At 70.6% G+C, this 922746-nt stretch carries 796 protein-coding genes, 10 tRNA genes, 3 rRNA genes, 9 pseudogenes and 2 riboswitches (1 of these 820 running past the window's edge); of the genes and pseudogenes, 511 read left to right on the top strand and 307 right to left on the bottom strand.

Annotation, left to right across the window (positions count from 1 at the left end; genetic code table 11):
- Positions 1–14 precede the first annotated feature (14 nt).
- The 3 genes from ilvA to ACT1U9_RS11090 all read left to right on the top strand — a co-directional run bounded on the left by ilvA (position 15) and on the right by ACT1U9_RS11090 (position 3260).
- Positions 15–1244 (top strand): threonine ammonia-lyase, encoded by a 1230-nt coding sequence (gene ilvA / locus ACT1U9_RS11100; protein WP_444538177.1) that lies wholly within the window; start codon positions 15–17, stop codon positions 1242–1244.
- A gap of 145 nt (positions 1245–1389) precedes the next feature.
- The gene (locus ACT1U9_RS11095; protein WP_444538176.1) at positions 1390–2412 is read left to right on the top strand and encodes an ATP-binding cassette domain-containing protein; all 1023 of its coding nucleotides are present in this window, start codon (positions 1390–1392) and stop codon (positions 2410–2412) included.
- On the top strand, positions 2409–3260 hold the full coding sequence (locus ACT1U9_RS11090) for an ABC transporter permease (RefSeq protein ID WP_444538175.1): 852 nt from the start codon (positions 2409–2411) through the stop codon (positions 3258–3260). Before ACT1U9_RS11095 ends, ACT1U9_RS11090 begins: the two co-directional genes overlap by 4 nt.
- A gap of 165 nt (positions 3261–3425) precedes the next feature.
- Here the strand turns inward: ACT1U9_RS11090 and greA are convergent, their stop codons facing one another.
- Both greA and ACT1U9_RS11080 read right to left on the bottom strand, forming a co-directional pair.
- Positions 3426–3923: a transcription elongation factor GreA gene (greA, locus tag ACT1U9_RS11085; RefSeq protein ID WP_444538174.1), complete on the bottom strand. Its 498-nt coding sequence runs from the start codon at positions 3921–3923 to the stop codon at positions 3426–3428.
- A 236-nt stretch (positions 3924–4159) separates the two neighbouring features.
- Entirely contained in the window at positions 4160–4561 is a 402-nt protein-coding gene (locus ACT1U9_RS11080; RefSeq protein ID WP_444538173.1) for a DUF4307 domain-containing protein, read from the bottom strand.
- Positions 4562–4687: 126 nt separating this feature from the next.
- Here ACT1U9_RS11080 and mca point away from each other — a divergent pair, with 126 nt between their 5' ends.
- Together mca and ACT1U9_RS11070 are read left to right on the top strand one after the other, a co-directional pair.
- On the top strand, positions 4688–5569 hold the full coding sequence (gene mca, locus ACT1U9_RS11075) for a mycothiol conjugate amidase Mca (protein ID WP_444538172.1): 882 nt from the start codon (positions 4688–4690) through the stop codon (positions 5567–5569).
- 1 nt (position 5570) lies between these two features.
- Positions 5571–5807 carry a hypothetical protein gene (locus tag ACT1U9_RS11070; protein WP_444538171.1) on the top strand — a complete coding sequence of 79 codons (237 nt, stop codon included), beginning with the start codon at positions 5571–5573 and terminating at the stop codon, positions 5805–5807.
- Between the two features lie 23 nt (positions 5808–5830).
- Here ACT1U9_RS11070 and ACT1U9_RS11065 read toward each other — a convergent pair whose 3' ends face one another.
- The 4 genes from ACT1U9_RS11065 to ACT1U9_RS11050 are packed head-to-tail and all read right to left on the bottom strand — an operon-like array spanning position 5831 to position 13774.
- Positions 5831–6793: a hypothetical protein gene (locus ACT1U9_RS11065; RefSeq protein ID WP_444538170.1), complete on the bottom strand. Its 963-nt coding sequence runs from the start codon at positions 6791–6793 to the stop codon at positions 5831–5833.
- Complete coding sequence (locus tag ACT1U9_RS11060; protein ID WP_444538169.1) at positions 6790–8082, bottom strand: CHAT domain-containing protein; 1293 nt, start codon at positions 8080–8082, stop codon at positions 6790–6792. The genes ACT1U9_RS11065 and ACT1U9_RS11060 overlap by 4 nt, the downstream gene beginning before the upstream one ends.
- A gap of 5 nt (positions 8083–8087) precedes the next feature.
- Positions 8088–10532, bottom strand: coding sequence for a hypothetical protein (locus ACT1U9_RS11055; RefSeq protein ID WP_444538168.1), 2445 nt, complete (start codon positions 10530–10532; stop codon positions 8088–8090).
- 32 nt (positions 10533–10564) lie between these two features.
- A complete protein-coding gene (locus ACT1U9_RS11050; RefSeq protein WP_444538167.1) occupies positions 10565–13774 on the bottom strand; it encodes a tetratricopeptide repeat protein in 3210 nt (1069 codons plus the stop codon).
- Between the two features lie 125 nt (positions 13775–13899).
- Here ACT1U9_RS11050 and ACT1U9_RS11045 point away from each other — a divergent pair.
- Positions 13900–14058 (top strand): annotated as a pseudogene (locus tag ACT1U9_RS11045) (DUF255 domain-containing protein); the annotation flags it as partial.
- A 362-nt stretch (positions 14059–14420) separates the two neighbouring features.
- Positions 14421–15176 carry a transposase family protein gene (locus tag ACT1U9_RS11040; protein ID WP_444538166.1) on the top strand — a complete coding sequence of 252 codons (756 nt, stop codon included), beginning with the start codon at positions 14421–14423 and terminating at the stop codon, positions 15174–15176.
- Positions 15177–15922: 746 nt separating this feature from the next.
- On the opposite strand, the gene ACT1U9_RS11035 is transcribed toward ACT1U9_RS11040, so the two are convergent.
- The gene (locus ACT1U9_RS11035) at positions 15923–16489 is read right to left on the bottom strand and encodes a Uma2 family endonuclease (RefSeq protein ID WP_444538165.1); all 567 of its coding nucleotides are present in this window, start codon (positions 16487–16489) and stop codon (positions 15923–15925) included.
- Positions 16490–16735: 246 nt separating this feature from the next.
- Here ACT1U9_RS11035 and ACT1U9_RS11030 point away from each other — a divergent pair.
- A pseudogene (locus ACT1U9_RS11030) lies at positions 16736–16891 on the top strand (DUF255 domain-containing protein); the annotation flags it as partial.
- Between the two features lie 1310 nt (positions 16892–18201).
- Here ACT1U9_RS11030 and ACT1U9_RS11025 read toward each other — a convergent pair.
- The 3 genes from ACT1U9_RS11025 to ACT1U9_RS11015 all read right to left on the bottom strand — a co-directional run bounded on the left by ACT1U9_RS11025 (position 18202) and on the right by ACT1U9_RS11015 (position 25394).
- Positions 18202–18864 (bottom strand): hypothetical protein, encoded by a 663-nt coding sequence (locus ACT1U9_RS11025; protein ID WP_444538164.1) that lies wholly within the window; start codon positions 18862–18864, stop codon positions 18202–18204.
- A 110-nt stretch (positions 18865–18974) separates the two neighbouring features.
- Positions 18975–19792, bottom strand: a protein-coding gene (locus ACT1U9_RS11020) for an IS5 family transposase (protein ID WP_444538163.1) whose coding sequence is annotated in 2 segments (ribosomal slippage) — positions 18975–19450 and positions 19450–19792 — 819 coding nt in all. Because the reading frame shifts where the segments join, the coding sequence is not laid out codon by codon here.
- A gap of 19 nt (positions 19793–19811) precedes the next feature.
- Positions 19812–25394 carry an RHS repeat domain-containing protein gene (locus ACT1U9_RS11015; protein WP_444539066.1) on the bottom strand — a complete coding sequence of 1861 codons (5583 nt, stop codon included), beginning with the start codon at positions 25392–25394 and terminating at the stop codon, positions 19812–19814.
- Between the two features lie 502 nt (positions 25395–25896).
- Between ACT1U9_RS11015 and ACT1U9_RS11010 the strand changes: the two genes are divergently transcribed.
- Complete coding sequence (locus ACT1U9_RS11010; protein ID WP_444538162.1) at positions 25897–30240, top strand: FG-GAP-like repeat-containing protein; 4344 nt, start codon at positions 25897–25899, stop codon at positions 30238–30240.
- A gap of 175 nt (positions 30241–30415) precedes the next feature.
- Complete coding sequence (locus tag ACT1U9_RS11005) at positions 30416–32170, top strand: FG-GAP-like repeat-containing protein (RefSeq protein ID WP_444538161.1); 1755 nt, start codon at positions 30416–30418, stop codon at positions 32168–32170.
- 390 nt (positions 32171–32560) lie between these two features.
- Here the strand turns inward: ACT1U9_RS11005 and ACT1U9_RS11000 are convergent, their stop codons facing one another.
- Complete coding sequence (locus ACT1U9_RS11000; protein ID WP_444538160.1) at positions 32561–33139, bottom strand: Uma2 family endonuclease; 579 nt, start codon at positions 33137–33139, stop codon at positions 32561–32563.
- A 364-nt stretch (positions 33140–33503) separates the two neighbouring features.
- On the opposite strand from ACT1U9_RS11000, the pseudogene ACT1U9_RS10995 reads away from it, so the two are divergent.
- Positions 33504–35539, top strand: a pseudogene (locus ACT1U9_RS10995) (thioredoxin domain-containing protein).
- A 108-nt stretch (positions 35540–35647) separates the two neighbouring features.
- Here ACT1U9_RS10995 and ACT1U9_RS10990 read toward each other — a convergent pair.
- On the bottom strand, positions 35648–36037 hold the full coding sequence (locus ACT1U9_RS10990; protein ID WP_444538159.1) for a hypothetical protein: 390 nt from the start codon (positions 36035–36037) through the stop codon (positions 35648–35650).
- Between the two features lie 292 nt (positions 36038–36329).
- Between ACT1U9_RS10990 and ACT1U9_RS10985 the strand changes: the two genes are divergently transcribed.
- Entirely contained in the window at positions 36330–38699 is a 2370-nt protein-coding gene (locus ACT1U9_RS10985; protein WP_444538158.1) for a glycoside hydrolase domain-containing protein, read from the top strand.
- Positions 38700–38746: 47 nt separating this feature from the next.
- Positions 38747–39442 carry a hypothetical protein gene (locus tag ACT1U9_RS10980; RefSeq protein WP_444538157.1) on the top strand — a complete coding sequence of 232 codons (696 nt, stop codon included), beginning with the start codon at positions 38747–38749 and terminating at the stop codon, positions 39440–39442.
- A 57-nt stretch (positions 39443–39499) separates the two neighbouring features.
- Here the strand turns inward: ACT1U9_RS10980 and ACT1U9_RS10975 are convergent, their stop codons facing one another.
- The 3 genes from ACT1U9_RS10975 to trhA form a co-directional block, all read right to left on the bottom strand.
- Positions 39500–40135: a TetR/AcrR family transcriptional regulator gene (locus tag ACT1U9_RS10975; RefSeq protein ID WP_444538156.1), complete on the bottom strand. Its 636-nt coding sequence runs from the start codon at positions 40133–40135 to the stop codon at positions 39500–39502.
- Between the two features lie 30 nt (positions 40136–40165).
- Positions 40166–41704, bottom strand: a complete 1539-nt coding sequence (locus ACT1U9_RS10970) for a DHA2 family efflux MFS transporter permease subunit (protein ID WP_444538155.1) — start codon at positions 41702–41704, stop codon at positions 40166–40168.
- 69 nt (positions 41705–41773) lie between these two features.
- Positions 41774–42454 carry a PAQR family membrane homeostasis protein TrhA gene (gene trhA / locus ACT1U9_RS10965; RefSeq protein WP_444538154.1) on the bottom strand — a complete coding sequence of 227 codons (681 nt, stop codon included), beginning with the start codon at positions 42452–42454 and terminating at the stop codon, positions 41774–41776.
- 289 nt (positions 42455–42743) lie between these two features.
- On the opposite strand from trhA, the gene ACT1U9_RS10960 reads away from it, so the two are divergent.
- The 9 genes and pseudogenes from ACT1U9_RS10960 to ACT1U9_RS10920 all read left to right on the top strand — a co-directional run bounded on the left by ACT1U9_RS10960 (position 42744) and on the right by ACT1U9_RS10920 (position 50626).
- A complete protein-coding gene (locus tag ACT1U9_RS10960; protein WP_444538153.1) occupies positions 42744–44588 on the top strand; it encodes a phosphoenolpyruvate carboxykinase (GTP) in 1845 nt (614 codons plus the stop codon).
- A gap of 244 nt (positions 44589–44832) precedes the next feature.
- Positions 44833–45828, top strand: a complete 996-nt coding sequence (locus tag ACT1U9_RS10955) for a serine/threonine-protein kinase (RefSeq protein WP_444538152.1) — start codon at positions 44833–44835, stop codon at positions 45826–45828.
- 13 nt (positions 45829–45841) lie between these two features.
- Positions 45842–46276, top strand: a complete 435-nt coding sequence (locus ACT1U9_RS10950; protein WP_444538151.1) for a hypothetical protein — start codon at positions 45842–45844, stop codon at positions 46274–46276.
- A 132-nt stretch (positions 46277–46408) separates the two neighbouring features.
- Positions 46409–47383 (top strand): hypothetical protein, encoded by a 975-nt coding sequence (locus ACT1U9_RS10945; RefSeq protein ID WP_444538150.1) that lies wholly within the window; start codon positions 46409–46411, stop codon positions 47381–47383.
- A 30-nt stretch (positions 47384–47413) separates the two neighbouring features.
- A complete protein-coding gene (locus ACT1U9_RS10940; protein ID WP_444538149.1) occupies positions 47414–48178 on the top strand; it encodes a vWA domain-containing protein in 765 nt (254 codons plus the stop codon).
- Between the two features lie 6 nt (positions 48179–48184).
- Entirely contained in the window at positions 48185–48976 is a 792-nt protein-coding gene (locus tag ACT1U9_RS10935) for a PP2C family serine/threonine-protein phosphatase (RefSeq protein ID WP_444538148.1), read from the top strand.
- Positions 48973–50106, top strand: coding sequence for a hypothetical protein (locus ACT1U9_RS10930; RefSeq protein WP_444538147.1), 1134 nt, complete (start codon positions 48973–48975; stop codon positions 50104–50106). Before ACT1U9_RS10935 ends, ACT1U9_RS10930 begins: the two co-directional genes overlap by 4 nt.
- A 185-nt stretch (positions 50107–50291) precedes the next feature.
- A pseudogene (locus ACT1U9_RS10925) lies at positions 50292–50441 on the top strand (transcriptional regulator); the annotation flags it as partial.
- Positions 50438–50626 (top strand): DUF397 domain-containing protein, encoded by a 189-nt coding sequence (locus tag ACT1U9_RS10920; RefSeq protein ID WP_444538146.1) that lies wholly within the window; start codon positions 50438–50440, stop codon positions 50624–50626. The pseudogene ACT1U9_RS10925 and the gene ACT1U9_RS10920, both read left to right, overlap by 4 nt.
- Here ACT1U9_RS10920 and ACT1U9_RS10915 read toward each other — a convergent pair.
- Complete coding sequence (locus tag ACT1U9_RS10915) at positions 50593–52488, bottom strand: alkyl sulfatase dimerization domain-containing protein (RefSeq protein WP_444538145.1); 1896 nt, start codon at positions 52486–52488, stop codon at positions 50593–50595. The two genes, ACT1U9_RS10920 and ACT1U9_RS10915, sit on opposite strands and share 34 nt — an antisense overlap.
- A gap of 403 nt (positions 52489–52891) precedes the next feature.
- Between ACT1U9_RS10915 and ACT1U9_RS10910 the strand changes: the two genes are divergently transcribed.
- From ACT1U9_RS10910 to ACT1U9_RS10890, 5 genes are all read left to right on the top strand, one after another.
- Positions 52892–53902 carry a class I SAM-dependent methyltransferase gene (locus ACT1U9_RS10910; RefSeq protein WP_444538144.1) on the top strand — a complete coding sequence of 337 codons (1011 nt, stop codon included), beginning with the start codon at positions 52892–52894 and terminating at the stop codon, positions 53900–53902.
- Entirely contained in the window at positions 53899–55200 is a 1302-nt protein-coding gene (locus tag ACT1U9_RS10905; protein WP_444538143.1) for an ATP-grasp domain-containing protein, read from the top strand. Before ACT1U9_RS10910 ends, ACT1U9_RS10905 begins: the two co-directional genes overlap by 4 nt.
- Complete coding sequence (locus ACT1U9_RS10900) at positions 55197–56435, top strand: MFS transporter (RefSeq protein WP_444538142.1); 1239 nt, start codon at positions 55197–55199, stop codon at positions 56433–56435. The genes ACT1U9_RS10905 and ACT1U9_RS10900 overlap by 4 nt, the downstream gene beginning before the upstream one ends.
- A 204-nt stretch (positions 56436–56639) precedes the next feature.
- Positions 56640–57851, top strand: a complete 1212-nt coding sequence (locus ACT1U9_RS10895) for a pyridoxal phosphate-dependent aminotransferase (protein WP_444538141.1) — start codon at positions 56640–56642, stop codon at positions 57849–57851.
- A gap of 78 nt (positions 57852–57929) precedes the next feature.
- Positions 57930–58304, top strand: coding sequence for an SCO4983 family protein (locus ACT1U9_RS10890; RefSeq protein ID WP_444538140.1), 375 nt, complete (start codon positions 57930–57932; stop codon positions 58302–58304).
- Between the two features lie 541 nt (positions 58305–58845).
- Here the strand turns inward: ACT1U9_RS10890 and ACT1U9_RS10885 are convergent.
- Both ACT1U9_RS10885 and ACT1U9_RS10880 read right to left on the bottom strand, forming a co-directional pair.
- Positions 58846–59055: a DUF397 domain-containing protein gene (locus ACT1U9_RS10885; protein ID WP_067160906.1), complete on the bottom strand. Its 210-nt coding sequence runs from the start codon at positions 59053–59055 to the stop codon at positions 58846–58848.
- Positions 59056–59263: 208 nt separating this feature from the next.
- Positions 59264–59578 (bottom strand): hypothetical protein, encoded by a 315-nt coding sequence (locus ACT1U9_RS10880; protein WP_444538139.1) that lies wholly within the window; start codon positions 59576–59578, stop codon positions 59264–59266.
- 517 nt (positions 59579–60095) lie between these two features.
- Here ACT1U9_RS10880 and ACT1U9_RS10875 point away from each other — a divergent pair.
- Both ACT1U9_RS10875 and ACT1U9_RS10870 read left to right on the top strand, forming a co-directional pair.
- Positions 60096–60299 (top strand): annotated as a pseudogene (locus ACT1U9_RS10875) (helix-turn-helix transcriptional regulator); the annotation flags it as partial.
- A gap of 126 nt (positions 60300–60425) precedes the next feature.
- The gene (locus tag ACT1U9_RS10870; protein WP_444539065.1) at positions 60426–61298 is read left to right on the top strand and encodes a hypothetical protein; all 873 of its coding nucleotides are present in this window, start codon (positions 60426–60428) and stop codon (positions 61296–61298) included.
- 69 nt (positions 61299–61367) lie between these two features.
- Here the strand turns inward: ACT1U9_RS10870 and ACT1U9_RS10865 are convergent, their stop codons facing one another.
- Positions 61368–62303 carry a major capsid protein gene (locus ACT1U9_RS10865; protein WP_444538138.1) on the bottom strand — a complete coding sequence of 312 codons (936 nt, stop codon included), beginning with the start codon at positions 62301–62303 and terminating at the stop codon, positions 61368–61370.
- A 40-nt stretch (positions 62304–62343) separates the two neighbouring features.
- Positions 62344–62841, bottom strand: coding sequence for a phage terminase small subunit P27 family (locus ACT1U9_RS10860; protein ID WP_444538137.1), 498 nt, complete (start codon positions 62839–62841; stop codon positions 62344–62346).
- Between the two features lie 674 nt (positions 62842–63515).
- On the opposite strand from ACT1U9_RS10860, the gene ACT1U9_RS10855 reads away from it, so the two are divergent.
- Positions 63516–63782 carry a hypothetical protein gene (locus ACT1U9_RS10855; RefSeq protein WP_444538136.1) on the top strand — a complete coding sequence of 89 codons (267 nt, stop codon included), beginning with the start codon at positions 63516–63518 and terminating at the stop codon, positions 63780–63782.
- A 171-nt stretch (positions 63783–63953) separates the two neighbouring features.
- On the opposite strand, the gene ACT1U9_RS10850 is transcribed toward ACT1U9_RS10855, so the two are convergent.
- The 6 genes from ACT1U9_RS10850 to ACT1U9_RS10825 all read right to left on the bottom strand — a co-directional run bounded on the left by ACT1U9_RS10850 (position 63954) and on the right by ACT1U9_RS10825 (position 70367).
- Complete coding sequence (locus tag ACT1U9_RS10850; protein ID WP_444538135.1) at positions 63954–64562, bottom strand: hypothetical protein; 609 nt, start codon at positions 64560–64562, stop codon at positions 63954–63956.
- The gene (locus ACT1U9_RS10845; protein WP_444538134.1) at positions 64559–64768 is read right to left on the bottom strand and encodes an HNH endonuclease; all 210 of its coding nucleotides are present in this window, start codon (positions 64766–64768) and stop codon (positions 64559–64561) included. The genes ACT1U9_RS10850 and ACT1U9_RS10845 overlap by 4 nt, the downstream gene beginning before the upstream one ends.
- A 252-nt stretch (positions 64769–65020) precedes the next feature.
- A tRNA-Leu gene (locus tag ACT1U9_RS10840) sits at positions 65021–65094 on the bottom strand.
- 568 nt (positions 65095–65662) lie between these two features.
- Positions 65663–67381: a recombinase family protein gene (locus ACT1U9_RS10835; protein WP_444538133.1), complete on the bottom strand. Its 1719-nt coding sequence runs from the start codon at positions 67379–67381 to the stop codon at positions 65663–65665.
- Between the two features lie 117 nt (positions 67382–67498).
- Entirely contained in the window at positions 67499–69091 is a 1593-nt protein-coding gene (locus ACT1U9_RS10830; RefSeq protein ID WP_444538132.1) for an N-acyl-D-amino-acid deacylase family protein, read from the bottom strand.
- Between the two features lie 4 nt (positions 69092–69095).
- Entirely contained in the window at positions 69096–70367 is a 1272-nt protein-coding gene (locus ACT1U9_RS10825) for an amino acid deaminase (RefSeq protein ID WP_444538131.1), read from the bottom strand.
- Between the two features lie 162 nt (positions 70368–70529).
- Between ACT1U9_RS10825 and ACT1U9_RS10820 the strand changes: the two genes are divergently transcribed.
- From ACT1U9_RS10820 to ACT1U9_RS10805, 4 genes are all read left to right on the top strand, one after another.
- Positions 70530–71624 carry a sugar kinase gene (locus tag ACT1U9_RS10820; protein WP_444539064.1) on the top strand — a complete coding sequence of 365 codons (1095 nt, stop codon included), beginning with the start codon at positions 70530–70532 and terminating at the stop codon, positions 71622–71624.
- Positions 71621–72385 (top strand): IclR family transcriptional regulator, encoded by a 765-nt coding sequence (locus ACT1U9_RS10815; protein ID WP_444538130.1) that lies wholly within the window; start codon positions 71621–71623, stop codon positions 72383–72385. The genes ACT1U9_RS10820 and ACT1U9_RS10815 overlap by 4 nt, the downstream gene beginning before the upstream one ends.
- On the top strand, positions 72382–72795 hold the full coding sequence (locus ACT1U9_RS10810; RefSeq protein WP_444538129.1) for a RidA family protein: 414 nt from the start codon (positions 72382–72384) through the stop codon (positions 72793–72795). The genes ACT1U9_RS10815 and ACT1U9_RS10810 overlap by 4 nt, the downstream gene beginning before the upstream one ends.
- A 129-nt stretch (positions 72796–72924) precedes the next feature.
- On the top strand, positions 72925–74394 hold the full coding sequence (locus ACT1U9_RS10805) for a GntP family permease (protein WP_444539063.1): 1470 nt from the start codon (positions 72925–72927) through the stop codon (positions 74392–74394).
- Positions 74395–74414: 20 nt separating this feature from the next.
- Here ACT1U9_RS10805 and ACT1U9_RS10800 read toward each other — a convergent pair whose 3' ends face one another.
- A complete protein-coding gene (locus ACT1U9_RS10800; protein ID WP_444538128.1) occupies positions 74415–75761 on the bottom strand; it encodes a M14 family metallopeptidase in 1347 nt (448 codons plus the stop codon).
- A 367-nt stretch (positions 75762–76128) separates the two neighbouring features.
- Here ACT1U9_RS10800 and ACT1U9_RS10795 point away from each other — a divergent pair, with 367 nt between their 5' ends.
- Complete coding sequence (locus ACT1U9_RS10795) at positions 76129–76986, top strand: S1 family peptidase (RefSeq protein ID WP_444538127.1); 858 nt, start codon at positions 76129–76131, stop codon at positions 76984–76986.
- Positions 76987–77036: 50 nt separating this feature from the next.
- Here the strand turns inward: ACT1U9_RS10795 and ACT1U9_RS10790 are convergent, their stop codons facing one another.
- Positions 77037–78728 (bottom strand): chitinase, encoded by a 1692-nt coding sequence (locus ACT1U9_RS10790; protein ID WP_444538126.1) that lies wholly within the window; start codon positions 78726–78728, stop codon positions 77037–77039.
- A 250-nt stretch (positions 78729–78978) separates the two neighbouring features.
- Between ACT1U9_RS10790 and ACT1U9_RS10785 the strand changes: the two genes are divergently transcribed.
- The 14 genes from ACT1U9_RS10785 to ACT1U9_RS10720 all read left to right on the top strand — a co-directional run bounded on the left by ACT1U9_RS10785 (position 78979) and on the right by ACT1U9_RS10720 (position 90291).
- Complete coding sequence (locus ACT1U9_RS10785; protein WP_444538125.1) at positions 78979–79830, top strand: hypothetical protein; 852 nt, start codon at positions 78979–78981, stop codon at positions 79828–79830.
- A 54-nt stretch (positions 79831–79884) separates the two neighbouring features.
- Entirely contained in the window at positions 79885–80589 is a 705-nt protein-coding gene (gene cpaB / locus ACT1U9_RS10780; protein WP_444538124.1) for a Flp pilus assembly protein CpaB, read from the top strand.
- Between the two features lie 8 nt (positions 80590–80597).
- Positions 80598–81833 carry an AAA family ATPase gene (locus tag ACT1U9_RS10775; protein ID WP_444538123.1) on the top strand — a complete coding sequence of 412 codons (1236 nt, stop codon included), beginning with the start codon at positions 80598–80600 and terminating at the stop codon, positions 81831–81833.
- Positions 81830–82234: a TadE/TadG family type IV pilus assembly protein gene (locus tag ACT1U9_RS10770; RefSeq protein ID WP_444538122.1), complete on the top strand. Its 405-nt coding sequence runs from the start codon at positions 81830–81832 to the stop codon at positions 82232–82234. Before ACT1U9_RS10775 ends, ACT1U9_RS10770 begins: the two co-directional genes overlap by 4 nt.
- Positions 82231–82668, top strand: coding sequence for a TadE/TadG family type IV pilus assembly protein (locus ACT1U9_RS10765; protein WP_444538121.1), 438 nt, complete (start codon positions 82231–82233; stop codon positions 82666–82668). Before ACT1U9_RS10770 ends, ACT1U9_RS10765 begins: the two co-directional genes overlap by 4 nt.
- 17 nt (positions 82669–82685) lie before the next feature.
- The gene (locus ACT1U9_RS10760; RefSeq protein ID WP_444538120.1) at positions 82686–84023 is read left to right on the top strand and encodes a CpaF family protein; all 1338 of its coding nucleotides are present in this window, start codon (positions 82686–82688) and stop codon (positions 84021–84023) included.
- Positions 84024–84031: 8 nt separating this feature from the next.
- Entirely contained in the window at positions 84032–84970 is a 939-nt protein-coding gene (locus ACT1U9_RS10755; RefSeq protein WP_444538119.1) for a type II secretion system F family protein, read from the top strand.
- Between the two features lie 52 nt (positions 84971–85022).
- Entirely contained in the window at positions 85023–85910 is an 888-nt protein-coding gene (locus ACT1U9_RS10750; RefSeq protein WP_444538118.1) for a DUF5936 domain-containing protein, read from the top strand.
- A gap of 1 nt (position 85911) precedes the next feature.
- Positions 85912–87141 (top strand): sensor histidine kinase, encoded by a 1230-nt coding sequence (locus ACT1U9_RS10745; protein WP_444538117.1) that lies wholly within the window; start codon positions 85912–85914, stop codon positions 87139–87141.
- A 32-nt stretch (positions 87142–87173) separates the two neighbouring features.
- Complete coding sequence (locus ACT1U9_RS10740) at positions 87174–87920, top strand: response regulator transcription factor (protein WP_444538116.1); 747 nt, start codon at positions 87174–87176, stop codon at positions 87918–87920.
- A 135-nt stretch (positions 87921–88055) separates the two neighbouring features.
- The gene (locus ACT1U9_RS10735; RefSeq protein ID WP_393270531.1) at positions 88056–88286 is read left to right on the top strand and encodes a hypothetical protein; all 231 of its coding nucleotides are present in this window, start codon (positions 88056–88058) and stop codon (positions 88284–88286) included.
- Positions 88283–89008, top strand: a complete 726-nt coding sequence (locus ACT1U9_RS10730; RefSeq protein ID WP_444539062.1) for a pilus assembly protein TadG-related protein — start codon at positions 88283–88285, stop codon at positions 89006–89008. The genes ACT1U9_RS10735 and ACT1U9_RS10730 overlap by 4 nt, the downstream gene beginning before the upstream one ends.
- A 63-nt stretch (positions 89009–89071) precedes the next feature.
- On the top strand, positions 89072–89626 hold the full coding sequence (locus ACT1U9_RS10725) for a hypothetical protein (protein ID WP_444538115.1): 555 nt from the start codon (positions 89072–89074) through the stop codon (positions 89624–89626).
- Between the two features lie 8 nt (positions 89627–89634).
- Positions 89635–90291 carry an OmpA family protein gene (locus tag ACT1U9_RS10720; RefSeq protein WP_444538114.1) on the top strand — a complete coding sequence of 219 codons (657 nt, stop codon included), beginning with the start codon at positions 89635–89637 and terminating at the stop codon, positions 90289–90291.
- Positions 90292–90543: 252 nt separating this feature from the next.
- On the opposite strand, the gene ACT1U9_RS10715 is transcribed toward ACT1U9_RS10720, so the two are convergent.
- Positions 90544–90774 (bottom strand): DUF397 domain-containing protein, encoded by a 231-nt coding sequence (locus ACT1U9_RS10715; RefSeq protein WP_444538113.1) that lies wholly within the window; start codon positions 90772–90774, stop codon positions 90544–90546.
- Positions 90771–91643: a helix-turn-helix domain-containing protein gene (locus tag ACT1U9_RS10710; RefSeq protein WP_444538112.1), complete on the bottom strand. Its 873-nt coding sequence runs from the start codon at positions 91641–91643 to the stop codon at positions 90771–90773. Before ACT1U9_RS10710 ends, ACT1U9_RS10715 begins: the two co-directional genes overlap by 4 nt.
- 376 nt (positions 91644–92019) lie before the next feature.
- Here ACT1U9_RS10710 and ACT1U9_RS10705 point away from each other — a divergent pair, with 376 nt between their 5' ends.
- Complete coding sequence (locus tag ACT1U9_RS10705) at positions 92020–92316, top strand: hypothetical protein (RefSeq protein ID WP_444538111.1); 297 nt, start codon at positions 92020–92022, stop codon at positions 92314–92316.
- A 181-nt stretch (positions 92317–92497) separates the two neighbouring features.
- Entirely contained in the window at positions 92498–92671 is a 174-nt protein-coding gene (locus ACT1U9_RS10700) for a hypothetical protein (RefSeq protein WP_444538110.1), read from the top strand.
- Positions 92672–92712: 41 nt separating this feature from the next.
- Here ACT1U9_RS10700 and ACT1U9_RS10695 read toward each other — a convergent pair whose 3' ends face one another.
- The 4 genes from ACT1U9_RS10695 to ACT1U9_RS10680 form a co-directional block, all read right to left on the bottom strand.
- Complete coding sequence (locus ACT1U9_RS10695; RefSeq protein WP_444538109.1) at positions 92713–93117, bottom strand: VOC family protein; 405 nt, start codon at positions 93115–93117, stop codon at positions 92713–92715.
- Positions 93118–93247: 130 nt separating this feature from the next.
- Positions 93248–93610: a DUF192 domain-containing protein gene (locus ACT1U9_RS10690; RefSeq protein ID WP_444538108.1), complete on the bottom strand. Its 363-nt coding sequence runs from the start codon at positions 93608–93610 to the stop codon at positions 93248–93250.
- A gap of 154 nt (positions 93611–93764) precedes the next feature.
- Positions 93765–94589, bottom strand: coding sequence for a DUF4344 domain-containing metallopeptidase (locus tag ACT1U9_RS10685; protein WP_444538107.1), 825 nt, complete (start codon positions 94587–94589; stop codon positions 93765–93767).
- A gap of 77 nt (positions 94590–94666) precedes the next feature.
- Complete coding sequence (locus tag ACT1U9_RS10680; protein WP_444538106.1) at positions 94667–97288, bottom strand: trypsin-like serine peptidase; 2622 nt, start codon at positions 97286–97288, stop codon at positions 94667–94669.
- 404 nt (positions 97289–97692) lie between these two features.
- Between ACT1U9_RS10680 and ACT1U9_RS10675 the strand changes: the two genes are divergently transcribed.
- The 5 genes from ACT1U9_RS10675 to ACT1U9_RS10655 all read left to right on the top strand — a co-directional run bounded on the left by ACT1U9_RS10675 (position 97693) and on the right by ACT1U9_RS10655 (position 102716).
- A complete protein-coding gene (locus ACT1U9_RS10675) occupies positions 97693–98568 on the top strand; it encodes a hypothetical protein (RefSeq protein WP_444538105.1) in 876 nt (291 codons plus the stop codon).
- 568 nt (positions 98569–99136) lie between these two features.
- On the top strand, positions 99137–99844 hold the full coding sequence (locus ACT1U9_RS10670; protein WP_444539061.1) for a prepilin peptidase: 708 nt from the start codon (positions 99137–99139) through the stop codon (positions 99842–99844).
- A 114-nt stretch (positions 99845–99958) separates the two neighbouring features.
- Positions 99959–100753 carry a class I SAM-dependent methyltransferase gene (locus ACT1U9_RS10665; protein WP_444538104.1) on the top strand — a complete coding sequence of 265 codons (795 nt, stop codon included), beginning with the start codon at positions 99959–99961 and terminating at the stop codon, positions 100751–100753.
- 30 nt (positions 100754–100783) lie between these two features.
- The gene (locus tag ACT1U9_RS10660; RefSeq protein ID WP_444538103.1) at positions 100784–102286 is read left to right on the top strand and encodes a DUF2079 domain-containing protein; all 1503 of its coding nucleotides are present in this window, start codon (positions 100784–100786) and stop codon (positions 102284–102286) included.
- Positions 102287–102329: 43 nt separating this feature from the next.
- On the top strand, positions 102330–102716 hold the full coding sequence (locus ACT1U9_RS10655; RefSeq protein WP_444538102.1) for a winged helix-turn-helix transcriptional regulator: 387 nt from the start codon (positions 102330–102332) through the stop codon (positions 102714–102716).
- 243 nt (positions 102717–102959) lie between these two features.
- Here ACT1U9_RS10655 and mgrA read toward each other — a convergent pair whose 3' ends face one another.
- Positions 102960–104003: an L-glyceraldehyde 3-phosphate reductase gene (gene mgrA, locus ACT1U9_RS10650; RefSeq protein ID WP_444538101.1), complete on the bottom strand. Its 1044-nt coding sequence runs from the start codon at positions 104001–104003 to the stop codon at positions 102960–102962.
- 146 nt (positions 104004–104149) lie between these two features.
- Here mgrA and ACT1U9_RS10645 point away from each other — a divergent pair, with 146 nt between their 5' ends.
- The 4 genes from ACT1U9_RS10645 (at position 104150) to ACT1U9_RS10630 (ending at position 109231) form a co-directional block, all read left to right on the top strand.
- The gene (locus ACT1U9_RS10645; RefSeq protein WP_188276137.1) at positions 104150–104911 is read left to right on the top strand and encodes an isoprenyl transferase; all 762 of its coding nucleotides are present in this window, start codon (positions 104150–104152) and stop codon (positions 104909–104911) included.
- Between the two features lie 276 nt (positions 104912–105187).
- Entirely contained in the window at positions 105188–106510 is a 1323-nt protein-coding gene (locus ACT1U9_RS10640) for a PhoH family protein (RefSeq protein ID WP_188276136.1), read from the top strand.
- A 367-nt stretch (positions 106511–106877) separates the two neighbouring features.
- The gene (locus tag ACT1U9_RS10635; protein ID WP_444538100.1) at positions 106878–107576 is read left to right on the top strand and encodes a transglycosylase SLT domain-containing protein; all 699 of its coding nucleotides are present in this window, start codon (positions 106878–106880) and stop codon (positions 107574–107576) included.
- A 173-nt stretch (positions 107577–107749) separates the two neighbouring features.
- Positions 107750–109231, top strand: coding sequence for an AI-2E family transporter (locus ACT1U9_RS10630; RefSeq protein WP_444538099.1), 1482 nt, complete (start codon positions 107750–107752; stop codon positions 109229–109231).
- A gap of 227 nt (positions 109232–109458) precedes the next feature.
- Here the strand turns inward: ACT1U9_RS10630 and ACT1U9_RS10625 are convergent, their stop codons facing one another.
- Together ACT1U9_RS10625 and ACT1U9_RS10620 are read right to left on the bottom strand one after the other, a co-directional pair.
- A complete protein-coding gene (locus tag ACT1U9_RS10625; protein ID WP_361422266.1) occupies positions 109459–109992 on the bottom strand; it encodes an alkyl hydroperoxide reductase in 534 nt (177 codons plus the stop codon).
- A gap of 11 nt (positions 109993–110003) precedes the next feature.
- A complete protein-coding gene (locus tag ACT1U9_RS10620; protein WP_361422269.1) occupies positions 110004–110558 on the bottom strand; it encodes a peroxiredoxin in 555 nt (184 codons plus the stop codon).
- A 200-nt stretch (positions 110559–110758) separates the two neighbouring features.
- On the opposite strand from ACT1U9_RS10620, the gene ACT1U9_RS10615 reads away from it, so the two are divergent.
- Positions 110759–111709, top strand: a complete 951-nt coding sequence (locus ACT1U9_RS10615; RefSeq protein ID WP_444539060.1) for a LysR substrate-binding domain-containing protein — start codon at positions 110759–110761, stop codon at positions 111707–111709.
- A 348-nt stretch (positions 111710–112057) separates the two neighbouring features.
- Here ACT1U9_RS10615 and ACT1U9_RS10610 read toward each other — a convergent pair whose 3' ends face one another.
- The 5 genes from ACT1U9_RS10610 to ACT1U9_RS10590 are packed head-to-tail and all read right to left on the bottom strand — an operon-like array spanning position 112058 to position 118685.
- Positions 112058–114385 carry an ABC transporter permease gene (locus tag ACT1U9_RS10610; protein WP_444538098.1) on the bottom strand — a complete coding sequence of 776 codons (2328 nt, stop codon included), beginning with the start codon at positions 114383–114385 and terminating at the stop codon, positions 112058–112060.
- Positions 114382–115074, bottom strand: a complete 693-nt coding sequence (locus ACT1U9_RS10605) for an ABC transporter ATP-binding protein (protein WP_444538097.1) — start codon at positions 115072–115074, stop codon at positions 114382–114384. Before ACT1U9_RS10605 ends, ACT1U9_RS10610 begins: the two co-directional genes overlap by 4 nt.
- The gene (locus tag ACT1U9_RS10600; protein ID WP_444538096.1) at positions 115071–115595 is read right to left on the bottom strand and encodes a PadR family transcriptional regulator; all 525 of its coding nucleotides are present in this window, start codon (positions 115593–115595) and stop codon (positions 115071–115073) included. Before ACT1U9_RS10600 ends, ACT1U9_RS10605 begins: the two co-directional genes overlap by 4 nt.
- A 43-nt stretch (positions 115596–115638) precedes the next feature.
- On the bottom strand, positions 115639–117981 hold the full coding sequence (locus ACT1U9_RS10595; RefSeq protein ID WP_444538095.1) for an ABC transporter permease: 2343 nt from the start codon (positions 117979–117981) through the stop codon (positions 115639–115641).
- On the bottom strand, positions 117978–118685 hold the full coding sequence (locus ACT1U9_RS10590; protein WP_444538094.1) for an ABC transporter ATP-binding protein: 708 nt from the start codon (positions 118683–118685) through the stop codon (positions 117978–117980). Before ACT1U9_RS10590 ends, ACT1U9_RS10595 begins: the two co-directional genes overlap by 4 nt.
- A gap of 259 nt (positions 118686–118944) precedes the next feature.
- Between ACT1U9_RS10590 and ACT1U9_RS10585 the strand changes: the two genes are divergently transcribed.
- Complete coding sequence (locus ACT1U9_RS10585; RefSeq protein ID WP_444538093.1) at positions 118945–121329, top strand: transglycosylase domain-containing protein; 2385 nt, start codon at positions 118945–118947, stop codon at positions 121327–121329.
- 66 nt (positions 121330–121395) lie between these two features.
- Here the strand turns inward: ACT1U9_RS10585 and ACT1U9_RS10580 are convergent, their stop codons facing one another.
- The 4 genes from ACT1U9_RS10580 to ACT1U9_RS10565 form a co-directional block, all read right to left on the bottom strand.
- Positions 121396–122853, bottom strand: a complete 1458-nt coding sequence (locus ACT1U9_RS10580) for a catalase (protein WP_444538092.1) — start codon at positions 122851–122853, stop codon at positions 121396–121398.
- A gap of 124 nt (positions 122854–122977) precedes the next feature.
- Positions 122978–125026: a SpoIIE family protein phosphatase gene (locus tag ACT1U9_RS10575; protein ID WP_444538091.1), complete on the bottom strand. Its 2049-nt coding sequence runs from the start codon at positions 125024–125026 to the stop codon at positions 122978–122980.
- A gap of 270 nt (positions 125027–125296) precedes the next feature.
- Positions 125297–125971, bottom strand: a complete 675-nt coding sequence (fomD, locus tag ACT1U9_RS10570) for a cytidylyl-2-hydroxypropylphosphonate hydrolase (RefSeq protein WP_444538090.1) — start codon at positions 125969–125971, stop codon at positions 125297–125299.
- A 58-nt stretch (positions 125972–126029) separates the two neighbouring features.
- Entirely contained in the window at positions 126030–127421 is a 1392-nt protein-coding gene (locus ACT1U9_RS10565) for a class II fumarate hydratase (RefSeq protein WP_444538089.1), read from the bottom strand.
- A 107-nt stretch (positions 127422–127528) separates the two neighbouring features.
- Here ACT1U9_RS10565 and ACT1U9_RS10560 point away from each other — a divergent pair, with 107 nt between their 5' ends.
- Positions 127529–129070: a ricin-type beta-trefoil lectin domain protein gene (locus ACT1U9_RS10560; RefSeq protein ID WP_444538088.1), complete on the top strand. Its 1542-nt coding sequence runs from the start codon at positions 127529–127531 to the stop codon at positions 129068–129070.
- A gap of 71 nt (positions 129071–129141) precedes the next feature.
- Complete coding sequence (locus ACT1U9_RS10555; RefSeq protein ID WP_444538087.1) at positions 129142–131745, top strand: GNAT family N-acetyltransferase; 2604 nt, start codon at positions 129142–129144, stop codon at positions 131743–131745.
- A 436-nt stretch (positions 131746–132181) separates the two neighbouring features.
- On the opposite strand, the gene ACT1U9_RS10550 is transcribed toward ACT1U9_RS10555, so the two are convergent.
- Positions 132182–133852 (bottom strand): fumarate hydratase, encoded by a 1671-nt coding sequence (locus tag ACT1U9_RS10550; protein WP_444538086.1) that lies wholly within the window; start codon positions 133850–133852, stop codon positions 132182–132184.
- 222 nt (positions 133853–134074) lie between these two features.
- Between ACT1U9_RS10550 and ACT1U9_RS10545 the strand changes: the two genes are divergently transcribed.
- Both ACT1U9_RS10545 and ACT1U9_RS10540 read left to right on the top strand, forming a co-directional pair.
- On the top strand, positions 134075–134773 hold the full coding sequence (locus ACT1U9_RS10545) for a DUF1707 SHOCT-like domain-containing protein (RefSeq protein WP_444538085.1): 699 nt from the start codon (positions 134075–134077) through the stop codon (positions 134771–134773).
- A gap of 148 nt (positions 134774–134921) precedes the next feature.
- The gene (locus ACT1U9_RS10540; RefSeq protein WP_188276116.1) at positions 134922–135278 is read left to right on the top strand and encodes a WhiB family transcriptional regulator; all 357 of its coding nucleotides are present in this window, start codon (positions 134922–134924) and stop codon (positions 135276–135278) included.
- A 68-nt stretch (positions 135279–135346) separates the two neighbouring features.
- Here ACT1U9_RS10540 and glpX read toward each other — a convergent pair whose 3' ends face one another.
- Positions 135347–136378 carry a class II fructose-bisphosphatase gene (gene glpX, locus ACT1U9_RS10535; protein WP_444538084.1) on the bottom strand — a complete coding sequence of 344 codons (1032 nt, stop codon included), beginning with the start codon at positions 136376–136378 and terminating at the stop codon, positions 135347–135349.
- Between the two features lie 125 nt (positions 136379–136503).
- Here glpX and ACT1U9_RS10530 point away from each other — a divergent pair, with 125 nt between their 5' ends.
- Positions 136504–137040: a DUF4245 domain-containing protein gene (locus ACT1U9_RS10530; protein ID WP_444538083.1), complete on the top strand. Its 537-nt coding sequence runs from the start codon at positions 136504–136506 to the stop codon at positions 137038–137040.
- Positions 137041–137119: 79 nt separating this feature from the next.
- Here ACT1U9_RS10530 and ACT1U9_RS10525 read toward each other — a convergent pair whose 3' ends face one another.
- From ACT1U9_RS10525 to ACT1U9_RS10510, 4 genes are all read right to left on the bottom strand, one after another.
- Positions 137120–137710, bottom strand: coding sequence for a malonic semialdehyde reductase (locus ACT1U9_RS10525; RefSeq protein ID WP_444538082.1), 591 nt, complete (start codon positions 137708–137710; stop codon positions 137120–137122).
- Positions 137711–138242: 532 nt separating this feature from the next.
- Complete coding sequence (locus tag ACT1U9_RS10520) at positions 138243–138491, bottom strand: exodeoxyribonuclease VII small subunit (protein WP_444538081.1); 249 nt, start codon at positions 138489–138491, stop codon at positions 138243–138245.
- 10 nt (positions 138492–138501) lie between these two features.
- Positions 138502–139716: an exodeoxyribonuclease VII large subunit gene (xseA, locus tag ACT1U9_RS10515; RefSeq protein WP_444538080.1), complete on the bottom strand. Its 1215-nt coding sequence runs from the start codon at positions 139714–139716 to the stop codon at positions 138502–138504.
- Between the two features lie 169 nt (positions 139717–139885).
- On the bottom strand, positions 139886–141253 hold the full coding sequence (locus ACT1U9_RS10510) for an APC family permease (RefSeq protein WP_444538079.1): 1368 nt from the start codon (positions 141251–141253) through the stop codon (positions 139886–139888).
- Positions 141254–141376: 123 nt separating this feature from the next.
- On the opposite strand from ACT1U9_RS10510, the gene ACT1U9_RS10505 reads away from it, so the two are divergent.
- Both ACT1U9_RS10505 and ppgK read left to right on the top strand, forming a co-directional pair.
- Complete coding sequence (locus ACT1U9_RS10505) at positions 141377–142378, top strand: 4-hydroxy-3-methylbut-2-enyl diphosphate reductase (RefSeq protein ID WP_444538078.1); 1002 nt, start codon at positions 141377–141379, stop codon at positions 142376–142378.
- A 65-nt stretch (positions 142379–142443) separates the two neighbouring features.
- Positions 142444–143184: a polyphosphate--glucose phosphotransferase gene (ppgK, locus tag ACT1U9_RS10500; protein WP_444538077.1), complete on the top strand. Its 741-nt coding sequence runs from the start codon at positions 142444–142446 to the stop codon at positions 143182–143184.
- 193 nt (positions 143185–143377) lie between these two features.
- Here the strand turns inward: ppgK and ACT1U9_RS10495 are convergent, their stop codons facing one another.
- Positions 143378–143962 (bottom strand): DUF6542 domain-containing protein, encoded by a 585-nt coding sequence (locus ACT1U9_RS10495; protein WP_444538076.1) that lies wholly within the window; start codon positions 143960–143962, stop codon positions 143378–143380.
- A 330-nt stretch (positions 143963–144292) separates the two neighbouring features.
- Between ACT1U9_RS10495 and ychF the strand changes: the two genes are divergently transcribed.
- Positions 144293–145381, top strand: a complete 1089-nt coding sequence (gene ychF, locus ACT1U9_RS10490; protein ID WP_444538075.1) for a redox-regulated ATPase YchF — start codon at positions 144293–144295, stop codon at positions 145379–145381.
- Between the two features lie 64 nt (positions 145382–145445).
- Here the strand turns inward: ychF and ACT1U9_RS10485 are convergent, their stop codons facing one another.
- The 3 genes from ACT1U9_RS10485 to ACT1U9_RS10475 all read right to left on the bottom strand — a co-directional run bounded on the left by ACT1U9_RS10485 (position 145446) and on the right by ACT1U9_RS10475 (position 147695).
- A complete protein-coding gene (locus ACT1U9_RS10485) occupies positions 145446–145919 on the bottom strand; it encodes a F0F1 ATP synthase subunit B family protein (RefSeq protein ID WP_444538074.1) in 474 nt (157 codons plus the stop codon).
- A 162-nt stretch (positions 145920–146081) separates the two neighbouring features.
- Complete coding sequence (locus tag ACT1U9_RS10480) at positions 146082–146663, bottom strand: Uma2 family endonuclease (protein WP_444539059.1); 582 nt, start codon at positions 146661–146663, stop codon at positions 146082–146084.
- A 39-nt stretch (positions 146664–146702) separates the two neighbouring features.
- A complete protein-coding gene (locus tag ACT1U9_RS10475; protein WP_444538073.1) occupies positions 146703–147695 on the bottom strand; it encodes an SMP-30/gluconolactonase/LRE family protein in 993 nt (330 codons plus the stop codon).
- Positions 147696–147866: 171 nt separating this feature from the next.
- Between ACT1U9_RS10475 and ACT1U9_RS10470 the strand changes: the two genes are divergently transcribed.
- A complete protein-coding gene (locus tag ACT1U9_RS10470; protein ID WP_444538072.1) occupies positions 147867–148313 on the top strand; it encodes a MarR family winged helix-turn-helix transcriptional regulator in 447 nt (148 codons plus the stop codon).
- A 28-nt stretch (positions 148314–148341) separates the two neighbouring features.
- Positions 148342–149232 carry a carbon-nitrogen hydrolase family protein gene (locus tag ACT1U9_RS10465; protein WP_444538071.1) on the top strand — a complete coding sequence of 297 codons (891 nt, stop codon included), beginning with the start codon at positions 148342–148344 and terminating at the stop codon, positions 149230–149232.
- 122 nt (positions 149233–149354) lie between these two features.
- Here the strand turns inward: ACT1U9_RS10465 and ACT1U9_RS10460 are convergent, their stop codons facing one another.
- Positions 149355–150506 (bottom strand): threonine synthase, encoded by a 1152-nt coding sequence (locus ACT1U9_RS10460; protein ID WP_444538070.1) that lies wholly within the window; start codon positions 150504–150506, stop codon positions 149355–149357.
- Positions 150507–150682: 176 nt separating this feature from the next.
- Between ACT1U9_RS10460 and ACT1U9_RS10455 the strand changes: the two genes are divergently transcribed.
- The 6 genes from ACT1U9_RS10455 to ACT1U9_RS10430 all read left to right on the top strand — a co-directional run bounded on the left by ACT1U9_RS10455 (position 150683) and on the right by ACT1U9_RS10430 (position 157090).
- Positions 150683–151933, top strand: coding sequence for a DUF4190 domain-containing protein (locus ACT1U9_RS10455; RefSeq protein ID WP_444538069.1), 1251 nt, complete (start codon positions 150683–150685; stop codon positions 151931–151933).
- 179 nt (positions 151934–152112) lie between these two features.
- Complete coding sequence (locus tag ACT1U9_RS10450; protein WP_444538068.1) at positions 152113–152865, top strand: GntR family transcriptional regulator; 753 nt, start codon at positions 152113–152115, stop codon at positions 152863–152865.
- A 242-nt stretch (positions 152866–153107) separates the two neighbouring features.
- Positions 153108–153287: an SPOR domain-containing protein gene (locus tag ACT1U9_RS10445; protein ID WP_188276100.1), complete on the top strand. Its 180-nt coding sequence runs from the start codon at positions 153108–153110 to the stop codon at positions 153285–153287.
- A 101-nt stretch (positions 153288–153388) separates the two neighbouring features.
- Positions 153389–153817: a (deoxy)nucleoside triphosphate pyrophosphohydrolase gene (locus ACT1U9_RS10440; protein ID WP_444538067.1), complete on the top strand. Its 429-nt coding sequence runs from the start codon at positions 153389–153391 to the stop codon at positions 153815–153817.
- Between the two features lie 147 nt (positions 153818–153964).
- Entirely contained in the window at positions 153965–154369 is a 405-nt protein-coding gene (locus ACT1U9_RS10435) for an ATP-binding protein (RefSeq protein ID WP_188276098.1), read from the top strand.
- Between the two features lie 168 nt (positions 154370–154537).
- Positions 154538–157090 carry a SpoIIE family protein phosphatase gene (locus ACT1U9_RS10430; RefSeq protein ID WP_444538066.1) on the top strand — a complete coding sequence of 851 codons (2553 nt, stop codon included), beginning with the start codon at positions 154538–154540 and terminating at the stop codon, positions 157088–157090.
- 20 nt (positions 157091–157110) lie between these two features.
- Here ACT1U9_RS10430 and ACT1U9_RS10425 read toward each other — a convergent pair whose 3' ends face one another.
- Both ACT1U9_RS10425 and ACT1U9_RS10420 read right to left on the bottom strand, forming a co-directional pair.
- Positions 157111–157872, bottom strand: a complete 762-nt coding sequence (locus ACT1U9_RS10425; RefSeq protein ID WP_444538065.1) for a PspA/IM30 family protein — start codon at positions 157870–157872, stop codon at positions 157111–157113.
- Between the two features lie 41 nt (positions 157873–157913).
- Entirely contained in the window at positions 157914–159425 is a 1512-nt protein-coding gene (locus ACT1U9_RS10420; RefSeq protein ID WP_444538064.1) for a hypothetical protein, read from the bottom strand.
- Between the two features lie 138 nt (positions 159426–159563).
- Between ACT1U9_RS10420 and ACT1U9_RS10415 the strand changes: the two genes are divergently transcribed.
- Complete coding sequence (locus tag ACT1U9_RS10415) at positions 159564–160619, top strand: hypothetical protein (protein WP_444538063.1); 1056 nt, start codon at positions 159564–159566, stop codon at positions 160617–160619.
- A 79-nt stretch (positions 160620–160698) separates the two neighbouring features.
- On the opposite strand, the gene ACT1U9_RS10410 is transcribed toward ACT1U9_RS10415, so the two are convergent.
- From ACT1U9_RS10410 to ACT1U9_RS10395, 4 genes are read right to left on the bottom strand one after another with little or no spacing between them, the layout of a single operon-like run.
- Positions 160699–161472, bottom strand: a complete 774-nt coding sequence (locus ACT1U9_RS10410; protein WP_444538062.1) for a succinate dehydrogenase/fumarate reductase iron-sulfur subunit — start codon at positions 161470–161472, stop codon at positions 160699–160701.
- Complete coding sequence (locus ACT1U9_RS10405) at positions 161469–163403, bottom strand: fumarate reductase/succinate dehydrogenase flavoprotein subunit (protein WP_444538061.1); 1935 nt, start codon at positions 163401–163403, stop codon at positions 161469–161471. Before ACT1U9_RS10405 ends, ACT1U9_RS10410 begins: the two co-directional genes overlap by 4 nt.
- Positions 163404–163448: 45 nt before the next feature.
- Positions 163449–164267, bottom strand: coding sequence for a hypothetical protein (locus ACT1U9_RS10400; RefSeq protein WP_444538060.1), 819 nt, complete (start codon positions 164265–164267; stop codon positions 163449–163451).
- 21 nt (positions 164268–164288) lie between these two features.
- Complete coding sequence (locus tag ACT1U9_RS10395) at positions 164289–164573, bottom strand: hypothetical protein (protein ID WP_444538059.1); 285 nt, start codon at positions 164571–164573, stop codon at positions 164289–164291.
- Positions 164574–164886: 313 nt separating this feature from the next.
- Here ACT1U9_RS10395 and ACT1U9_RS10390 point away from each other — a divergent pair, with 313 nt between their 5' ends.
- The 7 genes from ACT1U9_RS10390 (at position 164887) to ACT1U9_RS10360 (ending at position 175871) form a co-directional block, all read left to right on the top strand.
- Positions 164887–167349 carry an ABC transporter family substrate-binding protein gene (locus ACT1U9_RS10390; RefSeq protein ID WP_444538058.1) on the top strand — a complete coding sequence of 821 codons (2463 nt, stop codon included), beginning with the start codon at positions 164887–164889 and terminating at the stop codon, positions 167347–167349.
- A 316-nt stretch (positions 167350–167665) separates the two neighbouring features.
- Positions 167666–169567 carry a translational GTPase TypA gene (typA, locus tag ACT1U9_RS10385; protein WP_444538057.1) on the top strand — a complete coding sequence of 634 codons (1902 nt, stop codon included), beginning with the start codon at positions 167666–167668 and terminating at the stop codon, positions 169565–169567.
- A gap of 455 nt (positions 169568–170022) precedes the next feature.
- On the top strand, positions 170023–171654 hold the full coding sequence (locus tag ACT1U9_RS10380; RefSeq protein ID WP_444538056.1) for a peptide ABC transporter substrate-binding protein: 1632 nt from the start codon (positions 170023–170025) through the stop codon (positions 171652–171654).
- 136 nt (positions 171655–171790) lie between these two features.
- Positions 171791–172720: an ABC transporter permease gene (locus ACT1U9_RS10375; RefSeq protein ID WP_188276088.1), complete on the top strand. Its 930-nt coding sequence runs from the start codon at positions 171791–171793 to the stop codon at positions 172718–172720.
- Positions 172713–173654: an ABC transporter permease gene (locus tag ACT1U9_RS10370; protein ID WP_444538055.1), complete on the top strand. Its 942-nt coding sequence runs from the start codon at positions 172713–172715 to the stop codon at positions 173652–173654. The genes ACT1U9_RS10375 and ACT1U9_RS10370 overlap by 8 nt, the downstream gene beginning before the upstream one ends.
- 14 nt (positions 173655–173668) lie before the next feature.
- A complete protein-coding gene (locus ACT1U9_RS10365; protein ID WP_444538054.1) occupies positions 173669–174727 on the top strand; it encodes an ABC transporter ATP-binding protein in 1059 nt (352 codons plus the stop codon).
- Positions 174720–175871: an ABC transporter ATP-binding protein gene (locus tag ACT1U9_RS10360; RefSeq protein ID WP_444538053.1), complete on the top strand. Its 1152-nt coding sequence runs from the start codon at positions 174720–174722 to the stop codon at positions 175869–175871. The genes ACT1U9_RS10365 and ACT1U9_RS10360 overlap by 8 nt, the downstream gene beginning before the upstream one ends.
- An 88-nt stretch (positions 175872–175959) precedes the next feature.
- Here the strand turns inward: ACT1U9_RS10360 and ACT1U9_RS10355 are convergent, their stop codons facing one another.
- On the bottom strand, positions 175960–176772 hold the full coding sequence (locus ACT1U9_RS10355) for a GNAT family N-acetyltransferase (RefSeq protein ID WP_444538052.1): 813 nt from the start codon (positions 176770–176772) through the stop codon (positions 175960–175962).
- 157 nt (positions 176773–176929) lie between these two features.
- Here ACT1U9_RS10355 and ACT1U9_RS10350 point away from each other — a divergent pair, with 157 nt between their 5' ends.
- The 5 genes from ACT1U9_RS10350 to ACT1U9_RS10330 all read left to right on the top strand — a co-directional run bounded on the left by ACT1U9_RS10350 (position 176930) and on the right by ACT1U9_RS10330 (position 182578).
- A complete protein-coding gene (locus ACT1U9_RS10350) occupies positions 176930–178564 on the top strand; it encodes a peptide ABC transporter substrate-binding protein (protein ID WP_444538051.1) in 1635 nt (544 codons plus the stop codon).
- 72 nt (positions 178565–178636) lie between these two features.
- Positions 178637–179560 (top strand): ABC transporter permease, encoded by a 924-nt coding sequence (locus ACT1U9_RS10345; RefSeq protein ID WP_444538050.1) that lies wholly within the window; start codon positions 178637–178639, stop codon positions 179558–179560.
- Positions 179553–180569 carry an ABC transporter permease gene (locus ACT1U9_RS10340; RefSeq protein ID WP_444538049.1) on the top strand — a complete coding sequence of 339 codons (1017 nt, stop codon included), beginning with the start codon at positions 179553–179555 and terminating at the stop codon, positions 180567–180569. Before ACT1U9_RS10345 ends, ACT1U9_RS10340 begins: the two co-directional genes overlap by 8 nt.
- 13 nt (positions 180570–180582) lie before the next feature.
- Entirely contained in the window at positions 180583–181557 is a 975-nt protein-coding gene (locus ACT1U9_RS10335; RefSeq protein ID WP_444538048.1) for an ABC transporter ATP-binding protein, read from the top strand.
- Positions 181550–182578 (top strand): ABC transporter ATP-binding protein, encoded by a 1029-nt coding sequence (locus ACT1U9_RS10330; protein ID WP_444538047.1) that lies wholly within the window; start codon positions 181550–181552, stop codon positions 182576–182578. The genes ACT1U9_RS10335 and ACT1U9_RS10330 overlap by 8 nt, the downstream gene beginning before the upstream one ends.
- 123 nt (positions 182579–182701) lie before the next feature.
- On the opposite strand, the gene ACT1U9_RS10325 is transcribed toward ACT1U9_RS10330, so the two are convergent.
- The 5 genes from ACT1U9_RS10325 to ACT1U9_RS10305 form a co-directional block, all read right to left on the bottom strand.
- Positions 182702–183841: an ABC transporter ATP-binding protein gene (locus tag ACT1U9_RS10325; protein WP_444538046.1), complete on the bottom strand. Its 1140-nt coding sequence runs from the start codon at positions 183839–183841 to the stop codon at positions 182702–182704.
- A 25-nt stretch (positions 183842–183866) separates the two neighbouring features.
- Entirely contained in the window at positions 183867–184934 is a 1068-nt protein-coding gene (locus ACT1U9_RS10320) for an ABC transporter ATP-binding protein (protein WP_444538045.1), read from the bottom strand.
- Positions 184935–184996: 62 nt separating this feature from the next.
- Complete coding sequence (locus tag ACT1U9_RS10315) at positions 184997–185974, bottom strand: ABC transporter permease (RefSeq protein ID WP_444538044.1); 978 nt, start codon at positions 185972–185974, stop codon at positions 184997–184999.
- A gap of 61 nt (positions 185975–186035) precedes the next feature.
- Positions 186036–187817, bottom strand: a complete 1782-nt coding sequence (locus ACT1U9_RS10310; protein ID WP_444538043.1) for an ABC transporter substrate-binding protein — start codon at positions 187815–187817, stop codon at positions 186036–186038.
- Between the two features lie 29 nt (positions 187818–187846).
- Entirely contained in the window at positions 187847–188869 is a 1023-nt protein-coding gene (locus tag ACT1U9_RS10305) for an ABC transporter permease (protein ID WP_444538042.1), read from the bottom strand.
- A 456-nt stretch (positions 188870–189325) separates the two neighbouring features.
- On the opposite strand from ACT1U9_RS10305, the gene ACT1U9_RS10300 reads away from it, so the two are divergent.
- Complete coding sequence (locus tag ACT1U9_RS10300; protein WP_444538041.1) at positions 189326–190321, top strand: hypothetical protein; 996 nt, start codon at positions 189326–189328, stop codon at positions 190319–190321.
- 113 nt (positions 190322–190434) lie between these two features.
- Here the strand turns inward: ACT1U9_RS10300 and ACT1U9_RS10295 are convergent, their stop codons facing one another.
- The gene (locus ACT1U9_RS10295; protein ID WP_444538040.1) at positions 190435–192564 is read right to left on the bottom strand and encodes an alpha/beta fold hydrolase; all 2130 of its coding nucleotides are present in this window, start codon (positions 192562–192564) and stop codon (positions 190435–190437) included.
- 199 nt (positions 192565–192763) lie between these two features.
- On the opposite strand from ACT1U9_RS10295, the gene ACT1U9_RS10290 reads away from it, so the two are divergent.
- The 8 genes from ACT1U9_RS10290 (at position 192764) to ACT1U9_RS10255 (ending at position 200208) form a co-directional block, all read left to right on the top strand.
- The gene (locus ACT1U9_RS10290) at positions 192764–192958 is read left to right on the top strand and encodes a hypothetical protein (protein WP_188276071.1); all 195 of its coding nucleotides are present in this window, start codon (positions 192764–192766) and stop codon (positions 192956–192958) included.
- 76 nt (positions 192959–193034) lie between these two features.
- Entirely contained in the window at positions 193035–193925 is an 891-nt protein-coding gene (gene mshB / locus ACT1U9_RS10285) for an N-acetyl-1-D-myo-inositol-2-amino-2-deoxy-alpha-D-glucopyranoside deacetylase (RefSeq protein WP_444538039.1), read from the top strand.
- A complete protein-coding gene (locus tag ACT1U9_RS10280) occupies positions 193922–194344 on the top strand; it encodes a DUF6113 family protein (RefSeq protein WP_444538038.1) in 423 nt (140 codons plus the stop codon). The genes mshB and ACT1U9_RS10280 overlap by 4 nt, the downstream gene beginning before the upstream one ends.
- 165 nt (positions 194345–194509) lie before the next feature.
- Positions 194510–196585, top strand: a complete 2076-nt coding sequence (locus ACT1U9_RS10275) for a hypothetical protein (RefSeq protein WP_444538037.1) — start codon at positions 194510–194512, stop codon at positions 196583–196585.
- A 138-nt stretch (positions 196586–196723) separates the two neighbouring features.
- Positions 196724–197650, top strand: coding sequence for an ABC transporter ATP-binding protein (locus ACT1U9_RS10270; RefSeq protein WP_444538036.1), 927 nt, complete (start codon positions 196724–196726; stop codon positions 197648–197650).
- Entirely contained in the window at positions 197647–198387 is a 741-nt protein-coding gene (locus tag ACT1U9_RS10265; protein WP_444538035.1) for an ABC transporter permease, read from the top strand. Before ACT1U9_RS10270 ends, ACT1U9_RS10265 begins: the two co-directional genes overlap by 4 nt.
- 26 nt (positions 198388–198413) lie before the next feature.
- Positions 198414–199592 carry a sensor histidine kinase gene (locus tag ACT1U9_RS10260; RefSeq protein WP_444539058.1) on the top strand — a complete coding sequence of 393 codons (1179 nt, stop codon included), beginning with the start codon at positions 198414–198416 and terminating at the stop codon, positions 199590–199592.
- A gap of 10 nt (positions 199593–199602) precedes the next feature.
- On the top strand, positions 199603–200208 hold the full coding sequence (locus ACT1U9_RS10255; RefSeq protein WP_393267797.1) for a response regulator: 606 nt from the start codon (positions 199603–199605) through the stop codon (positions 200206–200208).
- A 22-nt stretch (positions 200209–200230) separates the two neighbouring features.
- Here the strand turns inward: ACT1U9_RS10255 and ACT1U9_RS10250 are convergent, their stop codons facing one another.
- On the bottom strand, positions 200231–201070 hold the full coding sequence (locus ACT1U9_RS10250; RefSeq protein WP_444538034.1) for a transglutaminase family protein: 840 nt from the start codon (positions 201068–201070) through the stop codon (positions 200231–200233).
- 116 nt (positions 201071–201186) lie between these two features.
- Complete coding sequence (locus ACT1U9_RS10245; protein WP_444538033.1) at positions 201187–202191, bottom strand: GNAT family N-acetyltransferase; 1005 nt, start codon at positions 202189–202191, stop codon at positions 201187–201189.
- A 142-nt stretch (positions 202192–202333) separates the two neighbouring features.
- On the opposite strand from ACT1U9_RS10245, the gene fdxA reads away from it, so the two are divergent.
- Positions 202334–202669: a ferredoxin gene (gene fdxA, locus ACT1U9_RS10240; protein ID WP_188276063.1), complete on the top strand. Its 336-nt coding sequence runs from the start codon at positions 202334–202336 to the stop codon at positions 202667–202669.
- Between the two features lie 103 nt (positions 202670–202772).
- Complete coding sequence (locus ACT1U9_RS10235) at positions 202773–203870, top strand: bifunctional succinyldiaminopimelate transaminase/glutamate-prephenate aminotransferase (RefSeq protein ID WP_444538032.1); 1098 nt, start codon at positions 202773–202775, stop codon at positions 203868–203870.
- Between the two features lie 78 nt (positions 203871–203948).
- On the opposite strand, the gene ACT1U9_RS10230 is transcribed toward ACT1U9_RS10235, so the two are convergent.
- The gene (locus ACT1U9_RS10230; RefSeq protein ID WP_444538031.1) at positions 203949–204398 is read right to left on the bottom strand and encodes an ATP-binding protein; all 450 of its coding nucleotides are present in this window, start codon (positions 204396–204398) and stop codon (positions 203949–203951) included.
- Positions 204399–204748: 350 nt separating this feature from the next.
- Positions 204749–205687 carry a hypothetical protein gene (locus tag ACT1U9_RS10225; protein WP_444538030.1) on the bottom strand — a complete coding sequence of 313 codons (939 nt, stop codon included), beginning with the start codon at positions 205685–205687 and terminating at the stop codon, positions 204749–204751.
- A gap of 211 nt (positions 205688–205898) precedes the next feature.
- On the opposite strand from ACT1U9_RS10225, the gene dapE reads away from it, so the two are divergent.
- Both dapE and ACT1U9_RS10215 read left to right on the top strand, forming a co-directional pair.
- Positions 205899–206978 carry a succinyl-diaminopimelate desuccinylase gene (gene dapE / locus ACT1U9_RS10220; RefSeq protein ID WP_444538029.1) on the top strand — a complete coding sequence of 360 codons (1080 nt, stop codon included), beginning with the start codon at positions 205899–205901 and terminating at the stop codon, positions 206976–206978.
- Between the two features lie 151 nt (positions 206979–207129).
- A complete protein-coding gene (locus ACT1U9_RS10215; RefSeq protein ID WP_444538028.1) occupies positions 207130–207891 on the top strand; it encodes a TIGR00730 family Rossman fold protein in 762 nt (253 codons plus the stop codon).
- Between the two features lie 228 nt (positions 207892–208119).
- Here ACT1U9_RS10215 and folP read toward each other — a convergent pair whose 3' ends face one another.
- On the bottom strand, positions 208120–208980 hold the full coding sequence (folP, locus tag ACT1U9_RS10210) for a dihydropteroate synthase (protein WP_444538027.1): 861 nt from the start codon (positions 208978–208980) through the stop codon (positions 208120–208122).
- 52 nt (positions 208981–209032) lie between these two features.
- Here folP and ACT1U9_RS10205 point away from each other — a divergent pair.
- Positions 209033–209383, top strand: a pseudogene (locus ACT1U9_RS10205) (DivIVA domain-containing protein); the annotation flags it as partial.
- A 23-nt stretch (positions 209384–209406) separates the two neighbouring features.
- Complete coding sequence (locus ACT1U9_RS10200; RefSeq protein WP_444538026.1) at positions 209407–209994, top strand: DNA-3-methyladenine glycosylase I; 588 nt, start codon at positions 209407–209409, stop codon at positions 209992–209994.
- 77 nt (positions 209995–210071) lie between these two features.
- Here the strand turns inward: ACT1U9_RS10200 and ACT1U9_RS10195 are convergent, their stop codons facing one another.
- Positions 210072–210872, bottom strand: coding sequence for an enoyl-CoA hydratase/isomerase family protein (locus ACT1U9_RS10195; RefSeq protein ID WP_444538025.1), 801 nt, complete (start codon positions 210870–210872; stop codon positions 210072–210074).
- Positions 210873–211181: 309 nt separating this feature from the next.
- Here ACT1U9_RS10195 and ACT1U9_RS10190 point away from each other — a divergent pair, with 309 nt between their 5' ends.
- Positions 211182–211349 (top strand): DUF3117 domain-containing protein, encoded by a 168-nt coding sequence (locus ACT1U9_RS10190; protein WP_009997451.1) that lies wholly within the window; start codon positions 211182–211184, stop codon positions 211347–211349.
- Positions 211350–211541: 192 nt separating this feature from the next.
- Here ACT1U9_RS10190 and ACT1U9_RS10185 read toward each other — a convergent pair whose 3' ends face one another.
- A complete protein-coding gene (locus ACT1U9_RS10185; RefSeq protein WP_444538024.1) occupies positions 211542–212279 on the bottom strand; it encodes an O-methyltransferase in 738 nt (245 codons plus the stop codon).
- Between the two features lie 120 nt (positions 212280–212399).
- On the opposite strand from ACT1U9_RS10185, the gene sigE reads away from it, so the two are divergent.
- From sigE to ACT1U9_RS10160, 5 genes are all read left to right on the top strand, one after another.
- Positions 212400–213176, top strand: a complete 777-nt coding sequence (gene sigE / locus ACT1U9_RS10180) for an RNA polymerase sigma factor SigE (protein WP_444538023.1) — start codon at positions 212400–212402, stop codon at positions 213174–213176.
- Positions 213173–214084: an anti-sigma factor family protein gene (locus tag ACT1U9_RS10175; RefSeq protein WP_444538022.1), complete on the top strand. Its 912-nt coding sequence runs from the start codon at positions 213173–213175 to the stop codon at positions 214082–214084. Before sigE ends, ACT1U9_RS10175 begins: the two co-directional genes overlap by 4 nt.
- Before the next feature lie 162 nt (positions 214085–214246).
- The gene (locus ACT1U9_RS10170; protein WP_444538021.1) at positions 214247–215962 is read left to right on the top strand and encodes a trypsin-like peptidase domain-containing protein; all 1716 of its coding nucleotides are present in this window, start codon (positions 214247–214249) and stop codon (positions 215960–215962) included.
- A gap of 167 nt (positions 215963–216129) precedes the next feature.
- Positions 216130–216579 (top strand): sec-independent translocase, encoded by a 450-nt coding sequence (locus tag ACT1U9_RS10165; protein ID WP_444538020.1) that lies wholly within the window; start codon positions 216130–216132, stop codon positions 216577–216579.
- Positions 216580–216753: 174 nt separating this feature from the next.
- Positions 216754–217431: a hypothetical protein gene (locus tag ACT1U9_RS10160; RefSeq protein ID WP_444538019.1), complete on the top strand. Its 678-nt coding sequence runs from the start codon at positions 216754–216756 to the stop codon at positions 217429–217431.
- Between the two features lie 146 nt (positions 217432–217577).
- On the opposite strand, the gene ACT1U9_RS10155 is transcribed toward ACT1U9_RS10160, so the two are convergent.
- From ACT1U9_RS10155 to ACT1U9_RS10145, 3 genes are read right to left on the bottom strand one after another with little or no spacing between them, the layout of a single operon-like run.
- Positions 217578–218711 (bottom strand): Mrp/NBP35 family ATP-binding protein, encoded by a 1134-nt coding sequence (locus tag ACT1U9_RS10155; RefSeq protein ID WP_444538018.1) that lies wholly within the window; start codon positions 218709–218711, stop codon positions 217578–217580.
- Between the two features lie 40 nt (positions 218712–218751).
- Positions 218752–219333 carry a DUF1003 domain-containing protein gene (locus tag ACT1U9_RS10150; RefSeq protein WP_444538017.1) on the bottom strand — a complete coding sequence of 194 codons (582 nt, stop codon included), beginning with the start codon at positions 219331–219333 and terminating at the stop codon, positions 218752–218754.
- The gene (locus ACT1U9_RS10145) at positions 219326–220606 is read right to left on the bottom strand and encodes a magnesium transporter MgtE N-terminal domain-containing protein (protein WP_444538016.1); all 1281 of its coding nucleotides are present in this window, start codon (positions 220604–220606) and stop codon (positions 219326–219328) included. The genes ACT1U9_RS10150 and ACT1U9_RS10145 overlap by 8 nt, the downstream gene beginning before the upstream one ends.
- Before the next feature lie 213 nt (positions 220607–220819).
- Between ACT1U9_RS10145 and ACT1U9_RS10140 the strand changes: the two genes are divergently transcribed.
- Positions 220820–221563, top strand: a complete 744-nt coding sequence (locus ACT1U9_RS10140) for a hypothetical protein (protein WP_444538015.1) — start codon at positions 220820–220822, stop codon at positions 221561–221563.
- 16 nt (positions 221564–221579) lie between these two features.
- Here ACT1U9_RS10140 and ACT1U9_RS10135 read toward each other — a convergent pair whose 3' ends face one another.
- On the bottom strand, positions 221580–222101 hold the full coding sequence (locus ACT1U9_RS10135; protein WP_444538014.1) for a hypothetical protein: 522 nt from the start codon (positions 222099–222101) through the stop codon (positions 221580–221582).
- 97 nt (positions 222102–222198) lie between these two features.
- Between ACT1U9_RS10135 and ACT1U9_RS10130 the strand changes: the two genes are divergently transcribed.
- On the top strand, positions 222199–223113 hold the full coding sequence (locus ACT1U9_RS10130; protein ID WP_444538013.1) for a DMT family transporter: 915 nt from the start codon (positions 222199–222201) through the stop codon (positions 223111–223113).
- Here ACT1U9_RS10130 and ACT1U9_RS10125 read toward each other — a convergent pair.
- Positions 223091–224218, bottom strand: coding sequence for a magnesium and cobalt transport protein CorA (locus ACT1U9_RS10125; protein WP_444538012.1), 1128 nt, complete (start codon positions 224216–224218; stop codon positions 223091–223093). The genes ACT1U9_RS10130 and ACT1U9_RS10125 overlap by 23 nt on opposite strands.
- A gap of 436 nt (positions 224219–224654) precedes the next feature.
- Between ACT1U9_RS10125 and ACT1U9_RS10120 the strand changes: the two genes are divergently transcribed.
- The 4 genes from ACT1U9_RS10120 to ACT1U9_RS10105 all read left to right on the top strand — a co-directional run bounded on the left by ACT1U9_RS10120 (position 224655) and on the right by ACT1U9_RS10105 (position 227700).
- A complete protein-coding gene (locus ACT1U9_RS10120; protein WP_444538011.1) occupies positions 224655–225239 on the top strand; it encodes a suppressor of fused domain protein in 585 nt (194 codons plus the stop codon).
- Between the two features lie 78 nt (positions 225240–225317).
- Positions 225318–225956 carry a DUF6758 family protein gene (locus ACT1U9_RS10115; protein WP_444538010.1) on the top strand — a complete coding sequence of 213 codons (639 nt, stop codon included), beginning with the start codon at positions 225318–225320 and terminating at the stop codon, positions 225954–225956.
- Positions 225957–226129: 173 nt separating this feature from the next.
- The gene (locus tag ACT1U9_RS10110) at positions 226130–226993 is read left to right on the top strand and encodes a PHP domain-containing protein (protein WP_444538009.1); all 864 of its coding nucleotides are present in this window, start codon (positions 226130–226132) and stop codon (positions 226991–226993) included.
- A gap of 101 nt (positions 226994–227094) precedes the next feature.
- A complete protein-coding gene (locus ACT1U9_RS10105; protein WP_444538008.1) occupies positions 227095–227700 on the top strand; it encodes a MarC family protein in 606 nt (201 codons plus the stop codon).
- 112 nt (positions 227701–227812) lie between these two features.
- Here ACT1U9_RS10105 and ACT1U9_RS10100 read toward each other — a convergent pair whose 3' ends face one another.
- The gene (locus ACT1U9_RS10100; protein ID WP_444538007.1) at positions 227813–227965 is read right to left on the bottom strand and encodes a hypothetical protein; all 153 of its coding nucleotides are present in this window, start codon (positions 227963–227965) and stop codon (positions 227813–227815) included.
- A gap of 209 nt (positions 227966–228174) precedes the next feature.
- On the opposite strand from ACT1U9_RS10100, the gene ACT1U9_RS10095 reads away from it, so the two are divergent.
- On the top strand, positions 228175–229131 hold the full coding sequence (locus ACT1U9_RS10095; protein ID WP_444538006.1) for an NYN domain-containing protein: 957 nt from the start codon (positions 228175–228177) through the stop codon (positions 229129–229131).
- A gap of 31 nt (positions 229132–229162) precedes the next feature.
- Here ACT1U9_RS10095 and ACT1U9_RS10090 read toward each other — a convergent pair whose 3' ends face one another.
- Both ACT1U9_RS10090 and ACT1U9_RS10085 read right to left on the bottom strand, forming a co-directional pair.
- On the bottom strand, positions 229163–230086 hold the full coding sequence (locus ACT1U9_RS10090) for an alpha/beta fold hydrolase (protein WP_444538005.1): 924 nt from the start codon (positions 230084–230086) through the stop codon (positions 229163–229165).
- Between the two features lie 173 nt (positions 230087–230259).
- Entirely contained in the window at positions 230260–232443 is a 2184-nt protein-coding gene (locus ACT1U9_RS10085; protein ID WP_444538004.1) for a DEAD/DEAH box helicase, read from the bottom strand.
- Positions 232444–232764: 321 nt separating this feature from the next.
- Between ACT1U9_RS10085 and ACT1U9_RS10080 the strand changes: the two genes are divergently transcribed.
- The gene (locus tag ACT1U9_RS10080; RefSeq protein WP_444538003.1) at positions 232765–233532 is read left to right on the top strand and encodes a ferritin-like fold-containing protein; all 768 of its coding nucleotides are present in this window, start codon (positions 232765–232767) and stop codon (positions 233530–233532) included.
- A gap of 25 nt (positions 233533–233557) precedes the next feature.
- Here the strand turns inward: ACT1U9_RS10080 and ACT1U9_RS10075 are convergent, their stop codons facing one another.
- The 4 genes from ACT1U9_RS10075 to ACT1U9_RS10060 form a co-directional block, all read right to left on the bottom strand.
- The gene (locus ACT1U9_RS10075) at positions 233558–233821 is read right to left on the bottom strand and encodes a hypothetical protein (RefSeq protein ID WP_444538002.1); all 264 of its coding nucleotides are present in this window, start codon (positions 233819–233821) and stop codon (positions 233558–233560) included.
- A gap of 194 nt (positions 233822–234015) precedes the next feature.
- Positions 234016–234243 (bottom strand): DUF3107 domain-containing protein, encoded by a 228-nt coding sequence (locus ACT1U9_RS10070; RefSeq protein ID WP_188276032.1) that lies wholly within the window; start codon positions 234241–234243, stop codon positions 234016–234018.
- Positions 234244–234386: 143 nt separating this feature from the next.
- Positions 234387–235028 carry a TetR/AcrR family transcriptional regulator gene (locus ACT1U9_RS10065; RefSeq protein WP_444538001.1) on the bottom strand — a complete coding sequence of 214 codons (642 nt, stop codon included), beginning with the start codon at positions 235026–235028 and terminating at the stop codon, positions 234387–234389.
- Between the two features lie 146 nt (positions 235029–235174).
- Complete coding sequence (locus tag ACT1U9_RS10060) at positions 235175–235393, bottom strand: hypothetical protein (RefSeq protein ID WP_444538000.1); 219 nt, start codon at positions 235391–235393, stop codon at positions 235175–235177.
- Between the two features lie 118 nt (positions 235394–235511).
- Between ACT1U9_RS10060 and ACT1U9_RS10055 the strand changes: the two genes are divergently transcribed.
- From ACT1U9_RS10055 to ACT1U9_RS09995, 13 genes and pseudogenes are all read left to right on the top strand, one after another.
- Positions 235512–236480 (top strand): alpha/beta fold hydrolase, encoded by a 969-nt coding sequence (locus ACT1U9_RS10055; RefSeq protein WP_444537999.1) that lies wholly within the window; start codon positions 235512–235514, stop codon positions 236478–236480.
- An 8-nt stretch (positions 236481–236488) separates the two neighbouring features.
- Positions 236489–237988, top strand: a complete 1500-nt coding sequence (locus tag ACT1U9_RS10050) for a DUF3152 domain-containing protein (protein ID WP_444537998.1) — start codon at positions 236489–236491, stop codon at positions 237986–237988.
- 88 nt (positions 237989–238076) lie between these two features.
- Complete coding sequence (locus ACT1U9_RS10045) at positions 238077–238172, top strand: Ms4533A family Cys-rich leader peptide (protein WP_317453741.1); 96 nt, start codon at positions 238077–238079, stop codon at positions 238170–238172.
- A 176-nt stretch (positions 238173–238348) separates the two neighbouring features.
- A complete protein-coding gene (locus tag ACT1U9_RS10040) occupies positions 238349–240067 on the top strand; it encodes an ABC transporter substrate-binding protein (protein ID WP_444537997.1) in 1719 nt (572 codons plus the stop codon).
- 2 nt (positions 240068–240069) lie between these two features.
- A complete protein-coding gene (locus ACT1U9_RS10035) occupies positions 240070–241059 on the top strand; it encodes an ABC transporter permease (RefSeq protein WP_444537996.1) in 990 nt (329 codons plus the stop codon).
- Entirely contained in the window at positions 241056–242045 is a 990-nt protein-coding gene (locus tag ACT1U9_RS10030) for an ABC transporter permease (RefSeq protein ID WP_444537995.1), read from the top strand. Before ACT1U9_RS10035 ends, ACT1U9_RS10030 begins: the two co-directional genes overlap by 4 nt.
- Positions 242042–243658: a dipeptide ABC transporter ATP-binding protein gene (locus ACT1U9_RS10025; protein WP_444537994.1), complete on the top strand. Its 1617-nt coding sequence runs from the start codon at positions 242042–242044 to the stop codon at positions 243656–243658. Before ACT1U9_RS10030 ends, ACT1U9_RS10025 begins: the two co-directional genes overlap by 4 nt.
- A 191-nt stretch (positions 243659–243849) precedes the next feature.
- A pseudogene (locus tag ACT1U9_RS10020) lies at positions 243850–245805 on the top strand (DUF3492 domain-containing protein); the annotation flags it as partial.
- Between the two features lie 362 nt (positions 245806–246167).
- A complete protein-coding gene (locus ACT1U9_RS10015) occupies positions 246168–247610 on the top strand; it encodes a hypothetical protein (RefSeq protein WP_444537993.1) in 1443 nt (480 codons plus the stop codon).
- Between the two features lie 101 nt (positions 247611–247711).
- Positions 247712–248683: an NAD-dependent epimerase/dehydratase family protein gene (locus tag ACT1U9_RS10010; protein ID WP_361430607.1), complete on the top strand. Its 972-nt coding sequence runs from the start codon at positions 247712–247714 to the stop codon at positions 248681–248683.
- A complete protein-coding gene (locus ACT1U9_RS10005) occupies positions 248671–249420 on the top strand; it encodes a spherulation-specific family 4 protein (RefSeq protein ID WP_444537992.1) in 750 nt (249 codons plus the stop codon). Before ACT1U9_RS10010 ends, ACT1U9_RS10005 begins: the two co-directional genes overlap by 13 nt.
- A gap of 63 nt (positions 249421–249483) precedes the next feature.
- Positions 249484–250662, top strand: coding sequence for an adenylyltransferase/sulfurtransferase MoeZ (moeZ, locus tag ACT1U9_RS10000; RefSeq protein ID WP_444537991.1), 1179 nt, complete (start codon positions 249484–249486; stop codon positions 250660–250662).
- A gap of 133 nt (positions 250663–250795) precedes the next feature.
- Positions 250796–251269 (top strand): hypothetical protein, encoded by a 474-nt coding sequence (locus ACT1U9_RS09995; RefSeq protein WP_444537990.1) that lies wholly within the window; start codon positions 250796–250798, stop codon positions 251267–251269.
- A gap of 21 nt (positions 251270–251290) precedes the next feature.
- Here ACT1U9_RS09995 and ACT1U9_RS09990 read toward each other — a convergent pair whose 3' ends face one another.
- Both ACT1U9_RS09990 and ACT1U9_RS09985 read right to left on the bottom strand, forming a co-directional pair.
- The gene (locus tag ACT1U9_RS09990) at positions 251291–252856 is read right to left on the bottom strand and encodes an alpha/beta hydrolase (protein WP_444537989.1); all 1566 of its coding nucleotides are present in this window, start codon (positions 252854–252856) and stop codon (positions 251291–251293) included.
- Between the two features lie 100 nt (positions 252857–252956).
- Positions 252957–255830, bottom strand: coding sequence for a lysylphosphatidylglycerol synthase transmembrane domain-containing protein (locus ACT1U9_RS09985; RefSeq protein WP_444537988.1), 2874 nt, complete (start codon positions 255828–255830; stop codon positions 252957–252959).
- Between the two features lie 248 nt (positions 255831–256078).
- Between ACT1U9_RS09985 and ACT1U9_RS09980 the strand changes: the two genes are divergently transcribed.
- From ACT1U9_RS09980 to nudC, 6 genes are all read left to right on the top strand, one after another.
- Positions 256079–256522, top strand: coding sequence for an MGMT family protein (locus tag ACT1U9_RS09980; protein WP_444537987.1), 444 nt, complete (start codon positions 256079–256081; stop codon positions 256520–256522).
- Positions 256523–256749: 227 nt separating this feature from the next.
- Positions 256750–260133 (top strand): ATP-dependent helicase, encoded by a 3384-nt coding sequence (locus ACT1U9_RS09975; protein WP_444539057.1) that lies wholly within the window; start codon positions 256750–256752, stop codon positions 260131–260133.
- A gap of 84 nt (positions 260134–260217) precedes the next feature.
- Positions 260218–261105 carry a hypothetical protein gene (locus ACT1U9_RS09970; RefSeq protein WP_444537986.1) on the top strand — a complete coding sequence of 296 codons (888 nt, stop codon included), beginning with the start codon at positions 260218–260220 and terminating at the stop codon, positions 261103–261105.
- A 54-nt stretch (positions 261106–261159) separates the two neighbouring features.
- Entirely contained in the window at positions 261160–264870 is a 3711-nt protein-coding gene (locus tag ACT1U9_RS09965; protein ID WP_444537985.1) for a UvrD-helicase domain-containing protein, read from the top strand.
- Positions 264871–264880: 10 nt separating this feature from the next.
- On the top strand, positions 264881–266299 hold the full coding sequence (locus ACT1U9_RS09960) for a dipeptidase (RefSeq protein WP_444537984.1): 1419 nt from the start codon (positions 264881–264883) through the stop codon (positions 266297–266299).
- A gap of 97 nt (positions 266300–266396) precedes the next feature.
- Entirely contained in the window at positions 266397–267380 is a 984-nt protein-coding gene (nudC, locus tag ACT1U9_RS09955; RefSeq protein WP_188276014.1) for an NAD(+) diphosphatase, read from the top strand.
- A 108-nt stretch (positions 267381–267488) separates the two neighbouring features.
- On the opposite strand, the gene ACT1U9_RS09950 is transcribed toward nudC, so the two are convergent.
- Complete coding sequence (locus ACT1U9_RS09950) at positions 267489–267731, bottom strand: mycoredoxin (protein ID WP_361430620.1); 243 nt, start codon at positions 267729–267731, stop codon at positions 267489–267491.
- A gap of 151 nt (positions 267732–267882) precedes the next feature.
- On the opposite strand from ACT1U9_RS09950, the gene ACT1U9_RS09945 reads away from it, so the two are divergent.
- From ACT1U9_RS09945 to ACT1U9_RS09925, 5 genes are all read left to right on the top strand, one after another.
- On the top strand, positions 267883–270066 hold the full coding sequence (locus ACT1U9_RS09945; RefSeq protein WP_444537983.1) for an ATP-dependent DNA helicase UvrD2: 2184 nt from the start codon (positions 267883–267885) through the stop codon (positions 270064–270066).
- A 179-nt stretch (positions 270067–270245) separates the two neighbouring features.
- Positions 270246–270587, top strand: coding sequence for a hypothetical protein (locus ACT1U9_RS09940; protein ID WP_444537982.1), 342 nt, complete (start codon positions 270246–270248; stop codon positions 270585–270587).
- A 161-nt stretch (positions 270588–270748) separates the two neighbouring features.
- The gene (locus ACT1U9_RS09935) at positions 270749–271117 is read left to right on the top strand and encodes a WhiB family transcriptional regulator (RefSeq protein ID WP_188276011.1); all 369 of its coding nucleotides are present in this window, start codon (positions 270749–270751) and stop codon (positions 271115–271117) included.
- Complete coding sequence (locus ACT1U9_RS09930; RefSeq protein WP_444537981.1) at positions 271114–271437, top strand: hypothetical protein; 324 nt, start codon at positions 271114–271116, stop codon at positions 271435–271437. Before ACT1U9_RS09935 ends, ACT1U9_RS09930 begins: the two co-directional genes overlap by 4 nt.
- Positions 271438–271559: 122 nt before the next feature.
- Positions 271560–271745, top strand: a complete 186-nt coding sequence (locus tag ACT1U9_RS09925) for a hypothetical protein (RefSeq protein WP_444537980.1) — start codon at positions 271560–271562, stop codon at positions 271743–271745.
- Positions 271746–271817: 72 nt separating this feature from the next.
- On the opposite strand, the gene ACT1U9_RS09920 is transcribed toward ACT1U9_RS09925, so the two are convergent.
- Positions 271818–273206 carry an ABC1 kinase family protein gene (locus ACT1U9_RS09920; protein ID WP_444537979.1) on the bottom strand — a complete coding sequence of 463 codons (1389 nt, stop codon included), beginning with the start codon at positions 273204–273206 and terminating at the stop codon, positions 271818–271820.
- A 65-nt stretch (positions 273207–273271) separates the two neighbouring features.
- Positions 273272–274405, bottom strand: a complete 1134-nt coding sequence (locus tag ACT1U9_RS09915) for a ThiF family adenylyltransferase (protein WP_444537978.1) — start codon at positions 274403–274405, stop codon at positions 273272–273274.
- 254 nt (positions 274406–274659) lie between these two features.
- On the opposite strand from ACT1U9_RS09915, the gene ACT1U9_RS09910 reads away from it, so the two are divergent.
- The 4 genes from ACT1U9_RS09910 (at position 274660) to ACT1U9_RS09895 (ending at position 278569) form a co-directional block, all read left to right on the top strand.
- Positions 274660–275256, top strand: coding sequence for a M48 metallopeptidase family protein (locus tag ACT1U9_RS09910; protein WP_444537977.1), 597 nt, complete (start codon positions 274660–274662; stop codon positions 275254–275256).
- A 116-nt stretch (positions 275257–275372) separates the two neighbouring features.
- A complete protein-coding gene (locus ACT1U9_RS09905) occupies positions 275373–277103 on the top strand; it encodes a TerD family protein (protein WP_444537976.1) in 1731 nt (576 codons plus the stop codon).
- A gap of 13 nt (positions 277104–277116) precedes the next feature.
- Positions 277117–277797 carry an AIM24 family protein gene (locus tag ACT1U9_RS09900; protein WP_444537975.1) on the top strand — a complete coding sequence of 227 codons (681 nt, stop codon included), beginning with the start codon at positions 277117–277119 and terminating at the stop codon, positions 277795–277797.
- 16 nt (positions 277798–277813) lie between these two features.
- Positions 277814–278569, top strand: a complete 756-nt coding sequence (locus ACT1U9_RS09895; protein WP_444537974.1) for an AIM24 family protein — start codon at positions 277814–277816, stop codon at positions 278567–278569.
- An 87-nt stretch (positions 278570–278656) separates the two neighbouring features.
- Here the strand turns inward: ACT1U9_RS09895 and ACT1U9_RS09890 are convergent, their stop codons facing one another.
- Both ACT1U9_RS09890 and ACT1U9_RS09885 read right to left on the bottom strand, forming a co-directional pair.
- Complete coding sequence (locus tag ACT1U9_RS09890; RefSeq protein ID WP_444537973.1) at positions 278657–279178, bottom strand: NUDIX hydrolase; 522 nt, start codon at positions 279176–279178, stop codon at positions 278657–278659.
- On the bottom strand, positions 279175–280617 hold the full coding sequence (locus ACT1U9_RS09885; protein WP_444537972.1) for a zinc-dependent metalloprotease: 1443 nt from the start codon (positions 280615–280617) through the stop codon (positions 279175–279177). Before ACT1U9_RS09885 ends, ACT1U9_RS09890 begins: the two co-directional genes overlap by 4 nt.
- Positions 280618–280804: 187 nt before the next feature.
- Here ACT1U9_RS09885 and ACT1U9_RS09880 point away from each other — a divergent pair, with 187 nt between their 5' ends.
- The 4 genes from ACT1U9_RS09880 to ACT1U9_RS09865 all read left to right on the top strand — a co-directional run bounded on the left by ACT1U9_RS09880 (position 280805) and on the right by ACT1U9_RS09865 (position 284060).
- Complete coding sequence (locus ACT1U9_RS09880; protein WP_188276000.1) at positions 280805–281911, top strand: SDR family oxidoreductase; 1107 nt, start codon at positions 280805–280807, stop codon at positions 281909–281911.
- Between the two features lie 101 nt (positions 281912–282012).
- Positions 282013–282477, top strand: coding sequence for a molybdenum cofactor biosynthesis protein MoaE (locus tag ACT1U9_RS09875; protein WP_444537971.1), 465 nt, complete (start codon positions 282013–282015; stop codon positions 282475–282477).
- 215 nt (positions 282478–282692) lie between these two features.
- Positions 282693–282863 carry a hypothetical protein gene (locus ACT1U9_RS09870; protein ID WP_444537970.1) on the top strand — a complete coding sequence of 57 codons (171 nt, stop codon included), beginning with the start codon at positions 282693–282695 and terminating at the stop codon, positions 282861–282863.
- Between the two features lie 108 nt (positions 282864–282971).
- Positions 282972–284060: a YlbL family protein gene (locus ACT1U9_RS09865; RefSeq protein WP_444537969.1), complete on the top strand. Its 1089-nt coding sequence runs from the start codon at positions 282972–282974 to the stop codon at positions 284058–284060.
- Positions 284061–284131: 71 nt separating this feature from the next.
- Here ACT1U9_RS09865 and ACT1U9_RS09860 read toward each other — a convergent pair whose 3' ends face one another.
- A complete protein-coding gene (locus ACT1U9_RS09860) occupies positions 284132–284689 on the bottom strand; it encodes a PPA1309 family protein (RefSeq protein ID WP_444537968.1) in 558 nt (185 codons plus the stop codon).
- A gap of 135 nt (positions 284690–284824) precedes the next feature.
- Here ACT1U9_RS09860 and ACT1U9_RS09855 point away from each other — a divergent pair, with 135 nt between their 5' ends.
- The 4 genes from ACT1U9_RS09855 (at position 284825) to ACT1U9_RS09840 (ending at position 290046) form a co-directional block, all read left to right on the top strand.
- Positions 284825–287716, top strand: a complete 2892-nt coding sequence (locus tag ACT1U9_RS09855; protein WP_444539056.1) for a UPF0182 family membrane protein — start codon at positions 284825–284827, stop codon at positions 287714–287716.
- Between the two features lie 75 nt (positions 287717–287791).
- Positions 287792–287865, top strand: a tRNA-Met gene (locus ACT1U9_RS09850).
- A 183-nt stretch (positions 287866–288048) separates the two neighbouring features.
- Positions 288049–289863: a tetratricopeptide repeat protein gene (locus ACT1U9_RS09845; protein WP_444537967.1), complete on the top strand. Its 1815-nt coding sequence runs from the start codon at positions 288049–288051 to the stop codon at positions 289861–289863.
- 106 nt (positions 289864–289969) lie between these two features.
- Positions 289970–290046, top strand: a tRNA-Met gene (locus ACT1U9_RS09840).
- A 117-nt stretch (positions 290047–290163) separates the two neighbouring features.
- Here ACT1U9_RS09840 and ACT1U9_RS09835 read toward each other — a convergent pair.
- Positions 290164–290580 carry a Fur family transcriptional regulator gene (locus ACT1U9_RS09835; protein ID WP_444537966.1) on the bottom strand — a complete coding sequence of 139 codons (417 nt, stop codon included), beginning with the start codon at positions 290578–290580 and terminating at the stop codon, positions 290164–290166.
- 126 nt (positions 290581–290706) lie between these two features.
- On the opposite strand from ACT1U9_RS09835, the gene ACT1U9_RS09830 reads away from it, so the two are divergent.
- Positions 290707–292176, top strand: a complete 1470-nt coding sequence (locus tag ACT1U9_RS09830) for a catalase (protein WP_444537965.1) — start codon at positions 290707–290709, stop codon at positions 292174–292176.
- Between the two features lie 98 nt (positions 292177–292274).
- On the opposite strand, the gene ACT1U9_RS09825 is transcribed toward ACT1U9_RS09830, so the two are convergent.
- Positions 292275–292676: a CBS domain-containing protein gene (locus ACT1U9_RS09825; protein ID WP_444537964.1), complete on the bottom strand. Its 402-nt coding sequence runs from the start codon at positions 292674–292676 to the stop codon at positions 292275–292277.
- Positions 292677–292928: 252 nt separating this feature from the next.
- Positions 292929–293729 carry a histidinol-phosphatase gene (gene hisN, locus ACT1U9_RS09820; RefSeq protein WP_444537963.1) on the bottom strand — a complete coding sequence of 267 codons (801 nt, stop codon included), beginning with the start codon at positions 293727–293729 and terminating at the stop codon, positions 292929–292931.
- 165 nt (positions 293730–293894) lie between these two features.
- On the opposite strand from hisN, the gene ACT1U9_RS09815 reads away from it, so the two are divergent.
- On the top strand, positions 293895–294530 hold the full coding sequence (locus ACT1U9_RS09815; RefSeq protein WP_444537962.1) for a TetR/AcrR family transcriptional regulator: 636 nt from the start codon (positions 293895–293897) through the stop codon (positions 294528–294530).
- Positions 294531–294552: 22 nt separating this feature from the next.
- On the opposite strand, the gene ACT1U9_RS09810 is transcribed toward ACT1U9_RS09815, so the two are convergent.
- The 4 genes from ACT1U9_RS09810 to ACT1U9_RS09795 form a co-directional block, all read right to left on the bottom strand.
- Positions 294553–294876: a DMT family transporter gene (locus ACT1U9_RS09810; RefSeq protein ID WP_188275989.1), complete on the bottom strand. Its 324-nt coding sequence runs from the start codon at positions 294874–294876 to the stop codon at positions 294553–294555.
- A 70-nt stretch (positions 294877–294946) separates the two neighbouring features.
- Positions 294947–295960, bottom strand: coding sequence for a ribosome small subunit-dependent GTPase A (rsgA, locus tag ACT1U9_RS09805; protein ID WP_444537961.1), 1014 nt, complete (start codon positions 295958–295960; stop codon positions 294947–294949).
- A gap of 15 nt (positions 295961–295975) precedes the next feature.
- Positions 295976–297325 (bottom strand): 3-phosphoshikimate 1-carboxyvinyltransferase, encoded by a 1350-nt coding sequence (gene aroA, locus ACT1U9_RS09800; protein ID WP_444537960.1) that lies wholly within the window; start codon positions 297323–297325, stop codon positions 295976–295978.
- A gap of 26 nt (positions 297326–297351) precedes the next feature.
- On the bottom strand, positions 297352–298044 hold the full coding sequence (locus tag ACT1U9_RS09795) for a M50 family metallopeptidase (RefSeq protein ID WP_444539055.1): 693 nt from the start codon (positions 298042–298044) through the stop codon (positions 297352–297354).
- Between the two features lie 61 nt (positions 298045–298105).
- On the opposite strand from ACT1U9_RS09795, the gene ACT1U9_RS09790 reads away from it, so the two are divergent.
- From ACT1U9_RS09790 to def, 8 genes are all read left to right on the top strand, one after another.
- Positions 298106–298921, top strand: coding sequence for an SOS response-associated peptidase (locus tag ACT1U9_RS09790; protein WP_444537959.1), 816 nt, complete (start codon positions 298106–298108; stop codon positions 298919–298921).
- An 81-nt stretch (positions 298922–299002) separates the two neighbouring features.
- Positions 299003–299635, top strand: coding sequence for an alpha/beta hydrolase family protein (locus ACT1U9_RS09785; RefSeq protein WP_444537958.1), 633 nt, complete (start codon positions 299003–299005; stop codon positions 299633–299635).
- Positions 299636–299939: 304 nt separating this feature from the next.
- A complete protein-coding gene (locus tag ACT1U9_RS09780; protein WP_188276546.1) occupies positions 299940–300584 on the top strand; it encodes a sigma-70 family RNA polymerase sigma factor in 645 nt (214 codons plus the stop codon).
- Positions 300581–300874 (top strand): mycothiol system anti-sigma-R factor, encoded by a 294-nt coding sequence (rsrA, locus tag ACT1U9_RS09775; protein ID WP_188275984.1) that lies wholly within the window; start codon positions 300581–300583, stop codon positions 300872–300874. Before ACT1U9_RS09780 ends, rsrA begins: the two co-directional genes overlap by 4 nt.
- Before the next feature lie 180 nt (positions 300875–301054).
- A complete protein-coding gene (locus ACT1U9_RS09770) occupies positions 301055–302488 on the top strand; it encodes an HD-GYP domain-containing protein (protein ID WP_444537957.1) in 1434 nt (477 codons plus the stop codon).
- 188 nt (positions 302489–302676) lie between these two features.
- The gene (locus ACT1U9_RS09765) at positions 302677–303933 is read left to right on the top strand and encodes an HD-GYP domain-containing protein (RefSeq protein WP_444537956.1); all 1257 of its coding nucleotides are present in this window, start codon (positions 302677–302679) and stop codon (positions 303931–303933) included.
- A 161-nt stretch (positions 303934–304094) separates the two neighbouring features.
- Positions 304095–305084: a tetratricopeptide repeat protein gene (locus tag ACT1U9_RS09760; RefSeq protein ID WP_361430656.1), complete on the top strand. Its 990-nt coding sequence runs from the start codon at positions 304095–304097 to the stop codon at positions 305082–305084.
- Between the two features lie 286 nt (positions 305085–305370).
- Positions 305371–306003, top strand: coding sequence for a peptide deformylase (gene def / locus ACT1U9_RS09755; RefSeq protein ID WP_444537955.1), 633 nt, complete (start codon positions 305371–305373; stop codon positions 306001–306003).
- A gap of 64 nt (positions 306004–306067) precedes the next feature.
- Here the strand turns inward: def and ACT1U9_RS09750 are convergent, their stop codons facing one another.
- From ACT1U9_RS09750 to ACT1U9_RS09725, 6 genes are all read right to left on the bottom strand, one after another.
- Positions 306068–306265 carry a hypothetical protein gene (locus tag ACT1U9_RS09750; protein ID WP_444537954.1) on the bottom strand — a complete coding sequence of 66 codons (198 nt, stop codon included), beginning with the start codon at positions 306263–306265 and terminating at the stop codon, positions 306068–306070.
- A gap of 94 nt (positions 306266–306359) precedes the next feature.
- Complete coding sequence (locus tag ACT1U9_RS09745) at positions 306360–307373, bottom strand: ribonucleotide-diphosphate reductase subunit beta (RefSeq protein WP_444537953.1); 1014 nt, start codon at positions 307371–307373, stop codon at positions 306360–306362.
- Positions 307373–309748 (bottom strand): ribonucleoside-diphosphate reductase subunit alpha, encoded by a 2376-nt coding sequence (locus ACT1U9_RS09740; protein ID WP_444537952.1) that lies wholly within the window; start codon positions 309746–309748, stop codon positions 307373–307375. The genes ACT1U9_RS09745 and ACT1U9_RS09740 overlap by 1 nt, the downstream gene beginning before the upstream one ends.
- A gap of 127 nt (positions 309749–309875) precedes the next feature.
- A riboswitch (cobalamin riboswitch) is annotated at positions 309876–310000 on the bottom strand.
- 181 nt (positions 310001–310181) lie between these two features.
- Positions 310182–311813 carry a monocarboxylate uptake permease MctP gene (gene mctP, locus ACT1U9_RS09735; RefSeq protein ID WP_444537951.1) on the bottom strand — a complete coding sequence of 544 codons (1632 nt, stop codon included), beginning with the start codon at positions 311811–311813 and terminating at the stop codon, positions 310182–310184.
- Positions 311810–312067 (bottom strand): DUF3311 domain-containing protein, encoded by a 258-nt coding sequence (locus ACT1U9_RS09730; RefSeq protein ID WP_444537950.1) that lies wholly within the window; start codon positions 312065–312067, stop codon positions 311810–311812. The genes mctP and ACT1U9_RS09730 overlap by 4 nt, the downstream gene beginning before the upstream one ends.
- A gap of 151 nt (positions 312068–312218) precedes the next feature.
- Positions 312219–312983 (bottom strand): GntR family transcriptional regulator, encoded by a 765-nt coding sequence (locus ACT1U9_RS09725; protein ID WP_188275977.1) that lies wholly within the window; start codon positions 312981–312983, stop codon positions 312219–312221.
- 284 nt (positions 312984–313267) lie between these two features.
- Here ACT1U9_RS09725 and ACT1U9_RS09720 point away from each other — a divergent pair, with 284 nt between their 5' ends.
- The 4 genes from ACT1U9_RS09720 (at position 313268) to ACT1U9_RS09705 (ending at position 318000) form a co-directional block, all read left to right on the top strand.
- On the top strand, positions 313268–314554 hold the full coding sequence (locus tag ACT1U9_RS09720; RefSeq protein ID WP_444537949.1) for an extracellular solute-binding protein: 1287 nt from the start codon (positions 313268–313270) through the stop codon (positions 314552–314554).
- Positions 314555–314632: 78 nt separating this feature from the next.
- On the top strand, positions 314633–315628 hold the full coding sequence (locus tag ACT1U9_RS09715) for a carbohydrate ABC transporter permease (protein WP_444537948.1): 996 nt from the start codon (positions 314633–314635) through the stop codon (positions 315626–315628).
- A 2-nt stretch (positions 315629–315630) separates the two neighbouring features.
- Positions 315631–316485, top strand: coding sequence for a carbohydrate ABC transporter permease (locus ACT1U9_RS09710; RefSeq protein ID WP_444537947.1), 855 nt, complete (start codon positions 315631–315633; stop codon positions 316483–316485).
- A 9-nt stretch (positions 316486–316494) separates the two neighbouring features.
- Positions 316495–318000 (top strand): glycoside hydrolase family 3 protein, encoded by a 1506-nt coding sequence (locus tag ACT1U9_RS09705; RefSeq protein WP_444537946.1) that lies wholly within the window; start codon positions 316495–316497, stop codon positions 317998–318000.
- Positions 318001–318170: 170 nt separating this feature from the next.
- Here the strand turns inward: ACT1U9_RS09705 and nagB are convergent, their stop codons facing one another.
- Positions 318171–318956: a glucosamine-6-phosphate deaminase gene (nagB, locus tag ACT1U9_RS09700; protein ID WP_444537945.1), complete on the bottom strand. Its 786-nt coding sequence runs from the start codon at positions 318954–318956 to the stop codon at positions 318171–318173.
- Between the two features lie 470 nt (positions 318957–319426).
- Between nagB and ACT1U9_RS09695 the strand changes: the two genes are divergently transcribed.
- Positions 319427–320893 carry a sensor histidine kinase gene (locus tag ACT1U9_RS09695; protein WP_444539054.1) on the top strand — a complete coding sequence of 489 codons (1467 nt, stop codon included), beginning with the start codon at positions 319427–319429 and terminating at the stop codon, positions 320891–320893.
- A 203-nt stretch (positions 320894–321096) separates the two neighbouring features.
- Here the strand turns inward: ACT1U9_RS09695 and ACT1U9_RS09690 are convergent, their stop codons facing one another.
- Together ACT1U9_RS09690 and ACT1U9_RS09685 are read right to left on the bottom strand one after the other, a co-directional pair.
- Positions 321097–321354 carry a WhiB family transcriptional regulator gene (locus tag ACT1U9_RS09690; RefSeq protein ID WP_004937597.1) on the bottom strand — a complete coding sequence of 86 codons (258 nt, stop codon included), beginning with the start codon at positions 321352–321354 and terminating at the stop codon, positions 321097–321099.
- 315 nt (positions 321355–321669) lie between these two features.
- Entirely contained in the window at positions 321670–322638 is a 969-nt protein-coding gene (locus ACT1U9_RS09685) for a diacylglycerol/lipid kinase family protein (protein WP_444537944.1), read from the bottom strand.
- Between the two features lie 103 nt (positions 322639–322741).
- Between ACT1U9_RS09685 and ACT1U9_RS09680 the strand changes: the two genes are divergently transcribed.
- Positions 322742–323206, top strand: a complete 465-nt coding sequence (locus ACT1U9_RS09680; RefSeq protein WP_444537943.1) for a hypothetical protein — start codon at positions 322742–322744, stop codon at positions 323204–323206.
- Positions 323207–323224: 18 nt separating this feature from the next.
- Here ACT1U9_RS09680 and ACT1U9_RS09675 read toward each other — a convergent pair whose 3' ends face one another.
- The 3 genes from ACT1U9_RS09675 to ACT1U9_RS09665 form a co-directional block, all read right to left on the bottom strand.
- On the bottom strand, positions 323225–324172 hold the full coding sequence (locus ACT1U9_RS09675; protein ID WP_444537942.1) for an RNA polymerase sigma factor SigF: 948 nt from the start codon (positions 324170–324172) through the stop codon (positions 323225–323227).
- Between the two features lie 14 nt (positions 324173–324186).
- Positions 324187–324600 (bottom strand): anti-sigma regulatory factor, encoded by a 414-nt coding sequence (locus ACT1U9_RS09670; RefSeq protein WP_067163834.1) that lies wholly within the window; start codon positions 324598–324600, stop codon positions 324187–324189.
- Between the two features lie 304 nt (positions 324601–324904).
- Positions 324905–325165, bottom strand: coding sequence for a UBP-type zinc finger domain-containing protein (locus ACT1U9_RS09665; RefSeq protein WP_444537941.1), 261 nt, complete (start codon positions 325163–325165; stop codon positions 324905–324907).
- 40 nt (positions 325166–325205) lie between these two features.
- On the opposite strand from ACT1U9_RS09665, the gene ACT1U9_RS09660 reads away from it, so the two are divergent.
- Positions 325206–326804 carry a Na+/H+ antiporter gene (locus tag ACT1U9_RS09660; protein WP_444537940.1) on the top strand — a complete coding sequence of 533 codons (1599 nt, stop codon included), beginning with the start codon at positions 325206–325208 and terminating at the stop codon, positions 326802–326804.
- Between the two features lie 3 nt (positions 326805–326807).
- Here the strand turns inward: ACT1U9_RS09660 and ACT1U9_RS09655 are convergent, their stop codons facing one another.
- From ACT1U9_RS09655 to ACT1U9_RS09640, 4 genes are all read right to left on the bottom strand, one after another.
- Positions 326808–327710, bottom strand: a complete 903-nt coding sequence (locus tag ACT1U9_RS09655; protein ID WP_444537939.1) for a 1-aminocyclopropane-1-carboxylate deaminase/D-cysteine desulfhydrase — start codon at positions 327708–327710, stop codon at positions 326808–326810.
- Positions 327711–327732: 22 nt separating this feature from the next.
- Positions 327733–328323 (bottom strand): N-acetylmuramoyl-L-alanine amidase, encoded by a 591-nt coding sequence (locus ACT1U9_RS09650; RefSeq protein ID WP_444537938.1) that lies wholly within the window; start codon positions 328321–328323, stop codon positions 327733–327735.
- Positions 328324–328442: 119 nt separating this feature from the next.
- Positions 328443–329642 (bottom strand): globin domain-containing protein, encoded by a 1200-nt coding sequence (locus ACT1U9_RS09645; RefSeq protein WP_444537937.1) that lies wholly within the window; start codon positions 329640–329642, stop codon positions 328443–328445.
- A gap of 125 nt (positions 329643–329767) precedes the next feature.
- Positions 329768–330220 (bottom strand): RrF2 family transcriptional regulator, encoded by a 453-nt coding sequence (locus ACT1U9_RS09640; protein ID WP_444537936.1) that lies wholly within the window; start codon positions 330218–330220, stop codon positions 329768–329770.
- Positions 330221–330415: 195 nt separating this feature from the next.
- Between ACT1U9_RS09640 and ACT1U9_RS09635 the strand changes: the two genes are divergently transcribed.
- From ACT1U9_RS09635 to ACT1U9_RS09610, 6 genes are all read left to right on the top strand, one after another.
- Complete coding sequence (locus ACT1U9_RS09635) at positions 330416–331813, top strand: family 2B encapsulin nanocompartment shell protein (protein ID WP_444539053.1); 1398 nt, start codon at positions 330416–330418, stop codon at positions 331811–331813.
- A gap of 145 nt (positions 331814–331958) precedes the next feature.
- Positions 331959–332990, top strand: a complete 1032-nt coding sequence (locus ACT1U9_RS09630) for a family 2 encapsulin nanocompartment cargo protein polyprenyl transferase (protein WP_444537935.1) — start codon at positions 331959–331961, stop codon at positions 332988–332990.
- Between the two features lie 327 nt (positions 332991–333317).
- Positions 333318–333893 (top strand): dihydrofolate reductase family protein, encoded by a 576-nt coding sequence (locus ACT1U9_RS09625; RefSeq protein WP_444537934.1) that lies wholly within the window; start codon positions 333318–333320, stop codon positions 333891–333893.
- Positions 333894–333951: 58 nt separating this feature from the next.
- Positions 333952–334401, top strand: a complete 450-nt coding sequence (locus ACT1U9_RS09620) for a DUF6304 family protein (RefSeq protein WP_444537933.1) — start codon at positions 333952–333954, stop codon at positions 334399–334401.
- A gap of 144 nt (positions 334402–334545) precedes the next feature.
- Complete coding sequence (locus tag ACT1U9_RS09615) at positions 334546–335517, top strand: DUF1648 domain-containing protein (RefSeq protein ID WP_444537932.1); 972 nt, start codon at positions 334546–334548, stop codon at positions 335515–335517.
- Positions 335517–335873: a GntR family transcriptional regulator gene (locus ACT1U9_RS09610; protein WP_444537931.1), complete on the top strand. Its 357-nt coding sequence runs from the start codon at positions 335517–335519 to the stop codon at positions 335871–335873. The genes ACT1U9_RS09615 and ACT1U9_RS09610 overlap by 1 nt, the downstream gene beginning before the upstream one ends.
- A gap of 6 nt (positions 335874–335879) precedes the next feature.
- On the opposite strand, the gene ACT1U9_RS09605 is transcribed toward ACT1U9_RS09610, so the two are convergent.
- The 8 genes from ACT1U9_RS09605 to ACT1U9_RS09570 form a co-directional block, all read right to left on the bottom strand.
- Positions 335880–336290: a VOC family protein gene (locus tag ACT1U9_RS09605; RefSeq protein ID WP_444537930.1), complete on the bottom strand. Its 411-nt coding sequence runs from the start codon at positions 336288–336290 to the stop codon at positions 335880–335882.
- Positions 336277–336945 carry a hypothetical protein gene (locus tag ACT1U9_RS09600; RefSeq protein ID WP_444537929.1) on the bottom strand — a complete coding sequence of 223 codons (669 nt, stop codon included), beginning with the start codon at positions 336943–336945 and terminating at the stop codon, positions 336277–336279. The genes ACT1U9_RS09605 and ACT1U9_RS09600 overlap by 14 nt, the downstream gene beginning before the upstream one ends.
- 19 nt (positions 336946–336964) lie before the next feature.
- The gene (locus ACT1U9_RS09595) at positions 336965–337510 is read right to left on the bottom strand and encodes a hypothetical protein (protein ID WP_444537928.1); all 546 of its coding nucleotides are present in this window, start codon (positions 337508–337510) and stop codon (positions 336965–336967) included.
- Positions 337510–339108: a hypothetical protein gene (locus ACT1U9_RS09590; protein WP_444537927.1), complete on the bottom strand. Its 1599-nt coding sequence runs from the start codon at positions 339106–339108 to the stop codon at positions 337510–337512. Before ACT1U9_RS09590 ends, ACT1U9_RS09595 begins: the two co-directional genes overlap by 1 nt.
- Before the next feature lie 132 nt (positions 339109–339240).
- Entirely contained in the window at positions 339241–340119 is an 879-nt protein-coding gene (locus ACT1U9_RS09585) for a helix-turn-helix domain-containing protein (RefSeq protein ID WP_444537926.1), read from the bottom strand.
- 447 nt (positions 340120–340566) lie between these two features.
- Complete coding sequence (locus ACT1U9_RS09580; protein WP_444537925.1) at positions 340567–341154, bottom strand: GNAT family N-acetyltransferase; 588 nt, start codon at positions 341152–341154, stop codon at positions 340567–340569.
- Positions 341155–341241: 87 nt separating this feature from the next.
- On the bottom strand, positions 341242–341802 hold the full coding sequence (locus tag ACT1U9_RS09575; RefSeq protein WP_444537924.1) for an NUDIX domain-containing protein: 561 nt from the start codon (positions 341800–341802) through the stop codon (positions 341242–341244).
- Positions 341799–343061, bottom strand: a complete 1263-nt coding sequence (locus ACT1U9_RS09570; protein ID WP_444537923.1) for a helix-turn-helix domain-containing protein — start codon at positions 343059–343061, stop codon at positions 341799–341801. Before ACT1U9_RS09570 ends, ACT1U9_RS09575 begins: the two co-directional genes overlap by 4 nt.
- 240 nt (positions 343062–343301) lie before the next feature.
- Here ACT1U9_RS09570 and ACT1U9_RS09565 point away from each other — a divergent pair, with 240 nt between their 5' ends.
- From ACT1U9_RS09565 to ACT1U9_RS09545, 5 genes are all read left to right on the top strand, one after another.
- A complete protein-coding gene (locus tag ACT1U9_RS09565; protein ID WP_444537922.1) occupies positions 343302–343799 on the top strand; it encodes an ATP-binding protein in 498 nt (165 codons plus the stop codon).
- Between the two features lie 190 nt (positions 343800–343989).
- Positions 343990–345120, top strand: coding sequence for a cyclophane-forming radical SAM peptide maturase AmcB (gene amcB / locus ACT1U9_RS09560; protein ID WP_444537921.1), 1131 nt, complete (start codon positions 343990–343992; stop codon positions 345118–345120).
- Entirely contained in the window at positions 345098–345277 is a 180-nt protein-coding gene (gene amcA / locus ACT1U9_RS09555; protein ID WP_444537920.1) for a multiple cyclophane-containing RiPP AmcA, read from the top strand. The genes amcB and amcA overlap by 23 nt, the downstream gene beginning before the upstream one ends.
- 38 nt (positions 345278–345315) lie before the next feature.
- Positions 345316–346005, top strand: a complete 690-nt coding sequence (locus ACT1U9_RS09550) for a pentapeptide repeat-containing protein (protein WP_444537919.1) — start codon at positions 345316–345318, stop codon at positions 346003–346005.
- Positions 346006–346021: 16 nt separating this feature from the next.
- Complete coding sequence (locus ACT1U9_RS09545) at positions 346022–346735, top strand: hypothetical protein (protein WP_444537918.1); 714 nt, start codon at positions 346022–346024, stop codon at positions 346733–346735.
- Positions 346736–346746: 11 nt separating this feature from the next.
- Here ACT1U9_RS09545 and ACT1U9_RS09540 read toward each other — a convergent pair whose 3' ends face one another.
- The 4 genes from ACT1U9_RS09540 to ACT1U9_RS09525 form a co-directional block, all read right to left on the bottom strand.
- Positions 346747–348462, bottom strand: coding sequence for a relaxase/mobilization nuclease domain-containing protein (locus ACT1U9_RS09540; RefSeq protein ID WP_444537917.1), 1716 nt, complete (start codon positions 348460–348462; stop codon positions 346747–346749).
- Positions 348452–349033, bottom strand: coding sequence for a hypothetical protein (locus ACT1U9_RS09535; RefSeq protein ID WP_444537916.1), 582 nt, complete (start codon positions 349031–349033; stop codon positions 348452–348454). Before ACT1U9_RS09535 ends, ACT1U9_RS09540 begins: the two co-directional genes overlap by 11 nt.
- A gap of 324 nt (positions 349034–349357) precedes the next feature.
- Positions 349358–350527 (bottom strand): DUF3631 domain-containing protein, encoded by a 1170-nt coding sequence (locus ACT1U9_RS09530; RefSeq protein WP_444539052.1) that lies wholly within the window; start codon positions 350525–350527, stop codon positions 349358–349360.
- A gap of 724 nt (positions 350528–351251) precedes the next feature.
- Positions 351252–351446, bottom strand: coding sequence for a helix-turn-helix transcriptional regulator (locus tag ACT1U9_RS09525; RefSeq protein ID WP_444537915.1), 195 nt, complete (start codon positions 351444–351446; stop codon positions 351252–351254).
- A gap of 121 nt (positions 351447–351567) precedes the next feature.
- Here ACT1U9_RS09525 and ACT1U9_RS09520 point away from each other — a divergent pair, with 121 nt between their 5' ends.
- Complete coding sequence (locus ACT1U9_RS09520) at positions 351568–352071, top strand: helix-turn-helix transcriptional regulator (RefSeq protein WP_444537914.1); 504 nt, start codon at positions 351568–351570, stop codon at positions 352069–352071.
- Positions 352072–352092: 21 nt separating this feature from the next.
- On the top strand, positions 352093–353247 hold the full coding sequence (locus ACT1U9_RS09515; RefSeq protein ID WP_444537913.1) for a tyrosine-type recombinase/integrase: 1155 nt from the start codon (positions 352093–352095) through the stop codon (positions 353245–353247).
- Between the two features lie 7 nt (positions 353248–353254).
- Here ACT1U9_RS09515 and sodN read toward each other — a convergent pair whose 3' ends face one another.
- Complete coding sequence (gene sodN / locus ACT1U9_RS09510; RefSeq protein ID WP_188278399.1) at positions 353255–353650, bottom strand: superoxide dismutase, Ni; 396 nt, start codon at positions 353648–353650, stop codon at positions 353255–353257.
- Positions 353651–353816: 166 nt separating this feature from the next.
- Between sodN and sodX the strand changes: the two genes are divergently transcribed.
- Positions 353817–354242 carry a nickel-type superoxide dismutase maturation protease gene (gene sodX / locus ACT1U9_RS09505; protein WP_444537912.1) on the top strand — a complete coding sequence of 142 codons (426 nt, stop codon included), beginning with the start codon at positions 353817–353819 and terminating at the stop codon, positions 354240–354242.
- Here the strand turns inward: sodX and ACT1U9_RS09500 are convergent.
- The 4 genes from ACT1U9_RS09500 to ACT1U9_RS09485 form a co-directional block, all read right to left on the bottom strand.
- Entirely contained in the window at positions 354146–354775 is a 630-nt protein-coding gene (locus ACT1U9_RS09500; RefSeq protein ID WP_444537911.1) for a CGNR zinc finger domain-containing protein, read from the bottom strand. The two genes, sodX and ACT1U9_RS09500, sit on opposite strands and share 97 nt — an antisense overlap.
- Before the next feature lie 166 nt (positions 354776–354941).
- On the bottom strand, positions 354942–355703 hold the full coding sequence (locus ACT1U9_RS09495; protein ID WP_444537910.1) for an amino acid ABC transporter ATP-binding protein: 762 nt from the start codon (positions 355701–355703) through the stop codon (positions 354942–354944).
- Positions 355700–356644, bottom strand: a complete 945-nt coding sequence (locus ACT1U9_RS09490; RefSeq protein WP_444537909.1) for an amino acid ABC transporter permease — start codon at positions 356642–356644, stop codon at positions 355700–355702. The genes ACT1U9_RS09495 and ACT1U9_RS09490 overlap by 4 nt, the downstream gene beginning before the upstream one ends.
- A 76-nt stretch (positions 356645–356720) precedes the next feature.
- Positions 356721–357686, bottom strand: coding sequence for an ABC transporter substrate-binding protein (locus ACT1U9_RS09485; protein WP_444537908.1), 966 nt, complete (start codon positions 357684–357686; stop codon positions 356721–356723).
- Positions 357687–358223: 537 nt separating this feature from the next.
- Here ACT1U9_RS09485 and ACT1U9_RS09480 point away from each other — a divergent pair.
- From ACT1U9_RS09480 to ACT1U9_RS09470, 3 genes are all read left to right on the top strand, one after another.
- Positions 358224–359438 carry an NAD(P)-dependent malic enzyme gene (locus ACT1U9_RS09480; protein ID WP_444537907.1) on the top strand — a complete coding sequence of 405 codons (1215 nt, stop codon included), beginning with the start codon at positions 358224–358226 and terminating at the stop codon, positions 359436–359438.
- An 86-nt stretch (positions 359439–359524) separates the two neighbouring features.
- Positions 359525–360490 carry a zinc-binding dehydrogenase gene (locus ACT1U9_RS09475; RefSeq protein WP_444537906.1) on the top strand — a complete coding sequence of 322 codons (966 nt, stop codon included), beginning with the start codon at positions 359525–359527 and terminating at the stop codon, positions 360488–360490.
- 70 nt (positions 360491–360560) lie between these two features.
- Entirely contained in the window at positions 360561–361922 is a 1362-nt protein-coding gene (locus tag ACT1U9_RS09470) for a cellulase family glycosylhydrolase (RefSeq protein WP_444537905.1), read from the top strand.
- 185 nt (positions 361923–362107) lie between these two features.
- Here the strand turns inward: ACT1U9_RS09470 and ACT1U9_RS09465 are convergent, their stop codons facing one another.
- Both ACT1U9_RS09465 and ACT1U9_RS09460 read right to left on the bottom strand, forming a co-directional pair.
- On the bottom strand, positions 362108–362962 hold the full coding sequence (locus ACT1U9_RS09465) for a helix-turn-helix transcriptional regulator (protein ID WP_444537904.1): 855 nt from the start codon (positions 362960–362962) through the stop codon (positions 362108–362110).
- 1 nt (position 362963) lies between these two features.
- Positions 362964–363845, bottom strand: a complete 882-nt coding sequence (locus ACT1U9_RS09460; RefSeq protein WP_444537903.1) for a DUF4097 family beta strand repeat-containing protein — start codon at positions 363843–363845, stop codon at positions 362964–362966.
- Positions 363846–364008: 163 nt separating this feature from the next.
- Between ACT1U9_RS09460 and ACT1U9_RS09455 the strand changes: the two genes are divergently transcribed.
- Positions 364009–364815, top strand: coding sequence for a hypothetical protein (locus ACT1U9_RS09455; RefSeq protein WP_444537902.1), 807 nt, complete (start codon positions 364009–364011; stop codon positions 364813–364815).
- A gap of 61 nt (positions 364816–364876) precedes the next feature.
- Here the strand turns inward: ACT1U9_RS09455 and ACT1U9_RS09450 are convergent, their stop codons facing one another.
- The gene (locus ACT1U9_RS09450; RefSeq protein ID WP_369376427.1) at positions 364877–365059 is read right to left on the bottom strand and encodes a DUF6104 family protein; all 183 of its coding nucleotides are present in this window, start codon (positions 365057–365059) and stop codon (positions 364877–364879) included.
- Positions 365060–365206: 147 nt separating this feature from the next.
- On the opposite strand from ACT1U9_RS09450, the gene ACT1U9_RS09445 reads away from it, so the two are divergent.
- The 17 genes from ACT1U9_RS09445 (at position 365207) to ACT1U9_RS09365 (ending at position 388505) form a co-directional block, all read left to right on the top strand.
- Positions 365207–365617, top strand: a complete 411-nt coding sequence (locus tag ACT1U9_RS09445) for a CU044_2847 family protein (protein ID WP_444537901.1) — start codon at positions 365207–365209, stop codon at positions 365615–365617.
- Complete coding sequence (locus ACT1U9_RS09440; RefSeq protein ID WP_444537900.1) at positions 365610–367586, top strand: VMAP-C domain-containing protein; 1977 nt, start codon at positions 365610–365612, stop codon at positions 367584–367586. The genes ACT1U9_RS09445 and ACT1U9_RS09440 overlap by 8 nt, the downstream gene beginning before the upstream one ends.
- Before the next feature lie 229 nt (positions 367587–367815).
- Positions 367816–368817, top strand: coding sequence for an AAA family ATPase (locus ACT1U9_RS09435; RefSeq protein ID WP_444537899.1), 1002 nt, complete (start codon positions 367816–367818; stop codon positions 368815–368817).
- 43 nt (positions 368818–368860) lie between these two features.
- The gene (locus tag ACT1U9_RS09430; RefSeq protein ID WP_444537898.1) at positions 368861–372256 is read left to right on the top strand and encodes an SAV_2336 N-terminal domain-related protein; all 3396 of its coding nucleotides are present in this window, start codon (positions 368861–368863) and stop codon (positions 372254–372256) included.
- Positions 372253–372510 carry a hypothetical protein gene (locus ACT1U9_RS09425; RefSeq protein ID WP_444537897.1) on the top strand — a complete coding sequence of 86 codons (258 nt, stop codon included), beginning with the start codon at positions 372253–372255 and terminating at the stop codon, positions 372508–372510. The genes ACT1U9_RS09430 and ACT1U9_RS09425 overlap by 4 nt, the downstream gene beginning before the upstream one ends.
- 2 nt (positions 372511–372512) lie before the next feature.
- Positions 372513–373742, top strand: a complete 1230-nt coding sequence (locus ACT1U9_RS09420; protein ID WP_444537896.1) for an FxsB family cyclophane-forming radical SAM/SPASM peptide maturase — start codon at positions 372513–372515, stop codon at positions 373740–373742.
- A 91-nt stretch (positions 373743–373833) separates the two neighbouring features.
- Complete coding sequence (gene fxsT, locus ACT1U9_RS09415; RefSeq protein ID WP_444537895.1) at positions 373834–376818, top strand: FxSxx-COOH system tetratricopeptide repeat protein; 2985 nt, start codon at positions 373834–373836, stop codon at positions 376816–376818.
- A 305-nt stretch (positions 376819–377123) separates the two neighbouring features.
- Positions 377124–378380 (top strand): acyltransferase family protein, encoded by a 1257-nt coding sequence (locus tag ACT1U9_RS09410; protein ID WP_444537894.1) that lies wholly within the window; start codon positions 377124–377126, stop codon positions 378378–378380.
- A gap of 87 nt (positions 378381–378467) precedes the next feature.
- The gene (locus ACT1U9_RS09405; RefSeq protein ID WP_444537893.1) at positions 378468–379178 is read left to right on the top strand and encodes an SDR family oxidoreductase; all 711 of its coding nucleotides are present in this window, start codon (positions 378468–378470) and stop codon (positions 379176–379178) included.
- 46 nt (positions 379179–379224) lie between these two features.
- Entirely contained in the window at positions 379225–379683 is a 459-nt protein-coding gene (locus ACT1U9_RS09400) for a carboxymuconolactone decarboxylase family protein (RefSeq protein WP_444537892.1), read from the top strand.
- Between the two features lie 156 nt (positions 379684–379839).
- Positions 379840–380724, top strand: a complete 885-nt coding sequence (gene sigJ, locus ACT1U9_RS09395; protein WP_444537891.1) for an RNA polymerase sigma factor SigJ — start codon at positions 379840–379842, stop codon at positions 380722–380724.
- Between the two features lie 383 nt (positions 380725–381107).
- A complete protein-coding gene (locus ACT1U9_RS09390) occupies positions 381108–382613 on the top strand; it encodes an MFS transporter (RefSeq protein WP_444537890.1) in 1506 nt (501 codons plus the stop codon).
- Positions 382614–382768: 155 nt separating this feature from the next.
- The gene (locus tag ACT1U9_RS09385; protein ID WP_444537889.1) at positions 382769–383185 is read left to right on the top strand and encodes a pyridoxamine 5'-phosphate oxidase family protein; all 417 of its coding nucleotides are present in this window, start codon (positions 382769–382771) and stop codon (positions 383183–383185) included.
- A 215-nt stretch (positions 383186–383400) separates the two neighbouring features.
- Complete coding sequence (locus tag ACT1U9_RS09380; protein ID WP_444537888.1) at positions 383401–384894, top strand: FAD-dependent monooxygenase; 1494 nt, start codon at positions 383401–383403, stop codon at positions 384892–384894.
- 139 nt (positions 384895–385033) lie between these two features.
- Positions 385034–385870, top strand: a complete 837-nt coding sequence (locus ACT1U9_RS09375) for an NAD(P)H-binding protein (RefSeq protein ID WP_444537887.1) — start codon at positions 385034–385036, stop codon at positions 385868–385870.
- A 108-nt stretch (positions 385871–385978) separates the two neighbouring features.
- Entirely contained in the window at positions 385979–386980 is a 1002-nt protein-coding gene (locus ACT1U9_RS09370; protein WP_444537886.1) for an alpha/beta fold hydrolase, read from the top strand.
- Between the two features lie 61 nt (positions 386981–387041).
- Positions 387042–388505: an FAD-dependent monooxygenase gene (locus ACT1U9_RS09365; protein ID WP_444537885.1), complete on the top strand. Its 1464-nt coding sequence runs from the start codon at positions 387042–387044 to the stop codon at positions 388503–388505.
- 113 nt (positions 388506–388618) lie between these two features.
- On the opposite strand, the gene ACT1U9_RS09360 is transcribed toward ACT1U9_RS09365, so the two are convergent.
- The 3 genes from ACT1U9_RS09360 to ACT1U9_RS09350 form a co-directional block, all read right to left on the bottom strand.
- A complete protein-coding gene (locus tag ACT1U9_RS09360; RefSeq protein ID WP_444537884.1) occupies positions 388619–388753 on the bottom strand; it encodes a hypothetical protein in 135 nt (44 codons plus the stop codon).
- Between the two features lie 93 nt (positions 388754–388846).
- Positions 388847–389668, bottom strand: a complete 822-nt coding sequence (locus ACT1U9_RS09355) for an AfsR/SARP family transcriptional regulator (RefSeq protein ID WP_444537883.1) — start codon at positions 389666–389668, stop codon at positions 388847–388849.
- A gap of 86 nt (positions 389669–389754) precedes the next feature.
- Entirely contained in the window at positions 389755–390624 is an 870-nt protein-coding gene (locus ACT1U9_RS09350) for an AfsR/SARP family transcriptional regulator (RefSeq protein WP_444537882.1), read from the bottom strand.
- Positions 390625–391239: 615 nt separating this feature from the next.
- Here ACT1U9_RS09350 and ACT1U9_RS09345 point away from each other — a divergent pair.
- Positions 391240–391644, top strand: a complete 405-nt coding sequence (locus ACT1U9_RS09345) for a carboxymuconolactone decarboxylase family protein (protein ID WP_444539051.1) — start codon at positions 391240–391242, stop codon at positions 391642–391644.
- Between the two features lie 192 nt (positions 391645–391836).
- Here the strand turns inward: ACT1U9_RS09345 and ACT1U9_RS09340 are convergent, their stop codons facing one another.
- Positions 391837–392547 (bottom strand): gamma-glutamyl-gamma-aminobutyrate hydrolase family protein, encoded by a 711-nt coding sequence (locus ACT1U9_RS09340; protein ID WP_444537881.1) that lies wholly within the window; start codon positions 392545–392547, stop codon positions 391837–391839.
- Positions 392548–392866: 319 nt separating this feature from the next.
- On the opposite strand from ACT1U9_RS09340, the gene ACT1U9_RS09335 reads away from it, so the two are divergent.
- The gene (locus tag ACT1U9_RS09335; RefSeq protein WP_444537880.1) at positions 392867–393556 is read left to right on the top strand and encodes a hemerythrin domain-containing protein; all 690 of its coding nucleotides are present in this window, start codon (positions 392867–392869) and stop codon (positions 393554–393556) included.
- Positions 393557–393682: 126 nt separating this feature from the next.
- Positions 393683–393853: a DUF6191 domain-containing protein gene (locus ACT1U9_RS09330; RefSeq protein WP_444537879.1), complete on the top strand. Its 171-nt coding sequence runs from the start codon at positions 393683–393685 to the stop codon at positions 393851–393853.
- 82 nt (positions 393854–393935) lie between these two features.
- Here ACT1U9_RS09330 and ACT1U9_RS09325 read toward each other — a convergent pair whose 3' ends face one another.
- From ACT1U9_RS09325 to ACT1U9_RS09310, 4 genes are all read right to left on the bottom strand, one after another.
- On the bottom strand, positions 393936–397742 hold the full coding sequence (locus ACT1U9_RS09325) for a multifunctional oxoglutarate decarboxylase/oxoglutarate dehydrogenase thiamine pyrophosphate-binding subunit/dihydrolipoyllysine-residue succinyltransferase subunit (RefSeq protein WP_444537878.1): 3807 nt from the start codon (positions 397740–397742) through the stop codon (positions 393936–393938).
- 259 nt (positions 397743–398001) lie between these two features.
- A complete protein-coding gene (locus tag ACT1U9_RS09320) occupies positions 398002–399150 on the bottom strand; it encodes a HAMP domain-containing sensor histidine kinase (protein ID WP_444537877.1) in 1149 nt (382 codons plus the stop codon).
- Entirely contained in the window at positions 399147–399884 is a 738-nt protein-coding gene (locus tag ACT1U9_RS09315) for a response regulator transcription factor (protein ID WP_067163879.1), read from the bottom strand. Before ACT1U9_RS09315 ends, ACT1U9_RS09320 begins: the two co-directional genes overlap by 4 nt.
- An 84-nt stretch (positions 399885–399968) precedes the next feature.
- Positions 399969–400643 (bottom strand): spermidine synthase, encoded by a 675-nt coding sequence (locus ACT1U9_RS09310; RefSeq protein ID WP_444537876.1) that lies wholly within the window; start codon positions 400641–400643, stop codon positions 399969–399971.
- 206 nt (positions 400644–400849) lie between these two features.
- On the opposite strand from ACT1U9_RS09310, the gene ACT1U9_RS09305 reads away from it, so the two are divergent.
- The gene (locus tag ACT1U9_RS09305) at positions 400850–401593 is read left to right on the top strand and encodes a rhomboid-like protein (protein WP_444537875.1); all 744 of its coding nucleotides are present in this window, start codon (positions 400850–400852) and stop codon (positions 401591–401593) included.
- Here ACT1U9_RS09305 and ACT1U9_RS09300 read toward each other — a convergent pair.
- Together ACT1U9_RS09300 and ACT1U9_RS09295 are read right to left on the bottom strand one after the other, a co-directional pair.
- Complete coding sequence (locus ACT1U9_RS09300; protein ID WP_444537874.1) at positions 401552–402067, bottom strand: hypothetical protein; 516 nt, start codon at positions 402065–402067, stop codon at positions 401552–401554. The two genes, ACT1U9_RS09305 and ACT1U9_RS09300, sit on opposite strands and share 42 nt — an antisense overlap.
- A complete protein-coding gene (locus ACT1U9_RS09295) occupies positions 402064–402729 on the bottom strand; it encodes a GNAT family N-acetyltransferase (protein WP_444537873.1) in 666 nt (221 codons plus the stop codon). Before ACT1U9_RS09295 ends, ACT1U9_RS09300 begins: the two co-directional genes overlap by 4 nt.
- 165 nt (positions 402730–402894) lie before the next feature.
- Between ACT1U9_RS09295 and lon the strand changes: the two genes are divergently transcribed.
- Positions 402895–405306 carry an endopeptidase La gene (gene lon, locus ACT1U9_RS09290; RefSeq protein ID WP_444537872.1) on the top strand — a complete coding sequence of 804 codons (2412 nt, stop codon included), beginning with the start codon at positions 402895–402897 and terminating at the stop codon, positions 405304–405306.
- A gap of 36 nt (positions 405307–405342) precedes the next feature.
- Here the strand turns inward: lon and ACT1U9_RS09285 are convergent, their stop codons facing one another.
- The 3 genes and pseudogenes from ACT1U9_RS09285 to ACT1U9_RS09275 form a co-directional block, all read right to left on the bottom strand.
- The gene (locus tag ACT1U9_RS09285) at positions 405343–406134 is read right to left on the bottom strand and encodes a trypsin-like serine peptidase (protein WP_444537871.1); all 792 of its coding nucleotides are present in this window, start codon (positions 406132–406134) and stop codon (positions 405343–405345) included.
- Between the two features lie 76 nt (positions 406135–406210).
- Positions 406211–407035: a lysozyme gene (locus tag ACT1U9_RS09280; protein ID WP_444537870.1), complete on the bottom strand. Its 825-nt coding sequence runs from the start codon at positions 407033–407035 to the stop codon at positions 406211–406213.
- 218 nt (positions 407036–407253) lie between these two features.
- Positions 407254–407436: pseudogene (locus ACT1U9_RS09275) on the bottom strand (helix-turn-helix domain-containing protein); the annotation flags it as partial.
- A gap of 273 nt (positions 407437–407709) precedes the next feature.
- On the opposite strand from ACT1U9_RS09275, the gene ACT1U9_RS09270 reads away from it, so the two are divergent.
- Positions 407710–410571 carry a M4 family metallopeptidase gene (locus ACT1U9_RS09270; RefSeq protein ID WP_444537869.1) on the top strand — a complete coding sequence of 954 codons (2862 nt, stop codon included), beginning with the start codon at positions 407710–407712 and terminating at the stop codon, positions 410569–410571.
- Between the two features lie 99 nt (positions 410572–410670).
- A complete protein-coding gene (locus ACT1U9_RS09265) occupies positions 410671–411147 on the top strand; it encodes a MarR family winged helix-turn-helix transcriptional regulator (RefSeq protein ID WP_444537868.1) in 477 nt (158 codons plus the stop codon).
- 99 nt (positions 411148–411246) lie between these two features.
- Here ACT1U9_RS09265 and ACT1U9_RS09260 read toward each other — a convergent pair whose 3' ends face one another.
- Positions 411247–412032 carry a hypothetical protein gene (locus tag ACT1U9_RS09260; RefSeq protein WP_444537867.1) on the bottom strand — a complete coding sequence of 262 codons (786 nt, stop codon included), beginning with the start codon at positions 412030–412032 and terminating at the stop codon, positions 411247–411249.
- Positions 412033–412411: 379 nt separating this feature from the next.
- On the opposite strand from ACT1U9_RS09260, the gene ACT1U9_RS09255 reads away from it, so the two are divergent.
- The 5 genes from ACT1U9_RS09255 (at position 412412) to ACT1U9_RS09235 (ending at position 417841) form a co-directional block, all read left to right on the top strand.
- Positions 412412–415009, top strand: coding sequence for a sensor histidine kinase (locus ACT1U9_RS09255; protein ID WP_444537866.1), 2598 nt, complete (start codon positions 412412–412414; stop codon positions 415007–415009).
- On the top strand, positions 415006–415491 hold the full coding sequence (locus ACT1U9_RS09250; protein WP_444537865.1) for a roadblock/LC7 domain-containing protein: 486 nt from the start codon (positions 415006–415008) through the stop codon (positions 415489–415491). The genes ACT1U9_RS09255 and ACT1U9_RS09250 overlap by 4 nt, the downstream gene beginning before the upstream one ends.
- Positions 415488–415886 (top strand): DUF742 domain-containing protein, encoded by a 399-nt coding sequence (locus ACT1U9_RS09245; RefSeq protein WP_188277769.1) that lies wholly within the window; start codon positions 415488–415490, stop codon positions 415884–415886. The genes ACT1U9_RS09250 and ACT1U9_RS09245 overlap by 4 nt, the downstream gene beginning before the upstream one ends.
- Positions 415867–416511: a GTP-binding protein gene (locus tag ACT1U9_RS09240; RefSeq protein ID WP_444537864.1), complete on the top strand. Its 645-nt coding sequence runs from the start codon at positions 415867–415869 to the stop codon at positions 416509–416511. The genes ACT1U9_RS09245 and ACT1U9_RS09240 overlap by 20 nt, the downstream gene beginning before the upstream one ends.
- An 82-nt stretch (positions 416512–416593) precedes the next feature.
- Complete coding sequence (locus ACT1U9_RS09235; protein WP_444537863.1) at positions 416594–417841, top strand: styrene monooxygenase/indole monooxygenase family protein; 1248 nt, start codon at positions 416594–416596, stop codon at positions 417839–417841.
- Positions 417842–418045: 204 nt separating this feature from the next.
- On the opposite strand, the gene ACT1U9_RS09230 is transcribed toward ACT1U9_RS09235, so the two are convergent.
- The 5 genes from ACT1U9_RS09230 to ACT1U9_RS09210 all read right to left on the bottom strand — a co-directional run bounded on the left by ACT1U9_RS09230 (position 418046) and on the right by ACT1U9_RS09210 (position 423846).
- A complete protein-coding gene (locus tag ACT1U9_RS09230) occupies positions 418046–419179 on the bottom strand; it encodes a C40 family peptidase (protein WP_444537862.1) in 1134 nt (377 codons plus the stop codon).
- Positions 419180–419321: 142 nt separating this feature from the next.
- A complete protein-coding gene (locus tag ACT1U9_RS09225; protein ID WP_444537861.1) occupies positions 419322–421637 on the bottom strand; it encodes an outer membrane protein assembly factor BamB family protein in 2316 nt (771 codons plus the stop codon).
- A 60-nt stretch (positions 421638–421697) separates the two neighbouring features.
- A complete protein-coding gene (locus ACT1U9_RS09220) occupies positions 421698–421967 on the bottom strand; it encodes a hypothetical protein (protein ID WP_444537860.1) in 270 nt (89 codons plus the stop codon).
- Positions 421968–422013: 46 nt separating this feature from the next.
- The gene (locus tag ACT1U9_RS09215) at positions 422014–422739 is read right to left on the bottom strand and encodes a TetR/AcrR family transcriptional regulator (protein ID WP_444537859.1); all 726 of its coding nucleotides are present in this window, start codon (positions 422737–422739) and stop codon (positions 422014–422016) included.
- A gap of 174 nt (positions 422740–422913) precedes the next feature.
- The gene (locus ACT1U9_RS09210) at positions 422914–423846 is read right to left on the bottom strand and encodes an AurF N-oxygenase family protein (RefSeq protein ID WP_444537858.1); all 933 of its coding nucleotides are present in this window, start codon (positions 423844–423846) and stop codon (positions 422914–422916) included.
- 249 nt (positions 423847–424095) lie between these two features.
- On the opposite strand from ACT1U9_RS09210, the gene ACT1U9_RS09205 reads away from it, so the two are divergent.
- Entirely contained in the window at positions 424096–425202 is a 1107-nt protein-coding gene (locus ACT1U9_RS09205; RefSeq protein ID WP_444537857.1) for a ferritin-like domain-containing protein, read from the top strand.
- A 75-nt stretch (positions 425203–425277) separates the two neighbouring features.
- Positions 425278–425901, top strand: coding sequence for a Uma2 family endonuclease (locus tag ACT1U9_RS09200; protein ID WP_444537856.1), 624 nt, complete (start codon positions 425278–425280; stop codon positions 425899–425901).
- Positions 425902–425906: 5 nt separating this feature from the next.
- Here ACT1U9_RS09200 and ACT1U9_RS09195 read toward each other — a convergent pair whose 3' ends face one another.
- Both ACT1U9_RS09195 and ACT1U9_RS09190 read right to left on the bottom strand, forming a co-directional pair.
- Complete coding sequence (locus ACT1U9_RS09195) at positions 425907–427358, bottom strand: penicillin-binding transpeptidase domain-containing protein (protein WP_444537855.1); 1452 nt, start codon at positions 427356–427358, stop codon at positions 425907–425909.
- Entirely contained in the window at positions 427358–428734 is a 1377-nt protein-coding gene (locus ACT1U9_RS09190) for an FtsW/RodA/SpoVE family cell cycle protein (protein ID WP_444537854.1), read from the bottom strand. Before ACT1U9_RS09190 ends, ACT1U9_RS09195 begins: the two co-directional genes overlap by 1 nt.
- Positions 428735–428840: 106 nt before the next feature.
- Between ACT1U9_RS09190 and ACT1U9_RS09185 the strand changes: the two genes are divergently transcribed.
- Positions 428841–429275 carry a DUF6325 family protein gene (locus ACT1U9_RS09185; RefSeq protein WP_444537853.1) on the top strand — a complete coding sequence of 145 codons (435 nt, stop codon included), beginning with the start codon at positions 428841–428843 and terminating at the stop codon, positions 429273–429275.
- Positions 429276–429278: 3 nt separating this feature from the next.
- The gene (locus ACT1U9_RS09180; RefSeq protein ID WP_444537852.1) at positions 429279–429539 is read left to right on the top strand and encodes an SHOCT domain-containing protein; all 261 of its coding nucleotides are present in this window, start codon (positions 429279–429281) and stop codon (positions 429537–429539) included.
- A 9-nt stretch (positions 429540–429548) separates the two neighbouring features.
- Here ACT1U9_RS09180 and ACT1U9_RS09175 read toward each other — a convergent pair.
- The 5 genes and pseudogenes from ACT1U9_RS09175 to ACT1U9_RS09155 form a co-directional block, all read right to left on the bottom strand.
- Positions 429549–429890: pseudogene (locus tag ACT1U9_RS09175) on the bottom strand (SH3 domain-containing protein).
- Positions 429891–429980: 90 nt separating this feature from the next.
- The gene (locus ACT1U9_RS09170) at positions 429981–431330 is read right to left on the bottom strand and encodes an ATP-binding protein (protein ID WP_444537851.1); all 1350 of its coding nucleotides are present in this window, start codon (positions 431328–431330) and stop codon (positions 429981–429983) included.
- Positions 431331–431344: 14 nt separating this feature from the next.
- A complete protein-coding gene (locus tag ACT1U9_RS09165; RefSeq protein WP_444537850.1) occupies positions 431345–432085 on the bottom strand; it encodes a hypothetical protein in 741 nt (246 codons plus the stop codon).
- A gap of 47 nt (positions 432086–432132) precedes the next feature.
- Positions 432133–432786 carry a class F sortase gene (locus tag ACT1U9_RS09160; RefSeq protein WP_444537849.1) on the bottom strand — a complete coding sequence of 218 codons (654 nt, stop codon included), beginning with the start codon at positions 432784–432786 and terminating at the stop codon, positions 432133–432135.
- Positions 432787–432865: 79 nt separating this feature from the next.
- Positions 432866–433207 carry a zinc-ribbon domain-containing protein gene (locus ACT1U9_RS09155; RefSeq protein WP_188277752.1) on the bottom strand — a complete coding sequence of 114 codons (342 nt, stop codon included), beginning with the start codon at positions 433205–433207 and terminating at the stop codon, positions 432866–432868.
- 124 nt (positions 433208–433331) lie between these two features.
- On the opposite strand from ACT1U9_RS09155, the gene ACT1U9_RS09150 reads away from it, so the two are divergent.
- Positions 433332–434132, top strand: coding sequence for a nuclease-related domain-containing protein (locus ACT1U9_RS09150; protein WP_444537848.1), 801 nt, complete (start codon positions 433332–433334; stop codon positions 434130–434132).
- A 294-nt stretch (positions 434133–434426) separates the two neighbouring features.
- Here the strand turns inward: ACT1U9_RS09150 and ACT1U9_RS09145 are convergent, their stop codons facing one another.
- Positions 434427–435332 carry an ATP-dependent DNA ligase gene (locus ACT1U9_RS09145; RefSeq protein ID WP_444537847.1) on the bottom strand — a complete coding sequence of 302 codons (906 nt, stop codon included), beginning with the start codon at positions 435330–435332 and terminating at the stop codon, positions 434427–434429.
- Positions 435329–436213, bottom strand: a complete 885-nt coding sequence (gene ligD, locus ACT1U9_RS09140; protein WP_444537846.1) for a non-homologous end-joining DNA ligase — start codon at positions 436211–436213, stop codon at positions 435329–435331. The genes ACT1U9_RS09145 and ligD overlap by 4 nt, the downstream gene beginning before the upstream one ends.
- 40 nt (positions 436214–436253) lie before the next feature.
- Between ligD and ku the strand changes: the two genes are divergently transcribed.
- Entirely contained in the window at positions 436254–437288 is a 1035-nt protein-coding gene (ku, locus tag ACT1U9_RS09135) for a non-homologous end joining protein Ku (protein ID WP_444537845.1), read from the top strand.
- Between the two features lie 54 nt (positions 437289–437342).
- On the opposite strand, the gene ACT1U9_RS09130 is transcribed toward ku, so the two are convergent.
- The 6 genes from ACT1U9_RS09130 to ACT1U9_RS09105 all read right to left on the bottom strand — a co-directional run bounded on the left by ACT1U9_RS09130 (position 437343) and on the right by ACT1U9_RS09105 (position 445143).
- The gene (locus ACT1U9_RS09130) at positions 437343–439097 is read right to left on the bottom strand and encodes an MFS transporter (RefSeq protein WP_444537844.1); all 1755 of its coding nucleotides are present in this window, start codon (positions 439095–439097) and stop codon (positions 437343–437345) included.
- A gap of 509 nt (positions 439098–439606) precedes the next feature.
- Positions 439607–440056 carry a cupin domain-containing protein gene (locus tag ACT1U9_RS09125; RefSeq protein ID WP_444537843.1) on the bottom strand — a complete coding sequence of 150 codons (450 nt, stop codon included), beginning with the start codon at positions 440054–440056 and terminating at the stop codon, positions 439607–439609.
- 505 nt (positions 440057–440561) lie between these two features.
- Positions 440562–441776, bottom strand: a complete 1215-nt coding sequence (locus tag ACT1U9_RS09120) for an FAD-dependent oxidoreductase (RefSeq protein WP_444537842.1) — start codon at positions 441774–441776, stop codon at positions 440562–440564.
- Between the two features lie 105 nt (positions 441777–441881).
- Positions 441882–442337 carry a carboxymuconolactone decarboxylase family protein gene (locus ACT1U9_RS09115; RefSeq protein WP_444537841.1) on the bottom strand — a complete coding sequence of 152 codons (456 nt, stop codon included), beginning with the start codon at positions 442335–442337 and terminating at the stop codon, positions 441882–441884.
- Positions 442338–442418: 81 nt separating this feature from the next.
- Positions 442419–444416, bottom strand: coding sequence for an APC family permease (locus ACT1U9_RS09110; RefSeq protein ID WP_444539050.1), 1998 nt, complete (start codon positions 444414–444416; stop codon positions 442419–442421).
- 136 nt (positions 444417–444552) lie between these two features.
- A complete protein-coding gene (locus tag ACT1U9_RS09105; RefSeq protein ID WP_444537840.1) occupies positions 444553–445143 on the bottom strand; it encodes a hypothetical protein in 591 nt (196 codons plus the stop codon).
- A 256-nt stretch (positions 445144–445399) separates the two neighbouring features.
- On the opposite strand from ACT1U9_RS09105, the gene ACT1U9_RS09100 reads away from it, so the two are divergent.
- Positions 445400–446983: a hypothetical protein gene (locus ACT1U9_RS09100; RefSeq protein WP_444537839.1), complete on the top strand. Its 1584-nt coding sequence runs from the start codon at positions 445400–445402 to the stop codon at positions 446981–446983.
- 28 nt (positions 446984–447011) lie between these two features.
- On the opposite strand, the gene kdpB (ACT1U9_RS09095) is transcribed toward ACT1U9_RS09100, so the two are convergent.
- Positions 447012–449183: a potassium-transporting ATPase subunit KdpB gene (kdpB, locus tag ACT1U9_RS09095; RefSeq protein ID WP_444537838.1), complete on the bottom strand. Its 2172-nt coding sequence runs from the start codon at positions 449181–449183 to the stop codon at positions 447012–447014.
- 531 nt (positions 449184–449714) lie between these two features.
- On the opposite strand from kdpB (ACT1U9_RS09095), the gene kdpF reads away from it, so the two are divergent.
- The 8 genes from kdpF to ACT1U9_RS09055 all read left to right on the top strand — a co-directional run bounded on the left by kdpF (position 449715) and on the right by ACT1U9_RS09055 (position 456861).
- The gene (gene kdpF / locus ACT1U9_RS09090) at positions 449715–449804 is read left to right on the top strand and encodes a K(+)-transporting ATPase subunit F (RefSeq protein WP_242330691.1); all 90 of its coding nucleotides are present in this window, start codon (positions 449715–449717) and stop codon (positions 449802–449804) included.
- Positions 449805–449812: 8 nt separating this feature from the next.
- On the top strand, positions 449813–451477 hold the full coding sequence (gene kdpA, locus ACT1U9_RS09085) for a potassium-transporting ATPase subunit KdpA (RefSeq protein WP_444536180.1): 1665 nt from the start codon (positions 449813–449815) through the stop codon (positions 451475–451477).
- 41 nt (positions 451478–451518) lie between these two features.
- Positions 451519–453621, top strand: coding sequence for a potassium-transporting ATPase subunit KdpB (gene kdpB, locus ACT1U9_RS09080; RefSeq protein ID WP_444539049.1), 2103 nt, complete (start codon positions 451519–451521; stop codon positions 453619–453621).
- 6 nt (positions 453622–453627) lie between these two features.
- Complete coding sequence (locus ACT1U9_RS09075) at positions 453628–454302, top strand: potassium-transporting ATPase subunit C (protein WP_444537837.1); 675 nt, start codon at positions 453628–453630, stop codon at positions 454300–454302.
- Between the two features lie 66 nt (positions 454303–454368).
- Complete coding sequence (locus ACT1U9_RS09070; protein ID WP_444537836.1) at positions 454369–455073, top strand: response regulator; 705 nt, start codon at positions 454369–454371, stop codon at positions 455071–455073.
- 88 nt (positions 455074–455161) lie between these two features.
- Positions 455162–455236: a 50S ribosomal protein bL37 gene (locus ACT1U9_RS09065; protein ID WP_389224404.1), complete on the top strand. Its 75-nt coding sequence runs from the start codon at positions 455162–455164 to the stop codon at positions 455234–455236.
- 213 nt (positions 455237–455449) lie between these two features.
- The gene (locus tag ACT1U9_RS09060; RefSeq protein ID WP_444537835.1) at positions 455450–456289 is read left to right on the top strand and encodes a nuclease-related domain-containing protein; all 840 of its coding nucleotides are present in this window, start codon (positions 455450–455452) and stop codon (positions 456287–456289) included.
- A 107-nt stretch (positions 456290–456396) separates the two neighbouring features.
- Positions 456397–456861, top strand: coding sequence for a nucleoside deaminase (locus ACT1U9_RS09055; RefSeq protein ID WP_444537834.1), 465 nt, complete (start codon positions 456397–456399; stop codon positions 456859–456861).
- A 30-nt stretch (positions 456862–456891) separates the two neighbouring features.
- Here ACT1U9_RS09055 and ACT1U9_RS09050 read toward each other — a convergent pair whose 3' ends face one another.
- Positions 456892–457359, bottom strand: a complete 468-nt coding sequence (locus tag ACT1U9_RS09050) for a hypothetical protein (protein WP_444537833.1) — start codon at positions 457357–457359, stop codon at positions 456892–456894.
- A 633-nt stretch (positions 457360–457992) separates the two neighbouring features.
- Between ACT1U9_RS09050 and ACT1U9_RS09045 the strand changes: the two genes are divergently transcribed.
- Positions 457993–458202: a hypothetical protein gene (locus tag ACT1U9_RS09045; protein ID WP_444537832.1), complete on the top strand. Its 210-nt coding sequence runs from the start codon at positions 457993–457995 to the stop codon at positions 458200–458202.
- 431 nt (positions 458203–458633) lie between these two features.
- On the opposite strand, the gene ACT1U9_RS09040 is transcribed toward ACT1U9_RS09045, so the two are convergent.
- Positions 458634–459164: a hypothetical protein gene (locus ACT1U9_RS09040; RefSeq protein WP_444537831.1), complete on the bottom strand. Its 531-nt coding sequence runs from the start codon at positions 459162–459164 to the stop codon at positions 458634–458636.
- On the opposite strand from ACT1U9_RS09040, the gene ACT1U9_RS09035 reads away from it, so the two are divergent.
- On the top strand, positions 459130–460929 hold the full coding sequence (locus ACT1U9_RS09035) for an FG-GAP-like repeat-containing protein (RefSeq protein WP_444537830.1): 1800 nt from the start codon (positions 459130–459132) through the stop codon (positions 460927–460929). The genes ACT1U9_RS09040 and ACT1U9_RS09035 overlap by 35 nt on opposite strands.
- A gap of 859 nt (positions 460930–461788) precedes the next feature.
- On the opposite strand, the gene ACT1U9_RS09030 is transcribed toward ACT1U9_RS09035, so the two are convergent.
- Positions 461789–461860: transfer RNA gene (locus tag ACT1U9_RS09030), tRNA-Arg, on the bottom strand.
- A gap of 158 nt (positions 461861–462018) precedes the next feature.
- Here ACT1U9_RS09030 and ACT1U9_RS09025 point away from each other — a divergent pair.
- The 25 genes from ACT1U9_RS09025 (at position 462019) to ACT1U9_RS08905 (ending at position 488265) form a co-directional block, all read left to right on the top strand.
- Positions 462019–462465 carry a response regulator gene (locus ACT1U9_RS09025; RefSeq protein ID WP_188275756.1) on the top strand — a complete coding sequence of 149 codons (447 nt, stop codon included), beginning with the start codon at positions 462019–462021 and terminating at the stop codon, positions 462463–462465.
- A gap of 355 nt (positions 462466–462820) precedes the next feature.
- Positions 462821–463834, top strand: a complete 1014-nt coding sequence (nrtL, locus tag ACT1U9_RS09020; protein ID WP_444537829.1) for an ArgS-related anticodon-binding protein NrtL — start codon at positions 462821–462823, stop codon at positions 463832–463834.
- Positions 463835–463850: 16 nt separating this feature from the next.
- Entirely contained in the window at positions 463851–465242 is a 1392-nt protein-coding gene (gene lysA / locus ACT1U9_RS09015; RefSeq protein ID WP_444537828.1) for a diaminopimelate decarboxylase, read from the top strand.
- 147 nt (positions 465243–465389) lie between these two features.
- Positions 465390–466679: a homoserine dehydrogenase gene (locus ACT1U9_RS09010; RefSeq protein WP_444539048.1), complete on the top strand. Its 1290-nt coding sequence runs from the start codon at positions 465390–465392 to the stop codon at positions 466677–466679.
- Between the two features lie 6 nt (positions 466680–466685).
- The gene (gene thrC / locus ACT1U9_RS09005; protein ID WP_444537827.1) at positions 466686–467744 is read left to right on the top strand and encodes a threonine synthase; all 1059 of its coding nucleotides are present in this window, start codon (positions 466686–466688) and stop codon (positions 467742–467744) included.
- A gap of 265 nt (positions 467745–468009) precedes the next feature.
- Complete coding sequence (thrB, locus tag ACT1U9_RS09000; RefSeq protein ID WP_444537826.1) at positions 468010–468927, top strand: homoserine kinase; 918 nt, start codon at positions 468010–468012, stop codon at positions 468925–468927.
- A gap of 400 nt (positions 468928–469327) precedes the next feature.
- Positions 469328–471340, top strand: a complete 2013-nt coding sequence (gene rho, locus ACT1U9_RS08995; protein WP_444537825.1) for a transcription termination factor Rho — start codon at positions 469328–469330, stop codon at positions 471338–471340.
- Positions 471341–471585: 245 nt separating this feature from the next.
- Positions 471586–472698, top strand: coding sequence for an LCP family protein (locus tag ACT1U9_RS08990; protein ID WP_444537824.1), 1113 nt, complete (start codon positions 471586–471588; stop codon positions 472696–472698).
- Between the two features lie 161 nt (positions 472699–472859).
- Positions 472860–473081: a 50S ribosomal protein L31 gene (gene rpmE, locus ACT1U9_RS08985; RefSeq protein WP_188275749.1), complete on the top strand. Its 222-nt coding sequence runs from the start codon at positions 472860–472862 to the stop codon at positions 473079–473081.
- A gap of 102 nt (positions 473082–473183) precedes the next feature.
- Positions 473184–474263 carry a peptide chain release factor 1 gene (gene prfA, locus ACT1U9_RS08980; protein WP_361430440.1) on the top strand — a complete coding sequence of 360 codons (1080 nt, stop codon included), beginning with the start codon at positions 473184–473186 and terminating at the stop codon, positions 474261–474263.
- Between the two features lie 73 nt (positions 474264–474336).
- On the top strand, positions 474337–475218 hold the full coding sequence (prmC, locus tag ACT1U9_RS08975) for a peptide chain release factor N(5)-glutamine methyltransferase (RefSeq protein WP_444537823.1): 882 nt from the start codon (positions 474337–474339) through the stop codon (positions 475216–475218).
- 56 nt (positions 475219–475274) lie between these two features.
- A complete protein-coding gene (locus tag ACT1U9_RS08970; protein WP_444537822.1) occupies positions 475275–475922 on the top strand; it encodes an L-threonylcarbamoyladenylate synthase in 648 nt (215 codons plus the stop codon).
- Entirely contained in the window at positions 475919–476566 is a 648-nt protein-coding gene (locus ACT1U9_RS08965) for an arsenate reductase/protein-tyrosine-phosphatase family protein (protein WP_444537821.1), read from the top strand. Before ACT1U9_RS08970 ends, ACT1U9_RS08965 begins: the two co-directional genes overlap by 4 nt.
- A 225-nt stretch (positions 476567–476791) precedes the next feature.
- Positions 476792–478066: a serine hydroxymethyltransferase gene (glyA, locus tag ACT1U9_RS08960; protein WP_444537820.1), complete on the top strand. Its 1275-nt coding sequence runs from the start codon at positions 476792–476794 to the stop codon at positions 478064–478066.
- Between the two features lie 105 nt (positions 478067–478171).
- Positions 478172–479506, top strand: a complete 1335-nt coding sequence (locus ACT1U9_RS08955; RefSeq protein WP_444537819.1) for an MraY family glycosyltransferase — start codon at positions 478172–478174, stop codon at positions 479504–479506.
- 263 nt (positions 479507–479769) lie between these two features.
- Positions 479770–480204: a hypothetical protein gene (locus tag ACT1U9_RS08950; RefSeq protein WP_188275743.1), complete on the top strand. Its 435-nt coding sequence runs from the start codon at positions 479770–479772 to the stop codon at positions 480202–480204.
- A 225-nt stretch (positions 480205–480429) separates the two neighbouring features.
- Positions 480430–481254, top strand: a complete 825-nt coding sequence (gene atpB / locus ACT1U9_RS08945) for a F0F1 ATP synthase subunit A (protein ID WP_444537818.1) — start codon at positions 480430–480432, stop codon at positions 481252–481254.
- Between the two features lie 77 nt (positions 481255–481331).
- Positions 481332–481568, top strand: a complete 237-nt coding sequence (gene atpE, locus ACT1U9_RS08940; RefSeq protein WP_188275742.1) for an ATP synthase F0 subunit C — start codon at positions 481332–481334, stop codon at positions 481566–481568.
- A 52-nt stretch (positions 481569–481620) separates the two neighbouring features.
- A complete protein-coding gene (locus ACT1U9_RS08935; protein WP_188275741.1) occupies positions 481621–482166 on the top strand; it encodes a F0F1 ATP synthase subunit B in 546 nt (181 codons plus the stop codon).
- The gene (locus ACT1U9_RS08930; protein ID WP_444537817.1) at positions 482163–482978 is read left to right on the top strand and encodes a F0F1 ATP synthase subunit delta; all 816 of its coding nucleotides are present in this window, start codon (positions 482163–482165) and stop codon (positions 482976–482978) included. Before ACT1U9_RS08935 ends, ACT1U9_RS08930 begins: the two co-directional genes overlap by 4 nt.
- A gap of 141 nt (positions 482979–483119) precedes the next feature.
- Positions 483120–484712, top strand: coding sequence for a F0F1 ATP synthase subunit alpha (gene atpA, locus ACT1U9_RS08925; RefSeq protein ID WP_444537816.1), 1593 nt, complete (start codon positions 483120–483122; stop codon positions 484710–484712).
- A gap of 20 nt (positions 484713–484732) precedes the next feature.
- Positions 484733–485650 carry a F0F1 ATP synthase subunit gamma gene (locus ACT1U9_RS08920; protein WP_444537815.1) on the top strand — a complete coding sequence of 306 codons (918 nt, stop codon included), beginning with the start codon at positions 484733–484735 and terminating at the stop codon, positions 485648–485650.
- Positions 485650–487092, top strand: a complete 1443-nt coding sequence (gene atpD, locus ACT1U9_RS08915; RefSeq protein WP_444537814.1) for a F0F1 ATP synthase subunit beta — start codon at positions 485650–485652, stop codon at positions 487090–487092. The genes ACT1U9_RS08920 and atpD overlap by 1 nt, the downstream gene beginning before the upstream one ends.
- A gap of 213 nt (positions 487093–487305) precedes the next feature.
- Entirely contained in the window at positions 487306–487680 is a 375-nt protein-coding gene (locus ACT1U9_RS08910) for a F0F1 ATP synthase subunit epsilon (protein ID WP_188275736.1), read from the top strand.
- A 138-nt stretch (positions 487681–487818) separates the two neighbouring features.
- Positions 487819–488265: a DUF2550 domain-containing protein gene (locus ACT1U9_RS08905; protein WP_444537813.1), complete on the top strand. Its 447-nt coding sequence runs from the start codon at positions 487819–487821 to the stop codon at positions 488263–488265.
- Between the two features lie 108 nt (positions 488266–488373).
- Here the strand turns inward: ACT1U9_RS08905 and ACT1U9_RS08900 are convergent, their stop codons facing one another.
- The 3 genes from ACT1U9_RS08900 to ACT1U9_RS08890 form a co-directional block, all read right to left on the bottom strand.
- Positions 488374–490227: a glycosyl hydrolase family 18 protein gene (locus tag ACT1U9_RS08900; RefSeq protein WP_444537812.1), complete on the bottom strand. Its 1854-nt coding sequence runs from the start codon at positions 490225–490227 to the stop codon at positions 488374–488376.
- Positions 490228–490386: 159 nt separating this feature from the next.
- The gene (locus ACT1U9_RS08895; RefSeq protein WP_444537811.1) at positions 490387–491034 is read right to left on the bottom strand and encodes a response regulator; all 648 of its coding nucleotides are present in this window, start codon (positions 491032–491034) and stop codon (positions 490387–490389) included.
- Positions 491031–492224 carry a sensor histidine kinase gene (locus ACT1U9_RS08890; RefSeq protein ID WP_444537810.1) on the bottom strand — a complete coding sequence of 398 codons (1194 nt, stop codon included), beginning with the start codon at positions 492222–492224 and terminating at the stop codon, positions 491031–491033. Before ACT1U9_RS08890 ends, ACT1U9_RS08895 begins: the two co-directional genes overlap by 4 nt.
- Before the next feature lie 155 nt (positions 492225–492379).
- Here ACT1U9_RS08890 and ACT1U9_RS08885 point away from each other — a divergent pair, with 155 nt between their 5' ends.
- A complete protein-coding gene (locus ACT1U9_RS08885; RefSeq protein WP_444537809.1) occupies positions 492380–492940 on the top strand; it encodes a hypothetical protein in 561 nt (186 codons plus the stop codon).
- 4 nt (positions 492941–492944) lie between these two features.
- Here ACT1U9_RS08885 and ACT1U9_RS08880 read toward each other — a convergent pair whose 3' ends face one another.
- Positions 492945–493517 carry a cob(I)yrinic acid a,c-diamide adenosyltransferase gene (locus ACT1U9_RS08880; RefSeq protein WP_444537808.1) on the bottom strand — a complete coding sequence of 191 codons (573 nt, stop codon included), beginning with the start codon at positions 493515–493517 and terminating at the stop codon, positions 492945–492947.
- A 281-nt stretch (positions 493518–493798) separates the two neighbouring features.
- Here ACT1U9_RS08880 and ACT1U9_RS08875 point away from each other — a divergent pair, with 281 nt between their 5' ends.
- From ACT1U9_RS08875 to ACT1U9_RS08865, 3 genes are all read left to right on the top strand, one after another.
- The gene (locus ACT1U9_RS08875) at positions 493799–494647 is read left to right on the top strand and encodes a 3-hydroxyacyl-CoA dehydrogenase family protein (RefSeq protein WP_444537807.1); all 849 of its coding nucleotides are present in this window, start codon (positions 493799–493801) and stop codon (positions 494645–494647) included.
- A 159-nt stretch (positions 494648–494806) separates the two neighbouring features.
- Positions 494807–495130 (top strand): STAS domain-containing protein, encoded by a 324-nt coding sequence (locus ACT1U9_RS08870; protein WP_067163978.1) that lies wholly within the window; start codon positions 494807–494809, stop codon positions 495128–495130.
- Between the two features lie 263 nt (positions 495131–495393).
- The gene (locus ACT1U9_RS08865; protein ID WP_444537806.1) at positions 495394–498021 is read left to right on the top strand and encodes an ATP-binding protein; all 2628 of its coding nucleotides are present in this window, start codon (positions 495394–495396) and stop codon (positions 498019–498021) included.
- Between the two features lie 492 nt (positions 498022–498513).
- Here ACT1U9_RS08865 and nucS read toward each other — a convergent pair whose 3' ends face one another.
- Complete coding sequence (gene nucS, locus ACT1U9_RS08860) at positions 498514–499185, bottom strand: endonuclease NucS (RefSeq protein ID WP_444537805.1); 672 nt, start codon at positions 499183–499185, stop codon at positions 498514–498516.
- Between the two features lie 215 nt (positions 499186–499400).
- Here nucS and ACT1U9_RS08855 point away from each other — a divergent pair, with 215 nt between their 5' ends.
- On the top strand, positions 499401–499793 hold the full coding sequence (locus ACT1U9_RS08855) for an SCO5389 family protein (protein WP_361430468.1): 393 nt from the start codon (positions 499401–499403) through the stop codon (positions 499791–499793).
- Between the two features lie 189 nt (positions 499794–499982).
- Here the strand turns inward: ACT1U9_RS08855 and ACT1U9_RS08850 are convergent, their stop codons facing one another.
- Positions 499983–501053: an LLM class flavin-dependent oxidoreductase gene (locus ACT1U9_RS08850; RefSeq protein WP_444537804.1), complete on the bottom strand. Its 1071-nt coding sequence runs from the start codon at positions 501051–501053 to the stop codon at positions 499983–499985.
- A 215-nt stretch (positions 501054–501268) separates the two neighbouring features.
- Here ACT1U9_RS08850 and ACT1U9_RS08845 point away from each other — a divergent pair, with 215 nt between their 5' ends.
- Complete coding sequence (locus tag ACT1U9_RS08845) at positions 501269–501598, top strand: ATP/GTP-binding protein (protein WP_188275725.1); 330 nt, start codon at positions 501269–501271, stop codon at positions 501596–501598.
- A 36-nt stretch (positions 501599–501634) separates the two neighbouring features.
- Here ACT1U9_RS08845 and ACT1U9_RS08840 read toward each other — a convergent pair whose 3' ends face one another.
- The 7 genes from ACT1U9_RS08840 to mce form a co-directional block, all read right to left on the bottom strand.
- A complete protein-coding gene (locus ACT1U9_RS08840; RefSeq protein WP_444537803.1) occupies positions 501635–502480 on the bottom strand; it encodes an ABC transporter permease in 846 nt (281 codons plus the stop codon).
- Positions 502477–503637 carry an ABC transporter ATP-binding protein gene (locus ACT1U9_RS08835; RefSeq protein ID WP_444537802.1) on the bottom strand — a complete coding sequence of 387 codons (1161 nt, stop codon included), beginning with the start codon at positions 503635–503637 and terminating at the stop codon, positions 502477–502479. Before ACT1U9_RS08835 ends, ACT1U9_RS08840 begins: the two co-directional genes overlap by 4 nt.
- Positions 503638–503812: 175 nt before the next feature.
- Positions 503813–504592 carry an ABC transporter permease subunit gene (locus ACT1U9_RS08830; RefSeq protein WP_444537801.1) on the bottom strand — a complete coding sequence of 260 codons (780 nt, stop codon included), beginning with the start codon at positions 504590–504592 and terminating at the stop codon, positions 503813–503815.
- A 1-nt stretch (position 504593) separates the two neighbouring features.
- Positions 504594–505604, bottom strand: a complete 1011-nt coding sequence (locus tag ACT1U9_RS08825) for an ABC transporter ATP-binding protein (RefSeq protein WP_444537800.1) — start codon at positions 505602–505604, stop codon at positions 504594–504596.
- A gap of 148 nt (positions 505605–505752) precedes the next feature.
- On the bottom strand, positions 505753–506691 hold the full coding sequence (locus ACT1U9_RS08820; protein ID WP_188275720.1) for a cellulose-binding protein: 939 nt from the start codon (positions 506689–506691) through the stop codon (positions 505753–505755).
- Between the two features lie 114 nt (positions 506692–506805).
- Positions 506806–510978: a polarized growth protein Scy gene (gene scy / locus ACT1U9_RS08815; protein ID WP_444537799.1), complete on the bottom strand. Its 4173-nt coding sequence runs from the start codon at positions 510976–510978 to the stop codon at positions 506806–506808.
- A 169-nt stretch (positions 510979–511147) separates the two neighbouring features.
- Complete coding sequence (gene mce / locus ACT1U9_RS08810; RefSeq protein WP_188275718.1) at positions 511148–511576, bottom strand: methylmalonyl-CoA epimerase; 429 nt, start codon at positions 511574–511576, stop codon at positions 511148–511150.
- Between the two features lie 139 nt (positions 511577–511715).
- Between mce and ACT1U9_RS08805 the strand changes: the two genes are divergently transcribed.
- Together ACT1U9_RS08805 and meaB are read left to right on the top strand one after the other, a co-directional pair.
- Positions 511716–512918 (top strand): acetyl-CoA C-acetyltransferase, encoded by a 1203-nt coding sequence (locus tag ACT1U9_RS08805; protein WP_444537798.1) that lies wholly within the window; start codon positions 511716–511718, stop codon positions 512916–512918.
- 49 nt (positions 512919–512967) lie between these two features.
- Positions 512968–513927 carry a methylmalonyl Co-A mutase-associated GTPase MeaB gene (gene meaB / locus ACT1U9_RS08800; protein ID WP_444537797.1) on the top strand — a complete coding sequence of 320 codons (960 nt, stop codon included), beginning with the start codon at positions 512968–512970 and terminating at the stop codon, positions 513925–513927.
- 235 nt (positions 513928–514162) lie between these two features.
- Here meaB and ACT1U9_RS08795 read toward each other — a convergent pair whose 3' ends face one another.
- The 4 genes from ACT1U9_RS08795 to ACT1U9_RS08780 form a co-directional block, all read right to left on the bottom strand.
- Positions 514163–514639, bottom strand: coding sequence for a MarR family winged helix-turn-helix transcriptional regulator (locus ACT1U9_RS08795; protein ID WP_444537796.1), 477 nt, complete (start codon positions 514637–514639; stop codon positions 514163–514165).
- Positions 514640–514774: 135 nt separating this feature from the next.
- Positions 514775–515572: an AIM24 family protein gene (locus tag ACT1U9_RS08790; RefSeq protein WP_444537795.1), complete on the bottom strand. Its 798-nt coding sequence runs from the start codon at positions 515570–515572 to the stop codon at positions 514775–514777.
- Positions 515569–516219, bottom strand: coding sequence for an AIM24 family protein (locus tag ACT1U9_RS08785; RefSeq protein WP_444537794.1), 651 nt, complete (start codon positions 516217–516219; stop codon positions 515569–515571). Before ACT1U9_RS08785 ends, ACT1U9_RS08790 begins: the two co-directional genes overlap by 4 nt.
- Positions 516219–516857 carry an AIM24 family protein gene (locus ACT1U9_RS08780; RefSeq protein ID WP_188275712.1) on the bottom strand — a complete coding sequence of 213 codons (639 nt, stop codon included), beginning with the start codon at positions 516855–516857 and terminating at the stop codon, positions 516219–516221. The genes ACT1U9_RS08785 and ACT1U9_RS08780 overlap by 1 nt, the downstream gene beginning before the upstream one ends.
- A gap of 229 nt (positions 516858–517086) precedes the next feature.
- Between ACT1U9_RS08780 and ACT1U9_RS08775 the strand changes: the two genes are divergently transcribed.
- The 4 genes from ACT1U9_RS08775 to ACT1U9_RS08760 all read left to right on the top strand — a co-directional run bounded on the left by ACT1U9_RS08775 (position 517087) and on the right by ACT1U9_RS08760 (position 521631).
- Positions 517087–517428, top strand: coding sequence for a DUF3817 domain-containing protein (locus tag ACT1U9_RS08775; protein WP_444537793.1), 342 nt, complete (start codon positions 517087–517089; stop codon positions 517426–517428).
- Entirely contained in the window at positions 517425–517718 is a 294-nt protein-coding gene (locus ACT1U9_RS08770; RefSeq protein ID WP_444537792.1) for an MTH1187 family thiamine-binding protein, read from the top strand. The genes ACT1U9_RS08775 and ACT1U9_RS08770 overlap by 4 nt, the downstream gene beginning before the upstream one ends.
- A 175-nt stretch (positions 517719–517893) precedes the next feature.
- Complete coding sequence (locus tag ACT1U9_RS08765) at positions 517894–519672, top strand: glycosyltransferase family 2 protein (protein WP_444537791.1); 1779 nt, start codon at positions 517894–517896, stop codon at positions 519670–519672.
- Between the two features lie 3 nt (positions 519673–519675).
- Entirely contained in the window at positions 519676–521631 is a 1956-nt protein-coding gene (locus tag ACT1U9_RS08760) for a galactose oxidase-like domain-containing protein (protein WP_444537790.1), read from the top strand.
- Between the two features lie 6 nt (positions 521632–521637).
- Here ACT1U9_RS08760 and ACT1U9_RS08755 read toward each other — a convergent pair whose 3' ends face one another.
- Positions 521638–522672: a glycoside hydrolase family 6 protein gene (locus ACT1U9_RS08755; protein WP_444537789.1), complete on the bottom strand. Its 1035-nt coding sequence runs from the start codon at positions 522670–522672 to the stop codon at positions 521638–521640.
- A 158-nt stretch (positions 522673–522830) separates the two neighbouring features.
- Between ACT1U9_RS08755 and ACT1U9_RS08750 the strand changes: the two genes are divergently transcribed.
- From ACT1U9_RS08750 to ACT1U9_RS08740, 3 genes are all read left to right on the top strand, one after another.
- On the top strand, positions 522831–523340 hold the full coding sequence (locus ACT1U9_RS08750; RefSeq protein ID WP_444537788.1) for a MarR family winged helix-turn-helix transcriptional regulator: 510 nt from the start codon (positions 522831–522833) through the stop codon (positions 523338–523340).
- A 148-nt stretch (positions 523341–523488) separates the two neighbouring features.
- On the top strand, positions 523489–523827 hold the full coding sequence (locus ACT1U9_RS08745; protein WP_444537787.1) for a DUF3817 domain-containing protein: 339 nt from the start codon (positions 523489–523491) through the stop codon (positions 523825–523827).
- Between the two features lie 73 nt (positions 523828–523900).
- Positions 523901–525601 carry an acyl-CoA mutase large subunit family protein gene (locus ACT1U9_RS08740; protein ID WP_444537786.1) on the top strand — a complete coding sequence of 567 codons (1701 nt, stop codon included), beginning with the start codon at positions 523901–523903 and terminating at the stop codon, positions 525599–525601.
- 224 nt (positions 525602–525825) lie between these two features.
- Here the strand turns inward: ACT1U9_RS08740 and ACT1U9_RS08735 are convergent, their stop codons facing one another.
- Both ACT1U9_RS08735 and ACT1U9_RS08730 read right to left on the bottom strand, forming a co-directional pair.
- On the bottom strand, positions 525826–527202 hold the full coding sequence (locus ACT1U9_RS08735; RefSeq protein ID WP_444537785.1) for a sensor histidine kinase: 1377 nt from the start codon (positions 527200–527202) through the stop codon (positions 525826–525828).
- Positions 527199–527939: a response regulator transcription factor gene (locus tag ACT1U9_RS08730; protein WP_444539047.1), complete on the bottom strand. Its 741-nt coding sequence runs from the start codon at positions 527937–527939 to the stop codon at positions 527199–527201. The genes ACT1U9_RS08735 and ACT1U9_RS08730 overlap by 4 nt, the downstream gene beginning before the upstream one ends.
- Before the next feature lie 78 nt (positions 527940–528017).
- Here ACT1U9_RS08730 and ACT1U9_RS08725 point away from each other — a divergent pair, with 78 nt between their 5' ends.
- Both ACT1U9_RS08725 and ACT1U9_RS08720 read left to right on the top strand, forming a co-directional pair.
- Positions 528018–529175, top strand: a complete 1158-nt coding sequence (locus ACT1U9_RS08725; RefSeq protein ID WP_444537784.1) for a UDP-N-acetylglucosamine--N-acetylmuramyl-(pentapeptide) pyrophosphoryl-undecaprenol N-acetylglucosamine transferase — start codon at positions 528018–528020, stop codon at positions 529173–529175.
- Complete coding sequence (locus ACT1U9_RS08720; protein WP_444537783.1) at positions 529172–530161, top strand: SDR family NAD(P)-dependent oxidoreductase; 990 nt, start codon at positions 529172–529174, stop codon at positions 530159–530161. The genes ACT1U9_RS08725 and ACT1U9_RS08720 overlap by 4 nt, the downstream gene beginning before the upstream one ends.
- A gap of 171 nt (positions 530162–530332) precedes the next feature.
- Here the strand turns inward: ACT1U9_RS08720 and ACT1U9_RS08715 are convergent, their stop codons facing one another.
- Complete coding sequence (locus ACT1U9_RS08715; RefSeq protein ID WP_444537782.1) at positions 530333–530959, bottom strand: TetR/AcrR family transcriptional regulator; 627 nt, start codon at positions 530957–530959, stop codon at positions 530333–530335.
- 328 nt (positions 530960–531287) lie between these two features.
- Here ACT1U9_RS08715 and ACT1U9_RS08710 point away from each other — a divergent pair, with 328 nt between their 5' ends.
- The 5 genes from ACT1U9_RS08710 (at position 531288) to ACT1U9_RS08690 (ending at position 536890) form a co-directional block, all read left to right on the top strand.
- Positions 531288–532259 carry a tetratricopeptide repeat protein gene (locus ACT1U9_RS08710; protein WP_444537781.1) on the top strand — a complete coding sequence of 324 codons (972 nt, stop codon included), beginning with the start codon at positions 531288–531290 and terminating at the stop codon, positions 532257–532259.
- A 696-nt stretch (positions 532260–532955) separates the two neighbouring features.
- Positions 532956–533612: a DUF6230 family protein gene (locus ACT1U9_RS08705; RefSeq protein WP_444537780.1), complete on the top strand. Its 657-nt coding sequence runs from the start codon at positions 532956–532958 to the stop codon at positions 533610–533612.
- Positions 533613–533703: 91 nt separating this feature from the next.
- Positions 533704–534246, top strand: coding sequence for a DUF6114 domain-containing protein (locus tag ACT1U9_RS08700; protein ID WP_444537779.1), 543 nt, complete (start codon positions 533704–533706; stop codon positions 534244–534246).
- Positions 534236–535543, top strand: coding sequence for a hypothetical protein (locus ACT1U9_RS08695; RefSeq protein ID WP_444539046.1), 1308 nt, complete (start codon positions 534236–534238; stop codon positions 535541–535543). Before ACT1U9_RS08700 ends, ACT1U9_RS08695 begins: the two co-directional genes overlap by 11 nt.
- A 150-nt stretch (positions 535544–535693) precedes the next feature.
- Positions 535694–536890 (top strand): helix-turn-helix domain-containing protein, encoded by a 1197-nt coding sequence (locus ACT1U9_RS08690; RefSeq protein ID WP_444537778.1) that lies wholly within the window; start codon positions 535694–535696, stop codon positions 536888–536890.
- Between the two features lie 719 nt (positions 536891–537609).
- On the opposite strand, the gene ACT1U9_RS08685 is transcribed toward ACT1U9_RS08690, so the two are convergent.
- From ACT1U9_RS08685 to pta, 4 genes are all read right to left on the bottom strand, one after another.
- Positions 537610–538854, bottom strand: a complete 1245-nt coding sequence (locus ACT1U9_RS08685) for a D-alanyl-D-alanine carboxypeptidase family protein (RefSeq protein ID WP_444537777.1) — start codon at positions 538852–538854, stop codon at positions 537610–537612.
- A gap of 154 nt (positions 538855–539008) precedes the next feature.
- On the bottom strand, positions 539009–540439 hold the full coding sequence (gene pyk / locus ACT1U9_RS08680; protein WP_444537776.1) for a pyruvate kinase: 1431 nt from the start codon (positions 540437–540439) through the stop codon (positions 539009–539011).
- 106 nt (positions 540440–540545) lie between these two features.
- Positions 540546–541772 (bottom strand): acetate kinase, encoded by a 1227-nt coding sequence (locus tag ACT1U9_RS08675; RefSeq protein WP_444537775.1) that lies wholly within the window; start codon positions 541770–541772, stop codon positions 540546–540548.
- The gene (pta, locus tag ACT1U9_RS08670; RefSeq protein WP_444537774.1) at positions 541769–543856 is read right to left on the bottom strand and encodes a phosphate acetyltransferase; all 2088 of its coding nucleotides are present in this window, start codon (positions 543854–543856) and stop codon (positions 541769–541771) included. The genes ACT1U9_RS08675 and pta overlap by 4 nt, the downstream gene beginning before the upstream one ends.
- A gap of 362 nt (positions 543857–544218) precedes the next feature.
- On the opposite strand from pta, the gene ACT1U9_RS08665 reads away from it, so the two are divergent.
- The gene (locus ACT1U9_RS08665; RefSeq protein ID WP_188275689.1) at positions 544219–545244 is read left to right on the top strand and encodes an ATP-dependent 6-phosphofructokinase; all 1026 of its coding nucleotides are present in this window, start codon (positions 544219–544221) and stop codon (positions 545242–545244) included.
- Positions 545245–545409: 165 nt separating this feature from the next.
- Here ACT1U9_RS08665 and ACT1U9_RS08660 read toward each other — a convergent pair whose 3' ends face one another.
- From ACT1U9_RS08660 to ACT1U9_RS08635, 6 genes are all read right to left on the bottom strand, one after another.
- Positions 545410–546060 (bottom strand): helix-turn-helix domain-containing protein, encoded by a 651-nt coding sequence (locus ACT1U9_RS08660; RefSeq protein WP_444539045.1) that lies wholly within the window; start codon positions 546058–546060, stop codon positions 545410–545412.
- A 142-nt stretch (positions 546061–546202) separates the two neighbouring features.
- On the bottom strand, positions 546203–547027 hold the full coding sequence (locus ACT1U9_RS08655; RefSeq protein ID WP_444537773.1) for a carbohydrate ABC transporter permease: 825 nt from the start codon (positions 547025–547027) through the stop codon (positions 546203–546205).
- Positions 547027–547884, bottom strand: coding sequence for a carbohydrate ABC transporter permease (locus ACT1U9_RS08650; RefSeq protein ID WP_188275686.1), 858 nt, complete (start codon positions 547882–547884; stop codon positions 547027–547029). Before ACT1U9_RS08650 ends, ACT1U9_RS08655 begins: the two co-directional genes overlap by 1 nt.
- On the bottom strand, positions 547881–549236 hold the full coding sequence (locus ACT1U9_RS08645) for an extracellular solute-binding protein (RefSeq protein ID WP_444537772.1): 1356 nt from the start codon (positions 549234–549236) through the stop codon (positions 547881–547883). The genes ACT1U9_RS08650 and ACT1U9_RS08645 overlap by 4 nt, the downstream gene beginning before the upstream one ends.
- Positions 549237–549340: 104 nt before the next feature.
- On the bottom strand, positions 549341–550030 hold the full coding sequence (locus ACT1U9_RS08640) for a response regulator (protein ID WP_444537771.1): 690 nt from the start codon (positions 550028–550030) through the stop codon (positions 549341–549343).
- Positions 550027–551622, bottom strand: coding sequence for a sensor histidine kinase (locus ACT1U9_RS08635; RefSeq protein ID WP_444537770.1), 1596 nt, complete (start codon positions 551620–551622; stop codon positions 550027–550029). The genes ACT1U9_RS08640 and ACT1U9_RS08635 overlap by 4 nt, the downstream gene beginning before the upstream one ends.
- A 194-nt stretch (positions 551623–551816) precedes the next feature.
- Between ACT1U9_RS08635 and ACT1U9_RS08630 the strand changes: the two genes are divergently transcribed.
- From ACT1U9_RS08630 to ACT1U9_RS08620, 3 genes are all read left to right on the top strand, one after another.
- Positions 551817–553217 carry a cation:dicarboxylate symporter family transporter gene (locus ACT1U9_RS08630; RefSeq protein WP_444537769.1) on the top strand — a complete coding sequence of 467 codons (1401 nt, stop codon included), beginning with the start codon at positions 551817–551819 and terminating at the stop codon, positions 553215–553217.
- Between the two features lie 74 nt (positions 553218–553291).
- Positions 553292–554065 (top strand): DUF2127 domain-containing protein, encoded by a 774-nt coding sequence (locus ACT1U9_RS08625; protein WP_444537768.1) that lies wholly within the window; start codon positions 553292–553294, stop codon positions 554063–554065.
- A gap of 58 nt (positions 554066–554123) precedes the next feature.
- Entirely contained in the window at positions 554124–554480 is a 357-nt protein-coding gene (locus ACT1U9_RS08620; RefSeq protein ID WP_444537767.1) for a hypothetical protein, read from the top strand.
- Positions 554481–554496: 16 nt separating this feature from the next.
- Here ACT1U9_RS08620 and ACT1U9_RS08615 read toward each other — a convergent pair whose 3' ends face one another.
- Together ACT1U9_RS08615 and ACT1U9_RS08610 are read right to left on the bottom strand one after the other, a co-directional pair.
- Positions 554497–555372, bottom strand: coding sequence for an aldo/keto reductase (locus ACT1U9_RS08615; protein ID WP_444537766.1), 876 nt, complete (start codon positions 555370–555372; stop codon positions 554497–554499).
- A 1-nt stretch (position 555373) separates the two neighbouring features.
- On the bottom strand, positions 555374–556297 hold the full coding sequence (locus ACT1U9_RS08610; protein WP_444537765.1) for an NAD-dependent epimerase/dehydratase family protein: 924 nt from the start codon (positions 556295–556297) through the stop codon (positions 555374–555376).
- A gap of 45 nt (positions 556298–556342) precedes the next feature.
- Here ACT1U9_RS08610 and ACT1U9_RS08605 point away from each other — a divergent pair, with 45 nt between their 5' ends.
- The 7 genes from ACT1U9_RS08605 (at position 556343) to ACT1U9_RS08575 (ending at position 562359) form a co-directional block, all read left to right on the top strand.
- Positions 556343–556858, top strand: coding sequence for an Lrp/AsnC family transcriptional regulator (locus ACT1U9_RS08605; RefSeq protein WP_444537764.1), 516 nt, complete (start codon positions 556343–556345; stop codon positions 556856–556858).
- Positions 556859–556883: 25 nt separating this feature from the next.
- Positions 556884–557354, top strand: a complete 471-nt coding sequence (locus ACT1U9_RS08600; protein WP_444537763.1) for an NUDIX domain-containing protein — start codon at positions 556884–556886, stop codon at positions 557352–557354.
- A gap of 369 nt (positions 557355–557723) precedes the next feature.
- Positions 557724–557867 carry a hypothetical protein gene (locus ACT1U9_RS08595; RefSeq protein ID WP_444537762.1) on the top strand — a complete coding sequence of 48 codons (144 nt, stop codon included), beginning with the start codon at positions 557724–557726 and terminating at the stop codon, positions 557865–557867.
- A 69-nt stretch (positions 557868–557936) separates the two neighbouring features.
- Positions 557937–559151, top strand: a complete 1215-nt coding sequence (locus ACT1U9_RS08590; protein ID WP_444537761.1) for a helix-turn-helix domain-containing protein — start codon at positions 557937–557939, stop codon at positions 559149–559151.
- A gap of 74 nt (positions 559152–559225) precedes the next feature.
- Complete coding sequence (locus ACT1U9_RS08585) at positions 559226–559618, top strand: MerR family transcriptional regulator (RefSeq protein ID WP_444537760.1); 393 nt, start codon at positions 559226–559228, stop codon at positions 559616–559618.
- A gap of 5 nt (positions 559619–559623) precedes the next feature.
- Positions 559624–559959, top strand: coding sequence for a thioredoxin (gene trxA, locus ACT1U9_RS08580; protein ID WP_444537759.1), 336 nt, complete (start codon positions 559624–559626; stop codon positions 559957–559959).
- Positions 559960–560115: 156 nt separating this feature from the next.
- On the top strand, positions 560116–562359 hold the full coding sequence (locus ACT1U9_RS08575) for a HelD family protein (RefSeq protein ID WP_444537758.1): 2244 nt from the start codon (positions 560116–560118) through the stop codon (positions 562357–562359).
- Here ACT1U9_RS08575 and glgB read toward each other — a convergent pair.
- The 5 genes from glgB to ACT1U9_RS08550 form a co-directional block, all read right to left on the bottom strand.
- Positions 562334–564649: a 1,4-alpha-glucan branching enzyme gene (glgB, locus tag ACT1U9_RS08570; protein WP_444537757.1), complete on the bottom strand. Its 2316-nt coding sequence runs from the start codon at positions 564647–564649 to the stop codon at positions 562334–562336. The two genes, ACT1U9_RS08575 and glgB, sit on opposite strands and share 26 nt — an antisense overlap.
- Before the next feature lie 43 nt (positions 564650–564692).
- Entirely contained in the window at positions 564693–566075 is a 1383-nt protein-coding gene (locus ACT1U9_RS08565; protein WP_444537756.1) for a maltokinase N-terminal cap-like domain-containing protein, read from the bottom strand.
- Between the two features lie 203 nt (positions 566076–566278).
- The gene (gene treS / locus ACT1U9_RS08560; RefSeq protein ID WP_188275668.1) at positions 566279–568006 is read right to left on the bottom strand and encodes a maltose alpha-D-glucosyltransferase; all 1728 of its coding nucleotides are present in this window, start codon (positions 568004–568006) and stop codon (positions 566279–566281) included.
- Positions 568003–569994, bottom strand: a complete 1992-nt coding sequence (locus tag ACT1U9_RS08555; RefSeq protein WP_444539044.1) for an alpha-1,4-glucan--maltose-1-phosphate maltosyltransferase — start codon at positions 569992–569994, stop codon at positions 568003–568005. Before ACT1U9_RS08555 ends, treS begins: the two co-directional genes overlap by 4 nt.
- A gap of 325 nt (positions 569995–570319) precedes the next feature.
- Positions 570320–571537, bottom strand: a complete 1218-nt coding sequence (locus tag ACT1U9_RS08550) for a S8 family peptidase (RefSeq protein WP_444537755.1) — start codon at positions 571535–571537, stop codon at positions 570320–570322.
- A 262-nt stretch (positions 571538–571799) separates the two neighbouring features.
- Here ACT1U9_RS08550 and glgP point away from each other — a divergent pair, with 262 nt between their 5' ends.
- Positions 571800–574427 carry an alpha-glucan family phosphorylase gene (glgP, locus tag ACT1U9_RS08545; protein ID WP_444537754.1) on the top strand — a complete coding sequence of 876 codons (2628 nt, stop codon included), beginning with the start codon at positions 571800–571802 and terminating at the stop codon, positions 574425–574427.
- Between the two features lie 92 nt (positions 574428–574519).
- Here the strand turns inward: glgP and ACT1U9_RS08540 are convergent, their stop codons facing one another.
- From ACT1U9_RS08540 to ACT1U9_RS08530, 3 genes are all read right to left on the bottom strand, one after another.
- Entirely contained in the window at positions 574520–576562 is a 2043-nt protein-coding gene (locus tag ACT1U9_RS08540) for a M4 family metallopeptidase (RefSeq protein WP_444537753.1), read from the bottom strand.
- 659 nt (positions 576563–577221) lie between these two features.
- Positions 577222–579228 carry an ABC transporter ATP-binding protein gene (locus ACT1U9_RS08535; RefSeq protein WP_444537752.1) on the bottom strand — a complete coding sequence of 669 codons (2007 nt, stop codon included), beginning with the start codon at positions 579226–579228 and terminating at the stop codon, positions 577222–577224.
- Complete coding sequence (locus tag ACT1U9_RS08530) at positions 579225–581021, bottom strand: ABC transporter ATP-binding protein (protein ID WP_444537751.1); 1797 nt, start codon at positions 581019–581021, stop codon at positions 579225–579227. Before ACT1U9_RS08530 ends, ACT1U9_RS08535 begins: the two co-directional genes overlap by 4 nt.
- A gap of 150 nt (positions 581022–581171) precedes the next feature.
- Here ACT1U9_RS08530 and ACT1U9_RS08525 point away from each other — a divergent pair, with 150 nt between their 5' ends.
- The 4 genes from ACT1U9_RS08525 to ACT1U9_RS08510 are packed head-to-tail and all read left to right on the top strand — an operon-like array spanning position 581172 to position 584776.
- Positions 581172–582089, top strand: a complete 918-nt coding sequence (locus ACT1U9_RS08525; protein ID WP_444537750.1) for an ABC transporter ATP-binding protein — start codon at positions 581172–581174, stop codon at positions 582087–582089.
- A gap of 3 nt (positions 582090–582092) precedes the next feature.
- A complete protein-coding gene (locus ACT1U9_RS08520; RefSeq protein WP_444537749.1) occupies positions 582093–582863 on the top strand; it encodes an ABC transporter permease in 771 nt (256 codons plus the stop codon).
- 25 nt (positions 582864–582888) lie between these two features.
- The gene (locus ACT1U9_RS08515) at positions 582889–584139 is read left to right on the top strand and encodes a sensor histidine kinase (RefSeq protein ID WP_444537748.1); all 1251 of its coding nucleotides are present in this window, start codon (positions 582889–582891) and stop codon (positions 584137–584139) included.
- The gene (locus tag ACT1U9_RS08510; protein WP_444537747.1) at positions 584132–584776 is read left to right on the top strand and encodes a response regulator; all 645 of its coding nucleotides are present in this window, start codon (positions 584132–584134) and stop codon (positions 584774–584776) included. Before ACT1U9_RS08515 ends, ACT1U9_RS08510 begins: the two co-directional genes overlap by 8 nt.
- A gap of 16 nt (positions 584777–584792) precedes the next feature.
- On the opposite strand, the gene glgX is transcribed toward ACT1U9_RS08510, so the two are convergent.
- Complete coding sequence (gene glgX / locus ACT1U9_RS08505) at positions 584793–587057, bottom strand: glycogen debranching protein GlgX (RefSeq protein WP_444537746.1); 2265 nt, start codon at positions 587055–587057, stop codon at positions 584793–584795.
- Positions 587058–587197: 140 nt separating this feature from the next.
- Here glgX and ACT1U9_RS08500 point away from each other — a divergent pair, with 140 nt between their 5' ends.
- From ACT1U9_RS08500 to ACT1U9_RS08475, 6 genes are all read left to right on the top strand, one after another.
- Positions 587198–588454: a L,D-transpeptidase gene (locus ACT1U9_RS08500; protein ID WP_444537745.1), complete on the top strand. Its 1257-nt coding sequence runs from the start codon at positions 587198–587200 to the stop codon at positions 588452–588454.
- A gap of 225 nt (positions 588455–588679) precedes the next feature.
- Complete coding sequence (locus ACT1U9_RS08495) at positions 588680–589936, top strand: L,D-transpeptidase (protein WP_444537744.1); 1257 nt, start codon at positions 588680–588682, stop codon at positions 589934–589936.
- A gap of 90 nt (positions 589937–590026) precedes the next feature.
- Positions 590027–590794, top strand: coding sequence for an enoyl-CoA hydratase/isomerase family protein (locus ACT1U9_RS08490; protein ID WP_444537743.1), 768 nt, complete (start codon positions 590027–590029; stop codon positions 590792–590794).
- A gap of 168 nt (positions 590795–590962) precedes the next feature.
- Positions 590963–591583 (top strand): ATP-binding protein, encoded by a 621-nt coding sequence (locus ACT1U9_RS08485; RefSeq protein ID WP_444537742.1) that lies wholly within the window; start codon positions 590963–590965, stop codon positions 591581–591583.
- A 429-nt stretch (positions 591584–592012) separates the two neighbouring features.
- Complete coding sequence (locus tag ACT1U9_RS08480; RefSeq protein WP_444539043.1) at positions 592013–592819, top strand: polysaccharide deacetylase family protein; 807 nt, start codon at positions 592013–592015, stop codon at positions 592817–592819.
- Entirely contained in the window at positions 592819–593997 is a 1179-nt protein-coding gene (locus tag ACT1U9_RS08475) for a YncE family protein (RefSeq protein ID WP_444537741.1), read from the top strand. The genes ACT1U9_RS08480 and ACT1U9_RS08475 overlap by 1 nt, the downstream gene beginning before the upstream one ends.
- 75 nt (positions 593998–594072) lie before the next feature.
- Here the strand turns inward: ACT1U9_RS08475 and ACT1U9_RS08470 are convergent, their stop codons facing one another.
- Positions 594073–595287, bottom strand: coding sequence for a cytochrome P450 (locus ACT1U9_RS08470; protein ID WP_444537740.1), 1215 nt, complete (start codon positions 595285–595287; stop codon positions 594073–594075).
- A complete protein-coding gene (locus ACT1U9_RS08465) occupies positions 595284–596003 on the bottom strand; it encodes a tRNA-dependent cyclodipeptide synthase (protein ID WP_444537739.1) in 720 nt (239 codons plus the stop codon). Before ACT1U9_RS08465 ends, ACT1U9_RS08470 begins: the two co-directional genes overlap by 4 nt.
- Positions 596004–596269: 266 nt before the next feature.
- On the opposite strand from ACT1U9_RS08465, the gene ACT1U9_RS08460 reads away from it, so the two are divergent.
- Both ACT1U9_RS08460 and ACT1U9_RS08455 read left to right on the top strand, forming a co-directional pair.
- A complete protein-coding gene (locus ACT1U9_RS08460; protein WP_444537738.1) occupies positions 596270–596482 on the top strand; it encodes an EF-hand domain-containing protein in 213 nt (70 codons plus the stop codon).
- Positions 596483–596598: 116 nt separating this feature from the next.
- On the top strand, positions 596599–597258 hold the full coding sequence (locus ACT1U9_RS08455; protein WP_444537737.1) for an NADPH-dependent F420 reductase: 660 nt from the start codon (positions 596599–596601) through the stop codon (positions 597256–597258).
- A gap of 93 nt (positions 597259–597351) precedes the next feature.
- Here ACT1U9_RS08455 and ACT1U9_RS08450 read toward each other — a convergent pair whose 3' ends face one another.
- The 4 genes from ACT1U9_RS08450 to gcvT form a co-directional block, all read right to left on the bottom strand.
- Entirely contained in the window at positions 597352–598722 is a 1371-nt protein-coding gene (locus ACT1U9_RS08450) for an L-serine ammonia-lyase (RefSeq protein ID WP_444537736.1), read from the bottom strand.
- 150 nt (positions 598723–598872) lie between these two features.
- Positions 598873–600135 carry a serine hydroxymethyltransferase gene (glyA, locus tag ACT1U9_RS08445; protein ID WP_444537735.1) on the bottom strand — a complete coding sequence of 421 codons (1263 nt, stop codon included), beginning with the start codon at positions 600133–600135 and terminating at the stop codon, positions 598873–598875.
- A gap of 24 nt (positions 600136–600159) precedes the next feature.
- Positions 600160–600534, bottom strand: coding sequence for a glycine cleavage system protein GcvH (gene gcvH / locus ACT1U9_RS08440; protein ID WP_444537734.1), 375 nt, complete (start codon positions 600532–600534; stop codon positions 600160–600162).
- A gap of 69 nt (positions 600535–600603) precedes the next feature.
- Positions 600604–601719 (bottom strand): glycine cleavage system aminomethyltransferase GcvT, encoded by a 1116-nt coding sequence (gcvT, locus tag ACT1U9_RS08435; RefSeq protein ID WP_444537733.1) that lies wholly within the window; start codon positions 601717–601719, stop codon positions 600604–600606.
- A gap of 143 nt (positions 601720–601862) precedes the next feature.
- Positions 601863–601961: riboswitch (glycine riboswitch) on the bottom strand.
- A 127-nt stretch (positions 601962–602088) separates the two neighbouring features.
- Here gcvT and ACT1U9_RS08430 point away from each other — a divergent pair.
- The 11 genes from ACT1U9_RS08430 to ACT1U9_RS08380 all read left to right on the top strand — a co-directional run bounded on the left by ACT1U9_RS08430 (position 602089) and on the right by ACT1U9_RS08380 (position 614608).
- A complete protein-coding gene (locus tag ACT1U9_RS08430) occupies positions 602089–602742 on the top strand; it encodes an AAA family ATPase (RefSeq protein ID WP_444537732.1) in 654 nt (217 codons plus the stop codon).
- Between the two features lie 121 nt (positions 602743–602863).
- Complete coding sequence (locus tag ACT1U9_RS08425; RefSeq protein WP_444537731.1) at positions 602864–603625, top strand: enhanced serine sensitivity protein SseB; 762 nt, start codon at positions 602864–602866, stop codon at positions 603623–603625.
- Between the two features lie 118 nt (positions 603626–603743).
- Positions 603744–604541, top strand: coding sequence for an enhanced serine sensitivity protein SseB C-terminal domain-containing protein (locus tag ACT1U9_RS08420; RefSeq protein ID WP_444537730.1), 798 nt, complete (start codon positions 603744–603746; stop codon positions 604539–604541).
- 552 nt (positions 604542–605093) lie between these two features.
- Positions 605094–606092, top strand: a complete 999-nt coding sequence (locus ACT1U9_RS08415; protein ID WP_444537729.1) for an ABC transporter permease — start codon at positions 605094–605096, stop codon at positions 606090–606092.
- Between the two features lie 61 nt (positions 606093–606153).
- Positions 606154–607905, top strand: coding sequence for an ABC transporter substrate-binding protein (locus ACT1U9_RS08410; protein WP_444537728.1), 1752 nt, complete (start codon positions 606154–606156; stop codon positions 607903–607905).
- A gap of 104 nt (positions 607906–608009) precedes the next feature.
- The gene (locus ACT1U9_RS08405) at positions 608010–609020 is read left to right on the top strand and encodes an ABC transporter permease (protein WP_444537727.1); all 1011 of its coding nucleotides are present in this window, start codon (positions 608010–608012) and stop codon (positions 609018–609020) included.
- On the top strand, positions 609017–610111 hold the full coding sequence (locus tag ACT1U9_RS08400; protein ID WP_444537726.1) for an ABC transporter ATP-binding protein: 1095 nt from the start codon (positions 609017–609019) through the stop codon (positions 610109–610111). Before ACT1U9_RS08405 ends, ACT1U9_RS08400 begins: the two co-directional genes overlap by 4 nt.
- Complete coding sequence (locus ACT1U9_RS08395) at positions 610108–611448, top strand: ABC transporter ATP-binding protein (protein WP_444537725.1); 1341 nt, start codon at positions 610108–610110, stop codon at positions 611446–611448. Before ACT1U9_RS08400 ends, ACT1U9_RS08395 begins: the two co-directional genes overlap by 4 nt.
- Before the next feature lie 96 nt (positions 611449–611544).
- A complete protein-coding gene (locus ACT1U9_RS08390; RefSeq protein ID WP_444537724.1) occupies positions 611545–612954 on the top strand; it encodes a M1 family metallopeptidase in 1410 nt (469 codons plus the stop codon).
- Positions 612955–613025: 71 nt separating this feature from the next.
- Positions 613026–613682, top strand: coding sequence for a trimeric intracellular cation channel family protein (locus ACT1U9_RS08385; RefSeq protein ID WP_444537723.1), 657 nt, complete (start codon positions 613026–613028; stop codon positions 613680–613682).
- 86 nt (positions 613683–613768) lie between these two features.
- Complete coding sequence (locus ACT1U9_RS08380) at positions 613769–614608, top strand: thioesterase family protein (RefSeq protein WP_444537722.1); 840 nt, start codon at positions 613769–613771, stop codon at positions 614606–614608.
- A 193-nt stretch (positions 614609–614801) separates the two neighbouring features.
- On the opposite strand, the gene ACT1U9_RS08375 is transcribed toward ACT1U9_RS08380, so the two are convergent.
- A complete protein-coding gene (locus ACT1U9_RS08375) occupies positions 614802–615446 on the bottom strand; it encodes a TetR family transcriptional regulator (protein WP_444537721.1) in 645 nt (214 codons plus the stop codon).
- 94 nt (positions 615447–615540) lie between these two features.
- Here ACT1U9_RS08375 and ACT1U9_RS08370 point away from each other — a divergent pair, with 94 nt between their 5' ends.
- The 4 genes from ACT1U9_RS08370 to mnmA all read left to right on the top strand — a co-directional run bounded on the left by ACT1U9_RS08370 (position 615541) and on the right by mnmA (position 618572).
- Positions 615541–615699 carry a hypothetical protein gene (locus ACT1U9_RS08370; RefSeq protein ID WP_188275635.1) on the top strand — a complete coding sequence of 53 codons (159 nt, stop codon included), beginning with the start codon at positions 615541–615543 and terminating at the stop codon, positions 615697–615699.
- A 2-nt stretch (positions 615700–615701) separates the two neighbouring features.
- Complete coding sequence (locus ACT1U9_RS08365) at positions 615702–615971, top strand: DUF4190 domain-containing protein (RefSeq protein ID WP_444537720.1); 270 nt, start codon at positions 615702–615704, stop codon at positions 615969–615971.
- A gap of 90 nt (positions 615972–616061) precedes the next feature.
- Entirely contained in the window at positions 616062–617231 is a 1170-nt protein-coding gene (locus ACT1U9_RS08360) for a cysteine desulfurase family protein (RefSeq protein WP_444537719.1), read from the top strand.
- 216 nt (positions 617232–617447) lie between these two features.
- Complete coding sequence (gene mnmA, locus ACT1U9_RS08355; RefSeq protein ID WP_444537718.1) at positions 617448–618572, top strand: tRNA 2-thiouridine(34) synthase MnmA; 1125 nt, start codon at positions 617448–617450, stop codon at positions 618570–618572.
- A gap of 72 nt (positions 618573–618644) precedes the next feature.
- Here mnmA and ACT1U9_RS08350 read toward each other — a convergent pair whose 3' ends face one another.
- Complete coding sequence (locus ACT1U9_RS08350; RefSeq protein ID WP_444537717.1) at positions 618645–619067, bottom strand: DUF427 domain-containing protein; 423 nt, start codon at positions 619065–619067, stop codon at positions 618645–618647.
- Positions 619068–619171: 104 nt separating this feature from the next.
- Here ACT1U9_RS08350 and ACT1U9_RS08345 point away from each other — a divergent pair, with 104 nt between their 5' ends.
- From ACT1U9_RS08345 to gatB, 9 genes are all read left to right on the top strand, one after another.
- The gene (locus tag ACT1U9_RS08345; protein ID WP_444537716.1) at positions 619172–619711 is read left to right on the top strand and encodes a TIGR00730 family Rossman fold protein; all 540 of its coding nucleotides are present in this window, start codon (positions 619172–619174) and stop codon (positions 619709–619711) included.
- Positions 619712–619727: 16 nt separating this feature from the next.
- Complete coding sequence (locus ACT1U9_RS08340) at positions 619728–620417, top strand: SDR family oxidoreductase (RefSeq protein WP_444537715.1); 690 nt, start codon at positions 619728–619730, stop codon at positions 620415–620417.
- Positions 620414–621442 (top strand): methionine synthase, encoded by a 1029-nt coding sequence (locus ACT1U9_RS08335; RefSeq protein WP_444537714.1) that lies wholly within the window; start codon positions 620414–620416, stop codon positions 621440–621442. Before ACT1U9_RS08340 ends, ACT1U9_RS08335 begins: the two co-directional genes overlap by 4 nt.
- A gap of 31 nt (positions 621443–621473) precedes the next feature.
- Positions 621474–623666 (top strand): NAD-dependent DNA ligase LigA, encoded by a 2193-nt coding sequence (gene ligA / locus ACT1U9_RS08330; RefSeq protein WP_444537713.1) that lies wholly within the window; start codon positions 621474–621476, stop codon positions 623664–623666.
- A 272-nt stretch (positions 623667–623938) separates the two neighbouring features.
- A complete protein-coding gene (locus ACT1U9_RS08325) occupies positions 623939–626056 on the top strand; it encodes a putative bifunctional diguanylate cyclase/phosphodiesterase (protein ID WP_444537712.1) in 2118 nt (705 codons plus the stop codon).
- A gap of 184 nt (positions 626057–626240) precedes the next feature.
- Positions 626241–626537 (top strand): Asp-tRNA(Asn)/Glu-tRNA(Gln) amidotransferase subunit GatC, encoded by a 297-nt coding sequence (gene gatC, locus ACT1U9_RS08320; protein ID WP_188275625.1) that lies wholly within the window; start codon positions 626241–626243, stop codon positions 626535–626537.
- On the top strand, positions 626537–628042 hold the full coding sequence (gatA, locus tag ACT1U9_RS08315) for an Asp-tRNA(Asn)/Glu-tRNA(Gln) amidotransferase subunit GatA (protein ID WP_444539042.1): 1506 nt from the start codon (positions 626537–626539) through the stop codon (positions 628040–628042). Before gatC ends, gatA begins: the two co-directional genes overlap by 1 nt.
- Positions 628039–628278, top strand: a complete 240-nt coding sequence (locus ACT1U9_RS08310) for a hypothetical protein (RefSeq protein WP_444537711.1) — start codon at positions 628039–628041, stop codon at positions 628276–628278. Before gatA ends, ACT1U9_RS08310 begins: the two co-directional genes overlap by 4 nt.
- 16 nt (positions 628279–628294) lie before the next feature.
- The gene (gatB, locus tag ACT1U9_RS08305) at positions 628295–629806 is read left to right on the top strand and encodes an Asp-tRNA(Asn)/Glu-tRNA(Gln) amidotransferase subunit GatB (protein ID WP_444537710.1); all 1512 of its coding nucleotides are present in this window, start codon (positions 628295–628297) and stop codon (positions 629804–629806) included.
- A gap of 102 nt (positions 629807–629908) precedes the next feature.
- Here the strand turns inward: gatB and ACT1U9_RS08300 are convergent, their stop codons facing one another.
- The gene (locus ACT1U9_RS08300; RefSeq protein WP_188275621.1) at positions 629909–630235 is read right to left on the bottom strand and encodes a rhodanese-like domain-containing protein; all 327 of its coding nucleotides are present in this window, start codon (positions 630233–630235) and stop codon (positions 629909–629911) included.
- A 39-nt stretch (positions 630236–630274) separates the two neighbouring features.
- Between ACT1U9_RS08300 and ACT1U9_RS08295 the strand changes: the two genes are divergently transcribed.
- The 6 genes from ACT1U9_RS08295 (at position 630275) to ACT1U9_RS08270 (ending at position 636108) form a co-directional block, all read left to right on the top strand.
- Positions 630275–630889, top strand: coding sequence for a TetR/AcrR family transcriptional regulator (locus ACT1U9_RS08295; protein ID WP_444537709.1), 615 nt, complete (start codon positions 630275–630277; stop codon positions 630887–630889).
- A 42-nt stretch (positions 630890–630931) separates the two neighbouring features.
- Entirely contained in the window at positions 630932–631783 is an 852-nt protein-coding gene (locus ACT1U9_RS08290; protein ID WP_444537708.1) for a VOC family protein, read from the top strand.
- A gap of 126 nt (positions 631784–631909) precedes the next feature.
- Positions 631910–632422, top strand: a complete 513-nt coding sequence (locus ACT1U9_RS08285) for a hypothetical protein (protein WP_444537707.1) — start codon at positions 631910–631912, stop codon at positions 632420–632422.
- 211 nt (positions 632423–632633) lie between these two features.
- Positions 632634–634856: an MMPL family transporter gene (locus tag ACT1U9_RS08280; RefSeq protein WP_444537706.1), complete on the top strand. Its 2223-nt coding sequence runs from the start codon at positions 632634–632636 to the stop codon at positions 634854–634856.
- A 33-nt stretch (positions 634857–634889) separates the two neighbouring features.
- Complete coding sequence (locus ACT1U9_RS08275; protein ID WP_444537705.1) at positions 634890–635441, top strand: GNAT family N-acetyltransferase; 552 nt, start codon at positions 634890–634892, stop codon at positions 635439–635441.
- A 145-nt stretch (positions 635442–635586) separates the two neighbouring features.
- Positions 635587–636108 (top strand): hypothetical protein, encoded by a 522-nt coding sequence (locus ACT1U9_RS08270; RefSeq protein WP_444537704.1) that lies wholly within the window; start codon positions 635587–635589, stop codon positions 636106–636108.
- Positions 636109–636111: 3 nt separating this feature from the next.
- Here the strand turns inward: ACT1U9_RS08270 and ACT1U9_RS08265 are convergent, their stop codons facing one another.
- Positions 636112–636810 (bottom strand): SIMPL domain-containing protein, encoded by a 699-nt coding sequence (locus ACT1U9_RS08265; protein ID WP_444537703.1) that lies wholly within the window; start codon positions 636808–636810, stop codon positions 636112–636114.
- 275 nt (positions 636811–637085) lie between these two features.
- On the opposite strand from ACT1U9_RS08265, the gene ACT1U9_RS08260 reads away from it, so the two are divergent.
- The gene (locus ACT1U9_RS08260; protein WP_444537702.1) at positions 637086–637259 is read left to right on the top strand and encodes a hypothetical protein; all 174 of its coding nucleotides are present in this window, start codon (positions 637086–637088) and stop codon (positions 637257–637259) included.
- 9 nt (positions 637260–637268) lie between these two features.
- A complete protein-coding gene (locus ACT1U9_RS08255; RefSeq protein WP_444537701.1) occupies positions 637269–640370 on the top strand; it encodes a helix-turn-helix transcriptional regulator in 3102 nt (1033 codons plus the stop codon).
- Positions 640371–640394: 24 nt separating this feature from the next.
- Here ACT1U9_RS08255 and ACT1U9_RS08250 read toward each other — a convergent pair whose 3' ends face one another.
- Entirely contained in the window at positions 640395–641540 is a 1146-nt protein-coding gene (locus ACT1U9_RS08250; protein WP_444537700.1) for a PQQ-dependent sugar dehydrogenase, read from the bottom strand.
- Between the two features lie 65 nt (positions 641541–641605).
- Positions 641606–642604 carry an aldo/keto reductase gene (locus ACT1U9_RS08245; protein ID WP_444537699.1) on the bottom strand — a complete coding sequence of 333 codons (999 nt, stop codon included), beginning with the start codon at positions 642602–642604 and terminating at the stop codon, positions 641606–641608.
- 73 nt (positions 642605–642677) lie between these two features.
- Here ACT1U9_RS08245 and ACT1U9_RS08240 point away from each other — a divergent pair, with 73 nt between their 5' ends.
- The 7 genes from ACT1U9_RS08240 (at position 642678) to ACT1U9_RS08210 (ending at position 653393) form a co-directional block, all read left to right on the top strand.
- A complete protein-coding gene (locus ACT1U9_RS08240) occupies positions 642678–643616 on the top strand; it encodes a 2-hydroxyacid dehydrogenase (protein WP_444537698.1) in 939 nt (312 codons plus the stop codon).
- 491 nt (positions 643617–644107) lie between these two features.
- Entirely contained in the window at positions 644108–646966 is a 2859-nt protein-coding gene (locus tag ACT1U9_RS08235) for a putative bifunctional diguanylate cyclase/phosphodiesterase (RefSeq protein ID WP_444537697.1), read from the top strand.
- Between the two features lie 228 nt (positions 646967–647194).
- Positions 647195–649078 carry an acetolactate synthase large subunit gene (locus ACT1U9_RS08230; RefSeq protein ID WP_444537696.1) on the top strand — a complete coding sequence of 628 codons (1884 nt, stop codon included), beginning with the start codon at positions 647195–647197 and terminating at the stop codon, positions 649076–649078.
- 21 nt (positions 649079–649099) lie between these two features.
- On the top strand, positions 649100–649627 hold the full coding sequence (ilvN, locus tag ACT1U9_RS08225) for an acetolactate synthase small subunit (protein ID WP_067164603.1): 528 nt from the start codon (positions 649100–649102) through the stop codon (positions 649625–649627).
- 101 nt (positions 649628–649728) lie between these two features.
- Entirely contained in the window at positions 649729–650730 is a 1002-nt protein-coding gene (gene ilvC, locus ACT1U9_RS08220; protein ID WP_444537695.1) for a ketol-acid reductoisomerase, read from the top strand.
- Positions 650731–651123: 393 nt separating this feature from the next.
- The gene (gene serA, locus ACT1U9_RS08215) at positions 651124–652713 is read left to right on the top strand and encodes a phosphoglycerate dehydrogenase (RefSeq protein ID WP_444537694.1); all 1590 of its coding nucleotides are present in this window, start codon (positions 651124–651126) and stop codon (positions 652711–652713) included.
- Positions 652714–652790: 77 nt separating this feature from the next.
- Entirely contained in the window at positions 652791–653393 is a 603-nt protein-coding gene (locus ACT1U9_RS08210) for a TetR/AcrR family transcriptional regulator (protein ID WP_444537693.1), read from the top strand.
- Between the two features lie 22 nt (positions 653394–653415).
- On the opposite strand, the gene ACT1U9_RS08205 is transcribed toward ACT1U9_RS08210, so the two are convergent.
- A complete protein-coding gene (locus tag ACT1U9_RS08205) occupies positions 653416–654591 on the bottom strand; it encodes a PucR family transcriptional regulator (RefSeq protein ID WP_444539041.1) in 1176 nt (391 codons plus the stop codon).
- Positions 654592–654775: 184 nt separating this feature from the next.
- Here ACT1U9_RS08205 and ACT1U9_RS08200 point away from each other — a divergent pair, with 184 nt between their 5' ends.
- A complete protein-coding gene (locus ACT1U9_RS08200; RefSeq protein WP_188275605.1) occupies positions 654776–655702 on the top strand; it encodes a proline dehydrogenase family protein in 927 nt (308 codons plus the stop codon).
- Between the two features lie 31 nt (positions 655703–655733).
- Positions 655734–657365: an L-glutamate gamma-semialdehyde dehydrogenase gene (gene pruA, locus ACT1U9_RS08195; RefSeq protein ID WP_444537692.1), complete on the top strand. Its 1632-nt coding sequence runs from the start codon at positions 655734–655736 to the stop codon at positions 657363–657365.
- Between the two features lie 81 nt (positions 657366–657446).
- Here the strand turns inward: pruA and ACT1U9_RS08190 are convergent, their stop codons facing one another.
- On the bottom strand, positions 657447–658313 hold the full coding sequence (locus ACT1U9_RS08190; RefSeq protein ID WP_444537691.1) for an alpha/beta fold hydrolase: 867 nt from the start codon (positions 658311–658313) through the stop codon (positions 657447–657449).
- A 90-nt stretch (positions 658314–658403) separates the two neighbouring features.
- Positions 658404–659108 (bottom strand): nitroreductase family protein, encoded by a 705-nt coding sequence (locus ACT1U9_RS08185; RefSeq protein WP_444537690.1) that lies wholly within the window; start codon positions 659106–659108, stop codon positions 658404–658406.
- Between the two features lie 66 nt (positions 659109–659174).
- On the opposite strand from ACT1U9_RS08185, the gene ACT1U9_RS08180 reads away from it, so the two are divergent.
- Complete coding sequence (locus ACT1U9_RS08180; RefSeq protein ID WP_444537689.1) at positions 659175–659717, top strand: GNAT family N-acetyltransferase; 543 nt, start codon at positions 659175–659177, stop codon at positions 659715–659717.
- A 77-nt stretch (positions 659718–659794) separates the two neighbouring features.
- Here the strand turns inward: ACT1U9_RS08180 and ACT1U9_RS08175 are convergent, their stop codons facing one another.
- Entirely contained in the window at positions 659795–660643 is an 849-nt protein-coding gene (locus ACT1U9_RS08175; RefSeq protein WP_444537688.1) for an NAD-dependent epimerase/dehydratase family protein, read from the bottom strand.
- Positions 660644–660770: 127 nt separating this feature from the next.
- Here ACT1U9_RS08175 and ACT1U9_RS08170 point away from each other — a divergent pair, with 127 nt between their 5' ends.
- Positions 660771–661604, top strand: coding sequence for a helix-turn-helix transcriptional regulator (locus ACT1U9_RS08170; RefSeq protein WP_444537687.1), 834 nt, complete (start codon positions 660771–660773; stop codon positions 661602–661604).
- Here ACT1U9_RS08170 and ACT1U9_RS08165 read toward each other — a convergent pair.
- The 4 genes from ACT1U9_RS08165 to ACT1U9_RS08150 form a co-directional block, all read right to left on the bottom strand.
- Positions 661594–663648 carry a phosphocholine-specific phospholipase C gene (locus ACT1U9_RS08165; RefSeq protein WP_444537686.1) on the bottom strand — a complete coding sequence of 685 codons (2055 nt, stop codon included), beginning with the start codon at positions 663646–663648 and terminating at the stop codon, positions 661594–661596. The genes ACT1U9_RS08170 and ACT1U9_RS08165 overlap by 11 nt on opposite strands.
- Positions 663649–663906: 258 nt before the next feature.
- Positions 663907–664671, bottom strand: a complete 765-nt coding sequence (locus ACT1U9_RS08160; RefSeq protein ID WP_444537685.1) for a hypothetical protein — start codon at positions 664669–664671, stop codon at positions 663907–663909.
- On the bottom strand, positions 664668–665015 hold the full coding sequence (locus tag ACT1U9_RS08155) for a PadR family transcriptional regulator (RefSeq protein WP_188275596.1): 348 nt from the start codon (positions 665013–665015) through the stop codon (positions 664668–664670). Before ACT1U9_RS08155 ends, ACT1U9_RS08160 begins: the two co-directional genes overlap by 4 nt.
- A gap of 109 nt (positions 665016–665124) precedes the next feature.
- Entirely contained in the window at positions 665125–666126 is a 1002-nt protein-coding gene (locus tag ACT1U9_RS08150) for an NADP-dependent oxidoreductase (protein ID WP_444537684.1), read from the bottom strand.
- A 100-nt stretch (positions 666127–666226) separates the two neighbouring features.
- Between ACT1U9_RS08150 and ACT1U9_RS08145 the strand changes: the two genes are divergently transcribed.
- Entirely contained in the window at positions 666227–667111 is an 885-nt protein-coding gene (locus tag ACT1U9_RS08145) for a LysR family transcriptional regulator (RefSeq protein WP_444537683.1), read from the top strand.
- Between the two features lie 496 nt (positions 667112–667607).
- Here the strand turns inward: ACT1U9_RS08145 and ACT1U9_RS08140 are convergent, their stop codons facing one another.
- Positions 667608–669188 carry a fibronectin type III domain-containing protein gene (locus ACT1U9_RS08140; protein ID WP_444537682.1) on the bottom strand — a complete coding sequence of 527 codons (1581 nt, stop codon included), beginning with the start codon at positions 669186–669188 and terminating at the stop codon, positions 667608–667610.
- Between the two features lie 253 nt (positions 669189–669441).
- On the opposite strand from ACT1U9_RS08140, the gene ACT1U9_RS08135 reads away from it, so the two are divergent.
- Both ACT1U9_RS08135 and ACT1U9_RS08130 read left to right on the top strand, forming a co-directional pair.
- Positions 669442–670482 (top strand): 3-isopropylmalate dehydrogenase, encoded by a 1041-nt coding sequence (locus tag ACT1U9_RS08135; RefSeq protein ID WP_444537681.1) that lies wholly within the window; start codon positions 669442–669444, stop codon positions 670480–670482.
- A 236-nt stretch (positions 670483–670718) separates the two neighbouring features.
- The gene (locus tag ACT1U9_RS08130; protein ID WP_444537680.1) at positions 670719–671807 is read left to right on the top strand and encodes a branched-chain amino acid aminotransferase; all 1089 of its coding nucleotides are present in this window, start codon (positions 670719–670721) and stop codon (positions 671805–671807) included.
- Between the two features lie 246 nt (positions 671808–672053).
- Here ACT1U9_RS08130 and ACT1U9_RS08125 read toward each other — a convergent pair whose 3' ends face one another.
- On the bottom strand, positions 672054–673481 hold the full coding sequence (locus tag ACT1U9_RS08125) for a cytosine permease (RefSeq protein ID WP_444537679.1): 1428 nt from the start codon (positions 673479–673481) through the stop codon (positions 672054–672056).
- 162 nt (positions 673482–673643) lie between these two features.
- Between ACT1U9_RS08125 and ureA the strand changes: the two genes are divergently transcribed.
- From ureA to ACT1U9_RS08090, 7 genes are all read left to right on the top strand, one after another.
- Complete coding sequence (gene ureA / locus ACT1U9_RS08120) at positions 673644–674357, top strand: urease subunit gamma (protein ID WP_444537678.1); 714 nt, start codon at positions 673644–673646, stop codon at positions 674355–674357.
- On the top strand, positions 674354–676087 hold the full coding sequence (locus ACT1U9_RS08115; RefSeq protein ID WP_444537677.1) for an urease subunit alpha: 1734 nt from the start codon (positions 674354–674356) through the stop codon (positions 676085–676087). The genes ureA and ACT1U9_RS08115 overlap by 4 nt, the downstream gene beginning before the upstream one ends.
- Before the next feature lie 11 nt (positions 676088–676098).
- Positions 676099–677133 (top strand): agmatine deiminase family protein, encoded by a 1035-nt coding sequence (locus ACT1U9_RS08110; RefSeq protein ID WP_444537676.1) that lies wholly within the window; start codon positions 676099–676101, stop codon positions 677131–677133.
- 16 nt (positions 677134–677149) lie between these two features.
- Entirely contained in the window at positions 677150–677776 is a 627-nt protein-coding gene (locus ACT1U9_RS08105; RefSeq protein WP_444537675.1) for a TetR/AcrR family transcriptional regulator, read from the top strand.
- A gap of 153 nt (positions 677777–677929) precedes the next feature.
- Positions 677930–679258, top strand: coding sequence for an MFS transporter (locus ACT1U9_RS08100; protein WP_444537674.1), 1329 nt, complete (start codon positions 677930–677932; stop codon positions 679256–679258).
- 284 nt (positions 679259–679542) lie between these two features.
- Positions 679543–681165, top strand: coding sequence for a citramalate synthase (gene cimA, locus ACT1U9_RS08095; RefSeq protein WP_444537673.1), 1623 nt, complete (start codon positions 679543–679545; stop codon positions 681163–681165).
- Between the two features lie 146 nt (positions 681166–681311).
- Entirely contained in the window at positions 681312–682664 is a 1353-nt protein-coding gene (locus ACT1U9_RS08090) for a hypothetical protein (protein ID WP_444537672.1), read from the top strand.
- Between the two features lie 41 nt (positions 682665–682705).
- Here the strand turns inward: ACT1U9_RS08090 and ACT1U9_RS08085 are convergent, their stop codons facing one another.
- The gene (locus ACT1U9_RS08085; protein ID WP_444537671.1) at positions 682706–683854 is read right to left on the bottom strand and encodes an LLM class flavin-dependent oxidoreductase; all 1149 of its coding nucleotides are present in this window, start codon (positions 683852–683854) and stop codon (positions 682706–682708) included.
- An 86-nt stretch (positions 683855–683940) separates the two neighbouring features.
- Here ACT1U9_RS08085 and ACT1U9_RS08080 point away from each other — a divergent pair, with 86 nt between their 5' ends.
- Positions 683941–684723 (top strand): helix-turn-helix transcriptional regulator, encoded by a 783-nt coding sequence (locus tag ACT1U9_RS08080; RefSeq protein WP_444537670.1) that lies wholly within the window; start codon positions 683941–683943, stop codon positions 684721–684723.
- Here the strand turns inward: ACT1U9_RS08080 and ACT1U9_RS08075 are convergent.
- Positions 684710–685312, bottom strand: a complete 603-nt coding sequence (locus ACT1U9_RS08075; protein ID WP_444537669.1) for a YceI family protein — start codon at positions 685310–685312, stop codon at positions 684710–684712. The genes ACT1U9_RS08080 and ACT1U9_RS08075 overlap by 14 nt on opposite strands.
- 151 nt (positions 685313–685463) lie before the next feature.
- Positions 685464–686813 carry a tetratricopeptide repeat protein gene (locus ACT1U9_RS08070; RefSeq protein ID WP_444537668.1) on the bottom strand — a complete coding sequence of 450 codons (1350 nt, stop codon included), beginning with the start codon at positions 686811–686813 and terminating at the stop codon, positions 685464–685466.
- A gap of 136 nt (positions 686814–686949) precedes the next feature.
- On the opposite strand from ACT1U9_RS08070, the gene ACT1U9_RS08065 reads away from it, so the two are divergent.
- From ACT1U9_RS08065 to ACT1U9_RS08050, 4 genes are all read left to right on the top strand, one after another.
- Entirely contained in the window at positions 686950–688314 is a 1365-nt protein-coding gene (locus tag ACT1U9_RS08065) for a M64 family metallopeptidase (protein ID WP_444539040.1), read from the top strand.
- A gap of 128 nt (positions 688315–688442) precedes the next feature.
- A complete protein-coding gene (locus tag ACT1U9_RS08060) occupies positions 688443–690794 on the top strand; it encodes a polysaccharide lyase 8 family protein (RefSeq protein WP_444537667.1) in 2352 nt (783 codons plus the stop codon).
- A 154-nt stretch (positions 690795–690948) separates the two neighbouring features.
- On the top strand, positions 690949–692532 hold the full coding sequence (locus tag ACT1U9_RS08055) for an acyl-CoA carboxylase subunit beta (protein WP_188275580.1): 1584 nt from the start codon (positions 690949–690951) through the stop codon (positions 692530–692532).
- 12 nt (positions 692533–692544) lie between these two features.
- On the top strand, positions 692545–692757 hold the full coding sequence (locus tag ACT1U9_RS08050; protein ID WP_444537666.1) for an acyl-CoA carboxylase subunit epsilon: 213 nt from the start codon (positions 692545–692547) through the stop codon (positions 692755–692757).
- Positions 692758–692893: 136 nt separating this feature from the next.
- Here ACT1U9_RS08050 and ACT1U9_RS08045 read toward each other — a convergent pair whose 3' ends face one another.
- The 8 genes from ACT1U9_RS08045 to ACT1U9_RS08010 form a co-directional block, all read right to left on the bottom strand.
- Positions 692894–693475, bottom strand: a complete 582-nt coding sequence (locus tag ACT1U9_RS08045; RefSeq protein ID WP_069978110.1) for a GTP-binding protein — start codon at positions 693473–693475, stop codon at positions 692894–692896.
- The gene (locus ACT1U9_RS08040) at positions 693456–694025 is read right to left on the bottom strand and encodes a DUF742 domain-containing protein (protein WP_444537665.1); all 570 of its coding nucleotides are present in this window, start codon (positions 694023–694025) and stop codon (positions 693456–693458) included. Before ACT1U9_RS08040 ends, ACT1U9_RS08045 begins: the two co-directional genes overlap by 20 nt.
- Before the next feature lie 115 nt (positions 694026–694140).
- Positions 694141–694554 carry a roadblock/LC7 domain-containing protein gene (locus tag ACT1U9_RS08035; protein WP_026057603.1) on the bottom strand — a complete coding sequence of 138 codons (414 nt, stop codon included), beginning with the start codon at positions 694552–694554 and terminating at the stop codon, positions 694141–694143.
- A 10-nt stretch (positions 694555–694564) separates the two neighbouring features.
- A complete protein-coding gene (locus tag ACT1U9_RS08030) occupies positions 694565–697936 on the bottom strand; it encodes a nitrate- and nitrite sensing domain-containing protein (protein ID WP_444537664.1) in 3372 nt (1123 codons plus the stop codon).
- 341 nt (positions 697937–698277) lie between these two features.
- A complete protein-coding gene (locus tag ACT1U9_RS08025; RefSeq protein ID WP_067164660.1) occupies positions 698278–698859 on the bottom strand; it encodes a GTP-binding protein in 582 nt (193 codons plus the stop codon).
- Positions 698840–699247, bottom strand: a complete 408-nt coding sequence (locus tag ACT1U9_RS08020; RefSeq protein WP_188275576.1) for a DUF742 domain-containing protein — start codon at positions 699245–699247, stop codon at positions 698840–698842. The genes ACT1U9_RS08025 and ACT1U9_RS08020 overlap by 20 nt, the downstream gene beginning before the upstream one ends.
- Before the next feature lie 109 nt (positions 699248–699356).
- Entirely contained in the window at positions 699357–699770 is a 414-nt protein-coding gene (locus ACT1U9_RS08015) for a roadblock/LC7 domain-containing protein (RefSeq protein ID WP_067164664.1), read from the bottom strand.
- A gap of 9 nt (positions 699771–699779) precedes the next feature.
- A complete protein-coding gene (locus tag ACT1U9_RS08010; protein WP_444537663.1) occupies positions 699780–703499 on the bottom strand; it encodes a nitrate- and nitrite sensing domain-containing protein in 3720 nt (1239 codons plus the stop codon).
- A 582-nt stretch (positions 703500–704081) separates the two neighbouring features.
- Between ACT1U9_RS08010 and ACT1U9_RS08005 the strand changes: the two genes are divergently transcribed.
- The 10 genes from ACT1U9_RS08005 (at position 704082) to ACT1U9_RS07960 (ending at position 708509) form a co-directional block, all read left to right on the top strand.
- A complete protein-coding gene (locus ACT1U9_RS08005; RefSeq protein ID WP_444539039.1) occupies positions 704082–704261 on the top strand; it encodes a hypothetical protein in 180 nt (59 codons plus the stop codon).
- Positions 704262–704352: 91 nt separating this feature from the next.
- A complete protein-coding gene (locus tag ACT1U9_RS08000; protein WP_444537662.1) occupies positions 704353–705126 on the top strand; it encodes a fumarylacetoacetate hydrolase family protein in 774 nt (257 codons plus the stop codon).
- Entirely contained in the window at positions 705119–706597 is a 1479-nt protein-coding gene (gltX, locus tag ACT1U9_RS07995) for a glutamate--tRNA ligase (protein ID WP_444537661.1), read from the top strand. The genes ACT1U9_RS08000 and gltX overlap by 8 nt, the downstream gene beginning before the upstream one ends.
- Before the next feature lie 99 nt (positions 706598–706696).
- Positions 706697–706960 carry a hypothetical protein gene (locus tag ACT1U9_RS07990; RefSeq protein ID WP_444537660.1) on the top strand — a complete coding sequence of 88 codons (264 nt, stop codon included), beginning with the start codon at positions 706697–706699 and terminating at the stop codon, positions 706958–706960.
- Positions 706961–707160: 200 nt separating this feature from the next.
- Positions 707161–707880, top strand: a complete 720-nt coding sequence (locus tag ACT1U9_RS07985) for an HAD family hydrolase (protein ID WP_444537659.1) — start codon at positions 707161–707163, stop codon at positions 707878–707880.
- Between the two features lie 89 nt (positions 707881–707969).
- Positions 707970–708041 (top strand) — tRNA-Gln (locus ACT1U9_RS07980).
- A gap of 41 nt (positions 708042–708082) precedes the next feature.
- Positions 708083–708155, top strand: a tRNA-Glu gene (locus tag ACT1U9_RS07975).
- 62 nt (positions 708156–708217) lie between these two features.
- Positions 708218–708290 (top strand) — tRNA-Glu (locus tag ACT1U9_RS07970).
- Positions 708291–708315: 25 nt separating this feature from the next.
- A tRNA-Gln gene (locus ACT1U9_RS07965) sits at positions 708316–708387 on the top strand.
- Between the two features lie 49 nt (positions 708388–708436).
- Positions 708437–708509: transfer RNA gene (locus ACT1U9_RS07960), tRNA-Glu, on the top strand.
- Between the two features lie 102 nt (positions 708510–708611).
- Here the strand turns inward: ACT1U9_RS07960 and ACT1U9_RS07955 are convergent.
- Positions 708612–709256: a MerR family transcriptional regulator gene (locus ACT1U9_RS07955; RefSeq protein ID WP_444537658.1), complete on the bottom strand. Its 645-nt coding sequence runs from the start codon at positions 709254–709256 to the stop codon at positions 708612–708614.
- Between the two features lie 81 nt (positions 709257–709337).
- Here ACT1U9_RS07955 and ACT1U9_RS07950 point away from each other — a divergent pair, with 81 nt between their 5' ends.
- Complete coding sequence (locus tag ACT1U9_RS07950; protein WP_444537657.1) at positions 709338–709859, top strand: DUF4188 domain-containing protein; 522 nt, start codon at positions 709338–709340, stop codon at positions 709857–709859.
- A 124-nt stretch (positions 709860–709983) separates the two neighbouring features.
- On the opposite strand, the gene ndgR is transcribed toward ACT1U9_RS07950, so the two are convergent.
- A complete protein-coding gene (ndgR, locus tag ACT1U9_RS07945; RefSeq protein ID WP_005311436.1) occupies positions 709984–710700 on the bottom strand; it encodes an IclR family transcriptional regulator NdgR in 717 nt (238 codons plus the stop codon).
- A 172-nt stretch (positions 710701–710872) separates the two neighbouring features.
- On the opposite strand from ndgR, the gene leuC reads away from it, so the two are divergent.
- From leuC to ACT1U9_RS07925, 4 genes are all read left to right on the top strand, one after another.
- Positions 710873–712297, top strand: a complete 1425-nt coding sequence (gene leuC / locus ACT1U9_RS07940) for a 3-isopropylmalate dehydratase large subunit (protein ID WP_444537656.1) — start codon at positions 710873–710875, stop codon at positions 712295–712297.
- Positions 712298–712303: 6 nt separating this feature from the next.
- The gene (leuD, locus tag ACT1U9_RS07935; protein WP_444537655.1) at positions 712304–712897 is read left to right on the top strand and encodes a 3-isopropylmalate dehydratase small subunit; all 594 of its coding nucleotides are present in this window, start codon (positions 712304–712306) and stop codon (positions 712895–712897) included.
- Between the two features lie 259 nt (positions 712898–713156).
- On the top strand, positions 713157–713384 hold the full coding sequence (locus tag ACT1U9_RS07930) for a hypothetical protein (protein WP_188275272.1): 228 nt from the start codon (positions 713157–713159) through the stop codon (positions 713382–713384).
- Positions 713385–713528: 144 nt separating this feature from the next.
- Positions 713529–714179, top strand: coding sequence for an HU family DNA-binding protein (locus tag ACT1U9_RS07925; RefSeq protein ID WP_444537654.1), 651 nt, complete (start codon positions 713529–713531; stop codon positions 714177–714179).
- 77 nt (positions 714180–714256) lie between these two features.
- Here ACT1U9_RS07925 and ACT1U9_RS07920 read toward each other — a convergent pair whose 3' ends face one another.
- On the bottom strand, positions 714257–714460 hold the full coding sequence (locus ACT1U9_RS07920; RefSeq protein WP_444537653.1) for a hypothetical protein: 204 nt from the start codon (positions 714458–714460) through the stop codon (positions 714257–714259).
- A gap of 10 nt (positions 714461–714470) precedes the next feature.
- Positions 714471–715190: a 2-phospho-L-lactate guanylyltransferase gene (gene cofC, locus ACT1U9_RS07915; RefSeq protein ID WP_444537652.1), complete on the bottom strand. Its 720-nt coding sequence runs from the start codon at positions 715188–715190 to the stop codon at positions 714471–714473.
- Positions 715191–715329: 139 nt separating this feature from the next.
- Between cofC and ACT1U9_RS07910 the strand changes: the two genes are divergently transcribed.
- The 3 genes from ACT1U9_RS07910 to ACT1U9_RS07900 are packed head-to-tail and all read left to right on the top strand — an operon-like array spanning position 715330 to position 718293.
- Entirely contained in the window at positions 715330–716082 is a 753-nt protein-coding gene (locus ACT1U9_RS07910) for a lysophospholipid acyltransferase family protein (RefSeq protein WP_444537651.1), read from the top strand.
- Positions 716079–717092: an NAD(P)H-dependent glycerol-3-phosphate dehydrogenase gene (locus tag ACT1U9_RS07905; protein ID WP_444537650.1), complete on the top strand. Its 1014-nt coding sequence runs from the start codon at positions 716079–716081 to the stop codon at positions 717090–717092. Before ACT1U9_RS07910 ends, ACT1U9_RS07905 begins: the two co-directional genes overlap by 4 nt.
- 34 nt (positions 717093–717126) lie before the next feature.
- Entirely contained in the window at positions 717127–718293 is a 1167-nt protein-coding gene (locus tag ACT1U9_RS07900) for a D-alanine--D-alanine ligase family protein (protein WP_444537649.1), read from the top strand.
- A 14-nt stretch (positions 718294–718307) separates the two neighbouring features.
- On the opposite strand, the gene ACT1U9_RS07895 is transcribed toward ACT1U9_RS07900, so the two are convergent.
- Complete coding sequence (locus ACT1U9_RS07895; RefSeq protein WP_444537648.1) at positions 718308–718790, bottom strand: DUF3515 domain-containing protein; 483 nt, start codon at positions 718788–718790, stop codon at positions 718308–718310.
- Between the two features lie 20 nt (positions 718791–718810).
- On the bottom strand, positions 718811–719044 hold the full coding sequence (locus ACT1U9_RS07890; RefSeq protein WP_064070330.1) for an Lrp/AsnC family transcriptional regulator: 234 nt from the start codon (positions 719042–719044) through the stop codon (positions 718811–718813).
- Positions 719045–719292: 248 nt separating this feature from the next.
- Here ACT1U9_RS07890 and ACT1U9_RS07885 point away from each other — a divergent pair, with 248 nt between their 5' ends.
- Together ACT1U9_RS07885 and thiD are read left to right on the top strand one after the other, a co-directional pair.
- Positions 719293–720255: a thiamine-phosphate kinase gene (locus tag ACT1U9_RS07885; RefSeq protein WP_188275280.1), complete on the top strand. Its 963-nt coding sequence runs from the start codon at positions 719293–719295 to the stop codon at positions 720253–720255.
- Positions 720252–721052: a bifunctional hydroxymethylpyrimidine kinase/phosphomethylpyrimidine kinase gene (thiD, locus tag ACT1U9_RS07880; protein ID WP_444537647.1), complete on the top strand. Its 801-nt coding sequence runs from the start codon at positions 720252–720254 to the stop codon at positions 721050–721052. The genes ACT1U9_RS07885 and thiD overlap by 4 nt, the downstream gene beginning before the upstream one ends.
- A gap of 100 nt (positions 721053–721152) precedes the next feature.
- On the opposite strand, the gene rpmB is transcribed toward thiD, so the two are convergent.
- The gene (gene rpmB / locus ACT1U9_RS07875; protein WP_003957616.1) at positions 721153–721338 is read right to left on the bottom strand and encodes a 50S ribosomal protein L28; all 186 of its coding nucleotides are present in this window, start codon (positions 721336–721338) and stop codon (positions 721153–721155) included.
- 237 nt (positions 721339–721575) lie between these two features.
- Between rpmB and ACT1U9_RS07870 the strand changes: the two genes are divergently transcribed.
- The 9 genes from ACT1U9_RS07870 (at position 721576) to mutM (ending at position 730767) form a co-directional block, all read left to right on the top strand.
- Positions 721576–723159 carry a DAK2 domain-containing protein gene (locus ACT1U9_RS07870; protein ID WP_444537646.1) on the top strand — a complete coding sequence of 528 codons (1584 nt, stop codon included), beginning with the start codon at positions 721576–721578 and terminating at the stop codon, positions 723157–723159.
- A 75-nt stretch (positions 723160–723234) separates the two neighbouring features.
- Entirely contained in the window at positions 723235–725433 is a 2199-nt protein-coding gene (gene recG / locus ACT1U9_RS07865; protein WP_444537645.1) for an ATP-dependent DNA helicase RecG, read from the top strand.
- 82 nt (positions 725434–725515) lie between these two features.
- On the top strand, positions 725516–726100 hold the full coding sequence (rsmD, locus tag ACT1U9_RS07860) for a 16S rRNA (guanine(966)-N(2))-methyltransferase RsmD (protein WP_444537644.1): 585 nt from the start codon (positions 725516–725518) through the stop codon (positions 726098–726100).
- A 20-nt stretch (positions 726101–726120) separates the two neighbouring features.
- Complete coding sequence (gene coaD / locus ACT1U9_RS07855) at positions 726121–726603, top strand: pantetheine-phosphate adenylyltransferase (protein ID WP_444539038.1); 483 nt, start codon at positions 726121–726123, stop codon at positions 726601–726603.
- A 96-nt stretch (positions 726604–726699) separates the two neighbouring features.
- Positions 726700–727794 (top strand): cell division initiation protein, encoded by a 1095-nt coding sequence (locus ACT1U9_RS07850; protein WP_444537643.1) that lies wholly within the window; start codon positions 726700–726702, stop codon positions 727792–727794.
- Between the two features lie 237 nt (positions 727795–728031).
- On the top strand, positions 728032–728670 hold the full coding sequence (locus ACT1U9_RS07845; RefSeq protein ID WP_444539037.1) for a YceD family protein: 639 nt from the start codon (positions 728032–728034) through the stop codon (positions 728668–728670).
- 2 nt (positions 728671–728672) lie between these two features.
- Positions 728673–728846: a 50S ribosomal protein L32 gene (rpmF, locus tag ACT1U9_RS07840; RefSeq protein ID WP_026165248.1), complete on the top strand. Its 174-nt coding sequence runs from the start codon at positions 728673–728675 to the stop codon at positions 728844–728846.
- Positions 728847–728865: 19 nt separating this feature from the next.
- Positions 728866–729699, top strand: a complete 834-nt coding sequence (gene rnc, locus ACT1U9_RS07835) for a ribonuclease III (RefSeq protein ID WP_444537642.1) — start codon at positions 728866–728868, stop codon at positions 729697–729699.
- A gap of 207 nt (positions 729700–729906) precedes the next feature.
- Positions 729907–730767 carry a bifunctional DNA-formamidopyrimidine glycosylase/DNA-(apurinic or apyrimidinic site) lyase gene (gene mutM / locus ACT1U9_RS07830; protein ID WP_444537641.1) on the top strand — a complete coding sequence of 287 codons (861 nt, stop codon included), beginning with the start codon at positions 729907–729909 and terminating at the stop codon, positions 730765–730767.
- Here the strand turns inward: mutM and ACT1U9_RS07825 are convergent.
- Both ACT1U9_RS07825 and ACT1U9_RS07820 read right to left on the bottom strand, forming a co-directional pair.
- The gene (locus tag ACT1U9_RS07825; RefSeq protein ID WP_444537640.1) at positions 730740–731147 is read right to left on the bottom strand and encodes a winged helix-turn-helix transcriptional regulator; all 408 of its coding nucleotides are present in this window, start codon (positions 731145–731147) and stop codon (positions 730740–730742) included. The two genes, mutM and ACT1U9_RS07825, sit on opposite strands and share 28 nt — an antisense overlap.
- Positions 731148–731213: 66 nt before the next feature.
- Complete coding sequence (locus ACT1U9_RS07820) at positions 731214–732104, bottom strand: CAP domain-containing protein (RefSeq protein ID WP_444537639.1); 891 nt, start codon at positions 732102–732104, stop codon at positions 731214–731216.
- Between the two features lie 178 nt (positions 732105–732282).
- Between ACT1U9_RS07820 and ACT1U9_RS07815 the strand changes: the two genes are divergently transcribed.
- From ACT1U9_RS07815 to ACT1U9_RS07800, 4 genes are all read left to right on the top strand, one after another.
- Entirely contained in the window at positions 732283–732564 is a 282-nt protein-coding gene (locus tag ACT1U9_RS07815) for an acylphosphatase (protein ID WP_444537638.1), read from the top strand.
- Between the two features lie 381 nt (positions 732565–732945).
- A complete protein-coding gene (locus tag ACT1U9_RS07810; protein ID WP_188275291.1) occupies positions 732946–733164 on the top strand; it encodes a hypothetical protein in 219 nt (72 codons plus the stop codon).
- 251 nt (positions 733165–733415) lie between these two features.
- Positions 733416–736973 (top strand): chromosome segregation protein SMC, encoded by a 3558-nt coding sequence (gene smc / locus ACT1U9_RS07805; RefSeq protein WP_444537637.1) that lies wholly within the window; start codon positions 733416–733418, stop codon positions 736971–736973.
- 219 nt (positions 736974–737192) lie between these two features.
- Complete coding sequence (locus ACT1U9_RS07800) at positions 737193–738611, top strand: sugar porter family MFS transporter (protein WP_444537636.1); 1419 nt, start codon at positions 737193–737195, stop codon at positions 738609–738611.
- Positions 738612–738653: 42 nt separating this feature from the next.
- Here the strand turns inward: ACT1U9_RS07800 and ACT1U9_RS07795 are convergent, their stop codons facing one another.
- Both ACT1U9_RS07795 and ACT1U9_RS07790 read right to left on the bottom strand, forming a co-directional pair.
- Positions 738654–739625 (bottom strand): LLM class flavin-dependent oxidoreductase, encoded by a 972-nt coding sequence (locus ACT1U9_RS07795; protein ID WP_444537635.1) that lies wholly within the window; start codon positions 739623–739625, stop codon positions 738654–738656.
- 58 nt (positions 739626–739683) lie between these two features.
- Positions 739684–741138, bottom strand: a complete 1455-nt coding sequence (locus ACT1U9_RS07790; RefSeq protein WP_444537634.1) for a cytosine permease — start codon at positions 741136–741138, stop codon at positions 739684–739686.
- Positions 741139–741327: 189 nt separating this feature from the next.
- Between ACT1U9_RS07790 and ftsY the strand changes: the two genes are divergently transcribed.
- Positions 741328–742542 carry a signal recognition particle-docking protein FtsY gene (gene ftsY, locus ACT1U9_RS07785; RefSeq protein WP_444537633.1) on the top strand — a complete coding sequence of 405 codons (1215 nt, stop codon included), beginning with the start codon at positions 741328–741330 and terminating at the stop codon, positions 742540–742542.
- A gap of 77 nt (positions 742543–742619) precedes the next feature.
- On the opposite strand, the gene ACT1U9_RS07780 is transcribed toward ftsY, so the two are convergent.
- Positions 742620–743267, bottom strand: coding sequence for a bifunctional DNA primase/polymerase (locus ACT1U9_RS07780; protein WP_444537632.1), 648 nt, complete (start codon positions 743265–743267; stop codon positions 742620–742622).
- 424 nt (positions 743268–743691) lie between these two features.
- Between ACT1U9_RS07780 and nsdA the strand changes: the two genes are divergently transcribed.
- The 6 genes from nsdA (at position 743692) to ftsH (ending at position 753592) form a co-directional block, all read left to right on the top strand.
- A complete protein-coding gene (gene nsdA, locus ACT1U9_RS07775) occupies positions 743692–745167 on the top strand; it encodes a transcriptional repressor NsdA (protein ID WP_444537631.1) in 1476 nt (491 codons plus the stop codon).
- A gap of 333 nt (positions 745168–745500) precedes the next feature.
- On the top strand, positions 745501–746844 hold the full coding sequence (locus ACT1U9_RS07770) for an ammonium transporter (protein WP_444537630.1): 1344 nt from the start codon (positions 745501–745503) through the stop codon (positions 746842–746844).
- Positions 746841–747179 (top strand): P-II family nitrogen regulator, encoded by a 339-nt coding sequence (locus ACT1U9_RS07765; RefSeq protein ID WP_101390346.1) that lies wholly within the window; start codon positions 746841–746843, stop codon positions 747177–747179. Before ACT1U9_RS07770 ends, ACT1U9_RS07765 begins: the two co-directional genes overlap by 4 nt.
- A gap of 50 nt (positions 747180–747229) precedes the next feature.
- A complete protein-coding gene (locus tag ACT1U9_RS07760; RefSeq protein ID WP_444537629.1) occupies positions 747230–749692 on the top strand; it encodes a [protein-PII] uridylyltransferase in 2463 nt (820 codons plus the stop codon).
- A 252-nt stretch (positions 749693–749944) separates the two neighbouring features.
- Positions 749945–751486, top strand: a complete 1542-nt coding sequence (gene ffh, locus ACT1U9_RS07755; RefSeq protein ID WP_444537628.1) for a signal recognition particle protein — start codon at positions 749945–749947, stop codon at positions 751484–751486.
- A gap of 189 nt (positions 751487–751675) precedes the next feature.
- On the top strand, positions 751676–753592 hold the full coding sequence (gene ftsH, locus ACT1U9_RS07750; protein WP_444537627.1) for an ATP-dependent zinc metalloprotease FtsH: 1917 nt from the start codon (positions 751676–751678) through the stop codon (positions 753590–753592).
- Positions 753593–753644: 52 nt separating this feature from the next.
- Here ftsH and ACT1U9_RS07745 read toward each other — a convergent pair whose 3' ends face one another.
- The gene (locus ACT1U9_RS07745; protein WP_444537626.1) at positions 753645–754472 is read right to left on the bottom strand and encodes a methyltransferase domain-containing protein; all 828 of its coding nucleotides are present in this window, start codon (positions 754470–754472) and stop codon (positions 753645–753647) included.
- Between the two features lie 165 nt (positions 754473–754637).
- On the opposite strand from ACT1U9_RS07745, the gene proS reads away from it, so the two are divergent.
- From proS to ACT1U9_RS07655, 18 genes are all read left to right on the top strand, one after another.
- Positions 754638–756050, top strand: a complete 1413-nt coding sequence (gene proS, locus ACT1U9_RS07740) for a proline--tRNA ligase (protein WP_444537625.1) — start codon at positions 754638–754640, stop codon at positions 756048–756050.
- Between the two features lie 260 nt (positions 756051–756310).
- Positions 756311–756904 carry a hypothetical protein gene (locus tag ACT1U9_RS07735; protein WP_101390352.1) on the top strand — a complete coding sequence of 198 codons (594 nt, stop codon included), beginning with the start codon at positions 756311–756313 and terminating at the stop codon, positions 756902–756904.
- Between the two features lie 267 nt (positions 756905–757171).
- Positions 757172–757612 carry a 30S ribosomal protein S16 gene (gene rpsP / locus ACT1U9_RS07730; protein ID WP_444537624.1) on the top strand — a complete coding sequence of 147 codons (441 nt, stop codon included), beginning with the start codon at positions 757172–757174 and terminating at the stop codon, positions 757610–757612.
- A 2-nt stretch (positions 757613–757614) separates the two neighbouring features.
- Positions 757615–757854: an RNA-binding protein gene (locus ACT1U9_RS07725; protein WP_030287397.1), complete on the top strand. Its 240-nt coding sequence runs from the start codon at positions 757615–757617 to the stop codon at positions 757852–757854.
- A gap of 170 nt (positions 757855–758024) precedes the next feature.
- Complete coding sequence (gene rimM / locus ACT1U9_RS07720) at positions 758025–758645, top strand: ribosome maturation factor RimM (protein WP_444537623.1); 621 nt, start codon at positions 758025–758027, stop codon at positions 758643–758645.
- Complete coding sequence (trmD, locus tag ACT1U9_RS07715) at positions 758645–759466, top strand: tRNA (guanosine(37)-N1)-methyltransferase TrmD (RefSeq protein WP_444537622.1); 822 nt, start codon at positions 758645–758647, stop codon at positions 759464–759466. Before rimM ends, trmD begins: the two co-directional genes overlap by 1 nt.
- Positions 759467–759598: 132 nt before the next feature.
- Positions 759599–759949: a 50S ribosomal protein L19 gene (gene rplS, locus ACT1U9_RS07710; RefSeq protein WP_444537621.1), complete on the top strand. Its 351-nt coding sequence runs from the start codon at positions 759599–759601 to the stop codon at positions 759947–759949.
- Between the two features lie 78 nt (positions 759950–760027).
- Positions 760028–760801 (top strand): signal peptidase I, encoded by a 774-nt coding sequence (gene lepB / locus ACT1U9_RS07705; protein ID WP_444537620.1) that lies wholly within the window; start codon positions 760028–760030, stop codon positions 760799–760801.
- Between the two features lie 124 nt (positions 760802–760925).
- Positions 760926–762167: a signal peptidase I gene (gene lepB / locus ACT1U9_RS07700; protein WP_444537619.1), complete on the top strand. Its 1242-nt coding sequence runs from the start codon at positions 760926–760928 to the stop codon at positions 762165–762167.
- A complete protein-coding gene (gene lepB, locus ACT1U9_RS07695; RefSeq protein ID WP_444539036.1) occupies positions 762142–762987 on the top strand; it encodes a signal peptidase I in 846 nt (281 codons plus the stop codon). The genes lepB (ACT1U9_RS07700) and lepB (ACT1U9_RS07695) overlap by 26 nt, the downstream gene beginning before the upstream one ends.
- A gap of 93 nt (positions 762988–763080) precedes the next feature.
- The gene (lepB, locus tag ACT1U9_RS07690) at positions 763081–763830 is read left to right on the top strand and encodes a signal peptidase I (protein WP_444537618.1); all 750 of its coding nucleotides are present in this window, start codon (positions 763081–763083) and stop codon (positions 763828–763830) included.
- Positions 763831–763900: 70 nt separating this feature from the next.
- Complete coding sequence (locus tag ACT1U9_RS07685; protein ID WP_444539035.1) at positions 763901–764389, top strand: NUDIX hydrolase; 489 nt, start codon at positions 763901–763903, stop codon at positions 764387–764389.
- Between the two features lie 55 nt (positions 764390–764444).
- Positions 764445–764753, top strand: coding sequence for a DUF2469 domain-containing protein (locus tag ACT1U9_RS07680; RefSeq protein ID WP_003965949.1), 309 nt, complete (start codon positions 764445–764447; stop codon positions 764751–764753).
- A gap of 105 nt (positions 764754–764858) precedes the next feature.
- Positions 764859–765221 carry a YraN family protein gene (locus ACT1U9_RS07675; protein ID WP_444537617.1) on the top strand — a complete coding sequence of 121 codons (363 nt, stop codon included), beginning with the start codon at positions 764859–764861 and terminating at the stop codon, positions 765219–765221.
- Entirely contained in the window at positions 765222–766838 is a 1617-nt protein-coding gene (locus ACT1U9_RS07670) for a YifB family Mg chelatase-like AAA ATPase (RefSeq protein WP_444537616.1), read from the top strand.
- The gene (dprA, locus tag ACT1U9_RS07665) at positions 766835–768106 is read left to right on the top strand and encodes a DNA-processing protein DprA (RefSeq protein ID WP_444537615.1); all 1272 of its coding nucleotides are present in this window, start codon (positions 766835–766837) and stop codon (positions 768104–768106) included. Before ACT1U9_RS07670 ends, dprA begins: the two co-directional genes overlap by 4 nt.
- Positions 768107–768348: 242 nt before the next feature.
- Positions 768349–769191, top strand: a complete 843-nt coding sequence (whiG, locus tag ACT1U9_RS07660; RefSeq protein WP_444537614.1) for an RNA polymerase sigma factor WhiG — start codon at positions 768349–768351, stop codon at positions 769189–769191.
- An 87-nt stretch (positions 769192–769278) separates the two neighbouring features.
- Complete coding sequence (locus ACT1U9_RS07655) at positions 769279–769836, top strand: TetR/AcrR family transcriptional regulator (protein ID WP_444539034.1); 558 nt, start codon at positions 769279–769281, stop codon at positions 769834–769836.
- Positions 769837–769894: 58 nt separating this feature from the next.
- On the opposite strand, the gene ACT1U9_RS07650 is transcribed toward ACT1U9_RS07655, so the two are convergent.
- Entirely contained in the window at positions 769895–770317 is a 423-nt protein-coding gene (locus tag ACT1U9_RS07650) for a murein hydrolase activator EnvC family protein (RefSeq protein ID WP_444537613.1), read from the bottom strand.
- Between the two features lie 493 nt (positions 770318–770810).
- Between ACT1U9_RS07650 and rpsB the strand changes: the two genes are divergently transcribed.
- From rpsB to ACT1U9_RS07605, 9 genes are all read left to right on the top strand, one after another.
- Positions 770811–771698: a 30S ribosomal protein S2 gene (gene rpsB / locus ACT1U9_RS07645; RefSeq protein WP_444537612.1), complete on the top strand. Its 888-nt coding sequence runs from the start codon at positions 770811–770813 to the stop codon at positions 771696–771698.
- A 119-nt stretch (positions 771699–771817) separates the two neighbouring features.
- A complete protein-coding gene (gene tsf, locus ACT1U9_RS07640) occupies positions 771818–772654 on the top strand; it encodes a translation elongation factor Ts (protein WP_444537611.1) in 837 nt (278 codons plus the stop codon).
- Positions 772655–772823: 169 nt separating this feature from the next.
- Positions 772824–773603, top strand: coding sequence for a UMP kinase (pyrH, locus tag ACT1U9_RS07635; protein ID WP_444537610.1), 780 nt, complete (start codon positions 772824–772826; stop codon positions 773601–773603).
- A 120-nt stretch (positions 773604–773723) separates the two neighbouring features.
- The gene (gene frr / locus ACT1U9_RS07630) at positions 773724–774281 is read left to right on the top strand and encodes a ribosome recycling factor (protein WP_369383449.1); all 558 of its coding nucleotides are present in this window, start codon (positions 773724–773726) and stop codon (positions 774279–774281) included.
- Positions 774281–775402: a phosphatidate cytidylyltransferase gene (locus ACT1U9_RS07625; protein WP_444537609.1), complete on the top strand. Its 1122-nt coding sequence runs from the start codon at positions 774281–774283 to the stop codon at positions 775400–775402. The genes frr and ACT1U9_RS07625 overlap by 1 nt, the downstream gene beginning before the upstream one ends.
- A 79-nt stretch (positions 775403–775481) precedes the next feature.
- Positions 775482–776588, top strand: a complete 1107-nt coding sequence (rlmN, locus tag ACT1U9_RS07620; protein WP_444537608.1) for a 23S rRNA (adenine(2503)-C(2))-methyltransferase RlmN — start codon at positions 775482–775484, stop codon at positions 776586–776588.
- Positions 776589–776800: 212 nt separating this feature from the next.
- The gene (locus ACT1U9_RS07615) at positions 776801–777898 is read left to right on the top strand and encodes a thiamine ABC transporter substrate-binding protein (protein WP_444537607.1); all 1098 of its coding nucleotides are present in this window, start codon (positions 776801–776803) and stop codon (positions 777896–777898) included.
- Positions 777899–777951: 53 nt separating this feature from the next.
- The gene (locus tag ACT1U9_RS07610; RefSeq protein WP_444537606.1) at positions 777952–779562 is read left to right on the top strand and encodes an ABC transporter permease; all 1611 of its coding nucleotides are present in this window, start codon (positions 777952–777954) and stop codon (positions 779560–779562) included.
- Entirely contained in the window at positions 779562–780575 is a 1014-nt protein-coding gene (locus tag ACT1U9_RS07605) for an ABC transporter ATP-binding protein (RefSeq protein WP_444537605.1), read from the top strand. Before ACT1U9_RS07610 ends, ACT1U9_RS07605 begins: the two co-directional genes overlap by 1 nt.
- Before the next feature lie 350 nt (positions 780576–780925).
- On the opposite strand, the gene ACT1U9_RS07600 is transcribed toward ACT1U9_RS07605, so the two are convergent.
- The 6 genes from ACT1U9_RS07600 to ACT1U9_RS07575 all read right to left on the bottom strand — a co-directional run bounded on the left by ACT1U9_RS07600 (position 780926) and on the right by ACT1U9_RS07575 (position 787128).
- Positions 780926–781843 (bottom strand): hypothetical protein, encoded by a 918-nt coding sequence (locus ACT1U9_RS07600; RefSeq protein WP_444539033.1) that lies wholly within the window; start codon positions 781841–781843, stop codon positions 780926–780928.
- A gap of 123 nt (positions 781844–781966) precedes the next feature.
- Positions 781967–783088, bottom strand: coding sequence for an LOG family protein (locus ACT1U9_RS07595; RefSeq protein ID WP_444537604.1), 1122 nt, complete (start codon positions 783086–783088; stop codon positions 781967–781969).
- Positions 783089–783208: 120 nt separating this feature from the next.
- Positions 783209–784360 (bottom strand): hypothetical protein, encoded by a 1152-nt coding sequence (locus tag ACT1U9_RS07590; protein WP_444537603.1) that lies wholly within the window; start codon positions 784358–784360, stop codon positions 783209–783211.
- The gene (locus ACT1U9_RS07585) at positions 784342–785088 is read right to left on the bottom strand and encodes an ABC transporter ATP-binding protein (RefSeq protein ID WP_444537602.1); all 747 of its coding nucleotides are present in this window, start codon (positions 785086–785088) and stop codon (positions 784342–784344) included. Before ACT1U9_RS07585 ends, ACT1U9_RS07590 begins: the two co-directional genes overlap by 19 nt.
- 184 nt (positions 785089–785272) lie before the next feature.
- Positions 785273–786652 carry an aspartate aminotransferase family protein gene (locus ACT1U9_RS07580; RefSeq protein WP_444537601.1) on the bottom strand — a complete coding sequence of 460 codons (1380 nt, stop codon included), beginning with the start codon at positions 786650–786652 and terminating at the stop codon, positions 785273–785275.
- Complete coding sequence (locus ACT1U9_RS07575) at positions 786637–787128, bottom strand: Lrp/AsnC family transcriptional regulator (protein ID WP_188275329.1); 492 nt, start codon at positions 787126–787128, stop codon at positions 786637–786639. The genes ACT1U9_RS07580 and ACT1U9_RS07575 overlap by 16 nt, the downstream gene beginning before the upstream one ends.
- Positions 787129–787357: 229 nt before the next feature.
- Between ACT1U9_RS07575 and ACT1U9_RS07570 the strand changes: the two genes are divergently transcribed.
- From ACT1U9_RS07570 to ACT1U9_RS07560, 3 genes are all read left to right on the top strand, one after another.
- Positions 787358–788797 carry a gamma-aminobutyraldehyde dehydrogenase gene (locus ACT1U9_RS07570; protein WP_444537600.1) on the top strand — a complete coding sequence of 480 codons (1440 nt, stop codon included), beginning with the start codon at positions 787358–787360 and terminating at the stop codon, positions 788795–788797.
- A 218-nt stretch (positions 788798–789015) separates the two neighbouring features.
- The gene (locus tag ACT1U9_RS07565; RefSeq protein WP_444539032.1) at positions 789016–790188 is read left to right on the top strand and encodes a polyamine ABC transporter substrate-binding protein; all 1173 of its coding nucleotides are present in this window, start codon (positions 789016–789018) and stop codon (positions 790186–790188) included.
- Positions 790189–790250: 62 nt separating this feature from the next.
- On the top strand, positions 790251–790784 hold the full coding sequence (locus ACT1U9_RS07560) for a hypothetical protein (protein WP_444537599.1): 534 nt from the start codon (positions 790251–790253) through the stop codon (positions 790782–790784).
- Positions 790785–790786: 2 nt separating this feature from the next.
- Here the strand turns inward: ACT1U9_RS07560 and ACT1U9_RS07555 are convergent, their stop codons facing one another.
- The 5 genes from ACT1U9_RS07555 to ACT1U9_RS07535 all read right to left on the bottom strand — a co-directional run bounded on the left by ACT1U9_RS07555 (position 790787) and on the right by ACT1U9_RS07535 (position 795779).
- Positions 790787–791995: a serine hydrolase domain-containing protein gene (locus ACT1U9_RS07555; protein WP_444537598.1), complete on the bottom strand. Its 1209-nt coding sequence runs from the start codon at positions 791993–791995 to the stop codon at positions 790787–790789.
- Positions 791996–792154: 159 nt separating this feature from the next.
- Positions 792155–792826, bottom strand: a complete 672-nt coding sequence (locus ACT1U9_RS07550; protein WP_444537597.1) for a response regulator — start codon at positions 792824–792826, stop codon at positions 792155–792157.
- A 3-nt stretch (positions 792827–792829) separates the two neighbouring features.
- The gene (locus ACT1U9_RS07545) at positions 792830–794041 is read right to left on the bottom strand and encodes a sensor histidine kinase (protein WP_444537596.1); all 1212 of its coding nucleotides are present in this window, start codon (positions 794039–794041) and stop codon (positions 792830–792832) included.
- Positions 794005–794727, bottom strand: a complete 723-nt coding sequence (locus tag ACT1U9_RS07540; RefSeq protein WP_444537595.1) for a glycerophosphodiester phosphodiesterase — start codon at positions 794725–794727, stop codon at positions 794005–794007. Before ACT1U9_RS07540 ends, ACT1U9_RS07545 begins: the two co-directional genes overlap by 37 nt.
- A 20-nt stretch (positions 794728–794747) precedes the next feature.
- Positions 794748–795779 (bottom strand): adenosine deaminase, encoded by a 1032-nt coding sequence (locus ACT1U9_RS07535; protein WP_444537594.1) that lies wholly within the window; start codon positions 795777–795779, stop codon positions 794748–794750.
- 118 nt (positions 795780–795897) lie between these two features.
- On the opposite strand from ACT1U9_RS07535, the gene ACT1U9_RS07530 reads away from it, so the two are divergent.
- Positions 795898–796620 carry a DUF4190 domain-containing protein gene (locus ACT1U9_RS07530; RefSeq protein ID WP_444537593.1) on the top strand — a complete coding sequence of 241 codons (723 nt, stop codon included), beginning with the start codon at positions 795898–795900 and terminating at the stop codon, positions 796618–796620.
- Between the two features lie 135 nt (positions 796621–796755).
- On the opposite strand, the gene ACT1U9_RS07525 is transcribed toward ACT1U9_RS07530, so the two are convergent.
- Positions 796756–797304, bottom strand: coding sequence for an NADAR family protein (locus ACT1U9_RS07525; protein WP_444537592.1), 549 nt, complete (start codon positions 797302–797304; stop codon positions 796756–796758).
- 181 nt (positions 797305–797485) lie between these two features.
- Between ACT1U9_RS07525 and ACT1U9_RS07520 the strand changes: the two genes are divergently transcribed.
- From ACT1U9_RS07520 to ACT1U9_RS07490, 7 genes are all read left to right on the top strand, one after another.
- Positions 797486–799027, top strand: a complete 1542-nt coding sequence (locus ACT1U9_RS07520) for a gamma-aminobutyraldehyde dehydrogenase (protein WP_444539031.1) — start codon at positions 797486–797488, stop codon at positions 799025–799027.
- Positions 799028–799104: 77 nt separating this feature from the next.
- Positions 799105–800355 carry a polyamine ABC transporter substrate-binding protein gene (locus ACT1U9_RS07515; RefSeq protein ID WP_444537591.1) on the top strand — a complete coding sequence of 417 codons (1251 nt, stop codon included), beginning with the start codon at positions 799105–799107 and terminating at the stop codon, positions 800353–800355.
- A gap of 60 nt (positions 800356–800415) precedes the next feature.
- Positions 800416–801570 carry an ABC transporter ATP-binding protein gene (locus ACT1U9_RS07510; protein ID WP_444537590.1) on the top strand — a complete coding sequence of 385 codons (1155 nt, stop codon included), beginning with the start codon at positions 800416–800418 and terminating at the stop codon, positions 801568–801570.
- Positions 801567–802487 carry an ABC transporter permease gene (locus ACT1U9_RS07505; protein WP_444537589.1) on the top strand — a complete coding sequence of 307 codons (921 nt, stop codon included), beginning with the start codon at positions 801567–801569 and terminating at the stop codon, positions 802485–802487. The genes ACT1U9_RS07510 and ACT1U9_RS07505 overlap by 4 nt, the downstream gene beginning before the upstream one ends.
- The gene (locus ACT1U9_RS07500) at positions 802487–803281 is read left to right on the top strand and encodes an ABC transporter permease (RefSeq protein WP_444537588.1); all 795 of its coding nucleotides are present in this window, start codon (positions 802487–802489) and stop codon (positions 803279–803281) included. Before ACT1U9_RS07505 ends, ACT1U9_RS07500 begins: the two co-directional genes overlap by 1 nt.
- A 37-nt stretch (positions 803282–803318) precedes the next feature.
- Positions 803319–804740, top strand: coding sequence for an NAD(P)/FAD-dependent oxidoreductase (locus tag ACT1U9_RS07495; protein ID WP_444537587.1), 1422 nt, complete (start codon positions 803319–803321; stop codon positions 804738–804740).
- Between the two features lie 232 nt (positions 804741–804972).
- Positions 804973–805425, top strand: a complete 453-nt coding sequence (locus ACT1U9_RS07490) for a hypothetical protein (protein ID WP_444537586.1) — start codon at positions 804973–804975, stop codon at positions 805423–805425.
- A 1-nt stretch (position 805426) separates the two neighbouring features.
- Here ACT1U9_RS07490 and ACT1U9_RS07485 read toward each other — a convergent pair whose 3' ends face one another.
- Positions 805427–806233 (bottom strand): phosphatase PAP2 family protein, encoded by an 807-nt coding sequence (locus ACT1U9_RS07485; RefSeq protein ID WP_444537585.1) that lies wholly within the window; start codon positions 806231–806233, stop codon positions 805427–805429.
- 123 nt (positions 806234–806356) lie between these two features.
- Positions 806357–807691 carry a 4-aminobutyrate--2-oxoglutarate transaminase gene (gabT, locus tag ACT1U9_RS07480; RefSeq protein WP_444537584.1) on the bottom strand — a complete coding sequence of 445 codons (1335 nt, stop codon included), beginning with the start codon at positions 807689–807691 and terminating at the stop codon, positions 806357–806359.
- A gap of 448 nt (positions 807692–808139) precedes the next feature.
- On the opposite strand from gabT, the gene ACT1U9_RS07475 reads away from it, so the two are divergent.
- The 10 genes from ACT1U9_RS07475 to ACT1U9_RS07430 all read left to right on the top strand — a co-directional run bounded on the left by ACT1U9_RS07475 (position 808140) and on the right by ACT1U9_RS07430 (position 823455).
- Positions 808140–810512: an ATP/GTP-binding protein gene (locus tag ACT1U9_RS07475; RefSeq protein WP_444537583.1), complete on the top strand. Its 2373-nt coding sequence runs from the start codon at positions 808140–808142 to the stop codon at positions 810510–810512.
- A 142-nt stretch (positions 810513–810654) separates the two neighbouring features.
- Positions 810655–812199 (top strand): PucR family transcriptional regulator, encoded by a 1545-nt coding sequence (locus tag ACT1U9_RS07470; protein ID WP_444537582.1) that lies wholly within the window; start codon positions 810655–810657, stop codon positions 812197–812199.
- A gap of 262 nt (positions 812200–812461) precedes the next feature.
- Positions 812462–813907, top strand: a complete 1446-nt coding sequence (locus tag ACT1U9_RS07465) for an aldehyde dehydrogenase family protein (protein WP_444537581.1) — start codon at positions 812462–812464, stop codon at positions 813905–813907.
- 160 nt (positions 813908–814067) lie between these two features.
- Entirely contained in the window at positions 814068–815993 is a 1926-nt protein-coding gene (locus ACT1U9_RS07460; protein ID WP_444537580.1) for an acyl-CoA dehydrogenase family protein, read from the top strand.
- A 118-nt stretch (positions 815994–816111) separates the two neighbouring features.
- On the top strand, positions 816112–817362 hold the full coding sequence (gene dxr, locus ACT1U9_RS07455; RefSeq protein ID WP_444537579.1) for a 1-deoxy-D-xylulose-5-phosphate reductoisomerase: 1251 nt from the start codon (positions 816112–816114) through the stop codon (positions 817360–817362).
- Positions 817359–818657 (top strand): M50 family metallopeptidase, encoded by a 1299-nt coding sequence (locus tag ACT1U9_RS07450; protein ID WP_188278383.1) that lies wholly within the window; start codon positions 817359–817361, stop codon positions 818655–818657. The genes dxr and ACT1U9_RS07450 overlap by 4 nt, the downstream gene beginning before the upstream one ends.
- 256 nt (positions 818658–818913) lie before the next feature.
- Positions 818914–820071, top strand: a complete 1158-nt coding sequence (gene ispG / locus ACT1U9_RS07445; protein ID WP_188278384.1) for a flavodoxin-dependent (E)-4-hydroxy-3-methylbut-2-enyl-diphosphate synthase — start codon at positions 818914–818916, stop codon at positions 820069–820071.
- A gap of 169 nt (positions 820072–820240) precedes the next feature.
- Positions 820241–821083: a GNAT family N-acetyltransferase gene (locus ACT1U9_RS07440; protein WP_444537578.1), complete on the top strand. Its 843-nt coding sequence runs from the start codon at positions 820241–820243 to the stop codon at positions 821081–821083.
- 15 nt (positions 821084–821098) lie between these two features.
- Positions 821099–821665 carry a GNAT family N-acetyltransferase gene (locus tag ACT1U9_RS07435; protein WP_444537577.1) on the top strand — a complete coding sequence of 189 codons (567 nt, stop codon included), beginning with the start codon at positions 821099–821101 and terminating at the stop codon, positions 821663–821665.
- Positions 821666–821754: 89 nt separating this feature from the next.
- The gene (locus tag ACT1U9_RS07430; RefSeq protein WP_444537576.1) at positions 821755–823455 is read left to right on the top strand and encodes a proline--tRNA ligase; all 1701 of its coding nucleotides are present in this window, start codon (positions 821755–821757) and stop codon (positions 823453–823455) included.
- Between the two features lie 242 nt (positions 823456–823697).
- Here the strand turns inward: ACT1U9_RS07430 and ACT1U9_RS07425 are convergent, their stop codons facing one another.
- From ACT1U9_RS07425 to ACT1U9_RS07415, 3 genes are read right to left on the bottom strand one after another with little or no spacing between them, the layout of a single operon-like run.
- The gene (locus ACT1U9_RS07425; RefSeq protein ID WP_444537575.1) at positions 823698–824597 is read right to left on the bottom strand and encodes an aminoglycoside phosphotransferase family protein; all 900 of its coding nucleotides are present in this window, start codon (positions 824595–824597) and stop codon (positions 823698–823700) included.
- Positions 824598–824619: 22 nt separating this feature from the next.
- A complete protein-coding gene (locus ACT1U9_RS07420) occupies positions 824620–825048 on the bottom strand; it encodes a ferritin-like domain-containing protein (RefSeq protein WP_444537574.1) in 429 nt (142 codons plus the stop codon).
- Positions 825045–825572: a hypothetical protein gene (locus ACT1U9_RS07415; RefSeq protein ID WP_444537573.1), complete on the bottom strand. Its 528-nt coding sequence runs from the start codon at positions 825570–825572 to the stop codon at positions 825045–825047. The genes ACT1U9_RS07420 and ACT1U9_RS07415 overlap by 4 nt, the downstream gene beginning before the upstream one ends.
- Before the next feature lie 177 nt (positions 825573–825749).
- Between ACT1U9_RS07415 and rimP the strand changes: the two genes are divergently transcribed.
- The 13 genes from rimP to ACT1U9_RS07350 all read left to right on the top strand — a co-directional run bounded on the left by rimP (position 825750) and on the right by ACT1U9_RS07350 (position 840316).
- Entirely contained in the window at positions 825750–826247 is a 498-nt protein-coding gene (gene rimP / locus ACT1U9_RS07410) for a ribosome maturation factor RimP (RefSeq protein ID WP_444537572.1), read from the top strand.
- 2 nt (positions 826248–826249) lie between these two features.
- Positions 826250–827242 carry a transcription termination factor NusA gene (gene nusA, locus ACT1U9_RS07405; protein ID WP_444537571.1) on the top strand — a complete coding sequence of 331 codons (993 nt, stop codon included), beginning with the start codon at positions 826250–826252 and terminating at the stop codon, positions 827240–827242.
- 131 nt (positions 827243–827373) lie between these two features.
- Positions 827374–827670 carry a YlxR family protein gene (locus ACT1U9_RS07400; RefSeq protein WP_444537570.1) on the top strand — a complete coding sequence of 99 codons (297 nt, stop codon included), beginning with the start codon at positions 827374–827376 and terminating at the stop codon, positions 827668–827670.
- A 150-nt stretch (positions 827671–827820) separates the two neighbouring features.
- Positions 827821–830928: a translation initiation factor IF-2 gene (infB, locus tag ACT1U9_RS07395; RefSeq protein ID WP_444537569.1), complete on the top strand. Its 3108-nt coding sequence runs from the start codon at positions 827821–827823 to the stop codon at positions 830926–830928.
- 138 nt (positions 830929–831066) lie between these two features.
- Positions 831067–831360, top strand: a complete 294-nt coding sequence (locus tag ACT1U9_RS07390; RefSeq protein WP_361433984.1) for a DUF503 domain-containing protein — start codon at positions 831067–831069, stop codon at positions 831358–831360.
- Positions 831361–831398: 38 nt separating this feature from the next.
- Complete coding sequence (gene rbfA, locus ACT1U9_RS07385) at positions 831399–831851, top strand: 30S ribosome-binding factor RbfA (protein WP_444537568.1); 453 nt, start codon at positions 831399–831401, stop codon at positions 831849–831851.
- Entirely contained in the window at positions 831848–832750 is a 903-nt protein-coding gene (truB, locus tag ACT1U9_RS07380; RefSeq protein WP_444537567.1) for a tRNA pseudouridine(55) synthase TruB, read from the top strand. Before rbfA ends, truB begins: the two co-directional genes overlap by 4 nt.
- Before the next feature lie 202 nt (positions 832751–832952).
- Entirely contained in the window at positions 832953–836570 is a 3618-nt protein-coding gene (locus ACT1U9_RS07375; RefSeq protein WP_444537566.1) for a serine protease, read from the top strand.
- Between the two features lie 63 nt (positions 836571–836633).
- On the top strand, positions 836634–837584 hold the full coding sequence (locus tag ACT1U9_RS07370; protein ID WP_444537565.1) for a bifunctional riboflavin kinase/FAD synthetase: 951 nt from the start codon (positions 836634–836636) through the stop codon (positions 837582–837584).
- A 229-nt stretch (positions 837585–837813) separates the two neighbouring features.
- Positions 837814–838209, top strand: a complete 396-nt coding sequence (locus ACT1U9_RS07365) for an SAV_915 family protein (protein WP_444537564.1) — start codon at positions 837814–837816, stop codon at positions 838207–838209.
- Positions 838206–838496 (top strand): DUF6317 family protein, encoded by a 291-nt coding sequence (locus tag ACT1U9_RS07360; protein ID WP_444537563.1) that lies wholly within the window; start codon positions 838206–838208, stop codon positions 838494–838496. Before ACT1U9_RS07365 ends, ACT1U9_RS07360 begins: the two co-directional genes overlap by 4 nt.
- 10 nt (positions 838497–838506) lie before the next feature.
- The gene (locus ACT1U9_RS07355; RefSeq protein WP_444537562.1) at positions 838507–839826 is read left to right on the top strand and encodes a WXG100 family type VII secretion target; all 1320 of its coding nucleotides are present in this window, start codon (positions 838507–838509) and stop codon (positions 839824–839826) included.
- 28 nt (positions 839827–839854) lie between these two features.
- Entirely contained in the window at positions 839855–840316 is a 462-nt protein-coding gene (locus ACT1U9_RS07350; RefSeq protein WP_444537561.1) for a hypothetical protein, read from the top strand.
- A 121-nt stretch (positions 840317–840437) separates the two neighbouring features.
- Here the strand turns inward: ACT1U9_RS07350 and ACT1U9_RS07345 are convergent, their stop codons facing one another.
- The 3 genes from ACT1U9_RS07345 to eccE form a co-directional block, all read right to left on the bottom strand.
- Positions 840438–843479: an SCO5717 family growth-regulating ATPase gene (locus tag ACT1U9_RS07345; protein WP_444537560.1), complete on the bottom strand. Its 3042-nt coding sequence runs from the start codon at positions 843477–843479 to the stop codon at positions 840438–840440.
- 246 nt (positions 843480–843725) lie between these two features.
- A complete protein-coding gene (locus tag ACT1U9_RS07340) occupies positions 843726–844418 on the bottom strand; it encodes a hypothetical protein (RefSeq protein WP_444539030.1) in 693 nt (230 codons plus the stop codon).
- Between the two features lie 74 nt (positions 844419–844492).
- Positions 844493–845773, bottom strand: coding sequence for a type VII secretion protein EccE (gene eccE, locus ACT1U9_RS07335; RefSeq protein WP_444537559.1), 1281 nt, complete (start codon positions 845771–845773; stop codon positions 844493–844495).
- Between the two features lie 206 nt (positions 845774–845979).
- On the opposite strand from eccE, the gene eccB reads away from it, so the two are divergent.
- The 7 genes from eccB (at position 845980) to ACT1U9_RS07300 (ending at position 852927) form a co-directional block, all read left to right on the top strand.
- Positions 845980–847533, top strand: a complete 1554-nt coding sequence (gene eccB, locus ACT1U9_RS07330; RefSeq protein WP_444537558.1) for a type VII secretion protein EccB — start codon at positions 845980–845982, stop codon at positions 847531–847533.
- A gap of 16 nt (positions 847534–847549) precedes the next feature.
- Positions 847550–848821: a type VII secretion-associated serine protease mycosin gene (mycP, locus tag ACT1U9_RS07325; protein WP_444539029.1), complete on the top strand. Its 1272-nt coding sequence runs from the start codon at positions 847550–847552 to the stop codon at positions 848819–848821.
- A 184-nt stretch (positions 848822–849005) separates the two neighbouring features.
- Positions 849006–849527 (top strand): hypothetical protein, encoded by a 522-nt coding sequence (locus ACT1U9_RS07320; protein ID WP_444537557.1) that lies wholly within the window; start codon positions 849006–849008, stop codon positions 849525–849527.
- Between the two features lie 12 nt (positions 849528–849539).
- Positions 849540–850907, top strand: coding sequence for a WXG100 family type VII secretion target (locus ACT1U9_RS07315; protein ID WP_444537556.1), 1368 nt, complete (start codon positions 849540–849542; stop codon positions 850905–850907).
- Positions 850908–850947: 40 nt separating this feature from the next.
- Positions 850948–852168, top strand: coding sequence for a S8 family serine peptidase (locus ACT1U9_RS07310; protein WP_444537555.1), 1221 nt, complete (start codon positions 850948–850950; stop codon positions 852166–852168).
- 33 nt (positions 852169–852201) lie between these two features.
- Positions 852202–852567, top strand: a complete 366-nt coding sequence (locus tag ACT1U9_RS07305; protein ID WP_444537554.1) for a WXG100 family type VII secretion target — start codon at positions 852202–852204, stop codon at positions 852565–852567.
- Between the two features lie 51 nt (positions 852568–852618).
- The gene (locus ACT1U9_RS07300) at positions 852619–852927 is read left to right on the top strand and encodes a WXG100 family type VII secretion target (protein ID WP_444537553.1); all 309 of its coding nucleotides are present in this window, start codon (positions 852619–852621) and stop codon (positions 852925–852927) included.
- An 84-nt stretch (positions 852928–853011) separates the two neighbouring features.
- Here ACT1U9_RS07300 and ACT1U9_RS07295 read toward each other — a convergent pair whose 3' ends face one another.
- Both ACT1U9_RS07295 and eccCa read right to left on the bottom strand, forming a co-directional pair.
- Positions 853012–853245, bottom strand: a complete 234-nt coding sequence (locus tag ACT1U9_RS07295) for a DUF397 domain-containing protein (RefSeq protein WP_393270742.1) — start codon at positions 853243–853245, stop codon at positions 853012–853014.
- 107 nt (positions 853246–853352) lie between these two features.
- Positions 853353–857300 (bottom strand): type VII secretion protein EccCa, encoded by a 3948-nt coding sequence (gene eccCa / locus ACT1U9_RS07290; protein WP_444537552.1) that lies wholly within the window; start codon positions 857298–857300, stop codon positions 853353–853355.
- A gap of 164 nt (positions 857301–857464) precedes the next feature.
- Between eccCa and eccD the strand changes: the two genes are divergently transcribed.
- The 6 genes from eccD (at position 857465) to ACT1U9_RS07260 (ending at position 864583) form a co-directional block, all read left to right on the top strand.
- The gene (eccD, locus tag ACT1U9_RS07285; protein ID WP_444537551.1) at positions 857465–858934 is read left to right on the top strand and encodes a type VII secretion integral membrane protein EccD; all 1470 of its coding nucleotides are present in this window, start codon (positions 857465–857467) and stop codon (positions 858932–858934) included.
- Positions 858935–859158: 224 nt separating this feature from the next.
- A complete protein-coding gene (rpsO, locus tag ACT1U9_RS07280; protein ID WP_344078972.1) occupies positions 859159–859449 on the top strand; it encodes a 30S ribosomal protein S15 in 291 nt (96 codons plus the stop codon).
- Positions 859450–859728: 279 nt separating this feature from the next.
- A complete protein-coding gene (locus tag ACT1U9_RS07275; RefSeq protein WP_444537550.1) occupies positions 859729–861942 on the top strand; it encodes a polyribonucleotide nucleotidyltransferase in 2214 nt (737 codons plus the stop codon).
- Positions 861939–863318: a M16 family metallopeptidase gene (locus tag ACT1U9_RS07270; protein ID WP_444537549.1), complete on the top strand. Its 1380-nt coding sequence runs from the start codon at positions 861939–861941 to the stop codon at positions 863316–863318. Before ACT1U9_RS07275 ends, ACT1U9_RS07270 begins: the two co-directional genes overlap by 4 nt.
- 50 nt (positions 863319–863368) lie before the next feature.
- Positions 863369–864121, top strand: coding sequence for a 4-hydroxy-tetrahydrodipicolinate reductase (gene dapB, locus ACT1U9_RS07265; RefSeq protein WP_444537548.1), 753 nt, complete (start codon positions 863369–863371; stop codon positions 864119–864121).
- Positions 864122–864136: 15 nt separating this feature from the next.
- Positions 864137–864583 carry a hypothetical protein gene (locus ACT1U9_RS07260; protein WP_444537547.1) on the top strand — a complete coding sequence of 149 codons (447 nt, stop codon included), beginning with the start codon at positions 864137–864139 and terminating at the stop codon, positions 864581–864583.
- Between the two features lie 117 nt (positions 864584–864700).
- Here the strand turns inward: ACT1U9_RS07260 and ACT1U9_RS07255 are convergent, their stop codons facing one another.
- Together ACT1U9_RS07255 and ACT1U9_RS07250 are read right to left on the bottom strand one after the other, a co-directional pair.
- Positions 864701–865249 carry a hypothetical protein gene (locus ACT1U9_RS07255; protein ID WP_444537546.1) on the bottom strand — a complete coding sequence of 183 codons (549 nt, stop codon included), beginning with the start codon at positions 865247–865249 and terminating at the stop codon, positions 864701–864703.
- Between the two features lie 127 nt (positions 865250–865376).
- Complete coding sequence (locus ACT1U9_RS07250; protein ID WP_444537545.1) at positions 865377–865616, bottom strand: hypothetical protein; 240 nt, start codon at positions 865614–865616, stop codon at positions 865377–865379.
- Between the two features lie 188 nt (positions 865617–865804).
- Between ACT1U9_RS07250 and thyX the strand changes: the two genes are divergently transcribed.
- The 8 genes from thyX (at position 865805) to ACT1U9_RS07210 (ending at position 876113) form a co-directional block, all read left to right on the top strand.
- A complete protein-coding gene (gene thyX, locus ACT1U9_RS07245; protein ID WP_444539028.1) occupies positions 865805–866545 on the top strand; it encodes an FAD-dependent thymidylate synthase in 741 nt (246 codons plus the stop codon).
- A gap of 244 nt (positions 866546–866789) precedes the next feature.
- Complete coding sequence (gene dapA / locus ACT1U9_RS07240) at positions 866790–867689, top strand: 4-hydroxy-tetrahydrodipicolinate synthase (RefSeq protein ID WP_444537544.1); 900 nt, start codon at positions 866790–866792, stop codon at positions 867687–867689.
- A 111-nt stretch (positions 867690–867800) separates the two neighbouring features.
- Positions 867801–869486: a ribonuclease J gene (locus ACT1U9_RS07235; protein WP_444537543.1), complete on the top strand. Its 1686-nt coding sequence runs from the start codon at positions 867801–867803 to the stop codon at positions 869484–869486.
- A 543-nt stretch (positions 869487–870029) separates the two neighbouring features.
- Positions 870030–871555: ribosomal RNA gene (locus ACT1U9_RS07230) — 16S ribosomal RNA — on the top strand.
- Positions 871556–871835: 280 nt separating this feature from the next.
- A 23S ribosomal RNA gene (locus tag ACT1U9_RS07225) occupies positions 871836–874956 on the top strand.
- A 76-nt stretch (positions 874957–875032) separates the two neighbouring features.
- Positions 875033–875149: ribosomal RNA gene (gene rrf, locus ACT1U9_RS07220) — 5S ribosomal RNA — on the top strand.
- Together the 16S, 23S and 5S rRNA genes form the textbook arrangement of a ribosomal RNA operon.
- Before the next feature lie 98 nt (positions 875150–875247).
- Positions 875248–875925 (top strand): DegT/DnrJ/EryC1/StrS family aminotransferase, encoded by a 678-nt coding sequence (locus ACT1U9_RS07215; protein WP_444537542.1) that lies wholly within the window; start codon positions 875248–875250, stop codon positions 875923–875925.
- Between the two features lie 112 nt (positions 875926–876037).
- Positions 876038–876113 (top strand) — tRNA-Thr (locus ACT1U9_RS07210).
- A 94-nt stretch (positions 876114–876207) separates the two neighbouring features.
- On the opposite strand, the gene ACT1U9_RS07205 is transcribed toward ACT1U9_RS07210, so the two are convergent.
- Positions 876208–878910 (bottom strand): SpoIIE family protein phosphatase, encoded by a 2703-nt coding sequence (locus ACT1U9_RS07205; protein ID WP_444537541.1) that lies wholly within the window; start codon positions 878908–878910, stop codon positions 876208–876210.
- A gap of 296 nt (positions 878911–879206) precedes the next feature.
- Here ACT1U9_RS07205 and ACT1U9_RS07200 point away from each other — a divergent pair, with 296 nt between their 5' ends.
- The 9 genes from ACT1U9_RS07200 (at position 879207) to ACT1U9_RS07160 (ending at position 893572) form a co-directional block, all read left to right on the top strand.
- Positions 879207–884666, top strand: a complete 5460-nt coding sequence (locus ACT1U9_RS07200) for a HAMP domain-containing protein (protein WP_444537540.1) — start codon at positions 879207–879209, stop codon at positions 884664–884666.
- Between the two features lie 244 nt (positions 884667–884910).
- Positions 884911–885591 carry a response regulator gene (locus tag ACT1U9_RS07195; RefSeq protein WP_188275554.1) on the top strand — a complete coding sequence of 227 codons (681 nt, stop codon included), beginning with the start codon at positions 884911–884913 and terminating at the stop codon, positions 885589–885591.
- A gap of 173 nt (positions 885592–885764) precedes the next feature.
- On the top strand, positions 885765–888575 hold the full coding sequence (locus ACT1U9_RS07190; RefSeq protein WP_444537539.1) for a DNA translocase FtsK: 2811 nt from the start codon (positions 885765–885767) through the stop codon (positions 888573–888575).
- 255 nt (positions 888576–888830) lie between these two features.
- On the top strand, positions 888831–889685 hold the full coding sequence (locus ACT1U9_RS07185) for a RodZ domain-containing protein (protein WP_444537538.1): 855 nt from the start codon (positions 888831–888833) through the stop codon (positions 889683–889685).
- Positions 889686–889755: 70 nt separating this feature from the next.
- A complete protein-coding gene (gene rimO, locus ACT1U9_RS07180) occupies positions 889756–891231 on the top strand; it encodes a 30S ribosomal protein S12 methylthiotransferase RimO (RefSeq protein WP_444537537.1) in 1476 nt (491 codons plus the stop codon).
- A complete protein-coding gene (pgsA, locus tag ACT1U9_RS07175; protein ID WP_444537536.1) occupies positions 891228–891917 on the top strand; it encodes a CDP-diacylglycerol--glycerol-3-phosphate 3-phosphatidyltransferase in 690 nt (229 codons plus the stop codon). The genes rimO and pgsA overlap by 4 nt, the downstream gene beginning before the upstream one ends.
- Positions 891914–892423: a CinA family protein gene (locus tag ACT1U9_RS07170; protein ID WP_444537535.1), complete on the top strand. Its 510-nt coding sequence runs from the start codon at positions 891914–891916 to the stop codon at positions 892421–892423. The genes pgsA and ACT1U9_RS07170 overlap by 4 nt, the downstream gene beginning before the upstream one ends.
- Positions 892424–892532: 109 nt before the next feature.
- Positions 892533–892916 (top strand): helix-turn-helix domain-containing protein, encoded by a 384-nt coding sequence (locus tag ACT1U9_RS07165; RefSeq protein ID WP_444537534.1) that lies wholly within the window; start codon positions 892533–892535, stop codon positions 892914–892916.
- Positions 892917–893101: 185 nt separating this feature from the next.
- On the top strand, positions 893102–893572 hold the full coding sequence (locus ACT1U9_RS07160) for a Dps family protein (protein WP_188275547.1): 471 nt from the start codon (positions 893102–893104) through the stop codon (positions 893570–893572).
- 460 nt (positions 893573–894032) lie between these two features.
- Here the strand turns inward: ACT1U9_RS07160 and ACT1U9_RS07155 are convergent, their stop codons facing one another.
- The 3 genes from ACT1U9_RS07155 to ACT1U9_RS07145 all read right to left on the bottom strand — a co-directional run bounded on the left by ACT1U9_RS07155 (position 894033) and on the right by ACT1U9_RS07145 (position 900642).
- Positions 894033–894797 carry an SDR family NAD(P)-dependent oxidoreductase gene (locus ACT1U9_RS07155; protein ID WP_444537533.1) on the bottom strand — a complete coding sequence of 255 codons (765 nt, stop codon included), beginning with the start codon at positions 894795–894797 and terminating at the stop codon, positions 894033–894035.
- Between the two features lie 32 nt (positions 894798–894829).
- Entirely contained in the window at positions 894830–895645 is an 816-nt protein-coding gene (locus ACT1U9_RS07150; RefSeq protein WP_444537532.1) for an Fpg/Nei family DNA glycosylase, read from the bottom strand.
- Between the two features lie 347 nt (positions 895646–895992).
- Positions 895993–900642 (bottom strand): ATP-dependent helicase, encoded by a 4650-nt coding sequence (locus ACT1U9_RS07145; protein ID WP_444537531.1) that lies wholly within the window; start codon positions 900640–900642, stop codon positions 895993–895995.
- Positions 900643–900698: 56 nt separating this feature from the next.
- On the opposite strand from ACT1U9_RS07145, the gene ACT1U9_RS07140 reads away from it, so the two are divergent.
- Genes ACT1U9_RS07140 through ACT1U9_RS07130 form a run of 3 tightly spaced genes read left to right on the top strand, consistent with a single transcriptional unit; the run spans position 900699 to position 902750 of the window.
- Complete coding sequence (locus ACT1U9_RS07140; protein ID WP_444537530.1) at positions 900699–901607, top strand: AraC family ligand binding domain-containing protein; 909 nt, start codon at positions 900699–900701, stop codon at positions 901605–901607.
- A 10-nt stretch (positions 901608–901617) separates the two neighbouring features.
- On the top strand, positions 901618–902445 hold the full coding sequence (locus ACT1U9_RS07135) for an AzlC family ABC transporter permease (protein ID WP_444537529.1): 828 nt from the start codon (positions 901618–901620) through the stop codon (positions 902443–902445).
- On the top strand, positions 902442–902750 hold the full coding sequence (locus tag ACT1U9_RS07130) for an AzlD domain-containing protein (RefSeq protein WP_444537528.1): 309 nt from the start codon (positions 902442–902444) through the stop codon (positions 902748–902750). Before ACT1U9_RS07135 ends, ACT1U9_RS07130 begins: the two co-directional genes overlap by 4 nt.
- 50 nt (positions 902751–902800) lie before the next feature.
- Here ACT1U9_RS07130 and ACT1U9_RS07125 read toward each other — a convergent pair whose 3' ends face one another.
- Positions 902801–903742 (bottom strand): hypothetical protein, encoded by a 942-nt coding sequence (locus ACT1U9_RS07125; RefSeq protein WP_444537527.1) that lies wholly within the window; start codon positions 903740–903742, stop codon positions 902801–902803.
- Positions 903743–903822: 80 nt separating this feature from the next.
- Here ACT1U9_RS07125 and ACT1U9_RS07120 point away from each other — a divergent pair, with 80 nt between their 5' ends.
- The 4 genes from ACT1U9_RS07120 to recX all read left to right on the top strand — a co-directional run bounded on the left by ACT1U9_RS07120 (position 903823) and on the right by recX (position 907514).
- Positions 903823–904017, top strand: a complete 195-nt coding sequence (locus tag ACT1U9_RS07120) for a DUF3046 domain-containing protein (RefSeq protein WP_444537526.1) — start codon at positions 903823–903825, stop codon at positions 904015–904017.
- Positions 904018–904332: 315 nt separating this feature from the next.
- The gene (locus ACT1U9_RS07115) at positions 904333–905493 is read left to right on the top strand and encodes an AI-2E family transporter (RefSeq protein ID WP_444539027.1); all 1161 of its coding nucleotides are present in this window, start codon (positions 904333–904335) and stop codon (positions 905491–905493) included.
- Positions 905494–905735: 242 nt separating this feature from the next.
- Positions 905736–906854, top strand: coding sequence for a recombinase RecA (recA, locus tag ACT1U9_RS07110; RefSeq protein WP_444537525.1), 1119 nt, complete (start codon positions 905736–905738; stop codon positions 906852–906854).
- 3 nt (positions 906855–906857) lie between these two features.
- Positions 906858–907514: a recombination regulator RecX gene (gene recX / locus ACT1U9_RS07105; RefSeq protein WP_444537524.1), complete on the top strand. Its 657-nt coding sequence runs from the start codon at positions 906858–906860 to the stop codon at positions 907512–907514.
- Between the two features lie 123 nt (positions 907515–907637).
- Here recX and ACT1U9_RS07100 read toward each other — a convergent pair whose 3' ends face one another.
- The 8 genes from ACT1U9_RS07100 to ACT1U9_RS07065 all read right to left on the bottom strand — a co-directional run bounded on the left by ACT1U9_RS07100 (position 907638) and on the right by ACT1U9_RS07065 (position 914007).
- On the bottom strand, positions 907638–908048 hold the full coding sequence (locus tag ACT1U9_RS07100) for a rhodanese-like domain-containing protein (RefSeq protein ID WP_444537523.1): 411 nt from the start codon (positions 908046–908048) through the stop codon (positions 907638–907640).
- Complete coding sequence (locus ACT1U9_RS07095) at positions 908045–908593, bottom strand: cysteine dioxygenase (RefSeq protein WP_444537522.1); 549 nt, start codon at positions 908591–908593, stop codon at positions 908045–908047. Before ACT1U9_RS07095 ends, ACT1U9_RS07100 begins: the two co-directional genes overlap by 4 nt.
- A gap of 78 nt (positions 908594–908671) precedes the next feature.
- Positions 908672–908743 carry a putative leader peptide gene (locus ACT1U9_RS07090; protein WP_309544753.1) on the bottom strand — a complete coding sequence of 24 codons (72 nt, stop codon included), beginning with the start codon at positions 908741–908743 and terminating at the stop codon, positions 908672–908674.
- A gap of 47 nt (positions 908744–908790) precedes the next feature.
- Complete coding sequence (locus ACT1U9_RS07085) at positions 908791–910395, bottom strand: FAD-dependent monooxygenase (RefSeq protein WP_444537521.1); 1605 nt, start codon at positions 910393–910395, stop codon at positions 908791–908793.
- Between the two features lie 143 nt (positions 910396–910538).
- Positions 910539–911453, bottom strand: a complete 915-nt coding sequence (locus ACT1U9_RS07080) for an amino acid ABC transporter permease (RefSeq protein ID WP_444537520.1) — start codon at positions 911451–911453, stop codon at positions 910539–910541.
- The gene (locus ACT1U9_RS07075; RefSeq protein WP_361429839.1) at positions 911450–912097 is read right to left on the bottom strand and encodes an amino acid ABC transporter permease; all 648 of its coding nucleotides are present in this window, start codon (positions 912095–912097) and stop codon (positions 911450–911452) included. Before ACT1U9_RS07075 ends, ACT1U9_RS07080 begins: the two co-directional genes overlap by 4 nt.
- Before the next feature lie 92 nt (positions 912098–912189).
- Positions 912190–913110 (bottom strand): glutamate ABC transporter substrate-binding protein, encoded by a 921-nt coding sequence (locus tag ACT1U9_RS07070; protein ID WP_444537519.1) that lies wholly within the window; start codon positions 913108–913110, stop codon positions 912190–912192.
- 111 nt (positions 913111–913221) lie between these two features.
- On the bottom strand, positions 913222–914007 hold the full coding sequence (locus tag ACT1U9_RS07065) for an amino acid ABC transporter ATP-binding protein (RefSeq protein WP_444537518.1): 786 nt from the start codon (positions 914005–914007) through the stop codon (positions 913222–913224).
- Between the two features lie 254 nt (positions 914008–914261).
- On the opposite strand from ACT1U9_RS07065, the gene ACT1U9_RS07060 reads away from it, so the two are divergent.
- Both ACT1U9_RS07060 and ACT1U9_RS07055 read left to right on the top strand, forming a co-directional pair.
- A complete protein-coding gene (locus ACT1U9_RS07060; RefSeq protein WP_444537517.1) occupies positions 914262–914966 on the top strand; it encodes a response regulator transcription factor in 705 nt (234 codons plus the stop codon).
- A gap of 15 nt (positions 914967–914981) precedes the next feature.
- The gene (locus ACT1U9_RS07055) at positions 914982–916382 is read left to right on the top strand and encodes a sensor histidine kinase (protein ID WP_444537516.1); all 1401 of its coding nucleotides are present in this window, start codon (positions 914982–914984) and stop codon (positions 916380–916382) included.
- A gap of 32 nt (positions 916383–916414) precedes the next feature.
- Here ACT1U9_RS07055 and ACT1U9_RS07050 read toward each other — a convergent pair whose 3' ends face one another.
- Positions 916415–917410, bottom strand: a complete 996-nt coding sequence (locus ACT1U9_RS07050; RefSeq protein ID WP_444537515.1) for a TAXI family TRAP transporter solute-binding subunit — start codon at positions 917408–917410, stop codon at positions 916415–916417.
- Positions 917411–917507: 97 nt separating this feature from the next.
- Here ACT1U9_RS07050 and miaB point away from each other — a divergent pair, with 97 nt between their 5' ends.
- Positions 917508–919004, top strand: coding sequence for a tRNA (N6-isopentenyl adenosine(37)-C2)-methylthiotransferase MiaB (gene miaB / locus ACT1U9_RS07045; protein WP_444537514.1), 1497 nt, complete (start codon positions 917508–917510; stop codon positions 919002–919004).
- A gap of 149 nt (positions 919005–919153) precedes the next feature.
- A complete protein-coding gene (locus tag ACT1U9_RS07040) occupies positions 919154–919876 on the top strand; it encodes a class III extradiol dioxygenase subunit B-like domain-containing protein (RefSeq protein ID WP_444537513.1) in 723 nt (240 codons plus the stop codon).
- Positions 919877–919982: 106 nt separating this feature from the next.
- On the opposite strand, the gene ACT1U9_RS07035 is transcribed toward ACT1U9_RS07040, so the two are convergent.
- On the bottom strand, positions 919983–920222 hold the full coding sequence (locus tag ACT1U9_RS07035) for an antitoxin (protein ID WP_444537512.1): 240 nt from the start codon (positions 920220–920222) through the stop codon (positions 919983–919985).
- An 85-nt stretch (positions 920223–920307) separates the two neighbouring features.
- Positions 920308–920562 (bottom strand): hypothetical protein, encoded by a 255-nt coding sequence (locus tag ACT1U9_RS07030; protein ID WP_444537511.1) that lies wholly within the window; start codon positions 920560–920562, stop codon positions 920308–920310.
- Positions 920563–920745: 183 nt separating this feature from the next.
- On the opposite strand from ACT1U9_RS07030, the gene miaA reads away from it, so the two are divergent.
- The 3 genes from miaA to dapF form a co-directional block, all read left to right on the top strand.
- A complete protein-coding gene (gene miaA / locus ACT1U9_RS07025; protein ID WP_444537510.1) occupies positions 920746–921684 on the top strand; it encodes a tRNA (adenosine(37)-N6)-dimethylallyltransferase MiaA in 939 nt (312 codons plus the stop codon).
- Between the two features lie 184 nt (positions 921685–921868).
- On the top strand, positions 921869–922375 hold the full coding sequence (locus ACT1U9_RS07020; protein ID WP_444537509.1) for a hypothetical protein: 507 nt from the start codon (positions 921869–921871) through the stop codon (positions 922373–922375).
- 123 nt (positions 922376–922498) lie between these two features.
- Positions 922499–922746, top strand: partial view of a diaminopimelate epimerase gene (gene dapF, locus ACT1U9_RS07015; RefSeq protein WP_444537508.1) — the start only. 628 nt of this gene lie beyond the right edge of the window; 248 of the gene's 876 nt are visible here — the first part of the coding sequence; its start codon is at positions 922499–922501; the stop codon falls past the right edge of the window.

Raw genomic sequence — 922746 nt, 5'->3', positions numbered from 1 at the left:
CGAGACTTGACGTCATGAGCTTCAGCACGCCTGACCCCTTGCGTCCCCTCATCCTCGACGACATCAAAGGCGCGCAGAAGATGCTCGCGGGCGTCGCGCGGATGACCGCGATGGAGGGGTCGCGGCATCTGACGCAGCTGGTCGGCGCCCCGGTCCACCTGAAGTGCGAGAACCTTCAGCGCACCGGTTCGTTCAAGCTGCGCGGCGCCTACGTACGCATCGCCGGGCTGCGGCCGGAGGAGCGGGCGGCCGGGGTGGTGGCGGCGAGCGCGGGCAACCACGCGCAGGGAGTGGCGCTCGCCTCCTCGCTCCTGGGCGTGCGCTCCACCGTGTTCATGCCGGTCGGCGCGCCCCTGCCGAAGGTCGCCGCGACCCGCGAGTACGGCGCCGAGGTGGTACTGCACGGCTCCGTCGTCGACGAGACGCTCGCGGCCGCCGAGGAGCACGCGCGCGAGACGGGCGCCGTCTTCATCCACCCCTTCGACCACCCGGACATCATCGCGGGCCAGGGCACGGTCGGCCTGGAGATCCTGGAGCAGTGCCCGGAGGTACGCACGATCGTCGTCGGGATCGGCGGCGGCGGGCTCGCCGCGGGCATCGCGGTCGCGGTCAAGTCGGTCCGCCCCGATGTGAAGGTGATCGGCGTGCAGGCGTCGGCGTCGGCCTCTTATCCGCCCTCGCTGGCGGCCGGGCACCCGGTGGCGATCGACCCGGCGCCGACGATGGCCGACGGGATCAAGGTGGGCCGGCCCGGGGACGTGCCGTTCGCGCTGATCAGGGAGTTGGTGGACGACATCGTCACGGTCTCCGAGGACGATCTGTCCTCGGCACTGCTGCTCTGCCTGGAGCGGGCCAAGCTGGTCGTGGAGCCCGCGGGCGCCAGCCCCGTGGCGGCGCTGCTGAGCGATCCGGGGCGGTTCCGGGGGCCGGTGGTGGCGGTGCTGTCGGGCGGCAATGTGGACCCGGTGCTTTTGCAGCGGATCCTGCGGCACGGGATGGCGGCGGCCGGGCGCTATCTGAGCCTGCGGGTGCGGATCACGGACCGGCCGGGGGTGCTCGCCGAGCTTCTCAGGGCGTTGTCAGTGGTCGACGCTAACGTCCTTGATGTGGGTCATGTACGGACCGACCCACGGCTCGGACTCACGGAAGTGGAGGTGGAGTTGCACCTGGAGACGAAGGGGCCGGAGCACTGCCTGGAGGTCTCGGCGGCGCTGCGGGAGGCGGGCTACCAGATCATCTCCTGACGCCCGCGCCGAGCCGCCGAAAACCCCTTGAGAAAACGCGATACATCGCGTTAGCCTGTGTCCTGCGCCACAGCTCCACCGGGCATCAAATGTCCGGCAAACCTAGGATTTGTGTACAAACGACACCCAACTCTGGGGGTACCCAATGCCAGGCGCCATCTATGCCGAAGGCCTGGTGAAGACGTTCGGCGACGTAAAGGCTCTGGACGGCGTGGACCTCGATGTCCCCGAGGGCACGGTCCTGGGCCTGCTCGGCCCCAACGGCGCCGGCAAGACCACCACCGTGCGCGTCCTGACCACCCTGCTCCAGCCCGACAGCGGCCGGGCCACGGTCGCGGGCATCGACGTGCTCAAGCATCCCAACGAGGTGCGCCGCGCGATCGGCCTGTCCGGCCAGTTCGCGGCCGTCGACGAGTATCTGACCGGCCGCGAGAACCTCCAAATGGTCGGCCAGCTCTACCAGATGAAGTCCAAGGAGGCGAAGGTCAGGGCGGGTGAGCTGCTCGACAAGTTCAACCTCGCCGACGCGGCCGACCGCCCCGCCAAGACGTACTCCGGCGGTATGCGCCGCCGGCTCGACCTCGCCGCGGCCCTGGTCGTGTCGCCGCCCGTGATGTTCATGGACGAGCCGACGACGGGCCTGGACCCGCGAAACCGGCAGCAGCTGTGGGAGGTCATCCAGGAGCTCGTAGCGGGCGGCACCACGTTGCTGCTCACCACGCAGTACCTGGAGGAGGCCGACCACCTCGCGCACGACATCTGCGTCGTCGACCACGGCCGCGTCATCGAGCGCGGCACCGCCGACCAGCTCAAGGCCCGCACCGGCGGCGAGCGCGTCGAGGTCGTGGTGCACGAGCACGACGAGCTGGGCCCGGCCCGGGCCGTGCTCGCCGGGTTCGGCAAGGGCGAGGTCACCGTCGCCGAGCACACCCGCAAGCTCACGGTCCCGGTCAGCGGCGGCGCCAAGCTGCTCGCCGAGGTCATCCGCGAGCTCGACAACCGGGGTGTGGAGATCGACGACATCGGCCTGCGCCGCCCCACCCTCGACGACGTGTTCATCTCCCTGACCGGCCACGCGGCCGAGCTCAGGGAGGAGAACGGCGAGGCGCAGGACCCCAAGTCCCGTAAGCGCGGCAAGAACCAGACCGAGCAGGAGGTCTCCTCGTGACCGCCGTCATCGATGCCCCGCGCCTCATCGCTCCGCAGCCGCGCGGCGGCGTCGTCCAGTCGATCAACGATTCGCTGGTCGTCGCCAAGCGCAACCTCATACGGATGATGCGCATCCCGGAGATGATCATCTTCGGGCTGATCCAGCCGATCATGTTCGTGGTGCTGTTCAGCTACGTCTTCGGCGGCTCGGTCGCCGTCGGCGGCTCGCTGGAGCCCGGCCGCTATCGCGAGTTCCTGATGGCGGGCATCTTCGCCCAGACCGTCACGTTCGCCACGGCGGGCGCGGGCGCGGGCATCGCCGACGACATGCACAAGGGGCTCATCGACCGGTTCCGGTCGCTGCCCATGGCCCGTGGCGCGGTCCTCACCGGCCGTACGCTGGCCGACCTCGTGCAGACGGCGCTGACCGTCGTGGTGCTCGCCGTCGTCGGCCTGCTGGTCGGCTGGCGCGTCCACCACGGCATACCGAAGGCGCTCGGCGCGTTCGCGCTGCTGCTTCTGCTGGGGTACGCGTTCTCGTGGATCGGCGCGTTGATCGGGCTCACCGTGCGGACGCCCGAGGCGGCGACGTCGGGTGGGCTGATCTGGCTGTTCCCGGTGACGTTCGTGTCCAACGCGTTCGTGTCCACGGACGGGATGACGCCGTGGCTGCGGCATATCGCGGAGTGGAATCCGTTCAGTGCGACGGTGCAGGCTTGCCGGGATCTGTTCGGCAATCCTGGAGTGGTGCACTCCACTGCGTGGCCGATGGAGCACCCCGTGTATGCGTCGCTGCTGTGGTCTGTGGTGATCATCGTGCTGTTCCGGACGCTTGCGGTGCGGAAGTATCGGTCTGCCACTGCGTGACGCTGCGCTTGGCGGTGCGGTGATTTGGCTGCGGACCGTGCCGGGTTGCTCGCGCAGTTCCCCGCGCCCCTTAGGTGGCCCTGGAACGCAGCCGACGGCCACTGAAACGGCAGCAACACGACGAAGCCCCCGGCAATCCGCCGGGGGCTTCGTGGGACGGGTGGTTCAGCCCGTGTACGGCGTTGCCGCGAGGATCTTTACCGAGGCCTTGCGGCCGTTCGGGAGCTCGTACTGGGCGTCCTCGCCGATCTTCTTGCCGTTCACGCCCGAGCCGAGCGGGGACTGCGGGGAGTACGTCTCGATGTCCGCCGACGCGTACTCACGGGAGGCCAGCAGGAACTCCAGGGTGTCGTCCTCGTCGCCGTCGAAGGCGATCGTGACGAGCATGCCGGGGGCCACCACGCCGTCGGCGGCGGGGGCCTCGCCGACCTTGGCGTGCTCAAGGAGCTGGGTCAGCTGACGGACCCGGAGCTCCATCTTGCCCTGCTCCTCCTTGGCCGCGTGGTACCCGCCGTTCTCCCGGAGGTCACCCTCCTCACGGGCCGCCGCGATCTTTACGGCGATCTCCGTGCGCGCGGGACCAGACAAATACTCCAGCTCGGCCTTGAGCTGGTTGTACGCCTCCTGGGTCAGCCAGGTGACGTTGTCGCTGGTCTGGGTCACAGGTGCTCCTCGTCGGTACTGGGAATACAAGCGCATCGCCCTACCCAGAAGGATGTTCCCTCTCGGGTGGGCGAAACCACGAGCCTAACAATTCAGGGCCCGAAGGGGGAGGACGGAAACCGTATGGGAATCGTCGCCGCAGGTCAGCGCCGTGGGGGCGGGGGCGTCGACGCCCCGGGCCGGCCGGGTCGGGTTGACCGGCGGGCGTCGACCGGGCCCGTATCGGAGAAGACCGCTCAGGCCGACTTGCAGCCGACCAGGTCGACGGCCGTCGCCCGCGACGTCGTCTGGACCGTGATCACCTGGTCGATCCGGCCGGAGCGCTGCTCGAAGCGGACGTCCTTGCGGCCCACCTCGTCGCCGTCGGCCTCCAGGGCGCGCAGCGTGCAGACACCGGTCTCGCCGCTGTCCTTGCGTACTTCCAGATGCACGTCGACGGCCTTGTCGGAAACCACCTTGAAGGTGATGACCTGGGCCGACACGGACTTTCCGGACACGTAGTCGTAGCCGATCCAGCCGATCACGCCGATCAGGGCGGCGCCGAGAACAGCACCGATGATCTTGAGCTTGCGGTCGGCGCGCTGGTCCGCGGTGCGTCCGTAGCGCCCCTCCGGGAGCGGTTGGCTTGCCGCGGCCATGATCGTCCTCCTGCTGCTGGGGGTGCCGGAATTTTCCGTCCCCCGATTCGGTCACTATAGAAGCCGCCCATCGCGCCGGATCACCGAGGGCAACACACCGGGCGCCGAATACTTGAGGATCTTGTCTTGACTGAGCAGCTGCGACTGATGGCCGTGCATGCCCACCCCGACGACGAGTCGAGCAAGGGCGCGGCCACCATGGCGAAGTACGTGTCCGAGGGGGTGGACGTGCTGGTGGTGACCTGCACGGGAGGCGAGCGCGGCTCGATCCTCAACCCCAAGCTCCAGGGCGACAAGTACATCGAGGAGCACATCCACGAGGTGCGCAAGAAGGAGATGGACGAGGCCCGCGAGATCCTCGGGGTCAAGCAGGAGTGGCTGGGCTTCGTCGACTCCGGGCTGCCCGAGGGCGACCCGCTGCCGCCGCTGCCGGAGGGCTGCTTCGCCCTGGAGGACGTCGACAAGGCGGCCGGCGAGCTGGTGAAGCAGATCCGCTCGTTCCGTCCCCAGGTGATCACCACGTACGACGAGAACGGCGGCTATCCGCACCCCGACCACATCATGACCCACAAGATCTCGATGGTGGCGTTCGAGGGCGCGGCCGACGCGGAGAAGTTCCCGGAGTCCGAGTTCGGCCCGGTCTACCAGCCGCAGAAGCTCTACTACAACCAGGGCTTCAACAAGCCGCGCACCCTCGCGCTGCATCACGCGCTGCTTGACCGGGGCATGGAGTCCCCGTACGCGGAGTGGCTGGAGCGCTGGAAGGAGTTCGAGCGGGTCGAGCGCACGCTGACCACGCACGTTCCCTGCGCCGAGTTCTTCGAGATCCGCGACAAGGCGCTGATCGCGCACGCCACGCAGATCGACCCCGACGGCGGCTGGTTCCGGGTCCCGATGGAGATCCAGAAGGAGGTCTGGCCGACGGAGGAGTACGAGCTGGCGAAGTCGCTCGTGGACACTTCCCTCCCCGAGGACGACCTCTTCGCGGGCGTACGCGAGAATGCCTGATATGAGCGCAAGCCTCGCACTGACACATCTCGTCCCTCTGGCCAAGGAGGTCGACGACAACAAGGTGACGCCCGGCGTCCTCGGCTTCATCGTTTTCGCGGCGCTCGCCGTGGGCGTGTGGATGCTGATGAAGTCGATGAACCGCCATATGCGCAAGGTCGACTTCGAGGAGACGCCGGAGGCCGGTGAGCCGACCCCGGCCGCCGCCTCGGGCAAGGGCGCCCCCAAGAAGGCCTGACGTACGTCACCTGAGGCCGCGCTTCACCTCGCGTGGTCGGCGAGGGACAGCAGCAGGTGCGCGGACTCCGGCCGCAGCTGGTCGGAGTGCGCGCCCGCGGGGCCGCGTCCCTCGGTGAAGACCCCGCCCGCGTCGACGCTGACGAACCAGTGGTCGAGCGCGCGGCGGGGATACGGCGTGTCCGGCGCCAGCATCCGGATCGCCGATACGGGCTCGGGCGCGGTCCCGATGCCCTGGCCGCCGATCCCGGCCCGCTGCTCGGCGAGGCGGTGCCACAGCCCGGTGGCCCGGTCGTGATGTGAGTACGTGGCGACGACCGGCCCGCGCAGCGGCGCCTCGGCGAGCGCCGTGAACATCTCCTCGAAGGCGTCGCGCGGCGCGGCCATCTGCAACAGCAGCATGCTGTCCACCGTGAACGGCCGCCCGGGCGGTCCCGGCCGGCTCCAGCCGAGCGTGCCGCTCTCCCGCGCCGCCCACTGCACGGCCTCGCACAGCACCCGGCAGCCGAACGAGTGCCCCACCAGATGCAGGAACTGCCCGTCCCGGTTGGCGAGCACGCCCCCGGCCGCCGGGTCCGCGCGGCGCGCGTCGAGATAGCCGAGCAGCTGCCCGATCACCCGGCCCGCGTGCCCGTCGCCCCTGCTCAGTGCATGCGCACGGTCGCGGATGCGCCGGTAGCCCGGCAGGAACGGATTGCTGTGCGACGGCCAGCGCACGAGCACCGGCCAGGGCGCGAAGGCAGCGCCGAGCGCCGGGTAGAGAGCGCCGTGGCGCGCGTACTGCTCGGTGATGAGCGCGAGCAGCCGATCGGCCGCCGCGTGCGCCGCGTCCGGCCCGGTCCGCCAGCCGTGGACGTACACGACGATGTCGGTGGCGTACGGCGGCGGCCGCAGCTCGGCGGCGAAGTGGTCGTCGAGACGGTGTACGGGGACGGGGTGCCCGGCATCCAGCACGCGCCCGCTCTCGTCGAGATCGACGACGTTCATACGGCGGCTTCCTCGCTGGCGACATGGTCCTCGGCGCGCTCCAGGCGGCTGTCCATGCCGCAGCGCAGGGCGTACGCGAAGCCGAGCGGATTGCGGCAGGTGTCCGCGAAGTGGCGGGCCAGGTCGTGGGTGATCTCGCCTGCGGTGCGCCCGCCGCGCAGATAGCGGGTGACGAACTCCAGGGCGTACTCGGCGGCGAACGCCTGCGGCATCGCGATCTGCGGCCCGAGCACCCCGCGCGCCCCCTTCTCGATGAGGGCGCGGCCGAGGTCCGCGTGGTCGGCCTCGGCGTGGGACGCGCCCGCGTGGCAGGCGTTGAGCAGCACGAACGGCCGGAACGGGCTGTCGGATCCGAACGCCCGCCGCCGCTCCCGTACGAGCTGCGCGTCGATGGCCACGTCGTCGCTCAACTTGACGACCAGATACGGGGGTTGACCGCCGTCGTACGCGAAGTGCCCATGGCACCAGAAGTACATCAGCTGGTCGTCGAGGTCGCGGTCGGCGAGCGCGGCCACCAGCTCCCCGCGGGTGGTGCGCTCCACGAGCTTGGTGTCCCGCGCGAGCGCGGCGGCGACCTCGGCTGCGCGGGTGAGGCGGCGGCGGTCGATGGCGGTGTCGTGGTTGAGGCTGACGACCGGGGTGCAGGGCGCGGCCGGGTACTCGTCCGGCCAGGGGTAGGAGAGTCCGGTCTGCTCGATCTGGTGCCGGTGGCCGAGGAAGCGGTGCAGGGGCGCGTCGGCGCGCTTCGGCGGCACGGTCAGCATCGACCAGGGGATGAAGAGATCCGAGTCGAACCGGATGCGGAGGTCCTGCTGGGCGAGCGTGTCGACGAGATAGCCCCGGAAGACGTCGACCTCGCGGCCGCCGCCGTGGAGCAGCACGCCGAAGAGCAGGTCCATGCCGATGTGGGCGAGCTCGTCGACGATGGCGTCGAGCTCGTCGGACGGCTGGCCGGTGAGATCGGTGAGTTCGGTGTACGGGAACTCGGGGCGCCCGGGGTCGGGCATGCCGTCTTCGCCCAACGGCCGGTACCGTACGAGCAGTTCGTTCCACTTCGAGCAGAGCCGGGCCGCCGCCGCCCGTACGGCGTCCGGCCGGGCGGCGAGCTCGGCCTTGTGCTCGCACCCCTTGAGCGTGGGCACACGCGGCCCGTACAGCCGCGCCCGCAGCCGGTCGCCGCCCAGGTCGAGGGTGAACACGACGTCGGGACTGGTGACATGGAGGCCCGGGAGGCGGGTGAAGCCGTCGCTGGGGTCGTCGGTGACGCGGACGGGAAGGTCCTTCGGCATCGCGCTCAGACCCCCCGGACGTGCTCGGGGTGCGGCGCGCTGACGGTGTCTTTCTGCGGCGCCTCCGGAATGTCGATCTCCGTCTCGACCCGCTGGAGGACGGTTCCGGTGCGCTCGTCGGTGATCGTGAACCGGACGCGGTGGGTGCCCGCGCGGTGCGGGGTGAAGGCGAACTCGGCCTGGTGGGCGGGATTCCGGGACGGTCTGACGAGTGCGGTCGGGGGGTCGAGGGTGGCGGCGGTCAGGGGGGTTGCGGTGGCTTGCAGCCAGGGGGTGGGGGTGTCTGTGGACCAAGGGTGTTCGGGGCCAGGGGTGAGGGTCAGGCGGATGCGGTGGGGTTGGGTCTCGTCCAGGAGGGTCAGGCGGACTTGGCAGTGGGTGGGGGCGGGGGTGCCGGGCTGGGGGTCGGGGGTGACCGTGTCGCGGGCGGTTCGGGGGAGAAGGCGGGGCGTGTCTCCGTCGTCGGGGCTGGACCCCCCGTGGATGGCGAGCAGACGCAGGGCCACGCGGCAGGCGGGGTACTTCGGGTCGCACAGCTCCTCAAGCGCGGCCCGGCCCGACGGGTGCGGCGGCAGATTCCGTACGTAAGCGGCCCAGAGCAGTCCGCTCCGATCGCCGATCGCTTCGAAGTTCCGCTCGGCCACGCTCACATGGTCGGACGGACGGTACGGATGGTCTTCGTGGACGTGCGTCAGAAATGCCAGCTCCAACTCGGTCCAGGCGAGACCGTACGGGCAGGGGCAGCCGCTGAACAGGCGGGACGCCCTGGTCAGATGGGCCACCGCCTCAAGGGGAGAGGGGGCGAGCACGCCAAGGTGGTGCTCGGCCCACGCCTCGCCGAGGGAGTCCTTCACTCGCAAGAAGCCGTCCAGGGCCGTGCCCAGGAGCTGCCCGGCCCCATGCGTGTCGGCCAGGTCGGCAAGCACCAGGGCATACCAGTACCGCGTCCATGCGGCGCCCCGGACATCCCCTGCGGCCTCGTGCAGGGCGATCGCGTCGTCCCACTCCTTCCGGAAATGCGCCGCCCTCCGGCTGCCGAGGTGGTCCGCCCGCAGCATCAGCGTGGCGACCCAGGCACGCCCTCGGACGTCGCCCACCTTCGAGAAGGTCCGGAGCGCGGTGCGCAGCAGCGTGAGGCATCTGGTCGTGTCCCCGCGCAGCAGGTACGACCGCGCCATGTGCAGGTCGTTCCAGGCCGCCCCGTGGCGGTCGCTCCGCATCACGTGGTCGCTCCGGGCCGCGCGCAGGACGGCGGCGGCCTCCTCGGCCCGGCCCTGGTCGACCAGGACCGCCCCCCGGGCGATGAGAGCCGCGCCCTGGTACGTCAGCGTCCACCAGGCCCGGCGGTCAGGCGCGGCGGCATCCATCAAGTCCAGCCGATCAAGGGCGATTTCCAGCTGCCCGAGCTGGCGCAGGGTCACCGCCTTCACGACGGCGGACTCCGGGTCCGGGTCGTCGCCGAGCCGGCCGAGTGCCGCCAGGGGATCGCCCGTGTCGCGGATGGACACCACCAGCGGGATCCGCAGGTCCTCCAGCGCGCGGGGTTCCCCCCTGGCCGAGTGGGCCAGGGCCGCCAGTTCGTCGTGCTCGCTGCGCATCACCAGCAGACGGCTCAGCTGCGCCAGTAGCAGGGCGCGGGCGCGCGGTGCCCGGACGGCTGCATCGACGTACTCGTCGAGGGGGCCGGTGGGCAGAGACAGGAGACGCTGGTTCATCGCTCGGTAAGCGGGGTCGAGCGCTTCCATGCCGCGCGCCGAGAGCTGTCCCTCGTCCGGAGGCCGGTCCCGTACGACCGAGTGCAGACCGTGCGCTCCCTCCCGCACCGGCTCGACGAGTCCGGTGTCGATCAGCTCCGCGACGGCTGCTTCGGCATCACTGTTCCATGCGAGAACGGTGGGGGGCATCAACTTCCTGGCGGTCTCCAGGCTGAACTCGGGCGCTGGATACATCCGCAGTACGTCGAGGAGCGCCCGACCCCAGACGGACAGCTCGTTCAGCCGCCGCGTCCTCTCGGCCACCGCCTCCGACACGGCCTCCACCGGCCGCACCGCGTGGCGGTGGAAGCGCCCCGGCACCTGCCAGCGCACCTGCTGTCGCGTGGTGATCACGACGACGACCGGTGCGTCGGGGCCGAGCGCGCTCAGGAACTCCGCCCCCCAAACCCCCGACGGAACGTCATCCAGCACCAGCACGGCGGCCCCGCCCAGCAGCCCCCCGAGCCGCAGCCGCACCACCTCGGCCTCCGGCACCCGCCCCCCGACCGGCACCCAGCAAGCCACCACCCCCAGCTCCTCCGCCGCCTCCCGGGCCACCCGCACGGCCAGCGCCGACTTCCCCACGCCCGCCGGGCCGCACAGAACCAGCGCGCGCGGGGCCGGGGCCGGGCCACCACCCCGTACGACCCACTCCCGTAACTCCGCGACCTCCCCCTCCCGCCCCGAAAACGGCACCGGATCCGGTGGGAGCGGGCGCGGGGCCCGGCTCACCGCGCCGCCCCCACCGGCACCCCCATGACCTCACGCGAGTGCCGCGTCGGGACCATGCCGAGGAGCCATGCCTGCCAGCCGTCCTCCAGTTCCACACCGCGCTCCAGCATCAGCGCGTACGCCTCCGCGCAGTCCTCCAGTTTGCTGTCGCGGGTGGCGTGGCGGGCACGGACGAGTTGGGAGAGTTCCTCCTGGGCGACGGCCGCGCCGATCTCCGAGCCGCCCGCCGAGGCGTACGGGAGGAGGGTGCAGCGCAGGAAGCGGGCCCAGTCGCCGCCTCGTAGATCGCCGTAGGAGGCGAACAGGTCGACTGCCTCGTCGCACAGGGAAAGTGCTTGCGGGGCGCGGTTGTTGCCCGCGTCGATCAGGGCGAGTTCGAGGCAGGTCCAGGCCTCGCCGTGGGCCACGCCGATGCGGTGGAAGTCGGCGCGGGCGTCGACCAGGAGCTGGCGGGCGAAGCCGGAGTTGCGCAGGTTGCCGGTCTGGGCGGCGCGCTGGTCCCGCGTCACGCGGCCGGAGTGGTGGCGGGCGCAGGCGAGTCCGTACACGTCCCGCATGCGCGAGAACATCGTGCGGGCGCGCTCCAGTTCGCGCACCGCCTGGTCGCGGTCGCCGCGCTCCTCCAGGGCCTGGCCCAGGTAGTACAGCGTCCACGCCTCGCCGCGCGCGTCCTCCTGCTCGCGGTGGCGCGAGAGCGCCTGGCGCAGCTGGTCGACGGCCACCGACGGGTCGCCGTCGACCAGGCGGGCGCGGGCCAGCTGGGTGAGCGCCCAGGCCACACCACGGCCGTCACGGGTACGCCCGTACTGGTCGAGGGCCGTACGCAACTCGTCCTCCGCGCGCGGCACATCGCCCATCCGCAGGCACACCTGGCCCAGCTGGAAGTGGGACCACGCCTCGCCGTGCAGCGACTCGCCCTCGCGGTGCAGCGTGAGCGCGGTGTCCAGGAGGGTGAGCGCCTGCGCGAGGTCGGCGCGGTCGCGCTCGACCGCAGCCAGCGCGTGCAGCGACCACGCGCGGTCCTCGTCCTGCTCGGGCGCGGACTGGAGGGCGATCGCCTCGCGCAGTTTCGCGGCGGCCTCGGTGAGGTTGCCCTGGTGGTGCAGCGTGATGCCGAGCGAGCAGAGGGCGAGCGCCGCGCCCGCGTCGTTCTGCGCCTCGCGGTAGAGGCCGACGACGGACGACAGCGTCGTACGGGCCTTGTCGAGCTCGCCCAGCTGGCGGGCCGCGATGCCGGTGCGCCAGCGCACCGAGCGTTCGAGGAGGCCCTGGTCGACGGCCTGCGACAGCTCGCTGATCTCGCCCAGGCGGTAGAGGTCGCCGCGCAGCAGGCAGTAGTCGCACAGTGCGCCCAGAAGGTTGAGCACCGCCTGCTGGTCCACGCCCTCCACACCGCGCAGCGCGGCCGTGATGAAGCTCGACTCGTCGTCGAGCCAGCGCAGGGCCGCGTCCAGCGAGGTGAAGCCGTGGCTGCCGAACTGCCCGGCGCGGGTGGAGAGTTTGCCGTCGACCATACGGATCACCGCGTCGGCGAGCTCCGCGTAGTTCCGGATCAGGCGCTCCTGCGCGGCCGTGCGCGCGGCGGGCTCCTCCTCGTCCAGGAGCCTGGCCTGCGCGAACGCCCGTACGGTGTCGTGGAGGCGGAAGCGGTCGGCGCGGACGCGGTCGATCAGGCCCGTCTCCGCGAGTGCGGAAAGCAGCTGACCCGCCTCCGCCTCGCTCGTGGCCAGCAGCGCGGCTGCCGCCGCCGCGCCGAGCGAGGCCCGGCCCGCCAGCGCGAGCCGGCGCAGCAGCTTGCGGGCGGATTCACTCTGGTCGGTGTAGCGCAGCCACAGCGCCCGCTCGACGGGTGCGACCGGGCCGTACGCGCCTAGGTCGGCGGCGAGCGCCCGGGCGTCCCGGGGGCCGAGCGAGGAGCCCGCGATCCGCAGCGCGAGCGGCAGTCCGCCGCACAACTCCCGTACGAGCAGAGCGGCTTCGCCGTCGTACGGCTCCTTGGGCTCGTCCTGGGCCGCCTCCCGCAGCAGCTCCTCCGCGCCCGCCTCGTCCAGCGGCTCGACGGGGAGCTGGTGCACCCAGGCGGGGAAGTCTGCGGGCAGCTCAAGGGGTCCGGCGGCCGTGACCAGGACCAGGCTGTCGGACCGCTCGGGCACCAGCGTGCGCACCTGCTCGGCGTCCGAGGCGTCGTCCAGGACGACCGTGACCGGCAGGCCGGTGAGGTGCTGGTGGTAGAGCTCTGCCAGTCGGCGTACCTGCTGGTCGGCGGACGACCGCTCGCGGAACAGCAACTGCTCGCGGGGTGCGCCCAGGCGGTTCAGCAGATGCAGCAGCGCGTCCCGGGTCGGCAGCGGCGCCTCGCCGCCGCGCAGATCGACCAGGCACGCGCCCCGGAACTGGTCCCTCAGCTCATGTGTGGCCCGTACGGCGAGGGTGGTGCGGCCCGCGCCCGCCGGGCCGTGCAGCACCACGACCACCGGCCGGGTCTCGGTCGCGGCGCGGGCCGAATGCACCCACTGGGCGATCCGGGTGATCTCCGCGCGGCGGCCCGCGAACGGCCCCTGCGGCTCGGGGAGATGGGCGAACGACTGCTCCAGGACCGAGCGCCGCCTCGCCGCCGCGCTCTTGTCCGTGCCGCGCAGCTGCGTCGGTACGGACGTGGCCGTCTTCTTGCTCGTCCGGGCCGTCGGCGTCACCATCCGCTGCTGGTCCAGGAACGGCCGGATGCCCCGGACGTCCAGGGCCGTCAGCCACTGGAGCCGCAGCTGTTCGGCGCCGCCGGGGCGGCCGAGCTCGCCGGCGCGGCGGTGCGCCGCCGGCCAGTGCGCGGCGGTCACCCGTACGACGGTGGTCGCGGCACCGGCGACCGCGACGGCGGCCGCGGCGCCCGCGGCGGGACCCGCGCCCGTGCCGAGCGCCGTGTCGGCCAGGCCCGCGGCGACGGCCGCGACCCCCGTCACCCAGAAGGCCGTTCCCGCCTTCTCCTTCGCGAACCGCGCGCCAAGCGTCAGCTGCCCGGCCGCGCCTTCGTCCAGTGCCGAGGTGTACGCGGCGTACTCCTCGGCGGCGCTCTCCGCCAGTGCGTCGAGCGCGGCCCGGCCCCGTGTCAGGAGCGCGTTGGCGTCCGCTCTGCCGCCGGAGCGCCGTACTTCCTCCTCGACGGCGCGTACCAACAGCCGCTCGGCCTCCGCCCGATGGCCGTCCCGCATATGGGTCCCCCTCCGAGAGCGATCTGGTGCTGGTCGAGTCCGTGTCGCGGCTCAAGTGTCCTGCCTGCCGCGCGTCGGCGCGAGGGAGTCGGCGGATCAGTCACCGGGTGGGGGAGTCCGTGCCCATGCCGGACCGCCTCGCCCATGAGACGTCCCCGTATCTGCTCCAGCACGCCGACAACCCCGTCGACTGGTGGCCCTGGTCGCCCGAGGCGTTCGAGAAGGCGCGCGAGCGCGGGGTCCCGGTGCTGCTCAGCGTCGGGTACAGCAGCTGCCACTGGTGCTAGTGCACTGAATGAACCCGTAAGCGCCGACCAGGTGCCACGCCATAAAGCGGCGACATGAGTGCCGATCGTAACGATCTCGACGTGAAGATCGACGCCTGGACGCAGGAAGCAGCTGGCGACCTCACCTCACCGGTCCGCGGAGAGGTGGGCGGACATCATGGCGATCTTGGGGTCGGACGATCGGAGTGAACCGGCCTCGGGAGAGGCCAGCGAGAGAGGACCTGCCGGAGACAGGCAGGAACGGTGAGCCCTTTCCAATCTGACGTCGTGGTTGTCGAGTTGGGCTGCTGTACAACACGACGAAGCTCCTGGTAAACGGGTTCTCGACCAAGATCACCCTTGTCCACCAGGAGCTTCGTGTGCTTGTCTACCCGTCGTCGATCGATCTGTCCAACCAGACTCTTCGCTTCCTGACGGGGCAACTCCGCGCCCGGCAGCAAGAGATCGGGACGCGCTGGCGGCGGCTGCCCGCCGGGCGCCAGGCTCTGCTGGCCCTGGCCCACCTGCGATGCGGCGACACCTACGCCCAGCTCGCCGCCGGGTTCCACATCGGTATCGCGACCGTGTACCGCTACATACACGAAGCTGTCGATGTCCTGGCCGCCCTCTCCCTGACCCTGGACGAGGCGATGAAGACCATACGGAATAAGGCGTTCGTGATGCTGGACGGCACCCTGCTGCCGATCGACCGGATCGCCGCCGACACCCCGTACTACTCCGGGAAACACAAGCGGCATGGCATGAACGTCCAGGTCCTCACCGATCCGTTCGGCCGACTGTTGTGGGCGTCCCCGACACTGCCCGGATCCACCCACGACCTGACCGCCGCGCGGACCCACGGGATCATCGACGCGCTCGCCGAGGCCGACATCAAGTGCTGGGCGGACAAGGCCTACCAGGGCGCCGGACACCCTGTCCGAGTCCCCTTCCGAGGCCGCCGGCTCAAGCGGTGGAAGCGGCGGCACAACAGCAGCCACGCCAAAATCCGCTGCCTCGTCGAGCAGGCCATGGCGATCCTGAAGGGCTGGCGCCTCCTGCGGAAACTCCGCTGCAGCACCAACCGCATCACCGACGTCGTGCAGGCAGTCGTCGTCCTTCACCACGCCTCAACCTAAGGTTGGAAAGGGCTCAGAACATTGACGAACGTGCGACGGTGTTGTTCTCGCCGCAAGTAGAACCTCCGAGGTGGCGAATGTGGCATTCATGGGAGGCTCGACAGCACCGTCCCTCGACGTGGGCGGTCCCTTCGCCGGGTTGCAGCAGCCGTTCGGCTGAGGCGTCGCCAACGGCGACACGGGGGTGGTCCGTGCTGCTTCCATGATCCAGTACCGCAGTCCTGTGTGAGTGGCCACCGGTCGTCGGCCCACCGGTCGGGCCACTCGGCCTTTCCAACCTGAAAGCTGGGACATGTAGTTGGGCTAGGGCGGTGGTCGGATATGACGAAGCCCCTGGTCGACGGGTTCACGATCAAGATCGCCTGTCTCATCAGGGGCTTCTGTGTGCTTGTCCACCTGTCCGGCGTCGATGTCCCCAGCACGGCCCTGCGCTATCTCACCACTCGGCTGCGGACCAGCCGTCGTGGGTGCGGAACCCGGGGCGCCGACTGCCCGCCGGTCGGCTGGCGCTGCCGGTCCTTGCGTACTTGCGCCCCAGCCACACCTACGCTCAGCCCATCGCAGGTGTCCCCCTCGACACCACCACTGCCCTACGGGTGTATTGCCGAGGCAGTGCGAGATCCTGGCAGCTCTCGCACTGATCCTCGCCGGCGCGAAGACCTCCCCCACAGAGACATGTGTGATGCCGGACGGCACGCTGCTGCCCACTTTGCGCCCAGTTGCGAAGAAACAGTCTTCCAGTGCTGTCAGATGGTTCCCAGGTCGACGGTGACGGAGAAGGGTGCGGCGGCCTTGATTGCGCCGGTGAACATCTCGCCGTCCCTGTAGGCCTTCGTGGCGGGGTCGAGGACGTAGGTGTAGGTGATGGGGACACCAGTTGCGGCCTGCTCGATACGCCAGTAGAAGGGGATGCTGGCCTTGGCGTACTGGTCCACCTTCACGATCCGGTCCGTGGTCTCCGAACCGGGCGACACGACCTCGACGACCAGGAGGACGTGTTCGGGGCGGGTGGGGGTGAGGTCGATGCTCTCCGCCCGGTAGACGATGACATCCGGACGGCGGTTGGTCAGCGGAACGTCCTGCAGGCGGACGTCGAAGTCTGTGTCGGCATTCCAGTCCGGGCCTGCAGCGGCGTCCAGGGCATTGGCCAGGATCCGGGCCAGCCGGTTGTGCCGCTTGGAGGCGCTCGGGCTCACGACGACCATCCCGTCCACGATCTCGATGCCGGCGCACTGCTCCTCGGACCAGGAGTCGTACTGCTCCGCGCTGATTTGCGTATGCATCCACGCGGGCGCCACCATCTCGGCGGTCATGGTGTACCTCCTTCGAGGGGCCTCGAAAGTTCCAGCGCTGCTGGGCTCAGCCTACTGTTCTGTGAGGCCGAGGCGCTTCGGGAGGAGTGCGACAGTCTTCGATTGTCTGTCTCTCCTCTCTCCGCCGTTTCGGCGCACCGGCAACCCTGGGACTGGTGGGTCCTGTGCCGGCAAGTGCAGTTCCGTCGGGGACAGAGCCCGTGCGGCCTCCACGGCAGGGCTAGACCTTGTGAGAGGCTGAGCCGCATGAACCGGTTGGCTGGTGTGACCTCGCCTTATCTGCTTCAGCACGCTGACAACCCGGTCGACTGGTGGCCATGGACGCCGGAGGCTTTCGAGGAAGCGCGGCGGCGGGATGTGCCCGTTCTGTTGTCGGTCGGCTACTCCGCGTGCCACTGGTGCCAGTAGCTGAACACAACCAGGTAGTTCTGACCTGGGGTGATGTCGGGGAGTGGCAGCATGGATACGCGGGATGACCAGGTGGGGGGAGCGATCGACACCTGGGGCGCGACCAGCTGGCCGTCTCTCCCACACGGGCTCCTGAGCGCTACGTTCGCATCCGCTTGCGCCTGGAAGGCGGTGCTCCCTCCAGCGCCGATCGTTGAGACTGGCATCACGAGGCCAGTAAGCGTCTCGCAGACGAGAGGTATCGTGCGTTTGCGCAGTCCATGGACTGCATACGAGCGGTGTCATTTTGACGGGCCAACAAGTCGGCTGGCGCTGTCAGTTGTCGCAGTGAGGACAACGGGTGCTGGGGCGGGTCAGTGTGTGTCGACGACTGGTGAATCGGGCGACGGTGAGATCGTTTCCGCGATCAGCCCTCTCTCGCGCATCCGTCGTAGTTGGTACGCGACCGTGGAGGCGCTGAACAATCCGACAGTTCCGGCGAGATCGCGTAGCGAAAGGTGCTTCGCCGTACTCAGCGACGTACCCCCGAGCAGGGCGGTCCACATTTGCCGATCGGTCAGGCAGATCCCGACACCTCCTCCTACTGGGCGCCAGAGCAAGCGTACCGAGAGGTGGTGCAGCCGGCGGCGCAAGGTCGTCACGCTGGGAGGACCTGGCACCGCTGGCGCCCTGTGCGTGAGATTCCAAGCATGCTGGAGTTGGACGAGTGTGCAGTGCGCGGTAGATGGCACTATCGCTGTAGCCGGACCCGTGTTTCTACCTTGAGTCGAGCAGGCAATCGGGGCCGAATGGGCCCTGTGATCAACTGTCGAGGAATCCGAGGATGTGGTGGGGCCCGCAGGCGTTGCGGCGGAGGCCTGCAGTGATGCAGGCATTGATCCGGTGGATCTCCAAACGGCCGTGGCTGCTGTCTTTGGTCCCGGTCCGAAGAGGGATGTCCGCCCAGGGGCGGGACTTGAGCCGCGTCTGAGTCACTGTAGAGAAACAGCACCCCAACCCGTGCAGAGTCCCCGCCAGCAAGCTGGCGGGGACTCAAGAAAGATCGAGGCTAAAGAGAAATAATTGCGCGGATGAGCATCCCGATCACGGCGCACGCCCCCAACGTCATCCCTACCCATGAGAACATGAGAAGGGCTCGATTTCTCTGCTTTACGGCATATCTGTCGCTAGACCGATCGGCTTCACTGAAGAAATCTCGAACTCCTTTGAAGTTCTTGAGTATCGCGAAGCAGCCAAGCGTCCAGCAGGCGAAAGCAAGGAATATGACGATTAGGACTGGGTCCACGCTTCATCGCCCTCTCTTTTTATTTCTTTACACATTCCAGGCCGTTCCCGGTGCAGTAATTATACTCGCCACTGAACGGGTTGAAATAGAATGACAGGAGATTCGTGGGCCCTTGCATGTTTATTCCTGTGCCTGCCGCATATCCGAACTGATGATATGTGCCGCCAGAAGTGTCCCTTCCGAATCCGTAAGAGCCTCCGATGAGCCCTTCGGCGACGGTGATTGAGCCAAGTTGCATGGCCTGATCCTCTGGCTCTGCGGTCACAATGCCCGCAGACACCCCGAACCCACCCCCCATCGTCCCGGGGATAAGCGATTTCACTCCTGGCTTGAGGTTGTCCACTGTAAGTCCCGCCGTGACGCCCAGGGTGAAACGGCCGTCCTGGAACATCAACGAACCGCATCCGGCAACCCAGCAGAACGAGCCGGATACGTACACGTGACGCATCATCCGGGCGAATGACCACTTTTCACGGGCAGGTGTCGGGGGAACATACTTAGACAGTTCCTCGATCTGCATCGCGATGAGCCGCCCGCGACACTTCTCATCGCAGTCTTCAGAAATTGCGACAGGGCGCCATTTTCGCTGGTTCAGCATGTGCATGCGCGCGGCTCGGATCATGTCGGCCCGCTGCTGGCGGAGGTTCTGCAACTGCCACTGCTGGAAGTAGTACTGCGCCATGCATTGCGAGTTGCATGTTGTCTTCGTTGTCGTCGTTCCCCCCGTGCCACCCGTGGAGGAACCCCCGGTAGACGAAGACCCCGTGTTGTCTGGGGGGCTAAGACCGTGTCCTATGTGGTGAGTCGGATGAGCCGCTTGTAACAGCACAAGGCAGCGGCAAGTCCGAGAAAAGCCAGGTAGTTGCGGGGTTGGCGTTCGTAGCGGGGCGACAGGCGGCGGTAACCGGACAGCCAGGAAATCGTGCGCTCGATGACCCACCGTCGGCGGCCGAGTCGTTCGCTGGACTCGATGCCCTTGCGGGCGATACGGACGCCGATGTGCTTGCCCCACAACCATTTCCGCAGGTGGAGGGCATCGTAGGCCTTGTCGGCGTGTAAACGTTGGGGCTTGAAGTAGCGGCCGCGGTGGGGGTCGTGTTGCGTTTGGAGACCCGCCACCATGGGCTTCAGTCCTTCGCAGTCATGGGTGTTGCCGGCGGAGACACCGACGACCAGGGGCAGTCCGTTCGCGTCCGACAGGATGTGCATCTTGGAACCCGGCTTCGCCCGGTCCACGGGGCTCGGACCTGTGAGTTCGCCCCCTTTTTAGCGCGCACGTGGGCGGAGTCGAGGACGACGCGGGAGACATCGACCAGACCCACGTCGTCCAGCTGGTGCAGGACCGCTTCGTGTAGCCGGCCCCACACACCAGCCCGAGACCAGATCAGAAAACGGCGGTGGGCCGTCGACTTCGAGACCCCGAAACACGGCGGCAACAACCGCCAGGCACACCCACTCACCAGCACGTAGACGATCGCGGCGAACAGCGTCTCATCAGGCACGTTCTGCGTTCCACCGCCCTGCGGCCGCACCCTGCCCTCCGGAATCAACGGCCGCGCGATCTCCCACAAACCATCCGGAACAATCCAACTCCACGTACCCCGCCCCATGAATGAGTCAACGACCGACTCACCACATAGGACACGGTCTAAGAGGCGGCGCGAGGGTCTCTTCGTTGGCGGTTACCTCTGGCGGGCAATCCGTTCCCTGACAGCTGAAGGAGGCCATCCCGCTGGGGTCCGACGCCACCACGGGGTTGTTCTCCGCGTAGGTGTATCCGGTGAGTGATTGCGGTTTGTCGGCTTCGAGGAGCGGGTCGACGCTGATGAAGCGGCCCGTCTTCGGGTCGTATTCGCGGGCGCCAAGGTGGGTGAGGCCGGTGTCGGTGTCGTTGGTGCCGCCGACGAAGCCCTTGTCGCCCGTCCAGCCAGTGGGTGCGGTTCCCCGGGGTGCGCCGAAGATGGTGGTCCTGCGGCGTGTGATGGCCTGTGTGGTGACGTCGATCTGGCTGGTGGTGGTGCCGTGCGGGTCGGAAAGCAGGAAGGCGAGTTTGCCCCCTGTCCTGACTGCGACGGTCTTGCCGCTGTACGAGTAGTAGCGGGTACCGGTGACCGTGCCCGACTTGAGCAGGAGCTCGTTGCCGCCCGGGAGGTAGAGCGTGGTGCCGGTGGAGTCGGTGCGGGTGAGGCGGTTGCCGTCGGCGTCGTAGACGTAGCTGGTGGTGGTGCTGCCCTGGACGACCTTGGCGAGGTGGCCTTCGCTGTCCCAGGTCAGTGTCTGGTCAGCGGTGGTGCCGGTTTTGCGGCTGGTGGTGTTGCCCGCCTGGTCGTAGCCGTAGGTCTCGGTGTGGGCGTTGGGGCCGGTCTCCGTGACCTGCGGCAGCGCGTGCTTGCCCGCGGCCGGGGCCGCGTAGGTGCGGAGGGCGTCGCTCGCCGGGCCGCCCGCCGTCTTGTGCTGCGTTTCCGTGGTGCGGTTGCCGACCGCGTCGTACGTGTACGACGTCCAGTAGGCGTCGGGGCCACCCACGCTCGCCGCCGAAGTAGAGGTCGGGGGCGTCTTGCACTGGTCGGTGGCCGTCCATGCCTCGGTGATGCGGCGCAGGTTGTCCGTGACGAAGCACTGCGTGTCGACGATGCGCGCGGTGTCCTGACCGGAGCCGGTGGTGATGGACGTGATATTGCCGGCAGGGTCGTAGGTGTAGCGGGTGTCGTCGACGCGGGCCGGGGACAGGTCCCGGTCGGTGGTCACGCTCGTGAGGGCGCTGGTGTGGTCGTCGTAGGTGTAGGAGGCGTAGACCTTCTTGCCGAGCGCTCCGTATTCCTCGCGCTGGGTGCGGCCGTAGTGGTCGTACAGCGTGTGGGAGATGAGCGGGTCGCTGCCGGCGTAGAGGGTGTCGGGCAGGTCGGTGCTGTTGGTGATGCCGTAGTACAGCTTCTCCAGGGGCAGGCCGCCGATGGCGGGCTGCTGGGTCCACTGCGGCAGGCGGGTCACCGCGTCGTAGGCGGTGACCCACTTGTAGGTGCCGGCCAGGGCGCCCTGGCTGTCGGGGATGGTGGCCTGGATGCCGACCGGGTCGCCGTTGAGGGTGTAAGACAGGTTGGTGTTGGTGTACGGCTTGCCGTCGACGTAGCGGGTGGCCGTGTAGGGCTTGCCCTTGCCGTTCGTGGCCCCGTCGTACGTCCACTCCGACAGCACTGTGCCGCCCTGCGACAGCTTGATGCGCCGCCCCAGGTCGTCGTAGTCGGTGTGCAGGGTGACGCCCCGGGCGTCCTTGACGTCGGTGACCCGGTCGCCCTGGTCGTAGGTGGTGAGGCTGGTGCCCTTGTCGGGGTCGTCGACCCGGACCTGGCGACCCCTCATGTCATAGGCGTACGCCCACTTGGCGCCGACGGCGTCCTGCACCTCGGCGAGCTGGCCCAGGCTGTTGTACGTGTAGCTGACGGCCGGCTTGGGGTCGCCGTTGTTGTACACGGCCGTCTTGCGGCCGCGCGCGTCCACGACGGTCTTGGTGGTCGTGTCACCCTGCGGCGGGGTGACGGTGGTGCTGTCGCCGGTGTAGCTGGTGGTGGTGCGCTTGGTCTCGTCCCCGAGGTGCTTGGAGACGACTGCGATGGGGCGTCCGGCTCCGTCGAACTCGGTTTCGGTGGAGTCGGGGTAGGAGGTGGTCTTGCCGGTCACGAGGACCGGTTCGGCCTTGCCCTCGGCCCAGTAGGTGCCGGAGGACCACCAGGCTTCGCCACGGCTGTTGTAGAACGTCTCGCTGACCACGCGTCCGGAGTCGTCCGGCGCGATGGCCTGTGTCTGACGCGGGCGCAGCAGTCCGTCGTAGAAGTCGTAGCTGGTCGTGTAGGTGGAGTGGCTGTTGAGCTTGCCGGTGGTGACGACGACCGGGCCGTCGTTGCGGACCAGGTAGTCGTACTTGTAGTTCGGGTACTGCGGGAAGGCGGCCTGCGTGTGGGTGGGCAGCCAGACACCCGTCTTGCGACCCAGCGGGTCGTAAGACGTGGTGGTCACCGCGTTGTTGGCGTCGGTGGCAGTGGTCGGCAGGCCGCGCAGGGGGTCGTAGGTGGTGACGACGGCCTGGCCGCGCGCGTTGGTCACCGTCGTCTTGGTGGCCGGTTCGCCGTCGGCGGGAAGGTAAGCGGTCGTCGTGGTCTTGCCGTACGGGTCCGTCACGGCCAGTGCGCGGCCGTACTGGTCGTAGCAGAGCTGCTTGCCGTCGGTGCCGCAGGTGGACGGGGTGCTGGAGACGGTGTCGAAACCGCCGTCGGCGCCGTCGTATCCGTCCCCGTCGCCCTTCACCTTCTGCGTCTTGGTGACATCACCTCTGTTCGGGGCCGCCGTGATCGAGGTGGCGCCGTCGTAGAAGGTGCGCGTGTCACTGATCAGGTTCTGCGGGAAGAGCGCACCTGTGTCGCAGGTGACGTTGCTGGTGAGGACCCGGGAGACCTTGTTCAGCATCCAGGTGTCGGTGTTGCGGGTGTAGCTGGTGGTGGTGCAGGTCTCGTCGCCGTTCTTGTCCTCGTCGCCGGTCTCGGAGACCTTGCTGACCATGCCGTACTCGTCGAACGTGCGGGTGAGCTTGGTGGTGCGCTCACCGCCGCTCACCGTGGTGCGGGTCCGCTCCGACTCCGTGCCCGTCTGGTACGCCTCAAGGTCCGGCAGACCGCTGCGGGAACGGGCGGCGGTCACCGCCGAGCGCCAGGGGGTGTACGAGGTGGCGGAGACCAGCTTGGCGGTGTCGTCGCCGTTGTAGGTGGCCTTCTCCCGGACCATGCCCGCGAACTGCTCGCGGTCGGTCACCTTCGCCCCCGCCGAGTCGGCGACATCCGCGCCGTCGACGCCCCGGAAGTACCGCGTCTGGGTCAGCGTCCGGGCCGCGTTGGGGCTTCCGGTACGGGTCTGCACCCGGCCGTAACCCCGGTTGACCGAATACGTACGGTCCTCAGCCTTGGTGAACTCGTCCGTGCTCTTCGTCCAGGCCACACCACCGAGGTAGGTGTAGTCGGTCTCGACGTCGGGGGTCTCGGCGAGGTTGTCGCCCTGGAGCACCTGGGTGACGGGGTAGGTGACGAACCAGTCCCGCTTGGCCTTCTCCCCCTCGTACGGCCACTTCACCGAGTAGCAGCGGGTGGTGTTCGTCCCGTCCGTCGGCGGCAGACTCGCCGGACTGCAGTCCGGGTCCTCCGCATAGGTGACACCGATGGTGCCGCCCGTCTCGGTCGTGATCTGGCTCAGCCGCATACGGAAGAACGGGGCCAGTCCGTCGCCGGTCTTGTCGACGCGGTTGGACAGGCCCTGGCCCTTGAAGGTGACCGGCGGCAGCTGAGCGGTGCCGCCCGCCAGGCCGGTGCGGGTGATGGACTTCAGCCACATCGGGCGGTGGATGCCGTCGCCCGCGCCGTCGGGGAAGTCCTGGTCCAGCGTCCAGGAGTCGACGTTGCTGTACGCGCCGCTGGTGAGCACCTTGGTGGTCACGGTAGTCAGGCGCTTGCGGGACCAGAACGTCGGCGACGCCTTGCCCTTGCAGTCGTCCCCGTCCTTGCAGAACTGGTCGAACGGAACGTCGGGCCAGTTCGCGGCGTGCGACTCGTCGAAGGCACAGTCGTTCAGGCAACGGTCGCTGACACCGAAGGAGACCTGGCCCATCGCCTTGCCGGTGTAGACGGCGTTCGAGCGCAGCCCGTAGTCGATGTGGTCGAGGTAGCCCGCCGGGTTGTACTTGGACGGGGTGCCCTTGCCCGTGGTCAGCGACATGTTCCGGGCGTAGTTGTTGGTCTCCTTGTTCCAGTAGTACGCCATCGCGTCGCCGTGCACATCGACGACGTAGTCCAGGTTCCACCGCCATGCCTGGTCGCAGGAGGCGGAGTCGAAGGAGGAGTCGTAGCAGGGCTCGCCCGACTGGTTGCCGAAGACCGGCACGGTCAGCGTCGAGTTGGTGACCGGGTCCGGGTCCTTGGCGGGCGTGGCCGGGTTGTCGTCTCGCCAGCCCGGCAGGCGGTTCAGGCCGAAGAAGTACTGGGTGCCGTCGGTCGTGGTGACCTTCCAGTGCTCCCCGTTGTTGTCCCCGTTGGCCGTCTTGTAGTCCGAATCGGTCAGCTTCTCGACCTTCTCACCAGAGTCGGACGCCGGGTGCCAGCCCTTGCCCGACTGGTACACCAGCTCCGTGCTCTTACCGCCCAGCGAGAGAGTGGCGTTGTCGTTGGACTGCCAGCACAGGTCACCGACCTTGGAACTGTTGGTCCCGCCGTCCTTGTCGTCGTCGCACGGCTTGTAGCGCCGCTCGATGAAACCCGGCTGCAGCGACCAGCCGTCACCCGCCCAGTCGGCTTGATTGTTGGTGGAAGAGGTGCGGCCGTCGGCGGCTTGCGAGGAGTAGTCGAGGCTCAGTTTCGGCTGGAGACCACCCGGCACGGACGGAGCATTGATCGGGTAGTTCCACGTGAAGGCACCGCTGGAACCGCCCGCAGTCCAAGAGCCGGACGGCTGCAGCGAGGTGGCCTTATAGTCGCCGCTGGCTCCGGAGGATCCAGCGGCCGCCGCCAGCACCGTGGCCCCACTGACTGCCATGCTTCTGACAGCGGAGCGCGAGGAAGTGGCCGGGGAACTCTGAGGGTTGACCACCGCAGTGGCGGTGAGCGTGTGCTTCTTGGTGTCGTTACGGGTGACCAGAGGCGTCTGTGTACGGCACTCGGCTTTGTCCGGCGTGGTCAGCGCACAGGCGGGCAGCTGCACCAGCCGCAGGCGGCTGGCCCAGTCACCGCCGTAGGCGGACTTGAACGACTCGTAGTCGACGCTCACTTCGGCCGGACCGGCGGCCGAGGCCCCGTCGGTGCGTCCCACCGACAGCAGCACGCCCCGCACCCCGGCCTTTTGCGCCTTGGCCTGGTCGGCGACCGTCACCTTCACCGCCGCGGGCCTGGTCCCCGTACGGGCTTTGACCTGCGCAGGAGCCACCGCGACGGGCAGCTTCCCAGCCCGCCGCACGGTGCCCGCCGCGCTCGCCGATGCCAGGTCCACGTCGGCGGATCCCGCCGATGGCCAGGTGACCTCCGGTGCGCCCTTCCACCTGTGCAGCGCAGCGTCGTCGCGCCGCTGGGCGCCGCCTGCGGCGACCTTCGTCACCGGCACGGCCTTGGGCTGCACCAGCCCCGGCAGTTTCGGACGGGGGGCCGTCGCCGCGACCGACACGGTCGGCAACGCCCCCGTCATTGTGGCCACAGCCAAAGCGACTGTGAGCCCGCGCATGCCAAATCTGGCCACGCTCCACCCCTCGAATAATTCAAAAATGACGGCCGAACGATATCAAGGCGAGTCCCGCCGCCCGACTTCTCCCACCACCGAAGCTATGCGTCAGCTTTGAAGATATCGACGACGGTCTGCTATCAATTCGGATGGTGAACGTCAAGACACAGCCAGTACAACCTTGCAGGTCAGTCGCGCGTCAGAGAGACGCAAGGTGTCCCGTTCGACCATTTATATCCTCTTTATGTGAGGGATTTTTCCCACCCTAGCGAGCTAGATCACACACTGGAAAGCAATTACCAACCCCGGTTTAGGCCACCCGATCCCAGGCTATAAAGTGCTGCTTATTTTCCATGTACATGTGAAGGGTCGCGTAATGTCGATTTCACGCCGGGGGCAAGTCTCCCGACGTCGGCTCAGACGCCTGCTGGCCGTCGGAATAGGCAGCGCTGTCGGAGCGACGGGCTTCTTGGTCCCGGTCTCCGCCAGCGCCTCCCCGCAGGTGCGCGCAGCTGCGGCGGCGGACTCGCCCTCCGACAGCGGGCTGCCGGAGGAAGACCGGGCTCTGGCCTCAGCCCAAGCGTCGGGTCAGCCCGCCGAGGTGGTCTCCGCGCGGACCGAGTCGTCGGACGAGTGGGCGAACCCGGACGGCACGTTCTCCGTCAAGCGCTACGGCTCGCCGATCCGCGTCTTCCGAGACGGCACCTGGGTGCCCACCGACCCCACGCTGGTCTTCGCCGCCGACGGCAGTGTCGTGCCGAAGGCGTCGACGGTTAGCGTGGTGTTCTCCGGCGGCGGCAAGGGCCCGCTCCTGTCGGGTGTACGGGACGGCCGGACCCTGACGCTGGGCTGGCCGACCGAGCTGCCCAAGCCGACCCTGGCGGAGAACGTCGCGACCTACGCGGAGGTACTGCCCGGCGTCGACATGCAGCTGAAGGCCGAAGTCGACGGGTTCTCGCAGCTGTTGGTCGTCAAGACTGCGGAAGCGGCCAAGAACCCGGCTCTGGAGACCGTCAAGTACTCCCTGCAGGCTGCGGGGTTGTCGGTGTCGAAGGATGCCGACACGGGCGTCATCTCCGCTGTTGACCCGGCCGGGCAGGCAGTCTTCTCCAGCCCGCCTCCGGTGATGTGGGACTCCACCACCCTCAGCAGCGACGGCGGCCAGGTGAAGTCGGGACTGACCGCCCCCGCGCTGGCCTCCGGCTCGGGATTCGACCAGCCGGCCGGGGCCAAGAACTCCCTGATGCCCGTGAGCCTGAGCGGCAGCACGCTGAGCATCGTGCCGGACCAGACGCTGCTCGGGGCTTCGGACACCAAGTACCCGGTCTACATCGACCCCCTGTGGAGCGGAAGCAGCTACAGCGAGCGCCAGCACTGGACGCGCGTCTACAAGAAGTGGCCCACCAACTCGTACTACGACGCCAAGGACGTGGCGCGCGTCGGGTTCGAGCACGAGACGGACGGGGTCTCGCGGTCCTTCTTCCAGATGGACACCGCCAAGCTCAAGGGCGCGAAGGTCGTCAAGTCCACGTTCCGGATCAAGAACGTGTGGTCGTGGTCCTGCCAGGCCCGCCCGGTGCAGCTGTGGGAGACCGGTCCGATCTCACGCAAGACCAACTGGAACAACCAGCCCGGCCGCATCGGCAGCGAGCCGCTGAAGACCGTCGACGACGCCAAGGGCTGGAGCAGCACCTCCTGCCCGGCGGGCAACCTCGAATTCGACGTCACGCCGAAGATGAAGACGGTCGCCGACCAGGGCAGGGCCAGCATCACCCTGGGGCTGAGCGCGACGGCCGAGGACGAGAAGGGCGACCAGCCGGAGGAAGACACCTTCAGCTGGAAGAAGTTCGACCCGAAGTCCGCCGTGCTGGAGACCCTGTTCAACCGGGTGCCGGACGCACCGGACAAGCTGGGCACCTTCCCGTACACGAGCTGCGAGGCAGGCAGTGCTGTCGGCAACACGCACGTCAGCCTGTACGCGCGGGTCAAGCAGCCCGACGCGGGCCCGCTGCACGCCCGCTTCACCGTGACGAAGACCGGGGAGAGCAAGCCGCTCCTGCAGAAGACGGTCGACGCGACGAACTGGTCGGTCGCCACATTGCCGGTCGCGGACGCCGACCTGCCCACCGGTGACTACACGTGGAACGTGACAGCGACCGACAACCAAGGCGCGTCGTCCTCGGCGAGCAAGACCTGCAAGTTCTCCGTGGACCGCACCCGGCCCTCCAAGCCGCCGGTCATCAACTCCGTCATGTTCCCGGACGGCAAGGACGGCAGGCCCGCCACCACCGGCCGGGCCCGGGACGAAGGCTGCTTCACGTTCGACCCCAACGGCGTGAACGACGTCGACTCCATCTGGTGGTGGAGCGACACCGACGCCTCCCAGCACAAGGCAACGCTCGGCGCCTGCGAGAACGGCAAGATCTCCGCGCGCATCAAGCCGCCGGGCGAGGGGCCGCACTTCGTCTACGCCTACAGCGTCGACGCCGCCGGCAACCAGTCCGACCCCACCTCCTACCTCTACTACGCCAACACCCGCGGCGAGCGCGACCAGCCCGGCGACCTCAACGGCGACGGCAACAACGACATCTGGAGCGTCGACTCCAACGGCACCCTGCTCACCTACGCGGGGCAGAACAACGGTCAGTTCTCCGCCGCCTCCAGCGGCGGCAAGGCGTTCACCGGCGCGCAGATCACCTACCGCGGCGGATGGCGGCAGAACAGCGCCACCGACCTCGTCTCCCTGGAGTACAGCGAAGCCGAGAAAAAGAAGAAGCTGTGGACGTACGCCAACGACGGCAACGGCACGCTCACGCAGACCGGCCTGGGTACGGCCGCGGTCGGTACCGCACTGACCGTCGACTGCCCCGAGGCCGACGACATGACGTGCTTCACCTCGGACGACCACTGGAAGGATGCCGACCAGGTCGTTGCCCCCGGCGACATGAATAACGACAGCTGGCCCGATCTGCTGGTGCAGGAAGGCGATCTGCTCTACCTCTACTACGGTGACCGCAACCAGCACCTGAGCTCCCCGCTCGCGGTCGGCGGCGCTGGTTGGAAGAACTACACGGTCATCGCGCCGGGCGACACCAACGGGGACGGCCTGCCCGACCTGTGGCTGCGCGACAAGACAAATGGTGACCTGTACGTCTCCTACGGGCAGGGCATCAAGGACGCGCAGTCCGGCAAGATGACGCTCGACCTGTCGAAGTGGGGCAGCCTGGATGCCCAGTATTCGGCGAAGATCGGCTCCGGCTACACCACCGCCAAGTACCCCACCCTCAGCTCCATTGGGGACGTCACCGGGGACAAGGTCTCCGATCTGTGGGCGCGCCAGGCGGACAACACCATGGTCGGCTGGGCGGGCAAGACCGACGGCACCAAGGTCACCGGCTTCGGCAGCAGCTTCGTCATCGACGGCTCCACCGGCGGAATCCGCATCCCCGCGGGCACCGTCATCACGGACGGGCAGAGCTTCAAGTCCCGCTCGGCCAAGCTCGCCTTCACCGGCAACCGCCTCGTGATCACCTCGAACGCCGGCAAGACCCTGTGGGCCTCGCCCGCCGGGGATGCAGGCAGCAAGGCGGTCATGCAGGCGGACGGCGTCCTCGCCGTCCAGAACTCCGGCGGCCAGGTGGTCTGGAAGGCCGCCGCCGACACGGACAACGGCTACGCCCTGCTGCAGGACCGCGGCAACCTGGTGCTGTACGACTTCGCCGGGCACGCCAAGTGGTCCAGCGGCACCGCGCTGCAGCACGACTACGACGGGGACGGCCGCGACGACCTCGCGGACTGGTACGACTTCGGCGACGGCCACGACGGGATGCACACTTTCCTGTCGAGCTCGGACGGCACGCTCACCGCACCGCCCCTGGCCTCCTACACCTCGCCGACGGGGAACTGGAACGCCAGCAACATGAAGTTCGCCACCGGCGACTACAACGGCGACGGCCGCGCCGACATGGCCGCCCTGTACGGCTACAGCGACGGCAGCGTCAAACTGTTCACCGCACTCGGCAAGGCCGACGGAGGCTTCGAGGCCCCCACCGCGTCCTGGGGCAGCGGCCCCGGCAACTGGGCCTTCGGGAACATGACCATGCGCTCCGGGGACTTCAACGGAGACGGCCGCGACGACCTCGTGGTCTGGTACTCCTACGGAAACGGCAGCGACCAGCTGTTCACCTTCACCGCCGACATCCGGGGCGGCTTCAACGCCCCGCTCGCCTCCCAGTACGCCGCGCCGGGCAACTACAACGTGAACAACATGAAGTTCACGGTCGGGGACTTCAACGGCGACGGCCGCTCCGACCTGGGCGTGCTCTACGGCTACAGCGACAACCACGTGCAGCTGCACAGCTTCCTCGCCCGCGAGGACGGCGGCTTCCAGGACCGCACCTCCTCCTGGGAAGCGACCAACTTCCAGTTCGCCCGCACCCACATCGTGGCCGGCGACTTCAACGGCGACGGCAAGGACGACATCGCCGCCTGGTACGACCAGGCCGACGGCGGCGACGCGATCCACACCTTCGTCAGCAACGCCACCAGCGGCGGAAAGTTCGACAACCCGAAGGTCGGCTGGCAGGCCCCGCCGGGCAACTACTACTACCCCAACATGAAGATCGTCGCCGGCGACTTCGACGGCGACGGCAAGGACGACATCGCCGCCATGTACGGCTACGACAACGGCGCAGTGAAGATGTTCACCTGGCGCTCCAACGGCAACGGGTTCAGCGACCCCCAGCCGGGCTGGTCCACCGCCCCCGGCAACTGGACCTTCGACCGCGTCCACCTCTTCAACAACTACAACTGACACCCCGGTGCCGGGCCCCGACCAGGGGCCCGGCACCCCTCCCGCTGGCCTCGGCGGCACGAGCCCCTATGCGCACCCAGCACCGCCATTCCCGTGCACAAGCCGTGCCGCCCTTCCCCGCTTCTTCTTCCGCCGCCCGAGCAGTTCGGGCGGCGCTCCTGAAAGGGACATTCCCATGCGTCTTGAGCGCCGGCACCGCGCCGCCCTCACCGCAGCGGCCCTCGGCACCGCACTCGGCGTCACCCCGCTGCACACCGCCATGGCGGACACCGGCACCGACTCCCCGTCCCTGTCCCTGCAGACCCCGGACAGCCTCGACGTCAACGGCGCGGCCGCAGACATCGACATCACCCTGAAGAACCCGCCCACCGCAGACAGCTACCTGCTCTTCACCCTCGCCGGTGAAGGCGAAGACCACCTCACGGTCACCGACGACACCGGCGCACGGGTCCCCATGACCTACCTGGGCGCCACCCGGCCGCTCTACACCGAGTTCGGCAAGGAGGACAGCGACCACGACGGCATCCCCGGCACCACCCTCAGCGCAGGCACCACCCACCTCCACGTCGCCGCAGACGGCCACGTCGGAGGCACCCTCCACGTCAACGCCTACCTGGTCGACGGCGCCACCGACAACGTCTTGAGCCGAGGCGCCAGCGCCAAGGCCACCGTGAAGGTAGGGCAGCCGTTCATCAACCCGACCTGGACTTCCCCGGGACACGGCTCCGGCTGGCAGCCGAGCATCCCCGTCGACACAGGCGCCACCCAGCCGGTGGAGATCCAGCTGGAAACGGTCATGACCATGCACACCCCGCCGCCCGCGACCCGGACCCGCTGGCTGTTCACCGCCCAGGAGATCGCCGACAAGGGCTACACCGCCCGCCAGCTCGCCCAGAACCTGCACGTGGAGTACTCCAGCGACGGCACCACCTACGCCCCCCGCGCCTGGACCGTCGGCGCGGACGGCTCCCTCTACCTCGACCTGCCCGACCACACCTGGAACAGTGGCGGAGCAACCCGGCCCGTCGAATCCCTGCGCCTGACCGCCGCCTGGGGCCTTTCGGCGGGATACCTGAACGGGACGCTGCAAGTCCTCGACGGCAAGGGCATGCAGTACAGCAGCGCCGACAGCGACCTGTGGTTCAAGACCGGCAGCATCCCCGCCTCCAACCGCGCCGCCTTCTACGGCCGCGACCGCGCCGGAGTCCTGTGGCAGTACCAGTCCAGCCCCACCGGCGACCCCTCCCGCTACACCGCCCGTACCCAGATCGGCGGTGGCTGGCAGACCTACGACACCGTCACCAAAATCTCCACCCTCCAGGCCGACGGCACCGGCGACCTCGTCGCCCGCGACGCATCCGGCACCCTCTGGTACTACAAGGCCACCGGCAACCCCGCCGCCCCCTTCGCACCCCGCACCAAGGTCGGCGGCGGCTGGCAGATCTACAGCTCGATCACCGGGGCAGGCGACCTGACCGGCGACGGCAAAGCGGACCTCGTCGCCCGCGACCACGACGGCGTGCTCTGGCTCTACAAGGCCACCGGCAACCCCACCGCGCCCTTCGCCCCCCGCACGAAGATCGGTGGAGGCTGGCAGATCTACATGGACCTGACCGGCGGAACCGACCTCACCGGCGACGCCAAGCCCGACCTCCTCGCCCGCGACCGCGACGGCGTCCTGTGGCTCTACAAGGCCACCGGCAACCCCGCCGCGCCCTACGCGACCCGTACACGGATCGGCGGCGGCTGGAACACCTACACCCGTATCGTCAGCGTCGGCGACACCACCGGCGACGGCAAGCCCGACCTGATCGCCGTCGACCGCGACGGCGGACTCTGGCACTACCGCGGCACCGGCAACCCCACCGATCCGTTCGCCGCCCGCACCAAGATCGGCACCGGCTGGAGCACGTACAACACGCTGATCTGACCAGCCATCGAGCAGGCCCTTTGACGCTCTGCCCGCCAGGGAGCCACTGCGCTCCGGACCGGGCAGAGCGTCTTCCGTGCACTGGGGATCATTACGGGACCTGACCAGCGCAATGATGGAGCGATCGCTCCGGGGCGCGGTCTCTCCAAGAAGCCGGAAGCTGACTGGGGCGCGGCCTTCGGCGACCTGAGCAGTGGTCGCTCTTCCGGGAACGGCACAACGACGGCACCGCGATCGCGGCGCCTGGACGAGAGGGGAGCAAGCACTCCGACCGGGTTCCTCGCCGGGATCGAAGCGCTGAGGATCTTCCACCGCCCCGCTGCCCCGTCCCGAGGATCACAGCCGGATGCCCAGCAACGCGGGTCGAACCCCGAGCGCATCCGTGAGGTGTCAGCGCACCCAGTTCTTCAGCGGTTCGGTGTCGAGGGTGATGCCGACGGGGTCGGGCAGGACGATGGTGCGGCCGAAGGGGCGACGGGCGAGGTTGGCGTAGGTATCGCCTTCGGGTTCGGTGAAGACGAGGATCTCGCAGGTGTCCCGGTCGATCAGCAGGTAGACCGGGATGCCGGTCTGCGCGTAGGCGGTCGGCTTCTCTTCCCGGTCGCGCTTGTCGGTGTCACTGTCATAGGAGGTGACCTCGACGACCATCACCACCTGCCCGGCATCCGCCCACTCACCCTGGCCGGCGAAGGCACCTTGGGGCGCGAGGGTGCCGTCGGGCTTTGCGTGGCCCTTTCGGTAGCGCTCGACGCGGAGGCCGCGCTCGGGGTAGAGCCACAGGTCGGGGCGGTACTGCATGCAGCGCTGCATCAGCCAGCGGATGATCTCGTCATGGTCGCCGTCCGGCACCGCTTTGACCCCCAGCCTGCCGTGGATGAACTCCATCCGGACGCCTTCACGCTCGGCGGCGGCGGCGATGCGCTCGAACTCCTCGGCCAGCATCTGTGGCCGGTCCTCAGTGACGGTCACCACACACCTCCCGCAGTCAGTCTAGGCGGGTCGCCGGATGAGGGACGTCGGTATGGCCGACTCGCACGGCACGCGGCCCGGCAGATCGACCCGAGGGGACGCGACGAGCGGGGAGCAGCCTTGCCCGACTTCGACCGCTGATCCATCCGTCACGTGCGGTCGCGTCAGTGCGGCTCTCGCGGATCGGCCTTCCGGCGGAGCCGGACCGGCAGACTCGCCCGTGAGGCCAAGGTCGCTGTGCCCCTTTCTTGTCCTGTCTGAGTGCGGCTGGTCGGCCCTTGGCCGCGTGCTGTGCAAGCATTTACTCCGCGTTCCCGACCTGTGATGCTGGGCTGGACGATCCCCGCCGTGGGACGATGCCGGTATGAATCGACTGGCTCACTCCCAGTCGCCGTATCTCCTCCAGCACGCCTCCAATCCGGTGGATTGGTGGCCATGGGGAGAGGAGGCGATGGCGGAAGCAAAGCGGCGGGACGTACCCATTCTCTTGAGCGTGGGTTATGCGTCCTGCCACTTATGCTTCCGCCAGTAGTCCATTGGTGCCATGTGATGGCCCATGAGTCGTTCGAGGACGAGGCGACGGCCGCGTATCTCAACGAGAACTTCGTGAACGTGAAGGTCGACCGCGAGGAGCGGCCGGACGTCGACGCCGTCTACATGGAGGCGGTGCAGGCGGCGACCGGGCAGGGCGGCTGGCCGATGACCGTGTTCTTGACGGCCGACGCCGAACCGTTCTACTTCGGCACCTACTTCCCGCCCGACCCGCGTCATGGCATGCCGTCGTTCGGGCAGGTCCTGGAGGGTGTGACGGCGGCCTGGACCGACCGGCGCGAGGAGGTCGGCGAGGTCGCGGCGAAGGTCGTACGGGATCTGTCCGAGCGTGAGCTGAGCTACGGCGGGGACGCCGGGGTGCCGGGCGAGGAGGAGCTGGCGGGCGCGCTGCTCGGGCTCACCCGCGACTACGACGAGCGGCACGGCGGCTTCGGCGGCGCGCCCAAGTTCCCGCCGTCGATGACCTTGGAGTTCCTGCTGCGCCACCACGCCCGTACGGGTGCGGAGGGTGCGCTCCAGATGGCGGCCGACACCTGTGAGCGGATGGCGCGCGGCGGCATCTACGACCAGCTCGGCGGCGGGTTCGCGCGCTACTCGGTGGACCGCGAGTGGGTGGTGCCGCACTTCGAGAAGATGCTGTACGACAACGCGCTGCTGTGCCGGGTGTACGCGCATCTGTGGCGCGCCACAGGTTCGGACCTGGCCCGCCGGGTGGCCCTGGAGACCGCCGACTTCATGGTCCGCGAGCTGCGCACCGCCGAGGGCGGCTACGCCTCGGCCCTCGACGCGGACAGCGACGACGGCAGCGGGCGGCATGTGGAGGGCGCGTTCTATGTGTGGACACCCGCGCAGCTGGCCGAGGTCCTCGGCGAGCGCGACGGCGAGGCGGCCGCGCGCCACTACGGCGTGACCGAGGAGGGCACCTTCGAGGAGGGCGCCTCGGTCCTCCAACTCCCGCAGGACGGCGGCCTGTTGGAGGCTGGAGTACGCGACCGGCTCTTCGCGGCGCGCGAGACGCGGCCCCGGCCGGGCCGGGACGACAAGGTGGTCGCGGCCTGGAACGGTCTGGCGATCGCCGCACTCGCCGAGGCGGGCGCCTACTTCGACCGCCCGGACCTGGTGGAGCGCGCCACCGAGGCGGCGGATCTGCTGGTGCGGGTCCACTTCGACGTGTCGGGTGGCCGCGCGCGCCTGGCCCGTACGTCCAAGGACGGCAAGGTCGGCGCGAACGCCGGGGTGCTCGAAGATTACGCGGACGTCGCCGAGGGGTTCCTGGCGCTGGCCGGGGTGACCGGCGAGGGCGCGTGGCTGGAGTTCGCGGGCTTCCTGCTGGACATCGTCCTGGACCAGTTCAGGGGCGACGGCGGGGCGCTGTACGACACGGCGCACGACGCGGAGCGGCTGATCCGGCGGCCGCAGGACCCGACGGACAGCGCGACCCCGTCGGGCTGGACGGCGGCGTCCTCCGCGCTGCTCTCGTACGCGGCGCACACCGGGTCGTCGGCCCATCGCGCGGCCGCCGAGGGCGCGTTGGGCGTGGTGACGGCGCTGGGGCCGCGCGCCCCTCGGTTCATCGGGTGGGGTCTGGCCACGGCCGAGGCCCTGCTCGACGGGCCTCGCGAGGTCGCCGTGGTGGGCCCGCCCGGGGGCGAGCTGCACCGGGCCGCGCTCCTCGGCACCGCCCCGGGTGCGGTGGTGGCGGTGGGTCTGCCCAAGGACGCGTCCGAGTTCCCCCTGCTCGCCGACCGGCCGCTGGTCAACGGCGAGGCGGCGGCGTATGTGTGCCGGCACTTCACCTGTGATGCGCCGGTCACGGGGGTTGAGGCGTTGCGGGACGCGCTGCGCTGAGCTGTGCGGATTCCCCGCACCCCTAGGGGTGCGGGGCTGTGACATTTGCGTCTCCGCCGCGTGGGCGCGACCGGCCACGGACAACCCGCAGCCGAATCACCGCATCAACTAGTTGTCGTTCTTGAAGATGCCGATGTAGTACCAGTCGCCCCGGTCCGGGGACTGCCACGCCGGGACCCACTCGTCCTGCGAGCCCAGCCAGCTGCCGCCGTTCTTGCCGCAGGTCTTGTCGGTCCACTTGCTGAAGTGCATGTAGTCGCGCCACCACCAGCCGGGCATCTTGGTCTCGTAACCCGACGTGATCAGGCACGCGGTGGCGGGCGCGCCGTGCTGGTCGAGGCCCTGGATCTTGATCGACTCGACCCGGCGGGTCGAGTCGTCGATGACGATCTGCTGTCCGTCGGTCCCGGCGAACGCGGTCCCGCCCGTGGCGGCGAGGCCCGCGACGGTCATCACGCCGGTCGCCGTGGCTACGGCGAACTTCTTGCCCATACCCATGAGTTGTCCCCCTAGATCGTAAATGATCACTTGCAGGGGGAGATATTACGACAGGTCAGAGCGTGGCTTGTACATGCCGAGTGGCTCGTTTCCGTCGGCTATGATCACCGCACCATCGGCAGTCGACGGGGGAAGCCGACGCCGAGGTGATGCGGGGAAACCAGCCCACGCGCGCCGCTCCGACCACCCTGCCCACATGGGCAGTTGAGCCGCGCCCGTACATCGGCATGCCTTCCGCCATCAGGATTCACGCACCCCCGAGTCCCGAGCCCCGCTCATCAGAAAGAGAAACATGGCGGACGACAAGGTCCTTGCTGCCCAGAGATGGGTCAACGCCACCTACGCGAACATCCCCGGCTATGCGAAGTGCCCCGAGGACGGGCACACCGGCTGGTCGACGATGTTCTCGCTGACCATGGCACTCCAGTCGGAACTGGGCATGGCCCCGCTGATGGCGAGCTTCGGCCCGGGGACGCTGTCCCAGCTGGCCAAGCGCGGCGACATCGGCCCGAACGAGTCGAACACCAACATCAAGAAGATCGTCGAGCACGCCCTGTTCTGCAAGGGCTACTGGGGCGGCGACGGCACCGGTTCGTACGGCGCCGCCACCGACAAGTCGGTCCGCAACCTCAAGAACGACGCCGGTGTCGACGCCTCCAACGGCCTCGTCTCGCCGAAGGTCTTCAAGGCGCTCCTGAGCATGGACGCCTACGTGTCGGTGACGGGCGGCACCGACACCGTCCGCGAGGTCCAGCGCTGGCTCAACAGCCGGTACGTCGGCCGGTCGTCGTTCTTCATCGGCCCCGCCGACGGCGTGTACTCCCGCGATGTGCAGAAGTCGCTGATGAAGGCGATCCAGTACGAGATCGGCATACCCGACGACCAGGCGACCGGCGCGTTCGGTCCCGGCACCCAGGCGGGTCTGAAGAACCACGTGGTGAAGCAGGGCGACTCGGGCATCTTCGTCCAGCTCTTCTCCGCGGCCTGTGTCTTCAACTCCCCGGTCGTCAAGGGCACCTCCAACGTCGCCACCACGTTCCGGAGCACCTTCGACTCCAAGCTCACGGAGTTCGTCAAGATCTTCCAGGAGTTCTCGGAGCTGGACAGCCAGGACGGCCGGGGCGACTACCGCACCTGGGCGCAGCTGCTGGTCTCCACCGGTGACCCGGAGCGCTCCACCCTGGGGTGCGACACCCGGTTCCGGATCACCCGCCCGCGCGGCGACGCCCTGTACAAGGCGGGCTACCGCTATGTCGGCCGCTACCTGTTCGACCCGCCGGGCAGCACGCTCGACAAGAACATCAAGGACGGCGAGCTCGACGACATCTTCGCCGCCGGTCTGCGCGTCTTCCCGATCTACCAGGACAACGCCCGGCGCCTGGTCGACTTCACGTACGAGCAGGGCTTCAACCACGCGCTGAACGCCCACTCGCACGCGGAGCAGTACGGCTTCAACCGGGGCACGGTCATCTACTTCGCGGTCGACTACGACGCGACGGCGGACGAGATCACCTCCAACATCGTCCCCTACTTCCAGGGGATCAAGGCGGGCCTCGCCAACAAGGGCGCGTACTACGTCCACGGCGTCTACGGCTCGCGCAACGTCTGCACGCAGGTCAGCCAGCACGCGGACGCCGCGTACTCCTTCGTCTCCGGCATGTCCTGGGGCTTCTCCGGCAACCTCGGCTTCCCGCTGCCGCCGAACTGGGCGTTCAACCAGATCAAGGAGTTCAAGTTCAGCTCCGGCGGTGACACCTTCGACCTCGACAACGACGCGCACCGCCAGAACAGCGACGAGGGGCAGAACTCGGTCCGCAAGACCGTGAACCCGGCCGACGACTTCATCAAGTACCTGGAGGTCGTCTTCCCGCTGGCGATCCAGTACACGAACACGAAGGCGGGCGACCCGAACCGGCTCACCATGGAGTACGCCCGGCACAAGGCGTACGGCGGTTTCCAGTGGGGGACGCTGATCGGCTCTCCCGACGACGACTTCATCAAGTTCGCCGACAGCCACGGCGCCCACGTCTTCGACGGGTTCAAGGACCCGGTCACCGGGGTCACGGTGGGTGCCGAGCACCTGCTGGCCACGGCCAACGGCCACTACGTCAAGCCCCAGTCGGGCAGCAACATCCGCACGGTCGGCGCGGGTGACGTCGCGGGCTGGGGCGGCGACCTCATGACGCTCTACGGCGAGTGGCAGCGCGACATCAAGGCCTACCCGTCCGGCGGGGCCTACGTCCACGCGAAGTTCGCGAAGATCGGCGTGCAGTCCACGTTCCCGCTGGACGACCTCATCGAGGACGCGGACGGCTATCTGATCGCCCGGCGGGTGGAGCAGGGCGGGCAGTTCCTCGACGTGGTGCGCGAGCACTACGGCAAGGGCGAGCGCGACATGGGCGCCCTGACCCGCTTCCGGGACTTCTTCGAGATGCGGTTCGGCGGCAGCGTGGACAACGTCGTGGCGATGGCCAAGGGCATGCTCACGATGTTCAGCGACCCGGTCATCTCGGCCGGTCGCTGGTACCTCATCACGCAGATCGCACCCCACGCCACGCTGCCCCTCGATCTGCCGGAGGCGCAGCTGAAGGAGTTCTGCCAGGCGTTCGCCGACGAGCTCCACGACCGCGTCATGCAGGAAGCGAACGCCAAGGGCTTGTAGCGCCTAGCCGCACTTCCTTCCACAAGCCACGAGAGGAACCTTTATTCATGCGTGATGCCATAACGCCCGCCATACGCCTCGACCGGCGTCGCTTCCTGTTCGCCGGGCTCGGTGTTGCCGGTGGGGCCGTGCTCGCCGGGGGTGGGATGGCGACAACTGCCGTCGCCGCTACGCCTGTTGCTCCCCGTAACGTCCAGTGGGGCAAGGCCACCAGCGCCAACGGGTGGCCCGTGCTCGACCACGCTCCGGCGCACCGCGTCGAGGGCACCGGCGGGGTGCACTTCGATGCCGTCGACGGGGATGTCGCCACCGTGCTGACCCACGTCGTGCGGCGATTCCACTACGAGATCGACACGCTCGGCACGGGCGAGGTCAGCGGGCACACCACCTCCCGCACCGTCGCGGCCGCGTACGAGAGCAACTACCTCTCGGGCACCGCGATCGCCATCCGGCCGCTGCTCTACCCGGCGCGGGCGCAGGGCGGGTTCTTCCCGCACGAGCTCGTCGTGGTCCGCGACATCCTCGCCGACCTGGAGGGCGTCGTGAAGTGGGGCGGCGACCTGACGCCGGCCAAGGAGTCGCACTTCCAGATCGACGTGAAGCCGGGTGACACGGCGCTGCGCCGGGTCGCGGCGAAGCTGCGGGGCTGGGAGCTCAAGCCGGGTGAGGGCGCGGGCACCATCGAGGCCACCGCCCCGGCCCGGATGAAGGCGGCCAAGGCCCTGGCGGCCCGCCAGCGCTGAGGCCTGTGAAACGACAGCCGGGCCCGACCTTCGGCGGAAGGTCGGGCCCGGCTGTCGTTACATTCCGTCCCGCACGGTGTCCAGCGTCCGGTTCACCAGGTCCACGAGATCGTCCTCGTGGTCGTGTTCGGCCCAGTACACCGTCGTCTCGTGTAGCGCGCCCAGGACCGCCATCGAGTACACCCGTACCTCCAGGTCCGTGGCCGCCCGACCGGCCCGTTCGGCCAGCGCCTCGCAGACCATCCCGCAGGTCGCCGAGATCGACTGCATCATCCGGGCCCGCAGCACGGGGACCTCGACCAGCAGCCGGGTGCGCTGGTACATCTCCTCGGGGTCGTGCTCCAGGGCGATCCGGATCCCCATGAGGACGACGTGCCGCAGGGATTCCAGGACCGGCTCGTCCGCCGGGCGCGCCCGCAGCTCGGCGACCATGAGCGGGTCGAACTCGTCCGTGAGGACGATGTCCTCCTTGGTCGGGAAGTAGCGGAACACGGTCGAGGGCGAGACCTCGGCCGCCTCCGCGATCTGCTCGACCGTCGTCGCCTCGTACCCCTGCGCGGCGATCAGCTCGTAGGTGGCGCGCCGGATCGCGATGCGGGTCTTGAGCTTCTTGCGTTCGCGCAGGCCCAGCTGCGGCTGCATGTCCTCGGCGAGGGAGTCGAGGGACTTGGGCGTACGTGCGGTGGCGGGCATGTCGACATTCTCCGGCATCCTTCGACGTTCTCAGGCATCCACGGCGGTCGGCACCACGTCGCCCTCCGGCTGGCCGGAAGGCGCCGCCGGGTTCCTGAGCAGGGCCGCCGCGAGCAGCGCGGTGATGACCGCCGCCACGCCGCAGACGAGCAGCACCATGTCCATGCCGTGGACGTACGCCGAGTCGGCCGAGGCGGCGAGCCGCCCGTCCTGGAGCTTGGCGGCGACCAGATGCGCGGCCACCACCGAGTCCCCGGCCCTGTCGGCCGCGACCCCGGGCAGCCCGGCCACATCGAGGCGGTCCGTGAAGATCCCCGCGAGCAGCGAGCCGAGCAGGGCGATACCGACCGCGCTGCCCACCTGACGTACGGTCATCAGCAGCCCGGAGCCGCTGCCCGCGCGGTCGGGCGGCAGTGTGGCAAGGGCCGCCGTCATCGCGGGCACCATGGCGAAGCCGAAGCCGACACCGGTGATCGTCAGCCACAGCGCGGTGAAGCCGTACCCGCTGTCCACGGTCGTACGGGCGCCGAGGAACGCGGCGAAGGCCAGCACGATCAGCCCGGCGGCTATCGTGCCGCGCGCCCCGAACCGCCGCACCACCGGCTCGCTGCCCTTGGCGGCGACCATCAGCCCGGCCATCAGCGGCATCATCCGCAGGCCGGTGCCGAACGCGTCATTGCCGAGGACCGCCTGGAGGTACTGCGGCAGCACGAACATCAGGCCGGAGAGGATGAACATCACCAGCGTCGAGGCCAGCGTGTTGAGCAGGAACGGGCGGTGTCCGAGCAGCTTCATGTCCAGCATCGGACGGGCCGCGCGCCGCTCCCGTACGACCAGGCCCGCGATCAGCACCACGCCGGCGGCGAGCGTCGCGAGGACCACCGAGTCGCCCCAGCCGCGCGTCGGGGCCTCGATGATGCCGTAGATGAGCGAGCCGAGTCCGGCGGCGGTGAGCGCGGTCGAGACGGCGTCGACGCGCGGGGCGGCCGGGTCGCGGGTCTCCGGGAGCAGCAGCGCGCAGGCCGTTATGCCGATGGCGACCATGGGCACGTTGACCAGGAAGACCGAGCCCCACCAGAAGTGGTCGAGCAGGAAGCCGCCCACCAGCGGGCCGAGCGGCAGGCCGAGCGCGGAGGCGGCGGTGACGATGCCCATCGCCTTGGTGCGCTCCTCGGCGGGGAAGAGCGTCGGCAGGACGGCCATGGCGAGCGGCATCACGAGCGCGCCGCCGATGCCCATGACCGCGCGGGCCGCGATGACCGCCCCGACGCTGGTGGTGAGCGAGCCGATGAGCGAGCCCGCGAGGAAGATCCCGAGGCCGGTGATCAGCATCCTGCGGCGGCCGAACCGGTCGCCGAGCAGTCCGGCCGGGAGCATCAGGGCGGCGAAGACGACGACATAGGCGTCGGCCATCCACTGCTGCTGGCCGGTGGTGGCGCCGAGCTGCTGGGCCATGGTCGGCAGCGCGACATTGAGGATCGTCATGTCGAAGCCGAGCACCAGCATGCTCGCGACCATCGCTCCCAGCGCCCACCAGCGCCGTGGATCGGGACCTGACGCCTGGGTCATGGCACACCTCCGTAAGAGTTACCGTCAAGTGACAGTAACTCTCAAAAAGGAGTCGGCGTCAAGAACTGTCTAGCCGTGTTGGTACGCGACCAGCGAGATCCCGACGTAATGGACGACGAAGGCCGCGAGGGTGAGGGAGTGGAACACCTCGTGGAAGCCGAACCAGCGCGGGGAGGGGTTGGGGCGCTTGATCCCGTAGATCACGCCGCCCGCGCTGTAGAGCAGTCCGCCGACGACGACCAGGACGAGCACCGCGATGCCGCCGGTGCGCATGAAGTCGGGCAGGAAGAAGACCGCCGCCCAGCCCATGGCTATGTAGCAGGGCGTGTACAGCCAGCGCGGCGCGCCGACCCAGAAGACGCGGAACGCGATCCCCGCGGCCGCCGCCGCCCACACCGCCCACAGCAGCACCCGGCCGGTGGAGTCCGGGAGCAGCAGCAGGGTGAGCGGGGTGTAGGTGCCCGCGATGATCAGGAAGATGTTGGCGTGGTCGAGCCGGCGCAGGATGGCCTCGCCGCGCGGGCCCCAGTCGCCCCGGTGGTAGAGCGCGCTGACGCCGAAGAGCAGGCAGGCGGTCAGGACGTAGATCCCGCAGGCGATGCGCCCCCGGGTCGAGTGGGCGAGCGCGGTCAGCACCAGCCCCGAGATGATCACCGCCGGGAACATCCCGGCATGCAGCCACCCTCGCAGCTTGGGCTTCTGAGGCCTCGTCGGCGCGAGGGCCGTCACCTGATCAGTCATGTCCCGCATGCTACCTACGCCTCCGTAAGTTACGGATAGGTGCGGCCCGTAACCGTATGCCCCCGCCGTGTCCGTCCCTTATGCCCTTCAGATGCCCCCGAGGTGAACAATGAGTGGCGATGCTCACGTGAGAGTGCCTCTGGACATATGGGCGAGTGGCACGGATGATCAGATGAGTGCGGTCGGCACCGGATGAGCGCCAGGTAACACCGAAGCGTCCGGGTCGCAGCCCCCACGGGGCAACGAGAACGAAGAGACCCTCACAAGGGAATCACCGAACCCTCTACAAGGAGCGATCGTGGCGCGCGACATCGCGGCTCCCACTTCTGTCCCGACCAACCACCAGGAACTGATCTCCTGGGTAGACGAGATCGCAGCCATCACGCAGCCGGACAGCATCGTCTGGTGCGACGGCTCCGAGGCCGAGTACGAGCGCCTGTGCGCGGAACTCGTCGCCAAGGGGACCTTCAAGAAGCTCGACCCGGTCAAGCGCCCGAACTCGTACTACGCCGCTTCCGACCCGACCGATGTCGCACGGGTCGAGGACCGCACCTTCATCTGCTCCGAGAAGGAGGAGGACGCGGGGCCGACCAACCACTGGAAGGCCCCCGCCGAGATGAAGGCCATCTTTACCGGAGAAGGAAACAGCTTCGCGGGCGAGAAGGGGATCTTCCAGGGCTCGATGCGCGGCCGCACCATGTACGTCGTGCCCTTCTGCATGGGCCCGCTCGGCTCGGACCTCTCCGCCATCGGCGTCGAGATCACCGACTCCGCGTACGTCGCCGTCTCCATGCGCACCATGACCCGCATGGGCCAGGCCGTCCTCGACGAGCTCGGCACCGACGGCTTCTTCGTCAAGGCCGTCCACACGCTCGGCGCGCCGCTGGCCGAGGGCGAGGCCGACGTGCCGTGGCCCTGCAACTCCACCAAGTACATCTCGCACTTCCCCGAGACCCGCGAGATCTGGTCGTACGGCTCGGGCTACGGCGGCAACGCCCTGCTCGGCAAGAAGTGCTACGCGCTGCGCATCGCCTCCGTCATGGCGCGCGACGAGGGCTGGCTGGCCGAGCACATGCTCATCCTCAAGCTGACGCCCCCGCAGGGCGAGTCGAAGTACGTGGCCGCGGCCTTCCCGTCCGCCTGCGGCAAGACCAACCTCGCCATGCTGGAGCCCACGATCTCCGGCTGGACCGTCGAGACCATCGGCGACGACATCGCGTGGATGCGGTTCGGCGAGGACGGCCGGCTGTACGCGATCAACCCCGAGGCGGGCTTCTTCGGCGTCGCGCCCGGCACCGGTGAGCACACCAACGCCAACGCGATGAAGACGATGTGGGGCAACTCCGTCTTCACCAACGTCGCGCTCACCGACGACAACGACGTGTGGTGGGAGGGCATGACGGAGACCGCTCCGGCCCACCTGACGGACTGGAAGGGCAACGACTGGACGCCCGCCTCCGACACCCCGGCCGCCCACCCCAACGCCCGCTTCACCGTGCCGGCCGGGCAGTGCCCGATCATCGCGCCGGAGTGGGAGGACCCCAAGGGCGTGCCGATCTCGGCGATCCTGTTCGGCGGCCGCCGCGCCTCGGCCGTGCCGCTGGTGACCGAGTCCTTCGACTGGAACCACGGCGTCTTCCTCGGCGCGAACGTCGCCTCCGAGAAGACCGCCGCCGCCGAGGGCAAGGTCGGCGAGCTGCGCCGCGACCCGTTCGCCATGCTGCCGTTCTGCGGCTACAACATGGGCGACTACATGGGCCACTGGGTCGACGTCGCCAAGGGCAAGGACCAGGCGAAGCTGCCCAAGATCTACTACGTGAACTGGTTCCGCAAGAACGACGCGGGCAAGTTCGTGTGGCCCGGCTTCGGCGAGAACAGCCGCGTCCTGAAGTGGATCGTGGAGCGCCTTGAGGGCAAGGCCGAGGGCGTCGAGACCCCGATCGGCATCCTGCCGACCGCCGACTCGCTGGACACCGACGGGCTCGACCTGCCGGCCGCCGACCTCGACTTCCTGCTCAAGGTCGACACCGAGGTCTGGCGCGAGGAGGCGGCGCTGGTCCCCGAGCACCTCAACACCTTCGGCGACCACACGCCGAAGGAGCTGTGGGACGAGTACCGCGCGCTGGTGGCGCGACTGGGCTAGTCCCGACCGGGGCTTCGCCCCTCTAGATTCTCGCGGCGGTGCAACCCGACATCCGCCCTGACCTGTGGGGTCACGAATTGCCCCGCCGCGTGAACGCCGGACCCCGGAGCCCCCTCACGGCTCCGGGGCCGGCATGTTTTCGGGGGCGTTTTTTCGTCATCCCGGCAGCCACGAGCGGGAGTTGGCGGGACACTCGGACCCTGGACGAACGCGGTCGAACCGAGTGCCGAGTGAGGTGGCGGGGTTGCGCACACCGGTCAGCGATCCGATGCGGGTGGGGCCGTACCGCATCGTGGGGCGGCTCGGCTCCGGCGGGATGGGGTGGGTCTATCTGGGCCGCTCGCCCGCGGGCCGGGCCCTGGCGGTCAAGGTCGTACGCCCCGAACACGCCGCCGACCCCGAGTTCCGCCGCCGCTTCGCCCGCGAGGTCGCGGCCGCGCGGCTGGTCGGCGGGGCGTTCACGGCGGCGGTGGTCGACGCCGACCCGGAGGCCGAACTGCCCTGGCTGGCAACGGCGTACGTACCCGGCCCGGCCCTGTCGGAGGCGATCGCGGCGGACGGCACACTCACCGAAGGGCAGACGCGCAGGCTCGGGGCCGGTCTCGTCGAGGCGCTCCAGGCCATCCACGCCGCCGGGGTCGTGCACCGCGACCTCAAGCCGTCGAACGTCCTGCTCGCCGCCGACGGGCCGCGCGTCATCGACTTCGGCATCTCGCTGGTGGCGGACGCGCCCGGGCTCACCCGGGCCGGGACCGTGCTCGGGACGCCGCCCTACATGTCGCCCGAGCAGCTGACCGGGAAGCGGGTCGGCCCGCCGAGCGACGTCTTCTCGCTGGGCGGGACCCTGGTGTACGCGGTCGCCGGGCACCCCCCGCACGGCCACGGCGCCGGGGTCAGCTACCGGGTGGTGCACGGTGAGCCCGAACTCGACGACGTACCGGGGGAGTTGCGGGAGCTGGTCGGGCGGTGTCTGGCCAAGCGGCCCGAGGACCGGCCCGGGCTCGACGGCCTCCTCGCGGCGCTGCTCGGCCCGGACGCGGCGGACGCGCAGGCACTGACCTGGCCGCCCCCCACGGTCGCCCGGCGCATCCGGGTGCGCACCAGGGAGATGCAGGCCCCCCGGGTTGCGGCCACCGGTGTCTCCGTACCGTCCTGTCTGCTGCTGCACGCGCAGACGCTGCTCGACGCGGGGCTCGACGATGCCATGGTGATCGAGGCGGTGGGACGTGCCGCACGCTGAGGGGGCGCCGGTGATGAGCGAGGGAACCGAACTGGGCTTCCGCTGGCGGACCTTGGTCCACCGGTGGGCGACCGGGCACCATTTCCACTGCTACGAGGACACCGTCTCGCTGTCGCTGACATTCGATCTTTCGGAGGCGGGGAAATCCGTCACCCTCCGGTTCATGACCACCAAAAGGCTGCTGGTCGCGTTTATGACCGACGGCCGCTTTCTGCGCGGTGACCAATTGGCGACGGCCGCCGCCGCGGCGAACGCGTGGAACACCGAACAGCTGGTTCCCATGCTGTCGGTGTGGGACGTACGCGGCCCCAGACCCTGTATCGCCGGGGTCTGCACCCTGCCGCTCTCCTGCCGGATGAACCAGCAGGAATTCGATTCTCTGGCCAGTGATTGGGTGGAACAGGCGCGGCAGATGTTCACGCGGTGCCACCAGGTGTTCCAGTTGTAGGCGGGATTGGTGTGAATGGCCAAAACCCTTTCGGACGCCCCGTCCAGGCGTCATATTTGCGATGTGCGTTTCGGGGTCGGGGGAGGGTTTTCGCTCATGGGGTTTCTCCGGTGGATCCGGTCGAGACGTCTCGTGACCGGTTCGGTCGGGCTGATCGCCCTTGCACTGCTGCTGGTCCCGGCCACGCCCGCCGCCGCCAAGGACGGCTGCTCGGGAGACCTGGCCAAGCGGCTCGACTGCTGGGCCGGCCGGGTCGGCACCCAGGACGCCGTGGTCGTCACCCTGCACACGCCGCTCGCGCTTGACGGCAAGCGGGACGACTGGAAGATCTCCCAGCGCAAGTCCGTGTTCGCCGAGGGCCCGCTGGTCGTCCTCGTCCCCGCCGGGCATGCCACCGGCGCGGGCGGCACGCTGCTCCTTGTCCTCGCCGGTGACCGGCTCGTCGCCCCGGACGCCGAGATCACCCGGCTCGACGCCGGCACCGTGACCGACCTCAAGAACGCCGGGGCCTGCCCGGGGAAGGTGTGCCAGCTCGTCGACGGCACCGGCCGCAAGGGCAAGGCGCTGCGCGGCCAGGACCTCCTCGACGCGGGCCTGGCCGCCCCGCTCGACAAGAACACCGACAGCGTGGGCACGGCGGACGGCGGCTCCTCGCCGCTGCTGCCCGCGCTCGGGACCGCCGCGCTGCTGCTCGTACTCCTGGCGGCGTTCGTGATCGTCGTACGCCGCTCACGGGGCCCGCGCCCGGCATACGCGACGGTCTCGCCGGGGTCGCACGCGAAGCAGACGCCCACCCACCGGGCGACCACGGAGACCGCCACGGTCCCCGCCGCCCGCCGCCGCACCCACGGTCGTGACGTGGGCGGCCCGTCGGGCCCCAGCCGTACCGCCGTCGTCCGCACCGAACTGCACCCGCAGGGATACGTGGAGCTCGACGACTGCCTCTACCGGGCGGTCTGGGCCGAGCCCGAGGCCCCCGCGCCCGGGCCCGGCGCGCGGGTCGAGGTGACGGAGGGGCGGGTCCGGGACGCCGGGGTCCTGTACGCGTACGGGGCCGACGACAAGACCGTACGTATCACCAGGGACCGTACGCCGCACGGCAGTTGAGACAACAGGACCGGACGGGGAGAGACCGCGATGCGCAGGCAGCAGCCACCCAGGACGCTTCCGGCGGAGTACGCCGACATCGAGTTCGAGAACAACGCCCAACGGCTGCCGCTGGTGCTCTGCCTCGACACCTCCAGCTCGATGACCGGCCCGCCCATAGACGCGCTCAACCAGGCGCTGAGCGAATGGACCCGCGAGCTCCACGACGACGTCAGCCTCAGCTACAGCGTCGAGGTCGCCGTGATCACCTTCGGCGGGCGGGGCGTGACCGCGTGGCGCGGGGCGCGGCCGCTCGAACCGGGCGCGCCCGTCGGCCCGTTCGTGGCGGCCCACCAGTTCGAGGCGCCGCGCCTGGCCGCTTCCGGGGTGACCCTGATGACCGAGGCCCTTGAGCTCGCGATGCACGTGGTGGCCGCGCGCAAGACCGAGCTGCGCTCGCAGGGACTCCAGTACTACCGCCCGCAGATCTGCCTGGTCACGGACGGGCTGCCGACCGACGGCATGGGTCATCTCACCCATTCCTGGCAGCGGTTGGTGCCGGTGCTCGCCGAGGAGCAGGCGGCGCGGCGCTTCCGGCTGTACGCGATAGGGGTGGGCGGCCTGACCGACATGGCGGAGCAGGTGCTCCAGGCGTTCGCGCCCAAGTTCAACGCACGCCTGCAGGGGTTCCCGTTCCGGCAGCTGCTCCAGATGATGTCGGCGAGCGCGGGCGCCGAGCAGAAGGGCGCGGGCGACGAGGTCTTCGAGAAGATCTTCAGCCAGTTCAAGACGCAGCGCCCGGCCTGGGAAGCCTGAGCGCCCATGGCCGCCCGGACGAACGGCAGTTGGCGGGTGCACGGCCTGAGCGTGGAGGGCTACCGGCACCGGCGGGACAACGTGCCCTGCCAGGACGCCTGGAGCTGCGCCACACATGGATCGGTGACGGTGCTCGCGGTCGCCGACGGCGCGGGCAGCAGGCCGCGCTCGGACGAGGGCTCGCGGCTCGCGGTCGACCTGGCGGTGGAGCACTTCGGCCGGCTGCCCGCGTCGGAGGTCGACGGCCCCTTCGCGCATCGCGTCCTGCGCCAGGCGTTCCTGCGGGTGGCGGACGACTTCGCGGACAGCACGGGCGGTTCGGCGGACTTCGCGACCACGCTCACCGTGGTGGTGCTCGCGCCCGGCTGGCTGGGGCACTGCAGCGTGGGGGACGGCTTCGTGGTGCTGCGGGCCGGGACCGAGGACGGCGAGCGGCAGTTCCATCTGCTGCCGCAGCCCGACGCGGTGAGCGAGTACAGCAACGAGACGGTCTTCCTCACCTCACCGGACGCGGCCCGCCGGATGCGTACGGACTGCGTACGGGACGAGGGCGTCGACGCGGTCCTGCTCTCCACGGACGGCCTCGCCCAGGCGGCCCTGTCCTGGTCGGGCGGGGTCCCGCAGACGGCCAACGAGTCCTTCGCGGCAGCGGTGCTGCGCTCGCTGGACGCGGGGGCGGTGGAGGCCGGGTCCGAGGACGAGAAGCTGGCGGCACTGCTTCGCTCCGACCGGCTGACGGCGCTCAACGGCGACGACAAGACGCTGCTGCGGGCGGTACGGGTGGGGGGCGGGGTATGACGGGCCCGGGCGGGCGGACCGTGCTGCTCGGCGGTACGGCGGTGGTCCTGGCCCCGACCCCGCTGAAGGGCGGCGGCCAGGCGGCGGTGTACACGGTCGAGGGCCACGACGGGATCGTGGTGAAGCTGTACCGGGACCGGCCGGGCCCGGAGCAGGAGCGGCGCCTGAACCGCATGCTGACGATGGCCCCGCTGGGCGGCCGCCCGACGGACCGCTCCCAGCGCCCGGAACTGGCCTGGCCGACAGCACCCGCGCGTTCACCCGGCGGGGAGTTCCTGGGCTACGCGATGCAACGGTTCGGCGAGCCCGAACACGTCCAGCTGGTGGGCCTGTTCACGCGGGCGCAGCGCGTGCGGCTGTTCCACGACCGGGCGGACTGGCGGTTCCTGCTCGGGGTGAGCTGGAACCTCGCGTTCATGACGGCCCGGATGCATCACGAGAACCTGGTGATCGGCGACTTCTCCAGCAGCAACGTGGTCGTCGACGCGAACGGCTTCGTCACGTTCCTGGACTGCGACTCGATCGCGTTCACGGATCCGGTGACGGGGGAGCTGTTCCCGTGCCTGATGCATACGACGGACTATTCGGCGCCGGAGAGGCAGGCGGGGGGGCCGGCGACTCGCGAGAGCGACGACTTCGCGCTGGCGGTGTTGGTCTACCAGCTCCTGACAGCAGGCAACCACCCCTTCGGGGGTGTGCCCCACGAGTCGGTGTCGGAGTCGACGGTGCAGGACAACATCGCGGCGAGCATTTCGTATGTGGTGTCGCCGGAGGTGGTGGTCGTGCCGAGGGGGACTGTCGACCCGTCCGTGCTCCCGCCGGAGCTGCTTGGGCTGGCCCGGGCGGCGTTCGGGTCCGGGGTCCACAACCCCGGGGCCCGCCCCTCGGCCGAGGACTGGCTGCGGGCGCTGGACCGTGAGCGGTCGCGAGTACGGGTGTGTTCTGTGCGACCGATGCATTCGTACGGGTCGCACTTGTCGGGGTGTCCGTGGTGTGCCCGGGCGGCGGCGACGGGGCATGACGTGTTCAACCTGGGCCCGGTGGCTGTGCCCCCGCAGCCCACTTCGTGGAGGGCGCTGGTCGCGGTGGCGGTGCTGGTGCTGCTGGTGGTGATCCTGGCGGTGTTGTAGCCCCCGCCCCGCCCCTTCCCGAAACTCTCCGAGGGATCTGGTCGGCTGCGGATCGTGCTGGGTTGCTCGCGCAGTTCCCCGCGCCCCTTGATGGGTCCTTCGGGCCCTCCTTTAGGGGCGCGGGGAACTGCGCGACCAGCCCCCACTCGCTGCCCGCTAGCGAGGACGAGCACCAGGGCGACAATTACGCGGAGTCCCAGGCGCAGGGCAACCTAGACCGAGAGAGCGCGTCCGTCGAGCCCATGTTGACGGCCTACCATCAGTTGCAGGCCGAATCGCTGTCGCAGGCGGCGTCTGTGGCCATGATCGAGCAGGTGCGAAAGGGCAAATCGTGACGACCGAATCCCCGCGCTGGTTCAAGTCTTCGTACAGCAACAACGGCGGCAACTGCGTAGAGATATCCGCCTGCCCCCACACCATCCACGTCCGGGACTCCAAGCTCGGCGGGGACGGGCCGACGTTCGCCGTCCCCGCCGCCGCCTGGGCTCAGTTCACGGCCGGGATCGCCGGGGACAGGTAGGCGAAGACCGTGTCGGCGGCCGTGCGGTCGTCGTCGATTCGGGCGCGGCCGGACCGGACCGCCTCGTCGAAGTTGGCGAGGAAGTCCGGGCCGTCCACCAGGAGGCGGTCCAGCGCGGCCCGGGGCAGGGCGATCGTCGCCTGGGGCTTGTCGACGCCGGGCGGCAGCGTGTCGCCGCGGGTGTCCGTGTAGACCAGCACGCCGTCGCGCAACACCGTGACGCCCGACTGCCCGGTGTCCGTCAGGTTCCACAACAGCACGATGGGGACGGCCTGTTCGGCCGCCCGGGGGCCGTCGAGACGGGCGGCCACGGTGGCGAAGTACTGGGCGGGGTTGGCGTACCGCACCAGGTCGCCGACGACCGGCCGTACGGCGGTCGGCTGCGGGCCGTCGGTGTGCAGATTCCGCGCGGCCGTCAGATAGATGTTGCGCAGGGGGCCGTACTCGGCGAGGTAGCCGAGTTGGGTCAGGGCGAGGGCCTGAAGGGTCTTGGCGGCGCCGAGGACTCCTGCGGAGACCGTCGCCGGGTCGCAGGCGGCGGCCACGACGTGGTCGAGGAGTTCGACGACCCGCTCGTAGTGGGGCGCCTCGGCCTCGTACTCGCGGCGCGCCGCCCTCAGCACCTCGTGCGCGCCGCCGAGCGCGCGAACATAGCGCTTGGCGGTGGCGCCCGTGGCGGGGGTCGCGGCGACCGCGTCCGTGGCCGCGACGTACTCGTGGCCCAGCAGGCGCAGCCAGGTCTGGCGGGCTGCCTGCGTCGCGGTGCCCACGTAACCGGACGCGTAGAACGGCCTGTTGGACGGTTGGGACTGGCGCCGCACCCACGCGTCGCGGCGCGCGGCGAGCCGGGCGGTGACGTTCTTGCGGCCCCAGCCGGGCCACTCGTACGCCCCGGCGACCGTCTCCGCGACCGGGCCGAAGGCGCGCAGGGTCTCGTCGAGGTGGCGGGCCCGCACGTCCCCGAGGCCGCCGAGCAGGCCGGGGGCGGTGAGGTAGAGGACCTTGCGGTCGGGCAGGTAGAGGTTCATCTCGGCCGGGGACTGCAACCCCGCCGCAGGTTGGAAGACGATGTCGATGCCGTCCACGTCGGCCCTCCCCGCGATGTGGTCGGTCGGCGGGATCAGTGTCGCCTCGCCCGCCGAGACGGTGAGCCCGGGACCGCTGTCGATCAGCCCGTACGGGCCGACTTCCAGACGGGTGCCGTACGTGTGGTCCACCAGGCACGCCGTGGCCATGCCCTCGACCACATGGCGGCGCACGGCGTCGTCGAGGAAGCCGTCGGGCGCGTACACCCTGAGGTCTTCGGGTATTTCGTCGCCGTGCTCGGCGAACAGGCCGCGCGAGCCGCCGAAGTGGTCGACACAGCTCGCGGTGTAGACCACGGCCCTGACCGGGCGGCGGTCGTCGGTGGTCCTGCGGTAGAGCCGCAGCGCGTACTGGGCGGTCTCGTACGAGCCGAGCGGGTCGATCACGATCAGGCCGGTGGCGCCCTCGACGATCGTCATGTTCGCCAGGTCGTAGCCGCGCACCTGGTAGACGCCGCCCCCGTCGCCGCCGGTCACCAGGTAGAGCCCCGCCATCGCGTTCATCCGGCCCTGCCGCCACACGCGCGCGTTGACCGAGACGGGGATCTCCTCGGCCTCGCGCAGGAAGTCGAAGCGGCCGTGGTGCCAGGCGTAGCCCGTGCCGTCGCCGGTCCCGTCGCGCGCGGGGATCGCCTCGACGTCCGGCCCGGCGATCAGCCCCTGCGAGGCGCCCCGGAAGTCGGAGCCGTCGGCGGGGGCGCTCTGCTCGGCGGGACGGTTGCTCTGGATGACGAACGGGGTCGGTGCGACGTTCTCGTGCTGCTTGCCGTCGGTCATGGGGCTGCCTCCTGAAGGCTTCTCGACGAGGCTTGTCGGCGTGCTGCTCGGCATGCTTGTCGGCGTGGGGAAGCCGCACCGGCCGGGGGCCGGGTGCAGGCCGGGAACGTAACGTGGGGCCTTCGTAAACGGTAGGCCGCACTCCTTTTGAAATCCCGTTAATGGCCGACAAACGCCCGTACTGAACCAGCCATGTCATTTCCCCGGAGGAACCATTTCCCGCCCGTTCGCGGCATGGCGCATTCCGGCCCCTGAAATCCGTTGCCAGAGACGATTCCCAGCCCCTATAAATAGCTGACACGTTCCGCGACCCGGAAACGCATGTGACCGCTGGGGTGGGGGGAAAGAAGTGCCCGAAGAATTATTCGATCACGTGTCCGCAGGATCAGCGGCGCCGAAAAGCGTGGTCGTACCCGGAAACGACATAGCCGCCCAGGTCGATGAAGTACGGCGGCTCCATCCCGATCTCCACGAACTGCTCGATCCGGGGCGCATCGAGCAGTGGCGTGAAGCACTCCGGGCCGAGGGGGTGGGACGGGACGACTTCGGACCCGAGGACTCCGGTGGCCGCGGGATCAGTTACGTACAGGCGCAGCAGCGCAACGTGGAGGCCCGGATCCATGGGATCGGGCAGCTCCTCGGCCTGATCCGGCGGCCCGTCGGCCCGGATCCGGCCGGGCCGTGCCAGGTCGTCGACCTGCTCGGCGGGGACGGGCTGCTGTGGCGCGTCCGCGCCCTGCTCGGCCTCCACGATCTGTCGATCATCACCTGCGACGCCTCCCCGCACATGGTGGCGGCGGCCTGGGCAGGGGGCGTCCCGGCCCTGCTCCAGCGGGCCGAACAGCTGCTCTTCCGGCCCGATTCGGTGGGCGCGGTCGTCCTCGCGTACGGGAGTCACCACATCCATCCCGACGCGCGCCTGGGCGTCGCCGAGGAGGCCCATCGCGCGCTGCTGCCGGGCGGGACCTTCGTGCTCCACGACTTCCTGGTCGGCTCGCCCGTCGACCGGTGGTTCGGCGAGGTCGTCGACCAGTACGCGCCCACCGGCCACCCATACACGCATTTCACCCGCACCGAGATCGCCGAATACCTGATCAAGGCCGGATTCGAGGCGTACGAGATCCTGGAGATCGACGACCCTTATGCGGCCGTCGGACGCACCCGCGAGGAAGCCGAATCGCGGCTCGGCGAATATCTCGTGGACATGTACGGACTGAGCCGGGCGCAAAGGTCGCTCGGCGACAGCGCGGCATTCCGCTGGGCCTTCGCGCGGGCGAGGGAGATATTCCGCTATCCGCCGGGCGAAGGCGCCCTGACGGAATCCGTCACGGAAAACCTCGGCGGCACGCGCGGCTGGCGGTGCACGGTGCCCCGGCGGGCCGTGGTGGGGGTCGGACGAAAGCCGGGCCGATGAGGCTGTCCCGTTCAGCGCATTCCCGGAGGAATCCGAAGAAGCATCTGCTCATCCTCACGCTGAAGCACAGCTCGGTCACCACGTTCGAGGAGCACATCGACCACGCCGCCCACACCGTCACCTATCTCGCCGATCCCAAGGCGGCGGAGTACGTCTCGCGCTATCGGGGCGAGGTCGCCGAGCTGGTCCAGGTGGCGGACCCCACCGATGTGGAGGGGCAGATCTTCCCGGCGGCGGCCGCGATATTCGGCCGCCACGGCCCGGCCGACGCGGTGTTCACGTCGTCGGAGTACGACCTGCTGACCGCCGCGCGCATCCGCGAGCGGTTCGGCATCCCCGGCATGACCGAGGCGCGGACCCTCGCCTTCCGGGACAAGGTCGTCATGAAGGAGCAGCTGTCCGGCACGGGCGTCGCCGTCCCCCGCTTCACCGCCCCGGCCACCTTGGACGCGATCGCCGCGCTGACGGCCGGGACGGGCTACCCGGTCGTACTGAAACCCCGACAGGGAATGGGCAGCCGGGGCATCCACGTCCTCACGGATTCCTCCCAACTGCCTTCCGCTGTACGGGAGATCGATCCGAATGCGTACGAGTGCGAGGAGTTCGTGCACGGGCCCATCTACCACGTCGACGGCCTCATGGGCGCGAGCGGGCTCCGGTTCCTCACCCTCTCCCGGTACGTCAACAGCTGCCTGGACGCCACCCGGGGGCTTCCGCTCGGCTCGGTCATGGTCGACGATCCCGAACTGCGCCGGATGGCAGCCGAGTTGACCGAGACGGCGCTGACCGCCCTCGAACTGCGCGACAACGCCTTCCACCTGGAATTCATCCTGCGCGACGGGCGCACCCCGGTGTTCCTCGAAGTCGGCGCACGGGCGGGCGGCGGGCAGATCCAGCCGGTGACCGAGGAGCTGTACGGCGTCGACCTGCTGCGGACATGGGTGGCCCTCCAGCTCGGCGAGGATGTCGAGCTGCCGTCCGCCCTGCACCCGGTCGGCGGCTGGCTGGTGATCCCGGAGCCGTGCGAACCGCCGTACCGGGTCGTCGACATCGAGCCGCTCGCCGGGCGCGTCCCGCACCTCTACCACGAGCAAGTACCGCACCCCGGCGAGGTGTTCGACGCGGCCCGGCTGCGGCGCGACCGCTGGCCCGGCGGCCGGTTCCGGTACGCGGGGCCGTCCACCCGGGCGGTCGAGCGGGCCGTGCGCGACACCATCCGGCACTACCGCCTGGAAGCGGTGGGCCTGGGCGGCGGGCCGGCGCGGGGGGAGCTGACCTCCCGCAGTCTGCTGCGATGAGCACGGGCACCCGGTCGGGGCTCATCGGCCGCACCTTCGCCAGCGTCGCCCTGCACCGCAACTACCGGCTGTTCTTCGCCGGTCAGACCGTCTCGCTGCTGGGCAGCTGGGTGCAGAAGTTCGCCCAGGTGTGGCTGGTGGCCGACCTCACCGGCTCGTCGGGTTCGGCCCTCGGCACCCTCGTGGCCTGCCAGTTCGCGCCGTACGCCGTGCTCGGTCTGTTCGGCGGGGCGATCGGGGACCGGCTCGACCACCATCGGGCGATCATCGCGACCCAGGCGGTGCTCGCGGGCTGCGCCGTGGCGCTCACCGCGCTCGCCTACGGCGGCTCGCTCCAGGTCTGGCAGGTGGACGCCATCGCCGCCGTGCAGGGCACGGTCATGGTCGTGGACACGCCCGTACGCAACGCCTTCGTCGTCCAGATGGTCGGCCCGGACCAGCTGGCCAACGCGATCGCGCTCAACGTGAGCCTGTTCAACGCGGCCCGCACCCTCGGCCCCGCGCTCGGCGGCATCGCCATCGCGGCCGCCGGGGTGCGGCTCTGCTTCCTGGTGAACGCGGTGAGCTTCGTGCCCGTGCTCGCCGGGCTGCTGCTGATGCGGCGCGGCGAGCTGCACCCGCGCACACCGGCCCCCTGGTCGGGGCCGCGCGCACTGCTGCGCGGCGCCGCCGAGGGGGTGCGCCTGGGCTGGCGGATCCCGGCGGTGCGGACGGTGATGGCGCTGCTGCTGGCGGTCGCGGTGTTCGGGACGGGCTTCAACGTCGTCCTGCCCGTCCTCGCCACCGACACCCTGCACGGGGGCTCGCGGCTGCTCGGCGCTCTGTTCACCTGTTACGGGATCGGCGCGGTCTGCGGCGCGCTCGGCAGCGCTTCGAGGGGCCGGGCGAGCCGCACCGCGCTGCTCGCCGCGTGCGGCGCCTTCGGGACGCTGCTGGTACTGCTCGCCCCGTCGCGGAACGTCGTGCTGTGCGGGGCGCTGCTGGCCTGCACCGGGGCCGCGTTCACGGTCTTCACCTCGAACGCCAACACCTCCCTCCAGGCCGCCGTCCCCGACGCGATGCGCACGCGTGTGGTCGCGCTCTACTCGTACGCCCTGGTCGGGACGTCCCCGGTGACCGGCCTCCTCGCGGGCCGCCTCATCGAGCTGGGCGGACCCGTGCTGGCCCTGGGGGCGGGCGGGGCGGTGATCGCGGCGACAGCGGGGGTGATCACTCTCGTACGGGCGGGGCCGTAGATCACGGCAAGTGGCACATCTCACCCGGTTCGGCCACCTGCGAAGCAATCCAAGCCGGGGTGCGGCCGGGACCGGCGTTCCCACGGTTCACCGGGTACCGCCGCATTCCGATGGAAGCCCGGCGTCCGCTCGTACGGGCCCGGGCGGGCGTACCGGCGCACAAACACCGCGCGTGGCCCGAAACGCGCCCGTAAGGTTTCCGACATGCAGGTGATCCAGTCGACGAAGCTCGCCAATGTCTGTTACGAGATCCGGGGCCCGGTTCTCGAAGAAGCCATGCGGCTGGAGGCGGCAGGTCACCGCATCCTCAAGCTCAACACCGGCAACCCCGCGGCCTTCGGCTTCGAGTGCCCGCCGGAGATCCTGGAGGACATGCTCCGCAACCTCTCCGGGGCGCACGGCTACGGCGACGCCAAGGGCCTGCTGTCGGCCCGGCGCGCGGTGATGCAGCACTACCAGACCAAGGGCATCGACCTCGACGTCGAGGACATCTACCTCGGCAACGGCGTCTCCGAGCTGATCCAGATGTCGATGCAGGCGCTGCTCGACGACGGCGACGAGGTGCTCGTCCCGGCCCCGGACTACCCGCTGTGGACCGCATCGGTCTCGCTGGCCGGCGGCACCGCCGTGCACTACCGCTGCGACGAGCAGGCCGACTGGATGCCGGACCTCGCCGACATCGAGCGGAAGATCACCGACCGCACCAAGGCGCTGGTGATCATCAACCCGAACAATCCGACGGGTGCGGTGTACGACGAGGAGATGCTGCGCGGCCTCACCGAGATCGCCCGCCGCCACAACCTGATCGTCTGCTCGGATGAGATCTACGACCGGATCCTGTTCGACGGCGCCACGCACACGCCGACGGCGGTCGTCGCCCCGGACCTGATGGTCCTGACCTTCAACGGCCTGTCCAAGAACTACCGGGTCGCCGGTTTCCGCTCCGGCTGGCTGGCGGTCTGCGGCCCCAAGCAGCACGCGTCCTCGTACATCGAGGGCCTGACGATCCTCGCCAACATGCGGCTGTGCGCCAACATGCCGTCGCAGCACGCGGTGGCGACGGCGCTGGGGGGACGGCAGTCGATCGAGGACCTGGTGCTGCCGGGCGGGCGCCTGCTGGAACAGCGGGACACGGCGTACGAGCTCCTTACGCAGATCCCCGGCGTGACGTGCGTGAAGCCGAAGGGTGCGCTGTACCTCTTCCCGCGCCTGGACCCGTCCGTCTACAAGGTCAAGGACGACCGGCAGATGGTCCTGGATCTGCTCCGGGCCGAGAAGATCATGGTGGTGCACGGTACGGGCTTCAACTGGCCGGAGCCGGACCACTTCCGGATCGTGACGCTGCCGTCGGCGAAGGATCTGGCGCAGGCGGTTACGCGGATCGGGGCGTTCCTGGACGGCTACAGCCAGATGTAGGCGCGCGTTCTGGCCTCGACTCAACTTTAGACAGAATCTAAGCTAGGATGGTCTCCTGCAACAGAAGGAGGCCATCTCATGTACGAGCCGATCCGGACCAAGTCGGTGCACAGCACGATGGCCTCCGCCGGTGCGGGCGTTCCGTCCCGCTCCCGTGAGGAGGAGCTGGACATCCAGCTGGCGGGTCATCTCTCGGCGCTGCTGGCCGTGACGGATGAGCTGGGGCTGACCGAGGCCGGGGATGCGATAGCTGCGCAGGTTGCGCGGCTGCGGGGTATGCCGCCGGTGCGTCACGCCGGCCTGAGCCGCGCCGGCTCGGTGGCGCTGCACGCGCGTGCGCACGCGCTCGCGGGCCGGGCGCTGGTCGTCGCGGCCTCCCGCGCGGACACGTCTGCGGCGATCCTGGCCGCATCCCGGATGGACGCCCACTCCGCGGCGACAGCCGCCTCCTGAACGGCCCCGGTCCGCGAACCGCGGAGGCCCGCGGACCGGGAGCCATCCTTTCTGTCACCTCCGGCGCCAGGCAGCATGCGTCAAGAAGCCGGCGGGCGTCGCCTTGTCGGGTGCGGACCGTGCGTGGCCGTTCGCGCAGTTCCCCGCGCCCCTTAAATGCGCCCGGAGGGCGCTCCTAGGGGCGCGGGGAACTGCGCGAGCAACCCAGCACGGTCCGCAGACGAACAGATCCCTCGGAGAGTTTCGGGAAGCCCCGATGCTCGTAAGTAGGTGTTCTGGAGGCTAGTGCCTGGTCAGGGCACAAGGAAGCCCCGCCCGGCACTGTGGCCGAACGGGGCTGTTGTGGGACTCAGCGGTTCAGGTCCCGGTACTTCTCCAGCATGCGCAGCCCCGGGGCCAGAAGGTTTCGCGTCCCGGCGCAGGGCCGCTCATCGGGAAGCACCCATGCGTGCCAGCACGACAGGCAGCACACCACCCGCGCGTGCTCCGGATCTGTCTCCGCGCTGCCGCCGCATCGTGGGCACCGCTGCATGGGGTCTCCCTATGCCGACAAGTCGAACTCGCCCAGCTTGGCACCGCCCAGGAAGTCGGTCCACTCAACCGCCGTGAACTCGACCGTCTGGCCCGTCTCGGAGTTGCGGACGGCCACCTTGCCGGGGACGTTGGTCGCCACCTCGACACAGCGTCGGTCGTTCGGGTCGTACTTGCACATGCTGGACGTGTGGAACTCGAACTCAGGGCGCTCAGCCATCGTGCGTTTCCTCCCGTCGAAGAGCGGGGAATCGGTCCCCGAGCCGTCGTGCACTTGCGACCCGCCCGGCTGTCACGTCTCACGGGAATGAGAGGGCGCAACAGCCGGACGGGGCTTGCCCCGATCCCCGGCCGGAACGGGACCACTGCCACTCGCGCCACGCCATCGGTAGCAGGAGCGAGTACGGTCCTCACCGGGGGCGGGAGTCTCAGGGGTGACCAGCCCTCGCGTGCTCCTCGGCGGCCGCGAGTTCCAGCCGGTTGACCGCTGCGCGGCGGGCTTGCTCCTGGGGGTTGTCGAGCACTACGCACGCCATGTCTTCCAGCGTGCGGGCGAAGATCGCGTGCCCCGTGGCGGCGGTGTGCTCGATCACGGCGACGCTTGCGGCCTTGAGGTCCGCCGTCGCGCCCAGGGTCCACTGACATCCGCTGCCGTGCATGCACCGGGCGGTCATGGTCACTTCGCTGGACGGGTGGCGCAGCACCTTGTAGACCACGGCGCGCAGCGTGCTTCTGACGCTCACCGCTGCCCCTCCGGCTCGTTCGCCGGGCGGAACGCGCCGGTCTCCCAGGACTCCCCGTTACCGTCCGGCGGTACCAGCGTGACTGTGCGCGTGTCGCCGTCCCACGCGATGACCTTCCCGAGCCGCCCGCGCGCCGTGTCCTTGAGGATTACGCCCGGGTCTGGAATCCACCGGGGCGCAGGTACCGCTGCCCACATCAGAGCGACCCCACAGGGCGAGTCCAGACGCGCGCCCGAAAGGCCTCGTGGTTCGTCGGCTCGCGAAGCCTGTCCGGGGCAACAGCCCACTCGGCACCACCGCCCGGCGGAACGAGGTACGCCGATCCCTCGAACAGCTTGCGTACCTCACCGATCCGGCCGCTCGTCGTGTCCACCGCGTACGTTCCCGTGGTGGGGGTCCAGTTGTCGCCCATCGCTCCTCGCCGTCCCCTCGAACGTCGTGAGCCTTGATCGTCCTGCCGCAAAGCAGTGCCGGGCTAGCGGCCCCGTGTAGGCCAGGTGTCGGCCAGACTGACCCCATGGGAACCACGATCGGGGCCAACATCCGGCGAGAGCGGGACCGGCTTGGGTGGAGTCAGGCGCGCTTAGCGCGTGAGGTCTGCCGGGTTGCGGGGGTCCTTGGCGAACCGGTCGGCCGACAAGAGGTCAGCCGATGGGAGACAGGGAAGCGCAAACCCCGCGAATGGCTGTCGTCCATCGCTGCCGCTCTCGGTGTGCCCGTAGACGTGCTGAGAGAGCCGCAGAAGCCCTCTGAGCCTCCATTGCCAACCCTTGCCGACTATCTGCCCGCTGCTGATCCGCTAGCCCCTCTCGGCGCCCGTGAGGGACGACGTATCGGGGTTGGAACCGTGACTGATCTACAGCAGCGTGTACACGGGCTCAGGCTTGCTGACGACGTGCTGGCCGGGGGCGATCTGATTCGTCCCGCGCTGCGGGAACTCCGCTCCGCAGTGAAGCTCTACCGGGAGTCGAGCCACACGGGGGATGTAGGTCGCGAACTGCTAAGGCAGATTGGCGAGTTGGCACAGATCGCCGGATGGATCGCCAGTGATGCCGGGCGACATGAAGAGGCAGAGCGCATCTACCGGTTAGGGATCAGCGCAGCGAATCAGGCGGAGGACCATACGCTAGCCGGGAACCTTGCCGGGTCGCTTGCCTATCAACTCAGTAACACAGGAAGGGAAGTTGAGGGCGTCCAGCTTGCCCGCGCGGCCCTCGACGGAGCCGGACCCGAAGCGCTGCCCAAGGCTCGGGCGCTGTACCTCGATCGGGTGGCGTGGGCGCACACGAAAACGGGCGAGGCTCAGCCCGCCATGCGGGCACTCGGGGAAGCCAGCGAGGCGCTGGGCCAGGACAGCGGAGGGTTGGAATCACCGGCCTATCTGTATTGGGTGGACGCTGGGGAGCTGCAAGTCATGGAGTCCCGCGTCTACACCGAGCTACGGCGCCCCCTGCGGGCCGTGCCACTCCTCCGAGATGTGCTCAGCCGATACGACACGACTCACACGCGGGAACTTGCGCTCTACTTGTCGTGGCTCGCTGTCGCTTTGGCAGACGCGAACGAGCCGGAGGAGTCGGCGGCGACGGCTGAACGGGTCCTCACGCTGTCGGCCGACGTAGCCAGCGAGCGAACGGCGGAAAGGGGCCGGGTCGTGCTGGCGAAGCTCGAAGCTTTCCGGGATGTGCCGGAGGTTCGGGCGCTTCTCGACAGTGCGGCGTAAACGCCAAAGACCCCGCACCCGCCGCCCCTTCTGCAAGGGATGACGAGCGCGGGGGCTCAGTGGTGCGGGTCAGCCGACGAGGACGTTGGTCAGCCGTGCGGCGGCCTTGCCGCCGAACAGGGCGAGACCACAGTAGAAGTCGATGCGGGTGCGGTAGACGGGCTTGTCGTGGGACTCGCCCAGGTCGGTGGTCTGCACGCCGCCGTTGGTCAGGCCGGTCACCCCGGCGTCGGCGTCGGTGGCCCCGAAGCGCACGGCGTAGATATCGCCGGTCTGCTTGCCGCCCGTTCCCGCGGTTAGCGGGAGTACGTCGGTGCCGTCCAGCTTCTGCCCTGCGTCCAGGAGCGGGATGCCCTTCCACGTGGTGGTGCGCTTCCCGGCGATCTCAGCCGAGAGGAGTTCGGCACCGCCGAGCCGCCGGAACCCGGACTCGATCTTCGCCCGGAGCGCGGCGTTCATGTAGAGCGCTCCGTTCGCGCCGCCGATGCCGCGCACCTGAGCAACCAGCGCGTCCAACGCATCAAAGAAGTCATGCCCGTTGACAACCGGACCAACTCCCTTCGCGTCCATGACCTGACCGCCGAGCAGCCGCTTGCGCAGACCGTCAAACCCCTTCGGGTTCACCTCCGCATCGCCGTTGAAGAACTGGTCAGCAAAGTGGATGGAAGCGGCCTTGACCTTCATCGCGGTCTGCACGGCCCGCTGGTCGTTCAGGTTGCCCCGGGTCTGAACAATGAACTTGTCCACGTCCGCATCCCCGCCGAGGATGGCGAGTGTCTCGATCCGCTGATTCAGCGTGCCGGTGCTCTCCGGGTAGGCCTCATTCACGCCCCGGAATGAGACCCCGGGAAGGGTGGATTCCTCGTTGTACTGGTAGGCGTTGCCCGCCACTGTGATCAGCGGGAGCCGGTCCAGGATCGGCGATTCCTGAACGAACGTTTCGATCACGCCGCGCTGAAGCTGGTCAAGAGAGAGCTTGGCGGATTCGACAAGGGTAAGAGACATAACTGTTTACTCCTGAAAATAGCGAAGGAATCATTCGAGGTCAGTCCCAGATGTCCGAGTCGTTGTCCTCGGATTCCGGCGGGACGATGCCGGTGCGGGCGCTCGGTGAGAGGCCGAGTTCGCGTATGTAGCGCGCCAGTTGGGTGCGGTACTGCCCGGCGATGGTCGCGGCCCCGTTTTTCACGGTTCCGCGCTCGGCCGTCACCATCAGCCCGCGCTCGGAAAGGTCCCGCTCTGCCTGGTCGATGCGGGCGACGCACACGCAGAGGTCTTTCACGGTGGTGTGGTCCACCTCGCCGATACCGGCGGCGACTTCCAGAATGGGGACGATGCGCCGCCACTCCGACGATGCCACTTCCCGACAACGGGCGTTCGCCGACTCAACGCCGGGATCCGTCGAGGACTTGAATACCTCGGACCAATTCGGCTCGGCGAGGATCGCGCGCGGGACAATCACACCCTCGCTGATGACCGCCTTTGAGGGATCTCCCTCACGCGCCCGCTGAACAGCGGACTTGGGTCTGTATCTATCGGCCATGCACTCTCACTTCCTCTTGGCACGTCCCTGTTCGGGCTTCCAAAAACGTCCACAGCTCCGATGCGAAAGAAACGCCTCCCTGCCGTGCAATCTCGGGAGGGGAGGGGAGTACTCCCCTGGTCAGAACGGCGGAAGCTCTCGCGATTCGCGCCGTGACCGTGCCTCAGCAGCGAATCCGCCTGGCTGATGCTTCGCGGTCTCCCTGTTGTGGCACGGCGTGCACAGCGGACGCAGACGAGAGAACGCATCCGGATCAGCAACGCCCCGAGCCAGCAGCGAACGGCGCGACTCCGGGAAGTGGTCCGCAACCGTCGCGGTCTTCCCACACAGCACACACCACGGGTTGGCATACAGGTAGCGGCGCCGCGTGTTCGGCCACCGAGGGCCGTACGAGCTGGTGCCTGGTGTCACACGCAGTGCGTTGGCCTCGCGCTCATGCCGAGCACAGCGACCACCACGGGGGGTCAACTCGGGGCACCCGGGGATGCTGCACGGGGGGCGGGGTCTTCGAGGCATGGGGGATCACCTCCGGAGGGGGCTGAGCCACTGGACGGGCAAGGTCAAGGGCAGCCCAACAGTGACTGGAGTGCCGGATGTACGCCCTTACACTCGCGCGTACATAACGTCCGTACAGGAGAGCCATGTTGGCGAGTACGAGTCAAGATGTAGCCCTCATGAGCTTCGCTTTCGTAATCGGCGGAGCCGTGGTTACCCTCCTTGCCATCTATCTGGTGGGCGCGATATTTAGGACCATCTTGGGGCTTGGTGCACTGTTCAGAGGGTCTCCCCTTAAGACCTTGGGCGAGTTGCTCGCTGTGGCCACAGTGATTACCTGGATCACTGCTATCTTCGTCAAGGAGTTCACTACTGCACTTGAGATCGGTGGCGGGGCGGCAGTGATTTTCATCTTATGGATGAGCTACCTTGTGGGCGACGACTAAAGTGGGCGGAGCCCGCATCGGGACGGTCACACGCTCGAAGCGGAGAGATTCGAACCACCATTACCACCGCGTTCGTCACCGACGACCAACCGGGCCTACTCGGGCAGGGTGCACTCCTGCACTGAACCCAACCGCACAGCAAGGTTTGACCGAAGCCGGTACGGAGTGGTGTCACTGCGAGGGTGAAGCCATCCCACTGCCTCCGCCTTGGCTGCTATGCACGATGATCGGATATTGGCCGTGGGCATCCCTGGCAGCAATTGGGTCCACGGCAGCGCGAATCGCCGCGTGCAACTCCTGGGCAGCATTGAAGAGCTTCAGGGTGTCCAAGTCCTTGCCGTTGTAGGTGATGAGGAATTTGCCCGAACCAATGCCGTAGCCGATACCACCCAGTCCGCGGATGGCAGCGTCGTCCAGGTGCTCTAGCACGTTGCGTACGTCGACAACTGCACGGGCCTGCTCCTCGAACGTCTTTATGGGCTGACGCAGAGAGGCGGTTCGTAGTGCGCTCCGGCGGATCAGTTGACAAACCGCAAACAGTCGCCGAAACGAAAACAGGAAGAACTCAACGTCGTTCGTCCCGCGCGTCACGTCTGCACGAGAAAGGTTCGTCAGTCCGGTCTCATGGACGACTCTGGCGAACTCTACGACGCGTTCGTGCTGCTGTTGCACAGCAAGAAACTGCGCGTCAGCACGGTTGCGGATCGTCAGCGCCCGGCCAGTTTCCGGTGTTTCCCGCCATTGATCGCCACTTGACGCCGAACCTCTTCGTTCTGTCACCCGCTAAGTATGGGCGTGTCCAGCGTGCGAGCGCTCCCAAATTCCGTGCTCGTCTTGAGCTGGTGGCACTCGTGGCACAGCACCTGAACGTTGCTGTCCACGTCCTCGCCCCCGAGGGACAGCGGGCGCACATGGTCCACGTCCACCCCATCGGCGGGGAAGGTACCCAAGCACCAGTCGCACCAGGCCGAGCCCCGGTCCTGCACCCGTCGCCGGAGCCGTGCCGCAGCATCGAACCGCTTCGCCCGTCGTCGGCTCCGAGCCCGTCGGGTGCGGACAGTGGCCCGACCCTCGTACGTCGCGTGGTGCGTCTTACAGCGGCCCCGATGGGTCGCGGACTCGGTGCAGTCGATGCAGCGCACGGGATCCCCCTAGTAGTCAGGAGCATCCTCATCGGCAACATGCCGCTACCCATGGGGACAATCCCATGGGGGATGAGGTCGCTCGTTGTTGTCGAGTGCCCGCCCCCGGACTCGAACCGGGAACCTCACGATCCTGAATCGCGCGTCTCTTCCGATTGGACTAGGCAGGCTTGTCGTCCTCGCCAGCGAGGCGGGGACCGTGGGGACTGCACGCGCTTACAACCCCTTTCGGCACCCCGGTCAAGGGCGGTTACTCATGGGCGGTGCAGTCCCCGCACGCGTTGACACACGACTCCGGCAGACCACCCCGGTAACGCGGGGTGCGTGGTGCACGGGCAACGCTGGTGAGAGTCGGGTACTCGGACCGCCGGATTCCCCCTTGGGGTGGGTGCGCGGTAACCCGCTCTCACTCTGTAGTAAGGAGCAGCGAATTCCCGGCGCCCGGCTGGACCGTTCGGCCTGCGTGGCTGCCCCCTCACTGTGTTGTAAGGAGCAGCGAATTCCTGTGGGGTCCAGGTGTGACGCTGTGACGCTGTAGGGGCTGTTTCTGGTTTTCCTCTACTTTTCTAAGAGAAAATGAAAACAGCCCTTCCAGCGTCACAGCGTCACGCCCGCTCGTCCGCTGGTGGCCCTCGCCGACGGGGCGGTGCGCCGCGTGGGGGCGCTGTACGCCCGTCTGCGGGCATGAGAAAGCCCCGGCGGTCCGAGGACTACTGGGGCGAGGCGGGGTGGGGCCAGTTAGGCAGCCGTGGCAAGCGCGCCCGGGGTCAGATTGCGGTGCGCGTTCGCCCCGGACGTGGGCGCGTGCTCCGGGTTGTTCTCGGTGGCGAGATCATCGGCTACCGTCGCGGTCTCCTCGATGGCGAGGTCTAGGTCGCCCGTGATGGTGAAGTCCACGCGTCGCAGGTCGAGCGTCCGCCACCCGCCCTTCGTGCCGCGCTTGACCGTGAGGCGTGCCCCCGCGTCCACGAGCATGGTGCGCCGTGCCACGGTGTCCGCACTGTTCCAGTCGTCGCCGTAGTTGCGTCCGGTCGATACCACTTCGCGGCGGGGTTCGGTCTTCTCCCGTGCTTCCAGCTCGGCAAGGCGGTTTTCCAACGCGTCTGCGCGGCGCTGCCAGGCTGCCATGCCCGCTTTGGACTTGCGGCGGCCCTTCTGTTCGTCGTGCTCCTCCATCTCGGCCACGGTGGCGTCAATCTCGGGCTGCGGGTCGTAGCCGGGTATCTCGGTGACGCGGGTGATCTGTACGGGGCCGACCAGACGTAGGAACTCGCTGTTCACGTACTGCTCGACCCAGTCAGCGCGCACCGTGGACGGGGCCAGGCAGTTCGATCCGTACTTGTAGGAAGAGCACTGGTAATAGTCCTTGTTCAGGTACATGCGGCCCTCGCACCCGGCGCAGTGAATGACGCGCAGCAGCAGCGCCCCGGAGTCCTTGCGGACGGGCGGACGTGCCGCAACGGGCTTGGGGGCGAGCAGGGCGCCCACCTGGTCGAACTCTTCACGGGTCAGGATCGGCTTCTCGGCAGCCAAGATCGGGTTGCCCTGGTCGTCGCGGACCGGGTTGCCGCGATGCATCTTCCACCCCATGATCGCGGGGGACGTGAGCATCTTGACGATGGTCTTGTCCCGCCACTGTGCGGGCTTCCGCTTCGGGGCGCTGCTCTCCTCGGGCTCCGCACCGTTGTTCTTCGTGCGGGCCCGGTAGGCGGCCCAGTGCGCGGACGGAGACAGCTCACCGTCAGCGTTCAGCATGCGGGCAATGGCGAGCGGGGCGAGCCCGGACACCAGGGCCGCAATGATCCGCTCAATGACCTTGATGGCGTCCGGGTCGGGTACGAGCGTCCAGCCGACCCCGCCGTGCTCGGCGGGCATGGGGGCGGGCAGGTAGCCGTACGGGGGCTGTCCGCCGCCCCGCCAGCGAAGCGCCATCTTGCGCATGGCCGCTTGCGCGCCGGTCACGCGGTCGCTGATGGACTGCGACTCGACTTGTGCCGCAAAGGCCAGCATGAGCATCATGAGTTCGCTCATGGGGTCCATGGGGTTGCGGAAGTCGAAGACGAGCCGCCCCCCGCCGATGCCCTCGGCGAAGACGAGCATCTTTCGGTGCCCCTTGGCCCACTTCGCAAGGTCGTGCATGTCGGCCATGGACCGGATGGCGCGGTCGAAGCGCCACCAAACGAGAACGTCGAACTCTTCGGGGCGCTTCAGCCACTCGCCGAGCTGCGGACGGTCAAACGGGCCGACCTTGGACGCGGACACGTCCAGGTCCACCGCTTCGCGCAGCGCGTCACCCTCCCCGAAGTCGATGCCGAGGGCGTTCGCTGCTATGTCGTCGGACTCGCGCTGACGCTCGGGGCTGGTCGTCTCGTCCGTGCGTACGGACAGTCGGATGCATCGGACCCCACGCAGGGTCTCGGTGGGGAAGGGGCCTACGTTGGGGGTGCTGGTCTCCATGCCCTCCGTAAGGAGCATGGAATTCCCCGACTGCCTGACCTGCGTAGATACCGCCACGGCCTGATCACTCCAGAACACTCAATCTGGAGCATCGGGAAGGGGTGGGGTGGGGGCAAATCACCGGGCGCGGCGGACCGCGCGGCCTGCCAAGACGTCCGTGCGGCGTCCGTCCTCGATGACGAACCGGCCGTCGATCAGGACGTACGGGATGCCCAGCGGCAGCGCGCGCGGGTGCTCGAAAGACGAACCCGCCGCGACCGTATCCGGGTCGAACAGGACGACGTCCGCGCGATAGCCCTCCCTCACCAGACCCCGGTCGGGCAGCCGCAGACGGGCCGCCGGGCGGGACGTCAGATGCGCGACCATCTCCTCCAGTGGGAGCACGCGCAGGTCACGCGCATAGTGGCCCAGGTAGTGCGGGAACGTGCCGTACGCGCGCGGATGCGGCTTCTCGCCCTGGAGGATCCCGTCGCTCCCGCCCGTGTGGACGCGGTGCCGCATGATCTCCCGGACGTTCGACTCATGCCCCACATGCTGAAGGATCGTCGACCCGAGCCCGTCCTCGACGAGCAGCCGACGGGCGACGGCCCACGCCGACTCGCCCCGCAGCTGCGCCGACTCGGCGACCGTACGTCCCACGTACGACGCGAGACCGGAGTCGCTGACGCCGGAGATCTCGACGGTGTCCCACTCGATCGGCACCCCGTGACACCCGTCCGAGCCGACGACCTCAAGGTGGTGGCGTATGCGCTCGGCGGTCGCATCGTCCCGCAGCCGCTCCAGAACGGCCGCCGGACCGCCCGCGTTGGCCCAACCGGGCAGCATCGCCACGAGAGTTGTGCACCCCGGGGTGTACGGGTATGTGTCCAGGCTGATGTCCGCCCCGGCCGCCAGCGCCTCGTCGAGCAGGGCGAGCAGCTCGGGCGCGCGGCCCTCGTTCACGCCGAAGTTCATCGTGGCGTGGGCCAGATGCAGCGCACACCCGGCCTCACGTGCGAGGGCGACCATCTCCGCATACGCTTCGAGCGCCCCGGCCCCGTACGAACGGTGATGCGGGCAGTAGTAACCCCCGTACCGCGCCACCACCTTGCACAGCTCGGCGAGCTCGGCGTCGGGGGCGTACATGCCGGGCGTGTACGTGAGCCCCGACGACATCCCCACCGCGCCCTGCTCAAGCCCCTCGGCCACCAACTCCCGCATCCGGTCGAGCTCTTGGGGCGTGGCGGGGCGGTCCTCCCACCCCACCGCGTACATCCGGACCGTGCCCTGCGGAACCAGATACGCGGCGTTGACCGCGATGCCCCGGTCGAGCCGGTCCAGATAACCGCCCACCGACCGCCAGTCGAAGTCGATGTCACCGCCGTCGCCGTTCCAGCCGGTGATGGCCCGGCGGACCTCGGCGAGGGTGCGGTCGTCGACGGGCGCGTACGAGAGGCCGTCCTGGCCCAGCACCTCAAGGGTCACACCCTGCGCGGCCTTCGCGCTGTGGTCCGGGTCGCGCAGCAGCGCGAGGTCGGAGTGGGCGTGCATGTCGATGAAGCCGGGCGCGAGGGCGAGGCCGCCGGCGTCCAGGGTGCGGACGCCGGACAGCTTCGGTTCGCCCCGGCGGCGTATGGCCGCGATGCGGCCGCCCTGGATGCCGACGTCGGCGCGGCAGGAGGGCCCGCCGCTGCCGTCGATCACCCGCGCGTCGCGAATGACGAGGTCCATGGGACTAGAAGTACGTGCGGATGTAGTCGACGACGGTGCCGTCCGCCTCCACCAGGGGGATCATCTGCCACTTGTCGAAGCTGGTGCACGGGTGGGAGAGGCCGAGGCCCACCCAGTCGCCGACCTCGACCGCCGCGTCCGGGCCCGTCTCCAGCCAGGCGTGCTGGTCGGAGAGCTTGGTGACCGTGATGCCGTCGGCGGGCCGCACTTCACCGCTGACCGCGTCCCGTACGACCTGCGCCTCGGGCAGATCCAGGTCGTACGCCGCGTCCCGCTTGCCCGCGTTCACGAACGCCTGGTCGGCGGTCGGCTTCGAGACGACCTGCGCCCACAGCCGGAACGCGGGGTGCAGGGCGCCTTCGTCGGGGACGCGGTTGAAGGGGGTGAGGCGCTTGTAGTGGCCGTCGTCGTGCGAGACGTACGCGCCAGAGCGGAGCAACTTCAGTACGGGGAGCGAGAGTTCGGGCAGCTCGGCGAAGACGTCCGCGACCGTGTCGAACCAGGCGCTGCCGCCCGCGCTGACCACGATCTCGGCGAGTCCGGTGCCGGAGAAGCGGCCCGCCTTGTCGAATTCGGAGGCGAGCGCGGTGAGCCTGCGCAGCCAGGCGTCCACCTTCGCCGGGGTGGCCTGCGGGACCTCGCCCTCGTACCCGGCGACGCCGACCAGCCGCAGGGTGCTCGTCGCGGCCACCGCGTCGGCGACGGCTGCGGCGTCGGCCTCGGTGCGTACACCGGTACGGGCCCCGCCACCCGCGCCGAGCTCGACGACGACGTCGAGGGGGCGGACCGTTCCGGTGAGGGCGGCGTCCATCAGCTCGACCCCCCGTACGGAGTCCACGTAACAGATGAACTGGAAGTCGGCGTCGCGGGCGAGCTCCCCGGCGACCCACTTCAGGGCGGGGGCGTCGACGAGCTGGTTGGCGAGGAAGATCCGCTTCACGTCGAACTGCCGGGCCACGCGCACCTGGTGGGGCACCGCGAGCGTGATGCCCCAGGCGCCGTGGTCGAGCTGGCGGGCGAAGAGCTCGGGGGCCATCGTCGTCTTGCCGTGCGGGGCGAAGGCGAGGCCGTGGCGGGTCGCGTACTGCTCCATCAGCGCGAGGTTGTGCTCCAGGCGCTCGGCGGAGAGGGCGAGCACGGGCGTGGTGAAGCCGTCCGTGAAAAGGTTCCTGCGCTGGGCGGCGAGCTCGCCGACGGTCAGCCCGTCGGCGTCCGGCGGCAGCCCCTTGAAGCGGTGGTCCACACGCTCGTCGGCCAGTCCTGCCAGGAACCCCATGGAGCCTCCTCGGAGAGTGTCGTTGCACTGTGTGCAACGGTCATTGCGTATCTCGCTGACCGCTGTCTAACATCCGGGCCAACGTCGGGTCAATGGTCGCTCTGGTGGCGGTGGGAGGTGCGTACGCGGGTGGAGGTGGATGTCGTCTGTCTCGGGGAGTCCATGGTCGCGTTTCTGCCGTCGCGGCCGGGGCGCCTCGCCGATGTGCCGTCGTTCGAGCGCGGGGTCGGCGGGGCCGAGTCCAATGTGGCGTGCGCGTTGGCCGCCGCCGGGCATGCGGTGAAGTGGGTCAGCCGGGTGGGGGCGGACGGGTTCGGGGACGCGGTGGTCTCGGCGGTGTCCGCGTACGGGGTGGATGTGTCGGGGGTGCGGCGGGATGCCGTTCGTCCGACCGGTGTGTACTTCCGCACCGCCGACGACCGCTCGGCCGGGTCGCACGAGGTCGCGTACTACCGTGCCGGGTCGGCCGCGTCCGCGATGTCTTCGGCGAATGTGCCGTGGGGTGAGGTGTGGGCGGGGCGGGTGCTGCATCTGTCGGGGATTACGGCGGCGCTGTCCGCGGAGTGCCTGGGGCTGATGCGGTCGCTGCTGGTGCGTCGGCCAGGGCGGCCGCTGGTGTCGTTCGACGTGAACTACCGGGCGGGGCTGTGGGGTTCGGGGTCTGGCCCCGAGGTGTTGCTGGAACTCGCCCGGGGAGCGGATGTGGTGTTCGTGGGGGAGGACGAGGCGGAGGCGGCGTGGGGGTTGGGGGACGCGTGGGCGGTTCGGGAGGCGTTGCCGGAGGTGGGGGTGGTTGTGGTGAAGCGCGGCGAGCGGGGGGTGACGGTCTTTGAGCCCCCCACCCCACCCCTCCCCGAAACTCTCCGAGGGCCCACTAAGGGGCGCGGGGAACTGCGCGACCGGCCACGCACGGTCCGCACCCGACCGACACCCGCCGGAGGCTTTCGGGAAGGGGCGGGGTGGGGAAAAGTCACCGAGGTCCCCGCGCCACGCGTACACGTCGTCGCCCCCACCGGCGCAGGCGACGCCTTCGCAGCAGGCTTCCTCCACGGCACCCTCCGAGGACTCCCGGCACGGGAACGGGCGAGACACGGCCACCTCATGGCCGCCGCCGTGCTCACAACCCCCGGCGACCACGCACAACCACCCCACCGCGCACACGCCGACAAACTCACCGCTCTGGGCGACGCCGCCTGGGGCAGACTGCGACTCGGCCCCGGCTGGACGGGGGACGAGCAGGAGGTACGTACGCCATGAGCCAGACCGTCGACCGTGCACTGAGCATTCTGCCGCGCCTCGCCCAGGGCCCCGCCGACCTCGGCCAGGTCGCCGACCACCTCGGCGTGCACAAGTCCACCGCCCTGCGCCTCCTGCGCACCCTGCACGAGCACGGACTCGTATACCGGCAGGAGGACCAGCGCTACCGCCTCGGCGCGCGCCTGTTCGCCCTCGCCCAGGAGGCCGTCGAGAACCTGGACGTACGGGAGATCGCGCACCCCCACCTCGTCGCGCTCAACGAACAGGTCGGCCACACCGTGCACCTCGCGGTGTACGAGGACGGCGAGGTCCTCTACATCGACAAGGTCGAGAGCCGCTACCCGGTCCGGATGTACTCGCGGATCGGCAAGCCCGTCGCGATCACGGTCGCCGCCGTCGCCAAACTGCTCCTCGCCGACCTCCCCGAGCCCGAACGCCGCACGGTCGCCGACAAGCTCGACTACCCCATGTACACGCCCCGTTCGACCCCGCACGCCGCCGCGTTCCTGAAGGAGCTCGCGACCGTACGCGAACAGGGCTGGGCCGGCGACCTCGGTGGCCACGAGGAGTCCATCAACTGCGTCGCCGCGCCCGTGACCGGCACGGACGGCCGCGTGGTCGCCGCGATGTCCGTCTCCGCCCCGAACGTCGTCGTCACCGCCGAGGAACTCCTCGGCCTCCTCCCGCAGGTGCGCCGCACCGCGGACGCCATCAGCCGGGAGTACTCCGGCAAGCCCGAGAAGAAGGAAGCAAGCAGATGACCGAGAAGGTCGCGCTCACGCCCGCAACCCACACCACCCCGCCCGCGAAGTTCTCCCACGGCGTGCGCAAGGGCAACATCCTCCAGGTCGCCGGGCAGGTCGGCTTCCTGCCGGCGGTCGAGGGCGAGCCCGCGACGGTCGCGGGGCCCACCCTGCGCGAGCAGACCCTCCAGACCTTCGCCAACATCAAGGCGATCCTGGAGGAGGGCGGCGCGAGCTGGGACGACGTGATGATGATGCGCGTCTACCTCACCGATGTGTCCCACTTCGCGGAGATGAACGAGATCTACAACGCGTACTTCGAGGACCAGTCCCTGAAGGCCCCGGCGTCGGCGCGTACGACGGTGTACGTGGGCCTGCCGAAGGGCCTGCTGATCGAGATCGACGCGCTGGCGGTCCTCGACAACTGACCGTCGCATGCCCTTGGTTCCCACGCTCGACAGGCCGCACGGGGCGGCGCCCCGGACCGCCGGGTCGCCGCCCCGCGGTCCCCCACGCCCTGGAACAGCCCGGCGAGTCAACGGAGTTCCCGCATGTCGATGCAGTACGCGCTCACCACGCCACCACCTCCGCCGCACACGGGCGGCATACTCCCACTGATCGGCGGCACAACGGGCCTGCTGACGGTGGCGACGCTGGGCATAGCCCTGCTGCTGTTCCTGATCATAAAGATCAGACTCCAGCCGTTCGTGGCGCTGCTGGCGGTCTCCATAGCCGTCGGCTTGGGCGCGGGCCTGTCGGTGACGGAGTTGTTCGGCACGGTCCAGAAGTCCACCGCCGTCTCGACGATCGAGGCGGGCATGGGCGGCATCCTCGGCCATGTGGCGATCATCATCGGCCTGGGAACGATGCTGGGCGCGATCCTCGAAGTGAGCGGCGGAGCCGAGGTGTTGAGCGCCCGCCTGCTGAGTCTGTTCGGCGAACGCCGTGCTCCCCTGGCGATGGGCCTGACCGGCCTGATCTTCGGCATCCCGGTCTTCTTCGACGTAGGCATCTTCGTCCTGGCGCCCATCGTCTACGCGGCCGCTAAGCGCTCCGGCAAGTCGATTCTGCTGTACGCCATGCCGCTCCTGGCGGGCCTCTCGATGACGCACGCGTTCCTGCCCCCGCACCCGGGCCCGGTGGCGGCCGCCGGTCTCTTCCATGTATCGCTGGGCTGGGTCATCCTGATGGGCGCGCTGGTCGGCATCCCGTCGGTGCTCGCCGCGTGGGCGTACGCCGCGTGGATCGGCAAACGCATCTTCGTCGAGGTCCCCCAGGACATGGTGGAGGCGGCCGAGGAGGCGAAGGCGGCGGTGGCGGCCGAACAGCGGGCGGCGGGGGTGGCCCCGCAGGAGCAGCCGGTGGCGCTGGCCACGGTCCTGACGATCATCGGCACCCCACTGATCCTGATCCTGGCGGCGACGTTCGGCTCGATCGCCCTGGACCCCTCCACCTTCCGCTCGGTGGTGGAGTTCTTCGGCAACCCGTTCGTGGCGCTGACTATCGCGCTGCTGCTGGCGTACTACTTGCTGGGGATCAGGCGGGGCTGGTCCCGCAAGTCCCTGGAGACGGTGTCCACGTCATCGCTCAAGCCGGTGGGCAACATCCTTCTGGTGGTGGGCGCGGGAGGGGTGTTCGGGGCGGTCCTGAAGGCGAGCGGGATCGCGGACGCGCTGGCAAAAACCTTCCACAACGTCGGCCTCCCGGTCATCGTCCTGGCCTGGCTGATCGCGGTGGTCCTACGGGTGGCCCAGGGCTCGGCGACGGTGGCGATCGTGACGACAGCGGGCATCGTGGTCCCCCTGGTGGAGGGCGCGTCCTACTCCCAGGCCCACCTGGCCCTGATCATCATGGCGATCTCAGCGGGTTCGATCTTCGCGTCCCACGTCAACGACGGCGGCTTCTGGATGGTCGCGAAGTACTTCGGCATCACGGAACGGGACACGCTGAAGTCGTGGACGGTCCTGGAGACGGTGCTGTCGGTGGCGGGGTTCGCGGTGACGGGGCTGCTGAGCCTGCTGATCTAGCCCCCGCCCCGCCCCCGGCCTCAGCTCCCCGCGCAGTACTGCTGAGCCTTTCCGATCGACCGGTACATGCAATCGGCGTTCTCCAGCAGTTGCAGCACCGCATCCCTGTTCCGGGACGTCTCCCGCTCGATGACCTTGTCCGGTGGGTAGAAGCCGCCGCCCGTTCCCGACTCGCCCGGGTACATCTCGAACGTGAAGTCGAAGATCTTCTGGGTGGCCCAGAGGTAGTCGTCGATCGTGCCGTCCGTGATGTACAGGTCGCTGGACTGCTCCGGTGTGTAGCCGTTGCTCGCGGCCATCTTGGTGCCGAGGGCGGCGTACGCGTCGTGGTCGTCCTGGGTGAGGCCGGGGGCCGTTTTGTTGTACGTCCAGCCGAACGGCCACATCACCAGCTCGCCGTACGTGTGGAAGTCGATGCCCGCCTTGATCTGCTGCTTGCCGTTCACGATCCGGCTGCGGGCGAAGTCCGCCACTACCTTCACCTCGGGGGCCGACTCCGGCGCCGAACCCCGGAACGTCTCCGAGCCCTTGCTGCCCGAAGAGCCGCCGCAGCAGCCCCACTTGTAGTTCCAGTTGCGGTTCAGGTCCGTGCCGACCGAGGGCGAACCCCCGTTGGGCTGGCGGTTCTTGCGCCAGCTGCGGTACTGGCCGGTCGCGATGTCGTACTCGCCGCCGTCCGGGTTCAGGTCCGGCACGATCCAGATCTCGCGGCTGTTCACCATGTTGGTGATCCGGGCGTCCTTCCCGTACCCCGCCCCGAACTCGCGCAGCAGATACAGCGCCATCTCCACCGTCAGATGCTCACGCGCGTGCTGGTGGAAGGTGAGCAGCACCTCCGGCTCGTCCTTGTCCGTCCGCACGTTGTCGCTGATCTTGATGGCGACGATGTCCCGCCCCTCGTACGACGTGCCGATCACGCGCTTGCTCATGATCGAGGAGTACTGGGCGAGCCGCTGGTCGATCTCCGCCGTCGTCTCGGCGTAGTTGTGGTAGCCCGAGTCCCCGGGAGGGAAGTCGAAGGGCTTGGCCTTCACGCCGTTCGTACGGGACGGGGGGCCGGGCAATGCCTTGAGCCTGTACCCCAGCGCGCGCAGTTTCCTCGCCTCGGTCGCGTCCGCGCTCACCACCACCGCGTGCCCGCGCACCTCGTCGATCGACACTCCGGTCGCGGCGATCCCCGTGCGCGCGGCGGGGGTGGACGGGCCGGGGATCTCGTACTGGGTCGTCGTCTCGTCGCCCCCGGAGGGAGACACGGTGGCTCTCGCCGTCACCGGGGCCGCCAGCGCCAGGGCCAGCAGGGTCGCCAGACCCGCCGTCCGCGTGGTCCGTGCGCGCGTGCGGCGTCGGCCTTCCTCGGGGAGTCGCATGAATGCTCCTGGTGGGGTCCGGAGGTGGGGGTGTTCATGTCGACGGAGCTGTGCTGCTGCGGCTGAGCGGACTCATCGTGCTCGGTGTGGTGGCTGAAAAGTGGCGTACGGATGGTCCCCGTGGGCCGTACGGGCGTACTGGATACCCCTGTGGTGGGTGTGGCCTGTGTGGTGCGCCTAGCAGGCACTTCACGCCCGCCGAGTCACGCGAACCCTCCGCCCCGGCCGCACCGCCCCGCCCGCACCCCACCCGCAACCGATCACCCCGGCCTGAACTCACCCGTTGCCCAAGGGGGTTGGTGCATTCAACAATGCGCATGACAAATCCAGGAACCCACTCCTGGATCCCTCAGAGGGGAACCCCCACATGAACAAGCCTCTCGTCGGCGCGCTGCTCTCCCTCACCCTGGTGGGAGCCGGTGCCGCCCCGGCCCTGGCGGTCGAGCCCGCGGACCACACGGCCACCACCACCAAGCCCGCCCCGGCCGTCAAGGCGGTCGACTTCGCCGGCACCGTCGCGCTCAGCAACTGCTCCGGCTCGCTGATCCGCACCCCCAGCTCGCAGCCGAACGACCCCGCCCTGATCCTCTCCAACGGCCACTGCCTGGAGACCGGCTTCCCGGGGCCGGGCGAGGTCATCACCGACCAGGCCTCGTCCCGTACGTTCTCGCTGCTCAACGGCTCGGCGGGCAAGGTCGCCACACTGCGGGCCAGCAAGGTGGCGTACGCGACGATGACCGACACCGACATCTCGGTCTACCAGCTGAACACCACGTACGCCCAGATCCAGAGCCGGTACGGGATCAGCGCGCTCACGCTGAACGACGCGCACCCGGCGGCGGGCACCGCCATCAAGGTGGTCTCGGGATACTGGAAGCGGACGTACAGCTGCAACGTCGACGGGTTCGTCTACCGCCTCAAGGAGGGCGACTGGACCTGGAAGGACTCGGTCCGCTACACCTCCGCCTGCCAGACCATCGGCGGCACCTCGGGCTCCCCGGTCATCGACACGGCCACCGGCAAGGTCGTCGCGGTGAACAACACGGGCAACGAGGACGGCGAGAGCTGCACCGAGAACAACCCGTGCGAGGTGGACGAGAACGGCAACGTCACCGTCCACTACAAGATCAATTACGCCCAGGAGACGTACATCATCGTGCCGTGCATAGGCGCCGGCAACAAGTTCGACCTGAGCCGCCCGGGCTGCACCCTGCCCAAGCCGTAGCAGTACGACGTTCCCCGCGCCTCTGCTGGAGGCGCGGGGAACACCGCTCGTTACGGCAGCGCGTGGACGTGCGGGCCCACCGCGTTCGACCAGGCGTTGCCCGACTTGGCGTCCCAGTTGGTCGACCAGGTCATCGCACCCCGCAGGCCGGGCCACGTACGCGAGGGCTTGAACGAGCCGCAGTTGGTGCCCTGGGTGAGGCAGTCGAGCGCCGCGTTCACCACCGACGGGGAGACGTAGCCGCTGCCCGCGCCGCTCGTCGAGGCCGGCAGACCCAGGCCCACCTGGGACGGGTCGAGGCCGCCCTGGAGCTGGATGCAGGCGAGCGCGGTCAGGAAGTCGACCGTGCCCTGTGAGTAGACGTTGCCGTCGCAGCCGTTCATCGAACCGCTGTTGTAGTACTGCATGTTGACGACGGTCAGGATGTCCTTGATGTTGAGCGCCGTCTTGAAGTACTCGCCCGACGTCGACTGCATGTCGATGGTCTGAGGCGCCATCGTGATGACCAGCTTGCTGCCCGCCTTCGACGACAAGGACTTGAGCGCCTGCGTCATATACGTGGAGTTGAGGCCGTTCTCCAGGTCGATGTCGACGCCGTCGAAGCCGTACGTCTGCATCAGCGAGTAGACCGAGTTCGCGAAGTTCGTCGCGGACGTGGAGTCGTTGATCGACACCGTGCCGTTCTGGCCGCCGATGGAGATGACGACCGCCTTCCCGGCCGCGTGCTTGGCGGCGATGTCCGCCTTGAACTGGTCGACGGTGTAACCGCCCAGACCGTTGGTGTCGAGGTTGAAGGTCACCGCGCCCGGCGTGCCGGTCGCGTCGGCGAAGGCGACGGCGATGATGTCGTAGTTCGACGGCACATCGCTGATCTTCTGCACGGTCGCGCCGTTGTCGAAGTTCTGCCAGTACCCGGTCACCGCGTGCTTGGGCACGGTCGTGCCGCCGCCCGGGTTGCCGGTCGCGGAGGTGGTGGCGCTCACCGCCGCCGACTTCGGCGACTCACCCGCCGCGTTGGTGGCGGTCACCTGGAACTGGTACGAGGTGGACGCGCTCAGCCCGGTCACGGTCGCCGAACTGCCGCTGCTGGACTGCACCTTCGTACCGTCGCGGTAGATGTTGTAGCCGGTCGCGTTGGAGACCGCGCCCCAGGTCAGGTCCACGGAGGAGGAGGTCACCGCGCCTGTCGTGAGGGCGGTCGGGGCCGCCGGAACGGTCGGGGACGGGTCGCCGCCTCCGCCGCCGTCGGGGCCGAAGACCGAGATGTCGTCGGCGTAATAGGCGGGCTGGCCGTACCAGCCGTGCGTGTAGATCTGCACGGACGTGGTGGAGGAGCCGGTGGTGAAGGTCGTCGACAGCTGGCCCCAGCCGCCGCCGGTGCCGGGCGTCCAGGTGGAGACGTCGCCGGTGCCGGTCCCGGTGGCGCCCAGGTAGGCGTAACTGCCCTGCACCCAGGCGCTCAACGTGTACGTCGAGTTGGGCTTCACGGCGACAGTCTGGGTGCACTGGCCGGTGTCGGAGTTGGACGGGGTCGCCTTGAGGGCGGCGGCCCCGGTGTGGACCGGCGAGGAGACGGTGGCGCCGCTCCCGGCCGTACAACTCCAGCCCGCAAGACCCGACTCGAAGCCCGCGTTCCGGGCGTTGTTGACATCGGCGGCGTGTGCGATGCCGGTGAGCCCGGCTATGGACAGGGCGCCGGCGGCGGCCACGGCCAGGCCGACTCTGCCGCTTGCTCGTTTCACTTGCTGCCTCCGGTGGGGGAGTGGGGAGGTCGGTGGGGAGTGGGCGCGCGCCGCTGCTGGTACAAGTTGGTCCAGACCAATCTGGTTGTCAAGACCTCTGGCGGCACTCGGGGCATCACAGAAACGAGAAGACTGTTCACCCGCAGCTATGTCGTGGATACAGTGCTGTTGCAGCAGGGAGCAGCAGTGATCGAACGCGCCCGTGGGGACCGGACCCGGCCGAAGACCGGAGTGAGCGGGGGGACTTGATGTGCCAACTGCGATAGCCGTCACCAGCCCGGACCTGGTGCTGCCGCCGACCGATCCCCGGACCCCGCTCGCGGCGCTGCTCCAGGCGCCGCAGGCGCAGCCGCTGGACGCGGCGCTCGCCGACATGAACCGCCTGCTCGACCAGCACGGTTACGTGATCGTCCTGTATCCGCAGTCCCTTCCGCCCGCCCATGAACAGCGCCTGCACACCGTCCGCTCGCTCCTGGAGAGCGACCGGATCACGCTGATCGGCTCGGCGCTGCCGCCGCTCGGCCTCGCCGTGCTCGTACGCCAGTTGCGCCAGCTCTCGGTCTGCGACTTCAGCCCCGGCGTGCTCGCCTCGGCCGCGCGGCTGCTCGCGCACTATGTGCACGCGGGCGCCGTGCTCGGCTCGGTCACCAAGCTCGACCGGGTCCCCGTCGGCCTCAAGACGCACGCCAAGTCATGGCTGCCCGGCAGCCAGTTCGCGGTGCTCGCGCATCCGACTCCGCAGCTGGTCAGAGTGGGTACGGGCGAGCTCGAAGGGCCCGATTACGCCTGCCATCTGCTGGCGGCGGGCAGCCCCGCGCCCGCCGGCTGGGTCACCGCGACGCTCGCCGCGCGGTGGCAGGTCGGGGGCGTCGAACAGTGCGCGCTGCCCGAGTACTCGGCGGGCTGGTGGGGTACTTCGAAGCTCACCGAGTTCGCCGCGTATCTGCCCGACCTGTCCGTGCTCTACCAGCTCGTGGCCTCCGTACGGCGGGAGTCGTGCCGGTGGTGCGGCATGGAACTCATCGGCGACCGCTGCGGGTTCTGCACCTCCCCGGTCCCGGCCCCCGAACTCCGGCTGCCCGCCGGGGGCTCCGCGCGCTAGCCGGATGGCCCTTGTCCGCCAAGCCCCACGTCATCGAACGAGGTCGTACGGTCAATGAACTCCCGTCAGCGCCGTGGCGTCATCCTTCTCCTGGTCTCGGTCCTGTGCGCCATCGGTGCGCTCGGCGGGGTCATCTCGGTGATCGACGACGCGAACGCGAAGGTCGGCCCCGAGGTGACGGCGTACCGGGTGAAATCCGATGTGGCGCCCTATACGAAGCTGGAGCACGCCCAGTTCGAGCAGACGAAGATGCCCAAGAAGTGGCTCTCCGAGAACGCGGTCACCGATCTCTCGGCCATCGACGGGAAGATCGCCGTCACTCAGCTCAAGGCGGGTTCGCTGCTCCAGTCCGACATGATCGTCAAACGCCCCCAACTCCAGCCGGGCGAGCAGGAGATCGCGATCATGATCGACGCGGCCACCGGAGTGGCGGGCAAGATCCAGCCGGGCTCGGCGGTGAACATCTTCGCCACCTTCGCCGCCGGGAAGCAGGGCGACACCCCCCAGTCGAAGATCATTGTCTCCGGTGCCAAAGTCCTCGACGTCGGCAAGCTCACCCCGATCGACGCCAACCGCGACGACCGGAGCAAGAGCACCGAGGCGGTCCCGATCACCTTCGCCCTGAACACCCTCGACGCCCAGCGCGTCGCGTACGCGGAGTCCTTCGCCCAGCATGTGCGGCTCGCGCTGGTGGCGCCCGGCAGCGACTCCTCGGTCCGGCCGGGCGACCGTACGTACCGCCTCGAAAAGGACCAGTGAGGTAGCGGATGACCACCAGGATCCTCCCGGCCGTCGGCGACGCCGACGCCGCCCGGTCCGTCACCACCCTGCTCAGCCAGCTCCCGGACGCCGAGCCCGCGATGCCCGTCGGCGACTCCACCCAGCTCCTGGACACCCTGGCCCGGCTCGCCGGGGAGTCGCTCGACGAACTGCCCGAGGTCGTCCTGGTGCACGAGCGCATCGGGCCGGTCCCGGCGCTCGACCTGGTCCGCGAGGTCGCGCTGCGCTTCCCGGCGGTCGGCGTCGTCCTGATCACCGCCGACGCGGGCCCGGGCCTGTTCGCCGCCGCCATGGACTCCGGCGCGCGCGGCCTGGTCACCCTGCCGCTGCACTACGAGGAGCTGGTCAGCCGGGTGCAGGTGGCGGCCCAGTGGTCGGTGGGCGTGCGCCGCCATCTGGGCGGTACGGGCGAGGTGTTCAGCGGCCCCGGCGGTACGGTCGTGACGGTCACCGGGGCCAAGGGCGGGGTCGGCACGACGGTCACCGCCGTCCAACTGGCGCTCGCCGCACGGGCGTCGGGCCACAGCACGGCCCTGGTCGACATGGACCTCCAGGCCGGGGACGTGGCCTCCTACCTCGACGTGCAGTTCCGCCGCTCCGTCGCCGACCTCGCCGCGATCACCGACATCTCGCCCCGGGTCCTCCAGGACGCCCTGTTCACCCACCCCAGCGGCGTCGCCCTGCTGCTCGCCCCGGCCGACGGCGAACGCGCCGAGGAGGTCACCGACCGCGCGGCCCGCCAGATCCTCTCCGCCCTGCGCAACCGCCACGACGTGGTGATCGTCGACTGCGGCACCCAGATGAACGGCGCGAACGCGGCCGCCGTGGAGATGGCGGACATCGCGCTGTTGGTCACCACCCCGGACGTGGTGTCCGTACGCGCGGCGAAGCGGATCGTACGGATGTGGGACCGGCTCCAGATCCGCAAGGCGGAGGAGACCACGACGGTGGTCAACCGGCATACGCGCACCACCGAGATCCAGCCCGCCCTGGTCCAGAAGGTCACCGGCACCCGGATCACCCGGACCTCCGTACCGGCGAACTTCAAGGAGCTGCAAGCCGTCGTCGACTCGGGGCGGCTGCACGACCTGGAGGCCAAGTCCACGGTGAAGCAGGCGCTGTGGACGCTGGCGGGGGAGCTGGGCCTGGTGAAGGCGTCGGCGGCCGCTGCGGAGAAGAGCGGCCGGGGAGCCCTGGTGCTGCGGCGGCGGGCGCACGGATGAGTCCGGGCGCACGGGTGCGGGGCATACGGTCGCGGGCCGAGCGGGACCGGGGGCAGGTCGTCGTCGAGTTCACCGGGATGGTGCCGATCATCCTGGTGACGCTGGCCGCCATCTGGCAACTGGTGCTCACCGGCTACACGTTCACGGTCGCGGGCAACGTCGCGGACGAGGGGGCGCGGGCCGGGGCGGCCAAGGGCGGCGGGCCGGGCGCGTGCGCGGCGGCGGTGGCGAAGGCCGTGCCGGACGGGTGGAGCGCCGACACCGACTGCTCCGGGGGCGGCGACCCCGCCGTCTTCACGGCGACTGTCGGGCTGAAGGTGCCGGTGCTGTTCCCGGGCGCCCTGAACTTCGGGTTTACGGTGCACGGGCACGCGGGGGCGGCCAGGGAGGAGACGCCGTGAGGCGCGGCCACGGCGAGAGGCGGCCGGTCGGGTCCGGCAGCGGTCGTGCCCGTGACAGCCGCCGCACCCGCCGCGCCCGGGGTGACCGGGGCGCGGCGGCCGTCGAGTACCTCGGCTTCCTGCCGCTGCTCCTGCTGGTCGCGCTCGCGGGCGTACAGCTGGGCATCGCGGCGTACGCGGCCCAGCAGGCGGGGACGGCGGCCCGGGCGGCCGCGCGCACCGCCGCGCGGCACGAGCGCGCCGACGGATACGTACAGGCGGCGAAGGCGGCCATGAGCGGGTGGGTCGGCAAGGACAGCGACGTCAGCGCGGCGGGCTGCCCGGGCACGACGGTGACGGCCAAGGTCACCGTGCCCGTCCCGTCCGTCTTCCTCGTCGGCCACTTCGGCCCGGTCACCAAGACCGCCACCATGCCCTGCGATGACCGGAACTGACCGAGGAGGCACGCCACATGAGCCTGCGGGCCCGTATCACCGCCCCCGAGGAGACCCGGGGGAGCGAGGGCGACGCCCATCTCGTCGCCACCTACCGGGGCAAGCTCCTGGAGGAGATCGACCTCGCGGAGATGTCGTCGCTCGCGGCCGCCGAGCGCCGGGCGCGGCTGGAGCGCGTCCTCGGCCACATCCTCAGCCGCGAGGGCCCGGTCCTGTCGACGGGCGAGCGGGCCCAGCTGATCCGCCGGGTCGTCGACGAGGCGCTGGGCCTTGGCGTACTGGAACCGCTGCTCGAAGACGCCTCCGTCACCGAGATCATGGTCAACGGCCCGGACCACATCTATGTCGAGCGCGGCGGCCGGGTCGAGCGGCTGCCGATGCGGTTCGCCTCGCACGAGCAGCTGATGCAGACCATCGAGCGGATCGTGTCGACCGTCAACCGACGGGTCGACGAGTCCAACCCGATGGTGGACGCCCGGCTGCCGTCGGGCGAGCGCGTCAACGTGATCATCCCGCCGCTCTCGCTCACCGGCGCCACCCTCACCATCCGCCGCTTCCCGCGCTCCTTCACGCTGCCCGAGCTGATCGGCTTCGGCTCGCTCGACCAGCACATGCTGCTGCTGCTCGCGGGGCTGATCCAGGCCAAGTTCAACGTGATCGTCTCGGGCGCCACCGGCACCGGCAAGACGACCCTGCTCAACGCCCTTTCGGGGCTGATCCCCGAGCACGAGCGGATCATCACCATCGAGGACTCCGCCGAACTCCAGCTCCAGCAGTCCCATGTGATCCGCCTCGAATCCCGCCCGGCCAACGTCGAGGGCAAGGGGCACATCTCCATCCGCGACCTGGTCCGCAACTCGCTGCGCATGCGCCCCGACCGGATCGTGGTCGGCGAGGTGCGCGGCGGCGAATCCCTCGACATGCTCCAGGCGATGTCCACCGGCCACGACGGCTCGCTCGCCACCGTCCACGCCAACAGCGCCGAGGACGCGCTGATGCGCCTCCAGACCCTGGCCTCCATGTCCGAGATCAAGATCCCGTTCGAGGCGCTGCACGACCAGATCAACTCGGCCGTCGACGTCCTCGTCCAGCTCACCCGGCACGCCGACGGCTCCCGCCGGGTCACCGAGATCGCCCTGCTCGACTCGCACGGCCGCGACCCCTACCGGCTCGCCACCGTCGCCCGCTTCGCCGCCCGCCCGATGGGCGCCGACGGGCGCGTGCACGGCGAGTTCCAGTACTTCCCGATCCCGCGCCGCGTCGCCGACCGCCTCTACCTCGCCGGGCAGAGCGTCCCGCAGGCGTTCGGCATCGCGTCCTTCGACGAACAGCTCGCCACCCGAGAGGCAAGGTAAGCAGCGCCATGGACGGACTCGCCCAGCTGACCATCGGGGTCACGCTGCTCGCCTGCGCCGCGGCCGCCGCCGGCACGCACGCGTACGCCACGGGCCGCGCCCAGCGCCGCGCCCTGGTCGAACGGCTCTCCGCGGCGGGCGAAGCGCCGCCCGCCGGGCGCCACCGCCGCTTCGCCGGGATCGACCGCAGGCTGCGCCGTACCAACCTCGGCAAGCGCATCGAGCGCAAGCTCGCGGTGACCGGCCTGAACGTGACGCCCGGCGAGTACGCCGTCTACGTACTGGCAGCCGTGGTGGGCCTGTGGGTGGTGGCGGCCTCCGTCCTCGCCTCCTTCTTCGGCCCGCTCGCCGCGCTCGCGGGCCTGTGGGCGGCCAACACCTTCCTCACCTGGCAGCGCACCCGCCGCACCGAGGCGTTCATCAACCAGCTCCCCGAGATCTCCCGCGTGATCGCCAACGCCACCCAGGCCGGACTCGCGCTGCGCACCGCGATAGCGATGGCGGCGGACGAGCTGGAGGCCCCGGCGGGCGACGAACTCAAGGCGGTAGCCGATCAGTTGGCGGTGGGCCGCACCCTGGACGACGCACTCGACGAGCTGGCGCGCCGCCTCCCGTCCCGCGAACTGGTCGTCCTCGTATCGACGCTGATCCTCTCCAACCGGGCGGGCGGCGCGGTCGTCAACTCGCTGCGCAACCTCACCACCACCCTGGAGGAGCGCAAGGAGACCCGCCGCGAGGTACGCACCCAGCTGTCCCAGGTGAACACCACGGCGTACGCGGTCCCGGCGATCGGGGTCGGCGCGATGCTGCTGGTCAACCAGATCGCGCCGGGCTCGCTCGCCAAGATGACCGGCACGTTCCTCGGCCAGGCCGCCGTCGTCGTCGCCCTCGGCCTGTACGCCCTCGGCTTCGTGGCGATCCGCCGTATCTCGAAGATCGACGTCTGAGGACCACGGAGGAGCCGGACATGGAGTCGGACATGGACAGGGGAAGCCGGGCATGGAACTGATCCTCGGACTGGTCCTGGCGCTCAGCGTCCTGGGCGCCTTCCAGGGCGTACGGATGTACCGCGCCGAGACCAAGCTCCCCACCGACCTGCGGCTCGCCCTCGAGGTCGGCGCCACCCGCACCACCAGGACGGGCGGCGCCATCGACCGCCTGGGTATCCGCTACGCACCGTTCGTGCTGCGCCTGATGGGCCCCAAGCGGGTCAACGACAAGCGCCGCAGGATCGACATGGCGGGCAACCCCGGGGGCCTGACCATCGACCGGTACGCGGCACGGCGCGCGGTGTACGGGGCGCTGGGCGGGGTCGGTGCGGTGGTGATGCTGACCGGCGGCAACTACCTGCTGGCCGTGCTGATGCTCGCGTTCGCGTACTACTGGGTCGAGGTCGGCATCTGGGTCGCCGTACGCCAGCGCCGCGACGACATCGAGCGCACCCTGCCGGACTTCCTCGACGTCCTGGCCGTCGTCGTCTCGGCCGGACTCGGCTTTCGCCAGGCGCTGGAGCGGGTCGCCGAGAAGTACGAGGGACCGTGGGCCGACGAAGTGCGCATCGCCCTGCGCCAGATGGACATGGGTGTGAGCCGCCGCCAGGCGTTCGACGACCTGCGCCGGCGCAACGACTCCGAGCAGGTCGCGATGTTCGTCACCGCACTCCAGCAGGGCGAGGAACTGGGCGCGCCCATCGTGGACACGTTGATAGCGATCGCCACCGACATGCGCCGCACCGACGCCCAGAACGCCCGCCGCAAGGCCGCCAAGGCGGTGCCGAAGGCGACGCTGATGGTCACCACGTTCATGGTGCCCGCCACCATGATCCTGATGGCGTCGGCGATGCTCCTCGGCTCGGACGCGGATCTCGGCTCACTGACGGGGAAGTGACATGTCCGAGAGTCCGGCGCCCGAGGTGTCCCTCCAGCTCAACGCCTTACAGGCACTGTGCAGACAGGTGTTCCTGTTCCGGCTGGCGATGATAGGTCTGGCCACCCCCTTCGCCCTGACCAACACGGCGGCGGGCGGCCCGACATGGCTGGTCTCGGGGGCGGTCCTGATCACCTTCATGGGCTCGTACGCGCTCTACCGCGACTGGGAACGCTTCGGCCCGCTCCTCCTGCGCCACCCGTCCCTGCTCGCCGTGGACACGGTCTTCGGCGCGCTGCTCCTGTTCACGGCGACACCCGACTCGACCCTCGCGTACGTGGTGGTCTGCACCCCGCTCCTCGCCGGTCTGGTGTACGGGTGGCGGGGCGCGGGCGTCTTCGCCGGGCTCCAGTGCGTGATCCTGGCGCTCGCGTACATGGCCGAGCGCCGCTACCACGAGGCCGCCCCCTCCTCGCTCCTGCTGCCCGGCTTCTGCGTGCTGTCCGGGGCGGCGGGGGTGGGGCTCGGCGGCCTGCTGCTGAGGTTCGGCGAGGCGTCCCGGGCGCTGGCCCGTACGCGGGAGCGGCTGGCGGTGGAGGAGGAACGGGCGTACCTGGCGAGGGAGTTGCACGACTCGGTGGCGAAGACCCTGCACGGGGTGGCGCTCGCGGCCGAGGGCCTGGCGACGGCCGCCTCCGCCGAGGACCCGCCGACGGTACGCCGCCGCGCCCTCCTGGTGGCCCGCTCGGCCCGCCGGGCGGCGGCGGAGTCGCGGGAACTCCTGGCGGACCTGCGGCGGGAGGAGGACGAGGGCGGTGGCATCGACGTGATGCGTGAACTGGGGGAGCGGGTAAGGGAGTTCGCGCGGCGAAGTGAGGACATCTGGTTCACCTACCAGGCCCTCGGGGACGGCTGTCCGCCCCTGCCGCCGGTGCCGCACCCGATCGCGCGCCAGCTCCTCACGATCACGGCGGAGGCCCTGGAGAACGCGCACCGCCACGCGGGCCCGTCCCGGGTCGACGTGTCGGCGGGGGTGGTCGGCGATCTGTTCCGGATCAGCGTGTACGACGACGGGCGCGGCCTGCCGCCCGGGACGACCCTCGAAGGGCTCAGGCGGGCGGGCCACTTCGGGGTGGTCGGCATGGTCGAGCGGGCGGCGGGCCTGGGCGCGCGGATCCGGATCGGCCGGGGCGAGGCGGTCAGGGGTACGGAGGTCCGGGTGGACCTGCCGCTGACGGCGCTGAGGGTGTGAGTCTTTTGGTTCGCGGAGCGAGGGGACCCGGCATGCGGGTGGTGGTGGCGGACGACAACCCGGTCGTACGGGCCGGGCTCACCGCGCTGCTGTGCGGTCGCGACGGGATGGAGGTGGTCGCCGAGGCGGCCGACGGGGGCGCGGCGTACGAGGCGGCGGTACGTCATCGGCCGGACGTGGTCCTGCTCGATGTGCGTATGCCGGGCGTGGACGGACTGACGGCCCTGCCCCGTCTGGTGCGGGTGGCGCCGGTGCTGATGCTGACGTACAGCGGGGAGAGCGCGACCGTACGCGAGGCGCTGCGGCTGGGCGCGGGCGGCTATCTGGTGCACGGCGAGTTCACCGTGGAGCAACTGGTGGGAGCGGTACGGGACATCACGGCGGGCCGCGCCCGCTTCACCCGGACGGCGGCGCGGGCGCTGACGGAGCCCGGGGCGGTGCCGGGAAGTGTCATGGACCCGTTCGTTTCGTTAAATCCGAACGAAGAGGCTTCGCGGATGCAATCGGATGTGGGACAGTCGTTCGCGAGCCTTGGGAGGCAGACTCCGGCCCGCCCCAAGGGACTTGGCGAGCACCTGCTGAGCAGGAGGGAGGTGGAGGTGATGGAGCTGATCGCGGTGGGCATGAGCAATCGGCAGATCGCCGACGCCTGCTTCATCAGCGAGAAGACGGTGAAGAACCACATCAACCGGATCTTCGCGAAGCTGCACAGCAACAGCCGCACTCAGGCGGTCGCGACGTGGCTGGGTACGCGGGCGGGGCAGGGGGTGCCGGGATGAGTCTCTTGCCGCTGCCCCAACTGGCCCGCAGGGCCCGGAATTGGGCCCAGGGACCCTGTGCCCCCACCGGAACCCCCCGGTACGGTTCCGCTGTCGAATGCGGCACCGCCGTCGAACCCGGAGGGGACCCCCGCCATGAACGACAAACTCCTCAAGCCCGCGACCGCCGCCAGGACCCGGGTTCACGGCTGGCTGAACACCACGGCCGAGGCCCTGCGACGCCGGGGGGACCGGGGGCAGGGGGCGGTGGAGTACATGGGGATCATCATCGTGGTGGTGGCGATCATTCTGGTGCTTACGCAGACGAATTTCGGTACGGCCATCGCGCAGAAGATCACCGCCGCGATCAACAAGATCAACCCCTGACAGCGCGTCCGTCCCGTACATCGCGCACATCCCGTACCTCCCGTCGCCCCCGAGGCGACCGCGGGCAGGCCTTCCCCCTCTACATCACGGCGGTGGCGGCCCTGCTCTTCCTCGCGTTCGCCTACTTTGCGGTGGGGCAGGCGGCGGTGAAGCGCAACGAGGCCCAGACGGCGGCGGACGCGGCGGCGCTCGCGGCCGCGCAGGACTTCCGTGACCAGCTCCGGAACGGACTGCTCGACACCTTCGACATCACCCGCTGGCAGAAGCTGCTCGACGGCGACCGGGGCGGGCTGCTCCCGCACGACTCCTGCGTGGCGGCGAACGACCTGGCGGGGCGCAACGACGCCACGGTCGATCCGGGCGGCTGCAACCTCACTTTCACGCCCGAGCCCACCTACCAGGTCGCAGTGCGGACCAACAAGACGGCGGGCAGTTCGGTCATCGCCGCCACGAGCGACCACAAGGGCGCGGCGCAGGCGACCGCCGTGGTCGTACCGCGCTGCCGCCTCCAGGATGGCCAGCCGGGCCAGTCGGCCGAGCCGACACTGACGCCGACGGTGACCGTTCCCCCTGGGGAGTCGCCCGCGCCGGGCGGACCCGGGGGCGATGCGAAGACGTACCGACTCGTCTGCGACAAGCGGGACTTCGATGTCGACCCGGCACACCTCGATCTGCTGCCCAAGGCGTCCGACCTGTTCTCCGTCCAGCTGGCCAAGAAGTAAGCGAAGGAAGAAGCGAGGGACCGACTGATGGATAGGGCCAAGAACAGAGCGTGGGGGAGAGGCGTGGCCGCCGCGACGGCCGCTGCCGCCCTGGCTCTCACCTTGACCGCCTGTGGCGGGGCCGGCGGCGACAAGAAGGCGGACGACACGACGTCCACCCCTGCGGCCGCGTCCGGCGGGAAGTCCCAGTCCCAGAGCAACGCGCCCACGACGCAGAGCAATGAGGTGCTGGCGACCGTCACGGGCGGCGACGGCATCCAGATCGTGATCAACAGCGCGAAGCGCGACACGGGTGGCTTCGTCACCGTCGAGGGTGTGGTGGCGAACAACTCGGCGCAGGGGTTCACGGCCCCCGGCTGGCAGGGAAGCGAGCAGGAGTTGCGGGACAACGGGGCGTCGATGGCGGGCGCGTCCCTGGTGGACAAGACGGGCAAGAAGCGCTACCTGATCCTGCGCGACACCGACGGCCGCTGCCTGTGCACCCGCTTCCCGACCGGCCTGACGGCAGGTCAGAAGATCCCCTTCTACGCCCAGTTCCCCGCACCCCCCGCCAACGTCACCGAAGTCGACTTCCAGCTGCCCACCATGCCCACCGCCACCATCAAGATCTCCGGCTGAGGCACGCGATGCGCGAACTGAGAAGCCAGCCATACGCGGACGCGCCACGCACCAGTCGGCTCGGCTCCGCCGCGATGGCGGCCGTCGCTGTCGGGGCGCTGCTGTTCGCGGGGACGGCCCCGGCTGTCGCCGACGACCCGAACCCCACCGTCGTACCCTCCGCGTCCCCGCCCGTACGGGTCGACGCGAACGCGCCCGGGCTCAAGCTCTCCGACGGGGCCACGCTCGCCGCGCCCAGGGTCGTCGACATCAAGTCGGTGGTGGAGGACATGGGCGGCGAGGAACGCCGTTCCGACACCAACGCCGACATCTCGTTCGCTCTCCAGGCCGAAGTCCTCTTCGGCAAGGACAGCGCGGAGTTGTCGCCCGAGGCGACCGGCCGTATCCAGGCGATCGCGGACGAGGTCAAGAAGCAGAAGGCCACGAACGTCCGGGTGTTCGGCTTCACCGACAACCTCGGTACGCACGAACACGGCGTGGTGCTGTCCAAGCAGCGCGCGGACGCGGTCCAGGGAGCGCTGTCGCAGGCGGTGGGCGGCGGATCGGTGACGTTCGACATCCGGGGTTACGCGGAGGACTACCCCATCGCCGACAACTCCTCGGAGGACGGCCGCCGCAAGAACCGCCGTGTGGAGGTGTCGTTCCCGCGCGGGGCGACCCCGTAGGCCGCCGTGCGGTGGAGAGGGTGGGCCCGGCCGGCCGGGTGGAGGTGCGGTCGGCCGGGCCCCGTATGCGCGCGGGCCCCCGTCAACGTCCGCAGATGTGACGCTCCCGCGCACCACAAAGACTGCCGGACGGTGCCGACGCCTGGCTTGGAAAAAAGCGCACGCGCCGGTACGGCTTCAAGACCTGTCCCGTTGCCATGCCGCAGCCCCGGCCGGTCGCCCGTGCCGGGGCTGTCTTGCGTCGCCAGTGGCTCAGTGGGTCGGGAACTGCCCGCCCTTGACGGCAGCGACGAAGGTCGACCAGGCGGTCGTGTCGAGGACGAGCGCAGGGCCGTGCGGGGCCTTGGAATCACGGACGGGAACGCCGTCGGCGTGTCCGGCCGACACCTCGACACAATTGCCCCCGCCGTTGCTGTAGGACGACTTGAACCAGCTGGCGCCCTCCAGGTCCGATGCCATCACCGTGGCAGGGTTTATGTTCATTCTGCGATCTCTCTCGATAGTTGGTGCAGAAGCTTCGGGGTGTCACGAGGAGGCAAGGCGGCGGCCACCATGGCGTCGAACATGCGGGAGAACCGCCCGACCTCGCGCGGCTTGTCCGTGACAGCGACGGTGAACCACGCGGTATCGGTCTGAGCCGTCGTCGGCAGGCCATCACCAAGGATCATGATGTTGACGTCATGGCACGCGACGTAGCCGCGCACCGTCTGAGGGAGAACCTGCAGTGTCACGTTCTCCAGGGCAGCCAATTCGGCGAGTGCCGCATACTGCTCTCGCATGGTGCCCGAGTCACCGATGGCGTAGCGCAACGCCGGCTCGTACAGGACCGCCCACACCTTCAGCGGGTCTTCATCGCGTGTCAGGGCCTCCTTCCTCTTCATGCGTAGTTGCACGCTTTGCCGTACGAACTCCGTGGTCGTCTCGTCAATGGGCTTGTGCTGTTCGTGGACGGCTTGCGCGTATGCCTCGGTTTGGAGAAGCCCCGGAATGATCGTCGGGTGGAAGATGCGGATCTCCCGCGCTGCGGACTCAACGCCGAGGAACCGCGGCATGCCCGACAACATGGTGGTGCCGGTACCGGTCCACCACTCCTGACTGGCCCCCTCGCGCTGGAGTGCGACCAGCCGGTTCACCTGCTCTTCGTCGGTGATGCCGTAGCGCTCCAGCAGCTCTCGCAGGTGTCCGGCCTGCCGGAAGGACTTCCAGCCGGTCTCGACGCGCTGAAGCGTGCTCTCGTCGAAGTGCAGTCCCCTTACTGCCTCCGCGATGGTGAAACCGGCCTCCTTCCGTAGCTGCCGCAGTTCGTGCCCGAGCCCGATGCGCCTTGCGGTTGGCTGCGGCCTTGCGGCCATGTGCCCTCCATTCTGGCGCACGTGCGCGCCGTCGCCTGCCTTGTGTTCAGCCTGGCATCCGTTGCGCCAGCAGCAGAAGCCATGCGCATGCATTGGCATGTGCCATTTCTACTTCCAAGGCTGATTCCCAGCAGATTCTGTTGTGCCTAACTCTGCTACGGGGCACGGTGGTTGAGCCCAGGAGGGCGATCGGGGGGTGCGGAGGCGTGCCCGTGAGGCAGGGGTAGGCCAGAGCGGCGACGGCTTCCGCTGCACCTCGTGCGGATCCCTGAACAACTCGCGATGCCTCGATCGCAAAGACCGTCCGTCACGCAAGGACCCCCGCGACCGCGCACACGGTCCGGGGGCGTGGCCAACCTGAAGGAAGCAGGTCGACATGCCGAACTGTATCGTCCGAATCTTCGAACCACTGTGGCGGTTCTTGCGGCCCGTACCGGGCCGTCACTGGACGGCCGTGCCGCCCCTGGTCGTCGAGCGCGTGGACACGCCGACGCCGCCCCCGCCGCGTGTGCGGGTGAGCCGGCGGGTGTCGATGCTGCGGGGTGAGGACACGGCGCTTGTGCGCCCGTACCTCGTGGCGTACGAGCAACTGGCGCGGCGGCGGGCGCTGTTCCTGACGGTGCACGGCATCGATGTGGGGCCGCTGGCCATCCACGGGGTGGTGGGTCGGTGAGCGCCGTGGACCGTACGGCGCCGGAGCCTGTGACCGGGGACGTGAAGCCTCGGGGGCTCGGGTTGTGCTGGGCGGCGGCGCCCGGGAATCCGGCCCGCAACTGCACTCTGACAGACCGTCATGTAAGTCCGCACTTCCACGAGTACTCGGGTGCCGAGTGGGACTGGACAGGCGGACAGCCGTGACCGGGCTCGGGCAGCAGGTGCCGCCCGCCGAGTTGACGCTGCGGGTCTCGCGGGACGGCGGCCGGACCTGGGGGCCGACGCGGGTGATCCCGGCCGTTGCCCCGCTGGTGCCGCTGTACACGTCCGAGTGGCCGCCGTGCCGCTGCGCCCCGGGCGTCCAACGGCACTGAGGTGACCATTGGACGCCCTCGGGCGAATTGCCGATCGCGTCCTAGGAGTTGCCGACCTCACGGCCGCCGCCACCGTACGGGACGGTGATCAGCTCCATGGCGTGACCGGACGGGTCGAGGAAGTAGACGCCCCGGCCGCCGTCGTTGTGGTTGATCTCGTTCGGGCGCTTCATGTACGGGTCGGCGAAGTACCGCACGCCCGCCTGCTTGATCTTCTCGAAGCCGACGTCGAACTCGTCCTCGGAGATGAGGAACGCGTAGTGCTGCGGCACGATCTTGTCCGGGTCGCCGGTGGCGAAGTCCAGGGTCACGCCGTTGGCCGTCTCGACGGGGACGAACGGTCCCCACTCGTCGCCGACCCGCAGCCCCAGGATGTCCGCCAGGAACTCGGCGGAGGCCCGGTTGTCCCGGGAATGGATGATGGTGTGATTCAACTCGACTGACACGGTGGAATGCCTCCAACGGGCATCTCACGGGCACCTCCACGCTCACCCGGCCGGTGACCAACGCGCGATGCCGTCCAGTGATCGTAGGCAGGCGCGAGCGGGGCTCGCAAGGACGGTTCCCGGCCGCGTGTCAGCCCGAGGCGGGATGTACGTACACCCGCACCCCCACCCGTACGCCCCACCCCTCCATGGCTCCCGCCTCCGCCTCCAGGATGTGCCGGGCGCGGATGCGGGGGGCGGTGAGGCGGTTGGGGGGCACGGTGTGCAGCGCGATGACGCGGAGCGTGCGGTCGAGGTAGGCGACGTCGATGGCGAATCGCATACGGAAGGTGTGTACGGAGGTGGCGGGGGTGAGGAGGATGGCCCCCTCGATCCCGGTACGCCCGAGGAGGCCGCGCGTGCGGGCGCGATAGGAGGCGGCGATCCGGAGCGGCACTGCGAGGTTGCCGCCCTCGACCCCCAACTCCGCGTCGCCGTCCGCCCACCGAGCCATGGGCGCAGGCTATAGCTCCCCCACCCCGCCCCTTCCCGAAAGCTCTGGGCGAGCGGCCGGGTGCAGCGGCTGCGGGGGGATTCGGTCGTACGAGCGTCAAGGTGGGAGGGGGAGTAGTCAAGGTGTCTGAGCGTGATGTAGAGGCGCCACAGCCCTACCGCTCTCTGAGCGAGGGCGCGAGGTTCTTGAGCCAGGCGTTGCGTACGCGAGTCCACTCCGTTCCGCATCCTTTGACGCGCTGGGAGGGGAGGTTGCGGGTGTGAGCCAGGTCGGCGTTCCGGACCGGGGAAGCACCGTAGAGATAGCACAGGTGATTGGCAGCTCGCTGGGGGTCCGTAGAGTGCTCGTCGCTGTGCTTCGGGTCGGGTGCTTCGCTTGTTGCAGCTGAGAGTTCGTACTCCTGGGCAGCCAGTCTTAGCTGGTGCTCTCCGTCGGAGCCTTGACGTATCAGCATGATGGCAGCGAACTGGTCGGCCGTGTCTTCCTCGTTCCGTCCGCCGAGGGGCAGGTCCAGGACATCGATGAGGGCGTGCCCCGCCTCGTGGAAGACGGTTTCCGCGACCACCGCGTTGACCGCTTCGTCCGGTCGGGGGTAGCCGGCGTCCTGGAACAGCTTGCGGTCCTCTGCCACCTCGTCGTAGCAGATCTCGACGTGGCGGGTTTCGGGGTCGTACGAGGAGCCCTCGCCGTGGCACGACCGTCCGATGAGGGTGACTTCGTGCTCCAGCGCAAGGAAGGTGTTGAGGGCTGTCGATCCCTTTTCCAGCGTTTTTTCCGCACGGAGGAAGGCAGCCTCGCTGCGGTCGGCGGCGGAGGGCCGTTCGTAGCGGGCGACGAAGCCGGAGCCGACGGGTGCGGTGCCCTTTTGTGAGCCTGCGGTCTCATGGCCCGATGTGGTGCAGCTAGTAACGAGCACGGTCGCACACAGTGCGGTGCACGGAATGTGTCGTGTCAGTCTGCGCAGGTTGCTCTTCCACACACCCTTCATTGTGCCCTGCGGATGCCCCCAGCCGCCGAAGCAGCTGGGGGCGAGGAGGCCGATGGCGGTGTGTTGCTTCAGCGGGCCGATACCAAGCCGCGCCGTACGGGAAGTTGTGATCTCAGGGCCAGAGACTTGTCGGGGGACACCAGCATGTATTCGTGGCCCAGGGCGGACGCGCTCGTGTCCATGAACAGGGAGACCTCTCCGTCGGTCCAGACCATAATGAGGTCGTCTTGCCAGGCGTTCTCACTGAAGTCGCCAGCGATCATGAGGGTGGAGTGGTTGGCCCACAGGTCATTGGCAGGGACGATCTGGGTTGACTGGTGGAACCCGGATTCGTCGACATTGGTGTACAGGGTCAGTGAGCCGTCCGCCCACCGTACGGCCACGTCGTAGATGTTGTGGTCGCCGTCGAAGTCTCCGCCCGTGACCAAGACAGCGTTCTTCCATATGCTGTCCTGCGCGGGGCGCGAGAGCTGGCTTTCCTTGTGGAAGCCAGCTTGATCGACGTCGGTGTACAGCGTTACCTCTCCGTCTGTCCAGCGGACGATCACGTCGTCTGGCCACTTGTTGCCCGCGTAGTGCCCGGTGGCGAGGCTGACAGCGTGCTTCCAGATGCTGTCGGTCGCTGGTTTCTCGATCTGTATCTCCTGGCTGAGCTTGTTCTGCTCGGAGACGTCCTTGTAGATGGTTACTTCACCGTCAGACCAGCGGACCATGAGGTCGTACAGATCGGTGCCGGTGAAGTCACCGGCTGTGATGACGTCCGCGTGCTTCCAGGTTTCGTTGGGGGCGGCGAGCTGGATTTCCTTTTCGAAGTTGCCGTCTCCGTCACCGATGTAGAGCGTGACTTCGCCGTCCGCCCACCGCACGACCATGTCGGAGCTGGTGTAATCGGGCGACTCGGTAGTGAAGTAGCCGGAGGCGATTCCCCGCGCGTACTTCCAGGTTTCGCCCTTGCCGAGGATTCCGCCGGTTGCTGGTTTGTCGCCTCGTACGGCGGAGTCGTAGAGGTTTTTGATGTCGGTGCCGAAGTAGGAGCTGTAGGAGGTGTCGGGGGTCGGGCCGCCGGTCTTGTAGCCGCCGATGACCCCGATGACGTCGCCGGTCTGTGTGTTGGTGTTGAAGTTGGCGATGAACGGGGCGCCGCTGCTGCCGCCGCTGTAGCCGTCGCAGTCGATGCGCAGGTACGAGCCGGGCCAGCCGCTGAACTTCGCCTCCGTGGTGTCGGCGGTGCAGGTACGCGGCGGCGGGTCCGCACCGGGGTAGCCGACCAGGTGGACGTCCTTGTGGGCGAAGCCGGTGTTGGTCGCCAGGCGGTTGCCGCCGACCGTGTCCTCTACTTCCTTGCCGTTGGTGCCCTTGTCGGCTTCGGCGAAGGCCACGTCGAACTGTGCGGCGGCCTGCTTGTCCCAGCTCAAATACCGCTGGTCCATCCAGGCCAGGGCCCGGTTTCCCTGGCGCTTGATGGGGAACTTGCCGTACGGGGTCTCGATGCCGCCCTGGGCGTTCTTCTGGATCTTCGGCGCGAACGCCAGTTGGTTGGCGGTTTCCCGCCCGGTGAGGCAGTGTCCTGCCGTCAGTACCAGGTTCCGCTTCGGGCTCGACACCACGCTCGCGCTGCAGAAGTAGATCTGCTGGTTGTTCTCGACACGAAACATCGTGCCAGCGACGGGCAGTCCCTCAAAGCGTTGGCTCGGCACAAAGGACGCCAGAGTCTTCGCAGCAACTGCGTTGTTCTGTTTCCCTTCCTCTGGCCAGGGTTTGGCCGATGCCATGCGTTCCGGCGTCAAGAAGGCATCCACATCGTCCGCGTTCCACCGAGCCAGGCTGTAAGGCCGCGGTGACGGCACAGCCTTCGGCGTGGCCGTTGTAGGTGCCGGAGAGGGGGATGCCGGACGCGTCGGTGAAGACGGTACCGGCGAAGGCGGTGTCGGTGAAGCGGCAGATGGTGAACGTTCCTGGGCACTGGCTGGTTTGTCGCCTCGTACGGCGGAGTCGTAGAGGTTTTTGATGTCGGTGCCGAAGTAGGAGCTGTAGGAGGTGTCGGGGGTCGGGCCGCCGGTCTTGTAGCCGCCGATGACCCCGATGACGTCGCCGGTCTGTGTGTTGGTGTTGAAGTTGGCGATGAACGGGGCGCCGCTGCTGCCGCCGCTGTAGCCGTCGCAGTCGATGCGCAGGTACGAGCCGGGCCAGCCGCTGAACTTCGCCTCCGTGGTGTCGGCGGTGCAGGTACGCGGCGGCGGGTCCGCACCGGGGTAGCCGACCAGGTGGACGTCCTTGTGGGCGAAGCCGGTGTTGGTCGCCAGGCGGTTGCCGCCGACCGTGTCCTCTACTTCCTTGCCGTTGGTGCCCTTGTCGGCTTCGGCGAAGGCCACGTCGAACTGTGCGGCGGCCTGCTTGTCCCAGCTCAAATACCGCTGGTCCATCCAGGCCAGGGCCCGGTTTCCCTGGCGCTTGATGGGGAACTTGCCGTACGGGGTCTCGATGCCGCCCTGGGCGTTCTTCTGGATCTTCGGCGCGAACGCCAGTTGGTTGGCGGTTTCCCGCCCGGTGAGGCAGTGTCCTGCCGTCAGTACCAGGTTCCGCTTCGGGCTCGACACCACGCTCGCGCTGCAGAAGTAGATCTGCTGGTTGTTCTCGACACGAAACATCGTGCCAGCGACGCCAGGGGCATCAGCCTGCTGGCTGGCCATGCGATCGCCTAGCGTCCCGCCAGTTGACGTTTCACTCTGTTTCCCTTCCCCGGGCCAGGGTTTCGCCGCCGCCATGCGCTCCGGCGTCAAGAAGGCATCCACATCGTCCGCGTTCCACCGAGCCAGGTCGTACCTCTCAGGCAGAGGTGAAGCCGGGGCGGTGTCGCTGGCGGAAGGAGACGTCGAGGGCGATGGGACGCCGGGTAAGGACGTTGCGGTCTGGCTTGGAGTAGGTATCGGGCTTGGTGATTGCGCTGAAGCCACCGATATGTTTGCGACGAGCATAGCGGTGACACATGCTCCGACCCACAGGGGCCGGAGCGACAGTCTCTTGTGCACGGTACGAGATGCCTTTCGTTGAACTCTACTGGCGACCACAGGAGTTTGCCTGCGATACTGCCGAGATGACCGTAAGAAGCTACCTTACGAGCACAAAGGCGAAAACCTCATTCCGGGCTCATCGACTGCACAGGAGGGCCATAGTTGGCCTGATCTCAGCGGTATTCATCATTCCGTTTCACGGCGCTGCTGTCGCCGCCGAAGCGCCCCGCTTCGCTATCTCCGTCGAAAACGGGTGGGACCTCAAGCAGTGCTCAGTTGTCAAGGTGACAGCGAGACTCACGACCCCCCTAGCCGACGAGTCGCAGCACATCGCCGCCATCGAGGTGCGCTCCGGGGCCATTGATGGCGGGTCCGCGAAACTTCCTGGAAAGCGGGGTGTGTTCGAGGGGTACGTGTACCTGTCTCACCCCCCTGGGGACTATGCCGTCTCCGTCATAAGTTCAGGAGTGGCGACAGGTAGTACACCCATCAGGATCACCGCCATGGCCCAGGGGGCGGAAAGGAGACAGTTTCCGTATGCAGTGGATCCAGACATATCCACTGAAGAACCGGCCATTCCGGGTGGGCCGGTAGAAGTCTCGGTGGCTGACGAGGCCCCAGATCCACAGGAAAAGTACGTGACCGTCACATCGGAGGCATTCGTACGGCCGGTTAACCTGGAGTTCAATGGGCGGCATTACATCGGCAGGGGGAGAGTGCGAGATGATGCGAAGCCCGGTAAATACACTATGCAGCTCACGAGCCATTTTGGTTGTGGTGAGGCAATGTCGCAGAGAGGTGATGGAGCCTTGGAGGGGCTAACGGTTATCAGCTCGAGCGGGCAGAAGGCTCGTGCGCTTTCTTCATGGGTATTGGGTGCCTTCGCTGCTGGTGGAATCGCCGCACTGATATCCGGGTTGAGTTTCGTGAAATGGCGACGTTCCCGTATTTCTGTGTGACGGTGATCTACTGAGCCGAGACTGATGGGTTTCCTGCTCGTTTGGTTGGGTGTGATCGAGGCATCCGGCCAGCCGAGGACAACTCCTGCACCACATGGAACCATCGCGAATGGAAGCACTCGGATCACCGTTTTGCATTCACGTGGATATGAGGTCGATTCGCTTCCGCGTGATCCATCTCAGATTGCCGAAGTCCCTCCTTCTTCCGGCGTTGGGCTTCAGTAGCCTGGGTCCGGGCTACGGTTATTCGCCGCTGGCTGGCGGCGGCATGGCCGTCGTCGATCACGCAGTGGCCGGGGTTGGACCTGCATGTCCCATAGCACTGGCGGGGCTTCCAGAACCTCAGCTGAACGGCCGAGCCGCGGGGGTGGGGGGACAAGCCGCCCCTCACCCGCGCACGCGTGCCCCGGGGCGGAGCCCCGAAAGCGGGGTGGAGGGGCGGAGCATCAGGGGTGCGGGGGTGCAGCCCCGCACGGGGGTCCGGGGGCGGAGCCTCCGGGAAACCACCTTCACCCCCACCCACCCCCGGAGGGTTTAGGGAAGGGGTGGGGTGGGGGAGCTGACCGGGGTGCGTCTGCTGCTCGTCCTCCTCGCCGCCGGCTACGGACTGACCCTCGGCCGGCTTCTCCCGCGTGCCGCGTACCGGCTCGCCGTGGAGCCGGACGAGCTGTGGCGCACCGAATGCCCCGCCGGGCACCCCATCAGCGGCTGGCTCGGCGGGCCGCCCTGCCGCACCAGGAGCGCGGTGACGGCCACCGCCACCGTCGCCGCAGCCGCCCTCGCCGCCACCACCGGCCCCCACCCCGAACTCGCCGTCTGGCTGCTTCTCGTACCCCCGGCCGTACTCCTCGGCGCCGTCGACGTACGCGTCAAACGGCTGCCGGACGTGCTCACCGTCCCGCTCGCCGCGGCCGCCGCCGTACTCCTCGGGGCCGCCGCGCTCGTGCCGGACCACGCCGGGTCCTGGCGGCACGCGCTGCTGGGCGGACTCGTGCTCGGGGGCGCGTATTTCACCCTGTTCCTCATCAACCCCCGCGGCCTCGGCTTCGGCGATGTGAAGCTCGCCGTCAGCCTGGGCGTGGTGCTCGGGTGGTACGGCTGGGCCACCCTCTTCACCGGCGCCTCCGCCGGTTTCCTGCTGGGCGGCGGCTACGGCCTCGCACTCGTCGTCGCGCGCCGGGCCAGCCGTAAAGCCACGATCCCGTTCGGCCCCTTCATGCTCGGCGGCGCGTTCCTCGGCCTCCTCATCGGCGGTCTGGCCGCACAGGGCGCGTAGCGCGCCGAGACGTGGCGTCGGCGCGCCCGGCACGCCGTGAAGCCGCCATCCCGTTCGGCGCCCTCGGCCTCCTCCTAGGCGGTCTCGCCGCCCAAGGCGCGTAGGGTCCGCGCTATGGCGCATACCATCCGGAACCACAACAACCGCACCTTCGAAGAGCTGATCGCCGAGGCGGAGGCCGCCCCTGTGGACGGCTGGGACTTCTCGTGGCTGGACGGCCGGGCGACCGAGGAGCGGCCGTCCTGGGGGTACGCCCAGGCCATGGCCGCGCGCTGGGCCCGGGCGACCGCCGCCCTGGACGTGCAGACCGGCGGCGGCGAGGTCCTGGCCGCCGCGCCGCAGCTCCCGCCGCTCGCCGTGGCGACCGAGGGGTGGCCGCCGAACGTCGCCCGGGCGACCGCCCTGCTGCACCCGCGCGGCGTCGCGGTGGTGGCTGACGCCGACGAGCCGCCGCTGCCGTTCGGGGACGGCGCGTTCGACCTGGTGACCAGCCGTCACCCGGTGAAGACGTGGTGGCCGGAGATCGCCCGGGTGCTCACCCCCGGCGGCACCTTCTTCTCCCAACAGGTCGGCCCGGCCAGCGTGTTCGAGCTCGTGGAGTACTTCCTCGGGCCGCAGTCCGCCGACGTACGCAATCGGCGCGACCCGGGCCGGGCCCGCACCGAGGCGGAGGCGGCCGGGCTCCAGGTCGCCGATCTGCGCCTGGAGAAGCTGCGCACCGAGTTCCACGACATCGGCGCGGTCGTCTACTTCCTGCGCAAGGTGATCTGGATGGTGCCGGGCTTCACCGTCGAGGAGTACCGGGACCGGCTCAAGGCCCTGGACGAGCAGATCCGTACCGAAGGGCCCTTCGTCGCGCACACGACACGGTTTCTCATCGAGGCCAGGAAGCCGCTTCGGTCCTTCTGACACGATCTAGCATCCGGGCATATGGAACGAATGCGGACAATCGCCAGCGAAGTGGAAGCCGTCGTGCGGCGGGTGGTGCCTGTCAAAGCCGCGGTCCGTGCAGGGCGGCCCGCCCTCCTGTGGTGGGGGTGGGCCGCCGCGCTCTTCCTGCTCTACGCCGCCGTCGGCGCCCGCCGCCAGGCCCTGATCCGTACCACCGGCTACGACCTCGGCATCTTCGAGCAGGCGGTGAAGCAGTACGCCCAACTCCGCGCCCCGATCGCCCCGTTGCGCGGTGACGGCTTCAACCTCCTCGGCGATCATTTCCACCCCGTGCTCGCCGTCCTCGCACCCCTCTACCGGCTCGCCCCCTCCCCGTACACCCTGCTCTTCGCACAAGCGGCCCTGCTCGCCGTCGCCGTCGTGCCGCTGGCCCGGCGGGCGCACCATGTGCTCGGGCGGCGCGCCGCTCATGTCATCGCCTTCGGATACGGGCTGAGCTGGGGCATCGCCTCGGCCGTCGCCTTCGACTTCCACGAGGTGTGCTTCGCGGTCCCGCTCGTCTCGTACGCCCTGGAGGCGCTGGCGGTGAGGAGGTGGAAGCTCGCCGTGGCGTGGGGCGCGCCCCTCCTCCTCGTCAAGGAGGATCTGGGGCTCACCCTCGCCGCGATCGGCGGGTACATCGCCTGGCAGGGGCGGCGCCGCCTCGGCCTTGTGACCGCCGCCGCCGGACTGCTGGGCAGCGCCCTGGAGTTCAAGGTGCTGATGCCGTTCTTCAGCCCGGCCGGCACCTACGCGCACGCCGCCAACCTGGAGCCCGGCCACAGCTCGCTGCTCACCACCCTCGCGCTCGCCCCGCTCGACGCGGTACGGCCCGACGTCAAGGCCACCACCCTCGTCCTTGTCTTCGCGCCCGCCGCCCTGATCGCGCTGCACTCACCGCTGGCCTGGCTCGCCGTGCCCACGCTCGGCTGGCGGATGCTGTCGCAGAACCCGTTCCACTGGGGCACCTCGTTCCACTACACGGCCGTACTGATGCCGGTCGTCTTCGCCGCCCTGACCGACGCGCTCGCCCCCTACCGGCGCTCCGGCGACGCCCTGTCCCGCCGCCATGTGCGTGCCTCGCTCGCCACCACCCTCGCCGTCACGGCCGTCCTGCTCCCGTCCTTCCCGCTCGCCCAGCTCGCCCACCGCTCCACCTGGCGCTCCACCGCGCACGTCGCCGCCGCCCGCGAGCTGCTGCGCCGCATCCCGGACGGTGCGACCGTCGCCGCCTCCAACCGCCTTGTCCCGCAGCTGACTTCACGTACGGACGTGGTGCTCTTCCCGACCTACCCCGTCCACTGGCGGCTCTACGACACCGGTGCGCCGGTGCCCCCGCCGACCGCCCAGTGGATCGTGTACGACCGGGTGCCCGCGGAGTCCTGGCCGTATCCGCCGGGCTACTGGCCCTACCCCAAGGAGCGCCAGGAGGCCGAGCTGATCAAGGCCGAGCAGGCGTACGGCTACCGGGTCGTCGCCCAGCGGGAGGGAATCACCCTGCTCAGGCGTTGAGATCACGGACGCGAAGGACCAAAAGGGGAGAGGGATCTCTGTCATGACCAAGCACAGCAAAGGCGGTATCACCTACAGCTGCGGGCTCGACGCCGCGGTCGACGTCGTCGGGGGGAAGTGGAAGCCACTGATCCTGTGGGCGCTGCACGCCGGCACCCACCGCTTCGGCGAGCTCAGGCGCCAGGTGGACGGGGTCACCGAGAAGGTGCTCATCCAGCAGCTGCGCGAGCTGGAGGCGGACGGGATCGTCCACCGCGAGGTCTACCGGGAGGTCCCGCCCCGGGTGGAGTACTCGCTGACAGCGCAGGGTGAGGCCCTGAACACGGCACTGGGCCCTCTGGGTGAGTGGGGTGAAGCACACATGGAGCGCATTCTGGATCTCAAGATCGAGCAGCGCGGTCCGGCCGAGGCCGTGCCGGTCGGCCCCTGACCTGCACGGTCAAAGAAGCGTTCCGCCACCGGGTACCCCATGGGAGGTACCCGTCGGCGGTCCGTTCCGGTGTCCCGGCGGTTTCGGAGCGTAATTCCGGCACGCCGTGGGCCCCACCACCACTTACGAAGGGTTATGGTGGAAACCCCCCCTCGGGCCGGTCCGTATCCCCCCCACGGACCGGCCCGTTTTTTTGTGCCCGGTTTCTGTGCGCGCGCTGTGAGTTGGCGATCACCGAAGTGATCAGCCGCGCCCGGCCCAGATGTTGGTGCCCGCGGTGTCCACGGCGAAGGTGTCGATCTCCTTCAACTCCTCGGCGCTCAGCGGCGGTCCGGCGAGCGCCGCCACGTTCTCCTCCAGCTGCTTCACGCTGGACGCGCCGATCAGCGCGGAGGTCATCCGGGGGTCGCGCAGCACCCAGGAGATCGCCAGCTGGGCGAGCGACTGGCCGCGCCGGGCGGCGATGTCGTTCAGCCCGTTCAGGCGCCGCAGCACCTCGTCGCTGAGCAGGTTGGGGTCGAGCGACTTGCCCTGGGTGGCCCGCGAGCCCTCCGGGATGCCCGTGAGGTACTTGTTCGTGAGCAGCCCCTGCGCCAGCGGCACGAAGGAGATGCAGCCCATCCCGGCCGTCTCCAGCGTGTCGAGCAGCCCGTCGTCCTCGGTCCAGCGGTTGATCATCGAGTACGAGGGCTGGTGGATCAGGGCGGGCACACCCATCTCGCGCAGCAGCCGCGCCGCCTGGTCGGTCTGCTCGCTGTTGTACGAGGACACACCCACGTACAGCGCCTTGCCCTGCTGGACGGCGGACGCCAGCGCGCCCATCGTCTCCTCAAGCGGGGTGTGCGGGTCGAAGCGGTGCGAGTAGAAGATGTCGACGTAGTCGAGGCCCATCCGGTTCAGCGAGGCGTCGAGGGACGACAGCAGGTACTTGCGCGAGCCCCACTCGCCGTACGGGCCGGGGTGCATCTCGTAGCCCGCCTTGGTGGAGATGATCAGCTCGTCCCGGTATGCCCGGAAGTCCTGGCCGAAAATCTTCCCGAAGTTCAGCTCGGCGGAGCCGGGCGGCGGGCCGTAGTTGTTGGCCAGGTCGAAGTGGGTGACACCCAGGTCGAAGGCGCGGCGCAGAATCGCGCGCTGGCTGTTCAGCGCCCGGTCGTCGCCGAAGTTGTGCCACAGGCCCAGCGAGAGCGCGGGCAGCTTCAGGCCACTGCGGCCGGTGCGCCGGTACTCCATGGAGTCGTAGCGGTGGGGGTCGGCGAGGTAGTTCAGGGGGAGGGATTCAGTCACGTTTCCCTGCTTATCACGGACTTGTGACCCACCGAGTTGGGCCGCTGTGACCCGTCCGCAGTACTGTGCCTTCCCTGGGGCAGCCCGGCAGCGGGCCGTATACGGCGCCGCGGCGGCCCCCGGAAGGCAACGAGAGGGTGGAATCGGTGAACTTGCGCGACCTGGTGTACGGGCTCTACGCACGCCGGGTGGAAGGACGCCTCGACCACGACCAGGTGCCCAAGCACATCGGTGTCATCCTGGACGGCAACCGGCGCTGGGCCAAGGCGTCCGGCGGGAGCCCCGAGCAGGGGCACCAGGCGGGCGCCAGCAAGATCCACGAGCTGCTCGGCTGGTGCGCCGAGACGGACGTCGAGGTCGTCACGCTCTGGATGCTGTCCACGGACAACCTGGACCGGCCGGACAACGAGCTGGTCCCGCTCCTGGGCATCATCGAGGGCGTGGTGCGCGACCTCGCGGCGGACGGGCGCTGGCGCGTCAACCACGTGGGCACGATGGACCTGCTGCCCGGGCGCACCCAGTCGGTGCTCAAGGAGGCCGAGCAGGCCACCCATGACGTCGGCGGCATACTCGTCAACGTCGCCGTGGGCTACGGCGGCCGCCAGGAGATCGCGGACGCGGTCCGCTCGCTGATCCTCGACGCCGCGTCCAAGGGGACCAGCTTCGAGGAGCTGGCCGAAATCGTCGACGTCGACCACATCTCGGAGCACCTCTACACCCGCGGCCAGCCCGACCCGGACCTCGTGATCCGCACGAGCGGCGAACAGCGCCTGTCCGGCTTCATGCTGTGGCAGTCCGCTCACTCCGAGTACTACTTCTGTGAAGTCTTCTGGCCCGCGTTCCGCAAGGTGGACTTCCTGCGTGCGCTCCGCGACTACGCGGCCAGGCACCGGCGTTACGGAACCTGACCGGACGCGACCGCTCCTGAGGCGCGGTCAACCCGTTTGGTCCCCACCAAGCGAATATGCCTGTGCATGGCTGCGCTTGTTCGAGGGAATACCACTTCCAGTTGAGCGGCTCGAAATGGCCACTCACCCGGGAGGCCCTTTGCACCACGACGCACGTGCGCTGAGCACGGACGGAGCGGAGGGCCGGCGCTCGGCCCGCGCACCGCGGCCACAGCCCGGCCCCCACCCCCGCGACGCCGTCGCACCCCGACCTCATCTGAGGGGGTACGTCCTTCCGTGGTGACCAGCACGAAGCGCCGCATGCCCGACCGGCGCACCTACGTCCTCGACACCAGCGTCCTGCTGGCCGACCCCAGCGCCATGACCCGGTTCGACGAGCACGAAGTGGTGCTCCCGATCGTCGTGGTCACGGAACTGGAGGCCAAGAGGCACCATCCGGAGCTCGGCTATTTCGCCCGTCAGGCCCTGCGCCTGCTCGACGACTTCCGGGTCCGGTACGGACGCCTCGACGCCCCCATCCCGCTGGGCGACCTCGGCGGCACGCTCCGCGTCGAGCTCAACCATTCCGATCCCGGCGTGCTGCCCGCCGGCTACAGGTTGGGGGACAACGACTCAAGGATCCTCGCCGTCGCCCGCAATCTCCAGGCCGAGGGGTACGACGTCACCGTCGTCTCCAAGGACCTGCCGCTGCGGATCAAGGCGTCGTCGGTCGGCCTGCTCGCCGAGGAGTACCGGGCGGAACTGGCCATCACCGACTCGGGCTTCACCGGAATGTCCGAACTGTCGCTCTCGGGCGAGCAGGTGGACCTTCTCTACGAGGAGGAGACGCTGTACGTGCCGGAGGCCGCCGACCTCCCGGTGCACAACGGCCTTGTGCTCCAGTCCGAGCGCGGCAAGGCACTCGGCCGCGTCACCGCCGACGGCAACGTCCGTCTGGTGCGCGGCGACCGGGAGGCGTTCGGTCTGCGCGGCCGCAGCGCCGAGCAGCGCGTCGCACTCGACCTGCTGCTCGACCCCGAGGTCGGCATCGTGTCGATGGGCGGCCGGGCCGGCACCGGCAAGTCCGCGCTCGCGCTCTGCGCGGGCCTGGAGGCCGTCCTGGAGCGCCGCCAGCACAAGAAGGTGATGGTCTTCCGTCCGCTGTACGCGGTGGGCGGGCAGGAGCTCGGCTATCTGCCCGGCTCCGAGGCCGAGAAGATGGGCCCGTGGGCGCAGGCGGTCTTCGACACGCTGTCGGCGGTCACCACGCGCGAGGTGATCGAGGAGGTGACGTCGCGCGGCATGCTGGAGGTCCTGCCGCTCACCCACATCCGCGGCCGCTCCCTGCACGACGCGTTCGTGATCGTGGACGAGGCCCAGTCGCTCGAACGCAACGTCCTGCTGACCGTGTTGTCCCGAATCGGGGCGAACTCGCGGGTGGTGCTCACGCATGACGTGGCCCAGCGCGACAACCTCCGGGTCGGGCGGTACGACGGTGTGGTCGCCGTCGTGGAGAAGCTGAAGGGCCACCCGCTCTTCGCGCACGTCACCCTGACCCGCTCCGAGCGGTCCCAGATCGCCGCGCTCGTGACCGAAATGCTGGAGGACGGCCAGATCTGATCCTGTACGTCCCAATTGGCGCCGCCCGCGAAGCCGTTGAGCTTAGCCGGGCGGCGCCTTCATGTGTGAGGGATTGGGCAAAACACCTGGGCCACAGGGGATGTGAGGTTTCACACCCGGTGAATAATTGCCTTGCGGCGCCGCTCTCCGGCAGAGTCTTGCATCCGTCAGGCCCCGCATACGGCACACCTGTACCTCGTAACTCAATAGCGTCGCCGTATGCCGCCCGAGCACCACGCGGCGCTCCCGCAAGGGAGTTGCCCACCGGGTCAGTTCCTCCCGTGACCTGAGCAGTTGGGAGGAGAGAGCCAGGGGCACGATTGCGTCCGTCAGGTCACCAGTGCGGGCGCTGCTGGAAGGAAACCGTGTGAGCCGGATCTCGGTCCGGGGATTCGCGGTGGCGTCAGCCACTGCGGTCACCACTGTCGGCGCCGTCGTCGGCGTTGCCTCGGGCGCGCCCCAGACCGCCTCGAACGACAACGTCGAGGCGACCGCTGCCGACACGACGCTCCTGGCGGACATCCCCGCGGGCCAGCAGGCCCAGGTGCAGACCGCGTCACTGACGCAGCAGGCCGACGCCCAGTCGGCCCAGGCCAGTGCCGCCGCGAAGAAGTCCGCGGAAGAGGCCGCGCGCCTCCAGGCCGCCAAGGACGCCAAGTCCAAGAAGGACTCGGCGGACCAGAAGGCCAAGGAAGCCAAGGACCGCGAGCAGGAGCAGGTCGCCAGCCGCTCCGCGACCCGCGACCCGTCGTCGTTCCCGGTGCAGAGCTCGTACTCGGTGGACGAGGTCAAGGCGATCGCACGGCAGATCGTGCCCGCCGACCAGTTCCAGTGCTTCAGCAACATCGTGAACAACGAGTCGACCTGGAACTACCTCGCGGTCAACTCCAGTTCCGGCGCGTACGGCCTGGTCCAGGCGCTCCCGGGCTCGAAGATGTCGTCCGTCGGCTCCGACTGGCGGACCAACCCGGCCACCCAGATCAAGTGGGGCCTGAACTACATGAACGAGAGCTACCACAGCCCGTGTGGTGCCTGGTCGTTCTGGCAGGCCAACAGCTGGTACTAGGCGGCCGCGCGCGAGGTATTCCGGTCACGATCTTTACCTCGCGCACGTCAACCTTTCGAAGCCCCTCACCGTCCTTCGGTGAGGGGCTTCGCCCGTGTACGGTCATGCGGGACGACTCCAGTGGGAGGGGAGTGGTGGGGAGAATCGGCGGGGGAAAGGGAAGCGGCGGCATCATGTCGAAAGTGCCGGGACTGCTCGGAGCGCTGGGCGCGAGTCTCACGAGAATGGGACAACGCCTGGACGAGCGCCGGGTGGAGACGGAGGGGCGTGGCGACGCGTCCGAGGCGGACGTGTCGAACGTGACCGCCGCCGTCCCGGAGGCGGTCGTTCCGGCGGAGGCGCCGGTCGTTCCCGCAGAGGTCGCCAAGCCCGCGGTCGACGATGTGGCCGCCCGGGCGGCCACGCCCACGCCGGCCGACACCGCCTCCACTGTCTCCTCGAACGGGGCCGGGCCCGGACGTCCGGCCCCCGAGCACGTCCCGGCGCCGCCCGCGTACGCCCCCGCCGTCGCCGCGCGGCCCGACCCCGTGGCCGCCGTGCCGTGGGGGATGCGGGTCTCGGCGGAGATCGGCTGGCGCCTTCTGGTCCTCGCGGGGACGCTCTGGGTGCTGATGCGGGTGATCAGTGCCGTACGGCTGGTGGTCCTGGCGTTCGTGGCCGCGCTGTTCATCACCGCGCTGCTCCAGCCGACGGTGTCGCGCCTGAAGCGGATGGGTCTGCCGCGCGGTCTGGCGACCGCCGTGACCGCGATCTTCGGCTTCATCGTGATGGGCCTGCTCGGCTGGTTCGTGGTCTGGCAGGTCATGGACAACCTGGACACGCTCTCCGAGAAGGTCAGAGCGGGTATCGAGGAGCTCAAACGCTGGCTCCTCAACAGCCCGTTCCATGTGACCGAGGACCAGATCAACCAGGTCGCCAAGAACCTCAGCGACACCATCGGCCACAACACCAACGAGATAACGTCCGCGGGCCTCCAGGGCGTGACCGTCCTGGTCGAAGTCCTCACCGGCATCCTGCTCGCGATGTTCTCGACGCTGTTCCTGCTCTACGACGGCCCGCGCATCTGGCAGTGGGTGCTGCACCTGGTCCCGGCCCAGGCCCGGGACGGCGTGGCGGGAGCGGGTCCGCGTGCCTGGCGCACGCTCACCGCGTATGTGCGGGGCACGGTGATAGTGGCGTTGATCGACGCGATCTTCATCGGGCTCGGGATCTACTTCCTGCACGTCCCGATGGCCGTACCGCTCTCCGTCTTCATCTTCCTGTTCGCCTTCATCCCGCTGGTGGGCGCGGTTATCTCAGGCGCGCTCGCGGTGGTGGTCGCACTCGTCACCGAGGGTGTGTTCACGGCCGTGATGGTGCTGGTCGTGGTGCTGCTCGTCCAGCAGATAGAGGGCCATGTCCTCCAGCCCTTCATCCTGGGCCGCGCGGTCCGTGTCCACCCGCTCGCGGTCGTCCTCTCCGTCGCGGCCGGCGGCCTGATCGGCGGCATCGGCGGCTCGGTGGTCGCGGTCCCGCTGGTCGCGGTGACGAACACGGTGGTGGGTTACTTGCGGGCGTACGCGAAGGAGAACGCGCTGCGTAGTGCGGCGCCGCCGTCGCCGGAGGCGGTACCGGACGTGGACCCGACCCCGACCCCGGCTCCGGCGGAGAAGTAGCGGTTCGGCTGCGGGCCGGTGGGGGCTGGTCGCGCCCACGCGGCGGAGCCGCAAATGTCACAGCCCCGCGCCCCTAAAAGCACGGGGCCGCGCCCGTACGCGAAGGCCCCCTCCGACGGTGATGTCGGAGGGGGCCTTCACGTATGTACGGCGCTAAGTGGTGCCTGCCTTCAGGGGCGCGGGGAACTGCGCGAGCAACCCAGCACGGTCCGCAGGCGAACACGCACCTACTCGGCCAGGACAGCCTCGGCGTCCAGCGTGACACCCACGGCCTGGATGACCGAGGCGATCTTCACGGCCTCCTGGATCGTCTCGCGGGAGACGTCGGCCTTGCGCAGCACCTGCTCGTGGGAGTCGAGGCACTGGCCGCAGCCGTTGACCGCGGAGACGGCCAGGGACCACAGCTCGAAGTCGATCTTCTCCACACCCGGGTTGCCGATGACGTTCATCCGCAGACCCGCGCGCAGCGTCCCGTACTCCGGGTCGGAGAGCAGGTGACGCGTCCGGTAGAAGACGTTGTTCATCGCCATGATCGCCGCGGCGGCCTTGGCGGCGGTGTACGCCTCGGCGGACAGGTTGGCCTTGGCCTCGGGCTCCAGCTCGCGCAGGACCTTCGGCGAGCGCGAGGCGATCGCGCAGGCCAGGACCGTGCCCCAGAGCTGCTGGGCCGGGAGCTCGCTGTTGCCGATGACCGAGCCGAGGTTCAGCTTGAGGTCCTTGGCGTAGTCCGGCAGGGCGGACTTGAGTTCGTCGAGAGCCATGTCAGGTCAGCTCACTCGCCCGAGAGGAGCTTGACCGGGTCCAGGGTGTCGTCGCCCTTGGACCAGTTGCACGGGCACAGCTCGTCGGTCTGCAGGGCGTCGAGGACCCGCAGGACCTCCTTGGGGTTACGGCCGACGGAACCGGCGGTCACCATGGAGAACTGGATCTCGTTGTTCTGGTCGACGATGAAGACGGCGCGCTTGGCGAAGCCGTCCTCGCCCTCGATGCCGAGGTCGCGCATGAGCTCGTGCTTCGAGTCGGCCATCATCGGGAAGGGCAGGTCACGCAGGTCGGCGTGGTCCTTGCGCCAGGCGTGGTGGACGAACTCGGAGTCGCCGGAGAAGCCGAGGACCTGGGCGTCACGGTCGGCGAACTCCTCGTTCAGCTTGCCGAACGCGGCGATCTCGGTCGGGCACACGAAGGTGAAGTCCTTGGGCCACGCGAAGACGATCTTCCACTTGCCCTCGTAGGTCTTGTGGTTGATCTGCTCGAACTCCTGGCCGCTCTCCAGCGAGACGCAGGCGGTCAGGTCGAACTCGGGGAACTTGTCACCGACAGTGAGCACGCGCACTCCTTGCGATCGGGAAGGGTCCTTTTTGGGGGCTTCCCTGGGGGTTGGACGGATTACGGATGGTGTCACAGGAGGCATTGATCAGTGAAATAGCTAGACTCGGTCATCGTGATCGGAGGTGGTTATCAGTGGCCGTAAGTAATGGTGTGGGCGGTGGTGGCGGCGCGGCGGCCGGGGCGCACCGTGTACGGACGGTGACCCGGCCCGCCAAGCAGCCGAGCCTCGCGCAGCTGCGGGCCTTCGCCGCCGTGGCCGAGCATCTGCACTTCCGGGACGCGGCGGCCGCCATCGGGATGAGCCAGCCCGCGCTGTCCGGGGCCGTGTCCGCGCTGGAGGAGACGCTGGGGGTGCAGCTCCTGGAGCGTACGACCCGGCGGGTGCTGCTCTCGCCGGCCGGGGAGCGGCTGGCTGTCCGGGCGCAGGTGGTCCTGGACGCGGTGGGTGAGCTCCTTGAGGAGGCCGAGGCGGTACGGGCCCCGTTCACCGGGGTGCTGCGGCTCGGGGTGATTCCGACGGTGGCGCCGTATCTGCTGCCGACGGTGCTGCGGCTCGTACGCGACCGGTATCCCGAGCTCGACCTCCAGGTCCACGAGGAGCAGACGGCGTCGCTGCTCGACGGGCTGGCGGCGGGGCGGTTGGACGTGCTGCTGCTCGCGGTCCCGCTGGGGGTGCCGGGTGTGACCGAACTCCCCCTGTTCGACGAGGACTTCGTCCTGGTCATGCCGCGCGAGCACTGGCTGGGTGGGCGTTCGGATGTGCCGCGCGAGGCGTTGCGCGAGCTGGATCTGCTGCTGCTCGACGAAGGTCACTGCCTTCGTGATCAGGCGCTCGACATATGCCGGGAGGCGGGGCGGGAGGAGGGGGCGGCCGTCACGACCACGGCGGCGGGGCTGTCCACGCTGGTGCAGTTGGTGGCCGGGGGGTTGGGGGTGACGCTGTTGCCGCGTACGGCTGTGGAGGTCGAGACGGCTCGCAACGACCGCCTTGCGACGGGGTACTTCGCGGATCCCGCGCCGTCGCGACGTGTCGCCCTGGCGGTCCGTACGGGTACGGCGCGCCAGGACGAATTCGAGGAGTTCGCGGGGGCGCTACGGTCCGCGATGCGCGCGCTCCCGGTAAGAACCCCCACCCCGCCCCTTCCCTAAACCCTCCGGGGGTGGGTGGGGGTTGGGGGGAGGGTTTCTCCCGGGGCTCCGCCCCGGGGACCCCGAGCGGGGGCTGCGCCCCCTGCACCCCGCTTCGGGGCTCCGCCCCGGACCCCGGCTGGGGGTGGGTGGGTTGCGGGGCTGCGCCCCTGCACCCCGTTTTGTCTGCGGATCGTGCTGGCTTGCTCGCGCAGTTCCCCGCGCCCCTGGGTATTTAGGGGCGCGGGGAACTGCGCGCTCAGCCCCCACCGGCCCGCAGTCGACGAACCCGGCCGCCCGCCCAGGCCACGCGGCGGAGCCGCAAAATGTCACAGCCGGGAAGGGGTGGGGTGGGGCAACTGCACCGCCCTACTCCGTCCGCAACCCATCCGGTCGCATCAGCCGCCACATCGGTGGCAACGACAACGCCGTCACCATCAGGACCACCCCGCCCCCGATCCCCACCATCCCCAGCACCGACGGCCAGTCGACGTGCTGCGGATGGCCCACCATGCGCAGGAGCATGGAGCCGAGGCCCAGGCCCACCGCCGTGGCCAGGGCCAGGCCCAGCAGCACCGGGACCGCCGTCTGCCACAGGACCGACCAGCTCAGGGTGGTGCGGCGGGTGCCGAAGGCGACCAGGGACGACAACAGGCGGCGGCGTTCGCGGAGTTGTTCCAGCATCGAGACCAGCAGGCTGGTGCCGATGAGCATCAGGACCGCCGCCGCCCCGATGTACAGCCCCCGCCGCACACCCGCGAACTTCGTCGCCGTCTTCTGGTCGTTGAGCGCCCGCGCGCCGGTGAACGGGTCGGCCGCCCACGACGCGTTCAGGACGCGGTCCGCCGCCTTGGCGTCGCCCGGCCGCAGCGTCACGTACGTCGTGTACTGGACCGGCACCCGCTCGAACCCCTTCAGCGCGCCCGGCGTGGCCAGCACCCCGCCGCGGCGGTCGCCCATCGGGTCCGGGCGGGACGGGACCACCTTCGCGTCGCGCGGGATCGTGTACGCAAGGCCGAGACCCTTGTTCTCGCCGTACGACGGCTCGAAGTACAGCTTCGCGCCCGGCTTCGCCGCCTTGCCGCCGAGCTGGTTCTCCGTGGTGACGAACACGTCGCCGTCCTTGCACGACGGCAGTTCGCCGACCTCCCGCAGCGCCGCGCAGTCCCCGATGGTCACCTGCGCGTACTCCTCCGGGTCCTTCGGGCGGTTGCCCAGACCCGCGTAGCCGAGCGTGGTCGTGCCGGTGACGCCCTGCGTCGAGCGAAGGATCGACACCCTTCGCTGCTGCTCCGCCTTCGATACGCCGGCGTCCATCGGCACGTACATCTGCGCCCGTGCCGTGTCCTCGCCGCTCGATGTCACATAGTCGCCCTCGATGCCGCTGAACAGCATCTGCAGCGCGATCGCCCCGGCCACCGCCACCGCGATGCCGTTGACCAGACGGGCGGCGCCGCCGGAGTTCAACTGGAGCCTGCGAATGGCCAGTTGCCAGCCGACCCCGCCGCCGCCGAGTCGCCGTACGACCGTCTCCACCAGCCACGGCAGCAGCGCCGTCACGCCGATGAGCAGCAGCACCGTGCCGCCGATCACCTGCGCCTGGTTGTAGAAGCCGCTGTCGCGGCCCTTGCCCATCATGGGTGCCAGCAGGCCCAGGCCCACGACCGGCAGCAGCAGCCGCCACCACAGCCGCCTGCCCCGCCGCGCCGACTTGCGTACGACACCCAGCGGTTCGATCACCACGCCGCGCAGCGCGAACAGCGTCACGCCGACCGCCGCCGCCGGGACCGCCACCCCGACGAGCAGTGCGAGACCCGCGCTCGGGTTCACGTCGGACGGGAAGACGTTGAGCTGCGCGATCGTGATGTCGCCGACGTACTGCCGCACGATCAGGAAGAACACCGTGCCGAGGACGAGTCCGAGCGCCGAGCCCGCCAGCGCCTCGCCCGCCGCGATCCAGCGCGTCATCCGGCTGTCCGCGCCGACCAGGCGCAGCGCGGCGAGCCGCCGGTCGCGCCCCTCGCCGCCGAACCGTACGGCCGCCGCGATGAACACCGCGACCGGCAGCAGCAGGACGACAAAAATGATCACGATCAGGAGGGCGAGGATCGGGTCCATCTTGTCGCCCGGGCCCTTCTTCGGGAACGAGCTGATCCGTTCCACGTCGCCCCGGCCCGGGCCCGGCCCCTTGCGGGCCTTGAGCGCGTCGCTGCCCGCGTAGTAGGCGAGTTCATGCGGTCCGAGCAGGCCCTTGTCGCCGATCGTGCCGGTGATCTTGTACGGGATCCGCTCGCGCAGCATCGCGCCCGAGGGGGACTCAAGGAGGTCGCGCAGGGCGGGCGAGGCCACCATCGTGCCGGGCGCGGGCAGCGCCGACAGGCCCGGCGGCACCGGCGCCCTGTCGCCCTCGGGCTGCACCAGACGGCCACGGATGTCGTCGCCGTGGTACCGCGTGTCGGTGCGCGAGAGCAGCATGGTGTCGGCGGCCGCGCCCGACTCGATGCTTGCGCCGAAGTCGTTGCGCGCGTTGTCGCGCGCGTCCCGGGCGCTGAGCGCGCCGGGCAGTGCGGTCGTCGCGAGGAGCAGTGCCACACCGAGGCCGACGCCGAGCGCCGTCATCAGCGTGCGGGTCCAGCCCTCGCGGCCGCCGGTGAGCGCGAACTTGGCGCCGAGCGCGAGGTCGCGGAGGCGGTTCATACGGAGTGCTCCAGCATCATGTCGCGGGACTTGCCGTCGCGTACGACGATCTCGCGGTCGGAGTAGGCGGCGACCCGGGCCTCGTGGGTGACCAGGACGACCGCCGCGTTGGCGGACCGGGCGGCCTCGGTGAGCAGCTGCATCACGCGCTCGCCGTTGAGCGAGTCGAGCGCGCCGGTCGGCTCGTCCGCGAAGATCACCCGGGGCGAGGTGACAAGCGAGCGGGCGACCGCCACGCGCTGGCCCTGGCCGCCGGAGACCTCGCCGGGCCGCTTGTGCCCGAGGTCGTCGACCTCCAGGCGCTCCATCCACGTCAGGGCCGTGCGCTCGGCCTCCTTGCGCCGCACACCCGTCAGCCGCAGCGGCAGGGCCACGTTCTCCGTGCAGGTCAGCTCGGGGACGAGCTGGCCGAACTGGAAGACGAAGCCGAACTCGGTACGCCGCAGCGCGCTGCGCTCGGCGTCCTTCATCGAGGAGAGCTCACGGCCGTTGTAGACGATCGACCCCGAGTCGGGGGTGACGATCCCGGCCAGGCAGTGCAGCAGCGTCGACTTGCCCGAGCCCGAGGGGCCCATCACCGCGACGACCTCGCCGGGGTGGATGGAGAACTCCGCGCCGTCGAGCGCGGGGGTCGGCCCGTACGCCTTGCGCAGGTCGCGGGCGGCGAGCAGGGAACCGGCGGGCGTCATGCGCGTACCTCCGTGGCGAGCTGGTCGAGGCGGGCGGCGGTCAGTTCGAGCCACCGCAGGTCCGCCTCCAGATGGAACAGGGCGTGGTCGCAGATCAGCTGGTCGGAGAGGTCGCCCCGGCGCTTGCGGTCGGTGAGGATGCGCATCAGGCGCAGATGCTCGGCCCGCTGGGTGTCCAGGAGGTCACCGGCGCTGCGGCCGGTGAGCAGGGAGAGGACGACCTTGGTGTAGAGGGTCGACTGGAGGTACGGCTCGGGCTTCTCCGGCTGCTTGAGCCAGGCCTCGACATCGGTGATGCCGGCCTCGGTGATCGCGTACCGCTTGCGCTCGGGACCGCCGCCGGCCTCCACGCCGTCGACCTCGACGAGGCCGTTCTTGAGCAGGCGCGACATGGTCGAGTAGACCTGCCCGTAGTGCAGCGGGCGGTCGTGCCCGAACTTCTCGTCGAAGGCGCGCTTGAGGTCGTACCCATGGCGTGGGCCCGACTCAAGGAGTCCGAGGAGGGTGTGGCCGATCGACATGCTCGGAGCCTTTCTGAAGGTCAAGTCTGCGTACGGGTGGGGGTCACTCGGTGCGGAGTCCGTCGGGCCGCATCAGCCGCCACAGCGGCGGCAGGCTGAGCACGGTCACCACGAGCACGGCGGCGGCGCCCGCCCCGGCCAGCGGCACGAACGTCCACCAGTCGGTGATCTCCTTGTCGACCATGTGCAGCAGGGCCGCGCCCAGGGCGGTCCCGCCCGTCACGGCGAGCGCGAGGCCGAGGACGACGGGCACCGCGGTCTGCCACAGCACCGACAGGCCGAGCGAGGAGCGCCGGGTTCCGAAGGCCACCAGGACCGACAACAGCCGTCTGCGCTCGCGCAGTTGCTCGATCTGGGAGACGAGCAGGCTCAGCGCGATCAGCAGCATCGTGGCGATCGCCCCGGCCCGCAGGCCCTTCTGGATGCTGGCGTAGTTCTTGTCGCGCTCGACGTTCCTGATGGTACGCACGTTCATGGCCGGGTCGATCGCGGCCGCCGTGTTGCGTACGTACTCGACGGCGTCCGGCGTCTCGGGGTCGACCTTGACCATCGCCCGCGTCTCGGCCGACGGCAGCCTGGTGACGTCGACCGCGCCGGGGGTGGCGAAGATGCCGCTGCGCTGCTCGCCCATGGGGTCGGGCCGGGAGTCGACCGTACGGGCCGACTTCGGCAGGGTCCACAGGAACGGCTTGGCCGAGGGGTCGAAGTCCGCGCGGGTGTCGAGGTTGACCGCTTCGCCGGGGCGGGCGGACCGGTCGATCCAGGCGGCCTGCTTCTTGTCGTCGGTGGGATGGACGACGAAGGTGTCGCCGTCCTTGCAGGAGCCGACGCGGGCGAGTTCGGTGAGGGTGGCGCAGTCGCCGACGGTGAGCATGGTGGTGGGCCGGATGCCGCCCTCGGCGACGGGGCCGGGCCTGGTCGCGTACGACTCGACCGTGCCGATCACGGCCTTGACGCCGGTGGTCCGGCGGAAGTCCCGGATCATCCGCTGGGCCCGCTCGCCGCTCGGCACTTGGGAGACCACGTCGATCTGGGCGCGGCTGGGGTCGTGGTTGTTGGTCCTGACGAAGTCGTCGTGGATCCCGGTGGACATCATCGTCAGCGAGATCGCGCCCGCCACGGCGACGGTGATCCCGGCGACCGCGCGGCTCGCGGTGCCGCCGCTCAACTGGAGCCTGCGCACGGCCAGTTGCCAGGCGACCGGGCCGCCGCGCAGCCGGGCGACCGCCGCCTCCACCACCCACGGCAGCAGCGCGGCGAGGCCGACCAGGGTGAGGATCGTGCCGAAGGCGATGAGGTCGGGGTCCGGCGTCACCCGGTCGAGGCCGCCGGTGGGGGAGAGGACGATGACCGCGACCCCGAGGGCCGGCAGCACCAGACGCCACCAGAGCCTGCGCCGGCGCGGCCTGCTCTCGCGTACGACACCCAGCGGCTCGACGTTCACCGAGCGCATCGCGAACAGCGTGACCACGACGGCGGCCAGCGGCACCGCGAGCAGCACCGCGGCGGCCAGCGCAGGGGCCGGGGTGAAGTCGGCCGGGAAGGCGGCGAAGCTCCACAGCTGGACGCCCCCGATGAGCTCGCGGCCGCCGAGGAAGAAGGCCACGCCGAGCACCAGCCCGAACGCCGAGCCCGCGAGCGCCTCACCGGCCGCGACCCAGCGGGTCATCGCGGTGTCCGCGCCGACCAGGCGCAGCGCGGCGAGCCGCCGGTCGCGCCGCTCGCCGCCGAACCGTACGGCGGTGGCGATGAAGATCAGGATCGGGGTGAGCAGGACGACACAGCTGACCACGGTGAGCGCCACCAGGACCGGGGTGAGCGGCACCCTTTCGAGGTGGCCGCCGAAGGCGTTGGTGCGGCTCGCGCCGTCGGCCTTGGAGAGCGTGGCGCTGCCCGCGTAGTAGTAGAGCTCGTTCGGGCTGATCAGACCGGCGTCGCCGATCGACGCGGTGATCTTGTACGGGAGCCGCTTGCGCAGCACTTCACCGGCCGGGGAGCCGAGCAGATCGCGCAGCGCGGGCGAGGCGGCCATCTCGCCGGGGCCGGGCACGGCGCTCAGGCCGGGCGGCAGGGCGGGGTGCGCACCCTCGGGGCGCAGCAGCAGTCCGGCGATGCCGTCGTCGTGGTACTCGGTGTAGGCGGGGTTGAAGAGCACCGAGGCATCGGTGCGCGCGAACTCCTTGGCGGAGCCGGACGCGGCGGGTACCCGGGCGTCGCCGCGCCGGGTGTTGGCCTCGTTGACGTGCGGGATCGAGGCGGCGACGAAGAGCAGGGCGACGCCGAGCCCGACCCCGATCGCGGTGAGGACCGTACGGACCCAGCCCTCGCGCCCGCCGGTGACGGCGAACTTGGCGCCGAGGGCGAGCTGTTGGAGACGGCGGATCATCGGCCGCCGCTCCCGACGAGGGTGAGGTCGCGGGACTTGCCGTCCCGGACGGTGATCTCGCGGTCGGAGTAGGCGGCGACCCGGGCCTCGTGGGTGACCAGGACGACGGCCGCCCCCGAGTCGCGGGCGGCCTCGGTGAACAGCTTCATCACCAGCTCGCCGCTGAGGGAGTCGAGGGCGCCGGTCGGCTCGTCCGCGAAGACCACGCGGGGCGAGGTGGCCAGGGCGCGGGCCACGGCGACGCGCTGGCCCTGGCCGCCGGATATCTCGCCGGGCCGCCGCTTGGCCAGCTCGGCGACCTCCAGGCGCTCCAGCCACCGCAGGGCCGTGCGGTCGGCGTCCCCGCGCCGCACTCCGTCGAGCCGCAGCGGGAGCGCCACGTTCTCGGCGCAGGTGAGCTCCGGGACGAGCTGGCCGAACTGGAAGACGAAGCCGAAGTCCGAGCGGCGCAGCGCCGAGCGCCCGGCGTCGTTCAGCGCGGTCAGCTCACGGCCGTCGTAGGTGATCGTCCCCTCGTCGGGCGGCACGATCCCGGCCAGGCAGTGCAGCAGCGTGGACTTGCCGGAGCCCGAGGGGCCCATGACGGCGACGATCTCGCCGGGCGCGATGGCGAAGTCCGCGCCGTCGAGCGCCGGGGTGGAGCCGAAGGCCTTGCGCAGGCCGGTGGCCGCGAGCAGAGGTCCGAAGGACGAGCCGTATGACATGACGACGACTATACGCACTGGGTATACGCGGCGTGTATACCCCCGGTGCATAGCGACCCGGTGAGCATGACATTCCCTGGCAAAAACGGGCAGGATCCAAAGGTCTGGCAACCTTGTACACCGTTTGGCAGTCGGTTCCCATGGACCGGGTGCTGATTCTCACGTACGGAAAAGACGTGATCGGCTCCTCTTTGTCCGTACGTGCGGTGTTAGTTTTCTGAGCTGATCTGGCGAGTCAAGAAGGCGAGCGACTGAGGTTATGGGCCGAGCGGAAGAGCGGCGGGCCCGGCAGCGCGGTGCGCGCCGGGACCAGCAGAAGAAGGGCGGGCGGATACGCAGGCTCTTCACCTGGAAGAAGATGCTCGGCGCGTTCTTCGGGCTCGTCCTGCTGCTCATGGGCGGCTTCTACATCATCTATCTGATGACGCCGATCCCGAAGGCGAACGCGGCGGCGCAGCTGGAGAGCAACGTCTACAAGCTCTCCAACGGCAAGATCATCGCCCGCACCGGCCAGCTCAACCGTGAGGTCGTCGGGCTCGACAAGATCCCCGAGAAGGTCCAGCTGGACTTCGTGGCCGCCGAGAACATGTCCTTCTACAAGGACTCCGGCGTCGACTTCAGGGGCACCGCCCGAGGTCTGCTCAACACCCTGTCCGGCAAGGGCAAGCAGGGTGGCTCGACCATCACCCAGCAGTACGTCAAGAACTTCTACCTCAGCCAGGACCAGACGGTCACCCGCAAGCTCAAGGAGCTGGTGATCTCCCTCAAGGTCGACCAGAAGTACGACAAGAAGGAGATCCTGGCCGGGTACATCAACACCAGCTACTACGGCCGCAACGCCTATGGCATCCAGGCCGCGGCGCAGGCGTACTACGGGGTCGACTCCTCCAAGCTGACCACCGAGCAGGGCGCCTACCTGGCGGCGCTGCTCCAGGCGCCCAGCCAGTACGACTGGGCGGTGGCCTCGGAGACCGGCAAGAAGCTGGTGACGGCCCGCTGGAACTACGTCCTCGACAACATGGTCAAGATGAAGGAGCTGGATGCGGCCCAGCGGGCCGGGATGAAGTTCCCGACGCCCATGGAGCCCAAGCCCGACCCCGGCATGGAGGGCCAGACCGGCTACTTCGTCCAGGCGGCCAAGGCCGAGCTGGTGCGCAACGGCATCAGCGAGGCGGACCTGGCCAAGGGCGGCTGGACCATCACGCTCAACATCGACCCCAAGAAGCAGGCTCTCCTTGAGGGCGCGGTCAAGCAGGAGCTGACCAGCAAGCTCGACAAGAAGCGCAAGGTCGACCAGGACATCCAGGCGGGCGCCGTCTCGGTGGACCCGAAGACCGGTTCGGTCGTGGCCCTGTACGGCGGCCAGGACTATATGAAGCACCAGCTCAGCAACGCGAGGACGGCCGCCTACCAGCCCGCCTCGACCTTCAAGCCGCTGATCCTCGCCGCCGCGCTCAACAACAAGTCCGAGACGCAGGACGGCAAGGAGATCCGGGCCAACACCATTTACAACGGTGACAGCAAGCGGCCGGTGAAGGGTGAGGGCGGCAAGGGCTACGACCCGCCCAACGAGGACGACCAGAGCTACGGACCCATTACCGTCCAGCAGGCGATGAACAAGTCCGTGAACAGCGTCTTCGCGCAGATGGGCGTGGACGTGGGGCTGCCCAAGCTGCGGGACACGGCCGTCGCGCTCGGCCTCAACCACATGAAGGGCGTCGGCGCCGAGCCCGCCATGACCCTGGGCTCCTACGGCGCGAGCCCGATGGAGATGGCCGGCGCGTACGCCACGCTCGACAACCACGGCAAGCTGGTCACGCCGTCCATCGTCAAGTCGGCGACGCACAAGGTGGCCAAGTACAACAAGCCGGACCCGATCGGCGACCAGGTGATCAGCCGGGACGCGGCCGACGCCGTCACCTCGGTGCTCACCGGCGTGGTCGACGACGGTACGGCCAAGGGTTCGGTGCGGGACGCGCCCAACCGGGACGGGCAGCCGGTCGCGGGCAAGACCGGTACCTCCGACGACAACAAGTCGGCCTGGTTCACCGGCTACACCCCGTCCCTGGTCACCTCGGTCGGCCTGTGGGGCGAGGCCGCGGGTCCCCGCACGGTCAAGGTCGACGGCAAGGACGTCACGGTCGGCAAGGGCAGCCAGGTCCCCCTCACCGACGCGGCCGGCACCGACGGCCGGGTCAACGGTGGCGGCCTCCCGGCGAAGATCTGGTCCGCGTACACCTTCGACGCGGTCGGCAGCGACGACTCCAAGTTCGACCTGAACACCGACCAGGGCGCCGCCGTCCAGCCGGACGACGTCGTCCCGTCCAACACGCCGTCGCGCACCCCGTCCAACACGCCGTCGCACACCCCGACGAAGTCCCCGACCAAGAACCCCACGCACACCCCGACCCACACCCCGACCAAGACGCCCACGACCGGCGGGACCAACACCGGCCAGACCAACGGCGGGACCACCACGGGCCAGACCGACGGGGGCACGACCACCGGTCAGACCAACGGCGGGACCAGTACGGGCCAGACCAGCGGCGGTACCACCACCGGGCAGGCCAACGGCGGCACGACCGCCGGGCCCGGCGGCGGCACGGCCGACCCGACACAAGGTGGCGGCGGCACACTGCCCTAGCCCCGCCCCGCACACGACACGGCCCCCGCCCTTCCCCGGCGGGGGCCGTCCTCGTATCAGGTGGCGTCAGGTCCCGTTGACCGCCGTCGCGACCCGGTCGCCGAGCGCCTTGTCGACGTTGCGCCAGTACTGGAGCGCGCGGTCCAGGACGGGCCTGCTGACGCCGTTCTTGAGGTGGCCCGCGATATTGCCCACCAGCCGCTCGCGCGCGGCGTCGTCGAGCACCTGGCGCACCTGGGTGCCCGCCTGGCCCCAGTCGTCGTCCTCGCGGTGCAGCTGGTACGCCTCGCGGACCATCTCGCCGGACGCCTGCCACCCGGCGATGTCGCCGAACCGCTCGGCGGCGGCCGGGCCGCCGTAGGAGTTGGGCGCGTACGGCGCGCCGGTGCGGGCCGGCTCGTACCGCATGGGCCCGTCCTTCGCGTACGAGTTGACCTGCGAGCGGGCCCGGTTGGGCGGCAGCTGGGAGTAGTTGGGGCCGATCCGGTACCGGTGGGTGTCCGGGTAGGAGAAGAGCCGGCCGAGCAGCATCTTGTCGGGGGACGGGCCGATGCCCGGCACCATGTTGGACGGCTCGAAGGCGGCCTGCTCGATGTGGACGAAGTAGTCCTCGGGGTTCTTGTTCAGGGTCATCCGGCCGACCTCGATCAGCGGGCAGTCGCCGTGCGGCCACACCTTGGTCAGGTCGAACGGGTTGAAGCGGTAGTCCGGCGCGTCGTCGAACGGCATGACCTGCACGTTCATCGTCCAGCTCGGCGCGTTCCCGGAGCTGATCGCGTCGAACAGGTCGCGGCGGTGGACGTCGGCGTCGCGGCCCGCCAGGTCGTCGGCCTCGGCCTGCGTGTAGAACTCGATGCCCTGGTCGGTCTTCATGTGGTACTTGACCCAGAACCTCTCGCCGCCGCCGTTCACCCACAGATAGGTGTGCGAGGAGTACCCGTTCATATGGCGGTACGACCTCGGGATGCCCCGGTCGCCCATCAGCCAGGTCACCATGTGCGCCGACTCGGGGGACAGGGTCCAGAAGTCCCACTGCATGTCGTTGTCGCGCAGCCCGTTGTCCGGGCGGCGCTTCTGCGAGCGGATGAAGTCCTGGAACTTCTGCGGGTCGCGGACGAAGAAGACCGGGGTGTTGTTGCCGACCAGGTCGTAATTGCCGTGTTCCGTGTAGAACTTGAGGGCGAAGCCGCGCGGGTCGCGCCAGGTGTCGGGCGAGCCCTGCTCCCCGGCGACCGTCGAGAAGCGGGCCAGCATCTCGGTGCGTTTGCCCGGCTGGAAGAGGTCGGCCTTGGTGAACTGGCTGACGTCGTTGGTGACTTCGAACGTGCCGTACGCGCCCGCGCCCTTCGCGTGGACCACCCGCTCGGGCACCCGTTCCCGGTTGAACTGGGCCATCTTCTCGATGAGGTAGTGGTCCTGGAGCAGGATCGGTCCGGTGTCCCCGATGGTGAGCGAGTGCTCGTCGCTCTCCACCGGGATGCCGACGTTATTGGTCGTGTACGGGGTCTGGGGCGCGTCCGACACGAGCGTTCTCCCGTCGCGTGGGGTCTATGAGGTCGCTTCGTCCACGACGCCAGTCAACTCCGCCGACGGGGTGCCGGCAACACTTGGACCCGGTCCAGTCTTGGCCTAAGTACGGACAGTGCCCTTACGTACGGGTGGGCAGCTCGAACCAGACCACCTTGCCGCCGGAGAGCCGCGTCGCGCCCCACCGCCTGGCCAGCCGGTTCACCAGGAAAAGGCCGCGTCCGCCCTCGTCGGTTTCGCGAGCCCGGCGCTGGCGGGGCAGCTGCGGGGAGTCGTCGCCGACCTCGCAGCGCAGCACGTCGGTCTTGAGCAGGCGCAGGGTGACCGGCCGCTCCGCATACCGCACGGCGTTGGTGACGACCTCGCTGACCAGCAGTTCCACCGAGTCCGTGAGCTCGCCCAGGTCCCAGCGCTCAAGCGCCCGGCGGGCCAGGCGGCGGGCCCGGCCGGGGGCCGAGTCCTCCGGGTCCAGGAACCAGTACGCCACATCGGACGGCGCGATTCCGTCGAAGCGGGCCGCGAGCAGCGCGATGTCGTCGTCGCGGTCGCCGGGGCCCAGCATGTCCAGGACGTCGTCGCAGAGCGCCTCAAGCGGCGGCGAGTGGTCCGGGCCGGTGAGCTGGGCGGTGGCGGCCAGGCGCTCGCGCAGCTGCTCGATGCCGGTCCATACGTCCCGCAGCCGGGACTCCACGAGCCCGTCCGTGTAGAGGAGCAGCGTGGCGCCCGCCGGGGCGTCCAGCTCGACCGCCTCGAAGTCGACCCCGCCGACCCCGATCGGCGCGCCCGGCGGCACCCGCAGCACCTCCGCGCGCCCGCCCAGGTGCAGCAGCACCGGTGGCGGATGTCCGGCGTTGGCGATGGTGATGCGGTGGGCGACCGGGTCGTACACCGCGTACATGCAGGTCGCCATGCGGTCGGTGCCGAGCCTTTGGGCCTGCTCGTCGAGGTGGTGCAGGACCTCCTGCGGCGGCAGGTCGAGCCCGGCCAGGGTCTGCGCGGTGGTGCGCAGCTGGCCCATGATCGCGGCCGAGGTCATCGAGTGGCCCATGACGTCGCCGACGACGAGGGCGACCCGGCTGCCGGGCAGCGGGATCGCGTCGTACCAGTCGCCGCCGACCCGGGCGGTCTCGGCGGCCGGGAGGTAGCGGGAGGCGAGGCGGACGCCGGTCGGCTGGGGCAGCGAGTCGGGCAGCATGGTCCGCTGGAGCTCGTCGGCGATGTACGCCTCGCGCCCGTAGAGCACGGCCTTGTCGATGCCGAGGGCCGTGTGGGTCGCCAACTGGGCGGCGACCAGCAGGTCGTTGGCCTCGAAGGCGGGACGCTCCAGGCCGCGCACGAAGACGGCGGCGCCGATGACGCGGCGCCGGCCCCGGAGCGGGGCGAGTATGGTCCGGTGGCCCGCGGGGACCGGCCGGTCGGGGCCGAGCAGCTCGGCGAGGGCGAGCCGGGCGGGCACGGAGTCGCCGAAGACCGGCCGCACCCCGCGCAGCACCTCGGCGAGCGCGCCGCCGGTGCGCACCTCGCAGAGCTCGGCGGCCGGGGTCAGATCCGTCTGCGCGTTCAGCAGCGACAGGGCGTCGATCGCCTCCGGCTCCTGAAGCGATTCATCGACTAAACGCAGCCGGTCGGTACGGCGCAGTCGCAGCACGAAGGGGCTGGCTGGGCGCTCGTCACCGACCGGGAGCGGGTCGCGCAGATGCACGAGTATCGCGTCGGAGAAGGTCGGCACGGTGGCCCGGCACAGGCCGAGCACGATCTCGTCGAGGTCGATGCCGCGCGCGATCCGCCGGGTCGCGGCGCCCACGAACCGCAGCCGGTCGCCCTCGCGGCGGGCCACGGCCGAGCTCTCACCGCCGGGCGGGGTGCCGCCGCCGCTGTCGCCGCCGGAGCCGCCGCCGGGGGTGCCGGAGAAGCCGCCGCCGGCCGGGGCGCCCGTGCCCGAGTCGCGGGCGAGGTCGCGGGCGCCGGGGTCGGGCTGGCCGGGCACGGAGACGGACGCGGTGGCCGCGCGGGCCGCTCCCCGCCGTACGCCCGCCCGGTCCGCGGCCCCGGGGGAGGGCGCGGCGGAGCCCGCGCCCGGCTCGTCCGGGCGCGGTCGGGCCGCCTCTGGCGGCCGGGCCAGCTGGTCCTGCTGCCGGCTCTCGTGCGAAGTGGGCTGGTGCTCCGTCACGCGTCGGGTTCCGTCCGTCCGGAGTGAGACATCCACCGTGCTGGGGGCAGGTCTTGGATGCGCGAGGCAGTCGCTTCACGCGGTATACCCGTTCCCGGGCTCCTGCGGAGCGGGGACGGCCCCATTCGCCGGGCGGCCGCGACACCGGTCACGTCTCGACCCCCCTTGAAGTGACATACGGTCAATTTGCGCCCTGGGTTCCCTCGTTGCCGATGCGCAGCCTTGCGGAGGACGATCCTACGTTTGAACCCCGGGGGCGCATCAAGGGTCTCACGACGGCATATGCGCCGGGGTGCGATCCCAGTCCGCCGGAAGTACCGGAACAGGCCAGCGCGGATCGGGCCGCCACTGCTCCCATCCCTGGGAGAACGGCCCGCCCCATGCCTTGATGACGTCGACCGCCGCCGCCCCGGCCGCCCGCACCCGCCGGGCCCGGGCCGCGTCCATCAGCCCGACCCGCTGGGCCTGCGCGAACTCGTCCTCGTCCCGCCACTGCCAACTGCGGTCCGGGTAGACGGAGATGTCGAGAAAGTGGTCCTCGGAGTCGATCCCGCCCGACCACCGCGTGCGCGGCTCCTCCAGGTTCACGTACCAGCTCTTGAAGCGCCAGCCCCGTTCCCAGAACAGCCACACCGACCAGGGCTCGCCGGGGCGCGCGAGCTTGAGCACGCCGGTGCCGAACCAGCGCGCGCGCTCCGTGGTGCGCGGGGCGGTGTACCGGGTCGCCAGCGGTTCCTCGTGCACCGGCGTGCCGTCGGCGAGCACCGGTTTCACGCACTCGGTGCCGGGCGCCATCCACACCGCGAGCAGTTCGTCGGTGTCCTGGACGACGGTGACCGGGCGGCAGATGTGGAACCGGTGCTCCGGGCCGGGGGCATGGTCGCGGTAGCGCCAGAGGATCTGGTCCCCCGGCGCCCAGTGGTGCGTGCCTCCGGTACCTGTCATGCGCAGATCTTAGGAGCACGGTCAAGAGGGCGCTGCGATACAGGTCACCACCTGTTCGTCAGGGGCGCGTCATCCGCAGCACGTCCAGCGCCTCGTCGAGCTGCGCCTCGGTGAGGTCGCCGCGCTCCACGTAACCGCCCTCAAGGACCACCTCGCGGATGGTCTTGCGCTCGGCCAGCGACTTCTTGGCGACCTTCGCGGCCTCCTCGTATCCGATGTACTTGTTGAGCGGGGTGACCACGGACGGCGAGGACTCCGCGTACTCCCGCGCGCGTTCGCGGTTCGCGGTGATCCCGTCGACCGTGCGGTCCGCGAGGAGCCGGGAGGCGTTGGCGAGCAGCCGTACCGACTCCAGCAGGTTCCGGGCGATGACCGGAAGCATCACGTTCAGCTCGAAGTTGCCCGCCGCGCCCGCCGCGGCGACCGTGGCGTCGTTGCCGGTGACCTGCGCGGCGACCATCAGTACGGCCTCCGGGACGACCGGATTGACCTTGCCGGGCATGATCGAGGAGCCCGGCTGGAGGTCGGGAAGGCTGATCTCGGCCAATCCCGTACGCGGCCCGGACGCCATCCAGCGCAGATCGTTGGAGATCTTGGTGAGCGAGACGCCGATGGTGCGGAGCTGGCCGGACGTCTCCACCAGGCCGTCCCGCGCGCCCTGCGCCTCGAAGTGGTCTCGGGCCTCGGTGAGCGGCAGGCCGGTGGCGCGCGCGACCTCGGCGATCACCGCCGCCGAGAACCCGGGCGGGGTGTTGATGCCGGTGCCCACGGCGGTGCCGCCGAGCGGCAGTTCGGCGAGCCGGGGCAGCGAGGCCCGCAGCCGCTCCACGCCGTATCTCATCGCCGCCGCGTAGCCGCCGAACTCCTGTCCAAGGGTTACGGGAGTGGCGTCCATGAGATGCGTACGCCCCGACTTGACCACGTCCGCGAATTCGGCGGCCTTGCGCTCCAGCGATGCGGCGAGGTGCTCCAGGGCCGGGACCAGGTCGCCGGTGACGGCGGCCGTGGCGGCGATGTGGATGGAGGAGGGGAAGACGTCGTTGGACGACTGCGAGGCGTTGACGTGGTCGTTGGGGTGCACGTCCCGGCCGAGCTTCTCGCTCGCGAGCGTCGCCAGGACCTCGTTCATGTTCATGTTGGACGAGGTGCCCGAGCCGGTCTGGAAGACGTCGACCGGGAAGTGCTCGTCCCAGCGCCCCTCGGCGACCTCGGCGGCCGCCTCCTGGATCGCGCCCGCGATGTCCTTGTCGAGCACGCCCAGTTCGGCGTTGACCTTGGCGGCGGCCGCCTTGATCCGGGCCAGCGCCTCGATGTGCGCGCGCTCCAGGCGCTGCCCGGAGACGGGGAAGTTCTCCACCGCCCGCTGGGTCTGGGCCCGCCACTTGGCGTGCGCGGGGACCCGCACCTCGCCCATGGAGTCGTGCTCGATGCGGTACGCAATGTCGTTCATGTCGATGAACCTCCTGGCAAAGATGAGCAGTTGTCTTGTTCCAGCTATTCCCCCTGCGCCCTACTGGCCGGTAAATACCGGTGGTAACAAACCACCGGGGAGGCGCAATGAGGCGCACCAGGCACAGACTTCGCACCACGTTCGCGGCCACCGTGGCCGCGGCGGCCGCGTTCGGCGGCATGACGGCGACAGCGGCGACCGCACACGCGACGACGACCGGGACGACCGCGCACGGGGCGACGGTACAGTCGACCCCCCTGTCGCCCGACCTGGAGAAGATCCGCGCCGCCGAGGCGGTCAAGCTGTACGGGGATTCCGCCGAGCGGCCCATGGACCAGCGCAAGACGGGGCTGATCTCGCTCGGCGACAGCGAGATCTCCGGCGAGGGCGTCGGCACCTACGAGGCCGGCACCAACGGCCCCGACAACTGGTGCCACCGCGCCCCCGACTCCGCGATCCACCGCACCGGCATCCCCGCCGACGAGACGTACAACGTGGCCTGTTCCGGCGCGTACACCGGCAATATCCGGATAGGCGGCACCAAGCAGTACGCGGACGAACTGGTCCAGAGCGACAGCCTCGCCATCAAGGCCCGCAACACCCGGATCAAGATGGTGCTGCTGGTCGCGGGGGCCAACGACGACCTCCAGTTCGGCCCGGTGATGACGGACTGCGTCGAGCGGTATCTGCTGCTCCAGGGCCCGTGCGAGTCGAAGTACGCGCCGGGCTGGCAGGCGCGGGTGGACGGCCTGGTGCCCAAGGTCGAGGCGACGGTCGACGACCTGAAGACCGTGATGCGCGACGCCGGGTACGCGGACGGCGACTACAAGCTCGTCGTGATGGGCTACCCGAGCCCGATCGGCCCCGACTTCCACGACAACCCGAACTTCCCCGGCAAGCTCGCCTGCGGCGGCCTCGGCTACGACTCCGACACCGTCTGGGGCCGCAACACCGCCGTCCCCGCCTTCGAGCGCGGGATGCGCAAGGCGGCCGCCGACACCGGCGCGGTCTTCCTCGACAACTCGCGGCTCTTCAACGGCCACGAGGTGTGCATGGAGGACACCTGGGCGCGCGGTCTCTACATCGACCTCTCCAAGCCCGGCCTGCCGGACTCCAACTCGGTCCGCCAGTCCTTCCACCCCAACTACCGGGGCCACGGCGCCTTCGCCTCCTGCCTCACCCAGATCTACGACGCGGACGTACGGGAGGGAAGCTGCGCCGACCCGGCCTCCACCGGCTCGCCGGTGCTCTACCCGCTCGCCTGGGACGACGCGTACCAGCCGCTGAAGAACGCGGCCACCGGCACCTGCCTGGACGTGACGGGAGCCAGCAGCGCGAACAACACCCCCGTGATCGGCTGGGACTGCCACGGCGGCCGCAACCAGGGCTGGTGGTACGACACCGACCGCAGGTCGCTGCACACCCAGCTCACCCAGGACCGCTGCCTGGACGTCCCGGGCGCGAACTACACGGCCGGCGCCAGGCTGATCATCTGGAACTGCCACGGCGGCGCCAACCAGGAGTTCGTACGGGACGGCTCCACCCTGCGCCCGGCGGCGGCCACGGGCCTGTGCGCCACGCTGTCGGCGGCGAAGGAGCCGCTGACGCTGAGGGCGTGCGACGGGTCGGCGGGCCAGAGCTTCGCGTAACACCGCCCTCCACATGACCGACCCCTCCCTTTAGGTTAGCCTGTCCTAACTTAATAGGGAGGGGATCGGGTGTGAGTGCCGAGGTCTATCGCGACGCCTGGGGCGTCCCGCATCTGCGGGCGGCCGACGCCCGTGAGCTGGCGTACGCACAGGGACGGATCACCGCCGTCGACCGGGCCTGGCAGATCGAGGTCGAACGGCACCGGGTGCAGGGCACCACGGCCGCCTTCCTCGGCCCCGACGCCCTCGGCTGGGACCGCTTCGCCCGTCAGTCCCGGCTCGCCGACACCGCCCGGCGGTGCTTCGCGGCGCTGGACGCGGAGACGGCGGAGTGGGTCACGGAGTACGTGGCCGGGGTCAACGCGGGCCTGACCGAAGTGGGCGTGGACCAGGACCAGTTCGCGGCTGTCGGGCTCGCCCCGGGCCGCTGGGAGCCGTGGACCCCGCTCGGCGTCTGGCTCTCCGCCCACATCCTGTTCGCCGGTTTCCCGGCCAAGCTGTGGCGCGAGCGGGCGCTGGCCCTGCTCGGCCCGGACGCGGTGGACCTGTTCGCCACCGACGGCCCCGGCACCTCCGGCTCCAACGGCTGGCTGGTCACCGGCGAGCACACCGCGAGCGGCGCCGCGCTCATCGCGGGCGACCCGCACCGCTTCATCGAGGACCCGGGCGTCTACCAGCAGATCCGGCTGGCCTGCCCGGAGTTCGACGTCGTGGGCCTCGCCGTGCCCGGCGTCCCCGGCATCGCCCACTTCGGCCACACCGGCTCGGCCGCCTGGGCCATCACCAACGCCATGGCCGACTACCAGGACCTCTACCGCGAACGCCTGCGCCGCAGCGATACGGGCGTGGAGGCGCTGGGCCCCGACGGCTGGTGCCCCGCCCACGCCCACACGGAGACGATCGAGGTGGCGGGCGCGGCCCCGGTCACGGTCGAGGTGATCGAGACCGAACGCGGCCCGCTGATCATCGGCGGCCCCGACGCGTCGGACGCCATCAGCCTGCGCCACCCGCCCCGGGTGACGGCGGACGTGGGCTTCGCGGCGCTCCCGGCGCTGCTCCGCGCGAAGACTTCCGCGGACGTGGACCGGGCGGTGGACGGCTGGGTGGAGCCGGTCAACGTCGTCCAGGCGGCGGACACCGAGGGCGGCGTACTGCACCGGGTGGCGGGCCGCGTACCACTGCGCCACGGCGACAACCGCGTACGGGTCGTACCGGCCTGGGAGTCCGGACACGAGTGGACGGGCTGGGCGGAGATGCCGCGCGCGGAGGTGTCCGGGACGGCGGTGATGGCGAACCAGCGGGGCCTGGCGGAGCCGCTCGGGGTGGAGTTCGCACCGCCGTACCGGGCGGACCGCATAAGGCAGTTGCTGTCGACGCAGACGGCCTGGACACCGGCAGGCATGGCACGAATCCACACGGACACGCACCTCCAGTCGGCGGCACCGCTGCTGTCGTTGCTGTGCTCCTTGACGGGCCTGAGCCCGGCGGCGGAGGGCCTGAGGAATCGTCTGCTGGCCTGGGACCGCCGGATGGAAGCGGATTCGACGGACGCGATGGCGTACGCGACGGTCCGAGCGGCGGTAGTACGGAACTTGGCGACGGCCCCCGACTTCAGCGACCTCACCGAACTCCCGCCCCTGCCGGACCTGTTCCTGCCGTGGCTGGCGCTGACCCCGCGCATCGCCTTCGCCCTGGAGACGATCCTGACGGCGGAATGGATGCTGCCGGATCTGGACCGGGTGGGGGCGGTGCGTTCGGCACTGGAGGAAGTGGCGGGGCAGGAGTTCGCCGCGTGGGGCGAGGCGCACCGGCTGGCCCCCTGGCAGGCGCTTCCCACAGCCGAGGAGTGGCCGGGCCTCGCGGGCGACCACGACTGCGTGTTGTCGACGAGCAGCGTGCCGGGCGTGACGCACCTCAGCGCCCGTGGCCCGGCGGCGCGTTACGTCTGGGACCTGGCCAACCGTGACGACTCTCTGTGGGTGGTCCCGCTGGGCGCGTCCGGGGTGCCCGGGAGCCCCCACCGGCGGGATCAGCTTCCGCTGTGGCGGGCGGGGGAGCTGGCGCCGGTGGTGACGGACTGGAACGAGTTGAGGAGAGAAGTGGGCGGCGCGGTGCGGGCGAGCGTGTACGAGCAGAAGGTCGAAGGGTTCGGAACGGTACGGGTGTTGCCGCTGGATCCGGCCGGGGACGCGGAGGTCGTCCATGGGTGGGTGACGGAGGAGCGGGCGGAGTTCTGGGGCATGCGGGACGCGTCGCGGGACGATGTCCGCTCGACGTACGAGTACGTGGACGGGCTCACCACGCACCACGCGTTCCTGGTCCACCTGGACGATGAGCCGGTCGCGCTGTTCCAGACGTACGACCCTGCGGCGGATCCGGTGGGGGAGTGCTACGAGGTGCGGCCGGGGGACTGGGGCGTCCACATCCTGGTGGCCCCGTCGTCGTCGCCCCGCTCGGGCTTCACGGGCGTGCTGATGTCGGCGCTGACGTCCTACGCGTTCCAGGACCCGTCGCATCTGCGGCTCGTGGTCGAGCCGGACGTCCGCAACGAGAAGTCCATCGCGCGGATGGTCCGCTCGGGGTTCGTCCTCGGCCCGGAGGTCCAGAAGCCGGAGAAACGAGCACGCCTGGCCTTCTTGGACCGCGCTTCGATCCCCACCCCGCCCCTTCCCTGAAGCCCTGGGCGGGCGGCCGGGTGGTGGGTGAGGGTGGTCTCCCGGGGGCTACGCCCCCGAACCCCCGGTCGGGGCTGTGTCCCGAGCCCCGTGTTCGACTGACCGCCGGTGGGGAACTGCGCGAGCAACCCAGTACGATCCGCAGACGAAGCGGGGTGCGGGGGCGCAGCCCCGCAACGCACCCGCACCGCACGGGCGAGCCCCGCGTACCCACCCACCCCCAGGGGGCGCAGCCCCGCAACCCGCCCACCCTCAGCCGGGGTGCAGCCCCGCTTACCCACCCACCCCAGCCGGGGGTTCAGGGGGCGGAGCCCCCGAGGGGGTGCGGGGGCGCAGCCCCGCTCGGGGTCCGGGGGCGTAGCCCCCGGGAGACCACCCTTACCCCCTCCCACCCCCGGAGGGTTTAGGGAAGGGGCGGGGTGGGGCCATCCAACGGTCAGGACTGCGTCGCGCCCCGCAGCGGAATGTTCAAGAACGTCGGCGGCTCAGACGGCGCCTGGAAGAAGTCGTTGCCCTTGTCGTCGACCACGATGAACGCCGGGAAGTCCTCGACCTCGATCTTCCACACCGCCTCCATCCCGAGCTCCTCGTACTCGACGACCTCGACCTTCTTGATGCAGTCCTGGGCGAGCCGGGCCGCAGGCCCGCCGATCGAGCCCAGGTAGAACCCGCCGTGCGCGTCGCACGCCTTCGTCACCTGCGCCGACCGGTTCCCCTTCGCCAGCATCACCTTGGACCCACCGGCCGCCTGGAACTGCTCCACGTACGAGTCCATACGCCCGGCCGTCGTCGGCCCGAACGACCCGGACGCGTAACCCTCGGGGGTCTTCGCGGGGCCGGCGTAGTACACCGGGTGGTCCTTCAGGTACTGAGGCATCTCCTCGCCCGCGTCCAGCCGCTCCTTGATCTTCGCGTGCGCGATGTCGCGCGCCACGACCAGCGGGCCGGTCAGCGAGAGCCGGGTCTTGACCGGGTACTTGGTGAGCTCGGCGAGGATGTCGTCCATCGGCCGGTTGAGGTCGATGCGTACGACGTCGTCCGAGTCGGCGGACAGGTGCTCGTCCGTCGTCTCCGGCAGGAACCGCGCCGGGTCCTTCTCCAGCTCCTCCAGGAACACACCCTCGGCCGTGATCTTCGCGACCGCCTGGCGGTCCGCCGAGCAGGACACGGCGATGGCGACGGGCAGCGAGGCACCGTGCCGGGGCAGACGCACCACACGTACGTCGTGGCAGAAGTACTTGCCGCCGAACTGCGCCCCGATCCCGATCTTCTGCGTCAGCTCGAAGACCTTCTGCTCCAGCTCCTGGTCACGGAAGCCGTGCCCGGTCGCCGAGCCCTCGGTGGGCAGCTCGTCCAGGTAGTGCGCGGAGGCGTACTTCGCGGTCTTGAGCGCGAACTCGGCGCTGGTGCCGCCGACCACGATCGCCAGGTGGTAGGGCGGGCACGCCGCCGTACCGAGCGAGCGGATCTTCTCCTCCAGGAACTTCATCATGGAGGCCTCGTTGAGGACGGCCTTCGTCTCCTGGTACAGGAACGACTTGTTGGCCGAGCCGCCGCCCTTCGCCATGAAGAGGAACTTGTACGCGCCGCCGTCCGTCGCGTACAGCTCGATCTGCGCCGGCAGGTTCGAGCCGGTGTTCTTCTCCTCCCACATGGTGAGCGGAGCCATCTGCGAGTAGCGCAGGTTGAGCTGGGTGTACGCGTCGTAGATGCCGCGCGAGAGCGCCGCCTCGTCGCCGCCCTCGGTCAGCACGTTCTGGCCGCGCTTGCCCATCACGATCGCCGTGCCGGTGTCCTGGCACATCGGCAGTACGCCCGCCGCCGCGATGTTCGCGTTCTTCAGCAGGTCGAGCGCCACGAACTTGTCGTTGCTCGACGCCTCGGGGTCGTCGATGATCTTGCGCAGCTGGGCCAGGTGGGCCGGGCGCAGATAGTGCTGGATGTCGTGGATCGCCTCGGCGGCGAGCTTGCGCAGCGCCTCCGGCTCGACCTTGAGGAACGTACGGCCGTCGGCCTCGAAGGTGGAGACACCCTCGGAGGTCACCAGGCGGTACGGCGTGGCGTCCTCGCCCAGGGGGAGCAGATCGGAGTACGCAAACTCTGGCATTACGGCCATTCCTCACTCGGCAGACAGCGACTGGACCTCCATTGGCACAGCACCCTCAAGCGTATGCGGCCGACGCGGTGGTGATTCTGTGAGGTAAGGCTCAGTTCCGCCCGGGGTCCCGGACACCCGCCCCTGAGCCGACCCTGACTTCACCCCTGATCCGTCCCTGAACCGCCCCTCGCCCCCTAGTCGCGATCTATCGCGTTTCGATATCCTGAATCCGTGGATCTCGAAAAGCACGTCCAGCCGCAGTCCGTGGAGCCCGCGCCGTCCGCCGTGGCGCTGCGCGCCTCCGACGCCGACCGGGACCGGGTCGCCGACATCCTGCGCGAGGCCCTGGCCGAGGGGCGGCTCGACGCGGAGGAGCACGCGGAGCGCGTCGACGGCGTGTACCGCGCGAAGACCATGAGCGAACTGGAGCCGCTGGTACGGGACCTGCCCGCGGCCGCCGACGGCGCGCCGCGCTTCGCCGCCCCGGCCCCGGCCCCCGCGTACGCGACCGCACGCGCCGAGGACGAGGCCGCGGGGCCCGTCGCCGCCGAGAACCTGGTGGCCGTCTTCTCCAGCTCGACCCGCAAGGGCCGCTGGCGCATCGGGCGCCGGACCAACGCGTTCGCGCTGTTCGGCAGCGTCGAGATCGACCTCACCGAGGCGTACTTCGAGCAGCGCCTCTCCGTCATCAACGCCACCTCGATCTTCGGCAACGTGGAGGTCCGGGTCCCGGAGAACCTGACGCTGCGCGGCAGCGGCACCAACGTCTTCGGGAATTTCGAAGTGGACACGCTGGAGGCCGAGCACCCCGAGGCGCCGGTCGTGGTCGTGAACGGGTACTCGGTATTCGGCAACATCGAGGCCAAGCCCAAGCGCGGCAAGCGGATCGCCGACCTCCACGACCGCCTGCGCAAACGCCTCGACTCCTGACGCATCGCAACCGCACACTTTTGGACACCGGCGCACGATCGGAGTTCCGCCAAGGGAACTCAGTGCATAGGCACGCGCACAGCGGGTAGGGACCTTCGCATCGTCGCTCGCTCGCGAAGCCGTCGTCAGCCGTCGTCAGGAGTTGGCCGTGCTGCATCCGCCGCATCAGTCCCTGCAGGTCGCCGCCGCCGTACCGCCGCAGCGCGGCCCAGTACGGGAGGACGGCGCGGGCCCGTGGCACACGGAGGCGGTCTGTCGCCGGGACGAGGCGGGACTTTTCTTCGCCCCTTCGAAGGAGCCGACGGCCGCCCGGCTGTCGCGCGAGGAGGCGGCCAAGCGCGTCTGCGCCCGCTGCCCCGTGATGGTCGAGTGCCGCGAGCACGCCCTGCTCATGCCCGAGCCGTACGGGGTGTGGGGCGGTCTGACGGCGGCGGAGCGGCGTGTGGTGCTGGCCCGGCGGCGCCGGCGCGAGGTCGAGCTCAAGAAGGCCGCGTCGGCCGCCTGACGTACGCGAAGGGGCGCCCCCGTCCGCACAACGGGGGCGCCCCTTCACGTACGTAGTACGTACGTCTCTTACTTCGCGCGGTCGAAGTCGATCTGACTGTAGGCGCGCAGCTTCGAGAGGCGGTGCGTGGAGTCGATCTGGCGGATCGTGCCGGACTTGGAGCGCATGACCAGCGACTGGGTGGTCGCGGTCTCGCCGCGGTAGCGCACACCGCGCAGCAGCTCGCCGTCGGTGATGCCGGTGGCGACGAAGAAGACGTTGTCGCCGGAGACCAGGTCGTTGGTGCTCAGCACGCGGTCCAGGTCGTGGCCCGCGTCGAGCGCGCGCTGCTTCTCGGCCTCGTCCTTGGGCCACAGCTTGCCCTGGATGGTGCCGCCGAGGCACTTGATCGCGCAGGCGGAGATGATGCCCTCGGGGGTGCCGCCGATGCCCATGAGCAGGTCGACGCCGGTGCCCTCGCGCACGGCCATGATCGAACCGGCGACGTCGCCGTCGGTGATGAACTTGATGCGCGCGCCGGTCTCGCGGATCTCCTTGACGATGCCCTCGTGGCGGGGGCGGTCGAGGATGACGACCGTGACGTCCTCGGGCGAGGAGTTCTTGGCCTTGGCGACGCGGCGGATGTTCACCGACACGGGGGCGTTGATGTCGACGAAGTCGGCGGCCTCGGGCCCGGTGACCAGCTTGTCCATGTAGAAGACGGCCGACGGGTCGAACATGGTGCCCCGGTCGGCGGCGGCCAGCACGGCGATCGCGTTGGGCATGCCCTTGGCGTTGAGTGTGGTGCCGTCGATCGGGTCGACCGCGATGTCGACCTCGGGACCGGTGCCGTCACCGATGCGCTCCCCGTTGTAGAGCATGGGAGCTTCGTCCTTCTCGCCCTCTCCGATGACGACGACGCCGTTCATGGAGACGGTGGAGACGAGGGTGCGCATGGCGTTGACCGCGGCGCCGTCCGCGCCGAGCTTGTCGCCACGGCCCACCCACCGGCCCGCGGCCATGGCGGCGGCCTCGGTGACCCGGACCAGCTCCAGGGCGAGGTTGCGGTCGGGGGCCTCGGGCGAGACCTCAAGCTGGGGCGGCAAGTTGTGCTCGGTCATCGGAGCGCACCTTTCTGTACGGCGACGGCCGGGGAAAAGAGGGTGCCTTGACTCTATCGGTACGTCGACAAAATGAGCAGAGGGGGCCACGTATGAGCAGCGACATGACCTGAGACCATGGGTGCGTGGCAGGAACGCGTGGCAAGCAGAGTGTGCGGAACATGCTGCAGTCGTTGGCGGTGATCGGTATCGCCGTGGCTGTGATCTACATGTTCGTCCCGCACGACGAGAACAAGGACCCGAACGTCAAGGCGATCGACTACCGCGTCGAGCTCCTGACGGCCCGGCGCGCCGCGCCGTACCCGGTGGCGGCGCCGGTGGGGCTCCCCGACCAGGACAAGTGGAAGGCGACCTCGGTCACCTTCGACGGCAAGGACAACAACGCCTGGCACCTGGGCTTCCTCGACCCCGACACGCAGTACGTGGGGATCGAGCAGTCCTCGGCGCCGGACCGCGACAAGTTCGTGGCGTCGGTCGCCAAGCAGGCGAAGAAGACCGACCACACCCAGCAGATCGCGGGCGCCACCTGGCGCCGCTGGGACGGCCCGAAGTACAACGCGCTCGTACGCGAGGACAAGGGCTCCACGACGGTGGTGACCGGAACGGCGCCGTTCGCGCAGCTGGAGAAGGTTGCGGCGGCGCTGGAACTGAAGAAGTCGTAAGGGTTTTACGACGGCGAAAGGCCGCCGCACCGGGGGGATCGGTGCGACGGCCTTTCGGCGTTGCTGCGGGGGCTCGGCCTCAGACGGTGGTGACGACCTCGTCGAAGCCGAGGCGGGGGCTGCGGGGGAACGAGGCGCCCTCGCCCGGCTTGCCGATGTTGACGACCATCAGCGGGGTGTGGTCGCCGTCCAGGAACTCCTTCTGGACACCGGCGGCGTCGAACCCGGTCATCGGACCGGCGGCGAGCCCGGCGGCGCGGACGCCGACGATGAAGTAGGCGGCCTGCATGGCGGCGTTCAGACCGGCGGCGTTCTCACGGACCGGGCGCTCGCTGAAGAACACGTCCTTGGCCTGCGGGAAGTGCGGGAACAGCTTCGGCAGCTCCTCGTGGAACTCGTTGTCCGCGGCGAGGATGGCGACCAGCGGGGCGGCGGCGGTCTTGGCCTGATTGCCCTCGGCCATCTGCGCCACGAGCCGCTCCCGGGCCTCGGCCGACCGCACCAGGACGATCCGCAGCGGCGTCTGGTTGAAGGCGGTCGGCCCGTACTTGACCAGGTCGTAGATCGCCTGAACCTGCTCCTCGGTCACCGGCTCGTCGGTGAACGTGTTGGCGGTACGGGCCTCACGGAAGAGGAGGTCCTGGGCGGTGGGGTCAAGGGCGAGAGACATTGCGTACGTACCTTCCGGACTTACGGGGTCCGCTTGCGGGGGATCAAGCGGTGCCGCCACGGTACGACGGAGTTAGGTTAACTTTCAACTAAATGGGGGGTGGGGTGATGGGGTTCACAGCGGTAGTCGATTTCCAGCCAGGATTACCCCCACCCCGTCCGTTCCCTTAAGTCCTGGGCGGGCGGGTTCTTTGGCTGACCGCCGGTGGGGGCTGATCGCGCAGTTCCCCGCGCCCCTTAAGGGGCCCTTCGGGCCCTCCTGGGGGGTGCGGGCTGATGGGCCCGGAGGGCCCTCTTGGGGGCGCGGGGAGCTGCGCGAGCAACCCGGCACGGTCCGCAGACAAAGCGGGGTGCAGGGGCGAAGCCCCGCTTACCCACCCACCCCAGCCGGGGTCCGGGGCGGAGCGCCGAAGCGGGGTGCAGGGGTCGCAGGCCGCAAAGGGGGGTCCGGGGGCGTAGCCCCCGGGGGGGCCGTCCTCACCCCCACCCACCCCCGGAGGGTTTAGGGAAGGGGTGGGGTGGGGTGGGGGGCGTCACCGTTCGGCCTCCAGCGCCGCGTCCAGCCGGGCCCGCGCCCCCTCCAACCACCGCCCGCACACCTTCGCCAGCGCCTCCCCCCGCTCCCACAGCGCCAACGACTCCTCCAGCGTCGTACCCCCCGCCTCCAACTGCCGTACCACGTCGATCAGTTCGTCCCGAGCCTGCTCGTACCCGAGCGACTCGGACGACGCCGACGCCCCCGAGGCGCCGCCCGCAGGCCCGGCCACATCCTTCGCACCCATACCCGTCACCCTACGCATCCGTCCCGACGACAACCGTGAACTCACCCTCGGCCACCCTGGCCCGCAACTCCTCGCCCCCGGCGACCTCCGACGGCGACCGCACCACCGCCCCGCCCGAACGCTGGAGCACCGCGTACCCCCGCTCCAGCGTCGCCGCCGGCGACAGCGCGACCACGCGCGCGCGGGTGTGGGACAGCTCCGAGTCGGCCCGGTCCAGCAGATGGCCGAGGACCCGGCGCGACCGGTGGACCAGCGCGTCCACCTCGTCGGCCCGGTCGTCCACCATCCGGTGCGGCCGCTCCATCCAGGGCCGCGCGAGCATCCCGGCGAGCCCCCGCTCCTCCCGGTCGACCAGCCCGACGACGTGCCGCCGTGCCCGGTCCCGCAGCATCCGGACCCGGTCCAGCTCCTCCCCGACGTCGGGGACGACCTTCTTCGCCGCGTCGGTCGGCGTGGACGCCCGCAGGTCCGCGACCAGGTCGAGCAGCGGCGAATCCGGCTCGTGCCCGATCGCCGACACCACCGGCGTACGGCACTCGGACACCGTCCGCACCACCCGTTCGTCCGAGAACGGCAGCAGATCCTCCACGCTGCCGCCGCCCCGCGCCACGATGATCACGTCGACGTCCGCCAGCGCGTCCAGCTCCTTCACCGCCGCCACGACCTGCGGCACCGCGTGCACCCCCTGCACCGCCACGTTCCGCACCTCGAACCGCACCGCGGGCCAGCGCCGCCGCGCGTTCTCCAGTACGTCCCGCTCCGCCGCCGAGGCACGGCCCACCACGAGCCCCACGAGCTGCGGCAGAAATGGCAGCGGCCGCTTGCGGTCCAGCGCGAACAGCCCCTCCGCCGCGAGCGACTTCTTCAACTGCTCCAGGCGCGCGAGCAGTTCGCCGATCCCCACGGGCCGTATCTCCGTGGCCCGCAGCGACAGCTGCCCACGCGGCGCGTACCACTCCGGCTTCGCGAGGACCACCACGCGCGCGCCCTCCGCGACGACGTCGGCCACCGCGTCGAACACCTGCCGGTAGCAGGTGACCGACACCGAGATGTCGTGCGCCGGGTCACGCAGCGTCAGGAACACCACGCCCGCGCCGGGCCGCCGCGAGAGCTGGGTGATCTGCCCCTCGACCCACACCGCCCCCAGCCGGTCGATCCACCCGCCGATGAGGCGCGACACCTCACCGACCGGCAGCGGCGCCTCGGCACTCGTATTCAGACCCATGTACGCAGGCTAACGGCCCCCACTGACACCGGCCCTGACACCGACACGGACGTGGCCCCGAAGCGGACCTGACGCGGTCCCGGCGCGGCCCGCCCGCGACGCGGCCCGCCCGTCACCCCGCTCGCGACATGGCGCACCCCGCCCGCCACAGCACCCGCACCCCCGCCCCCTACCCCGCCCGCCCGAACCGTTCCGCCCCCTGCACCATCAGCACTCCCACCCCCAGCACCAGCCACACGAACCCCACCACCTGCGCCGTGCGCGTCGCCTCCCACATCACCGCCACGATCACCGTCCCGCCGAGCAGCGGAAGCACCAGATGCCTCAGCCAGTCGGGCGCGCCCTCGCGTTGCCGTACGACGTACCAGCCGATCACCGACGCGTGCAGCAGCAGGAACGCGGTGAGGGCGCCCATGTCGACCACCGAGACCAGCTTGTCCATGCCGTCGTCGCGCCGGGCCGCCCAGACCGCCGCCACCAGCGTCACCAGGGCGGCGCCGAGCAGCGCCGCGCGCGGTACGCCCGACTGGGTCCGCGACAGGAGCTTCGGCAGCCGCCGCTCGCGCGCCATGGCGAAGACCAGCCGCCCGGCCGCCGCCTGCCCGGCCAGCGCCGCGAACGCCGCCCCGATCGCCTTGCTCGCCGCCACCAGATCGTGCAGCCAGGTGCCCACGGAGGCCTCGACCGTGTCGTAGAAGGCCGAGCCCTGCTTGGCCGGCTCGGCGGCCAGCCGCGCCGACGGCACCGGCTCCAGGAGCGCCGCCGAATACGTCTGCGCCACGAACAGCACCCCCGCGAGCGCCAGACAGAACAGCACCGCGCGCGCGACCTTCTCGGAACCCCCGGTGACCTCCTCCGCGAAGGCGGCGATCGCGTCGAAACCGAGATACGAGAGCACCGCCACCGAGACCGCGCTGAGCACCGCCGACAGCGAGAACCCGGCGTCCCCGGTCAGCGGCGAGAGCCAGTCGCGTTGCGTCCCGTCCCGTACGAGCACGACCACCGCCGAGACGAGGAAGACGAGCAGCACACCGATCTCCATCGCGAGCACCGCGAACCCGACGCGCGCCGCCGCCCGTACGCCCCAGAGGTTGAGCGCCGTGGTGATCACCACGGCAAGGGCGGTCCACACCCACCGGGAGACCGACGGGACCAGGGAGTTCATGGCGATGCCCGAGAAGAGGTACGCGACCGCCGGGATCAGCAGATAGTCGAGCATCGCCATCCAGCCGGCGATGAACCCGGCGCCTTCGCCGAGACCCGCGCGCGCGTAGGCGAAGACAGAACCCGCCTGCGGGGCGACCCGCACCATCTGCGCGTAACTCAGAGCGGTGAACGCCATCGCGGCGGTCGCGACGAGGTAGACCAGCGCCACGGCGCCGTGCGACTTCGCGTCCAGCGTGCCGAAGATGCCGACGGGCGCCATGGGGGCGATGAACAGCAGCCCGTACACGACCAGGTCACGAAAGCCCAGGCTCCGCCGCAGCTCACCCGCCTCCGCGGGCCGCTCGCCCTCCTCGGTGCTGTGCACACTCATGCGGCCAGTCTCACGGCCCGGACGATCTTTGGCCCGCCGGGCGGGGCACGGGTGTCGCCCTCCACGCGCGCGGGGGACGCGGCGGGACGGGCGTACCCGGGGCTGTCGTGGCCCGGCCGTACCATGGACCGCATGACTGCTACGCCTGCCCGCCGTGTCCTGCTCGCCGCGCCCCGTGGCTACTGCGCGGGTGTCGACCGCGCCGTGATCGCCGTCGAGAAGGCCCTGGAGCAGTACGGGTCGCCGATCTATGTCCGGCACGAGATCGTCCACAACAAGTACGTCGTGCAGACCCTGGAGCGGAAGGGCGCGATCTTCGTCGACGCGACGGCGGAGGTCCCCGAGGGCTCCATCGTCATGTTCTCGGCCCATGGCGTGGCGCCGACCGTGCACGCGGAGGCGGCCGAGCGGAAGCTGGCCACCATCGACGCGACCTGCCCCCTGGTGACCAAGGTCCACAAGGAGGCCGTGCGGTTCGCAGGCGAGGACTACGACATCCTCCTGATCGGCCACGAGGGCCACGAGGAGGTCATCGGCACCTCCGGCGAGGCCCCCGACCACATCACGCTGGTCGACGGCCCCGAGGACGTCGCCAACGTCGAGGTCCGCGACGAGTCGAAGGTCGTCTGGCTCTCCCAGACGACGCTCTCGGTCGACGAGACCATGGAGACGGTCGACGCGCTGAAGCAGAAGTTCCCGCTGCTGATCTCGCCGCCCAGCGACGACATCTGCTACGCCACGCAGAACCGCCAGACGGCGGTCAAGCAGATGGGCGCCGACGCGGACCTGGTCATCGTCGTCGGCTCCAAGAACTCCTCGAACTCGGTACGCCTGGTCGAGGTCGCCCTCGGCGCGGGCGCGCGCGACGCCCACCTGGTGGACTTCGCCGAGGAGATCGACGAGGCGTGGCTGGAGGGCGTGAGCACGGTCGGTCTGACGTCCGGCGCCTCCGTCCCCGAGGTGCTTGTCGAGGGCGTACTGGAATGGCTCGCCCAGCGCGGCTTCGAGGACGTCGAGATCGTCAAGGCGGCGGAGGAGTCGATCACGTTCTCGCTGCCGAAGGAGCTGCGCCGGGACCTGCGTGCGGAGGCGGCGGAGCTGTCGGGGAAGCCGTCGGCCGAGTAGCCCGTCACCTGGGGCACGAGCCGTTCTCCAGGTGACTGTCAGTGCCCACCCGTAACGTGGTGTCCATGAACGTGTTCGGAGTGGACATCGGCGGGTCCGGGATCAAGGGCGCTCCCGTGGACCTGGAGCGCGGAGACCTGGCCCAGGAGCGGTACAAGGTCCTGACCCCGCAGCCCGCGACGCCCGAGGGCGTGGCGGGCAAGGTCGCGGAGGTCGTCAGCCATTTCGGCTGGTCGGGCCCGATCGGCATCACGTTCCCGGGTGTCGTCACGGGCAACACGATCCGGACGGCGGCCAACGTGGACGCCGCGTGGATAGGCGTGGACGGGGCGAGGCTGCTCGGCGCCCGCCTGGGCGGCCTGCCGGTGACCGTCATGAACGACGCGGACGCGGCGGGCGTGGCCGAGATGAACTTCGGCGCGGGCCGGGGCCGCAAGGGCACGGTGATCCTGCTGACGTTCGGCACGGGCATCGGCAGCGCGCTCTTCGTCGACGGCCGCCTCGTCCCCAACACCGAGCTCGGCCATCTCGAACTGCACGGCCACGACGCGGAGAAGCGCGCGTCGACCAAGGCCAAGGAGGACGAGGACCTGACCTGGACCCACTGGGCCCACCGCGTCCAGAAGTACCTGGCCCACGTCGAGATGCTCTTCTCCCCGGAGCTCTTCATCATCGGCGGCGGCGTGAGCCGCAAGGCCGACAAGTTCCTGCCCCTGATCGAGGGCATCCGCGCGGAGATGGTCCCGGCGGAACTGCAGAACAACGCGGGGATCGTGGGGGCGGCGATGACGGCGGGTCGGCGGTAGGGGGGGCGCGGCCGGGCATCGCGTGATGCCTGGCCACCGCCGGGGGGGGGGCTGTTGCCTGGCCCCAGCGGCGGGTCCCGAGGGGGCCGGGCCTCACGTGGTGCCCGGCGCTCACCGGTGCCTGCCGGGCCGCCCGGGCGTCAGATGATGTCCGGGTACCGCCGGGGACCCGCCGGCCGAGGTTGCTCCGGGCCTACCGTCGGGGCGCGGCGGACCGCGCCCGGCGCCGCCCCATCAGCCGTAGCTTCCGTACGCTCGCGATCACGCCCGCCACCAGCGTTCCGCCGTAAAGCCAGCCGGCGTGGAGGGCCAGGGCCGTGACGACGGCCATGGCCTGGCCACCAAGCCCCCCGCTGCCGTCCGCGATGGGGACGATGCCGAAGGCGAAGGCGATCGGGACGCTGATGGGCGCGCTGACCAGGTCGGCGGGGCGTACCCAGAGCGCGGTGACGGCGCTGACCGGCAGGAACAGTACGCCGTACACGGCGGCCGAGCCGTCGAAGATCAGCCAGTCCAGACAGCCGACCAGGAACATCACAGCGGCGGCGAAGAGCCCACCGCCGAGGCTGGTGAGCCGGGGCTGGGGGAGCCGGCGCAGGGCGAGCACGAACGGCGGGGCGGGCCGGGCCGCCACCCGGTACACAGCGGCCGCCTCCCCGGCGGCCTGCGGCCGCAGCGGCGCGCGCCGGGGCGTACGTCCGGGCGTACGCCCCGACGGCCCGCCGGCCGTCCGGGCTCGTTGTCCGGGCTGCGGGGTCTGCGTCCTGTAGTGCTCCACCGGACCAACGTAGGTCGACACAGGGGAGGAACCACCCATGGGACACGCCCTTTGGGTGAGGTTGGCGTTGCGTTCGACGCGAAACCGCCCCTGGAGACGGTATGGGACCCCTTGGTGTGCGCCCTGGTGCCGCCCCGGCACACACGCCGGTGCCACCCCGGCCCATACGCTGGTGTCGCCTAGGCACACGCCCCGGCCCCACCGCGGTGAGGGCCGTCGCTGACGGCACGGCGCGCCCGTAAACTGGTGAGTCGGCCCCCATCCGCGGGGGCGTCGGCCCCCGGCCCGGGGGCGGACGGACCATCACCCTCGTACCGGGAAGTCGCCAACGTGTCGCTCACGATCGGAATCGTCGGTCTGCCGAATGTCGGCAAGTCGACCCTGTTCAACGCCCTGACCAAGAACGACGTGCTGGCGGCCAACTACCCGTTCGCCACCATCGAGCCGAACGTCGGCGTCGTCGGCGTCCCGGACGCGCGCCTGGGCAAGCTGGCCGAGGTCTTCGGCTCGCAGCGCCAGCTGCCCGCCACAGTCGACTTCGTCGACATCGCCGGCATCGTGCGCGGCGCCAGCGAGGGCGAGGGCCTGGGTAACAAGTTCCTCGCGAACATCCGCGAGTCGGACGCGATCTGCCAGGTCATCCGCGCCTTCAAGGACGAGAACGTCGTCCACGTCGACGGCAAGGTGTCCCCGAAGGACGACATCGAGACGATCAACACCGAGCTGATCCTCGCCGACCTCCAGACCATCGAGAAGGTCCTGCCGCGCCTCCAGAAGGAGTCCCGGATCAAGAAGGACGTCGCCCCCAAGGTGGCGGCGGTCGAGGCGGCCAAGGAGATCCTGGAGAAGGGCGACACCCTGTTCTCGCAGGGCATCGTCCAGGGCACGGAGAAGTCGGAGCTCCTGCACGACCTCCACCTGCTCACCACGAAGCCGTTCCTGTACGTCTTCAACGTCGACGAGGACGAGCTGACCGACGACGCCTTCAAGGCCGAGCAGCGCGCGCTGGTCGCCCCGGCCGAGGCGATCTTCCTCAACGCCAAGCTGGAGCAGGACCTCGCCGAGCTCGACGAGGAGGACGCCTTGGAGCTCCTCCAGTCCGTCGGCGCCGAGGAGCCGGGCCTGGCCACCCTCGCCCGCGTCGGCTTCGACACCCTGGGCCTGCAGACCTACCTGACGGCCGGCCCCAAGGAAGCCCGCGCCTGGACCATCAAGAAGGGCGCCACGGCCCCGGAGGCGGCCGGTGTCATCCACACCGATTTCCAGAAGGGCTTCATCAAGGCGGAGGTCATCTCCTTCCACGACCTGATCGAAACGGGTTCGGTCGCCGAGGCCCGCGCGAAGGGCAAGGCGCGGATGGAAGGCAAGGAGTATGTGATGCAGGACGGGGACGTGGTGGAGTTCCGGTTCAACGTCTAGTCACGCACGTCAAACGGGGTTGGTCCTGATGGATTCAGGACCGACCCCGTCGTCGTAACAGGAATCAGCGGCCGGCCGCAGCCGAGACCGGCTCGCCGAGGATTCGGCTTGCCAGCTCCGTCGCCATGACGTCGACGTACGGGCGCAGTTCGGATTCGGCCGATGTGCGGGCCGTGGCGATGGCCGCGGTGCCTGCTGCCACGATTTCGTCGCGTTCGCGGAGGCCCTCGGCGCGGGCGGACACTATCGCCGCCGTGCCTTCCTCGTGGGCCTGCTGGCGGATGCGGGCCGCGTCGTGGCGGGCGGCGGCGAGCTCGGACTCGTACTGCGCGCGCACCGCCGCGGCCTCCGCGAGGATGCCCTCGGCCTCCTCGGAGCGGCCCGCCGTCAGGGCCTCGCGCTCCTCCTGCACCCGCTTGACGCGCGGCAGCAGCACCCCCGCCATGATCCAGAAGCAGAACGCGAACAGCACCAGGCCGATGAGGAGGTCGGGCACGGTGGGATTGAGGGGGCCCACATTGATGGGAAGCAGTTTCACGCCTGGCACCTTCTCTCTCGCACGCGCCGACGCTCATGCGCCTCGGCATTCGTACTCCTGATCGTATTGCAGGGGGCAGAAGGCCTAACCGGGCGGGTGCGTGGCCGAGTTGGGGGACGGACCCGCCCGGGTCCGGCCCCCGCCGCGTTGCGGTACGGCCTGTCAGGTGCGCCGGGGCGGAGTCAGCTTCTCCAGGTCGAGGCTGATCTCGAAAGGCACCGGGCGCTGGAGCGAGCCTCGGCAGATGCCGACGGGGACGTAGGTGCGGGTCGGTTCGTCGAGCTCGTAGACGTGGACGACGGGCGCTCCGTCCTCGTCCTCGATGCACCAGTAGTGCGGGACGCCGGCTTCCGCGTACTTGCGGAGCTTGACCGTACGGTCCCGGTGGGCGGACTCCGGGGAGACGACCTCGACGACGAGTCGAACGTCTTGCGGCGCGTACCAGGTGCGGTCCGGGTCGTAGGGCGCGGTCGTCACCAGGAGATCCGGTTCCGGGCGGTTGCGGGAGTCGAGGCGGATCGTCATCTCCCGCTCGACCTCGAAGCCGGTTGGCGCGTGCGCCGTGAGCGCGTTGGTCAGGCCGGTGACTAGGCGGCCGTGCCAGGACCGCTGGGGCGACATCATGAAGACGAGTGCTCCATCGATCAGCTCGGTGTGGCGTGGTGCCTCGGGGAGGCGGTCCAGGTCCTCCGCGAACCAGCCTTCCGCGCGCGGTGGGCGCATCCAGTCGGGCAGTGCGGTCATCATGCTTTCACCGTAGCGACTGACCCCGGCCGGCGCGGGTCAGATGCCCTTCACGTACGCCACCGTGAACGGCGTCTGCGGGGTCCCCGGGCCCATCGGGCCGCCCTTGTCGAACTGGGAGCGGACCACCAGGGTGCGGCCGTGGGTGCGGACCAGGGTGGTGGGGATCTGGAGGGACGGGTCGGTTACGTGGCGTTCCAGGCGGGCCGATGTGCCGTCGGGGGAGACGTGCCAGCGGGTGAGGGTGTTCGACTTGTTCTGGGCGGCGCGCAGGGTGTGGCCGGTCAGGTCGAGGCCGTCGCCGTTCGTCAGGTCTCCGCCGGTCATGGCCACCTTGCTCGTCGCGCCCGAGGCGATGTCCACGCGGTAGAGGCCGCCGCCGGTCATGTCGACGGCGAGGAGGTAGCGGCCGGCCGGGTCTGCAGCGATGCCGTTGAGGGTGAACGAGCCGGCGGGGTGTTGCGGGACCGCGGCGCTCAGGTCGTAGTGGTCGGTCAGTGCGGCGCGGCCGCCGTGTGCCGTCGCGTCGGTCAGCTGCGCGGGGGTGATCCGGTAGATCACCGGGCGCACGCTGTCCGTCACGTACGCCGTGCCGTCCGGCCCGATCACCAGGTCGTTGAGGAAGCGCGTCGTGCCGGTGGGCACGTCGAAGCGGGCCAGCAGCGTCCGGTTGTGGACGTCGTAGACCGTGACTCCGGTCGTCGAGTCGATGACCCACAGCCGTCCGGCCCAGTCGACCTTCAGACCGTTGGCGGTCTTGCGGCCGTCCGTGCCCGAGGGCAGGAAGACCTGGGCGGCGCGGTGTCCGGGGGTCGCCTTGTAGACGGCGCCTGTCGTGTACGAGCCGACGTAGATGTCCCCGGTGCGGGGGTCGGCCGCGATGCCCTCCGGGTACGCGCGGTCGCCCGGGAGTTCGTACGCCGTGGAGATGCCGGTAGTGGGGTGGGCGTGGGCTGATGCCTGCGACGGGATCGCTACGAGGGCTGCCGCGGCGGCGGCGATCAGGGAGCGGCGCAGGAGCGTACGGGACACGGCGATGCCTTTCGGGCGTGGCGGAGGTGTTGCGGGTGGGCGGGCTGCCCCGCTTGAGAGCGATGTGGGCTGCCTCGCTTGAGAGCGAATCTAGGTTAGAGCTCTAATGCTCGTCAACATCGTTATTATCGAATGAGTGCTTCGCTTCCGTTCGGTCGATATCATCTGGAGATGACGTCCCTGCCCGCCTCCGAGCGCCTCGGCTCCCACCTCAAGCGGGCCGAACAGGCCCTCATCGCGACGAAGGCCGCCGTGCTCAAGCCGACGGGCCTGACCGTGCCGCAGTACGCGGCGCTGCTCCACCTCGCGGAGAGCCCGGGCATCTCGGCCGCGGCCCTCGCGCGCCTGTGCGGGGTCACGCCGCCCACGATGAACACGGTCCTGAAGAACCTCCAGGAGCATGGGCTGATCGTGCGCACCCCGCACGAGTGGCACCGCAACGTCCTGGAGACCCGCCTCACCGACGAGGGCCGGACGGTCATGGCGGACGCCGACGGGCGGGCCGTGCGGGTCGAACGGGCGCTGGCCGCCGAGTTCACGGACGAGGAGCGGGAGATGCTGGTCGGGTTGCTCGGGCGGTGCGTCTCCCTGCTTGAGGAGCAGCGCCCTGGAGCTTGATGGGCACCCCCGGGTAGGGTCGAGATCCGTGATCGACTTCCCGATTCCCTCCCGTTCCCTCCGTATCGCCGTAGCTCAGGCGCACGTCGTCGCCGGTGACGTCGGCGCCAACGCCGCCACCGCCGCCCGGCTCGTACGGGCCGCCGGGGCCGGTGGGGCACAAGTCGTCGTGCTCGCCGAGAAGTTCCTGAGCGGGTACGAGCCCGAGCTCATCCGGGCCGAGCCCGAGCGGTGCGCCGTGAACGGGGCCGGGGACCCCCGGCTCGGGGTGATCGTGGACGCCTGCCGGGACAGCGGCGTGGTCGAGGTCGTCGGCGCGGCGGTGTACGACGGCGGGGAGTTGTACGTATCGGCGCTGGTCGTCGACGGGAGCGGGGTCCGCGCCCGCTACGACAAGCAGACGCTGTTCAAGGCCGAGCAGGCCGTCTACCGGCACGGCCGGGCCGGGTGCACCCTCGAAGTGGGCGAGTGGCGGCTCGGGTTGGGGATCTGTTACGACTCCGGCTTCCCCGAGCACGCGCGGGCGGCGGCCCTGGACGGCTGCCACGCGTACGTGGTGGGCGCGCTGTTCAGCGTCGGCAACGGGTACCACGAGTCGCGGATCTGGTTCCCCGCGCGGGCCTTCGACAACACGGTGTACGCGGTCCTCGCCAACCACATCGGCCGCACCGGAGACTGGACGACCTGCGGCAGCAGTGCGGTGTGGGGCCCGGACGGTCGCGTGGTGGCCGAGGCGGGCCCCACGGGCGAGGAAATCGTGTACGCCGACCTCGACCCGGCTGCTTTGTGCGCGGCGCGGGAGGCCGAGCCGATGCTGCGGGACTTGCGGGACTTGCGGGAGGCCGGGGTCGAGCCGAGGGTGTCGGTGCGGGCGGCGACCCCGGCTCCGCCCGTTCCGGCGGTTGCCACGCAGCTTTAGGGCGTTCGGCACGGCAGGGCCCCCACCCCGCCCCTTCCCTAAACCCTCCGGGGGAGCTGTTCGGCTGCGGATCGTGCTGGGTTGCTCGCGCAGTTCCCCGCGCCCCTAAACAACCGCCGCTCCTACGCGAGCCCCGTCTTCAGCCCCGCCCCGCACAACGGCACCACCGCACTCCGCCCCGCGAACACCTCCGGCGCCGCGCTCACCGCCGCCCAGCAGGCGACCCCGGTCGACTCCACGAACAGACCTCGCCCCGCCAAGTCCCGCTGAGCGGCGCGGAGTTGGTCCTCCGTGGCCGTCAGGAACGTACCGCCCGACGAGCGCACCGCCCGCAGGATCTGCCGTGCCCGGGGCGGGCGGGGGATGGCGATCCCCTCGGCCAGCGTGTCGGCGGCGGCCACGACCCCCGCGTCCGCCAGCCCCTCCGCCCCCGCCCGGAACGCCGACGCCAGCGGCGACACCGCCTCCGCCTGCACCGCGATCAGCGCGGGTCGCGACGCGATCAGCCCGTGCGCGTACAGCTCGGACGTGGCGAGCGCCGCGCCGAGCAGCAGCGTGCCGTTGCCGACGGGCACCACGATCGCGTCTGGCAGCCGTCCGCCCAGCTCCTCCCAGAGCTCGTACACGTACGTCTTCGTACCGTGCAGGAAGTACGGGTTGAAGACGTGCGAGGCGTAGAACGTGCCGGGCGCGTCGGCGGCGGAACGGGCGGCCCGGGCCGTGGCCTCGCGGTCGCCGGGGACCCGCTCGACCCGCGCCCCGTGCGCCCCGATCTGCTCGACCTTCTTCGGCGAGGTCGACTCGGGCACGTACACCGTGCAGGGCAGACCGGCCCGGGCCAGATACGCGGCGACGGACGTGCCCGCGTTGCCGCTGCTGTCCGCGACCACGCGCTCGGGCCCCAACCGCCGGGCCAGTTCGGCGAGTACGACCGCGCCCCGGTCCTTGAACGACAGCGTCGGCATCAGGAAGTCCAGCTTGGCCGAGACGGTGTCGGTGAGCGGCACCAGCGGGGTGCGGCCCTCGCCCAGGGTGACCGGCGGCGGCCCGTCGAGCGGCAGCGCCTCCGCGTACCGCCAGAGCGAATTGACGCGTCCGGCAAGCGACTTGAGGTCGACCGGCGCGGGGGAGAAGTCCAGGTCCCAGGGGCCCCGGCAGACCGGACAGCACCAAGGAGCGGCGGCCTCGACGGGCACGCGCGTCCCGTCCTCGGGGCAGCGGTAGGCCACCGCTCGCTCCTGCGTACCGGGAAGCGTCGCGTTCATAGAGGTCATACGACGACCCTAGATCGACCCCGGGAACCCACCCGGTACGAGCCCGGGCAGCACGCCCGCAGACGACCCCCGAACCCCTGCGGAACAGGGCGGTCCACAACCGCGGCCACCCCCGCCCCACCCCCGCGTACGATTCGCGCAGCAGTTCGTCTGACCCCGACGAGGAGCCCGTACCCGTGGACATACCGCCGCCGCCCGCGCCCGAGCCGCACCCGCAGCCGGGCCAGGGCCACGGCCCCGGCTGGCCGCCCCCGTATCCCGGGCCGCAGCAGCCCTGGTACCCGTATCCGCAGCCGTTCCCGGAGCCGGCCAGGACCAGCGGTCTGGCCGTCGCCTCGCTGGTCACCGGCATCGTCTGCTGTGTGCCGCCGCTCGGCGCGGTCCTCGGCGGCATCGCGCTCGGGCAGATCAGGAAGAAGGGGCTGCGCGGCAAGGGCATGGCCGTGACCGGTCTGGTGCTCTCCTCGGTCAGTACGGTCCTCGCGGTGGTCTTCGTCGTCAGCGGCGCGGCGGGCGCGTTCTGGGACGGGTTCAAGAGCGGTGTCCACGACGCCCAGCACACCCGCAGCACCATGAACCTGCGCAGGGGCGACTGCTTCAACGTCCCCGGCGGGGAGTTGGAGCGCGAGGTCGTGAACGTGACCGTCGTGCCGTGCGACAAGCCGCACGACGGCGAGGTCTCCGGCTCCTTCAAGCTGTCGGGGTCCTCCTTCCCCGGCGACAAGGCCATCACCGCGCTCGCCGACCGCCGCTGCTGGTCGGTCGAGCAGGAGTACGCGATGGACAGCTGGGCTCTGCCGGCCGAGGCCGAGTCGTACTACTACACGCCCAGCCAGCGCAGTTGGCGCCTCGGTGATCACTCCGTGACCTGCGCGTTCGCCACGTCCAGCGGCAAGCTGCACGGGTCGGTGCGCAATGACGCGCTCCGACTCGACGCAGACCAGATGACGTATCTGCGGTCCTCCAACGCGTACGACCGCGCGTTCGCGTCCGCGCCCGACAAGGACCGGGTCGAGGACGACCTCGGCGCCTTCAAGGAGTGGGCCGGGCAGCTCTCGGACGTACTGACGCAGGAGAGCGCGCGGCTGCGCGGGCGCACCTGGCCCACGAGCGCCGACGCGCAGGTCCAGGCCCGGATCAAGGAGTCCGAAGTCGCGCAGAAGGAATGGGCGAAGGCGGCGACGGCCACTGACGCGGACGCGTTCTATCTGCACTCGGGCGCGGCGGACCGCGCGCTGCGCCAGGCCACGGAGATCGAGGCCCGGCGCGCGCTGCACCTGGCCACGACCCCGCCCGCCACCGACTCCGGCGGCAGTACGGGCGGTACCGGCGGCGCCGACGGCGGTTCCACCGGCGAGTCGGACAACGGCGGCACGGACGCCGGGTCGGGCAGCGGAAACGGAAGCGGCGGTTCCAAATCGGTCTGAGGTGAGGGCCGGACGGGTAGCCCACTGGGGTCGGACAGCCGGCTGATCGGATGGATACCCGCGGTACGCCCTGCGTAAAAGCCAAGTCATCACATCGGGTGAAACTCTGGCCTTGGCTTGCGGCGCACAACCGACGGTTGCCACGCTGTTGCTGTCTGTCAACCTGATGGGAGTGGCCAGTGACTTTCGGTGAGCAGCCGGCCTATCTGCGCGTCGCCAGCGATCTCCGGCAGAAGATCGTCAGTGGTTCGCTGCCGCCGCACACCCGACTCCCCTCGCAGGCGCGCATCCGCGAGCAGTACGGGGTGTCCGACACCGTCGCCCTGGAGGCCCGCAAGGTCCTCATGGCGGAGGGCCTGGTCGAGGGCCGCTCCGGGTCCGGTACGTACGTGCGCGAGCGCCCGGTCCCGCGCCGGATCGCCCGCTCCGGGTACCGCCCGGCCAAGGGCGCCAGCCCCTTTCGCCAGGAGCAGGCCGAGGACGGCACCCGGGGCACCTGGGAGTCGGGCAGCGAGCAGGAGGAGGCGTCCCCCGAGATCGCCAAACGGCTCGGCATCCAGGTGGGTGACCGTGTCATGTGCACGCGGTACGTGTACCGGGACGCGGGCGAGCAGATGATGCTCTCCACCTCCTGGGAGCCGCTCGCGGTCACCGGGCGCACCCCGGTGATGCTGCCCGAGGAGGGCCCGCTCGGGGGGTGCGGCGTGGTGGAGCGGATGGCCGCGATCGACGTGGTGGTGGACAACGTGGTGGAGGAGGTCGGCGCGCGCCCGGGGCTGGCGGAGGAGCTCCTGGCGCTCGGCGGGGTCCCGGGCCATGTGGTGCTGGTCATCGAGCGGACGTACTACGCGTCGGGGCTCGCCGTGGAGACGGCCGACGTCGTGGTTCCGGCGGACCGCTACCGCATCGCGTACCACCTGCCGGTGAAGTGACCGCCTACCGCTCATCGGTTACGTGGGGGTGACCGCGCAGGGCTGACACAGTGTCAACTCCCGTAACGGGGGCGCACTCGAATGAGTGCGCCCCCGTCGGCATGCCCTCTGTGGCCGGATCCGTATCTCTTTGTGAGAACACGTATCCGCTGTGTGAAGGTCAGGCGTAGGCTCGGGCATATGCGGAATGCGGTTTCCTGGGGATCTCGGCCGACCTGCATGCCGACGGCGGGAGGGGCGCGATGAACGAGAGCGGAACGGTGCTTTCCTGGCAGGTGATACGCCAGGACGACAACGGCAACCGCTACCGCGTCGGCAGGTACGCCACCCGCGCCGAGGCGCAGAAGATCGTCGACAGCCTCGACGACCGCGGCCACCGGCAGCTCTACTGGGTCGAGCGCATCGGTCAGCCGGCGCAGTAGCCCGCCGGAGGGTCAGGAGGCCGCGCCCCCGCGGCCTGCCGCCGGGTGCGGTGCCCGCCCGGTGGCCAGGGCCGCGCCGGGTGCGAGTTACGCTCCGGCGCATGGACGATCGTGTGGTGGTGGCCGGGGCCGTGTTCGACGGGGGCAGGCTGCTGGCCGCGCGCCGCAGTGCCCCGCCGGAGCTCGCCGGACGCTGGGAGCTGCCCGGCGGCAAGGTGGAGCCGGGCGAGAGCCCCGAGCAGGCCCTGGTGCGCGAGCTGCGCGAGGAGCTGGGCGTGGAGGTCGAGCCGCTGGAGCGGATCCCGGGTCAGTGGCCGCTCAAGCCCGGTTATGTGCTGTGGGTGTGGACCGCCCGGCTGCTCACCGGCGACCCGCAGCCCCTGGAGGACCACGACGCCCTGCGCTGGCTCGACCCGGACGCGACGGGCGAGGTCGACTGGCTGCCCCAGGACCGCCCGGCGGTGGCACGGGCGGCCCGCATCCTGGCCGAGCGCACCCTGGCGGCGGGGGAGCGCCGGGCGGGGGGCTGACCGGGGTTCCGGCGCGGCAGGACAGCACCCCGTGCTCCACGTCGTACGCCGTTCGTGCCACCGTGCGCCCCGCGTGGGGATAGTTGGCGCCATATATCGGGTATGTGGCTATTAGTCCTTCTAAACCCCCCGAAGAGTCGGATGCGGGTGAGCGGTGTGATCGACACCTCCGGCGGCTGCGCCGAGTGGACCTTCCCGGCGGAGGCGGGTGCCGTGCGCACCGCTCGGCACGCCGTCAGGGACACCCTGCGCGGCTGGTCGTTCGACCCGGCCGTGAGCGATGTGGCGGTCCTGCTGGTCAGCGAACTCGTGACCAATTCCCTGCGGTACGCGTCGGGGCCCATCGGGGTCCGAATGGCCTGCCTGGAGCCCGGCGCCCTGCTGGTGGAGGTCTCCGACCCGCTGCCCGAGGAGCCCGTCGAGCGGGACGCCGGGCCGGACGACGAGGGCGGCCGGGGACTTCAGTTGGTGGCTTGTTCTGCTCGGCGGTGGGGGACCAGACGTGGCAGGACGGGCAAGACCGTGTGGTTCGAGCTGGCCCTGCCTGGTTAGAAGGAGGGAGGGACGAACGATCACCACCGCCTCGGACGACGAGGTCGCGCGGCGGCCGGAAAAGAACGAGACCGGGATGTGATCGTGAACGCCGTGTCGGTGGGGGCCGTAGTACTGAATACTGCGGTCAAGGCCGGTCCGGTGCGGTGAGCTGGAGGGGACGGTCGCGTGAGCGAGATACCTGAGACGGCTGGCGGCGTCGTGTGGCAGAGCAGCCCGCCTGGCTCGATCTATGACTACATCAGGGTCGCCTCGTTCTCGATCGGGCCCGACGGGCTGATCGAGCAGTGGAGCCTGCGGGCCGAGGAGCAGTTCGGCCTGGCCGCCCGCGAGGTCGTGGGGCTCGACCCGGTGGACGCTTTCATGCCTCCTGAGCTGCGCTCGCAGGGCCATCGACGGGTCACCGAGATCCTGGACGGCCGGGAGTGGACGGGTATCGTCCCGTTCCGGCTGCCGGAGAACGAGGGGCGGCACGGGTTCGCCGAGCTCTATGTGATGCCGAGTGAGACGGCGGCCGGGGAGCGCGGCGCGCTCTGTATCGTCGTCGACGTCCGGGCGCTGCGCGGCATCGAGACGGACCTCGCCGCGTCGCAGGCCATTTTCGGCCAATCTCCCTTCGGCTTCCTGCTGTTCGGTACGGACCTCACCGTGCTGAGGGCCAACAAGCGCTTCGCCACCGTCTTCGGCGGCGACCCCGCCGACCACCGCGGCCACACCGTCCACGACTACCTGAACCGCGCCGAGGCCGACCGGATGGCCGCCGCCCTCCAGCGGGTCCTGGAGACCGGCGAGTCCGTCACCGACCTCCAGCTGGTCGGCACCGCACCCGGCGACCCGGCCCGCCGGCACTGGTCGATCAACCTCTACCGGGTGCACAGCGGCACCGGCCGGCCCATCGGCGTCGCCAGCCTCGGCATCGATGTGACCCGCCGTCACAACGCGGCCCGCGAAGCCGCCGACGCCCGCCGCAACCTCGCCCTGCTCAACGAGGCGGGCAACCGGATCGGCAACTCCCTCGACCTGGAGACCACCGCCCGCGAACTCCTCGACGTCGCCGTCCCCGGCTTCTGCGACCTCGCCTCCGTCGACCTCTACACGGCCCTGCTCGCCGGGGACGACGCCATCCAGAACCGGGCCGACGGCAGCGCCGAACTGCGCCGCGTCGCCTTCGCCAGCGCCGTCTCGGACGGGCCCCTCACCGGGTCCGGCCCGGGTCCCGTGGTCACCGTCGGCGATGTCCATCGCTACCCCTTCCACTCGCCCTGCGCCGGCGCCCTGCGCACCGGCCGCTTGCATGCCGTACCGGGCGACGAGGGCAGCCTGGTGCACACCACGCTCGCCGTCCCGATGGTCGCCCACGACACCGTGGTCGGCCTCGTCCAGTTCTCCCGCGCCAAGGGCAGCGAGCCCTTCGGCGACCGCGACCGCGCGCTCGCCACCGAACTCGCCTCCCGCGCCGCCGTCTGCATCGACAACGCCCGCCTCTACCGCAGGGAGCACGAACGCGCGCTGATCCTCCAGCGCTCCCTGCTCCCGCCCGGCGACCCCGAGGCCGCCGGGCTCGACATCGCCTGCCGCTATCTGCCCGGCAACGCGGCCACCGAGGTCGGCGGCGACTGGTTCGACGTGATCGAACTCCCCGGCCACCGCACCGCCCTGGTCGTCGGCGACGTGATGGGCCGCGGCCTGCGGGCCGCCGTCGCCATGGGCGAACTGCGCACCGCCGTACGGACCCTGGCCATGCTCGACCTGGAACCGGCCGAAGTGCTCTCGCACCTCGACGAGATCGCCCGCGGCCTGGGCGACCCCGGCGGCCCCGACCGCGACTCCGGCGGCGCCCGACGCGGCCGCCCCGGCTCGCGCGGCGCCTCCAAGTCCCGCGAGGCCGACCTCTCCGAGGTCTACCTGGCGACCTGTGTGTACGCGGTGTACGACCCGGTGACGCGGCGCTGCGCCATCGCCAACGCCGGCCATCTGCCGCCCGTCCTGGTCGAGCCCGGTGAGCCCGCGCTCTTCCTCGACATGCCGCCCGGCCTGCCGCTCGGCGTCGGCGGCGAGCCGTTCGAGGAGATCGAGGTGGAACTCCCCGAGGGCGCCCTGCTGGCCCTCTACACCGACGGCCTCGTCGAGTCCCGCGACCACCCCCTGGAGGAGGGGCTGCGGGCCTTCCGCAAGGCCATCAGCGACCCGGTCGCCGAACTGGAGGACGTCTGCGACCAGGTCCTCAACACCCTCGACACCCGCCATGGCGAGGACGACATCGCCCTGCTCATGGCCCGTATCCAGGGCCTGGAGTCGGACGCGGTCGGCGACTGGCGGCTGCCGCGCGAACCCCGCTCGGTCGGCCGCGCCCGCGAGCTCGCCCGTGCCCAGCTGCTCGCCTGGGACCTGGGCGACCTCGTCGACACCACGGAGCTCCTGGTGAGCGAGCTCGTCACCAACGCCCTGCGGTACGGCGAGGGCGAGGTCAGGCTCCGGCTGCTGCGGGACCGCGCCCTCGTCTGTGAGGTGTGGGACGCGGGCCTGGTCCAGCCCAGACGGCGGCGCGCCCGCGACACCGACGAGGGCGGTCGGGGGCTCCAGCTCGTCGGCCTGCTGAGCGTGTCGTGGGGCTCGCGCCGTACCCCGCGCGGCAAGACGGTCTGGTTCGAACTCTCCCTGCCCGACGGCGAGTCCGGCCCCACCGAGCTCACGGAGGAGCAACTGCTGAGCATGTTCTGAGCCCCGCGGACCACCGAGTGCTACGTCGTCGCCTTCAGCGCCGCCAGTCTCGCCGCCACCTCCGCCGTGTCGTCGAAGGCGTCCAGTTGCTCGAACTGGGCGTCCAGCGACGACGCTTCGAGCTCGTGCGTGCCCCGGGCCCGCGCCTCCTCGCGTCGCATCTTGTCCTCGAAGCGGGATATCTCGCCGGTCGGGTCGAGCACGCTGATGCTCTTGACCGCGGACGCGGACGCGGACGCGGACGCGGCCGCGTCCGCCGTCAGGCTCGGTGCCGGTATCGGTGTCTGCGCCGCCGATGTGGCACGGGACTCCAACTCATCCCGCTTCGACGCCAGTTCGGCCAGCCTGGACCTCATCTGCTCCAATCCCGACTGCAACCTCTCCACCACCCCCGTCTGTGCGGCGATCGTCGGCTCGGCCGTACGCGCCTCCTTCTCCGCTTGCAGTTCTCTGCCGAGCGCCACCTTGGCGAGGCGGTCGAAGCGGTCGGCCTCGTCGGCCGAGCCGTCCGCGCGCAGCACATCGGCCCTACGGCTGGCCGCGAGCGCCTGGTCGCCCCACTCCTTGGCGGCCACCAGGTCCTCGTGCCGGTCCTGCTCCATGAGGCGCAGCTCGCCGATGGTGGCGGCGGCTGTCCGCTCCGCCTCCGCGATGTTGCTCGTGTACTCCCGTATCAGCTGGTCCAACGCCTGCTGCGGGTCCTCGGCCTGGTCGAGGAGTGCGTTGATGCTGACCTTCGCCAGCTGGCCGACCCGGCCGAGAACCGACTGCCTGTCGCTCATGGCTCTTCTCCTTGCGCCGATCGGGGCGACTGCGCCCATGGTCAGAAGCGGCCACCACCACCTTTCCTTCGCCGGGTGCCCCCGCCCCCGAAGCTGCCCGGTCCGCCTGTTTCGCCCAAGTCCCCTGTTCCCCCTGTCCCGTCGCTGCCCCCTGCTCCGTCTCCGTCCGTTCCGCCGAGGATGATCCCGCCGAGCACCGCCCCGTTCAGCCCGCCTTCCCCTCGTGATACGAGTGCCGATTCGCCGGTGTTCCCGGTTTCCTCGAACGAGTGAACGTCGGTTTCGGCGAGGCTCTGCGCCTGCCGGGCCAGCGCGCCCGCCGGGTCCAACTCGGCCGCGCCATCCGCCTGTTCGAGGTGGCGCCGGGCCGCGTACAGCCGCGTGCGGGCCTCGCATCCGACGGCGCCCCGGTGCGTGGTGATGTAGACATCGGCCATGGCGACGGCGGCCTCCACATCGGCGACCGAGGTCTCCGCGCCGACCACCGCCCCCTCGTCCACCGCCCTCTCGCCCACCGCCCCCTCGCCCACCGCCCCCTCGGCGTCGGTCAGTTCGCGTCCGCGCCGCTCCACCGCCTCGACCAGCATCGTCGTCTGCGCGACCGCGCCCTCGGCGGCACGCACGTACACCGCCGCCGTGTCGTTGTCGTCGGCGTCGAGTGCCTGGCGGGCCAGGTTCAGGGTCGTCGTCGCGAAGACCAGGCGGTCCTTGGCCTCCTCGACGTGGCCCGCGACGGGTGCGAACGCCGACGCCTCGTACTGCTGGTGCAGCGCGGTCAGCGTCGAATCCGCCGCCGCCGTACGGCCGGTGAGCGTACGGAAGACCGACTCGGCGGCGGCGAGTGCCTGCGGGGCGTTGTGCCCCAGGTCGCGCAGCCGGTCGAAGGCGGCGGCCTCGGTGTCGAGCCGTTCGTCGGCGTCGGCGCAGCGCGAGACGATCTCGCCAAGGAGCCCCTGCCGCGCCTCGTCGTCCTCCGGGCCGCCGTCGTCGAGCCGCTGCCGCAGCCGGAACGCGGCGGACACTTCCGACCTGGCGTACGTGACGGCCTCCGCGAACGGGCGGACCGCTTCTTCCCCCAACTGATCGGCTGCGAAACCCAGTTCCTCTTCACTCGTACGAATGGCGTCATCGGCGGCGACCAGGGCCTCTCTGCTCTCGGTGTCGAGAGCGTCCAGCGCGTCGAGATCGAGTCCGTCCCGCGACTCGCGCGCCCCCGCCCTCTCCCCACCGGCCCCCGCCCCCGCCGCACTCGCAGGCGTCGTCCGGGTCAGGGCCCGCCGGTTCCTGCGGGCATACGCGTACGCGGCCGCCACGCCCGCCCCCAGGAGGACGGCGACGGGCAGCACGTAGTCACTGGAGTAGAACGACCCGTTATGCGTGGAGGCGGCCACAGGCACTGTCACGGGCACCCCCACAGGCACCACGGGGGCGTCCGCGCGTGCCGACGGAACGCCGGGCAGGGCGAGCCAGCCCGCCGCCAGCAGCACGGCCACGAGGGCCCGGACGGCCCGGACGGCTATGTGCGGCCTGGTGCGACTGACACACGGCGTCACATTTGTGAGCGTATGGCCGGATCTGCCGCTCCGCGACCGGGCGGAATTCGCCCGCTTCGGCTGGACGCGGCCCGCTCGTTATGCCATCCGCCACCGGGACGTCATACTTCCACGGCACACTGACAGTCAGGGGTTCTCGTGCGGACAGCTATATCGGCCGGAGTGGAAGGCCTGCGCCGGTGGTTCCGGCGCCCGGCACGGACCTGGGTGCGGCGTGCCGTGCTCGCGGCCGTGCTGCTGGTGATGGCCCCGATGGTGGTCGGCGCCGTGGCGCTGCGCAGCAGCTACGCGGGCGACCCGGGGGACGGCACCAGAACGCGCGGCCGGGACGCCATCTGGCTCGGCCACGCCTGGGTCGACGGCCGTAAGAGCGAGCACGACCTCGACGTATTCGCCGCGCGCGTGCGGGACACCGGGATACACGACCTGTACGTCCACGCCGGGCCGCTGGAGCACGACGGCACCCTGCCCGCCGCGCGCTACCCGAAGGCGCGCTGGCTGGTCGACGGGATGCACAGCAGGCTCCCGGGCGTGCGCGTCCAGGCGTGGCTCGGCGACAAGCTCGCCACCGAGAGCCCCAAGGGGCTGCGTATGGATCACCCGGAGACCCGCGCCGCGATGGTGGACTCCGCCCGCCAGGTGCTGGCCGGCGGCTTCGACGGCGTGCACTTCGACATGGAGCCGGTGCCTTCCGGTGACCGCCACTTCCTGGAGGTCCTGGACGCGGTGCGGCCCATGACGCGCGCGCACAACGCGACGCTCTCCGTGGCGGCGCACCAGATAGACCCGGTCCCGAAGCTGCATTCGGCGGCCGGCAAGATCGCCGGACACCCCAAGTGGTGGTCGCAGGCGTACTTCGGGCAGGTGGCCAAGCGCGTCGACCAGATCGCGGTCATGTCGTACGACACCTCGATGCCGTTGGAGAGCCTGTACGGCGGCTATGTCGCCCAGCAGGCGTCGCTCGCGCTTGAGGTGACGCCCAAGACCACCGACCTGCTGATGGGGCTGCCGTTCTTCCAGACGGAGAACATGGGGCACCACGGCTCGGCCGAGACGGTCAAGGCGGCCGTGCGCGGCGTCCGGCTGGGCCTGGGCCGCACCGACCGCCACCGCGAGCACTTCGGCGTGGCCCTGTATGTCGACTTCACGGCCCGGGACAAGGACTGGGCCGCGTACGACAAGGGCTGGAACTGAGCCACAAGCAGGCGCAGTACGACGGCGGGGCCCGGCATCCTTGGATGCCGGGCCCCGTCCCGTATGCCGCTGTCGGCGACTAGCTTCCCGGCCGCCGTCCGATCTTGTTGCCGAGCCAGATCAGCGGGTCGTACTTGCGGTCCACGGCCCGCTCCTTCAGCGGGATCAGCGCGTTGTCGGTGATCTTGATGTGCTCGGGGCAGACCTCCGTGCAGCACTTGGTGATGTTGCAGTAGCCCAGGCCGTGCTCGTCCTGGGCGGTGCGCTTGCGGTCCAGGCCCGTCTCCTCCGCCGCGTCCAGCGGATGCATGTCGAGCTCCGCGATCCGCATCAGGAAGCGCGGGCCCGCGAAGGCCGTCTTGTTCTCCTCGTGGTCGCGCACCACATGGCACGTGTCCTGGCACAGGAAGCACTCGATGCACTTGCGGAACTCCTGCGAGCGCTCCACATCGACCTGCTGCATCCGGTACTCGCCGGGGGCCACCCCCTTCGGGGGAACGAAGGCGGGAACTTCTCGCGCCTTCTCGTAGTTGAAGGTGACGTCGGTCACCAAGTCGCGGACGACCGGGAACGTCCGCAGCGGGGTGACCGTGATCGTCTCCTCGCGGGAGAACACCGACATCCGTGTCATGCACATCAGGCGCGGGCGGCCGTTGATCTCCGCCGAGCAGGAACCGCACTTGCCCGCCTTGCAGTTCCAGCGCACCGCGAGGTCGGGTGCCTGGGTCGCCTGGAGCCGGTGGATGATGTCGAGGACGACTTCGCCCTCGTTCACCTCGACCTTGTAGTCGGTGAGATCGCCGCCGCCGGTGTCGCCCCGCCAGACCCGGAAGCTCGCGTCATACGTGGTCACTCGTAGAGCTCCTCTTCGGCGAGGTACTTGACCAGCTCCTCCTTCTCGAAGAGGGCGAGCAGGTCGGCACGGATAGGTTCGGTCTCTTCGCGTGTCAGCCGGATCTGGCCCCGGACCGGGTCGGTGGCCGCGAGGCCGCCCGTGGGGTCGGCGAGGCTGCACAGCAGGTTGGCCCGGCGCCAGGCGCGGTCCATCGCGGGCCAGTCCTCGCGGGTGTGGCCGCCCCGGCTCTCGGTGCGCTCCAGGGCCGCGCGCGCCACGCACTCGCTGACCAGGAGCATGTTCCGCAGGTCGAGGGCGAGGTGCCAGCCGGGGTTGAACTGGCGGTGCCCCTCCACCCCGGCGCGCCGGGCCCGTACGCGCAGCTCGCCCAGTTTCTCCAGCGCCTGCCGCATCTCCGCGTCCCGCCGGATGATGCCGACCAGGTCGTTCATGGCCTGCTGGAGCTCCTGGTGGAGGGTGTACGGGTTCTCGGGCGCGGCGGCCGTGGCCTCGGCGGGCTCGGCGCTGAACGGGCGCAGTGCCTCGGCAGCGGCGGCGTCCACTTGGGCCTCGTCCACGGCGGGCCGCCCGGCGCCGAGCGCCGAGGTGTACTCGGCGGCGTGCAGTCCGGCCCGGCGGCCGAAGACCAGCAGGTCGGAGAGGGAGTTGCCGCCCAGGCGGTTGGAGCCGTGCATGCCGCCGGCCACCTCGCCCGCCGCGAACAGACCGGGCACCCCGCGCGCGGCGGCCGTGTCGGAGTCGACGGCGATGCCGCCCATCACGTAGTGGCAGGTCGGGCCGACCTCCATGGGCTCGGCCGTGATGTCGACGTCGGCCAGCTCCTTGAACTGGTGGTGCATGGACGGCAGTCGGCGCCGGATGACCTCGGCGGGCATCCGGGTCGACACATCCAGGAAGACACCGCCGTGCGGGGAGCCGCGGCCCGCCTTGACCTCGGAGTTGATGGCCCGGGCGACCTCGTCGCGGGGCAGCAGCTCGGGCGGGCGGCGGTTGTGGTCCGGGTCCTCGTACCAGCGGTCGCCCTCCGCCTCGGACTCCGCGTACTTCTCCTTGAAGACGTCCGGCACGTAGTCGAACATGAAGCGTTTGCCCTCGGAGTTGCGCAGCACCCCGCCGTCGCCCCGGACCGACTCGGTGACCAGGATGCCCTTCACCGACGGCGGCCAGACCATGCCGGTGGGGTGGAACTGCACGAACTCCATGTTGAGCAGCGGCGCGCCCGCGAGCAGCGCGAGCGCGTGGCCGTCGCCGGTGTACTCCCAGGAGTTGGAGGTCACCTTGAAGGACTTGCCGATGCCGCCGGTCGCGAGCACCACGGCCGGGGCCTCCAGGACGAAGAAGCGGCCGGACTCGCGCTCGTAGCAGAACGTGCCGGACACCCGGTCGCCGTCCTTGAGGACGCGGGTGACCGTGCACTCCTGGAAGACCTTCAACCGGGCTTCGTAGTCGCCGAATTCGCGTTTGTCGTCCTGCTGGAGCGAGACGATCTTCTGCTGGAGCGTACGGATGAGCTCCAGGCCCGTGCGGTCGCCGACATGGGCCAGGCGCGGGTACTCATGGCCGCCGAAGTTGCGCTGGGAGATCCGGCCGTCGGGCGTACGGTCGAAGAGGGCGCCCCACGTCTCCAGTTCCCACACCCGGTCGGGCGCCTCGCGCGCGTGGAGCTCGGCCATCCGCCACTGGTTGAGGAACTTGCCGCCGCGCATGGTGTCGCGGAAATGCACCTGCCAGTTGTCGCCGGAGTTCACATTGCCCATGGAGGCGGCGATGCCGCCCTCGGCCATGACCGTATGGGCCTTGCCGAACAGGGACTTGCAGATGACCGCGGTACGGGCGCCCTGCTCGCGTGCCTCGATGGCGGCCCGCAGGCCCGCCCCGCCCGCGCCCACCACGACGACGTCCCACTGCTGCCGTTCGAGCTGCGTCATCTCAGGCGGCCCCATGTCCCGTTGTGGTCGGAAGTCCCGTTGTCATCAGAAGAACCTCGGATCGTCGAACGCCCCGGTGGAGAGCAGGTACACATACAGATCGGCGACGGAGACGCTGATCAGCGACGACCAGGCGAGCAGCATGTGACGGTTGTTCAGCTTCCCTGCCCAGCCCCACAGCCGGTAGCGCACCGGGTGCTTGGAGAAGTGCCGCAGCTTGCCGCCGATGATGTGCCGGCAGGAGTGGCAGGAGAGGGTGTACGCCCAGATCAGCACGATGTTGGCGACGAAGATCAGGCTGCCGAGGCCCATGTGGCCCCAGCGGTAGTGGTCGTCGCGGAAGGTGAGGACCGTGTCGTACGTGAGGAAGCCGGCGACCGGCAGGGCGAAGTAGAACGTGTACCGGTGGATGTTCTGGATCACCAGCGGGAAGCGGGTCTCGCCCGAGTACTTCTTGTGCGGCTCGGCGACCGCGCAGGCCGGTGGCGAGGCCCAGAAGCCCCGGTAGTAGGCCTTGCGGTAGTAGTAGCAGGTGCCCCGGAACGCGAGCGGGAAGATCAGGATCAGCAGGGCGGGGGACAGGCTCCACCAGCTGCCGATCAGATCGGCGTTCGGGCCGCCGTGCATGGGCGCGCAGTTGTCGGCGACGCACGGCGAGTAGAAGGGCGACACATAGGGAGCCGCGTAGTAGTCGTCGTTCACGAAGGCCCGCCAGGTCGAGTAGACGACGAAGGCGAGCAGTCCGGCGGCGGTCACGGCCGGCGCCAGCCACCAGCGGTCCGTCCGCAGATGGCGTGGGGCGATGGCGGCGCGCGAGGCGTCGTGAACGCCGGTGATCGGTTGGGGTTCGGTGCCTGTGGCCAACAGTGGCTCCAGTCAGCTGGGTCAGGGGGCGCGCCGGTCGCGGGCGCCGAGACCTTCGTCGTCCGAGTCCGTCCAGAGGGAGGTGTCGTACGGCGTGTCCGGGATGGTCACCAGGTCCGGGCGGACCACGGCGGTGCGGGGAGCGGTCTCGCGCAGCAGCGCCACGCTCTCGCGCAGATGGTCGGTGTCGGTCCGCACCCGCCGGATGTCCAGGCCGCCGTCGCCGGCCTTCTCCAGCCGTCCCACCGACCTGATGAGGTCGTCGAGACAGCGCTGAACTGCCGTCAACTCGTCCTGCAGGGACATGACGTGCCCTACCTTCCGCAGTAGCGGGCGGTGAACCGGTCATTCCGGAGGGCGACCTCCGGATCCCCCCGAAAGGTCATGCGCCCAAGAGTGTCGCGCGTCACTTCCGTGGTTGTGAAGGTGCGTGCACGGGGTTATAGGGGGCGCGCGGTCCGCCGTTCGCGCCGTCATTGCGCCGCACGGGTGGGATCCGGCCGCCCCCACGCCGTGTCGCCGCCCGGGCAGGGGGGCCGTCCTCTTCAGTGGGTGGGCAATACGTGTGATCATCGCGAAATGCCACCAAGCAAACAAAACTGACGAAGAGGTACAAGCCATGGCCCACGTCGGAGTCCAGCGCGGGAGGGCATCCCGGGCGGTCCGCACCGTCGCCGCCATCCGCACCGCCGCGTCGCTGCGGTCCGTCGCGCTCCTCACCTCCGGTGTGCTGGCACTGCCCGCACTGGCGGGCTGCTCCTCGGGCGACGACGCGTCCGCGTCCGCCGTCCCCCAGGACATCGGCGCGGCCGCCCGGCCCCAGGTCGCCGACGGGGGCACCCTGCGCTGGGCCGTCGACGCGATGCCGCAGACGCTCAACGCGTTCCAGGCCGACGCCGACGCCGCGACCGCACGGATCACCGGCGCCGTGCTGCCCAGCCTCTTCACCCTGGACGACCGGGGCAGACCGCAGCGCAACCCGGACTTCCTGGAGAAGGCCGAGATCGTGCAGCGCGAGCCGAAGCAGGTCGTGCTCTACAAGCTCAACCAGAAGGCGGTGTGGAGCGACGGCCGGGAGATCGGGGCGCCCGACTTCGTCGCCCAGTGGCGCGCGCTCAGCGGCCGCGACTCGGCGTACTGGACCGCGCGCAACGCGGGGTACGAGCGGATCGAGAAGATCGAGAAGGGCGCCAACGACCTGGAGGTCAAGGTCACCTTCAACAAGCCGTACGCGGACTGGCGCGCCCTGTTCAGCCCGCTCTACCCGAAGGACGTGACCGGCACGCCGGACGCCTTCAACGACGGCGCCCGCACCAAGCTGAAGGCCACCGCAGGACCGTTTCTCCTGAAGGCGGCGGACCGCGACAAGGGCACCCTCACGCTCACCCGCAACCCGCGCTGGTGGGGCAGGCCCAGCAAGCTCGACGAACTCGTCTTCCGGGCCGTGCCGCGCGACAAGCGGGTCGCCGCCCTCGCCGACGGCAGCCTGGACGTGGCCGAGATCGACCGGCCCGCCGCCGAGCGCATCACGCTCGCCGAGCGCGACAAGGGCGCGGGCCGGGGCAACGACGGCCCCGAGCTCGCCCATGGCCCCGGCGCCGCGATCACCCCGGCCTCCGCCCTGCGCTCCTGGGCGGTCGCGCACGGCTCCGACGAGGAGCGGGCCGACTCGGAGGTGCGCGCCCGCAAGCAGACCCGCGAGGCCATCGAGCGCTACGCCCAGGAGCAGGCGGGTCTGAGCGGCCTCGCCATCCGCAGGTCGCTGGAGCCCGCCTACACCCAGCTGGCCCTCAACGGCAGCTCCGGCCCGCTCGCCGACGAACGGGTGCGCCGGGCCATCGCCCGCGCCCTCGACCGCAAGGAGCTCGCCGAGATCGTGCTCAAGCCGCTCGGGCTGCCCGCGCACCCGCCCGGCAGCCACCTGGCGCTCGCCGGACAGCAGGCGTACGCCGACAACAGTGACGCGCTCGGCGGCCAGGACACCCATGAGGCGCAGGCCCTGCTCGCCGACGCGGGCTTCACGCCGGGCGGCGCCCGCCAGAAGCCCGGCTCGACCAAGGCGGGCAGCAAGGCGTCCGGCGCCAACGCGGACGACGACGCCAAGCGCGAGGGCGCCGAGGGCGACGGCACGTACATCGTCGGCGACGACAAGGCGCCCGACCGGCCGGGCAAGGTGACCTACCGGGTCGGCGACCGCAAGGTCGGCGAGGGGCCGTACTACGCGGACGAGGAGAAGCCGGACGCGGGCAGCGGCGGTGACGACAAGCCCGGGGACAACCGGCCCGGCGGCTCGGGCCCCGGCAGCGAGACGCATGTGCTCGCCCCGGCCCGCGCGGCCGCCCTTCAGGAGATCGCCCTGATGCGCCAGGCCGAGGCGATCGACGACGCGGGCTCCGGCCACGGCGCCCGCCGCCAGGAAGAGGTCCACCGCACCGAGGCGCACCGCAAGGGCGGTGCCCCCGGCGCGTATGCCCCGAAGGGCACCGCGGCCCCGGCCGCGGCGGGCGGGCCGCTCGGCAAGGACGGCAAGCCGCTGTCCCTGCGGTTCGTGCTCCCCTCGGGCGCGGGCTCGGAGTCGCTGCGGGCGGTCGGCGACCGGATCGCGCAGATGCTGAAGGCGGTCGGCATCAACACCGAGATCACCAAGGTGGCCGACGACAGCTACTTCAAGGACCACATCGCCTCGGGCGACTTCGATCTGGCGCTGTACTCCTGGCCCGGCACGGCCTACCCGGCCACCGACGACCGGCCTGTGTTCGCCAAGCCCGAGCCCGCCTCGGACGGCTCGCTGCTGGTCGAGCAGAACTACACCCGGATCGGCACCGACCGCATCGACCAGCTCTTCGACCGGGCGGCCGGCGAGCTCGACGAGGACGAGGCCCGCGATCTCGTACGCAAGGCGGACGCCCGGATCTGGGCGGCGGCCGCGTCGCTGCCGATCTACCAGCGTCCGCAGCTGGTCGCGGTGAAGCCCAACGTCGCCAACGCCGGTGCCTTCGGGTTCGAGGCCCCGCATTTCGAGGACATCGGGTTCAAGAAGGCACCGAGTGCCGCGAAGGATGCCGAAACTTCCCAGAAGTGATCGACCGGCCCTGATGCAATAGTTTCAGCCACCACGAATCAGCAGGTCAGAACCTCAGAACTGGCTCAAGTCCCTTGCCCGCCGGGCCGCCGGCGGGCAAGGTCGTGCATGCCCTTGACCCGGCCTTGAGGCTGCGCAGGAACCGGCTTCACGCTGCTTTCCCACCCCGTAGAAACGATCATAGGTTCGGCCCGGGAGGCCCCGGGCGCGTCGGCCCCGTACCATAGGACTAGCCGTGGCGTGTCCGCGCCCGGCGGGCGGACGAGGCTTCGACCGTCAGACGCCTGATTCCCGATCGAGAGAAGCGCCAGCCAGCATGCCCACGCGCCACGACATCCGCAATGTCGCCATCGTCGCCCACGTCGACCACGGTAAGACGACCATCGTCGACGCCATGCTCAAGCAGGCGGGTGCGTTTGCCGCGCACCAGCACCTCGACGACCGCATGATGGACTCGAACGACCTGGAGCGTGAGAAGGGCATCACGATCCTGGCGAAGAACACCGCCGTGAAGTACCACCCCAAGGACGGCGGGGCCCCCATCACGATCAACATCATCGACACCCCCGGCCACGCCGACTTCGGTGGTGAGGTCGAGCGCGGTCTGTCGATGGTGGACGCCGTCGTCCTGCTCGTCGACGCCTCCGAGGGCCCGCTCCCGCAGACCCGCTTCGTGCTGCGCAAGGCCCTCCAGCAGCGCAAGCCCGTCATCCTCTGCATCAACAAGACGGACCGCCCGGACTCCCGGATCGACGAGGTCGTCAACGAGACGTACGACCTGTTCCTGGACCTGGACGCGGACGAGGACCAGATCGAGTTCCCGATCGTCTACGCCTGCGGCCGCGACGGCATCGCCTCGCTGACCAAGCCGGAGAACGGCACGGTCCCGGCGGACTCCACCAACCTGGAGCCGTTCTTCTCGGCCATCCTGGAGCACGTCCCGGCCCCGGTGTACGACGAGGAGGCCCCCCTCCAGGCCCACGTCACCAACCTCGACGCCGACAACTTCCTCGGCCGTATCGCGCTGCTCCGCGTCGAGCAGGGCGAGCTGCGCAAGGGCCAGACCGTGGCCTGGATCAAGCGCGACGGCTCGATCTCGAACGTCCGCATCTCCGAGCTGATGATGACCGAGGCGCTCACCCGCAAGCCGGCCGAGGTGGCGGGCCCCGGTGACATCTGCGCCGTCGCCGGTATCCCCGACATCATGATCGGCGAGACGCTGGCCGACCCGGAGAACCCGATCGCGCTGCCGCTGATCACGGTCGACCAGCCGGCCATCTCCATGACCATCGGCACCAACACCTCGCCGCTGGTGGGCCGTGGCGGCACCGGCAAGGGCGCGGACGCCAAGTCCGCGGTCAAGGACCGCAAGGTCACCGCCCGCCAGGTCAAGGACCGCCTGGACCGCGAGCTGATCGGTAACGTCTCGCTGCGCGTCCTGGACACCGACCGTCCGGACGCCTGGGAGGTCCAGGGCCGTGGTGAGCTCGCGCTCGCCATCCTGGTCGAGCAGATGCGCCGCGAGGGCTTCGAGCTGACCATCGGCAAGCCGCAGGTCGTCACCAAGCAGGTCGACGGCAAGACCCACGAGCCGGTCGAGCGCCTCACGGTGGACGTCCCCGAGGAGCACATGGGCGCGGTCACGCAGCTCATGGGCGTCCGCAAGGGCCGGATGGACAACATGTCCAACCACGGCTCCGGCTGGGTCCGCATGGAGTTCGTCGTCCCGTCCCGCGGCCTCATCGGCTTCCGTACGGAGTTCCTGACCAACACCCGCGGTACGGGCATCGCCCACTCGATCCACGAGGGCCACGAGCCGTGGTTCGGCAACCTGGTGACCCGTAACAACGGCTCCCTGGTCGCCGACCGCGCCGGTGCGGTCACGCCGTTCGCGATGATCAACCTCCAGGAGCGCGGTGTGCTGTTCACCGAGCCCGGCACCGAGGTGTACGAGGGCATGATCGTCGGTGAGAACTCGCGCTCCGACGACATGGACGTGAACATCACCAAGGAGAAGAAGCTCACCAACATGCGTGCGGCTTCCGCGGACAACACCGAGAACGTGGTGCCGCCGCGCAAGCTCTCCCTGGAGCAGTCCCTGGAGTTCTGCCGCGACGACGAGTGCGTCGAGGTGACCCCGGAGGCGGTCCGCATCCGCAAGGTCGTCCTGGACCAGAAGGAGCGCGGCCGCACGGCCTCGCGCGCCAAGCACGGCTGATCGCAGACCAGTTGAGCCTGTCGGCCCGGCCCCCCGCGAAGATCGCGGGGGGCCGGGCCGTTGTCGTACGGTGGGGCGGGCGCGACCCCCGCGCAGTGATCTTCATCTGGCGCGGGGTCAAGTTGTTTTAAGGGACATCCTGTTCGGATATCGATCCCCGCGCTCCGGAAGATGTGTTAACGGTCCGTTTCGGGGGTGTCTGTCTGTGCTCCGTTTGTCCGGATTTCGGACTGTTGGCCTGTCCTGATGTTGTCAAAACGAGACCCTTTAAGTGTGGTTTACAGCCCGGCCGTACTTAATAGTTGGCTCCATTGAGCTCGGGTCAATGGGTCACGCACTGTGGGGAGTGCCGACTCACGAGCACACTCGGGGCGCTTCATCGATCGCCGTCAGGGGTGTCGGCGATCTTTTTGTGCCCCTCTTGTAGTGACAAGTGGACTCATGAGGAGGAACCCATGCGTGGTGCCAACAGCGCCAAGTGGGTCGCGGGCGCGGCAATGATCGCCCTGGCAGCGACTGCCTGTGGCGGCGGCAAGGACAGCACGGACAACTCGGGCGCGGCTGCCGACCCGGCGGGCGTGTTCAGCTACCAGAGCAGCGAGCCGCAGCACCCGATCCAGCCGGCCAACGTGATGGAGACCGGCGGTGGCCGTATCACCGACGTGCTCTTCTCGAAGCTGGTCGACTTCGACCCGAAGACGGGTGCCATCGGCAACGTCGTCGCGGACTCGATCAAGCAGGACGACGCCAGCCACTACACCATCAAGGTGAAGCAGGGCTGGACCTTCCACAACGGTGAGAAGGTCACGGCGAAGTCCTTCGTCGACGCCTGGAACTGGGGCGCCAACGCCAAGAACGCGCAGCAGAACGCTTCGTGGTTCTCGGACATCAAGGGCTACGACGACGTCCACCCGGACAAGGGTGACCCGAAGGCCGACAAGATGTCGGGTCTGTCCACCCCGGACGACTACACCATCAAGGTCGAGCTCGGCACGCCGGCTCCGTACTGGACCTACAAGCTCGGCTACAGCGCCTACTCGCCGCTGCCGCAGGTCTTCTACACGAACCCGAAGAAGTACGGCAACGAGCCGATCGGCAACGGCCCGTACCAGTTCGTGAAGTGGAACCACAACCAGGACTTCCTGACCAAGGCGTACGACAAGTACGCGGGTCCGGACAAGCCGAAGAACGGTGGTGTGGACTTCAAGTTCTACACGACCTCCGAGGCCGCCTATAAGGACACCGTCTCCAACAACCTGGACGTGCTCGACCAGGTCGCCCCGAGCGGCATGGCCACGTACCACCAGGACCTCGGCAAGCGCGCCGTGGACGCTCCGCAGAACTCGATCCAGACCATCGCCATCGCGGCCTACTCGCCGACGATGAAGGGTGTCAAGGACCGCGCGAAGTTCGTCCAGGGCCTCTCCATGGCGATCGACCGGGACACCATCACCAAGACGGTGCTCCAGGGCTCGCGCACCCCGGCCACCGGCTTCGTGCCCCCGGCCGTCAAGGGCTACCTGCCGGACGCCTGTGGCGACGCGTGCAAGTACAACCCGGCCAAGGCCAAGGAGCTCGTCACCGAGGCCGGCGGCACCAACGCCCAGATCTCGGTCCTCTACAACGCCGACGGCGGTCACAAGGAGTGGGTGACGGCGGTCTGCGCCAACATCACCCAGGCCACCGGCGTCAAGTGCGAGAGCGACGCGAAGGCGGACTTCAAGACCGTCCTCGACATCCGCACCGGCAAGAAGGTCCAGAGCCTCTACCGCTCGGGCTGGGTGCAGGACTACCCGCTGAACGCCAACTTCCTCAAGGACCTGTACGGCACCACCGCCGCGGGCAACGAGGGCGGCTACTCCAACAAGACGTTCGACGACCTGACCGCCAAGGCGGACAAGGCGGCGACGCTCGACGAGTCGGTCAAGCTGTACCAGGACGCCGAGAAGTCCCTGTACGCCGACATGCCGGCCATCCCGCTCTGGTACTACAAGACGAACGCCGGCTACTCGGCCAACGTCAAGAACGTCACGTACGACACCTTCGGCAAGCCGGTGTTCACCGCCGTCGAGGTGCTGAAGAAGTAGTTCCAGGCCGCTAACGGTCGATCCACCCAGGCGTTCCGGCATCGGCAACGCCACACCGTTCGCGCAGGGCAGCCGGCCCGCCCCTCCCACGAGGAGCGGGGCGGGCCGGCTGCTGGCGGCTGACAATGGAGGCTCGATGGGGCGCTATGTCGCGAGGCGACTGCTCCAGATGATCCCGGTGTTCATCGGGACCACTCTGCTCATCTTTCTGATGGTGTACTCACTCCCCGGCGACCCCGTCCGGGCACTGTGGGGCGACAGACCTGCCGACCCGCAGGCGATGGCGCGGCTGCGCCACGAGTACTGGTTCGACCGACCGGTGCTCGCGCAGTACTGGCACTACATCAGCAATGTCATCACCGGGGACTTCGGCACGAGCTTCGTCACCGGCCGTAAGGTGCTCGACGTCATGTCGGAGACCTTCCCCGTCACGATCCGGCTGTCGTTGATCGCCTTCACCATCGAGATCGTCGTGGGCATCGTGCTCGGCCTGCTGGCCGGCCTCAACCGCGGACGGATCGCGGACAAGCTGGTCCTCGTGGTCACGCTTCTGCTGATCTCGATCCCGATCTTCGTCCTCGGCTTCATCTTCCAGACGGTCTTCGCCGACCAGCTCGGCTGGGTCACGCCCACCGTGCAGGACTCCAACGACATCACGCAGCTGCTGCTGCCCGGTGTGGTCCTCGGCTCGCTGTCCTTCGCGTACATCGCGCGGCTCAGCAGAACGTCGATCGCCGAGAACCTGCGCGCGGACTACATCCGCACCGCCGTCGCCAAGGGCCTGCCGCGCCGCCGCGTCGTCGGTATCCACCTGATGCGCAACTCGCTCATCCCGGTGGTCACCTTCCTCGGTACGGACCTCGGCGCCCTCATGGGCGGCGCCATCGTCACCGAGGGCATCTTCAACGTGCACGGCATCGGCAACACGCTGTACCGCTCGATCAACCAGTCGGACAACACCACGGTGGTCGGCATCGTGACGATCCTCGTGATCGTCTACCTGCTCTCCAGCCTTGCCGTCGACCTGCTGTACGCCGCTCTGGACCCGAGGATCCGCTATGCCTGAGACCCTCAAGAAGGCCGAGGCCGAAACCGAGACTCCGGCCGTCACCGTCGCCGCCACCGCGTCGTCGGAGAAGCCGCGCAGCCTGTGGTCCGACGCCTGGCGGGACCTGCGCCGCAACCCGTTCTTCATCGTCTCGGCGCTGCTGATCGTCCTGTTGGCGCTCATCGCGATCGCCCCGGGGATGTTCACCTCGGTCGACCCCGACCACGCGGACCTCGCCAAGCACTACCTCGGCGACCCGAACTACGGCCATGTCTTCCAGGAGGACTGGTTCGGTTACGACGTCCAGGGCCGCAGCATCTACTCGCGCGTCCTGTACGGCGCCCGCGCCTCGATCATCGTCGGCGTCTGCGTGACGGTCTTCGTGACGCTGCTCGGCGGCTTCGTCGGCATGCTGGCCGGCTACTTCGGCGGCTGGCTCGACTCGCTGCTCTCGCGTCTGACCGACGTGTTCTTCGGCATCCCGCTGCTGCTCGGCGCGATCGTCATCCTGAACGCCTTCACCCACCGCACCGTCTGGTCCGTGGTGCTCGGCCTCGGTCTGCTCGGCTGGACCCAGCTCGCCCGTGTCATGCGCGGTTCGGTGATCACGGTCAAGCAGGCCGACTACGTCCAGGCCGCCAAGGCGCTCGGCGCAGGCACCAGCCGGATCATGATCCGGCACATCCTGCCGAACGCGGTCGCGCCGGTGATCGTCGTCGCGACGATCGCGCTCGGCGGATACATCGCCACCGAGGCGACGCTGTCCTTCCTCGGTATCGGCCTGCCGCCGTCCACCGTCTCGTGGGGCAACGACATTTCCTCGGGCCAGACCGTCATCCGTACCGCTCCGCACGTGCTGTTCTTCCCCAGCGCCATGCTGAGCCTCACGGTGCTCGCCTTCATCATGCTCGGCGACGCGGTGCGCGACGCCCTCGACCCCAAGCTGCGCTGAGGAGGGCGTACGACGTGAGCATCATCGACAAGACAGCAAGCGTCCCGGCGCCCCGCGCCGACGACGACAAGAGCGGCCCGCTGCTCGAAGTCCGGGACCTGCACGTGGAGTTCCACACCCGCGACGGTGTGGCCAAGGCGGTCAACGGCGTCAACTACAGCGTCAACGCGGGCGAGACCCTCGCCGTGCTCGGCGAGTCCGGCTCGGGCAAGTCCGTGACCGCGCAGGCGATCATGGGCATCCTCGACATGCCGCCCGGCAAGATCCCGCAGGGCGAGATCCTGTTCCGCGGCGAGGACATGCTGAAGATGAGCGCGGAGGACCGCCGCGCCATCCGCGGCCAGAAGATCGCGATGATCTTCCAGGACGCGCTCTCCGCCCTCAACCCGGTGCTGAGCGTGGGCTACCAGCTCGGCGAGATGTTCCGGGTGCACCAGGGCGCCTCCCGCAAGGAGGCGAAGGCCAAGGCCATCGAGCTGATGGACAAGGTCAAGATCCCCGCGGCCGCCGCGCGGGTCAACGACTACCCCCACCAGTTCTCCGGCGGTATGCGCCAGCGCATCATGATCGCGATGGCGCTCGCCCTGGAGCCCGACCTGATCATCGCGGACGAGCCGACCACCGCGCTCGACGTGACGGTCCAGGCGCAGGTCATGGACCTGCTCGCGGAGCTCCAGCGCGAGTACCACATGGGCCTGATCCTGATCACCCACGACCTCGGTGTGGTCGCGGACGTCGCGGACAAGATCGCCGTGATGTACGCGGGCCGGATCGTGGAGACCGCGCCGGTGCACGAGCTGTACAAGCGCCCCGCGCACCCGTACACCCGGGGTCTGCTCGACTCGATCCCGCGCCTGGACCAGAAGGGCCAGGAGCTGTACGCGATCAAGGGTCTGCCGCCCAACCTGCTGAAGATCCCCGGCGGTTGCGCGTTCAACCCGCGCTGCCCCAAGGCGCAGGACATCTGCCGTACCGAGGTGCCGAAGCTCGCTCCGGTCACCGAGGCGGACGGCGCGGACCTGCCCGGCCGCGGCAGCGCCTGCCACTTCTGGAAGGAGACGATCCATGGCTGAGCAGAACAAGAAGGACGAGGCCGTGGACGCGCCCACCGCGAGCGTCACCGACGTCGTGAAGACGGACGCCTCCACGACCACCGAGGTCGAGGCGCTCCTCGACGTCAAGGTCGACCGCGGCGAGCCGATCCTCCAGGTGCGCAACCTGGTCAAGCACTTCCCGCTGACCCAGGGCATCCTCTTCAAGAAGCAGATCGGCGCGGTCAAGGCCGTCGACGGGGTCTCCTTCGACCTGTACCAGGGCGAGACCCTGGGCATCGTCGGCGAGTCCGGCTGCGGCAAGTCGACCGTCGCCAAGCTGCTGATGACGCTGGAGCGGGCGACCGCCGGCGAGGTCTTCTACAAGGGCCAGGACATCACCAAGCTGTCCGGGCGCGCGCTGAAGGCGGTCCGCCGCAACATCCAGATGGTGTTCCAGGACCCGTACACCTCGCTCAACCCCCGTATGACGGTGGGCGACATCATCGGGGAGCCCTTCGAGATCCACCCCGAGGTGGCTCCCAAGGGCGACCGCCGCAAGCGCGTCCAGGAGCTCCTGGACGTCGTCGGCCTCAACCCGGAGTACATCAACCGGTACCCGCACCAGTTCTCGGGCGGTCAGCGCCAGCGCATCGGCATCGCCCGCGGCCTCGCGCTCAACCCCGAGATCATCATCTGCGACGAGCCGGTCTCCGCGCTCGACGTGTCGGTGCAGGCGCAGGTCATCAACCTGATGGAGAAGCTCCAGGACGAGTTCAACCTCTCCTACATCTTCATCGCGCACGACCTCTCGATCGTCCGGCACATCTCCGACCGCGTCGGTGTGATGTACCTCGGCAAGATGGCCGAGATCGGCACGGACGAGGAGATCTACGAGCACCCGACGCATCCGTACACCCAGGCGCTGCTCTCCGCCGTCCCGGTCCCGGACCCGGACGCGCGCGAGCACCGCGAGCGGATCATCCTGACCGGTGACGTCCCGTCCCCGGCCAACCCGCCGTCGGGCTGCCGCTTCCGCACCCGCTGCTGGAAGGCGGAGGAGCGCTGCTCCACCGAGGTCCCGCTGCTCGCGATCCCGGAGCGGTTCCAGGGCAAGGACACCCTGGCCGCCCACGACTCGGCGTGCCACTTCGCCGAGGAGAAGGACGTGGTGGGCGCGGCCTGACCGCGGCTCGCGTCATACGAAGAGGGGCGCCCGGAACTTCACGGTTCCGGGCGCCCCTCTCTCGTACGGGCCCCGCAGACTCAAGCCCTCAGCCCGTGAAGTCAAGGACCAGATGGTCCTGGACCCGCTGATACCCCAGCCGTTGGTAGAGCGCGTTGCTCGTCGGGTTGGCGAGGTCCGTGAAGAGGACGACCTCGGCCGCGCCCCAGCCGGTGGCGAGGCGGGTGGCCGCCGCCGTGGCCGCGGCCGCGTAGCCCCGGCCGCGCAGGGCGGGCGGGGTGTAGACCGGGCCGATACGGGACTGGCCGGCCAGGACCGCCGAGGCGGCGGCGAGGGACGCCGGGCCCTCCTCGCCCTCCCAGAGCACCAGTTGCCCGGCCGAGGTGCGACGGGACGCGGTCCGCGCGGCGCCCAGCTCCGCGGGCAGCCCCAGCTCGTCGATGAAGGCGTTCATCCACTCGGTCACCAGCGGCACGTCCGCCTCGGTCGCGAGCCGGGAGCGCCCGCCGACCGGCGCCGGTTCGGCGAGCTCGGCGAGCCGGAACAGCCGCTCCTCGCGGTCCACCCGGTACGGCCCCCACGCCTCGCCGAAGGCCCGCGCGGTGGCGGTGGCGCCGTTCACCCCGACGAGGCCGCTGCCGCGCAGCACCTCGGCGAGGGCGCGGGCCGCCTCGTCCGGCATCGTGCCGAGCACCGGAGGCATCCCCGGCGTCTGTATGTACGCGCCGCCCACCGCGCCGTCCCGCGCGGTCCACCAGCCGAAGCGCGCGCCCGGCCAGACACCGGCCCGCGCTCCCTCGGCCAGGGTGAGCAGCACCGTGTTGCGGGCCGGATCGGTGGCCAGGAACGTTTCCGCTGAGGTCCGGAACTCTTCTGCGTCATCCGTCAGATGCCAGGTCATGCCCTATTTTCCAACCTCCCCGCGGTCGGGCGCAGCCGATTTCCGGTGCCAGCCTCCCCTTTCGCCGTACGCCCGAATGGGTGTGGTGACGTGCGGTCTGTCCACTCCTGGGGTGATATTTGGGCCTAAGTCAGTTTTGAGACCCCAGGAGGACTCCATGCGCGGAGCCACGCAGGCCAAGTGGGCCGCATGTGCGGTGGTCGTCGCCCTCGCGGCGACGGCCTGCGGAGGCGGAGGCGGAGGTGGCGGCGGGGGCGGTGGCGCCGCCGGCATCGTGAGCTCGTCCTGGGGCGATCCGCAGAACCCGCTGGAGCCCGCCAACACCAACGAGGTGCAGGGCGGCAAGGTCCTCGACATGCTCTTCCGCGGCCTCAAGCGGTACGACCCCAAGACCGGCGCGGCCAAGGACATGCTCGCCGAGAAGATCGAGACCACCGACTCGACCGACTTCGCCGTCACCGTCAAGGACGGCTGGACCTTCTCCAACGGCGAGAAGGTCACCGCCAAGTCCTTCGTGGACGCCTGGAACTACGGCGCCAACCTCAAGAACAACCAGAAGAACGCGTACTTCTTCGGCTACATCGACGGGTACGACAAGGTCCACCCCGAGAAGGGCGAGGCGACCGCCGACACGCTCTCCGGCCTGAAGGTCACCGGGGACCGCACCTTCACCGTCAAGCTCAACCAGAAGTTCTCCCTGTGGCCCGACACCCTCGGCTACGCCGCCTTCGCGCCGCTGCCCAAGGCGTTCTTCGACAACCACTCGGCGTGGCTCTCCAAGCCGATCGGCAACGGCCCGTACACCGTCAACTCGTACACCAAGGGCTCCAAGCTGGAAATGCGCAAGTGGGACGGGTACATGGGGGCGGACAAGGCCCAGAACGGCGGCGTGGACCTCAAGGTCTACACCGACAACAACACCGCCTACACCGATCTGACCGCCGGCAACCTCGACCTCGTCGACGACGTGCCCGCCTCCCAGCTCAAGAACGTCAAGGCCGACCTCGGCGACCGCTACATCAACACCCCGGCCGGCATCATCCAGACGCTTGCGTTCCCGTACTACGACGCGGCCTGGAACACCCCGGGCGCGGCGAAGGTCCGCAAGGGCATCTCGATGGCCATCAACCGCGCCCAGATCACCGACACCATCTTCCAGAAGACCCGCACCCCGGCCACCGACTGGACCTCGCCGGTGCTCGGCGCGGCCGGCGGCTACAAGGACGGGCTGTGCGGGGACGCCTGCAAGTACGACCCGGCCGGGGCCAAGAAGCTGATCCAGGACGGCGGCGGCATCCCCGGCGGCCAGCTGAAGATCTCGTACAACGCGGACACCGGCTCGCACAAGGAGTGGGTCGACGCCGTCTGCAACAGCGTCAACAACGCGCTGGGCAACGACAAGGCGTGCGTCGGCAACCCGGTCGGCACCTTCGCCGACTTCCGCAACCAGATCACCCAGAGCAAGATGTCCGGGCCGTTCCGGGCGGGCTGGCAGATGGACTACCCGCTGATCCAGAACTTCCTCCAGCCGCTCTACTACACCGACGCCTCCTCCAACGACGGCAAGTGGACCAACGCCGACTTCGACAAGCTGGTCAACGAGGCCAACGCCGAGACGGACAAGGCCAAGGCGGTCGGCCTCTTCCAGCAGGCCGAGGGCGTGCTGCGGGACCAGATGGGCGCCATCCCGCTCTGGTACCAGAACGGCAGCGCCGGCTACTCGACCCGGGTCTCCAATGTCGCGCTGAACCCGTTCAGCGTCCCGGTCTACAACGAGATCAAGGTCAGCTGACGCCGGCGGAGGTGCGGCCCGGCGTGCCCCTCGCGCCGGGCCGGACCTCTTCCCCGACTCCCGGAGCGGTTCATGGGACGTTATGTGATCCGGCGGCTGCTGCAGATGATCCCGGTCTTCATCGGCGCCACGCTGCTGATCTTCCTGATGGTCAACGTCATGGGCGACCCCATCGCCGGGCTCTGCGGCGAGCGGGCCTGCGATCCGGCGACAGCCGCCCGCCTCAAGCAGGAGTTCGGCCTCGACAAGCCGGTCTGGCAGCAATACACGACCTACATGGGGAACGTGTTCACCGGTGACTTCGGGACCGCGTTCAACGGCCAGAAGGTCACCGAGCTGATGTCGACCGCCTTCCCCGTCACCATCCGGCTCACGATCGTCGCGATCCTCTTCGAGATCGTCATCGGCATCACCCTCGGCGTCGTCACGGGGCTCAGGCGCGGGCGTCCGGTCGACACCGGGGTGCTGGTCCTGACCCTCGTCGTCATCGCGATCCCGACGTTCGTCACCGGTCTGGTGCTCCAGTTGCTGCTCGGTGTCGAGTGGGGCTGGATCAAGCCGTCGGTGTCCCCGGAGGCGCCGTTCAACGAGCTCCTGATCCCCGGCCTGGTGCTCGCCTCGGTCTCCCTGGCGTACGTCACCCGGCTCACCCGGACCTCGATCGCCGAGAACTCCCGCGCCGACTACGTCCGTACGGCCGTCGCCAAGGGCCTGCCCCGGCACCGGGTGATCACCCGGCATCTGCTGCGCAACTCGCTGATCCCGGTGGTCACCTTCATCGGTACGGACGTGGGCGCCCTGATGGGCGGGGCGATCGTGACCGAGCGGATCTTCAACATCCACGGCGTCGGCTACCAGCTCTACCAGGGCATCCTGCGCCAGAGCACCCAGACCGTCGTCGGCTTCGTGACCGTTCTGGTGCTGGTGTTCCTGGTGGCGAATCTCGTCGTCGACCTCCTGTACGCCGTACTCGACCCGAGGATCCGCTATGCCTGAGCCCGACTTCGACGAACGTTCGGTCGCCGCGACCGGTGCGGGCGGCGTCAATCAGGGAGCCATCGCGCCGACCGGCACCGGCGGCGCGATGGACCTCGCGCTCAGCGAGGGCGCGACCCTGGAGAAGACGCCCGGCGGACCGGAGGGCACGGGCCCCGCGGGCAAACCCCGCAGTCTGTGGGGCGACGCCTGGCGGGATCTGCGGCGCAATCCCGTCTTCATCATCTCGGGCCTGATCATCCTGTTCCTGATCTTCATCTCGCTCTGGCCGTCGGTGATCGCCTCCGGCAACCCGCTCAAGTGCGACCTCGCGAAAGCCCAGTTGGGCTCGCGGCCCGGCCATCCCTTCGGGTACGACGGGCAGGGCTGCGACGTCTACACCCGTACCGTCTACGGCGCGCGCACCTCGGTCACCGTCGGCGTCTGCACCACGCTCGGGGTCGCGCTCTTCGGCTCGACGCTCGGCGGGCTCGCCGGGTTCTTCGGGGGCGGCTGGGACGCGCTGCTCTCCCGGATCACCGACATCTTCTTCGGCATCCCGGTGGTCCTCGGCGGTCTGGTCTTCCTGTCCGTGGTCACCTCCACCACGGTCTGGCCGGTGATCGGGTTCATGATCCTGCTGGGCTGGCCGCAGATCGCCCGCATCGCGCGCGGCTCGGTGATCACCGCCAAACAGAACGACTACGTGCAGGCGGCGCGGGCGCTCGGTGCCTCCAACTCCCGGATGCTGCTGCGCCATATCGCGCCCAACGCGGTGGCCCCGGTGATCGTCGTGGCGACCATCGCACTCGGTACGTACATCTCGCTTGAGGCGACGCTCTCCTACCTCGGCGTCGGCCTCAAGCCGCCGTCGGTCTCCTGGGGCATCGACATCTCGGCCGCCTCCCAGTACATCCGCAACGCCCCGCACATGCTGCTGTGGCCGGCCGGAGCCCTGGCGGTCACGGTGCTCGCGTTCATCATGCTCGGCGACGCGGTGCGCGACGCCCTCGACCCCAAGCTGCGCTGAGGAGTTGGACGCCATGCTGCTCGAAGTGCGCGACCTCCAGGTCGAGTTCAAGACCCGGGACGGGATCGCCAAGGCCGTCAACGGGGTCACCTACTCGGTGGCGGCCGGGGAGACGCTGGCCGTGCTCGGCGAGTCCGGCTCCGGCAAGTCGGTGACCGCGCAGGCCGTGATGGGCATCCTCGACATGCCGCCCGGGAAGATCACCGGCGGCGAGATCCTCTTCAAGGGCCAGGACCTGCTCAAGCTCAAGGAGGACGAGCGGCGCAAGGTGCGGGGCTCCGGGATGGCGATGATCTTCCAGGACGCGCTGTCGTCGCTCAACCCGGTGCTGAGCGTGGGCGCGCAGCTCGGCGAGATGTTCGTGGTGCATCAGGGGATGTCGAGGAAGGACGCCAAGGCCAAGTCGGTCGAGCTGATGGACCGGGTGCGGATCCCGGCCGCGCAGGAGCGGGTCGGGCAGTATCCGCACCAGTTCTCCGGCGGTATGCGCCAGCGCATCATGATCGCGATGGCGATGGCCCTGGAGCCCGCGCTGATCATCGCGGACGAGCCGACCACGGCGCTCGACGTGACGGTCCAGGCGCAGGTCATGGACCTGCTCGCGGAGCTCCAGCGGGAGTTCACGATGGGTCTGATCCTGATCACCCATGACCTCGGGGTGGTCGCGGACGTCGCCGACCGGATCGCGGTGATGTACGCGGGCCGGATCGTCGAACAGGCCCCGGTCCATGAGATCTACAAGGCGCCCGCGCACCCGTACACCCGGGGTCTGCTGGACTCGATCCCGCGCCTGGACCAGAAGGGCCAGGAGCTGTACGCGATCAAGGGCCTGCCGCCCAACCTGATGCACATCCCGTCCGGCTGCGCCTTCCATCCGCGCTGCCCGATGGCGCAGGACGTGTGCCGCACCGATGTGCCGCCGCTCGCGGACGTCGCCGAGGGCCGCAAGAGCGCGTGCCACTTCTGGAAGGAGTGCCTGAATGGCTGAGGCGATTCTGGAAGTACGCGACCTGGTCAAGCACTACCCGCTGACCCAGGGCATCCTCTTCAAGAAGCAGGTCGGCGCGGTGAAGGCGGTCGACGGGGTCTCCTTCGACCTGGCGGCGGGGGAGACGCTGGGCATCGTGGGGGAGTCGGGGTGCGGCAAGTCGACGGTGGCCAAGATGCTGGTGAACTTGGAGCGTCCGACGGCGGGCCAGATCAAGTACAAGGGCACGGACATCACGAAGATGTCGGGCAAGGCGCTCCGCTCCGTCCGCCGGAACATCCAGATGGTGTTCCAGGACCCGTACACGTCGCTCAACCCCCGGATGACGGTGGGCGACATCATCGGGGAGCCGTACGAGATCCATCCCGAGGTGGCCCCGAAGGGGGACCGGCGCCGCAAGGTGCAGGACCTGTTGGACGTGGTCGGTCTCAATCCGGAGTACATCAACCGGTACCCGCACCAGTTCAGCGGCGGTCAGCGCCAACGCATCGGTATCGCCCGGGGGCTGGCGCTCCAGCCCGAGATCATCGTGGCGGACGAGCCGGTGTCGGCGCTGGACGTCTCGGTCCAGGCCCAGGTGGTGAACCTGCTGGAACGCCTCCAGGCGGAGTTCTCGCTGTCGTACGTGTTCATCGCCCATGACCTGTCGATCGTGCGGCACATCTCCGACCGGGTGGGGGTGATGTACCTGGGCCGGATCGTGGAGATCGGCCGTGACGAGGAGATCTACGACCACCCGACGCATCCGTACACGCAGGCGCTGCTGTCCGCCGTCCCGGTCCCGGACCCGGCGGCCCGGGAGCGACGCGAACGGATCATTCTCACCGGGGATGTCCCGTCCCCGGCGAACATCCCCTCGGGGTGCCGTTTCCGCACCCGCTGCTGGAAGGCCCAGGAGCGCTGCACCCTGGAAGTCCCGGAGCTCGCCGTCCCGGCGGTGTTCCGCCTGGCCGCGGGCCCGGCCCAGCACCCGTCCGCGTGCCACTTCGCGGAGGAGAAGACGGTGGTGCCACCGGAGTAGGTTCGTCGGCTGCGGCCCAGCACGGTCCGCGGGCGAAAAGTGTGCACCGGGCCCGCGTCCGCGGGTGTCGCGGGGTGTGCGGGCGCGGGCCCGGCCCGATGCGGAGGCAGTGTGACACTCGGGTCAATGGGCCGTGTCCGTCGCCTCCTCGATCGCGGCGAGCGCAGGGTCGAGGACGACGTCCTCGTCCCGCGCCGCGACCGTCGGTTCCTCGGGGAAGTGGCACGCGGTCAGATGCCCCTCCCGGTTGCCCTCAAGACGTACCAGCGGCGGGGTCTCGGACGCGCAGAGATCGGCCGCCTTCCAGCACCGCGTTCGGAAGCGGCAGCCCGACGGCGGGTCGATCGGGGACGGCACGTCACCGGCGAGCCGGATCCGCTCACGGCCCTCGCCCTCGTCGTCGACCACGGCCTCCGGCACGGCCGAGAGCAGCGCGTGCGTATACGGGTGGCGGGGCCGCTCGTAGATCGAGTCGCGGTCGCCGATCTCGACGATCCGGCCGAGGTACATCACCGCGATCCGCTGCGAGAAGTGCCGCACGATCGCCAGGTCGTGGGCGACGAACAGGAACGCGATGTCCAGCTCGCGCTGGAGGTTCTGGAGCAGGTTGACGACCTGCGCCTGGATCGAGACGTCCAGCGCGGAGACCGGTTCGTCCGCCACGATCAGGCGAGGTCGCAGCCCCAACGCCCTTGCCACGCCGATACGTTGACGCTGTCCGCCCGAGAACTCGTGCGGGAACCGGTTGTAGTGCTCCGGGTTGAGCCCGACGATCTCCAGCAGCTCGCGCACGCGCTTCTCACGGCCGCCCGGCGGATTGACCCCGTTGACGACCATCGGGTTGGAGATGATGTCGCCGACCGTCTGGCGCGGGTTGAGCGAGGCGAACGGGTCCTGGAAGATCATCTGGATCTCGGACCTGATCGGCGCCATCTCCTTGCGCGAGGCATGGCTGATGTCCCGGCCGTCGTACGTGATGGTGCCCCGGGTCGGTTCGAGCAGGCGCGTGATGAGGCGCCCGGTGGTCGACTTGCCGCACCCCGACTCGCCCACCAGACCCAGGCTCTCGCCCTGCGCGATGGTGAAGTCCACCCCGTCCACGGCCCGTACGTCACCGACGTGGCGCTTGAGCAGGAACCCGCTGTGGATGGGGAAGTACTTGACGAGTCCGGCCACTTCCAGCAGCGGCGACTGCTCCCGGTCAGCTCCGGAAGCCTGGTCGCGGGGGCCGGGAACCTTGGTGAGGTCCAGCTGTTCGCTCATGATGTGTTCTCGACTCCTGGTCGGGTCAGCGCAGCCGCGGCCGGATCTGCTCGGCGAAGATCGTGTCCTTCTGGTCGCCGCTGAGATGGCAGGCGGCGCCGTGCGGCTGGTCCTCCGGGATGGCGGGCCGCACCGTCCGGCACAGGCCGCCGGAGACCTGGTCGGGGAAGGCGCAGCGCGGATGGAACGGGCACCCCGGCGGCGGCGAGAGCAGACTGGGCGGCGCCCCCGGGATCGGCACCAGCGGCAGGTCGACGGGCGAGTCGAGGCGCGGGATCGAACCGAGCAGCCCCCAGCTGTAGGGGTGGCGCGGGGTGCGCATGATCTCCCGTACCGTGCCGCGCTCCACACAGCGGCCCGCGTACATCACCATCACGTCGTCCGCGGTCTTCGCCACCACGCCCAGGTCGTGCGTGATGATGATGATCGCCGAACCGGTCTCCTGCTGGAGGTCTTTCAGGAGGTCGAGGATCTGCGCCTGGACGGTGACGTCGAGCGCGGTGGTCGGCTCGTCCGCGATGATCAGCGCCGGGTCGCAGACCAGGGCCATCGCGATCATCACGCGCTGGCGCATCCCGCCGGAGAACTGGTGCGGATAGTCGTCGACCCGCAGCCTCGGCTGCGGGATGCCGACCTTGCCGAGCATCTGGATCGCCCGCTCCTTGGCCTCCTTGCGGGAGGCGCCCATGTGCTTCATGTACGGCTCGGCGATCTGGCGGCCCACCGTGTAGTACGGCGAGAGCGCGGCCAGCGAGTCCTGGAAGATCATCGCCATCTTCTTGCCGCGCAGCTGGGCGAGTCGGCGCTCCGAGGCGCCGGTCAGCTCCTGCCCGTCGAGCAGGATCTCGCCCCGGATCGTGGTGTTGCGCGGGTTGTGCAGCCCGAGGACGGCCAGGTTGGTGACCGACTTGCCGGAGCCCGACTCGCCCACGATGCCCAGCGTCGAGCCGCGCGCCAGGTCGAAGGAGAGCCCGTCGACGGCCTTGACGATGCCGTCCTCGGTGGCGAAGTGCACATACAGATCACGGACCGAGAGGAAGCCCCGGGACGCGCCGGTGTCCGGCGCGGCCTCGGTCTGGCTGAGGGTGCTCACGGAGGGTTCTCCTCAGAGTTTCCGGGATCCCGGGGTGCGGGATCGGAAGGGTCGACGAGCTCTCAGGAGAGCCGGATCCGCGGATCGATGAAGGCGTACGCCATGTCGACGACGATGTTGCAGAGCACGATGATCGTGGCGCCGATCAGCATCACGGCCATCTCCAGCGGCAGATCGCTGCGGAGCACGGCCTGCACCGAGAGCGAGCCCAGGCCGTGCAGGCCGAAGGTGACCTCGGTGATGATCGCGCCGCCGAGGACCGCGCTGAGGTCGACGCCGAAGATGGTGATGACGGTGGCCATCGCGCCGCGCAGGGCGTAGCGAAGGAAGACGTAACGCGAGCTCATGCCCTTGGCGCGGGCCGCGCGGATATGGTCCTCCGACATCTGCTCGACCATCAGCGAGCGGGTCTGCCGGCTGTAGTTCGACCAGAAGATCACCGACAGGATCAGACACGGCAGCAGCAGTCCGGAGACGGAGCCTGCCGGGTCGCTCGCCCAGTGCGGGTCCTGGCCGCGGTTGAAGATATGGGTCTTGGTGGAGAGCAGCAGGATCGCGATCGGGCCGATGAAGTAGATCTGCACGGACTGGCCGAGCAGGGAGGCGGCGCTGGCGATCCGGTCGAAGAGCTTGCCCTGCTGCCAGGCGGAGATCAGGCCGAGGCCGACGCCGACGGTCAGGAAGATCGCGGCGCCGCCGACGCCCAGCGAGAGCGTCGTCGGATAGCGGTCGGAGATGGTGCTCCACACCAGCTGCTGGTCGGCGAAGGAGTAGCCGAAGCAGGGCGCCGGGCAGTGCCCGACGGGCATGTCGCGCCCGGCGAAGATGCCCGTCATGAAGTGCCAGTACTGCACCCAGATCGGATGGTCGAGCCCCAGGTTCTTGCGGATCAGTGCCACGTTCTGCGGGTCGCAGTTCTTGCCGCAGGACAATAGCGCCGGGTCGGAGGGCAGGAAGAAGAAGAGGAAGTACGTGATGGCGCTGATCAGCAGCAGGATGACCGCGGCGCCGAGCAGTCGTCGCACAAGGAAACGGAGCATCGGACTCTTCCGTCTGTATGCGGTCCCCGGCCCGTGAGGCGGGCCGGGGACCGGGCCGCCACTACTGCTTCACGTAGATGGTGCTGGGGTTGATCGTGCCGAACACCTGGTTGTACGAGATGCCGCCGAGGCCGTCGCCGTACAGGTTGAAGTACTTGTCGAAGACGAACGGGATCTGCGCCGTGTCGGTCTGCAGCACGTACTCGGAGAGCTTGCGCCACTCGGTGTTCTGCTGGTTGATGTCGGTCAGCGCCATGATCCGGTCGATCTCGGAGTTGACCTTCGGGTCGTTCAGGAACGGGTAGTTGTTGGTGCCGTCCTGGAGGTTGCGGCCGTCCATGGTCGGCGGGACCACGGTCGAGGCGCTCGGCCAGTCGGCGCCCCAGCCGGTGCGGTAGATGTCGAACGGCGTGTTCACCTTGCCGACCACCGTGTAGTACGAGGTCGGGTCGATGGCCTTGCGCTCCACCTGGAAGCCGGCCTTCTCCAGCGCCTTCTGGATGGTCAGCGAGACGTTCTGCCAGCGCGGGGTGTTGGCGTACGCGAAGCTGAGCTTGACCGGTCCGGTGACCCCGGCCGCCTTCAGCATCTCCTTGGCCTTGTCCGGGTCGCCCATCGGCTTGCTGAGCTTGCCGAACGGGTCGAACTTCTGCCAGCCGGCCACCGTCGGGCTGATCAGCGTGGTGCCGAGCTCACCCTGCGCGCCGCCGCCGAACGCCTGCTGCACCTGCTGCATCGGGAAGGCGTACATGATCGCCTGGCGGACCTTGGGGTCGGTGATCCGCTTGGTGTTGATGTTGATGACCTCGACGTACGGCTGGTACTCGTTGACCGTCCGCGACTTGTACTGCGAGTCCGTCGTCAGCGTCTGCATCTTCGACGGGTCCGCGGAGCCGGACATGTTCACGGCGTACTTGTCGGGCCCGGACTGCGCGGCCATCCGGTTGGTCAGACCCGGCTCGGCGATGCCGAGCTGGAACTCCCACTTGTCGGGGTAGGCGTTGCGGATCGGGTCGCTCTTGGGGTCCCAGTTGGTGTTGCGCACGAACGACAGCGACTTGCCCGGCTTGTAGTCCGCGATCTTGTACGGGCCGGACGCGACCGGGTGGTTGTTGTACTTCTGCTTGTCGTCCTTGAGCTTGGGGATCGGCGACACGTTCGGCATGGACATCGCGTACGGGGCGTCCGCGTGCGGGGCCTGGAAGTGGAAGACGATGGTCTTGTCGTTCGGCGTCGCGAGCGCCGTGTCGGGCAGCTCCTGGCCGGTGTACGGGCCCTTGTACGCCTTGCGGTAGTCGGTGCCGAGCATCCACTTCTGGACGTACTGCGGGCCCTGCGTCTCGAAGTCCGCGAAGAGCCGCTCGATGCCGTACTTGACGTCCTTGGACGTGATGGGCGTGCCGTCCTCGAACTTCAGGTTGTCCTTGAGGGTGTACGTCCAGGTCTTGGCGCCGTCCGACGGGGTACCGGTGTCGGTGGCCAGATCGCCCACCAGAATCGTTTTACCGGTCTTGGCGTCGATCTTGTATCCGGTCAGCGAGCGGTTGTAGAGCAGTTGCAGCGAGAGCATGTCGCTGACGTACTGCTGGCCCGGGTCCAGATAGTCGAAGCCCGCCTGGTCCAGGTCGTAGGCCGTGCCGCCGGGCTTGGCGCCCTCGACGGGCGCCGCGGGTCCCGTGGAGTCGGCTTTCGTGCCGATGCCGAAGTTCTGCACCGTTGCCTTCTTGTCGCCACCGGAGGGGTTCTTCCCGGTGTCGCTTCCGCCGCTGCTGCACGCCGCGGACAGTGTCAGAGCCCCTACCGCCAGAAACGCGGAGGCGTAGCGCGCCTTGCGAATTCTCATTGATTCCTGCCTGTCAGGATGTGGACGGTTCAGCGGACGGTCTTGGGGTCGAGTGCGTCCCGGACCGAATCCCCGAGCAGGTTGAAGGCGACGACGAAGATCAGCATCGCGATGCCGGGGAAGAACATGAAGGTGACGTCGGACTCGAAGTACGAGGCGCCCGACTGGAAAAGCAGTCCCCAGTCCGGGGTCGGCGGCTGAATACCGACGCCCAGGAAGGAAAGTCCCGCCTCCGCCGTGACATTGGCCGGAAGCAGGAGTGTCGCCTGGACCAGGACCGTGGACCAGATGTTGGGCAGCACTTCTTTGCGGATGATCCGCCAGTTCGAGGCGCCGCTGAGTCTGGCCGCCTCGATGAACTCGCGTTCCCGCAGCGAAAGGACCTGGGCCCGCACGAGCCGGCCCACCACCATCCAGCCGAGCAGGAACTGCACGAGGATCAGCGCCACGACCCGTACGTACGTGGGTTCCTCGTCGCGCGGCGAGACGAAGAGCGCGACGATCACCGGGGTGAAGGCGATGAAGAACAGCTGCTGCGGGAACGACAGCATCAGGTCCGAGAACCGGCCGAGGAAGTAGTCCACCTTGCCGTGCATATAGCCCTGGACCAGGCCGATCAGCACGCCGGTGGCCACCGAGACGACGGTGACGGCCAGCGAGATGAACAGCGAGGTCCGGATCCCGTAGATCAACAGCGTGAACACATCGCGGCCCAGGTTCGGTTCGACGCCGAACCAGAAGTCGCCGTCGACGCCGCCGTTGGGTTTCAGCGGAATGCCGTAGCTGTTCAGGAGGCCGCGGTCCTGTCCGTACAGCTGATAAGGATCTTTGCCGTAGAGCTTCGCGATCAAGGGTGCCGCGAAAGCGATGAGAATGAAGGCGAGCACGGTGACCGCGCACGCGATACCCACCCGGTCGCGTTTGAATCGCGCCCACGCGAGCCGGCCGGGAGAACGCCCGATGAGTTCGGTCGCCGTGAGTCCCGTGGCGGAATCCGCCCCCTGTGGAAGAGGATCAGTTGGTTCCGTGGCGGCCTGGGTTGAACTCGTCATCGCACATAGCCCCCGCACCGAGAGAGAGTCGAAGAGAGTCGAACGGCGCCCGCAGGCGTCATTGATTGACCGGAACATTCATGCGCCCAGCCTTGTGCGTCAAGAGGTTTGAGCATGCTTGTGTGCGATCACGGGAGAACTTGGCACAAGATTTCGCACATCGAGGCGACTGCGTGCTTGACAAGGCGGTGGAGCGGGCGACATGACTCCATAAATGCCCATCAATTTCGTTAACAAGCAGGCAACTTGACTGACGCAACACCGATATACGAACGCGTCACGCTGAACACCGTACGGCCGTGCGGGTGCCGTGGGCCGGTCGGGGTGTCTCGTCACCCCGGCCGGCCGCTGCCGTCCCGCCCAGGTCACGCGCCCCTCTTGTCGACCCGAGCACCGTGGGTGGAGGATGCGGCGGAGCATGCGCTCACCAAGCCAACCGGGGGGACGGCAAGGGGCATGAGGCAGGCACAGACACTCACGGGCGGCGCGCGGCTCACCGGGGCCGTGCTGTGCGCGTTCCTCGCGCTGCTCACGGCCGCCTGGATCGCCCGCGATCTGCACACCGCGCGGTCCGTCGCGGATCTGTGGTGGTTCTGGACGGGCATGCCCAAGCACACCGGTGGCACCCCGCTGACCACGGGTTTCCTCGACCCCGTGCTGCTCGTGGTGTACGTGGTGGCGGTCGCCGTGGTGCCCCGATCGCCGCTGGCCGCAGGTGTGTTGGCCGGTGCCGGGGCCGTCACCGCCGCGCTGCGGATCTCCTCGCTGTGGGTGCTGCACGACCACTGGCTGGACACCACCGCGCTGCACGAACTCCACCGCCGGGCGCTGCTCAGCACGTTCGCGGCGCTGGCGGCGGGTCTTGCCATGCTGATCACGGCTGCGGCGGGGCGCCGGCCGTCTCCGGAGGTCGGGCCCGCGCCGCCGGTCCGGCCGGGCGCGGGGGCCGGGATCACCGCGTTCGTGCTGCTGGTCGCGGCCGCCGCGGTCGTGGTGGCGTGGGAGATCTATACGGCGGTGAAGCTTCCCGGGGACGTGTACAAGGTGCGGTTCAGCGGCGGGAATCTGCCGTTGTTGTGGGTGCCGGCGGGGTGGATGACGGTGGTGCTGGCGGTGGTCGCGCTGACCGCGGCGGTTGGGGCGCTCGCCCGGGCCGCCTTCTCTCGGCCGTTGGGTCTTGTCGCCGCGGCCGTGCTGGCGGCGTCGGGGGCGTTGGGGATCAGTGAGGTGGTGCGGTTCGAACTGCTCGACCATTTCGACTCGTTGTCGACCGCCGGGCAGTTGCAGGTCGTGACGTTCTTCTTCGAGGTGGTGGTGGGAGTGGTGCTGGTTCCCGTGCTGGTCAGGCGGGGGCCTGCCGACCCGGTGGACTCGCCTGCGGCGTGGCCGCCTGCGCCTGGCGGCGGCGGGTTCGGGCCGCCGCCGCCGTCGTTCCCGCCGCCGGGGTGGTGACCAGCGCTCCGCGAGGGGTGCGGTTATTTGGCCGCGGACCGTGCGTGGCTGGTCGCGCCCACGCGGCGGAGCCGCACAATGTCACAGCCCCGCGCCCCTGTAGGTGCAGCCACTCAGGTCCGCAACGACCGCTTCAAGAAGTCGACTTGGAGCAGTAGCAGGTTTTCCGCCACCTGTTCCTGTGGCGTCATGTGTGTCACGCCCGTCAGGGGCAGGACCTCGTGGGGGCGGCCCGCCGACAGGAGGGCCGAGGAGAGGCGGAGGGTGTGGGCCGCTACCACGTTGTCGTCCGCCAGGCCGTGGATGATCATCAACGGGCGGTGCTGCTCGGCCGGTTGGGACAGGCCCGCGTCGGTGACGAGCGAGTTCGACTCGTACGCCGAGGGGCTGGTCTTCGGGTCGCCGAGGTAGCGCTCGGTGTAGTGGGTGTCGTAGAGGCGCCAGTCGGTCACCGGCGCGCCCGCGATCGCCGCGTGGAAGACGTCGGGGCGGCGCAGTACCGCGAGCGCCGAGAGGTAGCCGCCGTACGACCAGCCGCGCATCGCGACCCGGCCGAGGTCCAGCGGGAAGCGCTTCGCGAGGTCGTGCAGCGCCTCGATCTGGTCGTCGAGGCTGAGTGTGAAGTCGTCGCGGATCGCCTTCTCCCAGCCGGGGGAGCGGCCCGGGGAGCCGCGGCCGTCGACGACGATCACCGCGAAGCCCTGGTCGGCGAACCACTGGGAGGTGAGATGGGAGTTCTGGGAGGCGAGGACGCGCGGGCCGTGGGGGCCGGCGTACGGGTCCAGGAGCACCGGAAGCGGGCCGTCCGATTCCTTGTACCCGGTGGGGAGCAGTACGGCGCACGGGATGCGCCTCGCGCCCCCCTCTGTCAGCCGCACTCCGGCCGTGAGTACGGGCTCCTCGGCGTACGAGTCGACCACCGCGAGCTGCTTGCCGTCCCGTTCGACCCGTACCGTGGTGCCCGGGGTGTCCGGACGGGCGGATGTGAGGACGGTCGCCGGTCCGCCCCGCACCGCCGAGTGGACGCCCGGACCATCCGAAACCCGCTCAATACCCAGCTCGTTGACCCGGTACACATGGATCTCCCCGGTCTCGGGAGCAGAGGCCCCCTCCCCGGCCGACGCGGAGACAAGGATGTCGTCCGGCCCGATGTCGAGCACGGCCCGGACATGCAGCTGGTCACCGGTGAGCGGACGGTCCCCGACGGCGAGCACCCGCGCCCCGCCCTCATCGGCGATCCGCACCAGTCGGCCGTCCGGGGCCCAGGCCGGAACGCCGGGGAAAAGATCGAGCCAGACCTCGTCCTCGTCGACATGGACGGTCCTGGTCGTCCCGGACTCCGTGTCCACGGCCAGATACGTCTGGGTGCGCTGGTCCCTGGCCTGCACCAGGAGCAGCGGGGCGCCCGCCGCCGACCAGTGCACCCGCGAGAGATACGGGTGGCGCACCCGGTCCCAGACGACCTCGGTCCTGGCCCCGTCCAGACCGTACAGAAACAGCCGGACCTCGGCGTTGGGCGTGCCCGCCGCCGGATACGCGACGCGCTGCGGCTCGCGGTCCGGGTGGGCCGGGTCGGCGATCCACCAGCGCTTCACCGGGCTCTCGTCGGCCCGCGCCACCAGGAGCCGGTCGGAGTCGGGCGACCACCAGAAGCCCCGGGAGCGGCCCATCTCCTCGGCCGCGATGAACTCGGCGAGACCGTACGTCACATCGGGCGACTCCGGCTCGGCGAGCGCCCGGTCGTCCTCGCCGCCGGCCCCGGCGACCCGCAGCGCACCCCGTACGACATAGGCGAGACGGCGGCCGTCCGGGGACGGGCGGGGGTCGATGACGGGGCCGGGGGCCGGGAGTTCACGGGTGGTGCCGGCCCGCAGCTCGGCCGTGAACAGACGGCCCGACAGCGCGAACGCGGCCAACTCCACGGCCGCGTCGGTCGCGTAGCCGACGATGCCCGCCGCGCCCTCGCGGCTGCGCTCGCGCCGCGCCCGCTCCTGCGGGGAGAGGTCCTCCGCGTGCCCGCCGAGCAGCGCGCGCGGGTCGGCCGCGAGCCGTTCACCGCCGCCGGGCGCCAGGTCGAGCACCCAGAGGCTGTTGGCCGGATCCGTACCGTTCGGAGACCTCAGAAAGGCCACCCGGCTGCCGTCCGGCGCCACCGTGAAGGCGCGGGGCGCACCGAGCGTGTAGCGCTGGGTCCTGGCGTACTGACGGGGAAACGAGGGTTCCCCAGGGGCATTTGAGGTCATGAACCGAACCTAGCGGCCCTCGCCCCGACGTGCCTGGCCGTGGCCGGTGTGCGCCCCTTGTGCGCCCGTGCACCGATCAATGCGTTCCGTCGGATAGTTATGATCCATAGTGGGGTGTGGGTATGACTCCGCATGCCCCCTCGCACACGCTCTTCCGACCGACTGGCTCTGCCCGACCGACAGATGGAGGTGAACCGCCGTGGCACTCTCTATTTCGGCGGTGGTGCTGCTGGCGATCATCGTCTTCCTGCTGGTCAGGAAGTCCGGACTGAAGGCCGGACACGCGGTGGTCTGCACTCTGCTCGGTTTCTACCTCGCCAGTTCGTCCATGGCACCCAGCATCAACAACCTGACCAACAACGTGGCGGGCATGATCAGCGACATCAAGTTCTGACGCCGGTGACGCGGCCCGGCGCGGCCGGGGGATCCGAGGCATGCCGCCGCGAGCCATGCCTCGTAGGCTGTCGGGTATGACGGATCTCCCCGCCCGGCGTCTGCTCCTGGTGCACGCGCACCCCGACGACGAGTCGATCAACAACGGCGCCACCATGGCCGCCTACGCCGCCGACGGCGCCCTGGTCACGCTGGTGACCTGCACCCTCGGCGAGGAGGGCGAGGTCATCCCGGCGGACCTCGCGCATCTCGCCGCCGACCGCGACGACCGCCTCGGCGCCCACCGCATCGGCGAACTCGCGGCCGCGATGAAGGAGCTGGGGGTCACCGACCACCGCTTCCTCGGCGGCCCCGGCCGCTTCCGCGACTCCGGGATGATGGGCGCCGAGCAGAACGGCCGCGCGGGCGCGTTCTGGAACACCGACGTGGACGACGCGGCCCCGCATCTGGTCGAGGTGATCCGCGAGGTCCGGCCGCAGGTGCTCGTGACGTACGACACCAACGGCGGGTACGGTCACCCCGACCACATCCAGGCCCACCGCGTCGCGATGCGCGCCGCCGAGCTGGCCGGTGACGCCGCGTACCGCCCGGACCTGGGCGAACCGCACACCATCGGCAAGATCTACTGGAACCGGGTGCCGAGGTCCGCCGCCGAGGAGGGCTTCGCGCGGCTGCGCGACTCCGGCGTCTCCTTCCCCGGCATCGCCGAAGTCTCCGACATTCCGGGCGTCGTCGAGGACGAGCGGATCACCGCGGAGATCGACGGCACGCCGTACGCGCAGGCCAAGGCCGCCGCGATGCGCGCGCACATCACCCAGATCGCCGTGGACGGCCCCTTCTTCGCCCTCTCCAACGACCGGGGCCAGCCGCTGTTCGCCAAGGAGTACTACGAGTTGGTGCGCGGCGAGTCCGGGGCGCCGGCGGGCGAGCGCGAACACGACCTGTTCGCCGGGCTGGAGCTGTCATGAGCGGAAAGCCCCGTACGTCCCCCGTCGACGTCAACGCCCGTACGGCGGGCGCCCGCCCCGGGCGGATCGCCGCCTTCGCCGGGCTGTTCGTGCTCGGCGCGCTGACCGGGGTCGCGGGCGCGCTGGTCCAAGCCGCCTGGTTCCCCGGCGGGTTGCTGCTCTCGCTGGCCGGCGCGGCCGGACTGTTCTGGGTGGGTTCGTCCCTGACGAACAGCCGGGTCGGGGTTGCGGCACCGGGTGCCGGATGGCTGGTCGCGGTGCTGTTTCTGACGGCCACCCGGCCCGAGGGCGACTTCATCTTCGGGGCGGGCCTCGGCTCGTACATCTTCCTGCTCGGCGGGATGGCCTCGGCTGTGATCTGTGCCACGATCGGCAACCTCGTACAACCGGCCGGTGATTCGGCCCGACTTGGCAAGTGACGTGCGCGGGCGGCGTGGCGCAGTAGTGGGTGTGGTGTGCCGCTTCGCCGGGCCGACCCGTGCGTGCGCGCGGCGGCCAGTATGGTGGTGCGCGCCGCCGAGCCGCCCGCACACAGGCACACGAGACAAGAGCGGGTGGCGGAGCCGATCGGGAGAGAACCTGCCTTGAGTCGTGAAACTGACAGTTCGACCTCCGGCCCCCAGGGGCGCGGCGGAGCCGCGTACCCGTCGGGTACCCCGCCGTACGGGACGCCGCACTCTCCGGCGCACGACGCCCCGGAAGCCGCCGCCGCAGAGCCGGACGAACCCAAGACCGAGACCACGCTGACGACCCGGATCCGGATCAACATCCCCGGATCCCGGCCGATTCCGCCGGTGGTGATGCGTACGCCGATGAGCGACGCGGACAAGGCGTCCGCTTTGTCCCCCGCCGAGGGCGAGCGTACGCAGAGCGGCGCGGACGCGGAGGAGACCGGCACGCATGCCGCGCCCTCCGCCGACGACAAGCCGGCCAGCGACTGGTTCGCGCCCCGTAAGTCGGGCCCCGGCGCGCCCACCCCGCCGTCCGGCACCCCGCGCTCGAACCTCCCGTACTTCTCGGACGCGCCGCAGGGCGACGGCTCCACGAACGGGAGCGGCTTCCCCGGCGCGGGCTCCGCGAACGGCCAGGGCTTCGCAGCCGGGAACGGCGGCTCGCCCAACGGAAGCGGCAGTTCCGCGCTCTCCGCCGGCGGCGGCCCCGCCGGACCCACCACCGGCCCCATGACCGGCACCGCCGCGCTGCCCACCCGGCCGACCGACAGCCGCAAGGGCCAGCAGCGCCTCGGCGGCCAGGGCCTCGCCGCGTCGCAGGGCCCCGCGAGCACCCCGAGCCACGGCTCGCCGGTCTTCGGCTCGGAGGGCCCCGGCGGTACGCCCAGCCACGGCACCCCGGTCTTCGGCGGCGACGGCACACCCGGTCGCGGGACCCCGGCCCCGGGTGTGCGGCCCGGTCCCCTGACGCCGTCGGTGCCCCGGATGTCCGACGACACCGCGATCCTGACCCCGCAGGCCCCGGCGCCGGTGCCGGGGCGTGGCGGGACGACTCCGCCCCCGCCGGCCGAGCATGTCTCCGGTGACACGCTGACCAGCGGTATCCCGGTCGTCCCGGGCGACAACCGGGCCGCGTTCGCGGGTGGGCCGGGCATGGGTCCCGACCTCACACCGCGCCTCCCCGACGGCTCGGACAGCGCGCAGGCGCAGGAGGCCCCCCAGGCCCCGGCCCGTACGACCGCGCCCGCCGCCAAGAAGCAGAAGAAGGGCCGCTCCAAGCTGGTCCTGCTCGGCGTCGCGGTCGTCGCCGCGGCCGGTGTCGCGTACGGCGCGGGTCTGCTGCTCAACCACTCCGAGGTCCCCAAGGGCACCACGGTCCTCGGCGTCGACATCGGCGGCGGCAGCAAGGAGCAGGCCGTCGCCAAGCTGGACGCCACGCTCGGCAAGCGCGCGGCCCAGCCGCTGCGGCTGACCGTAGACGGCAAGAAGGAGACGCTCGCCCCGGACAAGGCGGGTCTGACCCTGGACAGCCAGGCGACCGTGCGCAACGCGGCGGGCAGCGACTACAACCCGGTCTCCGTCATCTCCTCGCTCTTCGGCGGCAAGCGGGCCGCCGAGCCGGTCATCCCGGTCGACGAGGAGAAGCTGGGCGTCGCCCTGACCGACCTGGCGGGCGCCTCCGGCTCCGCCGTCGAGGGCACGGTCAAGTTCGTCCCGGGCAAGGCCGTGGCCGTACCCGGCAAGGCGGGCAAGACGCTCGACGTCAACCGCTCGATGAACTCGGTCAAGGACGCCTACCGGGCGCAGGTGGAGACGGGCACGCCCAACGACGTGCAGCTGCCGGTCACCAGCCGCCAGCCGACCATCTCGGCGGCCGAGATCGAGCGGGCGATGAACGAGTTCGCCAAGCCCGCCATGTCCGACAAGATCACCATCAAGGCCGGCGGCAAGCAGATCGTCTTCGGCCCGGTGAAGTCACTGCCGAAGATCCTTTCCATGAAGCCCGTCGAGGGCAAGCTGGTCGAGGTCTACGACAAGAAGGCGATCGAGGAGCTCATGGGCAGCGCCTTCAACGGCGTCATGGTCATGAAGGGCGACGGCCAGAAGCACCAGCTGTCCTCGGACGACGTGGCCAAGGCGATGCAGAGCGCCCTGCGCGGCAAGACCACCGCGCAGCGCACCGTCACGATCGACCTGAACGCCAGCTGACCTGCGGTTCCTGATCCCGGCCCCCGTACGCGCGACGCGTGCGGGGGCCGTGTCATGCCGTCCGCATGACATCTGTCATCCAGGAGTCACGACAGGCGGCACTGCCCCGGGCCGGGGCCCGCGGGCGAACCTTGGGTCATGACCACAACGACGACCTCCACCGCCACCTCCGTGGTGAGTTTCGAGAACGTGAGCAAGAGCTACGGGGACGTCCGCGCCGTCGCGGACCTCTCGCTCACCCTCCACCCCGGCGAGACGGTCGCACTGCTCGGACCGAACGGCGCGGGCAAGTCCTCCACGCTCGACCTGCTCCTCGGGCTGCGCCGCGCCGACGCCGGTTCGGTCCGGCTCTTCGGCACCAGCCCCGAGCAGGCCATCCAGGACGGCCGGGTCGGCGCGATGCTGCAGAGCGGCGGCCTGATGGAGGAGGTCAAGGTCCGCGAGCTGGTCAAGCTCGCCTGCGATCTGCACCCGCGGCCGTACCCGGTCCAGGAGGTCCTGGACCGCGCGGGCATCGGGCAGATCGCCGACCGGATGGTCAACAAGCTCTCCGGCGGCCAGGAGCAGCGTGTGCGCTTCGCGCTCGCGACCGCCGGCGCCAACGACCTGATCGTCCTGGACGAGCCGACCACGGGCATGGACGTCACCGCCCGCCAGGCGTTCTGGGCGACCATGCGCGAGCAGGCGCAGCAGGGCCGTACGGTCCTGTTCGCCACCCACTACCTGGAAGAGGCGGACGCGATCGCCGACCGCGTCCTGGTGCTCCACAAGGGCCGTCTGCTCGCCGACGGCACCGCCTCCGAGATCAAGGCGAAGGCCGGTGCCCGCCGGATCGCCTTCGACCTGGAGGGCGCGATCGACGAGTCGGCCCTGCGCGGGCTGCCGTTCCTGGCGAGCCTGGACATCTCCGGCCGCACGGTCCGCCTCCAGTCGACGGACGCGGACGCCACCGTCCACGCGGTGTACGGGCTCGGCCTGTACCCCCGCAACCTCGAAGTCGCAGGCCTCGGCCTGGAGCAGGCCTTCGTCGCCATCACCGAGGCCGAGGAGGCCAGGACCGCATGAACACCCTGATCAAGCTCGAAATCGCCCGCACCCTGCGGAACAAGAAGTTCATGTTCTTCTCGGTGATCTACCCCTCCGCGCTGTATCTGCTGATCTCCGGCTCGCAGAACACCACGGACAAGATCGGCGGCACCGATCTGACCTTCCCGGCCTTCTTCATGGTCTCGATGGCCTCGTTCGGCGCGATCACCGCCGTCCTGATGGGCAACAGCGAGAAGATCGCCAAGGAGCGCGAGAAGGGCTGGGTGCGCCAGCTGCGGCTGACCGCGCTGCCCGGCCGCGGCTACGTCCTGGCGAAGATCGCGAGCGCCGCCGTGGTCACCCTGCCCTGCATCGTGGTGGTCTTCCTGGTCGCGGCCACCGTCAAGGACGTACGGTTCGACGCCTGGCAGTGGCTGGCGCTGACCGGCTCCATCTGGGCGGGCTCGCTCTGCTTCGCCGCGCTCGGCGTGGCCATCGGCTACCTCGCCAGCGGTGACGCGGTCCGCCCGATCACGATGATCATCTACTTCGGCCTCTCCATCCTGGGCGGCCTGTGGATGCCCACGACGACCTTCGCGCCCTGGCTCCAGTCGCTCGCCAAGTGGCTGCCCACCCACGCGTACGCTGCGCTCGGGCAGGCCATCGAGGCGGGCAACGCCCCGCACACCAAGGACGTGGCCGTCCTCGCCGTCTACTTCCTGCTCTTCGCGGGCGGCGCGGCCTGGCTGTACCGGAAGGACACCCTGAAGGCGTGAGCAGCGTGACGGAAGACCGCAAGCCCATGGCCGCCATCGGCCGCCCGCCGGAGAACCGCCAGGAGGCGGGGCGCAAGCTGGTGTGGATCGGCATCTGGCTGGCGTTCCTCGGGGCGCCCGTCTCCGACCTGCTCAAGGGCCATCACACGGTGTGGGCGACCGTGCTCGGCTGGCTCGCCCTGGTGGCGTTCGTCGCCGCCTACCTGGCCCTGGTCTTCCGCCACACCGCCCGCCCCTACGCCCGCTCCACGGTCGCCTCGATCCTGGCCTTCCTGGTCGCCCTCGCGATCCTCACCTCGCTGACCCTGGACGCGCCCTGGCTGGTGCTCTTCGTGTACGTGTCGGTGGGCTGCGGGGCGGCGCTGCCGATGACGATCGCGAAGTTCGCGATCCCGGCCGTGACGGGCGTCATGGCCCTGCTCGGCCTCACCACCAAGGGCGCCTGGGGCGACTTCGTGCCGGGCCTGACGATCCCGGCCCTGCTCGGCGGCTTCGCCATGAGCGGCGTGCGCCAACTGGTGCGTACGACCGTGGAGCTGCGCCAGGCGCGGGCCACGGTGGCGCAGCTGGCCGCCAACGAGGAGCGGCTGCGCCTGGCCCGCGATCTGCACGACCTGCTCGGCCACTCGCTCTCGCTGATCACGCTCAAGAGCGAGCTGGCCGGCCGGATGCTCCCCGCCCACCCCGACCAGGCCGCCCAGCAGGTCGCCGACATCGAACAGGTCAGCCGCCAGGCCCTGGTGGACGTACGGGAAGCGGTGTCCGGCTATCGCAGGGCGACCCTCGCCGGTGAACTGGCCGGTGCGCGCACCGCGTTGACGGCGGCCGGAGTCACGGCCGATCTGCCCGCCGCCGCCGAGCTGCCCGACGAGGCACCCGAGGGCGCGGAGGAGGCGCTGGCCTGGGTGGTCCGCGAGGCGACGACGAACGTGGTGCGCCACAGCGGCGCCAAGAAGTGCGCGATCACCCTCGACGTACGCCAGACGCTGGACGGCCGCTTCGTCGAACTGCGCATCAGCGACGACGGCCGGGGCGGCCCGGGCACCCCCGTCCCCGGCAACGGCCTGACGGGCCTGGCGGAACGCCTGGCCAAGGCGGGCGGAACGGTGGAGGCCGCGTCCTCCAAGGGGTTCACGCTGATCGCGAGGATCCCGCTGGCCGGGGCCCCGGCGGCCGGGACCGGAGCGTCCCCGGAATCCCACTAAAATCCGGTTCATGATCCGACTCCTGCTGGCCGAAGACCAGTCCATGGTCCGTGAGGCCCTCGCAGCACTGCTCGGCCTGGAGCCGGACTTCGAAGTCGTGGCCCAGGCCGCGCGCGGCGACGAGGTGCTCCCTGCCGCCCGCGCCCATGAGATCGATGTGGCGCTCCTGGACATCGAGATGCCGGGCTGTACGGGCATCGAGGCGGCGGCCGCCCTGCACCGCGAGTTCCCGGCCCTGAAGATCGTGATCCTGACGACCTTCGGGCGTCCCGGGTATCTGCGCAGCGCGATGGAGTCGGGCGCCGACGCCTTCCTGGTCAAGGACGCCCCGGCCGCTCAACTCGCCGCAGCCGTACGCAAGGTGCTCGCGGGGGAGCGGGTCATCGACCCGACCCTGGCGGCCGCCGCGCTCGCCGAGGGCGCGAACCCGCTGACCGACCGCGAACGCGATGTCCTGCGCGCGGCGGCGAACGGCGCCACCAACGCCGAGCTCGCCCGCACCCTCTCGCTCTCCCAGGGCACGGTCCGCAACTACCTCTCGATGGCCATCCAGAAGCTCGCGGCCCGCAACCGGGCGGAGGCGGTGGGGATCGCGCGGGAGAAGGGCTGGCTGTAGGCCGGTCCCCTCGTACGGAGCCTCAGTTCAGCATCGCCCGCGCCGCCCGGGCCCGTCCCCGGATCGTCTCGGCGGTACGGGGCTCCACCGGCTCCAGGACGTCCGCGTACAGGTCGAGTTCGGCGGCCCCCGCCAGGAAGTCGCCGCGCTGGACAAGCAGTTGGGCCCGGTCGTAACGCAGTCGGGCCGGGTGGGTCGGCAGCAGGAGGCTGAGGTCCAGCGCCCACAGGGCCACCGCGCTGTGCTCCGGGCGGGCCGACGCCCAGGCGCGGATGTTGTTGAGGATGCGCAGCACGATCGCCAGCGGGTCCGCCGGGGTCAGCATCGACGGGTCGAGCGGGGCGCCGGTGGCCCCGACGACCAGCAGCTCCGCGTCCGCGCCCGTCAGCGGGCGGCCCCCGTTGAACGGGTCCGCCAGGACCCGCTCCTCCGGCCCGCCGAACCCGACCACGAAGTGGCCGGGCAGCGCCACCCCGTACACCGGGGCCCCCGCCCGGCGGGCCACCTCGATCCAGATCACCGAGAGCAGGATCGGCAGCCCCCGGCGCCGCCGCAGCACCTCCGGCAGCAGCGACGACTCCAGGCGCTGGTACTCCGCGGGCGTGCCCCGGAAGTCACAGGCGCCGCCGAGCAGTTCCGCCAGCGCCTCGGCCCACGCGCCCGCACTGGTGACCCCGTACGGGAGCAGGCCCGCCAGCCGGTCGAGCTCCACCTGGGCCGCGTCCAGGCCCGGTTGGCCGAGTTCCGGATCGGCCACCGCGCCGATCAGCAGGCACAGCGTCGCGAGGTCGGGCCGCTCGCAGCGGGCCTCCTCGGTGAACTGCCCTCGCCAGTCGTACGCGCCGGGGCTTTCGGGGTCCATAACCGCCTCGTACCCGTTCAGTGAGATCGGAAGTGTGGTGCCGGGGTTCCGGTTCCGGTCGGTCGGTTCCGGGGGTGTCGATGGGACCGGAGGTTCCGGTTCCGTTCAGGGCTTCGTCAACCCGAGGGATGCCTGAAGTGGTGATACATGTGATGCGTCGCGAAGCCGAGCGCGTCGTAGAGCGCCGCCGCCTCTTCATTGTCCGTCTCGACCTGGAGCCACGCCGCCGACGCCCCTTCGTCCAGGGCCTGCCGGGCCAGCGCGGCCATCACGGCCGTCGCCAGGCCCCGGCGGCGCTGCGCCGGGTCCACCTCGACCGCCATGAACCCCGCCCACCGGCCGTCGACCACGCACCGGCCGATGGCGGCGGGCGCTGCGCCCTCGTCCCCGGCCACCGTCGCGAACCACGTCGACGGGCCGCTCTCCAGGACCTTCAGGACGTGCGGCCCGGGCGTGCCCGTGCGCTGGTAGCGGCTGAGCCAGGCGGGGCCGACGGTGCGCGACAGCTGGACCCGTGAGACGTCCGCGTCGACGTCCCCGATCGGGGCAAGTGCGGCGATCCGCAGTTGGGCGCTTACTTCGCGAATCCACCCGTCCTGTTCAAGATCGACACAGAGCTGTTCCTGGGTGCCCTCGGCGCCGGTCGCCGTTTGCACATACGTGGGAAGTCCACGCGCCGCGTACCACTGACGTACGTACGTCAACGCGTCCGCCAGCGGTCTGCCCGGGTCGCCGAGCGGGAGGACGGAATTGGCCCGGCGGGTGAATCCGCCGGCCGCCCGCAGCGTCCAGTCGCCCAGCGGCGCGCTCTCCACCGGCTGCCAGGAGCGCGCGCTGACCAGCGACAACTCCCGGAAGGTGGCGGCCGGGCCGCGCCGTCGGGCGGGCTCGGCCGGGACGACCTTGCCCGCGACCATCTCGCGCTCCGGGATGCGCACCGTCTCGCCGGTCCTGCGTGTGATCGACAGCACCCCGTCATCCCACAATGTGAGAACGCCGATCGTGTCGGTGAACTTCTCGCCCCGCTCCCCGGTCGTCGCGAGGTGCCTGACTGATACCCGTTTGCCCTGATCTTCAGGCGTGATGCGGACGATCAACCGTCCGCCGGTGGTGAACTCCACAGCTCTCTTCGCCCCTCCTGTTCGGATCGCGCCCCGGAACGGAGATACTAGGTGTGGGCATCGACGACGCCGCGCTCCCGCGCGCCACGTGGACGGAGCCGCCAGACCGGCCCGCCGCGCCCTATCGAGGAGGAACGACAGCGTGACCTACGTCATTGCGGAGCCTTGTGTCGACCTTAAGGACAAGGCATGCATCGAAGAGTGCCCGGTCGACTGCATCTATGAGGGCCAGCGGTCCCTCTACATCCACCCGGACGAATGTGTCGACTGCGGTGCCTGTGAGCCGGTCTGCCCGGTCGAGGCCATCTTCTACGAGGACGACACCCCGGAGGAGTGGAAGGACTACTACAAGGCGAACGTCGAGTTCTTCGACGAGCTCGGTTCGCCCGGTGGTGCCTCCAAGCTCGGCCTGATCGAGCGCGATCACCCCTTCATCGCTGCGCTGCCCGCCGACATCAACGCCGACAGCGAGCACTGACACCGACACCCGCGTGTCCCCCCGGTCCCGTACGGCGCCCACCGCCTACGGGACCGAGGCGTTTCCCTTGTACGGAAACCGGTACGAGAAAGTGAGCACCTTCGTGGGCGCAGTCTCCGCACGTCTGCCCGTCTTCCCCTGGGACAAGCTGGAGCCGTACAAGGCGACGGCCGCGCGGCACCCGGACGGGATCGTGGACCTCTCCGTGGGCACCCCGGTCGACCCGGTCCCGGCGCTGATCCAAAAAGCGCTGGTCGCGGCGGCGGACTCGCCGGGCTATCCGACGGTGTGGGGCACCACCGAGCTGCGGGACGCGCTCACGGGCTGGGTCGGGCGGCGGCTCGGCGCGGTCGGCGTCGGCCACCGCAACGTGCTGCCGGTGGTCGGCTCCAAGGAGCTGGTGGCCTGGCTGCCGACCCAGCTCGGCCTGGGCGCGGGCGACAAGGTCGCCTACCCGCGCCTCGCCTACCCGACGTACGAGGTCGGCGCCCGGCTCTGCGGCGCGGAGCCCGTCGTCTACGACGACCCGACGGAGCTGGACCCCGCCGGTCTCAAGCTGCTCTGGCTGAACTCGCCGTCCAACCCGACCGGGCGGGTCCTCGCCAAGGACGAGCTGGTCAAGATCGTCGCCTGGGCGCGCGAGCACGGCGTCCTGGTCTTCTCGGACGAGTGCTACCTGGAGCTGGGCTGGGAGGCCGAGCCCGTCTCGGTGCTGCACCCGGACGTCTGCGGCGGTACGTACGAGGGCATCGTCGCCGTCCACTCGCTCTCCAAGCGGTCCAACCTGGCGGGCTACCGTGCCGCGTTCATCGCGGGCGACGAGGCCGTCCTCGGCGAGCTGCTCCAGATCCGCAAGCACGGCGGCATGATGACGGCCGCGCCCGTGCAGGCGGCGACGGTGGCGGCACTCGGCGACGACGTCCACGTCCAGGAGCAGCGGGCGCGCTACGCCGCCCGCCGGGCCGCCCTGCGCGACGCGCTGGTCAAGCACGGCTTCCGTATCGAGCACAGCGAGGCCAGCCTGTATCTGTGGGCGACCCGCGACGAGGGCTGCTGGCAGACCGTGGCGCACCTCGCCGAGCTCGGCATCCTGGTCGCCCCCGGCGACTTCTACGGCGAGGCGGGCGAGCGGTTCGTCCGCGTGGCCTTCACGGCGACGGACGAGCGCGTCGAGGCCGCCGTGAAGCGCCTGGGCGCGTAAGCGCGGTCGCTCCCGTACGTACGAGAAGGGGCCCCGGGGACAGGATCCCGGGGCCCCTTCGGCGTGTGCGGCAGGTGCTCAGCCGACGGGCAGGCCCTTGAGCGGCAGCTGGTCGGTGGAGGGCAGGCCGCCCGTCGGCAGCTGGCCGCCGACCGGGAGGCCGTCCAGGGAGGCCGACTTGGCGGTCTGGCCGAGGAGGTCGCCCGCGTTGCCCGCCGCGTCGCCCGCCGCCTTCTGCGCGGCCGGGGTCGCCGTCTTGCCCGCCTTGCCGACGGTCTTGCCCGCGGCCGGGACCGCCTTCTTGACCGCCGAGCTGCCGGCGTCGCCCGCCAGGTTGGTGGCCTTCTGCGCGGCGCCGTCGACCGTGTTGCCGAGGTTGGCGCCGTCGAGCGCGCTCAGGCCGCTCAGGTTCGGGGTCTCCGGGAGACCGGCGGCGCTTGCGGAGCCGGCCGCACCGACCACGGGCGCTGCGCCCGCCGCGATGAGCAGCGCGACACGGGCGATCCGACGGGTCAGGGGGAGGGACATGATGCTCCTTCAGACAGGGACTGTTCTGATCTGTCCGGCGTTCGGACGCAGTGACAACCGGTCCAAGGGCGGCGGAGGTTGCGGTGATCCCACGTAAAGAGTTCGCAATGCGTCGCATTATCGGGTTCGGATAAAAACGGGCAAACGAACCGGCGGGAAGATGCCTGATGGAGCGTCAGATCCCTTTGCTTTCAGGGGAATTGACGATTCTTCTAGCCGGTGCGGGGGTGGGTGTACGAAACGGTGTACGGCGCAGGGTTCGGGGGCCCCTTATGAGTGGCCCACCGAATGGACGGCCGAATGGGTGAAGGGCGCATTCCCGGGTACCGCGAGCGCTGTTTCGGTGAGCGCTATCCGGCGAGCGTGATCCGGACCTGGCCGAAGGCGCCCGACCGGTCGGCGTCGGTGCTCTCGCCTGAGCCGGTGCCCGAGTCGGTGCGCCAGCCCTTGTGCGAGCCCGACACGTTCCAGGTGTGCCCGGCGTACGCCACCTGCTCGACGCGCAGGGTCGCCGCGTGGGCGACCGCCCAGTGCGCGAGCGCCCAGCCGCGCTGCTCGGCGCCGCCGTCGGCGTTGGCGCCGGCCCGGGCGGGCGAGTGCACCGGAATGGTGACTTCACGGCCGTCGCCCTTGTCGGGGGCCACGCCCGCGCCGAACGCGCGGGTGAGCTCGGCGCGCACCTTGGCCGGGTCGCCCGGGTGGGCGTCCTTGGCGACCGTGCAGGTCAGCGAGGCGGGCGAGCGTCCGGTGAGCGCGGCGGTGAGCAGCGTGGCATCCGGCTCGTGCTTCGCGTACGCCTGCGGGAAGCCGCTGCGCTGCACCTTCTGCGCGGCGACGGTCAGCGGCAGCCGCGAGTAGCCGGGGACCTCGGAGAGGCGCTGGTAGAACTTCCCGGCCGCGTAGACCGGGTCCATGATCTGCTCCACGGTGCCCCAGCCCTGCGAGGGGCGCTGCTGGAAGAGGCCCACCGAGTCGCGGTCGCCGCGCGTGATGTTGCGCAGCCCGGACTCCTGGAGCGCGGTCGCGAGCGCGATCGTCACCGCGCGCTCGGGCATCCCGCGCGAGGTGCCGACCGCGGAGATCGTCGCCGCGTTCTCGGCCTGCTCGGGGCTGAGCTTGTAGGTGTCCCCGTCCCCGGACCCGACCGTGCATCTCGGCGCCCCGGGGCCCCCGCTCACGTACTGCGCCACCAGGTATCCGGCGACGGCGAGCAGGACGACGGCCGCGGCCGCGATACGGAAGAGGCGGCCGCGCCGGGCGGGTCGGGGGTGAGTGGCGGGGTGGGACACGGGACCACCGTACTGGAGGCCGGGGCGCGGGTCCGGGGCGGTGCGGGGCCGTACGGGGGCCGGGGGCGGCGGACCGGGCCGTGGCCGGATCCGGGGCGGGGCGGGCGAGTGGGGCGCTGGGGGCGCACTTCGGCCGGATCGCCCCGTCGGTGGCGCTCGCACTTCGGACAGTCCGGTCGGGGCCGGGTGGGGGCGCGCTAGGGTCGGAGCCATGGCTGACACCTCCCTTGACCTGACCCTTGACGGCCCCGCGCTCACCGCGTGGCTCGTCGACTTCCCGTCGGTGAGCGGGACGGAGAAGCCGCTCGCGGACGCGATCGAGGCGGCCCTGCGGACGCTGCCGCACCTCACCGTCGACCGGCACGGCAACAACGTGGTGGCGCGCACCAACCTGGGCCGTGCCGAACGGGTCGTCCTGGCCGGGCACATCGACACCGTCCCGATCGCCGACAACGTGCCGTCGCGGCTCGACGAGAAGGGCGTGCTGTGGGGCTGCGGCACCTCGGACATGAAGTCCGGTGTGGCGGTGCAGTTGCGCATCGCGGCGACCGTCCCCGAGCCCAACCGGGACCTCACCTTCGTCTTCTACGACAACGAAGAGGTCTCCGCACACCTCAACGGTCTCGGGCATGTGGCCGACGCACACCCCGACTGGATCGAGGGCGACTTCGCGATCCTGCTTGAGTCCTCCAGGGCCGAGGTCGAGGGCGGCTGCCAGGGCACGCTGCGGGTCCTGCTGCGTACGGAGGGGGAGCGGTCCCACTCCGCGCGCAGCTGGATGGGGTCCAACGCGATCCACTCGGCCGCCCCGATCCTGGCGAAGCTCGCCGCGTACGAGCCGCGCCGCCCGGTGATCGACGGCCTGGAGTACCGCGAGGGCCTGAACGCGGTACGCATCGAGGGCGGCGTCGCCAACAACGTCATCCCCGACGCCTGCACGGTCACCGTCAACTACCGCTACGCGCCCGACCTCAGCGACGAGGAGGCGATCGCCCACGTACGCGAGGTGTTCGCGGACTGCGGCGTCGCCGAGTTCATCGTCGACGACCACTCGGGCGCGGCCCTGCCGGGGCTCTCGCACCCGGCCGCGGCGGCCTTCATGGCGGCGGTCGGCGGCACCCCGCAGCCCAAGTTCGGCTGGACCGACGTCGCCCGCTTCAGCGCGCTGGGCGTCCCCGCCGTCAACTACGGTCCGGGCGACCCCCAGTACGCGCACAAGCGGGACGAGCATGTGGTGGTCGAGCGCATCACCCAGTGCGAGGAGCGCCTGCACGCCTGGCTGACCGCCTGAATTCAACCGTTGGTCGCGTACGTCGTCACTTGTGTCGTCCTACGCTGGCGGGAGCACCACAGGCACCACGCACGACCGCACCATTGCTTTAGGCACCATCGCTTTTACGCACCATTGCACGACGCAACGACGTCAGCGGAGGGAGCACGGCATGGCCAACCCCGAGGGAGAGTTTCCGGCGGAGCAGCGGCTGGAGCAGCGGCTCGGGCCGGTGCTCCGCCGACGCGACCAGGTCAAGCCCGGCACCACCGATCAGCGCCTCCTCGATACCGAGGGCGGCGACTCGGAGTGGGTGCACACCGACCCCTGGCGGGTGATGCGCATCCAGTCGGAGTTCGTGGAAGGCTTCGGCGCGCTCGCCGAACTGCCCAGCGCCATCAGCGTCTTCGGCTCCGCCCGTACGCCGGTGGGCTCACCGGAGTACGAGGCGGGCGTGCGGATCGGGCACGCGCTGGTCGACGCGGGCTTCGCGGTGATCACGGGCGGCGGGCCGGGCGCGATGGAGGCGGCGAACCGGGGTGCGCGCGAGGCGCGGGGCGTCTCGGTCGGGCTCGGGATCGAGCTCCCCTTCGAGCAGGGGCTCAACCCGCACGTCGACATCGGCGTCAACTTCCGCTACTTCTTCGTCCGCAAGACGATGTTCGTGAAGTACGCGCAGGGCTTCGTGGTCCTGCCCGGCGGGCTCGGCACCCTGGACGAGCTCTTCGAGGCGCTCACCCTCGTCCAGACCGGCAAGGTGACCCGCTTCCCGATCGTGCTGTTCGGCTCGGCGTACTGGTCGGGCCTGATCGACTGGCTCCGCGACACGGTGGTCGGCGGCGGCAAGGCCTCCGAGCGAGACCTGCTCCTCTTCCACGTCACGGACAGCGTGGAGGAGGCGGTGGCGTTGGTGACGAAGGAGGTCGGGCGGTAGGAGCCCCACCCCGCCCCTTCCCGAAAGCCCTGGGCGGGCGGCCGGGTTCTTTGGCTGGCCGCCGGTGGGGGCTGGTCGCGCAGTTCCCCGCGCCCCTTGTGCTGCCGCCGCCGCTGTGGGCATGCGTGCCGCTAGGGGCGTGGGGGTCCCCCTGCTCATTAAGAGCTTGGGGGAGGGTGGGCACAGCGGCACACCGGCCCGCAGCCGGAACTCAGCCCGCCCGCCCCGCTACGCCAGCCCGCGCCGCGCGACCGCCGGGGCCCGGTGGCCCGCGATGGACGCCACCATGTCCAGCACCTGACGGGTCTCGGCGACCTCGTGCACCCGGTACACCTGCGCCCCCAGCCACGCCGACACCGCAGTCGTCGCCAACGTACCGATCACCCGCTCCTTGACCGGCCGGTCCAACGTCTCCCCGACGAAGTCCTTGTTGGAGAGCGACACGAGGACCGGCCACCCGGTCGCCGTCATCTCCGACAGCCGACGCGTCGCCTCAAGACTGTGCCGCGTGTTCTTCCCGAAGTCATGACCGGGATCGATCATGATCCCGTCCCGCCGCACGCCGAGCGCGACGGCCCGCTCGGCCAGCCCCACGGTGACCCGCAGGATGTCCGCCATGACGTCCTCGTACGCGATCCGGTGCGGCCGCGTACGAGGCTCCACACCGCCCGCGTGCGTACACACGAGCCCCACCCCGTACCGCGCCGCGACCTCGGCCAGCTTGGGGTCGACCCCGCCCCACGCGTCGTTCAGCACGTCCGCGCCCGCCTCGCAGACCGCTTCCCCGACATCGTGCCGCCAGGTGTCGACGCTGATCACCACGTCCGGATGCCGCCGCCGCACCTCGGCCACGAAGCCGACCGTGCGCCGCGCCTCCTCCTCGGCCGTCACCTCCTCGCCGGGGCCCGCCTTGACCCCGCCGATGTCGATGATGGCAGCACCCTCTGACACCGCCTGCTCCACACGGGCCAGCGCGGGCTCGTCGCGGAACGTCGCACCCTGGTCGTAGAAGGAGTCCGGGGTCCGGTTGACGATCGCCATGATCACCGGCTCGTGCGCGTCGAACTCGCGCCGTCCCAGCCGCAGCATCAGCTGTTTCCTCCTCGTATAGGTCGCCTGCGACCTTAACTGTCAGTCGCGCATGGCACGATCGGACCCGACGGTTTCCGGCTGCCGGGGAGAGGCTTCGCGCGTGTTCTGGTTCTTGCTGATCGCGTTGGTCGTGGTGGTCGCCGCGGTCACCCTGGCCGTGGTGGGCGGCGGCGACGACAGTGCCGTACTGCCGGATGCGGCGCCCGAGCGGCTGGTGGACCCGCTGCCAGCCGGCCGTCCCGTCGAGCGCGCGGACATCGACGCCCTGCGGCTGCCGATGACGGCTCGCGGCTACCGGATGGCGGACGTCGACGACGTGCTGAACCGGCTCGGCGCGGAGCTCGCCGAGCGTGACGCCCGTATCGCCGAGCTCTCGGCCGCGCTGGCCGCCGCGACCGCCCCGACGGACCAGGAGCCGCAGCAGTGAGCTCCGCGATCCCCGGCCCGGACGGCCGGCTGCGCTGCCCCTGGGGGCTGTCCACGGCGGACTACGTCGCCTACCACGACACCGAGTGGGGCCGTCCGGTCCACGGCGACGACGCCCTCTACGAACGCCTGTGCCTGGAGGCGTTCCAGTCCGGCCTGTCCTGGATCACCATCCTGCGCCGCCGCGAGGGGTTCCGCCGCGCGTTCGCCGACTTCAAGATCGCGAAAGTGGCCGTCTTCACGGACGAGGACGCGGCGCGGCTGCTCACCGACGAATCGATCATCCGCAACCGCGCCAAGATCGAGGCGACCCTCGCCAACGCGCGCGTACTGGCCGACTGGGCGCCCGGCGAACTCGACGAACTGATCTGGTCCTACGCCCCGGACCCGGCCACCCGCCCAGCCCCCCGCACCCTCGCGGACGTCCCTGCCGTCACGGACGAGTCCACAGCGCTCTCCAAGACCCTCAAGAAGCGCGGCCTCCGCTTCATCGGCCCCACGACGGCATACGCCCTGATGCAGGCGTGCGGCTTGGTGGACGACCACTTGGAGAAGTGCGTGGCGAGGGGCGGCCGTACCCCATAAGGGGCGCGGGGAACTGCGCGACCAGCCCACGATGGCCCGCAGTCGCCCCACAACAGCACCTGCCTCCCCCAAATGGCTCAGCGTCCGACGTACTTCGGCTTTTCCTTGGCGAGGAACGCCGCAACCGCGATCGAGTGGTCCTCGGACGCGCCGGCCCGAGTCTGGAGCTCGTCCTCCTTGTCGAGGGCCTCCGCGAGCGAGTGCCCCGCCCCGTACGCCAGGGACTCCTTCAGCGCCGCGTACGCCAGCGTCGGCCCATCGGCCAACGCGCGCGCCACGGCGGCCGCCTCGGCCGCCAGGTCCGCGGCCGGGACCAGCTTGTTCACGATGCCCAGCTCGTACGCCTCCTGCGCGGAGATCGAGCGCGGGAACAGCAGCAGGTCGGCCGCGCGGGACTGGCCGATCAGCCGGGGCAGCGTCCAGGAGACGCCCGAGTCGGCGGTCAGGGCGACCCCCGCGAACGACGTGTTGAAGGCCGCCGTGTCCGCGACCACGCGGTAGTCGGCCGCGAGGACGAAGCCGAAGCCCGCGCCCGCCGCCACGCCGTTGACCCCGGCCACGACCGGCTTCGGCATCTCGGTGAGCGCCTTCAGGATCGGGTTGTAGTGCTCGCGGACCGTGCTCATCGTGGAGCCGGTGCCCGCCTCCCGGTCGGCCGCCAGCAGGGCCACGTGCTCCTTGAGGTCCTGGCCCACGCAGAAGGCCCGGCCCGTCGCGGTGAGCAGCACGGCGCGCACGGCGGGGTCCGCCCCGGCTTCGCGTGCCGCGTCCCGCAGGGCGACCTTCGCCTCGGTGTTCATGGCGTTCATGGCGTCGGGACGATTGATCGTGATCGTCGCGAGCCCGTCGGTCACCTCGTAGAGCACGGTGTCGGCCATTGGGATGGATCCCCTCCGTTGCGGTGTCGTGTCCGCCCAGCATGGCGGAGATCGTCAGCGCCGCACATGTGACCTGCGTCAAACAATCAACGGCCCCACCCCGACCCGGGGCGGCGAAGTATCGCAGGCGGATCGCCGAATTGGGTGGTTTTGATCGAGCGCGTTGCGCAAGCGATGCCGACCGATGTTGGTCATCGGGTCCTGCGATGCGGGATAATGACCTGGAAGCAATGTGTTCGATGCCGGTAACACGGTGCCTGTCATGGGGCCGCCGGCTGCGATGAGCTGGTTTCAGGAAGGGGAAACAGCATGGCGGCCATGAAGCCGCGGACGGGCGACGGCCCGCTCGAGGTGACCAAGGAGGGGCGGGGCATCGTCATGCGCGTTCCGCTCGAAGGCGGCGGTCGGCTTGTCGTCGAGCTGACCCCGGACGAGGCCGAGGCGCTCGGTGACGCGCTCAAGAAGGTCGTCGGCTGATTCAGCGGGCTCGACCCGATTACTCTTCACCGCCCCGGCTCGGTACGTACGTACCGGCCCGGGGCGGAGTCGTATCCAAGGGGCGTACGTCCGACAGGGGCGCCCCGCGCGCGGCGATCGGACCCGCGCCACGCGCGCGAGAGTTCAAACCCGCGCCACGCGCGCGCTCAGGCCGCGCGAAACGCCCGGCGCTCAGCCCCGCTTCACCGCGCACAGCAGCCCGTCGCCGACCGGCAGCAGCGACTCCACGAGTTCCTGGCTCTCCCGTACGGTCCGCAGTAGATCGCGCAGCCGCAGCACCTCGGCGGGCTGGACGCCCGAGTCGACCGTGCGGCCGTCCGCGAAGACGCCCTCGAAGCAGACGATTCCGCCGGGCCGCAGCAGGCGCAACGATTCAGCTAGGCAGTCCAGGGACTCCATCCGGTCGCCGTCGCAGAACACCAGGTCGTATCCGCCGTCCGCGAGCCGGGGCAGTACGTCCAGGGCGCGCCCGGGGATGAAACGCGCCCGGTTCCCGGCGAAGCCCGCCGCGCGGAACGCCTGCTTGGCGAACTGCTGGCGGTCCGGCTCCGGGTCGACGGTCGTCAGCACGCCGTCCGGCCGCAGGCCTTGCAGCAAGTAGATCCCGGAGACGCCGGTTCCGGTGCCGATCTCGGCGACCGCCTTGGCGTCGGCGGTGGCAGCGAGCAGGCGCAGCGCGGCGCCCGTCCCTGGGGAAACCGAACGCAGGCCTGCCTCCCGGGCCCGCTCGCGAGCCCAGCGCAGCGCGTCGTCCTCGGCGACAAAGGCGTCGGCGAACGCCCAGCTCGTCTGCCGGTTGGCGGTAATGGCCCTCTCCTGTCCCCGTAGTTGGCGCGCAACGGTGACTGTATCCGCTGGACCCGGGAACCCGCAGATGGGACCGGGCGTTAAGAAGGGCGGGGGGAGCATATGGACGAGTACGGAATCCCGGTCCCCGAGCGGTCCGGGAAGCAGCGCGGTTCAAGGGATACGAACCCAGTCCCAAATGCGCGTAAAGATTCTTATCCGGAGCTAACGGGCGAGGTGGCTATGGTAGGGGCTCCACTGGACACCACCAGAGCCGACAGGGGAGGTGCGGCTGCGCCTGTGGATCGGGGAGGAGTGCTCCGGCGCTTTCTCAGGTCAGCGGGTGAGCCGAAATCCGTGACCGACACCGCTGACCGTTCCACCGCCGCCAACTCCGCAGCCACCGCGACCTTCGCCGACGCGGATTCCCCGGCGTGGACCCCTCCCACCTGGGAGGAGATCGTCAGCACGCACAGCGGCCGCGTCTACCGCCTCGCTTATCGCCTGACGGGCAACCAGCACGACGCCGAGGACCTCACCCAGGAGGTCTTCGTCCGCGTCTTCCGCTCGCTGTCGACGTACACGCCGGGCACGTTCGAGGGCTGGCTGCACCGGATCACCACCAACCTCTTCCTGGACATGGTCCGCCGCCGCCAGCGCATCCGTTTCGACGCGCTGGGCGACGACGCGGCCGAGCGGCTGCCCAGCCGCGACCCGTCCCCCCAGCAGGTCTTCAACGACGCGCACTTCGACGCCGACGTCCAGCAGGCCCTGGACACCCTCGCGCCCGAGTTCCGCGCCGCCGTCGTCCTGTGCGACATCGAGGGACTGTCGTACGAGGAGATCGCGGCCACGCTCGGCGTGAAGCTCGGGACCGTGCGCAGCCGTATCCACCGTGGCCGCTCGCATCTGCGCAAGGCCCTCAAGCACCGCTCGCCCGAGGCCCGCGCGGAGCAGCAGCGCGCCCTCGCGGGGGTGGCGCACGGCGCCCCGGGGGCGGTCGGAGAGGGGACCGCGTGACCGGCACCAGTCCCACCCCCGCCGAGCAGCATCTGGGGGACCGGCTCGCCGCCCTCGTCGACGGCGAGCTGGGCCATGACGCCCGTGAGCGGGTCCTGTCGCATCTGGCGACCTGTCCCAAGTGCAAGGCCGAGGCCGATGCCCAGCGCCGCCTGAAGAACGTGTTCGCGCAGACCGCACCGCCGCCGCCCTCCGAAGGGCTGCTGGCCCGGCTCCAGGGGCTGCCCGGCGGTCCCGGAGGTGACGCCGACGGTCGGGGACCACTCGGCGGGGGGCGCTTCTCCGAGGGGGTCTTCACCACCCCGGGCTCGCTGAGCGATCCCATGAGCGGCTTCGAGTACGTGCCCGGTGGGGCGCACGCGGCCGTCCTCGGCGGTGACCTGCCCGGACGCGGCTTCCGGATCCACGAAGTGGGCCGCCCGGAGGAGCGCTCCGGCTCGCCGTGGCGCGGGCGCCGGTTCGCGTTCGCCGCCGCGAGCGCTGTGTCCCTGGCCGCGATCGCCCTCGGCGGCGCGATGCCGTCGGACTCGGGGCCGGACGCCACGGCCCGAGGCGAGGGGTCCGGGAGCAATGTGACGCCTTTGCGGGCCCAGAGTCCGTCGGCCGGGTCCGCTTCGGGGACGCCGCTGTCGGCCGAGTCCGAGCGTCGGCACGGTGGTGCGGCGAGTGCGCCGGATCCGGAGTCGTCGGCGCCCGCGACGATGGGGCTGGCGGGGCTCAATGGGGTGCCGTCGCAGCCCACGTCGCAGAACGCGTTCCGTGCGGCGTTGTTGAGCGGGTCGTCTTTGCCGCCGCTGATACGTCCCGCCGTCGCTGTGCTTGCCGTGCGGCCTGCCTCTCTGCTGCCCACGCTGCCGGGGGCGACCCCGTCCTCGGCGCCTACGCATTTGGCTGCGCCTCAGCGTTGACCGCGTCGCGGGTGCGGTTGTTTGGCTGCGGACCGTGCTGGGCTGGTCGCGCAGTTCCCCGCGCCCCTAAAGGGGCGCGGCCGCATCGGGCTTCCGTCAAACCTGGTTGAATTCCCGGGAAGGCTGCCCCTCAGGGGCACGCGCGTCAGTTGCGGGGAGAGCATGAACGACGGGAAGCCCACCGGGTCCAAGGCGAGATGGTGGAGCCGTCCCACCCAGCGCGGGGGTGGTTCCGCCGCCGAGGAGACGTACGACCTGGCTCCGCCCGTCGGGGCCGAGCCCGCGCCGGACGCGGAGCCGTACCCGCTGGCCGAGGGCGCGCCCGTCGGGGACGAGTCGGCGTATCGGCTGGCCCCACCCGCGCCGGCGGGGCAGACCGGTGCGGCCGAGCCGGACGACGCTCCGGAGGCGCCGTCGGAGATACCCGCCGAGCCCGTCGATGCCGCGGCGCAGCCCGCCGTACCCGCCGACGGCTCGACCCCGGTCGCCGAAGTCGCCGAGGCCACCGAAGTCCCCTCGCCGGTGCGGCCGTTGCACGCCCCCGATCCGTACGGGACTCCGCCCTACGGCGGGCCCGGGCCGTGGGCGCCGGCGCCGCCGGTGCAGCGGCCGACGCCGCCCGGCGCGCCCGTGGTGCCGCCGCAGGCCGCGTATCCCGCACCCCCCGAGGCCCCCGCACCCGTACCGCAGGCATCGCCCTCGTCGCAGTGGGTGCAGTACGACCCCTGGGGTGCGGGTGGGCAGCCGTTGAGCTCGGCCGGGGCGCCGCAGAAGGCCAAGTCGCGGCGCGGGGCCCTGGTGCTCGGGGCCGTCGTCCTCGCGCTGGTCGCCGGGGGCATCGGCGGCGGGGTCGGGGCGTACATAGAGCGCAATGGCGGTGTCACCCATGTAAATCTGCCGCAGGCGGGCAAGGGGCCCGTCGGCCGCGCGCCCGACAGCGTCGCCGGGATCGCCGCCAGCGCCCTGCCGAGCGTGGTCACGCTGCATGTCAGCGGGGACAGCGAGTCCGGCACCGGCACCGGCTTCGTGCTCGACACCGCCGGGCACATCCTCACCAACAACCATGTGGTGCAGCCCGCGGGCTCGTCCGGCGACATCAGCGTGACGTTCAGCGGCGGGGAGACCGCCCGCGCCACGGTGGTCGGCCGGGACTCCGGGTACGACCTCGCGGTGGTCCGGGTGACCGGTGTCTCCGGGCTGAAGCCGCTGCCGCTCGGGAACTCCGACAACGTGCAGGTAGGCGACCCGGTGGTGGCGATCGGCGCCCCCTTCGACCTCTCCAACACCGTCACCTCGGGCATCATCAGCGCCAAGGAGCGCCCGATCACGGCGGGCGGCGAGAAGGGCGACGGCAGCGACGTCAGCTATGTCGACGCGCTCCAGACCGACGCCCCGATAAACCCGGGCAACTCGGGCGGTCCGCTGCTCGACTCGCGCGCCCACGTCGTCGGCATCAACAGCGCCATCCGCGCCGCCGGCAACAGCGACAGCGGCGGCCAGGGCGGCTCCATCGGCCTGGGCTTCGCGATACCGATCAACCAGGGCAAGCGGGTCGCCGAGGAGCTGATCAACACCGGCAAGGCCACCCACCCGGTCATCGGTGTGACCCTCGACATGAAGTACACCGGCGACGGGGCCCGGGTCGGCGCCAAGGCCGCCGACGGCAAGCCGTCCGTCACCCCCGACGGCCCCGGCGCCGCCGCAGGCATCAAGCCCGAGGACGTGATCACCAAGGTCGACGGCCAGCGGGTGCACGGCGCCGAGGAGCTGATAGTCAAGATCCGCGCCCACCGCCCCGGCGACCGGCTGGAGCTGACCCTCAAGCGCGGCGGCCAGGAGCAGCGCCTGACCCTCACGCTCGGCTCGGCGACCTCCTGACGTACGCCTGACGCCTGTCCTCCGCTTGTCCCCCTGGTCACCTCTCGGTCACCCGGGGGGCGAGCGGCGGCCAAACGTCACCGGGTAGGTACCGTTTCGACAGTTTCGACGGGTACCGTGGAGCGGTCCATGACTGGACCCGGGAGCAGAGCCACGAGGAGCAGCAGGTGTTCAACGACATAGGGCCCATGGAGCTCGTCACCCTGGTGATCCTCGCCGTGCTCATCTTCGGCCCGGACAAGCTGCCCAAGCTGATCCAGGACGTCACCGGGTTCATCCGCAAGATCCGCAGCTTCTCGGAGACCGCCAAGGCGGACATCCGTGCCGAACTCGGCCCGGAGTTCAAGGACTTCGAGTTCGAGGACCTGAACCCGAAGACGTTCGTGCGCAAGCAGCTGATGGACAACGACGACCTGGGTCTCAAGGAGATCCGCAACAGCTTCGACCTGCGCAAGGACATGGAAGAGGTCGCGGACGCGGTGCACGGCCGCGAGAGCGTGCCCACCACGGCCGCCAACGGCTCGTCGGGCGGCTCCTCCGCGACGCCCGACCTCCTCAAGAAGCGCACGAAGCTGGACCCGGGCGAGCGCCCCCCGTTCGACGCCGACGCGACCTGACACGCCCCCACTGCTTCCGTCTGCTTCCGTACGGGGCGTCAATCTGAGCCACGTCAGCACCGTCTTTCCCGGTGACCACGGCCGGGGTGGCTATCCTCCATAAGTCCGGCAGCCAGGTCGCCCGAGGGGGGCGGGCCGCGCCGGACACCTACGGATCGAGGAGGCGGCCGGGCAGTGGAGACGACGAGTCGGGTAACGGCACAGGGGGCCACCGAGGACACCCCGTCCACACCAGAAGGGGTGCCGGCGGCCCGGCGTACGGTCGACGGCTATCTGCGGGCGCCGTTCGCCTGGTACGGCCTGGACGAGGCCTTCACGGGGCCGCGCTGGCTGATGCAGGTGGCCACGGCGGCCGACGGCACGGTCCAGCACGGGTCCACCGGCCATGGCGACGAGCCGTCGATACGGCCCGACGGGGCCGACCGCTCGGCGGCCGAGCGCGAGCGGTTCGCGGTGGTCGTGAGCGTCCCCGCCAACCCGATGCGCCGCAGCGGCGACGGTACGGGCGTCCTGGAGGCCACGTCGGTCTCCTCCGCGGCCTGGCTGGCCGGGTCCGGGCTGCTCGCGTTCACCTGGCCCGCGCAGATGGACCACGTCCTGCGCGGCGACTGGCTGGACCAGCAGACCGAGGCGGCGTGGGAGCTGGCGGATGACCTTTCGGGGCCGGACTGGACCACGCTGTCGCTGCCGGTCGACGGCGTCGCGACGCCCTTCCATTACCGGGAGTCCGAGTTCGGGTGGGTGCTCGCCGGTTCCGCCGGGGACGGGGTGCATCTGGGGGCGTATGGGCGCGGGATGAGCGCGTACGGGCTCGGGTTTGCCGTCGTCAAGGACATCACGAGCTACGCGTGACCGTTTGTGGCTCTCTGCGGGCCGGTGGGGGCTTGTCGCGCAGTTCCCCGCGCCCCTAGGGGACCGTGCCCAAGGTGGGAGTGAGTGCGGGTATGCGTAAGGGGCGCCCCCAATTGCGGAGCGCCCCTTACTCGTACGTATCAGCCCTAGAACTTGTTCCTCGGCGTGATCCCCAGCGACATCCCCGACAGACCCCGTGCCCGGCCGCCCAGCTTGCCCGCGATCGCGCGCAGCGCGGCTCCCGCGGGGGAGTCCGGGTCGGAGAGGACCACCGGCTTGCCGTCGTCGCCGCCTTCGCGGAGGCGGACGTCGATCGGGATGGAGCCGAGCACCGGCACGTTCGCGCCGGTCGTCTTCGTCAGGCCCTCGGCGACCTTCTCGCCGCCGCCCGTGCCGAACACGTCGACCATCTCGTCGCAGTGCGGGCAGGGCAGGCCCGCCATGTTCTCGACGACGCCGACGATCTTCTGGTGGGTCTGGACCGCGATCGAACCGGCCCGCTCGGCGACCTCGGCGGCCGCCTGCTGCGGGGTGGTGACGACCAGGATCTCCGCGTTCGGGACCAGCTGGGCCACCGAGATCGCGATGTCGCCCGTGCCCGGCGGCAGGTCGAGCAGGAGCACGTCCAGGTCGCCCCAGTAGACGTCGGCCAGGAACTGCTGGAGGGCGCGGTGGAGCATCGGGCCGCGCCAGACCACCGGGGCGTTGCCCGGGGTGAACATGCCGATCGAGATGACCTTCACGCCGTTCGCCGCCGGCGGCATGATCATGTTCTCGACCTGGGTGGGACGACCGTCCACGCCCAGCATGCGGGGCACCGAGTGCCCGTAGATGTCGGCGTCGACGACACCGACCTTCAGCCCGTCCGCGGCCATCGCCGCGGCCAGGTTCACCGTCACCGAGGACTTGCCGACGCCGCCCTTGCCGGACGCCACCGCGTACACGCGGGTCAGCGAGCCGGGCTTGGCGAAGGGCACCTCGCGCTCGGCCGTGCCGCCGCGCAGCGACGTGGCGAGCTCCTTGCGCTGCTCGTCGCTCATCACGTCGAGCGTGACGTCGACGCGCGTGACGCCCTCGACCCGCTCGACGGCCTCGGTCACGTTCTTCGTGATCGTGTCGCGCATCGGGCAGCCGGAGACGGTCAGATACACCGTGACGGCGACCGCCCCGTCCGCCCCGATCTCGACCGTCTTGACCATGCCGAGCTCAGTGATCGGGCGGTGGATCTCTGGGTCGTTCACCGTCGCCAGTGCTTCGCGCACCGCGTCATCCGTAACCATATGGAGATGGTACGGCGCCGGGTCCCGCCCCCGGAAAGCCCTAACGGCGGTCGGATTCGTCACTTCCGTACGGGGGCTCCACCGGGAATACGACGCGGCGCTCCTCCATCTCCTTCATCAGGTCCTGCAGCTCCGAGCGGATCCAGTCACGCGTGGCGACCTCGCCCAGGCCCATCCGCAGCGCCGCGATCTCCCGGGTCAGGTACTCGGTGTCGGCGATGGAGCGCTCGTTCTGCTTGCGGTCCTGCTCCAGGTTGACCCGGTCGCGGTCGTCCTGCCGGTTCTGCGCGAGCAGGATCAGCGGGGCCGCGTACGAGGCCTGGAGCGAGAGCGCCAGGGTCAGGAAGATGAACGGGTACTCGTCGAAGCGCACGTCGGCCGGCGCGAAGATGTTCCAGACCACCCACAGGATGATGATCAGGGTCATCCAGACGATGAACCGCCCGGTCCCCAGGAACCGGGCGATCCGCTCGGAGAACCGGCCGAACGCCTCCGGGTCGTACTCCGGCAGCAGCCGGGGCCGGGGCGCGCGCGGCTGGTCGAGCCGTGCGCGGCCGCGCACCACCGTGCTCGTGCCGGCCCCCGCGCGCGTGCGCTCGCGCTCGTCCGTACGGTCAGCCATGCGGGCCCCCCTCCGAGCCGTCCGTGCTGTGGAATTCCGTCTCGCGCCAGTCGTCGGGCAGCAGGTGGTCGAGTACGTCGTCGACGGTCACCGCGCCGAGCAGCGAGCCGCTCTCGTCCACGACCGGCGCCGCCACCATGTTGTACGCGGCCAGGAAACTGGTCACGGCGGGTAGCGAGGCGTCCGGCGACAGCGGCGGCAGATCGCTGTCCACGATCGACGACACCAGCGTGAACGGCGGATCGCGCAGCAGCCGTTGGAAGTGCACGGTGCCCAGGTACTTGCCGGTCGGCGTCTCGTCGGGCGGCCGGCACACGTACACCTGCGCGGCGAGCGCGGGCGAGAGGTCCTGCTGGCGCACGCGCGCGAGGGCGTCGGCGACGGTGGCGTCCGGCCGCAGCACGATCGGCTCGGTGGTCATCAGACCGCCCGCGGTGCGCTCCTCGTACGAGAGCAGTCGTCGCACGTCCGCCGCGTCGTCCGGCTGCATCAGCGTGAGGAGGCGCTCCTTGTCCTCCTCGGGCAGCTCGGAGAGCAGGTCGGCGGCGTCGTCCGGGTCCATCGCCTCCAGGACGTCGGCGGCGCGCTCGTCCTGGAGCTTGCCGAGGATCTCCACCTGGTCGTCGTCCGGCAGCTCTTCGAGTACGTCCGCGAGCCGGTCGTCGTCCAGGGCGGCGGCCACTTCCGCGCGCCGCTTGGGGGAGAGGTGGTGCATCACATTGGCGAGGTCGGCCGGGCGCAGCTGCTCGAAGGTGGCCAGCAGGTTCTCGGCGCCCTGGCCGTGCTCCTCCAGCGAGAAGCCGGTGACGGCCGACCACTCGACGGTCAGCGTCTCGCCCTTGCGCCGCAGCGCGCCGCCCTTGCCCCGGCGTACGAAGACCTTGTCGATCTCCCAGTCGCGGCGGGCGGGCAGCTGCTGGATGGCCACGTCCAGGACCGTCGCCTGCTCGCCGGTCTCGACCAGGGTGACCCGGCGGTCCAGGAGTTCGCCGAGCACGAGCCGTTCGGTGGGGCGCTGTTCGAAGCGGCGCAGATTGACCACGCCGGTCGTGATGACCTGGCCCGACTCGACGCCGGAGACCCGGGTCATGGGCAGGAAGATGAGCCGGCGGCCGACCACCTCGACCACCACGCCGAGCAGCCGGGGCGGGCGGCGGCCGACCCGGAGCATCGCGACCAGATCGCGCACCCGGCCCACCTGGTCGCCGTTGGGGTCGAAGACGGCGACACCGGCCAGGTGCGAGACAAAGATCCGGGGGGCGCCTGCCGCCATGCTGAGCGCCTCCTAGTGGCGTGATCCGACCCTGTTGCGGCCTGAAATGGCGCTTGAATATCTGATTCAGGTTAGCCGGTGATCATCCGGTACGCCCTTGCGGGTCGTCCGTACGGCTCTCCGCTGGGCAGCGTAGACGGCCCGGGTAGGGTGCGGTCTGCCGACCCCGACTTTGCGCCCACGTCGCGCGCCTCGACGAAAGGCTGTGTGCCGGTGAGCACTCTCTTCCTGTCCGTACGTGCCCGCCGGGCCGCGCTCCCCGTCGCGCTCTGCGCGGGGCTCGCCACGGCCGTCACGGCGTGCGCCTCGGACCCGGACGAGGGCACCAACGGCGTCGGCAAGCTCTCCGCCACCGACATCGAGGGCAGGGCGCGCACGGCGGCGGACGGCGCCGACGCGGTGCGGCTGAGCGGCACCCTGGTGAGCAAGGGCGGCTCGTACAAGATCGATATGCGGCTGAAGGGGACCGGCGGCACCGGCACGGTCACCTCGGCGAACAGCACGTTCGCGCTGCTGCGGGTCGGCGACGAGCTCTATCTCAAGGCGAGCGCCGGGTTCTGGTCGCACAACGACAAGGGCTCGGACAGTGCGGCGGCGGCCGGCAAGCTCGACGACAAGTACGTCAAGGTGCCCTCGGGCGACCCCTCGTACCAGGAGCTGCGCGGCTTCACCGAGAAGGGCGCGCTGCTCAAGGGCATGCTCGGGCTCCAGGGCGAGCTGTCCAAGGGCGCCCGCTCCAAGGTCGGCGAGGTCCGCACGATCCGCGTGAAGGCGGGCAAGGACGGCGAGGGCGGCACGCTGGACGTCGCCCTCCAGGGCACCCCGTACCCGCTGCGCTTCGAGCGCGCGGGCGGCGCGGGTGTGCTCGAACTGGCCGACTGGAACAAGGACTTCACGCTCGCGCCCCCGTCGAAGGACGCCACGGTCGACTACGGCCGCCAGCTGCCGAAGGCGTAGTACGCGCCGACGACCGTCAGCCGCGCTTGCCCTTGCGCTTCCGCTTCAACAGCAGCCTCGGCAGCGCCGCCGGGACCGGGTGGCGGGTGGTGGCGGGGGTCTCGACCGGGCGGGCCGCGAGCGAGCCCTCGGGCATCTCCGTACGCGTCTGAAGCGGCGCGAGGCGCAGCAGGCGGCACTCGCGCGCCCAGCGTCCGGTCATCGCCTCGCCGTCCGGTGCGTTCAGCCGCTTGCCCTTGAGCTCGGCGACCACCGCGTCCCACAGCTCACTGCCCGGCGCGACCTCGCTCACCGAGGCGGTCCAGGCGACCAGGCGGCCGCCCTTGTCCTTGCTGCGGACGGTCACCTCGGCGGTGCCGCCGTCGGCCAGGCCCTCCAGCGGCTGCTCGCCGGGGCCGCCGCCCAGGACATAGGCCGCGCCCTCGTGCCAGGCGTGCCACAGCGGACGGTCGGCGGTCTCGGTGCCGCGCACCCAGATCAGCCCCGACTTCTTGGTGGCCTCCTCGACGAGGGCCTGGTCGAGCAGCGCACTTGTCATGGGGTCACCTTATGGGACGGCCAGGACACTGCCCGAGGGTTGTCCACAGCACGGACCGACAGTTACGTAAATATGTTTAGCCCCTTACGATGCCGTCGTGTCCTCCACCGCCACCACCCCTGCCGCGACTGACCGGGCCGCACCGGCCGTTCCCCGGCTGGACTTCGCGCTGCTCGCCGTCGCGATCCTGAGCGTGTCGCTCTCCGCGCCGCTGATCGCCGCCACGGTGGCTCCCGCGCTCGCCATCGCGTTCTGGCGCAACGCCATGGCGGTCGGTGCGCTCACGCCGCTGGCGGCGCTCAAGTACCGGGCCCAGCTGCGTGGTCTGACGCGGCGCGAGGTGGGGCTCGCGGTCGCGGCCGGTGCGCTGCTCGCGGTGCACTTCGGGCTCTGGCTGCCGAGCCTGCGGATGACGTCCGTGGCGTCCTCGACCGCGCTGTGCACGACCACGCCGATCTGGACGACCATCGCGCTGCGCATCCGCGGCCACCGGCCGCCCATGCTCGTGTGGGCCGGGACGATGGTCGCGTGCGTGGGCGTGGTGATGCTCACCGGCATCGATCTGACCACGTCCTCGCGCGCGTTGGCCGGTGACGCGCTCGCGCTCGGCGGCGGCATCGCGGCCGCCGGATACGTGCTGCTCGGGGCCGAGGTGCGGCGCACCGTCGACACCGTCCCGTACACCTACGTCTGCTACAGCACGGCGGCCCTCGGCCTGCTCGCCGCCTGCCTGTTCAGCGGCGCGGACCTCACCTCGTACTCGGGCGCCACCTGGGCCAAGCTGGCCGCGCTGACCGTCGCGGCCCAACTGCTCGGCCACTCGCTGCTCAACCGTGTGGTGCGCGCGCTGGGGGCATCCGTGACGTCCACGGCGATCCTCCTGGAGACGCCGGGCGCGGCCCTCATCGCGGCGCTCTGGCTCGGTCAGCAGCCGCCCGCGCTCGCGTGGCCCGCGCTCGCCGTGATCCTCGCCGGACTCGCGCTCGTCGTCAGAGCCAGCCGTTCCGCTTGAGCGTGCGGTGGATGACCAGGCAGCTGCCGGCGATGGCGGCGAGCACGATCGGGTAGCCGTACTTCCAGTGCAGCTCGGGCATGTAGTCGAAGTTCATGCCGTACACACCGCACACCATCGTCGGTACGGCGATGATCGCCGCCCATGAGGTGATCTTGCGCGCGTCCTCGTTCTGCGCGAACGACGCCTGCGCCAGGTTCGCCTGGAGGATCGAGTTCAGGAGCTCGTCGAAGGCGACGACGTGCTCCTGCACGCGCGCGAGGTGGTCGGCGACGTCGCGGAAGTACTTCTGGATGTCGGGGTCGACCAGCCGCATCGGGCGCTCGCTGAGCAGCTGCATCGGCCGCAGCAGCGGCGAGACCGCCCGCTTGAACTCCAGTACCTCGCGCTTGAGTTGGTAGATCCGCCCGGCGTCCGTACCGCGCGGGCTGCCCTTCGTCGGCGGCGAGAACACATCGATCTCGACCTCGTCGATGTCGTCCTGCATCGCGTCCACGACCGCCAGATAGCCGTCGACGACCTGGTCGGCGATGGCGTGCAGTACGGCCGACGGCCCCTTGGCCAGCAGCTCGGGGTCGCCCTGGAGCCGCTTGCGCAGCGCCCGCAGTGAGCCCTGGCCGCCGTGCCGGACGGTGATCACGAAGTCCCGCCCGGTGAAGCACATCACCTCTCCGGTCTCCACGACCTCGCTGGTCGCGGTGAGTTCGGCGTGCTCCACGTAGTGGACCGTCTTGAAGACGGTGAAGAGCGTGTCGTCGTAGCGCTCCAGCTTGGGCCGCTGGTGGGCGTGGACCGCGTCCTCGACGGCCAGCGGGTGCAGCCCGAACTCGGCGGCGATGCCCGCGAATTCGGCCTCGGTCGGCTCGTGCAGACCGATCCACGCGAACCCGCCGTCGTCCCGTACGCACCGCATCGCCTCGCGCGGCGTAAGACACGACTGCGCCTCGGTGCGCACCCCGTCGCGGTAGACCGCGCAGTCGACGACCGCGCTGCTGGCGGACGGGTCGCGGGTCGGGTCGTACGAGTTGTGCGGGGCAGGGGTCTTGCGCAGCGACGGGCGCAGCGAGGGGCGGACCGCGGCGCGCAGGTCACGGATCATCGACATGGCAGGACTCCTTCACGGAGAGGCCGTCGGCGGGCGTGGCACTGCCCGGAATGGGGACGTGACGCGACGACTGCGTACATCTGCGTACGTCCGCAAAGCGGGCGGTACCGCGGGCGCGGTGACGGCGTTCGCTACTGAAACGGACAAGGCGAGGCGATGTGCTCTTCCGTCGTGCGCGATGCCACGAGATGCAGGAGACTCTGATGTTTCCCGGCAGGTGCGCCGGGTATGGAGGTCTCGATCACAGGGAACAACGAAGGTGCACGGAAGAGCGGTTGGTACTGCCAGGCCGACTTCGATCCATCGCAGCCCCACCTCCTCCGGCCGGTCCCCCGTGAGGGACTTCCTGCTGCCCTGAACAGCGGCTAAGACTATCAGTCGACGTAAGTGTCAAGTCCGTACTTTGCTCGTTCGATACGGCTTCTATGCTCACTGCATGGTTGATGTTCTTGCTCTTGTCGAGGCCAGGCTGCGCACCGCCCTCGGCGAACCGGACGCGCGCGCCGCAGTGACCTTCCTCGGCACGGAGCGCATCGAGGTGCTGCGCTTCACCGACGGCGACATCGTCCGCTACGCCACGCTCGGCATGTCCGCCCAGCCGATGACCGACCCGGCCGCCGCCCTCGCCGACCCGGTCAAGGGCCCGCGCGCGGAGCTGGTCCTGTCGGTGCGGGCCGGGCTCGCCGACACCGACAAGGTGCTCCGACCGCTCGCGGTGCTCGCCTCCACACCGCAGGTGGAGGGCGTCATCGTGGCCCCCGGCGCCTCGCTCGACATCGGCGAACCGCTGTGGCCCGGGGCGCCGTTCAGCTCGGTCCTGGTCGCCGAGTCGGGCGGCTTGGTCGAGGACCTGGAGCTGGACGAGCCGATGGAAGCGGTCCGGTTCCTGCCGCTGCTGCCGATGACGACCAACGAGGCCGCCTGGAAGCGGGTGCGCGGGGCGCAGGAGCTGGAGGAGCGCTGGCTGGCGAACGGGACGGACCTGCGGGATCCGCTGCGTAAGTCCGTGGCCCTGGACTAGTCCAGTCGCCCTCATCGCCACACGCCGACGGGTGATCGTCCTTGACGCGGCGCGGGACGGGGAGGACCGTTGGCAGGTATGAGGGGCGAACCCAGTTGCCCGAAGTGCGGAGGCCGGGTCAGGGCGCCCGGTCTCTTTGCCGACTCGTGGCAGTGCGACGTGCACGGCACGGTGCACCCGCTGCAGCCCGTGGTTCCCCCCAGCGTCGAGGCGCTCGGCGTCGCGGTGCACCGCACGCAGGTGCCGGTCTGGATGCCCTGGCCGCTGCCGATCGGCTGGCTGTTCACCGGAGTGGCGATCGCGGGCGACGACCGCAGCGGCGGACGGGCGACCGCCGTGGCCTGCTCGGGCCCCGGCCCGCTGGGCGGCATGGGCGAGATGCTGCTGGTCGCCGAGGAGCTGGGCGTGGGGCTCGGCGCACGGTACGCGGGCATCGACGGCCCCGACCCCGGCCCCTATATGAGCGTCGACAAGCCGCCGCAGGTCAAAGTCCTCGCGGCGGGCCGCCCCACCCCGCTGTGGCACGTCACCGCCACCCCCGACGACCGCGCGGTCTTCGCGGGCGAGGCGCGCGGGCTCTGGCTCTGGGCGATCGTCTGGCCCGAACAGTCGGGCCTGCTGCTCTACGACGAGCTCGTCCTCACCGATCTGCGGGACGCGGGCGCGGAGGTCGAACTGGTGCCGTGCGGGGCGCTGTCACCGCGGATCCTGTCGTGAGACGCCCGCGTACGGCGGCTGCGTCTCGTACTGCGCGCGCGTGGGCGCTGTCTCGCGCCACGCGCGCGTACGCGTGGAGTGCGGCGGGTGCCACAGCTGTTTCGGGCCGTGCAGGGGTGACGCGCAGTTATCCTTGAGTGTCCCCCTGTCCGTCCCGACCGCTGGAGTCACGCGTGCGCATCGATCTGCACACCCACTCCACGGCGTCGGACGGTACGGACACCCCGGCCGAGCTGGTCCGCAACGCGGCCGCCGCCGGTCTGGACGTCATCGCGCTGACCGACCACGACACCACCCGCGGCCACGCGGAGGCGACCGCGGCGCTGCCCGCCGGTCTGACCCTGGTGACCGGAGCCGAGCTCTCCTGCCGCGTCGACGGCATCGGGCTGCACATGCTGGCGTACCTCTTCGACCCCGAGGAGCCGGAGCTGGCGCGCGAGCGCGAGCTCGTCCGCGACGACCGGGTGCCGCGCGCCCGGGGCATGGTGGCCAAGCTCCAGGAGCTCGGCGTCCCCGTCACCTGGGATCAGGTCGCCCGGATCGCGGGCGACGGCTCGGTCGGCCGCCCGCACGTCGCCGAGGCCATGGTCGAGCTGGGCGTCGTCGACACCGTCTCCGACGCCTTCGTACCGGACTGGCTGGCCGACGGCGGCCGGGCGTACGTCGGCAAGCACGAGCTCGACCCCTTCGACGCGATCCGCCTGGTCAAGGCGGCCGGCGGCGTCACCGTCTTCGCGCACCCGCTCGCCCTCAAGCGCGGCCAGGTCGTGCCCGAGACGGTCATAGCCGAGCTCGCGTCGGCCGGTCTCGACGGCATCGAGGTCGACCACACGGACCACGACGCGCCCACGCGCGCGCGGCTGCGCTCGCTCGCCGCCGAGCTCGGTCTGCTGACCACCGGCTCCAGCGACTACCACGGCAGCCGCAAGGCCGTACGGCTCGGGGAGTGCACCACCGACCCCGAGATCTACGGCGAGATCACGCGCCGCGCGACGGGCGCGTTCCCCGTCCCGGGCGCGGGCGGAACCGGCCGCTGACCCGGCGGGGCCGCGCCCCGGCCCCTCCCACGCTTTCCCCGAGGACTCCGCCCACGCGGGGTCCCCCTTTCCGTACACCCCATCTCCTGCAAGGCACCACCGTGTTCGACGCTGCCGTCTTCGGCTCCCTCTTCCTCACCCTTTTTGTCATCATGGATCCCCCCGGGATCACGCCGATCTTCCTGGCGCTCACCTCCGGCCGCCCCGCCAAGGTGCAGCGCAAGATGGCGTGGCAGGCCGCGGCCGTGGCCCTCGGCGTGATCACCGTCTTCGGTCTGGTGGGCCACCAGATCCTGGCGTATCTGCACATCGACGTCCCCGCGCTGATGATCGCGGGTGGCCTGTTGCTGCTGCTCATCGCGCTCGACCTGCTCACCGGCAAGACCGACGAGCCGAAGCAGACCAAGGACGTCAACGTCGCGCTCGTCCCGCTGGGCATGCCGCTGCTAGCCGGGCCCGGCGCGATCGTCCAGGTGATCCTGGCCGTCCAGAACCACGACACGTTCGGCGGGCAGGTCGCGGTCTGGACGGCGATCCTCGCGATGCACATCGTGCTGTGGCTGGTCATGCGGTACTCGCTGCTGATCATCCGCGTGATCAAGGACGGCGGCGTCGTCCTGGTGACCCGGCTCGCGGGCATGATGCTGTCGGCGCTCGCGGTGCAGCAGATCATCAACGGGATCACCCAGGTGATCCACGGCACCTGACGTACTACGTACGTAAGACGCCCGTACACGAAAAAGCGCCCCCTGCGCATCGACGACCTCGTCGGTGTACGGGGGGCGCTTCGGCTTTCGCCGCGCAGGAGATCCTTACGCGTTACGAAGCCGAGTTTTCGGCCGGGCGGATGTAGATGCGCTGGCCGATTGCGGCGGCCTGCTGCACGATCCGGTTGACGGAGGCGGCGTCCACGACGGTGCTGTCCACGGCGGAGCCGTCGACGTCGTTGAGGCGCATGATTTCGAAGCGCATGGCTTCTCCCTTCGTCTGATCCTCCTGAAGGAGAACTACTGGTGCGGGGGGCTGCGCCTGTGCAGCCTGCTCCCGCGGTTCTGTCCTGTTCAACGGGTTGCCCTTGGCAAACATTCCCTACGCTAAGGAAATTTTTTCACGGGCTAAATACTCGGCGGTAAGGCGACCGGTTGTGTGGGGTCGGTCACGCCACGGACAATGGGTGGCATATGAGCGAAGCAGGCGACACCACTGGTAACCCCGACCGCGCGAGTGCCCGGGGCGGGTCCTCCGCGTCCGCCGACGGCCCCGACATCGCCGTGCAGCTGGAGCGCACCAACCAGCTGCTGCGGCGGATGCTCGCCGAGGTGGCGAAGACACCGTCGACCCATGCGATCTTCGTGGACGCGGGGTACGTGTACGCGGCCGCGGGTCTTCTGGTCGCCGGGACCGAGGACCGGCGGTCCTTCGACCTCGACGCCGAGGGGCTGATCGAGGCGTTCATCGACAAGGCGCGCACGATCTTCGCGGACAGCCGGCTGCTCCGTGTGTACTGGTACGACGGCGCGCGCCGCCGGATCCACACCTCCGAGCAGCAGTCGATCGCCGAGCTGCCGGACGTCAAGGTCCGCCTCGGCAACCTCAACGCCAACAACCAGCAGAAGGGCGTCGACTCGCTGATCCGCTCCGATCTGGAGTCACTCGCCCGGCACCGCGCGATCAGCGACGCGGCGCTCATCGGCGGCGACGAGGACCTGGTCTCGGCGGTCGAGGCGGCGCAGGGGTACGGCGCGCGCGTCCACCTGTGGGGCATCGAGGCCGCCGAGGGACGCAACCAGGCGGAGCCGCTGCTGTGGGAGGTCGACAGTCAGCGGACCTTCGACCTGGACTTCTGCAAGCCGTACGTCACCCGGCGGCCGGTGACGATGTACGAGGAGAGCGGGCCCGCGCCGTCGCGGGACGACGTGCGGTTCGTGGGGGCGCAGATCGCCGCGACGTGGCTGTCGGAGCGGGGGCGGGCGTCCCTGGCGCAGCTGCTGCCCGGGCACCCGTTCCTGCCCGGCCCCGTCGACCAGGACCTCCTCGTCGAGGCGGAACGGCTGCTCCAGCGGTCCCTGCGGGGGCACGCGGATCTGCGGCGGGCCCTGCGGGACGGGTTTTGGCAGCACTTGCAGTCGCAGTACTGACCCTGACCTGCGGTCGGGGTGGGCGTGCTTGTTATGTGGCTGCGGGCCGGTGGGGGCTGGTCGCGCAGTTCCCCGCGCCCCTGGTGGGTGGCCCGGACGTCGTGCTCGCCAGCCAGAACTCCGCCAACGCCTGTGCCAGTTGCTCCGGGTGCGACACGTTGGGGGAGTGGCCCGCGCCTGTGATCACTGTGTGGCGGGCGTTCGTGTTGCGGGCCAGGGCGGCCAGTTCTTCGATCGTCCACACCGACTCCTCGTCCCCGTACGCCACATGCAGCGGCAGCGGGAGCGCGGCGATGCCCTCGGTGCGGTCCGGTTCCGTTCTCAACTGGCGCCCGGTGGCGATGAGTTGGGCCGGGCGGGTGTTGTACCAGCGCCGCTGGAGGAACGCGGCGATGTCGGGCGCGTCGGGGACGTACATCGGGTCGCGGCGGTCCAGCCAGCGGGTCACCGCCCAGACGACCGCCGCCGGCAGTACGGGCAGGGCGGCCCGCAGCAGCCGGATCTTGGCGCGCTGCTCCGCGCCGACATGGCCCGGCCCCGACGACAGCAGCGTCAACGACCGGAAGGAGTCGGGGGAGAGGCGGGCGGCGGAACGGGCGACGAGGCCGCCGAAGGAGTGGCCGACGAGGTGCACGGGTCCGTCGCCCAGGGCCGCAGTCTGCGCGAGTACGTCCTCGGCGAGGGTGCGAGGCGTGTATCCGGAGGCGCGGCGCGGTCCGGGGCTCTCGTGCTGGCCGCGTCCGTCGACCGCGACCGCGCGGTAGCCGGCGCGGGTGAGCGGCTCCAGGAGGGCTAGGAAGTCCTCCTTGCTCCCCGTGTACCCCGGAACGAGCAGCGCGGTCCCGACCGGCGCCGCCGTGGGGCGCGCGTCGAGCACGGCGAAGGGGCCGCGGGGCGTGACGAGGGAGTACGCGCGCGTGCCGGCGGGGAGGGCGAGGGAGCGGGGTGTGCTCATACGCCGAGCGTAATCGGGGATCCCTGCCGTCCCCAATCCGCCCCTGACCTGCGGCGCTCTGACCTGCCGCTGCTGCACTCCGCCCGCTGATCTGAGGCTCCGCTACCCCGTAACGCATTCGGCCCGGCACCCCCGTGAAGGGATGCCGGGCCGAACATGGCTCGCTGCGGTGCTTACGCCTCCGGCGTCGCGGCCTTGCGCGCCCGCGTGCGGCGCGGCTTGGCCTCGGGCTCGGGGGTCGCCTCGGGGGCAGCCTCCGCCGTCTTCTTCGCGCGCGTGCGACGCGGCTTGGCCTCGACGGGCGCGTCGGCCTCGGCCACGACGGCCACGGCCTTCTTGCGCGTACGGGCCGGCTTGGCGGCGGCCTCGGCGGCCTTCGCCGCGGCGATCTCCAGAGCGGCCGACTCCGGGGTCAGGAACCCGACCTCGGCGACCGGCTCGACGACCTTGCGGGCGCGGCGGCGCGGCGCCGGGGGCGCCTCGACGACGGCCTCGACGACCGGCTCCGCGACCTTGCGCGTACGGCGGCGCGGGGCGGCCACGGGGGCCTCCGCGACGGCCTCGGCGACCGGCTCGGCCACCTTGCGGGTGCGGCGGCGCGGGGCCGCGGGGGCCTCCGGCTCGGCGGCGGGCGCCGGGACGACGGGCGCCTCGACGACCGCGACGGCCTCGGCCGTCTTGCGCGTACGGGTACGGCGCGGCTTCGGCTCGGCCTCGACGACGGCCTCGGCCACGGCCTTCTCGGCCGCTGCCTGCTCGACCACGGCCTCGGCTGCGGCCACCACGGCCTCGGCCGGGGCCACGGCGCGGGTACGGCGGCGACGGCGCGGGGTGCGCGGCTCGGCGGACTCCGCCTCGGCGGCCGGCTCCGGCGTCACGGACTGCGGCTCGGTCTCCTCGACCGAGGACCCGCCCCGCGTACGACGGCGCTGGCGCGGCGTGCGCGTACGAGCCGGACGCTCCTCCGTCGCGACCGGGGCCGCGGCGGCGGACTTGCGGCCGCGGGCGCCCGTCTCGCCCAGGTCCTCCAGCTCCTCGGCCGCCAGACCCGCACGGGTCCGCTCGGCGCGGGGCAGGACGCCCTTGGTGCCCGCCGGGATGTTCAGCTCCTCGAAGAGGTGCGCGGACGTGGAGTACGTCTCGACCGGCTCGTGGAACTTCAGGTCGAGCGCCTTGTTGATCAGCTGCCAGCGCGGGATGTCGTCCCAGTCGACCAGGGTGACGGCGGTGCCCTTGTTGCCCGCGCGGCCGGTGCGGCCCACGCGGTGCAGGAAGGTCTTCTCGTCCTCCGGCGACTGGTAGTTGATGACGTGCGTCACGCCCTCGACGTCGATGCCGCGCGCGGCGACGTCGGTGCAGACCAGCACGTCGACCTTGCCGTTGCGGAAGGCGCGCAGCGCCTGCTCGCGGGCGCCCTGGCCGAGGTCGCCGTGGACCGCGCCGGAGGCGAAGCCGCGCTTGGCGAGCTGCTCGGCGATGTCGGCGGCCGTCCGCTTGGTACGGCAGAAGATCATCGCGAGTCCGCGGCCCTCGGCCTGGAGGATGCGCGCGACCATCTCCGGCTTGTCCATCGAGTGGGCGCGGAAGACGTGCTGCGAGATGTTGGCGACGGTCGCGCCCTCGTCGTCCGGCGCGGTGGCGCGGATGTGCGTGGGCTGCGACATGTAGCGGCGGGCCAGGCCGATGACCGCGCCCGGCATGGTCGCCGAGAACAGCATCGTCTGGCGCTTCGCCGGAAGCATGTTGATGATCTTCTCGACGTCGGGCAGGAAGCCCAGGTCGAGCATCTCGTCGGCCTCGTCGAGGACGAGCGCGCGGACGTGGGAGAGGTCGAGCTTGCGCTGACCCGCCAGGTCGAGCAGACGGCCCGGGGTGCCGACGATCACGTCGACGCCCTTCTTGAGCGCCTCGACCTGCGGCTCGTACGCCCGGCCGCCGTAGATGGCGAGCACGCGGACGTTACGGACCTTGCCGGCGGTGAGCAGGTCGTTGGTGACCTGGGTGCACAGCTCGCGGGTGGGGACGACGACGAGCGCCTGCGGGGCGTCGGTCAGCTGCTCGGGCTTCGCCCGGCCCGCCTCGACGTCCGCGGGGACGGTGACGCGCTCAAGGAGCGGCAGACCGAAGCCGAGCGTCTTGCCGGTGCCGGTCTTGGCCTGGCCGATCACGTCGGAGCCGGAGAGCGCGACGGGGAGCGTCATCTCCTGGATGGGGAACGGGGACACGATGCCGACGGCTTCAAGGGCTTCGGCGGTCTCGGGAAGGATCCCGAGCTCTCGGAACGTAGTCAGGGTGCTGCCTCTTCTGTGAGACGCGGCACGGGGCGAACGGGGCGGGTCGTACCGTGCCGGGTTCATCCGGCCGGAGTCGGAATACGACCTGTGCCGGGTGGCGCGGGACCACTGCCGTCGCTCAAGCGCTCATGCCGCTGAGGGTCCCTCATCTGCGGTCACGCACTGTCACGTGCCGCACGAGGGCTGTCGGGTCGGAGCCGACCGGGCGACCGACCGGGCATCCTCATTCATCAAGCCGCCCGCCGAATACATGATCCTCGGCAGGCTCATTACCACTGTACCCCGGATTCGCGCATGTGTGTTGGGCGAATCTGCGGGAAGCGCCGTGACCCGGTTCCTGACCAGGGCCTTCCGTCGTGCCGCGAGCGGGCTATTGTGCGGACCATGGAGACGCCTGACAACGCCGCCGCCGGAACCGAAGCGGCCGGACACGCCGAAGAACCCGCCGCGCAGCCCACCGGGATCGCCGCCCAGGACTGGGCGACGGCCTCCGCCGAGCCCCAGTACCGCGCCGCCGTCGTGGATCTGCTCGGCGCGCTCGCGTACGGCGAGCTGGCGGCCTTCGAGCGCCTCGCCGACGACGCCAAGCTGGCCCCGTCGCTCGCCGACAAGGCGGAGCTGGCGAAGATGGCCTCGGCCGAGTTCCACCACTTCGAGCGGCTTCGCGACCGCCTCGCGGAGATCGACGCGGAGCCGACCGCCGCCATGGAGCCGTTCGCCAAGGCCCTGGACGACTTCCATCACCAGACCGCGCCGTCGGACTGGCTGGAGGGCCTGGTCAAGGCGTACGTGGGCGACTCGATCGCCAGTGACTTCTACCGCGAGGTCGCGGCCCGGCTCGACGCGGACACCCGCGGCCTGGTGCTCGCCGTCCTCGACGACACGGGCCACGGCAACTTCGCGGTCGAGAAGGTGCGCGCCGCGATCGAGGCTGACCCGCGCGTGGGCGGGCGCCTCGCGCTGTGGGCGCGCCGCCTGATGGGCGAGGCCCTGTCACAGGCCCAGCGCGTGGTCGCGGAGCGCGACGCGCTCTCCACGATGCTGGTCGGCGGCATGGCGGACGGCTTCGACCTGGCCGCGGTCGGCGAGATGTTCACCCGCATCACCAAGGCGCACACCAAGCGGATGGCCGCGCTGGGGCTCGCGGCCTAGTCCGTACCCGTACGAAGGAAGCCGCCTACGCCGCTGATCGGCGCAGGCGGCCCGACGGGCGCAGGAGCAGGGACAGCGCGACCACGGCGATGAACGTCGCGCCGATGATCGTGGTCACCGTATGGCCCGGGCCGACCGCCGAGTGGGTCAGGAAGGCGCCGAACAGGGCGCCGAGCGGGCCCGCCGCCAAAACGGTTCGGCGTTCGGGCAGGCGGTGTGGCAGGCGGGTCGCGGCTGTCCAGGCAAGGGCGAGTCCGAGAAATACGGAGCCGAGCGCTTCCAGGAGCATGTGCGTCCCTCCCGCTGTGTGGACCAGGCGAAATCGGTCACAGCCGTCCTACCCGACGCTCTCGGAGCGCAATCCTCCCCTCACCGTGTGGAGCACAGGGAGCGCACAGTCGGCGCAAAGAAGCCCGAACACACAGGAGCGGCCCGGCAGTCGAGGACTGCCGGGCCGCTCCTGTTGTCACACGCGTCTACGGGCTACAGCTGGCCGAAGCCCACCCGGCGGACCGCCGGCTCGCCGATCTCCACGTACGCGATCCGGTCGGCCGGCACGAGGACCTTGCGGCCCTTGTCGTCCTGGAGGCTGAGCAGCTGCGCCTTGCCGGCGAGGGCGTCGGCTACCGCGCTCTCGACCTCTTCGGCGGACTGCCCGCTCTCCAGAACGATCTCCCGGGGTGCGTGCTGCACGCCGATCTTGACCTCCACGGCTATGTCCCTCCGACGGTCTGCGGTGCGCGGTCAGCCGCGCCGTACCCCGCACACATTAGCCCGGTGAGGGGACCCGGACGTTCGCGCGCCGCACGCTACGAGCGAACACCGTAGTCGCCCGCGGCCGGTCGCGCGGCCGGTCAGTGGCCGTCCGTGCCGTGCAGCGGGAAGCCCGCGATGCCGCGCCAGGCGAGCGAGGTCAGCAGCTGCACCGCCTTCTCGCGCGGGATCGCCGACTCGCTGGAGAGCCAGTAGCGGGCGACCACCTGGGAGACCCCGCCCAGGCCCACGGCGAGCAGCATCGACTCGTCCTTGGAGAGCCCGGTGTCCTCGGCGATCACGGCCGAGATCGCCTCGGCGCACTGCAGGCTGACCCGCTCGACGCGCTCGCGCACGGCGGGCTCGTTGGTCAGGTCGGACTCGAAGACGAGCCGGAAGGCGCCGCCCTCGTCCTCCACGTACGCGAAGTAGGCGTCCATGGTGGCGGCGACGCGCAGCTTGTTGTCGCTGGTCGAGGCGAGCGCCGTGCGCACCGCCAGGAGCAGCGCCTCGCAGTGCTGGTCGAGCAGGGCGAGGTAGAGCTCCAGCTTTCCGGGGAAGTGCTGGTAGAGGACCGGCTTGGAGACGCCCGCCCGCTCCGCGATGTCGTCCATCGCGGCCGAGTGGTAGCCCTGTGCGACGAAGACTTCCTGGGCGGCGCCCAGAAGCTGATTGCGGCGGGCCCGGCGCGGCAGGCGGGTGCCCCGCGGGCGCGCCGCCTCGGTCTGCTCGATGGCTGTCACGCCGCCTCCCAAAGGTTGATCTCGTGCGCGATGTACGCGCGCCGCCATCGTACTTTTGGGTAACCCGGCTGTGCGCGGTGCGCACGCAGAATTTCACGGACCGGACAGGCTGGGTAGCTGGAGATACGCCCGGTTATCCGAACAAATCAGCGGTAGTCGTCTTCGTTGAGCGCGACGACGCGAGCCTGTTCGACGGCGTCCGCCTCGTTCGCCGCGTCCGGGTCGACACGGGTCACCGGCTCGTCGCGTTCCTGTCGTACGTCCGTGTGCTGCTCGGCGGCATCCGCTTCGGGGGTTTCCTCGGAGAGTTCGGCTGCGTCGTCTTCTTCCTGGAAGGTGTCAGGATCGGTCGGGTCGACGGGCATGGCTGCTCCCTTAAAAGAGGGCTTGCTACGAGCCTATGGGGTTGCTCTGCGCAGCGCTATGCGATCTGTGACGGCGAACACATGAACCACGGTGTGATCGTCTCGTAACATTGCCCGCATGTCTTCGACCGAGCTGCCGGAATCCCCAGTCGCCGCTGTCGCCCCGGCACCCCGGGTGGGCGCGGTCCGGGTGGCGCCGGGCGAGGAGCTGCGTTCGGTGAGCCTGCCCGGCCTGACGCTGACCGTCCGGTCGCGCCCCGGGAACCGGTCCGGCCTGGCCCCCGCCCTGTTCGTGCACGGGCTAGGCGGGTCCTCGCAGAACTGGTCGGCCCTGATGCCGCATCTGTCCGACATGGTCGACGGCGAGGCCCTGGACCTGCCCGGCTTCGGGGACTCCCCGCCGCCGGACGACGGCAACTACTCGGTCACCGGCCACGCGCGCGCGGTGATCCGGCTGCTCGAATCGGCCGGGCGCGGGCCCGTCCACCTCTTCGGGAACTCGCTGGGCGGCGCCGTCGCCACCCGCGTCGCGGCCGTCCGCCCGGACCTGGTCCGCACCCTCACCCTGATCTCGCCCGCGCTGCCCGAGCTGCGCCCCCAGCGCACCGCCTGGCCCACCGGACTGCTCGCGGTGCCGGGAGTCGCCTCCCTGTTCATGAAGCTCTCCAAGGACTGGACCGCCGAGGACCGTACGCGCGGGGTCATGGCCCTTTGTTACGGAGACCCGGGCCGCGTCGGCCCCGAGGCGTTCCGGGCGGCCGTCGAGGAGATGGAGCGCCGTCTTCAACTGCCGTACTTCTGGGACGCGATGGCCCGCTCGGCGCGGGGCGTCGTGGACGCGTACACGCTGGGCGGCCAGCACGGACTGTGGCGGCAGGCCGAGCGGGTGCTCGCGCCGACGCTGCTCGTCTACGGCGGCCGCGACCAGCTGGTCGGCTACCGGATGGCCCGCAAGGCGGCCACCGCGTTCCGCGATTCGAGACTTCTGACCCTGCCCGACGCCGGGCACGTGGCGATGATGGAGTACCCGGAGGTGGTCGCGCAGGCCTTCCGGGACCTGGTCGACGACTGCGGAAACAGGAGCTGATCCGGGGCGTGGGACGACACAGCCGACCCAAGGGCGCCACGTCCGGAAACCCCGGCATACCCGCCGGCGACTCCGGGATACGCGCGGCAGAGCCCGGGATCCCCGCCGACTCTCCGGGCGACTCCAGGACGCATGCCGGTAACCCCGGTATCCCCGCCGACCACTTCGCCGCACCCGCCGAGCACCCCGGCGCGGCCGACGCCGCGCCCGCAGCTCCCGGCGCGGGCAGACGCCGCCGGATCGACGGTCCCGCGACCGGGCCGATTCCGCAGGTCAGGCCCGTTCCCGACGGCCCCGCGCCCGAGCACTTCGGCGGCTCGACCCCGGCGCACGGCGTGCCCCGGGTGCGCGGCGGCCACCCCGAACACCATGAGGGCGGCGGCGGTTGGGGCGAGCCCTCGGCCGTACGCCACGGCGACTGGCACGGCACCCCGCGCACGACGGCACCCCGTGGGTCCGTCGGCCCCACCACCCCGACCGCCGGCCCCGGTGTCCGCATACCGGGACCCCGGCGCGAGTACGTGGACGCCTTCGACGGGCGGGAACAGGGCGACCCCTTCGGCGACCGCTACCTGTCGGACACGGGCGCGCACCGACACGTGGCGGCGCCGACCGTCCCCGCCCCACGGCCGGTCCCCGTCGAGGATCTGCCCGACCAAGCGGAGATCCTCGACGACCCCAAGCCGGACAAGGGCAAGAGCAAGGGCAAGGGCCGCACCCTCACCGGGATCGCGGCCGCTGCCGTGACCACCGTGCTCGCGGTCGTCGTGGCCGGGCAGGTCACCTCCGACGGCGGTCACCGCACCGGCGCCCAGTCCGCCGGGGACAGCAGCCGGGACGACGAGGGGACGGCCTCCCGCTCCAACAGCCGGGCCACGCCCGAGCAGGCGGCCCCGGCGCAGCAGGCCTCGTACGAGCAGAAGATGGCGCTGCAGTACCCGATCGACCCGAAGCTGAAAGGTTCCGGCGACTTCGAGGCGGTGCCCGGATTCGTGGCGGCGCCCGGCAAGGGGCGCAAGTACCGCTACCGGGTCGACATCGAGAAGGGTCTCGGCCTCGACGGTCAGCTTTTCGCCGACGCCGTGCAGAAGACCCTCAACGACGACCGCAGCTGGGCGCACGACGGGGCGATGACCTTCGAGCGGATCTCGTCCGGGCAGCCGGACTTCGTGGTCACGCTGGCGAGTCCCGGCACCACCGGCACCTGGTGCGGCAAGTCGGGGCTCGACACCACCGAGGACAACGTCTCCTGCGACTCGGCCGCCACCGAGCGCGTGATGATCAACGCGTTCCGCTGGGCGCAGGGCTCGGAGACGTTCGGGGCCCAGGCGATGTACGCGTACCGGCAGATGCTCATCAACCACGAAGTGGGACACCGGCTCGGCCACGGTCATGTGAGCTGTCGCACTCCCGGCGCCCTCGCTCCGGTGATGCAGCAGCAGACCAAGTCCCTGGACATAGACGGGATCAAGTGCCGTCCCAACCCCTGGGTCTTCCCGACTGGTTGAGACCAGTACGACCCCGCTGTCCACACTGTGGGACAACTGTCCCAATCCTGGTTGACAGTGGACAGCGGGGCTTTGCATAGTTCTCGGCATGCCGCACCGCCCCGTCACCCCCGCACGCGCCGCCATCGAGCTGGCGCTGATCGGCGTGACCGGGCTCTGCGTAGCCGACATCCACTGTTGCTGACGCCCACCCGCGCGCCCCTTCGTTGATCCTTCGCGCCCGGGTACTCCGTCGTCGTTCATTCGCGCGGGCGCAGCACTCTCTCTTCTTTTGAAGACCCATGACCTCTTCATGGGCCGAGGCAGACGTCCGCGTCCCGTTTGCCCCAGCCCGGCAGCCATCGAGAGGTTCTCAGTCCCATGCGTCAGATGTCCGGAAACGTCGCAAGAGCGGCAGCGATAGCCGTGGTTCTCGCCGTGGGCGCTGTCGCCTGCGGCCCCGACGACAGCGGCGCCAAGAACGCCGGAGGTGCGGACGGCAAGCCGCAGAAGGGCGGCACGCTCTCCGTCCTCAACAACGAGCCGCAGACCGACTTCGACCCGGCCCGGCTCTACACCTCCGGCGGCGGAAACGTTCCGTCCCTGATCTTCCGTACGCTCACCACCCGCAATCGCGAGGCGGGCGCCGCGGGCACCAAGGTCGTCCCCGACCTCGCCACCGACACCGGCAAGCCCAACGCCGACGCCACGGTGTGGACGTACACCCTCAAGGACGGCCTCAAGTACGAGGACGGCACGCCGATCACGACGGCCGACATCAAGTACGGCATCGAGCGGTCCTTCGCCGCCGAGCTCTCCGGCGGCGCGCCCTATCTGCGCGACTGGCTGGCCGGCGGCGCCGACTACCAGGGCCCGTACAAGGACGGCGGCAAGGGGCTCGCCTCCATCGAGACGCCCGACGCCAAGACGATCGTCTTCCATCTGAACAAGCCCGAGGGCGAGTTCCCCTACCTCGCGACCCAGACCCAGTTCGCGCCGGTCCCCAAGGCCAAGGACAAGGGCACCAAGTACGAGGAGCACCCCGTCTCGTCCGGCCCGTACAAGGTCGTCAAGAACGAGAACGACGGCGAGCACCTCGTCCTGGAGCGCAATCCCAACTGGTCCGAGGCCACCGACTCCCAGCGCAAGGCCTACCCGGACAGCATCGACGTCCGCTCGGGCCTGGACGCCTCCGTCATCAACCAGCGCCTCTCCGCATCCCAGGGCCCGGACTCGGCGGCCGTAACCACCGACACCAACCTCGGCCCGGCCGAGCTCGCCAAGATCGGCGGAGACAAGGCGCTCAACGCGCGCGTGGGGACCGGCCACTTCGGCTACACCAACTACATCGCCTTCAACCCGAAGGTGAAGCCGTTCGACAACCCGAAGGTGCGCCAGGCCGTCGCGTACGCCGTGGACCGCACCTCGGCCGTCAACGCGGTCGGCGGCTCCTCGCTCGCAGAGCCCGCCACCACCTTCCTGCCGAACCAGAAGGCGTTCGGCTACACCGCCTACGACCACTTCCCGGCCGGTGACTCGGGCAACGCGGCCAAGGCCAAGGAGCTCCTGAAGGAGGCGGGTTACGCGGACGGCCTCACCGTCACGCTCACCCACTCCAACGCCAAGGGCGGCCCCAAGGGCCCCGAGGTCGCCACCGCACTCCAGGACGCCCTGAAGAAGGCCGGCATCACGGTCAAGCTCCAGGGCCTGGAGGCCAACGACTACGCCGACACCGTCCAGAGCGTCGGCAAGGAGCCCGGCTTCTTCCTGCGCGGCTGGGGCGCGGACTGGCCGTCCGGCGGCCCGTTCCTCGCGCCGATCTTCGACGGCCGCCAGATCGTCAAGGACGGCGCCAACTTCAACACCGGCTTCCTCGACGACCCCTCGGTCAACAAGGAGATCGACGAGATCAACAAGCTGACCGACCTGTCGGCGGCCGCCCCGCGCTGGGGCGCGCTCGACAAGAAGATCGGTGAGCAGGCCGTCGTGGTCCCGCTCTTCCACCCGGTCTACAAGCGGCTCGTCGGCAAGGACATCAAGAACGTCGTCATCAGCGACTGGACCGGTGTGCTCGACATCTCCCAGGTCGCGGTCAAGTAGTCATGACCGAAGCCCTGTTGGCTTCCGACGCGGGAGCGGCCACCGCGGTCGCTCCCGCTTCCGGGGCCCGTCAGTTCTGGCGGCGGCTGCGCGCCCAGCGCGCCGTGACCGTCGCCGCCGTCGTCTTCGCGCTGCTCGTCCTCGTGGCGCTCGCGGCGCCCTTGCTCACCGCCCTGGAGGGGCAGGACCCCAACACCTTCCACCCCGGCCTCGTCGACTCGGCGGCCGGCGGTGTGCCCAAGGGCTCCTTCGGCGGGATCAGCGCCGAGCACTGGCTCGGCGTCGAGCCCCAGACCGGCCGCGATCTGTTCGCGCGCATCGTGTACGGGGCCCGGGTCTCGCTCGGCGTCGCCTTCATCGCCACCGTGGTCCAGGTGTTCATCGGGGTGAGCCTCGGCCTGCTCGCCGCCCTCGGCGGGCGCTGGGCCGACCAGGTCATCAGCCGCTTCACCGATGTGGTGGTCGCGCTTCCGCTGCTCGTCATCGGGCTCGGCCTGATCGCCGTCGTCCCGGACTCGGTGCCGCGCCCGGTGCTGATCACCCTGGTCATCGCGGTCGTCGGCTGGTCCGGCACCTCCAAGATCGTGCGCTCCTCCGCCCTCGCCCTCAAGTCGCTCGACTATGTCTCGGCGGCCCGGCTCAGCGGCTGGGGCCGCCTGGCCATCGCCCGGCGCGAGCTGCTGCCCGCGCTCGCGGCGCCCGTCATCACGTACGGCGTGCTGCTGGTGCCCGCCAACGTCTCGATCGAGGCGGCCCTGTCGTTCCTCGGCGTCGGCATCAAGCCGCCCACCCCGTCGTGGGGGCAGATGCTCACCGAGGCCAACACCTGGTACCAGTCGGCGCCCACCTATCTGCTGCTGCCCGCCGGCTTCCTGTTCGTGACCGTGCTCTCGCTGACCGTCGTCGGCGAAGGCGTGCGCACCGCGCTCGACCCCAGGGCCGCCTCCCGGCTCAAGGTCGGCGTCAAGTCCCGTAAGGAGGCCGCGAAGTGACCGGCTTTCTGCTGCGGCGGATCAGCGGCGCGGTCTTCGTGCTGCTGGCCCTGTCCGTCGTCGTCTACCTCGTCTTCTACGCCGCCCCCGGCAACGTCGCCCAGATCGTCTGCGGCGAGCGCTGCTCCCCGGCGCAGGTCGCCCAGGTGCACGACCGTCTCCAGCTCGGCGATCCGCTCTACGTCCAGTACTGGCACTTCCTTGAGGGCCTGTTCGCCGGCCGTGACTTCTCCTCCGGCATCGGCGTCGTCCACTGCGACGCGCCCTGCCTGGGGCTGTCGTACCGCCAGGACTCGCCGGTCACCGACATCCTGCTGAACAAGCTGCCGGTCACCGGGTCGCTGGTGATCGGGGCGTTCGTGCTGTGGATCATTCTTGGTGTCGGCACCGGGCTGCTCTCCGCGTGGAAGCGCGGCTCGGCCGTCGAGCGCGTGCTGACCGGGCTCACCCTGGTCGGTTTCTCCACGCCGGTCTTCGTGATCGGCCTGGTCCTGATCATCGTCTTCTGCTCGACGCTGGCCTGGCTGCCGTTCCCGCAGTACACCCCGTTCTCCGACAACCCGGAGCAGTGGTTCTGGGGACTGCTGCTGCCGTGGATCTCGCTGGCGCTCATCGAGAGCGCCAAGTACGCGCGCCTGGTGCGCAGTTCGATGCTGGAGACGCTGGCCGAGGACCATGTGCGCACCTTCCGCGCGTACGGGCTGACCGAGCGGGCCATCGTAGGCAAGCACGCCCTGCGCGGCGCGCTGGCCCCCGTGATCGCGCTCAGCGCGCTGGACGCGGGCTCGATGTTCGGCGGCGCGGTGCTCACCGAGTCGCTCTTCGGCATCCAGGGCATCGGCAAGCTCCTGGTGGACTCGGTCCGCCAGGTCGACCTGCCCATCGTGGTCGGCGTCGTCATGGCGACCGGGTTCTTCGTGGTACTGGCCAATGCCGTCGCGGACGCGCTGTACGCGGTGGCGGACCGACGGGTGGTGCTGTCATGACCGAGCCCCTGGTGGAGGTCGTCGACCTCGGCATCTCCTTCGGCGAGACGCGGGCCGTGGACGGCCTCTCCTTCAGCCTGGCGCCGGGCGCCGCGCTCGGCGTGGTCGGCGAGTCCGGCTCCGGCAAGAGCGCGTCCGCGTACGCGCTGCTCGGACTGCACCGGGGCACCGGCGCCGTCGTCGAGGGCAGCGTCAAGGTGGCCGGAACCGATGTCCACGAGGCCTCCGACGCCGAACTGCGGCGGCTGCGCGGGGGAGTGGCCGCGATGGTCTTCCAGGACCCGCTCTCCTCCCTCGACCCGTACTACGCGATCGGCGACCAGATCGCCGAGGTGTACCGGGTGCACCGGGGCGGCTCGCGCAAGGCGGCACGCGCGCGTGCCGTCGACGTGCTCGACCGCGTCGGCATCCCGGACGCGGCCCGCAAGGCGCGCTCGCGCCCGCACGAGTTCTCCGGCGGCATGCGCCAGCGCGCGCTCATCGCGATGGCGCTGGCCTGCGAGCCGAAGCTGCTCATCGCCGACGAGCCGACCACGGCCCTGGACGTCACCGTCCAGGCCCAGATCCTCGACCTGCTCCACGGGCTGCGCCACGAGACCGGGATGGGCCTGCTGCTGGTCACCCATGACGTGGGCGTCGCGGCGGAGAGCGTGGACGACGTCCTGGTGATGCGGCAGGGGCGCGCGGTCGAACGCGGACCGGTGCGCGAGGTGTTGGGCGCGCCCAAGGCCGCGTACACCAAGGAGCTCCTTTCGGCCGTGCCGCGCCTGGACGCGCCGAAGGCGGCGGGCGAGGCTACCGCCGGGGAGCCGCTGCTCGAAGCCGTCGACCTGCGCAAGGTCTTCGGCCGCGGCAAGACGTCGTTCACCGCCGTCGACGGCGTCTCGCTCACCGTGCGGCGCGGCGAGACGCTCGGCGTGGTCGGCGAGAGCGGCAGCGGAAAGACGACGCTCGGCCGGATGCTGGTGGGTCTGCTCGACACCACGTCGGGCTCGATCCGCCGCGAGGGCACGGCCGTCCAGATGGTCTTCCAGGACCCGGTCGCCTCCCTCAACCCCAGGCGCTCGATCGGCGAGTCGGTCGCCGACCCGCTGCGGGCCTCGGGCGTACGGGACGAGAAGCGCATCCGCGCGCACGTGGGCGAGCTCCTGGAGCGGGTCGGCCTCGACCCGGACCGCTACGACCGCTACCCGCACGAGTTCAGCGGCGGCCAGCGCCAGCGGGTCGGCATCGCGCGGGCGCTCGCCGCCGAGCCGCAGCTGATCGTCTGCGACGAGCCGGTGTCCGCGCTCGATGTGACGACCCAGGCCCATGTCACCGAGCTGCTCGCCGAGCTGCAGCGCGAACTCGGGCTCGGGCTCGTCTTCATCGCGCACGACCTCGCCGTCGTACGCCAGGTCAGCGACCGGGTCGCGGTGATGCGGCAGGGGCGGATCGTGGAGGAGGGCGCGGTGGACGAGGTCTACGGCTCGCCTCAGGACCCGTACACCCGGCAGCTGCTCGCCGCCGTCCCGACGGTCGACCCGGTGCTCGCGGCGGTGCGCCGCGCGGCCCGCAAGGAGCTGCGCGAGCAGGGCGGCGGGCAGAGCCGTGATGAACTGGCCGCGGCCTGACGCTGGGTGACTCTCCTGCCCCGTAGCGCGACAAAACGCGACCGGGGAGCGAAAGTTACGTGCATTCACCCCTTCCGGTGGCGCGATGGACAACCGTCCATCGCGCCACGGTCGTATCCGCTTACGTTCTTCCCGCTGCGAGTCGCCGGGGCAACGGCGGCCGCCCACAAGGGAGATCGGGGGTGCGTTGCATGCGGATCGGACTGCTCACGGACGGCGGATATCCGTACACGACCGGCGAGTCCAGGCTGTGGTGCGACCGGCTTGTGCGCGGGCTCGCGCGGCACGAGTTCGACATATACGCGCTGAGCCGCACGGCGGCCCAGGAGGAACGCGGCTGGGTGGCCCTGCCGCCCCACGTCCGCCGGGTGCGCACGGCCCCGCTGTGGTCCCCGGAGGAGTGCGCCAACCCCCGCTTCGCCCACCGCAGTTACGGCCGCCGCGAACGCACCCGCTTCGCGGGGTGCTTCCGGGAGCTGGCGGGGGCGATCTGCGGGGACGGGGCCGGGACGGGCCTCGGTGCGCTCTCCGTACGGGGCACGCGGGGCCGCAGCGCTGCGGCCGGGCTCGCCGCCGACGCGGCCCGCACGTTCGGCGAGTTCGGGCTCGCGGCGGGCGGGGGCGGGATGATCGGCGTGGCGGGTCCCGGTGCGGACGCGGCCGACGCCGAGGCGCCTTCCGTCCCCCTGACCGGCGCGTCACGGTTCGCCGAGGGGCTGTACGGGCTCGCCGACCTCGCCCGCGAGTGCGGCGGGCTGCACACCGCGCTGCGCTCCGAGACGGCCGTGCGCGTCCTTGAGTCCGCCTGCCGCGCACCCGGCGCGAGCCGCGCCGTGCAAGCCGCGCGCGTCCCCGACTACCTTGCCTTCGCCGACCTCCTGGAACGCGCCCTGCGGCCGCTCTCGCTCGACTGGTACGACGCGGCGAGCCTCGGCGACGTCGACCTGTGCCATGCGGCGGGCGGTGGCTCCGCCGCCCTCCCCGGTCTGCTGGCCAAACGCTTCTTCGGGGTTCCGCTGCTGGTCACCGAGTACGGCGTCCAGCTGCGCCGGCAGTACCTCGCGGCCCGCGAGGCGCGCGTCCCCGTACGGGCGCTGCTGGCCGCCTTCCACCGGCGGCTCGCGGCCGAGGTGTACGACCGGGCCGCGCTCATCACCCCCGGCAACACCCACACCCGCCGCTGGCAGGAGAAGTGCGGCGCGGACCGCGCGAAGCTGCGCACGGTGTACCCGGGGATGGCCGCCGACCGCTTCCAGGCGGTCGGCGAGGGCCCGTCCGGCGGCGACCCCGGCACGCTGGTCTGGGTCGGCCGCATCGACCCCACCAAGGACCTCATCGCCCTGCTGCACGCCTTCACCGAGGTCCGCCGCAAGGAGCCGGACGCCCGGCTGCGGATCTTCTACGCGGGGGCGGCGTCGGGGTCCGGAGCAGTGGGGTCCGGTGAGTCCGGCGCGGCCTCGTACGACGTGGGCGGGCAGGGGAGCGGCATCGGCTCGGCCCCGTACAGCGCGGCTTCGTACAGCGCCGCCCATGGGTACGCCTCGCCGCACGGCTACGGCGCGGGTGCGGGGTTCGGCGGGCTCTCTCCCGAGTCGGCCGCCTACCTCGCCCACTGCCGCGCCCTCGCGGCCCAGCTCTTCCCCGACGAGGCCGCCGACGCGCACGCGGTCGGCGACAACCCGGTCTCCTTCGAGGAGATCGGCGGCCCGGAGGCCCCGGACCTGGCCGACGCGTACGCGTCCGGCAGCGTCGTCGTCCTCTCCAGCGTCGTCGAGGGCTTCCCGATCAGCCTGGTCGAGGCGATGTTCTGCGGCCGGGCCACGGTGTCCACGGACGCGGGCGCGGTGGTCGAAGTCATCGGCGGCACCGGGCTCGTGGTGCCGCCGCGCAACCCCCGCGCGCTCGCGGACGCGTGCGTGGCGCTGTTGCGCGACGCCGAGCGACGTGAACGCCTCGGCGCCGCTGCCCGTGCCCGCGCGCTCGAACTCTTCACGGTCGAGCAGAACCTCGCGGCATTTCGCGGCATTTACCTGGAGCTGATGTCGCACTGCCCGGTCCGCCGCGAAGAGCTCGACGACAGCGCCGACCCGGTGCCGTTCGCGCACCCCGCCGAGGCCCATGTCCCCGGCAGTTGGGCCACGTCGGGCACCGCCTCCCCGTCCGCCGGGCACGCCCCCAGCTGGGCGGACCCGGGTACGCGCGCGTGGCGGACGCCCGGTGCGGGCGCGGCCCGCGACACCCTGGGGGATGTGGACCGGGACTCGGTTGTGGCCGCCGGGTCGACGCTCCCGGCCGACCCCGACAGTCGTAACGGATCCAGCCACTCCGCTACTTGGGACTCTGGCCTCTCCCGCCCCACACCCGGAGACTCGGCCCCGAACATCGCGGGTCCGACCGACCCCGACCCCGGCCACGCGGACGTCCGTCCGCCACTCTCCCCGCCGCCCCTCTCCTCGCTCTCGTCCGACATCGGCCGCTCCGGCTCCGCCCGCGCCGAGGAGGCGACTCGATGACCATTCCCCCCACGACCCGCCCGGCGGACGGCCCCGCCGACAGCGACATCCCGCGCGCCCCGGAGAGCGCCGGTGCCTGGGACATCCGCTCGGAGGCCCTGCTCACCGACCCGCCCCCGAAGCGCAGCACCGGCCCCCGTCGGCCCCGCACCCCGGCACGCGTCTCCGACTCCCTTCTCCCGGCGGCGGGTTCGCCCTGGCGGACGACGGAAGTGGAGTCTGCGGAAGAGTCGACCGATGAGGCCCCGGCAGCACCGCCCATCGAACCGGCGGAGTCACGTGATCCGGCCAAGTCATCGGCACCGGCCGAGACACCCGGACCAGCTACACCGGCCGAGCCCGAGCGCCCCGCGTCGCCCGCGAAGCCCCGCACCCGGCGCGGCCCCGCCGACCCCGTCAAGGCCCTCATGCACCGCCACCGCGAACTCTGCGAGCGGGCCGTCGACCCGTTGGAGATCGCGGCCGGTCTGGAGGCGCACGGGATGACCGACCGGACCGCCGCCCGCTTCCGGCACCGGGACGTGTTCTCGCTCGCCGAGGAGCTCTACGCGCGCGTGCCGCGCGGCACCGAACCGCCGGGCGGCGACGTGGAGTTCGCGCCCCAGAGCGCCGGGCGGACCCTCCGGGTGCTGCGCTCACTGCTGCCCGGCGCGCTGTGCGCCCTGTCCGTGACGGCCGCCCGCCTCACCGTCGGCCATGTGCGCCTCTCCGTAGTGGCCGCCGGGACCGCCGCGGTCGGCGCCGCCCTCGTGTACTCCGTGCGGCGCGGTGCGCTGCGTGCCGGGCGCGGTGCCGGGCTCCCGTGGGCGCTCTGGCTCGTCGCGTACGCCGTCGTCGGCGACGGACTCCTCAACGCGCTGCTCGCCGGCGGCCCGTCCGGCGCGCCCGGGCAGGGCTGGGCCACCGACCCGGCGGCCGCCGTCGGCCTGACGCTGGCCGTCGCGCCCGCCACCTGGTGCGCCCGCCTATTCGCCGTACGGGCCCGCCGCTCCCTCGCCACCAGCCGCGGCCTCCAGGAGTTCGCCGGACGCGCCCGCCCGCTGCTGCTCGGCGCGGCCGCCCTCTTCCTGGCCGCCCTCACCTCCGTCCTGCTGATCGCCCAACTCGCGTACGGGCACGGCTCGTTCGCGTCCGCCGCCGCACCCGGCGCCTTGCTCTTCCTGGCCCGGCTGCTCGCCCTGCACGGCTTCGCCTCCACGGCCGTCGCCGGGCTGCGGGCGGCCGCGTGCGCGGAGGCGGCCGCCCTCGGCCTCGTGCTCGCCGGGCGCCTGCCGGGCTGCGGTTTCCTCGCCCGGCCGGTCTCCGCCGCCGTCGCGGCGGGCGGCGCCGCAACCGTTCCGGCGGCGCTCTGCGCCGTCGCGGCCCTCGCCCTGCTCGTCCGGGCCACCGCGGTCCTCGCCCGCGCGTCGGCCCACTCGGAACGCCCACCGACCCTCTGACCCGCACTACACGCATTGACGCGCACTGATGCCCGAAGGAGAAAGAGACACATGACCGCCCTGCCCCCGGCCTCCTGCCGCCCGCACGGAAAGGCCGCGCGATGAGGGTGCTACTGCTCGGTGCCAACGGATATCTGGGCCGTTTCGTCGCCGACCGCCTGCTCGCCGACCCGGCCGTCCAGCTCACCGCGCTCGGGCGCGGCGACGACGCCGACGTACGGTTCGACCTCGCCTCCGGCAGCCCGGGAGCCCTCACCCGCTTCCTGGACGCCGTCCACCCCGGGGTCGTCATCAACTGCGCCGGAGCCACCCGGGGCGGCGCCCGCGAACTGACCCGGCACAACACCGTCGCCGTCGCCACCGTCTGCGAGGCTCTGCGCCGCAGCGGCTGCGGCGCCCGGCTCGTCCAGCTGGGCTGCGCCTCCGAGTACGGCCCCTCGCAGCCCGGCTCGTCCACCGCCGAGGACGCCGTGCCGCGCCCCGGCGGCCCGTACGGCGTGAGCAAGCTCGCCGGCACCGAGCTCGTCCTCGGCTCCGGCCTGGACGCCATCGTGCTGCGGGTCTTCTCGCCGGTCGGCCCGGGCACCCCCGCCGGATCCCCGCTCGGGCGGCTCGCGGAGGCGATGCGCCGCGCCATGCAGTCCGGCGACGGCGAGCTCAAGCTGGGCGGCCTCGGGGTGCAGCGCGACTTCGTCGACGTACGCGATGTCGCGCGCGCGGTGCACGCCGCCTCGCTCTCCGCCGCCCAGGGCGTCGTCAACATCGGCACCGGCCGCTCGGTGAAGCTGCGCGACGCGGCCGCCGTACTGGCCAGGGTCGCCGGATACGGCGGCGCGCTGCACGAGCTGGACGGCCCGCCCGGGCTGCGGCCGGGCGTCATCGGCGCCCCCCGCCCGTCCGCCGACGCGGTCCTCGAGCACCTGGCCGCCTCCCCGGCCCCGTACCCCGACGGCTGCGGCAGCTGGCAGCAGGCGGACGTCCGCACCGCGCGTGACCGGCTCGGCTGGCGGCCGCGGATCAACCTGGAGGAGTCCCTGGCGGACATCTGGATGGAGGCGGCGTGCCGCATCTGACCACCACCGGCGCCCTGTGCGCGGCGACCTCGGGCAGGCTCGGCTTCGGCGTCCCCGGCTGCGCCCACCCGCTGGTCGCACCGGTCGAGTGGGCCGAGCTGACCCGCCCCGGCACCCCGCTGCACTGGGCCGTCCTGAACGTCGCCGACGGCCCCGGCACCCGCGCCGACCCGCACTGCCTGGAAGCCGCCGGAAAACTACGCAACGCGGGCGTGCGGGTGCTCGGTCACCTCGACACCGCGTACGGCACCCGCTCCTTCGGCGAGCAGATCTCCGACGCCCACCGCTTCCTCGACTGGTACCGCGTCGACGGCTTCCTGCTGGACCGCTGTCCCACGGACCGGGACGCGCTGCCCGAGGTGCGGCGCACGGTGTCGGCCCTGCGGGCCCTGTGCGACGGCGCCCACCTGGTCCTCGGCCAGGGCACCCACCCGTATCCCGGTTACGTGGAGAGCGCCGACCAGCTGGTCACCTTCACCGGGCCGTGGAGCGAGTACCGGTGGTCCCAGGTGGCCGAGTGGACCGCCGACTACCCGCCGGAGAGCTTCTGCCACTTCGTCCACGGGGTGCCCCGCACCCACCTCGAAGAGGCCCTGCGCATCGCCCGCTGGCAGGGCGCGGGAACGATCTACTTCACCGACCGCGGCGACCGAGGGGGACAGATCGACCCATTCGAGACACTGCCCGGCTACTGGGACGAAATCGTCTCGCGGATCGGACCGGGTATCTCGGAATGAGAAGCAGCGTGGCAGTGTTACGGGGAGAACAACCGTACTGACATACCGACCGACGGAGTTTCCGTGTCGCTGCCACCCTTGGTAGAGCCGGCTGCCGAGCTCACCGTAGACGAGGTCCGCAGGTACTCGCGCCACCTGATCATCCCGGATGTCGGGATGGACGGCCAGAAGCGGCTGAAGAACGCCAAGGTGCTCTGCGTGGGCGCCGGCGGCCTCGGTTCGCCGGCCCTGATGTACCTGGCCGCCGCCGGTGTCGGCACGCTCGGCATCGTGGAGTTCGACGAGGTCGACGAGTCGAACCTGCAGCGCCAGATCATCCACAGCCAGGCCGACATCGGCCGCTCCAAGGCGGAGTCCGCCAAGGACTCGGTGCTCGGCATCAACCCGTACGTCAACGTGGTCCTGCACGAAGAGCGGCTCGAAGCCGAGAACGTGATGGACATCTTCGGTCAGTACGACCTGATCGTCGACGGCACGGACAACTTCGCCACCCGGTACCTCGTCAACGACGCGTGCGTGCTGCTCAACAAGCCGTACGTGTGGGGCTCGATCTACCGCTTCGACGGCCAGGCCTCGGTCTTCTGGTCCGAGCACGGCCCCTGCTACCGCTGCCTCTACCCGGAGCCCCCGCCGCCGGGCATGGTCCCCTCCTGCGCCGAGGGCGGCGTCCTGGGCGTGCTCTGCGCGTCCATCGGCTCCATCCAGGTCACCGAGGCGATCAAGGTCCTCACGGGCGTCGGCGACGCGCTGGTCGGCCGCCTGATGATCTACGACGCCCTGGAGATGCAGTACCGCCAGGTCAAGGTCCGCAAGGACCCGAACTGCGCGGTCTGCGGCGACAACCCGACCGTCACCGAGCTCATCGACTACGAGGCCTTCTGCGGCGTCGTGTCCGAGGAGGCCCAGGAGGCGGCGCTCGGCTCGACGATCACTCCCAAGCAGCTCAAGGAGTGGATCGACGCCGACGAGAAGATCGAGATCATCGACGTCCGCGAGCCGAACGAGTACGAGATCGTCTCGATCCCGGGCGCCAAGCTGATCCCGAAGAACGAGTTCCTGATGGGCAACGCCCTCCAGGACCTCCCGCAGGACAAGCGGATCGTGCTCCACTGCAAGACCGGTGTCCGCTCGGCCGAGGTCCTCGCCGTACTGAAGTCCGCGGGCTTCGCGGACGCGGTCCACGTGGGCGGCGGCGTCATCGGCTGGGTCCACCAGATCGAGCCGGACAAGCCCGTCTACTAGGCCTGTTGGCCTTCCCCGGCGACCAGGACATTTGTCCTGCGGGACCCGGGACGGTTCTCTCTGCCGGGCACAGTGCCCCCTGAGCGAAGCTTTCTCTTGTCAGCGAGAGAGCGCACGCGAAGGGGGCACTGTGATGAGCACGGTGGCAATCGAGAACCAGGTCCGCACGGTCGGAACCGAGGCGCAGGCGGAGACCGGGGCGCAGGCGGGGATCACGGCGCAGCCGGAGATCAAGGGCCTGCCCACCTGGTACTTCCCGCTGGTCGGCTGCTTCGCCGGGGTCTTCGACATCGCCCGTGCCTACCCGGTGATCTACTGGCTGATCCCGGTCGTCGCCGCCTTGAACATCGTTCTCACGCTCACCGTGCTGCGGGCCCGGATGCGCTACATGAAGGCGCTCTGGAAGAACAAGCGCACCCGCCTCCTCGCTCTCGGCCTGCTCGTCCTCCGCTTCGCGGTCCGCTTCGGCCTGAGCCTGGCGGGACTTGCGATGGGCGCGGCGAGCGGCAGCCTCACGGTGGGCATCGTGATGGCCGTCCTCGGCACCGCGATGGCCTGGGGCGACCAGTGGCTGATCCTGCGCACCCTGAAGCGCGCCCAGGCCTGACACGGCTTGCCGAACGCCCCGCTAGGAGCAGACGGTCCCGGCCGCCGGGGCCTTGCCGTCCAGCAGATAGGTGTTCACCGCGTTCTGCACGCAGGTGTTCTTGCTGTTGTACGAGCCGTGGCCCTGCCCCTTGTACGTCAACTCCACGCCGACGCCCGGGCCTAGCTTCTCGACCATGTGCTGCGCGCCCGCGTACGGCGTCGCCGGATCGCCCGTGTTGCCGATGACGACGATCGGCGCCGCGCCCGGTGCGCTCACGTCCGGCGTGCTCCACTGGCCCGGCACCGGCCAGGAGGCGCAGCCCATGAGACCCCAGCCGAGGAAGTCACCGAAAACTTCCGACGCCTTGCGGAACTCCGGCAGCTTGGCCTTCGTTTGGTCCAGTGAGTAACGATCCTTGAAATCAGCACAGTTGACGGCCGTGTTGGCGGCCTGGATGTTGCTGTACGTGCCGTCCTTGGCCCGGCCGTTCATCGCGTCCGACAGGGCGAGCAGGAGGGCGCCGTCCCCGCCCTCCGCGTCGTCCACGCCCTGCTCCAGGAGCTGCCAGTACTCCTTGGAGTAGAGGGACTGCGCGATGCCGTTGGTCGCCTCGGTCTGGGTGAGCAGTCGCGGGCCGCTGCCCGGGATGGGCTGCTTGTCGAGGTCGGCGAGGAGCTTGACGATGCCCGCCTCGACCTCCTTCACGGTGGCCCCCTTCAACCGGCACTTGTCGCCCCGGTTCACGCAGTCCTGGGCGAAGTTGTCGAGGGCGAGCTGGAAGCCCTTGGCCTGGCCGAGCGCGCCCTGCTCGGCGGTGCTGGTGGGGTCGACGACGGCGTCGAACACGGCCCGGCCGACGTTCTCGGGGAACAAGTGGGCGTACACGCCGCCCAGTTCGGTCCCGTAGGAGATGCCGAAGTAGTACAGCTTCTTGTCGCCCAGGACCTGGCGCATCAGGTCCATGTCGCGCGCGGCGCTGGTGGTGCCGACATGGGGCAGGACCCGCCCCGAGTTGGTCTGGCAGGTCGCGGCGAACGCCTTCGTGTTGTCGACGAGGCTCTTCTCCTCGGCCGCGTCGTCGGGTGTGGAGTCCTGGGCGAAGTAGCGGTCGAGCTGACTGTCGCTCTCGCACTGGACGGGCGCGCTGGAGCCGACGCCGCGCGGGTCGAAGCTCACCAGGTCATAGCGGGTCCTGAGCTTTTCGTAGTCGTTCGCGGCGGCGGGCAGGGTGGTCACCCCGGAGCCGCCGGGACCGCCGAAGTTGAAGATCAGCGACCCGATGCGCTTGTCCTTCTGGGTGGCCTCGGCCCGGATGAGGGCGAGCTCGATCGTCCCGGCGGAGGGCTTGTCGTAGTCGAGCGGCACGCGCATGGTGGCGCACTTCCACTCGCCCCCGCCGGGCGGCGGCGAAGGCGCGTCCCCGCTGCCCTCCGCCTGGGAGGGCGCTGCGCACTTCTTCCAGCTCAGCTTCTGGGAGGCGAGCTTCGACGGCTTGGCCGGGGACGACTCCTTGGTCCCGCCGCTGGAGCAGCCGGTGGCGGCCAGCAGGGCGACGGCGGTGGCGGTGGCGAGAGAGGCGGCACGCAGAGCGGCGGAGTTCTCCATCTCTCCATCGTGGGCCCGCCGGCCGGGACCCGCGCGCATCCGCAGGCCATGCGGGTGGCCGGATGGCGCACGCGAGGGTCACGTACGCCCGCGCGTCAGCTCAGAGCTCGCCCCTGCGCGTCAGGTAGTTGAAGCACAGCCACCCCGGGAGCACCGGCAGCCAGAACGTGAGCAGCCGGTAGAGCAGCACGGCCGAGGCCGCCGTCTCGGCCGGCAGACCCGCGAAGGTCAGCGCCGTGGACAGGGCCAGCTCCACCGCGCCGACACCGCCCGGCGTGGGCGCGGCCGACCCCAGCGCGTTGGCGGTCAGGAAGACCACCGCCACGCTCGCGTAGCTGAGGGTGTTGTCGCCGGAGCCGAAGGCGCGGATCGACGCGTCGAGGCACATCACGAAGGTGCCGGTGATCAGCAGTATCCCGCCGATGCCGGTGAGCAGCTTCTGCGGACGCTGGAGCACATCGAGCATGCGCGGCACGACACCGGCGAAGAGCGAGCGGACCCGGGTGACCACGAACTTCCGCAGGAAGGGGATGGCGGTCACCACCAGGATCAGTACGGCCGCCGTCAGCAGACCCGCGATGACCGTCCGGGAGGGCGACAGGTCGGGCGTCTTCTCGGTGCCCGTCACGTAGCCGAAGACGAGCAGCAGCGAGATGTGCGAGGCCAGCCCGAACAGCTGGGAGGCGCCCACACTGGCCACGGCGAGCCCCGGCCGCACCCCCGCGCGCTGGAGGAACCGCGTATTGAGCGCGACACCGCCGACGGCGGCGGGGGCGACGAGCTTCACGAACGACCCCGCGACCTGGGCGATCACGGCCCGCCCGAACGGCACCTTCTCGGGCACGAAGCCCAGCAGGCTCGCCGCCGCCGCCGGATAGGAGAGCGCCGAGAAGAGCACGGCGGCCGCCACCCAGCCCCACTGCGCGTTCGCGACGAGGTCGCCGAACTGGATGTGGGTGATCTGCACCAGCAGGTAGTACGCGGCGATGGCACCGGCGACGAACGTCAGCAGCGTCTTCACCTTGATGCGTTCGAGCCGCACCGGCTCCACCGGCGCCTGCGGGCGGATCAGCAGCACCTGACGGCGGATCTGGGTGAGCAGATCGTCCTCGCGCGCGTTCTCCAGCGCCTCGTCGATGGCCTCCTTCTCGGCCTTCTTCTCGGCGCGCACGGCCTTGCTCTCGGCCCGTCCCGCCTTTCGCTCGTCGTCCGCGCCGACGGCCGTCGCGCCCGTGACACTCGCCTCTATGCCGTTCGCCGCCTCGGTGTCGCGCTGCCGGGCCGCGGCGGCCTCGGCGACGCGGGCCTCCTTGGCCGCGAGGGACGCCTCGATGACGGCCTCGCGCTCGCGCTGCGCCTGCTCGCGCGCCAGCTTGCGCAGCGTCGCGCGGGTGGAGCGGCTCAGCGCGATCGGCTGGAGCAGCGGGAGGCTGTCGGCGACGGTGTCCGGGCCGAGCACGTCCACCGCTGCGGCCACCGCCCGCTCGGCGCCGACCCGCAGCCCCAGGGTGACCAGCAGCTGGGCGATGTCCATCCGCAGCACCACATCGCCGGCCGCGATCTCGCCACCGCGCAGATCCGTCAGGATCACGGTGCCGGAACGATCCACCAGAATCGCGTCCCCCGCGAGCCTGCGGTGTGCGATGCGCCGCGATTTGAGCGCCCGCACCTGGCGCCAGGCACTGCGCATCAGCTCGTCGGTGATCTCCTCGTCGCCGAGCGAGTCCAGGGAGCGGCCGCCGGTGTGCTCGTACACGAGCATCACGGCGTCCGGGCCGAGTTCGGAGGTGGCGATGAGCTTGGGCGCGTTGGCCCCGGCGGCGATCGCCGCGTACGCGAGCAGCGCCTCCTGCTCCAGGGCCTGGCGCAGCGACTGGATGGAACGGCGGGTGCTGATGGACCGCAGCGTGAGCCGGCGCCACACGCGGTAGAAGAAGCCCTGCGCCTGCTGTTCGCGGTCGACGACGGTGACGTCGAGCGGTGGCGCGTCCTCCAGCGTGACGAAGTAGCGGCGGCCCCGGTCGCCCTGCTCCATGGAGTCCGGGACGTCCTCCGCGCGCATCGCGGTGAGCGGCCGGAAGCCGACGTTGCGCAGCCCGGCGAGCAGGGTCTGGCCGGTGGGCCGGACGTTCGGCGACCCGACCGCGTACAGCGTTCCGTACGCGACGGTCCAGCCGATCAGGACCGTGACCAGGATCGAGAACGGGGTCGTCTGGCCGCCGACGAGGACGGCGAACGAATTGAGCAGCAGAACCGCCCACAGGGCGACGCGCCAGCGTGGTCTGCGGGCCATGCCGACGGCCGTCATATAGGCGATGACCGGCGCGAGATAGCCGTGCACGGGGTCGGTGAGCCCGCCCGTGCCGGACGGCTGGGTGAGCGCGTCGGTGATCGACTCGGGCGCCGATTTGGCCACCCACAGGTCGGTCGCGAGGGCGACCCCGTGGGCCAGGACCGCCGCCAGCACACCGTCCGCGATGCGCAGCCCGTCGCGTTTGATCAATCGCTCGATGGCGAACGCGACCGGCAGGATCAGCACCGCGATCGAGGACACCAGCCCGGCCAGCCGGATCAGCACGTCCGGTGCCTGGTCCGAGCCCTTGCTGATGTCCTGCTCCAGGCCGGACGTGGTGTGGTGGGCGATCGCGGCGATGGTGAGGACGATCGCGATGGCGAGGATGCCGCTGATCAGCCGCACCAGGTCGGAGGGGCGGTGCACGCGCGCGGGGAGCAGCGGCTCGTCCACGGAGACGCGGTCGATGGAGGCGGTGGCCTCACAGCCGTCGAGGCCGGCGCCCTTCTTCGCACCCGCCGAGGCGGCCGTGGCGCCCGCCGGATGCCGGGGAGCCGTCGCACCGGACGCGGGCGTCCCGGTGGGGCCCGGCGCGGGCACGGACGTGGCGCCGGACGCGGGTACGTCCGGGCGCGCCCCCGCCTCCGGGGTGCTGCTGGCCGCCGCTTCGGGTGGCTGCACGCCCCGCTCCTTCGCCGTCTGGTCCGCTGTCTCGTGGTCCGCTGTCTCGCCGGTCTGGTCTTCCGTCCGGTCTTCGTGCTCTCGTATCACCGGTCACCGCCCGGATGATGGTGGCATGACCAGGCCCCCCAGGGGGGCATCAGGGTGCGTCGAGGGGGCGTACGCGGTGCGGTACACGCCCTACAGCCATAGTGCGCGCGGTGTGCGGGAGCCTGCTCCCGGCTCCACTGTCGGTGGCGTACGGCAGGATGAACAGGGTGAGCGATGAGCTGCCGGAACTCCCGGAGTATGCCGAACGGGTCCTGGACGTCGCCGAGCGGATCCCGCCGGGCCGGGTGATGACGTACGGGGACGTCGCCGAATGGCTCGGCGAGGGCGGGCCCCGCCAGGTCGGCCGCGTCATGGCGCTCTACGGCGGCGGTGTGCCGTGGTGGCGTGTGGTGCGCGCGGACGGCGCGCTGCTCCCGGGCCACGAGCTGCGCGCGCTCGGGCACTACCGGGAGGAGTCCACCCCGCTGCGCGAGGCGAGCCGGTCCGCCGAGGGGCATCTGCCGCGCCTGGACATGCGTCGCGCGCGCTGGGACGGCGGCGGAGCGGACGAAGCGGGGAGCCGGGACGGCGCCGGGCATGAGGACATAGCCCTGGCGGCGGGCGCAGAGCGCGAGGTCGGCGGCGGGGCGGCTCATATCTGACAGCTTCGACCATCGGGCGCCGGCGGGGGCGGCCACAGGCCCGTACGGATGACTCGCCGCACGACGGCTCCGCTTCGGCGTACCGTCGAGGGTCGGCACGGGCATCTTCCCCACCGTCACCACCAGCACACCCACCAGGACCGGCGATCCACGTGAGCTCCTCCCCTTCCACCGGGCGTACGACGTACCCGCAGGTACGACGGCGGTCCGCCGGCGCGTACCGACTGGTGCGTACCCCGCCGAGCCCCGTGGATCCCCCTTTGCTGGACGCACGCCAGCGGGCGGTGGTTGACCATGCTCACGGGCCGCTGCTCGTCCTTGCCGGACCCGGCACCGGCAAGACCACCACACTCGTCGAGGCGGTCGCCGCGCGCGTGGCCGCCGGTGCAGACCCCGAGCGGATCCTCGTCCTCACCTTCAGCCGCAAGGCGGCGGTCGAGCTGCGCGACCGGATGGCGCTGCGCCTCGGCGGTACGCGCGGACCGCAGGCCACGACCTTCCACTCGTACTGCTACGCCCTGGTCCGCGCCCACCAGGACGCCGACCTCTTCGCCGAACCGCTGCGCCTGCTGTCCGGCCCCGAACAGGACGTCGCCGTCCGCGACCTGCTGGCCGGCCACCTCGGCCTGGAGAAGGCGGGCCTCGACCACGTCCGCTGGCCGGACGAACTGCGCGCCTGCCTGACCACGCGCGGCTTCGCCGACGAGGTGCGCGCGGTGCTCGCCCGCAGCCGCGAACTGGGCCTGGACCCGGACTCGCTGGCCGCCTTCGCCCGCCGCACCGGCCGCCCCGACTGGCGTGCGGCGGCGGGCTTCTTGGCCGAATATCTCGACGTCCTCGACCTTCAGGGCGTATTGGACTACGCGGAACTGGTCCACCGGGCCGTCCTGCTCGCCGAGCGCGGCGGCCGCTTCGGCACGTCGTCCCACGTCTCCTCCTCCGCACCGCACGGCGCCTGGCTTGCCGATGCGTACGACGCCGTGTTCGTGGACGAGTACCAGGACACCGACCCGGCTCAGGTCCGCCTGCTGCGGGCCCTGGCGGGCGATGGCCGCACGCTGGTCGCCTTCGGCGACCCGGACCAGTCGATCTACGCGTTCCGGGGCGCCGACGTCAACGGGATCCTTGACTTTCCGGACACGTTTCGGCGCGTCGACGGCGCTCCGGCGCCGGTCGAGGTCCTGACGACGTCGCGCCGCTCGGGCGCCGGGCTGCTCACCGCGACCCGGCTGCTGACCCGGCGGATGCCGATGCCGCGGCTGCCCGCCGAGAAGGTACGGGCCCACCGCGAGCTGACGGCGGTACGCGCGGGGGGCCGGGTCGAGGCGTACACCTACCCGACTGCCTCCGCCGAGCTGGAGAACATCGCCGACATCGTCCGCCGCGCCCACCTGGAGGAGGGCGTCCCCTGGCACGAGATCGCGGTCCTCACCCGAGCGGGCACCCGCGCCCTGCCCGCCCTGCGCCGCGCCCTGACCTCGGCGGGCGTCCCGGTCGAGGTGGACGGCACGGACGTTCCGCTGCGCCATGAGCCCGCGGTGACGCCCCTGCTGTCCGCCCTGCGGGCGGTGGCTGCGGCGGCGCTGTCCTCGCCGCCGCAGGCAGTGGAGGGACCGGCTTCCGTCGAATCCGTGTCCGCGGCCGGCTTGGAGAGCGAGCCGCAGGCCGGGGCTCCCGGCCCGGACGACAGCACGTCACAGGCCGACGCCCCTGGTCCGGACGACGTCGCCGCGCCCACCCGGCTTGACCCCGAAACCGCCCTCGACCTGCTCACCTCCCCCCTCGGCGGCATGGACAGCGCCGACATCCGCCGCCTGGGCCGGGCCCTGCGCGACGAGGAGCGGGCGGCGGGCAACCGGGTGCCGCCGCCCTCCGACGTCCTCCTCGCGCGTGTGCTCGCCGAGCCCGAGCGGCTCGTCGCCCACGACCCCGCCTACGCCCGCGGCGCCCAGCGCCTGAGCGCACTGCTCCGCAAGGCCCGTGAGCTCCTGGAGGGCGGCGGCACGGCCGCCGAGGCCCTGTGGGAGCTGTGGAGCGGCACCCCGTGGCCCCAGCGGCTTGAGCGCGCGGCCCTGCGCGGCGGCCCCGCGGGCCGCAACGCCGACCGCGATCTCGACGCGGTGTGCGCGCTGTTCGACACCGCCGCGCGCGCCGAGGAGCGCACCGGCGGCCGGGGCGCGCTCAACTTCCTGGAGGAGGTCGACGCGCAGGACATCGCCGCCGACACCCTCACCCGGCGTGCGGCGCGCCCCGACGCCGTACGCCTGATGACCGCCCACCGCTCCAAGGGCCTGGAGTGGAGCCTGGTCGTCGTCGCGGGCGTCCAGGAAGGGCTCTGGCCCGACCTGCGCCGCCGCGGCTCGCTCCTGGAGGCCGACCGCATCGGCCGCGACGGACTCGCCGAACCGCTCACCCCGGGCGCCCTCCTGGCCGAGGAGCGCCGCCTCTTCTACGTCGCCGCCACCCGCGCGCGCGACCGTGTCGTCGTGACCGCCGTCAAGGCCACGGCCGACGACGGCGACCAGCCCTCCCGTTTTCTCGCCGAGCTCGGCGAGGAGCCCAAGGACGTCACCGGCCGTCCCCGCCGCCCCCTCGCCGTCGCCGCCCTGGTGGCGGAGCTGCGCGCCACCACCGTCGACCCCGACGCCTCGCCCGAGCTGCGGGACGCCGCCGCCCGCCGCCTCGCCCGCCTCGCCGCCCTGGCCGACGACGAGGGTCAGCCGCTGGTGCCCGCGGCCCACCCGTACCGCTGGTGGGGGTTGAACGAGCCGACGCGTTCCGAGGTTCCCCTGCGCGACCGCAATCACCCGGTCGTGCTCTCCGGCAGCGCGCTCGATCAGCTCGCCAACACCTGTGCTCTGCAATGGTTCTTGGGGCGCGAGGTGAAGGCGGACGCGCCCGCCACCGCCGCGCAGGGCTTCGGCAACGTCGTGCATGTGCTCGCGGACGAGGTCGCCTCCGGGCGTACACCCGCGGACCTCGCCGTACTGATGGAACGGCTCGACTCGGTGTGGGACGCGCTCGCCTTCGACGCGCCCTGGAAGTCGCTCCAGGAGAAGAACAACGCGCGCGTGGCGCTGGAGAGGTTCCTGCGCTGGCACACCCTGGACCGCACCGGCCGCACGCCCGTCGCGACCGAGCACGACTTCGACGTGACGCTGGAGGCGGGCGAGTACGAGGTCCGCATCCGTGGCTCGATGGACCGGGTCGAGCAGGACGAGGCGGGCCGCGCCTACGTAGTCGACTTCAAGACCGGCAAGCAGGCGCCCACCGCCAACGAAGTGGCCGCGCATCCGCAGCTGGCGGTCTATCAGCTGGCGGTTGCCGAGGGCGCGGTCGACGAGGCGTTCGCGGGCGGTCGCCCGGCCCCCGGTGGCGCCGAACTGGTCCATCTGCGCCAGGCCGCGCCCAAGAAGGAGGGCGGCGAGGCGTACCCGAAGGTCCAGGCCCAGGAGCCGCTGGCGGGGGAGTGGGTCGGCGACCTCCTGGCCACCGCGGCGGGCCGCGTCCTGGACGAACACTTCACCCCGAACCCGGGCCAGCACTGCACAACCTGCACCTTCCGTACGTCGTGCTCGGCGCAGCCGGAGGGGCGACAGGTGCTGGAGTGACGTTTGAGGACTGGGGGCCGCTGTATTGACGGGGGCACGCCAGTCGCATGATGTCTCCGGTTCATCAGTCGTGAGGAGACGTGCATGCGGGTCAATCGGAAGTTCCTGGTCGCCGCGGTGGTCTGTACGACCGCTGTCACCGGTCTCGCGGGCTGCGGCGGCAAGGACGGTGACGGCAAGGCCAAGGACGTTTCCGACGCCAAGAAGCCGACGGCGTCCGCGACGCCCGCCGACACGTTCGCCGCGATGACCGCCGACGCGATCGCCGACAAGGCGGTCGCCACCACGAAGGCGGCGACCTCCTTCAAGGTGACGGGCGAGGGACTGTCGAAGGGCGAGCGCATGAGGATCGACCTCACGCTCAACCGCCAGGGCGACTGCACCGGCAAGATCGCCATGAAGGGCGGCACGGCCGAACTGCTGAAGTCCGACGCCAAGTCCGTCTACATGAAGGGCGACGAGAACTTCTACCGGGCGATCGCCAAGCAGGACCACACGCCCGCGCGGCAGGCCGACGCGATGGTCGAGATCCTCAAGGGCCGCTGGATGAAGCTGCCCGCCGACGCGGTCAAGTCCAAGGGCACGGGCCGCAGCACCTCCCCGGACGGCGGCCTGGCCAAGATGTGCGAGGTCACCGGCCTCGTCCAGTCGATGGACGACAACCCGGGCGAGCGTACGGGGATGACCAAGGGCGCCGACACCGTCGTCGGCGGTGTGCCCGCCGTCACCCTCACCAAGACGAAGACCGACGGCCGCACCCTCACGATGTACGTCGCCAAGCAGGGGCCCGCATATCTGCTCAAGGTCGACGACCGAAGCGGCAAGGACCCGGGCACCATCACCTTCGCTGATTACGACAAGCCCGTCACCATCACGCCGCCGCCCTCCGACCAGGTCCTCGACCTGCAGAAGATGGGCATGAAGCCGGGCGGCGGCTCGGGATCGGGCGGAACCGGCGACCTGAAGGCCTGACGACGCCGAGGAGCCCACCGCTGCGGGCCCTGACGATCATGACGGGGACCACGGTTGTCAGTGGTCCCCGTTAGCCTCTCTGGGGTGCCCATCCTCACCGACCCCGAAGAGCTCAAAGAGCTCCTCGGCATCCCGTTCACCCCGGAGCAGACGGCGTGCATCACCGCCCCGCCCGCCCCGCAGGTCGTCGTGGCCGGCGCCGGGTCCGGGAAGACCACCGTGATGGCGGCCCGGGTGGTCTGGCTGGTCGGCACCGGGCAGGTCGCCCCCGAGCAGGTCCTCGGGCTCACCTTCACCAACAAGGCCGCGGGCGAGCTCGCCGAACGCGTGCGTACGGCCCTGGTCCGCGCGGGCATCACCGACCCGGACGTGATCGACCCGGACAACCCGCCGGGCGAGCCCCGCATCTCCACGTACCACGCCTTCGCGGGGCAGCTCCTCGCCGACCACGGCCTGCGCATAGGGCTCGAACCCACCTCGCGGCTGCTCGCCGACGCCACCCGCCACCAGCTCGCCGCGCGCGTGCTGCGCGAGGCCCCCGGCCCCTACCCCGCGCTGACCAAGTCCTTCGCCTCCCTGGTCAGCGATCTGCTGGCGCTGGACGCGGAGCTCGCCGAGCACCTCGTACGACCGGAGGCGCTGCGCGCGCACGACCGCGAGCTGCTGCGCGCGCTGGAGGGCGCGAAGCTCAGCAACGCCGATCTGCGCAAGGTGCCCGAGGCGGCCGAGGGAAGGCGGGAACTCCTCGACCTCACCGTCCGTTACCGGGATGCCAAGAAAAGCCGTGACCTCCTCGACTTCGGTGACCAGATCGCTCTCTCCGCCGAGCTGGCCCTGACCCGCCCCGAAGTCGGCGCGATCCTGCGCGACGAGTTCCGCGTCGTGCTGCTCGACGAGTACCAGGACACCTCGGTCGCCCAGCGCCGTCTGCTCGCCGCCCTGTTCGGCGAGGGCACCGGACACGCCGTGACGGCCGTCGGCGACCCCTGCCAGGCCATCTACGGCTGGCGCGGCGCCTCCGTGGCCAACCTCGACGACTTCCCGCGCCACTTCGCGTACGCGGACGGCCGCCCCGCCACCCGCCACTCGCTCAGTGAGAACCGCCGCAGCGGCGGCCGCCTCCTGGACCTCGCCAACTCGCTGGCCGCGCCCCTGCGCGCGATGCACGAGGGCGTCGAGGCGCTGCGCCCGGCGCCCGGCGCCGAGCGCGACGGCACCGTGCGCATCGCCCTGCTCGACACCCACCAGGAGGAGATCGACTGGCTCGCGGACTCCCTCGCGCATCTCGTACGCACCGGCAAGGAGCCCGGCGAGATCGCCGTCCTGTGCCGGACGGCGGGCGACTTCCCGCAGATCCAGGGCGCGCTCGTCGCGCGCGACATCCCCGTCGAGGTCGTCGGCCTCTCCGGGCTGCTCCACCTCCCCGAGGTCGCCGACCTGGTGGCCGTCTGCGAGGTCCTCCAGGACCCCGGTGCCAACGCCTCGCTCGTCCGCGTCCTGACCGGCCCCCGCTGGCGCATCGGCCCCCGCGACCTGGCCCTGCTCGGCCGCCGCGCCCGCCGACTGGTCAGCCGGGACAGGGCCGGGTCCGACGACCCGGACCAGCGGCTCGCGGACGCCGTCGAAGGCGTCGACCCCGCCGAGGTGATCTCCCTCGCGGACGCCCTCGACACGTTCCTGGAGGCGGCCGACGGCGAGGACGACGGGCTGCCGTTCTCCGCCGACGCGCGCGTCCGCTTCGCCCGGCTCGCCGCCGATCTGCGCGATCTGCGCCGCTCGCTCGCCGATCCGCTCATGGACGTACTCCACCGGGTCCTCACCGTGACCGGCCTGGAGGTCGAGCTCTCCGCCTCGCCGCACGCGCTGGCGGCCCGCCGCCGCGAGACCCTCGCCAACTTCCTGGACATAGCGGCCGGGTTCGCCGCCCTCGACGGCGAAGCCTCGCTCCTCGCCTTCCTCGGCTTCCTGCGCACCGCCGCCCAGTACGAGAAGGGCCTGGACAACGCCCTGCCCGGTGGCGAGAACACGGTGAAGGTGCTCACCGCCCACAAGTCCAAAGGACTTGAGTGGGACGTGGTCGCCGTCCCGGGCCTGGTCACCGGAACCTTCCCGTCCACTCAGCCGCGCGACGCCTGGACCGCCCAGGCCAAGGTCCTTCCGCACGCCCTGCGCGGCGACGCCCCGACGCTGCCGGGCACTCCGGAGTGGGACGCCAAGGGCCTCAAGGCGTTCAAGGAGGAGCTGAAGGAGCACCAGCACACGGAGGAACTGCGGCTGGGCTACGTCACGTTCACGCGCCCGCGCTCGCTGCTCCTCGGCTCGGGCCACTGGTGGGGCCCCAGCCAGAAGAAGAAGCGCGGCCCGTCCGAGTTCCTGCACGCCCTGTACGCCCACTGCGAGGCTGGCCACGGCGAGATCGAGGTCTGGGCCGACGAACCGGCCGAGGACGCCGAGAACCCCGCCCTGGGCGAGTCGGCCACCACGCACGCGTGGCCGCTCCCGCTCGACCCCACGTCCCAGGCACGCAGGCGTGCCGCGGCCGAGACGGTCCTGGCGTATCTGGACGCGGAGGGAGCGACCACCGCGGGCTCGCACTACGCGCGCGAGGAGCGGGAGTTCGCGCACGAGGACGACACCTACGAAGACGGGGTTTACGAGGGCGACGGCCACGAAGGGGCTGCCTTCGAGGACGGCGCCTTCGAGGACGGCGGCTACGAAGGCGATCCCTTCCCGCCGGACGACCTCGGCGACTTCGACTTCCCGCCGGACGACGGCACGGGCGACCTCGACGACCTGTCCGCCCTGGCGGACGACTGGGACGGACTCCCGACCCAGCGCCCGGCCCCGCCGCAGCCGCCCACGCACGACCAGGCACCTCACACGGCCCCCCCGCAGGCCCGCCCGCACTCCGACGTGCCCGTGCAGCACAGCCGCGCCGACGCCGACCCCGCGTACGCGCTCACCCCCGAGGAGCGCCGCGCCATCGCCTCCTGGGACCGCGACCTGGAGGCGCTCACCACCGAGCTCCGCCGCTCCCGCGCCGGCACCCGTGACGTTCCGGTGCCGTCCTCGCTCACCGCCTCCGAGCTGCTGCAGCTCGCCGCCGACCCCGACGGCTTCGCCCAGGAGCTGGCCCGCCCGATGCCGAAGCCGCCGCAGCCCGCGGCCCGCCGGGGCACCCGGTTCCACGCCTGGGTGGAGTCCCGGTTCGAGGAGCTGCCGCTGCCCATGCTCGGCCCCGACGAGCTCCCCGGCGGCGACGACACCGACGCAGACATCGCTGACGAGCGCGATCTGGCCGCCCTCAAGGAGGCCTTCGAGCGCTCCCCGTACGCGCGACGCACCCCGCTCCGCACCGAAGCGCCGGTCCAGCTCACGCTCGCGGGCCGGGTGATCCGCGGCCGTATCGACGCGGTGTACGCGGGCGAGGCGCCGGGCACGTACGAGATCGTCGACTGGAAGACCGGCCGCGGCGCCACCGGCGACCCCCTCCAGCTCGCCGTCTACCGCCTCGCCTGGGCCGAGCAGCACGGCGTCCCGCTCGAATCCGTCACGGCCGCCTTCCTCTACGTACGTACCGGGGAGACCGTGCGTCCGGCGCGCCTGCCCGGCCGCGCCGAGCTGGAACGGATCCTGCTGGGCGAGGGCAAGCACGCGCGCGAGGGCGGCACGGAAGGCGGCCACGCGCGCGAGGCGGCCGTCCTCGCGTCCCCGCAGGGCCGGGCCGGGGCACCGGCGGACATGCCACCACCAGCGGCCGGATAGGCTCAATGGCATGAGCGAGACCCCGGACAGCGCCGTCCAGACCGCAGTCGACGCGACCGTACGCGCGTACATCGAGCAGCACCGCGCCGCCTTCCTCGACGACCTCGCCGAGTGGCTGCGGATCCCGTCCGTGTCGGCCCAGCCCGAACACGACGCCGACGTACGGCGCAGCGCCGACTGGCTCGCCGCCAAGCTCAAGGAGACCGGCTTCCCGGTCACCGAGGTCCTCGAAACCCCCGGCGCCCCGGCCGTCTACGCCGAGTGGCCCTCCGGCGACCCCGAGGCCCCCACCGTGCTCGTCTACGGCCACCACGACGTGCAGCCCGCCGCGCGCGAGGACGGCTGGCACACCGAGCCGTTCGAGCCGGAGCTGCGTGACGGGCGGCTGTACGGGCGTGGCGCGGCGGACGACAAGGGCCAGGTGTTCTTCCACACCCTGGGCGTCCGCGCGCATCTGGCCGCCACCGGCCGCACCGCTCCCGCCGTCAACCTGAAGCTGCTCATCGAGGGCGAGGAGGAGTCCGGTTCGCCGCACTTCCGCGCCCTCGTGGAGGCGCACGCGGACCGGCTCGCCGCCGACGCCGTGATCGTCTCCGACACCGGCATGTGGTCGCAGAACACACCTACGGTGTGTACGGGTATGCGCGGCCTCGCCGAGTGCGAGATCCGGCTGTACGGGCCGGACCAGGACATCCACTCCGGCTCCTTCGGCGGCGCCGTGCCCAACCCGGCCACCGCCGCCGCCTGTCTGGTCGCGGCGCTGCACGACGCCGACGCGCGCGTCACCGTGCCCGGCTTCTACGACGGCATCGCCGAACTGACGGACGCCGAGCGGGAGCTCGTGGCCGAGCTGCCCTTCGACGAGGACGAGTGGCTGCGGACCGCCAAGTCGCGCGCACCCCACGGCGAAGCCGGGTACTCCACGCTCGAACGCGTCTGGGCCCGGCCGACCGCCGAGGTCAACGGCATCGGCGGCGGCTACCAGGGCCCCGGCGGCAAGACGATCATCCCGTCGTCGGCGATGGTGAAGCTGTCCTTCCGCCTCGTCGCAGGGCAGGACCCGGACCGCATCGAGAAGCTGGTCACGGAGTGGGCCGCGACCCAGGTGCCGGACGGCATCCGGCACGAGATCGCCTTCAGCGCGGGCACGCGCCCGTGCCTGACGCCGCTGGACCACCCGGCCCTGCAGTCGGTCGTACGGGCCATGGGCCGCGCCTTCGGGCAGAAGATCCGCTTCACGCGCGAGGGCGGCTCGGGACCCGCCGCCGACCTCCAGGACGTACTCGGCGCGCCGGTGCTCTTCCTGGGGATCTCCGTGCCGTCCGACGGCTGGCACGCGCCCAACGAGAAGGTCGAGATCGACCTCCTGCTCAAGGGCGTCGAGACCACGGCCCACCTGTGGGGCGACCTCGCGGCCGTACGCACGTGAACCACAAGGTCTCAAGACCTTGTGGCCGCGCGGTCCACGGCCCGCACCGAAGCACCACCGCTGAACGAACACCGCTGAACCCATCCACCCGGGGGAGTTGGAAGCACCTGTGAGCACCACCAGCACCACCAGCAGTGACGCCACCGCGGACCGGCCGATCGGGCTCACCACGCCCATCAGCCTCACCGAGCCCAGCGACATCGACCGCGCGGCGCACCACCGCCTGGACGAGGCCTGGCTGGCGGCGGCCTGGAGCCACCCGTCGACCAGGGTCTTCGTGGTCTCCGGCGGGCAGGTACTGATCGACGACACCGCCGACGGCCGGACAGAACTCGTGATGACCCCGGCCTTCGAGGCCCCGGTCACCGAGACCCACCGCTACTTCCTGGGCACCGACGACGACGGCGTCAGCTACTTCGCGCTGCAGAAGGACTCCCTGCCGGGCCGCATGGACCAGTCCGCGCGCGCCGCCGGGCTGCGCGAGGCGGGGCTGCTGCTCTCGCCCCGCGACGCGGGCCTGATGGTCCACGCCGTCGCCCTGGAGAACTGGCAACGGCTGCACCGTTTCTGCTCGCGTTGCGGCGAGCGCACGGTCATCGCGGCCGCCGGCCACATCCGGCGCTGCCAGGCGTGCGGCGCCGAGCACTACCCGCGTACCGACCCGGCCGTGATCATGCTGGTCACGGACGAGGAGGACCGCGCGCTGCTCGGCCGCCAGGTGCACTGGCCGGAGGGCCGCTTCTCGACGCTCGCGGGTTTCGTCGAGCCCGGCGAGTCCATCGAGCAGTCGGTGCGCCGCGAGGTCTTCGAGGAGGCGGGCGTCACCGTCGGCGAGGTCGAGTACGTCGCCAGTCAGCCCTGGCCGTTCCCGTCCAGCCTGATGCTCGGCTTCATGGCGCACGCCACGTCGTCCGAGATCAACGTGGACGGCGAGGAGATCCACGAGGCCCGTTGGTTCTCCCGCGAGGACCTGCGCGCCGCCTTCGAGTCCGGCGAGGTGCTGCCCCCGTTCGGCATCTCGATCGCGGCCCGCCTCATCGAGCTCTGGTACGGCAAGCCCCTGCCGAAGCCCACGCACTGAGGACCGGAACAGTCCGTACGCAAAAGGCCCCCACCGGTGCGGTGGGGGCCTTCGTACGCGCGCGTTGACCGGGTCAAGGCAGACGCGTAACGGCAAAAGCAGTGCGGATCAGACGCCGATCTTCTGCTTGACCTGGGCGAGCGACGGGTTCGTGAGGGTCGAGCCGTCGGCGAAGAGCACGGTCGGAACCGTCTGGTTGCCGCCGTTCGCCTTCTCGACGAAGGCCGCCGAGTCCGGGTCCTGCTCGATGTTGATCTCGTTGTACGCGATGCCCTCGCGGTCCATCTGGCTCTTCAGCCGGCGGCAGTAGCCGCACCACGTGGTGCTGTACATCGTCACAGTGCCCGGCATGCTCTCGCACTCCTCATGTTCGGCTGGATGGGTGAACGTCAAGGGATTGAACGTACGCGACCGGGGCGCCATTCCCGCATTAGTACGATGAATCTCACCCCCTGTGGACAACGCGTCCCGTCCGCCTCCACCGACCTGGCAGCATGGTCGGGTGACAGCAGCAACGCACTCCTCCCTCTTCCCACAGGTCCCCGACTCGGCGGACGCGGTGCTCGACGGGCTCGACCCCGAGCAGCGCGAGGTCGCGACGGCCCTGCACGGACCGGTGTGCGTGCTGGCAGGAGCCGGCACGGGCAAAACGCGCGCGATCACCCACCGGATCGCGTACGGAGTGCGGGCCGGAATACTGCACCCCGGCAGTGTGCTGGCCGTCACCTTCACCAACCGCGCCGCAGGCGAGATGCGCGGCCGGCTCCGCCAGCTCGGCGCGGGCGGCGTCCAGGCCCGCACCTTCCACTCCGCCGCCCTGCGCCAGCTCCAGTACTTCTGGCCCAAGGCGGTCGGCGGCGAGCTGCCCCGGCTCGTCGAGCGGAAGGTCCAGCTGGTCGCCGAGGCGGGCGCCCGCTGCCGCGTCCGGCTCGACCGCAACGAACTGCGCGATGTCACCAGCGAGATCGAATGGGCCAAGGTCACCCAGACCGTCCCCGCCGACTACCCGGCCGCGGTCGCCAAGTCCCTGCGCGACGCCCCGCGCGACCCCGCCGAGATCTCCCAGATCTACGCGACGTACGAAGAGCTCAAGCGCGACCGGGGAGTGATCGACTTCGAGGATGTGCTGCTCCTCACAGTCGGCGTGCTCCAGGACCGGCACGACATCGCCGAACAGATCCGCAGCCAGTACCAGCACTTCGTGGTCGACGAGTACCAGGACGTCAGCCCCCTCCAGCAGCGCCTCCTGGAGCTGTGGCTCGGCGACCGCGACAGCCTCTGCGTCGTCGGCGACGCCAGCCAGACGATCTACTCGTTCACCGGCGCCACCCCCGACCACCTGCTGAACTTCCGCACCCGCCACCCCAACGCGACGGTCATCAAGCTCGTCCGGGACTACCGGTCGACACCCCAGGTCGTCCACCTCGCCAACGGCCTGCTCGGCCAGGCGCGCGGCCGCGCCGCCGAACACCGCCTGGAGCTCGTCTCCCAGCGCGAGCCGGGCCCCGAGCCGCTCTACACGGAGTACGTGGACGAGCCCGCCGAGGCCGAGGGCACGGCCCGGCGCATCCGCGACCTCATCGCCTCCGGGATCTCGGCCGGCGAGATCGCCGTGCTCTACCGGATCAACGCCCAGTCGGAGATCTACGAGCAGGCCCTGGCCGACGCGGGCGTGCCCTACCAGCTGCGCGGCGCCGAGCGGTTCTTCGAACGGCCGGAAGTGCGCGAGGCGGGCGTGGCCCTGCGCGGCGCCGCCCGAGCAGGCGGCAACGACTCGCTGCTCGACGACGCCGTCGACCTGCCGTCCCAGGTGCGCGCCGTCCTCGGCACCAAGGGCTGGACCTCCCACCCGCCGGCTGGTTCGGGCGCGGTGCGCGACCGCTGGGAATCGCTGGCGGCGCTGGTCCGGCTGGCGGAGGACTTCGCGCGTGCCAAGACCGGCGCGACCCTCTCCGACCTGGTCGCCGAGCTCGACGAACGCGCCGCCGCCCAGCACGCGCCGACCGTCGAGGGCGTCACCCTCGCCTCACTGCACGCCGCCAAGGGCCTGGAGTGGGACGCGGTCTTCCTGGTCGGCCTCACCGAAGGCATGATGCCGATCACTTACGCGAAGACCGACGAGCAGGTCGAGGAGGAGCGGCGCCTGCTGTACGTCGGCGTCACCCGCGCCCGGGTGCACCTCACCCTGTCCTGGTCCCTCTCGCGGGCCCCGGGCGGCCGCCCCTCGCGACGCCCCAGCCGCTTCCTGAACGGCCTGCGGCCGGGCTCCGCAGCGCTCGGCGCCCGGTCGACGGCCGGCGGCGGGACGGCCGGCATCGAGCGCGGCCCCGCCCGCAAGCGGACCCGACGCGGCCCGGTCCTGTGCCGGGTGTGCGGAAAGACGCTCACCGAAGCCGGCGAGATGAAGCTGATGCGCTGCGAGGACTGCCCCTCGGACATGGACGAGGGCCTGTACGAGCGGCTGCGCGACTGGCGGGCCGGCCAGGCGAGCGCGCTGGGGCAGCCGCCCTACTGCGTGTTCACCGACAAGACGCTGATGGCGATCGCCGAGGCCGTGCCGTCCACCGGCGGGGAGCTCGCGGTGATCTCCGGGGTCGGCGCCCGCAAGCTGGACCGGTTCGGCACCGACGTCCTGGCCATCTGTGCAGGTCAGGAGCTTGTGGGAGACGACGATGAAGGTTCCTGAAAACTCGTCGAAAAAATAGTTTGCGCCCGCCCCAGGAATCCCCATAGGTTCTTAACCACGGAAACAGCGGCTTCTCAGAGGCCCTGCGGCCGTGTTCTACTTGCTGTACTTATCCGAATACGCATGGGATCAAGGCCCCCGGGCCGAGCTCCCCGAGACGCCGAGAGGAGGCGAGACCAGTGACCAGCTTCATGAACTTCACCAGCTTCAGCACCGCCAAAATGACCGATCGCTCGGTCGTCGTCACCTGCCCGCTCGGCTCTTCGTTCCAGGGCACCGGTCTGTCCACCGGCGTCTCCGGTCTGCTCGGCCTCTCGGTCGTCATTCCGTCCTCCCTGGCGAAGCTCCCCGTGCGTAACGGCAATGAGCGACCGACCCAGGCACCGGAAGCAGTAGTGGCGAAGGAGCGGGCCCAGGCCTATGCCTTCGCAGCGGCCGGTGCCGGAGCCGAGAAGAAGACGACGCAGCACCACACGATGTGGGCCTTCCGTGGGCTCGAACCCTGGAGTGATCCAGCCTGATCCAGGATCAGGCAGGCGCCTTCAGGGCCGCGGAACCCCACCAGGGATCCGCGGCCCTTCTGTTTGTCCCCGAACAGGGACGACAGCGCGAAGGGGTCTCGGTACCAGCCGAAACCCGGCCGACCGGCCGGACCGACAACAAGACGAGGAAGAAAAACACCGTGCAACTCGAAGCGCACGCCCCGTCCGTACCGCCCGCCCAGACGATCCCCCCGCCCGGTCTCACGGAGGACCCCGCCTTGACTCCCCTCACCGCGCTCACCGCGCTCGACGACGCCATCGAGAACCTCGGCGTGCCCGTCCCCTGCCGCTCGTACGACCCGGAGGTCTTCTTCGCCGAGTCCCCGGCAGACGTCGAGTACGCCAAGTCCCTCTGCGCCACCTGCCCGCTGGTCGAGGCCTGCCTCGCCGGCGCCAAGGAGCGGCGCGAGCCGTGGGGCGTCTGGGGTGGCGAGCTCTTCGTCCAGGGTGTGGTCGTGGCCCGCAAGCGGCCGCGTGGTCGCCCGCGCAAGAACCCGGTCGCGGCATGAACCGCCCGGGAACCATCGACCGCCCCCTCACGAACGACCCCCAGAAGCAGGCCCCGATGACGACGTCCGCCACTGAGCCCATGGGCTCCGCGACCCCAGACTTCACCACCACCGGCGCGAACGCCTCGCGCCAGAACAGGACCCTCGAAATGCAACTCATGCCAGAAGCCCTGGCCCGTGCCCATATGCACGAGCGCCTGCGGGAAGCCGAGGTCGAGCGACAGGCCCTGCGCCTGCTCGCCGCCCGGCGCATGCAGCGCCGCGCCGAGCGCGTGTCGATGCGTGCCCGCCGCGCCCTGGCCATGGCCGTCATGCAGTAACGGCCGTACCACCGGGCAGCGCAAGCAGTAACGAATCAGCCCGCGGGGGCCGGTCCGAACGGACCGGCCCCCGCGGTGCGTTGTGTCCGCGCAACCACCGGCCGCGGCGGTATCGTCACGAAATGGACGACCCGACTCAACCGGTTGCCGAGACCGTTGTGTGCTCGCGCTGCGGCACGCCCGCCGAGAGCACTCCGCCGACCTGGACCTACTCCGTCGAGAACGGCACCCGTCTCTACTTCTGTGACGCATGCGCACGCGCCAACATCAGGGCGATCGAGAGCCGGCTGGACTCTGTGTGGTGGTGAACGGGGGGGGTGGGGCCCCTCCCCTCCCCCCCCCGCCCCCCGCGCACCCCACAGCCCGGCCTGGCCCCGGCCCTAGGCCCCAGCGGGCTGCTCGTCCTCCTCGCCGTCCAGCTCGTCCAAGTCCTCCGGGACTTCGGGCAGGAACCCCGGAACCCATTCCTCCAGCTCGTCCCGCAGCCGTACCGTCGCGTCCAGCTGGCACAGCACCCCGATGGTGGAGAGCGTCACCCGGTGTATCAGGAGATACGAGGGCGGCAGGTTGAGCTGCTTGCCCAGTTGGTGGGCGGGGGAGCGGGGGTCGGCGATCCTGGCTGCCTGGCCGCGCATCCAGGATCGGGTGAAGGTGAACTCCTCGGCCTGTGCGGGCTCGATGATCGGCAGCAGATAGTCGAGTACCGCGTCCGGGTCGAGGTCTATCGACTCCTTGACGAAGCCTTCGTCGCACAGCAGCCCGTAGACCGCTTCCGCGTCACCCTCCAGGGTCATCCGCAGGGAGTCGCCGATCGTCTGCGGCAGCCCGCCCGGCAGTCGGTCGACCGTGCCGAAGTCCAGCACCCCCAGTCGGTACTCGCCGCCTTCCTTCTCGGGCGGCAGCAGTCGGAAGTTGCCCGGATGCGGGTCCGCGTGGAGCAGTCCGGTCCGGGCGGGGCCCGAGAAGAGGAATCTCGCCAGCAGCTGGCCCGCCCGGTCGCGCTGCTCGGGCGTTCCGTCGGCGATCACCTCGGAGAGCGGCGTGCCGTCGATCCACTCCGTCACCAGCACCTGGTCGCGCTGGTGCACCACATCGGGCACCACCACATCCGGGTCGTCGGCGAACTCCGCCGCGTGCTCCCGCTGGGCGCGCGCCTCCAGTTCGTAGTCCAGCTCCTCGGAGACCCGGTCGCGCAGCTCGGAGATGAGCGGCTTGATGTCCATTCCGGGAATCAGAGGTCCGAGCAGCCGGGCGAACCGGCTGAGCTGGGTCAGGTCCGAGAGCAGTGCCTCGCCGGCGCCCGGGTACTGCACCTTGACCGCGACCTCGCGCCCGTCGTGCCAGACGGCCCGGTGCACCTGGCCGATCGACGCGGCGGCTGCCGGCTTCTCCTCGAACTCCAGAAACAACTCCCGCCAGTTAGGCCCGAGCCGCTCCGCGAGCACGGCGTGCACCGTGCGGGTCGGCATGGGCGGGGCCGCTTCCTGCAGCTTGGTCAGCGCCGCCCGGTAGGGCCCGGCGACCTCTTCGGGCAGTGCCGATTCGAAGACGGACATGGCCTGCCCGAACTTCATCGCCCCGCCCTTCAGTTCGCCCAGGACCTTGAAGAGCTGTTCGGCGGTGCGCTGTTGCAGCTCCCTGCCGACGATCTCCGCGGACTTGCCGCCGATCCTCTTGCCCAGCCCCCAGGTGGCACGGCCGGCGAAGCCAAGTGGCAGCGCGGCCAACTTGGCGGTCCGGGTGACCGCCTTCCGGGGAAGATCAGACATACGCCCCTCCAATTCCCAGCCGGCCGTGCCGCGGGTGCCTTGCGGCAGTGCGTCGTTGACAGCGGTTACCGGGCCATTGTGTCCTGCGGCTGCTCGCCCCCCGAGGCGTCCTCCCCTTCAGTGTTCCCGCCCGCGCCGCAGGAGCAGTCGAGGCGCGCCCTGACGCGTTCGGGGCGCCAGCCGAGGAGCGGCAGCGATGTCTCCCAGCGTGTGCCCGTACTCGCCGGGAGGTCGCCGTCCAGGAAGGCCAGCGCGTGGGCCGCCGCCAGGCCGGCGACCGCCGTCGCGAGCGCGACGTCGCAGGCAGGTACGGCCCCCTCGCGGCGGCCCGAGCGCCATTGCGCCAGCATCCGGGGCCAGCCCGGGTCGTGCTCGGCGCGGGTGAGCGCCAGGCATCCGGCGCACCCGGTGCCGCCCGGTAGAACGAGTGGGCCCACAAGGCCCGTTGTCTCCACAACTCCCGCGTACAGGTGGGGGATTCCCGCCGCCAGCCACTCCTCGGCGGTGGCCGGATCCGGTGCGTACACCTCAAGGCCGTCCCTCGGGGCCACCACGATCAGTGACAGGCCGGGCGGGTCGGCGCACTCGTCGGCGCGGGGCGGGCGGCCCGGCGCCGCGCTGCGCACCAGCCGCTTCGCCGCCGGGGCCCGCCGCTCGCCGACCGCCTCCTCGGGCAGCGCGCCGGGCGCGACGTCCCACGGCCGGACCGTCCCGCCGTCCAGCACGTCCACCCGGCCCACTCCCGCCGCGGCGAGCACGGAGGCGATCGTCGCCCCGACGCGGCCCGCGCCGCGCACCTGGACCCGTAAGGACCTGCGGGTGGCCAGCCGCCGTGCGCCGCCGCCGGGTTCCCGGTGGACCAGGGAGAGCGAGGCGAGATCGGATCTGGTCCGGTCGAAGGCGTCGGTCCGTTCGCGCAGTGCGTCGGCCGCCGGGCCTCCGGCCGTCGGATCGTCGAGGACACCGGCCGTCGTCAACCGCTCGACCATCGCGTCCACTTGGCCGGGCGACAGGTCCACGGCTCTGGCTTCCTCGTACAGCAGTGGCAGTCCGCGTGTGCCGTCGAGGAGGCCGAGGAAGCTTCCTGTCGCCGTGTCCACCGGCGACACCACCACCGCTCGTGCGGGGGTGACCCCGAACTGCACGGTGTTCCGGTTCCGCCATGCCCGGCGCAGTGCCGGCTTCACCATCGGATGCATGTCAACCCCCGCTGTCCTGCCTTGTCGTGTGTTGTCCTGACCGGGCCCGGTCGGCCGTGTGTCGGCCCAGGTCTCCGTCCGGTCACGATTTTCGTGTGATCCGTTGCCAGAATGACTGCCGCGGCGGACGGGCGGGAGAAGTTATCCACAGGGGCGGGGTATTAGTCGTTCAAATGGTGCCCGCCCTGAATGGATCATGGGCCAACCCTTCCGGAGGCGGGACTTCCCCCACTGACAGCGGGTAACGTCGGGGCGTGCCCGCCGACCCACTGCAGAGTGCCGGAAGCCCGCCACGCAGTCCGACAAGTCCGCCGCCCCGCGGTCATGCGACGAGCGCGGTCGAGGTGCGCAGAAGCACCCGGCGCAGCAGGACGGTCTCGGCGTACCGCGAGGGCGACCGCACCATCGTCCTGATTCCGGCCCGGATGTCCGAGGCCGAGGAGCAGCGCTGGGTGAGCGTGATGCTCGACAAGCTCGCCGCCCAGGAGAGCAAGCGGATGCTCGGCGACGCGGAACTGACCGAGCGCGCCGAGCGGTTGTCGGACCTGTACTTCGATGGCCGGGCCCGTCCGGCGTCGGTGCGCTGGGTGACCAACCAGAACACCCGCTGGGGCTCGTGCACCCCGGCGGAGGGCAGCATCCGCCTCTCGCACCGGCTGCAGGGGATGCCCGAGTACGTACTCGACTATGTGCTCGTGCATGAACTGGCGCATCTGTTGGTGCCGGGGCACGGACCGCGGTTCTGGCGGCTCCTGGAGGCGTATCCCCGTACCGAGCGTGCGCGCGGATACCTCGAAGGAGTGGTCGCGGCCGACCGGCTTCCGTATCTGCCCGCCGCCCGCAGTGAGTGATCTCCCCGATTGTGTACCGAACGCGTACCGGACGCCGACCGGTTTGGCCGGTTGTCGCAGGCAGCCGCTAGCCTGGCGCGACCAATCACACTCGGGATGGGGGACGGTCGTTACGCATGGCCAGGGAATTCCAACGCGGCCACAAGGCCAGGATCAGTGATCTGACGGCGGGGACGGATCTGTATGTGGGCGTGCAGATCGCCGCCCCCGGACTGACCTTCGACATCAGCTGCTTCGGCCTCGACGCGAACGAGCAGCTCTCCGACGACCGGTACTTCGTCTTCTTCAACCAGCCCAAGTCGCCCGAGGAGTCCATCCAGCTGCTCGGCCCGCAGGCCGGTGACACCGAGTCGTTCCGCGTCACCCTGGACCGCGTCCCGGCCCACATCCAGAAGCTCTCCTTCACCGCGACGATCGACGGCGCGGGCCAGATGTCCCAGATCGGACCGGGGTACATCCGGGTCGTCGCCGGTGGCGAGGAGGTCGCGAGATACGCGTTCACGGGCGCCGAGTTCAGCACCGAACGCGCCGTCATGCTGGGCGACTTCTACGTGAAGGACGTCTGGCGGTTCGCGGCCGTGGGCCAGGGCTTTGACGGCGGCCTTGAGGCGCTGCTGAAGAACTTCGGCGGCGAGGTCGCCGAGGAGGAGCCGGTGGCGGCGCCGCAGCCGCAGGGCGCCACTCCGGGCTTCGCCCCGCCCGCGCAGACGGCTCCGCCCGCGCAGGCGCCCGTGCAGGCGCCCGCGACCGCGCAGCCCGCGCCCCAGTTCGGCGCCCCGCCTGCCCCGCCTGCCCCGCCGCAGCCCCAAGCCCCGCAGCCGTCCGCGCAGTTCGGCGCCCCGGCCCCGGTTCCGGCGCAGCAGCACTACACGCCCCCGCCGGGGGCAACGCCACCCCCGGCGCCGCCCGCGCCCAGCCCGCAGATCCACGCGGCGCCGACCATCGCCGCGCCGATGACGTTTGTGCCGGGCACCGTCCCGCCCCCGGCCCCGGCCCCGCCCGCCCCGTACGGACAGCCCCAGCAGCCCTCGTCCGGGCAGGTCCCGGGTCAGTACCCCGGTCAGGTCCCGCCGCCCGGCGCGCCCGCCCCGTACGGGCAGCCCGCGCCCTACGGCCAGCCCGCCGACTACGGGCAGCAGCCCGGCTTCCCGCAGGGGATGCCGCCGCAAGGGATGCCGCAGTCCGGTGGCGGGCTCGCGGGGGCCATGCAGCTGTACAAGGAAGTGCCCACCGGGCAGCGCTGGGCCTCGCAGAACAAGCAGCTCGTCCGCGTCGACCTCGGCATCGGCGGCACTCCGGTGCTGGCCCGCCAGGGCAGCATGGTGATGTACCAGGGCAAGGTCGACTTCGGTTACAAGGGCGCCGGTTTCGCCGGGCGGCTCGTCGGCCACGCGACCGGCCAGGAGATGCAGCTGATGCGCTGCACCGGCCGCGGCCAGGTCTTCCTCGCCGAGAACAGCGCCTATCTGCACCCCATCGAGCTCCAGGGCGACGGCATCTGCGTCTCCGCCGAGCGCGTCCTCGCGTTCGACGAGTCCCTTCAGTACGAGGTCCGCCGCATCGAGGGCCACGGGCTGCCCGGCGGCGCGCTGTTCACGATGCAGTTCCAGGGCACCGGAACGATCGTGGTGATGACCCACGGCACCCCCGTCGTCCTGCCGGTCACCCCGACCACGTTCGCCGACAGCGACGCGATCGTGGCGTGGTCGTCCGCCTCGCAGGTGATCGTCTCCAGCCAGGTCAGGCTGCGCCGCAACGCCTATCCGGGCGACAGCGGCGAGTCCGTCAACCTGCAGTTCCGGGGCGCGCCCGGGAACTTCATCGTCGTCCAGCCGTACGAGGTCTGAGGGAGCCCGGCCAATGAACCAGCAACTCGCGGGCTATGCCCCCACCCCCGTCGCCGCCCGGATGGAGAACCACGGCAGTGCCATGCTGAAGGTGGCCATGGCCACCGGAGCGGACCTCTTCGCGCGCGTGGGCTCGATGGTCGCCTACGAAGGCTTCATCCAGTACGAGCCGAACCCGCCCGCCGTACGCCAGATCGCCCGCGACTGGATCACCGGCGAGGGCGCCCCGCTGATGAAGTGCACCGGCGACGGGCTGCTCTACCTCGCCGACTACGGGGCGAACGTCGTCGTCATCCATCTGAACAACGACGCTCTCTCCGTCAACGGCACCAATGTGCTGGCCTTCGACGCGAGCCTTCAGTGGGGCGTCGAGCGGGTCAAGGGCCTCGCCAAGTTCGCAGGCCAGGGCCTGTTCAACGTGAAGATCTCCGGCACCGGGTGGGTCGCGCTCACCTCGCGCGGCACGCCCGTCGTCGTCGACTGCGGCAGCGGCGAGGACGAGACGTACGTCGACCCGGACGCCCTGGTCGCCTGGTCCCCGAACCTCAAGGTCAAGGGCAAGCGCAGCTTCAAGGCGTCCTCGCTGATCGGCCGGGGCAGCGGAGAGGCGTACCAGATGGCCTTCTCGGGCCAGGGCATCGTCGTCGTACAGCCGAGTGAGGACAGCACCGACCGCCTGCGGGCCCGGGGCTGAGGGGAGCGAACACACCATGCAGAGCCCGCTTTTCAGCTACACCGAGCAGCAGTCGCAGGAGCGCTACAGCGCGCAGAACGCGCAGCTGCTGCGTGTGGTGCTCACCGGCCATGACGACATCCTCGCCCGCAAGGGCTCGATGGTCGCCTACCAGGGGCTGATGGAGTTCGACGGCGAGTACGTGTCCAGCGGCCACCAGAGCGCGCGTGCCAACACGGGCGAGGGCCTGGACCTGATGCGCGTCTCCGGTCAGGGCACCGTCTACCTGGCCAATCTCGCCCAGCACGTCCACGTAGTGGACGTGGACCGCGACGGGCTGACCGTGGACGGCGGTTACGTCCTGGCGATGGACTCCTCGCTGCACTACGAGGTCATCGCCGTCGACAGCCAGTACGGCATCTCGGGCACCGGCAAGTTCCAGCTCAACATCACGGGTACCGGCAAGGTCGTCCTGATGACGTCGGGTCAGCCGCTGATGCTCCAGGTCACGCCGGACAAGTACGTCAACGCGGACGCCGACGCGATCGTGGCCTGGTCCACCTCGCTGCGGGTGCAGATGCAGGCCCAGACGCACTCCACGGGCGTGTGGCGGCGGCGCGGCAACACGGGCGAGGGCTGGGAGCTCAGCTTCCTCGGCCAGGGCTTCGCGCTGGTCCAGCCCAGCGAGGTGCTGCCGCCGCAGAACGCGGTGATCGGCCAGGGCCTGCGGGCCCAGTACGGCATGGGGCAGCAGGGCGTCCACGCCCAGAACCAGGGCAACGCCTGGAGCTGATCCGGTCGGCAGCGATGGGTAAGGGGCGGTCGTCCATGGCGACCGCCCCTTACCCGTGTCCTCAATGCGCCCCGAGAGCGCCCGGCTTCACAGCCGGGCCCGGGTCGCCTCCAACAGCCGTACGACCGACTCGTCGGCCACCGACGCCACCTCGTCGTACGCGAACCAGCGCAGGTCCAGGGACTCGTCGCTGATCGCCTCGACGGCGTCCGCCGGGGCCAGCGCCGCGTACTGCACGTCCAGGTGCCAGTGGCACGGCGCCGGGATCGGGTGCCGGTCGAGGCGGACCGGGCCGCCCGGCAGCAGCGTGAGACCGGCGATCCCGGACTCCTCGGTGGCCTCGCGCAGCGCGGCGGCGGCCACCGAGACATCACCGGGCTCGCAGTGGCCGCCCATCTGGAGCCACATGTTGAGCTTCTTGTGCAGCGTCAGCAGGACCCGGCCGCGTGCCGGGTCGACGACCAGCGCGCTCGCCGTCAGATGCCCGGCCCCGCACGCCTTCCACATGCCGTCGTCGTGCGCCGCGAGATGGTCCAGGTACAGCCGGCGCAGCTCCGGCTGGTCCTCGTACGACTTCAGTACGAGGACCGCGTCTTCGTGCAGGCTCACTTCTCGGATTCGCCCTTGCCGTCGGTCCCGTCGTCCTTCTTGGGCTCGTCCGCCTTCGGCTCGTCCTTGGTCAGCGACGGACCGTTCTGCTGGGCCGCCTCGCCGAGCATCTTGTCGATCTCCGAGAAGTCGAGCTGCTCGCGGTGGACGAAGCCGTCCGGGTCGTCCAGGTCCGAGGCGGTCGGCAGCATGTCCGGGTGCTCCCAGAGGTCGTCGCGACCGTCGACGCCGCGCGCGTCCGTGAGCGAGGCCCACAGGCGCGAGGCGTCCCGCAGCCGGCGCGGGCGCAGCTGGAGGCCGATCAGGGTGGCGAAGGTCTGCTCGGCCGGACCACCGGTCGCGCGGCGGCGGCGCAGCGTCTCGCGCAGCGCGTCGGCCGACGTGAGGCGGGGCTTCGCGGCCTCGTGGACCACCGCGTCCACCCAGCCCTCCACCAGCGCCAGGGCCGTCTCCAGACGGGCCAGGGCGGCCTTCTGCTCCGGGGTGTCCTCCGGCTGGAACATGCCCTGCTGGAGGGCTTCCTGGAGCTGCTCGGGGTTGGACACGTCGAGCTGGCCCACCGCGTCCTCCAGCTTCGCGGTGTCGACCTTGATCCCGCGCGCGTAGCCCTCGACCGCGCCGAACAGGTGCGAGCGCAGCCACGGCACATGGGCGAAGAGCCGCTGGTGAGCGGCCTCGCGCAGGGCCAGATAGAGCCTGACCTCGTCCTTGGGGACGCCCAGGTCCTTGCCGAACACCTCGATGTTCAGCGGCAGCAGCGCGGCCTTGCCGGCCGGGCCGAGCGGCAGACCGATGTCGGTCGAGCCGACGACCTCGCCCGCGAGGACGCCCACGGCCTGGCCGATCTGCTGGCCGAACATGGCGCCGCCCATGGAGCGCATCATGCCGATCAGCGGGCCCGCCATGGCCTGCATCTCCTCGGGCAGCACGCCGCCCATGGCCGCGCCGACGCGCTCGGCGACCGGGTCGACGAGCTCCTTCCAGGCCGGCTGGGTCGCCTCGACCCACTCGGCACGGCTCCACGCGACGGCGGTCGACGCGCCCGAGGGCAGCGACGTCACCCCGTCCAGCCACAGGTCCGCCAGGCGCACGGCCTCCTCGACGGCGGCGCGCTCGGCCGGGCCGACGCTCTCGTCCTTGGTGCCGTCCGCGGTGCCCTGGGCCACCGTCTGACGCGCGATCTGCTTGGCCATGTCCCAGTTCACGGGACCGCCCTCGTAGCTGAGCATCTGGCCGAGCTGCTGGAACGCCGCTCCCAGGTCGTTCGGGTTCAGCGAACCGAACATCGCCGCGAACGGGTTGTCCGCGCCGCCGGCCCCGGCGCCGAACCCGAACGGATTCGCCGGGCCGCCCTGGTTGCCCTTGCCCTTCTCCTTGCCCTCGTCGCCGTTCTCCGGCTCCTCCGGCGGAAGGCCGAATCCGAATGGGTTGTCACTCACGGGTTTCCTCGGCTCCTAGGGCCGTCGACTGCTGTCGACGGCGACTGCCCAACACCTACCAGCGTAGACATCCGCGCCGGATAAGGGCTCGGTGCTCCGCCGACTCTCGGCCTGCGGCAGGATGGACGTCACCTGGTCCGTACGCGTCATTCGTGTACGTACTGAAGACAACCGCTGGAGACGCCCGGTGAGTTCCCCAGATCCGCAGGTTCGCGCAGCGCGAAACCATTCCCCCTCCGCAGCGCGGGGTCCCGTCGTCGCGGTCACCGGTGCCGCGGCCGGGATCGGCGCCCTGCTGACCGCGCGGCTCGCCGCGTCCGAGGAGGTCAAGCAGGTCATCGCCATCGACGAGCGCCGGGGCGAGGTCTCCGAGGCCACCTGGCACATCCTGGACGTGCGCGACCCGGCGATCGCCGAGAAGCTGCGCGGCGCCGATGTCGTCGTGCACCTGGCGCTCGATCTCGACCTGGAGACCGACGCGGCCGCCCGGACCGCGTACAACGTACGCGGCACCCAGACCGTGCTGACCGCCGCGGCCGCCGCAGGCGTCCACCGGGTGGTGCTGTGCACCTCCGCGATGGTCTACGGGGCGCTGCCCGACAACGACATCCCGCTCTCCGAGGACGCCGAGCTGCGGGCCACCGCCGAGGCGACCGGGGTCGGCGACCTGCTGGAGATCGAGCGCCTGGGGCGGCGTGCGCCGCGCGCCCACCCCGGCCTGAACGTGACCGTGGTGCGGCCCGCCGTCCTGGTCGGCGGCACGGACACGGCGCTGACCCGCTACTTCGAGTCGCCGCGCCTCCTGGTGGTCGCCGGATCCCGGCCGACCTGGCAGTTCTGCCATGTCGAGGACCTGTGCAGCGCGCTGGAGTACGCGGCTCTGGAGAAGGTCGACGGGGAGTTCGCGGTCGGCTGCGACGGCTGGCTGGAGCAGGAGGAGGTCGAGGAGCTGAGCGGCATCCGGCGCATGGAGCTCCCCTCGGCGGTCGCGCTCGGGGCCGCCGCACGGCTGCACCGGATCGGGCTCACCCCGTCCCCGGCGGGCGACCTCGCGTACACGATGCACCCCTGGGTGGTCAGCGTCGGAAGGCTGCACGACGCGGGCTGGCGGCCGCAGTGGACCAACGAGGAGGTCCTCGCGGAACTCCTCGAAGAGGTCGCCGGCCGGCACACCGTGGCGGGCCGCCGCCTCGGCCGCAAGGACGCCACCGCCGCCGGCGCCGCCGGTGCGACGGTCGCCCTGCTCGGCGCGGCCGCCGTGGTCCGCAGGGCCCGCAAGCGGCGAGGTCTGTAAGAGCTCCGTAGGAGGGTCTGTAGAACCCTCCTACGGAGGGTCGGGGCGACCGGGCGAAAGATCTATTACGCGATGTCAGTGCCGTACGGCACGATGGACTCATGGCACGCACGTACCCCGAGCACCCCGGCGAGCAGGCGGCGCAGGACCCGATCCGGCTGCTGGCGATCCGCGACACCCCGCTCTCCCTGGACGAGGTGTTCTCCGCGGCGGGCGACAGCGCCGCGGGCGGCACCGCGCTGTTCGTCGGCACCGTGCGCGATCACGACGGCGGCGCCGACGTGGACGCGCTCGGGTACTCCTGCCACCCAACGGCCGAGGCGGAGATGCGCCGAGTGGCCGAGAAGGTCGTGGCGAAGTTCCCGGTCCGGGCGCTCGCGGCCGTCCACCGTGTGGGCGATCTGGCGGTGGGCGATCTGGCGGTCGTCGTCGCGGTCTCCTGCCCGCACCGCGCGGAGGCCTTCGAGGCCTGCCGCATGCTGATCGACGACCTGAAACACGAGGTCCCGATCTGGAAGCACCAGCAGTTCTCGGACGGAACCGAGGAGTGGGTCGGGGCCGGCTGACCCCTCCCGCTCGCCACTATCGGGTGGCCCGGAGCCACCGACGGGTGAACGGGCAGGTCGTGGCGGCTGTCTGAAACCCTGTCGGGGGGATCCGCCCCGATTTGCGTAACCGCACCCCGGCCCCGAGCGTTGACCTTGCAGAGGGTTAATCTGCTGATCTGTCAGCTGCGGCCGGCCTGTGGGGTGCGGTCGCTCATCGGGGACGGGAGGACGGAATGGCTGCACTCACGTGGCTGCTGATTCCGCTTTTCGCTGCTGTCGGCGCGGCGATATGGGCGAGCTGGGCAGCTCGCAATCGCACGGCCGGCGACGTCGCGGAACTCGCCGGGTACAACAGGTTCCGAGATGCGATGGACAAATCCGGCTCCGGAACCGAGCCCGTCTGACCCCCTCCAGCGCCTTCTGAGCGCCCCGGCCCGTACGCGGATGTCCACGCTCCCCGGACGGACCGGCCCCGGCGGTGCACTGACAGACACGTCCCGTACTGTCGTTCCATGCCACGCCGCACCGCGACGATGCTCGCCTCCACCTTGATCCTGATCGCGCTGCTCTGCGCAGGCGTCCTCATCAAGGTGCCGTACTCGGAGATGTCGCCCGGCCCCACGGTGAACACCCTCGGCGAGGCGCGCGGCGAGCCCGTGCTGCAGATCACCGGACACAAGACCTACCCCACGACCGGTCATCTCAACATGACGACGGTCCGGGTCACCGGTGCGAACTACAACATGAACCTGGTCGAGGCCGTCTACGGCTGGCTCTCCCACGACAACAAGGTCGTGCCGCACGACACCCTCTACCCGGACGGCAAGACCGAGCAGCAGTCCTCGCAGGAGAACGCCGAGGAGTTCAGCCAGTCGCAGGAGAGCGCCAAGGTCGCCGCCCTCAACGAGCTGAAGATCCCGGTGAAGAGCCGCGTCATCGTGGCGTCGGTGGTCAAGGGCAGCCCGGCCGAGGGCAAGCTGCACGCGGGCGATGTGATCAAGTCCGTCGACGGTGCGGCCGTCAAGGACCCGGCGGACGTGGCGAAGCTGGTCACCAAGCACAGCCCGGGCCAGAACGCGGTGTTCACGGTCATCCCCGCCAAGGACGCGGCCGCCGCCGAGAAGGCGGGCAAGGAGCCCGAGGGCTCCGAGAAGGTCACCATCACCACCGCGAAGGCCAAGGACGGCGACCGTGCGGTCGTCGGCATCCAGGCCGGGACCGACCACACCTTCCCGTTCTCCATCGACATCAAGCTCTCCGACGTCGGCGGCCCGAGCGCGGGTCTGATGTTCGCCCTCGGCATCGTCGACAAGCTCACCCCCGGCGATCTGACCGGCGGCAAGTTCGTCGCGGGCACCGGCACCATCGACGACAGCGGCAAGGTCGGCCCGATCGGCGGCATCGAGCTGAAGCTGATCGGCGCGCGCAACGCGGGCGCCCGCTACTTCCTCACCCCCGGCGAGAACTGCGCGGCTGCCGCCTCGGACACGCCCAGCGGGCTGACCCTGGTCAAGGTCGGAACCATCGGCGACGCCACCAAGGCGCTGGAGAAGATCCGCACGGGGGACACGGCCGGTCTGCCGAGCTGCTCGGCGAAGTGACCGGGCGCGCCCTCCACACGCGCGTGGCTGCGGTTACTGCGGTGACGGAGTAACCGCAGCCAGAGCGTCCGCTACTCAGCGAACGTCGCCGCCAGCGCCTCCGCGAGGCCCGGGACCAGGCCCGCGCCGGTGAGCACCTCGGTCGCCGAGTCCTTCTCGCGCAGCCGCACCGCCGACTCGCGGGCGCCGTCGCGCAGCACCGCGACCGTCATCCGGACCTCCTGGCGGTCCGGGTGCTTGGCCACCCACTTCGCCAGCTGCTTGTCGCTCATGCCCTCCGGCACGGACGCCTCGGCGGACGGCGGGAGCATCAGGCGCTCGACGGTGAGGGCGCAGCCCACCACCGCGTCGGGCCACGCGATGGTGCCCAGGAACTGGTCGAGGGCCTGGCCGGCCGGGATCTCGTCCTGCTCGATGGGGGTCAGGGGAGCGGCCGCCTCGGCCTGGTCGAGGCCGAGCTGGGAGGCGAGGGAGGGCTCCTGGGTGCGGAGCTTGGCGGTGTCGACGAGGGCGAACAGGCGGGCCGGCTGATCCCAGCCGAGGCCGGCCGCGTACTCGTCGATCTCGAGTACTGCGCGGGTGAGCGGGCTCGCGGCCATCGGGGGGCCGGAGGGGGAAACGTTGGACATGAGCAATATCCTGCCCTCTCCCACCCCCGGATCGGGAACTGAGTAAAGCCTCAGTAAGTTGCATAGGTGGGCTCTACGATCGCGGAGCCTGCTCAACCACCACCGAATTTCGAGGTGCGCACCTTGGCTTTCCAGATGCCGGACCGCGGCGGAGGCCCTTCCGGGTCCCGGATCAGAGTCGGCCGACCGTCCCGCCGGGTCCGGACGCTGCTCATGACACTGGGCGTCCTGGCCGTGCTGGCCATGGCGTTCGTCATGTTCGCCGGGTTCTGGACGGACTGGCTGTGGTACCGCTCGGTGCACTATTCGTCCGTCTTCACCACCACCCTGTGGACCAAGATCGGTCTGTTCTCGTTCTTCGGCGTCCTGATGGCCCTGGCCGTCGGCCTGAACATCTGGCTGGCGCACCGGCTGCGGCCGCCGCTCAGCGCGATGTCGCTGGAACAGCAGAGCCTGGACCGCTACCGGATGGGCATCGCCCCGTTCAAGAAGTGGCTGCTGCTCGGCATCACCGCGCTCGTCGGCCTGATCGCCGGCGCCTCCGCCTCCGGGCAGTGGCGCACCTGGCTGATGTGGGTCAACGGGGTGCCGTTCGGGCAGAAGGACCCCCAGTTCCATCTGGACGTCTCCTTCTACGCCTTCGACCTGCCCTGGTACCGCTTCCTGGTCGGCTTCGGCTTCGCGGCCACCGTGCTGTCCCTGATCGCCGCGGCTCTGACGCACTACCTGTACGGCGGGCTGCGGATCACCAGCCCGGGCGCGCGCGCCACGGGCGCCGCCACCGGCCATCTGTCGGTGCTGCTCGGCGTGTTCGTCGCCCTGAAGGCCGTGGCGTACTGGCTGGACCGGTACGGGCTCGCGGTGAAGTCCAGCGACTTCAAGGCCAGCAGCAACTGGACGGGCCTGCGGTACGTGGACGCCAACGCCTATCTGCCGGCGAAGACGATCCTCTTCTGCATCGCGGTCATCTGCGCGCTGCTGTTCTTCGCGACGCTGTGGCGCCGCACCTGGCAGCTGCCGGTGATCGGCTTCGGCCTGATGGTCCTCTCGGCGATCCTGATCGGCGGGCTCTACCCGGCGATCGTGCAGAAGTTCCAGGTCCAGCCGAACGAGCAGGCCAAGGAAGCGCCGTACATCCAGAAGAACATCGACGCCACGCGCAAGGCGTACGGCATCGACGCCACCGAGGTGCGGGACTACAAGGGGGCGACGGCGGCGGAGGACAACGCGAAGCTGCGCGCCGACGCCGACACGGCCGCCAGCTACCGGCTGATCGACCCCAATGTGGTCACGCCCGCGTTCCAGCAGCTCGAACAGCGGCGCAAGTACTACCAGTTCACCGTGCCGCTGGACGTGGACCGCTACACGGACAAGGACGGCAAGGAGCAGGACACCGTCATCGGTCTGCGTGAGCTGAACCTCAACGGCATCGACAAGCGCAACTGGATCAACGACCACTTCACGTACACCCACGGCTACGGCGCCATCGCGGCCAAGGGCACCACGGTGGACTCGACGGGCTCCCCGGACTTCACCGAGTCCGGTCTGCCGACCACCGGCCAGCTGCCGAAGTACGAGCAGCGGATCTACTACGGCGAGAAGACCGAGCAGTACTCGATCGTCGGCGGTCCGCAGAAGGAGCTCGACTACGAGGCCGAGGGCAAGGGCCAGGCGACGACGAGCTTCAAGGGCAAGGGCGGGGTGAGCCTGTCCAACGCCTTCAACCGCGCCGCGTACGCGGTGGCCTTCAGTGAGCCGCAGATCCTCTACTCGGGGGCCATCGGCGACGGCTCGAAGATCCTCTACAACCGCACGCCGAAGCAGCGCGTGGAGGCGGTCGCCCCCTGGCTGACCATCGACGCGGACTCCTACCCGGCGGTCATCAACGGGCGCATCCAGTGGGTCGTCGACGCGTACACGACGACCAACGGCTATCCGTACGCCTCGCGCACGACGCTCGGCGAGACGACGGCCGATTCGCTGACGACCCGTCAGCGCGCGGTGGTCGCCCAGCAGAACCAGGTCAACTACATCCGCAACTCGGTGAAGGCCACCGTCGACGCGTACGACGGAACGGTCACGCTGTACCAGTGGGACACCCAGGACCCGGTCCTGAAGACCTGGATGAAGGCGTTCCCGCACACGGTGAAGCCGAAGAATGACATCTCCCCGGAGCTGCTCGCCCATCTGCGGTACCCGCAGGACATGTTCAAGGTCCAGCGCGAGCTGCTGACCCGCTACCACGTCACCGACCCCGCGCAGTTCTACAGCGGCAGTGACGCCTGGCAGGTCCCGGACGACCCGACCAACAAGGACGGAGTGGCGGTCCCGCCGTACTACCTGTCCATGAAGATGCCGGGCGCCGAGCCGCAGGGGAAGAAGTTCTCGCTGACGACGACGTTCACGCCGAACGGCCGGCCCAACCTGGGCGGGTTCATGGCGATCGACGCCGATGCCGCCAGCAAGGACTACGGCACCATCAGACTCCTCAGAGTCACGGACAACGTCCAAGGTCCACAGCAGGTGCAGAGCAAGCTGAACGGTCTGCCGGAAGTCGCCGAGTTCGTACGGAACCTCAGAGGCAGCGACTCCGAGATCGACTACGGCAATCTGCTCACCGTGCCGCTGGGCGGGGGCTTCCTGTACATCGAGCCCGTCTACGCGCGCGGTGGCTCCGCCAACTATCCGCTGCTGAAGAAGGTCGGCGTCTCCTACGGGGACAAGACCGTCTTCAAGGACACCCTGGCGCAGGCGCTGAACGCGGTGTTCGGGGTGGACGCCTCCGAGCCGCCACCCGCGACCAAGCCGCCGACCGGCACCACCAAGCCGCCGTCCACCGGGACGAACGCGACCGTGGAGCAGGCCATCAAGGACGCCCAGAAGGCGTACGACGACGGCCAGAAGGCACTGCAGAAGGGCGACTTCACGGCGTACGGCAAGGCCCAGCAGGACCTTCAGGCGGCGCTTCAGCGAGCCGCCGACGCCGAGGCCAAGGCGAAGGGCTCCGGCGGCTCGGGGAGCGGCTGAGCTCCCCGGGGAGCCGAGACGGCCGGTTAATGCGGTCGGGCTCCGTTCCGCGTCGTGATACGTTGTATTCACCGACGCGGGGTGGAGCAGCTCGGTAGCTCGCTGGGCTCATAACCCAGAGGTCGCAGGTTCAAATCCTGTCCCCGCTACTCACAGACGAGGGCCCGGATCCTTAAGGATCCGGGCCCTCGTCATGTTGTGTGCCGAATGAGGGTCAGACAGTCGCGTGTGCTGCGTTTGGCTTATCTCTCTGTGGGCATGTCGACAAAACGCTGAAGTGACCTCACCGGCTGCGGTATACCAGGTGTACGCGGGTTGCGGGTGGTGCGACGATGGTATTTATGGGGGACAGGGCAACTCTGTTGGAGACAGGGCGGTTTGCGCAGATGCGCTCCGATGACGCCGCCGACGCCGAGACCGAGGCGCGGCACCGGCGTGCTGCCGACGGCGGCGACGCCGCGTCCATGAGCGTTCTCGGATCCCTGCTGCTGCGCCGCGGCGACCTCGACGGGGCCGAGGCCTATCTGCGCGGAGCCACCGCCGAGGGCGACCGGGCCGCGGCCAACAACCTGGGCGTGCTGCTGCACCAGCGGGGCTACGCGGACGAGGCGGCCGGCTGGTGGCGCATCGCCGCCGTCGCGGGCTCCGCCGCGGCCGCGCACGCGCTCGGCCGGCACTACCGGGAGCGGGGCGACGAGCCGGCCGCCGAGTACTGGCTGCGCCAGTCCGCCGAGCAGGGCCACGCGCTGGGGGCGTACGCCCTCGCCGACCTGCTGGAGCACCGCAGCGACGTGGGCGCCGAGCGCTGGCTGCGCGCCGCCGCCGAGCAGGGCCACCGCGAGGCCGCGTACCGGCTCGCCCGGCTCATCGACCAGCGGGCCGAGCACGACAGCGGCGAGCCTGACATCGCTGTCGAGGCCGACCAGGACACGGCGGCCGCCATCGCCGAGGCCGAGCAGTACTACCGCCAGGCCGCCGCGCGCGGCCACCGGCGGGCCGCGCTGCATCTCGGCGCGATCCTGGAGAAGCGCGGCGAGTTGAAGGAGGCCGGGCGCTGGTATCTGACCTCGGCCAAGGACGGCGAGGCCAAGGCCGCCTGCGCGCTCGGGTTCCTGCTGCGGGACGCGGGGGACGAGGAGAGCGCGGCCGTGTGGTGGCTGCGCGCCGCCCAGGACGGCGACGGCAACGCCGCCAATGCCCTGGGCGCGCTGCACGCCGCACGCGGCGAGCCGCAGACCGCCGAGCGGTGGTACCGGGCCGCGATGGACGCCGGGGACGACAACGGGGCGTACAACCTCGGGCTGCTCTGCACCGCCCAGGAGCGCACCGCCCAGGCCGAGCAGTGGTACCGGCGCGCGGCGTACGCGGGCCACCGCGAGGCCGCCAACGCGCTCGCGGTGCTGCTGCTCCAGGCCGGCGACGCGACCGGCGCCGAGCCGTGGTTCTCCAAGGCGGCCGAGGCGGGCAGCGTGGACGCGGCCTTCAACCTGGGCATCCTCTTCGCCAGCCGCGACGACGACCGCACCGCCCTGAAGTGGTACGAGCGGGCGGCGGCGGCCGGGCACACGGAGGCCGCGCTCCAGGTCGGCATGGCACTGCTCAGGGACGGCGAGGAGGCCGCCGCCGAGCGGCATCTGCGGTGCGCGGCGGGCGGCGGCAGCGCGGAGGCGGCGTTCCGGCTCGCCACCGTGCTCGACGCGCGCCAGCCGCCGCCCGGCGCGCCGGTGCTCGGCGAGCCGGTGGCCGAGAAGACGGAGTGCGAGGAGTGGTACGAGCGGGCGGCCGGGCAGGGCCACCGGCGCGCCCAGGTCCGGGTCGGCATGCTGGCCGCGGCCCGGGGCGACCAGGAGGGCGCCGCGCGCTGGTACCGGGAGGCGGCCGAGGCGGGGAGCCGCAACGGCGCGTTCAACCTCGGGCTGCTCCTCGCGCGCGAGGGGCGCGAGCGCGAGGCCGCCCTGTGGTGGGCCCGGGCCGCCCACGCCGGGCACGGGCGCGCGGCGCTGCGTCTCGCGCTGCTCGCCGCGCGGTGCGGGGAGCTCGCGGAGGGCCAGCGGTGGTGCGCGCGGGCGGTCGAGCTGGGACCGGCGGAGGTCGCCGAGCGGGCGGGCCGCCTGCGCGAGGCCCTGCACCAGGAACTGACGGCCTGAGCGATCGGGCCCGGGCGGCTCCGTGCCCCCGGGCCGGGCCGCCACCGGGGCTGGGCCGAACGGGTTTGCGCTGGTCGGCGGCGTGACGTACTGTTGGGTTCACCGACGCGGGGTGGAGCAGCTCGGTAGCTCGCTGGGCTCATAACCCAGAGGTCGCAGGTTCAAATCCTGTCCCCGCTACCAAGTATTCAGGGCCCGGATCCAATGGATCCGGGCCCTGTTTCGTATGTCCGACGGCAGACCGGGCAAAAAGCGGGCGGGGGCTTCGGCCCCCGCCCGCTTTTTACGTGGATCTTGTGTTTACGCTGCCGCGCAGTTCGGGCAGATGCCCCGGTACGTGACCTCCACGTCCGAGACCGTGAAGCCGAAGCGCTCCGCGGCCGGGAGGTCGGCCAGGGGGTTGCCGGTGGGATGCACATCTCGGATCGCGCCGCACTGGGCGCAGACGAGGTGCTGATGGGGCTGGTGCGCGTTCGGGTCGTACCGCTTGGCGCGGCGGTCCGTGGACACCTCGATCACTTCGCCGAGGGTCACCATCTCGCCCAGCGTGTTGTAGACGGTCGCGCGCGAGATCTCGGGCAGCTTGGCCACAGCACGCGCGTGGACCTCGTCCGCCGTCAGGTGCATGTGGTCGCCGTCGAGGACCTCGGCCACGACGCGCCGCTGTGCCGTCATGCGCCAGCCGCGTCCGCGAAGTCGTTCCAGCAGGTCACTCATAAGGGCCAGCCTAACAGCCGGGGGAACGTATCCCGAACGGGTGTGACTTTGGATGCCTACTTGACTTAGACAACGTCCATTGTAGGATCGGAAACGGCAAACGCCAAGGGACAGGACTTGCAGGAAATGACGCAGGAGGCGCACGTGACGCAGGGACCGCTCACCACGGAGGCCGGCGCGCCGGTCGCGGACAACCAGAACAGCGAGACCGCGGGCGTCGGCGGTCCGGTGCTCGTCCAGGACCAGTCGCTCCTGGAGAAGCTGGCGCACTTCAACCGTGAGCGCATCCCGGAGCGCATCGTCCACGCGCGCGGTGCGGGCGCCTACGGCACGTTCACCCTGACCCGCGACGTCTCGCAGTGGACGCGCGCGAAGTTCCTCTCCGAGGTCGGCAAGAAGACCGAGACGTTCCTGCGCTTCTCCACCGTGGCGGGCAACCTCGGCTCGGCCGACGCCGTGCGCGACCCCCGCGGCTTCGCGCTGAAGTTCTACACGGAGGACGGCAACTACGACCTGGTCGGGAACAACACGCCGGTCTTCTTCATCAAGGACGCCATCAAGTTCCCCGACTTCATCCACACGCAGAAGCGCGACCCGTACACGGGCTCGCAGGAAGCCGACAACGTGTGGGACTTCTGGGGTCTGAGCCCCGAGTCGACCCACCAGGTCACCTGGCTCTTCGGCGACCGCGGCATCCCGGCCACGCTGCGCCACATGAACGGGTACGGCTCGCACACGTACCAGTGGAACAACGAGGCCGGCGAGGTCTTCTGGGTCAAGTACCACTTCAAGACCGACCAGGGCATCAAGAACCTCACCCAGGCCGAGGCCAACAAGCTCGCCGGTGAGGACCCGGACAGCCACCAGCGCGATCTGCGCGAGGCCATCGAGCGCGGCGAGTTCCCGAGCTGGACCGTGCAGGTGCAGATCATGCCCGCCGCCGAGGCCGCGACCTACCGCTTCAACCCGTTCGACCTCACCAAGGTGTGGCCGCACGAGGACTACCCGCCGATCGAGATCGGCAAGCTGGAGCTCAACCGCAACCCGGAGAACATCTTCGCCGAGGTCGAGCAGTCGATCTTCAGCCCCGCGCACTTCGTGCCCGGCATCGGCCCGTCCCCGGACAAGATGCTCCAGGGCCGCCTGTTCGCGTACGGCGACGCGCACCGCTACCGGGTCGGGATCAACGCCGACCACCTGCCGGTGAACCGCCCGCACGCCACCGAGGCGCGCACCAACTCCCGTGACGGCCACCTGTACGACGGCCGCCACAAGGGCGCGAAGAACTACGAGCCGAACAGCTTCGGCGGCCCGTACCAGACGGACCGCCCGCTGTGGCAGCCGGTGCCGGTGAGCACCGCGACCGGCAACCACGCGGCGCCGGTGCACGCCGAGGACACCGACTTCGTCCAGGCGGGCAACCTGTACCGGATGTACTCGGAGGACGAGAAGGCGCGCCTGATCGACAACCTCGCCGGGTTCATCGCCAAGGTCTCGCGCGACGACATCGCCGAGCGCGCGATCAACAACTTCCGCCAGGCGGACGGAGACTTCGGCAAGCGGCTGGAAGCCGCGGTCCAGGCCCTGCGCGGCTGAACAGCACTGGATCGCTTGCCGTAGGCAGTCAGAGGGCCGGTTCCCTTCGGGGGGCCGGCCCTCTGTGCGTACTGCCCCGGTTCCGTACGTACGGGGACTCAGCCGACCAGTTCGGCCGGGTGGCGGCGGGTGGGGGCCCAGCAGCGGATGATGTCCCGCACCGAGACCACGCCGACCGGGCCGTCCCCGTCGAGGACGATCAGATGCCGGAAGCCGCCGTGCGACATCGCCTCGGCCGCCTCGTCCAGGGTCCAGGACGGCGCCGCGAAGACGACGTCGGTGGTGGTGTGGGTGCTCGCGGTCTCGTGGTCCGGGTTCTGGCCCTGGCCGAGCGAGTTGAGGATGTCGCGCTCGGTGAGGATGCCGAGCCCGCTGGTGTCGGGGTCGAGGACGACGGCCGCCCCGACGCGGCGCGCGGCCATCAGCCGGGCCGCCTGCCGGAGGGTGTGCGCGGGTCCGATGGTGAGGACCACCGTGCTCATGGCGTCACGGACGAGCATGGATGGGGCCACCTCCTTGGTGAAGTGCCGTTGCCCGACTGCGAGTACCCGACTGCGAGGGCCTGCTTGCGAGAACGGATTCACAAGTTCACAAGTGGGGGGACTCTTAGAGTCGCAGGAGGACATGCCCGTCAACAAGGGGGTGGTAGAGGTCAGTTGAGGGGCGCGTAAAAGTACGACCCACGCCCCTCTCGCACCCCAGGTGCCTGTATCCGCCTATCGCGCGCGCTTACGGGCGCCCACAAAAAGGCCTCAGTCGCCCAGGCCCACGTAGTTCAGCAGCTCACCGTGGAGCAGGCCGTTGGAGGCCGCCGCGTTGCCGCTGTGCGGGCCGGGCTGGCCGTCGAGGCCGGTGAAGACGCCGCCCGCCTCCTCCACCACGATCACGTTCGCCGCCATGTCCCACAGCGACAGCTCCGGCTCGGCACAGATGTCCACGGCCCCCTCGGCGATCATCATGTACGGCCAGAAGTCGCCGTACGCGCGCGTGCGCCAGCACTCGCGGGTCAGATCCAGGAAGTCGTCGAGCTTGCCGCGCTCCTCCCAGCCGCTCAGCGAGGAGTACGCGAAGGACGCGTCCGCGAGCTTCGACACGCTGGAGACCCGCAGCCGGCTCGCCTGCGACAGACTGCGGCCGGTGTACGCGCCGAGCCCCTTCGCCGCCCACCAGCGACGGTTCAGGGCGGGCGCCGACACCACGCCGACCACCGGCCGGTAGCCGCCCTCGCCCGCCTCCATCAGCGCGATCAGCGTCGCCCAGACCGGCACCCCGCGTACGTAGTTCTTCGTACCGTCGATGGGGTCGATCACCCAGCGGCGCGGGCCCGTGCCCTCCAGGCCGTACTCCTCGCCCAGGATCGCGTCCCGTGGGCGTGCCCGCTGGAGATGGCCGCGGATCAGCTCCTCGGCGGCCTTGTCGGCCTCGCTCACCGGCGTCATGTCCGGCTTGGTCTCGACCTTGAGGTCGAGCGCCTTGAACCGGTCCATCGTGGCGGCGTCGGCGGCGTCCGCGAGGACGTGGGCGAGACGCAGATCATCGTGGTAGTCGGGCATGGCCACACCGTATCGACCAGCACCTGCGGCGACCACATGGCCCGGGATGCGGACACCCGGCGGGAGGGCCCGCGCCGACCGCTCGGCGCACCGGTACGGCCCGCTCCGGCTATTGACAGTGCCCGGGCGCGCGTCAACTCTGAGGGCGGAGCCTCGGGAGGCGCGATGCCCACAGCGCGAGAAGCCCTACTGGACGCCGCCGTCTCGGCCCTCGCCGCACTGCCCTGGTCGGGGGTGCGGATGGTGGACGTGGCCTCGGCCGCGGGCGTGTCCCGGCAGACGCTCTACAACGAGTTCGGCAGCAAAGAAGGCCTGGCCCGGGCCCTGGTGCGGCGCGAGGCCGACATCTATCTGCGCGGGGTCGACCGGGTGCTCGCCGATCACGCGGTGCCTGCCGACCGACTGGTGGCGCTGGTCGAGTGGACCGTCGGCTCGGCCCGCTCCAGCGCGCTCATCCGGGCGCTGCTCACCGGTTGCTGGGGCGAGCGCCTGCCCGCCCCCCGCCCGGGCCGCACGCCCGGCGTGCACTCGCCCGTACCGGCGCAGAGGCGGGCGGACGCCGGAGTTCCGGGGCCGTCCGAACTGGTGGCCGCCGTCCGGGACCGCTCGCTGGCGGCGCTGGAGAAGGAACTCCCGGCCGTGGACCCGCTGGAAGTGGCGCGCTGCTGCGAGACGGTGGTGCGCCTCGCGCTCTCGTATGTGGTGGCCCCTGATCCGGCGAGGCAGGGGACGCCCGGGGGTGGCCATGCGGCGCACGTACGCGCGGTGCTCGCCCGTACGCCGATGCGGCCGGTGTCGTGAGCCCCCGCCCGGCCGGTCCGCCTCAGTGCGCCGACCCCGAGATCTGCAGCCCGATCACGCCCACGATCACCAGCGAGATCGACACCAGTTTCAGCGTGGAGACGACGTCGTCCAGGAAGACCATGCCGTAGATCGCGGTGCCCGCCGCGCCGATGCCCGTCCACACCGCGTACGCCGGACCCACGTCCAGCTTCTTCAGGGACAGGGTCAGCAGCCCGAACGAGCCGAGGGCGAACGCCGCGAAGGCGATGGTCGGCCCGATCCGGGTGAAGCCGTGCGACAGTTTGAGACAGACGGCGAACCCGGTCTCCAGGATTCCGGCGACCACCACGAGCAGCCACGCCATGTCCAGGGCCTCCCGCAACGCATAGGTGACTGCTTGTCAGAGCTACGTGCGATTATGCACGCGGGTTCCGTCAGTCGCCCTCGTGGCGCTCCCGGGTGGCCAGCAGGCGCCGCAGCGAGTAGAGCCGGGCCGGGTCGGCGTGGCCCTCCTCGACCCAGGCGTCCAGCGCGCACTCCGCCTCGTCGTGGCTGCACGCGCGCGGGCAGTTCTCGGTGCCGGGCACCAGGTCGGGGAAGGCGAGGATCACCCGGGACGGCTCGACGTGGTGCAGGCCGAACGACCGTACGCCCGGGGTGTCGATCACCCAGCCGCCGTCGCTGCTGGCCAGCGGCAGGGCGAGCGCGGAGGTGGTGGTGTGCCGGCCGCGGCCGGTGACCGCGTTGACATGGCCGGTGACCCGGCGGCGGTCCTCCGGGACCAGGGCGTTGACCAGGGTCGTCTTGCCGACGCCGGAGTGGCCGACGAACGCGGTCACCTTGCCGTCGAGGTGCTCGCGCACCCGGTCCGCCGCGTCCCCGTTGTAGAGCTCCTCGCGGGAGGTGACGACATACGGGACGCCCAACGCCCCGTACATCTCCAGGAGTTCGTCCGCCGGGGCGAGGTCGGACTTGGTGAGCACGAGCAGCGGGGTGAGCCCCGCGTCGTACGCCGCGACCAGACAGCGGTCGATCAGGCGCGGGCGCGGCTCGGGGTCGGCGAGCGCGGTGACGATCGCCAGCTGGTCGGCGTTGGCGACGATCACGCGCTCGAACGGGTCGTCGTCGTCGGCCGTGCGCCGCAGCACGGAGCTGCGCTCCTGGATGCGGACGATGCGCGCCAGGGTGTCCTTGGCGCCCGAGAGATCACCGACGATCATGACCCGGTCGCCCACCACCGCGGCCTTTCGGCCCAGCTCACGGGCCTTCATCGCGGTGATCGTACGGTCCTCGACGAGGCAGGTGAGGCGGCCCCGGTCGACGGTGAGGACCATCCCCTCCGAGGCGTCCTCGTGCTTGGGCCGGATGTTGGTGCGGGGACGGTTGCCCTTGCGGTTGGGGCGGACCCGGATGTCGTCCTCGTCGGGGTTCTTGCCGTAGCGGCGCATCTGCTCAGGCCCCGCTCAGTTTCCGGCCCCGGCCAGCATCTCGGTCCACATCCGCGGGAAGTCGGGCAGGGTCTTGGCGGTCGTCGCCACGTTCTCGATCTGTACGCCCTCGACGGCGAGGCCGATGATCGAACCGGCCGTCGCCATGCGGTGGTCGTCGTAGGTGTGGAAGATCCCGCCGTGCAGTCGGCGCGGGCGGATGTGCAGCCCGTCCTCGGTCTCGGTGACATCGCCGCCGAGCTCGTTGATCTCCTTGGTGAGCGCCGCGAGCCGGTCGGTCTCGTGCAGCCGCAGATGCGCGACGCCGCGCAGCGTCGAGGGGGAGTCGGCGAGCGCCGCGACCGCCGCGATGCCCGGGGTCAGCTCGCCGACCTCGCTCAGGTCCACGTCGATGCCGTGGATCGAGCCGGAGCCGGTGAAGACCAGGCCGCGGTCGGTGAGTTCGCAGGAACCGCCCATCTCCGTGAAGATGCGGCGCAGCTGGTCGCCCGGCTGGGTGGTGCGCTCGGGCCAGTCCGGGATGGTCACCTTGCCGCCGGTGATCAGGGCGGCCGCCAGGAACGGCTGGGCGTTGGAGAGGTCCGGCTCGATGGTGAGGTCGCGGCCGAGCAGCGCGGACGGGGAGACCCGCCACACGTTCGGCTCGCCGCCGGTCTCCGGCTCGTCCACCTGCGCGCCGACCTGGCGCAGCATGTCGACGGTCATCCGGATGTGCGGCATCGACGGCAGCGAGCCGCCGACGTGCCGTACCTCGACGCCCTGGTTGAAGCGGGGCGCGGAGAGCAGCAGCGCGGAGACGAACTGGGAGGACGAGGACGCGTCGATCTCGACCCGGCCGCCGTCCAGGGCGCCGCCGCCGTGCACGGTCATCGGGAGCGCGCCCCGGCCGTCGTCGTCGATCCGGGCGCCGAGCACGCGCAGCGCGTCGATCACCCCATTGAGGGGTCGCTCGTACGAGCGCGGGTCGCCGTCGAAGCGGACCGGCCCGTCGGCGAGGGCGGCGACCGGCGGCATGAAGCGCATGACCGTACCGGCGTTGCCGACGTCGACGGTGGCCGGGCCGTGCAGACCGGCCGGGATGACCCGCCAGGCCTCGCCGGAGCCGTCGGGGTCGCCCGCCGGGGTGGAGCTGGAGGACACCGTCTCCTCGATTCCGACGCCCAGGGCACGCAGTGCCTCGGCCATCAGCAGGGAGTCGCGGGAGCGCAGGGGCCGGCGCAGCCAGCCGGGCTCGGCGGCCAGCGAGGCCAGCACGAGGGCGCGGTTGGTGACCGACTTCGAGCCGGGCACGGTGACCGTCGCGTCGACGGCCCCGGTTGCGACAGGAGCGGGCCAGAGGGCGGGGTGGACGGGCGTTTCGGTCATGGGTCTCACTTTAGTGGGGGGAGAAGCTACAGTCCGAGCAGCCACCTGCCGCCGCCGATGAGTGAGCAGACCGAGACGGCGTGGAACATGAACAGCCACAGCGCCGGTGGTACGTGGGTGAGCCGGGCCAGCTGGTCCGCGTCGGAATCTCCGCTGTTGTGGCGCCTGCGCTTGCCCTGGAGCTCGAAGGCCGGCCGTACGCCCCCGAGCAGCAGGAACCACACGACGGTGTACGCGAACACCGACTGCACATCGGGCGAGGTCAGCCACGACACCAGCAGGAACGCGGCGCCGCTGAGGACCACGGTGAGCACGCCGTACGCGTTGCGGATCATCACCAGCATCGCGATGAGCAGGGCTGTGGCGAGCCAGAGCAGCAGGGTGACGTGGTGCGCGGCGAGCAGATAGGCGCCGCCCAGGCCGAGCAGCGGGGGAGCGGTGTATCCGGCGGCCGCTGTCAGGATCATGCCGAGGCCGGTCGGCCTGCCCCGGCTCACCGTGAGGCCGCTGGTGTCGGAGTGCAGCCGGATGCCGTCGAGGCGGCGGCCGGTCAGGAGCGCGACCAGGCCGTGGCCGCCCTCGTGGGCGATGGTGATCGCGTTGCGCGAGAGGCGCCAGACGCCGTGCGGGACGACGACGGCGAGCGCCGCTATCCCGGTGACGACGACCAGCCACTGGGCCGGTGCGGCCTGGGTGCCGAAGACGTGCAGGTCGGGCATTTTGCCGGGCATTTCCGGGACGGCTCCTCTTGATCGGCTGCCGCGTGGCAGGGTTGCTGTCATGTGTGGGAGGTATGCAGCGAGTCGTAGGCCCGAGGATCTCGCGGGAGTCTTTGAAATAGAGAAGTGGGATCCCCAGGAGAGCCTGGAACCGGACTGGAACGTGGCCCCGACCAAGGAGGTCTACGCGGTCCTTGAGCGCCCACTGAAAGACGCGGATGACCGGCGTCCGGTTCGCCAGCTGCGCAAGCTGAAGTGGGGGCTCGTCCCGTCCTGGGCGAAGTCGCCGGAGGGCGCGGCGCGGATGATCAACGCGCGCGCGGAGACGGTCCACGAGAAGCCGTCCTTCCGCAAGGCGTTCGCGGCCCGCCGCTGCATCCTGCCCGCCGACGGCTACTACGAGTGGGTCACCGGGGCGGACGAGCGGGAGCTGGAGGTCGAGGGCAGGAAGAAGCGGCCGCGCAAGCAGCCGTACTTCATCTCGCCCGCCGACGGATCGGTGTTCGCCATGGCCGGGATCTACGAGTTCTGGCGCGACCGGACGCTGCCGGACGACCATCCGGCGGCCTGGTGGGCGACCTGCTCGGTGATCACCACGGAGGCGGAGACGGGCCCGCTGGGCGTGGGCCCGGCCGACGGCCCCTCCTCGCTGACGGAGATCCACCCCCGGATGCCGCTGATGCTGACCCCGGACCGCTGGGCCGAGTGGCTGGACCCGTCCACCACGGACGTGGAGTCGCTGCGCGGACTGCTGGCGCCGCCGCCGGAAGGGCTGATGCGGGCGTACGCGGTGTCGACGGCGGTCAGCAATGTGCGCAACAACGGGCCGGAGCTGCTGAAGGAACTGTCGGGGCCGGAGGAGGGCACGCTGTTCTGAGCCGCCCGCTGTTCTGTCCGAGCCGCCCGCTGCTCCGAGTGTGAGCCCCTGCAATAGTCGCGGCCCATGCACTATGTGACGGTGACCACCACCCACGTAGTAGCGACAGCAGCCGGTGATGCCCGGATCACCTGGCACAAGGCCGCCAAGGCCCGGCTCGTGTTCGCCCTCGGGCACGGCGCCGGGGGCGGGATCGAGGCGCGGGACCTTCAGGCGCTGGCCGGGACACTGCCCGCGCTCGGGGTGAGCGTCGCGCTCGTCGAGCAGCCCTGGCGGGTAGCCGGCAAGAAGGTGGCGCCCGCACCCAAGACCCTCGACACCGGGTGGCGCGGGGTGTGGCCCGCGCTCACCGAACCCGGGCTGCCGGTCGTCGCGGGCGGGCGCAGCGCGGGCGCGCGCGTGGCCTGCCGCCTCGCCACGGAGCTCGGCGCCCACGCGGTGCTCGCCCTGAGTTTTCCGCTGCACCCGCCCGGCAGGCCCGAGAAGTCCCGCGCGGACGAACTGCTCGGGGCCGGCGTGCCCACCCTCGTGGTCCAGGGCGGAAACGATCCGTTCGGCCGCCCCGGGGAGTTCCCGGCCGGAAAGTACGAGCTGGTCGAAGTCCCCTTCGGGGACCACTCCTTCGCGGTGCCCAAGCGGGCGGACATCGGCCAGGACGAGGCGTTGCGGGTGATCACGGACGGCGTCGGGCGCTGGGCGGCCGGGCTCGGCTGACCCGCCGGTAACCCCGGGGAACCCCAAGTGGCCCCCCGGCAGCGGCGGGCGGAGCCCCGGGAATGCCGGGTGCCGGGCCGCTGTTGTGAGGACATACGCAATCGCAAGCCTGGCCTTATGTGGAGAGGGAGTCCGTCGCATGGGTTCGACCATCTGCCCCAGCCGCTCGCACGCCGCTGACCTGGAGTGGACGGTGCTGTCGGCGGCGAAGACCGCTCCTATTCGAGCGGCGGGCGGACCGGATCGTCGTCTATCCTCCGATTCGAGCGGGTCCAGCTTCGGACTCGTCACACCGTTCGAGGAGGTGGGTCCGGTCACAGGGACCGACGACGGCCACGTGGAAGAGTCGACCGCCGAGCGCAACGCGCGCTTCGAGCGGGATGCCCTCGGCTACCTCGACCAGATGTACTCGGCGGCGCTGCGCATGACGCGCAACCCGGCGGACGCCGAGGACCTGGTGCAGGAGACGTACGCCAAGGCGTACGGATCCTTCCACCAGTTCCGGGAGGGGACGAACCTCAAGGCTTGGCTCTACCGGATTCTCACCAACACGTTCATCAACTCGTACCGGAAGAAGCAGCGCGAACCCCAGCGCAGCGCCGCCGAGGAGATCGAGGACTGGCAGCTCGCGCGCGCCGAGTCGCACATGTCGACCGGTCTGCGCTCGGCCGAGTCCCAGGCACTGGACCACCTGCCCGACTCCGATGTGAAGGAAGCCCTCCAGGCCATTCCGGAGGAGTTCCGTATCGCCGTGTATCTCGCGGACGTAGAGGGCTTTGCGTACAAGGAGATCGCGGACATCATGGGTACACCCATCGGTACGGTGATGTCCCGGCTGCACCGGGGCCGCCGCCAACTGCGCGGAATGCTGGAGGACTACGCCCGTGACCGCGGGCTCGTCCCGGCCGGCGCCGGCGATTCGGACGAAGCGAAAGGCTCGGGCTCATGAGCTGCGGAGAGCCGCACGAGACGGACTGCTCTGAGGTCCTGGACCATCTCTACGAGTTCCTCGACCACGAGATGCCCGACAGCGACTGCAACAAGTTCGAGACGCACTTCGAGGAGTGCTCGCCGTGCCTGGAGAAGTACGGGCTCGAACAGGCCGTGAAGAAGCTGGTCAAGCGGTGCTGCGGGTCGGACGACGTCCCCGCCGACCTGAGGTCGAAGGTCATGGGCCGGATCGATCTGATCCGCTCCGGCCAGGCGGTGCCCGACCAGGACATCGTCGCCGAGGGCTGAGACTTGGGCTGATCCACAGCTGAAGCGTGAACAGAGGGGCCGCAACCATGCGTTGCGGCCCCTTTCGTCACTCGAAGGTGCTAATCCGGCGGGACTGAAAACGGTTCAATCCGACAATGCGCCTACTCGCCGATCCGCGCGGGCCTATCCTCCCGATCCGGAGCAGGAGGGAGGCGCGCCATGGACGGATCGCAGCCACGGACCATGCCATGGGGGGCGCGTGCCGCGCTCCTGGGCGTTGTCGTGGCCGCAGGGGCGTGCGCGCTGCCCCTGGCGCTCGGGCCGGTGCCCTGGGGCGCGCTGGGGCTGCTCGCGGGTCTCTACGCGCTCTGTGAGTGGCCCGCGCGCTGCCCGCTGCTCCTGGGCCGGGTCAGCGTGCCGCCGGTGTCCGGCTCGTTCTTCCCGGTGCTGCTCGCCGCCGCGTTCCTGCTGCCACCTGCGGCCGCCGCGCTGGTCGCCGTGCCCGGCGCGCTGCTCGCGCCCGTCTACGAGCCGCCCCGGGCCGTGCGCCGTATCTGGCGGGCCGCGCAACTGGCGCTTGCCGTGTGCGCCGCGGCCGGGGCGCACGAACTGCTCGGCGGGCGCGCGGCGCTGGGCTCCGCGGCTCGCACGCCCGCGCCCGACTTCCCGTACGCCCTGCTGCCCGCCGGGGCCGCGGCTCTGGTCTTCTGTCTCGTCCTGACCGCGCTCGACGGGCTGATCCTGTGGACCGCCGAGCGGCTGCCCGCCCGGACCGCCTGGCGCGGGCTGCTGCTGCGCTCCCTGGCCCCGTACTGCGTGCACGGCCTCGCCGGGCTGATGATGGCTGTGCTCTGGCGCAGCCGGTACGGACCGCCCTCGGCGCTGCTCGTGCTGCTGCCGATGTACGTGTCGTGCTGGGTCTTCACGCAGTACCACCGCGAGCACGCCGCCCACCAGGCCACCATCCGCGCCCTGGTCCAGGCCGTCGACATCAAGGACACCTACACGCGCGGCCACAGCGAGCGCGTCGGCCTCGCCTCGGTGCTGATCGCGCGTGAACTCGGCATGGAGGAAGGCCGGTTGGAGGTGCTGCGGTTCGCCGGGATCCTGCACGACGTGGGCAAGCTGGGGGTGCCCACCCGGCTGCTGCGCAAGGAGGGCCCGCTCACCCCGCAGGAGCGCGCGGTGATCGAGCTGCACCCCGAGTACGGGCATGAGATGGTGCGCGGCATCGGCTTCCTCGGGGAGGCGCGCGCCGCGATCCTGCACCACCACGAACGGCTCGACGGCAGCGGCTACCCGTACGGGCTCGCCGGTCCCCAGATCCCCGAGTTCGCCCGCGTGGTGGCCGTCGCCGACGCCTTCGACGCGATGACGTCGACCCGCTCCTACCGGCGCGCCCGGCCCGTCGAGGCGGCCGTCGAGGAGCTTCAGCGGTGCGCGGGGCGCCAGTTCGACCCGCAGATGGTGCGGGCGCTGGTGCGCGCGGTCGAGCGGCACGGCTGGCACCCGGCGGTGACGGCGGACGAGCCGGAGGGGGCGGTGCGTACGGGGCGCGGAAACGTCTCGGCGGTGTGCCCCCCTGTTGACTCGAACGGACAGGTGCTGGCGGGGGTTCCGCGCAATGCCGCTGGGCGCGGCGGTTTCGGGTGACGGGGACGGAGGAGGCCGGGGAGCTTGGCGGGGCCGGGGAGTACGCCGGGGCGGCGGCCGAGGGACTGGACGGGGCTGTGGGCCGGGGGCCGGGCGGGGAGTTCGCCGGGCTACCCGGCGGGGTGCCTACCCGCGCGCCCGCCACGCGCGCGTCGCGAAGACCACCGCACCGCACGCGCGCGTACCGCGTGCCGTTCACCGTCGTCGCCGTGTACGCGGCCGCCGCCGCGCTCGCCGTGTGGGCGCTGGGGCGGACTCTCTGGTGCGGGGTGGTGGAGCCCGGGGTCGCGCTGGCCTTCGGGGCGCTGGTCACCGTCGGTGAGCTGGCGCGGTGGCGGGCCCGGGGCCAGGACCGGGAGCAGGAGCGCGAGTCCGCGCCGCTCGGCTCGGCCGGGGCCCTCGCGTACGCGCTGCTCGGCGAGAACGGCGGCAGCCCCACCCACCACGGCGTCCTCCAGGTCGTCGCCGTGGTGCTCGCGGCCGCGCTCGTCGGCGCCGTGCCCCATGTGGCGCTCGGCCGGGGGCCGAGCCCGGACCAGGTGGCCCGGCGGGTGCTCACCGTCGCCTTCGCGGCCGTCTGCTTCCAGCCGCTGTACAACTCCGGAATCCTGGCCCGCCGGACCGGCGACGGCCCGTACTACGCGCTGTTCCTGCTTCTGGTCCTGGTGCTCACCGCGCTGTGCGACGCGGTGCTCGCCGCGGCGCTGCTGCGGGCCCGCACCTCCTTCCCGTACGGGCCGGTCCTGCGCGACGAGCTGCGCGCGCTGCTCGGCATCGGCTCGGCGGTCTGCGCGACCGGCGCCGTGATCGCGCTCGCGGTCGCCGTGGCCGGGCTGTGGGCGCTGCCGGTGTTCTGCGTACCGCTGCTGCTGACCCAGCTGGCCTTCAGGCGGTACGCGGCGGTGCGCACCACCTACCGGCAGACCATCACCTCGCTCGCCCGCGCCACCGAGATCGCCGGGTACACCCAGCCGGGCCACGCCCGCCGGGTGGCGCGGCTGAGCCGGGCCGTGGGGCGCGAGCTGGGGCTATCCGAGGCCGAGCTGGGCGTGCTGGAGTACGCGGCCCTGATGCACGACATCGGGCAGCTCTCGCTCGTCGACCCGGTGCCCGCCGGGGCCACCGCACCGCTGCCGCCCGCCGAGCAGCGCCGGATCGCCCTGCTCGGCGGGGCCGTGGTGCGCCAGACCGGCGTGCCCGCCGAGGTCGCGGTGATCGTGGAGCGCCAGGCCGACCCGTACCGCGAGCAGCCGCTGCCCGCCCGGATCGTGCGGGCCGTCAACGCCTACGACGACCTCGCGGGGGCACCCGGGGGCCCAGGAGGCTCCCTGAGCGCCCTGGAGCAACTGCGACTCGGCACCGGACGCGACTATCAGCCCGAGGTCGTGGAATCGTTGGCCCGGGTCCTGGCCCATCAGCGGGGCGGCCCGCCGGGCCCCGGCTGAGGACCTGCGGCGGGAGTGGACCCGGGCGTCTTACGCCCGTGGCCGCTGGGTAACCCAGGAGTAATGAGCGGCCTTCCGGCCGGGCATGGTTGGATGCGAAAGAACCCAGAAAACTGGGCGACGAAAGACCGGAGGCAGGTCGGTCTGGGCAGGCGGGAATCGTGAGGATCTTCGGCAAGGGACGGCACCGGCCCTCCGCCTCGTGGCGGCAGGCCACGGACCGTGCGTTCACGCTGATCGGCGACGGCAGGTACGAGGACGCCGGCGCGCTGCTGACGCGCGCCGCCGACCTGGAGCCCTGGCTCTCCGAGTCCTGGTTCAACCTGGCGCTGCTGCACAAGTTCCGGCACGACTGGGAGCAGGCGCGCGCCGCGGGCCTGCGGGCCGTCGCGCTGCTCGACAAGGAGACCGGCGCCCCCGACTGGTGGAACGTCGGGATCGCCGCCACCGCCCTCCAGGACTGGCCGCTGGCCCGCCGCGCCTGGCAGGCGTACGGCCTCAAGGTGCGCGGCTACCAGGAGACCGCCACCGGCACCGGCGAGCCGTCCGGCATGGAGCTGGGCAGCGCGGCCGTGCGGCTCTCCCCGGAGGGCGAGGCCGAGGTCGTGTGGGGCCGCAGGCTGGACCCGGCGCGCATCGAGGTCCTGTCGATCCCGCTGCCCTCGTCCGGGCGGCGCTGGGGCGAAGTGGTGCTGCACGACGGGGTGCCGCACGGCGAGCGCACGGTCGCGGCCGGGCCGTCCTTCCCCGTCTTCGACGAGATCGAGCTGTGGGCGCCCTCGCCGGTGCCGACCTGGGTGGTGCTCCTGGAGGCCGCCACCGAGGCCGACCGGGACGCGCTTGAGCGCCTGGCGGCCGACGCCGGGTTCGCCGCCGAGGACTGGTCCTCGTCGGTGCGGCTGCTGTGCCGGGCCTGCTCGGAGTCGCGGATGCCCAGCGACGAGGGCGACGGCGAGCACCTGGACCCGCACGACCACAGCGAGCCGGGCCATCCGGGCCCCCTCGGCCACCGCACCGCCGGCGAGCTGTGGGTGCCGGAGCGCGAGTGCGGCATCGCGGCGCCCCCCGGCCTGGTCCGCGGCCTGCTCGACGGCTGGGTCGCGGACAGCCCCGACAGCCGCGAGTGGCGGGATCTCGAAGAAGTCTGCTGAGGGTGCCCTCAGGGCCTGCCCGGCGGATCTGGTCGGCACGCGGGGGTCTGGCACGCGCATCTGCGGCGTTGTCGTCGGTTGCCGACTCCCCCAAGTTCTCGGCTCCGCTCGAACAGGGGGCACCCCCATCGCGTCGCCGCCCTCCTCCGCCTTGCAGCTGCACGCACCAGACCCCCGCTCACCAGCACCGAAAGGCCGCCCGGGACCGTAGGCCGACCAGATCCGCCGGACAGGCCCTAGGCTGTACGGGTTCGGACTCGGGAATCCAGGAAGGCGTACGGCACAGATGTCGCAGCAGGAGACGGACCAGCAGGTCGAGAACGACGGGTTCGTCGTCGACACGGAGGACTGCGAGGAGCGCGAGGAGGCGTACCGCGCGCGGGGCACGTCCCGGCCGATCACGGTCGTCGGCAACCCGGTGCTGCACAAGGAGTGCAAGGACGTCACCGAGTTCGACGACAAGCTGGCCGCGCTGGTCGACGACATGTTCGCCAGCCAGCGCACCGCCGAGGGCGTGGGCCTGGCCGCCAACCAGATCGGTGTCGACCTCAAGGTCTTCGTCTACGACTGCATGGACGACGACGGCGTGCGCCACGTCGGCGTCGTGTGCAACCCGGTCCTGGAGGAGCTGCCGGCCGACCGCCGCGTCCTGGACGAGTCCAACGAGGGCTGCCTGTCGGTCCCGACGGCCTACGCGGAGCTGGCCCGCCCGGACTACGCGGTCGTCAGCGGCCAGGACGCCGAGGGCAACCCGATCCGCGTGCGCGGCACCGGCTACTTCGCCCGCTGCCTCCAGCACGAGACGGACCACCTGTACGGCTACCTGTACATCGACCGCCTCTCGAAGCGCGACCGCAAGGACGCGCTGAAGCAGATGGCGGAGAACACCCCGCGCTATGAGGTCGTGCCCAACGCGTAAGCGTTCGCACGCAGCCGAAGGGCCCCGCACCAACCCTGGTGCGGGGCCCTTCGGTTCACGGTGCCTAGTCCCAGGCGATGGACCCCGGCGCGGGCGTGTCCCAGCCGATGGACTGCGGCGCGGGGGCGTCCCAGCCGATGGACTGCGGAGTCGGGGTGTCCCAGCCGATGGACGTCGGGGCGGCCGACGCGGTCGCGGTGCCCGCGGCGGCGAGCAGCGCGGTCAGACCCGCGGTGGCGATCAGACGGGTGGTACGGGACATGAACTTCCCCCAGAGTCTGTGCATTTGGTGAAGATCACGTTACGACACCTTCACCCGGCTGACCAGCCTCTTCGGCCGCTCCGCCGGGCGCGGATCAGAAGTCCTCGTCGAAGCCCACCGAGCCCTCGACCGCCACCTGGTAGGCGGACGGGCGGCGCTCGAAGAAGTTCGTCAGTTCCTGGACGCCCTGGAGCTCCATGAAGGAGAACGGGTTCGACGAGCCGTACACCGGGGCGAAGCCGAGGCGCTGGAGGCGCTGGTCGGCGACGCACTGGAGGTACTCGCGCATCGACTCGGTGTTCATGCCCGGCAGACCGTCGCCGCACAGGTCGCGGCCGAACTGGAGCTCCGCCTCGACGGCCTCCTTGATCATGTCGGTGACCTGCTGCTGGAGCGCGTCGTCGAAGAGCTCCGGCTCCTCCTTGCGGACGGTGTCCACGACCTCGAAGGCGAAGTTCATGTGCATCGTCTCGTCGCGGAACACCCAGTTGGTGCCGGTCGCGAGGCCGTGCAGCAGACCGCGCGAGCGGAACCAGTACACGTACGCGAAGGCGCCGTAGAAGAACAGGCCCTCGATGCACGCCGCGAAGCAGATCAGGTTGAGCAGGAAGCGGCGGCGGTCGGCCTTCGTCTCCAGGCGCTCCAGCTTCTCGACCTCGTTGATCCACTTGAAGCAGAACTGCGCCTTCTCGCGGATGGAGGGGATGTTCTCCACCGCGTCGAACGCGGCCGCGCGGTCCTCCGGGTCGGGCAGGTACGTGTCGAGCAGCGTCAGATAGAACTGGACGTGCACGGCCTCCTCGAAGAGCTGACGGCTCAAGTAGAGCCGCGCCTCGGGGGAGTTGATGTGCTTGTACAGCGTCAGCACGAGGTTGTTCGCCACGATCGAGTCGCCCGTCGCGAAGAACGCGACCAGGCGGCCGATCATGTGCTGCTCACCCGGCGACAGCTTGGCGAGGTCGGCGACGTCGGAGTGGAGGTCGACCTCCTCCACCGTCCAGGTGTTCTTGATCGCGTCCCGGTAGCGCTCGTAGAAGTCCGGGTAGCGCATCGGACGCAGGGTCAGTTCGAAGCCCGGGTCGAGCAGGTTCTTGTTCTCGGCGGTCATTACTGGCAGGCCTCGCAGGACTCGGGGTTCTCAAGGGAGCAGGCGATCGCGTCGGCGTCGGGGGCCGCCTGCTGGACGGGGATGGTGGCGCTGGCCTGGGCGGCGCGGGCGATCCGGGTCGCCGGGCGCGAACGCAGGTAGTACGTCGTCTTCAGACCCTGCTTCCAGGCGTACGCGTACATCGACGACAGCTTGCCGATGGTGGGCGTCTCCAGGAACAGGTTCAGCGACTGCGACTGGTCCAGGAACGGCGTGCGGGCCGCCGCCATGTCGATCAGGCCGCGCTGCGGGATCTCCCAGGCCGTGCGGTACAGGGCGCGCACGTCCGCGGGGATCCAGCTGAAGTCCTGGACCGATCCGCTGGCGTCGCGCAGCGCCTCGCGGGACTGCGCGTCCCACACGCCGAGCTTCTTCAGGTCCTCGACCAGGTAGCCGTTGACCTGGAGGAACTCACCGGACAGCGTCTCGCGCTTGAAGAGGTTGGAGACCTGCGGCTCGATGCACTCGTACACGCCCGCGATGGACGCGATGGTCGCGGTCGGGGCGATCGCGAGCAGCAGCGAGTTGCGCATGCCCACGGCGGCGATCCGCTCGCGCAGGGCCGCCCAGCGCTCGGGCCAGTTCAGCTCGACGTCGTAGTGGTCGGGGTGCAGGACGCCGCGGGCCGTGCGGGTCTTGTCCCAGGCCGGGAGTGGGCCGGAGCGCTCGGCGAGGTCGCAGGACGCCTCGTACGCGGTGAGCATGATGCGCTCGGCGAGCCTGGTGGAGAGGGCCTTCGCCTCGGGGGAGTCGAAGGGCAGGCGCAGCTTGAAGAAGACGTCCTGCAGACCCATCGCGCCCAGGCCCACCGGACGCCACTTGGCGTTGGAGCGGCCGGCCTGCTCGGTCGGGTAGAAGTTGATGTCGACGACGCGGTCGAGGAACGTCACGGCGGTGCGGACGGTCTCGTCCAGGCGCTCCCAGTCGATCTCGCCGGAGGCCAGCACGAACGCGCCGAGGTTGACCGAGCCGAGGTTGCAGACCGCCGTCTCGCCGTCGTCGGTGACCTCCAGGATCTCCGTGCAGAGATTCGAGGAGTGGACGGTGTGACCGGGCTCCGCCGTCTGGTTGGCGGTGCGGTTGGAGGCGTCCTTGAAGGTCATCCAGCCGTTGCCGGTCTGCGCGAGCGTGCGCATCATCCGGCCGTACAGGTCCCGGGCCGGGATGGTCTTCTGCGCCAGACCGGCGGCCTCCGCCTTGCGGTACGCGGCGTCGAACTCGTCGCCCCACAGGTCGACCAGCTCCGGCACGTCGGCCGGCGAGAACAGCGACCAGGTGCCGTCCGTGTCCACGCGGCGCATGAACTCGTCCGGGATCCAGTGCGCCAGGTTCAGGTTGTGCGTACGCCGGGCGTCCTCACCGGTGTTGTCGCGCAGCTCCAGGAACTCCTCGATGTCGGAGTGCCAGGTCTCCAGGTACACCGCGGCCGCGCCCTTGCGCCGCCCGCCCTGGTTGACCGCCGCCACCGACGCGTCCAGCGTCTTCAGGAACGGGACGATGCCGTTGGAGTGGCCGTTGGTGCCCCGGATGAGCGAACCGCGCGAGCGGATACGGGAGTACGACAGGCCGATGCCGCCCGCGTGCTTCGACAGGCGCGCCACCTGGTGGTAGCGGTCGTAGATCGAGTCCAGCTCGTCGAGCGGCGAGTCGAGCAGGTAGCAGCTCGACATCTGCGGGTGGCGGGTGCCGGAGTTGAAGAGCGTGGGGGAGGACGGCAGGTAGTCCAGGCGGCTCATCAGGCCGTACAGCGCGGCGACCTGGTCCAGTGCGCGCACCGAGTCGTCCTCCGCCAGGCCCGAGGCCACCCGGAGCATGAAGTGCTGCGGGGTCTCGATGACCTTGCGGGTGATGGGGTGGCGCAGCAGGTAGCGGGAGTAGAGGGTGCGCAGGCCGAAGTAGCCGAAGCGGTCGTCGGCGCCTTCCGCCAGCGACGCCTCGACCAGCGCGTCCAGGCGGGCGCGGTGCAGCCGTACGAAGTCGGCGGTGCGGTCCGCGATCAGGCCCTCGCGGTGGCCGACCTCGACCGACTCGGAGAACGACACCGAGCCCTGGGTCGCGGCCTCCTCGGCGATCGTGACCGTCAGCAGCCGGGCGGCGAGCCGGGAGTACGCCGGGTCCTCGGAGATGAGACCGGCGGCCGCCTCGGTGGCCAGCCCACGCAGCTCCGCCTCGTCCGAGCGCGCGTTGCGGCCGCGCAGCGCGGCGGCGGCGACACGGCCGGGGTCGGTGTCCGGCAGATCGGCGGTGAAGTCGGTCAGGATCCGCAGCAGGGCGGTCCCGGGGGCATCCGCCGGCTCTTCGATCGCTGAAGCGGGATCCGCTGGGGCGATGGTCACGTGGGGGCACTCCTCGCTCGGCACGGGGCCAAGCAGGGGTGCGGGCACACGACCACCCACGCAGGGGTATGCCGCGTCCACCAGCCCACTCCGCGAGGCCCGGACGTCTGGGCACCCTTGACCGGACGGCCAGGGCGCGCTGTCGGCAGGTCCTCGGACTGAACCAAGTACGCGAATGCGTACGAGTACACCGTTGCGGGACAGTTCCGGATTTCCACCGGATTCCCCTGCGGCGACAGCGAGGACGAGCATACATCTTGTGTCGGGCTTCGAGCCCACCCCCACATGTTGTGTCGTGGCGGCTTCGGAGGGTGTCCGAGTACCCAACTCCCGTAGCGGCGCGGGCATTCCCGCAGGACACAGCGACGGGCCGCCGGATCTCCCGGCGGCCCGTCGTCGGCCACGCGCGCGTGGCGCCGTGTTCAGTGGTGGTTCAGTGCGCGGCGCCCGCCGTCGCGGGCGGCAGTTCGGTCTGTACGCCCGGATCGCCCGCGTCCGCCGTGTAGTCCTCCGGGGACGTCTCGTCGACGCCGTCGGGGGCCTTCAGGGCCCGCAGGGCGACCGTCAGGACCACCGTCACCGCGACGTTCAGGACGAACGCGGTGAGGCCGATGTAGCCGATCTCACCGATGCCGGGGATCTCCTTGGAGCTGCCGCCGAAGTGCTTCTGGGTGGGGGAGGCGACCCCGTACGCGGCGAGCGTGCCGTACGCCATGCCGACGGCCCAGCCCGCGAGCAGCGCCCAGCGGTGGAACCAGCGGGTGAACAGACCGCCGACCAGCGCAGGGAACGTCTGCAGGATCCAGATGCCGCCGAGCAACTGGAAGTTGATCGCGACCGTCTTGTCCATCGTGAGGACGAAGACCAGCGCACCCACCTTCACCACGAGCGAGACCAGCTTGGAGACCTTGGCCTCCTGCGCGGGCGAGGCGTCCGGTTTGATGAAGTCCTTGTAGATGTTGCGGGTGAACAGGTTCGCCGCCGCGATCGACATGATCGCCGCGGGCACCAGCGCGCCGATGCCGATCGCCGCGAAGGCCACGCCCGCGAACCAGTCCGGGAACATGTCCTCGAAGAGCTGCGGGATCGCCAGCTGGCCGTTCTTGACCTTGACCCCGGCCGCGATCGCCATGAAGCCGAGCAGCGCGAGCAGGCCCAGCATCAGCGAGTACAGCGGCAGGATCGTGGTGTTGCGGCGGATGACGTTGCGGCTGCGCGAGGAGAGCGTCGCCGTGATCGAGTGCGGGTACATGAAGAGCGCGAGCGCCGAGCCGAGCGCGAGCGTGGCGTACGTCCACTGGCTCTTGTCGCCGGGCACCAGCGCGCCCGTGGGCTTGCCTGCCGCGTTCGGGGTGTCGAACTTGTGGCGGGCGGCGGCGAAGATGTCGTGGAAGCCGCCCAGTTTGATCGGGATGTAGATGATCGCCACCAGGATGACGATGTAGATCAGGGCGTCCTTCACGAACGCGATCAGCGCGGGCGCGCGCAGACCCGAGGAGTACGTGTACGCCGCGAGCACCGCGAACGCGATCAGCAGCGGCAGGTCCTTGAGGAACCAGTTGCCGGACCCGCCGACGCCCATCACGTCGAGCACCGCCTGGATGCCGACCAGCTGGAGCGCGATGTACGGCATCGTGGCGAGGATGCCGGTGATGGCGACCGCGAGCGAGAGGCCCTTGGAGCCGAAGCGGCCGCGCACGAAGTCCGAGGTCGTCACATAGCCGTGCTTGTGTGAGACCGACCAGAGCCGGGGCAGGAACGTGAAGATCAGCGGATAGACGAGGATCGTGTACGGCACGGCGAAGAACCCGGCCGCGCCCGCCGCGTACACCGCCGCCGGGACCGCCACGAACGTATAGGCCGTGTACAGGTCGCCGCCGAGCAGGAACCAGGTGACCCAGGTGCCGAACGAGCGCCCGCCCAGGCCCCATTCGTCCAGGCTCTGCTCGTTCTCGGCCTTGCGCCAGCGCGCGGCCATGAAGCCGATGACCGTGACGGCCAGGAAGAAGAAGATGAAGACGCCGAGCGCGACGCCGTTGACGCCGCCTTCTGCTGCGAGAGTCACTTCGACGCACCTTCCTTGCGGGTGGTGCGCTGGTCGTGCTGCCACAGCTTGTACGCGAGCATGGTGAGCGCGGTCGAGATCAGCACCCACAGCATCTGGTACCAGTAGAAGAACGGGATTCCGATGAAGGCCGGGTCGGCCTTCGCGTACGAACCGACCCAGAGCATCGCCACGAAGGGCGCGATCAGGCAGAAGGCGATGACCACGCGCACGGGCGTGATCAGCGGTCTGCTCTCCTGTGTGGACTGCGGCATATGGTGGCTCCCGTCCCCTCGCTGCTCACCTGTGCAATGCGCAGGCAATCTAGGGGACGGAATCCCGCCCCGGGAACCCCTGTACCGGATACCGGACGCGAGGTCGGGGCCGAGCCGCCGGACATGTCGGTCGTTGCGCCGCTTCGACCTCTCAGTCGGTCGGCCGCTTCAGGCGCGCGACGAACTTGTAGCGGTCGCCGCGGTACACAGAGCGCACCCACTCGACCGGTTCGCCGTCGCCGTCGATGGAGTGGCGCGAGAGCATCAGCATCGGCAGGCCCACGTCCGTGCCGAGCAGCCCGGCCTCGCGCGGGGTGGCGAGCGACGTCTCGATGGTCTCCTCGGCCTCGGCGAGCCGCACCCCGTACACCTCGTTGAGCGCGGTGTAGAGAGAGGTGTACTTGACCAGCGAGCGGCGCAGGGCCGGGAAGCGCTTGGCCGAGAGGTGGGTCGTCTCGATCGCCATCGGCTCGCCACTCGCCAGGCGCAGCCGCTCGATGCGCAGCACGCGGCCGCCGGTGGTGATGTCGAGCAGCCCCGCGAGCGTGTCGTCGGCGGTGACATAGCCGATGTCGAGCAGCTGGGAGGTCGGCTCCAGGCCCTGGGCGCGCATGTCCTCGGTGTACGAGGTGAGTTGCAGTGCCTGGGAGACCTTGGGCTTGGCGACGAAGGTGCCCTTGCCCTGGATGCGCTCCAGGCGGCCCTCGACGACCAGCTCCTGGAGGGCCTGGCGCACGGTGGTGCGGGAGGTGTCGAACTCGGCCGCGAGCGTGCGCTCCGGCGGCACCGGGGTGCCCGGCGGCAGGGTCTCCGTCATCTCCAGGAGATGCCGCTTGAGGCGGTAGTACTTGGGCACGCGAGCGGTCCGGGCGCCGGCGCCCGCCTCAGTCTCCGTACCGCTCCCATCGGTGGCCATGGCCCGCCCTCCCGAGTGCTGCGCTGCTGCCGTCACCGGCTCCTCCGTCTGTCGCGGCTCACATGGTGGCACGGACCGGTCACGGGTCGTCCCCTCCCTCTCAGGTGTCGGTCCGATAACGGACGCGACAGCCCTTCTTATACACCCTTGACACCCCTAAAGGTCTAGGCCAAGCTCCCGGTACTGGTCTAAACCATTAAAGACCAGGTCCCAGCCCCACAGGCAGTACACGTCGTATGTCTTCGCGGTGGGCGGGGGGTTGCAGCATCCCTGAGGAGGGTGGCGTGAAGCGCAAGCTCATCGCGGCGATCGGCGTCGCGGGCATGTTGGTCGGCGTCGCGGCGTGTGGTTCGGACGACAAGAAGGACGGCGCCAGCGGCGGCGGCAACGACGCCAAGCAGCTGACGGTCTGGCTCACGGTCGACGCCCAGAAGAACTGGCCGGACCTGGTCAAGGCCGCCGACGACGCGATCGTCGCCAAGCACCCCGGTCTCAAGATCAGCCACGAGTACTACGGCTGGCCGGACAAGAACGCCAAGCTCGACGCGGTCCTCGCCACCGACAAGGCCCCCGACGTCGTCGAGATGGGCAACACCGAGATGCTCGCCTACTCGGTCAAGGGCGCCTTCGCCGAGGTCGACCCGTCGAAGTTCGACAACTCCGCCGCCTGGCTGGACGGCCTCAAGGCCTCCGTGACGTACGACGGCAAGACCTACGGCGTCCCCTACTACGCCGGTGGCCGCACGGCGACCTGGCGCAAGGACATCGCGGCCGGCGCGGGCGTCACCGCCACGCCGAAGACGTACACCGAGCTCACCGCCGACCTGGACAAGATCCAGGCGAAGGAGGGCGACAAGTTCAGCGCCTGGTACCAGCCTTCGCGCGACTGGTACGCGGCCATGTCGTACGTGTACGACGCCGGCGGCTCCATCGCCAAGGAGGACGGCGGCAAGTTCAAGGCGAACCTGTCCTCGCCGGAGTCCCTCAAGGGCCTGACGGAGTACAAGAACATCCTCGACAAGTACATGCACGGCGACAAGACGAAGGACGAGTCCGACCGTCCGATCGTCTACGGCCAGGGCAAGTCCAGCCTGATCTTCGCCTCCGCCTGGGAGGGCGGCAGCGCGGCCCTGCCGGAGAACGACAAGGTCGGCAAGCTCGCCGACAAGATCGAGTCGTTCGTGATGCCCGGCCCGTCCGGCAAGGCCATGCCGGTCTTCCTCGGCGGCTCCGACCTGGCCGTCCCGGTCAAGTCCAAGGCGCAGGGCCTCGCCGCCGAGTGGATCAACGCGTTCACCGGCACCGAGGGCCAGAAGGGCCTCGTCGCCAAGCAGAACCTGCCCAACAACAAGACGGCGCTCGCCCCGCTGAAGTCGGACCCGAAGACGGCGGTCGCCGCCACCGCGGCCGAGTCCAGCTGGTTCGTGCCCATGGCGCCGGGCTGGGGCCAGGTCGAGAAGGCCAAGGTCCTCCAGGACATGCTCCAGTCCATCGGCACCGGCAAGAAGTCGGTCGAGCAGGCCGCGAAGGACGCGGACACCGCGATCGACAAGGTCATCAACACCAAGTGACCTGTGGGCGAGGGCCCCGTCCGAAGCGACGGGGCCCTCGCCCGGCCAGTACCGGAGAGGGACCGCTAGGAGCGCGCGATGAGTGCCGCAGAGACAACCACCGCCAAGGTGCCGCCCGCGCGGCGCGACCCACAACAGAGTGGGGAATCCGAAAAGCCCAACGGGCCGGGCAGAAAGCGCGGCGTGGGCCAGGCGGTGGTGCCCTGGGCGCTGCTCGCCCCGTGCCTGATCGCGCTCGCCGTCGTACTCGGCTATCCGCTGGTACGCCTGGTCACCCTGTCCTTCCAGAAGTTCGGCCAGCCGCAGCTGTGGGGATTCAAGAGCCCCGAGTCGGTCGGCTTCGACAACTTCACCAACGTCCTGAGCGACAACGAGTTCTGGACCGTCGTCGTCCGTACGGTCCTGTTCGCCTTCACCGCGGTCGTGCTGACCATGGTGCTCGGCATGCTGATCGCCCTGCTGCTCCAGCGGGTCTCCGGCTGGGTGAAGACGCTCGTCAACATCGCCCTCATAGCGAGCTGGGGCATGCCCGTCGTCGTCGCCATCACCATCTTCAAGTGGATGTTCGACAGTGACTTCGGCGTACTGAACTGGCTGCTCAGCCGGTTGCCCGGGGTCGACATGGACGGCCACAACTGGTTCGCCAGCGGCACCCAGGGCCTCGCCGTCATCATGCTGCTCGTGGTGTGGGGCGCGGTGCCGTTCGTCGTCATCACGCTCAGCGCGGGCCTCACCCAGGTCCCCAAGGAGCTCGAAGAGGCCGCCCGGCTCGACGGGGCGGGCGCCTGGGGCGTGTTCCGGCACGTCACCCTGCCGATCCTCAAGCCGATCATCGTGATGCTGGCGACGCTTTCCGTCATCTGGGACATGGGGGTCTTCCCCCAGGTCTTCGTGATGCGCGGCGGCCACCCCGAACCCGAGTTCCAGCTCCTCACCACGTACTCGTACGACAAGGCGTTCGTGGTCAACGACTACTCGCAGGGCTCCGCGATCGCCCTGCTCACCGTGCTGCTGCTGCTCGGTGTGATCGCGGTCTACATGCGCCAGATGCTGAAGATCGGAGAGGTGGAGTAACCATGGCTGCCTCCGCCACGGCGCCCGCGCGCCCTCGCCGCAAGAAGTCCAAGCTCGGCTGGAACCTGCTCGGCCTGCTCGTCTTCGTCACCGCCGGCTTCCCCGCCTACTGGATGCTCAACACGGCGCTGAAGCCCGCCAAGGACGCGATCGACCCCAACCCGCACTTCTTCCCGCGGACGTTCACCCTGGAGAACTTCCGCCGGGCCCTGGACATCGGCGACTTCTGGGGCTCGATCGGCCGCTCGCTGATCGTCTCGCTCGTCGTCGTGGTCATCGGGATCGCGGTCGGGCTGCTCGCGGCGCTCGCCATCTCGCGGTTCGCCTTCCGGGGCCGCAAGATCGTGATCGTCGGCATCCTCGCGGTGCAGATGATCCCGCTGGTCGCGATGATCATCCCGGTCTTCCTGCTCCTCAACGACCTCGGTCAGTACGACAAGTTGACCGGTCTGATCCTCACCTACCTCACCTTCATCCTGCCCTTCACGGTCTGGACGCTGCGCGGCTTCATCGTCAACGTCCCCAAGGAGCTGGAGGAGGCGGCGATGGTCGACGGGTGCAGCCGCACCGGCGCGTTCCTGCGCGTGGTGTTCCCGCTGCTCGCCCCGGGCATGGTGGCCACCTCGGTTTACGGCTTCATCCAGGCGTGGAACGAATACCTCTACGCCCTGATGCTGATGAGCCAGAACCACCAGACCGCCACCGTCTGGCTCTCCAGCTTCACCACCCAGCACGGCACCGAGTTCGCCCCGATGATGGCCGGCTCCACCTTGATGGCCGTCCCCATCGTGGCGCTCTTCCTCCTCGTCCAGCGCAAGATGGCCGCGGGTCTGACGGCCGGCGCCGTGAAGGGATGACGCCGCTCCATGACGACGATCGCACGCAGCACCGACACTCTGACGCGTGACGCCCTCACCGTCCTGCAGCCCGGTTTCGTCGGCACCACCGCCCCCGACTGGCTGCTGCGCCGGATCGGCGAGGGCCTGACCTCGGTCGGCCTGTTCGGCCGCAACATCGCCTCGGCCGCCCAACTGGCCGCGCTCACCGCCCAGTTGCGGGCCGAGCGGGGCGATGTCCTGGTCGCCATCGACGAGGAGGGCGGGGACGTCACCCGCCTGGAGGTCCGCACCGGCTCCTCCTTCCCCGGCAACCTCGCGCTCGGCGCGGTCGACGACACGGCGCTGACCCGGGACGTCGCCCACGAGCTGGGCCGCCGCCTGGCCGCCTGCGGGGTCGACCTCAACTGGGCGCCGTCCGCCGACGTCAACTCCAATCCGGGCAATCCGGTCATCGGCGTACGGTCGTTCGGCGCCGACCCGCACCTCGTCGCCCGGCACACCGCGGCGTACATCGAGGGGCTCCAGTCCGCCGGAGTCGCCGCCTGCACCAAGCACTTCCCGGGCCACGGCGACACCGCCGTCGACTCGCACCACGCGCTGCCCCGTATCGACGTCGACCTCGACACGCTGCACGCCCGTGAACTGGTGCCCTTCCGCGCGGCCATCGCCGCGGGTTCCAAGTCGGTCATGAGTGCGCATATTCTTCTTCCCGCGCTCGACCCGACCCGCCCGGCGACGCTGAGCCCGCGTGTCCTGACCGGACTGCTGCGGGACGAACTCGGCTACGACGGGCTGATCGTCACCGACGCCGTGGAGATGCAGGCCATCGCCTCGACGTACGGGATCGAGCGCGGCTCGGTCCTCGCGATCGCGGCGGGCGCCGACGCGCTGTGCGTCGGCGGCGGCCTTGCGGACGAGGACACCGTGCTGCGGCTGCGCGACGCCCTCGTCGCGGCGGTACGGGCCGGCGAACTGCCCGAGTCACGCCTGGCGGACGCGGCGGCGCGGGTGCGCGCGCTCGCGTCCTGGACCAGGCGGGCCAGGGGGGACGTTGCGGGGCCGGGCGCGGACATGCAGGAGGGGACCGCGCCCGGCACCGACATCGGCCTGGTCGCGGCGCGGCGTGCGCTGCGCGTGACGGGGGATGCGGCGCCGCTCGCCGCCGCGCCCTATGTGGCGTCGTTCACCCCGGTCGCGAACATCGCCGTCGGGGACGAGACGCCGTGGGGGGTGGGGGCGGAGCTTTCGGCGCTGGTGCCGGGGACCGAGACGGGGACGTACGGGCCGGACGCGGATGCGTCCGAGGTCCTCGCCGCGGCGGGCACCCGCCGTATCGTCGCGGTCGTCCGCGACGAGCACCGCCATCCGTGGATGTCGGCGGCCCTGCACACCCTGCTGTCGGCGCGCCCCGACACGGTGGTGATCGAAATGGGCGTGCCCCAGGCGCCTCCGAGGGGGGCGGTGCACATCGCGACGCACGGCGCGGCGAGGGTGTGCGGGCGGGCGGCGGCGGAGGTTGTCGCCGGGGTCTGACCCCCACCCCACCCCTTCCCGAAACTCTCCGAGGGGTGTTGTTCGTCTGCGGACCGTGCTGGGTTGCTCGCGCAGTTCCCCGCGCCCCTAGGAGCGCCCTCCGGGCGCATCTAAGGGGGCGCGGGGAACTGCGCGCTCAGCCCCCACCGGCGGTCAGCCGGCAAAGCGCGTTACAGGCCCTGCCACACCGGCTTGTTGGCAAACGTGTGGCGGAAGTAGTGCGCGAGCTTCAGCTTCGACGCCGCCGCCTCGTCGACCACCACCGTCGCGTGCGGGTGGAGCTGGAGCGCGGAGGCGGGGACGACCGAGGCGACCGGGCCCTCGACGGTCTGGGCGACCGCCTCGGCCTTGCCCTCGCCGGTGGCGAGCAGCACCAGGTGCCGGGCCTCCAGGATCGTGCCGATGCCCTGGGTGATGACGTGGTGCGGCACCTGCTCGATGTCGTCGTCGAAGAAGCGCGCGTTGTCGACCCGCGTCTGCTCGGTCAGCGTCTTGATCCGGGTGCGCGAGGCGAGCGAGGAGCAGGGCTCGTTGAAGCCGATGTGCCCGTCGGTGCCGATGCCGAGGATCTGCAGGTCCACCCCGCCCGCCTCGGCCAGCGCCCGGTCGTACGCCTCGCACGCGGCCTGGACGTCGTCCGCCGAGCCGTCCGGGCCCAGGAAGGAGTCGGCCGCGAGCCCCAGCGGCTCGACGACCTGGCGCAGCACGGTCGCGCGGTACGACTCGGGGTGCCCGGCCGGCAGCCCGACGTACTCGTCGAGCTGGCAGACCCGGGCCCGCGAGACGTCGACGCCGCCGGCGGCGACCTTGGCCGTCAGCGCGTCGTAGATGGGCAGCGGGGTCGAGCCGGTGGCCACGCCCAGGAGGGCGTCGGGCTTGCGGCGCCACAGGGCCGCGATGGACTCCGCGATGAGCTCGCCGCCCGCCTTGGCGTCCGGGACGATGACAACTTCCACGTGGGCCTGCCGATCTGGAGACGTGAGAACCGTATGTGGTATAGACCAATCTAGCAGAGGTGAGGGTCCTTTCGGCGGGCGGTCGCACCTACTGTCGGGCCTTCTTCCATCGTCGGTCGCGCGGGTTTCCGGAACGCATACGGAGACCGCCATTCGGAGGCATCGCGCATGACGGCGCCGAACGTGGCACTCTGGGCCGGGGCGTCCGCGGCCGGGACGCGTCAACGCAAACGGATGGACAGCCAGGAATGGTCTAGTCCACAATGGCCAGCAGACCTCCGGCCTCCCCGCACAGGAGACCGGACGAGGTGCACGGCACTCTCTGCCCTGACCGGGCCGGGCACCTCCCGTAAGGCCGAGGGGCACCGCACACCCGTCGGCCGGCAATATCCGGGCTGCGGTGCCGGACGGGCCGAGGGTCCCGACCCGGCGCCGCGGCCCGCGCGGGTACCCTCGCTGACGTGCCCTCCATGAACGACCTCGTACGCCAGCACACCGCTCTCAGTGAGTCCGACCTGGAGTGGCTGCACCTGCTGGTCTCGGAGTGGCAGCTGCTCTCCGACCTCTCCTTCGCCGACCTGGTGCTGTGGGTCCCGACCCTGGACGGCACCCGGTACGTGTCCGTCGCGCAGATGCGGCCCAACACCGGGCCCACCTCCTACCAGGACGACATGGTCGGCCACCTCGTCCCGCGCGGCCGCCGCCCGCTGCTCGACGCGGCTCTCGACGAGGGCCGGATCGTGCGCGAGGGCGACCCGGAGTGGCGCGAGGAGGTCCCGGTCCGGGTCGAGTCCATCCCCGTACGCAGGGAGGGGCGGGTGCTGGGAGTGATCGCGCGCAACACGAACCTGCTCACCGTGCGCACCCCCTCCCGCCTTGAGCTCACCTATCTCCAGTCCGCCTCGGACCTGGCGCAGATGATCGCCGCCGGGTCGTTCCCGTTCCCCGGGCAGCAGGTCGACATGGACGCGTCGCCGCGCGCGGGCGACGGGCTGATCAGGCTGGACGCGGACGGCATCGTCCAGTACGCGTCCCCGAACGCCCTCTCCGCGTACCACCGGCTCGGCCTCGCCTCCGACCTCGTCGGGCACCACCTCGGCGAGCTCACCGCCCAACTCGCGCCCTCGCGCGGCCCGGTGGACGAGGCGATCGCCAAACTGGCCAGCGGATACGCCCCGCGCGAGGCCGAGGTGGAGGGCAGCGGCGGGGTCATCCAGCTGCGCGCCATCCCGCTCAAGCCGAAGGGCACCCGGATCGGGTCGCTCGTGCTGCTGCGGGACGTCACGGAACTGCGCCGCCGCGAGCGCGAGTTGATCACCAAGGACGCCACCATCCGGGAGATCCACCACCGGGTGAAGAACAACCTCCAGACGGTCGCGGCCCTGCTGCGCCTCCAGTCCCGGCGGATCGAGTCCGAGGAGGGGCGCGAGGCGCTGAACGAGGCCGTGCGCCGCGTCGGCTCGATCGCGATCGTGCACGAGACGCTCTCGCAGAACCTGGACGAGCGCGTCGAGTTCGACGAGATCGCCGACCGGGTGCTCGCGATGGTCGCGGAGATCTCCCCGGGCAAGGTCGCCTGCCGGCGTACGGGCCGGTTCGGCATCCTCGACGCCGAGGTCGCCACCCCGCTCGCGATGGTGCTGACCGAGATCCTCCAGAACGCCCTGGAGCACGCCTTCGCCCAGGGGGAGCACGGCACGGTCGAGGTCTCGGCCGTACGCGGCGGCACCCGCGAGGACGCCCGGCTGCTGATCACTGTGCGCGACGACGGCCGCGGGCTGCCCGAGGGATTCGACCCGCAGAAGGCCGGGAACCTCGGCCTCCAGATCGTCCGGACCCTGGTCGAGGGCGAACTGGGCGGCGCCTTCGACATGGTGGCGGCGCCCGAGCGGGGTACCCAGGTCGTGCTCGACGTGCCGGTGCGGGCGGAGAAGTAACCCGGTCCGCCGGTTTTCCCCGTACGCGATCGTGAACACCGCGTACGGCGATGCAGTCGTGAACACCGCACACAGCAGCGAGCCCCGGACCAGTGGATCGGTCCGGGGCTCGAATGCTGTGGGTTACTGCTGCGCGCTGCGGCTCGGGGGGCGGTGAGTGCGTACTCGCTGTACGCGCCGCGCGGGCCTAGGCAGAGGGGGGATCAGGCGGTCGCGTTGCGCGCCCGGTTGCGAGCGGCACGGCGCTTCATCGCGCGGCGCTCGTCCTCGCTGAGGCCACCCCAGACGCCGGAGTCCTGGCCGGACTCAAGCGCCCACTGCAGGCACTGCTCCATCACGGGGCAGCGACGGCAGACGGCCTTGGCTTCCTCGATCTGCAGCAGCGCAGGACCGGTGTTGCCGATGGGGAAGAACAGCTCGGGGTCTTCCTCACGACAAACGGCGTTGTGACGCCAGTCCATGGCTGCTACCTCTCTTGGTATTTCATACGGTGGCTTGTGAATGTGAACGCTTTCACGAATCCCCCCGCAAGGGAAGGGCCGACTTCCAGGTGAACTGGTTGTGGTCCGAAGCTGAGGAGGGGTTCTGGCTCTCACGGAGGCCGGTGTTGCGGGCCGTCCCGATCGCCATGTAGAGATTCGCAAACCTCGGCGGCGGATACAACCCCTTCCGGAAAGTTTTTTTTGATTCCTCGGTGTCGACTGGGTCACAGTCGTACTTCTATGGGGTGGGGCCCAGCCCAAACGTTCGAGTTAAAGGACTTTCGGCCCTTCCACTCACACAATCACACGCAGTGCACGGCGTACGCCTGTGAACGTCACGCTGGTGCGCAGACCCAGGTGGTCGCCGTCCATCTGGAAGGGGAGCGGGGCCTTGGAATGCAAGGTGAAGTCCGTGAGGTCATGCATGGAGACGGCGTGCTTGCCGTGTGGACCCTTTTCGGGCGTCGACGTCAGCAGCTGGGTCGCGTAACGGGTCGCCGTGGACATCGACAGCTTGCTGAGCGCCAGCATGTCGAGGCCGGTCTCGAAGGACGCCTCCGGAGCCGCGAAGACCGGGCGATTGCCCAGGTAGGTCCAGGGGGCGGTGTTGCACACTATCGACATCACCAGGTTCTCGACCGGGTCCTGGTCCGGCCGCTCCAGGGTGATCCTGCCCTTGCCGCGGTGCGGCTCGGAGAGGAACTGTCTGGCCACCTGGCGCAGGTACAGCGCGTGCGTCGAGCGCTTTCCGCGCTCCCGCTGCTGTTCGACCCGGCCGATGACCCCGGCGTCGAAACCGAATCCGGCGCAGAAGGTGAACCAGCGGGACGGGACGCCCTCGTCCTCGGTGCCCGGCGTGCCGGCCGCGAGGCCCAGGCTCACCACCCGGCTCCGCTCCTCGCGCAGCGCGTCGAGGAGTATCCCGGTCGCCTCCACCGGCTCGTTGGGCAGACCGACCGCGCGCGCGAAGACATTGGTGGAGCCGCCGGGGACCACGGCGAAGTTCGGCAGGTTCTCCGGGTCGGGGCCGTTGTGCAGCAGACCGTTGACGACCTCGTTGACGGTGCCGTCGCCGCCGAGCGCCACGACCAGGTCGATATCGCTGTCATCCGCCGCCCGCCGTCCCAGATCGCGGGCGTGCCCCCGGTACTCCGTGGTCACGACCTCCAGCTTCATCTCGCTGGCCAGGGCGTGGATGAGGACATCACGGGTGCGGGCACTGGTGGTGGTAGCCGCCGGGTTGACCACGAGAAGTGCACGCATGGTCGCCAGGGTACCTACCGGGCGGTACCCGGCGCAGTCCCGCCCCTGTGTGACGTACGCGGGCGCACTCAAGATCCTTTACGTACGGGGCTACCCTGCTGGGGTGAGTACTGAGCAGCACCCCGACAGCGAGCAGCAGCACGACGGCGCCGGAGCCCCGGACGGGCCGCGCCCCCGCCGGCTCACCCAGGCGGCCGCGATCGCCGCGATCGAGGGCCTGGCCCTGGTCGGCGTCGGCCTCTACATGCTGATCATCGGGCTGATGGGCAGGCCGCACCAGCCGCGCACGGCGGAGACCGGCGGCGTGACCATGATCGTCCTCGGCCTCATCCCGCTGCTGGCCGCGCGCGGGCTCTTCCTGCGCCGCCGCTGGAGCCGCGGACCCGCGCTGATCACCCAGATCCTGGCGCTCCCGGTGGCCTGGATGTTCCTCACCGCGAACGGCCCGGCGATCCCGGTGGGCATCGCGGTGGCCGTCGCCGCGGTGACCGGCCTCGTCCTGCTGGTCAACCCGGCCACGGCCCAGGCGCTGGGCGTGCGGGGCGCGGGCGGGACGGACGCGCCCTAGCGGGCCCCGCTCAGCGCGTCACTCCTCCACCAGCAGCTTCTCGCGCAGCTGGGCCAGCGTGCGGGCCAGCAGGCGCGAGACGTGCATCTGCGAGATGCCGACCTCCTGGGCGATCTGCGACTGCGTCATGTTGCCGAAGAAGCGCAGCAGCAGGATCCGCTTCTCGCGCGGCGGCAGGTCCTCCAGGAGCGGCTTGAGCGACTCCCGGTACTCGACGCCCTCCAGCGCCTCGTCCTCGGCGCCCAGGGTGTCCGCGACCGCCGGTGACTCGTCGTCGGTGTCCGGGACGTCGAGGGAGAGCGTGGAGTACGCGTTGGCCGACTCCAGGCCCTCCAGGACCTCCTCCTCGGAGATGCCCAGGCGCTCCGCCAGCTCGTGCACCGTGGGCGAGCGGCCGTGCTGCTGGGAGAGCTCCGCGGTGGCCGTGGTGAGGGCGAGCCGGAGCTCCTGGAGGCGGCGCGGCACCCGGACCGCCCAGCCCTTGTCGCGGAAGTGCCGCTTGATCTCGCCGACGACCGTCGGTGTCGCGTACGTCGAGAACTCCACGCCGCGCTCCGGGTCGAACCGGTCGACCGACTTGATCAGGCCGATCGTGGCGACCTGGGTCAGGTCGTCGAGCGGCTCGCCGCGGTTGCGGAAGCGCCGGGCCAGGTGCTCGACCAGCGGCAGATGCATCCGGACCAGCTTGTTGCGCAGCTCGGCCTTCTCCGGCGAGCCGTCCGGGAGCTTGCGCAGCTCGATGAACATCGCCCGCGCCCCGCTGCGGTCCTGCGGGTCGTGGTGCTGTCGCGTGTGCTCGATGTGCTCGCTCATGTGGGCCGCCCGCTCTGCCTGCCGCGTCTGCTCCGCCACGGCCTTGAGGCCGTCAAGTCCGTCCACCGGGTGCGGCCGGGCCTGCTGCTCCGGGATTCCCGCGGAGCGCCGCGTTTCCGGCAGCGTCTCGGGGATGTGCTCGTCGTCCCGCACCGGACCCTCCCCGCTCACGCCGGTCCGGGTCCCGCGCCGCGCTGTTTGTACAGGCTGATGGAGACCGTACGGTCGTCGGCGACCGAGGAGTCGACCTTGCCGGCGAGCGCCGAGAGCACCGTCCAGGCGAAGGTGTCGCGCTCGGGGGCCCGGCCGTCGGTCGTCGGCGCGGAGACCGTGACCTCCAGCGAGTCGTCGACGAGGCGGAACACGCAGCTGAGTACGGAGCCGGGAACGGCCTGCTGGAGCAGGATCGCGCAGGCCTCGTCGACCGCGATACGCAGATCCTCGATCTCGTCGAGGGTGAAGTCCAAACGTGCCGCGAGGCCGGCCGTGGCCGTACGCAGCACCGACAGGTAGGCACCCGCGGCCGGCAGCCGGACTTCCACGAAGTCCTGATTCCCGGGCTCGCCTGCGATCTGGGACACCCTCACCTCCAAGGTGGCACAAGCTCTCTCGGGCCCCGGCGGAGGGGACGCCTCCGGGGCCATGCGGTACGTAATGCGGTGATCGTGCGTCGTCCACGCGATCGTGTGTGCTCGGGGGGCGACGCTATCGCGATCCATGGTGCCGTGTCGCCGGGACCCCTCCCGGCAGGTGTCACTCATGGTAAGCATATGAGCACGGACAGTGGCTAGGGGTGTGCGGTGCCCAATTGCTGTGAACCGGCGCCGGGTTGACGTACCCAGGCCGAAGGCCGTCGAACCGTCCGGGCCCTCCCGACCTCACGCCTCACACCAGGAGGTTGTCCACAAAGCACCAGCGCCAGTTCTCGCCCGGCTCCAGGGTGCGCATCACCGGATGGCCGGTGTGCTTGTGGTGCGCGGTGGAGTGGCGCATCGGCGAGGAGTCGCAGCAGCCCACATAGCCGCAGACCAGACAGAGCCGCAGCTGGACGTAGTGGGTCCCGGCGGCCCGGCACTCGGGGCACGTGTCGCTCAGTGGCGCGGGCTCGGGGCGCGGCAGTTCGGCAACGTGCGGGCACTCGCTCATGATTGCCAGGTTACGACGGTCCGGCTGTGAGGGGGCTGGGATGGACGCACTGCCGTTGGTGGCACTGGTGGCGGGCAGCGCGGCGGTGGCCGGGGCGGCCCGCCGCACACCGGTGCCGGCGCCGCTGCTGCTGGTCGCCGCGGGCCTGGTGGCGGCCTATGTGCCGGGCGTGCCGGAGTACGCGCTCGACCCGCACGTCGTGCTGCCGCTGATCCTGCCGCCGCTGCTGTACACGGCGGCGGTGGACAGCTCGTATCTGGACCTGCGGGCCAATCTGCGGCCCGTCGCGCTGCTCTCGGTCGGTTACGTACTGTTCGCGACCGTGGCCGTGGGCTGGCTCGCCTACCTGATGGTGCCGGACCTGCCGCTGACCGAGGCCCTGGTGCTCGGCGCGGTGGTGGCGCCGCCGGACGCGGTCGCGGCCACCGCGATCGCCCGGCGCCTCGGCCTGCCGGGCCGGATCACCACGGTGCTGCAGGGCGAGTCGCTGGTCAACGACGCCACCGCGATCACCGCCTACAAGGTGGCGCTCGCGGCGGCCGTCGGGGAGGGGGCGACCTGGGCGGGCGGGGTGCGGGAGTTCGCGCTCGCGGCTGTCGGCGGGGTCGGGATCGGCCTGATCCTGATGGCGCCGATCCACTGGCTGCGCACGCATCTGACCGAGGCACTGCTCCAGAACACGCTCTCGCTGCTCATCCCGTTCGTCGCGTACGCGGCGGCCGAGCAGGTCGGGGCGTCCGGGGTGCTCGCCGTGGTGGTCGTGGCGCTCCATCTGGGCCATCGCTCCTGGCAGGTGGACTTCGCGACCCGGCTCCAGGAGGCGGCGGTCTGGAAGATGGTCGCGTTCGTCCTGGAGTCGGCGGTGTTCGCGCTGATCGGGCTGCAACTGCCGGTGGTGCTCAAGGGCCTGGGCGCGTACGAGGGCTGGGAGGCGGCCCTGTACGCGGTGGGGGTCTTCGCGGCGGTCGTCGTGGTCCGGTTCGTCTGGGTCTTCCCGGCCACCTTCCTGCCCCGGGTGCTCTCCGAGCGGATCCGCGTGCGCGAGCCCGACACGAACTGGACGGCGCCGGTGATCGTCGGCTGGGCGGGGATGCGGGGTGTGGTCTCGCTCGCCATCGCCTTCTCGATCCCGATGACGACCCACGACGACCTGCCGTTCCCGGCGCGCGACCTGGTGCTCTTCCTGACGTTCACGACGGTCATCGCCACGCTGGTCGTGCAGGGGCTCACCCTGCCGCCGCTGATCCGGGCGCTGAAGCTGCCGGGGCGGGACGCGCGGGCCGAGACACTGGCCGAGGCGCAGGCGCAGAGCCAGGCCTCCGCGGCCGCCGAGGCCCGTCTGGACGAGCTCCTCGCCGACGAGGCCAACGCGCTGCCCGCGCCGCTCGCCGACCGGCTGCGCACGGTCCTGGAGCGGCGCCGCAACTCCGTGTGGGAGCGCCTGGGCGAGGTGAACGCGGTGACCGGCGAGTCGGCCGACGACGTCTACCGCAGGCTGTCGCGGGAGATGATCGGCGCCGAGCGCGAGGTCTTCGTCCAGCTGCGGGACGCGCGGCGCATCGACGACGAGATGCTGCGGACGCTGCTGCGCCGACTGGACCTGGAGGAGGCGGCGGCGTACCGGGAGGGCGAGTCGTGAGCCCTAGAGCGGCTGTCCGGTGATGACGGCGGCCACGGTCGTTCCCTTCGGGAACGAGCCCTCTTCGGCGAGCGTGAGCAGCCCGTACAGCATTTTGGCGACATAGAGACGTTCGACGGGCAGTTCGTGCCGGGCCTCGAAGTCGGCCGCGAAGGCGTCGAGTTCGGGTGTCGTACGGGCGTAACCGCCGCAGTGGAACCGCTCGTCCAGGGACCAGTTCGCGGTGGGTTCGCCGAGAGTGCGGCGCTGCAACTCCCGTATCTCGTCGGCCAGGAACCCGCCCCGCAGCACCGGGAACCCGATGGCCCGCTGTCCCTCCGCGAGCCCGGCGGCCAGTCCCGCGAGGGTGCCGCCGGTCCCGCACGCGACGGCGACGACATCGGCGAGGCCGTGCAGCTCGCGCCCGAGAGCCGTGCAGCCCTGCACGGCAAGGGAGTTGCTGCCGCCTTCGGGGACGAGGTACGGGTCGCCGCCGAAGAGCTCTCGCAGCGCCTCCAGCACCTCCGGCTCGGCCTTGCGCCGATACGTCGAGCGGTCGACGAAGTGCAGCCGCATGCCGTCCGCCGCGCACTGGGCGAGCGAGGGGTTCAGGGGGCGGTGGGCGAGCTCGTCGCCCCGGACGACGCCGATCGTGGGAAAGCCGAGCAGCCGCCCGGCTGCGGCCGTCGCCCGCAGATGGTTGGAGTAGGCCCCGCCGAACGTGAGCACCGGCCGCCCGGCCGCCTCCTGGAGGTTCAGGGAGAGCTTGCGCCATTTGTTGCCGGGCAGGGCCGGGTGGATCAGGTCGTCGCGCTTGAGGAGGAGGCGTACGCCGTGACGGGTGAAGCGCTCGTCCTCGATCCCTTGCAGTGGCGAAGGAATGCGCGGCCGCAGCCGGGAGGTGAGGTCGAGCGCTTCTGGGGTCACGCGTCCATTGTCGCCTTCACCGTCATTTCAGCAGCTCCGCGATCCTGCCCCGGAGCCAGTCCATGGTGAAGCCGCGCGGGTCCACCTTGCCGGGCTGCCACTCCTTGTGGCCGATCACCGACCGCTCGGTCCATCCGTAGTGGCGGCAGATCGCGGCCGCCGCTCTCTCGATGGCTTCGAGCTGGGCATCCGGCCAGGGGTCGGCGCCGTCGCCGAGGTTCTCGCACTCGAACCCGTAGAAGCGCGCGTTGCCGTCGGTGTCGGCCTCGTCGCACGGCGGCAGACGTTTCTCGGCGATGACGGCCGCCAGGACGTCGCCGTCGCCCGCGCCCGCGTGGTTGGCGCGGCCGTTGCCGACGAGGTGGACCGTGCCGTCCTTGGTGATCACGCCGTGGCAGAGCGGGCCGGGCAGGCCTTCGTAGCCGTCGTAGCAGACGCGTACGGTCGCGTCGGCGCCCTCGGTGGCGGTGTGGTGGATCATCACGCCGTTGATCGGGCCCCAGGCGCCGTGCCCGGCCCGGTTGTGGGTGCGCCACTCGCCGACCTCGACGACCCGCAGGCCTTCGGCACGCAGTGCGGCGAGGAACTGGTCAGCGGACATGGGTGGGGCCATGGCCGACTCCTTTGCAGGTGGTACGGAATGAAGTGTGCCGATTCTTACCGGAACTTCCGTACCTGGGCGATCTGTTCGGGCGGTGTGCGAGCCGATCCGGACAGACCGCCCGGTTCGGCTCAGTCCCGCGTCAGCCAGAGGTCGGGGCCGAACACCTCGTAGTGGATGTCGGCGGCCGGAACGCCCTTGGCGAGCAGCTGTGTGCGTACCGCCCGCATGAAGGGCAGCGGTCCGCACAGGTACGCGCGCGTGCCCGGCGGGACCGCGACCGAGTCCAGGTCCACCAGGCCCGTACGGTCGAGGGGGTGACCGGCGTCCGGCCGCTCGTACCAGAAGTGGGCGGCGCCATCGGGGAGTTTGGCGGTCAGGGCCGCGTGGTCCTCGCGCAGCGCGTGCTCGGCGGGGGAGCGGTCGCCGTGCACCACGGTCACCGGGGCGCGGTGTCCCGAGTCCGCCAACTGCTCCAGCATCGACAGCATCGGCGTGCAGCCGATCCCCGCCGAGGCGAGCAGCAGCGGCGCGTCCGTGTCGTCGAGGACGAGATCGCCGTACGGGGCCGAGACACGCAGCCGGTCGCCCTCGCGCACGCGCGCGTGGAGATGCTGGGAGACCTCGCCGTCGGGCGCCCCGGCCGCGCCCCGGACCCGCTTGACCGTGATCGAGCGGGTGGTGGAGCCGGGGGCGCCGCTGAGGCTGTACTGGCGTATCTGGCGGGCGCCGTCCGGGAGTTCGACCTGGACGGAGACGTACTGGCCGGCGCGGAAGCCGGGCGCGGGGGCGTCGTCGGCGGGGCGCAGCCGGAAGGTGGCCGCGTCGGCGGTCTCGTCGCAGCGCCCCACCACGGTCCACTCGCGCCAGACGTCACCGGCGAGGACGCCCTGCTCGGCGTAGAGCCGCGCCTCGATGGCGATCAGGGCGTTCGCCATCAGCCAGTAGACCTCGTCCCAGGCGGCGGCGACCTCGGGCGTGACGGCCTCGCCGAGCACCTCGACGATCGCGTCGAAGAGATGCAGATGGACGACCTCGTACTGCTCGGCCGTGATCCCGAGCGAGGCATGCTTGTGGGCGATACGGCCGAGCATCACGTCGGGGCGGTCGTCCGGGTGGTCCACGAGGTGGGTCGCGAAGGCGGCGATGGCGCCCGCGAGCGCCTGCTTCTGGACCCCGGCGGCCTGGTTGCCCCGGTTGAACAGATCGCGCAGCAGCTCGGGACGGGCCGCGAACAGCCGCTCGTAGAACCGCTCGGTGATGGTGCCGATGGCCGCGCCGACGGCGGGCAGGGTGGCACGGACGGTCGCGGTCGACTTCTCGGACAGCAACGGGGCTCCTCGATGACTCGATGACGTGGTCGGTGGTCGATAATTGGAATCTGAAAGTCGTATTTTTGGGCGTGGTGAAGCCCGAAGGCGTGTCGGTTCAGCGGCTGCCGCTCGGGTCCGCCCGTTTACGGTGCGGGCGCCCGGCCCAGGCCGATCAGCAGCGGGCCCGTCGGCGAGGTGACGAGGTCGCCGATGGTGAGCGGGTCCAGCGAGGAGTAGAACGCCTCCTGGGCGCGGCGCAGTGCCCCGCGCAGCAGGCACGCGGAGTTCAGCGGGCACGGCGTACCGCCCTCGCACTCCACCACGTCGCCGGGGCCCTCCAGTTCGCGGACGAGCCCGCCGACCGAGGCCCGGCGGCCGGCCTGGGTGAGCGTGAGCCCGCCGCCACGGCCGCGCCGCGCCTCGACGAGCCCGAGGTGCTGGAGCCTGGCGACGACCTTCGCGGTGTGCGTATAGGGCACCCGCATGATCTCGGCCACCTCGCGGGTGGTGGGCGGAACCTCCTGGGTGCCGTCCTCGACGACGGCAAGGCGCATCAGTACGCGAAGCGCCAGGTCCGTGAATCTCGTCAGCCGCATGGCCTCACCGTAGATAACTTGCATCTCTTGTGCAACTTTGTGGCCGGATGGTGAGGTTGGCCCCCGGGGAAACGCAACATGCCCCGCCGACGCCGTTCCATTCCCACTCATTTGTGTAATGGCGTGGGCACGGTCCGTGCTGGAAGGCTTCTTGCCGCAGGTCAGCTCATGATCGGAAGATCGAGAGGGAATCGCATGTCGGTCGAGGCAGGGTCCGAGAACCGCGCGCAGCAGAGTCTTGGTACCGCGGCGGCGCGGAATCTGGCGACCACCACCAAGTCCGCTCCTCAGATGCAGGAGATCACCTCTCGGTGGCTGTTGCGGATGCTGCCGTGGGTGCAGGTGCAGGGTGGTACGTATCGGGTGAACCGGCGGCTGAGCTACTCGGTGGGTGACGGGAAGGTCACCTTTGTGCAGACGGGTGAGCGGGTGAGTGTGATCCCGGCGGAGCTGGGGGAGCTGCCGGCGCTGCGGGATTACGAGGACGAGGCGGCGCTGACGGAGCTGGCGAACCGGTGTGAGCAGCGGGAGTTCGCGGCGGGGCAGGTGCTGGCGGCGGCGGGTGATCCGGTGGATGCGGTGTATCTGCTGGCGCATGGGCGTGTGGAGCGGATCGGCGCCGGCCCGTATGGCGATGAGGCTGTGTTGGGTGTGCTGGCGGACGGTGCGTATCTGGGGGAGCAGGCGCTGGTCTCCGGGGAGGCGGTGTGGGACGCCGCCGCGCGGGCGGCCACGGCGTGCACGGTGCTGGTGCTCACCCGGGCGGATGTGCTGAACCTGGCGGAGCGGGCGCCGTCGTTGCACGAGCACTTGGCCGGGGTGGCGTTGCTGCCGCAGCAGCGCACCAACAAGTACGGCGAGGCGGCCATTGACCTCGCGGCGGGCCACGTGGGCGAGCCCGTCATTCCGCACACCTACGTCGATTACGAGGGTGCGCCGCGTGAGTACGAACTCTCCGTCGCCCAGACGGTGTTGAAGGTCCATTCACGGGTGGCGGATCTGTACAACCAGCCGATGAACCAGACCGAGCAGCAGTTGCGGCTGACGGTGGAGGCGTTGCGGGAGCGCCAGGAGGATGAGCTGGTCAACAACCGGGAGTTCGGGTTGCTGGCGAACTGTGATTACGGGCAGCGGTTGCAGCCGCATGACGGGGTGCCGTCGCCGGATGACATGGATGAGTTGCTGTCGCGGCGGCGGGGCAGCAAGTTGTTCCTGGCGCATCCGCGGGCGATCGCGGCGTTCGGGCGTGAGTGCAACAAGCGCGGTCTGGTGCCGGAGTCGATTGAGATCAACGGGAACCGGATCCCGACGTGGCGGGGGGTGCCGATTTTCCCGTGCGGGAAGATCCCGGTCACGCCGGAGCGGACGACGTCGATCATCTGTATGCGTACGGGTGAGGACGAGCAGGGTGTGATCGGGCTGCGGCAGAGCGGGATTCCGGACGAGATCGAGCCGAGTCTGTCGGTGCGGTTCATGGGGATCGATGAGCAGGCGATCATCTCGTACCTGGTCACCGCCTACTACTCGGCCGCGATCCTCGTGCCGGACGCGCTCGGGGTGCTGGAGAACGTCGAAGTCAGCCGCTGGCGCTGACCTGGTGGACCCCGCGTGGGCGGTCGGCGCCTGGGGAGGTCCGCCGGCCGCCCACCGGTCATGGCGAGCGTGCACACGGCGCCCCGGTTGCGCGGCGCATCGGCCACGGCGTATCGAACACGGCGAGAGGAATGTCGAGTTGGTCATGGGGGAAGCCGTCGAGGGACGCGAGGCCGTCGACCTGCTGGAGCGGACCCGGGTGGCGGTCAATCCGCATCTGCGGGACACCGTCGAGTCGCTGCCCGGCTCGATACGGCGGGTCGCGATGTACCACTTCGGATGGGAGCACGCCGACGGCACACCGGCCGCCGGGCAGGCGGGCAAGGCGATCCGGCCCGCGCTGGTCCTCGCCGCCACCCGCGCGCTCGGCGGCGACCCGGAGCACGCGCTGCGGGCGGCGGCCGCCGTGGAGCTCGTCCACAACTTCACGCTGCTGCACGACGACGTGATCGACGAGGACGCCACCCGGCGCCATCGGCCCACCGCCTGGACCGTGTTCGGGACGCCGGACGCGATCATCGTCGGGGACGCGATGCTCGCCCTGGCGCTGCGGCTGCTCGCCGAGGACGGCCATCCTGCGGCCCCGGCCGCCTCGGCCCGGCTCGCGTCGTGCGTGATCGAGCTCTGTGCGGGGCAGCAGGCGGACTGCGCCTTCGAGCAGCGCGGCCCGCAGGAGGTGTCGCTCGACGAGTGCATCGACATGGCGATGGCGAAGACGGGCGCGCTGCTGGGGTGCGCGTGTTCGCTGGGGGCGCTGTACGCGGGGGCCGGGGCCGAAGAGGTGGCGGCGCTCGACGCGTTCGGGCGGGAGGCGGGGCTCGCCTTCCAGCTCATCGACGATCTGATCGGCATCTGGGGCGACCCCGGGCGTACCGGGAAACCGGCCGGGGCCGATCTCGCCGCGCACAAGAAGTCGCTGCCGGTGGTGGCCGCGCTGACCTCGGGCACGCCCGCCGCTACCGAACTCGCCGAGCTGTACCGGGGGCCGATGGGGGCGGCTGCGGTCCGGCGGGCGGCGGGGGCCGTGGATCGGGCGGGTGGGCGCGACTGGGCGCAGATCCATGCGGCGGATCGGATGGCACGTGCCCTGGACCAGTTGTCCGGGGCCGTGCCGGATCTCGCCGCGGCGGGGGATTTGCTGGCCCTGGCCGAGTTCGTGACGCGTCGGTCCCGGTGACCGGGCTCGCTTTGTCCGCCCGAGGGGGGCGGGGTCGAGGGTCCCCGGGGCTGCCGCCGGGGCCCTCGATCCCTGACTCGGGGAGAGCCAATTCCAGGATCGATGCGGTCAGTTGAGGATCAGCGGAGTGTGGGCATCTTTTGACTGCGGACCGTGCGTGGCTGGTCGCGCAGTTCCCCGCGCCCGTTAGGTTGCCCGGGACCGTAGCGCATAGCCACAGCCCCGTGGCCCTTAAGTGGCCCCGAACCGTGGCGAACAGCCACAGCCCCCGCGCCCCTTAAGCCGCCCGGGACCGTCAGTGGACCCCACAACCAAAGAGAGGTCAGTTTGCGTCAGCTCTCCTACTGCGTCGCCCTCTCCATCGACGGGTTCACCGCCGCCCCCGACGGGGCGTACGACTTCTACCCGGTCAGCGATGAGCTCGTCGGGTTCATGGTCGGGGAGCTTCCCGACGCTCTGCCGACCGGGGTTCGTAAGGCCATGGGGATCGATGGGGCGGTCAACTCGCGGTACGACACGGTGCTGATGGGGCGGGGGACGTATGAGCCCGCCCTGCGGGAGGGCATCACCAACCCGTACGCGCATCTGCGGCAGATCGTGTTCTCGCGCAGTCTCGTTGAGTCGCCCGATCCGGCCGTGGAGGTCGTCGCCGGGGACCCGGTGGCGTATGTGCGGGAGCTCAAGCGCGAGGAAGGGCTCGACCTCTACCTCTGCGGTGGCGCCGACCTTGCCGGGCAGCTCATCGATGAGATCGACGAGCTTGTCATCAAGAGCTATCCCGTTGTCGCAGGTGCCGGAATCCCCTTGTTCCGGGCCGGGTTCGGGCCCCGCGCGTTCGTGCCGACCGGGAGCCGTTCCTTCGAAAACGGTACAGTCGTCACCACTTACACAAGGAAGCGCTAACTCCCATTTCGGTCACGCCCTGTGACGAACAGCAGGGTACGCCGCTAATCTCCCGCCCATGACACCACAGTCCTGGGCGGGCTGGTACCGAGACCGCCATGGATCCGAAGCGCTGACGATCACCGCCGACGGGGCGCATCTGCGCACCCGTATCAGGGGGGTCGACTTCGCCGGAGCGGGCTTCGACTCGCTCGGCCCGGTAGCGGTACCGGGCATACCGTCTCAGAGCTCGTTCGCGCTCGACGGCGGCACTCTTCGCGACTTCGTCCTGGAGTGGGACATGCCGGTACCGGTCGCGTCCGCCGACGGGGCGGTCCAGCACGCCACCCTGAGCTGCCTGCTCTCCCTCAAACCGCCGGAGCCCGAGGTCGGGCTCGCGCTGCACCTCGGGGGAGCGGTGTACGCCTCGGGGCGCGCCGAGCTGGACTTCGGCTCGGTGCTCGACGACATCCGGCGCCAACTGCCCTCCGGGGCACGGCTCCAGCCGTCGGTGCTCGAACTGACCTGACGGGCGGAAGCTCGGATTCCGGTCCTGACGCAGGTGGTTGTGTGCCATCTGCGTCAGGAAGCCGTCAATAAAGGCAAGTTGGGGTGGTCGATCTCCCTGTCGTCTCGTCATTGTTCTACTACTATGAGAACAATGAAGGTATCGATGAATCAGGCGCGATACCGGCTCGTGGCTCTCGCCACGCTGCCGTTCCTGCTGGCCCTCGCCGTCGACCTGATCCTCTTCGCCGTCCTGCGCGACCGGCTGCCGGACCGGCTCGCCAGCCAGTTCAACGGCAGCGGCGGCGCCCCCAGCGACTACGCCGGCCGTACGTCGTGGGTCATCGTGGACATCGGGCTCTCGGTCGGCCTCGCCGTCGTCTGGGGGGCCATCGCCGCTACCGCCGACTTCGCGGTGCGCGGGGCGCGTTGGGCGGTCGGCGCGGGGTACGCGGTGGCGGGTCTCGTCGGCTATCTGATGGCGGTCGCGCTGTGCGTGAACGCGGACGCCGTCGACGGCAGCGAGGCCCGGATGCCGCTGTGGCATCTCGCGGTGGGCCTTGGGGTGGGCGCGCTGGCGGCGGGGGCGGGGACGCTGCTGCTGCGTCTGGTGAAGCTGCCCGCGGTCGTGCCGTCGCCGGGGCCGGGCCTGGTCGAGCACCTCGACCTCGGCGAGAGCGAGGTGGCGGGCTGGGCCCGGCGGGCGCCGTCGCGGACGCTGTGCGCGGTCGGCCTCGCGCTGCTCGCCGCCGGTGGCGGGCTGACCTACGTCTACGGCTGGGGCCGGGCCGCCGCGCCGCTGGTCTGCGGACTCCTCACGCTGCTCTGCTCCTGCGCGTACGTGACGGTCGACCGGCACGGTCTCACCGCCCGCCCGACCGTGCTGCCCTGGCCGCGTGTGCGGATACCGCTGGCGGAGGTGGACCGGGCGGTGAGCCGGGAAGTGAAGGCGCTCGCGGAGTACGGTGGCTGGGGCTACCGGGTCCGGCCGGGCCGGTCGGGTCTGATCCTGCGCTCCGGCGAGGCGATCGTCGTACGGCGCACCGGCGGGCGGGAGTTCGCGGTGACGGTGTCCGACTCGGCGACGGCCGCGGCCCTGCTCAACACGCTGGCCGAGCGCGAGGCGGTGAGGCGCTGATGCTGTTCCGGGTGGACCCGGCCTCGCCGCTGCCGCTGGGCGACCAGATCGCCGCCTCGGTGCGCCGCGCGATCGCCGAGGGCAAGGTGGACCCGGGCGAACGCCTGCCCGCCGCGCGCGCCCTCGCCGACTCCCTGGGCGTCAACGTCCACACGGTCCTGCGCGGCTACCAGCGCCTGCGCGAGGAGGGCCTGATCGAGCTGCGGCGGGGCCGGGGCGCGGTCGTGGTCGACACGACGTCGAACCGCGCCCGGGCCCAACTGCTTGTGCGTGTACGCGAACTGGTCGACGAGGCACGGCAGTTGGGCCTGAGCGAGGACGAGGTGCTGCATCTGGTCCGCACCGGCCTCCAGTAGGGGGCCTCAGTACGTCTGGAGCTCCACCAGGTTCCCGTCCGGGTCGTGCAGGTGGGCCGTGCGCAGGCTGGGTCCCCACTGCGGCCGGTCCTGGGCCGGGGCGACGACCGTGGCGCCCTCGCCGACACACAGCTCGACGGCCGCGTCCAGCGCCTGCGCCCCGTCCACATGGATCACGAGCGACCCGCCGCCCGCCGGCGCGTTCTCGCCCCCGACGGCCCCGGCCATGGCGTCCCGGGAGAACAGCGCGAACGCCGTACGCCCCTCGCAGTCGTCCCAACTGGCATAGCCGGACGCCTCGTTGCCTCTGGCCAGGGCGCAGCCGGTCAGCTTGGGCAGCACGGCCGTGTAGAACCGGAAGGTCGACTCGTAACGCTCCACCAGGAGCCGGGTGTACGGAGGTTCATGAGGTGCCATGGCTCGAATCTACCCCGGACGCACAACCCGACTGGTGGACACTGGCGTTGGTGATCACACCGTTGCGCACGGTGTACGTGCCGGAGTAGGTGCGCCGAGTGCCGTCGTTCTGGTCTGCGGCGATGTTGACATAGGCGGTGTCGCCCGCCACGGACAGCACGGTGACCTCGGTCCGCCGGGTGAAGGCGAAGCCGGAGACGTACGAGCTGTAGTCCTGGCCGAGGTTCTTGCCGCCCAGAGCCCACGCGGTGCTGTAGTCGCCCCGGTTGAGGGCGGTGTAGTAGGTCGTCACCGTGGCCCTCGGTCCGCCGGTGGCCGGGATCGTGTCGGTGGTCGGCTCGTCGGTCGCGGCCGTCTGCTCGGCGGTCGGCTCCGTGGTGTCGGGGAAGGTGGGCGTATCCGTCGGGGCGTCCGTGGCGAATCCCGGGGGCGGCCAGGGCGGCGCCGACGGGTGGTGGCCGCCGCCGTGGTCGCGGGCCAGCCACCAGATGCCGGTGCCCGCCGCCCCGCACAGCAGGACCGCGACGAACACCACGATCAGCATGCGCCGCAGACTGTCGTCCGGGGGCGGCTGCCAGGGCTCTCCGAAGCCCTCCGGGCCCGACGGTCCCGGTCCCTCCACCCAGCGCTGCGCGTCCGCGTCCCAGTAGCTCATGTCACTCGCACTTCCCGGTTCAGCCGGTCAGTTGGGCGATGGTCTCGACGACCGCCGTGGCCGAGGCGAGCCCCGCCGCGGCCGTCGCACCGAGAGTCAACCGGTCGCGCAGCCACTGCAGACGGTCGCGCCGCACCTGACCGGTCGACGTCACCCCTTCTTCGATTTCGTTCAGCCCGTCGTCCAGTTCGGCGATGTCCGGCGTCCGGTTGAGCATGCCGAGGTGTTCGCGCAACATCCGTACGGTCATGGCGAGTTCGGGCGGTGCGTCGAGCAGCTGCTCCGAGGCGTCGACGGCCTTGGCGTCGGCGCCCGACGCCGCAGCGCCGCCCGTCATCACCCCGATGCCGATGCCGCCGGGGACGTTCGTGGGTGCGCCGGTGTACGAGGGCGGCGGCGTCGGCGTGCCCGCGCGCCGCGAGCGGTCCTCGGCGGACGCCCGGTCCCCGGTCGCCGCCGCTCCGCCCGTCATCACCCCGATCGAGATGCCGCCGGACGCCGAACTCCTGGTCGCCGGGGGTGTTTCCGGGTCCGTCTCCGCGTCTGTCTGCGGGTCCTGTGCCATCACTTGTCGCCTTCCCTGTGCGTCGCCGACGCCTGTTCGCCGGTCGCGACCGCGCCGCCGCTCATCGCCCCGATGAACACGCCGCCACCGCTCACGGTGACGATCTGCTGCTCGAAGTCGCCGGTCTCGTAGTTCTTGGCGCGCAGCGCCTCCCGGACGCCGCTCGCGATCCGGTCCTGCACCGTGCGTACGTACCGCTTGACGTCCATGTCCTGGAAGACGGACAGATCGGCCGTGCTCCCCAACTCCCGTACGGAGGTGGCCGGTCCGTCCGGCAGGGCGTGCTGGGGGTTGGCCAGCCAGGTGCGGAACTCGGCGGCGGCGGTGCGGACCAGGGAGGTCGCGGCGGCGAAGTTCGCGGTCGGGGCCGCGAGCAGACCGCGCACGGTGTCGCGCAGGACGTCGCCGTCGCCGCGCGCCTCGATCACGTCGACGGCCCGGAACTCCAGCCGTACGGGCGTGAGGACATGCGGCACGACCTCCAGGACCAGCATCCCGCCCTGGGTGTGGACGCGGACCAGGACCGAGACCACGACCTGCTCGTCCCAGGTGCCGATCCGGATGCGCAGGAAGTGGCGGCGCGCCTCGCCGCCCTCGCCCACGGCCTCGTCGAGGTGGCGCCGTACGGTCGGCTGCCCGTAGTCGACCTGCCAGCGGGCCACCCCGGTCGGCAGATAGACGAACTCGTCCACTTCCAGCTCGCGCAGCCGGTCGCGGCTGGTGGCCGCCGCCGAGGTGCGCAGGGCTTCGAGCTGCGGCTTGATGAGGTCGATGACCTCGCGTCCGGTGAGCGGGCCCGCCCCGTTCTCCGGCTCCGTGTTCTTGCGCTTCTTCAACTCCATGACCAGCGACCACTGTTCGGCGTACGGCTTGCCCGCGCCGATGAACGGGCGGAACGGGTCGTAGATCGTGAGCGACGCGTACTGCTCGCGGTCGATGGCCGCGCCGATGCGCGCGAAGCGGTGCGGCAGCAGCTCGCGGCGCGTGCCGGGGTAGGCCTCGGAGCCCAGTTCGTGGCGCATGATGGTGGTGACGTCCGCGCGATACGCCCACACGGGCACCACGAGCAACAGCGGGAACACCACGCCCGTCCAGGCGTCCTGGCCGCTGAACAGCGCCCACAGCGCGGCCACCCAGTACACGAGCGCCACGATGAACGGGATGAGCGGCAGCAGCATCTGCAAACGGCCCCGGGTGGCCTGCTTGACCATCGTGCGGTCGAGCGTGAAGACCGCGACGCCGAGACCGGTCCCGGCGCGTACGGCTCCGAGGATGAAGCAGACGACCGCGTACGCCAGCCAGCCGGGCAGCGGCAGTATCCGGTCCGAACCGACCCCGGCGAACCAGAGTGTGATGAACACGGCCCAGATGCCGAGCAGCATGAGCGCGGTCTCCGCCTCCTTGCGGCGGGCGCGCAGCGCGTGCGCGAGGACCGGGAGCGCGTCGATGCCGAGCGAGAGGGCGATCGGGCGCTCCTCGTGCTGGACCAGCTCCTCGATCACCCGGCGGCGGAAGTCGGCATCGAGGTAGACGCCCGCGCACAGCAGCCGGGTCGCCTCGGTGCGGGTGGCGCCGGGCTCAGGATGCGTATCGGGCATGTGGCCCCCTGTCCCACGAAAGTAATCGGGTACTGGGGCGTCTCATCGACCACCACCAGCGAGGGGGGACCGTATCGGCCACGGCCGTATGCGTCTTGGACAAAATTGACCTCGCTCTCACGGGTCTCGTCTTCACAGCGTCAGCGCCCCCTCCACCCGGCGGGCCCGGAGCATCCGGCCGGGGGTGGTGCCGGCCAGGGCGCGGAACTCGCGGTTGAGATGGGCCTGGTCGTAATAGCCGCAGACCGCCGAGGTGTCCGCCAGGCTCGCACCGCCCCGGGCGAGCATCCCCATGGCGCGGTGAAAGCGCATGACCCGGCCGTACGTCTTGGGGGTGAGGCCGATCTGCTGGGTGAACCGGCGGATCAAGTAGCTCTTGCTCCAGCCCACTTCGGCGCTGATCCGGGCGATCGGGATCGTCCCGGCGGTGCCGACGAGCAGCCGGTAGGCGTGGCCGACCTCGGGCGCGGGGTCCGGGCCGAGGTCGAGTCGGGCAAGGAGCGCCGAGTCCAGCAGGTCGAAGCGCTCGGCCCAGTCACGGGTGGCGGCGAGGCGCTGGACGAGGACGGCGCCGGAGGGGCCCAGGATGTGGTGGAGTTCGACGACGTGATTGGTCAACTCGCCCATGGGGATGGCGAACAGGCGGTACGCGCCCAGCGGCGTGAGCTCCAGGCGGATCGCCTCCTGGCCGCCGGGGTGCCCGGCCAGCGTGGGTCTGTCCTCAAGACCCACGACCAGCGAGCCGATCCGGCCGCTGCCCTCGCCCGGTAACCCCAACCGTCTGACCTGCGCGAACGGCTCCGCGAGGCTGATCACCACGACGGCGCTGCCGGTGGGGACCAGACGGACCTGGTACGGCGAGGTCGCGGCGTCCCAGTAACCGGCGTAACCGCGCAGGAACGGGCGCAGGCCCGGATGCCAGGGCCGGGTGACACGCCACAGACCGCCCGCCCGGGCGAAGCGGACGCCGGGACCGGCCGTGATGCCGCCGCGTCCTAAGTGGAGCGCCAAAAGTCCCCCTCGTGCTCGGCCGGGCCCTGTGCGCGCGACCGTCGCCTTGTGCGTATCCAGCTTCTCTCCGACCACCTTGCCCGTACCCCGCCCGGAGGGTGTCGTTTCCGGGCAGGTGCTCCGGGGCGGGTGTGAAGAAAGGTTCGGGGTGACGGAAAACTGTGCGAGTGCGGAAACGAGAAGAGGCCCGACCGGATATTCCGGTCGGGCCTCTTCCACGTCGCCTGGATCAGGCCTTCTTGGTCTCCAAGTAATCGGCCGGGTCCGCGACCTGCAGCGATCATTGCTGTGGGTCGCTGACCTGGCCTTTTCCTGATTGCTGGCGACGGGTCGCGACGGTCTTGATCGGGTGTCTTGCGGACTGTGTGCGGACTGCTGGCGCAGGCTGTGATTGGCGCGGGGCAGGGTGCTCCCTCAACCCGGTGGCCTGACCGCCCGTCACAGGAATCAGATGTCGCCGTGGACCAGGGCGTGCAGATGCTCGTCGTGCCATCCGTCTTCGTGCAGCAGGGCGCTGCGCATCGTGCCCTCGACGGTGAAGCCGGCCTTCTCCGCTACTCGGCACGATGCCGAGTTGGCCGCCGCGTGGCACAGCCGGAGCCGGTGCAGACCAAGGTCGTCGAACGCCCATCGGCTGACGCGCTGCGTGGCCTCGGCCATGGCGCCGCGGCCACGTCCTGCGGGTAGGAGCCAGTACAGGATTTCGGCGCTGCCGCCCTGGAGGTCGATGTCACCCCAGCCGATCAAGCCCACGGCCTGACCACCATCGGGCTGGGCGATGGCCCATATCGCGCTCTGCTCGTTCTGCCAACGCTCGTGCATGCGCTCGATTCGCTTTCGTGCTTCCGCCTGCGACGTCACGAAGAGTCGGTTCCACTGGCGAATGTCCGGTTCCTGAGCGGCGGCTACCAAAGCGTCGGCGTCGCTGACACGCCAGGGACGCAGCTCCAGACCACTAGGGAGAGCGAGCACGGGCTGTTCCATCTTGGCCATGTGGCCTGCGGGAACGACGGGCGGTATGGGTGAGGTGATCATCGCGGCATCGTGCCACAGCCCTACACCGGACAGAACCCGCTACCCGGTACCCGACCATCGACCCGGCGAACCAATACGGTCACAGCACTAGCGCGCGCTTTGATCCCCCTGGCGGTCACCGACGTGTGGCACTGCAGGCAGGACCGGCCGACCGTCACGGAGGTACCGAGGGTGGCCGTCGGCGAGGGCGTCGAGGGCGGCTCCGAGCCGGTGGCTCAGCCGGTCCCGTAGCAAGGCGCCGGCCTGGTGCGGCGGGACGAAGGCCAGCTCGGACAGTTCCTCATCTTGGGGGCGCAGGGCAGCGGCCTGGTCGTGGTCGAGGGTTCCTCCGTCGAAGATGAAGGCGATCTGGTCGTCCCACGGGCCGTGGGGTGCCACCCAGTCGACAACGAGCAGCCTGTGAAGCGGGGCGTCGAGGCCGAGCTCTTCCTGTAGCTCGCGGCGGGCCGCGTCGTCGGGGGCCTCGTTGGGTTCGGCCATGCCGCCGGGCAGGTCCCAGCCGGGTTTGTAGGTGGGGTTGACCAGGAGGATGTTGCCGTCGGGGTTGCGTAGGAGGACGTCGGCGGCGACGCGCTTGCGGGCCTGGGTGGCGTTGCCTTCGGCGAGGTAGGCGTTCCAGGCGTCGGGGTCGGCGGGGGTGGGCCTCATGGTGCGGTGCCTTTGCTGGGCGGCGGGATGATGTCAGCGAGCAACAGCATTCTGGCTCGCCGTACGTCGGCGAAGCGCGCCAGGAAGTCCCGCACCGGCGGGTATCCGCGATGCGGTGCCAACAGGTCTTGAAGCATGTCGAGTTGGTGGACGACACGGACCGAGCCGAGGGCCGGGTCGGCGGTGAGCAGGTCAAAGCCCACGTGCAAGGCGGCATCCAGTTCGCGCCGGTGGATGTGGATACCGACCAAAGTGATCCGGCTGAGCGCGAGGGAGCGGGCGCGGCCGGTCTCCCGTAGGGCGATGGCTTGTTCGGCGTGCTCCAGAGCCGCGTCGTACTCGTGCAGGTCTCGGTGGATGAGGGCGGATTCGCTGGCGAGGGCGGCGGCGTCGAACGGGCTGAGCCAGGGGTGCTCGGCCTCGGCGGCCGTCTCCAGCATTTGGTGGGCCTGGGAGAGCGCCCGTGCCGCAGGAGTGGTCTGGGAGGCGGCGGCCAGGGCCCTGGCCTTCATGGTGTGCAGGCGGGCGGTGAGGGTGGGGATTCTGGGGCCGTGGCCGAGGATGTCGAGGCCGGTGGCGGCCCAGTGGGCGGCGGCTGCGGGGTCGCCGGTCTGCAGGGCGAGGTGGCTGTTGCTGGCGGCGATGTTGGCGGCCAGGGCATGGTCGCCGGAGGTGCGGGCCAGGGGCAGGGCGCGGGTGAAGTGGCGTTCGGCGAGGTCGTCGCGGCCGGAGTCGTGGGCCATCCAGCCCGCCATCTCGGTCAGTGCGGCGGCAGCCGCGAAGACCTGCGGGTTGCTGTCGGCGTCGACCAGGCGTGGGGCGATGTTGCTGGTCAGGTGCCGTACGACGGCGCCGTACAGGCGGGTGCCGCCGGTCTGGCGGTCGGCGTTGCGGAAGGCGTCCATCGCGGCCACGTCGTCCTCGTCGGCCGAGACCGGGGGCGAGTGGCTGGGGGCTGGTGTGGCGGTGGGTTCCCAGGGGCGGAGGGCCAGGCCGAGGAGGCGGCCGGGGATGTGGAAGGCGTCCGCGATCTGCTCGAAGATGACGAGCTTTTCGACCCGGCTCTTGCCGTTCATGTAGTCGTAGAGCCGCCCTTGAGTGATCTCCACGGCAGAGGCGATGCGCCGGGTGCTGATGCCGCGGTGGTTGAGGAGGCGGAACAGCGCGCCCATGTCGCGCTGGGCGCAGGCGTCGAGGAGCCGTTCGTCGCCGAGGAGGCCGGCGACGACGTTGCGTGGATCTCGTGGTGGGTGGCTCATGGGTTCTCCCCCGTACGCGGCTGGTTCGAGGCTATGACCAACGAGCGTGGGGTGACTCCGAGTTGGGGTCACCTGGCGGAGTCTCGCGCATGCGGGGGCCGGTCCTTAACTGGATCTCGCCGTTCGGAGCCTCCCATCCGCAGCCTGCCGCTGGCTCCGGCGGCGTCGATCGGCGGCTCCTTCTTCCCGTCCCCCGAGGAGAGGGAGCCGCCGTCCGCCCCCAGCCGAGGAGCAGTCCTCATGCCCACGCGCCGAGCCCGCATCGCCGTTCCTGGAGATCCCTCCGCTGTCGCCTTCGCCCGTGATCGCGTCCTGACGCAGCTCCACGGCTGGGGCGTACCGCTGAATGCGGAGAAGCGCGAGGCGGTCAAGCTGGTCGCCTCGGAGCTGATCACCAACGCCGTTGTGCACAGCGAGGGCCTGGCCATGGTCGGCCTCTACTACGACCAAGACGGAGGACGGCTCCTGCTCGTCGTCCATGACAGCAGCCCCGAACCCCCACGCCGCATCGACGCCACCGCCGACGACGAGAGCGGGCGCGGGCTCGCCCTGGTCGCGGCCCTGGCTGCCGAACATGACTGGGAGCCCACCGGCAAAGGCAAGAAGGTATGGGCCGCCTTCGAGGTGCCCGTACCACCCCCGGCACGCGCCGCGCTGTTACGGCGCCGACTCCAGACGCTCACACCACGGCCGTACGTCCCTGGTACGCGCCCGTTGGCAGCGGTCGTCGGCCTGTGAGCGGCGGGCGTCATGCCGCCGCGCGAGAGCCGATCAGGGGCCCGGGGGTGGGGTTCTTCGCGGCCGTGCTCGGCCTGTGGGTGACCCCATCCGCGGCCCTCCTGTCTCCCCATGCAGCGGACCTGTTCGCCCGTGCCCAGCCCACCCCGGTCAGTACCGCAGACCACGACCTGACGCGAGAGGAACAGCCATGACGACGACGGACATTCAGCTCGCCAGACGCCTCGCGGCCGTACCCCGAGCGGTGATCATGCAGCCGACGACGCTGTGCCAGCCGCTGGACTGCACCTACTGCTACCTACCGTTCCGCAAGCAGCAGCACCTCATGCCGCAGGCAGTGGCCCAGGCTGTGGCGAGCACGGTCAACGGCTGGGCGGCACGAGACCCGCTGTTCGAGGTGGTCTGGCATGGCGGGGAGCCGCTCTCCGCTAGCCGCGACCACCTGGGCAAGCTGATGGCCCCATTCACCGGGGTGAAGCACACCATCCAGACCAACGCCGCGCTCCTGGACGACGCCTGGTGCGAGTTCCTCCTGGAGCACGACGTCGGCGTCGGGGTGAGCATCGACGGTCCGGCGGAGATGAACTCTCACCGCGTCACCCGCGCCGGACATCCGGCCCACCGGGTGATCATGCGGGGCATCCAACGGCTCAGCACCCACGGCATCCCGTTCTCCGCCATTGCCGTCGTCACCGAACCCGACCCTGCCCGAGCCTTTGCCCTCTACGACTTCTTCGCCGACCTCGGCTGCCACTCTCTCGGCGTCAACGTCGAGGAACAGGAGGGCGCGAACACTGCTAGGAAGGCACCGGATCCGGCGCGGGCCACCGAGTTCTGGGCGGCCCTCACCGCAGCCTGGGAAGCCAACCCCGTCATCCAGCTCCGTGAGGTCTCGCGTGTGCTCGACTTCGCCAGCGCGGTCCTCGGTGGTGAGCGGGTACCGGGCCCGGCTACCCAGCCGTGGGACCCGCTCCCGACGATCGCGTACGACGGAGGCGTTGTCCTCCTCTCCCCAGAACTGGCGGGGTTCACTGACGACCGCTTTGGCGACTTCACCACCGGCAACGTCCTGCACCAGGAGCTGGACCAGCTGCTGGCCGAGGCCACCGACCGCACCCCGTGGCTGGCGGAGTTTTGGCAAGGGGTTGATACCTGCCGCGCCACCTGCCCGACCTTCGCTTTCTGCGGCGGCGGCCACCCGGCCAATCGCTACTTCGAACACCACGGCCGCTTCGACGGCACCCGCACCGCCTACTGCATCACCACCAAGATCGCCTTACTCGAAGGAGTCACCCGCCATGTCCGAACCCACCGCGACTGACCTCGTGCTCAACGCGGCCGACCGCCTCCGTGCACTGATAGGTATGGCACCACCCACCGTCCTAGTGGGGAAGTTCGACAACCGGCCCACCTGGTCCAACGCCACCCCAGCGTTCGACAACCGTCCGACCTGGGACAACTGGAACAAGAAGAGCTAGCCGGCGGACCTTGGCCGCCGGAGAGATGGAGTACGACCGTGGACAGTCGCACCTTCGGTCGAGTGACGCTGACCCTGCCCGGCCTCGACGAGCCCGGCCTGTACCTGTCCAACGTCCAGTCCCTCGAAGGCGGCCGGGGCGCCGTGCAGGACTTCCAGTACGCCGACGCCGACCTGCGCATGCTCGACCTCGCGGACACCCAGCTCCTGCGGGGCCGGATCACCGACTTGCGCACCGGACGCGCCAGCCTGGACCAACTCCATCTGAACTCGATCGAGTTCAGTGGCTGTGACTTCGGCTCGGCCCAGTGGCGCAAGAGCAAACTCTCCCGGGTCGCCTTCCGTAACTGCAAGATCATGGGCGGCGTCCTGGACGACCTGACCCTCGATGACGTCCTCTTCGAGAACTGCAAGCTCGACTACACGGCCTTCTCCGGCCTCCGTGCCACCGGCCCCGTCGTGTTCTCCCAGTGCGTCCTGACCGAGGCGTCCTTCACCGAGTGCGACCTCACCGACGGCATCTTCGACGGCTGCACCCTGCGCCTGACCGAATTCGCCAAGGGCCGCTATAAGGGCCTGGACCTGCGTGGCAACGACCTCAGCAGCCTCCTCGGCGTCGCCAGGCTCTCCAAGGTCATCATCGACCGCACCCAGCAGCTCGAACTCGCCCAGGCCCTCCTCGCCGAACTCCAGGTCACGTACGGCGAAGACCTCGACGAACCCCGATGATGCGGAGGAACCCCGCATGACCCTGGCCATCGCGGCCATCGACCCTGCCGCCTTACGCAAGCGCTGCGAGGTCACCACCCTGCGCACGATGCGCGGAGACTCCCCGTATGAGGAGGGCGCGGTCGTCCCCGCCGGTCCTTGGACGGCCATCTCCGACGAGACCGCGCGGGACCTGACCGCCGCCGCAGCCCAGGCCCGCGACAGCACGCTGGTGGAACTCGTCCAGGTGCCGCAACCCACCGGCCCGCTCGCCGCCCTCGCCGAACCACTGGGCGACCCGGCCGCCCTCCACCTCGGCCAGGCCCGCGCGCCCGCCGATGCCCTCACTACGACCGGAAACCACGAGTACGGCCGCCGCATCGGCCTCCACGTCGACAACTGGGACCGGCTGTCGTACGCGGCCAAGCACACCGGCCGCCGTCGCCTGTGCCTCAACCTTGGCCCCGGAACCCGCTACCTCCTCCTCGCCGACCTCGACATCCGCGCCATCTGCCGAGCCGTCCACCAGGACTTCGAACACCGCTACCCGCACACCGACGACCTGCGGCAGTACGTCATTGAGGGCCACTTGGTGCTGTGTTTCCGCCTCCGCCTAGAGCCCGGTGAGGGCTACATCGCCCCCACCGAGCTCATCCCGCACGACGGCTCCACGGAGGCGCAGTCAGAGTCGTCCACCGCCGCGTTCTGGCTCGGGCACTGGCCGCGTGGGACCCTCCCCTCCCTGGTGTGAGCCATGGTCCGTCAGCGGTGATGCCCGATCGAGCCCGCAGGACCGGCAGGACGGTCTGAGCTGGGTACGGGGTGATCCGACTGGGATGCTCCCGCTATCCGCGCGGACTGAGGTGCGGGCGTGACCGTCGTGGTGCTGCGGGTGCTTGGCGTGCGTGCTGCCTGTGCGCGCTTGTTCGGCTGGGCGGTGATGCGCCAGTTGAGGACCTCGGCGGGCCGCTCGGCGGTGTCGAGTTCGCGTTCAGCGGCGATCCGGGCAAGGAGCTGGCGGGGGTTGTGGCCGGCGGTTTGGGCGCGGGCGAGGGTGGTGGCCAGGGCGGGCCAAGCGGGGTCGGTGAGGATGCGGTCGGCGTGGTTGGGGACGGCCTGGCGCACCGCGGCCTCGAAGTGATTGATGGTCTGCTGGCGTGGGGCGCGTCGGGTGAGATCCGCCAGAACCGGCTCAGCAGCTTGGCGATAGCTCGCCTGCAGGTGGCGGAAGGCTTCCTCTGCTGCGGCTGCCTGCTGCTCGTGGCCGCGCTGCTCGTGCCAGTGGGCTGCTGCGCGGGCCAGGTGCAGAGCGGTGAAGACCAAGGCGATGGCGAGCCCGCCGGGGAGATTGGGGGCGTAGGCGAGTTCCCTGGCCGCCTGGCGCAGTTCGTCGGCGGCCTGGTGGTCGGCCCGGATCGCCGAGCGGCGGGCGCGGTTGAACGCCGTTGCTGCAGCTTGCAGTTCCGCCTGGTGCGGGCCGGGTGTAGCGCGGGCCAGGTTGTGCAGGGTGTCAGCGAAGGCGTCCAGGTGGCCCTGGGCCACGGCGTCATCGTCTGTATCGAGAAGTGTGCGGGCGGTGCGCATGGCGGATTCGGTACGACGCCACGTGTCCGCCACATCCGCCACAGGTTCCGGTCGGTCGGCCACCTCTTGGCTGGGGATGCGTTCACGCAGGCGGTTGCAGGACAGGTCGGGTGCGAGTTTGGAGCCGCCGAAGTAGATGGTGTCGCCAGGGGCGGCCAGGCTGTAGCCGGTCACCTCGCCGGTCTCGGGGCCGACGCGGGTCTTCACCTGAATGCCCAGCGAGGTGAGGACGGCGAAGTAGTCGTCAATGCTGCGCACGGCAGCGGCGACCGCGTACGCCTGCTCGCGCAGCCACTCCCGCGCGGTCACGTCCTGGCCCAGGCGCGCGGCCTTGGCCCGCTCCGCCCCGGTGGGCGTCTTGGGCGCGGTCAGGTCACCGGACTTGAGGCGGCGCAGCCCGAACTCGGCCTCGATCTTCCGGCACTCCTGCTGAGCCCGCCACCCGTCGCGGTTGGTGCGCGGGCGGCGGCCGTCGACTCGGACGGTGGTGGCCAGGATGTGGATGTGGTCGTCCGCGTGGCGCACCGCGATCCACCGGCACGCCTGGTCATCGCCCTCGGGGGCGATGCCGGTGGCGGCGACGACACGGCGGGCGACCTCGGCCCACTCGGCGTCGGTCAGGTAGCGGTCACCGGGGGCGGTGCGCACCGGGCAGTGCCACACGTGCTGTGGGGGCGTCTTGCCGAGTTCGCGGATGCGCAGGTCGACATGGTGGTCGAGGCGACAGGCGAGCTGGGCGTAGGTGGCACTCGGGTCGCGGCCGGGGTCGGGGGCGCCGGCCATGTCCCAGGCGGCGACGATGTGGGGGTCGGTGTGCTCGTCGCGCCGCCCCTTGCCGAAGAGGTAGTTGATCAGGCCGAGGGTGCTGGAGCCGGTGGAGACGTCAGGCACCATGTGCGGCCCCTTCCGCTAGAAGCTGGTCCATCAGCTCGTAACTGGCTTGGGCCGCCTGGTCGATGCGGTCGAGTACGGCTTCGGTGCGCTCGGGGATTGCGCCGGAGTGGATGGCTCCCATGATCTGGTTGAGGTTGGTGCCGATGCGGTTCAGCGCCTTGGTGTGCGCCTCGACGGCTTCCACCAGCGGGCGGATCGGGTCGTCCTCCGGACTGCCTGCCATGTTGGCTTTGCCGAGCGCGACCGCCAGGGCGGCATCGCCGACGAACCCGGCGAACTTCTGACGGCGCCGCTTGGCCTCGGCGTCGATGATGCGGACCGCGGTCGGGGTGAAGCGGATCTTCTTGTCCTGGTCGCGGTTCTCGGTGGTGCGCTTGCGGTTCATCCGCGCGGGCAGCGTGGGGGCGTCGGGCTCACGCCACGAGGGCTGCTCAACGGGCGGGCGGTCATCGGCGGGCGGTTCGTCGTGCGGGGCGGCGTCGGCAGCGGGCTGCTCGGTGCTGTCGGCGCTGGGCTCGGCCACCCCCTCCGGCTCGGGCGCCCGTTGGCGCCCGGCCTCCACCTCCGCCACCCCAGGGGCGGGGGCAAGCGCGGACGAAGCCCCGTTAGGGGCTCGAACGCTCCAGCTTGCTGCTGTTCGTCGGCTCAGGCCGAACCATCCCCGGTGGCGGGAGGAGGCGGGGTCGGTGTCGTTGTCAGTGTGCACGGTGGTGCTCCGGTGATGAGGGGGTGGGGGCGGTGTCGCGTCCGTCGCATGCGTCGCGTGCCTGGTCAGCGCAGGTACGGACATCCGGGCAGGTACGGAGAAGTGCGTCCCGGCGGGAGAGTCCGTCCCCGCGCTGACCTGCGCGGGGACGGACGCGACGCAGTGATACGGACTACGGCCCCGGTGGGGTCAGAGGGTCCGCTTGGGTCCGGCGGGGCCGCCGGGCAGGCCGATGGGAAGCGATCCCGCCGGGGCGGCGGGCGGCTTGCCCTGGGCCGGGCGGGCAGCCGCCTCGTCCGGTGCGGGCTCGGGTACCGCCTCGGTGAGGTCGGGGCAGTTGCGCGCCCAGGCATCCAGGAACCGGTTGCGCATGTACGCCTTGGCCTGCCTGCCCTGGTCGAAGCGGTAGTTGGCCGGGCTGATGCCGAAGTCCCGCAGCAGGTTGCCCAGGTGGTAGGCGTTCAGGCCCTTGGTGCCGTACTCCGCCCACGGGGCGTCGGCGTCCTGGATCAGGGCGGCGACCAGGTCCCGTGAGGGCAGGGCCACGGGGTTGCCGTTGGCCTCGAAGATGCGGTGGATGTCGCGCAGCAGCCGTGTCTTCAGGCTGCTCTGCTCGTCCTGCACGGCCTCATGCCGGGTCATGGCCACACACGCGGCGCGGGCGCGGGCGGGCCAGTGGCCGCCGGCCAGGTCGGCGACGATGACCAGCGGCTCCCAGGTGTCCGCTGCCCGGTCCTCCACCGGCATGTCCGGAATCATGCGGGCAGCCTCGCTACGCAGCGGGCCCAGCCAGGCGGCCAGCTTGTCGCGCAGCACGTTGAGTTCCGGCACCGAATGCCGCAAGCGGAATGAGGCGACCTTCTCGCCCGTCTTGCGCTTCTGCATCCGCAGCACGACTGCCCGGTCCATGATCGTGTCCGGGAGGTCGCCGATACCCGCGAGCGCGGCCATGGCGAAGGTCGGGTACGGGGTCGGCTTGTGCTCGGGGCCGGAGATGCGCCAGGCGGGCCGGTTGCGCTGATGTCCGGCATTCAGCAGGCCGCGCAGGTCCTCCTTGTCGCCCGCCTTGGGGCCGAAGATAGTGTCGGCCTCGTCCACCAGCAGGGTGGGCGGGTTCTTGCCGATGACGCGGTAGATGACCGCCGTGGAGATGTTCACGGTCATCATCGGCTGATGCACGGTCTCGTGGAGCACGTCCAGGACGCGGGACTTGCCGCAGCCCTTCGTCGGGCTCACTATCGCCAGACGCGGCGCGTGCTGCAGAGCGGTCTGGATGTGCGTGGCCGCCACCCACAGGGTGACTGCGGTCAGCGCCTCCTCGCTGGGCAGCACCACGTACTTGCCGACCGCCGACCGCAACTCATCCAGCACCACAGCCCCGTCACCGGAAGTCGGCTCCGCGTCGTACGCCGGTCTGGACGGCTCTTCCAGACCGGCCTGCGGGCCTTGGTCTGGTCCGCCAGCATGGTCTGGTGAGGGGACGTTGGTCCGCTCAGCGGCGGGGATACCGACCCGGTTCCGGTCGTGCGGACCAGTATCCGATCCCTGGTCGGCACTGTCGCGGACCACCGGACCGGCAGGAGCGGACCGCTTCACCTCGTGCGGACCATCCTGGTCCGCAGCACCCGGTCCGGTCCGCGCGCCACTGACCTGCGCGTCTTCCACAGGTGCGGGTATCCGGGCCGGCGACGATAGTGCGGTCGGCGTGGCCTCGGCGGTCCGGTCCGCGACTACCGCACGCTGCGGACCAGTCTGCGGACCAGCGCCGTCCGGCGTGTGCGGTCCGGCGGACCGGCCGTCGTTGCGGTCCGCATCACGCGGACCAATCCCTTGGCCGGGCACCGCCACCGGCGGCCAGGTCACCTTGGGCTCGGTCCCCACCACGGAGGGATCGGGGGATGCGCTCGAAATGCGCGAGGACGTAGAGTCCTCCATAGACGTTCCTCTCCGGTGAGAGGCAGGACGGGCAAGGTCCCGCCCCTCACCAGCTCGTTCGTTCAGGGATGGGCAATCTGCTGGGGAATCTCCGGCCCTCGGCGTTGGCTCGCCGAGGGCCGCTGTCATGTGCGGCCGTGTCGGCGCCTCATGAGGCCAAGCCCCACTCGCCCTGCCCCTCGGCCAGCGCCTGCTCGTAGCGCAGCAGCTCCGTCTCGGGGTACAGCACGCGCTTCCCGATCTTGATGCCGCGCGGGCCCTTCCCGATCTGGCGCCAGTAGCGGACCGTGCTCTCGGACGTGCGGTAGCGCTCGGCCACCTCGGAGGTGGTCAGGTGTCGCAAATTTTTCCAATCGACTAGCGGGCAATTCGTGATGAGTAAGTGGTACCACGCGATCACCGGTTAGCCAAATCGGCTAGCTTATGATTCAATTTGGGTAACGATGGTCAAGGATGGAGGCCCGATGGCAGGTGACAAGGCGGATGGCGGCGAGGTGCCGCTGCTCTACAGCGAAGGGAACGTGGCTGCGCGTGTGGCACTGGAGCGCGAGGTGAGGGGGTGGAGTACCACCGAACTGGCGGAGCGTGTGACCAAGGCTGGCGTGAAGCTGAACCAGACCGCCGTCTGGCGCATCGAAAACGGCAACCCCCGCCGCCGTATCAACCTCGACGAGGCGCTCGGCTTCGCCCGAGTCTTCGAGCTCCCTCTCGAAGAACTGATGTCCCCGCCCCTGGAGGGGCTGGACGTCGACGGCAGGCGGCTCGTGCAGGAAGCCGTCGAAGCGTTCTACGAGTCCCGTGACGTTCAGGACCGCCTGCACCACGCCGTCGTCGCGATCGCCGAGCACATCAAGGCGCACCCCGACAGTTCACGCGCCATCCACGAGCAGTGCCTGCGCCTCATGGGCGACGAGCGCGACGCTCGCACCCTGACCGACGACATCGAGCACGGTGCCTACTACCGCTGATCCCCAACGAGAGGAACCCACTTGGCGAACATCCAGAAGCGCCCCAACGGCAAATGGCGGGCTCGCTATCGCGACCTCGACGGCAAGGAGCACGCTCGCCACTTCGACCGCAAGCTCGACGCCCAGCGGTGGCTCGACGAGGTCACGACCAGCATGGTCACCGGCCTGTACGTTGACCCGCGCGCCGGGAAGATCTCCTTCGAGAAGTACGCGGCGAAGTGGGAGGGCGAGCAGATCGCAGGGGAGGCCGGCACCCGCATCACCGACAACGCACTGCGGGTGCATCTGGTACCCGCACTCGGCTCCTACGCGATGGCGTCTCTGCGCAGGACCCACATTCAGGCCCTCTTCAAGAAGCTCTCCGAGCAGCTGGGGCCGGGCAGTGTGCGCAACGTCTATGACGTCCTCGTTCGTGTCATGACGGCCGCCGTTGAGGACAAGGTGATACCTGCGAGCCCCTGCAAGCGGATCACCCTCCCGCTCATCCTCGACGAGGAGATCACTCCGCCCACGGTCGCGCAGGTCGCGGCGATGGCCGCTGTCATGCCGCCGTACCTCCGCGCGGCGATCGTCGTCCTCGCCGGATCAGGCTTGCGCATAGGCGAGTTGCTCGGCCTGAAGGTCTCGGACGTCGACTTCAAGAACGGCACCATCCGCGTCGAGCGCCAGCGTCTCCAGTCGGGCCTGATCGGTCCGCCGAAGACTGGCAAGTCCCGGCGCACGGTCCCGGTCGGTGAGGTCGTCACGGACGCACTCCTCGCGCATCTCGCCGCGCGGCCTTCGAAAGAGTGGCTGTTCACAATGGAGGAGTACGAGCCCCTCAACTACCGTCGCTGGAAGACCGAATGGAACTGCGCCCGTAAGGCGCTGCAAGCGGCGGAGAACGAGGCGGCCGAGCGCGAGGGCCGCAAGCCCGTCGAGCTGCCGCACATGGTGACCCACGACCTGCGGCACTTCTACGCCTCCGCGTTGATCGCTGGCGGGGCAAGCGTCAAGCAGGTCCAGCTCGTTCTCGGCCATGCGTCCGCCGTCATCACCCTGCGGACCTACGCGCACCTCTGGCCGGGGGAAGAAGACCGCACCCGGACCGTCATGGACGCCGTTCTCGGCGGCCTGCGGACCGGGTGCGGACAGACGGGCGACTTGACCCGCGAAACCGCAGGTCAGACGGCCTGACCAAAGATCAGGCCTTCTTCGTCTCCCAGAAGATCCGGTCGATCTCGGCGATGAGCTCAAGGGCCTTCTCGCCGGTCTTCGGGTCCGTCGACGCCTTGGCGGCCGACAGGGCCTTCAGGGTGTCGTTGACCAGCTGGTGGAGCTGGGGGTACTTCTCGAAGTGCGGGGGCTTGAAGTAGTCGCTCCAGAGCACCGAGACGTGGTGCTTGGCGAGCTCCGCGCGCTGCTCCTTGATGATCGTGGCGCGGGCGCGGAAGTGCGCGTCCTCGTTGGCCTGGAACTTCTCCTGCACGGCCTTGACCGACTCGGCCTCGATACGGGCCTGGGCCGGGTCGTACACGCCGCAGGGCAGGTCGCAGTGGGCGCTGACCTTCACCTTGGGGGCAAACAGGCGGGAAAGCATTGAGCTGTCCTTCCTCGTGATCGTCTTCTCAGGTGGGACATTACTCGGTGAGTGACCTGTTTTCGCGAGTGCCCCCGGGGGCTTAGGACAAAAGTCCAGGGTCACCATGGGACTCGTGGCGGAACGTACCGTGGGTGTGGACCGGGAACCGGGAGGTGGGTGGCGGATGACGGATCAGGGGCGGGAGCCGAAGGTGCCGTTGGGGATCGCGGAGGTGACGGGAACCTCCATGGTGCCCACGCTGCTCCACGGCGATCAGCTGCTGGTGCACTACGGGAGCGAGCTCCGGGCGGGGGACATCGCGGTGCTGCGGCATCCGCTCCAGCAGGACCTGCTCATCGTCAAACGGCTCATCGAGCTGCGCGAGGGCGGCTGGTGGGTGCTCGGCGACAACCCGGACGACGAGGTCGTCGACAGCCGGGCGTTCGGGACCGTCCCCGGCGAGCTCGTCCTCGGGCGGGTGCGGGCCCGCTACCGGCCGATCACCCGGGGGCGTCAGCGCTCGCTCGGGCTGCTGCTGTCGTGGCTGGCCACGGCGGTACGGCCGGTGTTCGCCGACCGGTCGGTCTCCAGGCGCTTGCGGGCCCGGTAGGCGGCCACGTTCGCGCGGGTGGCGCAGCGGTCGGAGCAGTAGCGCCGGGAGCGGTTGGTGGAGGTGTCGAGGTAGGCGTTGCGGCACGGCGCCGCCTGGCACAGGCCGAGGCGGTCCACGCCGTACTCGGTGAGATGGAACGCGAGGCCCATGGACGCGAGCGCCGCGTAGCCCGCCGTCGCGTTCGAGGTGTGGTCCGCGAGGTGCATGTGCCACAGCGGGCGCCCGTCGTCGTCCCGGTGGTCGTGCCCGGAGACCTGTGGGCTCACCGGGAACTCCAGGAGCAGCGAGTTGAGCAGGTCCACCGCCTGCACCTCCTCGCCCGCGTCCGCCGCCTCGAACACCGCCCGCAGCCGCGCCCGCACCGCCCGCAGCCGGGGCACATCGGCGTCGGTCGCGCGCCGGGCCGTGGTCGACTCGGAGGCGAAGAGCTCGCGGACCACCTCGACCGACGTGAGGGAGTCCTTGTTACGGGCCGGCTCCTCGGTGTTGACCAGGCGCACGGCGTAGTCCGAGTAATAGGCCAGTTCCACGTGAATTCCTTTTCGGCGGCGGGCAGCGGTGGCGGGGAGGTACGTAACCGCTGGGCGTGCTTCGAGGGTATTACGTCGAACTGTCCTCCGGGTACGAAGTCGGCCAACGGCGGAAAGGGGCGGTACGGGCTCCCGGCCCGTACCGCCCCTTTACGTGACCCGTGGGCTACAGGACCTTCGAGAGGAACGACTTCGTACGGTCGTGCTGCGGGTTGGTCAGGACGTCGCGCGGGTGGCCGGACTCGACCACCACACCGCCGTCCATGAACACCAGCGAGTCGCCGACCTCACGGGCGAAGCCCATCTCGTGGGTGACCACGACCATGGTCATGCCGTCCTCGGCCAGGCCCCGCATGACGTCCAGGACGTCGCCGACCAGCTCCGGGTCGAGCGCCGAGGTGGGCTCGTCGAAGAGCATCAGCTTGGGCTCCATGGCCAGGGCGCGGGCGATCGCCACACGCTGCTGCTGGCCGCCGGAGAGCTGCGAGGGGTAGTTGCGCGCCTTGTCGGCGAGGCCCACCCGGTCGAGCAGCTTCTCCGCGCGCTCGCGCACCACCGCCTTGGACTCGCCCTTCACCTGGATCGGCGCCTCCATGACGTTCTCTATGGCCGTCATGTGCGGGAACAGGTTGAAGCGCTGGAAGACCATGCCGATGTCGCGGCGCTTGAGCGCGACCTCGCTGTCCTTCAGCTCGTAGAGCTTGTCGCCCTTCTGCCGGTAGCCGACGAGGTCGCCGTCGACGTACAGGCGCCCGGCGTTGATCTTCTCCAGGTGGTTGATGCACCGGAGGAACGTCGACTTGCCGGAGCCGGACGGGCCGATCAGGCAGAACACCTCGCCCTCGGCCACCTCCAGGTCGATGCCCTTGAGGACCTCGACGGCGCCGTAGGACTTGTGCACGCCTTCGGACTTCACCATGGCGGTCATCGGGTCACCGCCTTGGGGGTACGGCGGAGCGAGGCCAGGTTGGCCTTGACCCGCTGGAACGGGGTGGGCGGGAGCGCACGGCTGGCGCCACGGGCGTAGTAGCGCTCCAGGTAGTACTGGCCGATCGAGAAGACCGTGGTGAGGATCAGGTACCAGGCGGCCGCGAGGAACAGCATCTCGACCGGGGAGCCGGAGGTCTGGCCGATGTCCTGGGCTTGGCGCAGCAGCTCGTAGAACTGGACCGCCGAGACCAGCGAGGTGGTCTTCAGCATGTTGATGACCTCGTTGCCCGTCGGCGGCACGATCACGCGCATCGCCTGCGGGATCACGATCCGGCGCAGCGTCTTGGAGTGGCTCATGCCCAGCGCGTGGGCGGCCTCGGTCTGGCCCTCGTCGACCGCGAGCAGACCGGCCCGGCAGATCTCCGCCATGTACGCGGCCTCGTTGAGCCCGAGCCCGAGCAGCGCGGTGAGCAGCGGCGTCATGAACGAGGACCAGTAGTCCTTGTAGATCGGCCCGAGGTTGATGTACTCGAAGACCAGGCCCAGGTTGAACCAGACCATCAGCTGCACCAGGACCGGGGTGCCCCGGAAGAACCAGATGTAGAACCACGAGATGGACGCGGTCACCGGGTTCTTCGACAGGCGCATCACGGCGAGCAGGATGCCGCCGACGATGCCGATGGCCATCGACAGGACGGTCAGCAGCAGCGTCTGCTTGACGCCGTCGATGATCCGGCTGTCGAAGAAGTAGTCCGGAACGGCGTTCCAGTTGATCTTGCCCTGGCCGAACGCGTAGATGATCGCGACGAGCAGAGCGAGGGCGATGACCGCGGAGACATAGCGTCCGTAGTGCCGGACGGGGATCGCCTTGATGCTTTCCGGAGCCGCGGGCGGCGGGGTGTCGTCCGCGGGCTCCGCCTTGTTGACGTCAACAGTCACGGGTGTTGCCTTTCAGAAGCCTTTACAGGCGCCCGGCCCCGGGGACGGGGGCGGAGCGGGCCTGGAGCGGAGAGAATCAGACGCCGCCGTTGATCTTGGCTTCCTTGATGGCGCCGGCCTCGACGCCCCACTTCGCGATGACCTTGTCGTAGTCGCCGCTCTTGATGATCGCGTCGAGCGCTTCCTTGAGCGCGTCGCGCAGCTGGGTGTTGTCCTTGGCGACCGCGATGCCGTACGGGGCGGCCTCGACCTGCTCGCCGACGATCTGGAAGTCGTTGCCGCCGCCCGAGGTCTTCACCGCGTACGCGGCCACCGGGAAGTCGGAGGAGCCGGCGTCGGCGCCGCCCGAGCGCAGCCGGGTCTGGGCCTGCTGGTCGGTGTCGAAGGCCTCGATCGAGATCTTGCCCTTGTCGCCGCACTTGTCCGACTGCTTCTTGGCCAGGTCCTCGGAGACCGTGCCGCGCTGCACCACGATCTTCTTGCCGCACAGGTCGTCCCAGGTCTTGATGCCCTGGTCCTTGCCCTTGGCGGTGTAGATCGAGACACCGGCGGTGAAGTAGTCCACGAAGTCGGCGCCCTCGCCGACCTTCTTCTTGGTGGCCGAGTCCACGCCGTTCTGGCGGTCCTTGGTGTCCGTCATGGCCGACATGGCCATGTCGTAGCGCTTGGCGCGCAGACCCGTGACCAGGGTGTCGAAGGTGCCGTTCTCGAACTGGAACTTCACGCCGAGCTGCTTGCCCAGGGCGTCGGCGAGGTCCGGGTCGATACCGGCCGTCTTGCCGTCCTTGTCCTTGAACTCGACCGGTGCGTACGCGATGTCCGAACCGACCTTGATGACACCCTTGTCCTGGATCTCCTTGGGCAGCTTGGAGAAGAGCGGGCCCTTGCCGGAGGCGCTCGCGGAGGACGAGCTGTTGTCGTTCTTGCTCTTCGTCTGGTCTCCGCAGCCGGTCAGCAGCAGGGCGCCGGCGACCGCGATCGCGCCGACCGCGGCAATCCGGGACGAGGCGGCGGTCGTGCGACGGGTGGTGCTTGCGGTCATGATCGGGTTCCTCCGGCGGGTGATGGAGTGGCCAGTGAGTAACGGCCGGGACGCTCTTCTTTGGGCGACACGACCGTGTTGTGTCGGCATCTTGCCATTCGGACCAGCGGATTCAGTGGGCCGCGCATGTCAAAATCGGATAACGGGTCACCCCCTCACCCCAACGGGCCGGTAGATCAAGGCCGGACCTTGTCCCGGGTATGCCTTCGCCCACCGGAAAATCTCCGGTTCATCTCGCGTTGTGGACATGTTTCATGCCGCATTGCGCACTTGTCCCGACATGGCGCTATGAGTCATGTCACCGGGGCGTTCCGCAGTCGAAATGGACTACTCGACCGACGCCTCCGTCGGGTAAGAAGGATCCTTACACCCCTCATCCGGGGCTCAGGGCGCGTGTGCGGCGCGCCCGCGCGTACGTACCTCCCCCTGCCGGGGCGGGCCAACCGTCCAGTGCAGGTCACGTATGTGGTGCCCACCCACCCCTCCTCAACAAGGAGTGGCCACCCTCAACTGATGAAGACTTAAGGGGTCAACACAATGGCAGCGGAGATCATCAATCCTCGCAGCGAGAGCAGTACCGAAGGAGCCTCCGCGGAGGACCCCTTCGATCCGGCCTTCGCGCTGCACCGGGGCGGCAAGATGGCCGTCCAGGCCACCGTCCCGATCCGGGACAAGGACGACCTGTCCCTGGCGTACACGCCGGGTGTCGCGAAGGTGTGCAGCGCCATCGCCGAGAACCCGGAGCTGGTCCACGACTACACCTGGAAGTCCCAGGTCGTCGCCGTCGTCACGGACGGTACGGCGGTGCTCGGCCTCGGTGACATCGGGCCGGAGGCGTCGCTTCCGGTCATGGAGGGCAAAGCGATCCTCTTCAAGCAGTTCGGCGGGGTCGACGCGGTGCCCATCGCGCTCGCGACCACTGACACGGACGAGATCATCGAGACGGTCGTCCGGCTCGCCCCGTCCTTCGGTGGAGTGAACCTGGAGGACATCTCGGCGCCCCGCTGCTTCGAGATCGAGCGGCGGCTCCAGGAGGCCCTGGACATTCCGGTCTTCCACGACGACCAGCACGGCACGGCGGTCGTGACCCTGGCGGCGCTGCGCAACGCGGCGAAGCTGACCGGGCGCACGCTCGGCGATCTGCGGGCCGTCATCTCGGGCGCGGGCGCGGCCGGTGTGGCCATCGCCAAGTTCCTGCTCGAAGCGGGCCTGGGCGATGTGGCGGTCGCCGACCGCAAGGGCATCGTCAGCCGGGACCGCCAGGACCTGACCGACGTCAAGCGCGAGCTTGCGGAGATCACCAACAAGGCGGGCCTGTCCGGCTCCCTGGAGACCGCGCTCGCGGGCGCGGACGTCTTCATCGGCGTCTCCGGCGGTACGGTCCCGGAGCCCGCGGTGGCGTCGATGGCGCCCGGCGCGTTCGTGTTCGCCATGGCCAACCCGAACCCCGAGGTCCACCCCGACATCGCGCACAAGTACGCGTCGGTGGTCGCCACGGGCCGCTCGGACTACCCGAACCAGATCAACAACGTCCTTGCGTTCCCGGGCATCTTCGCGGGAGCCCTCCAGGTCCGGGCCTCCCGGATCACGGAAGGCATGAAGATCGCGGCGGCCAACGCGCTGGCCGATGTCGTCGGCGACGCCCTCGCCGCCGACTACGTCATCCCGTCCCCGTTCGACGAGCGGGTCGCCCCGGCCGTGACGGCGGCGGTCGCGGCCGCCGCGCGCGCGGAGGGCGTGGCGCGACGCTGAGCAAGGCGTCAGGACGTGTGTACGGGACGTGGCTCACACCTCGATGAGGTTCCGCCGCGTCCCGTACGCGTTCTAGGGTCAGGGCCATGTTCGCCGCCTACGCCGCACGCATCGACCGTGACCAGCCGCTCAACGGCCTTGAGTTGGGGGAGCGGCCCGCTCCGGAAGTACGTCCGGGGTGGTCGCTCATCGACGTACGGGCCGCGTCCCTGAACCACCACGACCTCTGGTCGCTGCGCGGGGTGGGGCTCAGTGAGGACAAGCTGCCGATGATCCTGGGCTGCGACGCGGCCGGGGTCGACCAGGACGGCAACGAGGTCGTCCTGCACTCCGTGATCGGCCAGAGCGGCCATGGCGTGGGCCCGGCCGAGGGGCGTTCCATCCTCACCGAGAAGTACCAGGGAACCTTCGCCGAGCAGGTCGTGGTGCCGACCTGGAACGTGCTGCCCAAGCCCAAGGAGCTCAGCTTCGCGGAGGCCGCGTGTCTGCCGACCGCGTGGCTGACCGCGTACCGGATGCTCTTCACCAACGCGGGCGTACGGCCCGGCGACTCGGTCCTGGTGCAGGGCGCGGGCGGCGGGGTCGCCACCGCCGCGATCGTGCTCGCCAAGGCCGCCGGGCTGCGGGTCTTCGCCACCAGCCGCGACGAGGCCAAACGCAAGCGGGCCGTTGAGCTCGGCGCGGTGGAGGCGTACGAGCCGGGCGCGCGGCTGCCGCAGCGGGTCGACGCCGTCATCGAGACGGTCGGCGCGGCCACCTGGTCCCACTCGGTCAAGTCGCTCAGGCCCGGCGGCACCCTGGTGATCTCGGGCGCCACCAGCGGCGACAAGCCCGCGCACGCGGAGCTCACCCGGATCTTCTTCCTGGAGCTGAAGGTGGTCGGCTCGACCATGGGCACCAAGGACGAGCTGGAGGACCTGCTCGCGTTCTGCGCGGCGACGGGCGTACGGCCGGTCATCGACGAGGTGCTGCCGCTGGACCGGGCCCGCGAGGGCTTCGCGAAGATCGAGTCCGGCGACGTCTTCGGGAAGATCGTGCTGACGACCTCTTGATGGTTCGTCAGAAACCCTGATCTGATCTCCGGCACGTTCGTAGTCGACGTGCCGGAGGTTTGCCATGCGTATGCCCAAGTACCTTGTGGCGATGGGGTGTTGTGCCCTGCTGGCGGCCGGGGGTGTGGCGCCCGGCCCCGCTCGCGCGGCGGACCGGGGCGCTGGTGAAATCCCCCGGCTCACCGACGACCAGGGGCGCACGCTCACCCTGCGCGGCTGGAACGTCGAGGACAAGACGCACCGGGGCGACCAGGCGCTCTCCGCGATCACCGAGCGGACCTTCCGCGATCTGCGCGCGCACGGCTTCGGCTTCGCGCGGCTGCTGGTCTTCTGGGACGACCTGGAGCCGGTGCGGGGCCAGTACAGCCAGCCGTATCTGCGCAAGATCGAACGCATCCTGGACTGGGCCCACCGCTATGACATCAAGGTGCTGATCGACGCCCACCAGGACGTGTTCGGCCCGGCGTTCGGGCATCGCGGGATCCCCGAGTGGGCGACGCGCACGGACGGGCTGCCGTTCACGCACCACCCCGACGACTGGTTCTCCGAGTACTACGAGCCCGCCGTGCAGCGGGCGTTCACCCATCTGTACGAGGACGCGGATCTGCGGCGGGCGCAGGCGGCGATGTGGCGGGTACTCGCCGAACGGTTCGGGCACCATCCGGCGGTCATCGGGTACGACCTGATCAATGAGCCGATGGGCGAGTTCCGGGCGGGCGAGGACCCGGCGACGGCCGCGCGGCGCGTGGAGGCCGAGCAGGTGACGCCGATGTACAACCGCCTTGCGCGGGCGGTGCGTTCGGTGGACCGGCGGCACTGGCTCTTCGTCGAGCCGACACCGGCGGTGGGGGAGGGGGTGCCGACGGGCCTCGGCAAGATCAAGGATCCGAAGGTCGTGTACGCGCCGCACTTCTACAACACCGCGATGGAGTCGGGCGCGGATTACGACCCCTCCGCGCACTGGATCGAGTCGTACGAGGCCGCGGTGACGGCGTATCCGAAGGAGCAGCGGATTCCGGTGGTGGTCGGGGAGTGGGGGCCGCCCGACTCCTCACTCCCGCACATGGGGCGCTTCTACGCCGACGCGATGGCTTCGCTGTCCCGGTACACCTCCGGGTGGGCGGGTTATGTGTGGTGCTACGGGGGTGGGTATTGCGCGGCCGACGCGTCTGGCGCGCTGCGCCCCAATAAGGCCCTGACTGCCACGCCGTACGCGGCGGCTGTGGCGGGGCGGGTGCGGTCGGAGACGTATGACCCGGGGTCGCGGACGTATCGGCTGGTGTATGTGGCGGGGCGGGGGGTTACTGAGTTGTCCGTGCCGACGGGTGTGGGGGAGTGGCGGGTTGGGGTGTCGGGTGGGGCTTGGGTGCGGGGGACGCGGGTTGTGGGTTTGCCGGGGGCGGTGGTGACGGTGGTCGTCGTGCGCGATTGACCCCACCCCGCCCCTTCCCTAAACCCTCCGGGGGTGGGTGGGTGGGTGGGTGGGGGTGAGGGTGGGAGGGTTTTCCGGGGGCTGCGCCCCCGGACCCCCGTTTGTCTGCGGGTCGTGGTGGGTTGCTCGCGCAGTCCCCGCGCCCCTCAGAGGGCCCTCCGGGCCCATCAAGGGGCGCGGTCCGTTCACCCCTTGGTGCGGAGGATCAAGCCGATGTGGGCCGCCGCCGTGGACAAGTGGCACCGCGCCTCTCGGAGTTGGGACTCCGTCACGCCATAGTCCCGCGCCGCGTCGCGGATGTCGTCGCGGAAGCGGTCCAGGAGGCGGTCCAGGTCTCGGGCCGGGTTGTCGGTGCTGGGGGTGTCCTCGGCCCAGGTGGGGGGCTCGGTGGGGCGGGCCGTTTCCTTGGTCAGGTCCACCAGGCCCTCCCATGAGCCGAACTGGTCCCGCACCTGCTGCTTCACCCGCTGGACCTGCTCGCGGGCCCGTTCCTGGGCCTCCTTCGCCTGGCGGCGGGCCTGTTGGGCGTCCTCGCGGGCGCGGCGCGACTCGTCCTTCGCCCGGCGCGCCTGCTCCTTCCACTCCTGCTTGGCGCGCTTGAGCTCCTCCTTGGCCTGCTGCCAGGACTCGACGCCCGCGTTGGCGCTGCCGTTGCGGGCCTCGTGCGTGGCGCGGCGTACGTCGTCGCGCAGGTCGCCCGCCGCGCCCCGCACGTCCGCGCGGATCTCGGCGGCGAGCTCGGAGACCGACTCGCGGATCTCCAGCTCCAGATCGGCCAACTCGCCGCCGCGCCCGGCGAGTTCCGCCCGGCCCGCGTCGGTGATCGAGTACACCTTGCGGCCGCCCTCGGTGGTGTGGGTGACCAGGCCCTCGGCCTCCAGCTTGGCGAGCCGGGGGTAGACGGTGCCGGCGCTCGGCGCGTACAGCCCCTGGAAACGCTCCTCCAGGAGGCGGATCACCTCGTAGCCGTGGCGCGGGGCCTCGTCGAGGAGCTTGAGGAGGTAGAGGCGCAGTCGGCCGTGGGCGAAGACAGGGGCCATGTCAGAGCACCTTCTCGGTCGTGGGCCCGGTGGATCCCGTGCCGGTCGCGTCGGTCGGCTCGTCCTCGCGCGGCGGGCGGCGCAGCAGGGCGATCGAGCCGGACACCGTGGTCGCCCGCAGCGTGCCGTTGCCCGCGCCCAGTGTGCCGGTGATGCTCTTCGCGCCCCACTGCCCGCTGACCCGCAGGTCCTCGAACGCGTTGGAGACCGCGCCGCTGGTGGTGTTCGCCTCGACCCGGGCGTCCGCCGACGGGTGTTCGAGGCGGATGCCGATCTCGCCGGACACCGAGGTCAGCCGGATGTCGGCGGGGCGGCCGGACGCGTCCAGGTCGAGCACCATGTCGCCGCTGACCGAGTCGGCCCGTACGGACGTGGCCGCGCCCTCGATCACCGTCAGATCGCCGGAGACCGACTTGAAGACCAGGTCACCCGTGACCGCCTGGGCCTCCAGGTTGCCGGAGACCGTGTCCGCCCGGATGGAGCCGGTCAGGCCCACGAGCGTGGTGTCGCCGTTCACGCCGCGTACGTCCGTACGCCCCCGGATGCCGGAGACCACCGCGGTCGCGCCGACCACGCCCACCTCGACGGTGGACTCGGCGGGCACCGCGAGCGAGACGACCGCGTTGCGCTGCCAGCTCTTGCGGTCGAACCACTTGAGGAAGCCCTTCCAGGGCAGGTCCTCGTAGGCGACCGTGAGGGTCGAACCCTCCTGCGTGACGATCAGCGGCGGTCCCTCGATCGAGGAGACCTCCAGGCGCGCGGAACCTTCGTCGGTCCCCACGACGTTCACCGTTCCGTTGACGATCCGCACATTGAGCGCGGACACCGGCGCGTCGAAGGCGAGTTTGCGCGGCTCGGACACGGACCACGTCGACTGTGCCATGACTCTGACCTCCCTGGGCGGGGTACGACGCAACATATCGCGTCTTGTTGATAGACACGATATATCGCGGATGGGGGAAGTCAAGTCTCGCCGGGCGGGTCTCGTCGGGCGGGGTAAAGGTGACCAATGGGTGGGAATGTCTGCCTTGCCCTAGCGTTGGATCATGTCCAGCGTTCCCGCCCCCGCCGCCCTGCTCCTCTGCCGCGCCGAGCCCGCCGCTGTCCGGCCCGCCGCTCATCTGCTGCGCGAGCGGATGCTGCTCGCCCCGGCGGGGGACGGGTGGAGCGTGCTCGTGCCCGAGACCAAGCCGTGGCTCGGCGGTGAGCACCCCGTCGACCAGGTGCTCACGGGGTGGGCTTCGGCGCTCGCCGTCGGCGCCACCTGGCCCGTGGTCGCGCTCTGGTGGGACGAGGGGCGCGCCGGGTGCACGCTGGCCGCCGGGTTCCGGCGCACGGTCGGCTATGTGTGGCTGGCCGACGGGACGGCGGCGGGGGAGTGGGAGGCGATGCGGACGTTCGCGGCCCGGCTCGGGCTCGACCCCGTACTCGATCTCCAGGCCCTCGACGCGCTCACCCGTCCCGACCCGGCCGCCGACGGACGGGCGCGGCTGCTCGGGCTCACCGCCGTGCTCTCCCGCGCGGGTGTGGCGCTCCCGCCCGGGCTGACCCCGGGGGAGAGCGCGGACCGGCTGCGGTCGGTCGCGGCCGCGTCCGGCGCCGAGGCGGTCGAGTGGTCGGGCTGGCGCGACGCGGTCCGGGCCGAGCTCGACGTGGTGGAGGAGGGGCCGCTCGGGCCGTGGCTGCGCGGGCCCCTGGCGCGGGCGCTCGGCGCCGCCCAGCTGGCGGCGGGCGTACCCCTGACCGCCTGGGGTCTGGCCCGCCGCAGCGGCGGCTGGACGGTCGCGGGCCTCGTCCTGGTCGCCCATGGGGCGCTGGGGCTGGTGTACGACCGGGTGCGGGGCCGCGCGTAACGGGTCCGGCCCCGCCCCCCGGCCCCGCCCCGCCGAGCCCGGGAGCGGCCCCGCCAGGCGCCTACTCCTCGTCGTCCTCGTCGTCGAGCCGGGCCAGCCACGTGGCGAGCCGCTCGACCGGGACCTCGAAGTCCGGGTTCAGGTCGACGAACGTACGCAGCTGGTCGGCAAGCCACTCGAAAGTGACCTCCTCCTCGCCGCGCCGCTTCGCCAGCTCCTCGATGCCGCGGTCGGTGAAGTACACAACGTGCTCCTGAGATGTACCGGGATGTTCTCTCCCAGGGTATCCGGGGCCATCCGGTGCTTTCCGGGGCTCCCGCGCAACCGTCCCGCCGATTACCCTCGTCATCTCAAGTCAGGGGAATATGCGACTGGTTGAGGGGGAGCGGCCATGGCGCAGCCACGGGAGATCATGCTGCCGGGCGGAGCCGTCGTGCTGGCCCGGCTGACGACGGCCAAGGGCTACGGGGACGACGATGACGACGTCGGCGTGCTGGAGAACGCCGTCGCCAAGGTGGAGCGGCTCGGCGAGCTGATCACGGGGGTCGGGCGGTCGGTGCTGGACGCGGCCGCCGCCGTGAAGCCCGACGAGGCCACCGTCACCTTCGGCGTGGAGCTGTCCGCCAAGGCCGGGGCCGCGATCGCGATCCTCGCGGACGGCGAGGCCAAGACGTCCATCCAGGTCACGCTGACCTGGAAGCTGGAGGGTCAGCCGCAGCCGCAGCTTCAACCCCAGCTGCCTCCGCAGCCCCCCGCCCCGCCCACCGCACCCCCGGCCCCCGGCGCGCCGCCCCATGCCTGAGACGGGCGACCCGCACATCGACGATCTGACGCGTACGGCGACCGTCCATCTGGTGTCCGCGGCGGGCGGCACGATGTGGGGCAGCGGGTTCTTCGTCGCCCCCGGGTGGGTGCTGACCTGCGCGCATGTGCTGCGGCCGCACCTCGGGCGGGACCGGGAGCAGATCTTCCACGTCGAGGGCGAGCAGTTCGACCGCCTGCCGCTGCGGGCCGAGGCCCGCCTGGAGGCGTGGCTGCTCGACGACGGCCTGCGGGGCGACGACATCCCCGTCGAGCAGGACCTGGCGCTCGTCCGGCTGGTCGGCGACGACGTGGAGGTGGATCACGAGTGCGTCTGGCTCAGCGACTGCGCCGAGGCCCCGGGGGCGAGCGCGGTCGTCCACGGGTTCAGACCCGACGGGCAGCCGCTGCGCTGGCGCAGTGCCATCGACATCCGTACGTACGACGGGAGTTACGGGCTCCGGTTCACCGACACCGAGTTCCCCAAGGGGGTCTCCGGCGGGCCGGTGCTCGATCCGCACACCGGGGCCGTGGTCGCGGTCATGAAGTCCCGCCGACTGGAGCGCGACGGCGGGCGGGCCATCGCGCTGCCCGCGCTGCGCCGGTTCGGCGACCTCTACCAGAGCGTGCTCGCCGAGCACGACCGGTGGCACGGGGCCGGGCCCCGCCCCGACAGGGCCAACTGGATCGACCGGCAGCAGGAGTTACCGGCCGGCGGGCTGCACCGCACGCCCGAGCAGTGGAGCCCGGACGACCGGCGCACCGCCCTGAACCTGCTCGCCTCGGTGCCCGGGCCCGGCGGGGTCCCGGCCGTCGCCCGGCTCGCCCGCAAGGCGCGCGGCAACATCGCGCCCCCCGGCAGCCTGCCCGAACCGCGCTCCTGGCGCGACGGCCACGGGCTGCTCTACGAGGGCCATCGGCCGATGGCCGCCATCGCCTTTCTGCACTACCTCAAACTCGTCGTGGAGTACGAGCGCGGGCGCGGCGGCGACCCCGCGCGCCTGGACGCCTGGGTGAACGCGCGGCTGCGCGGGGTGCCGCCGGTGGTGCACACCGTGGTCACCGAGGCACGGCTGCCCGAGGGGATGTTCCCGGTGCTCGGGCCGGGCGGGCCGGACGAGGTGCTGCCCGTACTGCCGTATCCGGGCGGGGAGCGGGGCGGCGCCGTCGTCACCGTCGAGCTGGAGCCGCTCTCCGACGCGCCCGACCGGTTCTACTGGCGCATCCGGGTGCACGACGGCGACCGCGAGGGCTCCAGACCGGTGGACGAGCAGTGCCACGGGGACGGGGTCGCGCCCGCCGATCTGATCCGGCGGCTGCGGCGGCCGCTGGTGGACGCGTTCGAGATGGTCGACACCGACGAGTGCCCCGCGCCCCTCGAAGTCGCCCTGCCCGCCGACTACTTCGACACCGCCGTGCACCGCTGGCAGCTCACCGAGATGGGCCGGCTGTATCTCTCGCCGTATCTGGGGGTGCAGCGGAGGGTGGTGCTGCGCGACCTGGACCGGCGCGGCGAGCCCGACCGCGAGTGGCTGGTGCGCTGGGAGGGGCTGATGGCCGCCGAGGAGCTGAGCGGCGTCACCACGCCGGTGCCCGGCAGGGCGCCCCGGCCGCACCACTTCGCCGAGATGGCGCCGGGCGCGGTGCCGGTGCTGTGCCGGCCCGCCGGGCGCGGGGTCGGCGGCGCGGCCATGCGGATGGCGCTTGAGGCCGGGCACGGCGTGGCGCTCTGGCACACCGACGCGCACCCCGAACGGGGCTGCCACGAGCGCTGCGCCGCCGTGCGCGCCGGGGCGGCCGATCTGCTCGGGCAGGCGAAGGACCCCACTGAACTCCCGGACCGGCTGCGCCGTATCAGGGAGGACATCAGCGAAACCAAGGATGCCCAGCACTGGGCGGAGGGTGTGGCGATGCTCTACGACGATCCCGGGCGGCCGCTGCCGGACCTCGACCGGCTGGACGCGCCGTGACGCGCGCGGCGACGATCCGTACGACCGCGCCGTGCGCCGCCGTGCGCCCGGCCAAGCGCCGCTGTGACCGCCCGTGCGTCCACCCATCGGTCTGCTGGCCGGAAAACGCATTTCGGACGCCTCGTAGTGGGTACGTTCACAACGGACTTCGACTCGCAACGACATGTGGTCCAGCGCGGCCATGTGGCCAGCAAGTGGTGCCCCGCCGACCGTCGACGAGGAGCGAGCGATGGACGACTGGCTGATCTACCGAGGCACCGGGGCACCGGATCCGGACCGGATCGGCGCACTGCCCGCCCCGCCCCGCTGGCGTGCGTTCGACGGCGTGCCGCGCCCGTACGAGGTGCCCGGCATCGACATCGCCTCGCTGCGCCGGCTCGGCGACCGGGTCTCCGAGCTGTCCGCGCACGACGGCGAGACCCTCCAGCTGATCAACGCGGCCCTGTATCTGCGCCGCCCGCTGCTGATCACCGGCGAGCCCGGCTCGGGCAAGTCGACGCTCGCGCACTCCATCGCGTACGAACTGGGCCTGGGCCGGGTGCTCCAGTGGCCCATCATCAGCCGCACCGAGCTCAAGGACGGCCTCTACACCTACGACGCGATCGGGCGCCTGCACGACGCCCAGCTCGCCGACGGCCAGGCCGACGACATCGGCCGCTACATCCGGCTCGGCCCGCTCGGCACCGCGCTGCTGCCCGCCGAGCGGCCGCGCGTGCTGCTCATCGACGAGCTCGACAAGAGCGACATCGATCTGCCCAACGACCTGCTCAACGTCCTGGAGGAGGGCGAGTTCCCGCTGCCCGAGCTGGAGCGGATCGCCGACCGGCCCGGCCGTGATGTCGTCGAAGTGCTCACCGACGACGGCCACCGGGTCGCGGTGCCGCACGGCAGGATACGCTGCCACGCCTTCCCGATCACCGTCCTGACCAGCAACGGAGAGCGCGACTTCCCGGCGCCGCTGCTGCGCCGCTGCATCCATCTGCACCTGGACCCGCCGCGCGAGGAACGCCTCGCGGCCTTTGTGCAGGCCCACTTCGGGCCCGGCGCCGACGAGCGCAACCTCGATCTGCTCAGCCGCTTCACCCGCGACGACGGCGACGGCGAACTGCGCCCCACCGACCAGCTCCTGAACGCGATATTCCTGACCCAGCAGGTGCGCGACGAGGGGCCGGAGCGGCGCCAGGAGATCGCCGAGCTGCTGCTGCGGCCGCTGGACACCAGGCAGCGGTGACCCGATGACCACGGCCCCCGACCCGCGCCCGGAGGACAGCGCTGTGAGCACGACCCTCACGGCGCTGGTGGCGCGCCTTCGGGAGGCCGAGATCCAGCCGACCGCCCAGGAGTTGGCGGACGCGCTGTGGCTCGCCGACTTCGCCGGACCCATTGCCCGGCCGTCGTCCCACGAGCCCGGCCCGGCGCCCGGGGTCGTGGGCGGCCCCGGCGTCAAACCGCCGGGTGCCGGCGACGGCCCGGAGCTCACCGAGCCGCGCGTCCCGCCGCAGGGCGCGTCGAGCGTGCCCACCCCTCGTACGTACGAGGGCCAGGCCGATCTGTTCACGCCGGGGCCGGTCGCCGGGCGGCAGCAGGGGGGCGGGGACACGCTCGGCCGGGTGGAGGTGGCGCCGGTGGCCGCGCCCGTCGCCGCGTCGCTGCCGGAACCGCTCGCCCTGCAACGGGCGTTGCGGCCGCTCCAGCGTTACCGCGCGCCCGTGCGGACCACCGGCCGCTACCTCGACGAGCAGGCCACCGCCGACCGGGCGGCCGACATGGGCCTGGTGATACCGGTGCTGCGGCCCGACCGGCGCCGCCAGGCGCGGCTCGCGCTGATGATGGACATCTCGTCCTCCACGCTCGTCTGGGAGCAGACGCTCGACGAACTGCGCCAGGTCTGCGAGCGGGCCGGGGCCTTCCGCGAGGTGCAGGTGCACTATCTGCACGAGGGCCCGGACGGCAGGCCGCGCGTCGGCACCTCCGTCGAGCCCAGCGGGCGCCTCGCCGAGCCGTCGCAGTTCTGGGACCCGGCCGGGCGCCGACTCACGCTGCTGCTCAGCGACTGCGCGGGCCCGATGTGGCGCAGTGGCCAGCTCCACCGGCTGCTGCACGGCTGGGCGCAGACCGCGCCGCTGGCGGTGGTGCAGCCGCTGCCCCAGCGGATGTGGCGCTCCACCCATCTGCCCACCCGGCAAGGGGTGTTGCGGCGCCGCGAGGGACCGGCGGGGCGCCTTGAGTTCCGGCCGCGCAGGCCCGAGCGGGGGCGGGCCGCGCAGGGGGTGCCGGTGCCGGTGCTGGCCCTGCGCCAGTCCTCGTTCGGCGCCTGGGCGCGGCTGGTGAGCGGCGCCACCGAGCGGACCATGGAGGCGGCGGTCGGCCGGGTGCGCGCCGACCAGGCCCCGGCCACCGGCACCGTACGCGCCGCGCAGGCCGTGGACCCGGCCGAGCGGGTCGACGCCTTCCGCGCCACCGCCTCGCCCGACGCCTCCCAGCTCGCCGCGTGTCTGTCGGCGGCGCCGCTCTCGCTGCCGGTGATGCAGCTGGTGCAGCGGGCGATGCTGGTCAACAGCGGGCCCGAGGTGCTTGCCGAGGTGCTGCTCAGCGGCCTGGTGCGCAGCCCCGGCGAGGACGACGCCGACGAGGCCGTGGACGGGGCGCCCGGCTATGTCTTCGTCGACGGGGTGCGCGAGAAACTGCTCGAACACCTGGGAGCCGGGGGCGCGTTCCTCGTCCTCAAGCACTGCTCGGAGTACGTGGAGCGGCGGTACGGGCGGACCGTGCGCAACTTTCCGGCGCTCGCCGCCGCCGTGCTCGCGGGCTCCGTCGACCCCGGCGGGCAGACCCCGGCCGGGCCGTCGGACGACCCCCGGATGCGGAAGTTCGCCCGGGTCTCCTCGCAGGTGCTGCGGCGCTTCGGGCAGCCCGACCCGGTCGTCGACCCGCGCGACGGCGCGGGCCCCGCGGAGCTGTCGCTGCGCGCCCAGGACTGCCTGGCGAGGTTCCGCGCGTACGGGACGGTCCGCGATCTCGACATGGGCGTCCAGTTGCTGACCGCCGCCGTGCGCGGCGAGCGCCGGGTGGCCGAACGGGCTTATTTCTCCAGTGAGTTGGCGCGGGCGCTGCTGCTGCGCTGGGAGCTGCGGCGGCTCGGCGAGGACCTGGGGGCGGCCCTGTCCGCCGTGGAGAACGCGCTGCCGCACGAGCGTCCCGCGCATCTGACCCTCGCCCGCATCCTGGAGGCGATGGCGGACGAGGCGGAGTCGGGGCGGGCCGGGGCGGACGAGGCGTGGTGGCTGGCCGCGCTGACCGAACCGAGGCGCCCGCCGGGACGTGCGGGGGAGCCCTGGCGGCCGCCCGCACCGGCCGAGCCGATCGCCGCCCCGGGCTCCAACGGCACCTCGGGGGCGGACGGCCCGGGCCGCACCCCGCACGACGTCGCCGTGTCCCTGCTCAACCGCGCCCACAGCAGTCTCGCCCTGATCGGCGGCATCCCGCCCGCCTCGGCCGCCCAGCGCGCCGACTGGCGGGAGGCGTCGCTCGCCCGGATCCGGGTGCTGCGCAGGCTCGCGGAGCTGGAGCCGAAGTGGGCGGACGGCTGCCTCGACACCGCCGTCCATGTCGCCGACTCGCTGCTGGCCGAGGAGCGCGGCGCCGGCGTCCTGCTGCTGCGGGGCGCGCTGCTGCTTACCCTGGCCCGCCGCAGCGCGGCCGGCACCGGCGAGCGCTCGCCGATCACCACGCGCGCGTACGCCGAGCGGGCCGTCCAGGACCTGTACGCCGGGTTCGAGTCGCTGGCCCCCGGCTCGGTCTCCGACGACGAGGTCAGCCGGTCCTGGCTGCACCTCGCCGACGCCGTCGAGCTGGCCCGGAGCGAGGTCGACGACTCGGCCAGGCTGACCATCCTCCAGGCCCTGGACCAGGCACGCAGCTACGCGGGCCCGGACCGCGAGGCCCAGGCCGAGTGCCTGCTGCGGATGGCGCGGGTGCTGCGCGAGCGGTACGAGTCGACCCGCACCCGCGCCACGCTGGACTCGGCGGTGGTGGCCTGGTCCGACGCGGTCGAGCTGCTGAGCCCCGACGACCCGCGCCGGCCCGGCGCCTTCGCCGAGCTCGGCGACGCGCTGACCGTACGGGCCCGGGTGCGCGGATCCCGCGACGACGCCCGGGGCGCGGTGAAGGCGCTGCGCCGGGCGCTGGACGAGACCTCCGAGTCCGACCCCGAACTCGCCCGGCGGCGCTTCCTGCTGGCCGCAGCGCACGTACGGCGGTTCCATCTCGACGGCGTCCTCGCCGACCTCCACGAGGCGCACTGGATACTCGGCGCGGCGGCCCGGGCCACCGACGACAGCGCGGTCCTCGCCGCGATCTGGCAGCTGCGCGCGCAGACGGTCGTACTCCTGTCGCGGCGCACCAAATCGAGCGCCCGGCTCGGCGAGGCCACCGACCTCGCGCTGCGGGCCGCGCAGGAGGCCCGGGCGGCCGGGCAGCTCTCGGTGGAGGTCGCGGCGCGGCAGCTGCGGGCGGGGCTGCTCGAAGAGACGGCGGGTCCGGCCAGGGCGGTCGAGGAGCACCGCGAGGTCCTGCGCATCCTTGAGGAGGCGGGGTGGCCGGACCCCGAGGCCGAGGCGCTGAGCCGGGCGGAGATCGAACGGCTCACCGGCGAGTCGGGAGCGTCGTGAGGGCGAGCGCGACGGATGGCGGCAGGGCGGTGCCGGACGCGACGGCACTGCCACCCCTGCGCCCGCTCACGGCCCGCGAGCCCCAGGAGTGCGCGCACCCCGTACTGGCGGCGGTCCTCGCGGAGCTGCGGGAGCGAGTGGGAGGCGAGGGGCGGGGCGCGTACTTCAGCGACGCCCCGGCGGTGGGGGCGTACTTCGCGGACGCCCCGGCGCCACGACGAGCCGATGCGCAGGGCTGCGGGGACAAGACGTGACCATGGACGAGCCCCGCTGGCCGCACCGCGTGCTCGACCCCGACGCCGTACGGCCCGTACCGCTGCGCCAGTTCGTGCTCAAGGTGCACAGCCGCTGCAACCTGGCCTGCACCTACTGCTACATCTACCGCGGCCAGGACGCCAGTTGGCGCGAGCGCCCGACCCGGGTCGCCGAGGGCACCGTGCGCCGCACCGCCCGCCGGATCGCCGAGCACGCCGCTGCCCACCGCCTCACCCGGCTCCGGATCGATCTGCACGGCGGCGAGCCGCTGCTCGGCGGTGCGGGCCCGGTGCTCGCGTACGCGGCGGAGGTGCGGCGCGCGGTGCGCGAGGCGGTACGGGGTGTGGTGCCGGGCGGCTGCGAGGTGGTCGCGACCGTGCAGACCAACGGCACGCTCCTCACCCCGCGCACCCTGGACCGCCTCGCCGCCGCCCGCGTCTCGGTCGGGCTGAGCCTGGACGGGGGAGCGGCCCGGCTCAACACCCGCCGCACCGACCGCCGGGGCCGCCCGTCGTGGCCCGCCGTCGCCGCGGCCGCGCGCCTGCTGGCCCGGCGCCCCGCCGCGTACGCCGGAATCCTCTGCACGGTCGACCTCGCCACCGACCCCGGCGACGTCTACCGCTCGCTGCTCGCGCTCGGCCCGCCCGGCATCGACCTGCTGCTGCCGCACGGCAACTGGGCCGCGCCGCCGCCCGGGATCGCCCCGGCCCCGGTGCCGGGGCGGCGGGCGCGTCCCACCCCGTACGGCGACTGGCTGGCCGAGGTGTTCGACCTGTGGTGGGACGCGGAGCGGATGCGGACCGGGGTGCGGCTCTTCCAGGAGATCGTGGCGCTGCTGCTCGGCGCGCAGAGCACGGTGGAGTCCGTCGGGCTCTCCCCGATGGTGGCGGTGGTGGTGGACACGGACGGGTCGATCGAGCAGACGGGCGCGCTGCGCTCGGCGTACGAGGGCGCCTCCGCCACCGGCCTCGACGTCTTCCACCACTCCTTCGACCAGGCCCTGCGCCATCCGGGCGTCGCCGCACGCCAGTTGGGGGCGAAGGGCCTTGCGCCGGAGTGCCTGTCCTGTCCGGTGCGCGAGGTGTGCGGCGGCGGCAACTACGCCCACCGCTACGCCCCGTACAGCGGATTCCTGCATCCCAGCATCTACTGCGCCGACCTGGAACGGTTGATACGCCACGTGGCGGCCAGGCTGTCCGAGACCGACAAGGCGGGACGTGGCGGCTCGTGACTGTCAACTCCTGCTCACTGACACTTTTGTGACGCACAATTGAAAGTGCGCGCACATCCAGCTTCCGGCCCGAGCCGAGGGAGTCCGCCGCATGTCCGACCACGAGGGCGTCGAGTCCACGCTGCCCGAACCGGCCGAGGAGTCCCCCCGTGTCACCGTGCTCTTCGCCGGGCAGAGCCAGGCCTGGGCCGACTGGATCGGGCAGCAGCTGGAGCGGGCCGGGCATCCGGCCGTCCTCATAAGGTGGGATCCGCTGCACCTCCAGCCCGCCGACTCGGCCCTGGCCGATCTGCTGGAGCCGCCCGGGCACATCCTCGTCGTCCTCGACGACTGGTATCTGCGCTTCGACTCCGAGAAGTACCAGGGCTGGGCCGCGGCGCTGCGCGACACCCTGCCGCTGCACCGCGACCGGGTCGCGGCCGTCAGCGTCACCGCCAAACCACTGCCTCCGGCCGCCGCCACCCTGCGGCCCGTCGGGCTGCGCGGCATCGGTCCCGACGAGGCGCGCCGCCGGGTCCTGGAGTGCGCCGGGACGGACGCGCGCCCCACCGGTGTCGTCCTGGAGCGGGCCATCCGCTTCCCCGACGACCGCCCGCGCATCTGGAACGCGCCGCGCAGAAACCGCCAGTTCACCGGCCGCGAGGAGACCTTCGAGAAGGTCCACGACGTCCTCGCCGTCTCCGGTGAGGAGGGCGGCCGGGTGGTGGTGCACGGGCTGAGCGGCGTCGGCAAGACGCAGGCCGCGATGGAGTACGTGCACCGGTTCGCGGGCGAGTACGACCTCGTATGGTGGGTCGGGGCCGCCGCCAAGGCGAGCGCGCGCGAGGGGTTCGCCGCGCTCGCCCCGGAGCTGGGCCTGGCCCAGGGCAGCCGGCTCGCCGAGGTTATCACGGCGGTGCGGCGCGAGCTGGAGACCACCCGGCGCCGCTGGCTGCTGGTCTTCGACGGGGCCGAAAACCCGGAGGCTGTAGGGGAGTTGATCCCGGAGGGCCCCGGCCACGTGCTGGTCACCGCCAACTCGCCCGAGTGGCCGGGCCTGGGCGCCCACCTCGTGCAGCTGCCGCCCTTCGACCGCGAGGAGAGCGTCGCCTTCGCCCGCCGCCGCGCCGAACGCCTCACCGAGCAGGACGCGGACCGGCTCGCCGACGCCGTCCAGGACCTGCCGCTGCTGCTCGACCAGACCGCCAACTGGATCGCCAACAACCCGGCCGCCTCGGTCGCCGAGTACGTACGCGGGATCAGCCAGGGCGATCCGCACACCGTCGACACCCTTCCCTCGCGCGACTACCCGGCGAGCTTCCAGGCCGCCTGGTCCAAGACGCTCAACAGCCTCCACGAGACCTCCGCCGAGGCCTGGGAGCTGCTGAAACTCCTCGCGCACTTCTCGCCCGACTCCGTGCCGGTGCGCCTGCTCCAGAGCGCCCGGGTCAGCGATCTGCCGCCGCACCTCGCCGCCCTGGTCACCGACCCCAGCAGCTGGAACTCGGCGCTGCGCACGCTCTCCCGGGTGACGGCGACCCCGCTGGAGTACGACGACCCCGGACGCCTGGGCACCCGTACGGTCGGCTCGCTGCGCATCCACCGGCTGCTGCACCGTTTCGTGCGCGGCAGCCTGCCCGAGGGCGAGCACGAGCGGGCCACCGCCACCGCCTGTCAGGTGCTGGTCGCCGCCGACCCGCGCGACCCGGCGGGCGCCCACAACTGGCCGCGCTACGCCGAGCTCATCCCGCATCTGGAGCCGTCCGGCGCGATCGCCTCCACCGACCCGGACGTGCGCAGGCTCGTCCTGAACTGCATCGAGTACCTGCGGGTGCGCGGCGAGTTCCGCGAGGGGCAGCGCCTGAGCGGTCTCGCCGTCGACCAGTGGCGTCCGGTGTCGGGGCCCACCGACGGCCTGGTCCTGGTCGCCACCCATCAAAAGGCGCACATGTGCCGCCAGTTGGGCCACTACGCCCAGGCCGAGGAGCTGGGCCGGGACACCCTGCGGCGGCTGATGGCGGAGGGCCGGGGCGGCATCGAGGTGGTCCGCGCCAAGAACGGGCTCGGCGGCACCCTGATGGTGCTCGGCAAGTACGGCGAGGCGCGCGCCCTGTTCGAGGAGGCGGCGGGGGAGACCGCCGCCCTGCTCGGCGACTGGAAGGTGCCCCGGCTGCTCGCGATCCGCCACAACCTGGCGGTCACCCTCGCCCTCCAGGGCCACTACGCCAAGGCCCTCGCCCGCCACCAGGAGGTCCTGGAGGAGTGCATCTCCGTACTCGGCGGCAAGGACCACCTCACCCTCCAGGGCGGGATGTACACGGCCCAGATGCTGCGCCTGATGGGCCGGTACGGGGAGGCGCTGACCATCCAGGAGTACAACCACCGCCTGCACCGCCAGATCCTGGGCGCCGACCACCCGCAGACCCTGACCGCCCAGCACAACCTGGCCCTGTGCCTGCGCCGCGACGGCGAGCCCGAGCGGGCCAGGGGGCTGCTGCACGACGCCCGCGAGGCGATGCTGCGACGCGGCGACGCGACCGCCTTCACCTGCGACTACGCCATGCTGCTACGGGACTTGGGGCGCCCGGTGGAGGCCCATGAACTGGCCCGGTCGGCGGCCGCCGAGTACGAACGTTTGCTGGGCGCCGAGCACCCGTACACGATCGGCGCGCACGACAACGTGGCCCTCGTCCTGCGCGAGAGCGGTGAGCACCGGGCCGCCCGGGAGCTCTCCGAGCGCAATCTGCGGGCCTTCACGCGCGCGCTCGGGCACGCCCACCCCTGGACGCTCGGCTGCGCCATGAACACGGCCTCCGCCCGGGCCGCCGACGGCGATCTGACCGGGGCCGCCGAACTCGGCCGCTCGGCCCTCGTCCAGGCGGTCACCTCGGTCGGTCAGTCGCATGTCCTGACCGTCAACCTCCAGGCGGGCCTCGCCCAGGACCTGCGGGCCCGGGGCAAGCGCGCGGAGGCCGCCGAGCTGCTGCGGGACGCGGTGGGCACGCTCACCGCCGCGCTCGGCGAGAGCCACCGCCAGACCGCGTACATGCGCAGCGGTGCGCGCCCGTACTGGGACTTCGAGCCGATGCCGGTGTGAGCGACGCCACTTGTGAGCGTTGCCCCCACTTCTCTGACCTTGCCCTGACCCGGAGTTGTCACTTCTCTGACATAGATGCGGTTTTCCTGCGTCTGCTGACCGAAACCGGCAGAGACATGATCCGGAGCGCCTTGAACCGGAACCCGCATTTCAAGATCCTTGAGTAGGTCCGGGGGCGCTGTCTCCCCAGGGCCGATCCCTTTGCGGTCGGCGGGCGGTCGGACGTGCCGAGAGCCGACGTGCCGAGAGCCTCTTGCCTCTCGCGACGAGAGCGCACAACTCCCCAGGTCTCAGGAGGGTTTGCCATGACTCACGGCGACACGATAGATACCGGCCCGCCGGGCACCGCTGATCAGGGAGCCGGACGGACACCGTCCGGCCGGTTAGGGAAGTCCACCGGGATACGCACCGTCGCCACCCGCGACGGCTGGCTGCGGCCGGCCGCCACCCGCCTTCCCTCGCTGACCGGACTGCGCTTCCCGGCGGCCCTGCTGGTCTTCTTCAACCACACCGGACTGCCCTTCCCGTTCCTGCGCCTGATGAAGGACGACGGCGCGGCGATGGACTGGTTCGACGTGACCCGCAACGCGGGCGCGCTCGGCGTCACCTTCTTCTTCGTGCTCAGCGGCTTCGTCCTCACCTGGGCCGTGCGCGAGACGGACACCACGCGCGCGTTCTGGCGCCGCCGCATCGTCAAGATCTACCCGAACTACGCGATCACCTGGGGCCTGGCGATGATCGCCTTCGCCTCCGCGTACACACCGACCCGCACCGCGATCCTCAACCTGCTCATGGTGCATGTGTGGGTGCCGAAGTTCGACGTCTTCTCCAGCGTCAACCAGCCCAGCTGGTCGCTCGGTTGCGAGCTGCTCTTCTACCTCTCGTTCCCGCTGCTGCACAAGCTGTTCCGGCGCATCCGGCCCGCGCACCTGAAGTACTGGATCTCGGGGATGATCGCCGGAATCATCACCACCCCGTTCTTCACCTACCTGCTGCTGCCGGACGACCCGAACTTCCCCGGCGGCCTGGCGCTCGGCGCCCGCGCCTCCACCGTGCAGTACTGGTTCGCCTACAACTTCCCGCCCATGCGGCTGCTCGACTTCGCGCTCGGCATGCTCGTGGCGCAGGCGGTGCTCAACGGCCGCTGGTGGAACATCGGCATGATCTGGTCGACCGTGCTGCTCGTCGGCAGCTATGTGTGGGCCTCCCATGTGGCGTTCCTCTACTCGCAGCGGTCCATGACGATCATCCCGATCGTCTTCCTGATCGCGGCCGCCGCCACCGCCGACGCGAGAGAAGAGTTCACTCTCTTCCGAAATCGCACGATGGTCTGGCTGGGCGAGATCTCCTTCGCCTTCTATCTGGTCCACTTCGTGGTGCTCTCCTACGTACGCAAGTGGCTCGGCCACGGCATGTACACGGTGCCGCAGACCATCGGCATCGTGCTCATCGAGTTCACGATCGCGGTGCTGATCTCGTGGGCGCTGTACGCGCTGATCGAGCGTCCCATCACCCGCAACTGGTCCAAGCCGAGGCTCCGTCGGGCCTCCACCACGGCCTGAGCGGCGCACCAACCGGAGAGCTGAATTCCAGCCCCCAACGACGTGAATTCAAGTTCGGTTCAAGATTCCACTGCAAGGATTCCCCCCATGAAGACAATTGCTCTCGTCACAGGTGCCAACAAGGGAATTGGTTTCGAGATCGCGCGTCAGCTCGGCGAGCTGGGCATCACCGTCATCGTCGGTGCGCGCGACGAGAAGCTCGGCCGGGCGGCCGCCGAGGAGCTCGGCCAGGCGTTCGTCCAGCTCGACGTCACCGACCCGGACAGCATCAAGAAGGCCGCCACCTGGATCGACCTGGCGTACGGCAAGCTCGACATCCTGGTGAACAACGCGGGCATCACCGTCTCCCACGAGGAGGGCAAGCCCAGCACCACCTCCCTTGAGACGATGCGCCGGATCTACGAGACCAACGTGTTCGGCGTGGTCGCGGTGACCAACGCGCTGCTGCCGGTGCTGCGCAAGGCGCCCGCCGCCCGGATCGTCAACCAGTCCAGCGAGATGGGCTCCATGGAGCACGCCCTGAACGAGAACCACCCGGCGTTCCCGATCGTGAACCTCCCGTACAACTCCTCGAAGACCGCGCTCAACATGATCACGGTGGCGTACGCCAAGGAGCTGTGGGACACCCCGATCAAGGTCAACGCGGTGGACCCGGGCTGGTGCCGTACCGACATCACCGGCGGCGAGGGCTACAAGTCGGCTGCGCAGGGCGCCGCGATCGCCGTGAAGCTCGCCACACTCGGCGCGGACGGCCCGACCGCCACCTTCTCCCAGGATCAGGGCACACTTCCCTGGTAAGCAAGACTGCTTCTCTCAACCCCCGTTCTTTTTAAGGAAGATGACGATGTCCGCTCCCCGCATGAGCAACCCGGCCCAGGTCCTGCCCGACTCGATGACGGCCATCCTCGGCCTGATCAAGTCGATCCGTAAGGCCGGTGTCGACGACGCCACCCTCGAACTGGTCCACCTGCGGGCCAGCCAGATCAACGGCTGCGGCCCCTGCCTCGACGCCTCGGCCAAGGCCGCCCAGAAGGCCGGTGTCAGCGACGAGCGGATCTTCTCGGTCGGCGCCTGGCGCGAGACGCCGTTCTACAGCGACGCCGAGCGCGCCGCCCTGGCGCTCGCCGAGCACGTCACCCGGCTCGCCGACCGCGAGGACGCCGTGCCGGACGCCGTGTGGAACGAGGCGGCCAAGCACTACGACGAGCAGCAGCTGGCCGCCCTGGTCCTCCAGATCGGTGTGGTCAACCTGTTCAACCGCCTCAACGCCTCCACCAAGCAGCAGGCCGGCCAGGCCTGGTGAAGCCGTGTCGCACACCGCCGGGCGTACGGCCCGGCGGTGTGCGACAGTGGCCCGGCCGGTGGGACCGGCGAACGGACCCACCGGGAACGGACGTTGTCACAATGGCCGGGTTTCGTTCGTCATGGCTATGACGGAACGCGATTCGAAGGAAGTGACATGGACGAGCGCGATTGGCTGGCGCAGCGATTCGAGGAGAACCGGAGCCATCTCAGAGCGGTGGCCTACCGGATGCTCGGCTCGGTGAGCGAGGCCGACGACGCCGTTCAGGAGTCCTGGCTGCGGCTCAGCCGCGCCGAGACCGACGACATCGAGAACCTGGTCGGCTGGCTGACCACCATCGTCGGCCGGGTCTGCCTGGACATGCTGCGCTCGCGCCGGGCCCGGCGCGAGGACCCGCTGGAAGCCCAGGTGACCGAGCCCGCCCTCGCTCCCGAGGACGCGGGCGACCCCGAGCAGCAGGCGCTGATCGCCGACTCGGTGGGCCTGGCCCTGCTTGTGGTCCTGGAGACGCTGGAGCCCGCAGAGCGGCTCGCCTTCGTCCTGCACGACATGTTCGCGGTGCCCTTCGAGGAGATCGCGCCCATCGTGGACCGCAGCCCCGCCGCGGCCCGCCAGCTCGCCAGCCGCGCCCGCCGCCGCGTCCAGGGCGCCGAACCCGTGCCGGACCCCGATCTGGGCAGGCAGCGGCAGGTGGTCGACGCGTTCCTCGCCGCCGCGCGCGGCGGTGACTTCGAGGCCCTGGTCGCGGTGCTCGACCCCGATGTGGTGGCCCGCTCCGACGCCTTCGCGGACCGTCCGGGAGCCGGCACGGTGCTGCGCGGCGCCCAGGCCGTGGCCCGACAGGCGCTCACCTTCGCGCAGTTCGCCCAGTCCGCGCAGCAGGCGCTGGTGAACGGCAGCCCGGGCGTCGTCGCGGACCAGGGGCGCGACACGTTCCGTGTGATGAGCTTCGGCTTCGGCGACTCGGTGATCACCGAGATCGAGGTCATCACCGACCCCGAGCACCTCAAGGCGCTGGATCTGGAGCTCCTCGCCAGCTGAAGCTTCTCGCCGGCTGACGTACGGGATTCGCATAACCGCAGGTGAGAAGGCCCGGGACCGCTTCGGCGGGCCCGGGCCTTTCCGTGCGCCGAAACTTATTTTCGTCCAACGGTCACATTTGCTCAGCGGGATCCGTCATATGAGTGACGGACAAGTCCGGGCCGGTGCTCCGAGGGGGCAGCACCGGCGGGACGTCCGTCGCCCTCGTTAGGGGGCGCCCGTACAACCCCTGATGGAGAGCAGCCTTTGACACGTTCGGCCCGCGTCCGGAACAGAACTCTCGGGCGGCGTTCCGTAACCGGACCCGGTTGTGTCCGGCAGCCACCCGGCCAAGCCGGGGGCGCTCTCACCCACTCGATCCTGTACAGCTTAGGAGTCTCGTAATGGCTGCCGCCGACTCAATCGCGAGGCCGGGGACGGGCGTCAAGCCCGGCATCATCCTGGCATTCCTGTGCCTGGGCCAGTTCATGGTCTTCCTCGACGTGTCGATCGTGAACCTGGCTCTGCCGTCCATCCAGGACGGGCTCGACATGTCCGATGTCAGTCTCAACTACATCGTGACCGCCTATTCCACCGTGCTCGGCGGCTTCCTGCTGCTCAACGGCCGGCTCGCCGACACCTTCGGGCGCAGGCGCCTGCTGATGACCGGCTTCGTGGTGTTCGCGCTGGCCTCGCTGACGTCGGGTCTCGCGCAGAACGCCGCCATGCTGATCACCTCGCGTGGTTTCCAGGGCCTCGGCTCCTCGATGATCGCCCCCGCCGCGCTCTCCATCCTGACCAACACCTTCGCCGAGGGCCCCGAGCGCAACAAGGCTCTCGGTGTGTGGGGTTCGCTCGCCGGTATCGCCTCGATCGTCGGCGTGATGCTCGGTGGCGTCCTCGCGGACGGCCCGGGCTGGGAGTGGATCTTCTGGATCAACGTGCCGATCGGCCTGGGCGTCGTCCTCCTCGCCCCGAAGATCCTTCCCGAGAGCAAGTCCGACGCCCCGCGCCAGCGCTTCGACTTCGCGGGCGCCGCGACCCTGACCGCCGGCATGCTGCTCCTCATCTTCACCCTCGGTGAGGCCATCAACGTCGGCTGGGGCACCGCCCGTACGATCGGCAGCCTCATCGGTGTCGCCGTCCTCCTCATCTCCTTCCTCGTCATCGAGATGAAGGTCGAGGCGCCGATGATGCCGCTGCGCGTCTTCCGCCTCAAGACCATGCGCATCGCCAACCTCTCGGCCGTCCTGGTCTTCGGTACCTTCGGCGCCCTGTTCTTCTTCGCCAGCCTCTTCATGCAGCAGGCGTTCGGCTACTCCCCGATGAAGGCCGGTTTCGCGTACGTGCCGCTCGCGGTCGCGGTGGCGTTCGGCGCCGGTGCCGCCTCCGGCATGATCACCAAGATGGCCGCCCGTCCGGTGCTCGCGGTCGGTCTCACCCTGACCACCTCCGGTCTGCTGATCCTGTGGCGCACCGGCGCCGGTGCTTCGTACGCGACGCACCTGCTGCCCGCGTTCGTCCTGCTCGGCCTCGGCTGCGGCATGGTCTTCGTGACGCTGCAGATCGCCGCGTTCGTCGGTATCTCGGACGAGGAGGCCGGCATCGGCGCCGGTCTCATCAACACCAGCCAGGAGGCCGGTGGCGCCCTCGGCCTCGCCGTCATCGCGACCATCGCGTACAACGGCCTTGAGGACAAGCTGGCCAAGACCGGCGGCAACCCCGCCAAGATCCACGAGGTCCAGGCCACGGCCAACCACCACGCGTTCCTGTCCGCCGCGATCCTCGGCTTCACCGCGCTGCTCGTCGCCCTGTTCTTCATGCCGAAGGGCAAGAACAGCATGAGCTCGGCGCACGCCCACGGCACCGCCGAGCCGGAGCTCGCTCCCGAGGACGCGGGCGTCAAGTAACACCGACCACTCCCTGAAAGCCCGCCCGCCGCATAGGGCCGGGCAGGCCGTGGCGCTCCTCCGGTACGAGCCGGAGGAGCGCCACGCGCCACAACTGGGGCCGGTTCCGGGGACATCGGGACCGCGCCGGAGCAGCCTGGAAGGAACGGACCCCTATGTCGCAGCCCCGAGGGCGCACGAGCGCGCCGGAGGTCTCCGCCTCGGTGGAGGCGTTCCTCGCCGAACCGCTCGTCGCCACGCTCACCACCCTGCGGCCCGACGGCTCGCCGCATGTGGCGCCCGTCCGGTTCACCTGGGACGCGGCGTCGGGGCTCGCCCGGGTCATGACGGTCGCCACCTCCCGCAAGGCCCGCAACGTCCTGGCGAACCCGGGCTCGCGTGCCGTGCTGTGCCAGGTGGAGGGCTTCAGCTGGGTCACCCTGGAGGGCACCGGACTGGTCTCGCAGGACCCGCAGCGGGTGGCCGCGGGCGTCCAGCGCTATGCCAAGCGCTATTGGCAGTCGCCGCCGAATCCGCCGGGCCGGGTGGTCCTGGAAATAGCGGTCGACCGGGTGATCAGTCTCAATACGTGAGCACGCGTACGTAACGCGTAACTCTTAATTCACTTTTACGTTGCGTGAGTTGAGCACGCACAATCTCGCACACGTGGCACCACCGGAGGCAATTCCGGTGGTGCCACGTTTTGTTACGCCCCTGAGCTGCGGACTTGAGTAGTACTCAGGTAGGTGGTGCCAGCATCGGCCGTATCGGCTGATCCATGTCATCCATCTGCACGAGGAGTGCGAATATGACCCAGGGCGCAATTGTTGTCGGTGCCGGTCCGGTCGGACTGATGCTGGCCGGCGAACTCCGCCTTGCCGGTGTGGAGGTCGCCCTCTACGACAAGCTGCCGGCTCCCAGTGGAGAATCGCGCGGCCTCGGATTCACGGGACGTACCGCCGAAGTGCTCGACCAGCGCGGTCTGCTGACGAAGCTCGGTGACATCCGCTGGGGCAAGCAGGGCCACTTCGGCGGGGTCCGCATCAACTTCGACCAGCTGGACGAGAGCCACTACGGCATCATGGGCCTCGCCCAGTCCCGTACCGAGGAGACCCTGGGCGCGTGGGTCGAGGAGCTCGGCGTCACCGTGCGCCGGGGTTACGAGGTCACCGGCTACCGGGAGACCGAGGACGGCGTCGTCGTCCAGTACGAGGGCCCCGACGGCCCGGGCGAGGAGGCGGCCCAGTACCTCGTCGGCACCGACGGCGGCCGCTCCACGATCCGCCGCCTGGCGGGCATCGAGTTCCCGGGCGAGCCCGCGACGCGCGGGATGTACCTGGCCGACGTGGTCGGCGCCGGGCTGCGGATGCGCCCCATCGGTGAGCGCATCGAGGGCGGCGGCATGGTCCTCTCGGTCACCCTGGAGCCGGGCATCGACCGGATCGTCATCCACGAGCCGGGCGTGCGCCCGCACCACGGCGAGGGCGAGCTGAAGTTCTCCGAGCTCGCGGACGCCTGGGAGCGCATGACCGGCGAGGACATCCACGGCGCGAGCGCCCGCTGGATGTGCGCGCTCACCAACGCCACCGGCCAGGCCACCCACTACCGCAAGGGCCGCGTCTTCCTCGCGGGCGACTCCGCGCACGACCACGCGCCGCTCGGTGCGCAGGGCGTCAGCGTCGGCCTCCAGGACGCCGTCAACCTCGGCTGGAAGCTGGCGGCGGCCATCAAGGGCCAGGCCCCCGACGACCTCCTCGACACCTACCACGCCGAACGCCACCCCATCGGCGAGCAGTTGCTGCGCAACACGCTCGCCCAGTCGCTGATCTACCTCAGCGGCGAGGAGATGGAGCCGCTGCGCGCGGTGCTGCGCGAGCTCGTGCAGATCCCGGACGCCGCCCGCCACCTCGCGGGCCTGGTCAGCGGCCTCGACGTACGGTACGACGTCGACACCGACGGCACCGGTCACCCGCTGCTCGGGCTGCGTCTGGCCCCGAACCGCGAGGTCGAGCTCGCCGACGGCGGCCGGGTCCGCGTCGCGGAGCTGCTGCACCCGGGGCGCGGTGTGCTCATCACCAACGGGGCCTCGGCCGAGGCGGCGGAGCTCGCCGCGGGCTGGTCGGACCGCGTCGACGTGGTCACCGGCAGCTGGGTCCCCTCCGACATCGCCTCCGGCTCCGGTGAGGACCCCGAGGCCGTCCTGGTCCGCCCCGACGGACATGTCATCTGGGCCGCGCCCGACGGCGGCAAGCTGCGGGACGCGCTTGAGCGGTGGTTCGGCGCGGCTCAAGTGGCTGCGTAAAAGCTGTCGTTGTCACAGCCGCCACTGCCGGCCGGCCGGTCCGGCGCCTACCCGCCGGGCCGGTCCCGGGGCCTGCCGTCCCAGCGCGGCAGGCCCCGGTCGTACCCCCCCACCACACGCCTTCGAAAGGGAATTCACCATGACCGTCCTCGTCACCGGCAGCAGCGGCAAAGTCGGCGCGCACCTCGTACGGCTGCTGCACGAGCAGGGCGTCACCGTGCGCGCGGGCTCGCGCAGCCCCGAGAAGCTGACGCTGCCCGACGGCGTCGCGTCCGTGAAGCTCGCGCTCGACGACCCGGCCGACTTCCCCGCCGCCCTCGCCGGGGTGACCTCGGTCTTCCTGTACTGCGAGCCCGCCGCGATCGACGCGTTCGTCGCACAGGCCGAGGCTGCCGGTGTGCGGCACGTCGTCGTGATGTCCGCCGACGCGGTGCTGCGCCCCGACGCCGCCGTCAACCCGATCGCCGCCCCCCACCTCGCCGTCGAGCAGGCGCTCGCCGCCTCCTCGATCACCTCGACCCCGCTGAACTGCGGCGCGCTCGCCAGCAACGCGATGCCGTGGGCCTGGCAGCTCAAGGCCCGGGGCACGGTCGGCCTGCCGTACCCGAACAGCTACGCCGACCCGGTCAACGAGCGCGATGTCGCCGAGGCCGCGCTCGCGGTCCTCACCGACCCGTCGCTGGGCGGCCGTTCGTACCACCTCACCGGGCCCGAGGCGCTGACCTTCACCCAGCACATCAAGGTCATCGAGGCCGCGGCCGGGCGTTCCATCCCGGTCGCCGAGGTCCCCCCGGCCGTGTGGCGCGCCAACAAGCCCGACTTCATGCCGGGCGACATCGCCGACGCGCTCCTGGAGCTGTGGGCGGCCAGCGCCTCCCCGGTCCCGCTCACCGGCGACGTCGAGAAGCTGACCGGCCACCCGGCGCGCCCGTTCACCGAGTGGGCGCAGGAGTACGCGGGTCCGTTCCGCGGCTGAGCGCGACGGCTGACCTCGGCAGCCGACGGCGAAGACACCCCCCCCACGCATCCCCAGACAGCAACAGGCCCCCCACGCAGGGACCCGCACACAGGCAGGACTGACACCATGTCGTTGGACCGCAGGAAGATGATCTCCATGGGCGCCGGTTCGGCCGCCCTCGCGGTGGCCGGGTCCGCCGTCTCGGCTCCCCCCGCCTCGGCCGCTTCCGCCTCGCCCACCCCGCGCCGCCACGTCCCGGGCGACGCGGAGCTGGCCCGGTCGCTGTCCGGCGGTTTCCGCAGCCAGTACGCGCACGTCAACGGCGTACGGCTGCACTATGTGGCCGGCGGCCACGGCGCTCCGCTGGTCCTGATCGCCGGCTGGCCGCAGACCTGGTGGTCGTACCGCAAGATCATGCCGGCGCTCGCCCGCCGGTACCGGGTGATCGCCGTCGATATGCGCGGTCAGGGCGGCTCCGACAAGCCCCAGGGCGGCTACGACAAGAAGACGATGGCGCGGGACATCCACGAGCTCGTGCGCCACCTCGGCTATCGCGAGACCTTCATCGCGGGCCACGACATCGGTGCCAAGGTGGCGTTCAGCTTCGCCGCCAACCACCCGGCCGCCACCCGCAAGGTGGCGATGCTGGACACCCTCCACCCCGACGAGAGCTTCTACCACGTCCCGCTGCTCCAGCGCCCGGGCGGCCCCTTCAACCTGTGGTGGTGGGCCTTCAACCAGGTGCACGGGCTGCCCGAGCAGCTGATCCAGGGCCGTTCCCGGCACCTCATCGACTGGTTCCTGGCGAACTCGCTCCACGACCAGTCCCTGGTCACCGACTTCGACCGGAACGTGTACGCGCGCACCTACGACACCCCGGACGGCATCCGCGCGGCCAACGGCTGGTACCAGGCCTTCGCGCAGGACATCGAGGACCTCAAGACGTATCCGAAGCTCGCCCCGCCGCTGCTCGGCCTGGCCTCCGACCAGAGCTACACCGCGTACGTGGAGACGCTGCCGAGGCTGGCGACGGACGTACGCGTGGTGCGGTTCGAGAACACCGTGCACTACCTCCAGGAGGAGGCGCCCGAGCGCGTGCTCCGGGAGTTCCTGGAGTTCTTCGTCTGACCCATGACCTGCCGGTCCACGACCTCGTGGGTCCAGGACCCGATATCTGAGGAGTACGCACATGGCTAAGGGAGCGATCATCGTCGGGGCGGGCCCCGTCGGGCTGATGCTCGCCGGTGAGCTCAGGCTCGGCGGTGTGGACGTGGCGGTGTACGACCGGCTGCCCGCCCCCAGTGGCGAGTCGCGCGGCGTCGGCTTCACCCGCCGCGCCGCCGAGGTCTTCGACCAGCGCGGTCTGCTCGCCCGGTTCGGCGACGTGGAGTGGGCCCAGGGCCACTTCGGCGGCGTCCGCATCGACTTCTCCAAGCTGGACGACAACCACTTCAGCGTCCGGGGCGTACCGCAGTTCCGGACCGAGGAGATCCTGGAGGAGTGGCTGCGCGAGCTCGGTGTCGCGGTCCACCGCAACCACGAGGTCACCGGGTTCACCGAGACCGAGGACGGCGTCGTCGTCTCCTTCGAGGGCCCCGACGGGCCCGGCGAGGAGGAGGCCCAGTACCTCGTCGGCTGTGACGGCGCCCGCTCGGTCATCCGTAAGACGGCCGGGATCGACTTCCCGGGCTGGGAGGCCACCCGGGGCATGTACATGGCCGACCTGGTCGGCGCCGGGGTGCGTCAGCGGCCCATCGGCGAGCAGGTGCCGGGCGGCATGGTGATGGCGTTCAACCTGGAGAACGGGGTCGACCGGATCGTCATCCACGACGAGAAGCTGCGCCCGCACGAGGACAAGAGCCAGCTCACCTTCCAGGTCGTCGCCGACGCGTGGCAGACCATGACGGGGGAGTCCCTGCACCACGCCGAGGTGCGCTGGATCAGCTCGTTCACCGACACCACCCGCCAGGCCTCCGAGTACCGCAAGGGCCGCGTCTTCCTCGTCGGTGACGCCACCCACATCCATATGCCGGCCGGTGCCCAGGGCATGAGCGTCGGCGTCCAGGACGCGGTGAACCTCGGCTGGAAGCTGGCCGCGGCCATCAACGGCTGGGCGCCCGACGACCTGCTCGACACCTTCCAGTCCGAGCGCCACCCGGTCGGCGAGCAGCTGATGCGCAACACCCGCGCCCAGACCCGGCTCTACCTCACCGGCGACGAGATGGAGCCGCTGCGCGCGGTGATGCGCGAGCTCGTCGAGTCCCCGGACGTGGCCCGCCACCTGGCCGGTCAGGTCAGCGGCCTGGACGTACGGTACGAGGTCGGCGCGAGCGGCCACCCGCTGCTCGGCCTGCGGCTTTCGCCCGACCGCGAGGTCGAGCTCGCCGACGGCGGGCGCCTCCGCGTCGCGGAGCTCCTGCACACCGCGCGCGGTGTGCTCATCACCAACGGGGCCTCGGCCGAGGCGGCGGAGCTCGCCGAGGGCTGGTCGGACCGCGTCGACGTGGTGACCGGCAGCTGGGTCCCGGCGGACACCGCCACCGGCGACCCCGAGGCCGTGCTGCTGCGCCCCGACGGGCACGTGGCCTGGGCCGCGCCCGACGGCGGCAAGCTGCGGGACGCGCTTGAGCGCTGGTTCGGCACGGCGCGATAGCGCCGGACACACGAGAGCGCCCCCTGGCGGCCGGGGGGCGTTCTTCGTACCTGCGCAGCGGGAACGGCCGTCGGTCCTCAACCTCCCGGCGGCCGTGTCCTGGTGCGCGAAGATCAGTCGATCCCCCGGACGATGTTCAGCTCGACGTCGTCCTCCTCCGCCCCGGCGAGCCGGAGCGGAGGAGCGACGGCCACGAGTTCACCCGGCCGGAGTTCATGAGCTTCCCGGTCTTCCCTGTTCTCGTACATCTGCTCCCCCTTCGCATGGATACGAGCACGGGCCGTTCGAGCATGACCGCGCGACGGCCCCGCGGCGAGCCGCCGGGTTGCACACGGCCCGGATCAGGCCGCGTACAGGTCGAAGGTGGAGGTGCGGCGGGGCCCCGCGACGACGTCCAGCTGGGGGTCGACGGAGAGGATCGCCTGGTGCAGCCGCTGGAGCTGGGGGGAGGGCTCCACGCCCAGGTCCTCGATGAGCCGGCCGCGCAGCCGCCGGTAGACGTCGAGGGCGGTGGCCTGGCGCCCGGAGCGGTACAGCGCCACCATCGCCTGCGAGTGCAGGCCCTCGTGCTGGGGGTGACGGGCGATCAGATCAGTTAATTCGGCGGTGAGTTCCGTGTGCCGGCCCAGGCGCAGATCGGCGTCGATCCGGCGCTCCTTGACCACCAGACGGCTCTCCTCCAGGCGCATCACCTCGATGTCGAGGATCGGACCGACCCGTACGTCCACCAGCGCGGGGCCCTCCCACAGGTCGAGCGCGCGCTTGAGGCGGTCCGCCGCCCGCTCGTTGTCGCCCTCGTCGAACGCCAACTGGCCCTCCGCAGCCAGCTGTTCGAACGAATGGACGTCGACGGCCTCGGACGGCACCTGGAGCAGATAGCCGCCGTAGCGGGTGGCCAGAACATCCTTGGCCGAAAGCGGTGCGTCGGGACCCAGGGCCGTGGCAAGGCGTCGCCGCAGCTGGAGGATGTAGGTCTGGAGGGTCGTCAGCGCGCTGGCGGGCAGATCCGTCCCCCAGATCTCCTCCATCAGCGTCGGTACGGGGATGACCCGGCCCGGGTAGAGGGCGAGCAGCGCCAGGATCTGGCGGGGCTTGCCGGCGGTCGGGACGATGGAGACTCTGTTCACTTCGGCGCTCAAAGGGCCCAGAACCTGAATTTTCACGGTTTCCTCTCAGAAAAAACGGCGGGTACCGCCGGACATCGTTGTCTCACCCCGGCACCAGGCCGCCGGGGGTGTGCCCCTGCGGATCAGCTGGCGCGGGCGACGAAACGCTCGGCGACGGAAGGCCCGTCGACCGCGGCGCCGGGCCGCGCCGCGAGGATGGCCAGCTGGAGCCGGCCGAGCGCGGGGGAGGGCTCAAGACCGGCCTGTGCGACCAGAGTCGTGCGCAGCCGCTGATAGGCGCCGAGCGCCTCGCTGCGCCGCCCGGAGCGGTGCAGCGCCAGCATCAGCTGGCCGTGCAGCGACTCGTGCATCGGGTACCGGCTGACCAGGACGGTCAGCTCGGACAGCAGCTCGCGGTGGCGGCCGAGCCGCAGATCAGCCTCGATCCGCCGGTCGAGCGCGGCGAGCCGGGCCTCTTCGAGGCGCTCGGCCTCGGTGCGGATCCCGCTGCCCTGGTGTACGTCGGTGAGCGCGGGCCCGGTCCACAGGGCCAGGGCGTCGCGCAGCAGCCGGGCGGCCCCGGTGTCGTCACCGGCGTCCATGGCGCGGTGCCCGGCGGTGGCCCGGCGCTCGAACTCCCGGTAGTCCACGGTGCCTTCACCGCTCTGCAGGCGGTATCCGCCGGGCAGGGTGACGAGGACGTCCTTGGCCGAAAGACCGTCGGTCGAAGCGTCCTCGGCCGAAGCCTCGTCGGTCGGGCGGAGTTCGCCGTCGCGGCGGGCCAGCGCCTCGCCGATGAGTTCGCGCAGCTGCATCACATACGTCTGCACGGTGGTACGGGCACTGCGCGGCGGGGCGTCGCCCCAGAGTTCCTCTGCCAGCGTCGCCAGCGGCACCACCTGATCGGCGTGCAGGGCGAGGAGGGCCAGCACCTGCCGCGGTTTGGGGGCGGTGGGTGCGATGGATAACCCGTTCTTCCGCACCGACAGTGCACCCAGCACTTCGATGTCCATGTTTCTCCCCAGAGTCGGGAAATGCGGGGGGTGAGGGGGTATTGGGTCAAAACAGTCCGCGCGGCTGGCAGGCCCTCGGCGGCAACCCGTTTGATCATGTCCTCGAACCCACCCGGTGCGGCAAGCCCGCCTGTGGCTGATTTGACGTACCTGTCAAAGTCCTGACGGCGTTGTCAAAATCCTGTAGCAGAGATGAATTCCGCTCGGATTGAAGCCGCTCGACTCTGGGTAAAGAACGGCCGGAAGTGGCGTCTTATTTCGACCGGATCCCCTGCTCACCGGCCCGGCGGTGCCCGTACTTCGGCCCGGCTCCCACCCACTCCGGGATCCGGATCTTACGCGGACCTTAATCCCGCGCCCAGTGTGAACACGCCCCTCCGTGCATATGTGACGTGGGTCACAGCCAGGATCCGTCACATTCATCGGCCACGTTTCGTCAGAGGTGTGACGGACGGAAGCCGGCCGGTGTGGAAGTTCTGGCAGGGCCGGTCGGCCTCCGACGTCGTGTTACGTGTGAAGTGTTCGGCGTGTACTTGAGATCTTTTGAGGAGAGCAATCATGACTGCTCGGGCGAAGCACCCTGCTTTTGTCGTGCCTGGTGCGATTGACGCTTTGGTGGCCCTTGGAAAGGCCAGCAAGGAAGTTCCCGGCGTCGAAGTAAAGCTGCTGGAGCTGCTGCACCTTCGGGCGAGCCAGATCAATGGCGACGGTTCCAACGCGGACCGTCACCCGCGTCTGGCGAAGGCCGCCGGGGAGACCTCGGACGAGCGTCTTTTCGCGGTCGCCGCCTGGCGCAACACGCCGTACTTCACCGAGTCCGAGCGCGCTGCCCTGGCGCTGACCGAGGCCGTCACCCGCCTTGCCGACCGCGAGGACGCGGTCTCGGACGAGGTCTGGAACGACGCGGCCAAGCACTTCAACGAGCAGCAGCTCGCGGCGATCGTCCTCTCGGTCGCCACCGCGAACCTGTGGAACCGTCTGCACGTGGCCATCGGCCAGGTTGCCGACCCCAACAGCTGACCACCCCCGTACAGCTGATGGTGCCGGCTGACACCCCCGACAGCCGGCAGGGTCGGGCGGACGGCTCGACGGCGGGCGGCCCGGTCACCGCAAGGACGTTGCGGTGACCGGGCCGCTTTTGTACGTGCCGTACGGCGAGGGGCCCGGCCCCGAGGCGAAGCCTCGCGGACCGGGCGCGGGATGTGCGGGTCGCTACCCCCGCTCGGCGCGGGTCTTCTTCGCGGCCTCGATGAACGCCTCGAAGAGGGGGAGCGTGTCGCTGCCCAGCTCGCCGTGCGCCTGCAGTCCCGCGAGGAACGGAGCCGACGGGTCCTCGGCCTCGGCGCCCTCGATGACGCCGTCGTCGGACCAGGCGGTGGCGACAAGGCCGGCGCCGAGCTTGTCGATCCCCTGGTGGTGGTGGCAGTAGACGGTGGCGGTCGGCCCGAGGGAGCGGCCGAGCAGGGAATCCGGCTTCACCTGGATCTCGCGCGGCTCGTACTTGCCGGGCACGACGGGCGAATGCTCGGGCAGGTGCTGGTCGAGCGTTCCGCCCCGGATGATGGAAATCAGCTGGAGCCCGCGGCAGACGCCGAGCACCGGAATCCCGCGCCGCTCGGCGACGGCGAGCGCCGCGAGTTCGGCGGTGTCCCGGGCCTCGTGCGGCGGAAACGTGAACTTCTCGCGCTCGGCACCGTAAAGAGCGGGGTTGATATCGGCGCCGCCGCTCATGAGTAAAGCGTCGACGCGCGCCATCACGTCATCGACCGCATCGGGAATCGGCGGCACGAGAACGGGCGCTCCGCCGGCCTCGTGCACCTTCTCCATGTACTCCCAGGGAAGCAGGGCTACATGCACATCTCCCCAAATGGTCCAATTCACCGTTGACAGGTCGGCGGTCACCGCCACGACGGGGCGAGTCATCGAATGTCGTCCTTCCCGATTCCAGCGAAATGGAGTTTCACTAGAGCGTCACTTGTGTGCTTCTCGACTGCACTTAACATGCCCGCAACGAGTACGGAGGCTTGGCTTAAGAATTGCACAGAGTCGGGCTCTGTGGAAGAAATAGAAAAATAGGTATGGTGGAAACACGGTCGTCTTTCGGAAGAAAGCGCCGGTGAACCGCGTGCGTTCAACTGCGGGGTGATCGCAGTCGAACACCCCTATGGGGCGCGCGGAGCTTTTGCGTACCCTCGCGGCAGTGATCGGTCCATTAGCGTCAAATAACTGGGGGATACCCGACATGACCGCCGCGACAGACAACCCGGGCGCCCGTATGTATCAGGAGTTCCTCGCCGTGCACGCGATCCTGCGCCGGGGAACGGAACTGGTGGCGAACGCGTTCGAGCGCCTGGGCGAGGGCGACCAGGTCAGCGTCAAGGAACTCATCGAGACCACGCAGTGGCTCATCGACTTCACCCATCACCACCACGAGTCGGAGGACGAGCTCTTCTGGCCCGTCCTGCACGGCCTGTACCCCGAGTCGGTGGCGGCGTTCGACACCCTCAACGAGGAGCACGCGGAGCTGGACCGCGAACTGGGCGGTCTGAGCCGGGCGGTGGAACTCCTGACGGCGGCGAACGAGGCGGGCGAGCAGGTCGGCTCGGCCGCGGTCGTCGAGGCGGCACACGCCGGCACGGCGGCGGCGCGCAAGGTCCGCGACATCCTGGCGGGCCACCTGGACACCGAGGAGCCGGTCGTCCGCGACCTCTTCCCCGGCGTCCCGGCCGACGAGGTCGACCGCCTCCGTACGGCCATCACCGAGGGCAGCCCCAAGTCCGGCGGCCACCTGGTCTTCGGCCTCCTGGAGGACCCGCAGCAGGCCGAGGGCTACGACGAGATCCTCGCCAGCTTCCCCGAAGCCTTCCGCTCCCACCGCCCCCAGCTGGTCCAGGTGTACCTGGACAGCAAGAAGGCGCTGGGATTGGCGTAAGGGGTGCCCCGCAGCCGGTTCGTCCGGAGGATCCGTCTCCCGTGATCGGGATCTGACAGCGCCCTCACAGCGTTATGTGGGTACGGAGCCACATACCGGAGGTGACCGCTCGTGTTCGGTTCGGCCATGAACGAGTTCTTCATGCCGGGGAAGCGGCACGAAGAAGAAGAGCGGCAGCGGATGGAGATCACGCTCGACGAGGTGGGGGACGCCGATCCCGGGCAGGGGCCCATAGATCTGTCCAGTGGGATCGTCCTTATACGGGTGCCGCCCAAGTCCGAGCCGGACGACGCCTAGCGGCCGCCCGTACGCCGAAGGGCCCGGCATCCCCACCTGCTCGGGATGACGGGCCCTCCGTGGACCGCTACGCGTCGAAGCGCTACGCGTCGAAGACCTCCGACACCAGCTGCTCCTGCTCCTGCTCGTGGCGCTTCTTCGAGCCCACCGCCGGGGACGAGCCGTGCGGGCGCGAGATGCGGCGCAGGCGCTCGCCGTGCGGGACGTCCGCGCCGACCGCCAGGTCCAGGTGGTCGATCAGGTTGAGGGCGATGAAGGGCCACGCGCCCTGGTTCGCCGGCTCCTCCTGCGCCCACAGGTACTTCTCGGCGTTCGGGTACTTGGCGATCTCGGCCTGGAGCTCCGCACCCGGCAGCGGGTACAGGCGCTCCAGACGGATCAGCGCCGTGTCCGTCGCGCCGCGCTTGTCGCGCTCCGCCTTGAGGTCGTAGTAGACCTTGCCGGCGCAGAAGACGACCTTGCGGACCGCGGCCGGGTCGACGAACTCGTCGCCGATGACCGGACGGAAGCCACCCGAGGTGAACTCCTCCACCTTCGACGCGGCGGCCTTCAGGCGCAGCATCGACTTCGGGGTGAAGACCACCAGCGGCTTGTGGTGCGGGTTGTGCACCTGCCACCGCAGGAGGTGGAAGTAGTTCGACGGGAGCGTCGGCATCGCGACCGTCATGTTGTTCTGCGCGCACATCTGCAGGAAGCGCTCGGGGCGCGCGGACGAGTGGTCCGGGCCCTGGCCCTCGTAGCCGTGCGGCAGGAGGAGGGTGACGCCGGACGTCTGCGCCCACTTCTGCTCGGCGGAGGAGATGAACTCGTCCACCACCGTCTGCGCGCCGTTGACGAAGTCGCCGAACTGCGCCTCCCACATCACCAGGGACTCGGGACGCGCCAGCGAGTAGCCGTACTCGAAGCCCATCGCCGCGTACTCGGAGAGCAGCGAGTCGTAGACGTTGTAGCGCGCCTGCTCCTCGGTGAGGTACATCAGCGGGGTGTAGTCCTCGCCGGTGACCTGGTCCACCAGGACCGCGTGGCGCTGGCCGAAGGTGCCGCGGCGGGTGTCCTGGCCGGAGAGGCGGACCGGGACGCCGTCCATCAGCAGCGAGCCGATGGCCAGGGTCTCGCCCATGCCCCAGTCGATCGTGCCGTCCTCGACCGAGGCCGCGCGGCGCTGCAGCTGGGGCAGCAGACGCGGGTGGACGGTGATCCGCTCGGGGATGTTGACCTGCGACTCGGCGATCCGCTTGACGACCTCCTGGGAGACCGCGGTGGCGACGGCCACCGGGAACTCGGCCTGCGGGTCGGTCGCGTGGACCTCGCCCGGCGCCGAGGTGGCCTCGCGGACCTCCGCGAAGACCTTCTCCAGCTGGCCCTGGAAGTCCTGGAGCGCCTGCTCCGCCTCTTCCAGGGTGATGTCGCCGCGACCGATCAGCGACTCGGTGTACAGCTTGCGCACCGAGCGCTTCTTGTCGATCAGGTTGTACATCTGCGGGTTGGTGAACTGCGGGTTGTCGCCCTCGTTGTGACCGCGGCGGCGGTAGCAGATGAGGTCGATCACGACGTCCTTGTTGAACGTCTGGCGGAACTCGAAGGCCAGGCGGGCCACGCGGACCACGGCCTCCGGGTCGTCGCCGTTCACGTGGATGATCGGCGCCTCGATCATGCGGGCCACGTCGGTGGCGTACATGGAGGAGCGTGACGACTCCGGGGCGGCGGTGAAGCCGACCTGGTTGTTGATGACGATGTGGACCGTGCCGCCGGTGCGGTAGCCGCGCAGCTGCGACATGTTCAGGGTCTCGGCCACCACGCCCTGGCCCGCGAAGGCCGCGTCGCCGTGCAGGGCGACGGGCAGGACCGTGAAGTCCGTGCCGCCCTTGTTGATGACGTCCTGCTTGGCGCGGGTGACGCCCTCCAGGACCGGGTCGACCGCCTCCAGGTGGGAGGGGTTGGCGACGAGCGAGACCTTGATCTGCTCGCCGTCCAGGCCCGTGAAGGTGCCGGAGGCGCCCAGGTGGTACTTCACGTCGCCGGAGCCGTGCATCGACTTCGGGTCGAGGTTGCCCTCGAACTCGCGGAAGATCTGCGCGTACGACTTGCCGACGATGTTGGCGAGGACGTTGAGGCGGCCGCGGTGGGCCATGCCGATGACGACCTCGTCCAGACGCGACTCGGCCGCGCTGTCGATGACCGCGTCGAGCAGCGGGATGACCGACTCGCCGCCCTCAAGGCTGAAGCGCTTCTGGCCGACGTACTTGGTCTGCAGGAACGTCTCGAACGCCTCCGCCGCGTTCAGACGGCGCAGGATCCGCAGCTGCTCCTCGCGCTCCGGCTTGGAGTGCGGGCGCTCGACGCGGTCCTGGATCCACTTGCGCTGCTTGGGGTCCTGGATGTGCATGAACTCGATGCCGGTGGTGCGGCAGTACGAGTCGCGCAGCACGCCGAGCACGTCGCGCAGCTTCATCAGGGACTTGCCGGCGAAGCCGCCGACCGCGAACTCCCGCTCCAGGTCCCACAGGGTGAGGCCGTGCTCGGTGATGTCCAGGTCGGGGTGCTTGCGCTGGCGGTACTCCAGCGGGTCGGTGTCGGCCATGACGTGGCCGCGGACCCGGTAGGAGTGGATCAGCTCGAAGACGCGGGCGGCCTTGGTGACGTCGTCGTCGTGCGAGGCGTCGATGTCCTTGAGCCAGCGGACCGGCTCGTACGGGATGCGCAGCGACTCGAAGATCGAGTCGTAGAAGCCCTCCTCGCCGAGCAGGAAGTTCGCGACGACGCGCAGGAACTCGCCGGAGGCGGCGCCCTGGATGACCCGGTGGTCGTACGTCGACGTGAGGGTCATCACCTTGGAGATGCCCAGCTTGTTCAGGGTGTCCTGGGAGGTGCCCTGGAACTCGGCCGGGTAGTCCATCGAGCCGACGCCCATGATGACCGACTGTCCGGGCATCAGACGCGGCACGGAGTGCACGGTGCCGAGGCCGCCCGGGTTGGTGAGGGAGACCGTCACACCGGTGAAGTCGTCCATCGTCAGCTTGCCGAGGCGCGCGCGCTTGACGATGTCCTCGTAGGCCTGCCAGAACTCGAAGAAGTTCAGCGTCTCGGCCTTCTTGATGCCCGCGACGACCAGCTGGCGGTCGCCGTTGGGCTTCACCAGGTCGATGGCGAGGCCGAAGTTCACGTGGTCGGGCTTGACCAGGGTCGGCTTGCCGTCCTTCTCCACGAAGGAGTAGTTCATCGACGGCATGGCCTTGATGGCCTGCACCATCGCGTACCCGATGAGGTGCGTGAAGGAGATCTTCCCGCCGCGGGCGCGCTTGAGGTGGTTGTTGATGACGATGCGGTTGTCGAAGAGCAGCTTCACCGGGACCGCGCGCACGGACGTGGCCGTGGGGACCTCGATGGAGGCGTTCATGTTCTTCGCGACCGCGGCGGCGGGGCCGCGCAGCGTCACGTACTCAGGACCGGCCGGGGCCTCGGTCGCCGGGGCGGCCTTGGCGGCGGCGGGCTTCGCGGCGGGCGCCGGAGCGGCCTTCGCGGGAGCCGGGGCCGGAGCCGGTGCCGGGGCGGCGGCCGCGGGCTGCGCGACCGGAGCCGGAGCGGCGGGTGCCGGGGCCGGGGCGACCGGGGCGGGCGCCGGGGCCGGAGCGGCAGGGGTGGCTACCGCAGCCCCCGCGGCTGCGGCGGGAGCACCCGCGACGGGCTTGTCCGCCGTACCGGGCGTACCCGGCTTGTAGTCGGCGAAGAAGTCCCACCAGGCACGGTCGACCGAATTGGGGTCCTGGAGGTACTGCTGGTAGATCTCGTCGACGAGCCACTCATTGGCACCGAAGCCGGCTGCAGGGTTCTTGCCCTGCCCGTCTTGGTCGGTCGAGACGCTCGAATTACTGGGGGACTGAGACGACACGGCGGCAACCGCCCTCTTCCGCTTCACAAGGTGATGGACAGCGGAAATAAAGGCTACGCCTCCCTGGCCTGGAGGTGCAGACCGGGCGTGCCACAGTCGCGTAAGTCACACCGGAAAGCGTGTTTCGGGGCAGGATTTGGCGGGAAACAGATCAGGTTCCGCTCGTGAGTGGGTACGCCACAGCGCGGTTGCGGCCCTCGTAGAGCCGCATCCCTTGCCCACTCACACGCAGAACGTGTGCTTCCGGTTCGAGACTACGTCAATTCGCCGGTCGGGTGACGCCCGGAAGGGTGACCTGGATGCGGCATCCGCGTGATGATTCGGCCACGCCGATGTGACCGCCGTGCAGATCCACCGCCCAGCGCGCGATCGCCAGGCCCAGACCCGTACCGCCGTCGCTGCCCGGCCCGTGCGGCGCCGAGGCGTCGCCCCGGTTGAACCGCTCGAAGACCCGGTGCCACTCCGACTTCGGGATGCCCGGACCCTCGTCCAGGACCTCCAGGTCGAGCGACTCCGGCTGCGGGCCGCGCCGGGCCCGTACCGTGACGCGGCCGTGCGGCGGGGAGTGCTTGACCGCGTTGTCGATGAGGTTGGCGACCACCTGGTGCAGCCGCTCGCGGTCCGCGTGCGCGGTCAGCTCCGGCGGCGAGACGTCCAGATGCAGATGCACGTCCGTACGGGTGTGATTGCCCGAGCCGGAGGAGAGCCCGCGCCGGGAGGCGGCCAGATTGGCCTCCTTGAGCACCCCGGACAGATACGGCCACACCTCGAAGCGGTGCGCCCGCAGCGGTACGACGCCGTGGTCGAGCCGGGAGAGGTCGAGCAGCGTCTCCACCAGGCGGCCGAGCCGCTCGGTCTGCTTCAGGGCCGTGCGCATCGTCTCGGGGTCGGCGGCCGAGACGCCGTCCACGACGTTCTCCAGGACCGCCCGCAGCGCCGCGATGGGCGTACGCAGCTCGTGCGAGACATTCGCCACGAGCTCCTTGCGGTGGCGGTCCACCGCCTCCAGGTCCTCGGCCATGCGGTTGATGGTGGAGGCGAGGTCACCGAGCTCGTCGCGGCGGTCGGCGCCGCGCACCCGGCGGGTGTAGTCGCCGTGCGAGATGGACCGGGCGACCGTGTTCATCTCGTCCAGCGGCGCGGTGAGCCCGTGCGCCACGAACTGGGTGATCAGCAGGGTCGCGATCACCGAGAAGACGGTGATGAACCGCAGCTCGGTACGGGTCTGCACGGCCACCATCAGCAGGCCGGTGGTGATGAAGACCGAGACCACGACGAGCGTGCCCAGCTTGGTCTTGATCGAGACCGAGAGGTAGCGCAGCCGGCTCAGCAGGCCGCCGCGAACCGGGGCGCGCGGCCCGTTCCTACGGGTCCGCCCGCTCACCGCTCCGGCCGCCGCCCGGCTCATGGCGCCGGGGTCTCCAGCGCGTATCCGACGCCATGGACCGTGCGGATGCGCTCGGCCCCGATCTTCCGGCGCAGCGCCTTGATGTGGCTGTCCACGGTCCTGGTGCCCGACGCGTCCGCCCAGTCCCAGACCTCGGCGAGCAGCTGCTCGCGCGAGAGCACCGCGCGCGGGGTGTTCGCCAGACAGCTCAGCAGGTCGAACTCGGTGGGGGTGAGGTGGACGTCCTCGCCGCGCACCCGTACCCGTCGCTGAGCGTGGTCGATCTCCAGCTCGCCCAGGCGCAGGATGCCCGTGCGCGGGGTCGCGGCGGCCAGCGTGGCCCGCTCGACCCGGCGCAGCAGTACGTGCACCCTCGCCGCCAGCTCCCGCATGGAGAACGGCTTGGTCATGTAGTCGTCCGCGCCGACGCCGAGCCCGACCAGCATGTCCGTCTCGTCGTCGCGGGCCGTCAGCATCAGCACCGGGACCGGCCGGCGGGCCTGGACCCGGCGGCAGACCTCCAGGCCGTCGAAGCCCGGCAGCATGATGTCCAGGACCATCAGGTCCGGCTGCCAGGCCTCGGCCGTGTCGACGGCGGCAGGGCCGTCGAGCGCCGTCTGCACCTGGAAGCCCTCGGCTCTCAGCCGCGCCGCGATGGCGTCGACGATCGTCGTGTCGTCCTCGACGACCAGCACCCGGCGCTGGGCGCCGGGGGTGGCCGCTACGCCGTTGTGGGTGGTGTGTGCCTGCTCCATCGCCCCGCCCTGATATTGCTTCCGGGGATCAGTGGGGTGATCCCCTGTGTCGGTCAGAGACTAGAGGCACCGGCCGCGTCCCGGCTACGCAGGGCGAACGGCGAGATGGACCACGTCAGGGACGCCCCGGGCAACTGTGATCTCTTCGGTCCTAACCCCGTGGAATCCGGCATTACGGAGAGCTTCCTCGAAGGCGGCCGACGGCTGCGCGGACCAGACGGCGAGCACTCCGCCCGGCTCCAGACGGTCCCGGCAGGCGGTGAGACCGGTGGGGGAGTAGAGGCTGTCGTTGCTCTCGGTCACGGTCCAGTCGGGCCCGTTGTCGATGTCCAGGCAGAGCGCGTCGAAGGTGTCGGACGTGGTGCGTACGTAGGCGACCAGATCGGTGTGCAGGACCTCGGTGCGGGGGTCGGCGAGAGCGGCCTCGGAGAGGGGCGCCAGGGGGCCCGTACGGTGCCAGTCGATGACGGCCAACTCGCGTTCCACCACGGCGATCCGGCCCCACCGGGGGTCGGCGGCCGCGTGCGCCAGGGAGAAGCCGACACCTAGCCCGCCGATGAGTACGGAAGGTGTCCCGCGGCCCGTCGGCAGCGCGTCGTAGGCGGCGTCCACGAGCAGCCGCTCGGAGCGTCCGTCGGAGGTGTCCATCAGGAACGTTCCATTGGCGATGATCTCGAAGTGCGGGCCGCGCCGGCGGAGCACCACCTCGCCGTACGGTCCCTCGCGCCGGTCGAGCGTGATCGGGTCGGCGACGGGCATCGGAAGACCTCCTCGGGGGCGGAGCTGACGACTCCTTGCGCCGACGCATGGTCCGCGTCAAAGGTTGTCCAATGTGGCACAAGTCATAGACGTGTTGGGGAGCGTTCGCAGAGGGTGAGCGTTGTACAAGGGAAGCAACAGGGCCGAGGGCGGGGGAGAAGACGGTCATCGAGACGGCGGAGGGCGGGGCCATCGCGAAGCCCCCTGTGACCAGCGCGGAAAACCCCGACGCGGACAGACGTCCGCCGCTGTGGGCCGCATGGGAACCGCGGTCGTGTCTGCGCCGGGCGGCCCATGTGCTGCCGACGCCGACCGGCACGCCGTTCACCTTCGCGTATACGTTGCTGCTGCTCTCCACGTCGCTGTACGCGGAGTTCGGCGACCCCGACACCGTCCGTACGCTCGTCGAGGGCTCCAGCACCGATGTGCAGCACCTCACCCGTACGCCCGTCCTTGTGCTGCTCGCCAGCGCGCTGTGGATCGCGGGCGGGATCTCCTCGCCGTGGGCCGTCGGCTTCGTCTTCATCCTCACCGCGCTCGAACGCCGCGTCGGCGGGCTGCGCGCGGCCGGGGTCTTCCTGCTCGGGCATGTGGTGGCGACGCTCGCCACCGAGGTGCCGGTGGGCGTCTCGGTGATGGCCGGTCAGCTGCCGGACTCCTCGCTGCACCGCCTCGACTACGGCATCAGCTTCGGCCTGATGGCGAGCGTGGGCGCGCTGGCCGGGCTGCTGGCGCCGGTCCTGCGCTGGCCGCTGCTCGGTGTGGTCGTGGTGCTGATCACGCAGGACCTCTTCGACATGGTGGATCCGCTGGCCAGTTGGGGCCATCCGCTGGCGCTGCTCGTGGGCGTCGTGTGCTGGCCGTTCCTGCGCCGCGAGGACGCCCGCAGGGCCGGGGTCCCGGTGCCGTCAGCGGTACCCGACGGGCAGATGGGCCCGTACGTCCCGTAGCGCCTGCGGCTGATGGATCTCGTCGGCGAGGACGACATGTCCCTCGTACGTGAACTGGTACATCAGCCCGTCGGCGACCGGCTTCCCGGTCGGGCGCGGCGGCAGATGCGGGAAGTCGGCGGCCGTCAGGGCCTTGTGCAGCCCCGCGAGTTCGGCGGGGGTGAGGCGGCCCTCGACCGTCTTCCCGTCCCGCTTGGTCGAGGTGTAGCTGCCGTCCGCGCTGACGACGAGCTCGTCGTGGCGGCCCACGAAGCCGCCGCTCACCACCAGCTTCAACAGCTGCCCGTCGTGGGTCGGCGGCTTCGAGGACGTGGGCGCCGACGCGGACGGCGAGACGGCCGGGGGCGGTGTGGTCCGCGACGGCGGGGCGCCGCTGTCGGCCGACGAGCTGGAGGAGCCGCAGCCCGCCGCCGCGAACAGCGCGGTGAGCAGCAGCAGGCCGGTGGTCGTCCGGTGCGTGACCTTGGAGCTCATGCCCCAGAGGATGCCGGATCCGACGGATCGAAGTACAGACTCGCCATGGGTGAGCGCGTCTTCCAGCCGAGCGCGCTGTAGAGCGCCTGCCCCTCCGGGGTCCCGACGAGGACGGCGGTGGTGGCGCCCGCCTCCAGGGCCGCGTTCTGCAGCGTGCGCATGACCAGGCTGCCCAGGCCCCGGCGCTGGTGCTCCGGCGCCGTCTCGATCTGGTCGGCGACGGCGGTCGCGCCGGTCGGGGCGATCTGGCCGCGCGCGGCGAAGTGCCCCGCGTCGGTGCGTACGAGCACGCGCAGCACTCCACCGGTGGTCCAACTGGTCAGCGTGTAGCCGCCGGGGACCTTCGTACGGGCCCTCTCGGCCAGCGGCAGCGTCATCAGGTAGCCGGGCTGGTCGTAGTGCCAGCCCGGGCCGAGCCACGGCCGGACCGTGTCGTCGTCCGCGAACAGCTTCAGCCAGGTGCCGGGCGCGGTCGTCGCCCCGACCAGCTTGCGGACGGTCGGCTCGTCGGGCTCGGGCACCACGTGCCGGGAGACGTGCTTGCTCTGGCCGACGTCGATGGTCCAGCCCCAGGGCTCGGCGACCGGCTCGGCCGCGCCGCGCGAGACGACCCAGCCCTTGATCCAGGCCGCGACGACGTCCGGTACCGACTCCGACTCCATGGGTTCCCCTCCGATGGCTTTGACGCTGATGTGTGGGTAATAGTTGCTGAGTCATATTGGCTATTACAAGTGACGATCGCTCACAGCGAACACCCGTTGGGGAACATTCATGGGCTCACATGCATTGAGTCGGCATAGCTCAACTTGACTGCCGAAGGGGAGATCATGGCTCACTCGTCCGCACCGCTCACCCTGCCTGTGCTGCCGCTCGACGACGAGGTCGTGCTGCCCGGGATGGTGGTGCCCCTGGACCTGTCCGACACCGAGGTGCGGGCCGCCGTCGAGGCCGCCCAGGCGGCCGTACGGGCCGAGGGCACCGCCGCCGGCAAGCCCAGGGTGCTGCTCGTCCCGCGCGTCGACGGGGCCTACGCGTCCACCGGCGTACTCGGCACCGTGGAGCAGGTGGGGCGCCTCTCCGACGGCGACCCCGGCGCCCTGATCCGCGGCCGGGGCCGGGTACGGATCGGCGCGGGGACCACCGGCCCCGGCGCGGCCCTGTGGGTCGAGGGCATCTCGATCGACGAGAGCGCCCCCGAACCCCTGCCCGGCCAGGTCGCCGAGCTGGTGAAGGAGTACAAGGCGCTCGCCACCGACTGGCTGAAGAAGCGCGGTGCCTGGCAGATCGTGGACCGCGTCCAGCAGATCGAGGACGTCTCCGCGCTCGCCGACAACTCCGGCTACTCGCCGTTCCTCACCACCGCCCAGAAGGTCGAGCTCCTGGAGACCGCCGACCCGGTCGCCCGCCTCAAGCTCGCCACCGAGCAGCTGCGCGAGCACCTGGCCGAGCAGGACGTCGCCGAGTCCATCGCCAAGGACGTGCAGGAAGGCGTCGACAAGCAGCAGCGCGAGTTCCTGCTCCGCCGCCAGCTGGACGCCGTGCGCAAGGAGCTGCGCGAGCTCAACGGAGAGGCGGAGGGCGAGGAGTCCGACGACTACCGCGCCCGCGTGGAGGCCGCCGACCTGCCCGAGAAGGTGCGCGAGGCCGCCCTCAAGGAGGTCGACAAGCTGGAGCGCTCCAGCGACCAGTCCCCGGAGGGCTCCTGGATCCGCACCTGGCTGGACACCGTCCTCGAACTGCCGTGGAACGAGCGGACCGAGGACGTCTACGACATCAAGGGCGCCCGCGCGGTCCTGGACGCCGAGCACGCGGGCCTGAAGGACGTGAAGGAGCGCATCACCGAGTACCTGGCGGTCCGCAAGCGGCGGGCCGAGCGCGGCCTCGGCGTGGTGGGCGGCAGGCGCGGGGGCGCGGTGCTCGCGCTGGTGGGCCCGCCCGGCGTCGGCAAGACGAGCGTCGCCGAGAGCGTGGCGCACGCGATGGGCCGCAAGTTCGTCCGCGTCGCCCTCGGCGGCGTCCGCGACGAGGCGGAGGTCCGAGGCCACCGTCGTACGTACGTGGGCGCGCTGCCCGGCCGTATCGTGCGGGCGATCAAGGAGGCCGGGTCGATGAACCCGGTGGTGCTGCTCGACGAGATCGACAAGATCGGCTCCGACTTCCGGGGCGACCCGGCCGCGGCCCTGCTCGAAGTCCTCGACCCGGCGCAGAACCACACGTTCCGCGACCACTACCTGGAGGTCGAGCTCGACCTCAGCGACGTCGTCTTCCTGGCCACCGCCAACGTCCTGGAGGCCATCCCGGAGGCGCTGCTGGACCGGATGGAGCTGGTCCGCCTCGACGGCTACACCGAGGACGAGAAGGTCGTCATCGCCCGCGACCACCTGCTCCCGCGCCAGCTGGAGCGGGCGGGCCTGGAGCCCGGCGAGGTGGCCCTGGACGACGCGGCGCTGCGCAAGCTCGCCGGGGAGTACACCCGCGAGGCGGGCGTGCGGAACCTGGAGCGCGCGCTCGCCCGGCTGCTGCGCAAGACGGCGGCCCAGCACGAGAGCGGCGAGCGCGAGCTGCCGTTCACGGTCACGCCCGACGATCTGCGCGCGCTGATCGGGCGCCCCCACCACGTCCCGGAGTCCGCGCAGGACCCGGCCGAGCGGCGCACCTCGGTGCCGGGCGTGGCCACCGGCCTCGCGGTCACGGGAGCGGGCGGCGACGTCCTCTTCGTCGAGGCGTCGCTCGCCGACCCGGAGACGGGCGCGGCCGGGCTGACCCTCACCGGTCAGCTGGGCGACGTGATGAAGGAGTCGGCGCAGATCGCGCTGAGCTACCTGCGCTCGCACGGCGCCGAACTGGAGCTGCCGGTCGCCGACCTCAAGGACCGGGGCGTGCACGTCCACTTCCCGGCGGGCGCGGTCCCCAAGGACGGCCCGAGCGCGGGAATCACGCTGGTGACGGCGCTCGCGTCGCTGCTCAGCGGACGTCTGGTGCGGACGGATGTGGCGATGACCGGTGAGGTGTCGCTGACCGGGCGGGTGCTGCCGATCGGCGGTCTGAAGCAGAAGCTGCTGGCCGCGCACCGGGCGGGCATCACCACCGTGGTGATCCCCAAGCGCAACGAGCCGGACCTGGACGACGTCCCCGCCGAGGTCCTGGACAAGCTGGAGGTCCACCCGGTGACCGATGTCCGCCAGGTCCTGGAGATCGCCCTGGCCCCGGCGGAGGTCCGGGTGCCGGTCGCGGCCTGACCGGACCGGTGGCGAGGGGCCACGCGCGCGGTACGACTACGCGCGCGTGGCCTTTTCGTACAGCTCGCGCGCGTGGGCGTCGAAGAGCACGGCAGTCGACTCGACGTCCGTGTCGCCGCCGCTGAGGACGCCGATGAGGTGGCCGAGGCGGCCGGGCCCCCGGTAGTCCGCCAGCCACGGGCTGCCGCTGGTCCCGGTCCAGAACCCGGCGCACTCGATCCGGACGTCGCTCGCCATGTCGCTGTCGCGGCGGCTGTCGGTGGTGCAGGAGATCGGCCGGTTGTCGGGGTTGTGGTCCTCGGCCGGGTAGCCGACGACGGTGACGCGGCGCTCGGGGCCCGAGGCCCAGTCCGCCTCGGCGGCGCCGACCACGCTCTGCACACTGCGGCCGCGCGCGTCCGGCTCCAGGGTGAGGAAGGCGTAGTCGTAGGCGTCGTCGCCGTCCTTGGACCACTTGTCGTCGGTCTGCACGGCCTTGACCTTCCAGGTCCCGTACGGAGTCGAGCCCTTCACCGCCCCCGAGAAGGCGGGTGCGAACTCCATGGAGCCGACCGACCCGGAGTCGGCGCAGTGCGCGGCGGTCGCCACCACATTGCCCTTGGGGCTGGCGACGACGCTGGCGGTGCACCAGTGCCTGTCGCCGTCGACGAGGACACCCACCGACGGCAGCCCGGCGGTGGCGCCGGCGGAGGTCTGCGGAGCCGGTGCGGGCGGCACCTCGTCGCTCTGGTCCGGCTGGGGTGCCGAGGCCGCCGACCAGCCGCATCCGGTGACCATCGCCAGCATCCCCGTGGCGGACACTCGCAACACCGTTCGCATCACGCGCATGGCGACCATCCTGTCGTATGACACGTCGGAATGCGGTGAGGCCCCCGGTGCGCGTCGACGCACCGGGGGCTGTGGGCTATCCGTTGGCCAGAGCTTGCAGGCGGTCGTACGCCCCGTTGAAGCGCGAATGGTCGCCGACGGTGGGGCCGGAGGAGGTGTACTGCCACATCGTGTAGTAGCCCCAGCCGGCCGGGAGCGTGCCCGGGTCGGTGTTGTAGCGGGCGATCCACAGCGGGTCGGTGGAGCCGAAGGCGGCCGAGTTGCCGGTGCACTGGGTCCACCAGCTGGTGGCGGTGTAGATCACCGCGTCCCGGCCCGTAAGGGCCCGGTACTCGTCCGTGAAGTCGCTGATCCAGCTGACCATCTCGCCCTGCGAGAGCCCGTAGCAGGCGGCGCCGTACGGGTTCCACTCGATGTCGAGGGCGCCCGGCAGCGTACGGCCGTCGGCGGACCAGCCGCCGCCGTGGTCCACGAAGTAGTCGGCCTGCGTCGCGCCGCTCGTGGTGTCGGGCGTCGCGAAGTGGTATGCGCCGCGAATCATCCCGACGTTGTACGAGCCGTTGTACTGCTGCGCGAAGTACGGGTTGGTGTAGTACGTGCCCTCGGTGGCCTTCACGTACGCCCACTTCACGCCGCTGTTCCAGAGCGTGGACCAGGCGACGTTGCCGTTGTGGCTGCTGGTGTCGACGCCCTCCGTCTGGACGGCGAGGGTGGCGCCGGGCGGGCCGCCGACGCCGTCGTGGGCCGCGACGCCCATACCCATGGTGGCGGTGCCACGGGCGGGAGTGCGGGCCGCGTCGGCGGTGCCGGGGGCGGTCAGCAGCAGGGCGAGGGCGGAGAGGAGGATTCCGGCCGCGGCGAGGGGGCGGCGGCGGGCCGTTCCGGGTCTGTGCACGGGCATTGCGTGCCTCCGAAAGGCGTGGGTGGGGGGACGTGCCGGGGATATCGACATGTCGCTGTGGACATGTCATACGGAAAAAGCTACGCACGTAGACCGTGACGCGAAAGGGTTTCTGGAACTGCCATTGGCCCAGGCCACTGATGCGCCGGCATCGGCCCTGCCCAGCTGCGTTGGCGGATTCGGATCCGTAACCAACTTTCAGGACACGGGAGTTGGTGTCAGTCGTCCAGCCAGCCGCGCAGGGTGGCCCGGGCGCCCGCCTGGAAGCGGGTGTCCGCGTCCAGGTCGTGCAGCAGGCGGGTGATCCGGCGCCGGGCGGTGTGCACATGGACGCCGAGGCGGCGGGCGATCGCCTCGTCCTTCAGGCCCTCGGCCAGCAGGCCCAGGAGCTCCAGCTGTTCCTCGCTCGGGCGCTGCCCCTCGCCCGGTCCCTCGGTCCGCGCCGCCCGTAATCGCCCCAATTCCGCCCCCACCCAACAGTCTCGGATTGGACTAATCCCCCCTGAAACGTGCACAGGATTCTCGCTCCGTGCACAGGTGCCTCACAAGTGGGCATGTCCACAAGTCACCGCAGAGGCCCCGTTGAGGAGTTCTGGCACCACGGGCTTGCATGGTCATGACCAGTCGGCGCTGTCAGGCGCCACCCGCCGTCCATCGGCCCGTGGAGGAAGACCTTGCGCAAGCCCAGAGCAGGCACGTCAGGAGCAGGCACGGCCAAAGAGGGATTACTCGCCCGGGGTGCGGGCGCAGCCGCCCTCCTCGGCGCGGCCGCGCTGCTCGCCACCTCGGTACCGGCGGCCCAGGCCGCACCCCCGGCACAGACCCCGGCCGCCGATGTCGTCCCCGGCACCGGAACGCGGACCCCGGCCCTCGTCGACGGGCTCCACGAGAGCGCCGACGCCAAGGCCGCCCCGGCGGACGCTGCCCGCAGTCATCTCGCCGCCAAGGAGAGCCGCTACCGCATCGCCGACCCCGGCCGTGACCTCAGCCCCGTACAGACGCTGAAGCAGGGCGCCGACGAGACCGTACGGCTCCAGCAGAAGTACCACGGGGTCGAGGTGCTCGGCGGGCAGTACATGGTGCGGATGGAGAAGAAGGACGGCAAGCGGGTCGTCACCGGCACCTCCGGCAAGTACTTCACCGCGCTGACCACGTCGACCACCGCGACCGTCCCCGAGGACGTCGCCGTGCGCCGGGCCGTCTCCTCGGTCGCGGCCCGGGTCGGCGGCGCGACCCTCGGCAAGAAGGACATCCAGCGGGCCGAGGGCGCCAAGAGCGCGGCGGGGGCCGCGCTCACCGGCACCTCGGGCGGCCTGGTCGTGATCCCCCGGGGCACGGGCGTGCTCACCTACCGTGTCACCGTGCGCGGCACCGAGGCGACCACCGGCAGACCGGTCCTCCAGGACGTGTACGTGGACGCGCACGCCGGGTTCCCGGTGCTCCAGTACAGCCGCATCAAGACGCTCACCGCGCCGAAGGCGGCCACCGGCACGGTGAAGGCAGCGGCGCGGGCGGCGGCGAAGAGCGACGCCCCCACCAACCCCGGCACCACCGGCACCGGCGTCAAGTACAGCGGCGACAAGGTCCCGCTGAACATCTACTTCGACGCCTCCGCCAAGCAGTACAACCTGGTCGACTACGCACGCATGGCGGCCACCAGCAAGAACACCCTGCACACCTGGGACGCGCGCGCCGTCGACGTCGGCGACGCGTCGGGCCGGTGGCCCAGTGGGCTGAAGGAGTTCACCAACGCGGGCCCGGACTACAGCGGCGACGCCACCGCCACGGGCGCGGTCGACGCGCACTGGGCGGCCGGACAGGTCTACGACTACTACAAGAACGTGCACGGCCGCGACAGCCTCGACGGGCGCGGCATGGGCATCGACTCGCTGGTCGGCGTGACGCTGTTCGGCGGCCCGTACGTCAACGCCTTCTGGGACGGCCAGAAGATGGTGTACGGCTCCGGCGACGAGCAGTACAAGACGCTCTCCGCCGACCTCGACGTGGTCGGCCACGAGATGACGCACGGCGTGGTCGAGAACACCGCGAACCTGGTCTACGCGGGCCAGTCCGGCGCCCTCAACGAAGCGCTCGCCGACTACTTCGGCAACGCCATCGACGTCACGGTGAGCGGGACGAAGATGGACGACCCGGACTCCGGGCTCATCGGCGAGGACCTGTGCCGCACCGCCAAGCCCCGCGACTGCGCCTTCCGCGACCTCAACGACGGGCGGACCACGGCCAAGGACTACCTCGGCGTCTCCTTCGCCACCGACAACGGCGGGGTGCACCTCAACTCGACGATCTTCTCGGGCGCCCTGTGGAACATCCGCCAGGACCTCGACCCCAAGGACCCCTTCCTCGCGGACAGGCTCGTCTACAAGGCGCTCTCCACGTATATGACACCGCTGGACGGCTACACCGAGGCCCGTAACGCGATCCTCGCGGCCGCCAAGGACCTCAAGCTCTCCGCGCGCCAGCAGAACATCGTCAAGCGCTCCTTCAACGCCCACGGCATCGTGCCCGGCTGGGAGAACGCCATCGGCGTCGACTCCGACCAGCTCTTCGGCAAGCTCAACACGACCGGTACGGGCACGGCGGCGGGCGGCGGCTGGTGGGCCACCTCGAAGTCCAACGACGACGGCACCGAGCCGTACTCGATCTGGGCCGGCAAGGCCGACGGCACCGGCTCGGCCAAGTTGATCAGCCCCAACGACGGCCGCTTCCACGTATATCCGGCCACTGACGGCAAGACCGTGGTGTGGGCCGCGTTCGGCACCAGCAGCCTCGACATCCTGGCCCGGCCAATCGCGGGCGGCCCGACCAAGAAGCTGTACACCTCGACCACGAACGTCCAGAACCTCCGGGTCGAGAACGGCACCGTGGTCTTCGAGTCCTACGACCCGTTCGGCGGGCGGCACGTCGGCTTCCTCAAGCCCGGCGACCGCCAGCCGACCTGGGTGGACGGCGGCAGGTACGAGCTCGGCACCGCACTGCCGTCGCTGCATCACGGCACCATCGCGTACGCCAAGCTCTACCCGGTCGGGAACGACTACAAGATCGGTGTCGAGACGTACGACATCGCCACCGGCGCCACGCATCTCGCGCAGCAGCTCGGGGAGCCGCAGGCCATCGGGCAGACCGGGATCACCGGCAAGAACGTGTTCTGGCTGGCCGACGAGAACCCGGCCGACCAGGGTCAGATGGCCGTGCGCCGCTCCACCCTCGCGGGCACCGGCACGGTGGACCTCAGCCCCGAGGCCGGGCCGGGCGCGCTGATCCCGTTCGACCTGACCGCATCGGACGACGCGGTCACGGTGAACACCCTGCTGCCGGACACGCGGTACCGCAATGAGACCCTGCCCAAGCTGTGGCAGTTCAGCGCGGACGGCACCCGCAAGGGGCGGGTGTCCTGCAACCGCGGCGAGCAGCTGTACCCGTCGTCGGCGGGTGGCAGGAAGGTCGTCTGGCTGGACGGCACCACCGGCTTCACGGACCTGGTCACCCGGGACCGGCCCGCCGGAACCTGCTCGTAACCGAGCTCGCAATTGAGCCAAAGGGCCCCCGGCTCACGGTGCCGGGGGCCCTCGTCCACAGAGGACTGGGAAATACTGTCCCGTCGGGACAGCCGTGGGATGGGAGCTGATGTGGACGGTCCGGACCAGGAATTCCTGGCGCTCGAACGCGAGCTGGCGGTGTTCCTGCGGCGTGCCCGGGCGTCCTCCGGCGAGATGGCCCGCGCGGTCCATCCCGAGCTGGAGGCGGCCGCGTACGGGCTCTTCGTGCGCCTGGAGGAGGGCGGCCCGCAGCGGGCCACCGAGCTCGCCGCGTACTTCGGCGTCGGCAAGGCGACCATGAGCCGTCAGCTGCGGGCCCTGGAGGATCTGGGCCTGGTGGCCCGCGAACCGGACCCGGCCGACGGCCGCGCCTCCCTCGTCCGCCTCACCGACGAGGGCCTGGCCCGCTTCCGCCGGGTCCGCGACGCCCGCCGCGCCCAGTACGTCACCAAGCTGGCCGACTGGGACCGCACGGAAATCGCCGAACTGGCGCGCCTGCTGCACCAGTTGAACGCGAGAGCGGACATGCAGGAGCCGGGGGCGGCACGTCCGTAGTGGGAGCGCCCCGTCAGGGGCGCGGGGCTGTGACATGTGCGGCTCCGCCGCGTGGGCGCGACAAGCCCCCACCGGCCCGCAGACGAACAACCGGCAGCGTCAGAGCTCAACGAACACGACGGTCGCGTCGTCATGCGTCTTACTGCGCCGCAGATACGTACGCTCGATATCCGCGCGTTCAAGCTCCCGCACCCGCTCGACGAGCGCAGACGCACCCACCTTGCGCAGCAGCGCCACACAGTCGACCCAGTCGCCTTCGCGGAACTTCTCCACCCATCGGCTGGCGCCGTCGGTCAGGGCGGCCAGGGACCGTACGTCGCAGGTGGGGATGCGCCCGGTGACAGCCCGCGCGGCCACCGACGGATCGGCGGCCGCGGTGAAGAAGCCGCCCTCCTTGTTCCGGGCGAGCGCGTCGGCAACATCGTCCGACACCAGAGAAGAGCGCGGCACCCGATCGAGCCGGTCGTCGAGGACCGCCCGCACCCCACCGTCCGGCGACTCGACGAGCAGCACCGAGTCGGAGAGCACGAGGTGCTCCACGTACGACTCGTCCCAGCGCGCCAGGACCACCGTCGCCTGCGGAGTACGCGGGTGAGAAAGGTCACAGGTGTCGCGGTGGGCGTCGGCGGTGCGCCTGATGGACTCGGCGAGGATCTCGGTCAGCGTCATGTCGCGCCGCGAACCGGACAGTTCGGTCAGCGCGCCGCCGAGCCGCGCGGTGAACCAGGGCACGTCGTGCACACAGTCGCCGTTGCCCGGTGGTGGCGTCACCCCGTCGAGCACCACCAGGGCCCCGCCCCGTCCGGCGGCGGGCAGTGCCGTGGTCGCCCAGTCCTCGTTGGGGCGGGCGGGGTCACCGGGGTCAGTGGTGAGTTCGATGCGCATACGGCCAGTCTGCACGACGCCTTCACGCACCTTCCATGGCCGGTGAATTGGCCTGGACCACTGCGGCGGACCGTGGATTTCCCGGTGGCTGTGCACCTGTCAGAAAGCTGTGGGCGGGCATCCTGCCAAAGCCCGCGCGGAAGTTCCAACCGGCCGCGCGCATGAACGGGGGCAGGCATTCCGCGGGAGTTGATGGCCAACTCCCGAGTGATGTTCACTCGTTCGGGTGGCGGGGTGGATGTTGCATGCCTCCTTCCCAAAACCACTGGAATGGTCGGAAGCCGCGCAGGGGTGGGAACGCGTCGCACAGGGCGCAACAGACGCATGACCGGTCGTCACCTCGGCTTCATGGGTGGACGAGTCAAGATTGAGAGCACCGGTGCAGAACAAGCGGCCTCGGGGCAAGGACGGCGAACCCGCCGAGGGCACTGCGCGCACCGTGCGCGTACGGACCCGGCTGGTCGCCTCGGTCGCCGTGGTCTCGCTCACCGTGCTCGGCGCGGGCACGCCCGCGCTCCTCACCGCGTCCTCGGACCTCAACGACTCGCAGAACCTGGTCACCCTCGCCCAGCTCGACCAGCAGGCCGTCACCCTCGCGCACGCCCTCGGTGACGAGCGCGACGATGTCACCGCGTACATCGCGGGCGGCCGCGACCCCCGCCAGGAGGCCGGGCTCAAGGACCGCGCGGCCCAGGTCGACCGGCGTATCGACGAGATCCGCGCCAACGCCTCCGCCGCCCTTGGCCGCGACCTCGCCACCGTGCCGTCCCTGCGCCGCACCGCGCTTACCGGCAAGGGCACCGCCCTGGAGGCCCACCGGGCGTACACGGACGTCATCGCCAAGCTGCTCGCCGTCGCCGACGAGCTCGCCGACAAGACGCCGCCGCGCGCCGCCGAGGCCACCCGCGCCCCCGCCGACCTCGGCCGCGCCACCGAACTCGCCTCCGCCACCCGGGGCCTGCTCGTCGCCGCGCTCTCCGTGCCGCAGAAGTCCACCGGCACGGTCTACGACCCCATCACCGGACGTTACGTACAGAAGGATCCGGCCGACAGCGACGAGGTGCACACCCGGGACGCGTTGAGCGCCGCCGGGCAGCAGACGCGGGTGCGTGAGCAGGCGGCGCTCGCCGACTTCGACCAGGCCGCCTCGGCCGCCGCGCGCGACAAGCTCGCCACCACGGTCACCGGCCCGGACGTCGACGCCGCCGAGCGCTACCTCGCCCGCCTCACCGACCAGCCCCAACTCAGCGCCGCCGACCGCAAGCTGGGCGCCGACAAGGTCGACGCCGCGCTCACCGCCCGCATCGACCGGATGCGCGGCACCCAGTCGGGGCTCGCGGCGGCCGAGGTCAAGCGGTTCGAGGCGCTGCGCGACGACGACGTCACCGACCTGGAGATCAAGGTCGCCCTGGTGGGCGCGCTCGTGCTGCTCGCCATCGGCGTCTCGTCCGGCACCGCCCGCTCGCTGACCCGCCCGCTCGCCGTGCTGCGGCGCGGCGCGGCGCGGCTCGCGGCGGCCCCTCAGACCGAGGAGCCGGTCCGCTTCACCGGCCGCAACGACGAGTTCGCCCAGGTCGTACGGTCCCTGAACACACTCCACGGCCGCCTGTGCGACCTCGGCGTACGCGCCGACTCGCTCGGCGCGGAGGTCGCGAGCGCGCGCGGCGCCGAGCTGGCGCTCGCCGACGAGCGGGCGGCGCTCCTCGCCGACCGTGCCGAACTGGCCGACACCGTACGGGAGTTGACCGCCCAGCTGGAGCGGGCGCGCGGGACGGTTCAGCACACCTTCGTCAACCTCGGCCTTCGCAGCCTCGGTCTGGTCGAGCGTCAGCTCGGCATCATCGAGGGCCTGGAGGAGCGCGAACAGGACCCGGACGCGCTCGCCACGCTCTTCAAGCTCGACCACATGGCCACGGTCATCCGCCGCCACGGCGAGAACCTGCTGGTCCTCGCGGGCGCCGAGCACCACCACAACCACCCGGGCCCGGTCCCGCTGGTGGATGTGCTGCGGGCCGCCGTCAGCGAGATCGAGCGGTACGAGCGGGTCGTCATCCAGGCCGTCCCGCCGCACGCGCAGGTCGCCGGGTTCGCGGCCGACGACCTCAGCCACCTCGTCGCCGAGCTCCTGGAGAACGCCACCTCGTTCTCGCCGCCGGACGTCCAAGTACAGCTCTCCGGCTGGCAGTTGGAGAGCGGCGAGATCATGCTCTCGGTCCAGGACGAGGGCATCGGCATCGGCCCCAAGCGCCGCACCGAGCTGAACCTGCGGCTCGCGGACCCGTCCACGTACGAGCCGGGGGAGCCCGGCACGGACGCGGGCGGTCTCGGTCTGCACGTCGCCGCGCTGCTGGCGCGCCGCCATGGCGTACGCATCGAGCTGCGCGAGCAGAAGCAGGGCGGGGTGGCGGCGGTGGTCGTGCTGCCCGAGCCGATCCTGCCGACGACGCCGCCGGTCGCGGCGCCGCATGTGATGCCGGTCCCGGGCGACGCCCCGAGGTTCACGCTGCCGGGCGCGCTCGCGGAGGCCAACTCCAATGTGCTGCCCGAGCGTACGGAACGGTCGGGGCAGATTCCGCTGGTCAAGGCGGAGGCCGTCGAGCCCGAGGCCGATGAGGCGGACGCCGACGAGCACGAGCGGGTCGTGGACCAGCCGACGTTCGAGATGCGGCTTCCCACGCCCGGGCCCGAGGCGCCCGAGCCCGTCGTGCCCGCGCAGCGCGTCACCGACAAGGGGCTGCCCAAGCGCACCCCGAAGGTGGTGAAGGCCGGCACCACCGAGCCGGCCGCGCGCAAGGGCGGCGCCGATGTCGCCGACGCCCTGCGCCGCCGCCTCGGCGGGTTCCAGCAGGGCGCCCTGGAGGGCCGCCGGGACGCCGAGTCGGAGATCTCGGACGCCCGTAACGACGTACGCAACGAAGAGAAGACGGTACAGACACCACAACAGACGGGGGAGACAGTCGAGGAGGCACGCAGTTGACTGCGACCGGCACCGGCACGTTCGGACTGAGCAGCGAGGCACGCAATCTGCACTGGCTGCTGAAGAATCTCGTGGAGGAGGTGCCGGGGCTCATCTCGGTCGCGGTCGTCTCGTCGGACGGACTGCTGCTGCTCTCCTCCGACCCGGAGCAGCGCAGCACCCGCCCCGAGCCGCGCCCCCAGGGCCCGCGCGGCTCCAGCGCCGACCTCGCCACCATCGTCTCCGGCATCGCCAGCCTCACCCACGGCGCCGCGCGCCTGATGGACGGCGGCAACGTCAAGCAGACGGTCGTCGCGATGGAGCAGGGCAGCGTCTTCGTCATGGCCATCAGCGACGGCTCGCTCCTGGGCGTGCACGCCACACCCGACTGCGACATGAGTGTCGTCGCGTATCACATGGCGCTCTTCGTCGGCCGCGCCGGACATGTGCTCACCCCCGAACTCCGCAGCGAGCTGCGCCAGTCGATGGAGGCCGTCCAATGAGTCCGTCCGCCCCGAAGCTGCCGATACGCGGCGCCGGACGCAAACCGGCGCGCGTACGCCCGTACTCGCTGACGGGCGGGCGCACCCGCTTCGGGCACGTCCTGCTCGTCGAGACGTTCGTGGCGGCCATCGAGGCGCCCGAGGAGCGCAAGGCGCTCACCGGGAGCGCGGCGCGGATCATGCCGGAGATGCTGGCGATCGTGGAGATCTGCCGCGCGATGCGGACGGTCGCGGAGATCTCGGCGCTGCTGCGGATGCCGCTCGGCGTCGTCCGCGTGCTGCTCAGCGACCTGGCCGACCAGGGAAGGATCCGTGTGTACGGGACCGGGCACGGCCCGGGCCGTCCCGACCGCGCACTGCTCGAAAGGGTGCTCAGTGGACTCCGCAGGCTCTGACGTCCTGGCCTCCGACGCCCCGGCTCCCGAGGAGCCGTTCGAGGAGGAGCTGAAGGACTGGCAGCGCGACCGCACCAGGGCCCCGATCGCCACGAAGGTCGTGGTGGCGGGCGGTTTCGGCGTGGGCAAGACGACGTTCGTCTCCTCGGTCTCGGAGATCACCCCGCTGCAGACCGAAGCGGTGATGACCCAGGCGAGCGAGGCCACCGACGACCTCGCGGCCACCCCGGAGAAGTCGACCACCACGGTGGCCATGGACTTCGGCCGCATCACCCTCGACGACGACCTCGTCCTGTATGTCTTCGGCACGCCCGGGCAGCAGCGGTTCTGGTTCATGTGGGACGACATCGTGCGCGGCGCGATCGGCGCGGTGGTGCTGGCCGACACCCGCCGCCTCACCGACTGCTTCCCGGCGCTCGACTACTTCGAGAGCTGCGGCCTGCCGTACATCGTGGCCGTCAACCACTTCGAGGGCACCGAGTCGTTCGAGGCCGAGGACGTCCGGGAGGCGCTGACCGTGGCGCCGCACATCCCGGTGGTGATCATGGACGCGCGGGACCGGATCACGGTGATCGAGTCACTGCTGAGCCTGGTGTCGCACGCGCTGGAGGAGCTGCCGGAGTAGCTGCTTCCGGCATGCGCACGCAAGACCCCGCCACCCCCCCCGTGTCGTACCCCTTCACGTATCGGTATCGGAGAAATTTCGTATGCGGAGAATCCTGATAGTCGGAGCCGGTCAGTCCGGTCTTCAGCTGGCCCTCGGACTTCAGTCCCAGGGGTACGAGGTCACCCTGATGTCCAACCGGACGTCCGACGAGATCCGGTCCGGCCGGGTCATGTCCACGCAGTGCATGTTCCACACGGCGCTCCGGCACGAGCGGGACCTCGGCCTCAACTTCTGGGAGTCGCAGGCCCCGCGCATCGAGGGCGTGGGAGTCTCGGTCGCGGCGCCGGACGGCTCGCGGCCGATCGACTGGGTGGGGCGCCTCGACGGCTTCGCGCAGTCGGTCGACCAGCGGGTCAAGATGGCGGGCTGGATGGAGACGTTCGCGCAGCGCGGCGGCCAGCTGGTCATCCATGGCGCGGCCGTCTCCGACCTGGACTTCTTCGCGCGTACGTATGACCTGGTGCTGGTGTCGGCGGGCAAGGGCGAGCTGGTCTCGATGTTCGGCCGGGACGCCTCGCGTTCCCCGTTCACCGAGCCGCAGCGGGCGCTGGCGGTGTCGTACGTGCACGGGCTCGGGCCGCGCCCCGAGCACCCGGACTTCGACGCGGTGCGGTGCAATCTGGTGCCGGGTGTGGGCGAGCTGTTCGTGATGCCGACGCTGACGACGTCCGGGCGGGCCGACATCCTCTTCTGGGAGGGCATCCCGGGCGGCCCGCTGGACGTGTTCCAGGGCGTGACGGACCCGTCCGAGCACCTGTCGTTGACCCTCGCCCTGATGGAGAAGTTCACGCCCTGGGAGTACGCGCGGGCGACGAAGGTCGAACTGACCGACGAAGGCGGTACGTTGGCCGGCCGCTACGCCCCGGCGGTCCGCAACCCCGTCGGGCGGCTGCCCGGTGGCGGCCTGGTGCTCGGCGTGGCCGACGTGGTCGTCGCCAACGACCCGATCACCGGGCAGGGCTCCAACTCCGCCTCCAAGTGCGCCGCTTCGTATCTGGCGTCGATCGTGTCGCACGGGGACGGGGTGTTCGACGAGGCGTGGATGCGGGGGACGTTCGAGCGGTACTGGGCGACTGCGGCGCCTGTGGTGAAGTGGACCAACGCGATGCTGGGCGCTCCGCCGGAGCATGTCCTCAACCTCATCGGCGCGGCGTCCGAACTCCAGCCGGTCGCCGACCGCTTCGCGAACGGTTTCGACGACCCGTCGGACTTCGAGAACTTCTTCTTCGAGGAGGAGCGGGCGACGGCGTACTTGGCGGAGGTGGCCCCCACCCCGCCCCTTCCCTAAAGCCTTGGGCGGGCTGCCTGGTTCTCTGTCTGGCCGCCGGTGGGGGCTGGTCGCGCAGTTCCCCGCGCCCCTTGATGGGCCCTTCGGGCCCTCCTAGGGGCGCGGGGCTGTATCGATTTGCGGCTCCGCCGCGTGGGCGCGAGCAACCCGGCACGGTCCGCACCTGAACGACACCCCTCGGAGAGTTTCGGAAAGGGGTGGGGGCTATTCCCCGGGGGGCGTTTCGGGCGCGTAGCCCTCGTCCGTGCCCTCCGTCGCTCCCGGGGGCAGCCGCGGGGGGTGGTACGAGCGGAGCGGGACCGCCGTCGGGTCTGGGCGGACCGCGCCGAGGAGCGGGTTCGCCGCGATCGGGGAGATCTTCACCCGGGTGCCGGGGCGCGGGGCCTGGACCACCAGGCCGTCGCCGAGGTACATCGCCACGTGTGTGGCCTTGGGGTAGTACACCACCAGGTCCCCGGGCCGCAGGGCACGCAGCGGCACCCGCGGCAGCTCCGCCCACTGCTCCTGGCTGGTGCGCGGAATCGCCCGGCCCGCGTGGGCCCACGCCTGGGAGGTCAACCCCGAGCAGTCGTACGAGCCCGGCCCCTCCGCGCCCCATACGTACGGCTTGCCGAGTTGGCCGACCGCGTACTTCAGGGCCTGTTCGCCCTCCGAGGACGGCGCGCGCACCCCACTCAACGCCCCCGTCGCCAGCAGATCCCGCTGCGCCTTCGCCATACCCTGCTGCTCAAGCTGCGCCAGCTCCGCGAGTTGGTCCGCGCTGAGGGCCGACAGCAGACCCTCCACGTCCTTCAGCCGCGCCTGCACCGCATCCCGCGCCGTCCGCCGCCGCGCGGCCAGCGTCGTCTGCTCGTCCAGCGCCTTGCGCGCGGCCCGCGCCAGCGCGTCGGCCTGCCGCTCGGTCCGCGCGAGCCGCGTCACCGTCGCCCGCCGCGAGTCGGCGGCCCGCCGGATCAGATGCCCCTGGTCCAGCGCGCCCTGCGGATCGCGGGCGAGCAACAGCTGCATGTAGACGGAGAGTTCGCTGCGGCCCTGGTACTGCTCACGCGCGAGGCGGCCGGCGGCGGCGCGGCCGACCGCCAGCGCCACCCGCGCCTTCGTCAGCCCGGCCGCGACCTTCTTCTCGTCCGCCGCCCGCAGCTTCGCCCGCTCCTCGGCCGCGTTGTACGCCTCGGACGCCTCCTCCGCCTGCCGGTACAGCGTCTGCAACTGCGTCAGCAGACCGCTCACCGAGCTCTCGGGCGGCGTGGGCGCGGCGTGCGCGGTGGGGACGGCCGACACCAGTGCGGCCGCCACGGCCGCAGCGGTGCACACCGAGCGCAGAGTTCCGACTGACACGTGCTCACCTCCGGTCGGATGGTGGCACGGTGGCCCGCCGTGACGCCCGCCGAGACGGGTGAACGGTGCGAATCCCTCACCCGTCCGGCCGTACCCCGGTGCGGCCGCTTGCGTACGCGCTACGGCACCTGCTCACGCCCGCTCACGACACCGGCAGCGCGTACAGCGTCGCCCCGTGCCACACCACCGCCGTGTCCGCGCCCGCCACGACCGCCCGGTACACGCCCCGGTCCGCCGACTCCTCCTTGGTGCCCGCATCCTGGAACTTCCACAGCCGCTCGCCGCTCGCCGCGTCGAACGCCGTGACCTGGAACGGGTCGAGGGCGAGGACCGTACGCCCGGACGCGCCCGCCACCGTCCGCGTCTCCACCGGCGTGCCCAGCGCGAGGTCGGTGGTGGCGGCCCACCGCTGCTGCCCGTCCGCCGCGCCGAGCGCCGTCAGCTGCGTACCGTTGTCCGGTACGTACACAACTCCCTTGCCAGGACCGGGAGTTCCGTACGCGGACTTGCCCTTGGGGTGCTGCCAGCGCGGGTTCGTGGTGGTGAGGTCGAACGCCTGGAGGCCGCCGCCCGCCTGGGTGAGCAGGGTGCCGTCGGGGGTGAGCACCGCCGGGTCGGTGGGGAGCACCGAGCCGTACGTCCGCGACCACACGTCCTTGCCGGTCTTCGGGTCGACGGCGAAGAACTCCCCGAGCACCTGCCTGGCGCCCTTCGGCGGGGAGGCCGCCGGGCGGCGGGAGATCAGCTGGCCGCCGTACGCCGTCGCCCACTCGAAGGTCTCGCCCCGGCCCAGCGGCCTGCGCCACAGGACGGTGCGGTGCGCGATGTCGTACGCGTAGAGGGCGGAGTCCTTGCCGGCGGTGGCCGTGAACCACACCGTCGTGCCCTCGTGCGCGCGGACCTCGGGGGTGCCCATGCCGGGGGTGAGCGAGGTGTACGCGACCTTCTGGCGGATGGAGCCGTCGGCGACGGCGAACCAGGTGAAGTCGGTGGGGCCCGCGCCGAACGCCAAGTCGGCGTCGGCGGGCTGGAGCTGGGCCACTCCGGCCAGCTCCGGGCGGTTCCACAGCTGCTTGCCGGTGCGCAGGTCGACGCCGGTGAGCGCGGCACCGGGGACGACCAGGACCGCGCCCTGGGCGAGTGGGGTGCCGAGCAGTTTGCCGCCGGGGACGGCGTAGCCCCAGCGGGCGGTGGGCGGCGTTCCGGGCACCGGCTGCGGGCGGGCCACAGGCTTGGCGTCGACCGCCGGGCTCTTGGAGTCACCGTCGTCCCCGTCGAACGCCAGCACCGCGCCCGCCCCGAGCGCGAGCCCGGCGACGGAGGCGAGTCCGGCGGTCAGCAACGACCTGCGGTCGGCGGTGATACGGGAAAGGGGCGAGGCGCCAGTGGGGGCGGCCGGAGCCGGGGTCGGTTGCGGGAAGGGCTGCGGGGCCGACCACGTGGGGAGCGGGGGTGCCGTGTCCGGTGCCGGGGGAGTGGCGGGGGCGGTTTGCGGGGCGGCGGGCACGGGCGCGGCACCCGGTGCCGCGTCGGCGGGCCACAGCACCGTGCCCCCGAGCGTCATCCCGGGCAACTCCCGTGCCTGCGCGGCCCGTTCGGCGATCGCCGTTGCCACGACGGGCGGCAGCCAGGCGTCCGGGAGTACCGCGTCCACCCCACCGGGTACCAGTTCCGCCGCCACCTCGGCGGGGGAGGGGCGGGCGCCGGGCGCCTTGGCCAGACAGCGGCCGAGCAGCGGGCGCAGCGCGGCCGGGACCGGGGTGAGGTCGGGGACGGAGTGCGCGATGCGGTGCGCGGCCGCGTCGGCCGGGCCCGCGTCGAAGGGGCCCGCGCCCCCGGCCGCGTACGCGAGCAGCATGCCCAGCATGAAGACGTCGGCGGCGGGTCCCGGCTTCTCCCCGGCGACCTGCTCCGGCGTCAGATAGCCGACGGTCACGCCGAGGCGGCCGCCCTCCCCGGCGCTCGCCGCGCTCGCGCCGCCGAGCACGCCGAAGGCGGTGACCAGCGGACCGTCGGCGGTGAGCAGGACGACGTCGGCGCCCAGGCCCTGGAACGCCGCGCCGGTCACCGAGTGCGCGCGCTCAAGGGTGGTGGCGAGCGCCGCGCCCAGCGTACGTACGGTCGCCTCGGGCAGCGGTCCGGTCAGCGCCACCGCCTCGGCGAGGGTGAGCGCGGCCGCGAACGGGGTGGCCAGCCACGGCAGCCACTCCTCCGGACCGGTCGCCAGGACCGGTGCCACCCACGGCCCGGCGAGGCGTTCGGCGGCCCGTGCCTCGTCGCGGAAGCGGCTGCGGAAGGCGGGCAGCGCGGCCAGATCGGGGCGGGCGGCGGTGACGGATACGCCGCGCCCGTCCGCGCCGTGGGCGAGGTAGACCCGGGCCGTGCCGGTCTCGCGCAGTCTGGCCCGCATGCGATACGGACCGAGCTCGCGCGGTTCCTCGGCGGACAGCGCCTCCATGGTTCAACTCCCCCTGCGGCACGGCGTGGACCAGCGAGCTTATCGCGCCAGGAGCCCCGGCTACGTGCGGGGCGTCGGCTTGGTCCAGGGCCAGCGGCGGGGCTCGCGGCCCTCGGGGGCGTAGGTGTACTTCCAGCCGCGCTGGATCCCGAGCCGCTTGCTGTGGCCGGCGGGTTCGCGGCGGTACGCGTACACCGTCGCCGGGCCGCCGTCGGCGTCCGGGACCGGTACCTCGTACCACTGGGGCGGCTTGCCCGTCGGGCCGATCAGGACGGGCAGGACGCGCCCGTCGAGGGGCCCGCCCACAAAGAGGGTGTTCTCGCTCTGCACGCCACAAGTGTCACACCGGCCGCGGTACGAACCGGCGCACCGCGCGTCACAGAAGGTGGGTCGCCTCGGCGACTACGGGGACGATACGGCGGGCTAGGACCCCGGCCGGGCCTTCGGCCGACTCCAGGGCGAGCGCCGCCCGTACGACGGCCGACGTCTGCGGGTCGGTGGCGGCGGTCGCGGTGAGCAGGGCGACGAGGTGGTCGACCAGCCAGTCGCGCAGCTCGGGCAGCGGGGGCTGCTTCTCCTCGTCCAGCCAGATCAGTGAGGCGGCCTCGACGGCCGCGATCCAGGTGCGCACCATCAGCCGCAGCCGTGCACCCGGTGACTCCACCCCCAGGTGGACGAGGATCTGCTCGGCGGCCGCCCGGCGCACCTCGTCGACTATCGCGGTCGTGCGCGAGGTCTCGGCGACGCTGCCGCCCTGGAGGAGCGCGGAGAATCCGGCGTCGTGCTCGTCCACGAAGGCGAGGTAGCGGTCCAGGGCCTGGGCGAGCCGGTGGGTGAGCGGGCCGGTCTGGGCCTGCGCGAAGCACAGCTCCAGCTCGTCGGCGGCCGAGCGCAGGGCCGCCTCGTACAGCTGCTGCTTGCCGCCCGGGAAGTACCGGTACACCAGCGGCCGAGAGACCCCGGCGGCCTCGGCCACGTCGTCGAGCGACACGTCCTCCGGCGCCCGGTGCGCGAAGAGCGACAGCGCGGCGTCCAGGAGCTGGGTGCGGCGCTCCTCGACGCTCAGCCTGCGGTACGCGGGGGTGGTGGCCGGTGACGTCATGCTGGCAGCGTAATCCCCGTGCCGCCGCTTTGCCCCGGGGGCCGGGGGCAGTTGGCTCGGACCGATGCGCGGGCGCGGGCGCGGTGCGATTCGTCTGCGGGCCGGTGGGGGCTGGTCGCGCAGTTCCCCGCGCCCCTCAGGTGACCCGGTGCCGAAGCGCACTGGCACACACCCCTACCGCGCCAGCAACCCCGAACTGACCCAGAGCCGGCGGCTCACGCCGTTCATCACGCCGATGTCGTCCAGGAAGTCGGTCAAGCGCTTCGCCCCGTTCTGCATCACCTCGCGTCGGTGGCCGCTCGCCTTGACCTGGGCGACCGCCTCCCGGCGGTCGAGGCCGACGTTCTCGTACACCTGCGGGTTGACGAAGCAGGTGGAGAAGACGCGGGCGGCCTCGCCGCAGCTGACGCGGGTGAGCTCGCGCTCCCAGCGCGGCGCGGTCACCATCTGGCGGCGCAACTCCTCGCGGGCGTACCGGACATGGCGGGCTTCCTCCACCACATGGATCCGGGTGACGCCGCGCATGAGGGTCTGCACCCGGTCGTCCGGGAACGTGAGCCGCTGCATCCAGTCGAGGATCTCCTCGCCGAGCAGCGTCGCGGCGAACGAACCCGGCGTCGTCGAGACGGTCTTCAGGACGCGCGCGAGGTTGTGGTAGAGCCGGGGGACCGGGTACGTGGGCGATCCGCCCTTCTTGATCACGCGGGCGAACATCATCGAGTGCCGGCACTCGTCGGCTATCTCGGTGAGCGCGTAACGCACATGGTTGCTGGTCACCGGCTTGTCGTAGATGTGCCGTACGAGCAGCTGCATCAGGATGATCTCGAACCAGATCCCGAGCGAGCCGAGCGAGGCGGCCTCGTGGCGCGCGAGCTCGAAGCGCTGGTCCTCGGACATCTTCCGCCACAGCGGGGTGTCGTAGAGGGAGAGGAGCTCCGGCGGCCAGAACCACTTGCCGTCCTCGAACGGCGCGTCCCAGTCGAGCTCCTTGTCGGGGTCGAAGGAGTGCCGCGCGGAGGACGCGAGCAGTCGTTCGGCGACCTCCTCGCGGTCCCTGAGCAGGCCGAGCGCGTCGTGGAGCAGTTCGCTTTCGGTCACGGTCGTCATGGCTGGTGGCACCTCGGCTGGGGGTCGATTCGGGCCGATTCGCGATCGGCCGGGGCGGTATCGGTCGTGACGTACCGGCGGTCACCTCTTATGAGACTGCTTGTCAGCAAGCCCGTCAATCCCTTGGCCCCGACTTGTTGACCCGGCGTCTACCAACGTGTGAGCCTGCCAGTGAACCGGCGTGTAACGGACAGTCAGGCAATCCCCCCAGTACGTCCGTACGAGGTACGCGAGGCGAAGGAGCCGCACGTGTCGACGCAAGACCTCTATGTGAACGGCCCGCACGACCCTCTGTGGCAGGTCCCGGCGTCGGGCGCGGCGCGCTTCAGCTGGGAGTACGACGACGGGCGCGAACGCCTGCTCGCCCTCTATCAGAAGGGCAAGGACAAGCAGTGGGACGGCGCCAAACGCATCGACTGGGACCTTGAGGTCGATCCGTACGACCCGCTCGGCACGCCCGACGAGGCGATGACGCTGTACGGGACCCGCTACTGGGCCAAGATGACCGAGAAGGACAAGGGCGAGCTGCGCCGGCACTACTCGGCCTGGCAGTTCAGCCAGTTCCTCCACGGCGAGCAGGGCGCGATGGTGTGCGCGGCGCGGATCGTGGAGTCGGTGCCGGACCTGGACGCCAAGTTCTACTCCGCGACCCAGACCATGGACGAGGCCCGGCACGCCGAGATCTACAGCCGGTTCCTGCACGAGAAGATCGGGATGCTCTACCCCGTCAACGACAACCTCCAGGGGCTGCTCGGCGACACCCTGCGCGACTCCCGCTGGGACATGCCGTACCTCGGTATGCAGGTGCTCATCGAGGGCCTCGCGCTCGCCGCGTTCGGCATGCTCCGCGACACCACCGACAAGCCGCTGCCCAAGCAGGTCCTCGCGTACGTCATGCAGGACGAGGCACGGCACGTGGCGTTCGGGCGGATGGCGCTGCGCGACTACTACAAGCAGCTCTCCGACGCCGAACTGCGCGAGCGCGAGGAGTTCGTGATCGAGGGCTGCTACCTGATGCGGGACCGGCTGCGCGGGATCGAGGTCCTGGAGAACTTCGGCATCCCCAAGGCGGAGGCCGAGGAGTTCTCGGAGCAGTCCGAATTCCTGCATCTTTTCCGCAAGTTGCTGTTCAGCCGCATCGTCCCCTGCGTCAAGGACATCGGCCTGTGGGGCGCGCGGCTCCAGAAGGCGTACGTCGACATGGGCGTCTTCGACCTCGGCGACTCCAACCTGGACCTGCTCATGGCCGAGGACGAGGAGATCGCGGAACGCCTCGACCGCGAGCGCTTCGCCCAGGAGGAGACGGCCCGGGTGGCGGAGGTGTCGGACGCGATCGCGGAGGGGGCGGTGGGCTGATCCGCGACTCACTCTTTCGTGCGGCGCTCTCTCGTTCCCGCTGGGCGGTCCGGCGGACCGAGCAGACTCCTCACCATGGGAGCAAGCGCGAGCGCCGCACGCGACTATGGCGTTGACGACGAGTACGAGTGGGTCCGCCCGCCCGTCGACGGTTGGACGGCGGACGACCTCGACCACCTCCCGAATCTTCCTCTGCACACGGAGTTGATCCATGGGAGTCTTGTCTTCAGAAGTCCGCAGACGCGCTTTCACGCGCGCGCCATCCCGTTCTTCGAGCATGTGCTGCTGAGTCAGGCGCCGGAGCACCTGGAACCTATGGCGGGGATGACCGTCACGCTCGACAAGCGCAATCGGCTGGAGCCCGACGTCCTCGTCGTCCTGGGAGACGCGTGCACGGGCCTCCGCCAGACCTGGTTCAAGCCTGAGGATGTGGTCCTGACTGTCGAAGTGGTCTCCGAGGAATCGGTGGAGCGCGACCGCGAGGTCAAACCCCGGAAATACGCCCGCGCAGGCATTCCGCACTTCTGGCGGGTGGAGGAGAACGACGGACTGCCGGTGGTGTACGTCTACGAGCTGGACCCCGCAACCCACTCGTACGCCCCGACCGGTATCCATCACAAGCAGCTCAAGACCGACCGCCCCTTCCCGATCGACATCGACCTGACCGCGGTCGGCCGCCGCCGCCCCGGCGGGAGCTGACCCGCTCAGTCCCTGAGCGCCGCCTCCATCACCGCCTTCGCGATCGGCGCCGCGTCGCCGCCCCCGCTGATGTCCATCCGGTTCGCCTCCGCGTCCTCGACGACGACCGCCACGGCCACGGCCGGGCGGGGCGCGTCCGGGGACTGGGCCCAGGAGATGAACCAGGCGTACGGCAGGCCCCGGTTTCCGACGCCGTTCTGGGCCGTGCCGGTCTTGCCGCCCACCCGCACCCCGGGGATCGCGGCGCTGGTGCCCGTGCCCTTCTCCACCACGTCCACCATCAGCTGCTGGAGCTGCTCGGCCGTGGCCGGGTTCATCGCCTGCTTGTAGTCGCGCTCGGCGGTCCGGGCGAGCGTCGTGCCGTGCGCGCTGGTCGTACGGTCCACCAGATACGGGTACTTGAGCTCCCCGCCGTTGGCGACCGCCGCCGCCACCATCGCCATCTGGAGCGGCGTGGCCGTGGTGTCGAACTGCCCGATGGAGGAGAGCGCCAGCTGGTCGGGGCCCATCTTCTTGTCGAAGTTGGACTTGGCGACGCCGGACGGGATACGCAGCCTCGTGTCGTTGAAGCCGAACCGGCCGACCGCGTTCAGCATCCCCTTGAGCCCCACCTTGACCCCGAGGTTCGCCATCACCGTGTTGCAGGAGACCTCCACGGCGTACGCGAGCGAGGCGTTCTCGCAGCCGCTCGCCTCGTTGGGCAGCGTGGTGCTGGTACCGGGCAGGATGTACGGGTCGGGTGTGACTGTCGGCGCGTTCACATCGGTGACGGCGCCCGCGTCCAGCGCGGCCGCCGCCGTCACGATCTTGAAGGCGGAGCCCGGCGGATACGTCTGCCGGATCGCCCGGTTGAGCATGGGCTGGTCGGGGCCGGTGGTCAGCGCGGTCCAGGCCTTCTTGACCGCGGGCCCGTTCCCGGAGAGCCTGCCGGGGTCGTACGAGGGGCTGCTGACCAGGGCCAGGATCCTGCCGGTGGCCGGTTCGACGGCGGCGACCGCGCCCTTCTTGCCGCCCAGCCCCTTGTAGGCGGCCTGCTGCATCGACGCCTTGATGGTGGTGACCGCGTCGCCGCCGCGCTGCCGTTTACGGGTGAGGTCGCCCCACAGCGGGGTGAGCAGTGGGGAGGTGCCGGACAGGACGGCGTCCTGGGCGCTCTCGACCAGCGTGGTGCCGTAGATCTGGGACGCGTAGCCGGTGACGGGCGCGTACAGCGGGCCGTCGGTGTACGTGCGCTCGTACCGCAGCGGCTGGCCGGTGTCCTTGGAGCCGGTGACCGCGTCCTCGCCCACCAGGATGTCGCCGCGCGGCTGGCCGTAACGGGCCAGTGTGGCGCGGCGGTTGGCGGGGTTGTCGTCGAGCGCGTCGGCCTGGAAGACCTGCACGCGGGCCGCGTTGACGAGCAGCGCGACCAGGAGGACGAGGCAGAAGGCGGCGGCCCGCCGGATGTAACGGATCATCAGGTCCTCATGCGGACGGGTGCGAGGGTGCCGGTCTCGACGGCCGGGTGCGGGGTGCGCGCGCTGTCGCTGGCCCGGATGAGCAGCGCCACGATGATCCAGTTGGTGACGACGGACGAGCCGCCCTGCGCCAGGAACGGCATCGCCATGCCCGTCAGCGGGATCAGGCCCATCACCCCGCCCGCGATCACGAAGACCTGGAGGGCGAGGATCGAGGAGAGCCCGACGGAGAGCAGCCGCCCGAACGAGTCGCTGAGCGCGAGGCCCGCGCGGTAGCCCCGGGCGACGAGGAGCGCGTACAGCAGGAAGATCACCGTGAGGCCCGCGAGCCCCAGCTCCTCGCCCGCCGTGGCCAGGATGAAGTCGGACTTCGCGGCGAAGCCGATGAGGATCGAGTGGCCCGCGCCGAGCCCGGTGCCGAGCATGCCGCCCGCGGCGAACGCGAACAGCGACTGGGCGAGCTGGCCGGGTCCCTGACCGGCATCGATGGAGGCGAACGGGTGCAGCCAGTCCTGGACGCGGCTGTGCACATGGGGTTCGAGCGAGCCGACCACCGCCGCGCCGACCGCCGCGAGCAGCAGCCCCACCGCGATCCAGCCGGTGCGGCCGGTCGCCACGTACAGCATGATCACGAAGAGCCCGAAGAAGAGCAGCGAGGTGCCCAGGTCGCGCTCCAGGACGAGGACGCCGACGCTCAGCAGCCAGATCGCCACGATCGGGCCGAGCACCCGGCCGGTGGGCAGCTGGAGGCGCCAGATGCGGCGGCCGGTGTACGCGAGCGCGTTGTGGTTGGCGGCCAGGTACGCGGCGAAGAAGACCGCGAACAGGATCTTGGCGAACTCGCCCGGCTGGAAGGAGAGTCCGGCGAGGCGGATCCAGATCTTGGCGCCGTTGACGGCCGGGAAGAAGATCGGCACCACCATCAGGACGAGCGCGGTGGCAGCCGAGAGGTACGCGTACCGGGCGAGCACGCGGTGGTCGCGCAGGATCAGGACGACCGCGCCGAACAGGGCGACGCCCATGGCCGACCAGACCAGCTGGGCGGAGGCGGCCGGGGTGTGCGGGGTCTCCAGGTCGAGGCGGTAGATCAGGACCAGGCCGAGGCCGTTGAGCAGCACCGCGATGGGCAGCAGGAGCGGATCGGCGTACGGGGCGCGCAGCCGGACCGCGAGGTGCGCCAGCAGGGCGAGCAGCCCGAGCCCCGCGCCGTAGCCCGCCGCGTCCGGCGGGACCGCACCGCTCTTGGCGAGCCCGACGTCGGCGTAGCCGTAGACCGAGGCCAGGACGGCGCCGACGAGCAGCGAGAGTTCGACGCCCCGGCGGCGGGGGAGGCGGAGGGCGGGCGGTGGCCGGTCCGCCGTCGTCGTTGCGCTCATGTCGGGCAACGTAGCAAGCGCGGCCGCTTATGTCCTTTATGTCATAGTGTGCCGAGGGGGGGCATCGACCAAGAGAACTGACGGACCGTCACTGAGGAGTACGGCCATGGGGCCCGTGGAGTTCATCGTCCTCGCCTTCCCCGAGGAGCAGCTGCGGGTGCGGGCCGTCGACTCGCTCGTCGGGGTGCGCAGATCCCGGTCGGTACGGATCGTCGACGCGCTGGTCGTCACCAAGACGGCGGGCGGGGAGGTGCTGGCGGCCGAGCTCGACGAGTTCGAGGAGCTGAGCGGCGTCCTGGTCGGCGACGGCGTCGAGCGGCTGATCGGACCCGAGGACGTCCAGGAGGCGGCGGAACTCCTCGACCGGGGCAGCTGCGCGATCGTCGCCCTGATCGAGCACCTGTGGGCGGAGGAGGCGGCCAAGGGTGTACGGGCGGCGGGCGGCCATGTCGCGGGCTCGGTGCGGCTGCCGCCGGAGCGCCTGGACGAGGTGAGGGCCGCGCTGGCCGGACGTACGGCCGCCGAGCGAGAGAAGAGCTGAGTCGTGTTCATCAAGTCCACCCGGGATGTGGTCCAGCCCGTGACCCGTCCGGCGGGCGCGCCCCTGCTGCGCGGCCTGCTGGCGAACGCCCCCCGTCCGCCGCGTCCCGAGCCCGCCCCCGCTTACGAGGCGCCGCCCGAGGCGCCCGACCCCGACGGCGCCGCCCTCGTCGACCGGCTGACCCAGCTGGGAAAGCTCGCCCAGGAAGGGCTGCTCACCCCCGAGGAGTTCGCGGCCGCGAAGGCCAGGCTCCTCGGGAGGTGAGCTGAGGGATCAGCACCAGCGCGGCACCGGGCCGAGGTTGTCGATGTAGAACGCCGACCCCCAGGCCCAGGTGCCGTCTTCCAGGAGATATCAGCGGTTGTTGCCGTTGACGGTGTCGCCGCGCGTCTTGCAGAAGATGTGGACGATCGAGTTGTACGGCGCGATGCCGATGATCCGGCTGCTGCGGGTCGGCTTGTCCCGCAGGAGCAGGCCGGACTTGGCCGTCACGCGGCCGACGGAGTCGTTGTGGTCGGACGGCGCGGCGCTCGCGGGACCCGCCGCCGTGAGCGCGGCGACGGCGCCGGCGGCCAGACACAGACCTAGTGAAGCAAGCGGAGAACGCAGGGACATCGATGCCTCCTGGGGGACGGGAGGGCCGTGGGGGACGGCCCTTGGCTCGCCCGGCTCACCCTAGGTTCGCTGCTTACCACTCGCAAAGTGCTACGAGGGGTGGGTGCCGCCGGACGGATTACCCGCCGGACCCCGCACACCGGCCCCGGCCTGCGGGTCACCCCCGCCCGGCCCGTCCGTACGCCCGTCGGGCCTTCCGTACTCCGGCAGGGTCAGCCGCGCCACCGCACCCCCGTCCGGCGCGTTGCCGAACCGCAGCCCGGCGCCGAGGACCGACGCCTGGCCGACCGCGATGGTCAGGCCGAGCCCGTGCCCCTTGGTGCCGCCCTCGGTGCGGAAGCGCTGGGGGCCGTGGTCGAGCAGATAGGCGGGGTAGCCGGCGCCGTGGTCCCGTACCGTCACGACCGGGCCGTCCACGGTCAGGACCACCGGCAGCGCGCCGTGCTTGTGGGCGTTGGCGACCAGATTGCCGAGCACCCGCTCCAGGCGCCGCTTGTCGGTCTCCACACAGGTGTCGCGGACGACGACGACCTCGGTCCGGGTCCCGGACGCGCGCACCACGCGCTCCACCAGCGGCCCCAGATACTCCAGATCGAGGTCGACGGGCTCGCTGCCCGACTCCAGGCGGGAGATCTCCAGCAGGTCCTCGGTGAGCGAGCGCATCGCCCGCACCCGGTCCCGTACCAGCTCGGCGGGGCGTCCCTCGGGCAGCAGTTCGGCGGCCGCGTGCAGTCCGGTGAGCGGGGTGCGCAGCTCGTGCGCCACGTCGGCGGTGAAGCGCTGCTCGCTCAGCAGCTTGTTCTGCAGCGTCCCGGCCATGGTGTCGAGCGCCCCGGAGACGGTGGCCACCTCGTCCTGGTGGCGCGAAGGGTCCTTCGTACGGGGGTCGTTGACCCGGGCGTCCAGGTCGCCCGCGCCGATCCGGCGGGCCACCGTCGCGGTCTGGTGCAGTCTGCGGGTGACCCGGGTGACGCCGAAGACGCCGACCAGCAGGGTGGCGCCGATGGCGAGGATGGAGGAGCCGAGGATCGCCTGGTCGAGGCCGTTGATGGTGCGGGCGCTCTGGCTGTAGTCGATGGTGACGGCCAGCGCGCGCCCGTCCGCCGGACCCGCCGCCCACATGGTGGGGCGCCCGTTCGCGTCGTCGGCGACGAGCGTGCCGCGCTTGCCGGAGACGGCGAGTTTGCGCAGCGAACCGGGCAGCCCCGCCGGGTCGAGTCCGGCGCCCGACGGCAGCGGCTCGCCCGCCTCGTACTCCTGGGACACGTCGTCCAGCTTGCTCAGCGCCTTGTCCCGGGCCTGGCCGACGGTCTGCCGGGTCACCGAGACATGGACGAGCACGCCGAGCAGCGCCGCCAGGGCGCAGCACATGACGGTGATGAAGACCGCGGCCTTCCAAGTGAGCGTCGCCGTCCAGGCGGGCAGACGGGGCCGCTTCATCGCTGGGGGTCTCTTCATCCCTTGCTCGCGGTGGGGTTCGGCGTCTTGGGGCGCGGCGGGACCGGGTTGAGGGAGTGCTGCGGCTCCACCCGGATGATCTCGTCGCGGGTCGGCAGCATGGCGTGCTGGTGGTCGTCCCAGGACCAGGCGGTGCGGTACTCGTAGCCGGGGATGCCCGCGGAGACCGAGTGCAGGATGACGTCCCGGCCGGCCAGCTCGACCCCGATCAGCTGGTCCGAGGTGGACATGATCCGGGTCAGGGTGCCGTTCTTGTCGGGCATGTAGCAGCGCACGGCGAGCTGCTGCTCGGGCATCTTGATGCCGAGGATCATCTCGTCCCTGCCGTCGCCGGTCAGATCGCGGAAGTACGCCTTGAGGACCGGGCAGCTCTTGGGCTTGGACCGGCACTGATTGAGCTGACGAACCGTTTCCTCGTAGAGCCCGTCGGCCCCTGTGTACTGGTCGGGGTGGGCGCGCACCTCGGCCTGGACGACCGCGACCGGGTCGAGGCTGTGGACGTCGCCGCCCGGCACCTTGATGCCGGGCACCCGCTCCGTCTGGGACTCGCCGTAGTCCTGCGGGGTCGTCGTGGGCTTCGGCAGGTCGGGCCACAGGCGCACCGGGCCGACCGCCGTCGGGGTGGGGCCCGCGCCCTCCAGACCGCCCGCGTTGCCGCAGCCGGAGAGCAGCAGGGCCGCGGCCCCGGCTGCGAGCAGCGCGAGAACCGCGGCGGCGGGGCGGCGGTGGCGGGTCAAGGTGCTCCTGTCGTGCGGGGCCTCGGCGCCGAGGGTAGCGGCGAGGGCTACTGCGCCTTCACCAGGTCGGCGTAAAAAATGATGTTGGCCGAGCGATGGCCGTTCTTGATCGGGCCGCCGCAGGTGATGAGGCGGAGTTCCGGACGGTCGGTCTTGCCGTAAACCTTATTCGTGGGGAAGTCGGTTTTGTCCACTTGCTGAGTCTCACGGATCCGGAACACGGCCGTCGAACCGTCCGCCCGCCCGACCTCGATCACGTCCCCGACGTGCATCTTGTTCACATCGCGCATCAGCGCCGGGCCCTTGGCCGTGTCGTAGTGCGCGACGATCACGGAAGCGCCCTTCTCGCCCGGCGTGACGCTGCCGGTGTACCAGCCCGCCAGCTCCGCCTTGTCCACCGGCGGCACCTGGAGCTCCTGCTTCTCGTCCAGGCCCAGGTGCAGCACCGGGCTCGCGTCGACCCCCGCCGAGGGGATGACCACCCGGGTCGGCTCGGCCGCCTTCAGCGGGCCGACCTGCTGGCGGGCCTGGGTGGTGGTGGCGTTGCGCACCGAGACGTCGGGCGCGGGCGCCTTGGCCCCGTCGGACGAACCCGAGCCGCAGGCCATGAGCCCGCCGCCCAGAGCGAGGGCGAGCGCGGAGGCGGCCGCGATCCGCGCCGTGCGGGGCGGACGGGGGCGGGAGGTCGTGGACGCAGTCATGGTCACCACGGTAGGCGGCGGTTATTGCGGAGCTTTCCCGGCTTTGTAACAGCTCGCCATAGCCGTGGCGACCGTGTCATCACTGCTGGTACGGGTTCTGTCCGTGCATCTGACCCGGCTGCTGCTGGTACCCGGGCTGCTGCTGGTACCCCGGCTGCGGGGCCATGCCCTGGCCCGGCTGGGGACCCGCGGCCATCGCCTGCAGCTGCTCGGCCTGCTCCTTGGTGATCTCCTGCTCAAGACCGCAGAACGTGCACTGCGTACGGAACCGGGTCGACAGGGGGAAGAGCGGGATGAAGAAGAACGTGAACTTCTTGACGTACTTGCGCAGTCCGTGGGCCGCGGGGTTGCCGCAGTTCCCGCAGACCAGCGTCATCATCGCCAGCTGGTACAGATATCCCCTGGTACCCCAGATGATCATTAGGTGGTGCCCCTCCCGGTTCTTCGGCGCGTGCCGCACGCGCCCTAGCGGCTCCGCACTATACGAGCCGCGATATTGCCCTGCGCGGGCGGTGCTGGTCCCATGGGCGTGGGGGTGATGCGGGATGTCGGGACTGCGGGTGACACCGGTGCACCGGCACGGACAGGCACGGCTGTACGTCAGCCTTCCGGACGGCAGGAGCGCGGCCTGGTACGACAGGGAGAGCGGGCGGGTCAGCCTGCTCCTGGAGGAGTGCCGGGACGAGGTCCTGGCGGCCCTGGCGCCGTTCGTGGTGGGTGAGGTGACGGTCGGGCCGCCGCCCGCGCCTACCTCGGCCGACCTGGCCCGCCTCTCCCTCCACCCCGACGACGACCTGGCGCCCAACCGGCCCGGCGAGGCGCTGTTCGCGGAGCTGGAGCGGCACGTCGAGCAGTGGCGCTTCCGGACCGACCCGCGCCGCGTGGCGCTGGCCGCGCAGGAGCGGGTGGGTGCGGAGCTGGACGCGCTGGAGGGGGCGGGGTGGCGGGTGCTGCACTCGGTGCCGCTGCCGGGGGACGGCCGCATCGACCATCTGCTGATCGGCCCGGCCGGCGTGATGACGGTCCGCACGCTCCCTGCCCACCGCCACCGGGTCCGGATCGCGGACCCGCTGGTCTCGGTCGGCCGCGCGGCCCCCTCGCCCCAGCTGCGCTGGGCCCGCCGCGACGCCGAGCGCGCCTCCCTCGCCCTCGCGGCGGCGGTCCGCCCGATCCTCGCCCTGCCGGGCGCGGACCGTATCGACGCGGTCGCGTCCGTACGGGACGTACGGGTGCTGCGCGACACGGAACTGTCGGACCTGTCCCGCCTCGGCGGCGTCCTGAAGCCGGGGGACATCGAGGGGCTGTACTGGACGGCACGGGACCGCCGCACGTGGTCCCGGGCGTGAATCGCCCCTCCCCGCCCCTTCCCTGAACCCTCCGGGGGTGGGTGGGGGTGGAGGGGGTTTCGCGCAGCCCCCGCCCCCGGACCCCGGGGCGGGGGCTGCGCCCCCTGCACCCCGCTTCGTCTGCGGATCGTGCTGGGTTCTCGCGCAGTTCCCCGCGCCCCTAGGCAGTCAGGGGCGCGGGGAACTGCGCGCTCAGCCCCCACCGGCGCGCAGTCGACGAACCCGGCCGCCCGCCCAGGCCACGCGGCGGAGCCGCAAAATGTCACAGCCGGGAAGGGGCGGGGTGGGGAATCCTCACGCGCCCGCGTCCCGCAGTCGCAGCACCGTAGTCACCGGATGCCGCACCGTCCCCCGTTCCACCTCCGCCAGCAAGCGGCCCGGTTCGACCGGGACGTAGGGCACCTCGCCCCACCCCGGGGCGACGGCCGTCCGCGTGCCCGGCTCGACACGCAGCAACCCGCCCCGCCCCGCCTCTGCCCGGAGCGACGGCCCCAGCGGGCTGGACACCGCCACCGCGTCGTCGCCCGGGAGCACCAGGACCAGGGCCGTCGGGCGGCGTGGGGGGCCGACGAAGCCCACCACCACCGCCTCCCACGTATCCGTGTGCCGGAGTTTGCGCCAGGCTCGGGCGCCGGGGCGGTACGGGGAGTCGAGGCGCTTCGCCACCAGCCCCTCCACCCCGCTCGCCGGAAGCGTCTCGTACCAGGTCAGGGCCGTTTCCACGTCCGACGTCGCCGGAACCGGTTGCAGAGGTGGGCCCAACCCGCCCAGCACGGCGACCAGCCGGGCGCGGCGCGACGAGTACGGCCGACGCCGGACGTCCTCGTCCCCCTCCGCCAGCACGTCGAACGCCGCGTACGACGCCGGCAGCCGCCGGGCCAGCAGTGCGGCCCGAGAAGGCGTGGCCGCAGCCCGCCGCTGGACCGCCGCGAAGTCGGTGCGGCCACCCGTCCAGACCACCACCTCCCCGTCGAGCACGCACCCCGCGGGCACCGCGAGCGCCGCCTCCACCAGGTCCGGGAACGCGGCCGTCACGATCCGGCCCGAACGGGCCTGGAGCACCACCCCGTCGGCCGTGCGGAAGATCAGCATCCGGTGGCCGTCGAACTTCGGCTCGTAGCTCCAACCGGGTCCCGTCGGAAGCTCCCTCACCGATTGAGCCAGGGCCACCTTCAGTGGCGGTCGCAGCGGCGGCGTCATGGGAGGTGGCCCGCCCTGTTCAGATTGATCAGCGGGGCCATCAGGTCACCGTCCCTCGCCAGTCGCGGCTCGATGTCGCCCAGCAGGAACACCAGGTCGGATGGGGTGCCGCAGGACTCGACCTCCTCCCACGACACCGGCGCCGACACCGTCGGCCGCTCCCGGGCCCGCAGGGTGTACGGCGCCGCCGTCGTCTTCGCGGCCGCGTTCTGGCTGTGGTCGACGAACACCTTGCCCGGCCGCAGCGCCCGCGCCATCCGATGGGTGACCAACTGCGGAAGAGCGGCCTCCGCCTCCTGGGCGAGCCCCTTGGCGTACGCCGAGACGCGCTCGGACGGGGTGGGTTCCAGGGGGACCAGCAGATGCAAACCCTTCGAGCCGGACGTCTTCGCGTACGCGTGGAGGCCGTCCGCCGACAGGCGCTCGCGCAGCCACAGCGCCACCGCGCAGCACTCCACCACGGTCGCCGGGGAGCCGGGGTCCAGGTCGAAGACCATCCGGTCGGCCTGCGCGGGCGCGTCCGCCTGCCACTGGGGGGTGTGGAACTCGACCACCAGGTTCGCCGCCCACATCAGCGTGGACAGGTCCGGGATCATGACCTGGCGCGCGGCGCTGTCCTGGGAGCGCGGCACCGACGCGGTCGTCACCCAGGAGGGTGTGCCGGGCGGCGGATTCTTGGTGAAGAAGAGCTGGCCGTCGGGGCCGTCCGGGTAGCGCAGGAACGACACCGGGCGCCCCCGCAGATGCGCGAGCAGCGCCCCGGCCACCGACGCGCAGTAGTGCAGCACCTCGCCCTTGGTGGTGCCGGTGGCGGGATAGAGCACCTTGTCGAGGCGGGAGAGCGCGATCCGCCGCCCCTCCACCCATGTGATCGGCGTCATACGATGAGAATCCCACTAATCCCGGCAGAGGGGATGAAGAGTGCGATCCATATGGAATGGTGCGATCTCCTTTGGGCTGGTCAGTATTCCGATCAAGCTCTTCAACGCCACCGAGAGCCATTCGATCTCGTTCCGGCAGATCCACACGGAGGACGGCGGCCGGGTCCGCTACCGCAAGGTGTGCGAGCTGGACGGCGAGGAGCTGGAGGCCGCCGAGATCGGCAAGGCGTACGAGGACGCGGACGGCTCGCTGATCCCGATCACCGACGACGACCTGGCCGCGCTGCCGCTGCCCACCGCCAGGACCATCGAGATCGTGGCGTTCGTCGCGGCCGACTCCATCGACCCGCTCCAGATGGACGCGGCGTACTACCTGAGCGCCAGCGGCGTCCCGGCGGCCAAGCCGTACACGCTGCTCAGAGAGGCGCTCAAGCGCAGCCAGAAGGTGGCCATCGCCAAGTTCGCGCTGCGCGGCCGGGAACGGCTCGGCATGCTGCGGGTCGTCGACGACGTCATCGCGATGCACGGGCTGCTGTGGCCGGACGAGATCCGCGCCCCCGAGGGCGTCGCCCCGGAGACCGGCGTGAAGGTCCGCGACGCCGAACTCGACCTGGCCGACGCCCTGATGGACACCCTCGGCGAGGTCGACGTGGACGCGCTGCACGACGACTACCGCGAGGCCGTGGAAGCCCTCATCGCCTCCAAGGCGGGCGGCGCGCTGCCCCCGTCCGAGACCCCGCCCGAGACCGGCGGCGGCAAGGTCATCGACCTGATGGCCGCCCTGGAGAAGAGCGTGCGCGCGGCGAAGGAAGCACGCGGCGAGGAGGCGGCCGAGCCTGCCGAGGTGACCGAGCTCAAGCCCCGTAAGACGGCGGCCCGTAAGAGCCAGGCCAAGAGCGCGCCCGCCAAGAAGGCGGCCGCGAAGAAGACCACGAAGGCGACCGCCAAGTCGGCGTCCACCGCGAAGAAGTCGGCCGCGTCCCCCAAGGCGTCCGGCGCCAAGAAGTCCACCGCGACCACGGCCAAGAAGGCGGCCGCGAAGAAGACGACTCCCCGCAAGCGCGCGTCGGCCTGATCAACCGGCGTACGCCTACGGGGAGTTCGGGGTCATACGGTCAGCGCCGGGGCGTCACACCCCTCGGGCGACCGGCTCGCCCAGCGCTTCGAGCTCCGCGTCCAGGTCGCGCGCGTGCACCTCGCGGGGCAGCGCGAACATGCCGAGCGCCACCAGGATCAGGATGCCGATGCCGTACCAGAGGCTGAGGTCGAAGCTCTTGACGAAGTTGTGGCTCACGGCCTTCTGGCCCTGCGCCGTCAGGATCGGCTGGACCTTGTCGGCGCCCTGCACCGAGGAGGGCAGACAGCTGGCCGGGACCTTCGTCGGGTCCGACTCGGCCGAGCGGTCGTGCACACAGGCCCGGAAGCCCTTGACGATGTCGTCGACGCCGTTCGCCGGGACGCCCGCGGTGACCAGCTCCTGGCGCAGCGCCGGAGTGACCTTGTCGACGCCGTGGTCGGAGTCGCTGGCCAGGTGGCCGAAGAAGAGCACACCGACCAGCGCGACCCCGAGTGCCATGCCGACCTGCTGGGTGGTGCCGAGCAGACCGGAGGCCGAACCCGCGTCCTTGACCGGGACCTTGGTGAGGATCGCGTCGATCATCGGCGCCACCACCAGACCGAAGCCGAAGCCGGTGACGACCAGCGGCGCGATCATCTGCCAGGACGGGATGCCCGGGCCGTAGTGGTGGGCGACGAAGATGTACGCGCCGAAGCCCGCCGCGTTCAGGAGCGCGCCGCCGATCAGCGTCCAGCGCCCGATGCGCGGGGTGAACACCTCGACCGCGAGGCCGGAACCGGCGGCCGCGCCGACGGCGAAGGCTGCGCCCGTCAGACCGGCGCGCATCGGCGACCAGCCCAGACCCAGCTGCATGTACAGCGTCCACACCAGGAAGAAGCCGCCGAGCGCGATCCAGAACAGCGTCCACACCAGCATGCCCGCGGTGAACGCGCGCTCCTTGAACAGGCTGAGCACGACCAGCGGCGAGCCCACGGTCCGGGTGCGGTACCGCTCGAAGACGGCGAGCAGGGCGAACACCACGACCGAGCCGCCCATCAGGACGTACGTCCAGGCGGGCCAGCCAAGGGTGCGGCCCTCGGCGAGCGGATAGACCAGCATCAGGATGCCGGTCGTCGCGATCACCACGCCGATGGGGTCCAGCTTGGGCGCGGCCGCCGACTTCGACTCCCCGACGAAGAACCAGGCCGCGATCAACGCGGCGACGCCGACCGGGATGTTGACCAGGAAGATCGGGCGCCAGTGCAGGTCGGCGATGTTCGCGTCGACCAGCACACCGCCGACGATCAGGCCGGCCACGGACGCGGAGCCGAGCACACCGCCCCAGATGCCGAGCACCTTGCCGCGCTCCTCGGTCGGGAACGTGACATGGATGATCGCGAGGATCTGCGGGACCATCAGTCCGGCCATGGTGCCCTGGAAGAAGCGGGCGCCGATGAGCATGCCGGGGCCGCTGGCCACACCGCAGAGCGTCGAGGCGATGGTGAAGCCCGCGACGCCGATCAGGAACATCTTCTTACGGCCGAAGATGTCACCGAGGCGCCCGCCGGTGATCAGCAGGGCCGCGAAGCCGAGCACATAGCCGGCCACGACCCATTCGATCTGGGTGTAGTCCGCGTGCAGGTCCTTCTGGATGCTCGGGATGACGACGTTGACGATCGTCACGTCGAGCATGTCCATGAACCCGGCGACCAGAACGATGATGAGTGCGAGCCAGCGGCGCGGGTCGAGCGTCGGCGCTTCGCCGTGCGCCGCCCCCGCGTGGCTGCCGCCGGGCAGATCGGCTCCGGCGTGCGTGTCGTGAGTCATGGCGTGTCTACCTCTGGCCGATCGTGGTGACCGAGGCCGTCCCAGCCCGGTCGTGACGGATGGAGCGTGAAGGGGTGAGTGCCAGTGCCATCGTGCTGTTCTCCTCGCCATGGAAGGCAGGAAAAATTCGCGTCACAAACATGACGACGCAGGGTGTGGCGGTGTGACTTCTCGCAGGTCACACGCCGTATCCGCGGGTCACACCAGGGGCCCGTGACAGCGGGTCCCACGGCTGCCGGTCCGGCCGGACAGACCGCCGCCCCGCGAGACCGGTAGGGGGATCTCGCAGGGCGGGGGCGCGGCGGGCGGGGGACACGTGAAAGCGCCCTCCCGCACAGGGTGATGAGCCGAGCGGGTACGCGACACCCCGGCTCGGCAAGGCACTCACACGCTCCGGCGACCTGAGTGGCCCAAGCGAAGTGTTGGGTTCCAGCGGCCCGAGTGGTCCAACTGACCTAAGTGGCCTGACTGGTGGATACGTCCTAAGTGGCCGACGCTGCCTAAGTCGTTCAAGCGACCGGCTGCTCGGTGTACTCGGCGAGCAGGCGCTGGGCGATCGCGTCGGCCTCACCGGCCGGGACGAGAACGCCCTCGGGGGTCAGCCGCATCGGCTCGCTGCCCGCCATCCGCCAGTCGAACTTCGCGGCCAGCTCGAACAGGTCGGACTGGATCAGCGGCCCGCCCTTCTCGTGCTCGGCCGCGAGCGCGGTCGGGTGGTACAGCTCGTAACCGCCGGGCAGGTGCAGCGTGAGGAAGTGGCAGCTGCCGGAGAGGGTGGTGGACCAGGTGTGCTCGGTGCCCTTGGAGATGTGCGCCATCGAGCCGGGGCCGAGCTTGGTCACCTCGCCGTCGATGTACATGAGCAAGGAGCCTTCGAGGACGTAGTACGTCTCGTCGGACTCGGCATGCGTGTGCAGCGGCGGTCCGGGCGTCGCGGCGGCTATCTCGCCCTCCACCATGGCGGCAGTACCACCTGTCGCGCCACTCGGCAGGACGATTTCAAACCCGCGGCGGCCGGCAGGACGGTCCTCGGGTCGGATGATGGTCGTCATGAAACCCTCTCTGGCTGGATTTCTTATCAAGTGGTTACGGGTTTAGCACGAGGCGGCGGGTACGGGTCAAGCAGCGCTCAACTTGCCCGTCATACGCGGCTCAAGCGGCACTCCGGCACCTAATGCCGCGCTGTGCCGCCCTCTACCAGGGCTCCGTGCGAGCGCGGGATTTCCGCAGTTGGACACTTGTGGAGAGCAGTTGTTGTGCGGTCAACGAAATTGCCCGGGTGAAGCGGGGTGAAGCGTGGTGGAGAAAGACACGCGGTTGCTATTCGTGGCCGAATTCACCGGGTGTCGTCGCTGAGATTTCACGATATGCGCGGGACACAGCGGCCGAGATGTATCGGTGGATACGACGAAGGGCGCGAGCAAGCGCTCTCGGCGCCCGCTCCCGCCCTTCGCGGCCATGCGTTCAGCTCCGCCCGGGGGTCCGTACGTGCTCCGGGCGCGGCCCGTACCCGATCATCCGGGCGATCAGCCTGCCCACCGGCGTCACCCGGTCCGCGACCGCGAGCACCCTCGGCGGCCGCGACTCTCGCGTCCCGTCCAGCGTCGGCGCGATGAGCTGGTTCTGGAGCAGGATCTGCATCCGCTGGATGGCGATGGTCGGCGGCAGCCGGCGCCTCTGCACGGCCGCCAGATGCCCGGTGCCGAGCGTGCCCCGCCGCAGCGGTTCGGCCAGCAGGTTGGCGGTGGCCACCGCGTCCTGGACGGCGACGTTGATCCCGAACCCGCCGACCGGCGACATCGCGTGCGCGGCGTCGCCGATGAACAGCAGCCCCGGCCGGTACCAGCGCCGCAGCCGCTCCACCCGGACCTCCAGCATCCGGGCGTCCGAGAACTCGATCTTGTCCGGCCGGTCGCCCATCCACGGCAGCAGCGCCCGCACGCTCGCCCGCAGCGCGTCGATGCCCTCGGCCTTCAGCTGGGCGTACCTCCCCTTGGGGATGACATAGGCGAACTGCCAATAGTCTTCCCGGCAGATGCCGATGAGCAGACCCTGGGCGCCGAGGCGGATGAACGTGTCCGGCGGGTCGCTCTCCTCGCGCGGGATGCGGAACCACAGGTCGTCCATCGGCGCCCCGAACCCCCGCGGGACAAGACCGGCCGGGGCGCGCAGCGCCGAGTCACGGCCGTCGGCGGCCACCGTGAGCACCGCTCTCATCTGGTGCTCGCCGTCGGCGTCCCGGTAGCGCACCCCCGCTGCCCGGTCGCCCTCGCGGATCAGACCGTGCGCCTGAGCGCCCATCTTGAGACGGAAGTGGGGGTACTTGGCCGCCTCCTCGGCGAGCAGGCTGAGGAAGTCCCACTGCGGGACGAACGCGATGTACGGATACGCGCCGGACAGCAGCCGCTGGTCGGCGACGAGTACGTCGCGGGTGTCGGTGACCATGTTGATCCCCGGCGTGGTGCGGTGCGGTAGTGCCAAGAAGCGCTCCACCAGGCCGAGTTCGGCCATCACGTCCAGGGTGGAGGGGTGGATCGTGTCGCCGCGGAAGTCCCGCAGGAAGTCCTGGTGCTTCTCCAGGACGGTCACTTCGATGCCGGCCCGGGCCAGCAGCAGCCCCAGCATCGTGCCGGCCGGCCCACCGCCGACGATGCAGCAGGTGGTTGTCTCGGTTGCCATGTCGTGCCACCTCGGCGTTGCGCGGTGAATACGTACGTGATCGAGGACTGTGCAGGACGGATCGTCAGTTGCCTTGCACAGAAAGGGAGTTGGTCGATCCCCAGTTCACCACGTCTGGCCGCCCTGCTGCTTCGTCGCCGCGTTGAGGCGGTTGTAGAAGTTGCTGACCGCGATCCACAGGACGAGGGCCGCGAGCGGCTGCTCGTCGTAGTGCGCCGTGGCCTCGGCCCATACGTCGTCGGGGACCGGCTCGGCGCGGTCGTTGAGGCGGGTGACCGACTCGGTGAGGGCGAGCGCGGCCCGCTCGGCGTCGGTGAAGTAGGGCATCTCGCGCCACGCGGCCACCGCGAGCAGCCGCTCCGCGCTCTCGCCGCCCTTCATCGCGTACCGGGTGCCGGAGTCCACGCAGGCGCTGCACGCGTTGATCTGGCTGGCCCGCAGGTGCACGAGGTGCATGGTGGTGGCGGGTACGCCGGCGCTGTGCGTGGCCTTCGTCAGCTCGCGAATGGCTTCCATCGCCCCCGGGACGAGCGTCGCCGGGCTCGGCATCCTTGCTTCCATGACGGTTCTCCTGGCTGCCACTCGCGTCGTGGCTTTGGTTCCACTGTCATGGGGCTGACGGAACCGGACACAAAAGTGTGACTAACGCATGGTCCGGCCGAGCGTGTCGGCGCCGGGGGCGCCGCCTGTCGACGGCTCCCCGCGCCTCACCGAACCCGGCGCTCGCGGTGCCGGATGGTCCGCTCGGGCTGCCGACGTGAGCTGCCAGGGGACGCTGGTCACCATCACGCCCGGGGTGAACAGCAGGCGGCTCTTGAGCCACAACGCCGACTGGTTGTGGAGCAGGTTCTCCCACCAGTGGCCCACCACGTACTCGGGGATGAAGACCGCGACCACATCGCGCGGGCTGTCGCGCCGCATCGAGCGTACGTATTCGACGACCGGCCGGGTGATCTCGCGGTACGGCGACGCGAGCACCTTCAGGGGCACGCTGACGTCGAGGTCCTGCCAGCGGCGCTGGAGGTCGTCGGTGGCGGGCTTGTCGACGGCGACGGTGAGCGCCTCCAGCCGGTCCGGCTTGAAGGCGCGCGCGTACGCCAGGGCGCGCAGGGTCGGCTTGTGGACCGTCGAGACCAGGACCACCGCCAACACCCGGGAGGGTGGGGTCAGTTGCTCGCGCGGGTCCTCCACCGCGAGCTCGGCCGACGTCGCGTCGTAGTGGCGCCGGATGCCGCGCATCATCACCCACAGCGCGAGCGCCGCGACCACCGCGAGCCAGGCGCCCTGGGTGAACTTGGTGATCAGGACGATCACCAGGACCAGGCCGGTGACGACCGCGCCCAGCGCGTTGACCACCCGCGCCGACTGGTGGCGGCGGCGCGCGGCCGGGTCGGGCTCGGTGCGCAGGGCGCGGTTCCAGTGCCGGACCATGCCGAGCTGGGAGAGCGTGAAGGAGGTGAACACCCCGAGGATGTAGAGGTGGATGAGGCCGGTGACGTCCGCCTTGTACGCCCACAGGAGCGCGCCCGCGACGACCGCGAGGGCCAGGATGCCGTTGGAGAAGGCCAGCCGGTCGCCCCGGTTGTGCAGCTGGCGGGGAAGGTAGCGGTGCTGGGCCAGGATCGAGGAGAGCAGCGGGAAGCCGTTGAAGGCGGTGTTCGCGGCGAGGATCAGGACCAGCGCGGTGACGGTCTGGAGGAAGTAGAAGCCGAGGCTGTGGTCGCCGCCGAAGACGGACGAGGCGAGCTGGGCGATCACGGTCTTCTGGGTGAAGGTGTCGCAGCTGCCGTCGATCCCGGTCAACTGGCAGGAGTCCTCGGTGATGTGGACCTTCGCCACGATCGCGAGCGCGGTGACGCCGACGAACATCACGACCGCGAGGACGCCCATCGCCGCCATGGTCCCGGCCGCGTTCTTCGCCTTGGGCTTGCGGAACGCGGGCACGCCGTTGGATATCGCCTCGACGCCCGTCAGCGCCGTACAGCCGCTGGAGAACGCGCGCAGCACCAGCATGACCAGGGCCATTCCGGCGAGGTGCTGGTCGCCGGGCTCGGCGTGGATGCCGTACGCGGCGGACTCGGCGACCGGCGCGTCACCGAGTAGGTACCGGATCAGACCGGTCGCGACCATGATGATCACGCCGCCGATGAACAGATAGGTGGGCGCGGCGAAGGCGCGGCCGGACTCGCGCACCCCGCGCAGGTTCATCGCGGTCAGGATCGCCACGAAGCCGAGCGCCAGCAGCACGCGGTACGGGTTGAGCGCGGGCACCGCCGAGATGATGTTGTCGACGCCCGAGGCGACGGAGACGGCCACCGTCATCACGTAGTCGACGAGCAGGGACGCGGCCACCACGAGGCCGGCCGACGGTCCGAGGTTGCGTGACACCACCTCGTACGAGCCGCCGCCGCTCGGGTACGCGTGCACGACCTGGCGGTAGGAGAGCACCACGACCGCCATCAGCGCGACGACCGCCGCCGCGATCCACGGCGTGAAGTGGAGATAGGCGAGCCCGCCCAGGGTCAGGACGAGCAGGATCTCCTGGGTCGCGTACGCCACCGAGGAGAGCGGGTCGGAGGCGAAGATCGGCAGGGCGAGCCGCTTGGACAGCAGGGTCTCGCCCAGCTCCTCGCTGCGCATCGCCCGGCCGATCACGAGACGCTTGAGGACACCAGTCACGTTCAGCACGCGGCGAGCGTATGAACGGCCACGGGGAGTTGGGTGTTAAGAGTCCGTCAGGATCGGCGACGCGGCAGGACGAACCACAACAAACCGGCTAGCCGAGGCCGGAGACCTTGAACACAGTGCGGGCCGTCTCGCGGTCGATCCGGGCCGAGACCTGACGCAACGCCGTCTCGCCGCAGCACAGCGTGCCGCGCGCCACGCTCGTACGGGAGCCCTCGTCCAACAAGCGCCACAGCGGCGGGTTGTTGATCAGCACCTGGGGGTCGATCTCGGTGCGGTTGCCGTCGGCGTCGCGCAGCAGCAGCCGCTGGGCGACCCCGTCCGACCAGCGCACCGACACCAGCCGGTCGGTGCGCACCACGCGGGTGCGGGTCAGCGCGCGAGAGACCAGCAGTCCCGGACCGGCCGACACCCGGGCCGGCCACAGCACCAGGAGCAGCAGTGCGGCCAGGCCCAGCCACAGCGCGGCGCGCGGGACCGTGAGGGTGCCCGCGCCCGTGTCGATCAGCAGGAGCAGTCCGAGCAGCACCGCCGCGCAGCCACCCGCCGAGCGCGCCTCACCGGCCCAGCCCGTGTCGTACGCGACCGGGCCGGTGCCGTGCACGAGGGGCGCGGGCGGCCGCGAGACGCGGGCCGACGTCCAGTGCGATCTGCGCCGTCCCATGGCTCTCATGGCTCTCATGTCTGTGACGCTAGGGACTCGGGCCGGGTCTGTCGTCGGGCGTTGACGAAGTGTTGATGGGCCGCCGGTAAGTCTTGACGGTGGCCATACGGAGCCCCTGACACCCCGTGCCGCTGACACCCCGTCAAGATGCCGTCAAGACGGGGCCCCGCGGCATCAGGAGACCGTCAACGCGGGCTGCGGGTCGAACGGTTGACCTGATGCTGGTGTTCGCACGGGATCGTACGAGCGGCCCGTGGCGAGGTGGGAGGGGCGCGTGAGTATCACCGCCGAGCAGAGCCAGGGGGCGGGGGCCCCGGTGAACGCAGGGATCCTCCCCGCGTCGGCCGTTCGTCACGGGGGGATCCCGCCGTCGCGGTCCGGAGGGGGGCCGCGTCAGGGGCAGCCGTGGCGACGGTCTTACGAGGCCGTCGCCCGGCTGGTCCGCGAGCTGCGGGCGGCCGTGCGCCGCCAGTGGTCCACGACACCGGGCCGGCTGCGGTTCATGGGAACGGGCTGCGCGCTGCTCGGGACCGGACTGCTGATCCTGCTCGTGGTCGCCGCCACCGGCGCCTCCGGCACCTGGGACGCCGTCGAGCACCGCAACGCGCCCCGCACCCTCGCCGCGACCCAGCTGGAACTGGCGCTCAACGACATGGACGCCCAGACCGCCAACATCCTGGTGTCCAGCGGCGATTCGGGCACCGGCAAGGGCCGCCTCGACCGGTCGTACACGGAGGCGAGAAAGCGGTACGAGGGCGCGCAGGAGACCATCAGCCGCTCGCTGCGCACCCTCGGCGCGGCCTCCGAGGGCGACAAGGGCACCCAGAACGCCGTGGTCGCGCTCACCGACGAGTTCGCGCACTACCAGGAGTTCGTCGGGCGGGCCCTGGAGAACGACGAGCACCCCGGCGGCAAGGACGCGGCCCGCAGCGACTACCGGACCGCGACCGACCTCCTCGCCCATGTGATGCTGCCCAACGCGAGCCGGCTCGTGGACGCCAACGACGCGGTCTACCAGGCGGACTACCGCGCGGCGCACTCCGACGTGAACGTCCGGCTGGCCGCCGGGGTCGTCCTGGGCGTGCTCCTGGTGGTCGCCCTCGTCTCCCTCCAGATCCAGCTCACCCGCCGCTTCGGGCGCGTCCTCAACCCGGGCCTGCTCGCGGCGACGCTGTGCGCGCTGGTCGCGGTCATCAGCGGGGCGCAGCTCCTTGCCACCACCTCGCACCAGCTGAAGGTGGCCCGCCACGACTCCTTCGACTCGGTGGTCGCGCTGGCCCGCTCCAAGGCACTCGGCTACGACCTCAACGCGGACGAGAGCCGTTTCCTCCTGGACCCCGGCCATCGTACGGAGTACGAGACGGGCTTCCTGGAGAAGTCACGGAAGCTGTACGGGGTGCCCGGAGAGGACGTCGGCGCGTACGGCGAACAACTGGACGCGACCTGGGCCGCGTACCACCACGACAGCACGGACAAGAGGTTCACCGGCGAGTACCGGCGCGAACTCGACAACATCACGTTCCCGGGGGAGCGGGAGGCCGCCGAGAAGACGGTCGACGCGTACGTGGTCTATCAGCAGGACGACCGCAAGTTCCGCAAGCTGGTCGCCGAGAACAAGATCCGGGAGGCCACCGAGTTCTGCGTCGGCTGGGCCCCCGACACCTCCAACGCGCACTTCGGGGCGTGGATGCAGGCCCTCGACCAGGTGACCGCGATCAACAGCGACCACCACGACCGGGCGATCGCGTCGGGCCGTGACGCGATCGCGGTCCTGGCCCCGACGGCCGGGACGGGGCTTGTGCTGATGGCGGGCCTGGTGGCGTTCGGGCTGCGGCCCCGGCTGGCGGAGTACCGCTGAGCGTTCCGCCGGCCGGGCGGTCCGGGGCTCAGCCGAGCCCCGGAACCATCGACACCAGCAGGTCGATCAGCTTGATCCCGACGAACGGCAGGACGAGCCCGCCGAGCCCGTAGACCGCGAGGTTGCGTCGGAGCAGATCGTGCGCGGAGGCCGGGGTGTAGCGCACACCGCGCAGGGCGAGCGGGATCAGGGCGATGATGATCAGGGCGTTGAAGATGATCGCCGAGGTGATGGCGGACGTCGGGCTGTGCAGGCCCATCACATTGAGGTGGTCGAGTCCGGGATAGGCGGAGGCGAACATCGCGGGGATGATCGCGAAGTACTTGGCCACGTCGTTGGTGATGGAGAACGTGGTCAGCGCGCCCCGGGTGATGAGGAGTTGCTTGCCGATCTCGACGATCTCGATGAGCTTGGTCGGGTTGGAGTCGAGGTCGACCATGTTCCCGGCTTCCTTGGCGGCCGAGGTGCCGGTGTTCATCGCCACGCCGACGTCCGCCTGAGCGAGCGCGGGTGCGTCGTTGGTGCCGTCGCCGGTCATCGCGACCAGCTTGCCGCCCGCCTGCTCCTTCTGGATGAGGGCGAGTTTGTCCTCCGGAGTGGCCTCGGCCAAGTAGTCGTCCACGCCCGCCTCCTGGGCGATCGCGCGGGCGGTCAGCGGGTTGTCGCCGGTGATCATGACCGTACGGATGCCCATGCGCCGCAGCTCCGCGAACCGCTCGGCGATGCCGTCCTTGACCACGTCCTTGAGGTGGATCACCCCGAGCACCCTCGGCCCGTACCCGTCGTGCACACCCACGAGCAGCGGGGTGCCGCCCGAGGCCGAGATGGCGTCCGCGAACCGCCGTGCCTCGACGGGGACTTGGCCCCCGTACATCTCCACCCAGTCCACGACCTGGGCGGCGGCGCCCTTGCGGATGTGGGAGACGGCCCCGTTCTCCCAGCGCAGATCGACCCCGCTCATCCGGGTCTGCGCGCTGAACTCCACGAACCGGGCGCCCTGGAGCTCCCCCTCGGCCGGCTCGCGCAGCCCGTACCGCTCCTTGGCGAGGACGACGACCGAGCGGCCCTCGGGGGTCTCGTCGGCGAGCGAGGCGAGCTGGGCGGCGTCCGCGAGGTGGGCCTCCTGGATGCCGGGCAGCGGGACGAAGGCGCAGGCCTCGCGGTTGCCGAGGGTGATGGTGCCGGTCTTGTCGAGCAGCAGTGTGTTGACGTCACCGGCGGCTTCAACGGCCCGGCCGGACATGGCGAGCACGTTCCGCTGCACGAGCCGGTCCATGCCCGCGATGCCGATCGCCGAGAGCAGCGCGCCGATCGTCGTCGGGATCAGGGTCACCAGGAGCGCCACCAGCACGGTCGTGGACTGGGCGGCGTGCGCGTACTCGGCCATCGGCTGCACCGCGACCACCACGAGCACGAAGATGATGGTGAGTGCGGCGAGCAGGATGTTCAGCGCGATCTCGTTCGGCGTCTTCTGCCGGGACGCGCCCTCCACCAGCGCGATCATCCGGTCGAGGAAGCTGTGGCCGGGCCGTGAGGTGACCCGGACGACGATCCGGTCGGACAGCACGGTCGTGCCGCCCGTCACGCCCGAGCGATCGCCGCCCGACTCGCGGATGACGGGCGCGGACTCCCCGGTGACGGCCGATTCGTCGACGGCCGCGACGCCGTCGACGACATCCCCGTCCGCCGGGATCAGCTCGCCCGCCTCGACCAGTACGAAGTCGAAGGGCTTGAGGTCGGTGGCGGCGACCGCCTCGGTGCGGGCGTGCCGCAGATCCGTGCCGACCCGCCAGTTGTCGCGCAGCCGCAGTGCCACCGTGTCCGTCCGGGCCCGCCGCAGCGACTCGGCCTGCGCCTTGCCCCGCCCCTCGGCCACGGCCTCGGCGAGGTTCGCGAAGACCACGGTCAGCCAGAGCCAGACCCCGATCACCCAGGTGAAGACGGACGGGTGGACGAGCGCGGAGAGCGTGGTCAGCGCGGCCCCGATGGCGACGACGAAGAGCACGGGCGTACGCACCAGGGCACGCGGATGCAGTTTGCGCAGGGCGTCGGGGAACGCCTTGAGGAGCTGTACGGGTTCGAAGAGGCCCCCGGGGCGGCGACGGCCCGCACGCGCGGGCCGGGGGCCCTGCGGGCCTCGGGGCGGGAGACCGGTCGGGGCCTGGGCGGGCGGGGCCTGCTGGGGAGCGGCGGGAGACATCGAGGAAGCCCTTCGGGGGCGGGGGAGTTCCGGGGCGGCGGTCTCGGGGCCGCACGGGAGCCGGGTCGGCGCCTGGGCCCCGGCGCCGACCCGGCCGGGTGGGACGCGGGGCGGGGAGGCGCTGCCGCGTACTTCCGGAAGGTAGATCCATGCAGGTGCCACGCAGGGCCGTTTTGACGCCCTTCTGACGGCCTGCTGACGGCGCTCTGGCGGCCTTTCCGCGCGGCCTCGCGGCGGTTTTCCGGTGGCTTCGCGGAAGCTCTCCCGCGGTCGAATCCGGGTGGCCGACCGGTATTGGCCGGGACCCGCGTATGAAAGGCGTCAAGGACATGGCGGTGGCCGTAAGGGGGCCGTCAACGGAACGTGCGGGGGCCGCCTGGAGAGGTTTGCTCTACAGGTCCGCTCGTTTCGTGGCTCGTTTTCGGGCCTCTTCCAGTTTCAGGAGCTTGCGATGGCCGACGTGGCCTTCGTCGTCACCACGATCGCGGTTTTCGCGTTGGTGGCGCTCATCGCCAAGGGGGTGGCAAAGCTGTGACTGCCGAGAACATTGTCGGTCTGATCGTGGCCGTCGCCCTGCTGGGTTACCTCGTCCTCGCCCTCGTCAAGCCGGAGAGGTTCTGAGCCCCGCTATGTCTCCCGTTCTTTCCGGTGTGCTCCAGTTCGCCGCGCTCGCGGTGGCGCTGGGCCTGTCCTACCGTCCGCTGGGCGACTACATGGCCCGGGTCTACTCCTCCGACAGGCATCTGCGGGTCGAGAAGTGGATCTACAAGGCGGTGGGTGCCAACCCGAACACCGAGATGCGCTGGCCCGCGTATCTGCGCGGTGTCCTCGCCTTCTCGGCGGTCAGCGTCCTGTTCCTTTATCTGCTCCAGCGCTTGCAGGGGCATCTGCCCGGCTCGCTCGGCTTCGTCGCGATCCCGGCGGACCAGGCGTTCAACACGGCCGCCTCGTTCGTGGCGAACACGAACTGGCAGTCGTACTCGGGCGAGCAGTCCATGGGCCACGTCGTGCAGACCGGTGGCCTGGCGGTGCAGAACTTCGTGTCCGCCTCGGTCGGCATCGCGGTGGCGGTGGCCCTGGTGCGTGGTTTCGCCCGCTCGCGTACCGGTGAGCTGGGCAACTTCTGGTCGGACCTGGTGCGTGGCACGGTCCGGATCCTGCTGCCGATCTCGGTGATCGGCGCGCTGGTCCTGGTGGCGTGCGGTGCGATCCAGAACTTCTCGGGTATCCACGAGGTCGGCCAGTTCATGGGCGGCTCGCAGCAGTGGAACGGTGGCGCGGTCGCCTCCCAGGAGGCGATCAAGGAGCTGGGGACGAACGGCGGCGGTTACTTCAACGCCAACAGTGCCCATCCCTTCGAGAACCCCAACGGTCTCTCGAACCTTTTCGAGATCTTCCTGATTCTGGTGATCCCGTTCGCGCTGACGCGGACGTTCGGCCGTATGGTCGGCTCGGTCAAGCAGGGGTACGCGATCCTCGCCACCATGGTGACGATCTGGGTCGGTTTCACGGCCCTGATGATGTGGACCGAATTCGCCCACCACGGTCCGGCGTTCGACGTCGCGGGTGGTGCGATGGAGGGCAAGGAGACCCGGTTCGGCATCAGCGGTTCGTCGATCTTCTCGGTGGCCACCACGCTGACGTCCACGGGCGCGGTCAACTCCTTCCATTCCTCTTTCACCGGTTTCGGCGGCGGTCTTCAGCTTCTGGGCATGCAGCTGGGCGAGATCGCGCCCGGCGGTACGGGTTCCGGTCTGTACGGCATGCTGATCATGGCGATCATCGCGGTGTTCATCGCGGGTCTGATGGTGGGGCGTACGCCGGAGTACCTGGGCAAGAAGATCGGCACCCGTGAGATCAAGTTCGCGGCCTGCTACATCCTGATCACCCCGGCGCTCGTCCTGACGTTCACGGCGATCGCGATGGCGATGCCGTCCACGCGGGACTCGATGGCCAACTCCGGTGCGCACGGCTTCTCCGAGGTGCTGTACGCGTACACCTCGGGTGCCAACAACAACGGCTCGGCCTTCGCGGGTCTGAACGCGAACACCGAGTGGTTCAACACCAGCATCGGTCTGGCCATGCTGCTGGGCCGGTTCCTGCCGATGGTGTTCGTCCTGGCGCTCGCGGGTTCGCTCGCCGAGCAGAAGCCGATCCCGGAGACCGCGGGCACCCTGCGCACCAACAAGCCGCTGTTCACGGGCCTGCTGGTCGGCACGATCCTGATCGTCACCGGACTGACCTACTTCCCGGCCCTCGCGCTGGGACCGCTGGCCGAGGGGCTGGCGTCATGACCACGAATCTGAAGTCCGAGAACCCGAAGTCTGAGGACGCGATGTCCACTGCCACCCCAACCCGTGCCCCGCACAGCGACGTCCCCACCGGTCACAAGGACCAGGGGAAGGTCGGCGGCGGTCTGTTCGACCCCAAGGCGCTGGTCAAGTCGTTCCCGGACGCGATCAGGAAGCTCGACCCGCGGGTGATGGTCAAGTCCCCGGTGATGTTCGTGGTCGAGGTCGGTTCCGTGCTGACCACGATCCTGGCGATCAAGCACCCGGGCGACTGGTTCGGCTGGGCGATCGCGGGCTGGCTGTGGCTGACCACGATCTTCGCCAACCTCGCGGAGGCGGTCGCGGAGGGCCGGGGCAAGGCGCAGGCCGACACCCTGCGCAAGGCCAAGACGGACACCGTCGCGCGCCGTCTGTCCAAGGACGGTAAGAGCGAGGAGCAGGTCCCGGGCACCGAGCTGAAGATCGGTGACCTGGTCGTCTGTGAAGCCGGGGACATCATCCCGGGTGACGGTGACGTGGTCGAGGGTGTCGCTTCGGTCGACGAGTCGGCGATCACCGGTGAGTCTGCTCCCGTGATCCGGGAGTCGGGCGGTGACCGCAGTGCGGTGACCGGTGGTACGAAGGTGCTGTCCGACCGGGTCGTCATCAAGATCACGACGAAGCCGGGCGAGACGTTCATCGACCGGATGATCAACCTGGTCGAGGGCGCGGCCCGTCAGAAGACGCCGAACGAGATCGCGCTCAACATCCTGCTGGCGTCGCTCACCATCGTGTTCCTGCTGGCGGTGGTCACGCTCCAGCCGTTCGCGAAGTACGCGAACGCGGAGCAGTCGATGATCGTGCTGGCCGCGCTCCTCGTCTGCCTGATCCCGACCACGATCGGCGCACTGCTCTCGGCGATCGGCATCGCGGGCATGGACCGCCTGGTGCAGCGCAACGTGCTCGCCATGTCCGGCAGGGCAGTCGAGGCGGCGGGTGACGTATCGACGCTGCTGCTCGACAAGACCGGCACCATCACCCTCGGCAACCGTCAGGCCGCCGAGTTCGTGCCCGTACGCGGTACGACGGCGGCCGAACTCGCCGACGCCGCCCAGCTCTCCTCGCTCGCCGACGAGACCCCCGAGGGCCGCTCGATCGTCGTCCTCGCCAAGGAGAAGTACGGGCTGCGCGAGCGCCACCAGGGCGAGCTGACCGGCGCCGAGTGGATCGCCTTCACCGCCCAGACCCGCATGTCGGGCGTGGACGTCGACGGGCGCAAGGTCCGCAAGGGCGCGACCGGTTCGGTCGTGGCCTGGGTCAAGGAGCGCGGCGGCGAGGTCTCGGCCGAGGCGCAGCAGCTGACCGACACCATCTCGCAGGCGGGCGGCACCCCGCTGCTCGTCGCCGCCGAGGACGCCGACGGCGCCCGGGTCCTGGGGGTCATCCACCTCAAGGACGTGGTGAAGGAGGGTATGCGGGAGCGGTTCGACGAGCTGCGCCGGATGGGCATCAAGACGGTCATGATCACGGGTGACAACCCGCTGACCGCGAAGGCCATCGCCGAGGAGGCGGGCGTCGACGACTTCCTCGCGGAGGCGACGCCCGAGGACAAGATGGCGCTGATCAAGCGCGAGCAGGCGGGCGGCAAGCTGGTCGCGATGACCGGCGACGGCACCAACGACGCCCCCGCACTGGCCCAGGCCGATGTCGGCGTGGCGATGAACACGGGCACGTCGGCCGCGAAGGAGGCCGGCAACATGGTCGACCTCGACTCCAACCCGACCAAGCTCATCGAGATCGTCGAGATCGGCAAGCAACTCCTCATCACCCGGGGCGCGCTGACCACGTTCTCGATCGCCAACGACGTCGCGAAGTACTTCGCGATCATCCCGGCGATGTTCGCGGTGGTCTACCCGGGCCTGGACAAGCTCAACGTCATGGACCTGTCCAGCCCCAAGTCCGCGATCCTCTCCGCCGTCATCTTCAACGCGCTGATCATCATCGCGCTCGTCCCGCTCGCCCTGAAGGGCGTGCAGTACAAGCCCACCAGCGCCGACAAGATGCTGCGCCGCAACCTGGGCATCTACGGCCTGGGCGGCCTGATCGCCCCCTTCATCGGCATCAAGATCATCGACCTGCTCATCTCCCTCATCCCCGGAATCGGCTGACCTGCCATGAACAACTCGGTAACCAACACCGGCCGTCTGCTGTGGGCGGGCCTGCGGGCGCTGATCGTCCTGACGATCGTCTGCGGCGTCATCTACCCGCTCGCCGTGACCGGTATCGCCCAGCTCGCCTTCAACGACAAGGCGAATGGCTCGGAGATCAAGTCCGGCGGGAAGGTGGTCGGTTCGGAACTGATCGGGCAGACTTACAACCTCCCGAAGAAGAACCCGAACGACGCCGAAGAGGCCGCCCGCCCGGACCTCCACTGGTTCCAGCCGCGCCCCTCCAACGGCCTCGGCGCGAACACCCTCAACACCCAGTACCAGCTGATCATCTCCGGCGCCACCAACCTCTCCGGCGACAACGACAAGCTGATCCAGCAGGTCAAGGACGCCAAGGCGGCGGTGGTCAAGGACAACTCGACGGCCACGTACAAGGTGGACCCGTCCGACGTCCCCGCCGAAGCAGTCACCTCGTCCGGCTCGGGCCTGGACCCGGACATCTCCCCGGACTACGCCAAGCTCCAGGTCCACCGCGTCGCCGAGGTCAACCACCTCGACGTCAAGCAGGTGGAGAAGCTGGTGGCGGACAACACCACGGGCCGCATCCTCGGCTTCATCGGTGAACCCCGCGTCAACGTCCTCAAGTTGAACATCGCGCTGAAGTCCCTGGTCGCGAAGTGACGGTGTGACGGTGGCGGCTTTACGGGTACGGCTACGGATCGCGAGCGAAGGAAAGGCGGCACACCGATGACCCGGGTGCTGGTGGTGGAGGACGAACCACAGCTCGTACGGGCACTGGAGATCAACCTCCGAGCGCGCAAGTACGACGTCGACGCGGCGGGGGACGGCGCGACCGCGCTGAGCCTGGCGGCCCAGCACCCGCCGGACGCGGTCCTGCTCGACCTGGGCCTGCCGGACATGGACGGCATCCAGGTCATGCGGACGCTCCGCCGCTGGTCACGGGCCCCGATCCTGGTGGTGTCGGCCCGTAACACCTCCGACGAGAAGGTCGAGGCGCTGGACGCGGGCGCGGACGACTACATCACCAAGCCGTTCAGCATGAACGAGCTCCTGGCGCGGTTGCGGGCGGCGACCCGTCGTACGGACGGACCGAAGGGGGGGTCTTCCGCGGAGGCGACGGGGGCGGAGTCGGGTCTGGTGCGGACCGGGGGGTTCACGCTCGACCTGCTGGCGAAGAAGGCGACGCGTGACGGCGCCGCCATCCGCCTCACCCCCACGGAATGGCACCTCCTGGAGGTCCTGATCCGCAACCGGGGCCGCCTGGTCACCCAGCGGCAGCTGCTCCAGGAGGTCTGGGGTCCGACCTACCGGACGCAGAGCAACTATCTGCGGGTGTACATGGCCCAGTTGAGACGGAAACTGGAGGTGGATCCGTCGCATCCGAGGTATCTGGTGACGGCGCCGGGGATGGGGTACAGGTTCGAGGGGTGAGGCCGCCGCGATGCGGGGTGGGAGGACCGCTCCTAGACTGACGGTGACGATATGTCCCTGTTGGTGACGGATAAGGGAGATGCGGTCCATGTCGAAGCGAGGCAACAAGCGGCGCGCGCGGAAGAAGAAGAACGCGAACCACGGGAAGCGCCCGAACACCTGAAACCCGTGCCCCAGGAGCACCGCGGACGTCTTGCGGGCTCCGGCCCCGGCTGCTGCCATGGTGATGGCGTCGGCCGGGGCTTTGTGCGTCGGGGACGGTGTGCGGTCGGGACGGTGTGCGGTCGGAGCCGATTGTTGGTCGGGGCCGGCTGGTGGTCGGTGCTGGTTTGCGGTCGGGGACGTTTATGGTCGGGGGCCGGAGCTGGGGGCTCACGTGGGCGATCTGCGTATCACGGCATGGCAGCGGTACGGGCACGACCGGCTCTATGTGAACCTGCGCGACGGTACGGCCGTGGCGTATCTGGACCGTACGACGGGCCGGCTCACGGTGGTGCGCCCGGAGTACCGCGTCGCCGCGAACGAGGCGCTGGCGGGGTATGTGGCCGCGCTCCCGTCCGCGAGACCGCCGTGCCGGCCGCTGCCCGCGCTGGACGCGGGCGAGGACCTGGCCCTTCGCCGCCCCGGCGCGGCCCTGCGAGCCAAACTCGTACGGGAGGGCCCCGGCCCACTGCGCCGGGCCACCGACCGCCTGCTGCGCCGCGACTCCCCCTGGGACTCCTGGCGCAAGGGCCTGGCGGGGGAGCAGCGAGTGGGCCGTGAGCTGCGCCGATTACGGTCGGTGGCGCCGGGCTGGCACGTCCTGCACTCGATCACTTTGCCCCGAGGCGTAGACATAGACCACCTACTCCTCGGCCCGGGCGGGGTGTTCAGCATCAACACCAAGCACCACGACGGCAGGACGGTCTGGGTCGGCGACGACGTCGTCAAGGTCGACCACGGCAGACCGCAGCCGTACGTCCGCAAAAGCCGCTCCGAGGCACGGCGCGTGCGGCGGGTCCTGGAGGGCTACTGCGACTTCGACGTCCCGGTGACCCCGGTCCTGGTCTTCGTCGGCGTACGCCGCCTGGACCGCGCGGTCACCCAACTCGACGTACGCGTCTACCGCGAACGCGATCTGGCGGCCCTCGCCCCGACGGGCGGCGTGTTCAGCGGGGCGCAGGTGGAGAGGTTGTACGAGGTCGCGCGGAGGGGGAGTGTGTGGGGGGAGGCGTGACGGGTTTTCTTTGGCGAGCAGGTCCCCAATGTGCGGACGCGTGACCCGTTTTCTTCAGGCGGAGGCGTGCGCCGTTTTCTTCCGTCGCCAGGCCCACAATGTGGCGCATGGATCTGGAGTCGGCACGCACCCTGCTCGCCACGGCACTGGAAGAGGCCCGGGCGGGCCGGGCCGAGGGCGGCATCCCCATTGGAGCGGCGCTCTTCGACGAGAGCGGTGCTCTCCTCGGCCGCGGCCACAACCGCCGCGTACAGGACGGCGACCCGTCCACCCACGCCGAAACGGCAGCGTTCCGCGCGGCGGGCCGCCAACCGTCGTACCGCGGCACGACGATGGTGACGACCCTGGCCCCCTGCTGGTACTGCAGCGGCCTGGTCCGCCAGTTCGGCATCTCGCGCGTGGTGATCGGCGAGGCCCGGACGTTCCGGGGCGGGGAGGAGTGGCTGGCCGAGCATGGGGTGGAGATCGTGGTGGTCGACGACGCGGAATGCCGGGGGCTGATGCGGGAGTTCATCGCGGCGGAGCCGGGGGTGTGGTTCGAGGACATCGGGGAGAGGTCGGGGGACGGGTGATCCGGGCTCCTAGCCGGCATGGGCGGGCGACTATTGGACGTCGCGGGAAGCCAGGCCGATGAAGTGGTGCAAGGCTTCCCTGGCGGCATCGCCATGGTCCCGTAGCTCGTGCTTGGTCGACGCGTCGTGCAGCCGAGCGGCCGTCTCGAAGGCGTCGCGCGCGGCTTCGACAAGCGCGGGAGAACTGGCTATGAGCCGGACACGGAACAGCTCGTGCTGGGCAACTCCCTTGACCCGATACGACTCCTGGCGCGCCTCCCCGGCTGCCGCACCGTCCGGATCCTCGTTCCTGCGGTGCCAGCGGTCGTACTGCCTGGAGCGATACTCCGTCACCGCCCCGGCAAAGTCGCTGTACACGGCCATCCGCTCCGAACGAAGCTGCTGCCGATGAGCGAAGCTCTCGTTCCGGTCGGCCGATTTACGCTGAAACAGATAAGCCACAGCAGAGCCCAACAACGTGCCCAGCACGGCGATCAGAGTCGAGGCAGCACCATCCATGGGGGTCAGGAGATCACATGGGGTCGGGGGGCGCGGGGGAGCTCCCGAATCTGCGGCGACGAGTAGCCCGGGTGCCTGTTCGGCAGCCACTGACTAGCGGGAACAGTGGTCGTGATCGCCAATGATCTCCGCTATGGCGCTGCGCCGAGCCACGTCCATCCGCACACCCAAGAAGAGACCTCCTGAGCCTCCTTGGTGGCCACGTCGGCCTGTGCGCCCGCCTGCTTGGCCTGCTCAAGCAGCTGCTGCAGGGCGGAGCCGTCAGCGGATACGGGGGATGCCCCGAGGAAGCCGGAGAGCAGGGCGGCGGGGATCAGTGTCGCGCAGGTGTTACGCGACGTTTGGCTCTGTGGCGGCCGGGACTTGCGGAATGCGGCACTCCTTTGGAGTGCAGTGGCCAATTCATATTCGTTCCCCTCCAGTTGACGCACTTCTGTGGCGCGTCAACGAGGCGGCAACCGCCCTTCCGGGCAGGCGCCGCACACAACCGGAGGAAGAAATTCCGATTTTCGGCAGACCGCTCAAACGGAAACCGCAAGGTAGATGTGTCGCAACAGACCTCAAGTAAAGAGCGCTTGGGGCTGCGATACATGATTCTTACATATGCTTTACTTGCCTTCATATCGTGGGCACATGGTGTCCCTCTCATCGATCGGAAGTACCCGTGGGGACAACTCCTGCTCGGAAGACCGTAGTTACCGGCGCACCGCAGGCGACTTCACCGGCGACGGCAAGTCCGACCTGATCGCCCGCACCGCCAGCGGCGACCTGCGCTTGTGGCCCGGCAACGGCAACGGCAACGGCAACGGCACCTTCGGCGGCGCCACCGCACCCGGGCAATAGCACCCGTACCAGCCGATCAGTGCCCTGATCGATGCATAGCAGGGGTGTCCGTGTGTCTCACGGACACCCCTCACGGCTCTGGCACGTCAGCCGCAGCGAGCCGTACAGCCAGCCACCCGGCCACTCGCGAGAGCCATGCCTCCGAAACCGGAGATCATCAGGCTCCTGCCTGCAGGCCGGGTGTGGTGCGGACGTCCCCCTCCGGACCGGAGGCACGCGCCTCGCTCGGGCATACGGTCTGGCCGCGAGGCCTGACCGGCTGCCCGGTGCTGCTCCGTCGAGCAAAAGCCGGCCTGTGCGCCGGGTACCGGGCTCTGCCTCGCGGTGGCTCCGATGCCCTTGGCACCGTCCCGGCCGCACCACGCATGCGCACCTTCGCGTCGCAGCGGCTCCCGCACCGACTCGCCAGGCCACCCATCCGTGCCCTGGCGTCACCAGTGCTTGTCACCTGCCTCAACCCGCACCAAAGGAGACCTGTTCATGGGCACCCATCGCAAACCCCGGGACCGGCGCAGCACACGCGTGCGCGCGGCGGTGCTGGGCATCCACACCGCTGGAATGTCCACCGCGCTGTTGGCCTTCGGCGTGCCCAGCCAGGCAGCCGAGCAGCCTTCACCCGCGGGGCCGTCGGCACCCGACGCGCAGCCTTCACCCGAGGAGTCGTCCGCGGCCGACGCGCAGCCTTCACACACGGGGCCGTCCGCGGCCACCGCGCAGCCCTCACCCGTGAGATCCTCCGCGGCCGCCGAGCAGCGTTCACCCGCTAGATCGCCCGCGGCCGCCGCGCAGCCCTCACCTGCGAGATCGTCCGCGGCCGCCGCGCAGTCCTCCAGTGGGCCGTGGACCCGGACCTGGGGCACGGCCCTTGCGACCGCGGCCCCCGCCGCCGAGTCGAAGGTGACCGGAGGGCAGACGATCCGCATGGTGGTGCACACCAGCATCGCCGGCAGCACCGCACGCATCCACCTGGCCAACACCTTCAGCAAAGAGCCTGTGACCATCGGGCACGCCACGATCGCCCGCCAGGACCACGGAGCCACCGCCCAAGGCACTCCTGTCTCCCTGACGTTCAACGGTGCCCGCCAGACCGAGATCCCGCCGGGCGCCGGCATCGACAGCGATCCGGCGGCGTTCCCCGTCGAGGCCGACGAGAACCTGCTGGTCACCCTCTACCTGCCCAAGCCGGTCGCGGCGGCTCCCTACCACGAGTACACCCTGACGACGTCCTACGCCTCGGCGCCGGGAGACACCGCTGACCGTGCCGCGGCCAGCAGCGGTACGAGCTTTCCCGCACGCTTCGGGAACTGGGCCTTCCTCAGCGGACTGGACGTCACCGCCAGCGCCGGCAGCGGCACCATCGTGGCCATCGGTGACTCGCAGACCGACGGCGGCCACACCACCCCCGACACCAACCAGCGATGGACCAACGACTACAGCCGCGCCCTGCAGAGAACCGCGCACCCCAGCGGCATCGTCAACGTCGGGATCTCCGGCAACCGGCTCCTCACCGACAGCACCGGAACCCGTGCCTTCTACGGGCCTTCACTGCTCAACCGGTTCGACCGTGACGCCCTGGCCCAGCCAGGCGTCCGACGGGTCATCATCTACGCCGGCGTCAACGACATCCTCTACGACCACGCCACCAGCCAGGCCCTCATCCAGGGCATCCGCGACCTCGCCCAGCGTGCACACGCCGCAGGGCTCACGGTGACCGTCGCCACCATCCCCCCGTTCAGGGGCAATCCCGACTACACCGCGGCCAAGGAACAGACCCGCCAGGAGTTCAACGACTACATCCGCACCACCCAGGACATCGACAGCTACGCCGATTTCGACCAGGCCACCCGTGACCCCCTGGATCCCACACGCCTGTTCGCCGGCTACTACACCCGCGGCGACGACCGCCTCCACCTCAACGACAACGGCAACCAGGCCATGGCCAACACCCTGGCTCCCGCCCCTGCCACCCGCCCCGCCCCCCACTACACCCAGACCAGAGCAGCCGACTTCGACCGCGACGGCACCGCGGACCTCCTCGCCCGTGACGGCCGCGGCAACCTCTACCTCTGGCCCGGCAATCAGGACATCGACGCCCCGGGGCACGGCGACGGCACCTTCGGCGGCCGCCGTCTGCTGACCGACGGCTGGAACTTCACCCAGACCACAACCGGCGACTTCAACGCCGACGGCAAAATCGACCTCATCGCCCAGGACTCCGCCAAGAACCTCTACTTGTGGGCGGGTCGGGGCAACGGCACCTTCCAGCGCCCCCGCCTCCTGACCGATGGCTGGAATTTCACCCAGACGACTGCGGGCGACTTCAACGGCGACGGCAAGACCGACCTCATCGCCAAAGACAGCCGAGGCAACCTCTACTTGTGGGCGGGTCGGGGCAATGGCACCTTCCAGCGCCCCCGCCTCCTGACCGATGGCTGGAATTTCACCCAGACGACTGCGGGCGACTTCAACGGCGACGGCAAAATCGACCTCGTCGCCCAGGACAGCCGAGGCGACCTCTCCATCTGGAAGGGCAAGGGAGACGGCACATTCCGTGCCAAGGAACTCCTCAGCCGCAATTGGGCCAATACGCAGACCACCGCGGGAGCCTTCCACGGACCAGGCCGTGACTACCTCATCGCCCGCAGCGACTCCACCGGCGACCTCAACGAGTGGACCACCACGGCCCCGCAGCTCACCGACCCCCTCCGAATCACCGACGGCTGGTAAGGGCAACTTGATGGTCGGAGTTCTTCTCCCCTACCTCAAAGACCCCTTCCACGTCGCCCAAACCCTCGGGCCCTGCCGAGCGGTATAGCCGTGGCATGCCGGGCAGCGGCGCTGCCCGGGAAACGGCACTCCTGACCGGATAACCCTGGCGAGGCTGCGGCATGCCGGCCGCTCTTCCCCTCCGACGGCAGGGGGTGTCCGTGTGCCCGCACACGGACACCCCCTGCCCTGTCGCCACCGCAGCCTGCCGCACACACCACCACGTACAAGGAACCGATGGCGCCCTCCCGCCCGCGTTGGTACCGGGGGAACACACACATCCGCGGGACGGTGATGCTGGCGACAGAACTGTCGGCCGCATTGTTCGCCGTTGACATATCCGGCCAGGCAGCCGTGCAAGCACCGCCGGCGTGGTCAGCTGTGGCGGCGACCAAGCCCTCCGAGACCCAGTGGACCCGGACCTGGGGCACGGCCCTGGGCACAGCGGCCCCCGCCGCCGAGGCGAAGGTCACCGGACGGCAGACTGTCCGCATGGTGGTGCACACCAGCATCGCCGGCAGCACCGCCCGCATCCACCTGGCCAACACCTTCAGCAAAGAGCCCGTGACGACCCGGCCTGGAGGAACGTCTCGACCGCGTGAGCCCCGGAGAAATCCGGGGCTTTCGTCGTATGCAGACGCGTGCGCTCGGAGGCCCGAAAGCCGCCCCTGAACTGCGCCGAAACCCTCCAACATCATCACGCTATTACAACGTGATCACTGTCACGCAGCCGCTTCCGGTGGCATCTACCCGCACACGCAAAAAGACCCCGCACCCAGCGAACTCGCTGGCGGCGGGGTCTTAGGCACCTACTAACAGGTGCCCCCGGCAGGATTCGAACCTGCGCACACGGCTCCGGAGGCCGTTGCTCTATCCCCTGAGCTACGGGGGCGTTCACCGCGCTTGGCGGCGACGGGTAGAACCCTACCAGCTCCTGCGGGGTGGCTGTGAACAGGTATTTCGGGTGGTCGGCGGGGGCGGGGTCCCCCGCAGGGGGCGGAAGTGGGGAAAACCCGGACGCGGCGACGGTCGCGGACCTAACCTCAAGATGTGTCAGGCGTGTCCGGCCGGGTGCTTGTTGTCGACGACAACAAGGTCATCCGGCAGCTGATCAGGGTCAACCTTGAGCTGGAGGGCTTCGAGGTCGTGACCGCGGCCGATGGTGCCGAGTGTCTGGAAGTGGTGCATCGGGTCTGTCCTGATGTGATCACTCTGGACGTCGTGATGCCGCGGCTCGACGGGCTGCGTACGGCCGCACGGCTGCGGTCGGATCCGCGTACGAGCCGGTTGCCGCTCGCGATCGTCAGTGCGTGTACGCAGTACGAGGTCGAGACCGGGCTCGCGGCCGGCGTCGACGCGTTCCTGGCCAAGCCCTTCGAGCCGGCCGAGCTGGTCAAGGTCGTACGACAGCTGATGCATCGGGAGGCTCCGCCGTCTCCCGACGGCAACAGGCAGCCCGGCCGAGCCGGTCGCGCGGCCGGCACCTCCAGAGGATGAGACAGCTCCCGAGGATGAGACCCGGGACGGATGAGGGCTGGGGGCTGAAGGTCTGAGTTCCCGGTCGGCCCCGGTTCGCAGTCGCCTGGCGCCCCGCCCCCGTCCCCTTATCTCTCTGTCCCGCCCCGCCCGGGCGCCGATGCCCTTGCCCGCGCGTGGTCCGGCCGCACCCACCACCGCCGGGCCCCCGTCCCCCTGCCCGCGCGGAGTCGTGCCGCACCCACCACCCGCCGCGCCCCGGCCCCCGCCCGTGCGCAGTCGACCCGCACCCACCACCCCGGCCGCCCCCGCGAGGCCCGTTCACATCGCGAAACCGGTTGGCCGACCCACCCCCCCTCTCCCATACGCTTGTCCCGTGACCCCCGCCGAGCTCTCCCTTACCGTCGTGCGTGCCGTGCGCAGTGCCGTCGATGAGGGTGTGCTGTGTGTGGAGGTGCCCGCTGACAGGGACGTGAAGGTGGAGCGGCCGCGGCCCGGTGGGGGCGGGGACTACGCCAGTGCCGTCGCCCTCAAGCTCGCCGCCGCCTCCGGGCTCGCCCCCCGCGCCGTCGCCGAGGCCCTGCGCGGGCGGCTCGCCGGCGCACCCGGGGTCGCCCGCGTCGACATCAGCGGACCCGGGTTCCTGAACTTCACCCTCGACGCCGCGTCCGCCCAGGAGGAGTGCGTACGTAACGTCCTCGCGCTCGGACCCCGGTACGGGCACGGCGACGCCCTCGCCGGGCAGCACATCTCCTTCGCCCTCGTCGCCGAGCCCCGCGCCCTCGCCTTCACCTCTGCCATCATCGAGCTGCTGCGCTCGCAGGGCGCCACCGCCGACATCTCCCCGGACGGCGACGAGCGGCTGCACGTTCTGCCGGAGCCCGCCCTCCCCGACCTCGTCGGGCCCGAGGCCGCCCGGTGGGCCCACCTCCGTGCCGCCCCGCACGACCGGCCCGCCCCCGCCGCCGAGCTCCTCGCCCAGCGCGACAGCAACCCGTACTTCCGGGTGCGATACGCGTACGCCCGTACCCGCGCCCTCACCCGTAACGCCCACGCCCTCGGCTTCACCAGCGCCCCCGGCGACCTCGGCCACGAGGCAAGCCCCACCGCGAGCGCCGCCCACCACGCCGCGACCGGCCTCCTCACCCACCTGGCCGATCACCCCCCCACCCTCCTCCGCGCCGCCGAGCTCCGCGCCCCCGACCGGGTCGCCCGGCATCTCGAAGGTGTCGCCGACGCCCTGCTCGACTTCCAGCACTGTGTGCTGCCTCTCGGTGACGAGAAACCCTTGGCCGCCCACCGTGCCCGGCTCGCGCTCGCCGAAGCCGCCGGGGCGGTGCTGGCCGGTGGCCTGTCCCTGTTCGGCATCCGCGTACCCGAATACCTGTGAGAGTTGAGAGACAGCAATGAGCCGTTCCGCACACCCCGCCGGGCCCCGTTACGCAGATGTCCTTCCCGAGGGGCACTACTCGGCGCCGCCCGCCGACCTCAACTCCCTTGACCCGAAGGTCTGGTCGCGGACCGTCGGCCGAAATGGCGATGGTGTCGCCACCGTCGGGGGCCTTGATGTCACCGTTCTCGCCGAGGAGTTCGGGACTCCCGCCTACTTCCTCGACGAGGACGACTTCCGCGCCCGCTGCCGCGCCTGGGCCGACGCCTTCGGCAGGCACGCCGATGTCTTCTACGCCGGAAAGGCCTTCCTTTCCCGCGCCATCGTGCGGTGGTTGCACGAAGAAGGCCTCAACCTCGACGTCTGCTCCGGCACCGAACTCGCCACCGCCCTCTCCGCCGGAATGCCCGCCGAGCGCATCGCCTTTCATGGCAACAACAAGTCCGAAGAGGAAATTCGGCGGGCTGTTGAGGTGGGAGTGGGGCGTATCGTGCTCGACTCCTTCCAGGAGATCGTTCGCGTCGCCCACATCGCCCACAGCCTCGGCAAGCGTCAGCGCGTCCAGATCCGCGTGACCGTCGGCGTCGAGGCGCACACCCATGAATTCATCGCCACCGCCCACGAGGACCAGAAGTTCGGCATCGCCCTTGCCGGGGGACAGGCCGCCGAAGCCGTGCGGCGCGCCCTGAAGCTCGACGGGCTCGAACTCATCGGGATCCACTCCCACATCGGGTCCCAGATCTTCGACATGGCGGGCTTTGAGGTATCAGCGCGGCGCGTTGTGCAGCTTCTCGCCGAGGTGCGCGACGAGCACGGCGTCGAGCTGCCCGAGATCGACCTCGGTGGTGGGCTCGGTATCGCGTACACCTCCGACGACGACCCCCGCGAGCCGCACGAGATCGCCAAGGCGCTCAACGAGATCGTCGGCCGTGAGTGCGAGGCCGCCGGGCTGCGTACGCCGCGTATCTCCGTCGAGCCGGGGCGCGCCATCGTCGGGCCCAGCGCCTTCACGTTGTACGAGGTCGGGACGATCAAGCCGCTGGAGGGGCTGCGTACGTATGTGAGTGTCGACGGGGGCATGTCCGACAACATTCGGACCGCCCTTTACGACGCCGAGTACTCCGTCGCGCTCGTCTCGCGCACCTCCGACGCCGAGCCGATGCTGGTACGGGTCGTCGGCAAGCACTGCGAGAGCGGGGACATCGTGGTGCGGGACGCGTTCCTGCCCGCCGACCTGGCCCCCGGCGACCTCGTCGCGGTGCCGGCCACCGGGGCGTACTGCCGCTCCATGGCCAGCAACTACAACCACGCCCTCCGCCCGCCCGTCGTCGCCGTGCGCGACGGTGCGGCGCGGGTGATCGTCCGGCGCGAGACCGAGGAGGACCTCCTGCGGCTCGATGTCGGGTGAGGCACTTCGGGCGAGAGGTCGGCCGAAAGGCCGACATCGCTGAATAATGGAATAAGCGTCTCGGGATCCGGACGGGGGGCGGAAATCCCCGTCCGGTGAGTGAGACTGGATCGCATTCAAGCTGGTAGAAGGAAACGAGGTCGGATGATGCGTACGCGTCCGCTGAAGGTGGCGCTGCTGGGCTGTGGAGTGGTCGGCTCAGAGGTGGCGCGCATCATGACGACGCACGCCGACGACCTCACGGCGCGCATCGGCGCGCCCGTGGAGCTCGCCGGTGTCGCCGTCCGCCGGCCCTCCAAGGTGCGCGAGGGCATCGACCCCGCCCTCGTCACCACCGACGCCACCGCCCTCGTCAAACGCGGCGACATCGATGTGGTGGTGGAAGTCATCGGTGGCATCGAGCCCGCTCGTTCGCTCATCACCACCGCCTTCGAGCACGGCGCCTCCGTCGTCTCCGCCAACAAGGCGCTGCTCGCCCAGGACGGGGCCGCGCTGCACGCCGCCGCCGTCGAGCACGGCCGGGATCTGTACTACGAGGCCGCCGTCGCGGGCGCGATTCCGCTGATCCGGCCGCTGCGCGAGTCCCTCGCCGGTGACAAGGTCAACCGGGTGCTCGGGATCGTCAACGGCACCACCAACTTCATCCTCGACAAGATGGACTCGACGGGTGCCGGGTACCAGGAGGCCCTGGACGAGGCCACCGCCCTCGGGTACGCCGAGGCCGACCCCACCGCCGACGTCGAGGGCTTCGACGCCGCCGCCAAGGCCGCCATCCTCGCCGGGATCGCCTTCCACACGCGCGTACGCCTCGACGACGTGTACCGCGAGGGCATGACCGAGGTCACCGCCGCCGACTTCGCCTCGGCGAAGGAGATGGGCTGCACCATCAAGCTGCTCGCCATCTGCGAGCGCGCCGCCGACGGCGGGTCCGTCACCGCGCGGGTGCATCCGGCGATGATTCCGCTCGACCACCCGCTGGCCTCCGTGCGCGGCGCGTACAACGCCGTCTTCGTCGAGGCCGAGGCCGCCGGACAGCTCATGTTCTACGGGCCCGGCGCGGGCGGCGCGCCCACCGCGTCCGCCGTTCTCGGCGACCTGGTCGCGGTCTGCCGCAACAAGCTCGCCGAGTCCACCGGACCCGGTGAGTCCGCGTACACGCAGCTGCCCGTGAGCCCCATGGGCGAGGTCGTGACGCGGTACCACATCAGCCTGGACGTGGCCGACAAACCGGGCGTGCTCGCCCAGGTCGCCACGGTCTTCGCCGAGCACGGGGTCAGCATCGACACCGTGCGCCAGCAGGGCAAGGACGGCGAGGCCTCCCTCGTCGTCGTGACCCACCGCGCGGCCGACGCGGCCCTCACCGGGACCGTGGACGCCCTGCGGAAGCTCGACACCGTGCGGGGTGTCGCCAGCATCATGCGTGTTGAAGGGGAGTAACGAGCAATGACCCACCAGTGGCGCGGAATCATCGAGGAGTACCGGGACCGGCTCCCCGTCTCCGCTACGACCCCGGTCGTCACCCTCCGCGAGGGCGGTACGCCGCTCGTGCCCGCGCAGGTGCTCTCCGAGCGCACGGGCTGCGAGGTGCACCTCAAGGTCGAGGGTGCCAACCCCACCGGGTCCTTCAAGGACCGCGGTATGACCATGGCCATCACCCGGGCGAAGGAGGAGGGCGCGAAGGCGGTCATCTGCGCCTCCACCGGCAACACCTCCGCCTCGGCCGCCGCGTACGCGGTACGCGCCGGGATGGTGTGTGCCGTCCTGGTGCCGCAGGGCAAGATCGCGCTCGGCAAGATGGGCCAGGCGCTGGTGCACGGCGCGAAGATCCTCCAGGTGGACGGCAACTTCGACGACTGCCTCACGCTGGCGCGCAACCTCTCGGACAACTACCCGGTGGCGCTGGTCAATTCGGTCAACCCGGTCCGAATCGAGGGCCAGAAGACCGCCGCGTTCGAGATCGTGGACGCGCTGGGCGACGCGCCCGACATCCACGTCCTTCCCGTGGGCAACGCCGGCAACATCACGGCGTACTGGCGGGGGTACCGGGAGTACGCGGCGGACAAGGTGTCCACTCGCACGCCCCGTATGTGGGGCTTCCAGGCCTCGGGTTCGGCGCCGATCGTGCGCGGCGAAGTGGTCAAGGACCCCTCGACCATCGCCACCGCGATTCGCATCGGCAACCCCGCGTCGTGGGAGTTCGCGGTGGCCGCGCGCGATGAATCGGGCGGTCTCATCGACGAGGTGACGGACCGTGAGATCCTGCGCGCCTACCGGCTGCTGGCCTCTCAGGAGGGCGTCTTCGTGGAGCCCGCGTCGGCCGCGTCGGTCGCCGGTCTGCTGAAGGCCGCCGAGCAGGGTCTGGTCGACCCGGGCCAGAAGATCGTGTGCACGGTGACCGGAAACGGCCTGAAGGACCCGGACTGGGCCGTCGCGGGCGCCCCGCAGCCGGTCACGGTTCCGGTGGACGCGGCTACTGCCGCACAGCGCCTGGGCCTGGTGTAATCAGGTCGTACGGGTTCCGCGCGGGGCGCTCTGCATGCGCCCCGGGCATAAACCCGCACAACACGGCACGTAGGGGCACAGGGGGCTCGCGACACGCATCGTGCGCCTCCTGTGCGCCCTATGTCGCCACAGAACCTTCCTTCGATAGGCTGTACCCAACCCGCCCCGCCGCATATGCCGCGGTGCAGTTGCCCACGTGGCCGTCGGGCCTTGGGTACCTCTTCGAAAACCTCGCAGCAGTCTCACAAGGAGAGTCATCAGAGCGATGGCCGGTCCCGCATTCCGCGCCGCCGCCGTACGGGTGCGCGTTCCCGCCACCAGTGCCAACCTCGGCCCGGGTTTCGACTCCCTCGGCCTGTCACTGGGGCTGTACGACGACGTGGTCGTCCGCGTCGCCGACTCCGGCCTGCACATCGACATCGCGGGCGAGGGCGCCGAGACGCTGCCCCGCGACGAGAGCCACCTTCTTGTACGTTCGCTGCGCACCGCGTTCGACCTGCTCGGCGGGCAGCCGCGGGGACTTGAGGTCGTCTGCGCCAACCGCATCCCGCACGGCCGGGGCCTGGGCTCCTCGTCGGCCGCCATCTGCGCCGGCATCGTCGCGGCGCGCGCGGTGACGATAGGCGGCGACGCGAGGCTCGACGACGCGGCGCTGCTCGAACTGGCCACCGAGATCGAGGGCCACCCCGACAACGTCGCCGCCTGTCTGCTCGGCGGGTTCACGCTCTCCTGGATGGAGGGGGGAGCGGCGCGGGCCATCAGGATGGACCCGGCGGATTCCATCGTTCCGGTGGTCTTCGTACCGGGTAGGCCGGTCCTGACGGAGACCGCGAGGGGGCTGCTGCCGCGTACCGTCCCGCATGTGGACGCGGCGGCCAACGCCGGGCGTGCCGCACTGCTCGTGGAGGCGCTGACCAGGCGCCCCGAGCTGCTGCTCCCGGCCACCGAGGACCGGCTCCACCAGGAATACCGGGCACCGGCGATGCCCGAGAGTGTGGCGCTGGTCAACCGGCTGCGCGCGGACGGCGTCCCCGCAGTCATCTCCGGCGCGGGCCCCACGGTGCTCGCGCTGGTCGAGGACGGTGCGGCCGACAAGGTCGCACGGCTGGCAGGTGAGGGGTGGGCCGCGAACCGGCTCCGCCTCGACGCCCCGGGCGCGAGCGTCCTGCCGCTGGGCTCATAGGGCCAGGCGGAGGGGGCGCGCGGCTTGCCGGTGAACGAGAGGGGGAATGTTTGTTGGATCCGGTAGTGTTAACCTCAAGTCTGCATCGGTCGTCATTGTGGCGCGGTGCTTCGTGTCCCCTTCAGGGACCGCCATTCTTCCGGGAGCCTCCCAAACTGCCTGCGCAGCCTGCCTGAGCAGTTTCCGAGCACGCTCCGGAACCGGCACGACACCCCCCGCTTTTCCCAGGGGGCCGAGTAGGGGAACTCGGGCCGGACCCCACGCACGTTTATCTCTCCGCCGTACGCGGCGGACCACCGCCCCGGCACGGTCAGTGACCCCAGGTCACGGGCCATGTTCGGACAGCACAACCGGTCGCCGAGCCAGACAGGCCGACGTCCGCTCCAGGGAAGGACCCTTCGTGAGCGACACCACCGATCTGATGGGCGTGACAGCCGACACTTCTGTCGACAGCGCCGCGCCCGCCGCAGGTGCTGCCTCGGGCACCACCTCACGGCGCCGCCGCTCCGGCACCGGCCTCGACGGCATGGTCCTGGCCGAGCTGCAGCAGGTCGCGTCCGGCCTCGGCATCAGGGGCACCGCGCGGATGCGCAAGAGCCAGCTGATCGAGGTCATCAAGGAGGCGCAGGCAGGCAGCGGCTCCTCCGCTCCGGCCAAGAGCGCCGACGCGGGCGAGACCAAGCCGAAGCGCCGCGCCACCTCCAAGGCCCGTACGGGGGACGAGGCCGCCGAGAAGCCTGCCGCCCAGCAGCAGATCGAGATCCCCGGCCAGCCGTCCGCCAAGGCCTCCGACCAGGGCGACGACCAGCCCGTCGGTGAGCGCCGCCGCCGTCGTGCGACCGCCGCCGCCGGCTCCCCGGAGTCGTCGACCGCCGTGGCCGAGCCGCAGGCGAAGGCCGACGTCAAGGCCGAGTCGAAGACGGACGCACAGCCCGAGGCCAAGGCCGCGGACGCCGTGGACGCCGCCGAGGGCCGGCGCGAGCGCCGCGACCGCGGTGAGCGTGGCGAGCGCGGCGAGCGCCGGGACCGCCAGCGCGGCGACCGGGGCGAGCGCGGTGACCGCCAGCGCGGCGACCGCGGCAAGGGCGACGACCAGCAGGGCCAGGGCGGCCAGCGCCAGCAGCGCCAGGGCGGCCAGCAGGGCCAGCAGAACAACGGCCCGCAGGACGACTTCGACGACGAGGGCCGCCGCGGCCGCCGTGGCCGGTACCGGGACCGTCGCGGGCGCCGTGGTGGCCGCGAGGAGTTCGGCGCCGAGCCGCAGGTCGCGGACGACGACGTCCTGATCCCCGTCGCGGGCATCCTGGACATCCTGGACAACTACGCGTTCATCCGTACCTCCGGCTACCTGCCGGGCCCGAACGACGTGTACGTCTCGCTCGCCCAGGTCCGCAAGAACGGTCTGCGCAAGGGTGACCACGTCACCGGCGCGGTCCGCCAGCCCAAGGACGGCGAGCGCCGCGAGAAGTTCAACGCGCTGGTGCGCCTGGACTCCTCCAACGGCATGGCGGCCGACTCGGGCCGCGGCCGCCCGGAGTTCAACAAGCTCACCCCGCTCTACCCGCAGGACCGGCTCCGTCTGGAGACCGACCCGGGCGTGCTGACCACGCGGATCATCGACCTCGTGTCGCCGATCGGCAAGGGCCAGCGCGGTCTGATCGTGGCCCCGCCGAAGACCGGCAAGACCATGATCATGCAGGCGATCGCCAACGCGATCACGCACAACAACCCCGAGTGCCACCTGATGGTCGTCCTGGTCGACGAGCGTCCGGAAGAGGTCACCGACATGCAGCGGTCGGTCAAGGGCGAGGTCATCTCCTCGACCTTCGACCGCCCGGCCGAGGACCACACCACGGTCGCCGAGCTCGCCATCGAGCGCGCCAAGCGCCTCGTGGAGCTCGGCCACGACGTGGTCGTGCTGCTCGACTCGATCACCCGTCTGGGCCGTGCGTACAACCTGGCGGCCCCGGCCTCCGGCCGCATCCTGTCCGGTGGTGTCGACTCGACCGCGCTCTACCCGCCGAAGCGCTTCTTCGGTGCGGCGCGCAACATCGAGGACGGCGGCTCGCTGACCATCCTCGCCACCGCGCTCGTGGAGACCGGCTCGCGCATGGACGAGGTGATCTTCGAGGAGTTCAAGGGCACCGGCAACATGGAGCTCAAGCTCGACCGCAAGCTCGCCGACAAGCGCATCTTCCCGGCGGTGGACGTGGACGCGTCGGGCACCCGCAAGGAAGAGATCCTGCTCGGCAGCGACGAGCTGGCCGTCGTCTGGAAGCTGCGCCGGGTGCTGCACGCGCTCGACCAGCAGCAGGCGATCGAGCTCCTGCTGGACAAGATGAAGCAGACGAAGTCCAACGCGGAGTTCCTGCTCCAGATCCAGAAGACGACCCCGGGCAACGGCAACGACTGACGTCGTCGCCCCGGCTTCGTCGAAACGCCCCCCTCACCTCGGTGAGGGGGGCGTTTCGCGCGTAACGGACCCATCATGGGCTCATGAGGCAGTGCGAGAGCTTCACCACACGCTCCGGTCGCTCTTAGGGCCTTCTTAGAACCCTGTGCAACCCTTCTTGGTGCTTCTCCGTCTGACAAGTGTCGACAAACCGTGCCTGACCGACAGGGCGGGGGGTACCAGGAGCTGCGAGGACTGAGGAGAACATGGCCGACCAGAGTGAGAGCGGCAGCGCCCATATATCCGGCGGTGGCCGCGGCAGGCGCCACAAGCGCCCCCCGCGCCGCCGTGCGCTGAAGATCGCGGCATGGTCCGCGGCGGGCGTCGTGATGGTGGGCGGCGTCGGCCTCGGCTACGTCTACTTCAAGCTCAACGGCAACATCAAGGGCGTCGACATCAACGCCCAGCTCGGCACCGACCGCCCGCAGAACGTCGACAACGGATCCATGGACATCCTGGTCCTCGGCTCCGACTCCCGGGCGGGGGCCAACAAGGAGTACGGGCAGGACGACGGGGGAGCCCGCTCCGACACCGCGATGATCGTGCACGTGTACCCGGGCCACAAGACGGCCAGCGTCGTCTCGGTCCCGCGCGACACCCTGGTCACCCGGCCCTCCTGCGCCACCCCGGACGGCAAGACCGACCCCGGCGGCAAGCGCCAGATGTTCAACACGGCGTACGAGGTCGGCGGGCCCGCCTGCGCCGTCAAGACGGTCGAGCAGATGTCCGGCATCCGCATGGACCACTACATCGAGGTCGACTTCACCGGCTTCAAGAAGCTCATCGACGAGCTCGGCGGGGTCCCCGTCACCACCGCGAAGCCGATCAAGGACAACAAGAGCCACCTCGATCTGCCGGCCGGCAAGCACAACCTCAACGGCGAGCAGGCGCTCGGCCTGGTCCGCACCCGGCACGGCGTCGGCGACGGCTCCGACCTCGGCCGCATCCAGCTCCAGCAGGCGTTCATCAAGGCGCTGATCGAGCGGGTCAAGGGCGTCGGCGTCTTCCACAGCCCCACCAAGCTCTACGGGCTCGCCAACGCCGCCACCAAGGCCATCACCACCGACTCCGACCTCAGCTCCATCAACGCGCTGATCGGCTTCGGCAACGGCCTCAAGGGCCTCGGCTCCGAGAACGTCAAGATGGTCACGCTGCCGGTCATGTACGACCCGGCCGACCCCAACCGCGTCCTGCCCCAGCAGGCCCAGTCCGAGCAGGTCTGGGACGCGCTGCGCAAGGACCTGCCGATCCCGGCCTCCGCGACGAAGGACTCCGCGGGTGACAAGGGTGACGCCGGAAACGTGGTCAAAACGGGCTGACCTGCGGTTTCGCCGCCGCAGGGCCGTCGTGGAATAGAACGGGGCCGACCCCGGTTTTGGGAGATACGGCCAGTCCTGGCAGACTGGTACGTCGGCCCCGGTTCACGTGCGCGCATCCCCGCGCGGACGACCCGGCGCCCTCCATGAACTAGGAGACACCCTTGAAGCGCGACATCCACCCCGAGTACGTCGAGACGCAGGTCAGCTGCACCTGTGGCGCGTCGTTCACCACCCGTAGCACCCTCGCCGAGGGCACCATCCGTGCCGAGGTCTGCTCCGAGTGCCACCCGTTCTACACGGGCAAGCAGAAGATCCTCGACACCGGTGGCCGTGTGGCCCGCTTCGAGGCCCGCTTCGGCAAGGCTGCCGGCTCCGCCAAGTAGCGAGCCACTGCGCCGGTCTTCGGCTGCCCCCGCGCGGGGTGGCCGGGACCGGCGCTTTGCCGTCTGTCGCAGCCACATTTTTCACTGAACCAGGAGCCCCCGATGTTCGAGGCGGTCGAGGAACTGATCGGCGAGCACGCCGATCTGGAGAAGAAGCTCGCCGACCCGTCGGTCCACGCGGACCAGGCGAACGCGCGCAAGCTCAACAAGCGCTACGCCGAGCTGACGCCGATCGTCGCCACGTACCGCTCCTGGAAGCAGACCGGCGAGGACATCGAGACGGCCAAGGAGCTCGCGGCCGACGACCCCGACTTCGCGGCCGAGGTCAAGGAGCTGGACAAGCAGCGCGACGAGCTGACCGAGAAGCTGCGCCTTCTCCTGGTCCCGCGCGACCCCAGCGACGACAAGGACGTGCTCCTGGAGATCAAGGCGGGCGCGGGCGGCGACGAGTCGGCCCTGTTCGCCGGCGACCTGCTGCGGATGTACCTGCGGTACGCCGAGCGCGTCGGCTGGAAGACCGAGATCATCGACGCCACCGAGTCCGAGCTGGGCGGCTACAAGGACGTCCAGGTCGCCGTGAAGACCAAGGGCGGCAACGGTGCCACCGAGCCCGGCCAGGGCGTCTGGGCGCGGCTGAAGTACGAGGGCGGGGTGCACCGCGTGCAGCGCGTGCCCGCCACCGAGTCGCAGGGCCGCATCCACACCTCCGCCGCCGGTGTGCTGGTCACGCCTGAGGCCGAGGAGGTCGACGTCGAGATCAACATGAACGATCTGCGCATCGACGTCTACCGCTCGTCGGGCCCCGGCGGCCAGTCCGTCAACACGACCGACTCCGCCGTGCGCATCACGCACCTGCCCACCGGTGTCGTGGCGTCCTGCCAGAACGAGAAGAGCCAGCTCCAGAACAAGGAGCAGGCCATGCGCATCCTGCGCTCCCGGCTGCTCGCCGCCGCCCAGGAGGCCGCCGAGCAGGAGGCCGCCGACGCCCGGCGCAGCCAGGTGCGTACCGTGGACCGCTCCGAGAAGATCCGCACGTACAACTTCCCCGAGAACCGCATCTCGGACCACCGCGTGGGCTTCAAGGCGTACAACTTGGACCAGGTGCTCGACGGCGATCTGGACGCGATGATCCAGGCCTGCGTCGACGCCGACTCCGCCGCCAAGCTCGCCGCGGCGAGCTGACACCCGTAAGACACCCCGTACTTCCCCGGGCTCGTTGAGCAAGGGGAGGCCCATTGCAGCCCGGAGGACCAGCGTGCCGCAACATTCTGGGGGGCGAACCCCAGGCCCCCGCAGTGTGCTGCTCGCGGAGGTGGCGCAGGCCACCCAGCGGCTGGCCGACGCCGGCGTGCCCTCACCGCGGTTCGACGCGGAAGAGCTCGCCGCGCACATCCACGGGGTGAAGCGGGGCGAGCTGCACCTCGTCAAGGACGCCGACTTCGACGCCCGTTACTGGGAGGCGGTCGCCCGGCGCGAGGCGCGCGAGCCGCTCCAGCACATCACCGGCCGCGCGTTCTTCCGCTATCTGGAGCTCCAGGTCGGCCCCGGCGTCTTCGTGCCGCGCCCCGAGACCGAGTCGGTCGTCGGCTGGGCCATAGACGCCGTGCGCGCCATGGACGTGGTCGAGCCGCTCATCGTGGACCTGTGCACCGGCTCCGGCGCGATCGCGCTCGCCATGGCCCAGGAGGTGCCCCGCTCGCGGGTGCACGCGGTGGAACTGTCCGAGGACGCGCTCGACTGGACCCGCAAGAACGTCGAGGGCTCGCGGGTCGTGCTGCACCAGGGCGACGCGCTGAGCGCGCTGCCCGAGCTCGACGGCCAGGTCGACCTGGTCATCTCCAACCCGCCGTACATCCCGCTCACCGAGTGGGAGTACGTCGCCCCCGAGGCCCGGGACCACGATCCCGAACTCGCCCTGTTCTCCGGCGAGGACGGCCTTGACACCATCCGCGGCATCGAGCGCACCGCGCACCGCCTCCTGCGGCCCGGCGGGCTCGTCGTCATCGAGCACGCCGACACCCAGGGCGGCCAGGTTCCGTGGATCTTCAACGAGGAGGCCGGCTGGGCGGACGCGGCCGACCACCCCGACCTGAACAACCGCCCGCGCTTCGCCACGGCCCGCAAGGCCCTGCCGTGACCGTCCTGACCCTTACCTGCTTCGAGACCGCGTACGTGTACGAGGAGGCCCGTTAAATGGCTCGGCGATACGACTGCAACGACGCGACCGACCGCACGACCGGTCTGCGTGAGGCCGCCTCCGCAGTGCGCCGCGGCGAACTCGTCGTCCTCCCGACGGACACCGTGTACGGCATCGGCGCCGACGCGTTCAGCTCCGAGGCCGTCGCCGGCCTGCTGGACGCCAAGGGGCGCGGCCGCAACATGCCCACCCCTGTGCTCATCGGGTCCCCGAACACGCTGCACGGCCTGGTCACGGACTTCTCCGAGCAGGCGTGGGAGCTCGTGGACGCGTTCTGGCCGGGCGCCCTGACGCTGGTCGCGCGCCACCAGCCGTCCCTGCAGTGGGACCTCGGGGACACCCGGGGCACGGTCGCGATCCGGATGCCGCTGCACCCGGTCGCCATCGAGCTGCTGACCGAGGTCGGCCCGATGGCCGTGTCCTCCGCCAACCTCACCGGGCACCCGGCTCCCGAGGACTGCGACGCCGCGCAGGAGATGCTGGGCGACTCCGTCTCGGTCTACCTGGACGGCGGCCCGACCCCGGGCATCGTCCCGTCGTCGATCGTGGACGTCACGGGCAAGGTCCCGGTGCTGCTGCGCGCGGGCGCGCTCGACGCCGACGAGCTGCGCAAGGTGGTACCCGACCTCGAGGTGGCGAATTGACAGCCCCTGAGACGGGGCGTGGCATAGGCACCGGGATCACCGGCACCACCTTCCGCATCCTCCACGTCAGCACCGGCAACGTGTGCCGCTCGCCCATCACCGAGCGGCTGACGCGGCATGCCCTCTGCGACCGCCTCGGCGACCCGTACACCGGGGGCCTGATCGTGGAGTCCGCGGGCACCTGGGGCCACGAGGGCGCCCCGATGGAGGCCAACGCGGCGGCCGTCCTCGCCGACTTCGGCGCGGACGCCTCCGGCTTCACCGGACGCGAGCTCCTGGACGAGCACGTCATCACCGCGGACCTGGTCCTCACCGCCACCCGCGACCACCGCGCCCAGGTCATCTCGATGGGCCACTCGGCGGGGCTGCGCACCTTCACGCTCAAGGAGTTCACCCGCCTGGTGCGCGCCATAGACCCGGCGACGCTGCCCGACCCGGACGAGGGCATGGTCGAGCGCGCCCGCGCCCTGGTGCGCGCGGCGGCCGCCCTGCGCGGCTGGCTGCTGGCCCCCAGCGCCGAGGCGGACGAGGTCAACGACCCGTACGGCGCCCCGATCACGTTCTTCCGCTCGATCGGCGACGAGATCAACACGGCGTTGGAGCCGGTGGTCACGGCGCTCACGGGTGTGTCGGCGCCGCACTGACGCGTAATGGGCCATGCGCCGCTCTGACGGGCTGTCGGCCCCGTGTCGGCCCCGGCGTACCGGTCGCGTACCGAAAGGCCCGCAGGCGGCGCCAGGAGGGTTGCGCGGGGCCTCGTCCGCGCCCGGCGCGCGCAGGGGAGACGTGAATCCGCCGGGCGCGGGGGCACGCGGCGGCCTACATTGGATCTGACGCCCCCACGCCCCCTGCCAGGCCCGGAGACCCCGATGACGGTCACCACCGCAGCCGTATCCGCCGCCCGCGGGCAAGCCCCCGCCAAGGCCCCCGAGGGGGCGCTCGACGCCCTGCGGCGCCAGGACCCCGAGATCGCCGAGGTGCTGCTCGCGGAGGAGGCCCGCCAGGGCGCGTCCCTCCAGCTCATCGCCGCCGAGAACTTCACCTCGCCCGCCGTCCTCGCGGCGCTCGGCTCCCGGCTCAGCAACAAGTACGCCGAGGGCTACCCGGGCGCCCGCCACCACGGCGGCTGCGAAGTCGTCGACGTTGCCGAGCGGATCGCGGTGGACCGGGCCAAGGCGCTCTTCGGGGCCGAGCACGCCAACGTCCAGCCGCACAGCGGCAGTTCGGCCGTGCTCGCGGCCTACGCGGCGCTCCTGCGGCCGGGCGACACCGTCCTCGCCATGGGCCTCCCGTACGGCGGACACCTCACGCACGGCTCGCCCGCCAACTTCTCCGGGCGGTGGTTCGACTTCGTGGGCTACGGCGTCGACCCGGAGACCGGGATCATCGACTACGCCGAGGTCGCCGAGCTGGCCGAGCGCCATCGTCCGAAAGCGATCGTCTGCGGCTCGATCTGCTACCCGCGCCACATCGACTACGCGGCCTTCCGCGAGGTCGCCGACGCGGTGGGGGCGTATCTGATCGCGGACGCCGCGCACCCCATGGGCCTGGTGGCCGGGGGAGCGGCGCCCAACCCCGTCCCGTACGCGGACGTCGTCTGCGCGACCACCCACAAGGTGCTGCGCGGCCCGCGCGGCGGGATGCTGCTGTGCGGCGAACAGCTGGCGGCCCGCATCGACCGGGCGGTCTTCCCCTTCACCCAGGGCGGCGCCCAGATGCACACCATCGCGGCGAAGGCGGTCGCGTTCGGCGAGGCGGCGACACCCGCGTTCACCGGGTACGCCCATCAGGTGGTCGCCAACGCGCGCGTGCTCGCGGCCGGGCTCGCCGCCGAGGGGTTCTCGCTGGTCACCGGCGGCACCGACACCCACCTGATCCTGGCCGACCCGGCGCCGCTCGGCGTCGACGGCCGCAGCGCCCGGGGCCGGCTCGCGGGCGCCGGGATCGTGCTCGACACCTGCGCCCTGCCGTACGACGACGCCCGTGGCATCCGGCTCGGCACGGCCGCCGTGACCACCCAGGGGATGGGCGAGGCGGAGATGGCGAGGATCGCGGTGCTGTTCTCGGCGGCGCTGCGCGAGGAGCCCGACATCCGTGCCGAAGTGCGCGAACTGGCCGAAAGGTTCCCTCCTTACGCGCACTAGACGGGGTTGACTGCAACCATCTCGTGTACCCGCATGTCCTCAACCATGTGGTCGCGAAGCTAGTGTGTGGGGCTGAGATGGCCAGCGATACCTCTGGGGCAGCCCGTGCGTGAATACCTGCTGACGTTGTGCGTCACGGCCGCGGTGACCTACCTGCTGACCGGGCCGGTGCGGAAGTTCGCCATCGCGACCGGTGCGATGCCGGAGATCCGTGCGCGCGACGTGCACCGGGAGCCGACGCCGAGGCTCGGCGGTATCGCCATGTTCGGCGGTCTGTGCGCGGGTCTGCTCGTCGCCGACCACCTCGACAGCCTCAACGGCGTCTTCGAGCGGTCCAACGAGCCGCGCGCGCTGCTCTCCGGCGCCGCCCTGATCTGGATCATCGGCGTCCTCGACGACAAGTTCGAGATCGACGCCCTGATCAAGCTCGGCGGCCAGATGATCGCCGCGGGTGTGATGGTCGTGCAGGGTCTGACGATCCTGTGGCTGCCGATCCCCGGCATCGGCACGGTCTCGCTGACCTCCTGGCAGTCCACGCTGCTGACCGTCGCCCTGGTGGTCATCACCATCAACGCGGTGAACTTCGTGGACGGCCTCGACGGCCTCGCCGCCGGCACGGTCTGCATCGCCTCGGCGGCGTTCTTCATCTACGCGTACCGGATCTGGTTCGGTTACGGCATCGAGGCCGCGGCCCCGGCCACCCTCTTCGCGGCAATCCTGATGGGCATGTGCCTGGGCTTCCTGCCGCACAACATGCACCCCGCGCGGATCTTCATGGGCGACTCCGGCTCGATGCTGATCGGCCTGGTTCTCGCGGCGGGTGCGATCTCGATCACCGGGCAGGTCGACCCCGACTCGATGAACCTGTTCGTCGGCGGCGAGCGCGCGGCCACCCACGCGATGCTGCCGGTCTTCATCCCGCTGCTGCTGCCGCTGACGATCATCGCGCTGCCGATGACCGACCTGGTGCTCGCGATCGTGCGCCGCACCTGGAAGGGCCAGTCGCCGTTCGCGGCCGACCGCGGGCATCTGCACCACCGCCTCCTGGAGATCGGCCACTCGCACAGCCGGGCCGTGCTGATCATGTACTTCTGGTCGGCGCTGCTCTCCTTCGGTGCGGTGGCGTACTCGGTGCACTCGGCGTCGATGTGGATCGTGTTCCTGATCGTCGCGCTGAGCGCGGTGGGTCTGGTGCTGCTCCTGCTGCCGCGCTTCACGCCGCGCGCGCCCCGTTGGGCCGAGGCGTTCGTCCCGCCGCGCTACCGGCGCCGTACGCGGCTCGCCGCCGCCTCCGCCGGGGCCGGTGGTGCGGATGAGCGGGACGGGACGGAAGAGGAGCGCACGCCGGTCGGCGCGGGTGTCTCCGGCGTCAACGGAGCGACCGCCGTCGGCCCCCGTTCGCGCTTCCCCGACCGACGGAAGACGAGTGCGTCACGCTGACGAATTGCCGCACGGGGTCCCAATACCAGACAAGTTGCCGCCCGTTTTGCACATGCGCGCAGGTTCACTCTCATGTGTGACGGGCAGCACACCGTCATGGTAAAGACCTCATCAAATAGTTTGTGATACGGTTCACGAGACCCGGCAACAGAGCCGAAGGACCGTAGTGCGACGGCCCATTGGCCCGAGGGATCACACCTCGGCCGGGGCCTACGCTCGTCCATGACGACACCCTGCCCCCACCAGTAAGCGGAGCTGCCGCCATGCCGTCCAACGACGCCCGCACCCTCCTTCAGACCGCCGTACCCACCGCTGCCGCCGGCGCACTCGCCGTCGTGATCAGCTCCGTGGTCGCGGGCGGCAAGGGAGCCATCGGCGCCGCCATCGCGACGGTCGTGGTCATCGCATTCATGGGGATCGGGCTCATCGTCCTGCAACGTACGGCGCGGAATCTGCCGCATCTGTTCCAGGGCATGGGACTGATGCTGTACACGGCTCAGCTGTTGCTGCTCTTCATCTTCGTCGCGGTCTTCAAGAACACGACGCTGTTCAACCCCAAGGCATTCGCCGCCACGCTCGTCGCGCTGACCCTCGTCTGGATCGGCATGCAGGCGCGTGCGCACATGAAGGCCAAGATCCTTTACGTGGAGCCGGATTCGGAGGGCCACAAGCCCGAGAAGTCCGGGTCTTCGTCGTGAAGGGTAGGGGCGGGATAAATGCGAGTTCGAGACCCTGCTATCGTCCGGTGCCAACTGCGGCACTGCGGACGCGGGCATCTGAGCTGACGCCTGCTCGATCGCGAGGCTCGATGCCCGACCGCCGCCCCATCATCCGTAACACCAGTCCAGTGCCGAACCGCGGCTGCGCGCCGCGCCGACACAACGAGGTTGCCGTACCTATGCGCCACGCTGAAGGAGCCCGCGGTGAGTGCTGACCCGACGCAGCTCGCTTTCGACACCAGTTGCCACCTGTTCCAGGACTGCGGTGGCTTCGAGGGTCCGGGCCTGCACTCGTTCCTGTTCAAGCCTCTCTGGGGCGACGCGGACGGCAACGGCGTTTATTTCAACAAGCCGATGCTGCTCGCCCTGCTGGGTTCGGTCATCATCCTCGGCTTCTTCTGGGCCGCCTTCCGTAAGCCGAAGGTCGTCCCCGGCAAGCTCCAGATGGTCGCCGAGGCGGGCTACGACTTCGTACGCCGCGGCATCGTCTACGAGACGATCGGCAAGAAGGAGGGCGAGAAGTGGGTTCCCCTCATGGTCTCGCTGTTCTTCTTCGTCTGGATGATGAACCTGTGGTCGATCGTTCCGGTCGCGCAGTTCCCGGTGACGTCGATCATCGCGTACCCGGCGGCTCTCGCGGGGATCGTCTACATCGTCTGGATGAGCCTCACGTTCAAGCGCCACGGCTTCATCGGCGGCTTCAAGAACCTCACGGGGTACGACAAGTCGCTCGGCGCGGTGCTGCCGATGGTCATGGTCATCGAGTTCTTCTCGAACGTGATCGTGCGCCCCTTCACCCACGCGGTGCGACTCTTCGCGAACATGTTCGCCGGTCACACCCTGCTGCTGCTCTTCACGATCGCCAGCTGGTACATGCTCAACGGCATCGGTATCGCCTACTCGGGTGTGTCGTTCGTGATGGTCGTCGTGATGACCGGCTTCGAGCTCTTCATCCAGGCCGTCCAGGCGTACGTGTTCGTGCTTCTGGCCTGCAGCTTCATCCAGGGCGCCGTCGCCGAGCACCACTGACCGCCCGCCCACTCAAAACCCCCCAGTCGTCCGGTGGCCAACCCCCACCGGTCCGTGAAAGAGAAGGAAGAACTGGCATGTCCCAGATCCTCGCTGCTGCTTCCGATGGCGTCACCGGCTCCCTCAGCTCCGTCGGTTACGGCCTTGCCGCGATCGGCCCCGGCGTCGGCGTCGGCATCATCTTCGGTAACGGCACCCAGGCCATGGCCCGTCAGCCCGAGGCGGCCGGCCTGATCCGCGCCAACCAGATCCTCGGTTTCGCGTTCTGTGAGGCGCTGGCCCTCATCGGCCTCGTCATGCCGTTCGTCTACTAAGACGAACGACGACTAGACCGATCCGACGAAAGGCACTGATGTGAACCTCACCATGGTTCAGCTGGCGGCCGAGGGCAAGGAAAACCCCCTCGTTCCGCCGTGGCCTGAGCTCGTCATCGGCCTGATCGCCTTCGTCATCGTCTTCGGCTTCCTCGCCAAGAAGCTCCTCCCGAACATCAACAAGGTTCTGGACGAGCGTCGCGAGGCCATCGAGGGCGGTATCGAGAAGGCCGAGGCCGCGCAGACCGAGGCTCAGAGCGTGCTGGAGCAGTACAAGGCCCAGCTCGCCGAGGCCCGCCACGAGGCTGCCCGCCTGCGCCAGGAGGCGACCGAGCAGGGCACCGCGCTCATCCAGGAGATGAGGGCGGAAGGCCAGCGGCAGCGTGAGGAGATCATCGCTGCCGGTCACGCCCAGATCGAGGCGGACCGCAAGGCCGCCGCGCACGCGCTCCGTCAGGACGTGGGCAAGCTCGCCACCGACCTGGCCGGCAAGCTCGTCGGCGAGTCCCTTGAGGACCACGCCCGGCAGAGCCGCACCATCGACCGCTTCCTCGAGGGTCTTGAGGACAGCGCGGCGAAGGCCGAGGCCACGCGATGAACGGAGCGAGCCGCGAGGCACTGGCTGCCGCACGCGAGCAGCTCGACGCGCTGATGGACAACACGTCCGTCGACGCGGCGAAGCTCGCCGGTGAGCTGGCCGCCGTCACCGCGCTGCTCGACCGCGAGGTGTCGCTGCGCCGGGTCCTGACCGACCCGGCGCAGGCCGGCGAGGCCAAGGCCGAGCTGGCCGGACGCATCCTCGGCGGCCAGGTCGGCGGCGAGAGCGCCGACCTGGTGAGCGGCATGGTCCGCTCCCGCTGGTCGCGTTCGCGCGACCTGGTGGACGCGCTGGAGGAGCTGGCGAACACCGCCGACCTCACCGCGGCGCAGCAGTCCGGCGCGCTGGACGACGTCGAGGACGAGCTGTTCCGGTTCGGCCGGATCGTCACCTCGAACACCGAGCTGCGGTCCGCCCTGACCAACCGCGCCGCCGCGCCGTCCGCCAAGGGCGAGCTGCTGCGCAGCCTGCTGGGCGGCAAGGCGAACGCGGCCACCGAGCGGATCGTCACGCGGCTTGTGACCCAGTCCCGTGGACGTAGCCTGGAAGCGGGCCTCGAGTCCCTTTCCAAGCTCGCCGCGGCGCGCCGGGACCGCATGGTCGCGGTCGTCACCTCGGCGGTGCCGCTGACCGACGCCCAGAAGCAGCGCCTCGGTGCCGCTCTGGCGAAGGTGTACGGCCGCCAGATGCACCTGAACCTGGACGTGGACCCGACGGTCCTCGGCGGGATCTCGGTGCGCGTCGGTGACGAGCTCATCGACGGGACCGTCGCGGAGCGTCTCGACGAGGCGAGCCGGCGGCTGGCCGGCTGACCTGCTCCGGCAGCGTCACCAACTCAACAAGCATCACCAGCGGCCCGGTTGGGCCGTGCAGAGATTGCAGAAGATTCCTGGGGGTCGGCCCCCAGACCCCCAAAGAAACTTCGGGCCCAACAAGGAGAGCAGGGAACCCAGATGGCGGAGCTCACGATCCGGCCGGAGGAGATCCGGGACGCGCTGGAGACCTTTGTCCAGTCGTACAAGCCGGACGCGGCCTCGCGCGAGGAGGTCGGTACGGTCAGCCTTGCCGGCGACGGCATTGCCAAGGTCGAGGGCCTTCCCTCGGCGATGGCCAACGAGCTGCTGAAGTTCGAGGACGGCACCCTCGGTCTCGCCCTCAACCTTGAGGAGCGCGAGATCGGTGCGATCGTCCTCGGCGAGTTCAGCGGCATCGAAGAGGGCCAGCCGGTCACCCGTACCGGCGAGGTCCTGTCCGTCGCCGTCGGCGAGGGCTACCTGGGTCGCGTCGTCGACCCGCTCGGCAACCCGATCGACGGCCTCGGCGAGATCGAGACCGACGGCCGCCGCGCCCTTGAGCTGCAGGCCCCGGGCGTCATGGTCCGCAAGTCGGTCCACGAGCCGATGCAGACCGGCTACAAGGCCGTCGACGCGATGGTGCCGATCGGCCGCGGCCAGCGTCAGCTGATCATCGGCGACCGTCAGACCGGCAAGACCGCGCTGGCCGTCGACACGATCATCAACCAGCGCGACAACTGGCGCACGGGCGACCCGAAGAAGCAGGTCCGCTGCATCTACGTCGCCATCGGCCAGAAGGGCTCCACCATCGCCTCGGTGCGCGGTGCCCTGGAAGAGGCCGGCGCGCTGGAGTACACGACCATCGTCGCCGCCCCGGCGTCCGACCCGGCCGGCTTCAAGTACCTTGCGCCGTACACCGGTTCGGCCATCGGCCAGCACTGGATGTACCAGGGCAAGCACGTCCTGATCATCTTCGACGACCTGTCGAAGCAGGCCGACGCCTACCGCGCCGTGTCGCTGCTGCTGCGCCGTCCGCCGGGCCGCGAGGCCTACCCGGGCGACGTCTTCTACTTGCACTCGCGTCTGCTGGAGCGCTGCGCCAAGCTCTCCGACGACATGGGTGCCGGTTCGATGACGGGCCTCCCGATCGTCGAGACCAAGGCGAACGACGTGTCGGCGTTCATCCCGACCAACGTCATCTCCATCACCGACGGCCAGTGCTTCCTGGAGTCCGACCTGTTCAACGCCGGCCAGCGTCCGGCCCTGAACGTCGGTATCTCGGTCTCCCGCGTCGGTGGCTCGGCCCAGCACAAGGCGATGAAGCAGGTCTCCGGCCGACTCCGTGTCGACCTCGCCCAGTACCGCGAGCTGGAGGCGTTCGCCGCCTTCGGTTCCGACCTGGACGCGGCCTCCAAGGCGTCCCTTGAGCGCGGTAAGCGCATGGTCGAGCTGCTGAAGCAGGGCCAGTACCAGCCGATGCCGGTCGAGGAGCAGGTCGTCTCCGTCTGGGCCGGTACCACCGGCAAGATGGACGACGTCCCGGTCGAGGACATCCGCCGCTTCGAGGCCGAGCTGCTGGAGTACCTGCGCCGCGAGCGCAAGGAGCTCCTCACCTCGATCGTCGAGGGCGGCAAGATGTCGGACGACACGCTGCAGTCGATCGCCGACGCCATCGCTGCCTTCAAGCGCCAGTTCGAGACCTCGGACGGCAAGCTCCTGGGCGACGACGCGCCGGTCTCCACCAGCAAGTGACGACGGAAGGGACCTGACTCATGGGAGCGCAGCTCCGGGTCTACAAGCGTCGCATCCGATCCGTCACCGCGACCAAGAAGATCACCAAGGCGATGGAGATGATCGCCGCCTCGCGCATCGTCAAGGCGCAGCGCAAGGTGGCCGCCTCCAAGCCGTACGCGACCGAGCTCACCCACGCGGTGACCGCGGTGGCGAACGGTTCGACCACCAAGCACCCGCTCACCACCGAGGCCGAGTCCCCGGTCCGGGCCGCGGTCCTGCTCATCACGAGCGACCGCGGTCTGGCCGGCGGCTACTCCTCCAACGCCATCAAGGCGGCGGAGCAGCTCACCGCGCGGCTGCGCGGCGAGGGCAAGGAGGTCGAGACGTACATCGTCGGCCGCAAGGGTGTCGCCTACTACGGGTTCCGTGAGCGCAAGGTCGCGGACTCGTGGACCGGCTTCACCGACAGCCCGACGTACGCGGACGCCAAGCAGGTGGCCGCCCCCCTCATCGAGGCCGTCCAGACGGACACGGCCGAGGGTGGCGTGGACGAGCTGCACATCGTCTTCACGGAGTTCGTGTCGATGATGACGCAGACGCCGGTCGACAACCGGATGCTGCCGCTGTCGCTGGACCAGGTCGAGGAGGAGAGCGGCAAGAAGGGCGAGATCCTTCCGCTGTTCGACTTCGAGCCGTCGGCGGAGGACGTCCTCGACGCCCTGCTGCCGCGCTACGTCGAGAGCCGCATCTACAACGCGCTGCTGCAGGCCGCCGCTTCCGAGCACGCCGCCCGCCGCCGCGCGATGAAGTCGGCGACCGACAACGCCGGGGAGCTCATCAAGAGCCTCTCCCGGCTTGCCAACGCGGCCCGCCAGGCCGAAATCACCCAGGAAATCAGCGAGATCGTCGGTGGCGCGAGCGCCCTGGCCGACGCGACCGCGGGGAGTGACAAGTAATGACGACGACAGTTGAGACGGCCGTTGCCACGGGCCGCGTCGCCCGGGTCATCGGCCCGGTCGTCGACGTGGAGTTCCCCGTCGACGCGATGCCGGAGATCTACAACGCGCTGCACGTCCAGGTGGCCGACCCGGCCGAGGACGGCAAGCTCAAGACGCTGACCCTGGAAGTCGCCCAGCACCTGGGCGACGGCCTGGTCCGCACCATCTCGATGCAGCCGACCGACGGTCTGGTCCGCCAGGCCGCGGTGGTCGACACCGGCGACGGCATCAAGGTGCCGGTCGGCGATGTCACCAAGGGCAAGGTGTTCAACACCCTTGGCGAGATCCTGAACAAGCCCGAGGCCGAGTCCGAGGTCACCGAGCGCTGGGCGATCCACCGCAAGGCCCCGAACTTCGACCAGCTCGAGTCGAAGACCGAGATGTTCGAGACCGGCGTCAAGGTCATCGACCTTCTCACCCCGTACGTCAAGGGTGGAAAGATCGGCCTCTTCGGCGGCGCCGGCGTCGGCAAGACGGTGCTCATCCAGGAGATGATCTACCGTGTCGCCAACAACCACGACGGTGTGTCGGTGTTCGCGGGCGTCGGTGAGCGTACCCGTGAGGGCAACGACCTCATCGAGGAGATGACGGACTCCGGCGTCATCGACAAGACCGCGCTCGTCTTCGGCCAGATGGACGAGCCCCCGGGCACGCGTCTTCGGGTCGCCCTGGCCGGTCTGACGATGGCGGAGTACTTCCGTGACGTCCAGAAGCAGGACGTCCTCTTCTTCATCGACAACATCTTCCGGTACACCCAGGCGGGTTCCGAGGTGTCGACCCTGCTCGGCCGTATGCCCTCCGCGGTGGGCTACCAGCCGAACCTGGCCGACGAGATGGGTCTCCTCCAGGAGCGCATCACCTCGACCCGTGGTCACTCGATCACCTCGATGCAGGCGATCTACGTCCCCGCGGACGACCTGACCGACCCGGCCCCGGCCACCACGTTCGCCCACCTCGACGCGACGACGGTTCTCTCCCGTCCGATCTCCGAGAAGGGCATCTACCCGGCCGTGGACCCGCTGGACTCGACGTCCCGCATCCTCGACCCGCGGTACATCGCGGCGGACCACTACAACGCCGCCATGCGTGTCAAGGGGATCCTGCAGAAGTACAAGGACCTCCAGGACATCATCGCGATCCTCGGTATCGACGAGCTGGGCGAGGAGGACAAGCTCGTTGTCCACCGCGCCCGTCGCGTCGAGCGCTTCCTGTCCCAGAACACCCACGTCGCCAAGCAGTTCACCGGCGTGGACGGCTCGGACGTGCCGCTCGACGAGTCGATCGCCGCGTTCAACGCGATCTGCGACGGTGAGTACGACCACTTCCCCGAGCAGGCGTTCTTCATGTGCGGTGGCATCGAGGACCTGAAGGCCAACGCCAAGGAGCTGGGCGTCTCCTGAATCGCCTGACTCGTAAGAGTCGCGTTTCGGCGGAGAGGGGCGGGCCGGTCCCGCCCCTCTCCGTACGCCCACGCTGCACCTCCCGGGGGCCAACCCCCGGACCCCCGGCCGAGAGGCCGGGGCGGGCCCTGACACATTCGTGCTCCGGGCCCTACTAGACTTGTGACCCAACACCCGGCAGTAACCGCCGGGTGGTGACCCGAGGAGCCCACCTTGGCTGCTGAGCTGCACGTCGAGCTCGTCGCCGCGGACCGTAGTGTCTGGTCCGGCGAGGCCACCCTGGTCGTCGCGCGCACCGCGTCCGGCGACATCGGCGTCATGCCCGGTCACCAGCCGCTCCTCGGAGTGCTGGAGTCCGGCCCGGTGACCATCCGTACGAGCGAGGGCAGCACTGTCGTCGCCGCTGTGCACGGCGGGTTCATCTCGTTCGCGGACAACAAGCTCTCTCTGCTCGCGGAGATCGCGGAGCTCGCGGACGAGATCGACGTCCAGCGTGCCGAGCGCGCGCTGGAGAGCGCCAAGTCGGCCGAGGACGCCGTCGCCGAGCGGCGCGCCGAGGTCCGGCTGCGTACGGTGTCGGTGCGCTAGCGCCCCGCCGAACAGTTTTGCCCTCAGCCGCGGTCACGGGTCTGGAATTTTCCGGACCCGGCCGCGGCTGAGGCGATGCAGGCACAGTGAGACCGGGGCGATCCCCCGGCCCCGAATGGAGCGAGGAGGTCGGTGGAGATGACCCTCGTTCTGCTTGTGGGCGGCGTGGTTGTCGCGCTGGTACTGGTGGGACTCTTCGTCTTCGGTCTGCGCCGACGCCTGATCCAGCGTTCCGGCGGGACCTTCGACTGCAGTCTCCGCTGGGATGTGCCGGAGGGGGGCGACCCCGGGGGCAAGGGCTGGGTGTACGGGGTGGCCCGCTACAGCGGCGACCGTATCGAGTGGTTCCGCGTCTTCTCGTACGCGCCTCGGCCGCGCCGTCTTCTTGAGCGGTCCGCCATCGAGGTGGTCGCCCGGCGCCAGCCCGCGGGCGAGGAGGAGCTGGCGCTCCTGTCCGACGCGATCGTGCTCGGCTGTACGCATCGGGGCGTGCGCCTCGAACTCGCGATGAGCGAGGACGCGCTGACGGGCTTTCTGGCGTGGCTGGAGGCGGCACCGCCCGGCCAACGGGTGAACGTGGCCTGACCTGTCGGTTCGGCTGCGGACCGTGGGTGGCTTGTCGCGCAGTTCCCCGCGCCCCTGGTAGCTCCGGGTGAACGGGGACGGGCCGTCCACCCGGGGCCGTAGCTGGGGCTACCTCAACCCGGAATCGATCGCCGAGATCAGTTCGCCGTTTGGCGTGTCGCCACTGAACTCCCAGAAGAACGCGCCCTTGAGGCCCTGCGTCTTCACGTACGACATCTTCCCCACGATCGTCGACGGGGTGTCGTAGCTCCACCAGTTGGTGCCGCAGTGGGCGTACGCCGTGCCCGCGATCGTTCCGGTCACCGGGCAGGAGCTCTTGAGGACCTTGTAGTCCTCGATGCCCTGCTCGTACGTGCCGGGGGCGGGGCCCGTCGCCGTACCGCCGGGCGCGTCCTGGGTGACGCCGGTCCAGCCGCGGCCGTAGAACCCGATCCCCAGGTTCAGCTTCGCCGCCGGGATCCCCTTCACCTTGTACTTCTGGATCGCCGCGTCCGTGTTGAAGCCCGCGATCGGGATGCCGGCGTACGAGGTGAGCGGCGAGTGCGGAGCCGTCGGCCCCTTCGCGTCCCACGCACCGAAGAAGTCGTACGTCATCACGTTGTACCAGTCGACGTACTGCGCCGCCCCGGCGTAGTCCGCCTGGTCCATCTTGCCGTTGTCCGAGCCGTCGGCGGTGACGGCGGCCGTCACCAGGGCCGAGGAGCCGAACTTGGCCCGCAGCGCCGCCAGCAGGTTCTTCAGCGACGCCTGACCACTGGTGTCGCAGGAGAGCCCGCACGCGTTCGGGTACTCCCAGTCGATGTCGATGCCGTCGAAGACATCGGCCCAGCGCGGGTCCTTGACCAGGGAGTAGCAGGAGTCGGCGAACGCGGCCGGGTTGGCCGCCGCCGCGCCGAAGCCGCCCGACCAGGTCCAGCCGCCGAACGACCACAGCACCTTGAGGTTCGGGTACTTCTTCTTCAGCTCGCGCAGCTGGTTGATGTTGCCCGCGACCGGCTGGTCCCAGGTGTCGGCGGTGCCGTCGACGCTGGAGGAGGCGTCGTACGTCTTCTGGTAGTCGGCGTACGCGTCACCGATGGCGCACTGGCCGCCCGTGACATTGCCGAACGCGTAGTTGATGTGGGTGAGCTTCGCCGCCGAGCCCGAGGTGACGATGTTCTTCACCTGGTAGTTGCGCTGGTAGACGCCCCAGTCGGTGAAGTAGCCGAGCTTGACCGTGGAGCCGGGGTCGGGGTTGGAGCCGCCGCCCGTGGTGGTGACGGTGAGCGTGCCGGAGGAGGGCCCGGTCTGGTCGGCGCTGTCGCGCGCGGTCACGCTGTACGAGTACGTCGTCCCGGCGGTGAGGCCTGAATCGGCGTACGTCGTGCCCGTGACCGTCGCGATCTTCGTCGAGCCGCGGTACACGTCGTAGTTCTTGACGCCCTTGTCGTCGGTGGCCGCGCTCCACGACAGGTTCAGCGAAGTGTCGGTGACGTTGCTCGCGGTCGGGGTGCCGGGTGCGGAGGGCGGGTTGTCGCCGGGCGGGGTCGAACTCCCGTCGCAGGAGCCGCCGTTGAGCTTGCAGCCCGAAGGGGCGCCGGAGCCCGCGCCGTTGAAGCCGAAGGTGACGCTCGCGCCGGGGGCGAGCGTGCCGTTGTACGACTTGTTCTTGGCGGTCCAGTGGTCGGCGCTGCGGGTGACGTCCGCGTCCCAGAACGAGGTGACGGACGTACCGGAGGGGTAGTCCCACTCCACGGTCCAGGAGCTGAGCGTCGTGGTGCCGGTGTTCTTGACGGTCCACTGGGCGCCGAAGCCGGAGCCCCAGTCCTGGGTCTTGGCGTAGGTGGCGGTGGCCGAGGCGGCGGCCTCGGCGGGGGACGCGGCGGCCAGGCCGACGAGCGCGGCCAGGGGGAGTGCCAGCGCGGTCAGGGCCGCGGTCGCTCTCGATCTCAAGCGGGTGCGCAGGCGTGGTGCAGTGCTCAAGGGAGACTCCCTGAGTGAGGTCCGACGGGTGTGGGGGTGGGACCCTGCTCCGTCCGGTGAGCACACGGATGTCGTGGCACGCTCACACAGCAGTGCCGTGAGCGTAGGAAGGTCTGGACCAATCGTCAAGAGGTCCAGACCAACGGCCGGAAGCTTTCGCTATATCCCCAACTCCTGGGCCAGAACCGCGGCTTGGACCCTGCTGCGCAGCTCCAGCTTTCCCAGCAGACGGCTGACATGCGTCTTCACCGTGGCCTCCGCCATCTCCAGACGTACGGCGATCTCGGCGTTGGAAAGGCCCTCGCCCAGGCACGAAAGTACCTCGCGCTCGCGGCGGGTGAGTGTGTCCAGCGCGGCCGGAGGCTCGGCCGGGGCCTTCGAAACGGTCGGCGCCGCGAACTCCGCGATCAGGCGGCGGGTGACCGCCGGGGCGATCAGGCCCTCGCCGCGCGCCACCGTCCGCACCGCCTCGATGAGGTCCTTCGCCTCCGTGTTCTTCAGCAGGAAGCCCGCGGCGCCCGCGCGCAGCGCCCCGAAGACGTACTCGTCGAGGTCGAAGGTGGTCAGGACCAGGACGTCCGCGAGCTGTTCCGCGACCACCTGACGGGTCGCCGACACGCCGTCCAGCCTCGGCATCTGCACGTCCATCAGGACCAGATCCGGGCGCAGTTCGCGTGCGAGGCGCACCGCCTCCTCGCCGTCGGCGGCCTCCCCGGCCACCTCGATGTCGGGGGCGCTGCCCAGGATCAGCACCAGACCGGCCCGTACCGACGACTGGTCCTCGGCGACCAGTACCCGGATCGTCATACGCTCGACTCGCCTTCCGTGATGGGCAGTTCGGCCCACACCCGCCAGATCCTGCCGCCGTCGGCGCCCGGTTCCGGGCCCGACTCGAAGGTCCCGCCAAGGAGCGCGGTCCGCTCCCGCATCCCCACCAGACCCGCCCCCGACCCGGGCGCGCGCGGCCCCGGGCGGTCGCCGTACGGGCTGGTCACCCGGACCGTGAGCGCCCGCCAGGTGTGCGCGAGCTCCGCCGTGACCGTACCCGGCGAGGCGTGCTTGAGGGCGTTGGTCAGCGACTCCTGGACGATCCGGTACGCGGCGAGCTCGACCGGGGCGGGCAGCGCGGCGCCCGGTGGCCGGGTGTCGTCGAGCGCGAAGTCGAGCCCGCTGGAAGCGCCGTTGGCACGGGCCCGTTCGAGCAGTGCGTCGAGCCCGGCGAGCGTGGGCGCGGCGGCCGGTTCGCTCTCGGCGCCGCTGTCCCGGAGCAGCCCGATCAGGCGGCGCATCTCGGCGAGCCCCGCCACGCTGTTCTCGCGGATCACGGTGAGCGCCCGGCCGGTGGTCGCCGGATCGTCCAGGGAGAGCGCGGCGGTGGAGTGGATCGCGATGGCGGAGAGGTGGTTGGCGACCATGTCGTGCAGCTCGCGGGCCATCCGGGCGCGCTCGGCGACCACCGCCTGGGCGCGGTCGATCTCGGCGAGCAGCGCGGTCTGCTCGGCGCGCAGCGTCGCCGTCTCGGCCGCGTCGCGGTGGTTGCGGACCAGCGCGCCGGTGGTGGCGGGCGCGAGAAAGACGAGCCCGGTGACGATGCCGATGAGCAGGGCCTGCGGGGTGCGGAACCAGGCGAGGAAGCCGATGGTCAGGGCGACGGTGACCAGTCCGGTGGTGACCGGGATGCGGCGGGCGGCGGTGGGCGTGCCGTACAGGACGGCCGCGTAGACGAGGTCCGTGAACATCAGGACCGTGGCCAGGTTCCCCGCGGTGAACTGGTCGGCGACCACCATGGCCGTACCGCCGACCAGGGCGGCCCGCGGGCGGGTGCGGCGCAGCAGCTCCAGGCCCGCCGTCACCGCGAGCGGCACCAGCGACCAGCCCCAGCCGAGCAGCCCACTGCCCCCGGAGACCAGCCGCAGCCCCCACAGCACCAGACCGCCGGCCAGCCCGACGACGGCGATCCGCACGTCGTCGCGGTGCGGGCGGGGAAAACGTTTCACGCTCCCATGAAACACGGGGCCGGCGGCCCGGACGTCCCCGTACCGGCCGAGACGGCGGTACATCGAAGGATGCAGTGCCGATTCCTCACCGCCGACGACGAACGGGCCCGATCCCGCACGGACGCTGGAAGGGAGTCCGAACGAGGAGAGACACCGTGATCGTCACACTCATCGTCATCTGCGAGGCCGGCTTCTGGGTGCTGCTCGCCGGTGGCCTCGCGCTGCGCTACTTCGCGAGGATGCCGAGGGCGTCGGTGGCGGTGCTGCTGTGCGAGCCGCTGCTCGAACTGCTGCTGCTCGTCGTCACCGTGATCGACCTGAGGAACGGCGCCGAGCCGGACTGGAAGCACGGCCTCGCCGCCGTGTACCTCGGCTTCTCGGTGGCGATGGGCCACCATCTGGTGAAGCGCGGCGACGCGTGGTTCGCCCACCGCTTCGCGGGCGGGCCGCGCCCGCCGAAGGCCCCGGCGGGCGGCACCGCCCGCGCGGTCCACGAGTGGCGCACGGCGGGCCGCTGGGTGCTGGCCGCCGTGATCGCGATCGCGCTGCTGCAGGGCGCGATCTGGTACGTGGGCGGGGACGGGGAGATCGGGTCGCTGCGGATGTGGCAGCAGCGGATGGTGTGGCTGATCGGGATCAACCTGGTCATCGCGCTGAGCTACACGCTCTTTCCCAAGCGGGTGGAGCGGGCGAAGTCCCGCAAGAGCCTGTTCTGACCCTTCAGCGCTCGCCGCCCGGCACCCACAGCACGTCCCCGAGCTCCTTGTTCGCGGTGCGGGCCAGGATGAACAGGAGGTCGGAGAGGCGGTTCAGATAGGTCGCCGTGAGCGGGTTCATCGCCTCGCCGTGCACCTCCAGGGCCGCCCAGGTGGAGCGCTCCGCGCGGCGTACGACCGTGCACGCCTGGTGCAGCAGGGCGGCGCCGGGAGTGCCGCCCGGGAGGATGAAGCTGCGCAGCTTCTCCAGCTGCTCGTTGAAGTGGTCGCAGTCCGCCTCAAGGCGGTCGATGTAGAACTGCTCGACTCGCAGCGGCGGGTACTCCGGGTCCTCGACCACCGGCGTCGACAGGTCCGCGCCCACGTCGAACAGGTCGTTCTGGACCCGGCCGAGGACCTTCGCCACCTCCTCGGACAGCTGCCCGAGCGCCAGCGCCGTGCCGATCACGGCATTCGCCTCGTTGGCGTCCGCGTACGCCGAGATCCGCAGATCCGTCTTGGCGGTACGGCTCATGTCGCCAAGAGCCGTCGTGCCCTTGTCGCCGGTACGGGTGTAGATACGCGTCAGATTGACCATGGGGTCAGAGTAGTTAGCCCCGGGCCGTCCCCAAAGTGTCCCGTGACGCCCTCGCGGTCCTCGATGACATTGAGGAGTTGTGGGGCCAAAAGGTGCTCAAGTACGCGGTAAAGGCCGAGCGATGACCATGATCCATGCCCTCGATGGGACCCGGCACACCCATCTCGGTGTGATGTCCGTCATCTGAGACGTGACGCGCATCTCTTAGGGCTCCCAAGACGGCTCACGGCCGATAGCCTCCGCCGGAGAGCCGTAGAAGTAAGCCGTCAAAGGGGTGTGAAGTGGCCAGGAAGCTCGCCGTCATCGGGGCCGGACTCATGGGTTCGGGCATCGCGCAGGTCTCCGCCCAGGCGGGCTGGGACGTGGTGCTGCGTGACGTCACCGACGCGGCGCTGGCCCGGGGCACCGACGGCATCAAGGCCTCGTACGACAAGTTCGTGAGCAAGGGCAAGCTGGCCGCGGAGGACGCCGAGGCCGCGCTCGCCCGTATCACCACCACGACCGACCTGGACGCGGTGGCGGACGCGGACATCGTCGTCGAGGCCGTCTTCGAGAAGCTGGAGGTCAAGCACGACATCTTCCGCACGCTCGACCAGATCGTGCGCGACGACACCGTGCTCGCCTCCAACACCTCCGCCATCCCGATCACCAAGATCGCGGCGGTCACCAAGCGCCCCGAGCGGGTCGTCGGCGCGCACTTCTTCTCGCCGGTCCCGATGATGCAGCTGTGCGAGCTCGTACGCGGCTACAAGACCAGCGACGAAACCCTCGCCATCACCCGGGAGTTCGCCGAGTCCGTCGGCAAGACCTGCATCGTCGTCAACCGCGACGTCGCCGGTTTCGTCACCACCCGCCTCATCTCGGCGCTCGTCGTCGAGGCGGCGAAGCTGTACGAGTCGGGCGTGGCCACCGCCGAGGACATCGACCTCGCCTGCAAGCTGGGCTTCGGCCACGCGATGGGACCGCTGGCCACGGCCGACCTGACCGGCGTGGACATCCTGCTCCACGCCACCAGCAACATCTACACCGAGTCCCAGGACGAGAAGTTCGCGCCGCCGGAGCTGATGCGCCGGATGGTTGACGCGGGTGACATCGGGCGCAAGAGCGGGCAGGGCTTCTACAAGCACTGATTGACACACCCTCACCTCCTGTCTCCCCAGCATCACTCCATGGGGTGAATTAGGTATCGGTTCGCTCACAGACGGCAACTTCCCTGCGTTCTGTGCAGTCAGTTGGTGCAGTAAGAGACGACAGGCAGACAGGCATACGGAGCACTCCGGGGAGTACACATGCATATCAGGGGCGACCACGTCGAGCTGGTCGTCGGGGGCCGCCTCGACGTCCGCAGCGCGGCGGACGCCCGTACGGTCCTGCACTCGGCCGTCGACGACGGAGCCGGCGACCTGGTGCTCGACCTGACCGAACTCGACTCCTGGGACGCCACCGGGCTCGGCGTGATCATGGGCGCCCACCGGCGGGCCGGCCGCTGCGGCCGACGGCTCGTCCTGCGCGGCGTGCCACCCCAGATGCAGCGCCTGCTCGTGGCGACCCGGCTGCACCGCATCCTCGCCATCGAAGGCGGCATCGCGGCCGAGGCGCTGCCGCGCGTATGACCTTGGTACGGGGCTCTCGCGGACGACTTGTGCGGTAGTTGTGCGCGGGGTGTGAGAGCGGCACTCCGCGCCCAATCCTCACCGGACTGTGACGCTCTGGGCGGGGTGGCACCCCGCCGGTGCAGAGATACTGGTCGAAGGATTAGGGTGCGGTCTCCCGCCGGTCGACATCCCAAGCGGCGGGGTCCGGACCAGAGCGACAGCGCAGTACGTAGCGGCCGGGAGGGGCACCGTTACGCACGCGCATCTGGGGGGCTTTGACCATGGACCCGATGGACGACAACCGGGGACCGGAAGAGTTCGACCACGATTCGGACGGCTCGGATACTCCGGGCGCCGGTGCGCCGCAGCCGCAGCGCGACCGTGACGCCGTGAGCCCCGGGCTCGGCCGGCGCACCGCCGGTCCGGCCCGCACGGTCCAGCTGGTCTCCGGTGACTTCCTGCTGACCGTCAACCCCGTCGACGGCAGCGAGATCGAGCCGTGCCCGCCCGGCGAGATACCCGGACGGCCCGCCCGCCGCACCGCCGCCGAACGCGCCGAGCGCGAACGCTCGCTCAGGCCCCCGGTGCCCGCGGCCCCCGCCGCACCCGCGCCCGTCCTGCTTGAGCGCGGCGAGGAGCGCGAGCGTCTTGGCCGGCTGCTCGGGCGCGGCCGCTCGGTGCGGCTCACCGGCCCGGCCGGCTCCGGGCGCACGGTGCTGCTCGACGCCGTCGCCGCCGACTGCGCGCGCCTGGCGCCCGACGGCGTCGTCCGCCTCAACGGCCACCGCCGCACCGCCCATGAACTGCTGCACGAGCTGTACGCGGCCGTCTACCGCGCCCCGCTGCACCGGCCCGACCGGGCGGGGCTGCGGGAGCGGGTGCGCGAGATCGGCGCGATCGTCCTCGTCGACGACCTGGAGTTCGGCGGGGCGCCTTTGGAGGAACTGCTCGACGCCGCGCCCGAGTGCGCGTTCCTGCTCGCGGCCACACCCGAGGTCGCGGCGCCGCTCGCCGACTCGCACCTCGAAGAGGTCTTCCTCGCCGGTCTCGGCCGGGGCGCCTCGCTTGAGCTCCTTGAGCAGGGCGTGGAGCGGCCGCTCACCGACGACGAGGCCAACTGGGCGGGTGACCTCTGGTTCGAGTCGGAGGGCCTGCCGCTGCGGTTCGTGCAGGCGGGCGCGCTGCTGCGGCAGCGGGACACACTGCGCGGCGAGGGCGTCGCGCGCGACGAGTTCGGGCTGCCGGTGGAGGAGCCGTCCGACCTGTCCGTGTTCTCGGCCGAGGGCCGCGAAGTGCCGCTGCCCTCGCTCGGCGACGGCGCGGCCCCCGCCGCCCCGCTCGCCGCCCGGCTCGGCCAGGCCGCCCGCGACACCCTGCGGTTCGCGGTCGCGCTCGGCGGCGAGGTGCCGCACCAGGCGCATCTGCCCGCGCTCATCGGGGACACCCACGCCGACGCCGCGCTCGGCGAACTGCTCGGCTGCGGCCTGCTCTCCCCGGCCGGTACGCGCTACCGGCTCGCGGCGGGCGTGCTCACCCAGCTCGACGCCGCCGGATACGGCGAGGACGCGGGGGAGCGGGCGCACACGGCCGCCCAGCACTACGCCTGGTGGACCGGGCACCCCTCGGTCACTCCCGAGCGGGCGGCGGCCGAGTCGGACGCGGTGCTCGCGGCGCTCGGCGCGCTGGTGCCGGGCGGTGACTCCGGGCACCCCGCGACGGCGGTGGAGCTCGCGCGCAGCGCGGCGCCCGCGTTCGCGGCGGGGTTGCAGTGGGGCGCGTGGGAACGGGCGCTGCGCATCGGCTCGGCGGCGGCCCGCGTGACAGGCGAGGTGGCCCAAGAGGCGTACTTCCACCACGAGTTGGGCGTACTGGCGCTGTGCAGCGGGAACGTGGACCGCGCGCGGGCCGAGCTGGAGGCGTCCATCGGGCTCAAGGGCGCGCTCTCCGACAAGCGCGGCACGGTCGCGGGCCGGCGGGCGCTGGCCCTGGTCGAGGACCGCTCCGGCGGCCCGGTGGTCTCCGGCGGCCGCACCCCGGCGGGCGACGAGGTCCCGGCGGCGCGGTACGAGGAGTCCCAGTCGCCCCCGGCCGGCGTTCCGGCGCCGCCGATCCCGCTGGAACTCCCGGACTCCACGCCCACGTTGCTGACCCCGCGCGTGGTCACGGCCCCGGCCCGTCGCCGCCGTACGTTGCTGACGGGCACGCGTCGCAACCTGGTGGCGGCGGGCGCGGGCGCCCTGCTGGCGGCGGTCCTGGGCACGGTGGTCACCCTGGGCGCGACCTCCAGCGGCTCCTCGGACTCGCCCGGCGACAAGGTCAAGCAGCAGCAGTCGGCGAACGAGGGGGATGTGGGCGGCGAGGGCGGGGTGCCCGCGCAGACGCCGTCGGACGGTTCGACGCAGCGGGTGCCGGGCGGGGGCTCCCACTCGGCTCCCGGCCACCCGTCCAAGCCCGGCACTCCCGGGACGACCCCGGACACCCCCGGCACCACGCCGCCGGGTTCCACCACGCCCACGGGCAAGCCGTCCACCCCGACGACGAAGCCGACGAAGCCGACGGGGAAGCCGTCGTCGCCCACGACCGGTGGGACGTCGGGGTCGCCCACGTCGGGGGGGACGACGTCGACCGGGGGGACGAGTACGGGCGGTACGACGGGGGGTACCTCGACGGGGCCGACCACGGGTGGGTCGACGACGACGTCGGGTGGTTCGGGTTCGTCCGGTGGCACGACGACTGGTCCGACCACGGGTGGTACGACGACGTCGGGCGGCGGTTCGGGTTCGGGCAGTACGACGACGGGTCCGTCCACGGGCGGTACGTCCACGACCGGCACGTCCACGGGCACGACGGGAACGACGACGTCCGGCACGCCGGGCGGCAGCACGTCCCCGAGCCCGTCGAAGTCGTAGGGACCCCCACCCCACCCCTTCCCGAAAGCCCTGGGCGGGCGGCCGGGTGGTGGGGTGAGGGCGGTCTCCCGGGGGCTGCGCCCCCGGACCCCGTTTTTCGGCTGGCCGCCGGTGGGGGCTTGTCGCGCAGTTCCCCGCGCCCCTTAAATGGGCCCTTCGGGCCCTCCTGGGGGCGCGGGCAACCCGGCACCGGTCGTTGATGGGCCCGGAGGGCCCTCTTAGGGGCGCGGGGAACTGCGCGAGCAACCCAGCACGATCCGCAGCCGAAGCGGGGCGCAGGGGCGCAGCCCCGCATACCCACCCACCCCAGGGGCGCAGCCCGCTTCCCACCCACCCCAGCCGGGGTCCGGGGCGGAGCCCCGAGAGCGGGGTGCGGGGGCCGCAGGCCCCGCCAGGGGTTCAGAGGGCCTAGCCCCCGGGAAAACACCTCCGCCCCCCACCCACCCCCGGAGGGTCTAGGTGAAGGGGCGGGGTGGGGCATGGAAACGGGGGCTAGAACAGGCGGAGTTTGTCGTCCTCGATGCCGCGCATCGCGTTGTAGTCGAGGACGACACAGCCGATGCCCCGGTCAGTGGCGAGCACGCGAGCCTGCGGCTTGATCTCCTGCGCCGCGAACACCCCCTGCACAGGCGCGAGGTGCGGATCCCGGTTCAGCAGCTCCAGGTAGCGGGTGAGCTGCTCGACGCCGTCGATCTCACCCCGTCGCTTGATCTCGACCGCCACCGTCCCGCCGGACGCGTCACGGCACAGGATGTCGACCGGCCCGATCGCCGTCGGGTACTCGCGGCGGATCAGCGTGTACCCCTCGCCCAGCGTCTCGATCCGGTCCGCGAGCAGCTCCTGCAGATGCGCTTCCACGCCGTCCTTGATGAGACCGGGGTCCACACCCAGCTCGTGCGAGGAGTCGTGCAGGATCTCCTCCATCGTGATGATGAGCTTCTCGCCCGCCTTGTTGACGACCGTCCAGACGCCGGAGTCGTCCCCGGTCCCCTCCTTGAGGGTGCAGGGCGGAGACATCCAGTTGAGGGGCTTGTACGCCCGGTCGTCCGCGTGAATGGAGACACTGTTGTCCGCCTTCACCAGGATCAGCCGGGTGGCGGAGGGCAGATGGGCGGTGAGGCGGCCCGCGTAGTCGACGGAGCAGCGGGCGATGACGAGACGCATGGTCGGCAACGCTACTCGAATCCCCCCACCGAACGCGATTCGTCCGGCAAAGCGCTGTTCGTTATTGGCCGGTTACGTGCCGAGTACCTGTCGCGGGCCCCATGCCGCGCCTACCGTATAAGCGGGAGGTTGTCGGCCAAGCACGCTGCGTGGCCGACTTCGTTCCTTTCCCTGCCCGTAAGACCCCCACCTTCGGGGTCGCGAGAGGAGAAACCATGTCGCTCGACGTCTCACCGGCCCTACTCGAACAGGCCGAGCGAGGCGAGGTCGACGAAGCCGATTTCGTCGACTGCGTCCGGACCTCCCTGCCGTACGCATGGGAGATGATCAGTTCGCTGGTGGCTCAGCTGAAGGTGGACGGTGGCGAGTTCGCCGACAACCAGACGCCTCCGCCGGACGAACAAGCACGCGGCCAGCTGCTGCGCGCGCTCGCGAGTGACGCCATCCGCGGTGCTCTCCAGCGGCACTTCGGTGTCCGGCTGGCGTTCCAGAACTGCCACCGTGTCGCGGTGTTCCCGCTGGACCCGTCGTCCGACGAGAGGCTCGCCCGCTTCACGTCGATCCGGGGCCAGCTGCTCAACCAGTCGCCGGAGCTGAGGGACTGCTGAAACCTTGCCGCCGCTCCGCATCGCGGGAGGTGCAACTGATGCGGAGCGGGGGTCCGATCGCGGGGCTCCGCCCACCAGCCCCGCCCTACGCCCGCCACGGTCCCTCCGGCAACGTCCCTCACGACCCCTCCAGCACCCCGGTCACGCCCCCTGCGGCGACATTGCTCACGGTCCCTTCGGCAACTGCCCTCACGCCCCCTCCGGCCGTACCCCGGACTCTCCCTCCGGCCGCTCAAGGAGCGGCACCACCTCAGCGCCCAGACGTCGTACGTTCTCCTCCGTCGCCGCCAGGTCGCCCGCGCCCTCGACCAGGAAGGCGAAGCGTGTGATCCCCGTCTTCTCGGACGTCGCCGCGATCCGGTCCGCCGCCAGCTGTGGGGGGCCCACCGGGTGTAGCGAGCACAGGAGTTCCGTGTACGCGATGGGGTCGCGCATCGCGCGGTGGCGGCCGTCGACCGTCACATGGGCGTCGAGCCCCGTCTTCAGCCAGCCGGGCATCGCCTTGAGCAGCGTCTCGGCCGCATCAGGCTGGCTGTCCGCGATCTGGGCCACTCCGGCCGAGACATGCGGCGCGGCCGCGACCGCGTCCGGGGCCACGCCCGACGCCAGCGCGTGCGAGCGCCACAGCGCGACCATCTCCGCCTTCTCCTCGTCGCCGCAGTGCATCCCGAGCAGCATCGGCAGGCCGCGCTCGGCGGCGAGTTTGACGCTGTTGGGCGAGGTGCACGCCACGATGACCTCGGGCCCGGGCGGGCCGTCCGCGAGGAGCTCGTCGGGCCGGGGCACCACCGGGACCTCCCGGAAGGCGAAACGTTCTCCCAGACTCGAAACCCGCGGTTCGGTCAGCCAGCGCAGCAGCAGGTCGAGGGACTCGGGGAAGCCCTCCTCGTACGCCTTCAGGCCGGAGCCGAAGACCTCCAGGTCGACCCAGGGACCGCCGCGGCCCACGCCCAGCGAGAACCGGCCACCGGACGTCAGGTGCAGCAGCGCCGCCTGTTCGCCGAGCGCCACCGGGTGCGCGCTGGGCAGCACGCTGACGGCCGTCCCGACGCGGATCCTGCGCGTACGCCCCAGGAGCAGCGCGGCCAGGGTCACGGCCGACGGGCACACCCCGTACGGCACGAAGTGGTGCTCGGCGAGCCAGACACAGTCGAGGCCCGACTCCTCGGCCACTTCGGCGGACCGCACCGCCCGGTGCAGTGCCTCCCCCTGGCCCTGGCCCGGGAATTGGGCTGCCAGTACAAAAGTTCCGACGCGCATCGCTCTTGCCTCCTCACGGCCGACGCGGCTCCCCCTCTTACCGGCAACAACGTCTGACAAGTGCCAAGGGCACGGCCCAGCGTGAACTTCTTGCGATAGTCCGGTAAGTGTCCCCCGTACGAGTTAACGTGCCACTCCGGTCCAGGCTCGGGTACCCGGGTCCGGTGGCTCTACGCTGGAGGCAGTCCGTCCGCCCGGCCCCGTGAGGTGTTTCCGTGTCCCCGCGCCGCAACCGCCCCAAGGGCGGCGACCAGCCGACCGAGCCGACCGCCGCGGGAAGTGGTGACCGCTACGGTCTCCAGCGCACCGAGACGTACCAGGGCGAGGAGTGGTCCGTACGTCATGTGAGCGGTGCGAGCTCCGGCGGCAAGCGGTACCGCTGTCCGGGCTGCGACCAGGAGATCCCGGCCGGCGTCCCGCACGTCGTGGCATGGCCCGAGTACGGCGGCGTCGACGACCGGCGGCACTGGCACAAGGCGTGCTGGAACGCGAAGGACCGCCGCACCAGCAGGGTGCAGCGGTCCAGGAACGCGCCGAGGTACTGACCGTACGAAGTACGGAAGCAGCCGAAAGACGGAGTGTCAGACGTCGCGCTTGCTCAGGGCCGCGAACGCGCCACCGAGGGCAACCGCCGTCACACCCGCCAGGATCAGCAGCGGCATCCAGCCGTGCGGGCCGGAATCGGTCACCGACGCGCCGTAGAACACGGCCAGTTGGCTCGGGATCGAGTACTGGAACAGGGCCTGGCGCACCGAGTCGAGCGACGGCGAGAACATGAACAGCGCCAGCACGAGCGGCAGCAGCACCACGCCGATCATGACGGTGATCGCGCCGGCCGAGTGCCGGATCAGCGCGCCGATGGCGAGCGAGAGCAGGCCGAGCATCGAGATGTAGAGCCCGACGCCGACGGTCGCCTTCAGCAGCTCGCCGCCGGACGGCTGCCTGCCGCTGGTCACCATGCCCGTCTGGAGCATCGCCACCAGGAAGGTGGAGGCCGTCACGATGACGAACGACAGCAGGAAGAAGACGATCGCCTTCGCGGTGAGGATCCGGGCCCGGCTGGGGCACGCGGTCAGCGTCGTACGGATCATGCCCGTGCCGTACTCGGAGGCGATGGTCAGCACGCCGAGCGTGATCACACAGATCGAGCCGAGCAGCACTCCGTAGAAGCCGAGGCTGACCACGGGGGTGTCGCCCATGTGCGCGTCGGAGGAGTTGACGGCGACGGCCGCGAGCAGTCCGATGCCGAGCACGAGCACGATCAGCACGCCGAGCGTCCACATCGTGGAGCGCACCGAGCGGATCTTGGTCCACTCCGAGGCGAGCGCGTCGCCGAGCGTCGCGGGCCGCACCGGGATCGGCGAGGTGTACGCGCCGTAGGCCGCACCCGGCGCCTGCTGCGGGGCCTGCTGGTAGGGGGTGCTCATCGGGCGTCCTCGGGCTCGGTCAGGGAGGGTGCGGCGGCGGGGGCCGGGGGAGCGGCGGGGGCGACCGGAGCGGCCACCGGGGGCTGCGCGGGGGCGGCCGGGGCCACGGGCGCCTGGCCCGGGGCCGCGTACGGGTTCTGTCCCGGCGGCGGCGGTGCGTACCAGCCCTGGGTGGGCACCTCGGGGATCACCGGCGGCGGCGCGTACCCGGGCGGCACCGGCGGCATCAGACCGGCCTTCTGGTCGGCCGTGGAGCGGTAGTCCACCGCGCCCTGCGTCATCCGCATGTACGCCTCCTCAAGGGAGGCCTGGTGCGGCGAGAGCTCCCACAGGCGTACGTCGGCGCCGTGCGCCAGGTCGCTGATGCGCGGCAGCGCGAGACCGGTCACCCGCAGGGCGCCGTCCGGCTCCGGCATGACCTGGCCGCCGGCCTCGGTGAGCGCGGCCGTCAGCTTCTCGCGCCCGGTCTGCTCGGGCGTCCGCACGCGCGCGAAGTCGGCGGAGTTGTGCGAGATGAAGTCCTTGACGCTCATGTCGGCGAGCAGCTGGCCCCGGCCGATGACGATCAGGTGGTCGGCGGTCAGCGCCATCTCGCTCATCAGGTGCGAGGAGACGAAGACGGTCCGGCCCTCGGCGGCCAGCTGCTTCATGAGGTTGCGCACCCACAGGATGCCCTCGGGGTCGAGCCCGTTGACCGGCTCGTCGAAGAGCAGCACGTGCGGGTCGCCGAGCAGCGCTGCGGCGATGCCGAGCCGCTGGCCCATGCCGAGCGAGAACCCCTTGGAGCGTCTGCCCGCGACGTCCTGGAGGCCGACGACCCCGAGGACCTCGTCGACCCGGCGGGCCGGGATGCCGGAGAGCTGGGCGAGCGAGAGCAGATGGTTGCGGGCGCTGCGGCCGCCGTGCACGGCCTTGGCGTCGAGCAGCGCGCCGACCTGGCGGGGCGCGTTGGGGAGCGTACGGAAGGGGTGGCCGCCGATGGTGACATGGCCGGAAGTGGGCTGGTCCAGGCCGAGGATCATGCGCATGGTCGTCGACTTGCCGGAGCCGTTGGGCCCCAGGAAGCCGGTGACGGCGCCGGGCCTCACCTGGAAGGAAAGGTTGTACACGGCTGTCTTGGCGCCATAGCGCTTCGTCAGGCCGACTGCCTCGATCATTCTCCAGCCCCATCGACGGTGTGGGTCGTCGGGGCGGTGGCCGTCCGCAGCCAGGGTGCCCCCGTATGAGTGAGGAGCTTATCCAGGACTTTACGGTTCCGGCCAAGCGAAGAGACATGCGTTACGTGTGGTTCTGCCCGGTATGCACCGCACGCCTCCCGGCCCTCACCAGGCGTTACGCGTCCCGCCTCTTCAGGACCAGATAGCCGCCCGCGAGCGCCGCGACCACCCACAGCGCCATGATCCCGAGCCCCGCCCAGGGCCCGTACGGCGGTGGCTCGCTGTTCATCGCGTCCGGCACCACCCGCATGATCTTCGAGCCCGCCTGGTCCGGGAAGTAGCGGGCCACCTTCTTGGCGCCCGGCACCGCCGACAGGATCTGCGAGACCAGGAAGAAGAACGGCATCAGGATGCCGAGCGAGAGCATCGAGCTGCGCAGCATCGTGGCCACGCCCATCGAGAAGAGCGCGATCAGCGCCATGTAGAGGCCCGCGCCGAAGACCGCGCGCAGCACATTGGGCTCGCCGATGGTGGTGCGGTGCGGGCCGAGCAGCGCCTGGCCCAGGAAGAAGGAGAGGAAGCTGGTCGCCATGCCCACGACCAGCGCGAGGGCGGTGGCGACCGCGAGCTTGGCGAAGAGGAACGTGGCCCGCTGCGGCACGGCGGCCAGTGAGGTGCGGATCATGCCCGAGCTGTACTCGGTGCCGACCACCAGGACGCCGAAGACCACCATCGCCAGCTGGCCGAGCACCATGCCGGAGAAGCTGATGAAGGTCGGGTCGAAGGTGGCGCGCTCGGCCGGCTTGAGGTCGTTGAACTGCGACTTCATCAGCGCGGACAGGGCCGCGCTCACCGCGACCGTGACGACGAACGCGCTGATCAGGGTCCAGGAGGTGGAGGAGACCGAACGGATCTTGGTCCACTCGGAGCGGAGGACGGCGGGTGCCGATGCCATGTCAGACCCCCTCGCCCTGGGAGGCGGCGTTTTCGGCGCGAGCCCGGTAGCTCTCGCCCCAGTTCGGCGCGGGTGCCTCGGGGGTCCCGGGCGGGCCGTGGGCGGTGTCCGAGTGGGCGTGGTACTCCACCGACGCCGCCGTCATCTGCATGAACGCCTCCTCCAGGGACGCCTGCTGGCCGGAGAGTTCATGCAGCACGATCTGGTGCTGGGCGGCCAGTTCGCCGAGCCGCTCGATCCTGCCGTTGTCGATCTCCAGGGCGCCGTCGGCGGTCTGCGTCACGGTGATCCCGGCCCGGCTCAATACGTCGAGCAGGTGTTCCCACTGGGGGGAGCGAAGTCGTACGAAACTCCGAGAATTCTGGCGAATGAAATCTGCCATCGATGTATCGGCGAGCAGTCGCCCCTGCCCGATAACGATCAAGTGATCCGCCGTGAGCGCCATTTCGCTCATCAGGTGAGACGACACGAAGATCGTTCTGCCTTCGGCGGCGAGGGCTTTCATGAGATTGCGGATCCAGTGAATTCCCTCGGGGTCCAGACCATTGACGGGTTCGTCGAACATCAGGATCTCGGGGTCGCCGAGCAGCGCGGACGCGATTCCCAGGCGCTGGCCCATGCCGAGCGAGAAGCCCTTCGACTTCTTCTTCGCGACCGGCGTGAGACCCACCGTGTCCAGGACCTCCGCGACCCGCCGTTCGGGGATCCGGTTCGACTGGGCGAGGCAGAGCAGGTTGTTGTACGCGCTGCGGCCGCCGTGCATCGCCTTGGCGTCCAGCAGCGCCCCGATGTACTTCAGCGGCTCGTCGAGGTCGCGGTAGTGGCGGCCGTCGATGCGCACCGTGCCGCTGGTCGGGTTGTCGAGATCGAGCATCATGCGCATCGTGGTGGACTTGCCGGCGCCGTTGGGGCCCAGGAACCCGGTCACCACACCCGGTCTGACCTGGAAGGACAGGTCGTCGACCGCGACTTTGGAACCGAAGCGCTTGGTAAGACCCGCTAGCTCGATCATGGAGCCACGCTAAACGCGGACAAAGCCCCCCGCCACTTGTGTGACGGGGGGCTTTGTGCCGTACCGATACGTCCCGTACCACCGCGTGCCGTACGCATACGGTGGGCGCGGACGCAGCCCACGGGGGAGGAGCTGCGGCCGCTGCGGACTAGCGGGACTGCTGGGCCGGGACGCCGCGCGAGACGGGCTCGTCGTCGACCGGGGAACCGGCGGCGGCCACGGCCGCACCGGTCAGCGTCGCCAGCATCTCGCGGACGTTGGTCAGCTGCGCGTTGATCGAGTCGCGGCGGTTGGTGAGCGCCGCCAGCTCCCGCTCGGATTCCGAACGGATGCGGTCGGCCTTGGCGTTGGCGTCCGCCACGATGTCCTCGGCCTGGCGCTGGGCCGTCTCGACCGTCTGACGGGCCCGGCGCTCCGCGTCCGTACGCAGCTTCTCGGCCTCCAGGCGCAGCTGCTCCGCGCGGTGCTCGATCTCCGCGAGGCGCTTCTCGGCCTTGGCCTGACGCGACGCCAGGTCGCGCTCGGACTGCTCGCGGCGCTTGGCGAGGTTCGTCTCGAAGTCGGCGGCGGCCTGCGCGGCCTTGGCGCGGGTCTCCTCGAAGAGGGCGTCCGCCTCCTCGCGCTTGGACTGCGCGTCCTTCTGGGCCTCGGTGCGCAGCTGGGAGGCGTCACCCTTCGCCTTCTCGACGATGCGGACGCCCTCGTCCTCCGCCTTCGCCTTGCGCTCGGCGGCGAACGATTCTGCGTCGTTGCGCACCTGCTGGGCCGCCGACTCGGCGAGCTCACGGTGCTGCTCGGCGGCCCGGCGGGCCTCCTCGCGCAGGTCCTTCGCCTCTTCCTCGGCGAGACGGAGGATCTTCTCGACCCGCGCGCCGAGGCCCGCGTACGACGGCTCCGCGTCGCTCACCTGGGCCTGGGCGTTCTGCGTTTCGAGGTGCAGCTCCTCGATGCGCTTTTCCAGAGAAGTGATCCGTGCCAGAGCGCTGTCACGGTCGGCGACGAGCTTGGTAATGCGGTCGTCCACCTGACCGCGGTCGTAACCACGCCGCACGAGCTCGAAGCCGAAGGGGGAGGAAGTGTCGCTCATGGGGTTCCTGTCGAATGAGACCGGTGAGGTGATAGGGGGAATCCTAGGGGCCCAGGCGGCGTGTCATCGAGCGGATGCCCGTTTGATCTGGAGAATTACCAGCCTTTTGAGTGGCTACCCCTCCGAAGACTTGCCACTCGAACGTGTACTTCCCGCCGCCGCCCCCGCCTTGGCCGCCTCCTTGCCCGCGGCCTTGCCGCCCAAGGACGGGGCCTCGAAAGACTCCAACGCCTCAAGTACGTCCTGGACACGGGAGATCTCTGCATTGATGTCCGCGCGCCGCCTGACCAGCACGTCCAGCTCGCGCTTGCCCTCGTCGACGGTGCGCTTGGCCTCCGCCTCCGCGTCGTCGCGCAGCTTCGTCGCCTCGCGGATCAGCTCGGCCTTCTTGGCCTCGGCCTCCTTGAGCAGCCCCTCCGCCTTCTTGACGGCGGCGATACGGACCTTGCTCGCCTCGGAGTTGGCGTCCGACAGAAGTTCCTTGGCCTTCGCCTCGGCCTCGACGGTCTGCTCGGTGGCCGCCGTGACCAGCTTGTCGACGCGCTCGCCCGCCGTCTTCATCTGCTCGGCGCTCTCCCGCCGGGCCCGCTCGTGCAGCTCCTCGATCTCCGACTCGGTCCGCGCGCGCACCTCTTCGGTGCGCTCCCTTATGGCGGTGGCGTCGGTGCGGGCACCGGCCAGCAGCTCGTCCGCGTCCGTACGGGCCTTCTCCACCAGGGAGTTGCCCTCCACGGTCGCCTCGGAGACGATCCGTTCGGCCTCCTTGCGGGCGGCGCCCACCATCGTGTCGGCCTGCTCCTCGGCCAGAGTCGCCGCGAGCAGGGCCTCCTCCTGCGCCTTGTTGATGAGCTGGTCGGCCTGCTCGGCCGCGTCGGAGCGGCGCTTGGCCGCGGCCGTACGGGCCTCGTCGAGCAGCCGGTCGGACTCCTCGCGGGCCTCCGTACGGGTCTGCTCGGCGGCCTCCTCGGCCTGGATACGCGTCTTGTCGGCCTCCGCGCGGATGCGCTGGGCGGCCTGCTGGGCGGAGCCCACGGTCTCGGCGGCCTCGGCACGCAGCCGCTCCGCCTCCCCGTTCGCCTCGGTGAGGACGCGCTCGGCCTCCGCGCCCGCCTCGGCAAGGATCCGCTCGGCCTCGCTGCTCGCCTCGCCGATGAGCTGGTCGGCCTGCTCGGCGGCGTCCGCACGGCGCTTGTCGGCGGCCTGACGGGCCTCGTCGAGCAGCCGCTCCGACTCCGTACGGGCCTCGCCCACCAGCTGTTCGGCCTCGGCCCGCGCCTCGGCGACGGTCTGCTCGGCCTCGGCGGCCGCGGCCCCGAGCGTCGAACCGGCGTCCGCGCGCGCCTCGGTGGTGACCAGCTCGGCGTAGGTGTCGGCCTCGGAGGTGGTGCGCTCGGCCTGCGCGGTCGCCTCGGCGAGGAGCCGGTCGTGCTCCGACTGGCCCTCGTCGCGCAGCTGCTGGGCCTCCGTGAGCAGCCGCTCGGCGGTCGCCGTCGACTCGGCGGCGAGCAGCTCGGCCTGCGAAGTCGCCTCGGTGACCAGGCGGTCGGCCTGGCTCGCGGCGTCGCTGCGGATGCGGTTGGCGTCCTCGCGGGCGTCCGCCCGGGTGCGCGCGGCGTCCTGCTCGGAGGAGGCGAGCGCGTCGGAGGCCTCGGTGCGCATCCGCTGCGCGTACTCGGACGCGTCCGAACGGGCCTTCTCCGCCTCGGCGATGGCGTCCGCCATCGTCCGCTCGGCGAGCGCCTTGGCGGCCTCGGCCTCCTCGGTCGCGCGCTCACGGGTGCGGTTGGCGTCCTCGGTGGCGCGCTCGCGCTCGGCGTAGGCGTCGGCGCGGACCCGGTCCGCCTCCTCCTGCGCCTCGTTCCTGGTCCGCTCGGCGACGTGCTCGGCGGTGGAGCGCAGACCCGCGATCTCCTGCTCGGCCTCCTCGCGCAGCCCCGACACCGAGTCCCGCACCTGCTGGGCGGTCTGCTCGGCGGCCGCCACCAGCTCGGTGGCGCGCCGGTCGGCCTCCTCGCCGAGCCGCTGCGCCTCGGCCTGCGCCTCCTCGACCCGGCGACGGGCCGAGGCGAGCAGTTCCTCGCTCTGCTCGCGGGCCTGCGCCCGCTCCGAATCGGCCTCGGCGCGCGCCGAGTTCAGCGTCTCCTCGGCCTCGCGGCGACGCCGCGTCGCCTCCTCCTGGGCGGCGGCCAGCGCCTCGGCGGCCTCGGCGCCGACCCGCTCGGCGGCGGCCGCGGCCTCCGCGCGCATCCGGTCGGCGGTGTCCTGGGCCTCGCTCTTGAGCCGCTCGGCCTCGGCGGCCGCCTCGGACCGCAGGCGTACGGCCGCGCTCTCCGCCTCCGCGCGGGTGCCCGAGGCGTCGGAGGCGGCCTCGGTGCGCAGCCGCTCGGCCTCCTGCTCGGCCTGTGCCTGGAGCGTACGGACGCGCTCGGCGGCCTCGGTGCGCAGCCGCTCGGTCTCCTCGGCGGCCTCGCGGCGGATGCGCTCGCTCTCGGCGCGCGCCTCGGTCAGGGCCTGGTCGGCGGAGGTGTGCCGCTGCTCGGCCTCGGTGTGCAGCCGGGTCAGCTCGTCGGCGGCCTCGGCCTGGCGGGCGGCGACGGCCCGCTCGGTCTCCTCGCGCAGCCCAACGGCCGCCTGTTCGGCGGACGTACGGGTGGACTCGGCGTGCTCCTCGGCCTCGGCGCGCATCCGCTCGGCCTCGGCGCGGGTGCGCTCCAGGGTCTCCTCGGCCTGCTTGCGCAGCGTGGTGGCCCGCTCCAGTGCCTCGTTGCGTACGCGCTCGGACTCGGTGCCCGCGGAGGTGCGCAGCTCCTCGGCGTCCGCCTTCGCCTTGGTCAGCAGCTCCTCGGCGGTCCTGGCCGCCTCCTCGATCTGCTGGACGCCCTCGCGGCGGGCCTCGCCCCGGATGCGCTCGCCCTCGGCGACCGCCTCGGCCCGCAACTGCTCGGCCTCGCCGCGCAGCCGACGCGCCTCCTCCTGGAGCTCGACCGTCTTGGCCCGGTACTCCTTGGTGTCGTCCTTGGCCGCGCCCTTGAGCTCGACGGCCTGCTCCTCGGCCTGCGAGCGCAGCCGCTCGGCCTCCGCCTCGGCCTCGCGGCGGATCCGCTCGGCCTCCTCGGACGCCTTGCGGGTGGTCTCCTGGGCGTCCGCGGACGCCTTGGTGAGGACTTCCTCGGCGCTGCGGGCGGCCTTGGCGAGCTGGGCCGCGGTGTCCTCGGCGGCGCTGGTGCGGGCGTTGTCGGCGGCCTCCGCGACCAGCCGCTCGGCCTCGGCGCGCGCGTCGTCGCGGGCCTGCTGGGCCTCGGCCTTGAGGGCCTCGGCCTCCTGGGTCGCCTCGGCCACCAGGCGGGCGACCTCGGTCCTGGCGGTACGGGTGCGCTGCTCGCTGGCCGACTCGGCGCCCGCGAGCTGCTTGCTCGCCGAGTCCTTCGCCTCGGTGAGGACCTTGTCGGCCTCGGCGCGCGCCTCGCGCAGCGCGGTCTCGGCCTCCTGCATCCGCTGCTCGGCGGCCCGGCTCAGCTCGGCGGCCTGCTGGCGCGCCTGGTCGGCCTCGGCGGTGGTGGACGAACGCAGCTGCTCGGCGTGGGAGGTGGCCTCCTGGGCCTGTGCGGAGGCGGCGTTGAGCAGGCGCTCGGCGTCCTTGCGGGCGCGCAGCAGGGTCGCCTCGGCCTCGGCACGGGCCGACTCGGCCTCGGCGACCAGGCGTTGACGGGCCTCTTCTGCGACCCGGGCGGCCTCCGCGCGGGCGGCGGCCAGCGACGCCTCGCTCTCGGCGCGCGACTCGTCGAGCAGCCGGCGGGCCTGCGCCTCGGTACGGGCGCGCAGCTGCTCGGCCCACGCCACGTTCTCGTTGACGTGCGACTCGACGGTCGCGCGGCGCTCGGCCAGCTCCTGGTCGAGCCGCTGGCGGCGGTTGACCGCCTCCGCGTGCAGCTCGGCCTGGAGCCGGGCCTGGTGCTCGGCGTGCTCCTGGAGGATGCGCTGGGTCTGCGCCCGGGCGTCGCGCAGCTCGCGCTCGGCGTCGGTGCGCAACTGCTCGGCCTGCATCTGGGCGTTGCGCAGCATCTGTTCGGCCTGGTAGCCGATGTCCGCCGTGTCGTAGGCAGGGCGAGTCGCGAGGTTGCGGCGCGCCTCGTGCAGCTTGGCGCGCAGCACCTCGACCTGGTAGCCGAGGTCCTCGGCGTGCTGAACGGCCTTCTCCCGCTCGGTCTTCAGCCGGTCCATCTCGGCCTCGAACCGCGAGAGGTGGTCGTCAGGCCGGTGGCTGTCCTGGCGTTCGTAGCCCCGCACTGCGCGGTCCCATCCGTCCCCTGGTCGCGAACACTGCCCGTACGAGCACCGTCCGACGACGGACGGGCCCCCGGTGAATGGTGTCAGATCGACAAGGGGGCGTGGGTCCCAGGCCCCGACCCGACCCCGGCCCGGAACCGCCCACTGTACCGGCCCCGGAATGCGGGGGTCAGTGCTCCGTTGCCGAGGTGACCAGTTCGGTCAGTACGCCGTGGCAGTCCTTGGGGTGCAGGAACGTGATGCGGGAGCCCATCGAACCGATGCGCGGCTCGTCGTAGAGGACCCGGACGCCCTTGTTCCGGATGGCCTCGGCGTCGCCGTCGACGTCGGCCGTGCCGAAGGCGATGTGGTGCACTCCTTCGCCGTTCTTGGCCAGCCACTTGCCCACCGCGGAGTCCTCCCGGGTGGGCTCCAGGAGCTGGAGGTACGAGGCGCCGCCGTCCGACGTACCGTTGATCTTGAGCATGGCCTCGCGCACGCCCTGCTCCTCGTTGACCTCGGAGTGGAACACCTCGAATCCGTACGTAGCACGATAGAACTCGACGGTCTTGTCGAGGTCGAAACAGGCGATCCCGATGTGGTCGATTCGCGTCAGCATGGGTCCAGTGCAGCGCCCCGGGAGGTGGTTACGCAACGTGCGCGCGATCACACCGGCTGGCCGGTGACGCCGCCGGTACCGCTCAGTACATTTCCAGTAAACCCTCGTTCACTTCTCACCTCCCAAGGGGCTGTGCCTCATGTCTGGAACGACCGGTACCACTTCAGTGATCGTCGCGGGCGCCCGGACGCCCATGGGCCGACTCCTCGGCTCGCTCAAGACCTTCTCGGGCGCCGACCTCGGCGGCGTCGCCATCAAGGCCGCGCTCGACCGGGCCGGCATCGGCGGCGACCAGGTCCAGTACGTGATCATGGGCCAGGTGCTCCAGGCCGGCGCGGGCCAGATCCCGGCCCGCCAGGCGGCCGTCAAGGCCGGCATCCCGATGAACGTGCCCGCGCTCACGATCAACAAGGTCTGCCTCTCGGGCCTGGACGCGATCGCGCTCGCCGACCAGCTCATCCGCGCGGGCGAGTTCGACATCGTGGTGGCCGGCGGCCAGGAGTCGATGACCAACGCCCCGCACCTGCTGCCGAAGTCCCGCGAGGGCTACAAGTACGGCGCGATCGAGATGCTGGACGCGATGGCGCACGACGGTCTGACCGACGCCTTCGAGAACATCGCCATGGGCGAGTCCACCGAGAAGCACAACGCGCGCCTGGGTATCCAGCGCGCCGACCAGGACGAGATCGCGGCGCTCTCGCACCAGCGCGCGGCCGCCGCCCAGAAGAACGGGCTCTTCGAGGCCGAGATCACCCCGGTCGAGATCCCGCAGCGCAAGGGCGAGCCGGTGGTCTTCGCCAAGGACGAGGGCATCCGCGCCGAGACCACGGCCGAGTCGCTCGGCAAGCTGCGCCCGGCGTTCGCCAAGGACGGCACCATCACGGCCGGCACCTCCTCGCAGATCTCGGACGGCGCGGCCGCGGTCGTCGTCATGTCCAAGGCCAAGGCCGAGGAGCTGGGCCTGGAGTGGATCGCGGAGATCGGGGCGCACGGCAACGTGGCGGGCCCGGACAACTCGCTCCAGTCGCAGCCCTCCAACGCCATCAAGCACGCGCTCGGCAAGGAGGGCATCGGCGTCGAGGACCTCGACCTCATCGAGATCAACGAGGCGTTCGCGGCGGTCGCGGTGCAGTCGATGAAGGACCTCGGGGTGTCCCCGGAAAAGGTGAACGTCAACGGTGGCGCGATCGCCCTGGGCCACCCGATCGGCATGTCCGGCGCGCGCGTGGTGCTCCACCTCGCGCTCGAACTCAAGCGCCGGGGCGGCGGCACGGGCGCGGCCGCGCTGTGCGGCGGCGGCGGCCAGGGCGACGCGCTGATCATCAAGGTGCCCGGCAAGTAGGCGCCACTCCCGTACGTACGCACTGATCCCTGAACCGAACGGAGCGGCAATGGTGGACGTCCCCGAACTGGTGGCCCGGGCGAGGGAGGGCAGGCCGCGTGCGGTGGCCCGGCTGATCTCGCTGGTCGAGGGGGCGTCCCCGCAACTGCGCGAGGTGATGGCGCAGTTGGCTCCGCTGACGGGCGGTGCGTACGTGGTGGGGCTCACGGGGTCGCCGGGTGTCGGCAAGTCGACATCCACCTCGGCGCTGGTGACGGCGTACCGGCGGGCGGGCAAGCGGGTCGGGGTCCTGGCGGTCGACCCGTCCTCGCCGTTCTCGGGCGGCGCGCTGCTCGGCGACCGGGTCCGCATGTCCGACCACGCCTCGGACCCCGGGGTCTACATCCGCTCCATGGCCACCCGTGGCCACCTGGGCGGCCTTGCCTGGGCCGCCCCGCAGGCGATCCGTGTCCTCGACGCGGCGGGGTGCGAGGTGATCCTGGTGGAGACGGTCGGCGTGGGCCAGTCGGAGGTGGAGATCGCCTCCCAGGCGGACACGTCGGTGGTGCTCCTCGCCCCCGGCATGGGCGACGGGATCCAGGCCGCGAAGGCGGGAATCCTGGAGATCGGCGACGTATACGTGGTGAACAAGGCGGACCGGGACGGCGCCGACGCCACCGCCCGGGAGCTGAACCACATGCTGGGCCTCGGGGAGTCCCGGGGGCCCGGTGACTGGCGTCCGCCGATCGTCAAAACGGTCGCCGCCCGTTCCGAGGGCATCGACGAGGTGGTCGAGGCGCTGGAGAAGCACCACGCGTGGATGGCCGAGCGGGGGGTGCTGGCGGAGCGGCGCCTCGCGCGGGCGGCGCGGGAGGTCGAGACGATCGCGGTCACGGCCCTGCGCGAGCGCATCGGCGACCTCCACGGCGACCGCCGCCTCTCCGCCCTGGCGTCCCGCATCGTCGAGGGCACCCTGGACCCGTACGCGGCGGCGGACGAGCTGGTGGCGGGCTTGACGTCCGGGGGCTGATTTCCCCCACCCCACCCCTTCCCGAAAGCCTCCGGCGGATGTCATTTCGGCCGTACGCCGGTGGGGGCTGAGCGCGCAGTTCCCCGCGCCCCTAACTACCTAGGGGCGCGGGGAACTGCGCGAGCAACCCAGCGCGATCCGCAGACAAACGGGGCCGGGGTCCAGGGGCGCAGCCCCGCTTGCCCATTACCCACCCCGGCCGGGGTCCGGGGGCGCAGCCCCCGGGAAATCCGCCCTACAACTTGCCGCGGTGGCCGCGCAGATGGTCCGCCACCGGACCCAGCGCGGACCGCAGGTCCGAGAGCGCGTCGCTCGACAGCAGGTCGATGAAGTGCTTGCGCACCGACGCGACATGGTGCGGCGCGACCTTCTCCATGGTCTCCGCCCCCGTCTCGGTCAGCACCGCGAACAACCCCCGCCGATCCGACTCGCAGTTCTCCCGCCGCACCAGACCCGCGTTCTCCATCCGCGTGATCTGATGCGAGAGTCGGCTCTTGGACTGAAGGGTCGCGGCGGCGAGGTCGCTCATCCGCAGCCGCTGCCCCTCGGCCTCCGAGAGGTTGACCAGGATCTCGTAGTCGTTGTTGGTCAGGCCGAACGGCTGCAGGTCCTTTTCCATCTGGTGCGTCAGCATCCTGTTGACGTCCAGATAGGTACGCCAGGCGCACTGCTCGCTATCGGTCAGCCAGTTGGTGGCCGTCTCGGTCTCCATATGTGGATTCTACCTAAGAAGTTGAATTCTGAACGAAGCCTGGGAGTGTGACGCCCCGCACGCACCGGCACAAGGGTCGTGGTCAGCGCCCGGCAAGGGTGCACGCGTTCGACGTCACACTCCGCAGACTACCGCTCACAGGCCGAAGCGACGCTGGAGGTCCCCGAGCTGGCCGGGAAGGCGCGGTGCCGAACCCGCCTGACCGTGCTGGCCGCCAGGCGCCCCGCCACCCGGAACGCCCGGCTCCCGGGGCACTTCCCCGGTGCTCTGCTCGGCCATCAGCACTTCGGTCGACTGGAGCAGGACCGTTCCGGCGCCCACGAACTCGAACTGGTGCTCCTCGCCGGAGGTGCCCCCGAGGCCCGTGAGTGACCGGATTCCGCCCAACACACCGGTCATATAGGCATGATCGTAGTGGTGGCAGGGCGACGGACAGTCCGCCCAGCCGACCAGCGCCTGCGGGTCGACCCGGATCGGCGGCTCCATGAAGACCACCGGCCCGTTCGAGGCCGCCACGAACTTCCCGGTCCCGATCAGCGTCAGAAAGCCCGGCACGATCGACTGCTTCAGCGCCAGTGTCGGCTGGTACGCGAGCAGGTTCCCGGCCCGGATCGTCAGGTTGCCGTCCTCCAGGTCGTACGAGTTCACATCGAAGGCCCGGTCCGCGAGCAGCATCTTGCCGGAGCCGTCCGCGACCACCCAGTCGCTGGCGTGCAGCGGCGAGTGGAAGCTGGTGCGCAGCAGCCGGTCCAGGCGCCCGTGGCCGATGCCGTTGAACTCGATCCGCCCGTAATAGGCGATCATCTTGCCCTTCTGCAGGAACCACTGGCTCGATTTGAGCTCCACGCAGAAGGTGTACTTGTTGACGTTGTCGTCAGAAGGCAGCGAGTACGGGTCGAAGATCGACGGGCCACCTGGCTGAGGGGTGTTCACAGCTTCTCCTCCGAGGCCTGGACGTACACCGCGCCGCTGCCGGACAGTTCGAGCTGGAACGCCTCGCCCGAACCCCGGCCCACCATGTCGCGCCAGCCGAGCGCCGTGGAGAGCTTGTTGCGTACGTCTCCGTGGTGCGCCACATACGCCTGCGGGTCGACGTGGACCGGGCGCTGCGGGGTGATCGGCAGCTCGATCACGCCGCCGTGCGCCATCACGGCCGCCGCGCCGTGGCCCTTCAGCGTGGTGGTGAACAGGCCCTGGCCGGTCACCTGGCCCCGGACCATGCCCATGACCCCGCCCTGAGAGCCCATGAACATCGTGCCCTGCTGGAGCGTCCCGTCGAAGGCGAGCAGCCGGTCCGCCTCCACATAGAGCGTGTCCCCGGCGAGGTTGATGACCTGGATGTGGTGGCCGCCGTGGCCGAACATCACCGTGCCGTTGCCCTCGACCGTCATCAGCGGGGTCGCCTCGTTGGCCACCCGCCGGCCGATCATCGACATGAACCCGCCCTGGCCGCCCTGGATGTTGGGCGTGAAGGACACGTCGCCCTTGTACGCGAGCATCGCGCCGCGCTGGCTGAACATCTTCTGGCCGGGGGCCACCGTGGCCTCGACCATCTTGGAGTTGATCTCACGGAACGGCATCAGAGCTCGCCCCCGATGGTGTTGCGCTCGCTGGGCTGCACGTACACCAGGCCCTCGCCCTCGAACCGGATCTGGAACGCCTCGCCCGAGCCCTCGCCCAGGAAGGTGCGGAAGGTCACCCCGGACTGGAAGTGCTGCTGGAGGTTGCCCTGGTGCGCGATGTAGGCGCCGGGGTCGACGGAGAGCGGGTACTGGGCGCTCACCCGCAGCACCACGGCCGGGCCGTCCGACATGATCGCGGCCTGGCCGTGGCCCTCGACCGTGGTGGTGAACAGGCCGTTGCCCTGGCTCGCGCCACGCAGCCCGGTGAAGGTGGTGCCGGTGCGCAGCCCCGCGTCCGTGGCGAGCAGATTGCTCGCCTCCACGTAGAGCTTGTCGCCCTGGAGCGAGACCAGGTTGATCTCACTGGCCCGGTCCGCGAAGTAGCAGGTGCCGTTTCCCTTCACCTCCATCACGGTCATCGATTCGCCGGTGAGACGGCGGGTCACCATGCCGCGCAGGCCCTCACCGCCGCCGGTCATCTTCTTGAAGGTCATCTGGCCGTCATAGGCCACCATCGAGCCGTTCTTCGCCTTGACGGCGTCGCCGGTCATCTCGACGGCCAGCATTTTGCTGCCTTGGAGTCGGAACGTTGCCACGGGGTGAAGGTAGCGGCCCGCCGCCCCGCCCGGACAGGGCCCTGGGGATGATCCCGCCCCTGGTCGGACCCGGATCCGGGCACTCGCCTCCGCCCCGGCCCGACCCCCGCCAAGATCCCCCCGCCACCGATGTCACAATAGGGAACGTTTGTGCTTGCGTTCACAAGCCCCGCTCGCAAGCCCGGCCGCACGCCCCGCCCGTCCGACCCCTCCCACCGAAGGTGCCCCCGTGGACATCAAGACCGCATCCGCGTTCCACCGTCTCCGACTGGTCTCGGCCCCGGAGGCCGTCTCCTTCCTGCTGCTGCTCGTCTGCTCGGTGCTGAAGCGGACGACCGACATCAACGCCGTCCCGGTGATGGGCGCCATCCACGGCATCCTCTTCATCCTGTACGTGATCTTCTGGGCGGACGCCTGGAACAAGGCGAAGTGGCCCGCGAAGACCGCCGCCCTGTTCTTCGTCCTGTCCGTGCTGCCGTTCGGCGGCTTCGTGGCCGAGCGCAAGCTCAAGCGCCAGGCCACGGACGCGGTCATCGCCGCCCGCGCCCGCAAGGAAGGCGTGGTCGCGTGATCGTCGCCTTCTCGGTCACCCCGCTGGGTGTCGGCGAGGACGTCGGGGAGTACGTCGCCGACGCCGTACGGGTCGTCCGCGAGTCGGGTCTGCCCAACCGCACCGACGCCATGTTCACCTCCATCGAGGGGGAGTGGGACGAGGTGATGGACGTGGTGAAGCGGGCCGTCGCCGCCGTAGAGGCCCGCGCCCCGCGCGTCTCGGTCGTCCTGAAGGCGGACATCCGCCCGGGCGTCACCGACGGCCTCACCTCCAAGGTGGACACGGTGGAGCGCCACCTCTCCGCCTGAGCCCCGCAGTTCGAGCCCCCGGCCGCCGCCCCCGGCAACCGGGGGCTCTGCCGTGCGCCGACCCTGTACGTACCGCCTAAACCAAGATCGCTCACTCGGAGTACTCCGCTCGACACGCCGAAGAATATCCACTTCTGTAGGGATATCTACCTGGCTCGATCAGCTGGAGGGCACAGTGCGGTCGGAGAGTACGTCGGAGCACTACGACTACGAGACCCACAGCCGGCTCGCCGGACCGCTCACGGAACCGGACAGGCTGGCCTACCGCGTGCGGTACCGAAGTCTCCTCTCCAGTGAGCCCCGCCGAATACGCGCCGTCCTGCTGATGACGCTGGCGCCCGTGCTCACCGCGGTCCTGCTGGTCTACCTCGTGTGGCCGACCCACTGGGTGGAGCGCGAGGGCGGCGACGAGTGGCTGGTCGCCCTGGACATCGCGATGCTCGTCGCCATCGGCCTGATCGAGTTCTTCATGGTCGTCAACGTCCTCTCGATCGCCCACGCCACGATGGTCGCCCGCGACCCCATACCCGTGGTCCCCGAGCCAGGCACCCGGGTCGCCTTCCTCACCACGTACGTGCCCGGCAAGGAACCCATATCCATGGTCCGGGCCACCCTCGAAGGCGCGGTCCGGCTGCACCACACCGGCCCCCTCGACGTCTGGCTGCTCGACGAGGGCGACGACGCCCGGGCCAAGGCGCTCTGCGAGGAGCTGGGGGTGCGCCACTTCACCCGCAGCGGCGTCCCCGACTGGAACCAGGACAAGGGCCCCCACAAGGCCCGTACCAAACACGGCAACTACAACGCCTGGCTGGCCATGCACGGCCGGTCCTACGACTTCTTCGCCTCCGTCGACACCGACCATGTGCCGCTCCCCAACTTCCTGGAGCGGATGATGGGCTACTTCCGCGACCCGGACGTCGCGTTCGTGGTCGGACCGCAGGTGTACGGGAACTACGACTCGCCCGTGACCAAGGCCGCCGAGTCCCAGCAGTTCCTCTTCCACGCGCTGATCCAGCGGGCCGGCAACCGCTACCGCGCCCCGATGTTCGTCGGCACCAACAACATCGTCCGCATCACCGCGCTCATCCAGGTCGGCGGGCTCTACGACTCGATCACCGAGGACATGGCCACCGGCTTCGAGCTGCACCGCCGCAAGAACCCCAAGACCGGCCACTTCTGGAGATCGGTCTACACCCCGGACGTGCTGGCCGTCGGCGAGGGCCCGGAGTCCTGGACCGACTTCTTCACCCAGCAGACGCGCTGGTCGCGCGGTACGTACGAGACGCTGCTCAGGCAGTACTGGAAAGCGCCGTTCCGCGTTCCGCCCGGGCGGCTCCTCTCGTACACCCTGATGCTCGTCTACTACCCGATGACCGCCGTCAACTGGCTGCTCGGCATGGTCAGTTGCGTGCTCTTCCTGTGGTTCGGGGCCTCCGGCACCCAGGTCTCCGCCTCCGTCTGGCTGATGCTCTACAGCGACGCGGCCGCGCTCCAGATCGGGCTCTACCTCTGGAACCGCCGCCACAACGTCTCGCCGCACGAGCCCGAGGGGTCCGGCGGGCTCGCCGGGATGGGGATGTCCGCGCTCTCGGCGCCGATCTACCTCCAGTCGCTCGGCTCGGCGCTGCTGCGCACCCGGGGCCGGTTCGTCGTCACCCCCAAGGGCGACGAGGCCAGCCCCGACCGGCTGTGGACGTTCCGGATCCATCTGTTCTGGGCAGCCGTGCTCGTCACCTCGCTCGGCGCCTCTGTCGTCTACCGGCACACCCACGCGGCGATGCGCACCTGGGCCGTGCTCGCCCTGGCCATCGCGCTCGCCCCGGTCGCGGTCTGGTCCCTGACCACCGTGCGCGAACGCGCCGCCGCCCGCCGGCGCGCGGCCACCGAGCCCGCCGAGGCGGAGGCCCCGCTCACCGCCGCCGCACCGGCCGCCACGACGACCGGAGGGAACTGACCCATGGCCTACCGGCCCTCGAAGCAGATGAAGAAGACGCTGCTCGGCGGTGGCGCGGTCGTGCTGCTCGCCGGGCTCAACGCCCCGGCCGCGCTCTCCTTCGCCGAGGAGCAGTACCACGCGTACCAGATCCGCCGGCCCGACTACATGCGCAAGTACGGCGCCTGGGACTCCGTCGACATCCCCGCGAAGTACCGCACCAACGCGATCCACGCGGCCCTGCTGCACACCGGCAAGGTCCTCATCATCGCGGGCTCCGGCAACAAGCAGGAGAAGTTCGACGCGGGCTCCTTCGACACCGTGCTGTGGAACCCGAAGGACAACACCTTCAAGAAGGTCCACACCCCCGAGGACTTCTTCTGCGGCGGCCACGCCCAACTCCCCGACGGCCATCTCCTGGTGGCGGGCGGCACCGCGCGCTACGAGGTCCTGGACGGCCATGTGAAGCGGGCCGCGGGCGGCATGCGCGTCAAGAACGAGAACCCGGAGAAGGACGTCACCATCAAGAAGGGGACCAGGTTCCGCTCCCCGTCCGGCGTCGAGTACGTGGCGAAGTTCGACGTGACCGTGCCGAGGGCCAAGCGCGAGTTCGAGGTCAGCTACTTCGCGACCGGCCAGATGAAGCCCTGGAAGACCAAGGTCACCGCCGCCGAGGCACGGGTCTTCGTGGAAGCCGTCGCCGACGGGCCGAAGTCGGTCGCCACCGACCAGGTCCAGTACGAGATCGAGGGCCTCAAGGGCCACGACGCCGACAACACGTACGGGCTCGCCGAGAAGATCACCATGGAGAAGCAGGACTTCCAGGGGATCCGCGCGGCCTACGAGTTCGACCCCAAGGCCGAGAAGTACGTGCCCGTCGCGCCGATGCAGCAGGCGCGCTGGTACCCGACGCTCACCACCCTCCAGGACGGCAAGGTGCTCGCCGTCTCCGGGCTCGACGACGTCGGCACGATCCTCGCGGGCGACAACGAGATCTACGACCCGAAGACCAAGAAGTGGGGCAAGGGGCCGTTCCGCTACTTCCCCACGTACCCCTCGCTCTTCCTCACCAAGAGCGGCAAGCTCTTCTACTCCGGCGCCAACGCGGGCTACGGACCGGCCGACAAGGGCCGGGAGCCGGGGCTTTGGGACGTGACGACCAACACCTTCAAGAAGATCGACGGCCTCGGCGACCGCGACCAGACCGAGACGGCCAGCTCACTGCTGCTGCCGCCGGCCCAGAACCAGAAGTTCATGATCCTGGGCGGCGGCGGGGTCGGCGAGTCCAAGAAGTCCACCCCGCGCACCGCCCTGATCGACCTCAAGGAGAACAGCCCCGCGTTCAAGACCGGGCCCGAACTCCCGCAGGGCACGCGGTACTTGAACAGCGTCATCCTCCCCGACGACTCGGTCTTCACCAGCGGCGGCTCCGAGGACTACCGGGGACGCGGCGGCAGCAACATCCTCAAGGCCCAGTTCTACGACCCCCGGGCCAACGCCTTCCGCGAGGCCGCCGACCCGACGGTCGGCCGCAACTACCACTCCGAGGCGCTGCTGCTGCCCGACGGCCGGGTCGCCACCTTCGGCTCCGACTCGCTCTTCGGCGACAAGGACAACACCAAGCTCGGCAGGTTCGAGCAGCGGATGGAGGTCTACACCCCGCCGTACCTCTACCGGGACAAGGAGAAGCGGCCCGCGCTCGGCGACGGGCCGGAGGCGGTCGGCCAGGACCGGAGAGCCACGTTCAAGGCCGAGCACCCCGAGCGGATCGCGAAGGCGCGCCTGATGCGGCCGAGCGCGGTCACCCACACCACCGACGTCGAGCAGCGCTCGATCGACGTGGGCCTGACCAAGGACCGCAACTCGGTGACGGTGACGGTGCCGCGCGACAAGGCCCTGGTCCCGCCCGGCTGGTACATGCTCTTCGTCACGGACACGGAGGGAACGCCGTCCGAGGCGAAGTGGCTGCTGGTGGACTGAAGGCTTTTACGTTTTGGCGCGGCGGGCCAGCCCCAGTGCGTAATCCGGCCACCAGGCGCCCGCCGCCGGGCCGCCCCGGCAGGTGCCGTCCGAGTCGCCGGGCCGCTTGATCCAGAGATACGCGTCGACCAGCGGGAAGCCGGTACTGGCGGTCGGCGGCGTGCCCAGGGCGCGGCCCGGCGGGTTGCACCACGCCTGGTTGCGGTCGTCGAGCAGCGGCCCCGCCCCGTTGCGGCTGGTGTCGACGACGAAGTGCTTGCCGCCGAGGCCCTGGGAGACCTTCGTGCCGTACGCGCGTACGGCGTCGTCGGTCTGGAAGTTGGAGACGTTCAGCGCGAACCCGTCGGCCCGGGCGACCCCGGCCCGGGCCAGCGGCTCGACGAGCTTGTTCGGGTCGGGGATCCAGGCCGGGTTGCCCGCGTCCAGGTAGACCTTGGTGTTGGGCAGCTTCTTGAAGTGGTCGACCGCCTCGTTGAGCAGCTGGTAGCGCTCGTCCCAGTGCTCGGGCGTGGTGCAGCCGTCGACCATGTGCGCCACCGCGTCCGGCTCCAGGACCACGATCGCCTTGGCGTCGCCGATGGCCTCGCCGAACATGCCGTACCAGGTGCGGTACGCGGCCACGTCCGGGGCGCCGCCCGCCGAGAGACCGCCGCAGTCGCGGTGCGGGATGTTGTACGCGACGAGCAGGATGGTCCGCTGGTCCTTGGCGGCGCCCGCGACCGCGGCGCGGATGCCGGGCCGCGGGTCGTCCCAGGCGGCCCAGAGCGCCGTCGGCCGGTCCGCGATCCGCCGCAGCGCCTCGGCGTCGGCCGTGCGGCCCTCGCCCTCCCAGATTTTGATCTGCTTGGCCGCGCTGCTGTCCGGGTCCACCCAGAACGGGCCTCCGGGAGCGGGCTCGGCGCCCTCGCCGGAGGACCGCCCCTGGGCGGCGGGGGTGGCGGTGCCGGGGCCCGGGTCGGCGGAGCCGGAGCAGCCGACGGTGAGGGCGAGGAGGGCGACGGCGGCGAGCAGCCTGCCGGGCCGGGAGATGTGCCGGGACATTCGGCCCCTTGGGGTCACGGGCGTACACGGGACAGCGACAATCGTGACATAACGGTCACCGTCCGCAGCGGAGCGCCACGGGTCGTACGCGGGCCGAAGTGTGAGCCGAAGTGTGAGACGGGGCTGACCGGCATGTGACCAGTCGGTAAGGTCAATGCGTGCCGAAGCCGCTCAGCCTCCCGTTCGACCCCATCGCCCGCGCCGACGAACTCTGGCAGCAGCGGTGGGGGCCGGTGCCCTCGATGGGCGCGATCACCTCGATCATGCGCGCGCACCAGATCCTGCTCGCGGAAGTCGACGCGGTGGTGAAGCCGTACGGGCTGACGTTCGCGCGGTACGAGGCGCTGGTGCTGCTCACCTTCTCCAAGGCGGGGGAGCTGCCGATGTCGAAGATCGGCGAGCGGCTCATGGTCCACCCCACGTCCGTGACCAATACCGTCGACCGGTTGGTCCGGTCCGGCCTGGTCGACAAGCGGCCCAATCCGAACGACGGGCGGGGCACGCTCGCGTCCATCACGGACAAGGGGCGCGAGGTCGTCGAGAGCGCGACGCGGGATCTTATGGAGATGGACTTCGGGCTGGGCGTCTACGACTCGGAGGAGTGCGGCGAGATTTTCGCGTTGCTGCGGCCCCTTCGGGTTGCAGCGCGCGACTTCGAGGACCAGTAGTCAGGGGTGCGCTTCAGTCTGCGGGCCGTCGTGGGCTGGTCGCGCCCACGCGGCGGAGCCGCAAATGTCACAGCCCCGCGCCCCTGAAGGCAAAAGGCAACAGGGGCCCGGCCAAGATCGCATTCGCACGGCCGTTACGCTCGTAGGCATGAAAAAGAGCGTGCTGACCCGGTACCGGGCGATGGCCTACATCACGGGCGTCCTTCTCGTCCTGCTGACCTTGGGCGTCATCGCCAAGTACGTGCTGGACATGAACGGTGCCGCGGACTTCACCAAGATCGTGGGCATCGCGCACGGCTGGCTGTACGTGATCTACCTCGTGGTCGCGTTCGACCTGGGGTCCAAGGCGAAGTGGCCGGTCGGGAAGCAGCTCTGGGTCCTGCTCGCGGGCACGATTCCCACCGCCGCGTTTTTCGTCGAGCGCAAGGTCTCCCGTGAGGTAGAGGCCCTGGTCACGGACGCGGCGCCGGTCGCGGCCAAGGCGTAACCCCACCGCCCACGGAGAACCGCGGGCGGTCGGCCATCGACATTTACTAGGACGTCCTAGTAAATTCGAAGGTATGGACGCTGACGCCATCGAGGAAGGCCGCCGTCGCTGGCAGGCCCGTTACGACAAGGCCCGCAAGCGGGACGCGGACTTCACCACGCTCTCCGGGGACGAGGTCGAGCCGGTCTACGGCCCCCGCCCCGGCGACACCTACGAGGGCTTCGAGCGGATCGGGTGGCCCGGCGAGTACCCGTACACGCGCGGGCTGCACGCCACCGGCTACCGGGGGCGTACGTGGACGATCCGGCAGTTCGCCGGGTTCGGCAACGCCGAGCAGACCAACGAGCGCTACAAGATGATCCTCGCGGCGGGCGGCGGCGGCCTCTCGGTCGCGTTCGACATGCCGACCCTGATGGGCCGCGACTCCGACGACCCGCGCTCGCTGGGCGAGGTCGGGCACTGCGGTGTCGCCATCGACTCGGCCGCCGACATGGAGGTCCTGTTCAAGGACATCCCGCTCGGTGACGTCACCACGTCCATGACGATCAGCGGCCCGGCCGTCCCGGTCTTCTGCATGTACCTGGTCGCCGCCGAGCGCCAGGGCGTCGACCCGGCGATCCTCAACGGCACGCTCCAGACGGACATCTTCAAGGAGTACATCGCGCAGAAGGAGTGGCTCTTCCAGCCCGAGCCGCATCTGCGCCTGATCGGCGACCTGATGGAGCACTGCGCGCAGGGCATCCCCGCGTACAAGCCGCTCTCGGTCTCCGGCTACCACATCCGCGAGGCGGGCGCGACGGCCGCGCAGGAGCTGGCGTACACGCTGGCGGACGGTTTCGGTTACGTGGAGCTGGGGCTGTCGCGCGGTCTCGACGTGGACGTCTTCGCCCCCGGCCTCTCCTTCTTCTTCGACGCCCACCTCGACTTCTTCGAGGAGATCGCCAAGTTCCGCGCCGCGCGCCGGATCTGGGCGCGGTGGATGAAGGAGGTGTACGGGGCGAAGTCCGACAAGGCGCAGTGGCTGCGCTTCCACACCCAGACCGCCGGTGTCTCGCTGACCGCGCAGCAGCCGTACAACAACGTCGTACGTACGGCGGTGGAGGCGCTGTCCGCCATCCTCGGCGGCACCAACTCGCTGCACACCAACGCCCTGGACGAGACCCTCGCCCTGCCGAGCGAGCAGGCCGCCGAGATCGCCCTGCGCACGCAGCAGGTGATCATGGAGGAGACGGGTGTGGCCAATGTGGCCGACCCGCTGGGCGGCGCCTGGTACGTGGAGCAGCTCACCGACCGCATCGAGGCGGACGCGGAGAAGATCTTCGACCAGATCAAGGAGAGGGGTACCCGGGCGCACCCCGACGGCCGGCACCCCATCGGGCCGATCACCTCGGGCATCCTGCGCGGGATCGAGGACGGCTGGTTCACCGGGGAGATCGCGGAGTCGGCGTTCCAGTACCAGCGGTCCCTGGAGAAGGGCGACAAGCGGGTCGTGGGCGTCAACGTCCACCACGGCTCGGTCACCGGAGACCTGGAGATCCTGCGGGTCAGCCACGAGGTGGAGCGCGAGCAGGTCCGTGTCCTGGGCGACCGCAAGGCGGGTCGTGACGAGGTGGCGGTGCGGGCTGCTTTGGATGCGATGCTCGCCTCCGCGCGCGACGGCTCGAACATGATCGCGCCGATGCTCGACGCGGTGCGCGCGGAGGCCACACTGGGCGAGATCTGCGGGGTGCTGCGCGACGAGTGGGGCATCTATACGGAGCCGGCGGGGTTCTAGGCGCGGCTTGACTTGTGGCCGGTCGCGCAGTTCCCCGCGCCCCTGGGTATTTAGGGGCGCGGGGAACTGCGCGCTCAGCCCCCACGTCCCGCAGCCGAAAAACGGGGTCCGGGGGCGCAGCCCCCGGCAGCCCACCCCAACCCCCACCCGGCCGCCCGCCCAGGGCTTTCGGGAAGGGGCGGGGTGGGGGAATGCCCGCCGCAGGCGGCAACCGGCTCGCGGGGCTACGACGGCCACGTCACGCGGAACTCCGCGCCCCCGCCCGGCGCGTTCCCCGCAGTCAGCTCCGCCCCATGCGCCCGCGCGATCTGGCGGGCCATGGCCAGACCCAGGCCCGAGCCGGGCAGGGCACGAGCCCGGTCGGCCCGGTAGAAACGGTCGAAGACGTAGGGAAGGTCCTCGTCCGCGATGCCGGGCCCATGATCCCGTACCGTCAACTCCCGCGCGGACAGCGCCACTTCCACCGGCGCCCCCGGCGGACTGAACTTCGCCGCGTTGTCCAGCAGGTTGGACAACAGCCGGGCGAGGCGAGCCGGGACACCCGGCACCGTCGCGGACGCATCCGTCAGATCGAGCCGGAACGGCGTCGCGGGCCAGTGCGCACGCGCCGTGTCCACGGTGTGCGCGACCAGCGGCGCGAGCCGGACCTGCTCCAGAAGCGGAGTCGGCTCCTCGTCCCGCGCAAGGTCGATCAGGTCGTTCACCATCACCGTCACCTCCCGGATCTGACGCCCGAGCGCGGACGACGCACGCGTGCGCTGAACATCCGTCAGACGATCCGCACGAGCGAGGAGTTCGGCGTTCGTACGCAGCGCGGTCAGCGGCGTACGCAACTCGTGCGAGGCGTCCGCGACGAGCCGGCGCTGCGCCGTCACCGACTGCTCCAGCTCGCCCAGCATCGTGTTGAAGGACGCGGCGAGCCGGGTCACCTCGTCCTCCTTGCTGGCCGGTCCCGGCGGCAGCTCGATGCGATGGCTCGGGTCCCGGGTCGCCGCGATGTGCTCGGCGGTCGCGGTGAGCCGGGCGACCGGGGCGAGGCCGGTGCGCGAGACCCAGTAGCCGAGCCCGGCCGCGAGCAGTACCCCGGTCGCGCCGACCCCGGTGAGCAGCTGCGCCGCCTGCCGTACGCCCTGCTCCACCGTGTCGGCGCGCAGCGCGACCTGCAACGCCCCGCCGCGCGGCAGACCGGTGGTGAGCATGCGCGCGGGGTGGCCGGAGAGGGTGATGTTGGTGAAGTACGGGCGGCGCTGCCCGGCCGCGACCTCGCGGGCCTGCGGCGGGACCGGCAGCAGATAGGGCCGCGCGGGGTCCTTGGCCCGGTCGGCCGGGACGATCTGGGCGCAGGCCGGGGCGGAGAGGAAGCGGCACTCGCCGTTGAGCACGCCGGGTGCCTCGCCCCGGTTCTGCTGCGCGGCGAGCGTCGCGGACTGGGTGAGGTTCAGGTCGAGTTGGTGGAACAACTCGTAACGGATCACGAAGAACGCGGCCGCGCAGACGCCGAGCGCTACCAGCGCCACCGCCGCCGACGCGGCGACCGCGAGACGGGTGCGCAGCGGGCGATGGCGGCGCCAGCGGGCCCCGAGCCTGCGCCGCGCGCTCACGGGATGTCCAGCCGGTAGCCGACGCCGTGAACGGTGTGGACGAGGCGCGGTTCGCCGCCCGCCTCCAGTTTGCGGCGCAGATAACCCACGTACACCGCAAGGGAGTTGGAGTCGGGGCCGAAGTCGCGGCCCCAGACGATGTCCAGGATCATCTCGCGCGGCAGGACCTGGCCCGGGTGGCGCATCAGCAGTTCGAGCAGGGCGAACTCGGTGCGGCTGAACTCCAGCGGGCGCCCGGCGCGGTGGCCGGTGCGGGTCGCGGGGTCGACCACCAGGTCCGCGAAGGACAGCTGCTCCGGCTCCGGCTGGTCGGGCGCGGCCCGGCGCAGCAACGCCCGTACGCGCGCGATCAGTTCGTCGAGCGCGAAGGGCTTGACGAGGTAGTCGTCGGCGCCCGCCTCCAGGCCGTCGACGCGCTCGCTCACCGAGTCGAGCGCGGTCAGGACGAGGACGGGGGTGCGGTCGCCCATCGCCCGCAGCTGACGGCAGACGGCCAGCCCGTCCAGGACCGGCATCATCACATCGAGGACGACCGCGTCCGGCTGCCAGGCCGCGATCTCGGAGAGCGCCGCGAGGCCGTCGGCGGCGCCCCGCACCTCGTACCCCTCGACCGCGAGACCGTCCTCGACGGCGGCCCGCACCTCCGGCTCGTCGTCGACGACGAGGATGCGGACGGGGGGCCGGGCGGGGCCGGCGCCGTCGTTCAGGGGGCCGCCGTTGGCGCGGTCGCTGCTCATGGGGCTGCTGCTCATGGGCAAAGAGTGCCAAAGGGCGCTCTTAGAAGCCTCTTAAGCCACCCCGCGAACGTTTCGGCCATGCGCACACCACTCTCCGTCGTGATCGGTGCGGGCGGCACCGGCGGCCACATCTATCCCGGGCTCGCGCTCGCCGAGGCGCTGCGCCGGGCCGTCCCGGACGCGGTGATCTCCTTCGTCGGTACGGACCGGGGCCTGGAGACCGAGCTGATCCCCGGCGCCGGACACCGGCTGCACACCGTCGACATGATCCCCTTCGACCCGGCGCTCGGCGCCCGGCGGTATCTGCTGCCCGCCGCCCTGCTGAGGTCCGGCGCGCAGTGCCGCGCGATCCTGCGGGCGCAGGGCGCGCACGTCGCCGTCGGGATGGGCGGCTATCCCAGCGCGCCCGTCATCGTCGGCGCCAGACTCGCCGGACTGCCCAGCCTCATCCATGAGTCCAACGCGGTGCCGGGGCGGGCCAACCAGTTCGCGGCCCGGCTCACCCGGAACATCGCGGTCGCCTTCGACCGCAGCCGGGCCCATCTGACCGGCGGCGCGGACGCCATCACCACCGGCATGCCGATCTCGGCTGCGCTGGCCCGGATGGACCGGCCCTCGATGCGCGCCGAGGCCCGCCGCGCCCTCGACGTCCCGCCGGGCGCGCGTCTCGTACTCGTCAACGGCGGCAGCCTGGGCGCGGCCCGGCTCACCGAGGCGGCGGTCGGGCTCGCCGAGCGCTGGCAGGGGCGTGACGACGTCCACCTGATCATCAAGACCGGTCCCGCAGCCCTCGACGAGACCCGGCGGCGGCTCGCCGGGCTGTGGGGCGCGCGGGCCGTGCCGTATCTCGACCGGATGGACCTGGCGTACGCGGCGGCCGACCTGGTGGTCTGCCGGGCCGGTTCGGCGACCGTCGCCGAGCTGGCCACGACCGGGGTGCCGGCGGTGCTCGTCCCGTATCCGCACGCGCCCGGCGACCACCAGACGCACAACGCGCGCGTGCTCTCCGACGCGGGCGCAGGGCTGCTGCTGCCCGACGCCGAGACCACGCCCGAACGCCTCGCCGCGCTCGTCGAGCCGCTACTCGCCGACCCGGTCCGGCTCGCCGCGATGAGCGGCGCGGCCGACCCCGGCACCCATGCCCGGGCGGCGGAGCTGCTCGCGGCGAAGGTCATCGAACTCGCGGCACGCACCACCCCGTACACCCTCTCGTACAAGAAGGAGCACGCAGCATGAGCAGTTGGCACAACCGGACGGTCCTGGTCACCGGAGCCGAGGGGTTCATCGGCTCGACCCTCGTCGACCTGCTGGTCGAACAGGGTGTGCGGGTGCGGGCGTTGGTGCACTACAAGCCGTACGCGGAGAAGGGCCACCTCGCGCATCTCCTCGACCACCCGGCGGTCGAGATGATCGCGGGCGATGTACGCGACGCGGGCCGGGTCTCGGACGCGGTCGCGGGCTGCGACACGGTCTTCCACCTCGCCGCGCTGATCGGCATCCCGTACAGCTACGACTCGCCGGGTGCGTATGTGCAGACGAATGTGGTCGGCACCGAGAACATCGCCGAGGCGTGCCGTCGGCATGCGGTGCGGCGGCTTGTGCACACGTCCACGAGCGAGGTGTACGGGACGGCGCTGACGGCGCCGATCAGCGAGGACCACCCGCTTCAGCCGCAATCCCCCTACTCCGCCTCGAAGATCGGCGCGGACATGATGGCGCTGTCGCACTGGCACGCGTTCGAGCTGCCGGTGACGGTGGTGCGGCCGTTCAACACGTACGGGCCGCGGCAGTCGGCCCGGGCCGTGATCCCGACGATCCTGGCCCAACTGCACTCCGGCGCGCGGGAGATCCGCCTCGGCTCACTTTCGCCGACGCGCGACTTCACGTACGTCACGGACACCGCGCGCGGGTTCCTGGCGGTGGCCGAGTGCGATCGGGCGCTGGGGGAGGTGGTGAACCTCGGCACGGGTCGCGAGATCGCGATCGGTGACCTGGCGTCGGCGCTGATCGCGGCGTCGGGGCGTGATGCCCGGGTGGTGGTCGACCCGGCGCGTCTTCGCCCCTCGGGGAGCGAGGTGGAACGTCTGCTTTCGGACAACACGCGCGCGCGTGAGTGGGCGGGTTGGGAGCCGGAGGTGTCCCTGGAGGAGGGCCTGAAGCGGACGTCGGAGTGGGTGGAGGGGAACTTGGGGGTGTTCGCACCGGGGCGGTACGCGGTGTGAGTTGGGGCCCCTCCCCGCCCCTTCCCTAAACCCTCCGGGGGATATCGATCGCCTGCGGACCGTGCTGGGCTGAGCGCGCAGTTCCCCGCGCCCCTTAGGTAGTTAGGGGCGCGGGGAACTGCGCGAGCAACCCACTACGGTCCGCAGCCGAACTGCATGCCCGCGGGCCGCCTAGGCCGACGCCGTCAACCCCGTGCACACCAGGAGAGTGAAGTCGCGGGCCCACTCCTCGTCGACCGGCTCCGCGCTGACAAGCGCCCGGTGGACCACCGCGCCCGCGACCACGTCGAAGATGAGGTCGGCATGGCGCGCGGAGGTGGCCGGGTCGTCCTCGTAAGGGAGTTCCCCCCGCACCTGCGCCCGCTCACGGCCGATCAGTACGAGCCGTTTCTGCCGGTCGACGATCGCCGAGCGGATACGGCCGCGCAGGGCGTCGTCACGCGTCGACTCGGCGACCACCGCCATCAGCGCGGTCTTCGTCTCGGGGCGTTCCAGGATCGAGGCGAACTGGAGCACCACGCCCTCCACGTCCGCCGCGAGGCTGCCGAGGTCGGGCAGTTCCAGCTCGTCGAAGAGGACCGCGACCGCGTCCACGACCAGCTCGTTCTTGCCCGCCCAGCGCCGGTAGAGCGTCGTCTTGGCAACGCCCGCGCGGGTCGCCACGTCCCCCATCGTCAGCTTCGACCAGCCCAGCTCGACCAGCGCCTGCCGGGTCGCCAGCAGGATCGCCGCGTCGGCCTCGGTGCTGCGGGGGCGACCGGGGCGCGCGGTTCTGCCGGGGCTGGATTGGGAACACATGACGCACGACCATACCGGCCGGTAGGGAAAGCGCCAGGGGCTCCGTCACAGGGCCCGCTGTGGGGCAGATCACGGCGTACGGGAGGACGGAGCCGACCCGCTCCAGTTACGCTACGGCTCGTAGCGAAAGAATTTGAGCGGTCATTGAGCGACAACCACATGAGGCGCCCGGTGGGGACCGGACGCCGCCAGGCACCGGGTGGGGACCGGGTGCCGAGCCGGACCGAGCCCGTCCGTGTGCCTCGCAAACCGGCGGGGGGCCATGGATGGGCCCGGATCCTGCCACCGGATTCACCACAGCCGTGCGCGGAAGGGGGAGGATGTACGCATGCAGCCTAGGAACATGTCCATGAGCGGCGTCGTCGACCTCGCCGCGGTGAAGGCGGCCGGTGAGGCCAAGGCCAAGGCGGAGCAGGCGCGCGCCGAGGCCGCCCGGCAGGGCGGGAGCGCGGCGGTACCCCCGTCGGCCCTCGTGATCGATGTCGACGAGGCCGGATTCGAGCGCGACATCCTCCAGCGCTCCGCCGAGGTGCCGGTCGTCATCGACTTCTGGGCCGAGTGGTGCGAGCCGTGCAAGCAGCTGGGCCCGCTCCTCGAACGCCTCGCCGTCGAGTACAACGGCCGTTTCCTCCTCGCCAAGATCGATGTCGACGCCAACCAGATGCTGATGCAGCAGTTCGGGATCCAGGGGATCCCGGCCGTCTTCGCGGTGGTCGCGGGACAGGCACTGCCGCTCTTCCAGGGCGCGGCCCCGGAGCAGCAGATCCGCGAGACCCTGGACCAGCTGATCCAGGTCGCGGAGGAGCGCTTCGGCCTCACCGGTATCGCGGTCGACGCCGACGCGTCCGCGCCCGGTGCCGCCGACGCCCCGGTCCCGGCGGGTCCGTACGACGCCCTGCTCGAAGCGGCCGTGACGGCCCTCGACTCCGGCGATCTGGCCGGCGCCGTCCAGGCGTACAAGAACGTACTGGCCGACGACCCCGGCCACCCCGAGGCCAAGCTCGGCCTCGCCCAGGCCGAACTGCTGCGCCGCGTCCAGGGGATGGACGTGCAGCAGGTCCGTAAGGACGCGGCGGAGAAGCCCGCGGATGTCACCGCGCAGATCGCCGCGGCGGATCTGGATCTGGTGGGCGGCCATGTCGAGGACGCGTTCGGCCGGCTCGTCGAGGCGGTCCGGGTCACGGCGGGCGAGGACCGCAACGCGGTACGAGTGCGGCTCCTTGAACTGTTCGAGGTCGTCGGCGCGGAGGACCCGCGGGTGACGGCGGCACGGGGCGCGCTGGCGCGGGTGCTGTTCTGACGCGAGCTGTCGTGTGCCGGGCCCTGAGCCGGTCGTGACCTGGTCGTGGATCGGCTGAGCGGCACATGTGCGCCGCATGTGCACGGCCCGTGTGACACGCGTGAACCGGCGGTACGCCGCTGACGATTTGGCGACACGGAGACATCCGGCGACCGCGTTTTACCAAAACTTGGTAAACGCGGTCGCTGTTACTCGCAGTAAATTGAACTGCTTCTTACGTCCGTATTGAGACGTCTATTTCCGCTTCTGTCCGGTGACTTGGGGGCACGAAGTGTGGCCGCGTGATGCCGAGCTGTCGTGTCACGGTTATCCCTCCGTTACTGGCAAGTAACGAACCCCCTTGCGCCCCTCCTCCGAATGGACAACGATCGGCCACGCTCGGTCCAATAACGCACCAGCCCGACAGCCACTCGGCGCTGCGCGTTCCCTGGGTCCCCACCGAGTCGGCCGGCGGCCAGTGACGCCGACCGTGGACAGGGGGGTCTCTGCCGTACGGCGGGGCCTGTCCAGCAGGTTGTGCGTGATGCGTCAGGCGCGACCAGTGGTTGTCGCTCGGGGGTGATCGCCGGTGATTCGGACGCGGTTAGCGCCTGAAGACTCGGGCGCTCTCCTTCCCGAGGACGTAGCACTTCTCCCATCCCTGGACAGCCTGCGAGGGTCCGTCCCGGAGATGTACGTCCGAGAAGGAGGAAAGTCATGGAGTCCCAAGTACGTGGCGGGACCAGATGGAAGCGGTTCGCTCTGGTCATGGTGCCGAGCGTGGCCGCCACGGCGGCGATAGGCATCGGCCTCGCCCAGGGCGCCCTCGCGGCGTCGTTCAGTGTTTCCGGCGTTGACTTCAAGGTGACGGCGGACAAACTGGACGGTCACGACCTGCTCCAGTACGGGTCGATCGCCACCGGTACCGACCTGGATGGCAACAAGGCGGCCCACCCCGTGGTGGTCTCCGGGTTCAGTGACGCGAAGATCTACAACATGTGCCAGTCGGTCGTCACGCCGAAGGTGCCGTTCTTCGGCAACATCACGATGACGCTGCGGGCCGGTAAGGACTCTGACCACCCGGTCGAGGCGAAGAACATCTACCTCGACGTCTCCCAGCTCAACACCGACGCCGAGTTCGAGAACATCGACATCGGCGTCGCCGCGGGTCAGGGCACGGCCAACGGCAAGACCAAGATGCAGGGGAACGCGACGCCGCAGGCCAACCCCAACGGGTTCGCCCAGCGGGCCGATCACGCGATCCTGCAGCACGTCGAGCAGCGTGCGTGGGCGACCACCGCCGGCAACTTCAAGCTCAACGGACTGAGCCTCAAGCTGTCCACGGGCGCCAACGAGTGCCAGCTCGACCACTAGGCGGACTCTCCGGTGGCCGAGGGCGGGTATAGCCCACGGCCACCGGGAACACCATTCTTCTTGCAACAGCGGTACCAGGGAGCTGTTTTCCATGAGCGCCGAGACCACAGGTTCCCGCGGGTTCTCCTACTGGCGGCTTCGTTTCCGTGCCTGGCGGGGCAGCCGGCCGTTCTGGGCAGGCCTGTTCACCATGGCGGGCGGCGTGCCGATCGCGTACTTCCCGTACGCCAATCTCCACCTCGGCAACGTCACGCTGACGATGTCCACGACGGCGGGCGCTGGTTCGCTGATCATCGGCGTACTGCTGATCACGCTCGGTCTGACGATGTGGTACCACCAGCCCGTGCGGGTGTTCGCAGGTGTCGCGGCCATCCTGCTCGCTTTGATCTCCCTGCCCGTCGCCAACATCGGCGGCTTCCTGATGGGCTTCCTGCTCGCCCTGTTCGGCGGCGCCCTCGCGCTGTCGTGGGTGCCGGCGAAGCCGAAGCGGCGTGACCGGCACGCCAAGGCCGCCGACCCCTCGGACGATGAGCCGGACGGCCAGACCGTCCCCGGCCCGCGCGAGGAGGAGACCGGAGCCGCCGTCACCGAAACGACAGTCGACGCCAATGGCGGGAGGAACAGTGCGGGGTGACGAGACGCAGCTGAACTCGACCGGAGGCGGCGACTCCCGTGAGAGAGGCGGGCCGCGCCACGCGGCCCCGAGGAAGTCGCTGCTGACGAAGCTGCACATGCCCGCAGGCAAGGCGATGGCACTTGCCGCCATGCCGACGGCCATGTTCGTCGGGATGAGCCTCACGCCCAAGCTCGCGATGGCCGACGACAAGACGGACATCCCGTTCGCGCCCGGCCCTTGTGTGACCCGCTCCGACCAGCCGAGCGCGTCGGCGAGCCCGTCGAAGTCGCCGAGCCCGTCGTCGAGCAAGTCGAGCACGCCGACGCCGAGCCCGTCGGGGACGGCGGACAAGAAGCCTGCGGAGCCCACTCCGACCGAGAGCCCGTCGGCCGCGAAGACCCAGTCCCAGTCCCGGACGCAGCCGAAGCCCGCCACGTCGCAGGCACCGGCCACCGATCCCTCCTCGGACCCGACGCCGACCAAGTCCACCAACCCGCTGGACCCGTTGGGGCTCGGTGACGTGCTGGGCGACATCCTGGGCGTACACCCGAGCCAGTCGTCGACACCGGTGACCCCGAAGCCGTCCTCGACTCCGTCGTCCACGCCGTCCACCAAGGCGTCGACGCCGAGCACGCCCACCAAGAAGCCCACCACCAAGTCGCCTGTGACGACTGCCACCGACCAGGCGGCGCAGGAGATCCGTGACGCGGCCAAGGAGGCGGGCCAGAAAGTCGAGGACCTGGCGCCCGGCGCGAAGGGCCTGGACGCCAAGAAGGACACCAACGTCCCCGACGGCGCCAAGCAGCCCTTCCCGTGCCCGACGGCGGACCCGAAGGCCCTTGCCAACGCCAAGCTGGCGTCGGACGCCCCGCTGCTGCCGGACCAGCCGTGGATCCTCAAGACGTCCAAGCTGACCCTGAGCGGCCTGAACTACGAGGGCATCGTCGAGGTCAAGACGGGCGGCGGCAAGGTCAAGAAGGTCCTGAAGTTCACGGCGAAGTCCGTGGACATCGACAACCTGCACCAGCTGGTGTACGGCCCGGAGCTCAACGGGAAGCCGACGACCGCCCACGTCAAGGCGCGCGCGGGCTCCCAGTCGACGATCCGCAACGGCACGGTGACGATGTACACGGAGGAGCTGAAGGGCAACCTCTTCGGCCTCATCCCGATCACGTTCAGCCCGCAGACCCCGCCCCCGCTGAACATCCCGTACGTCTTCTTCACCAACGCGACGGTCCACCAGGCCGGCCAGTTCGGCGGCACCCTGACGGTCCCGGGCCTGCAGAACTACATCACGGACGGCAACCCCGAGTAGCCGTCCCACTCACAAAGACCCATCCGGGAGCCGCAGTTAGGCCGTGGCCCGCACCGATTCTTCGGTGCGGGCCATGGCCGTCTGACGTGGAGCGCGGGTGACCTCCTCCAAGGAGTACCGTCTGAGAGTTGCCGCAAATGGGGGTTCATCGTGCTGCAGAGCGTCGAGGAGCACACCGGTACCCGGATCGCCCGGATTCGCAAGCAGCGCGGTCTGACGCAGCAGGGGCTGGCTATGCGCGCCAATGTCTCCAAGTCGCTGCTGTCGAAGGCCGAGTGCGGGCAGAAACCCGCCTCTCCGGCACTCGTCTCCGCCTGTGCCCGCGCGCTGGGTGTCTCGACGTCCGATCTGCTGGGCCAGCCTTATGCCGAAGAGCTGCGCCGCGATCGCATGGACGCGTTGATCCAGCCCATCCGGGAGGGCCTGGAGAACTGGGACGTGGCTCTCGACTGGGAGAGCGCACCGCGTCCGGCCGCATTGATCCGGGCCGATGTCCAGCAGGCCCTCACGCAGCGTCGTCAGGCGCAGTACACGGACATGGTGTGTGACCTGCCAGCGTTGATCGACGAGTCGGTGCACGCGGTGCATACCACCACTGGAGACGAGCAGCGGCTGGCTTACGAGTGCCTGGCGGGGACATTCCGGTGCGTGTTCACCGTGGCGTGGAACTTCGGCTATATCGACCTCGCCACCGTCGCGCTGGACCGGCTGGCGTGGACCGCGCCGCGAGCCGATGAGCCAGGCCTCGCCGCCGTGCATGCCTACCTGCGCGCGCAGACGACGATGTCGTCCGGCCGGTACGACGTGGGCATGCGGGTGATCGACCGTGCGCTGCGGGATCTGGACGGCCAGGACGCGCGCCGCCCAACCGGCATCGAGGCCATGCGGGGCGTGATGCACCTGCGAGCTGCGGTGCTCGCGGGCCGTATGAAGGACCGGGAGCACGCTGACGCCCGCCTGGCCGAGGCCCGCGCTCTTGCCCGGACCACGGGCGAGCTGCCCGACTTCGGAGTGACGTGGGGGCCGACGAACGTCGGAGTCCACGCCGTGGCCATCGCCTCCGAAATGGACGACTTCGGACGCGCCGTCGAACTCGCCGAGGACGTACGGATCCCACGTGGCTGGACCCGCTCCAGAGCCGGTCACCACTGGATGGACCTCGGCCGGGCACATGCCTGGGCAGGCCACCCGGAGCAGGCACTCGACTGCCTGCAACACGCCCGGCGCATCGCACCGCAGCAGACGCGCTATCACCCCACCGTGCGGGAGAGCGTGCTGGCCCTCAAACGGCGGGAACGGGCTCGCAACAGCTCGCTGGCGCAGTACGCGGAGTGGGTGGGGATCTAGCAGATCCTGGGCGCGAGGAGTTGCACGGTTCGGTGCAACCGCACGGCGTTGCAGGTCGGCAGGCTGACGTCCAGTCAGTACCCCCGCGACCGTGCGACCGGCCCGGGGGCATGGCCAACGCCGATTGGAGCGTCGACATGCCGCACTGTATCGCCCATACCTTCGAACTGCTGTCGCGGAACAAGCGCCCGCGCGTGATCCACGGCATGGCGGTGGGCCGGTGAGCACCCTGGGGCGCGCCGCCGCGTGGCAGGGGTCCCTGACCGAAGATGCCAGGCCTCGGGGGCTGGGGCTGTGCTGGGAGCCCGTGCCCGGCAATCCGGCCCGTAACTGCACCCTCGAAGACCGCCACGACGGGCATCACTTCCATGAGTACTCCGGTGCTGAGTGGGACCGGAGAGGCAGGCTGCTGTGAGCCCGTTCGAGCAGGTGCCGTCTGTTGGGCTGACCCTGCGCGTCTCGCGGGACAGCGGCCGGACGTGGGGACCACTGCGGGTGTTCTCCCTCGCGGGTCCGCTGGTGCCGCTGCTCACCAGCGAGTGGCCGCTGTGCCGATGCGCCCGATGCGTCCCGGCATCCACACGGGCGCCTAGGCCCGTGGCGGGCGGTTCGCCGACCATCGGCGACTGGGGAGGAGGGGCGCGTTAGAGATGGCCTCGGCCACGTTCCGCCGACGAGCCCGGCCGGAACGGGGCCGAGGCGCCCCCACCCCCCACCCCCTACCCCCTCCGCCGCCCCCGAACAGGCCTCCGCTTAAGCACCACATACACCGCCCCGACCCCCACAACAGCCGCCGCACCCACACCCGTCCAGCCCAGGACGCCCAGCGAGCCCGAGGAGTCCGTGGTGGCCGCTGCCGTGCCGGGGGACTTGGACGACGAGGACGGCTTCGCGGGGTCCAGGGTGCCGATCGACGGGGACTTCGCCGCGATCGCGTTGAAGCCCCAGTCCAGGAGCGCGCGCGTTTCCGTGTAGACCTTGTCGTGCTTGTTCTCCTGGGGGTTCATCACCGTCACCAGGACCGTGTGGCCGTCGCGGGTGGCCGCCTCGGACAGGGTGTTGCCGGCGTGTGTGGTGTAGCCGTTCTTGCCGCCGATCAGGCCGGGGTACTTGGCCACGCCGTCGATGCCGGACAGCATGCGGTTGGTGTTCGAGATCCCGAACGGCTTGCCCTTGGTGTTCGGGCCGCCCGGGAACTTCGCGTCCGCCGTTCCGCAGTATTCCTTGAAGTCCTTGTTCGCGAGGCCTGAGCGGAGGAACAGCGTCAGGTCGTACGCCGAGGACACCTGGCCCTCCGCGTCGTAGCCGTCAGGGCTGCGTACGTGCGTGTCCTTCGCGCCCAGCGCGTCCGCCTTCGCCTGCATGTCCGCGACCGTCTTCGCCACGCCGCCGTTCATCGACGCGAGCACGTGCACCGCGTCGTTGCCCGAGCGCAGGAACACGCCGCGCCACAGGTCCGCGCCCTGGTACGTCTGGCCCGGGACGATGCCGACCGCGCTGCTGCCGTCGCCCATGCCGGTGAGCTCGGCCGGTTCCACCTTGTGGGTGGCCGTGCCCGGGACCGCGGGCAGGACCGTGTCCGCGAAGAGCATCTTGAGGGTGGAGGCCGGTGGCAGCTGCCAGTGCGCGTTGCTGGCCGCGAGCACCTGGCCCGTGTCCGCGTCCGAGACCATCCAGGAGAGCGCCGACAGGCCGGTCGGCAGCGCGGGGGCGCCCGCGCCCGCCTGCGGGCCCGGGCGGCCCAGTTGTTCACCGCCGACCGTCGACATGTTCGCCGGGGGCTCCTTGGGGGCCCCGGCGCGCGGCACCCCGGGCGTCGGCTTTCCCGGCGTCGGCTTCCCTGACGCGGGCGTGCCCGGCTTCACGTGGGCGGCCGCGGGGGCGACACCGGAGACCACCGCCGTCACGGCGAGGGCCGCGATGGCCAGCGGGCGGCTGAACTGCACAGTTATCGGGGCACGCATGAACGCGAACGTACCCCACGGAATGTGTAGATCCTGTTGCGGGCTCTCCGCGACTGCGCAACGGACCGTAACAACTGCCCCCATAGCAGAAGGCGGCACCCCGGAAACTTCCGTGGTGCCGCCTTCACATCCGTACGAATGCATCCGTACGAAATCAGCCCTGCCGGCCGCCGCCCAGGTGGTGCACCCGGACCATGTTGGTGGTGCCGGGGACGCCGGGGGGCGAGCCCGCGGTGATGATCATGGTGTCGCCCTCGGTGTACCGCTTCAGCTTCAGCAGCTCCGCGTCCACCAGGTCGACCATCGCGTCCGTGTTGTCCACGTGCGGGACGACGAACGACTCGACGCCCCAGCTCAGCGCCAGCTGGTTGCGGGTGCCGGCGTCCGTGGTGAAGGCCAGGATCGGCTGGACCGTGCGGTAGCGGGACAGCCGGCGGGCGGTGTCGCCCGACTTGGTGAAGGCGACCAGCGCCTTGCCGTCCAGGAAGTCCGCGATCTCGCAGGCCGCGCGGGCCACCGAACCGCCCTGCGTGCGCGGCTTCTTGCCGGGGACCAGGGGCTGCAGGCCCTTGGAGAGCAGCTCCTCCTCGGCGGCCTCGACGATGCGGGACATCGTCTTGACCGTCTCGATCGGGTACGCGCCGACCGAGGACTCGGCGGAGAGCATGACCGCGTCCGCGCCGTCCAGGATCGCGTTGGCCACGTCGGAGGCCTCCGCGCGGGTCGGCCGCGAGTTGGTGATCATCGACTCCATCATCTGGGTCGCGACGATCACCGGCTTGGCATTGCGGCGGCACATCTCCACGAGGCGCTTCTGCACCATCGGGACCTTTTCCAGCGGGTACTCCACCGCGAGGTCGCCACGGGCCACCATCACACCGTCGAAGGCGGCGACGACGCCCTCCATGTTGGCGACGGCCTGCGGCTTCTCGACCTTGGCGATGACCGGCACACGGCGGCCGACCTCGTCCATGACCTTGTGGACGTCCTTGACGTCGTCGGCGTCGCGCACGAAGGACAGCGCCACCAGGTCGCAGCCCATACGGAGCGCGAAGCGCAGGTCGTCCTTGTCCTTCTCGGACAGGGCCGGGACGTTCACCGCCGCGCCGGGCAGGTTGATGCCCTTGTGGTCGGAGATGACACCGCCCTCGATGACGATGGTCTTCACCCGGGGGCCGTCGACCGAGACGACCTTGAGCTCGACGTTGCCGTCGTTGATCAGGACCGGGTCGCCCTTGGCGACGTCGCCCGGCAGACCCTTGTAGGTGGTGCCGCAGATCGACTTGTCGCCCGGGACGTCCTCGGTGGTGATCGTGAACTCGTCACCGCGGACCAGCTCGACCGGACCCTCCGCGAACTTCGCCAGCCGGATCTTCGGGCCCTGGAGGTCGGCGAGCACGCCGACCGCCCGCCCGGTCTCCTCGGCGGCCTTGCGGACCCGGTCGTAGCGGGCCTGGTGCTCGGCCTGGGAGCCGTGGCTGAAGTTGAAACGGGCCACGCTCATGCCGGCCTCGATCAGAGCGACGAGCTGCTCGTGAGAGTCGACGGCGGGGCCCAGTGTGCAGACGATTTTGGAACGGCGCATAAGGCGGATCCTATCGGTTTGTTTCGCTGCGGAATATTCCGTCTGGTGGAATGTACAAATGGGCGGGATGACGCTCAGGTGTCATCCGGGCCAACCGGAATTCCGGTCAGGAATTCACCAGGGCATACGTCTGCCGCGCGATCTCCAGCTCCTCGTCCGTCGGTACCACCGCGACGGCCACCCGCGCGTACTCCGGCGAGATAAGCCGCGGCGTGTCGGACCGTACGGCGTTGAGCTCGCCGTCGACCGCCAGGCCCAGCTCCTCCAGGCCCGCCACGGCCGCCTCGCGCACCGGCGCCGCGTTCTCGCCCACACCGGCGGTGAAGACGACCGCGTCCACCTTGCCCAGAACCGCGTAATACGCGCCGATGTACTTCTTCAGCCGGTGGATGTAGATGTCGAAGGCGAGCGCGGCCCGCTCGTCGCCCTCGTCGATACGGCGCCGGATCTCCCGCATGTCGTTGTCGCCGCAGAGCCCGACCAGGCCGCTCTTCTTGTTGAGCAGGGTGTCGATCTCGTCCACCGACATCCCGGCCACGCGCTTGAGGTGGAAGGTCACCGCCGGGTCGATGTCGCCGGAACGGGTGCCCATGACCAGGCCTTCGAGCGGCGTCAGGCCCATCGAGGTGTCCACGCAGCGGCCGCCCCGGACCGCCGACGCCGAGGCGCCGTTGCCCAGGTGCAGCACGATCACGTTGACCTCGGAGGGGTCCTTGCCGAGCAGCTTGGCGGTCTCGCGCGAGACGTACGCGTGCGAGGTGCCGTGGAAGCCGTAGCGGCGGATGCGGTGGGCGTCCGCGGTCTCCACGTCGATCGCGTAGCGCGCGGCGCTCTCCGGCATCGTCGTGTGGAACGCGGTGTCGAAGACCGCGACCTGCGGCAGGTCCGGGCGCAGGGCCTGGGCGGTGCGGATGCCGGTGATGTTCGCCGGGTTGTGCAGCGGGGCGACCGGGACGAGCCGCTCGATCTCCGCCACGACCTCGTCGGTGATCACGGTCGGCGCGCTGAACTTCAGCCCGCCGTGCACCACGCGGTGGCCGATGGCCGCGAGCTCCGGGGAGTCCAGGCCGAGCCCGTCGGCGGCCAGCTCCTCGGCGACCGCCTTCAGGGCGGCCGCGTGGTCCGCGATCGGGCCGGTCACCTCGCGCTTGTCGCCGCCGGCCGCCAGCGGGCTGTGCACCAGACGCGAGGTGGCCTCGCCGATCCGCTCGACCAGACCGGCGGCCAGCCGCGCGGAACTGTTCATGTCGAGCAGCTGGTACTTCACCGACGACGAGCCCGAGTTGAGCACGAGGACGCGCGACGGCGTCGGGGTCGGGTGGGCGGTGGTCATGCGGAGGTCTCCTGCCCCTGTGCCTGGGCCTGGATGGCCGTGATGGCGACGGTGTTGACGATGTCCTGGACGAGGGCGCCGCGCGAGAGGTCGTTGACCGGCTTGCGCAGACCCTGGAGCACCGGGCCCACGGCCACGGCGCCGGCCGAGCGCTGCACGGCCTTGTAGGTGTTGTTGCCGGTGTTGAGGTCCGGGAAGATCAGTACGGTCGCCTGCCCGGCCACCTCCGAACCCGGCAGCTTGGTCGCCGCCACGGACGGCTCGACGGCCGCGTCGTACTGGATCGGGCCCTCGATCCGCAGGTCCGGGCGCGCCTCGCGGACCAGCTTGGTGGCCTCGCGCACCTTGTCGACGTCGGCGCCCGAGCCGGAGGTGCCCGTGGAGTACGAGAGCATCGCGATCCTCGGGTCCACGCCGAAGCGGGCCGCGGTGGCGGCCGCCTGGACCGCGATGTCGGCCAGCTGCTCGGCGTTCGGGTCCGGGTTGACCGCGCAGTCGCCGTACACGAGGACCTTGTCGGCGAGGCACATGAAGAAGACGGACGAGACGATCGAGGCGTCCGGCTTCGTCTTGATGATCTCGAAGGCGGGGCGGATGGTGGCGGCGGTGGAGTGCACCGAGCCGGAGACCATGCCGTCGGCCAGGCCCTCCTGGACCATCAGCGTGCCGAAGTAGTTCACGTCCGCGACCACGTCGTACGCGAGCTCCACCGTCACGCCCTTGTGCGCGCGCAGCTGGGCGTACCGCTCGGCGAAGCGCTGGCGCAGCTCGGAGGTCTGCGGGTCGATGAGCTCGCACCTGGTGACGTCGATGCCGAGGTCGGCGGCCTTCTTGCGGATGACCTCGACGTCGCCGAGCAGGGTGAGGTCGCAGACGTTGCGGCGCAGCAGGACGTCGGCGGCGCGCAGCACGCGCTCCTCGGCGCCCTCGGGCAGCACGACCCGGCGGCGGTCGGCGCGGGCCGTCTCCAGGAGCTCGTGCTCGAACATCATCGGGGTGACGCGGCCGCTGCGGGCCACCGACATCCGGGCCAGCAGGTCGGCGGTGTCGGTGTGGCGCTCGAAGAGGCCGAGCGCGGTCTCCGCCTTGCGCGGGGTCGCTGCGTTCAACTTGCCTTCGAGCGCGAAGAGTTCCTGCGCGGTGGGGAAGGAGCCGCCGGTCACCGCGACCACCGGGGTGCCGGGCGCGAGCTTGTCGGCGAGCGTGAGGATGGCCTCGCCGGGCCGCTCGTCCAGGGTGAGCACGACGCCCGCTATCGGGGGAGTGCCGGCGCTGTGCGCGGCCAGCGAGCCGACGACCAGGTCGGCGCGGTCGCCCGGGGTCACCACCAGGCAGCCCGGGGTCAGGGCGTTCAGGAAGTTCGGCAGCATCGCGCCGCCGAAGACGAAGTCGAGCGCGTCACGGGCGAGCCCGGAGTCATCGCCGAGCAGAACCGTTCCGCCGAGTGCCGAGGTGACCTGGGCGACGGTCGGCGCGGCCAGCGCGGCCTCGTCGGGCAGCACATAGCAGGGCACCGGGAAGCGGGCCGAGAGCCGCTCGGCGATCTCGTCGCGGTCCTGCGGATTCACCCGGTTGACCACCATCGCCAGCACATCGCAGCCAAGGACCTCGTAGGCGCGGTGGGCGTTGCGCGCCTCCGCCCGCACCGACTCGGCCGTCTGGCCCTTGCCGCCGACCACCGGGATCACGGACGCGCCGAACTCGTTGGCGAGCCGGGCGTTGAGCGCCAGCTCGTCCGGGAGCTGGGTGTCCGCGAAGTCGGTGCCGAGGACGAGGACGACCTCGTAGTCGCGGGCGACCTTGTGGAAGCGGTCGACGAGCTCGGAGACCAGCTCGTCGGTGCCGCGCTCGGCCTGGAGCGCGGACGCCTCGTGGTAGTCCATCCCGTACACGGTCGACGCGTCCTGCGACAGCCGGTAGCGGGCGCGGAGCAGATCGAACAGCCGGTCGGGGCCGTCGTGCACCAGCGGACGGAACACGCCCACCCGGTCCACCTGGCGGGTCAGGAGCTCCATGACTCCCAGCTCGATGACCTGGCGGCCGTCTCCCCGGTCGATCCCGGTCACGTACACGCTGCGCGTCACGCGTGCTCTCCCGTTCTTCTCTTCGTCGCCTGGCCTCATGGATGGAACCGGCTTCATCGGCAGAAAAAGTGCAGATGAGGCACGGTTTCCCTCTTGACAATACCTCTGCGGGTGGTTAAAGCGCCCGCCGGGCCGGGGGTCGGTGCGGAGGCCGGGGCGAAGGTCCCGGACCGGTGGGACCAACGGCCCGGGGGCCGGTCGGCCGGGAGGCGGTGGGCGGGCGGGGGCCGTGCTGTGCGTGTGACAATCGGGGCGTCGGCGCGGTTGTGGGACGTCTTTTCGGATGTCCCGGGTACGTCTTCTCGTACGTCCATGGCCCGCGCCGCCGAGCACGGCACCGAACGAGCAGGAGACTGAGCACGATGCGTATCGGAGTTCTCACCGCAGGCGGCGACTGCCCCGGCCTGAACGCAGTGATCCGGTCGGTCGTGCACCGGGCCATGACCGGCCACGGCGACGAGGTCATCGGCTTCGAGGACGGCTTCAAGGGCCTGCTCGACGGGCACTTCCGCCCGCTCGACCTGAACGCGGTGAGCGGCATCCTCGCGCGCGGCGGCACCATCCTTGGCTCGGCCCGTCTGGAGCGCGCCCGGCTGCGCGAGGCCGCCGAGAACTGCGCGGAGCTCGCCCGCCGCTACGGCATCGACGCGCTGATCCCGATCGGCGGCGAGGGCACGCTGACGGCGGCCCGGATGCTGTCGGACGCCGGGATGCCGGTGGTCGGCGTGCCCAAGACCATCGACAACGACATCTCCTCCACCGACCGCACCTTCGGCTTCGACACCGCGGTCATGGTCGCCACCGAGGCCATCGACCGGCTGAAGACGACCGCCGAGTCGCATCAGCGGGTGATGGTCGTCGAGGTCATGGGGCGCCACGCGGGGTGGATCGCGCTGGAGTCCGGGATGGCGGGCGGCGCGCACGGCATCTGTCTGCCGGAGCGGCAGTTCGAGGTCGACGACCTGGTGAAGATGGTCGAGGAGCGGTTCGCGCGCGGCAAGAAGTTCGCGGTCATCTGCGTCGCCGAGGGCGCGCATCCGGCCGAGGGGTCCATGCCGTACGAGAAGGGCGCGATCGACCAGTACGGGCATGAGCGGTTCGCGGGCATCGGCAACCGGCTCGCCGTGGAGCTGGAGCGGCGCCTGGGAAAGGAGGCCCGGCCGGTCATCCTGGGCCATGTGCAGCGCGGTGGTGTGCCGACGGCGTACGACCGTGTCCTGGCCACGCGGTTCGGGTGGCACGCGGTGGAGGCGGTGCACCGGGGCGACTTCGGCAACATGACCGCGCTGCGGGGCACGGACATCGTGATGGCGCCGCTCGCATCGGCGGTCACGGAACTGAAGACGGTCCCGACGGACCGGATGTTCGAGGCGGAGTCGGTGTTCTGAGTTATCCCCACCCCGCCCCTTCCCGAAAGCCCTGGGCGGGCGGCCGGGGGGTGGGTTGAGGTTCACCGGGGCTGCGCCCCGGACCCCGGGCGGGGCCTGCGGCCCCTGCACCCCGCTTTGGGGCTGCGCCCCTGGACCCCCTTCACCCCGGCCCCGCCGGGCTCGTCACACCTGCGCCAGCGCCCAGAAGTGGTCCACTATGCGGTCCAGGAAATCCCGGCCCGCATCCCCCGCCGTCTGGTCCGCCGCCGCGCCGCTCGTTCCCCAGCTCATGGTCGACACCATTCGGCCCTGGTAGTCCGTGTGGAGTTGTTCCAGGACGTTCTGGAGGTGGTGGCGGGGGAGGGGGAGGAGTTTGGCGGCGGGGCGGACGTAGGCCTGCCAGCGGGTCGTTACCGCGCTGCGGAGCAGTTCCGCCAGGTCCGCCTCCTGGCCCGTTGCCGTGACGTACTCGCGGAGCGACAAACCGAGTGCTTCGGACAGGGCCTCCGACTGGCGTTCGTTGCCGCGCCAGCGGCCCGACTCCTCCATCTTCAGATACGCCCCGGCCTCCACCCCGACCCGGCGCGCCAGGTCCTCGGGGCTGAGCCCGCGCGCCATCCGGTGCTCGCGCAGCGTCGCGGCTGCGGCCATCAGGTCGCCCGGCGAGCACCACAGCACCCCCGCGAGCGCGGTGAGCTCACGGGAGTCGGGCGTGGCCAGGCCCCGTTCCCACAGGGCGACGGTCTCGGGGGAGACCCGCAGCCCGTACTGGGCGTACAGGCCGTAGGCGACATGGCCGGGCGCCATGCCCAGCGCCTCGCGCAGACGGCGCATGGCGGGGGCGTTGAAGGGCGGGGTGGGGTGCACGGGCACACCGTAGGTGCACAGGGTGACGGGTGACCACGGTGTGTTCGCCCAAATCTGGCAGTCCGTAGGAACGTACGTCTCCATTTATCGGATACGTCACGACGTCCGCTCAGCCCTTGACCGCTCCTCCCAGCGCGAATCCCCCGCCCAGACGCTGCGCGATCGCCACGTAAAGGAGGAGCACCGGTGTCGAGTAGAGGATGGAGAAGGCGGCGAGTTCGCCGTAGACCACCGAACCGTAGTTGCCGAAGAAAGTGAAGATCGAGACCGAGGCGGGCAGCCGGTCGGGGGAGAGCAGGAGCATGAAGGGGACGAAGAAGTTCCCCCACAGCATGATGAAGGTGTAGATCGTCACCACCATCACGCCCGGCCCCATCAGCGGCAGGATCACCCGCCACAGCGTCTGCGGCATCGACGCCCCGTCCGTCCACGCCGCCTCCTCCAGGACGCGCGGCACGCCGTCCATGAAGTTCTTCATCAGCCAGATGGCGAACGGGAGTTGGGAGGCGGCGAGGAAGAGCGCCGTGCCGTACATCGTGTCGATCAGGTCGACCTGCACGAAAAGGCCGTACACCGGCACCATCACCGCCGTGATCGGCAGGCACGTGGTGAACAGGATCGTCAGGAGGTACGGGCGGGTCAGGCGCGAGCGGTAGCGCGAGAGCGGATACGCGGCGAGCACCGCGCACGCCACCGTCAGCGCGGTCGCCCCGCCGCACAGGACCAGGCTGTTGAGCATCGGGGTGAATGTGATGTCGTCGGTCCACACCGCCGAGAAGTTGTCCAGGGTCGGCGAGCCGGGCACCCGTACGCGCAGATCCGCGTCGGCGTTCAGCGAGGACAGCACCACCCACAGCAGCGGGAGCGCGAAGGCCGCCGCGACGCCGAGCAGCGCGGTGTCGGCCGCGAGGCGCTGCCTGGTGCGGCGCCGCATCACACCTCCACTCGCATCAGCCGCAGATACACCACGGAGAACAACGCTCCCACCACAAGGAGCAGCAGGGCAACGGCTGTTCCGTAGCCGATCAGGCTCTTCAGGAACGCCTGGTCGTACATGAACACCGGGAGCGTCTGGCTGCGCCGGCCCGGGCCGCCCCGGGTCATCGCCCAGATCAGCCCGAATACGGAGAGCGTCTGGAGGGTGTTGAGCATCAGATTGGTGCCGATGGAGCGGCGGATCATCGGCAGCGTGATGTGCCAGAGCCGTCGGATCCCGCTGGCCCCGTCGACCTCCGCCGCCTCGGTGATCTCCTGTGGGATCTCGGCGAGCGCGGCCGAGTAGATCAGCATCGAGAACGCGGTCCCGCGCCAGACGTTGGCGAACGACACCGCGAGGATCGGCAGCCCGAAGAGCCAGTTCTGGGTGGGCAGATGGAGCCAGTCGAGGATCGCGTTGAGCGTGCCCTCGCGGCGGAAGAACGCGTACAGCAGGAACGCCGCCACGATCTCCGGCAGCACCCAGGCCGCGATCACCAGCGCCCCGGTGAGCGTGCGCACCGGCTTCGAGGCGCGCCGCATCAGCGCGGCAAGAGCCAGACCCAGCGTGTTCTGCCCGACGATCGAGGAGAGCACGGTGAACACCAGGGTCAGCCAGACGGCGTTGCGGAACCCGGGGTCGGCGAACGCCCGCCGGAAGTTGGCGAACCCGACGAAGCTGGTTCCGGAGGAGCCGGTCAACTGCATGTCCGTGAACGCGATGTAGACGCAGTAGCCGATGGGGCCGGCCAGGAAGAGCAGCAGGAGCAGGGTGGCGGGGGCGAGCGGGAGCCAGCGCAGCGGCCGCGCCGTCACCGGGCCGTCACCGCGCCCTGCGTGATCGTCTTCAGCTGGGAGTCGTACGACTTGGCCGCGTCCGCCGCCGAGGAGTCACCCGTGGTCACCGCCTCCATCGCCTCGCCGATCGCGGTCGACACCTGCGGATAGACGGGAAGCGCGGGGCGGTAGCGGGTGTACTTCACCAGGCCCGTGAAGAAGTCGATCCCCGGCATCGACTTCAGATACGCGGGGTCCGCCGCCACGTCGTCGCGCACCGCGATCTGCGCGTCCACCACGTCCCACTTCACCGCGTTGACGGGCGTCTGCATCAGCTTGATGAACTCCCAGGCCAGGTCCGGGTTCTTGGCCTTCTGCGGGATCGCCCAGGTGAAGCCGCCGGACATGGAGATCCGGCCGGGCGCCTGCCCGTCCTTGGTCGGCATCGCGGCCCGCCCGAGCGCGGTCGGCCAGTTCGGCCACGGTTTGGCGCCCTTGGCGGTCCAGAACTGGCCCAGCCACGACCCGTCGAGCGCGATCGCCAGCTTCCCCTCGGGCAGCCACTCGGTGGCGACCCGGGTGTTCACATTGGCGTCGAGCGCGTCGGAGACATCGGGGCCGAGCCTCTCCCCGTACACCGTCCGTACGAAGGAGAGCGCGTCCCGGAAGCCCTGCGAGCCGGTGATCCACTTGCGCTCGGTGGGGTCGTACAGCGGGTTCTCGCCCGTGCCGTAGAGCAGCATCTCGAAGCCCTGCATCACCGCCGCCTCGCCGACCGCCTTGCCGGTCAGGACGTTGAGCGGGATGACGCCGGGGACCTTCTGCTTGATCGTGCGGGCGGCCGCCAGGATGTCCGCCCAGTTCCTCGGCTGCCAGTCGGTGGGCAGTCCGGCCTTCGCGAAGATCTGCTTGTTGAACCACAGGCCCCGGGTGTCCGTGCCGTCCGGCACTCCGTACGTCTTGCCGTCCTCGGCCTTGGCGGCCGCCTTCGCCGTGGGGACGAAGCGGCTCCAGGAGACCCAGGCGTCCAGCTTGTCGTCCAGCGGTCTCAAGTACCCGGCTTTGATGTCGGAGTTGATACGGAAGGTGTCCTCGTAGACGAGGTCCGGCGCGGTCTTGGACGAGCGCATCATCTGCTGCGCCTTGGTGGCGTAGTCGTTGTCCGGGGCCTGGATCGGGACGAGCTTGACCTTCTTGCCGGGGTTGTCCTTCTCGAACTGCTCCTTCACCGACTGCAGGAAGTCGTCCTTGAAGCGGACCTTGTTGTCGGTCGAGCGGTTGTAGGCGACCTTGACGGTGCCCGAGTCACCGCCGGAGCCGCCGCAGGCGGCGAGCGAACCGGCGGCGAGCGCGGTGGCGAGGACGAACGGGGCAAGGGCGGTGGGGCGCACGGCACGACCTCCTCTGGCCACGAATGGCTGCCCGGTGAACGTAAAGCCGCCGGTGGGCACGGTCAATGGGGCCCGGCCGGTGTGACCGGTCGTCAACTGCCTTGTCAGCGGCGGGAGTCGACCCAGCGGTACTGGAGCTCCGGGCGCCCGATCTGGCCGTACTGCGGGGTGCGCTCGGCGCGGCCCGTGTCGACCAGGTGCTCCAGATAGCGGCGGGCGGTGATCCGCGAGATGCCGACCGCCTCACCCGCCGCCGTCGCGGTGACGCCCGCCGCCGAGGCGCGCAGGGTGCGGGTGACGGCCTGGAGCGTGGGGGCGCTGAGCCCCTTGGGCAGGGCGGTGGGCTGGGGCGCGCGCAGCGTGGAAAGCGCCCGGTCCACCTCCTCCTGCCCGCTGGCCTCCCCGGCCGTCGCGCGGAACTCCGCGTACCGGACGAGCCGGTCGCGCAGGGTGGCGAAGGTGAAGGGCTTCAGTACGTACTGGACGACGCCGAGCGAGACGCCCTCGCGGACCATCGTCAGATCGCGCGCCGAGGTCACCGCGATGACATCGGCGCTGTGCCCGGCCGCCCGCAGCGAGCGCACCAGCTGGAGGCCGTGCCCGTCGGGGAGGTAGAGGTCGAGGAGGAGCAGGTCGACCTCGACGCGGTCGAGCGTGCGCAGCGCCTCGGCGCGCGAGTGGGCGACCCCGGCGACCGTGAAGCCCGGCACCCGCCCGACGTACAGCCGATGCGCGTCGGCGGCGACCGGGTCGTCCTCGACGACCAGCACTCTGATGGGGCCGTCGGCGCTCATACCGGCACGGCCTCACTGCGCAGCAGCGGCAGCCGTACGGTGAACTCGGCGCCCCCGTAAGGACCTTGGGACAGCTCCACGCTGCCGCCGTGCCGTGCCACGGTCAGCCGGACCAGTGCGAGTCCGATCCCGCGCCCGGGGCTCTTGGTGGACCAGCCGCGCTCGAAGACCGCGTCGGCGGCCGCCGGGTCGACGCCCGTGCCGCTGTCCGCGACCCGTACGAGAAGTTGCTCGCCCTCGGTGGCGAGCGTGACCGCCACCCGGGCGCCCGCGCTGCCCTGGGCCGCGTCGACCGCGTTGTCCACCAGGTTGCCGAGGACGGTGACGAGGTCGCGCGAGGGCAGTGTGGGCGGCAGCAGCCCGTCCTCGATGGCGCTGCCCTCGGTCAGGCTCAGCTCGACGCCGTGCTCGTTGGCCTGCGCGGCCTTGCCGAGCAGCAGCGCGGCGAGCACCGGCTCGCCGACGGCCGTGACGACCTGGTCGGTGAGCGCCTGGGCGAGCTCCAGCTCGGCGGTGGCGAACTCCACGGCCTCCTCGGCCCGGCCCAGCTCGATCAGCGAGACCACCGCGTGCAGCCGGTTGGCGGCCTCGTGCGCCTGCGCCCGCAGCGCCTGGGTGAACCCGCGCTCGGAGTCCAACTCCCCAGAAAGGGCCTGGAGTTCGGTGTGGTCGCGCAGGGTCACGACGGTGCCCCGGCGGCCGCCGCTGGTGACCGGCCGGGTGTTCACCACCACGATCCGGTCGGCCGTCATATGGACCTCGTCCGCCCTCGGCTCGCTCGCGAGCAGCGCCCCGACGAGGGACGCGGGCAGCCCGAGCTCTGCGACGGACCGCCCCACCGCGTCCTCGCCGAGCCCGAGGAGCTCGCGCCCGCCGTCGTTGATCAGCGCGATCCGGCGCTGCCCGTCCAGCATGAGCAGCCCCTCGCGCACGGCGTGCAGCGCGGCCTGGTGGTAGTCGTGCATCTGGCTGAGCTCGGCCGCGTTCATGCCATGGGTGTGCCGCCGCAGCCGCGCGTTGATCACATACGTGCCGAGCCCGCCGAACGCCAGCACCCCGGAGGCGACCGCGAGCAGCGCCGCGACCTGCTTGCGCACCTGCTCGCTGATCTTGTCGATGGTGATGCCCGCGCTGACCAGGGCCGTGATTCTGCCGTGGTCGAGCACGGGCGCCACGACCCTCACCGAGGGGCCGAGCACGCCCATGTGTGTCTCGCTGAACGTTTCGCCCCGCAGCGCCGGCCGGATGTCGCCGAGGTACTTGCGGCCGATCTCGCCGGGGACCGGATGCGTCCAGCGCGTCCCGTCCGGCGCGAGGACCACCACGAAGTCGACGCCCGAGGTGTGCCGCAGCGTCTCCGCGTACGGCTGGAGGACGGCCGTCGGGTCCTTGGAGCGGGCCGCCTCCACCACGGCGGGCGAGGTCGCGACGGCGGTCGCGATCGCGGTGGTCTGGCGCCGCGCGGTCTCCTCGGCCTGCGCCCGGTCCTGTACGTACGAATAGAGCGCGCAGCCCGCCACGATCGCCGCGACCAGCACCACCTGCATGGCGAAGAGCTGGCCCGCGAGGCTGCGGGGACGGGGAATGCGCATGCCGGACAGTGTGCACCGGCGCAGGTCGCGGTTGCACCATCTTCCCGGGGGCGACCCCCGGACCCCCGGAAGGTGCGTGAACGAAATGCACGCAACGGTGACCCGCGTCACAGCCTGGTGGATAGTCGCGGGGATCCACCGGGACGTGGACCGACGTACGCGGGACGCGTACGGGAAGCACGAGGAGGCACCCCGTGACCACAGCAGCCGCAAGGCGGGACCGACCCCAGGCCCCCGAGGGCCGGGGGGACCGCCGTACCCACTACCTCTACCTCGCCGTCGTCGGCGCGGTACTGATCGGCATCGCGGTGGGCTTCGCCGCCCCCGGCGTCGCCGTGGAGCTGAAGCCCATCGGCACCGGCTTCGTGAACCTGATCAAGATGCTGATCTCGCCGATCATCTTCTGCACGATCGTGCTCGGCATCGGCTCGGTCCGCAAAGCCGCCAAGGTCGGCGTGGTCGGCGGGCTCGCGCTCGGCTACTTCCTGGTGATGTCGACCGTGGCGCTCGCCATCGGCCTGATCGTGGGCAACATCCTGGAGCCGGGCTCCGGACTGCACCTGACCGAGGCGACCCGGCACGCGGGCGCCAAGCAGGCGGCGGGCGCCAGTGAGTCGACCGCCGACTTCCTGCTCGGGATCATCCCCAAGACGATGGTCTCGGCGTTCACCGAGGGCCAGGTCCTCCAGACGCTCCTGATCGCCCTGCTCGTCGGCTTCGCACTGCAGGCCATGGGCAAGGCGGGCGAGCCGGTGCTGCGCGGGATCGGCCACATCCAGAAGCTGGTCTTCCGGATCCTGTCGATGGTGATGTGGGCCGCTCCCGTGGGTGCGTTCGGCGCGATCGCGGCGGTGGTCGGCGAGACCGGCACGGACGCGCTGAAATCGCTGGCCGTCATCATGATCGGCTTCTACATCACCTGCGCGCTCTTCGTCTTCGTGGTCCTCGGCACCCTGCTCAGGCTCCTCGCCGGGGTGAACATCTTCCGGCTCCTGAAGTACCTGGGCCGAGAGTTCCTGCTGATCCTGTCCACCTCGTCCTCCGAGACCGCGCTGCCGCGCCTGATCGCCAAGATGGAGCACCTCGGGGTCAGCCGCGCGGTGGCCGGCATCACGGTCCCGACCGGCTACTCCTTCAACCTGGACGGCACCGCGATCTACCTCACGATGTCCTCGCTCTTCATCGCCAACGCGATGGGCGAGCCGCTGAGCGCGGGCCAGCAGATCTCGCTGCTCCTGTTCATGATCGTCGCCTCCAAGGGCGCGGCGGGCGTGACCGGCGCGGGCCTGGCCACCCTGGCCGGCGGCCTCCAGTCGCACCGCCCCGAACTGGTCGACGGCGTCGGCCTGATCGTCGGCATCGACCGCTTCATGAGCGAGGCGCGGGCGCTGACGAACTTCGCGGGCAACGCGGTGGCGACGGTTCTGGTGGGTACCTGGACCAAGGAGATCGACAAGGCGCGGGTGGAGGAGGTCCTGGCGGGCAGGGCGCCGTTCGACGACGTGCTGTTCGCGTCGGGAGACGAGCACGGGGCTGCGTCGGTCTCCGAAGTTCCGGCCGAAGTCCCTGATCAGCGGGAACCCGCCACCCCCTGAGCGCGTCTGGAGAGGCGTCCACTACGGTGCGGGGCGTCCGTCCGGAAGCGGGTGACGGGGAGATGAAGGCGAGCATGAAGATCGACTGGGACCGGCGTACGTGCGCACGGCGCGGCCATGTGACGTACGAGCCGCACGAGGCGGAGCTGAAGCACCGGCTGCACGCCCACACCGGGCTCGGCGAGGCCTGGCGCTGTCTGCGCTGCGGCGACTTCGCCCTCGGCGCCCCGCACGGCTCGGGACCGGCGGGCGACGCGCCGCTGGTGCCGCGCGGAAAGGTGCTTCGGGACCTGTTCATCCTGCGGTTCCTGGCCGTCGAGCGGCTGGTGCGCGGGGTGTTCATCGTCCTGGTGGCGCTCGCCATCTGGAAGTTCAGCAACAGCCAGGACTCGGTGCGCCAGCTCTTCGACGAGAACCTGGACGTCTTCCGCCCGGTCTTCCAGCACTTCCACTACGACCTGGACCACTCGCCGGTCGTCGACTCCATCCGCAAGTCGTTCGGCTACAAGCACTCCACGCTGATGGCCGTGGCGGGGGCGCTGCTCGCCTACGCGCTGATCGAGATCGTCGAGGCGTTCGGCCTGTGGCGGGGCGAGCGCTGGGCGGAGTACCTGACGGTCGTGGCGACGGCGGCGTTCCTTCCGCTGGAGATCTACGAACTCACCGAGAAGGTCAGCCCCTTCAAGATCGTCACGCTGGCGCTCAATGTGCTCGCCGTGCTCTGGATCCTGCTCTCCAAGCGCCTGTTCGGCCTGCGCGGCGGACGGGCAGCCTTTGAGGCGGAGCGGCACAGCGCGTCGCTGATGGAAGTCGAGGCGACGGCCGGTCTCGCGGTGGGGACGACGTGAAGGGACTCGGACGATGACAACAACGACAACAGCGACGAGGGCAATGAACATCCGGGGTATGCGTAAGGCGGCCGTGGTGCTGTCCCTGCTGCTGGGCGGGGCCCTGGTGGCTCCGGCGGCGGCCGAGGCGGCGCCGTCGAGCGCGGTGGTGCGTACCGTGTCGGCGGCGGCGTCCACGACGGCGTCCGAGGCGCGCACGACGGGCGCACAGGCGCCCGCGGCGGCTCGGGCGGCGACGCAGGTGACGTACGACAAGTCGGCGCACACCACCCTCGCCAAGCCGAAGAAGAAAAAGAAGAGCTTCCTCAAGAAGCTGGGCATCTTCCTGCTGGTGATCTTCCTGCTCTTCGTCGCGCTGGTGGTCCTGGTGATCTGGTGGATCGTGCGGAAGATCCGCAACCGCCGCCGCCACTGAGGATGGCGTACACAGGTCAGGGCAGCAGTGCCAGTTCCTCTTCACCGAGGACGAGGTCGGCGGCCGCGGCCGAGTCCCGTATGGACTCGGGGCGGCTGCCGCCCGGGATGGGCACGACGTTCGGCGAGCGGCCGAGCAGCCAGGCCAGCGCCACCTGTTGAGGGCTGACGCCGCGTTCGCGGGCCACGGTGTGGAATCCGGCGAACGCGGGGTCGGCCGCGACCGCCGACGCCCCGTCCAGCGAACTGCGCGAGATCCCGCCGAGCGGACTCCAGGGCAGGAAGGCAAGCCCCAGCTCGGCGGTGAGACGCAGCTCGGGCTCGTGGTCGCGTACGGCGGCGGAGTACCGGTTCTGTACGGAGACCAGCCGATCTCCGAGAATGGCCCGCGCCAGCCGGATCTGTTCCTCGTCCACGTTGGAGATCCCGGCGAGCCGGATGACGCCCTCGTCGAGGAGTTCGCGCAGCGCGCCGATCGATTCGGCGAACGGGACGGCGGGGTCGGGCTTGTGCAGCTGGTACAGCCCGATGGCGTGGGTACCGAGCCGCCCCAGTGACTCCTTCGCGGCCCGCTTCAGATGCTCCGGCCGCCCGTCGACACTCCAGTCCCCGTCGTCCGTACGTCCGCGTCCCCCTTTCGTCGCTATGAGTACGCCGTCGAGCGAGCCGCCGTACGAGCCGAGCGCGCGGGCGAGCAGCGATTCGTTGTGGCCGGGCTCTCCGCCGGGGGCGTAGTACGAGTCGGCGGTGTCGAGCAGGGTGACGCCCGCGTCGAGGGCGGCGTGGACGGTGGCGACGGCGCGGCGCTCGTCGGGCCGCCCTTCGATGGAGAGCGGCATGGCGCCGTAACCGATGGCGCTGACCTTCAGATCTCCAAGTGCGCGGTACTGCATGCTAGTTGGCCTCCTGAGCTTCGAGTGTTTCGGCCACGGCGTCCGTGAGCCAGTCCTTGGTGTGGGAGAAGGCGAAGCCGAGGCGTTCGGCGCGGGAGTTGTCCATGGCGTACGAGCGGCGGAAGGAGAAGGGGGAGACTTCGCCGACGTCGACGGTCTGGTAGGCGGCGGGTCGGCTTTCGGCTATGGCGTCGACGATGTCGTTCGTGGTGAGCGGCCCGTGGGAGGCGGCGTTGACGGGCCCGGTGAAGTCCTGTCCGCCGACCCAGAACAGGAAGTCGGCGATCTCGTCGACGTTGACGTAGGTGGCGGGCTGGTTGCGGACGGGTACGGCGATGGGTTCGCCGTTACGGATACGGTCCGCGTAGTGCGCGACGCGCCCGGTGAAGTCGTCGGCGCCGCCGAGGACGTGGGCGACGCGGACGGAGACGTACGGGAAATCGACCGGGCTCTGGGCGAGGACGGCTTCGGCCTGCCGCTTGCCTTCGCCGTAGTGGGCGCCGCGGAACTCGGGGTCGTGCCAGGGAAGTTCGAGGTCGATGTCGACGGTGGTGGGATCCAGGGCGGTTTCCGGCACGGGAAGGGGTGAGTCCTCGTACTCGTAAACCTCGACGGTGGAGGTGAGTACATACCGGCGGGTGCGGTGGGCGAAGACGCGGCGGGCGATGGCGGCCTGGCGCGGGGTGTAGCAGACCTGGTCGAAGACGACGTCGAAGGTGCGGTGCGCGAGGGCGGTTTCGAGGGCGGCCTCGTCGTCGCGGTCGGCGACGAGGTGTTCGGCGCCGGGCGGGGGTGGGGCGGATCCCCGGTTCAGTACGGTGACCCGGTCCCCGGCGGCGAGCAGCCGGGCGATGAGCCGCTTGCCGAAGTAGCGGTTACCGCCGATGACCAGCACGTTTCGTGTCTTTGCTGCCTCTTGTGTCATGTCCACAAGTGTTACGTTGACGGGGCGCGCACTGAAGGGGGAAACATGGGAGAACTGGCGTCTGTACCAAAGGAATCGCGGAGTTCAAGGGGTCCGGCCATCGATTCCTCACCGGCCTTCGATCAGGTGGACCGGCATCTGCTGGAAGTGGTCCAGGCGGAGGGCCGGATCAAGCTGAGCGAACTGGGCCGACGGGTCCGGCTGAGCCCGGCGGCGGTGACGGAACGACTGCGGCGGCTTGAGTCGAGCGGCGCGATCACGGGTTACGGGGCGCGCGTCGACCCGGCCCGCCTCGGCTACGGCATCCAGGCGTTCATCCGCGTCAACCCGCACGGCGGCTACACCCTGAAGCACCCCAGGACCCTGGAGCTGATGGCCCGCCAGGAAATCCGCGAGGTCCACCACGTGGTGGGCGAGGACTGCTGGATCATCAAGGTCGCGGTCGCGGACACGGGGCACCTGGAGGAGATCCTGTCGGAGGTGTCGGCGCTGGGCCGCACGACGACGTCGATCGTGCTGTCTTCTCCGGTGGAGGGGAGGGGGTTGGGACCGGTGGGGTGAGGTGGTCCCGTGGCAGGGTGAACTCATGGCGCGGACCGAGTTCTACGACGACCCCGACGCTCCCGAGCCCAACAGCCTGGTGGTGGCGGCCTCCGCCGTGGTCACGGACGGCGACGGCCGCATCCTGCTCCTGCGGCGCCGGGACAACGGCCTGTGGGCGCTGCCGGGCGGCGGCATGGAGCTGGCCGACTCGCTGCCGGGCACGGCGGTACGGGAGGTGAGGGAGGAGACGGGGCTGGACATCGAGATCACCGGGCTCGTCGGCACGTACACGGACCCGCGCCACGTGATCGCGTACAGCAACGGCGAGGTGCGCCGCCAGTTCAACATCTGCTTCACGGCCCGCGTCACCGGAGGCACGCTGGCCATCTCCGACGAGAGCACAGAACTCCGCTTCGTGTCCCGCGCCGAACTGGACGCTCTACCGATGCACCACACCCAACGGCTGCGGCTCGACCACTTCTTGGCGAGGCGGGATACGCCGTATTTGGGGTAGGCGGTGGGCCGTGGCGGTCACGATGCCCGCGGGCGGCCCGTCGGCGAAGCGGCGGGATCGGCTCCGGCTCGCAGCACTTCCGCGACCTTCGCCGCCAGCCCGGCAGGGATCGCCCCGACGTCGACCCATGGCGTACCGCGGCCGCTCACTACGGGCCGCAGTCGCGCCCTCGTGCTGTCCGGCGCCCCGATGGCCCCGAGTGCGTCCTTGAGCGCGTCGGTAGCCTCCGCGGCTCTGTCCCAGCCGCCCTTCCACTGCGACATCTCCATGCCGAATCACCCGTCTTGTGTGGCTGCTGATCGTGCTGCGATCTTCCCGTCGCGGGGTTGGCGGCCACAGGGACGTAACGGGCTACTTTGACGGGCTTGGTTGGCCTTGGTCGCCTACTGGCTTGCGCACGTCGCGCGCGACGCCGCCGTGCGGCTCGGGGAATGGCAGGCCGCGCGCGGCCGCGAGCAGATCGAAGACCTTCAGGTCCTCGCGCTCGACGCGTTCCCCGGCGATGAGAGGTGAGCGCGGCTCCGCCCGTACATCGGTGCATCCGTGCGCGGGACCGGCTGCCGTGGCGGTAGCGTCGGACGCATGGCCACTGAGCACTTGGGCGATCGTGTGGCGAGGTTGCGGCGTCTTGCGGATCTGACGCAGGAGGGGCTGGCCGAGCGGTCGGGTGTGTCTGTTGACGTGATTCGGAAGCTGGAGCAGCGGCGTAAGCACAGTGCGCGGCTTCCGACGCTGCACGCGCTGTCGAAGGGGCTCGGGGCCGAGCTGACCGCCCTCCTTGGCGATCCGCCCGGCGTCCCGTCCAACGGGGAGGCCGATCCGCCTCAACTCGTCGCCGTGCGCCGCGCGATCATGCCGCCGCTGTTCGCCCCGCCCCCGGAGCCGTCCAGCGCCGAGCAGCTTTCGTTGCCCCTGCTGCGGGCCGAGCTGTCGCAGGGCTGGACCCTCTACCACGACGCCGAGTTCGGCCGTCTCATGGATGTGCTGCCCGGCATCATCGCCGACGCGCGGCTCATGGCGGCCGTGGGCAGTGCCGATCAACGGGCGGACGGGCAGGCCGCGTTGGGCAAGGCCTTGCAACTCGGCGGCCACCTCGCGATCCGGCTCGGCAAGTCCGATCTGGCGCTGTCCGCGCTGGAACGCGCCATAGACGCCGCCGGGCAGTCGTCCGATCCGCTGCTTGCAGCGATGGTGTCCAACTCCGTCGCGTGGGCGTACCAGCGGCAGAACCGTCTCGACGACGCGACCCACCTGGCCGTTCATGCCGCCGACGGCGTCGAGCGGGACCACACGCACACCGCGGAGGGGCTCCGGGTCTGGGGCGGGCTGCTCATGTCGGCGGCGACCAGTTACGCCCGGCGTGACGACTACGCCACGGCCGACGAGATGATGCGGACCGCCGAACGGGCGGCCGGCCGTCTGGCGAAGCTTCCGCCCCCGGCCGACGGCAAGTTGGTGTCGGTGTTCTCTAAGTCGTCCGTACGTATTGAGCGGGTCCGCCTCGCCGTGCAGCACGCACGCCCTGAGGAAGCCCTGGCCCTGGCCAAGGGCATGCGCCTCAGCGCCGACACCCCACCGTCGTGGCGCACCTGGCGGCTGCTGGACGTGGCACGCGCGCACACCGACATCGGGGACGCCGCCGGTGCCGTACGGGCGCTGGAATCGCTGCGGAAGGTCGCACCCGGGTGGATGCGGCACCACACCCTCGCGGTGGCGATCGTGTCGGACCTCTGGGCCGGGCCCAACCGCCCTCCCGGCCTGCGGAAGCTCGCCGAGTTCTTAGGCGTCGCGCGCTGAGCAGCAGCCACGGCGCAGCCGTCCCCCACAAACCCCCTTGCCTTGACGTCCGCGTCAACGATTACCGTCGCAGCATGCGAATCGGCGAGCTGGCCGCGCGGGCCGGGACCACGACTCGGGCTCTGCGGTACTACGAGTCGCGTGGGCTGTTGACCGCGCGGCGTACGGAGAACGGCTATCGCGCGTACGACGAGGAGGACCTGCGGCTGCTTCAGCAGATCCGGACCCTTCAGGACTTCGGGTTCGAGCTGGAGGAGACGCGGCCCTTTGTGGAGTGTCTGCGGGCGGGGCATCCGGCGGGGGACACCTGTCCGGCTTCGCTCGCCGTCTATCGGCGCAAGCTCGCCGAGCTCGACGGGCTGATCGGGCAGCTCAGTGCCGTACGCGATCAGGTCGGTGCGCAATTGGCGCGGGCCGAGCTGGAGGCCGGTTCGCGGGAACCTCGATGTGAGATGACAGGGGAGTGAGTTCAATGGGGCAGGCAGTAGCAGGTGTGGATGTGGTTACCGATTCGACCTTTGCTCGGGAAGTTCTGGAGGCCGATCTTCCCGTTCTCGTGGAGTTCACCGCCGAATGGTGCGGGCCCTGCCGGCAGCTCGCGCCAGTGCTCCGTGACATCGCCTTCGAGGAGGGCGATCGGCTCAAGGTCGTCCAGCTGGACGTTGACAAAGATCCTGAGACGACCGTCAAGTACGGCGTGCTCTCCATGCCCACTCTCATGGTCTTCCGCGCCGGCGAGCCCGTGAAGTCCATGGTCGGCGCACGCCCCAAGCGCCGCCTGCTTCAGGAGCTCGAAGACGTGCTGTAGGGGCCAGCGGGAGAGACACCCCCTTATACGCAACAAACCCCGGTCCATATTGCGGCCGGGGTTTTTCTCTGCGTATAGTGGACTCTTCGTGTGTTTGTGTACTGGAAACACACGCAAAGCCCTTACGAAAAACACTGTATCGCGTCAGGAGCGGAATTGTCAACCGAGGAAATTCGGAAAGAACAGCAATTCATCGACGCGCTCTACGCCCGCCTCGACGACCTGCGCGAGCAGGCCGAGGGGTCGGTCCGGGTCGCGTTGGGGTCGGTCGGGACCGGGCAGCAGGCTCGGCTTGAGCGGGATGTGATCGTCGCCGAGCAGTCGGGGCTGCTCAGTGCGTACCAGGCCGGTGAGAACGGGCTCTGCTTCGGGCGTCTCGACCACGCCGACTCCCGCTCGCACCACATCGGCCGCATCGGTATCCGCCGCGACGACCCGGACCGTACGCCCCTCGTCGTCGACTGGCGGGCCGACGTGGCGCGGCCGTTCTATCTGGCGACCGGGCACACCCCGATGGGGCTGCGCCGCAGGCGTCACATCACCACCGACGGCCGCACGGTCACCGCCCTCCACGACGAGATCCTCGACCTCGCCGACTCGGCCCGTACCGGGCACGAGGGCGCGGACGCCGACGACGTACTGCTCGCCGCCCTCGACGCGGCCCGCACCGGCCGTATGCACGACATCGTGCAGACCATCCAGGCCGAACAGGACCGGATCATCCGTGCCCCGCAGCGCGGCGTCCTCGTCGTCGAGGGCGGGCCCGGCACCGGCAAGACTGCGGTCGCGCTGCACCGTGCCGCGTATCTGCTGTACGCGCACCGCGAGCAGCTCGCCCGGCGCGCCGTCCTGATCGTCGGCCCCAACCCCGCCTTCCTCGGGTACATCGGGGAGGTGCTGCCCTCGCTGGGCGAGACCGGGGTTCTTCTGTCCACCATGGGTGAGCTCTTCCCTGGCCTACACGCCACCGGCGTCGACAGCCCCGCCGCCGCCGAAATAAAGGGGCGCGCCGCCATGGCCGACGTCCTCGCCCAGGTAGTTCGCGACCGCCAGACCGTCCCGGACGTCGCCGCCGAGATCGACCATGACGGGTACGGGACCCTGTTCCTGGAGCGCGCCATGGCCGAGGACGCGCGCCACCGCGCCCGCGAGAGCGGGCTCCCGCACAACCTCGCCCGGCCCCACTTCGCCTTCCACATCATCGACGCGCTCACCGCCCAGCTCGCCGAGCGGATCGGCGCGGACCCCTTCGGCGGCGAGAACCTCCTCGGGCCCGACGACCTCGCCCAGATGGGCAAGGAGATCGCCACCAGCCCGACCGTCCACGCTGCCATCGACGACTTCTGGCCCGACCTCACCCCGGAGCGGCTTGTCGAGGAATTTCTCGCCGAGCCCTCTCATCTGGACGAAGATGAAGGGGAGTTGATTCGGCGGCCCGCCGGCTCCCCCTGGACCGTCGCCGACATTCCCCTCCTCGACGAAGCCGCCGAACTCCTCGGCGACGACGACTCCGCCGCCCGCGCCGCCGCCGAGGCCGCCCGGCAGGACCGGATCGCCTACGCGCAGGGCGTGCTCGACCTCTCCGCGGGCTCCGAGAGCTTCGAGTTCGAGGACGAGGAGTCGGAGGTGCTGGCCGCGCACGACATCATCGACGCCGAGCGGTTCGCCGACCGGCACGAGGAGGCCGACCGCCGCAGCGCGGCCGAGCGCGCCGCCGCCGACCGGACCTGGGCGTTCGGCCACATCATCGTCGACGAGGCGCAGGAGCTCTCCGCGATGGCCTGGCGGCTGCTGATGCGGCGCTGCCCGACCCGCTCGTTCACGCTGGTCGGCGACCCGGCCCAGACCGCCGAACCGGCCGGCGTCGGCTCCTGGCAGCGGATCCTCGAACCGTACGTGGAGGACCGCTGGGAGCATGTCCGGCTCGGGGTCAACTACCGTACGCCTGCTGAAATTATGGAGGTGGCCGCTCAGGTCTGGCGGGCCGAGGATCCGGGGTTTGAGCCTCCCAGTTCCGTACGGTCCACCGGAGTTCGGCCCTGGGTGCGCGCGGCCGACGACCTCGCCCAGGCCGTCGCCCACGCCGTGAAGGAGGAGACGCCCGAGGTGGGGCGGCTCGCCGTCATCGCGCCGCGCACTCTCCACCCCTCCCTCGCCGCCGCGTTGCCCGACATCCCGGCGGGCGAGCCCGATCTGACGCGTCCGGTCGTCCTGCTCGACCCCCGGCAGGCCAAGGGGCTCGAATTCGACACCGTGTTGGTGGTGGAGCCGGGTGAGTACGGCGTGAGTGATCTGTACGTGGCGCTCACCCGGGCCACTCAGCGGCTCGGCGTGCTCCACTCGGCGCCGCTGCCGAAAGCATTGGAAGAAGCGCTCACACCGGCCGCAGCCACACGGTAGCCAGCGGCGGCAGGGTCAGCTGGATGCTGACCTGCTGCCCGTTGCCGGGGACGGAGTCGGGCTTGAGGGGGTCGGGGTTGGCGACGCCGCCGCCTCCGTAGCGGGTCGCGTCGGTGTTCAGGACCTCCGTCCAGGCCGGGACGGTGTCGGGGACGCCCAAGCGGTAGTCGTGGCGCACCACCGGGGAGAAGTGGGAGACGGCCAGCAGGGGCGCGCCCGTGGTGTCGTAGCGGAGGAAGGCGAAGACGTTGTCCTCCGCCGCGTCGCCCGCCACCCACGCGAAGCCGCCGGGGTCGGTGTCGCGCTGCCACAGGGGCGGGGCGTCGCGGTAGACCGTGTTCAGGTCGCGGACCAGGTCGCGCACGCCCCGGTGGTCCGGCTCGGCCGAGTACGACGGGTCGAGCAGCCACCAGTCGGGGCCGGTCGTCTCCGACCACTCCGCGCCCTGGGCGAACTCCTGGCCCATGAAGAGGAGTTGCTTGCCGGGGTGCGCCCACATGAAGCCGAGGTAGGCGCGGTGGGTGGCGCGCTGCTGCCACCAGTCGCCGGGCATCTTGGAGACCAGCGAGCGCTTGCCGTGGACGACCTCGTCGTGCGAGATCGGCAGGACGTAGTTCTCGCTGTACGCGTACACCATCGAGAACGTCATCTCGTTGTGGTGGTACTTGCGGTGGACCGGCTCATGGGCCGCGTAGCCCAGCGAGTCGTGCATCCAGCCCATGTTCCACTTCAGGCCGAAGCCGAGGCCGCCGAAGCCGCCGGGGCCCACGTGGTGGGTCGCGCGGGTCACGCCGTCCCAGGCGGTGGACTCCTCCGCGATGGTGATCACGCCGGGGCAGCGGCGGTAGACGGTGGCGTTCATCTCCTGGAGGAAGGCCACCGCGTCCAGGTTCTCCCGGCCGCCGTGCTCGTTCGGGGCCCACTCGCCGTGCTCGCGCGAGTAGTCCAGGTAGAGCATGGAGGCGACCGCGTCCACCCGCAGGCCGTCGATGTGGAACTCCTGGCACCAGTACGTCGCGTTGGCCACCAGGAAGTTACGGACCTCCTTGCGGCCGTAGTCGAATTCGAGGGTGCCCCAGTCGGGGTGCTCGGAGCGCGCGGGGTCCTCATGCTCGTACAGCGTGCGCCCGTCGAAGGACGCCAGCGCCCAGTCGTCCTTCGGGAAGTGCGCGGGCACCCAGTCGACGAGCACGCCGATGCCGGCCCGGTGCAGCGCGTCCACCAGGAAGCGGAAGTCGTCGGGGGTGCCCATCCGGGCGGTGGGGGCGTAGAAGCCGGTCACCTGGTAGCCCCACGAGCCGCCGAAGGGGTGCTCGGCGACCGGCAGGAATTCTACGTGGGTGAAGCCCAAGTCGCGTACGTACGAGGGGAGTTGCATGGCCAGCTGACGGTACGTCAGCCTTGGGCGCCAGGACGGGAGGTGCACCTCGTACACCGAGAACGGGGACTCGTGCACCGGGCGGTCCCCGCGTGCCGCCATCCAGCGCTCGTCCTGCCACTCGTGGTGCGACTCGGTCACGATCGACGCGGTCGCGGGCGGCACCTCGGTGCGCCGGGCCATCGGGTCGGCGCGCAGGGTGTGCGAGCCGTCGGGGCGGGTGATGTCGAACTTGTAGAGCGCGCCGTCGCCGATGCCCGGCAGGAACAGCTCCCACACGCCGGACGAGCCGAGCGAGCGCATGGGGTGCGCGGTGCCGTCCCAGTAGCAGAAGTCCCCGGTCACGCGGACGCCGAGCGCGTTGGGCGCCCACACCGTGAACCGGGTGCCCGCGACGCCCTGGTGGGTCATCGGGCGCGCGCCGAGCGCCGTCCACAGCTCCTCGTGGCGGCCCTCGCCGATCAGATGCAGATCGAGGTCGCCGAGCGCGGGCAGGAAGCGGTACGGGTCCTCGGCCTCGATCTCGTTGTCGTCGTAGGTGACCAGCAGTTTGTACTCGGGCACCTCGCGCAGCGGCAGCACCCCGCTGAACAGCCCGTCGCCGTCCTCGTGCAGCTCGGCCCTGAGCCCCTTGGCCAGTACGGTCACGGCCTGCGCGTACGGGCGCAGCACGCGGAAGGCGATACCGCCGCGCACGGAGTGGGCGCCGAGCAGCGCGTGCGGATCGTGGTGCGCCCCGGCGAGCAGCCGCGCGCGGTCGTCGGCGCCGAGCGGCCGTGCGGCCCGTACGCCATGGCTCCCCGCGCGCTTGGGCGTCGGCTTCGCCGCGGGCTTCGACTTCTCGGCGGCGCTCTTGCGCGTGCGGCGGTCGGGGGTTTTCGGGCTGTCGCCGGTCGGCGGGCGGGCGGTCACGGGTACGGCCTCCTCGGGGTGGGGGGAATCGGGGGCGGTGGGGTCAGGTGCCGGCCAGGCGGCGGACGGCCGCCATGGGGACGGCCAGCCAGTCGGGGCGGTGGCGGGCCTCGTACAGCACCTCGTACACCGCCTTGTCGGTCTCGTACGCCCGCAGCAGCTCGGGCTCGTCGCGCGGATCGGTGCCGGAAGCGGCCGCGTAACCGGCGCAGTAGGCGCCGCGGCAGGACTCGGTCCACTCCAGGCGCCAGGGCTGCGGGGCCCGTTGGGTGTGGCCGGGGTCGGGGGCCTGCGGGAGCGTGCGGGCCGCGTAGTCGAAGGAGCGCAGCATGCCCGCCACGTCCCGGACCGGCGGCTGCGGGCGGCGGCGCTCGGTCAGCGGCCGGGCGGGCTCGCCCTCGAAGTCGATGACCGACCACTGCCCGCCCGATGCCCGCAGGGTCTGGCCCAGATGCAGATCGCCGTGGACGCGCTGGGCGGGCCGGGGTCCGCACACCGCCGTCACCGCGTCGAACGCGGCCCGCAGTCCCGGCACATGGGGCCGCAGCGCCGGCACCGCCCGGGCGGCGGCCTCCAGACGCTCGCGCATCGCGGTGGCCAGCAGCTCGGTCTGCGGGCGGCCGAGCGTGACCACCGGCAGCGCTGCCGCGAGCGCGGTGTGCACCTCGGCGGTGGCGCGGCCGAGCGCGTGCGCCTCGGCGGTGAAGTCGCGCTGCTCGGCGAGCGCGCGCAGCGCGAGCTGCCAGCCGTCCTGCGAGCCGCGCAGAAACGGCTGGAGCACCGCGAGCGTTGCTTCCTCGGGCCGGTCCGTCTGGATCCAGGCCGCCGGTGCGGGCACCCGGGCGCACCCGTGCCGGGCCAGGACCAGCGGAAGTTCCAGGTCGGGGTTGACCCCGAAGTGGATCCGACGGAATACCTTGAGGATGAACGTATCTCCGTACACCAGCGAGGAGTTGGACTGCTCGACGGCCAGAAGGCGGGGCGCGAGTCCGGCCGGAACGGGGACGGTCGCGTCGCAGCCGAAGCGCAGCGGTCCCAGGCGTCCCGGGGTGCGCAGCCGTTCCAGGAGGAGGGCGGCGATCTGGGGGTCCTGGAGTGCGTCGTACACGGTGAGCCCGGTCAGCGGTCCGGCGCTCGCGTGCCCGACGAGCGCGGGCGCGAGCGGTGGCGGCAGCACTTTCCGTACGCCGAGCAGCAGCTGGTAGACGTCGCCGGGATCGGGGGCGGCAGTCGCGCTCGGCTGCTCGGCTCGTACGAGCAGGTGCAGACAGCCGGGCAGCAGCTCGGTGACGGAGGTGAGCGAGAAGCCGGTGACCGGGCGGCCCTTGCCCGCGAACCAGCGCTGGCGGGGCAGCCACTCGTGCAGCAGCGGCGCCAGCGAGGGGAGCAGCGCGACGGGAGTCAGGGTGGGTGCGGCCTTGGGCATGGCAGCGCGTCCTTTCCCCGGGCTCACAGCAGGATGTGCGCAGAGTGTCCCGGATTGCGGCAATGGCTGTCCGGCGGCGCGCGGGGCCTCCGGCGTGCCTCTGGGAGAGCGGTCCGGAGCGTCGCTGAGGAGAGTGCCCCGGGCGGGCCGGAGGAAACCGGCCCGTCCGGGGCCGCCCGAAAGGGGCCCTCGGTGGGTGGTGGCTAACCGATCACGATGCAGTCCTTGCGCAGCCGGAACCAGTAGAAGCCGTGCCCCGCCAGGGTGAGCAGGTACGGCCACTGGCCGATGGCCGGGAACCGCACCCCGCCGATCAGCTCCACCGGATGGCGGCCGGCGAACGCCCGCAGATCCAGCTCGGTGGGCTGGGCGAACCGCGAGAAGTTGTTCACGCAGAGCACCAGGTCGTCGCCCCCGCCGTCAACAGCAGGTACCTCCCGCAGGAACGCCAGGACCGCCGGGTTGGACGACTGGAGTTCGGTGTACGAGCCGAGTCCGAAAGCGGGGTTCTGCTTACGGATCTCGATCATCCGGCGGGTCCAGTGCAGCAGCGACGACGGCGACGCCATGGCCGCCTCGACGTTGGTGACCTGGTAGCCGTAGACGGGGTCCATGATCGTGGGAAGGAAGAGGCGTCCTGGATCGCAGGACGAGAAGCCCGCGTTGCGGTCGGGCGTCCACTGCATGGGGGTCCGTACGGCGTCCCGGTCGCCCAGCCAGATGTTGTCGCCCATCCCGATCTCGTCCCCGTAGTAGAGGATCGGCGAGCCGGGCAGCGACAGGAGCAGGGCGGTGAACAGTTCGATCTGGTTGCGGTCGTTGTCCAGCAGGGAGGCGAGGCGGCGCCGGATGCCGATGTTGGCGCGCATCCGGGGGTCCTTGGCGTACTCCGCGTACATGTAGTCGCGCTCTTCGTCCGTGACCATTTCGAGGGTCAGCTCGTCGTGGTTGCGCAGGAAGATGCCCCACTGGCAGGTCTTGGGGATGGCCGGGGTCTTGGCCAGTACTTCGGAGACCGGGTAGCGGCTCTCGCGGCGCACGGCCATGAAGATGCGCGGCATCACGGGGAAGTGGAACGCCATATGGCACTCGTCGCCGCCCGCCGCGTAGTCGCCGAAGTAGTCGACGACGTCCTCCGGCCACTGGTTGGCCTCGGCCAGCAGCACCGTGTCCGGGTAGCTCGCGTCGATCTCGGCGCGGACCCGCTTGAGGAACTCATGGGTGGCGGGCAGGTTCTCGCAGTTGGTGCCCTCCTCCTGGTAGAGGTACGGGACGGCGTCCAGGCGGAAGCCGTCGATGCCCAGGTCCAGCCAGAACCGCAGGGCGGCCAGGATCTCGTCCTGGACGGCCGGGTTCTCGTAGTTGAGGTCCGGCTGGTGGGAGAAGAAGCGGTGCCAGTAGTACTTCTTGCGGACGGGGTCGAAGGTCCAGTTGGACGTCTCGGTGTCGACGAAGATGATCCGGGCGTCCTGGAACTGCTTGTCGTTGTCGGCCCAGACGTAGTAGTCGCCGTACGGGCCCTCGGGGTCCTTGCGCGACTCCTGGAACCACGGGTGCTGGTCGCTGGTGTGGTTCATGACGAAGTCGATGATCACGCGCATGCCGCGCTGGTGGGCGGCGTCCACGAACTCCACGAAGTCGGCGAGGTCGCCGAACTCGGGGAGTACCGCGGTGTAGTCCGAGACGTCGTAACCGCCGTCCCGCAGCGGGGACTTGAAGAAGGGCGGAAGCCACAGGCAGTCCACCCCCAGCCACTGCAGGTAGTCCAGTTTGGCGGTGATGCCCTTGAGATCCCCGACGCCGTCGCCGTTGCTGTCCTGGAAGGACCGGACGAGCACCTCGTAGAACACCGCTCGCTTGAACCACTCGGGATCGCGGTCCTTGGCGGGAGTGTCCTCGAAGGTGTCGTGGACGGGCTCGTTGACGATCATGGTGTGGGTGACCCTCCGATCGCAGGGGACGGTCGCAGGGCCAGCACGTGCGCGGGCGCGCGGCCCGGCTCTAGGCGCACGTAGTCGGCCCTGCCCCAGTGGTAGGTCTCACCGGTGAGCTCGTCGCGCACCGGGACGGTCTCGTGCCATTCGAGGCCGAGTTCCGGCATGTCCAACGAGACCGTGGCCTCCTGGGTGTGGTGGGGGTCGAGGTTGGCGACCACCAGGACGGTGTCGGCCCCCGAGCGCTTGCTGTACGCGATGACCGCGTCGTTGTCGGTGGCGTGGAAGCGGACCGAGCGCAGCCGGCGCAGCGCCGGGTGGTGCCGGCGGATGCGGTTGAGCGCGGTGATCAGCGGGGCGATGGAGCGCCCGTCGCGCTCGGCCGCCGCCCAGTCGCGGGGCCGCAGCTCGTACTTCTCGGAGTGCAGGTACTCCTCGCTGCCGTCGCGCAGCGCGGTGTTCTCGCAGAGCTCGTACCCCGCGTACACGCCCCAGCTGGGCGAAAGCGTGGCGGCGAGCACCGCCCGCACCTCGAACGCGGGGCGGCCGCCGTGCTGGAGGTAGGCGTGCAGGATGTCCGGGGTGTTCACGAAGAAGTTGGGCCGCATGTACGCGGCGCTCTCACCGGAGAGCTCGGTCAGGTAGTCGGTGAGCTCCTGCTTGGAGTTGCGCCAGGTGAAGTACGTGTACGACTGCTGGAAGCCGACCTTGGCGAGGGTGTGCATCATCGCGGGCCGGGTGAACGCCTCGGCCAGGAAGACGACATCGGGGTCGGTGCCGTTGACCTCGGCCAGCACCTGTTCCCAGAACACCACCGGCTTGGTGTGCGGATTGTCGACGCGGAAGATCCGTACCCCGTGGTCCATCCAGAACCGCAGCAGCCGCACGGTCTCGGCGACCAGGCCCGGCATGTCGCGGTCGAAGGCGAGCGGATAGATGTCCTGGTACTTCTTCGGCGGGTTCTCGGCGTATGCGATGGTGCCGTCCACCCGGTGGTGGAACCACTCGGGGTGCTTGTCCACCCAGGGGTGGTCGGGCGAGCACTGGAGCGCGAAGTCGAGGGCGACCTCCATACGCAGATCGCGGGCCGTCGCCACGAAGTGGTCGAAGTCGTCGAGGGTGCCGAGGTCCGGGTGGATGGCGTCGTGGCCGCCGTCCGGCGAGCCGATCGCCCAGGGCACGCCGACGTCACCGGGCGCCGCCGCCAGGCTGTTGTCGCGGCCTTTGCGGAAGGTGGTGCCGATGGGGTGGACGGGCGGCAGATAGACCACGTCGAAGCCCATCGCGGCGACCGCCGGCAGCCGTTCCGCAGCGGTCCGCAGCGTGCCGCTCACCGGCGGCTTCCCGGCCTCGACCACCGCGCCCTCGGAGCGCGGGAACAGCTCGTACCAGGAGCCGAAGAGCGCCCGCTCGCGCTCCACGAGCAGCGGCAACGGCTCGCAGGCGCTGACCAGTTCGCGCAGCGGATGGCGGGACAGGGCCTCGTCGGCCGCCGGGGTCAGGGCCGCGGCGAGCCGGGCGTGCGCCGGGCGGGAAGTGTCGCGCAGCGCGTCCGCGGCGGCCAGCACCGCCTCGCGCCCTTCGTCCTTGGGCACTCCGGGCGCGGCCCGCTCGTACAGCTCGGCGCCCTCCGCGAGCACCAGTTCGGTGTCCAGGCCCGCCGGGATCTTGATGCGGGCGTGGTGGCGCCAGGTGGCGACCGGGTCGCTCCACGCCTCGACCGTGTACGACCAGCGCCCTTCGCTGTCCGGGGTGACCTCGGCGCCCCAGCGGTCGGTGCCGGGGGCGAGCTCGCGCATCGGCGTCCAGGGCCCCGGCCGCCCGTGCGGGTCGCGCAGCACGACGTTGGCGGCGACGGCGTCATGGCCCTCGCGGAAGACGGTGGCGGTGACCAGGAACGTCTCTCCGGCCACCGCCTTCGCGGGCCTCGTGCCGCAGTCGACGGCGGGGCGGACGTCCAGGACGGGGATACGGCCGATCGGCATCTTCACGGTCTCACCTGGTGGCTGGGGTGTACGGGGCGTGGCGGGGTCTGCTCTTTGTAGCTCCGCTGACGGTTGACGGGCTGCGGGCATGGCCGCTCCTGTCCGCGTTCACTCGGGTGGCGGGTGACGGGTGTCTCAGACGGCGTCCTACCGGATGAGCCTTCCACAGGGTCCGAGTGCGCATTCCGGTGGTTTGTTAACTACCTGGGCGTAACGGTTCAGGCAACGAAGCGGCCCCGTCTTTCGACGGAACCGCCCCAGAATTTGCCTACCCACAAGTTCCTTGAGCGTCAGGGGAGTTCAGTGCTGACCGGTCACGCAGAGTTCAGTCCTGGCCGGTGACCTGGAGCAGCCGGTCGGGGGAGCCGGGGCCCGCGTCGGTGATCCTCCCGGTGGCCGAGCGGGCCACCAGCGCGTCGCTGACCTCGGCCGGAGTCGCCGACGGGTGGCCGCCCAGATAGAGCGCCGCCGCGCCCGCCGCGTACGGGGCCGCCATCGAGGTGCCGGTCAGGGTCCTGGTCGCGGTGTCGTCGGTGTTCCATGCGGAGGTGATGGAGACGCCGGGCGCGAACAGGTCGAGCGCTGGACCCCAGTTCGAGAACGCCGCCCGGGCGCCGTTTCGGTCGCTCGCCCCGACCGTGACCGCCTCCGGGACCCGCGCGGGCGAGAACCGCGCGGCCGGGGCCCCCTCGTTCCCGGCGGCGACCGTGAACGTCACCCCGGACGCGATCGCGTTCCGTACGGCCTGGTCGAGCTCGGGGTTGGCGGCGCCGCCCAGGCTCAGATTGGCGACGGCCGGGTGGCGGGCGTTGCGGGCCACCCAGTCGATCCCGGCGATGACCTGCGCGGTGGTGCCGACGCCGTGGTCGTCCAGGACGCGCACCGCGACCACGTCCGCCCGCTTCGCCACGCCGTAGGTGGCGCCCGCGAGCGTCGCCGCGACATGCGTGCCGTGCCCGCTGCCGTCCTCGGCGTCCGCGTCGTCGTCGACGAAGTCCCAGCCGCTGCTCGCCCGGCCGCCGAACTCGCGGTGCGTGGTGCGGATGCCGGTGTCGATGACGTACGCGGTGACGCCCGCGCCCTGGCCGGGAGGCCAGTCCGGCGGCTGCTGGGGCGGCGCGGGATCGGGCGGGGTGGTCCCGCCCGCGACCCCGCTGCCCTCGCCGTCGTCGAGCGAGACCGCCGTGTCCTGGACGACCGACGCCACGGCCGGATCGGCCGCGAGCTCGCCTGCGTGTTCGGCGTCGACCCGGACCGCGTACCCGTTCAGGGCGGTTTCGTACGTACGGCTGATGTGCGCCCCGTACTTGGCGGCGATGCTGCGGCCCGCCCCGGTGGGCGCGCCCGTGGAGTCCTTGAGCGTGACGATGTAGCTGCCGCCGACCGCGCCCGGGGCGTCCGCGCCGAGCACGCGCCCCGCGGGCGGCGGGAGTGGTGTGGGCGGTGCGGCGTGCGCGGGCAGCGCGCAGGACAGCGCCGCCGCCGTGGCCAGCGCGGTCATCGCCCCGGCCGCGCGCAGGCGCCCGGTGTGTGTCCGTCCCATGGCGTCTCTTCCCCTCCTCGGTCCGGCGCGCGCCCGGCGGAACCGATCCGCCGGGCCCGGAACCCCCTCCGCGCACGCCGGACGGCCCGCTTGGCAGCGTGCCGCCCGGACGGGAGAGCCCACAAGGGCGCACTCGGGGGGCGCCCGCTTCCGTGCGCCGTGGTTGTGCGGCGCCGGGGCCCACTACCGTCGGGGGTGAAGGACCGACGAACTGAGCGGTACGTGCACCCAGTTGCGTACATCCCCTGCGAAGGTGGAACACGTGAAGGCAATCCGTCGATTCACCGTCCGTCCCGTTCTCCCCGAGCCCCTGCGGCCGCTGAGCGAACTGGCCCGCAATCTGCGCTGGTCCTGGCATACCGAGACCCGCGAACTGTTCGAATCCGTCGACCCCGAGGGGTGGCGGGCGGCCCAGGAGGACCCCGTGCGCCTCCTCGGGGCGGTCTCCGCCGCCCGGCTCGCCGCGCTGGCCGAGGACCGCCGCTTCCTGCGGGCGCTCACCGCCTGCGCCGACGACCTGGCCGACTATCTCGGCGGGCGGCGGTGGTACCAGGAACAGCCCGAGGGGCTGCCGCGCGCGGTCGCCTACTTCTCGCCGGAGTTCGGGATCACGGCCGCGCTGCCGCAGTACTCGGGCGGGCTCGGCATCCTCGCCGGCGACCACCTCAAATCCGCCTCCGACCTCGGCGTACCGCTCGTCGGCGTCGGACTCCTGTACAGACATGGCTACTTCCGCCAGTCGCTCTCGCGCGACGGCTGGCAGCAGGAGCACTATCCCGTCCTCGACCCCAACGAACTGCCGCTGGCGCTGCTGCGCGAGAGCGACGGCGAGCCCGCGCGCATCTCGCTGCGGCTGCCCGGCGGGCGCTCGCTGCACGCCGTGGTGTGGATCGCGCGCGTCGGCCGCGTCCCGCTCCTGATGCTCGACTCGGACGTGGAGGAGAACGGGCCCGGCGAGCGGGACGTCACCGACCGGCTGTACGGCGGCGGCAGCGAGCACCGCCTCCTCCAGGAGATGCTGCTCGGCATCGGCGGGGTGCGGGCGGTGCGCGCGTACTGCCGGATCACCGGCCACCCCGAGCCCGAGGTCTTCCACACCAACGAGGGGCACGCCGGGTTCCTGGGTCTGGAGCGGATCCGTGAACTGGCCGGTGAGGGGCTTGAGTTCGACGCGGCCCTGGAGTCCGTGCGGGCCGGGACCGTCTTCACCACCCACACCCCGGTCCCGGCCGGGATCGACCGGTTCGACCGCGAGCTGGTCGCCCGCCACCTCGGCGACGACGGCGAGCTGGAAGGCGTCGACGTCGCCAGGATCCTCCAGCTGGGCATGGAGACCTATCCCGGCGGCGAGGCGAACCTCTTCAACATGGCCGTGATGGGGCTGCGGCTCGCCCAGCGCGCCAACGGCGTCTCCACCCTGCACGGCGCGGTGAGCCGGGAGATGTTCGCCGGGCTCTGGCCGGGGTTCGACCCCGCCGAGGTGCCGATCGCCTCGGTCACCAACGGGGTGCACGCGCCGACGTGGGTCGCGCCCGAGGTGTTCCGGCTCGGCGCCCGCCAGGTCGGGGCCGGGCGCGTCGAGGACGCGCTGAGCGTCGGCGGCTCGCCCCGCTGGGACGCGGTCGCCGACATCCCGGACGCGGAGATCTGGGAGCTGCGGCGGGAGTTGCGCGAGCAGCTGGTGCTCGAAGTGCGCGAGCGGCTGTACGCGTCGTGGCGCGGGCGCGGCGCCGGGACGGCGGAACTCGGCTGGGTGGAAGGGGTGCTCGACCCGTCCGTGCTCACCATCGGCTTCGCCCGCCGCGTCCCCTCGTACAAGCGACTGACGCTGATGCTGCGCGACCGGGACCGGCTGATGGAGCTGCTGCTGCATCCGACCCGGCCGGTGCAGATCGTGGTGGCGGGCAAGGCGCACCCCGCCGACGACAGCGGCAAGCGCCTGGTCCAGGAGCTGGTGCGGTTCGCGGACGATCCCCGGGTGCGCCACCGGATCGTCTTCCTGCCCGACTACGGCATGGCGATGGCCAAGCGGCTCTACCCCGGCTGCGACGTCTGGCTCAACAATCCGCTGCGGCCCCTTGAGGCGTGCGGGACCAGTGGGATGAAGGCCGCGCTCAACGGGTGCCTCAACCTGTCGGTCCTGGACGGCTGGTGGGACGAATGGTACGAGCCGGACTTCGGCTGGGCGATCCCCACCGCCGACGGCTCGGCCACCGACGAGGACCGCCGCGACCAGCTGGAGGCGACCGCGCTCTACGACCTGATCGAGGACCGGGTCGCGCCGCGCTTCTACGACCGGGGCGCGGACGGACTGCCCGGCCGCTGGATCGAGATGGTCCGCGAGACCCTGGCCGCGCTGGGGCCGAAGGTGCTGGCGGGGCGGATGGTGCGGGAGTACGTGGAGCGTCTTTACGCGCCCGCCGCCCGCGCCCACCGTTCCCTTGAGCACGCCACGGCACGGGAGTTGGCGGCCTGGAAGTCCCGGGTGCGGGGGGCCTGGCCGCAGGTCGGCGTCGACCATGTGGAGGCGCTGGCGGCGACCGCTCTCAACGGCAACGCCGAGCTCGGCTCCACCCTGTCGCTGCGGGTGTGCGTCCGCCTCGGCGGGTTGCAGCCGGACGACGTCGAGGTCCAGGCGGTCGCGGGCCGGGTGGACGCCGCCGACACGATCGGGGAGGCCCGCACCGTCGCGCTGAAGCCCGCGAGCGGCCCCGACCTGGAGGGCCGCTGGGTGTACGAGGGCCCGCTGGCACTGGACCGGACCGGCGCGTACGGCTACACGGTCCGGGTCCTTCCCGCCCACCGCCTGCTCGCCACCGGAGCCGATCTCGGTCTGGTCGCCCTGCCCACGGAGACCACGGGGGAGGGCGCGGGGGTGCTGATGCGCTGAGGCGGAACGTGGCGGTGCCCGGACCCTTGTGGGGTCCGGGCACCTGTTTCACGTTCCGATCAGCCGCCTGACCGAAAGGTGAGCTCCGAAGCTCAGAACGTGAGCTTGAAGTCGGTGATGTAACCGACGTCCTGCCGCGCCTTGTCCTGGACCTTCAGCTTCCAGGTCCCGTTCGCGGCCACCGCCGAGGCGTTGACCGTGTACGTGGTGTCCAGGTTCTGCGTGGAGTCGCCGGAGGAGTTCTTCAGGCGGTAGCTCGTCCCGTTCGGGGCCACCAGGTCGATCTGGAGGTCGCCGATGTAGGTGTGGGTGATCTTCACGCCGACCTTGAGGGCGCTGGGCGCGTTGCCCGTGATGCCGGTGACGTTGACCGACGAGGTCACGGCCGCACCCGGGTAGTCCGGGATGTTGACCTTGGTGCTGTTGTCGAAGACGTTGCCGCCGCTCGGCGGCTGGCCGCCGTCGTGGCGGGCGCCGACGTTGATGGCCGCCCACGCGTCGGTGATGTTGTTGACCTCGGCGCTGCCCGCACCGTACAGCTCGGTCGCCGCGGCGATCGTGCCGTCACGCGCGCCCGCGTAGTCGGTGGAGGAGTTGAACTTGGTGGTGAGCGCCTTGTACCAGATCAGCTGGGCCTTCTCGCGGCCGATGCCGGTGACCGGCAGACCGTCGGAGGTCGGCGAGTCGTAGTTGAACCCGTTGATGGTCTTGGCGCCGCTGCCCTCGGAGGCCAGGTAGAACCAGTGGTTCGCCGGGCCCGAGGAGTAGTGGACGTCCAGGTTGCCGACGCCGGAGTACCAGCTGTCCGCGGAGCCGCCGTCCTTGCTCGGCTTGTCCATGTAGCGCAGCGGGGTGCCGTCGCCGTTGATGTTGATCTGCTCGCCGATGAGGTAGTTGCCCGGCGCGCTGGGGTTGTTGGCGTAGAACTCCACCGACGTGCCCATGATGTCGGAGGTCGCCTCGTTCAGACCGCCGGACTCGTCCGCGTAGTTGAGGCCCGCGGTGGCGGCGGTGACGCCGTGCGTCATCTCGTGGCCGGCCACGTCCAGCGAGGTCAGCGGGTCGTTGTCGCCCGTGCCGTCGCCGTACGTCATGCAGAAGCAGCTGTCGTCCCAGAACGCGTTGACGTACGCGTTGCCGTAGTGGACGCGCGAGTAGGCGGCGACGCCGTCGCCGCGGATGCCGCTGCGGCCGAAGACGTTCTTGTAGAAGTCCCAGGTGACCCCGGCGCCGTAGGCGGCGTCGGCGCCGGCGGTGGCGGCGTTGGAGTTGGTGCCGTCGCCCCAGGTGTCGTTGTTCTGCGTGAACAGCGAACCGGTGCCGGACGAGCCGTGGTTGAGGTTGTACGTCTTGTGGCCGCCGCGGCCCGCGTCGTTCAGCGTGTAGCTGGACCCGGACTGCGAGGTGCCCAGGGTGACCTGGCCGCTGTAGTGGGTGTTGCCGATGCCGGTCTCGATGCCCTGCCACTGGTAGAGCTTGGCGCCGGTCGCCGCGTCCGTGATGACGTGCAGCTGGTTCGGCGTGCCGTCGTCCTGCACACCGCCGACGACCGTCTCGTACGCGAGGGTCGGCGTGCCCTTGGCCATCCAGACGACCTTGCGCGGGGCGCGGTCGGCGGTGGGCTTCTTGGCGCCCTTGCCGGTGGCGGCCGCGAGCGCCTGCTTCTGGGCGGCGGCCGGGCCCTGCTTGGCGGTGGTGGCGATGTTCTTCAGCTCGGCGCGGTTCGCCTTGATGACGCCCTGGGTGCGCCCGGCGGAGGACGCGTCGACGACCAGGTCGCCGCCGAGGACGGGGAGTCCGGCGTAGGTGCGCTCGTAGCGGGTGTGCGTCGTGCCGTTCTGGTCCTTGATCACATCGCGGACGACGAGCTTCTCCTGCGTGCCGAGGCCGAGCTGCTTGGCGGTCTGCGCCGTCTTGTCGCCGGCCTGGCGGATGAGCTCCGCGCGCTGCGAGGGGGAGAGCTTGGCGGGCAGGGCGCCCGGGTTGCGGACCATCTGCGCCTTGAGGGCGTTGGTGGCCGCGGAGTCGTCGGGTCGTGCGCTGGCGCTGCCCGCCTGGACTCCGACGGAGAGCATGGCGGCTGCGGAGAGCAGGGCGGCGGTGGCGGTGGCACGACGACGGTGCGTGGATCTCACGCGAACTCCTTCTGCGAGGGGGGTACCGGCGGCTGGGTGGGCCGTCCGGGCGGGGCATGCGGAGCAGTTGGTGCGTGGTGCTGGGTGGTACTGGGTGGTACGGGATTGGGGAGAGAGTGCCAGGCGTGGCGAACCGCTGTCAGGAGCGCGTCAAGAACTTGGCTGGAATTCGTCCGTTGTACGACAGACGCCGTTCGTTAAGCGGACGTTTCATGGGTCAACACCAGGACGCAACCGGGGTCTTGGAGACGACCGGATCGACGGGAGTGTCCGGATAAGGACCGTGCGCGACCTGTGCGAACGGGGTGGGCGGGGGTCCGTTTGGGCCCCCGCCACATTGGCCTCAATCCGACTCCGCACTTGCCCTGCGGGATGTCCGCCACGTGGACGGTGCCCTGAGGTATTTCTCCCAGGGGCTGCGCCCCAGGACCCCGCTTCGGGGCTGCGCCCCAGGCCTCGTTTGTCTGCGGATCGTGCTGGGCTGGTCGCGCAGTTCCCCGCGCCCCTGAAAGCCTGTGGCCGGGCCAAGTTCTTCGGCTGCGGCGGACTGCCCAAGGGGCGCGGGGAACCGCGCGACCAGCCCAAGACGGCCCGCAGCCGACGAACCCGGCCGCCCGCCAAGGGCTTTCGGGAAGGGGCGGGTGGGGGAAGAAGGCCCGTTACACCAGGCTCTCCCGCCACGCCCGGTGCAGGTCGGCGAAGCGGCCCGTGCCGGCGATCAGGTCCGACGGGGCGCCGTCCTCGACCACGCGGCCGTGTTCCATCACCAGCACCCGGTCCGCGATCTCCACCGTCGACAGACGGTGGGCGATCACCACGGCCGTGCGGCCGTGCAGAACCGTGTGCATCGCCCGCTGCACCGCCCGCTCCCCGGGAATGTCGAGCGACGACGTCGCCTCGTCGAGGATCAGCACCGCCGGATCGGCGAGCAACGCGCGGGCGAACGCGACCAGTTGGCGCTGACCGGCGGAGATGCGGCCGCCCCGCTTGCGTACGTCCGTGTCGTACCCGTCCGGCAGCCGCGTGATGAAGTCGTGCGCGCCGATCGCCTTCGCAGCCTGCTCGACCTCCTCACGGGTCGCGTCCGGCCGCCCGATCGCGATGTTGTCGGCGACCGTGCCGGAGAACAGGAACGCCTCCTGGGTGACCATGACCACCCCCCGGCGCAGATCCGCCCCCGCGAGCTCGCGCAGGTCGACCTCGTCGAGAAGTACGCGACCCGTCGTCGGGTCGTAGAACCGCGCCAGCAGCTTCGCCAGCGTCGACTTGCCCGCGCCCGTCGAACCGACCACCGCGACCGTCTGCCCCGCCGGGATCGTCAGGTCGAAGCGGGGCAGCACCTCGCCGCCCGTACGGTACGAGAAGCCCACACCCTCGAACTCGATGGCGCGGCCCGGAAGTTCGGTGCGCCGCTCCGGCAGCGGCCGGGGGTGCTCCGGCTCCGGCACCGTCGGGGTCTGGGCGAGCAGCCCGGCGATCTTCTTCAGCGACGAGACCGCCGACTCGTACGAGTTGAGGAACATCCCCAGCCGGTCGATCGGGTCGTACAGCCGCCGCATGTACAGCACGGCCGCCGCCAGCACACCGAGTGCGAGCGTGCCGTCCGCGACCCGGTACGCGCCCCACAGCACCATCGCGGCGACGGCGGTGTTGGCCACGAGCCGGGAGCCGACCACGTACTGGGCCATTTCGAGGATCGCGTCGCCGTTGGCGCGCTCGTGGGTGCGGTTGAGCCGCTGGAACTCCTCGTCGTTGGCGCGCTCGCGGCGGAACGCCTGGACCGGGCGGATGCCGTTCAACGTCTCCGCGAACTTCACTATCACGGCCGCGATCGCCGTCGAGCGGGCGTCGAACGCCACGGACGCCCGGCGCCGGTAGCGCCGTATCAGCAGGTGCAGCGGCGCGTACGAGGCCACCGCGACCGCGCCGATGCCCCAGTCCAGCCAGAGCAGCATCGCGCAGATGTAGACGGACGAGAGCACGACGCCGATGAGCTCCTGGAGCCCCTCGTTGAGGAGTTCGCGGATCGACTCCACGTCGGAGGTGGAGCGGGAGATGAGGCGGCCCGAGGTGTAGCGCTCGTGGAAGTCCACGCTCAGCGCCTGCGCGTGGCGGAAGATCCGGCCGCGCAGATCGAGCAGGACGTCCTGGCCGACCCGGCTGGACGCGCCGATGAACGCGTACTGGAGCAGGCCCGAGCCCAGCGCGCACACGAGGTAGCCGACGGCGACGGCGATCAGCGGCCCGTGGTCGTGCGCCCGGAACGCGGGCACGCCCCGGTCGATCGCGTACGCGACCAGCAGCGGTCCGGCCTGCACGGCGGCCTGTTGGAGCAGGATGAGCAGCACGGTGACCGCGACGCGGCCCCGCATCGGCCGCAGCAGATCGCGCAGCAGCCCCCGGGTCGCCCCGACGGGCGCGGGCAACTCGTCCCGGTCGAAGGGGTCCCCGGTCGCCGAGGGCGCGGCGTCGCGGGGTGCGTCGTCGGCGACCGGTGCGGCGGATCTGTGGGGCGCGTCGTCGCCGTCCGCTGCGGCGCCCGCGTCGGGCGCGTCCACGACAGCCTTCGCCACCGAAACGACCCCCGCCGTACTGGACCCCGCCGCACCCGCCCCCGCCGGTTCCTCCGGATCCGTCTGGCGTTCCGCGCCCGCTGTCGTCGTCATCGGTTCTCCCCCTCGTCGCCCGCGCCCGACATCAGCCAGGCGTACTCGGCGTTGCCGCGCAGTAGTTCCTGATGTGTGCCGACCGCGGTGACGCGGCCGCCGGAGAGCAGCGCGACGCGGTCGGCGAGCATCACCGTCGACGGGCGGTGCGCCACCACCAGCGCGGTCGTGTCGCGCAGCACATCGCGCAGGGCCGCCTCCACCCGCGCCTCGGTGTGGACGTCGAGCGCCGAGAGCGGGTCGTCGAGGACCAGGAACCTGGGCCGCCCCACCACCGCCCGTGCCAGCGCGAGCCGTTGGCGCTGGCCGCCGGACAGGCTCAGCCCCTGCTCGCCGACCTGGGTGTCGACGCCGTGCGGGAGCTCTCGTACGAACGCGGCCTGCGCGACGTCGAGCGCGCGCTCCAGGTCCTCCGGTCCGCCGCCGCCCATGAGGACGTTCTCGCCGACCGCGGCCGAGAAGAGCGTGGGCTCCTCGAAGGCCACGGCCACGAGTTCGCGCACGCGCTCGCGCGGCATCGTGGCGATGTCGACGCCGTCGAGCGTGATGCGCCCGCCGGTCGCGTCGTACAGCCTCGGCACGAGGGCGGTCAGGGTCGTCTTGCCGGACCCGGTCCCGCCGACGATGGCCATGGTCTCGCCGGAGCGGATGTGCAGATCGACGAGGTCGAGTACGGGGGCGGTGTCGTCGGGTGCGTCCGGGTACCGGAAGCTGACGCCTTCGAAGCGCAGCCCGTCCCCGGCGACCGGCGCGCCACCTCGGCGGGGTGCGGGAACAAGGGAACCGGCTCCCGCCTCCTCTTCCTCCCGCTCGTCCATCGCCTCGAAGAACCGTTCCGTAGCCGTCGCCGCCTCCTGGCTCATCGCGAGCAGGAACCCGATGGAGTCGACCGGCCAGCGCAGGGCGAGCGCGGTGGACAGGAACGCCACCAGCGTCCCCGCCGACAGATCGCCGTCCGCGACCCGTACCGTGCCGAGCACCAGCGCGGCCCCGATGGCGAGTTCGGGGATCGTGGTGATCAGGCCCCACAGGGCCGCGAGCAGCCGGGCCTTGTGCAGCTCCGTGCCGCGCAGCCCGCGCGCGTGCTCGGCGAAGGCGCGGGACTGGCTGCGGTGGCGGCCGAAGCCCTTGATGATGCGGATGCCGAGCACGCTCTCCTCGACCACCGTCGTCAGATCGCCCACCTGGTCCTGCGCCTTGCGTGCCGCCAGCGAGTACCGCGTCTCGAAGAGCGAGCACAGGATCATCAGCGGCAGCACCGGAACGATCAGGACAAGCCCGAGCGCCCACTGCTGCGACAGCAGGATCACAAACCCGGCCAGGATCGTCACGCTGTTGACCAGCAGGAACGTCAGCGGGAACGCCAGGAACATCCGGACCAGGCTCAGATCCGTCGTGCCGCGCGACAGCAGCTGGCCCGACGCCCACCGGTCGTGGAACGCCACCGGCAGCCGCTGCACATGCCGGTACAGATCCGCCCGCATCGCGGCCTCGACCCCCGCGAGCGGCCGCGCCACCAGCCACCGCCGCAGCCCGAAGAGCAGCGCCTCCGCGAGCCCGAGCAGCAGCAGGACGAACGCGCCCAGCCACACTCCGCCGGGGTCGCTGTCGCTCACCGGCCCGTCGACGATCCACTTCAGTACGAGCGGGATCACCAGGCCGAGGCAGGAGGCGACGATCGCGACAATTGCCGCGGTGAACAGCCGAGTTCGGATCGGGCGTACATACGGCCAGAGCCTCAGCAGCGTACGTACGGACGACTGGTTCTTGGTGGGTGCATGTATATCGGGCATCAATCACCGAGCCTAAACTTCGGCACTGACAACTCCCACCGGCTTTTCGGCGGAGGACCAAGGTCGTAGGCGCCATCAACCGATCGGTTGATGCGCGGTCGAGCGCGTTGGGCGATGTGGGGGCACCCCGCCCCCGGCGATTCTCGACGCATGCCCATCATCGAAGTCACTGCACTCCACAAGGCGTACGGCCGCACCAAGGCCGCCGACGGGGTGAGCCTCGCGGTCGAGGAAGGCGAGATCTTCGGCGTCCTCGGCCCCAACGGCGCCGGCAAGACCACCACCGTCGAGTGCGTCGAGGGACTGCGGGTCCCGGACGCCGGTACGGTCCGCGTCGCCGGATTCGACCCGGTCGCCGACCACGCCGAGGTCGCCCGTGTCCTCGGCGCCCAGCTCCAGGAGAGCGAGCTCCAGCCCAAGCTCACCGTCCGCGAGGCGCTCGAACTGTACGCGGCGTTCTACCCGGCCCCGGCCGACTGGCGCCCGCTCGCCGAACGCCTCGGCCTCACCCGGCACTTGAACTCCCGCTTCGGCAAGCTCTCCGGTGGCCAGAAGCAGCGCCTGTCCATCGCGCTCGCGCTCATCGGCAACCCCAAGGTGGTGGTCCTCGACGAGCTGACCACGGGCCTGGACCCGCGCGCCCGGCGTGACACCTGGGAGCTCATCGAGGACGTGCGGCGCGGCGGCGTCACGGTCCTGCTCGTCACCCACTTCATGGAGGAGGCCGAGCGCCTCTGCGACCGGATCGCGGTCATCGACAAGGGGCGGGTCGTCGCCCTGGACACCCCGTCCGGTCTCATCGGCCGCGCGCCCGGCTCGACGGTCGTCTCCTTCATCCCGTCCGCCCCGCTCGACGCGGACCAGCTGCGCGGGCTGCCCGGAGTCTCCTCTGTCGACCAGAGCGGCGGCCGCTGGACCGTGCACGGCGGCGACGACACGGTCAACGCCGTCCTCACGCTGCTCGCCCGCCTCCACATCACCGCCCACCAGCTCCGCGTCACCGAGGCCACGCTGGACGACGCGTTCCTGGACCTCACGGAGAACACCCCGCACGGAAAGGCCCGTTGAGCCATGTCGACCATCACCGCTCCCGTAGGCACTCCTTCCGCCGCCCGTGCCGTACTCCGCTCCGAACTGCGGCTCTTCCGCCGCGAACCCGGCGCCCTCTTCTGGATCATGGTGTTCCCGACCCTGCTCCTCACCGTGCTCGGCTCCATCCCGTACTTCCGCGAGCCGGACGCCTCGCTCGGGCACTTGCGGCCGGTCGACTTGTATGTCCCGGTGAGCGTGCTGCTCGCGATGGTGATGGCCGGGCTCCAGGCGATGCCGCCGGTGCTCACGGGGTACCGCGAGCGCGGCATCCTGCGCCGGATGTCGACCACACCGGTGCGGCCCGGCGCGCTGCTCTCCACGCAGATGGGGCTGCACGGCGGCGCCGCGCTGGTCTCGGCGCTGCTCTCGCTCACCGTCGGCCGCCTCGCCTTCGACGTGCCGCTGCCCGGTCAACCGGGCGGATACGTCCTGGCGTTGGCCCTCTCCATCGTCGCGGCTCTCTCGCTCGGTGCCCTGGTCTCCGCGCTCTGCCGTACCGCGAAGGTCGCCAACTCGGCCGGTGCCGCGATGTTCTTCCCGATGATGTTCAGCGCCGGACTGTGGCTGCCGGTCCGCTCGATGCCGGACGTGCTGGCCCGGATCGTCGAGTCCCTGCCGTTCGGAGCCGCCGCCCAGGCGCTCACCGAGGCGGGGGCCGGGGACTGGCCCGATTGGAAGTACCTCGGCGTGCTCGCGCTGTGGACGGCGGTGCTGTCGGGTGCGGCGACCCGCTGGTTCCGCTGGGAGTAGGCGAGGGACTGTGCAGACTGGTGACATGAACGCGGCAGACCGGCAGATCGAACGATGGCAGGACCAGTTCCACACCTGGGGTCCCTACGGGCTGCTCGCCGTGGGCACCCTCCTCGCGGTCACGACCAGCGACCTGACGGGGGGCCTTGCCCCGTGGTGCGAGGCCGGAGGGCTGATCGTCGCCGCGGTGTCGCTCCAGGTGTGGCACGGGCCCCGCCGGGGCCGCCGTACCCCGTCCCGCCGAGGGACCGTCTACTACGCCCTGCGCTGGGCGATCGCCTTCGCCCTCACCTGGCTGAACCCGTTCTTCGCGTTCTACGCGGTCACCGGCTACTTCGACACGGACGAGGTGATCCCCGGAACGCGCCGGCAGCGGCTCGGCCTGTTCGCCACCTCCATCATGGTGGCGGGCTCGCAGTCCGGCGGCATGCCGATCCGCGGCACGACCCAGTGGGCGGTGTTCGCCGGACTCCTGGTCGCCAACAACGCGCTGCTGTTCATCGGTACCCACTTCGCCTTCCAGGAGGAGCAGCGCTCCAGGGACCGCGCCGCCACCATCGCCGAACTCGAACGCACCAACGCGGCGTTGCAGCAGGCGCTCGACGAGAACGCGGCGCTGCACGCCCAACTCCTCGTCCAGGCACGGGAGGCGGGCGTCGCCGACGAGCGGCGACGGCTCGCCGCCGAGATCCACGACACGATCGCGCAGGGCCTGGCGGGCATCATCACCCAGCTCCAGGTGGTGACGAACAGTCAGGACCCGAACGTCGTACGCACGCACCTCGCCAGTGCCCAGTCGCTCGCCCGGGCCAGCCTCGGCGAGGCCCGCCGCTCGGTGCAGAACCTGGGCCCGGCGGCCCTGGAGCACGACGCGCTGCCCGAGGCGCTGAAGAAGACGGTCGCGGAGTGGGGTGCGCAGCAGGGCGTACGGGCCGAGTTCACCGTCACCGGCACCGTCGAGCCGCTGCACGACGAGATCGAGGCGACGCTGCTCAGGATCGCCCAGGAGGCACTGGCGAACGCGGGACGGCACTCGGGCGCGGGACGGGTCGGGGTGACCCTCTCGTACATGGGCGACGAGGTCTCCCTCGATGTCCGCGACGACGGGCGGGGGTTCGACCCGCTGAACGTGGCGCCGCGCTCGGGCACCGGCGGCTTCGGTCTGGACGGGATGCGGGCCCGCGCCGAGCGGATCGCGGGCTCGGTGACCGTCGAGGCCGAGCCCGGTCATGGCACGGCGGTCTCGGCCCGCGTACCGTTGGTCCGCCATGGCTGACGAAACCTCCCTCATCACGCTCCTGATCTGCGACGACCATCCCGTGGTACGGGACGGTCTGCGCGGCATGTTCGCCTCCGCCGACGGCTTCGAGGTCCTCGGCGAGGCGTCCGACGGCGTCGAGGGGGTCGAACTCGCCGCCCGCCTCGACCCGGACGTGGTCCTGATGGACCTGCGGATGCCGGGCGGCGGGGGAGTGGCGGCGATCGCCGAGCTCACCCGGCGCGGCCTGCGTGCGAAGGTGCTGGTCCTCACCACGTACGACACGGACTCGGACACGCTCCCCGCCATCGAGGCGGGCGCGACGGGCTATCTGCTCAAGGACGCGCCGCGCGACGAACTCTTCACGGCGGTACGCGCCGCCGCCGAGGGCCGCACGGTGCTCTCCCCGGCGGTCGCCTCCCGGCTGGTCTCGCGCGTCCGTACCCCGGCCCGGCCCGACGAGTCGCTGTCGGCCCGCGAGCGAGAGGTGCTCGTGCTGGTGGCGAAGGGCACGTCGAACCGTGAGATCGCGCGGGTGCTGTTCATCAGCGAGGCGACGGTGAAGACGCATCTGACGCATATCTACGCCAAGTTGGACGTCAAGGACCGCGCGGCGGCGGTCGCGGTCGGCTACGACCGCAAGATCCTCGGCTGACACCTTTTCGGAGCTGTTACGCCGTCACCCGCAGCACCAGCACCGACCGCGCCCCCACCGTCACCCCCTCCCCGCCCCGATGCGTCCGCGCGGGCGCGTCGGACTGCGGCTCCAGCGCCGTGTCCACCAGCACCTCGTACGCCTCGGCCCACGGCGCCCCCGGGACCGTGAAGCGGGCCGGGCGCGGGCCCGCGTGCAGCACGATCAGGAAGCTGTCGTCCGTGATCGGCGCGCCCCGCGCGTCCCGGCCCGGGATGTCGCGGCCGGAGAGATAGAGGCCGAGGGTCGCGGTCTGCCCGTACCAGTCCCGCTCGGTCATCTCCTCGCCCCGCACGGTGAACCACGCCAAGTCCCGCAGCCCGTCCGCCCCTTGGGCCCGGCCGGAGAAGAACGCGCGGCGGCGCAGCACCGGGTGGCGGTGGCGCAGCTCGACCAGGCGCCGCGCCAGATCGAGCAGCCCGCGCGGGCCGGGCGTGTCCAGGAGGGTCCAGTCGACCCATCCCACCTCGCCGTCCTGGCAGTACGCGTTGTTGTTGCCCCCTTGCGTACGCCCCATCTCGTCCCCGGCGACCAGCATCGGCACCCCGGTCGAGACGAGCAGGGTCGTCAGTAGGTTGCGCAGCTGGCGGCGGCGCAGGGCGTTGACCCGGGGGTCGTCCGTCTCGCCCTCGACCCCGCAGTTCCAGGACCGGTTGTCGTCCGTGCCGTCCCGGTTGCCCTCGCCGTTCGCCTCGTTGTGCTTGCGCTCGTACGACACCAGGTCGCGCAGCGTGAAGCCGTCGTGCGCCGTGATGAAGTTGATCGAGGCGTACGGGCGGCGGCCGCCCCACGCGTACAGGTCGCTCGACCCCGACAGGCGGTAGCCCAGGTCACGCACGTCCGGCAGCGCGCCGCGCCAGAAATCCCGTACCGCGTCCCGGTAGCGGTCGTTCCACTCGGTCCACAGCGGCGGGAAGGAGCCGACCTGGTAGCCGCCCCGGCCCACGTCCCACGGCTCCGCGATCAGCTTGACCCGACGCAGGACCGGGTCCTGGGCGATGACGGCCAGGAACGGGGAGAGCATGTCCACGTCGTGCATCGAGCGGGCCAGCGCCGCCGCCAGGTCGAAGCGGAAGCCGTCCACGCCCATCTCGGTGACCCAGTACCGCAGCGAGTCGGTGATCAGCCGCAGCACCTGCGGCTGCACCACGTGCAGGGTGTTGCCGCAGCCCGTGTAGTCGGCGTACCGGCGTCCGTCCGACTGGAGGCGGTAGTAGCCGCGGTTGTCGATGCCGCGCAGCGACAGGGTCGGGCCCAGCTCGCCCGCCTCCGCCGTGTGGTTGTAGACCACGTCGAGGATGACCTCGATGCCCGCCGCGTGCAGCGCCCGCACCATCCGCTTGAACTCGCCGACCTGCTGCCCGGCGGTCCCGGACGCGGAGTACGCGGCGTGCGGCGCGAAGTAGCCGATCGAGTTGTAGCCCCAGTAGTTGCGCAGCCCCCGCTTGAGCAGATGGTCCTCGTGGGCGAACTGGTGCACCGGCAGCAGCTCTACGGCCGTCACCCCCAGCCGTACGAGATGGTCGAGCGCGGCCGGGTGCGCCAGGCCCGCGTAGGTGCCGCGCAGCTCCTCGGGGATGTCCGGGTGCCGCTTGGTGAAGCCGCGTACATGCAGCTCGTAGATGACCGAGTCCGCCCACGGCGTCTTGGGGCGGCGGTCGTCGGCCCAGTCGTCGTCATCGTGGACGACGACGCCCTTGGGGACGTACGGGGCCGAGTCGCGGTCGTCGCGTACGGTGTCGGCCACATGCTGCTGCGTCCAGTCGCGGACATGCCCGTACACCTGCGGCGGCAGGGCGAAGTCGCCGTCCACCGCGCGCGCGTACGGGTCGAGGAGCAGTTTCGCCGGGTTCCAGCGCGCGCCGGTCCACGGGTCCCAGCGGCCGTGCACCCGGTAGCCGTACCGCTGCCCCGGCCGGATGCCGGGCACGAAGCCGTGCCAGATCTCATGGGTGAGCTCGGCCAGCGCGAGGCGCCGCTCGGCGCCCGCCGCGTCGAACAGACACAGCTCGACCGACTCCGCTCCGCCCGCCCACAGTGCGAAGTTGGTGCCCGCCACCCCGTCGGGACCGACCCGGAACCGGGCCCCCAGCGGGGTCGGCGCGCCCGGCCAGACCGGCGGCCGCAGCGCCCCCGGCTCCCCCCGGTGACCTCGGTGCCCGTTGAGCCCGCGGCGCCGTTCCTCCTCCGGAACCGGCCGCTCCACGCCCCGCTCTGCCTCCTGCTCGGCTGCGCTCGACACCCCTCGGCCTCCCGCGGCTCGGCGCCTGGACGGAGCGCGGCGTCCCGGCCGTGCTCCCCACGCGTGTCCTTGCACGTTTTCTTCCCGTTACCCGGCTCGTACTCACGTTTCCCTGGGCGGGGCGCGGTCGTTGAGCGGGCGTGAGATTCGTACTGAAGCGGGCAGGAGCGACCGGCGCGGGCGCTCCTACATGGGTGGTGCTGGCGGCCGTACTGGTGGCCGGGCTGAGCGGGTGCAGCGGCGACCGCCTCGACATCGGCGACGTCGGCAAGGTCGGCGACGTGGTCGCGGGCAAGGCGGCCTCGCCCCGGCAAGCGATCGTGGTGACCCCCGACGACGGGGCCAAGGGCGTCAAGGCGGACGGGAGGATCGAGGTGCGGGTGCCGGGCGGGCGCCTGGAGCGGGTCAGGGTGATGAAGGCCGAGGACGCCCAGCCCGAGGAGGTGCCGGGCACGATCTCCGACGACGGGCTCTCCTGGTCGCCGAGCCAGGACGCGGCGGGTCGGCTCGAACTGGCCGCCAAATACACGGTGGACGCGGTGGCGCTGGACGGCCAGGGCCACCGCCAGGCCCGGCACACCAGCTTCACCACGCTGGTGCCCGAGCACCGGTTCATCGGCTACTTCAAGCCCGAGAACCGCTCGACCGTCGGCGTCGGCATGATCGTCTCGTTCAGCTTCAACCAGGCGATCGTGAACCGGGCGGCCGTCGAGCGCGCCATCAAGGTCACCTCGAAGCCGCCGGTCGCGGTGGTCGGCCACTGGTTCGGCAAGGAGCGCCTGGACTTCCGCCCCAAGGAGTACTGGAAGCCCGGCACCAAGGTCACCGTCGACATGAAGCTGCGCGATGTGCCGGGCGCGCCCGGGGTCTACGGCATCCAGGAGAAGAAGGTCGGCTTCACCATCGGCCGCGCCCAGGAGTCCCTGGTGGACGCCGAGGCGCACACGATGGAGGTACGCCGGGGCGGCGAGCTGGTCAGTACGATCCCGATCTCGGCCGGTTCGCCCAAGAACACCACGTACAACGGCAAGATGGTCGCGATGGAGATGTTCGACGTGACCCGGATGAACAGCCGGACCGTCGGATTCGGCGGCGAGTACGACATTCCGGACGTCCCGCACGCCATCCGCCTCACCGCCTCCGGCACCTTCCTGCACGGCAACTACTGGGCCACCTCCGGCACGTTCGGCAGCTCCAACACCAGCCACGGCTGCGTCGGGCTGCGCGATGTGAAGGGCGGCAGCCCGGACACCCCGGCCGGCTGGTTCTTCGACCGCACGCTCGTCGGGGACGTGGTGGAGGTCGTCAACTCCCGCGACCGGACGGTCGCCGCCGACAACGGGCTCGGTGGCTGGAACCTGGACTGGGCGAAGTGGAGGGCGGGCTCGGCCCTCTGACCGCCCCTCGGCCGGCGTACGGCCCGGTACAGGTTCCGATGACGTCCAGATGTCGCCACAGCGAACGCACAGGACCATTGGGACTGAACAGTGACATTCGCGAGGCCTTGAGCGCGCGTCCGGTGTGATTACCTAGGCAACCGTGCGCGCGCGAGGACGCGCGCGGGGGTGATTGTCAGTGCGGGCCGTGGCGTGAAGCAGGCCGCGCGAGGGGAGAGAACTGTCGTGAACGGGCAGCCAATTTCGGGGGCTCCACACAGAGCGGCGGGACGTCGGCGGGGTACGCCGGGCCTGCTGGCTCTGCTGCTGGGGGCGCTGCTTCTGCTGGTCACCGCGTGCGGTGGCGGCGACGACTCGGGCAGCGGCGACGGCAAGGGCAAGGGCGGCGCCGGCAAGGCGGCCGAGGACACCAAGGCCTCGGCCGCCGTCGTGACGATCGCGCCCAAGGACGGCGCGGGCGACGTGGAGACCAGCGGGGCGCTGAAGATATCCGCGGCCCAGGGCAAGCTCTCCGCCGTCGCGGTCGCCGACACCAAGGGCAACGCGGTGGCCGGAAAGATATCCGCCGACGGCAGCTCCTGGACCCCGGACCTGAACCTCGCCGCGGCCACCAAGTACAAGGTCCACGCGGTCGCCAAGGACGACAAGGGCCGTGAATCGGCCAAGGACACCACCTTCACCACGCTGGTCCCGAAGGACACCTTCGTCGGTCAGTACACCCCGGAGGACGGCGACACCGTCGGCGTCGGGATGCCGGTCTCCATCAACTTCAGCCGGGGCATCACCAACCCGGACGCCGTCCAGAAGGCCATCAAGGTCACGGCCGACCCGGCCGTCCCGGTCGAGGGCCACTGGTTCGGCAACGACCGCCTGGACTTCCGCCCCGAGAAGTACTGGGCGGCGGGCACCAAGGTGACCGTCAAGTTCAACCTCGACGGCGTCGAGGGCCGGCCCGGCGTCTACGGCAAGCAGACCCGTACGGTGAAGTTCACCGTCGGCCGCTCGCAGGTCTCCACGGTCGACGCCAAGGCCCACACGATGACGATCGTGAACGACGGCAAGGTCCTCAAGACCATCCCGATCAGCGCGGGCGCGCCCTCGACGACCACGTACAACGGCCAGATGGTCATCAGCGAGAAGTACGAGATCACGCGGATGAACGGCGCCACCGTGGGCTTCGGCGGCGAGTACGACATCAAGGACGTGCCGCACGCGATGCGTCTGTCCAGCTCGGGCACCTTCATCCACGGCAACTACTGGGGCGACCCGTCGGTGTTCGGCTCGACCAACACCAGCCACGGCTGCGTCGGCCTGGAGGACGACCGCGGCGCGGGCAACCCCTCGACCCCGGCCGCCTGGTTCTACAACCACTCGCTGATCGGCGACGTGGTCATCGTCAAGAACTCCAAGGACAAGGAGATCCAGCCGGACAACGGCCTCAACGGCTGGAACCTGTCCTGGGCGGACTGGATGAAGAAGTAGCCGTACAGGACACGCCCTGACGGGACGGACCCGGTCGCTGTGACGCACAGCACCGGGTCCGTCGTCGTTAACGCCGATTAACCTGCTGCCATGACTGTGACCCTCGAAGTCTCCGAAGGCGTCGGCACCATCCGCCTGGACCGCCCCCCGATGAACGCCCTGGACATCGCGACCCAGGACCGGCTGCGCGAGCTCGCCGAGGAGGCGACCCGGCGCGAGGACGTGCGCGCGGTCGTCCTCTACGGAGGGGAGAAGGTGTTCGCGGCCGGCGCGGACATCAAGGAGATGCAGGCGGTGGACCACACGGCGATGGTCCTGCGGTCCCGCGCCCTGCAGGAATCCTTCACCGCCGTCGCCCGTATCCCCAAGCCCGTCGTCGCGGCGGTCACCGGCTACGCGCTGGGCGGCGGCTGCGAGCTCGCGCTCTGCGCCGACTTCCGTATCGCCGCCGACAACGCCAAGCTCGGCCAGCCGGAGATCCTGCTCGGCCTGATCCCGGGCGCGGGCGGCACCCAGCGCCTCGCGCGCCTGATCGGCCCGTCCAAGGCCAAGGACCTCATCTTCACCGGCCGGATGGTCAAGGCGGACGAGGCGCTCGCGCTCGGTCTCGTCGACCGTGTGGTGGCGGCGGAGAAGGTGTACGAGGAGGCGCACGCGTGGGCGGCGAAGCTCGCCCAGGGTCCGGCGCTCGCGCTGCGCGCGGCCAAGGAGTGTGTGGACGCGGGTCTGGAGACGGACATCGAGACCGGGCTCGCCATCGAACGGAACTGGTTCGCGGGCCTGTTCGCGACCGAGGACCGCGAGCGCGGGATGCGCAGCTTCGTCGAGGAGGGCCCGGGTAAGGCCAAGTTCCTCTGAGGGGCGGCTGGTTGACGGGTGCGGACGTGCGGTGGACGGCCTTGCGGACAACAGCCGTCCACCCTGCGGGTGGATTAGCCTGGCCTTAAAGAAACCTTAAGTACGACCGCTTCCGAACGCTTGGTGATCATTCAGGCGCGGGCTGTCATCGCAGGCCGGGGGTGGTTTGTGCGGAGTCGACCGCCCCCGGCATATGCTGAACCGGCCCTGCGGAACCTCTGGTTCCGGGGGCCGTTTTCCCCGGGAACGGCCCCGCGGGCCTCTTCGGGCGGCCATGATGGATCCATGGCGGGGCTGGAGGGTGTGGAACAACCGCGGCAGCGCGGCAGCGCGACCGCGGCTCGGTGGACGCCGGCCGTCGAGGACGAACGGGCGCTCCAGGCACTGGAGTTGTTCGGCAACCCGACGGAAGAAGAGGTGCGGCTGCCGTCCCGCCCCGAGTCGGCCGCCACCGCGAGACGGCTCACCCAGTGCGTGATACTGCGCCAGTGGGGCCTGTCCCCGGCGCTCGCCGAGCAGGCGATCCTGCTCGTCTCCGAACTGGTCGGCAACGCCGTGCGGCACACCGGCGCGCGCGCCTTCGGGCTGCGGATGCTGCGCCGCCGGGGCTGGATCAGGATCGAGGTGCGCGACCCCTCGCGCGGGCTGCCCTGTCTGATGCCGGTCCATGAGATGGACACCAGCGGCCGCGGGCTCTTCCTCGTCGACAAGCTCTCCGACCGCTGGGGTGTCGACCTGCTGCCCCGGGGCAAGACGACGTGGTTCGAGATGCGCGTCGCCGACCGCTGAGCCGGGCCACAGGGCTGCGTCGCCGGGTCGTGCCCCGGATACGCCGAAGCCCCCGTGCGTGCCGGGGTGGGGCGTGCTTGCGGGGGCTTCTGCGGAGCGCCGCCGCGGACCGAAAGGGGTGTGATCCACGGCGACTGAAGACGACCGGGCTCGGGTCAATGAGGGGTCGTGTCCCCGACTATGGCAGACGGGGGGCCTTCACGCCAAAAGTCCTTACTCGGACAAACGTCCACATATCGCCACAGTTTAGCTGTGAATCGTAGGTGAGCTAGAGCACGGGCCTTCTAAATGGTGAATAAATATCGAACCAGATGGGTCTTTCATCGATCCAGTAGATCTCGATCATGGCGTGTCCGGGGCGACCCGCAAAGGTCCTCAATTGGGTCAATCATTACGTTCCGCCCCCTGCCGCACTTAAATGTCCATGTGCTGAATCCATTTCCCCGTGGGGTCGACCGCCGCAGTGCACTGCGAGCCGGGGCGGGGGCGGCCGTCGCGGGGGCCTTCGCGGCCGGCTGCTCGGACGACAGGGGCGGCGCGGCCCCGGCGTCCCGCTCGCCCACGCCCGCCGCGTCCCGCGCCTCCGCCCGGCCCGGCACCACCCGCGCCGCCCCCGCGCCCCGCTCGTATCCCGGTCAGCCCGGCCAGATCGCCCACGGGCCCCGGGACCGCCCGATGGTCGCGCTCACCTTCCACGGCCAGGGCGACCCCAAGATCGCCAACGCCGTCCTCGCCGAGGCCGAGCGCGGCGGCGCCCATGTCACGGTCCTCGCCGTCGGCAGCTGGCTTGACGAACACCCCGAGATGGCCCGCCGCATCCTCGACGGCGGCCACGACCTCGGCAACCACACCCAGCGCCACATCGACATCTCGGCCCTGCCCGAGCAGGAGGCGTACGCGGAGATCAGCGAGTGCGCGGACCTGCTGCGCCGGCTCACCGGCTCCGTCGGGACCTGGTTCCGCCCGTCCCGCACCCAGTACGCGACGCCGCTCGTGCTGAAACTGGCCCGGCGCGCGGGGTACCCGCACGTCCTGTCGTACGACGTCGACTCGCTCGACTTCACCTCGCCCGGCGCCTCGGCCGTGACGCGCAACGTCACCGGGCGGATCCGCAACGGATCCGTGGTGAGTCTGCACTTCGGCTACGCGGACACGGTCGCCGCGCTGCCGGCCCTCCTCGCCGACCTCGACCGCCGCCATCTGCGCGCGGTGACCACCACGGAGTTGCTGACCTGATGCCGACCACCACCAAGAGGACCGCCGCGCTGTTCGCCGGCCTCCTGCTCGCCGCGCTCGCCGGCTGCTCGTCCGGGGACAAGGGCGGGAACGAGGCCCTGGGCACCAAGGCCGTCGCGCCGCCCGTGCAGAAGAAGGCCGCGGTGCAGGGCCTGCCCGGGATGCCGCCGGTCCTGGACCCCAAGGACGCCTACGCCGCCGACCGGCCCAACGCCCTCCAGCCCGCCGTGAAGAACTTCCTGGACCGCGTGTACGTGCCGAACACCAACTCCAACACGGTCTCCGTGATCGACCCCAAGACGTACAAGGTCATCGAGACCATCCGGGTCGGCCACCAGCCCCAGCATGTGGTCCCGTCCTGGGACATGAAGACGCTGTGGGTCAACAACGACCTCGGCGACAGCCTCACCGCCATCGACCCGGCGACCGGCAAGGTCGGCCGCACGGTCCAGGTCTCCGACCCGTACAACCTCTACTTCACGCCCAATGGCAAGTACGCGGTCGTGATGGCGTCCATGGACCGCGAGCTGGCGTTCCGCGACCCGGTCACCATGAACCGGGTCAAGACCGTGCCGGTGCACTGCGCGGGCGTCAACCACGCCGACTTCTCCATGGACGGGCGGTACTTCATCGTCTCCTGCGAGTTCTCCGGCGAACTGCTGAAGGTCGACACCGAGAAGATGGAGGTCGTCGCCCATCAGAAGCTGCCGTTCGACGGGGCGATGCCGCAGGACGTCAAGATGTCCCCGGACGGCAAGACCTTCTACATCGCGGACATGATGGCGCACGGGATGTGGGTCCTGGACGGCGACCGGTTCAGCACACCGACGCTGCTGCCCACCGGCAAGGGCTGCCACGGCCTCTACATCAGCCGCGACTCCAAGGAGATGTACATCTCCAACCGCGGCGAGGGCTCCATCTCCATCTTCGACTTCACCCAGAACAAACTCACCAAGAAATGGCATCTGCCGGACGGCGGCAGCCCCGACATGGGCGGTGTCTCGGCGGACGGCAAGGTGCTGTGGCTGTCGGGCCGTTACGACGCCGAGGTGTACGCGATCGACACCGCCACCGGCAAGGAGCTCGCCCGGATCCCGGTCGGCTCCGGCCCGCACGGCCTGGCGGTCTACCCGCAGCCGGGCCGCTACTCGCTGGGGCACACCGGCATCTTCCGCTGAGGCAGGTCGAGTTCGTACGTACGGCTGCCCCCGGGGATCGCCCGGGGGCAGCCGTGTGTCCGCCGCCTTCCGGGTTCACCAGAGGACGGGCAGCCGCTCCGGCAGGCGCTTGATGAAGCCGGTGCGCCAGACCAGTTGCTCGGGCGGGACCGCCAGGCGCAGTCCCGGCAGCCGCTCGACCAGGGCGGTGAGCGCGATCTCCGCGTGCACCTTGCCCAGGCCCGTAGCCGGGCAGAAGTGGCGGCCCGCGCCGAAGGAGAGGTGCGGGTTGTGCTCACGGTCGAGGTCGAGCCGGTCGGGGTCGGTGAAGACCTCCGGGTCGAAGTTGGCCCCCTCGACCAGGACGAGCACCAACTCGCCCTTTCTCACGAGGACTTCGCCGACCTGGGCGTCCTCGGTCGCCAGCCTCGGCAGGCCGTCGCCGATGGACAGGTTCCAGCGCAGCAGCTCGTCCACGGCCCGGCCGATGCGCTCCGGGTGCTCGCGCAGATACGCGATGAGCTCGGGGTGCTGGAGCAGCGCGAGCACCGCCAGGACCAGGAACGCGGACGTCGAGACGGCGCCCGCGCCGAAGAGCGAGACCGCGACCGTCGCCAGCATCTCGTCGGTCAGATGCGCGGACTCCTCCTCCGTGCGCAGATCGGCGAGCCGGGCGAGCAGGCCCGCGCGCTGGTCCGGGGGCGCGTTGAGCCGGTCGACCATGTAGCCGAGGTCCTTGTACCAGTTGAGCCGGGAACCCTCGAAGGAGTGCGGGCTGGTCATGAACGCGATGTCCAGGCCCGACATCAGGCGGCGCCAGTCCGCGAACGGCACCCCGATGACCTTGCAGTGCAGCGCCGCCGAGAAGGGGTCGGCGAACCCCGCCCGGAAGTCCGCCGGAGGGCCCTCGGCGAGCAGCCCGTCGACGAACTCGTCGGCCCGCTCCCGCAGCCACTCGCGCAGCCCGTCGGTGCGCGGGTTGAGCGCCTTCATCACGGCGCCGCGCAGCCCCGCGCTGTTGATGTTGCCCATGTTGTTGACGACTTCCGGCGGGATCGTCAGCGCGTACTGGCGCGGTGCGTCCGGGGCCGCGGTGTCCTTGAGGCTGAACCGGTCGTCCTCCAGGACGCGTTTGGCCAGTGCGTAACTGCTCACCAGCCAGGCGGTGTCGCCGGTCATGGTGCGCACCTTGGCCACCGGCTCCTTGGCGCGCAGCGCGGCGCACTCCTCGGGGAGTACGTCGCCGCGCCGGCCGAGCGGGAAGTCGAGGAGGCGCTGGGTGCCGGTGCTGGTGCCGGTCGGGCCGCTCATGCCGCGACTCCTTGCGTGGGGACGGGGTGCGGGCGCACGACCGCGTACGCCTGGTTGCGGGAGGCGCGCAGGCCGCCGCCCTTCGCGTAGAGCAGCTCGGTGAGCGGGATCAGTGCGTGGTAGCAGGACACCGAGGAGGGCACGCCGAGGATGCCCGGGGTGTCGAGGAAGAAGGGGAGTTCGGCGGCGATGTAGTCGAGGCAGGCGGCCAGTTGCTCGGGGCTCGCCTGGGTGCCGTCGGCCTTGCCCGAGAGGAACGCCGCGGCCATCTCCTCGCAGCCGGTGCGGAATTCGTGGTCGGTGGCGAGGAAATGGCTCACCCGGCGGTGCAGCAGGTCGTACACCTGGTTCCCGGCGAACTCCGAGAGCGCGTGCACACCGACCGGCAGATCCGGCCGGGCCGCCTCCTCGACGCCGCGCACGATGCGTCGGCGGACCGCCTTCAGTTCCTTCGACGCCCGCCGCTCGGCGTGCTCCTCGTCGTAGCCGAACGCGGCGAACATCCGGGCCACATGGCGGTCGGCGTAGACGAGATCGACCCGGTCGAAGCGGGCGGAGGCCCAGCGGACGAGCTCGGCGATGCGGTCCGCGCTGAAGTAGCTGTTGCCCGGGCTCACCCCGATGAGGACGTGATCGCCCTCGTCCCAGATGAAGCGGCAACTGCGGGTGAATGGCTGGAAGGTAAACGTGGTGGTTGCTTCAGTGGTGGCAGTCACTCCTGAATCGCCCCAGCGCCGCGAGTCCCTGGGAGCCCTGTGCTCCCGGTGTGGCGGCGACAGCACGAAGTTATCGCCCGGGTGCGGAGCGTAGGGAAGGGGGCCCCGGTCTTTTGGCGGGAATTCGACCCCTGGAAACCCCGGAGGTGATGTTTGCGGGCGGGGCGACGACCAAGGGTCCTCGGCGACCGGCCGCCGCACCGGGCGGGCCCGGGGCCCGTTAGTCTGACCCCCGTCAAAAACGCACCAAGATAGGGGTGGACCCAGTGGCGGACATCGAAGAGGCCCGCAAGGCGTTCGCGAAGCTCGACGTCAACGGCGACGGTGAGATCACCGCGGCCGAGTACAAGCAGGTCATGGCGCAGCTGGGCGACTTCCACGTCACCGAGACCGTGGCCAAGGCGATCATCGCGGCCAAGGACGCCAACGGCGACGGCAAGCTCTCCTTCGAGGAGTTCTGGGCGTCCCTGAACAAGTGACCCCGCCTCCGGCCGGGCGGCCCGACAAATACGTGCCGCCCGCCCGGAATTTCCTTCCGGCCACCCGAGTTGTGGATCTCGCAACGCAAGGCAACGACACGGGGAAGGCCAGTTTCATGAAGATCGGCATCATCGGCGCGGGCAACATCGGCGGCAATCTGACCCGTCGTCTCACCGCGCTCGGGCACGACGTGTCCGTCGCCAACTCGCGCGGCCCGCACACCCTGACGGCCCTCGCGGAGGAGACCGGGGCCACGCCCGCCGACATCGCGGACGTCGCCAAGGGCGCGCGGCTCGTGGTCGTCACCATCCCGCTCAAGAACGTCCCCGACCTGCCCGCCGGATTCCTGGACGGCGCGGACGAGGACGTCGCCGTGCTCGACACCGGCAACTACTACCCCCAGCAGCGCGACGGCCTGATCGCCGAGATCGAGGCGGGGCTGACCGAGAGCCGCTGGACCGAGCAGCACATCGGCCACGCGGTCGTGAAGGCGTTCAACGGCACGTACGCCGAGGACATCATCGACAAGGCCCTGCCCAAGGGCGACCCCGGCCGTGTCGCGCTGCCGGTGGCGGGCGACGACGAGGCCGCCAAGCAGCTGATCCGCGACGTCATTGACGAGCTGGGCTTCGACACCGTGGACGCGGGCGGCATCGACGAGTCCTGGCGCCAGCAGCCGAACACCCCGGTGTACGGGCTCCGGGGCGGCGTCGAGGAGATCACCGAGGCGCTCGCGGCGGCCTCGCCGGAGCGCACGGACGACTTCAAGGCGTGATGGTGCGTCCCCGCGCCCCAAAGGGGCGCGGGGAACTGCGTGACCAGCCACAGACGGTCCGCAGTCGAATAACCGCACTACCAGCGGAGCGCCTCAGCACTCGATGATGTTGACCGCGAGGCCGCCGCGCGCGGTTTCCTTGTACTTGACCGACATGTCCGCGCCGGTCTCCTTCATGGTCTTGATGACCTTGTCCAGGGAGACCTTGTGGCTGCCGTCGCCGCGCATCGCCATCTTCGCGGCGGTCACGGCCTTCACGGCCGCCATGCCGTTGCGCTCGATGCACGGGATCTGGACCAGACCACCGACGGGATCGCAGGTCAGGCCGAGGTTGTGCTCCATGCCGATCTCGGCGGCGTTCTCGACCTGCTCGGGGGTGCCGCCCAGGACCTCGGCCAGGGCGCCCGCGGCCATCGAGCAGGCGGAGCCGACCTCGCCCTGGCAGCCGACCTCGGCACCGGAGATCGAGGCGTTCTCCTTGAAGAGCATGCCGATGGCGCCCGCCGAGAGCAGGAAGCGGACCACGCCCTCGTCGTCGGCGCCGGGCACGAAGTTCATGTAGTAGTGCAGCACGGCCGGGATGATGCCCGCGGCGCCGTTGGTGGGCGCGGTGACCACGCGGCCGCCCGCCGCGTTCTCCTCGTTCACCGCCATCGCGTACAGCGTCGCCCACTCCATCGCGTGCGCGTCCGGGTTGCCCTCGGCGCGCAGCTGGCGGGCGGTCGTGGCGGCGCGGCGGCGGACCTTCAGGCCGCCCGGCAGGATGCCCTCACGGGACATGCCGCGCGAGACGCACGCCTGCATCACACGCCAGATCTCCAGGAGCCCGGCGCGGATCTCGTCCTCGGTGCGCCAGGCCTTCTCGTTCTCCAGCATCATCGCGGAGATCGAGAGGCCGGTCTCCTTGGCGAGGCGCAGCAGCTCGTCACCGGTGCGGAAGGGGTACTTCAGGACGGTGTCGTCGGGCATGATCGGGTTCTCGCCCGCCACCGCGTCCTCGTCCACGACGAAGCCGCCGCCGACCGAGTAGTACGTCTTCTCCAGGACCAGCGCGCCCTCGCTGTCGTACGCGAAGACCGTCATCCCGTTGGCGTGGTACGGCAGCGCCTTGCGGCGGTGCAGGATCAGGTCCTCGTCGAAGTCGAAGGGGATCTCGTGGGCGCCGAGCAGGTTGATCCGTCCGTCGGCCTTGATCCGCTCGACCTGCTCGTCGGCGCTCTCCACGTCGACCGTGCGGGGCGAATTGCCCTCAAGGCCGAGCAGGACCGCCTTGGGGGTGCCGTGGCCGTGGCCGGTGGCGCCGAGCGAGCCGTACAGCTCGGCCCGTATCGAGGCGGTGTGGGCCAGCAGGCCCTCGTTCTTCAGGCGGCGCGCGAACATCCGGGCAGCGCGCATCGGGCCGACCGTGTGGGAGCTGGACGGGCCGATGCCGATCGAGAACAGGTCGAAGACCGAGATGGCCACGGGAGGACTCCTTGATGAGGTAGACGCCGTTGTCTGCCAGGTGGTGCAGAGCGAGCAGGTGTAACGGGCGGTGCAAGGGTTCGGGGCACCGCACTCACTGTCCAGTGTGCGCGGTGCCCCGAAGGTTCGTACGAATAAAAGGGTACGAAACTACTTCAGGCCGGGGTACAGCGGGTGCTTCACGGCCAGGGCGGACACCCGGGCGGCCAGCGCGGCCTTGTCGAAGTCCGGCTTCAGGGTCTCGGCGATGATGTCGGCGACCTCACGGAAGTCGTCCGCGCCGAAACCGCGGGTGGCAAGGGCCGGGGTGCCGATCCGCAGGCCCGAGGTGACCATCGGGGGCCGCGGGTCGTTCGGGACGGCGTTCCGGTTGACCGTGATGCCGACCTCGTGGAGGCGGTCCTCGGCCTGCTGGCCGTCGAGCTCGGAGTTGCGCAGGTCCACCAGGACCAGGTGCACGTCCGTGCCGCCGGACAGGACCGAGACGCCGTGCGCGGTGACGTCGTCCTGTACCAGCCGCTCGGCCAGGATGCGGGCGCCGTCCAGGGTGCGCTGCTGGCGCTCCTTGAACTCCTCCGATGCGGCGACCTTGAAGGACACCGCCTTGGCCGCGATCACGTGCTCCAGCGGGCCGCCCTGGAAGCCCGGGAAGACCGCGGAGTTCAGCTTCTTCGCGAAGTCCTTGTTCCGGGCCAGGATGATGCCGCCGCGCGGGCCGCCGAGCGTCTTGTGCGTGGTGGAGGTGACCACGTCCGCGAACGGCACCGGGTTCGGGTGCAGCCCGGCCGCGACCAGGCCGGCGAAGTGCGCCATGTCGACCCACAGCAGGGCCTCGACCTCGTCCGCGATACGGCGGAACTCCGCGAAGTCCAGCTGGCGCGGGTAGGCGGACCAGCCCGCGATGATGACCTTGGGACGGTGCTCCTTGGCCAGGCGCTCGACCTCGGCCATGTCGACCAGACCGGCGTCGTCGACGTGGTACGGGACCACGTTGAACTGCTTGCCGGAGAAGTTCAGCCGCATGCCGTGGGTGAGGTGGCCGCCGTGCGCCAGGTCCAGGCCGAGGATCGTGTCGCCGGGCTGGGCGATCGCGAACAGGGCGGCCTGGTTGGCGGAGGCGCCGGAGTGCGGCTGGACGTTGGCGTACTCCGCGCCGAACAGGTCCTTGACCCGGTCGATCGCGATCTGCTCGGTCACGTCCACGTGCTCGCAGCCGCCGTAGTAGCGGCGTCCCGGGTAGCCCTCGGCGTACTTGTTGGTGAGGACCGTGCCCTGGGCCTCCATGACCGCGACCGGAGCGAAGTTCTCCGAGGCGATCATTTCGAGGGTGGACTGCTGACGGTGGAGCTCGGCGTCGACGGCGGCGGCGACGTCCGGGTCCAGCTCATGGAGAGGGGTGTTCAGAAGCGACATCAGGAGTTCCCTACGGGTGTCTGGTCAGCTGGCGAAGTCGGTGTACTCGTCGGCGGAGAGCAGGTCGCCCGGCTCCTCGGACGCACGCACCTTGAACAGCCAACCGCCCTCGAACGGGGCCGAGTTGACCAGCGACGGGTCGTCCACGACGTCCTGGTTGGCGGCGACGACCTCGCCCGTCACGGGGGAGTACAGGTCGCTGACCGACTTGGTCGACTCCAGCTCACCGCAGGTCTCGCCCGCGGTCACCGTGGCACCGACCTCCGGGAGCTGTACGTACACCACGTCGCCGAGCGCGTTGGCCGCGTGCTCCGTGATGCCGACCGTCGAGACGCCGTCCTCGGCGCCCGACAGCCACTCGTGCTCCTTGCTGTAGCGCAGCTGCTGGGGGTTGCTCATGACCTGAATTCTCCTGTACGAGGGGGAGTGGTGGTGAACAAGGAAGTCGTGCGGGGCGTGTGCGAGGGGTCACTTCTGGCGCTTGTAGAACGGCAGCGCCACGACCTCGTACGGCTCATGCGTACCGCGAATGTCGACGCCGACGCCGGAGGTGCCCGGTGCGGCGTGCGCGGCGTCCACGTACGCCATGGCGATCGGCTTGCCGAGGGTCGGGGACGGGGCACCCGAGGTGACCTCGCCGATGACCTGGCCGTCGGCCACCACGGAGAAGCCCGCGCGCGGGACGCGGCGGCCCTCGGCGATCAGGCCGACCAGCTTGCGCGGGGCCTGGGCGGCGGCGCGCTCGGCGGCGGCCTGAAGGGCGGCGCGCCCCACGAAGTCGCCCTCCTTCTCGAACTTCACGACCCGGCCGAGCCCCGCGTCGAACGGGGTCAGCGAGGTGGTCAGCTCGTGCCCGTACAGCGGCATGCCCGCCTCAAGGCGCAGCGTGTCGCGGCAGGACAGGCCGCACGGCACCAGGCCCGCGTCCTTGCCCGCCTCGGTCAGCGCCTGCCACAGCTTCTCGGCGTCGGCCGGGGCCACGAAGAGCTCGAAGCCGTCCTCACCGGTGTACCCCGTACGGGCGATCAGCGCCGGGACGCCGGCCACGGTGCCGGGCAGGCCCGCGTAGTACTTCAGGCCGTCGAGGTCGGCGTCGGTGACGGACTTCAGGATGCCGGGGGACTCGGGGCCCTGCACGGCGATCAGCGCGTAGTTGTCGCGGTCGTCGCGGACCTCGGCGTCGAAGCCGGCCGCGCGCTCGGTGACCGCGTCCAGGACGACCTGGGCGTTGCCCGCGTTGGCGACGACCATGTACTCGTCCTCGCCGAGGCGGTAGACGATCAGGTCGTCGACGATGCCGCCGTCCTCCTGGCAGATCATCGTGTAGCGGGCGCGGCCGACGCCGATGGTGGCCATGTTGCCGACCAGCGCGTAGTCCAGGGCCTTGACGGCCTCCGGGCCGGTGACGGTGATCTCGCCCATGTGGGAGAGGTCGAAGAGACCGGCCTTGGTGCGTACGGCGGTGTGCTCGTCGCGCTCGCTGGCGTACCGCAGGGGCATGTCCCAGCCCGCGAAGTCGGTCATGGTCGCGCCCAGCGAACGGTGCAGCGCGTCAAGGGCGGTGAGACGGGGGGCGTTGCTCATAAGGGTGTGGCTCCCAGGGCATGACGGCGAGGACGATCCTCCCCATCTGTCATCGGAACCTGAGAGGTTCGCCGGACGCCCGTCGGGGTCACGGCTTGCACCTTGGGTGGAGCCACACGCGTGGGCTCGCTTTTCAGATCTGCCTCATCCACGCGGTACGGGGCCTGAGAGATTCAAGGGAGGGACTTGCTCCTTCGGCGCCCCAGCGCAACACGTACTGGGGACTCTCCCGCGCGGATTCAAGCGGCCGGTATGCAGTTGGCGCGCACATCATTGCACGCATCCCCGGGGCGGCAAACGCCTGAGTCGTATTACCGGTTCTTTACACTGCCTGGGCAGGGTCCGTACGACCCGGCAGGGGGAGGGCCGATGAAGGGTCACAGGCAGGCTGCGGCGCAGGGGTACGCGGCACAGTGCCCGGCCATACCCGCGCGTACTCCGGTCGTCTCGGATCTGCGCGGCCGCGCCGGGCGCACCCCGCACACGCTGTCGTTCGCCGAGGGCGACGTGGTGGTGGTCTCCGGGCTGCCGGGCAGCGGCAAGACGACACTGCTGCGCCGGGCCGCCGCGGGCCTCGGCATCGACTCCCAGGACACCCGCCGCGCCTGGGAGGCCCGGATGGGGCCTGTTCCCTACGTGCTGTACCGACCGGTAGTACGAGTCGCCCACTTCCTGCGGACGCACTGGCGGCTGCGGTCGGGCGCGAGCCTGGTCGTCCACGACTGCGGCACCCACGCGTGGGTCCGCTGGTCGCTGGCCCGGGGCGCGTCCCGCGACGGCCGCGCGCTCCATCTGGTGCTGCTCGACGTCCCCCCGGAGCTCGCCCTGGAGGGCCAGCGCTCCCGGGGCCGCAAGGTCTCCGCGTACGCCTTCGCCCGCCACCGCAGGGCGGTCCCGCGCCTGATAGCCGAGGTGGCCGAGGGCCGCCTGCCACGAGGGGTGGCGTCGGCGGTGCTGCTCGACCGGGAGGCGGCGGAGGCGGTGGGGCGGATCGCTTTCGAGGGAAGCCCGGCCCGACGCTAGAGTTTCGGTGCAGGGGGACCCGTACCCCCTTGGCTTTCAAGGGGCGCGGGCTGTGACATTTGCGGCTCCGCCGCGTGGGCGCGACCAGCCCAGGACGGCCAGCGGACAAAGGACAAGGCGCATGGATTTCCCGCATCCACACGGCGGCGGTGGCTGGCCGGGCAACGAGTTGGAAGAGGCACTCGCGGCGGCCCTGGGCAGCCCCACGGCGGGGCCGAGGCTGATAGAGGTCCTGGGACGCAACGCGGTATGGGTCCCGCTACCGAACGGCGGCGCCCAGGACAGCCGCGACCTCGACCTCCCCACGATGGAGATCGACGGCGCCCCCTACGTCCCGGTCTACAGCTCGGAGCAGCAGTTCCTCCAATGCGTGGGCCCCCATATGTCGTTCGCGATCGCCCCCGCCGTGGAGTTCGCCCGGGGCCTGCCCCCGCAACTGGGCATCGCGGTGAACCCGGAGGGCGCGGTCGGTGTGCCCCTGCCGCCGCCCGCCGTCGCCGAGTTGTGCCGTACGGGACGCACCGCGCTCGACGGCCCCGCCACCGGCGGCCGCGTACGCCTCTTCGAGCCGGACTGGCAGGAGGACCCGGTCGACTTCCTGGCCGCCGCCGCCGCCGAGTTCGAGGCGACCGGAGTGGTGCGCACCGCCCGCCGCGCGCTCGCCTCCATCGAGGGCAACGAGCCGACCCTGTTCATCGGCGTCGAGTTCTCCACCTGGGACGGGGCGGGCCGCAACGCCCCCATGGAGGCGCTCGGCCGGGCGCTTGGCCGCGTCCCGGTGGGCTGGCCGGTGAACCTGGTCCTGCTCGACGTGGCCCAGGACCCGGTGGTCACCTGGATGCGCGAGCGCGTACGCCCCTTCTACACACGAGCCACCCCATAGGGCCTGCACCGGACAGGTCCTGGTAGTCCCGCATAAGCTGGTTTCATAATCCGTAGACCCCCACGGCGGCACGCCTGTGTACCGGCGGCGCGGGGACCGAAGAGGGGCGGGACCCAGGGTGAGTGCGTCAGGCACCGCGGCGGCCGGGCAGGTCGAGCACATGCTGCGCCAGGTGGCCCCCGGACGCTACGACGCGTACGAGGCGCTCCTCCACGCCCTCGCCGACCCCTCCGCCGGCCGGCTCTGGATGCTCCTGTGGCACGGCCGGGCCGGTGCCCCCGACGCCCAGTACGGGAACATGGAGGTCGACGGCATCGCGTACGCGCCCTGTGTCACCTCCACCCAGGAGCTCGCCGCCAGCGGCTGGAACCGCGAGCACGAGGTGGTCACCGGCCGCGACATCGCGCGCGCCCTCTACCCCGACCGGTACGGGATCTGGCTGAATCCGCACGCCCCCGGCGGCGGCGTCGGCATCCCCTGGCCGGACCTGCGCCGGATCGCGACCGGGCTCGACCGGATGCCCGCCGGGCCCCTGCGGCTTTCCGAACCGGCCGTGGAGATCCCGCAGTTCTACGCCCTGCTCGCGCAGCACGCGCACCGCACCCCGGCCGTCCGCTCGCTGCGGCGCGCCTGGGTGCAGCCCGCGATCGGCGCGCCCTATCTGGCCATCGGCCTCGATCTCTACGACACCGGCCGCCAGTCCGTGGACGCGGTGCGGGCCATGATGCAGCAGTCCGTGGCCGCCGTGCCGGACGGGCTGCCGGTCTCCACGGTCGCGATGTCGGACGAGTACGACCCGGTCGGGATGTGGCTGCGCGCCCACTCGCGCCCGTTCTACGACCGCGAGGCGCACGCCGCCCCGGCGGCCCCCGCCGGCGGATACGGCTACCCGCCGGCCGCCCCGCGCGCGTACTGACCAGCCGCTCCGGCCGCCCCGCGCGCGTACTGACCAGCCGCTCCGGTCGTCCCCGCGCGCGTACTGACCAGCCGCCCCGGCCGTCCCCGCGCGCCTACTGCCCGTAGCCACCGTGCGCGTCCACTGACACCACTCCCTTTTCTCCCGCACCACCTCTCTGTATTTCTCCCGCGCCCTCGCTCCCTTCAAATGCGACGGACAATTCCCCCACCCGCCTTTCTATCCGAGGCGGCGATCCCCCTTGCTCCGGCATTGCGCTCAAATACGCTCCTCTTCAAGGGAGTTGGGTGACATGACCGTTCTGGTCGCTTAGTGCCCGACTGGTCCGCTCAGACGATCACGGCGTCCGGATAACGGAAGCCGTCTGACCGCATCACGTTTAGGCAACCATTCCCCGCCAGGTCTGGCGGGTGATCGCAAACGCGTTGAAGACTCCCGGCTAACAGAGGGCCGGTTGGCCCGTCGCAGCATCACCGCACCACCTGATGGAACAAGCCGCCACAGCGGCTGGTACGGGCCGGCCACCGCCGGCCGGGAGGGGTCAGAGGCACTGTGACCGCACCGCTGGAGACCACCGGATCGGCTGCCGAGGTGCCGCCGGAGGCAGTACTCACGGGGGCCAAGCAGAGCCAGATCGAAGGCCGTTCACTCGGACAGATCGCCTGGACGCGCTTCAAGCGCGACAAGCTTGCCGTCGCGGGTGGAGTGGTCGTCGTCCTGCTCATCCTGCTGGCCGTTCTCTCCAAGCCCATCCAATGGGCGTTCGGGCTCGACCCGAACGAGTTCCACCAGGAACTGATCGACCCTGCCCTCCTGGCACCCAAGGGCGCCTGGGGCGGCATGAGTTGGGAGCACCCGCTGGGTGTCGACCCGCAGTACGGACGCGACATCCTCTCCCGGATCATCGAGGGCTCCTGGGTGTCGCTGCTGGTCGCGGGCGGCGCCACGCTGCTCTCCGTCGTCATCGGCGTGATCATGGGCGTCACGGCAGGTTTCTACGGCGGTTGGGCGGACAGCCTGATCAGCCGTGCGATGGACGTCTTCCTGGCGTTCCCGCTCCTGCTGTTCGCCATCTCCATCTCCGCGTCCCTGCAGGACGGAGCGTTCGGCATGTCGGGGCTGCCACTGAGGATCAGCGTGCTGATCTTCGTGATCGGCTTCTTCAGCTGGCCGTACATGGGCCGTATCGTCCGGGCCCAGACGCTCAGCCTGCGGGAACGCGAGTTCGTCGAGGCCGCCAAGAGCCTCGGCGCCCGCGGTCCGTTCATTCTGATCCGGGAGCTGCTGCCGAACCTGATCGCTCCGATCCTGGTCTACGCGACGCTCCTGATCCCCACGAACATCCTGTTCGAGGCCGGACTCAGCTTCCTGGGCGTCGGTATCTCGCCGCCGCAGGCCTCCTGGGGCGGAATGCTCTCCACTGCGACCGACCTCTACCAGGCGGACCCGCAGTACATGATCGTGCCGGGCCTGGCGATCTTCATCACCGTCCTGGCGTTCAACCTGCTGGGCGACGGGCTGCGAGACGCCCTCGACCCGCGCAGCAAGTAAGCACGCGGCACCGCCACATGCTCACGTCCGCCGCAACCATCCAAAGAGGGGGCTTCCTCAGGTGAAGTCAAGAAAAGCGACCCTTGTGCTCGCCACTGGCGTGGCGCTGACCCTTGGTCTGTCCGCGTGCAACGACTCCAAGAGCGATAAGAGCGACGGCAAGAAGGGCGTCACCGACGCTGCCCTCAGCTCCATCGTCAACAAGTCCGACAAGAAGGGGGGCACGGCCACCTACGCGCTGTCTGACGTGCCGGACTCCCTGGACCCGGGCAACACGTACTACGGCTGGGTGCAGAACTTCTCCCGTCTGTACGGCCGCACCCTCACCACGTTCAAGCCGGCCGCCGGCAAGGACGGCCTGACCGTCGTCCCGGACCTCGCGGAGTCGCTGGGCAAGGCCAGCCCCGACGCGAAGACTTGGACGTACACCCTGCGCAAGGGTCTGAAGTACGACGATGGCACGCCGATCACCTCGAAGGACGTCAAGTACGCCGTCGAGCGCTCGAACTTCGCCCCCGAGGCGCTGTCCAACGGCCCGACGTACTTCAAGTCCCACCTGGAGGGTGGCGACAAGTACCAGGGTCCGTACAAGGACAAGAACCCGAACGGCATCGCGTCGATCGAGACCCCGGACGACAACACCATCGTCTTCAAGCTGAAGGACGCCTTCGCGGACTTCGACTACCTGGCGACCTTCTCGCAGACGGCCCCCGTGCCGCAGTCGAAGGACAAGGGCGCGGCGTATGTCCAGCACATCGTCTCCTCCGGCCCGTACAAGTTCGAGTCGTACGAGGAGGGCAAGGGCGCGACCCTCGTCCGCAACCCGCAGTGGGACCCGAAGACCGACCCGATCCGCCCGGCCCTGCCGGACAAGATCGACATCCGCTTCAAGGTCAACCCGGTCACGGTCGACAACGACCTGCTCGCGGACAACCTCACCGTCGACGCGGCCGGCACCGGTGTCTCCCCGCAGACCCAGCCGAAGGTGCTCCAGAGCGCCAAGTACAAGGCGATGACGGACGGTTCGTACGCCGGCGCCACCTCGTACATCGGGCTGAACGTCAACGTCGCGCCGTTCGACAACATCCACTGCCGCAAGGCCGTCCAGTGGGGCATCGACAAGGCGTCGGTCCAGGCCGCCGCGGGTGGCGCGCCCAAGGGTGACGTCGCCACGACGCTGCTGCCGCCGACCGTCAACGGGTACAGCAAGTTCAACCTGTACGAGACCCCCGGTGACAAGGGCGACGAGGCCAAGGCCAAGGACGAGCTCAAGCAGTGTGGTCAGCCGAACGGCTTCACCACCAGCCTGACCGCTCGCTCGGACCGCCCGTCCGAGATGTCGATGGCGACCGCCGTGCAGGCGTCGCTGAAGAAGATCGGCATCAACATGGACATCAAGTCCTTCCCCGCGGGCAAGTACTTCCAGAACTTCGCCGGCAACCCGCAGTACGTGCACGACCACAAGCTCGGCATGATCATGACCGCGTGGGGTGCCGACTGGCCGACCGGCTTCGGCTTCCTGGACCAGATCGTCAACGGCTCGGCCATCAAGCCGTCCGGTGGCAACAACGTCCAGGAGCTGAACGACCCGGCGATCAACAAGGCGCTGAACGACGCCATCGCCAACACGGACAAGACCGCCCGTGAGAAGGCCTGGGGCGACATCGACAAGATGGTCGCCGAGAACGCCTCCGCCGTTCCGCTGATCTACCGCAAGAACCTGCTGTTCCGCCCGACGTCGGCCACCAACGTCACCGTCACCCAGGCGTACCTCGGTATGTACGACTACCTGCTGATGGGTTCCTCCAAGTAAGCAAGCGGCTGAACCCCCGAGTTCTTTTGAAAGGCAGGTGAAGGCACCGGTGCCCGCCGGGTCGGGAGACCCCCGGCCGGGCGGGCGCCGGTTGCCGGACAGCTGTGGCTGCGTACATCATCCGACGCGCTTTCGGCGCGGTGCTCCTGCTGCTGATCGTCAGCGCGGTCACCTTCGCGATTTACTTCCTGGTGCCCCGGCTCGCCGGCCAGACGATGGACCAGCTGGCCGCCCAGTACGTGGGCAAGGACGCCAATGCCAGTGCGATCGCAGCGGTGAAGAAGAACCTCGGGTTCGATCAACCGCTCTACACCCAGTACTGGCACTTCCTCAAGCAGATCTTCGTCGGCGCGACCTACAAGTTCGGTCCCGACGCCTCGGTCTGCCACGCCCCCTGCTTCGGCTACTCCTTCAAGAACCACGTCGAGGTCTGGCCGCAGATCACCGCGCGCATCCCGGTCACCTTCTCGCTCGCCATCGGTGCGGCCGTCATCTGGCTGATCTCCGGAGTCGGTGTGGGTGTGGTCTCCGCCCTCAAGCGCGGATCGTTCCTGGACCGGTTCTTCATGGGCGTCGCCCTCGCCGGCGTCTCCCTCCCGATCTTCTTCACCGGAATGCTGTTCCTCGGACTGTTCACGGTCCAATGGCCCATCTGGTCCGGAGTGAACTACGTACCGTTCACGGACAATCCGGCCGACTGGGCATGGAACCTGCTGATCCCCTGGTGCAGCCTCGCCTTCCTCTACTCCGCGCTCTACGCCCGGCTCACCCGGGCCGGAATGCTGGAGACCATGGCGGAGGACTACATCCGCACCGCCCGCGCCAAGGGCCTGCGGGAGCGGACCGTCATCGGCAAGCACGGCCTGCGCGCCGCGCTCACCCCGATCGTCACCATCTTCGGCATGGACTTCGGTCTGCTGATCGGCGGCGCGGTCATCACCGAGCAGGTCTTCTCCTTCCAGGGCCTCGGCTTCTACGCGGTCGACGGCGTCCGCAACAACGACCTCCCGGTCGTCATGGGAGTGACCCTGGTCGCCGCCTTCTTCATCGTTCTCTGCAATCTGCTGGTGGACCTGGTGTACGCCGCGATCGACCCCAGGGTGAGGCTCTCGTGAGCGACCTGAACAAGACCGGCGCCGCCGTGGGCGAGCCCGAGGCCGAGCGTCCCGCCGACGCCGGTGACGCGTTCCTGTCCGTACGGGACCTGCGCATCCACTTCGACACCGACGACGGCCTGGTCAAGTCCGTCGACGGGGTCAGCTTCGACATCAAGCCCGGCCAGACCCTCGGCATCGTGGGCGAGTCCGGCTCCGGCAAGTCGGTGACCTCGCTCGGCGTGATGGGGCTGCACCGCAGCGCCAACGCGAAGATCTCCGGCGAGGTCTGGCTGGACGGCGAGGAGCTGATCGGCGCCGACCCCGAGCGCGTACGGCGGCTGCGCGGCCGGAAGATGGCGATGATCTTCCAGGACCCGCTCTCCGCGATGCACCCGTACTACTCGGTCGGCGCGCAGATCGTGGAGGCCTACCGGGTCCACAACGAGGTCTCCAAGAAGGTCGCCCGCACCCGGGCCGTCGAGATGCTCGACCGCGTCGGCATCCCCGAGCCCGGCAAGCGCGTGGACTCCTACCCGCACGAGTTCTCCGGCGGTATGCGCCAGCGAGCGATGATCGCGATGGCGCTGGTCAACAACCCCGAGCTCTTGATCGCGGACGAGCCGACCACCGCCCTGGACGTCACCGTCCAGGCGCAGATCCTGGACCTGATCCGGGATCTGCAGAAGGAGTTCGGCTCCGCCGTCATCATGATCACGCACGACCTGGGCGTCGTCGCCGAGATGGCGGACAACCTCCTGGTCATGTACGGCGGCCGGTGCATCGAGCGGGGACCCGCCGAGAAGGTCTTCTACGAGCCCCAGCACCCTTACACCTGGGGCCTGTTGGGGTCCATGCCGCGCATCGACCGCGAGGAGACGGACCGGCTCATCCCGGTCAAGGGCTCCCCGCCGTCCCTGATCAACGTGCCGTCCGGCTGCGCCTTCAACCCGCGCTGCCCGTACGCGGACATCCCCAAGGACGACGTCACGCGCACTGTGCGTCCCGAGCTCAAGCAGTGGGACGACACCGAGGGACACTTCTCGGCCTGCCATATGTCGCAGGAGGAGCGGACCCGTATCTGGACCGAAGAGATTGCGCCGAAGCTGTGAGCGAGAAGAAGCCCACTGAGGGCACTCCTGTCGAGGACACTCCTGCCGCGAGTGCCGACAAGGCGATCCCGGCGCAGTCGGCCGCCTCGCCCGAGCCGCTTCTCAAGGTGGAGGGGCTGGTCAAGCACTTCCCCATCAAGAAGGGGCTGTTCGGGCGGCAGTCCGGCGCGGTCAAGGCGGTCGACGGCATCTCGTTCGACGTGCTGCCGGGTGAGACCCTCGGCGTCGTCGGTGAGTCGGGCTGCGGCAAGTCGACGATGGGCCGGCTGGTGACGCGGCTGCTCGAACCGACGGGCGGCAAGGTCGAGTTCCAGGGCAACGACATCACGCACATGTCGGCCGGGCAGATGCGTCCGCTCCGCCGCGACATGCAGATGATCTTCCAGGACCCGTACGGCTCGCTCAACCCGCGCCACACCATCGGCGGGATCGTCTCCACCCCGTTCCGGCTCCAGGGCGTCACGCCCGAGGGCGGGGTGAAGAAGGAGGTCCAGCGGCTGATGGAGCTGGTGGGCCTCAACCCCGAGCACTACAACCGCTATCCGCACGAGTTCTCCGGCGGCCAGCGCCAGCGCATCGGTATCGCCCGCGCGCTCGCGCTCAACCCGAAGCTGGTCGTGGCGGACGAGCCGGTCTCCGCGCTCGACGTGTCGATCCAGGCGCAGGTGGTCAACCTGCTTGACGATCTCCAGCAGGAGCTCGGCCTCACGTACGTGATCATCGCCCATGACCTGTCGGTGATCCGGCACGTCTCGGACCGGATCGCGGTGATGTACCTCGGCAAGATCGTGGAGCTCGCCGACCGCAAGTCGCTGTATTCGGCGCCCATGCACCCGTACACCAAGGCGCTGCTCTCGGCCGTGCCGGTGCCGGACCCCAAGCGCAAGGGCCTCAAGAGCGAGCGGATCCTGCTCAAGGGCGATGTCCCCTCGCCCATTTCGCCGCCGAGCGGCTGCCGCTTCCACACCCGGTGCTGGAAGGCGACGGAGATCTGCAAGACGCAGGAGCCGCCGCTGATCGCGCTCAAGACCGGCCACCAGGTGGCCTGCCACCACCCGGAGAACGCGCCGGACCAGGCCCCGGGCGAGACGGTGCTGCCGTCGGCGCGGGAGTCGGTGGAGGTGGTGTCGGTGGCCAAGGACGCGGTTCCGGCGGAGGCCGCGGAGTCGGAGGAGGCCGCGGCTGTGGCTTCGGATGCTCCTGCGTCGACCGAGACCGAGGCTGCCGCGGCGGCCGGGGAGCCCGAGGCGGAAGCTCCTGCCGACGCCTCGCCGGGGGCGGAACCGGTGGCCGAAACCGGACCGGACTCCACCGTTCAGGAGTCAACCGACAAGTAACGCATGACAGTTCGGCAAAGTCATGTTCATGCTGAAACGGGAGAGTGCAGAGTCTGCGTGTCCGTACCCACGGAAACGCGTTCGAAGGGCAGACTCATGGCACTCTCCCGTTCGGCCCGTCGTACCAGCAGACTGCTCGCCCTCGCCACCGCGGCGGCGTCGGCCTTCACCATCGCCGCCGCACCCGGCGGCGGCTCGCCCGGCGCCCCGGGCATCGGCGACCCCTACTTCCCCAACCTCGGCAACGGCGGCTTCGACGCCCTCCACTACGACCTCGGCGTCAGCTACAACCCCGACTCCGGCCGGCTCGACGGGCGTACGACCCTCACCGCCCGCGCCACCCAGACGCTGACCAGCTTCGACCTCGATCTGCAGAAGCTCACCGTCGACGCGATCCGGGTGGACGGCAGACCTGCCGACTTCACGCGCAACGGCGACGAGATAGTCATCACGCCCCGTCATAAACTGCGCAAGGGCCATGAGTTCGAAGTCTCGGTCGCCTACGGCGGGGTGCCGATGCCGCTCAACGGCCCGATCGTCTTCGGCTCCGACTACGGCTGGATGAAGACCAAGGACGGCGTGTTCGTCGCCTGCGAACCCAACGCCGCCTCCACCTGGTTCCCCTCCAGCGACCACCCCGCCGACAAGGCCACGTACGACATCCGCATCGACGCGCCCAAGGGCCTGACCGGCGTCTCCAACGGCCGCCTCGTCTCGTCGTACGACAAGGGCAACCGCTCGTACTTCCACTGGCGCGAGAGCGAGCCGATGGCGACGTACCTGGCGACCGCGACCATCGGCAAGTTCGATGTGCAGACCGGAAAGACGCCCGCCGGGACGCCGATCTATGTGGCCATCGACCCGGTGCTCAAGGGGCAGAACCAGGTCGATGTGTACGCGGTGACGGCCGAGGCGACCGACTACTGGTCCAAGCTCTTCGGCCCGTACCCGTTCGAGGAGACCGGCGCGATCGTCGACGACATGCCGCAGGCGGGCTTCTCCCTGGAGGTGCAGTCCAAGCCCGCGTACTCGGCGGTGCGCAACGAGACCACCATCGTCCACGAGCTCGCCCACCAGTGGTTCGGCGACTCCGTCTCGGTGGCCCAGTGGAAGGACATCTGGCTCAACGAGGGCTTCGCGAGCTACGCGCAGTGGCTGTGGGAGGAGCACAAGGGGCGCGGCACCGCGCACGACCTGGCCCGTGCGTACTACAACAGCCGCCCGGCGACCGACTCGTTCTGGAAGACCGAGGTCGCCGACCCGCAGCGCGACACGATGTTCGCCTCGGCCGTCTACCGGCGCGGCGCGATGACGCTCCAGGCGCTGCGCGAGCGCATCGGCGACGACGCGTTCTTCAAGCTGCTCCCCGCGTGGACGAAGTCGCACCGCTACGGCAACGGGAACACGGCCGAGTTCGTGAAGCTCGCGGAGAAGATCTCGGGCCAGCAGCTCGGTGACCTGTTCCAGAAGTGGATCTACACGACGGGGAAGCCGGCGTGGTCGTAGCGGCTCGGCCGTGGAGGTCTGCTCGTAGTGGCGTGGTCCTGACAGGCGCGCCCGGCGGGTAAAAATGTCGGGTGCTCCACGAACTGTTCACCCCCTCCGTCCAGCATGCGCTCGACCTCGTCGGGATCTTCGTCTTCGCGATCTCCGGCGCGCTGCTCGCCGTACGCAAGAACTTCGATGTGTTCGGCATCGCGGTACTGGCCGAGGTCACCGCGCTGGGCGGAGGGCTGTTCCGCGACCTGATCATCGGCGCGGTGCCGCCCGCCGCGTTCAGCGATCTCGGGTACTTCCTCACCCCGCTGCTCGCCGCCGCCCTGGTCTTCTTCCTCCACCCGGAGGTCGAGCGCACCCAGAACGCGGTCAACGTCTTCGACGCGGCGGGCCTCGGCCTGTTCTGCGTCACCGGCACGACCAAGGCGTACGACTACGGGCTCGGGCTCACCTCGTCCGCGACCCTGGGGCTCGCGACGGCGGTCGGCGGCGGCGTGCTGCGCGACATCCTGGCCAACGAGGTGCCCTCGCTGCTGCGCTGGGACCGCGATCTGTACGCGGTTCCGGCGATCGTGGGCGCCACGATCGTGGCCCTGTGCATCCGCTTCGACGCCCTGAACGCGGCGACCAGCGGCGTCGCCATCGTCACCGCGTTCGGGCTGCGGCTCGCGGCGATGCGCTACCACTGGCGGGCACCGAGGGCGTGGAACCGCAGGAGCGCGGCGGAGGAGGAGTAGTCGTACGGGGAGGTCCGCCCGGCGGCTTCCGGCGGCCGCGAAAGAAAAGCTACCGCTCAGTAATGTAACCGTGTACCGTACGCCGCATGGCACAGGCAACGATCGGGGACAGCGAGTTCGACCGGGACACCGCAGTCATCCCGCGTGAAGACGAAGAAGGCGTCTACGACGCCCACCTCTCCGCCGGCTGGACGATCATCCAGGCCGTCAACGGCGGTTACCTGCTCGCGCTGCTCGGCCGCACCCTCGGCCAGGCGCTCCCGCACCCGGACCCGTTCACCGTGACGGCGCACTACCTCACGCGGTCAGTCCCCGGCCCGGCCGTGGTGCGCACCCAGCGCGTACGCACCGGCCGTACGCTCTCGACCGGTCAGGCGTCGCTGTTCCAGTTCGACAAGAACGGCGCCGAGGTCGAGCGGATCCGCGTCCTCGCCTCCTACGGCGACCTGGACGCGCTTCCCGACGACGTCCGCACCACCGCCAAGCCGCCCGCGATCCCGCCGCTCGAACACTGCCTCGGCCCGGCCGACGGTCCCTCGCCGATCCCCGGCAGCTCGGCGATCACCGACCGCCTGATGCTGAAGCTCGACCCGACCACGCTCGGCTGGGCGGTCGGCGCACCGTCCGGCAAGGGCGAGATGCGCGGCTGGTTCGGCCTGGCCGACGGGCGTGACGCCGACCCGTACTCGCTGCTGCTCGCGGTCGACGCGCTCCCGCCCACCGCGTTCGAGATGGGCCTGACGGGCTGGACCCCGACGGTCGAACTCACCGCCCACATCCGCTGCCGCCCCGCCCCCGGCCCTCTCCGCGTCTCCATCACCACCCGCAACCTGGCGGGCGGCTTCCTGGAGGAGGACGCGGAGGTCTGGGACAGCGCGGACCGGTTGGTCGCGCAGTCCCGCCAACTGGCGCGGGCGCAGCGCTAGACGCTCCGCGGGGGGTGCGGTTTCGGCTGCGGATCGTGCGTGGCGCTCCGCGGGAAGCGGGATATTTGGCTGCGGACCGTAGGGGCTGGTCGCGCAGTTCCCCGCGCCCCTTGATGGGCCCTTCGGGCCCTCCTTTTAGGGGCGCGGGGAACTGCGCGACCAGCCACAGTGCACCCGCAGACGAACAACCCGCTCAATCGAGCCAGTGGCGACGGCCCAACGTCACCAACCGCAACTGCCGCCGCGCCGTGGCGATAACGGCCTCCTCGGCCTGCCGGGCGGCGAGCGGACCGTCGCACGAGGCGCCGGCCTCAAGAATCGCCGACGCGGTCATCACCATGTGATCGACGTACACACCGGCCAGCATCCGCAGATCCGCGGAACTCCACCCCACCGCCTCCGGATCCGCCCCCAGCGCCGCCGCAACCTCGTCGGCGAACCGCTGAAGCTGGACGCCGATGGCGGAACGCACCACCGCCACACCCCCATGCCGCTCCCGCGCGATGAAGCGGACATGCGCCGGATGCGCCCGCACATGCGCGGCGATCAGGGACACGGCCCGGTCGATCCGCTCGTCACTGCCCCCGGTCGTCACGATCGCCGCCCGGATCGTCTCGTGCAGACTCCCGAGCGCCTCCTCCACCAGCGCCACCCCAAGGTCCGCGGTGTCCTTGAAGTGCCGATAGAACGCGGCGGGCGCGACCCCCACGGCCCGGGTCACCTCACGCAGCCCCAGACTGCTCAGGCTCTGGTCCTCCAGCAGCCCGAGCGCCGCGTCCAGGAGCGCCTGGCGCGTCTTCTGCTTCTGGGCCTGCCGGATCCCGAGAGTGTGGCTCATACCACTCAGTAAACAGCTGTTCGCCCAATTTGGAAAGGCTAGACTGAGGAGTCAGTGAACAGTCGTACTCTGAAATCGACTTGAGAGGCACGTCATGCTTTTCCTCGTCGCAGCCCTCCTCCTGCTGGGGGTCGTGCTGGGCTCAGCGGCGCACCTTCCGCTCCCGGTCACGCTCGTCGCCGCAGGCGCCATCGGCGTCTGGCTGCTCGTCTTCGCCGTACGTGAACGACTCGCATCACACCGGAGGGCCTGACCATGGAACTCGTCCTGAAGCGCAGCCGCGTCCGCGACAAGGACGCCGACGGCATGGCCGTCGCCGCGTTCGTCCTCGGACTGCTCGGGCTGCTCGTCATGAACATCGTCCTCGGCCCGATGGCCATCGTGCTGGCCGGACTCGCCCTGCGTTACGGCACCGCACGGCGCGGCCGCGCCTGGCTCGGCCTGGCGCTCGGCGTCGCCGATCTCGCGGTGCTCGCGGGTCTGGTCATGGCCGACGGAACCGTCTCCTGGGGGCTCGGCGCCTGACGGCCGACGGCGGGGAAGTCCCCTGGGAGCCCCGTACAGGGGGCTCGGGGCCGGGGTCCGCTCCGGGTGGCTCGTAGAATCGGGCCCACCATGGCTTACCTCGACCACGCCGCGACCACCCCGATGCTCCCCGAGGCGGTCCGGGCGATGACCGCCCAACTGGCCGTCACCGGCAACGCGTCCTCGCTGCACGCCGCCGGACGCCGGGCCCGCCGCACCGCCGAGGAGGCCCGCGAGGAACTCGCCGAGGCGCTCGGCGCGCGCCCCAGCGAAGTCGTCTTCACGGCCGGCGGCACCGAGGCCGACAACCTCGCCGTCAAGGGCCTGTACTGGGCCCGCCGCGACGCCGACCCGCGCCGGGTCCGCGTCCTGGCCAGCCCCGTCGAGCACCACGCCGTGCTCGACGCGGTCGACTGGCTCGCCGAGCACGAGGGCGCCACCGTGGAGTACCTGCCGGTTGACCCGTACGGACGGGTGCACCCCGCGGTACTCCGTGAGGCGATCGAGCGCGACCCCTCCGACGTGGCCCTGGTCACCGTCATGTGGGCCAACAACGAGATCGGCACGGTCCAGCCGGTACGCGAACTCGCCGATGTGGCCCGGGAGTTCGGCATCCCGCTGCACGCGGACGCCGTCCAGGCGGTCGGCCAGCTCGACGTCGACTTCGCGGCGTCCGGCCTCGCGGCCATGACCCTGTCGGGCCACAAGATCGGCGGCCCGTACGGCATCGGCGCGCTGCTCCTCGGCCGTGAGTACACCCCCGTCCCGGTGCTCCACGGCGGCGGCCAGGAGCGGCATGTGCGCTCCGGCACGCTGGACGTCCCGGCGATCGCCGCGTTCGCCGTGGCGGGCCGCCTGGCCGCCGAGCGCCGCGCCGACTTCGCCCGCGCGATCGGCGGGCTGCGCGACGCCCTGGTCGACGCGGTCCGCACGGCGGTCCCGGACGTGATCCTCGGCGGCGACCCGGCCCCCGGCGGCCGCCTCCCCGCCAACGCGCACTTCACCTTCCCCGGCTGCGAGGGCGACTCCCTTCTGCTCCTCCTGGACGCCCAGGGCATCGAATGCTCCACCGGCTCCGCGTGCACGGCGGGCGTGGCCCAGCCCAGCCACGTCCTCCTGGCCACCGGCACTCCCCCCGACCTGGCCCGAGGCACCCTCCGCTTCTCCCTCGGCCACACCTCGACGCGCTCGGACATCGACGCGGTGGCGAAGGCGATCGGCCCGGCGGTGGACAGGGCGCGGACGGCGGGGTTGAGCTAGGGCGCTCGGCCGCGCCCTTAATGGGCCCTTCGGGCCCTCCTAGGGGCGCGGGGAACTGCGCGAGCAACCACGCATGGTCCGCACCCGACCGACAACCCCCGGAGGGTTTCGGGAAGGGGCGGGGTGGGGGCTGAGCCCGCCGCAGGCGCCGACGGCCCGCACCCAGCCATACTCGCGAGCCACCACCCGCCCCGTCCACGTACCCTGGTGGGTGCTATGACGAAGACACCCCCGCGCCCCCTCCGCGTGCTCGCCGCCATGTCCGGCGGTGTGGACTCGGCCGTCGCCGCCGCCCGCGCCGCCGAGGCGGGCCACGACGTCACCGGCGTCCACCTCGCCCTGTCCGCGAATCCGCAGTCCTTCCGCACCGGCGCGCGCGGCTGCTGCACCATCGAGGACTCGCGCGACGCCCGCCGCGCCGCCGACGTCATCGGCATCCCCTTCTACGTGTGGGACCTGGCCGAACGCTTCCGCGAGGACGTCGTCGAGGACTTCATCGCGGAGTACGAGGCCGGCCGCACCCCCAACCCCTGCCTGCGCTGCAACGAGAAGATCAAGTTCGCCGCGTTGCTGGACAAGGCGCTCGCCCTGGGCTTCGACGCGGTGTGCACCGGTCACTACGCCACGGTCGTCCTCAACGAGAACGGCAGCCGCGAACTGCACCGCGCCAGCGACATGGCCAAGGACCAGTCGTATGTGCTCGGCGTCCTCGACGAGAAGCAGCTCGCCCACGCGATGTTCCCGCTCGGCGACACCCTCACCACCAAGGACGAGATCCGCGCCGAGGCCGAGCGCCGGGGCCTGGCCGTCGCCAAGAAGCCCGACAGCCACGACATCTGCTTCATCACCGACGGCGACACCCAGGGCTTCCTGGCCGGACGCCTCGGTAAGGCGGAGGGCGACATCGTCGACGAGTCCGGCGCGAAGCTGGGCACCCACGAGGGCGCGTACGGCTTCACCATCGGCCAGCGCAAGGGTCTGCGCATCGGCCACCCCGCCGCCGACGGCAAGCCCCGCTACGTCCTGGACATCTCCCCGGTGAACAACACGGTCACCGTCGGCCCGGTGGAGGCCCTGGACGTCACCGGACTCACCGCGATCAAGCCCCGCTGGTGCGGCGACGCCCCGACGGGCCCCGGCACGTACACCGCCCAGCTGCGCGCCCACGGCGGTGAGACCGAGGTCACGGCCGAACTCGTCGGCGACGAGCTGCGGGTGAGCTTCACCGAACCGGTCCGCGGCGTGGCGCCCGGCCAGGCGATCGTCCTGTACGACGACACGCGCGTGGTCGGCTCGGCGACGATCGCCACGACAGCCCGGGCCACGGCAGCGCTGGCGTAACCGACGCGCCCGGACCCGGGGCGCCGGACCGCGTCAGCGCCGGCGCGGCCCACACGCCCGGGCCCGGGGCGCTCAGCCCTCGGCGTCCGTGCTCTCGGACTCCGTCCCGATGAAGCACAGGTGGTCCTTTATCAGCGTCACGGCCGCCAGCGGCTCGTGATAGGCCCAGGCTATGTCGGGCGCGTCCGGCAGTGACCAGTACGAGGCAACTCCCTTGTACGGGCAGGTGGTCCGGGTGTCCGACGGGGTCAGCAGATCCAGTCGGACGTCCTCGGACGGCAGGTAATAGCGGACCGGCAGCCCGTCCTCGCGCACCAGCAGCGGGCGGGTGCTCTCCGCGAGCACCTGCCCGTCCCGCAGGACGCGGACGCGGAGCGCGCCCTCCTCGGCGGCCTCGGCCGTGACGAGGTGATCGGGGTCGTAGGGCGGCCGCGGACCCGGCGGGGGAGCGGAGGCATTCGTGGGCTCGGCGAGAATCGTGTAAATCGTCGTCATGCCCGCTCAACGGCCCGTCGCCCGCTGCTTGTTCCCGCGATTCGCCGTTCGGGACCTGGTTCACCCGTTCGAGTGCCGGAGGGGTCCCGACGTACGGTTGAGCCATGAACATCTGCGTCTTCCTCTCCGCCGCCGACCTCGACGACCGCTACACCCGCCCGGCCCGTGAGTTCGCCGAGCTGCTCGGCAAGGGCGGTCACACGCTGGTGTGGGGCGGCTCGGACAGCGGGCTGATGAAGGTCGTGGCCGACGGTGTGCAGGAGGCGGGCGGGCGGCTCGTCGGGGTCTCCGTCGACTTCCTGGCCGCCTCGATCCGTCCGAACGCCGACGAGATGGTCATCGCCAAGGACCTAGGCGAGCGCAAGGCGCTGCTCCTGGAGAAGTCCGACGCTGTCGTGATCATGGTCGGCGGCACCGGCACGCTCGACGAGGCGACCGAGATCCTGGAGCTCAAGAAGCACGGCAGGACCACCAAGCCGGTGGTCCTGCTGAACACGGCGGGCTTCTACGACGGGCTCAAGGAGCAGTTCCGCCGCATGGAAGAGGAGGGGTTCCTGCCCGTTCCGCTCACTGACCTGGTCTTCTTCGCGGAGGACGGCGTCGGCGCGCTCGCCTACCTGGAGGAGAGTGCGGGCGTCCAGTAGTGCGAGCATTGCGGGTATGGCTACACACCTGATCACCGGGGCAGGCTCCGGCATCGGCGCGGCGGTGGCGCGGCGGCTGCACGCGCGCGGCGACGAGCTCGTACTCCTCGCGCGCGACGCCGGGCGCGCCAAGGAACTCGCGGGGCGCTTCCCCGGCGCCCGCACCCTCGTCGGCGACCTCGCCGAGCCGGACCGGCTCTCCTGGGCCTTCTCGCACCAGGCGCTGCCCGACCGGCTCGACTCGCTCCTGCACATCGCGGGGATCGTCGACCTCGGGCCCATCGGCGAGCTGCGCCCCAAGACCTGGCACCAGCAGCTCAACGTCAACCTGATCGCGCCCGCCGAGATCACCCGCCATGTGCTGCCCCAACTGCGCGCCTCCCAGGGCCATGTGGTGTTCGTGAACTCCGGCGCCGGGCTCAACGCGCACGCCGAGTGGGGCGCGTACGCCGCGTCCAAGCACGGCCTGAAGGCGCTCGCCGACTCGCTGCGCCAGGAGGAGCACGCCAACGGCGTCCGCGTCACCTCCGTCTACCCGGGCCGCACCGCCAGCCCCATGCAGGCGAAGGTGCACTCGCAGGAGGGCAAGGAGTACGTCCCGGCCCGGTTCATCGACCCCGAGTCGGTCGCGACCACCGTCGTCATGGCGATCGACCTGCCGCGCGACGCGGAGGTCAACGACCTGACCGTACGGCCCGGCCGATGAGCGACGCCAGCACCGGCTTCCCGTGGGGGGCCGCGACCGGCGTCGGGTCCATGCCCGGCGGCGACGCGCGCGAGGCCGCCAAGACGGTCACCGGGTCCTTCATCGGGGCCGGCGGGTCGGGCGGGGACTTCCCGTTCCTGGCGGAGCTGCCCGCGCGCGGCCCTGGCGCCGACATGATCGGGCGCACCACCGGGCTGCTCGTCGAGATGTACGCGCGCGTGGAGCCCAGCGGCTGGCGGCTCGGCGACCGGCCGGGCCGCGACACCAAGCGGGCCGTCTCCTGGCTCGGCGAGGACCTGGACGCCCTGGAAGAGTTCACCCAGGGGTACGAGGGCCCGCTGAAGGTCCAGGCGGTCGGGCCGTGGACGCTCGCCGCCGCCCTTGAGCTGCGCGGCGGCGAGGCGGCGCTCGGGGACCCCGGCGCCTGCCGCGACCTGGCCGGCTCGCTCGCCGAGGGCCTGCGCGGCCATCTCGCGGACGTGCGGCGCCGGGTGCCGGGCGCGAAGGTCGTGCTCCAGCTCGACGAGCCGTCGCTGACCGCCGTGCTGCGCGGGCAGATCAGGACCGCCAGCGGATACCGCACCCACCGGGCGGTCGACCGGCAGGTCGTCGAGGGCGCGCTGCGGGACGTCCTCGCGGTGCACGACGGCCCGGTCGTCGTCCATTCCTGCGCGCCCGACGTGCCGTTCGCCCTGCTGCGCCGCGCCGGGGCCGCCGGTGTCTCGTTCGACTTCTCCCTGCTCACCGAGCGTGACGACGACGCGATCGGCGAGGCCGTGGAGAGCGGCACCAAGCTGCTCGCCGGAGTGGTCGGCGGCGTGGACGGCCCATTGTCAGACCCTGCCGGTAGCGTCATGGGTGTCAGGACGTTGTGGCGCAGGCTGGGGCTGCGACCGGGGACTCTCGCCGAGTCCGTGGTGATCACCCCGTCGTGCGGGCTCGCGGGCGCCTCGCCCACGTACGCCCGCGCGGCCCTCGCCCACTGCGTCCGGGCGGCGAGATCGCTCGCGGACAACCCTGAGTGACGGGGAAGACGGGAAACGGGAGGACATGACAGTGGCTGGCGAACAGAACGCAGTGGTGCCCGCGGACGCACGGGAGAAGCACGCGCTCCTCGCCGAGCAGGTCGAGGAGCACCGCTTCCGGTACTACGTGAAGGACCAACCGGTCATCAGCGACGGCGACTTCGACAAGCTGCTGCGGTCGCTGGAGGCCCTGGAGGAGGGGTACCCGGAGCTGCGCACGCCGGACTCGCCGACCCAGAAGGTCGCCGGTGCGTACGAGACGGACTTCGCCTCGGTGGAGCACCGCGAGCGGATGCTGTCGCTGGACAACGCGTTCGACGACGAGGAGCTGGCCGCCTGGGCCGAGCGCGTCGCCAAGGACGTCGGCACCGCCGACTTCCACTACCTCTGCGAGCTGAAGGTCGACGGCCTCGCCGTCAACCTGACGTACGAGCACGGGCGGCTGACCCGCGCCGCCACCCGGGGCGACGGCCGCACCGGCGAGGACATCACGCCCAACGTCCGCACCATCGCCGACATCCCCGACCGCCTCAAGGGCGACCGCGTCCCGGACCTCGTCGAGATCCGCGGCGAGGTCTACTTCCCGATGGAGGCGTTCGAGGGGCTGAACGCGCGCCTGGTGGAGGCGGGCGACAAGCCGTTCGCCAACCCGCGCAACGCGGCGGCCGGTTCGCTGCGCCAGAAGGACCCCAAGGTCACCGCCACCCGCCCGCTCCACATGGTGGTGCACGGCATCGGCGCGCGCGACGGCTTCACCATCGACCGTCTCTCGCAGGCGTACGAGCTGCTGCGCGAGTGGGGCCTGCCCACCGCCCAGCACAACAAGGTGGTCGGCTCGCTGGACGAAGTGCGGGAGTTCATCTCGTACTTCGGGGAGAACCGCCACTCCGTGGAGCACGAGATCGACGGCGTCGTCGTCAAGCTCGACGAGATCCCGCTCCAGGGCCGCCTCGGCTCCACCGCGCGCGCCCCGCGCTGGGCGATCGCCTGGAAGTACGCGCCGGAGGAGGTCAACAGCAAGTTGCTCAACATCCGCGTCGGCGTCGGCCGCACCGGCCGCGTCACGCCGTACGCGCAGGTGGAGCCGGTCACGGTGGCCGGCTCCGAGGTCGAGTTCGCCACCCTGCACAACCAGGAGGTGGTGAAGGCCAAGGGCGTCCTCATCGGCGACACGGTGGTGCTGCGCAAGGCCGGTGACGTGATCCCGGAGATCCTCGGGCCCGTCGCGGATCTGCGGGACGGCACCGAGCGGGAGTTCGTGATGCCCGCCGAGTGCCCCGAGTGCGGCACCGCGCTGCGCCCCATGAAGGAGGGCGACATCGATCTGCGCTGCCCCAACGCGCAGACGTGCCCCGCCCAGTTGCGCGAGCGGCTCTTCTACCTGGCGGGCCGCAAGAGCCTGGACATCGAGAACTTCGGCTATGTCGCCGCCGCGGCCCTCACCAAGCCGCTGGAGCCGGCCGAGCCGCCGCTGCTCGACGAGGGCGACCTCTTCGACCTCACGATGGACCGGCTGCTGCCCATCAAGGCGTACGTCCTGGACCAGGACAGCGGGCTGCCCAAGCGCGACCCGAAGACCGGCGAGGAGAAGGTCGCCCTGGTCTTCGCCAACATGAACGGCGAGCCGCGCAAGAACGCGGTCTCGATGCTGGAGAACATCGCGGCCGCCAAGGAGCGCCCGCTGGCCCGGTTCCTCACCGGTCTGTCGATCCGTCATGTCGGCCCGGTCGCAGCCGAGGCGCTGGCGCGCGAGTTCCGCTCCATCGACCGCATCGAACAGGCCACGGAGGAGGAGCTGGTCGCGGTCGACGGTGTCGGCGACATCGTGGCGAAGTCGCTCAAGGAGTGGTTCGCCGAGGACTGGCACCGCGAGATCCTGCGCAAGTGGAAGGCGGCCGGCGTCCGGATGGAGGACGAAGGCGCAGGTGAGGACGAGGGCCCGCGCCCGCTGGAGGGTTTGACGGTCGTCGTCACGGGAACGCTGGAGCGGCACACCAGAGATGGCGCGAAAGAAGCGCTGCAGAGCCGTGGGGCGAAGGTCACCGGTTCCGTTTCCAAGAAGACATCGTTCGTTGTCGTCGGCGACAACCCGGGTTCCAAGTACGACAAGGCAATGCAGCTGAAGGTTCCGGTTCTCGACGAGGACGGCTTCGCTGTGCTGCTGGAACAGGGTCCGGAAGCCGCCGTCGCCGCCGCTGTGCCGACTGCTCAGGAGGGGGAATAAGAGGAGGGGAGGGCTCCCTTCGGGGCGCCTTCGGTCACCCGTTCAGCGCATACCAGACGGATCAGGGTGGCCAGGCCGCATTCGGGCAAGACCTGTAGACCGCTGCCCGTCAGAGCCTTGTGCGGCCTACTGTTGGGATGTGCGCCGGTCGTGCACGGCTGAAACGGGGTGCCCTCTGCTCACCGCGAGCTTGGGGAAGGGTCCCAGTCGTGGTGGCATGACAACGGGGCCATCGCGTGGCATCGGCACCGCCGGCTGTGAGAGGGACGGGAATGAAACCGACCGAGAGCGCCGCCCCGGCCGCACGGCTGCGCGGGTTCGCGGGATTCTCCTCCAGGCTGACCGTCGGCATCCTCTCGACCGCCGCCGTCGCCCTGGCCGCCGGGTTCTACCGCGCCCTGCACGCGGGTGACGCCCTGTTCCCCGGCTCCACCACGGGCTGGGCGCTGGCCGTCCTGACCGGGATCATCGTGGGCCACCTCGTCGCGCTCGGCCGCGACCGGTGGTGGGGCGGCACCGGCTCCGGCGCCGCCCTCACCCTGGCCGTACTGCTCCTGTACGGCTGGGTGCCGGCCGGGCTCGTCTCGCTCGCGGTGGTGGCGCTGGTCGGCGCGGCCCGCCGCCACCGCTGGCGCCAGGGCCTGCTGCACGGCTCGGTGGACGTCCTCGGGATCGGCGCGGCCGCGCTGGTGCTCGCCGCGTTCGGCGACACCCCGACCGTCGGCTCACCCTGGTGGCCCACCGACTGGAGCATCTCCTCGGTGCCCGTGGTGGTGCTCGCCGCCGGCACGTACCTGGTGGTCACCCGGATACTGCTCTGGTACGCGCTGGCGCCCCGGGGCGGCGGGCTGCCCACGGTCGCCCGGACGGCCCTGCTGCGCCAGGGCCTGGTGGCGGTCGCGCTGCTCGGCATCGCCCCGCTGATCTGCGTGGTAGCGATGGCGATGCCGGTCCTGCTGCCGCTGTTCGCGGTGCCGCTGATCGCGCTCGACTCCACGCTGTGGATCGCCCGGGCCCGCGCCGAGGAGCAACTGCGCGACCCGCTCACCGGTCTGCCCAACCGTCAGTGGCTCCTGGAGCGGACCTGGGCGGCCCTGGAGGAGGCCGAGGACCACGGCGCCCGCGCCGCGCTCGTCCTCATCGACATGGACCGCTTCCGCTCGGTCAACGACACCCTCGGCCACCTCGCGGGCGACCGGCTGCTCCTCCAGATCGCCGACCGGCTGCGCCTCGCCCTGCCGCGCGGCGCCGAGGCGGCCCGGCTCGGCGGCGACGAGTTCGCCGTACTGCTGCCGGTGGCCGACTCCGCGACCAGCACCATGCGCATAGCCCGAGGCCTGGTCGCCGAACTCTCCTCGCCGCTCGACCTCGACGGGCTCACCCTGGTCCTGGAGGCCAGCGCGGGCGTCGCCGTCTACCCCGACCACGCGCTCGACGCCGAAGGGCTGCTTCGCCGGGCGGATGTGGCGATGTATCAGGCCAAGCGGGACCGTACGGGAGTCGAGGTGTACGAGTCGAAGCGGGACTCCAACACCCCTGACCGGCTCGGCCTGTTGGGAGACCTGCGGCGCGCGCTTGACGCAGGCGACGTGGAGCTCCACTACCAACCGAAGGTCCGCTTCGACGGCCAGGTGGCCGGGCTCGAAGCGCTGGTGCGCTGGGTGCACCCGGAGCGCGGGCGGGTGCCTCCCGATGAGTTCATCGCGATCGCCGAGTCGTCCGGGCTGATGCCGCATCTGACGGAGTACGTGCTGGAGACCGCGCTCGCCCAGGTCGCCCGGTGGCGGGCGCAGGGCCTCACCGTCCCGGTCGCCGTGAACGTGTCGCCGCGCGACGTCCACACCCCTGGCTTCGCGGGGGCGGTCGCGGCGCGGCTGGCCCGGCACGGCGTCCCGGCCGGCTCGCTCCAGCTGGAGATAACCGAGCACGTGCTCCTTGAGGACCCGCAGCGGGCCGCCGACACGCTGGCCGGGCTCACCGGCCACGGCGTGAAGATGTCCCTGGACGACTTCGGTACGGGGTACTCGTCGCTGGTCCATCTGCGCCGGCTGCCGGTCAGCGAGCTCAAGATCGACCGCTCCTTCGTCGCCCGCCTCGCCGTCGACAACGAGGACGCCGAGATCGTCCGCTGCACCCTCGACCTCGCCCATTCCCTCGGCCTCCTCGTCGTCGCCGAGGGCGTGGAGGACGACGAGACGTGGGAGCGCCTGCGGGACCTGGGCTGCGACGCCGTCCAGGGCTGGCTGGTCGCCGCCGCGATGCCGCCCGCCGAGACCACGGCATGGCTGCTCGCCCGTGGCTCGCGCGGCTGGCAGCGCCCCGCCGACCTGGAGGCGGCCGCCAAGTCCGCGGCCGCGGCAGAGGAGCCGTCGGGCACCCCGGTCCAGTGACCCGGGCGCCCGCCCGCCCGAGCCCGACGTCACCGTAACGCCGTAACGGCCTTGGAGGTCACGGCCGTTTCGGGATGAGTCGCGCCGTGATCGAGGGCCCCGGGGGAAACCGTTTCGTGCCCTGGCCACCCCGCCCCATAGGATTGGCCCCAAACCACACACACTCACCCCAGAGGATCGCTGCATGCCTGGCATTACGCGCGAGGAGGTCGCCCACCTCGCCCGGCTGGCACGTCTGGAGCTGAAGAGCGAAGAGCTGGACCACTTCGCCGGACAGCTCGACGACATTCTTGGCGCGGTCGCCCGCGTCTCCGAGGTCGCCGACCAAGACGTACCCCCGACCTCCCACCCGCTGCCGCTGACCAACGTCATGCGCGCGGACGAGGTCCGTCCGTCGCTCACCCCCGCGCAGGCGCTCTCCGGCGCCCCGGCCCAGGAGCAGCAGCGTTTCAAGGTGCCGCAGATCCTGGGGGAGGACTAATCACCATGACGGACAGCAACATCATCAAGCTCACCGCCGCCGAGATCGCCGCGAAGATCGCGTCCGGCGAGCTCACGGCCGTCGAGGTCACCGAGGCCCACCTGGCCCGGATCGAGGCCGTCGACGAGAAGGTGCACGCCTTCCTGCACGTCGACCGCGAGGGCGCGCTCGCGCAGGCCCGCGCCGTGGACGAGAAGCGGGCCAAGGGCGAGAAGCTCGGCCCGCTGGCCGGTGTGCCGCTCGCGCTGAAGGACATCTTCACCACCGAGGGCATCCCGACCACCGTCGGCTCGAAGATCCTCGAAGGCTGGATCCCGCCGTACGACGCGACGCTCACCAAGCGCCTGAAGGCCGCCGACGTCGTCATCCTCGGCAAGACCAACATGGACGAGTTCGCCATGGGGTCGTCGACCGAGAACAGCGCCTACGGGCCCACCGGCAACCCGTGGGACCTCACCCGGATCCCCGGCGGCTCCGGCGGCGGCTCCTCCGCCGCGCTCGCCTCCTACGAGGCCCCGCTCGCCATCGGCACGGACACCGGCGGCTCGATCCGCCAGCCCGCCGCCGTCACCGGCACCGTCGGCGTCAAGCCGACCTACGGCGCGGTCTCCCGCTTCGGCATGGTCGCCTTCTCGTCCTCCCTGGACCAGGGCGGGCCCTGCGCCCGTACGGTCCTGGACGCGGCGCTCCTGCACGAGGTCATCGCCGGGCACGACCCGCTCGACTCGACGTCCATCGACGCGCCGGTCCCGCCGGTCGTCGAGGCCGCGAAGAACGGTTCCGTCGCCGGTATGCGCGTCGGCGTCGTCAAGCAGTTCGCGGGCGAGGGCTACCAGGCCGGTGTCGTCCAGCGCTTCAACGAGTCGGTCGAGCTGCTGAAGTCGCTCGGTGCCGAGATCGTCGAGCTGGACTGCCCGTCCTTCGACCTGGCGCTCTCCGCGTACTACCTGATCGCGCCCTCCGAGTGCTCCTCGAACCTCGCCCGCTTCGACGCCATGCGCTACGGCCTGCGGGTCGGCGACGACGGCACGAAGTCGGCCGAGGAGGTCACCGCGCTCACCCGCGAGGCGGGCTTCGGCGACGAGGTCAAGCGCCGCATCATCCTCGGTACGTACGCGCTGAGCTCCGGCTACTACGACGCGTACTACGGCAGCGCCCAGAAGGTCCGCACGCTCATCACGCGGGACTTCGAGAAGGCCTTCGAGCAGGTCGACGTGATCGTCTCGCCGACCACCCCGACCACCGCCTTCCCGATCGGCGAGCGCGCCGACGACCCGATGGCGATGTACCTCGCGGACCTGTGCACCATCCCGACCAACATGGCCGGCAACGCCGCCATGTCGCTGCCCTGCGGCCTCGCGCCGGAGGACGGGCTGCCGGTCGGGCTGCAGATCATCGCCCCCGCCATGAAGGACGACCGCCTGTACAAGGTGGGCGCCGCCGTCGAGGCCGCCTTCGTGGAAAAGTGGGGTCACCCGCTGCTGGAGGAGGCACCGTCGCTGTGAGCGCACTGACCAAGGCCAAGGGCTTCAAGAAGTCGAAGGCCGGTACGTACCTGTCCATCGGCACCACCGCGTTCGGCGCCATCAGCGTGATCAAGCAGGCCAAGAAGGCCCGCACCGAGCACGACACGCTGAAGCTGCTCGACGCCGTCGTCTCCGCCGCCGCCATCGCCACCGGCGTCGCTCTGCTCTACCGCGAGCTGAAGCGCCTGGGCGACGACGACGTCCTGCTGGGCTGAGAGGGAAAGTTTCACCGTGACTGTCACTGATCTGGTCTCGTACGAGGACGCCCTCGCGTCGTACGACCCCGTCATGGGCCTGGAGGTCCATGTCGAACTCGGCACGAAGACCAAGATGTTCTGCGGCTGCTCGACCGAGCTGGGCGCCGAGCCCAACTCGCAGACCTGCCCCACCTGCCTCGGCCTGCCCGGCTCGCTCCCGGTCGTCAACGCGATCGGCGTCGAGTCGGCCGTCAAGATCGGTCTCGCGCTGAACTGCGAGATCGCCGAGTGGTGCCGCTTCGCCCGGAAGAACTACTTCTATCCGGACATGCCGAAGAACTTCCAGACCTCGCAGTACGACGAGCCGATCGCCTTCAACGGCTATCTGGACGTCCAGCTGGAGGACGGCGAGATCTTCCGTGTGGAGATCGAGCGCGCCCACATGGAGGAGGACACCGGCAAGTCGACGCACGTCGGCGGCGCGACGGGCCGTATCCACGGCGCCTCGCACTCCCTCCTGGACTACAACCGGGCCGGCATCCCGCTCATCGAGATCGTCACCAAGCCGATCGAGGGCGCGGGCGAGCGGGCCCCCGAGGTCGCCAAGGCGTACGTCGCCGAGCTGCGCGAGCTCATCAAGGCGCTCGACGTCTCCGAGGCCCGGATGGACAAGGGCCAGATGCGCTGCGACGTGAACCTGTCGCTGCGGCCCAACGGGACCGAGAAGTTCGGCACCCGCAGCGAGACGAAGAACGTCAACTCGCTGCGTTCGGTCGAGCGCGCCGCCCGCTTCGAGATCCAGCGCCACGCCGCGGTGCTGAGCTCGGGCGGCACGATCATCCAGGAGACCCGTCACTTCCACGAGGAGGACGGCTCCACCACCTCGGGCCGCATCAAGGACAACGCCGAGGACTACCGGTACTTCCCGGAGCCCGACCTCGTCCCCGTCGCCCCGGCCCGTGAGTGGGTCGAGGAGCTGCGCAAGGGGCTGCCCGAGCTGCCGCGCGTGCGCCGCAACCGGCTGCGCGAGGAGTGGGGCGTCTCCGAGCACGACATGCAGTCGATCCTCAACGCGGGCGCGGTCGACCCGATCGTCGCCACCATCGAGGCGGGCGCGGACTCCGCGGCCGCGCGCAAGTGGTGGATGGGCGAGCTGGCCCGTAACGCCAACGAGCAGGGCGTCGCCCTGGACGAGCTGCCCGTCACCCCGGCGCAGGTCGCCCGGGTCGCGGCGCTCGTGGCCTCCGGCGACCTCAACGACAAGCTGGCGCGCCAGGTCATCGAGGGTGTCCTCGCGGGTGAGGGCGACCCGGACGCGGTCGTCGAGAAGCGCGGCCTGAAGGTCGTCTCGGACGAGGGCGCGCTGGGCGCGGCCGTGGACGAGGCCATCGAGGGCAACGCGGCCATCGCGGACAAGATCCGCGGCGGCAAGGTGCAGGCCGTCGGCGCTCTGGTCGGCGCGGTCATGAAGACCACGCGCGGCCAGGCGGACGCGGCCCGCGTCAAGGAGCTCATCCTGGAGAAGCTGGGCGTCAGCGAGGGCTGATCCTCCACCGAAGCCTTTACGTACGTAGTACGTGTACGACTCGGCCCCGCCGCATCGCATGATGCGGCGGGGCCGAGTCGTATCCGAAGAAGCTTCGAGCGATCAGGCGGACTCGGTGGGCAGGCCCGCGTCCGTCCAGTCCTCTATGCCTTCCTTGTACTTGCGTACGTTCGTGTAGCCGAGCGCGGTGAGGCGGTCCGCGACCTGGCCGCTGTTGGGGCAGGCGGGATTGGAGCAGTAGGTGACGATCGCGGCGTCGCGGTCGGGCAGCAGGGCCGGCGCGTGCGCGTCGACGTCCGCCCGGACCAGCGCGATCGCGCCGGGCAGATGCTGCTTCGCGTAGTACTCGCCGCCGAGTGCGTCGACGACGGTCACCGTGCCGGCGTCGATCGCCGCCTTGAGGTCGTCACGGGAAATGAGCGCGGTCATGGGACACCCTCCAGGGTTCCGGACTATAGTCCGCTTGTGATGAACGACAGTACCGGACCGCAGTCCGTTTCTGCTACCCCGCTTGAGCTGCTGCGCACCCGGCCGCCCAAGGAGCGCGCCGACGCGGCCCGCAACCGCGCGGCCGTGCTCGACGCGGCGGCGCGGCTGTTCGCCGAGCACGGGGTGACGGCGGTGTCGATGGACCAGATCGCGGCGGCCGCCGGCGTCGGCAAGGGCACGCTCTTCCGCCGCTTCGGCGACAAGGCCGGGCTCGCGACCGCGCTGCTCGACGCGCGCGAGAAGGAGCTCCAGGGGGCGATCATCTCCGGCCCGCCACCGCTGGGCCCGGGCGCGCCGGAGGGGGAGCGCCTGGTCGCCTTCGTCGAGGCGTACGTGGACTACCTCCTGGACCACCTGGAGCTCAGCCGGATGTCCGAGAACGCCTCGCCGGGCGCCCGCTACCGCATCGGTGCGTACCGCTTCTGGCACCAGCACCTGTCGATCCTGCTGGCGGGCACCCCGGATCCGGCGTACACGGCCCACGCGTTGCTCGCCCCGCTGGGGGCCGAGCATGTCACCGCCGTAGTGGCCGAGTTGGGCGAAGGGCGGGTGCGCGAGGGGGTGCTCCGGATGGCCCGGGCGCTCGCGCCCTGACGGCTTCGTACGGTTTCGGGACCGTTGTCAGTGGTGGCTGCCATGCTGGGACGCGTTGGTGCACAGTCCGTAACCAATCCGTCGCTCACGGTCCTGGAGGTCCCGATGCTCCTGTCCTCGCACGTCCCCGGCGGGCCGACCTGGCTCGATCTCGGCGTCCCCGACGTCGACGCGGCCGTCGCCTTCTACGTCGGTGTCTTCGGCTGGGAGTTCGAGCCGTCCGGCCCCGAGGGCAGTTGCTACGGGTACTTCACGCTGGACGGCAAGCGGGTCGCGGCGGCGGGCCCGCTCACCCAGGAGGGCGCCCGGGCCGCCTGGACGGTGTACTTCCGTACGGACGACGCGGACGCCACCGTGAAAGCGGTGGAACAGGCGGGCGGGACGGTCAGGTTCGGGCCGTACGACGTCTTCACGGCCGGGCGCTCGGCCGGGTTCACCGACCCGGCGGGCGCCGAGTTCGCGGTGTGGCAGCCCGGCGACCACGACGGCTTCGGGGTCGCCGACGCCGTCGGCTCGGCGACCTGGATCGAGCTCTACTCGACGGACGCGGCGGCGGCCAAGGAGTTCTACGCGAAGGTGTTCCCCTGGCGGTACGCGCCGGAATTCGCCCTGGGCGCGCACCACTTCACCGTGGTCCGGCCCGTCGGGGGCGCGGCGGACGACGTGCACTGCGCGATCATGCAGCTCGCGCCCGAGAACCTGGCGGCGGGCTCGGGCTCCGAGTGGCACCCGTACTTCGAAGTGGCGGACTGCGACGCGGTGATGGCGGCCGCTTCGGAGCGGGGTGCGACCGTGATCGTCCCGCCGGTCGACGTGCCCTCGGTGGGCCGGGTGGCGATGTTCCTCGACCCGGCGGGCGCGGTCTTCGCGGTGATGCGGTCGGCCGCGCGGTGATCGTGCGGCGCCCGTCGCGTTGACGCGAGGGCCGGGCCGCCCCGCCGGGAGCCCGCGTCAACATGATGCGGAACTAAACCTTCCTGTCGAGTGACCCCGCCCGGGAACGTCTATAGGGTGCCGAGCGTGGACGGGCGAGAAGCGGTGAAAGTGCTCGGGCGCCGTACGGCGCTGCGGTATCTGGCGCTGGGGACGGTGTCGGCCGCCGTGTCGGCCTGCACAGGTGCGGGCGCCGTGGAGGGCCCCCGAAAGCAGGCGCTGAAGGCGTTCGTGAAGGGCGACTGGGTCTACCGCTCGAACCGGGGCCACGAGGGCGTCCTCACCGTCACCCCCGACGGCCACTGGTCCGTCACCCAATGGGGTGGACTGTCCGGGCAGTGGGTGCTCGACGGTGCGGTGCTCTCGGTGAGCGCGGACACGCCCACCGCCGACGCGGAGGCCGAGGAGCAGGAGGCCTTCAAGGTGTCGAGCATGCCGGAGAAGGTGTCCCGCTCGTTCTCCGAGCTGTTGACGCTGTCGGGCGGCTGGTCGAGCGTCGGCACGGCCGTCGAAGCCGGGTACAAGAAGGGCGCGCTCACCCTGGCGTTCCGGGGCGACGGCTCGGAGGATCTGCTCGTCACCTGCACGCGTCGCAAGTGACCCCGCGTAAGCGACGCATGGGGCCGGTGTGGCTCTCGCGCGCGCTTCCCTGTGAGTAACCCCACGAAACGGGCAAACGATCACTATTCGCTGTCACAGTGAGCAGCGCGTAGGTCATGCGTTCTTTGCGGGCTGTTCAATATCGTATCGTCTGCTCCCGTACCGGCTGTTCCCGGGCAAAGATCCACGAACCATCCAGGGAGCACATTCGTTGGCAGCCATCGCACGGTGGTGCATCAGGCACCGCCTCGTCGCCGTCCTGCTCTGGCTCCTCGCGTTCGGCGGCGCCACGGCCGCCTCCGCCGCAGCGGGCTCCGCGTACTCCAACGACTACGAAGTCCCCGGGACCGAGTCCGGCCGCGCCACCGCCCTGCTCGACGCCGGATTCCACGGCGGCCGGGGCGGCGACACCGACACCGTCGTCTGGCACACCGACCACGGCACCGTGCGCGCCCCCGACATCGAACAGCGCATGGCCAAGGCGCTCGACAAGGTGGCCAAGCTGCCCGGCGTGGCCCAGGTGAGCGGCCCGTACGGACGGGACGGCGCGGCGCAGATCAGTCGGGACGGGCACACCGCGTACGCCTCCGTCACCTTCGACCGGACCGCCGAAGGCCTCCCCAAGGCACAGGCCCAGGCCTTCGTCGACACCGCGCGGGCCGCCTCCGCGCCCGGCCTCCAGGTCGCCGTCGGCGGCAGCGCGGCGGCCCTCACCGAGACCACCTCCGCGCACCTCAGCGAGATCGTCGGTGTGGTCGTCGCGGCCGTCGTCCTCTTCCTCGCCTTCGGTTCGCTCGCCGCCAGCACGCTGCCGATCGTCACCGCCGTGATCTCGGTGGGCACCGCGTACGCGGGCATAGGGCTGCTCGGCCACGCCATGGCCGTCGCCGACTTCGCGCCCATGCTCGGCCTGCTGATCGGGCTCGGCGTCGGCATCGACTACGCGCTGTTCATCGTCACCCGGCACCGGCGCGGACTGCGCCAGGGCCTCACCGTCGACGAGGCCGCGACGCGGGCCGTGGCGACGACCGGGCGGGCCGTGGTGTTCGCTGGTGCGACGGTCTGCATCGCGCTGCTCGGGATGCTCATCCTGCGGCTCGGCTTCCTCAACGGTGTCGCCATCGCGGCCTCGCTGACCGTAGTCCTCACCGTCGCCGCGTCCGTCACCCTGCTCCCCGCGCTGCTCTCGCTCATCGGGACGCGCGCGCTCAGCCGCCGCGAGCGGCGCAGGCTGAGCGAGCACGGGCCCGAGCCGGAGCTGCCCACCGGGTTCGCGGCGCGCTGGTCGGCGTTCGTCGAGCGGCACCCCAAACTCCTCGGCGGCCTCGCCGCAGTGGTGATGCTGGCTCTCGCGCTGCCCACCCTGTCGCTCCACCTCGGCACCTCCGACCAGGGCAACAACCCCGCCAAGTCGACCACCCGCGTCGCCTACGACCTGCTCGCCGACGGCTTCGGGCCCGGCGTCAACGGGCCGCTGACGCTGGCCGCGAAGCTCGACGGCGCCGACGACCGCATCGCGATGGAACAGCTGCCGCAACTGCTGCGCCACACCTCCGGCGTCGCCTCGGTCGGGCCGGTGACGTACAACGCCAGCGGCGAGGCCGCCGTCCTCACCGTCGTACCGGACTCGGCGCCGCAGTCCCAGCAGACCAGCGCGCTCGTCGACCGGCTGCGCCACGAAGTGCTGCCGAAGGCCGAGAAGGGCACCTCGCTCGACGTGTACGTCGGCGGTGTCACCGCGAGCTACGACGACTTCGCAGGCGTGATCATCGGCAAACTGCCGCTCTTCATCGGCGTGGTGATCACCCTCGGCTGCGTCCTGCTGCTCCTCGCCTTCCGCTCGATCGGCATCCCGCTGAAGGCCGCCGCGATGAACGTGGCGGCGGTGGCGTCCGCGTTCGGCATCGTCGTCGCGATCTTCCAGTGGGGCTGGGGGAGCGAGCTGCTGGGCCTCGGCCGCTCCGGTCCGATCGAACCGTTCCTGCCCGTGATCATGGTCTCGGTGCTCTTCGGGCTCTCCATGGACTACCAGGTGTTCCTGGTCAGCCGGATGTACGAGGAGTGGCTGGAGACCGGCGACAACCGGCGGGCGGTACGGGTCGGCCTCGCCGAGACCAGCCGCGTGATCAACTCCGCTGCCGTGATCATGATTTCGGTCTTCCTCGCGTTCGTGCTCAGCGGGGAACGGGTGATCGCGATGTTCGGCATAGCGCTCGCGGCGGCCGTCGCCCTCGACGCGTTCGTCCTGCGCACCCTGCTCGTACCGGCCCTCATGCACATGCTCGGCGGCGCCAACTGGTGGCTGCCCGCCTGGCTGGACCGGCGGCTGCCCCGGATCAGCATCGAACCGCCCGAGTGCCGCCGTGCGACGATCTCCGTGCAGCGCACGAGCGAGCCGGTGGACGACCCGGTGGACGAGCTCGTGGGCTCGTAGACCGGTTGGGTTTTCTGGAACGTGAGGGACGGGATGTTCGCGATATCGCTGGGTGACGACGGTGCCGAGCTGCGGCCGCTGGAGCCGCACCACACCGAGGAGTTCCTGGCCCATATGGACCGGGGGCGCGAGTTCATCGGGCAGTTCATCACGCTGGCCGAGGTGTGCAACGACCTCGACTCCTCGCGCGCCTTCCTCCAGGCGTACGCGGAGAAGACCGCGGCGGACGAGGGGCGGCTGTACGGGATCTGGCTCGACGGAACGCTGGTCGGCGGCGTGCTGTTCCGTACCTTCGACGCGAAGCTCGGTGTGGCCGAGGCGGGGTGCTGGCTGGAGCCTGCGGGGGCGGGGCGTGGGCTTGTGACCCGGGCTGTTCGAGTGCTCATCGACTGGGCCGTGGATCAGCGCGGGATCCATCGCGTGGAGTGGCGTGTTGCTTCCGGCAACATTCCCAGCATCAATGTGGCGAAGCGGCTGGGGATGGTGCGGGATGGGGTGCTTCGGGACAACCATCCGTACCGGGGTGAGCGGCAGGACACGGAGGTGTGGTCCGTGCTGGCCCCTGAGTGGCACGCTGCGCGGTAGCTGCGGGCCGGTGGGGGCTTGTCGCGCCCACGCGGCGGAGCCGCAAATGTCACAGCCCCGCGCCCCTAGGGGGTAGGGGTTGCCCGGGAACGCCCCCGTCTGCCCGTTAAGGCGACTCTCAGAAACGGCACCTAGCGTCGGGCGCATGAATGCCACCCCCTCCGACACCAAGACCGACAACGAAGCCGACGTCGATGTAGACGTAGACGTCGAGGAAATCGAAGAGCACGACGACCTGCCGCCCACCGACGCCGAACCCGCCCGCATCGGCGCCGGTGCCGCCGCCGTCGTGTCCGCCGCCCTCGGGATCGTCGCGCTCAGCGGGACCTGGATGGGCAAGGTGCTGTCCGAGCGGGAGACCCTGGTCGGGCAGATCAAGACCGCCCAGGGCGGCTCGGCGGCGTCGCAGATCCAGGAGATCTACGGTGACTCCTGGCACACCACCGCCGCCGTGAACGGCGGCTTCGCGCTGCTCGCCCTGCTGGTCGGCGCGTTCGTGCTGGTCCGCCCGGCGTTCGGCACCCCCGACGCCCGCCCGCAGCCCGTGTGGGTGCGGGCGGTCGCGCTCGGCGGGCTCGTGCTCGGCGCGGTCGGGCTGCTGATCTCCGTCGGGATGTACTTCGACCTGTTCGCCGCGCTGCCTTCCGCCCCCTCCACCAAGGGTTAGTTCTCAGAGCGCCGGTGGCGCCATCGTGAAGCGGGCGAGTACGGCGGCGCGTACGGTCTGGCGCTGCGGCTCCAGGTCGAGCGGCGGGATGCCCTCCGGCGCGCCGGCCCCGTACGCCGACCGCATCATCCCCGGCGCGGGCGCCGGATAGGGCCGCGCGTCCTCGGCGCCCTCGTCGGCGAGTTCGAGCAGGGCCACCAGGTCGCTGCCGAGCGCCGCCGCGTACTCGCGGGCGCGTTCCACGGCCTGCTCGACGGCCCGGCGGCGCGCCTTCGCGTACGCGGGGGAGGTGGGGCGCAGGCCCCACCACGGGCCGTCGACGCGGGTCAGCTCCAAGGTGGCCAGGCGCGAGGCGAGTTCGCCGAGCGCGGTGAAGTCGCCGAGCTCGGCGGTCAGCCGCACCTGCCCCTGGTACGCGCGGACCCGCTCGCCCCGGCCGTGCTTGCCCAGCTCCGGGCTGACCGAGAACGAGCCGGTCTCCAACTGCTCCACCGCGTCCCCGTACGACTTCACCAGGTCGAGGACGGCCGCGTTGCGGCGGGTGAGGTCCTCCAGGGCGCTGCGGCGGTCGGTGCCGCGTGCGATCACCGTCACGCCGAGCCGGGCGATCTCCGGGTCCACGTCGAGGACGGCCTCGCCCCGGACCGCGATGCGCGGGGCCTCGGGGGTGCCGTAGGGAAGGTGCGGGGACGGATGGGTCATATCGGCTCCCTGAGTGGGTGGTTGCGGCCACTCTTCCATCGCGGGCCGTCCGCGACGACCGTAAGCAGCCCTGGCCCAGGTGTCGTCTAAGGCATCCGCCCCCTGCCTAGGGCATGCCCTCCCCGGCACCCCCTCCTTCTAAGGCCCCGCCGCCCCACAGATGCGGCACTCTCCCGATGTGGCGACACCCCCTGGGAAGCGAAAGTTGAGACATCGCAGAGAGCGATGGAGACAAAAACGAAGCCCCGGAACGACGGGGCACCAGGGAGCACGAAATGTTCGCGTACGAACTGCACCAGGTGAACCAGGCCGAGCTGCTCCGCGAGGCCGCCGCCCAGCGACTGGTCGGCGAGGCCCGCCGGGCCCGCCGCCGCACCGCGGGCCACGTAGCGGAGGGGCGGGTGACTCAGCTGCGGGACCTGCGCCACCTCTTCGCCCACGCCGCGTGAGCACCCGAGATGACCGTGATCCCGATCAGGGGTGCCGCCGGGCCGGACTGCTGTGCGATGCTCACCGGCGTGGAGACCAGGTCTTTCAGCCCCGTGTTCGTCGGCCGCGCCGGTGAACTGACCGCCTTGAACGAAGCGCTCGCCCGCGCCCACGCGGGCGAGCCGCAGGCGTTGCTCGTGGGCGGTGAGGCCGGGGTGGGCAAGACCCGGCTCGTCGAGGAGTTCACCTCTGCCGCATGTGCGGCGGGCGCCGTCGTCGCGGTCGGCGGCTGTGTCGAGATCGGCGCCGACGGACTGCCGTTCGCCCCCTTCTCCACCGCCCTGCGCACCCTGCGCCGCCGCCTGCCCGATGAACTCGCCGCGGCCGCCGAGGGCCAGGAGGAAGAGCTCGCCCGGCTGTTGCCCGAGCTCGGCGAGGCCAGCCGCGGGAGCGGCCAGGACGGCACCGCCCGCCTCTTCGAACTCACCGTACGGCTCCTGGAGCGGCTCGCCGCCGAGCGTACGGTCGTGCTCGTCCTGGAGGACCTGCACTGGGCCGACACCTCGACCCGGCATCTGCTCGCCTATCTCTTCCGCACCCTGCGGCGCGGCCGTCTCGTCGTCGTCGCCACCTACCGCGCGGACGACATCCACCGCCGCCACCCGCTGCGCCCCCTCCTCGCCGAACTCGACCGGCTGCGCACGGTGCGCCGTATCGAGCTCGACCGCTTCAACCGGGGCGAGGTCCGCCGCCAGCTCACCGGGATCCTCGCCGCCGAGCCCGAACAGTGGCTGGTGGACGAGATATTCGAGCGCTCCGACGGCAACGCCTTCTTCGTGGAGGAGCTGAGCGTCTGCCTCGATTCGGCCTGTTCGACCGGCGGGATGAGCGACTCCCTGCGCGATCTGCTGCTCGTACGGGTCGAGGCGCTGTCCGAGAACGCCCAGCTGGTGGTCCGCATCCTCGCCGAGGGCGGCTCCACGGTGGAACACCCATTGCTCGTCGCCGTCTGCAAGCTCGCCGAGGACGACCTCATCGAGGCGCTGCGGGCCGCCGTCGGCGCCAACATCCTGCTCCCCGCGCCGGACGGCGACGGCTACCGCTTCCGCCACTCGCTGGTCCGCGAGGCCGTCAGCGACGATCTGCTGCCGGGCGAGCGCTCCCGCCTCAACCGCCGGTACGCCGAGGCCCTGGAGGCCGACGCCTCGCTGGTCCGCGCCGACGAGCGCGCCACCCGCCTGGCCAGCTACTGGTACTCCGCGCACGACGCCGCCAAGGCGCTCCCCATGGTGCTGACCGCCTCCGCCGAGGCCCGCAAGCGGCACGCGTACGCGGAGCAGCTGAGCCTCCTTGAGCGCGGCATGGAGCTGTGGGACTCGGTCCCGGCCGAAGTCCGCGCGCGGCTGCGGCCGTTGGACTACGCGGGCGCCTACCCGGCGTGCGGCTGCGACTCCGACACCACACCCCTGCGCTATCTCGACCTGCTCGCCGAGGCCAGCGTCGCGGCCCGGCTGTGCGGCGAGCGCGAGCGCGCCCTGAAGATCGCCAAGCGTGCGCTGCGGCTGATCGAGGCGGAGAACCAGAACGCGCCCTGCGACGAGCTGTCGTGCGACCCGCTGCGGGCCGCCTGGTTCTGGACCGAGGTGTCCAAGCTGGTGCAGAACCTGGGCCGCGGTGACGGCTGGGACGAGATCGCCACCGCCCAGGAGCTGGTGCGCGGCCTGCCGCCGTCGGCCGTGCACGCGGCGGTCCTGGCCACCGCCGCCGGCTGGGGCATGCTGCACCGGCCCGGCCCCGAGTCCCTGGCCGCCGCCGAACGGGCCGTGGAATACGCCCAGTTGGTCAAGGCCGAGGAGATCGAGCTCAACGCCCGGCTCACCCTCGGCGGTCTGATGGTCGACGCCGGCGACACCGAGGACGGCATCGCCATGATGCGCGAGGTGGCCGAGCGCTCGCTGCGGCTCGGCCTCCTCGGCGAGGCGGGCCGCGGGTATGTGAACCTCTCCTCCAGCCTGGAGTCCATGGGCCGTTACCGGGAGGCCGTGGAGGCCGCCGCCGAGGGGGTGCGGGTCGCCCGGCGGTACGGACTGCTCGACAGCGGGGCGTGGGCCGCGGCGAACGAGGCCTGTGCGCTGCTGGGTCTGGGCGACTGGGATGCGGCCGCCGCCCGCGCCGAGCCCGTCCAGCGCTCGGGCGCCAGTGGCAAGCCCCGAGGGCTAGCCGCGCTGATCCGTGCCGAACTGGGCGTACTGCGAGGTGAGTTCGACCTCGCCGCGCACTGTCTGGCCGAGGCAGTCGGCTGCTTCGGGCCGCATGACCCGATGCCCCAGCACACCATCCCGATGGCCCGCCTGGAGCTGGAACTCGCGGCCGGACAGGGCCGGTTCGCGGACGCCCGCGCCGGGTTCGCCCGTATCGTCGAGGCCGGATTCCCGCCCGGCACCCAGCGCTACGGCTGGCCGCTGCTGCTGACCGCCGCCTGCGTGGAGGCCGATGTGCGCGGGCTGCCCGCCGCCGAGGAGGGCCGGGCCGCGTCCCTCGCCCTCATCCGGGACTCGGCGAAGAAGATGACCACGCCCGGAGCGCTGGCCAAGGCGTACGCGCTGTGCGTCGAGGCGGAGCTCGCGCGCGCCGAGGGCCGGGACGACGTGGCCCGCTGGGAGGCGGCGGCCACCGCGTTCCGGCCGCTGGAGCGCCCGTACGAACTCGCGCAGGTCTGCCATCGCTGGGCCGCAGCTCTGCTCGCCGAGGGCAAGGACCGCGCGACGGCGGGCACCCTGCTGCGCCAGTCGTACGCCGTCGCCGTGCGCCTCGGGGCCCGGCCGCTGGTGGAGGAGCTGGAACTGCTGGCCCGCCGGGCGCGGTTGGCGCTGGTCGAGGAGGAGAGCGTGGTGCCGGACGAGCCCGTCGACCCGGCCGAGGCGCTCGGCCTGACCAGTCGCGAACAGGATGTACTGCGCCTGGTCGCCGCCGGGCACAGCAACCGGCAGATCGCCGAGGCGCTGTACATCTCGCCGAAGACGGCCAGCGTGCACGTCTCCAACATCCTGGCCAAGCTGGGGGTTTCGGGCCGGGGGGAGGCGGCCGCGCTGGCCCACCGGCTCAACCTGTTCGCACCGAGCGCGGCCTGAGCGGGTCCGTTCGCAGACAGGCTTTTACGTCACGTCGAGTTCGAGGATGCGGTCGTCGCCGGGGCGCGGGGTGCCCCGGCCGTCGGTCTCGCTGGTGACCAGGAGCAGGGTGTGCGGCCCGGTCGCGATCACCGTACGCAGCCTGCCGTACTGCGACTTCAGGAACGCCTCCGGCTCCGCGAGCGGCTTGGCGCCGTTGAGGGGGATGCGCCACAGCCGCTCGCCGCGCAGCGCCGCCATCCAGATGCTGCCCGCCGCGTACGCGATCCCGCTCGGCGAGGCGTCCGCCGTGCGCCACTGCTCCACCGGGTCCACGAGCCCCGGCTTGTTCCCCTTGCCCTCGACCAGCGGCCAGCCGTCGTTCTCGCCCGGCCCGATCAGGTTCAGCTCGTCCCAGGTGTCCTGGCCGAACTCCGAGGCCCACAGCCGTCCCGCGTCGTCCCAGGCCAGGCCCTGCACATTGCGGTGGCCGTAGGAGTACACCACCGAGTCCGCCTCGGGGTTGCCGTGCACCGGCTGCCCGTCCGGGGTCATACGCAGGATCTTGCCGCCCAGCGACTTCTTGTCCTGGGCGAGCCCGCGCTCACCGGTCTCGCCGGTCCCGGCGTAGAGCATCTTGTCCGGCCCGAACGCGATCCGGCCGCCGTTGTGGATGGTGCCCTTGGGAATGCCCCGAAGCACGGTGTCCGGCGCCCCGAGCTGCTGGCCCGCCGGGCGCTTGTCGTCGTAGAGCATCCGGGCGACGCGGTTGTCGGACTCGGTGGTGAAGTACGCGTACACGAGGTGGTCCGAGGCGTACGAGGGGGAGAGCGCGAGGCCGAGAAGGCCGCCCTCGCCGCCGGGTTTGACGCCGGTGACGGTGCCGAGCAGCGTCTTCTTCCCGGCCGCGTCGATCCGCGTGACGGTCCCGTCGTCGCGCGAGGCGACCAGGAGGCCGCCGTCGGGCAGGGGGGCCACGCCCCACGGGGACTTCAGGCCCTCGGCGAGTGTCCGTACGACCTTCACCGAGCCCTTCTCGGGCGGGAGCTGAGCGGTGGACGTCGGTTCCGAGGAGCCGGACGCGGCCGTCGTGGGGCCGCCCGGCAGGCGCGGCGAGGTCCCGGACGTACACCCGGCCGCGAGCGCCAGCGCGGTCGCGGCCAACAGGGCTCTCACAGCGGGACGTCGCACGGTTCGCTTCCTTTCGGGCGCACGAGCTTCAGGCTTCTACCGTACGGGTGCCGACCGCGCCCCCCTCAGTCCCACGACCCCCGGGCCGCCGGGAGCCGGGCGATCTCCACCTCGTCCTGGGGGGTCAGCGCGAGCCGGGCCGCCGCCGCGTTCTCGCGGGCCCACTCCTCGCGCTTGGTCCCCGGCACCGGCACCACGTGCGGGCCCCGCCCCAGCAGCCAGGCGAGGGCGACCTGCGCCGGGGTCACCTCGTCCCCGTGCCGCGCCGCGACCCGGCGAAGGCCCGCCACCACGGGCTGGTTGGCGGCCATCATCTCGGCGGTGAAGCGGGGGTGGCGGGCGCGTACGTCGTCCGGCTCGAAGCCCTGGCCCGGGGTGAGCGTGCCCGTGAGGAAGCCGTTGCCCAGCGGCATCGCGGCCAGGAAGCCGACGCCGCGCGCGGCGCACCACGGCAGCAGCGCGTCCAGCGCCTCCCGCGACCACACCGACAGCTCGGCCTGCACGGCGCTGACCGGGAACACCTGCTGCATCCGCTCCAGTTGACGGATCGTCACTTCGTACAGGGTGCCGGACCTGCGGGCGGCACGCGCGCCCATCGCGCTCACCCCGAGCGCCCGCACCTTGCCCGCCGTCACCAGCTCGGCCATCGCGCCCCAGGTCTCCTCGACGGGCACCTCGGGGTCGGCGCGGTGCAGCTGGTAGAGGTCGATGACGTCGGTGCGCAGCCGCCGCAGCGAGGCGTCGCAGGCGCGCTTCACATAGCCGGGGCGGCCGTTCGCCACCACATGCGCGTCACCGCCGACGAGCAGCCCGACCTTGGTGGAGACGAAGGCGTCGGCCCGGCGTTCCTTCAGGGCCCGGCCCACCAGGAGCTCGTTCTTGAACGGCCCGTACATGTCCGCCGTGTCGAGCAGTGTGGACCCGGCGTCGAGCGCGGCGTGCACGGTGCGCAGCGAGCGCTCGCCGTGCTGCTGCGAACTGGTGTAACCCCAGCTCATGGGCATACAGCCGAGGCCGATCGCGCCCACCTCCAGGGCCGCCGCACCGATAGTCCTGCGCTCCAACTCCCCGTACCCTCCTCAAGCCGCACCCCAAAGTAACCTCTGGCCACCGCATCTCCTGACATAGCCTCCGACCATGACTGCAGACGTGTGGCTCCCCCTGCCGCCCGAGGAGATCCCGGGCCTGCCCGACGCGTTCGCCTACCGGTTCTGGGACGGCGGCCCCGACTACCCGGCCGACCCCGCCGACTGCGCGTACTACGTCGTCCCGTACATGAAGGGAGTGGACATCGCCGTACGCCCGCTCGCCGCGATGACCGGGGTGCGGGTCGTACAGACGCTGTCGGCCGGGATCGACCAGATGGAACCGGGTCTGGGCGCACTGGCCCCGGGGGTGCTCCTCTGCAACGCGCGCGGGGTGCACGAGGCGTCCACCGCCGAGCTCACCCTCGCCCTGATCCTGGCCTCGCTGCGCGGCATCCCGTCGTTCGTCGCCGGTCAGGACAAGGAGGAGTGGCGCTCCGGCTTCTATCCGGCGCTCGCCGACAAGTCGGTGCTCATCGTGGGGTACGGATCGATCGGCGCGGCCATCGAGGACCGGCTCGCACCCTTTGAGTGCGCGCGAGTGGCGCGCGTCGCGCGCTCCTGGCGCGCGACCGCGCGCGGCCCCGTGCATCCCCTCACCGAACTGCCGGAACTGCTACCGCAGGCCGACGTCGTCATCCTGTCCACACCGCTCACGCCGCAGACGAAAGGGCTGGCCGGAGCCGAATTCCTGAGCCGGATGAAGGACGGGGCGCTGCTGGTGAACGTGGCCCGCGGCCCGGTCGTGGACACCAAGGCGCTCCTGGCCGAGCTGGAGAGCGGGCGGCTGCGCGCCGCCCTCGATGTCACCGACCCGGAACCGCTGCCCGCCGGACACCCCCTGTGGCATGCGCCGCATGTGCTGATCAGCCCTCATGTCGGCGGATCCACCTCGGCGTTCATGCCGCGCGCCAAGCGTCTGGTGGCCCGTCAGCTCACCCGGTTCGCGGCCGGGGAGCCGCTCGACAACGTGGTCCTGACGACGTCCTGAAAAGCCGTCCCGACGGCCGACAGGGCCCGCCCCGCCTTGGATTGGCCACTCTCCGCGTCGGCCCGGGTGCGATCCGTATCCACAACTCCCTTGGTGGTCACGGAGAGTAGAGGGACTATGTCCCTGAGTGACGAGACTGGTGTATCGTCCCGACCGGGGGCTGCGCCGCGCGACTGACGGCGCGGGGGAGCAATGTCACAGCGAGGGGGGCGACGGGCGATGCACGGCCAATGGACCAACGATCCGACGCGGCGGAGCCGCCGACGGCTACCCCGAGGCGCGCGTGCCGGACTGCCCCGGGCTCATACGCGGCCCCGGCTCCGATGCCGGGCGCGGACCCGGACGGCGGCGCGGACCCGGCCCCCGGCCCGGACCGCCCGCCCGCCGGCGCCGGCGGCCCGCCCCCGGGGCGCGCGGGCCCATCCACCGGACCGCGGCGCGGGCCCGGGAGCGGCCCGCCTCTGTACGGCGAGCGGGTCCGGAGGGGCCCGGTGAGCGCCCCGGGCGCGGTGCTCGCCCGCCCGCCGGTCCCCGAGATGTCCGACGGCGGATCGGGTCTGGTGTCCCAGCTGGTCCTCGCGGTGGTCTGCGCGGGGTACGCGACCGGGGCGGCGCTCGGCTGGGGATCGCATGAAGTCGCCCTGTTCATGGGGGACTTCGGCCTCAGTGCTGCGGCGCTGATGGCCTCGGCCTCCTGCTTCCTCTACGCACGCGGAGGCGGCGGGGAAGGGGAGAGCCGTTTTCGGCCGGCGTGGCTGCTGTTCTCCTTCTCCTCCGCCATGGCGGCGAGCGGCAACGGAGTCTGGGGGTGGTACGAGGTGGTGCTCCACTACTCGACCGTGCCCTCGCCCTCCCTGGCCGATCTGTTCTTCCTGCTCTTCGCGCCGCCCGCGATCGTCGGCCTGCTGGTGCTCGCCAAGCGTCCGGTCACCCGGGCCGGGTGGGTGTGCCTGGCGCTGGACTCCTGGCTGATCGGCGGCTCGCTGCTCACGCTCTCCTGGAGCCTGGCCCTGGAGCACACCGCGCGCACCGAGGGCGAGAGCGTCGCCGGGGCCGCGCTGTCGCTCGCGTATCCGCTGCTCGACATCGTGCTGGTGAGCATGGTGCTCGCGCTGCACTTCCGGCGCTCGTCGGCCAACCGGTCGGCGATCAACACCGCGATCGCCTCGCTGGCCCTGACCGTGCTGTGCGACGCGCTGTTCACCTCGCCGCTGCTGCGCGACACCTACCGCTCCGGACAGCTCCTGGACGCGGGCTGGTTCGCCGGGTCGCTGCTGCTCGCGTACGCGCCCTGGGGTGCCCGTCGGCTCGCCTCGGGGGGCCGGGTCGTGCCGCCCCCGCCGCGCCGGCCGGGCGCGCCCGCCACCACCCGCCCCATCGCGGGCTCGCTGGGCGCGCTCACGCCGTACCTCGCGGCGGCCGTCTGCACCCTGGGGATCCTCTACAACGTCATCGAGGGCCGCCGGGTCGACCGGGTGGTGGTCTTCACCGGGTGCACGGTGGTGCTCGCGCTCGTCGTGCGCCAGGGCATCATGCTCGTCGACAACATCGCGCTCACCCATGAACTGGCCCAGAAGGAGAACCACTTCCGCTCCCTGGTGCAGGGCTCCAGCGACGTCATCATGATCGCCGCGCCCACCGGAATACTGCGTTACGTGAGCCCCGCCGCCGCGGGCGTCTACGGACGGGACGCGGAGGACCTGGTCGGCTCGGAGCTGGCCTCGATCATCCACCCGGAGGACCTGGGCAGAGTCGTGCACGAGGTGCGGCGCTTTCTGGCCACGCCGCCGCTGGAGGAGCCGACCAGCCGTATCGAGTGCCGCTTCAAGTCCGGTACGGGGGAGTGGCTGAACGTCGAGTCCACCATCAACCGGCACCAGGGCGGCCTCATCCTCAACAGCCGGGACGTCACCGAACGGGTGCGTCTGCAGGCCCAGTTGCAGCACAACGCCGAGCACGACCCGCTCACCGACCTGCCCAACCGCGCGCTGTTCACCGAGCGCACCCGGCAGGCGCTGACCGGTCGGCGCGCCGGTGACCCCGGCACGGCCGTGCTCTTCATCGACCTCGACGGCTTCAAGCAGGTCAACGACACCATCGGCCACCAGGCCGGCGACGAGCTGCTGATCCAGGCGGCCCGCCGCCTCCAGGACTCGGTCAGAGCCGGGGACACCGCGGCCCGCCTGGGCGGTGACGAGTTCGCCGCCCTGATCGTCGGCGACGGCGGCCGCGACCGCGCGGCCCGCCAGCGCCAGGTGTACGAGATCGCCGACAGACTCCGCCTCACGCTCTCACAGCCGTACCAGATCGACGGCAACGAGGTGCGGGTCGCGGCTTCCATCGGGGTCGCCTTCGCCGAGCGCGACATCACCGCCCGCGAGCTGATGCGCAACGCCGACCTCGCGATGTACCGGGCCAAGTCGGGCGGCAAGAACCGGGTCGAGATGTACGCGCCGCAGATGCAGGCCGAGGTCGTGCGCAAGTCCGAGGTCGCGGCCCGGCTGCGCACCGCGCTGCACGACGGCGAGTTCGCGCTGCTGCACCAGCCGGTGGTCAACCTCACCACCGGCCGTGTGGCCGCCGTGGCCGCGCAGGCGCGCTGGAGATCGGCCCAGGGGATCCTGTTCACCCCGGCCGAGTTCCTGCGGGTCGCCGACGACAGCGAGCGCACCGCCGAGCTGGGCCGCTGGCTGCTCGAAGAAGCCGTGGAGCAGGCCGCCGAGCGGTGCAGGGCCGGGCACGAGGCCCCGGTGGCGGTGCGCCTGCCCGCCCGCCGGCTCCTCGACAGGTCGATGCCGCTGGGGTCGGTGGAGGCCCTGCTGACCCGGCACGGGCTGCCGTCCGGCGCCCTCGTCATCGAGCTGGCCGACAGCGACCCCAGGATCTCCTTCGACGACCTGGAGCGGCGCCTGGTGAGCCTGCGCCGCCTCGGGGTGCGGATCGCCCTGGACGGCTTCGGCAGCGGCTACGCGGCGATCAACGCCCTGCGCCGGCTCCCCATCGACGTACTGAAACTGGACAGGGGACTGGTCGAGGGCGTGGTCGAGTCCGCCCGGCTGCACAAGATCACCAGCGGGCTGCTGCGGATCGCCTGCGACCTGGGGATGCAGTCCGTGGCCGACGGGGTGGACGTGCCGGAGCAGGTCCTCGCGCTGCGGGCCATGGGGTGCACGCATGGGCAGGGCATGGCGTTTTCCGGCCCTCTGGACGAGTACCGGCTGCGGCGGGCCCTGGTGCGCGGTACTTTCCCGGTGCCGGGCGGGGCAGCGTTGCCCGTGCTCAGCGGCCGGAAGGTGCCCGCCGTCCGGGTCAATCACTCAAATAGTGAGACACCCGTCCCACCCACTTGACACGTCCAGGGCGCCGGGGGGAGGGTCAATGCCATGCGCACCCGAATTCTCGTACTTGGAAAGCGCGTCGGCTGAAGCCGGGCCCCGTCGTGGGCCCAGCGGACCACTCCCGACGCGCTCCCCTCGCTTGCCTCACGGCACGAGGGGTTTTTTGTTGCACCGGTGCCCCCGGGGCGGCAGAGCGAACTCGACCAAACCCCCGCAAAAACCCTCAGCTTCGAGAAGAGAATGCCGATGACCGAGCAGGCCTCCGGGGCCCACCATCCGCAGCCGCGGGCCCGTAACGGTGGACACCACGCAGCCCCCGTCGAGCACGTCACGGGTGCGCAGTCCCTCATCCGTTCTCTTGAGGAAGTCGGGGCCGAGACCGTCTTCGGCATTCCGGGCGGCGCGATCCTCCCGGCGTACGACCCGATGATGGACTCCACCCGGGTCCGCCACGTCCTGGTCCGCCACGAGCAGGGCGCGGGCCACGCCGCCACCGGCTACGCGCAGGCCACCGGCAAGGTCGGCGTCTGCATGGCGACCTCCGGCCCGGGCGCCACCAACCTGGTCACGCCGATCGCCGACGCGCACATGGACTCCGTGCCGCTGGTCGCGATCACCGGCCAGGTCTCCTCCAAGGCGATCGGCACCGACGCCTTCCAGGAGGCGGACATCGTCGGTATCACGATGCCCATCACCAAGCACAACTTCCTGGTCACCAAGGCCGAGGACATCCCGCGCACCATCGCCGAGGCGTTCCACATCGCCTCCACCGGCCGCCCGGGTCCGGTCCTGGTCGACATCGCCAAGGACGCCCTCCAGGCGCGTACGACCTTCTCCTGGCCGCCGCACACCGACCTGCCGGGCTACCGGCCGGTCACCAAGCCGCACGCCAAGCAGATCCGCGAGGCCGCCAAGCTGATCGTGGCGGCCAAGCGCCCGGTCCTGTACGTCGGCGGCGGCGTCCTGAAGGCCGGTGCCACGGCCGAGCTGAAGGTCCTCGCGGAGCTCACCGGAGCGCCCGTCACCACCACCCTGATGGCGCTCGGCGCCTTCCCCGACAGCCACCCGCTGCACGTGGGAATGCCCGGCATGCACGGTGCGGTCACCGCCGTCACCGCGCTGCAGAAGTCGGACCTGCTGGTCGCGCTCGGCACCCGCTTCGACGACCGCGTCACCGGCAAGCTGGACAGCTTCGCCCCGTACGCCAAGGTCATCCACGCGGACATCGACCCGGCCGAGATCGGCAAGAACCGCGAGGTCGACGTCCCGATCGTGGGCGACGCGCGCGAGGTCATCGCCGACCTGGTCCAAGCGGTGCAGGCCGAGCACACCGAGGGCCACACCGGCGACTACACCGCCTGGTGGAACGACCTGAACCGGTGGCGCGAGACCTATCCGCTCGGCTACGACCAGCCCGAGGACGGCAGCCTCTCGCCGCAGCAGGTCATCCAGCGCATCGGCGAGCTCGCCCCGGCCGACACCATCTACGCGGCCGGCGTCGGCCAGCACCAGATGTGGGCGGCCCACTTCGTCAACTACGAGCTCCCGGCCACCTGGCTGAACTCCGGCGGCGCCGGAACCATGGGCTACGCGGTCCCGGCCGCGATGGGCGCCAAGGCCGGTATGCCGGACCGCACGGTCTGGGCGATCGACGGCGACGGCTGCTTCCAGATGACCAACCAGGAGCTCACCACCTGTGCGCTCAACAACATCCCGATCAAGGTCGCCATCATCAACAACGGCGCCCTCGGGATGGTCCGCCAGTGGCAGACCCTCTTCTACAACGAGCGCTACTCCAGCACGGTCCTGCACGCCGACGACACGGGCCACGACACCATCGGCTCCCAGGTCGGCGCGTCCACCGCGCCCCGCAAGGGCACCCGCGTCCCCGACTTCGTGAAGCTGTCGGAGGCGATGGGCTGCTACGCGATCCGCTGCGAGCGCCCCGAGGACCTGGACAAGGTCATCGAAGAGGCCAACTCGATCAACGACCGCCCGGTCGTCATCGACTTCATCGTCCACGAGGACGCCCAGGTCTGGCCGATGGTGGCCGCCGGCACCTCCAACGACGAGGTCATGGCCGCGCGCGGCGTCCGCCCCGACTTCGGCGACAACGAAGACTGAGAGAGCAGGAAGACCGCCACCATGTCCACCAAGCACACGCTCTCCGTCCTCGTGGAGAACACCCCCGGCATCCTCGCCCGGATCGCCGCGCTCTTCTCCCGCCGCGGCTTCAACATCGACTCGCTCGCGGTCGGTGTCACCGAACACCCCGACATCTCCCGCATCACCATTGTGGTCAATGTCGAGGACCTGCCCCTGGAGCAGGTGACAAAACAGCTCAACAAGCTGGTCAACGTCCTGAAGATCGTCGAACTCGAGCCCAGCGCTGCGATCCAGCGCGAGCTCGTTCTGGTGAAGGTGCGGGCCGACAACGAAACGCGCTCCCAGATCGTCGAGATCGTCCAGCTGTTCCGCGCCAAGACCGTCGACGTCTCGCCCGAGGCCGTCACCATCGAGGCCACCGGCGGCGCGGACAAGCTGGAGGCGATGCTCAAGATGCTGGAGCAGTTCGGCATCAAGGAGCTCGTCCAGTCCGGCACGATCGCCATAGGGCGCGGCTCGCGCTCGATCACCGACCGCAGCCTGCGGGCCCTGGACCGTACGGCCTGATCCCGCCCCCTCGCGGTGTTCGCATCGCGAGACTTGAAACGTCCCGACGCATCCCCGCCGTACGGTGGGACGCAACACCAGCACACCAAGGAGATATTCCAGTGGCCGAGCTGTTCTACGACGACGACGCCGACCTGTCCATCATCCAGGGCCGCAAGGTCGCGGTGATCGGTTACGGCAGCCAGGGCCACGCCCACGCGCTGTCGCTCCGTGACTCGGGTGTCGACGTCCGCGTCGGTCTGCACGAGGGCTCCAAGTCCAAGGCCAAGGCCGAGGAGCAGGGCCTGCGCGTGGTGACGCCCGCCGAGGCCGCCGCCGAGGCCGACGTCATCATGATCCTGGTCCCGGACCCGATCCAGGCCCAGGTCTACGAGGAGTCCATCAAGGACAACCTGAAGACCGGCGACGCGCTGTTCTTCGGCCACGGCCTCAACATCCGCTTCGGCTTCATCAAGGCCCCCGAGGGTGTCGACGTCTGCATGGTCGCCCCGAAGGGCCCGGGCCACCTGGTCCGCCGTCAGTACGAGGAGGGCCGCGGCGTCCCGTGCATCGCGGCCGTCGAGCAGGACGCGACCGGCAACGGCTTCGCGCTCGCGCTCTCGTACGCCAAGGGCATCGGCGGCACCCGGGCGGGCGTCATCAAGACGACCTTCACCGAGGAGACCGAGACCGACCTGTTCGGCGAGCAGGCCGTGCTCTGCGGCGGTACCTCCGCGCTGGTCAAGGCGGGCTTCGAGACCCTGGTCGAGGCGGGCTACCAGCCGGAGATCGCGTACTTCGAGTGCCTGCACGAGCTGAAGCTCATCGTGGACCTCATGTACGAGGGCGGCCTGGAGAAGATGCGCTGGTCGGTCTCCGAGACCGCCGAGTGGGGCGACTACGTCACCGGCCCCCGCATCATCACCGCCGACACCAAGGCCGAGATGAAGAAGGTCCTCACCGAGATCCAGGACGGCACCTTCGCCAAGAACTGGATGGACGAGTACCACGGCGGTCTGAAGAAGTACAACGAGTACAAGACCCAGGACGAGAACCACCTCCTGGAGACCACCGGCAAGGAGCTGCGCAAGCTCATGAGCTGGGTGAACGACGAGGAGGCGTAAGCCTTCACGGGGGCCGCGGCACTGCGCCGCGGCCCCTTTGTCCATCCCGTCCACCCCCGGACGAGTGGTTTTCCGCCACGGCGGAAATCCCCACCTTGAGCCGCACTACACTGCTGCTCAACACATACGCGTCAGGCCCACAGCGTCGTGCGTCTTCCACGCGGCTTAGCGACACCGGAGAAGAGCAGGCACGTCCCCGCGCCGCCCGGCACGCACTCTCGCCGCACCGGCCGAAGGCCCTAGTAGCTCCGCTACGAGGACCTTCACCCGGCACACCGAGAGCACGCACCGAACGACGCGGGAACGCACCCGCCCTTCCCCGGCGCCGCTCCACCTCCACCGCCTGCGGCCGTCGGGACGGCAGTCCGCAGCATTGGACTTGTGAGGACTCACGTGAGCTCGAAACCTGTCGTACTCATCGCTGAAGAGCTGTCGCCCGCCACCGTCGACGCCCTCGGTCCGGACTTCGAGATCCGGCACTGCAACGGCGCGGACCGCGCCGAACTGCTGCCCGCCATCGCCGAAGTGGACGCGATCCTGATCCGCTCGGCGACCAAGGTCGACGCCGAGGCGATCGCCGCCGCGAAGAAGCTGAAGGTCGTCGCCCGCGCGGGCGTGGGCCTCGACAACGTGGACGTCTCCGCCGCCACCAAGGCCGGCGTGATGGTCGTGAACGCGCCGACCTCCAACATCGTCACCGCCGCCGAGCTCGCCTGCGGTCTGCTCGTGGCCACCGCGCGCAACATCCCGCAGGCCAACACCGCGCTGAAGAACGGCGAGTGGAAGCGGAACAAGTACACCGGCGTCGAGCTGAGCGAGAAGACTCTCGGCGTCGTCGGCCTCGGCCGCATCGGCGTCCTGGTCGCGCAGCGCATGTCGGCCTTCGGCATGAAGATCGTGGCGTACGACCCCTACGTACAGCCCGCGCGGGCCGCGCAGATGGGCGTGAAGCTGCTGACCCTGGACGAGCTCCTTGAGGTCGCGGACTTCATCACCGTGCACCTGCCCAAGACCCCCGAGACGCTCGGCCTGATCGGCGACGAGGCGCTGCACAAGGTGCAGCCGCACGTGCGGATCGTGAACGCGGCGCGCGGCGGGATCGTCGACGAGGCCGCGCTGTTCTCGGCGCTGAAGGAGGGCCGCGTCGCGGGCGCGGGCCTGGACGTGTACGCCAAGGAGCCCTGCACGGACTCCCCGCTCTTCGAGCTCGACCAGGTCGTGTGCACCCCGCACCTGGGCGCCTCCACCGACGAGGCCCAGGAGAAGGCGGGCATCGCGGTCGCCAAGTCCGTACGCCTCGCCCTCGCCGGTGAGCTGGTGCCGGACGCGGTGAACGTCCAGGGCGGCGTCATCGCCGAGGACGTGAAGCCGGGCCTGCCGCTCGCCGAGCGCCTGGGCCGGATCTTCACCGCGCTCGCGGGCGAGGTCGCGGTCCGTCTCGACGTCGAGGTGTACGGCGAGATCACCCAGCACGACGTCAAGGTGCTCGAACTCAGCGCGCTCAAGGGCGTGTTCGAGGACGTGGTGGACGAGACGGTCTCGTACGTCAACGCCCCGCTGTTCGCGCAGGAGCGCGGCGTGGAGGTCCGGCTGACCACGAGCTCGGAGTCCCCGGACCACCGCAATGTGGTCACCGTGCGCGGCACGCTCTCGGACGGCGGCGAGGTCTCGGTCTCCGGCACCCTGGCCGGCCCCAAGCACCTCCAGAAGATCGTGGCCATCGGCGAGTACGACGTGGACCTGGCGCTCGCCGACCACATGGTCGTGCTGCGCTACGAGGACCGCCCCGGCGTCGTCGGCACGGTCGGCCGCGTCCTCGGCGAGGCGGGCCTGAACATCGCGGGTATGCAGGTCGCCCGCGCGTCGGAGGGCGGGGAGGCGCTGGCCGTCCTCACGGTCGACGACACGGTCCCGCAGCCGGTCCTCACCGAACTGGCCGAGGAGATCGGCGCGGCGTCGGCCCGCTCGGTGAACCTGGTCTAGCAGCCCAAGAGGGTTCCCTGCTCGGCCCGTAGACGCTTGTCTTAGACATCCGTCTACGGGCCGAGTACGCTGCCCGTATGGGACACCGTGAAGATCTGCTAGAGGGCGCCAAGCGCTGCCTGCTGGAGAAGGGTTTCGTGCGCACCACCGCGCGCGACATCGTGAAGGAGTCCGGGACCAACCTGGCCTCGATTGGCTACCACTACGGCTCCAAGGACGCCCTGCTCGCGCAGGCGTACGTGGAGATGATCGAGAGGATCGGCGAGGACTTCGACGGCGGGCACGGCGTCGAGCCGACCGGCGCCCCCGGCTCGCTTGAGCGGTTCCAGGAGGTGTGGGCCAACGTCGTCGCGACGATGGACACCGCCCGCCCGATCTGGCTGCTCAGCCTGGAGGTCGTCACCCAGGCCGACCGGATGCCCGGGGTGCGCGAGCACCTGGCGAAGGCGTCCATCGAAGGGCGCTCGGGGCTGATCCCGATGTTCCAGGGCGGCGCCGAGCCCGACCGGGACGACCCGGTGGTCTCCTCGCTCGGCGGGCTCTACCAGGCGCTGCTCAACGGCCTGATGATCCAGTGGGCGTTCGACCCGGACACGGCCACCGACGCCGAGAAGCTGACCGAAGGAATGCGCCTGCTGATCGAGGGCGCCCGCAAGGCGGAGCAGCCCTCACAGTCGTGACGCCCTCACAGTCGTGACGCCCTCACAGGCGTGACGCCTTCAGCGCCATATGGAGCAGCAGCCGGTCCTCCCCGTCGTCGAGGTCGAGCCCGGTGAGCTGCTCGACCCGGGAGAGCCGGTAGTAGAGGGTCTGGCGGTGGATGCCGAGCGCCGCCGCCGTACGCCCCGCCTGGCCCGCGCAGTCGAGGAACACCTCGGCGGTGCGGGCCAGTTCGGTGTGGGCGGGGGAGAGCAGGGCGCGGACCGCCACGTCGTGGGGCGCGGTGTCGGGGAGCGCGGTCAGCAGCCGGTACGGGCCGATGCCGCTCCACTGCGCCACCGGCCCCAGCCGTGCCTCGGCGCGGGCCGCGCGGGCCGCGGCGGTCGCCTCGTGCCAGGAGACGGGGAGCTCGGTGAGTCCCCGGCGGGGGACGGCGATCCCGGCGGCCGCGCCCGGCTCCGCCGAGGCGCGCAGCCGCTCGGCCGCGGTCAGGGCGGGCGCGAGCGCGTCGGCGGACCGCAGCCGCACGAGCGCGGCCAGCGCCTGCGGTACGGCGTCACCCGCGTCCTCGTCCGAAGGGGCATCCCCGTACGCCCCCCACGGCACCACGCACAGCGCCGCCGTGCCCGCCACCGACCGCACCGACGGGGCCTCGCCCGGCCACGGGGTGGTGCAGACCACCGCGTGCAGGCCGTCCGCGTCCGGGCCGAGCGCCGCGCGCAGGGCCGCCATCGCCATGTCGCGCTGCCAGCCCCGGCCCGCCGTCAGGACCGCCCGGAACTCCCGGGAGAGGTCGGCGCCCGCCTGGGCCTCGTCCGCGAGCAGGCCGCCGATCCGGGACGCCACCTCCATCGCGGCCGCGAGCCGGTCCTCGGCCGGGCCCGGGTCGGCGTCGAGCAGCCATACGTAACCGAGCACGATGCCCCGATGGCGCACCGGCAGACAGACGCGGTCGCGGAACACGCCCGCCTCGGGGGCGGCGTGGATGCGCACCGGGCCGGTGGCCCGGGTGATGCCGAACCCCTCGAACCAGGCGCGGACCGCCGGGGTGGAGCGACGGGTGAGGATCGAGCGGGTGCGCACGGGGTCCATGGCCGAGTCGTCGTCGGAGTCGTGCGCGCCGAAGGCGATCAGCTTGAAGTCCCGGTCCTCCAGGGTCGCGGGGGTGCCGAGCAGCGCCGAGATCTCATCGACCAGGTCCTGGTAGTCGCCCTTCACGTCAGACATTCTCGCGCACATCGGCGCTGCCTTCAGACATCTGTCTGAGATGCGGGGCACGGATGCGTGACAGGTGTCGATGGCAGAGGATCGAAACGGTCCCTAGGTTTCACGGTGGTTCTCCGTGCCGTTCCCCATTCGTCGGGTTTCGGCCTCCTGCTACCCCTTTCCATGGAGGTGCCCCGTGCTGGGTCCCGTGATCCTTGCCGCGTCGCGCAGCGACAAGATGCGCCGTTTCATCTCGGCCGCCCCCGGCACCAAGCAGGTCGTCGACCGGTTCATCGCCGGTGAGACGGTCGACCAGGTCGTGCCGATCGTCAAGGACGCCGCCGGCAAGGGCCTGGAGGTCACCCTGGACGTGGTGGGCGAGGACATCACCACGGTCGAGCAGTCGCACGCCGCCCGGGACGCCTACCTGGAGCTCATCGGCCGCCTCAAGGACCTGGACCTGGGCGCCCGCGCCGAGATGTCCGTGAAGCTGTCGATGTTCGGCCAGGCGCTGGAAGGCGGCCACGAGCTCGCCCTCGCCAACGTCCGCCCGGTCGTCGAGGCCGCCGCCGAGATCGGCACCACGGTCACCCTGGACGCCGAGGACCACACCACCCTCGACTCGATGTTCGCCATCCACGAGGAGCTCCGCAAGGACTTCCCGCAGACCGGCTGCGTCATCCAGGCGTACCTCTTCCGCACCGAGGACGACGCGCGCCGTCTGTCGGCCGCCGGCAGCCGGGTCCGGATCGTGAAGGGCGCCTACAAGGAGCCCGCCTCCGTCGCGTACCAGGACAAGGCCGAGATCGACAAGGCGTACGTCCGCATCCTGAAGATCCTGATGGAGGGCGAGGGCTACCCGATGATCGGGTCGCACGACCCGCGCCTGATAGCCATCACCCAGGAGCTCGCGCGGCGCGCCGGGCGCAAACTGGACGAGTACGAGTTCCAGATGCTGTACGGCATCCGCAGCGACGAGCACGTCCGGCTCGCGGCCGAGGGCCACCGGATGCGCGTCTACACGGCGTACGGCACCGACTGGTACGGCTACTTCATGCGCCGCCTCGCGGAGAAGCCCGCCAACCTGCTCTTCTTCGCCCGCTCCATCCTCACCAAGGGCTGAGCCCACCCCTCATAAAGGAGTTCAGAGACTCATGGACGCTGTAACCCAGGTCCCCGCTCCCGTCAACGAGCCGGTGCACGGCTACGCCCCCGGCTCCCCGGAGCGCGCGCGCCTCGAAGCCAAGCTCAAGGAGCTGGCCGAGAACCCCATCGAGCTGCCGATGACGATCAACGGCGAGCGCCGGATGGGCGGCGGCGAGCGCTTCGACGTCGTGCAGCCGCACAACCACAAGGCCGTCATCGGTACGTACGCCAACGCGACGACCCAGGACGCCCAGGACGCGATCGACGCCGCCCTCGCCGCCGCCCCGGCGTGGCGCGCGATGGCCTTCGACGACCGCGCCGCGATCATCCTGCGCGCCGCCGAGCTGCTCGCCGGCCCCTGGCGCGAGACGCTGGCCGCCTCCACGATGCTCGGCCAGTCGAAGACCGCCCAGCAGGCCGAGATCGACACCCCGTGCGAGCTCGTCGACTTCTGGCGCTTCAACGTCCACTACGCCCGGCAGATCCTCGCCGAGCAGCCCCCGGCGAACTCCCCGGGCGTGTGGAACCGTATGGACCACCGTCCGCTGGAAGGTTTCGTCTACGCGATCACGCCGTTCAACTTCACGGCCATCGCGGGCAACCTGCCGACCGCCCCGGCCCTGATGGGCAACGTGGTCGTGTGGAAGCCGTCCCCGACGCAGACCCACGCCGCCGTGCTGCTGATGCAGCTCCTGGAGGAGGCGGGCCTGCCCAAGGGCGTCATCAACCTCGTCACCGGTGACGGCCTGGCGGTCTCCGAGGTCGCGCTGAACCACCGCGACCTCGCGGGCATCCACTTCACGGGTTCGACCAAGACCTTCCAGCACCTGTGGAAGACGGTCGGCACCAACATCGAGAAGTACCGCGCCTACCCGCGCCTGGTCGGCGAGACCGGCGGCAAGGACTTCGTGGTCGCGCACCCCAGCGCCGACCGCGCCGTCCTGAAGACCGCGCTGACCCGTGGCTCCTTCGAGTTCCAGGGCCAGAAGTGCTCGGCGTCGTCGCGTGCGTACGTCCCGGCCTCGATCTGGAACGACGGCTTCAAGGAGGAGTTCGCGGCCGAGGTCGACGGCATCACCATGGGTGACGTCACCGACCTGTCGAACTTCATCGGCGCGGTCATCGACGAGCGCTCGTTCGCCAAGAACAAGGCGGCCATCGACCGTGCGAAGGCCGACGCCTCCTGCACGATCGTCGCGGGCGGCACCTACGACGACTCGGTCGGCTACTTCGTCCGCCCGACCGTCATCGAGTGCTCGGACCCGGCCAACGAGGTCTTCACGACCGAGTACTTCGGCCCGATCCTGGCGATCCACGTCTACGACGACGCGAAGTACGACGAGATGCTGACCCAGATGGAGTCGGTCTCGGACTACGCGCTCACCGGCTCGGTCATCTCGGGCGACCGCGCGGCGGCCGCGTACACGATGGACAAGCTCCGCTACGCCGCGGGCAACTTCTACATCAACGACAAGTCGACCGGCGCCGTCGTCGGCCAGCAGCCCTTCGGCGGCGGCCGCGCGTCCGGCACCAACGACAAGGCGGGCGCGCCGCAGAACCTGATGCGCTGGACGCTGACCCGCGCCATCAAGGAGACCCTGGTGCCTCCGACCGACTACACGTACCCGCACATGGGCTGACGCATAGTCACTTCTGAACCCCGCCCCCGTCCTTGGTCCCCCAACCGAGGACGGGGGCGGTTTCCATTTACGTGCCTGTTGTCAGATTTTCCGGGCCAGGAAGTCGCCGATGAGGGCGCCGATCTGGCGGGCGTGGGTCTCCAGGGCGAAGTGGCCGGTGGGCAGGAGGTGGACCTCCGCCTCCGGCAGGTCGCACTGGAAGGAGAGGGCCCCGGCCGGGACGAAGATCTCGTCGTGCGCGCCCCAGACGGCGAGGACCGGGACCTGGGAGGTGCGGAAGTACTCCTGGAACGCCGGGTAGAGCTCGAAGTTGGACCCGTAGTCGGCGATCAGGTCGAGCTGGATCTCGGCCTGTCCTTCGCGGGCCATGAGGGCGGCGTCGTAGTGGTACGCGTCCGGGCTGACCAGCGACGGGTCCGGAAGCCCGTGCAGATACTGCCACTTGATCCCGTCCAGCGAGCGGATCTCGCGCACCGGCGCCTCGGTCTCCGGGGTGCGCTCCGCGATCAGCGCGAGCGGCGCGGCCCAGGCCTCGCCCAGGCCCTCGGTGTAGGCGTTGCCGTTCTGCGTGACGATCGCGGTGACGCGCTCGGGGTGCTTGAGCGCGAGCCGCAGCCCGATGGGGGCGCCGTAGTCCTGGATGTACAGCGCGTACCGGCCGAGCCCGACCAGCTCCGTGAACTGGTCGGTCAGATCGGCCAGGTTGGCGAAGGTGTAGGCGAACTCCTTGGCCGACGGGGCCGAGGAGTAGCCGAACCCCAGATGGTCGGGGGCGATGACGCGGTAGCGGTCGGCCAGCAGGGGGATCAGATCCCGGAACATGTGCGAACTGGTGGGGAAGCCGTGCAGCAGCAGGATCGCGGGGGCGTCGGGCGCACCGGCCTCCCGGTAGAAGATCTCCTGACCGCCGGCGGCCACGCTCCGGTAGTGGATCTGCCCTGCGTCCATCTCTAACCCCTCATGACGCTATGACTGGTTGCTGTGGTGCGCGTACAGCAAACCGCGCCCACCTCTAACCTGTCAATGCTTCTTAAGGGGTTAGATCTCGATCAGCACCTGATCGAGCGACTTACGGACCAGGTCCGGGACCTGGCAGTCGTCCGCCGGGTATCCGACCGGGATCACCGCGAACGCCTTCTCGTTGACGGGGCGGCCGAGCACCTCGGACAGGAACCGCATCGGGCTCGGGGTGTGGATCAGCGCGGCCAGGCCGCACTGGTGCAGCGCCGACAGGAGCATGCCGACCGCCATCCCGACCGACTCGTCCACGTAGTAGTGCTTGTGCTTGGTGCCGTCCTCGGCCAGCCAGTACCGCTGCTGGAAGACGACGATCAGGGCCGGGGCGTCGGTGAGATGCGCCTTCACCGCGTCGGTGCCCAGCGGGCGCAGCGCGGCCAGCCACTCCTCGCCGAGGCGGCCGTCGTAGGAGCGGCGCTCCTCGTGCTCGGCGGCCTCGCGGATCCGCCGCCGTACCTCGTGGTCGCGGACGAGTACGAAGGTCCAGGGCTGCTGGTGCGCGCCCGACGGGGCGGTCGCGGCGCACGCGATGGCGTCCCGGATCACCTGCTCGGGGACCGGGTCGGTGGAGAACTGCCGTACGGTGCGGCGCCGGTCCATTGTGTCGCGCAGCTCGGCCGCCCGCGCCAGGGATTCGGCGGCGGGCATCCGGTCGGGGCGGTAGGGGACGGGGCGGTAGGGATCGCCGTGGGTGGGCGTCCACCGCTGCTCTGTCGACGGTGACATGCCACCGAGTCTGCGGCACGCCCGCCGGGCACGGTAGATCGTGAACCGGCCTGCCACAGTGGGCGCATGACTGAGTCACAGCACACCGCCCACACCTCGCAGCTCGGCCCGGACGGCCTGCCGAGGATCCGCGCGCTGCTCGACGCGGCCTTCGAGGGCGACTTCAGCGACGAGGACTGGGACCACGGTCTCGGCGGTGTCCACTCCTTCCTCGACGACGAGTCGGGGCTCGCCGCGCACGGCAGCGTCGTCATGCGCCGGGTGCTGCACGGCGGCCGCTCGTACCGCATCGGCTATGTCGAGGCCGTCGCCGTGCGCGCGGACCGCCGCCGCCAGGGGCTCGGCGGGCGGGTCATGGCCGCCCTTGAGCATGTGATCGACGAGGCGTACGAGTTCGGCGCGCTCTCGGCGTCCGACGACGGCGTGGCGCTCTACCGGGCGCGCGGCTGGCAGGTCTGGGAGGGGCGGATCGAGGTGCTGAGCCCGGACGGGGTGGTGCGGCTCGCCGAGGAGGAGGGCAGCACGTACGTCCGCGCGGCGGGCGGCCGTCCGCTGCCCGACCCCGCGCAGCCGCTGATCTTCGACTGGCGCGACGGCGACGTGCTGTGACGGTGGGGCGGCAGTGCAGACCCCCGTGCCGTACCGTCGCCCCGCCCGCCTCGTCACCCCGTATCTCTGTATCGCCGTTACAGAACCCCCGCGTCCCGTGCCGTCCACACCGACGGGTACAGCGGGCGGAAGCCCAGCTCGTCCCGGATCCGCAGGGTCGACACGATCGTGTAGAACGGGTCCGGGTCGGTGCGCTCGGCCAGCTCCGGCGGCACCTCCACCCCGTTGAGCTGGTGCAGCTCGACCGCGGTCACCGGGCTGTCGTCCGCGATGTTGTACTTGCGGCCCGCGACACCGGGTGCGTACAGCAGTCGCGTCAACCCCTGGGCCACGTCCGCGTGATGGACCATCGGCAGCCGCTGGTGCCCGGCCCACTGGGACGCCCAGTGGATCGACGCCGCCAGATGCGGGTCGCCCTCGCCGTAGACGAAGGCGAGCGCGCCGATGCGTACGTCGAGGCCGTGGTCGCGGTGGAGCGCGAGCAGCGCGGCCTCGGCCGCCGCCTTGGACTCCGAGTACGGGCCCCACAGCGGGCCGCCGGGCAGCGGCTCGTCGTCCTCGGTCAGCGGACGCCCGCGCCCGCGCCCGTACGCGAGGTTCGAGGACACCTGGACGAACCGGCTCACCCCGGCCTCCAGCGCGGACCGGCCGAGCGCGACGGCCGCCTCGCCGTTGACCGCCCGGTTCTCCTCCTCCGGCACATTCCGGTAGGCGACCGCCAGGTTCACCACCGCGTCGACCCCGGCCAGCGCCTTGCGCACCGACTCCGTGTCCCGTACGTCACCGACCGCCACCTCGTGGGCGCCGAGCGCGTGGCCACGGGCTTCGTCGCGCACCAGGACGCGCACCACGTCGGACCGCTGCAACAGCCTCGGCACATACCGCCGACCGACCTGGCCCGTCGCGCCCGTCACCAGAATCCGCATTTTCGTCCGCTCCTCTCGGTTGCCTGACCCAAGGCTGGCGCGAGGTGGCCGGGGGCGGGAGGGACGTACGTATCCAGGGAGCGGCACTCCCTGGTTACGTGGCGGGGCCGACCGTCATGATGAGGGCGTGGACAGAGATGAACTCGCTGATTTCCTGCGGCACTGCCGGGCCCGTCTGGAACCCTCGGACGTGGGCCTTGCGGCCGGGCCCCGGCGGCGTACGTCGGGGCTGCGCAGGGAAGAGGTCGCCCAGCTCACCGGGATGTCGGTCGACTACTACACCCGGCTTGAGCAGGCACGCGGCTCGCGCCCGTCCCGGCAGATGCTGACCGCGCTGGCGCGGGCGCTGAGGCTGAGCCAGGACGGGCGCGACCATCTCTTCCACCTCGCGGGCGAGGAGCCGCCGCGCGAGCGGCACGGCTCGGTCCATGTGCGCCCCGGCCTGATGCTGATCCTCGACCGGCTGCACGACGCGCCCGCGCAGGTGATGAGCGACTGGGGCGAGGTGCTGGCCCAGAACGCGATGGCGGCCGCCCTGGTCGGCGAGGCCATGCCCGGCCGGAACATCGTCCGCGGCTACTTCACCGAGCCCTCGGTGCGCCGGCTCTTCCCGCCCGAGGACCACGCCGAGCACGCCCGCAACCATGTGGGCCAGCTGCGCGCGGTGCTCGCGGCCCGCCCGGACGACCCGGGACCGGCGGCGCTCGTGGCCGAACTGCGGGCGGCGAGCGAGGAGTTCGCGGCGCTGTGGGACGAGCACGAGGTGGCGGTGCGGCGGTCCAAAGTGAAGCGGTTCGTCCACCCCGTGGTCGGCCTCCTGGAGCTGGACTGCGAGGTGCTGCTCAGCTCCGAGCACGGCCAGTACCTGGTGGTGCACTCGGCCCGCCCCGGCACGGAGGCCCACCAGCGGCTCGAACTGCTGCGGGTGGTGGGCCTCCAGGACCTCACCGTCAGCCGCTGACCGAGGCGTCGCCCGTCTCGATGTGGCCGGTGTAGCGCCGCGACCACGTCGAGTCGACGTCCGCCGTGATCGTCAGGTCGTACCAGCCGTTCTGGTACGCCACCGCGTTGAAGTAGTCCTCGGTCGAGCCGCCCGCGTCGACCTGGTACGTCCAGGGGCCGTCCGTACGGTAGTTGTTCGGCGTGACCGTGAAGGTCACCGGCGCCGAGGAGGTGTTGGTCATCTTGAACCAGATCGCCATCTTCCCGGTGCCGCTCTCCACGCCGTACCGGGCCGCGACCTCGATCGCCTTGCCGGCCGCGTTCGCGTCCCCGGTGAAGCGGCGCTGGAAGCGGTTGGGGCCGGTCATGGTGAAGTCGTACTTGCCGCTGCCGAAGCCGAAGCCGATGTTGAAGTAGTCGCTGGCGGTGCCGCCCGGGTCGACCGTGTACTGCCACGGTGTGGTGTCGCGGTTGGCGTTGGGCTGGAGGGAGAAGTGGGCGGCCGAGGTCGCCGGGTCGCCCTGGTTGGCCATGTTGAACCACGCCAGGACCTTGCCCGCGGCCCCGTACTCGAAGTGGTCGAGGTTGCCGTTGGGCTGGTACGGCAGCGCGCGGGCCGGGCGGGTGCCGCTCTCCTGCACGGGCAGCGCGTTGTTCTGCGGCGCGGGGTTGGGCAGCGGGCCGCAGTTCACGCCGAGCGCCCTGGTGGCGGGCAGGCCGGACGGGACGCCGTAGACCGGGTTGGTGAAGTCGAAGACGCCGGTCAGGTCGCCGGTGACCTTGCGGCGCCAGGCGCTGATGTTCGGACAGGTGGCGGGGGTGCCGAGGGCAGCGGTCCAGGTCTCCAGGAAGCGCAGCACCGAGGTGTGGTCGAAGACCTCGGACGACACCCAGCCGCCGCGCGTCCACGGCGACATGACCAGCATCGGCACCCGGAAGCCCAGGCCGATGGGGACGCCGCTAATGAACTCCCCGGCCGCGCCCGCGGGCGGCGACGGCGGCGGGACGTGGTCGAAGAAGCCGTCGTTCTCGTCGTAGTTGAGGAACAGGACGGTCGAGTCGAAGACCTCCGGGCTGGCCGCGAGCGCCCGGTAGACCAGGTCCACGAAGTGCGCGCCGTCGCCGGGCGGGGCGTAGGGGTGCTCGGAGAACGCCTGGTTGGCGACGACCCAGGAGACCTGCGGCAGGGTGCCCGCGAGCGCGTCGGCCTTGATGGCGGCGGCGATGTCGTCGGGGGTCGAGCCGGTGGCGGCCGGGACCGAGGACATGCCCCGGTCGTGCAGCGGGTCGCCGGCCGGGGCACTGGTGAACTTCGTGAAGTACGCGAGACCGTTGTCGCCGTAGTTGTCGTTGGCGTTCTGGTACACCTTCCAGCTGACCCCGGCCCGCTGGAGCGCCTCCGCGTACGTCTCCCAGGTCAGGCCCGACTCGTCGCCGCCGTCCTTGCTGGCCGCGTCGACCTTGCCGCTCCACAGGAACGTACGGTTGGGGCCGGTGGCGCTCAGCGCGGAGCTGAAGTAGGCGTCGCAGACGGTGTAGTTGTCGGCGAGCGCGTAGTGGAACGGGATGTCGTCGCGGTCCAGGTAGCCGAGCGAGCGGACGTTGCCGACGCCCGAGACCCAGTTGTCCATCCGGCCCTTGTTCCAGGCGGAGTGCTGCGAAGTCCAGCTGTGCGGCAGATCGCCGTTGCACTGGGCGAGCGTCTCGCCGACGACGCCACCGGAGGCCGGAGTGGAGCTGAGCTTCCACGGGTACTGCCGGCTCAGCCCGTTGGGCTGGTTGAAGACCGACCGCCCGCCCGACAGCAGGATCCCGCTGCGGTCGCCGAAGCCGCGTACGCCCTTGAGGCGGCCGAAGTAGTGGTCGAAGCTGCGGTTCTCCTGCATCAGGATCACCACGTGCTGGACGTCCTTGACGGTGCCGGTGGCCGAGGCGGCGGTCGTGCTGGTGACCGCCGCGCCCTCGGTCCCGCCCGCCGCGTCGGCCGTCCCCATGGGCAGTACGGCGCCCGCCGCCACGCCCGCGCCGAGTGCCACGAACCCTCTACGACTGATCGGTGTCATTCCCGAACCGCCCGCCCTCTCGGCCTACTTGTGCCCCGGTGGCACATCGAGCAGAAGGGTGGACCGTCCAAAGGTATGAAGCCATACCTCTACCGGAAGGGATTGGTGAACACTCGGTCAACGGGCGGTAAGTACCCGTACCGGTTCCTACGAGGCCTTGTGGAATCCGATGCGGTTCCGTGCCCCTATCAGGGGCGCGGGGAACTGCGCGACCAGCCGCGCACGGTCCGCAGCCGAATATCAGCACTTCCAGCGGAGCTATACGTCCTCGACGCCCGCCGCGACCTCGCGCTTGATCCTGCGCAGGCCGAACGCCGTCCCGATCACCGCCGAGAGCATCGCCGCGACGAAGATGACGGGGAGGATGCCGTCGCCCGCGTAGTGGATCGCCACGGCCGTCACCGTGCCCGAGGCCACCGCGCCCGCGACCATCTGCTTCAGCTTTCCCCGGTAGGTGCCGCTGAGGAAGAGCTGCTTGGCGGGCGGCGCGACGAGTTCGTCGAGCTCGGCGGCGGGACCGGCGCTCGCCGCCTTGGGGCGCTTGAAGTACATGAAGAACATCCAGTGCCCGCACGGCTCCCAGCCGTCCGGGGCGAGCGTCGCCGTGACCGACTCGCGCTCGGCCGGGTTGTTGGCGGCCTCGCGACGGTACTCCCAGCGCATCGCCGCCGACGGGTCGCGGCGGCACACGAACCGGCCCAGCCGGTCCAGGCCCTCGACCTCCCAGCCCTGGTCGCCGTAGTGGTTGAGGTGCTTGCGGTCGGTGTAGATGTCGGCGGTCCACTTCCAGGTCTCCGCCTCGGCGGCCGGCTCCTCGGCCGCCCGGCCGCCGGTGAGCCGGGCCGCGAAGTCCTTGGGATCGCCGAACTCCTCGTACGCGTCGGTCGATCCGGTCTCCGCGAGATAGCCGGTGAGCTCGGCGACGGTGGACGTCGCCTGCTCCTCGGACATGCCCCCGGTCAGCAGCCAGGCGGCGAGCTCGATGAAGTAGTCGGGCCGTGCGGCGCCGTCTGTCCCGGTCATGCGGTTCCCCCTGATGTCGCGTTCTTCAGCATGGTCTGTACGGCGGTGTGGAACTCCAGCCAGGACGCGCCCTGTTCGGCGAGTGCCCGGTGCCCGTCGTCGGTCAGCCGGTAGTACCGGCGGCCCGGCCCGCGCTCGGCGGCGCGGAACTCCCCGACGGCGAGCCCGGCCTCTTCGAGCCGGTTCAGTACGGGGTAGAGCGTTCCGCCCTTGATCTCCCCGAGCCCGGCGGCGGCCAGGGCCTTGGAGATCTCGTAGCCGTAGCTCTCGCCCTCGGTCAGACAGGTGAGGACGAGGAGGTCGAGGACGCCCTTGAGCCAGCTGGATCTGCGGTCTGCGGCCATGCGTGTATTCCACCACCAGCTAGATAGGAATGCAACCTAGATGGTGGTGCAGGGGTATGGGGGTGCTGGGGCGCCCGTCGGCGGGGGGACCGGCGTTCGCCCCGGTGCGCTACTCGCCGACGCGGATCAGCATCTTCCCCGTGTTGCCGCCGCGCAGCATGCCGATGAACCCCTCCACCGTCCGCTCGATCCCGTCGACGACCGTCTCGTCGGAGGTCACGCGCCCGGACCGCAGATGCGGCACCAGGAACTCTTCCAACTCGCCCTGTGCGTCCCGGTGATTGCGTACGAGCACGCCCTCCAGACGCAGGCTCTTCTCGACCACGTCGTAGAGGTTGCGGGGTGCGGCGGGCGGTGCGGCGAGGTTGTTGTACTGGGCGACTGCCCCGACCCAGGCGATCCGGCCATGGTCGCGCAGCGCCGAGATCGCGCCCTCCAGATGGTCGCCGCCCACGTTGTCCACGTACGCGTCGATTCCGTCCGGCGCCGCCTTCGCCAGCTGCTCGCCGACGGGGCCGTCGTGGTAGTCGAACGCGGCGTCGTAGCCGACCACTCGGGTCAGGAAGTCGACCTTCGCGGCCGAGCCCGCGCTGCCCACGATCCGCCCCGCGCCGAGCAGTCGCGCTATCCGCCCCGCCGCCGTGCCCACGCCGCCCGCGGCCGCCGAGACGAACAGGTCCTGGCCGGGCCGGAGTTGCAGGGTGCGGGTGAGCGCCACGTACGCGGTGAGGCCGGTGCCGCCGAGGATGCCCAGATGCGCGGAGAGCGGTACGCCTTCGTACGACTCGACCGTGCGGGTGCCGTCCGTGCCGAGGGTGACCAGGGCGTGGGTGCGCCAGCCCCGGCGGTGGAAGACGAGGTCGCCCTCGCGCAGCCCCGGGTCGCGGGAGGCGACGACACGGCCGAGCGCGCGGCCCTCCAGCGGCTCGTGCAGCGGATCGATGTCCATGGCCTCGCGGTGGTACGGGTCCACGGAGAGGTAGAGGTTCTCCACCAGCGCGGTGCCGGGCGCCGGGTCGGGGACCGGGGCCTCGACGAAGGTGAAGTCGTCGGGGGTCGGCAGGCCCGTGGGGCGGGCGGTCTGGTGCACGGTGATCGAGGTCGTCGTCATGATCACGACGATAGGAAGGAATGCCCAGCCCGGGCAGGGGGTTGCGTCGATGGAACGCGCCGATCCATCAATTCCGCTCATACGTCCAGGTGGGAGCCCCATGTCGAACGATCTCGCCCCGCGTGAACTACGGGTGCTCGTCGCGGTCGAGGAGGAGCGCAGCTTCTCCGGCGCCGCCGGGCGGCTCGGTATGACCCAGTCGGCGGTCTCGCACTCGGTGCGTTCCAGCGAGGCCAAGATCGGCGCGGTGCTCTTCGAGCGGGGTCGCAGTGGCGCGGCCCCGACGCCTGCGGGAGCGCGGGCCGCCGCCCACGGCCGGCGGGTGCTGCGGATGCTCGACGCGCTGGCGGCGGAGGCGCGCGGGGCGGCGCCGGATCCGGCCGACGACACCGTGGCCGGGCCGCTGCGGATCGCCGCCTTCCGCAGCGCCGCGCTGCATCTGCTGCCGCCCGCCCTGGAACGGCTCACCGCCCGCCACCCCGGGATCGTGCCCGAGGTCCGGCTCGTACGGGAGGTGGGGCCGGGGACGGCGGGGGAGGTCGCGGCGGGCCGCGCTGATCTGGGCATCGCGACGATCGGGACGACCTCGCCGGTGCCGCCGCGGCTGGTCGGGGGCGTTCTGCTGGAGGAGGGGTACGCGCTGGTCCACCCGGCCGGGCACCCGGCGCCGCGCTCGCTGCCGCTGGTGGACTGGACCGAGAACTGCACCTCGTACACCAAGGAGTGGTGGGCCGGTCAGGAGTGGATCCCGGCGGCCAGGGTTCAGGCCGAGGACGACGGAGCAGTGCTCTCGATGGTGAGCAGTGGTTTCGGTATGGCGATCATGCCGGAGTTGTCGCTGGTCGGAGCACCGCACACGGTCGAGATCACTGATCTCGGTCCGGAGCGCCCGACGCGGGACGTCGGCTATGTGACCACGCCGGAGCTGGCCCCGACGGTCGCCGTACGTGCCCTGATCCGGGAGCTGCGCGCGCTGCGGCGCTGAAGCCGCCGTCTCAGATAGTAGGAAGTCCGAGTAATTGTGGAGACAGGAGCGGGGTCCTCCCTTAGCTTTGTAGAAGCCGAACGTCTCGCTAGATCCAGCGAATGGCGGTCGCGAGCGCGGTGCCCCTTGGCAGGCAACCCCTGCGGCAGCGCTCCCCGCCCCTTCCGGCGCCCTGATATCCCCGTGATCTCAAGGAGTCGATCCCTCATGTCCGAGACGATGAACGTCCGCCGGGTCCGTCACGCTTCCCGTACTGGCGATGCCGACCGTAAGAACGCTGCGGCTGCGCTTCAGCGCGCGCTTGACCGCCGTGACAACGGGGGTGCCACGGGCCACGGGCGTTAGGCCTGTACTTCGGGTGCGGGCCGTCTGTGGCTGGTCGCGCAGTTCCCCGCGCCCCTAAAAGATTGCGCAGTTCCCCGCGCCCCTAAAGACAAAAGACGCGCAGTTCCCCGCGCCCCTGAAGATGTAGGCGCGCGGGGACCAGCGCTTCCCCTTACTTACCTCGGCTGATCTCGAAGTGGTCGATTCGGGCGCCCGACTCCGCCAGGGCCGAGACCTTCATCGAGGGGCGGTGGCCCGCCTCCACCTGGACCGCGAGGAACGAGTAGCCGGTGTAGCGCACGCGCGACCACTCCACCGTTTCCTTCACCTTCTCGCGGCCCTTGGCCCAGTGGTACGTCGGGACGCTCTCCTGGTCCTTGACGTGGCCCTCGTAGCTGTCGGGGGCCGGGAAGTCGTAGAGCGAGCGGCCCGCGCCGCCGGCCGTGACGTAGACGATGCCGTCGCGCGTCGGGTCGGTGCGCTCGCCGATCGGGACCTTGCGGCCGACCGCGTTCGCCTTGATGGCGTCGGTGCGCTCGTACACATGGTTGTGGCCGTTGATGACCAGGTCGACCTGGTGCTTCTCGAAGAGCGGCACCCACGCGTCGCGCGCCCCGCCCTCGGAGGCGTGCCCGTTGGTGGTCGAGAACGCGCAGTGGTGGAAGAACGCCACGATGAAGTCGACGTTGCGGTCGGCGCGCAGCTCCGTGAGGCGCCGGTCGAGCCACTGGGTCTGCTTGCCGCCGCTGATCCCGTAGTTGACGGGGATCTCGTACGAGATGTCGTTGGCGTCCAGCGCCACCACGCCCACGTTGCCGTGCACGAACGAGTAGACGCCCGGCAGGTTCACCGGGTCCGGGCCGTTGCGCGGCAGGGACCAGCGGGCGTTCTGGCCGCCGTAGCCGTCGGGCGAGTACCAGGCCTCCATGTCGTGGTTGCCGGTCGTCACCATCCACGGCACGGTCTTGGCGACCGACTCCGTCTGGGCCAGGAACTGGTCCCAGGTGCGGGCGTCGTAGGTGTCGCCCGAGGTGCCCGAGCCCGACGGGTCGGCGTAGCAGATGTCGCCCGCGTGGAGGTGGAACGACGGGTTCTGACCGAGGATCAGCTGGTCGTTGCCGAGCGCGTGGTAGCTGACGCCCTGGTCGCCGAAGGCCGTGAAGGTGAACGACTCGGCGCGCTCGGGCGCGGTGGTGAAGGTGCCGAGCGTGCCCAGGTTGCGCGGGTCCGCCGGGTCGAAGCCGTCGTGGCCGACGCCGTAGTAGTACGTGGTGCCGGGCCGCAGCCGCTCCAGGCCCGCGTGCACGTAGTACTGCTCGGCCGCCTGAATCTTCCCGCCGTTGAGCGCGGGCGTGGTGAGGTGACGCACCTCGGCGCCGATGCGGTGGCTGAGCGACCACGGCTTGAGCCCGATCCGGATATACGGACGGCGCACCAGGAACGGGACCTGCCAGGAGACCGTCATCTGGGTCCTGGCGTCCGCCCCGTACTGGAGATGGCGGCCGAACGGCGCCACCAGCGAACCGTCCACCCGCGGCGCCGAGTTGTGCGCGGTGAGCACGGTGGGCGCGGCGTAGGCCGGTGACGAGGTGGCCAGTCCGGTGCCCACCCCGGCACCGGCGATCGCTGCGGTCGCCACGGAAGTACGCAGTACGCCGCGTCTGGTCAGACGGGTGCGCAGGTACTCATGCTGCTCGGCCATGGTCATACGGCCGGCGAGCTTCTCGGGTATACCGAAACGAGGGATGTCCATGACCGAAACGTCCTCTTCCCAGGCGACGCGAAGATCACCACTAGGTGAACGGGATGCATACAGCTCCCCATGCAACTCCCCGGAATCTCCCCGCACATCACCTTCTCCAGCCATTCGGCGGCCGCCCGGAGGAACTACGTCGGGGCTGGTGGGCGCTAAGAGGCTCTGACGGGTTCCACCGTCAGGGGGAGCGGGGTTGTCCGCATGGTGGACTCGACATGTCAATGCATGGGACGCGGAGTACGGTGCTTCCATGTCTCGCAGCATCGATCTCGCAGTGATCCCCGGTGACGGCATCGGCCAGGAAGTCGTGGCGCAGGGCCTCAAGGTCCTGAACGCGGTCCTTCCGGCGGACGTGAAGCTGGAGACCAAGGAGTACGACCTCGGCGCCCGGCGCTGGCACCGCACCGGCGAGACCCTGCCGGACGCGGAGCTCGAAGCGCTGAAGACCCACGACGCGATCCTGCTCGGCGCGATCGGCGACCCGAGCGTGCCGTCCGGTGTCCTGGAGCGCGGGCTGCTCCTCAAGTTGCGCTTCGCCTTCGACCACTTCATCAACCTGCGCCCGTCGAAGCTGTTCCCGAACACCGCGACCCCGCTGGCCGGGCGCCCCGACATCGACTTCGTGGTGGTCCGCGAGGGCACCGAGGGCCCGTACACCGGCAACGGCGGTTCGCTGCGCACCGGTACGCCGGCCGAGGTCGCCACCGAGGTCAGTGTCAACACGGCGTACGGCGTGGAGCGGGTGGTGCGGGACGCGTTCGCGCGGGCCCAGGCGCGGCCGCGCAAGAAGCTGACGCTGGTCCACAAGAACAACGTCCTCGTCTTCGCCGGTCACATGTGGAAGAACATCTTCGACACGGTGGCGAAGGAGTACCCGGACGTCAGCACCGACTATCTGCACGTCGACGCCGCGACGATCTTCTTCGTCACCCAGCCCGAGCGCTTCGACGTGATCGTCACCGACAACCTCTTCGGCGACATCCTGACCGACCTCGCCGCGGCCGTGACCGGCGGCATCGGCCTGGCCGCGTCCGGCAACATCAACCCGACCGGCGCGTTCCCCTCGATGTTCGAGCCCGTGCACGGCTCGGCGCCGGACATCGCGGGCCAGGGCAAGGCCGACCCGACCGCCACGGTCCTCTCGGTCGCCCTGCTCCTGCGCCACCTCGGTTACCAGGCCGAGGCGGCCCGGATCGAGGACGCCGTCCAGGCCGATCTGGCCGCGCGGGACGGCTCCGCCCGCACCACGGACGAGATCGGCGACGCGCTCGCCGTACGCGTATCGGGCTGACCCGAGCGCTCTTCCACACGAAAGCCGCCGGGTCGCACCAGAACCCGGCGGCTTTTCCTGTACGGCCCCGGGGTGCCACCATCATTCCCGGGCCGCAACCACACCACTTCTGTCATGGTCCCGCACGAGCGATAATCGAACGTGGGACCGCGGCATGCGGAAAGCTCGGACGTCCAAGCAGTAGGGGACGTGCGGGCTGCGGTCCGACCCACACAACCGGTGAAGGACACGCAACCATGACGACGCCCACGATCGAGCTCAAGCCCTCCGCGAACCCGCTGTCGGACGCGGAGCGTGACGCGATCCTGGCCGGCCCCGGATTCGGCCGCCACTTCACCGATCACATGGTGACGGTCAAGTGGACCGAGGGACGCGGCTGGCACGACGCGGAGCTTGTCCCGTACGCGCCGCTGTCGATGGACCCGGCGAACATGACGCTGCACTACGCGCAGACGATCTTCGAGGGCCTGAAGGCCTACCGCCAGCCCGACGGCACGGTGGCGACGTTCCGCCCCGAGGCCAACGCGGCGCGCTTCCGCGCCTCGGCCCGCCGGATGGCGATGCCCGAGCTGCCGGACGAGCTGTTCATCGGCGCCTGTGACGCGCTGATCCAGCAGGACAAGGCGTGGGTGCCGCCGTCGACCGGCGAGGCGTCGCTGTACCTGCGCCCGTTCATGATCGCGAGCGAGGTCGGGCTGGGTGTGCGCCCGGCCAACGAGTACCTGTTCATCGTGATCGCCTCGCCCGCCGGGGCGTACTTCCCGGGCGGCGTGAAGCCCGTCTCGGTCTGGCTCTCCGAGGAGTACGTGCGGGCCGTCAAGGGCGGTACGGGTGCGGCCAAGACCGGCGGCAACTACGCGGCGTCCCTCGTCGCCCAGGCCGAGGCGGCGGAGCACGGGTGCGACCAGGTGGTGTGGCTGGACGCGGTGGAGCACCGGTGGATCGAGGAGATGGGGGGGATGAACCTGTACTTCGTGTACGGCGACCGCATCGTGACCCCCGCGCTGACGGGTTCGCTGCTCCCGGGTATCACCCGCGATTCCCTCCTGAAGATCGCGCGTGACCTGGGCTACACGGCGGAGGAGGGGCGGATCTCCACGGAGGACTGGAAGCGGGACAACGAGGCGGGCACGCTGACGGAGGTGTTCGCGTGCGGTACGGCCGCGGTGATCACGCCGGTGGGGTCGGTGAAGTCGGCGCGGGCCAACTGGACGCAGGGGGACGGTGAGCCGGGCGAGGTCACGATGCGTCTGCGCCAGGCACTCCTTGACCTCCAGATGGGCCGGTCCGCGGACACCCACGGCTGGATGCACCCCCTGGGCTAGGGGCTTTTGCCCCACCCCGCCCCTTCACCTGGACCCTCCGGGGGTGGGTGGGGGTGAGGGTGGGAGGGGTGTTTCCCGGGGGCTACGCCCCCGGGCCCCCGTTTGTCTGCGGATCGTGCTGGGTTGCTCGCGCAGTTCCCCGCGCCCCTAAGAGGGCCCTGCGGGCCCATCAAAGGAGGGCCCGCAGGGCCCATTAAGGGGCGCGGGGAACTGCGCGACCAGCCCCCACCGGGTCGCAGGCAAACCTCAACCCACCTCCACCCCCGGAGGGTTCAGGGAAGGGGTGGGGTGGGGGAGACTTCGCCTCGTCAGGATCGCGTACGTCGCGCCCCCCACCGCCCCCGACAGCAGGAAGCTGACGTCCACGCCGCCCGTGAGGCGGAGCAGCGGGCCCTCGTAGCCCGGGAGCGACACCGCCAGCAGGCCCGCCCCGGCCCCGAGGCCCCACGCGACCACGGCCCGCCAGTTCCACCCGCCCCGGTACCAGTACACCCCGCCCCGCGAACGCCGGTTGAAGACCTGGAGCGCGTCCGCGTCGTACACACCCCGACAGCGCGCGAAGCCGATCAGCGTGATGACCGCCCAGGGCGTGCCTATCGCCGTCAGCAGGAGGACGAAGGACGTCATCGCCGCCTGTGCGTCCCACGCGTAATGGCCCGCGAAGACACACACCGTCGCCACCCCCGCCACCGCGAACGTCGCCTGCGTACGCGACGCCCGCGGCAGGATCGCGTCCAGGTCCAGGCCCATCGAGTACAGCATCAGACCCGCGTTGCCCACCGAACCCGCCGACGCCGCGAGCAGCAGTGGGACCAGGTACCAAGCCGGGGACGCCGCGACCAGCGGGCCCGCGTAATCCGCCGCCGCCCGCGCCGCGTACGCCGTGAACGTGCCGAACAGCTGCGGCACCAGGAGTCCGGCGACCAGGCCCAGCCATGTCGCGTGGAGCACGCGGCGCGGGGTGTGGCGGGTGGGGGAGATGTAGCGCGTGTAGTCGCCGAGCAGCGTGATGAACGCGATCGGGCCGCTCAGACCCGCCGCCACCAGCGCCAGCAGCCACGTCGGCCAGAACGAGCCGAGCAGGTAGCCGCCCGCGTCGGGCAGGGCGGAAGTGGTGAAGTGGGGGGCGTATGCCGCCACGCCCAGGATCAGCAGCGCCGTCATCCCGACCGCCAGGACCCGGGAAAGGCGGAGCAGCACCCGGTACCCGTACACCGCGCCGATCACCGTCGCCGCCGCGAGCACCGCGTAGACGATCCCGTACGAGAGTCCGCCCGTCGGCAGGCCGAAGAGCCGGTGCAGCACGCCCGTCATCGCGTCGCCGCCGATCCAGACCGTGAGCGCGGTGTAGCCGAGGGACAGCAGCAGGCCGACCACCGAACCGACCAGGCGGCCCCGTACGCCGAACTGCGCGCCCGACGACGTCGACAGGTTCGTCGCCGTGCGCAGGGACACCAGCGCCAGCGGGGCCGTCAGCAGCGTGCCGACCAGCGTGCCCGCGACGATCGCGCTCACCGACGCCCACCAGCCGAGGCCGAAGGAGACCGGGAGCCAGCCGAAGACGATCACGCCGAGGCAGAGGTTGGAGCCGAGCAGGATCGACACCAGATCGCGGGGGCCACTGGTGCGTTCCGCCTCCGGGATCGTGTCGACTCCGCGTTGTTCGATCTGCATGGGCTGCCCCTGACGCTCGATGGCCGTGACGCTCGATGGCCTGATTTCGACGTTCCGGATATTTGAGTGGCGTTCAATGTCAGCCATCCGTGCTAAGCGCGTCAAGCCCTTGTCTCATGGAATCGAGGAGTTAGAGTAGTGCTCTAATCGGAGGTGTGGTGCGTGCGACTTACCCCTACAGAACGTGACCGGCTGCTGCTCTTCGGCGCCGCCGAGCTCGCCCGGGCCCGCCGGGCCCGCGGTCTGAAGCTGAACGTCCCCGAGGCCACCGCGCTCATCGCGGACACCGTCTGCGAGGCGGCCCGCGACGGGCACCGGCTCGCCGACGCGATCGCGGCGGCCCGGAGCGTGCTCGGCCCCGACGACGTGCTGCCGGGCGTCGCCGACGTGGTCACCGAGGTGCACGTCGAGGCCGTCTTCGACGACGGCTCACGGCTCGCCGTGGTCCCCGCCCCGATCCGGGGCGCGCGGCCGCTCGGCGAGGACGCGCCCGGCGCCGTACTGCCCGGGCCGCAGAGTCCGGACCCCGAGCCCGCCGTCCGGCTGACCGTGCGCAACACCGCCGCCGTCCCCGTCAGCGTCACCTCGCACTTCCACTTCTTCGAAGCCAACCCGCGCCTCGACTTCGAGCGCGCCGCCGCGTACGGGATGCGGCTGTGCGTACCGGCCGGGTCCTCGGTCCGGTTCGACCCCGGCGGCGAGGGCGAGGTCGGGCTCGTCCCGATCGGCGGCGCCCGGGTCGCCATCGGCTTCGCCGGACTGGTCGACGGGCCGCTGGACGCGCCCGGCGCCAAGGAAGAGGCCCTGCGCCGCGCCGCCGCCTGCGGCTACCTGGGTGTTACCGAAGGCGCGAGCTCCGAAGGAGGAACCGCATGAGCAGGCCCAGCAGTCACAGTGACCACTGCGCGCCCGGCAGCCGCCATATCGACCCGCAGGAGTACGCGGCCGTCTTCGGACCCCGGGCCGGGGACCGGATCCGGCTCGGCGACTCGGGGCTCACCGTCCGGGTGGAGGAGGACGCCCAGCTCCCCGGGGACGAATTCCTCGCCGGGTTCGGCAAGACCGCCCGCGACGGGCTGCATCTGAAGGCCGCCGCCGTCAGTGAGACCTGTGACGTCGTGATCAGCAACGTCGTCGTCATCGACGCCGTCCTCGGCATCCGCAAGGTGTCCATCGGGATCCGCGAGGGCCGCATCCACGCGATCGGGCGGGCCGGGAACCCGGACACGCTCGACGGGGTGGACGTCGTCGTCGGCACCGGGACCAGCATCGTCTCCGGCGAAGGGCTCATCGCCACCGCCGGAGCCGTGGACACCCATGTCCATCTGCTCTCGCCGCGCATCATGGAGGCGTCGCTCTCCTCCGGCGTCACCACGCTCATCGGCCAGGAGTTCGGGCCGGTCTGGGGCGTGGGCGTCAACTCGCCCTGGGCGCTGCGCAACGCGTTCGCCGCCTTCGACGCCTGGCCCGTCAACATCGGCTTCCTGGGCCGGGGTTCGTCCTCCGACGGCGCCCCGCTGGTGGAGGCGCTGGCCGAGGGCGGCGCCTGCGGGTTCAAGGTGCACGAGGACATGGGCGCGCACACCCGCGCCCTGGACACGGCCCTGCGCGTCGCCGAGGAGCACGACGTCCAGGTCGCCCTGCACAGCGACGGCCTCAACGAGTGCCTGTCGGTGGAGGACACCCTGCGCGTGCTGGAGGGGCGTACGATCCACGCCTTCCACATCGAAGGGTGCGGCGGTGGGCATGTGCCCAATGTGCTGAAGATGGCGGGCGTCCCCAACGTCATCGGCTCGTCCACCAACCCGACGCTGCCGTTCGGCCGGGACGCGGTCGCCGAGCACTACGGGATGATCGTCTCCGTACACGGCCTCAAGCCCGATCTGCCCGGCGACGCCGCCATGGCGCGCGACCGCATCCGGGCCGGGACGATGGGCGCCGAGGACGTGCTGCACGACCTGGGCGCGATCGGCATCACCTCCTCCGACGCCCAGGGCATGGGCCGCGCGGGCGAGACCGTGCGCCGCACCTTCGCCATGGCCGGGAAGATGAAGGCGGAGCTCGGGCCCATGGAGGGCGACGGCGAGGGCGACGACAACGCGCGCGTGCTGCGCTACATCGCCAAGCTGACCATCAACCCCGCGATCGCGCACGGCCTTTCGCACGAGATCGGCTCCATCGAGGTCGGCAAGATGGCCGACATCGTGCTGTGGCGGCCCGCCTTCTTCGGCGCCAAGCCGCAGATGGTGCTCAAGTCCGGTTTCCCCGCGTGGGGCGTCACGGGCGACCCGAACGCGGCCACCGAGACCTGTGAACCGCTGGTGCTCGGCCCGCTGTTCGGCGCCCACGGCGCCAGCCCCGCCGAGCTCTCCGTCGCCTTCGTCGCCCGCGCCGCCGTCGAGCAGGGCGGCGACCTGATGCCGACCCGCCGGCGCCGGGCCGCCGTGCGCGGCACCCGGGGCATCGGCCCGGCCGACCTGCTCCTCAACTCCCGTACCGGAGCGGTGGACGTGGACGGCCGTACCGGTCTGGTCACCCTCGACGGCGACCCGCTGCGCTCCGAGCCCGCCGAATCCGTCTCCCTCAACCGCCTCTACTTCCTGTAAGGACCCCTGTCATGACTGCTGCCGCCGACGGCTTCCGGATGCCCGCCGAGTGGACCCCGCACGAGCGGACCTGGATGGCCTGGCCGGGCCCCAACGTCACCTTTCCGAACGAGGCGGAGCTCGCCGAGTCGCGCGCGGCCTGGGCCGCCGTCGCCCGGGCCGTACGGCGCTTCGAGCCGGTCACCGTCGTCTGCGGCCCCGGTCAGAGCGCCGGGGCGGCCGCCCTGCTCGGCCCGGACATCGACCTGGTGGAGCGCGAGCTCGACGACGCCTGGATGCGTGACATCGGCCCCACGTTCCTGACCAACGGCTCGGAACTGGCCGCCGTGGACTGGACGTTCAACGGCTGGGGCGCCCAGGACTGGGCGCGCTGGGAGCACGACGCCAAGATCGGCGCGTATGTCTCGGACCTCGCCGGGGCCCGTACGTACACCTCGCGGCTGGTCAACGAGGGCGGCGCGATACACGTCGACGGCGAGGGCACCGTGCTGCTCACCGAGACCGTGCAGCTCGGGCCCGAGCGCAATCCGCACTGGACGCGCGAGGAGGTCGAGGCGGAGATCCACGGCATGCTCGGCACCCGCAAGGCGATCTGGCTGCCGCGCGGCCTGACCGCCGACTATCCACCGCATGGTTACGGCACGCTCGGCCATGTCGACATCGTGGCCGCGTTCGCCCGCCCCGGTGTGGTCGTCGCGCACACGCAGCCCGACCCGGCCCACCCCGACCACGAGGTGTGCAAGGAGAACGTGGCGCTGCTGCGCTCCCAGACCGACGCCCGGGGCCGGAGCCTCGAAGTCGTCGAGATCCCCGCCCCGACCGTGGTCGCCGACGACGAGGGCTGGGTCGACTACTCGTATATCAACCACTACCTCTGCAACGGCGGCGTCGTCCTGTGCGGCTTCGACGACCCCAGGGACGAGCAGGCGGCCGGGATCTTCCGTCGGCTGTTCCCCGAGCGGACCGTGACCCTCGTGGACGCACGTACGATCTTCGCGGGGGGCGGTGGCATCCACTGCATCACCCAGCAGCAGCCCAGGGTGTGATCCAAAAGGAGCAGGAATGGCCGGTCCGGCCCGCGCGCGCAGGAACGCGCCGCCGCGCGAGGAAGTGCTGGCCGCCGCCATGGCCACGATCGCCGAGCGCGGTCTGGACGGCCTGACCATGGCCGGGCTCGGCCGCGAGGTCGGCATGTCCAGCGGCCATCTCCTCTACTACTTCCACAGCAAGGACGAGCTGCTGCTGCAGACCCTGGAGTGGAGCGAGGGGCAGCTCGGCGGCGAGCGCCGGGCGCTGCTCTCGCGGCCGGGCACGGTCCGCGAGCGCCTTGACGGCTATGTCGACCTGTACGTCCCGGACGGGCCGCGCGATCCGCACTGGATCCTGTGGCTGGAGGTCTGGAACCGCTCGCAGAACGCCGACGGCGAGGCCCGCGCCCGCCAGGCCGCCATCGAGGGTGCCTGGCACCGCGACCTGGTCGCGCTGATCGCCGAGGGCGTCTCGCGCGGAGAGTTCCGCCCGGTCGACGCGGACCGCTACGCGGCCCGGCTGCGCGCGCTGCTCGACGGCTTCAGCGTCCATGTGGCGGTCGGCCTGCCGGGCACCGGCCGGACCCAAGTCCTCGACCACGTACGGGAGTTCGTGGACGAGTCGCTGACCGGCCGCTGGCTGCATTCTCCCGGGGGATAACCCCCGGACCCCCAGCCGGACGAGCAGGCCGTCCAGGGCACCCGGCAGGTCTGTGCCGGGCGGACCGGGGTGAACGCAACGTACGCAAGTACGCCTTATCGTTGCGTCCACCACCCTTGTCGGCCCGTCCGACCTGGGCCAACGTGATCGTCCATGGGACGAGAGCAGTGGAAGAAGATCTGGGTCGGCTCGGCCGGAAACATGGTCGAGTGGTTCGACTGGTTCGTGTACGCGACCTTCGCGGTGTACTTCGCGGACGCGTTCTTCCCCAAGGGGAACGACACCGCGAACCTCATGAACACCATGGGGATCTTCGCGGTCGGCTTCTTCATGCGGCCGGTGGGCGGCTGGTTCCTCGGCCGCATCGGCGACCGGCGCGGCCGTAAAGCCGCGCTCACCCTGACCGTCACGCTGATGTCCGCCTCCGCGATCCTGATCGCGGTGGCGCCGACGTACGGCGTGGCCGGATACGGGGGAGTGGCGGTCCTGCTCGTCGCCCGGCTGCTCCAGGGACTGTCGGTGGGCGGTGAGTACGCGGCCAGCGCGACCTACCTCACCGAGGCCTCCGCCCCCGAGCGGCGCGGCTTCGCCTCCAGCTTCCAGTACGTGTCGATGACCGCGGGCCAGCTCGTCGGCCTCGGCCTCCAGATCGTCATGCAGCGCACGATGTCCGAGGACGCGCTGCACAGCTGGGGCTGGCGCATCCCGTTCATCGTGGGCGCGCTCGGCGCGGCGATCGTCTTCTACTTGCGGCGCTCGATGCTGGAGACCGAGGTGTACGCGGAGTCGGGCGCGGCGCGCGACGACGACCGGGGCACCCTGAAGGCGCTGTGGCGCCACCGCCGCGAGGCGTTCCTGGTGGTCGCGCTGACGATGGGCGGCACGGTCGCGTACTACACGTACACCACGTATCTGACGAAGTTCCTGTCCAAGAGCGCGGGCATGGAGAAGCAGACGGCCTCGCTGGTGAGCTTCTGCGCGCTGTTCGTCTTCATGTGCCTCCAGCCGCTGGCCGGGATGCTCTCGGACCGGATCGGGCGCCGTCCGCTGCTGATCACCTTCGCGGTCGGCTCGACGTTCCTGACCGTCCCGATCATGACGATGCTCAAGCACGCGGGCACGTTCTGGCCCGCCTTCGGTCTGGCGCTGCTCGCCCTGGTGGTCGTCACCGGCTACACCTCGATCAACGCGTGCGTGAAGGCGGAGCTCTTCCCGACCGGCATCCGCGCGCTCGGCGTCGCCCTCCCGTACGCGGTCGCCAACGCCCTGTTCGGCGGGACGGCCGAATATGTGGCCCTGTGGTTCAAGAAGGGCGGCATCGAGTCGGGCTTCTACTGGTATGTGGCGGGCTGCGCGGCGGTGAGTCTGGTGGTGTACCTGACGATGCGCGAGACACGGGACATCGACCTGAACCGTGTCACCGTCGCCGACGCCGACGTCGCTCCCGTTCCCACCGCGGCGGACGGGGTGCCCGCATCCTGAGATCCCTGCCCACCCTTCGTGCGGCATATGGCAGACTGCGGACCGTGCTCGCTTTCATGATGATTATGGACAGCAGCGCGCCGGTCCGCAGTGACCGCTGAACCCGCGGCAAACCCCCCGCGGCAGCGGACATCGTGCCCCAGACCCGCGCGCAGACCCTTCGCACCCGCGAGGGGTTTTTTCGTTTCCCGGCCCACCACGGCCGGAGGCGAGCGGCACGCGATGATGGGGGCAAGTGGAGCCAGACGAATCCGGAGCCACTCACCCGACAGGAGTCACCGAGCATGACGACCAACGAGGCATCCGAAGAGAGCCATCGCGTCGACGACAGCTTCCACGTCTTCGACACGACGCTGCGCGACGGCGCCCAGCGCGAGGGCATCAACCTCACTGTCGCGGACAAGCTCACGATCGCACGGCACCTCGACGACTTCGGGGTCGGTTTCATCGAGGGCGGCTGGCCGGGCGCCAACCCGCGCGACACCGAGTTCTTCGCCCGCGCCAAGCACGAGATCAGCTTCAAGAACGCCCAGCTGGTCGCGTTCGGCGCCACCCGCCGCCCGGGCGGCAGCGCGGCCACGGACCCGCAGGTCAAGGCGCTGCTGGCGTCCGGTGCGCCGGTGATCACGCTGGTCGCCAAGTCCCATGACCGCCATGTCGAGCTCGCCCTGCGCACCACGTTGGACGAGAACCTGGAGATGGTCCGGGACACCGTCTCGCATCTGCGCGAGCAGGGACGGCGCGTCTTCGTCGACTGCGAGCACTTCTTCGACGGCTACCGGGCCAACCCCGAGTACGCCAAGTCGGTCGTCCGGGCCGCGAGCGAGGCCGGGGCCGACGTCGTCATCCTCTGCGACACCAACGGCGGCATGCTCCCCGCCCAGATCCAGGCCGTGGTCGCCACCGTCCTCGCCGACACCGGCGCCCGGCTCGGCATCCACGCCCAGGACGACACCGGCTGCGCCGTCGCCAACACCCTCGCCGCCGTCGACGCCGGCGCCACCCACGTCCAGTGCACCGCCAACGGCTACGGCGAGCGCGTCGGCAACGCCAACCTCTTCCCGGTCGTCGCGGCCCTTGAGCTGAAGTACGGCAAGAAGGTGCTGCCCGAGGGCGCGCTCGCCGAGATGACCCGCATCTCGCACGCGATCGCCGAGGTCGTCAACCTCACCCCCGCCACCCATCAGCCGTACGTCGGCGTCTCCGCGTTCGCGCACAAGGCCGGGCTGCACGCCTCCGCGATCAAGGTCGACCCGGACCTCTACCAGCACATCGACCCGGGCCTGGTGGGCAACCGGATCCGGATGCTGGTCTCCGACATGGCGGGCCGCGCCTCCATCGAGCTCAAGGGCAAGGAGCTCGGCGTCGACCTCGGCGGCGACCGCGAACTGGTCGGCCGCGTCGTCGCCCGCGTCAAGGAGCGCGAGCTCAAGGGCTATACGTACGAGGCCGCCGACGCCTCCTTCGAGCTGCTGCTGCGCGCCGAGGCGGAGGGCCGGGCCCGCAAGTACTTCCGGGTCGAGTCCTGGCGCGCCATCGTCGAGGACCGCCCCGACGGCACCCACGCCAACGAGGCCACGGTGAAGCTGTGGGCCAAGGGCGAGCGGATCGTGGCGGTCGCGGAAGGCAACGGCCCCGTCAACGCGCTCGACCGGGCGCTGCGGGTGGGCCTTGAGCGCATCTACCCCCAGCTCGCCAAGCTGGAACTGGTCGACTACAAGGTCCGCATCCTGGAAGGCCGCCACGGCACCGACTCCACCACCCGCGTCCTGATCACCACGACGGACGGCTCCGGGGAATGGTCCACGGTAGGCGTAGCCACCAACATCATCGGCGCGTCCTGGGGCGCGCTTGAGGACGCGTACACCTATGGCTTGCTGCGGGCCGGGGTGGTTCCGGCGGAGTAGGGGGCCGGGGTGGGCCCTTCGGGCCCTCCTGGGGGCGCGGGGAACTGCGCGAGCAACCCAGCACGGTCCGCAGACAAACGGGGGCCCTGGGGCGCAGCCCCGGGAGGTTTGTCCGTTTCGTGCGGGACTCCGGTAGCGTCGGGAGCATGAGGTTCCGGGTATTGCTCGCGTCCGCCGCCGCACTGATCGCCCTGGCCCCCGTGGCCACGGCCACAGCCACCGCCGCCCCGGCGGCGTCCGGCGTGGCCGAGGTCGCCGCCGCGCTGAAGAAGGCGCCGGTGTACGTCGACCCCGGCGCCGCCGGACAGCTCTCGGCAGCCCAAGCCGACGCGCTGGCCAAGAAGATCAAGGACGCCGACAGGCCGCTCTTCGTCGCCGTGCTGCCCGCGACCTCCGCGTTCCCCAAGGACACGCTCCTGCGGAACCTGCGCACCGACACCGGCGTCACCGGGTTGTACGCGGTCCGCCTCGGCGACGCCTTCAACGCGGGCGCCGACCGCAAGGTCATGTCGCAGCAGGCCGTCGAGAACCTGAAGAGCGCGGTACGAGCGCCGGGCACCGCCACCGACGCGTCGACGCAGCTCAACGCCTTCGTCGACCAGGCGCTCCCCACCATGCGCGGCCACGCCCCGTCCTCCTGGGGCGGCGGCTCCGGCTCGAACGGCGGGGTGTCGTCCGCCGCGCTGATCGCCACCGGCGCGGTCGTCGTCGCGGGCGGCGCCGGGGCGTACGCGCTGGTGCGGCGCAGCCGCCGCAAGAAGGCCGAGGAGGAGCGGGCCGCGCTCCAGCGGCTCCAGGTGGTCGTCGACGAGGACATCACCGCGTTCGGCGAGGAGCTGGACCGGCTCGACTTCCACCCGGCCGAGGCGGGCGCCGACGACGCCATGCGCGCCGACTACGAGCGCGCCCTCGACTCGTACGAGACCTCCAAGAGCCTGATGGCGGCGGCTCAACACCCCGGCGATGTGCGCGGGGTGACCCAGGCGCTTGAGGACGGGCGGTTCTCGCTCGCCACGCTCGCCGCCCGCCGTGAGCACAAGCCGCTGCCCGAGCGGCGCGCGCCCTGCTTCTTCGACCCGCGCCACGGGCCGTCCGTCCAGGACGCCACCTGGGCCCCGGCGGGCGGGGCGGCGCGCGAGGTGCCGGTGTGCCTGGCGGACGCGACCCGGCTGCGCGACGGCCAGGATCCGATGGTGCGGGAGGTCGACACCGACCAGGGCCGCCGCCCGTACTACGACGCAGGGCCCGCGTACGGCCCCTGGGCGGGCGGCTACTTCGGCGGCGGCATGCTGCCCGGCCTGCTGATGGGCACCATGCTCGGCTCGATGCTCTCGACCCCGGCATACGCGGCCGACTACGGCGGCGCCGACTTCGCGGGCCAGAACTACGACGGCGGCGACGTCTCCGGCGCCGACTTCAACTCATCCGATTTCGGCGGGGGTTGGGGCGACGGTGGAGGCGGCGGCGACGGTGGCGGCTTCGGGGGCGGGGACTGGTAGCAGCCGGTCACCCGCGCACCCCGGTCACCCGCGCACCCCCGTCACCCGCGCAGCTCCGGCAGCAGCTCCGCGATCCGCTCCAACTGCTCGGTCTGCGCGGCCAGATCGAGCGCGGCGATCCGTATCACCAGATGGCGCGCGCCCGCGTCGAGGAACTTGCGCAGGTAGGCCACGACGTGGTCCGGCGGGCCCGCCGTGAGGGCCTGGATGGTCTCCAACTGGTCCAGTTCCATCTTGTAGTTGGCCCGGCTGTACGCCTCCAGGCGTCTGCGCCCCTCGGCCGGAGTCTCCGCGAGCAGCACCGACACGAAGAGCGCCGGGTCGAGAGCCTGCGGGTCGCGGCCCGCCCCCGCCGCAGCCGTCCGTACATCGGCCAGCCCCGTCGCGTAGTCCGCCGCATCCGGCGGATAGGGGAGCCAGCCGTCGTACAACCGGCCCGTACGGGACCTCGCCGCCGGGGTGTTGCCGCCGAGCCAGACGGGCGGGCCGCCGGGGCGGAAGACGGGGGTGGGGCGGGGGATGTCGTCGAAGCGCAGCAGTTCGCCGTGGAAGGACGTCGGGCCCTCGGCGGTCCACAGCTGCCGCCACAGCGCCACCGTCTCGTCGAGCCGGGCGAACCGGCGCTCCCATGGCACCTCGGAGAGATCGTGCAGCGGGCGGCCGAGCCGGCCGGGGAAACCGGCGCCCACGGTCACCGTGAGGCGGCCGCCGGACATCAGGTCGAGGGAGGCGAGCGTCTGCGCGGTCTGCACCGGGCGGCGCAGGACCGGCATCAGCGCGGCCGTGCCGAGGGTGACGCGGCTGGTCACGGGGGTGAGCGCGGAGAGCATGGTGAGCGCTTCGATGCGCGGCTCGATGAGGGAGTCGTTGACCCAGAGCGAGTCGTAGCCGAGCCGTTCGGCGCGTACACCGAAGCCGACAAGCGAGCGCGGGTCGGTGCCGGAGGGTCTGTCCGGTGGATCTGGCCGCTTTCGGTCCGGGACGCGGTTTCGGTGCTGGTGAGCGGGGGGCTGGTGCGTGCAGCTGCAAGGCGGAGGATTGAGGCGACGCGGAGCGTCGGCGATTGACGACAACGCGGCAGATGGGCGTGCCAGGCCCCCGCGTCCCAGGCAAGATCCATCGGACAGGCCCTCCCCCCACTGGGCATGGCCGATGGGGAGCAGGACGCCGACCTGGATGCGTGTGTTCATGGCGAGCAGGCTGCCCGCCGCACGGCATCGCCTCAATTCCCTGCGGGGAATGGCCAGTCGGCGGGGGAGGGGGTTGGATCGGGGGTGTGGACTTCCCCAGCGCCCTGCGCGAACGCCGTACCCGCCGCCGTATCAGCCAGCTCGATCTGGCGCTGCGGGCCGGTACCACCCAGCGGCATGTCAGCTTTCTGGAGTCCGGCCGCTCCGAGCCCGGCCGGGCCATGGTGGTGCGGCTCGCCGAGTCCCTCGAACTGCCGCTGCGCGAGCGCAACTCGCTGCTGCTCGCGGCCGGTTACACACCGGTCTATCCGACGACCTCGCTGGACGCGCCCGAGCTGGCCCCCGTACGGGACGCCCTGACGCGGATCCTCGCCGCGCACGCGCCCTGCCCGGCGGTCGTGGTCGACCGGTGCGGGCGGCTCGTCGCGGTCAACGACCACTTCGCGGTGCTGACCGAGGGCGCCGATCCCGAGCTGACCGGGCCGGGGGCGAACGCGTACCGGTTCGCCCTGCACCCGCGCGGGCTCGCGCCCCGGATCCGCAACTACGCGGCGTGGGCCCGCCATGTGGTCGAGGCCCTGCGCGCGGAGGTGGCCCGCCATCCCGACGACGAACTGCGCCGGCTGCTCGCCGAGTTGGCGGGGTACGTGCCCGACGTACCCCTGGACGACGCGCACCTCGGGTTCGCGGTGCCGCTTGAGCTGTCCGTGCCGGACGGCTCCACCCTGCGGCTGATGACCACCGTCACCACCTTCGCGACCGCCGTCGACGTCACCGTCGCCGAGCTGAAGCTGGAGGCGTTCCTGCCGGTGGACGAGGCGACGGCGGCCTTCCTCGCGGCGGCCGCCGCCCGGCTCACGCGGACTTGATGGCGGAGATGTCGAAGGTCAGCTTCACCTTGTCGCTGACCACGACGCCGCCGGTCTCCAGGGCCGCGTTCCAGGTCAGGCCCCAGTCGGAGCGCAGGATGTCGGCGCTGCCCTCGAAGCCCACGCGCTGGTTGCCGTAGGGGTCGGTCGCCGAGCCGTTGAGCTCCAGGTCGATGGCGAGCGGGCGCGTGACGTCCTTGATGGTCAGGTCGCCGATGATCCGGTAGCTGTCGCCGCCGAGCTGCTGGGCCTCGGTGGAGCGGAAGGTCATCAGCGGGAACTGCTCGGTGTCGAAGAAGTCGCCGCCGCGCAGGTGGCCGTCGCGGTCGGCGATGCCGGTGTCGACGCTGGCGACCTTGACGTCGAGTACGGCGGAGGAGGCGGCCGGCTCGGCGCCGTTCAGCTCCAGGGTGCCCTCGAAGTCGCCGAACGCGCCGCGCACATTGGTGACCATGGCGTGCCGGACGGTGAACCCGATCCGGGAGTGCGCCGGGTCGATGGTGTACGTGCCGGTCAGCGCGGCCAGGGCCGGGTCGACCTCGGCGACGGCGGTGGCGACGGCGGTGCTCTTGCGGCCGAAGAGAGCCATGACGTTCTCCTTTGAAGGACGCGCTGCGGCCGGATGCCCAGCGGTTTAACTTTCAACAAGAGCGACCGTAGACCCATTCCGTACGAGTTTCAACTACTACTTTGGGTGTGTCTCCGCGTACTTTCTGTATGCCCTCGTATGTCCCTGTTGGTTACGGCCGCACGCGCGGCGGTGCCGGGGCCGGGCCCAGGGTGGTGGTGCCCGGGGCCGCGCGGTGGCCCAGGCCCGTGCGGTAGGCGTCCATCGCGGCTTCCGTCCGGCCGGTGCGGCGCAGCAGATCGCCCAGGAGGCGGCACAGGTCCGCGAGGTCGCCGCTCGCGCCGCTGCGTTCCAGTAGGCCGAGCGCCGTCACATAGTGCTCCTCGGCCGACTCCAGCTCGCCGTGCTCCTCGCGGATCAGGCCGAGCAGGCGGTGCGCGCCGCCCGCGTGGACCGCGCCGTGCCGGTCGCCCAGCTCCGGCGCCGTCTCCACCAGCGGGTCCAGCAGCGCCGCCGCCTCCGTGAAGCGGCCCAGGCGTCGCAGTACGTCGGCGAGCTCGACCTCCACCTGGCAGGTGAAGAGCGCGGCCCGCTTGGCCGCCAGCATGTCCCGCGCGGTACGCAACTCCCGCTCGGCGGCGGCCAGTTCACCGTCCTGCGCGTACACATAGCCGCGCATCCAGTGGCAGTGCGCCAGATCCGTACGCAGCCGCAGCTGCCGGTAGACCGACTGGGCCTTGGCGAGCGAGGCGTCGGCGTCGGCCGTGCGGCCCTCGGCGAGGAACGTGCGGGCCACCTGGCGGTGCATCCCGGCGACCAGGGCGGGATCGGAGACCTGCGGGGCGAGCGCGAGCGCCAGCTCGGCGGCGTGCGCGGCGCGGGCCTGCGCGCCCATGTCCAGATACGGGCCGATGATCGCCGAGTAGAGCAGCACCAGCGACTCCGGGTCGTCCAGGCCCGAGGTGCCCAGCTCGTCGATGGTGGACTCCAGGAGATAGCAGGCATAGCGGAGCTCGCCCGCCAGGACGTGGGCGATCGCCCGGCCCCGGATCGCGCGGGTGCGGCGCGGCAGCGGCTCGCCCGACTGCTGGCGCTCGGCTGCCTCGAAGTGCCGGATGGCGTCGGCGAGTTCACCGGACTCCAGGGCGCAGTCACCCAGACCGAGGAGTGCCTCGGCCTGTTCGGGGGCCAGTTCGTGCAGCTCGGCCTCGGTGAGCAGCTGGCGGTAGCGCACGGCGGCCTCGTCCGCGTCGCCGGTGGCGAGCAGGCGCTGGGCGTCGGTGAGGGCGAGCCGCAGCTCGGTGGCGAGGTGCGCGGGGCGGCCGGTGGCCAGCTCGTCGTAGCTGGTGCCGAGGCGTTCGGCGAGATGGCGAAGGGCCGCCTCGGACGGCCTTACCTTGCCGGACTCCAGGGTCGACACATAGGCCGGGGTGTAGGCGGGCTCGGCCAACTGCCGCTGGGTCAGACCCCGTTCGGCCCGCAGTCGCTGCACCCGGCGGCCGATCACCGCAGGTTCGTCCATCGTGTCTCCCTGGTCCCAGGGCATTGCGCCCACCTCGTGCGCCCCCTAACTTAAGCACGCCGATCAACAGAGTTAATCGACCGCTTAACTTCCGACTTAACTTCCGTCACTGGGGGAGGACTTCGTGCGCTCAGCCATGCGTCCGTCGCTGCGCAGAACCATAGCGGCGACCGCGCTCACCGCCGCCGTCGCGGCCGCGCTCATATCCGGGCCCGGCACCGCGGCCGCCGCCGACCCGGACCGGCCGGCGCCCCGGCCGCGGGTCCAGGTCGAGATACCCGGCCCGGAGACCGGCGGCGAGGCCGGCTCCGGTCATACGCTCGTCCCGGTCACCGGGCAGAGCCACGGCCGCCCCGCGCCCGGGCTCACCGGCCGCGCGGCCGCGGCCGACGGTCAGGTCACCAAGATCGTCGACAATGGCTCGACGGCCGACCGCCTCGACATCGTCATCGTCGGCGACGGCTACACCGCCGACCAGCTCGACCAGTTCCACGCGGACGCCAAGGAGAAGTGGGGCGAGGTGACCGGCGTCGAGCCGTACACCACGTACCAGAACCTCTTCAACGTATGGACGGTGGACGCCGTCTCCGCCCAGTCCGGCATCTCCGGCGACCCGGCCCAGGGCGATGTGAAGAACACCGCGCTCGGCGCCTACTTCTGGTGCGACGGGGTGGAGCGGCTGCTCTGCGTCGACCAGGACAAGGTCGACGCGTATGTGGCGAAGGCGCCGCAGGCCGACCTCGTGATCGTCCTCGCCAACAGCGCCAAGTACGGCGGCGCGGGCTACAACGAGCCCAGCAAGAAGCTCGGTTACGAGGGGATCTCCACCGCGTCGGCCGGCAACGCCAAGTCCGGCCAGGTCGCCATCCATGAGACCGGCCACTCCCTCGGCAAGCTCGCCGACGAGTACTTCTACCCGGGCACGCCCGGCTACGAGCACTACTCGGGCCCCGAGGCCGCCCAGCCCAACATCTCGGTGCTGAGCGCGGAGCAGATGACCGCGCAGAAGACCAAGTGGTACCGCTGGCTCGGCGAGACGTCCCCGGACGGCGGCACGGTCGGGGCGTACGAGGGCGGCGGCTACTACGTCACCGGCCTCAACCGCCCCACCGACAACTCGATCATGCGCATCCTGGGCAGGCCCTTCAACCTGCCCGGACGCGAGGCGATGATCGCCGGGTTCTACCGGCACGCGTCGATCGCGACGGCGGCCGTGCGCACCGACCGCCCGCTGCGGGCGCACGACAGCGCGAAGGTCACCGTGCCCCGCCTGGTGGGCGCGAACGTCAAGCAGCTGCGGGTGCGCTGGTACCTGGACGGCAAGGAGCTGCGCTGGTTCGAGGGCCGCACTTCGCTGAAGGTCGCCCAGGCCGTACTGAACCCGTGGGACCACAAGAGCCACAAGCTCTCGGCGACGGTCTCCGACCCGACCGCCTCGGTGCGCGATCCTCAGATCGCCGCCACGCTCGCCGACACGGTGACCTGGGCCGTACGCCGCTGATCCGGCCCGGTTCCCGGGAACCAGCACAACAAGCGCTTTCTACAAGGTGCGTCCGGGGCATTGAACGCCTCGGGCGCACCGTGCTACACCAGCGGGCAGCGGTCTACACCACCTCCCCGGGAGCCCCTGTGTCCGAGTCGCCCGCACTGCCCGAGTGGTCCCGTCGCACCTTCCTCACCGCCACCGGAGCAAGCGCTCTCCTGCTCGGTACGGCGCCGGGGGTGCGGGCCGCCGACGACGAGTACGCGGTCCTGCGCAAGCGCTGGCGGGATCTGTCGCTGGGCACCGGGTTCGACGCGGGCGCCGAGCCGTACGCCTCGCGGCTCAAGGGAACCGGCGACCTCGCCCGCACCTTCCGCGCCTCGATGGCCCCGGCGGCCGACTCCCTGTGGCCCGACGCCCCGTTCGACCCGCCCGCCGGGATCACCCAGAGCTACTCTCGGCTGTGGACCATGACCCAGGCCTACCTCCAGCCCGGCACCGGACTGACCGGCGACGCCTCCCTGTTCGCCGACGTCGTCACCGGCCTCGACCATGTCTCGGCGACGGTCTACAACCCCACCACCACCCGCTACGGCAACTGGTGGGAGTGGCAGATCGGCAGCCCCAGACTCCTCATGGACCTCGTCAACGCGCTCCACGACGAGCTCACCGACGACCGCGTCCAGGCGGCCTGCGCGGCCGTCGACCACTTCGTCCCCGACTCCGCGCTCGGCGTCTACTCGGGCACCTCCACCGGCGCGAACCGCGTCGACCTGTGCCGGTCGGTCGCGGTGCGCGGGGCCGTCGGCCGCACCCCCGCCAAGCTCGCGCTCGCGAGGGACGCCCTGTCCCCGGTCTTCCCGTACGTCACCAAGGGCGACGGCCTCTACGCCGACGGATCGTTCGTCCAGCACACCTCGATCGCCTACTCCGGTACGTACGGACAGGTCATGCTCGACGGGCTCGGGCGGCTCTTCACACTGCTCGCCGGGTCGAGCTGGGCGGTGACCGACCCCAACCGGCAGATCATCCTGGACAGCGTGGAGCACGCGTACGCGCCGCTGATCCACAACGGGCTGGTGATGGACAGCGTCAACGGGCGTGCGGTGAGCCGGGGTTATCTGCTGAACGACGATCTGCAGGTGATGCGGAGCGACCACTTCCATGGGCAGGGACTGATCGCGGCGATCGCGGTGCTCGCGGGCGGCGCCTCCGAGGCCGAGCGGACCCGCTGGTACGGGATGGTCAAGGGCTGGGCCGAGCGCGACCCCGGCCATCTCGACCTCGCCGCGCGCCAGTTCGGCGTGGCCGACCTCGCCCGGCTCCAGGCGATCGCCGACTCGCCGGTGGCGGCCGCGCCCGAGCCGGTCGGGCACACCCTGTTCGCCGCGATGGACCGGGCCGTACACCGCCGCCCCGGCTGGACCGCGAACATCTCCATGGCCTCGGAGCGGATCTCGTACTACGAGTGCGGCAACGGCGAGAACCCGCGCGGCTGGCACACCGGCGCCGGAATGCTCTACTGGTGGCCCGGCGAGCAGGGCAACGACCAGTACACCGACTGGTTCTGGCCGACCGTCGACCCGTACCGGCTGCCGGGGACCACCGTCTCCACCAAGCGGCTCGCCGACAAGGCGGGCGGCGAGTGGGGCGCGGCCAAGCCCGCCGTGACCTGGGTGGGCGGGGCGAGCGACGGCGAGTTCGCGGCGGTCGGGCAGCAGGTGAAGGGGCTCGGCTCGACGCTTGAAGCCCGTAAGTCCTGGTTCTGCACGGCCGGTACGGTCGTCTGCCTCGGCGCCGGGATCACCGCGAGCGACGGCGTCCCGGTCGAGACCGTCGTCGACAACCGCAACCTCGGCGAGGGCGGCACGAACGCGTTCACCCTGGACACCGGCTCCCGCCCGCGCTGGGCGCACCTCGACGGGCACGGCGGCTGGGTGTTCCCCGGTGGCACGGGCGCGCTGCACACCCTGCGCGAGGACCGGACCGGGGCGTGGGGCGACATCAACACCGGCAGCTCGACCGAGCGCCGCACCCGGACGTACCAGACGCTGTGGCTGGACCACGGGGTCGACCCGGTGGGCGCCTCGTACCATTACCAGCTGATGCCGGGCGCCTCACGGGCCACGGTCGCGGCGCGCGCGGCGGACCGGGGATGGCTGTCGGTGCTGGCCAACACGGCCGCCTGCCAGGCCGTCTCGGTGCCCTCGCTCGGCCTTGTCGGCGCGAACTTCTGGCAGCCGGGGAGCGCGGGTCCGCTCGCGGTCACCGCACCGGCGAGCGTGCTCGTACGGAGCAAGGGGGCGAGCGCCGCGCTGCGGGTGAGCGAGCCGCCGCGCACCGGCCGGCCCTTCGAGCTCACCTGGCACCATCCCGTACGACGGGTGACCAGCGCCGATCCGTCGGTCGAGGTGCTTGCCACCGGAGCGGTGCTACGGCTGCGGATCACGCCCGGCACGGCCGGTGCGAGCCACCGGTGTGACGTGGGTCTCATGTGACCTGGTTGTTGGACCCCAACAAAGCCGGACGGTCCTGAGCTGGCACTTCGGCTGCATCGCGGGAATGTTCTGTTCAGGGCTACCAGGAAAAAGGTCCGGAGACTGTGCGAAGTCGACGGCGGGAAATTCTTGGTCGACTTCGTAGGGTCGATGCATGACCGTTGTGGACGAAACCCCGGGTGAGCCGAGTGACGCGCGTGGCCGCGTGGCCGAGCTGCTGGCCCTGCGCGAGCAGGCCCGGCGCGGGCCGAGCGAGCGCGCGACCGAAGCGCAGCACGCCAAGGGCAAGCTGACCGCGCGCGAGCGCATCGAGCTGCTGCTCGACCCGGGTTCGTTCAAGGAGGTCGAGCAGCTGCGGCGCCACCGTGCGACCGGCTTCGGCCTGGAGGCCAAGAAGCCGTACACGGACGGTGTCATCACCGGCTGGGGCACGGTCGAGGGCCGTACGGTCTTCGTCTACGCGCACGACTTCCGGATCTTCGGCGGTGCGCTGGGCGAGGCTCACGCGACCAAGATCCACAAGATCATGGACATGGCCATCGCGGCCGGTGCTCCGCTGGTCTCGCTGAACGACGGCGCGGGTGCCCGTATCCAGGAGGGCGTCTCGGCGCTCGCCGGTTACGGCGGCATCTTCCAGCGCAACACGCGGGCCTCGGGTGTCATCCCGCAGATCAGTGTGATGCTCGGCCCCTGCGCCGGTGGCGCGGCCTACTCACCCGCCCTGACCGACTTCGTCTTCATGGTCCGCGAGACCTCCCAGATGTTCATCACCGGCCCGGACGTCGTCCGCGCGGTGACCGGCGAGGAGATCTCGCAGAACGGCCTGGGCGGCGCGGATGTGCACGCCGAGACCTCCGGTGTGGCGCACTTCGCGTACGACGACGAGGAGAGCTGCCTCCAGGAGGTGCGCTACCTCCTGTCGATGCTGCCCTCCAACAACCGCGAGAACCCGCCCTCGCACCCCGCCGAGGACCCGGCCGACCGGCGCGGCGACGTGCTGCTCGACCTGGTGCCCGCCGACGGCAACCGCCCGTACGACATGCACAAGGTCATCGAGGAGCTCGTCGACGACGGCGACTACCTGGAGATCCACGAGCGCTGGGCCCGCAACATCATCTGCGCGCTGGCCCGCCTTGACGGCCAGGTCGTCGGCATCGTGGCCAACCAGCCGCAGACGCTGGCGGGCGTCCTGGACATCGAGGCGTCGGAAAAGGCTGCCCGTTTCGTCCAGATGTGCGATGCTTTCAACATCCCGATTATCACCCTTTTGGATGTACCCGGGTTCCTGCCCGGCGTCGATCAGGAGCACGGTGGAATCATCCGGCACGGCGCCAAGCTGCTGTACGCGTACTGCAACGCCACCGTGCCCCGGATCTCGCTGATCCTGCGCAAGGCCTACGGCGGGGCGTACATCGTCATGGACTCCCAGTCCATCGGCGCCGACCTCACCTACGCCTGGCCGACCAACGAGATCGCGGTCATGGGCGCCGAAGGCGCCGCCAACGTCATCTTCCGCAAGCAGATCGCGGAGGCCGAGGACCCCGAGGCCATGCGCGTACGCATGGTCAAGGAGTACAAGGCCGAGCTGATGCACCCGTACTACGCGGCCGAGCGGGGCCTGGTCGACGACGTCATCGACCCCGCCGAGACCCGCGAGGTGCTCATCGCCTCCCTCGCGATGCTGCGCACCAAGCACGCCGACCTGCCGTCCCGCAAGCACGGCAACCCGCCTCAGTAACGAGGAGCACGAGTGAACACCCCGACTTCCGTCCCTTCCGCGTCCGTCCTGCGGGTGGAGAAGGGCGACGCGGCCCCGGAGGAGCTGGCGGCCATCACCGCCGTCCTGCTCGCCCGCGCCGCCGCCCGGACCGCCACGACCCCGTCCCGGGGCCGCGACACGGCCGGCTGGCGCCGCCTGGAGCGCACGCCCGGCTTCCGAGCGCCACACTCCTGGCAGGGCTAGGCCCGTACGCCTGAGAAGGCCCCGCCGCTCCTTAAGTGGAGCGGCGGGGCCTTCGGCGTTCCTGAACGGCTACCCCGGACAGCACGAACGCCGGGACCCGTGGCGGGTCCCGGCGTCGGTGAAGGGGGGTGGGCCGCTAGCGCAGCCGGGCCATCAGCGCGTGCTCGACCAGAGTGATCAGCGCGCTCTTCGCGTCCGCGCGGTGGCGGGCGTCGGTGGTGATGATCGGGGTGTCCGGGCCGATCTGGAGGGCCTCGCGGACTTCGTCGGGGGTGTACGGCTGGTGGCCGTCGAAGCCGTTGAGGGCGATGACGAACGGCAGGCCGCTGTTCTCGAAGTAGTCGACCGCGGGGAAGCAGTCGGCGAGGCGGCGGGTGTCGACGAGCACGACCGCGCCGATGGCGCCGCGTACCAGGTCGTCCCACATGAACCAGAAGCGGTCCTGACCGGGGGTACCGAAGAGGTACAGGATCAGGTCCTGGTCGAGCGTGATGCGGCCGAAGTCCATCGCGACCGTGGTGGTCGTCTTGTCGCCCGTGTGCGTGAGGTCGTCGATGCCCGCCGAGGCGGACGTCATGACGGCTTCGGTACGCAGGGGGTTGATCTCCGAGACCGCGCCGACGAACGTGGTCTTGCCCACGCCGAAGCCGCCCGCCACCACGATCTTCGCGGAAGTAGTGGAGCGGGCAGCACCGCCGCTAGAGCTTGCGAAGTCCACTGAGCACCCTTTCGAGCAGTGTCACATCTGGCTGGCCGCCGGCGGACTCGTCGCCGCCGGGCTGGTGGATGGCGACAAGTCCGGCCTCGGCCAGGTCGGCGACGAGGATTCGGGCAACGCCGAGGGGGAGGGAAAGAAGTGCCGAGATCTCGGCGACCGACTTGATCTCACGGCACAGATGGCAGATCCGCTGGTGCTCGGGCAACTGCCCTTGCAGCCGCGACGGTTCCGCCGTGGTGTGCACCAGCGCCTCGATGGCGAGCTGGTAGCGCGGCCGGGTGCGGCCGCCGGTCATGGCGTACGGACGCACAAGGGGGTTGTGCGTGCCGCCCGCCGGGGAAGGCTTGGGGACCTGCCGCGGCGCCACCGGCTCGATGCGGGGCTGCGGCGGCTGGTCGTAGGGGCTCGGCTGCCGGTGCGGCTGCTGGTAAGGCTGCTGACCCTGGCCGTGTCTGCTGGGCGCGGAGGGAAAGTTGAACCGGTTGTGCCCGTGCTCACCCGGAGACTGCTGTCCACCGCTGTATGGGTGTCCGCCTGGGGGTGTTGTCACGTTTCCTCCTCCGACTGCCGGTCGCCCATTTGATTGGGGCCGCGCCACCGCACCTTATGGCGCGGTGGCGAGAAACGCACTGCCTGTCTGCCGGTTGAGAACCGGAATTTCACAATTAATTGAGAAGGCTGCCCTGGAGTTCCGCCCGCAGGTCCGGGGTGAGAACCGTGCCCGCGCGGTCCACGAGGAGGGCCATCTCATAGCCCACGAGACCGATGTCGGCCTCGGGGTGGGCGAGTACGGCGAGCGAGGACCCGTCCGAGATGGACATGATGAAGAGGAAGCCGCGCTCCATCTCCACGACCGTCTGGTTGACGGCGCCGCCCTCGAAGATCCGGGAGGCTCCCGCGGTCAGGGACGTCAGACCGGAGGCGACCGCCGCCAGCTGATCGGCCCGGTCCCGGGGGAAGCCTTCGGACATCGCCAGCAGGAGTCCGTCGGCGGAGACCACCACCGTGTGGGACACCCCGGGGGTGTTGTCCACGAAGTTGGTGATCAACCAGTTCAGATTCTGCGCCGCCTGGCTCATCGGGCTCACACTAACGCTCCTGGTTGTAGGTGTTACTGGTGTCCGACCCCGCGCTGCGGCCCTGCTGGACGCCGCGGCGCAGGTTGCTCAACCTGCCGCGTACGTCCTCCGGAGCGCGGGAGACCTGTGGGCCGCCCTGCGGGGTCTGCTCGGCCGCGCCCTCGACCAGGTTGGCCTTGGGCACCCGCCGGGGGAGACCGGAGGGGGTGACCCCGCCGGCCTTCGGCTCACGCAGCTTCTCGGCGCGCGTCCAGCGCTCGTCGTTGGTCGAACGCCAGTCGCCCGTCGGCTCGTCGGCGGTGGCCGGGGCGTCGTCGGCGGCGACGCCGGACTCGGGAGAGGTTCCGTTTCGGGAGCCGTCACGGGTCGCGGGGCCGCTGCCGTTGACGGGCTGCCGCGGCTGCTCGGGGCGCTGCGGCTCGGACTGCTGCTGCGGCTCCTGAGCGGCGGGCTGCCAGCGCTGCTGCTGCGGCTGCTGGCTGCCGCGCCTGGGCAGACCGGCGCCGGTCAGCTCGTGGGCGGAGGCCGGGGTGGGGCCCGGCCGGTCGAAGCCTACGCGCTCGGGAGCGCCCGCGGGAACGTCCGGAGCGGATTCCGCTTCCTGGCCGCCCTGCTGGTACTCGGAGGCGTACGGCGCCTGGTAGGAACCGGTCTCGCTCTCCTGGTACGAGGAGCTGGTCGGCCAGTCGTCCTGCTGGGAGGTGGTGCCGTAACCGCCGTCGTAGTGCTGCCCGTCGGCCGCCGGCGCCTGGTAGGCGGCGTCCGCGTAACCCTGCTCGGCGTAGCCGTCGCGGTGGCCGTTCTGCTGCCCGTACGCGTCCTGCTGGTACCCGTCGGAGTAGTCCTGCGCGTACTGCTGCGAGCCGTCGTACTGGCCCTCGTAGCCGCCCTGTTGGGGGTTGTACGCGTCGAACTGGGCGGTCTCGCCCTGGCCCTCGTAGGACTGCTGGTCGTACCCCTCGTCGTACTGCTGCCGGCCGTCGACCTCGTCGCGGAAGAGCGGGCGGTCGCCGCCGTGCGCCTGGGCCTCCAGGGCCGCGCGGCGCTCCTCGCGCATCAGCGAGCGGTTGACCGGGTCGAGCTGAAGGGCCTCGCCCTGCTCGCCCGTCTCGTAGCGGGAGTCGTCGAAGCCGAGCTCGGCGGCGGTGCGCATCGCCGGGGCGGCCGGGGCCTCGAAGCTCTGCTGCTCCGGGATGATCTGCGAGACCGTGAAGTCGTCGCCGGGCAGCGGCTGGCCACCGCCACCGTGGGTGATCGCGTCCGGGAGCATGACCAGCGAGGTGGTGCCCGCCTGCTCGCCCGACGGGCGCAGCTGGACCCGGATTCCGTGGCGGTCGGAGAGCCGGCCGACCACGAACAGGCCCATGCGCTGCGAGACGGCCGCGTCCACGGTCGGCGGGTTCGCCAGCTTGTGGTTGATGTCCGCGAAGTCCTCGGCGGTGAGGCCGATGCCCTTGTCGTGGATCTCGACCATGACGCGGCCGTCCGGGAGCCGGGTGGCGGTCACGCGAACCTTGGTCTGCGGGGAGGAGAACGTCGTGGCGTTCTCCAGGAGCTCGGCGAGCAGGTGCACGAGGTCGGTCACGGCCTGGCCGTGGATCTCGCTCTCCGGCACACCGGTCAGCTCGATGCGCTCGTACGACTCCACCTCGGAGGAGGCGGCGCGCAGCACGTCGACCAGCGGGACCGGCTGGTTCCAGCGGCGGCCCGGCTCCTCGCCGGCGAGGACCAGGAGGTTCTCGCCGTTGCGGCGCATACGGGTCGCGAGGTGGTCCAGCTTGAAGAGGCTTTCGAGCTGGTCCGGGTCGGCCTCGTTGTTCTCCAGGTCGGTGATGAGGGTCAGCTGGCCCTCGATCAGGGACTGGTTGCGGCGCGAGAGGTTGGTGAAGATCGCGTTGACGTTGCCTCGCAGCAGGGCCTGCTCGGCGGCGAGCCGGACGGCCTCGCGGTGGACCTGGTCGAAGGCGCGGGCGACCTCGCCGATCTCGTCCGTGGAGGTGATCGGTATCGGCTCGACGCGGGTGTCGACCCGGCCGGGCTCGGTGCGCGAGAGCTGGTCGACGAGCATCGGCAGGCGCGTCTCGGCGACCTCGAAGGCGGCGGAGCGCAGACGGCGCATCGAGCGGCTCATCTGGCGGGCCACCATGCCGGCCAGGATGAACGCGGCGAGCAGCGAGACCACGACGATCGCGCCGTTGATGTACGCGGAGGTCTTGGCGTCGTCGGCGATCTGACCGGCCTCGGTCACGGCCCGGTCGACCAGGTCGGTCTCGATCTCGGTGTAGCCGTCGAACTTGGCGGTGGCGGCGGACATCCACGCGTCGGGCGAGATCTTCTGGGCCTTGAGCTGCTTGACGCTGGTGGCCTCACCGAGCGCCGCGGCCATGCCGTTGTAGACCGAGCCGTCGCGGACCGGGGCGGCACCGATGTGCGCGCCGGTGTCGGGCTGCTGGGTGGCGCCGGGGAAGTCCTTGGCGGACTGGGCGGCCTTGGCGGCCATGACCTGCTTGAGGTGCGCGCTGTCGGCGTCCGTACCACCGGCGTCGAACTCGCCGAGCGCGATGAACTCCAGGTAGTTGTACGAGTTGAACGCCTTGACCTGCATCTGGAAGGTCTGCGGGTCCTCGCTGGGGCGGATCAGCAGGTGCATGCCGATCGAGCGCTGCAGCGACTCCGCGGCCTTGGCGAGGTCGACGGCGTACACCATGCGGCCGTAGCTGGTGATGTTGCCGGTGCCGAGGCCGAGCTCGTTGGAGAAGGTGCTCAGGTAGTGCGGGATGGCCGTGTAGCCCTCCTCGGTGAGCACCGGGTTCTTCGCCTCGACGCCCTTGGTGAAGGCCGTCTTGCGGAGCATGTCGAGGTTCTTCTCGGCCTCGCGGACCTTGGCCAGACGGCGCTTGAGGCTCGCGGTGTCGGGCATGCCCTTGACGACGTCGTCGAACTTGGCGCGGGCCGCGTCCGAGGTGGCGTACGCCTTGTTGATGACGTCGCTGTCGCGCTTGTTCTGCAGCAGCGGCTGAGCGGTGAGGTCACGCTCGTTGAGCAGGGCCTGGCCGTAGTCCGAGGCGGCGCGCACGATGAGCGCCGTCTTCTCGGCGTCCTTGGCCTGGGTCCAGGTGTCGATGGATCCCTTGACCTCGAAGCCGCCCATGACGAGGCCGACGAGGACGGGGATGAGGAGGATGGCGTTCAGACGGGTGGCCACCCGCCAGTTGCGCGGCGAGAACCTGCTCTGGCTGCCGGTGTCGGGTCCGGAGGCCTTGCCCCCGCCCTTGCCCCCGGAGGGCGTCGGCAACTCGTCAGGCTGCACCGCATTGCGCTGCGGCGGGGTGAAGTTGCCCCGCGCCTGCTGCGTCGCGGAGCTCGTCGTGCTTCGCCTCACTCGACCAACAACCTCTCGGCGCCGGCACCTCTCGCGGTGTGCCTTTAAATGTTCTGAGCCGTACTACTCGGGAGTTCGTCGAATTCCAGCACGCCGGGCGGTTCCGTTCCAAACAGCTGGAATCTGCGGTTCCGAGTGGCACACGCCTCAGATAAAACGGGCATAAAGAGCGAGCCCCGTCAAAAGGCGGGGCCAATGTGAGCGCAGCGACACCGTGTGAACGCGCCGGGTGTCCGTGACGTGCGAATTCTCTGTCGAAACGTTATGAACACAGGGGCGGATCGTGTCAAAGGACACAGTCCGCCCCCCGTTCCTCTACGACAACTGCCGTACGACCCTGCCTACTTGAGTCGTGCCATCAGTGCGTGCTCCACCAGCGTGATCAGCGCACTCTTCGCATCGCCGCGGTGGCGGGCGTCGGTGGTGATGATCGGGGCGTCCGGACCGATCTGCAGCGCCTCGCGCACCTCGTCCGGCGTGTACGGCTGGTGGCCGTCGAAGCCGTTCAGCGCGATCACGAACGGCAGGCCGCTGTTCTCGAAGTAGTCGACCGCCGGGAAGCAGTCGGCCAGACGGCGGGTGTCCACCAGGACCACGGCGCCGATGGCGCCGCGTACCAGGTCGTCCCACATGAACCAGAAGCGGTCCTGACCGGGCGTGCCGAACAGGTACAGGATCAGGTCCTGGTCCAGGGTGATGCGGCCGAAGTCCATGGCGACGGTCGTCGTCGTCTTGTCCCCGGTGTGCGTCAGGTCGTCGATCCCGGCGCTCGCGCTCGTCATCACGGCTTCGGTACGCAGGGGGTTGATCTCCGAGACCGCGCCGACGAACGTGGTCTTGCCCACGCCGAAGCCGCCCGCCACCACGATCTTCGCGGAAGTGGTGGAGCGGGCAGCACCGCCGCTAGAGCTTGCGAAGTCCACTGAGCACCCTTTCGAGCAGCGTCACATCCGGCGTGCCGCCGGCCTCTCCATTGCCCGGCTGGTGGATCGCCACCATGCCGGCCTCCGCCAGGTCGGCGACAAGAATCCGGGCGACGCCGAGCGGCATCTGCAGCAGCGCCGAGACCTCCGCCACCGACTTGACCTCACGGCACAGGTGGCAGATGCGCTGGTGCTCGGGCAGCAGCGTGGCCAGGTGCGCGGGGTCCGCGGTCGTGCTGACCAGTGCCTCGATGGCGAGCTGGTAGCGCGGCCGGGTGCGGCCGCCCGTCATGGCGTACGGGCGGACCAGCGGCTGGTCGCCATCACTGTCGTAGTGCGCGTCGTGCAGAGCGCCGTACGAATCGTGTGAGGCGGGTGGCGGGGTCATGGATCCTCCGGGCGGGACAGCAGTGACAGCGAGTGTCTTCGAGCCGTCTGATGTGGCCGGTGGGGGGCGGGGTGCGGCCGGACGGTGGTTTCTGACTGAGTGGGGGGCCTCAGTGGAGCAGGCTCCCCTGGAGTTCCGCGCGCAGGTCCGGGGTGAGGACGGACCCGGCACGGTCGACCAGGAGGGCCATCTCGTATCCCACCAGGCCGATGTCGCACTCGGGGTGTGCGAGCACGGCCAGGGAGGAGCCGTCGGAGACGGACATCAGGAAGAGGAAACCGCGTTCCATCTCGACCACGGTCTGGGCGACGGTGCCGCCCTCGAAGATCCGGGACGCACCCGCGGTCAGCGAGGTGAGACCGGACGCCACGGCCGCGAGCTGGTCGGCACGGTCCCGCGGGAAACCCTCGGACATGGCAAGCAGCAGGCCGTCGGCGGAGACCACCACCGTGTGGGACACCCCGGGGGTGTTGTCCACGAAGTTGGTGATCAACCAGTTCAGATTCTGCGCCGCCTGGCTCATCTGACTCAACTAACGCTCCTGCTGGTGAGTGGGGTCCATCGAGAAACTGCCGGTCGACGGGCCGTTGCCGGCCTGCCGCCCCTGCTGGATACCCCGGCGGAGATTGGTCAGGCGACCACGCACATCGTCGGGCGCACGCGAGACCTGGGGGCCTGCCTGGTTCTGCTGTTGCTGGGCGGTGCCCGCGACCAGGTTGGCACGCGGGACCCGCTTGGGCAGACCGGAAGTGGTGATCCCGCCGGCTGCGGGCTTGCGGGCCCGCTCGGCCTGGCGGACGAGTTCGTCGTTGGGCGAGGGGCGCCACGAGCCGCTGCCGCCCGCGCCGTTGGCACCGGCGTCGCGCGACGCGGGCGCCGGACGGCGCTCGGCGGGCTGCTGCGGCGCGGCCGGGTGCTGCGCGGGACGCGCACCCTGCGGGCCGCCCTGACCGCCCTGGCCCTGCGGGGCCTGGCCGTCCTGCTGACCGCCCTGCTGGTTGAACCAGTTGGTCTCCAGCGTGTCGTACAGCGGCGTACGGCCGTCACCGGAGTTGGGCGCCGGCGGCAGGGCCTCGGGCTGCGTCCGCTCCGGCAGGTTGCCGGCGGCCGGACGCGGTCCCTGGTTCTGCCGGGGCTGCTGCGGCTGCTGGTACTGCTGGGGCTGAGGCTGCTGGGGGACGGGCGGACGCGGCGCGTCGAAGTCCGGCCGGGCGAACTCGGAGGTCGCCCCCGGGCCCTGCCGGTCGCCCATCGGCGGCCGGGCGAACTGGCCGGTGTGCTGAGTGGTGTTCTGGCCGCTGTTCGGTGCCGCGTTCTGGCCGTTGTACGAGGTGGGGCTCGCGAACTGGCCGGTCTGCGACGGGTCCTGGTTGCCCTGGGGCGCGCCGAACACGTCGCCGCGGACGAACTGACCGCCCGCCTGCGGCGGCTGGGGCGCGGTGCCCTGGCCGGGCGGCGGCCCGTCGAAGTCGGGGCGGGCGAACTCGGCGGTGGAGCCGGGGCCCTGGCGCTCGTCCAGCGACGGCACCGGGTACTGGCCGGTGTGCTCCTCGTGGCCGCGCGGCACATCGAGGGACGGCTGGTCGTTGCCCCAGCTCGCCGCCTGCGGGCGCTGCTGCTGCGGGTTGCCGCCGGGCAGCTCGGCGCGCGGGGCGCCGGGCGGCGGGGTCAGCGGACGGTCGCCGCGGCGCGGGGCCGGGGGCTGCTGGGCCGGGGCGCCGGTGCCGAAGGCACCGCCCTGGCCGAAGCCGCCCTGGTTCTGGCCCTGGCGGGGCGGCTGCTGGCCGCTGTCGCGCGGGGGCAGCGCGGCACGGGGACCGCCGCCGCCCACCTGGCCGCGCGGGGCGCCCGCGCCGAGCCGGCCGCCGGGCGCACCCGGACCACCGGCCGGGCCGCTGCCGAGCGCGGCCGCGAGACCGGCCCGGGCACCGGGGCCCGGGGTGACACCGGGACGTCCGGCGCCGGGGCCCGAAGGGGCCTGCGTCTGGGGGCCGCCGGGCTTGCCCGGGGCCTTCTTGCCGCCCTGGGCGACATCGACGGGCAGCATGACGAGCGCCGTCGTACCGCCGGAGTCGGAGGGGCGCAGCTGGATGCGGATGCCGTGTCGCAGGGACAGGCGGCCGACCACGAACAGACCCATGCGGCGCGAGACCGAGACGTCCACGGTGGGCGGCGACGCGAGCCGCTCGTTGATCGCGGCGAGGTCCTCGGGGGAGAGGCCGATGCCGGTGTCGTGGATCTCGACCAGGACGCGGCCGTCGGGCAGCGCGTGACCGGTGACGCGGACCTTGGTCTGCGGCGAGGAGAACGAGGTGGCGTTCTCGAGCAGCTCGGCGAGCAGGTGCACGAGGTCGTTGACCACGCGGCCGGCGACGTCGGTCGCGGGCACGGCGGCCAGTTCGATGCGCTCGTACTGCTCCACCTCGGAGGCGGCGGCGCGGAGCACGTCGACCAGCGGGACCGGGCGGGTCCAGCGTCGGCCCGGCTCTTCACCGGCGAGGACGAGGAGGTTTTCGCCGTTCCGGCGCATACGGGTCGCGAGGTGGTCGAGCTTGAAGAGCGAGGAGAGCTGGTCCGGGTCGGCCTCGCGGGACTCCAGTTCGGAGATGAGCGAGAGCTGACGCTGGATGAGGCCCTGCGAGCGGCGCGAGAGGTTGGTGAACATCGCGTTGACGTTGCCTCGCAGAAGGGCCTGCTCGGCGGCGAGTCGTACGGCCTCGCGGTGCACGTCGTCGAAGGCCGCGGCCACCTGGCCGATCTCGTCCCGGGAGTGCACGCCGACCGACTCCACGGAGGTGTCGACGTCCTGCGGGTCCGACTCGGAGAGCTGCTTGACGAGCTCGGGCAGACGGTCCTGGGCGACCCGGGTCGCGGTGTCCTGGAGGCGCCGCAGCGAGCGGATCATGGACCGGGCCACGACGAACGCGCCGACCAGCGAGACGCCGAGGACGATGAGGATCAGGGCACCGTTGAGGATCGCGTCCCGCTGCGACTGGTCGCGCAGCTCACGGGCCTTCTGCTCCATCTCGCCGAGCAGGGTCTGCTCGATCGTCTTCATCTGGTTGATCTTGTTGGAGTCCTGGTCGTACCAGTCGAGGTACGAGCGCTTGGTCTCCGTGGCCAGACCGCCCTTGAGGACACGCTGGGAGTACGCGTTGGCCGCGGTGATCTCCGAGTTGCCCTTGTCGAGCGGCGCGGTGAGCTCCTCGGCCTTGCCGCCGTTGCCGTTGTACACCGTGGCGAACGACTGGAGCTGCTGGCGCTCGCCGTCCTGGGCGGACTTGGCGTAGAGGCGGTCGGGCTCGGAGAGCGTGCCGGCCTTGTCCTTGGTCGCGGGGAGCGACGCGGCGATGATCGCGCGCTGGATAGAGGCGTACTCCTTGGCGGAGGAGAACGCGGCCAGTGCACGGGTCCGCTTGATCATCTCCGGGTTGGAGGTGGCCTGCGCCATGTCCTGGGAGAGGCTGAGCAGACCGCGGATGAGGCGGCTGTAGCTCTCGACCGTCTGGGAGTCCGAGACGTTGCCCTGGTAGGCGCTGCGGCGGATGTTGTCCAGGTCCTGGAGCTGGATCGCGATCGCCGTGACGTTTTGCCGGATCGATTCGAGCGCGTCGTCGTTGTCCGGGTTGTCGACGTCCTGGGTCGCGGTCATGAAGGACTGCTTGACCCGGTCGGTGGTGGACCGCGCCGTCGAGACCATGTCCGAGCCGGTGCCGGTGGCCAGCGGGCCCGCGGACTTGTCGCGCTCCTCCTGGAGCGCGGCGGCCAGCTCGGTGGCCTGCTTGGTCATGTCGGTGAGCAGCTGCATGTGGTCGAGCTGCTTCATGTCGTTCATCGACTGGTTGATGCGCAGCCCGCCGAGGGTGGTCGCGGCGACCACGGGCAGGGTCAGCAGCGCGACCAGTCGGGTGGAGATGCGCCAGTTGCGCAGGGCTATTCGCGAGCCGGTGTCGACGGCGGGCTTCGCCTGGGGCGCGGCCGCGGGCTTCTCGGCGCCGGCGGACTTGGTGCCGCTCGACTTGGCGTTGCCCGCCTTGCCGCTCGCCTTGGAGCCGCCCTTCTTGCCCGGGCGGCCGGGGGAGCCGGCCGGACCGGAGCCCTCGTCGCCGCCCGGCGATGGGGCCGAAGGGTTCTGGGTGGCCCGGGGGTTCTGGGCGTGCTGGGGCGAGGAACTGACTGATGTGGGGCCAGTCCCGCCGTGCGGCTCCTGCTCCGCCGCAGCGCTGCCATCCCTCTTGAAACGTCCCTGCACTAGCGTCGCAACCTCTGGACCAGGCGTCCCCCGCTCTGAACGGAAGGGACGGTGTCGGCGTCGTGGGGCAAGTGTGCGCCCCATGTGTTGGTCGTGAGTGACCGGCGCTTGTTGGTCTCCCCCTCCCCGCCGCCACTCGGCGCTGCGTTGCGCCCCTGCGCGCCGGTCAGTGACCCGCGGCGGTGCGTGGAATTCCAGCACAGTGCCGGATCTCCAACAAGGCCCGCGTACCGGGCTGTGACCTAGGTGACACATGGTGATGGGCGGGTGACAAGCCGTAGAAAGTGCCTACGGATGATTCGGACGTTTACGGACGAGTCGTTTAGGTGGGGGGAGTTACCCAGTCGCCATGATCAAGAGCGGAATGGAGGGTTCAGTGGTGCAATGTCCGTTTCGGTGGCCGGAATTGACGGGGTGTAATGCCCGGATTGTTCACCGACTCGTGAGCAAACTCACACGATGATCGTCGCCTCTACGGCCCTTTGCCGGGAATTCGAATGTTTAGCCTGACGCTTTACAGGGATGGCCAATCCGACAACCGGCGCCGCCGCGCGCCCGCAACCGACAGGGTTCGAACGGCAGATGAAGACGACGATGATGATGCGCAACATAGCCAACCCCCGCCGCACCACCCTGGCGCACCTCGCGGACGCCGAGGAGATGCAGGCGGAGCTCCTGCCCGAGCACTCCGTCGACCTGCCCACCCAGACGGCCAACCCGCGCCGCACCATCCTCATGGACGCCCCGGTCGTCGGCGCGTAACGCGCCTGTACAGGGAGGTCGCCCCCCTCACCCGCGTTAGCCTGGAGCGTCAGTCTCCAGCCAGCGACCAAGTGAGGGGCGACAGCATCCCGTGCGCATCGCCAGGTTCTCCATCGACGGCAATGTCGCCTTCGGCGCGGTCGAGGACACCCCGCAAGGGCCCGTCCTCGACATCATCAAGGGCATCCCGTACGCCGAGTTCGAGCTCTCCGGTACGAAGGTGCCGCTGAGCAAGGTCCGGCTGCTGCCGCCGGTGCTCCCCAACAAGGTCGTGGCCATCGGCCGCAACTACGCGGAGCACGCCAAGGAGCTCGGCAACGAGGTCCCCGAGGTTCCGGTCGCCTTCTTCAAGCCCACCACCTCGGTGATCGGCTCCGGCGACGCGATCGAGTACCCCTCCTTCTCCAACGAGCTGCACCACGAGGCGGAGCTCGCCGTCGTGATCGGCCGGATGTGCCGTGAGGTCCCGCGCGAGCGCGTCAAGGACGTCATCTTCGGCTACACCTGCGCCAACGACGTCACCGCGCGCGACGCGCAGCAGCGCGAGAAGCAGTGGGCCCGGGCCAAGGGCTTCGACACCTCGTGCCCGCTCGGCCCCTGGGTGGAGACCGACCTCGACCCCAGCGATCTCACGATCCAGGCGACGGTCAACGGCGAACAGCGTCAGCTGGGCCGCACGAGCGACATGATCCGCTCCATCGAGGACCTGGTCGTCCACATCACCGAGGCGATGACGCTGCTCCCGGGCGACGTCATCCTCACCGGCACCCCCGCCGGGGTCGGCCCCCTCAACGTCGGCGACGAGGTCGCCGTCACCATCGAAGGCATCGGCACTCTCACCAACAAGGTGATCAAGCGTGGCTAACGCGACGAACGTCCGCGTACGTTTCTGTCCCTCCCCGACCGGCAACCCGCACGTCGGTCTGGTCCGCACCGCCCTGTTCAACTGGGCGTTCGCGCGGCACAACCAGGGCACCATGGTCTTCCGCATCGAGGACACCGACGCGGCCCGCGACTCCGAGGAGTCGTACAACCAGCTGCTCGACTCGCTGCGCTGGCTGGGCCTCGACTGGGACGAGGGCCCCGAGATCGGCGGCCCGCACGCGCCCTACCGGCAGTCGCAGCGGATGGACATCTACAAGGATGTCGCCGAGAAGCTGCTCGCGGGCGGTTACGCGTACCACTGCTACTGCACCACCGAGGAGCTCGACGCCCGCCGCGACGCGGCCCGCGCGGCCGGCCGCCCGTCCGGCTACGACGGCGCCTGCCGTGAGCTGAGCGCGGAGCAGAAGAGCGCGTACGAGGCGGAGGGCCGCACCGCGATCGTGCGCTTCCGGATGCCCGACGAGCCGATCACCTTCACGGACCTGGTCCGCGGCGAGCTCACCTTCACCCCGGACAACGTGCCGGACTACGGCATCGTCCGCGCCAACGGCGCCCCGCTGTACACGCTGGTGAACCCGGTCGACGACGCCCTGATGGAGATCACCCACGTCCTGCGCGGCGAGGACCTGCTCTCCTCCACCCCCCGCCAGATCGCGCTCTACAAGGCGCTGATCGAGCTGGGCGTGGCCAAGGAGACCCCGGCTTTCGGCCACCTCCCGTACGTCATGGGCGAGGGCAACAAGAAGCTCTCCAAGCGCGACCCGCAGGCCTCCCTCAACATCTACCGGGAGCGCGGCTTCCTCCCGGAGGGCCTGCTCAACTACCTCTCGCTGCTCGGCTGGTCCTTCTCGGCCGACCAGGACGTCTTCTCGATCTCCGACATGATCGCGAAGTTCGACGTGGCGGACGTCAACGCCAACCCGGCCCGCTTCGACCTGAAGAAGGCCGAGTCGATCAACGCGGACCACATCCGCATGCTCGATGTGAAGGCGTTCACGGCCGCCTGCGAGCCGTGGCTGACCGCCCCGCACGCCAACTGGGCGCCCGAGGACTTCGACCGCGCCGCCTGGGAGGCCATCGCGCCGCACGCCCAGACCCGTGTCACCGTCCTCTCGGACATCACGGCCAACGTCGACTTCCTCTTCCTGAAGGAGCCGGTCGAGGACGAGGCGTCGTGGGCGAAGGCGATGAAGGAGGGCTCCGACGCCCTGCTGCGCACGGCCCGCGAGAAGCTGGAGAGCGCCGACTGGACTTCGCCGGAGTCCCTCAAGGAGGCCGTCCTGGCCGCCGGTGAGGCACACGGCCTGAAGCTCGGCAAGGCCCAGGCCCCGGTCCGCGTGGCCGTCACCGGCCGCACGGTGGGCCTTCCCCTCTTCGAGTCCCTGGAGATCCTGGGCAAGGAGAAGACGCTGGCCCGCATCGACGCGGCGCTGGCGAAGCTGACCGCGTAAGCGATTCCTCTTACGTCCCGAGGGGCGGCAGCCGACCCGGCTGCCGCCCCTCTGCGTAATTCCGCCCCCAGGAACGGTATTCATCCGCATTCTGGACGCATGGCGGACACGACCATCAAGATCTCCGATGAGGCCCGGGACCGGATCCGGCAACTCGCCGAGGAACGGGGCCTGAGCACGCGTGCCTACGTCGAGCGCGTGGTGGCCGCGACTCCCACCGAGTCCGAGCGCGCCGAGCGGACCGCCCGGGCGGTGGCCTATGTGCGAGCGAACTTCGGGGTGGACCTCACGGACGACGACTTGCGGGCAGCGGAGCAGTGGCGCCAGGACATCCTGGCGCACCGGGTCGGGGGCCGCAGGTGATCATCCTCGACCATACGGCGGTCCTCGCGCTCTGCCGGGGCCGTCGAATGCAGTCCGGGCTCGTGGTGATCGAGGTCGGTGATCCCGCTCGACTTCTCGGCGCCGAAAGCCGTGGAAGACCTGGCCGGGGAAGCCGTAAAGCCCCTCGGGCATATGCGAATGCCCGCACCCGCCCCCGGGGTGCGGAGTACCGTCGGATCATGGCCACCCGAGCCGTCCTCTGGGACATCGACGACACGATCTTCGACTACGCGACGGCCGCGCGGGACGGGATGCGGGCGCATCTCGGGGCCGAGGGGCTGCCCGGGGCGTACGCGTCCGTCGAGCAGGCGCTCAAAAGCTGGGACGAGGTCACCGCGTACCACTGGGCGCGGTTCGCGGCGGGGGAGACCGACTGGCCGGGGCAGCGGCGCGACCGGGTGCGGTCCTTTCTGGGGGCGGATCTTGACGACGTCGCGGCGGACGCCTGGTTCGAGCGGCACGTCGTGCACTACGAGGCCGCCTGGTCGCTCTTCCCGGACGCCGTGCCCGCCCTGGACCTTCTCGCCGACGGCTACCGGCACGCCGTGCTCTCCAACTCCTCACAGTGGCACCAGGAGCGCAAGCTCAGCGTGCTCGGTGTGCGCGACCGCTTCGAGGCCGTCCTGTGCGCGGCCGAGCTGGGGATCTCCAAGCCCGAGGCCGCGGCCTTCCACGCGGCCTGTGAGGCGCTGGAACTGGCGCCCGACGAGGTCGCGTACGTCGGCGACCAGCCCGACATCGACGCGCGCGGCGCGGCCGACGCGGGGCTGCTGGGGATCTGGCTGGACCGCCGGGGCGTGGGCGGCAGGCCCGAACTCGTCCGCATCACCGGCCTGCACGAGCTGCCTGGGCTGTTGCGCGGCGATACCCGTTTTGGAGCGCCGGACACCTTCGGGTAATGTTCTTCCTGCGCCGAGGGGAGCGGGAAGAAAAGCCCGGAACCGAAAGCGCAAGCCGAGCAAGACCCCCCTCGGGGGTTGCGTTTTGGTGGCCTATGGTGTAATTGGCAGCACGACGGTTTCTGGTTCCGTTAGTCTAGGTTCGAGTCCTGGTAGGCCAGCTCGCAGAGCTTATCTGCACCGCGGATTCCAGATCCGCAAAGCCCCCGTTGTGTAGCGGCCTAGCACGCTGCCCTCTCACGGCAGTAGCGCCGGTTCGAATCCGGTCGGGGGTACAGATCCTTCCCAGGGAGGCAGTACGGGTCGCACCCGCTGCCCCTCATGCAGGATCGCTAGGGCCCCCGTTGTGTAGCGGCCTAGCACGCCGCCCTCTCAAGGCGGTAGCGCCGGTTCGAATCCGGTCGGGGGTACTGGTAGTACTGGTCTAAACCACCATGGGCTATGGTGTAATTGGCAACACTACGGTTTCTGGTACCGTCATTCTAGGTTCGAGTCCTGGTAGCCCAGCTGGATCCCACAAGATCCAAGGGTCTTCGTCAAGAAGATCCGAACGTGAGCCCCCGTTGTGTAGCGGCCTAGCACGCCGCCCTCTCAAGGCGGTAGCGCCGGTTCGAATCCGGTCGGGGGTACTTACGAAGCGAGGCCCTCCACTTCGGTGGGGGGCCTTCGCCGTTCCCGGAGACCGGGAGCCTCCCCGGAGGCCGGGGAGGCTGTACGGGCTCGGTGCTGCGTCACTCGAAGCCGTACCGCCTCGCCGACTCCTCCTCCTGTGCCAGCCGGTGCAGCGCCTTCAGTACGGGCTCGACCAGGATCGTCGCCGCGACCGCCGTCTCGATCCGCTCCCGCTCCGTCGGCTGCGTCTCCACGTAGTCCAGATCGCGGACGGCCGCCTGGTGCATCAACTCGGCGTACGGCATGAGCAGTTCGGCATCCCAGGTGTAGCCGAGCCTTCTCAGTGCGGCCACCGCGAGCACCAGCGAGCGGTGGGCGGGGGAGATGGTGCTCAGGGCCTGGGCGTTCGTCCAGCCCAGGGTCTGGATGACCTTCTCCACCTCCCCGTGCGCCTCCCGCACGATCTCGTCGTCCTCCTCGGGCTCGGGAGCCTGCGGCAGCGCCCACAGGGCGGCTCCCAGCCGGATCGTGCGGCCGAGCGAATCGTCGTCGACGTGTCCGAGGACTTCCTTGACCGTGGCCACGGGCAGCCGCCCGACCTGGATCATCGCGCGCACCAGCCGGAGCCGGCGCACATGCTCCTCGTCGTAGTCGGACGTGGTCGCGGTGATGCGGCGGCCGGGCGCCAACAGCCCTTCCCGCAGGTAGTACTTGATCGTCGCGGCGGGCACACCGGTCTGCTCGCTCAACTCCGACAGTCGCATCCCTTGACACCTTTCCTTGGGTAGCGCCACTATCCAATCACCAGCACTTGGATAGTGCCGGTATCCAACGAGGGGGCCGACATGTTTCGCAAGCCCGTCATGGGCAAGACGACCGCAGCCGCCGAGGGGGACGTGGTCGTCCTGCTGATCGGGATGCGCGTCAACCACTTCTGGGCGGTGCACCAGTGGGTGCCGGTGATGCTGTCGATGTTCCGCATGCTCAACGAGCTGGCGCGCGATCCCGCCCGGGGGCTGCTCAGCCGCGTGCTGCTGACGGGCTCACCGCGGACGTACTACGTCGTCCAGTACTGGGAGTCCAAGGAGAAGCTGTACGAGTACGCCAAGTCCCCGGAGATGTTCCACCACCGGGCCTGGGCGGTCGTCAACCGCAAGGACCGGGCCGGGAAGATGCGCGGCCACGTCGGGATCTGGCACGAGACGTACATCGCGTCCGAGGGCTCGTACGAGGCCATCTACGCCGATATGCCGCCCATCGGCCTGGCGGCGGCCACGGGGGTGCTGCCGCTGGAGAAGCGCGGCCGGTACGCGGCGGACCGGTTCGCCCACCGCTCGGCCGGGGCGAAGGCCGAGAAGGCGGGCTGAGCGGGTACGCGGACGGGGAGGGGCCTGCCACGGCGGCGGGCCCCTCCCCGTCTGTGCGCGGACACACCTACGGCCCACCGCTGCGGCGTTGAAGCGGTGGGCCGTACGTGGCAGAAGTGATACGTCAGCCGTTGCGGCGCAGGGCCTCCGAGAGGCGCGCCGCGGCGTCGATGACCGCCTGGGCGTGCATCCGGCCCGGGTGCCGGGTCAGGCGCTCGATCGGTCCGGAGACCGAGACGGCGGCCACCACGCGGTTGGACGGGCCGCGCACCGGCGCCGAGACCGAGGCCACGCCCGGCTCGCGCTCGCCGATCGACTGGGCCCAGCCCCGGCGCCGTACGCCGGACAGGGCCGTCGCCGTGAAGCGCGCGCCCTGGAGGCCCCGGTGCAGGCGCTCCGGCTCCTCCCAGGCCATCAGGATCTGCGCGGAGGACCCGGCCTTCATGGTGAGCGTGGAGCCCACCGGCACCGTGTCCCGCAGGCCGGAAAGCCGCTCGGCCGCCGCCACGCAGATCCGCATGTCGCCCTGACGGCGATAGAGCTGCGCGCTCTCGCCCGTCACATCGCGCAGATGCGTGAGCACGGGGCCCGCCGTGGCCAGCAGGCGGTCCTCGCCGGCCGCGGCCGCGAGCTCCGCGAGCCGTGGGCCGAGGATGAACCGGCCCTGCATGTCCCTCGCCACCATGCGGTGGTGTTCCAGTGCCACGGCGAGACGGTGTGCCGTGGGTCGTGCGAGTCCGGTGGCCGCGACCAACCCCGCGAGGGTGGCCGGACCGGACTCCAGGGCGCTCAAGACGAGAGCCGCCTTGTCGAGAACGCCGACGCCGCTAGAGTTGTCCATGAAACGATACTCGCGTCTCACTCTGTGAAACGCAAGTTCAATTTTCTCCGGAACTTGCGAACCTGTACTGGCGGTCCGCACAACGGCCGCAGCCACCGTCCGGTCCCGGGGGCCCGGGCGGTACACCCGGTCTCTAGTTGGGCCGGCGACGAAGCCGGCCGGAGGGAAAGCGATGGGTAGGACACTCGCGGAGAAGGTCTGGGACGACCATGTCGTCAGGCGCGCCGAGGGCGAGCCCGACCTCCTCTTCATCGATCTGCACCTGCTGCACGAGGTGACCAGCCCGCAGGCGTTCGACGGTCTGCGCGCCAACGGCCGCCCGGTGCGGCGCCTCGACCTCACCATCGCCACCGAGGACCACAACACCCCGACCCTCGACATCGACAAGCCCATCGCGGACCCGGTCTCCCGGGCCCAGCTGGAGACGCTGCGCAAGAACTGCGCGGAGTTCGGGGTGCGGCTGCACCCGCTGGGCGACGTCGAGCAGGGCGTCGTCCACGTGGTGGGACCGCAGCTGGGCCTGACCCAGCCCGGCACCACCGTGGTCTGCGGCGACTCGCACACCTCCACGCACGGCGCCTTCGGCGCCCTGGCGTTCGGTATCGGCACCTCACAGGTAGAGCATGTGCTCGCCACCCAGACCCTGCCACTGGCGCCGTTCAAGACCATGGCCATCACGGTCGACGGCGAACTGCCCGACGGCGTCACCGCCAAGGACCTGATCCTGGCCATCATCGCCCGCATCGGCACCGGCGGCGGCCAGGGCTACGTCCTGGAATACCGCGGCCCGGCCATCGAGAAGCTCTCGATGGAGGCCCGGATGACCATCTGCAACATGTCCATCGAGGCCGGTGCCCGCGCGGGCATGATCGCCCCGGACCGCACCACGTTCGACTACCTGGAGGGCCGCGCGCACGCCCCCAAGGGCGCGGACTGGGACGGGGCCGTCGCGTACTGGCAGACCCTGAAGACGGACGAGGACGCGGTCTTCGACGCCGAGGTGGTCATCGACGCCTCCGCGCTCTCGCCGTTCGTCACCTGGGGCACCAACCCCGGCCAGGGCGCGCCGCTTTCGGCGTCCGTCCCCGACCCGGCTTCGTACGAAGACGCTTCGGAGCGCCTGGCGGCCGAAAAGGCCCTGGAATACATGGGGTTGACGGCCGGGCAGCCGCTGCGCGCCATCGACGTCGACACCGTCTTCGTAGGTTCGTGCACCAACGGCCGCATCGAGGACCTGCGCTCGGCAGCGTCGATCCTGGAAGGCCGCAAAGTCGCCGACGGCGTACGGATGCTGGTCGTCCCGGGCTCGGTCCGGGTCGCGCTGCAGGCCGTGGAGGAGGGCCTGGACAAGGTCTTCACGGCCGCCGGCGCCGAATGGCGGCACGCGGGCTGCTCGATGTGCCTGGGCATGAACCCGGACCAGCTGGCCCCGGGCGAGCGCTCCGCGTCCACCTCCAACCGCAACTTCGAGGGCAGGCAGGGCAAGGGCGGCCGTACGCACCTGGTCTCGCCGCAGGTCGCCGCCGCGACGGCGGTTCTCGGCCATCTGGCCTCGCCCGCCGACCTCTCCGACGCCCGTACGCCCGCTGGAGTCTGATCAGCCATGGAAGCTTTCACCACGCACACCGGCCGGGCTGTCCCGCTGCGCCGCTCCAACGTCGACACCGACCAGATCATCCCGGCCCACTGGCTGAAGAAGGTCACCCGGGACGGCTTCGAGGACGGCCTGTTCGAGGCCTGGCGCAAGGACCCCCAGTTCATCCTGAACAAGCCCGAGCGCCAGGGCGCCTCGGTGCTGGTCGCGGGCCCCGACTTCGGTACCGGATCCTCCCGTGAGCACGCGGTCTGGGCGCTGCAGAACTACGGCTTCAAAACCGTGATCTCGTCCCGGTTCGCCGATATCTTCCGGGGCAACTCGCTGAAGAACGGCCTGCTCACGGTGGTTCTCGACCAGAAAGTCGTGGACGCGCTCTGGGAGCTGACGGAGAGCGACCCGAACGCCGAGATCACGGTCGACCTCCAGGACCGCCAAGTACGCGCCGAGGGCGTCACGGCGGACTTCGCACTCGACGAAAACGCCCGCTGGCGCCTGCTGAACGGCCTGGACGACATCAGCATCACGCTCCAGAACGAGCCGGACATCGCCGCGTACGAGGCGAAGCGGCCCTCGCACAAGCCGAGCACCTCGCAGGTCTGACCGCCGAGTACGGCCGGTCGAGAACACCTCCCGTAGGCCGTTCGGAACCTTTCGGCCCAACACGCCCCCCGTCTTTCGAGACGGGGGGCGTGTTGCGTCGGGGGGTGTCAGGGTGGCGTCAACTAGCCTAGTCTGCACCGTAGATGGCTTGATAGGGGCTTGTGCGTACGGCGGTGCTTGAGAGAGCCGGGAACCACCCGGAATCCCTCAGTTGCCCCCGCCGGAGGCGACAACTCGCCCCAGATGGCACAATCGGCGCATGGAACGCGACAGCCAACTCAAGCTCTACCGGGTCGTCGCGGACCAACTGAAAGAAGCGCACACAGCAGTGCGCGAACTGCAAGTCCCGGAGGGCGTACGGATGGCGCTGTCCCGGAAGCTGCTGGTCATCACAGCGGCTGCCAAACACGATCTCGCCGATGCGGCAAGGCGTCTGGACCGGTTGATGAAGGACCTCGACGAGGGCCGATTCCCCGAAGACGACTGAGCCACAAGGAACTCGGCGAAGGCCGACTTCGTTGCGGCACTAGGGTGATTAGCCCGTTTCGTGTTTGATTTGCGGTATATATCTGCCTAACGTGCGAAAAAGCCAGAACAGATTCGTTCCGGCAATGTCTCCGAAGGGGAAGACGTGAACAAGGCGCAGCTCGTAGAAGCGATTGCCGACAAGGTCGGCGGCCGTCAGCAGGCCGCGGACGCCGTGGATGCGGTCCTGGACGCGATCGTCCGGGCCGTCGTCGCCGGCGACCGTGTCTCGGTCACCGGTTTCGGTTCGTTCGAGAAGGTCGACCGCCCGGCCCGGTACGCCCGTAACCCGCAGACGGGTGAGCGGGTGCGGGTCAAGAAGACCTCGGTGCCGCGCTTCCGCGCGGGTCAGGGCTTCAAGGACCTGGTGAGCGGCACGAAGAAGCTCCCCAAGGGCGGCGAGGTCGCGGTCAAGAAGGCGCCCAAGGGCAGCCTCTCGGGCGGCACCACCACCCGCTCCACGGTCAAGAAGGCCGCGGCCAAGAAGGCCACCGCCAAGAAGACCGTCGCGAAGAAGACGACCGCCAAGAAGACCACGGCGGCCGTGAAGAAGACCACGGCGGCGAAGAAGACCACCGCCAAGAAGGCCACGGCGACGGCGAAGAAGACCACCGCCAAGAAGGCCACCACGGCGGCGAAGAAGACCACCGCCAAGAAGACCGCGCCCGCGAAGAAGGCCGTGGCCAAGAAGGCCCCCGCCAAGAAGACCACCGCGCGCAAGACCACCGCCAAGAAGACGACCGCCCGCAAGAAGTAAGGCACGTCGGACGGCTCACTCGCCGGGCCGGGCTCCCCTCGGGGAGCCCGGCCCGCGGTGTGATCTCAGGGCGCTTCTCAGAACGTCTGCAGGGTCACCAGCGTGATGCGCAGGGACTTGCCCTCGCCCTCCGTCTCGATACGGACGCGCTGGCCCACCCGGAGCAGCCGCAGGCCGCCCGCTTCGAAGGCCTCGGGACCGAAGTCCACCGGGGTGCCGTCGTCGAGCAGCACGCTGCCGCTGCGGGTCTCGAAGTCGTATGTGTACGCGGTCGCCTGCATGCCCAGCAGCCTAGTACCCGGGTACGACATCGACGGCGCTGCGCAGGGCCGTCGTGGCCGGGCCCGCGCCCAGCGCGAGCGCCGCGCGCAGATCGGCGCCGGTGTCCACGTCCTGGCGCACCGAGTCCACCCGCGCCAGCAGGATTTCGGCCGCCCCGGACGCCGAATGGGCGGCCCGCGACGGTCCGCCGAAAGCCGGGGCCAAATCCGTGCCCGGCCCGGCCGAAAGAAATGTCGTGCCGATTCCGGCCGCATCGGCCAGAAATGCGCGGGAAAATAGGGACGCGGCGTCCAGGACCCGGCCCAATTCCCCGGGACGCAGCGCGGGCAGATCGGCGTTCAGCGCGGCGACCGCGGCATCCGGGCGCGCCCGGCGCACCGCGTACGCGCCGTGCGCGAGGGCGGCGTTGAGGCCCGCGCCCGGGCGGTCGGCGACGATCCGGGCGCCCAGGGAGGCCAGCTCCGCGCCCGCCAGCGGATCGTCCGTGACGACCGCCACATCCCGTACCGCAGGGCAGGCCAGCGCGGCCGAAACGGTGTCCAGGGCGAACGCCAGCGCGAGCCGCGGGCGCAGCGCCGCGCCCACGGCCGCGGCGAGCCTGCTCTTGGCCAGTGCCAGCGGCTTCAGCGGTACGACGAGGGACCAGCGGGCGGTCGATGCGGTGTTCGTGGCGTCCCCTTCGTCCTCGGGCCTGGCCGGCGCTACGGCACTGGACAGGACGAGGCTCATTGTCACCCGGCCAGGAGCGGGCGCGGCACGGGCGGGGCGTACGGTGTTCTCGACAGACCGGAGGGCCGGGGCGACACTTGCTCCCTGCGCAAGTCGCGCAGTGGTCGACAGTGGTCTGTCCTAGAGGAAGGTGCTCCGAGTGTCCCGCCGCAGAATCGGCTTCTGGTACCGCCTTGCGGCGGTCATCGCCAAACCTCCACTGGTGGTGCTTTTCAAGCGGGACTGGCACGGAATGGAGAACATTCCGGCGGAGGGCGGTTTTATCACCGCCATCAACCACAACTCGTATCTCGACATGTTCTCCTACGGGCACTTCCAGTACAACACCGGACGAGTGCCCCGATTCCTCGCCAAGGCCGCCCTCTTCAAGGCGCCGGGTGTCGGACTGCTGCTGCGCGGCACGGGCCAGATTCCCGTCTACCGCGAGTCCACCAACGCGTTCGGCGCCTTCCGCGCCGCCGTCGACGCCGTCGAGCGCGGTGAATGCGTCGCGTTCTACCCCGAGGGCACCCTCACCCGCGACCCCGGCATGTGGCCGATGACCGCCAAGACCGGCGTCGCGCGCGCGGCCCTGCAGACCAAGGCGCCGGTCATCCCGGTCGCCCAGTGGGGCGCCAACTTGGCGATGCCGCCGTACGCCAAGGAGAAGAAGGTCCGCCTCTTCCCCCGCAAGACCCTCCAGGTGCAGGCCGGTCCGCCGGTCGACCTCGCGCGCTTCTACGACAAGGAGCCCACCCCCGAGGTGCTGCGCGAGGCGACCGAGGCCATCATGGCCGCGATCACCCGCCAACTGGAGGAGATCCGCGGCGAGAGCGCGCCCGCGAAGACGTACGATCCGCGCGAAGTCCGCGCGCAGCAGCGCCGCAAGGCCGCCGGGGAGGGCACCAAGTGACGCACGCCGCCACCAAGGCAGCAGTATTCGGAACCGGCTCCTGGGGTACGGCGTTCGCCATGGTCCTCGCCGACGCGGGCTGCGAGGTGACCCTGTGGGGCCGCCGCCCCGAACTCGCCGAGGCCGTCAACACCACCCGGACCAACCCGGACTACCTGCCGGGCATCGAACTGCCCGCGGGCGTACGGGCGACGACGGACGCGGCCGAGGCCGCCGAGGGCGCCGACTTCACCGTGCTCGCCGTGCCGTCGCAGACGCTGCGCGCCAACCTCGCCGCCTGGACGCCGCTGCTCGCGCCCGACACCGTCCTCGTCTCGCTGATGAAGGGCGTCGAACTCGGCACCGCCAAGCGGATGAGCGAGGTGATCGAGGAGGTCGCCAAGGTCACCCCCGACCGCGTCGCCGTCGTCACCGGCCCCAACCTCGCCAAGGAGATCGCCCAGCGCCGGCCCGCCGCCGCCGTGGTCGCCTGCCGCGACGAGGCCGTGGCCCAGCGCCTCCAGGCCGCCTGCCACACCCCGTACTTCCGCCCGTACACCAACACCGACGTCGTCGGCTGTGAACTCGGCGGCGCGGTCAAGAACGTGATCGGGCTCGCCGTCGGCATCGCCGACGGCATGGGCCTGGGCGACAACGCCAAGGGCTCGCTCATCACCCGGGGCCTCGCCGAGACCACCCGGCTCGGCCTCGCGATGGGCGCCGACCCGCTGACGTTCTCCGGTCTCGCGGGCCTCGGCGACCTCGTCGCCACCTGCTCCTCGCCGCTCTCGCGCAACCACACCTTCGGCACCAACCTCGGCAAGGGCATGACCCTTGAGGAGACCATCGCGGTCACCAAGCAGACCGCCGAGGGCGTCAAGTCCTGTGAGTCCGTGCTGGATCTGGCCCGCCGGCACGGGGTGGACATGCCCATCACCGAGACCGTCGTCGGCATCGTCCACGAGGGCAAGCCGCCGGTGGTCGCGCTCAAGGAGCTGATGTCGCGCAGCGCCAAGGCCGAGCGGCGCTGAAGTGCGCGAGGGGAGCGGGTACGCTCAACGCGATATGAGCAGCGAGAACCTCCCCCAGAGCCCTGAAACGAGCACCGAGCAGCCCCGCAAGCCGCGGGTGGCCGTCGTGTTCGGCGGCCGCAGCTCCGAGCACGGCATCTCGGTCGTCACCGCCGGTGCCGTGCTGCGCGCCATCGACCGGACGAAGTACGACGTGCTGCCCATCGGCATCACGACGGACGGCCGCTGGGCGCTCACCGCCGACGAGCCCGAGCGGATGGCGATCGCCGACCGCAAGGTGCCCAGCGTCGCCGAGCTCGCCGAGTCCGCCGACGGCGGCGTCGTGCTCCCCGTGGACCCGGGCAGCCGCGAGGTGGTCTACAGCGAGCCCGGCCAGGTCCCCAAGGCCCTGGGCGAGGTCGACGTCGTCTTCCCCGTGCTCCACGGCCCCTACGGCGAGGACGGCACCCTCCAGGGCCTCCTGGAGCTCTCCGGCATCCCCTACGTCGGCGCGGGCGTGCTCGCCTCGGCCGTCGGCCAGGACAAGGAGTACATGAAGCGCGTCTTCACCTCGTTCGGGCTGCCCGTCGGCCCGTACCTGGTGGTCCGGCCGCGCGAGTGGGAGCAGGACGAGCAGGGCGCCCGCAAGCGGATCGCCGCGTTCGCCGGTGAGCACGGCTGGCCGCTGTTCATCAAGCCGTCCCGGGCCGGCTCCTCCTTCGGCATCACCAAGGTCGACTCCTTCGAGGGCCTGGACGAGGCCATCGAGGAGGCCCGCCGCCACGACCCCAAGTTCCTGGTCGAGGCGCTGCTGCGGGGCCGCGAGATCGAGTGCGGCGTCCTGGAGTTCGAGGACGGCCCGCGCGCGAGCGTGCCCGCCGAGATCCCGCCGGTCACCGCGCACGACTTCTACGACTTCGAGGCGAAGTACATCGACTCGGCGGACGGGATCGTGCCCGCGCCGATCGGCGCCGAGGCCACCGCCGAGGTGCGCCGGCTCGCGGTCGACGCCTTCGAGGCCGCGTCCTGCGAGGGGCTCGTCCGGGCGGACTTCTTCCTCCAGGAGAACGGCGAGTTCGTCATCAACGAGATCAACACGATGCCGGGCTTCACCCCGATCTCCATGTACCCGCGCATGTGGGAGGCCACGGGCGTCGACTACGCGGAACTGGTGGACCGCCTGATCCAGGCGGCCCTGAGGCGCAGGACAGGCCTTCGGTAGCAGGATCCCAGCGGCTACAGGCTCTCCGGGACCGTCTTCTTGATCGGCCCGGAGAGCCCCGTGAGCCACCCGATATCCCCGGCCGGCTTGCCGCCGCCCGTGGGCATCGTCACTTCCACGTACGCCTTGCGATAGGTCGTCGTGAACCGGAAGCCGCCCTTGAGCTGCTCCAGGAGCCAGTTCACGCCGTCCACGGTGACCCCGTCCGCCTCGGGATCGCTCATCTTCTCCGGCCGGTCGATCCCGCAGCGCAGTACGATCCCGTCGTCACCCCACCCGGCGGTCAGCTCCGACGCCGGGCTGGGATCATTCCGCTTGAGCCCGTCGAGCTTCTGGGGCAGCGCCTTGTGCAGCGCGCCGCAGAGCGCGGCGGTGGCCTTCGGCGGACTGGGAACCGTGATCGTCGCCTTCGCGTCCGTGGAGGAGCAGCCCGCGGCGGCCAGCACGACCAGGGCGGCTGCGGGCAGGAGGAGGGACCGGCGGCGAGAGGAAGTCACTGGCCAAGGGTAAGCGGGGGCTACAGATGAACCACCGGGCAGGTCAGGGTGCGGGTGATCCCGTCCACCTGCTGGACCTTGGCGACCACCATGCGGCCCAGCTCGTCGACCGTGTCCGCCTGGGCCCGCACGATCACGTCGTACGGCCCGGTGACGTCCTCGGCCTGGATCACCCCCGGAATCTTTGCGATGGTCTCGGCGACTGTCGACGCCTTGCCCACCTCGGTCTGGATGAGGATGTACGCCTGTACCACGGAACCTCCAGGGCGGCCACGAGGATCATGTCCCCTCCCTACGGCGGGGAGGCCCAAGGGGGGAAGAAAGAGACGCCACGGTATCGCGTCGCCGTGCGCCCGGGGGAGTCCCGCGCAGGCGCGGACGCTCGCACATCCGCGTGCGCGGAGCAGAAGTTGACGTATGTGTTGACGGTACCCACCGAGGTGACGGCTCGCGACCGCGAGCGCGCCGGGTACCGAGGGGTACGAGGATGAGAGGTGGCACGGTGAAAGGCACTGTGGGCGAGTTGGGGGAGTTCGGGCTCATCAGGGAGCTGACCTCCCGGCTCACCTCGACCCCCGCGGTCCGGATCGGGCCCGGCGACGACGCCGCGGTCGTGACCGCACCCGACCGCAGGGTGGTGGCGAGCACGGACATCCTCCTGGAGGGCCGCCATTTCCGCCGCGACTGGTCGACCGCGTACGACGTGGGCCGCAAGGCCGCCGCTCAGAACTTGGCCGATATCGCCGCCATGGGAGCCGTGCCGACCGCCCTGCTGCTCGGGCTCGTCGTGCCCGCCGAGCTCCCGGCGACCTGGCCCATCGAGCTGATGGACGGGATCCGCGACGAGTGCCAGGTCGCGGGGGCGGCCGTGGTCGGCGGCGACGTCGTGCGCGGCGACACCATCACCGTCGCGATCACCGCGCTCGGCGATCTGCGCAACCACGAGCCGGTCACCCGGGGCGGCGCCCAGCCCGGCGACGTGGTCGCGGTCACCGGCTGGCTCGGCTGGTCCGCCGCGGGCTACGCGGTCCTCTCGCGCGGCTTCCGCTCGCCGCGCGCCTTCGTGGAGGCCCACCGCCGCCCCGAGCCGCCGTACCACGCGGGCCCCGCCGCCGCCGGACTCGGCGCGACCGCCATGACGGACGTCAGCGACGGCCTGGTCGCCGACCTCGGGCACATCGCGGAGGCCAGCAAGGTCCGTATCGACCTGCGCTCGGGCCTCATCGACATCCCCACGCAGATGAACGACATCGGCCAGGCGGTCGGCGTCGACCCGCTCCAGTGGGTCCTGACCGGGGGAGAGGACCACGCGATCGTGGCGACCTTCCCGCCGGACGTGAAGCTGCCCGCCCGCTGGAAGGTCATCGGCGAGGTCCTGAACCCGTCGGCGCTGCCCCAGGTCACGGTCGACGGCGCCCCCTGGACCGCCAAGGGCGGCTGGGACCACTTCGGGGACGCGGAGTGACTCCCGCGCGCGTGCTCACCGTCGCCGGGTCCGACTCCGGCGGCGGCGCGGGCATCCAGGCCGACCTCAAGACGATGCTGGCCCTCGGCGTCCACGGGATGAGCGTGATCACCGCGGTGACCGCGCAGAACTCGCTGGGCGTCCAGGGCGCCTGGGAACTGCCCGTCGAGGCGGTACGGGCCCAGTACCGCTCGGTCGTCGACGACATCGGCGTCCAGGCCGTGAAGACGGGGATGCTCTCGTCGGCCGCGCTGGTGGAGGCGGTGGCGGAGCTGCTGTCCGGCACGGACGCGCCGGTCGTCGTGGACCCGGTGGGGATCTCCAAGCACGGGGACTCCTTGCTCGCCGCCGAGGCGCTGGATTCCGTACGCAAGCGGCTGCTGCCGACCGCGACCGTGGCCACGCCCAACCTCGACGAAGTGGCGCAGCTCACCGGCGTACGGGTCGAGGACGAGGCCGGGATGCGGCGCGCGGCCGAGGCGATCCTCGCCTTCGGCCCCCGCTGGGCCCTGATCAAGGGCGGCCACCTGGCGGACTCGACCTCGCCGCAGGCGGTCGACCTCCTCACCGACGGCTCCGACGAGCACTGGCTCCGCACCCCGCGCCTGGACAACCGCCACACGCACGGCACGGGCTGCACCCTGGCCTCCGCCCTGGCCTCGGGCCTCGCGAAGGGCCTCACGGTCCCGGAGGCGGCGGTGGAAGCGAAGGAGTACGTGACGGGGGCGATCGGGGCGGGATTCAAGCTGGGGGGCGGGATCGGCCCGGTGGATCACGGTTGGCGGTTCAGGACCTAGCCGCCCCCACGCGCGTACGGGCACGACAAAAAGCCGGTCCACCGAGGTGGACCGGCTTTTTGGGCAACCGGAAGGGCTGCGCTACGACGAAACGTCGGCGTTAGCGCGAGACCTTGCCGGCCTTGATGCACGAGGTGCAGACGTTGAGCCGCTTCGGCGTCCGACCGACCACGGCACGCACACGCTGGATGTTCGGGTTCCAGCGACGAGACGTACGGCGGTGCGAGTGCGAAATGTTGTTGCCGAAGCCCGGCCCCTTGCCGCAGACGTCGCAGTTGGCAGCCACGGGTCACTCCAAAGACTTCAGATTTACAGTGAAATCCGGCGCACCGGAATCAGAGATCTGAAGTGGCTTGCCGGGGGAATGGCCCGACTCTCGCCGGGCAACCGAAGCAGCATACAACGGCTGCTCCTGAGATACGAAACTACCATGACGCCCGCCGCCCCCCACCCCGGGCCGGGTGGCCGCCCCGGGTCTAACCTGCCGCTAGCCCCAGCTCAGCAGCCCCAAGGAGGACACCAGGTGCCGCAGACACTCGACGCCGTCGCGGTACGGACCTGGTGCTCGCTCGCGCTGGCCGGGCTCGGCCGGGACCGCGAGGAGATCGACTCGGTCAACGTCTACCCGGTCGCCGACGGGGACACCGGCACCAACCTCTACCTGACCGTGGAATCCGCCCACCAGGCCGTCGAGGCGGTCTTCGCCGCGCACACCGGGGCGCCCGGGGCGGCCGACGTGATGCGGGCCATGGCCCACGGCGCCCTGATCGGCGCCCGGGGCAACTCGGGCACGATCCTGTCGCAGCTGCTGCGCGGCATGGCCGAGGTCCTGGCCCGGCCCGGAGCGGACCTCGCCGCGGCCCTGGCCCGCGCCGCCGAGGCCGCGTACGAGGCGGTCGCGCACCCGGTGGAGGGCACGGTGCTCACCGTCGCCACCGCCGCCGCCAAGGCGGCCCGGGACGTGTCCGGCGACGCCGCCGCCGTGGCCAGGGCGGCCTTCGACGGGGCCGGAGCGGCCCTGGAGGCCACTCCGGGGCAGCTGGAGGTGCTCGGCAGGGCCGGAGTCGTGGACGCGGGCGGCTGGGGCCTGGTGACGGTCCTGGGGGCGCTGGCGCAGGCACTGTCCGGCGAGGCCCCGGCCGTACGGCACGAGACGCATCCGCACCTCGACGCGCACGCCTGCCCGGCCGACCCCGCCGAGGAGTCCGGGCCCGCCTTCGAGGTGATCTACCTCCTGGACGCGGACGACGAGGCCGTGGCCCGGCTGCGGACCCGGCTCGACGCACTGGGCGACTCCCTGGTGGTCGTCGGCGGCGACGGGCTGTGGAACGTCCACGTACACGTGGACGACGCGGGCGCGGCCGTCGAGGCCGGCGTCGAGGCCGGGCGGCCGCACCGGATCCGCATCACGCACTTCGGGACCCCGCCCGAGCCGCGCGAGCGGGTCCAGCGGGCCGTCGTCGCGGTCGTCCCCGGGGAGGGCCTGGCCGGACTCTGCGCCGAGGCCGGGGCGAACGCGGTGCTGGCCCGGCCGGGGGAAGCCCCGGCCAGCGGTGAACTCGTCGACGCGATCCGCCGCGCCCACGCGCGCGAGGTCGTGCTGCTGCCCAACGACGCCGACCTGCGCCACACTGCGGCCGCCGCCGTGGAACAGGCGCGGGCCGAGGGCGTACGGGTCGCGCTCATCCCGACCCGCTCCCCGGTCCAGGGCATCGCCGCGCTCGCGGTGCACGCGCCCGAGCGCCGCTTCGACGAGGACGTGGTCGCGATGACCGCGGCGGCGGGCGCCACCCGGTACGCCGAACTCGCCGTCGCCGAGCGGCAGTCCTGGACCACCGCGGGGATCTGCCAGGCCGGGGACATCCTCGGCCTCATCGACGGCGACGTGGCGGTGATCGGCCAGGACCTGGCGGCCACGGCGGCGGCGGTCCTGGACCGGATGCTGGCGGCGGGCGGCGAACTGGTCACCCTGGTGCTGGCCGCCGACACCCCGCCGGACCTGGCACCGGGCCTGGAGGCCCACGTACGGGAGACGCATCTGGCGGTGGACACCGTGGTCTACGAAGGCGGCCACCAGGGCGCTCCGCTGCTGATCGGCGTGGAGTAGCGCCACCGGCCCGAGCGCGTGAGTCATCCACAGGCGGCCAGGGGTTCCTGCGCGATGTCGGTGGTGTGGTGTGCAATGGATCGCGTGCCTGCGCTCGATGAACCTTTGAAGAAGCTGCTCGGCGGACCCACCGCGAAGGTGATGGCCGAGCAGCTCGACCTGCACACGGTCGGCGACCTCCTCCACCACTACCCCCGGCGGTACGAGGAGCGCGGCCAGCTGACCAAGCTCGCCGAGCTGCCCCTCGACGAGGACGTCACGGTGGTCGCGCAGGTCGCCGACGCGCGCGTGCACACGTTCAACGGCGGTCGCGGCCAGCGTCTGGAGATCACCATCACGGACGGCAGCGGCCGCCTCCAGCTGGTGTTCTTCGGGCGCGGCATCCACAAGCCGCACAAGGAGCTGCTGCCCGGCAGCCGCGCGATGTTCGCGGGCAAGGTGTCGATGTTCAACCGCCGCCTCCAGCTGGCCCACCCCACGTACGCGAAGCTGGGCGCCGACAGCGACGAGGACGGCGAGACGGTCGACTCGTGGGCGGGCGCACTGATCCCGATCTACCCCGCCTGCAAGGGACTTGAGTCCTGGAAGATCGCCAAGGCGGTCGACGCGGTGCTGCCCAGCGCCCAGGAGGCCGTCGACCCGCTGCCCGAGTCCCTGCGCGAGGGCCGGGGTTTCGTGCCGCTGCCCGAGGCGCTGCTCAAGGTCCACCGCCCGCACAGCAAGGACGACGTCGAGGACGCGCGGCAGCGGCTGAAGTGGGACGAGGCGTTCGTCCTCCAGGTGGCGCTGGCGCGGCGGCGGTACGCGGACGCCCAACTCCCGGCCGTTGCACGGCGACCCGCGCCCGGCGGCCTGCTCGACGCCTTCGACGCCAAGCTGCCGTTCACGCTCACCGACGGCCAGCAGAACGTCTCGAAGGAGATCTTCGACGACCTGGCGACCGAGCACCCCATGCACCGCCTCCTCCAGGGCGAGGTCGGTTCGGGCAAGACCATGGTCGCCCTGCGCGCGATGCTCGCCGTGGTCGACTCCGGGGGCCAGGCCGCGATGCTCGCCCCCACCGAGGTCCTCGCCCAGCAGCACCACCGCTCCATCACCGAGATGATGGGCGAGCTCGCCGAAGGCGGCATGCTCGGCGGCTCCGACCTCGGCACCAAGGTCGTGCTGCTCACCGGCTCCATGGGCATGCCCGCCCGCCGCCAGGCGCTGCTCGACCTGGTGACGGGCGAGGCGGGGATCGTGATCGGCACGCACGCGCTGATCGAGGACAAGGTGCAGTTCCACGATCTGGGCCTGGTCGTGGTCGACGAGCAGCACCGCTTCGGCGTCGAGCAGCGCGACGCCCTGCGCGGCAAGGGGAAGCAGCCGCCGCACCTGCTGGTCATGACGGCGACGCCGATCCCGCGCACGGTCGCCATGACCGTCTTCGGCGACCTGGAGACATCGGTCCTGGACCAACTGCCCGCCGGGCGCTCGCCGATCGCCAGCCATGTGGTCCCGGCGCAGGACAAGCCACACTTCCTGGCCCGCGCCTGGGAGCGGGTGCGCGAGGAGGTCGGCAAGGGTCATCAGGCGTACGTGGTGTGTCCGCGCATCGGTGATGACGAGGACGAGAAGAAGGCGGGCAAGAAGAAGTCCGCCGAGGACGAGGCCGAGAAGCGGCCGCCGCTCGCCGTGCTCGACATCGCCGACCAGCTCACCAAGGGCCCGCTCCAGGGCCTGCGGATCGAGGTGCTGCATGGTCGGATGCAGCCGGACGACAAGGACGACGTGATGCGCCGGTTCGCTGCCGGCGAGGTCGATGTGCTGGTCGCCACCACCGTCATCGAGGTCGGCGTCAACGTCCCCAACGCCACCGCGATGGTGATCATGGACGCGGACCGGTTCGGCGTCTCGCAGCTGCACCAGCTGCGCGGCCGCGTCGGGCGCGGCTCGGCCCCGGGCCTGTGTCTGCTGGTCACCGAGATGCCCGAGGCGAGCGCGGCCAGGGCCCGGCTCGGCGCGGTGGCCGCCACGCTCGACGGCTTCGAGCTCTCCCGGATCGACCTCGAACAGCGCCGCGAGGGCGATGTGCTCGGCCAGGCCCAGTCGGGCGTGCGCTCCTCGCTGCGGATGCTCGCGGTCATCGAGGACGAGGAGGTCATCGCGGCGGCCCGGGAGGAGGCGGTGGCGGTGGTGAGCCAGGACCCGGACCTGGAAAACCTGCCGGCGCTGCGCACCGCGCTGGACGCGCTGCTTGACAAGGACCGGGAGCAGTACCTGGACAAGGGCTGACAGGGGCGCGCGGGCGGCGTCCGCGCCGGGTTCTGAGAAACTGGGGGACACCAGTGACGTACGTACACCGACAAGGATTCAGATGACCCGCGTGATCGCCGGCCGGGCCGGCGGACGCCGCCTGGCCGTACCGCCGGGCAACGGCACCCGCCCCACCTCCGACCGGGCGCGCGAGGGCCTCTTCTCCACCTGGGAGGCGCTGCTCGGCACCCTGGAGGGCACCCGGGTCGCCGATCTGTACGCCGGGTCGGGCGCGGTGGGCCTGGAAGCGCTGTCCCGGGGCGCCTCGCACGCGCTGCTCGTGGAGACGGATGCCCGGGCCGTGAAGACCGTCCGCGAGAACGTGCGCGTACTGGGCCTTCCGGGCGCCGAGGTACGTAATGGAAAAGCAGAGCAAATCGTCGCGGGCCCGGCTCCCGAAACCCCGTATGACGTGGTCTTTCTCGACCCGCCGTATGCCGTCACGGATGATGATCTTCGCGAGATCCTGCTCACACTCGCCTCTGGGGGCTGGCTCGCGGAGGAGTGCCTGGTCACCGTGGAGCGCAGCACCAGAGGCGGGGAATTCGGCTGGCCGCAGGGGTTCGAGCCGCTGCGGGCCCGTCGTTACGGCGAGGGCACGCTTTGGTACGGTCGCGCCGCCTCTACGTGCGAAGACGCACCATGACCGGGAGCGAGGGACTTCAGTTGCGCCGAGCCGTCTGTCCGGGGTCGTACGACCCCGTCACCAATGGACACCTCGACATCATCGCCCGTGCCTCCAGGCTGTACGACGTGGTGCATGTCGTCGTGATGATCAACCAGGCCAAGAAGGGCCTGTTCACCGTCGAGGAGCGGCTCGACCTGCTCCGCGAGGTCACCGCCGACTACGGGAACGTCGAGGTCGAGTCCTTCCACGGCCTTCTCGTCGACTTCTGCAAGCAGCGGGACATCCCGGCCATCGTGAAGGGGCTCCGCGCGGTCAGCGACTTCGACTACGAGCTCCAGATGGCCCAGATGAACAACGGGCTCTCGGGCGTCGAGACCCTGTTCGTGCCGACCAACCCGACGTACAGCTTCCTGTCGTCGTCGCTGGTCAAGGAGGTCGCGGCGTGGGGCGGCGACGTCTCGCACCTGCTGCCCGCGACCGTGCAGCAGGCGCTGGTCGCGAAGATCGCCGAGCAGCGCTGAGCTGACTGCCCGTCAGCTGGTGTCGGGCGGGGTCCGACTGGCCTTACAGTCGTCCCGTCCGTCTCCCAACCAGTCGTAGAGAGTGGCGAGCACACGGTGGACGTGCAGAAGAAGCTGGACGAGATCGTCGGCGCCGTCTCCGGCGCCCGCTCCATGCCGATGTCGGCCTCGTGCGTGGTCAACCGCGCCGAACTGCTCGCGCTCCTCGAAGAGGTGCGCAAGGCACTGCCCGGCTCGCTCGCGCAGGCCCAGGAGCTCATCGGCGGCCGCGAGCAGATGGTCGAGCAGGCACGCCAGGAGGCCGAGCGGATCATCGAGTCCGCGCACGCCCAGCGCGGCACGCTGATCTCCGACACGGCCGTCGCCCGGCAGTCCCAGGACGAGGCCGACCGGATCCTCGCCGAGGCCAAGCGCGAGGCCGACGAGATCCGCGCCGAGGCCGACAACTACGTCGACTCCAAGCTGGCCAACTTCGAAGTGGTCCTCACCAAGACCATCGGCTCGGTCGACCGCGGCCGCGAGAAGCTGCTCGGCCGGGGCCCCGGCCTCGACGAGCAGGGGCAGTCGGACGAGGACGCGCCCGAGTACAGCGCGGACCCGCAGACGCTCATCGCGCGGGCCGACGAGTACGTGGACGCCAAGCTCGGCGCGTTCGAGGCCGTGCTCGCCAAAACGCTGGAGGCCGTCGGGCGCGGCCGTGAGACGCTGCACGGCCGGATCGCCTCCGATGAGCTGGGCGCGCACATGGCCGCGCAGGACGCCGCCGGGGCGCTCGGGCAGCACACCAGTGACGCGGACTATCTGGCCGGGCTCGCCGAGCTGGCCGACCCCGCGCCGCGTGCCGCCGAGCCGCAGCAGGTTCAGGTGCCCGCGCAGGTGTACGACCCGTACGGCTATGCGCAGGCGCAGCCCCAGCAGGATCCGTACGCCGTCGCGGGTGACGGCTCGGCCGGGTACGCCACGCCGTACGCGGCGCAGACGCATCAGCAGTACGGGCAGTACGGCTACGACCAGCAGGTGCCGCAGCAGGATCCGTACGGGTACGACCAGTCGGCGTATGTGCAGCAGCATGGTCAGCCGCACATTCCGCAGCCCGCGCATCCGCAGCAGGGTGCGCTGGACGAGACCAGCCTTTTCGACACGAGCATGATCGATCTGGAGCAGCTGCGGCAGTACGAGCAGGGCCGGTAGACGCTGTTTTTCGGGTGCGGGCCGTCTGTGGCTTGTCGCGCGGTTCCCCGCGCCCCTAGGTCGACACGGTCACGGCACGTCCACAGGCTCGCCGGGGTGGATTGGGCCAATCGGCGGCCGTCCAGTATCCTGGCTCTTCGGTCGCGCGTACGTCCGCGATCACCGCTGCCCGCGCAGCGCCGCACCCCACGGCGACGCCCGGCGGCCACCCTCCACGATCCGAAAGCGGGAAGAACCCTGAGCACGCACCTCGACCACCGCAACCCTCTCGTGTTCGACACACACGAGCTGGGCCGGCGTCCTGGTGCCCTGCAGCGGATCTCCCGCACGGTCGAGGCGCCCAAGGATCTCGGGATCCAGGACGTCCTGGGAGTGCCCGAGGGCGCGCCCGTGGAGATCGAGCTCCGCCTGGAGTCGGTCATGGAAGGGGTGCTTGTCACAGGCACCGCCCGTGCATCGGCCGAGGGTGAGTGCGTAAGGTGTCTGGAGCCGCTGGAGCTTGCGCTCGACGCGGACTTCCAGGAGTTGTTCTCGTACCCTGACGCCGACGACCGGGGCCGCAGCAAGCAGGCGGAGCCGGCCGACGACGCCGAGGACGAGGACATCATCCCGCTTGAGGACGGACTCTTCGACCTTGAGCCGGTGCTGCGTGATGCGGTGGTGCTCGCACTGCCGATGCAGCCGGTGTGCCGGGAGACGTGTCTCGGCCTGTGTTCCACCTGTGGATTCAGGCTTGAGGACGACCCCGACCACCACCATGACGCCGTCGACATCCGTTGGGCGGCACTGCAAGGACTCGCCGGGACCATCCAGGACGGCGAGAAGGACAACATGAGCGGCGCCGATTCGGGCGTCGACGAGAAGCAGGAGAAGTAGCCGTGGCTGTTCCGAAGCGGAAGATGTCGCGCAGCAACACGCGCCACCGCCGGTCGCAGTGGAAGGCTGCGGTCCCCACCCTGGTTTCGTGCGAGCGTTGCCAGGAGCCGAAGCAGCAGCACATCGCGTGCCCGAGCTGCGGCACCTACAACAAGCGCCAGGTCCTCGAGGTCTGAGCGGCTGGTGAGAGGCCCGATGTCTGATCTGTCGAATGCCGGCGCCAAGAAGGCGGGCACCAGCGACAACAACTCGGCCTCGTCCCACACGCTTCTGGAAGGGCGGCTCGGGTATCACCTTGAGTCCGCCCTTCTGGTGCGTGCGCTGACCCACCGGTCGTACGCGTACGAGAACGGCGGTCTGCCGACCAACGAACGGCTTGAGTTCCTCGGGGACTCGGTGCTCGGTCTGGTCGTCACGGACACGCTGTACCGCACCCACCCGGACCTCCCGGAAGGCCAGTTGGCCAAGCTCCGGGCCGCGGTGGTCAACTCTCGTGCGCTGGCGCAGGTGGGCCGCGGGCTCGACCTCGGCTCCTTCATCCGGCTCGGCCGGGGCGAAGAGGGCACGGGCGGCCGGGACAAGGCGTCCATCCTCGCCGACACCCTTGAAGCGGTGATCGGCGCGGTGTATCTGGACCAGGGCCTGGAGGCGGCTTCCGAGCTCGTCCACCGGCTCTTCGACCCCCTGATCGAGAAGTCCTCGAACCTCGGGGCCGGACTGGACTGGAAGACCAGCCTCCAGGAGCTGACCGCGGCCGAAGGCCTCGGTGTTCCGGAGTACCTGGTCTCCGAGACGGGTCCCGACCACGAGAAGACCTTTACTGCTGCCGCCCGCGTCGGTGGTGTCTCGTACGGCACCGGCACCGGCCGCAGCAAGAAGGAAGCGGAGCAGCAGGCCGCCGAATCGGCTTGGCTCGCGATTCGCGCGTCCGCCGACGAGCGGATCGCGAAGGCGAAGGCGGCGGCCGAGGCCCCCGCCACCGAGCAGGACGGCGGGACGCCGACCCCCGCCGCCGACCCGGCCGCCTGAACCGTTTTCTTCAGCCCCGCCCGCGCGAGCTTCGTGCGGGCGGGGATTTTTTATGCCCGCCGTTGTGGGCAGGCGTGCCGCAGGGCGGAACGGGTGGGCACAACGGCCCACGGTCCGCAGACGAACAGGGGGCCAGGGCGCAGCCCGGGGTCACGAGCGGGATACGCTGCGAGCAACCCCGTAAATCCGCCCCTCCGGAGGAGCCCCGTGCCCGAGCTGCCCGAGGTCGAAGTCGTGCGCAGGGGGCTCGAACGCTGGGTCGCCGGGCGGACCGTCGCGAGCGTCGACGTCCTGCACCCCCGGGCCGTGCGACGGCACCCCGCCGGCGGGGAGGACTTCGCGGCCCGGCTCAAGGGCCACCGCATCGGCGTCGCGCGCCGCCGCGGCAAGTACCTGTGGCTGCCGCTCGAAGACACCGACCAGTCCGTGCTCGGACACCTCGGCATGAGCGGGCAACTGCTCGTACAGCCCGAGAGCGCGCCCGACGAGAAGCACTTGCGGATCCGCGTCCGGTTCCAGGACGACGCGGGAACCGAGCTGCGCTTCGTCGACCAGCGCACCTTCGGCGGGCTCTCGCTGCACGACAACACCCCCGACGGCCTGCCCGACGTCATCGCCCACATCGCGCGCGACCCGCTCGACGAACTCTTCGACGACGACGCCTTCTTCACCGCCCTGCGCCTGCGGCGCACGACCGTCAAGCGCGCGCTGCTCGACCAGTCCCTCATCAGCGGCGTCGGCAACATCTACGCCGACGAGGCGCTGTGGCGCGCCAAGTTGCACTACGAGCGCCCCACTTCGACCCTCACACGCCCCAAGTCCGCCGAACTCCTCGGCCACGTACGGGATGTGATGAACGCGGCGCTCGCCGTCGGCGGCACCAGCTTCGACAGCCTCTACGTCAATGTGAACGGGGAGTCGGGGTACTTCGACCGGTCGCTCGACGCGTACGGGCGCGAGGGCGAGCCGTGCCACCGGTGCGGCACCCCGATGCGCCGGCGCCCGTGGATGAACCGCTCCAGTTACTTCTGCCCGCGCTGTCAGCGCGCGCCGCGCGCCGTGTCGTAACTCTCGCGCGCCGCAAGGACCGTGGGCATCCGGTCCTCCATGAAGTGGATCAGGCCGACGAGCCGTTCGGCGACCTCGCGGCCGAGCGGGGTCAGACTGTAGTCGACACGCGGCGGATTGGTCGGCTGCGCGTCGCGGTGGACGAGCCCGTCGCGCTCAAGCGCGTGCAGCGTCTGGGAGAGCATCTTCTCGCTGACGCCGTCGACCCGGCGCCGCAGCTCGTTGAAGCGGAAGCCGCCCTCGTACAGCGCGCCCAGCGTGAGACTGCCCCAGCGTCCGGTGACATGCTCAAGCGTGCCCCGGGACGGGCACGCCTTGGAGAACACGTCGAAGGGCAGGTCGGCGGGCGCGGTGACGGTCTCGGTGGCGGTCTCTTCCATGACCGCCACCGTACTCCGATGCAGTGCTAACCAAAAGTTAGCGCTGCATCCCAGGGGGCAGCGGACTCAGAAGCCGAAGTCCTGCGTCCACCACGGGCCGCCCTCGCCGAAGTGCACTCCGACGCCCAGCGTCTTGTAATCAGGGTTCAGGATGTTCGCGCGGTGGCCGGGGCTGTTCATCCACGCCTCCATGACCGCCTTGGCGTCCGCCTGGCCGCGCGCGATGTTCTCGCCGCCCAGGTTGCCGATGCCCGCCTTCGCGGCGCGGTCCCAGGGGCTCTTGCCGTCCGGGTCGGTGTGGTCGAAGAAGCCGCGCGCCGCCATCTCGTCGCTGAACGCGGTGGCCAGCGCCGCCAGCGAGCCGTCGGCCTTCAGCGGGTTGAGACCGGCCTGCTCGCGCTGCTGGTTGACGAGCGAGACGACCGTGGCGGCCGCAGCCGCCTCGGCGGTCGGGGCCTTGGCCTGCCGCTGCTCGGGCAGCACCGTGACCTTCGGCGCGTGCGTGACCGGAGCCTCGGTCTTGGGCGCGACCGGCGCCGACTTCTGCTCCGACGGGGTCGCGGAGGCCGACGGCGTCCTGCTCGGCGCGGAGGCCGAGGGGGAGGTGAGGGGCGCGTGGGTGCTCGGCGAAGTGGTGGCCGGCGTCGCCGAGGGGGCCGCGCTGGTCGGCTTGACCGCCTCGCCGCCCTGCTGGCGCAGATCGGACGTGCCGTCCGCCTGGACATGCTTGTCGGCGCTGCTGCCACCGTTCAGCGCGAACGTGGAGCCGCCCGGCAGCAGGCCCGAGGCTATGGCGACGGCGCCCACGGCGACGGCTGCGGACGCGCCGAGCAGACCGGTGCGCACGGGCACCACGGGCCGCTTCTTACGGCGCGCGGCACCCTGGGGCGTACTTCCCGTGCCCTGCGCGTGGTCTTCGGCGGCGGGCGCGGGGGCGGAGCGACGATGGCGTCCCATCTGCGGACCTTCCCTCATGGCTGCGGTGCTGTTCTCGTGCCTGAGCCCCCGGCGCCCGGTTGCCTTCAGAGGCGGCTGGGTCTAGTCCGAATGGGTGAGGCTCATTGCGTCGGGACTGTACGCCATGGCGCGAGAGGGTGAAGTGCTCCGTGTGCAATTGGCCGGTTAGCGTGCAGCCATGAACGAAGATGCACGGCTCGTCGCGTGGGTACGCGGCCGAGTACAGGGAGTGGGCTTCCGCTGGTTCACCAGGGCAAACGCTTTGGAGATCGGCGGCCTCGTCGGATTCGCGCTCAATCTCGACGACGGCAGGGTGCAGGTGGTGGCCGAGGGTCCACGTGAGAATTGCCACCGTTTGCTGGAGTGGCTTCGCAGTGACGACACACCCGGCAAGGTCACGGGCGTCACCGAGATCTGGGGCGCGCCGCGCGGCGGCTACGACACCTTCGCGATCCGCTAGGGCGCGCCCGCCCCGACCGGCGGGCCCCGGCGCCCCTACTCATGAGTCCGTTCCGTCCGCACGCCCCTGACCTCGTAGGACTTCGTTGTTGCCATTCCGGTTCAGGCGTGCAAGGCTGCGAACGTAAGGATGATCTCCACGCCCCCAGGGCTCCGAGGAGAGGCCGCGCCCGAGTGCTTCCGGGCCGAACGGCCCCCGGATTGCCCGCCGATACGGGGCGTGATCGTGTTGACCGTCAAACTTTTTGGTGAGACGCTGGAAGCCCCGCGCACCTTAGCTGTTTGGCATGAAGAACCCCCGTCAAGTCCAAGCACCGCGGGTGCGATTCCCTCACGACCCACACCGCTTCGGTCGGTCACTCAGTGTGGAGGACCATCCATCATGGCAAAGGCGCTTCTCGGTTACGTCGGCGGCTCCGACCCGCGACTCCTCGCCGAGATGCGACGGCTCCAGCAGCGTGTCCAGGACCTTGAGTCCGAGCTCGTACGGATCCAGTCCGAGAAGGACGCGCTGTCCGCTGCCGTTGCTTCGCACCACGGAGACTCGCTGCTCGAAGGCATCGACATCGACGTACCCCAGGCGGAGCCTGCGCTCACCTGATCCGGGCCGTACCCCGAAGGCCCGCAGGGTGAGGAACACTCTCCCGAGATAGATATGCAAGGGACGCTTTGGCGTCCCTTCTTTCTTGTCGCTCGCCGTTGCCACGCGCTGCTCGTCGGTGACGCACGCTCGCGCTCGGGGACCGTGGTTGATCTGTTCACGTCTGATCTGCCCCTGGTTCCCGGTGGTGAAACCGCCGTGACCGCGCCTTCCCGGTGCTTCGCTGCGGGCGGAGAGTAGAGTCCGACGGCGTGCACCTCAAGGCCCTGACCCTGCGCGGGTTCAAATCCTTCGCTTCCGCGACGACATTGAAGTTCGAACCGGGCATCACCTGTGTCGTGGGACCGAACGGCTCCGGCAAGTCCAATGTGGTGGACGCTTTGTCGTGGGTCATGGGCGAGCAGGGCGCCAAGTCGCTGCGCGGCGGCAAGATGGAGGACGTCATCTTCGCCGGGACCACCGGCCGTCCGCCGCTGGGCCGCGCCGAGGTCTCCCTCACCATCGACAACTCCGACGGCGCGCTGCCCATCGAGTACGCCGAAGTCACCATCACCCGGATCATGTTCCGGGGCGGCAGCAGCGAGTACCAGATCAACGGTGACACGTGTCGCCTGCTCGACATCCAGGAGCTGCTCTCCGACTCCGGCATCGGGCGCGAGATGCACGTCATCGTCGGGCAGGGCCAGCTCGACTCGGTGCTGCACGCCGACCCGATGGGCCGCCGCGCGTTCATCGAGGAGGCCGCGGGCGTCCTCAAGCACCGCAAGCGCAAGGAGAAGGCGCTGCGCAAGCTGGACGCGATGCAGGCCAACCTCGCGCGCGTGCAGGACCTCACCGAGGAGCTGCGCCGCCAGCTCAAGCCGCTCGGCCGGCAGGCGGCCGTCGCCCGCCGGGCCGCCGTCATCCAGGCCGATCTGCGCGACGCCCGGCTGCGGTTGCTCGCCGACGACCTCGTGACGATGCGGGAGGCGCTGCGCGGAGAGATCGAGGACGAGGCGGAGCTCAAGCGCCGCAAGGAGAGCGCCGAAGCCGAGCTGAAGGCCGCCCTCGCGCGCGAGGCGGAGCTTGAGGACGAGGTCCGCCGCCTCGCGCCCCGGCTGCAGAACGCCCAGCAGACCTGGTACGAGCTCTCCCGGCTCGCCGAGCGGGTGCGCGGCACCGTCTCGCTCGCCGACGCGCGCGTGAAGAGCGCCACCGCCCAGCCGCCCGAGGAGCGCCGGGGCCGCGACCCCGAGGACATGGAGCGCGAGGCCGCCCGGATCCGCGAGCAGGAGGCGGAGCTGGAGGCGGCCCGCGAGGCGGCCGACCGGGCCCTGGAGGACACCGCGTCCCACCGCGCCGACCTTGAGCGGGAACTCGCGCTGGAGGAACGGCGTTTGAAGGATGTGGCCCGGGCCATCGCCGACCGGCGCGAGGGGTTGGCCCGGCTGCACGGACAGGTCAACGCGGCGCGGAGCAGGGCGGGTTCGGCGCAGGCGGAGATCGACCGGCTGGCGGCCGCGCGCGACGAGGCGGGCGAGCGGGCGGCGCTGGCGCAGGAGGAGTACGAGACGCTGAAGGCCGAGGTGGACGGCCTGGACGCGGACGACCATGAGCTGGCCGAGGCGCACGACGGCGCCAAGCGGGAGCTCGCGGGCGCCGAGGCGGCCCTGGGCGCCGCCCGCGAGGCGGTCACGGCCGCCGAGAGGAAACGTGCCGCCGTGGCCGCCCGCCATGACGCGCTCGCCCTCGGCCTGCGCCGCAAGGACGGCACGGGCGCGCTGCTCGCCGCGAAGGACTCGCTGACCGGGCTGCTCGGGCCCGCCGCCGCGCTGCTCACCGTCGCGCCCGGCCATGAGGTCGCGGTCGCGGCGGCGCTGGGCGCTGCCGCCGACGCGCTCGCGGTGTCGGGGCCCGCCACCGCAGCCGAAGCGATTCGCCTGCTGCGCAAGCAGGACGCCGGGCGGGCCGCGCTGCTTGTGGGCGGGCTGGTGGGGGTGGAGGAGCCCGTTCCCGTACGTTCGGGAGGTCCGCCGCTGGCGGCCGATCTCGTACGGGGGCCCGAGGAGTTGCTGCCCGCAGTGCGCAGACTGCTGCGCGGCGTCGTGGTCGTGGGCACCCTGGAGGACGCCGAGGACCTCGTCTACGCGCAGCCGGGGCTCACCGCCGTCACCGCCGAGGGCGATCTGCTGGGGGCGCACTTCGCGCAGGGCGGGTCCGCCGGTGCGCCGAGCCTGCTCGAAGTACAGGCGTCCGTCGACGAGGCCGCCAAGGAACTTGCCGAACTGGCCGTGCAGTGCGAGGAGTTGGCGGCAGCCGAGCAGTCGGCGAAGGACGTACGTACGCACTGCGCGGCGCGTGTCGAGGAGCTGGGGGAGCGGCGCCGGGCCGCCGAGAAGGAGAAGGCGTCCGTCGCCCAGCAGCTCGGGCGGCTCGCCGGGCAGGCGCGGGGTGCTGCGGGCGAGGCCGAGCGCACCGCAGCGGCCGCCGCCCGCGCACAGGAGGCGCTGGAGAAGGCCACCGAGGAGGCCGAGGAGCTCGCCGAGCGGCTGCTGGTGGCCGAGGAAATGCCCGTGGAGGAAGAGCCCGACACCTCGGTACGGGACCGGCTCGCCGCCGACGGGGCCAACGCGCGCCAGACCGAGATGGAGGCGCGCCTCCAGCTGCGTACGCACGAGGAGCGGGTCAAGGGCCTGGCCGGGCGGGCCGACGCGCTCGACCGGGGCGCACGCGCCGAGCGCGAGGCGCGCGCCCGGGCCGAGGAGCGGCGCGCCCGGCTGCGCCACGAGGCGGAGGTGGCCGGGGCCGTGGCGGCGGGCGCGCGCACCCTGCTCGCCCACGTCGAGGTCTCCGTCGTCCGGGCCGAGCGGGAGCGGGCCGCCGCCGAGGCCGCGAAGGCCGCCCGCGAGCAGGATCTGGCGGCCGCCCGGGCCACGGGCCGCGACCTCAAGGGCGAGCTCGACAAGTTGACGGATTCGGTTCATCGCGGCGAGGTACTCGGCGCCGAGAAGCGGATGCGGATCGAGCAACTGGAGACCAAGGCGCTGGAGGAGCTGGGGGTCGAGCCGGCCGGGCTCGTCGCTGAGTACGGGCCCGACCAGCCTGTGCCCCCGTCGCCGCCCGCCGAGGGAGAGGAGCTGCCCGAGGACCCGGACCACCCGCGCAACCGGCCCCGGCCCTTCGACCGGGCCGACCAGGAGAAGCGGCTCAAGTCAGCCGAACGGGCGTATCAGCAGCTGGGGAAGGTCAACCCGCTCGCGCTTGAGGAGTTCGCGGCGCTGGAGGAGCGGCATCAGTTCCTCTCCGAGCAGCTGGCCGACCTGAAGAAGACGCGCGCCGACCTTCTTCAGGTGGTGAAGGAGGTGGACGAACGCGTAGAGCAGGTCTTCAGCGAGGCGTACCGGGACACCGCCCGGGAGTTCGAAGGCGTCTTCGCGCGCCTGTTCCCGGGCGGCGAGGGGCGGCTGATCCTCACCGACCCGGACAACATGCTGGCCACCGGCGTGGACGTCGAGGCGCGCCCGCCCGGCAAGAAGGTCAAGCGCCTGTCGCTGCTCTCGGGCGGCGAGCGCTCGCTGACGGCCGTGGCGCTGCTCGTCTCCATCTTCAAGGCCCGGCCGAGCCCGTTCTATGTGATGGACGAGGTCGAGGCGGCGCTCGACGACACCAACCTCCAGCGGCTGATCCGGATCATGCAGGAGCTCCAGGAGTCCTCGCAGCTGATCGTGATCACGCACCAGAAGCGGACGATGGAGGTCGCGGACGCGCTGTACGGCGTATCGATGCAGGGAGACGGCGTCTCCAAGGTCATCAGCCAGCGCCTTCGCTGAGCTCTTCAAGATCACCCATCAAGATCATTTCAAGTCTTGAACTATCGGCCCTAAAAACTTCGTCCGAAGTCACAGTAAACAACCTCTTGACTTCGAAACTTGAAGGCATAGTCTCTGCAACGTTGCTTTTACCTTCAAGTGGTGGGTGACCCGAAGTTGTGCGCCACTTGAAGTGCCCCCAACGCCCGGCGACGCTGCCGGGCGGCCCCAGGAGTACACGTGACCAGCACTACGCGCCCACCGGCCTCGGGAGCCCGCACGGCACACCCCGAGCACCTCGGCCATGTCATCTTCATCGCGGCGGCCGCCGCCATGGGCGGTTTCCTGTTCGGCTACGACAGTGCCGTGATCAACGGTGCCGTCGAGGCCATCCGGGGCCGTTACGACATCGGGTCCGCGGCCCTCGCCCAGGTCATCGCGATCGCCCTGATCGGCTGCGCCGTCGGCGCAGCCACGGCGGGCCGCATCGCCGACCGCATCGGCCGCATCCGCTGTATGCAGATCGCGTCCGTGCTGTTCACGATCAGCGCCGTCGGCTCGGCGCTGCCGTTCGCCCTGTGGGACCTGGCGTTCTGGCGCATCATCGGCGGCTTCGCCATCGGCATGGCGTCGGTCATCGGCCCCGCCTACATCGCCGAGGTCGCCCCCGCCGCGTACCGCGGTCGCCTGGGCTCCTTCCAGCAGGCCGCCATCGTCATCGGCATCGCGATCTCGCAGCTGGTCAACTGGGGCATCCTCAACGCCGCGGGCGGCGACCAGCGCGGCAAGCTGATGGGCCTCGAGGCCTGGCAGGTCATGCTCGGCGTGATGGTCATCCCGGCCGTCCTCTACGGTCTGCTCTCCTTCGCGATCCCCGAGTCGCCGCGCTTTCTGATCTCCGCGGGCCGCGACGCGCGCGCCCGTGAGGTGCTCAAGGAGGTCGAGGGCGACGAGATCGACCTCGACGCCCGGGTCGCCGAGATCGAGCACGCCATGAAGAGCGAGCACAAGTCGACCTTCAAGGACCTGCTCGGCGGCGGCTTCTTCTTCAAGCCGATCGTCTGGGTCGGTATCGGCCTCTCGGTCTTCCAGCAGTTCGTCGGCATCAACGTCGCGTTCTACTACTCCTCGACGCTGTGGCAGTCGGTGGGCGTCGACCCCTCGCAGTCGTTCTTCTACTCGTTCACCACGTCGATCATCAACATCATCGGCACCGTGATCGCGATGATCTTCGTCGACCGGATCGGCCGCCGCCCGCTGGCGCTCATCGGCTCCGTCGGCATGGCCATCGGTCTCGCCCTGGAGGCCTGGGCGTTCTCGTACGACCTCGTCGACGGCAAGCTACCGGGCACCCAGGGCTGGGTCGCCCTGATCGCCGCCCATGTCTTCGTGCTCTTCTTCGCCCTGTCCTGGGGCGTCGTGGTGTGGGTCTTCCTCGGCGAGATGTTCCCGAACAAGATCCGTGCCGCCGCCCTCGGCGTCGCCGCCTCCGCGCAGTGGATCGCCAACTGGGCCATCACCGCGAGCTTCCCGTCGCTGGCCGACTGGAACCTGTCCGCGACCTACGTGATCTACACGATCTTCGCCGCCCTCTCGATCCCCTTCGTGCTGAAGTACGTGAAGGAGACCAAGGGCAAGGCGTTGGAGGAGATGGGCTAATCCCCGCTGCCCCTCTCTCCTCGAACGACGTACTGCCCCGGCTCAGCCTTTGAGCCGGGGCAGTACGTCGTTCGTGAACAGGCGAAGGCTGCGCCAGCCCTCCTCCGGCGGCATCCCGCCGCACAGCGGATGCAGGACCAGGCTGTCGGCGCCCAGAGCCGCGCACTCGTCCGGGGTCACCACCCGGTAGACGCCCTCGGCGCGCAGCTCCTCGACCGTGCCGGCCGCCGAACGCACCGCCGAGCGGATGTCCTTGGACTGCCAGGACGCGTACGTCCGCGCCTCGTGCAGGAAGTGCTCGCCGTACTTCGCCCAGGTGCGGTCGGGGTCCTCGCTGAGGTGGAGCAGCGGCGTGTGCTCGCCGGGCATCATCGTCCAGCCCTCCGTGCCGTGCGCCGCCAACTGCTCGCGGTAGTACGCATCGAGCTCCGGCAGATGCGCGCTCGGGAAGAACGGCAGACCGAGCCGGGCCGCGCGCCGTGCCGCCGCCCTGGACGAGCCGCCGACCAGCAGCATGGGGTGCGGCTGGGTGAAGGGGCGCGGGGTGACCCGCACCGTACGGCCCTCGTGCTGGAACGGCTCGCCCGTCCACGCCTTCAACAGGGTGTCCAGGAGCCGGTCCTGGAGCTCGCCGCGCCTGTTCCACTCGACGCCCGCCCGCTCGTACTCCTCGGGCCGGTAGCCGATCCCCGCCACCGTCACCAGGCGCCCGCCGCTCAGCAGATCGAGTACGGCGATGTCCTCGGCGAGCCGCAGCGGGTCGTACAGCGGCCCGATGATCGCGGAGACCGTGACCGCGATCCGGTGCGTGGCGCCCAGGACCGCGCCCGCGAAGGTGAACGGCGAGGGCAGCCAGCCGTTGCCGGTGCCGTGGTGCTCCTCGGTCTGGACGGTGTCGACGCCGTGCTCGTCGGCGTACGCGGCCATCTCCACGGCGGCCCGGTAGCGGGCCGAGCGGGACTCGGGCGGCTCGTGCGGGGCCACCAGGTTCATCCGGACGACCGTGAACGGCATGGCAAGTCCCCCTCCACCGGGCTGGGTTCGGTGCAGGGGGACGGTAGCTGACGATGCGTCAGACAGCCAGAGGTGCGAGCTCCTCGGCCGCTTCGCCGTCCGCCTTGGCCGGGGCGTACACGGCGGGCTTCGGCAGGACCATGTACAGCAGGCCGGAGACCACGATGGTGGCGACCCAGCCCAGGCCGTACTCGCCGATCGGGTTGTTCGCGGCGAGCGGGCCGGTGAACCAGTCCGAGGTGGTGAACATCAGACCCGCGAGCAGACCGAGCGCCCAGGAGGCGACGGCGGCGGGGGAGAAGCCGCCCTTGTACCAGTACGCGCTGGTGGGCGTGGTGTCGAGCAGCGCCTTCGCGTCGTACTCGGTGCGCCGCAGCATGTCCGCGCCGAAGACGCCGACCCAGGCCGAGAAGGCGACCGCGAGCAGCGAGAGGAAGGCGATGAAGGAGCCCATGAAGCTCTTGGCGACCAGCATCAGGATGCCGCCGAAGACCAGCGAGATCACCGCGTTGACCGAGACCGCCCAGTGGCGCGGGATCTTGAAGCCGAGGGTCTGCGCGGTGAAGCCGGCCGAGTACATCGACATCGAGTTGATCAGCACCATGCCGACCAGCGCGATCAGCAGATACGGCACCGCGATCCACATCGGCAGGATCTCGCCGAGGAAGGAGACCGGGTCGGCGGCCGAGGCCAGGTCCGGCGTCGAGACCGCCATGACCGCGCCCATCAGGACCATCGGCAGCACGACGATGCCGGCGCCGCCGACCGAGCTCGCGACCATGGCCTTGGAGGAGGCCGTACGCGGCAGATAGCGGGTGAAGTCCGGGGCGGACGGGATCCAGCTGACACCACCGGCGGCGATCAGGCCGGTACCGGCGACCATCAGCGACATCTTCCCGGCCGGGCGGTCGAAGACGGCGCTCCAGTCGGTGTTCACGGCGAGGTACGCGAGCACGAGCACGGAGAACGCGCCGAAGAGGTAGGTCGCGTACTTGTTGCACTTCTGCACGACGTTGATGCCGAGGCCCGAGATCGCGAAGGTCGTCACCACGAAGAGCAGCAGCGTCACGATGATCAGGAACGTGTTGCTCTTGATGCCGAACACGATGTCCAGGACGGTCAGCATCGCGTAGGCGCCGGTGACCGCGTTGATCGTCTCCCAGCCCCAGCGGGCGACCCAGATCAGGGCGCCGGGCAGCAGGTTGCCGCGCTGTCCGAAGACCGCGCGCGACAGCGCCATACCGGGCGCGCCACCGCGCTTGCCGGCGATGGATATGAGCCCGACCAGGCCGTAGCTGACCAGCGGCGCCGCGATCGCGACGACGATCGCCTGCCAGAAGTTCAGCTTGTACGTCACGACGAGGCTGGCGCCCATCGTGAGCAGCAGAACGCTGATGTTGGCGGCGACCCAGGTCGGGAAGAGGTCCCGGGTTCTGGCGGTGCGCTCGCTGTCGGGGACGGGCTCAAGGCCACGGGTTTCCAGTGCGCCTTCGGACTGGGAAGTGGTGCTCATGAGGTGCGGTTGCCTCTCGCTCGGCTCTGGCGGGAGCCGTGTGGGGGTCATCTTCGGGGACTCTACGCGCGTTGATGCTGCCTCTTCCATCGTAACTTAATACGACGATTGCCCCATAATTCCCTTTGATGTTTAGGCGAAGACACGAACGGGGTCCCTCGGCGGCCCATGACTGATACTGGGGAGGTTATGGAATTCGTCATCCTTGCCGTAGTCATCGCCCTGGTCGCGGTCGGCGCGATCAGCGGGCTCGTGGTCAGCAGCCGCAAGAAGAAGCAGCTGCCGCCCTCGGCCCCGTCGTCCACGCCGACCATCACTGCCCCGCCCGCCGAGCCTCACGTCGGCGAAGAAGCCGCGGAGACCGCCGAGGAGCAACGCCGCACCATCGAGGAGGTCGCCCTCCCCGAGGCCCCGGCGAGCCCCGTCGTGGTCGAGGAGGCGCTTCCCGAGGCGCCCGCGGCTCCCGAGGTCGAGGTGCCCGAGCCGACGGCCGGCCGCCTCGTGCGGCTGCGCGCCCGGCTCGCCCGCTCGCAGAACTCGCTGGGCAAGGGGCTGCTCACGCTCCTGTCCCGGGACAACCTCGACGAGGACACCTGGGAGGAGATCGAGGACACCCTCCTCACCGCCGACGTCGGCGTCGCCCCCACCCAGGAGCTGGTCGAGCGGCTGCGCGAGCGCGTCCGCGTGCTCGGCACCCGCACCCCGGACGAGCTGCGCGCCCTGCTGCGCGAGGAGCTGATCGCGCTCCTCGGCCCGGACTTCGACCGCGCGGTCAAGACCGAGGGCGGCCTGGAGAGCCCCGGCGTCGTGATGGTCGTCGGCGTCAACGGCACCGGCAAGACCACCACCACCGGCAAGCTCGCGCGCGTGCTCGTCGCCGACGGCAAGTCGGTCGTCCTGGGCGCGGCGGACACCTTCCGCGCGGCCGCCGCCGACCAGCTGCAGACCTGGGGCGAGCGCGTCGGTGCCCGCACCGTGCGCGGACCCGAGGGCGGCGACCCGGCGTCGATCGCCTTCGACGCGGTCAAGGAGGGCATCGCCGAGAGCGCGGACGTCGTCCTCATCGACACCGCGGGCCGGCTGCACACCAAGACCGGGCTCATGGACGAGCTCGGCAAGGTCAAGCGCGTCGTGGAGAAGCACGGCCCGCTGGACGAGATCCTGCTCGTCCTCGACGCCACCACCGGCCAGAACGGCCTGGTCCAGGCCCGGGTGTTCGCCGAGGTCGTCGACATCACCGGCATCGTCCTCACCAAGCTCGACGGCACCGCCAAGGGCGGCATCGTCATCGCCGTCCAGCGCGAACTGGGCGTCCCGGTCAAGCTCATCGGCCTGGGTGAAGGCGCGGACGATCTGGCGCCGTTCGAGCCCGGTGCCTTCGTGGACGCGCTCATCGGCGACTAGGCGTTACGTACGTAACGCGTACGTGTACGAAGAAGTGCCCGCCCCCAAGGTGCAGATGGGGGCGGGCACTTCGTTGTTCAGGACGGCGCGCGGTGGCAGATGTATGCCAGGGTGCCGAGCAGCAGGCGGGCCTCCGGGGGGCGGATCGCGGTGTCCAGGGACGGTGGGCGCAGCCAGCGCACGTCGGCCGACGGGGGTGCCGGGACGTACGCGCCCGGCCCCGGGCAGACCAGGTCCAGATCGGCGTCGTCCCAGCCCATCCGGTAGAGCAGGCGCGGCAGTTGGGCCGCGGCTCCCGGGGCGACGAAGAAGTGCGTACGGCCCGCCGGGGTGGTGGAGACCGGGCCCAGCGGCAGCCCCATCCGCTCAAGCCGCACCAGCGCGCGCCGGCCCGCCGGGGCGGCCACGTCCAGGATGTCGAAGGTGCGCCCCACCGGCAGCAGCACCGTGGCCCCCGGGCACTCGGCCCACGCCTTGCCGACCTCGTCCAGCGTCGCGCCCGCCGGGACCTCCGGGGCGAATCCCAGTGGGTGGGCGCCCGGCTCCGGGCACGCCGGGGCGCCGCAGGAGCACTCGCCGGACAGCTCCCGGGCCCCCGGGGCCACGTCCCAGCCCCACAGTCCCGTGTACTCGGCCACCGCGGTGACCTCGGTCGCGCGGCCGCGGCGCCGCGGGCCGGGCCGGATTTCGCGGATCCCCCGGCTGCCGCCGATCGTGAAGCCCATGCCCCCTCCAACGGATCTGACTCTGCGGTGGTTACGAACCGGAGTTCCCTCGTTACGCATTGCATACCCGGCGGCTTGCGGCGGAGGGAAGGGTGGTGTGAACCGGTCCGCGCGCCCCGGCGTGCACCGTTCCACCAACTCCGTTTCGGCCTGTGTCAAGTGAATCGCGCGCAGCGCCAGGGGAGTTCATTCGAAGGGGTGGCGAATGGTGGCGTTTCTGCAATCGCCCTCGCGGGAGCGGTGATCGTAGGATTACTTTCAGTACATGGACCCTGTAGACCCGCGCGCTCGTGGGTATGCCAACGGCAAGGCGCATTCCCGTCCGAGGGGCCGGGTCCGGCGGACAGGAAGGCCCGACTAGCGGCATTCTGATAGCGGTTCGCGCGGAAAAAGCACAAGGCTTCAGCAGAATGGGGGCGTTCCAGTGGTCGGCAGTGGGGCTAGCGGTACGAGCGCCGGGAAGCGCCCCAACGAGCAGCTGAGTTCGTGGTTCGTACGGAGCGGCTGGTCGAAGGGCGAGCTCGCTCGGCAGGTCAACCGGCGGGCGCGTCAGCTCGGCGCGCACCACATCAGCACGGACACCTCCCGGGTGCGCCGCTGGCTCGACGGCGAGATGCCGCGCGAGCCGATCCCGCGCATCCTCTCCGAGCTGTTCTCCGAGCGGTTCGGCAGCGTCGTGGCGGTCGAGGACCTCGGCCTGCGCACCGCCCACCAGTCCCCGTCCGTCTCCGGCGTCGACCTGCCCTGGGCCGCCCCCCAGACCGTCAGCCTGCTCAGCGAGTACTCGCGCAGCGACCTCATGCTGGCCCGGCGCGGCTTCCTCGGGACCTCGCTCGTGCTGTCCGCGGGCCCCGCTCTGATCGAGCCCATGCAGCGCTGGCTGGTGCCCTCGCCCGGCAACGAGCGCATCCTCGCCGAGACCCCCGCCAACGCCCGGCGCCCCTCCCGGCTCTCCAAACCGGAGCTCGACCTCCTGGAGACCACCACCGAGATGTTCCGCCAGTGGGACGCGCAGTGCGGCGGGGGACTGCGCCGCAAGGCCGTCGTCGGCCAGCTCCACGAGGTCACCGACCTGCTCCAGGAGCCCCAGCCCGACGCTACCGCGAAGCGACTGTTCCGGGTCGCCGCCGAACTCGCGGAACTGGCCGGGTGGATGAGCTACGACGTGGGCCTGCAGCCCACCGCCCAGAAGTACTTCGTGCTCGCCCTGCACGCCGCCAAGGAATGCGGCGACAAGCCGCTCGGCTCGTACATCCTGTCCTCGATGAGCCGCCAGATGATCCATCTGGGCCGCCCCGACGACGCCCTGGAACTCATCCACCTCGCCCAGTACGGCAGCCGGGACTGCGCCACCCCCCGCACCCAGGCGATGCTGTATGCGATGGAGGCGCGCGCGTACGCGAACATGGGCCAGCCCAGCAAGTGCAAGCGGGCCGTGAGGATGTCCGAGGACACCTTCGGCGACGCCGGGCTCGACGGCGAGCCGGAGCCCGACTGGATCCAGTTCTTCTCCGAGGCCGAGCTCAACGGAGAGAACGCGCACTCCTTCCGCGACCTCGCCTATGTGGCCGGGCGCAGCCCCACGTACGCCTCGCTGGCCGAGCCCGTGATGGAGAAGGCCGTCATGCTCTTCGGCAAGGACGACGTCCACCAGCGCTCGTACGCGCTCAACCTCATCGGCATGGCCACCGTCCACCTCCTCAAACGCGAGCCCGAGCAGTCCACCGTGCTGGCCGGCGAGGCACTGAAGATCGCCAAGACGGTCCGCTCGGAGCGGGTCAACACCCGGCTGCGCAAGACCGTCGACACCGCGCTGCGCGAGTTCGGCGACGTCGCCGAAGTCGTCGACTTCACCGATCTGCTCGGCAAGGAACTGCCCGAGACCGCCGAGGCGGTCTGACGCCCCCGGCCGCCCCGCGGCCGGCATACAAGGACGCCGGCCGCGGCGCCCGCCCCGTACAGCCCGACTCGGCTCCCTCACGCCAGGTCAACCGGGAGACGTCGCGGCCGGTCACCCGTTCGCGGGAACCCGGAGGGTAGCCATCCCTCCGGACACTGATCCGACGGTTCATGTGTGCGTAACACGCCCGACCTCTTCGTCACGGACGCGAAACATCGTGCGGCATTCGCCGAAACGGCGCTGCGCCAACCTCATGGCGCATAACCGGCCCACCGTTTTGCCCCACTCGTTCGCCCCCGCACGGGCCGCCGTACCGACGACGAGGAGACGCCGATGCCCCCAGGCATCACGCTCGCAGCCGCCACGCCGCAGCTGTCCAGCGCCAACACCGGGTTCATGCTGATCTGCTCAGCGCTGGTGATGATCATGACCCCCGGCCTGGCCTTCTTCTACGGAGGCATGGTCCGCGTCAAGAGCACGCTCAACATGCTGATGATGAGCTTCATCAGCCTCGGCATCGTCACGATCCTGTGGGTGCTCTACGGCTTCAGCCTCACCTTCGGTGAGTCCAACGGCTTCATCGGCTGGAGCAAGGCCTACTTCGGGCTCAGCGGCATCGGCCTCGTCCAGCTCTGGCCCGGCTACAGCATCCCGATCTACGTCTTCGCCGTCTTCCAGCTGATGTTCGCCGTCATCACCCCGGCGCTCATAAGCGGCGCCCTGGCCGACCGGGTCAAGTTCAGTGCCTGGGCCCTGTTCATCACCCTGTGGGTCACCGTCGTCTACTTCCCGGTCGCGCACTGGGTGTGGGCCTCCGACGGCTGGCTCTTCAAGAAGGGCGTCATCGACTTCGCCGGTGGCACCGCCGTCCACATCAACGCGGGCGCCGCAGCCCTCGGCGTGATCCTCGTCATCGGCAAGCGCGTCGGCTTCAAGAAGGACCCGATGCGCCCGCACAGCCTCCCGCTGGTCATGCTCGGCGCCGGCCTGCTGTGGTTCGGCTGGTTCGGCTTCAACGCCGGGTCCTGGCTCGGCAACGACGACGGCGTCGGCGCCGTGATGTTCGTCAACACCCAGGTCGCCACCGCCGCAGCCATGCTCGCCTGGCTGCTCTACGAGAAGCTGCGCCACGGCACCTTCACCACCCTCGGTGCCGCCTCCGGCGCGGTCGCGGGCCTCGTCGCCATCACCCCGTCCGGCGGCTGCGTCAGCCCCCTCGGCGCGATCGCGGTCGGCGCCATCGCCGGTGTGCTCTGCGCCATGGCCGTGGGCCTGAAGTACCGCTTCGGCTTCGACGACTCCCTCGACGTCGTCGGCGTCCACATGGTCGGCGGCATCGCCGGCTCGCTGCTCATCGGCCTCTTCGCCACCGGCGGCGTACAGTCCGACGCCAAGGGCCTGTTCTACGGCGGCGGCCTCGACCAGCTCGGCAAGCAGGCCATCGGTGTCGGCGCGGTCCTCGGCTACTCGCTGGTGGTCTCCGCGGTCCTCGCCTTCGCCCTCGACAAGACGATCGGGATGCGGGTCAGCGAGGACGACGAGGTCTCCGGCATCGACCAGGTCGAGCACGCCGAGACGGCGTACGACTTCAGCGGCGCCGGCGGCGGTACCGTCGCCCGCACGGCCGCCCCGGCCCCGAGCGGAGCGGCAGCGCAGAACAAGAAGGTGGACGCATGAAGCTCATCACCGCGGTCGTCAAGCCGCACCGCCTCGACGAGATCAAGGAAGCCCTCCAGGCCTTCGGAGTCCAGGGCCTCACGGTCACCGAGGCCAGCGGATACGGCCGCCAGCGCGGCCACACCGAGGTCTACCGGGGCGCCGAGTACACCGTCGACCTCGTGCCCAAGATCCGGATAGAGGTGCTGGTCGAGGACGACGACGCCGAGCAGCTGATCGACGTCGTGGTCAAGGCGGCCCGGACCGGGAAGATCGGGGACGGCAAGGTGTGGAGCGTGCCGGTCGAGACGGCCGTACGCGTCCGCACCGGCGAACGCGGTCCCGACGCCCTCTGAGCCCGCCTGCTGAAGAACCCCTTCGAGTCGGTACGGACAGGAGCCGCCGGGTGACGAGCGTGGAAGTCGACACAGAGACAGAAGACTCCGGACCCGGCGGTTATGCGGCGGCCCGGCTGCGCCTCCTGCATCAGGAGGCGCGGTCCGGGCCGCCGCGCCGTGCCGCGCTCGCCCAGCTCACCGACGAGTGGCTGGCCCAGCTCTTCGCGGGCGCCGCCGAGGCGGCCGGTGTGCGCGGGTCCTCACTGGTCGCCGTCGGCGGCTACGGACGCGGCGAACTCTCCCCGCGCAGCGACCTCGACCTGGTGCTGCTGCACGACGGCAGCGCGGGCGCGGGAGTCGTCTCCGCGCTCGCCGACCGCCTCTGGTACCCCGTGTGGGACCTCGGCCTCGCCCTCGACCACTCCGTCCGCACCCCCGCCGAGGCCCGCAAAACGGCGGGCGCCGACCTCAAGGTGCACCTCGGCCTGCTGGACGCCCGCCACCTCGCGGGCGACGCGGGCCTCACCGCCGGGCTGCGCAGCGCCGTACTCGCCGACTGGCGCAACCAGGCCGCCAAAAGACTGCCCGAACTCGACGAGATGTGCCGTGAACGGGCCGAGCGCCAGGGCGAGTTGCAGTTCCTGCTCGAACCCGACCTGAAAGAGGCGCGCGGCGGGCTGCGGGACGCCACCGCCCTGCGCGCCGTCGCCGCGTCCTGGCTAGCCGACGCACCCCGCGAAGGACTCGACGAGGCCCGCCGGTGCCTGCTGGACGTCCGCGACGCGCTGCACCTGGCGACCGGCCGCGCCACCGACCGCCTCGCCCTCCAGGAACAGGACGCCGTCGCCGCCGGGCTCGGCCTGCTGGACGCGGACGTGCTGCTGCGTCAGGTGTACGAGGCCGCGCGGACCATCTCGTACGCCGGTGACGTCACCTGGCGCGAGGTCGGCCGGGTCCTGCGGGCCCGCTCCGCACGGCCCCGGCTGCGCGGGCTGCTCGGCGGCGGCCGGACGGCCGCGCCCGTGCGCACCCCGCTGGCCGAAGGCGTCGTCGAGCAGGACGGCGAGGTCGTCCTCGCGCTCGCCGCCAAACCCGAACGCGACCCGGTGCTGCCGCTGCGGGCCGCCGCGGCCGCCGCCCGGGCCGGTCTGCCGATCTCGCTGCACGCGGTACGCCGGCTCGCCTCGGCGGTGCGGCCGCTGCCCGTGCCGTGGCCCGCCGAGGCCCGCGACGAGCTGGTCACGCTGCTGGGCGCGGGCGAGTCCACTGTGCCGGTGTGGGAGGCGCTGGAGGCCGAAGGGCTCATCACGCGGCTGCTTCCCGACTGGGAGCGGGTGCGCTGCCGTCCGCAGCGCAACGCGGTGCACACCTTCACCGTCGACCGCCACCTGGTGGAGACGGCGGTACGGGCCTCCTCGCTGACCCGCCGGGTGGGCCGCCCGGACCTGCTTCTGGTCGCGGCCCTGCTCCATGACATCGGCAAGGGCTGGCCCGGCGACCACAGCGTGGCGGGCGAGGTCATCGCGCGCGATGTGGCCGCCAGGATCGGCTTCGACAAGGACGACGTGGCCGTCATCGCCACCCTCGTACGCCATCACCTCCTGCTCGTGGAGACCGCGACCCGGCGCGACCTGGACGATCCCGCGACGGTACGGGCGGTCGCCGAGGCGGTAGGCGGCGCTGCCACGCTGGAGCTGCTGCACGCGCTCACCGAGGCGGACGCGCTGGCGACGGGACCTGCGGCGTGGTCGTCGTGGCGGGGCTCGCTGGTGGCCGACCTGGTGAAGCGGGTGGGTGCGGTGCTCGCGGGGGAGCCGGTGGAGCGGGAGGCTCCGGCGACCACGGCCGAGCAGGAACGCCTGGCGGTCGAGGCGTACCGCACGCGGGGTCCGGTCCTGGCTCTGCGCGCGCAGCCGGACGTTCCCGTTCCCGGGGAGGAAGGGGCGCGTGAGCCGCTGGGTGTCGAGCTGGTGATCGCGGTCCCGGACCAGCCGGGGGTGCTGCCGGCTGCGGCGGGTGTGCTGGCGATGCACCGTCTGACTGTCCGGGCGGCGGAGTTGCGCGCGATCGAACTCCCGGATCCGGTGCGGGGGGAGATCCTGCTCCTGGACTGGCGGGTGGCGGCGGAGTACGGCTCGCTGCCCCAGGCTGCGCGGCTGCGGGCGGATCTGGTGCGGGCGCTCGACGGCTCCCTGGACATCCGCTCCCGCCTTGCCGAACGCGAGGCGGCCCGTCGTCGTGGTCCCGCGGCCCCGCCGCCCCGCGTCACCGTCGACCCCACCGCGTCCCGGCTGGCCACGGTGATCGAGGTTCGCGCCCAGGACGCGCCTGGTCTGCTGCATCGCATCGGGCGGGCGTTGGAGACGGCGGGGGTGCGGGTGCGGAGTGCGCGGGTGTCTACGTTGGGGGCTAATGCGGTGGATGCGTTTTATGTGACGGACGGGGTGGGGGCGCCGCTGGTGCCGGAGGTGGCGGGGGAGGTGGCGCGGCTAGTGGAACGAGCATTGGCCCCCACCCCGCCCCTTCCCTGAACCCTCCGGGGGATCTGGTCGGGTGCGGATCGTGCGTGGTTGCTCGCGCAGTTCCCCGCGCCCCTGAGGAGGGCCCGAAGGGCCCATCAAGGGGCGCGGGGAACTGCGCGACCAGCCACAGACCGTCCGCAGACGACGTACCCGGCCGCTCGCCCAGAGCTTTCGGGAAGGGGCGGGGTGGGGAAAAGCGCCGCCGGGATACCCTGGGGGGCGTCACCCGACCGCCCTACGAGCCGAGGATCCGCGACCACCGTGTTCGATACCCTCTCCGACCGCCTCAGCGCGACATTCAAGAACCTCCGGGGCAAGGGCCGCCTGTCCGAGGCGGACATCGACGCCACGGCGCGCGAGATCCGTATCGCGCTGCTCGAAGCCGACGTCGCGCTCCCCGTGGTCCGCGCGTTCATCAAGAACGTCAAGGAGCGCGCCCTCGGGGCCGAGGTCTCCAAGGCGCTGAACCCGGGCCAGCAGGTCCTCAAGATCGTCAACGAGGAGCTCGTCACCATCCTCGGTGGCGAGACCCGCCGCCTGCGGTTCGCCAAGACCGCCCCGACGGTCATCATGCTGGCCGGTCTCCAGGGTGCCGGTAAGACCACCCTCGCGGGCAAGCTCGGCCAGTGGCTCAAGGGCCAGGGGCACTCGCCGCTGCTCGTCGCCTGTGACCTCCAGCGCCCCAACGCCGTCAACCAGCTCAGCGTCGTCGCCGAGCGCGCCGGCGTCGCCGTCTACGCGCCGGAGCCCGGCAACGGCGTCGGCGACCCGGTGAAGGTCGCCCAGGACTCCATCGAGTTCGCCCGGTCGAAGCAGTACGACGTGGTCGTGGTCGACACCGCCGGCCGCCTCGGCATCGACCAGGAGATGATGCAGCAGGCCGCGGACATCCGCGATGCCGTCAAGCCCGACGAGATCCTCTTCGTCGTCGACGCCATGATCGGCCAGGACGCGGTCAACACCGCCGAGGCCTTCCGCGACGGCGTCGGCTTCGACGGCGTCGTCCTCTCCAAGCTCGACGGCGACGCCCGGGGCGGTGCGGCGCTCTCCATCGCCCACGTCACCGGCAAGCAGATCATGTTCGCCTCCAACGGCGAGAAGCTTGAGGACTTCGACGCGTTCCATCCGGACCGCATGGCGTCCCGCATCCTCGACATGGGTGACCTGCTCACCCTGATCGAGCAGGCGGAGAAGACGTTCAGCCAAGAAGAGGCCGAGAAGATGGCCTCCAAGCTGGCGTCGAAGAAGGGCCAGGACTTCACGCTCGACGACTTCCTGGCGCAGATGGAGCAGGTCCGCAAGATGGGCTCCATCTCCAAGCTGCTCGGGATGCTGCCCGGCATGGGGCAGATCAAGGACCAGATCAACAACATCGACGAGCGCGACGTGGACCGCACCGCCGCGATCATCAAGTCGATGACCCCGGGCGAGCGCCAGGACCCGACCGTCATCAACGGCTCGCGCCGCGCCCGTATCGCCAAGGGCTCCGGCGTCGAGGTCAGCGCCGTCAAGAACCTGGTCGAGCGGTTCTTCGAGGCCCGCAAGATGATGTCGCGGATGGCCCAGGGCGGCGGAATGCCCGGCATGCCGGGGATGCCCGGCATGGGTGGCGGCCCCGGCCGCCAGAAGAAGCAGGTCAAGCAGGCCAAGGGCAAGCGCAAGAGCGGCAACCCGATGAAGCGCAAGGCCGAGGAAGAGGCCGCAGCCGCACGCCGCGAGCAGGGGGCCCTCGGCCTCCCGTCCGCCGCCCAGGCCCCCGAGGACTTCGAACTGCCCGACGCCTTCAAGAAGTTCATGGACTGACCGACGTACGGCAGTCTCTTACGTACGTAGTACGTAGGCGCGTTTTACGAGAAGGGCCCGCGAGCCATCCGGCCGCGGGCCCTTCCGTATGTCCGCCTCCGCCCTCCCCGCAGGCCCCATCGGCCCATCCGGGAATGCCCCGGGCACCGCGCTCTTCGATACTGGCCGTACTGGCCCAAGGAGAGCAGCGTGCCCACTCCCGTACCCCCGCGAGATCGCACCGACCAGCCGTGGCGCTCGGAGGGTGCGCCTCCGCCGCCTCCGCCGAAGCGGAAGATGCCCGGGGGCTGGGGCAGCCTGATCCTCACCGCTCTCGTCGTCTATCTGATCACCAATCTCATCCTGTCCTTCTTCAACGAGGGCAATGAGCCGACCCTGTCGTACACCGAGTTCAGCAAGCAGGTCGCGGCCGGGAACGTCGAGAAGATCTACGCCAAGGGCGACGCGATCCAGGGGCAGCTCAAGAGCGCGCAGAACCAGCCGAGCGGCGGTGGCAAGTACACGAAGTTCACCACCCAGCGGCCGACCTTCGCCGACGACGACCTGTGGGCGCAGCTGACCAAGCAGCAGGTCACGGTGACGGCCCAGCCGGTCGTCGAGCACCGCAGCTTTCTCGCCAATCTGCTGATCTCGCTCGCCCCGATGCTGCTGCTCGTCGTGCTGTGGCTGTTCATCGCCCGCCGGATGAGCGCCGGGCTCGGCGGCGGGATGCTGGGACGCAAGGCACCGCCCAAACCCGTCGAGCTGACCGAGGGCAAGCGGACCACGTTCGAGGACGTGGCGGGCATCGACGAGGTGGAGGGCGAACTCAACGACGTCGTGGACTTCCTCAAGAACCCGGACGCCTACCGGCGGATGGGCGCCAAGATGCCCGGCGGTGTGCTGCTCGCGGGCCCGCCCGGCACCGGCAAGACGCTGCTGGCCCGGGCCGTGGCGGGCGAGGCGGGGGTGCCGTTCTTCTCCGCGTCGGCCTCGGAGTTCATCGAGATGATCGTGGGCGTGGGCGCATCCCGCGTACGCGAACTCTTCGCCGAGGCGCGCAAGGTGGCTCCCGCGATCATCTTCATCGACGAGATCGACACCATCGGACGCGCGCGTGGCGGCGGCGCCGGGATGGGCGGCCACGACGAGCGCGAGCAGACGCTCAACCAGATCCTCACCGAGATGGACGGGTTCTCCGGGTCCGAGGGCGTCGTGGTCATCGCCGCCACCAACCGGGCCGACGTCCTGGACCCGGCGCTCACCCGGCCCGGCAGATTCGACCGGATCGTGCAGGTCAGCCCGCCGGACCGGGGCGGCCGCGAGTCGATCCTGAAGATCCACACCCGGGAGATCCCGATGGCCCCGGACGTCGACCTCGCCCAGCTGGCCCGTACGACCCCGGGCATGACCGGCGCGGAACTGGCCAACCTGGCCAACGAGGCGGCCCTGCTCGCCGTCAAGCGCCGCCAGAGCGAGGTCACCCATTCGGACCTCTCCGACGCCCTGGAGAAGGTGCAGCTCGGCGCGGTGCGGCCGCTGGTGATGCCGCAGGAGGAGCGTCGGCGCACCGCATACCACGAGAGCGGCCACGCCCTGCTCGGCATGCTCCAGCCCGGCGCCGACCCCGTCCGCAAGATCACCATCGTGCCCCGGGGGAGGGCGCTGGGTGTCACGCTCTCCACGCCCGACGCCGACAAGTACGCGTACACCGAGGACTATCTGCGCGGCCGCATCATCGGCGCGCTCGGCGGGATGGCGGCCGAGCACGTCGTCTTCGACGTCATCACGACGGGCGCCGAGAACGACCTCGAACAGGTCACCAACCTCGCGCGCGGCATGGTCGCCCGCTGGGGCATGAGCAAGAAGATCGGCCCGCTCACCGCCCTGCCGAGCGACGCACAGCAGGCGTACGGGCTCTCGGCCGCACCGCAGACGCTGGACAACATCGACGGCGAGATGCGCCGCATCGTCGACGAGTGCTACGCCGAGGCCTGCCGCCTGCTGCGCGACAACCGCGCCCGCCTCGACGCCCTCGCCGAGGCACTGCTCCAGAACGAGACCCTGGAGGAGGAGGCCGCCTACCGGGCGGCGGGCATCCCGCGCCTGGCCAAGACGGAGAGCTGAAGAAACGTTCCGAGTCCGCTCTGCGGCGTACGTGCCGTACGGCGTACGAGCTCTACGGCGTACGCGCGATCAGGTACCGGAATATGTTCGGCATCCATACGGTCGCGTCCCGGCGCAGATACGGATGGAGCGCCTCCGTGAGCTCCTTGACCACCTGGACGTGGTCGGTCGCCCGCTCGGCCGCGTCGAACAGGCCCGTCGACAGCAGCCCGCGCACCGCGCTCTCCATGTCCGCGTAGCCGAACGGGCACGCCACCCGCCCCGACCCGTCGGGCCGCAGACCGGCCCGGGACGCCACGTCCTCCAGGTCGTCGCGCAGGCTCGGCCGCCAGCGCGGCGCGTCGGTCAGCCGGGAGGCGATCCGCAGCACGCCGGAGGTCGCGCAGCGTTCCGGCGGGCCCCAACCGGCCAGCACCACCGCGCCGCCGCGCTCCGCAAGCGGTACCGCGGCCGCCAGCGCCGGGGCCAGGCCGTCGGAGTCGCCCGCCGCGCAGCCCACCGGCTCGAAGGCGGTCACCAGGTTGTACGGGTCCCCGTCGGGCGCTGCCGGGCCGTCCTCCACCAGACGGGTGCCGCGGCCGCCGCCCCACACACCGTCCGGGAGCAGCCGTGCACGGGCCAGCGCCAGACGCTCCGGGCGGCCGTCGACGCCCGTCACGCGCGCGCCGCGCGAGGCAGCGATCAGCAGGGCGAGCCCGGAGCCGCAGCCCAGGCCCAGCAGCCGGGTGGCGGGTCCCACCTCCAGCCGCTCGTACACCGCTTCGTAGAGCGGTACCAGCATCCGTTCCTGGATCTCGGCCCAGTCCCGGGCGCGGGCGCACGCCTGCGCGGGCGGGGCGGAGGCCGCCAAGGACTGGTGCCGGACGAGCACAGGTGTCATGGAAAGCGCCCCAATCCGCAGAAGAGGTCAGCCGTGCACTGAATGACAGCCCCCGTACACGTGCGGTCGCACTCCCCCCGTATGCCAGGGAACTCCGCATCCGCCACCGCGTCCAGAGGGAGGGCGATTCACGTTCGGGGCCGCCGGGCCCGTACCATTCGCGCCATGGCAAAGGCACCCGTTCTCACGCCCCAGGCGGAAGACTTCCCCCGCTGGTACCAGGATCTGATCAACAAGGCCGAGCTCGCGGACAACGGTCCGGTGCGCGGCACCATGGTGATCCGACCGTACGGCTACGGCCTGTGGGAGCGGATGCAGCAGGAGATGGACGCACGCATCAAGGACGCCGGCGCCCAGAACGCGTACTTCCCGCTCTTCATCCCCCAGTCTTACCTGACTCGCGAGGCGGAGCACGTCGAGGGCTTCGCGCCCGAGCTCGCGGTGGTCACGCACGGTGGCGGCAAGGAGCTCGAAGAGCCCGTCGTGGTGCGTCCCACCTCCGAGACGATCATCAACGACTACTTCTCCAAGTGGGTGCAGAGCTACCGGGACCTGCCGCTGCTCATCAACCAGTGGGCGAACGTGGTGCGTTGGGAGATGCGGCCGCGCGTCTTCCTCCGTACGAGTGAGTTCCTCTGGCAGGAGGGCCACACGGCGCACGCTTCTTATGAAGACGCCCGCGACTACGCGGCGCGCATCCACAAGGACGTGTACGCGGACTTCATGATCAACGTGCTGGGCATCGACGTGGTCCTCGGCCGCAAGACGCCCAAGGAGCGGTTCGCCGGTGCCATCAACACCCTCACGCTCGAAGGCATGATGGGCGACGGCAAGGCGCTGCAGCTGGGCACCAGCCATGAGCTGGGCACCAACTTCGCCAAGGCCTTCAACACCCAGTACCTGTCCAAGGACGGCAAGCAGGAGCTCGTCTGGCAGACCTCCTGGGGCGTCTCCACCCGCATGGTCGGCGGTCTGATCATGTCGCACGGCGACGACAACGGTCTGCGCGTGCCGCCGCGGCTCGCCTCCGTCCAGGTCGTCGTCATGGCCATCAAGGGCGACGAGGCCGTCGCCAAGGTCCGCGAGCTGGGCGACCGCCTGAAGGCCGCGGGCATCCGCGTCCAGGTCGACGACCGCGTGGACACCCCGTTCGGCCGCCGCGCGGTGGACTGGGAACTCAAGGGCGTGCCCGTACGCGTCGAGATCGGCCCGCGCGACCTGGAGGCCGGCACCGCGATGCTGGCCCGCCGGATCCCCGGCGGCAAGGAGCCCGTCTCCATCGACGCGCTCGCCGAACTGCTGCCCACCGTCCTCGAAGAGGACCAGGCGCAGCTGCTGCGCGAGTCCCGCGAGCGCCGCGAGGCCCGTACGAGCGACGTGAACACCATCGAGGAGGCCGCCGAGGCCGCCACCTCCGGTGGCTGGGCGCGCATCCCGTGGGCGACGCTCGGCGCCGAGGGCGAGGCCAAGCTGGCCGAGCAGGCGGTGTCCGTACGGTGTCTGGTCGCCGAGGACGGGTCGGTCCCCGAGGCCGACGACGCACCCGGTACCGTCGCGATCGTCGCGCGCGCGTACTGACGGCCCACGGGCCGGTCCCGGTCGGCCGAAAACGCCTCTTGCGCAACGGCCGGTTCCCGTAATCCCGGCGCGTGGACATCATCTACGCGCCGGGGCGTACGCGCCGCTACGTACTACCTTGGTGTGAGCTGTGAGGCTTCTCCGCAGATCAGCGCACCCGCCCTCGTCCGGACGCATCAACGGCAACTGACGGGTACGTGCAAATTATTTGGGATGCCCCGGAATAGGAACACCGGGGCACTCCGGCTCGTTGTCACGACGTGAGCACGACACCACCTGTTCTCGCCGCAGAGCTGGCGCAGGCGTGGGCCGACATTCAGCGGTACCACCCCGAGCTGCCAGACCTTGCCGCGCCCGAGTCCCTGATCGGAGAGTCGTCGTCCGCCTGTGGCGCCGAGCTCTCCTTCGAGCGACTGCTCCATGAAGCAGTCCACGGCATTGCCGCCGCCCGGGGTGTCCGCGACACCTCACGGGCCGGCCGCTACCACAACCGCAGATTCCTGGCCATCGCCGAGGAGTTGGGCCTCGACCATCCCGAGGAGCCGCACCCCAGCAGCGGATTCTCGCTGGTCGCCCTGAACCCCGAGGCACGGCGCCGCTACCGGCCGACCATCGAGCGGCTCCAGCGCGCCCTGAAGGCCCACACCGTCGCCACGGCCGCCGACACCAAGCGCTCCTTCAGAGGCCCGGCCGCCCGGCACGGCTCCTCCGGCGGTGGCGTGCGCGTCAAGGCGGTCTGCGACTGCGGCCGCAATGTGCGCGTCGTCCCGTCCGTGCTCGCCCAGGCGCCGATCGTCTGCGGCGGCTGCGGCAAGCCGTTCCGTATCCCCGAGGTCGTGGCGGCGGCGAGCTGATCCAGGGCTGGTCGAGGGCCGGTCGCCGGACGGGGGCGGCGCAGGCCCGTCCGCCGACGATCGGCCGCCGGCCGTCCGCCCGGGGGTGCCCCGCGGACCCACGGCGTGCCCGGCGCCGGCATGTGGCACAATGACTAGCTGTACTCGACAGCCGCATAGGAACCCTCTCGCCTCCGGCTGACGCGTCCATCGGGCACTTTGAGTACCGCAACCCCACGTGGCATCCCGTTGTGCCCCACCACGTCAAGACCAGGAGACACCACTCCAGTGGCAGTCAAGATCAAGCTCAAGCGCCTCGGCAAGATTCGCCAGCCGCACTACCGCATCGTCATCGCCGACTCGCGCACCCGCCGCGATGGCCGCGCGATCGAGGAAATCGGTCTGTACCACCCGACGTACAACCCGTCGCGCATCGAGGTCGACTCGGAGCGCGCCCAGTACTGGCTGTCCGTCGGCGCCCAGCCGACCGAGCCGGTCCTCGCCATCCTGAAGCTCACCGGCGACTGGCAGAAGCACAAGGGCCTGCCGGCCCCGGCGCCGCTGCTGGTTCCGGAGACGAAGGAGAGCAAGCGCCGCTCCTTCGACGAGTTCGCCAAGTCCCTCGAGGGCGACGACGCCAAGGGTGAGGCCATCACCCCCAAGGCCAAGAAGGCTGACAAGAAGGCGGACGAGGCTCCGGCCGACGCCGCCGAGTCGACCGAGGCCTGAGCATGCTCGAGGAGGCTCTTGAGCACCTCGTGAAGGGCATCGTCGACAACCCTGACGACGTGCAGGTGGCCTCGCGCACCCTGCGTCGCGGGCGCGTGCTGGAGGTCCGGGTCCACCCCGACGACCTCGGCAAGGTGATCGGCCGCAACGGCCGCACCGCCCGCGCTCTGCGGACCGTCGTGGGGGCGCTCGGTGGCCGTGGCATCCGCGTCGACCTCGTCGACGTGGACCAGGTCCACTGAAAAATCTGGTCGTTTCATTGTGATGCGCCGGCTCGGGCCGGGGAGGGCTTCGGCCAGCCCCGGCCCGCAGTCGTCTGTAGAGCACACACGTCTGTAGAGCACAGGCGTTTTCAGACACAGGCGTATTCAGAGCACATGCCGCAGGGCACCCGACAGGAGAGTTGAACGACGTGCAGCTGGTAGTCGCGCGGGTCGGCCGCGCCCACGGCATCAAGGGCGAGGTCACCGTCGAGGTGCGCACCGACGAGCCGGAGCTGCGGCTCGCGCCCGGCGCCGTACTGGCCACGGACCCGGCGTCCACCGGGCCGCTCACCATCGAGACGGGCCGCGTCCACAGCGGCCGGCTGCTGCTGCGCTTCGCGGGCGTGCACGACCGCACCGCCGCCGAGGCCCTGCGCAACACGCTGCTCATCGCCGACGTGGACCCGGACGAGCGCCCCGAAGAGGACGACGAGTACTACGACCACCAGCTCATCGACCTCGACGTGGTCCTCGCGGACGGCACCGAGGTCGGCCGGATCACCGAGATCTCGCACCTGCCGTCGCAGGACCTGTTCATCGTGGAGCGCCCCGACGGCACCGAGGTCATGATCCCGTTCGTCGGCGAGATCGTCACCGAGATCGACCTGGACGAGCAGCGGGCCGTCATCACGCCGCCGCCCGGCCTGATCGACGACCGCGCGGAGATCGTCTCCACCCGGGACGCCGAGGCGGAGGCCGCAGCCGAAGCGGCCGCGGCCAAGGACTCCGGCAAGGAATCCACCGAGGACTCCAGCGGGGACGACGTCTGATGCGGCTCGACGTCGTCACGATCTTCCCCGAGTACCTGGAACCGCTGAACGTCTCCCTCGTCGGCAAGGCACGCGCGCGTGGCCAGCTCGACGTCCAGGTGCACGACCTGCGGCAGTGGACGTACGACCGGCACAACACGGTCGACGACACCCCGTACGGCGGCGGCCCCGGCATGGTCATGAAGACCGACCCGTGGGGCGACTGCCTCGACGACACGCTCGCGAGCGGGTACGAGGCGGGCGCGCACGGCCCCGTCATGGTCGTGCCCACCCCCAGCGGGCGCCCCTTCACCCAGGAACTCGCCGTCGAGCTCTCCGCCAAGCCGTGGCTGATCTTCACGCCCGCGCGCTACGAGGGCATCGACCGCCGCGTCATGGACGAGTACGCGACCCGGATGCCGGTGTACGAGGTCTCCATCGGCGACTACGTACTGGCCGGCGGGGAAGCCGCCGTACTGGTGATCACCGAGGCCGTGGCGCGACTGCTGCCCGGCGTGCTCGGCAACGCCGAGTCCCACCGCGACGACTCCTTCGCCCCCGGCGCCATGGCCAACCTCCTGGAGGGCCCGGTCTACACCAAGCCCCCCGAGTGGCGCGGCCGCGGCATCCCGGACGTCCTGCTCAGCGGCCACCACGGCAAGATCGCCCGGTGGCGCCGCGACGAGGCGTTCCGGCGCACCGCCGAGAACCGGCCCGACCTGATCGAGCGGTGCGAGGCGTCCGCCTTCGACAAGAAGGACCGCGAAACCCTCAGCGTCATGGGCTGGCGGCCCACCGACGACGGCCGATTTTGGCGCAGGCCCCAAGCCGTGGAAGAATAGGCGGCTGCTGTACGCCCGACTGCGCCCCTGCCACAGGGGGACCGTCGCACACCGGGTGGCACAGCTCCCGAACTCTCACCGAAAACCCGCCCGGCGACCTGTGGCGTCGTGCGAAGAAAGCAGACGAAGAACATGTCTCACCTGCTCGACTCCGTCAACGCGGCCACGCTGCGCTCCGACGTCCCGGCCTTCCGCCCCGGTGACACCGTCAACGTTCACGTCCGCGTGATCGAGGGCAACCGCTCCCGTATCCAGCAGTTCAAGGGCGTCGTCATCCGCCGCCAGGGCGCGGGCGTCTCCGAGACCTTCACGGTCCGCAAGGTCTCCTTCTCCGTCGGCGTCGAGCGCACCTTCCCGGTGAACTCCCCGATCTTCGAGAAGATCGAGCTCGTCACCCGCGGTGACGTCCGCCGCGCGAAGCTGTACTACCTGCGCGAGCTCCGCGGCAAGGCCGCGAAGATCAAGGAGAAGCGCGACAACTGAGCTCAGGCTCGGGGGTGAGCCACCGCTCACCACACTCGCGTACGGGTCCACAGGCCGGGCGGATAGGCTCTGCCCCCGATGGACACCGAAGCACAGCACACGGAGCGCGACCTCCCCTCCACCCCTCAGCCGGGGCCGGAGCGGGGGTCGCGCTCCGCGCGTTTTCCCGCCCTCGCCGGCCACCTGGAAGGGCCCTGGCGCAAGGCCGTGGCCCTGCTCGCGCTGTGCCTGGTCTTCCTGCTGCTGCTCAGCCACTTCGTCGTCCAGCCCTTCGTGATCCCCAGCGGCTCCATGGAACCCACCCTGAAGGTGGGCGACCGGGTGCTGGTCAACAAGCTGGCGTACCGTTTCGGCGGCCATCCCGAGCGCGGTGACGTCGTCGTCTTCGACGGCCGGGGCTCGTTCACGGACGAGCCGCCGGAGGGGAACCCGGTGGGCAGGGCCCTTCGTTCAATGGTCGCGTCCCTGGGACTGAGGGAGTCCGAGGGGAACGTGTACGTGAAGCGCGTCGTCGGAGTCGGCGGCGACCGGATCGTGTGCTGCGACAAGGGCAGGAGGCTCCGGGTGAACGGGACACCGGTGACCGAGGAGTACGTGTACCCGGGCGACACCCCGTCCCAGGTGCCGTTCGACATCGTCGTGCCCGACGGCACCCTGTTCGTCCTGGGCGACCACCGCTCCCACTCCAGCGACTCCCGCGACCACCTGGGCTCACCGGGCGGCGGCATGGTGCCGGTCGACCATGTGGTGGGGCGCGTCGACTGGATCGGCTGGCCCGTCGGCCACTGGTCGCAGGTGCCCGGCTCCGGCGCCTTCGCGCGCGTGGGCGGGCCGGGCGGCGCCCATGGGTAACCGGGGGCGCCCGCGCTCGGGGGGCCGCTCGACGCCCCCGCCTCCGGTGGACGAGCCGCTGCCCACGGGGACGCGCAGTACGTCGCGGGTCGCGCCACCGGTTTCCGAGCCCGAGCCCGCGTCCGTGCCGGTTGCCGAGACCTTCGAGACGAGTGCCGGGGGATTCGATCCGGGGCCCGCCCCGGCGGACTTCGAACCGGCCGGGCCCGCCGAGCCGTTGACGTCGTCGTCCGGGGCGGGCGGGGGCGACTTCGACCGTCCGCCGGGCCGCCGGGCCCAGCAGGGCCGGGCCGACCGGCGCAGGCTCGCCCGCAAGGTGAAGCGGCGCCGACGCCGGTCCGCCGTACGGGAGATACCCCTGCTCGTCGGGGTGGCGCTGCTGATCGCCCTCGTACTGAAGACGTTCCTCGTGCAGGCCTTCGTGATCCCGTCCGGCTCGATGCAGGACACCATCACCATCGGCGACCGGGTGCTCGTCGACAAGCTCACGCCCTGGTTCGGCTCGAAGCCGCAGCGCGGGGACGTGGTGGTCTTCAAGGATCCCGGCGGCTGGCTGAAGGACGAGAAGAAGACCACCGGCGGTAGCGACCCGGTGGTCGTCAAACAGGTCAAGCAGGCCCTGACCTTCATCGGACTGCTGCCCTCCGACAACGAACAGGACCTCATCAAACGGGTCATCGCCGTCGGCGGGGACACGGTCAAGTGCTGTGACGCCAACGGCAAGGTCACCGTCAACGGCGTACCGCTCGACGAGCCGTATGTGCAGGCGGGCAACCCTCCCTCGAAGATCCCGTTCGAGGTGAAGGTGCCGCCGGGCAGGCTCTTCGTGATGGGCGACCACCGCTCGAATTCGGCCGATTCCCGCTTCCACCTCAACGAGGCGTACCACGGGACGGTCTCCGAGGACGGGGTCATCGGACGGGCCGTCGTCATCGCCTGGCCGTTCGACCGCTGGCGGCGGCTGGAAGAACCCGGGACATTCGGCTCGGTGCCGGACGCGCCCGGCAGGTCGGACACCGCGCAAGGTCAGTCGCATAGGGTGTCCTCCCGGGATCCGGCCACGGATCCCGACAAAACGCATGAATTGATGTCAATCGATTCGGTGTCGAACGAACCGATATCGAACGAGGCGATCCGGCCCCCGAGCCCTGCGGAACTCCCGCTCGTTATGGGAGTGGTGGGCCTGCGTCTGGCATGGCGCGGGCGGTGGCACGGAGTGAGGAGTGGATGTGGGGGATTTGGCGGTCGGCGCACGATCCGGACACGACGAGCCCGAGGAGCGGCCGGACCGGCCCGCCGATTCTCCCGCGCAGGCTCAGGCCGACAGCGGCGGTGGCGGCATCGAGGGCGGCAGCCCCGGCGGTGACGGGGAGCCGGGCGGCGGCGAAGGGCGCAGCCCCAAGAAGCCGCGCTCCTTCTGGAAGGAACTGCCGCTGCTCATCGGCATCGCGCTGATCCTCGCGCTGCTGATCAAGACGTTCTTCGTGCAGGCGTTCTCGATCCCCTCCGACTCGATGCAGGACACCCTGCAGCGCGGCGACCGGGTGCTCGTGGACAAGCTGACGCCGTGGTTCGGCGCCACGCCCAAGCGCGGCGAGGTCGTCGTCTTCCACGACCCGGGCGGCTGGCTGGAGGACCAGAAACCGGCCGAGCCCAATGTGGTGCAGAAGTTCCTCAGCTTCATCGGGCTGATGCCGTCCGCCGAGGAGAAGGACCTGATCAAGCGGGTCATCGCGACCGGCGGCGACACGGTGGAGTGCAAGAAGGGCGGCCCGGTCAAGGTCAACGGCCACGCCCTGAACGAGCCGTACATCTTCCCCGGCGACAGCGCCTGCGACGACATGCCGTTCGGCCCGATCAAGGTCCCCAAGGGCCGGATCTGGGTGATGGGCGACCACCGGCAGAACTCGCTGGACTCCCGCTACCACCAGGAGCTGCCCGGCGGCGGCACCGTCTCCGACGACGAAGTCGTGGGCCGTGCCTTCACCATCGCCTGGCCGCTCAACCGCATCGACTGGCTGGGCATCCCGGGCACCTTCGACCAGAAGGGCCTCAGCGGCATGGCGTCGAGCGCGCCGGTCGCGGCCGGACTGGCCGGCGCCGTGCCGATGGTGCTGTGGCGCCGCCGCAGGCTCACCCGGCAGAGTGACGCGATCGACCGCACCGAGCTGAGCCGCGAGGGCTGACCCGGCGGGATACCGACAGGTAGGGTGCCGTCCCAGATCGTCGATCTCCGGACCCGCGCGCACCGCGCGGGCGGCCGGGGGAGGAGCACTGGGATGAGCGGAACAGGACGTACGGGCGACGGCCGCGGCCGCGGTCTCGGCAATCTGCTGTCGGGGCTGGCCGTGGCCGTCGGCTGTGTGCTCTTCCTCGGCGGCTTCGCCTGGGGGGCCGTGGAGTACAAGCCGTACACGGTGCCCACCCAGTCCATGAACCCGACGGTCAAGGCGGGCGACCGCGTCCTCGCGCAGCGCATCGACGGCGGCGACGTGAAGCGCGGCGACGTGGTGATCTTCAAGGACAAGGTCTGGGGCAACGTCCCCATGGTCAAGCGCGTCGTCGGCATAGGCGGCGACACCGTCAAGTGCTGCGATGCGGGCGGCAAGCTCACCGTCAACGGCAAGCCGATCGACGAACCGTATCTGCACGGCACGGCCCCCTCCACGACCAAGTTCAGCGCCACCGTCCCCAAGGACCAGCTCTTCCTCCTCGGCGACGAGCGCGATGTCTCGCTGGACTCCCGGGTCCACCTGGAGGACGCGGCCAACGGATCCGTGCCGCGCTCCGCCGTCAGCGCGCGCGTGGACGCCATCGCCTGGCCGCTGGACGGCATGCTGAAGCGCCCGACGGGCTTCAAGGCCCTGCCGGGCGGCATCTCCCAGCCCGGCCCGCTGATGCTCGTGGTGGTCGCCATCGTCGCCGGGACGGTCCTCATCGTCCTGGGAGCGGCGTACGGGCCGGTCGCGCGGCGGTTCGGCAGGCGCGGGGCCGGGAACCGGCGGGAGGTGCCGGTCGGTGGGGAGTGAGACGGGCTCGGCGGGCTCGGCGGATGGGTCTGGTTCGGCAGGTGAGCGGGGCTCGGCCCCGGCCGCAGAGGTGCCCGGGGAGCTCCGCAAGGTCGCCCGGGTCGTACTGCTCGACCCGCAGGACCGCATTCTGCTGATGCACGGTTACGAACCGGACAATCCCTCCGACACCTGGTGGTTCACCCCGGGCGGCGGCCTGGAGGGCGACGAGACCCGGGCCGAGGCGGCCCTGCGCGAACTGGCCGAGGAGACCGGGATCACGGACGTCGAGCTCGGGCCGGTGCTGTGGCGGCGGATGTGCTCGTTCCCGTTCGACGGCCGCCGCTGGGACCAGGACGAGTGGTACTACCTGGCCCGTACGACCCAGACCGAGGCCGCGCCGACGGGCCTCACCGAGCTGGAACAACGCAGTACCACGGGGCTGAGGTGGTGGACCTCCGCCGAACTGTCGGCGGCCCATGAGACGGTGTACCCGACCAGGCTCGCCGAGCTGCTGCGCACGCTGCTCGACGAGGGTCCTCCGCGTACGCCGGTGGTCCTGGCTCCGGAAATCGTCTAGGGATCCGGGGCGCTGACGCACAATAGGGGGACGCACGGCTGAAGGGGAACATGCCATGAGCGCCGAGGACCTCGAAAAGTACGAGACCGAGATGGAGCTGAAGCTCTACCGGGAGTACCGCGACGTCGTCGGTCTGTTCAAATACGTGATCGAGACCGAGCGGCGTTTCTACCTCACCAACGACTACGAGATGCAGGTGCACTCGGTCCAGGGCGAGGTGTTCTTCGAGGTGTCGATGGCCGATGCCTGGGTCTGGGACATGTACAGGCCGGCCCGGTTCGTCAAGCAGGTGCGGGTCCTCACGTTCAAGGACGTGAACATCGAGGAGCTCAACAAGAGCGACCTCGAACTTCCGGGCGGCTGATCACACTCGTTCGAGTGGCCGGGTTTTCCACAACCGCCGGGTTATCCACCAAGATCCACTTGATCGCGGCGGGTGCGTGACAGTCGGTACCGGAGGTGGTGCCGAATGAACGCACAAGGAGCACTCGGACAGTACGGCGAAAACCTGGCGGCCAGGCTGCTGAGCGACGCCGGAATGACGGTGGTCGCCCGCAACTGGCGGTGCGGCAGGGCCGGAGAGATCGACATCGTCGCCCGCGACGGTGACGTGCTGGTGGTCTGCGAGGTCAAGACCCGCAGAGCCGGCGCGTTCGAACACCCCATGGCGGCCGTCACCCCGGCCAAGGCCGAGCGGCTCAGACACCTGGCCGAGCGATGGCTCGCCGACCACGGCGGACCGCCACCGGGCGGCGTCCGCATCGACTTGGTCGGAGTCGTCCTGCCCGACCGGGGCGCACCCCGGGCCGAGCACGCGCGGGGGGTGGCCTGAATGGGATTCGCCCGCACCTGCTCCGTCGCGCTCGTCGGAGTCGAAGGCGTCGTCGTCGAAGTCCAGGCCGACCTCGAACCCGGCGTCGCCGCCTTCACCCTCGTCGGCCTGCCCGACAAAAGCCTCAGCGAAAGCCGCGACCGCGTCAGAGCGGCAGTCGTCAACTCCGGCGCCGACTGGCCCCAGAAGAAACTCACCGTCGGCCTCAGCCCCGCCTCCGTCCCCAAGGGCGGCAGCGGCTTCGACCTCGCCGTCGCCTGCGCGGTCCTCGGCGCCGCCGAACGCATCGACCCGCGCGAGCTCGCCGACCTGGTGATGATCGGGGAGCTCGGACTCGACGGCCGGGTGCGCCCCGTGCGCGGCATCCTGCCCGCCGTCCTCGCCGCCGCGGAAGCCGGATACCAGCAGGTCGTCGTGCCCGAACAGGCAGCGGCCGAAGCGTCCTTGGTGCCGGGCATCTCCGTCCTCGGCGTACGGAGCCTGCGCCAGCTCATCGCCGTCCTCACCGACGAACCCGTGCCCGAGGAGGAACCCGCCGAGGAAGGCAGGCCCGACGCCATGCTCGCGGGCCTGGTAGTACCGGGCGCAGGCGTCGGCACCGGCCTGTCCGCCGACGCCGACAGCAGCCCGCCCGACCTCGCCGACGTCGCCGGACAGCACGGCGCCCGCACCGCCCTGGAAGTCGCCGCAGCCGGCGGCCACCACCTGATGCTGTACGGACCGCCGGGCGCAGGCAAAACCATGCTCGCCGAACGGCTCCCGGGCATCCTGCCGCCGCTCACCCGCCAGGAATCCCTCGAAGTCACCGCGATCCACTCGGTCGCGGGCATCCTTCCCCCGGGCAAACCCCTGGTCAGCAAAGCGCCCTACTGCGCGCCCCACCACTCGGCGACCATGCAGTCCCTCGTCGGCGGAGGCAACGGCTTACCACGGCCCGGAGCGGTCTCCCTCGCCCACCGGGGCGTGCTGTTCCTCGACGAGGCCCCGGAGTTCACCGGCAAGGCTCTTGACTCCCTGCGCCAGCCCCTGGAAGCCGGTCACGTCATCGTCGCCCGCAGCGCGGGCGTCGTGCGTCTGCCCGCCCGCTTCCTGATGATCCTTGCCGCCAACCCCTGTCCTTGCGGACGCCACACCCTGCACGGCGCGGGCTGCGAATGCGCCCCGTCCATGATCCGCCGCTACCAGTCCCGGCTCTCCGGACCGCTCCTGGACCGCGTCGACCTGCGCGTCGAGGCCGAGCCCGTCCGGCGCGAGGACCTGCTCGCCCAGGGCGGGCGCGGCGAATCCACGGCGGTGGTCGCCGAACGCGTCCTGGCCGCCCGAGAACGGGCCGCCGCCCGCCTCGCGGGCACCCCCTGGACCACGAACAGCGAAGTCCCCGGCCACGAACTGCGCACCCGCTGGGCGACCGCCCCCGGCGCCCTCGCCGCAGCGGAACGCGACATGGAACGCGGCCTGCTCACCGCCCGCGGCCTCGACCGCGTCCTGCGCGTCGCCTGGACCATCGCCGACCTCTGCGCCAAGGACCGCCCGGACGAGAGCCACATCGGGCTCGCCCTGGAACTGAGAACGGGCATCTCGCGGGGCGCGCCGATGCCGGTGGGGGGTGCGGGGTGAAGGGTGACGATGCCACTTCGGGAGACCGGGGGAGTGGGGAGGCGACGGGTGCGCTGGCGGGTGGTGCATCCGCCGGGGTCGGGCCGGTTGGCGCCGATGCCGAGACGGTCGGCGCGGTCGACAGCGAGCGGCTTGCGCGGGTCGCGCTGACCCGGGTCATCGAGCCCGGCGACGAACGCGGTGGCCGCTGGCTGCGCACCCACGGCGCCGTGGAGCTGATGCGGCGCCTCACCTCGCCCGAGGACCCCGACGACCCGCTCACCGGAGCAAGCACCGCACGGCTCGCCACCTACCGCAGACGCGCGGCCGCCGCCGACCCCGAGCAGGACCTCGCCGCCCTCGCCGACGCAGGCGGGCGGTTCGTCTGCCCCGGAGACAGCGAATGGCCCGGGCAACTCGACGACCTCGGGGACGCCCGGCCCGTCGGACTCTGGCTGCGGGGCCCGGCCGACCTGCGGATATGGGCACTGAGATCGGTCGCGGTGGTCGGCGCCCGCGCCTGTACGCCCTACGGCGCCCACATGGGAGCCGGCCTCGGCGCCGGGCTCGCCGAAAAAGGCTGGGTGGTGGTGTCCGGCGCGGCGGCAGGCGTCGACGGTGCGGCCCATCGCGGCGCCCTCGCCGCAGGCGGCGCCACCATCGCCGTACTCGCCAGCGGAGTCGACGTCGTCTACCCGCGCGGCCACACGGAGTTGATCGGCCGCATCGCCGAACAGGGCGCCCTCGTAGCGGAGTTGCCACCCGGCGACCACCCCACGCCGAGCCGGTTCATCCTGCGCAACCGCGTGATCGCCGCGCTCACCCGGGGCACGGTCGTCGTCGAGGCCGCGTACCGCAGCGGCTCCCTCGCCACCGCCCGCACCGCACAGCGGCTCGGCCGCCACACCATAGGAGTGCCCGGACCCGCCACCAGCGGACTCTCGGCCGGAGTGCACGAACTGCTGCGCGGTGAGGCCGTCCTGGTCACCGACGCCGCCGAAATCGTCGAACTCGTCGGAGAGATGGGCGAGCTCGCCCCGGCGCGCCACGGCCCCGTCCTGCCCAGAGACCTCCTCGGCCCCGCCACCGCACGCGTGCTCGACGCCCTCCCGGGCCACGGCGAAGCCCCCGTACGAGCCATCGCCCGCGACGCCGCCACCACCGAGGACGAAGCGCTCAACCGGCTCTACGAACTCCACTCGCTGGGGTTCGTCGAACGCGAAGGCGACCGCTGGCGGTTGACGTCAAGCGCGCTCCGCCTGCCGGGTGCGCGGCGAGGCGGTGCTTGACCTGGAGCATTCGGGTGAAAAGGTAAGGCCGATGACCACCGAGGGCCGCAGCGCAGCGCTTTCGGGGCCGACGCACCCCGCGACGGCCCCGATCCGCGCCTGCCACCCGCCGCCCCCACCGCGCAAGGTCTACCCACCCGGCGTTCGCGCACCGCGACACCCCGGTCACGCTACGCTCACGAGGGCCCCGCATCAGAAACAGCTTCCCGCACACGTCACAGCAGAACGGCTCAAGGCAACGAATGCCCCAGCACACCTCCGGGTCTGATCGCACGGCAGCTCCCCCCGCTGCCCGCGCCGGCGGCACCGTGCGACCACCGGCGCCCTCGTCCGTCGACGAACTGTGGCGCTCGTACAAGAACAGCGGCGACGAGCGCCTGCGCGAGCAGCTGATCCTGCACTACTCACCGCTGGTGAAGTACGTCGCGGGCCGGGTGAGCGTAGGGCTGCCCCCCAACGTCGAACAGGCCGACTTCGTCTCCTCCGGAGTCTTCGGACTCATCGACGCCATCGAGAAGTTCGACATCGAACGGGCCATCAAGTTCGAGACCTACGCCATCACCCGCATCCGCGGCGCGATGATCGACGAACTCCGCGCACTCGACTGGATCCCGCGCTCCGTACGCCAGAAGGCCCGCGCCGTCGAACGCGCCTACGCCACCCTGGAAGCGCAACTGCGCCGTACCCCCTCGGAGAGCGAAGTCGCCACCGAGATGGGCATCGCCGTCGAGGAACTGCACGCCGTATTCAGCCAGTTGTCCCTCGCCAACGTGGTCGCGCTGGAAGAACTGCTCCACGTCGGCGGTGAGGGCGGCGACCGGCTCAGCCTCATGGACACCCTTGAGGACACCGCGGCCGACGACCCCGTCGAGATCGCCGAGGACCGCGAACTGCGGCGACTGCTCGCCCGCGCCATCAACACACTCCCCGAACGCGAGAAGACGGTCGTCACCCTCTACTACTACGAAGGGCTCACCCTCGCCGAGATCGGCAACGTCCTCGGGGTCACCGAGAGCCGGGTCAGCCAGATCCACACCAAATCCGTCCTCCAGCTGCGGGCCAAACTGGCCGACGTCGGGCGCTGAGCACCGCCCCGGAATGCTCCCCGCGCCCATCCGCTCACACCGAGCCGGCCGTACAGTGGACCGGTGCCAAGGATTCGAGCGGCCTCGGTGGCCGAGCACCGCACCATGCAGCGTGCCGCACTGCTGGACGCCGCACGCGCCCTGCTGTCCGAGGGCGGCACCGAAGCCCTGACCTTCCCGGCCCTGGCCGAGCGCACCGGGCTCGCCCGCTCCTCCGTGTACGAGTACTTCCGCTCCCGGGCCGCCGTGGTGGAAGAGCTGTGCTCCGTCGACTTCCCGCTCTGGGCCGCCGACGTCGAAGCCGCGATGCAGCAGGCTGCCGGCCCCGAGGACAAGGTCGCCGCGTACGTACGCCGCCAGCTCGAACTCGTAGGCGACCAGCGCCACCGCGCCGTCGTCGCCATCTCCGCCAGCGAACTCGACGCCGGTGCCCGCGAGAAGATCCGCGCCGCCCACGGCGGCCTCATCGCGATGATCGTCGAAGCCCTCGGCGAGCTCGGCCACACCCAGCCCCGCCTCGCGGCCCTGCTGCTCCAGGGCGTGGTCGACGCGGCGGTGCGCCGTATCGAACTGGGCGCGGCGGAAGGCCCGGCGGCCATCACGGACGCGGCGGTGGGGATGGCGCTGCGGGGCGTGGTCGGCTAACTCGGCCTCCGGGGGGCCTCCCCCCCCGCCCCTCCCCCCCCAGCCCCCCCACACCCCCTCACCCCGCCTCCACCCCCACCCCAAACACCGGCAGCAACCGCGCATGCCCCCGCCGCACCAGAACCAGCGGGTTCAAATACACCTCCCCCCGCTTCAGCCCCCAGTGCAGGCACCCGTCAGCGCAGTGCCACGGCCCCGCGTCCAGGACCGCGACCGGTTGCCCGGCCGTAACGCGTTCGCCCGGATGTACCAGCGCCCGCACCGGCTCGTACGTGGTGCGCAGCGGTGGGCTTCCGGACCCGTCCAGGGTGATCGTCAGTACGCCCTGCCCCGCGACGGGGCCCGCGAAGGTCACCCGGCCCGGTGCCACCGCGCGGATCTCCGTGCCCGGTGGTGCCGCCAGGTCGACGCCCCGGTGGCCGGGGCCGTACGGCGTGGCGGGCGGTTCCCAGCCCCGTATCACCACGGGCGGACCGGGCACAGGCCACAGTCCGCCCCGGGCAAGACGAGCAGGATCAGCCGGACGAGCCACCGGCACCCGGGCCGAGCCCCCAGGCCCAACCACCGACCCAGCCAGCCCACCCCCTGGCACCCCACCCCCCACCGACCCCACAGAAGACGTGACAACCAACGCGAGCAATGTGCAGTACGTGCGGTACATGGAAAAAATGATCGCGGTGAAAGCCAAATCCCGATGATCATGGGCCGGATCTGTGGATAACCTGGCCGTTGTGGACAGTGCCGTCACCCGGCACTGTCACGGTCCCGTACACTTCTTGTGGCGATCCGGGTCACCGGGTCGACTTCGCACGCCCCGCCAGTGGTCCACTTCCGATCCGTCAGAGGTCAAGATCACCGGCCGCGTCTCTCGGTCCTTCACCTGTTCAGTCCGGTGCAGGGCACGGCGCACCGGGGCGTCAGGCGCGGCAGCCGACCGGCCGCCGCGGTAACCGAGTACCTCAAGGAGTACGGCCATGGCCGTCGTCACGATGCGGGAGCTGCTGGAGAGCGGCGTCCACTTCGGTCACCAGACCCGTCGCTGGAACCCGAAGATGAAGCGCTTCATCTTCACCGAGCGCAACGGCATCTACATCATCGACCTGCTCCAGTCGCTGTCGTACATCGACCGCGCCTACGAGTTCGTCAAGGAGACCGTCGCGCACGGCGGCTCCATCATGTTCGTCGGTACGAAGAAGCAGGCCCAGGAGGCCATCGCGGAGCAGGCGACTCGCGTGGGCATGCCCTACGTGAACCAGCGCTGGCTCGGCGGCATGCTGACCAACTTCTCCACCGTCTACAAGCGTCTGCAGCGCCTCAAGGAGCTTGAGCAGATCGACTTCGAGGACGTCGCGGCCTCGGGTCTCACCAAGAAGGAGCTCCTGGTCCTCTCGCGTGAGAAGGCCAAGCTGGAGAAGACCCTCGGTGGTATCCGCGAGATGTCGAAGGTTCCCAGCGCCGTCTGGATCGTCGACACCAAGAAGGAGCACATCGCCGTCGGTGAGGCGCGCAAGCTCCACATCCCGGTCGTCGCGATCCTCGACACCAACTGTGACCCCGACGAGGTCGACTACAAGATCCCGGGCAACGACGACGCGATCCGCTCCGTCACCCTGCTCACCCGCGTGATCGCCGACGCCGTCGCCGAGGGCCTCATCGCCCGTTCCGGCGTCGCCACCGGTGACTCGAAGCCGGGCGAGAAGGCCGCCGGCGAGCCGCTCGCCGAGTGGGAGCGCGACCTGCTCGAGGGCGACAAGAAGGCCGACGAGGCCGAGGCCCCGGCCGCCGAGGCCGAGAAGCCGGCCGAGGCCGCTGCGGAGGCTCCGGCCGCCGAGGCGCCGGCCGCGGACGCCGAGCAGGCCTGACCTTCGGGTCCACGCTTCGGTGATGACGGCGGGGGCACACGCTGTGTCCCCGCCGTCACCCCGTAGCCCCGTAGATCTTTCAGACTTCGAGTCAGACTTCGAGAGAGAAACACAGACTCATGGCGAACTACACCGCCGCTGACGTCAAGAAGCTCCGCGAGCTCACCGGCGCCGGCATGATGGACTGCAAGAAGGCGCTGGACGAGGCCGACGGCAGCGTCGACAAGGCCGTCGAGGCCCTGCGCATCAAGGGCCAGAAGGGCGTCGCCAAGCGCGAGGGCCGTTCCGCCGAGAACGGTGCCGTGGTCTCCCTGCTCGCCGAGGACAACACCTCCGGTGTCCTCCTTGAGCTGAAGTGCGAGACGGACTTCGTCGCCAAGGGCGACAAGTTCCAGGCCACCGCCGCCGCGCTCGCCGCGCACGTCGCCGCGACCTCCCCGGCCGACCTGGAGGCGCTGCTCGCCTCCGAGATCGAGGCCGGCAAGACCGTCCAGGCGTACGTCGACGAGGCCAACGCCAACCTGGGCGAGAAGATCGTCCTGGACCGCTTCGCGCAGTACGCCGACGGTTTCGTCTTCGCGTACATGCACCGCACCATGCCCGACCTGCCGCCGCAGATCGGTGTCCTGGTCGAGCTGGACAAGGCCGACGCCGATGTCGCCAAGGGCATCGCCCAGCACATCGCCGCGTTCGCGCCGAAGTGGCTGTCCCGTGAGGACGTCCCGGCCGAGGTCGTCGAGACCGAGCGTCGTGTCGCCGAGGAGACCACGCGCGCCGAGGGCAAGCCCGAGGCCGCGCTCCCGAAGATCGTCGAGGGTCGCGTCAACGGCTTCTTCAAGGACGCCACCCTCCTGGGCCAGCCGTACGCGCTGGACAACAAGAAGTCGGTCCAGAAGGTTCTGGACGAGGCCGGTGTCACCCTGAAGCGCTTCACGCGTATCAAGGTCGGCATCTGAGTCCGTTCAGCGATCGACGGAAGACCCGGCTGGGACCAGCTAGGGTCTGAGGCAGTCGTCGGCCGCGCTCGCGACGGACGACCGCAGATCTGACGAGGAGGCCATTGCCGCTCAGGGACACAGCACCCACCGGCAATGGCCTTCTTCGTATGTGTACGAGGAGATCCCCATGAATCAGGGCGCGGACGCCGCCACCCAGGCTGACAACAAGCGCGACGACGGCAAGGTCACCGGACGCTTCATGCTGAAGCTCTCCGGTGAGGCGTTCGCCGGCGGAGGGGGTCTCGGTGTGGACCCCGACGTCGTGCACGCGATCGCCCGCGAGATCGCCGCGGTCGTACGGGACGGCGCGCAGATCGCCGTCGTCATCGGCGGCGGAAACTTCTTCCGCGGCGCAGAGCTCCAGCAGCGCGGCATGGACCGGGCCCGCTCCGACTACATGGGCATGCTCGGCACCGTCATGAACTGCCTCGCCCTCCAGGACTTCCTGGAGAAGGAGGGCATCGACTCCCGGGTCCAGACCGCCATCACGATGGGCCAGGTCGCGGAGCCGTACATCCCGCTGCGCGCCGTGCGCCACCTGGAGAAGGGACGCGTCGTCATCTTCGGCGCGGGCATGGGCATGCCGTACTTCTCCACCGACACCACCGCCGCCCAGCGCGCCCTCGAAATCGACGCCGAGGCCATGCTGATGGGCAAGAACGGGGTCGACGGGGTCTACGACTCCGACCCGCGCGTCAACCCGGACGCCGTGAAGTTCGACGCGCTGGAGTACGGCGAGGTCATCACCCGCGACCTGAAGGTGGCGGACATGACCGCCATCACCCTGTGCCGCGACAACAACCTCCCCATCCTGGTCTTCGAACTGCTCGCCGAGGGCAATATCGCGCGTGCGGTCAAGGGTGAGAAGATCGGCACTCTCGTGAGCGACCAGGGCACCCGGGCCTGACCGGGGGATGGACAATCCCCTGACGGTCGGACACCGTGCAGGGAAAGACGCGGGTTACGCAGGGCCGTTGAGCACCCCACGGATTGTTCCCGGCCCACTCAAGACATGCAGGAGCAAGTGGTGATCGAAGAAATCCTCCTCGAAGCCGAGGAGAAGATGGAGAAGGCCGTCCTGGTCGCCAAGGAGGACTTCGCCGCGATCCGCACCGGGCGTGCGCACCCGGCGATGTTCAACAAGATCGTGGCGGACTACTACGGCGCGCTGACGCCGATCAACCAGCTGGCCTCGTTCTCGGTGCCGGAGCCGCGCATGGCGGTGGTGACCCCGTTCGACAAGAGCGCGCTGCGCAACATCGAGCAGGCGATCCGCGACTCGGACCTCGGCGTCAACCCGAGCAACGACGGCAGCATCATCCGGGTGAACTTCCCGGAGCTGACCGAGGAGCGCCGCCGCGACTACATCAAGGTCGCGCGCACCAAGGCCGAGGACTCCAAGGTGTCGATCCGCTCCGTGCGCCGCAAGGCCAAGGACGCCCTCGACAAGCTCGTCAAGGACAAGGAGTCCGGCGAGGACGAGGTCCGCCGTGCGGAGAAGGAGCTCGACGACACCACCGCGAAGTACGTCGCGCAGGTGGACGAGCTGCTCAAGCACAAGGAAGCCGAGCTGCTAGAGGTCTGATGAACGACTCTTCCTGGGGGGCTCCGCCGAGACCTGAGCACTGGGGGCCGCCCGACCAGGGGCCTTCCCAGGAGGTGCCTTCGGCGGGTCCTGCTTACGATGCGTATGACGCCCCGTCCCGGACGCAGCCCATGCCCATCGTGCCCGACGCGGGACCGGCCGCCGAAGACCGCGAAGCACGTGAAAGGGGGACCGCTCGGCTGAGCGGGCCCCTGTTCCGCGAAGAGACGCCGCAGGAGCCCATGCCCAGCTCGGTACCACCTTCGACTCCGCAGCAGCCGCAGCGGCCCGCGCAGCCGGAGAAGAAGAAGGCCGGGCGCGACCTGCGGGCCGCGATAGGGGTCGGCGTCGGGCTCGGCGCGGTCATCCTGGCCTCGCTGTTCGTGGTCAAGGCCGTCTTCGTCGGCGTGATCGCGGTGGCGGTCGTCGTCGGGCTGTGGGAGCTCACCTCCCGCCTCGACGAGCGCAAGGGCATCAAGGCTCCGCTGGTGCCGCTCGCGGTGGGCGGCGCGGCGATGGTCGTCGCCGGCTACGCGCGCGGTGCCGAGGGCGCCTGGGTCGCGATGGCGCTGACCGCGCTCGCGGTGCTGGTGTGGCGGATGACGGAGAAGCCCGAGGGCTACCTCAAGGACGTCACGGCGGGCGTCTTCGCGGCGTTCTACGTGCCGTTCCTGGCCACGTTCGTCGCGATGATGCTCACCGCCGACGACGGGCCGTGGCGGGTGTTCGTCTTCCTGCTGCTGACCGTGGTCAGCGACACCGGCGCGTACGCGGTCGGCTGGCGCTTCGGCAAGACCAAGCTGGCGCCGCGCATCAGCCCCGGCAAGACCCGCGAGGGCCTGCTCGGCGCGGTGACGTTCGCGATGGCGGCGGGCGCGGTGTGCATGCAGTTCCTCATCGACGACGGCCAGTGGTGGCAGGGCCTGCTCCTGGGCCTCGCGGTCGCGGCCAGCGCCACGCTCGGCGACCTCGGCGAGTCGATGATCAAGCGGGACCTCGGCATCAAGGACATGGGCACCCTGCTGCCGGGCCACGGCGGCATCATGGACCGCCTGGACTCCCTGCTGCCCACGGCACCGGTGGTGTGGCTGCTGCTCGTCATCTTCGTCGGCGGCAGCTGACCTGCTGTTTTACGGTTCGGGGCTCGTTGTCCACAGGACGGCGAGCCCCTTTCCGTATGTCTGAGACACTGGTGGGACCATGCCGAAGCCCGGAGAACTCACTTTCGTCGCCCCCCGCGGAGCCAAGAAGCCGCCGCGGCACCTCGCCGACCTCTCGCCCGCCGAGCGCAAAGAGGCTGTCGCCGCGATCGGCGAGAAGCCGTTCCGCGCCAAGCAGCTCTCGCAGCACTACTTCGCGCGGTACGCGCACGACCCGGCCCAGTGGACCGACATCCCGGCGGGCGCGCGCGTCAAGCTCCAGGAGGAGCTGCTGCCGGACCTGATGTCGGTGGTGCGGCACATCTCGTGCGACGACGACACCACCCGTAAGACGCTGTGGCGACTGCACGACGGGACGCTCGTCGAGTCGGTGCTCATGCGCTACCCGGACCGGGTCACCATGTGCATCTCCTCGCAGGCGGGCTGCGGCATGAACTGCCCGTTCTGCGCGACCGGCCAGGCCGGCCTGGACCGCAACCTGTCGACCGCCGAGATCGTGCACCAGATCGTCGACGGTATGCGCGCGCTGCGCGACGGCGAGGTCCCCGGCGGCCCGGCACGCCTGTCGAACATCGTCTTCATGGGCATGGGCGAGCCGCTCGCCAACTACAAGCGGGTCGTCGGCGCCATCCGCCGCCTCACCGACCCCGAGCCCGACGGCCTGGGCCTGTCCCAGCGCGGCATCACCGTCTCCACCGTCGGCCTGGTCCCGGCGATGCACCGCTTCGCCGACGAGGGCTTCAAGTGCCGCCTCGCCGTGTCGCTGCACGCACCGGACGACGAGCTGCGCGACACGCTGGTGCCGGTCAACACCCGGTGGAAGGTCCGCGAGGTCCTGGACGCCGCCTGGGAGTACGCGGAGAAGTCGGGCCGCCGTATCTCCATCGAGTACGCGCTGATCCGCGACATCAACGACCAGGCCTGGCGCGGTGACCTGCTCGGCCGCCTCCTCAAGGGCAAGCGGGTCCACGTCAACCTGATCCCGCTGAACCCGACACCCGGCTCCAAGTGGACCGCCTCGCGGCCCGAGGACGAGAAGGCGTTCGTCGAGGCGATCGCCTCCCATGGCGTGCCGGTGACCGTCCGCGACACCCGTGGCCAGGAGATCGACGGAGCGTGCGGCCAGCTCGCCGCGTCCGAGAGGTAGTCTGGGCTCGAAAATCTGCATATTCCGACAGGGGAGCGCCACAGCGCTGAGAGTGCGACACCGTCAGGTCGCAGACCCTCTGAACCTTGCCCAGGTCATTCTGGGTAGGAAGTTCGGTCATCACTCAAGCTGTTGCGCCCTGCCCACCGCCCGCCCGCTCGGGCCCGGTGGGCAGGGCCGCGTCTCTTCCTGGTCATGTCCAGGAGGAAGAAATGAGCAGTACCAAGAAGCTCGCGGCAAGCGCGCTCGCCGCCGCCCTCGGCGTCAGTACGCTCGCCGCGTGCGGCGGCAAGTCCGACAGCGGCTCGAAGTCCGACAGCGGCACCAAGTCCAAGACCGTCACGCTGGTCAGCCATGACTCGTTCGCCGCCTCCGACGCCGTGCTCAAGGAGTTCACGGCGCAGACCGGCTACACGGTCAAGGTCCTCAAGAGCGGTGACGCGGGCGCGGCCCTCAACCAGGAGATCCTCACCAAGGGCTCCCCGCGCGGCGACGTCTTCTTCGGCGTCGACAACACCCTGCTCTCGCGCGCCCTCGACAACGGGATCTTCACCCCGTACACGGCCAAGGGCCTGGACCGGGTCGCCGCCGACGTGCAGCTCGACAAGGACAAGCACCGGGTCACGCCCATCGACTCCGGCGACATCTGCGTCAACTATGACAAGAAGTACTTCGCGGACAAGAAGCTGACGCCGCCGAGCTCCTTCGACGACCTGATCAAGCCCGAGTACAAGAACCTGCTGGTCACCGAGAACGTCGCCACCTCCTCGCCCGGTCTGGGCTTCCTCCTCGGCAGCGTCGCGAAGTACGGCGACGACGGCTGGCAGGACTACTGGAAGAAGCTGAAGGCCAACGGCCTCAAGGTCGACGACGGCTGGGAGCAGGCCTACAACCAGGACTTCTCCGGCTCGGCCGGCGGCAAGAAGGCCAAGGCGGACCGTCCGCTGGTGGTCAGCTACGCCTCCAGCCCGCCCGCCGAGGTCGTCTACGCCAAGCCGCAGCCCTCCGAGGCGCCCACGGCTGTCGCCACCGGCACCTGCTTCCGCCAGACCGAGTTCGCGGGCCTGCTCAAGGGCGCCAAGAACGAGGCCGGCGGCAAGGCGCTCCTCGACTTCCTGATCACCAAGAAGTTCCAGGAGGACATGCCGCTGAACATGTTCGTGAACCCGGTGGTCAAGGACGCGGCTCTGCCCGAGGTCTTCACCAAGTTCGGCGCCACCTCCAGCGAGAAGCACGACGTGGCCCCCGACAAGATCTCCAAGAACCGTGAGCAGTGGGTCAAGACGTGGTCCTCGCTCGTGCTGAAGTAGTACGCGCCCCCCGTGCGAAGAGGGCGCGGGCGAACGCGGTGCGGCTGGGGCTCATGGCCCTGCCGCTCGTGTTCTTCGCGCTCTTCTTCGCCTGGCCCGTCGCCGCCATCGTGGGGCGCGGGCTGCGGGTGGACGGGGTGTGGCAGTTCGGCCGGATCGGCGAGGTGGTCACCGAGCCCGACATCGGGCACGTCCTGTGGTTCACCACCTGGCAGGCGCTCGCCTCCACCGCGCTCACCCTGCTGATCGCGCTGCCCGCCGCCTATGTCTTCGCGCGCCTCGACTTCCCCGGCCGCCACTTGCTGCGGGCGGTCGTGACCGTCCCCTTCGTGCTGCCGACGGTCGTCGTCGGCACCGCGTTCCTGGCGCTGCTCGGCCGGGGCGGACTGCTCGACCAGCTGTGGGGCGTACGCCTGGACACGACGGTGTGGGCGATCCTGCTCGCGCACGTCTTCTTCAACTACGCGGTCGTCGTACGCACGGTCGGCGGGCTGTGGGCGCAGCTCGATCCACGCCAGGAGGAGGCCGCGCGGGTGCTCGGCGCCTCCCGTTTCGCCGCCTGGCGCCAGGTCACGCTGCCCGCGCTGGCGCCCGCCGTGTCGGCGGCGGCGCTCATGGTCTTCCTGTTCACCTTCACCTCGTTCGGCGTCGTCCAGATCCTCGGCGGCCCCACCTTCTCGACCCTTGAGGTCGAGATCTACCGGCAGACCGCCGAACTGCTCGACCTGCCGACAGCGGCCGTGCTCACCCTCGTCCAGTTCGCGGCGGTCGGCGCGATCCTCGCCGTGCACGCGTGGACCGTACGGCGCCGCGAGAGCACGCTGAAGCTGGTGGACCCGGCGCAGACCGCGCGCAGGCCGCGCGGCGCCGGGCAGTGGACGCTGCTCACGTCGGTCCTCGCCGTCATCGCCCTGCTGATCCTGCTGCCGCTCGGCGTCCTGATCACCCGTTCCCTGGACACCCCCGACGGCTACGGCTTCGGCTACTACAGCTCCCTCCAATCGGTCGGCGCGGGCGGCACGTTCCTGGTGCCGCCGCTGGAAGCCGTCTGGAACTCCGTGCAGTACGCGCTCGCCGCCACCGCCATCGCGGTCGTCATCGGGGGACTCGCGGCCGCGGCCCTGGCGCGGCGCGGCGGGCGTCTGGTGCGGGGCTTCGACGCGCTGCTGATGCTGCCGCTGGGGGTGTCGGCGGTGACCGTCGGCTTCGGCTTCCTGATCACCCTGGACAAGCCGCCGCTCGACCTGCGCACCTCCTGGATCCTGGTGCCGCTGGCGCAGGCGCTGGTGGGCGTGCCGTTCGTCGTACGCACCATGCTTCCCGTACTGCGGGCGGTGGACGCGCGACTGCGCGAGGCGGCGGCCGTGCTCGGCGCGTCCCCGCTGCGGGCCTGGCGGGAGGTGGATCTGCCGCTGGTGCGGCGGGCGCTGCTGATCGCGGCGGGGTTCGCGTTCGCCGTCTCCCTCGGCGAGTTCGGCGCGACCGTCTTCATCGCGCGCCCCGACCGGCCGACCCTGCCGGTCGCGGTCGCCCGCCTGCTCGGCCGCGCCGGAGACCTCAACTACGGCCAGGCGATGGCGCTGAGCACGATTTTGATGGTGGTGTGCGCGGTGGCCCTGCTGGCCCTCGAACGCCTACGTACGGACCGGACCGGAGAGTTCTGATGCTGAAGCTGGACGGGGTGACGGTCCGGTTCGGCGAGCGGGCGGCGCTCGACGCGGTGGACCTGGAGGTTGCCGACCACGAGACCGTGTGCGTGCTCGGGCCCAGCGGCAGCGGCAAGTCGACGCTGCTGCGGGTGGTCGCCGGGCTCCAGGCGGTGGACGGCGGCCGGGTGCTGCTGGGGGGCGCCGACCAGGCGGGCGTGCCGGTGCACCGGCGGGGCGTGGGCCTGATGTTCCAGGACCATCAGCTGTTCCCGCAGCGGGACGTGGCCGGCAACGTCGCGTTCGGGCTGCGCATGCGCGGGGTCGGGCGCGGTGAACAGGAGCGGCGGGTCGGGGAGTTGCTGGAGCTCGTCGGGCTGCCCGGGGCCGGGAAGCGGGCGGTGGCCGCGCTGTCGGGCGGCGAGCAGCAGCGGGTGGCGCTGGCGCGGGCGCTCGCGCCGGAGCCCCGGCTGCTGATGCTGGACGAGCCGCTCGGTCAGCTGGACCGTACGCTACGGGAACGCCTCGTCGTCGAACTTCGTTCCCTGTTCGGGCAGTTGGGTACGACCGTGCTCGCGGTCACGCACGACCAGGGCGAGGCGTTCGCGCTCGCCGACCGGGTCGTGGTGATGCGCGAGGGACGCATCGCGCAGACCGGCACGCCGCTGGAGGTCTGGCGGCATCCCGCGTCCGAGTTCGTGGCACGGTTCCTCGGGTTCGAGAACGTGGTGGCTGCGGAGGTGTCGGGGGCGGTGGCGGACACGGAGTGGGGCAAGGTCCCGGTCCCGCCCGGCTCGCCGCAGGGCTCGGCCCGGTTGCTGGTCCGCCCGGCGGGGGTGCGGGTGGCTGGGGACGGCTTGCGGTGCGAGGTGCTGGCGCGCACGTTCCGGGGGAACCATGTGGCGGTACGGCTGCGACCGGAGTCCGGGGCGGTCCTTGAGGCGGAGTGCGCGCTGAGGGAAGCGCCGGAGGTGGGGGAGCGGGTGGGGGTGTCGTTCCTGGCGGACGAGGTGGTGGTGCTGCGGGGGTAGGTTTCCCCACCCCACCCCGCCCCTTCCCGAAAGCCCTCGGCGGGCGGCCGGGTGGTGGGTCGAGGCGGGAGGGAAGGGTTCTCCGGGGGCTCCGCCCCCAGGCCCCCGGCGGGGCCTGCGGCCCCTGCACCCCACTCGGGGCTCCGCCCCGGACCCCGGACGGCATGGAGGTGCGCCCGTGCCTCGTGGGGCTTCGCCCCCGGGCCCCCGGCGGGGCTGCGCCCCTGCACCCCACTTGCGGCTCCGCCCCTGCACCCCCTGGGGCTGCGCCCCTGCACCCCACTCGGGGCTCCGCCCCCTGCCGACGCGGGGCCTACGGCCCCTGCACCCCGCTTGCGGCTCCGCCCCGGCTAGCCCACCCGCTCCGGCACCGGTGCCGGGACCTCGGCCTCCGGCTCCACCCCATGCGCCCCCTCCGACCCGAACCACGCCACCGCCACCGCGCCCGCGACCGCCAGGACGAAGCCGAGGACCGCCATCCAGGCGAAGCCGTCGCGGGAGGCGTCGCCCAGCCAGAGGACGCCTATCGCGCCCGGGAGGACCGTTTCGCCTACCACCAGGGCCGCCGTCGCGCCGTTGACCGAGCCGATCTGGAGGGCGACCGTGTGCAGGTACATGCCGCCGCAGCCGGCGATCAGGATCGCGTAGAGGGCCGGGTCGGCGAGGAGTTTGCCGAGGTCGAAGGGGTCGATGCCGTTCAGGACGCGTACGCCCACGCCCAGCGCGCCGAAGCCGAGGCCCGACAGCAGGCCCGCCAGGATCGCGGCGCGGGCGCCGAGCAGGCGTACCGCCACCGCGCCGCCCGCCATCAGCACCACCGACACCACCAGCAGCCACCAGTGCGTGGCGAGCGGCGTGTGGCCGCTGCCCTCCGCGCCCGCCGCCGTCGCCAGGAGCACCAACGCCGAGCACACCACGGCTATCGAGCCCCACTCGGCACGGCTCAGCCGTATCCCGAGCAGCTTCACACTCAGGACCGCCGTGATCACCAGGTTCGCGCTGATCACCGTCTGGGAGAGGAAGAGGGGGAGCAGGCGGGCCGCCAGGGCTCCCAGCGCGAAGCCCACGAAGTCCAGCGCCGTGCCGACCATGAACTCCCACGTCATCGCCGCCTTCGCGGTCGACGACAGGCTCGGGCCGCCGTGCTGGGTGCGGGCCGTCGCCGCCGCCTCGCGGCGTGCGGACTTGCGGGATCCGACGGCTTGCAGGACCGAGCCCGTGCCGTAACAGATCGAGGCCGCGATCGCGGTCAGTAGGCCGATCAGCACCAAAAGCTCCGTTCCATGGGTGTACGTCCTGCTCACCAGGCAGACGTCACCCGTGGGCAGGGCGTTGCCTTGACCTCGCCTTGGTGATCTATGCGTTATACGGGCGCACGCAGCGCGGTGTGCTCACGCTCCCAGGCGCGTCAGCGCCTGGGGCGCCTCGTCCACCGAGTCCACCAGCGCGATCCGCGCCGCCATCGGGCGCTCCTTCGCCAGCGCCTGGAGCAGTGGCCAGAGGGGCAGGTGCTCGGTCCAGTGCACCCGGTTGACCAGCACCATCGGCGTCGGGGCGCCGCGCGAGCCGTAGTAGTTCGGCGTCGCGTTGTCGAAGATCTCCTGTACGGTCCCGGCCGCGCCCGGCAGGAAGACGACACCCGCCGTGGAGCGCGCGAGCAGGCCGTCCTCGCGGGTGGCGTTGGCGAAGTACTTGCCGATGTGGCTGGCGAACGCGTTCGGCGGTTCATGGCCGTAGAACCAGGTGGGGATGCCGACCGACTCGCCGCCCCGGGGGTGGCGCCTGCGTACCGCGAAGGCCGCCCGCGCCCAGTCGGAGACGGACGGGGCGAACGACGGCACCCCGGCGAGGAGTTCAAGGGCCTCGCCGAGCATCGCGTCGCGGAAGGGCGCGGCGTACGCGCCCAGGTTCGCGGCCTCCATCGCGCCCGGCCCGCCGCCGGTGGCGACCGTGTAGCCGTGCCGGGTCAGGGTGCGTCCGAGCCGCGCGGCCCCGGCGTACTCCTCGCTGCCCCGGCCCATCGCGTGCCCGCCCATCACGCCCACGACCCGCGCCCCGGCGAGGTATTCGTCGAGCGCGTCCGAGATCGAGTCGTCGTGGATCGAGCGCAGCATCGACGCGAAGATGTCGCCGTCGGAGCGGGTCCGCTGGAACCAGGCGTATGAGCGGGCGTCGGGCGTACGGTCGTAGCCGCCGTCGACGCCGTCGAACAACTCGTCGGGGGTGTAGAGCAGCCCCCGGTACGGGTCGAACGGCAGGTCGGGGACGGGTGGGAAGACCAGTGCGCCGTCCGCGCGCACCTTGGCGGTGACGTCCGGCGCCATCCGGCAGCCGAGGAAGACCGCGCCCGCGGTGTCGGTCGCCAGCAGCGCGAACGTACGGTCCGTCAGATCGAGGGACTGCAGGCGGTATCCGACGAGCGTGCCGCCCGCGACGACCTCGTCGAACTCGGCGACGGACTCGATCTCCCGGTCCCGCGCGCTCGGCACCCGCTGAAAGTCTTCACTGGCCACTTGGCCACGATAGGCGGTACGGGGGTGGGGGTCCCGGCTGGGCGCTCGGCCCGGGCCGGCGGCTTCTTCAGCCCGCCGCTCCTCGGCCCGCCGCCTCTCGGCCCGTAAGCCCCTGACCCCTCACCCCGTCAACGGCAACGCCGCCAACTCCGCGATCCCCCACGTCAGCGGCGCGAACACGGCCAGTACCGCCGCCGCCCGCAGCGCCGCCGACGCGCGCAGGACCTTCGCCGGGGTGCCCAGGCGCAGCATCGCCGCCGTCGTCTCGCCGCGGGCGTGCTTGGACTCCAGGGCGGCGGTCAGCAGCGTCGCCACCGTGCAGCTCGTGACCAGCGCCGCGCCCAGGCCCGTCAGCGGGCCGAACGGATGCGGCCCGGCCTCGTCCCCGTACAGCACCGACGCGGCGATCATCGCGGACGCCACCGCGCACACCACGCCCAGCGGGCGGCCGATGCGGCGGGCCTCCGCCATCAGGACGCGGCCCGCGAGCAGCCGCGCGGCTCCCGGGCGCGCGCATTGCAGGAGGCGGCCGCACAGATGGGTGAGGGCGGGTCCGGCCACCGCCAGGCCGAACGCCGTCAGCATCCAGCCGACCAGTACCCCGGCCGGGCTGGAGTCGGGGTGGCCGGGGAGCGGGATCGCCGAGCTCGGGGTGCCCCGGCTCGCCCAGCTCTCCATCGCCAGGCCCGCCGTGACCAGGGTGATCCCCCAGGGCAGCCCGAGCGGGACGGCATTCGCGCGCCGCTCGGCCGTGCTCTTCTTGGGTGTCTCCTTGCGCGGGCGCAGCGCGAGCCCGGCGGCCGCCGACGCGGTCACCGGCAGGATCGCGAGCAGGGTGAGGGCCGCGGCCGGCGGCAGCGGCTGGTCCGCTTCGAGCAGATGGGCCGCCGCCCCGTCGTAGGGGAGCCCGGTGATGTCGCCGCGCAGATGGAGGTAGGCGCCGAGCGCCACGGTGGAGCCGAGGGTACAGGCCACGGCCGTCGACGCCGCGGCGATCGCGGCCAGTTTCCCGGGGCCGAGGCCCACCGACGACAGGCCCGGGCGCGGGCGCGTACTGGGGTCGGTGCGGGCCACCGCGACCGCGAAGTGCACGGTCGCGGCGAGCGGCACCGCGCACCACAGCAGCCGCAGCAGCGAACCGCCCGGGTGTCCGACCGCGTAACCCAGGGTGCACAGGAACAGGAAGCCGACGCCCGCCGACGCCGCCGCCACCAGCAGACGGCGCAGCAGGACCAGCGGATGGCTGCCGCGGGCTAGACGGAGAGCGAGCACGCGGCGCGGCCCTCCGCGTCGGGGGCGCCCGCGATTCCGGCCGCGGTGACCCGGCGGCCGTCCAGCAGCCACACGGTGCGGTCGGCGAGCGCCGCGACCTCCGCGTCATGGGTGGCCAGGACCGTGGTGATGGCGTGTGAGCGCGCGGCCGCCGTCAGGGTGCGCAGCACCTGCGCCCGGTCGGCGCGGTGCAGCGTCGCGGTCGGCTCGTCGGCGAACAGCACCGCCGGGGAGGTGACCAGCGCGCGGGCGATCGCCACGCGCTGGCGTTGCGCCGTGAGCAGCGCGCAGGGCCGTTTACGGGCGCACGCACCGATGTCGAGACGCTCCAGCCACTCCATCGCGGCCTTCTTCGCGGTGCGGTGCGAGATGCCGCGCAGCAGCAGCGGCAGCGCGGCGTTCTCCCACGCCTTGAGCTCCGGCACCAGCGCGGGCTCCGGGTCGATCCAGCCGAACCGGTCGCGGCGCAGCCGTTCGCGGGCGAGCGCGCCGAGGGTGTGCACGGGCGCGCTGTTGAACCACACCTCGCCCTCGTCGGGCACCAGCTGGCCCGACAGGGCGCGCAGCAGGGTGGTCTTGCCGCTGCCGCGCGGGCCGCCGACGGCCAGGATCTCGCCCTCGCGGATCCCGATCGAGACGCCGGTCAGGGCGGGCGAGCCGCCGTGGGAGTGGTGCAGGGAACGTCCCCAGAGCACATCGTTGTCCGGCGGGGCCACCATGGCGTACACCTCGGTTCAGATCAGATTTCCTACTTCCCCGTATGGGGGAACGAAGGCAGGGCCGATCGGTCACTGGGCACCGTAGGGACTCGCGGAGCACGGGGGCGCACAGCACGCGGCCCGGTCGCGCCATCTCACTCGGATGGCGCGACCGGGCCGGTGCGTTCAGACGAATCGCGGGGACGAGCCGGGCCTACAGCTTCGTCCAGGCCTCCGTCAGGACCTGTCGCAGGACGCCCTCGATCTCGTCGAAGGTCTCCTGGTTGGAGATCAGCGGCGGGGCCAGCTGGACCACCGGGTCGCCCCGGTCGTCCGCGCGGCAGTACAGGCCGTTCTCGAAGAGCGCCTTGGAGAGGAAGCCGTACAGGACGCGCTCGGTCTCCTCCTCGTTGAAGGACTCCTTGGTGTTCTTGTCCTTCACCAGCTCGATGCCGTAGAAGAAGCCGTTGCCGCGCACATCGCCGACTATCGGCAGGTCGTGGAGCTTCTTGAGGGTGTCGAAGAAGGCGCCCTCGTTGTCGAGCACGTGCTGGTTGAGGCCCTCGCGCTCGAAGATGTCGAGGTTGGCAAGTCCCACGGCCGCGGAGACCGGGTGGCCGCCGAAGGTGTAGCCGTGCAGGAAGGTGTTGTCGCCCTTGTAGAACGGCTCGGCGATCCGGTCCGAGACGATGCACGCGCCGATCGGGGAGTAGCCCGAGGTCATGCCCTTGGCGCAGGTGATCATGTCCGGCACGTAGTCGAACTTGTCGCAGGCGAACATCGTGCCCAGGCGGCCGAAGGCGCAGATGACCTCGTCGGAGACGAGCAGCACGTCGTACTTGTCGCAGATCTCGCGTACGCGCTGGAAGTAGCCGGGCGGCGGCGGGAAGCAGCCGCCCGCGTTCTGCACCGGCTCCAGGAAGACGGCCGCGACCGTGTCCGGGCCCTCGAAGAGGATCTCCTGCTCGATCTGGTCGGCGGCCCAGCGGCCGAAGGCCTCCGGGTCGTCGCCGTGGATCGGGGCGCGGTAGATGTTGGTGTTCGGCACCTTGTGCGCGCCGGGGACCAGCGGCTCGAAGGGGGCCTTCAGGGCGGGCAGACCGGTGATGGACAGGGCGCCCTGCGGGGTGCCGTGGTAGGCGACCGCACGCGAGATGACCTTGTATTTCGTGTGGTTGCCGGTGAGCTTGTGGTACTGCTTCGCCAGCTTCCAGGCGGTCTCGACCGCCTCGCCGCCGCCGGTGGTGAAGAAGACCTTGTTGAGGTCGCCCGGCGCGTAGTGCGCCAGGCGCTCGGCGAGCTCGACCGCCTTGGGGTGGGCGTAGGACCACACCGGGAAGAAGGCCAGCTCCTGGGCCTGCTTGTAGGCGGTCTCGGCGAGCTCGTGACGGCCGTGGCCGGCGTTGACGACGAACAGGCCGGAGAGCCCGTCGAGGTACTTCTTGCCCTTGTCGTCGTAGATGTAGGTGCCCTCGCCCCGCACGATGGTGGGAACGGGCGCGTTCTCGTACGACGACATGCGGGTGAAGTGCATCCACAGGTGGTCGTAGGCGGTCTGGCTCAGGTCCTTGCTCACGGCTATCGGGTTCCCCACATATAGGTCTGCTTCTTCAACTTGAGGTAGACGAAGCTCTCGGTGGAGCGCACGCCGGGGAGGGCGCGGATCCGCTTGTTGATGACGTCCAGCAGGTGGTCGTCGTCCTCGCAGACGACCTCCACCATCAGGTCGAAGGAGCCCGCGGTCATCACCACGTACTCGCACTCGGCCATGGCCGTCAGGGCGTCGGCCACGGGGTCGAGGTCGCCCTCGACGTTGATGCCGACCATCGCCTGGCGCCTGAACCCCACGGTGAGGGGATCGGTGACGGCGACGATCTGCATCACGCCCTGGTCGAGCAGCTTCTGCACGCGCTGGCGCACGGCCGCTTCCGACAGGCCCACGGCCTTGCCGATCGCGGCGTACGGGCGGCGCCCGTCCTCTTGGAGCTGCTCGATGATCGCCAGGGAGACGGCGTCGATCGACGGGGACGATCCGTTCCCGGTCCTGGGGTCTGCGCTTCGACTGGCCACGGAGCCACTGTGCACCCCGACTCGTCTGTCCCGCAACCCCAAAGCGATGAAATTCGTTGTTCCGTGACCTCGCGGGAACTGAATCCGAAGTTGCCGGGGGTCGGGTCTGTCGAAATGGTCGACCGGGCGACTAGGGTGGCCGGGGAGGGGTGTCTCATCCCTCGGACAAGGAACATTTGGCAGGAGATCGGACGACGACGTCCGGTCCCATCGACCGGGAGGCCGGAACGTGACCACCGAACTGCGTCGTCTGCGCAACTACATCGACGGAGAGTTCCGGGACGCCGCTGACGGGCGGACCATCGAGGTGGTCAACCCGGCCACGGGCGAGGCGTACGCCACCTCGCCGCTCTCCGGCCAGGCGGACGTCGACGCCGCCATGGCGGCCGCCGCCGCGGCCTTCCCGGCCTGGCGCGACACCACCCCGGCCGAGCGCCAGAAGGTCCTGCTGAAGATCGCGGACGCCTTCGAGGAGCGCGCCGAGGACCTGATCGCCGCCGAGTCGGAGAACACCGGCAAGCCGCTCGCGCTCACCGCGAGCGAGGAGATCCCGCCGATGGTGGACCAGATCCGCTTCTTCGCGGGCGCGGCCCGGCTCCTCGAAGGCCGTTCGGCCGGTGAGTACATGGAGGGGATGACCTCGATCATCCGCCGTGAGCCGGTCGGCGTCTGCGCGCAGGTCGCGCCGTGGAACTACCCGATGATGATGGCCGTGTGGAAGTTCGCCCCGGCGCTCGCCGCGGGCAACACCGTCGTCCTCAAGCCGTCGGACACCACGCCTGCCTCCACCGTCCTGATCGCCGAGATCATCGGTGCGATCGTGCCCAAGGGTGTCTTCAACGTCATCTGCGGCGACCGCGACACCGGCCGCGCCATGGTCGAGCACCCCACCCCGGCGATGGCCTCCATCACCGGTTCCGTACGGGCCGGTATGCAGGTCGCCGAGTCCGCGGCCAAGGACGTCAAGCGCGTCCACCTGGAGCTCGGCGGCAAGGCCCCGGTCGTCGTCTTCGAGGACGCCGACATCGCCAAGGCCGTCGAGGACATCGCGGTGGCGGGCTACTTCAACGCCGGTCAGGACTGTACGGCCGCGACCCGCGTGCTCGTCCACGAGTCGATCCACGACGAGTTCGTGACCGCGCTCGCCAAGGCCGCCGCCGACACCAAGACCGGCCAGCCGGACGACGAGGACGTGCTGTACGGCCCGCTCAACAACGCCAACCAGCTCAAGCAGGTCACCGGCTTCATCGAGCGCCTGCCCGCCCACGCCAAGGTCGAGGCGGGCGGCCACCGGGTCGGCGACAAGGGCTACTTCTACGCCCCGACCGTCGTCTCCGGCCTCAAGCAGGACGACGAGATCATCCAGAACGAGGTCTTCGGCCCGGTCATCACCGTCCAGTCCTTCAGCGACGAGAAGCAGGCCCTGGAGTACGCGAACGGAGTCGAGTACGCGCTCGCCTCCTCGGTCTGGACGAAGGACCACGCCCGGGCGATGCGCATGTCCAAGTACCTGGACTTCGGCTGCGTCTGGATCAACACGCACATCCCGCTCGTCGCGGAGATGCCGCACGGCGGCTTCAAGAAGTCCGGTTACGGCAAGGACCTGTCGGCCTACGGCTTCGAGGACTACACGCGCATCAAGCACGTGATGACGTCGTACGAGGCCTGATCGACCGCTTGACCTGTGGTGCGGCATCGACGCGGTGCCGCACCACACGCCTGTCCGGTGCCTGTTGCCGTGCCCCAAAGGGGCGCGGGGAACTGCGCGACCAGCCACCCACGGTCCGCAGTCGACACGTTGTCGGGCCAGTCACGTACGGCTGTACGCACCGTCCATTGCCCGGTACACCCGGGCCCCGGCATCCTTCGGGGGTGCCAGCGACCCCCATGAACAACTTCTCCCGCCGCCACCTACTGCGTGCTCTGGGCGGCGGAGCCGCCGCGGCCGCGCTGGCGGGCTGCGGTGTGCCCGCGGCGTACGTCGGACCCGGTGACCGCGCGGCCCGTGACCGCTCGGCCAGTGAGCACCGGCTGACCTTCGCCAACTGGCCGCTCTACATCGACACCGACGAGCACGACAAGTCGAAGCGGCCCACCCTCGAAGGCTTCACCAAGAAGACCGGGGTCTCCGTCACGTACACCGAGGAGATCAACGACAACGACGAGTTCTTCGGGAAGATCAGCCCGGCCCTGATGAACCATCAGGCGACCGGCCGGGACATCATCGTGGTCAGCGACTGGATGGCGGCCCGGTTCGTCCGGCTCGGCTGGGTGCAGGAGATGGACCGCGCCCATCAGTCGAACGTGGCCAAGTACCTGGATCCGCAGCTGACTTCGCCCGCCTTCGACAAGGGGCGGCTGCACAGCGTGCCCTGGCAGTCCGGGATCACCGGCATCGCGTACAACAAGAAGAAGCTCGGCCGCGAGATCAAGCACACCAGTGACCTGTGGGACCCGCGCCTGGCGGGCAAGGTGACGCTGCTGTCCGGCCTCGACGAGTCGTTCGCGCTGCTGATGCAGGGCGACGGCGTCGATGTCACGCGGTGGACCGCCGACGACTTCCACCGGATGTGCGACCGCGTCGAGACGCAGGTGCGCAAGAAGCAGATACGCCGCTTCACCGGCAACGACTACATCAAGGACCTCTCCACCGGCGATGTGCTGGCCTGCCAGGCGTACTCGGGCGATGTGATCCAGCTCCAGGCGGACAACCCCGACATCGCGTTCGTGGTGCCCGAGGAGGGTGCCGAGCTGTGGGCCGAGTCGATGATGATCCCCAACCTGGCCGCGCACAAGGCCAACGCGGAGGCGCTGATCGACTACTACTACGACCCTGCGGTCGCGGCGGAGCTGGCGGTCTGGGTCAACTATGTCTGCCCGGTCCCGGCCGCGCGCGAGGTCCTCGCCGCCTCCAAGGACAAGGACCGGGCCGAACTCGCCGAGGACCCGCTGATCTTCCCGGACTCGACGATGCGCCAACGGCTCGCCATCGCCCGGGACATCACCTCGGACGAGCGGGTGGAGTTCGCCAAGAGGTGGAACTCGATAGTGGGGCTGTAGGGGCCCGGGGGCCGTCGAGGGCTCGTTTTGAACGCGTTCAAGCCACGGCGTACGCTGCGGTCATGAGCGAGCGAAGAGCTGCCCTCGTGCGGGGCATACGCCTGTGGCTTGTCGGCTTCATCGTCTGTCTGGTGCTGAGCGGGCTGACCGCGTTCCCGCTGGTCCACGAACTGCACTGGACGCAGAGCGCGTTGGACGCGCTGTCCGTGGGGGACTGGTTCCCCGGTCTGACCCAGTGGATCGACCGGGTCCGCGAGGGCCTGGACCGCACCGACGCGCAGTACCCCTTCGTCCTCTACGGCACCGACTGGCTGGCGTTCGCGCACCTCGTCATCGCGGTCGCCTTCTACGGGCCCTACCGCGACCCCGTACGCAACATCTGGGTCGTCGAGTTCGGGATGATCGCCTGCGCCGGGATCATCCCGCTGGCCCTGATCTGCGGGCCGGTCCGGGGGATCCCCTTCTGGTGGTCGGTGATCGACATGTCGTTCGGCGTCTTCGGGGTGATCCCGCTGTATGTGGTGCGCCGCAGGATCAAGGAGCTGGAGGCGCTGACGGCGCCGGTCCCGTCGGGCGAACCGGCGCCGGTCCTCTGAGGTCAGGAGGCGTCCGGGGCGCCGAAGGCGGCGATCATGATCCGCTGGGCCGTGCGGTTCATGTCCGTGCCCTTGGCGTCCGTGGAGTTGACGCTGTAGACGAGGGTCCGCGCCAGCTCGCCGGTGGGCGACATGGCCGCCCCGATCACGGTGTTGTAGCCCCAGCGCCCGCCCGTCTTGCCCCACACGTCACGCCCGCCCAGCCGCATCGTCGTCAGGCCCACGCTGTAGGCGGCCCGCTTGCCCGTCTTCACATCGCGCACCGACGCGTCCGGCAGCGTGAACATCTCCTTGAGCAGCGGACCGCGCACCACATGCCCGGTGAACAGGGCGCGGGTGAAGCGCTCCAGGTCGGCGGTGGTCGAGATCAGATCGCCCGCCGCGAAGGTGTCGCCCTCGCCCCACACCGACACGTCCACCAGCTCGGTCGTGCCGTCCGCCTTGGCGAAGACCTGGTAGCCGTGGTTGTGGCGGCCCCGGATCGTGGTGGCGGTGCCGGTGACGGAGGTGTCGTTCAGGTGCAGCGGCCGCAGGATGCGGCGGGAGAGCTGATGGGCGTACGAGTCGCCGGTGACGCGCTCGATCAGCAGACCGGCGACCGTGTAGCCGATGTTGTCGTAGTGCTGCTTGGTGCCGGGCGCGAAGTCCGGCTTCTGCGCGGTGGCTTCGCGCACCACGTCGGCCGGGTCGCGGCTCTCCAGGCGGTGCGCGTACCAGTAGTCCAGGGTGTCGCCGCCCGAGCCGGTGGACGGGATGCCGCTGGTGTGGTTGAGCAGCTGGCGCACGGTGACCTGGTCGTACGCCGCCGGGATCAGATCGGGCAGATACGCGCGGACCGGCTTGTTCAGGTCGACCCTGGCCTCGCCCGCCAGCTGGAGCACCACGGCCGCCGTGAACACCTTGGTCACCGAACCGGCCCGGAAGCGGGCGCCGGGGTCGGCCGGGCGGTTCGTCTCGATGTCGTGCACCCCGGCGCTGCCGCGCCAGGTCCCCTCGGCGCCCCCGACCCGTACGAGCGCGGCGGTCGCGTCGGCGCCGGGCTTGCCGACGTCCGCGATGGCGGCCTTGAGGGCGGCGGTGTCGAGGGAGCCGGTGCGGGTGGCGTCCTGGTGGCTCGCGACCCGGACCGGGGAGGCGGCGGTGGCCGGGCCCGCCGCGACCCCCAGGACCAGGGCGGTGGCGATCAGCGTGGTGCGGGTACGGGCGTTCATCGTGTGGTCTCCGTCGTCGGGTCGGTCGTCGTGCTGACGGATTCCATCCTGCTGATCACGGCGGTACGGGGGATCGCCCCGGCGAGCGGTTGTGGGGGACGGGTTTCCTCCCCGGCGCGGGGGAGTACGGGGTGAGGGCCTCCCCCGCGCGGGGGAGACTCAGGGCCCGGCCGTTGTCCCCGCCGCGATCAGCCCCGTCTCGTAGGCGCAGATCACCGCCTGGATACGGTCCCGCAGCCCCAACTTCGCCAGCACATTGCCGACATGGGTCTTCACGGTGTGCTCGGAGACGGTGAGCTCGGCCGCGATCTCGGCGTTGGACAGACCGCGCCCGAGCAGCACCAAGGTCTCGCGTTCGCGCGTGGTCAGGACGTCGAGCCGATCCGATGCCGGTGCGGGCGCGGCCGCCGGGCGGGAGGTGTACTCGGCGATGAGCCGTCGCGCCACGGAAGGCGCCACCAGCGACTCGCCGGCCGCCACCACCCGTACCGCGTGCACGAGATCGTCCCGCCGCACGTCCTTGAGCAGAAACCCGCTGGCCCCGGCGTGCAGCGCCGCGTACACGTACTCGTCCGAGTCGAAGGTCGTCAGCATGACGGTCCGGCAGGCGCTCTCGGCGCTGATGGCGCGGCATGCTTCGATGCCGTCGGTGCCGGGCATCCGGATGTCGAGCAGGGCGACGTCGGGGCGCAGACGGCGTACGGCGTCCACCGCGCCCGCCCCGTCGCCGACTTCGGCCACCACCTCGATGTCGTCCTGGACGCCCAGGATCAGGGCGAATCCGCTGCGGACGAGCTCCTGGTCGTCGGCGACGACTACACGGATCGTCACTCGTCACACCTCCGTTTTGATCAGGGGGCCTTTTGGCTGTCGGGTGTGGGGGAGTCTCGCCCGGACCTGGAACCCGCCGTCCGGGCCCGCGCCCGACCACGCCGTACCGCCGTGCGCGGCCGCGCGTTCGGTGATGCCGATGAGGCCGTGACCCGTGCCGGGACCGGAGGTGGCGCCGGGGCCGCATCCGTCGTCGGTGACCGTGATGGTCAAGTCGTCTTCTCCGTAAGCGAGTCGGACCTGGACGCGCTGCGCTCGCGCGTGCTTCACCGCGTTCGTCAGGGCCTCCTGGGTGATCCGGTACAGCGTCGTCTCCAGGTCCGGCGGCAGCGCCCGGGGCTCGCCCGTCGTCTCGTACGTGACGTCCGGGCCGCCCGACGCCACGCGGCCGATCAGCTCGGGCAGTTGCGCGAGGCCCGGCTGGGGGCGGCGCGGGGACTCGGGGGCCTCGCGCAGCACGCCCAGCATGCGCCGCAGCTGCACCATCGCGTCCCGGCCGGTCTCCGAGATCGCCTCGAACGCCGCCTCGGCCCGCTCGGGCGCGGCCCGTACCGCCAGCGGCCCTGCCTCCGCCTGCACGATCATGATGCTGACGGCGTGCGACAGGATGTCGTGCATCTCCCGGGCGATACGGGCCCGTTCACGCGCGGCGGCCTGCTCCGCCTCGATGCGGTTGGCCCGTTCCAGCTGCGCGGCCCGGTCCTCGACGGCCGCCGTGTACGCCTGGCGGGTGTGGGTGAGCCGGCCGAGCGCGTACGCCGCACCGAAGACGAAGAAGCTGAACAGCATCTCCCGCATGTCCTGGGTGTTGAGCGCGACCGACGGCGCGATCAGCGCCGCCGTCAGCGCCGCCATCCCCACCCGCTGCCTTGTGGGCGAGAGCGCGGCGACCGAGTAGAGCGCGATGAGACCGGAGTACGGCAGCGGCTGGCCCGGGCCGTCGAGGGTGAGCTTGTACAGCGAGGCAGCCGCCAGGATCGCCAGCATCACCCGCACCGGCGCCCGGCGCCGCCACACCAGCGGCAGCACCATCAGCGTGGTCATGCCGTAGTCCGCCGAGGTCGCCGGGCGCAGCCCGGTCGGGCGCTCGGTCAGGAACGGGATCGTCATCGCGGCCTGCACCAGCAGGGTCAGCCCGATGTCGACCACCCAGGGGTTCGCCGACCGCAGCCGTGCCGTCAGCCGTCCCTCGTCCCATCCGTATCCCCCGAACAATCCGTACCCCCCGTAAGGACCGCGCGCAGCGCGTCCACCCGATTCGTCGTGATCGAGTCCACGCCCCGCTCGACCAGCTTGCGCATGGTCCGCCGGGTGTCGGCGGTCCACACGGAGACCAGCATGCCGTCGCGGTGCACCCGCGCGGCCAGCTCCGAACTCATCAGCCCGAAGCGGTAGTTGAGCCACCGCGGCTTCACGGCCGCGATGAGCTCCGGGCGCGGCGGCGCCAAGGTCGTCCAGGTGAGGGCGATCTCGGCGGCCGGGTCGGCGGCGCGGACCTTCAGCATGGAGTTCGCGCTCGCGCAGTAATAGACCCGGTCGCCCGCCCCGCACTCCTGGACCGTGCCGACGACCGCGCGTACGCACGCCTCGCTCGCGCCCGGCAGATCGAGCATCACCCGGTGCGCGCCCGCTGCCATCAGGGCCGCGCGCAGGGTCGGGATCCCGCCCCTGGTCAGCTCGCGCACATCCTCGTACTGCAGGGAGGAGAGCGGGCGGTCGTGGCCCCACAGCCGCTGAAGCGTCTCGTCGTGCAGCAGCACGGGAACGCCGTCGCGGGTGAGACGGACATCGAGCTCGACCGCGTCCGCGCCGCGCTCGATCGCCGAGTGGATCGACGGGAGCGTGTTCTCGCGGACGCGGTACGGGTCGCCGCGGTGGGCCACGACAGTCACGGTGCGCATGGCCCCATTGTCGTCACGCGTTACGCGGCGGGCCACTTCGCCGTGTACTCGTCGATCTCGGCGGCGAGCTTCGCCTTGCCGGCCGCGTCCAGGAACGACGCCTCGACGGCGTTCTTGGCGAGGTCGGCCACGCCCCGCTCGTCCAGCTCCAGAAGGCGGGCGGCGACCGCGTACTCGTTGTTGAGGTCGCTGCCGAACATCGGCGGGTCGTCGCTGTTGATGGTGACGAGCACGCCCGCCTCGACCATCTCCTTGATGGGGTGCAGCTCGATGTCGGTGACGACGCGGGTCGCGAGGTTGGAGGTCGGGCAGACCTCCAGGGCGATCCGGTGGTCGGCGAGGTGCTTGAGGAGGTTCTGGTCCTGGGTGGCGCTGGTGCCGTGGCCGATGCGCTCGGCCCGCAGATCGTTCAGGGCGTCCCAGATGGACTGGGGTCCGGTGGACTCGCCCGAGTGCGGCACCGAGTGCAGCCCGGCCGCGATGGCCTGGTCGAAGAAGGGCTTGAACTGCGGGCGCGGTACGCCGATCTCGGGGCCGCCGAGACCGAAGGAGATCAGGCCCTCCGGGCGCAGACGGTCGGAGGTGGCGAGCCGGGTGGTCTCGGCGGCGGCCTCCGAACCGGCCTCGCCCGGGATGTCGAAGCACCAGCGCAGCACGGTGCCCAGCTCGCGCTCGGCCGCCTTGCGGGCGTCCTCGATCGCGTCCATGAAGGCGCGCTCGTCGATGCCCCGGCGGGTGGAGGAGAACGGGGTGATGGTCAGCTCGGCGTAGCGGATGTTCTGCCGGGCCATGTCCCGGGCGATCTCGTACGTGAGAAGCCGCACATCTTCCGGGGTGCGGATCAGGTCCACGACCGACAGATACACCTCGATGAAGTGCGCGAAGTCGGTGAAGGTGAAGTAGTCCGCGAGCGCCTCGGGATCGGTGGGGACCTTCGAGTCGGCGTGCCGGGCGGCGAGTTCGGAGACGATGCGGGGTGAGGCCGAGCCGACGTGGTGCACATGGAGCTCGGCCTTGGGCAGGCCCGCGATGAACGCGTGCAGGTCGGTCATGGTTTCCTCCGCAAGCTGGGGGCTTCGCTCTTCGGGGATCATGTTAGGCGGGGCGGATCCCGCGCTTCGCGCCGAGGGCGCGAGCTTTAGCATGTCGGAACCACGATGGGGGAGGCCCATGTCAGACCACCGCGATCAGTCGTCCCCGGGCCCCGAGCCCGTGGACCCGTGGGCACCGCCGGAGCACAAGGTTCCGCTGGACAAGCCGGGCCACGACCGGACGGTCACCGACCAGCCGCTGACCGGCCAGGGGCAGCCGGTGCACAACCAGCCGACGGTCACGTCGATGCCGGCGGCGCCCTCTGACGCGACGCCCGCGTCGGGCTTTGCCGCGCCCACGGCCCCGGCTGCTCCGGTCGGCGGCCAGGGGTGGGCCGGTCCCGTGCCGCCGCCCCCGACCGCGCCGGGCGGCCCCGGCCAGGCGGTCCCGGGCAGCTACGGCTACCCGGCGTACCCCGGCTACCCGGACTATCCCGGATACAGCTACGGGCACCCCGGCTGGACCGGTATGGGCGCCCCGCTGAACGGCTTCGGCACCACCGCGATGGTCCTCGGCATCCTCTCCATCGTCCTGTTCTGCCTCTGGGGCCTCGGCATCATCCTGGGCATCCTCGCCCTGATCTTCGGCTTCCTGGGCCGGGGCCGGGCGAAGCGCGGCCAGTCCACCAACGGCGGCCAGTCCCTGGCCGGAATCATCCTGGGCGCGGTCGGCATCGCGGTCAGCGCGGTCTTCCTGGGCCTGGTGATCTGGGCGGTGACCCACCACGACGACACGTCCGACGACACCTCGACGTCCGACGACCCGTTCGCGACGTCGCTGGTGGTGGACGAGGGGGTCTAGGACGCCGGGCCCCCGGGCGCCTTTACGGTCCCGGGTTCCTTTAAGGGGCGCGGGGCTGTGACATTTGCGGCTCCGCCGCGTGGGCGCGATCAGCCCAAGACGGCCCGCAGTCGAAGAACGGCACCTTCCGCGCGACTAAGCGCCCCGCAGGATCTCCCGCGCGTCCATCAGGGCGAAGCCCAGCAGGTTCAGCCCGCGCCAGCGCGAGGGGTCGTCCGCCTCGGGCGCGTCGGCCGCAAGCCCAATGCCCCATATCCGGTCCAGCGGGCTGGCTTCCACCAGCACGCGGTCCCCGGTGGCCAGCAGATACCCCCGAAGCGCCGGGTCCGACCCGAACTTGTGGACGCTCCCCGTCACCACGATCCCGTACCGCTCCCGCGACCACACCGCGTCGTCGAAGCCCTGGACCAGCCGTCCGGCCTTCTTGGCGGCGGCGGGGGAGGTGGCCGAGAGCACCGCCCGCTCGGCAGCCGCGTCGCCGAACAGCCGCGCCTTGGACGCCATCATCCAGTGCTCCGCCGTCGTGTACTCGACACCGTCCACGGTGAACGCCGACGGCCACCACTGGCTGAAACAGCTGGGTCCCAGGCTCCCGTCCCGCTGGGGCGTGTGACCCCAGAAGTGCAAGAACTTGACCCTCTCACCATCCTTGACCTGCGCGATCAAATTGTCGATCTTCTCCATGCACGCGAGTCTGCCAGCCGCCACTGACATTCCGTACGGGTATTTACAGCCGGACGCGACACATGGTCGACAGATTCCGTCGCGTAACCAAAAGGCAACAACGGAATCACTTGTTGGTCAGATGCCGCTCTGTCAGGATCGGCACTCAAATCGAGCTGGAGCTACGGAGACCGTGAGCGAGATGGGCAACAGCAGCAGCGGCGACAGCAGCAGCGAGCGCGCCGGACGCTTCCCGGCGCAGGACCGTTTCGAGGCCGGTGCGCAGTACATCGGCGGGCGCCTGCGGCCGGGCACCTCCGGGCGCAAGCAGGAGGTCGTGAACCCGGCGACCGGCGAGACGGTGTACACGTACGAACTGGCGGGCACCGCCGATGTGGACGCGGCCGTGGCCGCCGCCAAGGAGGCGTTCCCGGGCTGGTCGGGCGCGACCCCGGCCGAGCGCTCGGACGCGCTGCACCGCTTCGCGGCCGTACTGGCCGAGCGCGCCGAGGAGTTCGCGCAGGCCGAGTCGTTGCAGTGCGGCAAGCCGGTCAAGCTGAGCCGGGAGTTCGACGTCCCGGGCACGATCGACAACACCGCCTTCTTCGCGGGAGCCGCCCGCCACCTCCAGGGGCAGTCGGCGGGCGAGTACTCCGGCGACCACACCTCGTACGTACGCCGTGAGGCCATCGGTGTCGTCGGGTCCATCGCACCCTGGAACTACCCGCTGCAGATGGCCGCGTGGAAGGTGCTCCCGGCGATCGCGGCCGGGAACACCATCGTCCTCAAGCCCGCCGAGATCACCCCGCTGACCTCGCTGCTCTTCGCCGAGGCCGCGACCGCCGCCGGGATCCCGGACGGCGTCGTCAACATCGTCTCGGGCGCCGGGCGGGACGCGGGTGAGCATCTGGTCGGGCACCCCGACGTCGTGATGACCTCGTTCACCGGTTCCACCCCGGTCGGCAAGCGGGTCGCCGAGATCGCCACCGCCACGGTCAAGCGCCTGCACCTGGAACTCGGCGGCAAGGCCCCCTTCGTCGTCTTCGACGACGCGGACCTCGAAGCCGCCGTCCACGGCGCGGTCGCCGCCTCCCTCATCAACTCGGGCCAGGACTGCACCGCCGCCACGCGCGTGTACGTCCAGCGGCCGCTCTACGACGCGTTCGTCGCCGGAGTCGCGGACCTCTTCGCGACCGTCCGCGTCGGCGACCCGTTCGATCCGGCGACCGACCTCGGCCCGCTCATCAGCCATGTCCACCGTGATCGGGTCGCCGGTTTCGTCGACCGTGCCCGCGCCTACGCGCGCGTGGTCACCGGCGGCGCGGCGCCCGACCACGACGGCGCCTTCTATCTTCCGACGCTCATCGCGGACGCCGCCCAGGACAGCGAGGTCGTCCAGTCCGAGATCTTCGGGCCGGTCCTGGTCGTGCTGCCCTTCGACTCCGACGACGAGGGCATCGCGCTCGCCAACGACACCCCGTACGGCCTGGCCGCCTCCGCCTGGAGCCGGGACGTCTACCGGGCGGGCCGGGCGACGCGGGAGATCAAGGCGGGCTGCGTCTGGGTCAACGACCACATTCCGATCATCAGCGAGATGCCGCACGGCGGCTTCAAGGCGAGCGGCTTCGGAAAGGACATGTCGGCCTACTCCTTCGAGGAGTACACGCAGGTCAAGCATGTGATGTACGACAACACCGCGGTGGCGGCCAAGGACTGGCACCGCACGATCTTCGGGGACCGATAACTATCCGCTTGCGGCTCCGCCGCGTGCCGGGCGCCCGACCAGCGGCCGGCACCTCCACCCGGAAGGGCATACAGCGCATGGAGCAGTACGAGCCGGACCGCCTCTCCGCGGCCCAGGCGGCCGCCATACGGCGCACGCTGACCAGCGGCCGGGGCGCGCTCACCCGCCGTTCGGTGCTGCGCGCCACCGGATTCGGCGCGCTCACCGTGGGCTCGCTGGCGGGGCTCACCGCCTGCGGCATCCCGGCGGCCAAGCGGTCGGACGGCACGGCCGCGGCGTCGAACGACCACTCGGCCAGCGAGAAGGAGATCAACTTCTCCAACTGGACCGAGTACATGGATGTCAGCGACGACAAGAAGCACCGGCCGACGCTGGAGGCGTTCACCAAGCGCACCGGGATCCAGGTCAAGTACACCGAGGACATCAACGACAACGTCGAGTTCTTCGGCAAGATCAAGCCGCAGCTCGCGGCCGGCCAGGACATCGGCCGCGACCTCATCGTGCTCACCGACTGGCTGGCCGGGCGGCTCATCCGGCTCGGCTGGGCGCAGAAGCTCGACGCGACGCTGCTGCCGCACGCCTACGCCAACCTCTCCGCCGCCTTCCGCAGCCCCGACTGGGACCCGGGCCGGGCGTACTCGTATCCCTGGACCGGCATCCCCACCGTCATCGCGTACAACTCCAAGGCGACCGGCGGCAAGACGGTCGACTCCATCACGCAGCTGCTCGACGACCCGACGCTGAAGGGCCGGGTGGGCTTCCTCACCGAGATGCGCGACACGGTCGGGATGACCCTGCTCGACATGGGCAAGGACCCGGCGAACTTCACCGACGCGGACTTCGACGCGGCGATCGGGCGGCTCCAGAAGGGCGTCGACAAGAAGCAGATCCGGCGCTTCACCGGCAACGACTACACCGGCGACCTGGACAAGGGCGACCTCGCCGCGTGCGTGGCGTGGGGCGGCGACATCACCCAGCTCCGGTCCGACAACCCGGACATCAAGTACGCGGTCCCGGCGGCCGGTTACATGCTCTCCAGCGACAACCTGCTCATCCCCGCGAAGGCCCGCCACCAGGCCAACGCCGAGCGGCTGATCGACTACTACTACGAGCCGCCGGTCGCGGCCAAGCTCGCCGCGTTCATCAACTACGTCTGCCCCGTGGACGGTGTGCGCGACGAGCTGGCGAAGATCGATCCGAAGCTGGCGGAGAACACGCTGATCCTCCCCGACAAGGCCATGACCGCCAAGGCCCGCTCCTTCCGCTCGCTGAGCAGCGCCGAGGAGACCTCGTACGAGCAGAAGTTCGCCAAGCTCATCGGCGCGTGACAGCGGCGCCCGCGCCCCACCCCCTCCCCTCAGCCCTCACCACCCCTGGGATCGCAACCCATGACTGACGACAAGAACGACGGCGGCGACGTCCGCCTCACCGGGATCAGCAAGACGTACGGCTCGTTCACCGCCGTCCATCCGCTCGAACTGACCGTCCCGCAGGGCTCGTTCTTCGCCCTGCTCGGCGCCTCCGGATGCGGCAAGACCACCACCCTGCGCATGATCGCCGGACTGGAGGAGCCCACCACCGGGACCGTCTTCCTCGGCGACAAGGACGTCACCGATCTGCCGCCGTACAAGCGGCCGGTGAACACCGTCTTCCAGTCGTACGCGCTCTTCCCGCACCTCGACGTCAGCGAGAACATCGCCTTCGGGCTGCGCCGGCGGGGCATCAAGTCGGTGAAGAAGCAGGTCGACGACATGCTGGAGCTCGTCCAGCTCGGCGACTTCGCCAAGCGCAAGCCGCACCAGCTCTCCGGCGGCCAGCAGCAGCGCGTGGCGGTCGCCCGCGCGCTCATCAACCACCCCCAGGTGCTGCTCCTGGACGAACCGCTGGGCGCCCTCGACCTCAAGCTGCGCCGCCAGATGCAGCTGGAGCTCAAGCGCATCCAGACCGAGGTCGGCATCACCTTCATCCATGTCACCCACGACCAGGAGGAGGCCATGACCATGGCCGACACGGTCGCGGTGATGAACGGCGGACGCGTCGAGCAACTGGGCGCCCCCGCCGACCTCTACGAGAACCCGAAGACCACGTTCGTGGCGAACTTCCTCGGCACCTCCAACCTCATCGAGGCCGAGGTCGTCGCCAAGAGCGGCGAGGACGTCGTGGTGACGGCGGGCGGCGCCAAGCTGACGCTGCCCGGCGGGCGATGTCCGGCCCCCGCCACCGACGGCGGCAAGATCCTCGTCGGGGTGCGCCCCGAGAAGATCTCGCTGGCCCACCGCGACGACGAGTCCTCGATAGCGGACGGCCGCAACCGCGTCCCGGGCACGATCGTCGACTCCTCCTTCATCGGCGTCTCCACGCAGTACGTCATCGACTCACCGGCGGGGGCGGGCCTCGCCGTCTACGAGCAAAACGTCGAGAGGCGCGCGGGACTCGTTCCCGGCGCCGAGGTCGTCCTGCACTGGAACCCGGCGCACACCTTCGGCCTGGACGCGGCGCAGGCGATCGACGCGGGCGTGGAGAAAGTCGAGGACGCCGCGTGAGCGCCCTGACCGAGGCGCCCCCGGCCGCCGACCTCCCCGTACGCAAGGCGTCGGCGCGCAAGCGCCTGGTGCCCTACTGGCTGCTGCTGCCCGGCATCCTCTGGCTGATCGTCTTCTTCGCGCTGCCGATGGTCTACCAGGCCTCCACCTCGGTGCAGACCGGCTCCCTGGAGAAGGGCTTCCAGGTCACCTGGCACTTCCAGACGTACTGGGACGCCTTCAAGGAGTACTACCCGCAGTTCGTGCGCTCCCTGCTGTACGCGGGCACCGCGACCCTGCTGTGTCTGCTGCTGGGGTATCCGCTCGCGTATCTGATCGCCTTCAAGGCGGGCCGCTGGCGCAATGTGATCCTGGTGCTCGTCATCGCGCCGTTCTTCACCAGCTTCCTGATCCGCACCCTCGCCTGGAAGACGATCCTCGCGGACGGGGGGCCGGTGGTGCACGCGCTCAACACGCTGCATGTGCTCGACGTGACGAACTGGCTGGGCTGGACCGAGGGCAACCGCGTGCTCGCCACGCCCATGGCGGTGGTCTGCGGACTCACGTACAACTTCCTGCCGTTCATGATCCTGCCGCTCTACACCTCGCTCGAACGCATCGACCCGAGGCTGCACGAGGCGGCCGGCGATCTGTACGCGACCCCCGCGACCACCTTCCGCAAGGTGACGTTCCCGCTCTCCATGCCGGGTGTCGTCTCGGGCACGCTGCTCACCTTCATCCCGGCGAGCGGCGACTACGTGAACGCCGAACTGCTCGGCTCCACCGACCAGAAGATGGTCGGCAACGTCATCCAGTCGCAGTTCCTGCGGGTCCTCGACTATCCGACGGCCGCCGCCCTCTCCTTCATCCTGATGGCGATCGTCCTGGTGATGGTCACCGTCTACATCCGCCGAGCCGGGACGGAGGACCTGGTCTGATGCGCTGGCTCCGACGCAATGTGATCGTGATCGCGGGACTGCTGACCCTGGCGTATCTGATCCTGCCGAACGTCGTCGTGATGGTGTTCTCGTTCAACAAGCCGAACGGGCGCTTCAACTACTCCTGGACGCGGTTCTCCACCGACGCCTGGAAGGACCCCTGCGGCGTCGCCGACATGTGCGGCTCGCTCTCGCTCTCGCTGCAGATCGCGACCTGGGCGACGGTCGGCGCGACCGTGCTCGGCACGATGATCGCCTTCGCGCTGGTCCGCTACCGGTTCCGGGCGCGCGGCGCGATCAACTCGCTGATCTTCCTGCCGATGGCGATGCCCGAGGTCGTCATGGCCGCATCGCTCCTGACGCTCTTCCTCAACCTGGGCGCGCAGCTCGGCTTCTGGACCATCCTCATCGCGCACATCATGTTCTGCCTGAGCTTCGTGGTGACGGCGGTCAAGGCGCGCGTGATGTCGATGGACCCGCGCTTGGAGGAGGCCGCGCGCGACCTGTACGCGGGACCGGTCCAGACGTTCGTCCGGGTCACCCTGCCGATCGCCGCCCCCGGAATCGTCGCGGGCGCGCTGCTCGCCTTCGCGCTCTCCTTCGACGATTTCATCATCACCAATTTCAACGCGGGCTCCACCGTGACGTTTCCCATGTTCGTCTGGGGATCCGCACAGCGGGGCACGCCCGTTCAGATCAATGTCATCGGTACGGCGATGTTCGTCATCGCCGTGGTGGTGGTCGTCGCCGGCCAGCTCGTCGCCAACCGGCGCAACAAAGGTGCCAAAGCCTAAGCAATAACTGCCGAGCCCTTCGAGGGAGTTGGAAATCATGGCCGCAACCCGAGCCATGAGCAGTGCCGCAGCCCGATCACTGACGGACGCCCAGCCCGTCCCCTTCTGGCTGGAGGACCCGGGCAGGCCCGGTGCCCACCCCGCGCTCGCGGGCGACGAGCGGTGCGATCTGCTCGTCGTCGGCGGCGGCTACAGCGGACTGTGGACCGCGCTCCTGGCCAAGGAGCGCGACCCCCAGCGCGATGTCGTGCTCATCGAGGGCAAGGAGATCGGCTGGGCCGCCTCCGGCCGCAACGGCGGCTTCTGCGCCGCCTCCCTCACCCACGGCCTCGGCAACGGCCTGGCCCGCTGGCCCGACGAGATGCCCACCCTCGAACGGCTCGGCGCGGCCAACCTCGACGCCATCGAGGCGGCCGTCGCCCGCTACGCACTGGACTGCGACTTCGAGCGCACCGGCGAGATCGACGTGGCCACCGAGCCGCACCAGATGGACGAGCTCCACGAGATGTACGAGGAGGCGGTCGGGCTCGGCTTCGAGGGGCTCGAACTCCTGGACCGGGACGCGATGCGGGCCGAGGTCCACTCGCCGACCTTCCTCGGCGGCCTCTGGGACCGGCGCGGCGTCGCCATGCTCCACCCCGCCAAGCTCGCCTGGGGCCTCAAGCGCGCCTGTCTGGAACTGGGCGTACGGATCTATGAACACACCCCCGGCCTCGACCTGGTGACGGCGGGCCCGGGCATGGCGGTGCGCACCCCGTACGGACGCATCCGCGCCCGCCACGTGGCGCTCGGCACCAATGTGTTCCCGTCCCTGGTCAAGCGGGTGCGCGCGTACACCGTGCCGGTCTACGACTACGCGCTGATGACCGAGCCGCTCAACGCCGAGCAGTTGGCGTCGATCGGCTGGAAGAACCGGCAGGGCCTGGGCGACTCGGCCAACCAGTTCCACTACTTCCGGATCACCGACGACCACCGCATCCTGTGGGGCGGCTACGACGCGGTGTACAAGTACGGCGGGAAGGTGCGGGCCGAGTACGACGACCGCCCGGCGACCTACCTCAAGCTGGCCGAGCACTTCTTCGACTGCTTCCCGCAGTTGGAAGGGCTGCGTTTCAGCCACACCTGGGGCGGCGCGATCGACACCTGCTCGCGCTTCTCGGCCTTCTTCGGCACGGCCCACGGCGGCAGGGTCGCCTACGCCGCCGGATACACCGGCCTCGGCGTCGGCTCGACCCGCTTCGGCGCGGACGTGATGCTCGACCTGCTCTCGGGCGAGCGCACCGAACGCACGGAGCTGGAGATGGTCCGCAAAAAACCCCTCCCGTTCCCGCCCGAGCCGGTGGCCTGGGCAGGCATCGGCATCACGAAGTGGGCCTTGGCGAGGGCGGACGCGAACGGAGGCAGGCGCAACTTGTGGCTGAAGGCGATGGACAGGGCGGGGCTGGGCTTCGACAGTTGATCTATTGATCGCCCTGGGGAGGCGCCCCGTAAGGGGCGCGGGGAACTGCGCGACCAGCCCCCACGGTCCGCAGCCAAAAGTCCCCGCACCCCGCGGAGCGCCCGGCGCACAACCGGCGGATCATGACGCGCCCCAATTCACTACCAACAAGTAGCGAAACCCGCGTCATAGCCGGGCCACACCCCCCTCTCCACCCGTGACAGCAACCGCACTCACGGAAGGAGCCCGGGTGATGAGCGCAGCCAAGACGGCAGTGGAGTGGCTGGCATCCGTCGCGCCGGATCCCGACGCCTGCCGGTGGGAGTGGGAGCGCAACCCCCTCGGGGTCGCTCTCCTCCCCGCCGGCAGGCGCTGGGACGTACTGATCCTGCCGGGCGAGCTGGGGCACCCCACGCTCGACGTACTGACCCGGCTCATCGACCGCCCCGGGCCCGTGCTCGCCGACTTCGGCGACGCGCGCCTGGGGTTCTTCGTGCCGCCGGGCACGGCCGCGCGCTGGCTCGGCACGGGGGTGCGCGGGGCCGGTCAGGGCACCTGGATCGTGGTGCCGTACCCGGGCCGGGTCTCCGGCGGCGTGCGCTGGCTGATCCCGCCGGACGGCTCGGGCAACCTCACCGACCCGACGCTGCTCGAACTCGCGATGCACGAGGCCGCGGCCCGTATCGCCCGGGAGGACCGGGACTGAATCACCTCACCGCGGCCCTCGTCGAACGTCGACGCATACCCAGGGAGCCGACGATCAGCAGCACCCCGCACAGGCAGCCGCTCGCCAGCACGTCCAGCGGCCAGTGGTAGCCGTGCAGCACCAGACCGATGCCCGTCGCCACCGTGAGCACCCCGGCGACGACGGGCGGCACCCATCGTCTGCGTACGTACGAGGTGAGGAGCAGCGCCGAGGCGCCGTACGCCACCATCGCGGTGGCCGTGTGGCCCGACGGGTAGTAACCGGTGTCCGTTGTCAGCGGTCCCGCGCGGTCGGTCCACGTCTTCAGCGGGACGATCAGGGCGGGCACCACCGCCATCGTCAGCGCCGCGATCAGCGCGGTCGCCCGGGCGCCGCGCCACAGCGCGTATCCGAGGGCGAGCGCGAGCACCGGCAGCGCGACGGGCATGCTGCCGAGGTCGGCGAGGACCTGCGCCGGCGGCTGGGGGCCGCGGCCCGCGAGGTGATGGTCGACGCGCTCGTCGAGGCGGCGCAGCGGACCGTCGGCGACGACCTGCCAGGTGATCACCGCGAACAGGGCGGTGAGGACCGCGAGCGCGGAAAAGAGGAAAGCTGGCCGTCCCGGAACAGGGGGGGAGGTTCCGGGACGGCCGGTTCGACCGGTGTGCCGTGCGCCCCGGGGGGTGTGGGGCGTACGGCCGTCCGATCGGTGAGGAGTTCCGGAGCCGGAGGCTCCAGCGGTGTGCGCGAGGGCACGACCAGAACGAGGCTGGGGATGCGCCGCCCTGGAGCCGCCCGCAGTTTCCTGCGGGCGAGGTGTTTCTCTCATCTGCAGAAACCGTACGGCAGTGAGCGGGGGACCGACAGGCGGCACTCCATCCCGCCATCGCCCCCGCACACCTTCTTCACAGGCCGTGGTCACGGCTCCGGTCAGCGCGTCCTCAGATCATGCTCACAGCGTGGAAAAGGCCTGCTCGATGATGTCGAGACCCTCGTTGAGCAGGTCCTCGCCGATGACCAGCGGCGGCAGGAAACGCAGCACGTTGCCGTAGGTGCCACAGGTCAGGACCAGCAGGCCCTCCGCGTGGCAGGCCTTGGCCAGCGCGCCGGCGGCGGCCGCGTTCGGCTTCTTGCCGTCCCGGTCCTCGACGAGCTCGATGGCGATCATGGCGCCGCGGCCGCGGATGTCGCCGATGATGTCGAACTTCTCGGCCATGGCGGCGAGGCGGCCCTTCATGACCTCCTCGATGCGCTTGGCCTTGCCGTTGAGGTCCAGCTCGCGCATGGTCTCGATCGCGCCCAGCGCACCCGCGCAGGCCACCGGGTTGCCGCCGTAGGTGCCACCGAGGCCGCCCGCGTGCGCGGCGTCCATGATCTCGGCGCGGCCGGTCACGGCGGAGAGCGGCAGACCGCCCGCGATGCCCTTGGCGGTGGTGATCAGGTCCGGGACGATGCCCTCGTCCTCGCACGCGAACCACTGGCCGGTGCGGCAGAAGCCGGACTGGATCTCGTCCGCGACGAAGACGATGCCGTTGTCCTTGGCGAACTGGGCGATCGCGGGCAGGAAGCCCTTGGCCGGCTCGATGAAGCCGCCCTCGCCCAGCACCGGCTCGATGATGATCGCGGCGACGTTGTCGGCGCCGATCTGCTTGCTGATCATGTCGATGGCCTGCGCGGACGCCTCGGCGCCGGCGTTCTCGGCACCGGTCGGCCAGCGGTAGCCGTAGGCGACCGGGACACGGTAGACCTCGGGCGCGAACGGGCCGAAGCCGTTCTTGTACGGCATGTTCTTGGCGGTCAGCGCCATCGTCAGGTTCGTACGGCCGTGGTAGCCGTGGTCGAAGACGACGACGGCCTGGCGCTTGGTGTACGCACGGGCGATCTTGACCGCGTTCTCGACGGCCTCGGCGCCGCTGTTGAACAGCGCGGACTTCTTGGCGTGGTCGCCCGGGGTCAGCTCGGCGAGCTGCTCGCAGACCTCTACGTAACCCTCGTACGGGGTGACCATGAAGCAGGTGTGGGTGAAGTCCGCGAGCTGGGCGGCGGCGCGGCGCACGACGGCCTCGGCGGAGGCGCCGACGCTGGTCACGGCGATGCCGGAGCCGAAGTCGATCAGGCGGTTGCCGTCGACGTCCTCGATGATGCCGCCGCCCGCGCGCGCGGTGAAGACGGGCAGCACGGAGCCCACGCCGCCGGCCACCGTCTCCAGGCGGCGGGCCTGCAGCTCCTGCGACTTCGGGCCGGGGATGGCGGTGACGATGCGGCGCTCCTGCGGGATGGTGCTCATGAGGGGCTCCCTGGATGATCTGTTTTTGGACGCTTCCTGGCTTTCTTCGCAGGCTAGGGGCCGCGGGGTGGTGCGGGCATGCTCCGTTGGGGAGTGGTGCGGGTGTGTCCTTGTCCTTCGCGGACATAGCGGTGCGGTGCGCTCCGCGCCGGGTGCGTGTTTCGGCTGCGGGCCGTCTTGGGTTGCTCGCGCAGTTCCCCGCGCCCCTTGTCGGGCCGTCGGTCGGGTGCGGGCCGGTGGGGGCTTGTCGCGCCCACGCGGCGGAGCCGCGAAATGTCACAGCCCCGCGCCCCTGATCGGCCGGTGGGATGCTGCGGGTCGTATGTGGCTGGTCGCGCAGTTCCCCGCGCCCCTTGTATGGGCGCGGGATCGCTGCGTGCGGCTGCAAGTCCGCTTAGATTGGGCTGGACTTGGTTACGGACCTGGCTGGTCAGGGGGCAAGGGGCCGATGGACACCGAAGGTACGCACGACGCACGGGGTATCGAGGCGCGGCCGGTGCCGCGGCCGGTCGTGCCGCCGCCCGTTCCGGCGCTGCCGCCCGCGTTTCCGCCGCAGCCCAGTCGGCCCCCCGGGCGCCCCGCGCTGGGGGAGTGGCTGCGGACGCCGCGTGCGGCCGCCGAGCCGGGGCTGTGGCGGTACGGGCATCGGCCGCGGCCCCAGGACGACGGGCACCGGGTGCCGGACCGGGCGCTGATCAGCGGCGCCCTGGTCGCGCTGCTCGCGGCGATTCTGGTGTGGTCGCTGTGGCGCAACGGGTATGTGCCGCGCAGCCGCGTCCCCCTTGAGCTGTTCACGCCGTCGGACTGGTGGCTGGGCCTGCACCGGCGGCCCCCGGCGGCCCTGACCGCGCTCGCCGCGTACAACAGCCTGGTCGCCGGTGCGGTGATCTACGGGTTCGGGCATCTGGGGAACTGGCGCGAGATCTTCCGCCGGTACGCGGCCGACCATCCGCAGCCCGCGCGCGCGGTGCGCACCGCGCTGGTCGCCGGGGCCCTTGTGTGGTTCCTGATCTGGGCCGACGACTATCTGCCGTTCTACTCCCTGGCCATCGGCCTGGTGCCGCACTCGTGGATCTTCAGCGACGACCCGGTGGCCACGAAGGACGCCATCGACACGACGACGACCGTCTACCACGTAGTGGTAGCGGTAGCCGTGGTCTGGTTCTGCGGTCGGGCGGGGGACTGGCTCGGGCTGTGGCGCGAACGCACCGGGCGTGCCCCGGCCCCTAGTTCGGCCGCGCCCACCGGGCCCGCCGAGAGTCCCGCCGACTGGCCGCAGCTGCGCGCGGCCGGGCAGTACGCCGCCGCCGACCGGCTGGCCGCCGACGCCGACAGCGGCCGGATGAACGACGTGGACTGCGCCCGTATCCAGCGCGCCTGGACGTCCGTGGTCGCCGACCCGGGCCGCTTGAGCGCGTTCACGGACGCGGTGCTGAGGGATGGATCGCGCGCGTGTCTGCATCCGTCCGGCGACCGCGATCTGCCCGCCCGGACCGCCACCCACGACCTGCTCACCTCACAGGTGCGGCTCGGGCGGTTCGCGGATCTGGAGAACAACCCGCCCGCCCGCCGGGGTGCGGGCGCGGCCGTCGACCCGGCGGCGCTCGGCACCTCGCTGCTCGCCCTTGGCCCGTCCGGCGCGGGCAAGACCCGCCATCTGGTGCGGCCCGTGGTGGAGTCGCTCGCCCTCCAGGCGCTCGCCGGACAGGCCGCCGTGGTCGCGGTCGGCGCTGCGGGCACCCCGCTGGGCGCCGACGAGGCGTACGACGTGATCGTGCGGCCGGGCGACGCGCAGTCCGAGTACGACCTCGACCTCTACGGCGGCACCGACGACCCGGACGAGGCCGCAGCCCTGCTCGCCGAGGCCTGCGCCGGGGATCTGCCGGACGCCGACGTGCGGCGGGCCGCGACCGCGCTCGCCCAGCTGCTCGGGCCGTACCGGGCCGCGTACGGCCGCTTCCCCTCCGTGCCGCAGCTGCGCGAGCTCCTGGACGGTTCGGGCGACACGTTCGCCGCGCTCCGCGCCGATCTGGACCGCGCGGCGCACCCCGCGCTCCACCGCGAGCTGGAGGCGCGCGCCCGCCAGGCCGACGTCCCGGGCGAGCCCGGTCTCGTCCTCGCCGACCGCCTCGCGTGCCTGGACCGGCCCGCGTTCGCCGCGTTCTTCGACACCACCGGCCACACCCGGCCGTTCTCGCTGCGCGCTCTGGAGCACCCCGTACGAGTGAGGGTCGATCTGCCCGAGCGGGCGCATCCGGAGGCGGCGCGGCTGCTGAACCGGCTGCTGCTCGCGCAGTTCACGACGAGCGCGGCCGCGCGCCGGGACCGCTCGCTCTTCGCCTGTCTGGTCGTGGACGACGCCACGCACGCGGTGACCGCCGGTTCCGTACGGGCGGTGCAGCGGCTGCGGCAGGCCAACGCCGGAGTGGTGCTCAGTCTGCGGGCGCTCGCGGACGTGCCCGAGCGGCTGCACACCCCGCTGCTCGCGGCGGTCGGCTGCCATATGGCGTTCCGTGGGGTCACCACCTGGGACGGGCAGCTGCTCTCCCAGCTGTGGGGCACCGAGTGGATCGAGACCACCGAGGTCGCCCGGCACGCCGTCTTCGCCGACCAGCCGCTCACGCGCGCGATGCACGCGCTGCGCAAGCTGGCCACGGGCAAGCCGGTGACCCGGGACGCGGTGACCGTGCGCAAGGTCGAGCGGGAGCGCTGGTCGGCGTCCCAGCTGGCCCACCAGGTGCCGGCCGGGCACGCGGTGCTCTCGCTGAGCGACGTACGGGGGGAGCACGCGCCGCCGCTCCTTGTGGACCTGCGGGGCTGAGCCGTCCGTACGTCGCTTTCGTCCGTACGGAGGTGGGGCCCGGGCGGGCGCCGGGACCCCGCCGTTCTGGCAGAATCGAGGTGCGCTGTTCATACGGGACGGCGCATTTCCCCTCCCCCCTCCAAAGGTCGTCGAAGGCCCCATGCCGCCCACCCTCGCCTCCCTCGTCCAGCACTCGGCGCTGAAACTCATCGTGCGCGCGGGCGAGGACCGGCTCGACACGCCGGTGCGCTGGGCGCACGTCAGTGAACTGGCCGACCCCGTCCCGTACATGGAGGGCGGCGAGCTCCTGCTCATCACGGCGATGACGCTGGACGCGGAGGATCCGGAAACGATGCGGCGCTATGTGCGCAGGCTCGCCGGAGCCGGGGTCGTCGGGCTCGGCTTCGCCGTCGGCGTCAACTACGAGACGGTGCCGGACGCGCTGCTCGACGCCGCGCGGGCCGAGGACTTCCCGTTGCTCGAAGTGCCGCGCCGCACCCCGTTCCTGGCGATCTCCAAGGCGGTCTCGGCGGCGATCGCAGCCGACCAGTACCGGGCGGTGACGGCGGGCTTCGAGGCCCAGCGCGAGCTGACGCGTGCGGCGCTCGCCGAAGGCCCCGCCGAGCTGCTCGCGCGGCTCGCGGCGCATGTGGACGGGTGGGCGGCGCTGTACGACACCTCGGGCGCGGTGGTCGCGGTGCAGCCCGAGTGGGCGGGGCGGCGGGCGGCCCGGCTCACCGCCGACGTGGCCCGGCTGCGCGACCGGCCCGCGCCCGCGAGCGCCGTGGTCGGCGGTTCGGACGACCGCTCCGACGATCGTGTCGAGCTCCAGTCGCTCGGGACCGGGCGGCGGGCGCGGGGGGCGCTCGCGGTCGGTACGGGTGCGCCGCTGGGTACGGCCGAGCGGTACGCGGTGCATTCGGCGGTGGCGCTGTTGACCCTGACCACCGAGCGCTCGCGTGCCCTCCAGCAGGCCGAGCAGCGGCTCGGTGCGGCGGTGCTGCGGATGCTGCTCTCGGGGCAGCAGGACCATGCCCGGGCGGTCGCCGGTGACCTCTACGGCGGCCTGCTCGACGCCCCGTTCCGGCTGGTCATCGCGGAGGCCGAGGGGGAGTCGGCGGACCTGGGGGTGCTGGCCGAGGCGATGGAGTCGGCGGCGTCGCGCTCGGGCGAGGCGGTGCTTGCCGTGCCCGAGGGCGAGCGTCTGGTGGTGCTCGCGGCTGATGGCGGCGACGCGGTGGCCGCGTGTACGGGCTTCGAGCCGGAGGAGGGCGCGGAGGTCGTGATCGGCCTGTCCGCGCCGGCCGGGCCGATCGCTGCGGCGTCCGCGTACAAGCAGGCCGAACAGGCGCTGTCCGTCGCCCGGCGGCGGGGGCGGCGGCTGGTGGAGCACGAGGAGCTGGTGGCCGGGTCACTGGTGCCGCTGCTCGCGGACGACGCGGTGCGGGCGTTCGCGGACGGGATGTTGCGGGCGCTGTACGAGCACGACGCCACGGGGCGGGGGGATCTGGTGGCCTCGCTGCGGGCGTGGCTCTCGCGCCACGGGCAGTGGGACGCGGCGGCGGCCGACCTCGGCGTCCATCGCCACACGCTGCGCTACCGGATGCGCCGCGTCGAGGAGATCCTCGGCCGCTCCCTGGACGACCCGGACGTCCGCATGGAGCTGTGGCTGGCCCTGAAGGCGACGACGCCGCCGGAGGCGTGACACTTCGGCGGTTGTCGGTCGGCTGCGGATCGTGCTGGGTTGCTCGCGCAGTTCCCCGCGCCCCTGAGGAGGGGGCCCGAAGGGCCCATTACCCGGCCGCTCGCCCAGAGCTTTCGGGAAGGGGCGGGGTGGGGTCCTCCAAAGCGGTGTACATGCGCGCCCCACCACTCCACCCCGGACAAGCCCCGACTCGCCGCCCCCGGCCTACGGTGGGAGAAAACAAGCAAGACCACCCCCAACCTCGGAAGGGCCGGGATTCGTCATGACTTCCACCCACGCCTTCTGGCTCGCCGGCCGCCAGGCCACCGGTGCGGACAGCTTCGACGTCACCTCCCCGTGGGACGGCCGACTCGTCGGCAAGGTGAGCGTGCCGACCGAGGCCCAGGTCGAGGAGGCCGTCGCCGCCGCCCACGCCGTGGTCGACGAGTTCGCCGCGACCCCGGCGCACGTACGCGCCGCCGCCCTCGACCACGTGTCGAAGCGGCTCGCCGAGCGCACCGAGGAGATCGCGCAGCTCATCTCCGCCGAGAACGGCAAGCCCATCAAGTGGGCCCGTGGCGAGGTCGGCCGCGCCGTGTCCGTGTTCCGGTTCGCCGCCGAAGAAGCTCGGCGCTTCAATGGCGGCGAGGCTCAGCGTCTCGACACCGACGCCGGCGGCCAGGGCCGCTTCGCGCTGACCCGCCGCTTCCCCAAGGGCGTCGTCCTCGGCATCGCACCGTTCAACTTCCCGCTGAACCTGTGCGCCCACAAGGTCGCCCCGGCCATCGCCGTCGGCGCGCCGATCATCCTCAAGCCGGCCCCGGCCACCCCGCTCTCCGGTCTGATCATCGGCGAGCTGCTGGCCGAGACCGAGCTGCCGACGGGCTCGTGGAGCATCCTGCCGGTCGCCAACGACCGCATGCCCCACCTCGTCCAGGACGAGCGGCTGCCCGTCATCTCCTTCACCGGCTCCGACAAGGTCGGTTACGCGATCATGGACTCGGTGCCGCGCAAGCACTGCACCCTGGAGCTCGGCGGCAACGGCGCGGCCGTCGTCCTCGCCGACTTCGCCTCGGAGGAGGACCTGGACTGGGCGGCGACCCGTATCGCCACCTTCTCCAACTACCAGGGCGGTCAGTCCTGCATCTCCGTGCAGCGCGTGATCGCGGACGCCGCCGTCTACGAGCGGCTGCTGCCCAAGATCGTCGCCGCTGTCGAGGCGCAGGTCATCGGTGACCCGTCCGACTCCGCCACCGACGTCGGCCCGCTGGTCAGCGAGGACGCCGCCAAGCGCGTGGAGTCCTGGGTCGACGAGGCCGTCACCGCCGGTGCGAAGCTGCTCGCGGGCGGCAAGCGCGACGGCGCCGCCTACGCCCCGACCGTGCTCGCCGAGGTCCCGGCCGACACCACCCTCGCCTGCGAGGAGGTCTTCGGACCGGTCCTCACCGTGCAGAAGGTGGACGGCGAGGCCGAGGCGTTCGCGGCCGTCAACTCCTCCAAGTACGGCCTCCAGGCGGGCGTCTTCACGCACAACGTGCAGACCGCCTTCCGCGCCCACCGCGCCCTTGAGGTCGGCGGCGTCATCGTCGGCGACGTCCCCTCCTACCGCGCGGACCAGATGCCGTACGGCGGCGCCAAGGCCTCCGGCGTCGGCCGCGAGGGCGTCCGTTACGCGATGGACGACTACACGTACGAGCGCGTGCTGGTCCTGACGGGTCTCGCCCTCTAGGACGTACGAACGAAGCGGCCGGAGTCCACCAGCGGGCTCCGGCCGTTTTCGCGTCCCAGGGGTGGTCGGGCCGCGCGGAATCGGGTACATACGGACGAGTAGCACTGTCCGGTAACGGGTGCGTGCGCGCCCGAAGACGTCGCGGCGAGGAGTACCCCTCATGACCGCACCACACGGCACACCCAAGGTTTCCGAGCGCGAAGCGCGCCAGGTCGCCGAGGCCGCGCGCGAGCAGGACTGGCGAAAGCCCAGCTTCGCGAAGGAACTCTTCCTCGGCCGCTTCCGGCTCGACCTCATCCATCCCCATCCGCTGCCCGCCACGGAGGACGTGGAGCGGGGCGAGGCGTTCCTCGCCAAGCTGCGGGACTTCTGCGAGACGAAGATCGACGGCGCCCTGATCGAGCGCGAGGCGCAGATCCCCGACGAGGTGATCAACGGGCTCAAGGAGCTCGGCGCCCTCGGGATGAAGATCGACACCAAGTACGGCGGGCTCGGTCTCACCCAGGTGTACTACAACAAGGCGCTGGCCCTGGCGGGCTCGGCGAACCCCGCGATCGGCGCGCTGCTCTCCGCGCATCAGTCGATCGGCGTACCCCAGCCGCTGAAACTGTTCGGGACGCAGGAGCAGCGGGACACGTTCCTGCCGCGCTGCGCCCGTACCGACATCTCGGCGTTCCTGCTCACCGAGCCGGACGTCGGCTCCGACCCGGCCCGGCTGGCCACCTCGGCGGTCCCGGACGGCGAGGACGCGTACGTCCTGGACGGCGTGAAGCTCTGGACCACCAACGGCGTCGTCGCCGACTTGCTGGTGGTGATGGCGCGGGTGCCGAAGTCCGAGGGGCACAAGGGCGGCATCACGGCCTTCGTCGTCGAGGCGGACTCGCCCGGGGTCACCGTCGAGAACCGCAACGCCTTCATGGGCCTGCGCGGCCTGGAGAACGGCGTCACCCGCTTCCACCAGGTCCGGGTCCCCGCCGCCAACCGCATCGGACCCGAGGGCGCCGGGCTGAAGATCGCCCTGACCACGCTGAACACCGGGCGCCTGTCGCTGCCCGCGATGTGCGCGGGCGCCGGGAAGTGGTGTCTGAAGATCGCCCGCGAGTGGTCGGCGGCGCGTGAGCAGTGGGGCAAGCCGATCGCGCACCACGAGGCCGTGGGCGCCAAGATCTCGTTCATCGCGGCGACCACCTTCGCCCTGGAGGCGGTCCTCGACCTCTCCTCGCAGATGGCCGACGAGGACCGCAACGACATCCGTATCGAAGCGGCGCTCGCCAAGCTGTACGGCTCCGAGATGGCCTGGCTGATGGCCGACGAACTGGTCCAGATCCGCGGCGGGCGCGGCTTCGAGACCGCCGAGTCGCTGGCGGCGCGGGGCGAGCGGGCCGTACCGGCCGAGCAGATCCTGCGCGATCTGCGGATCAACCGGATCTTCGAGGGCTCGACCGAGATCATGCATCTGCTGATCGCGCGCGAGGCCGTCGACGCGCATCTGTCGGTCGCGGGCGACCTGATCGATCCGGACAAGAAGCTGCCGGACAAGGCCAAGGCGGGCGCGGGCGCCGCCGCGTTCTACGCCCGCTGGCTGCCCAAACTGCTCTCGGGGCCCGGTCAACTACCCACGTCCTACAGCGAGTTCGGCGATCTGGCCCCGCACATCCGGTACGTCGAGCGGTCCGCCCGCAAGCTCGCGCGCTCCACCTTCTACGCGATGTCGCGCTGGCAGGGCCGGATGGAGACCAAGCAGGGCTTCCTCGGCCGGATCGTCGACATCGGCGCCGAGCTGTTCGCGATGAGCGCCGCGTGCGTACGCGCCGAGATGCTGCGCACCGCCGGAGCCCACGGCAAGGAGGCGCACCAGCTGGCCGACGTGTTCTGCCGCCAGGCCCGCATCCGCGTCGACGAGCTGTTCAACCGGCTGTGGGCCAACACCGACGACCTCGACCGCAAGGTCGTCGACGGCGTACTCGCCGGTTCGTACACCTGGCTGGAAGAGGGCGTCGTCGACCCGTCCGGCGACGGCCCGTGGATCGCCGACGCCACCCCCGGACCCGCCACGCGGGACAACGTCCATCGCCCAATTCGCTGAATCCGTACGCCATTTGGGGCGCCGGAGCGCAGGAGCGCCCGGTGTCCCGGTGGTGTGCTGGGGCGCCGCGCGGGGGAGTGCTGTCCCGACGCACAGCCGATGCGGCAACAATGGGAGCATGAGCGACAGCCCAGCCCCCCTCGCCGACCCGCACATCGCCTTCGACCCCGCCGAAGGCCGCCGGGACATCGTCGTCCTCGGCGCCACCGGGTCCATCGGCACCCAGGCCATCGACCTGGTGCTGCGCAACCCCGACCGGTTCCGCGTCACCGCGCTCGCCGCGTCCGGCGGCCGGGTCGCGCTCCTCGCCGAGCAGGCGCGCAGGCTCCGGGTGCGTACGGTCGCCGTCGCGCGGCCCGACGCGGTGCCCGCGCTGCGCGAGGCGCTGACCGAGCAGTACGGCGGTGAGCCGCTGCCCGAGATCATCGCCGGGCCGGACGCCGCCACCGAGCTCGCCGCCTCCGAGTGCCACACCGTCCTCAACGGCATCACCGGCTCCATCGGCCTCGCGCCGACGCTGGCCGCGCTCGAAGCGGGCCGCACGCTGGCGCTGGCCAACAAGGAGTCGCTGATCGTCGGCGGCCCGCTGGTCAAGGCGCTCGCCAAGCCCGGCCAGATCATCCCGGTCGACTCCGAGCACGCCGCCCTCTTCCAGGCCCTCGCCGCCGGCACCCGCGCCGACGTACGCAAGCTGGTGGTCACGGCGTCCGGCGGCCCCTTCCGCGGCCGTACGCGCGCGGAGCTGGCGGACGTCACGCCCGAGGACGCCCTGGCGCACCCCACCTGGGCGATGGGCCCGGTGATCACCATCAACTCGGCGACCCTGGTCAACAAGGGCCTGGAGGTCATCGAGGCGCATCTGCTCTACGACATCCCCTTCGACCGCATCGAGGTCGTCGTCCACCCGCAGTCGTATGTGCACTCCATGGTCGAGTTCACCGACGGCTCCACCCTCGCCCAGGCCACCCCGCCCGACATGCGCGGCCCGATCGCCATCGGCGTCGGCTGGCCCCAGCGGGTGCCGGACGCGGCCCCCGCCTTCGACTGGACCAAGGCGTCGAGCTGGGAGTTCTTCCCGCTCGACACCGACGCGTTCCCGTCGGTCGGACTCGCCCGGCACGTCGGAGAGCTGGGCGGGACGGCCCCGGCGGTGTTCAATGCCGCGAACGAGGAGTGTGTGGACGCTTTCCTGGCGGGACGGCTGCCTTTCAACGGCATCATGGATACGGTCACGGAGGTCGTGGCCGAGCACGGCACCCCCGCCGAGGGAACTTCCCTCACGGTCTCGGACGTCCTGGAAGCGGAGACCTGGGCACGGGCCCGGGCCCGTGAACTCGCGGTGAAGGCGACAGCAAAGGCGCGCGCATGACGATTTTGATGACGGTCCTCGGCATAGTCGTCTTCGTGGTCGGCCTGCTCATCTCGATCGCGTGGCACGAGCTGGGCCACCTCTCCACGGCCAAGATGTTCGGCATCCGGGTGCCGCAGTACATGGTCGGCTTCGGCCCGACCATCTGGTCGCGGAAGAAGGGCGACACCGAGTACGGCATCAAGGCGGTCCCGCTCGGCGGCTACATCCGCATGATCGGCATGTTCCCGCCCGGCGAGGACGGCCGGATCACCGCGCGGTCCACCTCGCCCTGGCGCGGCATGATCGAGGACGCCCGCTCGGCGGCCTTCGAGGAGCTCCAGCCCGGCGACGAGTCGCGCCTCTTCTACACGCGCAAGCCGTGGAAGCGCGTGATCGTGATGTTCGCCGGGCCGTTCATGAACCTGATCCTGGCCGTGGCGATCTTCTTCGGCGTGATGATGACGTTCGGCGTCAACACCCAGACCACGCAGGTCGGCAAGGTCTCCGACTGTGTGATCTCGCAGAAGGAACAGCGCGACACCTGCAAGGCGTCCGACCCGGTGGCCCCCGCCAAGCAGGCCGGGCTCAAGGCCGGTGACAAGATCGTCGCGTTCAACGGCGAGAAGGTCGGCGACTGGTCGGCCCTGCAGAAGCACATCCGCGACACCATCGGCCCGGCCACCATCACGGTCGAGCGGGCCGGCAAGCCGGTCGATCTGCACGCCAGCCTGATCAAGAACGACGTGGCGAAGATCGACGGCTCCGGCAACTACACCACCGGCACCACCTCGGCCGGATTCCTCGGCTTCAGCCCCGCCACCGGCATCGTCCAGCAGTCCTTCGGCCAGTCCGTGGACCGCATGGGCGACATGATGCGCTCCGGTGTGAAGTCCCTGGTCGCGATCCCCTCCAAGGTCCCGGACCTGTGGAACGCGGCCTTCAACGGCCAGGAGCGCAAGGCCGACTCCCCGATGGGCGTCGTCGGCGCGGCCCGGGTCGGCGGCGAGGTGTTCACCCTGAACATCCCGCCGGAGAACCAGATCGCGATGATGCTGTTCCTGGTCGCGGGGTTCAACCTGTCGCTGTTCCTCTTCAACATGCTGCCGCTGCTGCCGCTGGACGGCGGGCACATCGCGGGCGCCCTGTGGGAGTCGCTGCGCCGCACGGTCGCACGCGTCTTCAAGCGCCCCGACCCGGGCCCGTTCGACGTGGCGAAGCTGATGCCGGTCGCGTATGTGGTCGCCGGGATCTTCATCTGCTTCACCCTGCTCGTGCTGGTCGCGGACGTGGTGAATCCGGTCAAGATCTCGTAGCGGTACGCAAGTGTCGGGCGGCCCGGATGCACAAAGTGCCCGGGCCGCCCCTTTCAGTGCTGTGTCTTCCCGGGGGCAACCCCCGGACCCCTGGCCGGACACCCGCGTGGTCCGCGGCGACGGAGTGCGCGCGCCCCGCCCCTTTCGGTGAACTGTCGGGGCACGGTGTGCTTGCGTGCCCCGGGGTGCCGTAACCTCGGAGGCTGGAGCCCGCCGATCTCGGGACCTTGATCCACACCTTGGGGTTGCACAGCAGATGACTGCGATTTCACTGGGAATGCCGTCCGTACCGACCAAGCTGGCCGAGCGTCGCAAGAGCCGCCAGATCCAGGTCGGGTCGGTGGCGGTCGGCGGGGATGCCCCTGTCTCGGTGCAGTCGATGACGACGACGCGTACGTCGGACATCGGCGCGACTTTGCAGCAGATCGCGGAGCTGACGGCGTCGGGCTGCCAGATCGTGCGGGTGGCGTGTCCGACGCAGGATGATGCGGATGCGTTGGCGACGATCGCGCGGAAGTCGCAGATTCCGGTGATCGCGGATATTCATTTCCAGCCGAAGTACGTGTTCGCGGCGATCGACGCGGGGTGTGCGGCGGTGCGGGTGAATCCGGGCAACATCAAGCAGTTCGACGACAAGGTGAAGGAGATCGCCCGGGCCGCGAAGGACGCGGGCACTCCGATCCGTATCGGGGTGAACGCGGGTTCCCTCGATGCCCGTCTGCTGAAGAAGTACGGCAAGGCGACGCCCGAAGCACTGGTCGAGTCCGCTCTCTGGGAGGCGTCCCTCTTCGAGGAGCATGATTTCCGGGACATCAAGATCTCGGTGAAGCACAACGACCCGGTGGTGATGGTGAACGCCTACCGTCAGCTGGCGGCGCAGTGCGATTACCCGCTGCACCTGGGTGTGACGGAGGCGGGTCCGGCGTTCCAGGGCACGATCAAGTCGGCCGTCGCGTTCGGCGCGCTCCTCAGCGAGGGCATCGGCGACACCATCCGCGTCTCGCTGTCGGCGCCGCCGGCGGAGGAGATCAAGGTCGGGATCCAGATCCTGGAGTCGCTGAACCTGCGCCAGCGCCGTCTGGAGATCGTCTCGTGTCCGTCGTGTGGTCGTGCGCAGGTGGATGTGTACAAGCTGGCGGAGGAGGTCACGGCGGGCCTGGAGGGCATGGAGGTCCCGCTGCGGGTCGCGGTGATGGGCTGTGTCGTGAACGGTCCGGGTGAGGCCCGCGAGGCCGACCTCGGTGTCGCCTCCGGTAATGGCAAGGGGCAGATCTTCGTGAAGGGCGAGGTCATCAAGACCGTCCCGGAGTCGAAGATCGTCGAGACGCTGATCGAAGAGGCGATGAAGATCGCCGAGCAGATGGAGAAGGACGGCGTGATGTCCGGCGAGCCGTCGGTGTCCGTCGCGGGCTGAACCCATCGCCGGTGGCCGACGCGTTCGTACGCGAAGGCACCGCTGCCGTACGTCCAGAGCCCCGCTCCGCGCCCTTGCGTCGAGCGGGGCTTTCGGCTGAGGGCGGCGATCCACTGGGGCGCCAGGTACAGTGCGGAGATCAGCAGACCGTATGGTGAGGCCCCACGTGTTGACGCAGACCACCACCCGGGTCCTCGAACCCGGTGACCTCGGCGCGGCGCTCGCCGTTCTGGAGAGCGAGCCGGTCGCCAACGCCTTCGTGGCCTCCCGCGTGCAGGTCGCCGGGCTCGACCCGTGGCGCCTGGGCGGCGAGATGTGGGGCTGGTACGCGGACGGGCAGCTGCGTTCGCTCTGCTACTCGGGCGCCAACCTCGTGCCGATCTGCGCCACCCCCGAGGCCGTGCGCGCCTTCGCCGACCGGGCCCGCCGCACCGGCCGCCGCTGCTCCTCCATCGTCGGCCCCGCCGAGGCGACCGCCCTGCTCTGGAAGCTCCTGGAGCCCGCCTGGGGACCGGCCCGCGACGTCCGCTCCCATCAGCCGCTGATGGTCACCGAGCGGATGCCCGACGACATAGTCCCCGACCCGTACGTCCGCCGGATCCGCAAGGACGAGATGGACGTGATCATGCCGGCCTGCGTGGCCATGTTCACCGAGGAGGTCGGCGTCTCCCCGATGGCGGGCGACGGCGGGCTGCTCTACCAGGCGCGGGTGGCCGAACTCGTCGGCTCCGGGCGGTCGTTCGCCCGTATCGAGAACGGCAAAGTGGTCTTCAAGGCCGAGATCGGCGCGGCCACCCCGAGCGCCTGCCAGATCCAGGGCGTCTGGGTCGCCCCCGAGTTCCGCGGCCGGGGCCTGTCGGTCACCGGCATGGCCGCCGTGCTCCGCTACGCGCTCGCCGACGTCTCGCCGGTCGTCAGCCTCTATGTGAACGACTTCAACACCGCGGCGCGCGCCTGCTACCGCCGGGTCGGCTTCCGTGAGACGGGGGCTTTCATGAGCGTGCTCTTCTGACAGTAGGGTGCGGCCATGTCAGCTTCCTTCGGGTCCGCCCCGCAGACCCCCGAGGTGGTCGTCGGACCGCTCGACCTCGCCGCCCGCGTGGACGAGGCGCTGGCCGTGCAGGCGGTCGCGTTCGGGCTCAGCGCGGACGAGGTCGGCGTGCGCCGCCACATCGTGCTGCGCCACCTCGCCTGCCCGGGCGCCCGCGCCCTGGGCGCGACCATGCCCGACGGACGGCTCGTCGGCTTTGTGTACGGGATGCCCAACAGCCGTACGCACTGGTGGTCCACGGTCGTCGAACCGTATCTGCGCGACACCGGCACCGACTGGTGGCTGGACGACTCGTTCGTGATCACCGAACTCCATGTCCACCCCGCCCACCAGGGCATGGGCGTCGGCCGTGAGCTGATCACGAGGATCACGGACAGCGCGGCCGAGCCGAGGTCCATCCTCTCCGCGATCGACACGGAGAGCCCGGCGCGCGGGCTGTACCGGGCGCTGGGATACAGCGATCTGGCGGGGCAAGTCCACTTTCCCAGTGCGCCGAGGCCTTATGCAGTGATGGGCGCGGCGCTGCCGCTGCTGCGGCCGTAGACCCGTCGGTTCCCGAAACCGATTACCGCGCGCGCGTGGCGCGCGGATAACCTCCTGACACCACCCGTGTACGTACAGGAGAGATCCCCATGGCAGCCGCCCAGGTCCAGCGCATGTCCCGTCTGATGGTCAAGACACTGCGCGACGACCCGGCGGACGCCGAGACGCTCAGCCACAAGCTGCTCGTGCGCGCCGGTTACGTGCGCCGCAACGCGGCCGGGATCTGGACCTGGCTGCCGCTCGGCAAGAAGGTCCTGGACAACATCTCGAACGTGGTGCGCGAGGAGATGGACGCGATCGGCGCCCAGGAGGTGCTGCTCCCGGCGCTCCTGCCCAAGGAGGCGTACGAGGCGAGCGGCCGCTGGGAGGAGTACGGCGATCTGCTGTTCCGCCTCAAGGACCGCAAGGGCGCGGACTACCTCCTCGGCCCGACCCACGAGGAGATCTTCACCCAGACCGTCAAGGACCAGTGCACGTCCTACAAGGACCTGCCGGTGATGCTCTACCAGATCCAGACGAAGTACCGCGACGAGGCGCGCCCCCGCTCTGGCGTGCTGCGCGGCCGCGAGTTCCAGATGAAGGACTCGTACTCCTTCGACACGACGGACGAGGGCCTGGCCGAGTCGTACGCGCTGCACCGCGCCGCCTACCAGAAGATCTTCGCCCGCCTCGGCCTCGACTACCGGATCGTCTCCGCGGTCTCGGGCGCGATGGGCGGTTCGGCGTCGGAGGAGTTCCTGGCCCCGGCCGCCGCGGGCGAGGACACCTTCGTGGACTGCCCCGCCTGCGAGTACGCGGCGAACACCGAGGCGGTGACGTTCGTGGCGACGGCGGCGGACGCGTCCGGGGTCGGGCCGGTGGAGGAGCTGGACACGCCGGACACGCCCACGATCGAGTCCCTGGCGGCCCACCTGGGCGTGCCGGCCTCGGCCACTTTGAAGAACCTCCTGGTCAAGGTGGACGGGGAGATCGTGGCGGTCGGGGTGCCCGGCGACCGCGAGGTGGACCTGGGCAAGCTCGGCGAGCACCTGGCGCCGGCCGTCGTGGAGCTGGTGACGGCCGAGGACTTCGCGGACCGGCCCGACCTCGTACGGGGTTACGTCGGCCCGCAGGGCCTGGAGAAGGTCCGCTACATCGCCGACCCTCGGGTCGCGGTGGGCACGGCGTGGGTGACGGGCGCCAACAAGGCGGACACGCACGCGCGCAATGTGGTGTGCGGCCGTGACTTCTCTGTCGACGACTACCTCGACGTCGTCGTGGTCGAGGAGGGCGACCCGTGCCCCGCGTGCGGCGCGGGCCTTCGCCTCGACCGGGCGATCGAGATCGGCCACATCTTCCAGCTGGGCCGGAAGTACGCCGACACCTTCCAGCTCGACGTGCTCGGCCAGCAGGGCAAGCCGGTGCGGGTGACGATGGGTTCGTACGGCATCGGCATCTCGCGGGCCGTGGCCGCGCTGGCCGAGCAGACGGCGGACGCGCAGGGGCTGTGCTGGCCCGCGGAGATCGCGCCGGCGGACGTCCACGTCGTGGCGGCGGGCAAGGCGCTCCAGACGGAGGTCGCCCTTGAGGCGGCGTCGCTTCTGGCCGACGCGGGGCTGCGGGTGCTGGTCGACGACCGGGCCGGGGTGTCGCCCGGGGTGAAGTTCACCGACGCGGAGCTTCTCGGCGTCCCGAAGATCCTGGTCGTCGGGCGTCGGGCCGGGGAGGGCGTGGTGGAGCTGAAGGACCGCCGCACCGGTGAGCGCGAGGAGCTCCCGCTCACGGACGCGATCGCCCGCCTGCGAGCTTGAGCCCCTCCCCGCCCCTTCACCCAGACCCTCCGGGGGTGGGTGGGGGCGGGGGAGGTTTTTCCTGGGGGCTCCGCCCCCGGACCCCCCGTTTGTCTGCGGATCGTGCTGGGTTGCTCGCGCAGTTCCCCGCGCCCCTAACTACCTAGGGGCGCGGGGAACTGCGCGACAAGCCCCCACCGGCCCGCAGCCGAAGAACGGGGTCCGGGGGCGGAGCCCCAGGTGTCTGTGGGGGAATCGGGCCGCTACAGCCAGTCCGCGAATTCCAGGAGGAGTTCCGCGTCGGTCGTGCGGCCCGCCGCCCGCGCCCGGAGCCCCGACTCCACCGCTCGGAACAGGGTCCACCCATGGAGACGGTCGCGGTCGACGTCCAACGAGTCGGCCAGTTTGTTCACCCGCCGCCGCGCCACCGACGCCCCGCTCGGCGCCGCGATCAGATCCTCGACCCGGTCACGCACCAGGCGGGCCAAGTCGTAGGCCCGTTCCCCGACCACCGGCTCCGGCCCCACCGTCAGCCACGGCGCCCGCTCGCCCGAAAGCACCTTGCTCTGGCGGAAGTTGCCATGGAGGAGGAGGGATTCGGCGGGCGACGACGTCAAGTTGTCGCGAGCCGTCAGCGCCGCCTCCACCAGCGGCGCCAACTCCGGCTCCACCAACGCCCGCATCGGCCCCGCCTGACGCTCGGTCCGTTCCGCGACCGTCTCGAAGGCGTGCTCGGCGGGCGGCTCCACCCACAGGCGCCGTACCGTCCCCGCCGCCTCCAGCAGCGCCTTCGCCTCGGGGAGCGAGCGCAGCGACACCTCGGGGTGCAGCCGCTCCAGCAGGAGCGATTCCTCAGAGGAGTCCGAATCGAGGAGCTGCGCCGCGCCCCAGCCGTTCCAGTGCCTCAGCGCCGCCCGCTCCCACTCCGGCCGCGCCGCCGGGGGCGCGAGTTTCAGGGCCGCCGGGGTGCCGTCCTCGCACCGTACGAGCAGGACCAGACTGCTGCGGCCGCCGGGCGCCTGCACCCGGTCCACCGTGAGTCCGCGCCGCGCCGCCGTGGCGTCGGCGAGTTCGGGCAGTTGCCCGAGCCAGCGCGCCGCGACGTCGTTCCCGTACGTCTCGCCGAGCGCGCGTACCAGCCGCTCAGGCGGTTCGAAAGCCATGCGTGCGTTGTCCCTTGATCGGCTACCCGGGCGGGCTCGGACGTTCGGCGAGCCCCGGAAAGGCTACGCTGCCGCCCCGCCACCGCCCCGCACGCACCGCCGCCTCCCGCAGCGCGGCCGCCGCGTCCCGGCGCAGTGGGCCGCCCGCCGCCCGTACGAGGTCGGAGTAGACGCCCGCCACCCGGTCCTCCAACTCGGCCGCGAGCCGCACCGCGGCCGCCGCGTCCGGCACCGGGAAGGGCAGCGCGTACGCGGGCGCCGCCGCGACCGGGGTGGCGCCCAGGTCGCGCACGGTCCGGGTGAGCGCGTCGCGCCGGGCGCGGTGGGCCGCGTACGCGTCCCGGGCCTCGGCCGCGCGCGGCTGGTCGACCCGGCCGCCGAGCACCCCGTACCCGTACACCGCCGCATGCTCGGCGGCGAGCGCGGCCTGCGCCGCGTCCAGAGCCGTCATCGCCGGTCGCCTTCCCGCTGCTCGGTCAAGAGATACGCGTGGACCGCGGCCGCAGCCGCCACCGACGCCAGCAGCCGCGCCAGCTCCGGCGGCGCGTCGGCGAGCACCGTCGTGTGCGTGTCGGAGGTGCGCCTGGCGGCTGCCGCCAATTCGCGGAGCGCCGCTTCCGGATCGTCCGGCACGGCGGCAGCAGGCGATGGGGGAGTAGGGCGCGGGCCCGCCAGCGCCGTCACGTGCTGCGTCGCCTCCGCGTGCAGCGGTGCCAGCAGGGGCCGTACCACCGGATGGCGTACCGCGACCGCCTCGTATCGGTCGCGCAGCGCGGCGCTCGCCGTCGATGCCGTCAGCCGCAGGGCGGCCTCCGCGCGGGCCGCCGCCTCGCGCTTTCGTGCCGCCGGGCCGTCGGACGGATCGGCGGAGGAGCAGGCGGCGAGGAGTCCGGCCGCGGCCACCGCGCCCGTCGCCGCGAGGGCGGTCCTGCGTGTGGTGCCCGCTCCCCGGGTCCCGGTCGCCGTGCGCGGCACTCTGTACTCCCTGCGGGCTCGGGGGCCTGGCGGCCGCCTGATGATCACCGCAGGCGAGCGTACCCGCGCCCCGGTCCCCGTGGACGGCAACACCCCCCGGGACCGGATACCCTTTGATCTGACACGCGACGAACGCGACGATCCCACAACAGCACACGCGGCCGAGGAGTCACCCGGATGAGCACGACCCAGAGCGAGAGGCTGCGCGGACTGCTGGAACCGCTCGTCAGCGCGAAGGATCTCGATCTCGAGGAGATCGAGGTGTCCCGGGCCGGCCGCCGCCGCATGCTGCGGATCGTCGTCGACTCCGACGAGGGCGTGGAGCTGGACACCTGTGCCGAGCTGAGCCGCGCCGTCTCCGACGCGCTCGACGAGAGCGACGTCATGGGTGACGAGGAGTACGTCCTCGAAGTCACGTCCCCCGGCGCCGAGCGCCCCCTCTCCGAGCTGCGCCACTACGTGCGCGCCACCGGGCGGCTCGCCCGGCTGACGCTCAACGAGGGCGGCGACCTGGTCGCGCGCATCCTGGGCGCCGACGAGGAGGGCCTCGACCTCGAAGTGCCGGGCGTGAAGGGCCGCAAGGCCACCACCCGCCGCCTCGCGTTCTCCGAGATCGCCAAGGCGCGTGTCGAAATCGAGTTCAACCGCAAGGACAAGAAGGAAGAGGAGGCGTAGCCATGGACATCGACATGAGTGCCCTGCGGGGTTTGGTACGGGAGAAGGAGATCTCCTTCGACCTGCTGGTCGAGGCCATCGAGTCGGCCCTCCTCATCGCCTACCACCGCACCGAGGGAAGCTTCCGCCGCGCGCGCGTGCAGCTCGACCGCGAGAACGGTCATGTGACCGTGTGGGCGAAGGAAGACCCGGCCGACCTGGAAGAGGGCCAGGAGGCCAAGGAGTTCGACGACACCCCGACCGGTTTCGGCCGGATCGCCGCCACCACCGCCAAGCAGGTCATCCTGCAGCGGCTGCGCGACGCCGAGGACGACATCACCTTCGGTGAGTTCGCCGGCCGCGAGGGCGATGTGATCACGGGCGTCGTCCAGCAGGGCAAGGACCCCAAGAACGTCCTGGTCGACATCGGCAAGATGGAGGCCATGCTGCCGGTGCAGGAGCAGGTGCCCGGCGAGGAGTACTCCCACGGACTGCGTCTTCGTACGTACGTCGTTCGGGTGGCGAAGGGTGTGCGCGGCCCGTCCGTGACGCTGTCGCGCACGCACCCCAATCTGGTGAAGAAGCTCTTCGCCCTGGAGGTCCCGGAGATCGCGGACGGCTCGGTGGAGATCGCCGCCATCGCCCGTGAGGCCGGACACCGTACGAAGATCGCGGTGCGCTCGACCCGCAGTGGCCTGAACGCGAAGGGCGCCTGCATCGGCCCGATGGGCGGCCGGGTGCGCAACGTCATGGCCGAGCTGCACGGCGAGAAGATCGACATCGTCGACTGGTCGGACGACCCGGCCGAGATGGTGGCGAACGCGCTGTCCCCGGCGCGCGTCTCCCGGGTCGAGGTCGTGGACCTCGCGGCCCGCTCCGCGCGGGTGACCGTGCCGGACTACCAGCTCTCGCTCGCCATCGGCAAGGAGGGCCAGAACGCCCGCCTCGCCGCGCGGCTCACCGGCTGGCGCATCGATATCCGGCCGGACACGGAGCAGCCCTCCGAGCAGGACTGAACAGACGGCGACGGGGTCCGGGAATAGCACCGGACCCCTCTGCTGTTGCCGTCATGGCGATCTTTTAGGACAACAGCCGTTCGATTTTTGCCCCAAAGGGGTGAGGTCGGTGCGGGGAGGTAGACTTAAACGTGTCTGGCCGGACGCATGCCCGCGCATGCCCTGAGCGTACCTGTGTGGGATGCCGGGAGCGAGCGGCCAAGCGCGATCTGCTGCGCATCGTGGCGGTCGAGGGCGCCTGCGTCCCCGATCCTCGCGGTACGCTGCCCGGCCGGGGTGCGTACGTACACCCCGCCTCGGTCTGTCTCGACCTGGCGGTTCGCCGCCGGGCGTTCTCCCGGGCCTTCAAGGCCAAGGAGCTGCTCGACAGCGAGGCCGTGCGTCAGCACGTCGAGCAGGCAGCACCGGTCGAAAGCGCAGCACCGTAAGAAGAAGTACGGCACGGAACACCCCGTGCGGTCAGGTACCTCGCGAGTTGGAAGTAGGTCGAGATTGCGATGAGCACTCGATGAGTACGCGATGAGTACGCCCATGAAGTAGCGACGGTCCGGCGGTAACCCGGACCTAAAAGGAGCGAAGTGGCTAAGGTCCGGGTATACGAACTCGCCAAGGAGTTCGGGGTTGAGAGCAAGGTCGTCATGGCCAAGCTCCAAGAACTCGGTGAATTCGTCCGTTCGGCGTCCTCGACGATCGAGGCGCCGGTTGTACGCAAGCTGACCGACGCTTTGCAGGGGCCCGGTGGCAACGCCGGCAAGTCCGCTGCCAAGCCCGGCGCGCCCCGCAAGGCGACGCCTGCCAAGCCCGCCGCGCCCTCCCCGGCGCAGGCGGCACGTCCCGCTGCCCCCAAGCCCGGCGCCCCGGCCCCCAAGCCGGCCGCCGCCGAGGCCCCCAAGAGCAGCACCCCGTCCACGGCGCCGGCCCCCGGCCCGCGTCCTGGCCCCAAGCCCGCGCCGGCCAAGCCCGCCCCGGCCGCGCCGGTTCCGGCCGCCGAGTTCTCGGCTCCCGCCGCCGCGGCCCCCGCGCCGCAGCAGCAGGCCCCGCGTCCCGCGGGTGCCACTCCCGGCCCGCGTCCGGCCGCCCGTCCCGCCGCCTCCGGCGGTCAGGGCGAGCGTCAGGGCGGCGAGCGCCAGGGTGCCCGTCCGGGCGCCCCGCGTCCGCAGGGCCAGGGCGCCCCGCGCCCGGGCGGTGCCCGTCCCGCGGGTCCGCGTCCCGGCAACAACCCCTTCACCTCCGGCGGCTCCACCGGCATGGCGCGTCCGCAGACGCCCCGTCCCGGCGGTGGCGCGCCGCGTCCCGGCGGCGCCGGTGCCCCCGGTGGCGCCCCGCGTCCGCAGGGCGGCCCCGGCGGCGCTCCGCGTCCCCAGGGTGGCGCACACCCCGGTCCCTCCGGGCGGCCTACCCCCGGCGGCATGCCCCGTCCGCAGGGCGGCGCCCCGCGTCCGGGTGGTGCTCCGGGCGGTAACCGTCCGAACCCCGGCATGATGCCGCAGCGTCCCGCTGCGGGTCCGCGTCCCGGCGGTGGCCCCGGCGGCCGCGGTCCCGGTGGCCCCGGTGGCCGTCCGGGCGGCGCCGGTCGCCCGGCGGGCGGCGGCTTCGCCGGCCGTCCGGCCGGTCCCGGTGGCGGCGGTCGTCCCGGTGGCGGCGGCGGCTTCGGCGGTCGTCCCGGCGGTGGCGGTGGCGCTCCCGGTGGTGGCGGCGGCTTCGGCGGCGGTCGTCCCGGCTTCGGCGGTCGTCCCGGCGGCCCCGGTGGCCGTGGTGGCACGCAGGGTGCCTTCGGCCGTCCCGGCGGGCCCGCCCGTCGTGGTCGCAAGTCGAAGCGGCAGAGGCGCCAGGAGTACGAGGCCATGCAGGCCCCGTCGGTCGGCGGCGTGATGCTGCCCCGCGGCAACGGCGAGACCGTTCGCCTGTCGCGCGGTGCGTCCCTCACCGACTTCGCGGAGAAGATCAACGCCAACCCGGCGTCGCTCGTCGCCGTGATGATGAACCTCGGCGAGATGGTCACTGCCACGCAGTCCGTCTCCGACGAGACCCTCCAGCTCCTCGCCGGCGAGATGAACTACACGGTTCAGATCGTCAGCCCGGAGGAGGAGGACCGCGAGCTGCTCGAGTCCTTCGACATCGAGTTCGGCGAGGACGAGGGCGGCGAGGAGTACCTGGTCGCGCGTCCGCCGGTCGTCACCGTCATGGGTCACGTCGACCACGGAAAGACCCGACTGCTCGACGCCATCCGCAAGACGAACGTCGTCGCGGGCGAGGCCGGCGGCATCACGCAGCACATCGGTGCGTACCAGGTCGGTACCGAGGTCAACGGCGAAGAGCGCAAGATCACCTTCATCGACACCCCGGGTCACGAGGCGTTCACCGCCATGCGTGCCCGTGGTGCGAAGTCGACCGACATCGCGATCCTCGTGGTGGCGGCGAACGACGGTGTGATGCCCCAGACGATCGAGGCGCTGAACCACGCCAAGGCGGCCGACGTGCCGATCGTGGTCGCGGTCAACAAGATCGACGTCGAGGGCGCGGACCCGGTCAAGGTGCGCGGTCAGCTCACCGAGTTCGGTCTGGTGGCCGAGGAGTACGGCGGCGACACGATGTTCGTCGACATCTCCGCCAAGCAGGGTCTGCACATCGACTCGCTGCTGGAGGCCGTCGTCCTCACCGCCGACGCCTCGCTCGACCTGCGGGCCAACCCGGAGCAGGACGCTCAGGGTATTGCGATCGAGTCCCACCTCGACCGCGGCCGCGGTGCCGTCGCCACCGTCCTCGTCCAGCGCGGTACCCTCCGCGTCGGCGACACGATGGTCGTGGGCGACGCCTACGGCCGAGTGCGCGCCATGCTCGACGACAAGGGCAACAACGTCGAGGAAGCGGGTCCGTCGACCCCCGTCCTGGTCCTGGGTCTCACCAACGTCCCCGGCGCCGGCGACAACTTCCTGGTCGTCGACGAGGACCGTACGGCCCGTCAGATCGCCGAGAAGCGGGCGGCGCGCGAGCGCAACGCCAACTTCGCCAAGCGCACCCGCCGGGTGTCCCTCGAGGACCTCGACTCCGTGCTCAAGGCCGGTCTGGTCCAGGAACTCAACCTCATCATCAAGGGCGACGCGTCCGGTGCGGTCGAGGCTCTCGAGTCCTCGCTGCTCCAGCTCGACGTCGGTGAAGAGGTCGACATCCGGGTCCTGCACCGCGGTGTGGGTGCGGTCACCGAGTCCGACATCGACCTGGCGATGGGCTCCGACGCCATCGTCATCGGCTACAACGTCCGTGCGGCCGGCCGTGCCGCGCAGATGGCGGAGCGCGAGGGCGTCGACGTCCGGTACTACTCGGTGATCTACCAGGCCATCGAGGAGATCGAGGCTGCCCTCAAGGGCATGCTCAAGCCGGAGTACGAGGAGGTCGAGCTCGGCACCGCGGAGATCCGCGAGGTCTTCCGCTCGTCCAAGCTCGGCAACATCGCGGGTGTTCTCATCCGCTCCGGCGAGGTCAAGCGGAACACGAAGGCCCGCCTCATCCGCGACGGCAAGGTCATCGCGGAGAACCTCAACATCGAGGGGCTGCGCCGCTTCAAGGACGACGTCACCGAGATCCGCGAAGGCTTCGAGGGTGGTATCAACCTCGGAAACTTCAACGACATCAAGATCGACGACGTCATCGCGACGTACGAGATGCGCGAGAAGCCGCGAGGCTGATCGTCACCTTCGGTCGGGGCCGGTCGGCGGAGATTATTTCCGTCGATCGGCCCCGGCCGTTCCGTGTACGGTTCTGGTGTCCCCGCCAAGTGGTCGGCGGGGTCACCTACCCCGGACCGGCGGGATATCCGGACACCTATGTATGTGGGGACGCTGTCCTTCGATCTGCTCCTCGGCGACGTACGGTCGCTGAAGGAAAAACGCTCCGTCGTCCGGCCGATCGTCGCCGAGCTCCAGCGCAAGTACGCGGTGAGCGTGGCGGAGGTCGGTGACCAGGACCTCCATCGCAGGGCCGAGATCGGTCTGGCGGTGGTCTCCGGCGACACCGGGCACCTCACGGACGTACTCGACCGGTGCGAGCGCATGGTCGCCGCCCGGCCCGAGGTGGAGCTGCTGTCGGTGCGACGCAGGCTCCACAGTGACGAAGACTGAATTCTGAATTTGAGCAAGGCAAAGAAGGAGAAGGACCAGTGGCCGACAACGCGCGGGCGAAGAAGCTGGCGGACCTCATCCGGGAAGTGGTCGCCCAGAAGCTGCAGCGCGGCATCAAGGACCCGCGCCTCGGTACGCATGTGACCATCACGGACACCCGGGTCACCGGCGACCTGCGGGAGGCCACGGTCTTCTACACGGTCTACGGCGACGACGAGGACCGGGCCAGCGCGGCCGCGGGCCTGGAGAGCGCCAAGGGCATCCTGCGCTCCGCGGTCGGGGCGGCGGCGGGCACCAAGTTCACGCCGACCCTGACGTTCGTGGCGGACGCGCTGCCGGAGAACGCCAAGACGATCGAGGACCTCCTCGACAAGGCGCGGGCCTCGGACGCCGCGGTGCGCGAGGTCTCCTCGGGCGCCACGTACGCCGGCGACGCCGACCCGTACAAGAAGCCCGGTGACGAGGACGACGAGGGTACCGCCGCCGAATGAGCCAGAACCGGACGCCGGACGGACTTGTCATCGTGGACAAGCCGTCCGGCTTCACTTCGCACGACGTCGTGGCCAAGATGCGCGGGATCGCCAAGACCCGCCGGGTCGGCCACGCGGGCACCCTCGACCCGATGGCGACGGGCGTGCTCGTCCTGGGCGTCGAGCGGGCCACCAAGCTGCTCGGGCACCTCGCCCTGACCGAGAAGGAGTACCTCGGTACGATCCGGCTCGGCCAGGACACCGTCACCGACGACGCCGAGGGCGAGATCACCTCGTCCACCGACGCCTCCAAGGTGACCCGCGAGGGCATCGACGCCGGTGTCGCCGCACTGACCGGCAACATCATGCAGGTGCCGTCGAAGGTCTCCGCGATCAAGATCGACGGCAAGCGCTCCTACGCGCGCGTGCGCGGCGGCGAGGACTTCGAGATCCCGGCCCGGCCGGTCACGGTGTCCTCCTTCCGGGTGTACGACGTGCGCGAGGCCGTGGCCGAGGACGGCACGCCCGTCGTCGACCTCGTCGTCTCCGTCGTCTGCTCGTCGGGCACCTACATCCGCGCCCTCGCCCGCGACCTGGGCGCCGGGCTCGGCGTCGGCGGCCATCTGACCGCACTGCGGCGCACCCGGGTCGGTCCGTACGGCCTGGACGCCGCGAAGACCCTCGACCAGCTCCAGGAGGAGCTGACGGTGATGCCGGTCGCCGAGGCGGCGGACGCGGCGTTCGCGCGCTGGGACGTCGACGAGCGACGCGCCGGACTGCTTCTGAACGGCGTACGCCTGGACATGCCCGAGGTGTACGAGAGCGGCAAGCCGGTCGCCGTGTTCGGCCCCGGGAGCCGGCTGCTCGCGCTGGTGGAGAGCCAGCGGGGCAAGGCGAAGAGCCTGGCGGTCTTCGGCTAGTCGGTGTCCTTTACGGCATGAGGTTCCTCAAGGGGCCGGGACTCGTCCCGGCCCCTTAAACGTGTGGCGGGCTCAATACGAGCCCGCCACGCCGCTTTTCACCCGTGCGAGCGGGCGCTCGGAGTCGAGAACGGGTGCACTCGGGGGCGCAGTCGCCTCGCGTTCTTCTCGGGCGGATCATCCCAGAACTACCGTTTCGGACATGGGACGCGGGGACGGCGACGGGGGCCGGGAGACGCTGGTGCGGATCTGTGATCTGGCGGGACGCACCCGGGGGACCGGCTTCGCGGCCGACGACCGGGGCACCGTCATCACCAGCCACGAGGCCGTGGACGGGCTCGCCAGGGTGGTGCTGCACGCCCCCGGCGAGCGCACCTGTCTCGCCGAGGCCGACGCGGTCACCCCGCTGCCGGAGGCCGGTCTCGCCCTCGTACGGACCGAGGGCCTGGAGGTGCGGCCGCTGCCCGTCGCCGCGCGCGAACACGTCGGCGCGGGCACGTACGTACGGATCGCCGCGCACGGCTGGCGCGAGGCGCGGGTGCTGGGTGAGGCGCCTGTGACGTACACGGCCACCGATCGCTTCCATCTGCTGGGTGCGGCACTGGAGTTGGCGATCGGGACCGAGGGTGCCGACGCGCTGCGGCTCGGCGGTGAGGCGGCCGGTGGGCCGGTCCTGGACGCGGTGACCGGGGCGGTGCTCGGCGTGCTCGGCACCGCGCTGCACGCGGCGCACCGGGCGGCCGGGTTCGCGGTGCCGCTGCGCCGCGACGGGGGGCCGCTCGAAGAGCTGCTGCGGCGCAACGCCGCGACCGTACCGGCGTACGGCGAGGACCTGAACCTGGCGGGCGCGCTCCAGCTCACCGCGACCTCGGTGGGCTCGGTCGGGGGCCCGAGCAGCTGGCAGGATCCGGTCGAACGGCGGCTCACGGTAAAGCAGTTCGGCGATTTCGCGGCCGGGGACGCCTTCGTGCTCGGTCTCGTGGGCGACCCCGGCACCGGCCGCACCACCGAGCTCACGGCGCTCGCCGCCCGCCGCGCCCGGGGTGCCGAGCCCGCCCCCACGCTGTGGCTGCGCGGCGCCGATCTGCGCGCGGGCGACGCCTCGCTCGCCGACGCGGTGGCCCGGGCGCTCGCCCAGGCGGGCCGGATCGTGGCGGCCGGGGGCGCGCCCGGCGAGATGACCTGTGCCACCCCGGAGCGGGTGGCCCGGCTCGCGCGGGACGCCGGGCGCCCCCTGCTCGTCCTGCTCGACGGGCCCGAGGAGATGCCGCCCGTGCTCGCGCACCGGCTGCCCGAGTGGACGGCCGGTACGGCGGCGTGGCTGCGGGCGGCGGGGGTGCGGCTCGTGGTCGCCTGCCGGCCCGAGCACTGGGAGCAGGCCGGGGCGCTGTATCCGCCGGACGCGCTGCACCCGGCCGAGGCGCCCCGGCTGCCCGCCGCCGTGCTGATCGGCGACCTCTCCCGCAAGGAGGCCGCGCGCGCCCGTGAGCGCTACGGCATCCCGGACGGCACCCTGGCCGAGCGGGCCGGGCGCCATCCGCTGACGCTGCGGCTCTTCGCCGAGGTGCGCGAGGCGCTGCCGGGCGAGACCGAGGGCCGCCCCGGACGCGAGGACGTCTTCGCCGCGCATCTGGACCTGATGTGCCTGCGGATCGCGGTACGGGTCGCGGCCGCCCGTCGGCCCCCGTCGCGCGGCACGGCGGTACGGCGGCTCGCCGCGCGCGTGGCGGGCCGGGTGCACGAGGCGGCCCGGCGCTGTCTGGGCCCCGGTCAGGGCGAGCTCGACCGCGAGAACTTCGAGGAGATCTTCCCCTGGCGCACCGGCTGGGCGTCGGCGGTGCTCACCGAGGGCCTGCTCGTCCCGGCGGGCGAGGGCTACCGCTTCGCGCACGAGGAGCTGGCCGACTGGCTCCAGGCCGCCCATCTGGACCTGGACGGGGCCCTGCACACGCTGGTGCACCGCTGGTGCGACGAGGCGCCCGACGCCACCGGCCCGCACGCCCCGGGCCGCCTGCCGTCCCGCCGGGGGAGTGTCCCGTCCGCCCCTGGCCGCGAACTGGCCTATGTCCCGCCGCCCCCGGGAGCCCGCACTCCTGCCAAGGACGCGTCCCCTCAGGACCACGTCGAGCCGCTGCCCGTGCCCCGGCACCGCATCGGCCCCGTACTGCAGGCCCTGCTCCTGCTCGACCGGGAGCACGGGCCCGCGCGGCTCGGGCCCCGGCTTGAGCAGTTGGTGGACGCGCTCGACCGGCTTCCGGCGGCGGACGACCGGGGCCGGGCGGACGACGCGCGCTGGTGGGCCGTGCGGCTGCTCGCGCAGACGCTGTTGAAGGTGCCCGAGCCACGCGCGTACCTCTCGGTGCTGCGGTATCTCGCGGACCGGATCAGCGAGCGCTCGGTGCGCGAGGGCGGGCCCCGGCGCCTCGGCGGGCTCGGTGAGTTCGGGCCCTGGTTCTGGCAGCGGGTGCGGGTCGGCGACGACCGGCGCGTCGAGCTGCTGCGCCGCTTGGTGCCCGCCGACGGGGCGCCGGGCGAGGCGCCCGAGTGGGAGCGGTACCTGGACGCCGTGGACCGGCGGCTCGCGGCCGAGCCCCGGGCCGTACAGCCGCTGCTGTGCCGGTGGTTCACGGATGAGCGGCCGCTGCCGGTGCCGCCCGGCGGCGATATGCGCCCGACCGTCGCGGGCGCCGCGCAAGCCCTGCTGTACGCCCGCCGCTCGCTCGCCGTCGACGATCTCACCGAGGCGCTGGTCGCCACCGCGCACCCCCGCGTCGACGAACTGCTCGCAGCCCTCGCCGAGGACGAGCCGTCCGCGCTCTGCCGGGCCGTGGACCGCTGGGCGCACGACGACCGGCCCGAGCGCCGGGTGGCGGCCGCCACCTACGGGTTGCGGGTCGCCCCGTACGTCACCACCGGCGCCGACCGCGATCTGCTGCGCTACGCGGCGCTCGCGCTCCTTGCCCGGTCCGCCGACACGCCGCTGCACGGCGCGGCGCTCGGCCTGCTGGTGCGCGATCCGCGCAGCCGCTCGCGCTATCTCGACAAGACGCTCGCCCGGTACGGGGGCGGCGACCCGCGCCTGCCCACCTCCGCCCTTGTCGCCGCCCTCACCACCCACCCCGAGCCGGTGCTCGCCGCCTTCCAGGCGCGGCTGTTCCAGCCGGGGGAGGGCGCGGCCGAGGTGCTGCGGGCGCTCGCCGAGATCAACACGCCCGCGCTCGCACGCCGCGCGGCCGCGCTGGTCCGCGAGTACGCGGCCCGCCGCCCCGAGGGCGCGACCCACACCGCCGCGTTCGTGGAACGCCGCCTGGAATACGGACCAGCCGCGCGGGCCGTGCTGTTCCCGCTGGTCACGTCCGTGCTGCGGGACTGCCGGCCGCAGGTGCGGCGTGCCCTCGCGCCGGTGCTCGCGGCGCCCGGCAGCCGCACCTCGCGCCCGCTGCGGGCCGAGCTCCTGGACGTACTCCTTGAATTCGAGCGGTACGAGTCACGGGACGCGGGTGTGCTGGACGCGCTGCTCCGGGCCGCCGCGCTGGGGGCCGGGCAGCGCCCCGAGGCGCGCACCCGCGACCTCGTCCACCGCACCGGGCTGCTGCTCGTCCGTACCCCGGAAGGGGCCGCCTGTTTCGACCGGCAGATCGTCGAGCTGTCCCGGGAAGTACCGGAATTCGCCGTTCAGGTCGCGGGGTGGCTGGTCCAGGCGCCGCACGAGTGGGCGGCGGTGATCGGACCGAGCACCCGGCGCACGGTCGAGACACTTGCTGTGCCCATGCCGATGCGGGCGGCGCACGCCGGGCATGGCAGTCTTAGACCTGCGTGAGATGTTCTCTCGCGCGCACACGGGTTCGGATTTCGGGCGAGTTTCGGGCGAGGAGCGGTCACAGTGCAGCGCTGGCGTGGCTTGGAGGACATCCCCCAGGACTGGGGACGCAGCGTCGTCACCATCGGCTCCTACGACGGGGTGCACCGCGGGCATCAGCTGATCATCGGGCGGGCCGTGGCGCGCGCCCGCGAGCTCGGCGTCCCCTCGGTCGTGGTGACCTTCGACCCGCACCCCAGCGAGGTCGTACGCCCCGGCAGCCACCCCCCGCTGCTCGCCCCGCACCACCGGCGCGCCGAGCTGATGGCGGAGCTGGGCGTGGACGCGCTGCTCGTGCTCCCCTTCACCAGCGAGTTCTCGAAGCTGCCGCCCGCCGAGTTCGTCGTCAAGGTGCTCGTCGACAAGCTCCACGCGCGCGTGGTCGTCGAGGGCCCCAACTTCCGCTTCGGCCACAAGGCCGCGGGCAATGTGGAGTTCCTGGCCGAGCTGGGCGAGACGTACGACTACGAAGTGGACGTCGTCGACCTGTACGTCAGCGGCGACGCGGGCGGCGGTCTGCCGTTCTCCTCCACGCTGACCCGGCGCCTGGTCGCCGAGGGCGATGTGGCGGGCGCCGCCGAGATCCTCGGCCGCCCGCACCGCGTCGAGGGCGTCGTCGTACGCGGCGCCCAGCGCGGCCGTGAGCTCGGCTACCCGACGGCGAACGTCGAGACCCTGCCGCACACCGCGATCCCGGCGGACGGGGTGTACGCGGGCTGGCTCACCGCGGACGGCGAGCGGATGCCGGCGGCGATCTCGGTCGGCACGAACCCGCAGTTCGACGGGACGGAGCGGACGGTCGAGGCGTACGCGATCGACCGCGTCGGGCTCGATCTGTACGGGCTGCACGTGGCCGTGGACTTCCTCGCGTATGTGCGGGGGCAGGAGAAGTTCGAGTCGATCGAGGCGTTGCTGGAAGCGATCGCGCGTGACGTTAAGCGGTCGAGCGAGCTCATCGAGGCCGCGGAGGGCTAGGCGCCCGGCTGCGTTGACGTTTGGCTGCGGGCCGTCTGCGGCTGGTCGCGCAGTTCCCCGCGCCCCTGTAGGTTCCGGTCAAACGTTGGTCAACGGTCGACCTGAAACCGCTCAAGACCTGGCATCCATTGACTGATGGGTGCGGGCTTTGGGCGGTTTTTGTCGTATTGGTGGTGCCGCCCGCCGCATAGGTTGAGACGCGTTTCCAGCCATCGGAGGGAGGAAGCGCGTGGCCGAAAAGGCCGTGTCCCGCATCCTCGGCATTGTCGGCGTCGACGCCGCGAAGAGCGCGCAGCCAGGCGTACCGCCGTACCACACACCGGTGTTCGTCCCGGCCCACCCGCGCTATCCGGCCGACGGCTCCGCGCCGCGCGTCGACTTCGAGCTGCTGCGTCCGGCCGCCGGACCGCCGGTGCCGGTGGCGTTCAGCACCCTGCCGAAGCTGGTCGACGCGCTCGGCCCGATGCAGCCGTGGATCGCCGTCTCGATCGGCCCGTTCGCGGAGGCGATGCGCGACGCCCGGCTGCCGAAGCTGCGCCTGGACCCGCAGGTCGCGCCCGGCGGCCCCAGATGGCGGTCGGAGGACCTGGAGCGTACGTACGGAGAAGGCGAGGCGGGGGCATGAGCGCGGATGTGAAGGTCATCCTGGGGGATCTCGACACGATGGCGTCGACGTTCCACAAGGAGGCCGAGGTCTACCGGGGCATGCACCAGAACGTGAAGCCCGCGGTGGCCGGTTCCGGTGACGCGGGGTGCGACGCGGCGATCAAGGCGATGGCCGACCTCATCGCGGGTCTGCACGACAAACTGTCGGACCGGCTGGACGACAACAGCGACAAGGTCAAGTACGCGCACGACTCGATGGCGCGCAACGACATCGACGTACACGGTCTCTTCGAAGACCTGGTGTGAAGGGCACGCGGTGACCGAGAGCTGGGTGGGCGGGGACATCGGCGGCATCCGCGCGATGGGCGACGCCTACAAGAACGCCAAGCACGACCTCGAATCGATCGTGAAGCCGCTGGGCGAGGTCGTCGAGAAGCTGGCCAAGGACGCGGCCTGGGAGGGCGACGCGGCCGCGTCGTTCCGTGCGAAGTGGAGCACGGACGCGATGACGGCGGGCGGGTTCGCGGAACTCGTCCACGCGACCGGCGAGATCCTGACGACGCTGGCCGACCATCTCTCGGCGGCGGAGAGCGCGTTGCAGAACGCGGAGGACGTCGCCGTGAAGGCGGGCGTGCCGATGCAGCCGATGGGCGTGCCGGGCGAGATGGCTACCGGCCAGAAGAAGACCGACGCCGAGAACAAGGCGCTCCAGGCGCTGAGCGACTACTCGACCGTACGCAACGAGATCCTGCACACGGCCCAGCAGGCGCGCTTGGACGCGGCCGACGCCCTGCAGAAGTTGTACGCGGAGGACACCGCGGCGGTGTCGCCCGGTGACAAGGTCACCATCGCCGACTATCTGCGCGGTCTGTACGCGTACGACTCGGAGCGCACGCGGGTCAAGGGCCATGACGCCGCCGACAAGCTCGACGCCGCCAAGAAAGAGGCGGAGGACGCGAAGAAGGACCTGAAGGCCGAGCGCAAGGACTGGCAGAAGCAGGGCAAGACGCTCCCGAAGGACTCCCCGGCCAGGGTCGCCTACAAGGACGCGCTGACCAAGCTGGACGGCCTGGAGACCGACATCGCCCGTGCGGAACACGGCAGTTCGGCCCTGCCCTACGACCACGCGCTCAACGTGAAGGTCGCGGACGCGGCGGACGCGCTGAAACTCGGCAAGGGCCTGGAGAAGCTGCCGGACTTCCTCAAAGAGGTCCCGATCGTCGACGTCGCCGCGGCGAGCGTCTGCGGAATCCTCGAAGCGAAGGGCGACCACGACAAGGGCTGGTCGTGGACGCACTCGGTGGTCGTCGACGGCGGCGCGAACCTCGGCGGGCTCGCGGTGGGCGTGGGCGCCACGGCGGCCGGTGTGGCCCTCGCGGCGAGCGCGGAGGTCACCGTGCCGGTGGCCGTGGTCGCGGGTGTCGGGGGCGTTCTCGTGATCGGCGCGACCGACCTGCTGGACGAGGGGTTCCACGAGCACTGGAGCGAGGACATCCACGACCACGGGGTCATCGGCGGAATCTGGCACGGCAGCGGCAATGTCCTGTCGCACACGGGCAAGGACATCGGGCGACTCGTGGACGACGCGGGCAGCCTCGGGAAGAAGGCGTGGAATGGTTTCAAGGGTCTCTTCTGAGCCGACCGCCCCGGTCAAGCTGCCTATTGTGGGCAGGAGTTGGTACCGGCGGGGGGTGGGGTACTGGCTGCGCAGGGTCGTGTTCAGCGGCTCCGTGCTGCTGACGATGGCCCTGATGTTCGGGCTCCTGCTCGGCGTGTTCGGCAGTACGGTCGACGGCCTGTCCGGGGTCTGGCCGCTTGTCCTGTGGATCGCGATGGGTGCGCTGTGTGTCGGAGCGGCCATCTGGGGCTGGACCTACTCACGCCGTCAGGTGCGCGCGAAGCTGGCCGAGCCGTCCTCGCCGGAGGCGACCTGGAAGCAGCACAAGGCCGGGCAGCGGCAGGTGGGCACCGGGCTCAGCAGCCCCTGGCGGGCGCTGGTGCTCCTCGCGCTGCCTTTCATGGCCCCGCTGTTCGCTTGGGTGTTGGGCATGCTCTGCGCGGCAACGTTCGTACGCGAACTCCCCTCGGAGGTGGGCGCCCGCCGGGCAATGGCTGCACGCTCATAGTGGTTGCGCGTCAAGGGGCGCGGGGAACTGCGCGACCAGCCCAGCACGGTCCGCAGCCGAAGTGATGCCCGAAGGGCCGTACCGTCAGCGTGACGGTACGGCCCTTCGGCCTTGCCGAGTCCTACTGCTGAGGCGGCTGCTGCCACCCCTGCGGCGGCTGCTGGCCATACGGCTGGGGCGGTTGCGGCTGCTGGGGTGCGTACGGCTGCGGCTGGCCCGGAGCCGGCTGCGCGTACTGGCCCGGCATCGGGGGAGCCATGTGCGGCGGCGGGTTGACGCCGTCGCCCGTCCACAGACCTTGCTGCTGCTGCGCGCGGACGAAGTCCTCGGCCACCAGCGCCGACAGATGGAAGTACGCCTCACGCGTCTTCGGGCGCATCATGTCGAGGTCGACCTCCGCGCCCGCCGCCAGATGCTCGTCGAACGGGACGACGACGACCCCGCGGCAGCGCGTCTGGAAGTGCTGCACGATGTCGTCGACCTTGATCATCTTGCCGGTCTCGCGGACCCCGGAGATGACGGTCAGCGAGCGCTGGACGAGGTCGGCGTACCCGTGCGCGGAGAGCCAGTCCAGGGTCGTCGACGCACTCGACGCGCCGTCCACCGACGGGGTCGAGATAATGATCAACTGGTCGGCCAGGTCGAGGACTCCGCGCATCGCGGAGTACAGCAGACCCGTACCCGAGTCGGTGAGGATGATCGGGTACTGCTTGCCCAGGACGTCTATCGCCCGCCGGTAGTCCTCGTCGTTGAAGGTCGTGGACACGGCCGGGTCGACGTCGTTGGCGATGATCTCCAGACCCGACGGCGCCTGCGAGGTGAACCGGCGGATGTCCATGTACGAGTTGAGGTACGGGATCGCCTGGACCAGGTCGCGGATGGTGGCGCCGGTCTCGCGGCGCACGCGGCGGCCGAGCGTACCGGCGTCCGGGTTCGCGTCGATCGCCAGGATCTTGTCCTGCCGCTCGGTGGCGAGCGTCGCGCCGAGCGCGGTCGTGGTCGTCGTCTTGCCGACGCCGCCCTTGAGGGAGATGACCGCGATGCGGTAGCAGGAGAGCACCGGCGTACGGATGAGGTTGAGCTTCTGCTGCCGCTCGGCCTCCTCCTTCTTGCCGCCGAACTTGAAGCGCGAGTTGCCGCCCGGGTTACGGCTGCTCTTCGCCTTCTGCTTGTTGTTGCGCAGCAGCCGGTCGGAGGAGAGCTCCACGGCGGCGGTGTACCCCAGCGGCGCGCCCGGTACGGAACGCTCCCGCTGGTCGTGCGCGACCGGCGAGGGCCACCCGACCCCGGACCGCGGGTCCACGGGCGGCTGGGCCTGCGGAAGCGGCTGGGGCTGGGGGTGCGGCTGTGCCTGCGGCAGCTGGTGCGGCTGCGGCTGCTGCTGCGCGACGGCCGGGGGCTGCGCCTGCTGGTGCGGTACGGGGAGGTGGGGCGCGCCGGGAATGCCCTGCGGCGGTACCGCGTAAGAGTCCTGGGGCGGGACGGGGGTGCCCTGCGCCGGAGTGGGGGTGCGCTGCGGGAACCCGTAACCGCCTTGCGGGGCAGGGGAGTTGGGGTCGCCCGTCGGGGTCGGCGCCGGAGGCGGGGCCTGGAAGTTGGCCGTGGCCGGGGTGCCGGGCGTGCCCTGGGCCGGGGGCTGCGGGAATCCGTAACCGCCTTGCGGCGCAGGGGAATTGGGGTCGGCCGGGGCGCCCGGCTGCGGGAAGCCGTACCCGCCCTGCGGCGCGGGCGTCGGCGTCCCGGGCTGCGGCAGGGGGAAGCCGTCCTGCGTACCCGTCGGCGGTACGGGCTGCGGCGCGGCCGCATGGCCCGTCGGGACCGGAAGGTTCGGGGTGCCGGGGGGCTGCGGCCAGCCGGGCTGCCCCGCCTGCGGCAGGGGCTGCGCGGGCGTCGGCGGTACGGGCCACTGCGGCGCCGCCGTCGGCGCGGCGGGCTGGAACGCGGGCGGCAGCGGCGGCAACCCGGGCTGTCCCTGCGCGGGCTGCTGAGCGGGCGCAGCGGCCCACGGCTGCTCGGCGGGCGCGACCGGCTGGGCCACGGCGGCGTCGGCCTCGACGGGCGCGACCGGGGCGGCCCCGGCGAACGGAGCCGGAGCGTCCTGCGGCACGGCGTCGACGGGAACGTCCTCGGGAACCGCGTCCGCGCTCTGGGCCGCGACGGCGTCCACGGGCTCGGCGACCGGGACGGCGTCCATCGGCACGGAGTCGTTCGGCGAGGCGTCGGTCGGAACGGAGTCGCTCGGCACAGAGTCGGCCGGTGCGGCGTCGTTGGGCTCAATGGCCTCGGACGCGACCGGCTCCGTCACGGCTGCGTCGGCCGAAGCGGACTCGACCGACTCAGCGAGCGCGTCGATCGGCGTGACCTCGACCGCCTCCGCGTCCACCCCCGCCACCGGCTCAGCGTCGGCGTCGGCAACGACGGCTGCGACCTCGGCATCAGACGTACGGTCGGGGCGCTCCGAACCGTCCCCGTCGCCCACCTCATCCCGTACGACAGTGACAGCCTCATCGGCATCCGGCACAGAAACAGAGGCAGCTGCGGCGTCGGCAGAGGCAGACGCGGCGTCGGCGGAGGCAGACGCGTCGGCCTCCACGGCGGAGCCGGGCTCGGCACCTGCCGTCGCCCCCTCCGCCGCCGCCAGCCGCTCCGCGAGCTCCTTCTTCAGCGCACCCGGCGAGAACCGCATCGTCGCGCCACTCTCGATGTCCCCACCCCCGAAGGGCTGCGGCTCACCACCCTGCGCGGCGTCCACCGGAGCCGGGACCGAAGTCGCGGCCGGGGTCGGCATCACGGCCTGCTCCGGGAACGGCGTCGAGCCCGACGCCTGAGCCGGGATCGCACCCTCGCCCGCGACCGGGGTCTGCACAACCGCCTGGTCCGGGACCGGAGCGGCGACCGGGGCCGGGCCCGGAGGCGGCGGTGTGGTCGACCAGTTCGGCTGGAAGCCGCCACTGGACGGCAGCCCGGGCACACTCACCGGCGCACCCGCAGGCGGCGGCGGAGGCGGCGTCGCCGAGTCCGCGCTCGGCGTGGCGTTCTGCGTGTACCAGGCCGGCGGGGTGTAGTCGATGGTGAACTCACCCGTGGGCTCGGGATCGGCGTCGGACCGATTCTCGTCGCGCGCGTTCCCGCCGGTGCGGAACTGGTCCTGATCGCTGTTCACCGGATTCCTTTCGTTCGCAGGCCGTCTCAGCCTAATCGCCGTCGCCGCCGCATCGGCAGGCCCGGCCACCCCTCACCGACTGTCCCCTCCATCACGTCCTGCCCACAGGCTGCCGTCAAGTGACAGCAGGGCATCGTGATGTGGCCGGAGCGTGAACGAAGCGTTCACGGAACCGATCGGACCCAGTCGTACTGCTCAGTCGCACTGCCCAGTCGTACTACGTGTGCGAGCGGTAGCGCGAACCGCTCAGTCCATCCGCCGCGCGGAGCCGAGCAGTCCGGTCTCCGCGTCCGTGGCCTGGGTCATCACGAACTGGCGGTCGCGGGCACTGCACCACAGTGTCACGCCGTCCGCGAGGGTCGACAGGGCCTCGGTCTCCGCCTGCGGAAGGTTCATGATCCGACCGATCTGCGCGGCCTCGTCCGGCGAGACCCGCTGCACACCGACCAGATCCGACTTCTCCAGCAATCGGGGCGCCACCGGGCTCAGATACGGGAGCAGCGTCACCACCGACTGCCACGGCGCCGAGACCACGCGTCCGCGCGGCGGCCGCATGCCGCAGTCGCGCACGACCACGACGGGCGAGCCCGCCGACGCGCCCTGCGGCGGCACCCGCCCCACGTCGTGCAGCGCGATGCACTGCTGGCCGCCGCCCGCCGCCTGGGCGAGCGCCGTCCAGGACGGGCCCCGGCCGGTCTCGACCGTGACGCGCGCGCCCGTGGCCGCCGCCCGCAGCGCGAGCACCTGCGCGGTCCAGAGCCCGCCGATCAGCGTCACGTCGTACGCCGTCGGGCGGTTGATGCCGAGCACCGACGGGCGGCCCGACGCGTCGACCCCGATGACCACACCGTCGTCGCCGACCGGCAGCGCCAGCGACTCCAACTGGTCGGCGGCGAGCGCGTGCCGGTCGCGGCGCGGCCCGATGAGCCCGAAGCCCATCCGGGCCCGCCCCTTGCGCACGTCCGGAGCGGACGGAGGTACAGGAACAGATGCGGAGACGGATGACGTCGTCATCAGCGCGCACCTCCCAGCGGCAGCGTGGCCAGCATGCCCGGCAGCTGTTCGCGGTCCAGGCGCACCAGGCCGGTCTTCACACCGCGCGCGGTGCGCTCCAGTTCGCGGCGGGCGGTGACCAGTTCCTCGTCGCTGCGGCCGGTTATCCGGACGTGTCCGGAGAGCGTGACCTCCTGGCGGTCGCCGGCGGCCAGCGTCAGGCTGAACGTGGTGGCGAGCGCGGGCAGCGAGGTGAGCAGGGCGACCAGCTGCGGCATCGAGGCCCCGGCGCCGCCCAGTTGGGGCCAGCGGCCCACCCAGTACGTGGTGTGGCGGCGGTCGTCGCAGCGCCAGGTCCGGGCCGTCTCCTGGGTGCGCCGGCCCGGCGTGCCCGCCCGGCCCGCCTGGGTGATGGCCATCGGGTTGGCGCAGGTGGAAGTGGCGATGGCGCCGGTCAGCTCCTGCTCGGTGAGGACCGTCGTACGGAACCCGGCGCCGGTGAGCCGACTGGCCAGCTGGTCCGCCGCGCGCACCAGGCACTTCTGCGCGCCGGTCAGCCCGCCGCCGCGCGCGGACACCGCTTCGGGGCACAGCTCGGGGTCGAGCTTGAGCGCGATCCAGGTGATGCGGACCGCGGGCGATCCCGTCTGGGCCTGGAGCGGTGCGTAGTTGCGGGCGGCGACCGACTGCGCGGGCAGATGCGGGGCCGGTGCGGGCTGGGTGTGCTGCACTATCTGCGCCGATTCGAGGCGGATGCCGTCGACGTCCAGCGCGTCCCGTACGAGAGCCAGCGGCAGCGGCCGGGCGCCTCGGTCGGGGCGCAGGGCGGTCGCGTCCATCTCGATCTGGAGCAGCGCGGTGAGGAACGTGCCGTCACCGACCATGCCGACGGGGCGGCGGTCGCGGTCGCCGAAGGTGTACGTCCGCAGCGCCGGGTCGCACTCGACCGCGGGGGCGAAGCCCGGTTCCGTACCGGCCGGGACCGGCAGGCTCGCGGCCCGCCGCGTACGCGCGCGCAGGGCAAGCACCGTCCCCAGCCACTCGGGCAGCGAACGGCGGTGGCGGCGCACGACCGCGAGCAGCACGAGCAGCGCGGCGACCACACCGGCGGGCACCAGCATCAGGGTGTTGATCACCCAGGCGACGAGCAGTGCGGCGGCTGCCAGTTCCACCAGTACAAGTTGTTGCAGTCGGAACGACCCGAAGTGTCCGGGCCGGGCCTTGAGGCGGGGCGCGGAGCCTGTCTGGGCAGGGGCCGACGGACCGGCGGCGGCAGACCGCACCCGCGTCGCGGACGCCATCACTCCACCACCCCCCAATCGTGCGCAAGCACCCAAAACATCCGGATTCCCCCAGCTCGGCAAGGGGGCTTGACGGCGGTTCACCCTACCCGCCCCACAGACACCCTCGGTCAACAGGCATAGTAGGGGGCCGGTCTGACAATCGAGGCCCGGGGACCGCAGGACCAGGTCCGACCTCGGGGCTACGCGGGGAGAGACAGAGGCGCATGGCATCACGGCGGGACGAGCTCAACGCGTACACCTTTGCGAAGAAGCGCACGGTGGCGGCGTTTCTGCAACCGTCTCCCACCGGCACGGAGGAAGGCGCTCCGCGTCCGCTGAAGGCCATCGTGCCGAGCGTGATCGTGGCCGCGCTCTGCCTCGCCGGTTTCGGCGCCTGGGGGATGTTCAAGCCCAAGGCTCCGCAGGGCTGGGACACCCCGGGGGCCAAGGTGATCGTCGGCAAGCAGTCGACGACCCGTTACGTCGTGCTCTCGACCGGCAAGGGCAAGGACAAGAAGACCCTGCTCCACCCGGTCCTCAACCTGGCCTCGGCGCGACTGCTGCTCGACCCGCAGAAGTTCGACGTCATCCAGGTCAGCGACGACATCCTGGACTCGGGCAAGCTCGCGCGCGGCCCGATCCTCGGCATCCCGTACGCCCCGGACCGCCTGCCCGCCGCGACCGAGGCAGGCAAGGCCAAGCGCTGGGCGGTCTGCGAGCAGCCGGGCGGCGGCAAGGACTCGGTCCAGAAGGCGTCCTTCGTCTTCGCCGACCGCGACTTCAAACTGACCGACGGCAAGCAGCGCCTGGCCGGCGGCCAGGTCATGTACGTACGGAACCTGAAGACCGACGCCCGCTACATAGTGGACGCCAAGGGCATCAAGTACCTGGTGAAGGGCGCCCCCGGCGACCTTCTCGCCCGTACGCTCTTCGGCGCCGACGAGCAGCCGCAGCCGGTCACCGACGACTGGCTGGCCACGCTCGACGACGGCACCCCCATCGACTTCCCGTCGATCCCCGGGCAGATGGGCGCCCGCGCGGGCACCGGCGGCGGGCTCTCGGCGGACGAGGACAAGGTCGGCATGGTGCTGCGCGCCCAGACCGGCGCGGGCCAGCAGCAGTACGTAGTACTGCAGGGCAAGGTCCAGCCGGTCTCCGACTTCACGGCCTGGCTGGTGCTCAACTCGCCGCAGACGACGACGCTCGGCATGCACGGCAAGGTCAAGGACGTCGACGCGGCGTCGATCGCTCCTAGGACGGAGTATTTCGGCGCCTCGAACAACTGGCCCGATAAGAGGGCGGCCCAGGTCAACGCGGGCGCGGGCTCGGCCGCTTCGGGCGCCAGGAGCACGGTGTGCAGCGTGCTGCGCTCGGTCGACGACAAGGGCGGCACCACGCTCTCCACCTGGGCGGGCACCGAGTACCCGGCGGCCATCACCGCGGGCGGCACCAGTACGTATGTCACCCCCGGCACCGGCCTCCTCTACACCCAGGTGCAGGGCAAGCAGACCAAGCCCGACGGTTCGCTCTTCCTGGTGACCGACACCGGGCTGCGGTACGCGGTCCAGGCGAACGGCGACAGCGACGCCGCCCGCTCCGACATCGGCACGGGCGACCAGCAGAAGCCGGACGACGGCCGCCCCGAGCCGAGCCAGGCGCAGCAGCGCCTCGGATACGAGAAGGTCACCCCGGCCCTGGTACCCATCAACTGGTCGGAGTTCCTGTCCAAGGGCCCGCGGCTCGACACCAACAGCGCCCGCCAGCCCCAGGGTTCGTAGGGGAGGACTTCCCGTGTTGCAGTACAAGAAGCCGCTGCTGGTGGGTGTGGTGGCGGCCGTCGCCGGTCTCACGCTCGTACCGCCCGCGTACGCCGGCACCGCGCCGCCCCGTGACGGCCTCGGGATAAACGGCAGCGGTGAGTGCACCTTCCCCATGAAGGAGCAGATCGAGGGTCTGCCGTGGGCGCTCCAGCGGGTGCAGTTCGACCAGTTGTGGCAGGACACCAAGGGCAAGGGCGTACGGGTCGCGGTCATCGACACCGGTGTCGACATCGCCAACCCGCAGCTCAAGCCCGCCGTGGACGCCAAGAGCGGCGCGGACTACCTCAAGCCCGAGAAGGACGGCACGGGCGAGCAGAACGACAAGCGGGGCAAGACGGGCGGCACGGTCGACGAGGTCGGCCACGGCACCAAGGTCGCCGGCATCATCGCGGCGCGCCCGCGCAAGGGCACCGGTTTCGTCGGCCTGGCCCCCGAGGCGACGATCATCCCGATCCGCCAGAACGACGAGAAGAACAGCGGCAAGACCGACACGATGGCGCAGGCGATCGAGCACGCGATCACCGAGCACGCGAACGTCATCAACATCTCGCAGGACACCACCGAGGCGATGTCGCCCAACTCGGAGCTGGCGCGGGCGGTGCGCAAGGCGCTGGACCAGCAGATCGTGGTGGTCGCCTCGGCGGGCAACAACGGTACGGACGGCCAGCTCAAGGACACGTACCCGGCCGCCTTCCCGGGCGTCCTCGCCGTCGCCTCCTCGGACCGCAACAACGAACGCGCGGTGTTCTCGCAGCCGGGAACGTTCGTCGGGGTCGCGGCGCCGGGTGTCGACATCGTCTCGACGGTGCCGGGCAACGGCCAGTGCTCGGACAACGGAACGAGCTTCTCCGCTCCGTACGTCGCCGGGGTGGCCGCGCTGCTGCGCGCCAAGTACCCGAAGTGGACGGCCGCGCAGATCGTCGCGCGGATCGAACAGACAGCGGAACGTTCCGTCAACGGTCACGACAACTTCGTGGGCTGGGGCGTGGTCGACCCGGTCCGCGCGGTGACCGACGACTCGCCCCCGGAGGCGGTCGCGCACCCCGACCCGGGCCCGCCCAAGGCCCCGGCCCCGGACGTGGCGGCCCTCGCCCTCTCCGAGACGCCGCAGCAGCGCAACGAGCGGTACGCCACGTACGCGTTGGGCATCGGCGCCCTGCTCGTCGCGGTGGTCGCGGGCACGGCGACGGTGATCCGGGACGCGCGCCGACGGGGTGTGCGCAAGGTGAACGGGATCTCCGGATGAGGCTCGGGACGACTGTGCCTGCGACTGTGACGATTCTGAGTACTAATACTCATGGGCACGGAAACCGGAGTGACTAGAGTGATCAGGTGAGCGGTTGCGCCCTTCGCGGGCGTGACGACGCGCAAGCGCGCGGAGCTCAACAGCGGCACAGGCAGTACCAACGGGGATTCACGGGGAGGAAACAGTGGCCGAGCCGAACGGCACCACCGGCGGCGGCAGCAGGGACAGTGGCGGCACGCCGGACCTGGGAGTCGACGGCGTCAGCCTGACCGACTTCAAGCGCCGCATGGACGAGCTGCTGACCTCCCTGGAGAAGTCCCCGGCCCGCCACACCAAGATCGCCGAGCATCGCGTCCAGCCCGAGTCGTACGGCACGGGGTTCGCGGCGGCGGGCGACCTGCACAAGGCGTACGACAAGGTGCGGACGAACCTGGAGCGGCTGAGCAAGCTCTTCGGCGACCAGATCGAGGGCATGGGCATCGCCGTGCAGATCGCCGACAAGGGCTACGGCGGCATCGACGTGGACGAGGCGCAGCGGTACCAGGCGATCCGCAAGGAGACGGAGAAGTACTACGAGTCTCCGACGGCGGGCCAGGACGGCGGCAAGGGCGACCCGGCGGCGAAGGACGCCGGTACCGGCACCGGCACCGGCCAGGACGGCAACAGCGGACACGGCAAGGACGCCGACTCCGGCGGACTGAAGTAAGGGGGAGCGACGATGGCAACGGACGAGTTCGAGGGCATGTCGCTGGAGGCCCTCAACGCGATGCTGGCCTCGGCCAAGCCGGCCGAACTGACCGGCGCGGGCCAGACGTTGGGCGCCGCCGCGCCCGACATCGCGAGCATCGCGCGGGACCTGCGCTGGTACATCGAGCAGGTCAAGTGGCACGGCGCCGGTGGCGACGCGTTCCGCGAGTGGGGTCGCGGCATGGTGTCGGAGACGTACGTACTCAGCGAGTACGCGGCGGTCACCGGCGAGGAGATGGCCCGCGCGGGCCAGGCCCTGACCGAGGCGAAGGCCGCGGTCCCGGCGATGGACACGCAGTGCTACGCCGACCCCGAGAAGGAGAAGGCGCGCCTTGCGGCGGTGGCGCCGAAGACGAACGAGGCGATCAACCAGCTGAACCGGTTGTCGTCGTTCTACGACGCGTCGCGGGATCGGATTGCGGCGCAGCGGGAGCCGAAGTTCGCGCCGTTGCCGAGCAATGGCGCCCCGCAGTATGAGACCGAGCAGCGCTACAGCCAAGGCAGTTCGGGTACCGGTGCGGCCACCACCCACAGCACCGGTGGTCACACCACTGCGACAGTCACGGGCGGACATGACTACGGCACCACGGGAACGACGAGCTCCCCGACGCATACGTCGGTTGCTTCGACGTTCACCCCGCACGAGTCGGCCGGTACCGCCATCGATTCCGTAAAGGTGGCTCCGCCTCCGGCGACCACGACGCGGCCCACCGGGCTCACGGGACCCGTGCCGGTGCAGGGCCAGACGCCTGTTCTCACCCCGCCGCCGGTCCTGCCAGGCCCGCTCGGCAAGATCGGCCTGGAGCGGCCGTCCACGATGAGTCGCGTCGGCGTACCCGGCGAGGGACCGTCCGTCGGCCGCTCGACCGGAAGCCTCCGCGGTCCGGCCATCGCTCGTCCGAGTGGTCTGCCGGGCACTACGCGCGGCGTCACGCCCGAGGGCGTCACCGGCGGGCGTCCCACGCCGACGGGTGGCCGTGGGACTACGCCTCGGCTCCCCATGGGCACGGTCGTCGGCGAGGAGCGTGCCGGGACCGGCATGGGCCGTCCGCCGATGGGCGGCGGCATGGGCCACGGCCCCGGCGGCGCGCCGCGTGGAGCCATGGGTACGGGCGGTCGCAGGCTGGCCTCCGAGCCGGGTGGAACTGTTGGGGCACCGCGTGCGTCTTCTGCCGGGCGTGGTGAATTCACCCCCGGTGGTACGGGGTTGGTGAACGGCAACAAGCGAGGCTCGGACCGGCGTCGTTCCACGTCGTCCAGCGCCCCCGACTACCTGGTCGAGGACGAGGAGACGTGGGCGATGGACCACCGCAAGGTCGTCCCGCCGGTCGTCGACTGACGTACGCAAACCATCACCGCTTCAAGGAGTCCGCAGTCCCATGTTCAGCTCAGCCCGCGCAGTGCGCAGCCGCTCGGCACTTCTCGGTGCCGGCGTGGCTGCCGCGCTGGCCTGCTCGGTCGGTACGGCGCCGGTGGCGCTCGCCGACGACATGCGGTCCAAGCAGTGGTACTTGGACGCGATGGACGCGGACGCCATGTGGAAGGTCAGCACCGGCAAGGGCATCACCGTCGCGGTGATCGACACCGGCGTCCGGTCAGAGCCCGAGCTGACAGGACGGGTGCTCGACGGCCGCGATTTCACCGGATCCGGTGATGCCCGGAAGGACTCGGACGGGCATGGCACGAGCATGGCGGTGACCATCGTCGGCAGCGGAGCCGACGGCGGTATCAAGGGGCTGGCGCCGGATGCGAAGATCCTGCCCATCAGGTCTGCTGCCGGAAGCCATGAGTTCGCCGGGACGGTCACGACGGCCAAGGCGATCCGTTACGCGGCTGAATCGGACGCCCGCGTCATCAACATCTCATGGGGTGGCGACTCACCCAGCAACGACGAGAAGCAAGCGCTGGCCTCGGCTGTCAACTATGCCCTGGGCAAGGGGAAGCTGATCTTCGCCAGCGCGGGCAACAGCGGTGACAAGGGCAACCCGGTCGAGTACCCGGGTGCCACCCCCGGGGTCGTGGCGGTGGCAGCAGTCGGCACGGACGGGAAGGTGGCCAAGTACTCCAGTACCGGCAGCCACATCGCGCTCGCGGCACCGGGTGACGCGATCCCGGCTCACTGCGGTGACGGCAACGGCTACTGCAAAACGTCCGGCACCAGCCAAGCCACCGCAATCACCTCCGCCACCGCCGCCCTCATCTGGTCCGCCCACCCCGACTGGACCGGGAACCAGGTGTTGCGCGTGATGATGGAGACCGCCGGGCACAACGGCAAGGTGCCGAGCCAGTACATCGGTTACGGCACCGTCCGGCCCGCGCAGGTGCTCCTCAAGGGCAACGGCGACCCCGGACCCGCCGACGTCAACCCGCTGCTCGCCGCCCGCGGCGCAGGCGGGACCACTACTTCCCCCTCTCCAGCAGCAAAGGGGGCAGGCGACGGCGCACAGGAGAAGCCGGGAAGCAGCGAACAGCGCACCACGGCAGGGGAGTCGAAGGACTCCGCGCCCTGGACCGTCGTCGCCATCATCGCCGCAGCCGTCGCCGTCATCGGCGGCGCCGTCGCGGCGGTACGTGTACGCAACAAGCGAGCGCGAGCGTAATCACTCGCTCGGACACTCACGAGAGGGAAGAAAATGAGCACCAACCCCGGTGGTCAGAGCATTGGCTACGAGGCCGTCACCAAGGCCAAGAACGCCATTGAGGAAACCGCCCACGACATGAGCCAGCAGATCCGGATCCTGGCCGACATCATCAACACGGTCGGGGCCGGCTGGACCGGTTCCGGTGCCACCCAGTTCACCACCGCGCAGAACACGCTGAACCTGCGCCACGACGACATCCGCCGCAAGCTGGACGTCCTCTACAACGCCGTGGTCGGCACCAAGAACCTCAACTCGCAGAACGACGAAGACGTCGACGCCGCGTTCCGTGCGATCAACGCGCAGGGCGGCGCCACCAGCGGCGGTGTGCCCAACACCTCCGGTCTGAACAGCCTGTAGAAGCACCCGCACCACCGTACGTACACACTTCAGACTTCACGAGGAGCAGACATGGGCGACACCAATCCCGACCTCAAGATCCGGTATGAGAACGTCCAGGAGATCGCGAACAGCATCCGCGGCATCTCCAAGCGCATCATGGACGACCTGGGCCGGATGGAGGCGGCCGTGAAGGTCGTCGCCGACACCTGGGACGGCGAGGCGCACGGCGCGTACCTGAAGGTCCAGAAGGACTACAAGGCCGACGCCCACGACATCCAGCAGACGCTGGAGAAGATCGCCAAGACGATCGAGACCGGTAAGGACAGCTACCACTCGACCGACCTCAAGGCGTCGCGCCTGTTCACCGAGGCGTACTGATCTCGGGGTAGTAGGGACGTACACGAAAGGGGGTCACGCCCGGCATCGGGCGTGACCCCCTTTCGTATGCCGCCGATCAAGAAGTCAGCGCAGGTCGAACTCGCCGTCGCGCGCCCCGAGTACGAACGCCGTCCACTCCGCCTCCGTGTACCGCAGCACGGTCTCCGGGTCGGTCGAGGAGCGCATCGCCACGGCGCCGCCGGGCAGATGGGCGATCTCCACCCGTTCCTCCGCCTCCTCGGTCCCGGGCGCGCTCACCCACTCCACGCCCGAGATGTCCAGGGCGTACAGCTCGTCCTTCTCACGTTCGCTGCCCATCTAGCACGTTCCCTTCGAAGTCCACTGGGCGCCAGCGTAGTTGGAAACGGGGGCGGCGTACGAGCTGTTCTCGTACGCCGCCCCCGGTTCCGGTCGATTCCCGTGGATCACTTCTCGGGGAGCCAGCCCAGCTGCACCAGCGGCGCGCCGCGCTTGCGGGAGACGAAGTAGCCGCGGCCCTGCGGCATCGGGCGCGGGCGGATGTTGCCCAGGACGTCGCCCTCGCTCGGGTCGCCGGAGAGCACCACGCCCTGTGCGCCGAGTTCCTTGATGCGCTGCATGAACGACTCGTACATCGAGCGCGACGCGCCCGCCGAGCTGCGGGCGATGATGAAGCGCACGCCGACGTCCCGCGAGAACGGCAGGTTCTCCACCATCACCGACAGCGGGTTGCCCGCGTTCGTCGAGACCAGCTCGTAGTCGTCGATGATGATGAACACCTGCGGGCCGGTCCACCAGGAGCGGTCGCGCAGCTGCTGCGGGGTGACGTCGGCGGGCGGCTGGCGGCGGACCATCAGGTCCGCGAGCGCGTTCATGTGCATCTCCAACGCGCTGGAGAGCGGCGCGTATTCGAGCAGATGCGTGTCGGGGACGACGTCGAGCAGCGAGCGGCGGTAGTCGCCGACCACGATCTTGGCCTCGTCCGGCGAGTAGCGCTCGGAGATCTTCTGGGCGAGGTGGCGCAGCAGCGCCGTCTTGCCCGACTCGCTCTCGCCGAAGACCAGGAAGAACGGGTCCGTCTCGAAGTCGACGAACACCGGCTCCAGATTGGTCTCGTCGATACCGATCGCCACACCGTGCTGCGGGTACTCGAAGCCCTTCGGCAGCTGGTCGGCGGGGAGCTTGCGGGGGAGCAGGCGGACGGTCGGGGCCGCCGGGCCCTGCCACGCTTCGCTTACCGCCCGTACGAACGACTCCTGCGCCTCGGAGAGCCAGTCCGCGTCGTGCGAGCCGTCCACGCGCGGCAGCGCCGCCATGAAGTGCAGCTTCTCCTGGACCTGGCCGCGTCCGGGCATGCCCACCGGCACGTTCGCCGCCACCCGGCGGTCGAACTCGGAGTCCATCGAGTCACCGAGCCGCAGCTCCAGGCGGCCCAGGATCTGGTCCTTGAGGGCGGCCCGCACCTCCATGTAGCGGGAGGCGGTCAGCACCACGTGGATGCCGTAGCCGAGGCCGCGGCTGGCGATGTCCTGGACGACGCCGTCGAGCATCTCGTAGTCGCCGCGGAAGGCGCCCCAGCCGTCGATCACCAGGAACACATCGCCCCAGGCCTCGCCCGGCAGATCACCGGCCGCGCGGCGGCGCCGGTAGGTGGAGATGGAGTCGATGCCGTTGGCCCGGAAGAACTCCTCGCGCCGGTTGAGCACGCCCGCGACCTCCGCGACCGTACGCCGTACCCGCTCGGGGTCGAGGCGGGAGGCGACGCCGCCCACATGCGGCAGGCCGGAGATCGCGGAGAGACCGCCACCGCCGAAGTCCAGCCCGTAGAACTGCACTTCGTGCGGGGTGTGGGTGAGGGCGAACGAGGCGATCATGGTGCGCAGCAGCGTCGACTTGCCGGACTGCGGGCCGCCCACGACCAGCATGTGGCCGGCCGCGCCCGAGAAGTCGCGGTACAGCACCTCGCGGCGCTGCTCGAAGGGCTTGTCGATGAGGCCGAGCGGCACGATGAGCCCGCCGGGGCGCGTGTACTCCGTCGCGTTGAGGCCGCGCTCGGCCGTCGTCGCGATCCCCGGCAGCAGCTGGTCCAGCGACGGCGCGTCGTCGAGGGGCGGCAGCCACACCTGGTGGGCGGGCACGCCCTGGCCCTCCAGGCGCCGCACGATCACATCGAGCACGGTGTCCGCCAGCGCGTCGTCCTCGCCCGGGCTCGTCAGGAGCGACGGGTCGGGCGCCGCGTACACGACCGGCACCGGGGCCGCCGTGAACACCGCGGGGCGCCGCTCGATCGGCAGCGGCCCGACCGACAGGTCCGGGCCGCCCGAGCGGTAGGTGCCCGAGACGTACGCCGCCTTGAAGCGGACCATCTCGTCCGTGCCGAACTTGAGGTAGCCCGAGCCCGGCACCGACGGCAGGTGGTAGGCGTCGGGGACGCCGAGCGCGGTGCGCGACTCGGCCGCCGAGAAGGTGCGCAGACCCACGCGGTACGAGAGATACGTGTCCAGGCCGCGCAGCTTGCCCTCCTCCAGGCGCTGCGAGGCGAGCAGCAGATGCACACCAAGGGAGCGGCCGATGCGGCCGATCTGGATGAACATGTCGATGAAGTCGGGCTTGGCGGTGAGGAGTTCGGAGAACTCGTCGATCACCAGGACCAGCGAGGCCAGCGGCTCCAGCGGGGCGCCCGCCGCGCGCGCCTTCTCGTAGTCGTGCATGTTGGCGTAGTTGCCCGCCGAGCGCAGCAGCTCCTGGCGGCGCTGGAGCTCGCCGCGGATCGCGTCGCCCATGCGGTCGACCAGGGTGAGGTCGTCCGCGAGGTTGGTGATGACCGCCGCCACGTGCGGCATGTGCGACATACCGGTGAAGGTGGCGCCGCCCTTGAAGTCGGCGAGGACGAAGTTGAGCGTCTCCGAGGTGTGGGTGACGGCGAGGCCGAGCACCAGGGTGCGCAGCAGCTCCGACTTGCCGGAGCCGGTCGCGCCCACGCACAGGCCGTGCGGGCCCATGCCCTCCTGCGCCGCCTCCTTGAGGTCCAGCATCACCGGCTGGCCGTCCTCGCCCACACCGATCGGCACCCGCAGCCGCTCGGCCGTCGAACGCGGCCGCCAGGTGCGGGCCACGTCGATGGAGCCCGCGTCGCCCAGGTTCAGCAGATCCGTGAAGTCCAGGTTGGCGAGCAGCGGCTCGTCGTCGTCACCGCCGCCCATCTGCAGCGGCGCGAGCTGGCGGGCCAGCGCCTCGGCGGCCGGCAGCGACATCTGGTCGGGCAGACCCTCGTACGCCATGCCGAAGCCCGACTCCAGGCGCAGCCGACCGGGGCGCACGACCACCGAGAGGCCGCCGCGCGGCTCGTCGAGCTCGCCCGGCACCACCTCGATGATGGTGACGCCCTGAAGGCCCTCGGCCGCCGCGAACAGCGAGTCCGGCGGCACTATCCCGCCGTCGAGGACGACCACGAGGTGCGGCTGGTCCAGGACCGGCTGGTTGTCGCGGCTGAACCGGGGCCGCCCGTCCAGGCGGCTGTGCAGCAGCAGCTCCAGCTCGCCCAGGTCGTCGCCGAACAGCCGCTTCGTACCGGCCCCGTCGACCTGGCCGGGCAGCTGGGTGTGCGGCAGCCACTTCGTCCAGTCCCAGCGCGGCACCGCGCCCGGCGCCGCCACGACGGCGACCATCAGGTCGTCGGGGGAGTGCAGTGTCACCAGCTGCGCGACCAGCGCGCGCGTGGCCGACTGGGCCGCGTCCACGTCGCCGGAGACCGTCACGTGGTAGAAGGCGCGCATCGAGACCGCCATCGGCAGCCCGTCCAACGAGCCGTGCACCGCCAGGAACTGCTGCATCGCGCCCGCGCACAGCGGCTCCAGCTCGTCCACCGGCGCCGTGTCGGGCGCTATCAGCGGCGTCGACAACTGCTGGGCGCCGAGCCCGATCCGGGCCTGCCCGAAGTCGTTGTCGCCGAGCCGTCGCTCCCAGACCCGCGAGCCCTCCGCGACCACCGACCACAGCTGCTCGGGGGCCGGGTGCAGATACAGCTGCGCGTCGCGCTGCTTGCGCGCGGTCTTGCGCACCGTACGCCGTGTCTGGGCGAGGTACTTGAGGTAGTCACGCCGGACATCTGCCATTTGCCCCTGCGCACCCTTGCGGAACTTCACCAGCTGCGCGATGACCATGGACAGCGTCGACACCAGCATCAGCGCGCCCATGATCTTCATGAACGGCGCCGAGTTGGGCATGAAGAAGAACACCACGGACGAGCCCATGCCGAGCATCGGCAGGAGCTGCATCAGCATGGACTCCTGCTGCCCGCGCGGCAGCTCCGGCGGGGCCTCCAGCCGCAGTTCGTCCGAGGACACATCGGGCGGCAGGGACCGCGGCGGGCGTTTGACGACGATCTGGCTCACCGGAGCATCAATCCCTCAATACGGACGGGTCATTCGGCACCGGCGCCCCCGTGGCGACAGTCTCCCTCCGCGCGACGGTGATCCTACTTGCAGCCTGTGACACCGGAGCCCGGTAGGGTGGCGCGCGCAGTGTGCGCAACCGCGAATCAGGGGGACTGAAGACGTTGAGTACGACAGCGGCGACCGGCTTCTGCCGGGTCACAGTGGTGGCGCCCGACAGTCGCATCGATGTGGCCCTCCCGGAGGACATCGCCGTCGCCGACGTCTACCCGGAGATCCTCCGGCTCACCGGGCAGACCCAGCCGGCCGGCGCCCCGACCGGCTACCACCTGGTGCGCCGCGACGGCACCGTCCTCGACGGCGCCCGCACCCTGGCGGCCCAGCAGGTCCTCGACGGCGAGCTGCTCAGCCTGCGCCCGTTCGCCGAGTCGCTGCCGCCGGCCGTCTTCGACGACGTCTCGGACGCCGTCGCCTCGGCCGTCACCCGCGACCGCCATCTGTGGAGCGACGACCTGCTGCGCGGCGCAGGTCTCGTCGGCGGCGTCCTGCTGCTCGTCCTGATGGGCTTCGTCCTCTGGTACGCCGACCCGGTCGACCACGACATGCACGGGCTGCCCGGCATCATCGCGGGCTCGGCGGGCCTGCTGCTCACCGCCTTCGCCGGAGTGCGCGCCCGCGTCTACTCCGACCGCTCCAGCGCGGTCGCCCTGGGCCTGGGCGCACTGCCGCTGCTGCTGATCGCGGGCTCCGGGATCATCGGGCAGGACAGCGGCGACGGCCCCGGCAAGCTCCAGTTCCTGCTCGGCTGTGTGACGGTCCTGGTCGCCTCGGTGACCCTGGTCGCGCTCACCCCGAGCGGCGACGCGCCGTTCGTCGCGACCACGTTCCTGGCCGCCACCGGCACCCTCGCGACGTTCGTCGCGATCCTGACCGAGTCCAGCGCCACCCGTACGGCCGCGGTGTGCGCGCCCGTCGCCATCGGCCTGGTCGCCTTCCTGCCGAGCCTGTCCGCCCGCTTCGCCCGGCTCCCCATCGGCTACGCCTCCCCGCGCAGCGCCACCGACGACTTCGGCGCCGAGCCGAACACCGCCCCCGAGGCCCGCCCCGTCGACGCCGAGCGCATCGCCGCCCAGGCCCGGCGCGGCCACGAGATGCTGCTCGGCCTGGTCGGCGGCTGCGCGGCCGTGGTGGTCGGCTCCGCCGCCGTCCTCGGTTTCTCGCACAGTGTGTACGGACAGCTGCTCGCCCTGGCCTCGGGCCTGGCGATGCTGCTGCGCGCCCGGCTGTTCCGCTACACCTCGCAGGTCGCCTGCGTCCTGGTGGCCGGCATCGCCGCGATCGCCCTGCTGGTCCTCGGTATGTCCCTGAACCCGCCCGGCGATCTGCTGTACGAATTCGTCCGCTACGGCGACCGCGGCTCGCTCGACATCCGTACGATCTGGCTCTCCGCGGCCGTGGCGGCAGGCGCCGCACTGATCACCGCCATCGGACTGATCATCCCGAAGAAGGGCCTCTCGCCTTTCTGGGGCCGCACCCTGGACCTGGCCGAGGGCGCCGTACTGCTCTCGCTGGTCCCGCTGTGCCTGGCCGTACTGGACGTCTTCAACCAGGCCCGCTCGCTCACCAGCGGCTGACCGGAGCCCCCGCGGACCCGCCGGACACGCCCGGGGGTCCGCGAACCCCCCGAATGGACGAGTCCCGGCGTACTGGTACGCTGTGTGACGGCCGTTTGTGTACGCGTCTTCGGATTCTTCTGGAGGCTGCGCCCAGCGGATCCCCGCCTCCCGAGTAACGGAAGCTCCCCTGAGACCAAGACCAGGGGCACTCGGTGGCACATCAAGACTACGAGGAGTACCGAGTGTCTCTCGACGCCGCTACGAAGAAGCAGATCATGTCCGAGTTCGGCCAGAAGGAGGGCGACACCGGCTCCCCCGAGGTCCAGGTCGCCATGCTCTCCCGCCGTATCTCGGACCTGACCGAGCACCTCAAGACCCACAAGCACGACCACCACTCCCGTCGTGGTCTGCTGATCCTGGTCGGCCAGCGCCGCCGCCTGCTGCAGTACCTGGCCAAGAAGGACATCCAGCGCTTCCGTACGCTGGTCGACCGCCTGGGCATCCGCCGCGGTGCGGCCGGCGGCGCCAAGTAAGTCGCCGTGAAGGGAGCGGTTCCCACCTATTAGGGGGCCGCTCCCTTTGCTGTACGTGCGGGACGTACCGGACGCTCAGTAGTCTGGCCGTACAACGCAACACACAATGAGCGAGAAGCCTCCTCCCCGCCGCCGGTCCTCGGTAGTGGCTCCCGGGGAGACAACGCCCCCGGGTGCTTCGATCGAAGACCGGCCCGCAGCCAAGGAGCGCTTCTCCGCCACACCGTCCCCCTGCCACACGGGCCCGGGGACGAAAGACGATGAGTGGAGAAAACGCTAGTGGAGAACGAGACCCACTACGCCGAGGCCGTTATCGACAACGGTTCCTTCGGCACCCGCACCATCCGCTTCGAGACGGGCCGGCTGGCCAAGCAGGCCGCCGGTTCCGCCGTGGCGTACCTGGACGACGACACGATGGTCCTGTCGGCCACGACCGCGTCCAAGAAGCCCAAGGACCAGCTCGACTTCTTCCCCCTGACGGTGGACGTCGAGGAGCGGATGTACGCGGCCGGCAAGATCCCCGGCTCCTTCTTCCGCCGTGAGGGCCGGCCCTCCGAGGACGCGATCCTCACCTGCCGCCTGATCGACCGCCCGCTGCGCCCGTCCTTCAAGAAGGGCCTGCGCAACGAGATCCAGGTCGTCGCCACGATCATGGCGCTCAACCCGGACCACCTCTACGACGTGGTCGCGATCAACGCCGCCTCCTGCTCCACGCAGCTGGCCGGCCTGCCCTTCTCCGGCCCGATCGGCGGCGTCCGCGTCGCGCTGATCAACGGCCAGTGGGTGGCGTTCCCGACGCACACCGAGCTCGAGGACGCCGTCTTCGACATGGTCGTCGCGGGCCGTGCCCTGGAGGACGGCGACGTCGCGATCATGATGGTCGAGGCCGAGGCCACCGAGAAGACCATCCAGCTGGTCAAGGGCGGCGCCGAGGCGCCGACCGAGGAGGTCGTCGCCGCCGGTCTGGACGCCGCGAAGCCCTTCATCAAGGTGCTCTGCAAGGCCCAGGCCGAGCTCGCCGCCAAGGCCGCCAAGCCGACCGGCGAGTTCCCGGTCTTCCTCGACTACCAGGACGACGTCCTGGAGGCGCTCACCGCCGCGGTCAAGGGCGAGCTCGCCCAGGCGCTCACCATCGCGGGCAAGCAGGACCGCGAGGCCGAGCTGGACCGCGTCAAGGAGCTTGCGGGCGAGAAGCTCCTCCCGGCCTTCGAGGGCCGCGAGAAGGAGATCTCCGCCGCGTACCGCGCGCTGACCAAGAAGCTGGTCCGCGAGCGCGTCATCAAGGACAAGGTCCGCATCGACGGCCGTGGCATCACGGACATCCGTACGCTGGCGGCCGAGGTCGAGGCCATCCCGCGCGTGCACGGCTCGGCGCTGTTCGAGCGTGGCGAGACCCAGATCCTGGGCGTCACCACCCTGAACATGCTCCGGATGGAGCAGCAGCTGGACACCCTTTCCCCGGTGACCCGCAAGCGCTACATGCACAACTACAACTTCCCGCCGTACTCCGTCGGCGAGACCGGCCGCGTGGGCTCGCCCAAGCGCCGCGAGATCGGCCACGGCGCGCTCGCCGAGCGCGCGATCCTGCCGGTCCTGCCGACCCGCGAGGAGTTCCCCTACGCGATCCGTCAGGTGTCCGAGGCCCTCGGCTCCAACGGCTCGACGTCGATGGGCTCGGTCTGCGCCTCCACCATGTCGCTGCTGAACGCCGGTGTGCCGCTCAAGGCCCCCGTCGCCGGTATCGCCATGGGCCTGATCTCCCAGGAGATCGACGGCAAGACGCACTACGTCGCCCTCACCGACATCCTCGGTGCGGAGGACGCCTTCGGCGACATGGACTTCAAGGTCGCCGGTACGAAGGAGTTCGTCACCGCCCTCCAGCTCGACACCAAGCTGGACGGCATCCCGGCCTCCGTCCTGGCCGCGGCCCTCAAGCAGGCCCGCGACGCACGCCTCCACATCCTCGACGTGATGATGGAAGCGATCGACACGCCGGACGAGATGTCCCCGAACGCCCCGCGGATCATCACCGTCAAGATCCCGGTGGACAAGATCGGTGAGGTCATCGGCCCCAAGGGCAAGATGATCAACCAGATCCAGGAGGACACCGGCGCCGAGATCACGATCGAGGACGACGGCACCATCTACATCGGTGCCCAGGTCGGCTCGCAGGCCGAGGCCGCCCGCGCCACGATCAACGGCATCGCCAACCCGACCATGCCGGAGGTCGGCGAGCGCTACCTGGGTACGGTCGTCAAGACCACCACCTTCGGTGCGTTCGTGTCCCTGCTCCCGGGCAAGGACGGCCTGCTGCACATCTCGCAGATCCGCAAGCTCGCCGGTGGCAAGCGCGTGGAGAACGTCGAGGACGTGCTCGCGGTCGGCTCCAAGGTCCAGGTCGAGATCGCGGAGATCGACTCCCGCGGCAAGCTCTCCCTGATCCCGGTCGTCGAGGGCGAAGACGACGAGAAGAAGGACGACACCGACAAGTGACGTCCCGTAGCTCCAAGGCGACGGCCCGCACCTCTTCGGAGGCGCGGGCCGTCGCCCGTACCCAAACGCTTCTGCCGGGCCGGAACGGCATCGGCACCGTGCGCCGTACGACCCTGCCCGGCGGTCTGCGGGTCGTCACCGAGACCCTGCCGTCCGTACGGTCGGCGACCTTCGGCATCTGGGTCCAGGTCGGCTCGCGCGACGAGACGCCCACGCTGAACGGCGCCACGCACTATCTGGAGCACCTCCTGTTCAAGGGCACGCGCAAGCGCAGTGCCCTCGACATCTCCGCCGCGCTCGACGCGGTCGGCGGCGAGATGAACGCCTTCACGGCGAAGGAGTACACCTGCTACTACGCGCGCGTGCTCGACACCGACCTGCCGCTGGCCATCGACGTCGTCTGCGACATGCTGACCGGCTCGCTCATCCTCGAAGAGGACGTCGACGCCGAACGCGGCGTGATCCTCGAAGAGATCGCGATGACCGAGGACGACCCGGGCGACTGCGTGCACGACCTGTTCGCGCACACCATGCTCGGCGAGACCCCGCTGGGCCGCCCGGTCCTCGGCACGGTCGACACGATCAACTCGCTGACCCGGCCGCAGATCGCGCGCTTCTACAAGAAGCACTACGACCCGCGCCACCTGGTCGTGGCCGCCGCCGGAAACGTCGACCACGCGACGGTCGTACGCCAGGTCCGCAAGGCGTTCGAGAAGGCCGGCGCGCTCTCGCACACGGACGCGGTCCCGGTCGCCCCGCGCGCGGGCGCGCGCGCCCTGAAGACGGCGGGCCGCGTCGAACTGCTCAACCGGCGCACCGAGCAGGCGCATGTCGTCCTCGGCATGCCGGGCCTGGCCCGCACCGACGAGCGCCGCTGGGCCCTCGGCGTGCTGAACACGGCCCTCGGCGGCGGTATGTCGTCGCGCCTGTTCCAGGAGGTACGGGAGAAGCGGGGCCTGGCCTACAGCGTGTACTCGTACACCTCGGGCTTCGCGGACTGCGGGCTGTTCGGCGTCTACGCGGGCTGCCGTCCCAGCCAGGTCCACGACGTCCTGAAGATCTGCCGCGACGAGCTGGACCGGGTCGCCGCGGACGGGCTCACGGACGACGAGATCGGGCGCGCGGTCGGTCAGCTCTCCGGCTCGACCGTGCTGGGCCTTGAGGACACGGGCGCGCTGATGAACCGCATCGGCAAGAGCGAGCTGTGCTGGGGCACCCAGATGTCCGTCGACGACATGCTGGCCAAGATAGCCGCGGTCACCCCGGACGAGGTCCGCGAGGTGGCCCGTGATGTGCTGGGACAGCGTCCCTCGCTGTCCGTCATCGGCCCGCTGAAGGACAAGCAGGCCGACCGCCTCCATGAAGCGGTCTCCTGACCCGTACGCAATCCGTACGTACGTGTACGCAAGGACGTGAGGAAGCAAGCATGAGCAAGCTGCGCGTGGCGGTTCTCGGCGCGAAGGGCCGTATCGGCTCCGAAGCGGTACGGGCCGTGGAAGCGGCCGAGGACATGGAGCTGGTCGCGGCCCTGGGCCGGGGCGACAAGCTGGAGACGCTCGCGGACGCGGGCGCCCAGGTCGTGGTCGAACTGACCACCCCCGCCTCGGTGATGGGCAACCTCGACTTCTGTGTGCGCCACGGCATGCACGCGGTCGTCGGCACCACCGGCTGGACCGAGGACCGCCTCGCGCAGCTCACCACCTGGCTGGACGGCTCGCCGTCCACCGGGGTGCTCATCGCCCCGAACTTCTCCATCGGGGCCGTCCTCACGATGAGGTTCGCCCAGCTCGCCGCGCCCTACTTCGAGTCCGTCGAGGTCGTCGAGCTGCACCACCCGAACAAGGTGGACGCGCCGTCCGGCACGGCGACGCGCACCGCGCAGCTGATCGCGGCGGCGCGCGCCGAGGCGGGCGTCGCGCCCGCTCCGGACGCCACCGTGACGGCCCTCGACGGGGCGCGCGGCGCCGACGTCGACGGCGTCCCGGTCCACGCGATCCGGCTGCGCGGCCTCCTGGCCCACCAGGAGGTCCTGCTCGGCGCCGAGGGCGAGACGCTGACGATCCGTCATGACTCGCTCCACCACAGCAGCTTCATGCCGGGCATCCTGCTCGGCGCCCGCCGCGTGGTGACCACTCCGGGCCTGACCTTCGGCCTGGAACACTTCCTCGACCTGAACTGAGCTGGACTGCCGGTCATGCGCGCAAAGATCACTTACTTCGTCACGGCTGCCGTCCTGGTCTTCTACTTCGTCCTGGTCGGCAGCCGGGGCGTCATGCTCATCCAGGACGGCAAGCTGATCACCGTCACCATGGGGATCGCGGTCCTGGTGCTGCCGCTGATCGGCATCTGGTTCCTCTGGGCGAACACCCGGTTCGTGACCCGGGCCAACGCCCTGGCCGCCGAGCTGGAGGCCGAGGGCGGACTGCCGGTCGACGAACTGGTCCGCACGGCCGGCGGCCGTATCGACCGCGCCTCGGCCGACGCCGTCTTCGCCCGCCGCAAGGAGGAGACGGAGGACTCCCCGGACGACTGGCGCTGCTGGTTCCGCCTGGCCGTCGCCTACCAGGACGCCCGCGACACCCCGCGTGCACGCAAGGCGATGCAGCGAGCGATAAACCTCCGCGAGGGCAAGCCGGTCTGAGGCGAGCGGGTCTGATGGCTACGCCTGACAGCAGGCAGGTGCCTGATGGCGGTGCGGGGCGAGGGCTCGTCTGCCGCCTCACGGCCCGGCCCCCGACCCCGCCCTCAAGCGGAGCGCCTAGCGGCGGTACTCGTCGCCCCATGCCTCGACCGTGTCGGCGGCCCGGTCGAAGGCCTCGACGCGGGACAGGAAGTCCGCGTTGTGGTCCGTGAGCAGCACCGGCAGCCGCGCCCCGCCCCGCGTGGCGGCGAGCAGCGCCTGTCCCTGCACGGTCCGGGGCAGGCCGAGCCAGCGCACCGGCTGCTGCACCGTCCGTACGCCCTCGATCTTCTGCCACGACACGGTGGACGTCCGGAAGAAGCCCACCCGGCGCAGCCCGGCCCGGCTGACCCAGACACCCACCCGCAGCATCCGCAGCGCCGACGCGATCACCAGCAGGGCGACGGCCAGCACCGAGAGCGCGGCGGCCGCACCGCCGGTGAAGGCGATGATCACCGCGGCGAGCAGCACGAACGACGCGAGGAGCAGCAGCACCGCGGCCGCGCCGACCCGCCAGGGGCCCGGCCGGTAGGGGCGGCGCCAGCGGTCGTGGTCGTCGAAGGGCAGCGCGACGTCGTCGGCGGTCGCATCGAATGCGCGGTCGGCCGTCAGGAAGGGCAGGGGCACGACTGATCCTCACTCACAAGCACGCTCGATTGGCTGTGCCCGGTGAGGCTACCCAGGAGCCCGCCCGACGACCAGTTCCGGGGGCCCAAGGGGGCACCTCCCACGCCATTCGGGCGATGCGGGAGCGTCAGCGGCCCTCCGCCGCCTGGGACTGCTGGGTCTGGCCCGACGACTGGGTCGGCTGCATGGCGGGCAGTCCGAACAGGAGCGAGCCCGCGAGCCCGGCCACCACGGTGAGCCCGATCAGCGTACGGCCCACTATTCGGCCGGTACCGGCGCGCTCGCGGGGCGGCGGGGTGACGTTGCTGCGGAACTGTTCTGCTTCGGCGACGAACGCGAAGGGAACGGGCTCACGCCGACGAAACATGAGGGGCTTCTCCTTGTCTGTGTGTGATGAGGACCATGTGGGTCTACTGGTACAGACGCTCGAAGTTGCCGATTGGTGCCCGAATTCCCCGAATTGCCGAAGAAGTTCATGACGGTTCGTCAGGGAGGGCGTTGTCAGTGGCGGGCCGTAGAGTGGTCGGCGCCGTTATCGACCTGGAAGGACCGCCGGTGACCGACGCCCCCGCCGCAGACCTCAAGCCCAGCTTCCGCAGTGATGTCACCGTCGAGCTGGTGAAGCACACCGCCGGTGACTCCGACGTGCTGTGGGCGGCCCGCGTCTCGACCGCCGGCGAGCAGTCCCTGGAGGAGCTCCAGAAGGACCCCGAGCGCTCCAAGGGCCTGATCAACTACCTGATGCGGGACCGCCACGGCAGCCCCTTCGAGCACAATTCGATGACGTTCTTCATCAGCGCCCCGATCTTCGTCTTCCGCGAGTTCATGCGGCACCGGGTGGGCTGGTCGTACAACGAGGAGTCGGGCCGCTACCGGGAGCTCCAGCCGGTGTTCTACGTCCCGGGCGCCGAGCGCAAGCTCGTCCAGCAGGGCCGCCCCGGCAAGTACGAGTTCGTCGACGGCACCGAGGCCCAGCAGGAGCTCACGGGCCGCGCCATGGAGGACTCGTACCGCCAGGCGTACAAGGCGTACCAGGAGATGCTGGCGGCCGGTGTCGCCCGCGAGGTCGCCCGCGCGGTCCTCCCGGTCGGCCTGTACTCGTCGATGTACGCGACGTGCAACGCCCGTTCCCTGATGCACTTCCTGGGCCTGCGCACCCAGCACGGGCTGGCGAAGGTGCCGTCGTTCCCGCAGCGGGAGATCGAGATGGTCGGAGAGAAGATGGAGGAGCACTGGGCGAAGCTCATGCCCCTCACATACGCCGCCTTCAACGCCAACGGCCGAGTCGCTCCGTAAGGCGCGCCCCGTAAGTGACGTCGCCCTCGTACGAGGGCGAAGCAACAGGGCGAATCCGCCTCTACGGGCACAGATGTGCTGATACCTCGCGGAAAGTGTCCGTATTGCGGCGTTTCGCGTAGTTCATCTAGGCTGATCAAACGGACCCGGCACTGCTTGAACCCCCGAGCAGGCAGTGCCGGGCTCCCTTTGCCACGTCCCCCGAGGGGACACCCGGCGCTGAGCAGCGAGTAGCGTGTTACCCATGGCTCCGATCTCCACTCCGCAGACCCCCTTCGGGCGGGTCCTCACCGCCATGGTCACGCCCTTCGCGGCGGACGGCGCACTCGACCTCGACGGCGCGCAGCGTCTCGCCGTCCACCTGGTCGACGCAGGTAACGACGGACTGATCGTCAACGGCACCACCGGCGAGTCCCCGACCACCAGCGACGCGGAGAAAGACCAGCTCGTACGGGCCGTACTGGAAGCGGTCGGAGACCGGGCCCACGTCGTCGCCGGCATCGGCACCAACGACACGCACCACACCCTGGAGCTGGCCCGCGCGGCCGAGCGCGCCGGAGCACACGGCCTGCTCGCCGTCACGCCGTACTACAACAAGCCCCCGCAGGAGGGCCTGTACCGGCACTTTTCGGCCATCGCCGACGCCACCGAGCTCCCGGTGATGCTCTACGACATCCCCGGCCGCAGCGGTGTCCCGATCGACACCGAAACCCTGGTGCGCCTCGCCGAGCACCCGCGTATCGTCGCCAACAAGGACGCCAAGGGCGACCTGGGCCGTGCCAGCTGGGCCATCGCCCGCTCCGGCCTCGCCTGGTACTCCGGCGACGACATGCTCAACCTGCCGCTGCTCTCGGTCGGCGCGGTCGGCTTCGTCTCGGTCGTCGGCCATGTGGTCACCCCCGAGCTGCGCTCGCTCCTCGACGCGTACGTCTCGGGCAACGTCCAGAAGGCCACCGAGATCCACCAGAAGCTGCTGCCGGTGTACACGGGCATGTTCCGTACCCAGGGCGTCATGACCACCAAGGCCGCGCTCGCCCTCCAGGGCCTGCCCGGCGGACCCCTGCGGCTGCCGATGATCGGGCTGACGGCGGAGGAAACCGCCCAGCTCAAGATCGATCTTGCCGCCGGTGGGGTACAGCTGTAACCACAGACTTCACAACTGAATACGAAGAACCAACAGACAACAGCAAGTGCACGAATGTCATGCGCGCCACGTGCCTTACAGGTACGTGGCGTGTGTGGTGAGGAGAGTCTTTTGAGTCATCCGCATCCCGAACTCGGCACCCCGCCGAAGCTTGCCAAGAACGGCCTGCGCGTCACCCCGCTCGGCGGTCTCGGCGAAATCGGCCGGAACATGACGGTCTTCGAGTACGGCGGACGCCTGCTCATCGTCGACTGCGGCGTGCTCTTCCCCGAGGAGGAGCAGCCCGGCGTAGACCTGATCCTGCCGGACTTCAGCAGCATCAGGGACCGCCTCGACGACATCGAGGGCATCGTGCTCACGCACGGCCACGAGGACCACATCGGCGGCGTCCCGTACCTGCTCCGCGAGAAGCCGGACATCCCGCTGATCGGCTCCAAGCTGACCCTCGCGCTGATCGAGGCCAAGCTCCAGGAGCACCGCATCCGTCCGTACACGCTGGAGGTCGCCGAGGGCGACCGAGAGCGCCTGGGCCCCTTCGACTGCGAGTTCATCGCGGTCAACCACTCCATCCCGGACGCCCTCGCGGTCGCCATCCGCACCCCCGCGGGCATGGCCGTCCACACCGGCGACTTCAAGATGGACCAGCTCCCGCTGGACCGCCGTCTGACCGACCTCCCCACCTTCGCGAAGCTGGGCGAGGAGGGCATCGACCTGCTGCTGGTGGACTCCACCAACGCCGAGGTCCCCGGCTTCGTGCCGCCCGAGCGCGACATCTCGAACGTCCTGCGCACGGTCTTCGCGAACGCCCAGAAGCGCATCATCGTGGCCAGCTTCGCCAGCCATGTGCACCGCATCCAGCAGATCCTGGACGCCGCCCACGAATACGGCCGCCGGGTCGCCTTCGTCGGCCGCTCCATGGTCCGCAACATGGGCATCGCCCGTGACCTGGGCTATCTGAAGGTCCCGGCCGGACTCGTCGTCGACGTCAAGACGCTGGACGACCTGCCGGACGACGAGGTCGTGCTCGTCTGCACGGGCTCCCAGGGCGAGCCGATGGCGGCCCTGTCCCGGATGGCCAACCGCGACCACCAGATCCGGATCGTCCAGGGCGACACCGTGATCCTGGCGTCGTCCCTGATCCCGGGCAACGAGAACGCGGTCTACCGCGTCATCAACGGCCTGACCCGCTGGGGCGCCAACGTCGTCCACAAGGGCAACGCCAAGGTGCACGTCTCGGGCCACGCCTCGGCCGGCGAGCTGCTGTACTTCTACAACATCTGCAAGCCGAAGAACCTGATGCCGGTGCACGGCGAATGGCGCCACCTGCGGGCCAACGCCGAGCTCGGCGCCCTGACCGGTGTGCCCAAGAACCACATCGTCATCGCCGAGGACGGCGTGGTCGTCGACCTGGTCGACGGCTCGGCGAGGATCGTCGGCAAGGTCCAGGCGGGTTACGTGTACGTGGACGGCCTCTCGGTCGGCGACGTCACCGAGTCCTCGCTCAAGGACCGCCGCATCCTCGGCGACGAGGGCATCATCTCGGTCTTCGTGGTGGTCGACTCGACCAGCGGGAAGATCGTCAGCGGCCCGACCATCCAGGCCCGCGGTTCCGGCATCGAGGACTCGGCGTTCACGCCGGTGCTCTCGAAGATCGAAGAGGCGCTGAACAAGTCCGCCCAGGACGGCGTCGTCGAGCCGCACCAGCTCCAGCAGCTGATCCGCCGCTCGGTCGGCAAGTGGGTCTCGGACACGTACCGCCGGCGCCCGATGATCCTCCCGGTCGTCGTAGAGGTCTGACGGATCGTCTGACACCACCGGCGTACGCCCGGAGCGGGGCCCCTCGATTTGCGTCGGGGCGCCCCGCTCCAGTACGTTTACATCTCCTCCAGACGGGAACCCGACACCTTCGCGTGTCGCCCGCGTCACCGACGCGGGAGCCGGGAACCGGATGGGTCGGAAAATCCGACATCAGAATCTCTGATAAAGTCGGAACCGCCAGAAAGGGAAAGCGCGAAAGCGAAAACCCCGGAAAGCAAATCCCGCCGACACGGGAATCGGACACGAAAGAGTCTGATAGAGTCGGAAACGAAGGAAGCGCCCGGAGGGCCCGGAAACGGGAACAAAGGAAGCGTCCGTACCTTGAGAACTCAACAGCGTGCCAAAAGTCAACGCCAGATTGACAACCCCGGCCCACCGCTTGTCGGTTGGGTTGGAGGTTCCTTTGAAAAGTCCATCCGCTTGCGGGTGGCAACAACACAGCGAGGACGCTGAGGACAACTGGTCATATTCCGACCGGGTTGTTCCGCTCTTTCGTGGTGTGCACCGGATTACCGGTAAACATTCATGGAGAGTTTGATCCTGGCTCAGGACGAACGCTGGCGGCGTGCTTAACACATGCAAGTCGAACGATGAAGCCCTTCGGGGTGGATTAGTGGCGAACGGGTGAGTAACACGTGGGCAATCTGCCCTTCACTCTGGGACAAGCCCTGGAAACGGGGTCTAATACCGGATACGACCTGGAAGCGCATGCTTCTGGGTGGAAAGCTCCGGCGGTGAAGGATGAGCCCGCGGCCTATCAGCTTGTTGGTGGGGTAATGGCCTACCAAGGCGACGACGGGTAGCCGGCCTGAGAGGGCGACCGGCCACACTGGGACTGAGACACGGCCCAGACTCCTACGGGAGGCAGCAGTGGGGAATATTGCACAATGGGCGAAAGCCTGATGCAGCGACGCCGCGTGAGGGATGACGGCCTTCGGGTTGTAAACCTCTTTCAGCAGGGAAGAAGCGCAAGTGACGGTACCTGCAGAAGAAGCGCCGGCTAACTACGTGCCAGCAGCCGCGGTAATACGTAGGGCGCAAGCGTTGTCCGGAATTATTGGGCGTAAAGAGCTCGTAGGCGGCTTGTCACGTCGGATGTGAAAGCCCGGGGCTTAACCCCGGGTCTGCATTCGATACGGGCTAGCTAGAGTGTGGTAGGGGAGATCGGAATTCCTGGTGTAGCGGTGAAATGCGCAGATATCAGGAGGAACACCGGTGGCGAAGGCGGATCTCTGGGCCATTACTGACGCTGAGGAGCGAAAGCGTGGGGAGCGAACAGGATTAGATACCCTGGTAGTCCACGCCGTAAACGTTGGGAACTAGGTGTTGGCGACATTCCACGTCGTCGGTGCCGCAGCTAACGCATTAAGTTCCCCGCCTGGGGAGTACGGCCGCAAGGCTAAAACTCAAAGGAATTGACGGGGGCCCGCACAAGCAGCGGAGCATGTGGCTTAATTCGACGCAACGCGAAGAACCTTACCAAGGCTTGACATATACCGGAAAGCATTAGAGATAGTGCCCCCCTTGTGGTCGGTATACAGGTGGTGCATGGCTGTCGTCAGCTCGTGTCGTGAGATGTTGGGTTAAGTCCCGCAACGAGCGCAACCCTTGTTCTGTGTTGCCAGCATGCCCTTCGGGGTGATGGGGACTCACAGGAGACTGCCGGGGTCAACTCGGAGGAAGGTGGGGACGACGTCAAGTCATCATGCCCCTTATGTCTTGGGCTGCACACGTGCTACAATGGCCGGTACAATGAGCTGCGATGCCGTGAGGCGGAGCGAATCTCAAAAAGCCGGTCTCAGTTCGGATTGGGGTCTGCAACTCGACCCCATGAAGTCGGAGTTGCTAGTAATCGCAGATCAGCATTGCTGCGGTGAATACGTTCCCGGGCCTTGTACACACCGCCCGTCACGTCACGAAAGTCGGTAACACCCGAAGCCGGTGGCCCAACCCCTTGTGGGAGGGAGCTGTCGAAGGTGGGACTGGCGATTGGGACGAAGTCGTAACAAGGTAGCCGTACCGGAAGGTGCGGCTGGATCACCTCCTTTCTAAGGAGCACAGTACCGATTGCAGGCAAATGTTCTGCACGGTCAGCTCATGGGTGGAACGTTGACTATTCGGCACTTCCGGAAAGATTTCACTAGTACTGCTTCGGCGTGGAACGTGAGAGACGATCTGGGAGGGCCGGGCACGCTGTTGGGTGTCTGAAGGTGCGGCCGGTAAGGCCAAAGTCTTCAGTTGCCGGCCCCAGTGCACTCACTACTTGTTGGTGGGGTGATGGGTGGCTGGTCGTTGTTTGAGAACTGCACAGTGGACGCGAGCATCTGTGGCCAAGTTTTTAAGGGCGCACGGTGGATGCCTTGGCACCAGGAACCGATGAAGGACGTGGGAGGCCACGATAGTCCCCGGGGAGCCGTCAACCAGGCTTTGATCCGGGGGTTTCCGAATGGGGAAACCCGGCAGTCGTCATGGGCTGTCACCCATGCCTGAACACATAGGGCATGTGGAGGGAACGAGGGGAAGTGAAACATCTCAGTACCCTCAGGAAGAGAAAACAACCGTGATTCCGGGAGTAGTGGCGAGCGAAACCGGATGAGGCCAAACCTATGACGTGTGAGACCCGGCAGGGGTTGCGTCGTGGGGGTTGTGGGATCTCTCTTTCACAGTCTGCCGGCTGTGAGACGAGTCAGAAACCGTTGATGTAGGCGAAGGACATGCGAAAGGTCCGGCGTAGAGGGTAAGACCCCCGTAGCTGAAACATTGACGGCTCGTTTGAGAGACACCCAAGTAGCACGGGGCCCGAGAAATCCCGTGTGAATCTGGCGGGACCACCCGCTAAGCCTAAATATTCCCTGGTGACCGATAGCGGATAGTACCGTGAGGGAATGGTGAAAAGTACCGCGGGAGCGGAGTGAAATAGTACCTGAAACCGTGTGCCTACAAGCCGTGGGAGCGTCGCATACGTGCTTGCACGTATGTCGTGACTGCGTGCCTTTTGAAGAATGAGCCTGCGAGTTAGCGGTGTGTAGCGAGGTTAACCCGTGTGGGGAAGCCGTAGCGAAAGCGAGTCCGAACAGGGCGTTTGAGTTGCACGCTCTAGACCCGAAGCGGAGTGATCTAGCCATGGGCAGGTTGAAGCGGAGGTAAGACTTCGTGGAGGACCGAACCCACCAGGGTTGAAAACCTGGGGGATGACCTGTGGTTAGGGGTGAAAGGCCAATCAAACTCCGTGATAGCTGGTTCTCCCCGAAATGCATTTAGGTGCAGCGTCGTGTGTTTCTTGCCGGAGGTAGAGCACTGGATAGGCGATGGGCCCTACCGGGTTACTGACCTTAGCCAAACTCCGAATGCCGGTAAGTGAGAGCGCGGCAGTGAGACTGTGGGGGATAAGCTCCATGGTCGAGAGGGAAACAGCCCAGAGCATCGACTAAGGCCCCTAAGCGTACGCTAAGTGGGAAAGGATGTGGAGTCGCAGAGACAACCAGGAGGTTGGCTTAGAAGCAGCCACCCTTGAAAGAGTGCGTAATAGCTCACTGGTCAAGTGATTCCGCGCCGACAATGTAGCGGGGCTCAAGCGTACCGCCGAAGTCGTGTCATTGCAGCATGAGGGCCAACGCCCGCTGTGATGGGTAGGGGAGCGTCGTGTGCCGGGTGAAGCAGCAGCGGAAGCTAGTTGTGGACGGTTCACGAGTGAGAATGCAGGCATGAGTAGCGATACACACGTGAGAAACGTGTGCGCCGATTGACTAAGGGTTCCTGGGTCAAGCTGATCTGCCCAGGGTAAGTCGGGACCTAAGGCGAGGCCGACAGGCGTAGTCGATGGACAACCGGTTGATATTCCGGTACCCGCTTTGAAACGCCCAATATCGAATCCATTAATGCTAAGGCCGTGAAGCCGCCCTGGAGTCTTCGGACAAAGGGGAGTGGTGGAGCCGCTGATCCAAGGTGGTAGTAGGTAAGCGATGGGGTGACGCAGGAAGGTAGTCCAGCCCGGGCGGTGGTAGTCCCGGGGTAAGGGTGTAGGGCGCTGTCTAGGCAAATCCGGACAGCATGAAGCCTGAGACCTGATGCCGAGCCGATTGTGGTGAAGTGGATGATCCTATGCTGTCGAGAAAAGCCTCTAGCGAGTTTCATGGCGGCCCGTACCCTAAACCGACTCAGGTGGTCAGGTAGAGAATACCGAGGCGTTCGGGTGAACTATGGTTAAGGAACTCGGCAAAATGCCCCCGTAACTTCGGGAGAAGGGGGGCCATCACCGGTGATGAGTCTTGCACTCTGAGCTGGGGGTGGCCGCAGAGACCAGCGAGAAGCGACTGTTTACTAAAAACACAGGTCCGTGCGAAGCCGTAAGGCGATGTATACGGACTGACGCCTGCCCGGTGCTGGAACGTTAAGGGGACCGGTTAGTCACATTTCGGTGTGGCGAAGCTGAGAACTTAAGCGCCAGTAAACGGCGGTGGTAACTATAACCATCCTAAGGTAGCGAAATTCCTTGTCGGGTAAGTTCCGACCTGCACGAATGGCGTAACGACTTCTCGACTGTCTCAACCATAGGCCCGGTGAAATTGCACTACGAGTAAAGATGCTCGTTTCGCGCAGCAGGACGGAAAGACCCCGGGACCTTTACTACAGTTTGATATTGGTGTTCGGTTCGGCTTGTGTAGGATAGGTGGGAGACTGTGAAGCAGCCACGCCAGTGGTTGTGGAGTCGTCGTTGAAATACCACTCTGGTCGTGCTGGATGTCTAACCTGGGTCCGTGATCCGGATCAGGGACAGTGTCTGATGGGTAGTTTAACTGGGGCGGTTGCCTCCTAAAGAGTAACGGAGGCGCCCAAAGGTTCCCTCAGCCTGGTTGGCAATCAGGTGTTGAGTGTAAGTGCACAAGGGAGCTTGACTGTGAGACCGACGGGTCGAGCAGGGACGAAAGTCGGGACTAGTGATCCGGCGGTGGCTTGTGGAAGCGCCGTCGCTCAACGGATAAAAGGTACCCCGGGGATAACAGGCTGATCTTCCCCAAGAGTCCATATCGACGGGATGGTTTGGCACCTCGATGTCGGCTCGTCGCATCCTGGGGCTGGAGTCGGTCCCAAGGGTTGGGCTGTTCGCCCATTAAAGCGGTACGCGAGCTGGGTTTAGAACGTCGTGAGACAGTTCGGTCCCTATCCGCTGTGCGCGTAGGAATATTGAGAAGGGCTGTCCCTAGTACGAGAGGACCGGGACGGACGAACCTCTGGTGTGCCAGTTGTCCTGCCAAGGGCATGGCTGGTTGGCTACGTTCGGGAGGGATAACCGCTGAAAGCATCTAAGCGGGAAGCCTGCTTCGAGATGAGTATTCCCACCTCCTTGAGAGGGTAAGGCTCCCAGTAGACGACTGGGTTGATAGGCCAGATGTGGAAGCCTCGTAAGGGGTGGAGCTGACTGGTACTAATAGGCCGAGGGCTTGTCCTCAGTTGCTCGCGTCCACTGTGTTTGTTCTGAAATAACGAACAGCTGTGTCAGTGCCAGCGTTCAAATTTCATAGTGTTTCGGTGGTCATAGCGTTAGGGAAACGCCCGGTTACATTCCGAACCCGGAAGCTAAGCCTTTCAGCGCCGATGGTACTGCAGGGGGGACCCTGTGGGAGAGTAGGACGCCGCCGAACAAATCTTCAACGCTGGTCCCCGAGCTTCGGCTCGGGGACCAGCGTTTTTTTATGCCCGCTCACCTGTTGTTCATATGGTGAGAGCACCATGCCCAGCTATGGGGATCATCGCAGGGCTGAAGTCCGCAGGCTTCGCGGCCGGGGACGAAGTGATCGTGTCGGCGTACGACGACGGTGAAGTGGCCCGTGCGGTGGTCGCGGCCGGGGCCGTGCCGGTGTTCGCCGACATAGACCCGGACACCTACTGCCTCGGAGTCGGGGGCATCGAAGCCGTGGTCACCTCGCGGACCGCCGGGCTCGTGCTCGTACACCGCTTCGGACATCCGGCGGACTCCGAGCAGTTCCGCCAGCTCGCGGCCCGGTTGGGGCTGGTCCTGGTGGAGAAGCACGAAGACGACGGCCAGGTCGGCGATGTCGCCCAACGGCGGCAGCACGCAGGGTACTTGGACCGGCGGCTCGTCGGCGTACGCACACCCGTACCGGCCGATGGGCACGGGTATCAGCGGTACGTCGTGCGGGTGCCCGGGAACGGGCGGCCCGATCGGGACGCGTTCGCGCGGCTGTTGCGGCGGCGCGGGGTGGAGTGCGAGGTGCCCGTGGTCACTCCCGTACACAGGACGCGGGAGTTCCGGCGGGTCGGGTGTGTGCTGCCGGAGACCGAGCGGGCGGTGGACGAGACGCTCGCGCTGCCCCGCCTCGACGGTCTTTCGGACGCCGGCGTACGGAAGTTGGTCTCGGTCTGCAACGCGCTCGGCGGGCTGCTTCAGCCTGCCTAGCGGGGTGTCCGGCGCGCACCCGTGAGGAACGGGTGCGCGTGGTTCGGAACACCGTCTGATTCAGGGTATGCTTTATCTCGTTGGTGAGGGGGAAACCCCGAAACAACAACCGGCCCCTATAGCTCAGTCGGTAGAGCGTCTCCATGGTAAGGAGAAGGTCTGCGGTTCGATTCCGCATGGGGGCTCCACAGCAGGACGAAAGGCCCCGCCCAATTGGGCGGGGCCTTTCGCGTATCTGCCCGCGTATCCGCCCTCTCCGGGAGGGCGGATACGGTCGTCCGGCTATCGCTTGGGCTGTTCCGGGATGCGCATCGACAGGATCGCCATGTCGTCGGACGCGGGCTCGGCGGCGAAGCGCTCCACCGCGCGCAGGACGCGGGCCGCGACGGCGCCGGCGGTCAGGCCCGTACAGGTGGCGAGGACATCGGTCAGACCGTCGTCGCCGAGCATCCGGGTGCCCTCGCGGCGCTCGGTGATGCCGTCGGTGACGCAGAGCAGGACGTCGCCCGGGTCGAGGGTGATCGTCTGCTCGTACAGCTCCAGGTCCTCCATGACGCCGAGCAGCGGCTGAGGCTCGGCGGCGGGCTCCACCGTGCCGTCCTGGCGCAGGCGCAGCGGGAGCGGATGGCCCGCGCAGACCACCTTGAGGACCGCGCTGCCGTCCTCCTGGGGCCACAACTCGCCGTAAAGCAGCGTCAGGAAGCGGCTGCGGGCGCCCTCGTCGAGGATCGCCGCGTTGAGGCGCTCCAGGACCGCCGGGCCGCCGAAGCCCTCGCGGGCGAGCAGACGCAGCGCGTGCCGGGCCAGGCCCGTGACGGCCGCCGCCTCCGGGCCGGTGCCGCAGACGTCGCCGATCGCGAAGCCGTACGCGCCGTCGCGGATCGGGAAGAGGTCGTAGAAGTCGCCGCCCACCTCGTTGCCCTCGCCGGCCGCGCGGTAGATGACCTCGACCTCGACGCCGGGGATCTGGGGCAGGCCCGGCGGCAGGAGGCTGCGCTGGAGGGAGCGGCTGATGGCCATGCGCTCCGAGTAGAGGCGAGCGTTGTCCAGGGCCAGCGCGGCCCGTCGTGAGAGGTCCTCGGCGAGCTCCAGGATCTCCTGGCGGAAGTGGTCGTCGGAGGGCTTGCCGAGCGTGAGCATGCCGATGACGCGGTTACGGGCGACCAGCGGCAGGACGACCGTCTCGCCGCCGACGGCCGCCGCTGTGGACAGCGTGGTGCCGAGGCCGCTGCCCAGGTACGGGCTGGTGCCGCGGCCGAGGTCGCGCATCGAGGTGCGCAGGGCGGCCTGGTGGGCCGCCTCGGCGGGGGCGGTCCACACGCGCGCGCCCGGCGTGGGCACCGGCTCCGGCGGGGCGATCTTGGAGAGCAGTGCCTTCAGGCCGTCGATGCGCTCCTCGTCCTCGTGCAGGACATAGGAGAGGTACGGGTCGGACGCCTGGTCCGCGATTGTGTACACCGCGCACCAGGTGGCGAGAGTGGGGACGGTCATCTGCGCCATCAGGGCCAACGTCTGGTCCCGGTCCAGAGTTCCCGCCAGCAGGTCGGAGGCTTCGACGAGGAAGCTCAGCGAGCCGCGGCGCAGTCGTTCGAGCTCGCCCAGGCGCGCCGATTCGACGGCGAGCGCGATGCGGTCGGCGGCGAACTGGAGGCGCAGCGCTTCTTCGTTGGAGTAGCGGCCGGGGGCTTCGGCGGCGACGCCGAGGGAGCCGGTGAGACGGCCCTCGACCTTGAGCGGGACGGTGACGACCGAGCGCATGCCGGAGCCGCCGAGGATCGGGACGGCGCCGGGGACCGTGGCGAGGTCCTCGTGGACGGCGGGCATCCTGGCCGAGCCGTAGCGGCCGGTGCCGGCTTCGACGGGCACGCGCGCGAAGCGCTGGCGTGCGGACGGCAGGCCCGTGGTGGCCCGTACTTCCAGTTCGGTCTCGTCGTCGGTGGCCAGGAGCAGGAACGCGGAGTCGCCGTCGAGCATGTCGCGGGCGCGTTCCACAGTCCGTTGCAGCAGGCCGTCGAGGTCGTCGGGGGCCGGAGAGCCGATGAAGACCTCGAACGGGTCGACATGGCGACTCTCGCCGAGGGTTGCCGGATCGGCGGCGGGGGCGCGTACGGGGGTCTGAAGGACGGCCCGTTCGTCGTCGCGCACCAGCAGGCAGACCGTGGAGGGCTCGCCGTCGGTGTCGCGTACCCGCAGATGGGAGGCGTACACGGGCAGGACGCGGCCGTCGGCGCCGCGGATGCCGTAACTGCCTTCCCAGCGCGATAGTTGCAGGGCCTCGACGATGCCGGTGGAGGTGCCGGGGGTGTGCGGCCAGGCGGCGAAGTCGGTCAGCGGCTTGCCGGTGACCTGCTCGGCGGGGTAGCCGAAGAGCTCTTCGGCGTCCTCGTTCCAGGCGCTGACGGCGCCGGTGCGGTCGATCTGGATGACCGCGACGCGGACTCTGCCGTCGGTGACGGGAAGGAGCGCGATGGGCAGCGCCGGGCCGGCCGAGCGGGTGCCCACGGGGCGGGCGGGGAGGTCGAGTTGGAACCAGACGTGCTTCTTGGTCGGCGTGTACTCAACGCCCCAGCGGGAGGCGATGGCCGCGCAGAGCAGGAGGCCGCGGCCGTTCTCCCGGTCGGGGCCTGCGACTTCGGCGGGGGAGGCGTGAAGCGGAACTTCACGTTCGGGGTAGTGGTCGGCGACCTCGACCCGGACGCCGTCCTCGGAGCGCAGACACAGGACGTCGGCGGCGGTGCCGGCGTGGACCACCGCGTTGGTGACCAGCTCGCTGGTGAGGACGACCGCGTCGTCGACGACGTCCGCGTACCCCCAGCCCTGCAGTGTGTCGCGGACGAAGGCGCGGGCGGTCGCGACGGACCGCCCGACGGGTTCGAAACTGGCTGCCGCCCGCGCGGTGATCACAGAACTCCTCGTACGCGTCTCGACTGCGGGTTTCCCCTGCCGGGGCTCGGGAAGGTGCCCCCCGGGAATCAACACTCCCATGTGTGGCCCGCTCCCTCCGGTGTCCCGTGGTCGTCCTTGTGGCGCCCCGCCCCCAAGCTCTTACCAAGCAGGGGGGAACCCACACCGGACGGACCGGGGCGGTTGGACAGCCGGAAGCCAGGTTACTTACCTTCACTGTCCTGGCGGATGCCGGTCACCAGTGTTTCCGCCCTCCGAGGGCGGGGACGGTATGCGAAGCTGCCGAACTGTTATGGCCGGGTTCGGCCATGGTGAAACACTGGGAAGGCTTCAGAGAAAGCCCGACGAGGGCGGTCGACCCCTGCGGGAGGGACACGGTGGAGTCTGGCGTGGCGGCGCGTGGCAAGAGCACGCGCGCGAAAGGCGGACGTTCCCGCAGCCATGGGACGACCGAGGTGGACACGGCTGCGCTGCAGCGGCTGCTGGCCGCTCTGGCGTCGATGCGGGACGGGAACTTCCGCAAGCGGCTGACCGTCTCCGGCGACGGTGTGATGGCCGAGATCGCCGCCGTGTTCAACGAGGTCGCCGACCGCAATCTCCATCTGACCGGCGAGATCGCCCGGGTCCGGCGGATGGTCGGGCGGGAGGGCAAGCTGACCGAGCGCCTGGAGAACGGGGCCTGTGAGGGCTCCTGGGCGGCCGCCATCGACGCCTCCAACGCCTTGGTGGACGATCTGGCGCGGCCGGTCTCCGAGGTCGGCAGGGTGCTGTCGGCGGTCGCCGAGGGCGATCTGGAACAGCGCATGGACCTGCGCTCGCACGGTGTGGACAACGCGGAGCGCCCCTTGCGGGGCGAATTCCTCAAAGTGGGGCGAACCGTCAACAATCTGGTCGACCAGTTGTCGGCGTTCACCGACGAGGTGACGAGGGTCGCCCTGGAGGTCGGTACCGAGGGCAAGCTCGGCGGTCAGGCCCAGGTGCGTGGAATGTCCGGTTCGTGGAAGGATCTCACGGATTCGGTGAACACGATGGCGTACCGGCTGACGGCCCAGGTACGTGACATCGCTCTCGTCACGACGGCGGTCGCCAAGGGTGATCTGTCGCGCAAGGTCACCGTGCATGTGGCCGGTGAGATGCTCCAGCTGAAGAACACCGTCAACACGATGGTCGACCAGCTCTCCTCCTTCTCCTCCGAGGTGACCCGTGTCGCGCGCGAGGTCGGTACCGAGGGCGAGCTCGGCGGCCAGGCCCAGGTGCCCGGCGTCGCGGGCGTGTGGAAGGACCTGACCGACTCTGTCAACCTGATGGCGGGCAACCTCACCGCCCAGGTGCGCGGCATCGCACAGGTGACGACGGCGGTCGCCAACGGCGATCTGTCGCAGAAGGTCACGGTCAACGCGCGCGGTGAGGTCGCCCAACTCGCCGAGACCATCAACCAGATGACCGAGACACTGCGTACGTTCGCGGACGAGGTCACCCGGGTCGCCAACGAAGTGGGTGCCGAGGGTCTGCTCGGCGGGCAGGCGCAGGTGCCGGGCGCGGCGGGGACCTGGAAGGACCTCACGGATTCGGTCAACACGGTCTTCCGTAACTTGACCACGCAGGTGCGCGACATCGCCCAGGTGACGACGGCGGTCGCCAACGGTGACATGACCCAGAAGGTCACGGTCGATGTCGCGGGCGAGATGCTGGAGTTGAAGAACACCGTCAACACGATGGTGGACCAGCTGCAGTCGTTCGGTTCCGAAGTGACCAGGGTCGCGCGCGAGGTCGGCGTCGAGGGCCGGCTCGGCGGGCAGGCCGAGGTGCCGGGCGCGGCCGGTACCTGGAAGGACCTCACCGACTCCGTCAACAACGCCTTCCGCAACCTCACCGGCCAGGTCCGCAACATCGCCCAGGTGACGACAGCGGTCGCCAACGGCGATCTGTCGCAGAAGGTCACGGTCGACGTCTCCGGCGAAATGCTGGAGCTGAAGAACACCGTCAACACGATGGTCGACCAACTGGCGTCGTTCGCCGACCAGTTGACGCGGATGGCCCGTGACGTGGGCACCGAGGGCCGGCTCGGCGGTCAGGCGCGCGTGGACGGCGTCTCCGGTACGTGGAAGGGCCTCACCGACTCCGTCAACTTCATGGCGGGCAACCTGACCTCGCAGGTGCGCCAGATCGCCCAGGTGACCACGGCGGTCGCGCGCGGTGACCTCTCCCAGAAGATCGACGTGGACGCGCGCGGCGAGATCCTGGAGCTCAAGAACACCATCAACAACATGGTCGACCAGCTGTCCGGCTTCGCCGAGCAGGTGACCCGCGTCGCGCGCGAGGTGGGCACCGACGGCCGCCTCGGCGGTCAGGCGCAGGTGCCCGGCGTGGCCGGTGTGTGGCGCGATCTGACCGACTCGGTGAACGGCATGGCCGGCAACCTCACCGCGCAGGTCCGCAACATCGCCCAGGTCGCCACCGCGGTCGCACGCGGTGACCTGTCCCAGAAGATCGACGTGGACGCTCGTGGCGAGATTCTTGAGCTCAAGAACGTCCTGAACGCGATGGTCGACCAGCTCTCGAACTTCGCGGAGCAGGTCACCCGGGTCGCCCGCGAGGTGGGCACCGAGGGCATCCTGGGCGGCCAGGCCGAGGTCCAGGGCGTCTCGGGCACCTGGAAGGACCTGACCCAGTCCGTCAACTTCATGGCCAACAACCTGACCTCGCAGGTGCGCAACATCGCCGAGGTCACCACGGCGGTCGCCAAGGGCGACCTGTCGAAGAAGATCACTGTCGACGCCAAGGGCGAGATCCTGGAGCTGGTGACGACCGTCAACACGATGGTCGACCAGCTCTCCAACTTCGCCGACGAGGTGACCAGGGTCGCCCGTGAGGTGGGCACGGAGGGCATCCTCGGCGGTCAGGCCCGGGTGCGCGGGGTGACCGGCATCTGGAAGGACCTCAGCGACAACGTCAACCTGATGGCCGCCAACCTCACCTACCAGGTGCGCAACATCGCGCGCGTCTCGGCGGCGGTCGCCAACGGCGATCTGACCAAGAAGGTCACGGTCGAGGCGCGCGGCGAGGTCGCCGAGCTCGCCGACACCGTCAACACGATGGTGACGACGCTGTCCTCGTTCGCCGACCAGGTCACCAGGGTCGCGCGCGAGGTGGGCACCGACGGCATCCTCGGCGGCCAGGCCCGTGTCCCCGGTGTCTCCGGTACGTGGAAGGACCTCACCGAATCGGTGAACTCCATGGCCGACAACCTCACCGGCCAGGTGCGCCAGATCGCCACCGTCACCACCGCCATCGCCAAGGGCGATCTCACCAAGAAGATCGACATCGACGCGCGCGGTGAGATCCAGGAGTTGAAGAACACCATCAACACGATGGTCGACCAGCTCTCCTCGTTCGCCGTGGAGGTGACCAGGGTCGCGCGCGAGGTGGGTACCGAGGGACAGCTCGGCGGCCACGCGCGCGTACGCGACGTCGACGGCACCTGGCGCGATCTGACCGAGTCGGTGAACGAGATGGCCGGGAACCTGACCCGGCAGGTGCGCGCGATCGCGGCCGTCGCCACCGCGGTGACCCGCGGCGACCTCAATCTGAAGATCGACGTGGACGCGGCGGGCGAGATCCAGGCCCTCCAGGACAACATCAACACGATGATCGCCAACCTGCGCGACACCACCGTCGCCAACAAGGAGCAGGACTGGCTGAAGGGCAACCTGGCCCGTATCTCCGGTCTGATGCAGGGCCGCCGGGACCTGGACGACGTCGCCTCGCTGATCATGACCGAGCTGACGCCGGTCGTCTCGGCGCAGCACGGCGCGTTCTTCCTGGCGCTGCCCACCGGTGGCACCGCCGAGGTCGGCGGTGACGAGGACAGCCCGTACGAGCTGAGGATGCGCGGGAGTTACGGCTACTCGGCGGGCTCGATGCCCACCTCGTTCCGGCCCGGCGAGACGCTGATCGGCACGGCGGCGGAGGAGAAGCGCACCATCTTGGTGGAGAACGTGCCGCCGGGCTATCTGAAGATCTCCTCCGGGCTCGGCGAGGCGCCGCCCGCGCATGTGATCGTGCTGCCGGTGCTCTTCGAGGGGAAGGTCCTCGGGGTGATCGAGCTGGCGTCGTTCCAGCCGTTCACGCACATCCAGAAGGACTTCCTCAACCAGATCGCGGAGATGATCGCGACCAGCGTCAACACGATCAGCGTCAACTCCAAGACCGAGGTGCTGCTCAAGCAGTCCCAGGAGCTCACGGAGCAGCTGCGCGAGCGCTCCGCGGAGCTGGAGAACCGGCAGAAGGCGCTCCAGGCCTCCAATGCGGAGCTGGAGGAGAAGGCCGAGCTGCTGGCCCAGCAGAACCGTGACATCGAGGTGAAGAACACCGAGATCGAGGAGGCGCGGCAGGTCCTGGAGGAGCGCGCCGAGCAGCTCGCGGTCTCGATGCGCTACAAGTCCGAGTTCCTGGCCAACATGTCGCACGAGCTGCGCACGCCGCTCAACTCGCTGCTGATCCTGGCCAAGCTGCTCGCCGACAACGCCGAGGGCAACCTCTCGCCCAAGCAGGTCGAATTCGCCGAAACGATCCATGGTGCGGGTTCGGACCTGCTCCAGCTGATCAACGACATCCTCGACCTGTCCAAGGTCGAGGCGGGCAAGATGGACGTCAGCCCGACCCGGATCGCGCTGGTCCAGCTCGTCGACTACGTGGAGGCGACGTTTAGGCCGCTCACCGCGGAGAAGGGGCTCGACTTCTCCGTACGGGTCTCTCCGGAGCTTCCGGCGACGCTGCACACCGACGAGCAGCGCCTCCTCCAGGTGCTGCGCAACCTGCTGTCGAACGCGGTGAAGTTCACCGACAGCGGCGCGGTGGAGCTGGTGATCAGGCCCGCGCACGCCGATGTCCCGCACGCGATCCGCGAACAGCTGCTTGAGGCGGGCTCGTTGCGGGACGCGGACGCCGATCTGATCGCGTTCTCGGTCACCGACACCGGGATCGGCATCGCGGCCAGCAAGATGCGCGTGATCTTCGAGGCGTTCAAGCAGGCCGACGGCACGACCAGCCGCAAGTACGGAGGCACCGGTCTCGGTCTCTCCATCAGCCGGGAGATCGCGCGGCTGCTCGGCGGCGAGATCCACGCGGCGAGCGAACCCGGCCGCGGCTCCACCTTCACGCTCTATCTGCCCCTTCACCCCAGCGAGTTGCCCCCGCAGGGCTATCCGCAGCTGCCGCCCGGCGGCGAGACGGGGGCCGTTGGGGCAGGATCCGGTGCCCGGCAGGACCTTGTTCCGCAGGAGCTCGCGCCGCCCGCGCCGAGCGAGGCACAGGTGGGCGCGGCCGGACTGTTCCGGCGCCGCCGCAAGACGCTGGGCGTGGACGGACAGATTCCGGCGCTGCCCGGGCAGCAGCCGGGGGCTCCCCAGGAGGCCTGGGCGCAGGAGCCGGAGCGGGCGCCCGCGCGCACCTTCCAGTTCGGCGGCGAGAAGGTTTTGATCGTCGACGACGACGTACGGAACGTCTTCGCGCTCACCAGTGTCCTGGAGCAGCACGGGCTTTCGGTGCTGTATGCGGAGAACGGCCGGGAGGGCATCGAGGTCCTGGAACAGCACGAGGACACGGCTGTTGTCCTGATGGACATCATGATGCCGGAGATGGACGGGTATGCCACGACTTCGGCGATTCGTCGGATGCCCCAGTTCGCCGGGCTGCCGATCATCGCGCTCACCGCGAAGGCGATGAAGGGCGACCGGGAGAAGGCCATCGAGTCCGGCGCTTCCGACTACGTCACCAAGCCGGTCGACCCTGATCATCTGCTCTCGGTGATGGAGCAGTGGATGCGAGGGAAGTGATCGGTGGCTGTACGGTTCACCCCGAGTTGCTGACTGAGTGTGGCCGAAGGCGTGTGAGGCGGCGGTATTCGGGGAACCTTCTGGTCTCCCACTACGTTTCTGCTACGTGCACAGTGACATCGCGGTGACAGGGTGTGGCGACAGGCGGGGTGCGGCTACCATGACCGGCACAAGGACGGGCGGCGCAAGGGAGTCGTCCCCTGGGGCGGCGCCCGGCGCACTGCCGGGGCGAGGAGGACGGGCCATGGTGCAGAAGGCCAAGATCCTCCTGGTCGATGACCGGCCGGAGAATCTGCTGGCGCTGGAGGCCATCCTCTCTGCGCTCGATCAGACACTGGTGCGGGCATCGTCAGGGGAGGAAGCGCTCAAAGCGCTGCTGACGGACGATTTCGCAGTGATCCTGCTGGACGTCCAGATGCCGGGCATGGACGGATTCGAGACGGCCGCGCACATCAAGCGCCGCGAGCGGACCCGGGACATCCCGATCATCTTCCTCACGGCGATCAACCACGGCCCGCACCACACCTTCCGGGGCTACGCGGCGGGCGCGGTCGACTACATCTCCAAGCCCTTCGACCCCTGGGTGCTGCGCGCCAAGGTGTCGGTGTTCGTCGAGCTGTACATGAAGAACTGCCAGCTGCGCGAGCAGGCGGCGCTGCTCCGGCTCCAGCTGGAGGGTGGCGGCCACACGGTCGGCGACCCCAAGGAGCCGGCGGGGCTGCTCGCCGAACTGTCCGCGCGCCTGGCGGCAGTTGAGGAGCAGGCCGAGGCGCTCTCCAAACAGCTCGACGACGAGTCGGCGGACGCGGCGGCGGTGGCGACCGCGGCCCATCTGGAGCGCAAGCTGACCGGGCTGCGCAGGGCGCTCGACGCCCTGGAGCCGGGCACGGGCAGCGGCACGGCGACCCTGCCCTCGCAGAACTGACGCGCGGCCACAGACGGGCTGGTGCGGTTCCGGCGCTGAGCGTGGGTCAGCTCTCTTCGCCCGTACGTCCGTACTGAGTTGTCCGTACGTCAGCACCCTCCGCCTGTCCGACACGGACGGGTGAAGCGGCCGTCGTCGTGTCCACCGCCGTCGGCACCGGTAACCTCAGCACCATGGCCTCACGTACGTCCGGCAAGGGTTCCCAGGGCACGGCGGGCACCGCGAAGCGCACCGGCCGTACCGCGGCACCCGCCAAGAAGGCGGCGGCGCCTGCCAAGAAGGCGCCCGCGAAGAAGACTGCCGCGCCCGCGAAGAAAGCTGCTGCCAAGAAGGCGCCCGCAAAGAAGGCGGCGGCGAGCAAGCCCGCGCCCAAGCCGGCGCCTTCGCCCACAGGGGGCGTGTACCGGATGGCGCGCGCCGTCTGGCTCGGTGCCGCACACGGCGTGGGGGCGATGTTCCGCGGCATAGGGCGCGGCGCCAAGGGCCTCGACCCCGCCCACCGCAAGGACGGGCTCGCCCTGCTGCTGCTCGGCCTCGCGCTGATCGTCGCGGCGGGCACCTGGTCGAATCTGCAAGGACCGGTCGGCGACCTCGTCGAGATGCTGGTGACCGGCGCGTTCGGCCGCCTCGACCTCCTGGTGCCGCTGCTGCTCGGCGCGATCGCGGTCCGGCTGATCCTCTACCCGGAGAAGCCCGAGGCCAACGGGCGGATCGTGATCGGCCTGTCCGCCCTGGTGCTCGGCGTGCTCGGCCAGGTCCACATCGCCTGCGGCTCGCCCGGACGGAACGACGGCACCAGCGCGATGCAGGACGCGGGCGGGCTCATCGGCTGGGCCGCGTCCAAGCCGCTGGAATTCCTGATGGGCGATGTGCTGGCCGTACCGCTGCTGGTGCTGCTGACCGTCTTCGGGCTGCTCGTCGTCACCGCGACCCCGGTCAACGCCATCCCGCAGCGGCTGCGCGCCCTGGGCGCCCGTCTCGGCGTCGTCGAGCCGCTGCCCGGGGAGCCGGGCGAGGACGAGGCGTACGACGACGACTGGCGGGACGAGGAGCCCGCGCCGCGCACCCGGCGTGCGCCCGCGCGCCGCGTCGACGCACTGAACGAGATCGCCCAGGACATCGCCGAGCAGGAGGCGCTCTCGCAGCGCCGCAAGCCCCGGCGCGCCTCGGTGCAACCGGCGTTCGACGGGCCGATGGACCCGGTCGACGTGGCCGCCGCCGCGGCCGCCGCGCTGGACGGCGCCGTGCTCAACGGACTGCCGCCGTCCCCGATCGTCGCCGACCTCACCCAGGGCGTCTCCGTCGAGCGCGAGCGCCAGGACGCGACGCCGCTGCCGACGGCCCGCAGTGAGGAACAGGCCGCCCCCAAGGCCGACTTCACCAAGGCGGCGCCCAAGAAGGCGGCGCCCAGGGCGACCCCGGGCGCTCCCGACGTCGTACCGGATCTGACCAAGTCCGCGCCCGAGCACTCCGAGATGCCGGTACGGGCCGAACAGTTGCAGCTCGCCGGGGACATCACGTACGCGCTGCCCTCGCTCGACCTGCTGGAGCGCGGCGGCCCGGGCAAGACGCGCAGCGCCGCCAACGACGCCATAGTGGCCGCGCTGCAGAACGTGTTCACCGAGTTCAAGGTCGACGCCGCTGTCACCGGCTTCACCCGGGGCCCGACGGTCACGCGTTACGAGGTCGAGCTTGGCCCGGCCGTGAAGGTCGAGCGGATCACCGCGCTCGCCAAGAACATCGCGTACGCCGTCGCGAGTCCCGACGTACGGATCATCTCGCCGATCCCCGGCAAGTCCGCGGTCGGCATCGAGATCCCCAACACCGACCGCGAGATGGTCAATCTCGGCGATGTGCTGCGGCTCGCGGACGCGGCCGAGGACGACCATCCGATGCTGGTCGCGCTCGGCAAGGACGTCGAGGGCGGCTATGTGATGGCCAACCTCGCGAAGATGCCGCACGTCCTGGTGGCCGGCGCGACCGGCTCCGGCAAGTCGTCCTGCATCAACTGCCTGATCACCTCGGTGATGGTGCGGGCGACGCCCGAGGACGTACGGATGGTGCTGGTCGACCCCAAGCGCGTCGAGCTCACCGCGTACGAGGGCATTCCGCACTTGATCACGCCGATCATCACCAACCCGAAGCGCGCCGCCGAGGCACTGCAGTGGGTCGTGCGCGAGATGGACCTGCGCTACGACGACCTCGCGGCGTTCGGTTTCCGCCATATCGACGACTTCAACGAGGCGATCCGCAACGGCAAGGTGAAACTGCCCGAGGGCAGCGAGCGGGAGCTGACGCCGTATCCGTATCTGCTGGTGATCGTCGACGAGCTCGCGGACCTGATGATGGTCGCGCCGCGTGACGTCGAGGACGCGATCGTGCGCATCACCCAGTTGGCCCGCGCCGCCGGTATCCATCTGGTGCTCGCCACCCAGCGTCCGTCGGTCGATGTCGTGACCGGTCTGATCAAGGCGAACGTGCCGTCCAGGCTCGCCTTCGCGACCTCCTCGCTCGCCGACAGCCGGGTCATCCTCGACCAGCCGGGCGCCGAGAAGCTCATCGGAAAGGGTGACGGACTGTTCCTGCCGATGGGCGCGAACAAGCCGACCCGCCTCCAGGGCGCGTTCGTCACCGAGGGCGAGATCGGGGCGATCGTTCAGCACTGCAAGGATCAGATGGCGCCGGTCTTCAGAGACGACGTCACGGTCGGGCAGAAGCAGAAGAAGGAGATCGACGAGGAGATCGGCGACGACCTCGATCTGCTGTGCCAGGCCGCCGAGCTGGTCGTTTCCACCCAGTTCGGCTCGACCTCGATGCTCCAGCGCAAGCTGCGCGTCGGCTTCGCCAAGGCCGGGCGGCTGATGGACCTCATGGAGTCGCGCGGGATCGTCGGGCCGAGCGAGGGCTCCAAGGCGCGTGATGTCCTGGTCAAACCCGATGAACTCGACGGTGTGCTCGCGGTGATCCGCGGGGAGGCTCCCTGAAGGCCCGGGGCGGGCCCCGGCGGCCCGTCCCGCGACCGGTAGGACCACCCGAAAGGGAGCGTGGGGCAACCTTTTGCCTTGGTTGTACGTCCAGTTGGGCGAAGGGCAGGAACATGCCCCCCTCCTGACCCGTTAGGAGGAAGGGAGGAGGCCATTCCGATGGCGTACAAACTCCGCCCTCCCGGTTGCCCCACCCTTTCGTACCCCCCCTAGACTGAACACCCAGCAGGTGGCTCACGCTCGAAAGGCGCCCCCGTGTCCATCGGCAACTCTCCCGAAGACGACCGGCCTTCTCCCGGCGACGACGACCGGCCCTCCTTTGCTGACGACGACCGGCCCACGATCGGTCACGCCCTCAAGCAGGCCCGTATCGCGTCCGGACTGACCGTCGACGAGGTCAGTTCGATCACGAGAGTGCGCGTCCCCATCGTCCACGGGCTCGAAGAGGACGACTTCTCCCGGTGCGGCGGCGACGTCTACGCGCGCGGCCACATCCGTACGGTGGCCCGAGCCGTGGGGCTCGATTCGGAGCCGCTGGTCGCGCAGTATGACGCCGAACACGGCGGCCGCCCCGCGCCGACGCCCGCGGCGCCGATGTTCGAGGCCGAGCGGATCCGGCCCGAGCGGCGCCGGCCCAACTGGACCGCGGCCATGGTCGCGGCCATCGTGGTGGTCGTCGGCTTCGTCGGCTTCACGATGTTCAGCGGCAGCGACTCCAAGGACAAGAACACCCAGGTCGCCGAGGGGCCCACCCAGACCCAGCAGAGCCCCGCCCCCAAGCCGGCCCCGAGCACGCCCGCCGCCCCCAAGCCCGCTCCCTCGGACAGCGCCATCGCGGCCGCGCCGCAGGACAAGGTCACGGTCAAGCTGAGCGCGATCTCCGACCGCAGCTGGATCTCCGCCAAGGCGCACAACGGCAAGGTGCTCTACGACGGCCTCCTGGAGAAGGGCGAGTCGAAGACCTTCGTGGACGGCGAGAAGATCGATCTCATCCTCGGCAACGCGGGCGCGATCGAGCTCTACGTCAACGGCAAGAAGGTCGGTGACCAGTTCGAGGACGGCCAGGTGGAGCGGCTGACGTACACCAAGGGCGACCCGGTCGTCGGCTGAGCACGGCCCCCGGTTCCTTGATCAACCCTCGGGGCGGGGGCGAGGGCCGGGACAAAGTAGTCTTGAGTCCATGCCCGAACGCCGTACCGTCGCCCTTGTCACTCTCGGCTGCGCCCGTAACGAGGTGGACTCGGAGGAGCTTGCAGGCCGCTTGGCAGCGGACGGCTGGGAGCTCGTCGAGGACGCCTCGGACGCGGACGTCGCCGTCGTCAACACCTGTGGGTTCGTCGAAGCCGCCAAGAAGGACTCCGTCGACGCCCTCCTCGAAGCCAATGATCTGAAGGATCACGGCAGGACCCAGGCCGTGGTCGCCGTCGGCTGCATGGCCGAGCGGTACGGCAAGGAGCTCGCCGACGCGCTGCCCGAGGCCGACGGCGTGCTCGGCTTCGACGACTACGCCGACATCTCCAACCGGCTCCAGACCATCCTCAGTGGTGGCAGCGTGGAGGCGCACACCCCGCGCGACCGGCGCCAGCTGCTGCCGCTGAGCCCCGTCGAGCGCCAGAGCGCCGACGTGGCCCTGCCCGGCCATGCGCAGGACGCCCAGGAGAGCGCTCCCGAGGACCTGCCCGACGGCCTCGCGCCCGCCTCCGGGCCGCGCGCGCCGCTCCGCCGCCGCCTGGACACCAGCCCGGTCGCCTCGGTCAAGCTCGCCTCCGGCTGCGACCGCCGCTGCACGTTCTGCGCCATCCCGTCCTTCCGCGGCTCGTTCATCTCGCGCCGCCCCTCGGACGTGCTCGGCGAGACCCGCTGGCTGGCCGAGCAGGGCGTCAAGGAGGTCATGCTGGTCTCCGAGAACAACACCTCGTACGGCAAGGACCTGGGCGACATCCGGCTCCTGGAGACGCTGCTGCCCGAGCTCGCGGCTGTCGAGGGCATTGAGCGTGTAAGGGTCAGCTACCTCCAGCCCGCCGAGATGCGGCCGGGCCTGATCGACGTGCTGACCTCGACCGACAAGGTCGTGCCGTACTTCGACCTGTCCTTCCAGCACTCCGCGCCCGGTGTGCTGCGCGCGATGCGGCGCTTCGGTGACACCGAGCGGTTCCTGGAGCTCCTGGAGACGATCCGCGCCAAGGCCCCGCAGGCCGGTGTGCGGTCCAACTTCATCGTGGGCTTCCCCGGTGAGACCGAGGACGACTTCAAGGAGCTGGAACGCTTCCTCTCCAGCGCCCGCCTCGACGCCATCGGCGTCTTCGGCTACTCCGACGAGGAGGGCACCGAGGCGGTCACGTACGAGAACAAGCTGTCCGACGAGGTGATCGCCGAGCGGCTCGACCACCTCTCGCGGCTCGCCGAGGAGCTGACCGCCCAGCGGGCCGAGGAGCGCATCGGCGACACCGTGCGGGTGCTGGTCGAGTCGGTGGACCCCGAGGACGGCGTGATCGGCCGCGCCGAGCACCAGGCGCCCGAGACCGATGGCCAAGTGCGGTTCACCGAGGGCGCGGGCCTGACCCCGGGCCGTATCGTCGAGGCGAAGGTCGTCGCCGCCGAGGGTGTCGACCTGGTGGTGACGAGTCTCGACGTCCTTGAGGAGGCGGCCAGATGACCGGAGTCCCGGCATCCGCGGCGGGCGGTACCGGCCGGACGCCGGCGCCCGGCGGCAAGCTGGGCGCTGCGGCCGTCAACCAGGCCAGCCTCTGGAACATCGCCAACATCCTCACCATGATCCGGCTCGTGCTGGTGCCGGGCTTCGTGGTGCTGATGCTCCAGGACGGCGGCTACGACCCGGCCTGGCGGGCCTGGGCGTGGGCGGCGTTCGCCGTCGCCATGATCACGGACATCTTCGACGGGCATCTGGCCCGTACGTACAACCTGGTCACGGACTTCGGGAAGATCGCCGACCCGATCGCCGACAAGGCGATCATGGGTTCCGCGCTGATCTGTCTCTCCTCGCTGGGCGATCTGCCGTGGTGGGTCACCGGAGTGATCCTGTTCCGGGAACTCGGGATCACGCTCATGCGTTTCTGGGTCATCAGGCATGGGGTGATTCCCGCCAGCCGGGGCGGGAAGCTCAAGACCCTGGCGCAGGGCACGGCAACGGGGATGTACGTGCTGGCGCTCACGGGTCCGCTGGCCACCCTGCGCTTGTGGGTGATGGCGGTCGCCGTGGTGCTGACCGTTGTCACCGGGCTCGACTATGTGCGACAGGCGATCGTACTGAGGCGTTCGGGGCTCGCGGCGGAGCGCGCGGAGCGTGCCGCCGAGACCGCAGTGGAGGGACCGGGCCGGTGAGCGAGGCGGCCCGGGTCCTGCTACTGCTCACGGAGCGTAACCAGACGGTCGCGGCTGCGGAGTCGCTGACCGGCGGTCTGGTGGCCGCCGAGCTGACCGGGGTGCCGGGTGCGTCGAAGGCCTTCCGGGGCTCGGTGACGGCGTACGCGACGGAGCTGAAGCGGGATGTGCTGGGCGTCGACGGGGCCCTTCTGGCCGAGCGCGGGGCGGTCGATCCCGAGGTCGCGCAGCAGATGGCGGCGGGTGTGCGCGCCGTTCTGGGTGCCGACTGGGGCATCGCGACGACCGGTGTCGCGGGCCCCGGGCAGCAGGACGGACAGCCGGTCGGGACCGTGTACGTGGCGGTCCGGGGACCGGGTGGGAAAGGGAAAACCGCCGCTTTGCGGTTGAACGGCGACAGGGCGGAAATCCGTAGAGAGAGTGTACGGAGCGTGCTCGAACTGCTCTCCGGTGAACTCGGCGAAGATGCGCGGGCACAGGATACGGAACAGAACGGGGGGAATTGATGTTTGCAGCCCTGAGTGAACACGACATCGCTCCCCGCACGGCCGCAGCGCGAGGCGGTACGGTGGGGCGTGAAGGATGCGGCTACGCGGTCCGAGGAGGGAGCCACCGATGATTCTGCTCCGTCGCCTGCTGGGTGACGTGCTGCGTCGGCAGCGCCAGCGCCAGGGCCGTACTCTGCGCGAAGTCTCCTCGTCCGCCCGAGTCTCACTCGGCTATCTCTCCGAGGTGGAGCGGGGGCAGAAGGAGGCTTCCTCCGAGCTGCTCTCCGCGATCTGCGACGCGCTTGACGTACGGATGTCCGAGCTCATGCGGGAAGTGAGCGACGAGCTGGCACTCGCCGAGCTTGCCCAGTCGGCAGCGGCGAGCGATCCGGTGCGTGCACCGGTACGTCCGATGCTCAATTCGATCTCCGTGACGTCGGTGACCGGTGTCCCGACCGAGCGGGTGACGATCAAGGCGCCCGCGGAAGCGGTGGACGTCGTCGCGGCCTGACTCTGTCGGGCGCTGTTCGTGAGTGGGCCCCGGCCGGTCGAACGTTGACCGGTCGGGGCTTCTCTTTGCCTCGGCATGCCCCATTTGCTGCTTATGTGTCAAGGTGGGGGCGTCGGTGCGTATGGACGTGCCGGCACGGGGAACTCGACGCGCGGGAGTCGACGCGTACCGAACGGAGTGCCTGGATGTCTGTCGTGAAGAGCTCGCTGTCCGAGGCGGAACTCAAGGTCGTCGGGGACGCCCTGCAAGGCGCCCTCGTCGATCTGGTGGATCTGTCGCTGGTCGCCAAGCAGGTGCACTGGAACGTCGTCGGGCCGCGCTTCCGGTCCGTTCACCTCCAGCTCGACGAGGTGGTGGACACCGCGCGGCTGCACTCGGACACGGTGGCCGAGCGGGCCGCCGCGCTGGGCGTCACCCCGGACGGGCGGGCGGCGACCGTGGCGTCGTCGAGCGCGATCGGCAAGGTGCCGACCGGCTGGGTCAAGGACGGTGACGCGGTACGGATCCTCGTCGACGCGCTGGGTGCGGTGGTCGCGCGGATGCGGGAGCGGATCGACGCCACCGCCGAGCCGGACCCCATCAGCCAGGATGTGCTGATCGGGCTCACGGCCGAGCTGGAGAAGCACGCGTGGATGTTCCAGGCGGAACAGGCCTGAGAAGGCTTACGGGGGCGTGCGGGGTGGCGGGCGCGCTGGGACCGCACTCGGTGCGCCCTCCCGGTACCTGAGGGGGCCGTCTAGGGTCTGGCCGGTGGATCTGGCCGCCTGCGGTCCCGGAGACCCCCGCGTCCCAGGCGAGATCCACCGGCCAGACCCTGGCGTCGGCCCGAGGAGGCGGCCATGAAAGTGGCGGTGCGATGGGTGCCGGCGCTCGTGGTGGGGGCGCTGTGGTGGTGGGCCGCGCTGCGCCTGCTGACCGCGCCGGGCGAGGCGGGAGTGACCGAGGGTGCGATGGTCGTGGGCGGCTGGGGGCTGAGCTTGCTGCCGGTGCATGTGGCGGGGCCGGTGCGGGTGGCGGGCTCGGTGCGTGGTGGGGATCCGACGCGTGGTGGGGATCCGACGTGGCGCGGGGACTCGGCGCGCGTCTCGGCTCCGGTGCGTGTCGATGACCCGACGGTTACCAAGGCATCGCGACGCCGCCGTTGGGGCGGAGGATCTGGCCCGTCGTGAACGACGAGGCGTCCGACGCCAGATGGAGCACGGTGTGGGCGATGTCCTCGGGCGCGCCGACCCGGCCGAGCGGGGAGAGCCGCACCATCGTCGACTCGATCCGCTGCTGCTGATCGGCCTCGTGCCGCTCGGTCATCGGGGTGCGGACCCACCCCGGGGCCACGGCGTTGACGCGGATGGAGTGCGGGCCGAGCTCGGTGGCGAGGGTCCTGGTGAGCTGCACGACAGCCGCCTTCGAGGCGCTGTAGCAAAGCAGACCGGCGCCGGCGGAGTCGACGGCCCCGGACGCCATGGTGATGATGCTCCCCGGTGTGCCGTTCTCGATCATGATGCGGGCTGCCTCCTGGCAGGCGTACAGCACGCCCTTGAAGTTGACGGCGAGGATGCGGTCGAGATCTGCGTCCTCGGTGTCCAGGACCGCGCTGAAGTGCATGATCCCGGCGATGGCGGCCAGGATGTCGACCCGGCCCGCGCCCCGGACGGCCGCGCGCAGCCGGGCGCGGTCGGTCACGTCGAGCGGGTGGATGTACGCGGTGCCGCCCGCCTTGACGATCAGTTCCCGGGTCTCGCGCAGGCCTCCTTCGTCGCGGTCCGCGCAGTGCACGACGGCACCGGCCTCGGCGAGCAGAACGGCACTGGCCCGCCCGATACCCCCGGCGGCGCCAGTGACGAAGGCGGTGCGATCGGTGAGGTCGTACGCCGAGAGGGGCATGCGGGGACGGTACGACCAGATCTGACGGCCAGTCAACTATGCGGACGTGGGCGCCGTGTGGGGTTGTTGATCGGTGAGTTGTCGGCCGGAGGGTTGGGCTGGCAGCGGGGGCACCAGTACGTGGGCCGCTCGCTGCCGGCGGGGTCGCGCTGGGTGGTGGTGCGCAGGGCGGTCCCGCAGCGGGGGCAGGGCTGGCCGCTGCGGCCGTACACGTACACCTTGCGCGAGGTGCGCTCCCGATTGGTTTCGAGGATCTTCTTGGCGGCGGCCACGACCCGTTCGGGGGCGGGGAGTTCGCCGACCCGGAGCCAGGGCACGGCCCGTACCGCGAAGCAGATCTCGGACTTGTAGATGTTGCCCACACCGGCGAGGTTGCGCTGGTCGAGCAGGGCCTCGCCGAGGGGCCGGTCGGGGTCCTGGAGCAGATTGCGCAGGGCCAGCTCCGGGTCCCAGTCCGGCCCGAGCAGATCGGGGCCGAGGTGTCCTACGACGCGGTGTTCGTCGCGGGTGCGGAGGAGGTCGAGTACGGCGAGCCGGTATCCGACGGCCGTGCGGTCCTCGGTGGCGAGGATCGCCCGGATCTGGTCGCTCCGGCCGCCCCGCCACCGCTCGCCGGGCGCGAACACCCGCCAGGATCCCTCCATCCGCAGATGGGAGTGGAGGGTGAGGCTGCCCTCGATCCGGGTGAGCAGGTGCTTTCCTCGCGGGGTGACGTCCAGCACGGTGCGTCCGGCGAGGTCGACGGTGGCGAGGCGGGGCACGCGGAGGTCGGACCGGGTCAGCACGTGCCCGCTCAGGGCCTCGTCCAGCCGCCGAGCGGTCTGCCAGACCGTGTCTCCTTCGGGCATGGGGCCATTGTGCCTCTGGGGGGCGGGGATTCGTCTGCGGGGCGGTGTCGCCTGCGGCGGGCGCTTTCCCCACCCCGCCCCTTCCCGAAAGCCCTGGGCGGGCGGCCTGGTTCTTTGGCTGCTGGTGGGTGGGGGCTTGTCGCGCAGTTCCCCGCGCCCCTAGGTGGTTACGGGCGCGGGGAACTGCGCGAGCAACCCAGCACGGTCCGCAGGTAAACGGGAACCGGGGCGCAGCCGCGAAGCGGGGTGCAGGGGCCGCAGGCCCCGCCCGGGGGTCCGGGGGCCCCGCCCCCGGGAAGCCCACCTCCACCCGCCCGGAGGGTTACGGGAAGGGGCGGGGTGGGGGGTCAAGGCCGCAGCCGCAACCCCCTCGGCGTGGGGACGAAGCCCGCCGTCTCCAGCGCGCGGGCGAGCGGGGACGTGAGCGCGGCCTCGCCGTTGACCCGCTCCACCGTCACCGTGCCCAGCCGACCCGCCCGCGCCGCCCCCGCCAACGCCTCGACCGCCGCGACCAGCGCCGGATCGTCCGCCTCGGTCGGCCAGACCAGGAGGGACTTGCCGCCGCGCTCCATGTAGAGCGCGAGCTCGCCGTCGACGAGGACGACCATCGACCCGGCCTTGCGCCCCGGCTTGTGCCCGGCCCCGGCGGGCGGCTCGGGCCAGGGGAGCGCCGCGCCGTACGCGTTGGCCGGGTCCGCGGCCGCGAGTACCACCCCGCGCGCGACCGGCCGGGCCTCGGCGCGGTCGCGCGCGGTGGCCGCCGCCCGCAGCCGGTCCACGGCCCCGTCCATCGCGAACTGGGCGGCGCCGAGCCCCTCGACGACATACCCACGCCGCGCCTGCCCGCTGTCCTCGAACGCCGCCAGGATCCGGTACGTAGCCGAGAAGCCGCCCTCGACCCCCTCGGCCGCGACCGCGCCCCGGGTGACCACGCCATGGCGGTCGAGCAGGGTGCGGGCCAGGGCGTGGGCCCGGTGGGTGGGGTCCGGCTCCCGGGCGGGGAGCAGCGACCAGCGGCCCGACACGGTCGGCGGCCCGGTGCGCGAGGCGGGTCGCGCGGCTGCGGTCAGCGTCCCGTAACGCCCGCGCGGCACCGTCCGTTTGGCGCGGTGCGCGGTGGACCCGGCGGTGCGGCCGGAGCCGAGGAGCGCGCGCAGTGGCGCGAGTGTGTCATTGGTGAGCCGTCCGGACCACGCCAAGTCCCATAGTGCGTCGGCCAGTTGTGGATCGATTGCTTCCGGATGGGTGGTGGCCCGGACCTGGTCGGCGATCTGGCGGAAGAACAGTCCGTATCCGGGGGCGAGCGCGGTGAGCACCGACTCATGGAGCGCGGTGAGCTCCAGGGGGTGCGGCGGTGGCAGCAGCAGGGGCGCGGCGTCCGCGACGAACAGCGAGACCCAGCCGTCCTTGCCCGGCAGCGCGCCCGCCCCGGCCCACAGGACCTCGCCCGTGGTGGTGAGTTCGTCGAGCATCGCCGGGCCGTAGTCGGAGACCCGGGACGGCAGGATCAGCTTCTCCAGGGCGGAGGCGGGCACGGCGGCGCCCTGCAACTGCTCGATCGCCCGGGCCAGCCCGTCGATGCCGCGCAGACTGTTGGCGCCCAAGTGCTGCCACTGCGGCAGGAACGTGGCGAGCGTCGCGGGCGGCACCGGCTCCACCTCGTGGCGCAGCGCGGCGAGCGAGCGGCGCCGCAGTCGGCGCAGCACCGTCGCGTCGCACCACTCCTGCCCGAGCCCCGCCGGGTGGAACTCGCCCTGCACCACCCGTCCGCCCGCCGCGAGCCGCTGCAAGGCGCCGTCGGTGACGGCGGTGCCGAGGCCGAACCGGGCGGCGGCGGTGGCGGAGGTGAACGGGCCGTGCGTACGCGCGTACCGCGACAGGAGGTCGCCGAGCGGGTCCTTGACCGGCTCGGTGAACGCCTCGGGCACGCCGACCGGCAGCGCCGTGCCCAGCGCGTCGCGCAGCCGTCCCGCGTCCTCGATCGCCGCCCAGTGCTCGGCGCCGCCGACCCGCACCCGGATGGCGCGACGAGCGCCCGCGAGCTCCTGCGGCCACGCCGGATCGGCGCCGCGCGCGGCCAACTCGGCGTCGGTGAGCGGGCCGAGGACGCGCAGCAGATCGGCCACGCCCTCCGCGTCCTTGATGCGGCGGTCCTCGGTGAGCCACTGGAGCTCCTGCTCCAGCTCGGTCAGGACCTCGGCGTCCAGGAGCTCGCGCAGCTCCGCCTGGCCCAGCAGCTCGGACAGGAGCCGCGAGTCGAGGGAGAGCGCCGCGGCGCGCCGCTCGGCCAGCGGCGAGTCGCCCTCGTACAGGAACTGGGCGACGTAACCGAAGAGCAGCGAGCGCGCGAAGGGCGACGGCTCCGGTGTGGTGACCTCGACCAGTCGGACCCGGCGCGCTTCGAGATCGCCCATCAGCTCGGTGAGGCCGGGCACGTCGAAGACGTCCTGGAGGCATTCGCGGACGGCTTCCAGGACGATCGGGAACGACCCGAACTCGCTGGCCACCTGGAGCAGTTGGGCCGCCCGCTGGCGCTGCTGCCACAGCGGGGTGCGCTTGCCGGGGTTGCGCCGGGGGAGCAGCAACGCGCGCGCGGCGCACTCGCGGAAGCGGGCCGCGAACAGCGCGGACCCGCCCACCTGATCGGTGACGATCTGCTCGATCTCGCCCTTGTCGAAGACGGCGTCCGCCGCGCCGACCGGTGCCTGTTCGCTGTCGTACGTGGAGTCGAGGTGGCCGGGGTCCTGGTCGAGGAGGTCCAGGCCCATCAGGTCGGCGTCGGGCAGCCGCAGCACGATGCCGTCGTCGGCGTGCATGACCTGGGCGTCCATGCCGTACCGCTCGGCGAGGCGGGCGCCGAGCGCCAGGGCCCACGGCGCGTGCACCTGGGCCCCGAAGGGGGAGTGGATGACGACTCGCCAGTCGCCCAGCTCGTCGCGGAACCGCTCGACGAGGATCGTGCGGTCGTCGGGGACATGGCCGCAGGCGCGGCGCTGCTCGTCGAGGTAGGCCAGGACGTTGTCCGCCGCCCACGCGTCCAGGCCCGCGCTCAGCAGTCGCAGCCGGGCGTCCTCCGGGGTGAGGGAGCCGACCTCGCGCAGGAACGCGCCCAGCGCGCGCCCCAGTTCGAGGGGGCGGCCCAGCTGGTCGCCCTTCCAGAAGGGGAGCCTGCCCGGCACGCCCGGGGCGGGCAGGACCAGCACGCGGTCGCGCGTGATGTCCTCGATCCGCCAGGACGTCGTCCCCAGCGTGAACACATCGCCGACCCGGGACTCGTAGACCATCTCCTCGTCGAGCTCGCCGACCCGGCCACCGCCCTTCTTGGGGTCGGAGCCGGCCAGGAAGACCCCGAAGAGCCCGCGGTCCGGGATGGTGCCGCCGGAGGTGACCGCGAGCCGCTGGGCGCCGGGGCGGCCGGTGACCGTGCCCGCGACCCGGTCCCACACCACGCGCGGGCGCAACTCCGCGAAGGCGTCGGAGGGATAGCGGCCCGCGAGCATGTCGAGCACCGCCGTGAACGCCGACTCCGGGAGCGCGGCGAACGGCGCCGCCCGGCGGACCAGCGCAAGGAGGTCGTCCGCCTGCCAGCTGTCCAGCGCCGTCATGGCGACCAGTTGCTGCGCCAGGACGTCCAGCGGGTTGGACGGGATCCGCAGCGACTCGATGGCCCCGGAGCGCATCCGCTCGGTGACCACCGCCGACTGGACCAGGTCGCCCCGGTACTTGGGGAAGACCACTCCGGTGGAGACCGCGCCCACCTGGTGGCCCGCGCGGCCCACCCGCTGGAGCCCGGAGGCGACCGACGGCGGCGACTCGACTTGGACGACCAGGTCCACGGCGCCCATGTCGATGCCCAGTTCAAGACTGGAGGTGGCGACGACCGCCGGCAGCCGGCCCGCCTTCAGGTCCTCCTCGACCAGGGCGCGCTGTTCCTTGGAGACCGAGCCGTGATGGGCGCGCGCGAGGACGGCGGGCGCGCCCTTGGAGGCGCCCGACTGGGCCATGATCTCGGCCGGGGAATGGGCCTCGTCCAGCGGCACGGGGGTCTCGCCCGCGTCGAGCGCCGCAGCCGCCGCCCGTTCGTACGCGATCTCGTTGAGCCGGTTGCACAGGCGCTCGGCGAGGCGGCGGGAGTTGGCGAAGACGATCGTCGAGCGGTGGGCCTGGACCAGGTCGACGATGCGCTCCTCGACGTGCGGCCAGATCGACGGCTTCTCGGCGCCTTCCTCCGCGTCGGCCGCCGGGGAGCCGCCCAGCTCGCCCAAGTCCTCCACCGGCACGACCACCGACAGGTCGAACTCCTTGGCGGACGGCGGCTGGACGATCTCCACCTTGCGCTGCGGGGAGAGGAAGCGTGCCACCTCGTCCACCGGACGCACCGTCGCCGACAGGCCGATCCGGCGGGCGGGCCTGGCCAGCAGCTCGTCCAACCGCTCCAGGGAGAGCGCGAGATGGGCTCCGCGCTTGGTGCCCGCGACCGCGTGCACCTCGTCCAGGATCACCGTCTCGATGCCCGCCAGGGCCTCGCGCGCCGAGGACGTGAGCATCAGGAACAGCGACTCGGGGGTGGTGATCAGGATGTCCGGCGGCCGCGTCGACAGGGCGCGGCGCTCGGCGGGCGGGGTGTCCCCGGAACGGATCCCGACCCGCACCTCCGGTTCCGGCAGGCCCAGGCGCACCGACTCCTGGCGGATACCGGTGAGCGGGGAGCGCAGATTGCGCTCGACGTCGACCGCCAGGGCCTTCAGCGGCGACACGTACAGCACGCGGCAGCGCTTCTTCGCCTCGGCGGGCGGCGGGACGGCGGCCAACCGGTCGAGCGCGGCGAGGAACGCGGCGAGGGTCTTGCCCGAGCCCGTCGGCGCGACGACCAGGACGTCCGAGCCCTCCGCGATCGCCCGCCAGGCGCCTTCCTGGGCGGCGGTGGGCGCGGTGAAGGCTCCCGTGAACCAGCCCCTGGTCGCGGGAGAGAAGGAGTCCAGCGCTGTCCGTGCCATGGTCCCCATCGTGCACCCACCCACTGACAATGGCCCCCAGCTGCGAGAATGCGGGTATGAACACGGCCGAGGAGTGGGCACGGCACTGGCAGTACCCGGGGCTGCCCGGCCTCGATCTGCTCCGCGCCCGCTACGTCAGCCACGCGTTCGCCCGGCACAGCCACGAGGGCTTCGTCTTCGGCGCGGTGCGCGGCGGGATCGAGGACGTGGTCATGCCCGGCGAGACGATACGGGCGCGCCCCGGCACCGTCGTCATGATCAACCCCGAGGTGCCGCACGCCGCCCACGCCGGGGTCCCCGAGGGCTGGTCGTACGCGACGCTCTACCCGTCGGCGCGGCTGGTCGCCGAGATCGCGGCCGAGACCACCACCCTGCGCGGCACCGCCGGATTCGCCGAGACCATCGTCGAGGACCCGGAGACGTCGCTGCTCATCCAGGAGGTGCACCGGGCGGCCGAGCAGGGCAACGCGCTCGCCGCCGACAGCCTCTTCCGCATCGCCGTCGCCCGGCTGCTGCGCCGCCACGGCCAGTCGCTCCCCACGCGCGCGCCCGTGTCGGCGGGCGCGCGCACCGCGGCCGCCGCCAAAGCGGTCCTTCAGGAGCGGCTGGCGGAGCCGCCGTCCCTGGAAGAGCTGGCGCGCGACCTCGGGACCAGCCCGTTCGCGCTGCTGCGTGCCTTCAAGGGCGTGTACGGGCTGCCCCCGCACACCTGGCTCACCGGCGAGCGCGTCCGCCGGGCCCGGCTCCTCCTGGAGGCGGGGACCGCGCCCGCGCAGGCGGCCGTCACCGTCGGCTTCACCGACCAGCCGCACCTCAACCGCCACTTCACCCGCATCGTCGGCGTGACCCCCGGCGCGTACCGCAAGGAACGTCTACGTGCTGCGCACCTCCGGGAGCGCGTGCCCGGCGCGTACGGGGAGGAGCGCGCAAGAACGTACAAGAACGCCGAGGCCGGTCCCCCGTAACGTCCGGGACGTGGCAGCAGAACAGACAGCACCTCCAGACATACGCCCCCAGGGCGCGGCCAAGCCGGACTCCGCCGTCGTCAGGGACGCCCTCGGCGTCGGTGTCGCCGTGGGCCTGTCCGGCTTCGCCTTCGGTGTGACCTCGGCGGGGTCGGGGCTCACGGTCCTGCAGACCTGCGCGCTCAGCCTGCTCGTCTTCACCGGGGCCTCGCAGTTCGCCCTGGTGGGCGCGCTGGCGGCGGGCGGCAACCCGTTCACCGCCGCGGCCGGCGCGTTCTTCCTCGGCGTGCGCAACGCCTTCTACGGGCTGCGGCTCTCACAGCTGCTCGCGCTCCCGCGCTCGGCGCGGCCGTTCGCCGCCCAGTGGGTGATCGACGAGACGACCGCTGTGACGCTGGCCCAGCCCACCCGGCGGGCCGCGCGGATCGGCTTCACCGTCACCGGACTCACGCTCTACGTGCTGTGGAACCTGACCACCCTGGGCGGGGCGCTGGGCGCGGAGGCGATCGGCGACACCGACGCGTGGGGGCTGGACGCGGCGAGCCCCGCCGTCTTCCTGGCGCTGCTCGCGCCGATGCTGACGACCGCCACCGAGCGGATCACCGCCGGGGTCGCCGTGCTGCTGGTGCTGGGACTGCTGCCGGTACTGCCCGCCGGGGCGCCGGTCCTGGTGGCCGCGCTCGCCGCACCCGTCGTGCTCTTCCTGAAGGGGCGCGGCATGGACGCGCGCGTGGAGGACGCGACGGGCGCCGGGGGTCCCACCTTCACGGGGGAATCCTCCGGCGCCGGAAACTCCGCGGACGCGGCCGGGAACTCCGGGAAGGGAGTGGGACGTTGACCGTCTGGATCGCGATCGCGGCCACCGCCGCCGGCTGCTACCTCGTCAAGCTGCTCGGGCTCCTCGTCCCCGCCGGGGCGCTGGAGCGGCCACTGGTGAGACGGCTGGCGGCACTGCTGCCGGTGGCCCTCCTTGCCGCCCTCACCGCCCAGCAGACCTTCAGCACCGGCCACCACCTGGAGCTCGACGCCAGGGGCGCGGGTCTCGCGGCGGCAGCCGTCGCCCTGCTGCTGCGCGCCCCCTTCCTGGTCATCGTCGGGGCGGCCGTCCTGGTGACGGCGGGGGTGCGGGCCCTGGGCGGCTAGGGCCTGTCCAGCCTCAGGCCGGCCGGAGCCCGCACCAGGTGCGTACGCCGTCAGTCGATCGAGCGGCCGTGGGCGCGCAAGGTCCGCAGCGCCTCGACCGTCACGATCGGACGCCACTCCAGAGCCGTGCCCGGCGCCCACTCGCGCCAGTGGATGGGCCAGCCGCCGTCCTCGCGCTGCTCGGCCGCGAGGTGGTCGAGCGAGCGCGCCATCTCCGCGTCGGTGAACCAGCGGCGGGCCAGCGACTCGGGCACGCGCGCGTAGTCGTGCGGGAAGTGGTGCTCGCCCGGCGCGTATCCGGGGGCGACCGGGAAGTCGTCGAGCCGGTCCGGATCGAGGACCGCGAGCCGCTGCTCGCGCACCAATCGCCCGAGCCGGTCCGCCGCCGCCTCGGCCCGGACGCGGTCGGGCACCCCGTCCAGGAAGGCGATCGCGGCCTCGATCTCGTACGGATGGGACTTCTCCATCCCCTCGACCGCCGCCCAGCAGAAGTCCGTGGCCCGGAAGAGCCACGCGTGCCACACCTGGTTGCGGTGGAGCAGCCCGACCACCGGGCCGGTGGCCAGCAGTTCGCTGGGCGGGTCGTCGACGACCTGGATAAAGGGCGCCGAAGGGTAGCCGCGCAGCGACGGATGGAGCGCGGGCAGGGCGCCGTCCTGGGCCGAGACCCCGGTCAGATAGCGGCAGACCCGCTCGGCCCGCCGGCCGCTGAGACGGCCTACGGAGTCGAGGACGCGCAGCGCGTGCGCGGTGTGCAGCGGCTGGCTGACGGGGCCGCGCAGATCGGGTTCGAGCGCGTGCCCGTAGCCGCCGTCGTCGTTCTCGTAGGCGGCGAGCGAGGTCTCCACCGCGTCGGCGGCGCCGCCGAGGAAGTGGTACGCGAACCGCCGCTGCTCCAGCACGCGGGCCGTCAGCCACACGAAGTGCTCGGCGCGCGCGAGGGGCGTGCGGGCGGTGCGGACAGTCGAGGGTGGTGCTCCGGATCCGGCCATGGTCCGACCGTAGGGCGCACAGCGCCGCAGGCAAGGGGGGACGGGCCCGGCTGCACTCTCAGGGGCGGGATACTGGGGTCATGCGGTTGACGATTTTCTGGGAGCGGATGGCGGACCACTTCGGCGCGGGGTACGCGGACTCCTTCGCACGCGACCATGTGATGGCCGAATTGGGTGGGCGCACGGTGCACCAGGCGCTCGACGCGGGGTGGGAGACCAAGGACGTCTGGCGGGCCGTGTGCGCCGCCATGGACGTGCCCGCGCACAAGCGGTGACCACTGCCCCGGCCTGACACACGCGCGCTGACGACCGCCCCGGCCCCGGCCTGACAAAGGCTCCCGACAAACGCTTTCTGCGGCATGGGTGAGACTTGCCGGGTGGCACCGACTGACGACAGCGACACCCAGACAGACCGCCGGGCCGACCGCCCGACCGCCGGCTTGACCGAAAACGAGCGCCGGACGGTCGCGCCCGAGGGCACCATTCCGCGCGCGGCCACGGGCGAGGACGCGCGCGTGGCCGACGGCGCGGGCCTGGGCGGCGGGAGCGCCGAGCCGCAGCCCGTCCCCGGGACCGGCGGCGGCGCGCACATGCCCCGGTGGCTGCCGCGCGCCATCGTGCTCGCGCTCGGGCTCTACGCCTGTTTCCAGCTCGGCAGCTGGGCGTTCCACCAGCTCATCGGGCTGCTGATCAACATTCTGATCTCGTTCTTCCTCGCCCTCGCGGTCGAGCCGGCCGTCAGCCGGATGTCCGCGCGGGGGATGCGCCGCGGGCTCGCGACCTTCCTGGTCTTCTTCGCGGTGTTCCTCGCGACGGTCGGGTTCGTCGTGATGCTCGGCTCGATGCTGGCGGGCCAGATCGTCGACATGGTCGAGCACTTCCCGAAGTACCTCGACTCGGTGATCAGCTGGATCAACCAGACCTTCCACACCGACCTCTCCCGGGTCGAGGTGCAGGACAGCGTGCTGCACTCGGACTGGCTGCAGAAGTACGTGCAGAACAGCGCGAGCGGTGTGCTCGATGTCTCGACCACCGTCCTCGGCGGGCTCTTCCGGCTGCTGACGATCTTCCTGTTCTCGTTCTACTTCGCGGCGGACGGGCCCCGGCTGCGGCGCACCGTCTGCTCCATGCTGCCCCCGGCCCGCCAGGCCGAGGTGCTGCGCGCCTGGGAGATCGCGGTCGACAAGACCGGCGGCTACCTCTACTCGCGCGGTCTGATGGCGCTCATCTCCGGCGTCGCGCACTACATCCTGCTGCAGATCCTGGGCGTGCCGTACGCCCCGGTGCTGGGCGTCTGGGTGGGCCTGGTCTCCCAGTTCATCCCCACCATCGGTACGTATCTGGCGGGCGCCCTGCCGATGCTGGTCGCCTTCACCGTCGACCCCTGGTACGCGGTGTGGGTGCTCGGATTCGTGGTGGTCTACCAGCAGTTCGAGAACTACATGCTGCAGCCCAAGCTCACCGCCAGGACCGTGGACATCCACCCGGCGGTGGCCTTCGGCTCGGTGATCGCGGGCACCGCGCTGATGGGCGCGGTGGGCGCACTGATCGCGATCCCGGCGGTCGCGACGCTCCAGGCGTTCCTGGGTACGTATGTGAAGCGGTACGACGTGACGGACGACCCGCGGGTGCACGGCAGGCGCGAGCGGCGCGTGCGCGACGGGGACTCGGCGTCGGCGCGGATGCGGCGGGTCCTGGGGCGGGACCGGACCGCGTCGCCGGTGCCGCCGACCGGCGGCGACGGGGTCTGAGCCGGGGCCTCCCACGGGCCCCAGCCGACGGTCGCGGCGGGGTCGGGCGTGCCGCGTGGTGCGCTTGACACCAAAATCGAACATCCATTCAGATGGAGTCAGGGCCCTGTGTTTGCTTGGGTTCCGCCGGTTCGACGGCGGAGTTATCCACAGGCCGGGAGGGACTCCGGGGCCCATTGTCAGTGGCAGGGGTTAGCGTCTTTGACGTGAAGCGATCGACTCAAGCAAACCGGGTGGAACCCATGGCAGGAACCGACCGCGAGAAGGCGCTCGACGCCGCGCTCGCACAGATTGAACGGCAATTCGGCAAGGGCGCGGTGATGCGCCTGGGCGAGCGGCCGAACGAGCCCATCGAGGTCATCCCCACCGGGTCGACCGCGCTCGACGTGGCGCTCGGCGTCGGCGGGCTGCCGCGCGGCCGAGTGGTGGAGGTGTACGGACCGGAGTCCTCCGGCAAGACGACCCTGACGCTGCACGCGGTGGCGAACGCGCAGAAGGCCGGCGGCCAGGTCGCGTTCGTGGACGCGGAGCACGCCCTCGACCCCGAGTACGCGAAGAAGCTCGGCGTCGACATCGACAACCTGATCCTGTCCCAGCCGGACAACGGCGAGCAGGCTCTGGAGATCGTCGACATGCTGGTCCGCTCCGGCGCCCTCGACCTCATCGTCATCGACTCCGTCGCGGCCCTGGTGCCGCGCGCGGAGATCGAGGGCGAGATGGGCGACTCGCACGTGGGTCTGCAGGCCCGTCTGATGTCCCAGGCGCTCCGGAAGATCACCAGTGCGCTGAACCAGTCCAAGACCACCGCGATCTTCATCAACCAGCTCCGCGAGAAGATCGGCGTGATGTTCGGCTCGCCGGAGACCACGACCGGTGGCCGCGCGCTCAAGTTCTACGCCTCGGTGCGCCTGGACATCCGCCGTATCGAGACGCTGAAGGACGGCACCGACGCGGTCGGCAACCGCACCCGCGTCAAGGTCGTCAAGAACAAGGTCGCGCCGCCCTTCAAGCAGGCCGAGTTCGACATCCTGTACGGCCAGGGCATCAGCCGTGAGGGCGGCCTGATCGACATGGGCGTGGAGCACGGCTTCGTCCGCAAGGCCGGCGCCTGGTACACGTACGAGGGCGACCAGCTCGGCCAGGGCAAGGAGAACGCGCGCAACTTCCTGAAGGACAACCCCGATCTCGCCAATGAGATCGAGAAGAAGATCAAGGAGAAGCTGGGCGTCGGCGTCCGGCCCGAGGACCCGAAGGCCGAGCCCGGCCAGGACGCGGCCGGAGCCCCGGAGGCGGAGGCGGCATCCGTGCCCGCTCCCGCCACCAAGGCGAAGACGGCCAAGGCCGCCGCTGCCAAGAGCTAGGCCATGACACGCAGAACCGAATGGGCCGAGCCGGACGGAGCGGGTCCCGAGCGGGCCCGGTCCGAGCGGCCGGGCCCGGGGCGGGCCGGCTCCCGACGGGCCGGCCCGGCGATGACCGGAGGCGGTGCCGACTCGCCGGGGGCCGAGAAGGAACTGCCGCCGCAGGACCCGGCCGAGCGGGCGCGGGCGATCTGTCTGCGCCTGCTCACCGGGCAGCCCAGGACCCGTAAGCAACTGGCCGACGCCCTGAAGAAGCGGGAGATCCCCGACGAGGTCGCCGAGGAGGTGCTCTCGCGCTTCGAGGAGGTCGGGCTGATCAACGACGCGGCGTTCGCCGACGCCTGGGTGGAGTCCCGCCACCACGGGCGCGGCCTCGCCCGCCGTGCCCTGGCACGCGAGCTCCGCACCAAGGGGGTGGACTCGGCGGTCGTCGACGAGGCGGTCGGGCAGCTCGACTCCGACCAGGAGGAGGAGACCGCGCGGGAGCTGGTGGCCCGCAAGCTCCGCTCCACCCGGGGCCTGGACCGCGACCGCCGCATCCGCCGCCTCGCGGGCATGCTGGCCCGCAAGGGCTACCCGGAAGGCATGGCCCTACGGGTCGTCCGCCAGGCCCTGGAGGCCGAGGGCGAGGCGTCGGACGACTTGTACGAGACGTACTGAGGGGGCGGGCCGAGCGGGGGGCTCGGCCTCGGGCTCACCCGGGCCGGGACGGAGGACGGGCCTCCGGCAGCCGCGCCAGGTTTCGGCCCGTCCAAGGGGCCGCCGCCCCTCGGCCAGCGCCCCTCAGCCTCCCGGTGCCACCACCGGCAAGCCCTCGGCGCGCCAGGACTGGAAGCCGCCCACCAGGTCCGTGGCGCGGTGGAGGCCCAACTGGCGCAGGGACGCGGCCGCGAGGCTCGACGCGTAGCCCTCGTTGCAGATCACCACGACCCGGAGGTCATGGCTCGTGGCCTCGGGGGCGCGGTGGCTGCCCTGGGGGTCGAGGCGCCACTCCAGCTCATTGCGCTCGACGACGAGCGCGCCGGGGATCAGTCCGTCCCGGTCGCGCAGTGCCGCGTACCGGATGTCGACGAGCAGTGCCTCGCCCGCCCGCGCGGTGTCGTGCGCCTCCCGGGCCCCGATCCGGTCGAGGCCGTCGCGGACCCGCTCCAGCAACTCGTCGATTCCCAGCGGCTGTTCACTCGCTCCGCTCACTGCCAGTCCTCCGGGTGCTCGACCTGCTCAAGGCGCAGCACCGCGCCCGTACGGCTGTAGCGCCGGATCAGCGGCAGGGGCGGATAGTAGGCGTGGACCGAGACGGTGTGCTCGGTCGTCGACTCGTTGCGGACCTCGTGCACATGGTGCGGTCCGAACGCTCGCCCCGTTCCGGCCGCCACACTCCGTGAACGGTCGAGGTCCTCCGCGAGTTCCAGCGTTTTCCATCCCTCGGTCGGCAACCGGGCCGCCAGGGAGTCCTCCTTGAGCGTGCCCGCCGCCGTGGCGAAGGCTCCGTGCGAGCCGCCGTGGTCGTGCCAGCCGGTGCCGGTACCGGGCGGCCAGCCGATCAGCCACGCCTCGCTGCCGCCGGGCCCGTCGAGCCGGATCCAGGTCCGGCCCTGCGGATCGAGCGGCAGAGAGGCGACGAGCGAGGCGTCGGCGGCGGTGCGGCGGGCGAAGTCGAGCAGATCCGCCTGGCTCGGCGCCGAGGGCCGGGCCGCAGAGGAGATTCCGGGCGTGGGGGAGTGCGTGGAAGGTGACACGGAGGACCGTCCTGGAGAGTTCGCGGGAGCGCGCGTACGCCGGACAGCGGCCCGGCGGCGCGAGAAGGCAAGGGCGAATCAGCAGGACGGTCGACACACGCAGCCCGCGTAACGGACGAGGTCCATATGGACCCTCCGCCACAGGCGCACATCGGTGTCGGTCACGTTTCGGAGTAGACCACGCGTGCCCGCGATGGTCAATTGACGTCCGCCGTACGGTCCTCCACGCGCGCGTGGGCGAGGGAACCGCCGCGCGCCGCGTCCGCAGCCGCGTACAGCTCGGCCGGCCACACCCCGCCGAACGCGGCCACCAGATGTCCGTCGGGGCGGATCAGCAGCACCGAGTGGGCGGCCGCGCCCGGGTACTCCTCGGCGACCAGCAGCTCGGCGTCCGCGGGCAGCGAGCCGACCGCCGCCGCCAGGCGCGGCATCACCCCGGCGGTCAGCCAGTGCCGCCGGTCCCAGACGCCGGTGCCGGGCGCGATCAGGACCACCAGGAGCCGCCCCCGGCCGAGCCGGTCGCGCAGCGCCACGGTGGACCCGTCCGGCGCCGTGACCCGTACGTCCTCGACGGGCGCCCCCGGCGCCGTGCCGACCGGTGTGTGCGCCTCGGCGGGTGGGGGCGCGAGGGGGGAGTGCGGGTAGGAGGGGGGCGCGCCGAGCGGGCCGTGCCCCAAGTGGCCATCCGAGAGCAGCGCGTCGTGGCCGCGCGCGGTGCCCGGGATGTACGCGCGCAGCCCGCCACCGCCGCGCAGGACCGGCAGCGCCTGGTCGGCGGCGCGCAGCCGGGCGGCCACGCTGGCGCGCCGCTCGGTCTGGTAGCTGTCGAGCAGCACCTCGGACGCCCCGTGGTGCCAGGCCTGGGCCAGCTTCCAGGCCAGGTTCGCGGCGTCCCGCAGCCCTTCGTCGAGCCCCTGGATGCCCACCGCGCCGAGCAGATGCGCGGCGTCCCCGGCGAGGAAGGCGCGGCGCACCCGCCAGCGCCGGGCGAGGCGGTGGTGCAGCGTGTACACACCGGTGTCGAGGAGCTCGAACGGCGGCGTCGTGCCGCACCAGCCGGCCAAAGTGTCGCGCAGCCGTCCCAACAGCGCGTCCGGCGTGACGAGTTCGGCGCGCGGCGGCAGCAGCCAGTCGATGCGCCACACCCCGTCCGGCAGCGGCCGGGCCGTCACCTCGTCGCCCCCGGTGCGCCAGGGCGGCAGCCGGTGCAGCAACGCCTCCTGGGGCCAGGGCAGTTCGGTGCGCAGTGCAACGACGGCCTGGCGCTCCACCGCCGTACGACCGGCGAAGCGGATGTCCAGGAGCTTGCGCACGGTGGAGCGGGCGCCGTCGCAGCCGACCAGGTAACTGCCGCGCCACCAGGTCGCGTCCGGGCCCACGGAGTGCGCGGCGACGCCGCTCTCGTCCTGCTCCAGCGCGTCAAGGCGGCTGTGCGGCACCACCCGGACGAGGCCGGAGGCGGCCGCGGCGTCGCGCAGCCCGCGGGTCAGGGCGTGCTGCGGCAGGTGGACGGGGGACGGGCCGCCGTCATGACCGTCTCCGAAGGAGACCTGTCGTTGCAGATGTCCTCGGCGCATGGCCCGCCAGCCCGTCCAGCGGGCGCTCTCGTCGCGTACCGTGGCGCTGCCGAGGCATTCGGCGAACGCGGCCGTGTCGGGCCGCAGGACGGCCGTACGGGCCGGTCGGGTCTCCTCGTGGCCGGAGCCCTCGTCCAGGACGACGCTGGGCACTCCCTGGGCGGCCAGCGAGAGGGCGAGTGCCAGTCCGACAGGACCCGCGCCGACGACGATCACCGGGTCCACGGCGCGTCCCCTCCGGCCCGTCGGGACGGCTGGCAGGTGGCGCTGGGGACCTGGTGCACGATCACAGAACGTATGCAACCCACTGCGGGTGCTTGCGTCAAGTGACGGAGGCAGCGACGCGGTCGCCACTGCCTCACATACCGTCAGTTCGTCGTACCACCAGGCCCGTCGGGCACTTCCGCCCCGGCGCCCGCGATGGCACCAACCGGGTCGGCGGCGGTCACGGGAGCGGCGGCCGCGCCCATCGTGATGCCGGTCTTCGCCCGCCGCCCGCGCCGCTCGATCCAGGTGGCGAGCCCGGAGAGCGCCAGGCACATCGCCACGTAGATGCTGCCGATGACGACGATCGTCGACACGTACGGGTACTGGCCGTTGACCTGCGTGTTGCTGGCGATCAGCCGGGCGGTCTGGAGCAGTTCGGGGTACAGGATGATGAAGCCGAGCGAGGTGTCCTTGAGGGTGACCACCAGCTGGCTGATGATCGTCGGCAGCATCGCCCGGACCGCTTGCGGGATCAGCACGCTGGTCATGACCTGCGTCTTGCTCATGCCGAGCGCGTACGCCGCCTCGCGCTGGCCCTTGGGCACCGAGTTGACGCCCGCCCGCAGCACCTCGGCCTGGACGCAGCCGTTGTAGATCGACAAACCGAGCGCGAGGGCCCACATCGAGTAGTCGGTGAGGAATCCGACCCAGACGGCGTAGATCGTGATCAGCAGCGGGATGGACCGGAAGAGCTCGATGAAGGCCGTCGCGGCCCAGCGGACCGGCCGGTGGTCGGAGAGCCGGGCGACCGCGAGGAGCACGCCGAGCACCAGCGACCCGACGGCCGCCAGGCCGAAGGCCTTCAGGGTGGCGACGACGCCGTCGGCGATGTTCTGCCGGATGCCCGCGTAGTTGAAGATGTCCCACATCTCGGGGGCGAGATGGCCCTTGTCCTTCAGCCGTACGACGCTGACCGCGAGCAGCGCGACGATGGCGAGGGAGCCGACGACGGCGTAGATCCGGTTGCGTACGACGGCCTTGGGGCCCGGGGCGTCGTAGAGAACGCTGGCGCTCATCGGGCGACCTCCATACGGCTCTCCAGCAGGCGGAACGCGCCGCTGATGGCGAAGGTGACGACCAGGTAGCCGAGAGCGACCCAGACGAAGAGGGAGGCGATGCCGTAGCCCTGGTCGCTCATCAGCTTCTGCCAGCCGAAGAGTTCGGTGACGCTGAAGGCGCCGGCGATCGCCGAGTTCTTGGTGAGCGCGATGAAGATCGAGCTCAGCGGCGGGATGACGGTCCTGGTGGCCTGCGGCAGCACGATCAGGCGCAGGGTCTGCGTGAACGACATCCCGATCGAGCGGGCGGCCTCGGCCTGGCCCAGCGGGACGGTGTTGATGCCCGAGCGGACGGTCTCGCAGACGAAGGAGGCGGTGTAGAAGCCGAGGGCGAGCGAGCCGAGCAGGAAGGGGTCCATGCCGGGGAAGAAGATCTCCGGCACGACGAAGAAGAACACCAGGAAGAGCAGGGTCAGCGGGGTGTTGCGCAGCAGCGTCACCCAGGCGGTGCCGAAGAACCGCAGCGGCGGCACCGGAGAGACCCGGAATCCGGCCAGCAGCAGGCCGAGGACCAGCGCGATGACCGAACTGACGGCGGTGATCTCCACGGTTCCTATGAAGCCGTCACGGAATTCCGAGAAGTTGTCGAGCAGTACGTTCATGAGGTCTCCGCGTCGGCGGGCGTCTGGCTGGGCGGGCAGGGCCGTCAGCGCCCTCTACGCGCGCGTAGAGGGCGCTTTTGCGGCGGGTGGGATCAGTAGCGCTGGACGGCCGGCGGGTCGACGTAGCTGGCGCCGGACAGGCCGAGCGTCGCCTCGTAGATCTTCTTGTAGGTGCCGTCCTGGACGTGCTTCTCGATGGCGCCGTCGATGAAGTCGCGCAGCGCCTTGTCGTCCTTGTTCATGCCGATGCCGTACGGCTCCTGCGTGAACGGGTGGCCGGCCACCTTGAGCTTGCCGGAGTTGGCGGCGGCGTAGCCCTTGAGGATCGCGTCGTCGGTGGTGACCGCGTCGACCTGCTTGGTGAGCAACTGCTGTACGCAGTCGGAGTACTTGGCGAGCTCGACGACCTTCGCGCCGTACTCCGGCTTCTTGATCTCCTGGAGCGGGGTGGAGCCGACGATCGAGCAGACCTTCTTGCCCTTGACGCTCGACTTGTCGGTGATGCCCGTCTCGTCCTTGCGTACCAGCAGGTCGGCGCCCGCCTTGTAGTACGGGCCCGCGAAACCGACCAGCTTCTTGCGCTTGTCGTTGATCGTGTAAGTACCGACGTAGTAGTCGACCTGACCCTTGGAGATCGCGGTCTCGCGGATGCCGGAGTCGACGGTCTTCCACTCGATCTGGTCGGCTGTGAAGCCCAGGTCGGCGGCGATCATCTTGGCGATCTCGACGTCGAAGCCCGAGCGCACCTTGGTCGACTGGTCCTCGAAGCCGAGGTAGGGCTGGTCGGCCTTGGAGCCGATGACCAGCTTGCCGCGGGCCTTGGCGGCCTTGAAGGCCGGGGAGTCGAGGGTGACGTCCTTGGCGACCGTGTACGTGGGCAGCTGCGGGGCGCCCGACTGGCCGGGCTTGGCGGCCTGCTTGTCGCCCGCGGAGCCGGACTTGCCGCCGCAGGCGGTCGCGGTCAGCGCGAGCACAGCGATCGCCGCGACGGCGGCGGACTGGCGGAGCTTCATGTGAACATCCCTACGTATCGCTTGAAACACTCAGGTCGTGGGGCCGCCGGCGGTGGCGCCGTGGCGGCGGAGCTGCCCGGGGCAGTCGCTTCTTTTAAAGAAGTGCGCGCCTCAGTGGTGGAGGATCTTCGACAGGAAGTCCTTGGCCCGGTCGCTGCGGGGGTTGCTGAAGAACTGGTCGGGCGCGGCCTCTTCGACGATCCGGCCGTCGGCCATGAACACGACCCGGTTGGCGGCGGAGCGGGCGAAGCCCATCTCATGCGTGACGACGATCATCGTCATGCCGTCGCGCGCCAGCTGCTGCATGACCTCAAGGACCTCGTTGATCATCTCGGGGTCGAGCGCCGAGGTGGGCTCGTCGAAGAGCATGACCTTCGGGTCCATCGCCAACGCGCGCGCGATGGCGACGCGTTGCTGCTGGCCGCCGGAGAGCTGCGCGGGGTACTTGTCCGCCTGCGTGCCGACGCCGACCCGGTCGAGCAGCGCGCGGCCCTTCTCCTCGGCCTGCTTCTTCTCCGTCCTGCGGACCTTGGTCTGGCCCAGCATGACGTTCTCCAGCACGGTCTTGTGCGCGAAGAGGTTGAACGACTGGAAGACCATGCCGACGTCGGCGCGGAGCCGGGCCAGTTCGCGGCCCTCCTGGGGAAGCGGCTTCCCGTCGATCGTTATCGCCCCGGAGTCGACCGTCTCCAGGCGGTTGATGGTGCGGCACAGGGTGGACTTGCCGGACCCGGAGGGCCCGATCACCACCACGACCTCGCCGCGCGCGATCGTCAGGTCGATGTCCTGGAGCACGTGCAGCGCGCCGAAGTGCTTGTTGACGTTGCTCAGCACGACCAGGTCGCCCGACGCGGGTACGGCGTCCTCGGCGTCCTTGGCCACTGATACTCCGCTCATCGGCTTTCCAGCTCCGCTCTTCCTCGGTTGGGGAGGAACGTAATGCGCCGCCACGACCAGCGTCATCACATCTGAGCGGAACTTGAGCATCACGATCGGGTAGAGGGGTGGCACTCTCCGTGAAGGGGGCGCGCGATGCAATACCGGCTGCGTAACGGATACCGCGCTCCGGTGGGTGCCCCCTTGACTCACACCGCCGGGATGGGCGTGGATGCGGGGGTACATGCCTGGCGGGGACCACGGAAGGGGGGACGATGAGACTGCTGCTCGTCGAGGACGACGACCATGTCGCCGCGGCCCTGTCCGCCGTGCTCGCCAAGCACGGCTTCGCCGTGGTGCACGCGCGCAACGGCGAGGAGGCGCTGCGGGCGCTGCTGCCCGACGACCGCGCGCCCAAGGGCCCCTTCGGGGTCGTCCTGCTCGACCTGGGACTGCCCGACCAGGACGGCTACGAGGTCTGCGGCAAGATCCGCAAGCGCACCGCCACGCCGGTGATCATGGTCACCGCGCGCGCGGATGTCCGCTCGCGCATCCACGGGCTGAACCTCGGCGCCGACGACTACGTTGTCAAGCCGTACGACACCGGCGAGCTCCTGGCCCGTATCCACGCGGTCAGTCGGCGCACCACGGCGGGCGAGGACACCGGGGCGCTGCCCGCCGCGGCCCTGCGGCTCGGGCCGGTCCACATCGAGCTGCCGACCCGCCGGGTCAGCGTCGACGGCGAGAGCGTCCAGCTCACCCGCAAGGAGTTCGACCTGCTCGCGCTGCTCGCGCAGCGGCCCGGGGTGGTCTTCCGGCGCGAGCAGATCATCAGCGAGGTGTGGCGCACCAGTTGGGAGGGGACCGGGCGCACCCTCGAAGTGCATGTCGCGTCCCTGCGCTCCAAGCTGCGGATGCCCGCCCTGATCGAGACCGTGCGCGGCGTGGGCTACCGGCTCGTCGCCCCGGCCGCGCTGTAAGGCCCGACGTCCGCGGTGCGCGCCCGACTTCTCCCGCTGCTGATCTTCCTGCTCGCGCTCGTCCTGATGGCGCTGGGCTTCCCGCTCGCGATCAGCGTGGCCGCCGCCGAGCAGCAGAAGGTGGTCGTCGACCGCATCGACGACACCGCGCGCTTCTCGGCGCTCGCCCAGTTCGTCAGCGCCGCCGACGACAAGGACCCCAGCAGCAAGGAGCGGTTGACCACCCTGGTGGAGGAACTCGCCCGCTACCACGACCTGTACGGGATCCGCGCGGGCGTGTTCTTCCGCAACGGGGTCGCCATGGCGAGCTCGCCCGGCGACTGGGGCGTGCCGGACGCCAGCAAGGGCGGCGACGCCTTCCAGGAGGCGCTGGCGGGCCGCCGCAGCCACGACCCGCCCCAGGTGTGGCCGTGGCAGCGCGGACGGCTCGTGGTGGCCTCCCCGGTCGTACGGGAGGGCGATGTGATCGCGGTCGTGGTCACCGACTCGCCCACCGGGCACATGCGTTCGCGCGTGCTGCGGTCCTGGCTGCTGATCGCGGCCGGTGAGGTGGCGGCGATGCTGCTCGCGGTCGGCGCGGCCTTCCGGCTGACCAGCTGGGTGCTGCGGCCGGTACGGGTCCTGGACGCGGCCGCCCACGGCATAGCGACCGGACGGATGAAGTCGCGGGTCGCGGCGGCCGGCGGACCCCCGGAACTCAGAAGGCTGGCCCGGTCGTTCAACGAGATGGCGGACAACGTCGAGGACGTACTGGACCAGCAGCGCGCCTTCGTCGCCGACGCCTCCCACCAGTTGCGCAACCCGCTCTCCGCCCTGCTCCTTCGCATCGAGCTCCTCGCGCTCGAACTCCCCGAGGGCAACGAGGAGATCGCCTCCGTTCAGGCCGAGGGAAAGCGCCTGGCCCAGGTCCTCGACGACCTGCTGGGCCTCGCGCTGGCCGAACACGCCGAGGCGGACCTCCAGTTGACCGATGTGGGCGCGCTGGCGGGCGAGCGGGTCGAGGCGTGGCGGCCGCTCGCCGAGGACCGGGGCGTCCACCTGGTCGAGAAGCGGGCCGCCGTCACCGGGTGGGCGGACCCGGTGGCGCTCTCCAGCGCGCTGGACGCCGTCATCGACAACGCGTTGAAGTTCACTCCGGAGGGTGAGGAGGTCAGCGTCGCCGTCGCGGCCGACGGCGAGTTCTCCCGGATCACGGTGACCGACCGCGGTCCGGGCCTGTCCGACGACGAGCTGAGCCGGATCGGCGACCGCTTCTGGCGCGCGGGCCGCCATCAGAACGTGAAGGGCTCGGGCCTGGGCCTGTCCATCTCCCGCACGCTCCTCGCGGCGGGCGACGCCACCATCGCGTACGCCCACAACGATCCGCACGGCCTGCGCGTGACGGTCAGCGTGCCGCGCACGTCGCCGACGGGCTGACAGCTCCCGGGTCCTTCGGGGGCGCTTCAGGTTTACGGCTTGACCGACAGGTAATAGCGGCGGGCACCGTCGTGCAGGGGCAGCGGGTCCGTGTAGATGGCGGTGCGCAGGTCCACGAGCTGGGCCGCGTGCACCTCGCGGCCGATCGCGTCCCGGCTGCGGATCACCGTATGGGTGAACTCCTCGGTCAGCCCCGCGTCCGTGCGGTCGGTGGTGACGAGCAGGTTCGCTATGGCGATCGTCGGTACGGCGGTGCCGCGCTGGGCCTGCGGATAGGCGTCGGCGGGCATGGTCGCGGGCCGGTAGAAGCCGGTCGTGCCGTCCTCCGCGTGCAGCGCGGCAACCAGGTCGTCCAGCGGTACGAGCCGGATCTGGGCCTCCTCGGACAGCAGCCGCACCGCCGAGGTGGGCAGCCCGCCGGACCAGAAGAAGGCGTCGATCTTCCCGCTGCGCAGCAGGTCCGGCATGGTGTCGATGCCCGCCGACACCGGCGTGATGTCCCGGGCCGGGTCCAGCTTGGCGGCCGTCAGCAGCCGGTCCGCGAGCAGCCGCACCCCGGAGCCCGCCTGGCCGACGCCGACCCGCTTGGAGCGCAGGTCCGCCGTGGTGCGCACCGGCGAGTCACGCGGCACCACCAGCTGGACGTAGTCGTCGTAGAGCCGGGCGCAGCCGCGCAGCCGGTCGGCGCCGGGGCCGCCGTCGCGGCGGTACTTGTCGACGGCGTCGGCGGTGGCGATGGTGAAGTCGGCCTGCCCGGTGGCCACCCGCTGGAGGTTCTGCTGGGAGCCCTCACTGGTCTGCAGCTTGATCCGCACATCGGGCAGATCGTCGGCGAGCGCCCGCTGGAGGAGCTCTCCGTAACGCTGGTAGACGCCGGTCCGTACGCCGGTACTGAACGTGATCGTCCCCGACGGCTGGGACGCCCCGAACGGCAGCAGCCACCACAGCAGCATCCCCAGCACCACCAGGGCGGCGGCCGCCTCCTGAAGGGCACGGCGGCGGCTGACGCGGAGGAGGGCCTGGAGCATGGCGCGATCCTGCCAGCTCACTCCCCGTAATGGCCAGGCCCCCGCTCGGGCAATGCGGGGCGGCGGGCGGCCGCGACCTCGTACCCTGGTGTACGAGATGAGCGAGGTAGAGGGTTTGAAAACGTACGAGGTGCGCACCTACGGGTGCCAGATGAACGTGCACGACTCCGAGCGGCTGTCGGGCCTCCTGGAGGACGCGGGCTACGTACGCGCGCCCGAGGGCGCCGACGGTGACGCCGACGTCGTCGTCTTCAACACCTGCGCGGTGCGGGAGAACGCCGACAACAAGCTGTACGGCAATCTCGGCCGGCTCGCCCCGATGAAGACGAAGCGGCCCGGGATGCAGATCGCCGTCGGCGGCTGCCTCGCCCAGAAGGACCGCGACACCATCGTCCAGCGGGCGCCCTGGGTCGACGTCGTCTTCGGCACGCACAACATCGGCAAGCTGCCGGTGCTCCTTGAGCGCGCGCGCATCCAGGAAGAGGCGCAGGTCGAGATCGCCGAGTCGCTGGAGGCGTTCCCCTCGACGCTGCCGACCCGCCGCGAGTCCGCCTACGCCGCCTGGGTCTCCATCTCCGTCGGCTGCAACAACACCTGCACCTTCTGCATCGTCCCGGCGCTGCGCGGCAAGGAGAAGGACCGCCGTCCCGGCGACATCCTCGCCGAGGTCGAGGCGCTGGTCGCCGAGGGCGTCTCCGAGATCACCCTGCTCGGCCAGAACGTCAACGCGTACGGCTCGGACATCGGCGACCGCGAGGCGTTCTCCAAGCTGCTGCGCGCCTGCGGGAACATCGAGGGCCTGGAGCGGGTCCGCTTCACCTCGCCGCACCCGCGCGACTTCACGGACGACGTGATCGCCGCGATGGCCGAGACCCCGAACGTGATGCCGCAGCTGCACATGCCGCTGCAGTCCGGCTCGGACACGGTCCTGAAGGCGATGCGCCGCTCGTACCGGCAGGAGCGTTTCCTCGGAATCATCGAGAAGGTCCGCGCGGCCATTCCGCACGCGGCCATCTCCACGGACATCATCGTGGGCTTCCCCGGCGAGACCGAGGAGGACTTCGAGCAGACCATGCACGCGGTCCGCGAGGCCCGCTTCGCGAACGCCTTCACCTTCCAGTACTCCAAGCGCCCCGGCACCCCCGCGGCGACCATGGAGGGGCAGATCCCCAAGGAGGTCGTGCAGGCGCGTTACGAGCGTCTGGTCGCCCTCCAGGAGGAGATCTCCTGGGAGGAGAACAAGAAGCAGGTCGGCCGCACCCTGGAGGTCATGGTCGCCGAGGGCGAGGGCCGCAAGGACGGCAGCACGCACCGCCTGTCCGGCCGCGCCCCCGACAACCGGCTCGTCCACTTCACCAAGCCCGAGCAGGACGTGCGCCCCGGCGACGTGGTGACCGTCGAGATCACCTACGCCGCCCCGCACCACCTGCTGGCCGAGGGCCCGACGACGGCCGTGCGCCGCACCCGCGCGGGCGACGCGTGGGAGAAGCGCACCGCGGCCCCGGCGCAGCCCGCCGGAGTCCTGCTGGGCCTGCCGAAGATCGGCGTCCCCGAGCCGCTGCCGGCGGCGACGGGCGGTTGCAGCGTCCTCTGACGGCGGTAAGTCGCTTCACCGATAAGTCGGTACGGCGATACGTGTTCACGCGCGCGTTGCCGTTTCTGCAGCGGTCGCCACGCGCGCGTGGCCGGTTCCTGGTGGGCATACCGCGCGGCGGCGCGGGCGCACCCACTACGCTGCGGATCATGCTCGTAGCCGCCGCCGTCTGCCCCTGTCCGCCGCTTCTGGTGCCCGCGGTCGCCGCCGGTGCCGCGCCCGAGCTCGACGCGGCGCGGGCCGCCTGCGCCGACGCGGTCGGGCTCCTCGCCGCATCGCGGCCCGATCTGCTGGTCGTGGTCGGCCCCGCCGACCAGGACGGGCGCGGGCCGCACCCCCAGGGCGCGCCCGGGTCCTTCGCGGGCTTCGGGGTCGACCTGCGCGTCCGGCTCGGCGCCTCGGAACCCGACGGCGACGCGCGCGTGGAGCGGGAGCTGCCGTCCTCGCTGGCCGTCGCCGCGTGGCTGCTCGAACGCGCCGACTGGTCGGACGCGCCGGTGGAGGGCCTGGGCGTCGGCGAGCCGCTGGAAGCGGTGCGCTGCGCGACGGCGGGCCGTGAACTGGGCGGCAGGGCCGACCGGGTGGCCCTGCTCGTCATGGGCGACGGCAGCGCCTGCCGCACCCTGAAGGCCCCGGGATACCTCGACGAGCGCGCGGCCGCCTTCGACGAAGGGGTGGCGAACGCGCTGGGCGCCGCCGACACGCGCGCGTTGATGGCGCTCGACACGGAACTCGCGTACGAGCTGAAGGCCGCCGGCCGGGCCCCCTGGCAGGTCCTCGCGGGCGCCGCCGAGGGCGCGGATCTGGCGGGCCGACTGCTGTACGACGACGCGCCGTACGGCGTGGGGTACTTCGTCGCCGTCTGGTCCTGACGGGGCGACACGCGCGGCCGGGCACCTGCCCGAAGGCAATGAAGGCACCCGGGACGCACACGGGGACGGGCGCGGAGCAAGTGCTCCGCGGCCGTCCCCGAGGTGATCAGGCCGCCGCCGGTGGTTTCCCGTCGTCGTCCTTGTGCGCGATCCGGTCCAAGGCTTCCTTCGCCTTCCCGGTACCCGATTCGATCTTGTCGCTGTACTTGCCCTTGGTCTTCTCGTCGACCGTCTTGGCGACCTTTTCGAGCCCCTGCCCGATCTTGTCCTCGTGCTGCTGCGCGAAGTCCGAGACCTTGTCCTTGGCGGGGGCCAGCTTGGCCTTCAGGTTGTCCAGGAAGCCCATGTGGTCACCTTCCCTCTGCCCTCGTCTCGGGGTCGGTGATACGCCCTCGACTCGGGGACCGTGCGGAGTACATTCCTACGTCAGCCTACTTGCGGGCGCCCTCACCGGCCTCGTTGTCCGCCGCTTCCTCCGCCGACTGCTGCTTCGGAATCTCCACGCCCTCGGCGGCCGCGGCCTCTGCGGGCTCCGCCTCCGCCGCATCAGCGGTGACCTCGGACGCCTCCGCGGCCTCGGACTCCTCCGCTTCCGGGTCGGCCGTCAGCGTGGCGGCCTTGACCTCCTCGGTTGACTCCGCGACAGCCTCTTCGGCCTTGCGGCGAAACCTTGAAAAAACACCCATATCTGCTCCATAGCGTACTCGTGTGGGCGAAATCCCGCGCCATCCGGAGCGCCTCATTGCGTCGCCCGGGGCTACCGGTTCGGCAAACCGGCGGTCGGAACCTCGCAACAGGCAACGAACCCGCATGCACGCCGTCACGTAGCTCGTTCGGGGACGGCCGCGGAGGTTTGCGAGACTGTGACAGTGAGAACTGCAGCTCCCGCACCGCGGGTCATCGCCGTCGTCGGCCCCACAGCGGCCGGAAAGTCCGATCTGGGTGTCTTCCTGGCCCAGCAGCTCGGCGGCGAGGTCGTCAACGCCGACTCGATGCAGCTCTACCGGGGGATGGACATCGGTACCGCCAAGCTGACGCTCGAAGAGCGGGGCGGTGTCCCGCACCACCTCCTCGACATCTGGGACGTGACCGAGCCCGCCAGCGTCGCCGAGTACCAGAAGCTGGCCCGCGCCGAGATCGACCGGCTGCTCGCCGAGGGCCGCACCCCGATCCTCGTCGGCGGCTCCGGCCTCTACGTACGCGGCGCCATCGACGTACTGGAGTTCCCCGGCACCGATCCCGAGGTACGCGCGCGTCTGGAGCGGGAGCTGGAGCAGGACGGCCCGGGCGCGCTGCACCGGCTGCTCGCCGAGGCCGACCCCGAGGCGGCCCGCGCGATCCTGCCGAGCAACGGCCGGCGGATCGTGCGCGCCCTGGAGGTCATCGAGATCACCGGCAAGCCGTTCACCGCCAACCTGCCCGGCCACGACTCCGTATACGACACCGTGCAGATCGGCGTCGACGTCGGCCGCCCGGAGCTCGACGAGCGCATCACGGTCCGCGTCGACCGGATGTGGGAGGCGGGACTCGTCGACGAGGTACGGGAACTGGAGGCGCGCGGACTGCGAGAGGGCCGTACCGCGGCCCGGGCGCTCGGGTACCAGCAGGTGCTCGACGCCCTCGCGGGGGAGTGCACCGAGGAGGACGCGCGCGTGGAGACCGTCCGCGCCACCAAGCGCTTCGCACGCAGGCAGGACTCCTGGTTCCGCCGGGACCCGCGCGTGCACTGGCTGAGCGGCGCCGCCGAGGACCGCGCGGAACTCCCGCACCTGGCGCTGGCGTTGGTCGAACGGGCGGTCACAGCCTGATCACGTGATGGCATCGGGACGCACCACCGGTCATTTTGGCCCCCGCGCGCGTGCCATCATCGAGCTCGATCGACCAGTGGAGTCCGAGTTGGGAGGGCGCGTGGCGATGGAGGCCGGCCCTCGCGACAGAGAGCAGGGACCGCAGAACGACGCTGCGCGACCAGGTCCTTCGGAAGTGACAGCGATGTCGGAGGGGCCGGACGTGAGCGACGGGGGACGAGAGCCCGCGCAGGGCGACGTTCCTGAGCCCCGCCCCGCCGAGCTGAGCCTCCCGCCCCTGGGGCCGACCGTTCCCGGCGCCGTCGGGCTGACCCCCGACGGTCCCCAGGACGAGGGCGTGGCCGTCGACGGCGGTGAGGTCGAGGTCGAGATCCGCCCCCAGCGCAGACTGCGCATCTGGCAGCTCGCCCCGATCGTGATGCTCGCGGCGATCGGCTCCTTGATGTTCGCCTTCCCACTCGCCTTCGAGTTCGGCGACGGCGGCCCCGTCGTCGCCATGCTAGGCCTCCTGATCAGCTGCTGCGCCGCCGGCTGGGGCATGATGGCCGCCCGCCGGGTCGGCTACACCTGGCCGGGGCTGCCCGCGCGCGGCTCCGGCGAGCGGCCGAACTGGCGGGTCATCGGCCTGTACGTGGCGGGCCTCGGCGTGGCCGTCGCGTTGGCCGTGGGGCGGGTCGCCCGGCTGCGCTGAGCGCCGTCCGGTGGGGGTCGTACCGCATCCTCCGGCCGACTCCCGGCGTCTCCGCATAGAGGCCGCTGCGCGTTGTCCACAGCCCCCGGCCGGTTGTCGGTGCCTGCCCGTACGATTGATCGCGTGAACAACACCTCGCCGCTCACGTTCCTCAAGGGTCACGGGACCCAGAACGACTTCGTGATCGTTCCCGACCCGGACAACGCCCTGGACCTGCCCGCGTCCGTCGTCGCACGCCTCTGCGACCGCCGGGCCGGCATCGGTGGCGACGGGCTGCTCCACGTCGTCCGCAGCGCCGCGCACCCCGACGCGCAGACCATGGCCGGCGAGGCCGAGTGGTTCATGGACTATCGCAACGCGGACGGCTCGAT

This window comes from Streptomyces sp. BR1, assembly GCF_052373795.1.
Classification (GTDB): Bacteria; Actinomycetota; Actinomycetes; order Streptomycetales; family Streptomycetaceae; genus Streptomyces.
The sequence above is the reverse complement of the archived record's forward strand: the minus strand, read 5'-3'. Positions and strand labels throughout refer to the sequence as shown.

Bases quoted from the DNA above. Each gene is read 5' to 3' on its own strand.
- ilvA (WP_444538177.1), top strand. From the start codon at position 15: ATGAGCTTCAGCACGCCTGACCCCTTGCGTCCCCTCATCCTCGACGAC.
- ACT1U9_RS11095 (WP_444538176.1), top strand. From the start codon at position 1,390: ATGCCAGGCGCCATCTATGCCGAAGGCCTGGTGAAGACGTTCGGCGAC.
- ACT1U9_RS11080 (WP_444538173.1), bottom strand. From the start codon at position 4,561: ATGGCCGCGGCAAGCCAACCGCTCCCGGAGGGGCGCTACGGACGCACC.
- ACT1U9_RS11070 (WP_444538171.1), top strand. From the start codon at position 5,571: ATGAGCGCAAGCCTCGCACTGACACATCTCGTCCCTCTGGCCAAGGAG.
- ACT1U9_RS11065 (WP_444538170.1), bottom strand. From the start codon at position 6,793: ATGAACGTCGTCGATCTCGACGAGAGCGGGCGCGTGCTGGATGCCGGG.
- ACT1U9_RS11060 (WP_444538169.1), bottom strand. From the start codon at position 8,082: ATGCCGAAGGACCTTCCCGTCCGCGTCACCGACGACCCCAGCGACGGC.
- ACT1U9_RS11050 (WP_444538167.1), bottom strand. From the start codon at position 13,774: ATGCGGGACGGCCATCGGGCGGAGGCCGAGCGGCTGTTGGTACGCGCC.
- ACT1U9_RS11035 (WP_444538165.1), bottom strand. From the start codon at position 16,489: ATGACCGCCGAGATGGTGGCGCCCGCGTGGATGCATACGCAAATCAGC.
- ACT1U9_RS11025 (WP_444538164.1), bottom strand. From the start codon at position 18,864: ATGGCGCAGTACTACTTCCAGCAGTGGCAGTTGCAGAACCTCCGCCAG.
- ACT1U9_RS11015 (WP_444539066.1), bottom strand. From the start codon at position 25,394: ATGACGGGGGCGTTGCCGACCGTGTCGGTCGCGGCGACGGCCCCCCGT.
- ACT1U9_RS11005 (WP_444538161.1), top strand. From the start codon at position 30,416: ATGCGTCTTGAGCGCCGGCACCGCGCCGCCCTCACCGCAGCGGCCCTC.
- ACT1U9_RS10990 (WP_444538159.1), bottom strand. From the start codon at position 36,037: ATGGGTATGGGCAAGAAGTTCGCCGTAGCCACGGCGACCGGCGTGATG.
- ACT1U9_RS10985 (WP_444538158.1), top strand. From the start codon at position 36,330: ATGGCGGACGACAAGGTCCTTGCTGCCCAGAGATGGGTCAACGCCACC.
- ACT1U9_RS10980 (WP_444538157.1), top strand. From the start codon at position 38,747: ATGCGTGATGCCATAACGCCCGCCATACGCCTCGACCGGCGTCGCTTC.
- ACT1U9_RS10975 (WP_444538156.1), bottom strand. From the start codon at position 40,135: ATGCCCGCCACCGCACGTACGCCCAAGTCCCTCGACTCCCTCGCCGAG.
- ACT1U9_RS10970 (WP_444538155.1), bottom strand. From the start codon at position 41,704: ATGACCCAGGCGTCAGGTCCCGATCCACGGCGCTGGTGGGCGCTGGGA.
- trhA (WP_444538154.1), bottom strand. From the start codon at position 42,454: ATGCGGGACATGACTGATCAGGTGACGGCCCTCGCGCCGACGAGGCCT.
- ACT1U9_RS10950 (WP_444538151.1), top strand. From the start codon at position 45,842: ATGAGCGAGGGAACCGAACTGGGCTTCCGCTGGCGGACCTTGGTCCAC.
- ACT1U9_RS10940 (WP_444538149.1), top strand. From the start codon at position 47,414: ATGCGCAGGCAGCAGCCACCCAGGACGCTTCCGGCGGAGTACGCCGAC.
- ACT1U9_RS10935 (WP_444538148.1), top strand. From the start codon at position 48,185: ATGGCCGCCCGGACGAACGGCAGTTGGCGGGTGCACGGCCTGAGCGTG.
- ACT1U9_RS10930 (WP_444538147.1), top strand. From the start codon at position 48,973: ATGACGGGCCCGGGCGGGCGGACCGTGCTGCTCGGCGGTACGGCGGTG.
- ACT1U9_RS10915 (WP_444538145.1), bottom strand. From the start codon at position 52,488: ATGACCGACGGCAAGCAGCACGAGAACGTCGCACCGACCCCGTTCGTC.
- ACT1U9_RS10905 (WP_444538143.1), top strand. From the start codon at position 53,899: ATGAGGCTGTCCCGTTCAGCGCATTCCCGGAGGAATCCGAAGAAGCAT.
- ACT1U9_RS10900 (WP_444538142.1), top strand. From the start codon at position 55,197: ATGAGCACGGGCACCCGGTCGGGGCTCATCGGCCGCACCTTCGCCAGC.
- ACT1U9_RS10895 (WP_444538141.1), top strand. From the start codon at position 56,640: ATGCAGGTGATCCAGTCGACGAAGCTCGCCAATGTCTGTTACGAGATC.
- ACT1U9_RS10890 (WP_444538140.1), top strand. From the start codon at position 57,930: ATGTACGAGCCGATCCGGACCAAGTCGGTGCACAGCACGATGGCCTCC.
- ACT1U9_RS10885 (WP_067160906.1), bottom strand. From the start codon at position 59,055: ATGGCTGAGCGCCCTGAGTTCGAGTTCCACACGTCCAGCATGTGCAAG.
- ACT1U9_RS10865 (WP_444538138.1), bottom strand. From the start codon at position 62,303: ATGTCTCTTACCCTTGTCGAATCCGCCAAGCTCTCTCTTGACCAGCTT.
- ACT1U9_RS10860 (WP_444538137.1), bottom strand. From the start codon at position 62,841: ATGGCCGATAGATACAGACCCAAGTCCGCTGTTCAGCGGGCGCGTGAG.
- ACT1U9_RS10855 (WP_444538136.1), top strand. From the start codon at position 63,516: ATGAGCTTCGCTTTCGTAATCGGCGGAGCCGTGGTTACCCTCCTTGCC.
- ACT1U9_RS10835 (WP_444538133.1), bottom strand. From the start codon at position 67,381: ATGGAGACCAGCACCCCCAACGTAGGCCCCTTCCCCACCGAGACCCTG.
- ACT1U9_RS10830 (WP_444538132.1), bottom strand. From the start codon at position 69,091: ATGGACCTCGTCATTCGCGACGCGCGGGTGATCGACGGCAGCGGCGGG.
- ACT1U9_RS10825 (WP_444538131.1), bottom strand. From the start codon at position 70,367: ATGGGGTTCCTGGCAGGACTGGCCGACGAGCGTGTGGACCACCGCTTC.
- ACT1U9_RS10820 (WP_444539064.1), top strand. From the start codon at position 70,530: ATGGTCGCGTTTCTGCCGTCGCGGCCGGGGCGCCTCGCCGATGTGCCG.
- ACT1U9_RS10815 (WP_444538130.1), top strand. From the start codon at position 71,621: ATGAGCCAGACCGTCGACCGTGCACTGAGCATTCTGCCGCGCCTCGCC.
- ACT1U9_RS10810 (WP_444538129.1), top strand. From the start codon at position 72,382: ATGACCGAGAAGGTCGCGCTCACGCCCGCAACCCACACCACCCCGCCC.
- ACT1U9_RS10805 (WP_444539063.1), top strand. From the start codon at position 72,925: ATGCAGTACGCGCTCACCACGCCACCACCTCCGCCGCACACGGGCGGC.
- ACT1U9_RS10800 (WP_444538128.1), bottom strand. From the start codon at position 75,761: ATGCGACTCCCCGAGGAAGGCCGACGCCGCACGCGCGCACGGACCACG.
- ACT1U9_RS10795 (WP_444538127.1), top strand. From the start codon at position 76,129: ATGAACAAGCCTCTCGTCGGCGCGCTGCTCTCCCTCACCCTGGTGGGA.
- cpaB (WP_444538124.1), top strand. From the start codon at position 79,885: ATGAACTCCCGTCAGCGCCGTGGCGTCATCCTTCTCCTGGTCTCGGTC.
- ACT1U9_RS10775 (WP_444538123.1), top strand. From the start codon at position 80,598: ATGACCACCAGGATCCTCCCGGCCGTCGGCGACGCCGACGCCGCCCGG.
- ACT1U9_RS10770 (WP_444538122.1), top strand. From the start codon at position 81,830: ATGAGTCCGGGCGCACGGGTGCGGGGCATACGGTCGCGGGCCGAGCGG.
- ACT1U9_RS10760 (WP_444538120.1), top strand. From the start codon at position 82,686: ATGAGCCTGCGGGCCCGTATCACCGCCCCCGAGGAGACCCGGGGGAGC.
- ACT1U9_RS10755 (WP_444538119.1), top strand. From the start codon at position 84,032: ATGGACGGACTCGCCCAGCTGACCATCGGGGTCACGCTGCTCGCCTGC.
- ACT1U9_RS10750 (WP_444538118.1), top strand. From the start codon at position 85,023: ATGGAACTGATCCTCGGACTGGTCCTGGCGCTCAGCGTCCTGGGCGCC.
- ACT1U9_RS10745 (WP_444538117.1), top strand. From the start codon at position 85,912: ATGTCCGAGAGTCCGGCGCCCGAGGTGTCCCTCCAGCTCAACGCCTTA.
- ACT1U9_RS10740 (WP_444538116.1), top strand. From the start codon at position 87,174: ATGCGGGTGGTGGTGGCGGACGACAACCCGGTCGTACGGGCCGGGCTC.
- ACT1U9_RS10735 (WP_393270531.1), top strand. From the start codon at position 88,056: ATGAACGACAAACTCCTCAAGCCCGCGACCGCCGCCAGGACCCGGGTT.
- ACT1U9_RS10720 (WP_444538114.1), top strand. From the start codon at position 89,635: ATGCGCGAACTGAGAAGCCAGCCATACGCGGACGCGCCACGCACCAGT.
- ACT1U9_RS10715 (WP_444538113.1), bottom strand. From the start codon at position 90,774: ATGAACATAAACCCTGCCACGGTGATGGCATCGGACCTGGAGGGCGCC.
- ACT1U9_RS10710 (WP_444538112.1), bottom strand. From the start codon at position 91,643: ATGGCCGCAAGGCCGCAGCCAACCGCAAGGCGCATCGGGCTCGGGCAC.
- ACT1U9_RS10705 (WP_444538111.1), top strand. From the start codon at position 92,020: ATGCCGAACTGTATCGTCCGAATCTTCGAACCACTGTGGCGGTTCTTG.
- ACT1U9_RS10690 (WP_444538108.1), bottom strand. From the start codon at position 93,610: ATGGCTCGGTGGGCGGACGGCGACGCGGAGTTGGGGGTCGAGGGCGGC.
- ACT1U9_RS10680 (WP_444538106.1), bottom strand. From the start codon at position 97,288: ATGGCCAGCCAGCAGGCTGATGCCCCTGGCGTCGCTGGCACGATGTTT.
- ACT1U9_RS10675 (WP_444538105.1), top strand. From the start codon at position 97,693: ATGACCGTAAGAAGCTACCTTACGAGCACAAAGGCGAAAACCTCATTC.
- ACT1U9_RS10665 (WP_444538104.1), top strand. From the start codon at position 99,959: ATGGCGCATACCATCCGGAACCACAACAACCGCACCTTCGAAGAGCTG.
- ACT1U9_RS10660 (WP_444538103.1), top strand. From the start codon at position 100,784: ATGCGGACAATCGCCAGCGAAGTGGAAGCCGTCGTGCGGCGGGTGGTG.
- ACT1U9_RS10655 (WP_444538102.1), top strand. From the start codon at position 102,330: ATGACCAAGCACAGCAAAGGCGGTATCACCTACAGCTGCGGGCTCGAC.
- ACT1U9_RS10630 (WP_444538099.1), top strand. From the start codon at position 107,750: ATGTCGAAAGTGCCGGGACTGCTCGGAGCGCTGGGCGCGAGTCTCACG.
- ACT1U9_RS10625 (WP_361422266.1), bottom strand. From the start codon at position 109,992: ATGGCTCTCGACGAACTCAAGTCCGCCCTGCCGGACTACGCCAAGGAC.
- ACT1U9_RS10610 (WP_444538098.1), bottom strand. From the start codon at position 114,385: ATGAACCGCCTCCGCGACCTCGCGCTCGGCGCCAAGTTCGCGCTCACC.
- ACT1U9_RS10605 (WP_444538097.1), bottom strand. From the start codon at position 115,074: ATGACGCCCGCCGGTTCCCTGCTCGCCGCCCGCGACCTGCGCAAGGCG.
- ACT1U9_RS10600 (WP_444538096.1), bottom strand. From the start codon at position 115,595: ATGTCGATCGGCCACACCCTCCTCGGACTCCTTGAGTCGGGCCCACGC.
- ACT1U9_RS10595 (WP_444538095.1), bottom strand. From the start codon at position 117,981: ATGATCCGCCGTCTCCAACAGCTCGCCCTCGGCGCCAAGTTCGCCGTC.
- ACT1U9_RS10590 (WP_444538094.1), bottom strand. From the start codon at position 118,685: ATGTCATACGGCTCGTCCTTCGGACCTCTGCTCGCGGCCACCGGCCTG.
- ACT1U9_RS10585 (WP_444538093.1), top strand. From the start codon at position 118,945: ATGGGCCGAGCGGAAGAGCGGCGGGCCCGGCAGCGCGGTGCGCGCCGG.
- fomD (WP_444538090.1), bottom strand. From the start codon at position 125,971: ATGACAGGTACCGGAGGCACGCACCACTGGGCGCCGGGGGACCAGATC.
- ACT1U9_RS10565 (WP_444538089.1), bottom strand. From the start codon at position 127,421: ATGAACGACATTGCGTACCGCATCGAGCACGACTCCATGGGCGAGGTG.
- ACT1U9_RS10560 (WP_444538088.1), top strand. From the start codon at position 127,529: ATGAGGCGCACCAGGCACAGACTTCGCACCACGTTCGCGGCCACCGTG.
- ACT1U9_RS10550 (WP_444538086.1), bottom strand. From the start codon at position 133,852: ATGCCAGAGTTTGCGTACTCCGATCTGCTCCCCCTGGGCGAGGACGCC.
- glpX (WP_444538084.1), bottom strand. From the start codon at position 136,378: ATGACCGAGCACAACTTGCCGCCCCAGCTTGAGGTCTCGCCCGAGGCC.
- ACT1U9_RS10525 (WP_444538082.1), bottom strand. From the start codon at position 137,710: ATGTCTCTCGCCCTTGACCCCACCGCCCAGGACCTCCTCTTCCGTGAG.
- ACT1U9_RS10520 (WP_444538081.1), bottom strand. From the start codon at position 138,491: ATGGGTGCGAAGGATGTGGCCGGGCCTGCGGGCGGCGCCTCGGGGGCG.
- xseA (WP_444538080.1), bottom strand. From the start codon at position 139,716: ATGGGTCTGAATACGAGTGCCGAGGCGCCGCTGCCGGTCGGTGAGGTG.
- ACT1U9_RS10510 (WP_444538079.1), bottom strand. From the start codon at position 141,253: ATGAGTGTGCACAGCACCGAGGAGGGCGAGCGGCCCGCGGAGGCGGGT.
- ACT1U9_RS10505 (WP_444538078.1), top strand. From the start codon at position 141,377: ATGGACCGCATGACTGCTACGCCTGCCCGCCGTGTCCTGCTCGCCGCG.
- ppgK (WP_444538077.1), top strand. From the start codon at position 142,444: ATGAACGTGTTCGGAGTGGACATCGGCGGGTCCGGGATCAAGGGCGCT.
- ACT1U9_RS10480 (WP_444539059.1), bottom strand. From the start codon at position 146,663: ATGACCGCACTGCCCGACTGGATGCGCCCACCGCGCGCGGAAGGCTGG.
- ACT1U9_RS10470 (WP_444538072.1), top strand. From the start codon at position 147,867: ATGACGTCCCTGCCCGCCTCCGAGCGCCTCGGCTCCCACCTCAAGCGG.
- ACT1U9_RS10460 (WP_444538070.1), bottom strand. From the start codon at position 150,506: ATGACCTCTATGAACGCGACGCTTCCCGGTACGCAGGAGCGAGCGGTG.
- ACT1U9_RS10445 (WP_188276100.1), top strand. From the start codon at position 153,108: ATGAACGAGAGCGGAACGGTGCTTTCCTGGCAGGTGATACGCCAGGAC.
- ACT1U9_RS10440 (WP_444538067.1), top strand. From the start codon at position 153,389: ATGGACGATCGTGTGGTGGTGGCCGGGGCCGTGTTCGACGGGGGCAGG.
- ACT1U9_RS10425 (WP_444538065.1), bottom strand. From the start codon at position 157,872: ATGAGCGACAGGCAGTCGGTTCTCGGCCGGGTCGGCCAGCTGGCGAAG.
- ACT1U9_RS10405 (WP_444538061.1), bottom strand. From the start codon at position 163,403: ATGACGCAGCTCGAACGGCAGCAGTGGGACGTCGTCGTGGTGGGCGCG.
- ACT1U9_RS10395 (WP_444538059.1), bottom strand. From the start codon at position 164,573: ATGTCCCTGCAGGACGAGTTGACGGCAGTTCAGCGCTGTCTCGACGAC.
- ACT1U9_RS10390 (WP_444538058.1), top strand. From the start codon at position 164,887: ATGGCCCACGTCGGAGTCCAGCGCGGGAGGGCATCCCGGGCGGTCCGC.
- typA (WP_444538057.1), top strand. From the start codon at position 167,666: ATGCCCACGCGCCACGACATCCGCAATGTCGCCATCGTCGCCCACGTC.
- ACT1U9_RS10380 (WP_444538056.1), top strand. From the start codon at position 170,023: ATGCGTGGTGCCAACAGCGCCAAGTGGGTCGCGGGCGCGGCAATGATC.
- ACT1U9_RS10375 (WP_188276088.1), top strand. From the start codon at position 171,791: ATGGGGCGCTATGTCGCGAGGCGACTGCTCCAGATGATCCCGGTGTTC.
- ACT1U9_RS10370 (WP_444538055.1), top strand. From the start codon at position 172,713: ATGCCTGAGACCCTCAAGAAGGCCGAGGCCGAAACCGAGACTCCGGCC.
- ACT1U9_RS10360 (WP_444538053.1), top strand. From the start codon at position 174,720: ATGGCTGAGCAGAACAAGAAGGACGAGGCCGTGGACGCGCCCACCGCG.
- ACT1U9_RS10355 (WP_444538052.1), bottom strand. From the start codon at position 176,772: ATGACCTGGCATCTGACGGATGACGCAGAAGAGTTCCGGACCTCAGCG.
- ACT1U9_RS10350 (WP_444538051.1), top strand. From the start codon at position 176,930: ATGCGCGGAGCCACGCAGGCCAAGTGGGCCGCATGTGCGGTGGTCGTC.
- ACT1U9_RS10345 (WP_444538050.1), top strand. From the start codon at position 178,637: ATGGGACGTTATGTGATCCGGCGGCTGCTGCAGATGATCCCGGTCTTC.
- ACT1U9_RS10340 (WP_444538049.1), top strand. From the start codon at position 179,553: ATGCCTGAGCCCGACTTCGACGAACGTTCGGTCGCCGCGACCGGTGCG.
- ACT1U9_RS10335 (WP_444538048.1), top strand. From the start codon at position 180,583: ATGCTGCTCGAAGTGCGCGACCTCCAGGTCGAGTTCAAGACCCGGGAC.
- ACT1U9_RS10330 (WP_444538047.1), top strand. From the start codon at position 181,550: ATGGCTGAGGCGATTCTGGAAGTACGCGACCTGGTCAAGCACTACCCG.
- ACT1U9_RS10325 (WP_444538046.1), bottom strand. From the start codon at position 183,841: ATGAGCGAACAGCTGGACCTCACCAAGGTTCCCGGCCCCCGCGACCAG.
- ACT1U9_RS10315 (WP_444538044.1), bottom strand. From the start codon at position 185,974: ATGCTCCGTTTCCTTGTGCGACGACTGCTCGGCGCCGCGGTCATCCTG.
- ACT1U9_RS10310 (WP_444538043.1), bottom strand. From the start codon at position 187,817: ATGAGAATTCGCAAGGCGCGCTACGCCTCCGCGTTTCTGGCGGTAGGG.
- ACT1U9_RS10305 (WP_444538042.1), bottom strand. From the start codon at position 188,869: ATGACGAGTTCAACCCAGGCCGCCACGGAACCAACTGATCCTCTTCCA.
- ACT1U9_RS10300 (WP_444538041.1), top strand. From the start codon at position 189,326: ATGAGGCAGGCACAGACACTCACGGGCGGCGCGCGGCTCACCGGGGCC.
- ACT1U9_RS10295 (WP_444538040.1), bottom strand. From the start codon at position 192,564: ATGACCTCAAATGCCCCTGGGGAACCCTCGTTTCCCCGTCAGTACGCC.
- mshB (WP_444538039.1), top strand. From the start codon at position 193,035: ATGACGGATCTCCCCGCCCGGCGTCTGCTCCTGGTGCACGCGCACCCC.
- ACT1U9_RS10280 (WP_444538038.1), top strand. From the start codon at position 193,922: ATGAGCGGAAAGCCCCGTACGTCCCCCGTCGACGTCAACGCCCGTACG.
- ACT1U9_RS10270 (WP_444538036.1), top strand. From the start codon at position 196,724: ATGACCACAACGACGACCTCCACCGCCACCTCCGTGGTGAGTTTCGAG.
- ACT1U9_RS10265 (WP_444538035.1), top strand. From the start codon at position 197,647: ATGAACACCCTGATCAAGCTCGAAATCGCCCGCACCCTGCGGAACAAG.
- ACT1U9_RS10260 (WP_444539058.1), top strand. From the start codon at position 198,414: ATGGCCGCCATCGGCCGCCCGCCGGAGAACCGCCAGGAGGCGGGGCGC.
- ACT1U9_RS10255 (WP_393267797.1), top strand. From the start codon at position 199,603: ATGATCCGACTCCTGCTGGCCGAAGACCAGTCCATGGTCCGTGAGGCC.
- ACT1U9_RS10250 (WP_444538034.1), bottom strand. From the start codon at position 201,070: ATGGACCCCGAAAGCCCCGGCGCGTACGACTGGCGAGGGCAGTTCACC.
- ACT1U9_RS10230 (WP_444538031.1), bottom strand. From the start codon at position 204,398: ATGTCCCTCCCCCTGACCCGTCGGATCGCCCGTGTCGCGCTGCTCATC.
- dapE (WP_444538029.1), top strand. From the start codon at position 205,899: ATGGCTGACACCTCCCTTGACCTGACCCTTGACGGCCCCGCGCTCACC.
- ACT1U9_RS10215 (WP_444538028.1), top strand. From the start codon at position 207,130: ATGGCCAACCCCGAGGGAGAGTTTCCGGCGGAGCAGCGGCTGGAGCAG.
- folP (WP_444538027.1), bottom strand. From the start codon at position 208,980: ATGCTGCGGCTGGGACGGCGCGAGTTCGACGCGCACGAGCCGGTGATC.
- ACT1U9_RS10195 (WP_444538025.1), bottom strand. From the start codon at position 210,872: ATGGCCGACACCGTGCTCTACGAGGTGACCGACGGGCTCGCGACGATC.
- ACT1U9_RS10190 (WP_009997451.1), top strand. From the start codon at position 211,182: ATGGCGGCCATGAAGCCGCGGACGGGCGACGGCCCGCTCGAGGTGACC.
- ACT1U9_RS10185 (WP_444538024.1), bottom strand. From the start codon at position 212,279: ATGCTCCCCCCGCCCTTCTTAACGCCCGGTCCCATCTGCGGGTTCCCG.
- sigE (WP_444538023.1), top strand. From the start codon at position 212,400: ATGGTAGGGGCTCCACTGGACACCACCAGAGCCGACAGGGGAGGTGCG.
- ACT1U9_RS10170 (WP_444538021.1), top strand. From the start codon at position 214,247: ATGAACGACGGGAAGCCCACCGGGTCCAAGGCGAGATGGTGGAGCCGT.
- ACT1U9_RS10155 (WP_444538018.1), bottom strand. From the start codon at position 218,711: ATGGTTACGGATGACGCGGTGCGCGAAGCACTGGCGACGGTGAACGAC.
- ACT1U9_RS10150 (WP_444538017.1), bottom strand. From the start codon at position 219,333: ATGGCTGACCGTACGGACGAGCGCGAGCGCACGCGCGCGGGGGCCGGC.
- ACT1U9_RS10145 (WP_444538016.1), bottom strand. From the start codon at position 220,606: ATGGCGGCAGGCGCCCCCCGGATCTTTGTCTCGCACCTGGCCGGTGTC.
- ACT1U9_RS10135 (WP_444538014.1), bottom strand. From the start codon at position 222,101: ATGACAAGTGCGCTGCTCGACCAGGCCCTCGTCGAGGAGGCCACCAAG.
- ACT1U9_RS10125 (WP_444538012.1), bottom strand. From the start codon at position 224,218: ATGTCGATGATCCGTGACCTGCGCGCCGCGGTCCGCCCCTCGCTGCGC.
- ACT1U9_RS10120 (WP_444538011.1), top strand. From the start codon at position 224,655: ATGGTTGATGTTCTTGCTCTTGTCGAGGCCAGGCTGCGCACCGCCCTC.
- ACT1U9_RS10115 (WP_444538010.1), top strand. From the start codon at position 225,318: ATGAGGGGCGAACCCAGTTGCCCGAAGTGCGGAGGCCGGGTCAGGGCG.
- ACT1U9_RS10100 (WP_444538007.1), bottom strand. From the start codon at position 227,965: ATGCGCTTCGAAATCATGCGCCTCAACGACGTCGACGGCTCCGCCGTG.
- ACT1U9_RS10095 (WP_444538006.1), top strand. From the start codon at position 228,175: ATGAGCGAAGCAGGCGACACCACTGGTAACCCCGACCGCGCGAGTGCC.
- ACT1U9_RS10090 (WP_444538005.1), bottom strand. From the start codon at position 230,086: ATGAGCACACCCCGCTCCCTCGCCCTCCCCGCCGGCACGCGCGCGTAC.
- ACT1U9_RS10085 (WP_444538004.1), bottom strand. From the start codon at position 232,443: ATGAACCCGGCACGGTACGACCCGCCCCGTTCGCCCCGTGCCGCGTCT.
- ACT1U9_RS10080 (WP_444538003.1), top strand. From the start codon at position 232,765: ATGGAGACGCCTGACAACGCCGCCGCCGGAACCGAAGCGGCCGGACAC.
- ACT1U9_RS10075 (WP_444538002.1), bottom strand. From the start codon at position 233,821: ATGCTCCTGGAAGCGCTCGGCTCCGTATTTCTCGGACTCGCCCTTGCC.
- ACT1U9_RS10060 (WP_444538000.1), bottom strand. From the start codon at position 235,393: ATGCCCGTCGACCCGACCGATCCTGACACCTTCCAGGAAGAAGACGAC.
- ACT1U9_RS10055 (WP_444537999.1), top strand. From the start codon at position 235,512: ATGTCTTCGACCGAGCTGCCGGAATCCCCAGTCGCCGCTGTCGCCCCG.
- ACT1U9_RS10045 (WP_317453741.1), top strand. From the start codon at position 238,077: ATGCCGCACCGCCCCGTCACCCCCGCACGCGCCGCCATCGAGCTGGCG.
- ACT1U9_RS10040 (WP_444537997.1), top strand. From the start codon at position 238,349: ATGCGTCAGATGTCCGGAAACGTCGCAAGAGCGGCAGCGATAGCCGTG.
- ACT1U9_RS10035 (WP_444537996.1), top strand. From the start codon at position 240,070: ATGACCGAAGCCCTGTTGGCTTCCGACGCGGGAGCGGCCACCGCGGTC.
- ACT1U9_RS10025 (WP_444537994.1), top strand. From the start codon at position 242,042: ATGACCGAGCCCCTGGTGGAGGTCGTCGACCTCGGCATCTCCTTCGGC.
- ACT1U9_RS10015 (WP_444537993.1), top strand. From the start codon at position 246,168: ATGACCATTCCCCCCACGACCCGCCCGGCGGACGGCCCCGCCGACAGC.
- ACT1U9_RS10010 (WP_361430607.1), top strand. From the start codon at position 247,712: ATGAGGGTGCTACTGCTCGGTGCCAACGGATATCTGGGCCGTTTCGTC.
- ACT1U9_RS09995 (WP_444537990.1), top strand. From the start codon at position 250,796: ATGAGCACGGTGGCAATCGAGAACCAGGTCCGCACGGTCGGAACCGAG.
- ACT1U9_RS09990 (WP_444537989.1), bottom strand. From the start codon at position 252,856: ATGGAGAACTCCGCCGCTCTGCGTGCCGCCTCTCTCGCCACCGCCACC.
- ACT1U9_RS09980 (WP_444537987.1), top strand. From the start codon at position 256,079: ATGAACAGGGTGAGCGATGAGCTGCCGGAACTCCCGGAGTATGCCGAA.
- ACT1U9_RS09970 (WP_444537986.1), top strand. From the start codon at position 260,218: ATGCGGGTCAATCGGAAGTTCCTGGTCGCCGCGGTGGTCTGTACGACC.
- ACT1U9_RS09960 (WP_444537984.1), top strand. From the start codon at position 264,881: ATGAGCGAGACCCCGGACAGCGCCGTCCAGACCGCAGTCGACGCGACC.
- ACT1U9_RS09950 (WP_361430620.1), bottom strand. From the start codon at position 267,731: ATGCCGGGCACTGTGACGATGTACAGCACCACGTGGTGCGGCTACTGC.
- ACT1U9_RS09930 (WP_444537981.1), top strand. From the start codon at position 271,114: ATGAACCGCCCGGGAACCATCGACCGCCCCCTCACGAACGACCCCCAG.
- ACT1U9_RS09925 (WP_444537980.1), top strand. From the start codon at position 271,560: ATGGACGACCCGACTCAACCGGTTGCCGAGACCGTTGTGTGCTCGCGC.
- ACT1U9_RS09920 (WP_444537979.1), bottom strand. From the start codon at position 273,206: ATGTCTGATCTTCCCCGGAAGGCGGTCACCCGGACCGCCAAGTTGGCC.
- ACT1U9_RS09915 (WP_444537978.1), bottom strand. From the start codon at position 274,405: ATGCATCCGATGGTGAAGCCGGCACTGCGCCGGGCATGGCGGAACCGG.
- ACT1U9_RS09905 (WP_444537976.1), top strand. From the start codon at position 275,373: ATGGCCAGGGAATTCCAACGCGGCCACAAGGCCAGGATCAGTGATCTG.
- ACT1U9_RS09900 (WP_444537975.1), top strand. From the start codon at position 277,117: ATGAACCAGCAACTCGCGGGCTATGCCCCCACCCCCGTCGCCGCCCGG.
- ACT1U9_RS09895 (WP_444537974.1), top strand. From the start codon at position 277,814: ATGCAGAGCCCGCTTTTCAGCTACACCGAGCAGCAGTCGCAGGAGCGC.
- ACT1U9_RS09875 (WP_444537971.1), top strand. From the start codon at position 282,013: ATGGCACGCACGTACCCCGAGCACCCCGGCGAGCAGGCGGCGCAGGAC.
- ACT1U9_RS09870 (WP_444537970.1), top strand. From the start codon at position 282,693: ATGGCTGCACTCACGTGGCTGCTGATTCCGCTTTTCGCTGCTGTCGGC.
- ACT1U9_RS09865 (WP_444537969.1), top strand. From the start codon at position 282,972: ATGCCACGCCGCACCGCGACGATGCTCGCCTCCACCTTGATCCTGATC.
- ACT1U9_RS09860 (WP_444537968.1), bottom strand. From the start codon at position 284,689: ATGTCCAACGTTTCCCCCTCCGGCCCCCCGATGGCCGCGAGCCCGCTC.
- ACT1U9_RS09855 (WP_444539056.1), top strand. From the start codon at position 284,825: ATGCCGGACCGCGGCGGAGGCCCTTCCGGGTCCCGGATCAGAGTCGGC.
- ACT1U9_RS09845 (WP_444537967.1), top strand. From the start codon at position 288,049: ATGGTATTTATGGGGGACAGGGCAACTCTGTTGGAGACAGGGCGGTTT.
- ACT1U9_RS09835 (WP_444537966.1), bottom strand. From the start codon at position 290,580: ATGAGTGACCTGCTGGAACGACTTCGCGGACGCGGCTGGCGCATGACG.
- ACT1U9_RS09830 (WP_444537965.1), top strand. From the start codon at position 290,707: ATGACGCAGGAGGCGCACGTGACGCAGGGACCGCTCACCACGGAGGCC.
- ACT1U9_RS09825 (WP_444537964.1), bottom strand. From the start codon at position 292,676: ATGCTCGTCCGTGACGCCATGAGCACGGTGGTCCTCACCATCGGACCC.
- hisN (WP_444537963.1), bottom strand. From the start codon at position 293,729: ATGCCCGACTACCACGATGATCTGCGTCTCGCCCACGTCCTCGCGGAC.
- ACT1U9_RS09815 (WP_444537962.1), top strand. From the start codon at position 293,895: ATGCCCACAGCGCGAGAAGCCCTACTGGACGCCGCCGTCTCGGCCCTC.
- ACT1U9_RS09810 (WP_188275989.1), bottom strand. From the start codon at position 294,876: ATGGCGTGGCTGCTCGTGGTGGTCGCCGGAATCCTGGAGACCGGGTTC.
- rsgA (WP_444537961.1), bottom strand. From the start codon at position 295,960: ATGCGCCGCTACGGCAAGAACCCCGACGAGGACGACATCCGGGTCCGC.
- aroA (WP_444537960.1), bottom strand. From the start codon at position 297,325: ATGACCGAAACGCCCGTCCACCCCGCCCTCTGGCCCGCTCCTGTCGCA.
- ACT1U9_RS09795 (WP_444539055.1), bottom strand. From the start codon at position 298,044: ATGCCCGACCTGCACGTCTTCGGCACCCAGGCCGCACCGGCCCAGTGG.
- ACT1U9_RS09790 (WP_444537959.1), top strand. From the start codon at position 298,106: ATGTGTGGGAGGTATGCAGCGAGTCGTAGGCCCGAGGATCTCGCGGGA.
- rsrA (WP_188275984.1), top strand. From the start codon at position 300,581: ATGAGCTGCGGAGAGCCGCACGAGACGGACTGCTCTGAGGTCCTGGAC.
- ACT1U9_RS09770 (WP_444537957.1), top strand. From the start codon at position 301,055: ATGGACGGATCGCAGCCACGGACCATGCCATGGGGGGCGCGTGCCGCG.
- def (WP_444537955.1), top strand. From the start codon at position 305,371: ATGTCGCAGCAGGAGACGGACCAGCAGGTCGAGAACGACGGGTTCGTC.
- ACT1U9_RS09750 (WP_444537954.1), bottom strand. From the start codon at position 306,265: ATGTCCCGTACCACCCGTCTGATCGCCACCGCGGGTCTGACCGCGCTG.
- ACT1U9_RS09745 (WP_444537953.1), bottom strand. From the start codon at position 307,373: ATGACCGCCGAGAACAAGAACCTGCTCGACCCGGGCTTCGAACTGACC.
- ACT1U9_RS09730 (WP_444537950.1), bottom strand. From the start codon at position 312,067: ATGCCGCAGTCCACACAGGAGAGCAGACCGCTGATCACGCCCGTGCGC.
- ACT1U9_RS09725 (WP_188275977.1), bottom strand. From the start codon at position 312,983: ATGGCCACCGATGGGAGCGGTACGGAGACTGAGGCGGGCGCCGGCGCC.
- ACT1U9_RS09715 (WP_444537948.1), top strand. From the start codon at position 314,633: ATGAGTGCCGCAGAGACAACCACCGCCAAGGTGCCGCCCGCGCGGCGC.
- ACT1U9_RS09710 (WP_444537947.1), top strand. From the start codon at position 315,631: ATGGCTGCCTCCGCCACGGCGCCCGCGCGCCCTCGCCGCAAGAAGTCC.
- ACT1U9_RS09705 (WP_444537946.1), top strand. From the start codon at position 316,495: ATGACGACGATCGCACGCAGCACCGACACTCTGACGCGTGACGCCCTC.
- ACT1U9_RS09695 (WP_444539054.1), top strand. From the start codon at position 319,427: ATGAACGACCTCGTACGCCAGCACACCGCTCTCAGTGAGTCCGACCTG.
- ACT1U9_RS09690 (WP_004937597.1), bottom strand. From the start codon at position 321,354: ATGGACTGGCGTCACAACGCCGTTTGTCGTGAGGAAGACCCCGAGCTG.
- ACT1U9_RS09685 (WP_444537944.1), bottom strand. From the start codon at position 322,638: ATGCGTGCACTTCTCGTGGTCAACCCGGCGGCTACCACCACCAGTGCC.
- ACT1U9_RS09665 (WP_444537941.1), bottom strand. From the start codon at position 325,165: ATGAGCGAGTGCCCGCACGTTGCCGAACTGCCGCGCCCCGAGCCCGCG.
- ACT1U9_RS09660 (WP_444537940.1), top strand. From the start codon at position 325,206: ATGGACGCACTGCCGTTGGTGGCACTGGTGGCGGGCAGCGCGGCGGTG.
- ACT1U9_RS09650 (WP_444537938.1), bottom strand. From the start codon at position 328,323: ATGGCCCCACCCATGTCCGCTGACCAGTTCCTCGCCGCACTGCGTGCC.
- ACT1U9_RS09640 (WP_444537936.1), bottom strand. From the start codon at position 330,220: ATGCGGCTGACGAGATTCACGGACCTGGCGCTTCGCGTACTGATGCGC.
- ACT1U9_RS09635 (WP_444539053.1), top strand. From the start codon at position 330,416: ATGTCGGTCGAGGCAGGGTCCGAGAACCGCGCGCAGCAGAGTCTTGGT.
- ACT1U9_RS09630 (WP_444537935.1), top strand. From the start codon at position 331,959: ATGGGGGAAGCCGTCGAGGGACGCGAGGCCGTCGACCTGCTGGAGCGG.
- ACT1U9_RS09620 (WP_444537933.1), top strand. From the start codon at position 333,952: ATGACACCACAGTCCTGGGCGGGCTGGTACCGAGACCGCCATGGATCC.
- ACT1U9_RS09615 (WP_444537932.1), top strand. From the start codon at position 334,546: ATGAATCAGGCGCGATACCGGCTCGTGGCTCTCGCCACGCTGCCGTTC.
- ACT1U9_RS09610 (WP_444537931.1), top strand. From the start codon at position 335,517: ATGCTGTTCCGGGTGGACCCGGCCTCGCCGCTGCCGCTGGGCGACCAG.
- ACT1U9_RS09605 (WP_444537930.1), bottom strand. From the start codon at position 336,290: ATGGCACCTCATGAACCTCCGTACACCCGGCTCCTGGTGGAGCGTTAC.
- ACT1U9_RS09600 (WP_444537929.1), bottom strand. From the start codon at position 336,945: ATGAGCTACTGGGACGCGGACGCGCAGCGCTGGGTGGAGGGACCGGGA.
- ACT1U9_RS09595 (WP_444537928.1), bottom strand. From the start codon at position 337,510: ATGGCACAGGACCCGCAGACAGACGCGGAGACGGACCCGGAAACACCC.
- ACT1U9_RS09590 (WP_444537927.1), bottom strand. From the start codon at position 339,108: ATGCCCGATACGCATCCTGAGCCCGGCGCCACCCGCACCGAGGCGACC.
- ACT1U9_RS09580 (WP_444537925.1), bottom strand. From the start codon at position 341,154: ATGATCACCTCACCCATACCGCCCGTCGTTCCCGCAGGCCACATGGCC.
- ACT1U9_RS09575 (WP_444537924.1), bottom strand. From the start codon at position 341,802: ATGAGGCCCACCCCCGCCGACCCCGACGCCTGGAACGCCTACCTCGCC.
- ACT1U9_RS09570 (WP_444537923.1), bottom strand. From the start codon at position 343,061: ATGAGCCACCCACCACGAGATCCACGCAACGTCGTCGCCGGCCTCCTC.
- ACT1U9_RS09565 (WP_444537922.1), top strand. From the start codon at position 343,302: ATGCCCACGCGCCGAGCCCGCATCGCCGTTCCTGGAGATCCCTCCGCT.
- amcB (WP_444537921.1), top strand. From the start codon at position 343,990: ATGACGACGACGGACATTCAGCTCGCCAGACGCCTCGCGGCCGTACCC.
- amcA (WP_444537920.1), top strand. From the start codon at position 345,098: ATGTCCGAACCCACCGCGACTGACCTCGTGCTCAACGCGGCCGACCGC.
- ACT1U9_RS09545 (WP_444537918.1), top strand. From the start codon at position 346,022: ATGACCCTGGCCATCGCGGCCATCGACCCTGCCGCCTTACGCAAGCGC.
- ACT1U9_RS09540 (WP_444537917.1), bottom strand. From the start codon at position 348,462: ATGGTGCCTGACGTCTCCACCGGCTCCAGCACCCTCGGCCTGATCAAC.
- ACT1U9_RS09520 (WP_444537914.1), top strand. From the start codon at position 351,568: ATGGCAGGTGACAAGGCGGATGGCGGCGAGGTGCCGCTGCTCTACAGC.
- sodN (WP_188278399.1), bottom strand. From the start codon at position 353,650: ATGCTTTCCCGCCTGTTTGCCCCCAAGGTGAAGGTCAGCGCCCACTGC.
- sodX (WP_444537912.1), top strand. From the start codon at position 353,817: ATGACGGATCAGGGGCGGGAGCCGAAGGTGCCGTTGGGGATCGCGGAG.
- ACT1U9_RS09495 (WP_444537910.1), bottom strand. From the start codon at position 355,703: ATGACCGCCATGGTGAAGTCCGAAGGCGTGCACAAGTCCTACGGCGCC.
- ACT1U9_RS09485 (WP_444537908.1), bottom strand. From the start codon at position 357,686: ATGACCGCAAGCACCACCCGTCGCACGACCGCCGCCTCGTCCCGGATT.
- ACT1U9_RS09480 (WP_444537907.1), top strand. From the start codon at position 358,224: ATGGCAGCGGAGATCATCAATCCTCGCAGCGAGAGCAGTACCGAAGGA.
- ACT1U9_RS09475 (WP_444537906.1), top strand. From the start codon at position 359,525: ATGTTCGCCGCCTACGCCGCACGCATCGACCGTGACCAGCCGCTCAAC.
- ACT1U9_RS09470 (WP_444537905.1), top strand. From the start codon at position 360,561: ATGCCCAAGTACCTTGTGGCGATGGGGTGTTGTGCCCTGCTGGCGGCC.
- ACT1U9_RS09465 (WP_444537904.1), bottom strand. From the start codon at position 362,962: ATGGCCCCTGTCTTCGCCCACGGCCGACTGCGCCTCTACCTCCTCAAG.
- ACT1U9_RS09460 (WP_444537903.1), bottom strand. From the start codon at position 363,845: ATGGCACAGTCGACGTGGTCCGTGTCCGAGCCGCGCAAACTCGCCTTC.
- ACT1U9_RS09455 (WP_444537902.1), top strand. From the start codon at position 364,009: ATGTCCAGCGTTCCCGCCCCCGCCGCCCTGCTCCTCTGCCGCGCCGAG.
- ACT1U9_RS09445 (WP_444537901.1), top strand. From the start codon at position 365,207: ATGGCGCAGCCACGGGAGATCATGCTGCCGGGCGGAGCCGTCGTGCTG.
- ACT1U9_RS09440 (WP_444537900.1), top strand. From the start codon at position 365,610: ATGCCTGAGACGGGCGACCCGCACATCGACGATCTGACGCGTACGGCG.
- ACT1U9_RS09435 (WP_444537899.1), top strand. From the start codon at position 367,816: ATGGACGACTGGCTGATCTACCGAGGCACCGGGGCACCGGATCCGGAC.
- ACT1U9_RS09420 (WP_444537896.1), top strand. From the start codon at position 372,513: ATGGACGAGCCCCGCTGGCCGCACCGCGTGCTCGACCCCGACGCCGTA.
- fxsT (WP_444537895.1), top strand. From the start codon at position 373,834: ATGTCCGACCACGAGGGCGTCGAGTCCACGCTGCCCGAACCGGCCGAG.
- ACT1U9_RS09410 (WP_444537894.1), top strand. From the start codon at position 377,124: ATGACTCACGGCGACACGATAGATACCGGCCCGCCGGGCACCGCTGAT.
- ACT1U9_RS09405 (WP_444537893.1), top strand. From the start codon at position 378,468: ATGAAGACAATTGCTCTCGTCACAGGTGCCAACAAGGGAATTGGTTTC.
- ACT1U9_RS09400 (WP_444537892.1), top strand. From the start codon at position 379,225: ATGTCCGCTCCCCGCATGAGCAACCCGGCCCAGGTCCTGCCCGACTCG.
- sigJ (WP_444537891.1), top strand. From the start codon at position 379,840: ATGGACGAGCGCGATTGGCTGGCGCAGCGATTCGAGGAGAACCGGAGC.
- ACT1U9_RS09390 (WP_444537890.1), top strand. From the start codon at position 381,108: ATGGCTGCCGCCGACTCAATCGCGAGGCCGGGGACGGGCGTCAAGCCC.
- ACT1U9_RS09385 (WP_444537889.1), top strand. From the start codon at position 382,769: ATGTCGCAGCCCCGAGGGCGCACGAGCGCGCCGGAGGTCTCCGCCTCG.
- ACT1U9_RS09380 (WP_444537888.1), top strand. From the start codon at position 383,401: ATGACCCAGGGCGCAATTGTTGTCGGTGCCGGTCCGGTCGGACTGATG.
- ACT1U9_RS09375 (WP_444537887.1), top strand. From the start codon at position 385,034: ATGACCGTCCTCGTCACCGGCAGCAGCGGCAAAGTCGGCGCGCACCTC.
- ACT1U9_RS09370 (WP_444537886.1), top strand. From the start codon at position 385,979: ATGTCGTTGGACCGCAGGAAGATGATCTCCATGGGCGCCGGTTCGGCC.
- ACT1U9_RS09365 (WP_444537885.1), top strand. From the start codon at position 387,042: ATGGCTAAGGGAGCGATCATCGTCGGGGCGGGCCCCGTCGGGCTGATG.
- ACT1U9_RS09360 (WP_444537884.1), bottom strand. From the start codon at position 388,753: ATGTACGAGAACAGGGAAGACCGGGAAGCTCATGAACTCCGGCCGGGT.
- ACT1U9_RS09350 (WP_444537882.1), bottom strand. From the start codon at position 390,624: ATGGACATCGAAGTGCTGGGTGCACTGTCGGTGCGGAAGAACGGGTTA.
- ACT1U9_RS09340 (WP_444537881.1), bottom strand. From the start codon at position 392,547: ATGACTCGCCCCGTCGTGGCGGTGACCGCCGACCTGTCAACGGTGAAT.
- ACT1U9_RS09335 (WP_444537880.1), top strand. From the start codon at position 392,867: ATGACCGCCGCGACAGACAACCCGGGCGCCCGTATGTATCAGGAGTTC.
- ACT1U9_RS09330 (WP_444537879.1), top strand. From the start codon at position 393,683: ATGAACGAGTTCTTCATGCCGGGGAAGCGGCACGAAGAAGAAGAGCGG.
- ACT1U9_RS09320 (WP_444537877.1), bottom strand. From the start codon at position 399,150: ATGAGCCGGGCGGCGGCCGGAGCGGTGAGCGGGCGGACCCGTAGGAAC.
- ACT1U9_RS09315 (WP_067163879.1), bottom strand. From the start codon at position 399,884: ATGGAGCAGGCACACACCACCCACAACGGCGTAGCGGCCACCCCCGGC.
- ACT1U9_RS09310 (WP_444537876.1), bottom strand. From the start codon at position 400,643: ATGCCCGTCGCCGACCCGATCACGCTCGACCGGCGCGAGGGACCGTAC.
- ACT1U9_RS09300 (WP_444537874.1), bottom strand. From the start codon at position 402,067: ATGAGCTCCAAGGTCACGCACCGGACGACCACCGGCCTGCTGCTGCTC.
- ACT1U9_RS09295 (WP_444537873.1), bottom strand. From the start codon at position 402,729: ATGGAGTCGGAGTCGGTACCGGACGTCGTCGCGGCCTGGATCAAGGGC.
- lon (WP_444537872.1), top strand. From the start codon at position 402,895: ATGGCTCACTCGTCCGCACCGCTCACCCTGCCTGTGCTGCCGCTCGAC.
- ACT1U9_RS09285 (WP_444537871.1), bottom strand. From the start codon at position 406,134: ATGCGCGTGATGCGAACGGTGTTGCGAGTGTCCGCCACGGGGATGCTG.
- ACT1U9_RS09280 (WP_444537870.1), bottom strand. From the start codon at position 407,035: ATGCCCGTGCACAGACCCGGAACGGCCCGCCGCCGCCCCCTCGCCGCG.
- ACT1U9_RS09265 (WP_444537868.1), top strand. From the start codon at position 410,671: ATGGGAGCTGATGTGGACGGTCCGGACCAGGAATTCCTGGCGCTCGAA.
- ACT1U9_RS09260 (WP_444537867.1), bottom strand. From the start codon at position 412,032: ATGCGCATCGAACTCACCACTGACCCCGGTGACCCCGCCCGCCCCAAC.
- ACT1U9_RS09245 (WP_188277769.1), top strand. From the start codon at position 415,488: ATGAGTCCGTCCGCCCCGAAGCTGCCGATACGCGGCGCCGGACGCAAA.
- ACT1U9_RS09235 (WP_444537863.1), top strand. From the start codon at position 416,594: ATGCGGAGAATCCTGATAGTCGGAGCCGGTCAGTCCGGTCTTCAGCTG.
- ACT1U9_RS09225 (WP_444537861.1), bottom strand. From the start codon at position 421,637: ATGGAGGCGCTGTCCGCCGAGGAACCGCGCGAGCTCGGTCCGTATCGC.
- ACT1U9_RS09215 (WP_444537859.1), bottom strand. From the start codon at position 422,739: ATGACGTCACCGGCCACCACCCCCGCGTACCGCAGGCTGAGCGTCGAG.
- ACT1U9_RS09210 (WP_444537858.1), bottom strand. From the start codon at position 423,846: ATGACGACCGTGACCGAAAGCGAACTGCTCCACGACGCGCTCGGCCTG.
- ACT1U9_RS09200 (WP_444537856.1), top strand. From the start codon at position 425,278: ATGGGAGCAAGCGCGAGCGCCGCACGCGACTATGGCGTTGACGACGAG.
- ACT1U9_RS09195 (WP_444537855.1), bottom strand. From the start codon at position 427,358: ATGATCCGTTACATCCGGCGGGCCGCCGCCTTCTGCCTCGTCCTCCTG.
- ACT1U9_RS09190 (WP_444537854.1), bottom strand. From the start codon at position 428,734: ATGAGCGCAACGACGACGGCGGACCGGCCACCGCCCGCCCTCCGCCTC.
- ACT1U9_RS09185 (WP_444537853.1), top strand. From the start codon at position 428,841: ATGGGGCCCGTGGAGTTCATCGTCCTCGCCTTCCCCGAGGAGCAGCTG.
- ACT1U9_RS09170 (WP_444537851.1), bottom strand. From the start codon at position 431,330: ATGAAGCGGCCCCGTCTGCCCGCCTGGACGGCGACGCTCACTTGGAAG.
- ACT1U9_RS09160 (WP_444537849.1), bottom strand. From the start codon at position 432,786: ATGACTGCGTCCACGACCTCCCGCCCCCGTCCGCCCCGCACGGCGCGG.
- ACT1U9_RS09155 (WP_188277752.1), bottom strand. From the start codon at position 433,207: ATGATCATCTGGGGTACCAGGGGATATCTGTACCAGCTGGCGATGATG.
- ACT1U9_RS09150 (WP_444537848.1), top strand. From the start codon at position 433,332: ATGTCGGGACTGCGGGTGACACCGGTGCACCGGCACGGACAGGCACGG.
- ACT1U9_RS09145 (WP_444537847.1), bottom strand. From the start codon at position 435,332: ATGACGCCGCCGCTGCGACCGCCACTGAAGGTGGCCCTGGCTCAATCG.
- ligD (WP_444537846.1), bottom strand. From the start codon at position 436,213: ATGACGCCGATCACATGGGTGGAGGGGCGGCGGATCGCGCTCTCCCGC.
- ACT1U9_RS09130 (WP_444537844.1), bottom strand. From the start codon at position 439,097: ATGACTCACGACACGCACGCCGGAGCCGATCTGCCCGGCGGCAGCCAC.
- ACT1U9_RS09125 (WP_444537843.1), bottom strand. From the start codon at position 440,056: ATGGTGGAGGGCGAGATAGCCGCCGCGACGCCCGGACCGCCGCTGCAC.
- ACT1U9_RS09120 (WP_444537842.1), bottom strand. From the start codon at position 441,776: ATGGCAACCGAGACAACCACCTGCTGCATCGTCGGCGGTGGGCCGGCC.
- ACT1U9_RS09115 (WP_444537841.1), bottom strand. From the start codon at position 442,337: ATGGAAGCAAGGATGCCGAGCCCGGCGACGCTCGTCCCGGGGGCGATG.
- ACT1U9_RS09110 (WP_444539050.1), bottom strand. From the start codon at position 444,416: ATGCGCAGCGAGGAGCTGGGCGAGACCCTGCTGTCCAAGCGGCTCGCC.
- ACT1U9_RS09105 (WP_444537840.1), bottom strand. From the start codon at position 445,143: ATGAGAGCCATGAGAGCCATGGGACGGCGCAGATCGCACTGGACGTCG.
- kdpB (WP_444537838.1), bottom strand. From the start codon at position 449,183: ATGTCTCCCGCCGCTCCCCAGCAGGCCCCGCCCGCCCAGGCCCCGACC.
- kdpA (WP_444536180.1), top strand. From the start codon at position 449,813: ATGTCTCCCGTTCTTTCCGGTGTGCTCCAGTTCGCCGCGCTCGCGGTG.
- kdpB (WP_444539049.1), top strand. From the start codon at position 451,519: ATGTCCACTGCCACCCCAACCCGTGCCCCGCACAGCGACGTCCCCACC.
- ACT1U9_RS09075 (WP_444537837.1), top strand. From the start codon at position 453,628: ATGAACAACTCGGTAACCAACACCGGCCGTCTGCTGTGGGCGGGCCTG.
- ACT1U9_RS09070 (WP_444537836.1), top strand. From the start codon at position 454,369: ATGACCCGGGTGCTGGTGGTGGAGGACGAACCACAGCTCGTACGGGCA.
- ACT1U9_RS09055 (WP_444537834.1), top strand. From the start codon at position 456,397: ATGGATCTGGAGTCGGCACGCACCCTGCTCGCCACGGCACTGGAAGAG.
- ACT1U9_RS09050 (WP_444537833.1), bottom strand. From the start codon at position 457,359: ATGGATGGTGCTGCCTCGACTCTGATCGCCGTGCTGGGCACGTTGTTG.
- ACT1U9_RS09045 (WP_444537832.1), top strand. From the start codon at position 457,993: ATGGTGTCCCTCTCATCGATCGGAAGTACCCGTGGGGACAACTCCTGC.
- ACT1U9_RS09040 (WP_444537831.1), bottom strand. From the start codon at position 459,164: ATGCGTGCGGTGCTGCCGGCGATGCTGGTGTGCACCACCATGCGGATC.
- lysA (WP_444537828.1), top strand. From the start codon at position 463,851: ATGAGCCGTTCCGCACACCCCGCCGGGCCCCGTTACGCAGATGTCCTT.
- ACT1U9_RS09010 (WP_444539048.1), top strand. From the start codon at position 465,390: ATGCGTACGCGTCCGCTGAAGGTGGCGCTGCTGGGCTGTGGAGTGGTC.
- thrC (WP_444537827.1), top strand. From the start codon at position 466,686: ATGACCCACCAGTGGCGCGGAATCATCGAGGAGTACCGGGACCGGCTC.
- thrB (WP_444537826.1), top strand. From the start codon at position 468,010: ATGGCCGGTCCCGCATTCCGCGCCGCCGCCGTACGGGTGCGCGTTCCC.
- ACT1U9_RS08990 (WP_444537824.1), top strand. From the start codon at position 471,586: ATGGCCGACCAGAGTGAGAGCGGCAGCGCCCATATATCCGGCGGTGGC.
- prfA (WP_361430440.1), top strand. From the start codon at position 473,184: ATGTTCGAGGCGGTCGAGGAACTGATCGGCGAGCACGCCGATCTGGAG.
- ACT1U9_RS08970 (WP_444537822.1), top strand. From the start codon at position 475,275: ATGGCTCGGCGATACGACTGCAACGACGCGACCGACCGCACGACCGGT.
- glyA (WP_444537820.1), top strand. From the start codon at position 476,792: ATGACGGTCACCACCGCAGCCGTATCCGCCGCCCGCGGGCAAGCCCCC.
- ACT1U9_RS08950 (WP_188275743.1), top strand. From the start codon at position 479,770: ATGCCGTCCAACGACGCCCGCACCCTCCTTCAGACCGCCGTACCCACC.
- atpE (WP_188275742.1), top strand. From the start codon at position 481,332: ATGTCCCAGATCCTCGCTGCTGCTTCCGATGGCGTCACCGGCTCCCTC.
- ACT1U9_RS08935 (WP_188275741.1), top strand. From the start codon at position 481,621: ATGGTTCAGCTGGCGGCCGAGGGCAAGGAAAACCCCCTCGTTCCGCCG.
- ACT1U9_RS08930 (WP_444537817.1), top strand. From the start codon at position 482,163: ATGAACGGAGCGAGCCGCGAGGCACTGGCTGCCGCACGCGAGCAGCTC.
- atpA (WP_444537816.1), top strand. From the start codon at position 483,120: ATGGCGGAGCTCACGATCCGGCCGGAGGAGATCCGGGACGCGCTGGAG.
- ACT1U9_RS08920 (WP_444537815.1), top strand. From the start codon at position 484,733: ATGGGAGCGCAGCTCCGGGTCTACAAGCGTCGCATCCGATCCGTCACC.
- atpD (WP_444537814.1), top strand. From the start codon at position 485,650: ATGACGACGACAGTTGAGACGGCCGTTGCCACGGGCCGCGTCGCCCGG.
- ACT1U9_RS08905 (WP_444537813.1), top strand. From the start codon at position 487,819: ATGACCCTCGTTCTGCTTGTGGGCGGCGTGGTTGTCGCGCTGGTACTG.
- ACT1U9_RS08895 (WP_444537811.1), bottom strand. From the start codon at position 491,034: ATGACGATCCGGGTACTGGTCGCCGAGGACCAGTCGTCGGTACGGGCC.
- ACT1U9_RS08880 (WP_444537808.1), bottom strand. From the start codon at position 493,517: ATGGTCAATCTGACGCGTATCTACACCCGTACCGGCGACAAGGGCACG.
- ACT1U9_RS08870 (WP_067163978.1), top strand. From the start codon at position 494,807: ATGCATATCAGGGGCGACCACGTCGAGCTGGTCGTCGGGGGCCGCCTC.
- ACT1U9_RS08865 (WP_444537806.1), top strand. From the start codon at position 495,394: ATGGACCCGATGGACGACAACCGGGGACCGGAAGAGTTCGACCACGAT.
- nucS (WP_444537805.1), bottom strand. From the start codon at position 499,185: ATGCGTCTCGTCATCGCCCGCTGCTCCGTCGACTACGCGGGCCGCCTC.
- ACT1U9_RS08855 (WP_361430468.1), top strand. From the start codon at position 499,401: ATGTCGCTCGACGTCTCACCGGCCCTACTCGAACAGGCCGAGCGAGGC.
- ACT1U9_RS08850 (WP_444537804.1), bottom strand. From the start codon at position 501,053: ATGCGCGTCGGAACTTTTGTACTGGCAGCCCAATTCCCGGGCCAGGGC.
- ACT1U9_RS08840 (WP_444537803.1), bottom strand. From the start codon at position 502,480: ATGAGCACCCCCTACCAGCAGGCCCCGCAGCAGGCGCCGGGTGCGGCC.
- ACT1U9_RS08835 (WP_444537802.1), bottom strand. From the start codon at position 503,637: ATGATCGAGGCAGTCGGCCTGACGAAGCGCTATGGCGCCAAGACAGCC.
- ACT1U9_RS08830 (WP_444537801.1), bottom strand. From the start codon at position 504,592: ATGGCATCGGCACCCGCCGTCCTCCGCTCCGAGTGGACCAAGATCCGT.
- ACT1U9_RS08825 (WP_444537800.1), bottom strand. From the start codon at position 505,604: ATGATCGAGCTAGCGGGTCTTACCAAGCGCTTCGGTTCCAAAGTCGCG.
- ACT1U9_RS08820 (WP_188275720.1), bottom strand. From the start codon at position 506,691: ATGAGCGACACTTCCTCCCCCTTCGGCTTCGAGCTCGTGCGGCGTGGT.
- mce (WP_188275718.1), bottom strand. From the start codon at position 511,576: ATGCTGACGCGAATCGACCACATCGGGATCGCCTGTTTCGACCTCGAC.
- ACT1U9_RS08805 (WP_444537798.1), top strand. From the start codon at position 511,716: ATGTCTGGAACGACCGGTACCACTTCAGTGATCGTCGCGGGCGCCCGG.
- meaB (WP_444537797.1), top strand. From the start codon at position 512,968: ATGGTGGACGTCCCCGAACTGGTGGCCCGGGCGAGGGAGGGCAGGCCG.
- ACT1U9_RS08795 (WP_444537796.1), bottom strand. From the start codon at position 514,639: ATGGAGACCGAGACGGCCACCAACTGGCTGACCGATAGCGAGCAGTGC.
- ACT1U9_RS08785 (WP_444537794.1), bottom strand. From the start codon at position 516,219: ATGCCGTTCCGTGAGATCAACTCCAAGATGGTCGAGGCCACGGTGGCC.
- ACT1U9_RS08760 (WP_444537790.1), top strand. From the start codon at position 519,676: ATGGCCTACCGGCCCTCGAAGCAGATGAAGAAGACGCTGCTCGGCGGT.
- ACT1U9_RS08755 (WP_444537789.1), bottom strand. From the start codon at position 522,672: ATGTCCCGGCACATCTCCCGGCCCGGCAGGCTGCTCGCCGCCGTCGCC.
- ACT1U9_RS08745 (WP_444537787.1), top strand. From the start codon at position 523,489: ATGAAAAAGAGCGTGCTGACCCGGTACCGGGCGATGGCCTACATCACG.
- ACT1U9_RS08740 (WP_444537786.1), top strand. From the start codon at position 523,901: ATGGACGCTGACGCCATCGAGGAAGGCCGCCGTCGCTGGCAGGCCCGT.
- ACT1U9_RS08730 (WP_444539047.1), bottom strand. From the start codon at position 527,939: ATGAGCAGCGACCGCGCCAACGGCGGCCCCCTGAACGACGGCGCCGGC.
- ACT1U9_RS08725 (WP_444537784.1), top strand. From the start codon at position 528,018: ATGCGCACACCACTCTCCGTCGTGATCGGTGCGGGCGGCACCGGCGGC.
- ACT1U9_RS08720 (WP_444537783.1), top strand. From the start codon at position 529,172: ATGAGCAGTTGGCACAACCGGACGGTCCTGGTCACCGGAGCCGAGGGG.
- ACT1U9_RS08715 (WP_444537782.1), bottom strand. From the start codon at position 530,959: ATGTGTTCCCAATCCAGCCCCGGCAGAACCGCGCGCCCCGGTCGCCCC.
- ACT1U9_RS08710 (WP_444537781.1), top strand. From the start codon at position 531,288: ATGCAGCCTAGGAACATGTCCATGAGCGGCGTCGTCGACCTCGCCGCG.
- ACT1U9_RS08705 (WP_444537780.1), top strand. From the start codon at position 532,956: ATGGAGTCCCAAGTACGTGGCGGGACCAGATGGAAGCGGTTCGCTCTG.
- ACT1U9_RS08700 (WP_444537779.1), top strand. From the start codon at position 533,704: ATGAGCGCCGAGACCACAGGTTCCCGCGGGTTCTCCTACTGGCGGCTT.
- ACT1U9_RS08685 (WP_444537777.1), bottom strand. From the start codon at position 538,854: ATGCGTGCCCCGATAACTGTGCAGTTCAGCCGCCCGCTGGCCATCGCG.
- pyk (WP_444537776.1), bottom strand. From the start codon at position 540,439: ATGCGCCGTTCCAAAATCGTCTGCACACTGGGCCCCGCCGTCGACTCT.
- ACT1U9_RS08675 (WP_444537775.1), bottom strand. From the start codon at position 541,772: ATGACCACCGCCCACCCGACCCCGACGCCGTCGCGCGTCCTCGTGCTC.
- ACT1U9_RS08665 (WP_188275689.1), top strand. From the start codon at position 544,219: ATGCGTATCGGAGTTCTCACCGCAGGCGGCGACTGCCCCGGCCTGAAC.
- ACT1U9_RS08660 (WP_444539045.1), bottom strand. From the start codon at position 546,060: ATGCGCCGTCTGCGCGAGGCGCTGGGCATGGCGCCCGGCCATGTCGCC.
- ACT1U9_RS08655 (WP_444537773.1), bottom strand. From the start codon at position 547,027: ATGCGGCGCCGCACCAGGCAGCGCCTCGCGGCCGACACCGCGCTGCTC.
- ACT1U9_RS08640 (WP_444537771.1), bottom strand. From the start codon at position 550,030: ATGAGCGCCGACGGCCCCATCAGAGTGCTGGTCGTCGAGGACGACCCG.
- ACT1U9_RS08635 (WP_444537770.1), bottom strand. From the start codon at position 551,622: ATGCGCATTCCCCGTCCCCGCAGCCTCGCGGGCCAGCTCTTCGCCATG.
- ACT1U9_RS08625 (WP_444537768.1), top strand. From the start codon at position 553,292: ATGAAGATCGACTGGGACCGGCGTACGTGCGCACGGCGCGGCCATGTG.
- ACT1U9_RS08620 (WP_444537767.1), top strand. From the start codon at position 554,124: ATGCGTAAGGCGGCCGTGGTGCTGTCCCTGCTGCTGGGCGGGGCCCTG.
- ACT1U9_RS08615 (WP_444537766.1), bottom strand. From the start codon at position 555,372: ATGCAGTACCGCGCACTTGGAGATCTGAAGGTCAGCGCCATCGGTTAC.
- ACT1U9_RS08610 (WP_444537765.1), bottom strand. From the start codon at position 556,297: ATGACACAAGAGGCAGCAAAGACACGAAACGTGCTGGTCATCGGCGGT.
- ACT1U9_RS08605 (WP_444537764.1), top strand. From the start codon at position 556,343: ATGGGAGAACTGGCGTCTGTACCAAAGGAATCGCGGAGTTCAAGGGGT.
- ACT1U9_RS08600 (WP_444537763.1), top strand. From the start codon at position 556,884: ATGGCGCGGACCGAGTTCTACGACGACCCCGACGCTCCCGAGCCCAAC.
- ACT1U9_RS08590 (WP_444537761.1), top strand. From the start codon at position 557,937: ATGGCCACTGAGCACTTGGGCGATCGTGTGGCGAGGTTGCGGCGTCTT.
- ACT1U9_RS08585 (WP_444537760.1), top strand. From the start codon at position 559,226: ATGCGAATCGGCGAGCTGGCCGCGCGGGCCGGGACCACGACTCGGGCT.
- trxA (WP_444537759.1), top strand. From the start codon at position 559,624: ATGGGGCAGGCAGTAGCAGGTGTGGATGTGGTTACCGATTCGACCTTT.
- ACT1U9_RS08565 (WP_444537756.1), bottom strand. From the start codon at position 566,075: ATGCCCAAGGCCGCACCCACCCTGACTCCCGTCGCGCTGCTCCCCTCG.
- treS (WP_188275668.1), bottom strand. From the start codon at position 568,006: ATGATCGTCAACGAGCCCGTCCACGACACCTTCGAGGACACTCCCGCC.
- ACT1U9_RS08555 (WP_444539044.1), bottom strand. From the start codon at position 569,994: ATGCCGATCGGCCGTATCCCCGTCCTGGACGTCCGCCCCGCCGTCGAC.
- ACT1U9_RS08550 (WP_444537755.1), bottom strand. From the start codon at position 571,537: ATGGGACGGACACACACCGGGCGCCTGCGCGCGGCCGGGGCGATGACC.
- ACT1U9_RS08535 (WP_444537752.1), bottom strand. From the start codon at position 579,228: ATGACGACGACAGCGGGCGCGGAACGCCAGACGGATCCGGAGGAACCG.
- ACT1U9_RS08530 (WP_444537751.1), bottom strand. From the start codon at position 581,021: ATGCCCGATATACATGCACCCACCAAGAACCAGTCGTCCGTACGTACG.
- ACT1U9_RS08525 (WP_444537750.1), top strand. From the start codon at position 581,172: ATGCCCATCATCGAAGTCACTGCACTCCACAAGGCGTACGGCCGCACC.
- ACT1U9_RS08520 (WP_444537749.1), top strand. From the start codon at position 582,093: ATGTCGACCATCACCGCTCCCGTAGGCACTCCTTCCGCCGCCCGTGCC.
- ACT1U9_RS08515 (WP_444537748.1), top strand. From the start codon at position 582,889: ATGAACGCGGCAGACCGGCAGATCGAACGATGGCAGGACCAGTTCCAC.
- ACT1U9_RS08510 (WP_444537747.1), top strand. From the start codon at position 584,132: ATGGCTGACGAAACCTCCCTCATCACGCTCCTGATCTGCGACGACCAT.
- ACT1U9_RS08490 (WP_444537743.1), top strand. From the start codon at position 590,027: ATGACTGTGACCCTCGAAGTCTCCGAAGGCGTCGGCACCATCCGCCTG.
- ACT1U9_RS08475 (WP_444537741.1), top strand. From the start codon at position 592,819: ATGCCGACCACCACCAAGAGGACCGCCGCGCTGTTCGCCGGCCTCCTG.
- ACT1U9_RS08470 (WP_444537740.1), bottom strand. From the start codon at position 595,287: ATGAGCGGCCCGACCGGCACCAGCACCGGCACCCAGCGCCTCCTCGAC.
- ACT1U9_RS08455 (WP_444537737.1), top strand. From the start codon at position 596,599: ATGAAGATCGGCATCATCGGCGCGGGCAACATCGGCGGCAATCTGACC.
- glyA (WP_444537735.1), bottom strand. From the start codon at position 600,135: ATGTCGCTTCTGAACACCCCTCTCCATGAGCTGGACCCGGACGTCGCC.
- gcvH (WP_444537734.1), bottom strand. From the start codon at position 600,534: ATGAGCAACCCCCAGCAGCTGCGCTACAGCAAGGAGCACGAGTGGCTG.
- gcvT (WP_444537733.1), bottom strand. From the start codon at position 601,719: ATGAGCAACGCCCCCCGTCTCACCGCCCTTGACGCGCTGCACCGTTCG.
- ACT1U9_RS08430 (WP_444537732.1), top strand. From the start codon at position 602,089: ATGAAGGGTCACAGGCAGGCTGCGGCGCAGGGGTACGCGGCACAGTGC.
- ACT1U9_RS08425 (WP_444537731.1), top strand. From the start codon at position 602,864: ATGGATTTCCCGCATCCACACGGCGGCGGTGGCTGGCCGGGCAACGAG.
- ACT1U9_RS08390 (WP_444537724.1), top strand. From the start codon at position 611,545: ATGGCACTCTCCCGTTCGGCCCGTCGTACCAGCAGACTGCTCGCCCTC.
- ACT1U9_RS08380 (WP_444537722.1), top strand. From the start codon at position 613,769: ATGGCACAGGCAACGATCGGGGACAGCGAGTTCGACCGGGACACCGCA.
- ACT1U9_RS08375 (WP_444537721.1), bottom strand. From the start codon at position 615,446: ATGAGCCACACTCTCGGGATCCGGCAGGCCCAGAAGCAGAAGACGCGC.
- ACT1U9_RS08370 (WP_188275635.1), top strand. From the start codon at position 615,541: ATGCTTTTCCTCGTCGCAGCCCTCCTCCTGCTGGGGGTCGTGCTGGGC.
- ACT1U9_RS08365 (WP_444537720.1), top strand. From the start codon at position 615,702: ATGGAACTCGTCCTGAAGCGCAGCCGCGTCCGCGACAAGGACGCCGAC.
- ACT1U9_RS08360 (WP_444537719.1), top strand. From the start codon at position 616,062: ATGGCTTACCTCGACCACGCCGCGACCACCCCGATGCTCCCCGAGGCG.
- mnmA (WP_444537718.1), top strand. From the start codon at position 617,448: ATGACGAAGACACCCCCGCGCCCCCTCCGCGTGCTCGCCGCCATGTCC.
- ACT1U9_RS08350 (WP_444537717.1), bottom strand. From the start codon at position 619,067: ATGACGACGATTTACACGATTCTCGCCGAGCCCACGAATGCCTCCGCT.
- ACT1U9_RS08345 (WP_444537716.1), top strand. From the start codon at position 619,172: ATGAACATCTGCGTCTTCCTCTCCGCCGCCGACCTCGACGACCGCTAC.
- ACT1U9_RS08340 (WP_444537715.1), top strand. From the start codon at position 619,728: ATGGCTACACACCTGATCACCGGGGCAGGCTCCGGCATCGGCGCGGCG.
- ACT1U9_RS08335 (WP_444537714.1), top strand. From the start codon at position 620,414: ATGAGCGACGCCAGCACCGGCTTCCCGTGGGGGGCCGCGACCGGCGTC.
- ACT1U9_RS08325 (WP_444537712.1), top strand. From the start codon at position 623,939: ATGAAACCGACCGAGAGCGCCGCCCCGGCCGCACGGCTGCGCGGGTTC.
- gatC (WP_188275625.1), top strand. From the start codon at position 626,241: ATGCCTGGCATTACGCGCGAGGAGGTCGCCCACCTCGCCCGGCTGGCA.
- ACT1U9_RS08300 (WP_188275621.1), bottom strand. From the start codon at position 630,235: ATGACCGCGCTCATTTCCCGTGACGACCTCAAGGCGGCGATCGACGCC.
- ACT1U9_RS08295 (WP_444537709.1), top strand. From the start codon at position 630,275: ATGAACGACAGTACCGGACCGCAGTCCGTTTCTGCTACCCCGCTTGAG.
- ACT1U9_RS08290 (WP_444537708.1), top strand. From the start codon at position 630,932: ATGCTGGGACGCGTTGGTGCACAGTCCGTAACCAATCCGTCGCTCACG.
- ACT1U9_RS08275 (WP_444537705.1), top strand. From the start codon at position 634,890: ATGTTCGCGATATCGCTGGGTGACGACGGTGCCGAGCTGCGGCCGCTG.
- ACT1U9_RS08270 (WP_444537704.1), top strand. From the start codon at position 635,587: ATGAATGCCACCCCCTCCGACACCAAGACCGACAACGAAGCCGACGTC.
- ACT1U9_RS08265 (WP_444537703.1), bottom strand. From the start codon at position 636,810: ATGACCCATCCGTCCCCGCACCTTCCCTACGGCACCCCCGAGGCCCCG.
- ACT1U9_RS08260 (WP_444537702.1), top strand. From the start codon at position 637,086: ATGTTCGCGTACGAACTGCACCAGGTGAACCAGGCCGAGCTGCTCCGC.
- ACT1U9_RS08255 (WP_444537701.1), top strand. From the start codon at position 637,269: ATGACCGTGATCCCGATCAGGGGTGCCGCCGGGCCGGACTGCTGTGCG.
- ACT1U9_RS08240 (WP_444537698.1), top strand. From the start codon at position 642,678: ATGACTGCAGACGTGTGGCTCCCCCTGCCGCCCGAGGAGATCCCGGGC.
- ACT1U9_RS08230 (WP_444537696.1), top strand. From the start codon at position 647,195: ATGCCGATGACCGAGCAGGCCTCCGGGGCCCACCATCCGCAGCCGCGG.
- ilvN (WP_067164603.1), top strand. From the start codon at position 649,100: ATGTCCACCAAGCACACGCTCTCCGTCCTCGTGGAGAACACCCCCGGC.
- ACT1U9_RS08210 (WP_444537693.1), top strand. From the start codon at position 652,791: ATGGGACACCGTGAAGATCTGCTAGAGGGCGCCAAGCGCTGCCTGCTG.
- pruA (WP_444537692.1), top strand. From the start codon at position 655,734: ATGGACGCTGTAACCCAGGTCCCCGCTCCCGTCAACGAGCCGGTGCAC.
- ACT1U9_RS08190 (WP_444537691.1), bottom strand. From the start codon at position 658,313: ATGGACGCAGGGCAGATCCACTACCGGAGCGTGGCCGCCGGCGGTCAG.
- ACT1U9_RS08185 (WP_444537690.1), bottom strand. From the start codon at position 659,108: ATGTCACCGTCGACAGAGCAGCGGTGGACGCCCACCCACGGCGATCCC.
- ACT1U9_RS08180 (WP_444537689.1), top strand. From the start codon at position 659,175: ATGACTGAGTCACAGCACACCGCCCACACCTCGCAGCTCGGCCCGGAC.
- ACT1U9_RS08175 (WP_444537688.1), bottom strand. From the start codon at position 660,643: ATGCGGATTCTGGTGACGGGCGCGACGGGCCAGGTCGGTCGGCGGTAT.
- ACT1U9_RS08165 (WP_444537686.1), bottom strand. From the start codon at position 663,648: ATGACACCGATCAGTCGTAGAGGGTTCGTGGCACTCGGCGCGGGCGTG.
- ACT1U9_RS08160 (WP_444537685.1), bottom strand. From the start codon at position 664,671: ATGACCGGGACAGACGGCGCCGCACGGCCCGACTACTTCATCGAGCTC.
- ACT1U9_RS08155 (WP_188275596.1), bottom strand. From the start codon at position 665,015: ATGGCCGCAGACCGCAGATCCAGCTGGCTCAAGGGCGTCCTCGACCTC.
- ACT1U9_RS08150 (WP_444537684.1), bottom strand. From the start codon at position 666,126: ATGACGACGACCTCGATCACCGTGCACCAGACCGCCCGCCCCACGGGC.
- ACT1U9_RS08145 (WP_444537683.1), top strand. From the start codon at position 666,227: ATGTCGAACGATCTCGCCCCGCGTGAACTACGGGTGCTCGTCGCGGTC.
- ACT1U9_RS08140 (WP_444537682.1), bottom strand. From the start codon at position 669,188: ATGGACATCCCTCGTTTCGGTATACCCGAGAAGCTCGCCGGCCGTATG.
- ACT1U9_RS08135 (WP_444537681.1), top strand. From the start codon at position 669,442: ATGTCTCGCAGCATCGATCTCGCAGTGATCCCCGGTGACGGCATCGGC.
- ACT1U9_RS08130 (WP_444537680.1), top strand. From the start codon at position 670,719: ATGACGACGCCCACGATCGAGCTCAAGCCCTCCGCGAACCCGCTGTCG.
- ACT1U9_RS08125 (WP_444537679.1), bottom strand. From the start codon at position 673,481: ATGCAGATCGAACAACGCGGAGTCGACACGATCCCGGAGGCGGAACGC.
- ACT1U9_RS08115 (WP_444537677.1), top strand. From the start codon at position 674,354: ATGAGCAGGCCCAGCAGTCACAGTGACCACTGCGCGCCCGGCAGCCGC.
- ACT1U9_RS08110 (WP_444537676.1), top strand. From the start codon at position 676,099: ATGACTGCTGCCGCCGACGGCTTCCGGATGCCCGCCGAGTGGACCCCG.
- ACT1U9_RS08105 (WP_444537675.1), top strand. From the start codon at position 677,150: ATGGCCGGTCCGGCCCGCGCGCGCAGGAACGCGCCGCCGCGCGAGGAA.
- ACT1U9_RS08100 (WP_444537674.1), top strand. From the start codon at position 677,930: ATGGGACGAGAGCAGTGGAAGAAGATCTGGGTCGGCTCGGCCGGAAAC.
- cimA (WP_444537673.1), top strand. From the start codon at position 679,543: ATGACGACCAACGAGGCATCCGAAGAGAGCCATCGCGTCGACGACAGC.
- ACT1U9_RS08090 (WP_444537672.1), top strand. From the start codon at position 681,312: ATGAGGTTCCGGGTATTGCTCGCGTCCGCCGCCGCACTGATCGCCCTG.
- ACT1U9_RS08085 (WP_444537671.1), bottom strand. From the start codon at position 683,854: ATGAACACACGCATCCAGGTCGGCGTCCTGCTCCCCATCGGCCATGCC.
- ACT1U9_RS08075 (WP_444537669.1), bottom strand. From the start codon at position 685,312: ATGGCTCTCTTCGGCCGCAAGAGCACCGCCGTCGCCACCGCCGTCGCC.
- ACT1U9_RS08070 (WP_444537668.1), bottom strand. From the start codon at position 686,813: ATGGACGAACCTGCGGTGATCGGCCGCCGGGTGCAGCGACTGCGGGCC.
- ACT1U9_RS08065 (WP_444539040.1), top strand. From the start codon at position 686,950: ATGCGTCCGTCGCTGCGCAGAACCATAGCGGCGACCGCGCTCACCGCC.
- ACT1U9_RS08055 (WP_188275580.1), top strand. From the start codon at position 690,949: ATGACCGTTGTGGACGAAACCCCGGGTGAGCCGAGTGACGCGCGTGGC.
- ACT1U9_RS08035 (WP_026057603.1), bottom strand. From the start codon at position 694,554: ATGAGCCAGGCGGCGCAGAATCTGAACTGGTTGATCACCAACTTCGTG.
- ACT1U9_RS08020 (WP_188275576.1), bottom strand. From the start codon at position 699,247: ATGACCCCGCCACCCGCCTCACACGATTCGTACGGCGCTCTGCACGAC.
- ACT1U9_RS08015 (WP_067164664.1), bottom strand. From the start codon at position 699,770: ATGAGCCAGGCGGCGCAGAATCTGAACTGGTTGATCACCAACTTCGTG.
- ACT1U9_RS08005 (WP_444539039.1), top strand. From the start codon at position 704,082: ATGAAGACGACGATGATGATGCGCAACATAGCCAACCCCCGCCGCACC.
- ACT1U9_RS07990 (WP_444537660.1), top strand. From the start codon at position 706,697: ATGGCGGACACGACCATCAAGATCTCCGATGAGGCCCGGGACCGGATC.
- ACT1U9_RS07985 (WP_444537659.1), top strand. From the start codon at position 707,161: ATGGCCACCCGAGCCGTCCTCTGGGACATCGACGACACGATCTTCGAC.
- ACT1U9_RS07955 (WP_444537658.1), bottom strand. From the start codon at position 709,256: ATGCGACTGTCGGAGTTGAGCGAGCAGACCGGTGTGCCCGCCGCGACG.
- ACT1U9_RS07950 (WP_444537657.1), top strand. From the start codon at position 709,338: ATGTTTCGCAAGCCCGTCATGGGCAAGACGACCGCAGCCGCCGAGGGG.
- ndgR (WP_005311436.1), bottom strand. From the start codon at position 710,700: ATGGACAACTCTAGCGGCGTCGGCGTTCTCGACAAGGCGGCTCTCGTC.
- leuC (WP_444537656.1), top strand. From the start codon at position 710,873: ATGGGTAGGACACTCGCGGAGAAGGTCTGGGACGACCATGTCGTCAGG.
- leuD (WP_444537655.1), top strand. From the start codon at position 712,304: ATGGAAGCTTTCACCACGCACACCGGCCGGGCTGTCCCGCTGCGCCGC.
- ACT1U9_RS07930 (WP_188275272.1), top strand. From the start codon at position 713,157: ATGGAACGCGACAGCCAACTCAAGCTCTACCGGGTCGTCGCGGACCAA.
- ACT1U9_RS07920 (WP_444537653.1), bottom strand. From the start codon at position 714,460: ATGCAGGCGACCGCGTACACATACGACTTCGAGACCCGCAGCGGCAGC.
- cofC (WP_444537652.1), bottom strand. From the start codon at position 715,190: ATGAGCCTCGTCCTGTCCAGTGCCGTAGCGCCGGCCAGGCCCGAGGAC.
- ACT1U9_RS07900 (WP_444537649.1), top strand. From the start codon at position 717,127: ATGAGCAGCGAGAACCTCCCCCAGAGCCCTGAAACGAGCACCGAGCAG.
- recG (WP_444537645.1), top strand. From the start codon at position 723,235: ATGGATCGCGTGCCTGCGCTCGATGAACCTTTGAAGAAGCTGCTCGGC.
- rsmD (WP_444537644.1), top strand. From the start codon at position 725,516: ATGACCCGCGTGATCGCCGGCCGGGCCGGCGGACGCCGCCTGGCCGTA.
- rnc (WP_444537642.1), top strand. From the start codon at position 728,866: ATGTCTGATCTGTCGAATGCCGGCGCCAAGAAGGCGGGCACCAGCGAC.
- ACT1U9_RS07825 (WP_444537640.1), bottom strand. From the start codon at position 731,147: ATGGAAGAGACCGCCACCGAGACCGTCACCGCGCCCGCCGACCTGCCC.
- ACT1U9_RS07820 (WP_444537639.1), bottom strand. From the start codon at position 732,104: ATGGGACGCCATCGTCGCTCCGCCCCCGCGCCCGCCGCCGAAGACCAC.
- ACT1U9_RS07815 (WP_444537638.1), top strand. From the start codon at position 732,283: ATGAACGAAGATGCACGGCTCGTCGCGTGGGTACGCGGCCGAGTACAG.
- ACT1U9_RS07810 (WP_188275291.1), top strand. From the start codon at position 732,946: ATGGCAAAGGCGCTTCTCGGTTACGTCGGCGGCTCCGACCCGCGACTC.
- ACT1U9_RS07795 (WP_444537635.1), bottom strand. From the start codon at position 739,625: ATGCCGTTCACGGTCGTCCGGATGAACCTGGTGGCCCCGCACGAGCCG.
- ACT1U9_RS07790 (WP_444537634.1), bottom strand. From the start codon at position 741,138: ATGAGCACCACTTCCCAGTCCGAAGGCGCACTGGAAACCCGTGGCCTT.
- ftsY (WP_444537633.1), top strand. From the start codon at position 741,328: ATGGAATTCGTCATCCTTGCCGTAGTCATCGCCCTGGTCGCGGTCGGC.
- ACT1U9_RS07780 (WP_444537632.1), bottom strand. From the start codon at position 743,267: ATGGGCTTCACGATCGGCGGCAGCCGGGGGATCCGCGAAATCCGGCCC.
- ACT1U9_RS07770 (WP_444537630.1), top strand. From the start codon at position 745,501: ATGCCCCCAGGCATCACGCTCGCAGCCGCCACGCCGCAGCTGTCCAGC.
- ACT1U9_RS07765 (WP_101390346.1), top strand. From the start codon at position 746,841: ATGAAGCTCATCACCGCGGTCGTCAAGCCGCACCGCCTCGACGAGATC.
- ACT1U9_RS07745 (WP_444537626.1), bottom strand. From the start codon at position 754,472: ATGACACCTGTGCTCGTCCGGCACCAGTCCTTGGCGGCCTCCGCCCCG.
- proS (WP_444537625.1), top strand. From the start codon at position 754,638: ATGGCAAAGGCACCCGTTCTCACGCCCCAGGCGGAAGACTTCCCCCGC.
- ACT1U9_RS07725 (WP_030287397.1), top strand. From the start codon at position 757,615: ATGCTCGAGGAGGCTCTTGAGCACCTCGTGAAGGGCATCGTCGACAAC.
- trmD (WP_444537622.1), top strand. From the start codon at position 758,645: ATGCGGCTCGACGTCGTCACGATCTTCCCCGAGTACCTGGAACCGCTG.
- rplS (WP_444537621.1), top strand. From the start codon at position 759,599: ATGTCTCACCTGCTCGACTCCGTCAACGCGGCCACGCTGCGCTCCGAC.
- lepB (WP_444537620.1), top strand. From the start codon at position 760,028: ATGGACACCGAAGCACAGCACACGGAGCGCGACCTCCCCTCCACCCCT.
- lepB (WP_444537618.1), top strand. From the start codon at position 763,081: ATGAGCGGAACAGGACGTACGGGCGACGGCCGCGGCCGCGGTCTCGGC.
- ACT1U9_RS07680 (WP_003965949.1), top strand. From the start codon at position 764,445: ATGAGCGCCGAGGACCTCGAAAAGTACGAGACCGAGATGGAGCTGAAG.
- ACT1U9_RS07675 (WP_444537617.1), top strand. From the start codon at position 764,859: ATGAACGCACAAGGAGCACTCGGACAGTACGGCGAAAACCTGGCGGCC.
- ACT1U9_RS07670 (WP_444537616.1), top strand. From the start codon at position 765,222: ATGGGATTCGCCCGCACCTGCTCCGTCGCGCTCGTCGGAGTCGAAGGC.
- whiG (WP_444537614.1), top strand. From the start codon at position 768,349: ATGCCCCAGCACACCTCCGGGTCTGATCGCACGGCAGCTCCCCCCGCT.
- rpsB (WP_444537612.1), top strand. From the start codon at position 770,811: ATGGCCGTCGTCACGATGCGGGAGCTGCTGGAGAGCGGCGTCCACTTC.
- tsf (WP_444537611.1), top strand. From the start codon at position 771,818: ATGGCGAACTACACCGCCGCTGACGTCAAGAAGCTCCGCGAGCTCACC.
- pyrH (WP_444537610.1), top strand. From the start codon at position 772,824: ATGAATCAGGGCGCGGACGCCGCCACCCAGGCTGACAACAAGCGCGAC.
- ACT1U9_RS07625 (WP_444537609.1), top strand. From the start codon at position 774,281: ATGAACGACTCTTCCTGGGGGGCTCCGCCGAGACCTGAGCACTGGGGG.
- rlmN (WP_444537608.1), top strand. From the start codon at position 775,482: ATGCCGAAGCCCGGAGAACTCACTTTCGTCGCCCCCCGCGGAGCCAAG.
- ACT1U9_RS07615 (WP_444537607.1), top strand. From the start codon at position 776,801: ATGAGCAGTACCAAGAAGCTCGCGGCAAGCGCGCTCGCCGCCGCCCTC.
- ACT1U9_RS07610 (WP_444537606.1), top strand. From the start codon at position 777,952: ATGGCCCTGCCGCTCGTGTTCTTCGCGCTCTTCTTCGCCTGGCCCGTC.
- ACT1U9_RS07605 (WP_444537605.1), top strand. From the start codon at position 779,562: ATGCTGAAGCTGGACGGGGTGACGGTCCGGTTCGGCGAGCGGGCGGCG.
- ACT1U9_RS07565 (WP_444539032.1), top strand. From the start codon at position 789,016: ATGAACAACTTCTCCCGCCGCCACCTACTGCGTGCTCTGGGCGGCGGA.
- ACT1U9_RS07560 (WP_444537599.1), top strand. From the start codon at position 790,251: ATGAGCGAGCGAAGAGCTGCCCTCGTGCGGGGCATACGCCTGTGGCTT.
- ACT1U9_RS07555 (WP_444537598.1), bottom strand. From the start codon at position 791,995: ATGAACGCCCGTACCCGCACCACGCTGATCGCCACCGCCCTGGTCCTG.
- ACT1U9_RS07540 (WP_444537595.1), bottom strand. From the start codon at position 794,727: ATGCGCACCGTGACTGTCGTGGCCCACCGCGGCGACCCGTACCGCGTC.
- ACT1U9_RS07535 (WP_444537594.1), bottom strand. From the start codon at position 795,779: ATGACCGACCTGCACGCGTTCATCGCGGGCCTGCCCAAGGCCGAGCTC.
- ACT1U9_RS07530 (WP_444537593.1), top strand. From the start codon at position 795,898: ATGTCAGACCACCGCGATCAGTCGTCCCCGGGCCCCGAGCCCGTGGAC.
- ACT1U9_RS07525 (WP_444537592.1), bottom strand. From the start codon at position 797,304: ATGGAGAAGATCGACAATTTGATCGCGCAGGTCAAGGATGGTGAGAGG.
- ACT1U9_RS07520 (WP_444539031.1), top strand. From the start codon at position 797,486: ATGGGCAACAGCAGCAGCGGCGACAGCAGCAGCGAGCGCGCCGGACGC.
- ACT1U9_RS07515 (WP_444537591.1), top strand. From the start codon at position 799,105: ATGGAGCAGTACGAGCCGGACCGCCTCTCCGCGGCCCAGGCGGCCGCC.
- ACT1U9_RS07510 (WP_444537590.1), top strand. From the start codon at position 800,416: ATGACTGACGACAAGAACGACGGCGGCGACGTCCGCCTCACCGGGATC.
- ACT1U9_RS07500 (WP_444537588.1), top strand. From the start codon at position 802,487: ATGCGCTGGCTCCGACGCAATGTGATCGTGATCGCGGGACTGCTGACC.
- ACT1U9_RS07495 (WP_444537587.1), top strand. From the start codon at position 803,319: ATGGCCGCAACCCGAGCCATGAGCAGTGCCGCAGCCCGATCACTGACG.
- ACT1U9_RS07490 (WP_444537586.1), top strand. From the start codon at position 804,973: ATGAGCGCAGCCAAGACGGCAGTGGAGTGGCTGGCATCCGTCGCGCCG.
- ACT1U9_RS07485 (WP_444537585.1), bottom strand. From the start codon at position 806,233: ATGAGAGAAACACCTCGCCCGCAGGAAACTGCGGGCGGCTCCAGGGCG.
- gabT (WP_444537584.1), bottom strand. From the start codon at position 807,691: ATGAGCACCATCCCGCAGGAGCGCCGCATCGTCACCGCCATCCCCGGC.
- ACT1U9_RS07475 (WP_444537583.1), top strand. From the start codon at position 808,140: ATGGACACCGAAGGTACGCACGACGCACGGGGTATCGAGGCGCGGCCG.
- ACT1U9_RS07470 (WP_444537582.1), top strand. From the start codon at position 810,655: ATGCCGCCCACCCTCGCCTCCCTCGTCCAGCACTCGGCGCTGAAACTC.
- ACT1U9_RS07465 (WP_444537581.1), top strand. From the start codon at position 812,462: ATGACTTCCACCCACGCCTTCTGGCTCGCCGGCCGCCAGGCCACCGGT.
- ACT1U9_RS07460 (WP_444537580.1), top strand. From the start codon at position 814,068: ATGACCGCACCACACGGCACACCCAAGGTTTCCGAGCGCGAAGCGCGC.
- dxr (WP_444537579.1), top strand. From the start codon at position 816,112: ATGAGCGACAGCCCAGCCCCCCTCGCCGACCCGCACATCGCCTTCGAC.
- ACT1U9_RS07450 (WP_188278383.1), top strand. From the start codon at position 817,359: ATGACGATTTTGATGACGGTCCTCGGCATAGTCGTCTTCGTGGTCGGC.
- ispG (WP_188278384.1), top strand. From the start codon at position 818,914: ATGACTGCGATTTCACTGGGAATGCCGTCCGTACCGACCAAGCTGGCC.
- ACT1U9_RS07435 (WP_444537577.1), top strand. From the start codon at position 821,099: ATGTCAGCTTCCTTCGGGTCCGCCCCGCAGACCCCCGAGGTGGTCGTC.
- ACT1U9_RS07430 (WP_444537576.1), top strand. From the start codon at position 821,755: ATGGCAGCCGCCCAGGTCCAGCGCATGTCCCGTCTGATGGTCAAGACA.
- ACT1U9_RS07425 (WP_444537575.1), bottom strand. From the start codon at position 824,597: ATGGCTTTCGAACCGCCTGAGCGGCTGGTACGCGCGCTCGGCGAGACG.
- ACT1U9_RS07420 (WP_444537574.1), bottom strand. From the start codon at position 825,048: ATGACGGCTCTGGACGCGGCGCAGGCCGCGCTCGCCGCCGAGCATGCG.
- rimP (WP_444537572.1), top strand. From the start codon at position 825,750: ATGAGCACGACCCAGAGCGAGAGGCTGCGCGGACTGCTGGAACCGCTC.
- nusA (WP_444537571.1), top strand. From the start codon at position 826,250: ATGGACATCGACATGAGTGCCCTGCGGGGTTTGGTACGGGAGAAGGAG.
- ACT1U9_RS07390 (WP_361433984.1), top strand. From the start codon at position 831,067: ATGTATGTGGGGACGCTGTCCTTCGATCTGCTCCTCGGCGACGTACGG.
- truB (WP_444537567.1), top strand. From the start codon at position 831,848: ATGAGCCAGAACCGGACGCCGGACGGACTTGTCATCGTGGACAAGCCG.
- ACT1U9_RS07375 (WP_444537566.1), top strand. From the start codon at position 832,953: ATGGGACGCGGGGACGGCGACGGGGGCCGGGAGACGCTGGTGCGGATC.
- ACT1U9_RS07360 (WP_444537563.1), top strand. From the start codon at position 838,206: ATGAGCGCGGATGTGAAGGTCATCCTGGGGGATCTCGACACGATGGCG.
- ACT1U9_RS07340 (WP_444539030.1), bottom strand. From the start codon at position 844,418: ATGGGCTTCGGGCTCATCGGGCCGCGCCGCGACCGGCACGCGCTCGCC.
- eccE (WP_444537559.1), bottom strand. From the start codon at position 845,773: ATGGCGTCCGCGACGCGGGTGCGGTCTGCCGCCGCCGGTCCGTCGGCC.
- eccB (WP_444537558.1), top strand. From the start codon at position 845,980: ATGGCATCACGGCGGGACGAGCTCAACGCGTACACCTTTGCGAAGAAG.
- ACT1U9_RS07315 (WP_444537556.1), top strand. From the start codon at position 849,540: ATGGCAACGGACGAGTTCGAGGGCATGTCGCTGGAGGCCCTCAACGCG.
- ACT1U9_RS07310 (WP_444537555.1), top strand. From the start codon at position 850,948: ATGTTCAGCTCAGCCCGCGCAGTGCGCAGCCGCTCGGCACTTCTCGGT.
- ACT1U9_RS07305 (WP_444537554.1), top strand. From the start codon at position 852,202: ATGAGCACCAACCCCGGTGGTCAGAGCATTGGCTACGAGGCCGTCACC.
- ACT1U9_RS07300 (WP_444537553.1), top strand. From the start codon at position 852,619: ATGGGCGACACCAATCCCGACCTCAAGATCCGGTATGAGAACGTCCAG.
- ACT1U9_RS07295 (WP_393270742.1), bottom strand. From the start codon at position 853,245: ATGGGCAGCGAACGTGAGAAGGACGAGCTGTACGCCCTGGACATCTCG.
- dapB (WP_444537548.1), top strand. From the start codon at position 863,369: ATGAGCAAGCTGCGCGTGGCGGTTCTCGGCGCGAAGGGCCGTATCGGC.
- ACT1U9_RS07260 (WP_444537547.1), top strand. From the start codon at position 864,137: ATGCGCGCAAAGATCACTTACTTCGTCACGGCTGCCGTCCTGGTCTTC.
- ACT1U9_RS07250 (WP_444537545.1), bottom strand. From the start codon at position 865,616: ATGTTTCGTCGGCGTGAGCCCGTTCCCTTCGCGTTCGTCGCCGAAGCA.
- dapA (WP_444537544.1), top strand. From the start codon at position 866,790: ATGGCTCCGATCTCCACTCCGCAGACCCCCTTCGGGCGGGTCCTCACC.
- ACT1U9_RS07215 (WP_444537542.1), top strand. From the start codon at position 875,248: ATGGGGATCATCGCAGGGCTGAAGTCCGCAGGCTTCGCGGCCGGGGAC.
- ACT1U9_RS07205 (WP_444537541.1), bottom strand. From the start codon at position 878,910: ATGGGAGTGTTGATTCCCGGGGGGCACCTTCCCGAGCCCCGGCAGGGG.
- ACT1U9_RS07195 (WP_188275554.1), top strand. From the start codon at position 884,911: ATGGTGCAGAAGGCCAAGATCCTCCTGGTCGATGACCGGCCGGAGAAT.
- ACT1U9_RS07190 (WP_444537539.1), top strand. From the start codon at position 885,765: ATGGCCTCACGTACGTCCGGCAAGGGTTCCCAGGGCACGGCGGGCACC.
- rimO (WP_444537537.1), top strand. From the start codon at position 889,756: ATGCCCGAACGCCGTACCGTCGCCCTTGTCACTCTCGGCTGCGCCCGT.
- pgsA (WP_444537536.1), top strand. From the start codon at position 891,228: ATGACCGGAGTCCCGGCATCCGCGGCGGGCGGTACCGGCCGGACGCCG.
- ACT1U9_RS07165 (WP_444537534.1), top strand. From the start codon at position 892,533: ATGATTCTGCTCCGTCGCCTGCTGGGTGACGTGCTGCGTCGGCAGCGC.
- ACT1U9_RS07160 (WP_188275547.1), top strand. From the start codon at position 893,102: ATGTCTGTCGTGAAGAGCTCGCTGTCCGAGGCGGAACTCAAGGTCGTC.
- ACT1U9_RS07155 (WP_444537533.1), bottom strand. From the start codon at position 894,797: ATGCCCCTCTCGGCGTACGACCTCACCGATCGCACCGCCTTCGTCACT.
- ACT1U9_RS07150 (WP_444537532.1), bottom strand. From the start codon at position 895,645: ATGCCCGAAGGAGACACGGTCTGGCAGACCGCTCGGCGGCTGGACGAG.
- ACT1U9_RS07145 (WP_444537531.1), bottom strand. From the start codon at position 900,642: ATGGCACGGACAGCGCTGGACTCCTTCTCTCCCGCGACCAGGGGCTGG.
- ACT1U9_RS07140 (WP_444537530.1), top strand. From the start codon at position 900,699: ATGAACACGGCCGAGGAGTGGGCACGGCACTGGCAGTACCCGGGGCTG.
- ACT1U9_RS07125 (WP_444537527.1), bottom strand. From the start codon at position 903,742: ATGGCCGGATCCGGAGCACCACCCTCGACTGTCCGCACCGCCCGCACG.
- ACT1U9_RS07120 (WP_444537526.1), top strand. From the start codon at position 903,823: ATGCGGTTGACGATTTTCTGGGAGCGGATGGCGGACCACTTCGGCGCG.
- ACT1U9_RS07115 (WP_444539027.1), top strand. From the start codon at position 904,333: ATGCCCCGGTGGCTGCCGCGCGCCATCGTGCTCGCGCTCGGGCTCTAC.
- recA (WP_444537525.1), top strand. From the start codon at position 905,736: ATGGCAGGAACCGACCGCGAGAAGGCGCTCGACGCCGCGCTCGCACAG.
- recX (WP_444537524.1), top strand. From the start codon at position 906,858: ATGACACGCAGAACCGAATGGGCCGAGCCGGACGGAGCGGGTCCCGAG.
- ACT1U9_RS07080 (WP_444537520.1), bottom strand. From the start codon at position 911,453: ATGAGCGCCAGCGTTCTCTACGACGCCCCGGGCCCCAAGGCCGTCGTA.
- ACT1U9_RS07075 (WP_361429839.1), bottom strand. From the start codon at position 912,097: ATGAACGTACTGCTCGACAACTTCTCGGAATTCCGTGACGGCTTCATA.
- ACT1U9_RS07070 (WP_444537519.1), bottom strand. From the start codon at position 913,110: ATGAAGCTCCGCCAGTCCGCCGCCGTCGCGGCGATCGCTGTGCTCGCG.
- ACT1U9_RS07065 (WP_444537518.1), bottom strand. From the start codon at position 914,007: ATGAGCGGAGTATCAGTGGCCAAGGACGCCGAGGACGCCGTACCCGCG.
- ACT1U9_RS07060 (WP_444537517.1), top strand. From the start codon at position 914,262: ATGAGACTGCTGCTCGTCGAGGACGACGACCATGTCGCCGCGGCCCTG.
- ACT1U9_RS07050 (WP_444537515.1), bottom strand. From the start codon at position 917,410: ATGCTCCAGGCCCTCCTCCGCGTCAGCCGCCGCCGTGCCCTTCAGGAG.
- miaB (WP_444537514.1), top strand. From the start codon at position 917,508: ATGAGCGAGGTAGAGGGTTTGAAAACGTACGAGGTGCGCACCTACGGG.
- ACT1U9_RS07040 (WP_444537513.1), top strand. From the start codon at position 919,154: ATGCTCGTAGCCGCCGCCGTCTGCCCCTGTCCGCCGCTTCTGGTGCCC.
- ACT1U9_RS07035 (WP_444537512.1), bottom strand. From the start codon at position 920,222: ATGGGCTTCCTGGACAACCTGAAGGCCAAGCTGGCCCCCGCCAAGGAC.
- ACT1U9_RS07030 (WP_444537511.1), bottom strand. From the start codon at position 920,562: ATGGGTGTTTTTTCAAGGTTTCGCCGCAAGGCCGAAGAGGCTGTCGCG.
- ACT1U9_RS07020 (WP_444537509.1), top strand. From the start codon at position 921,869: ATGTCGGAGGGGCCGGACGTGAGCGACGGGGGACGAGAGCCCGCGCAG.